Raw genomic sequence first — 737,329 nt, forward strand, 5'->3', positions numbered from 1 at the left:
ATTACTAAATTAAAAAGCTATTCTTATCATGCTTTTCATTCTATAAACCCGAGCAAAGAATTTATAAGATTCGATTTTGAACCGTTTAAACAAAAGTATGCGCCTATTCATATTAATGCAAATAAACAGAGGTGGGGAGATCATTTAGTTTATCCAGATGATACAAATTTAGATATTTCTAAGATGAGTTGCCCTATAGCATTAAAAATCTTTAAGCGTTACGCTAAAGATAAAGATGATTTTCCAACTAATCAAGAAACTAATGAAGAATACGTAAAAATAATCGAAATGTGAGATGAAAAATTTGGAAAAAATAAAATCCTTTTTTAATGAAAGTATAAGTTATTGTATAGAAAATGATATTGAAAAATTAATTATGTTTATCAAAGATGAAAAGGCGATTTTAAATATCAAATCTTTTTTAGAAGAAGAAAAATTTAATCTTAAATTAATTGCAGTTACATTTCCAGCAAATGAAAAAATGTATCAATTAGATGATGAAGAAAATATTAGTGATTTTATTCCAGAGGCAGCAAATGGAAAAAAAATAAAAAATATTTTAAAAGATAAAGATATATCATTGGTTTCAGGTCCTTTGCCTTTTGAAGGAATTGTAATACCAGGAGAGAATTATAATCCTTATAAAATAATAGAGCAGACTTTTAACATAGTTAATCCTGGACTATCTAATCTTGTTCAAACAGTTTTAATTGCCACAGATTGCGGAGAAGTATCTCCTGGAGAAAGAGTAGTTGTTATGAATGCAATTATAGCAATTGATACTATTGGTACAAATACAAGGCTATTATTTCATCCGGAAGAAGGTTTAAGAATAAAGAAAGTTATAACAGCAGTTTAATAAAAAACAAGGAATCCAATTGGATTCCTTGTTTTTTATTTCAGTATATTCTTTTTTAATGTTTTCTTTTGAACAATTATTATCCTCTGTTAAAAAGGGAGTATTTTGAACAAAATCATTAGATGAAGGAAGATGATTAAGATCATTTATATTTCCATTGAATTCGATATAAATATCAAGAGTATTAATCCATTTTTCTCGGATTTCTTCAGAAAAATTCATAGAGTTGCTTTTTCCATTAAGGAAATCAAGAGTATTAAGTCTATAAGTTTTCTCTAAGTCGATTAGTTCTTGATGAGCAGAATCTGGTTGGGTTTTAAAATTTTCAACGGGTAGAATTTCTCTCAATTGATTTAGCATTTCATCGATGTTCATAAAAACACCTTCTTTTATTTAGTTTTTTCTACTATTAATAATAATACATAGAAAGATGAAAAGCAAAAGATATTGACTTGAAATCTTAAAAAATAAAATATTTTAATATAAAGATTAAACATTCTATGAAATAAGTATAGCAATATAATTTTTTATACTTCCTACTAAGTAATTAAAATACAAACTAAATTTAATTCTTAAACTTTAATATTATATATTTAAAACTTATTTATCTTTCCCCGATTAAACACACCTCCAACGGGTAAAGAACAACTAAAGGAAAAGGAGGAATATAATGTTTAATATGAAATCAAAAGGGAAAGCATTAACGGTAGCCGTATTGATTGCTCTACCGCTATCTACTGTCGCGGGTATCATACCATCTATATCCTCATCAGAAACGGCAATCGCTGCTACGACATCGACAACTACTCCATCCAAAATTACCAGTGCGTTAAAAGGTGGCTACACAGTAGCAGGAACGAAGCTAGATGTACCATGGTCTATGCAGTTCTCTGGCAATACGGTGTATATCACACAACGTGGTGGCGGTATCGTACAGATTAAGAATGGGAAGCAAACCGTACAAAAAGTGCAAACTAAAAAGCCACTTCGTGTTGTAGGTGAAGCAGGATTGACAGGCTTCGTACTTGATCCTAAATTTACTAAAAATAAAATGGCATATATTTATCATGCGTATGAGAAAAATGGACAAGGATTCAATCGAATCGTTAAAGTGAAGTTAGTCGGCAACGTCTGGAAAGAGCAAAGCAAATTGGTAGAAGGTATTCCCGGCGGACGTATTCATGAAGGTGGACGTTTAGCTTTTGGGCCGGACGGTATGCTGTATAGCACAGCCGGTGAGACCAATGTCAGAGAGCTTTCTCAAGATCTGGATAGCTTGGGTGGCAAGATTCTACGGATGACTTCTACCGGTAAAATTCCTAAAGACAACCCGATCAAAAATTCATACGTTTATGCTTATGGACTACGTAATTCGCAAGGAATCGCATGGACATCTGATGGCAAATTGTATGCATCTGACCATGGCCCAAGTGGCGCACCAATACCAGGTGGTGGCACTGATCGCACAGGGCTAGATGAAATGAATCTAATCAAACCCGGTTCCAACTATGGCTGGCCTAAGATTATGGGCACCGAAACAGCGCCAAATATGGTCTCACCGCTCTATGTAGCTAGTTCCAAAGCGATTGCTCCATCCGGTATCGCGACGACTCCAGACGATAAAATACTTGTCGCTACACTGGCAGGCAAAAGTCTGAAAGAATTCGATCCTATCTCCAAAAAAATGACTGATATCTTAACCGATGTCGGACGTGTACGTGATGTAGCGATCCATAACGGTAAAATTTATGTGATTACTAACAATACCGCAGGCGGAACACCAGAAAAGAACGATGATCGCTTGCTGATTTTAAAATAAGTAAAGGTCATTATAGGTATATCTACTACTTGATGATCCAAATAAAAAGAAGTAATCCGAGCATGAGGTCTGTGCTGGATTACTTCTTTTTCTATGATCTACACCAAAGTGGTATGATCTAATAGAATACAGTAGGAGAGGAGAATATATGAAAAATACTCAGTTGATTATTGTCGAAGGTCTGATGGGAACAGGCAAAACTTCTACAGCTTCTTTTATCGGGAAATATGTAGAACAACAGCATAGGAAAGCAAGTGTATTTTTGGAAGGAGATCTGGATCATCCGATTGATTTCGAAGGTGTCGCTTGTCTGAATGAACAAGAGTACAATTTATTATTGCATCAGTTTGCACATGAGCAAGAATGTATTCAGCAGATGGTTCATGTTGAGGGTCACAATTACTTTTTCTCGTACAAAAAAGCAAAACAGATATTACAGGATACCTTTCCAGACGATCTATATACATATATAGCGACTTATGATATTTACGAATTACCGTTAGCTCGACATTGCGAATTGATGTTACAGAGTTGGAGAGATTTTGCAGAACGATTAGTATCTACCGATGAAGTAGTTATTGTAGAATGTTGTTTTTTTCAAAATCCAATGTGTATGTTATTAGCAAAAAATAACGCAGATCAAGCCGTAATTACGGAGTATATTCTGGAACTGAGCGATATTATTAAGCCACTTCAACCGGTGCTTATTTATTTGTATCAAGAAAATATCCGCCAGACACTTCATAAAGTGAGTGTAGAACGATCAACGGAATGGTTAGAGTTTGTGATCTGGTATTATACAGAACAGGAATACGGCAAAGCACATCAATGGAGCGGACTGGATGGACTGATAGAATGTCTGCAAGTGCGAAGAACATTAGAATTAGAAATTTTCGAGCAATTGAATATAAATAAATTGCGAATTGATCACTCCACATATGGTTGGGAACACACCCAGCAAGAGCTTATTCATTATTTAAATGAGTAGAAAAGCAAACTATTCAAAGCTATATATTTCTATGATAGAACCTATGTAATCGCTAGCATAAATGAACAATAACTAACAAGAGGTTCTTCCAGATATATAGTATCTAGGAGAACCTCTTGTTGTATTTTATAAATCTACGCTCCATCTATCTTTACACCGTAATACTACTTCCATGATACCGTCCCTTTGGCACGACTAATGGTGAGCCAGAGATAGGGTCGGGAATTACAGTACATTCCAATCCAAAAATCTCTTTCACTCGCTCACTGGTAACCACTTCCGCAGGTGTTCCCTGAGCAACGAGCTTGCCAGTATGCAGAGCAAACATATGATCCGCATAGCGCGCGGATAAGTTGATATCATGAAGTACCATTACGATAGTAGTACCATGCTTGCGATTCAGATCGGTTAGTAGATCGAGAATTTCTACCTGATACGTAATATCTAGAAAAGTAGTCGGTTCATCCAAAAATAAAATATCGGTTTGTTGCGCCAAAGCCATTGCGATCCAGACCCGTTGACGTTGTCCACCGGACAATTCGTCGATATTATGATTAGCGAATTGCGTGATATCCATAATGGTCATCGCTTCTGCAACAGCTTCGTAATCTTTTTTGCTCCAGCTTCCGAACATTTTCTGATGAGGGAACCGTCCTCGTCCAACCAGATCAGCTACTGAAATTCCTTCAGGCACAATAGGCGACTGGGGGAGCAGTCCAATGATACGTGCTAACGATTTAGCAGGGAATTTGCTAATCGGCTTACCATCCAAAGTAACATGACCGGATGTTGGCTTAATCAATCGTGCCAGTGTTTTGAGTAGCGTCGATTTACCGCAACCATTTGACCCGATAATGACACTGATCTGATGACTGGGTATCGTCAGGTCTACGCCATGAATAACAGTTTTATGTTCATAACCTGCGACTAATTGTTCTGCTTGAAACAGATGTGTCGGCTTCATTATAGTTCCCCCTTTTGATTCATTCGGATAAGCAAGAAGATGAGATAAGGCGCTCCGAGTAATCCGGTAATGATACCTACGGGGAATCTGTACTCAAAAGCAAATTGTCCGATCAGATCGGCTGCCAGCACAAGATTAACGCCGACTAATCCTGCGGGCAGAATATTGGATGAACCTACACCGACTAATCGTTTGGCAATCGGGCCGGCTAGAAATGATACAAAAGCGATTGGCCCTGTAGTGGCTGTCGCAATCGCTACCATACATACTGAGCTGACGATCAGCACAATTCGTGTCATATCTGTATTTACACCTAAAGAAAAAGCAGATTGTTCGCCCAATTCTAAAATGCTCAAATGTTTGCTAAGCCCCATAATCAGCGGCGCACCGATCAGCACAATAATAATCAGCGGTGGCAGTTCACGCATCTGTGATCCATTCAGACTTCCTGTTAACCACCGAAGAGCGGACGGAATATCTTGCTGAGCACTGATAAGTAGCAGATAAGAGATCACCGCATCTAACATCGCCTGAATCCCGATACCGACTAAAATTAAGCGCCCGATGGAAAAGACTTTACCTCTAGACAAGATATAAATAAAAATAACTGTCATTAACCCTGCTATCACTGAAGCCATCGAGATGACTGCGTTATTAGCATGAAGAATAACAATACAAAATACGGCTGCTGCACTTGCACCTGACGTAATCCCGATCACATTCGGATTCGCCAGTGGATTGCGTAATATGGTCTGAAAAGTATATCCAGCTACGCCAAAAGCAAACCCGGCAAAAAGACCTGCCAACATACGTGGCAAACGAATCGTACTGACAGCAAATGAAACGCCTTTGATCTTTTCCCCTGATAGTGCACGAAGTACATCTTCAAGAGGATAGATCGTATTGCCCAGTACAAGCATAGCGCAGCAAAGCACAACAGCAAGTATCCCAAGCAGTCCGGTCACAAGCAACCAGCGGCGGTATCGTTGACGTCTACCTGCTTGGATAAATTCAATTGCAGACTGGCTCATAGTGAACGCACTTTCGAGCGCATCGCCAAGACGATTAAGATAGGAGCACCGATAAAGGCGGTGACTACACCAACTTCAAGCTCACCCGGGTTACTGATCAGTCTGCCGCCGACATCAGATACCGTCAAAATAATAGCGCCTGTAATAGCCGACATCGGGATCACCAATCGTAAATCAGCTCCCAAAATCAGCCGTATGACATGAGTAGCCAGTAAGCCGACAAAGCCTATCGGGCCTGCCAATGCTGTAGCCGCTCCGCATAATAGAACCCCTGCTAATGCCGCGATGAATCGCAATGTTCCGGTGCGTACACCGAGTCCTGTAGCAACATCATCACCAAGTGCAAGTGCGTTCAGTGCAGGTGCTGTGATCAGACCGATTAACAATCCGACCGCCAAAAACGGGATAAAGGTAGCAATCGCGCTCCAATTGGCAGAGCCGACGCTACCCACTTGCCAGAATCTAAATTGATCCATTACATACGAGCGAGGAATCATAATGGCTGTAACGAGTGAAGAAAGTGCCGCACTGGTCGCTGCTCCTGCTAACACAAGCTTGATCGGTGTAGCTCCGCCACGCCCCATCGAGCCGATTCCAAATACGAATACTGCTGTGATCGCTGCTCCCGCTAGTGCTAACCAGATATACTGACCAGCATGACTAATATTGAGAAAAGCAATCCCGAATACAACAAATAACGATGCTCCTGTATTGACTCCCAGTATACTAGGATCAGCGATCGGGTTACGGGTAACTGCTTGCATTAATGCTCCCGATACACCCAGTGCTGCTCCGCAACATAAGCTGAATACGGTACGAGAAATTCGTTTGCGTACGATATTAGCGCCATAGGTATCGACATTGGGATGAAATAAACCATTCATTAATTCATGCCACCCCACTGATCGTGAACCTAAGACCAGTGAGGCAACAATAGTGAGAATCAGTAAGACCAAGCAACTAATCAGCACCCATATGAAATGTTTAGGTAGATGTGAATGTACCTGTTTATCATGAGAAAGAGTTGAACTATCCATTTACTTTATCAGCAGCAGCACCGATTAATTTCAAATATTCATCGATGGTGTAGGAGATCGAAAGTGGATTAGGTGTTCCAGCAGCAACCAGAGGTGTATCGCTTGTAATAAACGCTACAGAACCTCTTTGGATCGCAGGAATTTTGCCTAACAATGGATCAGCTTTGACGGCTTGATACAATTTGTCATCACCATAGCCGATTAAGATATCTGCATCATTTAATGCTTCTGCATTTTCAGCACTCAAGCTTAAAGAGTAGCTTTTAGGATCTTTGATTTCTTTTGTAATACTTGCAGGTGCTTCCATACCTAATTCTTTTAAGAAAGCGACACGCGAATCAGCAGGTGTATAGATATGAAGCTTCGACATATCGGTATCAGAGAAATTCACCCACACAACAGTTTTACCTTTGATTTGCGGGTAAGCACTTAACTTGTCATTCACTAATTTTTCGGTATCTTTGATCAATTGTTCGCCTTGAGCTTTCATACCCATACCTGTTGCATTCAGTAGAACTTGTTCACGCCACGTAGTTGCCCAAGGAGCGGTTGGATAAGCGACTACAGGAGCAATCTGGCTAAGTGTATCGTAATCTTCTTGCGTAATACCGGAATAAGCAGCCAGAATCACATCTGGATTAGAATCGGAAATGGCTTCAAAATCAAGTCCATCGGTATCCTGAAAAACGTTTGGATTTTTCACGCCAAGTTCATCTAGCTTTTTGGCTGTCCATGGCAAAAGCCCGCTACCGTCTTGAACACCAAAGTTCGCTGCCGAAAATCCGACAGGCACAACGCCAAGCGCAAGAGCTACATCCTGATTCGCCCATTGTACAGTAGCTACACGTTCAGGCTTGCTTTCGATTACTGTCTCGCCAAGCGCATGCTTGATTACAATCGGATATTGTGTCGTATCTGCCGGTGTAGCAGTCTCCGTAGTGGTCGATTCTGTTGGAGCTGGAGTAGTTGTAGATGCTGTTTGATTGTTGGAACAACCAACAAGCGCAACAATCGACAACATTAAGATCAGTACCGCGGTAAAAGATAACTTCTGTCTAGTATTCATAATGATCCCCTTTCGTACTCGATCCGTATCGGTCGTAGCACTTTATCGCTAATGTGGTGTTGATTATCTTAAATGAGTAAACTCAAATGAAATATAAAGATATGTAATACATGATAATGATTATCAACCTCAACAATATAGCGTTTTATCTTCTATAGTGTCAATAAAAAAATGGCAATTTTACAAGGAAATTCGCGATAATTCTTCTCTTTTCGCTAAAGTATGTATGCATTGGTATAATAAACTTTTTTACATCACAAGCAGGTAGTGGTTTACAATATATTTATAGATATTTCCACGAAATCGTAAATGATTAATTTCAAGAAAGCAGGATATTATAAAATGACAGAACAGCACCAACAACGTTACCGTTTTAGTGAAGCACCGATATGGAGTCTACAACGCAAATATTATGAAGATGCAGGCTTAGAAGCATGGAGAAACGATCAGGTTCCGCAATATATCACCAGCAATCCAGCAACAGCGATTGCTTATGCGGAAATGATTTTTGCTTTTTTGCAAGATCAGATGAATCAAGGATTAGGGGCAGAACCTGTCTATATTGTAGAATTGGGTGCAGGAGCAGGTCGTCTTGCGTACCATGTGTTATATGAATTGCAAAAGCTTAAAGAATACGCTGGGATCGATATGCCAGAGTATCATTATGTGATGACCGATCTAGCGATGAACAATGTGATCGGGTGGAGAGAGCATCCTGCTTTACAACCATTTATTGAGCAAGGGATTCTTGATTTTGCCCAATTCGATGCGATGCAAAGCGATGCGCTTCATCTAACTGTATCGGGTCAGGTGATTAAGCAAGGGGATCTTACGCAACCGTTACTGATTATTGCGAACTACTTTTTCGATGCGATTCCGCAAGAATTGATCTATGTGGATGAAGGTAGTATTTATGAAGCAGATGTATATATCGAATATTCCAAAACAGGCGCAGAATTTGAAGCGCTGACTACATCGCAACAACTGAATCATATTCATTTAAGTTATGAATACCGCAAAGCACCGGAATATGAGCAAGATGATTATATCTATCGTGATCTGATTGCCATTTATCAAGAACGTCTGGAAGATGCGCATATTTTATTTCCCAAAGTAGGACTCGAATGTCTGGATCGTCTGGATGCGTTATCTCAATCAGGATTTATGCTGTTAACTGCTGATAAAGGAGATCATTTGATAGAAAATTGGGAGTTTGCAGAACCGCCTGAACTGGTGTTGCATGGTAGCTTTTCATTAATCGCGAATTACCATGCGGTGCAATATGTGTTCCAGCAAAAAGGTGCTGAAATCTTATTCGTTCCTCATCATTACAACAATATCAACGTGGGTTGTATTTTACATGTAGGTCAGCCCAAAGCCTATACGAATACACGATTAGCTTATCGTCGTTCAGTTGAACGCTTTGGACCGGATGATTTCTTTAGTCTGAAAATGTGGATTGATCGCCATCTGGATGAGCTAGGTATGCAACAGATTTTAAGCTTTTGGCGCTTAGGCGGGTATGATGCTGAATTCTTTATTCAGACGACCAAGCAACTCTCAGCATTATTGCCAGAAGCCAATGACGAGGAAAAGAAAGACCTCTGGATGGGCATTCAGAAAATGTGGTCATCATTCTATGTGATGCCACAGCGGTATGATCTGGCACTGGATGCTGGTCTGATTTTATTTGAAATGGATATGTTTGAAGAAGCGAAGCAATATCTAGAAATATCGATTGCTCAAGAGCAAGATGAAGTGGTATCGACGGTCTATTATTGTCTGGCGATTGCTTGTCTGGAACTCGATCTGATGGATCAAGCAGAAGAGTACTTGAAGCAATTGCTTGTTCTTGAACCGGATCATGAAGAAGCATTAGCGTTAATGTCGGTGCTGGTGGCTGAACAATAATTGCTAGCATGACTAGATAGATATAAGCTTAATATTCAGAAGCATTAAAGAGACCTAGTATCTCTTTGATGCTTCTTTTATTTGCCCATAAACAGACAATTGCAGATCAATATCTCTAACTTGTACGTACATATTTTATCTATCTCAAAACTTGTTCAGAAATACTAGCAAGAAAGCTATAAATGATCTTAAATACGTTAATAAAAGAGTTAAAAAGGCTTTTTTAGCGCATTTTTACTTGATTTAAGATTTTAGAAAGGAATATCGCAGATGATCTTTCTTACTTGTACTGCAACATAAAGACCTATTTTTATTCTTTTTATGATCAAAAAATACATATCACGTTGACAAATGTACGTACAAAAAATATACTGTAAATGTTACAAAAAAGAAAACGTATTCTTTTTAAAAAGAATATTGGAGATTACCATACTTATAGATAACGTAGCGACTTTGTTCGGAAATATATGCTTTATTCAGCACAGCAATCGTAGTAACACCAGACTGCAAGAAGAGAGGGGACTACATGAGCATGAGTCATGTGGATATGAAAGAAGCGATTATGAGTGGCGAGACTTCGCTCGGGATTGAATTTGGTTCTACCCGAATCAAAGCGGTATTGATCAATAAGCAATTTGAGACGATCGCATCGGGGAGTTATGAATGGGAAAATCTACTAAAAGACGGATTTTGGACATACGATCAAGCAGACATTATTACAGGGATGCAGACAGCTTATCGTGAAATGAAGCAAGAAGTAGAGCGTCAATATGGAATCACGTTACAGACAGTAGGCTCAATTGGATTCTCAGCGATGATGCATGGCTATGTGGCACTGGATCAACAAGGACAATTACTGGTTCCTTTCCGTACATGGCGCAACGCGACCACAGGTGTCGCAGCGAAAGAATTAACCGAATTGTTCCAGTTCAATATTCCTGAACGTTGGAGTATTGCGCATCTATATCAAGCGATTTTGAATCAAGAAGATCATTTGCCTCAGATTGCTTCTCTAACAACATTAGCTGGATACATACACTGGTTGTTAACAGGCAATCAAGCAGTCGGTATCGGCGATGCTTCCGGCATATTCCCGATTGAAGAAGCGACTCATGATTATCATCCATCGATGTTAACTCAATTTAATGAATTGATTGCAGATAAAGGGTACGCATGGAAGATTGAAGATTTGCTTCCTACTGTGTATCGTGCAGGCGAACAAGCGGGTCTATTAACAGAAGCAGGCGCTAAATTGCTCGATACGACAGGAGCACTACAACCAGGTATTCCGTTCTGTCCACCGGAAGGTGATGCTGGAACAGGTATGGTAGCAACGAACAGTGTCAAAAAGCGTACCGGTAATATTTCGGTAGGTACGTCAGTATTTGCAATGATCGTACTGGAAAAAGAATTGTCTAAAGTTCATCCAGAGATTGATATCGTAACAACACCAGATGGTAGCCCTGTCGGTATGGTACATGCTAACAACTGCTCTAGTGATATCAATGCATGGTTAGGATTGTTCAGAGAATTTTCCGAAGCGATGGGATATGAAGCTGATAATGCCAAATTGTTCAGCGTGATGTTTAACAAAGCACTTGAAGCTGATCCAGATGGTGGCGGACTGCTTAGCTACGGTTATTATTCCGGTGAAAATATTACAGGTATCGAAAAAGGTCGCCCGTTATTTGTACGCTCACCAGAAAGTCGCTTTAATCTAGCGAACTTTATGCGTACTCATCTATTCTCTGCGTTCGGTGCATTGAAGATCGGGATGGATATTTTGACGAAAAATGAAAATGTAGCTATTGATAGTATTCTCGCTCATGGTGGTCTGTTCAAAACGCCTGTAGTCGGACAGCGAATCGTGGCAGCCGCTATGAATGTACCGATCTCGGTTATGGCTACGGCTGGCGAAGGTGGCGCATGGGGAATGGCGTTACTTGCTTCATACATGATCAACAAAGACGAACAGGAAAGTCTGGATGTCTTTTTGGAGCAAAAAGTATTCCATGATGTTGTCGGTGAACAAGTACAACCGGATGTATCGGATGTTAAAGGATTTGAAGCATTTATCGAGCGTTACCAGCAAGGACTGGCTATTGAACAAGCGGCTGTAGATCATTTGTTAGAGAATGGGAGGAATTAAGCATGTTAGAGCAGTTAAAAGAAGAAGTCTATCAAGCGAATCTGGAATTACCTAAGCATGGATTGGTCAAATTCACATGGGGTAATGCCAGTGCTGTCGATCGTGAAAGTAATCTATTTGTCATCAAGCCAAGCGGTGTAGATTACGAGACGATGAAACCTAGCGATATGGTCGTTGTCGATCTGGATGGCAATGTAGTCGAAGGCGATATGAGACCTTCTTCCGATACAGCGACTCATGCGGTTCTGTACAAGCATTATCCGCAAATCGGCGGCATTGTGCATACCCACTCTACATGGGCAACAATCTGGGCACAAGCGGGTCTGGATGTTCCTGTAATGGGAACAACACATGCAGATACATTCTATGGCGCTGTGCCTTGTGCACGCTTTCTGAATCAAGCAGAGATTGATCGTGGCTATGAAGCAGAGACAGGCAATGTGATTATTGAGACATTTGAACAACGTGGACTTGATGTGATGGCGATTCCAGCCGTATTGCTTCATGGTCATGCACCATTTACATGGGGTAAAGATGCAAAGTCTGCTGTAGTGAACAGTGTAGTACTGGAAGAAGTCTGCAAAATGAATCTATATGCACGTCAATTGAACAACTTTGCAAAAGAATTGCCACAGAATATTTTGGACAAACATTACCTACGCAAACATGGTAAAGACGCTTATTACGGTCAAAAGTAATATAAAGCAATCGGTTTGAATGTAGACAGTACAAGATATAGTGATTTTTTCAACAAACTCACTTGTAAATAACGCTCACTAATATAATGATGAAAAGAGGATGAAATGATATGTCAGCAACTAAACAATTTTGGTTCGTAGTCGGTTCACAGCATTTGTACGGAGAAGAAGCATTGGGACAGGTAAAAGCGAATGCTCAAAAAATCGCGGATTCTTTAAACGCAAGCGGAGTATTGCCGTATCCATTAGTATTGCAAGATTTGGCAGTAACCGCAGACAAAATCACAAGCATTATGAAAGAAGTTAACTATCGTGACGAAGTAGCAGGTGTCATCACATGGATGCACACATTCTCTCCTGCAAAAATGTGGATTCGCGGTACGAAATTGCTACAAAAACCATTGCTTCATCTAGCAACACAATATAATGAAAGTATTCCTTGGTCTACAATTGATATGGACTTTATGAACTTGAACCAAGCGGCACACGGTGACCGTGAATATGGATTTATCAATGCTCGTCTGGGCAAACAAAACAAAATCGTTGTCGGCTACTGGGAACGTCCAGAAGTACAACAGCAGATCGCTGACTGGATGGATGTTGCATTTGCTTATAACGAAAGCTTCAATATCAAAGTAGCTCGCTTTGGCGATAATATGCGTAATGTGGGCGTAACCGAAGGCGATAAAGTCGAAGCACAAATTCAATTTGGCTGGACAGTCGATTACTACGGTATTGGCGATCTTGTTGAATATGTAAATGCTGTGACTGAACAAGAAATCGATGCACTACTTGCAGAATACAAAGAGTTATATGACTTCGAATATGGTACGTATAGTCAAGAAGCTTGGGAAGCAAGTGTACGTGTACAAGTAAGTTATGAGATCGCTATCAAGCGTTTCTTAGATAACGGTGGATACACTGCATTTACAACTAACTTTGAAGATTTGCATGGTATGAAGCAACTTCCAGGTCTTGCTGTGCAACGTCTAATGGCGCAAGGTTATGGTTTTGCAGGTGAAGGCGATTGGAAAACAGCAGCATTGGATCGTCTAATGAAAGTGATGAGCCATAACGAAAATACAGGCTTTATGGAAGATTACACGTATGAAATGGCAGCAGGTCAAGAAGCGATCTTGCAATCTCATATGTTGGAAGTCGATCCGACTCTAGCAAGTAGCAAACCAAAAGTGGTTGTATCTCCATTAGGAATTGGCGATCGCGAAGATCCTGCACGTCTTGTATTTGACGGTAAAGCAGGCGAAGGTGTAGTGGTATCGATGGCTGACTTTGGTACTCATTACAAATTGCTAATCAACGAAGTGTCTGCATTCGAACCAACAGTTCCTGCACCGAACTTACCGGTAGCACGTGTACTATGGCAAGTAAAACCTAACTTCCAAGACGGCGTACGCGCTTGGATCGAAAATGGTGGCGGTCACCATACGGTGGTATCGTTGAACCTTACAACAGACCAAATCGTAACCTATGCAAAATTAGTAAACTTGGATTATGTCATTATTAAATAACCAATTGAATCAAGTATAGATGTGATAGATGATTGCACATGTAAAGCCGGAGGGTATTGCTGGCTTTACATGTGCTTTTTAGATTAAAAAGATATTTAACCTAGCATTTAAAATAGTGAAGTAACAAATTTTACCTCTGGAAATGTAGGATCTGATCCTTTGATTAACGTTCCACCTTTGTTTTTTAAATGCATATCAAAGAAATCAAGCATATACGCATCTATAATAGAAGAAGCTCGTTCAGGAGCTATTTTGCCTGTAATGCCTATCATTTGGAATAGTGGTGAAATGAACTGCACATCTGTAAAATTTAAATGCTCTGTATTTTGGATATATAACACTTGTCCTCCAAAAGCCAACGTTTCATGGATTCGTTGCCGTTCTAGCTTTTTGTTTTTTCGTTCTTGCACAAACCATTCTTTGCTATTGCCTGTACGTTGAATCTCTTCATCGGTATAGATGTGATGATCGATCACCATTTTGAATTGCTCAAAATTGCTTTGCGAGTTTATAAACAAAAATGGTTTGCGTAATGCTGACCTATGTTGGAGGCGATAAAGACCACCATCAAGGTCTATGCCTGCTGTAATTCGTGGATCATAAGAAGCATCATAAGCCGTCGCTCCGCCGATCGAATGACCGAATACTCCGATATGAGCAAGATCTATTTTGCCTTTGAATAGACTTGGAATAGAGCCGGATTGAAGAAGTTGAAATTGATCCAATACAAAGGTGACATCATCGGTTAATACTTTTCCTAACTTGTCACGATTCGCTCTTTCTGTTGGATAATCATGGTCAGGGGAGAATAAGTGGTCTGTTGTACTGGTGGTGATTCGCCCATCGGGGAATTTTGTAGCAAACGTATTATACGTATGGTCGATAACAGCGACAATATAGCCATGACTTGCGAGATTCTCAGCTTGTGAAGTATGAAGAAATCGGGAAGAAGCGTTACCCGGATTGGCAATAATAAGTGGATATGAGGTCTGTGCGGAAGAGAGAGCACCTTCTGAATAAGAATGACTGGATACGTATTGTAAGTGTTGGAAAGTAAACTCGGGAAGACTATAATTCTTCGCCATATATGGAAGAATAGAAGCGTCCGGTATAAAAGGAACGTATTTACCTGTGTTAGCTTCTGAGGGGTACCATACCTGAACCATCAATTCTCTGTTGCCTTTACTAGAGGTACCAAATATGTCTTGCTGTTGATCATTAGTGAAATGAAAAGTGGTAGTGCTGACAGGCAATGAACCGGTAGGAGCAGGAAGATCGAATACAGGAAAGATGTACAGCAAGCACGCTGTCGCAATCAGTCCAATCATACTAATAAGCCGCCCTAGCACTTTGCCTATTTTCGATGTATATGGTGTAGCTTTTGGCGTTCTGCGAGCATCAATAACAGACCGTATAAGCATTAGTATCGTCAATCCATATAAAAAGAGTAATTGTATCCGGTATCCTTCCACAAGCAGATGGATGATGACCAAAATAAAGCTGATTCCACTGGTGAGAAGTAAAGCTAATTTACGTAGACGAGGATTAGTTACAAACAAACTGGATAATAAACAAATATTCAAAAACAACAATAGTATTTCGAAAAGTCTCATATTCATTCCTCCTACCAATACATGTTGATCCAATAGATAAGATTAATATAGAAGAATGAACAAAGTGTTACGCATTGATTTAGATTACATTTGCCTTACACTCTTGTAAGCTGTATACATTATGCCAAGTGCATAGATGAACTAAGATCAATATACTGTTATTTCACGTGAAACATTGATGTAGAGATAGAAGAATTATAGAATCCATCTGCTCGATATCAAAAAGTGATCTAACAAATCGTGTATACCGAAAAGTGTTTAATTACGGTATAATACTAAATAAGTAGTAAACCTATCTAATTTAGATCATTTTGCTTGCAGATTGAAGATGATTTGAATAGACTTTAAAAGAATAGTACGTACTATCCAACTATTTTGAATAAAGATAATTCATTATGGATACAAGTTACCTTCTCTATTGATTTGAAAGCGTGTTCAATAAAAGGAGCTGATCGCTATGACTGTCTATAATAGTGCTTGTGATGTAAGTCAACCGAAGCAAGGTCACCTGCTTACCGATATTCCTGCTCATGATCCATTTGTGCTGGCAGATGAATCTACAGGTACCTATTATTTGTATACGGGCGCAGTGCCTTCGCTACATGGGGTAGAAGCTTATGGAGTATTAACGTATAGTAGCCAAGACTTGGAGCATTGGGAAGGGCCTTATGTGGTCTTTACAGTACCTGAAGATAGTTGGGCGCATCCACAACATGGAGCATGGGCTCCCGAAGTACACGCTTATCAAGGGCGTTATTATTTATTTGTGACATTGCATCATCAGGATCGGCCGTTAGAAGGTGAACCTGTTCAAGGCTATGCCAAGCATTGGAGAGGCACTGTAATTGCTGTGAGCGATTCACCGACAGGCCCTTTTGAAATGATCCATTCCGAGTCTCCGGTTGTCTCTCCAACCCAGATGACATTAGATGGTACGCTATATATTGATGAACAGAATCAACCCTGGATGGTCTATTGCCATGAATGGATTCAGACAATTGATGGTACGATTGAAGCAGTGCGTCTTACCGAAGATTTGTCTACTGCTGTAGGGGAGCCGATCACTTTGTTACAAGCATCTTCTGCATCATGGATTCAGCAGGATCGTGAACAAAACATATCAGATCATCCAGAAGATGCAGTCTATGTAACCGATGGTTGTCAGTTATATCGTACATCTGGCGGGCATTTGATGATGCTATGGTCAAGCTATGAAAGGAATAGTTATGTACAGACGATAGCTCGTTCGATCAGTGGTACACTTGCAGGTCCGTGGGAACAATTGGAGCCATTAGTGAAAGAAGATAGCGGTCATGGCATGCTGTTCCAGACGTTTGATCAGCAATGGATGTTAATCTTACATCGACCTTTTGACATGCCAGCATCCCGTTGTTATCTATATGAAATAGAAGATACTGGAGATCAATTTCTATTAAAATATCCTGCTCAAACTGTCTAAGGATAGAGAGAAGGTAGCGTTGTATTATAAAGGATACATGACTAACTTAGACGAGTTAGGGTATCCTTTTGACCTACATATTATGTATAATATAACATAATAAAAGAAGGGTATTGCTAGACAAAAGCAAAGTAACCCGATAGACTTTAAGTTGTACGGCTTTTTCAGTCAATCTTCTCATTTTTTACCAGATCAAAATAGTTTATAATGAAGAGATACATGCCGATAATATTTTAAATAGAAGATAATTTGGTTATAATGAATACAGATAACGTATATTCCTGAGTGGAGCTTTGCTTCTGGAATGACCTGGATAGAAGCGCCTGCTCTTTTTTGCAAATATAAAGAGATAAAGGAAGGTTTTTATGAACAGCATACCGAAAAAAACAGACATTATCTTAATTGGTGCCGGAGTCATGAGTGCGACTTTGGGGTCATTGCTTAAAGAGTTAGCACCGGAGTGGGAAATTAAAGTGTTTGAGAAGCTAGCCAGTGCAGGAGAAGAAAGCTCTAACGAATGGAATAATGCAGGAACCGGTCACGCTGCACTGTGTGAACTGAACTATACGTCTGAGAAGCCAGATGGATCGATCGATATTAGCAAAGCGGTGAATATCAACGAGCAATTTCAATTGTCCAAGCAGTTCTGGTCTCATCTAGTGAAGCGCAATATTATCCGTCAACCACAAGACTTTATCAAGCCCATTCCACATATGAGTTTTGTATTAGGACAAAGTAATGTTACTTTTCTCAATAAAAGATTTAAAGCGCTTTCGGCAAATCCGTTATTTCAAGGAATGCAATATTCAGAAGATCCAAACAAGTTAAAACAATGGATTCCTTTGATGATGGAAGGTCGTACATCGACTGAACCGATAGCAGCGACCAAAATCGATTACGGAACTGATGTGAACTTTGGAGCATTAACCCGTATATTATTCGAAGATCTCAAAACTAAAAATGTAGAAATACACTATAACCATATTATTAAAGATATCAAACGTGCTTCTGAAGGTGGATGGGAAGTCAAAGTCCACAATATCAGCACAGGCACAACCGAACATCATATTGCCAAATTTGTCTTTATTGGCGGTGGTGGCGGTAGTCTACCGTTGCTACAAAAAACAGGTATTCCCGAGTCCAAGCATATCGGTGGCTTTCCGGTGAGTGGCGTCTTTATGTCGTGTAAAAATCCTGAAGTGATCGAGCAACATCATGCGAAAGTGTATGGTAAAGCAAAATTGGGAGCTCCGCCAATGTCTGTACCGCATTTGGATACCCGATATATTGGCAACAAAAAAGCGTTATTGTTCGGGCCGTTTGCAGGCTTTTCACCAAAATTTTTGAAAACGGGTTCAAATATGGATCTGATCAATTCGGTCAAACCGAACAACTTGTTCACGATGTTAGCCGCAGGTGCGAAAGAGATGGCACTAACCAAATATTTGATTCAACAAGTGATGCTGTCAAACGATAAACGGATGGAAGAAGTACGTGAGTTCGTTCCTAACGCGAAAAGCGAAGATTGGGAAATCGTTGTTGCAGGTCAACGTGTACAGGTTATCAAAGACACCGAGGATGGCAAAGGCACACTTCAATTCGGGACAGAAGTCGTTAGTGCGGCGGACGGATCGATCGCTGCTTTGTTAGGAGCTTCTCCGGGTGCTTCGACCGCAGTACATGTGATGCTCGATCTGTTCCAGAAGTGCTTCCCACAACGGATGCCAGAGTGGGAACCGAAGCTTAGAGATATGATTCCTTCTTATGGTAAAAGATTGGCGGAACATCCAGACCTGTTCCAGACTATTCATGCGTCAACTTCCGAGACGTTAGGTCTAAGCGATTATCCAGCAACCGAGCTAGATATGGATACCAAAGTATTCAAAAAAGTATAGCTTCACAGCTAGGCTTACTATGCAAATAGGTAGGATAAAAAGGATATCAAATACAGCAGAACCTTTGATCTATTACAGATAAAAGGTTCTTTTTTTGATCAAAATGACATAAATAACCAATCAAAATCGTAGGAATGATATGGATTACTAAAATGCTTGTCTAAAAACACAAAATGTTGCAATCGTCCCATGTCGCTAGTGAAAAGAGGATGCTATAGTGATCACAGCTATATGTAAGCGCTTTACAATGCAAATGAGTGCTTATGTGAAGATATACACATAGGAATAACGGAAGGGGATAAGCAATTGAAAAGAGAGAAAAAGATAGCTTCATTGTTGTTAATGATCGTTATGATAATCGGACTATTACCGATTCACATTACACCTGCTCTAGCAGCAGACACTACTAACAACGCATTGATCCAAAATGGAGGATTTGAAAGCGACTTTTGGAGTGATCATTCCTGGCAAGTGGATGCTTCAGATTGGCAATTCGTCGATATTCAGCAATATGCGTATGCAAATGATTCTTTTATTACACCAGCAGAAGATACGTATGCGTTCAAATATTGGGTAAGCGATCAATCGACAACCGATCAACAAGTCACTGTCAGTCAAAACGTACCTACTTTGTCGGCTGGAAGTTACGAATTGTCTGTACAGTCGATGGGCGGTACGGGAGCAGAAGCCGGTCATGTTCAATTGTTCGCAGGCAATGAGCAAAGTAAAGAAGTCGCCACGACAGGCTACAATCAGTGGGGTACAGTAACATTGAAATTTGTACTAACCGAGCCGACATCCAATCTCAAGATAGGAGCTAGAATCACAGGTGGAGCAGGAGCATGGGGATACCTTGATGCAGTGAAGTTGAAGCAGACAAGTACCGATACTTCTACCCCTGTAACAGCAGATATTTTTGTGCAAAAAGTACAGGGATTGAAGTCTGATTTTATCAAAGGTGTCGATGTGTCGAGTATTATTTCACTAGAACAAAGTGGAGTGCGTTTTTATAATGAGCAAGGAATAGAGCAAGATATATTTACCACGTTAAAACAATCCGGTGTGAATTATATTCGTGTGCGCATCTGGAATGATCCGTATACGGCGGAGGGCAAAGGATATGGCGGTGGAGATAATGATCTTACCAAAGCGATCCAAATGGGAAAACGAGCAACAGCCAATGGCATGAAATTGTTAGTCGATTTCCATTATTCTGATTTCTGGGCTGATCCGGGCAAGCAACATATCCCAAAAGATTGGGAAAATCTATCGCTTGCTGATAAAGAGCAAGCTGTCTATACGTATACCAAAACTAGCCTGCAACAGATTATTGACGCAGGGGTTGATGTAGGCATGGTACAGGTCGGTAATGAGACCAACCAATCATTTATCGGCGAAAATAACTGGGTCAATATTAGCAAATTGTTCAATCAAGGCAGTCAGGCGATACGTGCAGTTGATCCTCATATTCTGATTGCTTTGCATTTTACCAATCCAGAGACACCGGGTCGTTATCTGTCGTATGCCAAAGAACTGTCTGAACAAGGGGTAGACTATGATGTATTTGCTAGTTCATATTATCCGTTCTGGCATGGCACACTTAGCAATCTAACTTCTGTATTGAAGCAAGTCGCTGATACGTATGGCAAAAAAGTAATGGTGGCTGAAACGTCTTATGCGTATACTGCTGAAGATGGCGATGGACATGAAAATACAGCACCTCGCAGTTCTGGACAGACGCTCGATTACCCGATCAGTGTTCAAGGGCAAGCAACATCGGTGCGTAACGTAATCCAAGCGGTATCACAAGTTGGAGACGCAGGAATCGGTGTATTTTACTGGGAGCCTGCATGGTTACCGGTAGGACCGAAAGAAAATCTAGAGCAAAATAAAAAACTTTGGGAACAATATGGATCAGGGTGGGCGTCTAGTTATGCCGCAGAATACGATCCTGATGATGCAGGTAAATGGTATGGCGGTAGTGCTGTCGATAATCAGGCGTTGTTTGATTTTGCAGGTCATCCATTACCTTCGCTCAATGTATTCAAATATGTAAATACAGGAGCTGTCGCAGCACTCCAAGTCGATCAGGTACAGACTGTGAATATCACTGTCAATGCAGGTGATCCGATCATATTACCTACGGTAGTCACAGCGACTTATAACGATGGTAGTACAGGTACGTTATCGGTAAGCTGGGATCAGCAAGCGTTACAAGAAGCAGTCAGTAAAGGTGCAGGTCAGTATACGATAAAAGGTACGACGACAGGTGGACATATTGCAAAAGCGGTACTGGATATTCGCCGTCCTAATCTACTGCTAAATGGTGGATTCGAACAAAGCGATCGCAGTATGTGGAAGATTACGTATGGTGATGGAAGCACACCGCATACTGATTTCCAGAACAAAGCTTCAGATGCTAAATCCGGTCAATACTCGCTTCATTTCTATTCAGCAGATGGTGTGAATTTTCAAGTGAAGCAGACTGTACAAGGATTGAAGCCAGGTTATTATGATCTTTCAATGGCGATTCAAGGTGGCGATGCTTCAAATGCAAACATGGCATTATTCGCATCAACGACTGGACAAGAAGTACAAGCAGAGACAGGTGTTAAAGGCTGGGTACAATGGAATCAGCCAGAACTGAAAGAGATTAAAGTGACCGATGGGATGTTAACGGTAGGCGCGACGATTCAAGCAGGCGGTGGAGCATGGGGATCACTAGATGATTTCTATCTGACCTTTGTACGTGATTTAGAAGACACTATACCGGATAATGGTTCAACGCCAACACCCAATCCTGTGCCGAATCCAGAACCAACACCTTCTCCAAGTCCAGATCCTACCCCAACCACAGGTAACTCTTCCAGCAAAGGTGGCGGTGGTTCTTCAGTAGCGACTGAAAATATTATTGCTTATGTAGACGGCGGGAATAGTACATCGTTAGCTAATATTACAATTAAGCGCACCACACTTGCAGATGGTAGCAAAAAAGACACAGTCAATTACGAAGTATCTCAAGCACAAGAAGCGGTGCAAAAAGTCAAAGCAACAGGTAAATCGACGGTACGTCTGGTTATGCCTGACGCTAATAATGAAGTGAGTCAATTACAATTTGGTCTACCTCAAGCTACGGCTACTCTTTTAGCAGAGAACCAGATGAATCTGGAAGTGTATACGAATCATGCACGGTTAAGCTTACCTGTAGCTACTTTGTCTACAGTAAAGGAAGATCGTCAATTTACAGTGCGTCCGTTGCCACAAAATACAGCGATTCAAGCAGTACAAGATCGTGTGCAAAAAGACAGTCTGGTGCAAGCTAAGATCGGCAATGGAACAGTACAAGTGATCGGAACACCTGTAGAAATCGATACCAATCTACAAGGATCATCGGTCAATCTAGTACTTCCTTTACTACCACAAGCTTTGCCAGTATCGGCAACAGATATTCAAGCATTTCTGAATCGTCTGATGATCTATATCGAGCATAGCGATGGAACCAAAGAACTGGTACAGCCTACAGTAGTGTCCGAAGGAAATATACCGACAGGGCTACAATTTAACGTCAGCAAATTCAGTACATTTACAATTGTGCATCTGGATTCTTCTGTACCGACTACTGAAGGAACACAAAGCATTCCAGTGACAAAGTCGTATATGCAAGGATATCCTAATGGAACATTTCAGCCTGGTGGAAAAGTGACGCGTGCAGAGTTAGCTTCTATCTTGTCTCGTCTGGGAGAGGAGCAATTAGCATCGTCTTCGGCTGTACTTACTCAGACACCAGCATATACAGATGTGGTCGCTGGCAAATGGAGTACCGAAGCGATCCAGAAGGTAACTGGTGCAGGTTGGATGCAAGGATATAATAAGACTACATTTGCACCAGAGCGCCCGATAACTAGAGCTGAAATCGCAACCGTTATCGCACGTTGGATGAAGCTTAGTGGAACAGGAGCGACTTTTGCAGATACCCAAAGGCACTGGGCAGCCGTAGCGATTGCTCAAGTTCAGCAAGCAGGCTACATGCAAGGGATGCCAGATGGAACATTCAAGCCGAACCAGACATTAAGTCGTGCAGAAGCAGTCACTTTGTTCAATCGCGTATTGAAGATAGCGCCTGCAACGGGTACAACATTGTCGAACTGGTCAGATGTTCCAGCATCTCACTGGGCATTTGCAGATATTATGACAGCAACAGCAAAAACTCCATAAAAAGTATACGACGATAAACTAAAAAAACGTTCTGGCTATATGCTGGAACGTTTTTTGTTATCTTGCTCGTATTCATAAGGTTTTGATCAGTTTATATAATTTTTTTTCCATTCTCTTTCCATCAAAACGTTCCCATCTTTATCAAGCATAGTTACTTTTTTAAGATCCTTATATCCAGCTGTATAAAAGTCCATATATAAATCTTTTCCTTTTTCGATAGGTATTATTTTTAAGCTGTGATCTGTATATTCTAAAGTAACTCTAGTAATATTTTTATTATTTACATAACCATATGTAACATAATACTTTTGCATTTGATCAGAATGGATAGGTACAGAAGTTTTTCCAACTGTAGAAGCGATCTCACCTGGATTGGTTTTTAATCTAGTATTTTCAAAGGAATTAATGTGATACCATTTATTATTTTCTCTCCATGTGATGTATATGCCAGAGTAATCAACCGAGTGATGAGTGAATTTGTAAGTAGCAAAGGTCGTTTTACCATGATTGACTTGTTCTACAACTTGTAAAGAATCTTGAATAGAAATATCGTATTTTTCTTTGGTCATAAGAATAATTAAATCTTTCAAAGTATCCTGTCCCTTGATCATAAGATTATTTGGGATTTGATTTTGATGGAGTGTAATATCTTCGATTGAAGCCTTTTCAGATAGTTCTGGATGATCTTCTTTTGGCGCAGATTGCATACAAGCGGTTAGTAAACATACAAGTAGTGCTAAAGAGAATAGCTTTTTCATAAATAATGAACCTCCAAATGCAAATGATAGTATGTAATAGAAACGATGGGCGTAACAGCAACTATAACTTTATATGTATTTTTTTACAAATTTAATCATTCAACAATATTACTATTATATCTATTTCAAGCCAGCCTTGATCAAGGTTGGCTTTTTTGCTGTTCCTTTTTCAAAAAAAGATTCTTAAATAGTGAAGTCCCTTAGATATTTAAAAAGTAGGTATCATAGAACAAACAACGAATCACTTCCTAACTATTAGGAAACACTATAGGCTTGGTGTAAATAAAGCGCTTGCATTAGTATAAATGCGAGGAGGAAAACAAATGCGGAAACGTTACATTAAGCTATTGGAGCATTTAAAACAATCGGAGCATGACTTTGTGAGTGGGAGCGAATTAGCTAATCTATTTGATGTAACGACGAGAACGATACGCAATGACATCAAAGAAATCAACGAGAATTATTTAGATAAAGCGATCATCACGGGTAACACTCGCAAAGGATATAAGCTTGTCGGAGATTTATCGAATCTCCATCAGAATGAAGATGATTACGAAGAGCGAGCTTTTCATATTATTAAAGCGTTGCTGTCTCAGACAGACTTTATCACCTATGAAGATTTAGCCAAAAATCTTTACTTTTCTACACAAACGATTCGTAAAGATGTACAAAAATTACTACAGACGATTCAAGCGGAAAAGCAAAATATTGAGATCGAAGCGATTATTTTTCAAGGTATACGACTCAAAGGAAGCGAAGTCGAAAAACGGATTTTGCTCAAAAAGCTGGTCACTGCTGATTGTCTCAAACGCATGTCGTTAGATGAAGCATTACAGTATTATTTTGGCGATTGGTTTAACGAATCAGCGATTACTTTTATCTACAATTGTATTGAGGAAGAAGTGGCACGATATCAATTGCTACTGAGTTCGCAGGAATTATTTTCGATCTGTGTCAATGTACTGATCAGCCTCAAGCGGGTTGAATTGGGACAACCTATCGCAGAACAAGATATGCGACTCGATCATACAAGTTTTGAAGAATTGCGTATCGCGCGCTCTATTTTGAACCGTCTGACTCAGGAGTTAAAGACTCCGTTTGATGAATACGAATATCAGTATTTAGGCTATCTGCTGATTGCGCTACAGATTTTACCGAAAAAAAATGAAGGTATCGAGCATGAACAATCCAATGAGATTGAAGCCAAAATCAGAGCAGTCATCCAGCATGTTGGAGAGCAGTATGGATTTGTGAGTTATAAAAATGAAGAACTATTTGATCGACTACTGGCTCATATTACCAAGTCTTTATATCCGTTAAAATATTACTTTCCTGTCGAAAATCCTTTTATTGCTCAAATAAAATCAGAATATACCAATGCTTATAATATTGCGGTTGTGTTAGCGAAAGAATTGCAATTTTGCTTAAATATCAAAATCCCTGAAAATGAGATCGGTTATTTGACTCTTCATATCATGGGTATTATCGAGAACTCTCAAGAAACCCGCAAACGAATCGCTATTATTTATGGTAAAAATCCGTTAGTCGGGAAGCTGTTAGAACGCAAAATCAATCTATATTTTCCGAATATCAAAATTGATAGTCTGCTCGCCAATCATGAAATTCATCTTCTACCTGAAGGGATTGAAACGATTATTACGACAAGCGAGATTGCCGAGCAACACCATCTGGATGCTCAAAATATTATTGTCGTTAGTGAAATGATTACCAGTGAAGATATGAAAAATATTTCGATCCAGTTAAATCGAGGATTGCTGAAATATTATTTATCACCGAACGATCTCTTTTTCTTAGATGAAGATCAACCTATCGATTTATTGAAAACCCTTACAGAATTAGGAGACATTCAACATTTGTATACCAGCATTCTGGAACGGGAAAAAATGTCGAGTACCAATATTGGAAATTTGGTAGCCATGCCCCATCCTTTTGATTGTGGAGATAACAAAAAATTACGTGTACTCGTGGCGATCAATAAGCAAAAAATATTATGGGGCGATAAGATGGCACAGATCATTTTTCTTTTTATCCCACCCAAAAATCAAAAGGTGAACAACACCAAATTTTTTGAAGAAATTTACGATGTGTTCAAGCAGACCAATATGACAGAGAAACTACTCAATATTACAAATTACGATGAATTTTTGGAAGTCTGGTCTTCCAAATAACCCTTAGGAGGAAATGATATGTTAATCAATATGAGAGATTTACTTAAAGTGGCGTATGAGAATAAATTTGCAGTCGGGTCTTTTAATGTAGCGAATAGTGAGTTTGTCAAAGTCGTGATCAATGCCGCAGAAGCACAAAATTCTCCTGCTATTATGCAGATTCATCCTAATGAAATTGATCTGGTGACAGATAGTTTTGTCGCTTATGTACGTGAAGCCGCATCCAAATCGAAAGTGCCGTTTGTTATTCATCTGGATCATGGCGCAAGTATCAAAGATATCACCCGCTCGATTCGTAACGGTTATACCTCTGTCATGATGGATGCTTCGCATTTACCATTTGAAGAAAACATTGCAGCTACTCGTGAAGCGGTAGAATTAGCACATCTAGTCGATGTATCGGTTGAAGGTGAGCTGGGAACGATCGGTAGTAATGAAGGTAGCTCCGAAGGTGGAGCTGACGAGATTCTGTATACCAACCCAGATGAAGCCGCGGTTTTTGTAGAACAGACAGGTATCGATACACTGGCGGTTGCAATAGGAACGTCTCATGGTATTTATCCGCAAACCAAAGACCATTCGATCAAAATCGATCGACTCAAACAAATCCATGAAAAAGTGAAAATTCCGTTGGTGTTACATGGTGGATCAGATAATCCAGATGAAGAGATTCGAGAAGCCGTGAAGCATGGTATTGCCAAAATTAACTTATCTACAGATATGAAGCGAGCCTTTTACAATCAATTAAGAAAAACACTGGATGCGAATCCAAATGCGTATGAGCCTGATTTCTTAATGCCTGAAGCGACGCAAGCAGCAACAGAATTGGTGAAGAAAAAAATGGATCTATTCGGCTCAACAGGCAAAGCGCCACTTTACAAATTGGGAGAGCTATAAAAGGAGTGATCGATCATGAAGATTTCTAGTGTGTTACAACCGGAAAATATCATATTGGATGTCACAGCTACCACCAAAGCAGAATTGATCGATGAATTGGCGCAAAAGTTAAATGATAATGGTTATTTAAGCGATATGGAGCAATTTAAAAAAGATATCTGGGCGCGTGAAGAACAGGTGCCAACAGAAGTAGGATTTGGCATAGCTATTCCTCATGCCAAGTCCGCAGGTGTAAAAGCCCCGGCGATTATTATGGGGCGATCGCTCAGCGGTATTAATTACAGTACAGAATCATGCAATCTGTTTTTTATGATTGCGGTCGATCAACATTCTTCGTCTGAACATTTGCAGACTTTATCCAAAATTTCGACCTTTTTGATGGATGAATTATTCAGAGCAAAATTGATTTTGGCTCGTGATCGGGAAGAGATTGTACGATTATTTGAACAAGCAGAAGAACAAGATGCACAAGCACTTCATAGCCATAAGAAGCATGCAGGCAAAAAAATAGTCGGCGTTACCGGTTGCCCTACCGGGATTGCACATACTTTTATGGCGGCAGAATCATTAAAAAATGCAGCTCAAGAATTAGGCGTACAGATTAAAGTCCAGACCAATGGCTCCACAGGTGTTGAAAATGAATTAACCGCAGACGATATTGAGCAAGCCGATGGAATTGTAGTCGCTGCTGATGTCAAAGTCGATATGAGTGTATTTGGCGACCGTAAAGTAGTCCAGACTTCAGTCAAAAACGGTATTCATCATGCCAAAGATCTGATCGAAGAAGCGATCGCAGGTAAAGGGGTCGCTCAGAATCAAGGTCAATCCAATCTCAAAGAAGCCAAAGAAAAAACACGTCTCAAACAGCCTAAAATCTATAGCCATATTATGAATGGTGTCTCCTTTATGATTCCATTCGTTGTCGCTGGCGGCATATTGATTGCGCTCTCATTTATGTTCGGCATTCATGCGGCTGATCCTAATAGCCCTGATTATAATGCATTTGCTGCTTTTCTCAGTACAGCAGGTGGTAGTGCAGCCTTTGCATTAATGGTTCCTGTACTTGCAGGTTACATTGCATATAGTATTGCAGACCGTCCGGGTCTAGCCCCTGGTATGATTGGCGGAATGCTGGCTACACTTGGCGGATCAGGATTTCTCGGCGGGATGTTAGCTGGATTTATCGCAGGTTATAGTATTTTAGCAATCAAACGATTGGTGAGAGGCATTCCAGACTCTTTGCAAAGTTTATCACCAGTACTGATTTTGCCATTAGTCGGCTCGTTTGTGACCGCTCTGATTATGTACTTTGTCGTCAATACACCAATGGCATGGATTAACGTATCGTTGCAAGGCTGGCTGAATAGCTTAACAGGTACCAATGCGATATTGTTAGGTGCTTTACTTGCGGGTATGATGGCATCCGATATGGGTGGCCCGATTAACAAAACAGCGTCTGCTTTTGGATTGGCGATGTTTGCCAATCAGATTTTTGAACCGTCAGCAGCTCTGATGGTAGGTGGAATGGTTCCACCGCTCGGGATCGCACTAGCGACCACATTATTTAAAAATAAATTCTCAATCGAAGAACGTAATGCAGGCAAAGCCGCTTATGTGATGGGCGCATCTTTTATTACCGAAGCCGCTATTCCTTTTGCCGCTAATGATCCTTTACGGATTATTCCAGCGAATATTATCGGGGCAGCAATCGGTGGCGGAATGTGTATGGCACTGGGCATTTCGCTTCAAGCTCCACATGGAGGAATCTTCGTAATACCGATTGCGGCAAGTAATCCACTGCTGTATATTCTATGTATTGCTGTCGGGTCTGTAGTGACTGCTTGTATTATTGGCTTTTTGAAAAAGCCGATGTATAGCGCTACTAAGCAAACCGAAGACAAAGTCGATTCCAATCCAGTATCTCCAACGATCAAATCTGCTTAATATTATATAGATACACAGCTAGCGCAAAGAGTAGAACCTTTTACATCTACGTAAAAGATTCTACTCTTTTTTGTTCATATATTGCCCTATTCATACTCAAATACATTACATACCTAATTAAATGGCTAAAAGTATTGACAGTCTTCAAAAAATTACATAGAATAAATCTGTTCATTACTCTGTACAGAGTAATCTATACAAAGTATATTTTCGGGGGAAAGACATCTACTGTATAAAAATAAGCGACATCAATATGTCTTTTATAAAAAATGAACGTGCAATGAAAGGATGAACTCTATTGTCTTTACAAATTTTTATTTTAGGACGACTTCATGAACAGGATTATCACCCGTACGATATCAAAAAAAGTATTAATAATGCTGGTGAAAATCTAGTTCGCGTAACAGACGGTAATCTGTATTACAATTTCGAAGCCTTACAGAAAAAAGGATATGTTCAAAAAGTAAATACAGTGCAAAACGACAACCGTCCTGAAAAAACCAATTACGCGATTACCGAAAAAGGCAAACAAGCACTCAAAGATATGATTTATAAAAGTTTTAAAAACGCTGATGATGTGCGGTCTTTATTTGCTTCTTTGTTATTTGTACATTTGGTCGATACGAATAAGTTGATCTATTCCACACTCGAAGTGATTGAGAACATCGAAAAAGAGCTGGCGTACTTAGAAGCGAATGCCGATCATCCGTTGCCGGAATATATTTCACCAGAGCAACAAGAAATGGCCCTTTTTATGAAAGATTACAAATCTGAAAAGCAAAAAGTCGAACTGAAATCTTTTAAAAAATTACTATCTTTATTAGAGCAAAAACAGTCTTGATCTACGGTATCTTTTGGCGCTAAAGATCAATATGAGAGCTATCAATTATTCAAAACTTTTAGACTGCTGAGGTGGAATGTGTGAAGAAAAAGATTGTTTTAATCATTTTATTGGTTCTACTGGTAGTAAGCGGTGGAGCGCTCGGTTATTACTATTGGTATCAAGGAAGTCATTTTGTCAAAACAGAAGATGCACGTATCAGTGCAGATCAGTACAAAGTCATGCCTCAGCTAACCGCACGCTTAGATCATATTGATGTAGAAGAAGGCGATATTCTTAAAAAGAATGAACCGATCGCTGAACAAGATGTCTCCGGTCTAGAAGCTAGTGATATTAGCAAATCTGTAGTACGTTCACCGATTGACGGCACTGTACTTAAAGTACAATCCAAAGAACGTGAAATGGGATCACCCAGTGCAGCGATAGCCATTATGGCTGATATGAAAAATCTATACGTCTCTGCCAATATCGAGGAAACAGATATTAACCGTATTAAGCTAGGTGCGCGGGTAGATATCACTCTGGATACTATCGAAGGCGAAAGTATTCAAGGAAAAGTTCGCAAAATCGGACAAGCTTCAAATTCGGTATTTTCTGCGATTCCTGCTACCAATACAAGTGGTAACTTTAACAAAGTCACCCAACGGATTCCGATCGAAATTGCTTTAAATGTACCGGATGGATTGACACTAATTCCCGGCACAAATGTTGAAATAAAAATCTATACACAGTAAAAGGAGGAGTCTCTGTGGCTTCTAATGAAATCGCTGTTGCTCCTTCCTTGGATACCTCATCCAAAGAACGCTGGCTTGCTTTCTTCGCTATTGTTCTTGGTGCTTTTATTGCTGTACTGAATAATAGTCTGATCAACGTAGCTATTCCGCAATTAACAACAGATCTAGGATCAACGACCACTCGAATTCAATGGGTGATTACAGGGTACACACTGGCTTCAGGTATTATCGTGCCGATCACCGGATTTATGGAGCGCAAAGTCGGTTATAAAAAATTCCTGATAGGTGCCTTATCAGTGTTTACTCTGGGCACAGCCTTTTGTATTTTTGCATGGAATGATATGTCGCTAATTATTGCTCGTATTATTGCCGGGCTTGGTGGTGGGGTTATTATTCCACTAAGTATGACGATTATTTATAAAATTATTCCGCGTGAGCAAGTAGGGATGGCGATCGGTATTTGGGGGATTTCAGCAATGGCGGCTCCTGCGATTGGGCCTACACTAAGTGGATATTTGATCGAATGGTTTAACTGGCGCTTTCTATTTATCGCCTGTGTGCCGATTGCATTATTCGCTATTCTGATGGTGATTCTGTTGATCAAAGAACCACCCAAAAGTGAACCGATTAAATTCGATATGCTGGGCTTTATATTAGCAGGAACATGTGCAGGTACATTATTGTACGCATTATCGAATGGCTCTTCTAAAGGATGGACATCTTTTGAAATTGTAGGCTTGCTGTTTATCTCGGTCTGGTCATTGATCTTTTTGATCGTTGTCGAATCCGGTAAAGATAATGCTGTTATCGATGTATCTTTATTTAAAAATTATAAATTTACGATCAGTGTTATTACCTCTAGCTTTGTCATGATGGGGATGTATGGCGGAACATTTTTGGCTCCTGTATTTTTGCAAAGTGTACAGTCGTACTCGGCGATTGATACCGGCTTGATCTTACTTCCGCAAGCATTAGCGATGGCGATTGTGATGCCATTTGCAGGTAAATTACTCGATAAAGTAGGGATTGTGCCTATAGGGCTAGTCGGCTTGACGTTAACCAGTCTGATGACATTCCATATGTACAGCCTGTCTCCTCAGACTTCTCGTACGTGGTTCGAAACGGTTACAGTGCTGCGCGGAATTGGGATCGGAATGTGTCTAATGCCTTTGTCTACTGTAGGTATGAATGCTGTTGCACCGGAAAAAGTAGCTAATGCTTCTGCGGCATCCAATCTGATTCGTACAATTGCTGGTTCTATCGCTATTGCGATTTTGACCTTTATTATGCAAAGTCGAACAGCTTTACATGGTCAACATATTGCTGAATCGATTACGACAGATGGTGCGCAGACCTTGCAATCTACACTCGGTAGCTCATGGGTATCTTCGTTAACCGGTATGATTTCTCTGGACGCGTACTCACGCGGAATTGCCGATACATTTGTGATCTCTTCGATTCCACTATTTTGCTCGATTCCGTTAATTTTGTTGTTTATCAGCAAACGCAAACCGAAAGCACCGAAAGAAGAAGTTATTTTAGCCAAAGCCTAAGGTGACAACAGATAAATATGTTCAGGAATGTTCTTATAGAAAGGAAAGAAGCGATGAAAATCAAAAAGTGGGAAGTTACAGCCGCTGCCTTAATAGTAAGTAGTATGATGTTAGCGGGTTGTTCTAGTGGTGAACCGGTTCAAGCGATGAATGTCACTGTCAAAGTCAGTCAGGCGCAAAAAGGAATGATCGGACAAGGCGAAATCTATACAGGCACAGTCACCCCTTCAGAGACAGTAAATATTATGCCCAAAATATCAGGTAAAGTCTCGGCTATCTCTGTCGATATTGGAACAGAAGTGAAAAAAGGGCAGGTCTTATTCAAATTAGAGGACGACGATCTTCGTAACAATCTCAAAATTGCTCAATCGAATGTAGAAGCAGCGGCAGCAGGAGTGACCACTGCTAAAGATTCACGTGAATCCGGAATGGTCTCTGCCAATTCAGGTGTAGTCAGTTCTAAAGGTGGCGTTATTTCGTCTAAAAGCGCGATCGATCAAGCGACAGGTGGAATGAATCAAGCGCAAGCAAGTGTCAATCAAGCTCAAACAGCGCTCAAGCAAGCACAAACGGCTATCTCAACAGCGACGAATACGATTAAGCAGACTCAAGAAAATGTAACTACTGCGCAAAAAACAGCATCACGTACGCAATCATTATTCAATAACGGTCTAGCGACACAAGCAGAATTAGAACAGGTAACGGCTGCTGTCGTTACCGCACAGACCGCTTATCAGAATGCTCTAAATACCAAAGCCAATGCAGAAGAACAACTGGTCGCTGCTCAAAATGCTCTAGGTACTGCGCAAAAAGGATTATCGACTGCTCAAAGTGCATATGAAAATGCAACCAGCAGTTATGAGAATGCCAATAGTGGTTACAGCAATGCTCAGCGTCAACTGGATGTGGCTCAAAGTACAGCAGGTATCTCCGCTAGTGAGCAAAAAGTAGCGCAAGCTCGATTGAATGTCAACATCGCTCAAGATAATCTCAAAAATGCAGTAGTCACTTCACCGATTAACGGCATCATTACTACCAAAAATGCAGAAACCGGTGAAATGGTCGCTCCTTCTGCACCTTCGCTTGTGATTGCAAATCTTAGTACAGTGAATATGTTGATCTATGTACCGGCAGATCAGATCAATCGTATTCAAGCAGGAGATCGTGTACAGGTGCGTGTAGCTTCATCCAACATTTTGACGACAGGTAAAGTGAAAAACATAAACTCTATTGATAGCAGTGGAAATGGTTATCCTGTTCAAGTAGCTGTCTCCAATGCAGATAACAAACTCAAACCGGGGATGCTGGCAGATGTAAGCTTTATCGGTAAAGATGCCAAAGAAGGAATTATCGTACCTACCAAAGCGATTCAAAAAGACGGTAACACTTCTTATGTCTATGTAGCTGTCAATAACAAAGCGATTCGTAAAGAAGTAAAAGTAGGCAGTGAAGTAGGTTCTCAGACGTTGATTACTAGCGGATTAAAAGATGGGGATAAAGTTATTCAAAATAATATAGCACTACTTAGTGATCAAGGTACGGTTACAGTAAGTGGAGATTAAACTGTTCAGTATATTTAATTAGTTCTAAAAACCGTTCTATCTTTGTATAGAGCGGTTTTTTGCTGTGTAATTGTATAAAATAGATGGTAATGAATCTTTTATATATCTAATCTTCAGTTATTTCCTATTTACATGGCTAGACTTATACCACCAAGGATGGTGAGAATACATGGTGAATGTCAATGATCTACGTGTGGTACGAACACAAAGTTGGCTACGAGAAGCATTGATCAAATTAATAGATCAAGTAGGATTCGATGCGGTAACTGTACAAAGTCTAACTCGCGAAGCAGGGATTAATCGGGCTACTTTTTATCAGCATTACCGAGATAAATACGATCTATTAGAAAAAAGTATGACTGATATGCTAACTTCACTCCAAGCTGAAGTGAAAGTAAGTGATATGAAAAAAGTACAATTAGATATTCACTCGTTAGAAGCTTTATTTTTGCGTGTACTTACGATTATTTCTCGTCACCAGATTTATTTTAAAGTGATGCTTGGAGATAAAGGGTTACCTTCTTTTCAATCTCAACTTACCCGGTTAATCAAAGCTAATCTTTATGAAGTGATCGGGCAACACTTTTCTTCTCATCCTCAACAACAGATTATGCAAGATATAGCTATTACGTATGTTGCAACAGCTAATGTAGGGTTACTTACACAATGGTTAACAGGTGTAATGCCTTATTCAGCCGAATTTATGGCTACTCAAATGGCGCATCTTTTTGTGGAAGGGCCGCTACAAACTTTACAACAGACTTCAACTTAATTCTTTTTCAGACAGCAGTCACTTCTATCAATGAAGTGGCTTTTTTTGTGCTGTTGATCGTCACTATTATCAGTATTGTGCGTAATTCCAGAGATAATCATCACTGTACGATAAAGTGTAGGTTAAGCAACAATTATAACGGTATTGTTTGTTGAATATAGGCGTCAGATTGCTACAATTTAAGCAACAACATGTTGTTTATTTGCTTCGAATCTAGATCACATTTTGAGGGGAGATAGGTGATAAAAGGTGGACACTTCCAATATTAAAAGTTTGCTGACCGTTATTTCGATATCTATTACTTTGTCAGTCTTATTATTGATTCATGTAGGGTGGGGAATAAGTGTAGAATATGGGCTGGTCAATGGACTTGCTTTGGTAGGATGGCTAACTTACTCCTATCGCTCAGCTCCTCGTATTGATTCACTTTTACCTGTCTATATCATCTGTATTGTATTGCTAATAGCACTGAATACGCTTCGTTATACATCAATGTATGCAAGTTTTATAGCAATACATTATTCAGCAGGATTTGCTAATGGTTTTGTAATGAGTCATACCTATTGGTTTATCTGGATGGTTGGATTACCTGTTGTTATTTTGTTATTTGGTGGTTATTTTTTGAGCAAAGGATATACAGTCGGTGCATTTTTTGCATGGTGGGGATATGCCTATGTGGCTGTGGAATCAGTGATTCAACTGATTGTAGAATTAGGGCACTATTCGTTATATATGCATCATTATTTCGGCGGAGTCTGGGTAGCAATGTTATTATTTTATCTAGGAAGTACAGGGATACTGAAGCTTATTCGACCACAAGAACAAGCTATACATTATGAGTCGATACAGCCACTAAGTCGACGCAAAAAAAATCTATGGACGATTTTGATTGTGACTTGTATTGCGATCTATGGGATGACTTTTTATACGCAAACAGGTAGCTTATTGCCAGTAGGTGTGATTATCGGTTCTATGATGGGTGGATTGGTCTGCTGGCGAAAAACAACTTCGTATCTACCGGCTGATCCATATACAGTAGTACCGCTATATTTATTGTTACAAGCTCTTTTTTATATTCATGTTGGAGAAGAAGTATTGACTCATTTTAATCAAGGCATCGCATCGATTACCGGACAGACATGGACAGATCGAGATTTCGATTATTTGATTACTTTGATTGGCCCATTTTTCTGGATATTGGGTGCGTATAGTCTATGGAAAAGACAAGCATTTGGCAATTTTATTTTGTGGTTTATGATTGTCGGTATGATTCTAGGGGAACCTACACATTTGCTTGTATTTCCTATCGTACGAATGGTGCAAGAAGGAGTAGGATATGAGTATTTCTCAGGCATGTATACGTCGCTGTTTCCGATGATCCCTGCGATTCTAAGTTTGATCGTAATTGTAAAAGATCGTCTAAAGCAAAAAGAGATGATGTCACATGATTAGAATTATAGTGCTTGTACTGATATTAGGAGGACTCTATACAAATATTGCCGATGCACATGGATTTGGGGGCAGTGGTTTTTTGCATCCATTAACAGGGGTGGATCATCTGGTAGCGATGCTTGCTGTTGGAGTATGGAGCGCGCAGATTGGTGGCAAAGCGATCTATATCGTGCCATCTTGCTTTGTCTTGATGATGTTGCTAGGTGGTGTAGTTGGATTAGAGGGATGGCTATGGTCACATCTGGAAGTGTATATTGCTTGTTCTGTGTGTTTGTTAGGATTAGCGATTGTCTGGAATCGCCAACAGTCCGTATGGATTGCAAGTTGTGGAGTCGCTCTTTTCGGATTTGCACATGGTTACGCACATGGGCTTGAAATTCCTCTACTGCTCAGTCCAGCCGTCTACATTACTGGATTCTTAATCACCACGATTGGCTTACATGTGATCGGAGCTGTAGGAGGTTTATTAATATTGGAAGAACCCAAAGGAGCTATCCGGTTACGAGGGATAGGGATAGTGATTTTAATCGTAGGACTGAAACTGATTTTCTTTTGAAAAAACATAGAACAAGTATCATATGTATAGGGTGACATGGTAACAATCATTTCCATTGACAACGAATAAAAGCTACTATAAAATTCAACCTAATTGATAATAATTATCAATTAGGTTGTTTGAGTATATAGACGATTACACAGATTAATTCTATATACATTATAATATGTCAATCGTTCCACAGAGAGAAATAAACACATAAAGGGGTTAAGTATGAAAAAGTGGATAGGGTTAACACTAGGAATTTGTATGATCTGGATACTGAGTGCTTGTGGGTCAGCACCAGCAGTAACTGCAACAACAAGCACAACAGAAGCTACAGAGAACAAAAAGATTGCTTCGATTTCTATTTTTCTGACAGGTGATCTGATGGCATTGGGTATTAAGCCTGCGGCAACAACAACAAGCGATTATTTACCGATTACAGGGGAGCAATATCAAGGGATACAGTATTTAGGATTTACCAAAGAACCGGATATGGAAGCATTGATCGGATTACAACCGGATGAGATTTTTATAGATGCTGAATTTGCAGATAAGCATGGATTAGATAAATTTGAGCAGATAGCTACTACACATGTGATTAATTTGGATGAAGGAAGATGGCAAGATCATTTACGCACAATCGCCCAAATCGTAGATCGCACAGAGAACGCAGAATCATTTATTACTGCTTACGAAGCCAAAGCAAAAGAAGTCAGTACGCGATTCCAACAAAAGATTGGCAATGGTAAAGTGTTAGCGATGCGTGTATCAGCAAAAGGATTCCGTATCTATGGTATGGATCGTCCGCTTGGCCCTATTTTGTTTGAAGATTTGAAATTAACCCCTTCTCCCAACGTCACGACCATCGATAAGAACTGGGAAAATATCTCTAAAGAAATCTTACCTGATTTGGATGCAGATGCGATCTTTGTACTGGTTTCTTCGGTAGACGAAGGCAGTGATCAAGTATTTGAAAAGCTACAATCCGATCCAATCTGGTTAGGTCTCAAAGCTGTTAAAAACAAACAAATCTATATGATCACAGAGCAACCATGGTTAGACTATTCTGCTTCAGGTAATCTACAAGCGTTAGAACAGTTGGAAAAGATGTTAAATGAGAAGTGATTTATCTGTTATCCAGATCACAGATGTACAGTAAGCAGACATACAATCATCAGTCATAGAAGAGCAAATATACAAGCACCATAAGATCTACACAAAGAAAAGCCTTCGTTGTAAGCATGAAGGCTTTTTTGTGTTTTAATTAAAGAATCCAAATGACTATTTTAAATGATGACCTAAAATCGTTACTATACCTCGTTTATCTATAATATCTAGGCAATAATTACCTCTACTATACAAAGCAGATGAAAAAACAGAGTTACCGTATAACAATTCCGAAAATCCATTCAAAACAATGGTAACTTCATATAATATATAGAAAATTACTTTTTATTCCTTATTATACTAATAAATGATAATCACTAAACATCGCCTTTTGAAAGTAATGTCCTGTCGTTCAGTATTTTGTAAGCGTTATCAAAACAACTTCTATTCTAATAATGGAGGGATAATGATGAACAAAGTTGAATCGCAAGCAAGACAATGGGGATGGCGTCGATGGTTGACGCTGTGGATTGTAGTGGTATTGGTAGGTGTATCGAATGTATTTCCTGCTTCTACCGGACATGCCGCGGCTATCGGTGTAACAGACAATGGATCAACGATTGTTGTCAATACAGGTGCAGGGCTAGTCTATACCGTAAACAAAAACAATGGAGATATTACATCTAGCAAAATGAATGGAATCGAATTAAGTAGCTCCGCAGGCAAAGGTTCTCATATCAGTTCTGGTCTGGGGTCAGGGGCAGACGTCACATGGAATACATCTCCATCCGGTGCCACAGTGACCATTATTACTAAAACAAGCACGTTAACACATTATTATGTCTCACGTAGTGGCGAAAATATTATTTATATGGCGACATATATTACAGCAGAGCCTTCTGTCGGAGAATTGCGTTATATTTTTAGAGGAAATGGCAACGTATTAACAGGTGTTCCTGCCAATTCGAATATCCGCAACAATACAGGAGCGATTGAAAGTCAGGATGTGTTTGGATTATCTAACGGTCAGACCGTATCCAAATATTTTGGCAACGATCAGGCGAAAGATTTGAGTATTCGCGGTGTGACAGGCAATGGCGTAGGTGTATTTATGGCATATGGCAATCGGGAGAAAAGTTCAGGAGGCCCTTTCTTTCGAGACATTCAATTTCAAAGTGGTGGAGATACCGAAGTCTACAACTATATGAACTCCGGTCATGAGCAGACAGAAGATTGGCGACTTGGTCTACATGGGCCTTATGCGCTGATCTTTACTACAGGGTCAACGCCAAGTGTACCAGACTTTAGCTGGATGTCTGGACTGGGATTAACAGGTTGGGTATCCAGTCGTGGAGCAGTTGTATTGAATGGACTATCTGGTATGGTGAGCGGTTCGACCTATACTATCGGATTTGCCAATGATAATGCTCAATACTGGACAACAGCATCATCGAGTGGAGCCGCTGTCCGCCGCGATATGATCCCTGGCACATATACGATGACCGTCTACAAAGGCGAGTTAGGTGTCTATAAAGAAAGTGTCAATGTCACCGCAGGTAACACAACAACGATCAATACAAGAACCATTTCAGGTGATCCTGCAAGCAAACCAGCACTATGGCGTATCGGCACATGGGATGGCACACCGCTAGAATTCTTGAATGGACAGACTATTGCTGTCCGTCATCCATCCGACAGTCGTAATGCAAGTTGGGGCCCTGTGACGTATGCCGTCGGTGGAGCAACCAATAAGTTCCCAGCGATTCAATTTAGAGGGCAAAATTCACCGACTAAGATTACATTTAATCTAACAGCCGCTCAAGCGTCTTTACCACATGTGCTGAATATCGGAATTACAGCGGCATACAATAATGGTCGTCCTAGTGTTACTGTGAACAACACCATATTAAGTAATCCAGCAGCCTCGACACAACCGAATTCACGTAGCTTTACGATTGGAACCTATCGTGGCAACAACACTACATTTTCATGGACGATCCCCGCTTCTGCTCTAGTAGAAGGCACCAATACAATCTCGCTCACTCCGATTAGCGGTTCTAGTGATCTTGGAAATTGGCTTAGTGCAGGATGGGTATATGATGCGGTGGAGTTGTTGAATTGAGCAGTTGAAGGGTTAGAGTAGATGTATAAATGATTAAAAAGCGGCTTTAAGTTCGTAATAGAACTTGAAGCCGCTTTTTGATGATAATATGATATTAGATAGAGTTTAGTAGCTATATTTATTTCAAAGTAAGATCTCATTTAGTCTAATTGTTTAGGTGTTGAGCTGAGTTGCCCGTAAGCAATGCCATTCATGTTGTTACCATTCGATCTATATTGAATAGTATACTTTCCTGAATCTAATCCTTTCGGATAAGTGGTACTGCTGTTCCAAGTCCATATTTTATTTGGCTTTACTTGATCGGTAAAAACTTCTTGTCCATTCTCATTATTTACAATATTAAAAGTAATCATTAATTTACTTTTGTTTATTATTTTTAATTGAAAAAAGTTGTGTTCAGCATCGATTGAAAAGTTTGATGTAGGATTTTTGCCTGCAAGTATAGTTTCAAATGAAAGTTGATCAGATGTTTGATGATCTTGAGTTTCTGGTTTAAATACTTTTTTATCGGTGATCGATTGATGATTTGAATTTGATATTTGATTTGTACTATCGTGTGAACTACAAGCAGATATACAGAATAATGTTATGGATAATAGGAAAATCAACTTGCTAGATTTCATATAATATACCTTCTTTTTTCTATAAAATAGTTACTTCGTTTCTTAGATAATATGTATTATAACTATGTCCTCCTTTGCTAAAATGATATTAATAAGATATATGTAAGTGTTCTTTACTAATATTCTCATTAGTAAACACATATTTCATCGTACCATATATTCTTTCAATATCTTAAATGCATGAGATATGTTTTCATTTATTAATTCTTCTTCAGGTTATCTAGAACAAAGAATGTTTTAGAATACATGCAATAATAGGATAAGGAGGAGTGAAGATGACTAATCTATTTTATATTGTTAGACATGCGATCAAAGAAAAGTTGATCGGTGATGTAGACATTACTGCTCAAGGTATCATAGAAGCTAACAAAACAGCACATTATTTTGAACTATTAAATATCAATCAAATCTATTCAAGCCCTCTTCAAAGAGCTAAACATACTGCTCATATTATTAGTGATTCTATATACATACCGGTTGTAGAAGATTTTCGATTGCGTGAGCGTGCCAATTGGGGAGATATACCTGATCAAACATTTGATGAGTTTGTTGCTGTGTGGGATAAATGTACTCAAGAAAGAGACTATGTGCCATCTCAAGGAGATTCTGCTAGAATGGCAGGAGATCGATTAGCTTTGTGTTTATCTGATATATCATTCAAATATCCTGAAAGTTCTACTATTATTGTGACACATGGAGGTTTGATTACTGATTTTCTAATAAATGTGATAAGTGAAAGTGAACTAGATCAAGTGCATCCTAATTTTATTCATCTACAAACAAGCCTTGTTAAAGAATGTTCGATTACAATCGTATCTTTCGAAAAAGATTACTTTACATTAATCGATTTTGCTAATACATCACATCTGTAATATTTGCTTATAATAGAGAGGAGATTTTTAAATGATACAAGGAATTTTTGAAACGCATATTAATGTGAGTGACTACCAGAGATCAGCAGCATTTTACGAGAAATTGTTACATATTACTCCGCTCCATCATGATCCTTTTCGCAAATCGAAGTTCTATTGGGTAGGTAAGCCGGGAGAAGCGATGCTTGGAATTCGCGAAAATTATCCGTCGCCACTTGTGCAAAGACAGCATTTTGCTTTTCGTATTAAGCTAGAAGATATGCCACAAGCTCGTAGTTATCTGGAGGGCGTGGGTATTGAGACGACGAACTTTTTTGGAGAAAGTGCTGAGCAGTTATCGGTATTTCCATTTATGCCTGCGGTCTCGATTTATTTTGCAGATCCAGATGGTCATTCGGTCGAGTTACTAGCGATGTTAGAAGATGAGCCTAGAGCCGATCTGGAAATCATGTCCTGGCAAGAATGGGAGACACTTCATGGCAGAGATTAGGCATCTGTAGTCTATTTGATTTAGATAAAGGAGACTAAACATGAATCAATTAGAACAGGTTATCGAAATATATGGATTAACACCACAGATAGAGCATTTGCAGACGATTCGCACATTACTACAGGAAGAATGTGCCAATACTGGGCGGGAAGATCATGAATATATGAGACTGTTATGCATGCAGTTATTTTCGCTAGGACAGATAGAAGATACAAGATTGATCTGGAAAGCCAAACGTCTCAGTATGGACTCATTTGTGATGATTGATGTGCAATTATTATGCGGAGCTGGCTTGGAGCAGACCAAGTTATATCTACTAAATATAGATGAAGAAGAAGCTACAGCCGAACTGGCTTATTTAGAAAAGTGTGAATCCGCAGGAGATTTTGAAGATTTTAGTAAGGAAGAGTGGATAGAGCAAGCCAAGTTATATTATCTGTAAAGTGATTAATAGATCGAAATAGGAGCAGTATAGAGTTCTTGTATTACATGCTGTACTGCATCCATTATTTTTTCAGCTTCATAGTAAGGATCGAGAAACATCTCTGCTGGAAAGTCGATAGCTAATATACAACTCGGCGCCAAAATGAAATCCTGCAATAGAATTTCAAATCGTAATGAATCTTCGAATGTATACCCATCTCGATCCCGATAACAACACATCGCATCCACATCTTCTATTTCGATAATTAACGTCGCATTTGCTGTGAACTGCATCGTTAAACTCTCCTTTTGCATTGAAGTTCTAGTATTATGTATTGATTATAAAAGATAACGCTTACTTATACGATATTAGATGAATGTAAATTGGGCAAAGATTCCTTAAGATTTAGAGGAAGTAAATAAGTAGATTGTGATATTATGGTAAAGTAACTATTTATTAATTTTTTTCTATATTTATCAAAAGGTGGTGAAAGTTAGATTCAATATAAAATAGTGAATACAAATCATTTTAAAATTAAATAGAATAGGGGCTACATTAATGAGAAGGCTTTTGTTGAAAAGAATAGGTTCGCTTAGTGTTATATCTACTTTACTTCTATCTGGAGTAGCACCGTTTCATGGTAATGTAGCTAGCGCATCGCAGGCGCAAACAGCAAGCTCTGTATTTAGTGATGTACATGGGCACTGGGGACAAAGTGCGATTGAGAAGTGGAATAAATACGGTATTGTTAAAGGCTCAGATGGTAGCTTTAGACCCAATGAACCTGTAACAAGAGCTGAGTTCGCAGTAATGATCAATAATATTATGAAATACATAGAGGAAGGAAACACTGAATTTTCTGATATTCATGAGAACCAATGGTATACCGATTCTATACGTAAATTAAGCACGGCTTCTGTATTAAAAGGAACAGATGGTAAAGCATTACCACAAAATAAAATCACCAGACAAGAAGCCGCTACACTTATCGCAGGAGCATTTCAGATCGACAATGCCTTAAATACCAGCGCATTCAAAGACAATCAACAAATTGCGCCATGGGCAAAAGGGTCAGTTCAGGCGCTAGCTTCTAAAGCGATTATAGGTGGATTACCAGATGGTACATTCAGTCCCCAAAAAAATCTAACTCGTGCTGAAGCTGTTACTATTTTTGATCATTTGATTCACACTTTAGTAACACAGCCGGGACAGTATCAAGAAGATGTACAGGGTAATATGGTTATTAACACACCGAATGTTGTATTAAATAACTCTAAAATTACAGGCGATCTTTATCTAACTCAAGGTGTTGGAGAAGGTGAAGTTACACTGAATAATGTGACTGTTAGTGGTTCTGTATATGTACAGGGTGGAGGAGAACACTCGGTTATTTTCAATAACTCAACGGTACAGCAATCTTTAAACATCAATAAATACAACGGTAAAGTTCGTATTCAAGCTAAAGGAAATACAAATATTCCAGTAACCATACTTAATAGTGGAGCCTCTTTGGTGACTACTGACGGAGCTGAGCGTGCTTTCGATAGTGTAGAGATTTCATCTCGTATTCCTGCAGCTCAGGCTGTGAACTTGGATGGTAATTTCAATAAAGTAACGAATCAATCATCACAGGCATCTATTGTAGCTAACGGAAATATTAAAGTATTGGTAGCTAATGTAGCTACTCAGCTTACAGGTAATGTGAAAATTGATACTACACAAACAGGTAGTGCTACTGTGCTTGTAAATGGAACAACAGCGCCAACTGCTCAGTCCCCTACTCCTACTACTAACGGAACAAATGCGGTAACTTCCTTTGGAAGCGGTGGAGGCGGAGGTGGTGGAACTTCTACAGTTGCTGTTAAAGGAGTCGCTATTGTTCCCAATACAGTATCTTTACAGGTAGGACAAAGCCAACAATTAATAGCAACAGTTAATCCAAATACAGCGACTAATCCTCAAGTAATATGGGCTGTAGCACCTGAAAGTGCAAGTATTATTACAGTAAGTACGAATGGAAAGGTTACTGCCAAAGCACCAGGAACGGCTAAAGTAACAGCAACGACACGTGATGGCGGATTTATCGCTACAGCTACCGTAACTGTTCCGTCTTCTACAATAGTATCAGGGCTAACATTATCAACATATACAGACGATTTGGTCGATTCCACTATAGCTGTTGATTCGCAAACGGTAAAAAACAACCAAAATGTAAAAGTCACAAGCTACGAGAAGTCGCTACAACAAGAGCATCATTATAATGCTTCTTTAACAGCACAAGCACCTTTACAAAAAGAAAAATCTTCTGTGACTTATGCTGTATATGCAGTTGTAGGATTAACTGATTCTTTGGGTCAACCGTTTCTTAACAATTCTGCTGTCCAAATGACAGTGACTAACAACACGTATACATCAGATAAAAGTCAATCCTCTATACAAGGTTATCAAGATGGCAAATTCCTTGTACGATTGAATATGTCTAATCCAAATGAAGTGAATGTCTATAATGTAGTAGCATCTCAAAATGGATCTCCTGATCTGTCGATGCAGATTACGTATCAGCCCGCAGATGTGACTCCGAATCCGAAAAATAGTGAGGCAGTATTCGCTTCATTAGAAGATCAATATTTAGGTAGTAATAGTGATGCAAGTAATATTGTAAGTGACCTAACATTATCTAATTCGTTACCAGATTATGAAGGTGTCAATATTAACTGGACAATAGATCAAGAGCAAGCTATTAATCAGGATGGAAAAGTAACGAGAGATCAACAGAACGATCAAATCGTGAACGTAACAGCTACACTTAGTGGCACATTAGAAGGTTCACATACGTACAACGTCATTGTGCGTGCACAACAGACGGGTATTGTACATCATAGTGATTATGTGGACAGCTATTTTGTCAAAGGCTATCCGCAAGCTTATGTAAAAGATGGAACGATTCATGTGAAGTATGCACTGAACAAATCAGGTGAAGTGTATATGGTGATTCATGGTCTAAAAGGAGCTCAATCTGCAAGTGTAACATCAGTTCTACAAGGAGCTAGTGAAACAGGCATAGAACCGACAGGTATCTTAGCATGGCCTTATTTCGAGATTAATAAAAATCAAGTTGGTCAGGTACAAGATTTTGATACAGGTGTGGGTCTTTCCGTTATAGATAGTGATCGGATCAATATTGAATTTGTAGTTAAAGATGCTCAATCATCATACACATCCAATCAAGTAACAACTCTTTCTTTAGACGAAGCGACTAGACAAGAAGATTCTCCGTACAATCTTGGTCTAAGAACGATATATGTTAATGATGCTAGAGATACGATTCGTATTTATTATTATCAGAAGCTTGATCCTAATTCTGTACCTTCTCCAGAAGATTTCACATGGTCTTATCAGTATGGTGGAGTTAGAAAAGTGAAGTCAGTAAGTATACACAATTATGACACTGCAAAAGCTTGGCCTGCTTCCTATGTAGAGTTGAAGGCGGAAAATCTAGCAGATGAAGTGTATGTAAGTTATAGTGGTGATCGCTTGCAAGATCTTAGTCCTGTTCCTGTAAAGATGCCGACATATCAAAACCATCGTAACTTACCAAGAACGGAAGAACTTAATTCTCTTTATATTAGTGTGGATCGTAAAACAATAGATGTAAATATTAATCCAGGATGGTATCCAGAAGATAATTCTTCATTTAGTAATGATATTCTTTCTAAGTTCACTGTAGAAGTCGCAGGAAAAACATATCACCCAATCTCAGCAAAACCTAGCATATCCGTTGATGCATTTGCTAGTACAGCTACGATGAACAATCTTAGCTATGTATTAACATTCGAACAGTCTTTACCGGAGGGTGAAGCAGTACTCAAACTAGATACAAATGGTGTGAAGAATTGGGCAGGCGATACTTTTGCTTCTGAACTCAAAAGGGACTACTTTTCTCAAATGATAGATGCAGGAGTACCTGAAGCACAGTATTCGCAACAATCTGGACAAATAGCTTTAATATTTGCGCCTGATTACAATATTAAGGGCGGCTCGAGCAACGTAGCAGGTATGACGGTCAAAGTAGATGGTCAAGAATATTTACTTCGTGGAACGATTGCTTCAGGTTATAATTTTAAATGGACTCCAGAAGGCCACTATCAGGGAGAAGGAAATCTCTTATTTATTGATCTTAATGACCCTTATGCAGCTAAAGTAAAAGAAGCTATGGATAAAGGTCAAAATATTGAAATCAAATATACACGTTCTATTGAAGGATTTAAACATCAGTTAGCTGATCGAGTAGGTACACCATTATCTGACTTTGGATATGTAAGTGTAACTAAGGTTAATGAATAACTACTAATTATAAAAAGCAGGCATCTATAAGGTGTCTGCTTTTTATAAAATCAATAAGCACTCAAAATAGCTTCTTTTATATTGTGATTAACTACATAAAAATAATAGAAACTTAGAATGGTATATTAAATAGAATAAGTGAATAAAGTAGGTATTATTATGACAACCAATTTCATGTGGAGAATTACCAAGTATAATCCAAAGTATCGTGATAAAAAAGGGATTTATCTTAAAGATGAATAGACATCCATATTTTTCATTAAATTGGATTTTGAACATAAATAACAATTTTCAGATCCGTTTTAGATAGTCGAGACTATTTACGCTGATGTTGATTATCCTGAGGAAATAGCTGATTTGTTTGGTATATGCCCTCATCAGAACATAGATTGAAATCAGTAGAAGCAAGTAGAGAGAGACTCTTTAAAAAATGGGAAATCTATTCGAGAGCAGCAAAAATAAAATTCTCTAAAGTGAAAATTAGCTAGAAATGAGGTTGTCGAATACATGATTAGTAACAATATAGATCTAACTTTAGGTCAACCTTATTTTTATATCAAAAAAGGTGATTTATCCGAGTTTACAAACCTACTATGGGATTTAAAAAGGGTTAATGAACAATGGATAGCTAGACTGGTTAGAGGAACAAAATGCACTACAACTAAAAATTTATTTAATGAGTTTTCTGCGGTGTTTCAGTTTCTCTGGTATTTCGGAGAGAATTGGAATGCTTTTGACGAGTGCATAAATGATCTTAGTTGGTTAAATGCTGAGAGTTATGTGTTATTCATTAGCAATTCAGAGGCTCTTTTAGAGTTAAACATGGAGAGTCTAGTGACGTTCTTAAATATAATGAAGAATACTATTATGGAATGGGAACAGGGTAGAGATTTTGGAGCGATGAAAACATCTCCAATTCCTTTTAAAATTATTTTCCATAGTACAGAAGGTAATGCACAAAAAGTTATAAATAAGTTTCAAGAGCTAGGAATTGATCTAGTAATCATTTAAGAAACAACTCATAATTTTAGGGAATCCATCTTAAGGTCTTTTTTGTCTATATCTGCTGTTATTAGAAGCAGAACGTTCTCTCTAATACTTATTATTTTTATAGCTAAAACTCAAAATAATGTTACATTAGCAGATAAAGGATTTTCGTTTTAAAAAGAATTTATTCTCAAAGTCCAATTGCGAGCAAAGAGATTAGGGTTAAAACTATTGTTAGGAGGAGCTATGGGACTAGATATTGTATTATTTGATGAAGGAAAAGTCAGAATAGGACTAATAGAAATACCAAATAATTTGCATGATGCTATATTTGCGAGCACATCCAATTGGAGTAGTTATAGCTATTTAAAGAAAGTTAAAGATTATTACAAGACTAATATTTACCTTAATCTATATGAACTCTCATGCTTTGTAGAAGATCTGAGGCAAATACGTACATTTATTGACTCCATGCATCATTCGTCGTTAGATCGTTTGATCCAAGCTTTAAGTGGTGCAAATATCAAAGCTATACATATTGCAGGTGATTGAATATCTTGATCTTAGAGACGCAAATCTGCAAGATTTTTTATCCCAAATATTAAAGAATGAATTGTTTGCTTGATCAATGTAGATTAAACGAAATCCCAAAAAACGTTGATTATACAACTACAATAAACGGTACAGCAGTTTCATCATAATTTGAAGGAGTGAATTAGCATTTGATTCAACCCGTATTGAAAGACCTCATTATCACAGGGAATCCTAATATTCATGGAAAGCTACAATTTACAGAAACAGAAGATATTGGGAACGACTTTTATTTATCTGGAACAGCATGTATAGGGACAGAAGATTCGATTGGTGAAGATAATTTTGATTTTACTATTATGACTCCAAAAGAATTAGAAAGACAACTGAGGAACGGAACTCAAATTATTATAGGTAAAGGAATTTTTATTGTAGATAAGTTAGATTTTGAAGTGATTACTGAAACGATTAATCAGATCTTATTAAAGCATCAAGGTGAAACATGGGAAGAGGTTGCTATATCTCTTAAACCTTATTTTTCGTGGGAGTATACGGATTCTGTACGATTGACGACTGTTGAGGAATTATTTGAAATGATTAAAGAAGAATCTAAGAAAGATAATGAATAATATGAATTAACATTTAGAAATAATTGTATTGAATATAGTTTTTTCAGTTAATCCAGATGAGTATTTATGCTCTTCTGGGTTTTTAAATACTCATGTAATAATGGTGCTATGATATTTGATTATATGACCAGTGGGAAATAGAAAATAGAGAGTGGTGAGAAGAATGGATTTGAAGTCAATAGAAAACACTTTTAATCTCATTTATGACTTCGAAAAATTGAAGGATTCTACCCAAGCAATACTTGAAGGACTTGTACGTAAATGCTCGAACAATTTTTTAAAAGATAAGGAGATGAGTTTGCCAAAAGACTTAAGCTATTCAGATTTAAAAATACAATATAGATATGTCAGTATATTTGTAAATAGCTTTGATAGAGAGTTTCCTTATTTTAGGATTTGTTTTGACTTGGTTCATCCCAAAACGGGAATACAACTTTTCTACTATCATGTTGATTATAATATTGATGGTGAGTTCTCAGATGAATACTTTGATACATATTAAAAGATAGTCTGTCTGATCTTGGAGATTATTTTCTTTAAGGTCTTTTTTTACCCGAATAGCACTATTCCGTTTAATGGGTTGGTTACGTGGATATTATCATGATTGACCTATTTTTGTTATCTTCACTTTATTATAGTTTTTCAAAAATGAATCGCAACTGTAGAATAGTAAAACACTTTTTTTTGATAGAGAGGGTGAAAAGAAAGTAGCATTTTCTATTATTATTTAATTTGTTTGCCAAAAGAAAACATTAGACTGGGGTGGTTGAATGCCTATCGATGAATTTAAACAATGGATAGTTGAACAAGAAATTGAAAAAAGAACGTTACAAGGATTTTGGTTAAACTTGAACTCTTATCAAAAAGAAGATCCTGATGAGTTCAACCATTTTTTTAAAAATTTTAGTAGAGATAATCTTGATGTGAAAATAACACAAATAGCATTGATGCTAGGTAATTACCCTGAATGTAATCATAATCATGTAATATCCTATGTTCCAATAATTTATAATGGAAAAGAAATAGGGTTATACCGATTGCTATTTAATTTAGATGGAAAAATGGATGATGACTATTTTACTATAGAATAGTAAAGTTTTTAACGAATAATTACTATGAAAAATTTATTGAATGTCGACTTTGAGGACAAAAATCCTCAAGGTCTTTTCTTTATTACTACCTAACGTCGAATGAATTGGGCGGTACGAACCAAAACAACTTACCCCTCAAGATAGAGGGTTCGAATAATTGTGCTTTTGGAGGTGAGTAAATATGATAACGGTATTTTTGTTACAACATAGCTATGAAGTTAATAGGGTGGAAAATTCCAAAATAATCGGCATCTACTCTTCTAGAGAAATAGCCGAATCAATTATAATAAAATACAAGAAAATTCCAGGATTTCGAAATTATCCGAATGAGTTTTTTATTGATGGATATGAATTAGATGAGGACAATTGGGAAGAAGGATTCGTAAGTTCGTTTGTTCTAGATGATAAACGAATCACTGAATAATTCTAAGAACTTGAGGGAGCTAATTCTCCAAGCTCTTTTTTTACTCCCATCCAGTAGCGATTGAATCGGAAGGAGTGAGATGAATGCTAACAATCAAAGTATTAACTCAAGATTTTGAAGATTGGGGTGAAGATGTAGACGATTTTTACGTTTGTTTTCAAGTTGATATTGGATGTGAAGATATTTTAGGTTCAGGAGATATGTTTAGTTTTGAGGTGGTGAGTCCTAAAAGATTAGCAAGAATTATACAGGATAGTCATATCGAAATAGGTAGAGGATATTTAATCATGAATGACTTTAATATAAAACATATAGAATCTACAGTGAATCAGATTATCTCAAAATGTCAAAATGCTGATTATGATGTAGCAATGAAGGGGCTCTCCAAATATTTTAGGTGGGAGATGGATACCTAAATTTTTATGGTATTTCATCTGAATTTGTAGAAAAGTAAGAATTAGATTTTAATATATTAAATATGATATTGATTAGCTTTGTGTCTTTCAAGATTTTCTTGATTACGAAATAGCATAGTATGTTAAGCAAGGTAATACTTACATTTTGATTCACAAATAACCCTATCAAGTAACATCCTCAGATGATTATGTTTAGGTATATTCATAATTAGTTTGCTTTTTTGATCTAAAATAAAAGCTGTTTAGATGGTTTAAAGAAGGAGAATTGTTATGGAAATATTATTCTCTACAGATGAAATACAAGAATTGAAAGATTGCAAATAATTATTTGAAGATATGAAGGTTGATGATATCGAAGTAATTTGCTTTGAAATTATAGATGATCTTATACATGGAAATGATATTTATCAGCGAGAAGATATCGTCTATGCTTCTGAGCAATTTGAATTAGCTGTTGAACTATTGAAAGACATAGAGTGGTTTGATAGCACCAAACTAGAGAATCTATTGCCCAAAGTAAAGCAATTACTTGTATCTACAAATTCTTCTTAAGGAGACTGCATATGAATTTTACAGCTATCTTTAATCGAGAACATATAAACATCGAAGATTTAATCAAAGTAATAAATAATACTTTCGAAATTGAGCAGAATAACCAGTGGTATTGGTACATAGATAATGAAAATATGAGTCTTTTAGAAAATTATTATTTTTTCGGACATATAAAATTAATTGGATCTCATGGTCAGGAATTGATTATAGGTAAATATCTTTTAGAATATGATCATTTAACAAGTTGGAAGTCATTTTTGCTTGATGAAAAGATAACGAAACAATTACGAGAGTTCTGTTCTGGATTGAGACACATCTCTTCATTTGCTATTTATCTGCCTAGTGAATATGATTTTGTTAACTATGTATTGGAAGGGCAAACATGGAAAGAAGTTTTAAAAAAATTGCATAAAGATTTTGGAAATCCTGTTTCTGCTATATCAGCTATGTTTTCTCAAAAGAATGATTACTGGTATAGTCATGGATATTTTATTGACGAACTTTAGGATGAAATTCTGAAATTAATAAGTTATCAGTCACAATAATTAAAGAGGCAGATATACCAATGATTATTACAGATAGACCTTTAACTATTTTTGATCTTCCTCCAAAACGGGTATGATAATACATAGCACCTCAAAAATAAATGAACCATAAGGAGAATAGATCCATGACGAATCTTGTAAATAATGCGATTTTGAAAGCAAAAGCAGGGCATGAAGAGCAATTGAAAGCAGAATTGATCAAAATGTTGGAGCCTTCTCGTAGTGAAAGTGGTTGTATTCAATATACGTTACATGAATCGGTTGAACCGGGTGTATTTGTATTTTATGAAATTTGGGAAGATGAAGCTGCACTTGAATTTCATATGAATACGCCTCATTTCAAAACGTATCGTGAAAATATTGCGTCTCTGGTTGATTCTCGTGAAGCGTTCCGTTTGCACAAAGTAGAGCAGTAAAAGCAAGCTCACCACGAAAGTGATTTCTGATCGTAGAAATCACTTTTTAGTTTGTGAATTTTGCGCAAATAGTAGCAACTATACGCTGTCTGAGCGCCAAATTTGATTATCTTCCGTTATCTTTTTTATAATTAGATCATGCACCAGACGAATAGGAGTGAGAACCAATGGATAAAGACCAACAACTTGCAATGGTGAAAAAAGTAAGAGAAGCATCGATGAATAATGTCAGTGGCTCTACATTACAACCAAGCTACACACCACAGGTGAAGCAAGAACAGCGCGTCATCCCAACAACGTATGGCGATGCCCCTGTGACTGTGCATATCCCTGATCGAGAGGTTGCTCATCCGTTACCGGTATTCGTTAACTTTCATGGTGGTGGATTTGTGATGGGTGATCCCAAAATGGATGATCCGTGGTGCAGTGTGATAGCTGATCGGGCAGAATGTATTGTTATTAATGTGGATTATGTATTAGCACCTGAGCATAAATTTCCAGCTCCAGTGTACCAATCGTATGAAGTGGTAAAATGGATTGCAGAACACGCCGAAGAACTCCGTATTGATGCAACACGTATAGCGGTCGGCGGGCATAGCGCAGGTGGTAATCTAGCGGCAGCGATCTGTCTATTGAACAAAGAGCGTGGCGATGAACTCAATATTGTGTATCAGGTGCTGGACTATGCACCGCTTGATCTAGCTACCGATCCTGAGCAAAAGCCACAATTTCCTGAAGCGATTCCTAATGATATTTCTCGCATCTTTAACGCTTGTTATTTGGAAAATCCAGAAGATGCACGTAATCCGTTAGCTTCACCTGTATTTGCTCCATCTTTAACAGGGCTTCCGTCTGCACTGGTTATTACCGCAGAACGCGATTCATTGGCAGCAGAAACTGTAGGTTATGCTAAGCAGTTGGAAGAAGCAGGTGTGCAGGTTACAGCCAAGCAATATGCAGGAGCAGCTCATGGATTTACTCATAACGGTGAGCTAGCTGTAGCAGAAGATGCCTGGCATCTGATGAGCGATAAACTAAAAGAAGCATTTACGGCACATTCATAATTGAATATAGAATTTACCGTGCATCAATAATTGAATAGTTCATCATACAAAAAAGACGATCCCTGATATAGTAGAGGATCGTCTTTTTTGGCAATCAGATCATATAAGGAATATAACTCAATGGATAAAAGTATATCTATATATCGAAAACCTACGTATCGACAAGAAAATATATCTATAAAAAAGTGATATCAAGCAAAATGGCGTTCTAACCGTAAATTACATGATTATAAAGCCACAATAACAGCATACCGGAACTAGCTATCTAAAGCAGATTGATTTATAATATTTGAATGAAACATAGTTTTATTAGATGAAACTATAGGAGCATGATAACAATGAATAGCAAAGAAAGATTTTCAGATCGAGTAGATTCATATGTCAAATACCGTCCTAGTTATCCGGTAGCCGCTATAGATTATTTGTATGATGTGATTGGTGTCGAGCGAGAAAGTAAGATTGCTGATATTGGTGCAGGTACAGGTATTTTTGCTGAATTGCTTTTGGAACGTGGTAATCATGTAATTGGGGTTGAGCCGAATACCGAAATGCGGGAAGTAGCGGCAACCAAGCTAGCAGAAGAGCCTAATTTCGAAGTAAGTGCAGGATCGGCAGAAGCGACAGGTCTTGCAGATCAGTCGGTGGATTATATTACTTGTGCACAGGCTTTTCACTGGTTTGATCAGCAAGCGACTCAAACCGAGTTCAAACGTATTTTGCGACCTGAAGGTAAAGTGATGTTAGTCTGGAATTCTAGATTGACGACAGGCACTCCATTTTTAGAACAATATGAGCAATTATTGCGTGATTATGGGACAGATTATACGAAAGTTAACCATAAAAATATTTCCGCAGAGAAATTAGAACCTTTTTTCAAAAAAGATACGATGGAACTGGCGAAGTTCGGCAATCGGCAGGTATTTGATTTCGATGGATTAGCAGGACGTTTACAATCTTCCTCCTATGTCCCCACTTCAAATGATCCAAAGTATCACGATATGATGGAGCAATTAAAGGTTATTTTTAAGCAGAATCAGCAAGAAGGGGTAGTCTTTTTCGATTATGAGACTGAAGTGTTCTGGGGAGAAGTCTAACTGGATCATATATATTATCTACAAAAAGCCTCCATCTTCAAAGATAGAGGCTTTTTTGCTGATCTATTCTGATATACAATCGCTATTTACATAAAGTCCATCACATAACGTACTACATGGAAAAAGACAGGAGCAGTATACGTTAAGCTGTCGATACGACTGAGATAACTTTGTTTTTCATTATCTACTTTCTGGTCTTCGCCTATGAGCAGATCTCGTTTGAGTACAGAAACGGTTAGACTACCGAAAAATCCACTCAAACTAATCAGCATCCCGGTTACCAGACCAAAGTTAGCACCGAGTGGTGTAAGCACAGGAGCTACAAAGTAAGAAGTCACAGCCGTCACTACAAAAGCACACGCGAAGCCTTCCCATGTTAAGCTGGCATTGGATGTTGGTACAATTTTGCGTTTCCCGATATACATAGAGGCGACATAATGCACGACGTCATTAAGCTGGGTCAGTAACACCAGAAATAATACCAATCTTCCTCCATATTGAGCCGTCGCAAATGGAAAATAAGCGAGATGACTAAGTCCGAATACCATGAGCATCAATCCCCATTGGGTTGAGCTAACACTACGTAGAAATCCACCGGTGCCTTTGTTAATTAAGCGTGGCAATGGTAACAGCAAAAACACATAGATCGGGATAAATACGATAAACATGCCGTACCAACCGATATAGATCCAGTAAAATTGAATCGGAATGGCTAGATACGCCCATAAAAATAAACGCCGATCGGCTTTGCGTGAACGGATCATCGAAAAGTATTCTTTTAGTGCAAAAAAGGTCAAAACCATCAACGATAATAGCGATACAATTGGATTAAATAGCGTAGCCAGACAGAAAATAAAGAACATTCCCCACCACGTTTTGATCCGTAATCCGATTACACTATAATCTTGATTTTTTTGAATTTTGCTGACGATAATGTAAATAAAATGGATAACCAGTAAAGCAATAAAAATAAGGATTAATGTTATTAGCGAACTATTCATGAATCAGCACCAACTTACCTTGAATTAGGATTCCATAAAAGGGATCATATGCTATTATGAAGGAATAAAGGTGAATTGATAAGGGGAAATGTTGGGATGGCGGCAGAGCGATCGGTTTTTATTTTATTGACCAATACAGGAACGTTATTTACCAAAATGATTCAGACCTATACGAAAGCACCGTACAATCATGCTTCGATTTCATTTGATCGTGAATTATCGGAATTGTATAGCTTTGGACGGAAGCATCCGAGCAATCCGCTGAATGGTGGTTTTGTGAAAGAAGATATTAAAACAGGTACATATAGCAAATATCCGAATACCACTTGTGTGATCTATGAACTTCAAGTTACCGAGCGTGAAGTAGAGAAAATGCAACGGGTGTTGCAACTGTTTATCCGTAAGCATCAGAAATATTTGTACAATATTCTAGGTGTAATCAGCATCACGCTCAAAGAACCTGTCGAGTTCAGCAATTCTTATTTTTGCTCTCAATTTGTCGCTGAAATATTGCAACGTTCCGGTATCAAAATCTGGAACAAGCTTCCTGCACTTGTTACTCCAGACGATTTTCGCCAAAGTGACCGATTGCAATTGATCTATGAAGGCAAGTTAAGTGAGTATGAAGTGAAGTCTGAAGAAAAACTTTAATTCGCAAGTGATCAATCTACATTTATACAATTTATTCATAAAAATGTAAAAAATAGTGTTTGAATAGTAGACTAACGGTTAATATAGCCTAACATCAAAATACATTAATCTAAGGAGATTATGACATCATGAAGAAAAAATTTCAGACTACTTTTCTCTCATTATTAATCGTATTGACCGTTGGGGCAACGCCGACATTCGCTTCGACAACAGGAACTACTGGAACAACAGGAAGCACAGGTACTACAAGTAGCACAGGAACAGACTCTACCGGAGTAACAGGAACGGATGCTACAGGAACGACCGGAACAGACTCGACTGGAGTAGCAGGAACGGATGCCACAGGAACCACCGGAACAGATTCTACCGGAGTCACAGGAACGGATGCAACGGGAACGACCGGAACAGATTCTACTGGAGTAACAGGAACGGATGCAACGGGAACGACCGGAACAGACTCGACTGGCGTAACAGGAACCGATGCGACCGGAACGACCGGAACAGATTCCACTGGCGTAACAGGAACCGATACAACAGGAACAACTTCTACTGGAGCAACTGGTGTCGCTACAACAACTACTGGAAATGATGCACCGATGACTACCGATATGGATGATGACGATAATGATATGGATTGGGGATGGCTAGGGTTGTTAGGTCTTCTTGGATTGTTAGGTCTTCGAGGACGACGTCATGATCCACGTGACACCAATAGACCTCTTTAATCACACATCAATAGCCCAAATAGATCAGATAAATATCTCCAAAATAAGATCAATAAAAAACACCGATGACACAAAATATGTCGTCGGTGTTTTTTTGGATATAGCGATAAATATAGAAATGATACAGACATCTAACGTTTGCCTATCATTTATCTTTTACGATTCTTCAGGTACAACTACACGAATATGACCGGGAATAATCCGCAGATCCACAGGTAAAGGAGGGCCTTCTTCGCCATCTACATTGGTTTTGACAGGATCGGTTGAACTGACTTTAACATGCTTGGCAGTAAAATAAATAACATCTTTATGGTCTTTTAGATTACCAAGCAATAACGATAATCCTGCGGTTAATGTATTGAACATATTCAGGTTCGTCATAATAAAGCAGTGTAATAAACCGTCATCTACTTCAGCATCAGGAACCATACTTTCGAATCCGCCGACCGAGTTGGTAAGTGCCGCTAGAAAAAGAGGAGCTTCCCCTTCCCAAATTTCACCGTCATGTTCGATTTTTAAAGGAGAAGCTGAATTGCTCATCAATTCTTTCATCCCATCTCTAAAATAAGCAAATGCGCCTAATTTGGATTTGTCTTCAGAAGGAACAGACGACAATGCTTCTGCTAGAGAACCAGCAGCAATTACATTGGCAAATAATTGATCATTTAATTTACCCATATCTACATTTTTGACATGAGAAGATCGCAGTGTCTCTATCGCTTGATCAGGGTTCAATGGAATCTGAAGAGCACGTGCAAAATCATTGACTGTTCCAAGTGGAATAACCGCTAATTTCGGACGATGGTCTTGATCCATCAATCCATTAATCGTCTCGTGCAGAGTACCATCTCCACCAATCGATACGACCAGATCATGGCACTCTTTACAAGCGTCTGTGCAGAATTGAGTAGCATCTAATTCTTTGGCAGTCTCGTTGACTGTGACATGGTATCCTTGTTCGCTGAGAATATCTTCTGCTTTTTTGACATATTCTAAGGCTTGTTCTTTACCTGAAGATGGATTAATAATGATCGTTGCCTTCATGAGATGAATTCCCCTCTACAATTTATATAAGTGCATGTAAGCAATTTTGAAAAGTTGGAAATGAATTCGACATCAATTACCATTACCCAAAATAGCAGTGATGATACAAGAATATTACCTTTTCGCCTAAATTATTGAAAAATATAATAATAAAAGTCCTTCCTTTATCATTTGTTTGCTTCCTCTAGAAATGGTATCGTATAGGAGATTTCAGATTATTGCTCAAAAGATTGGCTATTTTGCAACGGAGGTGTATTTATGAAAGCGCTATTTATTGGAGGTACAGGGATTATCAGTTCGGCGATCACGCAACAATTGTTAACCACTGATTGCGAATTGTATCTGCTGAATCGAGGAAATCGTAATCAAGATTTACCTGCTAATGCACATCTGTTGCAAGCAGATATTAATAATGAACAGCAAGTAGCCGCATTGATTGCAGATCTAGACTTTGATGTTGTTGCTGATTTTATTGCATTTGAACCTTCTCAGTTGGAACGAGATTATCGACTGTTTGCAGGTAAAACAAAGCAATTTATTTTTATCAGCTCGGCTTCTGCGTATCAGTCCCCACCTGCGGATTATCGCATTAATGAAGGCACTCCTTTATCCAATCCCTATTGGGAATATTCACGTAACAAAATCGATTGTGAAGATTATTTGATGAAAATGTATCGTGAACACCATTTCCCGGTCACGATTATACGTCCAAGTCATACGTATGATGAACGTTCAATTCCTATGGGTGTACATGGTAGCGAAGGAAGCTGGCAAGTCGCCAAGCGGATGCTAGAAAATAAACCGGTGATTATTCATGGAGACGGTACATCGTTGTGGACGATGACGCATAATACTGATTTTGCCAAAGGATTTATCGGGTTGATGGGTAATATTCAAGCGATTGGAGAAGCGGTACAGATCACATCAGATGAATCGCTAACCTGGAATCAGATATATGGAGCGGTAGCAGATGCGCTTGGTGTGAAGCTGAATGCAGTCTATGTCTCTTCTACATTTCTGGATGCGTGCAGTACAGAAGATTATCGTGGAAGTCTGCTTGGAGACAAAGCCAATTCGGTTGTATTTGATAATAGTAAGCTTAAACGGCTAGTACCTGACTTTGTAGCTACGACTCGCTTCGATCAAGGAGTGAAGCAGGTAGTGAATCATATCCTGAATCATCCTGAATTGCAAAAAGAAGATCCTGAATTTGATACATGGTGCGATAAAGTGATTGCAGCTTTGGAAAATGCGGTTCAATCTGTTCGTTCTTAAAATTTTATTTCATTAGAGAGAAAGCATATACAGTGCTTTCTCTTTTTTTGTTATGTGGTTATATAGCATATTCTATTATTTCCTTATGTTTATAGCGAAAAAATGAAGATAAGTTGTTAAACTTACAAATGTAAGCGCTTATCTCATATTTTGGTAATGTTCGATATCGAAACATACGCAGTCCATCTATTTATCCAGAGGAGGAAATGAGATGTCAAAATCAAGCCTATGGAAAGTGATTGGAACGGTCGCATTAACAGGGGTATTATGTACATCTACTTTTGCAGAATACAGCTATGCGAGTCTAACCAGTGGAAGTAAGTTTCTAGGTAATATTATTGCTGGTAATGTTCCAGCGAGTTACGGTAACTACTGGAATCAAGTGACACCGGAAAATTCGACCAAATGGGGAGCCGTTGAAGGCAATCGCAATTCGATGAACTGGGGACAAGCCGATATGGCATACAATTATGCGCAAAGTAAAGGCTACCCTTTCAAATTCCATACTTTAGTCTGGGGAAGTCAAGAACCTGGATGGGTAAGTGGTCTGTCTGCGGCAGAGCAGAAAGCAGAAGTAACCCAATGGATACAGTTAGCAGGCCAGAAATATTCGAAATCTGCTTTTGTTGATGTAGTCAACGAGCCATTTCATGCCAAGCCATCTTACAGTAATGCGATCGGTGGAAGTGGAGCGACAGGCTGGGATTGGATTGTATGGTCTTTCCAACAGGCAAGACAACAATTTCCTAATTCCAAATTACTTATCAATGAATACGGCGTTATTAGCGATCCTAATCTAGCCGATCAATATGTGAAAATTATCAATATTCTCAAAAGTCGCGGCTTAATCGATGGAATCGGTATTCAATGTCACCATTTTAATATGAACAATGTATCGACCAGTACAATGACAACAGTACTGAACAAATTAGGATCTACAGGATTACCGATCTACGTATCTGAACTGGATATGACCGGTGACGATGCCACTCAATTAGCACGTTATAAAGAAAAATTCCCTGTACTTTGGAATCACCCTTCTGTCAAAGGAGTGACACTATGGGGATACATCGAAGGACAGACATGGGAGCCTAATACGCATTTACTGAATGCGAATGGTACAGAACGCCCTGCACTAAAATGGTTAAAACAATTTTTCGGCAAAGGGATCACAGATGGACAGTCTATTATGCTGGAAAAAGATAACTTAGAGACTACTGAAGTACCCGCTCCATAATTGTGAATATACCTGATAGATGGAACAGTCTTATAAAATAGCAACACAAAGGATGCTAGCTTGATCGTTAGCATCCTTTGTTTATATAGTGTCTGTATAACACATGTATTGGGAGTACGATGAATCTCATTCAGACCGCATTGAATAGTAAATGAAAAGTGGTCGACTCTCCTACGACGCTAGTAGCATACAACTTGCCTTCATGCTGATCGACAATAGAGCGTGCAATAGCAAGCCCTAATCCATAACCGCCTTGCTTACGAGCACGTGAAGTATCTGTCCGGTAAAAGCGGTCAAAAATACGGGTAAGGTGTTCTGGCGCAATCCCTTCGCCAGTATTGGTTACATTCAATAAAACTTCCTGTTGCTGATGTGTAAGTGAGATCGTAATTGTCCCTTGAGAATTAGCGTATTTGATCGCATTATCCAGAACAATCATAATCACCTGATGAATCTGTTCTTGGCTACCTTGTACCATAAGATTAGGCTCAATCTCATAATCCAGTGTTAATTCTTTTTCGAAAATAACAGCTTCCATCGTTAATATAATCCGTTCTACCGTTTCACTCAGATCAAATGGCGTATATACCATCGAAGTTCGAGAATCGTCCATTTCTGTCAAATACAATAGATCATTGGTTAAGCGAGCCATACGCTCTGTTTCTAACTTGATATACTCTAGCCATCTAGCCTGACTTTCGATCGTTTCCTCGCGATTAGATAACAGCACATCAGCATTGGTATTAATAATCGCTAGCGGTGTTTTGAGTTCATGTGAAGCATCGGCGATAAATTGCTTTTGTTTATCAAAAGCTTCTTTAACCGGATAAATCGAACGATTAGCAAAAAAGCGGCTGGTGAAATACAACGCGACCAACATGATTAATCCTACTACAGCAAATGTATAGATCAAATTTTTTAAGATATCTTGTTGCGCTGTGACATCTAGAAAAATAAGCTTGTACCCTGTACTGATAGGTTGCTTGATAAATGCCCAGTCACTATTATCGAGCTTAAATTGTCCATTGTTTTTGTTAATCGCTTTCGCTTCTGCTAGAGCAGATTGATACAAAGTAGTATCCATATCAAACGGAGAATGGGTGGCTGTCATTTTCCAGTTACTATCGATTTCGATAGAAAAAGATAACGAACGTTCTGTAAATGTATCGTCTACAGGTTGACCATTTCCATTCATCCCGCCGGGATTGTTCATACCCCCTCCACCTGGAGGATTCTGTCCATTATCGAAGTTCCGCGGAGCGATGTTAGCAATGCGAGATAACTCACTACGGATATCATTTTGAGCGTTCCGATACGTAATCGTATAGATCGAAGCAAAGGCGATTAGCATCAATACCGAAATCGTCACGAGATTAACAATCAGAAATCGATTGCGAAGCTTGTTGAACATTAAGAAGTCACCTCTTCTAATACATAACCGACTCCACGAATCGTATTAATCTTAACTTGGGAATGCAGGAAGTTCAGCTTTTTCCGTAAAAAAGAAATATATACTTCCACATTGTTGTACTCTACATCCGAATCAAATCCCCATAACTTTTCGATAATCTGTTCTTTGGAAGTGACCCCTTGCTTGCGAGTGATAAGAAGTTCTAACAACTCATTTTCTTTCAGATTTAACTTCATTTCTTTGCCATTCACCGATAGCTTGAGATTGGCTGTATTTAATTGAATATCTCCAAATTGAAGTCCTTCTTCTGGTAAGACTTCTCCTTTACGACGGAGTGCCGCCCGAATACGAGCTAACAATTCTTCCGACGAAAAAGGCTTAGCGATATAATCATCTGCGCCATAATCCAGTCCGATCACTTTATCGGTAATCTCACCTTTAGCGGTCAGTAAAATAACAGGTGTTGCCACGCCTTGTTGACGTAAAGTTTTGAGAACGCTAATTCCGTCCATTTCGGGCATCATAATATCCAGTAATAACAGATCATAGATCCCACTTTGGGCATAATCCAGCCCTGTACGACCATCATGTACCGCATCAACGGAATAATGATTTTTTTTCAAAATTTGGGTTAATGCTTCTGCTAAATGCAGTTCATCTTCTACTATTAATATTCGCATAGTGGCTATCGTCCTTTATATATCGTTCTCTACACATTGATCACTATCCACGTACTTGGTAGAGTAACGTATTATTTGTATGATACATTAATGATAATGGTCAAAGCTTTAGCCAATCTTAAACCTTATTACTGTATCGACCAGATCTGCACCAAATTTGAATATATCTAAGAAGGTGGGCTTATATGAGTAAACCAACAATGCGTACTGTTACAACCACGATATCGCCAGAATATGAGATCAGACATATCCAATTCATGTACCAGACAAGGCAATTATTTGCGATCAAGAAATACGTAGATATGTCTCCAGACGATTTTGATTTTGATCTACATATTGAAGATTTGCTTCTATATAAAGGCATTCTAAGTTGTGATGCTAGAACAGGTGAAGTGAGTACATATTACTTTCCGCAATCTAAAGTAGCAACATTAAGTAGTAGCGCAAATACACATACGTTATTTTATCTAGCTTATAGTGATGATTATAATATGCTTTACTGTTATAAACGCGATCTGGAAGCAGAAGTAGATCAGCTTGTATTTACAAAAGATATACGTGGCGCCTATGAGCCATCGATCAATCGTATCTGGTCTGTTCATCATTTCTATTCCCTGAATAAGCGGTATGCTCTGATCTCTTATCTGTTGCCAGATCAAGAGCGAGGGTATAACTATGCGCTGATCGATGCCGTAGAGCAGAATATCACTCCTTTTGTACCCGGTGATACAATTCGCAATATAGAATCTATCATGGGATTCAACAGCAATGGGACAGAATATCTGCTGATCAAAACAGGTGAACATATGGTACATGAACGAAAAATAGATTGGGAATATAACCGTCCAGAAGTCGAACAATTAATAGTGATTGCAGTCGATGAATTTATTGCCAAAGTGCAAGCTAACGATACAGATTTAAGTGATCATATTATATTTTCTGCTCAAAGTCATGAAGCTTTTGCAGATTTGCTTATACTGGATCATCAATTAGTCATTTTAGTCGAGCGGTTTGATACCGCAGATTCTCTAGTTATGATATACACTGTGGATAACAAAACTAAAGAATATATTAGTTATCCACATGTGTATAACAAATTATATCATCTGAACCACATCTTTTATGCTACCCACACGTCGGATATGTCTACTCGATTGTATAAGTTAAGCACAGGCGAGCAGATTGCTGAGATTTTACAACCTCAAGGAATCGTTACGATGATAGAAGAAGGAATTGTTACTATAGATCAACGTCTGGGGAGTGAAGATCGGCAATTATATATCTATAATGATCAGGGATATACATTATGGACAGAAGATTGTGCCTGGATCGATTACAAGGAGCAGTTTATATTCAAAATAAAACAAAGCGAGCAACATTCTTCTTTATAGAAGTCAATCATATAAATCATTCATTATTGCCATGTGCGCGTATGCGTCATGGCTTTTTTTGTGTTTTGTCAAAAATGTTTTCGCAATGTAAAACATTTAAGATTCACTAAAGGTTAGGGCTGTAAGATTCAAATATAAGCAAGCGAGACACACCAACAGACAACATCTACATGTGAGGTAAGACTCAATATACACCTCATAACTATTTTCAAAAACCAATCAGACAATATCCAATACATGCTTACACGAAAGGAAATGATCCACATGGCAATCGAAGTATTCAACCGGTATGAAAGTAAATATCTGATGGACACTCCATCGTATTTCAAATTGTATAACGAATTGTTGGAGTATATGGAAGTCGATGAATATTGCCAACAACACGATTTTTACTCGATCAGCAATCTGTACTTTGATACACCACATGACTCGTTAATTCGCATGAGTCTTTCCAAACCGAAATACAAAGAAAAGCTACGCTTACGAGCTTACGGTGTTCCCGGTGAGAATGCCAAAGTCTATCTGGAAATTAAAAAGAAAGTGATGGGCTTGGTGAACAAACGCCGGACAGCGCTGAAATTAGACGAAGCCTATGAATTTGTTCGCACAGGTCTGGCACCAGAGTATCAAGATTATATGAATCAGCAGGTGCTAAACGAACTGACTTACTTTTTGCAAATTTACGATCTAGCACCGAAATTATATCTTTCGTATGATCGCAAAGCATTGTTCAGCAAGCACAATCGTGATCTACGGATCACATTTGATAGCAATATCCGTACCAGACGTTATGATCTCAAATTAGAACAAGGTGATTATGGCGACCAGTTGATGGACAAAGGGCAATGGCTGATGGAAGTCAAAGCTGAAAAAACGATTCCATTATGGTTATCACAAAAGTTGTCCGAACACGGGATGTACCGTACCAGCTTTTCCAAATACGGCAACGAATACAAACAACTATTGAAATCAAAAATAAACCAACCTGTAGAACATATCCCAACTGAAAAGGAGAGCATTCTTTATGCTTGATTCATTACTAACAGTGGCTACAACCACAACAGACCTGACTTTAACCACTTCGCTACTCACTATATTCGTCGCTATTGTTCTAGGCGGATTAATCAGCTTGACGTATATGAAAACGAACCCGAGCGGGTATTCGCAAAACTTTACATTAACGATGGTACTACTTCCAGTGATCGTCGCTATCATTATTCTACTGATTGGTAGCAACATCGCCAGAGCATTCAGTCTTGCCGGTGCATTCTCGATTATTCGCTTTAGAAGTGCTCCCGGCGATCCTAAAGATATCGCCTATGTATTGTTCACCATGGCAGCAGGTCTTGCCTGTGGTACAGGATACTTTGGTTATGCTGTGTTATTCACGATTATCCTGTGTGTGATGATGTTTGTACTCAACCGCTTCAAATTTGGTGTCAGTAAAAAATTGCAAAAAACACTTAAAGTCACGATTCCAGAAAATTTAGCTTATGACGAAGCATTTGCAGAAGTATTCCAACAATTTAACGTACAGTATGATTTGAAAAAAATTAGAACGACCGAGCTTGGCAGTCTGTATGAACTGGTCTACCTGGTCACGATGAACCAGGTTACCAACCAAAAAGAATTTCTGGATGCGATCCGGTGTCGCAACGGTAACCTTGACCTCTCCTTAACGATGAGTCCAACAGCGGTAGAAACATATTAAATTATCCAAACCAAACGAATTCCAAACCAACGATTGAAGGGAACGATATCATATGAAAAAATGGATCACAAAAACCAACTTGAGCATAGTTCTTCTAAGTACACTGGCATTATCAGCATGCAGTTCAACAACACCGACAGCATCCGAGGCATTAGCGGCGGCAACTAGCTCGACTGCTACAGTGGCAACAACAGCGACTACAGTATCCTCTTCAACAGCACTGAAAGTCTCTGATCTGGTTACATTTGATAGTGGAGACGATGCGATAGATTGGAAATCATCCGACTATACAGCGATCCAATTAACAGGTTCCAGTGCAACCATTACAGGCAATGGTGCAACTGTAGCAGATGGAGTCATTACGATTACCGCAGGTGGTACGTATGTGCTTAGCGGTCAATTGACAGATGGACAGATTGTGGTCGATTCACAGGATGAAGAAAACGTGATACTCGTACTAAATGGCGTAACGATTACAGATAGTGATAGTGCACCAATTTATATCAAGGAAGCGAAAAATGCGTTTATTACCTTAGCCGACGGTACAGAAAATGTGATCACCGATGGAGCAGAATATACTTTTGCAGATGATACTACAGATGAACCAAGCGCAGCGATTTTTAGCAAAGCAGACTTAACTATCAATGGTGAAGGTACATTATCTGTACATGCCAATTACAAAGACGGTATTACCAGCAAAGACGATCTCAAAATCGTATCTGGTACACTAAATATTACCGCTACAGATGATGGTATAGTCGGTAAAGATATGGTGGCGATCGAAGATGGAACATTTAAGATCGTAGCGGGTGGAGATGGGATCAAGTCTACAAACGATACTGATGCAGACAAAGGATTTGTTGCTATAGCAGGTGGAACTTTTGATATCCAATCCACGAATGATGGTATTCAATCTGAAAAGCAGTTAGTTATTGATGACGGTACATTTACGATTGTATCTGGTGGAGGTCATACCAAAGCTGAAGCTAAAGTGGAAGAACAACCCGGTCAAGGTGGAGGATTCGGTGGACCACGAGGTCAAGAAGATCAAGCTACAGCAACAACAACTACCAAAGCAACTACTAATACAACAACATCGACAGACACGACTGCATCAACAGACACAGATGCAACAGCTAATGAATCTACCAGTACCAAAGGGCTGAAAGCAACAGGTGATATCACAATCAATAGTGGAACGTTCACCATAGATTCCGCAGATGATGCTGTTCATAGTAATGCAACAGTCCATATCACAGGCGGTACGCTTGAAATTGCTACAGGTGATGATGCTATGCATGCAGATGTGGATCTGAATATCTCTGGTGGCAAGATCAATGTAACTACCAGTTATGAAGGGTTAGAAGCGACAAATATCAATGTATCTGGTGGAGATACGAATGTGATAGCTTCTGATGATGGTGTAAATGCTTCTGGTGATGCAAACACAACAAGTACAACAGCATCGACTGAATCGACAACAGCTTCAACCACCACAGAATCAACCACTGCAGAACCAGCAACATCGACAGACACCGATCCAGCAGGTAACAGCGCTCCTCCAGGAGGTTTTGGTGGAGGCGGCGGTCAAGGTAGTTCCCAAAATGCTCTATTAAATATTACAGGAGGTACACTTACTGTAGATGCACAGGGAGATGGATTGGATTCCAATGGATCTATCACGATGTCAGGCGGAACTGTTATAGTTAATGGCCCAACTGCGAATGGAAATGGCCCACTCGATTATGATGGTACCTTTGAAATGACAGGTGGATATGTAGTCGCTGTCGGCAGTTCAGGTATGGCTCAAGCGCCTTCTGACGATTCTACGCAGTCTGCAATCAGTATGAGTTATTCTGCTACCCAATCAGCAGGTACACTGGTTCATATTCAAGATAGCACAGGCAAAAATATCCTTACTTTTGCACCGACTAAAGATTATCAATCCGTTGTTGTCAGTTCTCCTGATCTGGTCAAAGGTGATTCATACTCGATCTACACAGGTGGAACGTCTACAGGTACAGCAACAGATGGACTATATGCAGATGGTGAATATACAGGCGGAACCAAAGTAGTCGATTTTGAATTAGCTAGCCAGATCACATGGGTGAATGAGTCAGGTGTAACAACGGCGAACACAGGATTTGGTGGAGGCGGAGGTCAAAGACCGACTAGAAATATGACGAACAACACGACAGGTACAACCAATAGTACATCAGATACAGCACAATAATCATTATGTAGTAAAAAGTAAATATAATCTAACATGATTAATAAGGATATCAGTTATTACAAGCTGATATCCTTATTTTGTGTTATATAAAATAACATATTGTTTGCATAAATATACAATTCTATTGAGTTATTTAGCTATTTATCGCTATAATACATATTAATATTATATTTATGTAATATTAATTTACATAATATTTGAAGTCATAGCGTTATTATTCAATGACAAGGGGGAATAGGTATGAAATTATCAGTGCAATGGAAACAAAAATGGTGTGTCTCTATGTTAACAGCGGTATTGTTAATGCCTGTTATGAGTTATTCTGCATCGGCGGCGACAGACACCAATCCTACTTCTCAGACGACAGCTGTACAAACATCTTTGCCAAACATCAAAATTCTTGCTACAGGCGGTACTATTGCAGGTTCTTCAGAATCCAATACCGATGTAACCGGATATAAAGCAGGCGCATTAGGTATCGATGTATTAATTAATGCTGTACCTGAAATGAAAAAAGTAGCAGATATCAGCGGAGAACAAATTGCGAATGTTGGTAGCCCTGATATCGACAATGCTGTTTTGCTCAAATTAGCCAATCGGATCAATGAATTACTCTCTTCTGATGATGTCGATGGTATTGTAGTGACACATGGTACAGATACATTAGAAGAAACAGCCTATTTTCTAGATTTGGTCGTCAAAAGTGATAAGCCTGTAGTGGTTGTAGGAGCGATGCGCCCGGCAACAGCGATCAGTGCAGACGGTTCATTTAATTTATACAATGCTGTCAAAATTGCGAGTACCCCTGAGTCTACTGGCAAAGGAGTTATGATTGCTCTGAATGATCGGATTGGGGCGGCACGTTATATTACCAAAACCAATACGACAGGAACCGATACATTCAAATCGGTCGAACAAGGTTATCTGGGTGTTGTGTCTGGCGATAAAGTGTATTTTTATAATCAATCGACACGCAAACATACAGCAAATACAGTTTTTGATGTCAAAGGAATGACCGAATTGCCACAGGTCGATATTTTATACGAATATCAAAACAATGGCAGTTATCTGTATGATGCGGCAGTAGCTTCAGGTGCTAAAGGCATTGTCGTAGCAGGCAGTGGTAATGGATCATTATCTACCCGTTCTAGTGAAGGCGCAGCTAGAGCCGTTGATCAAGGAGTAACTGTTGTACGTTCGACACGTACAGGTAGTGGTGTAGTCACTCCATTAGACTCGGATGCTGAAATTGGTACATTATATGCGGATTCACTGAATCCGCAGAAAGCTCGCATTTTGTTAATGTTAGCTCTAACTCAGACCAAAGACCCTGCAACGATTCAAAGCTACTTTGAAGCGTATTAAGAAGAGGGATGTAGCGCTAATCTTATAGTTTTTCCAAAGTGGTAAGTACCTATAACTGTATGTGCGCTATATAATCAACAGATGTGCAGTATCTAATGAACATATCAACATGAAAAAAACCAAAAAGAAACGCTACCGATCATCAAGCTTGGTTGGTAGCGTTTCTTTTTTATCATTAAAGCATAGTTAAATGTAGTGAAGTGTGTATACCCCTATTTATATAAAAATACCTAACCATATCGCTGTGATCATCGCGATCAATAATAGCTTTTTCTCACAGGCAGTTACTTGTTCGGCATCTTGTATATCAGTTCTGACGATCAAAAAGATAGATACAATCGCAATTACCGCTACACCTATAGCCGCCCATAACCGATCGGTACCTAACCATAATGCACATAATCCGATCAGAATCATATAGACAATCGCAGGAAGTGAGCTGTACTTGGGACCAAACATAGCGACAGACCAGACTACACTTGTCCGCTTCACAGGAGAAGCTTGCTGATCGGCTGCTAGATCAGGAATATGGTGGATCATTACCCAGGCGATACAATATAGCGCATTGATAACAGCATTTTGTACCGCCCATTCTGGAAAATCCCCTAACATGATCCATACGCCTGCTAATCCTAAGAAAAAGGCTGACGGAAATGTACTTAACCATTCACCTGCTAGAGGAATATAACTGAATCGTAACGGAGGCATCGAATAAGAAGCGGCTCCCCAGACACCAATCACTAGCAGTAAAGCTAACGGATAATATCCGAGCAAAGCCAGTACTCCGGCAATCACCAATAACCCGATCGCAAGTCCATATCCGATCCATTTGAGTGTCTGTGGAGCGATGCGACCTTCTTGAATAACCCGGCTTCCTCCAGATAAATAAGCAGGGCTGTGTTGATCGGTACCTGATAAATAATCGGTATAATCATTCAGTGCATGAGTTAATGCGCCATGAATCATAAAGCATCCAACCAGTAGTAATAACGAAACAGCGCTTAATACCCCTTTAGGCAGATCATAATAAGCGAAAAGTGGAAAAACACCTGAGAAGATAATCACCACACTGGAAGTAATCACAGCAATCGGTCGTAATAACCGGATCGTGTTTTTTAAAAGCAAAATAGCCGAAGGATTCAAGCGGTTAACTCCTTTCATACGCAAAGTATAATATGTATCGTGGTTATGGTTCTTTGTCTATTACCCGAATTGCAACATATTGGACCTTGATATGATCCAACACAATAATCTTATTTGATTGGTCATATGCACAATCAATTTCGTCTTTTTATCAATAGGTTTTCAAAGTTGAAAGCGCTATACTGAAAGCGTGTTCAACAAAGCAATAGGGGGAAGACGAATGGAAGGTTTAACGATTAGCTGGATAGGCGCTTTGGTAGGATTAGCTATCGCTATCATTCTCATTTTGCGCAAATTAAATCCGGTATATGCTTTATTTCTAGGAGCCATTATCGGTGCACTTCTAGGGGGAGCCAATCTAGAGCAGACCGTTACAATATTGGTCAATGGTACACAAAGTGTGATGGGAACCGTATTGCGCGTGCTTGCCGCCGGTGTATTAGCAGGTGTGATGATGGAATCAGGTGCGGCAGAGACTATTGCTCAAGCCATTGTCAAAAAGTTCGGTGGTAGTAAAGCGATTCTAGCACTAGCGCTGGCAACTATGATTATTACGGCTGTAGGTGTATTTATTCCAGTTGCGGTACTGATCGTAGCACCAATTGCTCTTTCAGTAGGTAACAAAATGGGAATTTCCAAAATAGCATTGTTATTAGCTTTATCGGGAGGCGGTAAAGCAGGAAATATTATTTCTCCTAATCCCAATACTATCGCGGCGGCACGTGGATTCAATCTGGATCTCAGTCAGGTGATGCTTGCCGGTGTTATTCCTGCAATCTGTGGATTGATTGTGACAGTAGTAGTCGCTTCGCTACTCAAAAACAAAGGAGTCATGGTGACAGACGAGGAAGCTGTCGAACAAGATGTCGATACTTCCAAATATCCGCCTCTGGGTAGAGCGATTGTCGCTCCTGTTGTAGCTGTCGTGTTATTAATGATTAATCCAATCGGTTCGATATCCGGTATCCAAGCATTAGCTAATTTCAAAGTAGATGCGATGTATATTTTGCCGATTGCAGGCATTATAGGCATGTTAGCGATGCGACAAGGCAGTAAGATCGTGGAATATACGACATCAGGTTTGAATAAAATGACGGCTACGGTATTAATTCTAATCGGAGCAGGTGGAATAGCAGGTCTGATTACCGCTTCTGATTTGTCGAATCAAGTGGTAAGTTTGATTAAAATTTCTGGTATTTCGGGAACATTCTTGGCACCAATTGCAGGGATATTGATGGCGGCGGCAACAGCTTCTACTTCGACAGGTGTTATTTTAGCCACCGGTTCATTTGGTGAAGCAATTCTGAATATGGGCACAGCTCCATTAGCTGCGGCAGTGATGGTACATACTGGAGCTACCGTAATCGATTCTTTACCACAGGGCAATTATTTCCATGTAACAGCAGGCGCTATGAAAATGAGTATTAAACAACGGATGGGATTAATCCCTTATGAAGCAATCGTCGGTGGAACGATGGCCATTGTAGCAACGATCCTTTACGGATTTATCCTGTAGTGAGGTGAGAATATGAACAAACCAACATTTCTTTTAGCACCCGATTCATTTAAAGAAAGTATGACCGCCAAAGAAGTCTGTATCGCTATAGAAAAAGGGCTTCGCAAAGTCTATCCAGAATCCCGTTATATTCATGTCCCGATGGCAGATGGCGGGGAAGGTACCGTTCAATCGTTAATCGACGCTTCAGGCGGACAATTGTATCAAAAAGAAGTGACAGGACCTCTGGGCACTCCGGTAACTGCTGCTTACGGTATTATGGGCGATGGTGTAACAGGAGTCATTGAGATGGCTTCAGCAAGTGGCATTCACTATGTGAATCAGCATACACGCAATCCGTTAATCACCACTACTTACGGTACAGGTGAATTGATTCGAGCGTGTATAGATCGCGGTATGAAAAAGATTATTATCGGTATCGGTGGAAGTGCAACGAATGATGGTGGCGCAGGCATGGCAGAAGCATTAGGGGTACGCTTTCTCGATGAGCAAGGAGAACCACTTGCGCGTGGAGGTGGTGATCTAGGTCGCTTATCTACTATTGATATCTCTGCACTGGATCAACGTCTACAAGATGTACAGTTGATTGTGGCTTGTGATGTTAACAATCCACTTTGTGGAGAACAAGGAGCTTCTCAAGTCTTTGGCCCGCAAAAAGGAGCTACACCGGAGATGATACAGCAATTGGATCATAATCTGCATCATTATGCGGCAGTGGTGAAGCAACAACTGGATAAAGAGGTAGCATCTATTCCAGGAGCAGGCGCGGCAGGTGGATTAGGAGCAGGTTTGCTTATTTTCACACAATCTGTATTGCAAAAAGGAATAGATATTGTGATCGAATACAGCGGATTAATCCCCAAATTGGAAAGTGCTGATATTGTATTTACAGGAGAAGGCGGAATCGATTTCCAGACCAAATTTGGCAAAACACCGTATGGTGTAGCTCGTGCTGCACGTGCATCAGGTAAGCCTGTTATCGCTATCGCAGGGTATATTGGAGAAGGCATTGATACGTTATATGATGAAGGTATAGATGCGATATTTGGTATTGTTCCCGGAGCCTCTGATCTAGATTCCTTATTGCAATCAGGTGCAGCCAATATCGAACGTACGTGTGAAAATATCGCTAGAGTACTGGCTTTGCGTAACAAATAAAGAGATCATAGTGGTAAATGAATACTTTTCTACGCAAATAGCTCTATACATCAAATAATCAAAAAAACGTTCCTATATCTATATGATCAGGAACGTTTTTTGCTATCTAATAACGTCTCATAATCAGGGATAGTGCAGACTGATTTATTTGTGGAGCGAGATTAGACCGTATATGAGTTCAATCAAGTGCAGCAGTTGACGGGGGTCTTTACCTGTTACTTGCTGAATTTTTTTCAAACGATATTGTAGTGTGTTGCGATGGATATTAAGATGAATCGCTGTATCTGACATATTGCAATTATGCTCTATAAAACTTCGCAACGTATCTAACAAATCGCTATACCCTTCTAACTTGGTTACACTATTACCTGTCTGCATCAGTTCTGTATGACTCCATTCAGCGATAAATGTCACTTCATCATAATGTAGGATCTGTGTCGACGGACGCAAAGACAGTAACAGAGTCATTGCTGATCGAGCTTGTTGATAGCTTGTAGCGATATTGGCATGAGAAGTGCCTACTGCAACCCACTGATCCGGATGCTGACTATATAAGGTGGAGATACATGGACTGATATTCGCTGGATCTTGTATAAGCACAACATAGCTATCTTCATCTATCTCAAACCACGGGTAAGGTAACCAATTACTAGGTTGATCTTCTTGCCGTTGGAATGATTTGATATATAAGACTGTTGTTTTGACAAGCAAATCAATATGATAAGAAGTAGCTTCTTTTTTTATCTTTTGCGAATACGTGCCTGTGTAATGAAGTAACAGATCACTAAATGCTTTTTTGCGATTATTTTCATACGTCTGCTTTTCAAAAGCAATGCGCTGTTCGATCAATAAAGTCACTGTCGTTCGTACAATATTGCAAAAAGGACGAACTTCATCAGGATGCCCGGTGATACCGATGACACCTACATACTGCTGATTGATCACGATCGGTTCGTTGGTGCCTTGCTTTTCGTATTCACGAGCAGTACGAATTTCAATCATTTTACCGATCGATAACGCTTCAACTGCACCTTGATGAATAGTGCCTACTCGATGTCGCTCTCCACTGCCTATAATAATCCCCTGTTCATTCATAATATTAATATTGTATGGAATATCTGCCATCATTTTATCGACTATCTCTTGAGCTTGCTGCTCGGAAAGTTGGAACATATCTCATCCCCCTTTGTGCAGTTGACCAATCTATTAGTTGGTTTAAATTATAAATAAATTCTTTACCTATTGCAGTGATTTTATCTCTATTTTATTTATGATCGGTATAACTATGCACAAGAAGTGTATATTGTTGTGCAGATTATTCGACAATAAAGGGACTCAAAAACAGTATAGATTTGTCGGTTATTGTTGTATCGTTATCACAAGGGAGGCAACACAAAGATGATTTTAGATGAACGAAGTGCCGGCATCTTACAATTACTTCAACAGTCATCAGCACTCACGATGGTCGAGTTGGAAACTCATATGGAGCTTACCCGAAGACAATTGCAATACAGCATCAACAAAATAAATGATTGGTTGGTACATCATGGTTACTCTGCGATTTCTTATGATCGTCAAGTGGGTTACTACTTAACAGATATTATTCGAGCAGAAGATGTGCCAGTGAAATTAACCAAACGATCTTATCTTTTTTCAGAAGGAGATCGGGAAAAAGTATTTGGACTGCTTTTGCTACTAAGCAAAGAATTATTATCTGTTTACCATTTCCAGTCGATCGCCAGTGTGTCTCGTAATACGGTGCTCAAAGATCTGCAACGACTGAAGTCCAAGTTACACACCTACAAATTGTCGATTGAATATTCCAAAAAAGATGGATATGTGATCAAAGGAAGCAATCATCGCAAACGTCATCTAATTGAAGAATGGTTACCCGAGGTGCTTCATAGCCCCAGCCATTTATTGATTATTCAATGTATCTGGGAAGATCACACAGAGCAGTTGGAACAGATTCGTCAACAATTGGAAAAGATTGAGCATCAACTGGCAATTAGCTTTGCCGATGAACGCCTGCAAGAACTGACATACCTGATATTATGTACCGATCAATTGATTGGCAAAGGTGCTACTTTATCAGTCCAGCAAAGTTGGGAAGAGTTAACAGGTACACAAGAGTATCAACTGGTGAAGCAAATGGTGCAATCGTCTGCTTTTGAGCAGGAGTGGAGTCAAAATGAATGTCTGTATGCGACACTTCATTTGCTTAGTATGAATCGTACACGAGATATCTCACCACTACAGGAAGACAAAGTGATCCAGCAGTTGATTCGTGAGATTGTATCGGAATTTGAACGCTGGGCATGTGTAAGTCTGCAAGATCAAGAGCTGTTGTACCAACAGTTATATGTTCATTTGCGTCCTGCGTATTACCGAATGTTATATGGAATCTCTTTGATCAACCAGATGACCGAGCGGATTCAGAAAGTCTATCCTGAACTTCATCATTTAACTCACAAAGCACTGATTCCGCTTGAAAAAAGTATCGGGGTCAAAGTGCCTGAAGATGAAGCCGCTTACTTTACGATTCATTTTGGTGGATGGTTACGTAGACAGGGAACTGTACTTGATGATCGCAAGCGCGCGATTGTTGTCTGTGCGAACGGTATAGGAATCAGTCATATTCTGATGTATACGCTTCGTGAAATGTTTCCAGACATTCTGTTTTTGGATGCTTTGTCAGTACGAGATATGGCGAATTATACGCTAAGATATGATCTGGTTTTTTCAACCGTTCATCTTAGAACATCTGCGCCATTGTTCGTAGTTCCGCCAATTATGGAGATTCCAGATAAACAAAAGCTACGACAGCAAGTGATGCAAGAATTATACGGGTACACGATAGAAAAAGTAGATACCGCTTCACTGCTCAAAGTGATTGGTCAGCATGCTACTATTTTGCAACCGGAAGAGTTAGAAAAAGCATTACAAGCACACATTTATACCTATACGCATAGAACAAATAAGCATTCCCTAGAGGGGGCAGAGAAACCTGTGCTGGAACAATTGATTACTGAAAAGACAATAACTTTCCAGTCCCATGTCAGCGATTGGAAAGAAGCGATTGCAGTAGCCTCTCAGCCACTATTAGAGATGGGTACGATCGAAGAGCAATATATTGAAGCGATGATCCAATCGATCGAACAAAATGGACCTTATGTAGTAATTACGCCGGGAGTGGCGATTCCGCATGCCCGTCCAGATCAAGGAGTACGTTCGCTATCAATGAGCTTTTTGCGATTAGAAGAAGCGGTTTATTTTGCACCGGATAAGCCTGTGCGGTTGATTATTATTTTGGCGGCGGCAGATCGTTCGTCCCATTTACGAGCACTGGTACAATTAACGCATTTGCTAGGCGAACCGTCGAATATCGAAGATATTTTGAACAGCCCGGATAAAAATGTACTTATGCAATATATTCATCAATATTCTAAGGAGGAAACAGAATGAAAATTATGGTCGTATGTGGAAACGGATTAGGAAGCAGTTTTATTATGGAGATCAATATCAAAAAGGCTTTAACAGAAATGGGCAAAGTAGCAGATGTGGATCATACCGATCTATCGTCAGCCAAATCCGAGCAAGCGGATATCTTTATCGGAGCGGCAGATATTATGGCACAACTTAGCGATGGGGGTCGTACAGTCGTATCGCTTGAAAATATGATGAGTATCCCTGAAATTAAATCCAAATTAGAACCGCTTCTAGCTTGATCTGAGGGAAGAAGGTAGAGCCGATATGATGAATTTAATAATGAACGATATTCTAGGCACACCGTCTATACTGGTTGGATTGTTTGCGCTGATCGGACTACTATTACAGCGCAAGCCTATCGCTACAGTAGTCTCCGGTACACTCAAAACGATTATGGGGTTTGTAATTATTGGAGCCGGTGCAACAGTATTAACAGGTGCTTTAGATATCTTTGGCAAAATGTTTACTCATGCTTTTCAGGTTCCCGGTATTATTCCGACCAATGAAGCGATTGTAGCGGCAGCCCAAAGTCAATTTGGAGCATCTACGGCTCTTATTATGGTATTCGGGATGATCGTGAATATTATACTGGCACGTTTTACACCGCTTAAATACATTTTCTTAACCGGACACCATACGCTATTTATGGCTTGTTTGATTGCTGTATCGTTAACAGTTGGTGGTATGAGCGGCGCACCACTGGTGATTGTAGGATCGATTATTTTGGGATTATGTATGGTTGTATTCCCGGCGATTTTACAGCCGTATGTACGTCAGATTACAGGTAGTGATGATTTTGCTGTAGGGCATTTTGGTTCGATCGGTTACTTTGTCTCTGCAACCATCGGGAAATGGTTCGGAAATAAAGAAAAAACGACCGAGCAGATTAAAGTTCCACAATCGTTAGGCTTTTTGCGAGATACTTCTGTAGCAGTCTCGCTGACAATGTCGATCTTCTTTATTGTCGTAGCTTTGTTTGCAGGACAAGAATATATCCAGACCGAATTGTCTAACGGTTCTAACTTTATCGTCTTCTCTCTGATTCAAGCGATTACTTTTGCAGCAGGGGTATATATTATTCTTGCTGGTGTACGGATGTTGATTGCAGAGATTGTACCTGCATTTAAAGGGATAGCTGAGAAATGGGCTCCGAATACGAAGCCAGCACTCGATTGCCCGACTGTATTCCCATTTGCACCCAATGCAGTGATTATCGGTTTCTTATTTAGCTTTTTGGCAGGATTGTTATCGATGTTTATTTTGCCAGCAGTAGGCTTGAAGGTGATTATTCCGGGCTTGGTTCCTCACTTCTTTACAGGAGCGGCGGCAGGGGTATTCGGGAATGCGACAGGTGGACGACGAGGAGCGATGATCGGTGCATTTGCAAATGGATTGTTAATTAGCTTCTTACCAGCAATCTTGCTCATCTTCCTGACACAGTTCGGCTTCGGCGGTTCGACATTTGGTGATACTGACTTTGGCGCTGTAGGGATTCTGATTATGGGCTTAATGAAGATTTTTGGAGCGGCTTAAGTACATCGTATCCATTGTGATAATAAACTAAAAAAAGGTAAAGAATGCATAATCGCGTTCTTTACCTTTTTTGTTATTGTCTTTTTAGTCTTGATGTTGTTCCTTTATATAAGGTGTCATTATCAATATTATTCATTAAATAATGAGTAGATTAGTAGAGCACAAGATGTCTGATTAATCTATGATATGTTAATTCGAAGGCGGAGCTAACCAGACAGTTCCTGTACCACGATATACGTTCACTAATCCTTCGCCAGATGCCATAGAACCCATTTTGGTTTTGCCTGATTTCTCGACTGTGAAGTTGAGTGTATTCGACCACATCATCGCAAAGTTACCATCGACTTTTAGCACATCATTTTGCAGTTCAACCACAACAGCTTCTTCAGCAGGAACAGGTGCTTCGAGAGCAATAACGCCTTTACCGCTAGCACTCATATTAAATAATCCTTCACCACCAAGTACAGCAGAAGAGAAGTTACTACGTGCAACAACGCCAATTTTGAGTGTCGTCTCACAAGCCAAAAACAATCCATCGTCCAGAACAATTTCATCGTTATCGACATCAATTAACCAGATGTATTTGTAGGTAGGTTCTAGCAAGATCGTACCTGTTCCGTTATAAAGTGGTTTGATAGAGCCGGTACCTGTTGCTGCTCCACTTAGAAAACCACGCACAGCTCCACCAGCGCCTTTAACGCCTGTTGTCATTTCCATATTACCAACAGTGTACTGCATCGCACCTGCACGCATCATAATTTCGCTATTGTTAATTTCGATCATTAACTGTTTGCGATGCATATTGCTTTTGGACATATAATATTGAGCACTAGCCTCACCTACCGAGGTACAACTAAGGTCTTTGATATATTCCAATACGGTAAAACTACCTAATTTGTCTTTGATCACTGTATTGCTATTATCGGTAAGATTGCTAATAGTAAAAGCCATATGTAACGCCCCCTGTTCATATCGTAAAAAGATATCTTTATTTTAACGAAATATGGAGCAATAAGGAAATCATAGTTGATCTGGAATAAAAATTTGTAGAACTTCCAAGTCTATGGCAAAATATAAGCATAAACAGGTTGTCAAATGAACCGAACGAATGGAGAAATGAAAAGATGTCGAGCTTGCCCAATTGCCCTAAATGTCATTCTGAATATACATATGAAGATGGCGATATGTTAGTCTGCCCGGAATGTGCTTATGAATGGAATCCAAATGCTGAAGAGACTCAAGATAGCGACGAGAAAGTCGTTAAAGATGCCAACGGCAATATTTTACAAGATGGCGATTCGATCACGATTATCAAAGATCTGAAAGTGAAAGGTAGTTCTTCTACCCTCAAAATCGGCACCAAAGTCAAAAATATCCGTCTGGTCGATGGCGATCATGATATCGACTGCAAAATCGACGGCTTTGGCGCGATAAAATTGAAGTCTGAATTTGTGAAAAAGATTTAATGATCCATTCTTTGAATAAGGCTACACGATATTGATATAACGGAGATCAAGCTAAGCATTGTGCTTAGCTTTTTTCGTATAAAAAAATCAATGCCTGAATTTCGGCGATGAACATACAGTCGGAGAATTATAATAAACGTATCCACTTCTTGTAAAGGAGCATCTCTATGATCTCGCCTGAATACCAGCAAGAGTATTACCAAGCATTACTTGAGAAAAAGACAGAATACGAAGGTTTATTTTATGTCGGTGTCAAAACGACAGGCGTATTTTGTCGTCCTACCTGTCCGGCGCGTAAGCCGAAATTTGAAAATTGTGAGTTTTATGCAACCGCGCAAGAAGCTTTGCTCGCTTCTTATCGACCCTGCCAACGTTGTCGTCCATTGTCCCATCCGAATCATGTATCTGATGTTGTACGTATACTGGTGGAAGCGGTAGAAAAAGAACCCGAAAAGCGCTGGCGTGAAGAAGATTTCCGTCAATTGTCAGTAGATGAGTCCACCGCTCGTCGCCAATTTAAAAAGCGCTTTGGCATGACGTTTGTCGAATATGCGCGTGCTCGCCGCATGGGACTAGCGCTCAAACATATCCGTTCCGGGCAAACGGTTATTGATACACAGTTGTCAACAGGATATGAGTCGAGTAGTGGATTTCGAGATGCGTTTGCACGAATTATGGGTGCTGCACCGACATTGCTGACAGAAGATCGGGTGCTTAAAGCTTCCTGGATCGATACGACACTCGGTCCGATGATTGCTGTCTCAAGTGAAGAAGCATTGTATCTATTAGAATTTGTAGATCGTAGAGGATTGGAACGTGAAGTCGAACGATTACGGATAAAAACAAAATCGGCGATTATCCCAGGAATGACTGAACCGATTCGTTTGATCGAGCAAGAATTGAATGCGTATTTTTCAGGAAAGTCTACGACATTTACAACACCGCTACAATTACTAGGTTCCCCTTTTCAACAACAGGTATGGGATCAATTAATGAAGATTCCAGCAGGAGAAACTCGTTCTTATGCTCAGATTGCATCAGCATTAGGGAAGCCGTCTGCTTTTCGTGCGGTTGCTCAAGCCAATGGAGCGAATCAATTAGCGATTGTGATCCCTTGCCACCGTGTGATTAATTCCAATGGAGAATTGGGTGGATATGGCGGTGGGCTTACTCGCAAAACATGGTTATTACAACATGAACGAACTCCACTACAAGCTATTTCATCGTCTACGTCTAACCCTTTAATACATGAACAAGGAGAATATAACTTATGACTACTCAAATTCAGCAAGCACAAGTATTACATGATCTACATGTAAAAGGAAATCCGTTGGTGTTAGTCAATATATGGGATGCAGGTAGTGCAGCGGTTATCGAACGTACAGGTGCCCAAGTGATCGCTACAGGCAGTTGGTCTGTCGCTAGTGCGCATGGTTATGAAGATGGACAAGCATTTCCTTTTACACAGGTGATCGACAATCTCAAACAGATTACGCAAAAAGTACAGTTACCTGTCACGATTGATATAGAAGGTGGATATGGCGATACTCCTGAACAAGTATCTCAATCTGTAAAAATGGTTATCGAAGCTGGAGCAGTCGGCATCAATATTGAAGATCAGATTATCGGTGAACAACGATTATATACGATCGAAGATCAATGTGAACGTATTGTTGCAGCTCGCCAAGCTGCTGACCAGTTAGGTATTCCTTTGTTTATTAATGCGCGTACCGATATTTTTTTACAAGCCGATCCGCTGTCTTCTGCTTCTGTGCAAAAGGAGAATACCGAACAGGCTTTAACACGCGCTATCGCCTATGCTCATGCAGGAGCGAATGGATTTTTTGTACCCGGTTTGAGTGATCCTTCTTCGATTCAAATGTTGTGCACTCATTCTCCATTACCAATCAATATTATGCTTACTACAGATACCCCTTCTGTATCCGAATGTTCTGCATGGGGAGTATCTCGAATAAGTTATGGGCCTTCACCTTATCAGCAAGTGATGAATACGTTGGAAAAAGTAGGTCAGCAAGCTTTAGCCAGTCGTTAATTCCTTAATTATTCTTTTTTTATCTATATTTGTTATAAAAGACTTGATATTCATGTCAAAAAGGTTCAATATAAAGATATTACTTGTAAAGTTAGTAAATAACAAATTTATAGCGATATAGATAAAGAATAATATAGAATAAGAAAGCAGGGAATGTTTCGATGGAAATAGGCATAAGCACCTTTGTAGAAACTTCGCCAGATGCACAAACCGGTGAAGTCATGAGTCATGCACAACGTATTCGTGAAGTGGTTGAAGAGATTGTACTTGCCGATCAAGTAGGATTGGATGTATATGGAGTAGGAGAGCATCATCGAGAAGATTATGCGGCTTCTTCACCAGCAGTTATTCTTGCAGCAGCGGCTTCGCAAACCGAACGTATTCGTTTATCCAGTGCGGTTACCGTACTATCTTCGGCTGATCCGGTACGTGTTTTTCAAGATTTTGCAACATTAGATGGCATTTCAAATGGACGGGCTGAGATTATGGCGGGACGTGGTTCTTTTATCGAATCATTCCCTTTATTCGGCTACGATCTAGATGATTATAATGAATTATTTGATGAGAAATTAGATTTACTTTTGAAAATTAGAGCTTCTGAAAAAGTAAGCTGGCAAGGACAACATCGCGCAGCGATTCAGAATCTAGGAGTCTACCCGCGTCCTGTACAAGAATTATTACCAGTATGGATAGGTAGTGGAGGCAATACAGAGTCTGTGATTCGTGCAGGTATGCTGGGCTTACCATTAGTATTAGCGATTATTGGTGGACAACCGGCTCAATTTGCTCCATTGGTTCAGCTATATTACAAAGCAGCCGCTCATGCCGGGCATGATGCTTCGACACTGTCTGTAGCTTGTCATTCGCATGGCTTTATTGCAGATACGACTGAACTTGCAGTAGAGCAATTTTTCCCTTCGACTCAACAAAGTATGAACAAGCTGGGCAAAGAACGTGGTTGGGGTCCTTATACACGCAATAGTTTTGATGCTGCTCGTAGTGAGCAAGGCGCGCTATATGTTGGCGATCCAGAGACAGTGGCTCGTAAAATTATTAATTTGCGCAAACAAGTCGGTATTACACGATTCTTTTTACATGCACCTGTAGGTACCATGCCACATGATCAGGTGATGCATGGGATTGAATTGTTAGGAAAAGAAGTTGCACCACGGGTACGTGCAGAAGTTGCAGAATGGGAAGCCAATCAATAATAAAGCAATTTCAAACCTTCAAAGTCATAAGCATGATTTCTGTTGCTTATGATCTTGAAGGTTTTTTTGCTAACAAGTAACGGGAATCCATAAATACGTAGCAAAGAATTGGGAAAAAAATCACAAGGTGTTTCTGGGTATCTAGAGCGGTTAATGTTATAATAAGTAGAAGTATGTTATATAAAGAAGTCATAGGGAGTATCTATATTCTATTTCACTTGTAGAAGTATGGTGCTTTCTGTTGAGATAGCTTACAATAACAAGATGTTTGCAATCGAACGAAAGTTATCTATTGCCAAAACACAATATAGGAGTGGTCATTTGAAAAAGCAAAAACCGATGTCAATGGAAGATTTGTTAAAAGATTTGCAAGGGCAAAAAGAAGCACAAGGTGAAGGCTATGTATCTTTGGATATGTTGTTTAACCGCGGATTTATGAGCAAGTATTCGAGTCTGGATAGCTTTGCTGAATTTTTGAAAAAAGGTAATTTCCAAGCAGACACGCTAGAGGACATTCAAAATGTTGAAGGCGAATTGTTTGATCGTCATGTCAATCGTGAGACAAACTTCAGCGATTGGAAATCGATGTTAGACAAAGCCAACGAAGAATATACACATAAGAAATAAGCCTAAAGAGCAACGATATCGATATCGCTGCTCTTTTTTTATTTGCCTGTATACTGAGCCATTTTATTATTGTGATCTTGAAGAGAAAGTTCAAAGTTATCAAGATTACCGATAGCTGTTGTAGCTCCGCCACCATGTTTGGCATACAATACCAACCAGTACATAATCGGATATTGACGGAGTGGGCGACGCTTCGGTCCAATCATTACATCCGCAATGCGTTCATAATCACTCCAACGATCTGCAATATTAGGTGTGATTTTACGATGAGGCTTACCACCGGGAATATATTCGCATATCTTTTCAGGGCGAAGCCGTTCTTTCCATGTTCCATAAAAAGTATGAGAACTTCCATGAGTACGGCAAATAAAAGGACGTACTGGATACACACGACACGTTCCTTTTTCAGCATCCAGTAATGGACAAGCAAAGCTATTACGTGTAGCGTGATGACGGATCGCATTCAATTCGTCGTCAGTGTTGGTAGGATGTGCTAAAGAAGCATACATGGGTGGATTTTCTACTCGAAAAGTCTCCCAGTCTTTAGCCGCTTTGGTAAAAGCATCTTCGATATCAGATGTACTCCAATTGCGCTCCATATAGATCAGCAACAATTCAAATTCTACCTGCGAAATAGGTACATAATCCGAACAACAAGCCCGGCAACCTGCTGAACAAGGAGGCTGTTGTACACTTGTTGCACGGTAATCGTCAATCGTATGATCGATATCTTGATACAATTGATATAGATGAGCAGCCCGGCTATCCGGCTCGGCTGTTTTATGACAATGTTTAAGCTTTTGCCCACTTCCACAAAAGCATAGCTGATTTCGAGAGAATGAGTAAGAGGTTGTATCGGACACGGATGAAGTCACGTCCTTTCCTGTTGCTAACGTGCTGTAGAGCTTTAGACTATTATATCGCTAATTGCTCTGGAAGTTCTATGTTGCTTGAGAATAACAATAAACATGAATTGATATCCCATTATTGCTATGCTATCGTAAAACATATATTGAGGTGAAACAGATGGCATATGATGCACCATTAACAAAAGAACAAATTTTGGATGCTGCAGAGCAAGCGTTACGTCGGTACGGGCCTGAAAAAACATCGGTCGTCGATGTCGCCCGCGCGTTAAAAGTCAGTCATGGCACGATTTATCGCCACTTTGCTAGCAAAGCAGCACTACGAGAATCAGTCACAGAACGTTGGTTACAACAGATTTCAAGCCCTTTACAGCATATCGTTCAAGATGGTGATCATTCTGCAACAGAACGTTTACGTCAATGGTTAGAGACACTGGCACAGACTAAGCGAAAATATGCTGTGGAAGATCCAGAGATGTTCCAAATGTATACAGCGGTTACGATGGAAGCTTTGCCTTCTATAGTGAATCATGTTGATCTGTTAGTGGAGCAAGTATCTCTTATTATTCAGCAAGGGATAAAAGATAACGAATTTAAGCAGGGTCAACCTGAGCAGATAGCCCGAACATTAATAATAGCGACTTCTTATTTTCATCATCCTGCTCATGCTTATCAATGGACAGATCCGGCAATCGATCAACAATTTGAACAGGTCTGGCATATGGTTTTAGCCAGTATTCAAGCTCATTCATCATAGACGTATCAGTCCCAAAACACATTTTCTGCATCACAGAGAGTGTGTTTTTTTGCTATGTATGTAATCAATAAAATAGCGATAATGACAAATATCAAAAATTGTCACTTGATTATTTGAAAGGAGTTATTTATAATCAACACATCAAATATATAGATCGTACAGTATACAGAGGAGGTTTATGTTATGGAAACAATATTAGCAGGTAAAGTGGCTTTAGTTACAGGAGCATCCCGAGGAATCGGTCGTGAGATTGCACAACAATTAGCTGCTCATGGCGCTAAAGTGATTGTGAATTATACCAGTAGCCCTGACAAAGCAGCAGAAGTGGTGGAAGCGATCAAGCAAGCAGGCGGTGAAGCTACAGCTGTTCAAGCCGATATCAGTCAACTTACTGAACTCGAACAATTATTTCAGATTACTTTATCGACATATGGCAAATTAAATATTCTGGTCAACAATGCAGGTGTAATGAAAACACAATCGATCACAGAAGTAACTGAAGAGGACTTTGAGCAACAGTTTGGGATCAATGTCAAAGGAACATTTTTTGCGTGTCAGCAAGCGGCTCTACATATGGAGCCTAACGGTCGTATTATTAACTTTTCAACATCGGTTGTAGGTCAGATGTTCCCTGGTTATAGCGTCTATGCAGGAACCAAAGGTGCAGTCGAGCAATTCACCCGTCAACTCGCCAAAGAATTTGGTAAAAAAGGAATTACGATCAATGCAGTAGCTCCGGGTCCTGTGAATACCGAATTGTTCACAGTAGGCAAAACCGAGCAACAGATCGAAGGGCTTCGTAATATGAGTTCATTTGGACGCTTGGGTGAACCGGATGATATTGCAGGTGTTGTATTATTTCTAGCAAGTGAATCTTCCAAATGGGTGACAGGTCAGACGTTACGTGCCAATGGTGGATTTATCTAATCGCTATAAAAAACGATAAAAATAACTACATTCCTTCATAAGATGGTACGATAGATAAAATAATATTTTTGCGCGTTACGCTATCTATGGAGGTTTTTTTTATGGAATCATCACAACAGAACAAAAATGCTTGGAACAACGGCACCTATCAATCATGGGTGAATCGCTTTGGTACACCAGAAGAAGCGGCTGAGAAAATTAAACAAGATCCGCAAAAACGAATCGGTACTGCTTTTAAACATATGGAAGAACATATACAGGGCAAAAAAATCATCAATTTACTTGGTTCTAATGGTAACAAAGCAGTTGCATTAGCTTTGCTCGGGGCTGAACTGACGATCGTGGATTTCTCTGCTGAAAATGAACAGTATGCTCAAGATTTAGCACGTGCCGCAGGAGTGTCTTTGCAGTATATCGTGTCTGATGTGCTTCAACTGCCTTTACAGGAACTGGCTAATCAATATGATATCGTATTTATGGAATTTGGCATTTTGCATTATTTTACCGATCTACAGCCATTATTCCATGTAGTATCTAGCTTACTTGCGCCAGGTGGTCAATTGATATTACAAGATTTCCACCCGATCTCGACCAAGCTGATTACTTCTAAAGGTACAACAGCTAATATTCGCAAGCATAAAGTCACAGGCGATTACTTTGATACTTCATTAACAGAAAAAGCCGTCTCTTATTCTAAATATGCTGAATCCGATCAACAGATCAAAGACGAGCAAAAAGTATATTTACGTCAGTGGACAATCGGTGAGATTGTTACTGCTGTGGCTACATCGGGTCTGATGATCAAAGTACTGGAAGAATTGCCGAATCAATCTTCAGAAGTGTTTGATAAAGGGATTCCCAAAACATTTACTATCGTTGCACAGCAGTTACATGTGTAATCCAGCTTGATATTCAATATAATCAGCAAAGCCACTCCTGCGTAGGAGTGGCTTTTTAGCATTTTACATGTAGGATACTTGAAATTATAAGATACACAGGTGCAATACGTGATTATAAATGTGGATGATTGGACAATGATTGGGTCTGTTTCCATACCTCATGAGCTTGCTGTACACGATGCCAGAACTCATCTTTTTCTAAAGTGGTGTATGGAACAAAAGATTCGCCAAATATATCATGTAACACATTCAACCATTCTTGTTTGTTTACGATTTCGGTATACTGAACACCGCTAGCATTGATCGTTTTGAGCACACATCCACGTAATTCATGACTGGCGGATTGATCTCGTTGACGCAAAAGAAAGACATCAAACCATGGTGACTGCGGAGAACGGCTATAAAATTCATGATTATTTTGAAAAGGTTGGAGATCAGTGACCACCTGATGATCGATATCAACACCGATAATAGAAGCATAAGCATCATGTTCTAACCGCCATCCTTTGGGATCAATACTTGAAGATGTTACTGCATATTGAAAAGGCGATTGAGTATAAGTCCCTTTTATTAAAGGCATCGGCGTATAAGGCATATCGCCAAGACCCACATCAATAATCCATGGTTGCGATATTCCTTCATGATCCAGATGAACCGTTAATCCTAAATGAAACGAATTGATACGCGGTTCTGTACCCAAAGGCTGTACACCTGCTCGATGCCAGAACACTTGATAACCTAAAGAACGTAGCAAAGTGCTAAACGCTCCATTCAGATGAAAACAATAACCGCTACGCCCGCTTAAAAGCAGTGCAATAGATTGCTGTATATCGATACCAGTCGGATGCCCTGCAAAAATATCGACCGTCTGCCATGAAAAGCGGCGGACATGAGCTTGATGCAATTGAACTAAATAATCTAGAGTAGGGGGCTGAATCTCTTCGACTCCCAGTTGTTGGAGATAGGTTTGAATTTCTGTTGTAGATAATGTGTACATGGATACGCACCTCGATTATATTAAAGGTATGATGATAAGATTAGGATAAGTAGTATGATATGTAGTATACGAGAATAATGTAGGATGGGTACTTTCCAAATCAGCCAACTGTAACGGTACAGATAGAAGTGTGGCACCATACATAATCTAAAGGAGTACAACAATGAGCGATTTATTTATGTTTGAGCAATTTCCACAGTTAGAGACTCCACGTTTTGTATTAAGACAAGCACAACTCACAGATGCAAATGATCTATATCAATTGTATGCAGATCAAGCCGTTGTACAATATATGTCGTTTACTCCGTTCACTTCGGTGGAAGAAGCGCTAGATGAGATGAAATGGTATGAGCGTATTTTTGCCGAACAATCTGGATTACGCTGGATGATCGAAGATCGCGAGACAGGCAAAGTGATAGGCACATGTGGATTTCTAGCTTATGAGCAAGAACATCATCGAACAGAATTAGGATATGATCTATCTTCTGCATACTGGGGCAAAGGCATTATGAAAGAAGTGGCTTTATGTATTATTCAGTTTGGATTTGAGCAGATGAAATTGAATAAGATTGAAGCCAAAATCGAGCCAGCCAATCAATCTTCGATTCGTCTAATAGAAAAGTTGGGATTTGTACAAGAAGGTCTACTAAGACAACATGAATATGAAAAAGAAATGTATGTGGATCTTGCGATTTTTGCTCTATTGCAAAGTGAGTATACAGCAGAGAGCATAAGCTAAGGAGACATTATGAAAATAGATCGATTACTTGCGATCACTGTATTGTTATTGAATCGCCAACGGATCAGTGCCAAAGAATTGGCGACACGCTTTGAAGTATCGACCAAAACGATTTATCGAGATATTGATACTCTCAGTCAGGCAGGTATTCCGATTGTCGCTCATCAAGGCACCACCGGCGGATTTGAGATTATGGAGCAGTACACGATTGCCCGTCAGTTTTTGACACTAAGTGAGATTGATGCGATGATCTCGGCGGTAAAAGGGATGACGACTGTATTCAATGATCAGATGTTTGCGACATTACTGGATAAAGTACAAGCGCTACTTCGTCCACATGATCGAATGCAGACTACGATACAAAGTGCAGGTATTGTATTTGATTTTAACCCCTGGGGACAGAATCCAGCGACACGCGATAAAGTGAATCTACTACGTGAAGCGATCACCAATACCTATCAGGTGAATTTACATTATCTCAATACTAACGGCGTTGAAAGTGAACGAGCTGTAGAACCGTCTGCTTTGATTTTGAAAGGATATGTCTGGTATCTACACGCGTATTGCACATTACGGGAAGATTTTCGGTTGTTCCGGTTGTCTCGTATTCTGGAATTAGAATGTACTTCGCATACATTTGAGCGGCGTGATATTCCAGATTGGGATCAATATCAATGGAATAGTGGAACGAATGAAGAACAGCGACAGGACGTAAGATTACGATTCAGCCCGCAAGTCCGCCATCGTTTAAGCGATATATTTGACCCTGCTTGGATCACTGTGCAAACGGATGGAGATATTGATGTGCAAGGTTCTTTTATTATAGATGATTGGTTTTATAGTATGGTGCTGGGCTTTGGAGATCAGGTGCAAATACAATCGCCGCCGACCCTTATTCCAGAATTAATACAGCGTGCGCAAAAAATAATCGACCGTTATTCTAACTAGACAGACAGTTGTCTATATTCCTTCTGTATACTTTGAACAAAAGAATAGAAAGAGGGATGATAATATGACTACTGTAGCGACAACGACGATTGTACAGTTACCTGCTTTTGTAATACATGGTATCGGGACAAGAACAACCAATGCAGACGAATTAGGAGTTACCAATGCACGTTTACCACAGTTGTGGGCATCTTATCTGCATTACAAAGGTCAACATCCTGATCTATCTTCTAGTGATGCTCCAACCTATGCACTGTATACCGATTACGAAAGTGATGCGACCGGAGCATATACGGTAGTGATCGGACAGCAAGCAGAAGATCCTTCTCATACTTCAGGATCAAGGCAGAGACAATTAGAGATCACTGTGCCAGCCAGTCGTTATATGGTATTTACTACACCGAAAGGACCTGTATTTGAGACTGTTGCTCAGACATGGGGCATGATCTGGAATTATTTCGAGGATGCTTCGGAAGTGCGAACATATACAGGTGATTTTGAAGTGTATGAATCGACGGCTAATCCTGAACAATCAGAAGTGAAGATTTATATTGCGATTCAATAAGACTGCTTCTATAAAAAAACCGTCTATACCACAATCAGGTGATATAGACGGTTTTTATATTTTTAATTTACGTTGACGTTTGCTACGATACATGGCTTTGTCTGCATGATTGAGCAGTGTATCGACATCGGTACCGTCTTGTGGGTAGATACTAGCACCACAACTCATCGGAATCGAAAGTGTGTCATTACCATATGCCAGTTCCGCTTGAGCGAATACAGTATTCAATTGATTCACAATCTTCTGGACTTGAATCTGATGTTCGACAGGATGAATAAATAATACAAATTCATCGCCTCCAAGACGTGCCGCCATACCGGTAGAACCTACTAATTGTTGAATAAGCTTGGCGGTATGTTGAAGCATCTCATCCCCTGCTTGATGCCCGTACCGATCATTGGTTTCTTTGAAATAATCCAGATCAATCAGAATAATGGCAAGTTGCTCTTGATGTTGCTCGGCTTGTACAATCGACTTCTCTAATTCTTGATAAAAGTAACGACGATTCGGCAATTCTGTTAAAGAATCATGATAAGCGAGAAAAGCAATCTGACGTTGTTGTTCTTTTTTGACTGTAATATCACGCATAATAAGAATAACATGATCTTCATGCTCTACGAATACATAGTCGCCTTTGACCAGAATATCGATCCATTGTTCACCATTCCACACTTTGGTTTCCATATCAATAATGCCTTGATGCCTTTGTAATTTAGAAGCCAGGTCTTCACTGGCTAGTGTATGCAAATTCGTATCATCCAAATCAACAAAAGAAAATAATTGTCTGGCACTGGGATTCGCTTCTTTAATCGTTCCTGATACATTAGCTAACAGGATCGCCGCTGGATTCATATCAAACAATTTTTTGTAACGATGATGATCAAAGTTGAGAAAATCATATTTTTTCATAGCGACTTGTAACGTAAAGCACCAGATTAATCCACCATACAAATACGGATAAGGCGGCAAAGATTCACCAAAATGAAAATAACCAAAAAAAGCGATCCAGCTTAAAGAAATACTCATACCCCGGCGCAATATACGATAGATGGCTTGGTGTTCAGATGAGCGATTCAAAGCTTGATGACGGGAAAGAAAGATTAGTGAAGCAACACTGATTAGAATACTTACAGTAAGAGCGGCATAATAAGAAGTATTATATACAGGCACTTTCCACATGCCCGCCATGACGAATTGTTGTGAAGAAATAAATTTTGAGTTATTCATAATGCCTACCGGAATAATCAGGAGAGGAAGATAAAATATATACGGATACAACCATTTGGGCATTTTGCGATAAGCTCCGGATAGCTTGATAATAAAATGAAAACTCAAACTCGGTAACACAATACCTACATTAGCGAACCACAAAGAAGACAGAGTAGAACTATATTCAAGCGGTAATTGGTAGCGAACATACTCTTCTAAAAAAAGTAAAAAATAACAACCAATCGCGATACTTACCAGACGATGTTCTACTTTTTTGGGATTGCGTAATAACACATTAATCCCCATATAGAAAAAGAAGAGCATCGGTAAAACATAAAGAGCTATCGGAATTAGTGACTCCAGCACATTCAAGCGTATACTTCTCCTTTCCCATAGATTACATACTTAGCCTTTCGTGCATGCTCCCTATACATATCTATTATTGCGTTACTATGGAATAACAGATACTACGTATAATATCGTCATTATTTCGTAAAAAATAAGCATAAAAAAAGCTGACGATCACAACTTGGGATCGCCAGCTTTAATCTTCATCAGATGATAGGAAATATTATAGATTACGGCTTGCTGCTCTTGGTGTATGGTTATCACGAGACATTTGGTTAAGGAATAATAGTAACTCTGAATTAAACTTCTCTTGCTCGTCGAACATCATAGCATGACCGCTATGTTCAAATTCAACAAGACGAGAACCAGCGATACTTTGTTGTGTTAATTCAGCTAATTGAGGATCACAGATTTTATCTTTTTGACCCTGGAAAATGACTGTCGGTACATTAATATGTGGCAAGTCTCCACGCAAATCTTCATCACGTAATGATTCTGCTGCTTTGATTGTACCGTGATTAGAAGCTTGGAAGCACAATGATTCTAACCATACCATCATAGCTGCTTTGGACTTCGTATGCGTAAATTTAAGACCGAATTGAGATAGCATTTTTGGACGATCTTCATACGTAGGAATAATTAATTGTTCATTAAGGTCTTCCTTCGTGATGTTATATTCAAAATCAGGACGCTGTGTAAAGACTGGTGTTGCAGAACCCATCAATGCAAGATGAGAGATACCTTTACCTTGATGACGAGCCATATACCGAGAAGCCACTGCTCCACCCATTGAGAAGCCAATCAAAGCTGCATTTTCGATATCAAGCTCGTCGATAACCGCTTTCAAATCATCTGCCATACGGTCAAATGAATAGCTTTCCCACGGTGCATCTGATTTACCGAATCCACGGAAGTCGATCCCGATACAACGGTAGCCTTCTTTAGGTAGGATAGAGTATTGATATTCAAACATAAGGTTGTTTGCTGGCCATCCGTGTAAGAAAATAACCGGAATCCCTTCACCAATATCTTCTACATAAATCTTTACATTGTCTTCTACTTGTACGTAACGTCCCATTCTTGTCGCCTCCTGATGTTTGTTATTATAGTGTGTGATCATGCTATTTTGATAAATGATACAACCGTATATATTCGTATCATGATTATCGATGTAGTTGATTGATACTATATTAAACATATTTACTAAAGAAAAAACCTTATATTAAAAAATTAACTTAATTACATGAAATAGATTTTCAATAATTTGTCGTTATGATAGAACTATGTAGATAGGTAAAAAATGAAATAAATGGATTGAGATAGAACGTAAATGGGATGTTACAATTCTTTTGGGGTATATCACTAATACATACGTAAAAGAAATCGGTTTGGATCAGTCATTAGGGGGCAGAAAGATGAAGTTACAGGGTAGACGAACAAGTTCCAACGTAGAAGATCGCAGAGGTAAAGGTGGCAAAACGATTATAGGTGGCGGAATTGGCGGTATTATTATTATTTTGATTGTAACGTTGTTAGGAGGCAACCCTAGTGAATTATTGAACGGGACAACATCCACAACGACTGAATCCTCTGCACCTTATCAAGCAACCGCAGAAGAACAAGAGTTAGTGAATATGGTATCTGTAGTATTAGCCAGTACAGAAGATGTCTGGACAGCTCAATTTGAAAAGCAAGGATTAACCTATACTAAGCCTACACTGGTACTGTATAACGATCGTGTTGATTCTGCTTGTGGTACAGCTAGTTCTGCGGTAGGACCTTTTTATTGTCCGGGTGATCAGAAATTATATATTGATCTGAGTTTTTATGATGAGCTTCAACAGAAATTCAAAGCCCCGGGTGATTTTGCGATGGCTTATGTAATTGCCCATGAAGTAGGTCATCATGTACAGACATTGCTTGGAACGATGGATAAGATTCAATCTGCCCGTCAAAATATGAGCGAAACGCAATATAACAAAATGCAGGTTAAATTAGAGTTACAAGCCGATTATCTAGCAGGTGTCTGGGCTCATGATGCACAAGGAACCAATCTGTTAGAAGAAGGCGATTTGCAAGAAGCATTAACCGCCGCAAGTGCTGTCGGTGATGATACTCTTCAGAAGCAAGGACAAGGGTATGTCGTGCCGGATAGCTTTACACATGGTACGTCAGAACAACGTCAACGCTGGTTTTATAAAGGATTTGAATCTGGAACGATTGCCGGTGGAGATACATTTAACGCGAGCAGTCTATAAGACATCACAAAGCCCGATACGATCTTCTCTTTATAAGCATAAGAGAAGCCGTATCGGGCTTATTTTAATTTATCGGGCATGTCGTTTACTTTGTAATCCTCTAGCATAAGTATAGAGTTGGTTAAAAGGAACACGATATTCTTCTACAATACCTTGAGGAGTCAATAAAGTAGAAGTAGGCTTGGCGAATTTGGAACATAACCTTTTTAATTTGGGATCAGCAGCAATCCAGAAGCGCACTTCTTTGACTCCTCTTCTGGATTGATCAATATGTCGAACCAGATGTTGAAGACCTTGAGCAAATAGTCTGGTTTTGCGATAAGGAGCACTCAAAATCACAGATTGAATCTGGATCACTTCAGTATTGTAATAAGCATACTCTTCTGTTCCATACAGATAACTCCAAGCCCCGATCACTTCATCATGTTGATCCAGAGCGATAAAACATTCTTCTTCTAAAAGAATAGGAGCAGACGTAAAGCCAAGTGTTAATAAAAAAGTATTAGGCACATGAAGTGGAACATAATTTTCTAATACAAATGTCATATGTTGTTCTTGATACACCGCATTGGAACAAGCTTGTATACGATAATTCATCATTAACAACTCCTTTTGGTTAAACGGTACATCGATATCAACCATCTTTTTGATCATTTATTATCTGTAAAAAAAAAGACCTCGATAATATCTGCCGAATCGAGGTCTACAAAAATATGATTGGAGGAAACCGTTCGGATAGGTAAGATCACAGAGAAAAATCGAATGATAGCAGAAGATTTTCTATTTGATGTCATTTATTCTCCCATGATCTGGGTTGTTTTTATTGTAGCAAATCCAAGCCGTACGCATCTATTAACTAAAGTTAACTTGAATACATTTTTATTACAAATGAGATACTTTTTTTAATAAAAAATATAATGTTCAACCCTTTATTTATAGACCGGAAAGCAGTTCTAATTCTTGCGATTTGAGTAATGCTTGAACACGAGAAGTCACGCCCAGTTTATTATAAATGCGATTGATATACACTTTGATCGTACCGATCGTGAGCCCCAATTGATCAGCAATTTGTTGGTTGGAATGACCTTGACGAATCAATTTGAGCACGTCTAATTCTTTAGGTGTTAACGCTTCAGTAAGATGATTGTCTGACAATAATAGAGGCGTTTTGCCTTCTGCTTCTAATATATTTAGTAATTTAGTTATATATTTAAGCATCTGAGGATGGTTAACGATATGTTTTTTATGACTTAATTTTTGTAGCAAAATATAGATAACCATTCCTTCATCTACAAATGTTCGTACATAATCAAACGGCATGACTAATTCAATCGCTTGTTGGAGCAATAAAATAGCCGTATCTACTTGTCCTTTGCGATAAGTACAGATCGATTGAAGAACAATAACAGAACACTCAATATTGGTCGAATGCTCATTTTCTGCAAAAAAGCGAATAGAAGCTAAAATTTCCAGAGCTGTATTATAGTCTTTATTAGCTATCAGTGCACGAGATAATATCATAAATGCAAGCGATTGATCTAAAGATATACGTTGCTTGCTAGTAATTGAGATTGAATCTAATACATGGATAGATTTCTCGATATGACCTTCTAAAAGATCGATCCATGCGATAAAAGCATATAGATGTTTGCGCCAGTTATGATATTGAGGATCTTCCAGCAGTTGTAATGTATTTTCGAGAATAGTACGTGCTGTAATATACTGTTTTTCTTTCAACTTTAATTTGACTGTCATTAAGCGGAAAGGAACAAGCAATCCTGGAACGATGCGATAGTTATCGTTTTTCGATATTTTTTGAATCCAATAGATACAAGTATTGAGATCGTTACGTTCATAAGATCCTTCAACAACAGCTTGCATAACATACTGTACCAATAACGAATTTTCTCCATGTTGCTGATGCAAGATACGGATCATTTCTGCACTGACATGAGCTGTCTCCTGACTTAGAAGCCCTTTTAAGCCAAAAGCTGTATTTCTAACAAACGGTTCGTTTTTATTATAATTAAAGTGGAAAAAGACCGAGTTTTGAGGGATTTGCTGTTGAATAGAATGCATAAAAGCAAACCATTCATCAAAGTCTCGAGATGCAAATAAAATATTAGTTTTAACCAAAAATAAAATGCCTAAATAATTAGAATATTTGTCAGAAGAAGATAATGCTTGAATACGTTGCTCACATCGCTTTAGTAATTCAATCGATTCTTCAAAACGATCTACAATTCCTAAAATAAACGCTTGAATCAGACAGAGTGCTATTGTAAATTCATAATCAGCAGGGAATAGCTGGAACCAGTGCAGTAACGTATCCAGTTCACCTTTGCTTAGCCATTCTTCTACATGATTATCGATTAATTGGGCTGCTTGTTCATAGTTGTGGGCGATCAAAGAATGATCGATTGCTTCTTCGATCCATTGTCGCTCGATATAGATTTGGCTCGCTTTCTGATGCCCGCTGATCCATCGTGTATGTGACGATTGACGTAATACATTTTGGACAAATTCTGCAAATAAATGATGATATCGATACCATTCGCCATCTTCATCCAGTGGAATTAGAAATAGAGTGAGCTGTTGTAGACGATGTAATTTGAACTGACTGTCTTGCAGACCAGTGAGCTCATCACATAACTCTGCATTCATACGCTTCAAAATAGACGTTTGTAATAAAAAAGATTGCAGTTCTTCATCAAAACCGCTCCATACTTCATAAAATAAATAATCTGCTATACTGCGATGCTTGCCATTAAAATCTAAAGTAAAACGGTATTGTCCTTCATCTTGTTGAAATGAAATTAAAGCCAGTTGAATCCCTGCAATCCAGCCTTCGGTTTGTTGAACAAGCTTATGGATAATCTCAGCAGGTAGCGAATAACCTATCGTATGCTGACAAAGTAAAGCAACTTCTTCTTCTGAAAAAGCCATTTCACCGGCGGCGATAATATTTAATTGTTGTCGAACTAACCATTTTCCAATATGTACAAATGGAAGTGTTTGGCGAGACGAAATATAGAGATGAATATGTGGTGGTAAATAATCGATCAGATAACACAATCCTTTGTGAATATCAGAACTTGCTATAAATTGATAATCATCCAGTATCATAGCAAGTGGTGCTTTTAATTGGTCTAATTCATGAATAAACATATCGATAAAAGACGTGATACTACTCATAGAAGAGTTAGACAGCAGAGGTAATAATCGCTCTTCTAGATCAGGAATCATATAACAAGATAAAGAATAGATCATATAGCGCCAGAATCGACGAGGATCATTATCACGTTCGTCTAGGGAAAGCCATGCGTACGGTTGCTTTTTTTCATATAACCATTGCCCTAGTAAGGTGGTTTTGCCACTTCCTGCCGGTGCATAGATCATATTTATTCTAAAATTCATGCCTTGTTCTACACGATGAATCCACTCTGGACGGTCAATCGTGTAGTTACGAATCATCGGTTTAGAAACTTTCGTTTTTAGAAGTATCGAACTTTCCATAGATTCCGTCCTGTCTCCCTGGCTAATTATATTCGTATTTTACAAATACACATATAATTACGCATCAAGGTTTATTTCATATATTGTAATATATAGATACATAGAAAACGATAGAATAGATAGAGTGAAAAAAGGAGAGAGTACTGTGAATAATATGCGACTAAAAGGAAGCTTAGATCGATCAAGTCTAGATAACCGACTTGCGTATAACCCTGAGATTATCGAATTTTATTTGAGTGCGACAGATATGCAACAACCCGACTTGATTGTTGCTCGAATACGTGAGTTGAAAAATAGAGGAGTTACAGTATATTTACACCATCCATCCCGATATCAAAATACATTTTTAGATATTATGAGTACAAATATCGAGCTGCGCCGATTTTATCATGAATCAACACGCCAATTGGTTCAAATTTGTAAAGCAGAAGGTGCAAAGTGTGTGTTACATGCACATTATGTACGTAGTGAAAATGCAGAAGTTTCACGTGAACGTACAATCGCATTGCGAGAAGAAATTGCTGCTATTTTAGAATATGGACGTGAACAGATTGTCTGGGAAGATTCAACAGAAGGGCTATTTTGTTATTCCAATCCATACTTAATAGATGATCTTATTATTCCGTTAGCTTTGCCGTTGAATGTTGATGTAAGTCATACCTTTATCGCTTTTCGAGGAGATAATCAGAAATTACGCGATGTGCTTGAACGTACCGCTCCATATGCGGTCTATTATCATCTGGTGGATAGTATGGGACAAGTTCATGATTCTTTGCCACTGGGTGAAGGTCTGATCGATTGGCAGATGGTAAAGCCTTTTGTAAAAGGCAAAGATTATATTTTTGAGATTAATCTAGTAGGCGATCACAGCGATTGTACACCGATGGTCGAGAGTGCAAAATATTTTACAGCTCTATAAGTATAATTATAAAAATTAGCAATAAGATCTTGTCCTATGACAAGGTCTTATTGCTAATTGTATTCTTAAATGACTCTTCCTTTTAAAATACCGGTTGCTGCTCGTCTACCTGAAATAGCTGCACCTTCCATAGTTGCAAGGAGCGGTTGATCAGTATAATCACCTGCAAGAAATAGTCCATCAATTGGAGTAATCTGCTTCGGACGTTTGTGTTCATTGCCTTTTGCCAGACGATAAAAGTTTTCTTTGCCCCGTATAATTCGATACTGTGTCATCGTATCTACATTAGGAAGATCGACATCGTGAAGTGATTTTTTGGTGATTTCCCATACTTCTTTATCCGGTAGATCAATTAATGTATCAGGATCAACCAGAATGATCGAAGCTCGTCCAGTTGGACGTTCAAATGTAGTTCGAGATTGTTCGCTGAACGAACCTAATTGTGTACCCGGGCCAAACATCGTATGATCGACGGTTGCTAATTTTTCTGTCGCTTCAAATTGAGCTGTAATATAAGGCATCGATTCTAACGATAAGAAATCCTGGAACCACTCATGTGCATGGAAATGTTCGGATAATAGCATTTGAGCACGACGGATATTTGTAGCAACAACTACTTGTTCGCCATAAATTTGAGAGCTATCTTCCAACTGCACACCAACGACTTTGTCATTATCATATAGTAAATGAGCTACCGTTTTGTTCGTTAGCACCTGTCCACCACGTTCTTCAATCGCTTTGGCAAGAGGGCCTGTCATGACATCAGTCATTCCGCCTTTAAAAGCACCGATACGTACTTTGGCGATACGTGGCAGAGCTGGGGCAAATAGACCGAAAAACGCATACGCAGAATATTCTTCAATAGGTAAAAAGAAAATGCCTGATGATAACGGCTGAATCAATCGCTCAATCGCATCGGTAGATACACCATGCTGTTCAGCGTATTCTTTGATCGAAGATTGATCGAGTTTATCCGGGTTGCTGACATAATCTTTAAATCCGGCTGCAAAAAAAGGAATCAACGATGCTTTGTCTGCTGGAGAGATAAGATCGTTATTCCCAAGTGCACCCGCAATCGTTTTGAGAGGAGCTTTGAAAGGGTCTAACCCAAATGTACCCTGTGCTTCCGTATGACGAATATTGGTGGTTTCTTCCCAGTGAACCATATCGCTCATCGAAATACCTGCATTTTTCAAAATTTCAGGCAGAACAGTGTAGTAACCTAGAAATTTATGAAATCCAGATTCGACTTCCATGCCGTCTTCGACCCAGTTGGCTGTTCTTCCTCCGATATAAGGAGCCGCTTCAAGAACGATTACAGACTTGCCTTGGTCGGCTAATTCAAAAGCACAACATAGACCTGCCAGTCCTGCTCCAATAATTATTGTAGGTTCTACCGTAGTATCTTTTTGGTTATGTACCGCCATGTAATGTCACCAACCTTTTCATCTTTTACTAAGTTATTAACCATTAATAGAGAGCGTCAACTTTATTTGTATACATTCGTATGCAGTATAGGGATTATTTGTTATCATGTGAGATAAAAAAAAGGAGTTGTACATACATGCAGATTGTTCATCGTATTCCAGCAATCGAAGAGTACTTAACGTTGCGTAAAGTATCCGGGCTGAGCGAAATGAGTGTCGAAGGCGCAAGTAAAGGATTACCGAATACCCTATTTGCTGTTGTGTTGGAAGAAGAAGGACAAGCGATCGGGATGGGACGGGTCGTAGGAGATGGCGGATTATTTTTTCATATTACCGATATCTGTGTGCGCCCAGAATATCAAGGCAAAGGTTACGGCAAAGCGATTATGCGTGAGATCACAACATACTTGGAAAAGAATATGTCTCTTCAATCTCATGCAGTACTATTCGCTGACCCGCCGGCAGACCAATTGTATGCACAGTATGGATTTACGTATACAGCACCTCATTCCTTAGGCATGTGGTGGAAAAAGGTATAGCATTTGCACAAATCATGTGATGAAATAGAGCCATACCTCATCCATAACTAGCAAAATCATATAGAGATGCAGATCAGCAACGTGGTAAGATGAGAGTATTCGTAGTTTTGCAGTGTAAATTATGATAGGATGAACACCTATATAGAATGAGGAAGTGACCATATTGATTACTATAACAATCCCGACAGCGGATGTTACGATTACCAAACAAATTAACCCTGAGCTTAGCCATATTTACGGATTTACCGATTTTCATCTTATTTCGCGTGAAACAGGCGGTATCTTTATGTTCTATAACGAACAAGATGAATTACTATTTGTCGGTAAAGCACGTAAGCTTAGACCTCGTATCAAAAAGCATTTCGAAGATACCGTATCACCGATCAAAGATCACCGTGATGAAGTTACTAAGATTGAAGTATGCTTGATCGACAACGCTATGGATCGTGAAATTTACGAGACGTACATTATCAATACACTACATGCGAAATACAATGTAGAAAAAGTATTTTACAAGTAAATAGTGTTGATAGATATACGCTAATCCTTTATAATTAAGATAACAGATCTCGCCACGCATACCTCAAGGTTGCGCACCAGGGCGAGACAATTTTTTTATATGGAGTTATTTACATACGATGAAAAGTATCCCTCACTCTGTTAAGCCTTCCAAAACTGTTGAAGAGCAATTAGATATTTTTAAATCAAGAGGATTAATTATTGGGAATGAAGAATGGGCGAAGAGTATACTTACCCATGTTAGTTACTATCGCTTAACTGCATATACTTTATCTCTAAAAAATGGAGATCAATTCAACAAAAATGTCACGTTCGAGAATATTTATCGTCTTTATGAGTTTGATCTAAAATTAAGATCTTTGGTAATGGAAGTTACTGAAGCTATTGAAATATCTATGCGTACACATATTTCTCTTACACTTTCCCAAAAATATGATGGCATGGGTTATATATATGCTGAAAACTTTATGGATTCAGATAAGCATGATAATTTTATCAAAGAATTAAATAGAACTCTTGAGCTGTCTAAAGATGTTTTTGTTAAGCATTATTATTCGAAATATGCTGGTGAGTTTCCTGTATGGGTAGCTATGGAAATTACTACTTTTGGAATGATATCTAAATTGTTCAAAAACTTGAAGAAGGAAGATAAAGACTACATAGGATATATGTATTATGATGGTATAAAAGGGTTTTATGTAAGTAGTTGGCTACATTCGATTAGTAATCTTAGAAATATATGTGCTCATTATGGACGAGTGTACAATAGAAATTTTCCACATCCTCCTCAATTATTTAAAAAAGATAAGCCCAAAATTATAGATGATAAGAAAGTTTTTTCTGTTATTTTGATTATGAAATACTTCATCCCAAACAAAGATGTATGGAATGATTGGTTAGAAAAACTTAAAAGTTTACTTGATATGTATTCAGAAATAGATCGAACATTAATAGGATTTCCGCCAGATTGGTATACTGTTTTAAAAAAATAAAATAATAATTTAAGTGAAAGAGACCTCTTTTAATTAATCCGCTACCTTACATTCGGTAACAGATTATAAAAGAGGTTTTTTTACATTTTTGGTCTATTAGCGTTTTTTGGGCGTATATTCCAGATCGCGGAATAGGCGATTGAGTTCATCGGTTGTCAGGTCGCGCCATTTGCCTGTTGGTAGATTGCCCAGACGGATATTCATAATACGCGTACGGCGTAGCGCACGAACTTCATAGCCAAGTGCAGAACACATGCGGCGAATCTGACGATTCAATCCTTGCGTCAAAATGATTTTGAATACATATTTGGATTGTTGAACGACCTGACAAGGTAACGTAACTGTATCTAGAATCTCTACACCGGAAGCCATTTGTTTGAGAAAAGAAGGCGTAATCGGTTGATCTACAGTGACGATATATTCTTTTTCATGCTTATTTTCAGCACGCAAAATCTCATTAACGATATCGCCATCATTGGTCAGCATAATCAAGCCATCCGAATCTTTATCCAATCGTCCGACATGGAAAATACGCAGGGGATGATTGACAAAATCTACGATATTGCCCCGAATATGGCGCTCGGTTGTACTGGTAATGCCTACCGGCTTGTTGAGCACAATATAGACATTTTCTTGTTCGACTTTGATCGGTTTGCCTTTGACCCGCACATCGTCGCCTTCTTCGACCTGACTGCCTAGCTCGGCAACCACACCATTGATTGTGACAATACCTTCATTGATCCATTTATCAGCACCCCGGCGGGATGTAATTCCAGATTCACTAATATATTTATTAATTCGCACGTATAAGCACACCTTTAACTCTAATTTTTGAGTAAGCTATTCAAGCTGTTACTCAAGTCTACCTCTACGATACCCTTTTTTGCTTTATTTTAAAAGTCATGTTCGTCTGTACGGTATGATGTTATGATTTTGTATGCAAAATATGGTGCAGTGCTTGTTCCAACCGTCCGTATTTGAACATAAATCCTTCTTTGATGAGACGATTAGGGATCACCCAACGGCTTTTAAGCACCAATTCAGGTTCCGTCCGAATCACTCTAGCTCCTAGATTAAGCATCCATGTAGACGCAGGTAGACCGCCTTTACGATGCATCACTTTGCGCATCGTTGCCATCAGTTCACGATTGGTCACCGGATTAGGAGACGTGCAGTTGAATACTCCTTCAAGCGATTCCCACTCTTGAATAAATAAAATAATCTGAAATAAATCTTCGACATGAATCCAGCTAAACATCTGCTTCCCTGACCCTTGATGACCACCCAGCCCGAAGCGAACTAGATTTTTGAAAGGGGTCATCACACCACCACCGGGCCCTAATACGATAGCAATCCGTAGTGCGGCTTGACGGGTATGGGGAAGGCTAAAAGAGAAAAAAGCTTCTTCCCACGCTTTGGCAACATCTACCGAAAATCCGCTACCGATTTCGCCTTTGGTCTCGGTCATAGGGCGATCTTCTGCATGGCGATAAATGGTAGCTGTACTGGAATTGATCCAAAGCGCAGGCGGATGTTCACAAGCCAGGATAGCGTTTCCAAGAATCTGGGTGGTTTCGATTCGAGAGTTCATAATTTCACGTTTATTTTGTTCGTTATAACGACAATTGACCGATTTACCCGCTAGATTAATCACCATTTCTGCTCCGTCGAGAGCTTGAACAATTCTTTGATGATCATCCCATGCGATATGCGGAGATTGTCTGGAAATGATCTGCACTTCAATACCCAATGCTGCAAATCTTTTTTCCAAATACTGCCCGATAAATCCTGTGCCACCTGCCAATACCACTTTACGTGTCATCGAGATCAACTCAATTCTGTTTAGATAGTTAAATTTACGCGTCAATCCTTACTAATAATTATATTTTACACCATTTTATAACCCTATAACTGTTAAAAAAGGAAAGATTACTGAGGTTATAGCAGTTGACAGTCTGTTCAATCGTGTGTACAGTAAGATGCAAATGAATCGAATGACCACTAGGGGAGCCTTTGTGTAGGCTGAGACGGGAAGATCCCGGACCCTTGGAACCTGATCTAGTTCATACTAGCGTAGGAAAGTGGAGACTGTGCAAGGGTACCTGTACATATACGTACACCTATTCTGCCGCTCCATCACGGGGCGGCTTTTTTGCATGTATTTTTCCATATATTCCAGTAGTGGTCCTTCTTTATTAACCAAGCGTCTTTATCGATGCTTCAATCTAAGGAGGATACAGTTATGAGTTTTTCACAGGAAATTAGACAGGCCGCAGACCCTATTTTTGAAGCGATTTTTAACCATCCATTTGTACAAGGGATTGCCAAAGGTGATCTGCGTAGCGAGCAATTGATCCATTATGTAAAGCAAGATTTTGAGTATTTGAATTCTTTTATGCGTATCTATGGAACGGCAATTGCGAAATGCCCAACACGTGAAGATATGGCAATGTTTAACGAGCAAATTTCATTTGTGCTTCATAGTGAAATTCATCCTCATAATAACTTTTGCGAGGTGGCTGGCGTCAAGTATGAAGATTTGCAAGGATATGCGCTTTCTCCTTCTTCTCATCATTATATTCGTCATATGTTAACTGTGGCTCATGAAGGGGATTTAGGCGATATTTTGGCGGTATTGTTGCCTTGCCCGTGGACGTATTGGGAGATTGGCGTGAAATTATTGGATGAAGTGAAGCCTGATGCCTCCCATCCTTTTTATGATTGGATTAACTTTTATGGCAATCGTACCGATACGATTACTCATCAATTCTGTGCTCGGTTGGATGAATGGGCAGAGCAGACGACACCTGCACATCGGGCGCGTATGAAAGAGCATTTTCTTCTAAGTTGTCAGTTTGAATATATGTTCTGGGATATGGCGTACACTCTGGAAGATTGGCCTGTGCCGATGGAGGTTGCACGCGTATGAGTTCCTCATCAATCTCTATGACATGGAAAATGAAAGAAGTGGTGTTGACTGTTATTCTGGCGGTGGCTTGTGGCGTTATTTATCTAGGATGGTCGACATTATGGATACCGATCTCTGCATTAGTGGGGCCTGTAGGTGCAGGATTTATGTTCGGCATCTGGATTATTGCAAGCCCGATTGTAGCTTATATTATTCGTAAGCCAGGGGCGGCATTGATTGCTGAAGTAGCGGCGGCGGCTGTAGAGCTGTTAACAGGTAGCCATTTTGGATTATCTGCTTTATTGATCGGTGTGTTTCAAGGGATTGGAGCAGAGATTGCTTTTGCTGTATTTGGCTACAAACGTTATAACTTGATGACGTTAATGTTATCAGGAGCGCTGGCGGCAGTAGGTGGAGTATTGTATAACGTTATCGCTAATGGATTCGGCTATTACACCACACAAGTATTGATTACGACTCTGGTTATTCAAGTGATCAGTGGAATGATTTTAGGTGGATGGTTAGCCAAAATTATTGTAGAAGCTTTGTGCAAAACAGGGGTACTGGATCAATACGAAATTATGAAAGTACGGCGGAAGAAGGGAAATGCGAATGGAATCGCTTCTAGGGTGTAAAGACCTGTCAGTACGTTTTTATCAGCGAGAAGAAAATGTATTAACAGACATTCATTTATCGATTTCACGTGGAGAAAAAGTATTGATTCTAGGGCCAAGTGGTAGTGGCAAGTCGACGCTATTATCTGCATTGTCCGGTATTATTCCTGAACATGTAGAAGCTGAAGTGGAAGGCGAGATTCAGTTAGCCCCTCAATGTGGCGTGATGTTTCAAGACCCGGATTCGCAGTTCTGTATGCTTCATGTGGATGAAGAGATTGCTTTTAGCTTGGAAAATCGCTCTATTCCGCGTGCTCAGATGGACACTATGATAGATACAGTGATGAAGCAAGTCGGTCTGAATATAGATCGTCATACTGCTATTGAGACCCTATCTGGAGGCATGAAGCAACGGCTAGCGCTAGCGTGTCTGTTAGCGCTAGAACCGGAAGTTCTTTTTTTCGATGAACCGACAGCACAACTTGATCCGATCAGTCGCAAAGAAATTTTTCAATTGCTACATGACCTAGCTGATCAGTACGGACAGACGATGGTATTTGTAGAACATACATTAGATGGGTGTATTGAGTGGATGGATACAGTCATTTTAATGAATGCACAAGGGCGTATTATGGCTCAAGGCAAGCCAGCAGACATGATCAAGCGGTATCGTGCAGAGATGGAAGAAGCTGGCATATGGCAACCTCAATTATTCCCGTATACATGGGAAGATGTACAAGATCATCCGTCTCATCCATTAGCGAAGCAGTTGCAACAGACACTACAACAACGCCGTACAGCTACACTACATGCAGATACAACCGACAATCATACACCTGATATCATAGTTACCGAACAACTGGAGATCGGGTATCGTCAAAAATCTGTTATGAGCGATATGAACATTTCGATTCAGTCAGGGAAATGGGTAGCGATTGTCGGTGCTAATGGAAGTGGGAAAAGCACATTTCTCAAAAGTTTAATTCGGTTAGAACGTATTCGTAGTGGTCAGCTTTCTTTTCAACATAAATTATTAAAAAAATGGAGTGATCGTGATCTGTATGAGCAAGCGGGATTTGTTTTTCAAAATCCTGAATTGCAATTTGTAACCGATACGGTCTTTGACGAGATCGCTTTTGGCGGACGACAACGGAATTGGTCAGAAGAAGAAGTAACCTCCAAAACGATACAATTATTGCAAGAATTCGGCTTAGAAGCTTATCAAGATCAACATCCATTTACACTTAGTCTGGGACAAAAAAGGCGCTTGAGTGTAGCGACTATGCTGTTATTCGATCAGTCGTTACTTTTATTAGATGAACCTACATTCGGGCAAGATGCTAAAACATCGGCTGAATTAATCAAGCGACTGCAACAACGGCAAGCGCAAGGAACAACGATTGTGATGGTCACTCATGATATGGATCTGGTCGATGAATACGCCGATACCGTGATTTTGTTTGATCAGGGCAAAGTGATCTACAATGGAGCGCCTTATCATCTCTTTGCTAATCCAGAACAGATCGGGGATCATGCGATTATTCCTCCGCTTCATTACCGGTTGCTACAGCCACAGAAGGAGCGGAGTATTGTATGAAAAGCAATCATTCGTGGTTATCCACCTTGAATCCGACGATCAAGTTGGTGACTCATTTATTAGTGATGTGCGTATTGATGGCAGTCACTGATCCTCGTATCACTTTAGCGATCTGGTTAGTAGCACTGGTGATTGGACTGACTTTGGGTGGTTGGCGGATTGCTTATTTGCTCAAACGATTGTTGCCGTACACGATCTTTTTTGTAATGATTTTCTGGATGATGGCGGCATTTGGTAAAGGTGAGCATACCATCTGGCAATGGGGATGGTTCCATATTACTGAAGAAAGTCTGAATAATGGTCTAATGATCGCCCTGCGGATGCTTGGATTTGTTACGTATGGACTGTTGTTCACATCGACCACCGATCTTACTGCTATGATTATGAGTCTGGTTCATCAATGTAGATTATCGCCAAAGTGGGCTTATGGACTGTTAGCTGGATTTCGCTTTATTCCTTTGTTCCAGACAGAACTGGCTCAAATGAAATCGGCGCATAAGATTAGAGGGTATAAGCAGAAGAATAGCTGGAAATCTTTTATCCGTTATGCGTTACCGCTATTCACACAAGGTATTCGCAAGTCTGAACGCATAGCGATAGCGATGGAAGCACGCGGATTCACAGGCACACGTCAGCGTACGTATTATCTGACTCCACAATTAGCAGGCAGAGATGGTTGGTATATGGGGTTGTTGTTAATAGTCGTTCTAGGAATAACATTTATATTGAAAAAGTAGATCAAAAGAAGGAGCATCTTGTGAACGAAGATGCTCCTTTGCTTGTCTATATGCTGTTCATTTGCATGATGATGATCGCTTATGTACACTTATTATCATTACCAATAAAATCCAGATATAAATGAGGTGAATGATATGCATATCGTATGGAGTAATTTGTTGATTACGATGGGAGTCGTGATTGCTGTCGTAGCGGTACTAACCTGGATTACGATTGTAGCAGTCAGATCCTATCGCAATAAACATAGAACCTAATCTACATAGTTAGTATCAATACTTGCTAAAAGCGTCTTGATTCTCCTGTACATTTTCCAAAAATACAATCTTACCTTCTTCATTCACGCGAGCAATATCAATTCCTGTTTTGGCATAGACTGTTCCTTCACTCGACATGCCACATACTGCCCAGCGGGATTCGTAGGTTCCGTTGGTTTGCAGTTCCCACGGCTCATGCATATGTTTGATATCAATATTGTATTGATAGAATGTATCCATAAAGGTTTTGAACCCGTTACGTGTAGCTCCGTTCAGTACAATCTCTACATCTGGAATAAATAAATCCAACAATTGTTCCATCGCTTGTGGATCAGTACGTGAAGCATCGAATAAGCGGAAATAGTCATTTAATGTTTGGATAGCTGTTGTCATTTGATAAGGCTCCTTTTTGATAAAAAAACACAATCTTGCTCTCATTGTATTTAATAGTTTGATGAAATTCGAACTGTTAAAGTGTATCATACATCTAACATAATAAATAGTTCGACCAAAATCGTACTTTTCAATTGATAGTTGCTCCAATAAATGATAAGTTGAAGAGTATGAAAATATTAGAAGCTACCAGACCGACACCGATCAAGCTTGTCGATGTATTCAGCGCACTAAGTGATCCTGTGCGATTGAAAATACTATTGTGTCTTGCACATCATGGAGAAAAAAGTTGTGCAGGTTTTCAAATGAGTCATATTTCCAAATCCACCTTGTCTCATCATGTTAAAATATTACGCGAAACGGGATTAATCCAATTACGCATTGATGGCAGACAACATTTTTATCGTATTTGCCAAAGTGAACTAGACACTCAATTTCCTGGATTGTTAGCATCTATTCTTCAAACGGAAGAAAAAGATCTACTCTAATCTGTTTTTCCTCAAATTTAATAGCTTTGAAAGAAGGTATACCATGAATAAACCATCCATTTATGGATTAACATTAGATCAATTATCGTCATGGCTTGGTGAGCGTGGACACAAGAAATTCCGCGCCGGTCAGGTCTGGGATTATTTGTATCGTCAGCGTGTAACTGAATTTAATGAAATGACTGAAGTGAATCCGGCTTGTACCGCTTTGCTTGCCGAGCATTTTGCAATTCAGACATTAACCGAACATGTGAAACAAGAATCTGCTGATGGCACAGTGAAATTTCTGTTCCGTTTGGAAGATGGTAACTTGATCGAAACGGTATTGATGCGTCAGAAGTATGGTCAATCGGTATGTGTAACCACTCAAGTAGGTTGTAATATCGGCTGTAGCTTTTGTGCCAGTGGTCTAATTAAGAAAAGTCGTGACCTAACCGCAGGTGAGATTGTGGAACAGATTATGAAAGTGCAATTTCATCTGGATGCAGCCGCGCAAGACCAATTGGTTACGCATATCGTAGTCATGGGAATCGGCGAACCATTTGATAATTTTGAAAATATGGTCGATTTCTTAAATATTGTGAAAGACCGCAAAGGTCTGGTAATTGCGCCCAAACGTATCACTGTCTCTACAAGTGGTCTGCCTGACAAAATCAGAGAATTTGCCGATAGTGATTTACAGGTGAATCTAGCTCTTTCTTTACATGCACCGAATAATGAATTGCGTACACGCATTATGAAAATTAATCGTGCTTATCCATTAGAGCAATTGATGTCTGCTGTAGAGTACTATTTAACCAAAACAAATCGCCGTATTATGCTAGAATACATTTTGCTACGTGATGTGAATGATCATCAAGAACATGCACAGCAATTGGCTGATCTAATCGCTCATATGAACAAGTCAGCTAGTGTGAATCTGATTCCATACAATCCGGTTGATGAGCATAGCCAGTATCAACGTAGTTCTCAAGAATCGATTATTACATTCTACGATACGTTGAAAAAGAATGGTGTGAACTGTACAGTTCGTCTAGAGCATGGAACAGATATTGATGCAGCTTGCGGACAATTGCGCAGTAAACAAATTAAAAAAGCAGCACAAGCGAAAAATGAAGACAATCCTGTTGTGGTTGGTTCATGATTCTAATGAATTAATAAAGTATGAAGATGAAATAAAGCAGGCTGTCGGTGAATTCCGGCAGTCTTTTTTGCAATATATCATCTTGATGTGATCTTGCAAGCGTTCTAATTTCTGCTATTATAGTATGAAAAATGATGCAAGAAGGTGTTCTGGTATGCCCTCTAACGCTAAATTGAAATGGTTCAAAAAATCCTCGTTCCTACTTCGTCATCTTTCAATCAAGCATCGCTTACTGATCGCTTTTCTGATTACTTCTCTTTTACCTGTCGTTATTGTCGCCTTTTACTCCAATCAAATCTATGAGACATCGACCACAACCAAGATCAGTGAGACGTCTACACAGACATTAGATGAATTAGCTCGCAATATTGCTAGAGAACTGGAACAATACGAGACATTAAGTGAAAATATTATTATTAACCCTTCGATTCAGACAGGGCTAGCCAATTACAATCAGTTAACCGATCTGGACAAAAATGTGTTGCAAACGTTGATTCGCAAACAACTGGATCAGCAGATTTTCAGCTTTAGTAACCTTTCTAATGTCGTTATTATGACCAATACAGGCGCAGCTTTTTTCGATCTGGGATATCAATGGTATCCAGGTAATCAATTAAGTGAAGTGATGACTCAAACAGAAGGCGTTGCTCGTAATGCGTATTGGTCTTACCTTCGTTCTAATCGTGGTACGCCAACATTAGCCCTCACCCGCAAAATCTATTCCGAAAATGATCTAAATTCATCTCTAGGTTATATCGTTCTTTGTTTTGATGAAAAAAGTTTTGCCCGTAATCTATATCAGTCTGTCAATCTAGGAAAAGGTAGTAGTATCTACATAACCAATGATAATGGAATGGTAATTTCTTCGTTGAATCCAGCGATTGTACAAGGCAATATTTTTCACAAAGATATCATATCTAAAATGATCAGCGAACAACATCAAGGCAAATCTGAAGCATTCGAATCAACAATTTTGAATACAAAAATGCTGGTGACCAGTGCAGCGATTCAGATGGCAAATTGGCATATTATCGGCTTGATTCCTCATTCTTTTATCGTGTCAGAACTTACCGGATTACGGAATCATATTATCGCCTTATGTCTATTGACGTTGCTATTGTCTGCTATCGTATCTATGTGGATATATTTTAGTATTAGTTCGCCGATGCGTTCGCTTTTATTATTTGCCAAACGGGTAGATCGTGGGAAGTTAGACGGAATGCCTCAACAAGGGCCTTATCCAGATGAAATGCAGCAATTAACATCAACTATCTACAACATGGTAGATAGACTCAAACAATTGATCGTGCAGATCCAGACCGAACAGCAAGCGAAAAGGGAAGCAGAACTCAAAATGTTACAAGCTCAGATTAATCCTCACTTTTTATTTAATACATTAAATTCGCTGAAATGGAGTGCAATGCTCAGTGGCAATGCTTCGCTAACACAGGGGATTGGCTCATTATCTGAACTGCTTCACAATACGATTCTAGTCAAAGAAGAAATGACCCCGTTAGCGAAAGAAATTGAAAATGTACAACATTATGCAAATATTCAGCGTATTCGTTATGGTGATTCATTTCATCTGGAAGTGCAGTTACACGAAGACACCGCTACATGGATGGTACCCAAATTTATTTTACAGCCGATTGTCGAAAATTCGATCTTGCATGCTGGAGCAGATGAACATGCTAAAGTAAATATTCGAATAGAAGCCAGTCTGTCTGATCAAGGAATACAGATTCTTATCTGCGACAATGGCAAAGGATTTGACCAGAGCGAACAACGTCAACAGACAGCGTTATATCGCTCATTATCTGGAATAGGTATTACAAATGTACATGAACGAATCAGGCTTCATTATGGAGAACCTTATGGTCTAATCACACATAGTAGAATTAATTATGGAACAACAACTGAGATTATATTACCTAAGCGAGATCGTACAAAGGAGGACAAAAATGATGTATAAAGTGTTGATTGTTGATGATGAGTTAATTGTTCGTCATGCTGTAAAAACGCTTATTCATTGGGAAGGCAGTCGATTTGAGTATGCGGGGTCATGTTCGAATGGACGTACTGCGCTTGAACTTATCGCACAGACTGATATTGATATTGTGATTACCGATATCAAGATGCCTGATATGGATGGGATAGCGCTTATTAAGCAATTACGAGCTGATCAGTATCATGGAGAGATCTTAGTATTGAGCAACTACAATGATTTTGAATTGGTACGTGAAGCAATCAAACATAGTGCACATGATTATATGCTCAAATTAACATTGCAGACAGATAACTTTATGCAAGTACTTGAAGAAATGGCTGCTAAAATAGATCAAAAAGAACCCGTGCTCCTAAAAAATACATCTCTCAGTATCGCTGATCCTGTAGAATATAGTGATTTTCAACAGCAATTATTGGAGATATGCGGTATAGATCATTCCGCTATCCAGTTACTTCAACGTGCAGAGATCAATACACAATCATCTACATCTTCAGACTCTTCTTATCGTCCATTGGATATCGAGCGACAACTCCTCTTTTTATTTGCAGTCAATATCGAACAAGCTAATGCTAACGACAATCTATTGAATGCAGCTCAACGCTTAAAATCAGCTTTATCAGGATTGTCAGATGAACTTTTTTCCAATAGTCATCATGTAATGTTAGCTGAACTGACCAATCATCAATTTATTGTAGGCGTAACTTGTGAAAAAAGTTCTGCGTTAATATCTGCGAATCCATCCTCTTGGAGTGAAACAATAGCACAACGGATAATCAGTTTATCTAACATGTATTACAATATTCCTTTACAGATTGTGTACACGATAGGAGCAAGTAATGAGCATGAACTCAGACAACATATCCAGTACTGTCTGAATATCGAAGAATCCACTCTACCTTTAGCAATAAAGCCAACACCCCATAGATTAAATCCATCTCATTCCGATCATAAAGTGATGATTCGGCCAGAAGTACAAAAAGTGATCGATTATTTGCAGACTCATTATGCAGAGCGTATTCATTTATCTGAAATTGCGGCTTATGTAAATCTGTCTGAACCTTATTTGTGTCAGGTATTTAAAATAGAAATAGGGCAAAGTATTCTAACGTATCTAAACGATATTCGAATGAATCATGCGTATCAAATGCTATCCTCAGGACAATGGCTGGTCAAACAGGTAGCGTTAGAAGTAGGTATTCATGATCCATTTTATTTCAATCGCTTGTTTAAAAAACGTTATGGAATCTCACCTAAGCAGATAAAACCTGTCTTATCATGATAGATAAAAATAAAAAAACTAGATGATTTTATGTATGATCATAAAATTGTCTAGTTTTTTGTTCATCATATATAAAAAAACTAAAAATCATCTATAAGGTTTACCTGTATTGTACATTTTACTATCATCAGAACCCTTCTATACTTAATACATGCAGCGTCGCTTCGATCCAGAAGCTCATTATATAAATGGGGTGAATGTATGAAGGGGATCAAAACATTAAATATGTTAAGTGCAGTTGTATTGTCATTTTCGTTGTTGGCTGGATGTGGGGGTAATGCAGGCAGTGCAGATAAAAGCACTCAAGCAGCCAATAGCCAATTTGCTGATCCAGACCTCAATATCGCTGTTTTTCAAGGAGGATATGGACGGGAATACTGGGATACGATTGCAGAAGACTTTATGAAAGATTATCCGGGAACCAAGATCAATATTACCGCCAGTCCCAAAATCGCTGAATTGATTCGCCCCAAAATTGTAGCCGGTAATCCGCCAGATTTAATGTATATTGCAGGCAGCGATAATACATCATTGCTAGATGGTTTGGTCAAAGACCATGCTTTACTAGATTTAACCGATGTGTTTGATAGCACGCCAAAAGGAGAAACACAGCCGCTCAAAAATAAAATTCTACTCGGTGCTTTAGAATCCAGAGCGATGGCTCCTTATGGAGATGGCAAAGTGTATGCTGCCCCGTTTAACTTTGGTGTAATGGGATTGTGGTATAACAAAACTCTTTTTAAACAAAAAGGAATTGAAGTTCCAAAAACATGGGATGAATTGTTAGCACTCAATACAACAGCACAACAAAATAATAGAGCGCTATTTACGTATCAAGGGTTATATCCCGGTTATCTGGAAGAAATCATTGTACCTTCGATCTATAGTGTGAGTAAGCAGAAGGGATTAACTGATTTTTTTGATTACAATCCTGCATTTTGGACAAGTGATACATTCCGTCAGGTATGGGGTGTGCTGGAAAAGATCGCTACTGAAGATAACGGATTGATGAAAGGTACAGTCGCTTTGAATCATACACAAGCACAGACTGAATTTATGCAAGGTCATGCGATGTTTATTCCGAATGGCACATGGTTTGAAGATGAAATGAAAGATGCTCCGCGTGAAGAAGGATTTGAGTTTGGATTTCTAGGCGTACCTGCTTTTAAAAAAGGTGATCCGGTTACAGCGATGACCAGTGTAGAGCAGATCGTTATTCCAGCCAAAGCCAAAAATCCAGAATTAGCTAAAGCGTTTTTATCGTATCTGTATACTGATAAAAGTGTAAAACTCAATGCTGAAAAATCGAAAGGAATTCTTGCTGTTAAAGGAGCACCCGATCTGGTCAAAGAGTATATTTCTGATACGACTTACAATGTCTACAAAACAGTCGATAGCGGTATGGTAGCCATAAACGGTTCGTTTAAATCGGTAGCTAAAGGTAGCAAATACAATCCAAGCGAAGAAGTGTATAATCCGATTTCTTCATTGATGAATAAGCAGATGACATTAGATCAATATAGTGCGCAAATGACCAAATTATATACTGAACTGAATCAAGAGTTAGTGAATAATACACCATAAGTAAAAACTAAGGAGGGCGATAACATCGTCCTCTTTGATCGAAAGGAGTCTTCGCATCCTATGAAAATGAAGACAAGACGGCGCTGGTTTTTATTATTTTGTTTGTTGCCCGGACTGTTATTGCTTACGTTGTTTAAGTTGTATCCTACGGTCGAAGTATTCCAGAAATCTTTTTACTTATGGACAGGTATCGGAGATGAGCCGAAATGGGTAGGGCTACAAAACTTTATCGACTTATTCAATGATGATGTATTTTTGTTATCGTTACGCAATACCGGATTTTTGATGTTAGTGGTACCTGTATTGACGTTATTTATCGCATTGATTAATGCATCGATTCTAACACGTTCCAAATTGAAAGAACGTGGACTTTATCGCACTTTATTTTTCTTTCCCAGTATTTTATCTTTTGTCGTCATTGCTATTCTATGGTCGTTTATTTATCATCCAACGATTGGATTTCTCAATTCAGGGCTTGATTTAATCGGATTAAGTAGCTGGGCGCTTCCGTGGTTAGGCGATGAACGGACAGTATTGTGGGCGTTAGCAATCACGATGATCTGGCAAGCGGTTGGTTATTATATGGTGATGTATATGGCAGGAATTGATAGTATATCTCCTGATTTGTATGAAGCGGCAGGTATAGATGGAGCTACCCCAATTCAGCAGTTTATCCATATTACGATTCCGATGTTATGGGAAATTATTCGAATTACGATTATTTTCAGTATTAACGGTGTGCTTACGATTAGCTTTATTATCGTATCGATTATGACAGGCGGAGGGCCAAATCGTCATTCCGAAGTAATTATGACGTATCTGTACAGTCAGGCTTTTTCCAATTCGAATTTTGGCTATGCGATGGCGATTGGTGTATTTGTGTTTGTAATGTCGTTTTTGTTAGCCATTTTAAGCAACCGTTTAACACGAAGGGAGGCATCTTAACATGTCGATGACAGCCAACTTTGAAAGCGGGAGCACAAAGCCTAAGGTTAATGTATCCAAAACACCACTGCGCTGGGTAGGTCATATCGTGTTACGTATTTTTTTGATCATACAGGCATTAATCGTCGTTTATCCTTTGATCTGGAATGTATTAGCTTCGTTCAAAACAAATACAGAAGTGATGGAAAGTCCGTGGAGCTTACCGAAGACATTGAACTGGGAAAATTATGTGAATGCTTTTACTACCGCTCGTATTGGTGATTATATGCTGAATTCGGTATTAGTGGTTGCGATGTCGATGGTTATTCTGTTAGCTGTAGCTTTACCGACAGCGTATGCGTTAGGTAGAATGCAATTTAGAGGCAGAGGATTGATTACCAATCTGTATATGGCAGGGTTGTTTATCGGAGGTGCGTATATTATTGTACCGCTATTTATTCTGATGAATAATCTACATATGCTGGACAATCGCTTCTGGCTAAGTGCAGTCTATGCGACAGGTAGCCTTTCTTTTTCTGTCTATCTGATGATTGGATTTATGAAGTCGATTCCACAAGATTTTGAAGAAGCGGCGCTGATTGATGGAGCAGGATATATGAATATTTTGTTCCGTATTATTTTACCGATTACACGTCCTGCGATTGTCACTTTGGTGGTATTCGGCTTTTTTGACTTCTGGAATGAATATGTACTGGCATTAACATTAGTCACAAGTGATGAAAAAAAAACGATTCCGATCGGGCTGGCTAATCTGATGCAGATTCAACAATATGCGACAGATTGGGGTTCTCTGTTTGCAGGATTAGTAATTGTATTGATTCCTACCGTCATTGTCTATGCATTATTGCAGAAAAGATTAACCGAAGGCATGATGATGGGCGGGGTCAAAGGTTGATCGAAGTAGATCAGATCATAGGGAGGAAGCGCTGTTGAACACTTTTGAAGTTGTTGGCAATGACTTTGTCTATAACAGTCAGCCGATGCGTCTGCTGTCTGGTGCAATACATTATTTTCGCATCGTGCCTGAATACTGGGAAGATCGGTTGCTCAAGTTAAAAGCTCTCGGCTTAAATACAGTGGAGACGTATATTCCATGGAATTTGCATGAACCACAAGAAGGTGTTTTTGATTTTACAGGTATCGCAGATGTTGTAGCTTTTATTCAATTAGCCGGATCATTAGGATTGCATGTGATTGTTAGACCCAGCCCTTATATTTGTGCCGAATGGGAATTTGGAGGATTGCCTGCATGGTTGCTTGCTGATCAGAATATGCGATTGCGTAGTTATGATATATCTTATCTGGATAAAGTAGATGCTTATTATGATATGTTACTACCGCTTCTTCAACCTTTGTTATGTACCAAAGGTGGGCCGATTATAGCGATGCAGATCGAAAATGAGTACGGAAGTTATGGCAACGATACAGCATATCTTCAATACATTCAAGAAGCAATGGTGATACGGGGAATGGATATATTGTTGTTTACTTCAGATGGGCCGGAAGACTTTATGTTGCAGGGTGGGATGGTTCCTGGTGTACTAGCGACCGTTAACTTTGGATCGAATGCGACGTCTGCTTTTGCTAAGCTCAAGCAGTATCAACCGGATGCTCCACTTATGGTGATGGAGTTCTGGGACGGTTGGTTTGATCATTGGATGGAACCTCATCAGACCCGTTCAGCACAAGATACAGCAGAGACTGTTGATGACATTATGCGATATGAACAAGCTTCACTCAATTTCTATATGTTCCACGGAGGAACAAACTTTGGCTTTTACAATGGAGCCAATCATATTAAGCAGTATGAACCAACTGTAGGAAGTTATGATTATGGAGCTTTATTAAATGAACAGGGACAGCCGACAGATAAATTTTTTGCGGTTCGAGAAGTGCTTGGTGAATATATAGATTTACCTGCATTGGAATTACCTGTACCGATCCCGACTGCTAATTATGGCACTGTAACTTTACATGAATATAGTCCTTTATTTCAGAATCTAGATGTGCTAACTACAGCGATTCATTCTTCTTCACCTGAACCGATGGAAAAGCTAGGGCAAGCGTATGGCTTTATTTTATATTCCACTATAGTCAAAGGGCCACGAACCGAAATGGAACTTATTCTTCAACAGGTAAGTGATCGGGCTATTGTATATGTAGATGAAACATATCAAGGGATTATCGAGCGCTGGACCCCGTCTAATCTTCCTTTAGAAGTACCGGAACAAGGTATACGTTTAGATATTCTAGTCGAAAATATGGGACGTATTAATTATGGGCCTTACTTGCGCGATCCTAAAGGGATTACGGAAGGTGTACGGCATGGCAATGCGTTTCTATATGATTGGACGATCTATCCATTACCACTACATTCGCTCAGCGACCTTATCTATACACAGACAGAGACGCTATCAGCCCCACTTGATCAACCAGCTTTTTACCGTGGCATATTTCATGTACAATCTCCAGCCGATACGTTTCTGAGAGTAGATGGTTGGGTCAAAGGGGTAGTATTTTTAAATGGCTTTAATCTAGGTCGATACTGGCAAGTAGGGCCGCAGAAAACACTATATATTCCTGCACCGTTATTAAAGCAAGGCGATAATGAGTTAATCCTGTTCGAATTACATGGATACAAGCAATTGCAAGTGCAGTTGGTGGATACTGCTGATCTAGGACAGTAAAAAAAGATACAGATCCGATATAGCATACTGATGATACGAAAGGAAGAACCACATATGGTGATTTCGATTGAACAAGCGGCTCATATCTATCCATCTGCCAGACAATTAGCCTGGCAAAAGTTAGAATTTTATAGCTTTATTCATTTTTCGATGAATACATTTACCGATAGAGAATGGGGAATGGGTGATGAGTCACCTGCGTTATTTAATCCAGAGCAATTGGATGCACAGCAATGGGTAGATGCTTGTCAGGCGGCACGTATGAAAGGACTTATTCTGACGTGTAAGCATCATGATGGATTTTGCCTGTGGCCCAGTCAATATACAGATCATTCGGTAGAGAATAGTCCCTGGCGCAATGGACAAGGAGATCTGGTCAAAGAAGTATCCGAAGCTTGCCGCAAAGCAGGTCTGAAATTTGGGATTTACCTTTCTCCATGGGATCGTCATGAACCTGCATATGGAGATTCTGAAGCGTACAATGATTATTTTGTACATCAGCTTGAAGAACTGTTAACTGGATATGGTGAATTATTTAGCGTGTGGTTTGACGGGGCTTGTGGAGAAGGCAAGCAAGGGAAAAAACAAGTGTATGATTGGGATCGCTATTATGCAGTTATTCGCAGACTCCAACCACAAGCTGTGATTTCAGTATGTGGCCCCGATGTGCGCTGGTGTGGTAATGAAGCAGGGCATACCCGTTCTTCTGAATGGAGTGTTGTACCTGCAAGTATGCAGGATAACGAAAAGATACAAGCCAACTCGCAAACTGAAGATAATGGAGAATTTGCTACATTGGTGCGCTCGGATCAAGACGATTTAGGCAGTCGCCATATGATTGCCGAAACAGAGCATTTGATCTGGTATCCTGCGGAAGTTAATACATCGATTCGCCCGGGCTGGTTTTATCATTCGGCTGAAGATGATCAGGTCAAAACATCCACAGAACTCATGGAATTATATGAAAGAATAGTAGGCGGGAATGCTTGCTTTTTGCTAAATATACCGCCTGATCGTAGAGGATTAATTCATGAACAAGATGTGTATGAGTTGCAACAACTAGGGGAAAAAATAAAGAATCATTATCAATACAATCTAGCTGAACATGCTCTAATTCAAGCATCTGATTCAGATCCAGAGCATCCTGCTTCTCTCGCTATCGATTTCGCGGAAGAGACGTATTGGTGTACCCCCTATGGAACAGAGCAAGCTGAGATCGAACTGGATTTGGGAACAATCCAGACATTTCATCGAATCGTATTAATGGAACATATTGAGTCAGGGCAACGTATCGAATCTTTTACGATTTCTTATCAGGATCGTCATCAAAAATGGATCGAATGTTATCATGGTTCCGTTGTTGGATATAAGCATATTTGTCGTTTTTCAGATATTAGTGCACAGCATATTCGAATATCTATTGTCGAATCGCGTTATTGTCCAACATTACAATCAATAGAAGTGTATTAATCAACTAGACAGCTATCGAACGAGATTATATGATAAAACCAGATGTTTCGTAGCATATGACTGCGAATGATCTGGTTTTTTGCTTTTCAAAATATAACAGATGCATATATTGTCGAATTTTGATAGAAAAAAGTAACTATATCTTCAAGAGTAGCCGATAAATAAAGTAGAATACGTATATTTCTAAAGCAGAAATGTATGTAATAGGAGAAAGATATGAAAAGAGAGAAACATCATTTTCCGAAGAAATGGATATTACTTATGATAGGGTGTATCGCAATTATTGTGATCATAGGCGCAGTGTATACATATCGTTCTCAACCAGAAGCCTCCCCTACAGCAGCGTTTATTACATCCCATATGGTCAATGAGAATGGGACGTTAGCGAGTCGTCTTTTACCCGCTACTTCGACAGATCCTGATATTGTAGCTGGCCGAGAAGCATTATCTGAATCGCTAGGATTGTGGATGCAATATGCACTACTAACCGATGACTCCAAAAGTTTTGAACACAGTTATACGTTGTTACAACAGTATTTTTTGGACAAAGACAAGCATTATATTTATTGGAAATTAGAGCCGAATGGACAATCGAAAGTAAATACCAACGCACTTGGAGATGATCTACGTATTGTAGGCGCGCTGTTACAAGCATCTACCCAGTGGAAACAGCCTACTTATCATACAACTGCCAAGCAAATTGTCGATACGTTGCTTGCTTCAGATCAGCAACATGGTTATCTTGTCGATTATCATGATTTTGAACATGGATATTCCGCAGATGTACTCAGCCTAACGTATATTGATGTGCCTGCTTTGGAACAGATGAAGCAGACCAACATCATCACCACTCAAGAGTACACGAAGTACACCGATCTACTTCACAATACGCCCAATGATGGAGTCTTTTACCCCAGAACATACAGCGTAGCTACAGGCAAATACAACTATGACGATACGATTAATCTGATAGATCAACTGATTTTAGCGATCCATCGGAGTGAATTAGGTGAGCCTTCCGATCAACTGATCACTTTTATGAAAAAAGAATTTGAGCAGAATCATAAGTTAGCTGGTCGCTATAAGCGTGCTGATCAGACCGCAGATGTAGCATATGAATCGCCGGCAGTGTACGGACTTGCGATTTTGTTAGCTTTACAGGAGAACGATCAGCAGTGGGCAGACCAATTATATGCACAAATGTTAACGATGAGAGGATGGGATCAAGCTTATCCGGGAGGCTATGTATTTGATGGAGATACCCATATTTTTGATGATTTATTTCCTCTTTTAGCAGAGACACATTTGCAGAAAGGCAGTGACACGAAGTAAATGAGAACAAGTCGAAAACGTAAAGAATTAAGTACTAACACCAGCATTATTAATCAAATGCGTTTGGGTTATATCATTTTGATTGTGCTGGCGATTGCCCAGGAAGTGCTTGTGTTTTTTAATATTTATGCAGATGGTGGCTATAGCTTATTAGAGATCGCTTTGAATATAGGGGCAATGGTTGCATTGTTGTTCGGGTTTGTCGTTTCGATGGGCATTGCTGTAGTAGTTATTTTTATATTTATAGTGACCTATTTTGTATGGATGGTGACATATGCTCCAGTCAATACACTGATCTTTTTTGAACTATTTTTGATACCAGCTAATATTCTGATTGCTGCTTTTATCAAATCGACGTTGATTCGTAATCAAAGAGTTAGCGAACGATTAGAAGACTTGCGTAAGCGTGATCCTGAAATTGATTTGTATACGACATTAGGCAACAAAAAAGCGTTAGAAGCTACTGTTATCAAACAGTCTAACCTGGCTAGACGTTATTCCGAAAATTATACATTTTCGATGGCGATGTTCAAGATTGAATTTCTAGCACTGGTACAAGAATCGTTAGGTAGCCAGCTCTATTCGCAATTTCTGTTGGAGTTGTCCGAGACGATTCAAAAACAAATTCGGTATGAAGATTATAAGTTCTCGATTGAAGATGGACGCTTTATTATTTTGTGTCCTATGACCGATCAACAATATCTGCAATTGTTAACCGATCGGATCAAAAACGCTATGATGAATATCAAATTTTTAGATAAAAAAGGCAAAGAGTTGAAATTTGTAATTCGCGCAGGAGCATTCGTATTTCAAAAAGAACAATTCAGCACCTATGAGAATATTGATGGCATTATCTCTGCGCTAGAACGCAATACAGAAACCGATCTGATTGCAGAATATATTTAAATACATGTTTGTTCACAAGGAGGTTGATAGAGATGGAATATACGAGCTGGTTTATCCCGCTTTGTATTGTGATTAGTAGCTTATTCAGTATCGCTATTATTGTACTTACCATTATGACATTGGTTTTCCGTGCAAATGTAAATAAAAAGTATGACCGGGGGAAAAATCATGTCTGATGCTATTTTGCTCATCTCGATTATGAGTATATGGATTGCTGTATTCGAATCGATCGTCATTATGTGGGGTGCGATTCGGTTTATGTTCAAGCAGAATAAAATTCCGATGGTGATTCCTGAAAATATGGATCATTTCCCGAATGTAACAGTGATTGTACCTGCACATAACGAAGAGATCGTCATTATGTCTACCGTTGAGCATATTTTGAAGCTGAATTATCCTCAAGACAAAGTACAGATTATTATCGTAGCTGATAATTGTAGTGACAATACGGCTGCTCGTTTGCGAGCTTTGAAAGAACAACCTGCTTATGCTGATCGTGACTTTACTATTATGGAGCGTACGGGTAGTGGTGGTAAATCCGGTGCGTTAAATGATGCGATGGTGATCTCCAAAGGCGAATGGTTATGCGTGTATGATGCAGATGCCGCGCCCGAGAAAAATGCACTTCTTTTTCTAACCCAAAAAGCAATGGAACAACCCGAGAAATACGGTGCTGTATTCGGTCGCAACAAAGCACGTAATCGTAGCCAGAACTTCTTATCAGGCTGTATCAATCTGGAACTTGTCACGATTCAGCGCGTGCATCATACAGGTATGTGGGAATTATTCGGATTGGGTACGATTCCGGGCACGAACTTTATTGTGCGCAAAGACTTAATGGAAGAGATCGGTGGATGGGACCCGCAAGCGATAACAGAAGATACCGCGATTTCATTTGAAATTTTGACACGTGGTAAGCTGATTGCATTAGCTCCTCAAGCCGAAGCATATCAACAAGAACCTGAACTGCTCAGTGTGTATATGAAGCAACGGGAACGCTGGTCTAAAGGGAATTACAGTGTAGTGATGGACAATATTCATCATTTATTTGATAAAACAAGCTGGCGTATCAAGCTACATGTTATGTATTATGCAGCTAGTTATTTCTGGTTTATGATCGCTATTATTGTCTCGGATATTATTTTTCTAGCTAATATTGTGTATCAGATTATAGAGCTATTCAATCCTGCGGTTGTTTCTCCTGTTCAATTTGTTGGAGACGTATATGTGTATCTAGTTATTGGTTGGGCGCTTATGTATTACATCTATGTATTGCAGATTAATATGGCACTGGCAACAGATATCGGACAAAGTAATACACGTAACTTTATTTTATCGTGCGTCTCTTACTTTACGTATTCCCAATTGTTCCTGATTATCTCGGTCAAAGCATTCTTCTCGATTACGTATGATCGGATTACGGGTAGAGAAAGTAAATGGTACAAAACCAAGCGATTTGGCTAAAAATTGCTTGATCCATCTTGATTTATATAGTGAAATCAAATAAAGCCAATCTCTGTAAAAAGAGGCTGGCTTTATTTCTAGTTGAATGTGCGTATCTAGCTTACAGTACACCCTTCATAAAGCTTTGAATTTTGGGACCCATCACGAACAGGATCACACCAAGTGCGATAGATACACCGCCAATCACTCCGAAATAGATCATTTCGGTATCAGGGCTATAAAATTGAACGATAATCGCATTGATCGCTTGAGCAGCAGCATTAGATAAAAACCATAGACTCATCGTTTGCGCAGAGAAAGCCGCAGGAGCGAGCTTGGTTGTTGCAGACAGCCCAACAGGAGAAAGGAATAACTCTCCAACTACAATAATAAAATAGCTCAGTACAAGCCATAGCGGGCTTACAAGCGAATTCTCACCACCGAAGTAAGAAGGAATAAGAATAACAAGGAACGACAACCCAGCAAACAGCAATCCTAAAGAGAATTTGCGCGGAATGATCGGTTGACGATTTCCAAGTTTGAGCCAGATCGCTGCAAACACAGGAGATAGCGCAATAATAAATAGCGGATTAAGTGATTGGAACCATGCAGGAGCGATATGAATACCCATAAAGTCCAATTGAGTACGTTTATCTGCATAAGTTGCCAGTACGGTTGACGTCTGTTCTTGAATAGACCAGAACATCACAGCCGCTATAAATAAAGGAATATAAGCAAGCAGACGTGAACGTTCGACATCTGTTGTTTTTTTACTACGATACATCGTAACGAAGTAACAGATAGGAATCAAAATTCCCAGTATAGCCACTACAGTGACAAATGATTTTAACGTTAACCAACCCATCATAATTGCCAGTACCACGATAATCGCAATAATCACCGCACTGATTGCAAAAATTTTGATCGTTTTTTTCTTCTCATCAGCAGATAGTGGATTACCTACTACAGTACCTGCTAGACCTAGATTTTTCTTTTTCGTTAATACAAATACAACCAGCCCTAAAAACATCCCGATCGCTGCTGTAGCAAAACCCCAGTGGAAACCATAACTAGTCTGCAATCCACCGACGATCAAAGGAGAGATAAATCCACCTAGATTGATACTCATATAGAAAATACTAAAACCAGAATCGCGGCGATTGTCTTTTTCCCCATACAATTCACCAACTACATTAGAAACGTTCGGTTTGAGTAGTCCTGTACCGAGTACAATCAAGCCCATCGATACGAATAATAGCGGTACGCTGTTAGGAATAGCGAGCACAATATGCCCGATCATAATCAAGACGCCGCCATAGAATATCGCCTGAGAAGAGCCAAACACGCGGTCAGCTAACCATCCTCCAATAATACCGGACATATAGACAAGTGATCCGTAAATCGACATAATCGCAAGCGCTGTCGCTTCATCGAATCCAAGTCCACCTTTAGATACTTCATAGTACATGTAGAATACAAGAATCGCTCTCATTCCATAATAAGAGAACCGCTCCCAGAATTCAGTGAAAAACAAAGTGAACAATCCTTTGGGATGACCGAAGAATCCTTTTTGCGGTACGCTGTCTACTACTTGTTGCTTATTCACTTCTGACACAAATGAACCTCCTGATCTAACTATCTTTTATTTGAATAGATTCATTACAGAATTACACGCCTAAATACTTACATATCAACATATAGGGCTATCGAAAATATTTACACGTCACTTCAGCAATCGAACCATCAGAATACAACATATTTTGCATATCATCAATGAGAAATTACAAAGACAATTAAACGTAGTGCATATATACAATGCCAAAGGTGAAGTGTCATAATATAAATAAGCTTAATATATTGAAAGGATAGGTGAACAAAGATGAAATATGACATTTTGTATGAAGGCGCGTTTGCCATGTTGAAGGTACATATAGAACAAGGAGAAGCGATCAAAGCTGAATCTGGCGCTATGGTCTCGATGTCTCCCAATGTAGAAATTAAAGGAACGATGGACGGCGGACTGATGGGTGGTCTGGGTCGTATGTTATCAGGAGAAAAATTCTTTTTTCAAGAGTTGCGTTCTACACGTGGCCCTGCGGAAGTGTTGTTAGCACCTTCAAGTATTGGCGATGTGACTGCTGTAGAATTAGATGGATCGTATAGTTTATATGTTCAGAAAGATGGTTTTTTAGCAGGTACAGAAGGTATTGAAGTGGGTACGCAAATGCAAAATCTGAAAAAAGGATTATTTTCAGGTGAAGGTTTCTTTATTATCGAAATTCGGGGTAAAGGAACTGTATTCTTATCTTCGTATGGTTCGATTCATGCGATCAACCTAGCTCATGGTGAAGAAGTAATCGTCGACAATGCTCATCTTGTGGCATGGCCGGGATATATGAATTACCAGATTGAAAAAGCATCGAAAGGTTGGTTATCCAGTGTAACCAGTGGAGAGGGTATTGTGTGTCGCTTCCGGGGCGAAGGGGTTGTTCTAATTCAGTCTCGTAATCCGGCTGGATTCGGTAATTGGATCAGACAGTTTATTCCGAGCAAGTAAAAGATATTCACCAAAAGCTAAATTCATTTCTCAAGCGTTGAGATAGAATTTAGCTTTTTTGGTACATTGTCTTTATCAAGAGCAATACAATAAGGATGAAAGTTGATGTTTAACCAATGTATGCGTTTTATTTGTATACAACTTAGATATCTTATAAATTTAATCACTTTATTTTACAATTAAAGTAACGAAAGTGTGCCAATATAGCGTATACTGTTAAATGAGGGAGTTGAGCGCATATGGCTAAGGAACACGAAGAAATTATTTTGACCCGTGAAGGTATCAAAAAGCTGGAAGATGAGCTTGAAGAACTGAAAGGGCCACGCCGTAAAGAGTTATCGCAACGTTTGAAGCTTGCTATCAGTTACGGAGATTTGAAAGAGAATAGTGAATACCATTCAGCGAAGGACGATCAAGCTTTTATGGAGACACGCGTTCTTATTCTAGAAAAAATGCTACGTAATGCACAAGTGGTCAATGCAGATAACCTGGATCTTTCCAAAGTCAGTATTGGTTCTACTATACTCCTACATGATTTGGAGTTCGGTGAAGATATCGAATACCAGATTGTCGGACCTGCTGAAGCAGACGTTATTAACAACAAATTATCGTATGAAAGCCCACTAGGTAAAGCGTTGATCGGACAAAAAGTCGGTAACACGATTACTTTTGAAGCGCCTATGGGAACATTCAAGTATAAGCTGTTGGAAATTAGAATCGTATAATTGTAGTTCAAAAGGCAAAGCCAAAGATTTTCTAAAGGCTTTGTTTTTTTATATAAGTATAGGAGGTTGTAAGATGGATATTAGGCTTTTGACTTCTGAAGATGCAGTACCCTATCGTGAACTTAGGTTAAGGTCATTACAAGAAAATCCCGAAGCTTTTTTAGTTACATATGATAGTGAAGTCTCCAAACCGATAGAAGATGTACAACATAAGCTTCAATATTCTAATAATCGATTCACATTAGGTGCTTTTGATCAGGACGAGCTTGTAGGAATGGTGACTTTTATAAGAGAAAGTAATGCCAAAACGATACATAAAGGCAATATCTATGCGATGTACGTTTCGCCAGAAGCTAGAGGTCAAAAGCTAGGTAAAGCTTTGATCACAGAGTTAGTCCAAAGAGCACGTTTATTTGAAGGGCTAGAGCAGATACATTTAACCGTTATATCTAATAATAATGCAGCCAAGCAACTATATCAGAGTCTAGGATTTATCGTATATGGATTCGAACGCAATGCACTAAAGTATGAAGGTCAGTATTGGGATGAGGAATTTATGGTGTTAGATTTGATTTTGACCCGTTGATCTACAAGGTATTTATTCAAAAAGCAAAGCCTTAGCAATAGCTAAAGACTTTGCTTTTTTGCTATCCATCATTAGATATCTAATGTGCCTCGAATCGTAATCGTTGCAGTACCTGCTACTTTGATAATTGGATGTTCTCCATTTGGGATCGCTTGTACATATAGAAATCCAGGACGACCGATAGCACGCCCTTGAGCAATTTTGAGCTGTGTTATCTGATCCTGTGGAATCATATGATTGAGATACAGATATCCGGTCAAAGCACCGTTGGCTGCGCCTGTTACAGGATCTTCAGCGATCCCGATAGCGGGTGCAAAATCACGAGTATACAAATCATAATCGTCCTCAGTATCAGGAGTAAACGTAAATAGATGAGTTGTTGCAATCTGGTGTTCTTTATTGTGCTTACTTAGTGCTGTAAGGTCAGGTGTTGCTTGGTCTATGGCTTGCTGGCTATGTACAGGAATCAATAAATGCCAGTTACCGGTGTGGGATAATTGGATTGGGTAAGCAGGATCTATCGCATCGACAGGTACGCCTACCATTTCGCTAATTGCTTGTAAGTCTACAGGTAACGATTTGATTTGCGGAGTGATCTGAGTCATTTCAACCCGTTGTACACGACCTTCTTCTTGATGCCAGACAACTGGAATAGCACCTGCTCCGGTTCCTAGAACGACTCCATCTTGTTGCTGAGATAGTCCAAGTTCTGTAGCCAGTAACCAGGTTAATCCGATAGTGGCATGTCCGCAAAAAGGAATTTCGTCAGTCGGTGTAAAATATCTCACTTTATAATCGATACCTGTTTGATCCGAAGGAAGTAAAAAGATAGATTCAGATAAATTAAGTTCTTTTGCAATCTGTTGCATTTCTTCTCCAGTTAGTTGTTCTGCATCCAATACGACCCCTGCGGTATTTCCAGTAAACGGTTGATCTGTAAAAGCATCGACATGATAAACTCTAATGTTTCGCACAGAAATTCACTCCTTTTTATGTATGATAGATATATCGAGATAATTCGATATATCTATCATACATATTTTTTTGCTATTTGTAAAATGGTTCTTTGAATCTTGCAATGAAAAGGAGTAAGTCTCCTATGTATATTATAAATTTGTATAATAAAGAATTTTACTCTAACAAGTGGCAACTCAAATACCGATAAGTAATAGGGTAATAAAATAGTTTGAATAAATATACAGTGAAAAGAGGAATATTTAGAACATGAAAAAGAAATTATTAAGTGCAATTATGTTTTTAAGCTTTTTAGTAGTAGGATGGAGTCATTCTACATATGCAGCAACAGATACGTATACAAGTCTTATTCCTACAATGACTACAACTACTAATTCGGTTGGAAAAGCAAGTGCAAGTTCTAGCTATGATGGACTACCTGCTTGGAAAGCATTTGATGGTAAAAAATCTTATAGTACAAGCAACGATGGGTATACGTCATGGGGAACAACAGATACTAAAGGTTGGTTAGCTTTTGAATTTAACCAAGCAACTGTAGTATCAAAATATACTATTTATTATGGTCCTAGTGCTTCTAATCGTAATCAATCTTTTGATACAGGTACTCCAAAAAGTTGGGTTTTTGAAGCCTCAAATGATAATACTGCTTGGACAACACTAGATACTAAATCTAATATTTCTGATTGGAAAGATCCAACAGTTAAAGAAATCGTTTTGAGTAATACTGTAGCTTACAAATTTTATCGGTTGAATATTACTTCTAATAACGGTAACACTTCAGATACTGTAAAACTTTCGATTCACGAAATGCAATTATTTAGCAAAGATGCTCCAGTGATGCCTAAGAATCTAGTAGCTACATCTGATAAAGCAACTTCTTCTATTGGCTTAACTTGGGATGCATTGCAAAATGCTACAGCTTATAATGTAAAACGTGCTACTACTGCTGGTGGTCCATATGAGACGATTGCTGCTAATGTAACTGAAGCTACGTATAAAGATACTAAAGCAGATAAAAACCAAGCTTATTATTATGTAGTTTCAGCTGTTCTACCTACAGGCGAAAGCTATAACTCTAATGAAGTTAATGCAGAACTAACAACAGGAACAACTACGCCATCAGGTGGTCGTGTTCTATTGGTTATTACTATGGTTAACGGGTTAGAAAAAGAATATGATTTGAGTGGTTCTGAGTATGCTCAATTTGTATCTTGGTATGATGCCAAAGCAAATGGAACAGGTCCAAGTCGTTATACATTCAACAAAACATGGAATATGGGGCCTTTCAAAGCAAGAACTGAAAATGTAGTATTTGATAAAATTATTACGTTTGATGCTAACGAATATTAAAATGCAATAAAGTAAATGAGTATTAAAGGTAGTTATTGTACTCCTGCAAAGGAATATAATGACTACCTTTTTCTTTTGCAGTGAAATGGGTAAGGAGGTGTAGGTTACCTCTAATTTGCTTGCTGGAAGGAGATGTGCTTACTATGGATCAACCATCAAGTCGTATACATTTGGGCAAAGCGATACGGCAAGTTGCTCGAACAATTATTCGTTGGCCTCAAATAGAATCAATACATATCTGTAATACATATTCTGCATTATTTTCTAAAAGGGAATTGGAGGCAGTATATGCAGAGCTGTACTGGTTCCGTCTGACTGCGTTGCAAGTAGCAGTTTTACTACATATCCAGCAACGACACTACAATTTGAATATGTATGAAGCAAGATATATGATGACGACAGCGATCGAATTAGCTTTTCAAGATGCAGATTTATCTAGAACAGATACGACGAAGATACGCAGTAAATTATCCGAAGAGATGGAATATTATTTTAACCGATTAGAGTTGTCTAATTCGTCAGATCGTATGTCTACAGTTGCAGACCTGTTACGCTTTTTTGCAGACAGAACATTAATACTATGTATATCCATCCAACTAGAGCATCATCAGGATCAACGTGAACAGGTATTGGTTCAAGAAGCGACTGTGATCTGGGATAAAGTCATACATGAACTAGAAGAACTTTTACGAAATATAAAAATTATTGAATTTGAGCAGTAAGCTACGTCTTTTTTGCTATTTTCTCAGATGTTACCTGCCAATATAGCGTATACTGAATAGAGTGAGTAAAAATGTATACGATCAGGCAAGCGATTTATTTGTGCTATTGTTGAAGCGATTTTATGTTCATTATTCAGCATGCTTAGTGAAATGAAAGAGCATGTTAATTTATAAAAAGAAGAGGTATTTCATGAGTCAGTCTAATTTTCAAGAGTATGGATTAAGTGAAGATATTTTAAAAGCATTGCAACAACTGGGCTACACCCAGCCTACAGAAGTGCAACAAAAAGTGGTGCCTGTTGCGTTGGAACGTCAAGATCTAGTCGTGAAATCGCAGACAGGTAGTGGTAAAACGGCTGCGTTCGGTATTCCTTTATGCGAGTTAGTAGACTGGAATGAGAACAAACCACAAGCGTTAGTCCTCACTCCGACACGTGAGCTGGCTGCACAGGTAAAAGAAGACATTACTAATATCGGACGCTTTAAGCGGATCAAAGCAACCGCAGTCTATGGAAAACAACCTTATGCCAAGCAGACACTGGAATTGAAGCAAAAAAGTCATGTTGTAGTCGGTACACCTGGACGTGTATTGGATCATATTCAGCGCGGTACACTGGCTTTGGACAAAATAGAATTTCTAATTATCGATGAAGCCGATGAAATGTTAAATATGGGCTTTATAGAACAAGTTGAAAATATTATCAAAGCATTGCCGAAAGATCGGACTACATTGCTGTTTTCGGCAACGTTACCACAAGACATCGAACGTCTTTGCCACCGTCATATGCGTCAGCCGGAGCATATTGAGATTCAAGCAACAGGGCTTACGACTGCAACGATAGAGCATGCATTATACGAAGTGAAAGATGCAGATAAATTTAATCTGTTGCAAGATATTACGGTTGTTGAGAATCCAGATAGCTGTATTATTTTCTGCCGTACTCAAGATAATGTAAACATGGTGAGTGAACGATTAACAGCGAACGATTATACCTGTGCGAAGATTCATGGCGGGATGTTGCAAGAAGATCGTTTTGCTGTAATGGAAGATTTCAAACGAGGACAATTCCGTTATTTAGTAGCAACCGACGTGGCTGCTCGCGGAATCGACATCGACAATATTACACATGTGATTAACTATGATCTACCGCTGGAAAAAGAAAGCTATGTGCATCGTACAGGACGAACAGGACGTGCAGGTAAAAGCGGTCTAGCGATCACATTTGTCACTCCATTTGAAGATAAATTTTTGCGTGAAATTCAAGACTATATCGGATTTGCGATTCCGCACAAAGAAGCACCTGAAGCGACAGAGGTGGATCGTGCGCGTGAAGCATTTGAGGGAAAAATGGGAATTCGTGCAGAACGCAAACCTGCCAAAAGTGAGCAATTGAACAAAGAAATCATGAAGTTGTATTTTAATGGTGGCAAAAAGAAAAAATTACGTGCAGTCGATTTTGTAGGCACAATTGCTCGGATCGAAGGCGTAACGGCTGAAGATATTGGAATTATTACGATTCAGGATAACGTGACTTATGTAGAGATTCTGAATGGCAAAGGTCCTCATGTACTGAAAGTGATGAAGGATACGACAGTTAAAGGTAAATTGCTGAAAGTGCACAAAGCGTTGAAATAAAGTTAAAAAGAGCCTATCGCGATGATAGGCTTTTACTTATATTACGAATCTAAAGCTAAATTATAGAGAACAATGCAGTTTTGAATTGTAGACTCAGGATAGAGAACGAATATCTTCTTGAGATAAACCTGTTGCTTTGGCAATCACTCCAATATCTAATCCAAGAGAAAGCATATTGCGAGCAGTTTCTAATTGTGCTTGATGTTTCCCCTGCTGAATGCCTTGCTCTAAGCCTTTTTCTATACCTTGTTCGATTCCTTTTTGAAAACCTGCTTCAACGCCACGGCGTTCGCCTTCTGCCATCGCAGAATCGACAAGTGAAGCTTCATCATGCAGGAATTTCTGGCGCGCTTCGTAACGCATACGAGCTTCGCGATCTTGACTTAGGAATTCGAGCGTAGTCATCGCTTTTTTTAATTCAGGTTCATTCATAGATAGCACCTCCCAGTGTGATGGATCAGTACCTTTAAGAAATAATAACCAATTCACTAATGGACTGCCTTCTAGCGGAGTAGTCATCTGCTCTAACTTGGGCAGTTCTAGAAAGTGAATTTCAATATCATCTAACAATGAAATATGTGTACGATCTTCACGTAAATGAAATACATTATGATACTGATCGTTAGGCAACAGTGAATAATTGATTACATTAATCGTAACACATTTTTGCAGCGTTCTGTAGGCGTTTCCTTCGAATAATTGATTGGAGTATTGTTTGCTCCAGTAGAAAAGAGTGCGCTTTTCAGTGTCATATTTATTAAATAATTGCATTTCTACATTAATTAATTCGCCTTCTTCTGTACGTGCATGAATATCAAAAATCGATTGCTTATCCAAAGGCGAATCTTTATCTGTATAGGGATTGAGCAACAAAATTTCAGAGATTGCCGGTTTATCGGCTTCTTTAAAAATATGGTTGAGAAATGCAAGCAATACATCTTTGTTTTTTCACTACCAAAAATACGTTTAAATAAAAAATCATTTTTGGGATCAAGTAGTTCAGACACAGGTGAGAACCTCCGATAGCTAAAGAGAGTAGTAAAAATAAATTTTTAATATGTAATTACGTTTATTATATCTTAATTACGATTTTTATAAAGCGTTTTTACTGTATTTTATTCGTATTTAAGTATTTATAGTAAAAAAGAAAGGAATACTAATTTTATCATTTGGTACATGATTGTATATCGTATATACTTATATAGAGATAGTTACAAGCAAAAAGTAATCATTATACAACAGAGATAGGAGTCAATTTATTTGTTAATAGGAATCATTATTTTTATTGTTTATAATTTGATCTTGCTGTATATGGGATGGAATGGTTGGGTATGGTTTGGACAGATTTTGCCAGATCATCATTTTGTGAGATACATCTTTGTTGCGGTGTTGGTTGTTTTAGCCTACTCCTTCTTTTTGAACTTCTGGGTACGTGAAAGTATAACAATTAAGATCATTAGTGCTGTCTGGTTTATGGTGTTATATATTTTAGTTTTATGGTTACCGATCATGAATCTGGGTGTACTTATTACTCGTTTTACCTCTTTATCTCAACATTTAGTAATTGTATGGGCGGGATGGACTACACTGTTTGTATTTGTGATTGTAGCGTGTATAGGCATGTTCAATGCGTACAGTCCGGTGGTACGTAATTATGATATTACGATTGATAAGCCAGTTACAGGCAAGCAGGATATGAAAGTGATTATGGTATCCGATACTCACTTTGGTGTTTTGTCCAATGAATCGCATGCTAGACGAATGGTGAAAATGATCAACGAATTAAAGCCCGATCTGGTGCTATTTCCAGGTGATGTGATCGACGATAATCTACCGTACTTTGTGAAAACAAATATTCCGCAGATTTTGAAAGGGATCGAAGCCCCTGTATACACATCTCTTGGGAACCATGATCGTTTTGAAAAAGGGATTAATTTGATTCAGGTGTTAGATGATAGTGATCTGAATATCCTTTATGATGAATCGACAGTGCTGGATAATGGGATTACACTGGTTGGTCGTCAAGATTACAGTGATCGTCCACGTGCAGAATTAGCGAAATTATTAGAATCGGTCGATCATTCGAAGCCGATTATTGTGATGGATCACCAACCGTATGAATTGGATGCTGAGCAGAAATTAGGAACCGATCTTGTTGTCTCCGGTCACACGCATCGCGGACAGGTGGCTCCAGCGCATCTGATCACCAAACGTATCTATGAGAATGATTGGGGCTATTTGCAAAAAGGGCAACTGCATTCGATCGTATCGTCAGGTTATGGATTCTGGGGAACACCGATGCGCATAGGAACACGTTCAGAGATCGTCGAAATCAATATTTCATTTCAACCACAAAGTGAATCGTAATGTAATATCAGTAATCAGTAGTGATATTTCAATTTAGTTCTATATCAAAGGGAAGAAGATACTCTGTTGAGATAAGAGGATCTTCTTCTTTTTTGTTCGTTTTCTTACTACTTTCAAAATGTAAACGTTAACATTAAAGGGATAATTCTATATTTATATTTCATTATTATCATATTCTTTATTTTTATATGGTAATTATTTACAAATAAACTTATGCTGATGCCAGGTTGTTATCTCACATTTGAAAGGTGGAAAATAGTTAATGAAAGTATTGAACAAGAAATCGATCATGGCACTTTGTCTGGGCGTTGTCACTTCTTTAGCTTTAATAGCACCTGCTTCAGCAGCACCTGACTTTGCGATAAAAGGATATGCGACAGTAAGCGGATCGACAACAGGTGGTGCAGGAGGAACAACCGTTACAGTAAGTGATCTAGCTTCGTTAAAAAATTACGGTATTGCATCAGGTAAATATATTATCAAAGTCAACGGTACAATTAATCTAAGCGGACAAGTGGACATCACGTCTAATAAAACAGTAGTAGGTGTAGGCAAAAATTCAGGCTTAACCGGTGGCGGATTACGTGTTAAAAACTCCAGTAATGTCATTATCCAAAACTTAAATATTTCCAAAGCAACCGGAACCGATGCCATCACAGTACAAGCTTCTAATCATGTATGGGTAGATCATAATGATCTATCGAGTGACCTGTCTCATGATAAAGATTATTATGATGGATTACTTGATATTTCTCATGGATCAGATTATGTTACTGCTTCCTGGAACAAATTCCATGATCATTTCAAAACATCGCTTGTAGGGCATAGTGATAACAATGCTAGCGAAGATACAGGTAAGTTCCATGTGACGTATCATCATAATTCATTTGTAAATACCAATTCTCGCTTACCTTCTTTACGCTTTGGAACAGGGCATATCTACAACAACTATTATGAAAATGCAGAAACAGGCGTCAATTCACGTATCGGAGCTCAGGTACTCGTAGAAGGGAATTACTTTAACAATGTTAAAACTCCGATTATGACGACCAAAACAAAAGGAATCGATGGATATGTAGTAGAGCGTAACAATGTATATGTAAGTAGTGGAAATAATACGATCGGACAAGTTGGAAGCTTAACCAGTGTACCTTACACCTACAATCTGGACAGTGGAAGTACATTACAATCAACGATTGCTCAATATGGTGGAACAGGTGTAGTCACTCCATAATTATGCTAGATCAGAACTGGAATAACAGATAACCAAAAACCAAAAGCATCCTGTTTATACTACAGAGATTTGTAGATAAACAGGATGCTTTTTTTATGATTTATTAACGCAAAGCGGATTTCACTTGCCCGATATAAAAGTGTCGCACAATAAAGAAGTAAATAATCTGTATCAATAAAAATATGCCTAACACCATACTGGATTCTTTTACAAGTGAAAAGTTAAACATATTCGATAATGTTGTTAACGCTACAGCTCCATGAACCAAAGCCACGACGATCGGAGCGAAAAACAGTAATGCAATCTGCCAGTTGAGTACTTTGTGTAACTCTTTGGTTGTTAATCCTAATTTAGAAATAGCTTTGAATTTCTGTTTGTCTTCATCCAGATCGCTGTATAGACGGAAGTATAAGAAACTCCCTGCCGAGACAAAAAAGACAATCCCGATAAATAAACTAATAAACAGAGGCAAACCAAATTGTTTCTTTTGCATATAGATTTCATAGTCTTTAGCGAAAAATTGATAATCAGCTTCATAAGGCTTAACGGACTGCTGAATTTCTGTAGCAACTTGTATAGCAGTCGATTGCTCTACAGATCCATTCCATACAGTAATCTGATTGGTAGCATAAGGGTGTTGAAGTTTTTGATAAAAGGTATCAGGTACAATAATATAATCTATAACCAGTGGAATGACTTGAGTCGTAACGGATTGATCGGCTATCTGAATAGATAATCCTTTTTCTAACGTAATCTGTTGATGTAACAGATCGTTGTTAGAGCGATCTCCAACCGTAGATGTGTTGCGAATGACGGCTTGTTGATTCGGTAAAGTAAGAGTAGGTTCACCTAACAAGTTAGCAAATCGATTATAATCAGCAAGACTGACAAGTGCGACGTTATCTTTAGCATCATTAATTTTATAACGCAATAGATGTAATTCAGCAGTAGTCATATCAATATGATGTGTATTTAAAGCATCATCAATGTACTGAATATGTTGAGCTCGTGTACTATCTTTTTCTGTAGAAAAATAAGTCATAGGATAAGCACTAGATGAAATGGTATTGGACATTAAGACAGATTGAATACCATACAATGAACCAATCGCGCAAAAAGAAACAGTTGATACAATCGCGACAAGAAAAAAGGTTCGAGCATTATCTTTCATTCGATGAGCCAGATCCGAAAATAACAACATATTTGTTTTGTACCAGAATAGCGATTTGCGTGCTTTTAAGCGGTGAATAATATAGACACTTAATTGTGTGAATAACAAATACGTTCCAATACTGACCATAATAATAACCGGGAATAGTAAATAGATCGCTTCTTCTCCGGAAGCAGTTAAGGAGACAAAGTAGCTAATCCCGATCAATAAAACGACTATCATTGATAACCAGATCGATGATTTAGGATCACCTTTGGAAGTCTGATTACTTTTGATTAAAGTGATTAATTGCCGATTACGTAGCACAAACGTAATAAATAACGAAATCAACATAAACAGGATCATAAATGAAATAAACGTGACAATCATTGCTTGCAAAGGGATATAAAATAGTAACGGTTCTTCTAAAATAATCATCCGTTCACCAAGCAGCAAAATGACTTTAGCAAATACAAGTCCAAGTCCGATACCGCCCAGTGTCGATGCAAATCCGATCATCATATTTTCTAAAAATACCATCTTGCGTAGTTGCCCTACAGACATTCCCTGCATCATCAATAATCCAAATTCTTTTTGTCTGGAACGTAGAAATGAACTCATCGAATAAAGCACGAAAAAGAATGAAAATACATAAATGACCCATTTGGAAGCAGATAGTCCAGTAGCAGCATCATGATTCAGTGTACCTTGATTGAGCGCTGGATGATAAGCAAAAATCGAAAATGTAAAAAAGACCATCACTGTAAACATACTGCTTAGAAAATAAGCGGCATACAACCGCTTATTACGGGCGATATTGTTATACGCGAATTGACGAAATGTCATTAGCGTGACCCCCTAGCAGTGATAACGTATCGATAATCTTTTGGAAAAACGTCTGACGGTGCTCACCGCGATGAATCTCAGTATACAGTTTGCCATCGCGTATAAAGATCACACGCTGACAATAACTAGCAGCAAGCGGATCATGAGTGACAAGCATCATCGTTGTCTGTTGTTCTTGATTGATCGTTTCTAGTAGTTCCATCACATCACGAGCAGACTTGGAATCCAAATTACCTGTCGGCTCATCCGCTAATAAAAGATGCGGCGTATGAATCATTGCACGCGCTATAGCGGCACGTTGTGCTTGTCCACCAGAAATTTCATAAGTGCGCTTATTCATAATTGCTGTGATACCGAGCTTATCAGCGATAATAGCCGCTTTTTCTTTCATTTCACTGACTTTAACCCCATCAAGTGTCAAAGGAAGTACAATATTTTCTTCTACGGTTAAGGTATGCAGTAGATTGAAGTCTTGAAAAACAAATCCAAGTTCACGCCTGCGAAATGTAGCAAGATCATTTTTTTTCAAAAGATTGATATTCTGATTATTGATCAAAATTTCTCCAGTGGTCGGTTCATCAATAGTGGCAATCATATTAAGCAGTGTTGTTTTACCGCTACCTGAAGGCCCCATAATACCGACAAACTCACCATCTTCGATCGTAAATTGAATATTCGATAACGCTTGATAAGTGACTTTGCCCTCATATATTTTGCTAACTTGATTAACGTGTAACATGTCTTATCCCCCTCGGTGATTGATTCGATACGTTTAGTATAGATAGAACCGATTAAAGGAACTATCGATTTCTCTTTCAATCACCTTACAGCGCTGTAAGATAGCATTAACGCTGATATGATGGGAAAAGAATACGTACTGTTGTACCTTGATTTACCGTAGATTCTAGCTCCAACTGATGATCTAGTCGCTGAGCTGCTTCGTGTGTTAGGTATAAGCCCATACCTGTTGATTCGCGGAAATGCCGACCATTTTCGCCGGTGAAAAAAGGTTCAAATACACGCTTTATATCCGAGGCTGGAATTCCTACTCCATAATCTTGTACTTCGATCACCGCTTGATGATCTAGAATATATGAAGAAAGAATCACTTTATTGTTGGTGTGTGCCGAGTATTTGACCGCATTGACTACCAGTTGGGAAACCATAAAAAAGAGCCATTTCTGATCCGATTCTGTCCAGAGATCACCGTCTTTGATCTGCACATCAGGATACACTTGATTGCGAATAAAGAGACGCTTATGTTCTTGCACCACTTCGCGGATTACTTCAGATAACGAGATCGAGCGAATATGAAAATCCTGTTCAAATGTTCTTAAACGTGCCATATATAAAATCGTATTCAGCCCTGAACTCATGCGTTCCAGTTCTTCACGAATACTTGCAAATTCAGGTTCATCCACATCTTGTACTGTTAATTCAATCACAGATAAAGGTGTCTTCATCTGATGTACCCATTGATTCATAAATGTTAAATGATCTTGCTGTTGTTGATTAATCGTAGCAAGGCGTTGTTGGTAGTATCGATACTGCTGGCGTAGCAATTGTTCTAATGCTTCTGAGACAGGAGCTTGATCTAACTGCTGAACCGAATCATCTAATGAGAGTAGAGGCTCCTGTAAGCGCCGATAATAATGACGACGGCTGTAATACTGATAACATAAATATCCACCTAAGAAAAACAGCCCTAACATAATCGAATACAGAGCAGGGCCAACATTCCGGTATCCATCTAACCAATAAATGCTCATAACCACACTAAATTGAATAATCTGAATAACGATTAACAGCGCATGTTCTTTCAAAAAAAGCTTCATAATCCATCATCCTGATTCCACGAAATATGCAGTCTGTAACCGATGCCGCGCACCGTTTCTACGGCATCCAATAGACCCAGATCAAGAAACTTTTTGCGTACACGAGTGATATTAACGTTCAGTGTATTTTCATCGACATAGGTCTGATCGTCCCATAACTTTTCAAGTAATGCTTCCCGGCTAGCTACGCGTGGATGCCGTTCGATCAGACTTTCAATAATATCAGCTTCTTTTTTCGTTAATAATACGCTCTGATTGTTGTAATGAAGTTCTAGTCGTTCAGGGTATAAAGATAATCCTTCTTTATGCAAAATAATCTCTTCGTGCTTGGAAGCATATTCTCCGTAAGCACGCCGTAGATGACTGCGAATTTTGGCCATGACGATACCGTAATCGAACGGTTTGGTAATATAGTCATCGGCTCCATTTTCCAGAGCCATAATCTGATCCATTTCCCCTGCACGCGCCGAAATAAAGATCACCGGACAGATGGAATGTGCACGAATCTGACGACACCAGTAATATCCGTCATAACTGGGGAGATTCACATCCAGAAGTACCATATCCGGTTGCTCTTGTTGAAATTGTTGTAGCACATGTTCAAAGTCTGTGGTTACAATAACATGGTAGCCATATTTCACAATATACGATTGCAATAATTCAGCAATCTTACGATCATCTTCGACAATCAAAATAGTCTGCATGATTATTCACTCCTTACCTACAGTTCATCGGTATTATTTAACCTAAAAAGAACTCTTTTCTATTTCATGTTATCGCAAACACGAAGAAAAGAGAGTCCTTTTTTTTACATAAAAAAGTATTCTAATTATTTATAGACTGGCAACCTGTCATGAGATGACGTAGCTCTCAATGGTAGAATAAATAGTTAGTGACGCAAATAGGATTGGACTACTGTGGGAATCTGGTCATAAGAAATTTCCTTATAAGATAGCACTTGTTGATTTTTGAGTGTTAATTGGAGATAAGCACCTTCACGTAATGAATGCATCCCGAAAAATGTAATCGTTTGAGGGTTTCCTTTGTCATCCCATGCGGGTAATGTGTATTCGACAGTTGCATCCTGTGAAGATGAAGTATTAGAAGACGAATTATGAACTTGTACATAATAGATTTGCTTAGGAATCAACGGATTAAGTTTGGTCAGATCTTTCTCAGATAATTGACTAACCAATGTGATCACAAGCAAGATAACTATCGTGAGTACAAATAGTAAAAGCTTAGTTCCGTTACGCATAATGATCGTTCCTTTCGTGTAGAGATGTTACGATCTACTTTACTAACCAACTAGCTATGTGTACTATCGATTTGGCTTACGTCTACCTTACAGTATTGTAAGTTGATTTATCGTACCAACCCGATATGCTAAAAAAGAAGTCTGAATGATCAAAATGGAACATAGACAACAGGAGGAAAATACGTGATTTATATATACAGTTTGACTGTCTTTTTTCTTATCTTGTTCGTTATCAATTACGCAATCGATCAGCGGCGGGTACGAAATGGAGTCTTTCTGACGATTGGAATATTGCTTCTTTTGTTCAGTTCGATTGTGTATGCAATCAGTAATCTGGATGGGGTTATTCCATATATCGGTCTATTATTAGTACTTATTCTAGTATTACTTGCTCCTGTCATGTTATTAGTGATTGGAATTGCACTGATCTACAATGGACGTACGTTATTATCCAAAGAAGGCTGGAAATTACCTAACTTGCTATCTTTGCTTGCAGGCATAGGGATAGCGACTTTACCTGTTATTACATTTCTGATGCCTTCGGTTGGTATTTTGCAACCTGTTATTATCTTTATTCAGTTATGCTTTGTGTATTATGGATTTTTATTTATTTGTTATCTGGTATCCTCCACTTTGTACAACCTCAACCGAGTAAAGCTCAATCAAGATTTTATTATTATTTTAGGCAGTGGATTGATTAAAGATCGTGTTCCCCCGCTATTAGCAAGTCGTATTGATCGTGCGATTACTTTTTATTATCGACAACAAAAAATACAACCACCCCCTCGATTTGTTGCTTCAGGTGGACAGGGTAGTGACGAAGCGATTGCTGAAGCAGAAGCGATACGCAATTATCTGCGATCCAAAGGAATCCCTAATGATCAGATTATTGTCGAAAATCAATCTGTAAATACACTACAAAATATGCAATTTTCCAAACAAAAAATGGATGCATTGATGGAAGGTAATCCATATTCCTGTATATTTGTGACGAACAATTTCCATTTATTCCGCGCAGGTATCTATGCACGAGAAGCAGGGATTACAGGCGATGGGGTAGGTTCACGTACTGCATTTTATTATTTACCAAATGCTTTTATCCGCGAATATATCGCTATTCTGGTAATGTACCGCAAAGTACATGTGATGATGACTGCTTTTATTTTGTTAACAGTGATAGGGCTTGGTCTGCTGAATATTAATCTAGTACGCTAAATAAACAATCAAAAAGCTAAGACAACTGTGAAAATAGTTACAACCAATTCCTACACTTCCCTGTAAGATAGTGAGCGGTGAAAAGGGGGAAGTGTGAATGGCAACGATTATCTCAAATATAGAAGTATCTCCAAGCGTGTATGTGATCAAGGTAGCAGGTCAATGGGCAGGAGCAATGGGACAATTTTATATGATACGTCATCGTGCTACGCAGGGGATTGCTATAACCGATCCTTTGCTGTCTCGTCCGCTGAGTATTCATGATCAAGGCGATGATTATATCGCCTTTTTGTATAGAGTGACAGGTAGAGGAACAGCTCTATTAGCAAGCTTATCGGTAGGACAGGAATTGCAATTGTCCGGCCCTTTTGGAAATGGATTCCCGGTCGTTGATCCTTCTGAATCGGTTGCTTTGGTTGGCGGAGGAATGGGAGTAGCGCCGTTACTATTAGCGGCTAAGCATTATCGTCAGGCAGACATTTATGTAGGATTTAATCATCATTCGTTTGCGGTCGAGTCTTTCGAGCAGATCGTAGAGGACAGCCAGCAGATTCATATCACTCAGGGGCAACACACCAATATCGTTGATATCGTAGACCCTAGATTGTATTCAGTCATTATGGCTTGTGGGCCTGCGGGTATGTTACAAGCTTTGGCGACAAAAATAAAATCACTCCATGCGCGCACATTATTATACATTTCAACAGAAAAACGAATGGCATGTGGTATCGGCGCTTGCCTCACTTGCTCAATTCAGACGGTGCATGGCAATGCTCGTGTGTGCAAAGAAGGCCCTGTATTTACAGCAGAGGAGGTGAACTGGAATGACCTCTCTCACATGTAATCTAGCAGGCGTAGAACTGCGTAATCCTATCATTATGGCTTCTGGAACATTCGGATTCGGACTAGAATATGGCGAGTTATACGATCTCAGTATACTTGGCGGGATAGCGAGTAAAGGTCTGACGTTGCATCCACGTTCAGGCAATACCGGTTGTCGTGTGCAGGAGACACCATCAGGTATGATGAACAGTGTCGGGCTGGAGAATCCAGGAATAACGTCTTTTCTGGAAAATGAATTAGATCATATGGTTGCCAGTGGGGCGGTAGTTATTGCCAATTTGGGTGGAGCACATCTGGAAGAATACGTAACTGGTGCGGCGCAGATCAGCGAATCTTGCGATCTCCGTCAACGTCAGGGACAGAAGGCTGTTGATCTACTGGAACTGAATATTTCATGCCCGAATGTCAAAGAAGGCGGTATTCAATTCGGAGTCGATACCGAAGTGGCTCGCCAGATTGTACGAGAAGTTAGACAGGTTACTCGTATTCCGTTAATCGTCAAATTATCGCCTAATGCACAAGATATTGTCGCAATGGCATATATGTGTGAGCAAGAAGGTGCGGATGCTGTATCGCTGGTGAATACCTTTTCAGCGATGAAGATCGATATTGCTCAGCGGCGTAGTGCTTTTCAAAATACGTATGCAGGTCTATCTGGCCCTGCGATCAAGCCGATAGCGCTACGAATGGTGCATCAAGTCTCTCAAGCACTCTCTATTCCAGTGATCGGGATGGGCGGGATTAGCTCTGTAGAAGATATGATTGAATATATTATGGCTGGAGCCGAAGCGGTACAGATCGGGACGTATAATTTTGTGAATTTACATGCAGGTGAGGAATTGGTATCTGGACTCACAGCATGGATGGAAAAGGAAAAGGTACAGTCGCTAGACGAGATTCGTGGGATTGTTTGAATGTTCAATACATAAGATAAAAAAAACGTTGATATGAGTTCAAACTCTTCGGCGGTTTTTTCTATATTTAATTCTTGATTTTAGTCTCTAAAATACCTGAAAGTTTAAAAATAATTGTTGCTTATAAAAATAAAGATAAACTACAATCTAAAAAATAAATCATAATCAAATTATTTTTAAAATCATTATTGTATTAATTACTTTAAAAAGATAGGAAATAGTAAAATTGAAACTTTTTCTATAGTTAATACGTTTTACTTAAGGTATATTAATTTAACTATAAATAAATGAAAGAGGTGATAGTAATATAATTGATGTATTAATTTTATATCATTTACTTAAAAAGGAGAGTTTAATTAATGAATTTTAAAACAGTAATAACGTTGTTTAGTCTGATTTTAATGGCTCAACCGATAACAGCATTTGCTTCGAATGACCTTAATGATTCTATTAAGATCAATACTGTAAAAGAAGATGTTTATGATAATAAAAATTATAACGCAGAATCTTATTTTGAATTTATAGTTCCTGAATTGCCTGAGGCTATAACAGCTGAAGCAGAAATTACTGCAATGTCACAAGAAGAAATAGATAAAAAAGTAAACAGTTTTACAAAAGAATTTAATAATAAGTTAGATAAAGATATACGTGACAAAGGAGAAAAAGATTTAAATACTTATAGGATTGATAATAATAGTGCTCAAGGAATAGCTGCAAATGATGATCATGATAAATATTATAACGAATTAAGAAAAGGAAACTTTATTGAAGGAATTTTAGATATTGAAGAAGGGCTAAGTAATTCTCAAATTGCAAAGATTGGCGTAACCCATGCTAATACAGCAAGAAGCGCAGCATTAAAACGTTACCCAAATAATTTGATGCTAGCTGATGGTTTTCGTCATTTTACATGGAATTATTTGGCTGCTAGGGATGTAGGCGCAGTAGCCACTAGAACAGCTACAATTAACCATGAATGGGGTATACTGTTGTTAACGCCTGCAACAAATTACTACAGCGAACGTTATAATTATTATAAAGGTAAAAATAACAATGCTCCTGGAAATGCAGCTTTAATAGACACTACTGCATATTTACCTGAGCTGAAACAAAATCTTGTTTTGCTTAGCAAAAATGACTACAGTTTTTTTAAAGGTTATTTTAAAAAATCAAATATTATGGATCTTCATAATAATTGTTATGGTCGTTCTTATGCTGCGAGTAATAAGCCAGATGGATTTGATAAAGTATACAGCATGGCAAGAGAGAAACAACAAATTATTCTTAGTGAGGCAAGCGTAACCGACCACAATTATCAATATGTTTGGAAAAATAATTGGTATACGTATTAAACAAAAATAAGGTGGTCTATTCTATTGTAGACTACCTTATTTATATTTAGGAGGTTCAAAAATGATTTATTTGTATTATATTTGGATTATGCTATCTGTTGGTTTTTCCATTTATGGTGTAATATCTTATTGGCCAAGAGATGCTTATGGTAATGATTTTTTACTTTTTAATGATATCTCGACTGCTGTTCTTTTTCTGCCCTCTTTTTATGTACTATTTTTCTCTATTATTCTACAAGTTATCTTATATTACAATTTCAACAAAAAAAATACGAAGATATATATATTTGTTCTATATATTATTGATTTTCTACTAGTTATAACAATTGCAAGCTATTGGAATCATATAGTTTCTGGGCTACTTATAGCTTTTATTGCTTCTACCGTAGGATTAGTTCATCTTTTTCTTTCTATTCTAATTAATCCTATTTTCAGAACAAAAATCTTTAGTTTTAAGATGTAGCAGTCGACAAAATGAATTATTCAGAAGTATGAGTAGAGAAAAAAATCTTTGCCCATACTTCTACTTAATATTAAACAAAATTAATTTTTTAAGATTTATAAAATTAAAACTCTTTTCCAGTATTCATTTCAAAGAGTGTACTTTCTTATGAAAATGTGAAAATTATTCTTGAAACGTTACATGAATACGTGTAGTATACATATATAATTTTATAGAGATTGCGCGAGAAATCGGCAATCAACCTCATATAATATTGGGAATATGGCCCAAAAGTTTCTACCGGATCACCACTGTAATGATCTGACTATGAGTGAAGCATGTATTGGAGCCTAGCGATAACGTTCGCTTGGGATCAATACATTGTTATGCAGATCGTATTTTTATAATTGGACATGATGATTATAGAGGATCGATACAGACAGACTTCACTTGAGAGCAATCACTCAAGGAAGTCTGTCTTTTTTATTTCCCCCCAATTGCATCTTTATTCTAAAGGAGAGAGACCATATGAAAGAATTACAAGAACGTATTCGTCAGGAAGGACAGATTTTGTCCGAAAAGGTATTGAAAGTGGACTCATTTCTGAATCATCAGGTGGATACTGGATTAGCGGTTGAGATCGGCAAAGAATTCGCCCGACTTTTCGCCCATGAAAAGATCACCAAAGTGTTAACGATTGAAGCAAGCGGGATTCAATTTGCTATGGCGACTGGAATTGCTTTGGGTGTTCCTTTCGTCTATGCCAAAAAGAAAAAAGCGATCACGCAAGGTGATGTGGTCTATGCGGCTTCTGTACATTCTTTTACCAAGCAAGAAACGTATCAAGTGACCATCGTCCAAAGTTATCTGAATAAAGAAGATCGTATCTTGATCGTTGATGATTTCTTAGCCACAGGAGCGGCGCTGGTTGGGTTAGCAGATATCGTCAAAGCTTCAGGAGCAACATTGGTTGGCGTGGGTTGTGTGATTGAGAAGACATTCCAGGAGGGACGTGGACTACTGGAAGAACGCGAGATTCCGATTCAATCGCTAGCACGCATTTCATCGATGTCTCCAGGGCATGTTGATTTTATCGAAGAGACACCATTGGTTCCTTCTCTGGTGACCGTAGCTTCTGGAAATGAGGATTCTCCATGTTAAGTAGACGCAAAATATTTACATTAGGGCTTCAACATGTGATGGCGATGTATGCAGGTGCGATTGCTGTACCACTTATTGTCGGTGGAGCCTTGCATCTGACTGCCGAACAAATGGCTTATCTCATCGCCGCCGATTTATTTACCTGCGGGATTGCTACATTATTGCAAGTACTAGGAACACGTTATTTTGGTAGTGGATTACCTGTTGTTTTAGGATGTACGTTTACTGCTGTAGGGCCAATTATTGCCATCGCGTCGACCTCGAATCTCGCCACTGCCTATGGAGCGATTATTTTATCCGGATTATTCGTCGTCTTGATCGCGCCATTATATGGTCGACTGCTTCGCTTTTTCCCGAAAATCGTTACCGGGTCGGTCGTAACGATTATAGGATTATCGTTGATTCCAGTTGCAATGAACAATGTAGCAGGTGGACAAGGTAGTAGCGATTTTGGCGCACCTCGTAATCTTATGCTTGCGCTGATAACGTTATTAGTGATTTTGTTAGTTAATCGTCTGGCTAAAGGATTTTTGCGTTCGATCTCGGTATTGGTCGGATTATTTGTTGGTACTGTAGTGGCGTATAGTATGGGAATGGTGCATTTCGGATCGGTTGGGGAAGCTTCTTGGGTACGTGTAGCACAGCCTTTTTACTTCGGTATACCGGAATTTAGCTTAACCGCGATTGTTACGATGGTGATTGTTAATATTGTGAGTATGGTGGAATCGACAGGGGTGTATATTGCGGTCGGGAAAGCGATTGAACAGAAAGTCGAGCAAAAGCAAATCGTCAACGGACTTCGTTCTGAAGGTCTAGCGATTATGTTAGGTGGATTTTTCAATGCTTTTCCGTATACAGCGTTCTCTCAAAATGTAGGGCTGATTTCGCTTACCAAAGTCAAAACACGTAATGTCATTTTTGCAGCATCCGGCATTATGATTGTACTTGGTTTATTGCCAAAATTAGCAGCTCTTACGACTGTGATTCCAAATGCAGTATTGGGCGGAGCGATGATCGTGATGTTCGGATCGGTAGCGGCATCCGGTATCTCGATCCTGTCAGAAGTGAATTTGCGTAATGATCGCAATCTGATGATCGTGGCATGTAGTATTGCTGTTGGATTAGGTTCTGCTGTATTGCCAGATATGTTCGGTCAATTGCCAAGCTTTGCACAGACTCTTTTGCAAAACGGGATCGTGACTGGTTCGATTACAGCAGTCTTGTTAAATATTATTTTATCGCGCAAAGGTGAAATGTTCGACAATCCAGAGGACAATGAAAATTCGAGTGCTATGGCATCTGATGCTGGAGATAGTACACAGGTGAAGACAGGGATTTCTTCGCAAACCACGTAATATTTGTACAAATTCATATCTACCCAGCCGTTACTGTAAACTATGCAGTAACGGTTTTTTGTGCTACCCAGTCATGAGCGTGGATTATAGATGACGATCCGTAAAAAGTTGGTCAAACAAAGTAAATAACAGTATAGTATTTTTTAAATAGTAATTGTGGGAGCGGATGAGGTGAAGCAATGAACAAAACAGAGCGCATGTTAGCGATTGTACTGGAGCTTCAGCGCAAATCGTGGGTACGTGCAGAAGATTTAGCGAGTATCTTTGAGATCAGCGTACGGACGATCTACCGCGATATGCAGGCACTCAGTGAAGCAGGTGTGCCATTGCTTGGTTCTCCCGGGCAAGGGTATTCGTTAATGGAAGGGTACTTTTTGCCACCGGTTCATTTTACAGCCTCTGAAGCAGTATCTTTGTTAATCGGTACCGATTTTGTAGAACAGCAATTTGGACAACATTATCGCCGTAATGCAGAAGTGGCCCGGCGCAAAATCGAATCTATTTTGCCAGCTATCGTACGTGAACAATCGAATCCAATGCGTGAAGGGATTCGCTTATTGGCTCAACAAAGAACACTAGCGACAATAGACGACAGGCAATATATTGAACCGATCGGACAAGCGATTGTCCAAAAACGCAAATTACAATTTGGATATAGTAAGCCACATCACTCTGCTATTACACGAACAGTCTGTCCATACGGTCTAGCCTTTAATACGAATCATTGGGTACTGGTAGCTTATTGTGAATTACGGCAAGATATTCGGCATTTTCGGTTGTCACGTATTTCTGATCTGGTGGAGTTACCGGATAGCTTTGTTTTACCCGAGCAGTTCAAATTGTCCGAGTACCGCCCGCCTGATGATCGGAAGATGATGATACGTTTACAATTTGATTCTCATATGACAGAACGTATTCAAGAAGTGGGCAATTTTTATATCGAAAAAATAGAAGAAGAACTATCTGCTACGATCGTTACGCTACGTGTACGGCAGGTAGAAGATGTGCTTTTCTGGATACTGAGTTGGGGAGATCAGGTGACTGTGTTAGAACCGACATCGTTGCGATTACAAATGATTGAAAAAATAAATAATATGTTAAAACGCTACTGACATAATGTTGTCAGTAGCGTTTTTGTATAGTAAATACAAATCAACCGCTCAGATCGCTACTTCAGATCGTGAAGCGCCCAAGGAGAAGATATTGATGGATACGAAAAAGGTACTGCAACAATTTGAACAGGAAGTCGATCAGTATATTCAAGCGTTGGAACCGTATAGTATCGAACAGTTAACGTTACAACCTGAGGCAGAACAATGGTCACTCGGTCAAATGTACAATCATTTGATACAATCGGCGCAACAGATGCATCTTGCCAATATTGATACCTGTATCAAGCGTCAGCAAGCAGAAGAAGAGATTACCGAAGTGAACTACAAAACCTATGCAGGGGAAGCAATACTGGAATTAGGCAATTTTCCACCTATTCGTGTACAGGTTCCAGCTTCTCCATTCTATACACCTACACAACCTTCTACCAAAGCTGAATTGCTAGAAGGATTAGAACAAGTGCGTGCACGTATGCAGAATATAGAGCCTCTTTTAGCAACAGTGAATCCACAATATACAGTGGCTCATCCACGCTTTGGGCATTTAAACGCTCAGGAATGGTTTACGATTATTGATATGCACTACCGTCATCACTGGCTTCAAAAAAATCGATTGGATCAATTTTTGGGAATGACAGTATAACAAGTTTAATAATATCGAAATAGCAAAAACACGACTGCCTATAATCGTAGTCGTGTTTTTGTATATTTTATTTATCACATGTATACGCTAAGTGCCATGATTATACATCTTGTTCTTCTAGCAAAGGCACTACAAAATCACGAAATACATCAAGCGGTGTACGCTTGCGTTTGAATCGGTCTGCTGATACTGTAACGACTAGCTCATAAGAAGGCACAACGACAATGTACTGTCCGCCGAACCCTAGCGCATAATAATATGGAATATCGACTTTGGGCCGGCTGTCCAATGTAAAAGAAGAATGCCACCAGTGCCAACCGTAATGTGCTTTTTGCGGACTATCTACAGCGATTAGCGGGCTTGTAGCATGTCGTACAGTAGATGATTGAATCAAAGCTTCCCCGTTTACTTGCCCTTCATGTAAATACAACAATCCAAATTGTAGCATCGCTGCTGGAGGTAGTTGCAGTCCAAATCCACCTGTATGTACACCTTGCGGATCAGTCTCCCAGATATAATGAGTAATACCCAATGGTGCAAATAGATGCTGTTCAGCAAAAGAAGCTACCGATTGCCCTGACGTGCGTGCTAGAATCGTCGCTAACAACTGCGAACAACCTGAATTGTATTCCATCACGGTGCCAGGCTCATGAACAAGCGGTTGTGACAGTACAAATTCAATCCAATTGGACGTTTTGCTCATTGTAGGAAATGAATGTTGTCCTCCAAATTCAGTCCAGTTGAATCCAGCAGACATCGTAAGTAACTGCTCGATCGTAATTTGAGCTTTACGTGGATCAGGGTCTTGATGAAGCTGTGGAAAAAAAGAAGAGATCGCTGTATCTGGCGCAGGCATAATGCCTTGATCAATCGCAATACTCACCAGGCTAGACAATATACTTTTGGTACAGGAATTGATTTTGAGTGGAATCTCTTTTTGATCAGGCTCACGATAATAATCTAAAATTTGCATGCCCTGTTGGACGATCAGACAACTATATAATTCTCGCTCAGTCAGTTGAGAGACAAGCGGTGCAGTATCGATCAATTTCATAGAAATGGTACCTCCTTTGAGATCATTGCTCTTCTCATCATAAAACAAAAACAAGCGTTGTGAAGCGATAACAGAATCGTTACAGCTTCACAGCGCTTGTTCGATAGGACTATCTTTTATAGATCGGAAAGTAGATCTTATTAGTGTTCTATCTGCTAATTCTATTTATTTCACAGGTTGGTTCAACAGTTCTACTTCAGCCATCGCTAGAATAAAAGCACCGATTCCTTTGGGATCGTTACAGATAATCGGTTCGCTAATATAGTAAGCATAGGTGCCATCGCGTTTGTCTTTACCACCAAGACCAGCAACCTGACAAGTTTTATTCAGATTGATCAGACCTTCTTCGGTAATCGTGATAAATTCCTCAATAATTCCGTTGCGAATCTGCTCCATTTTGACACGATAGCGTTCGGGTAGATAGCCTTTACGTAGTCCTTTGGTAACAGCATACAGAATCATACAAGAAGCAGACGATTCTAGATAATTGCCTTTCGCATCTGGCAAATTCAGAACTTGATAAAACACACCACTCTCTTGATCTTGTACTTTCATCAATGCTTCCATCGTCTCTGTAAGCATCTGAATAATAGCATCCCGATCTTCATGATCTTCTGGCAAAATATCCAGTACATCAACCAATGCCATCACAAACCAGCCGATTGAACGTCCCCAGAAATTTTTGGATAGCCCTGTTTCAGGATCACACCACGGTTGCTCTTTTTTCTCATCCCATGCGTGATAGAGCAGTCCTGTCTGTGGATCACGTGTATGTTGATAGCATAATTTGAATTGTTGCGTTACATCGCTATAGTCTTTGATATCGGCAAATTCACGAATATATTCGGCGTAGAATGGAGCACCCATATACAGCCCATCTAACCAGATTTGGTACGGATAAATTTGCTTATGCCAGAATGCGCCTTCACTGGTACGTGGATGATTCATCAATTGCTGACGTAGCAGATCTGCGGCGATACGATACCGCTCTTCACCGGTTGCACGATACAGAGGGAATAATAATTTACCATTGTTCACGTGATCAATATTGTATTCGTCAACCGTATAACCACGAATCCCCCCTGCTTCTTCAATAAAAAAGTCCATATTAGTACGAATATAATCTAAGTATTTGTGATCTTGCGTTAACTCGTAGACCAGTTCCATTCCTTTGAAAATAACACCGTTATCGTATTCCCATTTGTGCTTCAATTCAGGAGTACGCTGCATCACAGAATCGCTCATTCGTGCAGCCCAATTTTGAATCGTGTCTACATCGTATACTGTACTTGTCATTACACTATTCACCTCAATCATTAATTTGTGTTGCATTTTATTTACTTATTATTGGAATATAAGTAAATAGAAGTGCTTACATAATAAAGCGGAAAAAGTTGAAATAACGACTGGTTAAGCGGATATTGCTTACTGTCACTATTGTACACTGCATTGAGTGTAGATAACAGAAGTACATACTTTCCCAAGCGCTTTTATTATGTTTTGACAGGAATACTTTGATCGCGAGGAACGTTTTTGTAACCTACATTATTGTGTCCCCAACAGCGTTCATAAGCAAATCCAGTCAATTGTTCAAAAATAGTACGTGTCTCAGGTGTAGCGTCTTGCATAGAACCGCCTGCTTTGAGTCGATCAATCTCGGCAATCATTTTTTTGTGATTATCAATCGTCAATTTCATTACAAGTGTAGCCAAAATACCGACAATCGCTAAAATAATCGTTCCAAATACGAGTACCCCGAAAATAGCATGTTGCGCGCTGACCGGTTGTGTTAATGCTTTGGAGACAAAGCCAAAGTACTGTAATACCCAGCCGAGTATAAATACGACGACAGCTCGAACCATTTTACCTGCAAATGTCATCATCCCAGCGTAGATGCCTTCTCGTCTGCGTCCGGTGAGCGCTTCATCGACATCCGCTAGAAATGTATATTGATTCCATGGAATATAATAGACACCGCCTGTACCCAGACCCATAAATAACGTGATCACATACAACCAGACCATCATATTAGAAGCACCAGTCAGATACAGAATACCGTATCCTGCGACACTGAAGCAGACAATCGTAAGTGCCATAATAAATGGCATTTTGAATCCTTTACGTACACAGAATTGGATAAAAAAGTAGGTAGAGATCAACTGAATAACCGAGTTAAAGCTGTTAAGATTGGATACTTGTTCTGAACTTTGAAATAAAGAAAATACAATAAAATACGTAAATGCAGATGTGAATAACCATTCTGCTGAAAATCCACCTAGATACATCCCCAAATGATGACGGAACGTTTTGACCCGAAACGTTGAAGAAATATCGATAAACAGTTTTTTCATTGAATCGATAAATGACAGTGGAGCTTCATCTGCCAATTCTTTTTGCAATTCTTCGGATGGACGTTCCCATGTGTTTTTATACAGAAAGATCAATGCTACAATCAATAATCCGGCAAACACCAAGCCTGTATAAAAGAACGGTAACGGTGAATCTTTGCCATACTCAGCGATAAAGCGTCCGGGAATAAAAGCAGCTGCAAAGTTCGCCATTTTACCAAACATCGCTTTCCAGCCTGTGAGACGTGAACGTGCTCCAAAATCACGTGTCATTTCTGATGCAAGTGCTTCATAAGGAACCATTACCGATGTATAAATCAATTCAAATAGTACGTAGGTAGATAAGTAATACCAGAATCCAAAACCATCCATCCACATTAACGGATAGACTAGCATTAAAGGAATACCTAGCATAATAAAAAATTTACGTCGTCCAAACCGTCGCCCGAGTCGTGTCCGGTGGAAATTGTCGCTGACAAAACCCATAATAGGATTACTGACTGCATCAACAATACTCGCAATCGAAAAGATTAATGCCGCTTGAACAGGAGATAGTCCGCAAAAAGTAGTATAAAAGTATAATAACCATGCTCCACTAACAGCCAGTGCACCACTTCCTAAGATGTTACCGCTTCCATAAGCAAGTGTATGACGTGTCTTAATCGTTCGTTCCATTGTGAATGGCACCTCGCTTTATAATGACTATCATATGTAACTCATCTGTACCTCTACCTCTACCTTAATTGTTAACGTTAACATTTTCCTCCTTTCGTTGTAATCTCAATAGCTTTTAGATAACCATTTGAACCCATAAGAACCTTAATACACATAAATAAACCAATTAATAACATTATTCTACATCATTTAGGAAAAGGCTTACAACAATAATTTTTACAGCATCTATATCTAAAATGGTATATGATATTGATTTCCTCTTTCATCGGTCTTTTAAAAAAGATGTATTTGAAGAGTAGGATGAAGGTTTACAAAGGATGTATAATCATCTAGAATACGTTCAGACTCATTCACATTACCGCATAAAAGGAGTAAACCATGAACCCTATACAATATATTTTGCAACACTTTCCGCTTATGGTGTTGGATGGAGCAATGGCAACCGAATTAGAGCGTCAGGGCGCTGATCTGAATGATAGTCTCTGGTCTGCCAAATTATTAATTGAAAATCCTGAATTGATCGCAGATGTGCATCGTCAATATTTTGAAGTAGGCGCAGATTGTGCGATTACAGCTAGCTATCAAGCGACTATCGAAGGCTTTGTTGCTAGAGGATACACAGAACAAGAAGCTATTCATTTAATACAAAAATCGGTACAGATCGCTGTAGAAGCTAGAGACCAGTTCTGGGCAACCTATGTGCAAAAATATCGTACAGAGCAACCGATCGAAGGATCAGTCGATACACTCCAACCAACTGATCAATATGATCGTCCTAAGCCACTTGTCGCTGCTTCTGTTGGGCCTTACGGAGCTTTCTTGGCAGATGGTTCTGAATATCGAGGAGACTATGATCTGACTGAACAGCAATTGATCGATTTTCATCGTCCACGCATTCAATTATTAATCGAAGCGGGAGCAGATATTTTAGCTTGTGAAACGATTCCTTGCCTGATCGAAGCACGTGCGATCGTCAAAGTACTGGAAGAGTTCCCGGGTTCCTATGCATGGATTAGCTTCAGTGCCAAAGACCAACAGCATATTAGCAATGGAGAGCGTATAGCCGATTGTGCAAAATGGTTACACACTCATGAGCAAGTAGCGGCAGTGGGTATTAACTGTACAGCGCTTGAATATATTCCATCACTGATCGAGCAGATCGCTACAAGCACCGATAAGCCTATTGTTGTCTATCCAAACTCGGGTGAACAATATGATCCGGTGACCAAAACATGGCATGGTAACTCTTGTGATCAACATTACGGGCAACAAGCACATCAATGGTATAACAAAGGCGCACGTCTTATCGGCGGTTGTTGTCGTACGACACCTCAAGATATTGCTCAAATTAAAGAAATCTTGAACTAACGTAATAAACTCTGTCAAAGGTTTGCTATTTTCGAAGATAAGCTAGGAAAGGTCGGGGGACGATGGCATTAGAGCAAGAGCAAGTTGAAGCAACAGGTACAGAAGAAGGTACTTTTCAGCGGAAAATGAAAAGCCGACATCTAGTGATGTTGTCTTTGGGTGGAGTTATCGGCACAGGGTTATTTCTAAGTTCCGGTTATACGATCAATCAAGCAGGGCCACTCGGAACGATTCTTGCTTATCTAGTGGGCGCTGTGATTGTGTATTTAGTGATGTTATGTCTGGGAGAGCTATCGGTGCATATGCCGGTTACAGGAGCTTTTCATGCGTATGCTGCCAAGTTTATCGGGCCGGGTACAGGTTATATGGTGGCATGGATGTACTGGTTAACATGGACAGTAGCGCTCGGTTCTGAATTTACCGCAGCAGGGTTGCTGATGCAGCGCTGGTTCCCAGACACATCGGTCTGGATGTGGAGTGGCGTATTTGCTTTACTTGTGTTTCTGTTAAATGCTTTTTCAGTGCGTTTTTTTGCAGAAGCTGAGTTCTGGTTTTCAGGGATCAAAGTCGCTATTATTTTACTGTTTATTATATTAGGTGGAGCTGCTGTGTTTGGTGTTATTCCGATGCGAGAAGCAGGAGCGGGTGCACCGTTATTCAGTAATTTCACCAGTGATGGCGGGCTATTTCCGAACGGAATTTTGCCGATCTTTATGGCGATGTTATCAGTGAATTTTGCGTTTTCAGGTACAGAATTAATCGGGATAGCGGCAGGGGAAAGTGTAGATCCAGACAAAACGATTCCGCGCGCAATCAAAGCAACAGTCGGAAGATTGATTATCTTTTTTGTCGGTACAATTTTTGTTCTGTCTGCGTTGATTCCGTGGCGAGATGCAGGGGTGATCGAAAGTCCATTTGTTGTTGTATTTGATCGAATTGGGATTCCATATGCAGCAGATATTATGAACTTTGTGATTATTACAGCATTATTGTCTGCGGCGAATTCAGGGCTATATGCTTCTTCACGGATGTTATGGTCGTTATCTAAAGAAAAAATGTTGCCTTCTTTATTTTCACGTCTGACTTCATCAGGTATTCCACTGAACGCGATGATTATCAGTATGGTTGGTGGTGGATTATCGCTGTTATCCAGTGTCGTTGCGCCGGACACGATCTATATTTTCTTAGTATCGGTATCAGGGTTCGCTGTCGTGGTCGTCTGGATGGGAATTGCGGCTTCTCAATACATGTTCCGCCGTCAATTTGTACGTGATGGGCATCATCTTAGCGAGCTGAAGTACCGGACACCACTATATCCGATTGTGCCGATTGCTGCATTTGTACTTTGTTTTGCTTCTTGTATCGGTATTGCTTTTGATCCGAATCAAAGTCTTGCTTTTTATTGTGGAATTGCCTTTATGGTGCTGTGTTATCTGGCATATTATATCCAGAATAGAAGAGGAAAAAAGGCACTTTGAGTGATATACTGAAATGAGCAAGCAAGGCTAGTATAGCGGTAAAAGAACAGCGGAGGGACTTACACTAATGAAAAATATTTTGTTTATCAATACAGGCGGTACTATTTCTTCTTCTGGCGAGCAAGGTGGAGGACTTACTCCTACTCAATCCGCAGAACATATTGTTGCCGCTGTGCCAGAACTCAAAGATATTTGTAATATTGAAGCGATGACTTTGATGAGTGTAGACAGCACCAATATTCAGCCGGAAGAATGGGTGACGATTGCTCAGACCGTCCATGAACATTTGCCTCATTACGATGGCATTGTTATTGCTCATGGAACAGATACGATGGCATATACAGCAAGCGCCCTTAGCTTTATGTTAGGTGCACTGGATAAGCCTGTGGTCATTACAGGTTCTCAAGTATCGGTACTGGCAGAGCATAGTGATTCACGTATTAATATCAAAGATGCGTTCCGTACCGCATCCACTGAATTATCCGGCGTATTCGTTGTTTTTAATGGCAAAATCATTAATGGAGCACGTGCTTCCAAAGTCAGAACGAAAAGTTACAATGCATTTGAAAGTATTAACCATCCGTATATCGGTTATTTGGAAGAAGATACGATTGTCTATAATGAGATTCCACATACTCAGCGTCCAGCAGGGCATGTATACAATGATCATTATTCGCCTAATGTATTTCTACTCAAATTGATTCCTGGTATGCAGCCTGATATTTTCGATGCGGTCAAAGCGTTAGGATATAAAGGAGTTATCGTTGAGGGATTCGGTATGGGTGGTGTACCTTTCAAAGAAATCAATCTGATCGATAAGATCGAAGAGTTGGTTAAAAGCGGCATCAGCATTGTAGTCACTACTCAGTGTCTATATGAAGGTGGCGATCTGACGATCTATGAAGTCGGGCAAAAGGTACTCGAAAAAGGTGTTATCCCTTGCTACGATATGACCACCGAAGCACTAACAACCAAAATGATGTGGGTGCTTGGTCAGACAGACCATCCAGCTGAAGTAGAGCGAATGATGGCGACAAATTATGTCGATGAGATTACGATGCCGATTCGATAAAGAAGGTAATCGTCCAGTCGTTACATTGAAATACTAGATCATACACTAGAATACAAGTGAAGCTATAATAAATGAAACCCTGCTCCTGAATCACTAAGGAAGCAGGGTTTTTCATATACCGCTATATCTTTTTTGTCAAAGTTAAATAGAGTCACATTTTATAATTTGGGTGGGAACCAGATATGACGCAGATCGACCCAGCCCTGACTGTTAAAAGTAACTCCGCGTACAGAAGGAAGATATGTCGTCTGAAAAGGCTTTTCATATAAAATATGCAATTGATATTCTGCCAGTAATCGATCTTCGATCTGCTGAAAATATTGAGTACGGATAAGCGGATCAGGTTGCCGCTGAATCTGTTCTAACAAATGCTCAATATCGATCACTGTATGATGCTCCACATGACCGGCTAATGTGCGATAGAGATCGAATAATCGTAATTGCTCATCTTGATCTCTTGTCAGTGAAAAGACGATGAGATCGGATTCCATCCGCACACTGCCTTTGAATTGTTCGACAGGTGTAGATACCACATTACACTGATATCCTGCTTGCTGTAGCGTATCTGCAATCCAGTGTGCATCTTTGCGATATTGTGGAATCGTGAGGATTCGAAGCGGTGTCTCGGCGATCTGTGCTATCGTTGCTTGATCCAGTTCAGGATGAAGCTTTTTAGGATAACTGTAGTTAGAACGGCTATTCATATCCAAAGAATCATGAGATGCAGAAGAAGTATTATTATTCGTAGTAGAATTGTTTTCTGTATAATTTTCGATGTGATCGGAACTATTTTCGAAGATAGTGCTGGTTATCGCTAAAGACTCTGCTTCACGTGCATATTGCAGGCACCGACTGATATGAGCGCGAATATGCGGATCACGTAGTAATCCTTCTTTGCGTGTATTATAGGTGACGAATTTGCGTACCGTTACAGGGGAATGCATCTGGCTCCAAGCTCCTTGTTCTGATGCTGAACCCGAGGTATGCTGATGCATCATATGAAAAGGAGATTGACGATCAGTCTGTTCTAGCTGATCGGGTGCTACATTCCATGGGATATGAATAATCTCCACCTGATCCAGATGCGCCCGTCCTTGAAAATGAGGTTTAAACACTTCTAGCACACAGTTATCTTTACTCATTTCGACCATCCGAAAAGGGCCTGTACCGCTAGGCTTCACTCCGAATAATTCTTCTCCTCTTCGGTTCAATCCGTTCGGCACTATCGCTGCTCGACTAGTACACAAAAAAGGTAAAAACAATTCACTCGGTTGCTTCAATATGATCTGCACTGTATTGTTGTTGAGTGCCTGTACAGACTGTATTTGTTTGGCGATAAAGCGATATAACATCGGTTGCGAAGTCTCCATCAATCGCTGAAATGTATACACAATATCGTCTGCTGTCATCATTTGCCCGTGATGGAACATGACTTCTTTTCGTAGAAAAAATGTCCATACTGTACGTTGTTCATTCACTTCCCAAGCATGTGCAAGATGAGGAATAATCTGCTGTGAATGTGAAGCTTGTCGTACCAATCCATCAAAAATATGACTGGATACAAACGATTCGGCTAGCAAATTCATATATAGCGGATCGACGGTATGAATCTGCTGACGAATCGGTAACCGTAATGTATCGACCTGTCGATTGCGTTGTATTTCGGAATGAGGGCCGAAGTAACCAAAAAGCCAATCTTGTACACGATTTTCTAAGGTAGAGGATTGAGCATATTGCCGAATCTCGGTTAACGTCTGCTGAATGTCTTTGCGCTGAATCGTCTGCATCATCGACTCAATAGCGATTTCTTCAGGCTGAATAATAAAAGTCAGTGTCGATCGTCGTCCACGTCCACGTTGTGAACTCCACTTGATCCATCCTTGTTCTGTCATTCGTGTGATTAAATTCAGAGCGTTACGATGGGTACACTCAAATGTAGTCGCTAACTCATCTAATGTAATCTGCACTTCGCTATGCTGACCATACTGTGAATGTAATAACAAAAACTGATGATGTAATTTCATAGGGATTATACTCCTTGGGTTACATGCTGGGGACCGCTTCGGGCAAGGAATCGTCCTGTCGATCGCTGTTGTAGCCGGATTTTTTGGATAACCGCTGTAGCGGTCAAAATCCGGCTACAAAGGCGAACGCTTCGCTTCTTACGGACGATTTCTTTCCCTCCGCTCCGAGCATGGAGACACCTCAATGATTGTAATGTGGGGCAGGCAGGTTTAAAAAAGCGTAAAAGTAGATTTTAGAGAATTTGATTTTATAAAAAATATACAGGTTACGTTTGTAAGTTATAGTTGAATTATAAAGATGTATTGAGACAGTAAATAAAGTTGAGTGAATATGTAATTATATCTTTATCAAAATTGATTTGTTAAAATAGGAAATTTAATAAAATAATTCTTCTCTTTATCTTCTTATTTTATCATCTACAATAAAAATAACAACAAACCTGACAGATGGTAAGCGTGATGATAAGAAAAATAGGATCTGTTAGCTAAATAGGTTACTACAGTGATGCAATTCCACAAAAAGGAGAACGAAAATGTACGAGAAATTGATCGTGGCTAAGCATCGGACGTGGATTGCTTTGCTTGGCGCGTTGGGACTGGCGACTGTTCATCAGTATTTATTTTACGGGCATAGCCTAGGGATTTCGTATCCGGTATTTATTCTTTTATTCTACTTGTATATGTACACTTATGCAGGGGACAAGCTACGTGCAGGATCATGGTTTAGCCGTTTTGCGATGACCGTTATAATTTTACTGTCGCTCACATATGGATTGTTCACCAATCCGATCTTTATGGTACTGAATGCTTTGTTTGTGCCTTGTCTGATCTTTTTACATCTTGCTTATATGTTAAGTCATCGCAGATTAGCTTGGCATCGTCCCAAGCTGTTGATCGACGCACTGGATCATATGATTCCACAAGCAGTACGACATTGGGTTACTCCTTTTCGTATACTCAAAAATGCTGCTACAGGCAAAATGGAACAGGAAAAAAAGAAAATCGTAACCAAAATATTGATCGGTCTGGTGATTGCCTTTCCGCTACTATTGATTATTATCAGTCTGCTAACATCGGCTGATCGCATATTTGGAAATTTATTATCTACATTGCCGAATTGGATTGATGGACTGTCGTTTGGAGAAGGTAGTTTTCGTGTGTTATGGATTGTGATTGGAGGACTGATCTTTTTCGGATATTTGTGGGGATTTGTACAACCCTATATCTATCCGCCAGTCGTTGATTATAGACAACAACCGCTACCCCGTTCAGCTTCTTCTGCCTCTGGAGTCGGTCTATCTTCACCTGTTCCGCCTGTCTATGGACCGCAACCGCTATTAGCGTCTCCTGTTGCTAAGCGTGATCCGGTACGCATTGATCCTATTATTATGGCGACGATACTGATCTTGATTAATATCGTGTATGTGCTCTTTGTAGTGGTGCAGTTCTCTTACTTATTCGGTGCAGGGCAAGGGCAGATTCCAGATGGGCATTCTTATGCAGAGTATGCTCGCAGTGGATTTGTTGAACTGGTCATGGTGACTTCATTGAACTTTGTAATTATGGTATGTGTACTTTTGTATATGGCAGACAGCAATCTGATCTTGCGCCGTATCAACAATAGTATGTTGTATATTTTACTGATTTGCTCTGGTGTGATGTTATATTCAGCATTTGCCCGTCTTATCTTATATGAACAAGCTTATGGATATACGTATACCCGTTTTCTTGTGCATGCGTTTATGATCTTTCTCGGTGTATTATTACTGGTCGCAGGCTTGCGTATCTATTGGAAAAAGGTACCACTTGTCAAATGTTATATCGTGCTTGCGCTTACCGCTTATGTGGTTGTGAATTATGTAGGGATGGATCGAATTATCGCTGTGCAGAATTTAGATCGATATGAACAGACAGGACAGATTGATTTCGATTATCTCAACAATTTGTCCAGTGATGCGATTCCTGTATTGTTACAGCGAAGTGCGACACTATTACCTGCATCTCAGCATTATTTCCGTCAGGATAAAGCTTATTTATTTGAAAAAGAACAATCCTGGCAGTCGATTAACTGGGCAGATTACCGCGCAATACGAGCGCTTCGTAGCGATGGATCTTCTTAATTTGGATCGAAAAGCATATTATCTTACAGCACCAAAGGAGCGAAATATGATGGTAACTCAAGCATTGATCGAATGGAATATAGATCCCACTTCGTTGCCACAGCAGAAATGGTTAACCGATCAACAACTCAATGTAGACTTGTATTCTTCTACCGTTGACCCTACAGAGGAAGGATGGAATATCCAGATTCGAATTACAGAATCATTGCCAGATTCTTGGAATACGTATGCAGAAGTTCAATTTCTGACCGATCCCGATGATCCGTTAGAAGAAGGATTTACATTTTTATTATGGGCAGGTTCTTATGTAGCCGATGTGACGATTGTAGGGGAAACTCATTAATATATAACGCAAAAAGCTCTCCATATCAAAGGAGGGCTTTTTTATATAGTCTATGGTGTTTGTTCTATGCTAGAGCCATCATTGATCTTATATCTATAGTCAATACACTTAACTTTGTTGTTGCGTTGGAGCTAGAGCGATCTCACGAATATTGATACTTTGAGGCTGACTGAATGCAAAGTAAATCGTATCTGCAATCGTTTGTGGCATTAAGTTGAGTTTAGCTTTTTCTCCGGTCGTCTGATCGTTCCACTCGGTCTCAGTTAATCCAGGAGAGATCGTAACGACCCGTACGTTGTGCGGAGCTACTTCTTCGCGTACATTTTCACTGATTGAATGAACAGCAAATTTGGTTCCACCATAAGCGACATGATCGGCAAATGTTTTTTTGCCTGCAATCGAGCTGATATTGATAATAGTACCTGACTTTTGCTCAATCATTGATGGAAGTACAGCTTGCATCCCATTCAGAAGTCCAATGACATTGGTATTATACATCTCTTGCCATTCTGCTGGATCTTGAGTCGTAATATCACCAAGCAACATTCGACCTGCATTGTTCACAATCCCTTTGACCGGACCGAAATGTTCTTCTGCTTCTGCAATCGCTTGATCCAGAGCAGGTCGATCTGTAATATCAATAATCGCTTTCATCACCTGACGACCAGCAAATGCTTTTAACCGATCTTCGCGACGAGAAAGTAACAATACATTATGTCCTTTAGCGATAAAAAGTTTGGCAGTAGCTTCTCCTATACTTGACGACGCGCCTGTAATCACAACAAATCCTGTTTTCATAATTCAATAAACTCCTTTATTGATATGAGATAGTGGAAGGGAACAACTTCACATTATCATGTCTAGGTAAGGAGCACAGTGAGAAAGATTATAGTTAACAACATTTTTGAATATAAATTTTTGATAATCAAAATATATTCCAATTGATACCCCTGATCGCATAGCAAATTACCTGCAACCCTTTGATAGATGAAGGGATTGCAGGCTAGTAATGAATATATGATTGACAGTCGCTATATTACACCGAATGAGGTTCCAATACCAATTCATCAATCAACTTGCCTTTAAATACTTTCAGATATTGATATTGCCCGTCGATACATAATTTGAGCAATCCATTATCGAAGTCTGTATGCATATCTTTGAAAAAGATACCTTCTGTAATGATCGGTCGACCATGCGTCTCATACGCAATTTCGTATCCGCGCGAAGTCTGAATCACGTCTACATCTACGCCTTGTTCATGGGTTTCTTCGAGATGGGCTTGCATACGCTGTACCGCTACAATATGTAGATCGATCGCTCCCAGCTTTTCCAGTAGGTCGTTTACGATCGAACCTTTTATAATTTCTTGCCAGCGAGTCTGAGCCGATTGTCCAATAATAAGTTGCGTAATATCGTGTTGTTGAGCGGTAGAAGTAATAATATCAGCCGCTTCTTGTCCGTTACTTTCTAAAAGCACAAAATGACCGCCAGCTTCTTCTGTTAATTTACGCCATAACGCTACATAGTTCTCTTGTTGTTGATCCATTTCATCGAGAGGTTGATCGATTACACTTAATACACAAAGTGGAGACTGAATAAGTTGAGATAAATGAATACCACGCCTGATCAATCGTTCTCCATTGGGTCCATAATACACACAGACCATAATCTTTTCAGAATTCAAGCTAGATACACTCCTTTATTGAGGTAGTTATGATCCATTAACCATAATTATTTAAAAGGAATAATACGCGATTGTATAATCTAACAAAAAAGCATGATTCACCAGTATATCAGAAGATGCCCATACATCGGGCGGATCTTGTAGTCGATTGCATAGATCAGTTAAAGCCTCTACCATCACCTGACTACGCACATCTCCCCAGCTAGCATGATGTTGATCGATATGAGATTGTGCTTGCTGTAACGAGCATTTTTTCAGCGTAGAGAATACCCGGCACCATTTCACCAAGTCTAAATGTTGAACCTGATCGGTAAACGAATATTCCGCCCAACCAGTAATCCCATGACTTGCTATTTTTAACAGCCCACAATGCAGATACCCATCCATATCAGGTAATGCGAGCAGATGATTATCATACTGGAACACTTCAATCGAATGAATATGATGTGTAGCCAGATCCACCGTGGATACAGTGTTGCTAGCAGGCGCTATCGGCGAAATTAAACTCATCTCAAATCTACACTCCTTCAAATAAAATCGCTATCTCTATACACAGTAAAACCAGATAAATCAGTAGCCGGCACACTTTTTTGATGTCAGATATTGTTAGCAATCATAGTACCGTTAAGGGTAGAAGTAAAATCAAATCTAAGCTTTTAATAGGCGTTATATGCTTGAAAATAACGATGTAATCGGATTCATTGGTCTCAATCACGTTCTAATGGCTATCATGCTCGCTGATACAACCGTTTATATAAATACTGCGCAAACAGCAGAAAAAGAAGGATGGAATGATGCAAATAAGAGCATACTGCTCAAAAGATAAAGGAATTGATTCAAATTCACTCTTTATGAAGATTCAGACTGCTTTACAAACGAAAAAGGCGGGCGTATGATTTCATTCAAGTTCATTACAGCTTAATGGCTGAAAGGCTAAATCTAGACCTTTCAGAAAGCGGGGGAACCATACGAATAGACAGGGTATTACAGATCTATTCAGGGGTGAATCAGAGACGACAGCTCAGGCTGATCTATCTGTAGGGAGACTCTTACTTCCGAATCCGTCAGCTAACCTCGTAAGCTGCAATAAGAGAGACGACAACAGTCATCTATGCCATATCAGGGGCTTTTTTTGCTCCTGTCTTAGAAGCTGATGAAGAGGTCCTCTTCTAACGGCTTTTTTTTGTTGTCTACAATGAGTGGAGGAGCGCGAACACGCATGGAGTACGAACAGGAATTTGTACTGGTATCGCCTGCTACAGTAGCAGGGGAGCAATTTATTCAATTACTCAAAGTTAAAAAAATACCGTTTGCTATTATAGTGAACAGTCAGGCAGATCAGCTTCGATTTGAAAAGATAGGCATTGAGCATATTCTAGTAATAGATACTCAGCGACAAGACTTATGGCGTATCCCGCAATTGAATATTGGCAAAATCTATTTATTTGAACGTAGTCTACCGTTATGTTGTCGTTATATCCAGATCTGTCGTGCATGGACATCTGATAAGCTATATGTCATTACAGAAGGCAGCCAATCACGCTTAATTTATCGTGGTTTGGGTGCAGATTATATTATTCATACCAATGGAAGTAGCGCTTCGTTTTTATTATAAAAAAAGACTGCTGATCCAACGATCATTTTATTTTGCAATTTGTCGGTGATATCTTGATAATAAAGAAGATAGAGAACCAAGATGATGCGCAGAATGGAGATGATCGTTGTGATCGGTAAAACAGCACTCGTCGCTGGAGCAACAGGTCTTGTGGGCAAAAAGTTGTTGCGTCAGTTATTAGATAGCACAGAATATACACGAGTGATTGCTCTTGTCCGTGAACCTGTGCAACAACTACAACATCTGAAGTTGCAACAGATCGTAGTGGATTATCATAGATTAGAAGATTATCGAGCAGAGATGAAAGCAGATGATGTTTTTTGCTGTCTCGGTACAACGATTAAGCAAGCAGGAACGCAAGCGCAGATGATCGAGATTGATGTATTGTATCCTGTGTCTGTCGCTATGGTGGCGTATAAACAAGGAGCCAAGCAGTTTATCGTGATTAGCTCGATGGGCGCTGATCCCAAATCCAGTATTTTCTATACACGTACCAAAGGAGATATGGAGCAACGGTTACAACAAGTTGGTTATTCTTCATTATCGATTGTTCGCCCCTCTTTATTGCTAGGCAAACGCAAAAATAGCCGCGCAGGAGAGCAATTCGGTGCTGTAGTCTCTCAAGCATTATCATTTCTAATGATAGGTCCTCTCCGCAAATATCGAGGTATCGAAGCAAGTGACGTTGCACGAGCGATGTATCGGATCGCTCAGACCTCCAAGTCAGGTACTCACATATATATGTCAGATCAATTGCAACGAATCGCAGACGAGTCCCAGAGTCGCTCTGCTTCGATAAGCAAATCAGCGAGATCGTAGTAGGTTATAGTTCAATTTTTAATTATAGAAATGGAGAATATCAATATGCCTCAGTTAGAACCAAAGCAAGCCGCTTCAATTATCGAAAAATGGATTGCTTTTTACGATATGGATAATGCCAAAGCATGGGATAAAGACGATTATCCTTTTATCCAATCTTCTTGCAAAGTGATGCGCAGTGCTATTCAAGCATTACGTGGAAAAGCACCTGCACCTAATGAACGTCGCAAAATCGTGACTGGACTTGAAGATTGGTTAGATGATTCATTTATGGACGATCCGAATGAATGGGAAAAAGAAAATAAAGCATTTGTGCAAGAAGCATTAGAAGCGATTCAATTTACGATTCAATTTCTACAAAAATAATGAATAACAGGTAGGAGTGCTCTATGCCAGACGGGTATATTCCACTGTGCAGTCGTGTAATTGGCGATTTTTATATTGCATTTGAACCGCACTCCCATAGTCTAAATATCTATATGCAAAGACCAGAACCAGCGCTCGAAGGGTCTACAGATAGTTCTACGATTATATCGGATGATCAATCTACCATTCCGCCTGCTTCGATGTTGTTGATCGGGTATCTCAAGGTCACATATTCACAAGCTGCTAAGCCTACCGAGTCAGAAGATGATCCTTCTGAAAAAGGGTGTGGGCTGGATGCGGTCTATATCAGTGATTTTCAAATTTATTTCAATTATCAAGATCTCAAATTAGCTGTACCTGTGATTACGTTGTTACGAGATACATTAGCGACTGAAGGATATCGTCTACTGGCTGCACATATTTTCAAAAATGAACGCTCGTATGCCAAATTACATCATACGTATATCGAGCGTTGTGGAGCCACGATACGGCGTGAATATAGCGATTATGTCATTATAGAATGGAAATGGAATCCGGCAGATGATGCAGACAGGAGAATAAGATGAATCACGATACGAACAACCATATTCAGGTAACTCTGTGCCGGGAAGAAGAAGCTCATATCATATGCAATATGTATCCATATTACTTGTACGATCTGTCAGAGATATGGGAACGTCAGCCGAACTCACAAGGCATATTTGATGAAGAACAATATGCTACGCTTCACCAGCAAAGCGATGCGTTTCTGATCTGGTGGCGACATCCAGGGGTTCTATATCCGTGGATTATTCGTGTGAACGGCGTGCCTGCTGGATTTGCTTTGATAGCGACTCCTCCTTATATCCCTGATGGTTCTCATGCACACTATTACTTAAATGAGTTTTTTGTTATGCGTCCATTTCGTGGACAAGGAGTCGCTCAGCAAGCGGCTATTCACGTATTTGACCAATATCGAGGCGATTGGGAACTACAGACCAATGCTTCCTCACGAAATCATCATACTCAATCGTTCTGGAACAATATATTGTCACAATATACAGAGGATCAGTACAGTAAGCGCGAAATAACAGATGAAGATCAGCAACAATTGCTCTCGTATTGCTTTAATAATCAGCAAAAAAACGAATAATCATGATTTTTTTCAGTTTGTTACTTTCTTTTCATGGACAATATATAACGTTTTGTGTAACATAGGCATAATTCACTTTATTGATAAGGAGTATACCTATGGCACAAAAAGAAGGTTCAGGTTCAGCAAGTACAGGCAGTGGTAAGATCGAACGGTTTTCAACAAGCGGGTTTATTTTGGCAGCGATTGGTAGTTCAGTAGGTCTGGGGAATATGTGGAAGTTCCCTTATATCACCGGTAAATACGGTGGGGCTGCATTTTTCTTAATGTTTATTATTTGTCTGATCGTAGTAGGTCTACCGATTCTATTGGCAGAAATGGCGATTGGTCGAAGTGGACGGGGTAATGCTGCGGCTTCGCTTTTCAACATTACAGGGAAGAAGCATTGGAAATGGATCGGTACGATTCCAGTAGTGACTTCTTTCTTGATTATGTGTTATTACGGTGTGGTAGCAGGATGGACATTGCATTATACGGTATTGTCTTTTAGCGGTAGTCTGTCTGATGTTAATACTGATTTTACAGCAGCATTTACAAATTTTGCTGGTGGTTATGCACCATTGTTCTGGCAAGCGGTTGTAATGTTAATTACAGGTATCGTTATAGCTAAAGGGGTATCTGGCGGAATTGAGAAATACAATAAGATTCTGATTCCAGGATTTTTGGTTATTTTGCTAATATTGATGTTCCGTTCATTGACGTTGCCTGGAGCAGCGGCAGGGGTAGAATTTTTCTTAGCACCTGATTTTGATAAGTTAAGTCGGGCTTCGATCTTAACAGCGCTAGGACATGCGTTCTTCTCGCTGTCACTTGGAATGGGTTGTATGTTAACGTACGGTTCTTATGTGCGTAAAGAGCAATCACTAGGTAAAGCAGCGCTTGCTATTGGAGCAGGAGACTTGTTCTATGCACTATTAGCAGGGCTGATTATTTTCCCTACAGTATTCTCTTATGGACTCAAACCGGATCAAGGGGTAGGGCTAGCATTTATGGCGTTGCCTGCGGCATTTGCGCAAATGCCTTTAGGTGCTTTTTTTGGCGGTCTATTCTTCTTATTGCTAGCGATTGCGGCGATTACTTCATGCTTCTCTATTCTCGAAGTACCTGTAGCGTATGCGATGGGACAATGGAATTGGACTCGTAAAAAAGCAGCGAGTATTGTCTGTATTTTCTCTTTCATACTCGGTGTTCCTGCCGCGTTATCTGTCGGGGGTGTTCTTAGCTTTATCACATTGGATGGCAAAAGTATTTTTGATGTATTCGACTTTGTTACTTCTTATATTTTGATGCCTGTGGGCGGATTTATTGTTACGATCTTTACCGGATATGCATGGAAACGCGCAGGTGAAGAAGCAGGATTATCAGGATTTTGGTACGATACATGGATGTTTATTTTACGTTATATTGCACCGATCTTAATTATCCTGATCTTCTTATTTTCTATAGGCATTATTCAACCGCCTCAACCGGAATAAATACGAAAAAAGGAGCATTTATATGACCATTTCTTCTCAAGAAGCTTTTTCCAAAGCATTAGTACAGTCTTTGATCGGAGAAAGAGGGCATTTACCTATCGCGCGCGCGTTGTCGGATATCGATCTAGAATTGTCCGGTCGTGTGCTAGAACATTCTCCTTATACAATTTACCAACTGATTAGTCATATGAGTTACTGGCAAGACTTTATGTTGACTCATTTACGCGGTGAAAAGCCTCAATTGCCAGCGAATGTTAGCGAAAGTTGGCCTACAGAAGTCCAAGCTGTCGATGAAGCGACATGGCAAGATGTATTGGATCGCTTTTTGCAAGGGATCGATTACGCTTGTGAGTTAGCACGTACGATGAATCTGGAGCAACCATTAGTTCATTTCCCGGGAGAAACGGCGGCTGGATTGTTGCGTAATATCGCTTCGCATAATACGTATCATTTAGGCGAAATCGTATTGTTACGTCGTCTGTTTGGCGCATGGCCACCACCGGGCGGCGGATATCCTGCTTAATGTATACATCAGGTCTTTGTATGATTGTGGTGAGTATTATTTCTTCTTTATAAGCGAAAGTGTTCTGCTATGAGCCGTCGATCTCTTTTCTTTCTTTGTGATCATGGTAGTATTTCCAGGGATTGGTGTAATAATACATGGGAACTACATTTACAGTAGAAAAAGGATGTGTAATCATGGCAACACCACCGAAGAAGAAATCGATTCGTTATGATTGGCCATATCATTTTGTGGCTTTGCCTCTTTTATTAGTAACGTTTGTGCTAACTGTGATCTATTGGGTCGAAGCGATTCGTTATGATGAGCATGTATTGTTATCATGGTTACTGTTAATATTAATGGTTTGTTTATTTTTTGCGATTCCGCGAATTCGAGTCTATGCGACCAAAACGCAAGATCGCATTGTGCGTATCGAAGAACAGTTCCGTTATTTCCGTTTAACCGGTAAAGAATTAGACCCTCGTCTATCCAAAGCTCAAATTATTGCACTTCGTTATGCAAGTGATGCAGAATTTCCTGCATTATCCGAACGTGCAGCCAATGAGAATCTATCCAGTTCAGATATCGAAAATGCGATTACGAACTGGCGCGTCGATCATATGCGTATCTAGTCGATAGCGAATATGATACTTATCAACCTATGATGTGTATCGAAATGATATAGAATATAGCCTGAAGTCGCTCTCTATAGAGCGGCTTTTTTTGTTATGACATACCTCGATCACTCCAAATAGACACTATAAAAATTGAAACCACACCAAAAAGCCGAGCACTACAGATCATGTAGGCGCTCGGCTTTGCTATTTAGAATACAGATAATTATTTAGCTAAAAATGGTATCAATCTGTGCAATTTCTTGTGGTGTTAATTGTACATGTAGCGTTTGGAGATTGTCTTTCACTTGCTCAGCGCGCTTCGCACCTGGAATAACAGCATCAATCGAATCGCGTGTAAGATACCATGCTAATACAATATGAGCAATATCGACACCTTTGGCTTGTGCAATCGGGCGAAGTTTATCTACTTTTTCTAAATTATTGATAAACGCTTCACCTGTAAAGAGTGGGTTATTTGCACGAATATCATCGAACTTGGTATCTTTGGTATATTTACCACCTAGTAATCCTGAAGCAAGCGGGAAATAAGGAATAAATGTAATTCCATTTTCAGCGGTATACGGTAATAGATCTTGTTCAGCATCTCGATGGAACAGATTGTAATGAGATTGAAGGACATCGACATCGCCGTTTTTGTTCGCTTCTTTTAACTGTTCTAACGAGAAGTTAGATACACCGATCGCCCGAATTTTACCTTCGTCTTTCAACTTTTTCAGCTCGGCTACAGCTTGATCTTTTGGTGTATGTTCATCAGGGAAATGAATATAAAATAAATCAATATAATCGGTTTGTAGGCGTTGTAGACTTCCTTCTACACTTGCACGTAGAAATTCAGGTGAGTTATCAATCACCACTTCGCCGCTATCTGTAAATTTATGAGCACCTTTGGTAGCGATAATAACGTCTTTACGCTTACCTGTTTCTTGAAGCACTTCACCAATCAATTCTTCAGAGCGCTTAGGTCCATAAATGAATGCAGTATCTAGAAAATCTATTCCTTCTGCTAGTGCAGTGCGGATCATTTCTTTACCGACTTCTTCATCCAAATTAGGATAAATATTATGTCCACCAACCGCATTCGTACCCAGTCCGATTGGATTTACCCATAGATCGCTTTTACCTAATTGTTGTTTTTCAGTCATGATTCATTCAGCTCCTTCGATCTCTTTACTTGATTCTCTTCTATTTTAACAGAATATCATGTGGAGTTAAAATATCGGAATAATTGGGTTTTGAATTCGGAATTTTATGCTTGGCGGGAATACGCTCCAGAAAATAATTTGTTCTTGCCGTCGCTGGTGAAGTCTAATCCCTTGAATGACTGGCAAGCAGTCGGGATTGGACTTCAAAGGCGACTTTCAGAATAAATTATTTTCTTCTGCTCTGTGCGAGGAGGCATGGGGGTGGGTAATTTAAAACAAGTGTGAATGATTCCTCTCCTTGAAGAGGAGGGGCAGGAAGGGAAAGAGTATATAATTAGGAGTTAGTGTAGTTATGAATGGTGTGGAGTAAGAGGATGTATAGGGTAGTTAGATGAATAGATTGGAAGAAAATAGATGGCAAGAAGATGGTTATCAGATATGTTCTATAGGATTGGGTCAGTGTAGGGAATGAACATGTACGTGAGGGAAGGTAGGAGAAGAGGATCAATGAAAACGGCTAAAGTGTTGAGTTTGGTTTTATTTATTGTGATGATCTGTAGCAATGTGTACGGGGCTGTATTTGGAGATGTGTTGGTAGAAGGGCAAATGTTGTTGTCATTGTTATGGGGTCGGTTGGTGCTGGTCGATTTTTATGTGGGGATGATTTTATTTATTTCTTGGATGATTTTTCGCAAAGAATCGGGTTGGAAATTGCTTCTGTGGATCTTGTTATGTATCTGTCTGGGTAACTTCTCCACGTCGCTGTATATTTATCTAGCGTTACGTCATAGCGATGGAGATTGGAATAAATTCTTTTATGGCAAACGAGTAATAGGGCACTAGAAAATGAATATAAAACTAGATGAAATCAATAGTCGGTTTGTAATGTGATTTTAGAAAATTAATAATGTTCTACTATTATTAAAATGATCATTCACAAGACGACTCGCAATACAATTCGTAAGACAAATCAAAAAGGGCAACTTCCTACGAATAGGAGGTTGCCCTTTGAATGATACAATGCTCATTTGTCTTCTTAATCGCTACTTATTTCAAAGTGTAGGAGTTAGAAGCTTTCATGATATCTGCATAAGCCCAGTGACTAGCAGGAACATCTTTCCATGCTTTGTTGCCAGCTGTTAAGTTAGCTGTTTTTTCTAAAATTTTGTTCAAAATTGTTACGGCTTGAGCACGAGTTAACGGTTGATCTGGTTGGAAGCTAGAAGGTGATACACCTTGCATCAATCCAGCCGTTGTTACACGCTTAATATCGTTTGCTGCCCAGTGTCCGTTGATATCATTCGCAAAGGAGCTTCCTGTACCGCTAAGACCTTGCCAGCGGCTTACAATAGCAGCCATCTCTGCACGAGTGATCGGTTGAGCTGGAGCGAACTTACCGTTTGTTAGACCTTTCATCAGTCCAGTGGATTGCATAGAAGCAATGGCTTGATGTGCCCAGAACGTAGCAGATACATCAGAATAACTTCCGTTACCACTAGCAGATGCTTTTGGTGCAGTTGCTTGTAAACGATACAATAGGGAAGCCATTTCCGCACGAGTAATGCTGTTGTTTGGACGGAATGTTTGATCCGGGTAACCCTGGATATAAGCAGGTTTGACTACACCAGCAGTTGTATCTGTATTGACATTGTTGTTATCTGTTGTTGAATTATTCGTTGGAGCAGATGCCAGGTTCTGCATATCTACAATCGTAAATGTACTGAATTTGTTAACTGTAAATTGTAGACCTGTCTGACCATTACCATAATCCACTACGCTTGGTTGTACCAATTCACGATCGCCATCACTATGCTCGATAAAGATACGCAATTGATTTAACCATTGTTGTTTGGCTGTTGCATCTTGTGGAATCGCACTGTTATCGATCGGCATTACCAATTGAACCGGTTGATTTTGCAAATTCGTTTCAATCGTCATTGGACGACCCACTACAGAGATATCACCATTGCCTAGAGCTTGTTTTACGATCTGTTCTTGTTTTGCACGATTCGCCACTGCATTTTGTTGTGCTACTGTTTTGAGTGGTACAAAGTGGAAATAAAGATCGTTTGTAATGTTGTTCAATGAAGTAGAAGCAACAGACAATTTCGCATCGTTAGTGCTGATTTCTAAATTCATTGCTGCATTTTTCAAATCTTTCGCTGCTGTTAACGGTAAAGTGATATCGGTTTGAGACACTTCATCGCTAGCATCTGGAACAACTAGACGAACCGTTTGTTGAGCAGCATCTTTTAGCTTCGTAATCGCTTCGATCACTTTATCAGTTGAGAATGTGATCTGATCTTGTTTTTGACCATTAGCTTGAGTTGTACGGTTGACCACTGCTGTAGCAGGAATCGTTGTTTTGCCTTTACCATCATCTACATCAAGTGTGATCTTTTGTGAACCACCTGAAGAAGATGTTTTATCATCGGATTCTTTGACTGTTACAGTTGCACTTGCGAACAGTTCTTTTTGAGATACAGAGTAAGCGCTGATGATTGCTGTACCTTTACCGATTGGAGTAACAACACCGTCAGTTACTGTAGCTACACTTGGATTGCTGCTGATCCATAATACAGTAGAATCTGTAGCATTATCAGGAGTTACAGTTGCTTTTAATGTTTGAGCAGCGCCTTTTTTCTTGAAATCTAATGTTGCTTTGTCTAAAGTAACACCAGTTACTGGAATCACTTCTGCTTCATCCAAGAAGTTTAGTTTAGTCAATGTACCTGATTTTGCAGAACTTACATACCCTGTATGGTCTGGTAAGAATGCAACACCATAAGCAAAGTTTGTTTCACCCATCATTTCAAAATTCTGTGTTGCAACAGGAAGATTTTGAAGTAAAGAAGCTTTTGCTTTGTACAAGTAGGCATATCCCACATTTACATATAAATTACCAAATTGGCTAATCGTAATACCACGAATGACTGTTGGATAAGATGCAACCAATTCAGGATTCAGATTGGCACCAGATAGACGAACAATATTAGAAGTCGATGTTTCGCTAAAATAATCATTTGTAGTAGTAGCAATATACAAACGATCTTGTTGATCTAAAGCAAGTCCAGTAATAGATGTAGCATTTTTCATACCTTGAGTAGAAATGAGATTAATAGGTTCACTGGATGGATTAAACACTTGACTAGGCGCAGTGTAATAAAGAGTGCTATATTCTTCTAAATCTGAAGTTGTATAAGGCAGTAATTCACTGTCTTGCAGATACTTATGATCTAGCACCCATACACGATTATCACCAGATTTGGAGTAGTATAGGTCTCCAGCTTTGTTTAATGTTACAGCAACGATATCATCGCCTTTAGAAAGGTGAGTCACTTTTAATGTTTTGGTAGAAACTTTGTAAAGTCCACGATCATAATCAGCATAATATACATCACCATTGAAATACGCTAATTCAAATGGACGATTAAGTTCAACTTGTGTAAGATCGGTCGGAATAGCTTTGACTGATACATAACGAGTCACTTCTTGTGCACTCAAACCAGAGCTATTTTGTACATTGTAATGAACAATGTATTCACCTACAACAGAGGTATCAATAGCATTTACAGGCTCACCATTTAACGTATAAGTGACAGTTGGTTGTAGATTGCTATCTACAGCATCTGTAATAGCAACGCCTGCATCAACATAAGCATCACCTTGAGTTAGTCGTACAGAGTAATCACCATTCAATGTGATAACAGGAGGAGAGGCTTTTTGGAATGGTCGAATAGAAATACCATTACTATAATATCCTTTACTATTCGGCAGGATAACCAGTCCTACTGCAGAATAAAAATCACTTGGGTAAGACTCGATAAGTGAATTATCTACAGGTAAGCTTTGTAAATGATCATAACTTATCTTTCTAAGCCCCACACTTAAAAATCCGCTACTGCTATAAAATAAATTTCCTTTGGCATCTGTAGTGACTCCCAAAATACCATGATAATTAGAATTTGTATTATTTGTGAGTACGTTTTGTCTTGCTTTCGTTGTCAGGTTTACTTTGATAAGGCTACTGTCAGAGTTGGAGCTGTAATTGTAGCTTCCAATATACATATTATCATTGTTATCAATAGCCAACCCGTACATACTAGTGTTATTGTATGAATCGAAAACGTTTGAATAGTCATTAAAATTTGCTGAATCTAACGGAAGATCTTGGAGATATTTTGCAGATATTTTGTAAACATGTTTATCTCCGTTTTTGGTATAAAATAGATCGCCCGCTTTATTTAAAGCGACACCGAAAAAACTATTTGAAGATTTAACTATATGTTCTACTTCACCTGTAGTTACTGATATACGATCAATACCTTGTCCATAGGAGGATACATATACATATCCATTGTGATAAGCCATACCGTATGGGCTTTGAATATTTACTTTACTAAGATCGAAATAGCCACTAAATGGCTTAACAATAACTGTACGAGTGACTTGCTCAGCAGAAAGATTTGTAGGATTAGTAACATTGTAATAAATGGTATACGTACCAGCAATATTGGTGTCTATACTAGAAACGGGAGTACCATTTAACGTATAGCTCATTTTTGCAACTAGATCAGTATAGTTATTATCTGTAATCACTACACCAGGTTCTACAAAAGTATCACCTACACTTAATGTGATTGTAGAATTACCGACAAGTGCAAGGGTTGGAGCTGTAGGTTGTAAAGGTGATTTTTGCATAGATCCACCACTACCAATGTAAGAATCTCCATTGGAAAGAAAAACAATTCCATAAGCACGGGTATAAGAATTTGGCTTTAAATTAACCAAACTGCTTGATTGTAAAGGAATACTAGTCAAATCTTGTGAAGAAATACGATAAACTTTTTCATTATCCCCAGCAGTATAAAGGTTTCCAGATAGGTCGAACGAAAAGCTTGTGAAAGAGGTGGAAAAATTTTCAATTACGACCTTAGCACTGTTTGTACCTGCTGGAATTTTTAAAATAGCTCTTGTTGAATAATCAGAGAAATATACATTATCTTTAGCATCGATAGCTAAACCATAAATATAATTATATTTGTCAGAAAAGAATACAGTACTGCTCTCACTGAAGGCTGTATTACTCAATGGTAATTCAAGCATATCTTTGTGAGATACTTTGTAAATATTCGGATCACTATCAATAGTATAAAACAAGTCACCAGAAGAATTTAAAGCAACTCCCATAAAAGAACGAGCAGTTTTTACAATAGAAGTTACTTTACCTGTGTAAAGATCTACACGAGATATTCCTTGATCGCGTTGAGCGACATAAACATAATCACCATAGTATGCCATACCATAAGCGTTAGAAAGAGTAACGCTTGATAAATCGATATATTGTTTGGAACTTGTAACAAGAACTGTGCGGATAACCTCATCAGCGGCTACATTATCACCGTTAGTTACATTGTAGTGAATCTTGAATATACCTTCTAAACTCGTATCAACTTTAGTTACAGGAGAACCGTTGTACTCGTAAGTGATATTAGCTGTTTTGAGATCAGGGTATACATCGTCTTGTACGGTTACACCTGGATCAGAAAAGGTACTACCTACTTTAATTTGAATCTGTGCATCTCCAATCAACGTAATCACAGGTTTACTGTTTGTTTGATTCGAAGAAACACCAGTATTTGTACTTTCGACATGAGTGACAGGAGTGCCAGAAGAGTAGGTGTCATTGGTAACCGAGCTTGATTCGTTGCTAGTTGTTGTATTGGTTGTATTGTCCTCAGCAAAAACATTTGTCGTTGCTGTCCCCGGCAATGCAATCAATACAGCTAAGCATAAAATCATCCATTTTTTCATGCTGTAAATATCCCCTTTGCTTTTTAAATCGTGAATCTTGTTTTACTATATCGAATCAGACTGAACAATTTCTGAACATTTATTAAGATCATGATTTTACCATTTTTATCCATTACATATCTATTAATGATTAATGGCGATATATAGCACAGATAAGGGTAAATTTAAATTATTTTCATTGATGAAAATAACTCTTGCTTATGAGTCAATCATGTCCTAAAATGAGGTTGCAGATGAATGCAAGCGTTTGCAAAGAGTGTTGTGAGTACATGTATAGATGTAATCCCTCTCTTTTGTAAATGCTATTTTTCTACTGTATAACAGGAGTTTGAAGATTTTTTGATAGCGTTATCAAATTCCTATTTACTTTTTGCTCATTACATAAGAAAATGGGTAAGAAGTAAAAAATATCTAATTATGTTATTTATGTTCTTTTGTTGTTCTTGATTCAAGGTGTAATTAAAAAAAAGGGGCTGAGTACATGAAGCGTAAGTTGAAAAAAAGCAGCACAATGTCACTGATGATGGTTTTGCTATTTTCAGTCGTCATGAGTGCATGCGGAGGAACAACAAGTAATACAGCATCAACAGAACCCGCTGCAACCGGAACAGATACAACAGCAACGACAACAACAGGTACAGATATGATCAAGACAGCGAAAGTTCCAGCTGGATCTGAATTAGAAAAAGCCTTAAAAGGTGAATATAAAGGAACTAAAGTAACGATGTACGGTCCATTCGTAGACGCGGATGAGCAGAAATTCAATGCAAGTATCAAAGCATTCGAAGATCAAACCGGTATTGATATTGCTTATGAAGGTTCCAAAGAATTTGAAGCTACTATCAATGTACGTGTTAACGGTGGTAATGCACCGGATATCGCTGACTTCCCACAACCAGGATTGTTAGAAGGATTCGCTAACTCTGGTAAAGTGGTTGATGTATCTAGCTTTATGGATGCTAACTATCTGAAAGAGCAATACAAAGATAGCTGGCTAGATATGGCGAAGATGAAAGGTGAAGGCGGCAAAGAAATTACTGCGGGCGTATGGGCACGTAGTAGTGTGAAAAGCTTAGTATGGTACAACAAAAAAGCATTCGCAGATGCTGGTTATGAAGTACCTAAGACTTGGGACGAAATGATGGCATTAACAGAGCAAATCGCTAAAGATGGCGATCCTGCTTGGAGTATCGGTATTGAAAGTGGTACAGCAACAGGCTGGCCTGCAACAGACTGGATCGAAGATATTATGCTTCGTACAACTACTCCTGAAAACTATGACAAATGGGTAAAAGGCGACTTGCCATTTACAGATCCTATTGTTAAAAATGCAGTTAAAAAAATGTCTGATATCTGGTTCAACAAAGATTATGTATACGGTGGACGTAGTTCAATCGTAACAACGAACTTCGGGGATTCCATCCAACCGTTGTTTACAGATCCTCCAAAAGCATGGTTAAACCGTCAAGCTGGATTTATCGTATCCTTTATTCCTGAAGGCGTAACAGCAGACGAGTATGACTGGTTCCCGTTCCCATCGATTGATGAGCAATATGGTACACCTGCGATGATCTCTGGTGATATCTATGCGATGTTCAATGATCGTCCAGAAGTACGTGCAGTCATGGAATTCTTTACAACAGCAGAATCTCTACAAAGCTGGATTCAATCCGGTGGTGTAACACCTCCAATGAACGGTACTCCTGATGATTGGTTCGCTAATGATCAAGAACGTCGTATGTCTCAGTTTGTACAAGAAGCCAAAACAATCCGCTTTGACGGTTCTGACTTGATGCCAAGTGCTGTAGGCGCAGGAACGTTCTGGAAAGGTATGACGGATTATGTGAGTGGTACAGCTAATCTAGATGAAGCGATGGCTGAGATTCAATCAGGCTTCAAAAAACAATAGTATCGCACGATAGATACTATGCATGTAGATAGCAGGTATACATTGACATGAGTCAGAACGGGCCGATGCTATCGGTCCGATTTTGGCTTGATTAAGGGGGAAAGCCGATGGACGTGCGAGCCAATCAAGGGTCTATGTTGAAGTTGATTTTGTTATCAATACTTGTTCCTGCTTTAAACGTAGGCTTGCATTTCTCGATCTTTTTATTTTTTAGAAGCTCGGATCTTCCACCGGTCTTGAATGCTTTGCTTGCTGTGATCTGGGGAATATTTGGGATCTATTCTATTTATTTTTCATTGAACTGGGTAGTTGAGCAATATTCGGATAAATGGAAAGAACGCGTCATTCCTTATGTATTTGTAGGGCCGGCTGTATTATTGCTAGGCTGGTTGCTCTTTTTACCAACATTACGTACATTATATCTTAGTTTTTTCAATGCCGATTCGACCCGATTTGTAGGGCTAGCTAACTTTGGAGCTGTTTTTACAGACAGACTATTGTTAACAGCGCTACGCAATAACTTGCTGTGGGTGGTATTCGGAACCTTAGCGTGCGTTATTTTAGGCATGTTAGTCGCTGTACTGGCTGACCGCAGTAGCTTTGAACGTCTTGCCAAAGCGATTGTTTTTATGCCGATGGCGATTTCGTTCGTAGCCGCAGGGGTTATCTGGAAATTCATCTATTACTACCAACCAGGCGATGACCAGATCGGTCTACTTAACGCTATTATGGTGCAGTTAGGACTCCAGCCGCAGGGCTGGCTCAGTATGGTGCAACCCTGGAATAACCTCTTCTTGATTGTCATATTGGTCTGGATGCAGACCGGGTTTGCTATGGTTATCTTTTCCGCTTCGATCAAAGGTATACCGGAAGATATGTTGGAAGCCGCGCGGATGGATGGCGCAGGTGAAGTACGTATCTTTTTCAAAATTATGTTGCCTGTGATCTCTAGTACAGTACTTGCAGTTACGACAACGATTATCGTATTTACACTGAAAATATTCGATGTCGTTATGATTATGACTGGTGGACAGTACGGAACAGAAGTAGTTGCAACTGAATTCTACCGTCAATTATTTATGTATCAAAATGCAGGCTATGGTTCGACGCTTGCGATTGTGTTGCTGATTGCAGTTATTCCGGTTATTATCCTGAATCTGCGCCAGCTTCAGAAGGAGGGAAGCTTCTGATGGCTAAACGAAAAAATAAAGCACCCAAACGCAAAGCGAATTGGTTGGTTAATACGATTCTAGCGATTATCTGTATTATCTGGTTTATTCCTACACTGGGGTTATTGATCTCATCAGTGCGTCCGGCAGCAGATATTTTGCAGACCGGTTGGTGGACCGTATTCCCTCATCGCCAGTGGGCAACTGAAGAACAAGTGAAACTTCCCAAAGATACTGATCTTCGTCAGCCGATCACCGTTAATGGACAGACATTTAGCGATGATCAGCTCAAATCAGGTGTAATGCAAGGTGATAAACGTCTGGTCTGGGAAAATCGCCGTTCACGTACTGTAGATGTTCAGGATAAAAAATGGAGTGGATTCACACTTGATTTTACAACGCTGAACTATGAAACAGTGCTAGGCGGTAAACAGTACAAAATCACGCAACCTGATGGCACTGTCAAAACCGAGCAAGGTAGCGGGATGGGAAGATCGTTCTGGAATACGATCGCTGTTGTTATTCCATCGACAGTCATCCCGATCTTTATTGCTTCCTTTGCCGCATATGCTTTTGCATGGCTCAAGTTCAAAGGACGACGCGTCTTTTTTGTAATCGTGATTGCACTACTGGTTGTACCTTTACAAGTTGCTTTGATTCCGATTTTGCGAGATTATACAGCACTTGGACTCAATGGAACGTACTTCGGTATATGGTTAGCACATACGGCATTTGGTCTGCCGCTAATTACGTACTTTATGTACAATTCGATTAGTCAGCTTCCTCGTGATCTGTTCGAATCGGCTTATATGGATGGAGCAACTAACTTTACCATTTTCTCTAAATTAATTCTTCCATTGTCTGTACCTGCACTGGCTTCGATTAGTATCTTCCAGTTCTTATGGGTATGGAACGATTATCTGGTATCACTTATCTTCCTCGGTTCTCAACCGGAAGTACAGGTATTGTCAATGAATATTGCGAATATGGTTGGTTCGCGTGGTAGTGACTGGCATCTGTTAACAGCAGCGGCATTTGTCTCTATGCTAACACCACTTGCTGTATTCTTTGCATTACAGAAGTACTTTGTACGTGGTCTATTGGGTGGATCGATCAAAGGATAATAACCTGTTTAGTCCAAAAGACGATAATAAAAGACCGCTCTTCGATACAGGAGGAGCGGTCTTTTATGTATTTGTTGAATAGTAGAGAAGCAACTGGAATTTATTGGCTTAGAATTGTATCATGAATAGACTACATGTTACAAAAAAGGTGGGAAGTGTATGGATACAGGATCATTGATTATATCGACGGTATTGCTTGTTATTGCACTACTGGCTGTATTGTCGATTGTGTATTATAGCTGGCGTAATGGCATCTCCCCATTACCAGCATCATTATTGTTGCGAAGTAAAGTAGCTGAAGAAGTGTTGCGTTTGTCTAAAGTACAAGAATTAGATCATCCGCTTTTCAAATTAGAAACAGATGATCCTGCGCAACAATATTCGATTATCCAACAACATATGGAATACCAAGCACGTCAAAAAACTATTGTAGAAACCGGTTCAGGCTGGGGAACATTAGCGATATTTTTAGCCAAACATATCCCGAATTATCATGTGATCGGTATCGAAAATTCGGTAGTGCCTTTTTGGATTTCTAAATGGTGGGCCAAGTTTGAGAAAGTGCCACTTACATTTATCCGTGGAGATATGTATCAATACCCTTATGAAGAAGCAAATATTATTGTGTGTTATTTGTTTCCGGGAGCTATGAAGCAATTGAGTACGATTTTGCGTGAACGTGCTGTAGCGTATACATATATTATTAGTGTCTATTTTGCATTGCCCGATTGGACACCTGAAAAGATTGTACAATGTGTGGATATTCACCGTACCAAAATTTATATTTATAAAGTAGGCGCATAGTTATTGTATCTTCTTGCAGATAAAGTCTCACACTATAGATATAAAAAAACACATGCAATAGAATAATCGCATGTGTTGATTGGTGCTTAATGGGTGCTTGGTTATAGAGAACAATACTTAGTTATGGTCTTTGAAAATACCAAACGGCTTACCAATAGGTAAAAATGTTTTGCCAAAATGAGTATTTAATACCAATGCGCCTGTACCGTATAAAGACATAATCCCAATACCCATCTCTGCATAAGCAGCAAGTGTATGGAAAATATGAGGAGCCACACCAAACGCATCAAAGGTGAGTCCGAGGAATAACAGATCGATCAAGCAGAAAATAATAAATAATACTTTGTGTGTCTCCATGGCACCGATCGTCATAAAGAGTACAAAAACAAGATAACCGGCAAAAGCAAAGCCTAGTTGCTTACCATCTACATCATTGGCTAGAGCAGTGCCGAATACGCCCATTTTGATCATCCAGTTGCCTGCCATCGCGAACCAGAAGAAAGCAAATGCTCCAAATGCCGTCGTACCAAATGTATTGTTTCGCTTGGAATCTTGAATACAAGCGAATAATTGAGCGCAAGCGCCCAGAAAGATCGCCCAGGGAATAGCATAGCTGAGTCCTGTCGTTAGACCTAGCTTTTGAGAAGAAGCTACCAGAGTAACAATAGCCAGACCGAATAGGCCGAGTGCGCTAGGATCAGCATTGATGATCTTAACATGAGTTTGCGAAGAAGTTTGCATAAGGAATTTAGCCTCCAATAATTGTTAGGTATCCCTCACTGTCGTCAGACATACCTCAAGCATTGTACCTGAAAAGACGCAGATAGAAAAGAAATATTATTAGTTACATATTAATTAGAGAAATACCTGTCATACTACTGTTTATTTATTTCAATTTGGGGAATTATTTGACTATTTACGTCGCTCAAAACTTGTTATACTGATAGGTAATTACATTTCATTGGTTAAGGTGTGTGAATAAAACAGATGGATTTCAATCTGGATATGAAAACAGTGTTCATTTCACTTGTATTTGGACACATTTTTACTGTCATCTTGATCCGTGCATATCGTCAGAATTATATGAAAGATCGTGCTGTTAACATGTTTTACCTTTCCAAATGGGTACAGGCTATCGCATGGTTTATGTTGATTTTTCGCAATACTGCTCCTGATTTTTTCTCGATTGCAGTTGCTAATTCTTTTTTATTTATCGGTGCCGCTTTGGAGACAGCTTCGTTTCTAGTGTTGCAAAAAGCGTTTTCTAAACAAATTCGCAATCTGTATATGGGCTATACTACGATAACGATTATTGGTTTTGTATCAATTTACTTTTCAGGTGTAACAGAAACGACTCGTATTATTTATGCTTCTATCGCCACCTCTTTGTTTATCCTTTATCCCGCCTACCGTATGATCTCAGATCGAAAAGCATCTTCACTTCAGCATTTGATGGGTTATTTGTATAGTATTGTTGTGATTAGTCTATGGTTTAGAGCAGTATTTGCTATGTATTTTGGTGCTGTTGTTGGATTATTTACAACAGGAATGTATCAGACGTTTACGTTTCTGTCGCTGTATTTGATTATGATTTTGGGCAATACTGGTTTTGTGCTGTTATCCAAAGAGCAAGCAGATGTCGATCTACTGCGTATTGCCAGTTATGACGATCTAACAGGTATACTAAATCGGCGGACATTTATGATCGAAAGTAAAAATTGTATCTATGAATTAGCCAAAAAGCAGCAATCCGTATCGTACCTCTTATTTGATATCGATCATTATAAAGCGATCAACGATACATACGGTCATCATATTGGCGATCGGGTATTGCGTGATATGGCGATACTTGTGACAGAGCAGTTAGAGGAACAAGCGATATTTGGAAGATATGGTGGTGACGAATTTGCTATTCTACTACCTGATACGGATGAACAACGATCCAGTCAAATCGCTGAACAACTACGCTCTACGATTGAGCATCATCGGTTTCATGCTTTGCCGTTGTCGTATACGATTAGTGTAGGAGTGGTCACAGTATCTGCTACCAAAGAGACGCAGCTTAGTATGTTATATCAACATAGCGATCGGGCATTATATGAAGCCAAATATGCAGGTCGTAATCGTACAGCACGAAGTCTGGTAATGGTGCAAGAAGAGAGCGGCTAAGAGTGATATGGTTATCTATTGAAAAAAAGCTCTACAATCACTGAGTGTGGTTGTAGAGCTTTTTGGAATATAGAAAAATGAATCTGCTTATTTATTAGGTTGACTGTTATAGTAGTAGATATTTTTAGTGATATCTTTCATCGCTTCGCCTGTAGCTTGAAGACGGTCGATTACTTCTGTAAATGAACCGACAAGTGTCGCTTGTTCTTGAGAAGAAGTGGTAATTTGAGTGATCTCATTTTCCATTTGACGGATTGATTCTTGTACATCACGAAGTGCTGTTTCAATATCGCCTGTAGCTTTTTTGGAGTTAACAGACAATTTACGAACTTCAGTCGCAACTACACCGAATCCTGCGCCTAATTCTCCTACACGAGCAGCTTCAATCGCAGCATTAAGACCAAGCAAATTGGTCTGTTCAGAGATATCTTTGATTAGGATCGCTACTTCATTGATTTTACTTGATTTTTCAACTGTTGTTTTCGTGTTTTGCAAAATTTGCTCGCTGGTTGCTTGTAGTTGCTGTGCATGAGCCGCAATATGTTGAACCATATCTACAAGATTTTCAGATACAGATACGTTTTCTGTCATAACACCTTGAAGATCTTCTTGTGTTCTTTGATCATAGCTAATCGTCATAACACCTACGATTTGACCATTTTCATGGATCGGCACATTGATTCCTTCAAGAGAAACACCAAACATTTCTTTAGGAAAAGGAGTAATGGATGGATTCACTTTATCCGCAATTCCAGCAAAGTTTTCAAAGCCAGGAGCTAAAGGACCGTCTGCTACAAATCCTAGATCAATACCTCCAAATTGTTCATAATAGAGGATCTTTTCATGATCATATAAGCAAATGGTAGCGCGCTCGCGCAAAAGTTTTCCGATGTATGGCAAAGCGGTTAAAAGTGCTTGCATTACTGGCATAGTTCTAATCATCCTTTTCTTACTCAATTTTTGATAGTATCTATATGTATTACTATCGGACAGAAGAGCCTTATAATAAAGACTAATCTTTTGAGTTAATGTGGTATAGAAGATAACAAATTGTAAAAATAAAAAACTCTAACATACATTAGAGCTTTTTATTCAGGATAGGCTCTAGTGTGATAAGGGAAGTAGATAGGCTGAAATTATTTGTTAAGAGGGACGCTGTAGCGGTATAGATTGTTGGTGATCGATTTCATTTCTGTACTTGCGGATTGCAAGCGTTCAATCACGTCTGTAAATGAACCAACAAGAGAAGATTGTTCTTGAGAAGAGGCAGTAATTTGAGCAATTTCATTTTCCATATGGCGAATCGATTGTTGGACATCACGAAGAGCCGTTTCGATATCTCCAGTCGCTTGTTTGGCATTCACTGACAATTTACGAACTTCAGTCGCAACCACACCAAATCCTGCACCCAATTCACCTACACGAGCAGCTTCAATAGCGGCATTTAGACCCAACAAATTCGTTTGTTCAGAGATATCTTTGATCAATGTAGCGACTTCATTAATTTTGCCTGATTTCTCAACTGTTATTTTACTGTTTTGCAAAATTTGTTCGCTCGTTGCTTGTAGTTGCTGTGCATGAGCGGCAACATGTTGCACCATATCAACAAGACCATCAGCAGCAGATACATTTTCTTGTAACACAGAATCCAGGTTTTCTTTTGTACTCTTATCATAATTAACAGAAAGTACAGCAAATAGTGTATTACCATCATAGATAGGAACGTTGATTCCTTCTAACGGCACACCGAACATTTCTTTGGGATAATGACTAATAGAAGGATTGACTTTGTCGGGGAGGGAAGAGAAATTATCGAATCCGGCTGGAAGAACATCACCTGTTTTGAAACCAAGATCGATACCATCTAACTGTTCATAGTAAAGCATATGTGTCTTGTCGTACAAACATACTGTGGCTCTTTCTCTCAAAATTTTTCCAATGTACGGCACAAATAGTAAAAAAGAATCAAGCATACTCATGTGTCAATCACCCTTTAATCTCATTTTTATAGTCATCATACTCCTATATTATCGGACATTTAAATGTTGAAATTAAGGGTAATTGCTCGGAAAAACAGATAAAATAGCAATAAATGCATAATAATATTTTAAATTTTAACTTTTCTATATAGTAAAAGAAATTTATTTACATAAATAGAAGTAATATAATTGTTTGGACAATACAAATGTAGATGCTTCGGTGGATTTACTTATTTAGAAGCGATGGGCAAATAGCATAGAAAAAAATCCCTCTCATATCGTAAGAGCAAATCATCTGCAAAAGATGCCTTTATACTCTTAATCAATGAAAGGGATTCTATTCCATCTTAACGTAGACACATTAGCGTTGTTAGTGAGAACGCTTTGTTGGAGCAGTAGCTTGCTCCAACGCTTCTAAATAAGCAAAAGCTTTTTCATTGGTAGTACCACACATTTCCAATGAAGCCGGCAACCCTCCACAGACATCTGGACGTTCTGGTCGACCGAACAATCCGCAACGACGTTCTGCGGTCAATTGTGGACAAGGAACTCCAGCAGGCTTGCCTTCCGGCATACCGGGGATTGGGGAAGAGATAGAGATTGCTATACAACAGGCGGCACAGCCAACCCGACATTCCATAATAATTCACTCCAATATTTAATACACTACACTATAATTATTTCCATACATCCTGAGCAATATGGATGACATGACGTAACTTATCCCATTGTTGCTCTTCTGTCAGCAAATTACCTTCTTCAGTTGAAGCAAATCCGCATTGTGGACTCAAGCACAATTGATCTAAATTAACGAATTTGGAGGCAGCATCAATCCGGCGCTTGATATCATCAGGATTTTCTAATTCACCATATTTAGAAGTGACCAGACCAAGAACAATCTGTAAGTTCGGACGCTTCACAAAGCGCAACGCATCGAATGATCCTGAACGCTCATCATCGTATTCCATAAATAATCCATCCAGATCCAGTCCATCCAAAATCGTTTCAGCGGCACCATCATAGCCACCGGATGCTGCCCATGTCGAGCGGAAGTTACCACGGCAAATATGCATCGTAATCGTCATATCCGCCGGGCGATCAGCTACTGATTGGTTGATTAATTTAGCGGCATCAGCCAGCATTTGATCAGGGTCTTTGCCATCACTGCGTAATTTGGCTTTGGCTTCTTCTGAAAAGAATGCAGCCCAGGACGTATCATCCAATTGCAGATAACGACAACCTGCATCGTAAAAAGCACGAATCGCTTTTTTGTATGCTTCAGCTAGATCATGTAATAACACTTCAGGATCACGATACAGATCAGTCTGAATTTGTCCGCGGAATAACAACATATTTGGACTTGGAATCGTCATTTTGGCAGTATGACCTGTACTCACGACACTATGAAGAAACTTGTAATCTTCTAGATGCGAGTGAGTAGTAAAGTCAATTTTGCCTGTCACTTTGACACCATGTGCTTTGGTCGTGGTATTGTGGAATTGAATACCACCTTCAGTATCATATCCCTCTACACCATCCAAACGTTCTAGAAAGTCAAAGTGCCACCAAGCCCGGCGGAATTCACCATCTGTTATCGACAATAGACCGATTTCTTCTTGTTTGGCAACAATGCGGCGAATTTCTTCATTTTCTATCATGCGTAGTTGTTCTGCATCCAGTATACCGTTAGTCAAGTCCAGACGAGCTTGCTTGATCTTATCTGTGCGTAATAGACTGCCTACTTGATCTGCGCGAAAAGGCGCTACTGTGCGTTGAAGAGAAGTCGAAAATGTCATCGTATATTACCTGCTTTCTATATAATGTAAGAACGTTAGAATATCAAAACGTAGGATAGGTTTACGCCTGATTGGGCTTAGCAAACAGTTGAGTGATTTCTACAATCACTTCTGTAGCTTTCACCATATTGTTGACAGATACATACTCGAATTTGCCATGATAATTTTCGCCACCTGTAAAAATATTCGGTGTAGGCAAACCCATATACGATAATTGAGCACCATCTGTACCACCGCGAACCGGTGTAATATGAGGTTCAACCCCTACGTTTTTCATCGCTTGTCCTGCAATATCAACGATATGTTTTACAGGTTCGATTTTTTCACGCATATTATAGTACTGATCTTTCATATCGATCAAGATATTGTTCTCGCCATAGGTTTGTCTGAATTCTTCGACAATGCTATTCAGAAGATTTTTCTTATGATCAAAGTCTTCCCGTTTGAAGTCACGAATAATATAAGACAATTGCGTTTCTTCTACATCACCATTGATCGAAGACAGATGGAAGAATCCTTCATAGCCTTCTGTAAATTCAGGCGCTTCTCCTGCGGGTAGACGACGATGCAATTCCATCGCGATTTTCGCAGCATTTACCATTTTATTTTTGGCAGTACCTGGATGCACATTACTGCCTTTGCATGTGATTTTGGCTGCTGCGGCATTAAATGTCTCGTACTCCAGTTCTCCAAGAGGGCCACCATCTACCGTATACGCATATTCGGCACCGAACTTAGCTACATCGAACAAATGAGGACCTCTACCAATCTCTTCATCCGGTGTAAAAGCAACTCTGATCTTGCCATGCTTAATTTCTGGATGATCGATCAAATAGTGCATTGCTGTCATAATCTCAGCAATCCCTGCTTTGTTATCTGCACCAAGCAGTGTAGTGCCATCAGTAGTGATCAATGTATGACCTTTATATTGCTCCAATTCAGGGAAATCTTTTGGGGATAACACAATCCCTTCATTCTGGTTAAGTAGAATATCGCCACCGTTGTAATTTTCAAGCAGTTGAGGTTTTACATTTTTCCCTGTAAAATCAGTCGCTGTATCCACATGAGCTAAAAAGCCGATAACAGGTGCTGGTTGATCTGTATTTGAAGGTAAAGTCGCCATCACATAACCGTTACCATCTAATGTGACATCTTCCATACCGATCTGTTCTAATTCTTCTACCAATTGATGAAGAAGCGTCCATTGTCCGGGTGTAGAAGGGCATGTCTCACTATCCTCATTGGATTGTGTATCTATTTGCACATAAGAAGTTAAGCGATCAATCAGTTCGTTTTTCACAGTATAAAAAGCTCCCTTCGGCTTGTGGTATCAATCGTATGTGTTCATTTTATCATGAATTGGCGGATCATCCCAAAAGGAGATTGAGATTCCAACTATGTTGATATCGAAATAGGCTATACCTAAAAAGGTCTGAAGCTACTCATCACGAAGATGAAGAGCGTTCAGACCTATATTTTACAGTTGAATAGATTATCGAATTACGGCGTACTATGTGAACTGCTCATCGTATGAGTAGCCGGATGTTGTGAATCTTGAGATTGATGACCTTCCGGGAATTCATGTTGCTTGCCACTTTTGATCATCCGTTTTAAATGACGGCGGAATGCATACATAACCCATAGATGGACTTTGGCTTGCGTGAATTTGTAAATAAACCATGGTAATGATGGAAGATAATCATGAATAGCAATAACACAATCCTGTGTGCCAGGAACTTGTAGAAATTCCAATCGTCCTTCATGATTTTCTTTCGTTTTGGTAAATGCACCACCTGTAATATGGTAGACGGCACTATCTTCGCTACTCAATTCAGGAGAATATGTTAACTCCAAAATAGGTTGACTGGAAGGGCGGATATAAACGCGATAAATACTGCTACCATCGTACTCGGTGCGAATCAACCATTTGGCGATTCCACCCAGCCATTTCATATAGTATTTACCAGCCCAGTCGGCATTTTTACCATCCGGCAAAACAACACGTTGAATCGAACGCACATCAGATACCGATTCGGTTTTGTGTTCAGGAGAAGAACCAGATTGTTCCTTCTTCTCTTGTGCTTTTTCTTTTTCCTTCTCTTCTTCTTCAAGTGCAGATTTGGCAGACTCTTCAAAAGTAATCTGTCCATCGCTAATGCCTTCTACTTTGCGTTCAGGATTAGCGACCATCGGATGCGCTAAACTTTCTACCAAAGGATAGACCATTTCTTTAGGCATACCGGTAACCAATGTCACCCAGAGACGAGAAAGATGGATCGTTAGAAAAGGAACATCATGGAACGAACGCTTTTTCTCCATCACTTCTGCGGTTTTCATCATCATTTGTTTGTAGGTCATAATATCAGGACCACCAACATCGATTGCCCGATCGTATAACTCATCACTGCCGATACTCTTTTTCAAAGCTTGCAATACATCAGATAGTGCAATCGGATGCGTCTCGGTGCGTGTCCATGTCGGTAGTGTCATAATCGGTAGACGCTGAACCAACTTCGCTAGAATCGGGAACGAAGAACCTTGCGGTCCCACAATCAATCCAGCCCGAATCGTTGTCACAGGTACTCCATAAGAACCTAGAATTTGCTCTACTTCTAGACGACTGCGTAGATGACGCGATAAATTTTCCCGTGGTACACCTTCAGGAATAATGCCGCTTAAATACACAATTTGTTTGATACCATTCTTTTTGGCTGCTCTGGCAAAATGGTCTGCTAAAATCACGTCCATATCTTCAAAATGAGCCTGGGTCAACTTGGCAGTAGGCATCATAGAATGCACAAGATAAATAGCATAATCTGCACCTTTGAGTGCCTTTTCTGCATCAGATATCGAGAATAGCTCACAAGAACGCCATTCAACATGCTCACTATTTTCTTTGTCATCGCCATGTCTGGATAAAGCAATCACATCATACTCATCTGTTAACCGCTTCAGCAAATTATGCCCGATATAACCACTTGCTCCTGTTAAGGCAATTTTAGGACGGTGTTGTATAGTCGTTTCTTCGCTTGCAGTTGTCTCCATATCCATTGTCTCCACACCCCTGTTCATTTAAAAGTCTGTAGCTTTTACATACCCTTTTTCGTAGCACTTCAACCTCATGTTAATAGATTGATACAGCGACCAAAGTCCTATTTGATTGACAAAAGAACACGTTAAAAAGTATACTCAAAATCGTTAAGTATAAGCGCTTATACTTTTGAAATGCAATACTTTATTATGTTAGTATTTGAATAAAGAGACAAAGAAGTAGAACTGGAATGTATTAGAATTAGGCAAGTATAAGCACTTGAAATACCTTATCTACAAGGAGGAAAAGAACATGAACACTCAGAGATCGATCAAACAAATGATATGTACAGCAACACTGACAGGAGTATTAGCTGTAGGTACACTTGGAGTAACCAGTGCAATATCTCCGGTACAGACAGCATCTGCTGCTACAATCAGTAAAGTCACTGCTAGCGATAGTCAAATGGCTTTGAAAACATTAAATAGCTTTTACAAGCCAGCATTGAAAGGTCAATTCCCGGGCAATGCCAGTGCATTTACTGTGGGTAAAACGACAAGAAATGAAGTAGTCAAAGCTTTCGGTAAACCTGATCAAGCCATGAAAGACTCTGATGGATTTGATGTGTATCATGCAGAGATGGGTAACCCTGGTTATGCATTCAATTACAAATTAACAAAGATTCGTGAAATGCGTTATATGGGCACAAGTGTAGAGCGCCAGACGAATATTGGCGGGATTACGATGAAAATGTTGCTCAAAAACTGGTATACACCAACATCTACTACTACGATCAAAAACGGTAAACTGAAACAAACCAAAGTGACGTATGTTCGCGGAGCGTATCAGCTAGAATTTATTTTCAACAGCAGTACAGAGCTAGATCATATCAATTTGCGTGAAAAAGGCATGTAACTCAAGCTTCAGCTAAATTGAAAATGAATTAGATTATACTCTCATTTTTGAATCGAAAAAGCACTGAACATATGTTCAGTGCTTTTTTTGTTCTATTACAAGTATCATTTTCTGCTTGAAGTTTACCAGAATAAGATCAGTGTATGCCAAGTCTTAGTCGATAGCTGAACATTACATTGGTGACTCCACCACGGAAGTAATCATCTGCCATCGCTTGGAAAATCTGAATTTCAGACTTTAAATAATCGGAGTTCAACTTCAATGCGGCTTGAATCCCGCCCTGACTAAGCAAAATACCTACATACCGTTCTGCACTACAGGGTTCAATATGATGGAATACAATTTCTTTAGTAAAACGAAAATGTCCGCTTTGCTCAATCTGTTGTAGATGGTTGTCTTTATCTCGCTTACGAGCGACTTGCTCGGGGTTCGCTTGCTCTGCAATAATCCGTTCAGAGATCGCTAATAGATGGATATACTCGCGCTCCAATTGCCAGTTCACAGTTGGTGGCCAATCACAATCATAAGCAGCAAAAATCCCGCCCGGTACCAGTACACGAGCAATTTCTTTTAATGTGCTTTTCGGTTCCATCCAGTGAAAAGACTGCGAACAAGTAACGATATCTGTACTATTGGAATCCAGCGAAAGCTGATTGGAATATCCTTGTTCAAACGAAAGGTGATCTGCTTGAGTCGTCAGACTTAGCTTATAGCGTGCTTTATTTAACATATCTTGATTGGGTTCTACCCCAATAATACGATCTGCTCGATCCCGCCAAATAAATGAAGATAACCCTGTGCCACAGCCTACATCCACGACCAATCCAGGTTTCTTTTGCAAATAGTTCGAAAGAATATCTACCACAAGACTAGGCGCCGTCGGACGATACTGATCATACACATCTTCAAAACCGGAAAATCGTTCGATATTGTTGATAGAATTATTTTCAGGAATAGTCATAACAGATATTGCCTCCTTGTTTGAATGTACTTTGTTCTATTATAAAGGAAAAAGAGGTATTTAGAAGAGAATAAACTTGTTTTGACATATTGCCTATAAACTTATTGTTTTTAAGTATTTTCGATTTGGGATAAGAAGTGATATGATTTAAGGAATAATTGTTTAAGGAGACATAAACCATGACTATAGAGATCAAGATCGAACACACAACGAATAAAAAAGAGAAACCGGCATCCATGGATGGGGTAGTATTTGGTACACAATTTACAGATCATATGTTTATTTTGGACTATGATGCTGGACAAGGTTGGCATGATGCACGTATCGTTCCTTATCAACCGATTATGATGGACCCGGCAGCTAAAGTATTCCATTATGGACAAACGATTTTTGAAGGACTCAAAGCATATGCAACAGAAGATGGACGTGTGCTTATGTTCCGTCCTACTAAAAATATAGAGCGTCTTAATATCTCTAACGAGCGTATGAGTATTCCAGAAGTGGATCCTGAATTGGCGCTTGAAGCCTTGCGTCAGTTGATTCTTACCGATCGTGAATGGATTCCAGAAGGTGAAGGTAATTCACTTTATGTACGTCCATTTGTTATTGCAACAGAACCGACACTAGGCGTATCACCTTCACGTCAATATAAATTTATGATTATCCTTTCACCTGTAGGTGCTTATTATGCAGAAGGCATCAATCCGGTTAAAATTTTCGTAGAATCCAAATATGTACGTGCTGTTCCCGGCGGCGTAGGAATGGCAAAAACAGCAGGTAACTATGCTGCTGGACTCAAAGCACAAGAAGGCGCTACAGAATTGGGTTATTCTCAAGTACTGTGGTTAGATGGTGTACATCGTAAATATATTGAAGAAGTGGGTAGTATGAACGTCTTTTTCAAAATTAACGGTATCGTCGTAACACCTGCGCTGAACGGCAGTATTCTAAGCGGGATTACGCGTGATTCGATCATTCAATTGCTGAAGCACTGGGATATTCCTGTGGAAGAACGTATTCTTTCGATTGATGAATTGGAAGAAGCGCACAAAGAAGGCAAGTTAGAAGAAGCTTTCGGTACAGGTACCGCAGCCGTTATTTCTCCTATGGGCGAATTGAACTGGCAAGGTGAGAAAATGGTCATCAACGAAGGCAAAACAGGCGAATTGTCTGCCAAGTTGTATGAGACATTGACCGGTATTCAAAAAGGTGTAGCCGAAGATCCATTTGGTTGGACGTTAGAAGTTAAAGCGTAAGCTAAATCGTATCGTTATTTATGAGCGTGTCCTGTGATCAGGATGCGCTTTTATTTTTTCACATGTTTCCGATAAGTAATTTGCTAGAATTCGTAGACAAAGCCCGGTGCTATCGCTATGATAAATACTACAAATCTATATAATTTATTGTCCAAGGTGCAGATACGAATATGATTTTGTATCCGCTTAAAAGGGAAGTCCGGTGTATTCCGGCGCGGTCCCGCCACTGTAAATGCTGAACAACTCCTGAATCGAGCCACTGTTGCATGAAGCGATGGGAAGGTAGGAGGATGTGATGAAGCATAGCCAGGAGACCTGCCTTGCGAGCAATCGTTTCTATCATCTTCGGAGCAAAGAGGAGAAACAGTCCTAGCATTCTAAGCCTGTATCGTCACAGGTGGTGAATGGTTGTGCTGTTATGCCTTTGAAGTCACTTCCGTTGAAGTGGCTTTTTTATGTTGTACTGTCGTTATGTCTATTTTACTAAAACAAGAAAGAAGGTCTCATATGAAATCATCTCTATCCCGTCAGTGGATCGCTACGATCTTAACACTGGTTCTTACGATCGCTACATTAGTACCGTCCGGTGTATTTTCTGCTTCTGCGTATGCAGCAGATGAACCGAATCCTACGACAACCACTGTATCTCAAGCGGTCTACACTTCGAATGATTCTTCTACTAACGATTCAACCGTCAATACGAACGTCACCCAATCTGTATATGGTCAGGCTATCACGCAAGCGATGCAATATATCGACGCTAATGGTGGAGTCGATGGCGATTGGATTGCAGTCAGCTATGCGCGTACAGGCAAAGCCATTCCTGCTAGCTACTACAGCAGTCTAAGAACAGAAGTAAAAAATTTGTGTGCTCAAGCGAAGCCTTCGGTAACTGAATTAGCACGAATGGCGATTGCAGGGGCATCGGTAGGTTTAAATGCTACGAATATTTCCGATTGTAATTTGATCGAAAAATTATACAATCATGCGAATATCAATCAACAAGGTGTTAATGGACCGATGTTTGCATTGATCGCATTAGATTCTGGTACATATCAAGTGCCTAATGATGCCAAGCAAGGACGCGATACACTGATCGATAGTGTAGTTGCAGCGATTAATGGCCCGCAAATGTCGACAGATTATTATGGAATGGCACTTAGTGCTCTAGCTCCGTACAAAGATCGTGCAGATGTACAGACAGCAGGGAAAAAAGCAGTGAATTGGTTAAAACAAAAATCAGACGATTCAAGCAGTGAATCGATTGCACAGGAGATTATTGGACTAGCTTCATTTGGAATCGATCCAACCGATGTACAATTTGAGAAAAATGGAAAATCGTTAATCGACCGTTTACTTGCTTTTCAAAATAGTGATGGTGGTTTCCGTCATGAATTGACTGCAAGTGCATCGGACAAAGCTTTTTCAACAGATCAAGCATTACGAGCATTAGTAGCGTATGATCTGTATACAAAAAATGCAGGAGTGCTGTATACCAATCCTAATCCTCCTGTAGCACCACAGCCTGAGCCAGAACCAACGCCTACTCCTGAACCGGGGCAGGGCACCAAAGTACAAGCAAGTGTTATTGTAGAAGGCCCTTCTGCTCCTGTAACTACAGGCGTGACTGAAGCTGTTTATGCACTAGATGCATTACAAAATGTTGCTTCACAACATGGAGTAAAACTAACGATTGCATCTGCTTCATTTGGTAAATATGTAACAGGGATCGCAGGCATCAATAGTGGTGATCTTGATCCATCGAGTGGTTGGTTATTCGCGGTAAAACGTAATGGCCAGTGGATATCACCAGATGTGGGTATGGATGCATTTGTATTACAACCTTCGGATCAAGTATATGTGTATTTTGGAGCTTATGGAATCTCATTAGTAGAGTCTGTAACGACATCGCCTGCGGTGCCAAAAGCAAGCAGTGGCTTCGATATTACGGTACAAAAAGCCGATTGGATATGGAATAACGATACATTTACTAGCGACAAAGTAGTCAGTCCTGCGGCAAATGTACAAGTACAAGTCGGTAACCAAACAGTAACAACCAATGCACAGGGTGTAGCTTCATTTAATAAAATGAGTTCAGGCTCCTATACCGTAGCTGTGACAGGATACCAGAATAACAGTGTACCTTCGATTGTACGCAGTACTTCTACATTAATTGTGGCGAACGATAACAGTACAGGTGGAAGTACCACTACACCTACTGCCAATACAATTACGATGTCCGTCACAGGTGATAGTACGATTCTGCCTACGACTTCGATTACATTGCAAAATAGAGATACTGCTTTTAGCGTATTGTTACGTCAGTTAGGTTCCAGTCGTGTAAGTTACAGAGGTAGCGGTGCTACTGCTTATGTAACAGCTATTGATGGATTAAGTGAATTTGATAAAGGGCCATTAAGTGGTTGGGTGTACACAGTCAACGGACAACAACCGAACACAGGAGCCGGAGCCTATACGTTAAAAGCTGGAGATACTCTAGCATGGCGCTATAGTGATGGTACAGCTACTGTCTCTGGTGGCGGTGGAGGAAGTGCGAATAACAGTCTCGGTGTTCCTTTCCCGTCAATCATTCCTTCTCAAGTAGAAAGTGAATTGTCTCAACTGAAAATCAAATCCAACAATCAACTGGCTGTGAACGAAGCAGGGCAGTCGAGTACAGTACTCAACTCGGGTTCTCCAATGACTGCTAGTACAGCCAATTCAATAGCCAAAGCTCTGGCATCTGCGGCAAAAGTAAGTGTCAGTGCAGAAGTAACTGCTGATCAGAAAGCGACACTTGCTGATCCAGCAGGTAAAGTACAATTTATTGTGCCAGCTAATAGTGTGAAGAGTAATACTACGATTGGAATTGAAGAAGAAATGGCTAGTCGTCCAGAGCTTGTATCCAGTCTGTATGAATTTACGCCAAAAGGACAACAGTTTGAAAAGCCTGTATACCTTTCATTCAAAATTCCAGTCTATGCTAATACAATGTCTAGCCTGACGATTGCTTGGCTAAATGAAGAAACTAAGCAATGGGTTCCTGTTCCAACAGCTTTGGATGCCAAAACTGGCATTATCACCGGAGCAGTCTCTCACTTTACCCAATATGCGGTGATCAACAAAGATGTATTAGCAAGCTCAGCAGACCAGCAACAATTAACAACAGATATCAATGCAACAGTCAAAAATGTGCTTTCCCATAACCCATTAACCGAATGGGAAGCAGTAGGAATTGTACGTGCAGGTGGAACTTTGCCAGCTAGTTACCTAACTAATGCAACAGCTCAAGTCAAACAATCAGCAGGTACATTCCGCAAAGTGACTGATCTGGAACGATTGATTTTAGGGATCAAAGCAGCAGGTGGCGATCCAACATCTGTGAGCGGTGTGAACTTAATCGACAAAATGGTTAACCATGAGAAAATGACAGCTCAAGGAACCAATGGACCTATCTTTGCTTTGATTGCGCTAAATAGTGATAAGTATACAATGCCTTCAACAGCTACATGGAACCAAGACAAGCTAGTGACATGGTTGTTAAGCGCGCAAAATAGCGATGGTGGATTCCCACTGGCAACAGGTGAAGCGAGCAGTGTAGATATGACAGCAATGGCAGTTGCTGCACTTGCACCTGAACGCACACAGGCCAAAGTCCAAACAGCGATCGACCAAGCTGTTCAATATCTATCTGCACAACAGCAAGCTAACGGAGGGTATTCTGCTTATAACGATGATAGTAGCGAAAGTGTCTCTCAAGTGATCGTTGCACTAACATCAGCAGGTATCAATCCAAAAGACGCACGTTTTACGAAGTCCAATGGTGACCTAATTACGCGTCTAAGCCAGTTCCGTCAAGCAAATGGCACTTATAGCCATACGGTAGGCAGTGCAAGCGACAATATTGCTACTGAACAAGCATTACTTGCTCTGGTTGCATATCAGCAGTATATGAACAGTGGAAATACGATTTATAATTTAGCAAATACTGCTACTAAGCCTGTAGATACAGGTACAAGTACAACAGTTACATTTGCAGATGAAAATACTATTTCAGCATGGGCTTCTGATTCTGTACATCGTGCTTATGATGCAGGGTTGATGTTAGGTGTGAGTGATCAGGAACTTGTATTTGCTCCTAAACAACAATTAACACGTGCTCAATTTGCTGCATTAGTAGTTCGTTTGACCGGAGCAACAGAGTCAGGAAATACCTCTACTAGTAAATCGACATTTAAAGACGTATCGGCTAATCAGTGGTATTATAATGCAATTATGACCGCCCAAAATAAAGGCATTATCACAGGTATTAGCGCAACATCATTCCAACCGAATCAGCCGGTATCCCGTCAAGATATGGCTGTGATGTTAACTCGTGCATTTGCACTTCAAGGCACATCGACTGCTTCTTTTGCAGATCAAGCGAAAATCGGTAGTTATGCACGTAGCGCAGTCAGTGCTGTAGTGAATAATGGAATTATGGTGGGCGCGAATAACAAATTTGATCCTCAAGCCAAAGTAACACGTGAAATGGCAGCTGTCGTAGCGATCAATGTACAGAAGATGGCGCAAGCGAACTAATTTTACGGTAAACTAAAAGAAATAATAGATTATACAAATAGCGGAACGGGGATCATAGTGTCCAGCGTTCCGTTTTGTGTATGTAAGGAGGGTATCGATCAAGATGAGCAATCAACATCCACGTAGAGATTGTCAGCAACAGCATCATCATACTGTGCCAACACCAACTTCTGCTCAGCATTCAGGCAAATATTCACGCTTGCCATTAGCTATAGTAACGGTGATGTTGACGTTGTTATTGATCAGTGGTTGTTCTTCTACTGCACCGACTAATCAATCATCGGCTAGCGATTCTTCAACAGATAAGATCACAGAGTCACCGACAACTTCGGATGAAGTCGCTTCTCCAGATAAGACTGTAACTAAAGATCAATCCGATTCTGCGACAGCACCAACAGATAAAGACACCACACCAGCTACAGATTCTCAAGCTTCGACCGGGGCAAAAGAAGCAGATCAGCAGACAACGAACGACACACAAAAGACGGCTGATCCCAAAGAGAACATGACCGATGATGCTTCAACGAAGACAGATACCAACAAAGACCAATCATCGACTTCAACTAGCACACCATCGACCAGTAACACAAAAGAGAAATCCAGTTCGACATCTAGTGATTCAGATACTCAATCATCTCAAAAATCAACAGCAACTTCTGACAATCAGTCTAAAAGCAGTACCAAAGATACATCTACAAAGAGCACCAAAGACAACACCAAAACAACAAAAGATTCCAAACCATCGACCAGTACATCCAAACCATCTAGCAATACAGCTAAAGACTCGGGTACAACAGCAACGCCTACAACACCATCAGCACCTAAGCCACAACCTCAAGCGTCTACAGTTACACTATCGATTACAGGCGACAGTAACATACTGGGATCTACCTCTGTGCCAGTAGAAGCAGGGGAAAGTGCGCTGGATTTACTGAAGCGTATAACCCGTAGCAAAGGAATACCTATGGAGTATCAAGGGTCTAGTGGGTTCGCTTATGTAGAAGGAATCGATAATCTGTATGAATTTGACGAAGGGCCTACCAGTGGATGGATGTTCAAAGTTAATGGCAATTTTCCAAATATGAGCGCAGGCGCATACAAAGTGCAAGCGGGAGATCAGATTGACTGGTTGTATACGACCGATCTTGGAAAAGATGTAGGAGCCAAAAATTGAACAGCGGATTTCGTGCTCTGCATCCCATCACATTGTTTTTGTTTTACGGAGGATTGTTATTGAGCGGGATGTTGCTATTTCATCCTGTCTTTTTGCTGACAGGTATCATTTTGCTGATTGTATTGATTAGTATACAGAAGCATGCAGGTACTATTGTGCGGATGTTGCCTTTTTATCTGCTGATCGGTATAGCGATTGTAGTGATTAATCCATTGATTTCACACCGAGGTCGACATATTTTATTTTACTTTATGGATCAGCCGATTACGTTGGAATCCGTATTGTATGGCGTGACTATGTTGTTATCGCTTACGCTGATTCTGCTGACCAGTCTATCGTATAACTACAATGTAACGACTGATAAATTTATGTATTTGTTTGCCAAATTTGTGCCTCAAAGTGCACTGGTAGTGATGATGGCATTACGATTTGTGCCATTATTGCGCCGAAGATTAACTCAGATTACGCTGGTGCAACGTACACGTGGAATCAGCGTTCATGAAGGATCGCTCACCAAGCGTATGAGAGATGGGATGACTCTTGTCAAAGTACTGCTGGTCTGGTCACTAGAAGAAGCGCTTCAAAGTGCAGATTCGATGAAAGCACGCGGATATGGTACAACCAAGCGTACAGCGTATGTAGTCCATCGTATGGATCGCAGAGATCGCTGGTTAACCGGATGTCTATCTGTATTGATTATCGTTATTATGATCGGTAGTGCGCTTGGCTGGGGACGAGCTGTCATCTATCCGCGTATGCAGTCCATGGTATTTAGTATGCAGGATTGGATACTATACTTATGCTTTGGTCTGTATCTGCTGATTCCAGTGATTGTAGAAGGAAAGGAATGGCTATCATGGAAATACTCCAAGTAAATCAACTTTCTTTTGCTTATCCTGACGAACCACATCAGGTATTAAGTGATATTCATTTCACTGTCCATGCAGGAGATTTTGTTGTATTGTGCGGAGCGTCAGGCTGTGGCAAAACGACATTGTTACGCCAGCTCAAACCTGAATTAACGCCTGTCGGTCAAATCGGCGGCACGATCTATTATAACGGCAATATGTTAAATGAATTACCAGCACATCAGTCAGCGCAAGAGATCGGAATGGTTTTTCAAAATCCAGATAACAGTATTGTGATGGATGTAGTCTGGCATGAACTATCATTTGGGATGGAAAATCTGGGCTATTCTCTTCCAGTGATGCGCAGTCGATTAGCAGAAATTGCGCAGTTTTTTGGATTAGAGCCTTTATTATACAAGCCAATTCACGAATTATCAGGCGGGCAAAAGCAACTGCTCAATCTAGCTTCTGTATTGCTGTTACAACCGAAATTACTGTTATTGGATGAACCGACTTCACAACTTGATCCGGTAGCGGCGCGTGAATTTATTTCGATGGTCTACCGGTTGAATCGAGAATTTTCAACGACTGTTATTATTAGTGAACATCGCTTAGAAGAAGTCATTCCTTTGGCGGATCAGATGATTCTGTTGGAAAAAGGGAAGTTGAAATACAGCGGCTCTCCTCGTGAAGTGAGTGAACAGATACAGCGTCATGATCCCGATGATTTTAAATATTTGCCTTCGGTTACACAGTTATTCTGGACGATGCATAACAAGCAAATAACCGAAAAGGTACCTGCTCTATCTGCTGTTCCTTTTACAGTACGTGAAGGAAAGCAGTGGTTACAGACGTTGGATTGGGATCGCTCTTTGGCGGACACGATAGCACCATTAGCTGATTCAGCACCGCTTACGACTTCTTTTGCCAAAGAACAGATACTGCTAGAATGTCGTGAAGTCACTTTTCAATATGAAAAGAAAAGTGATGAAGTGTTGAAAAAGTTAGATTTGCAGATTATTCAGGGAGAAATGTTAGCGATTCTAGGAGGCAATGGAGCAGGTAAATCGACATTACTTCAATTGCTAGCAGGTCTACTTCAACCACGAAGAGGAACAATCAAAAAAGCCAATAAGCTAAATATCGGCTATCTCGCGCAAAATCCATTGCTGTATTTCAGTCATGACACAGTTGCTGAAGAATTATCGACAGCGGCTCAACATGCAGGTATTGCAGAACCAGAGATTGCGATTGCGAAGCTGATGAAGCAATTACAATTAGAAGGATTAGAACAGAAGCATCCGCATGATATTAGCGGTGGACAACAGCAGAAAACAGCGTTAGCGATTGTGTTACTGCTTAATCCAGATATTCTGCTATTAGACGAGCCTACCAAAGGGCTTGATCCACTTGCCAAAATCGCTTTAGCCCAGCAATTACTAGAGCTTCGTCAAGCCGGACATACGATTGTGATCGTGACTCATGATGTAGAATTTGCAGCAAGTTATAGCAGTCGTTGTGCGATGTTATTTGATGGCATGATTACTACGACAGATATACCTTCGATCTTTTTTAGCGAAAATGTATTTTATACGACAGCCGTTAATCGGGTTGTACGTGATTGGTTACCGGGTGTACTCACCGCAGAGGAGGTACTGGATGTATGGCGCGTTCCCGCCTCTGGCTGATGATTGCAGTAGGTCTAAGTATTTTAGTATTAGCATTGTCTAATGCAGTGCTGAGTGATCATTATATGTTGCTCAGTTTTGTATTGTTATTGGCGGTGATGTTGCCGTTATTTGTCCGCTTTGAACGGCGTAAGCTTGAAGCGCGTGAATTGGTTCTGCTGGCGATGTTAGCGGCGATTGCAGCAGTCAGCCGGATTCCTTTTGCCGCTTTACCCAGTGTGAAGCCTGTCTCGGCAATCGTCATTTTGTCGGCACTGGTATTTGGCTCTGAAGCAGGCTTTATTGTGGGCGCAATGGCGGCACTTGTATCGAATATCTATTTTGGACAAGGCCCGTGGACACCGTGGCAGATGTTTGCATGGGGGATGATGGGCGTGAGTGCAGGCTTACTTCGTCAGACATGGTGGATGAAAAAGCGACTTGGCTTACTTGCATTCGGGCTGATCTGGGGCTTTTTATTTGGCTGGATTATGAATCTGTGGGTTGTGATCGATCTTGCCGTTGCTTTGGAATGGAAAGCCGTGCTAGCGGTATATGTACAAAGCTTTTATTTTGATCTAGCTCATGCGTTATCTAATGTCTTTTTCCTTGCGGTTCTGGCTGGTGGATGGATCAAAGTATTAGAACGTTTTCGCAAAAAATACGGGTTACTGGATAGCGGTTAAAAACGAGAGAAGAGTGCATTTGTACTTCTTCTCTATTTTTTTGTATCTTTTGCGGATTAGGGCGAACTTATAGAGTGCATATGGTATAGTTATTCCATACGTAGTGAACATTTGCAAGCCTTGTGTCCATTGCGACTGCACCTTTGATTGTGCTATAAAGGATGTAGTTCAGATTTTTGTCTGATGATCCATTTAAAAATACATGCAGTTATATAAAAGGAGCCTTTATACATGTCCACGGAAATGAATACACACGAAATTATTAACTTGATCAAAACGAGCAAAAAGAAAACTCCAGTCAAAGTATACCTTAAAGGTGAATTGGACAGCATTACATTCCCTGAAGACGTACAGACATTTATCACTGGTAACACAGGTGTTATTTTCGGCGATTGGGCAGATATTCAAGGCGTTTTGACTGAAAATGCAAGCAAAATTGCAGACCAAGTGATCGAAAGCGATCGTCGTAACTCTGCGATTCCTTTGTTAGATATGAAAAACATCAATGCACGTATTGAGCCAGGCGCATTTATTCGTGAAATGGTATCTATCGGCGATAACGCTGTTATTATGATGGGCGCTGTTATCAATATCGGTGTTGTGATCGGTGAAGGTACAATGATCGATATGGGTGCTGTTCTAGGTGGACGTGTACAAGTCGGTAAAATGTGTCATATCGGAGCAGGTTCTGTTCTTGCAGGCGTCATTGAGCCACCTTCTGCTCAGCCTGTAACCGTTGAAGATGACGTATTGATCGGTGCTAATGTGGTTGTACTTGAAGGCGTACGTATCGGTGAAGGTGCTGTTGTAGCGGCTGGCGCTGTGGTAACGCAAGACGTACCTCCTTTCTCTGTTGTAGCAGGTACTCCAGCACGTGTAATCAAGCAAGTAGACGACAAAACAAAGTCTAAAACAGAAATTTTGCAAGATCTACGTACACTGTAATTGATAATTAGATATAACTATATATTTCGATCTGGAGACCCCGCACATGCTGGGTCTTTCTTTCATCCTTTGAGCTTAGTGTTGAGTTTGTTTTTGATGCTACTTTGGATGGTATACTGACGCTATGTAGTATAACTATTCGTATAGAATGAGAAAGAAAAAGGAGATTCAGATGACTACTTTTACTCAGATTCGCCGTGATCTTCATCGTATTCCTGAACCAGGATTTCAAGAATTCAAAACGCAACAGTATTTGCTAGATTATATCGCTACTCTTCCGCAAAACCATTTGGAGATTCGCACATGGCGCACAGGGATTCTAGTCTATATTCATGGCAGTGCACCGAAGCGCCGTTTTGGTTATCGTGCCGATATGGATGGGTTGCCAATTGTCGAGCAGACGTCTTACGATTTTCAAAGTGAACATGAAGGATATATGCACGCTTGTGGACACGATCTACATATGACGATTGGACTCGGCGTATTGACTCATTTTGCGACTCATCAAATGACCGATGATCTCGTGGTTATTTTCCAACCAGCAGAAGAAGGGCCGGGCGGAGCGAAGCCGATGTTAGCCAGTGCAGAATTAGCCGATTGGATGCCAGATCAGATGATCGGGCTTCATGTAGCACCTGAATATCCTGTCGGTACAATCGCGACACGCGCAGGAATTTTATTTGCCAATACATCCGAATTGTTTATCGATCTGATCGGTACAGGCGGACATGCCGCTTATCCGCACAAAGCAAATGATATGGTCGTTGCAGGCTGTCAGTTGGTAGGACAGTTGCAGACAATTATTGCCCGTAATATCAATCCGTTAGACTCGGCTGTTGTGACGATTGGTAAAGTCGAAGGCGGTACCAAGCAAAATATTATCGCCGAGCGTGCCCGTCTGGAAGGCACAATTCGTACACTGTCAGCCGATACGATGGTCGCTGTCAAATCTCGCATTCAAGCATTGGTCAAAGGAATCGAAGCCGGATTTGAATGTCAGGCAGAGATTGATTGGGGCTCCAATTACTTGCAAGTGTTTAACGAAGCGACTTTAACTCATGAATTTATGGATTGGTTAGGACAACGTTCTGATGTAAATCTAGTAGAATGTACAGAAGCGATGACCGGCGAAGATTTTGGTTATTTTCTGGATCACATTCCGGGATTTATGTTCTGGTTAGGTGTGGACACGCCTTATGGATTGCATCATGCAAAGCTTGAGCCGAGTGAAGATGCGATTGACGTGGCGATCACGACGATTACCGATTATTTGAACTGGAAATCAGGGCAGGATGCGGTGTAAGGTTAGCTTATAGGGTAGAGTGAAAGATAGAGGATGTGAGATAGTGGCACGTACGAAAGCTTTTGATACGACTATCGTGTTGCATCGAGCGATGAAGACGTTTGGCAGTCGGGGATATGAAGGAACGACGTTACCTGATCTGTTGCAAGAATTAGGGATTGCTCGTCAGAGTCTATATGATACGTATGGAACCAAGCGTGATCTATTTATTCTTGCGGTTAAGCACTATATGGATCATAAAACAGCAGATTTATTATCATTGTTAGAGCAATCTGGTGAAGTCTTGCCATTAATACAACAGATTTTTCAAAAGATGATTAGTGTACTGACTGATAACGAATTAGCTCAAGAATGTTTTATTATCGCAAGTGCTATAGAATATGCTCCACATGATACAGAATTACATCAATATTTGCAGGATAATAACGCACAGATTGAAGCAGGATTTTACCGTTTATTAGAACGTGCTGTAGAGCAAGGAGAATTGGGGCCAGAGGTAAATTTGACTGCGATGGCACAGTATCTAGTCCATGAACGAACAGCACTGATTTTTACGACCAAGTTGGGTGCCGATCAGGCTAAATTGAACACAATTACAGAGATCGCATTATCCGTATTATATGCAAAAACAAAAAGGCAGCATTAAGCGCTGCCTTTTGTTGTATTTACAAATAAATGTCTATGATCCTCAATATATTGGCGGAAAGATCGTGGAGGTCTATCTGTTATAATCTCGACACTATCGCTTACCTGATCTTCGATCCCTTCTACAGCAATTCGTGTATCCAAATGAGCTAGAAAACTAGCATAATCTGGTGCGATTCCAGCCTCTATCAATTGCTGTTGCAACTCTGATTCACTGGTGGCATGATACGTAATCGGTACGCCTGTGACTTCTTTAATTATAGTCGCTACTTCCTCATAAGTGAGTGATTGAGGACCTGTAATCAGATGTTCAGTATTATGAGAAGTGATATCTGTTAATGCTTTTACAGCCACAGCCGCGATGTCATTAGCATCGACAAATCCAATTTTGCCTTCGTGTGTAGCGCTAGCGATTATTCTATGTTGGTGAATCAAGTCGGCTTGCTGTGCTTCGGTAAAATTTTGCATAAAATAAGAAGGTCGTAATACTGCCCACTGCGGTACATGTTCACTGATCCAGCGATGTATATGTCCAAAAACAGGTTCATCAATATGAATAGATGCACTGGATAGTAACACAACCCGTTGGATACCTTGAGCAAGGGCAAGCTCAATAAAAGGAATAACGATAGGTTCGGGATACATCGTGACAGGAATCACCACATAGATGGCATCAATTCCCTGCAAAGCTTGTACATACGTAGACGAATCATGCCAATCAAAAAGCACATGTTCGGCGTGAGGATGTTGCAATGAAGAAGATCTTCTACCTGCTGTACGAACGTGATAACCCTCTGTCAGAAGAAGAGATGTAATACGAGAAGACGTTTTACCTTGTCCGCCAGTAACTAAAATGCGCTCAATAGATTTCATAATATACTCCTTTACGATGCTATTCAGATAGTAAATTGAAATGACATAAGATTAAGATACTTGAAGAGGATTCCAATAATCTTGATAACGGGTAATTTGTCCGTTTAAGGTAGTCACGACTGAGATATAATCTTGCTCATAAGGTAAGCCTGTAGCAACAAAAGTACCCACACCTTGAAATTGAGCAATAAAAGTAGAAGTATCCGCAGAAATATGAATCATTGGAGTAGTGAAATGAGTAAAAGCGATCATTCCTTTTAACGATTCGAGATGTTGTCGTAGAGCATCAATGCCATCCAACTGCTTGGCATATTCCTCAGGTGCATACGGGAATTGAAAAACAATATTTGAGCTAAAAAGACTAAGGAATAAATCAATATCCTCAGTTAGCATCGCTTGACTAAACGTATTCATCATCTGCATAGCCTGTTCATAATAAGCCTCAATAGATAATGTTGAAGATTCATTTATAGATTGATTTTCCATAAGGATACCTGCCTTTCGAATGAGTGAATGTAGTTAATAAATTGGCTCAAATTCAGAAACGCTACATTTACTATAATCATTCCAGACTAAATAGTCAATAATATTCGGAATGATTGGTCTGGAATTATTTTAAAAGATAAATACATCGCATGATCATAGGTTACGTTTTATTGATATACATTCGATATACAAGATTTATTTAAAAAATAAACAAAATATTCCTCTTTCCAGCATAAATATACACTACCTATCCAAACGGCATTATTTTTCACCTAACAACGTGCTTTTTAACGGTGATAGACTACCGAAATAGCAGAGGACAGTAACTTAAAAAAGCTTTGACTTGTCAAGGTTTTATCGCTTACAATACTCATTTGTTAGGGTTGGATAAAAGGGGAGTATAAATAGATGAAAAAAAGGATTATTGATATTGCTTTTATAGCACTGGGTGCATTTATTTTTGCGTTAGCAATTAACTTATTTGTAATACCGAATGAACTGGGTGAAGGTGGCGTAACCGGGGTTACGATTATCTTATTTTATGTATGGCAATTGTCACCTGGGCTGATGAACTTGGTGATTAATGCGTTTCTATTGATTATTGGATACAAATTTCTGGATAAAACGACCACGATCTATACGATTCTTGCGGTTGCATTTAACTCATTTTTCCTTCATCTGACCGCAGACTGGCGAATCGATTCTAGTGAAATTATGATTAATACGATATTCGGTGGATTGTTTACAGGTGTAGGGATCGGGCTGATTATTCGAGCAGGCGGAACAACAGCAGGAACAGTGATTCTGGCGCGGATTGCGAACAAATATCTGGATTGGAATATTAGCTATGGGTTGCTCTTCTTCGATCTGATTGTAGCGTTCTCGTCTTACTTTATTATCGGGGCACAAAGCCTGATGTTAACGATTGTGATGTTGTATATTGGTACCAAAACGATGGACTTTATTATTGAAGGATTGAATCCGAAAAAAGCTGTGATGATCATTTCCGCACAGCAAGATAAGATCGCGGAAAAGGTCATTACAGTGATGGATCGCGGAGTGACCGTATTATCCGGTCATGGATATTATACGAAGACACCGAAAGAAGTACTGTATATCGTGATTAGCAAGCAAGAAGTATCGGTACTCAAAAAGATCGTCAAAGCGGCTGATCCTAATGCCTTTATCACGATTCATGATGTACGAGATGTATTTGGCGAAGGGTTCCTTGAATTATCTAAATAATGTTCGGTGATATGCAACAAGCGATAGCCAAAAGCCAATCACAGAGCACAACTTAAAAGCCTTACCGTCTATGCAATCATAGAAGCGGTAAGGCTTTTTTTGTACTAATCGTATTCAAATTAGATCATAATAGCTGTTATTCTACAGTATCGTTCTCAGTGCTTGCTGTAGCGTGAGACGCTGATGGACTAGCTACTGAATCGGTTGTTTTGAAGCGGTGAATTTCTTGTTGTAAATTTTCTGCTAACGAAGCCAGAGCGTGAGCGGAGGCAGTGATTTCTTCCATTGCTGCTAATTGCTCTTCTGCGGAAGCCGCAATCTCATGGGTAGAAGCGGTATTTACATTGGAAATTTCACTGATCTCATGTACCGATTGAGCCACTTCTACAGCATTGCCATTCACTTCTTGCACTAACGTATTCATTTCAGTCAGGCTTGAAGAAATCTGATGTGATGATGTACGTAGCTGTTGGAACTGATCGGCTGCTTGTTGAACCGTCATCATTCCTTCGGCAACAGAACCATGAATATCGGTAAAGGTAGACAAGGAACGTCCAATCTCGTCTGTAATTTCTTTCAACAGATTCTCGATATGTTGAGAAGAAGAACGGGATTGCTCGGCTAACTTCTGCACTTCACCTGCAACGACATTGAATCCTTTGCCATGTTCGCCTGCGCGCGCTGCTTCGATTGCCGCATTAAGAGACAATAGGTTAGTCTGCTTGGCAATATCATTGATTGTTTGTAAAATAACCGAAATTTCTTCGGATTTGCGAGAAAGATTCGTCACTACTTCATTCGCTTGATGCACCGATTGATCGATATGCTGAATCTGACCTACCGTTTGTTGCATTAAGCGATCTCCACTATCTGCTAAATAATTCGATGATTCAGACAATGAAAGTAATGAGTTCGAATTGGTTTTGACCGTTTGTAACCAATTGGCGACTTGAGTTAATTGCTCTGCGCTTTGATTTACATTTTTATTTTGACGTTCATTACCGACCGAGAATTGTTCGATCGCTGTCGTAATCTGTACGGTTGCATGGCTAGTTTGTTCTGAACTTGCATTCAATTGCTCTGAAGAAGAGACAACATCACTGACAGAATCGTTAATAGAGTGGATCAATGAACTTAGCGATGCGTTCATATTGTTAAAGGTATGCGACAATCTGCCAATCTCGTCTTTGCTACGGTCTACGATATGGTGTGTTAGGTCGCCATCACTAATCGCTTCAGCTACAACGACAATATTACTTAGACGCTTGGTAATAGAGCGAGTAACCAGTGCAACCACAATACCACCTACAATAAGAGAAAGTAATAGAACAATCACCATTTTGTATAAGATAGGTTGAGTCGCTTCATTGATCTCATTTTGATAAAAGCTACCTGCAATCCGCCATCCAGTCAGATCACTGGTCGTATAGACTAATTCTTTTTGTTTATCTTGATAAAGATAGGTATAGCTACTTTTGGCATCTGGACGAGCCATCAATTCTTCGGAAGAAGCATTTTTCTGTCCAATTGCTGTAGGATGTGAAATAAAGTTGCTGTCTTTCCCTACGATAAAAGCATATCCTTCTTTACCGATTTTGACTGTTGCTGTTGTTGCTTGTAATGCTTCTAGATTAATATCTAATCCGATAACTCCGCTTTGATCTGCTGTTTGCTTAGCAATCGTAACGGTTAGCTTCTTGGTAGAAGCAGAAATGTAAGGATTCGTAATAATAGCTTTTCCAGGTGAAGTCAAAGCTTGCTTGTACCAGTCACGTTCACGAGGATCGTATCCGGCAGGATTAGGTTTGTCAGAAGAAGTAAAAAATTGACCTGTCGTATTTCCTACATACAGTGACTCTATTTTTTTGAGAGAAGTAGAATAGCTTCTAAATCCGTTCACAAGAGCATCTCTATCTGCATAATTAGCTTGAGCTACCTGACTGGCGAAATAATCAACAATATCTATATTTTGCTGCATTTCAGTATTGACGGTTGAATTCAATGTTTCGACGCTCGAAGAAGCGCTATTGATCATTTCATTACTTAGCGTTTTTTGAGCTAACCAATACGAAGTGAAGCTAGAAGTACCCAAAGCTAAAATCATCACAATAAAGAAAGAAATGATTAATTTACTGCCAATCGTTTGACATTTCAAAAATTGTTTAATATTTTTCATAACTCCACTCCTAATAATATCTGCATATTTATTCTTATACTAACATCGGCAAATATCGCTTAAAGAAATAGAGTAGAGCATGAAAATATTAAAGATTTTTCATGAAACTCAAATTTTCATTTCATATCTGTATGATAGGAGCAACGATTAGTACTAAAAAAAGTCGTTTTACATCTGATTATCTCTAATTGTAAACGCAAAAACAGGTACCTCTAGGTGCCAAAATCGCTCCAAAGATACCTGTTTTTATTTATGCTGTTTGGTGCATATTATAATTGCTGTATAAACTGTTCCAACCGATCTAATCCTCTGCTCAAAACATCTTGCGAATAAGCATAGGAAATCCGTATATATCCTTCTCCGTATTCAGAAAAAGCGTCTCCCGGAACAACCGCTAATCCTGCTTCCTCCAATAAACGTAAAGCAAATTCCATCGAACCGATATTCAAATGAGCAATCGAAGGGAACAAATAAAAAGCGCCTTCTGGCTTGGTTAACGTCAGCCCCATAGCGATTAAGCGATCATACACATAATCACGCCGTTGCTGATATTCCTGTTTCATCGGAAGCGCATCGTCGATGCCTTGTGTAAGTGCTTCAAGGGCAGCATATTGACTCACTGAACTAGCACAGGTGACATTGTATTGATGCACTTTAAGCATATGTTGAGTCAGCTCAGCAGGAGCAAAAGTAAAGCCGATCCGCCAACCTGTCATCGAATGAGACTTGGACAATCCGTTAATCACAATTGTTTGGTCACGCATACCATCGAATAAAGCAATCGACTGATGAGGGGTATCATAGATCAATTCGCTATAGATTTCATCGGAAATGACAAACACTTCGCGTTCTTGCAATAATGTAGCGATATCCTGTAACTCTGCCCGACTCATCACCCGTCCAGTAGGGTTAGAAGGATAACCTAAAATAATCGCTTTCGTACGTGTCGATAGATGCTTTTCGATCAAATCGGCAGTTAATTTGAAGTCAGTCGAGCGAGTATCTACATATACAGGAATCCCGCCGGATAAGCGAATCAACGGCTCATATCCTGGATAGATTGGCCCGGGCAAAATCACTTCATCTCCCGGTGTAATAATCGTCCGTAGCGTGATATCCAGCGCTTCACTTGCTCCGTTGGTTACGATCACTTCATCATCAGGATTGTAATCTTGCCCGTATTTTTGTCTGACAAAATGTGCTGCTGCACGTCGTAGAGCAGGTAGACCTGCATTGGGCGTATAGACTGTTTTGCCATTATTCATTGCGACTTCAGCCGCGTCAATAATATGTTGAGGTGTAGGAAAGTCAGGTTGTCCAATCGTAAGTGAGATTGCATTCGGATACTGCGCTGCTGCATTAGCAATTTTGCGAATACCGCTAATTTGAATATCTTTGACTGAAGCATTGATTAAATGTTCCATCATCCAGTTCCTTTCTTGAACAATAATATGTATATCATACTCTATCTAAATCATAGACGAAAAGGTTGCCCGCGAACAGCAAAAAGCACCTAATAGAATACTCTATTAGATGCTCTGTGAGATGATTTAATTCAAGGTATACGTATAATGAGCTGAATCGTATTGAGGGCCTGATTTTTCATACGTAAACCAGTATTCGATTTTGGTACCTGCGCTAAGTCCGGTCACACTTTGTTTCCATGTTCCCGAGCTGTTGGTCATACGGTAATTAAGCTGAGTTCCACCATTGATTTTGTAATGAACATCTACATATTTAGCAGTAGTTACAGGCTTAATATTGATACTGATCGCTGTAGCAGATGATTTGGTTACACCTGCTGTATAATCTGCGGTTGTATGATCACCTGTGCCTGTACCCGGATCAGGTGTAGGTGTTGTTGGATCAGTAGGTGTTGTCGGGTTCGTCGGATTCCCACCTGTCAGATACTGACCTGTGAACGGGTTGAAATGAGCAAGCGACAAGATCAACCAACCTGTACTGGATACACAGTTTTGTTGCGCCATCACCCAATAGCTATTACTTGTACCTTTAAGAGAATACGGAATACCGCCTAATGAAGCTCCGCTCGTTCCTTGTTTTTTGATAATTTCAGTATTAATCGCATTGGCTTTGGAGACATCGCCTCTCATATAATACGCCAGTGACATAAAGGCTGATCCTTCAAACCATACGTCTGCACCTGTATTACCGATCTGATTGCCATTGTCGTCATAAGCAGGCTTCACTTCATCGGTCCAGTCAAAATCATAACCGGTTAATGTATTGCCAGCATCATTATAAGTCAGCGTCTGTTTGTAACGAGGATTCGCCAGTGTACCCGGAACACCGTTAGCATTTTCAACATAATCTAGACTTGCTCCATAATTATGCGTACCTGTTGTACCCAGTGCTAATACGCCCCATGGATTCACATCAAGTGGAAGTTTAGGATCGATCAGATTGGTATCGTTTTTCCAACCACCGGTAAAGCGTTTGTTAGCATCGTCCCATACTTTAGTATCAAGGAAGCTTTTCACTTTAGTAGCTGCCGCATTATATTTAGCTGCTTTGGTTGAATCGACAGACGCATAATATTGCAATACCCGATAGATATCAATATTGTGCTCGGTAGAGCTCCACGGTTCATTAGAGTTGCTCCAAGCACTCCAACCGCCAGCTACGCCGCCATTCGCTTGTTGATACTGTAATGACCAATCCAGTGCTTTGAGCGCCATAGGACGGTAACGAGTATCGTTGTATTGTTTCTCATAAGCCATCGCTGCCATTGCCATCCATACAACAGGGCCTACATGTTCACGAATCTCTTCGCCTGCACCATTGTTGTACCAGTACGAATTGAGCCAGTAGCCTGTAGGATCTTGAATATCTCGCATTTTGTTAAGTACTTTTTCAGCACGACTACGCTCGCCTTTTACGATAAATGCTATCGCGGCTACCGCCTGATCATAAGTATAGACGATCTGTTTCGGATTATTAGGGCCCCAGAAATCTTCGAAACTATCTACCAATCCGTCAAAAGCCAGTCCTGCTGTAGCATCTTGTTGTGTTTCTAACCATGTTAATGCCCGGTTAGAAGCATCACTTGCCGCGTCTGCTCTCACAATGCCTGCTGATGGTAAAGTCGCACCTACAACCAGTACTGCTGTGAGCAACAAGTGAGTGAATTTCTTTTTCATCCATATTCCTCCTCAAGGATAGTAGATAAATGAAGCATAAAATACTAAAAAGGAAGGTTTCACACTCATTTGATCAAAGTTCCAAAACCCACACTTTTTTCCATTATGTAGCATTTATCTCACTCATTTTTACTTATGGAAGCGCTTACGTCAATATGGATAATCAAGGAATTGTAACTAAAATTCTTGAAAAAACAAAACTCCTACTCAGCTTACTGTAGAGTAGGAGTCGCTTGAAAAGGATAAGTGATAGAGAGAAGGAATATAGCTATATATAGTAGGAATTTTTAAGGTAAACGAATAATATCCGTCATTACAGTTGTGCCTACAAGTTTGTTTTTATAGATCGTATTTTTTCCTTGTATCGGTGAAAAACGAATCCCAAAATCACTTTTTCCATTAGAGGTGATCGTATTGTATGTGATTTTGGTAGCGGTAACGGTGTTTTCCAAATCAATGCCACCGCTGTTACCTGTCCAATCATGAATTTTGCCACGTACACGATAATACGCATTGTTCGATAACTGATTATTATGAATCCGTAGATCATAGGAACGAAGAACGATGATTCCAGAAAAGTCAGTCTGGCGAATCGTATTACGCTGAATTCGTGTACGACTACCTACTTGATCGAGTTCTATTCCAAATGAACGAGTATCTTTAATAATGTTATGCTCAATCAGCAATCCTTCGTATAGAGCGGTTGTTGGTACAGGGTGTTCTAGATTAGCAGAAGCACGTATCCCTGATCCTAGTGAACGATAGATCTCATTATCTCGAATGATATTGTCATACGCAGGCATCGAGTAATGAATACCGACGCCAGGTGAATCATTGATCAGATTGTTGGACACTTCGCTATTACGGCACATATAAAAAGCGAGTACAGCGTTATGAAGAGTATTATGTTGTACCAGCCCATTTTTTTGTAATGAAAAAGACAATCCGTCGCCTGCATAATGAGAATACACTTCATTGCGCAAAAATTGGTTGCCATCATCAAGTGTTCCTGATTCGACAGCAGCCAGTGTATCTTGACCTGCGGCAACTGAAGGCCCTGCAAAATAAACAGCAAAAATACGTTCTGAACCTTTAAACAAAGAATCTTGCACTATTACTTGATTCGCATCGGCAACGACCAGAGTTGCTCCTGCATTATAGGTATACGTATCCAGTGTAAGATTAGAAATATGTACACGATCTGCGCGGATCACTACTAGATCGTTAGGTGCTTGTGTCTGACGAAGAACAACACCATCCCGGGATTGTCCACGTATGATTGTGTCGTCTAGATCAATTTGAAGCGTAGTGTTTACATCATAGATCCCATTCCGTATATAAATATGAGTAGCTTGCGCTTGAATGGCTTGCTCAAGAGAGACATAATCCCCTTTTCCAGAAGCATCGACAATACTTTCATCTGGTTCTTTGGAAAGTGATGTAGCAGAGTCTGCATGTGAAAAGATAGCAGGTAAAAAGAATAAGATAAGAACAGAAATCGATAGAATGACCCATCGCTTCATAGAAAGGGTGTGCAGGTTAATTCCTCCTTGTGGATAGAACATGGATTGGGGACTGGAACATTTGGACAGGTTAAGTCATTGCAAGATAATACAGAAGTACATACAGATTGGGTGTTCGATTATTGTTTTGTATGGGTGGGCGGAGCTGTTATTTCTTTTATTGTAAGGCTTTTGACTGATAATGTAATTGCAATTCTGGCTGTTTTCTTTATAATTGCATTGAACCTTTATTTTATAGGGATATGGATAGAGTACTCGGAATGGCAAATAGCACCATTTTATACGATGATATTTGGTCTATTGGATAGCTAGTTAGGTAGAAAACGTCAATTATAAAGTATATCGTAATCCAATCTTGAGAATTGCGGATTGGATTTTATTTATGTTTAGCAGATCGCTATTTAACATAGGGGATACAATACTTTAATCGTTGTGACATCTATTGGTTATAATAAGAGATAGAGGTTATTAAAGGAGGCTGTTATGGGGGACAATACAATTATTCGATTTGACGGAGTATCCAAGCGCTATGAAGATGGAACAGTAGTGCTTGAGAATATAGAGTTTGAAGTAGAACGGGGTAAGTTTTACACGTTACTCGGCCCTTCCGGTTGCGGGAAAACAACGATTTTGCGTATGATCGCTGGCTTTACTGAACCGACAGGAGGTTCGATTTATTTTAACGGTCAGGTGATCAACAAAGTACCTGCAAATAAACGTCAAGTGAATACGGTATTTCAAGATTACGCCCTTTTTCCACATTTGAATGTATTTGAAAATGTAGCTTTCGGATTGCGGATCAAAAAAATGAAAAAAGACGAAGTGACGACCAAAGTCAAAGAAGCTCTGCAATTCGTCAATCTTGAAGGATATGATCAACGTTCGATCAGTGAAATGTCTGGTGGACAGAAGCAACGGGTAGCGATCGCGCGTGCACTGGTGAATGAACCGGAAGTGCTGTTACTTGATGAACCATTGTCTGCACTGGATCTGAAGTTACGTACAGAAATGCAGTATGAATTACGTGAAATTCAGCAACGCCTAGGGATTACATTTATCTTTGTTACACATGATCAAGAAGAAGCGTTGGCGATGTCTGATGAGATTTTTGTGATGAACAAAGGGAAAATCGAACAAAGTGGTACGCCAAATGATATCTATGATGAGCCGATTAACCGCTTTGTAGCTGATTTTATTGGAGAATCGAATATTGTTCCCGGACGTATGATCGAAGATTTTTTGGTGGAATTTAACGGCAAGCGATTCCACTGTGTCGATCAGGGTCTACGTGATAATGAAAGTATTGAAGTCGTGATTCGTCCGGAAGATCTGGAACTGACGACGGTTGAAAAAGGTAAGCTGAAAGTGCGTGTAGATACCCAATTATTCCGTGGCGTTCACTATGAGATTAGCTGTTATGATGATTCCGGTCATGAATGGTTGGTACATTCCACTCGCAAAGCTGATCCAGGTAGTGAAATCGGGCTTGATTTTGAAGCAGAAGCGATTCATGTTATGCGTTTTGGTGAAAGTGAAGAAGACTTTGATCGTCGCCTTGAAGGTTATGAAGAAGGTGGGGTCTATGCAGGCTAATACACGCAGCATTTATATGCTGCCTTATTATATCTGGATCGTGTTATTTGTTATCGCACCGGTGGTGCTGGTAGGGTATTATTCTTTTTTTGATGTCGATGGGAATTTGACGCTTCAGAATTATCGGACATTTTTTACCCCGACTTATTTGCAAATGACGATCAGTTCGTTCTGGTATGCTTTTCTAGTAACATTGTTTTCACTATTAGTCGCCTATCCTGCGGCTTATCTGCTGACTCGTACCAAACATCGGCAGTTATGGATACTGCTCATTATTTTGCCGACATGGATTAATCTATTGCTCAAAACGTATGCGTTTATCGGTATTTTTGGAACGTATGGTCCGATCAATGCACTACTGGGTACACTTGGATTCGGTGAGCAACAGTTGTTATTTAATGCGTCTAGTTTTGTATTTGTATCGGTGTATATTTTTATTCCTTTTATGATTTTGCCAATTTACAATGCACTGGAAGAAATGAATCCTACTCTGGTATCTGCGGCACGTGATCTAGGCGCATCCGGTTGGGTAACATTTCGACGTGTTATTTTGCCGTTAACGATGGCAGGAGTGAAATCTGGCTGTATGGCTGTCTTTATTCCATCACTCTCGCTATTTATGATTACAAGGTTGATAGCAGGGAATAAAGTCATCACGCTCGGTACAGCGATTGAACAGCATTTCCTTGTGACACAGGACTGGGGAATGGGTTCAACAGTAGCGGTAGTCTTAATTATTGCGATGGCTGTGATCATGATTCTAAGTGGCGGCTTCGGCAAGGAGGTACGTCATGACTAACAAAAATGGTTGGGGCAATCTGTATCTTGTATTTGTGTTTGCTCTATTATATGCGCCGATTCTGTATCTGATGTATTATTCGTTCAATAGTGCAGGCAATATGCATGAATTTGAAGGATTTACATGGGAATGGTATGGCGAAGTTTTTCAAGATACAAGGCTGATTATTATTGTGATTAACACATTAGTAATTGCTTTACTATCTTCAACAATTGCAACAATGATCGGGATTATCGGGGCGCTAGCTATCGATCGGATTCGTCGTCGCCGGTTAAAAGATACGGTGTTGTCGCTCAATAATGTATTGATCGTTAGCCCTGATGTTATTATTGGTGCGTCATTTCTGATCTTATTTACGATGATCGGTATCAAGTTAGGCTTTGCTTCGGTACTTATCTCGCATATCGCATTTAGTATTCCGATTACGGTACTGATGATTCTGCCGAGATTGCAAGAAATGAGCCCTTCTTTGATTGATGCGGCGCGTGATCTAGGCGCAAGTCGTCGTGATGTACTGAGCAAAGTTATTTTGCCATTTATCAAGCCCGGTATTTTTGCAGGATTTTTTATGGCGTTTACGTATTCATTAGATGATTTTGCGGTGACCTTTTTTGTAACAGGGAATGGATATTCCACATTATCGGTTGAAATCTATTCTCGCGCTAGACAAGGGGTAGCGTTATCGATCAATGCGTTATCTACATTGATCTTCTTATTCACGGTTATGCTGGTAGTTGGCTACTATATGATTAATCGACGTGCCACGAACAAACCACGCCGCGAAGAACCGATCGCAGTAGGAGGTCCAAGATGAAGACTCTTACCCGAATGTTTCTCAGTATTATTGTGGTAGCGCTGATCTTGATGTACACTGCGTCACGCTTAAATGTGAGCGAAGGTTATTCAAGTGGCAATACGCTGACAATCTACAATTGGGGCGATTATATCGATCCAGATATTCTGGCTCAATTTCAAAAAGAAACCGGTATTACGGTGATCTATCAGACCTTCGATTCCAATGAAGCAATGTTAACGAAGATCGAACAAGGTGGAACAACATTCGATGTAGCGATTCCGTCAGATTATGCCATTTCCAAAATGCGTGAAGAAAATCTGCTGATTCCGCTCGATCATAGCAAATTGCCGAATTTGAAAAATATTGATCCTAAATTTATGAATCAATCGTTCGATCCAGACAATAAATACTCTGCGCCTTACTTCTGGGGAACGGTAGGTATTGTCTATAATCCGAATCTAGCTCAAGGCATCAAGTTCGATAGCTGGGACGATCTCTGGAATCCGAAGCTACGTAACAATGTACTACTCACCGATGGTGCACGCGAAGTGATCGGGATGTCGCTCAACAGTCTGGGATATTCGCTGAATGATACCAATGAGCAACATTTACAACAAGCTCTAACTAAGCTCAAAACGTTAACTCCTAATGTCAAAGCGATAGTCGGGGATGAAATTAAAATGTTGCTAGCGAATAATGAAGCGGCAGCAGGATTGGTCTTTTCCGGTGATGCTTCTGAGATTATGAGCGAAAATGATCAATTGGATTTTGTCGTTCCCAAAGAAGGTACGAATCTATGGTTCGATAATATGGTAATTCCCAAAACAGCCGCCAATGTCGATGCCGCTCATAAATTTATTAACTTTATGCTAGATCCTAAAATCGCCGAGCAAAATACAGAGTATGTCGGTTATTCGACTCCGAATGCCGAAGCAATCAAATTATTGCCCAAAGACATCTCTGGCGATGAACGCTTTTACCCGCCACAAGAGCTGACTGATAAGCTTGAAGTGTATGATAATTTGGGGAAAAAGATGTTAGTGCATTATAATGAGCTATTTTTACAGTTTAAAATGAACAAGTGATCTGAGATGTAGTAAGCAAGCTGTCCTCTATAAAGGGCAGCTTTTTTTGTGGTTGGCAAAATAAAGAAATACATAAGAAAAGCGAATACCTTGAAAATACAAACTATAAATCTTAATTTCACACATTGTTAAAAGTAAGCGCTAACATCATAATAAAGTCATAAACAGTACGTTTTGTACAAATTATCCATTGAGGGGGATATTAAAAGATATGAAAATGCCAAGTAAAACAGTAGCTCTGTTATTAGCAGGAGCAATGGCGTTCGGACTTGCAGGTTGTGGGAACAGCGATTCAAGTTCAAGCGGTTCAGGAGCAAGTGGAGACAGTGGGGATAAAACAAAAATCACATTCCAAAATATTTATCCTGATCCAACCACACCAACGTACAAAATGATTCACCAGATCGTTGATCAATATGAGAAAGAACATCCAAATATTGATATCGAACTGGATACACTAAATACAGACCAACAAAAACTCAAACTTAAAACACAGGCTGCTTCGAAAGAAATTCCTGATATCACGATTGTGAATCCAGCAGCTCAGATGAAACCGTATATCGATGCAGGCTTGCTTGCTCCATTAAACGATGTCATTGACAAAGGCGGTCTAAAAGATACATATCAAGAAGGACTGCTTGATTATTACAGCAAAGATGGAAAAGTGTACGCTCTTCCAGATGGTAATAATATCGAAGTTGGATTTTATAACAAAGCTCTATTTGCCAAAGCAGGTATTGCTGCTCCACCAACAACATTTGATGAGCTATTAGCTGATGTGAAAAAGCTTAAAGATGCAGGTATCACACCGATCGCGATCGGTGAAAAAGATTCATGGACAGGTTCATTCCTATTTATGAACATCTTGCTTCGCACCAATGGTGGCCCTGGATTCTTGCAAGATGTAGCTGATGGCAAAAAGACATTTAATGATCCTGCCTTTGTCGAAGCTGTCGATGCTTTCCAAAAATTAGTTCAAGCTGGAGCTTTCCCTGAAGGAGCAACATCGATTGATGCTACAGCAGGCGGTAATATGTTCCGTACAGGTCAAGCAGCGATGTTCTTTATCGGAACATGGGAGACTGGTGCGAATGATGGTTCAACAGTAGGTAAAGACGTGAGCGTATTCAAATTCCCAACAGTCAATGGCAAAGGAAATCCAGATGAGTTCATGCTTGCTCCAGGTAGTGCATTTGCCGTATCTGCGAACAGCGAACATTTACAAGAAACGAAAGATTTCTTAAACTATTTTGCACTGAACTTACCTAAAGTATCATTTGAATTGAAAAATGCAGTTGGTCTAGGTCAAAAAGTAGACGGTGACTTCAAAGCGGCTGGATATTCTCCACTAGCGATTGATGTACTGGATCTGTTCAAAAATGTAAAAGGTGGCGACCTGTCATTCGATAACACGATGAATCCAGCGGTATCTCAAGTACATTTGAGCAGTATTCAAAGTCTATTTGTACAACAAGTTGATCCAAAACAAATTGCACAAGAGCACCAAGCTGCATTTGAAGCGAATCCTTAAATCAACATAGAGACGGATATGTAGCAGCGAGGGGGCGTCAACAGCGTCCCCTTCGCTATGAGTAGAATAGGGCTAAAGAGAGAAAATACACTTTTGAGTTGGAAGGAGGGAGAAGCCATGAATGTACTAAAAGTACCTGCTCGCACGATCGCTATTTTTGTACTTCCTTGTCTTATCCTTTACATAGGGACGGTGTTTGTTCCTATTCTGGTTTCTTTTTATACTGCGATGTTGGACTGGAATGGGATTTCGGATGCTAAGTTTGTCGGTCTTGCGAATTTCAAAACATTACTGTTCGACGATCCGAACTTCTGGATGTCGGTGAAGCGTACGATTATGTATGCCGTCTTCTCCATTATTGAGATTCCTTTTTGTTTATTATTTGCTATTTTGCTGAATCGCTATGTACGTAAAGGAAATCGTCTGGTGACGATCTATTTCGTACCCGTTATTTTGTCTAACGTTATTCTAGGACAATTGTGGAAAACGATCTATAACCCGGCTTCAATGGGCGGGATGTTAAATGGTGTATTGATCAAGCTAGGTCTGGATAGCTGGACACATAGCTGGTTAACGGAACCTGCGATTGCGATGTATGCGATTTACTTTGTATCGCTATGGCAGTACTTTGGATACCATTTACTTATTCAATTTACAGGGGTACAAAATATACCGGATGAAATCTATGAAGCTGCCAAAATTGATGGTGCGGATGGATTCAAAGCAGACCGTTATATCACGTTCCCGATGGTGGTACCTATTTTCAAAATCTCGGTTGTGCTAGCGTTTATTGGATCATTACAAGCATTCGAGTTGGTCATGGTTATGACAGGCGGTGGACCTGCACATGCGACCGATACGATAGCGACGCATATGTATAACATGTCGTTCTTATCTCAGAAGTATGGTTATGGTAGTGCGGTAGCTACATTCCTTGTTATTTTCTGTCTGGTCATTACTGTGATTATTAATGGCGTATTTAACAAAATCGAACGTAAAGTGACGTAGAGGAGGAGAGCACGATATGAATAATGTGAAAAAATGGTTCGTGTATCTACTCTTCGCGATCCTGATCGTTACGCAGTTATATCCGCTGTTATGGTTAGTGATGTACTCACTCAAAACGAACGAAGAAATTCTGGGAGGTAGCTTTTTCGCTCTTCCGAATATTCCACAGTGGCATAACTATGCAGATGCTTATACTTCCGGTAGTTATCTGAAATATCTGGGAAATAGTGTACTGGTTACAGCAGTTAGTTTGTTTGCAGTTGTTATTTTAAGCTCCATGACCGCTTATGCGATTACTCGATTTAAGTGGAAATATGGGCAATATGTGATGTTGTTATTTTTACTAGGGATGATGATTCCACTACAAGCGACATTATTACCACTGATGATTATTTTCAAAAACCTAGATCTACTGAATACACGCTGGTCGATTATTATTCCGTATACCGCGTTTGCGTTGCCGATTGCTGTATTTATTTTAAGTGGATTTATGCGGTCGATCCCGACAGATATTGAAGAATCTGCGTTTATGGATGGAGCAAGTGTATACCGGATTTTCCGTAGCATTATTTTGCCGATCTCGGTTCCACCTGTGATGACTGTATGTATTCTGACGTTTATCAATATCTGGAATGAGTATATTGTAGCGGCGACGTTTATTTCATCTGAAGAACTCAAAACATTGCCGTTCGGGGTGTATACGTTTGTCAGTCAGTATTCGGTCAATTACGGAAATATCGGAGCATTCCTTGTCATGGGTGCGTTACCGGTTATTATTTTCTACTTTATTTTGTCTGAACGCATCACTAAAGGTATGGTAGCAGGAGCAGTTAAAGGATAATTGTATAAAATGATTTTGCCAGAAGCTACCTTTATTGGTACTATCTCTGTATAGGGACTTGGCGGTAATCATAAAGAGGACCCAATCCTTTTTATGGTTACCGCCCTTTGGCTTTTTTAGCGACTGTTGTAGAAAGGAGCATTTCACTTTGTCACTTAGTCTGCATTCGATCCATAATCGATTGTTTATTTTGTTTCTATTCTGTATGGCAGGGATTGTACTGCTAGTCAGTATCCTTTTTTATAACCGTACAACCACTCAATTTCATGAAAAGTTAGGCGAGATTGCGCAGAAAAATGTATCGCAAACGGTGGGATTGCTTGATCTTCTACTCGGTAGTTATGATAGCCTGTCCAAGTCGATTAGTGCCAATGTGGATATTGTACGCCTGCTCGGTCAGAAGTCAGCAAGTTCGCCGCAAGTCGAGTATATTAATCAGAATTATATTACAACGATTATGGGAGCAATCTACTTTTCCAGAGACGATCTGGTAGGTATTCATGTGATCGGTGAAAATGGCAAAATCTACGATTATAGCAATTCGATGAATGTGATCGATCCTGAATATACTAAGTCGTCATGGTATCAGCAGATTAGTGGATCGTCCGGTCAGATGGTCTGGTTGGGTGTATTTCCTCATTCCATTATTGATCAGGCGGAAGATCAACCTGTATTTGCTTTCGGTCGTCCGATATTCAATCTCAATGAACAACATCAGATCGGAATTGTACTGATCGAAGCGCGGGCAGATACGTTCTTAACAGCGATGAATAATTTGAAATTAGGCCCGCATAGCGAAGTGAATATCGTAACCGGAGACGGTAAACATATGCCCACTTCGATCGAACCGAACAGTAAGCCCGGTTCACTACCGCCGAATATTTCGTTGCCACAGATACCAGGTCAGGTGAATGTACAGCAGAATAATAGCCGTCTGATCGCCGCTTCCAAGCTTGGGACCACCAATTGGACGATTGTCAGTTCAACGCCAGATCGTGATCTCAATGTCGAACTCACGCAGACGAAGCGGTATTTATTTATTGTGGTTACTGTGCTGATTGTAGTGTCTGCGCTGATCGCTTTTATCGTATCACGTACGATTTCGTCTCCGTTAAAGCGACTGATTCGAGAAATGAAGCAAGTGGAAAATGGAAACTTTCGCGGGATGGTTACTGTGACTTCTTACGAAGAAATCAATTCGCTTGTAGTATCGTTTAACCATATGGTCGCTCGAATCGAAGAACTGATTGAACGTGTAAAAGTCTCTTCAGTCAGTGAAAAAAATGCAGAACTTCATGCGCTTCAATCACAGGTGAATCCTCACTTTCTCTACAACACACTGGATATGATCTACTGGATGCTAGACGAAAAAGGCAATGATGAGCTTGGCGATGTAGTGTTATCGTTATCGCATATGTTCCGGTATAGCAGTCATTGGGAAGATCATGCACTGGTGACGTTACGTGAAGAGATAGAGCAGATTAGTCATTACCTGACGATTATTACGATGCGACTGGATGGTCGATTGAGCGTAGAGATCGATGTCGAAGAGCAGTGGATGGATCTGCATGTGCCGAAGATGTTATTACAACCGATTATCGAAAATGCAGTCAAGCATGGTCTGGAAGCGTTAGATCGACCGGGTGTTTTGCGAGTAAGAGCGATACCGGATCGGAAATACCTTAATATTATTATTTCAGATAATGGCAAAGGGATGAATGAATCTACATTAGAACGACTACGAAATTCTTTGCTTCATCCCACCGATCCTGTTCATCGTGAACGCAAAAGTATCGGTTTGCAAAATCTACATCAGCGACTTTCTCATATGTTCGGGATCACGAACGGGATACATATTGAGAGCGCTCTCGACAAAGGAACAGCAGTCAAATTGGTATTGCCGTTATCTGATGCTTCCGCTGTCGCTCAATTATCTTCACAGACTGTAGAGTCTGAATATTCAGATCAACCTATTTCGATCGATAAAGGAGGTATTGTTCGTGCACATTCTGATTACAGACGATGAAAGTTTTATTCGTGAAGGGATCAAGCGTACCATCGAAAGTGTTTTTCCTAATTATCATGTTCATCTAGCTTCATCTGCTGAAGAAGCGGTGTTGATGATGAGTGAGCACCGAATCGATATTATTTTGACCGATATTCTGATGCCTGGCATTAATGGTCTGGAACTGATGCGTATTTCCCGTCATAGTCAGCCACAAGCCAAATGGATTGTTATCTCGGCACATTCGGAATTTTCCTATGCTCAACAAGCGATGCATCTAGGTGCACGAGACTATCTACTCAAACCGATCGGCAAAAAGAAATTGGTAGAATTAATGGAATCGCTCACAATCGAGATTCGTCAGGAGCGCGTAGTCTCTAAAGGGGAAGAAGCGCTCAAAGACGGGCTAAATTATTTGCGTGAAGCGGTATTTCAACGATTAGCGGCAGGGCTTAGTATGGGCAAAATCAGTCTAGATACCTTTATCGCGGACTATCCTGAATTCTATCTTATTCTAGTCAATATCGAACAAGATCAACGGAGTACCCATTTGGAGCATTTTATCGTGGAAAATGTATTAAATGAATTGATCGATCAGTCAGGTCAAGGGTTCGTCGTGAGCTTTGATCGCAATAGTCTATTAGGGTTGGTGACACTGCATAATCATATCCAGATTGAGCAACTGTTAGAACCGCTACAAGGACATTTGCAAAAGTATTTGAAAGTCCCGTTTGCCACCAGACATTCCGGCCCTCACCAAGAGATTGAACATGTCGCTGTTGAAGTAAATCGCTTACGTGAAGAAAAGACAGCACAAGTGGATGCGCCAGAAGAAGGAAGCAGTAGCGATCATGCGATCCAAGTTGCTCTGCAATATATTCGTGCACATTTTAACGAAGAGTTGTCTTTAGAAAAGGTAGCAGCTGTTGTATTTCTTAATCCAATTTATTTCAGTCAATTGTTCAAGCAGAAAACAGGGCAAGGATACAAAGATTATGTGATCTGCCTGCGGATGGAACAAGCCAAAGTGCTACTGCACAACCCCAAGCTCAAGCTTGCTGATATTGCAGAACAGATCGGCTACACCAATGTAGGGCATTTCACCCAAGTATTTCGCAAAAAATTTATGGTCACTCCAACCGAATATCGAATGCAGGAAAAAATCTTGAATACGTGAGTGTGATGTGAGCACTAAATTTTAAAATAACTTAAATATAGAATACACAAAAACCTAACTTCATCTGGAAGTCAGGTTTTTTATGTTTAATATTTTTATTTATTTGATACTAAAAATTAAATACTACCACCTAGTCTAATAAGCCAATCCGACACGATGTCCAATATAACGAGGATCGCTTAATTGCTGATACGTGAAATAGGCTGTATCTCCTGTAGAAATCGATGTTCCATCTTCAGGTAGCACATCTTTTTCATCACGATAGACACCCGTATACTCTCCATCCGGCAAATACGTCGGGCAGACCACTGTCCAGTCGAGCCCGGAATCTCGCAACGTTTCATACATCACCCGATGTTCTTCCGCAGCTCGGGTGCTTTTGCGCTTGGATTCAGAAGATTCATAGCGGTATTTATCCGCTTCGATACGACTCTGTAAAATGCCTGCTGTGCCTACTGTAATAATGCGTGCAATCGACTGCTTCTGCATCAGCTGGGCGATGATCGGCGTGCTGACAGATAGCGTATTCGTTTTATCGGTATTGAGTGTACTAATGACAGCTTGTACCCCGTTCAAAGCCGTCTCAAGATCATTGCTGTTCAATACATTGCCTACGATAACATGCAGATTCGGAATCTGTTCGCTGATAGGTAAAGAGTGATTGATCGCTGACAATGCTTTAGAATTCTTTACCAAATCCTCTGCGTATTCTGCCAATTGTTCATTTAATTTATCCAGAGAACGTACCAGTACAGTCACATCATGACCATCATGAAGCGCATATTGCAGAACCGATTGTCCGACACGACCTGTAGCACCAAGCAGTAAAATACGCATTAGTTAGACTCAGCGTTTTTCCAATTTTGCTCACAAAACGCTGCTAACTCTTGCTCTTCCTCTTCTTCTAGATCGAAATCCAGTACACGATCGGTTCCTTTTTCAATAATATCGTAGTTTACAATACCATTGCCTGTTTCTTGAACTTTATAAATAGCACGAATATAGAGACCGTTTACCGAATAAATATCGTCCTCTTCATCGACTTCAAAATCAATAAAAAATTCGTAACGTGTGCCGACCAAAATTTCAAAAGGGTCTTTAATCATTTCTACCTGATAACTTGTTATTTCCATTATTCTATTCCTCCTGCATCTAGCAAAGATGCGCTTATATTATTCTAATCATGATGTACATACGAAGTGCACTGTCATTGTCCAGTGAAGTCTTATTATAGCACGATTGCTAGGAAGTAGAGGATAGTGAAAGTAGTAATTTCTTTCTGCTTGAACAAATGTTTAATGTCTATTGAACAATTGTAAAAAGCATTGTATACTCGAAAGATACATGACATGTCAGCTTTGTCGTAAGTGATCGTCATCCAGATTGGCTTAGAGGAGAGAAATAGAATGAAGGCGTTATCCAAAGGGCAGACTGCTCTGTTTTTAGCATTTTTGATCTTAATGTGGGGCGTGAACTGGCCGTTATCCAAGTTCGCGTTAAACTATGCACCACCTATTTTATTTTCCGGTATTCGGACATTGATTGCAGGGTTGTTGTTATTGATTGTTGCTTTACCACGTTTGCGTGATCTTCGCTGGAAGCAGACATGGAAAATCTATGCAATCTCTGCCATTCTAAATATTATTTTGTTTTACGGTTGTCAGACGATCGGTATCGCTTATATGCCTGCTGGATTGTTCTCGGCGATTGTCTTTTTACAGCCGGTATTAGTCGGATTTTTATCCTGGTTATGGGTAGGGGAATCGATGAATCCGCTCAAAGCGATAGGTCTTGTATTAGGTTGCGCAGGTGTAGCAACGATTAGTGCAGGAGGATTCTCTGGTTCCATCTCGGTGATCGGTATCGTACTTGCATTAGCATCTGCGGTTAGCTGGGGTGTAGGAACAGTCTATGTGAAAAAAGTAGGCGATCAGGTTGATCCGATCTGGTTAGTTACGATTCAATTGATTATGGGTGGGGTCGTAATGACAGCCGTTGGTACAGGTACCGAAAGCTGGTCAGATATTACGTGGAACGCTACATTTATCGGAGTATTACTGTTTATCTGTATTTTCGCTATCGCTCTTAGCTGGTTATGTTTTTTCCGTCTTGTTGGTTCAGGCGAAGCGAGTACAGTCGGTTCATATACGTTTTTGATTCCGTTAGTATCTATTATTCTTAGTGTGTTATTTATGGGTGAATCGGTAACAGTGAATCTGATTATCGGCTTGGTCTTGATCGTTATTAGTATCTTACTGGTAAATCGTACACCAAAAGAAAAGTCCGGTCATACGCCTATCGTTAATATCGATACCAAAGAAGTTCATTCGTAATCACCATCTGATCTAATTACTATAAGCAAAGACTCCTCTACGCATCATCATGCACTGAGGAGTCTTTTTTGTATGCCTATCTATTGTTCTAACGGTTCGGTCTGCAACTGTTGTTGTTTGTTAAACAAGCTAGGCGCAATAAATAAACTAAGCAAAATACTTGTAATAATCGCCGAAGTCATCGTAGTGAACACAATCAACAATTGAAAACGCACTGCTGTAATCGGATCAGCGCCGGCGATAATCTGTCCAGTCATCATACCGGGTAACTGCACCAGACCGAGTGTTTTCTGCCCGTCTATCGTTGGAATCATACTGGAACGAACAGCGCTTTTGAGCACCGGTAGAATCGCTTGTCTGGGTGTACCTCCAAGCGACAATAGCAAAATGATTTCACGCTGTCGCAACGTTACTTCCGAACGTAACCGAGTCACTAATAGACTGCCCAGAATCATAGAATTGCCGATAATCATACCGCTGATCGGAATAATATAACGTGCTGTTGCCGGAATTATTCCGAATCCTAACAATAGCGCCTGTGTTACGATCTCCACAATCACCAGTGTCAAAAACACTTTGATCGTCATATAAGGAACCGATTTGCCTTTTTTAGATACATTGAGCGACGCGACAGTGATCATCACTAATAGAAATAAGCCGACGACCCATAACTGCTCTAAGCCGAAAATAAAATTCAACACATAGCCGATAATCAGCAGTTGGATCGTAGCTCGTAATGTGGCGATCAGCACATCTTTTTCCAGACCTAACTTGAACGAACGAGACAACACTACAGCAAATAAAACAAAACATAAAGACAGCGTTAATGCAATAATCGTCATTGGAGTTCCCCTTTTATAAATCGCTGTGCTTCTTCGGTCTGTGGATGTGCAAAAAAGTCTGCGGTTGGTCGTTGTTCTAGCAATTGTCCATTCATCAGAAACCATGTTTGTTGTCCGACACGTTGCGCTTGTTCCATCTGATGTGTCACCCAGATGAGTGTAATCCCTGATGTGCGTTGGATATCTAGTAGCAATTGCTCAACCTCCCGTACAGAAGAAGGATCAAGTGCAGAAGTAATCTCATCCAGTAGCAAAATCTGAGGTTGATTCGCAAGGGTACGCGCTAGAGCTAACCGTTGCTTTTGACCACCTGAAAGGTCTTGTACTTGCTGATGAAGCACATGAGCAGACAATCCTACTTGTTCGGTAAGAGTCGAAGGATCACCGATATCAATCCCATGTAATCGTTGCGCAGTCTGCAAATTGTAGAGTGCGGTTCCTTGCACCATTGGAGCATCTTGAAATACGATGCCAACTTTTCGGCGTAATTCAGTAATCGACCATGTCTGTATTTCTTTGCCTTGAATATATAATTGTCCGGAGTCTGGTGTAAGTAATAGATTGCACAGCGATAACAATGTGCTTTTGCCTGAACCGGAAGGGCCTACCAGTGTGGTGATCGAGCCTTGTTCGATATTGCCGTTGATCCGGTCTAATACAGGTCTAGCGTGCTGTGCACTGGGAAAAGATTTAGAGATATGTTGGAATTGAACTGCATATGTAGGTGATGGCGATAATGTCATCTGTGGATCAAGCATCCTTTCAGTTTTGGCTAAGTATTATTGTAGTATAAATGCGTATTGCACAACAGAAAGATCATGCAGTGTATCTTTTGGTATACTGATTGTACAAAAAAAGAAGAACTACAGATGCAGGAGGATGTAATATGTCATTTTCAATCGTTGTTTTTCAAGGGCCCAGTGCATCAGGTAAAAGCACATTACAAGCACGATTAGGAGTACCCAAAATTGTCACCTGGACATCCCGTCAACCCAGAGCAGGCGAGCAAGATGGGGTTGATTATCATTTTGCGACTAGAGAACAAATTGAGCTTATGTTTCGTCAGGGATTGATGTTGGAAATGAGCGAATACCGTAACAATCTGTACGGAACTTCGATCAGTTCGATTGAAGATGCAGGAAAAGATGGATAGGTACGTTCGACAGTAATGGACCCGCCAGGAGCTAAGCTGGTCAAAGAAAAATGGGGCGACCGGGTATTGTTAATCGGAGTGCTAGCAGATCGTGAGCAACTGGCAAAGCGATTATTTGATCGTAAAGTGAGTATTGATGAACAAGAGCAACGTCTTCAGAGCTATGATCAGGAACGAGTGGCATTATCGGAGTGTGATCTGATTATTCATAATTCAGAAGGACAATTGCGTACAGCGGAAAAGGTAATCGACTATATTCGAGAAGGTATTACTCGTACAGCACGCAAATAAATTCATGTTCTCGCTATCATACAGATCAATAGAAGTAGGATAATTGATTTCATAATAACTAGATAAAAGCCTCCAATAAAGTGAGTATAGATGGCTGACTTTATGGGAGGCTTTCGTATATCTATAGAATCATCTCAAGAATCGTTAAGTTTTAGGATTGATCCGGATGACGTTCTTGCAATTCAAGCCAGATAGCGGCTAGATCAAGTTCACCTTTACCGTTCTCGTTAGCTTCACGATATGTCTGATCTGCTGCTTCAGCTAGAGGCAATTGTACATGTAATCGTTTGGCTTCATTAGTGAGTAAGCCTAGATCTTTGGAGATTAGACTTAACATAAATGCCGCTGGAAATTCGTTGTTGATAAACATGTCTTTTTTGCCTGCTAATAACGGAGTGGCTACAGCAGATTCACCGAACATTTCTAATACTTGTTCACGTTGCAGTCCTGAACGTTCAGCGATTAATAGTGACTCGGCAATCGCTTGTGTCGAAATGCCTAACAATAGATTGATAGATAATTTGGCAGAACTCCCATGACCAATTTCGCCGAAATGGATCGTTTTTTTACCTAAAATATCAAAAAACGGTTGGCAAGCTTGAATATCTTCAGCCTGACCTCCTGCAAGAATAACCAGATTTCCTTGTTCTGCTGGAGCAACAGAGCCAGATACCGGAGCATCTACATAAATTGCGCCTTTGTCTGTAATCTGCTTCGCAAACGCTTTGGCTTCTTCAGGGCTGATCGTACTCATATTGATCACATACATACCTGCACGTAGCTGACTAAGAATACCTTGTTCGCCGCTTAATACATCATCAATCGCATCTTTTTTGGTTAACATCACAAATACCACTTCAGCTTGAGCAGTCGCTTCGGCAGGACTAGAATACAATGTTGCTCCTGCATGTTCTAACGGCTTCGCACGCTCACTGGTGCGATTGTAGATATGTAATGTATATCCTTCTTTCAACAAATTATGAGCCATCGGTAAGCCCATATGCCCTGTTCCGATCCACGCTATATTTTTCATAATGACACTCCTTAGTTTTGGATACTATCGTGTAATTGACATTATCGTTTGTTTAGAATAACCGCGCTAAAGGTACTAATGTATGAATACCCAATTTCACTGCTATCTATACTTTATAATAAATAGTTATTGGTAATCCGACCAGAACAGTTGACATTATTTCATCCTGTAACTATAATTGTTACATGTAAGGCGAAATAAACAGTACAAGCTTTAGAGCTACACATATAGTAATAAGCATTACAATACATCAACTAATACAACATGGAGGTTTTAAGTATGAAAATCGCAGTTATCGGTGCAACAGGTAAAGCAGGATCATTGATCGTTGAAGAAGCTTTGAGCAGAGGACACGAAGTTACAGCTATCGTACGTAACGCTTCTAAAGTACAAAATGACAAAGTAAATGTAATCGAAAAAGAAGTATTAGATATTACAACCGAAGATATTAAAGGATACGATATTCTAGTCAATGCTTATGCTGCTCCACAAGGACAAGAAGAATCTCATATCACGGTAGGTCAATCGTTGATCAACATTTTGAAAGGTGCTCCTGATACTCGCTTAATCGTTGTAGGTGGTGCAGGTAGCCTTTATGTGGATGATGCTCATTCTGTACGTCTTATCGATACACCGGACTTCCCTGATGCTTACAAACCAACAGCATCTAACCAGGGTAAAAACTTGGACGATTTGAAAGCATCAAGCGGTATTCAATGGACATTTTTAAGCCCTGCTGCCTTTTTTGATGCACAAGGTCCACGTACCGGTTCTTACACAGCTGGTGGAGAGAAAATGATCGTTAACAATGAAGGTAACAGCTATATCAGTTATGCTGATTATGCGATTGCAATTGTAGACGAAGCGGAAAAAGCAGCACATGTGAACGCACGCTTTAGTGTAGTTGGCGAAGCGAAGTAATCATTTTTAGTAATAAGTTTTACAAATGAACATCTATGACTGATCGTATCTTTTTAGATATAATCGTCTGTTAGAACATTAGCATGATAGTACCGACCTCTTTTCTGCTTATAGAAAAGAGGTTTTTTTATCGTTATATTTCTCTATTTTAATGCAATAAATACATAGCATTCCCTGTAAAAACCATATATAATAAGTGAAAAAACAATTCCGATCAGAATTGTAGGGAAAACGGTGGGATTATTATGGGTAAGCATATGAAAGGCGTAACCTCCATCAAAAAAGCAGTCTATGACCGAATCGCGATGCAGGACGATATATCCAAAGCAGAAATTATGAATGAATTTCAGATGACTAGCAGTAGTCTAACCCGTCTGCTTGAAGAAATGACCAATGAAGGCTGGATTATGGAGTCTGGATTCGGTCAATCGACAGGTGGAAGACGACCGATTTTGTATCGAATCAATGCGAATTTCCGCTATATTTTTGGTCTGGATATTTCACGTATTTATTCGGTGTTAGGCTTGTATGATATGCGGATGCAACCGTTAGCAATGGTGCGTTGGTCTATGGATGAAAGTATGACACCTCAGCGGTTAGTTCAACATGTTCAAGGGCAAGTAGCACAGATGTTAGCCGAGCAAGGAATAGCACCAGAATTAGTGATAGGAATGGGCGTAGGTGCTGTAGGCCCGCTTAGTCGTGAGCAAGGGAAAATACTTAACCCCCTATACTTTGCCGCTCCAGGTTGGAAAGATGTCCCTCTTCGGCGCTGGTTAGAAGAAGCAACAGGATTGTCAGTTACGCTTGAAAATGGAGCCAATACCGCTTTGACAGGAGAGCACTGGATGGTGCGTGATGAACATATCCAGCATATGTTGTATGTGCATGTCGGTACAGGTCTACGGTCTGCGATGATGTCTAACGGGCATGTAGTACATGGCGCTGTGGATATGGAAGGCTCGATCGGACAGATGATTATTCAGACAGACGGCCCGCGACTTCATGGTGCAGGTAATTATGGAGCGTTAGAAGCTTTTGCCTCGGTACAAGCATTAGAACAACAAGTTCGAGCACGTAGTAAAATGGGACGCGATGTGTGGGATGGACATGTAGCAGTCAAGCCGGAAGCGATTAATTTCACTACATTGGTACAATCGCTAGAAACAGGCAATGACTATATCAAAGAAATCTTTGCACAATCTGCGGCTTATATGGGCATAGGGCTGGCTAATCTGATCAATATTTTACACCCTGAAAAGATTATTCTTGGCGGTGTACTGATCAATTCACATGATCTGTTCTACAATACAGCTATTGCGGTAGCCCAGCAGAATATCTATTATTCAAATAGTTATCGCCCTGTGTTTTCTAAAGGAATATTAGAAGAAAATGCAGTCGCTACTGGAGCCGCTGTTATGGTCTGGCATGAGATGGAGTTGTAAGTGTAAGTGAAAAAAACCTCTGATCTTCTTTCTAGAGATACATTAGAAAGAGTCATCAGAGGTTTTTTAGATTTGTTTAGATGAAGTAGAGACTTACATACTTTGGGATATACGTTGGATTGTTTCCCGGTACGAATTCACTATTTATGTTAACGTTATGAAGATTGTTGCGGTTGTAATTGTGCTAGAATCTGTGGATCTTTGATTTTATTATCTTGAGCAAGCATTACGATTTTGGACAAAATCTCTGCTGTTCTCGGGTCTTCATCCATAAATGGTAAAAATAATCGTCCCCGATGCTGAGAATGTACAGGAATAATATGCAGAGCACTAGCCGCTTGTTGATACACAATCGCACTACCAAGATGCACACTGTAATTGCCCAGATTTCCTTTTATACGAGCATGATTGCCTTCAACTTGTACATTATCGATACGAAGTAAACGTAGCGATTCTTCAACAATCACACGACGCATTTCAATCGTAGTTAAGCTTGTTTCTGGATCTACACCGCCAACATGAGCCACACTTACGACTAGATCAACATCGCGCATAATTTCAGAGAAAATAAGTGGCGATACTTGATCAAATGGCACCATTTCATACGTAGCACGATTATAAAATTGTACAGTCTCCAGTGTAGGTGCTTCGGTATCCGCAGGTGAGAACCAATCTGCGAGTGCATACAGATTCGCAATAATATTTTCTTTGTAATACACTTTCTGCAATCCTTCTTCGTAACTCACTGTCCAACCTCTTCCACGTAATAAAGCGACCGCTTTGTTCGGTTGAATCTGATAACCAGCATAACGACGAGATAATGTACCGTTAGCTTTCTCATCTTCGTTAGGGATATACAATTCGCGGAATACTTGCTTAAATGGCTGACGTTGTTGACGGTCAAACAGATCACGTTGATATAGACTCCATTGACCACTTTCATAAAGATGAACAGGGTGAGCGATAATCACTTGATCGTCTAATTGTAACGGATGCTCTGTGCCATCTGGACTTCGCAATACAGAAGATGATCCATCTATATAACCAAGCTTGTTGTCTGTTTGTAATACCAGACTGTTGACCAGTGGAGCAAGAACCGGATTATGTGACAATTTGATCAGTTCATCTGCTGTAAAGGTGGTGCTGTTCGTCATGGAACGTTCTAATTCTTGACGGGCACGACGATATTGGTCGGTCAGTTCGGATTTGACTTCTTTTAAACGAATAATATATTCATTTTTGTTCAGACGTGATGGAACTGACTTGAGCGGCTTATCTTGCTTGATCGCTGTTAAGCTAGTCTGTCCTTCGCTATCAATAACAAGAGAGACATTCAGTCCTTCCTCAATCTCGTGTGGTTCAAAATAACTGAGCAAATCATCCAATTTGCGTGATTCCATATCCCATTGTAGACGGGTAACATCGGTATAACCTGCATTACGTGCCAAATTATCTAAAGCAATGGCAGAGACTGTGCTTTCACTAGCACGACGTTGTGCACCGAATGTTTTACTTTGTTTCAGGAACAATTGGATAAATTCATACCGCTGACGAATATCAGCATCACGCTTGATACCGGAAGCGAGTGGAATCAAGCTATAAGCCAGCAACTGGTCTTTGTTACGCTTATCGGCTACCGATTGCTGAATCGATGCCAGATCAAGCTTACCAAGTACAGCATCTGCAAACAGTTGACTGCGACGATGATTTGAACCTGCCGAGATATATTTAGCACATTCATATAAAATATCGAATCGTTCTGCTCCTAATTCATCATAAGCTTGTCGGAACCAGACAATATCAAACGCACCATCGTTAAATTCCTGTGGTGAGATCGGTGAATAATGAGCGACAATCGTTTCTTTTTCTGCCGAAAATGTCTCATTGATATGTGCATGGAAATACCATGCCGCACTACGTAGACCTTTCCAACCTAGATGTTTGGCGATCAGTTCGATCCATTGCGGAGCATACATTGCCGCTTCGAGTAACTTTTTATCATCAATAGGGTGTTGCTGAAGTAACGACTCTAGCTTGTGCTCATCTTCGCCTTCTAAAGGATACGTATTTTTGAGCAAATGACTGAACGTTTCTTTCTTTGTAATACTATCGCCATATCCGTAAATATATCCTCGTACAAACGTTTCTTTGTGTAGATTCGATAAAATACGAATAAATATTTCAGTACCTTCTACACGTTCAATATTCATTGCCAGTGAAGTCACGCCAGTTACTAATTCTCCACGGCTAAGTTCGATTTCTAGAATACGAGAGAGGACATTATCTCGTATCGGAATCATTTTAGGATATTCTTTGAGATTGATATGGCTAGCATATTTGATATTTTGAGATGTTAATTCTCGAATAAATTGACGACTCAGATCGCTGCTCATAATTTTGGAGTAGATTTCGTTATCGCTGATTTTGTCCCATTCATAAGCACGTGCATAATCAGTTGTACCCAGTAGACCATCCTGACCATAATAAAACTCCAATGTATAAAAGATATGGAACATTTGCATCGACGATTCTTGATCATAAAGACGACTGCGCACTAACAGACGCCACGGTGAAATCAAAAATTTAAAAAGACCATTTTCTTCTTGTAGTTTTTCTTGCGGGAACGTATAGATCATTGTAATCAATGCATCCCGAACCATAGCGAAAGTAGCTTGTTTATCACTATCTTCCAAATACGCTCGAACCAGCTCATCTAATTGTTGGCGATAAGGAAGATTTTTGTAGAATGTTTGTACTTCTAAGATTTGTTCTAACGGATAAATTGATTCGATAAATGTTTTGCGCCAGCCTTCTAATAACGTATGTTTGCCTAACTCCATATAATCCATTTGATCAGAGAAATAACTGTATAAATCGCGCAATGTCTGCTCATACATTTCAGCCTGAGTGTACAAATATAACTGCAATATACCTTCTGCTGGCAGTTCACTTTGTTGCAGATAGTGTTGCCATACCTCTGGTAAAGGATAGCGCTCGATTTGAGGCGTTGTTACATCCTCATTACGATTGTACCAACCTCCATCGAGTCGATTACCAATTAACATCGTTTCGTTATAACCGCTATAGTATTCGACTGTATATTCATGATCTCGATGTTCATGTATTAGATCGTTTAATCCTTGTAGAAAATCGGTGATACGCTTCGGTTCCACTGTAAATACATCACGATTCAACTGGAAATCAGGTTGTTCTGGCTTTTCTTTTAACCATGTATCCATCATTTGCGGATCAAACAATCCAAAGCCATTGGTCTCGTTATATTCCTCGGAAGCCCCTAATTTGTCGATCAATACTTGTTCTTTGGCTGTTGGTTTGGAGATTTTTTCGATCAATGAAAGCAAACGTTCATACTGCTCAGAACGCTCTGGTTTGCTTTGTAATTCGCTGATCGTCTCCAGTCCAGCTAGACGTTGCAATTCGCTTTTGCTTTGGATCAGACGTTCCACTGTAGCATCTAGTGAGTCCGCAGGTTGATTCAGTAGCAATTGAATAGAACCTTGACGCAATGAACCTGTTTTGAGTTTGAGTAGATTTTCGATATTTTGTAATTCAGGATCGGTTAAAGTAAGCTTTTTAGCTTGTTTGAGTGCTAACTCCCGATTAGACATACTTTTGTCAGACAACGAAGCAAACACAAATTGACGTTGTTCCGGTGCATTTGTATTGGAAAGATAATGTTGTAGTATAGCTCCCCGTAGATCAGGGCTTAATTTATCTTTTAATTGCAAAATCTCACTGATCCATTGTTCATCCATATCATAAGCCGCTAGATACAGCATTTTTTTGACAGGCAGATCTGCAGAATAACTCACCTGTACAAAATCAAGTACGCTCGATTGGAATGAGATCTCACGTCCATTAAGACTTAAAAATAGATGGCGAAAATGTTCAAAATCACGTCTACGTACGTCTTTATCTTCTAATAAAGGGGTACGAGGAACAACCAATTGAACAGCGGACGTATCATTGATCGTTTGCCATGAGTAGTTACATTCATAATCATAGTTCACCAGTACCCAGTAGCGTAATTCATCATCTTCTTCAGACAGATGAGGCTGTGCAATGCGTAGACGCAAATCTTTATTCTGACTATTTCGAAGAACATAGAGTGCTACAATCTTTTGATAACGCGCTCCTGTATCCATTAGATGTTGAATCCGATCATAGACGTCCTGTTCTTCATGTACAGCAGTTGCCCAAAGGCTCATATAGATATGATTCGCATTCTCACTGCTTAACCATTCTTCTCGTACGGAGCTGTCTGTTAATGCTTCATACGCTTGTGTGATGAGTTGCTTGGATAGACGTGGATTGGTTGCTTCTAGATTAATACCTGTCCATGTTCCTAATGCACGCACAATAGAGCTGTAACGAACCAGATCATTTTCAATAATAGTACGAAGTATAGTCATCGTCGCTTCTAAAGTACCTTCATCCAGTTGCTCGACGATACTTTGACGTAGACCTTCTTGCAGACGAGCCGCTACCAGTAACTCACTAATCATCTGATATGCTTCAGGTTGATGACTCATCAGCATTCCTTCAATCATCAAGCGATCGAATAGAGCAGTCTGATTATCGCCATAAATAATGTCATGTAACGCTTGCTTCACTTCAGCTTGATCGTGATCCCATGCGTAAGCGATATGAATAGCAATTGCATCTTTTTGTACACGATAATCCTGATTTAGCGGATAATTGCGATCAGTCAAATACGTCATCAGATCGAACTCATAAGCATTCAGGAAAAAGAGAGACACAAGTTGAGATAAGATAGCTTCTATATGTAAAGAGATATCGTTTGTACGATAAGGACGACGGTAATAACCTACACTATACGGATATTCGGTCGCATGTTGTGTAATATAACGGAATTTATCCGCAGTCGCTTGATCTGATAAATGTTCCACGACTTCAATTAAAGGTTCAAATGACACAGTCTGTGTCTCACTTTTTACCCCTAATATCTGTTTTAATTGTTCGACTTCATCCTCACTATTACTGATGTACGTATGCTCGTAAAAGTGTACACAGCACTGAGCAATCTGCTGTTGTTGACCTGTTAGTTCAGTAGTCACTGATTGCAAATGTTCAAGATATTCACCATAATAATTGCGTTCACTCATTATCGATACTCCCCTTTCTTACCATAGGCGTCCAGCCAGCATTGTAAATCGAATAAAAGCAACATCATCTCCATCAGAGAGTTGAATAACATCATCTAGATGTTCAATATCTTGTTCACGAATAAATACTTTATACAGTCCATCTTCAAAAGCCAACAATGCAGCTTGAACAGCATTTGCCTCGTCAGGAATACGATCATCATGAATATGACCAAATCCAACTTTACCTGTTTCGCCTTGTTCATTAACCTGCTCTGGTGTTAAATAGGAGAGCAATGAAGAATTGCTCTGACGCTCTGTAAAAGCACGTACATTTTCTTGAACAACTTCAGTTAAAAAGTCGCGCAATGTGCCAGGCACATTAAGAATATCTAGAGGTTCACGAGTTAGAGCATTTTTGCGTTTGCCCAGACTTTTGACAGTCACATAAATACGCATATACTATCCTCCTTACCTATCATCATTATCAATCGTATACTATGCAAACAAGCTATATCCGTTGTTAAGCGATGATTGGCCTTTTGCTATTAAGTGTATACGATACACTGCTATGATATCCACCTTATCACAAAATAATAACAAGAACAAATGTTCCTATTCATATATACTAAAAAAGCCCTCTATCTATGGTTAAGAACCAGTAAATAGAGGGCTGTTATTTTCACTATCATGTCAATGATCCATTATGATTATGCTTATTAGAAATCAAATCATAGATTACATATGAATCTTACGATTGAAGAACAGCATAAGCTTCTTGTAACACTTCACGTGATTTCATATTGTTTAGATTTTTAGGAACAATATGAATCGGTGTGGTTGTATGCAGAGCTTCTTTCACATGAGAAGCAGCAGCTTTTTCACCGCTTAAAATAATTTCTTCCCACTGCTTTTCTCTAGCCATACGTTCAATGATCGGAGTTAATCGTTTGACCCAACGAGCTTGATCAACTTCCCAACGTTCTTTGTAATCCTCACGTTGCTTGTTCACCGTTGACTTGAGATCGCTTGTACTCTGACTTGGACGTTCACGCCACTCATCATTCACAATATCCCATTCAAAATAATATTCATTGTTAATCTCACATAGTAGACTATCAATAATAGTTACCGAATCACTGCTCAATTGCACGATACCCGCAGCAGGGCATTTGGACGTAATCGCATGTAATTCTTCTAAACGTGGTTCTGCTTCATAATAAAAAGCATTTGATAATCCAATCTGTACTTTTTCACAAAAGAATAATCCACCAGATGAATCCGCTACGATAATCAGACCTTTTTTCATATCATTCCGACTGTTTTCCACGCGTTCTTCGACTTTGGACTGTAGAGCAAGTAGGCTATCTAAATGTCTACGTTCGTCACCGGCTTCAGTGTATTCAGCAAGCTTTTTGAAACCGTTCTTGAGGTGTAGCTTCCATTCCGGCTGGGTGTTGGCAGTTGGTTCGGTGTTCAGATAGATGGTCAAAAACCGTTCTGCTGCATTAGCAGAGTACTTCTGAAGTGCTTTCCAATTTTCCATAAATCCCATTAGTTTGTACCTCCTCAAAGAGAGTTCCTTTGTAATTACCCGTTTACACTTAAATTAAACAATAACTGTAAATAAGAAGTCAAATTTCGGTGGTTTTATATTCGGAAATTAAGCGATATAGGAGGGGAAAAAAGTTAAAATTAGGAATAGGAAGTATTTACTAAAAGTAGGAATGTTCAGGAAATGTTCAGCGGAATATATTATACTAATAGTAATCTGATATTCCAGATTATAACATTTATTAATGGAGGTTATCAGGATGAAATTACGCTTATTCATTCAAAAAATGAACAAATATATTCATACCCCTGTAGCGATGATGGCATCCTTATCTATTGTAGCCATAACGACAACTTCTTTTTTACCTATACAATTGACGAATGAACATCAACAAAATAAAGCGTATGCGATGATGAGTACCGATGAATCCGGCAAAGTGACTGAAGTTCAGGATGAATATAGATCCGAGCCTGAACCTGCTGTAACTATTCCTACAGAAGCACCGAGTGTGACTGATATTATGCCAGACAATCATATGGTGAATCCTTCTGCTGATCAATCAGTTGTTGGAACAATTGTATCCGAAGCGCTTATGCATACGGATCAAAAAGGGCATCCTGTCTCAATGCAAGTACAACGTCAACTAAAAGATAATGAATACGTGCAAGATACCGCCAAAATTGATATAAAGGAAGCTGCTTTAACAGTAGATATGTTACGTAGAGATACAGGAAGTACAGCTTACTTAAGTATGCCTGCTCCTCCAGAAATGCCTCCTGCAGCTGAATTAGCTGTAGTATTAACATCACGTGCTCAAAAATTGTTTGCTGACTCTCAATTGGGAATTAGTATCCAAGCCTGGCATGGAAGAATGACGATTCCTCGTCAAGCGTTGCAATCTGACAACACAGATATCACTATTCGATTGGGTAGCGATCATCAAACAGTTCCCCCACAAGGAGCATTAGGCACTACATTAAAGGTGGTTATCCCTGATACCAGTTCGCCTCAAGATGTATGGATCGCTCTTCCATTGCCTGACAAAAAATTAACAGCGTCTCAACTGAATCATCTAGTCGTCTGTGCAGAATATGCAGATGGAACACAGCAATATTTGAAAGGCAAATTAACCAACTACAATCCGACGACCAAAGCCATTCAATTTGCTACCCATCTATCAGGCAATTACACTATCGTCACTACCAAATAGATGGTATCCATATTTATATAAAGAAAAGACTGGTTCTTCAGTGCAAAACTTGTTAAACTATTTAATAGTAATTATTACTATTAAATAAAGTGGGGCAAGGAGTTGTTAACCTGTATGAACAAAACGAATAAAAATAACAGCCGTTTGCCCAAAGCAAAAGGAACAGATATGGCGACTGTATATATGCCTAAAGAATGTGCTCGCAAAGTAAGACATATCGTGTTAAATGAGTGCAATCAACGTATTATAGATGAATTTATGATGATCCTGGATATGAAAGAAAAGTTTATCGAACAAGATGTACCTATGCCTAACAAATTAGTGATGTCAGGGCCTCCGGGAACAGGCAAAACGCTAACTGCTTTTTATATAGCAGAGCGACTACAATTGCCATTAGTACTTGTTCGTTTGGATACAATTATTCATAGTCATTTAGGAGAAACAGCTTCGAATATTCGCAAAATATTTGATTTTGCCCGTCTTTCGCCTTGTGTGTTATTTCTAGATGAATTCGATGCGATTGCACGTACTCGTGATAACAACGATGAAGTAAAAGAGATGTCACGGGTCGTTAATACGCTACTGCAATGTATGGATGAATTTGAAGGAGAAAGTATTCTGGTAGCGGCGACCAATCTAGCAGATGAGTTAGATCATGCAGTGTGGCGTCGTTTTGATACGAAGATGGATTATGGTATGCCGTCCGAGCAGGATCGTCAGCAGTATATTCATTTACTGATTGGTTCATTTGCTACGATAGGAAGTCTGGAACAATCAGCATCAGCGATGCTACATGGATGTAGCTTTGCAGATATTGAACAGATTGTACTCAAAGCAAAGCGTAAAGCTATTATCGAAGATAGCGCATTAACACTGAATCAATTGCAGACAGCGTATCAGGAATACAATCCTAAAGTGCATGCATATGTATAAATAAGAAAAAGCACTGGCATCTTTCTTTCACCAGTGCTTTTTGTTTGGATTGGGATAGATTTAGTCTGTACGTGGCTTCGGTGGGCGGGTACACCATAGAATCCACCAGATCATCAATGGCTGAAAAATCAAGCGAATCCATAGAGCCGCAGGATCAGTATACGCTTGACCCGGTGCTGGAATCTGGTAAATCGCTGCATAAATATTTGCCGGGAAAATCAGCACTAGATACCATGCCGTCCATACACCCGCACGTTGACGCCAGGCAGGAATCAAGATCAGAATCGCTAATGCTAATTCGATAATTCCTGTCAAAATAATTAATGTACTTTTGAAAGGAACAAAGGCAGGTAATAATTTGGCAAATCCATCAACTTCAACAAAGTGAGCTACACACGCCGCTATAAAAAAGAGTGCAAAGATAAAACGTGCAATCGTACGTGGCACTGTGGTTGGATATGTATTCATAAGTCATCTCCTTTACAGCATGTCTAACGTATATCATAACAGGCTTATGTATATATTAAACCAATCGCCACAAATTGAATGTGATCCAATTGACGACAAACGATATAAACGTTATACTATCTTTGGTATTTAAAAGTAAGTATGTTATATATCGTGCATATTATAATAGAGAATAAATTATAGGCATAGGAGAGATATACATGAATAAAGAACAACGCAAACAAGAGATTTTGCAAGCTTATGAAGCAAGACATGCTACCAAAGCATTTGATCCAGAGCAAAAAATTTCGGAAGACGATTTTGAATTTATTTTAGAAACAGGTCGCTTATCACCAAGTTCTGTGGGTTCAGAGCCCTGGAAATTTCTAGTGATCCAAAGCCCGGAATTACGTGAGAAATTACGTGAATTTACATGGGGTGCACAAGGTCAATTACCAACAGCAAGTCACTTTGTAGTCATTTTGGCGCGTACAGATGTACGTTATGATTCTGATTATTTGCGTGATCAAATGATCGAAGTAAAACAAATGCCAGCAGAAATGTTCGAAACAATTCTTCCACGTTATAAAGAGTTCCAAGAAAGAGACTTGAACTTGTTGGAAAGCGAACGTGCTCTTTTTGACTGGGCTTCCAAACAAACCTATATTGCACTTGGTAATATGATGACGGCTGCGGCAGAAATCGGTATCGACTCTTGTCCGATCGAAGGCTTCCAAAAAGAAGCAGTTGAACAAATTTTGAGCGATGCAGGTCTAATGGGTAGCGGCGAGTACGGCGTAAGTGTTATGGCTGCTTTTGGCTACCGTACAGAAAAAGAATTACGCCCTAAAGCAAGAAGATCTCTAGACGAAATCGTACAATGGGTTAAATAAGAAACAGAATATCACTGTTAAATATACGAAAAGACCCAAGAAGTTGGGTCTTTTTTTGTTTGAGAAGGTATTTGATTTATATAGATGACAAGTTTAGAATGAAAACTTCAACAAACTAGAAGAAAGGACATCCAACAATGACAATGACATCATGAGATGGATGCAAATATAATATATGAAAAAGAAAATTATCAGCTTTATTTTGTCTATGGTGGTATCCGGTATCTTGATTGTGCTCTATCGCTTGTTTACAGATACATTATATAAACTCGATTGGGTAGAAAATATGTATTTCGTATTGATTTCTTTCATAGTATTCGTTATTTTTTTGTTTGCAGATCGCCAAGAAAGATCTTAAATAGTTTATTGTCGAAAATCATTAACCTTAAAATAGTATTATTATCTAATAAATGTTAAATTTAAAAAGTACATATAAAATAAAGTAGGTGATTTGTCTATGATTAGGATGAAGAAGTTAAGTGTCATTATAGTAGCAAGTGCACTTGTACTGACTACTGGTGTAGCTGTGCATAGCTTTGCAAGTGCTAATGGAGTTACAGATCAACAATTGGCAAGTTCTACACAAATGGAAGAACTGCAAAACAGAGTGGGCGCGATTTACAACGAATACGGTGTTTTTTATCGAGTAGATGCTAGTCATCCGCTTCCTGCTCCTGAATATACGCATACTGTATATAATGATGCCGATGTAGATGCTTCTACTACTGTGATCATGATGGACTCGGGTACTTTTGTAAAAGGGAAAGAATAATACTAATTAATAGCAACAAAAAAACTCACCTCGTATCAAATGAGGTGAGTTTTTTTATAAAATATATTTATAACTGCATATGCTATAGGGGATTGTGGTGAAATTTAATTTTAGTGGCGGTGATGATCGTCTTTTGCTTCGCCGACTTTTTGTTGTACTGCGCCTTTAGCTTTATCTACTTTACCTTCTGCTTGTAGAGAAGTGTTATTTGTAGCATTACCTACTTGATCTTTCACTTCGCCTTTAGCTTTAGATACTGCACCTTTTACTTTATCGCCCAAACCGTTATCGTTACTCATCATTAACATCTCCTGTTCAAATAGAATAAATTTGTATTTAATGTAAAGGAATCATTTTTAAATGATCAACAAGCCGTCTATGCTTTAGCTCGAACTCGCTGATAGTTAACATTACCCGACAGCATTATGATTTAAACAATCCGTCTTAATCGTTTGACAAAAGATTACATGAACAGACAAAATGTTTAAGAAGAAAAAAGATAGGGAAATAGCTGATATGATAAACGATTTAACGACTAAATAAATGTAGATAAATACTTGAACTAAAGGGGAGAAAAGGGAATGATAAAAGCAGTTGTTTTTGATTTTGATGGGTTAATATTGGATACCGAAAGTGTGTGGTTTGAATGTTATCAAGAGGTACTGCGTACGTATAAAATGGAGCTTGCACTGGAACAATTCGCACCGAGTATTGGCACACATGGAACAGAATTTCTAGATTATATTGATCTCACATTGAAGCAACCAGGTATTTCAGCAGAAGTGGATCAAGCGGTCAGCCTTTTACACGATCAGAAAATGGAACATTTAGAAGCTCGCGCAGGTGTACATGAGTATCTAGCCGAAGCACAGCAATTGGGATTAAAAATAGGTCTGGCAACCAGTTCGAATCGTGCATGGATTGAGCGCTTTTTGACGAAGCTAGGATTGGCAGATTATTTTCAAGTCATTCGCACCAGTGATGATGTCACCAAAGTGAAACCTGATCCAGAATTGTATACACAGGTGGTGACAGCGCTTGGAGTAGAACCATACGAAGCACTGGCTTTTGAAGATTCGTTAAATGGATTGACTGCCGCCAAAGCCGCTGGATTACGCTGTACGATTGTGCCGAATCCGGTGACATCCTTTTTGCCATTTGAACACCATGATCTACGATTAACATCTATGACAGATATGACGTTGACTGAAATCATTGATCGATTGAATGAAAGTACGGCAAAAGGGTAATCCCTAATAAAGAGTAGCAGACGTACATTATAGGAGGAATTCCTTTTGAAATTATTTATTCATCGCAAAGATTTGCGAGCTCATGATCTAGTCGGATTTAATTATATTCATGACGCCGAAGCACAAAGTGTACACCTACTGATTATTGATCCTTTTTTATTGCGAAAAGGAAGAGAAAAAGAGCATAGCGGTGTGAATTTTCTACGCCATGTGCATCGTCTCCAGAAGTTATATCAAGCTCAACACAAAACGTTACATATCGTATATGGACAGCCTGATAGGGTGTTAGAGCAGGTATTGGACAAGCTTGATATTGATGAAGTGGTGACTCACCGCGATTTTACCCCGTATGCCAAAGAACGAGATCGCAAATTAAAAGCTGTTGCAGACAAAGCCGATGTTGCTTTTACATTACTTGTGGATCATATGTTAATCGATGTCGAGCCATTTACAGATTTCACAGGAAAAGATGGGTTTTATAAAGTGTTTGCTCCCTTTCATCGTAAATGGTTAGACTTTCTCGAACAGCATCCTAATCATGCGTCCAGTATCAGTCTAAAAGACTTGCATGTTTCGCGTGATCCTTTATCTTTGTCGGATGAGTTTGATTTACCTTTTTCATTGGATGATTATGAACCGGCAGAAGATCCAGAACCGATCTTGCATACATTTCTTCAAAGCAAAATAGTTGATTATGGTGAAGAACGTGATTATTACAGTATTGATCCCTCTAGCGATCTGAATCCACATGTAACGATTGGAGCGATCTCGATTCGGCAGATGCTTGATGATGCTTTGCGTACACAGGGACACGAAGAATGGGTAAGACAGCTATCTTTTCGTGATTTCTACTTATATCAGGCGATCTATGATGAGCATTATTTTAAATATGAACACAAGTATGATCTGTCTGAATTGACCGATCAGCATTTTGAAGCATGGTATAAAGGAGAAACAGGTATTCCAGTTATAGATGCGTCGATGAGACAGCTTAATGAAACAGGGCGAATTCACAATCGGTTGCGGATTTTATCCGGTATGTTTTTGACCAAAAATCTGCAATGTTCTTTTACATTAGGCGAGCAGTATTTCCGTCGCAAATTACTGGATTATGATAATGTGATCAATCGGGGCAACTGGATGTGGTGTGCTTCCTTAGGTATCAATTCGGCTCCTTATTTCCGGGTAGTTAATCCAGTAACTCAGTCTGCCAAGTATGATCCAGAAGGCGACTATATTCGTGAATGGATGCCAGAGCTAAAACACTTATCTGCGAAAGAAATTCACCAACCGCAAAAAAATGCGATCGTTGATCTTAAACAATCACGTGCAAGTGCGATTGAAATCTATAAAAAAATCGTGAATAATGTGTAAATATTGCCTGTATAAAAGGTTTTATAAGGTTTATTTGAATAATGACATATAAAATAAAAGATTTAATATAGCGTTAATCATTAGGTTTGATTTTAACAAAGATTGCACGTAATAAAGGTATTTAATTGATCATTGATTGCTACAATCATCCTGTTCATAAAGAAAAAAGGGGATGATTGTTATATTTAAGATGATCAACAAACGCAGATTAAATCAGCTACACCTTTCTATTACAGCGGGTACACTGGCTGTCTCATTACTGCTCGGTCTTGCTAGTGAAACGGTTAGTGCGGCGAGTAAAGAACAGCCAGAGATTCGTGCCAAAAATGTGATTATGTTAATTCCAGATGGAATGAGCATGGATGGTACAACGTTAGCCCGTTGGTATAATGGAGGCAAAGCATTAGCACTTGATGAAATGGCAAGCGGACTTGTGCGTACATATTCTGCGGATGCCGCTATCGCTGACTCGGCTCCCGCAGGAACAGCTTTTGCTACAGGATTCAAATCACATACCGGTTATGTAGGCGTATTGCCTGATCAAAATACAATGCCAGGGCTTCCCAAATTAGCACCTGGTGATGCTAAAAAACCTGTTGCCAATATTGTAGAAGCAGCAAGATTAGCAGGTAAATCGACAGGAATTATAGCGACTTCTGAAATTATGCATGCGACTCCGGCAGACTTTAGTGCTCATTATCCAGATCGAAGCAATTATGATGCTTTGAGCGAACAACAAGTGTATGCAGGTATGGATGTGGTACTTGGTGGCGGAGCGACATACTTTACACCCGCAGGACGTGAAGATGGCGAAGATTTGACCAAAGTGATCGCGAGCTCTGGTTATAATATCGTTAAAAATACAGCAGAACTAAAAGCCGTTTCTTCCGGCAAATTATGGGGAATGTTTGCAGATACAGCGATGGCAAACGATATGGATCGTGATCCTGTGAAGCAACCAAGTATAGCGGAAATGACAGACAAAGCGATTCAAGTCCTTTCCCAAAATGAAGAAGGATTCTTCTTGATGGTAGAAGGCAGTAAAGTGGATTGGGCAGCTCATGCCAATGATCCGATCGGGATTATTAGTGAAGTGAATGCTTTTGATCGCGCTGTTGCGAAAGCACTTGCTTTTGCCAAACAAGATCAGAATACATTAGTGATTGCGGCTACCGATCATGGTAATGGTGGAATTACGATTGGAGATGCAGGCACAACCGGAACATATGACGAAGAACCGTTGTCTACTTTTATCGCTCCGTTGAAAAAAGCAAAAGCAACCGGTGAAGGATTGGAAAAGAAATTCAATAGTAACCGTACCAATATCAAAGCAGTGATGAAACAATACTATGGCATTACTGATCTGACAAAAGAAGAGATCGCTACAATCAAAGCAGCTGAAAAAGGACGTATGAATTACGCAGTCGGTCCAATGATTAGCAAACGTGCTCATATCGGCTGGACAACAGGCGGTCATACGGGCGGTGAAGTGGTTCTGTATTCGTATGCACCGGGCGGTGTACAGTTAACAGGAGTGGTTGAAAATAGTGATATCGCTGGTTATATGGCTTCAGCATTGCAAGTGGATCTAGCAGATGTATCGAAGCAATTATTTGTACCAGCCAAAACTGCTTTTGCAGCTAAAGGCGCTACCGTTAAATGGGATGCGACTGATGCTCGTAATCCAGTGGTGGTAGTCACCAAAGGAAACGATACATTGCGTTTGCCTGTATTTAAAAATACAGCAGACTGGAATGGCAAAACAGTAAAATTAAAAGGCAATGTTATTCATAACGGTGTACAGACTTATGTACCACAAGATGCTGTTGATTTATTTTCATAAGTGATACCAAATGAAAAGTCATATCTCTTATTAAGAGATATGACTTTTTTTACGTACAAAAATATCGATATAAACTACATTAAAATATATTATGATGAAGAACTTCCGATATCATGTTTTTCAGACAACACATTTTTGTCAGCTAACATCTCAATTAACTCTTTAGCATTTGGCGTCGCATCGCCAGCCGAATTGTTATTGAATACCACATAGACATGTTCGGACTGGTTCTGAATCTCTAACAGTCGATCCCGCCATTCTGTCAATTCTTCGGTATTGTATTTGTATAGATATCTTAGCTTACGCCAGTTCGGATCACTACTTTTATGCCAGCCATCTACATTGCGTCCATGCATCCGTACATAGGTAGCTTGTTTGGAAGTAGCGGCGGTAATGATCGGAATCGAGCCCATGCCTGCTTGAGGTTCATCAACAATCGTATGAATCCAATCTTCTTTACGCATAAAGTCCAGTGTCTTTTCGCGGAATTCTGGCATATACCAGGTCTGGTTACGAAATTCTAAAGCACAAGGAATATCGCCCATGAGTTCACGTGTTTCGCGCAGGGTATCGACATTGTCACGATTACATTCAAACCACGGTGGATATTGAAATAACGCCATCCTTAACTTGCCTGCATCGATCGCCGGTTGTAACGACACATGGAATGCTTGGAACATTTCTTCTTTGGTATCAAAATAGTTCTTTTTCCCGCGTAAATGTCCGGTCATTCCTTGATACGCTTTGAATACAAACCCAAAATGATCAGGCGTCTGTTCTACCCATTTGGTTACATTTTTGACAGGTTGAACGGCATAAAACGAACTATCTATTTCAACGATAGGAAAATGTTCACTATACGTAGGTAATCGTTCTGGCGCTTTGATTTTGCCATAGAGTTCGGGATGATCTCCGAATCCGGTAAGTCCGATTTCAATCATGCTCATTTCCCTCCTAGCGTCTCTAATTGGATAATAATTTTGAATTCTAAGTAGTATTAAACGAAAGAGATAAATCCTTAAACAAATGAAATGATCGTGTCTCTACATATATATTATTTTTTCTATACTTATAGCGAGCTTTACAGATGTATAGATCAAGAAAGTACATTGTATTTCTCTTTATTTTTGTACGTTACTGATAGTTTTTTATCACAATGGGTAAATAACATAGGAGCACCAATTATATTTCCGTACTCAATTTGATTGAAGGAGGATGATTGTAATGACGAATCCAGATATACTTAGTGCAATGAAGAACAGAAGAAGTATCTATGGTATTAGCAAAGAAGCTGTAACTTCTGACGAACGTATTCAAGAGATTGTAGAAGAGGTGGTACTACATACACCATCCGCATTTAACTCTCAAAGTGCTCGTGTAATTGTGTTGTTAGGTGAAAAACATGATCAACTATGGCAATTTACTACTGATATTCTAAAAGAAATCGTACCTGCTGACAAATTCGGCCCTACACAAGAAAAAATGGATAGCTTCCAAGCTGGTTATGGTACCATCCTATTTTTCGAAGATGAGTCGGTTATTCGTGGTATGCAAGAGCAGTTCCAAGCATATCAAGATAACTTCCCGGTATGGTCACAACAATCTTCCGGTATGCATCAATATTTGATCTGGACATTGCTTGAAGCTGAAGGTTATGGCGCTTCACTACAGCATTACAATCCACTGATTGATGAGAAGATCAAAGCAGAATGGGATATTCCAGAATCATGGAAATTGGTTGCAGAAATGCCGTTTGGTAAGCCAACAGCACCTGCAGGCGACAAAGAGTTCAAGCCGCTTGAAGAACGTATTCGCGTTTTAAAATAATGGCTAATAACAAAAAGCAAGCTAACTACAGTTAAATGCTGTAGCTGGCTTGCTTTTTTTGCTGGAATGATTCTATCTGGATTGTATATAAGAGTGGTATTTCATAACAAAAGTCATAAGCAATCTTATAAGCAATGATAATACTGAAGTGAGCTACAGCTCTAACATAAACGAAGCTTTATCTTGCTCTACACCATTAATATAGATCGATACATAATGGATACCTGCATAATATTTACGTGTAGTAATTTCTTTAAATAGATGCTTTTTGCGGATAACATGGGTGCCAGAAGCGAAAGATTTGGCTGTCCATTTGAACCGTTTAGGAGCATTTTTGCCGTTTGCTTTCATATGATGAATCTCGTAATCAATCCGCAACGATTGGTCTGTAGCCGATTCGTTAACCAGTGTAAATGAAAACTCAACATAATCGCCCATCATCACTGTAGTCGGCTGTACTTGAAAATGGGTTATATGTACGTCTTCACTGGCGATATAGCCGAACAATTGCAATATAGTAGGATGATCACGCTTCAGCAGTGTACGACAGCCATGACGAACAATCCAATCTGTATGAGTATGATGACCATACCATTGTTGAGCTAACTCGGCGATACGATCAGGATGGTCTTTGGCAATATCATTTAGATGATTGGCTACACTTTTACGTACATAAAGCGAAGGATCGTTGTTAAGTTTGGTTAATCGTTCTAGCGTTGGCGATGGATCTTGAATAAATAAAGGCAACTGGGTCGCCCAGGGTAAGCGTGGACGGAATCCTTCACTCGCCAGACGGCGTAGATGCTCATTATCGCTTACGATCCAGCGATCCATCTGCTCTAACATCTGTACCGGATATCGAATAATAAAAGGACGTACAGCAAATTCAGCACTAGAATACACAGTGAATACTTCCAAAGCACGTATCGACACATCCAAATGTTCCAGACCATTTAACTCTACATAATCCGGGAAAAATAAATATTCTACACCCCGACAGTAGGGAGCCGCCTGAATTAAGATATCGATAGCTTGCGGATAAGGTAGAGGAAGAGCAACCGTAATCGCTTCAGCAATATGCCGTAACCGTTGTTTGAAAGCAAGTTCGTGCCACCGATCATCATAAATCTGTTGCAAAAATAGATCTGCTTGGAACTCGGAAGATTGTTCTATCATCACATCAACAAAATGTTGTAAAAAAGATTCGCTAAATCGATCTTTAAAATTTTCCATCGTAGAACTCCAATCTTTTTGAATATAGGTATACATATTTATAATAACTAACCGATAAAAGAATATATACTATAAATTAGTTATAAGAAAGAAGGAAATACATTGGGAGAATTTTTGGATGTATACAAAAACAGAAGATCAGCAACCAAATTTATACCAGATATTCAGATCACAGAGAAAGAATTAGATGAAATTTTCAACCTTGTTAAGCTTGCACCTTCTGCTTTTAATTTGCAACATGTTCATTATGTAGTCGTTAACGATACTGAAGGTAAGCAGAAAATGTATGAAGCTTCGGGTAAGCAATATAAAGTACTTACTTCATCGGCTGTAATTGTGGTGTTGGGCAATACACAAGCTCACCAGCATACAGCTGAGATTTATGAAGGTATGTTCAATCTAGGAATACTTAGTAAGCAAGAATATGATCAGACCGTGTCTTCTACGATCCAGTTTTATCAAGATCGAGGCGAGATTTTTCAAAAAGAAGAAGCGATTCGTAACGCAAGTCTATCTGCTATGGCATTGATGCTTATCGCCAAAGAAAAAGGCTGGGATACTTGTCCAATGATCGGCTTCGATCCGGTACAAGTTGCGAACGAACTGGATATTCCAGATACCCATGTACCTGTTATGATGATTACTATTGGCAAAGAAGATACTTCCAGTCAAAGACCTCGCGGTTACCGCAAGCCTGTCGCTGAATTTGTAAGTTATCATCAGTTTCAATCCAATTGATATCTTCTTTTAATTATATAGCAAAAAAAGCGGAATATCTCCTTTGTATAAGGGGATATTCCGCTTTGATTTATGATCGACTATTATGAATTGGCAGGTTCATTGTCATGAGATTCATGGTGATCATGATCGGTTACAACGTTCGCTTCTAATTCTTCTCCTTCAGGAACAGCCACACAGCTGTCATCTTCATTGTCTTCTGTATGTTCGATATCCAGTTCAGGCAATGCCCATACCGATACGCTACCACCGTTGACAGGGAAAGTCGCCCAACCGTCTTCTTCAATCGTAATATGATCTTCACGCGCATTGGTCATGTCTACCCAGATTTCACCAGCATGATCTTCACCGATAAACATCCGTTTGTCGCCACCATCGCTATTAGACATCACGACTGCACAACCAGAGCGTTCGATCTCTTCGCTACCTTTACGTACCCAACCGATAATATTGGCATCATCGAAGTAATCATCTTGTTCACCATAAGCTTTGTGGTAACGAGAGTATAGTAAGCAATCCAGCATATCTTTTTTACCTTCTACTGGATGTTCGCCACCGATTCCGAAATAATCACCATAGAATACACAAGGATATCCATCTTTACGTAGCAAAATCAATGAATACGCTAATGGTTTGAACCAATCTTCGATCCATGACTCTAACGCTTCATTTGGTTGAGAATCATGATTATCGACAAATGTTACTGCATTGGTCGGGTGAGTCTGTACTAACGTATCGTTGAAAATCGTAGACAAATCAAAAGCAGCTCCAGATTGAGAAGCTTCATGTAATTTGTAATGTAGTGATACGTCAAACAGGTCAATCTGATAATCAACAGTATCCAAGAATTCCTGACAAGCAGCTAATTCAGGATTCCAGAATTCGCCTACAATATAGAAATCTTGTCCACGTTTGTTGATCATTTCGCCTACAAATTCACGTAGGAATTCATAGTTAATATGTTTAATAGCATCCAGACGGAAGCCGTCACAACGGGTAGTATCGATCATCCATTTACCCCAGTTGATCATTTCTTCACGAACTTCTGGAACATTATAATCTATGTTAGCAAACATCAAATAATCATAGTTACCAAATTCATTATCTACATTTTCATTCCATTGTTTGCCTTCATCAGCAATACGGAAAATACCTGTGCGTTCTGCACGAGCATCATAATCTGTACCATTGAAATGATGATAATCCCATTTGAAAGCAGAATATTCTTCGCCACGACCCGGGAAAGTGAACTTCGTCCAACCTTCGATTTCGAATGGCTCAGAAATTTCTTCTGTCCGGTTATTCGGATCGACTTCGATGACATGGAATGCTTCCGTTTCATCTGCTCCTGCTTTGTGATTCATGACTAGATCGGTATACACATTGATTCCAAGTCGGTGACAGGCAGCAATCGCATCTAGCAATTCTTTTTTGGTACCATATTTAGTACGTACCGATTCTTTTTGATCAAATTCACCCAAATCATACAGATCATACACACCGTATCCTGTATCCTGTGGTGTATGTCCTTTGGTTACCGGTGGAATCCATACCGTTCCGATTCCTGCTTTTTTAAGGTCTTTTGCTGTCTCCTGCAATCTTTTCCAGTGTGAACCATCAGCCTCGACATGCCATTCAAAAAATTGCATCATTGTTACATTGCGACTCATCTATTATTACCCCCTTGATCTTTTCAAGCGAACGACCTGCCACCGGAGGAAGAAGAGAGACCATAACTCTCAAAAGTACCAATCTCGGCGTAGACTGCGTACGGCTGTGAAAAACATTACCCATTTAGTTAGGCATGTTAAACGTAGCAAAGTGCAGGTTATCGCTATAATGTAGAAGAGTATCTACTTTTAATAAGCGATTAAGCCCATTTGAGCAGGAATATCGCTCTATTTCGCGTTTTTTATAAAAATAATCTTTTAGCAACATCAGAACAACTTTTATAAAAATCCAAAAATGAGAACGATTACAAATAATAGCCATTATTATTTACCCTTATCAACAACAATCAAGTCAGTATGTAATGTAGAAAAGATGATAAACAAAAAGCCTTGAAAGCAATCTTCAAGGCTTCTTTTAAAAAATAAATATACAATAATAGTTGTCAGGAAAATAAATTATGCTTCTTCGACTTCAAAGCCAGCTTGTTTCCATGCTGCTGTTCCGCCATCGATATAAGCTACATCTGTGAAGCCCATTTCTTTAAGAAGGTAAGCACCAAGAGCAGCTTGTCCGCCTGCACCACAAGTCACTAGAATCGGACGTGAACGATCTGACAAACGACCATCGCGCAGTTCTTCTGGCAATTGTAGATCAGCACGAATTGGCAACATACCCAACGTGATATTAGCGCTACTTGGAATTAGACCACAAGCTCCAGCGTCTTTAGCATCCTGTACATCAATAATAAATGTTTCAGGTTGTGCGTTGATTTTTTTGCGTGCTTCTTCAGAAGATACACCAGGTACGTTATTTCTTGCTTTTGTTACCATATCCGTAAATGTTAATGCCATTGTTCATCGACCTCCAGTTAGTTAGTGTGAAAGTAGTACTTCATCATTATTTTACCACAATTTAACAACTGTATTCAGCATACAATTAGTTTAACTTTTCACCAGCAAGTACTTTTTGAATATCACTTTCGACTTCTGCTGGATCAAGACGTGATGGATATTGTTTAACCACATTTCCCTTTTGGTCAACCAAGAATTTGGCAAAATTCCATTCGATCTCGCCTGTACGAGAAGGTGCAGGAGTCTCATTCACTAGATATTGGAACAATGGATGAGCAGTTTCACCAATCACATCTACCTTGGAGAATAGCGGGAAACTAACGTTGTAGTTCACCTGACAAAAAGATTTGATATCTTCTTCTGTGCCTGGCTCTTGTCCTTTGAACTGGTTACAAGGGAAGCCAAGTACTTTGAATCCTTGTTCTTGATACGTATCGTATAATTTTTGCAGACCTTCATATTGAGGAGTTAGACCGCAACCACTTGCTGTATTCACAATAAGGAGTACATCACCATTGTAATCGGCAAGAGACTTTTCTTCTTTATCAATTGTTGTTGCTGAATAATCGTAGACTGACATTCTATTCCATCTCCTTTAAAAATGATTTTGCAAAATTTAATTTTCATAAATATATATCTTAATTGTAACGTATCCATTTTAAATGTCAATGTCCAACTTGATCAACTTCATGTAAACTGTAAACAAAGCAAAGGTCTTTTTTTCTACAAATAGCACACCCGTATACGATACAGGAGGCGGTAAATGATGAAACTATTATTGTCTGGATTTGAACCATTTGGTGGTCATACTATCAATCCAACACAGTCTTTATTGCAAGCGATGGAAGATTATTCATTTACAGATATTTCGTTAGAACTGCATACGATCTTGTTACCTGTACACTATGATGAATGTGTCGAATTACTGCTTGCTGAAGTGGAGCGATTCCAGCCTGATATCATTATCGCTTGCGGGCTTGCAGCAGGACGTACAGCTGTTAATTTGGAGCGGATTGCAGTAAATATCAAAGACATCGAAGCTTCTAGTTATGCTGATAACCGTAACGAACGTCCACAAGATGTACCGATTCGGGCGAATGGACCGGATGGATTATTTTCAACGTTACCGATTCGTGTGATCACTGATCGATTGATTGAAAATGGGATTCCAGCCTTTATTTCCAATACAGCCGGAACGTTTATCTGTAACAATGTCATGTACGGTATGCTGGATTATGTAAAGCAGTCTAGTCCGGGTGTTATTGCAGGCTTTGTTCATTTTCCAGCTTCAACAGAAATGGCTCTGCATAAGCCAAGTCTTCCGACATTGCCGATCAACTTAATGTCCCGAGCACTACAATTAATTATACGTACGACAGTAGAGCAATTGCAAAAAGACGAATAATTGCCAGTCCTGTCTGTAGTCTATTCTTATAAATAAAAAGCAAAAACCTCTTATTTCGGTGATCTATCGAAGTAAGAGGTTTTTGTGATGTTAACTTGTGGTAGAAGAGCGTGAACGTTGTCTACTGTACCATCGATAGATCCAGATGATGATTGCCCATATCAGACTGACCAACATAATCGGGAACATCAATAATAACGGAATATCAATTAACGCTCCTATTGGATCTGGATGAGTTAGTTGATAAATATACCCCGGCAAAAGAGCACACAATCCCAGTACAAATAAGATTGTCGTACCGATCCAGCTTTTACGAGAAAAACGTGAACCTGCCAAAATAATAAATAATAAAACCAACAATTCAATCAACCAGACTATGCGAAATAAAGGATCTGGAAATACACTTGCAGGATTAATCCATCCCATTGGAGATTGCACCACCGTTTCTATTCAAACGTGATTACAATTTTACCTTTAGCATGATGAGTAGCACTCAATTCATGAGCTTCTTGTAGACCTTTTTCAGAAAAAGGAATTTCAGTGCCGACGATGGCTTTGAGCTTGCCTTCAGCCATTAATAACGCTAACTTTTGCAATTGTTCGCCGTTAGGTTGTAACCAGATCGATTTGGCAGTCACATCGTATTGTGCTTTGAGTTTTTCATCCGGTTCTCCAACGATCGAGATTAAGCGTCCAGTACCGGGTTTGAGTACTTTGAAGCTATCGGCTTGAATCTTATCGCCCATCGTATCAAATACCAGATCGACATCGGACAAGATTTCAGAGAAGTCAGCCGATTTGTAATCGATTATTTGATCTGCTCCTAATGATTCAAGAAATTCTTTATTTTTTTCGCTAGCTGTTGTAATAACATGTGCACCTGCATTTTTAGCAAGTTGGATCGCCAGACTACCTACGCCACCTGCTCCTGCATGAATCAGTACCGTTTCACCGGCTTTCAATTGTCCATGATCAAACAGAGCTTGCCATGCAGTTAGTCCTGCCAACGGAATCGAAGCCGCTTCTTGAAAAGTCACACTGACAGGCAATGCTGCTAATAAATGATCATCTACCAACGTGTACTCTGCGTACGTACCAAAGCGCGTTGTTTCCGGACGAGCGAATACTTCATCTCCGATTTTCCATTCGGTAACCGCAGAGCCGACTTCTGTAATCACACCAGCAGCATCCCATCCCAAAATAATCGGGAACTCCCAATCCATCATTTGTTTTAAATAACCCGCACGTAATTTCCAGTCAATCGGATTGATCGAAGTCGCTTTTAATTTAACGACTACTTGATGTTCTCCGGGCACAGGATCAGGAACATTCATTTCTTTCAGTTCTTCTTTTTCACCGTATTGTTCGATTACAACTGCTTTCATTATTATTCCTCCTTATATGCTATGACTCTATAGTTAACATACACCAAATCATACATCTTGAATAATTAGTAAAAAGTCTAATTATTTTGCGTCAAAACCAACATTTCTGGATGCTTTTGACCGTTATATAGATTAGAACATGAACTATTTTGCGCAAATCTGCAAATGATTCTTACATAAATAGTAAACATCAGAAGAAGATGAAGGAGCCGTTATGAAAAAACAATGGCTAGTCCCCATAATTGTATTCTTATTAATCGCTTTGCCTGTATATGGATTTATCAGGCAATATCTTGACGATACAATCAAACATCCTGTCTCACAACATGGAGTCATGGATTTGCGTCAGTGGGATTACACAGCAGATGGCACGGTTCCCCTCAATGGAGAATGGGATATTTACCCCTCTGTTTTGCTGAATCCGCAAGATTTTCAACATGGAAAAGCAATATCGACGAATACTCCGGCTCAACCTATTCAAGTTCCTCAATCATGGAATAAAGTGATGGAGCAACATGGAGCTTCTGCTTTTGGATATGCAACGTATCATTTGCGTATTCTGGTAGCAGATCCAGAGCAAGCAGAACGCATGTATGGTATTCATGTCAAAAATATCCGTACAGCTAATCGCATCTTTATCAATGGACAACTTGTAGGATCTAGCGGGTCTCCGGGGACAACAGCTGCAACGACGATCCCTAACAATGTTCCTTATAACACATGGGTTCCTGTAAATGGCAATACGATAGATCTGGTTGTTCAAGTCTCGAATTATAGTTATTCGTCTGGTGGTATCGTTTATCCGATCAATTTTGGTGATCTGGCTTCGATTACTAAAGAACGTGAAATTTCGATTATTAGTGATATCGCAGTGATGGGAGGATTTCTGCTTCCCGGTCTGTATGTATTGATTCTTTATCATATGCGTCGTAAAGATCAGACATTGCTATATCTAGGATTTTTCTGTATCGCTGCTTTTGTACATGTACTAACACATGGAGAAAAGTTATTCAGTATGATATTACCTGATCTTTCCTACGATATTGTATTGCGTGTTCAACTCATCTGTTCGGTAACCTTCTATTATTGTTTGCTGTTTTATGTAAGCAAATCGTTACCGAATGTAGCTCATCGCTGGGTGTTACGTATGTATCGAATCATGTCTATCATCTTGCTGATTATGGCGTTAGCAACACCGACAACTTTTTTCACTCAGGTGGATAAAGGATGGTTTTTCTGTAACTTGCTTACAGTGGCATATATCCTCTATATCGTAGTAAGAGCCGTTATTCGCAAGCAACCGAATAGTCAGGCGATGCTGTTAAGTGTGCATAGTCTAGCGGTCGTTGCGATTATTAGTTTAATCAGTCTGCGAGGGATTATCGACAATACAGTAATTATTCCTTTAGAAGTATTATTTTTTGTCATTACGCAGTGTCTGTTGATCGGTCGACAATTTGCTCTTTCTTTTCAACAAATCGAGAACCTATCTCAGCAATTGCTGACGTTAGATGAATTAAAAGATGAATTTATAGCCAATACATCACATGCGCTTCGTACCCCTTTGCATGGCATGATTAATATGACGGAATCACTGATAGAAGGGGCGGCCGGGCCTGTAGCAGACCAGCAAGCGGAGCAACTGATCTTAGTATCTTCAACAGGGCGTAAGTTAGCAGCATTAATCAACGATATTCTGGATTATTCCAAATTGAAAAATGGTGATCTGTTGTTAGATCGCAAAGCGGTTGATCTACGTACTGTTGCTGAATCCGTACTGGAAATTGTTAGTTATACCGCAGCAGGACGACAAATTGTATTTATCCAAGAATGGCCTGAATATGTACCTCCACTGTATACCGATGAAGATCGGTTAATTCAGATTTTATATAACTTGCTTGGCAATGCTGTGAAATTTACTGAACAAGGAGAGATTCGTTTTATTGTAGAAGTGGGTGCACAAGCGGTTACTTTTTCTGTAACAGATACAGGTATCGGGATCGAAGCAGATCGGTATGAAGATATTTTCAAATCATTTGAGCAAGGGTTAGGGCTATCAGAACAAAGTTATGCTGGTACAGGGCTAGGACTTAGCATCACCAAAAAGCTAGTTGAGCTGAACGATGGACAGATCACTGTAGACTCGGTTCCCGGTCAAGGATCTACTTTTACAGTGACATTGCCGACAGCGGATGTACCGATCACCAAAGAACTTACTACGTTCTCCAAACCGATCACTGTTCAACATGAAGTCAAACAATCGATCTCCAAAAACAAACCTATGTTACAACGTGAAAAAGATGCAGTAGCACATAACGATGATGAATCATCTGTTGCTCCGCATACGCATGTTATTTTGATTGTCGATGATGATCCGATGAACTTGCAGGTGTTGAACAACATTTTATCGTTACAACAGTATGTGGTGATTGAAGCTCAAAGTGGGAAGCAAGCGTTGGATAAATTACGGTACCATCCGAAAATTGATCTAATGATTACCGATTGGATGATGCCAGGAATGTCTGGACTAGAATTATGCCGGCAGGTTCGTCAGCGGTATTCTCTATCTGAATTACCGATATTAATGTTGACTGCACGAAGTCGTCCTGAAGATATTCAGAATGGATTTGCAGCAGGGATTAATGATTTTCTAGGCAAGCCTGTTCATGCGATTGAATTAAGAGCACGTGTGAATACATTATTAGCACTCAAATCATCTGTACAGACTGTGTTACGGACAGAAATGGCTTTTTTACAAGCACAGATCAAGCCTCATTTTTTATACAATGCGCTGAATACGATTATTGCGATGTGTTCGATTGATCCAGATCAAGCTTCAGAATTGTTGATTGAGCTGAGTCAGTATTTACGGCGAAGTTTTGATTTTCAGAATCGAGATCAGTTAACGACATTGAACAAAGAAATCGAATTGATTCAATCGTATTTATTTTTGGAAAAAGCACGCTTTGATGAACGTTTGCAGATTGTATGGGATATTGATCGCGAAATCGGGCAAATGATTCCACCGCTTAGTATACAACCGCTTGTTGAAAATGCAGTACGACATGGACTGATGAATAGAGCAGCAGGCGGTATACTGACAATCTCGATTCAAGAACAACAGAATGATCTATTCGTACGTATTCACGATGATGGTATCGGTATCGCACCTGAAAAGATTCAAGCGTTGTTAGCAGGCGAGTCTGCGGCGTCTGCCAATAGTGGTGTAGGTGTGATTAATATTCACAAACGTCTACTCGCGATGTACGGGGAAGGGCTACAAATTGAAAGTACTATCGGTAAAGGAACAACGGTAAGCTTTATGATTCCGGGAGGTGAAATAAGCGCATGAGAGCGATTTTGATCGATGATGAAAAACCAGCATTGTTACACTTGGAAAAACTGTTAAACAAAGATGGCAATATTGAGGTCGTTGGAAAATATACATTTGCTCAAGCAGGGATCGATCATTTGAAAAAAGATAAAACTGATATTGTTTTTCTCGATATTGGGATGCCTGAGATTAATGGGCTAGAAGCGGCTGAATATATTCAACAGATTGATCATAGAATCAAAATTATTTATATTACAGCCTATTCTGAATATGCTTTAGAAGCATTTGAATTAAATGCACTGGATTATATATTAAAACCGATTGTGCCTGTTCGTTTTCAAAAAACGTTAGAACGGATACGCAATTCGATTCCAGCCACTCAAGTGGTAGAGACCGAGCCTGCTGAAGATATGGTCAAAGTATTATGCTTTAAGCGGCTTACTTTACAAGATGGACACCATGATGGCAAAAAACTAAAATGGCGTACGATGAAAGCTCAAGAGTTATTTGCTTTTCTGATGCATCACAAAGGAGAATGGGTCTCCAAAGAAAAAATTATAGATGCGTTATGGCCGGAATATACAGAAGAAAAAGCAACCACTCATTTGCATACATCGGTATATCAGATTCGGAAGTTACTCAAAGAATGGGGTATCACTACCAAGCTGGAATATGCACAAGAAGGATATCGATTGAATCAAGAAGGTATTATGAATGATGTAGATCGATTTGAAGCAGGCATTCAAGCGGACAAAGATTATGCCGAAGATTGCTATCATCAAAATGAACACTTGTTATCGTTATATCGCGGCGATTATTTAGAAGAACATGATTACCCCTGGGCAAGTATTCGTCGCCAAAATTTATTGCAAGCTTATATGAATCTATTGTTCACAACCGCTCAATATGAGATCAATCATAATCGGGAACAACAAGCTATTCAGCGTCTATTAAGCGCATGGCAAAAAGATCCGTATTCAGAAGAAATTTGCCGATTGTTAATGACTGCTTATGCTAGTATTGGTCATTACGCTTTGCTGACAAGTTGCTATCGAAGTTTTGTGAATTTACTACAAGAAGATCTAGGCATTGAACCTCAAAAAGAAACGATACAATTATATCAACGACTTCACCAATAAATGACCAAATTTATAATTATAAAAAGGATAGGGGGTTCGCGATGGCGCATTATCGTGGACGTGATATCAGTCGGTATTCGCTGTATATCTGTTGCATCAGTCTGCTAATGATGGTGGCTTGGGGATGGGGAGCTGTACAAGATGTTCAAGCAGCCGAACAATCCACTTCATCAGACAGCTTATCATCGCCTGTTGTACTAGCAGGGTCATCGGTGGATCTAGCGGATGTAGGTGTGAATATTCTAGCAGGGTGGCTAACAGGGACGTCCACCGCTATGGAATATAGCATAGATTCTACTAACGGCATCAATGGTACATGGGTTCAAGCAGAAATGATCGTTACCCCTGTACAATGGCAACCCGGTTATCTGTATATTCGAGAACAAGCAGATCCTACTAATGTTCGCTTAGTAGCGGTTATACAGTTGGGTAGAGATGGCTCTTATATATTTGTCGATCCTACCGTAACATCTATTGCCCCAACGAATGTAGATTCGTCGCTTGCAGAACCTGTTATCGGATCACCAGATTCCGCAGATATCGCAACGACTCCTATGGTTACAAATGATGCGAATAGTATAGAGACCAAGCCGCTAGTTACAATTGACCCGGCTACAGATTCTACTTTGCCTACCATCCACATCAACAATCTTTTAGCGATTCAACAACTAACAGCGAACAATGATCATCAATTAACGATTTCAATCCCAAAAGATCAACCATCGATTCAAGTACCGATTGAAGGTTCATTATTACAAGCATTGTATGAGCAACAGGGTTCGCTGATAATTGTGTGCCCGCAAGTAACGTATACTTTGCCTATCGCTATACTACCGCAACAACAATTGATTCAATCATTTACTAACTCGCCATCAGCGGTCACTCCAATTACGCTAATTATCAATATCAGTACACCATCCAGTAGTGAGTTAGCGCCTTTGCAATCTATTGTGAACCAACAAGGGCTGACGATGATCGGTTCTCCGGTAGGTATTCAATTACATGCTGAATATAACGGACAGACAGTAGCCGTGAATCCACAGGGAAGTGACCAGAGTCTCGACGTAACAATGTCAGTACCGCATACAACCTCTACTCCTTCTGCTAATGCTACAGTCACTACAGCGATTGTGTATCATAGTGATCAGACGATCAATCCTGTTCCTACAGTGATCTCACCCTCATCATCAGCAGACAGTCAATCACTAGCACGTATTCATGGATGGAGTAACGGTATCTATGCACTAATAGCTCATCATCCATCTTTTGTCGATATGACTACACATTGGAGCCGTACAGATGTGAATGATATGGCTTCAAGGCTTGTTGTAACAGGGGAAAAAGGAGGAGTCTTTGCACCGGATCGACTGGTAACCCGGGCGGAATTTGCAGCGATGATTGTTAGAGCACTGGGATTGTCGGCGGAACCTAGCAAAATTACTTTTTCCGATGTGCATGATTCTGATTGGTATGCTGGTGTGATTGGCAGTGCAAGTAATCATGGATTGATCGAAGGATATAACGATACTACATTTCGCCCGAATCAACAGATTACCCGCGAAGAAGCAAGCGAAATATTGAGTCATGCGATGAAATTAACAGGCTTGAGTACAGATATTACGACCAATGAAGCCAATGCACAGCTAAGTGGTTTTTCCGATCGCAAGCAAGTCTCCAATTGGGCTGTGCCTGCACTGGCTTTGGCTGTCAAATATCATATTGTTGAAGGGAATCAAGGAGCTATTGAGCCACAAAGCGATGTGTCACGTGCACAAGCAACAACTATGATTCGCCGATTGTTACAACGATCCGGTTGGATCTGATCCAACTTAACTGAAATTAAGACTACAATACAATAAAAGCCTATCCCTAAAATGTATCATAATAGGGGTAGGCTTTTGTCATAGAGTTAGTGTTCATTGATCGTATCCTGTAACCACCGGGCACGATATACTTCAGGCGAACAACCAACCATTTGTTTGAATAATCGGCTAAAATGAGTCAATTGCTTGAATCCTACCAATCGACTAGCTTCAGTGATCGATAGATCGGATTGATATTGCAATAATAAGGTAGCTTGTGTAATCCGCCGATTGTATAGATATTTGAATACTGTAGTTCCTGTTGATTGCTTGAACACACTCGCAATATAAGGCTTGGATAAATGAAGATGATCGGCAATATCATCCAGAGTGATATCTTTCATATAATGGGCTTCGATATAATCCAGAATCGCTTGCGCATATCCTGATTTTCCGATCCGTTCATAAGTGATATGTTCTTGCTTACAACGTTCAGCAAGCAGAGATAGTAGATCACACATCCGCATTATAAATCGCAAAGATACTTTTTCATTTGGCTGAGGAGCGATCTGTTGTAGATAAGCTAACGATTGCTCCCATTCTGCTTGTTGTTCTGGATTGAGAGACAACCGACAATTCCCGATATGTTCAAAAGGGTACAGCAATTCCGAGATATGTTCGGGTTGAATATAATTGTGTAACACCGCTGGATCGAAATGCAAAATCGAGCGAATATACGGTTGATCAGGTGCAGGATGAGGGCGATGCAAAGTCATACCGTGCATTAATAACACATCACCCGGACGCAGATCATAGCTACGATCTCCTATAATGTAGGTGCACACTCCAGCATGAAAATAATAAATCTCATAATGTAAATGAGAATGGAATCCGTCTACAGTCGGTGGTTGAAAAGGCATTTCCGAGCGATATCCATAAGTCACAGACTGGTCTAAGCGCAATGTATTAGGCATCTTGCCAGTATACCTCCTGCAATGGGGTCTATTCATCAGATGATCTTGACTCCATTGTAACACTGGCAGAGAGCGCTAGGACAGACGATTGGCCAAAGGAGCAGTATTAAATCCTTGCAGTGCGTTTGTTCTTTTCCACGCTTGTTGTTGTGCGAGCAGACATAATTCAGCGGCTTTGAACGCATGCTCTTGAGTCATCGCATGCTCAGTTCGCTCTAATACATCTAGAATCAACTGACCGAAAAATGGAAAGCCTACTTTACCTTTAACTTCAAAATGATATTCCCCTTCATGATTAACAAGATAGACATGATCACCTGTGTTATCCCGAGCAATATCTACATATTTACGCAGTTCAATATAACCGTCTGTCCCTAGAATGGTAGTGCGTCCATCTCCCCATGTGCTAAGACCTTCAGGGGTAAACCAATCTACACGCATATACCCTGAAGCGCCACTATTGCCTAGCAATGAAATTTCACCGAAATCTTCTAATTCAGGATATTGTGGATGATGAAAATTAGCGACACGACTATGCTGAATTGTCGCATCTGTAGAGCCGGTAAATGTCAAAAACTGCTCAATCTGATGACTGCCAATATCGCAAAGAATACCTCCATATCGTTCACGCTCAAAAAACCAATCCGGTCGCTTTGTTGCTTGCAAGCGATGTGGGCCTGTACCAATAACTTGTACTATTTGTCCGATAGCACCTTGCTGAATAAGTTGTTCTGCATAGACAGCACTTTCTACATGCAGGCGCTCGCTGTAATAGACCATATATTTGCGTCCACTACGAACGGTTTCGACTTTGGCTTGGGTTAATTGTTCTAAGGTGGTGAAAGGCGCTTTGTCAGTAAAATAATCTTTGCCAGCTTGCATCACCTGTATGCCAAGCGGTCCCCGATCTGCTGGAATAGCAGCGGCAGCGACCAGAAGAATCTTTTCATCTTGTAAAATATGTTCTAAGGTTGGCGCAACGCTCACTTGAGGAAATTGCTTGCAAAATTGCTGTACTTTGAGCGGATCAGGATCGTATACCCATTTTAGCGTAGCACCGGCTTGTATCAGTCCTTCGCACATTCCGTAGATATGCCCGTGATCCAGTGCGGCCACAGCAATTTGACATTGATCGTGTGCGCAGACCGGTTGGGATTGATATTCACTGGTTGGTGCATAGAACATACCGTCTTTTTGCGAATGACTCATAGTGTAATCTCCTTAACATAGCTTGGTTTGGTTTCTATTATTTATAAGTAGCACTTAGATCAGCAGGCAATTCATCTGCCGAAGAATGAGGCTTGGCAATAGAAGATTGTTGTTTGCGTTGCTCCAATTCATGCTCAAATTGCTCTTCACTCACAGGTAGTTCTACCCAATCATCGATCCATGTCGACAAATACATCGCATTGGATAGACTTAGACCACGAATCCCTTCTTCGCCGGGAGCAATCAATGGAGTACCATGCTGAATACTTTCAATCCAATTACGTATAATGCCAGGATGTCCAGTCTCGATCCCTTCAATCGGAATCTCGCATTTCCAACATTCAGGATGTCCGAACTTGCCTGTATAATTTCGATTAAATGCCGTTTCGGATTCACGCAAACGCCAGAAAGTTAGCGTATCGTTTTCGATCACGATTTTGCCTTGATCACCTGTAATTTCAAATCGATTACTACCCGGATATTCGCCTGTAGTTGTAATAAAAACGGCTGTTGCGCCATTCTCATACTCTGCATAGGCAGTCACATCATCTTCTACTTCTATATTGCGATATTTACCGAACTGGCAAAAAGCACGTATTCGGGTTGGCATCATCCCTGTTGTCCATTGCAACAAATCAAGCTGGTGCGGACATTGGTTGATCAATACACCGCCGCCTTCACCACTCCATGTTGCCCGCCAACCACCGGAATCATAATAACTTTGCGAGCGATACCAGTTCGTAATAATCCAATTCAGACGTCTGATCTCCCCTAATTCACCTGAAGAAATCAAGTCTTTTAATTTGATATAAAGTGGATTGGTGCGTTGATTGTACATAATCGAAAATACACTGCCACTTGCTGCCGCCGCTTCGTTCATTTCCCGTACTTGTCTGGTGTATACGCCAGCAGGTTTTTCTACAAGAACATGAATACCTTTGGCAAATGCGAGCGCGGCTTGTCTGGCATGATCATAATGTGGAGTCGCCAGAATCACTGCATCTACTGTTCCAGAAGAGAGCATGTCTTCGGCATTGCTCCAAAATGCAATAGTTGGTGATAGCTGTTCACTCACCCAATCACGCATCATTTCGCGAATATCACAGACAGCGACCAGTTCTGCCCCGATAATCGTCCCTGATAATAATGTACGAGCATGAGCACTCCCCATATTCCCGACACCAATAATACCTACACGTATAGTAGAAGATGTATCTTTCATCGTTGACCCTCCTTGATAGACTGTCCGGCAAGTTCACGAAATGATCTGGCAAAATACGATAACATCTCAAACGAATCCATTTGCCCGCTAAAATCTTCAACACCCAGATAACCGTCATAGCCTACACTTTGCAAATCGCTAATGATCTGTTGCCAGGGCACAATCCCTTCAAGTATAGGTGCCCACTGACAATGCCATTGCTGATCTTGCTGAATCCATGCTGCATTTTTGACATGAACATGAGCGAGATAAGGCCCTAGCAATTGAAGCCCCATCCGGTAATTTTCATATCCTTCATGTACCATATTGCCGGGATCGTATAAGACACCTACATGCTGTGGATCCAGATGTTCGACCAGACGTAACGCCGCAGAAGCACTAGCAGCAATTGTCTGATGATGGGTCTCTATTAGAGCTTGAATCCCGTATTGTTGAGATAATTCTTGTACACTGGAAAGGTAACGGGTAGCTTCTGCATCCAGATCGCGATAATGACGGCTACGATCATACATGGGTACACCGACACGCATCATCGAAGCCCCTAATTGGCTGGCAGTGGCAAACGCATGATGGGTACTGTCCAGATCCCCACATTTCAGATAAGGAACAAGAGCAATCGACTCTAATTGATGTTGTTGTACAGATTGCTTGATAATAGAAACACTAGGTTCAGTATGTTCTGGATCAATCGAACAACGATTATGTCGCCAAAAAGAAGGAGCTTCTGCTTGCGCATCTTGCGGAATAGCAGCAAAGCGCCACTCAATCCCGTCTATACCTGCCTGTGTAGCTGCTGTTATCAATTGTTCTGGTGTAAGATCAGGCGTACATACAGTAAACACTGAAAGTTTCATACGTAAATAGTCAGCTCCTTCATCATCGGTTAGGATAAAAACAAATACATTGATTTGCACAATGTACCATGTATTTGTATCCAATAAGAGGATCGAAGCGTAGAAGTAGAATAAGGGATAAACAAAAGAGAAAAGCGGTTAGTGTGAGATAAATGAATAACGGGTAAATATACAATAACGACATACATAGATACCGAAAGGATGAAAACAATGAGTATGATGAAAGCTGTAGGAGTAACCCGTTATTTGCCAATTGATCAACCGGATAGTCTATTGGATGTAGAAATACCCAAACCATCTGCTAGCGGACGTGATTTGCTTGTGCAAGTTCAAGCGATTTCGGTGAACCCTGTAGATACAAAGATTCGAGCACCCAAAGATCAAGTCGAGGAGAATCCTCGTATTCTAGGCTGGGATGTAGCTGGAACTGTTGTTGAAGTAGGAGAGCACGTGACCGATTTTCAGATCGGGGACGAAGTCTTTTATGCAGGAAGTGTGACAAGAGCAGGAGGTAACAGTGAATACCATCTGGTTGATGAACGTATTGTAGGTCATAAGCCGAAGTCACTTGATTTCGCTGCGGCTGCCGCACTGCCGTTAACATCATTGACAGCATGGGAAGCTATTCATGAACGTCTGGGTATCTCTGAGGATGCGTCAGCGAACTCGGGTCAGACGATTCTGATTATCAATGCCGCAGGTGGCGTTGGTTCTATCGCTACACAGATTGCTCAGCAAGCAGGCCTAACAGTGATCGGTACAGCGTCTCGTTCAGAGACAACCGATTGGGCTAGAGCACATGGAGCTGATCATGTGATCAATCATCATGATGAATTTGTTCCTCAATTGCAAAAGATAGGTATCTCTGATGTAAATTATATTTTATGCTTAAATCATACCGATCAACACTGGCAACATATGGCGGATGCGATTGCTCCTCAAGGCAAAATCTGTTCGATTGTAGAAACAGAGGAACCGATTGATCTGGAAGCACTCAAAAATAAAAGTGCTACCTTTGTGTGGGAATTTATGTTCACCCGTTCGATGTATGAGACAGACGATATGAACGAGCAAGGTGTGATTTTGAACCGGATTGCGGCTCAGATTGATGAAGGTAAGCTTCGAACAACAGAGACGAAGCGTCTGCGTCCGATTAATGCGGCTCAATTGCAAGAAGCTCATCGTTTGCTAGAAGCAGGAGATATGATCGGCAAATTGGTATTAGAAGGCTTTGAATCTTAATCAATATCTTGATCTATATACAGGAGGCACACGATGAGTACGAATGAACAGCTCAAAGCAACGATTCGCAAAACAGCAGATGAAGCGTTCGACAAAGAAATGGATGAGATCAACCGCCAGATGAAAGATGAAGTATTGATCGCTTTGATCGGGGATGTAAATGCAGGGAAATCTTCTACTATTAATCGCATTGTAGGCGAAGAGGTCGCAGGTGTAGGGGCAGAACCTGGAGAGACTACAGAAATTAAGCCTTATGCTTATCGGGAAAAAATTATTTTTATCGATACACCGGGATTGAATGATGTGAATCTAAGCAATTCTGCGGTTACCCGTGAATACTATCGCAAAACAGATGTAGTTCTTTTTTTCCTCAATGCCGCAGGAACGGTCTACTCGGAAGCTGAAAAAAATTCGTTACAAGCGTTAGAAAAAATCAATAGCAACATTATTATTGTACTGAACAAAATTGATGCGGCAGATGAGATTGATCGTCTGGTTCGTCGTATTCAACAAGAAACCGGTCATAAATATCAAGTGATTCCTGTGTCTTCACGTACCGGACAAAATATCGATACACTACGTGATAGTATATTGGATTTGTTGAAAAAAAAAAGTAAAGACATTTTATTCGCCCGTACGATCAAAGAAAAGTCGTCAACCGCCAACAAATGGATTATTGGCGCGGCTACTTCGGCGGGGGCGGTAGGAGCGGCACCGATTCCGGGTGCTGATATTATTCCGATCACTGCTATTCAGATAGGTCTGTTAACTCGATTAGCTGCACTATACAACAAGCCGATTAGTCGGGAAACGGCTAAAGAAATTGTGATCACCGCTATTGTGGGTAATCTAGGCAAAAGCTTATTTGCTCAAGTGCTCAAAATCTTCCCTGGAGCAGGTTCTGTAGCCGGAGCAGGGGTAGCAGGTGCAATTACACTGGCACTCGGGTATTCTGTCAAATACGCATATGAACGCAATATCGAAGTGACTCCCGAAACGGTAGGCAGATTATATAAAAAATTCCGCGAACGTACCAAAAAACAAGATGTATCTCAAATCACATCATTAGATGATCCCAAGTAACGATAATGATGTGAATCGAAAGGCTGGATAATGTATTGAAGGCATTACAACGCATACAAGGGCATATGATGCGCTGGATTCAAGAACGACACTTTGCCGAAGGGCAGTTGATTCATGAGCGCTATAAGATTTGCCGTCGTTTGGGCAAAGGTAGCTATGGTGTCACTTATCTATGTGAAGATATCCAGACCGCGCAGACCTGTGTTTTGAAAAGAGTGTATCCTTTGCGTGGAGGTCATGTGCGAGCACAATTGATCTATGAACGTGAATGCAGAGCGATGAGTGCAATAGATCATCCTAGTATTCCGTCATTGCTAGATACATTTCAGTATCATCATTATCATTGTCTGGTGATGGAATATATTGAGGGTCATAATTTAGGTGAGTGGATTTTTGAAGAGGGGCTTACCTTTACAGAGCTTCAATCGTTACAATGGATCAAGCAATTAGTAGAGGTTGTAACAGTGATTCATCAACAAGGATGGGTACATCGAGACATTAGTCTATCCAATGTGATCTATCATCAACATAAAGTCTATTTGATCGATCTAGGATTGATGTGGCAACAAGGAGAAGGAACAGCAGATGTCGCTCTGCTCGATGAACTGGTGAGTGGCGATCAGGAAGAAAAGCGGATTAGACGCGCACTAGATGTAACGAGTGATTTTTACGGATTAGGGCATTTGTTATTATTTCTTCTCTATAGCTACGAAGAAGAGGGGAATTCACATTCTTCACTAATAGATCGTCAAGAACGTAGCTGGGAAGAGGAATTACAACTTCATCCACGTACACATCAGATGATTCGTAAAATGCTTTTGGTAGCGCCAGAGCAACCGTATCAGCATATTGATGAGATTGTGCAAGATATCGATCGGATTATTACAGATTTGGAATCTTTACCTACTAACAACAGCATATACCCAAATATCCCGCCAGTCTAATATCGGATGTATCTACGATAGACTGAGCGGGATATTTGTGATGTGAAGATAACTGAATATACATAAGAACATGATAGCGGTATTAGCTACTGCTGTACGAACTAGAGGAACGCTTCCCCCGATAATGACCACGTCCATGTTGATTGTGGAATCCTCCACGACGATAACGATCACTACTGCTATACGAACGACGACGATTTTTTTTAGATGAAATGATTTGCTTGATAATACTTTTCAGAATACCCATAATTGTTAGCTCCCTTATGTGCTTTTTTGGTTATTATTTGTATTGCTGTCACGTGAATAAAGATGAAGTAGGTCATATGGCATGATAAACGTTTAACATATCTGCATTAAAAATCGTTGTTTTTCCTCTTCATCTCTCCTTTTTACGAAAGATACACGATAAGGTTTCTAAATTTTATAGCAATTGCTACGAGAACGACACAATATCTACATGTGGACAAAACGTTGTTGTAACAACGGTTTGTTGTATTTTCTATATTATGTAAGCCCTTTATAAAAGAAGTTACATAAAAATTAAGTCACGCAAAATTTAATTTTATGAATTAAATTAGAAAAAAATATAAACAATAGTGATTCAAATGTCGAAAAAAAGTATATATTAAAATATATATAGTTATTAAGAACTAATCCTAATAGATTATTAAATGTCGAAAAAAGTATTATTATTAGTCTATTATTCTATAAAAGGCTAAATTAGTCTTTTAATTAGTGATTTAATCACCTGTCGTTAGTCACATAGAGTATCAATCAGAATTTATATTAAGAGGAGTTAATCATTACTATGAAATTATTTCGAAATATAACCGGGAGTCTGTTCTCGCGGATATTATCTATTGCTGCTGTATGTATTATATTGTCTATGCTGGTTTCTATTGTTACTGTAGGAATTATGACCACTCGTTCGTATGAGTCGATGAACACCAATTCATTAACACGTGTAGCTAATGAGAAAGTTACTGAACTTCAAATGGCTGTAGCAGCTCAACAGACATTAGCTAGCTCAATCGCTAAAGAAATTTACAATGTCGACTTTTTTCAAAATCTTACCGCAACAGGCGTAGTGAATACAACTAACTTCAATCGTATTCAAAGCAACCTTAATGAAAAATTGCAAAATTCAAATGGATTGTATGAGAATATATTTTTCTCGTATCAAGACAAAGTATTCTTGGATGGTCTTGCTGGAAAATCTCAAGGTACCGACTTGATCTCGACTTCACCGTGGTACAAAAAAGTGCTAGAAAGTGGCAATCCAATGGTATCGGATACTCAGATTTCACCAGTTACCGGTAACCCGGTTATCGTAGTTGTCGAACCTGTCAAAAACCCGACTACCAATAAAGTGTTAAACGTATTTGCTCTTCCACTGAATATCAATATATTGCTAGACGGCATTACTGAAAAAGAAAAAGAACAAACGATCAGTACTATCGTGACCAATGATAAAGGGGTAGTTATCGCCTCACAAGATGCGAATCAAGTGCTCAAAACAGACTTTACGAAATTGAATAATGAAGATGGTCTGCAAAATATTACGACTGCTGAAAATGGTACAGGGTATGTAACGATCGATGGAGTACATTATCTAGCTTCATTTGTAAAAGATGATGTTCTTAAAATGAATGTAGTAACGTTCTTACCGGTTAGCAGTTATATGAGTGATCTATATAGCATTTTAACAACGATTATCGTGATTACGATTATTGCGTTGCTGATTGCTTTGGTAGTTCTGTTCCTGGTCGTACGCAGTATTGTCAAACCGATTCGTCTAGCTTCCGAACAATTAGAAATGATGTCTCAAGGAGACTACTCGCAAACATTGCCTATGCAATATGAAAATAGTGTAGGTGAAACAGGAGTTCTGATTCGTTCAATGAACCGGATGCACCAGTTTACCAAGCAAGTGGTTCAATCGGTTAGCGAAGAATCGAAAAAGCTAAAAGAAGCAAGTAATACAGCGCATACGATGTTTATGGATATGGACAAAGAGTTGCATGATGTCTCAGCAACAACTCAAAATATGTCTGCTGGTATGGAAGAAACAGCCGCTTCTGCACAACAAATCAATGCGTCAACCGAAGAATTTGAAAAAGCAATTGAGTCTATTGCTAAAGGTGCGCAAGAAGGTGCAGAAGAAGCAAATATTATTAGTAAACGTGCGACTGATTTCAAAGTAGCTTTGGAAAAATCGGTTGCTGAAACTGGCGTAGTCTATGAAGAAGTGAAAATAGGATTAAATGAAGCTCTAGAACAATCCAAATCTGTAGATACTATCAAAGAGTTAAGCGATTCGATCCTACAGATTACTAAACAAACCAATTTACTAGCACTTAATGCTTCGATTGAAGCTGCAAGAGCGGGTGAAGCCGGTCGAGGATTCGCTGTAGTGGCAGAAGAAATCCGCAAATTAGCGGATGCTTCTAAAGACACTGTAGGTCAGATTCAAGTGATTACGAACAACGTAACCGATTCTGTAGGCAATTTACAGCACTTTACACAACGTCTAATCGGTCTACTAGCAGGCAATATTTCAGAAGATTATGCAATGATGAACAAAACTAGCGAATCGTATATGAATGATGCGACGTATATTGACCGTATGGTGTCTGAATTTAGCGCAACCAGTGAACAATTAAGTGCTTCTGTACAGAATCTAGCTCAAGCGATCAATGAAATTTCGATCTCTAACAATGAGTCTGCTGAAGGCACAGAAGAGATTGCAGACAAAACAACAGTTGTAGTTCACAAAGCGAATGAAATTGCAGAAGAAGCGAAGAAAACAAATGATAGTGCAGATCGTCTGAACCAATTGATTCAACGCTTCAAAATCTAATTAGACAGAATGCCAGTATTGTAAAAGTGGTCCTTGTGATCCATATATAGGGTCCATTTTCGGAAGAGGAACATGCGAGATTTCAGCTAAAGCTGTCGCATGTTCTTTTTCTGTTTCTGTCGCTGTGTGAGTATTGTAAGACATTCCGTCAGGATAAGCGCCAACAATGCGAAAGTCAGGACTAGCAGATATACGCTTATGCCCTGTACCCGCAGGTAGAACAACGACATCACCTGCATACATGGTGAATAATTGACCTTCTTCTCCGCCTAGCTGAACAGTAACTTGTCCGCTGATCACGCCTAATACCTCATGTGCATTGCTATGATAATGATGGTAATTAAATACACCGTTTGTCCAGCTATTTAGCCAATGATTCTGATTGAAAATAGATTCAGTATCTGTCGGCTTAGCATGCAGTGCTTGTGGATACAGTAGTACAGGCAATGTCGGATGATTGGGAATTCCATGATTCGCTTCAAAATAATACGTTTGGACAGAATGATCAGTCATATCTTTATAACCTCCTTAAATATATGTATAAATATACAATATCACTATACACAAAGTGACATAAACTGCCGATAATACATGCAGGGAATAATGAACAAGAAAGGGGTAATCTATCGGACAAAGGGGTAATACCTATGAATATTTCTTCAGTAACATCAAGTGCTTACCAGGCAGCTTCTACTGTAACGACAACAGACACGAGCGCACTTGAAAAGCAAAAAACAGCGCTACAAGCACAATTAACCAAATTACAAAGCAGTACAGATAAAAAAGACAGCGAACAACAAATCAAACAAGTGCAACAACAGATTCAACAAATCGAGCGCCAAATCGCTCAAGCGAGTGCCAAGTCAAGTGGTAGCGATTCGTCAGATACGGGTACAGCGTCTACTGATTCAACTGATTCTACAAGCAGTACCGGTTCAACAGCCAAAGCAGCGATTCAATCGCTCAAAGATGTACAAGAAGCTGTTCGCAAAACACAAGAAGAAGAAAAAGCAAAACGCAGTACAGCCGATATGGGTGTAGGTGGATTGCTAGATATCACTGTCTAATAAACGTATATCTGAATTTTGAAAAGCTATCTTTCCTTGGGGATGGCTTTTTTTGTGATATTCACTGCTGAAATGAATTGCAACATCATGAACATTTTCATCGAAAATAGGTATTTCTGAAAATATATGATTTACAGTATCAAAATGATAGTGTTAGGATAACTAATAATCAGTTTGACCATTACACGCATGGAGCACAGAGGAGTATGTAGCAAATGAAAGAATATGTCGTTAGTCGGATGTACAAAGCTTCAGCAGGAATGGCAAATGCGGTTCTCGTTACACTGGGGATCGGATTACTTTTCGAGACATTTGGTAAATTTCTTGGATGGGACACACTGATCGCTATCGGATCGGTTGCAAAAATATTGCTTGCTCCCGCATTAGGCGCAGGGATTGCTTTTCAATTGGGTGGCAATACACTGGTTCTTTTTAGTGCGATGATCGCAAGTACGATCGGTGGAGCAGCACTTCATCTCAATGTAGAAGGCGGCATGACATTGGTTCCCGGGCAACCGATCAGTGCTGTACTGGCAGCGATTGTAGCTACATATGTAGGGAAGCGAATCACCGGACGTACCAAGCTTGATATGATGGCGATTCCGTTAGGAGCTGTATTTGTCGGCGGTTTGGTCGGAGCAGGGCTGGCAGCAGTAGTGACTCCATTGTTGATTACGATCAGCGCAGGTATTACTCAATCTGTACAGGGCTCTCCTATTTTGGCTTCGATGGCGATCTCATTAGTATGGAGTATATTGTTAATGTCTCCTGCATCCTCAGCAGCGATTGCGATTGCTTTGAAATTAGATCCAGTCTCTAGTGCAGCGGCATTGATTGGTTGTACAGTACAGTTTGTTGGATTTACATTAATGTCTGCTCGCCAAAATGATGCAGGCGGAATTATAGCCCAGATTTTAGTTACGCCAAAAGTACAATTTCCGAATTTGGTCAAAAATCCGCGGTTGGTGTTACCTACGTTTATCGCAGCTATCATTTGCGCTCCGATTGCAACACTGGTATTCCATTTTCAAGCTTCGTATGAATTAGCAGGATTAGGCTTGAACTCGATGATTGCACCGTTAAATATTTTGGCAACACAAGGAGCAAGCGCCTTTATCATCTATCTCATGATCGGCGTGTTATTACCAGCAATCATTACGTTGGTGCTGTATTATGTACTCAAAAAAATTGGCTGGGCCAAAACAGGTGATCTTCACATGGAAGTACAATAGGTGTGAACAGATAAGTAGAATTTGATGTGATTGTCATGATCTATTTGATTATATATGTTTGATCTGTGCTCGCAGCAATCGATTTACCGTTTCCCGTCGTACCCCGATTAATTGTCCAATCTCATCTTGAGTCAAAATATCAGTAATCGGAATATCGCTTAGATAATTCTGGAACCAGCTCTGTAAATGAGTCAATTTGTCGGCTGGAGCAATCTGGGTTAATTGATCTATCCGTTGTTGCATCATGCGCAGTTTGTCTTGCAGTTGTATCGCAATATCACGGTAGCGAAGCGGTTCACGTTCCAATTGAGCATACCATTCTGTAGCAGGAATCAGTTCGACTTCACTGGTCGTTAACGCAATCGCTGTACCGTGATACGCCATCGGGCTAATTAACGAATGATGCGGAATCGTCTCACCGGGCACAATAATATTAAATAAAATATGATTGCCATCTTCATGCAGACGTACAATTTTGAAAAGTCCGCTTGTAATATGATAAAGTCCACCATGTTCTCCCTGGCGGAACAAAAATTCACCTTTATGTAAAATCATCATTTAACCTCTTTTCGATAGTTTGCTAAAGCTATTTTACTGTATAGATGCAGTGAAATAGCTTTTTTATTTGAAAATATGTATAGGGCGAGTAAGAGTACAAACGATATCATAAAAAATATATTCATTACCGTACAATATCTTTAACAAATACGCTAGACAGCATCTTCAAGCCGACGTATACTATTGTCAACTCATTAGTAAAGAACATTTACTAATTACAAAAAAAGTTCAAAGGAGCATGTCATGTTACTATCTATCGGCAATCCGCAAATGATCCGCAATCTGAATGAATATTTGATTTTGGAAGTGATTGTGCAACACGATAGCTTATCACGAGCAGAGATTAGTCGGCGTACAGGATTGAGTAAGCCTACCGTCTCTTCAGCAGTGCAGAATTTATTGCAACATCAATTAATTGCAGAAATAGGACAAGATGATAGCCATCAGCAGGGACGCAAAGGGCAATTGCTTTCATTTAATCCGACTGTATTTTATATTGTAACACTTGATATCGGAGCAGATTATATTCGCACCGGATTAACTGATCTAGCAGGGAATATTATTCAGACAGGGCATTTTCCTCTTGATGCTTCGTATAACGGGCAGGATATGTTAGAACATCTCAAACAGCATATGGATCGGTTGATTGCAGACGCAAATATCGGATGGGATCGTGTACGCTTTTTGTCAGCAGGGATTCCAGCAGTAGTACATCCTGAAAATGGAACGATTCATACGTTACTTCCTCAATTTGAACAATATCGTTCGGTATTATCCTCTTCTTCTTTAGCTTCTTTGTTTCCTTGTGAAATCCTACTTGATAATGATGTGAATCTGGCAACTATCGCTGAAAAAGAATATGGCGCCGCTCAATCAGTAGAGCATATGGTCTATGTGTCTTTGGGTGAAGGTGTCGGTGCAGGAATTATGATCGACAGTAAATTATATCGTGGGTTATCTGGATCAGCAGGTGAAATGGGACGATGCCTTTCCCGGGCTGGAGATAATGAGCGCTTAGAAGAACAGATCGGTGGCGCAGGGATTCGTCGTCTTATTCAGCAGTATAGTGACTCTCATTCTGATTCGGACACAGCAGATACTATTCGTCATTGGAATATAGAGATGTTGATGAATCAAGCGCGTCAAGGCAATGCTGATGCGTACAAGATTATCGAGCAATATGGTCAACAATTATCACTATCTCTGATCAATCTAGCATCGATGTTAGCACCTGAAATGATTGTATTTGGTGGTGAGATTGGAGAGTATGCAGATGTATTTATCCCTACTATTCAGAAGCAGATGGAGCAGTATGCTCCGGTATGCCCTCACTTAACGACAACGATGTTAACTGGCAAAGGGGTTATTCAAGGAGCCGCATGGTCAGGGATTCATCGAGCATTTCAATATATACGAGAAGATATGTTAGTCGTTGGCGGTAAAATGTTATTTGCAGAGCAGGGGGAAAAAGAATGACTGTAGGCTTGATGATCGGTATTGATATCGGTGGAACCAAAACATTAATGATCGTAACAGATCGGAATGGAGCTATACTAGCACAACAAAAACAACCTACGATACAAGCAGAGCAACCGTCAACTTTTTTTGCTTTGTTATTTGAACAGGTGGATCAGCTACTGGCTACGATCGATCGCACGATAATAGATGTTGAAGGGATAGGAATGGGACTTCCGGGAGCAGTCAATATTGAGACAGGTGTTATCACTCATATTCCTGCATTGCCGTTAGATGGAGTGTCATTACTAGAACAGATTCAACCTTTTTATGAGGGTGCTCTTTATCTGGATAATGATGTGAATGTAGCGGCTCTTGGAGAACACTGGCAAGGTGCAGGCATCGGGAAAAAGCATCTGATTATGCTCACAGTAGGCACAGGAATCGGTGGAGCTGTTATTTTGCATCATCAATTGTTTCGTGGAGCAGATTATACCGCGGGTGAAGTTTCTTATTTGGTGGTCGATCATCAGCCAGAACAGGTATCGTCAGCCACAGCGAATAGTCAGGAGTTCGGACGATTCGAATCACATGCGTCAGGTACAGGCATTGGTGTATACGCAAGACAATGGTTAACCGAGCATGGAGCAGATCATACTCATCCGATTGTAGAACATGCAGGCGGTCAGATCGAGCAGGTGAATGCTGTAGATGTATTGCGATTGGCTCAAGCAGGGCATCCCGATGCACAGCAGATTATGACTGTACCGATCGATTATATGGCAGCAGGAATAGCTAATATGATTTCGTTACTGAATCCAGAATGTGTCGTTATTGGTGGCGGTGTAGCGGATTCTTCTTATTATATTGAGCAATTACATCAACGGATTGGTCATTTTACCCCGATTCAGACTCAACTGGTGCCTGCGGTATTAGGCAATACAGCGGGTGCACTTGGAGCTATCTATGGTGTAATACATCATCCATTAGCAATCTACAAACATAGCCGTTAGGTCAAAAAGGAGCCGATCATGATGATCTCGATATGGAGTGCTAAATTAAAAGGAATACGGGACTCCTCGAAGCGGCTAGCAGATCAATGGACAGAGGAACAATCACCCAAAGATGTACTACTACGGATTCGTAGCTTTTATTTGCTGGCAGGACTAGCTGGAGGTATATTTAATCCTTATTTATCTTCGATGCTTGTAGGTGGAGGGCTGGGAAGTGGACAGGTCGGCTTGTTGCTATCAATTGGTACGTTTATCTCGATTCTGGTACAGCCAGTATGGGGATTAATCGTTGACCGTTTTCAACAAATGAGATTGGTTTTGCTGTTAAGTGTAGCGATTCCAGGATTGTTATCGATTTTGTATCAAAGCCCGTACTTTCTCATTCTGATTATGGTCTATACGATCTCTACTGTATTTACAGCGACCCAGGCGCCTATGGCAGATTCGTATGCACTGGTTGCCGCGCAAAAAGCCAATACTACCTATGGGGCGATCCGTTTTCTTGGTAGTGCAGGTACAGCAGTTGGAGGTTATCTAGGCGGATTGTATGTCAGTCAATATGATGTATCACTGATCTGGATTCCGTTTATGTTGTTCAATGTGTTAGCGGCAATATTAGCATTCACGTTACCACGACGTTCAGATGAAAGCCGGATTCTCAATCAATCGCTTAGTGCAGGAATCAAAACATTATTAACCAATCGTTTATTTTTATTTTTCCTCGGTGGTAGCTTGCTGGTGAACCAGACATTAACAGCATTTAATTCTTATTTTGTGCTGTCTTTTCAAGATGCAGGAGGTACACTTCAACTGGCAGGAGTAGGATTGTTGATCGCTTCAGCAGCGAATATTCCATCTATGCTGATAGCCGCCAGAGTGATTCGCCGGATCGGGCATGAGAAAATGTTGCTGTTAGCGGCTTTTGCTTATATTTTGCGCTGGGGTATCCAGTGGTTATTTCCTGTTCCATCGGTTATGCTAGCTGTACAATTGTTACATGGTTTATCGTTCGGATTCTTTTATATTGCAGCAGTAGAATATGTATCACGCATTACATCCAAACATATGCAAGCGACCGGACAAAGTATTTTTAATATGGTGTTTGTCGGGATAGCAGGTATTATTGGTAATTTGCTCAATGGATATTTACTTGAGCTTGGCGGATCGCAAGCGATGAATCTTTCTTGCGTCATTAGTGCCTTACTGGGTTCTTTGTTATTGTTATATGTAGCGGTGCAGAGCCGTTATTCCTCTTCTGTTCCTCAATCTTAATCAATGATTATTTTATTTTTAAAATAACCCTCAACAAATAACGTCTAAAAGCGTAAACTAATAATAAATATATGTTCTATGATATGTTGTCACAACAGATTGTCTGTGTCAGTAGCATTCAAGGGGGAGGACCATTTGCTATTTAAAAACTGGTATCGCCGTCTGTTGCTATCGTATTTTCCGATTTTTTTATTAACCGTCTCGATATTGATCTTTTTATCATTTCTAGTCATTAATGAAATTTCACGTCAAGAAACAGCCAAAGCGGATCGAATCTCTACCGGATATATGAAAGATACGTTAGAACGGTCAGTGAGTGAAGTGGAACTGGATATATTAAGCGATCTGGAGACCTCCAATGTATATCGTTTATTTCTGAATAACGATCAGGCTGATCGTACAGCAGTCACGTATCAGACGATTGATCGCTTGCGGATGCTCGAAAATAATAATGAACTGATTGCATCTATCTATATGTACCGGGATGCCGATCGGCGGATTTTAACGTTACATGGGATTAAAGAATTAAGCGCTTTTGCTGATCGTGATTTTGTGCAGAAAGCGTTACAAGCACCGGCACAACGGGGTTGGTCAAGTGTACGCTTATTTGCCGAAATGAGTAATGATCCCAAGCAACAAGTGATTACGATGTATAAACGTGTGCCGTTACCTTTTGGCGATCAAGGGTTAGTGGTGATCAATATTAGTGTATATGCGATGCAACAGACAATCGCATCGATGTTCAATCCACAAGTGTCTTTTCTTGAAGTACATGATGCTTCAGGGTTACCGATTTATCCTGCTACCGCTCTCAGCGAGGCAGAACATGGCAAAACGCTCACAACTCTGCATTCAGATCGATTAGGATGGACATTTGAAAGTGGGATTCGTGCCGGGCAATTATTTGCATGGGTATCGGTTATCTCGTATATCTGGATATTGATTGGGATATTTGTCGTAGGGGTATCGATTGTCTATATTATCTATATTACACGCAAAAATTATAAGCCCATTCAAGTGATGATGGAACGAATCGAATCGCTTCAATTGGGCGGTGAATCGACACGTAAAGATGAGTTATCGTTGATCGATCATGCTCTGGAAAGTCTGATTGAACAGACGATTGATTACGAACAACAACATCATGAGAATCTTCTTATTCGTCGTCGGCGCTTATTTATGAATTGGATCGAAGGCGAATATCCTGAAAGTATGCAACAGGAACTGCATAATGTACATATTTTCAACGAGTATGTTCCTGCTTCGATTCATACCGATTCGTATACAGAAGTGCCTTATTATGCAGTGATTGTAGCAGAGATCAAAGACTATGACGCTTTTCGTGAAAAAGGAAATGTGCAAGAACATAATACGCTCAAATTGGCACTGACCAATGTTTTTCAAGAACTGGTACAGCAAGAAGGATTGCAAGGATGGTCGGAGTGGATCAGTGTACGTCGTGCCGGTATTATTATTTATGGCATAGATGAAGAAGAACGGCAATGGAATCGGCGTTTATTTGCTTTAGCTGCTAATAGTCGGGAATGGGTTGAACATAATTTACATTTGACGATTACACTGGGTACAGGCGTGACTGTTCATGATATCTCAGAAGTGCATCAATCCTATGAATCAGCTCTGCAATCGTTAGGCTATAGTCTGACACTGGGACGAGATGGCATAGTGATGTACAGCGATCTTCCTCAAGGTCGTGAGCAGGAAAGTTATCGTTATTTGCAAAATATCGCTGATCTGGTCAAAGCATTTCGTCTGACTCAAGAGGTATGGCGAGATCATCTGAAGCAGATGTTGGATCGTGCAGAAAATGAGCCATTGCGTGATGAAAGTATTCGCTCACTTGTGTTATCGCTTTTACAAATGTTAAGTCGTGAATTGGAAGGAATGTCTGAACCACTGGATCTTTTGTTAACCGGAGATACCGCCAATTGGACGATTGAATCGATTGCAGAAGCGGAAACGATCGAAGAAGTATACCATGCATTGCATCAATATTTGGATCAGGTCTATGCTCATTATGTAGAAGCAGGAGAATCGACCAATTATCATGCATTGATCGGTGAAATGAAATCGTATATCGAAGATCATTTTGCTAATCCAGATTTATCGCTAAATCATTTGAGTGAACGATTTAATGTTACGCCCAAGCATGTGAGCCATTTATTCAAAGCGGAATTGGATATCAAATTTATAGATTTTCTAGTACAACTTCGCCTTCGTCGTGCAGAAGAATTACTATCTTCAACAGAGGATACGATTCAGAATATAGCGATTCAAGTCGGATATGCCAACTCGATTACATTTGGACGTGTGTTCAAACGCATTATTGGTGTGACGCCCGGTGACTACCGTAAGCTCAAAATGAAGCCTGCTTCGTATGAGTCGAAGTAATGTCACTTTTGACCAGCTAGCATCATATACACTGCCATAAATAGCATCTGCAAATATGTCGCTTTTTTGAAGTAATGCTGTCGCAATCTTGTTGTATGATTTGAATACTGACATGTTAAAATGACTTCAAGTTACAGTAAATGACTAGCGTATACGGAGGGTAAAGCACATGGAACAGATCATCAATGTAGGTATTATCGGATGTGGTGGAATCGCACAAGGAAAACATTTACCATCACTAGCGAATCTCGATTATGTCAATGTGGTAGCATTTTGCGATATTATTCCTGAAAAAGCACAAGCACTTGCTGAACAATATGGTACAGCAGATGCGCAAGTCTATGAAGATTATCGTGAAGTGTTGAAGCGTGACGATATTCAAGTTATTCATGTCTGTACACCCAATGATGCTCATGCTGAAATTGCGATCGCTGCGATGGAAGCAGGCAAACATGTAATGAGCGAAAAGCCGATGGCGAAAAAAGCCGCAGATGCTCGCAAAATGTTAGAAGTCTCCAAAGCAACCGGTAAAAAGTTAACAGTAGGTTATAATAATCGCTATCGTCCAGATAGCCTAATGCTCAAGCAATTATGTGAGCGTGGCGATCTGGGAGAAGTCTATCATGCCAAAGCTCATGCGGTTCGCCGCCGCGCTGTACCGACATGGGGCGTATTCTTGGATGGAGACAAACAAGGCGGAGGGCCATTGATCGATATCGGAACTCATGCGCTGGATCTTACCCTCTGGATGCTTAACAATTACGAAGTTCATTCGGTGACTGGATCGGTCTATCATAAGCTTTCTCAGACACCTAACGCTGCGAATGCATGGGGCCCGTGGGACCCTGAAAAATTCAAAGTGGAAGATTCAGCATTCGGATTTATTACGATGAAAAACGGTGCAACAATATCGATTGATGCTAGTTGGGCGCTGAATGTACGTCATCCGGATGAAGCTAAATGTACACTGTGCGGAACCAAAGCAGGTGCAGATATGAATGATGGATTGCATATCAATGGTGAAGATTTAGGCAATTTATATGTGAAAGAACTGCAACTAGGCGGTAGTGGTGTAGCCTTTTATAGTTCAGATCATGATGAAAAGCCTGAATTTATGGAGATGCGTCTGTGGATGGAAGCGATTATTAATGATACAGAGCCAGTTGTAACGCCAGAACAAGCTTTGGTGGTATCCGAGATTTTAGAAGCGATTTATACATCTGCGGAGACAGGGCAAACGGTCTATTTCTAATCTTCAGCTATCAGAATTGAATCTAATGGTATAAAAAGTGATTCCACCTCAGGAGTCACTTTTTCTTTTGCAATCTTTTCCAATTTATAATGTGTCGCTTTTTTATAGTTGGGATGTCATTTTAATTCATTTCAAATGTTGTCTAAAATATGATATTTTGTCGGTAGAGTGTCACTATTTTAAAGTACAATCATTATACAGTGGGAGTGAAAATCATGATCAAAGTAGCAATATTAAGTTATTGGCATGTACACGCACAGGACTACACTAACGATACGTTAAATCATCCAGATACCGAAGTAGTTGCAGTATGGGATGAGATTCCAGAGCGGGGTCAGAAAAAAGCAGAAGAACTCGGTGTTCCGTTTTATGAAGACTTGCATGAACTGTTTGCCAATCCTGATATTGATGGTGTAGTGATCACAACTCCTACTGTTATGCATCGTGATGTAATGATTCATGCATCAGAAGCAGGCAAACATATTTTCACCGAAAAAGTTATCGCTCCAACCAATGATGAAGTGGAGCAAATTATTGAAGCAGTGAACAAACATAATGTAACATTAACCGTATCTTTACCACGCTTAAATGCAGGCTATACGCTGGCGATTCAGCAATTGTTAGCAGATAAAGTATTGGGCGAATTAACACTGGTGCGTACCCGTCTATCTCATGATGGAGCTACACAAGGCTGGTTACCGGATCACTTTTTTGGCAAACAAGAATGTGGTGGTGGCGCACTGATCGATCTAGGTTGTCATCCTGTCTATCTAGCGCGTCTATTTATGGGTATGCCTGAAAGTGTATCTGCTAATTATGGTTATGTGACAGGCAAAGAAGTAGAAGATAATGCAGTCACTACATTCCGTTACAGCAATGGTGGAGTCGGTATTGTAGAAGCTGGATTTGTGAATAAATTTTCTCCATTTGTGATCGAAGTACATGGTACACTCGGCAGTGTATTGTACAGTACGCATGATGAAAAATTATGGTTGCGTGCAGGAGACGATACAGCATGGCAAGAAGTGACGATACCAGCAGATCGTGAGACTGCTTTTGAACAATGGGTAGCACATATTCAAAATGGCACCAAAGCAACAGAAAATATCGGACTCGCAGTAGATCTTACTCGTCTGGTACAAGCGTCTAATCAATCGGCAGCGGAAGATCGTCCGGTAAGCTTGTAAAGCAGACATTACCGTATATCAATGTACCTTATCTCTGATCGAAGAAAGGACGAAGATCATGATCAAAAATGAACGATTCGTCCCGTTACAACCGATGCGTGAAAAGCCATTTTTGCTAGAAAAGCTAGATTTGAAATTTCGCTGGGGCAATTATGGTTTTCGGGTATTACGTTTTCATTTAAATTCATTTGCACCTGGAGCCAAAATCGGATTTCACAAACATTCTGAATTTGAATTTCATTTTGTTGCTTCTGGCAAAGGCAGTGTCGTGCTGGAAGATCAGACGTATTTTTTGCAAGAAGGCATGTTTTATTTAACAGGGCCTGATGTACTTCATGCACAAGAAATGGATATGTATGATCCGCTTGAAGAATTATGTCTACATGTGGAGATCGTTCCGTTAACAACTGATTCGTCATTGGAACAGATGGACAATGATAAGAGTAAGGCTTCTGCTACACCTGCTGATTGGGGCAAAGAACAAGAAATCTCCGAAGCCGAGCAATGCGTGCGTCAATTGTATAATTTGCCTGCACGTCCGATGATGGATCGCAGACAAACGATGTCGCATTTTTATCGTGCTTATGATGCGATTGTTCATCATGAATCTGGTGTGTACGAGACGATCCGGCAATGTATTATTCAGATTATGTTACTAACGGCGCATGCTTCCGATCAGGAAAAGCGACCGTGGTTAACATTACCTCACCGGGAAGCGTCAGAAGTTCATTTTCAGATGGCATGTCAGTTTATTCGGGATAATTATATGTTTCCGATTGCACTGGAAGAAGTCGCGACTACAGTAGGCATTAGCAAACGTCAGTTACAACGTGTGTTTCAAAAGTACACTTCAGCCACATTTACCGCTTATCTCGAAGAAGTTCGTTTAACCCATATTTGCACTGAACTACGGCTAGGGAACAAAACGGTTGAACATATTGCACTGGATAACGGATTTGAAAATGTAAATTATCTGTATCTAGTGTTCAAAAAAAGGTATGGAATGACTCCGCGTTCTTTCAAAGAACAAGCTCAACAGATGATCAACGAATAAAACCGTATGATCTACTGCAACGTCAACATGTCTATCACCAACAAGCCACAGCAAAATACTTGATCAGGAGCTGAATAGCAAATGACCTCAACCATTCGTATAGGTATTATCGGCAGTGGCGGTATTGCACGTATGCATGTCAATGCGTATCGTCAGATGGAAAATGTAGAAATTGTAGGTGTAGCAGATATTGTACCGGATCGAGCGAGCCAGTTTATTGCTACACATCATCTTAATCATGCACACGCTTACGAAGATCATCTGGTCTTACTGGAACAGGAATTAGATGGAGTCAGTATTTGTACACCGAATGTATCGCATTATCAGACGACCATGGATGCACTTGCAGCAGGTAAAAATGTATTGCTGGAAAAGCCCATGTCTGTCACCTTGCAAGAATCAGTTGAAATGGTAGAGATGTCGAAAAAATCTGGAAAAATGCTATCGATCGGTTTCCAGCCGCGGTATGATCCCAATATGCAATTTATTCGCAATTATATTCAAGACGGCAATCTAGGCAAAATTTATTATGTTGAAGTTGGCGGTGGTCGACGTAGAGGGATGCCACAAGGGACATTTATCCGCAAAGAATTAGCAGGAGCTGGAGCACTTGCTGATATCGGTTGTTATTCTCTCGATCTTGCTCTTCATACACTAGGGCATCCGAAGCCGTTAACAGTATCTGCTACAGTATCCAATCATTTTGGAACCAATCCCAAGTATCATCCTGAAGCTGAAAGTTTCAATGTAGAAGATTTTGGAGCAGCACTGATTCGGTTAGAAGGTGGCATCACGCTTCAATTTAAAACCGCATGGGCAATGCATATGGATACATTAGGAGCGACCCGTTTTCTCGGAACCGATGCCGGTATGAAAATTACGCCTTATGGCGAAGGCCCGTGGTCAGGAGTATGGGATGGAGGTGTAGGAACGATTACCAAATATCATGATCTCGGTGGTCGCTTAACCCATACGCCTATTCCTTGTGTACGTTCTGATCTGAACTTATTTGATGAAAAAGTCAAAGATTTCGTCAATGCTGTAGCTAACGGATTACCTGCTCCGATCTCTGGCGAACAGATCATTTTGAATCAAGCAATTATTGATGGTATTTTCCGTTCTTCAGAATTGGGCAAAGAAGTCGATATTGTATTGCCTTAAGCGCTTGGCAATATAAGCGCGACCCAAGTTTAATAAGAAGTGATTTTTGCGAAGCAAAATATCTTACATCAAGCGCTTGGCAATATAAGCGCGACCCAGTCCAATAAGAAGTGATTTTTGCGAAGCAAAATATCTTACGTTAAATCCATCTAAGCGAAGCAATAAATACAAAGAATCTTTCAATTATTCGATCACAATCGAGTAGGAAAGGTTCTTTTTTTATGTTTTCCCTTAACTACATAAGGAGATTAACGTTAATTTAACTAACACATACCTCAATACGGAAAATAGTTGATCATCGGAATACAGTTGATATTCAAAATGATACCGCTTTCTTTGATGAAGTTTATACTCGGAAAATAGTTGATTGTCTGAATATCGCTATAAATGCCATACTGGGGACATCCCAAAAGGTACACATGATAATTATGCTGACTTTTTTGTACAAAGAGAAACGTTATGAGGGAGAAAAGCTGACAAAGGGGTTGAGAAGATGAAAAAAGATCCAAATCGAAAAATGGGCAAACGTGTAACAAGTTCTATGTTAGCCATGGTGTTAGCAGGCATTACCATTTTGGCGGGATGTTCTTCCAATGAAAGTAGCAGCGGTGCCACAAGTGAAGACGGAAGTTCTATTTTAAAAGTAGAAGTTTTTGATCGTGGTAATTCTCCATCAGGTTATACCATCAGCAATAACTATATGACCAAGTTAGTGGATGAACGTTTTGGCACACCTAATAAAATTGATGTGCAATATGTACCGGTTCCTCGTTCCGATGAATTGCAAAAGTTAAATGTATTAATGGCAAGTGGTGGTGATGTACCGGATATCGTATTTACTTATGATCAAGGCACATTCAATCGCTATGCTGAACAAGGCGGTCTAACTGATCTGACCGATTTGCTCAATCAATATGGACCTAATCTCAAAAAGTTCTTAGGGGAAGATACCCTTGCTTACGGACAAATTGAAGGCAAACAATTTGCGATTCCAGGCAAACGATCAGTGCTTGGCAAATATGCTTCTTATATCCGTCAAGATTGGTTAGATCAACTGAAATTACCGATGCCACAGACTACGGATGAGCTGTATACCACACTCAAAGCTTTTCAAGAAAAAGATCCAGGTAAAGTAGGAAGCGGTCTTATTCCTTTCGGTATGACGATTGCTCCTGCGCAATATGATCCATTATTATGGTCTTTTGTCCAACAACCATTAAGTGATGAACAAAAATATACATTAACACAAAAGTTAGGTTCCAGTGATTATCCTACCTTGTTGCCAGGCTTCAAAGACGGTCTGCAATTTATGAACAAATTGTATAACGAAAAACTAATCAGTACCGACTTTGGTCTGGACGAAGATAAAAAGCAATTATGGCAAGATGTGCAAAACGGTAAAGTAGGCTTTTATACCGAAGATGCAGGTGAATTATATTTCACCTATAACGGCACATACAAAAATCTACAAACTAATGTAAAAGGCGCTACATTAACGCCTACCGATGTATTTACCAACAATGAAGGCAAACATGCTAAGCCTGAATATGCATCTAATGGTCTGTATATTATGATCCCCAAATCTAGCGCCAAAGCGGTAGAAGCGATCAAATATTTAGACTGGATGGCTTCGGACAAAAATTTGTTTGATATGCAAAATGGCGTAGAAGGCGAGAACTACACTATGAAAGATGGAGTGCCAGTTACTAAAGAAGATGCAACTGAAGAAGCTACCAATCGCCTGTATAACTACGGAGATATGGCTATTATCGCTAACGGTAAAATCGTAGGAACCGAAGAGCAAAACAATAATGCTTATATTATGCAGACACCGGAAGAATACCAAGCCGCTATGCGTAAATCGGTTGAAATCTCCAATACCGATACGATTCCACCGGTAAACTTCAGCGTACCGATCAAAGCCGAAGCCAAATATGGTAGTGGACTGCAAGACAAATACAATCAACTGATCGTCAAAGCAACAATGGCTCCAACCGCTCAATTTGACACCGTCTACGAATCCTTACTCAAAGACTATATGAGCAGCGGCGGACAAGCCATCCTAGACGAACGCACCAAAGTATTCCAAGAACAAGGCGCTAAATAATAAATAAAGCTCACCTACCTTGTTCAAAAATTCCGTACATTCATATCAGGAAAATAAGGATACTGTTCTACAAATTTCTCAAATGGATTCAACCCAATTATTCATCACTAAATTTTGAAATAAATAGCGCAAGGAATCTCCAAAATCAAATCATTCTTTCAACCATTGCAATTCACTTTCTAATCCAAAGCCAAACTTGCTACACCCACCCAATGTGCAAAAACCGCAACGCCATCTTTAAAAGAAATGTGCTCTCACCACCAAGCGTAGTGAACAGATTCTTTCTGAAAGTCGCCTTTAAGACTCGGATATCGACCGCCCAGCGGTCAAATCAAGATATCCGATCTTACCAGCGACGCCAAGAAAGAATCCGTTCACGAAGCGCTTTCCCATCACCCTAGCACATTTCCACCCAACCCAAAGTGAAGGTTTTTCCACACCATCTTAATGAAAGGGGAGTACCAACGTGAGAATGTCTACTTACCTCCGCAGATACTGGCAGTTGTATTTCCTGCTCATTTTACCGATTGCTTATTTTTTAACATTCAAATACGGACCGATGTACGGTATTCAGATTGCTTTTAAAGACTTTAACTTTTTTCAAGGAATTAACGATAGTGAATGGATCGGTTGGGATGCTTTCCGCGAAGTTTTTCAAAATCAGGATTTCTACAAAACATTGCGTAATACATTAATGCTGAACTTTCTAGATCTGTTGGTTTCTTTTCCAGCGCCGTTATTATTAGCAATTATGTTGTATGAAGTCAAAGCGGTCTGGTTCAAAAAGTTATCACAGACTATTCTGTATATTCCGCATTTTATCTCATGGGTGATTATCGGAGGAATTGTTTATCAAGTGTTCGGTACGCAATCAGGATTCGTAAACAATATGTGGATGGCACTTGGCTTTCAGCCGATCCCTTTTTTAACCGATCCGAATTACTGGTTAGTGACGTACTTGCTAACAGGAGTATGGCAAAGTGCCGGCTGGGGCACGATTTTGTACTTAGCTGCTTTGACAGGTATCAACAAAGAACTGTATGAAGCCGCAGATATGGATGGAGCAGGACGACTCAAGCGCATATGGCATATTACATTACCCGGCCTCAAAACAACGATTATTACATTGTTGATTATTAATCTAGGCAATATGGTTACGATCGGATTTGAACGTCCGTTTGTAATTGGAAATGTAGCCGTACAAGATTACTCGGATGTACTCAGTACATTTGTATATCGGATCGGTCTAGAATCCGGTCAATATACACTAGCTACCGTTGTTGGACTTTTCCAAGCTGTTGTTGGATTGATATTTGTACTCGGTGCGAATTACGCATCTAAGAAATCGACAGGAGAGGGGATACTCTAATGGAGAAAATAGCCGATATCAGCAAAACGACTGCGGTCAAAGCCAAAACGACAACCAGTAAAGGTGATCGGATTTTTGATATTGTGAATATCACCTTACTTAGTATTGTCGTGCTGGTCTGTCTGATTCCATTTATTCATATTCTAGCGATCTCTCTTAGTTCAGCTCGTCCGATTATGTCAGGCGAAGTATCGCTATTTCCAGTAGAGTGGACGACAGAAGCGTATGTCAAAGTATTTAGCGATGTGTCGATGATTCGTTCGCTTGGCTTTACGGTGATGCTGACCGTTATTTTCACGATCCTTTGTATGGCGATGACGATTACGGCGGGGTATCCATTGTCCAAGTCCAATCTCAAAGGACGCGGATTTTTTATGGTCTTGATTATTATTACGATGTTTTTCAGCGGCGGTATTATTCCTGAGTATATTCTGGTGCGTAATCTACATTTGCTGGATACGATGTGGGCATTGATTTTACCGGGATTGATCAGTCCTTTTTATCTGATTATTATGATTTCCTTTTTCCGTAATATTCCGGAGAGTCTGGAAGAAGCAGCTGAAATGGATGGAAGCAGTCACTTTTATACTTTATGGCGCATTATTTTACCATTATCGTTACCGGTGATTGCTACATTAAGCCTTTTCTATGCGGTCGGGCGCTGGAATGGATTTATGGATACATTAATGTACATTAATAGCCCTGATCTATATCCATTACAGCTCAAATTATATCAATTGATCCAAAATAATATGGCTAGCGAATTGATGCGCAATGAAGTAGTCGGTTCAGCGCAAATGATGCCAGAAAGTCTAAAAGCCGCCAGTGTTATTTTTGCAACGATTCCGATTCTAATTGTCTATCCTTGGTTGCAACGTTATTTTGTCAGTGGAGTGATGTTAGGAGCAGTTAAGGGATAAATATCTGATATTTCAAATGGGTTGAAGAAAGGAGTCTATATGCTTACATCCAAAGGGGAATATTCGTTTTCAACATGCTGGAATATTAAGCGTCATAACAGTGGAGCAGAGATGATCGCTGAGATTCAAGAGCTTGGATTTCAGCAGGTAGAGCTGAATTACAATGTGACTACCGAGATGTTGCAGACGATTGAGCCGATGATTGAACGTGGCTTGATCGGTATCTCCAGTGTGCATAATACATTTCCACATACGCCTGATCCTGATTATGGAACTGATTCGGTATTGCTCGGGTTCGATGATGAAGAAAAACGGCACAAAGCGATCGATTTACTGGTAAAATCGGCTGAATATGCTCATCGTTATGGTGCTAAAGCTGTTGTAGTGCATCCCGGCGAAGTTCCGTTTGCAACCAATATTGATGAGACGTTAAAAGGAATTTATCACGAACAAGGCAAAGACTCGCCTGCTTATCAACAGCTATGGTCGGAAATGATTGAGCGTCGTGAACGTCTATCCGAGCATTATTTAGAACGGATTCAGCACAGTTTAGAGGAAGTGTGCGATCGTGTATTATCCAAAGGGTACGATGTAGCATTTGGAATCGAGACCCGTTCTCGTTGTTATCAAATGCCTACATTATCTGAAGCGAAAAAGATACGTGATCGTATGCAAGGTGCGCCTGTCTATCTCTGGTACGATATCGGTCATGGCATGATGATGGATCGGATGGGATTGTATCACAATGCAGAAGAAGCGAACGCTATGAAAGAGGATATTATCGGCGTGCATATTCATGAGACATTAGGATTATCCGATCACTGGTGTCCGTATATTCATAGTAAAGACATGACTTTTTTTGATCGATTTCTCGATATTATCGACGCGGCTCCTGTCAAAGTATATGAATTGAAAGCCGCTTGTCAACCAGAAGAGATTGAAGCCAGTCATCAGTTATTGATCAGCAAAATTCAGGAACGTTACCTTATAAAATAGAGCATACTATATTGTATACAGAGCAGATCAAAAGCAAGGAGGGAATAGGTATGGCGGTGAGCAAGCAACTGGTGAATATCAATGATCTATGGGTAGAACAAGGTATGGCTGGACAGATTTTGGATCGAGATCATCGATCTTTTGGTGGAGTCGTTGATCCTGAAAATGGAATTGCCTGGCCGAATCATCATGCAGGTACACCGGTATGGATGGCGATCTGGGGAGCGGCATTAGTTAATCCTTCCTCAGCTTACTATCATAGTGAACAAGTGTTAGAGCGACTTGAATATGCGGCTCAGTATATGCTTGCTTTTCAACATGACGATGGGTCCATCTCTCCGGGGTGGACTAATTTTCATTCGCCTCCAGATACAGCTTTTGTCGTGGTAGGATATTCGCAATTGTATCTGCTCTTAGAACAGGACGATTGGAGTAAAAATGCTCCGGTAGCTAGTCGTATATTGTTATTTCTCAAGCAAACGATTCCAGTAATGATAACAGGTGGTTGTCATACGCCTAATCATCGCTGGGTATTATCAGCGGCACTTAGTTATTTGTATCGATTATTCGGTGATCCCAGATTGCTAGAGCGAGCAGAACAATGGTTAGCAGAAGGAATAGATATCACTCCAGACGGAGAATGGACAGAGCGTAGTAACGGTATTTACAATGCGGTAAGTGATGTGATGTTTATTCATACGGCTCGCTTGTTAGACAAGCCTGAATTGCTAGAGCCAGTGCGAGCGAATCTAGAGATGATGATCTATCTGATCCATCCTTCAGGAGAAATTGTAACGGATTATTCGGGTCGTCAAGATTTTGGACAGAATTTTACACTGGATAGTTATATGCTGTCTTATTATTTAATGACGATCATTGATCAGAATCCTCAATTTGCGGCGATGACAGCATTAGCCGAACAAGCGTTACAGACCACTGCTCGTCCACCAAGCAGTGCTAACAATCCATTGGTAGGCATGCTGTTATATCCAGATGAAGGTACACCTGTGCTGGCGACAGATTTGCCAACCCATTATCGCAAAATGATTAACGGTTCATTTGATCGTCACCAGTATATCAAACAGATTGCAAAAGTAGGCTATGGACAGATTCACTACAGTCGTCCTCATTTGGATTTTGGTGCACCTGTCATGCGGATTCGTGAAGGGGATACCAGTATCACGATGATGACAGAAACGTCTTCTTTGCTAGCGATCAGATACGGACAAGTACGATTGCTTGGTGTACAGATCGCTTCGTATTTTGGTCCGGGCTTTGTGCCGATGCAATCTTTAACACCAACAGCAGATGGGTTCACAATGACAGCGACGTATGAAAAGGGTTACAATAGTTGTGTACCCGAGCATGAACTACCTGCTTCTGCACAAGCAACAGTGAGTCCGTGGTATTTGCTTCCTCATCAACACCGTATTTCTACTCATACGCAGACCTATACATTGGAAGTGCGTATTACCGAATTGGAACATGGATTGGATCTAGAAATTATTTCTAATGAGCCTCCAGATGTGATGACACAGCTATCGTTGGTGTTCGACCAGCAAGCGATCATTACAGCGGTCGATGGGCAATTAGAGCAGATCACTCCTGAATCCCAGTTATGGTCAGCAGGAACGGTTGTTGTTCAGCAAGGAAATGACATGATGGAATTAACAGGTGGATGTCTGCAACATACCGCTAGCAGTGTACGAGAAGCTTCGTATCCGCGCGATTGTCAGACGTTACTTGTCAATGTAATGACTCCTTTTGTGCACAGAATAGGGATTCGTCTCTTACCCGGTACAGATGTATGATCAGATCTATATACATCTACAACTATGTCGACTAAAGAGGTGATTGATTTGCGTAACCAAAAGTATACGTATACCGCTCCACCGAACGGGTTTCCTGAATGGAACCGCAATCCCGGCATTTTCCGTCTCAATCGTCTAGATGCGCATGCATCTGTGATTCCGTATGATTCGGTAGAACAGACTTTAAATGGAGAAATCGCAGATTCACCCTATTACCAATCCCTAAATGGAACATGGCAATTCGCTTGGGCTGAAAATCCAGATCAGCGTATTGTTGATTTTTATAAAAAAGAGTATGACACCAGTACATGGAACACGATTCCTGTACCTGCACACTGGCAAATGCATGGGTATGATGCCCCTCATTATACCAATGTACGTTATCCGTGGGATGGACATGAAGATATTCAACCACCGGAAGCACCGACCCAATTCAATCCTGTCGGTTCATATGTACGGACATTCTCTGTGCCTCAAGATTGGCAGGAAAAAGGTTCAGTCTATATCCATTTTGCAGGTGTAGAATCTGCTTTTTATATCTGGGTAAATGGCGATCTAGTCGGTTATAGTGAAGATTCGTTCACTCCGGCTGAATTTGATCTGACTCCTTATTTACAAGCAGGCGAAAATAAATTAGCGGTAGAAGTCTATCGTTGGTGTGATAGTAGCTGGTTAGAAGATCAAGACTTTTGGCGCTTGAGCGGTATTTTTAGAGATGTTTATCTATATGCGTTGCCTGATACGCATATTCAAGACTTCTTTGTACATACTGATCTGGATCAACAGTTTCAGGACGCACAATTAACCGTCGATCTTACTTTGCATCATTCCGGTTCGGCAATGGCTCGTCCTGATCCAACAGACAGTCTACGTTTTACCGATGTAGCCAAAGAATCGTACAGTATTCATGCGCAATTGTATGATGCTGATCGCAATCCACTTTGGGATCTTCCATTAAGTAGCCCGGTTTCGTTTCCGTTTAATGCCACCGAAGGATTAGAAGGCGGAGATATTCATCGCACACAGATTCAGTTGTCTGCGAATGTGATAAATCCATTGAAATGGAGTGCAGAAGCGCCACATCTCTACTATCTGGTGCTGACGCTTAAAGATACCAACGGTCATATTATTCATTATACAGGTTGTCAGGTGGGCTTCCGCACATTTGCAATCGAAGGCAATGTGATGAAGATCAACGGGAAAACTGTAGTCTTTAAAGGGGTTAACCGTCATGAATTCAATGCGGTGACAGGACGTGCGATCACACGTGAAGATATGATTGCAGATATTCAGTTAATGAAATCGTACAATATCAATGCTGTACGGACTTCTCATTATCCGAATCATCCGCTCTGGTATGAGCTGTGTAATCAATATGGATTGTATGTGATCGATGAAGTCAATCTGGAAAGTCATGGCGCTTGGACGTACGGGCAAAAAGAACTGCTCAATACCGTGCCAGGTAGCAACCCGGATTGGACATATAATGTGTTAGATCGTACCAATTCGATGTTCCAAAGAGATAAAAATCACCCGTCCATCGTAATCTGGTCGCTCGGTAATGAATCATTTGGTGGCGATAATTTCTTGCATATGGCTGACTTTTTACGCAAAGCTGATCCATCACGAGTAGTGCATTATGAAGGCGTATTCCATTATCGTCCTTCTGAAGATGCTTCTGATATCGAAAGTCAGATGTATACGCATATTCGTGAGATCGAGAAATATGCTCAACACAATCCAACCAAGCCGTTTATCCTCTGTGAATACAGTCATGCGATGGGGAACTCTTGTGGCGGTTTAGCAGAATACTGGAAATTGTTCGATCGTTACGAAGTATTACAAGGCGGATTTATCTGGGATTGGATCGATCAAGCGATTCAGACACAGACTGAAGACGGAACTACGTATCTAGCATATGGTGGTGACTTTGGCGAGAGTCCTCATGATGGCAATTTCTGTGGCGATGGTCTGATTTTTGCAGATCGTACCGTATCTGCGAAGCTTGCTGAAGTGAAGAAATGTTATGAACAGGTGAAATTTAACTGGCGATTGGGTGAAGATCATCCTGTAGATGATGGATTAGAATCGAATGCGGTCATTACAACCAAACATTTGTCCGCAGGTGAAGCGGTGATTGAAGTTGAATTAACGAATCAGTATTTGTTTACTTCGTTAGAAGAATTTGATTTCAAATGGGTCTTAACCGCCAATGGACAACCTGCTGATCATGGTGTATTAAATGGTGTTATCTGTGCACCAGGGCAGAATGTTACAGTCACTTTACCCGAATTGAAGCAGATTCCACGTGCTCCAGGGGTAGAATATATTTTGACATTATCGGTCGTACTTCGCGCAGATCAATTGTGGGCGCAAGCCGGTCATGAAGTGGCATTTTCTCAATTTACATTGCCTGTTGTGCTGTCATTTGGTTCTCATCATGATGCTGAATTGCACGATCCTGAGCCGATTAGTGAATCTAGCCTTGTCGCTGTACAACATGCAGGTATGATTATGATCAATGGCGAAGGATTCTCGATCATTTTCGATTCAACCAATGGTGAGATGTTGTCTTATCAGATCAACAAAGTCCAATTGCTAGCTCAAGCCCCTGCTCCTCATTTCTGGCGTGCGATGACAGACAATGATCGTGGGAATCATCTGGATGAGCGTAGTGGCGTATGGCGCAGTGCGTCAGATGAGCGAGAATTGGTTCATTTTGAAGTCGATCTGGCACGAGCGCAAGATATTATTATTATCAAAGTAGAATATTTACTGCCAACCGCAGGGTATTCACAATGCTTTGTCGATTATCATATTTTTGCCGATGGGCGTGTAGAAGTGACTCAACGCTTGAACCCGGGCAAAGACTTGCCTGAGATTCCAGAGATCGGCATGTTGCTGATGATGGATGCTTCTTTTGATCAATTATCATGGTATGGATTAGGTCCTCATGAGACGTATTGGGATCGCCAATCGAGTGGTAAAGTAGGCATCTATACCGGAACAGTAGCCGAGCAGATGGCTCCGTATCTCAAACCACAGGAATGTGGAAATAAAGTAGATGTACGTTCAGCGACAATTACCAATCGTGATGGAGTTGGCTTACAGATTACTGGTCTGCCTCTGGTTGAACTGAATGTTCTTCCATATACACCAGCAGAACTGGAAGCCGCACCACATCATTACCAGTTGCCTGTCAGCGGACATACGGTTGTGCGTATCAATGATAAGCAAACAGGAGTCGGCGGAGACGATAGCTGGGGTTCTGAACCGCATGAACAATATCGCCTGTATGCGAATCGTTCGTATACGTATAGTTATGTAATGCAAGGTATTGTGAAATAGGATAATACAAAGAACCGTAAGCGAGAAAGTACTCGTTTGCGGTTCTTTGCTTATGTTGTAGTATAAAGTTGTCATCTAATCAATCTGCCAACCGTTTACTCAAATGCTTACGAAGTGATTCTGCTAGAGCAGGTTCCGCTAATAATTGACGCAAAGCCGGGGTATCACCACGTTCATCATACAGTATCCGATTACATGCGGCGATCGTACTTCCGTTCCCTTCACGGCGAATCATTTCAAATTCATCTCCAGCTTGCACGACCCCATGTTCCAATACACGAAAATAAAATCCAGAATATCCGGTTTCCCGTACGCGCATGATCATTTCTTTACGTTCCAGATGAGCAGATAACTTGAAGCAAGGCTGACGGGGCTGACTGACCTGTACGATAGCTGTTCCGATTCGATATACATCTCCAATACATACCACATCTTCAGTCAATCCAGTGACTGTAAAATTCTCCCCAAAAGCCCCCGCTTCAAAAGGACGATCCATTTCTTTGGCCCACCAAGCATAATGATCTTGGGAATAGACACAAGCGGCTTTGTCAGGGCCACCATGATTTTTGAGATCGCCTTGACCATCTCCTTCAATCCCTTGCGAACTAATGGGTAATGATTGAGTAGAAGGGCGTTTGATAAATCCGGTATAGACGGATTTGTTATTCCACTCTACATTTACAGGTAATGCTGTGTTTAACGAACATAATTTTGGTAACATAGATATAGTAGGGTTCACCATAAGATCATTTCCTCCAGATTGGGATTGCATTACAGATATTGTTATGTGTTCTATCATAATATAAGCCACTTTATTAGAACATCTCTTTCAGCAAAATATCCTTTTTGTTAAAGGCTCCCCTTTGAGCAGGGAAGAAAGGAAATGATAGATGAAGATAGACAAACGCACATTCAAATTCAACATATGGCTTCCGTTATTGCTAGTATGCTGGTTGATCTCGCAAAGTATGACAGGGATTGCTTATAGTGCACAGCAACAAGGATTTGTACGGGATGACGCAGGACTATTCAGCAGTAGTGAGATCGACAAGCTTAATACAGAACTGAGCGGGCAAGAATACCAGATGTATGTGAATACAGCTACAGGTATGGATGAAGCCCAAGGGCTGGCTTATGCCAATCAGATTTACGACCGCTCCAATTTGGACAAAAACGATATTGTACTTGTTATTACAACCAATCCGAATTACGTCCATCTGGTATTTCAAAATGCAGTACTCGCTAACAAAATTGCAAATAGCAATGAGCGCACGGTACAAGGTGTAACCGATAACGAATTTGTCCCCTCTGCCCAAGATGGCGATATTGTAGGCGGTGTGCTGGCAGTTAATAAATACATCAATCATGTTCCATTCACGACAGTCATTTCACAAAAGTTAGCACAAGTCGGATTAAACTGGGGTTCAGCGATTGCATTATTAATCGGTGGGATTGCGCTGATCTGGTTTTTGATCTGGTTGATTATTCGCTTAAATCAGATAGGCAAGCTCCGAACTCGCCGTCAGCAGATACAAGTACAGCACGATCAGATTGCAACCTCACTCAATAGCTTGATCGTATCTGATCTGTTCAAAGAGTTAGAAATGGGATTTGTAACCGGACAGACCAAAGAAATGATCGAACAGTTGCAAGCACAATTGATGAAAGAACATGCACATATCGCTATTTTACAGCAACAGATAGACGCAGTTCGCATCTCAATCGGTTCTGTGAAAAAGTCGGCTACCGATCTCGAACAGATCGAACAACAACAGACCGAGTGGGCAACCGATATGGCAAATGTCCAAAAACATCATCAAGAAATAGATGAGTTATCGCGTACTGTACGGGGAATGGTTGAAGCATCCAAAGTCAATCTGGAACAAGTGAAACAGACAGTAGCGAATCTGGAAAAGCAATACCAGTATCCACTGACCGCGATGAAAGATCGAATCGCTACGATTGAACATATTTTACAAGAAGCTGATCAGTTGGATGAATTCGATTTTATCAAAGCCAAAGAACCGGCTGAACGTGCAGATCAATGGTTAGATGTTCTGTTAGAAGATATCCGTCTGTATGGAGAATGGGTGCAACGCAGTCAAAGGTATACTGCCGAGATCGACAATACCGAACACGAATTACGTCCGATTGTCGAACGGGAAAAGCTTAAATTAACGGTAGACGATCCTTTCCGTTTGCTAGAACATGCACGAGCTGAAGAAATCAGGCTAACTCAATTGCTAGCAGGCGGTAATGTAGAATTGATCCGTCAAAGTATGACCATTATCGAGCAAGATATTGCAGAAGCCCGTCAGGTGGTAAGTGATCTGATTCGTTTTCGGGATGAGTCCAACAAGACATTGACGATGGCGCAACAGCAAATGACAGACTTTCGCACAATGCCTGAAGTATATAATCAGGAAGTCAGTCGTCTGCAAGGAGAGTATGCCAATATTCATATTCAAGAACAAGGGGCTCGTTATCAAGAAATTCAGAAAAGACAAGGTGAAGTTAATATACTGACTCCGCAAATGGTAAATGCACTACATGACCAAATCCAACAGTATCGTCAAGCCAATATATGGAGCGAACAAGTGAGAGAGTCGTTATCTCGGATGGAGGAATTGCGTACCGAGATTACAAGCTACAAAGACCTGTTAGACAATCAGAAGCAAAGTGAGAAACAGCGCTTGGCAAATCTACAGGCAGATTATCAACGTGCTAATGAACAGCAAGCAGCGATTAGAGTTCATCCTGACGATACCCAGCAAGTACAAGCGACTAGCTATGATGCTCTAGAACAAGCACAGCAGATCCTAAGTGGAAGCTTGCTTAATATGTCGAAAGTCAAAGAAGCTGTAGAGCACGCGGCAACCTGTACCAAGATTTTTGTAGATCGTGTAGAAGAGCTGACCAGACAACGTCAAGAAGCTGTGGAAGCGATCGAAGGGCTACTACAAGAACACCGGAATTTGTCTGCTCGTTATTTTACAACAGCGATTACCACCCATGTTCCGATGCTTCATGTACTGATCGAAGAATTACAGCAACTGGTCAGTCAAGGTTATTTTGTACAAGCCCAACAAAAGGCGCAAGAAGGCGAAAGTATACTGCAATTTATCGCTCTCGAATACAAAGCGATCTATGATCAGGAGCAAGAGCGCAAGCGCCGTCAGCGTTCATCCGGCGGAGGTTCAGGCGGTTCATCATCCGGTGGAGGAAGTCGTTCGTCTAGCAGTTCCAGTTGGAGCGGAGGCAGTAGCCGTTCATCAGGTTCATCGAAATGGTAAATGTTTTGCTGATTCATTGTATATTTTCTGAAAGCTATATTTGCAAACACGTCATAGAGAAGACTATGATAAGGATAGCTAGCAAGTCTAAAGACGATGATATCAGTATAGGGAGGTAGAACAATGGATCAGTCATCTCAAGCGGGACAAGGTCAACCGACCACACCGCAACAAGTCGAAAGTAAATATGTAAGAGAAACACGTTGTTTTAAAACATCCCGTGTATTCCCGACCGATGTGAACAATCATAATACATTATTTGGCGGTAAATTGATGTCATATATCGATGATATTGCTTCGATTACGGCTTCCAAATTATGTCGTGTAGATACAGTCACCGCTTCTACAGACTCTGTCGATTTTCTGTATCCGATCAATCCGACCGATTCGGTTACGCTAGAATCGTTTGTCACATGGACAGGTCGCAGTTCGATGGAGATTTTTGTGAAAGTGATACGCGAAGACCTCAAAACAGGGGAGAAACGCATTGCAGCCACCGCCTTTCTTACCTTTGTAGCGATCGGCGAAGACAATCATAAAGTGCAAGTACCGACAGTGATTCCAGAAACGGAAGAAGAACGCAAATTACACGAAACTGCACCTTCACGAGCAGCGATGCGTCGCCAACGCAGAGAAGAAAGCAAAGAATTTGCCGATTACCTCACTACCGAATATCCCTGGGAATAACAACAAAAGCCTGTACACTCTATCTCAACTAGAGCGTACAGGCTTTTTATTTTATCCAATCAATATCAACCGCCGAACTATTCTTTCTGCTCGGTTTTACGCGCTTTCCAACGCCACATCATTTCTCCAAACAAATAGCCGCATAACAAAAATAAAGGAACCGTATCTGTGATTTCTTCGAGGATACTATGAAAAGTCAGTACAAAACGATGATCTATATAATGCATGGCGATCATGCCGAGAGATGTTGTCCCACCGTAGCCTAATACACCTTCGCTCCATATAAATTGATACTTACTCATCATGACCTCCACATTAGTAACGGTATTAAAATCAATGTTATGACAATACCCACATCTATCCGAACATGACAACTATTTCTAAATAATAGCGTATTCATAAAAGAGTCGCAAGACTATTTCTTCGTAATTGGAAAATAAATACAATTGCAAGAAATAGCAAAGCTATTTTCACAGCAATCAGCGGTTATACATTCACAGAATTTCAGCTTTACATCTTACGTTTATAAAGGGAGCAAATCTTGGCGTTTGGCAATATGTTCACAGTCTTTGCATACGCCTACTAATCCACCATTATCATTGGCATAAAAAGTGAGGTGTTTGACATCTTTTTTGCAATACGAGCATTTTTGAAGTCGTCCACTGGAAAAAGATTGGACTTGTTTGGGTTGATGTAGATTGCGAACAGTTGCTAATTTGGGAGGAATAGATACCGGTGGTACAGTTGTATCTTTAGGTTGGATATCAGCAGATTTAGCAGAATGTTTTTGTTCTGATGTCAGATGTTTGCGTTCACGAAAAGCAGATAAATCTACAATATTGGGATGATGCGCTGGATGCTCTTGTGTTGTGTGATCTGGTTGTGGTTCTTGAGCTGGCAATATAGGATCTGCCGGATGTATCGTTACCTTTTTGAGAGGGAAAACAATCCAGAGAACAACAGCAACAGCAACCACGGCTACTACAATAATACCGGTCAATATAATCGATCCTGGTTGCATAGACATTCACCTTCTTTTACACATATTTAGTAAGAAAAAAACAATTAATTACAAAAGGATTACCTTTTAATTCCTATCTATCCCTTTTTTGTTACATTTAGTTTTGCTATAATTCGTGTCATAGGTAGAACGGTGCCTGTTTCTGGCATCAACACCGCGATATCTTACATATTACATGATGGTCGTAGAAAGTATAACTGCCACACGAGAGGAATGAAGATTGTGAAAAAGAAATTTAGAAGTTGGATGTCAGTATGTCTACTCGCTGCATTATGTGTATCTCTACTCAGTGCATGTGGTTCAGACGCCAAAGATAATGAGGCACAAGATGGCAAAGTTACATTGAAGTTCTGGACGATTGCTCTTCAACCTACGTTCAATGACTATTTTAATGGCTTAATATCAGAATACCAAAAAAGTCACCCTGGGGTAACTGTAGAATGGAGCGATTATCCATATGATGCCATTTCTAATAAGTTATTAACCGGAATCGCGAGTGGTAACGTACCTGATGTTGTAAATTTAAATACAGAATTTGCTAATCAAATGGCTTCTAAAGGTGCACTTGCTGATCTAGGACAATGGATGAGCGATGATGAGAAAAAATCATATTTTGATGGTATTTTTAATTCGACGGTATTTGATAACAAAGCCTATGCATTGCCGTGGTATACCGGAACAGAAGTGTTATTTATGAACACTCGTCTGGTGAAGCAAGCAGGGCTTGATCCCAAAAATCCGCCAAAAACGCGTGATGAGCTCAATGAATGGTCCCGTCAGATCAAAGCCAAAACAGGAGCCACTGGATATGCAACTACATTTGCAGCTAGAATGTTCCCGGTTGAAGGCATTTCAATCTTAAACGACGACAAAACAGCAGCAGCATTTAATACGCCTGCTACCCTAGCTTTAATTCAGAAAATGCAAGGATTGATCCAAGAAGGCGTACTGGTCAAAGAAGATGCTAACTTTGATAAGCAGATTCAATACTATTCCAGTGAACAGACCGCTTTTGAAATTGCAGGCCCTACTTTTATTAATTTTATCAAAACATCAGCACCAGATGTATATAAAAATACGATTGCTGTTCCGCTTCCTACAGGGAAAGCTGATGTGCGTTTGTCGAATACGATGAATGTGGTTGTTCCTTTAAAATCAGCGAATGCAGAACAAGCAGCTGAATTTGCGAAATTTTTGACCAATGCAACTAACCAGACCGCATTTGCCAAAGCAGCAAATACATTGCCAAGTACCAAAGAATCGATCAAAGATTCCTTCTTTACTGAAAATGATGGAACATTAGAATCCGAAGCCAAAGTGGTCTCTGCTGAAAGCTTGGATAAAGCAGTCGATTACATGGTCGGTGTACCGAATGCTGGTGATGTGAACTCGGCGATTGCACGTCAATTGCAAGAAATCTTTATGAATGGGAAAGACCCTAAACAAGGATTGACAGAAGCTGAACAAGAAGTAAACCAAATTCTGTCGCAAAACTAAAGGGCTCTGCAAGCAGATCAGCAACCTAACCAAAGACGGACCCTTTAAAGGCGGTGGACGAACATGAAGAAATGGATGAGAACAGAAACATTTGCCGCATGGGCATTTATGGCTCCTGGACTGCTAATTGTCGCTGTATTCGTGTTATGGCCAATTGTATACGGACTTCCGTTATCTTTAACCGATTATTCGGTCATTGGAGAAACGCATTATGTAGGTCTAGACAATTATGTAACAGCTTTTCAAGATAAAAGTTTTTTGGCGTCATTATGGAATTCAATGGTATATGTGTTGATTGTACCGATTATTCAGATTATTTCGATCTTAATGGCTATTCTGGTCAATAGCAGAATCCCATTAATTAAAGCTTTTCGCGCAGCGTATTATATCCCGGTCGTCACCTCAATGGTGGCGGTCGCGCTGATGTGGAGCTGGTTATTTAGCAGTAATGGTGTAATTAACTATGCGTTGATTCAATTGGGTGTTATTCAAGAGCAAGTTGGCTGGTTGTCCAGTAGTAACACAGCATTGTATGTCATTATGTTTATTACGATGTGGAAAGGGCTTGGCTATTATATGATGCTGTATCTGGCTGGACTTCAATCGATTCCAACCGATCTGTATGAAGCATCCATGATCGATGGAGCAAGTCGCTGGCAGACCATTTACCGGATTACGATCCCTTTACTGCGTCCACATATTTTATTTTGTACATTAATCTCGTTAATGGGGGCTATTCGTGTATTTGACGAAGTGTTTGTACTAACCAATGGTAAAGGTGGCCCGGGAACGGCTACTTTGACGTCCAGTCTGTATATTTATCAAAAAGGATTGGTGCAATTTAACTTTGGTTATGCGTCAGCACTTGGTCTGATTGTAAGTGTGATCGTCGGTATCTTGAGTATACTGGTGTTCCGTCTGAACAAGAAAGGCGGTGTGCAAACGTACTGATGAATAATCCAACGATAAATACCAAACCTAATTACAAAACGCCCAGTCCGCAAGCACGTAAATGGAAAAAAGCATTTCGGTATACGATTACGTATATTTTGCTGATTGCTTTGGCGCTGTTTATGACCGGCCCTTTTCTCTGGTTGCTCAGTGTATCGCTGATGCCAGGTCGTAATGTATTTTCTAATCCACCTGCGATTTTCCCGACGTTTATTAATTTCGGCAATTATGCGCAAGTGTGGAACTTTATGAACTTTCCTAAATACATTATGAATACGGTCATTATTACAGTGATGGGTGTTGTATTTAATATTGTGCTGTCCTGTATGACGGCTTATCCGTTAGCTGTATTTCGGTTTAAAGGTAGAGATATGGTGTTTACCCTGCTGATTGCTACGATGATTATTCCATCATCTACTGCAATGATCGTACATTACTTAACGATCCAATGGATGAATCTAGGTAATACGTATCTAGGCGTAGTACTACCTGCGGCAGTATCGGTATTTAATATTTTCTTAATGCGCCAGACGTTCTTAACGATTCCGACTGAAATTCGAGATTCCGGTAAAATGGACGGTGCATCTGAATTGCGCATCTGGTGGCAACTGGTATTACCACTCGTCAAACCGGGTATTGCTGTGATTATGCTACTCGAAGTGATGGCATTCTGGAACAATTTCCTGTGGCCAATTGTTGTGCTAGATGATCCCGAAAAATACCCATTAGCATCAGCATTAACGTATCTTAACGGACAATTTTCCTACAATTTCGGCTGGATCGCCGCCGGAACCATCATTTCCGTAATCCCAATCATCGTCGTATTCCTGTTCACCCAACGCTACTACATGGAAGGCTTAGCAGGAGCCGTGAAAGGATAACAGTAGTCATATGCATAGATAAACTTATAACTATTTCATATTTTGTACATGCTTAAAGAAAACAATTTAAAATTTCCAATTGCAATTCGCTTAAATACCATATTCACAAATAAGCTTTTTCCATAAATAACTTTTCTATCTCAATATCTTTTTCACACTTTACAATAACTATTCCTTACAACAAAACAACATTAACTTTACAGCGAGCAGTTGATCTTTACTGCCCCACCAAATAGAAAATTGCCGAGCTTACTCTGAGCGAAGGGAACGATATCATGCTGAAAGAGCGAAGCGCTCGCCTTTAAGGTTGGATATCGACTGCCCAGCAGTCAAATCAAGATATCCAATCTTACCAGCGACGACAAGCAAGATATCGTTCCCAAAGCGGTGTAACCTCAAAGGAGTCATATTCCCAATGAAATTGGTGATTGTACCTTTAGACGAAAGACCTTGTAATTATCATTTTCCGTATGAACTGACACGAGGAACCTCTTATCAGGCTGTCCGTCCGCCTCATGAATGGATGGGTCGCAAAAAGATTGCCGCAGATACACAGCGCTTGTGGACATGGACCAAGCTGGAATGTCAATCGGCTGACGGAGCAGTGATTGCATTAGATACATTGTTATATGGTGGAATTGTTCCTTCCCGTCTGCACGAACTAGATATGGATGAGTTGACGCGTCGGCTTGATCAATTAAAGCAACTGAAAGAGCAGAATCCATCGCTCAAATTGTTTGCTTTTCAATTGATTATGCGATGTCCGCAATACTCTTCTTCTGATGAAGAACCGGATTATTATGCCGATTGGGGACGAGAAATTTTCCGCAAAGGATATCTAGAACATTATGGTGAAGAGCACACATTAACAACAGAAGAACAACAAGAACTGGATGATATCAATAGCCGTTTGCCACAAGAAGTACTGGATGATTATCTAGGTCGGCGTGCAGTAAATCGAGAGATCAATCGATTGGCACTGGATTATGTAGAGCAAGGTGTGATCGATTTTCTGATTTTCCCGCAAGACGATTCAGCTCCTTATGGCTATACAGCTAGAGATCAACAAGAAGTGCGGACACGTATTCGAGCATTACGTCTCGGATTACGCGTCTATATGTACCCGGGTGCAGATGAAGTGGGTTGTACACTGGTTGCTCGTATGATCAATCAGTTAAGTAACCATATTCCGCAAGTTTATGTGCGATTTAGCTCGGTGAACGGAGCTTTGATTATTCCAGCTTATGAAGATCGCCGATTATATGAAACATTGAAGTACCAGATTATTGCCGCAGGAGGCATGGTCGCTTCAGACGAACAAAGCGCAGATATCTTGTTACTGCTGAATACCGCAGGAGAGAAAATGGGTGAAGCGGTCTATCAAGGATCACCTTCGGCTAACTATGATACAGAACGAACCACTGTAGAACTGGTCGAGTATGCAGGTTACATATTGGATCGTAATCCGGATGCTGTTGTAGCGATTGGCGATATCGCTTATGCCAATGGTGGTGATCTTGAATTACTGGATTTGCTTCGTCAGCGTGGAATTCTGTATCAACTGGCAGGATATGCAGGATGGAATACCAGTTCTAATACGTTAGGTACGGTGATAGCACAATCGATGATCTACCGTATGTATGGTGCGACTCAAGAACATATGGATTTTCTAGCATTACGGTATGTGGAAGATCTGGGCTACGATTCGGTGGTACGTAAGTATTTGAGCAATGGGCCGATCCAAGAATTAGGTCTGGATAAATTTCAATTAGATGGTGAACGAGGATATGTTGCCGAAATGGTGCGTAGTCATTTGGAGCAATTTATTGGGGAACATTTGCAAGAAAATGGCGTTCGTATTGATATTCAAGATTGCTATATGCCATGGAATCGTATGTTTGAAGTAGGGTTATCGATTCGTACGCATCAATCGGTACAAGATCACAAAGGAGAACAATCATGACAGAACAAATCAGACAAACAGATGTTGTTGTAATCGGTGGCGGTCTAGGAGGCTGTATGGCAGCTCTTGCCGCAGCCAAGCAAGGATTAACAGTCACCTTAACGGAACCGACTGACTGGTTAGGTGGACAGCTTACATCACAAGCGGTTCCGCCGGACGAACATCGCTGGATCGAACGTACTGGAGCAACAGCGACATTTCGTGAATTTCGTGAACGTGTCCGCGATTATTATCGTCGTAACTACCCGTTAACTGATGAAGCGATGAACAATCCGATCTTGAATCCGGGTAACGGCTGGGTGAGTCGATTAGCTCATGAGCCTAAGATAGCACTTGCTGTACTGCACGAAATGATGTCTCCGTATCTGCATACGCAGCGTATTCAAGTGTTATATCATACTGTGCCGGTTGAAGTAGATACAGAATATGACCGTATCGTATCGGTTACTGTAAGTCATACGCAAGCTATCGGTACAGTAAGTGAGTACACGCAATTGATCGGTCAATACTATCTAGATGCTACCGAAGAAGGCGACCTATTGGCACAATCGGGAACAGAATTTGTAAGTGGAGCTGAATCCAAAGCAGATACCCATGAACCGCATGCTCTAGAACATGCAGATCCACTGGATATGCAGTCGATCACTCATGTAGCAGCAGTAGATTATGTAGAAGGTGAAGATTTTACAATCGACAAGCCCGCCGAGTATGAGTACTGGCGTGAATATATGCCTTCGTTTTCCCGCTTTCCGATTCTGAGCTGGTATGCTTCTGATGCGAATGATACGACCAAGTTAAAAGAATTTACGCTTTTTCCAAATGATCAAGGGGTCACTTCTTTGTGGGATTATCGCCGTATTATTGATCCAGCCATCTGGGAAGAGCCACTTCGTTCACAGATTCAAGAAGTCAGTCTATTGAACTGGGCGCAAAATGATTATTATGCAGGGGCGGTAACAGGTGTACCGATCTATGAACGTACCCAAAACCTCGAAAGTGCACGCCAGCTTACATTTTCATTAGTATACTGGTTGCAGACCGAAGCACCACGTCTGGATGGAGGCAAAGGCTTCCCGGGTATTCGTTTGCGTGGTGATATTCTAGAGACTGCTGATGGACTTGCCAAAGCGCCTTATATTCGTGAATCTCGCCGGATCAAAGCGTTATATACGATTACCGAGCATGATGTAAGCAAAGAGTTACGGGGAGCAGAAGGAATCAAGCGATATGAAGATAGTATCGGTGTAGGTAGTTATTCACTGGATCTACATCCAACTGTAAAATCACACCGTACATTTTATATTCCTAACTATCCATTTGAAATTCCATTAGGATCATTGATTCCGGTACGGGTTAAAAATCTGTTGCCAGCTTGTAAAAATATTGGCATGACTCAGATTGCTGGCGGTTGCTATCGTCTGCATCCAGTGGAATGGAATATTGGAGAGTCCGCAGGATATCTAGTTGCTTATGCGATTCAGCAAGGTATTACACCACGTGAAGTCTACGAATCAACAGAACATGTGAGTCGCTATCAAGAGATGTTACTTGAAGCAGGCGTAGTAATTCACTGGCCAGAAGATGTAGAACAAGAAGTGTTGAATCCTCAGTAATATAGTCTTTTTATTTTGTTAATCTTTAATATATGAAATAGCCTTTTGTCCGTATGATCGATGGACAGAAGGCTATTTTTGGATACGGCATAGAACGATAACATGTAGAACAATAGATATCGTTATGATTGTCATAATTGAATACGAAGATCATTCTGCTAATCCTGCTGTGACCAGTTCTAACAATTCAATACGTAACGTCTGCATAGCATCTTCATAAGGCATTCGTAAGTATTTACTCAAATGCTTCATATCTTCTTCATAATAATCAAGTAACTCTAACATAGCCGCTTGATCCTGATGATGCTGAACCAAGTCTAATAAATTCACGAACTGATCTTCTGAGATAGATATTGCAAGCTTTTCTGTTTCCATCGGTTCACCGCCTGTTGGCTAATTTGTAGTTGTTCTGCTAATTGAGCTTCAGTCTGTTGGTGTAGATACAATCCTCGAATAATATGTTTTCCTTGCACAGAAGGCAAGGTATCAATAAGTTCCTGAAGAAGAATATGTGAATACGACTCTTCCATATGGTAAGGTGTATACTTATTGCTTTCGGTCAGTGTATGGAGTGACTGCTGTTCAGAACGAATCCGTACTTTGTTCCGATACTGGATACGCCATGCAATCTGCTTGAGTTGTCTACGATACTGCTCGGATAACGAGAGGGTCTGTTCCATCCTAATAGCTCCTTTGTATAGATTTCCTTATTTTGTTACTTAAGGGAACTTATGTTCTTATTTTATAATAAAAAAGAACTGATGAGGTTGGAGATACGGGTAATTTATAGCGATTTATAAGCTGATTTAGAGCGAGGAAAAAGATGGACGTTCTGGAAAAACCTTAATTGATACTTGATCCCATGTGTAGAAAGAGATAGTGTAGAAGTTGAATATCTATAGATCGATATTGACATACACGATTATTTTGAAGAAGAAAGGTGTTTTTGCACGTTATGCTTAAAATTCTAATGTTTATTTTTCTGATTCAGATTGTATATGTAACGGCATATACGTTACGAACGATACTCACACTCAAAGGACAAAAATATGTAGCATCTGCGATCAGTATTGTCGAAGTCGTTATTTATGTTATGGGACTAAATCTGGTGCTCAAATATCTGGATCAACCGCTAAGTCTCACCGTATATGCGATCGGATATGGGCTCGGGATTTTACTCGGTTCATGGATCGAGGAAAAGATTGCGCTCGGGTATATTACGGTCAAAGTAATTAGCGATGTGCCGAATCAACGACTAGCAGAAGTATTGCGAGACAAAGGTTATGGCGTAACATCCTGGCTTGGACAAGGACGTGATGGTGACCGGATCGTGATGGAGATTCTAGCCAAACGCAAAAATCAGGACAGCTTGTATAAAACTATCCTGTCTGTCGATCCCAAAGCGTTTGTAATTATGGTTGAGCCGCGCGAATTCCATGGTGGCTTCTGGACTAAAGCGATTAAGCGTTAAATAATACAGTCCTAGAATCAGTAGTCTATTTGAAAAAGTACTCCTCAATATAGAGCTTCTTCAAAGCTAGCCATGTTTACCAATGGTTCAATGGTTTAAATAATGATTGAAGCAAAATAAGAGGAGGGCTTTTGATATGCAAACGAACGTTCCAACAAAAAAGCTGAATGACGGACTGGATATTCCAGCAATCGGGCTGGGTACTTATTCGCTGAATGGTTACAAAGGTGCTGAATCGATCAAACAAGGGATTGAAGCAGGTTATCGTCTGATTGACTCTGCTTTTAATTATGAAAATGAAGGTGCAGTTGGTAAAGCAGTACGCGAAAGCTCGGTACCACGCGATCAACTACGTGTCTGCTCCAAATTACCCGGACGACATCATGCGTATGATAAAGCGTTAGTAACGATCGAAGAATCGCTCCTTCGCACAGGATTGGATTATTTTGATCTCTATATTATTCACTGGCCTAATCCAAAAGTAGATAAATATGTAGAAGCATGGCAAGCGATGATTGAAGCGCAAAAACGCGGTTATGTACGTTCGATCGGGGTTAGTAATTTCTTGCCAGAACATCTGGAACGGATTATTGCTGAAACGGGAGTAGCGCCTGTTCTGAATCAAGTAGAATTGCATCCGTATTTTGAACAAACAGAACAGCGTGCAGCAAATGATAAGCATCAGATTATTACTGAATCATGGAGTCCACTCGGTCGTGGGCGCGGAGAGGGTGTACTTGAAGATGCAGGTGTGCAAGAAATTGCAGACGCTCATGGCAAAACACCGACACAGGTTATTTTACGCTGGCATACTCAGTTAGGTGCTGTACCGATTCCGAAAGCAGGATCACTAGAGCATCAACAAGAGAACTTGAACATTTTCGATTTTGAGTTAACTGAAGAGCAAATGAGTACGATTTCTGCATTCAGTAAAGACAACAAACGCTTATGGGATCAAGATCCCGCCGAGTACGAAGAATTTTAAACCAAGCATATCTTGAAGCACTGATTATGATTATACAACCAACGTAGACTATACAAAAAAGGCATCCGTAATGGATGTCTTTTTTTGGTTCAAGCAGTCTATACATATTCGATCTATCGCTTACAAAAACAACTTCATTTGTTGCTCCAACCAGACTACATAACTTTGTTCACGCGCTATCGCTTTGGTTAGCACAAGATAATGTCCCAGATGAGGATGATCGAAGTACATAGCATCAGCTGTATTTTCTGTACCGAATACAGGGATCAGGTCATCATATTGCTGTTGTAAATATACCAATTTGTCTTGTCGCTGTTGAAGCTGATCTTGAAAAAGAGTCTTTGCTTCTTCTTTGGATAATGTATGGATAAAATACATTTTGAGCATAAACGCATCTTTCTCTGTTTCGGGTAAAGGTTCTGGAGATATCGCCCACGCTAATAATTCTTTTCGTCCAGCTTCAGTGATAGTGTACATTTTCTTTTCTAACTTTTCTCCTTGAATCTGTGTGCGAAAATGAAGAAGTCCTTCATCTACCAGCTTACGCAACTCTGGATAGATCTGACTGTGCTTGGCGCTCCAAAACTGTCCGATTTCTTTCTTAAATTGACTGGTTATATCGTAACCACTGTACTCTTGACGGTACAGTAGACCGAGAATCGCAAATTTTAATACTCTCATTCTATAATCCCCTTTGTATATCAATTCGTATATTTGACCATAGCATACCATAGTGTTAAAATAAACATGTTGATATTTACATGTTTTATTGGAGTAGTAATACATCAGAAACAAATCATTATCGCATTTACATTTCAGAAAGCAGGTGCTGTACAATGGAAAACTTTGTAGGAAGTCACATGATTTATACGTATGAGAATGGCTGGGAATATGAGATTTATATCAAAAATGATCATACGATTGATTACCGTATTCATAGTGGTATGGTAGCTGGACGTTGGGTGCGCGATCAAGAAGTAGATTTGGTGAAATTAACAGAAGGTGTATACAAAGTAGCATGGACAGAACCAACAGGTACAGATGTAGCGCTTAACTTTATGCCGCTTGAAAAACGCATGCATGGTATTATTTTCTTCCCGAAATGGGTACATGAACATCCTGAAATTACGGTGTGTTACCAGAATGACCATATCGCTTTGATGGAAGAATCTCGCGAAAAATACGAAACATATCCTAAATATGTCGTACCTGAATTTGCAGATATCACGTTTATCGAAAATGCTGGTGTAGACAATGAACAAGTCGTTGCCAAAGCTCCATATCCAGGCATGACAGATGATATTCGCGCAGGTAAATTCAAATAAGATTTAATAATATACAGGATGACCATCATAAGGTCTATGGATCATCGATACAGCAAAAAGGAACGTCATCATGACGTTCCTTTTATTTTTGTTCTATTAGGTTTCTGCAAATCATTAAGTGGCTGAATGCAGCGGAATCACCGATTCACGCTCAACCACACGCCCAGGCACAAGTGCACGACCAAAAGTATAATAAGGATTGCTTACTTTTTTCAAAATAGATTGCACAGCAAGCTTGGCCATTCGTTCTACATCGACTTCAACCGTAGTAAGCGGTGGTCTGGTAAGTGTGGCATAAATATCATTATCAAATCCGGTAACAGAATAATCGTGAGGAACGGTATAGCCTAGATCTTGCAATTTGTTAATCAGATTATGAGCTACTTGATCACAATTACATACAAATGCGCTGGGCATAGGATCAGGTAATTGAATATCAATATAAGTTCCATCTTCATCCCGATCATCCAATATCCATTGAGATTGTAAAGGAATATGATGCTCCAACAATGATTTGTAATATCCTAGAAAACGATCTTGAATACTGCTGGTTGAATAAAGTGTACCTACATAAGCAATATCCCGATGACCTCCGCGGATCAACAGATTTGTCAACTCATACGCTCCATAGAAATTATCGGTAACAACAGCATCCATATCGACATGCTCATCATAGAAGTCGAGAAAAATTTTGGGTAACTGCATTTCCTGCATTGCTTCGATATAAGGCTTGCCGATCTGCCCCAAAATAATCAAACCATCTATTTTTTGCTCATAATACAATCGAGGTAAAGTAAGTGTTGATTCTTCTTCTTCCCCTAATGTAGTCATAATACCGTAATAACCACCTTGCTCTAGAATTTTGGCAATATATTTATACATGCGAAAATAAAAAGAATGATTGGTGCCAGTAAATCGCTCCGGTATCATCACTCCAATATTGTAGGATAGACCGTCTTTCATTGATTTGGCGGCTGTATTATAACGATAGCCCATTTCTTCGGCGACTTGTTTGATCTTTGCTTTTAGACTATCACTTACACCATCTTTATCTCCAAGCGCTTTGGAGACGGTTACACTACTAATATTCAACCGATCTGCGATATCTTTCATCGTTACTTTATGATTCACAAGCCCACCCCTTTGTACTGGATCTATTGCATCTATATATGGACGTTTATCGGTCACTTATTACTATGAATACGAATATCATATTATTCAGCACTATATCCAAAGCTGTAACAGACTAATACTAATTTTTTTGCAAAAGGCTGTCAATTGATGATTAATCATATACAAAGACATACAAACATCTCTGTAATCAGAGTAATCATTCACAGCAACATTTTTGACATTAGCTGTTTCAGCAACATATAGGTGTCACCTTGATCTTCAACTCCAAACCCTTTACCGTATAATGAATAGCAACATATCAAGCATTTTGACCAACGGCAGGTGAAATATAGATGGAACAATCAGATCTACAACAAGTAGTAAAACAAGCGATTACAGCGAATGTGTTATTAGATGATCATTATGTAAGTGAACAAGAAGTGATCTATACCAGTCTACATGGAACTAATATCGAACGATTTCGCTTAAAAGCAAATCAGCAATCGTATATTTTAAAAAGATTACCTGTTCATCAAGAGCAGTACCGAGAACTATGGGTATACAAGCATATTATGCCACTATTGCCTGATCAATATCCGCAATTAATCGCGTATGCTACGCATGACTGGAACGATGATCTATCAGGTGATGCTGATGCAGATCAAGATGATAAAAGGTATACATCTTCATGGATCGTTATGGAAGATGTGGGAGAGATTCAGCATGTCCATGATGAACAGACTTTGATCAATGTTATCGATCAGATGGCAAACTATCATCAAATCTCTACTTCGTCGATTTATAATATGCCGACAGAAGGGCAAAAGCCATCGATCACAGTGTTACAACAACAATTATTATCACAATGGGATGATATTCATCAATTGATGCAAGATCGTATACAACAAGGTAAGACGCATACCGACTGGTTACCTTTGATGCCACAGCTCAAGCAAGCGATTCAGCAAAGTGAATGGAACCAACCTACTGTGTTATGTCATGGGGATCTGCATGCAGGCAATTATGGTGTTACGCCTACAGGACGCTTGATGATATTAGACTGGGAGCATTGTCATCTTAATATACCTTTATGGGATTTATATCATATGATCGATCTGTCTCATCCCCTATTTCCGCGGGCGATGAACACAGATTTACGAATACGATTATTATCACGATATTGGGAGCAACAGGTGAATCCGTTACAATCAAAGTCCTATATGATAAAGCAATATAGCGTATTTGCTATAATCTTTTCTAGTTGGATGTTGTTATTAATAGAGCGAGATTTGCAAATGGAACAACCGATCTGGACGCATGCTCAGTTATATGTGCAACAAGCCGAAGTATGGGAGCATCTAGAGCAGTGTATCCAGTTATGGCAATCTTATAAATGATATAGACTTATAGATAGTGAATACAAAAAAACCTCGTTGGCTGAGTAGCCTTCGAGGTTTTTTGGATAGTTTAAATATTGTATACTGTGAATCTTGTATATGATCATTTCCAAAATGAGCTTAGAATTTCAATTGGTATCCTTCTTTATCGCGGAATTTACCTAAAATAATAATGATAATATCAACAATAACCCAGACACCGCCTAGACCGGCTGTAAATAACATCAACAATCCTGTGCCTACTTTACCTACATAAAAACGGTGTATCCCTAAATATCCGAAGAAAATACACAACAATAAGCTGACTAGATTACTTTTACGACTATACATAATGTTCCCTCCAAAGTGTGTTACTTATGATATTACATACGCATCTTCAGCGGTGAAGGTTCCTCTTTTTTTCATTTAACGGTATATTTAGAATATACACGCTACAAGACAATAGACGCAAATGATGCAAAATAATAGAGATATTATCTGGAGGAACGTTATGCAAAAAGTTGGACTTCTTATGCGCAAAATTCAATTTACTGAAAATCAAGGTCCACGTGTATTTGCAGAGCGATTACAAGCGTTGGGACGAGAATTAGGTGTAGATATCGTATTTATTTCACCAGAACGTCATGTGAGTGGATATGATTGGCTTCCTGGATATGAGCATGAAAAAAGCGATCTTGTTAACTATGATATCGTTTTAGATCAGATTCATAAGGAACAGATTGAACATGTTATTTATACGGTTTCTGGATTTACGTATTTGAAAATGTTTTTGCCTAAAAGTGTGCTGTTTCCGCATAGTTTCCCTGATCCGGCACTGACAGGATATGAGATGATGAAGCCATTTTACAATATGGTCGACAAAGCGGTGGTACAGACTCCTTTTCTCAAACGGCAATTAGCATCGCAATTTAATATTACCGATGTAGATGTGATTCCTATCGGGTTTAGCGAGACGTTAGCGAATAAGCATTTTGATCCTTCTCAAGTGGTGGAAAACCGTATCTTATGGATTGGACGGGATGAAGAAAATCGTCGTCCTGATCTGGTGCTCAAGTATGCTCGTCAGAATCCAGACAAAGAAGTATTTATGGTGTTTGGTGGTGAACGTTACCGTGAAAGTATGCAGAAATATGATATTCCTTCCAATATTCATTTACGATTTGCCTTATCGCAAGATGAGATTTTCCAGTTAATGAATTCCAGTAAAGTGTATTGGAGCTGCTCCAAATTTGATACCTTTGCGATGCCACTGACCGAAGCGCTGGCGATGGGCAAAATTGTAGTCAAGCCAGAGCATCCTTGTTATGACCATATCAGCTCAACCCATGCTTTTGCTGGTAATGAACGTAACTGGTTTGAACTGGTGAATATGGCGGCGGCTTCTCCACGCTCCTTTTCACAGGATAATCGAGATTATGCGTTCGATACGTTTTCCAGTTCGATTATGAGAGAAGGGTATCGTCAGTTCTTTTCTGAATGGCTAAAATAACAGCATAGATCAGCCTTGATGTTGATTGACATCGCTTCATATCCTTGATACAGTTTTGTTGAACAGAATAGACTTCTCATGGGATGTTACCATTCGGGCATAACCTGAACCAACCTGATTGCACAACTAGTGTGAACAGGTGAGTTCAGGTTTTTTTATTTTCGGGTTCGAGGGAGACATCTGCTTTTAATCTCACATACAGGAGGAGAATTACAATGACAACAACATTTCCACAAGGCTTTTTATGGGGTGGAGCGATCGCTGCGAATCAAGCAGAAGGTGCTTATCTAGAAGATGGAAAAGGGTTAAGTATTGTTGATCTATTACCTACAGGAGAAAAGCGAAGATCCATTATGAAAGGCAATGTGCCTTCGTTAACCCCGCTTGAAGGAGAATTTTACCCTTCTCATGAAGCAATCGATTTTTATCATCGTTATCCTGAAGATATTGCTTTGCTTGCTGAAATGGGCTTTAAAGTATTGCGTGTCTCTATTGCATGGGCGCGTATTTTTCCTACAGGCGAAGAAGAAGCACCGAATGAAGCAGGGTTATTATTTTATGATCGATTATTCGATGAATTGTTACGGTATGGTATTCAACCGGTGGTAACACTGGCTCACTTTGATGTGCCTGTGCATCTGATTGAGAAATACGGAAGCTGGCGTCACCGCCAATTGATCACGTTATTTGAAAAATATGCGAAGACTGTGTTTACACGTTATCAGCACAAAGTGAAATACTGGATGACGTTCAATGAGATCAATATGTTATTACATCTTCCGTTTCTAGGAGCAGGTCTTGTTTTTGAAGAAGGAGACGATGTCGAGCAGATTAAGTATCAAGCAGCTCATCATCAGCTTGTTGCGAGTGCATTAGCAGTCAAAGCATGTCATGAGATTATTCCAGATGCTCAAATCGGTTGTATGCTTGCCGCAGGTAGCTTTTATCCATTTACTTGTAATCCAGAAGATGTGTATCAAGGGATGGAAAAAGATCGTGAGTCGTATTTCTTTATCGATGTCCAATCACGTGGAGAATATCCGGGGTATGCAAAGCGCTTTTTCCGGGATCGTGGATTAGATATCCAGATGGAAGCAGAAGATGCAGAAATTTTGAAGCAACATACTGTCGATTATATTGGATTTAGCTATTATTCTAGCCGTACAACAAGTACAGATCCTGAAGTGAATCAAAAAATGACCAGCGGTAATGTGTTCGGTTCTGTAGCCAACCCTTATCTTGCCAAATCCGAATGGGGCTGGACGATTGATCCGTTAGGTATGCGTATTACAGCTAATCAATTGCATGATCGTTATCAAAAGCCTTTATTTGTCGTCGAAAATGGTCTGGGTGCGCATGATGAGATGAATGCCGATCAGAGTATCGATGACGATTACCGAATCGATTATTTGCAAAAGCATATTACAGCGATGAGTGAAGCGATCGAAGACGGCGTTCCTATTATTGGGTATACGTGCTGGGCGCCAATTGATATTGTGAGTGCTTCTTCTGGTGAAATGCGTAAACGGTACGGTTATATTTATGTTGATCGTGATAATGAAGGGAACGGTACCCTTCAGCGGATAAAGAAAAAAAGTTTTGCATGGTATCAAAAAGTGATTCAGTCTAACGGAGCAGATGTAGAAAATAATCTTTGATTATCGCTGATATACAGTAAAATGATGCCGGATGGAAATGCAGTGGAAAGCTGATTTCCATCTGGTTATCTATAGATGCTAAAGCGTTGACAAGGATGTATCACCTGAATACACTAGACGTAACTTTATAGATCAGACAAAGATGTATTGTAAAGAAATCAAGGGGGCAAGCTATGCGAATTGCCAAAGTCATTAATAATAATGTAGTGAGTATTTATCAAGCCGATGGTTCAGAGCTAGTGGTTATGGGGCGAGGAATTGCTTTTAAAAAGAAACCGGATGATAAGATTGATGAAAGTAAAATCCAAAAAGTATTTGCACTAAAAAACAAACAGACATCGGATAATTTCAAAATGTTGTTGCGAGAAGTACCGATTGAATTGATCGAAATTGTAGAAAATATGATCGTGTATACCAAAGAAACGTTAGGTAAAAAGTTGAATGAAAATCTGTATGTCTCCCTGACCGATCATATTAATTTTGCAATCGAACGTTATCAACAAGGATTGGAAATTAAAAATGTGCTTCTATGGGAAATCAAGCAAATTTACAGAGAAGAATTTGGTATCGGACTCAAAATGTTAGAACAGATTAAGCATAAGCTTGGAATCGAATTACCTGAAGATGAAGCAGCATTTATCGCTATTAATATTATTAACGCAGAAATGAATGAAGAAGTCTCGACCACAATGACGATCACCAAGTTTATTCAACAGACGCTCAATATTGTGAAATATCATTTCAAAAAAGAGTTTGATGAAGATTCATTAAGTTATTTTCGCTTTGTGACGCATTTGAAGTTTTTTGCACAACGGGTATTGAAAGGCACTCATTATAACGATAATTATGATCATTTATATACGATGATAAAAGAAAAGCATCACGAAGCAGCTGCCTGTGCCGAAAAAATCCAAAAATTTGTAGCCAAAGAATACAATTATCAATCCACCAACGAAGAGTTATTATACTTAACGGTTCATCTAGAACGTGTGATTAATCGGTGACCCTTGTCTATTCATTTATACATGTAAGCGTTGACAAATATAAAAAATCAGTATATTCTAAGCACATTGAAACAACAAGAACAGGTAACTACACAATCAAATAGTACAGCCGGGGTTGTTACTGGTGATGCAGGCAAAACCTAAGTTCTGAAAAGTAGTGCGATCGATTGATCCGCTATTTTTCAGGGCTTAGGTTTTTTGTGTGCTCAAAAACAGAAATCAGCAGATAATATCAATCAAAATGAGGGGTGAACAGCATGGATTTTGAGAAATTAGCTAAAGAAATCGTTGCAGGAGTAGGTGGAGAAAAGAATGTCAATTCACTGGTTCACTGTGCTACACGATTACGATTTTCGCTAAAAGACAATGCAAAAGCAGATACAGCAGTATTAGAAAAAAATCCAGGCGTGATTGCTGTCAAAGAAAGCGGCGGACAGTATCAAGTTGTAATCGGCAATACAGTTCCAGAAGTGTATGAAGCGATAGGGAAAGTGTTCACTATTATTGACTCTTCAGATCGAGAGCGTGAAGCCGGGGAATCGAAAAGCAAAAAAGGATTTGGAGCAGTTATTGATGTGATCTCTAGTATATTTGCTCCGTTACTCGGTGTTATGGCAGGAGCAGGTATTCTAAAAGGATTGCTATTGATCTGTAGTAATTTTGGATGGTTAGAAGCGAAAAGCAGTACATATATTATTTTATTTGGTGCCGCAGATAGTTTGTTTTATTTTCTTCCTTTACTGCTTGCGGTCACGACAGCACGCAAATTTGGCGGTAATATATTTGTAGCTTTAACGATTGCAGGGGCATTATTAATCCCTTCGATTACCGCGCTAAATGGAGCCGAAAGTGCAGTTACCTTTTTTGGTATTCCAGTTGTAATGATGAGTTATTCTTCAACAGTGATTCCGATTATTATTGCGATTATAGTGATGAGCAAGCTAGAGAAGTTCTGTAACCGTCGTATACATGAAAGTGTTAAAAACTTTATCACCCCGCTGATTTTACTTGTGATTATGGTGCCTTTAACGTTAATGGTATTCGGTCCATTTGGTGTGTATGTTGGTAATGGTATCGCAGATATTTTAATCGCTGCTTTCTTATTCAGCCCATTGATTGCAGGTGCGCTTTTGGGAGCAGGCTGGCAGTTATTCGTTATTTTCGGCGTTCATTGGGGACTTGTGCCTGTCTTTATTAATAATATTGCTGTCTATGGTCGTGATGGTATTAAGCCAGCAGCAACAGCATCTGTATTTGCACAGACAGGTGCTTCATTAGGAGTTATGCTCAAAACAAAAAATAAAAAACTTAAAACACTTGCAGGTTCGGCTACATTATCAGCATTATTTGGTATTACAGAACCAGCGGTATACGGTGTGACATTGCCACTTAAACGTCCATTTATTGCTGGTATTATTGGTGGAGCAGTCGGCGGTGCTATTATCGGGCAAGCGGGTACACAAGCATTTGCGTCCGGTGCGCCAGGGTTACTCACATTACCTATTTTTTATGGCCCGGGTGGACAAGGATTTTCGGGGCTGATTATGGGAATTACGGCTTCTTTTCTTATTTCGATGGTGCTGACGTATATTCTTGGATTTGAAGATCCTGTAGAAGAAGAGAAGCAAGAGGTTGTAGCGACAACAGTAGCGTCTCCTACTCCGATACATCATCCAGTACGTGCAAGTGATACAGTACGTAGTCCGTTAAGTGGTACTGTTGTTGCTTTGAGTGATGTACCTGACCCTGCTTTTGCAGCAGAAGCGATGGGAAAAGGGATAGCTGTTGAACCTGCGGAAGGGCGCATTGTTGCACCATTTGCAGGAACAGTGACAGTAGCTTTTAAAAAGAAACATGCGTTAGCTGTCGTATCTGATCAAGGACTGGAAGTATTGGTACATGTCGGTATGGATACAGTGAAGTTAGACGGAGAACATTTTACTTCTTATATTCAAGAAGGGGATCGGGTGAGTGCAGGTCAGCTTTTGCTTGAATTTAATATTGCACGTATTCGTGAAGCCGGTTATTCAACGATTACACCTGTGATTGTGACCAATACATTTGATTATAGTGATATTATTCCTCTTCAACAGACAGTAGTGACTCACGGAGAACCGTTATTAGAAGCTGTCGGAATAGAGAGTAATACTGAATCTACAACCCACACGGTGATATCTAATCCCAAGTACTCTACCTGAACAGTATTGATAAAATAGTAGTCAAATGCGTATAGGATTGCTATGATTTTAAAAGGATTATTCTAAGAAATAGTAAGGATGTGGAACAAGAATGACAGCATTACGCAAAGCTATTATTGATACAGACACCGCTGGCGATGACACGATCGCTATTTTGACAGCACTTCACCATTTTGATGTGCAAGGCATTATGATGACAGGTGGCAATGTACAATTTGATCAGGAAGTAGAGAATGCGCTATATACGATTCAAGTCGCAGGCAAAGGTGGAGCAGACGGACAGATTCCGGTCTACAAAGGATGCGAACGTCCACTGATGACCACATGGAACCAAGAACAGCATCGTACAGTAGAAGATGTGCATGGTAGCGATGGGATGGGTGGTTCTAACTTTCCCAAAGCGATCCAGCGTCCAGCAGATGGACATGCTGTCGATTTTCTGATCGAAAGTGTACATAAATATCCGGGTGAAATTCATCTGCTTGCGATTGCACCATTGACCAATATTGCGATGGCGATCCAAAAAGATCCAACCATTGTGCCCAAAATTCCTCATCTATATGTAATGGGTGGAACCAACAATGCACTGGGCAATATTACACCAGCCGCTGAATACAACTTTTATGTAGATCCCGAAGCCGCTCATATTGTACTTCGTTCAGGGATTCCAACTACGATGGTAGGTTGGGAAATGTGTACCCGTTATTCGCTGATGGATGATGAAGATCATGCAGAGATTGCACAGCTAGGCACAGCAGGCGCAGACTTTTTCAAAGCGGTCAATCAAGTGGTTATGACATTCAACAAAGAAGTCCATCGACTTAATGGTACAACTCATCCAGATACATTGCTCATGGCTGTAGCGGCAAATGAAGCAGTAATGACGGAAAGCCATACGTACTTTGTCGATGTAGAAACGAAAGGCGAATGGACACGTGGCTATAGTGTAGTCGATATCAATGGACGACTTGGACAGACACCCAACGTAAGAGTTTGTGAGCAAGTCGATCGCCCTGTGTTCAAGCAGATGTTGTTAGATGTGCTAGGTGCGATCAAGTAAAAAGGATGTAGATAAAAAATACAACTAACCAGATGTAATTGCTTCTGGTTAGTTGTATTTTCGGTTATTACTAGTATTAAATACTTGAAGTTCATTTGCTTTTTCTTGATAAAATGCTTTGTACTCGTCGCAAGAATTGATAAGTTCTCGATGACTACCTTGAGCTTGAATCTCTCCATTGTCTATTAAAATAATAGTATCTGCACTAAGGATAGTACTTAAGCGATGAGCGATGATGACTCTAGTACACAAAAGATCATCTAAATTTTGACTGATTTTTTGTTCAGTGATGGTATCTAATGCGCTTGTTGCTTCATCCAATATTAATACAGAAGATTCAATGACTAATGCTCTAGCAAGAACAAGTCGTTGCTTTTGTCCACCTGATAGATTAGAACCCATTTCTGAAATGATAGTTTCATAACCCATTGGCATTCGAAGAATATCTTCATGGATCTCGGCGATTTGGCAAGCACGTATAATTTGTTCTAGTGATATTTCATTATTATAAATTTGTAAATTTTCTTTAATAGTGCGATTGAAAAGAAAATCCTCTTGCATTACAATCCCCAATTTTTTTCTCAGAAGGGATGTATTCAAATCTTTAATAGAGTAACCATCAAAAAGAATATCACCTTGAGTAGGTTCGTACAGTCCTGCTATTAACGAAGCTAATGTACTTTTTCCTGATCCTGTTTTCCCAATGATCGCTACCTTTTGTCCAGCTTGTATATAAAGATTTATATTTTTTAAAATGGGTTGTTTTGAATGATAGTGAAAATGAATATTTTTTAATTGTATATTTCCTTTAAGGTTAGGCATATTTTGAATATGTTCATTGGCTTCGGTGTCAGTGTCTAGGATATCTCTTATTCTTTCCAACAATGTTTGAATTTTGATGACTTCACTAAATGATAACGCTAAAGAATTAAAAGGAGCTAAAAAAATGACTACTAAAGATTGAAATGCAAATAATGTTCCCAATGTTATTTTATTTTGGATAAGTAGTATTGAACCGAACCAAGCCACTAATAATGGAGCTACAAAAGCGAATGAAGAATGGATAGAGTTAATGTTATTTTGATAATTCAATTTCTTTTTAGTAGTAGCAATCTGCAAATCAAATATAGAACGCCATCCTTGGTACGTTTCCTTTTCAATCCCTAATGATTTCACTACTGAAACGCCTTGTATTGCTTCTGTCAAATAACCACTTGTATGTGTTTGAGCAGATATTTCTGCCTGAGTTAATGATCTCATTTTTGAACGAGTCATCATAATAATTATTACTTGGATAGCGGCTACAGTAAGAACAACAGTTGTTAATGAAATAGATTGAGTGAACATATATATAGTTAAAATAAGTATTAAAAAGAAATTGATGATTGTTGAGATAAGCTGATTCGATATAATTTGTCTAATAGCAATATTACTATTAGTTCTCAAAATAAGATCACCACTAGATCGGAGCTCAAAAAATTTGTAAGGCAATTTAAATAAGTGAGAGATAAATCGATCCATTAATGAAGTATCCAATCTATTTTGTAAATGAATTAATAACCGCCCATGTAATAAAGTGAAGCCTAAATAAATAAAGACAATAACCAGACTAGATGCACCAAGAACATGAATAAGATTTACACTATATCCATTAGTAGTCGTATCTATAAAATATTTTAATAAAATAGGAACAGACAAAGTAAGACATTGAAGTATCAAAGACCAAAATAAAATAGTATAAATAAGCTTTTTTTCTTTAAAAAAGGATAAAAAATATGAATACTTTTGTTTGATATTGTGTTCTTTGATTTGAAATGACTCATTAGGTACCAAACTTAAAGCTATGCCAGAATAAGATGTATTAAATTGATCTATACTTATTTTGGATCTTCCTACTTCAGGGTCAATAATAACAGCTGAAGTATCATTGATCGCTTCTAATACTACATAATGTTTTTGATTCCAAAAGATGATCGCTGGAAGTTGTAATAAATGCAATAATTCTGTCGGAATACGCTGTCCTTTTGCCTGCAAATTATAAGCTGTCGCTATATTTTTTAATGTTAATAAACTAGTTCCATTTCTGCCTTCATCTGCTTTTTTGCGAAGTTCAGGTAAACCGACTTCATGACGATAATATCCTAAAATCATTGCTAAACAGCACAATCCGCATTCAGATTGTTGCATCTGTTCTACAAAAGGAATTTTACGAGCATGTACATATTCTTTATTTAAATAGTCCATGGAATATCTCCTTTTTGATTAATCAAGGGGATTCTAATATTAAAACAGAAGGTACCTCTCTATTCCATAAACGCAACATAGTGTATCCAATGCCTGCTAATCCAGTAAACATATTAGGTGTGGATTGCTCACTACCTGGTATACCACATTTCCAATTTTGATCTGAAAACTGTACATGTTGTAATAAAATATTGGCACGATTGTATACAATCTCTAATAATTCTTGGTCATTTTGTTTAATTGCAACAGATAATAAGAAATCTAAATTTCCTAAATCCCCATGACATAAAGAATGACTAATTTTATCAAAACCAGCTTTTTTAGTTTTTTGAATAGCCCGTTTAAGGTCTTGTTCAAGTACAGTATCTGTATAATAATCAAGGGAATACAATCGACTTAATCCTACTCCCACAGCTCCATTACACCAATAGACTGGGTATAAAGGTTGGTTGGTGTTTTCTATATTTCTTAAATCAGTCCAATTTTCTTGATCATTAGAAAAAAGAGAATTATCATACAAAATAGCTTGTTGAGCTGTCTCCAAATACGTTGGATTTTGGGAAAAATGATATAGTTTAAATAGAGAGTAAGCTATGCCTGAATTACCGTGTGCGAGCCCTCCTAAAGGTTGTCCAAGCGGACGATTACTTTGCAACCACCCTATACCTTTATCGAGTTCGATAGCATGTTCAACTAAGTGATCTCCGTACTGTTTGGCTAATTGCAAAGCTTCTGGATATTTAGAAATATAGTAAAAATCCAGAATTACACTAATAATGCCTGCACTTCCTCCCAAAAAGTCATACATAAAATCGTGCTTAACCCGTTTAAATAGTCGATCAATGATCTTACATCCTTGATCTAATAATTCTGTCTCATGCCAAAGTGAATATAAATGGTTGATAGCGTAAATAATAGAAGCATATCCTAAAAAAGCAGAAGAACTTGCTTTTTGTTGTTGTTCATCCGAATATTCATCTAATACACTACGAAGGCAAGCACGAGCTACATGTGTAAAATGTTCGTTTTTTGATTCATTTCCTAATACTGCATAAAATATACACATACCAATAAGACCATCATACAAACCTAACTCCATCGGTTTATATTCAATTTGTTCGTACTGATTTACACCTAAAGAAACCCATGTAATATCCTTATTATCTTTTCCCCATACTGCTTCTTCTAAAAGAGATTCACCAATTCGAATAGCTTCTGCTAAATAATCGTCTTTAGTGTATAAGGTTGGTATCGCATGCTGAATCGTAGAAGGGGTTAATTCATGTTCATTATCTTCTGTTAACTTATGAATTTTTTTAACTGTACTTAATGCGTAATCTATATGATTCAATTGGACACGACAATCTTCTGCACTCCACTTATTCAATGTATTAAGCACTAAAGAGTAACTGCTATGATCATAAAATTGGTTAATTTCTTTATTTTTAGAATCATACATAACTGAAGAATCAGGGATAGACCAGAAATAAGGTACATCTTCATGTATAAGGTCTTTAATCTCAGAATCTATTACTTTAGCTAAAATAGGAAAACGATCAGCAGCTTTCCACATGATATTAAATAATTTTTCTCGATCTTTAGCATTTTTTAGATATTTAGGATGTCTTCCAGCATCTAACATACTACTGTAAGTTTGTGTATCTCTAACAATATTACGAATAGTAGTAGATTTAAATCCATGCAATGGTCCATCTTCAGACAGTAATTGATCGATATGTTGCAGCACTATATGATAAGCATTAAAAAATCCTTTTTTAATATCATCAATAAATGTAGTAGCATCATCAAACAATATGCCTTCAAATAAAGGATGATTATTTTTCTTTTCTACAGAGATCAGGCATTTTTGAATACGCATTGTATCTGTGAATGCATCAGCAAACTGATAAGCATACATAGATTGATTTTGTTGAGAGCCTAATCCACTAATATCTAATTTCATATCGTTCACATTGCGAATAGAAATAGGCAATAAACTTGTGCGCATAACTGATTCATTGAGTGATTTTAATGCGCGAGTTGTAGCATTATCCAAATGACTGAAAATAGTATTGTTATGAAATAATGCCTCCAAATCAATTAGAATAGGGTGTTCTCCTTGAGCAATAATATTTTCGTAGTGCATATCGGTAGCATTTAGCATATATAAAATCGCTAAATATTGTCCCTGTCTTTCATAAAAATGATTAACTTCGTTAATATGTATGCACTCTTTTTGAGAAATAAATTCTACCCAGCCATAAGAGTTGTTGTTAATAATATTAATTTTTTGTAAAGGGCGATAGATTGATTTTGAGTTAAACCATTCTAATAGCTTCTGAAATTGCACATCAATAGACAAAGAGTGAGGTTTATAAATTAATTTTTCTTTGTTTGCAAAAGTATACAAAATAACACTTTGTCCTCCATTATGTAGATCTCCCATCAAAGTTAAGTTGGAGATGTAATTCATTTTTATACCCATCGTTTGCTGGATATTTGAAGCATCACTTAATAATCGATGGGTAGAAACAGAAATAAGATTGATGATTTTAGTCAAACGTTCGCAGATCAATCTAGCTAATAAAGGATAATTCGATAAAAAGCTTAAAATAAGCTCTTTAGATCGAAAGTTTTGATTTATAAAATCTATGTATCTTTCAGAAGATGTATGGCCTGAAAGTTGTTCAAGAAGTCTACTCTTATTAAGTTCAAATATAAGAGTTTTGCCAGCTAACTGAATAATAGCTTGCATGTGATTAAGCAATATTGAACTTAGAATAGCATGCTTACTGTTTGCATCTAATTCAAGAGAGTAAATTTTCTCGTTAGCAACTGCAAAGCTATGTTTTAAAAATGGCATCATAAAAGGTACAAAAGGTATAGAGGAGATATCTAAACTGTTAAATAGCAGATCAAATGATTCTGTATCATAGTCATCAGAGAATATAGTATCTAACTGTTGAAACCAGGCTGTTTGATGTAACTCTGATTGTTGGGTGATTGTCTCAATTTCATTAGCATACAAAGCACTATTCCAATCAGAACTATCCAATAAAATTCTGATATTGTTATGATTGATCTGCTGTGGAGTCTGCATGTTAAGATCCCTCCTAATGTAATATAAATCCCTATAAAGAGATAAAGAATAAGAGCAAGAGCTCTTATTCTTTATTGTTAAAGCTCTATTAACCTCTTCCTAGACAACAGATGAAAGCTACAGTTCCTAAGTAACATTCAGAAGTAGCTGTTTTTACTACTCCATCACCACCACCAGCGATATTTTCCAACTCTTCGTCAGAAAGTTCGTTAACCGCTTTCAAAGCTTCGATTTCAACTTTACTCATATCATCAACTCCTTTCTTATATGTATACCTATATTTTACATTTTATTGTATTATTTTCATTTAATATGTAATGAAAGGATAATATTAAGTCTTGTAGACATGATTTTTGTGATTAAAAGGATATAATCACGATTTAAATATCATAAATATAGTATATAGTTCATTGTTTTCTTTTATTTGTAAAATATGAAAGAATAGATTTAGAATAATGGTTAGAAAGGAATGAGGAAATGGATAGATTATTACTTGTAGATGATGAAGAAGGTTTATTAGAAATGTTAAGTACTGCTTTGAGAATGGAAGGCTTTACTATGATTGATACAGCTAATACTGGCAAACAAGCATTAGAGAAAGTAGCTCATCATGAATATTCATTAATAATTTTGGATGTCATGTTGCCTGATACAGATGGGTACATATTGTGCGGGAAATTAAGAGAAATCACACGTTGCCCTATCCTTTTTTTAACAGCTCGATCAACTGATTTAGATATGTTGACTGGATTAAATGTAGGTGGCGATGATTATATTACAAAGCCGTTTAAACCTTTAGAAGTGGTTGCTAGAATCAAAGCAAAATTAAGAAGAGAAGAAATGTATAGACAATCTTCTACTGAGATCGTCTCAACCTATCGTTACGGTTATCTTGTGCTAGAAACAGAAAAAGCCCAGTTGTTTGTAAGAGGTGAAGAAATTCAATGTACTGCAAAAGAATTTCAATTATTGACGTTTTTTTGTGAGCATCCTAATTATATTTTTAGCTTAGAACGATTATATGAGCGTATATGGGGATTAGATAGCGTAGGTCATGCGAATACAGTAATGGTATATATCAATCGGTTACGTAAAAAAATTGAACTAGATCCCAATGTTCCTCAAGTTTTGATCAATATTAGAGGATTGGGTTATAAATTTATACCTCCAAAGGATGAATAATTATGAAATTGAGGTTAAAATTAATTATTTTATTTTTTGCTAATTTATTTATAGTACTCAATATTATTTATTTAGCTTTTGCGATTATTAATTCTATTAGCTTTGATATTATTTCCAAATTTAATCCTGATCATGATTTTTTAAATACACTTAACATTTTAGTTTTGAAATATCATGCGCTGATTATCTTTATTCTTGTTATTTTAGTGTATGCCTGGCTATTGATTAATCCATTGTTGCATATATTAGAATGGATTCAATTATTAGCAACCGAGCAATATAGAGAACCTGTTCGTAAAGACGGGACAGCACGAAGTGTATCTAAACGAACAGGCAAGTTCAAATATAGTTTTATTTTTTATAAAAGTATTATAGATTACCTTCATCAATTAACGACTATTCTTAAAAAGAGTAAACAAGAACGTAATGAATTAGAAAAAATGAAAAGAGAATGGGTAGCTGATATTGCACATGATTTAAAAACGCCACTTTCTTATATCAAAGGGTATTCTTCTCTATTGTTATCAGATAAAAATTGGTCGTCTGAAGAGCAAGTAACATTTTTGAAAAAGATTGAAGAAAAATCAGAATACATGGAAACATTATTAAAAAACTTAAATGATACTTTTAAATTCGATCAACAGAGTATAGAAATAAGTATGCAACAGCAAGATATTGTTGGATTTATGCGTGAAATTTTGATTGATTTTTCTAATGATCCTATCACCGAAGGATATGAAATTCGATTTTTAAATGATCCTGAGCATTCTATTATTTGTTATTTCCATCAGCAGTTTTTACAACGAGTGATCGTCAATCTAATTTCTAATGCTATTTTGCATAATCCGCTTGGCACCGTGATTGAAATCGTTATTCAGCAAGTAGATACGATGATCGAAATTATAGTAAAAGATAATGGAAAAGGTATGAATGCAGAAACAGTGGCTAATATATTTAACCGCTATTACAAAAGTGAAGATGCAGATGAGAAAAGAAGTTCTGGTCTAGGAATGACAATTGCGAAGCAACTTGTAGAAGCACATCATGGAGATATTTGTATTCAAAGCGCTTTAGGAAAGGGAACGATGATAACTATTCAGTTGCCTTTAAAATGTTAAGGTTATATTAAGATTATGAGTATTCTCTATTTAGAATCATTGCATATACTGTGTTTGAGGTGATGACAATGGTAAACATTATAGAGACTAATAACTTAATAAAGTCTTATAAAAACACAAAAGTAGTTAACCAAATTGATCTATCTGTAGAGCAAGGAGACATATATGGTTTTCTTGGACCTAATGGAGCAGGAAAAACAACAACTATTCGTATGTTACTAGGATTGATCAAACCTACGTCAGGAGATATCCAGATATTCGGGAAAAATCTTCAGAATAATAAGATGGACATTTTAAGAGGGATTGGTTCATTAGTTGAATATCCATCGTATTACGGGAACTTAACAGGTTTAGAAAATTTAGAAGCTATTCGCCGATTATTGCAAGTGAAAGATAAAAAAAGAAACCTGGAAATTTTGAAAGTTGTTGGCTTAACAGATGCTAAAGATAAATTAGTTAAAAATTATTCTTTGGGTATGAAACAGCGTTTAGGTATAGGTATTGCTTTGTTAGGTTCACCACGTCTACTCATTTTAGATGAACCGACAAATGGATTAGATCCAGCGGGTATTCAGGAAATACGTGAACTGATTAAAACGTTGCCCGGGTTATACGGAATTACGATTATGATTTCTAGTCATTTACTAAATGAAGTCGATCAAATGGCTAACAAAGTTGGTATTATCAATCAAGGACAATTGATTTTTCAAAACAGTATCGAAGAGCTAAGAAAGAAAAGTAATCCTAGAATTGTGATGCGTACTAATGATTCTCTTCATGCTGAATCTATCCTTCAACAAGAAGGTTGGAATGTCACTCTTAAAGAAAATGGAGAGCTTGAAATCAACGAAACAGAAGATAGCAAAATTGCTTATATTACTGATAAATTAGTACGTAAAAATATGGAAGTTTATCGGATACAAGAACAAAAGCGTTCATTAGAAGATATTTTCCTTGAAATTACGAATAAAAGGGGCGTTATATCATGAATGGTGTAATTGCCTCTGATGCTATCAAACTTAAACGGACTTTTATTAATCCTATCGCTTATCTTTATCCTATTATTGTTTTGTTTGGAGCTTTAATTATTGTAGCTTCGCAAAAAAGTAATTTACTAGAACAAAATAATGATATGTGGTCGTCTATGATTGTGATTGTTCATTTTTTAATTATGTTTGTTGTTCCTATTAAGTTAACGATTATTATTTCTAATTTAATTAATGTGGAGCATCAAACGAATGCATGGAAAATGATCCTTGCTTTACCGATTCGTAAATCCTATTTTTATTTCAGTAAATTGTTTTACATATTAAAGGTGTGTATGATTTCGGGTTTACTTCTTTTTCTAGGTTTTATTATGATCGGCAAAATGTTAGGTTTCGAAAGCAGTCCGCCTTATCTTACGTTGTTGCAGGAAGCTTTTTATCCTTATTTAGGTGCATTTCCGATTATTACATTTCAATTATGGTTATCTCTTCAATTTAAAAATCAAGCCTTCCCTATAACGATAGGTATATTTGGAGCAATTTGCATGTTCTTTTTGCAAATGAATACGTTAACTTCTTATATATTCTGGGCTTATCCTGCTTTGCTAACTCCTTTAAAACAAGTGGTCGAAAATAATACTTTAGCAGCTATCGTTCCTAATGATGCTCTAGGTCTATATGCACTATTAAGTATTATTTTTGGAATATTGTTTTTACTTATAGGATTGTATCAATTTAGCAAACAGGAAGTAGAATAGGGGTGAATAATAGATGTTAGGAACATATATTTCATTTGAATGGTTAAAATTGAAAAGGCAGAAAACATGGATCTTGATTATCATGGTTCCTTTTATAAGTGTTTTACTGGGGATTGGTAACTTTCTGGGCAACTATGATGTACTGATGGATCAGCCAACAGATAATGCATGGTTAGAAATATGGACGCAAATCACTTTATTTTATGGCATATTGTTTTTACCAATTGCTTCAGGTATTTATGCAGCCATTGTCTGTAGAACAGATCATTTAAATGGAGGTTGGAAATTACAATTTTCTCTTCCTATTCAACGCAATATTATTTACTTCTCCAAATTAATTGTGGTTTTGTTTTTAATTTTGATGATGCAATTTACATTGCTCGTATTTTGTTTAATTGGTGGTGCAATTGTAAATATTCATGATCCGATTCCTTGGGGATTTATGTTTGGTGCTATATTTTTGAGTTGGTTAGGTACATTTTCTTTATGTTCTATTCAACTATGGTTGTCATATAAAATTAAAAGTTTTGGTATTCCATTAAGTATTAATATTATATTATCTCTGATGGTTTTTGCAGCGTACTCTTCTCAATGGGGAATGTTTTATCCATGGGCTCAGCCAGCATTCGCTATCTCGTCTCCTCAAGAAAGTCCTGTAGACTCGTTACCTCTATTTATTGGAGGAATCGTTGTAACATTTATTATTTGTGCCACTTTGATTGGATTTAGATTTAATAAAAGTGAGTTAAAAGCATAACTATTTCTGAGGAGGAATTATTTATGAAAGAGACAGAAAACATTAAAAGTAACTCGAAAAATATAACTATTATTTTCCAAGTTTTTGCTGGGTTATTTCTATTATTAACGTTGTACTATATAGGATGTAGCGTGTGGGCTAAAGATGATTTTTCTAGTATCATTCTGTATTCAGCAGCAGTAGCAGCTGGATTTATGACTATAGCGAAAGTAATTGGGAATCATAAAAGTTTTGTAGCATACGCGGTTATTACAATCTTATTATTTGCTTTAGGAATTTTGGGTGTGAATGTGTCGTCTATTTTTTATTAAGTTAGAATAATCTACTATAAGATAGGTGATTTAGAATGTTCTCTGCATTACTGATCAATGAAGATCAAGCATTGCAAGAAGATATTACACATATGCTTCAAGGTCTAGGTGTTAAGCTAACTTGTACTGATGCGTCTATAGAAAAAATTAATAAAGTATTATCGTATCACTTAGTTCATGTTATCTTTCTAAATATAGATTCTATCGCAGAATCACCTTTATTATTAGTTGAAAGGATTCGTCTTCAATATTCATCTGTAGATATAGTATTTATGAAGTCTAGTCCAGACTATGCTTATCATGCTTTTGAATTACATGCGATTGATTATTTAGTTAAGCCCTTTAGTTATGAAAGATTTCGAGAATGTATCAAAAAAATATGTTCTATTCACTATCCAAACAAAGAAAATTCAGGCGATATCAATCAATTACTTCCTGTAAAATGTGATAATGGAATACAACTTTTAAATCAAGAAGATATCGCATATATTAGTTCTGAAGGTAGATCATCTAAATTGATTATAAATACTTATCCTAAAAAATCATTTAAAGTAACAGAATCATTAAAATCGATCGAGCAAAGAATCAATTCCGCTTTTTTTATTAGAACCCATAGGAGTTATCTTATTAATTTGAATCATGTAAAGAGAATTGAGACATCTGGACAAACAAACCTAATATTTTTTAACCTTTGTCCAGATATTGCTTATGTAAGTAAAAATTATATATTTTCTTTATACGAGAAATTAAATTTAAGATGATATCATATACATTATGTAATAAATATAATTCTAAAAAGACTAACTTTAACTGTTAGTCTTTTTCTATATGTATTTTTAAATATATAATTGTTCCAACATTTAATAGGAATGAAAAATAATTAATCTCTCTGCTACCAGAAACCGATATTAAAATAAAAGTCGAATTTTCGGGGGAAATGTCGGTGTCTGTCAAATTGAGAACTGCGTTAATTGTTACATTTATTGCATTGTCGTTGTTACTGTCTTTTGTACTGAGCACAACGATTAGTTACTATTCTTCAAAAAGTATCAAAAATGAGATTGGGGAATCTCTAGCAGGAACAGCTTATCAGACAGCAGATAAGTTAGATAATTTTATGTGGTCCAGATCAGGTGAAGTAGAATTATTGGGGAGCTTGCCTGTTTTTGAAAATAATCAAAATATCGGAAATATTCAACAAATGTTAGATCAACTGCAATCCCATTTTCCATCTTTTTCATGGATCGGATATACAGATACTAAAGGAAAAGTATTGGCAGCAACAGATGGCATTTTATTAGGCAAAGACTTGTCGGAGCGTCCTGTATTTCAACAAGGGATTCAAGGCAAATTTATCGGTGATGTGCATGATGCCGTATTGCTTGCCAAATTGTTACCAAATCCGAGCGGAGAACCGTTACAGTTCGTTGATGTGAGTCTACCGATTCGCAACAGTCAGAACCAAACGATTGGTGTACTGGCTGCACATATGAGTTGGGCATGGGCGAAAGAAGTACAAGAAAGTGTCTTATTGCCAAACAAATGGGCAGACCAGAATGTCGATATGCTGATTGTAAGCAAAAAGGATCAGACTGTTTTATTAGGACCGCGTGATATGGTAGGCAAGCCTTTACCTTTGAAAAGTATAGAGAAAGCCCAATTACAAAAAGATGGTTGGGAATTGGAAAAGTGGCCGGACGGCAATACATACTTAACAGGGTATGCCTATGGAGATGGATACTTGGATTATCCAGGGCTAGGGTGGACTGTTATTGTACGACAACCTGAATCTACAGCATTAGCATCTGTATCTGAATTGATGCATTTTAATATCTGGATTACGATAGCGGCTGCTGTTCTATTTGCACTGATTGGCTGGTGGTTAGCAGAGCGTATTTCATTACCTATTCGTGCATTGACACGTACTGCAGATCGCTTAGCATCTGGAGAAAATATTGAAATACCGGCTCACAAAAGTTTTAATGATATTGAATTATTATCCTTTTCTTTGCAGACGATGGTGACGTCGCTCAGTCAAAAAGAAGTAGAACTGGATAATATGCAAAGTCTAGCACATTATGATCATCTAACAGGTCTTCCGAATCGGAATGCGTTAGAAATGTATTTGGAAGAAGCTTTTGAAAATCCTGAACAACAGCCATGTTTGTCGTTCCTCTATATTGATTTGGATGGATTCAAAAAGGTCAACGATACACTAGGACACCAGAGCGGCGATATTTTATTACAAAAAGTAGCTCAGCGTCTATGTCATCTCACGCGTGAAAAAGATATTACAGTGCGTCTGGGTGGCGACGAATTTCTAGTCGTTCTGCATACCGATCCAGCTCAATTGGATATCCAGAAAGATACAGTTGCCTATGCGAATGATATTATTGGCAGTCTGAACAAACCATTTATTGTAGAATACGAAAAAGTAAATATCGGCTGTAGTATCGGCGGAGCTGTCTATCCGTATGATAGTGACAACCCGATCGAAATTATCCGTATGGCAGATCAGGCATTGTATCAATCCAAACGTTCTGGTAAAAACCGTCTTACTTTTTACACAGAGCCACTTTCGCCTAAATCTATCGGCTAACATGAATAATAGTTATAAACAGCAAGCTAGAGTATAAGTTTACTCTGGCTTTTTTGTTTGCGATAAAATGATTTACGAAGACATCGTTCGGGCTGAAAAATCATCTGGATTAATAAAATTCCAAATATCCGGTATCTGCTCCAGATCATATTTGCGTACTGCTTCAATAATTTTGAGATGAATTTCCTGACGTAAATCTTCTTGTTCTTGATAAGTCGTTTGTTGTAGTGATCTCATAATTTTGGGTGAAAATTTGTTGATTAAAAATAAAATAGCTTCTTCATCTTCATTTTTAGCTTTTTGAATTAAGGATAGTAGAGCATGTGCCATCGTGATTCCTCCTCACGTACCTTTTATATACTGATGGTCATTCTAAACATTGAAGATACGTTTGTAATTTTTTAAGTGCTAATCGTTTTGTTTTGGAAATAGCTTGTTGTGTCACTTGAAGCTTAGTAGAAATTTCTTTCTCGGTCATTTCATAAATATAAAGATAACAAAGAATAGATTGCTCGCGACTGGTCAATTGCTCAATAGCTTCGTACATCCGTTTTTCTGTCATCACTTGCTGCCAACTTTGTTCTACAAAATGATATGTATCGGTATCAGCAGGAAAAATAGAAGCAGAAGCATGATCTGAATCTCTATTTTGATCTACGATTAATTGATATCGATCTTTATATAGACGGTTTTTCTTATCATAGTTAATAGCACTGAAATGAATAAGAGAAGCAATATAAGACGTAAAACGAGCTTCTAAAAAGAAAAGCTGAAACGCTTGATTGAGTTTTTGCTTATTTTGAGCTGTAGGATAATACATCGCTTGTTCCAAAAGTTGCTTATTACTTTGTATACTCAAAAAAGAATGGATAATTGGATTTTGTTCAGTAGTTATATTCATACGTATGACCTCCAACACTGTATAGGATCAGTGCAAATCTATTGAAATAAAAAGATATGTACCTAAAAAGTACGAATCTATATCTTTTTATCTATAAAGTTTAAAAAATGGAGGCAAATACAACTTCAATCCTGATTAATTTTGAAATACTCTCCATCTTTATAACTATTTTTATATATCTACATACTGTATTTGATAAGAAAAGGTGTCAAAAATGGAAAAATATTTTTTAGGATTTATAGATTTTGAACTTTTGAAATGTAAAAGCAGGGTAAAAATTTGTTGTAATCGTTTCCTTTTTGTCGGAATAGGGTATTTTTTGTTTATATTGTTTATACAAGTAAAAAGAACAATGGAGGGGATGGTTAGATGAAAAGATGGGGGAGTATATTGCTGATCGGGCTTTTGCTGGTTGGATTATTATCGGCTTGCAGTATGAGCAATAGCGGCAGTAAAGATGGCATAGTGCAATTGGAGTTTTTCCAGAATAAGCCGGAAGCCAAAGCTAGCTTCGATGAATTGATTGCCAAATTCAATCAAGAACATCCGAATATTCATGTCTCACAAGTAAATCCACCGGATGCAGAGACAGTGCTCAAAACACGAGTCGTCAAAAACGATATTCCTGATATTGTTGGCTTGGGGGCTACAGATACATATTCGTTACTCGCGCAAAGTGATATTTTTATGGATCTAACCGGCGATAAATTATTGCAAAATATTGATCCTAAATATGCACAAATGCTACAGGATGTGACCGGGATGCAAGAAGTAACAGGAGTTCCTTTTGCTTTGAATGCAAGCGGTATCATCTATAACAAAGACATTTTCAAAAAACTGAACCTGACGGTACCCAAAACATGGGATGAGCTGATAGCGACAGCGAAAAAGGCGAAAGCAGAAGGTACAATTCCTTTTTACTTTACGTACAAAGACGACTGGCAAACGAATCTTCCTTTTAACGATATGGGAGGCACGTTGGTCGGAACAGACTTTTACAAAGAGCGTCGTGAAGGGAATACAACGTTTGTAGCTGGTTATCAGGAAGTGGCTAAAAAGCAATTAGAATTACTTAATTACGGTCACAATGATAACTTTGGTAAAGCATACTCGGATGGTAATCGTGCGTTCGCGAACGGAGAAGCAGCGATGTATATTCAAGGAAGCTGGGCGATCTCTGAGATTCGCAAAGTGAATCCAGATATTCAATTAGGATTCTTCCCGTTACCTGGTAGCAATGACGAATCCAAAAACAAATTGACGGCTGGTATTGATACATTACTGGCGATTTCCAGTCAGACAGAATATCCAGAACAAGCGAAAGAATTTATCGCGTTCTTATTGAAACCGGAAAATAGTCAACAATATATCGACCAACAAAATTTATTTTCTGCGGTTAGTGGAGTACAGCAAAAAGACAGCAGTGTAGCGGAATTACTGCCTTATTTTGAACAGGGTAAAATTGTCGATTTTGTCGATCACTATATTCCAAGTGCGGTGCAATTGAATCCAACGGTACAAGCCTTTTTGCAAAACAAAGATATCAATGGGTTCCTCAGTACACTGGATAAAGAGTGGGATAAAGTAGCGGCACGCAGAGCAAGCTAATCGATACATGGAAGGAGTGATACGATGTCTAGCAAACGCATGGCAACTTATTATTGGATGACGATTCCTGCGGTATTGTTATTTTTCTTATTTTTAACTTTACCTGCGATTCAAGGGGTTTTTTATTCATTTACGAACTGGAATGGATTTGGTAAAGAATATGATTTTGTAGGTATTCGTAATTACGTCAGTTTGTTTACCGATAATGTAGTAGGTGAAGCTTACTGGTTTACGATCAAATATGCAGTTGTGGTTACGATTTTTATTAATATCTTCAGCTTATTGATTGCAGTAGGACTCAATTCGCGTATCAAATTCCGTAATTTTTTTAGAGGCGTATATTTCTTGCCTAATATTCTTAGTGTATTGATTGTGGGTTACATATTTAACTATTTGTTCTCTAATGTATTTACCGTCTGGGGACAGACATTGGGGATCAACTGGTTGTCCACGAATATTCTTGGAAATGACAGTCTGGCTTGGATCGGTATCGTGATTGTTGCGGTATGGCAAGGTATCGCATTAAATACGATTCTGTATCTAGCGGGCTTACAGACGATTTCGCATGATCTGTATGAAGCATCTAGTCTGGATGGCGCTGGCAAATGGCGTGAATTTTGGAGTATTACGTTCCCGTTGATTGCTCCATTTTTTACAATCAATATGGTATTAGCGATGAAAAATGCGTTGATGGTGTTTGACCAAATCGTCGCTTTGACCAATGGTGGGCCTGGCCGTGCCACTCAATCGATCTCATTCTTGATCTATACAGGTGGATTTGAAGGTGGAGAATTTGCTTATCAATCAGCGAACTCGGTGATTTACTTTATCGTGATCGCAGTTATCTCTATTCTTCAAATTCGATTCCTGCAAAGAAGGGAGATGGATATGTAATGGAAACACATAAACGTACCAATTGGACAGTAAATATTCTTGTAGCAATCGGCACTATTATCGTTCTTTTCCCATTATATATGGCGATTACGATTGCTTTGAAAGATCCGCAACAGATGTCGCAATCTCTATTTGGATTACCGACCACATGGCGGTTTGATAACTTTGCCAGTGCGATAGAGCTGACTAACTTTTTCCAGGCTTTTCGTAATAGTGCACTGGTAACGACAGCGACAGTAGTACTTACATTGCTGACCAACTCTATGGTTGCTTATGCAATTGGACGTAATATGGATCGTAAATTTTTTAAAGGATTATACTTTTACTTTGTCAGTGCAATGTTTATTCCTTTTCCGATTATTATGTTGCCGATTGTTAAATTAACATCTGCGCTACATATGACCAATCTCGTGGGATTGACTATTTTGCATACGGTATATGCTCTAGCATTTAATGTATTTGTATATGTAGGATATATTCGCTCTATTCCAGCAGTGCTTGAAGAAGCGGCAACGGTAGATGGAGCAACCACATGGGGAACATTCTGGCGTATCATTTTCCCGCTGATGGCTCCGATCAATGCAACCGTCGGAATACTGGTGTGCTTATCGACATATAATGATTTCCTATTACCATTGATTATTATTAGCGATCAGAACATGTACACATTACCGCTAGTGCAGTACATTTTCCAGGGGCAATTCAATACCGATTATAATCTAGCATTTGCATCGTATCTATTAGCGATGTTGCCAATGATTATTATCTATCTCTTTGCTCAAAAATGGATTATTAGTGGTGTTACACGCGGTTCAGTGAAATAAAATGAGCTATTTGAATCCTTAAATGTATCCTTGATCTTATAGGTATACATTTAAGGATTTTTTTGATCATATCCATACTATTTATCTAGTATCTAATTGTAGTTAAGATAGGTATTGCTTAATTTACGTTTCTACGTATAATATAGTTAGATAATCTAATCATTTAGGAAAGTAGGTAGGATATATGGTTCGCAAACATTTTAATGAGCAGTCTGTACATAATCATCAATTACCTAAGTTAGGTAAAGAACCTTACGACAAGCTGTGCGAACAGACAGCTGAAGCGGGTACCTCGATTGCTTCTGCTCAATTAGGTCTATTAATGCTTTGGACAAGTGATCATATTCTTGATATCGTCGATAATGAAATTGCTGATTATGATATCACAGAAAGTAAGCTTGATTTATTACTACTGATTCAATTACATGAAAATAGTGAAAAAGTCACTCCATCTGCTATTGCTGAGCGTTTAAATATTCGTAGAGCATCAGTCACAGCACTTTTGAATAGTGTAGAAAAAAAGGGTTGGATTATACGCGAGTCCAGTGCGGAAGATGGTCGGAAAATTTATGTTAAGTTATCCACCGCAGGTAAAATGTTTGTTCAACGTGTATTACCTGTATTTTGGTCTGCTTGTGCTTCATTGGTAGAAGATCTAAACGAAGATGAACAGCAAATATTATCTAAAGTTATAGATAAATTGCATAACCAGATAGAGAAAAGATTCCAAATAGGGAGGTAAATTTTTTTAATAAAGTAATTAGATTATCTAACTATATGAAAAGAATGGAGCTTTACCTATGAAAATCAATAATAAAAATTCAACTCTTGCCGAAGTAAATTATTCTAAAATGACTATCTTATTATGTTGGACAGGCATGGTCATTATGTGTAGTCTGTATCTTACTATTCCTTTAAGTTCTATATTTATCACACAATTCAATATTAGTTCTGCTCAAGCAGGATTAACAGGTAGTTTATTTTCATTAGGCTTTGCGATTGGTTGTTTATTTTATGGTGCTCTAGCTGATAAATATGGTCGTAAAAAGGTAATGACTATCGGTTTGTGTGCATTGGCATTGATTACGATGTTGATCGGATATACTCATCATTTTGTGATTTTATTGCTACTCAGAAGTGTACAAGGATTAGCGGCAGCTTCTTTTTCACCTGTAGCACTTGCCTATGTTGTAGCTATATTTCCTAATCATCGTAAAGTAACTACTATCGGGTTTATTAGTACAGGCTTCCTGATCGCAGGAATTTTAGGACAGGTCATTTCAAGCTGGATTAGTACGTATTACGGATGGAATCTGATATTTATACTATTTGGAGTTCTTTATATATTGACAATACTTTGGCTTAAAATAGGATTAACCCAAGATAGTATTCAACAACCTGACCTCAACATCTGGTCTTATCTTAAGCAATTAACGATTGTTATTAGGCAAAGAAATCTGATATTTACGTATATCATCGCCTTCCTTTTGTTATTTTCTTTTATTGTAATGTACATATTACTAGGAAATAATTTGCAAAGTGATGTTTTCGGGGTAACACCTTTGCAAATGTTATGGATTCGAATGATAGGGATTTTAGGAATGATATGTTCACCATTTTCAGGGACGATTTCTCGTAAAATAGGGGTACGAAATACGTTGCTTTTGGGACTTGGACTAGGAATTATAAGCCTATTGATGATGGGCTGGCTACATCACTTAGTATTAATCGTTATATGTAGCGTCATTTTTGTCGCAGGTATTGCGATTGCTGTGCCTTCTTTAGTGGCTTTAGTTGGACAATTGGGAGGGAGTTATCGCGGAATTGCTGTTTCTGTATATACCTTTTTCCTTTTTGCAGGCACAAGTGTAGCACCAATTTGGTCAGTCTATATACTGTCTTTACATCATACTCAGTCCTTTATATATAGTGCATTAGTGCTTACTGTAGCCGTTATAGCAAGCTTGTGCATTCGTATCAAATAAATTGGAAATCAAATACTTTATAAAGTTAAGTAACTTCCTTTTATTGAGTTAACTAGGATAATGAGTTATGATAAATGAGTAACATCTATTTATTCTTAAAAAAGGAAAAAGGAGGAATTAAAGATGAAGAAAAAGGGCTATATTTTAAAAAGTGGAACTGTGTTGTCTATGGATCATGCGATTGGTAATGTAAAAAAAGCAGATGTAGTGATTAACGGTTCAACGATTGAAGCTATAGGAAATAATCTACAACTTGATGAATCCGCTTATCATATTATTGATGCGTCAGAACATATTATTATGCCGGGCTTAGTAGATACTCATCGGCATATGTGGGAATCGCTAGTACGTACAGCAGGAACCAATTGGTCACTGCCTGTCTATTTGCAAAATTTATACTATGGTGGGTTGGGAAGTCGGTTACGTCCTCAAGACAGTTATATCGCCAACTTGCTTGGCTCTTTAGAAGCGCTTCATGCTGGTGTCACAACAGTACTGGATTGGAGTATGCCTTATTCTCCAGAACATACCGACGAATTGATTCGGGGATTACAAGAAGCAGGGATACGTTCTGTATTTGCTCTTGGTGTACCGGGCGAGACAGAATACTGGAATCGAGATAGTCGATTGGTGATCTCTGATGCCGAGCGTGTCAAAAAGCAATATTTTACTTCGCAAGATCAATTGTTAACGATGGGGCTGGCGATACGTGGGCCTGAATTTAGCCATTGGGATACTACGGTTACTGAAATCGGCATCGCCCGCCAACTGGAAGCGATCTGTTCGATGCATATCGGATTTGGCAACTGGGGAGCTGTCGATCATTCAGTCACCAAGCTATATGAAGCAGGATTACTTGGACCCGATCTTAATATGGTACATGGCAACAAAATGATGACGGAAGAATATAAAATGCTAGCAGATGCAGGAGCATCGTTATCGGTAACCCCTGAAGTTGAAATGATGATGGGACATGGATATCCTGCAACTGGATTTTTCCTAGAACAAGGTGGAATGCCTTCACTGGGCATAGATGTAGTGACTTCAACCGGTGGTGATTTATTTGCACAAATGAAATTTATGTTGCAAGCAGAACGGGCACGAGTCAATGAAGAGATTCTGAACAGTGGTAATATGCCGGGTGAATTGAATCTGTTATCTCAGCAAGTGCTTGAGTTCGCTACAGTAGGTGGAGCCAAAGCATTACAATTAGATCACCAGATTGGTCAATTAACACCGGGCAAACAAGCGGATATAATCATGATTAGCACTTCTGATCTGAATACAGATTTGAATCTATTTCCAGTTATCGATCCTATCGGAGCCGTAGTTCAATTCACTAATCCATCGAATGTAGATACTGTATTCGTTGGCGGTCGTCTGATGAAGCAACATGGTCAGCTAGTAGGCGTGGATATCGAGCGTGTACGTCGTCTTGTATCGGAAAGTAGAGAGTATCTGGATACTCAATATGTATTAAGTGATGCAGATCGGGTGATCTATTCATAATCTTTCTACTGATATAACTGGAATAGAACGAAAAAGTAAAACAGGGACAGATCTATCGTTACGATGAACTGTCCCTGTTTATTGGTAGCTAAAGTGATTTTTTATTGAGTTTGAAATGTCTGCGCCCAGTCACAGAAAATCGCATAATCTTTCTCGACCTGATCGGCATAAGCGAATGCCCAACGTGAAATATGTTGTACAAATGCGTCGGGTTTGCGCCCCATCGCTTTTAGAATTTCTTTTTCACTATGATACGGCAGAATGCCTTTGTTCACATCGGCATCAGCACGTGCATGCATTTTGGCAGTTAATTTAGACATTGTACTGAGTACACTTTCCATATCTTCTATCGTTTCGATATCTTCTAATTTTAGACGCTTTTTGTAAGGCGAACGTTCTCGCACATAGAAATCTCGACCGTCTAACGTCAGAAAACCAAGATAAGGATCGGCTTTGTGATGCATCGCTTGTTGTGTTGTAGTTACACGCTTACCTTGATGGCTAAATGTCTGCCAGAATGAATCGGCATAAGGTAGAAAATAAGCAGGGACAGGAGTCCGTACTTCTTTTACTTCCAATATAGCATCATCTTCACCTGCTCCTCGTAGCCCACCTTCGATCAATACATAATACCGATCCAGTCCGATTGAAGCGGTACCAGAACCATGCTTAATCGCAATATCTTTGATCCGATAATGATCTGCTTCGCCTTGATGACAGACTAAAGTCTGTTGATAAAAATCCCATGCTTGCTCTAATAATGTATGTTCTTGTTCAGAAGGAGTGACCAATTCAGCAGTTTCTTGAAAAACACGATCACTTTGCATAACCGCAGTAACTTTTTCTAGGAAATGCCCGTTACGGCGTTTTTCTAATTTCCGTAACAATTTGCGTACAGGGCCTTTAGCTTTGTTTTCATTCATAACAAATTTGGCGGGATCGTCTTTGTCTTCTACAAAACAAGAGATTTGTTTGTGATAACCTTTAACATAATGTTCTAACAGGTGCAATTGTTGCTCATCGGTATATTGAAGCTGTCGTCCAACTAATGCGATACTGACCGACATGCGTAGCACATCATACAGATACGAACCGATATACCCTTCATCAAAATCATTGACATCATACACAATCTGCTTCGATTCATTACGAAAAGCACCAAAATTTTCGAAATGCAAATCCCCTTGAATCCATGTAGGACGTTCGGTAGAAGTATGATAAGGAAAGTAATGGCGGGTCGCATCAAAGTAAAACAAATACGAACTTCCACGGAAAAAAGAAAAAGCAGACGTGCTCATTTTGCGATATTTCTCCGCTCTTTTGGGTGGGCTCAACGTCATAATCTTACGATCAAATTCATCCAGCACCGAGATTAATGTTTCTTTGCGTAATTTAGTACGTGTATGTATCACTTGCTCTGTCATATTAGGCGGTATCATCGTATAGTGCCTCCTCATCTTACAATATCTTGTCTAACATCATACCTCATTTGTATTTTAGCATTTTCTATTCAGAAGGGTGTACAGTAAAATGCAGTCAATTGAGCGTTAGTTGCAAATGGTTACGTAAAAGCATAATGTGGGTTAAAGAGTATAGATACTTCTCCATTAGAAGAAGTAAAGAAAAAGGAGTAGAGACTAATGTACAAAATTATTCTTGTTCGTCATGGAGAAAGTGTATATAATCAACAGAATTTGTTTACAGGATGGACCGATGTAGCGCTTAGTGATCGTGGAATAGAAGAAGCAAGAATAGCTGGACAATTAATAAAAGAAGCAGGATATACATTTGATCTCGCTTTTTCTTCAGTATTAAAACGTTCGATTCAGACTATGCACTACATACTCGACGAACTGGATTTGCTATGGATTCCTGAACAGAAGTCATGGAAATTAAATGAGCGTCATTATGGAGCTTTGCAAGGATTAAGTAAAATTGATACTGCTGAGAAATATGGAGAAGAACAACTTCAACTCTGGCGCAGAAGTCTTACGGTTCGTCCTCCTTTATTGGAAAAAGATGATCCACGTAGTCCACGTCATGAAGTACGGTACAACGAGATTCCAGACGATCAGATTCCATATGGTGAAAGTCTCAAAGATACAGTAGAACGTGTTGGAGAGTTCTGGCATGACTGTATTGTGCCTTTGATTCAGAAAAAAGAACATCTTTTAATAGCCGCTCATGGCAACACTTTACGTGCTTTAATTAAATATTTAGAAGATATTGATGAAAAAACATTAACCGAGCTTAATATTCCGACAGGGATTCCACTTGTCTACGAACTAGATGATGATATCAATCCGATTCGACGCTTTTATTTAGGCGAAGATGAGCATATTGAACGCAAAACAAATGAAGTGGCTAATGAACACAATGTAAACGAATAATGAGGAGGAACTCATGCATATCAGACCTCATTTGCAAAACGAAAAAGCACCTGTAGACATTTCTGCTACAGATGCTTTTTTGGGTTGTACTGTGTTCCTACTTATCAATGACAGACAAGAATCTGGCGAGAAAATACGCCTTTAGCTCCTTTTTTCGCTTCTCCACGATCTGTAATCGAGAATCCAGCGGTTGCTATCATTTCATCGATATTCTCAATTGTGATCACGACCACTTTATCAGCGATTCGGCGAGCATGTTGTAGAATACTTAATTGTTCTTCAGGAGTAGTAGTTGAAAATAAATTGTAAGGCATATCAACAATTGCCGCATCATAATGTTCTGTAATATCTGCAATATCGCCTAAAGTTACTTCTCCTTTTAAGCCGAAATGCTTAATATTAGCTCGTGCTCCTTGTGCAATATGCGGATTGATATCGCGTCCGACAATATCGATATCCATAGATAATGCTTCTACCAGTACAGTGCCGATGCCACAGCAAGGATCGATAGCTTTGATCCCTACAGGATTGGGAACCAAAATATTAGCAGCCGCTCTAGCAAGACGGGTATTCAGAGCGATGGAGTAATTTTGCGGTTTGCGCATATTGTGGAACCAGACAGCTTCATTTTTAAAATAATGACCTAAATACCAGCGTCCACCAAAAGGAACAATGCCGTACGTATGTTGAGGATGCTTCACATCGGCTTCTCCATGAATACGCATCCCTATTTCGCGTTCAATACCTAATCGTTCTTGATACTCAATTTTGTGATCTTGATCCAGATCGTTGATTTTGACAAAAACAACTTTGAATGTCTGATCAAGCATATCGATCTGTTCTGCTTGAGTATATATTTCTTCTAACGTATCGCCTTCGTACAATACTTCGATGCGTTCTTTGATAAACGGGCTACGGCTAGGCATAATAGCGATATCACTTTTAAGAATAAATTGATCGGTTTCCTGTCCAAAAAATGCTCTCATTTCCAGATAACAAAGTGAATGTTCATCCTGACGGTGAGAGTACGTATAAATATATTGCGGACTTGCATGTTGTTGATCCAATCGTCGTCCATCCTTTAAGCCAGTAGGGCTAATTATATTTCCTGCAAATCAGTCAAAAATAGCGCTGTTTTGCAAAATGTTTCATGTGGAACATTCTAGTGTTGTGGAACATCTTTTGAAAAGACGTAAAAACTATCTCGTTTTTCCCAACCGTTTGCTACCCAGAAGTGTTGACCTTCCACATTTGTTGCCATTACGAAAATATGGCATTTATCGATTCCGGCATCAGTTAAGCCTTTCATTGCTTTTTCAATCAATTGTGTCGCAATTCGTTGTCCTCGATATGCAGGATCGACTGCCAGATGATACATATATCCACGCCTACCATCATGACCGGCGAGTAATGTTCCTGCTAGAACAGTGGTCTGGTTATCTAGCTGTTCTTCCGCTACAAACGAACAATAAGGATTACGCTCTAAATATGTTTGAATATGAGGTAATGAATCGGCTTCGCTTAACCACATACCTTCAGTATGCTCCCAAAGCTCAATAATTTCATTATAATCTTCAATTTTCATTTCTCTGAGTGTAATCATGTTTATTCCTCCGTTATTGTAGGTAATCTAAAGTAAAAGTGATGATTTGCTACTTATTTGTAAGGAACTTGCTGTGAACAGCATTTTTTTCTGGTAATTACATCGATTAAGGCTTAGCATGTAATAGAAGCTAGCATGACACACGTTGGAATTGAATTTACGTTTACTATAAAAATGAATATCGAACGATCAAGGAGGCACTCCTTTTGAATATAAAGAAAAACGCTACAAAATGGTTGATGATCACTATTATTTTATGTGCCCTTTCACTAGAAACGGTATCTGCAGCAAAGTTTCATTCTAACCAACAAGTCACTGAAAATGGTGAACCTTTAATGGTAAACACTGTTAATATAGAACAATTAGATTTTCCGATTGCTCAATCTAACCTATTTAACATTATGGAAGATGCAAAAGTAATTGCAAGCGATCCTGATCTTCATATTACGATTCGTGGCAAAGAAAAATCGGACGGTACGTACGAAAATATGTCTATCCATGCACCTACATTTACTAGTTTGTTAGATGGTGTACAAGTCGTGAATCCAGCATATGCACCGCAACTGTATTCTACAGATTTGGATGGTGATGGTGAAACGGAAGTGATCGTTGTTCTAACGAACGGATATGGCACCGGCATAGACAGAACAGAAGTTAAAGTTTATCGGCAAGATGGTACGTTGATTCCCGTAGAAGATGCACAGCAAAGCTGGAATACCTCTTTTCAAACACAGATAAATAAGCAACAGATGGATATAACATGGAACCAAAAACAGATGATTTTGCCGACTTCTATCCTACAAGACCCTACAGATTCGGTAGCAAATGGACTACAAATAGGTGCGGTTCGTCAATACAAAATCGAAAATGGACAACTGGTCGTTGCAGGTTCTGTTCAAGTCGGTATGATGAACATTTTGGGTGAACTCACTACAGTGTATCAGTATCAGCAAGGCAGATTACAAGCCCATTCTTTCCAACTAGAGTTAGATGAACCATATCGCTCTGCGATTCAGATCAAGTAGATTCCATTTCTTTGGCGATGGATACTAACTGCTGAATACCTTGCCGAATCTCATGTTCACTGGCAAATGAAAAGCAAAGACGGATATATTGCTGTGATGTATCGTTACGATCAAATAGTGATCCAGGTACAAAAGAAATCGATTGTTTGAGACAACGAGCCAGTAGTTCAGGAACCGATAGATGATCAGGCAATCGAACCCAGAGGTTGAATCCGCCTTGAGGGGTTTCATAATACCAGCCGGTTGAAGAGAGTTCTTCTTCCATAATTTCTAAGCGAATCCGTAAAGCGATTCGTAGCTTTTCGATATGTTGTTGTAGACGACTAGATGTAAAATACAGCAAAAACACTTTCTGATTCAGCAACGGTGTACCGCCATCTGCAAGTGACTTGGCAGCGAGTAAAGGAGTGAACCACTCCGGTCTAGCTACAATACAAGCCATCCGCAGTCCTGGAGACACATATTTGCTAAAGCTACGAATATAGATCGTGTATCCTTCAGTATCATAAGCAAATAGCGGAAGCGGCGGCTTTTGATCAAAATAAATATCATGACAAGTATCGTCTTCTATCAATAAACATTCATATTGAGCGGCTAGATCGACTAGCTGTTTGCGTTGTTCTGCTGATATACAGACACCTGTCGGATTGTGAAATGTAGGATTAAGGTAAAAGAAGCGAGGTTTGTACTTTTTCATCGCCTCTTTGATCTGAACAAGATCATAACCGTTAGCATCAATAGTGATCGGAACCAATTTGGCTCCTTTTTGCTCAAAAACATCCAAAGCACTAGCATAAGCAGGCGTTTCAATCAGCACATGATCACCCGGACGTATCCATACTTCTGCGATGAGCGATATCGCTTGTTGAGCACCTGTTGTAATCAAGATTTCATCGGCATGCACATGAAATTGCGCGGTATCGGTAAAGTAGCGTTGAAGCATCTCTCTGAGCTCCAGATCGCCTTGTGCGGTAGCATATGTACCTAGCAACTTGGGATACAGATCGAATACTTGTTTGACGTATTCAGCAAAATAATGATTTGGTAATAGATTCGGTGTAATAAGCGCTTTGGAGAATTGATAAGTAGCTTCTATTCGATGCAGTTCGCCTAGATTTCCTTGAAATAAAGGCAGACCTAATTCCGCTTCATTGGTTAAGACTTGCAGAGCAGGTGGTTGCACATAATAGCCGGATTTATCACGAGCATAGACATGACCATCTTCTTTGAGATGTTGATACGCTTTGAAAATCGTTAAACGGTGCATTCCTGTATCTTCTGCTAGCTGACGAACCGAAGGTAATTTGGCATGAGCTTGCCAGTCTCCACGCTGGATACGTGTTTGAATATAGGTATAAACGGTTTGAAAAGAATGTTTACTTTGTGACTTATAGGATGATGAATCGACTGTAAGATGGGGCTGTTTTTTTTGCGGTTCAATCAGCGGTTTATTTGTCATATCCACATTCCTTTCTGAGTCTATAGCAGATCATAGATTATTAAGTTCAATCAAGAGTAGAAAGTGTATCTAGTGTAACGCTTATATATACCTGTATCGTATCATCTGTTCTGTGACATTCCATCTGTTCTATTGTTGTTCCTTTACAATAACAGAACACAGAGGAGGAATGGAAGATGGTATTACTGGGTTATGCAATTATGTGTTTGATTTTTGGAACAACCTTTCTAGCGATTAAGATTGGGGTCGATGCAGGATTACCGCCTTTCTTTTCCGCAGGAGTTCGGTTTCTACTCGCTGGCTTGATCTTAATGATCTGGATGTATGCACGTAAAAAGGTAAGCTTCTCTTTATTATTACGTAAAGAAACACTGTTTATAGGGTCAGGTCTAACCTTTTTTACTTTTGCAGCGTTATACTGGGCTGAACAATATATTACGTCCGGCGTAGGTGCTGTTCTATCTGCTACGGCTCCAGCTATTATTTTAGTGATTCGAGCAGTGATATTGAAAGATAAAGCACCAAGCATTTCATTTATTGGAGCACTGATTGGATTAGTCGGTGTCGCTTTACTGATGTTACCGGGGTTATCCGGTCAGTATCATGCGCTATGGGTAATTGCTTGTCTGGTTGTCGTATTAGGAGAATTCGGCTACGCAGCAGGAGCCGTGTATTCCAAGCAGGTAGTTTCTAAATTACAAGGGAGTTCACCGATTGCGCAAAATGCAGCTCAGATGATACATGGTGGTTGGATGTTATTGGTGCTGTCTTTGATTACCGAGCATAGTCAAATACATATCGAAACGATGTTCAATGCAGCGGCGATAGGCTCAATGGTATATTTGATCGTGTTGGGATCTATGGGAGGGCATACGTTATTTTACTGGCTGATCTCGCGGACTAATCCTGTATTTCCATCGACATGGTTATACATTTCGCCTGTGATTGCTCTCGTACTTGGATGGTTGATCTATAAAGAACCACTAAATTGGATAATGGGATTAGGAGCTATGATTATTCTGATCGGTGTCATTTTAACGAATATCGAGACATTGCGTTCGTTATTTGCAAGCCAATCGTCAAAAGCAACCAAAGACAAAAATACCCCGATCATTAAAGTCTACAAAAATTAAAGTGTATACAAAGAAAAGACCTCCATCTGCTAGGAGGTCTTTCTGTGTATAGATTATATAAAATGATTATTGATTAATTGCATAAATGCCAGGTTTGTTATTCATCGGAGCGATCCAAATCTCGCCATCGCCAATCATGACACCCATATCACGTATAAACAATTTATCGAGACGTTGGTTGGCTAATGCTTTTTTAACTTTAGCAGTCATAATTGTATTGTATTCTTTTATAAATTGAGACTGATTAAGAATACTTCTTTTTTTGTTATTGCTATTGATCACTAGCGGGTAAGAAATACGATTCGCTACCGCTTCTTTATTTCCATTGGCTACTGCACGACGCAGATTGGCATAAAATCCAGTGAACTGTTTAACATTATCAAATCCAGCTACACTCACCAGTCTTTTTTCCTGCTCGGCGGTGAGTTTGTCTACTTTTGCTTTGGTAGTAGCAGTAGATTCAGTAGAAGCGACGGTAGAGACAGGGGCTGTAGTTGTATCCGCTTGTGCTGATACAGACAGAGCAGGGATAGCAATAGATCCAGCTAATACAGAAGTCATCACGATTGTTATTCCTTTTTTGATATTCATTATTCATACCTCCTAGAGACTGATATATTCAAAAGATCATGACAATACGCTAACTTCATTTAGGCTACATGATAATGACTTATAAAATAACAATAACGTAAAATAATAACAAAGTAAAAGAAGGATCTTAGTTTAGAGCTATTTATAGCTAGCTTCGTTAAGTATAGAAATACGCTTCTTATAGGCAAAGCTTTTCTATGGATGATTAATCATGTAAATTTTGATTAATAGTATATACACCTGGTTTATCATCTAACATAGCTATCCACATTTCGCCACTACCAATCTTGACACCTTGATCACGAATAAATAGATTATCTAAGCGTTGATCAGCTAATGCTTTTTTCGTTTTCGCAGTCATAATTGTATCGTATTCAGCAATAAATTGTTTTTTGTTCAAAATTTTGCGTTGGTGATTATTACTATAGACTGACAAAGGGTAAGAGATACGATTAGCTACCGCTTCTTTATCATTTTTAGCGACGGCACGACGAAGATTGTTATAAAATCCAGTAAATTGTTTTACATTATCAAATCCAGCAATATCAACCAGACTTTTTTCTTGTTCAGGCGTAAGTTTGTCTACTTTCGTTTTGGTTGTTGCTTGGGTAGAAATAGACTTGGTAGTCGTATTGGCTTGTGCAGAAACAGATGATAAGGCAGGGATCGTAAGCGATAAAGCCATAACAGAAGTGAGCATGATTTTGATTGTTTTTGTATTTTTCATAATAGTTTGCCTCCAGAAATATATAGATTGAATGGACGAGAACATATCGCCTAGAGACATTATTCAATAGATTGCAGTCACTTGTAAAACAACAATATAGTCATGGCAAAGTAACAGGATAGTCATCGTAAAATGCCATAAAATTCAAATTTTAAAAGATATATCTTAGAAAGGAGACACCTATGAACCCATCGGATCAACCTCCCAAACCAGCAGATCAGGGCTATCATTACCGCGAAGAAATTCGCATGAATCAAGCTTCACCTTTTGATCAACCACCTAAATATAAAGCCGATTGGATTCGCTGGGCAGACGAAACCGTAGCGTTTGAAACGCAGCGCGAAGCATACGAATGGATCAGTAGTGGAGCGTATAATGAAATCGGCAAATGTTATGATGGCTACCGTAGCCATGATCCTAAAATGGCAGAAACATTAGCTTTTCAATTGCTTCAATTACAGACGATCAGAGAAGCTACTCATCGTATCTATACCGATATCGATTATGAGGCTACACCGAATTGGTATATGGTGTGGGTGGAGAAGATACATGATGTAGAAAAAAATGAAAATAAGGTAACAGAATAGCATATTTTATAGCGCAGAAAGGAAGAAACCGCGTGAAAATCCATCCAATTGCCTTTTTATTGATTATTCTGCTGACTACTTTTTTGATGGGTTCTTCTTTTGCTGTCGGTAAAATAGGCTTACATTACAGTTCGCCTTTATTTCTAGTATCGTTACGATTTTTGATAGCAGGTGGATTAATGACCTTGATCGTATCACTGCGAGGCTTGCCTGTACCCAAACGTTCAATAGACTGGGGGAAAATAGCTACTATAGGTACACTACAGACAACAGGCGTAATGGCATGTACATTTCTCAGCCTACGTACGATTACTGCTGGCGAATCTTCTATTTTAATATTTACCAATCCATTGCTAGTGGTTGTGTTCGGTTCATTGCTTTTACGTGCTCGTTACCGTTGGACACAATGGCTCGGTGTAGTCTTAGGGGTACTTGGTGTAGCCATCACAATGGGGCTTCATATGCAATTAAAGTCAGGCACGATTCTAGGAGTAATAGGAGCCTGCTCATGGGCGATCGCTACTCTACTGATGAAACGCTGGTCAGGCATATGTAATGTCTGGGTACTGACTGCTTATCAGATGTTGTATGGTGGAATCCTATTATTACTACTTAGTCTTGTACTGGAACAGCCACATTTTGAATGGAATTTAATCTCTACAGGCATTCTATTATGGTTAGCTATTATGGCTTCTATTGTTCAATTTGCAGGGTGGTTTTATGTACTGGGTAAAGGCGATGCGGCTCAGACCAGTGCTTTTCTATTTCTAGCACCATTCTTCGGCGTACTCTCCGGCTGGTTACTACTCGGCGAACAAGTCCAATGGTACGTCTATATCGGTGGTGTTTTTGTATTTCTCGGCATCTTTCTAGTCAATTGGAACTTCAATAAACCCAAAAAAGAGGCAGAGCCCGTCTAAGGGACCTACCTCTTTTTATTTTGAGCTCTTTAGATGTTTTATTTTTTAACGTCTACTCTACCCAAATAGAAGATAAAATACTTGTTGCAAAGACCCTCAAAGCGGAGGGAGCGATATTATTCTGAAAGAGCGAAGCGATCGCCTTTGTCAATCGATATACCGCCCGAGCGGTTATTCCAGATATCGATTGACAACAAGCGACGATAAGAACAATATCGATCATGTAGCGGAGTCGCTCAACCATTGTACAGTCTATTTATTCAAATGGTATGGAACAGTCGCAACAACAACGTCTTTGTAGTTAATCAGATAAGCACGCATCAATAGACTGGTCTGATTATGCAAAATCGTTTCCCACCAGTGATGAGTGACAAACTGCGGAATCAGGACGGTAATATGATCAGTTGCTGATGTTTTCCATTCAACGGTATCAATAAAGCGGCGTAAAGGCCCTAGAATACTGCGGTAACGTGATTTCAGTACAATCAGACGTACACCTGGATTCCATTCTTCCCATTTCTGCTCCATCTTATGAATCGCTTCATCATCGAAACCAACATAGACAGCAACGACATTAGGAGATAACGTCTTCGCATAGCTGATCGTGTTCATCACTACACGTGTAATGCCGGCAACTGGAATAATAATCGTATTTCCTTTGACTTCAGGCTTATCGACTTTGATATCGATACGTAATTGTTCTGCTGTATTTTCATAATGCGTATAGATTTTGTAGAAAATATATACCACGAACGGTAAGAACAGAAAGATAACCCATACTTGCGAGAACTTGGTGAAAATAAAGATCAATGTGATCGATAATGTCGTTAACATACCGACAGTGTTAATCGTTAACTTCAATCCCCAGTTCGATGGCTTGAGACGAATCCAGCGAATCATCATTCCTAATTGTGATAAGGTAAATGGAATAAATACACCAACCGCATACAGTGGAATAAGATTCTCAGTGTCTCCTTTAAATACAATAACTAACAAAGCAGATAATAGACTCAAAATAATAATACCGTTAGAGAAACCTAGACGATCACCACGTACCATAAACATATGTGGCATATATTTATCTTTTGCTAACATAAAGGCAAGTAGTGGGAACGCAGAGTACGCTGTATTGGCTGCAAGGAATAGAATCAGTGCAGTGACACCTTGAATCACATAATACAGTGTCCCATGACCAAACGTCATTCGGGCAATTTGAGAAATAACCGTTTCGGTTGCACTTGGATGAATACCATACCAGTAAGCAAGCAATGTAATTCCGATAAACATAGCACCCAAAATAATACCCATCATTAGAAGTGTAGCGGCTGCATTTTTCTCAGCAGGCTTACGGAAGTTAGGAATAGCATTAGATACAGCTTCTACCCCTGTCAGTGCCGAACAACCCGAGCTAAATGCTTTGAGCAATAAGAATAGACTTACATTTGAGACTGTACTATCAAATTGCGGAGCAGCGGCTTCGATTCCGCCTGTAAAGTAACGAATAACTCCTGTAATAATCAGTACAAAAATAGCGACAACAAATAAATAAATAGGAATAGCGAGTACAGATGCAGATTCAGTTACACCACGTAGATTCATAATCGTTAAGAATACGATCATCACGAGCGCGATCAGAACCCGGTGATCATGCAATACTGGAAAAGCAGAAGTAATTGCATCTGTTCCGGCGGATGAACTTACGGCTACAGTTAGGATATAATCAACAAGTAACGATCCACCGGCTATTAAGCTGGGGGCTTTACCGATATTATCCTTGGCTACAATGTACGCACCACCACCTGCTGGATACGCAAAAATCGTTTGGCGATACGAAATAATTAAAATAACCAACAAACCAAGCACCGCGATCGAGATTGGAACCGAATACCACAAAGCAGCAAATCCAGCAACCATGAGGACTAGCAAAATTTGCTCTGTTCCGTATGCCACCGAGGATAGCGCATCGGAAGAAAGAATTGCTAGTGCTTTAAGCCGACCTAATTTTTCAGCTTCAAGTTCTGCTGACTTCATCGGCCTTCCGATTAATATACGCTTGAACTTACCCAACATCTTGTGCACACCTTCATTTCTTGAAATTTAGAATTTTAGCATTTAGAAAGACTAATCAATTTACGTTTTATATACACGCATTTCCTACGAATCAAGCACAGCAAATAATGCTTGTTTAAGCTAGCTTTTTAGGCAAGCGTATATCATTATACTCTAGCTTTGTAAAAAGTCATCACCTATTTTAAACAAATTTTATAAGTAAAAATATACAAAGCGATATTTTGAACCCATCCTACTTCTATCTTCGTATATAAGACATTAAGAGATCATACAAAAATAGCAAGGAGAACTATATGAAAAAAGTCATGCGCCGGATATTATGGGGATTATCCGTTATTGTTTTTATCGGAATTATAACGTGCTTTTATATGGGATATTTTATGTATGCCTACGGTTTAATTTTTCTGGTGATCAGTATTTTATTTGGGATCGGGCAGATTGCACAAGTCAATAATAGTGTGTGGATGCACCAAAATGGATATGATCGTCATATGAGAGAACAGATTGAGCGACAACAACGCAATCGGCAAGAATAAGCTTGAATGTAATGTTGTATAGCAACAACAATCGTCTTTTTAGAAAATGGTTAAAAAAACCATATATAACATATAATTAGGTAATGCTGATTGTCCGATATGATATATAACGTTATATATCATAAGGAGGATATGAATGATTTCACGTAAATGGATCGTTACCGCTTGTATAGCAGGAGCTACACTGATTGGATCAACAGGAGTCTATGCAGGAGCTAATTTGCAATCGATAAGTGCTTATCTTAATAACGGTCTTTCGATTCAAGTCAATGGAAGTGCGTATACGCCAACAGCCAATGGACAGACATTGGCGCCGATCACGTATCAAGGTACAACGTATCTTCCTGTCCGTTCTATAGCAGATGCTCTTCAAGTGGGAGTCAAATATGATGCTACAGCTAATCAAGTGGTTATCAATTCTACACCACCAACCAGTACTGCAAATGGAACAACCAGCACAACCTCTGCGAATACAAGTATGAATACTGCACCGATTACGATGACCACACAGGTATTTCCAACCAAATATTTACCGCAAGATATTCCGTTTCCATCGGATGCGCATGCCACAAGTGTGAATGAAGATCTGGCTGGTAATGGAGAAAAGCAATCGTTTATTATTTATACTACCCAAGAAGATCTGGTGACTTTGGGCAACGCTTATCAGACCTATTTTGAGGGACAAGGGTTAAATGAGACCAACTCGATTATTGATTCGGATTCATTAAGTATTGTAGGAGAAGTAGAAGGAAGCTACGGAATTTCGATTCAAGGCAATCCATTACCAAATCAACCGAATTATAATCAAATCAATTTCACATGGACAGAACAACCTGCTTCTGCTGATTAATTGTGATACAGATTAGATTTGAATACAGAATAACCAAAAAAGCTTGCACTGATCCTTGTCCAAAGGGTCGTTGCAAGCTTTTTGCTTAGGATTGAGATGGAAGCGATGATTGATGCAGGACAGCCGAAGATTCACGAAAAATAGGATGAGTCTGTACATGCGATATTTGATACGGACGATTCGGATTTTTGATACGAGCTAACAATGTTTCTGCGGCATTGATTCCCATATCAGTACTAAAGATATGCACTGTAGTTAAAGGCGGATCGACAATCCGAGATTCTGAAGCATCATCAAAAGCACAGACCGATATGTCTTCCGGTATCTTTATTTGATTGGCTTTGAGTACTTGTACAAGATGAACAGCGACAAAATCATTCGTACATACAAAAGCAGAAGGTTTGTGAGACATGGCTTTGAAGTGACGATCGATCCAATCTTTTTCCTCGAAAAATTCTCTATCTTTACCCAAAATACAACAAGCTCGATCCAAAGCAATCCCTGCCTCTACCAAAGCTCGATTGAAGCCGATCCAGCGTTCGTTAAAGCTTTTACAGTGATTATAATCGCCTACAAAACCTATTCGTTGATGACCTTGCTGTATTAACGTTTTGGTCATTTCGTATACACTGTGTTCATTTTCCATAAGGAGTAAATCGGCTTGTAATGAAGGCGAAGGTAGATCGACCGCACAGTCAATAAAGATCGTAGGCAATCCGAGACTGGTGATCTTTTTACTGTAATCGCTATCAAATAATTCGATACAAATAATACCATCCATTTTGGAAGCTTCAAAATTGTTAGGTAACGTTAGGGACTGAATATCTGCGTCACGCACAATATGAATAGAGATCGTATATCCTTCCATGCTCATTCGCTTTTCAAATCCACTAATCAGAAAAGAGCCAAAATGCGAATTGTTAGGCAGACTTGATGTTAATAGAGCGACATTACCGGTAGACTTGGGCATTAAATAGTCAGATTCTACATAAGCAAATTGTTTATATTTTAATTCGGCTGCTTTTTGAATGACTTTATTTCGTGTTTCAATCGGGATCGTTGTATTGCCATTAATCGCTTTGGAAGCGGTATTGCGGGATATATTTAGAGCGTCTGCAATATCCTGAATAGTCACTTTTTCTTTCTTCATGATCGTTTGTCCACCTTTAATCATCACATATTTTCAAAAGAAACGATTCGTTATCAGGTCTATATTGTGTATTCGTTATTTGTATTAAATGTATAATAATTCGCATTGAATAGCAAACTGATTTTACAAATGTAAACTTAAATTTGTGCATAATGTACATTTATTATCTTTATTCAATGAATTAATGTCAATTAATTAAATGCAAATGTAAAATAATATTTTTACAAAACGTATTGACGAATGAACAAATTGTTTGTTAAATTGTAAATCATAGTCATGTATTACAAAATGTAAGCCCTTTCTTAAAAACAGAATAGGACTTAAAGGAGTGAAATCATGTGGATGGAGTAGGACAGAAAATAAAAGCAGGAAAAGGTGAAACGATACACAGGAAAACATTGAAAAAAAAGCAAAATCATTATTTTCTATACGCGTTGTTAGCCCCGGCTCTTATACTGACGATCGTATTTAAATATATTCCGATGTACGGAGCGATTATTGCTTTTAAAGACTTCAGTCCACTCAAAGGTATTTTGCGAAGTGATTGGGTGGGGCTTAAATATTTTGAAAAGTTTTTACATTCACCGAATTTTACAGATATTTTTACCAATACGATTTCGTTAAGCTTGCTAGGTCTAATCTGTAGCTTTCCTATTCCTATCGTACTAGCGCTAATGCTCAATCAAGTCCGACAAGCCAAAATAAAGAAAAATGTACAACTGGTGTTGTATGCACCGAACTTTATCTCTGTTGTTGTTATTGTCGGGATGTTATTTATCTTTTTATCGCCTGTTGGTCCTATCAATCAACTGGTCAGTGCGATATTTGGTCAACCGCTGATGTTTATGTCAGAACCCGAATATTTTAGATGGATCTATATTTTGTCAGGGATCTGGCAGGGTGCAGGATGGTCTTCTATTATTTATGTGGCGGCTTTGGCAGGTGTTGATCCTGAGCTACATCATGCGGCAAGTCTGGATGGAGCTAATCTACTACAACGTATTCTGCATATTGATCTACCAACGATCCGACCGATTATGGCGATCGTGTTTATTTTAGCGGCAGGTGGCATTATGTCGATAGGTTTTGAAAAAGCATACTTAATGCAGACATCTATGAATTTACCTTCCTCTGAGATTATTGCAACCTATGTGTACAAAGTAGGGCTACAAGCAGGTGATTATTCTTATTCTGCGGCAGTTGGATTATTTAATTCTGTGATCAACGTCTTTTTATTAGTAGCTGTCAACTTTGTAGTGAAAAAACTCAATGAAGGCGAAGGCCTCTATTAAGGAAGGTGTACCGGATGAATATGGCATCCTCACGTATGGATCGGTTCATTATTATTTTAAATTATATTCTGCTGACGTTCTCAGTACTGATTATTGTCGTACCGCTTATCTATATTGTAATCGCTTCCTTTATGGACCCGATCGCTCTACTTAACAAAGGGATTTCCTTTAATATATCCAGTTGGAGCCTAGAAGGGTATCGCAAAATTTTGGGCAATGAAGCGATGACGCGCGGATTTATCAATTCTGTGTTTTATTCGGTTAGCTTTTCGATTTTAACAGTGATTGTGTCTGTATTTGCAGGTTATGCGTTATCTGTAAATGAATTAAAAGGTCGCAATCTATTTATGACCATGTTTATAGTCACGATGTTTTTTGGCGGTGGATTGATTCCTACGTATTTGTTAGTCAAAAATCTAGGCATGTTAGATACAGTCTGGGCGATCTTATTACCGGGGATTGTGAATGTCTGGGATATTATTCTAGCACGTACGTTTTTCAAAGGTATTCCAAATGAATTAAAAGAAGCCGCAAATGTCGATGGAGCAAACGATTGGACGATCTTTTTCCGTATCGTATTGCCACTATCCAAGCCTATTATTTTTGTCATCGCTTTATATGCATTTGTCGGTCAATGGAATTCTTATTTTGATGCCATGATCTATCTGGATAATGCGAAGCTGTATCCATTGCAATTGGTGTTGCGTTCTATTTTGATTCAGAACCAGACGATGCCCGGTATGATCGGTGATCAATTAGCGATGGCAGAGCTGAAGCGTCTATCTGAAATGATCAAATATTCTTCGATTGTGATTTCAAGTCTGCCGTTGTTAGTGATGTATCCATTTTTCCAGAAATATTTTGAAAAAGGTGTTATGGTCGGTTCGCTCAAATAAGCAGGGCATCTCAATACAGTAATGGAGGCAAATATAATGAAAATGATCCAAAAAGTGTCTATCTCCGGTTTGACAATAGCGCTACTTTTAACAGGTTGTAACTCGGGTGCATCCAATCAAAATACCGATCCCAATGGTAAAGTGACTTTGAATTTTTTAACCCAAAGTTCTGCGCTTGCTCCTGCTGATCCGAACGATAAATTAATCAATAAACGGTTGGAAGAAAAAACAGGTATTCATATCAACTGGAAAAATTACACGACCGATCAGTTTGTAGAAAAAAGAAATTTGGCAGTTGCGAGTGGCGATCTTCCAGATGGGATCTTTGATGCTGGATATAGCGATTACGATCTGCTCAAATTAGCTAAAGATGGCGTGATTATTCCGGTAGATGATCTGATCAACAACTATATGCCTAATTTTCAAAAAGTATTAAAAAAAGCGCCTGAGTACAAAAAAATGATTACAGCGCCAGACGGACATATTTATTCTTTCCCGTGGATCGAAGAACTAGGCACAGGTAAAGAAGCGATTCAATCGGTAGATGATTTTCCTTGGATCAACCAAGCATGGCTCAAAAAGTTAGGGCTCAAAATGCCTAAAACGACAGAAGAGTTAAAACAAGTATTGATCGCTTTCAAAACGCAAGATCCGAACGGTAACGGAGAAGCTGATGAAATCCCGCTATCGTTTATCGATAAGCCGGGTGGCGAAGATTTAACCTTTTTGTATGGATCATTTGGACTCGGCGATAACTGGGATCATACTGTCGTTACCAATGATGGCAAAGTTGTTTTTACCGCATCGGATAACGGATACAAAGATGCGATCAATTATATTCATAGCTTGTATCAAGAAGGTCTGATTGATGTGGAATCTTCTCAACAAGACTGGAATACGTATCTAGCAAAAGGAAAAGACAAGCGTTACGGATTGTATTTCACATGGGACAAAGCCAATATTACCGGTTCTAATGATGATTATGAATTGATGAATCCGTTGGCTGGCCCAAATGGACAGATTAATGTAACCCGTACAAACGGAATGGGATTTGATCGCGGTAAGATGGTCATTACCAGTACCAATCAACAAATAGAAGCAACAGCCAAATGGATCGATCAATTATACGAGCCACTACAATCGGTACAAGATAACTGGGGAACGTATGGAGATACCAAAGAGCAAAATATTTTCAAATTCGATAAAAAGAAAGGCATGTTGGAACATCTTTCTTTAGAAGGATCAGCGCCTGTTGAAGTACGTCAAAAAACCAATATCGCTGGCCCGCTAGCAGTTCTCAATGAGTATTATGGAAAATACACAACAATGCCTGATGATGCGGCAGCACGATTAAAACTAATGAAGAAAGTAATGGTTCCGCATATGCAAGCTGATCATATTTATCCTAAAGTATTCTTTTCTATTGAAGAGTTAGATCGCTTATCAACGATAGAAACGGATCTGTTCGCTTATGTCCAACGCAAACGTACAGAATGGTATCAAAATGGCAAAGTGAATGAAGAATGGCCTGCATATCTACAAGAATTAGATCGTCTGGGACTACAAGAATGGCTACAAATCAAACAATCAGGATATGACCGCAATCAGCAATAGAATCAACAGTGACTATAACCATACCGAAGGAGCTTTATTATTATGATTATTCAATCACAAGAAAAATACCGACCGCTATATCATTTTACCCCTCAGCAAGGGTGGATCAATGATCCGAATGGATTGGTCTATTTTAATGATGAGTATCATCTCTTTTTTCAATACCATCCCGATGGAACAACATGGGGACCGATGCATTGGGGACATGCGATCAGTTCAGATCTGGTGAACTGGCAGGAACAATCTATCGCACTAGCACCTGATGAGTACGGCACTATTTTCTCAGGCAGTGCAGTGGTCGATTGGCACGATTCTACAGGTTTTTTTGGTGGACAAGCTGGATTAGTCGCTATCTTTACCCATCATGATCATAACCATGAATTAGATCGTGCTCAGCAACGACAAAGTCTAGCGTACAGTCTGGATGCAGGTCGAACATGGATCAAATATCAGGGCAATCCTGTATTGGAACATAAGGAACTAATCGATTTTCGTGATCCCAAAGTATTCTGGCATCAAGCTACGGAACAGTGGATTATGATTCTGGCTTGCGGGCAGACCGTTCATTTGTATCGTTCACCGAATTTGAAAGAGTGGACATTTCTTAGTGAATTTGGAGAAGGGATAGGTTCGCATGATGGAGTGTGGGAATGCCCTGATCTGTTCCCATTAGTGGTCGATGGTCAATCAGCAATTACCAAATGGGTGATGTTAGTCAGTATTGGAAGCAGTGATGAATATGTCGAAGGGTCAAGAACTCAATATTTTATCGGAGACTTTGATGGAACTACATTTACACCAGATGCTTCTTCTTATGAGGTGCGCTGGCTTGATTATGGGCGAGATCATTATGCAGGTGTATGCTGGTCAGATATTCCGGCTGAAGATGGTCGCCGTATATGTATCGGCTGGATGAGCAATTGGAAGTATGCCAATCTAACGCCTACCGAATTGTGGCGTGGGGCGATGTCTCTACCGCGCGAACTTACGTTAGAACAGCGAGCACAAGGAATAACCCTTATTCAACAACCTGTACAAGAGCTACTCCCGATGCGTAACACGATACTATCGTTAGAACACGTCACTATCGCAGATATTCAGAGCAAGCTGAACACTTTACAATTGGAAAGCTATGAGATTCATATGACTGCTGATATTCATAGTCAATTTGCTTTGAAATTACGTACATCACAGCACCAAGCGACTGTTGTCGGGTATGAAGGGGATAAAGGTGAAATTTATATCGATCGCACCGATTCAGGAGATCATCATTTCCACCCTGATTTTGCAGGAAAACATATAGCCAACGTGCATCAAGATCAATCGGTAATTGAACTACGTATCTATGTAGATCGCTCTTCTATTGAACTGTTTGCTAATGATGGACAAGTCGTGATTACCGATCTTATTTTTCCAGATCCTGATGCACAGGGGTTAGATATCCAATCACCGGGTCAAGATCTGCCAGTGGCATCATTTCATATCTATCAGCTAATGCCTTCTTGATCCAACAATCTCGTATCATCATAGGCGCATAGAGAGGAAAGAACAGATGAAGCATACAGGTATCTTATCTATCTTCACGTATAGATTGATAGCGGTCATCATGCTGATATTATGCAGTCTCAGTCTGGTAGGGATAACTTCTGCACAGGCGACAGCAACACCAGAGGCTACTCTTGTATCAAGTAGTGCAGTAACGACTATTACCCAGGCCAAAACCAATATCTCCTCATGGATGATCAAAGGAAAAGGAACGATGAGAGACAGTACAGCAGGGATCGTATTAACTTCAGATACCAAAGAAAATGTCAGTGCGATATCAGCGACATTATCGGCTGATTTTGTCTATGAAGCCGATGTGACTATTCAAGATATGCAGACAGATGCTTCACTTGTTTTTCGCTCTGATGCTGAAGGGGGAGCTGGTTACTGGTTACAGATTAAGCCAACATCCGGGCAGATTCAGCTTCGAGATGCTTCAGGAACGAATAGTACTTTGCAACAGTCATATGATGTTGATGTTCAAGCTGGGCAGACCTATCATTTGAAAGTCAAAGCCAGTGGCTCTCAGTTAAGCGTCTATTGGGATAAGCAGTATCGTCCTGTCATGCAAGTAACAGATACCACTTATCATTCAGGGTATTTGGGCTTGCATGTATGGGATGGAAGTGTAAATTTTCAAAATGTTATTCTTAGCGACCTCAATACCAATCTAAAAACCCCTCTACTGACTACAGGGATATGGATGCCTCATATCTCTGGAAAGATTGTCACTGCAATGCAAGAGTCTATAAAAGTATACAATCTGCGTTCAACCGATCTGATCGCCGAAGCAGATATTTCGTTTGCAGACAATGGACAGGGCAGTACAGCAGGTCTGATTTTCCATGCTAACGATAAAGCGACTACAGGTTATATCGCTTATCTACGCAATCAAGGCAATACTATCAGTGTCGAGTTGAGAAAAAGAGATGGAACACTGATCGCCAAATCTGCTCAAAATTATATGCATCAGCTCAGCAGTAATCATCATCTAGAAATTCGAATGATCCAAAATCGTATTCAGATTTTTGTCGATGGATACACACCAGCCGCTATTACAGTAACAGACAACAATTACACCCAAGGGTATACCGGTATGATTGCGCAAGGCGGTCAGATTATTTTTCAAGATGTGTTTGTTACAGCACCAGCAGATTATTACACGGAACAATATCGTCCACAATATCATTATTCTGCTTCACGTAACTGGATCAGCGATCCAAATGGAATGGTGTATTTTGAAGGCGAATATCATTTGTTTTATCAAGATGGAGGACAATGGGGACATTCGGTAAGCACAGATCTTGTTCACTGGAAAAGGCTTCCGTTTGCTCTAAAATGGAACGATCTAGGGCATATCTGGTCAGGATCGGCTATCGCTGATACTACGAATGCCTCCGGTCTATTTGGTTCTTCGGGTGGCAAAGGATTGATTGCTTACTACACTTCTTATGATCCTGATGCGCCTAATGGCAATCAGAAAATAGGATTAGCTTACAGCACAGATAAAGGACGCACATGGCAATATTCACAAGACCATCCGATCGTTATCCAAAATCCAGGTCATACGTCTACTGAAGCTGGTGGATGGGACTTCCGTGATCCTAAAGTAGTAAGAGACGAAGCTAATCAACGCTGGGTGATGGTCGTTTCTGGCGGAGATCATATTCGCTTTTTTACTTCAACCAATTTGGTCGATTGGACATGGACAGATAATTTTGGCTATGGCGATTATATCCGAGGCGGAGTATGGGAATGCCCGGATCTATTTCCTTTACCAGACGATCAAGGGCATATCAAATGGGTGTTGATGATCAGCACAGGAGCCAATCCGCAAACAGCAGGTTCAGATGCAGAATACTTTATCGGCGATCTCACTCCTGCGGGTACATTTATCAATAGCAATCCAGCTGGTAAAGTCTTAAAAGTAGACTGGGGAAAAGAGTTTTATGCAGCAATGTCATTTGCTCATGTGCCGGATGGACGACGGATAACGATGGCGTGGATGACCAATTGGGATTATCCATTTGCTTTTCCAACAACAGCATGGAAAGGTGAAATGACGATTCCACGAGAATTATCGTTACGCAATACAGCAAAAGGCTTACGTTTATTCCAAAAACCACTGACTGAACTATCTTCGTTACGAACACCTTTACGGACGATTACGAATCAAGTGATCTCAGAGCAGTCGCCTAATGTGTTGGCTGATCTGCAAGCAGGCAGTTATGAGATTGAAGCCGAAATCGAATTACCAGCAACCTATCCTGCACAAGCTTGGGGATTTGAAGTGCGTAAAGGCAATAATCACAAAACAGATATCGGCTATAACAGTGCAGAACAGTCATTATTTATCGATCGATCGTTGTCAGGCAATACCAGCTTTGCTGAATTATTTTCGAAAAGGCAATCTGCAATCCTACAACCGATCAATCGCCGAGTCCAATTACGTATCTTTGTCGATGCTTCTTCGGTTGAAGTATTTGCCAATGATGGTCAGGTTGTTTTTTCTGATCTGATTTTGCCAGATTCACAGGATACCGGTATGCGTTTGTATAGCAAAAATGGAGAAATCAAAATCATAAATGTAACCGTGTATCGTCTCCAAAGTATCTGGAAACTATAATATTAATAAAAACTATTTTAATCCAGTTATAACATATAATTGTTTCTCTTCCGCTGACCGATATTACTAATACTAACTTCATTAGTAATCAGCAGGAGGGGAACAATTATGTCTAAAAAGAAGTGGATTATTCCTATTTATATAGCGGCTATGGCATTAACAGGATCAGCTGGCGTCTATGCAAGTTCTACACTCGAAAGTATTACAGCTTCGCTTAATCATAATCTTAATATTGAAATCAGTGGTAAAGCGTATAAGCCGACCGGACCCAATGGAGAATCGCTGTCTCCGATTGTGTATCAAGGAACGACTTATTTACCAGTGCGTTCAATCAGTGAAGCATTAAATACAGATGTGAATTATGATTCAAGTAACAACAAAATTTTGATCACACCCAAGTCTAGCGCTAGTGCCAATAGCAAACCTGCTAGCACTTCAACAGGCACTTCAAACAGTACTTCAACGACTCCCAATACTGCCACGACGACTCCAACCGTAACCGATAAAGCTAGTATCAATACATCTACACCATCTGCTACCACACCGCCACCTGCTATAGAAACATTGAATCCGAATGATAGCGGTCGTATTGATGCCGCAGGCACAGCTCCAGAAGTAGTAACTAATATTGTACCTGTGAATCCATCACTGAGCATAGTGAACACACCGTTGATTACGACCAAATATTTGCCACTGGATTTCCCTTTCCCATCCGATGCGACATCGATTAGCTTACGAGAATCGGTAGCAGGCGATAAAAAGCAATTGTTAATGATCTATGCAACTCAAATGGATCTCGTTACACTTGGAAAAGCATATCAAGCTTATTATGGTGCGCAAGGTGTAGTGGAATCCAATAACCGTATTCAACCGGATGCACTTAGTCTGGTTGGCACCAAAGATGATGCATTTGGCGTTTCTATTCAAGGCAATCCACGTTCGGTAGCTCCAGGTTACAATCAGATTCGCGTCACTTTAGTACAACAATAATAGAAACAACTAATCAAGCATACGACCTTGTTATTATTCAAGGCATCGTATGCTTTTTTGTTGATCATAGCGTGAAAACGATACTGTAAAATGATTGAAAATCATACCTTTTCATGAGAAAAGCTTCACAATACCCACTTTGAGCAAATTAGAATCAAAAAACATGTAAAATTTTCAGAAAATTTCAAAATAGGTAGTGCATTCGCAAAAATAGTGTGCTAAGATACCAAGAGTTTAAGAGGAACCCGTCGGAATTGTTTGAAAAACGTTATGTAAAAACGTGAAAATAAACAGGCTGATAGCCTGTATAAGTAACACCCGAATACGAACAAAAGGAAGGTGATTTCATGAGCGCTATGACATCTACCAATGAAAGCAACGCAGTAATTAACAAACAATTTAATCTTTTCCGGTTAACATGGCCGATCTTTTTAGAAGTATTTCTGTTTATGTTAATGGGAATTGTTGATACTTTAATGTTAAGTGATGTATCGGATAATGCAGTCGCTGCTGTTGGAACATCCAATCAGGTTATCTCGATTGCAATACTGGTATTGGAAGTGATCGGGAACGGAGCAGCAATCGTTGTCGCACAATATATAGGTTCTCGTAAAGTGTTAGAAGCTAGTCGTATTACAGCAGTAGCGATTACGCTTAATTTAACAGTAGGATTGTTGCTCAGTGGTACATTCCTTTTGTTGGGCGGACATTTAATGGAGAAAATGCATTTGCAAGGTGAGATTCTTGCACTTGCTGAAAGTTATATAGCGATTGTTGGTGGAGCGATTTTCTTACAAGCGTTGATCAACACATTAGCAGCAGTGATTCGTACGTATGGATTTACGAAAGAAACGATGTTTGTATCGGTATTTATGAACGTGATTCACGTTGTAGGTAACTACTTGTTGATCTTCGGTCACTGGGGTCTGCCACAAATGGGTGTACAAGGTGCAGCGATCTCTACGATTGTCAGTCGTCTAATCTGTGCAGTGATTTTCTTCTGGTTATTGTATCGTGTGATGGAAGTACGTATTCAGATTAAAGATTACTTCCGTATGACCAAGAAATATATTATGCAAATTTTGAAAATCGGTGTACCTTCTGCGGTAGAACAAGTAACCTACCAATTATGTCAGTTGGTATTTGTATTCTATGTAACGTATCTAGGTAGTGAAGCAATGGCTTCCCGTCAGTATGCTAACAATATCTCGACCTTTATCTATCTATTCAGTATTGCGATTGGAATGGGAACAGCGATTATTGTCGGTCGTCTTGTTGGAGCGAATCTGAAAGACCAAGCGTACAAACGGGTATGGTCCAGTGTGAAATGGGCGATGGCGGCTACACTGGTGATGGATATTTTGATTATCATTTTCCGCGTGCCATTGATCGGTATGTTCACAGATAATCCTGAAATTATTCGAATGGCATCGCAGGTCATATTGCTCAGCTTCTTACTGGAGACCGGACGAACCTGTAATATCGTTATTATTAACTCGCTTCGTGCATCAGGAGATGCCAAGTTCCCTGTCTATATGGGATTGATCTCGATGGTCTGCATGAGCTTGCCACTTGGATATCTATTTGTTTTCAAAATGAATCTAGGGCTTGCAGGCATCTGGTTAGCGATTGCGGCAGATGAATGGGTACGTGCTGTTATTATGTACTTCCGCTGGAAGAGCAGAGCATGGGAGAAACATTCTCTTATTCAGCATGATGAACCGGAATCATTAGACAATGTTCCGGCTGTTGCATCGGTATAATATCATTATTAAGATGGATCGGTAAAAGATAACAATATCGTACAAACCGTTTTAGTACTTTTTCTACACTCTGTAGAAAGTGCTAAAACGGTTTTTTTGTATTCTATTTTTATGTAGGTATACACTTGGTCACATCTGATGATTATTTTGCAAAAAGTGATTACAATCACCCTGCCTCTTTGAGTATCCGTCTATGCTTGAATCAAAGAAACATACAACTAAGGGGGATACACATCATGTTTTGTTATCAATGTGAACAGACACCAGCAGGTGGTTGCAAAGTGATCGGCGTATGCGGGAAAAATGAGACGGTAGCCAGTCTGCAAGATACGATTATTTTTGGACTCAAAGGGGTAGCGGCTTACGCTACACATGCTCGTCAATTAGGATATACTCATCCAGAAGTTGACCGCATCACCCATGAAGCATTGTATTTAACGTTAACCAATTCCAACTTTAATATACAAGAACATATCGAGATGGCGTTGCAAGTCGGACAAGCGACTCTTCATATTATGGATACACTGGATCAAGCACATACCGATCGCTTTGGGATTCCTCAGCCAGTGACAGTCAGTTCGAATCAAGTAGAAGGCAAATGTATCGTTGTGACAGGACATAATCTATTTGCTTTAGAAGCTTTATTACAACAGACCGAAGGACTGGGCATCAATATCTATACTCACTCGGAAATGTTGCCTGCACATGGTTACCCTCATCTCAAAAAGTATACTCATCTTAAAGGCAATATCGGTAAAGCATGGTATGATCAGCGCCGTTTATTTGAAAATTTCCCCGGAGCTATTTTAGCGACAACCAATTGTGTAATGCCTATTAAAGGTAGTTATGCAGATCGCTTTTTCACTTATGGAGTGACAGGGTTAGAAGGGGTTACTAAGATAGAGACCGAGGACTTTAGCGAAGTGATCGCCAGAGCATTATCTTTACCTGAAGCACATATGCAATCTGATGCTGTTATGACCACAGGCTATCATCATGCGAATGTACTAGGATTAGCACCGGAGATTATTGAAGCTGTTCAAAGTAAAAAGATTCGTCATTTCTTCGTGATCGCAGGTTGTGATGCACCGGGCAAAGGTGGAGATTATTATCGTGAACTTGCAACCTCACTTCCGCAAGACACCGTCATCTTAACCACTTCTTGTGGTAAATTCCGCTTTAACGATGTTGATTATGGCACAGTACCTGGCACAGACATTCCTCGTTATATGGACTTGGGGCAATGTAATAATTCAGGTTCCACTGTCAAAATAGCGATGGCACTTGCTGAAGCATTCGGTTGTACGATGGCTGAATTGCCTGTCAGTATTGTATTATCATGGTTTGAACAAAAAGCAGTAGCGATTTTACTTGGCTTATTCAGTCTAGGAATTCAAGATATTCGGATTGGACCGAAGCCACCTGAATTTATTTCAGACGGTGTGATGGAAGTATTGCAATCGACATTTGGACTGAAATTAATCGGCGATGCGGCGACTGATATGGCAGATATGCTTTCTTAATGTAAAGAAACCGCCAGCACACAGCCCACTTCTTGCTCAATCGTATGATATTTAGTGATATAACCATGTTCTTCAAACCACTGTTGCAAAGCAGGATGTTGCCATTGATGGTGATAAGCAGATTGATGTTCAAGATCATTAGCAGATAAATCAATTAATGAATTTTCTACAACCGCTTGATCTACAATCAGACGGTCTGTCAAACAAAGTCGTCCATGTGGCTTGAGTACACGATGAATCTCGGTCAGTGCTAACAATTGTTGTTGTTGATTCAAATGTCTAAATGTAAAGCTAGATACGACAAAATGGAAATGATCATCTGGATAAGGAATCGCTAGCATATTGCCTATCCTTGTCTCGATCATCGGGAATTTGTGCTGGCACTGCTTGAGCATTTCCTGTGATTGATCGACACCAGACATATGCACACCTGATGCTACTAATTTGCCAGCTAGATTACCTGTACCAATGCCGAGATCAAGTCCATGTTCACCGGCTGTAGCATGAATAAATGTTGCTGTAGAGGTCAGTGCTTGCTCATAATGAGGATATTCTTCACGACGAGTATGCACATCCTGGTCATGAGTAATCGCACGCTGATCGAAGTCCCACTGGTCTTGCCAGTTCTGGCGCAATTCACGTAAATGTTTGGCTTGATCTGCCAGATGATAAATCTCTTGAATGGGCAAAGTCTGCTGGGTCTGTAATAGATGTATCATTTGCTCGGTCGTTTCTGCCATGCGTTTCATTTCCAGCCATTGTGTTGTGAGTAGTGAACGCTGTAATTCCAGATAATAACGCAGACGCTGACTATCTGGTAATCCTTGTGGTTCCAACGCTTGCTTGATCTCTTTGATCGCCATACCTGCTTCACGAAGCGCTATAATCGTCTGTAAGCGCCAGATATCTTCTTCTCCGAAGATACGATACTGATTGTGTTCACGCTGGACTGAAGGCAATAGACCATGTTGTTCGTAAAAGCGGATCGTGCGTGTTGAGATACCCAGACGCTTAGACAATTCATTGATTTTCAACAAAATCAGCTTCCTTTAGTGTGAAATTATACTCCATCATATCATGAACGATTAGAAGAACATCAGCCGTATTTCTGCTGATGTTCTTTTTTCATACGGATATAATCGGGATCGACTTTGGCTTCATCCCATTTCACTTTGAAAATGCGAGCGGCTTCGGCTTTGATCGGATCATCGGTATAAGGAAGAATCTCACCGTTCTCATCATATTTGCGACCACCTTTGTGATTGGTGTAACGACGTGCGCGGGTATAACCCATTTGTAGAAATTTACGAGCCATATCCATCCCGATAAAATCGTCTTTTTCTTTGTATTCGAGAAACATCGCATAGATTTTCTCGGACGATTCGGTAGCAATCTCAGGCGTTTTGAAGCGCCAGTGCGGTAAGATTTCACCTTTGTAGGGCTCAACCATTAAGACACCTTGCTCGCCTTTACCGACTCGATATAATTCAGGCTGTTTGCGTAGATCTAGCTTCGTATAGTCTAACGTATAATCAAATTTCTCAGGCATACTAAGAACTCCTTTGTATAGATAAGTAACTCTCTATTACCCGATTTTGGACAGAGACTTTCAATTATCCATAATAAAAAGCAGATACTCTTATAAAAGAGAATATCTGCTTTTTGTTATATATCTTATTGTTATATGTTATAAAGTCTATGGGTACGATACGATCTTGTTCAAACGCTTATGAATGGTCGCCCATAATGTCTTTAATTTCATCTTTGAGTGCATCGGATTTGGTTCCGAAAATAACCTGTACAGCGCCTTGTCCGAGTCGCATGATGCCAGCCGCTCCGAGCTTGCGAAGTTCTGCATCATTGACTTGACGATCATCTTTGACCACCAGACGCAGACGAGTAATACAAGCGTCGATACTCTCGATATTCGGTGAACCTCCTAGTTGATGCAACACTTGAGCCGCTTGGCTATCATTTGCATTAATCTCAGGTTGTGCACTAATTGCCGCAGTGGGTGTCAACGAATCTGAAGGTGTTTTTTCCAGATTAGCAACAGGTTCATCATCTTCACGACCCGGCGTTTTGAGATTGAATTTCACGATCAAGAAGCGGAACAATGTATAGTAGATAACTGCAAAAGCAAGTCCTACAGGAATCATAACCAGTGGATGGGTAGCTAATTTCATATTTACCAGATAATCAATGAGACCAGCTGAGAAACCGAATCCTAATTTAACATTTAACAAATACATAACCAGACCAGATAGACCTGTCAAAATAGCATGTACCAGATATAATCCAGGTGCTACAAACATAAATGCAAATTCTAATGGCTCGGTAATCCCTGTCAAAAACGAAGCGATTGCAGAACCGATAAAGATCGAAGCTACAGCTTTACGTTTTTCTGGACGAGCAGTATGAATAATTGCAAACGCCGCCGCTGGTAAAGCAAACATCATAATCGGGAAGAACCCAGACATAAACATTCCTGCTGATGGATCGCCTGCGAAAAAGCGTGTTAGATCGCCATGTACCACTTCACCAGAAGCATTAGTATAATCACCAATCTGGAACCAAGCGATAGAGTTCAATACATGATGCAGTCCGATCGGAACGAGCAAACGGTTCGCCATACCGAATATAAAAGCACCAATACCGCCAAGCCCTACAACCCATGTACCAAAAATCGCGATCCCGTCTTGAATAGGACTCCAGATCATTCCGAACAATGTAGCAAGAATGATAGTCGTAAATGCAGTAACCATCGGTACAAAACGTTTACCTGAGAAGAACCCTAACCATTCAGGCAATTTGATATTGTAAAAGCGTTGGTATAGATATGCTGACCATAATCCGACCAGTATTCCGCCGAGTACGCCCATGTCTAATTTAACATCATCACCAATATAACCGAATATCGTAGGTACAATACTTAATATTTTGACTAAGATCAGATACGAAATCACTGCCGATAACGCAGCTACTGCATCACGAGCAATTCCGATCGCTACCCCGATTGCAAAGATAAGTGCCAGATTACTAAAAATGGCTCCTGCTCCTGCTGTCAAAAATGGAGTGATATAGTGATTAATAAATCCCCCGACTGTTGACCCTAACGGAATATCAGTCTCATAATTCAACAATCCCAGACCTTGTAAAATAGCGGCTGCTGGAAGTGTAGCGACTGGAAGCATTAAAGAACGCCCAATCTTTTGCAAAAATCCTAACATTGGTAATCCCCCTTAAATAAATATGATAGATGTATCATGTATACCTACTGCACAACCAAAATAGAAAAGGATTCTATATCTTCGCTGTGCAAGTATGCGACTTATCATCGTATAAGCTGACAAATTAAGGCTGATACGTACGAAAAAGCCGATAAAGATGCATCGTCAAAAAGCACACCTCATCTTCTGGAATCGAGACATTTAGCTCTTTTTCCATTACCACTTTCATTTTATTCGCCAGTATATATTCTTCGGCATACTGTTCTCGTATCGGCTGAATGAGAAGATTTTCTACTAATGATCCTTGTACAATCCGTTCTAACGAAAAGCGTAGATGGATCATTAAGCGGACTTGATTCATACTTCCTTGTTGAAAAGTAATCTGTTTTTCCTGTTCGATCATCGCTTGTAATTTACCGAGTAAAGTAGACATTTTGACCAATTGTCCTACAGGCACATGACTGACAGCCGAATGGATATGATAAGTGAGAAAGCCTGCTTCGTCTTCAGGAATTTTAATATCAAAAGCACTACAGATCATCTGCAAAGCTTGTAAAGCCACTTCGTATTCTTGTGGAAAACAGACTTGAGTCTCATATAGAAAAGGATTGGTAATCTCCATCTGATGACGCACTCGATACACAGTGAATTGGATATGACTTGGCAAAGCCAGATAGATTTTGTTATGCAATGTTTTGTTGAATCGCTGTTCGATCATTTGGATAATCTGATCAGAGACTTCCATCGCTTTATGGTCGATATCTTCAAAAAAACTGGGGTGATTCATCAATTGTTCTCGATCTTCCAAGCGGAAGCGCTTTTCAATACGATCATCATCAGTAGAAAGAGTGGTTTCATTTTTGGCGGCAAAACCAAGCCCTTTACCTAGCAATACATATTCGATATCTGTAGATTCATCAAAAGCCATCACAATATTGTTGCCGACAACTCGCTGTATCGATAGCAACATACTTTCTTTACTCAATGTGGTGAGCCTCCTTTACATCCCTATTCGCTTATCTATTCCATCGAGCAACAGCGAACACGCAAAAAAGAGCCAAGTCACGAATAATAAACGTGTAGAAAGTTCTACAGCATCTGGTATTCGTTGCTTGGCTCATGCCCATTATATGGTAACACGCCGATAACGTTATAAGTTTTTGAATGCGATTTCATTATGTAGCATATAACGAGCACAATTGATCGTCAAGGTTATATTTTACGGAAAATCTCGAATATTTTCCAGAAGTACAGGTTTATTCAATAAAATAAAGTTTATTCATCATATTTTGCATAAAAAGCTTGAAAAAAGCCTTAATTTTAAAGAATAGGGGTTGAAATTTCTTCCATAATCAATTACAGTAGTAGACGTTGTTATAGGTTTGTAAGCTTTACCCTAACTAAATAAAATTCATTGATGTATAATGTATAACCTCAATAATATGGTTTGAGGGTCTCTACCAGGAACCGAACAATCCTGATTACAAAATTAAGTGTGCTCGTCGCACCCATCTTTTGTAGTCAGGATTTTTTTGCGTCTTTACGAGCTCAAACTTCTATGGACACTGATGGAATAGACGCAAGTCACTTGCTGACATCAAGAACAAAGGAGAAGATAGATATGAATTTCAAAGTCTTAATATTGACGATTGCTACATTTACTGTTGGTCTGATTGAATTGATTATCGGTGGTGTATTGCCACAGATCGCTTCCGATCTAAATGTATCTGTAAGTACAGCAGGGCAATTGATTATGATCTATGCGCTTGTTTATGCGATCTCTGGACCAACATTACTAGCATTAACGGCTAAGGTAGAACGGAAAAAGTTATACCTCTGGTCAATGTTAGTATTTACACTGGGTAGTCTGGTTGCTTTTTGGAGCCCGACGTATGGTGTCTTGTTCTTATCTCGTATTATTACAGCGGCAAGTGGTTCGCTGATCGTAACTCTGTCTTTAACGATTGCAGTAAAAATCGTTGCTCCCGAATACCGGGCACGTGTTATCGGTATTATCTCTATGGGTATTAGTTCTTCGATCGTACTGGGCTTGCCTTTCGGCGTACTGGCTGAAGAAGCATTTGGCTGGCGTGTATTGTTCTTAGCCATTGCTGTTTTAACATTAGTAGCAATGGTGGTTGTACATCTGTTTATGGATCATGTTCCTTTAGAACGTATGCAGACATTGAAGCAACAACTGGCTTCACTCAAAGATATCAAAATCATTAGTGCTCATCTCGTAACGATGCTTACATTAGCAGGGCACTATACATTATATGCTTACCTTACACCTTTCCTTGAAACGATGATGGGTCTTAACTCGAACTGGATCAGTATCGTATACTTTGTATTCGGAATTGCAGCTGTAAGCGGTGGGATGATCGGTGGAGCATTATCAGATCGTCTAGGTAGTAAAAAAAGTATTTTGCTTGTAGTCAGCGTGTTCGCTGTGATTATGTTTACTTTACCAATGGCTAGTCAATATGTGTATATCTTCCCGATTGCCTTGTTTATCTGGGGAGCACTAAGCTGGGCATTGGCTCCGGCTCAACAAAGTTACTTGATCCAATATGCACCGGAATCTTCTGATATCCAACAAAGCTTTAACTTCTCAGCATTACAAATTGGTATTGCTGTCGGTTCAGCGATGGGTGGCGTATTGATCAAAAATACAGGTAATATCGCTATCAATGCTTGGGTAGGTGGCGGAATTATCGTAGTTGCTTTCGGAATTGCATTATTCTATCTATTGTCCAAACCGGTAAGAGCTCGCAATGTAGCGAATACCATTACCCGTTAATATCTATATTAGGATATAGCATCTTCATTTGTTATTCGATTTATCTGCTGTATATAAACACCGACACGATCTGCGTCCATGATCGTGTCGGTGTTTTTTGGTTATTATAAGCATGGGAATAAAGAGCTGTGTGTACAAAAATACAGTGACAGTAGCTATAGACAATGCTATCTTATGCTATGAAAAAACAATACATATCAAAAGGAGACTACGATGCCAAAGACCAATTTCGCCAACTTCAATTGGCTGAATGAAAGTAGTATACGTTTTGAAGAAGAAAAGGTGATTTTGCATGCACCTGCACAAAGTGATTTCTTTTGTAACCATGGCGGGGTATCGGAAGAAGGCATTACGCCTGAATCGCTTACGAATGCGCCTTTCTTTTTTACTGAAGTATCCGGTGATTTTGTGATGCGTGTTCAAGTAGAACATGATTTTCAAGATGTATATGACTCTGCTTCGATTATGGTGATGCAAGATGTAGATCTCTGGGCGAAATTATGTTTTGAATATACTGATTTTTATACGCATTCTATCGTCAGTGTAATCACCAATACATTCTCAGATGATGCTAACGGAAATAATGTAGAAGGCAATACTGCATGGCTTCAGATCGCACGTGTTGGACAATCTTTTGCTTTTCATTATTCATTAGATGGAGTGCGATTTGATATGGTACGCTTCTTTTATTTACCTGTCGATCAGCAAGTGAAAGTGGGCTTATTGCCACAAGCGCCTACAGGTCAAGGTGGAGAAAGAATCTACTCCAATTTTTCGCTAGAACAACGAACAGTGAAAAATATTAGAATGGGCAAATAACAAATAGATTTCAGGGTGATCCTAAGTATACTTTTAACATGATTTTATCATCTATCCCGCAAAGCTACCTTCGTTGTATACAGGTAGCTTTTTTATTTTGTACATAGATCTGAATGATGATCTAGAATTATTGATGATATATAAACAAAAAAATATAGACAAAACTAAATAATGTTTGCTTTTATATAAACGTAATCATATAATATCTATGTAATACGTAGACGAAAAAAAGATTTATCTAGAAGGAGACTAGACAATGGAAAAAAATCAGGAAATATCAGATCGGTTCTGGCGAGCTTCATTAACCGATTTGAAGCGAGGGTATGTGCTAGAAGAAGATAATCATTCATTAGGTCGGTTTATCTGTCTGATCGATGGGATGGTATGTGAGAAAGGAGTCATTTACCAGGAAGAAGGTGTCTTTTACGAAGCAGAGCGTTATATGCAACATTATATTCAACAACACCATACGTCGATGTTTTCGTACTTGGTAGAACTGGATAAAAAGTGGACAGGTATGACAGAAATTCAAAGTGGAATGGTGCAATCTTTTTATCAAGGGCGTTCAGATACTGAAATTGTAGCGGAAGTCGGAGGTAGTAAATCGACTATTCGTAATCATCGTTTTGCATTACGGGAGAAAACAAAACAAGCCAAAGTATTTTTAGCGATTATGGAGTTGTTAGAAGAACAGCAAAATGATCCAGCTCCATTGGTATCTGTACATCGCACCGCTACGATGGTGGATGAACGTTATGCAGTAACAGAGAAAGAAAGTCAGGACATTTTGAAGCAATATTTCAAAGAAGGATTAGATGGGCCATTATCAGAGTTTCCGCGTAAAGAAAAGCGCAAAATTGTGATTTTACGTCATCTCATGAACGGATTCAATCCGGGTACAAAGTATACAGAAAAAGAAGTGAATGCGGTTCTGAAGCGTTCGTATGCCGATTATGTTACATTACGCCGTTATATGATTGAGTATGGATTTATGGATCGGTTAGATGATGGAAGTCAGTACTGGGTGAAGCAATAAGTGCTCGTTATTTATCTATATCCTCAGTTCATTTTTGTAGTAGTTAGACTTGTAATAAGCGATATAACACAATAAAAAACCCTCTCTGCATTCTAGATTACAGAGAGGGTTTTGGTATTTATTTTGCCCGTAGTTCTTTTTGGATCTGGCAGATACGGCTTTGAGAAATACCTAGAATACGAGCCAATTCATTTTGCGTCGCTTCTGGATTAGCTTTCATCGTATCTTCCACTTTAGTCAGCATTTCCCCCCGTTTACTACGTGATTTGCGTAAAGAAGATTGTAAGTTGCGATTAGGTGTTGGCGCACTGGGCATATCTTCGAGTGCGATATGTTGAGATTCATCACCCATTTGTTCTGTACAATCGCCACAAATAAATTGATCTTTGTAATAGATTAGATCGTCAAATGTTCCGCAAAAGATACATTGAATTCCTTTATGTTTCCGAAAAATAATTTCTTTTTCTGTAATAAAGAATTCCATAGGATCGCTTACACCAATTTCCATAGTGTCCCGTATTTCTTTCGGAATAACGATTCGTCCTAGACTGTCCAGCTGACGGACCATACCGGTTTTTTTCATGAGAAGTTCCTCCGCTTGGTCAAATTTATGAGAGAGAAATTAAAAGTAATTAGAAAAGTAAGTGTGCTTACTTTCTAATAACTGATTTGCATACAGTAATAGTAACATCGAATGTACAGATAAGGAACAAATTTAACATAAAAAATATAGTTCTGATATTTAGTTAACTACATAATTATGCATTAAAACAGTTTAAGATGCTTATTTTCTAACTTGAAAATAAAATTTTTCATAGCAAAATTCAACAAAATAGAGTGTTTTTAATGTAAAAGCAAATACACAGTAAAATATAAAATTTGAAATTATTGTATAAACATTCATTTAAATATATAATTGTTTATCTTCATATTAGGAATCATTTTGAGCGAAATTATCCTGCTTATCGATTGACAGGAAGGATATAAAAAAAATATGTAACCTTTACTTTGTTATCATACACCGATCTGTACATAGATTCAAACTTCTATCATTAATATAACACTATAAACATATAAAACACAAAAAAAGCTACCTTTTAAGGTAGCATCATCATCATTAATACAGGAGTAGCGGCGAGTGTAAACAGCGCTGCTAAAATCATCGAAATACTAGAAATCGTACCGGTTAAAGAACTAAGCTCAAATGCTTTGGAAGTTCCTGTACCATGTGCTGCTGTACCGAACAAAATTCCTCGTGCAATCTCGCCATCGATTCGTAACCATTTTACAATAAAAGGACCTACAATCGTACCGATCAATCCGGTCATAATCACAAATACTGCTGTTACGGTAGGAACACCGCCGATAGCTTGAGACACATTCATCGCAATCGGTGTTGTAATCGAGCGCGGAATAATACTGCTCATCAGACCGTTATCCAGATGTAATAGTTTCGCTAATAATGCAGAAGAAGTCACCGCTACAATCGAACCGAACAGAACACTGGATACAATCTCAACCGCATGCTTTTTGAGGGTTTGAATATTTTTGTACAAAGGAATAGCAAAAGCAATTGTAGCAGGCTGTAATAACCGGGATAACCATTGTCCACCCTGATTATAAGCTGTATATGGTACATGAATAGTGAGCAAAAGAATCACCAGAACGAGCGGTGTAATCAGCAATGGAGACAGATAGACACGTGGAAAACGGCGATATATTCGTTTGGTGACCATATAGATTAACAATGTTAGTAATAAAAATAATATAGTATTCATCCTGCGTGACGCTCCTTCCGCTTAGCCATCGTTCCAGCAAGTAACCCTGAACTGACCATCACTAATATGGTGCTGAGTATAACAATAACGACAATCCGTACCCCATCATGTTCTAACATCGGGATATAATTCATAATACCGACCGCTGAAGGAATAAAGAACAACAACAGTTCAGCAAGCAACCAGTTCGCTCCAAGTTCTACCCATTCGAGCTTAATGACTTTGGTCTGTAACAGTATAAAAACAATAGCAATCCCGATAATGCTACCCGGAACAGGAAGATGCAACCAGCGTACCAACACATTTAACAGTTCAGAAAATCCCATCAGCACAGCAACCTGAAGTATTCCTTTCATGATATTCTTCATCTATATAAAACCTTCTCTCTTAATTGACTACCAATGATTGTTTATATGAAAATTTTACATCTGTTTCTTTCATAGGTAAAATTCATATATGGCATGAAATGTATTCCATCTGTCTATAGGAGGAAAGTGACATGGATATTCGGCATTTGCAATATTTTATGGAAGTCGCCAGACTAGGAAGCTTTACTAAAGCGGCAGAAGCTCTATTTATTACACAGCCCACGATCAGCAAAACGATTCGTTCATTAGAAGACGAACTAGGCGCCAAGCTGTTCAATCGGATCGGGCGTACAGTGGAATTAACCGATGCAGGCAAAGTAATCCAGCATCAGGCTCGGATTATTGTAAAGTCTTTTCAAAATCTATCTTCCGAGTTGGACGATCTGCGCAATCTCAAAACAGGGCATTTACGCATCGGATTGCCACCGATGATCGGATCACGATTTTTTCCGCAGATTATCGGAAAGTTCCATCAGTTGTATCCTGATGTAACAATCCAGCTTTTTGAAAATGGCGGAAAAAAAGTGGAGCAAGATGTAGCCAATGGCGCACTGGATATTGGAGTTACGGTATTGCCTGTAACCGAGAATGTGTTGAACCATTTTTCGTTTACCGAGGAAAAGTTGAATCTGTTAGTGCCCAATCATCACCGGTTTGCACAGCAAGATTGCGCTGAACTTAGTGCACTGGCAGAAGATTCATTTATTATTTTCAGTGAAGACTTTACGTTGCATGGTCGTATTATAGATGCTTGTATACGGGCAGGCTTCCAGCCGAAAGTGATCTATGAAAGTTCGCAATGGGATTTGATTAGTGAAATGGTGGGAGCGGGCTTAGGGGTAGCCCTATTACCAGAAACGATCTGTCAGCAGATTAGCCGCGATCATGTGCACATCTTGCCACTGGTGAACCCCTCGATCCCCTGGCAACTAGGCATGATCTGGCATCAAGATCGCTATTTATCCTTTGCCGCACGCGAATGGCTTCGCTTTACAAGGGAGTTTTTAGGAAAATAATCCAAACGAATTTAAGATTAGATCGTCTTATAGAATATTCCATAGGTAAACAGTCTTCTATAGAGAAGGCTGTTTTTTGTTTTACAATTTCACTGATAAACCGACAAAAATAGCAATTATAGAAAAAATCTATCATTATTGATAGACGACTTTAAACCGTTGTTATCCGAATTAATAAAGCGAAATAACTTATGTTAACAATGAAATAAAGTAAAAAAAAGTAAAAAGTATTAATAGTTGACAAACATATACCATAGTAAGATACTGTGAATAGTCGCAATTAGGAAATCCTATTTATCCTTTTTGAGTATCGATTAGAAGGATAAAATTACTGTGATGATGATCTGAACAAAGGAGGGAATTATGAAATTTCTGCATATTGATGGAAGCTCAAGAGAAGATGGGAATGCTTCTACACTGGCGAAATATTTGTTACAAGATCTACCGTTTGAAGAAATCGCTTTGCGTGATTATCAGATTCAATTGATCACGGATGAGCGTCATAGTGAGCAAGGATTTGTACCTTTAGGTGATGATTATGATCGTGTATTACCTACTTTTTTAGAAGCGGATTATGTTGTTTTTAGTTCACCCATTTATTGGTATGGTTTGTCTGCTCAACTCAAAGCTTTTATCGATCGCTGGTCAGAATCCATGAGAATTGTACCGGATTTTCAAGCGAAGATTAAGCACAAAAAAGTATTTCTGATTATTGTCGGTGGCGATGATCCTTATCGCAAAGGGTTGCCAACAGTACAACAATTTGAATATATTGCTGAATTTCTAGAACTTGATCTACAGGGTCATCTTATCGGGATTGGCAATAAGCCTGATGATATCTTGCAAGACCATATTGCACTGGATCAGGCCAAACAAATCAATCAACAGCTACAACATATTAAGGAGAGTGTACAATGAGTGCAGTTAAATGCTTAACATGCAATGCCGAAGTTGAAGTGGATCAACAGACCGTAACTGGAGAAATTGTAGAATGCCAGGAATGCGGGCAAGAACATGAATTTCAATGGATCAATGAGCAACCTAATCTAGTGTTTGCTCCGGAAGTAGAAGAAGATTGGGGTGAATAATGTCAAATTCATATCCTCGTAAAAAATTGCTGTTTTGCGTAACCAAAATGCGTGAAGAAGAGCGTCGAATTTATGATTATTTGCTACAGGCTGGAATAGAAGTTGATGTATGTACAGACTCGATGCAATTAGAACTCGAAAATATTCGGCGCTACGATGTCGCTCTTATTCGTTGCTTGTCGCAGAGCAAAGCGTTAGAGCGGGCGCAATATATTGAGTTAGCCGGAGTCAAAACATTGAACTCGTATGAAGCGATCAAAATTTGTACCAATAAAGCTTTTCAAGCCATCATTTTTAAGCAAAACCAAATCGCGCAACCGGACTTTGCGATTGCGTTTACGTTTGAAAAGCTATACGAATATCTGGAACGATTTGATGGACGCTTTGTGATTAAGCCTGTCAGTTCATCATGGGGAAGAGGCGTAACTTTAATCAATAGTAAATTTGCGTTGGATGCATGGATCTCGGCTAGAGAATCGCTTGACCCTCAAGGTAAAGCTTTACCGGTACTGGTACAGGAATATGTAGATAAAGGGAACTATGATATTCGTGTCGTTATTGTAGATCGTCAACCGATTGTTGCTTTCAAACGTGTCTCCAACGATAATTGGTTGACCAATACGCATCTGGGAGCCGAGATTGATGTCATTAAGGTGAGTCAACCGATACAAGAAATCAGTAAACAACTAATTGATGCTATCGGAGAAGGTATCTATGGACTGGATTTATTTTACGATCATACCCGTAATATCTATATGGTCTGTGAAGTGAATCAGAACCCAGAGTTCGCCAAATCGTGGTTGATTCATAAAGTGGATGTTGCCAAAGCTATCGCTGAGTCTTGCCTGAATGTCCAGCCAGAATGGATACACGTCAAATCATCAGTATAGCCATAAAGATACGCTGACGATCATATCTATTGATAATCGTGATCGATGCTGTGTAAAAGGAGAATGATTAATGTCTTTAGCCAAAATATCTGAACAAGCACCGCAAAAAGTGTCTCAAAAAGATTATTTTTCAATCTCGTTTGTATTAGCTCGTGTACTTAACACCGGAATTATTATGAGTATCGAAAAAAATGAAAAAGAACTGAAAGGCTTAGAAAGCACATTATCCAAGCTATCGGGTAAAAAGTATGTCACATTATACAACAGCTTCACAGCCGCTATTCATGGGGCGCTCTGGGGACAGGATATTGTGTATGGTAGCCAGGCTACACTTGCTCATTCAGCGGCTCCGCAGGAAAGAAAATTTGCGCAATGGTTAGGAATTGAATTGATTGAGGGATTAGATCAGGCGTACACCGTTATTGATATCGATTGGCAAAATCTAAAAGATATCGATACATTGCTGAAGCAGCATAGTCAGGACAAAGCGATCGTAGTGAATTTTACCGGACTATCGTTTGGCCCTGTGGCTACTCTACTCACCAATGAAGAACCGCTGTATAAAAAGTCAGAACGATTAAAAATATTTGGAGCCTTTGACTTGAGAACAATGTGGACACAAACCGAGCAAGAATTTGAAATTCAGCCTGGGGTGCAATTTAATTATCGCCTCAGTCCGCTGGTAGGCGCTTGTGTGAAACTGTCACTGTTACGGAGGGATAAACAAGATGAAGACTGATTTTAATCATTATTTACTGGATATTCCTGAAGAAACATGGGCTTATGAAGAATTAGCGATTGATGGCGGTCGAGCGGTGTTGCCACGTGAAGGTCGCAAAACAACTTTTCCTAATATCACCAAAGAAGATGTGCTACAAATGTTAATCTCGATTCAAAAGCAACCGGAAGAAGTGATTCAAGAATTTACCGATCAATACCGTCAGTATGTAGGCGCTAATTATGCGATCTCGACAGCGAGCGGTACATCGAGTCTACATCTGGCACTGATCGGCGCAGGGATAGAGCCAGGAGATGAAGTGATTCTACCTGCTTTTACGTTTATCGCAACTGCTCAAGCTGTCGTTGCCGCCAAAGGTATTCCTATCTTCGCTGATGTTGATCCACAGACGTACTGCCTTGATGTGACCCAGATTGAGAAATTGATTACACCGCGTACCAAAGTAATTATGCCTGTGCATGTTCACGGTCTGCCTGCCAATATTGAAGCGATCCAGCAGATCTGCAATCAGTATCAGTTGAAGCTGGTGGAAGATGCCTCTCATGCTCATTCCGCTTCGATCAATGGTCAGTTATGCGGTTCTTTGGGCGATACCGCAGGGCAAAGTCTGATGGCAGACAAAAACTTCCCTGTAGGTGGCGAAGGCGGTATCGCCTTTTTCAAAAAAGAAGAAGATTATCAGCGTGCTTTGAATTTTCTGCAAGATTCAGGGATCGATTATGATATCTCATGGATCGCAGCGGCGTTCGGGATCAGTCAATTGGAACGACTTCCTTATTACGATGCGATTCGTCAGCGCAATGCTCAACATTTGATCCGTACATTGAATCAGACCACTTTATTTCAAGGGCCTTATATTCCAGAAGGGTATAAGCACAGCTTCAATATGTTCCGTCTTCAGATCAATGTGAATCTGCCTGCTTTTGCCGGAATTCCTCCTTATCAGGTGAAAGAAGCGATTCAGACGATTTTGATGGAAGAAGGCGTGTTTGCAAGAGAATGGCAAAATGTGCCGATCCCTCGTCATCTGCCTTTTATCAATCAAAAAGGATTCGGTAATCAATATCCGTTTAGTCTATATCAAGAAGATGAATTACCTTATAGATTAGAACACTTTCCCAATACACTGGAAATGCTGAATACTACACTTGCGATTTGCCGGGAATTGCGCTCTCCTGTCGAATACGAAAAGTTGTTATCCTATGAGCTGGCATTCAAAAAGTTGGATCAAAATATCGAAAAAATCGCTACGTTTGCGCGTACTCTGAATGTTCAGCCACCTTATGAAAGAGATGCCCGCTTAGGATGAAGACGTATAAAGTAGGCATACTGGGTGGAAATGGATTTGTCGGTGGAGAATTATACCGCTTATTGAGCGCTCATCCGTATTTTGAAGTGGTTTTTATTTCTTCCGAATCCAAAGCAGGCATACCTGTCGAAAAAACACATAAAGCTTTTCTGTATCGCAAAGTGAACCCGAAATTAACCTATCAAAAAATGGCTGATCTCACCGACGAATGCGATTTTATTTTCTCGGCGTTGCCAACCGGTATCTTGCCCCGTCACCTATCCGATGTACTGGATCATACGAAGCAGATTTTCAATATTAGTGGTGATTATCGTTTTACAGATAACAACGTATTGGAACGCTACTATCCTGCGTCTTTGGCAACATCTGTACAAGCGGAAAGTCATTATTATATTCCCGAAATATCGACAGTTGATCCCGATGCCAAAGTCATCAATCTGCCTGGATGTATGGCGGTCGCTTCGATCTACGCGATCTATCCGTTGGTGCTTCATTCGTTAATCGAAGGGCATGTCTTTATTGATGCCAAAACAGGCTCTAGTGGAGCAGGTAAAAGCAGTAAAGAAACGCATGCTGATCGAGTTAATAATTTTAGATTACACAAAGGATTCGAGCATCGTCACCTTCCTGAGATTGATCATATTGCCAAAACATACAGCGAACATCCTGTCGATATTTCATTTGCTGCGTTCAGTCTGGATGTGGCACGTGGCATATTTGTCAGCGCTTATTCAGTACTCAAACCGTCTGTCGATGAATCGGATGTGAAAAAAGCTTTTTTTCAAGCGTATAAATCCAAGCCATTTATCCGTTACTCCGGTCAAGCTTCACCCGGACCGATGATCAAAACGGTGCATGGAACCAATTATGCAGAAACAGGCTTTGTTGTACGAGATGGCAAATGTCTGAGTCTTGTGTCTATCGATAACTTAATCAAAGGGGCTGCCGGACAAGCGATTCAAGCAGCCAATATCTACTACGGAATTCCAGAGTCAACGGGTTTGACGACCGAAAGTGAGGGGATATGGCCGTGATTAACAATCTGCATGTGATCAAGTTAGGCAGTAGCACTATTGGTAAAAGTGAAACGATTTTTGCAGAAATTGCGGCTCTTTCTAAACAGGGAGCCAAAATTCTACTCATTAGCGGTGGAGCTGATGCCATCGAACGCAAATTTGCTGATCTGCAAAAAGAAGTCCAATTTCTGACGCTAGATAATGGTGATCAAGTCCGCTATTGTCCGCCAGAAGCGATGAATACGATTAGACAAGCGTATGCAGAGTATATTTTTGAACCTGTCCAACAACAGCTACAAGCTTATGGATTATCGGTGCTGACTCAATGTGCAGGTGATCATGGATGGGTACAAGGCAAGCAAGGTAAACCTTTGAAAGTACGTAAAGGTGACAAAAAAGTGATTGTACGGGATTCCTTATATGGAAGTTATGGATCAGCCAATCAACAGCTTTTGACTCAACTGCTACATACGTATGATGTGGTCTGCTTGTCTCCTCCTATTTATGATCCAGAGATCGGGCAGTATATCAATATTGATGCAGATATGTTGGCGGCACATTTAGCGATTGCGCTAGAAGCAAGTCATTTGCGCTTTGTAACCAGCACCGCAGGCATATTAAGCGATATTGCCAATCCGTCATCGACGATTCGTGATATTTATCCGCAAGCCGAACAGATTGTAGTCACAGGCAGAATGAAGCAGAAGTTAAGAGCCGCAGAACTCGCTCTCAATCAAGGGATCGCTGATATTGCAATCACAGGTCCTCATACACTATATGGAGCAGGCAAAACATGGTTCTGGAGGGGACAACATATTCCTCCAGATATTGAACTGCTTCATCAAGCCATCAGTATCCCTTCGGTGTCCAAAGACGAAGTAGTACTTGCTCAATTTTTGCAAGAAAGAGTCAGTTCGGCTGAGATTAATGCAGAGATTGATCCAGCAGGCAATATTGTGTTGACCAAAGGTAGTGGTGAACATACGTTACTGCTACTCGGTCATATCGATACGGTTCCTTATGTCTGGCAAAGCGCTGTTCATGAGCAGCGTGTCTCTGGACGGGGAAGTGTAGATGCCAAAGGAAGCCTGATCAACTTTGTAGAGGTATTGCGCACGATAGATGTTCCCGATCATGCCCGTTTAGTCGTGATCGGAGCAGTGGAAGAAGAAGTTTCTTCTTCCGCAGGTGCATTTTATGTGCGAGATCATGTACAAGCTGATGCAGTAATTATCGGTGAACCCAGCGGAACACATAATCTAACCCTCGGTTATTATGGGCTACTCAAATTACAATTACATGTTGTGCAAAAGCAACAGCATTCCGCAGGTAAAGACAGTATTAGTTCGATCGACAAAGTGTATCAACTGGCGACTCATTTACGAGAAATCATTGCTCAATATGATCCTGATCATTTATCAGCCATCGTAGATATTGAAGCAGAGAATAGTGGAGGTCATTACAGTGCTTCAGCGACATTGAATTTTAGAATATCGCCTCAAGCTCGTGCCGGATATATAGAGGACATTTATTCATTAGAATGGGCGGATAGCACTGTAGAGATCTTGCGGAATACACCGGGGTATCAGAATTCGCGCAAAGATCTATTGGTCAAATCTTTTGTACGTGGATCAAGTACAGTACTGGCTGAGAAACTTACCTTTTTGATGAAAAAAGGAACCAGTGATATGAATACACTGGCAACTACATGGACAGATATTCCGATGGTTGCTTTTGGGCCGGGAGATGCCAGCCTGGATCATACCGATCAAGAATTTCTAGATATCGAAGAAGTACGGTTAAGTCGCAAAGTATTACGTCAGAGCATTGAGACATGGTTCTCTTTGATCTCTTCGAAAAGTAAGGAGAATGTATATGCCCTTAACACAGAGCAAGTTACATGAACATACGATTCAAGCCCGCAAGCTGATTATAGATATTGCGGCAACCGAAGTAGGATGTCATATCGGAGGCAGTCTGTCTGTGATCGATCTGTTGTTAACCAGCTATTTTTTATATGGAAAAGATGACCGTAACCAGATTATTTTGAGTAAAGGGCATGCGGCGGCAGCGCTGTATAGCACGTTATATGTGTTAGATCTGATCGAAGATAATCCTGCGGATAGCTATGGAGCCAAAGATTCGCTATTTACAGGGCATCCTAATTATCTGCTTCCCCATATCTCTTTTGCGACAGGGAGTCTGGGACATGGGCCAGCGTATGGAGCAGGATGGGCGCTATCCCAACAGCTCAAGCAAGAATCGGGACTCAGTATTGTGATTAGTGGGGATGGTGAACTTCAAGAAGGGAGTTGCTGGGAAGCGATGCAAGTGATTGCTTCCAAACAGATTACTAACTTTATCTATATTATCGATGTAAATGGTGGACAAAATGATGGTCTGGTGCAAGATATTTCCCCATTAATTCATCTGGAAGATCGCTTCCGTGCTTTTGGATTTGATGTACAGGAGATTGATGGTCATGATATCGAACAGATTACACAAGCTTTGGAATCCAAAGGAGATCAACCGCTTGTTATTCTGGCGAATACGATTAAAGGTAAAGGAATCCAAGCGATGGAAGGCAATCCAAGCGCACATTATGCCAAAATTAGTAAAGCACAAGCTTACAAATGGAAGGAGGCGTTAAGATGAGTCTTTCAGGAAGAGATGCGTACAAATATGAACTGACATTGCTTGCCGAACAGGATCAGACCATTGTCGCTATTGAAGCCGATCTAGGCGGCAAAAAGCATCAATTTGCACAGCAGTTTCCTGACCGCTTTTTCAATCTAGGGATTGCTGAAATGACATCGGTCGATCTCTGTGCGGGTCTGGCGGAAGGTGGATTTAAGCCATTCTTTTCAACGTTTGCTCCGTTTGTCGCTTTGCGCTGTGCCGAAAATATCAAGCTAGCAATGGGTTATATGCACAAGAATATCAATATTGTGAGCTGTTATGGCGGTGTATCAGGCGGCTGGTTTGGTACAACCCATCATTCATTAGAAGATATTGCTGTGATTCAGACTTTTCAAAATATCAAAATCGCTTGTCCGCATGGAGAAGAAGAAACAAGACGTGTCATTCGGGAAGCGGCAATATCAGAGCAACCATATTATATTCGGCTTTCTCGTAACGAGTCATTTGACAGTCTACCTTCGATTGCGCAAGGAGATCAATATACTGTAGACGGTGCATGGATCGAAGATGCGCCTATTGCCCTCATTTCTATCGGTGAACAAGCGACTGAAATGGCGATCCAATTGAAAAAAGAGCAACCCTATCTCAATCATCTACATCTGTGTTATGTAGATAAACAGTCATTGATCTCAAATTTGCAAAAAATAGAAAGTAGTGCAGCACAAATTATTGTTATTGAAGAACATCGTCAGTCAGGTAGTGTTGGTTCTTATCTTAGTCTGTTGTTACCCCATAAGCAGGTGTATTCATTTACCCCGAATGAGCAGTGGCCGAAGTATGGGGGCAGTCATGAAGATGTGCTGGAATATCTGGGATTTACGAAGGAAAAGCTTACGCAATTTATCTATGAGGTCAAGGAAGGCAGCCCACTATGTTCTTATCCATATTAAAAAATGCACAATTTCGTAAATTTCTAATCTCAGATGTGATTTCGGGTTTTGGCGTTGGGATGGCTACGATTGGAGCCAACTGGTATGTATTAGCACAGACAGGCTCGAATCAATATGTCGGCTTTTTGCTTACTTTTAATGTGCTTGCCGGATTTCTGGTGTCACCACTGGCTGGAATTATTACCGACCGTTTTGATCGTAAAAAAGTGATTTTGTGGACGTATCTATTGCGTGCTTTTTTATTGATTTTGTTAGCTGTTTTGTTTTTTGTACAAGGATTTAGTATGCCATTAATGTATTTATTTGCGGTGATCAATGGTGTTGGATGGACGATCTATATGGCAGCTTCTCGTAGCTTGATTCAAGAGATTTTGCCGGAAGATGTACTGATTAATGGGAACTCTTTTATCGAGATTAGCTTACAGGTCGGGATGTTTTCTGCAGGAGCGGTATCAGGGATCATTTACAAATATTATGGATTTGAAGTGATTTTGTTTATCAATATTGTGGTATTCCTGATTAGCAGTATAGTGTTATCCGGTATTAAATATACATCTATTGTGAATCCTTCACACAAAGAAGGCTTTCTCAAAAGTTTTCGCGCAGGGCTTGGCTTTTTGCGTCAGCGCAAAACGATCTTTTTTCTAGGTATTATTTCGATTGTGCCGTTAGCAGTAACGATGCTGTATAACGTGGTATTGCCTGCTTACGTGAATGTAACGCTACAAAGTGACAGTATTACTTTTGGATTATCAGATATGTTTTACGGAATCGGCGGACTGGTATCTGGATTTCTTGTATCGCTGATGATTCCCAAAATATCGAATAAACAGATGGTATTGTTGTTCTTCTTCATCGCTACGATCGACTTATTTTCGTTATATCTGAATACGACGATTGTTTTACTGTATTTAGGAAGCCTTTTCTTAGGATTATGTAATTCTTCACTTCGAATTGTGATGAATACCATTTTAATGGAAAATGTACAAAAAGCCTTTATGGGACGGGCAATGGCAGTCTGGACAGGTATATCACTATTGATTCAAGCAGGCGGTTCATCTGGTATGGGATTCGTGATCGACCGTTTTGGAGCAGGGTACGGATTCTTATGTATGAGTGTGCTAATGGTTGCAGGGCTGATCGGGTTTATATTTATTTCCACGCAAGTTCATATGTTAGCAAATGAGGAGAATCCATCATGGCAAACCAACGAATAATATTTGTAGAACCTAGCTTCTACGGAGTCAGTTTTGTAAAGGAAGCCAAAGCATTAGGATGTGAAGTGGTCGTGATCGCTTCATCCGCAGATAATCCACAATTATACGGCTATGAAGGACTATACGACGATCTGCTTGTGGCAGATATTCGAGATGCAGAATCGATTTATCAAGCGATCGTTAATAGTCCATATCACGGTCAATTCGATGCCCTGATTCCAGCTACAGATTATGCGTCTGCAGTGACGGCTGAAGCAGGTGAGCGTCTTGGCATACACGGAACATCTTTTGTAGCCGCATCGAATGCACGGAATAAAGATCTAGCCAGACAAGCTTTTCTCAGAGATAACGTACCTAGTGCTAAGTTCGCTCTCGTGCGAGATAGTGAAGAAGCGGTTATCGCCGCAGCACGGATCGGTTATCCGGTGGTGCTCAAGCCGACCAATGCGGCAAGCAGTCAGAGTGTATATTTTGTTGAAAATGAGAGCGTCTTACGCGATGCTTTCCGCGAGATTATCGATTTCAAAACAACGTATATGGATTTCAAAGTCAGAGAAGAGTACCTGATCGAAGAGTATTTGACCGGCCCTGAATTTAGCGTAGAAATCTTTCTCAGTCAGGGAGAAATTGCTTTTGCGGAAATCACAGAAAAGCATACATCGGATTTGCCTTATTTTGTAGAGACGTTGCATGTATTCCCGTCGTCGATTTATCAAGAACAACGTGACCAGATTATTGATGTAGCGAAGCAAGCGGTATTGTCGATCGGTATCCAAAACGGCCCTACTCATGTCGAACTCAAATACACTCAGGATGGCCCTAAGATTATTGAAGTGAACGGTAGACCCGGTGGAGATAATATCACGTCTGATCTGATCGTCAATGCGTATGGGATCAATATATTTAAAGAAACGATTTTGAAATATCTTGCCCAGCCATTAGATATTGATAAGAAAAAGTATCAAGCCTCCGCTATAGGTTACCTCGTCGCAGATCGCAAAGGAACGGTGCGTACCATCACTGGACTAGAGCATCTACATCACGAAGACGTCAAGCGTTATCAGATTGATGTGCAAGCAGGAAGCGATGTCGATATCGCCCGCAGTTCAGACGACCGTCTCGGCTACATTATCGTCGAAGCCGCTACCCCCATAGCCGCCAAGCACAAAGTAGAAGAACTGCTTGGTCAGATTCAGATTAGCTATGCTGAATAAATATGAAAGGATATGCCTGTATCAGGGTGTATCCTTTTTTGTTTGAATTTATTCTCTAACGAGTGATATATGAACTAAATGATCTTATCTATTTTAAATTAGGATACTCCTACATTATTAAAATAAATAAATCCATATATAGATTTTTAATATAATTTTTATAAATATTAGATAATAAATTTAATATTATTAATTAGTTGTTATAAGAATTTACTTGTGCAAATTTGCGCTAATAATTATCCACATATATGTAAAAAAGTAAATATCAAAAGTATTAAAAATATATATCAAAATTGTAATATAGATTTCTAAAATCTATATATAGATATTAAAGTATCGGAAATTAATATGGAGGATATTGGAGGGAGATACATATATCAAGAGTGAATGGATAAATTTTGAGTAAATTAACTTGTAATTACGAGAATAAGGAGAAATTAGAGACAATATGGTGAAAAAAACAAAAATAATTAATAGAAAAATAGTTAACTTATTTACTTTTTCATTTTTAGCTACTTCTTTGTTTGTAAGCTCTGCCTCTTTTGCATTCGCAGATGCTAAAAAGTTATATGAATACGATGCTAATGGCAGACTTATTTCAACTACAACTACCAAAGAAAAAACAGCATTCATTTACGATGCTAACGGCAATTTACTTAGTAAACAGGTGACCAATGGAGATTATAGCAGTGTTATTAACCCTTCTGCTCCTGTCACTCCAACGCCAGTACCTACTCCGGCTCCAACGCCTGTACCAACACCTACACCAGCACCAGCACCACCTGATCCTACACTTGTTCCGCCAGCCGTACCTGTTCCAGCCAAATCTGGATTACCTATTAATTATGTTCTAGATGTAGTGGAATACAAACAAGATACTCATGTTGTAAATACCTATGGTTGGTATTTAGATCCTGCTGGTATTGCAAAAGTAGATCTATATATCGACGATGTTAATGTAGGGCGCGGTGTTATGGGTGGATCACGTGAAGATGTATATAAAGTATATCCAGACTATAACAATCATGTTGCTGGTTTTTACCAAAATGGCCTAACTTTTTCTACTGCTGGAACCCCACATAAGAAACGTGATCGAAAAACAGACAAAAAGAAAGTCGTTCCAGGTGAATTTGATCATGTGTTACGTATTGTCATTACAAATAAACAAGGAAAACAAACGGTTATAGAAAGTATATTTGTAGTCGATTTGAACTCATAAGGAGCCTGGAACGTGAACTATAGACAATTGAATCGTAAATTAACATTATGGATATTAAGCTTTATTTTGATAATAACGGTTGTATATTCTCCTTCGTATGCTCATGCAGAAACGACACCTTCTTCTAGCACTGCTATCGCTCCTCCTAGTGTAATTGCACCACCCGTAGATGTAGATTTAAAAGAATGGAATGCTTCGATAAAAAATACATCAGATAGTGTAGTACAGAATACTTATGATGATGAAGATCAAGAGTTAGCTGCAATCGGTGCTAAAATAAATCAGAACTCGACATCATCTGTTAATACATCTAAAGTGCGCTTGCGCAGTGCCTCGATCAATTCGCTAAGTACAGAAAATACTTCAACAACATCAGCCTATATTGCACCGCTAACTCAACAACAGGTTGAGGATATGGTGGTAGATGGTGCAGAACTAATTGATATCTATTGGGTGACGTATCTATATCAACAATCAGGTATCGATCCTATCAAATTGTGGAAAGAAAATCAGTCGGGTTCTTCATGGGAATCGATGGAAAAGAAATATGTAGCTACGCCTATGTTTACTGGAACATCCGTAACTAACGATGTATATACAGTGAATCCAACGACTGGAGAAACTTCACTTACTCAATCCCAACCCAAATTAAATGCTTCTTCACAAGTATCTATTGCCAGTACATCCAGTTCTTCAGATGATTTAGATGAAAAATATAATAGTGTAATGAATGATTTAATTGCCAAACAATCGATCAATCAGACCAATAAGTTACAATTTGCAGAATACGACAAAAATAATGAAACGATTGATCCAGCATCAGGAAGTCTTTCTTGGAAAGAAAATGAAATGAGTTTTCCAGGTAGAGATGGCTTAGATTTGAATCTAGGCATTATGTATAACTCTAATGAATCCTCACCTTATGAACGAAATAGCAATAAAAAAGGTAGAGGTTACGTAATCAAAAAAAATCATCCTCTTGAACGGTATGATCTAGGTTTAGGATGGTCATTTCAGTTCCCGTCTGTACAAATTGCTAATAATTATATGTATTATTACGACGGTCAAGGAGCTTCTTACCAAATTGATCTGTACAACACATGGTCGGAACCAACAAAGACTACTCATTTAGTTGACTATCAAGGTAAAGATTTACTATTTATGAGCGATGCAGGTTCTTTTAATAATGGTCAAGATGCTTCGGCTTACTATTTGGAACATGCAGATAAAAAGCGTGAGTACTTCGCTAAAGATGGAAGATTAGTAGGAATTGTAGATCGTTATGGAAATACAATTACTTTCCGCTATACAGACCGTCAGGTATATAACGACAAAGTAGCTAAAGTATTTTCAACAATTACAGATAGTTTAGGAAGAACAATCGAATTTAAGTATGACTCTAACTTGAGAAATAGTGATTTCCAGGGCGAAAACTTAGTGGCTATTGCTAGAGATGCCAACAATCAGGAGATCAAAAGAGTCACTTTTGCAAAAAGTAGAATAAATCTTCAATACAATGGTGCTAATGATGGTTATGCTCCTGTACTTTACGGCATTATCGATCCTTCCAAAGATGAAGAGTATCTTGATTATGATGTCAAAGTAGGATTATTCACATTCCGTTCTGGACATTATCCGTTGGATACAGCAGGAGCACAGGAACCTTTTGCTTTACTCAAACAAGTAAAATATCCAAGATTGGTAACCAATTATACGTATGAATCGACTATTCATGATATTGGTAAAAAAGGTGCTGTTAAAGACTATCGTATTATATCCAGAGCAGATCAGGTCTATAAACAGATAAATGGTGATGTTCAAGCTTCAGGTGATTATAGTCATGTGGATTATAGTTATGCAGGAAGTTACAGTAATCGTAATTATGAGATTGCAGACAAAGATTATCGTTATTCGAGCACAAGTAAAATCAAAAGTAATACAGAAAGCAATGGATTGACGCAAACCACTACATTTAGTGGGGAGAAAAAGCTAATTTCGGTAGACACCGTATCCGCGAATAATGAACACAAAACCACTACGAATTTGAGTTTTGATCCTGTATTCAAATTTAAACCAACCAAAACTCAAACGACTACTCAAGATGCTGATGGTACAACCACACGTTATAGCGAAACGATCTATACAGATTGGGGAGATATTCAAAGCCAAACCGATAATCTTTTGGATAGCGAATTTAATAATGCGACAACTAAAAGTCAACATACCACAAGCTATACGTACGATAATACGTATAAGCAGCTAGCAAGCAAATCATGGTATCAAGATGCTAACAAGTCGCTTAGCGAGAAGTATGCTTATACATCAGATGGGCGTTTACAAACGTCTACCAATGCTCTAGGTGAAACCAAAGTCTATAGCTATGATGCTTCACCTGCTAATCCTCATCAAATTGCTCAAGTGACCGTATCAGAAGAAGTTGGCTATGGTTTAACTTCAAAAATAGCAACTCGTTATGGTGCAGAAACTCAGTATGCTTATCCTACCGAGCAAACAACCATAATTACGAATACTGCTAAGGATGGTAGTAAAAATACCCAGACTATTCGTGTGCAAACCAAATATGATATGTCGACAGGTCTGCCTGTTCAACAAATCGATAGTAATGGTAAAGCGACAACGACCACGTATGATATTTTAGGTCGTCCTATTAAAGTCGTTTCTCCTTCGATTACGAACTTGGATGGAACAGTGTATGGTGTAGAAGACCAATATACGTATACCAATCGAGTATCTAGTGCGGGTGCAGATAATGAAAATGCTAATATTTTGACACTACGCGTAGATACAGCACGTCAATATACAAATACAACCAGTGGAGCAGTAACGACACTCGGTAGAGAATCTCTGTATTACGATGGTTTTGGATTCCCTCGTGTCGATGAGACATGGAACGAAAGCAATGGCTGGACACGTGCTCAATACCACTCGAATGATCAAGGTAACGCTATCTATGGGATAGACAACATGGGCAACACTCAGACGGTTACTTATGACGCATGGGGACAGAGTAAAGAAGCTACAGATGCATATGGCAATCTATATGTAACGGCTAATCATTTAACACAACAAAAGGTCAATCATTTTGCGATAGCTGCGGCAGATGTTGGCGCTTATCGTGCAAATTCAGACAATCGAAATATTCGTTTGAATACCGTAGAACAGTCTTACGATGCGTATGGTCATTTGTTGAGAAATGTAACGTTCAAAGATGGAGCGGCTTCTCATAATCAACCGATTCAAGAAAGCTATACGTATGATCTGGAAGGTAATATTCTAAGCTATACCGATCCAAATGGAAATACAAACAGTAACGGAGTGACCAACACCTATAGTTATGATGCATTAAATCGACTAACGACAGTTCAAGATGCTCTCAATCAAAAGAGTCGATATAACTATGATGTGAATGGACAATTAACTCGAATTACAGCAGTCGATCCTTCAGGTAAAGAAGAAACGTTGTATGCGAAAAGTTATAACGAAATCGGAGCGATCACTAGCAAGACAGACTTATCCGGACAAACGACGAATATCAGTTACAACGCTCGTGGATTAGTAGCTCAGGAAAGTGATCGTAATGGAACAACTACTAACTATCAATATGATGAGCGTGGAGAACGTACGGTAGCCACGTTAACAGGTAAAGCAGGCAACACACTGCAAACAAAAATGATCTTCGGTAGTGATGGCAACTTGCTAACCGATCGCCATGAATTGTACATGGACGGCGTTAAAACAGCAACTCAGACCAGTACGATTGATAAACAAGACCGAGTAACCAGTCTGGTATCTACAGGAGCAAATGCGTACAGTTCTCGTCTAGATGTGGCTTATGATACGTTAGATCGTGTAACCAATCAGAAGAATAGCCTGGCAGGAAGTAGTTATTTTACGAACTATTGCTATGACAAACTTCGATTAAGTCAAATTCAGACCAATGGAGCACAGACGCGCAATACAGCAAATGTGGTTAATGTGAATTACGCATACACCGCTCTAGGCAAAGTTCAGTCTATTACGTTCCCAACGTTGGCAGATGGTAGTACGCTGAAAGAAAGTTTCACGTATGACCCGCTGAATCGTCTAATTCAGATGAGTAATACTAAAGGTTCTAGCAACTTATCGAGTTACAATTATGCCTATGATAATAATGGGAATATTTTAACGATCGGTGAGACTCTGAATGATGGAGCCACCAAAACTTCTACGTACAGCTACGATAAGCTTAATCGCTTGATTGCAGTGAAACGCAGTGATGGAAGTACAGCAAGTTACACGTATGACTTACGTGGCAATCGCAAAACACTGAGTGATACACAAGAACTTACAGCAACCAAGAGTTCGAATTACAGCTATGATTTGGATAACAAACTCATTTCAGCGACGATTGACGGTACGAAGACAACGATCGACTACTTGCCTGACGGATTACGCTCGCAAAAAACAACAGGTGAAACTACTACCCAATACGGCTATAACGGTAGCGGACAAGTAGTATCTGAAAAAGTAAGTAACGGTAACACTTCGTCTTACATCCGTGGAGATCGAGTACTGGTGAAAAAAGACCAAACAGCAAGTAAAGACTATTATTATCTGTTTAACGGACATGGTGACGTGGTGCAGATGGTCGATACCAGTGGAAATATTGTGAACAGCTACGGATATGACGAATGGGGTAACATTGCGAAGCAACAGGAGACGGTATCTAATAGCTTCAAGTATGCAGGTGAAGCGTACGATAATGAAACAGGATTATATTATCTGAAAGCGAGATATTATGATCCAAGTCAGGGACGGTTTTTGAATGAGGATAGTTATGAAGGGCAGATCACGAATCCCTTAAGTTTAAATGGATATACGTATGTGCATAACAATCCTTTAATTTATGTAGACCCAACGGGGCATTTGATTAAAGAATCATACAATGATGGAGCGCTACGGAATCTACTAAAAGATGCTCGAAGTCAGGTTAGTTCAAAATCTGATAAATTATATTCGAAGTATAAAGATAAAATAACTGAAATATATGGAAAATTTGTAGATGATAATAAATACGATTATCTTTTTGATTTAACTACAGGTACAAGCACCTACGGAAATAGTGCAGGAAAATCAGACTGGGCAATAGAGCAGTTGGTTAGTGGTTATCAAAGTTATGAACTGTCAGAGTATATTGCGACAATGGCTATGGGAGGAGTAGGCGGTGTCGGACCAGGTGGTCAAGGGAGAAGTAGATGGTGGCATCCAGGCTATGTCGATAATTTATCAACTACAAAATTGTTATTGGGTGTACAACAATCATCCAAAGGAATGTCTACATTGGGTAGTACAACAAGAGCGAATGCTTGGGAAGCAGGAAAAGCTTGGGTTGGATCAAATGCAAATGAACTCATAGAGAATGGAACAGTTATTGGTTATAGTAGTGCTGATAAGATGAGGGCATTTAGAATTCAGTATAAGCCTAAAGACGAAATGTGGAGAGCAAATTATCAACAAAATACCAATAAAATTGGTAGTAGTGTAAAAAAAGCAGAAGTTTTTAATGTGCATGTTGATATTCTTGATTAAAGGAGTGAAATAAATGCTAACAATGAAATTATTGACTCAAGATTTTGAAGATTGGGGGGAAGATATAGACGATTTTTACGTTTGTTTTCAAGTTGATATTGGATGTAAAGATATTGTTGGTTCGGGAGATATGTTTACTTTTGAGGTAGTAAGTCCTAAAAGATTAGTAAGGATTATACAGGATAGTAATATTGAAATCGGTAGAGGGTATCTGATCATGAATGATTTTAATATAAAATATATAGAGTCTACAGTAAATAATATTATCTCAAAATGTCAGAATGCTGACTATGATTTAGCAATGAAGGAGCTTTCCAAATATTTTAGATGGGAGATGGATACCTAAATTTTGAGAAAAGTAAGGATCAGATTTTTATAGAATTCTAAATATTACCTTGATTGGCTTTGTGCCTTTCAAGGTTTTTTGGCTAAAATATGTAATAGTAGTATCAATGGGCATGGCGATATCGTCCAAATGGTGGATAAAACAGGAGCAGTTGTTAACAGTTATAGCTACGATGAATGGGGAAATATTAGTCAGCAGAAAGAAACCGTAGCGAATAGCTTTAAGTATGCAGGTCAGATGTATGATACTGAGACAGGTCTATATTATCTAAAAGCAAGGTACTATGATCCAACTCAAGGACGTTTCTTGAATGAAGATTCCTATGAGGGACAGATTATTAACCCACTGAGTCTGAACAGTATGCCTATGTCAGTAACAATCCGCTGAAATATTATGATCCGAACGGTCACGAGGAAGAAGAACTTTCTGAAATGGCAGATGGAGTTCCAGGAGGCGGCGGAAGACCACCGGGTGGCGGAAGCAGTGGACCTAGCAAATCTGTCGAGAAATCTGCTGAAAAAGTTGCGGAAGCTATTACGAAAAGCGATGAAGCTATAAATGCTTCTAAATTACAAGAAGAGCAGTTACGAGATAGAATTCAATCTAACCAAAAACAAAAAATTAGTGAACAAATTTCTCAGTTGCATCAGAAATTAGGAGAACTCGCTGAAAAATATTTACTTCCAAAATATAAAGAAATAGATCCAAATTTGAAAGCTGGATATACAGGTTCATTTAAGACAGGTACAGTAGGTAATCCAAATAAATCTACGTATGGTCAACCAATTGATCTAAGCAATTATGATATTGATTATTATATTAAAAGTGATATTTTAAGTAGTACATATGGCAATAGTTTAAAAGCAGATCCAGAATTTAGAGTTATATTAGCTAAAACTCTGGATTTAAAGGATTAAAGCCAAACAAGCAGGGTTTCTCTATCAAATTTAAACCATTGCGTAATTAGGAGGTCAATATGAAAAATTTAAAGTATGTAACTGGCGCTAAATTAAAAGTATTTATTCAATATGATAGTGATTTAGAGCAGACAGGTTTAATACTTCAAAAGTATCTAAATATATCTGATTTTAGATACGAGCAAAGAGAAGAAGAACCATACGATTTGATCGGGTACTCTGAAATTTTTGGTTTTGAAATTGAATTAAGACATGTTCAAAGTATAGACCAATGGCAAGAATATCCGTTTGTTCTCGAAGCTTTTACAACAGATTCTTTTCAAGAACTGTTTGATGGTAATATGTGTGATCTATCTTTATGGATGGCAAGATACTTATCTCTTTGTAACAATGTCACTACAATAGCTGAAAATCCAGACACAAAATCTATACAAAAGTTTTACTATAATAACGATTCTTTACAGAGAGAAAGTATGTCTATCCAACTAAATAAATAATTAAATCTATTTATTCAAAGAATTTCTTATATGAGCCTTATATATTTCATAGTATTGATTAATTAGGTGATAAAAACTTAATATATGTACTCAAAAAAGTAAGGTTCGAAAGGTGATATTTCTTTTGAACCTTACTTTTTATTCTTATCAAACTTAATGCCCTTTCACATGCTTCAACTTCATCTCAGACTCTTGCACATCCTCATCACTCTGCACCTGTTCCACCACTTTACCTTTCGACTTCATATAATTCGACCAGTACGCCGTCAAAATCGGCACGAGAATCGCTGTTACAATCACCGCCGCGGCAACTAAAGCGGTAGCAGACTGTGCGGCAGGCATAAATTCAGGCTTCATCGTCGCTACGATCATCGGGTTGGCTACGGCAGCGCCTGCTGCACTGGAAGCGGCAAGACCTGCGGTTCCGTTTCCGCCACCGATCCAGCGGTCGGCTAGCATGAGAGGGATACCGGTGATAATAATAACGATCACACCCAGTAAGATGCCTAGCATGCCTGTCTGAATAATAACACCTAGATTAATCGAACTTCCTAAAGCAAATCCGAAAAAAGGAATCAATGTCTGTGTCGCTTTGCCAAAATAACTACGTAAATCGTGATCGAGATTACCTAATAAGAACCCGACTAGAAAAGGTAACACTGCTCCCACAAATGTATGGGGTTCAAACACAGCAAGCCCGGTACTACCTAGAATTAGCATCGTCACCAGAGGGCCGGATTCGAGCGACATCAGCACAAAAGCTCCGGCTTCTTCTTTGGTTCCATACTGTTGCATCACCGACGCATACAGACCCCCATTGGTCATATCCATCGCCGCAATCAGAGCCAGTACAGATAATCCTGCAAAAAAACCACTTTGTACGCCACCAATAGGCAAGAATTGCATCGCGATCATCGCTACCACCCATGCGACCGCAATTTTGGTTAATACCAGCGTACCTGATTTACGTAGCACCGTTCCTGTCGCTCGGACATCGATCGAAGCTCCCATACAGAAAAACCATACAGCCAGAATAGGGATCGTTCCTGTCATCAATCCTTTAGTAAATGATCCAAAATATTCACCTGATCCTGCCCAGAATGTATGAATAACAGCACCTAATAACAAAGGGATTAACATCATCCCGCCTGGTATTTTATCGATTGTTTTTTTGATTTGCATACAGACACAACCCTTTCGTGAGTACCGAAGTTCCACTAAAGCGGTTTCATTTTCGACTCAAACCAAGTTCAGGAATTAAGCGTGCATACAGATCATGACTTTGTTGCATCTGTTGCCGGAATCCGTCTTTATCTTTGACGAGTAATCCCAGTCCATGTGCAGACATATCTTCTCGAAATTCCTGTTCCTTCGTTCCTTTGGTGAACGCTTCGGCTAATAAGTGTACAATTTCATCCGGTGTATCTTGAGGAACGGCTAGACCGCGCCATGTCCCACTAAAATTCACTGTATATCCTGTCGCTTCTTGCAAAGTAGGCACATCTGGAAATGCTTCGGAACGTGCGCTGCCATTGATCATCAGTATCCGTAACTTGCCTTGATCGACTTCTTCTTTGACCTCAGCAGGGCTAACCGGTACAGCATCGACAAATCCACTCATCAGGGCAGAGACGGCAGGTCCTGCACCTTCGTAAGGAATATGGGTAAATGTCACATGCGTCGCTTGCTCTAACATCGCTGCGGCTAGATGCCAGATGCTTCCTGTACCGGCATTACCCATTTTGATCTGACCGGGATGAGTACGAGCATAATCCAGAAATTGTTGTGCTGTTTTCCAGGGGGCATCGGCTCGTACAGTAATCGCAGATGGATCATTATTGGTCTGAATAATAGGTTTATATTTCTCATACGTAATCGGTAACAATCCCATATGTGGCAATGTCGTTAACTCGGCAACGAGATAAGTAACCGTATAGCCATCTGGCTTGGCATTGGCGCCTTCCATCAGTCCGATCGAACCACCGCCACCTGTACGATTGACAACAGTGATCGGTTGATGGATATACTTTTGAGTAGATCGCACTAGCGCACGGGCTGTAATATCTGTGCCTCCACCAACAGCATAAGGAACAACCAATGTAATCGGCTTGGTGGGAAAAGAAGAAGGAGTATTATAGTACAAAGAAATACCGCTCCACTTTCCACTGAAAAAGCTGATCAATCCCAATACAACAATGACAGTTGCCAGTAGGCTAACTGTTGTTTTCCATTTGGATGTTTTGAATAGTTGCACAAGAAGCCAATCTTTCATCTCCTATCCCTCTTCTCACCATATGATTTCGCTTACATTATTCTTTACCAATGAAGAAGCAGAATCTTCAATAAGCAATAAATAGAATAACGTAGGAATCATATCGTCAAGCTCACCTCCACAGATAGCGCATATTCACTCAACGCATAATTTGCTTTTAACAATTTGAGTGTAGCCCAGTAGAGGTGGCGATTCTATCGGATAATTGCACAATATATATGCCAAAAAGCTGAAATATCAACGGTTTGGCGGATCTGCATGTCTATTGGTTGATTTGTGGATTTCTCTAAATTTGCCCGGTGTTGTAGCTTTGTGCTTACGGAATGTGCGGATAAAGCTATTCTCATTCTGATAGCCTACTTGCCCTGCAATTTCACTGATTTTTAGCTCGGTATCTAATAGCAATTGACAGGCTCTAGACATCCGCAAGTGAGTCAGATAATCGTATAATGTACTTCCTGTTTCCTCTTTGAAAATCGCACTGACAGACGAGACACTCATCTGTACATGATGGGCTACATCCGGTAACCCAATATTTTCATGTAAATGTTCGCTTAGATACGATTGCATATTTTGTACCAAAAGATGTTCACGTGACACACGATAGATCATATGCTCATCTACTAATTCAGTAATCAGAGTCCGTAACAATGTCTTAATTTCTTCTAATGTTAACGTGTTCAATTGTCCGCTGTAGTAATTAGCCAGTTCTACAGGAAGGGTATGTTCATGTGATTGTGCCCATTGTAATAATGAGTGCACACCCTGATCTAACATTTTATAAGCTTCCTTAGGAATGATGGAATGTTCTTGAATATCGTTCAATCCTTTGTCCATCCATAATAAAGCTGTTTGCTGATCTGCTTGTTCACAGCGATCTACCATTTCTTGAATCCATAGTTGCTGTTCTAAAGGAAAGGCTGTAGCAGAAGGATAGTCTTGCGGCATATGTTGTATACGTCCGTAGCCATTGTACAACCGATAAGATAGCGCTGTAATAGCTTCTGTATAAGAAGAGGGAGTCTGAGCAATCGTATCTACAGAATTTCCACCACCGACAGAAATAGATACATTCAGATGTTCTTTTACAATCTGAATACAACGCTCCATATCGATAGCCCACTGATCTGTCCATGTTATCGAATAGGCACTTTTGGGTTGCAATAGAAAGGTAAAATAGTCTTTATCCGCATTAATACTGACGACACGCCAATGAGAGTCTAGAATTTCGAGCATGATATTATGTAATGCGTATTTTAGTAGCATCTGATCTTCACTACTGTATGAAGTTGTCCATGCTCGGTACCGATCGATCGAAATGACAGTCACGACAAGCAGATCTGATTCCCAATCTTGAAAATAATAATTCCATTTCGTATCCAATTCTTGCAATCCAATATGTTGATGAAGCACATCCTGAATATACTTGGAGCGCAATTCAGGTAGACTGCGTTCCGCAAGAAAAGAAGTACTATGCAGATCACCGATTAATTTGCTAATCGCAGGTTCTAGATCGTATAGATTATGAGGTGGCTGTTGTTGATCTGTGGGATGAAGCAGTTTGTTAATTCGTTTAAGTGGGCGAAAAGCCGCATAGCTGTAGGAATAAACTGCCGCACATCCGATCGCTATCGAGATCAGGGAAAGAAGGAGCATCATATTACGGGCTAATTTGACATGCTTGAGTAATTGCTCCATCGGAACTAGCGAAACGAGTCGCCAGCCGGTTACATCCGAGAAAGTCTGATTTGCCATATAATCTTGTCCATGGATATCTACATAAGCGAAAGGCTGTACACCTAATTCAGTGATCACTTGATCCATTTCATTGATAGGCACAGAAGCACTAAGCTTAGGATAAATAAGATGACCATCCAGATCGTACACAATCTGTTCATTCGATAAATGCACATAAAATTTTGAAAAAAAACGATCATAATCCAGATTAATCATAACAGCACCGATCACTTTCTCGTGGATCACAATCGGTCTGGCTAAAGAAAGCAGTTCGATCTGACCATCTGTAGCACTTTTTCCATACCACCGTCGCTGAATCAGTAAAGGCTTTTGCTTGATCTGTTGAATCCAACTTGTCCATGTGTTATCCGGTGATTGTTGCCAATCTGCACGATAACCGTACTGACTGGATAAAATATGTTGCTGATCCAATGTGATAATATCGATCGAATAGATATCTTGATCAGATGCGAGCGTTTTCAAATAACGCTGTGCTTGATTTACCTGTACACTATAGTTCGTTCCTGCCGGATTAGCCTGTATGTAATTCAGAATATCTGGATGAAATGAAGCATCGACAGCTTTGTTATCGGATTCGCGAAAAGCTCTATTGGTCACATCTAGATTAATTTGCAATAATTCAATATTCGGTGTATTCAATTCGGTATCTAATTCTTGCCGATAACGGGAATAGGAAAATAAAGCAATCGTAGTAATCAAGACAGACAATACTATCGTTAACAGCAACATCAGCCGGGTTTGTTTATTTTGGAGCAGGAATTTTAATTTGAGTCGAAGCATAAACAGTCATTCATCCTTCCTTATTGTTGCTAGGTGGTCTATCGTATTTATTGTAAAGAGCTCTTAGCTAGAATGCAGTATGATAATCCACATGAACGCATACCAATTTATTCCTATTTTACTATTATATAAGAACGGCATGTAGATCGAACAAGTTTTAGTACATAAAAAAACAAAACGATCATTTTACCTACAAAATTAAATAGGAAATAGATCGTTTTATTGAGTAAAATCACTGGTTTTAGTGTTCTTATTCATTTTTTTCTTGAAGTATCATAACTTTTTCACCATTTATATCTAGTTCACCATTAAATTCAAAGCCGAATTTTTGATAAAGATACAAAGCACCTTGATTATTTTCAAAAAGGCTCAGATAAATCGTTTGAGAATGGTAAATATGACGTAGATGATCAATCAATGCGCGTAACATTATTTGTCCTAACCCTTTTCCTTGAAAATGTTCATCAATCAAAAAACGATCTAGCCATACTTTGCTACCTTCACATTCATTAAGAAATAATCCATACATAGCAAATCCGACCAATATATTATCTGCATATAAACCTACAGGTACGTAAGAATCACATTCTGAAGCATCTGCTAAACATTGTGCGGGCGTTTCGACATAAGAAGCCTGTTCAGTAGCAACACGTAAATGTAAAATGCTCTCTAGATTTTCAGGAGTTATGTTTTTAATTTCAACTTTCATGTTTTCACCTGTTTTCTGAGGAATACGATCGTTATTATTCCGCTTGTTTTGAATAGTATTTATTCTATGGTAAGGTATACCGTAACCAGATAGTCAAGGAGGATTTATGAACCAACAGACAAAAGTTTATCTGACTACAGGAGAGTTCGCGCGGCTATGTAAAGTGAACAAACGTACTCTTTTTCACTATGATGAGATTGGCTTATTAAGACCTATACGTATAGATGAAAGAGGCTATCGCTATTATTCGTATCATCAATTAGATATGTTTTTAATTATTCGCATTTTGAAAGAACTGAATATTCCATTAAAAGAAATTGCTAGTTATTTGGAAAATCGAACAGCACAACAGATGATTGATTTATCAAAAAGAGAAATTTTACATATTGATCAGCAAATAGATACGCTTCATCAAATTAAGCGTATGCTAGAAGATACGCTGATTATGACTGAAAAAGGACTAAGTGCTGAACCTCAACACATACACTTTGAACATCAAGAACAAGAATGGCTGATCCGAAGCAATGCTATTACAGAAGAAGATCCAAGAAGTGGTTATTTAGAATGGATAGAAGCTTTTCGACAATTCGAGCATCTTACGCAATCTATTGCGACCTCTTTTGTAGGCACAATGACAACTATAGAACATTTGTTATCCCCAAAAAGTAAAAAAGAGACTTATTTTTTTGTCAAAGCTAATAGTATAGATACCAGTCTTTCAACTTTTGCTAAGCGTAAAGGAAAGTATGCTATTGGATTTCATCATGGAAGACATGAAGAAATAGATAAAAGTTATAAACGAATATTACACTTTATTGAAGAACAACAACAAACGCTGGGTATATTTGCATATGAAGAATATTTAATTGATGAAGTATCAGTACAGAGTCCAGAACAATATGTTACACAAATCACAATTGAGGTAGCAGATAAATAGAAGGCATACTTTTTATTTTGTAATGTTTTGGTTTGATAAATAAGTTTACAGTACAATAGAAATGATGCTTACCCAACAATCAAAGAAATAACAAATAGAGAGAGAAGGTGCGGAAGATGACGACCGTTATCGATATTTCAGTACGGACTTTGGTGGAATATGTGTATCGGACAGGCAGTATCGAATCAGGCTTCCGCGTAGCCCAGTCGATGCAAGAAGGGACACGTATCCATAAACAGATTCAAGAAGGATATGGTGAACACGGGGAAAAAGAAGTTCATCTTAAAACAGAAATTCCTTATCATGATCTGCTATTTCGAATCGAAGGACGTTGTGATGGATTATGGGTCGATGAACAAGGACTGCTTACTGTCGATGAGATCAAGTCGACTTCGATCTCAGCAGAAGATATTGGAGACGGACGGGAAGTCCACTGGGCGCAAGCGCAGATGTATGGCTATATTCTTGCAGAAGATCGGCATTTAGATCAGGTGAGGGTTCAATTAACATATGTACACAAAAGCAGTGGGAAAGAGACCAAGCTAGAACGCATCCAGACCCGCGAACAACTACAACAGTTTGCACAATATACGGTAGCTGAATATGCACCTTATGCGGAAATGATCGCGAAGCATCGTCAGAAGCGTAACGATAGTATTGAACAGTTAGCCTTTCCTTTTGCCGGGTATCGATCCGGTCAGCGTAAATTTGCAGGAGCTGTCTACAAAACGATCGGTGAAAAGCTGAATCTATTTGCGGAAGCGCCGACAGGAACAGGGAAAACGATTTCGACTTTATTTCCAGCGATTAAATCGATTGGTACCGAGCAAGCAGAACGACTTATGTATGTGACCGCGAAGACAGTTACCAGAGCCAATGCCGAAGAAGCATTGCAACGGATGGAAAACAGTGGCTTGAATCTACATGGCGTGACGATTACCGCCAAAGATAAAGTGTGTTTCTGCTCTGCAAATAGCACAGGTGGACGGGACAACTGCGAATATACCGAAGGTTATTATGACCGGATCAATGGTGCGATTCTCGATATGATGAGCAATGAGACGTTGATGACTCGCTCTGTGATTGAACAATATGCACAAAAGCATCATCTGTGTCCGTTTGAATTATCGATTGATGCTTCGTATGCGTCAGATGCTGTTATTTGCGATTATAACTATGTATTTGATCCGAAAGTATCATTCAAGCGTCTTTCTGATGACATGCGCAAAAAAACGATTTTATTAGTCGATGAAGCCCATAATCTGGTTGATCGTGGACGTAATATGTTTTCAGCGGCATTAAATAAATCAGCTTTTCTGGATTTGAAAAGAGATTATAAAGACTCGGCGGAATCGTTAGCCAAAATTGCCAGTGCGATCAATGCGTATTTTATTCGGTTACGCAAGCAAGGCGAAGATGGCAAGTTAATCCAGCGACAACAAGCACCAGAAGAAATTTTCCCTCTATTAGAAGAGTTTGTGATTCGAGCAGAAGTGACATTGTTAGAGCAAGGCGATCAAGGGGATATCCAATTGTTGCTTGAAACGTATTTTGCGGTACAAGCTTTTCTACGGATTGGACGACTGTATGATATGGAAAGTCATATGACCTATGCAGAAGTACAAGGTAGTGATGTGTATTTACGGATGTTCTGTATTGATCCTTCATTACAACTTCGTCAGACAGCCAAAGGATATCGCTCGGTGATTCACTTTTCTGCGACATTATCTCCGATACGGTATTATCGCGATATGTTAGGGGCAGAGGAAGAAGATTATAATATTTCGATTGCTTCTCCTTTTTCGCGCGAACAATTGGAAGTACAGATTGTGCCGTTATCGACACGTTATCGGGATCGGGAGCGTACCCGAACTGAACTGGCGAATGTCCTTGCTCAATTGATTAATGATCGTCCGGGTAATTATTTAGCTTTTTTCCCTTCGTATCAATATATGCAAGATGTGATTGATATTTTTGAGACCTTAGATGTAGATACAGATGTGTTGATTCAGCAGTCCGGTATGGCAGAAGACGAACGGGATCGTTTTCTTCAAGCTTTTCAAAGTGATAATCCACGTACATTAACAGGGTTTGCTGTAATGGGTGGAATATTTAGTGAAGGGATCGATCTAGCAGGGGATCGACTGACAGGCGTTATTATTGTCGGTGTCGGGTTACCGCAGATTGGGCCGGAGCGAGAATTGATTCGTGAGCATTTCAGTCAGGCAGGGTTTAATGGATTCGATTATGCGTATGTTTATCCGGGAATGAACAAAGTACTCCAAGCGGGTGGACGGCTGATTCGGACAGAAGAAGATCGAGGATTGTTGATGCTGGTGGATGATCGCTTTTTGCAACGCCCTTATTATCAATTGCTACCGACAGAATGGCGTAATGATTCTCTGTAAGTTATATCACCAATAACATAATCAAAGAGAAAAGAGTTCAAAAAAATACCCCTGTACAGTGGATTTCGCAACTGTGCAGGGGTATTAGCGTACAACTTTATATCATAGCCTTATCTTTTTATTTCTGTGAAGCTTTGGTAATTTCACTATACGCCCAGTGTCCAGGGGTTACATCTTTCCAGCTACTTGCGATGGAATCTGTAGAAGACGTATTTTCACCAAGTACACGATTCAATACAGTTACGATCTCAGCCCGACTGACTGCTTGATTCGGGTAAAATTGACCGTCAGGATAACCTTTCATCCATCCCGATTGAATCACTTCGCTGATCGAATTTGCTGCCCAATGTCCTTGTACATCTGCTGGTAAAGATGCTGTAGACGTTGTATTCAGTCCTTGCCAGCGAGCAATTAAAGTTGCCAGCTCTGCACGTGTCATCGGTTGAGCAGGTTTGAAATTGCCACCTGGATACCCTTGTAACCAACCGCTTCCTTCAATACTTTGAATACTGGAAGCTGCCCAGTATGAAGCAGGCACATCTTTAAAGTCTGTACTGCTTGTTGCTATTGGCGTGGTTGCATTTTGGATCGCAAGTGCACGTTCTAACATAACAGATAATTCCGCACGAGTGACTTTCTGATCGGGACGGAATGTGCCATCAGGATAACCTTGAATATAACTACTTGCTTTGACATTAGTTGTCGACTTGGTCGGCGTTTTGGTTGCTGAATCTGTATTTTTATTCGTTGCTGTGCCGGTAGCTGCATTAGCTAATTCATCGTAGATCGGATTATCATCCAAAGCCGATGCGCCACTTGCTCCACCGCCTCCACCAGTCACCATATTCGGATCCGGTAATGGTTCTGTCGGAGCCACAGGTACAAATGGTGCTGTAATCACCAGTGGTGGAGATACAGGTAACCCTTCATACGTATCTGTTGTTGGAGATGGTGTTGGCACTTGTGGTACAGGTTGAACAGGTTGAGTAGAGTCAACAGGTACTACAGGTGGAAGTGTCGAATTAGAAGATACCTGAACCTTATAAAATTTGGAAATTCCATTTTTGCCATGTACTTCAAGTGTAATAGTAGTCAGACCTGGATCAAGTGTCACTGGTTCTTCTGCATATACACTGTCTGTGACAGTTACGCCATTAATGATAAGTGACGCATCTGGATCATACACACTTGCTTTGACTGTAGTCTGCGTGGTTCCATCAGGCAACGTTACAGCATAAGCTGTATTTTCAGGTGAGAATGAAGGTGTTAAGGCTCCATTTTCAATAGATAATGAAGCAAGATCTGTGCCCATATCAGGTGCAGTAGCATGGATTACAAATGCTTGCTCTAACGTGCTTCCATTACTTCCTGTTGCTAATACACGAATCGGATAACTGGTCACTCCGCGTGTAAGTGCTTTGGTTGTTTTGACCTGATTATCTTGAATTGTAAAATAATCGTTAGCACTACTTCCCTCGCCACTAACCAGACTGTACGTAAACGTATCTTGTACTTTTGGATTTTGCGTAGAAGTGGTTAATACACCTGCTGTAGTACCTTCAGCGACATTCCATGCAATCGTATCGCCTGTCAAAGTAATTTCAGAAGGCACAGCCAGTGTATCGGCTGCATAATCTTCTCTGATCTGTGCTAGTGCACCATTCATATCAGAATCCAGACTACTATAAAAGACTAATTCGGTAGTGCCACCGGGCTCTAGATCGCCTGCATTGAATGTCAGGGTTAACCAATCATCGGTTAGATTGGCTGCAATATGCTTCCCACCATCTTTTTGAAATGCAGGTTCGATATAAGGATTACGGCTGAATCCAACAGAAGCTTGAGCACGTGGATCTTGTGCCACATACATGAATATATTATCGCTAGCATTACCAATTGCCGCAGCGATCGCCTCGGCATCTTGAGGTGGGTTAGAAGGCACCCAGTTAATCGTGCTGTTGTCTTCATGAAGATCAGCATCAATATCGGGATCAAGAAAGCGCATATAATGAACATCGTATACGGAATCTGTAACGCTGTTATTTTTGAGTGTGATCGTTGTTTTGAAGAAAGCATCTCCTGGTTTAAAAGAAATGTTTTGTTGTACGGCGATAGCTTGATCAGATGTGTTACCAGATGTTTGAGCGATTAATTGTTCATCTGTAGATAAATCTTGAGTGGTACTTGGAATATCAATACTTCCACTTTGTTCTTCATTCACAAACGTCAACGGAGATTTGGAAGTTACAGATGGTTTGTAACCTACTACAAAACCTTCTGAAGGGCTTCCAGGCAAGACATAATCACCACTGGTCATATCTTTGCCAAAATCATAACCGTCTTTGTCTACATTCATACCGATATTACGTCTTATTGTCCCGGGATGAAAACCAGATGGGCTATCGCTAGCTGTGCCAAGTGTACCGCTACTTGAAACGCCTAGTTCGATATATGTTCCACCTAGAAATGTATCCTGACCGTTCTGCGCATGTCTTGCTAATTCAGATGCGTGTGTAGGAAGCGGTGGTAGTAGTAACAAGACAGCCATCAAACTACAGATCCCAGTTTGTAGCAGACGGCGTTGGTCAAACGGATTACTGCTCATCAGTTAGAGTCCTCCTTTATATATGAATAGTTCGCAAGTATTTGCAAACCTATACTACTGTTTATCGTAATCAAATGATTTAACTTTACATTTTTATGCAAAAAAGATTAAAAAATTGTTAAGAATAAGGAGTGATAGGTGTGAAGTTGGAGATTTCAGAGGTATTAAGTCAGACTTTTATGAAATTAACAGGAATACCTGAACATACACCAGCTGCTCAATCGGTGAAAACAACAATTCAATTTATTCGTACAGCTGAAGAAATTTTTAAAAGTATGGATGCACGTTTTGCAGGAATGGGATTATCGCGGGGCAAAATTATGATGTTATGCATCTTGTATGCGGATACGAATCATAGTCTGTTGCCATCCGAATTAGCAGATCGAGCACAGGTGACTCGTGGAACGATTACCGGTCTGGTCGATGGATTAGAAAGTGAAGGTTGGGTCAAACGTATTCATGATGCCAAAGATCGCCGCCGTACTTCGGTACAACTGACTGAAAAAGGAATGCGATTTGTAGAGCAAAATGTAGAAGGATATGTAGGGCTTATGATTGCGCTGACTTCCAAGTTTGATGAGGACGATTTTGTGAAAATGCAGGAATTGATCTCTAAATTACGAGCAGGCTTTGAAGTCAGCAGTCAATTAGAAATATAACATTATTTACCATATAAATATAAATAGGATAGATTACCTTAAAATAAAGAATTAAATGTAGGATTATTACGAAAAGTGTATATAATTAAAAGTATATGGTTATAAACATTGACAAGGTTTGCATACAGATTTAAAATTAGTTAACCTAATAATTAGTATGGCTAAATAATAGGATTTTACGTTGAGGTGAATAAATGGTGGAAGAAGATTTGAAGTTTGAAGGAATATCACCGATGGGTGAAGAGTTATTACGTGCATTTCGTCTTTTTCGCAAAGCAGATTGGCGTCAAAAGCCAGTAGCGGGATATAAACCAAGTGAAATTATGGCTTTGATCTGTATCGGTAACAAAGCAGACTCGATTAGTTGCGGGATGCAAGTCTCTGAACTGAGTCGTCTACTTCGAGTAACATCTCCAACGGTTACTCAATTGATCAAAGGAATGGAAAACGATGGATTGGTCGAGCGCAATATGGATCAAAGCGATCGCCGTGCTGTACGCGTGACATTGACGGATAAAGGTGCAGCGATTATGGAGCAGTCCCTTGCTGTTTTCAAAACGTCATTTGAAGGATTGGTCGATTATCTAGGAGAAGAAGATAGTCGCAAATTGACTGAATTATTAGGTCGCGTCTTTTCTTATTTCCAAGAACGAGTGTTTGAACCTGCGGAACCAGAACATAAAGGGGATGCAGAGTAATGACCAAACTGCTAGGACAGCTTCGACCGTATTACGGTGGAATCGGTCTGGTTCTGCTGTTGGTATTTTTGCAAACGATGTCAGAATTGTTCCTGCCTACATTGATGGCTGATATTGTAGATACAGGTATTGCGGCAGGGAACACAGCTTATATTTTGCGGATTGGCTTATATATGTTACTCTTTGCCGCAGGTGGAATGTTATGTTCCATCGCGGCTAGTTACTTTTCAGCCAAAATTTCGATCGGATTTGGTCGCGATCTACGCAGTCGTGTGTTTTCGCATGTCGAAAATTTTTCGTTACAAGAATTTGATCGTATCGGTACAGCTTCGTTAATTACCCGTACGACCAATGATATTACACAACTTCAACAAGTGCTAACGATGATGTTACGGATGATGGTCATGGCACCGCTTATGATGCTTGGCGGTCTGATTATGGCAATCTCCAAAGATGCAGAGTTATCGCTTATTTTCGTTATTGTGATTCCGTTGTTAGGGCTGGCTATTTTCAGTATTGCTCGCAAAGGAATGCCACTGTTCAAAGCATTACAAAGTAAATTGGATCGCTTAAATATGGTCATGCGTGAAAATTTAACCGGATTGCGTGTTATTCGTGCATTTAATCGGGATACGTATGAAAGCAAACGGTTTGATGGAGCTAGTCGTGATCTAGCAGATACTGCTATTTCGGTTAATAAATTAATGGCATTGATGATGCCTGTAATGATGCTTGTTTTGAATTTCTCGATTATTGCGATTATTGGATTCGGTAGTGTACGGATCAGCTATGGAGATATGCAAGTCGGTGATCTGATGGCATTTATTCAGTATGCGACTCAGATTTTATTTTCATTCTTAATGTTATCTGTAATCTTCGTTATGGTGCCGAGAGCTTCTGCTTCTGCAACACGTATTAATGAAGTATTGCAAATGAAACCAGAGATTGAAGATCCTGAGCATCCTGTAAGTTCTACTATTCAGGAACGACGGGGAAGTGTGATTTTTGATAATGTGACTTTCCGTTATCCAGGAGCAGAACAGCCTGCATTGGAACAGATTTCATTTCAAGCCAAAAGCGGTGAAGTCACAGCGATTATCGGTGGAACTGGCTCAGGCAAATCAACACTGGTGAATCTAATTCCGCGCTTTTACGATGTAGAAAGTGGACAGATTCTAGTCGATGGGATCGATATCCGTGAGCGTGACCAAGCGTCACTACGTGCGAAAATCGGCTATGTGCCACAAAAAGCATTACTTTTTACAGGAACAATAGCTGAAAATATTCGTTATGGATATGAACAGGCGACCGATGAAGAAATGAAGCATGCGGCTACGATTGCGCAAGCATCTGATTTTATTAGCGAAATGAAAAATGGATATGATTCTGTGATTGCACAGGGTGGATCGAATGTATCGGGTGGACAGAAGCAACGGTTATCAATCGCTCGTGCATTGGTACGTAAGCCTGAATTGTATATTTTTGATGATAGTTTCTCAGCACTTGATTTCAAAACGGATTCTAAATTACGCGCAGCGCTCAAAGCCGAAACAACCGATGCAGCGGTATTGATGATCGCTCAGCGTGTCAGTACAGTAATGGATGCAGATCAGATTCTTGTGCTGGAAGATGGCAAAATTGTTGGTAGAGGCACACATCGTGAATTGTTAGAAAGTAGCGAAGTTTATCGTGAGATTGTGTCTTCGCAACTGTCGGAGGAGGAGATCGCATGAGTGAAGAGCAAAAACCAAAACCTCCACAACGACCACAAGCCGGACAGATGGGTGGCCCACCACGGATGTCTTTGCCAGGTGAAAAGCCTAAAGACTTTAAAGGTACATTAAGAAGATTATTATCATATCTTCGCCCTTATCGGATGCAATTACTTGTTGTGCTAATTGCTGCGGTACTCAGTACGTTATTCAGTATTGTGGCTCCACGTATTATGGGAATGGCGACAGATGAATTATTTAACAGCGTCACCGGTGGAACTGCTATTAATTTCAGATATATTATAGATTTATTGATGATTTTGGCTGGATTGTATTTGTTCAGTTCGTTATTTGCTTATTTTCAGCAATACTTTATGTCAGGTGTAGCGCAGAATACAGTCTATGAGATGCGTAAAGATGTTAAAAGCAAATTATCCCGTCTACCGCTTCGTTACTATGATCAACAGTCTCATGGTGAAGTGCTAAGCCGGGTAACGAATGATGTAGATAATATCAGTAATACGTTACAACAAAGTCTAACCCAGTTGATTACTTCGATCGTAACACTGGTCGGTGTTATTGTAATGATGCTTACTATCAGTCCACTGCTAACATTGATTACTATTTTGACGATTCCACTGAGTCTACTCGTTACGATTGTAGTGGCGAAGCGTTCGCAAAAACATTTTGCCGGACAACAAGCATCGCTTGGTGATCTGAATGGACATGTCGAAGAAATGTATACCGGACATCGTGTTGTCAAAGCTTTTGGACGGGAAAAGCAGTCTTTAGCTCAATTCGATGAGCTTAATGAAAAACTGTATGAATCAGGCTGGAAAGCGCAATATATTTCCGGTACGATTATGCCGTTGATGTCGTTTATCAGTAATATCGGTTATGTGCTTATCTGTGTAGTGGGTGGTATTATGGTGACCCGCGGTACAGTCGGTATCGGTGGAGTACAAGCATTTATCCAGTATGCGCGTCAATTCTCGCAACCGATCACCCAGCTTGCGAACATTTCAAATATTATTCAATCGACGATTGCTTCAGCAGAGCGCGTATTTGAAATTATGGATGAGCAGGAAGAAGAAGACCAAGCGATAACTACGATTGCTCGCCCTGTACGTGGTGATGTGACATTTGAGCATGTCGCTTTTGGTTATAAAAAAGATGAACTGCTTATAGACGATATGAATATTCACGTACGTGCCGGACAGACGGTTGCGATTGTAGGGCCGACAGGAGCAGGGAAAACAACACTGATCAATCTGTTAATGCGCTTCTATGAATTGAATAACGGTCAGATTACAATAGATGGTCAAAATATCCGCGAATTATCGCGTGCTGAACTACACAGTCTGTTTGGGATGGTATTACAGGACACTTGGCTGTTTGGTGGAAGTATTCGGGATAATATTGCGTATGGACGTGAAGATGCCACAGAAGAAGAGATTATACGAGCTTCTGAAGCCGCGCGTGCTGATCATTTTATCCGTACCTTGCCGGATGGTTATGATACGGTGCTTAATGAAGAAGCTTCTAATATTTCACAAGGTCAAAAGCAATTGCTGACGATCGCGCGTGCTATTCTGGCTGATCCTGCGATTCTGATTCTAGATGAAGCGACCAGTAGTGTCGATACGCGGACAGAAGTATTGATTCAACAAGCGATGAATACATTGATGGAAGGGCGTACGAACTTTGTAATTGCCCACCGTTTGTCTACGATTCGTGAAGCCGATCTGATTCTAGTGATGAATCATGGTAAAGTGATTGAGACTGGAACGCATATTGAATTGTTAGCACAAGAAGGGTTCTATGCAGACTTGTATAATAGCCAATTTACCGGACAGGTGAAAATAGCGAATTAATTTTAATGGTATGGAGGATATTGTTATGATCTTAGGCGTGATTTTGATCTGTATTGTAGCAGTTACTCCGATTGCTTATCGTCATCACAAGCGAATCCGTATATTAGAAGATAAAGTTCAGCAATTAGAACAACAAAGAAATAATTAACATAAAAGAACGATCTGCATTCCTATTTGTAGGGATATAGATCGTTCTTTTTAAGTTGGGATACAATAGTAGATAAGTTAGAAATAACAAAAAAAGCCTCTCTGTCGTAGTGCAGAGAGGCTTTTGATATCATCAATTAGTGAATATTTTTCTTCTCAAAATTACCACCGATAACTTCTGATACATGCTCAATGGCAAGGAAAGCAGAAGGGTCGATATCTTGTACAATCGTACGTAACTTGGCAAGTTCGAGACGAGTTACAACGCAATAGATCATTTGTGTATCTTCTTTGGAATAACCGCCTTTAGCGTACATAAAGGTTGTACTTCTTCCCAGACGGTCCACAATCGCTTGCGAGATTTCTTCGTACTCTGAAGAAATGATCGTAACCGATTTGGATTCTTCCAAACCTTCGACAACAATATCCATCACTTTGGCTGCGATATAATACGTAAAGATCGAGAACATTGCTGAATCCCAACCGAATACAAAACCAGCAACGGCAAAGATAAATACGTTAATAATCATAACGATTTGCCCTACAGGCATATGGAAACGTTTGGAAAGCAAAATTGCTACAATCTCTGTACCATCCAGCGATCCCCCAAAGCGGATAACCAGACCAATCCCGAATCCAAGAATCACACCACCAAACATACTGGCTAGAATTTTATCATCTGTCAGTGCAGGTATATGATGTAAATATGCAGTCATCAACGACATGACTGTAATTCCGTATAAAGTAGAAAAGGCAAACGTTTTACCGATCTGTTTATAACCGATAATCAGAAAGGGAACGTTAATAATAAAGATAAAAAGACCTAATGGAACAGGAGTCACTTCAGACAAAATAATTGAAATCCCTGTTATTCCTCCGTCAATCACGGTGTTCGGAATAAGGAAAATTTCGAGGGCTACTGCCATCATTACAGCACCAGTTGTAATGAAAATGAATTTGGCGAGCAATTGGACGGGAGTTAATTTGCGGTGTTTTCTCGGCATACACAATCCTCTTTCTCAAATTATTAGGTAAGATTATTGAGTAATTCCATAAGCGCTACACGTTATGAATATTATTTCATAAACAAGCGAACCGATCGAACTATTCAACAATATCTAAAGAGCACAATTGTACTAAAAAAGATAAGTTACCTATATAAATAATATCATACATTTCTTTTCAATCCTAATAAAACGTAAAATTTAATCAATAAACTGCAAAAAAGGCAGAATTCTCAAGCTTTTCGCATGTTATCGTAGCCAAGCAAGAGAAATGTACGTATTTGTCTGTTAATCGTTTAAAAGGTAGTCAAACAAGGGTATGAATAAGTATCTTATGCTCCAATCATGGGGGTACTTTTATGTATAACAAAGGGCTACTTATTTATAATGGACATGCAGGTTCGCTAACTCCAGAATTACTAGGAACGGCTTTGAGTATTTTGTCATTAGCATTACCTGAATTGAATGTACGTCGAACAGATCAACCGGGTGAAGCACAACAGCTATGCAAAGAATTAGGAGAACAATACGATGTTGTCTATATTCTAGGTGGAGATGGTACAGTGCATGAATGTATTAATGGATTAGCATTACTGGATCATCCGCCGGTTATAGGTGTATTGCCAGGTGGTACATGTAATGATTTCTCGCGTGCACTGATGATGCCTCAACAGATGGCCAAAGCGGCAGAAGTACTGAATGAACGCTATACACGTACGATTGATATTGGAACGGTGAATGGACAATACTTTACGAACTTTTATGGTATTGGATTGATCGCAGAAACGTCGCAAAATATCAATCCTGATCTGAAAGGCGCTTTCGGTAAAATCAGTTATTTCCTTAGTACATTACAGACTGTACGTACTGCTGAACCGTTTACGTTTCATTTGACTCATGATGAAGGAGAAAGCGACGGGGAAGCGATTATGATCTATGTAGCCAATGGACGCTTTTTGGGAACGAATCCGTTACCCTTTCCAGCAAGCTCGCTTGAAGATGGTCTGTTAGATGTGCTAATTATTCGTGAAGCAGGATTACCTTTACTACGTGAATTGGTAAGTCGCAAAACGGAAGAAGTCTGGAATCCACAATATAGCAATATTGATTATATTCGCACTACAAAAGCTACATTAACTACTGCTCAACCGATGCCTGCGGATATGGATGGCGAAATTTATTTGGAGACACCCGCAGAGCTAGGTGTATTATCAGGGAAATTAACATTTCTGATCGGAGAACCGGTAGCAGATATACAATAAATCGAAGTGGAACTTATGATGAAAGCTAAGCATAATCAGCCTAACAATTGACGGTGATCTGGATAAGGGCTGTCTGGTATTCTTGAAGGCATTATGATATGAATAGAGAGAACGTGAAATTCAAGCATCGTGATATACAGATGCATTACAGGGGGAACAAGTAATCATGTCACAAGTTCAATCGGTTTATTTTAACCATGATGCTGGAGTCGATGATCTAGTATCTCTATTTATGTTATTGCAGATGGAAAATGTAAAATTAACAGGGGTATCGGTTATTCCAGCAGACGGATATTTGGAACCCGGTGCAGCAGCTAGTCGCAAAATTATTGATCGTTTTGGCACATATGCGCCAGAAGTAGCTCGTTCCAATTCACGTGGTAAAAATCCTTTTCCAGCGGCATGGCGGATGCATACATTTTATGTAGATGCGTTACCTATTCTAAATGAATCCGGAAAAATGGAAGCGCCACTGGCTGAATTACCAGCTCACCGTCATATGATTCAACAATTGTTACAAACAGAAGGAAAAACAACATTGCTATTTACCGGCCCTCTTACCGATCTAGCTCGTGCGCTTGATGAAGCTCCAGAGATCGAAGACAAAATTGAAAAATTAGTCTGGATGGGTGGCGGATTTGCACATGGGAATGTCGATGAGCCTGAGCATGATGGAAGTGCAGAGTGGAATGTATTCTGGGATCCTGAAGCGGCACATCGGGTATGGCAAAGTAAGATCGTGATCGATCTGGTTGCTTTAGAAAGTACCATTAAAGTGCCTTTAGACTTAAATATCCGTAAACGCTGGTCAACAGACCGTCGTTATGAAGGTGTCGATTTCTTAGGTAACTGTTATGCTTGTTGTCCACCACTTGTACATATGGAGAACAATTCAACGTATTATTTCTGGGATGTATTAACCACATTGTCGATTGGTCGTCCAGATATTGTACAGAAAAAAGTAGTCAATTGTGTTGTGATTCCCGATGGTCCATCACAAGGTAGAACGTTAGAACAAGCCGATGGTCGTCCGGTGAATTTTGTATATGATACGAATCCGACTACCTTTTTTGATTATATGATAGAACTTGCGAAAAAATCAGCACCGGCTCGTTATTAATACAACCGATCTATAAAGTAGTTATTCCGTATAGAAAGAAACCTATGTTCAGATCAAATAAATAAAAACAGTATATGATCCGTCTGTCCAAACCTATATACTAGGTCAACGACAGACGGATTTTTGACGATATCCAGAAAAGGTGTAGGATAGATCAAATAGAGCGAAAATAAATCATACAATCATGATTATTCAGGAGGTGTTTTTATGTACGTGATTGCAAATATCGGGAAGTTTGCCCAATTGCCACCGATTGCCTTACATATATACAATAAGGATATAGCTGCTTTAGAGCAATCATTTATAGAAAGTTGGGATATTGAAGAACCATTTGTTTTGAGTGAATATACTACGATTACTCCATTAGATATGGCGATAACACTAGAACACGATAAAGTAGTGCATTGGTTAGTGAAGCATGGCGTGAATTTGAATGCCAAAGACAATCCTGCTTTTTTGTTAGCTGTACGATACGGAGAAGAACCGCTGATTCGATACTTATATGAGCATGGTGCGCAGATCAATCGATTGAATCGAGTCCAATCCAGTGCTTATGATACCGCTTATTTTGGCAAAAAAAAGAATATAGCGCTGATCCATGAATTGGGATTAGATATTCAAAAATACGGAGGGTCTGTTTTACGTAAAGCAGTAACGAATCATGATCTACAAACGATCGATTTCTTACTAGATCATGGAGTAGATATCAATTACAATAAGCCAGACATGGTCTATCCTTATCATGCGACTCCGCTTACTGTAGCTACCCGTAATGAAAATGTAGCAATGGTAGAGTATTTAATTCAGCGTGGAGCAGATGTCACGATAGCCGAAAAAAATGGAGAACGTCCATATACTATAGCGGTTATCAATAAAAATGAGTACTTAGCACAACTTTTAAAAAGTCTAGAGCCTGCCACATTTCATAATGAGCAAAATAAATTATATACTTTGCAAAGTTACAAGCTTCCTAAAGCATTAATCGAATTTCTAAGTACAGACGAGCGGGTATTACAGTGGGAAGATTCTGACCAGCAAACACAGCAGATTGAATTGTTGTCTTTACTGGATACAGTAGAAATGAAAGTAGGGCGACAGCGCTATCTACGATTGTCCGCAGAGATCAGTTTGTATTCAGATCTATGTATCGTCTGGAATCCGACTAAAAAAGTCATTGGTTGCTATGATGAAGAGCATTTAACATATACCGCTTTGGGTACATGGTCAGATTTTAGTGATGATCCCGGCAAGTTTATGGAGTCATTAGTATAGAACATCAAGGAGCTTGCTTATGAAAACAGAAGCGCAATATATAGAACAATTACATTCGTTATTACAACGTACTTCATTACAGGAAGAAGAGTATCGAGACTATATCACCAATCCATTTGTACAATCTTTTTTAGATGATTTTGCTCCTTTTGTAGAGCTGACTGCTACCGGGTATCGATTGAAAATGTATGAACGGGGTCAAACGGTTTTTACCAAAATGATCTATGATGAAGAAGCGATGCTGTACTGGATATTAGCCTATACGATAGAACTGGTGACTCATATTCGGTTATTACACAAATACAAAGTCGATAACAAAACGTCTTTTTTAACCTATGATGATGATCTGATTCAGCAATGGAAAAATGAGCAGACCCAGATATTCGATGCGATTGGCGGCATATATGCACAGTGGTGGCATGAGACAGGCAAACGAGCAGAAATTGAGTCCCGATAAAACGGACGATTTGGAATATACTTACACGCAATGTTCGCTTATAGAACAATATTTATTTTAAAAGTCGTAATTATGTTGCTCCATTCTATTAATTTATGTATAATAACGAGGTCGGACGAACTCAATGTACGACATTTACCAGTGAAGGTGATAAGATGAATCTTCTAGATCACAATGAGTCCAAAAAGAAAATGGCACAGTTATATAACGAAGTATCCAAAGAACTATTTGGCTATGGAACCACTTTGTTACGAGTTTCGGTCGAAGATCATATTATTACGTTTCAAGCCAGACACCGACGTTCTCCACGGTCGGCTGCACTTGAAGGCGAAGATCCTGCACTCAAGCAGGAAGTCGATTTTCGTTTATCGACCGTCTATAAGCGTAAATTTCGTGAAAAGTTAGAACAAGAATTGCAATTGAATATTGAAGCTATATTGCGCGATTATGATGCGTCTACCCAATGGGCTTTTACCAATGTGGTACTGGCGGAGAATCAATAACGCAAGCTGGTTTCAACTGACACGCCAACCTGACTGGCGGATTTCCTTTTTTGATCTATCTTAAAAGGTGACCGGATACAGATCAGTTTGTAACGGGTACCGCTTTGCTTTGTTTATCGAAGAAAAGTGTTCTTGTTCTTACAAGGATACTTTTCTTTTTTGTTTGTTTATAAGTAATTGTTGCAACATTGTTATTCAGAATCAACCATTTGAGAGGGGAAACCAAACATGAGTAAAAAGTGGATGAGTGGATTACTGGCATTAACATTAGCAGGTGTAGGGCTTGCAGGTTGTGGAACAACGATTGATCAGAACGGTAATGCAAGTACAGGTGGCAGTGCAGATGGACAAAAAGAACTGGTTATCTCGACATGGGGATTTTCGGAAGATTTTCTACAAGAATCAGTTTTCCAACCGTTTGAAAAAGAACATAATGTCAAAATCGTACTCGAAACAGGCAACAATGCAGAGCGGTTAAACAAAATCCGTCAGGGCAGTACCAATGTGGATCTGATCTACCTCTCGGATTATTATGCACAACAAGCGATAGACGATGATTTACTCGAACCGATTGATCGTACCAAATTGACGAATTTAGATCACATTTATGATATTGCCAAAGCACCCAATGGCGAAAAATATGGCCCTGCTTATACGGTAGCTCAGCTCGGTATTGCATACAATCCAGCTTTGGTTAGTGGTGAAGTGACATCATGGAGCGATCTATGGAAACCGGAATTTGCTAATAATGTAACGATGCCAGCGATTACAGCAACTGCAGGTCCGATGATGATCGATGCTGCGTCGCGCGTAGCAGGTAATAAAGAATTCAACGAAGATGCAGCATTTACGCAACTGAAAGCTTTAGACCCGAGTGTGGTCAAATACTATAGTCAAACCTCAGAATACGTGAATATGATCGGACAAGAAGAGATTGCAGGTGGCCCGATTATGGAAATGTATTTCAAAGATATTCAAGCTGCTGTACCGGGTGCGAAGTTCGTCACTCCATCTGAAGGAGCGTATGCAGTCATCAATACAGTGAACATCGTCAAAGGTAGCGATAACAAAGAACTGGCTGAAGAATTTATCGACTGGCAATTGAGCAAAGACGTACAAGAGAAATCTGCTAAAGCCAAAGTTGATTCTCCTGTAAATAAAGATGTGGTACTGACAGACGAAGAAGCGCAAGGAATTACGTACGGTGCAGATATTATTGAAAATCTACGTAAGTTAGATATGGAATTTGTTAATAAAAATATGCCAGCATGGACAGATCGTTGGAACCGTGAAATCGGGGGTTAAGCTCAAGGAAAGTACTACCGTTATAACCACATTTTGAAGATCGAAGGAGGATGTACTTTGAGTCTAGTGCAACGGAAAGTCATTATGGATGTAGATACAGGAATCGATGATGCGCTCGGTATCATGCTAGCTGTCGGTAGCGGCAGTTGTGATATTCTAGGCATTACGACGGTTAACGGTAATGTATCGATGCAACAGGCGACGACGAATACATTCAAAATTCTACAGTTGATCGATCGTACGGATATCCCTGTTTTTGCAGGAGCAGATACTCCGTTAGTACGGAAGCCGAGATTCGAACATTCGGTTCATGGCAATGATGGGATCGGTGGCGCATTAACCGAAATGAAAGTGGAGCAACAGGTTCAACCTCAAGCCGCTCACGAATTTATGATTGAGCAAATTATGAGCCATCCCGGTGAGATCACATTGATTCTCACCGCACCACTGACCAATGTCGCATTAGCGATTCAACAACAACCAGAGATTGTCGCTAACGTCAAAGAAATCGTTATTATGGGTGGAGCCGTTAATGAATACGGCAATATCACACCAACGGCTGAATATAATATGTACGTCGATCCTGAAGCCGCCAAGCAAGTCCTAAACGCAGGCTTTGCCAATCTAGTACTTGTACCGTTAGATGTGACACGCAAAGTATTGCTAAACAACAACCATCTCGGCGCACTCAACCGAACCGCTCAACCTGAAATCGCAGTATATGTAGGTCAGAGCACATCCGCTTATATGGAGCGCTACGAACAACGTAATGGAGTCAAAGCATGCGCAATGCACGACCCACTTGCAGTAGCCGCCGCTCTGTATCCCGGTGTAATCAGTACGACGTTGTACCATATCGATATCGAAACCAATAGTGACCTATGCGACGGACAAACCGTATGCGATTTTCAAAATCGTTTGGGCAAACAACCCAACGTCCAAGTCGCTCTAAAGGTCAACCATATCGCCTTTTTCAAAATCTTTTTGGAATCCCTGAGTAATCTCAAAGCAACTCAACCTGTAGCAAGTGTAGAAATAGAAGCATGAAAGATAAATCAGACTAACTAAATATCATCACAATAGATTTTTCAAAGTAACATTGCTTTTGGACTGCTACTCCAACCCTTAACGCGACTATTCTGTATCCCTCGCATGATCTAAAATCGTGCTTGGTCATTTTGTAATTAAGTTATTTTCTTACTAAAAAGTTAGCTTTATTTAATAAAACTACAATTTTAATTTTCGTAATCGAGTGATAAATAATACGTATTTAAGTTTTTGATTACACTAGACCAATCCGATCGTTGCTGTCTCCTCTAAGCGGAGGAAACAGAATATTCTGAAAGAGCGAAGCGCTCGCCTTTGTAATCGACTCCTTACCGCAAAGCGGTTAATCAAAGGAGCCGATTACAACAAGCGACGGTAAGAATATCCTGTTTTCGTAGCGACACTTACTAGAGCAACTCTAATCTCAACTAGCTAATCATCTTTTATCTTTTAAATATTCTTTTAAAAGTAACACCAATTACGCCGTCCCAAAGAACCACCTTAATTCTGCTCAGATAGGAGCGTATCCCACCTATGAAAATCAATAAGATGTACTGGCTGCTCCTACCCGGGCTGCTGTTCCTTACCGTATTTATGCTGATCCCGATTATATTGACGATTGGCTCAACGTTTGTGCAAGAAGGCAAGCCGACTTTGGAAGGGTATCTGTACTTTTTCAGAGATGCGTATTTCAATCGGATTCTACTGACTACACTACGAGTCAGTGTATTTACAACAGTGATCTGTATCGCTCTGGGTTATCCAGTGGCTTATTACATTTCTCGATTGGGTACACGGAAAAAAGGGATTTTGTTAGCCTTATCTATTTTCCCACTACTCACTAGCCCTGTGGTGCGCTCGTTTAGCTGGATGATTATTCTAGGACGTAAAGGTCTGGTGAATAATGCGCTGGTCGCTACGGGTATTGTCGATAAGCCGATCGAAATTTTGTATACACCAACAGCGATGATTATCGGACTGGTGCATCTATTTTTACCATTGATCATTATTACGCTTGTCGGTGTGATGGAAAATGTAGATAGTGAACTGATTCGGGCAGCAGAAAGTTTGGGTGCTTCTCGGTTTACCGCTTTGCGTAAAGTATTATTCCCGCTCACGATTCCGGGTCTGATTATCGGAAGTGTACTTGTATTTGTCGGTAGTCTAACCGCATATACAACGCCAGCCTTGCTTGGAGGTAAGGAACGGGTAATCTCTACATTCCTGTATCAGAATGCGATGACATTGAATGATTGGTATCTGGCTTCTGTGATTGCGACGATTATGATTTTGATTACACTGGTTGTTGTAGGATTGATGAACAAAGTAGCCACCAAATTGAATCCGAAGGGGTGAGACGAAGATGAAAGAAAAACATTACGGGCTGGCGATATTTAGCACGTTAGTCTTTATTTTTCTGCTAGGACCACTGGTGATCATCTCGGTCACCTCATTCGGGCCGGGTACGGTATTGAAATTCCCACCGGATGGATTTTCACTCAAATGGTATCAAAATATATGGGCAGTCGATATGTTTCCGAAGACGTTTGTCACATCGATTGTGATCTCGTTACTAGGGAATCTGCTTGCTTTGATTCTCGGTGTGCCAGCGGCATATGCACTAAGTCGATATCATTTTCGCGGACGTGATTTGCTGAATGCCATCTTTTTATCACCGGTACTGATTCCAGGGATTGTACTTGGTTTTACGATGCTCAAATATGTGTTAGTGATGTACCATTTACCGATTTATACCGGTCTATTGGTTGGACATACAGTGATCATGTTGCCGTTTATTATTCGAGTGATTGGTTCCAGCCTATCCAACTTTGACTTCTCTATCGAAGAAGCGGCAGTCAGTCTTGGAGCAGGACGATTACAAGCATTTTTCAGAGTGGTGTTACCGAATATCCGCTCAGGAATTATGGCAGCGGTATTAATTGCTTTTCTGGAGTCATTCAATAATGTCGATATCTCGGTATTTATGACAGGGCCGGGAATTAGTACATTGCCGATCCAGATGTTGACGTATGTACAGAATTATTTCGATCCAACGATAGCTGCGATTTCGGTCGTGTTAATGATATTAACCGGTCTGTTGATGTTCGTGATTGAACGTCTCATGGGTGGGCTGGCTTACTTTACCAAACGATAAGGGGAGGCATACGACGATGACATTACTCAGCTTAGAACAGGTATCGGTGGCGTATGATAACCACCTGATTTTGGAGAATTTCGATCTCAAATTAGAAGAAGGTAAATTACTTTCGTTACTCGGACCAAGCGGCTGTGGCAAAACAACCACTTTGCGTCTGATTGCAGGCTTTTTAGAGGCCAAAGGTGGCAAATTTATGTTCGACGGGCGAGATTATACGAATCTGCCAGTCAACAAACGCAATTTTGGATTTGTATTTCAAAGTTATGCGTTATTTCCACATTTGTCGGTCTATGATAATGTAGCGTTCGGCTTACGTCTACGCAAAGTGAAAGAAGCACAGGTTAAAGAAAAAGTATTGCGAATGCTTGATATTGTGAGTCTGAATGGCTTTGAAAAGCGGTTCCCGCAAGAATTATCCGGTGGACAACGTCAACGTGTAGCGATTGCGCGTGCACTTGTGATTGAGCCTGATCTACTACTATTCGATGAGCCATTAAGTAATCTGGATGCCAATCTAAGAGTGACGATGCGTGTGGAAATTCGTCGTTTACAACAAGAATTAGGCATGACTGCGGTCTATGTGTCTCATGATCAGGAAGAATGTTTTTCGATCTCCGACCAAGTAGCGATTATGAATGCTGGCAAAATCGAGCAATTAGGCGCACCAACAGATATTTATCAATATCCCAAAACCGAATATGTAGCTCGTTTTATCGGGTTTAATAACTTTTTGGTTTTTGATGGTACACGTCAAGGAAATACAGGAGTAGAGTGGACGATTGGTGATTATGGATTTGCTGTGCAGTTACAAGCAGGGCAATCGACAGCTGAGACGTACAAAGGAGCAATCCGTCCAGAAGACTTACGCATTACTCGGTTAGATGAATTGACTGATCTGCAAAAGTCTTTGTCTAATCAAGTACCAGGCACAGTCAAAGTCAGTACGTATCTAGGACGTAGTTATCAATTTGAAGTACAGACAGCGTTAGGAGCATTTACAGTGAATCAAGAAATGGATATCCCAATCGCACCCGGTCAACAGGTGATGATTACTTTTCCAGCGGATAAGATTGTGATGGTGGGACAATGAGTAGTCTAAATACATCCACGAACCGCACTCATGAAGCTAACACATCTACATTAGCTCCAATCGCTGTTGATCTGCTGATCACAAATGTGCAAGTGTACAATAGTTACTATAAAGAATTTCGTACAGGTGATGTAGCTGTTAAGGGCGAACAATTTCTATATATCGGTCAGCAAAGCAGTGATCGTTTTGTAGCTACACAAGTGATCGAAGGTCATAGACGGTATATGATTCCCGGGTTGATCGATATTCATTTGCATATTGAAAGTTCGATGGTCACGCCAGCGACATTTTCTCACGGCATTTTACGTCGTGGAGTCACCACGATCGTACCGGAACCGCATGAGATGGCCAATGTATTCGGGCTTGAAGGGGTCAAAGAAATGATCGCCGCCAGTCAAGATGTGATATGCGATATGATGTACAGTATTCCTAGCTCTGTACCCGCAACACCGCTTGAAACAACAGGCGGTTCTATCGAGATTGCGGATATTGACGAGTTGATGCGCACCGAGTCTATTATTTGTCTCGGTGAAATTATGAATTATGTCGATGTGATACGTGATCCTGAATGCAAAACCAATCAGATTTTACGTCATATAAAGACTCATTATCCGCATCTTGTTATTGAAGGGCATACGCCTAAGTTACTTGATCTGGATCTTCATCAATTGATTACGGCAGGCATCGATTCTGACCATACCCACCAGAGTATAGAAGGGATGACAGAACGTATAGCAGCAGGGATGTTTATTGAACTGCAAGAGAAATCGATGACACCGGAAATTATCGATTATATGATCAATCATGATGTAGCAGAGCATTTTTGCTTTGTAACCGATGATGTAATGACAGATAGTCTAGCGTGGCGTGGGCATCTCGATTATATCGTGCGTAAAGCGATTCAGATGGGTATGACACCTGAAGCGGCGATCTATGCGGCTACTTTTACACCTGCAAAACGGATGAAGATGAGTGATCGTGGAGCTATAGCACCCGGTAAGTTAGCCGATTTTATTTTACTATCCGATATCGAGCAGTTCCAGATTGATGAAGTGTATAAAAAAGGATTGTGTGTGTATCAGCAAGATCAGCCGTATGTACAGCCTTCTTCCGAACCGCAATTTCCAGCGCACTTTTATAACAGTGTGAAGTTAGAATTGCTGAACGAACAACATTTTCAAGTTCCAGTTCACAACAGTGACGGTCTGTATGAATGTCGGGTCATGATGGTCAAAGACGGATCAACATTTACTGAAGAACGTCTTACCGATGTAAGTGTGCGTAATCAGCAGTTGATGTGGGAACAGAGTGGGTATGGATTGATCGCTACATTTGAACGGTATGGAAAAAATGGCAATCATGCGTATGGTCTGATCGGTGGGGATACGATTACACGTGGTGCGATAGCGACAACGTATTCACATGACAATCATAATTTACTGGTTGTCGGTCGTAATCCACAAGATATGGCAATAGCAGCAAATGAAGTCATTAGCAAGCAAGGCGGCTTCTGTGTTGTGTTAGACGGCAAAGTGATTGCTTCACTGCACTTACCTGTAGGCGGTATCTTAACAGAAGCCCCTCTGGAAGAAACAGCAATTGCTGTCGATCAACTGGTTACAGCTATGCGCGAGTTAGGATACAAGCATTACAATCCGATTATGTCGATCAGTACGCATTCGTTACCCGTTAGCCCTGCACTCAAAATTACGGATTATGGTCTAATAGATGTGAATAAAGGAGAAGTAGTACCTTTACTAACAGGAGTTACTCGAGATCAAATAAATAATTCAGACCCAAAATAGATCATTTTTAAAACGCTCTCTATATGACATACTAAAAATCATAATTGTTAAAAATAGTGATATCAAAAAAGCCGTTTCTCCTCTATATGAAGGGAAATGGCTTTTTTTAGATTCGTACCTACACGTATAGAATCGATTGGAGAGGGTGCAAATAGATCATACGATTATACCTATTCAAGAGGTGTCTTTATATACGTGATTGCAATATTGGACAATTTGCCGGAGTGCCAACAATTGCTGTACATATAGACGAGCATTATCCGATCATTTGGTGAGCTTGATGCTTCATCTGTAGTAATTGTTCCCGGATATGAACCACTTCACCGATAATAATCATCGCTGGATTACTGATATGAGCGACTGTCGCTATCTGAGTGATATCAGCCAGTGTACCGGTAACTATCCGTTCGGCTTCGGTTGTGCCATTTTCGATCAAAGCGACAGGGGTTACAGAAGGTTTACCGCACAGGATCAATTGACTACAGATTTCGTCCAACTGACTGACACCCATATAGATCGCCAGAGTATCTACACTATGTGCAAGTAGATCCCATCGCACAGGAGCTGGCGAGATCGCTGGTGCTGAAGAAGATACTGCTTCGATAGTTGCTGGCTCAATCGCTGGATTAGCCCGGCATACGGTAATACAAGCAAAAGATGTCGCTACACCGCGATGAGTCAGTGGAATAGAAGCACTGGCAGCCGTTCCGATTGCTGACGTGATACCCGGTACTATTTCGTAAGCAATATGATGTTCTGCTAGAAATAAAGCTTCTTCTGCACCCCGTCCAAAAACAAAAGGATCGCCGCCTTTGAGCCGAACAACGGTATGACCTGCTACGGCATAAGAGAGAAGTGTGCGATTAATAGTGGCTTGATTCATATGATGCAATCCAGGTGCTTTACCGCAAAATAGTCTTTTTGCATCTGGGCGGGCATACGTTAACAACTCATCATTCACCAGACGATCATACATAATCACATCGGCTTGCTGAATCCGTCGTAATGCTTTGACCGTAATCAATTCAGGATCACCCGGGCCTGCACCAATAATGCTGACTGTACCATATGCTCTATTCATCTTCACCACTCCTTTGCTCAAAATGTAATATAGATCGCTCCACTCGCAGGATCAACTTCGGTGTTGTACGTATGCACACAGCCTTCGTCAGGATCTTGTACTTTTCCACTCCGCAAATCTATTTTCCAATCATGTAAAGGACAATGAATCGCTGTTCCGCACACCATCCCTTCCGATAATCGCCCTTGTTTGTGGGGGCAACTATTTTCGACTGCATGAATACTACCATCGCTCAGATGGAATAGAGCAATCTCAATCTCGCCTAATAGAAATGTACGTGATCCTTTTTTATCGATATCTTGAATATGCCCTACATGTAATTTAGTCATCGTCATCGCAGTTCCCCCTTAATGGATAGATGTGGTCGATCCGGTTAATGGTGCTTGGTGTAGCGGTTCAAAGTTTTTGCGTAATTCATCTTTGGCGATAATTTCTTTCCATGGATCAGAAGTGTAACTAAGCGTTTCTTCAATACGGCTCACCAGTTCCAAGCGAGTGTGTTGATCAGCAAGTGCTTCTTTCACATGATCTAAGCCTACACGTTCGATCCATGCTGCGGTGCGTTCATTAAAGCGAGCATGTTCACGATAATATTGTAAATACGCGCTAGACCATTCCATCACTTCTTCTTCTGTTTTGACCGTACAAAGTAGTTCAGCCGCACGTACTTTGACCCCACCGTTGCCTCCTACATGCAGTTCCCAACCGCCATCAATAGCCACTAACCCCAAATCTTTGATCGTTGCTTCTGCACAGTTACGGGGACATCCAGACACAGCCAGTTTAATTTTGGCAGGGCCGGTTAAGCGTTCATACGCTTTTTCCATTTTGATTCCCATCGCCATCGCATCCTGTGTACCAAAGCGACAAAATGTATTGCCGACACATGTTTTGACGGTACGTAATGTTTTGCCATAAGCATGACCGGAAGGCATATCTAATTCTTCCCAGATTTTAGGCAAGTCTTCTTTTCGAATCCCGAGTAGATCCAATCGTTGCCCGCCGGTAAATTTGACGAGTGGGACATTATATTTTTCAGCCACATTGGCGATTTTTTTGAGATCAGCAGGGGAGGTGACTCCGCCGTAGATACGGGGAACCACTGAATAGGTGCCGTCTTTTTGAATATTAGCGTGATAACGTTCATTGGTGAATCGCGATTCTTTTTCATCTTCATATTCAGCCGGGAACAACATGCCTAGATAATAATTGAGGGCAGGACGGCATTTGGAACAACCTTCAGGTTCGCGCCATTCCAGTACATTCATCACTTCTTTGACAGTTTTGAGACCCATCGTTTTGATCTGTTCTACAATCTCATCGCGTTGTAGAGAAGTACATCCACACATGCCTTCTTTGACAGTCACTTGAGCGGAATCTCCAGCATATAGTTGAAGCAATCCTTCGACCAGTGGAGCACAACCTCCGCATGATGCAGATGCTTTGGTGCAAGCTTTGAGCGAACCCATCGTATGACAGCCTTGTTGAAGTACTGCATCGCCAATTGCCGCTTTGCTCACTCCATTACAACCACAGACAATCTCATCATCTGCCATACTTTCTAATCGTTGTAGTGGAGAAACGGCTGTCGTCCCACCAACATGGCCGGTCAATAGTTCTTTTTCACGTCCAACAATCGATTCGCCACTTTTGATCAGTGAAAATAATGAACTGCCTTCCGACGTATCGCCAAACAATACCGCTCCGATCAATTTCCCATCTTGAATCACCAATTTTTTGTAAATGCTATCGATATCATCTTGCATCCGTAACGACTTGGTCTGTGGAGTATCTGCAAATTGCCCTGCTGAAAATACATCTACACCTGCTACTTTAAGTTTGGTTGAAGTAACTGATCCTTCGTAACCGGCAGTGTCCAGTCCTGCAAGACGCTTAGCAAGTACAGCTCCTTGTTCATATAGTGGAGCCACTAGCCCGTATCCAATCCCTCGATGTTCTGCACATTCGCCTACAGCTGAAATATGAGGAATATTGGTGTGTAAATGATCATCAACCACGATTCCGCGATTGATTGTTAGTCCTGAGGACTGAGCAACATCGATATTAGGGCGAATCCCTACCGCCATCACGACAAGATCAGCGTCTAACGATTCTCCATCAGTGAATCGAAGTCCTGTTACTCTGCGCTTGCCTGTTAATTCGACTGTACGCTTGCCAAGTAGGAACTTCATACCTTGTGCTTCTAACTGCTCTTGTAGCATCAGACCTGCTGGGAGATCAAGCTGACGATCCATCAAATGTTCATTGATATGAATTACAGTAACATCCATACCGAGGTTTAATAGTCCGCGAGCTGCTTCAAGCCCTAACAGTCCACCACCGACCACTGCCGCTTTGCGATGCGTTTGAGCCGTTGCTATCATGGTCTCGCAGTCTTTAATATCTCGAAAACCGATCACACCGTCTTTGTCTGAACCTGGAATAGGCGGGATAAAGGCGCGCGAACCGGTTGCAATAATGACTTCATCATAGTCTACATGTAAGCCAGAAGCAGAGATGACCTGACGCTGATCAGCATCAATACGAATAACAGGATCACCGGTGTATAGCGTAATATGATTATCGTGATACCAATCATGATCATTAATAATGATGTCATTGATCGAAGCTCCACCGGCAAGCACAGTCGATAATAAGATACGATTATAGTTAGGATGAGGTTCTGCTCCAAAAATAGTAATCTCATATGCATGTGGTGCGAGCTTCAGTAAATGTTCTATCGTCCATACGCCTGCCATTCCATTTCCGATTAATACTAATTTTTTGGTTGTTGTCATGATGATCTCTCCTCCTATAATCTCGATCTACATATAAAAAGCCTGTCTCATTCCAACCAGAGATAAGCGTGCCAGACGCTTGGTGCTCTGATATAGAGTTGAGACAGGCTTCATTGCCGTCTATAAAGTAGATACTCCATTGTATCTAGTTATCATTTCGCTAACAGATAGATAATATATTGATGATGCGATAATTGATCATATGTGTTTTTCGATAAACCAACTATAAAAGATGTATAATTACATGTCAATATAAATAACATAAAAATTTTATTTGAAATTAGAAGTTAATTATGTTTACATGATAAATATCAAAACACCCTCGATTATCTTGATTGTCTTAAAAAAGAGCTAAAATCTGCTTATCCACTTTTAAATCTAGTTGTTCATGTGATATTTTCTATTATATATTTCATTGTAAGTATTAAGTCTATGAGGAGGGAGTACCTCTCAATGCGTTCTTTACTGATTATCCGTATGGAGAATATCATCTGTGGTCCGGATCAGTTAGAGTCTGTTGTGTTACCTGAGACTTTGCTGGAAGATAACGGGTATCAGGCGTCGATTTCAGTTGGGGCTGATGATGTCAAACCTTTGTTAACCAAAGCCGATGCTGTAGTGCTTGATCTACCGATAGAAGAGATTACAGCATTAGAGCACATTCTTACGCATTCACGTAGTATTCCGATGTTATGGTGGTGTAGCCCGTATACAGCTACTTCTTCTGTGCAAGCTTGTGAAATCGAAAGTGCGATAGATGGGATTTTGACACCCACCATGAAAGAGCAAGAACTTCACTGGGCACTTCATTTTGCAGCCAAATTATGTGTAGAACGGCAACAATGGCATAGTGAGCGTCAGCAATTAGTATCCCGTTTGGAAGATCGCAAATGGATCGATATGGCGAAAGGTATTTTAGCAGATATGAAAAAAATATCAGAAGCGGAAGCCTATGATATTTTACGTAAAAAAGCGATGAATGATCGTAAACGCCTGGTTGATGTCGCTACAGCTATTGTCAAAGCACATCAGTTGTTACAATCTTAATAGTCAAAGGAGGAACCTGACGTGAACATGACAGACATACTGAAAGAAGTAGGTCGAGGCAAAAGAGGTTCCAGAGATCTTACGTATGATGAAGCGCTAGCTGTAGGCGAACTGATTTTGAATCGAGAAGCGTCTGACGTACAGATCGGTGCTTTTTTTATGGCAGAACGAATGAAGATGGAAAATATAGAAGAGATGCATGCTTTTGTCGATATCTGCCGTAAGTATGCGTTACGTACTTCTTCTATCAATAGTCTAGATTGTGCTGCTCCCTATGATGGACGGACAGCTTCATTTATAGCGAGCTTTGCAACTTCATTTGTTTTGGCAGCGACAGGGCAGAAAGTCACCTTGCATGGTAGTGAACCTTTGCCTCCTAAATGGGGTGTGACGTTACCATTACTGTTGCGCGAAATGGGCGTCAATACTGAGCATTTGACAAGAGATCAATCTTTATATGCTGCTCAGGAAACAGGATTATTATTTGTAGCGGCAGAGCAGTGGTGTCCACCATTAGGTGCTTTGCGTACATTGCGTGAAGAAATAGGTGTGCGTACGATACTGAATAGCGCTGAAAAACTAATGAATTATAGCCATTCTCCTTATCTGGTGTATGGCGTGTTCCATAATACGTTTTTTGAACGGATTTCTAAAGTGTTACAACGATTGGATTATCAGCGAGCAGCGATTATTCAGGGAGCAGAAGGATCAGAAGATTTATTTATCGATCGTCCTACACGTACGTATCGGGTAGAGCGCGGTGAAGCTCATATGGAGATTATAGACCCGGAAGTCTATGGATTGGATATCTCTTTACCGGAAATGTCGTGGACAGCGTCTACGCAGATTGAAGTGACCGAGCAGGTGTTACGCGGACAAGCCGATCTTGCGTTTACCAATCAAGTCTTACTTAATAGTGCATACCGGCTTGCTATGACAGGCAAAACAGGTTCAATCGAAGAAGGCGTTTATACCGCCAAATCGATACTTGAAAGTGGCAAGGCGTATCAAGTGTACCAACATTGGGGTCAGTTAATGCGTGGAGAACAACCTAATATGTTGATCGGGAATAGGTTGTAGTCGTTTGTAGATCATCATTATTTGCAGTGACCATATTAATCCAGAAAAAAACCGCTTCTCCTTTTTAGGAAAAAGCGGTTTTCATGTTTTTAGCCGATTATTTGATCTTCACTATCTAGATCGAACTCACTTATGATTCTGTATCTTCATTTTCATCGGTTTCGACTACTTTTTTGACAATTTCCAGCTTGCGATAACGACGCGCACTACGACGTAATACTTTGAATGTTAGATCCTCGAATTCATACGTAGCTCCAATCGCTAGATCAGGACGTTGACCGTATAACCAACCGCTGATCGTATCCAACTCTTCATCGTCTAGATCGGTACCTAATAGATCGTTTACACGATTGATAAATACTTTACCATCGACAATAAGATGATTCGGAGCAATCTGTTGAATTTCGTCTTCTTCATCGGCATCGAACTCATCACGAATCTCGCCTACGATTTCTTCCAAAATGTCTTCGATCGTGATCATACCGGATGTACCACCGTATTCATCGACCAGAATCGCAATATGAGTGCCTTCACGCTGCATGCGCTTGAGCAGATGCTTAACAGGGGTAGTCTCAGATAAAGACATAACCGGATGGATCAAAGGAGCCACATTCAAATCTGGTGTCTCTTCAGCAGCTAGAAAGAATTGCTTCGTATTGATCATCCCAATAATATTGTCTTTGCTTCCTTCTGCAACAGGGAAGCGGGTATATTGCTCTTTACGAATAATCATCCGGTTTTCTTCAGGAGACTTTTCGGTAAATAAGCACACCATATCGGTACGAGGCACCATTAATTCTTTCGCTAACATTTCATCAAAAGCAAAAATACGACTGACATAACCATATTCACTTTGATTGATTTTGCCACTTTCATAGCTTTCATTCAAAATAATATGCAATTCTTCTTCCGAGTGAGCTTCTTCATGTTCACTCGCCGGTTGTAGACCAATCAAGCGGGTTAAGAAGGTAGCCGATCCATTTAAAATAAAAATAAAAGGATACATAATGCGGTTAAACCAGATAATCGGACGAGCAGTATACAAAGTCACTAATTCTGCTTTACGCAAAGCAACTGTCTTCGGTGTTAATTCACCAACAACTACGTGGAAATAAGTAACCAAAATCAATGCAATCGCATAAGACAAAATATGACTTAATGATGCAGGTACGCCTACATTAGCGAACAAAGGAGATAACATATATTCAACCGTTGGTTCTCCCAACATACCCAGTCCTAATGCAGTAATCGTAATCCCTAATTGGCAGGTTGATAAATAGCCGTCCAGATTTGAAATGACTTCTTTGGCATAGCGAGCATTTTTATTTCCTTCAGCGATAAGCTGATCGATCCGACTACCCCGTACTTTCACAATTGCAAACTCCACCACAACAAAAAAAGCAGTAAAGATAATTAAAATGACAAATAACGTTAAATTCAGTCCTATATTAATACTGTCAGACAACAAACTCTCTCCCTTCATGCGTGCCGATCCTATAGTGGTCAGCATCCGCGATCCATTAATTGAAATGATGCACACTGGCGATAACCAGATGTGTTATACACGATTAAGGTCGTACGGAAGCCATATCCATATAATTGGACCGGTACTTGAGCGCTTCAAGCAACAAGCGCTTGAGCAAGAGAGGGATAAAAGAGAGAAGATGAGTGGGACTGAACGATCTATTCACATACCGAATCAGAATCGCAAAGTAAGCAGCCAGTGTCATCACTGGTGGTAATGTAGGCACCCTACAACCGCCATCTACATTATTAGCATATCGTGATGATCCATATGTCATTTTACCTGGATAGATTCCAGTTGTGACGGCAAAGTCATAATCTTCTTCATCAGCTGATTGAAATGGCATACAGAACAACAGCATGATTAGACTCATCAGTACAGCACTCATCATTCGCCTTCGCGCGGGTAAAGTATCCAAGTAGCATCTCCCATTTGAATAAGACGGCAAGCCGCCATTATTTATAGTTATATATATTCATATTATTACAAATATATTAACTCTGAATATCGAATATTGAATCAGAACAAGGTTCTGTGACAGACAACGTTTTTCGCTTAGCGAGTAAGCAAAATGAAGAAAATAATAGCAAGTGCAAAACGATAGTACGCAAATACATACAATGGAAGACGTTTAAGCAGATTTAAGAATGTTTTGATCGCTACAAGGGCTACAAGGAAAGCAGCGATAAATCCAGCAGCAAAAAATCCAAAGTCATCCATACTTAGATACTGAGCACTTTTGACAAGATCCAGTCCTGTCGCTCCGAACATAACAGGTACAGACACAAGGAATGTAAATTCAGCAGCGGCTGTATGGGATATTCCAAGTAATAGTCCACCAGAGATCGTAGAACCTGAACGAGAGAATCCTGGCCATAGAGCAAGACACTGGAACAATCCTACACCAAACGCCTGCTTGTATGTAATATCATCAACCGTCATATTACCCGCTGAGCGACCTTTACGCCATTCTGCATAGATCATCAGCAAACCACCAACAACAAGGCTGTAGACTACCGTCATAGGCCCAAAAAGATGTTCTTTAATGAAGTCATGCAACACCAGTCCAACCACAACCGCCGGTAACATTGCCAAAATAATATGCAAAATGTTCAAACGACGTTGAGGAGCTATTCCATTTTTACTTTTGAGACGACCGTTAAATAGATCAGGAATCGTCATCAAAATATCAATAAACTTACGCCAGTACAATACAACCACAGCAAGTACGGCTCCTAGCTGTACCACAATTTCAAACGTTTTGACCTGTTCTGCATTCTGATCGAGTCCCAGTAGATAACTGGTCAAAATCATATGCCCGGTACTGGATACAGGCAAGAACTCAGTCAAGCCTTCAATAATACCCATAATAATCGCTGAAATAATATCCACGAATGGACCTCCTTTTAATGTGAGCATAGTTATAAATGTAATTTACGCTTACTCCATAGTATGAGATAAGACAGCACTCCGTCAATTTGCTAGATAGCCTATGTTATTTCTGCCCGCCAAGACAATATAAAGAAAACTGAACGAAAAGAACTAGAGATGTAAAGGTTATGAAAAAAGTAAGCGTTTGCTTGGTAGGTAATAGAGAGAAGAAGTGAAAGATTAACTCACAATTTGTCGATACGAAAAAATATTTTTTGCAGATAACACTAGCCAAATGGTAGTCTATCTGTTATGATTAATTCAGGAATTAGAATAAGTCTAAATTTAAAAATACAAAACGAAAAGAGGAATTATCTATGACATCTCTACAAAACACTTCTACTACAACTGAGACTACACAAACAACTGCATTATATAACGCTTTGAATGTACAAATTGCTAACTGGTCTTTGCTTTATACTAAACTTCACAATTTCCACTGGTACGTTAAAGGTGAGAACTTCTTTACACTACATGCTAAATTCGAAGAATTGTACGATCAAGCTACTGTGTATATGGACGATATTGCTGAGCGTTTGCTCGCAATCGGTGGTCAACCTGTAGCTACACTTCGTGAGCAATTGGAATTGTCTACATTGCTTGAAGCAACAGGTACAGAGCAAGCAAATCAAATGGTAAGTTCACTTGTAGAAGATATTGCAACCGTATCTACAGAGTTAACAGAAACGATTGTTCTTGCAGAGCAAGTTAGTGACCAACCAACTGCTGATCTATTGATCGGTATTCGTGGTGAGATTGAAAAAGCAGCATGGATGTTGAACGCTTATCTTGGTCGCTAAGATTACGTTTTCTAGCTAATAGCTATCCAAGCAATCTTGTTCATATGAGTTATTCATAATAAAGCCCTTCAGAGTATCATCTGGAGGGCTTTTGTTGTCGATAAGATAGAAAGTGGTGAGTATAGATGAAAGTCGATCATAGCGTTCTTTGGAAACGATAAGATGGATCATATAATGTAGTCATCCAAATGCGATATTGATGCGTATTTTAGAGTGTGCCCTCTATTTATGGAACGATATGGAAAGTCTCTCAGCCCTTATACAGCAAGGATGTGCACGTTCTGTGACAATTGTATCATAACACTGCCGAAGCACTGTTTTGTAACGTATAATATGGACAATCCTAATAACGATAAGCAGACCAATCAGGCGGGCTCCCACCAGAGCGTCGCCTGTTTTTATATTGTGGTAGAAGTGGATTCTAATGGATAAGATAAAATGAGGTGGAATATATGGCCGTTACACATCCGTTAATGCAGGAAGCAACATTATTTTTGCGTCAATGTTATCAAGAACTTGGCAAAAGTGAAGATGAGTTAGAAGCACGCTTGCAACAGGTAGAGCATGATATTCAAAACAATGGAAGCTATGAACATACATTTGAAGAATTAGAACATGGAGCCAAAATGGCGTGGCGCAATAGTAATCGCTGTATTGGACGCTTATTTTGGGACAATCTACACGTGCGCGATGAGCGCCATATTCAGGGGACAGAGCAGATTGCAGACTCTTTACTTGAGCATATCCGATATGCTACAAATGGAGGTAAAGTTCGTCCAACGATCACTATTTTTAGACCACGTGCGATCGACGGATCGGAGATGAGAATTTGGAATCATCAATTGATTCGTTATGCAGGTTATCAGACAGAGCAAGGGATTATTGGTGATCCCGCTTCACTTGATTTTACGCAATTTTGTGAAAAGTTAGGTTGGACAGGAGCAGGAACTTCGTTTGATGTTCTTCCTTTAGTGATTAGTGAACACAATGGGACTCCACGTTGGTTTGAGATTCCGCAAGCAGATGTAATGGAAGTGCCGATGATCCATCCAGATTTTCCGGGATTTACAGAATTGGAATTAAAGTGGTACGCTGTTCCCATCGTATCTGAAATGCGCTTAACGATTGGCGGTATCCATTACACAGCAGCACCTTTTAACGGCTGGTATATGGGTACAGAGATCGGTGCACGTAACTTTGCAGATGAACATCGGTATAACTTGTTACCACAAATGGCAAAAATCATGGGACTGGATACCAGCAGTAAAGCGACATTATGGAAAGATCGTGCATTAGTTGAACTGAATTTGGCCGTATTGCATTCGTTCAAAGAAGCAGGTGTGAGTATAGTAGATCATCATACAGCGGCTTCACAATTTCAGCGTTTTGAACAACGGGAAGCGGAAGCAGGACGAGCAGTAACAGGCAACTGGACATGGCTGATTCCGCCGATGTCACCTGCGACTACGCATATTTTTCATCAATCGTACGATAATCGGGTAGTAACCCCTAATTTCTTTTATCAGGATAAAGCATATGAACCGAAAGCTTCTGTTTCGCAAGGAGGCTGTCCGTTTCATTAACACGAAAGGAATATTATTTTGAATAAAATGGCAAGGCATATGAAGGGATTTGTGCATCCGGCACGCTTGATTCCACTAGGATTTGCAGGGATGATATTGATCGGCACGATACTATTGAGTCTCCCGATAGCGGGTACAAATGGCCACAGTGTAGGATTACTGAATGCTTTTTTTACTTCGACTTCGGCTGTCTGTGTGACAGGACTTGCAGTTATTGATACTGGAGCGAGCTTTTCACTATTTGGTGAGCTGGTAATTATGGTTCTGATCCAGATTGGTGGACTGGGATTTATGACGTTCGGGGTGCTGTTTGCTGTATTACTGGGCAAGCAGATTGGACTCAAGCATCGCTTAATGATTCAGCAAGCGACCAATGCTTTTTCCACACAGGGATTAGTGAAATTATCACTTAACATCTTCCTAATCGCTTTTGTACTGGAATTTGTGGCAATGATCACATTGACGCTACATTGGGGACCAACGATGGGGTGGGCACCTGCTCTGTATCAAGGTGCTTTTTACGCCATATCTTCTTTTAATAATGCAGGGTTCTCGTTGTCTCCAGATAGCTTGTCCAGTCATGTTGGCGATCCGGTAGTCAATACGGTCGTTATTTCACTATTTGTAATCGGTGGACTTGGATTTATTGTCGTGACCGATATATTGCAAAAGCGCAGATGGCGTCGGTTCTCGTTAAATACGAAATTGGTACTGATGACTTCAGCGATAGCGACAGTGTTCGGTGTATTATTTGTCCTTGTGGTAGAGTGGGGAAATCCAGCTACACTTGGACATTTGAGTATAACTGAGAAAATATGGGCATCGCTATTTCAGGGGGTTATGCCCCGTTCATCCGGTTATAATACCGTCGATATCGGTGGTCTGATGGCGGCAACGCAATTTGTATTTATTATTTTGATGTTTATTGGAGCTGCTAGCGGTTCAACCGGTGGTGGGATCAAAACGAATACATTTGCGATTCTAATGCTGGCTCTATACAGTGTGGTACGTGGTCGTAGTGAGATTCGTGCGTTCCATCGCAGAATTAGCTTTGATACCGCATTTCGCGCACTGGCTGTTATTATGATCTCGCTTGGGATTGTGTTTACGATGACCATTTTACTGACACTGACGGAAAGTGGAACAGGCGCTCAATTTTTAAGCATTTTTTATGAAACCGTCTCTGCGTTTGGTACAGTAGGTTCGTCGATGGGCTTAACCCCTCATCTCACACCTGCGGGCAAAATCATCATTATTATTACGATGTATATCGGCCGTCTGGGCCCACTGGCTCTAGCCTATGCACTTGCACAGAAAAACAAAGAAGCCAAGTTCAGTTACCCGGAAGAAAAGGTACTGATTGGCTGATGTTCTGTAACTTTTACTAATTGATTCTTTTTTCGAACCAATTCAATAATTTACTTAACGAATAGGTAAGAATAAAGTAGATAATTGAAGCGGTGATATACGGTTCCCATACACGCATATATTGTCCACGCATGCTGTTGGCATAGTACATGAGTTCAGGAGCTGCAATAATAGCGACTAAGGAAGAATCTTTAATCAATACAATAAATTCATTACCAAATGCAGGAATCATTCGCTTAATCGCTTGAGGCAAAATAATATAACGCATCGTCTGGCGGCGTGTCATCCCTAAAGATAACGCCGCTTCAGTCTGCCCTTTGTCTACCGATTGAATACCAGCGCGAAAAATCTCGGCAGTGTACGCGGCTGAATTAAGAGTCAATGCTACGATAGCGGCTAGAATCGGATCGCTTCGGTCTAACAGCAATGGAATCAATCCAAAATGCACCATAAGTACTTGCACGAGCAACGGCGTTCCACGGAAAAAGTTGATATAACACGCTGTCGGTAAATGAAAGTACGCTTTGGAGGACATACGTCCAAATCCCATAATCAGCCCAAGCATTGAACCGAAAATAATCCCTGCAAATGAAATACCAATCGTTAATAAAGTGCCTTTTAATAAGATCGGGAGATAGTAAGCAATAATATCGAATCTAAAGTCTGTCATGAAGAGTCCCTTCCTATTCAAAAAGGTTTTTATACCAAAGAAAGTATGCGTGATGACTGTATAACGCATACTTTCTTTGTAGAGTGATACATGGACTAAGCGAATATGGTTAGACGCAGCAGAATTAAGATGTGCCTGCTTTGGAGATTTCGGCTTTTAAATTAGTGAGATCAGGAGCTGTACCGAACCATTTTTGATAGATTTCAGCATATTTTCCATTGTCGATCACAGTTTGAATAGCAGGATCGATTTTCGCTTTAAGGTCGCTGTCTTTAGGATAGATCAGTCCATAGTATTCTGAATTGAAATTCGTATTATCGGTGATACCGACTAATTTGTTATTTGGATTGTTTTTGATATATTCGCGCACTACCGCAATATCTGCGACTACTGCATCTGCACCACCATTATCCAGTTCGAGCAGAGCTAACGTATTGCTGTCGAATTTTTTAAGATTAGTACTGTTTTGTCCCATAATTTTGGACATCAAAATATCCGCTGTTGTTCCGTTTTGCACAGCGACCGTTTTGTCTTTAAGATCGGTTGCACTTTTGATCGGGCTTCCTTCTTTGACCATAATCATATTAGTGGATTCAAAATAAGGAATAGAGAACGAATAAGTTTCTTTACGCTCATCGGTGATCGAGACAGCAGAGATCCCTGCTTTGTACTCGGTACCTTGTTTAACACTTTCCAGTAACGTGTCCCATCCAATATTAGTAACCTCGTATTTCAAGCCAGCTTCTGCCATAACAGCCGCTAGAAAATCAATATCAAATCCGGATACTTTATCCAAATCCATAAATTCCATAGGAGCATATGAAGCGTCTGTAGCGACTTTGATCGTCTCATCACCTGTAGTAGTTGAGGCTGTGCCTGCATCGGTTGAAGCCGCAGGTACAGGATCTTTCGCAGGTGGTGTACCACAAGCAGATAACATAATAACCATAATCAATGCGATAAAAGGTAAAAAATGAGTCTTTTTCAAATCATAACCCCCTATTAATTTACTTTATATGATAAGTATATTACCAATAATAACAAAATAGCTCAATAAATAAATCATTATTTGTTAGATAAAGTTACATTGGAACAAAAAAATCTATTCTTTATTTTTAGAAAATACAAATATTTCCTAAAAATAAAGAATAGATTACATCAATATCATATAGTGTAGTACTTTGTTATTGGTTAAATGAAAAGGATAAACGGCAAACTCATATATCTGCTAATTAGCTACTCATTATCGGCTGAAATAATACTTCTTCTACTGATTGCACAGTAGCAAAACGCCCATTCCAGATGTTCTCATGGTGAGCAATAATCTGATCTGCACGAAGTACCTGACTATCCAGTGTACTTGTCCCGTTTTGGATAACAATATTGGATTGATAGCCTAGACTGTATGCCGCACGTAATGAAGTATCGATACAAAATTCAGTCTGTGCACCAGCAAAAATAATCTGTTCTATCTGATTATCTTGTAGCCATGCCAATAGATCTGTCTCGTAAAAAGCATCCCATTTGGTTTTGCGGAACACTGGATCTTCTGCCTGACGATTGATCTTATGATGTATTTCCCATTCAGGTGTATCGACATATAACTCTTCACCGGGAGTATAACTGGTGTGTTGAATAAAGATCACTGGGCAATTGACAGCGCGAGCTTGAGCGATCAGTTGGTTGACCTTTTCAGTTAATGGATCACGCTGATAGAGCGAATTTTCAGGCAGATCGAAAAAGATTTCTTGCATATCAATAATAAGTAACGCTTGCTTCATTCAGATTCCTCCGCTCGGTTATGTATTATTTGCATCTATAGTATAAGTATACCTTGAAAAGTATGGATCTCGTACACATATGATTGGTATTTTATACAGAGTTGTGGAACAATATAATACATACAGCAAGTGAATGATCTTACTTATAATCTAGTAATCAAAGGGTGGATATAGCGATGAGTGAGGAACGTATTGAAATTAGCAAAAATGTATTGATCGATTGTCTTGGACTAAAAGCAGGCGAATCACTGGTTGTTGTAGCAGACGATAGCCGTAAATATCTTGCTGAATCTCTATATGAAGCAGGCAAGCGATTAGGCGCAGAATCGATGTTAATGGTGATGCAAGAGCGTAGCAAATCAGGAGAAGAACCACCAGCCTCTATTGCTACAGCGATGATGAATGCTTCTGTAGCGATCTGTGTGACACGCTATTCGTTAACACATACGGCTGCACGCAAACAAGCGGCTGCGGCAGGTACACGTGTAGCAACGATGCCGGGCATTACAGAAGATATGTTTACCCATGGTGCGATTACAGCAGAATATTCTAAAGTCAAAGAATTAACAGAACATGTGACTGCTTTACTTACAAAAGCATCAACCGTACGGATAGAAAAAGAAGGATATAGCCTATCCTTTTCGATAGAAGAACGTGAAGGTGTACCGAGCACTGGATTGTATCTCAATCCTGGAGAATCAGGTAATTTACCTTCTGGTGAAGCTTATATTGCTCCAATGGAAGGAACAGCTCAAGGGCAGATCGTAATTGATGGTTCTATCGCTGGAATAGGTGCTTTAGATTCTCCATTGTTGCTTAATATTAGTGAAGGTCGTCTGGTAGCGGCAGAAGGGGATACCGGCCCTGAATTATTGCTCATGCTAGGGGATGGAGATGGACGCCTATTAGGAGAGTTCGGAATTGGTACTAACGACAAAGCACGTATCACAGGAATCGTATTAGAAGATGAAAAAGTATATGGTACTATCCATGTAGCTTTTGGTAGTAATAATACATTTGGTGGAACAGTTGCCGCAGGAGTACATATTGATGCTGTTGTTCAAAAGCCAGATGTATATCTAGATGATGTACTGATTATGCGTGCTGGCGAACTGTTACAATAACTTATCTCACAAGAGCCATATCTCTTAGATTTATAAAAAGAGATATGGCTCTTTTTTTATTGTCATAAATGGATTCAAAGCGATGTTTTGTCGTTTATTGTAATAAAAGAGATTTTATAATATTTATTTATAAATAAGGAGGAATTGGTTAATGCATTATAAGTTTTCAATCCGTATGGTTTGGATTGTCCCTATGATTCTGTTGCTGTTACTAACTGCCTGTACACCACGATCTGATTCATCTGAACCCAGAGCAGATGGAAAAGTAGAAATCGATTTTTGGACATTTTGGGGTTCAGAGACACGTCGTCCGATTATCGAAAAAATCATTAATGATTTTAATGCTTCGCAGGATCGAATCGTCGTTAAGCATACATACCTTCCTTTTGGTGATATCTGGACCAAAAATCTAGCGGCTGTAGCAGCTGGAAATCCTGCTGATGTTATTATTAATGATTACGCTAATGTAAATCTTCGCGCCAGCAAAAATCAAAATACAAATCTTACTCCTTATTTGCAAAAAGACAATATTGCCGACACCTTTTATCCAGAATTATGGAAAAATGTACTGTATAACAATGAAGCATATGCATTACCGTTTAACACCGATACCCGTATGTTGTACTACAACAAAACGGCTTTCAAAGAAGCAGGGCTTGATCCTAATGATCCGCCGCAAACATGGGCTGAATTAGAGGAATATGCCAAAAAGTTAGACAAAAAAAGTGGACAGACCTACGAACAAGTAGGATTTTATCCACTTTGGGGTGATTTTGGTGTAGATAGCTGGTTGATGAATGGAGATAATGGCAACGGTTATTTTGATGCCAACGACCAGACTACTATTAACACACCTGGCAAAGCAGCCACATTGAAATGGTTACTTTCCTGGCAAGATCGCTTGGGTCGCCAGACAGTAGATGCTATGAAAGCAGAATTTGGTAACGGACAAAGTGATGCTTTTATTTCAGGTAAAGTTGCTATGTATATTCAGACAGGCACATACAATACTCAACTTGAAGAGTTTGGCAAAGATATGGACTTTGGTGTAGCTCCTATTCCAGAACGGGAAAGTGGTTCAGGTCATTGGAGTACAGGTGGCGGATTCGTGGTCGAGATTCCTCGTGGAGCTAAGCACCCTGCTGAAGCATGGGAATTTATGAAATATTTAACCGGAGTAGACGCTCAAAAATATTGGGCGATGGAGAACTTCGATAATGTGGCTAATATAGAAGCCGCTAAGGATAAAGAAGCTAATCAAAATCCAGTCTACAAAGCGTCTGTTCAAAATTTAGAGAGCACCAAGCTGTTTCCGATTCCGCTCAGTGCTCCTGATTATAAAAATCTGATTAATCCGCACATGGATGCTGTATTTTTAGGTCAAGAAACACCTGAACAAGCGCTAGCCGCTGCGCAGCAAGATATTCAAAGTTTGATGGCACAAAATAAATAATAATCCATTGGTCATTATAGTCTGTGTTATTCCAGTTAGAGGCGAGAGCTGAGTCGGAGCTGATCCGTTTTTGGCTCTCGCTTTGTACTGTATCAAAGGGGGTTAATTATGAAAGCAATGATCGGGCAAAAACGTCCGAAAATATCTAAATTAGCACGTCAAGAAGAACGACAAGGATACCTATTTATTCTTCCATGGTTAATTGGATTATTTGGGATTACTTTGTTTCCTATGCTCTTTTCTCTGTATGCCAGTTTTACCAATTATGATGTAACATCACGTATGGATTTTATCGGGCTTGATAATTATAGACGCATGTTTACAGATGATCCTTTATTTTGGAGGTCTTTGAGTAATACATTGTATTATGTCGTCTGGATGGTTCCTTTAACGACGATAGGTTCTATTTTGCTTGCTTTGTTATTGAACGAAAAAGTAGTAGGGATGCGTTTTTTTCGGACTATTTATTATTTGCCGGCTGTGCTTTCAGGGGTAGGCGTCTATTTTCTCTGGATGCAATTGCTTAGCCCGACCAGTGGATTAATCAATACATTGTTATCATGGATTGGAATCTCAGGCCCTGCATGGTTAAGTGATCCGATGTGGACGAAGCCTGCTATTATTATGATGAAAATGTGGGCAGTCGGCGGCGGCATGTTGTTATATTTAGCCAGCTTACAAGGGGTGCCTGCACAGCTATATGAGGCTGCCAAGTTAGACGGAGCCTCTGTATTTCGTCGCTTCTGGCATATTACACTGCCTATGATTTCACCTGTTATTTTCTTTGATGTGATTACGAGCTTTATTGGTGGATTTCAAGTGTTCCAGGAAGGATATGTAATGACTGAGAACGGTAGTGGTGGACCGATGAATTCACTACTTTTTTATAATTTGCACATGTGGCACAAAGCGTTCACCGTATTTGATATGGGCTATGCTATGGGAATGGCATGGGTGCTATTTGCTATTGTTCTGGTGCTGACATTAATCAATATGAAGCTATCCAAACGTTGGGTGTATTATGAAGGAGAGGATCAATAATGGGTAGTTCCCTATCTTATTCAGGGCAACAGACAGATTATCGAAAAAAACGGGTATCTTTGCGCCAAATTGTTATTTTTATCGTGTTAGCGCTAGGAAGTATATTATTTTTGCTGCCGCTTTGGTGGATGATAGCAACTTCTCTAAAGTCGATGCAAGAAATAGCACAGTACCCACCTACTTTTATTCCGCAAACATTTCATATTGATAATTATATTCGTACATGGATAGCGGCTCCATTTACACAGTATACGTTAAATACATTGTTGCTTTCTTTTTTTGCAGTCACAGGAAATGTGATCGTGAATTCATTTGTCGCTTACGGATTCGCACGTATTCGTTTTCGAGGTAAAAAAGTATGGTTTTCGATTCTGCTGGCAACGATGATGATTCCAGGGTTTGTAACCTTAATTCCGCAGTATGTGATGTTTTCCAAATTGCATCTTGTAGGGACGTACTATCCGTTAATTATTCCTCAGTTTTTAGGCAGTGCTTTTTACATTTTTATGTTGCGTCAATTTTATTTAAGTATTCCTCGAGAACTGAGTGAAGCAGCAAAGATCGACGGAGCTAGTCATTTTTATACATGGCTTAGAGTGATTATTCCATTATCCAAGCCAGCACTGGCAACGATAGCTATTCTTTCATTTAATGGAGCATGGAATGACTTTTTGGGGCCACTTTTGTATGTGAATGATGAATCGTTATATACTTTACAAATTGGTCTGCAATCTTTTCGAGGCAGTGTACAGACACAGTGGAATTATTTGATGGCAGGTTCTGTTCTAGTATTATTGCCTGTTATCGTATTGTTTTTTGTTTTTCAACGTTACTTTATTGAAGGTATGAATTTGACTGCGGGTACCAAAGGATAAATGATAACATATCATCATACTGCTCAAAAGCGTGATCCTTATCTAGGTTAGACAAGGGTGCGCTTTTTTATGTGAGATAATATCTTATAATAGAAAGTATAATATAGCCCCTATATTGAAAATGCACAGCATAGCAACCATGATAAATACGGCGGTGAGCAAAATGAGATCAGTAGAACTAACTATAAAAGAGTTATTAAATATGCCTTTATTGCAAGAAGCGCAAGTGATCAGTGGAGCCAAAGGTCTGGAGCGATTCGTAAAGCAAATCGATATGCTCGAACAGCCTTATACTATAAAAGGTTATCCCAAAGGAACATTGATCTTTATCGATGTGTATCCTATTCAACAACAGCCTGAAGTGCTGATCCATATGATAGAGCAACTGCATACAAGTGAAGCTGTAGGATTGATGATCAGATCTGCACAGAAGATACATCCTATTCTCACAGAAGCAATATTACAAAGTGACTTATATGAATTACCAATCATCTCGTTACCCGAACATATTTCATATATGGATATCACTTATGCCGCTATAGAACAGACATTATATCGACAGGAAAAGTTACGACAACGATCAGATGAAACTTATCGCACATTAACAGCGATGGTTCTTGAAAATATCGGTATTCAAGCGGTAAGTGATCATGTAGCAGGTTTGTTAAAAGCACCGGTAGCTATTATTGATCATAGCGAAACGTTGATTGTCTCCTCTCCAATCGGTTGGGATTTTCGTCAGGCGCGTTATCCTGTACGTCGCAATATCAATATCGATCAGCGAAGTGTAGCTTATTTATTAATCGATAAAGAACAATGGAATGCGATGGAAGAAGTAGGTATCGAACAAGCACGATTGGTATTAGCTCTTGAATTGATGCGTAATAAAATTATCGAAGACACTGAAAATCGATTACGTGGCAATTTTATAGATGAATTGATGACTCCGCCTGCACCACCCCGTCATGAAGTAGAACAACGTGGACAGCAATTAGGCATGAACCCCTTGCATTTATGGGAAGTGGCCGTTATTGAAGGCAGTGTAGCACCGGATGAAGAATGGATGACAAGGTTACTATACCAAGAAGCAGCAAAATATAATATTCGTCCTCATATTGAATTTCGTAGCAATCGAGCCATTTTGTTTTTACCTACACCTCAAGTAAAAGCTACTCCATCTATTGATGCAGGACAGTCTTCGATTCCGTGGGCAACGATTGTCTTATCCTGGTTAAATGATCAGGAAGGCAAATTAGCAGGTTATCGCTCGGGGATTGGTCGACCCAAAGCGTTGTGGGATATTCATGAAGGATTTAGTGAAGCACGTAATGCACTGACAATTTCACGTCGATTAAGTGGAGAGACAGCGTTGACTGCTTATAAAGATATCGAAGTGTATCATTTACTACGTGGCACAATGGATGAAAAAGGATTTGGTCTATTGTTCGACCGTAAGCTCGGTAAGCTAAAACAGTACGATGAAGAACATACGACTGATTTATTACGTACTCTTTTTTTCTATCTTGAAAGTAGAAGTAGCTTAATCGAAACGGCCCGTCAGTTATCTATTCATCGCAACTCCGTCAAATATCGGTTAGAACGTATTCGCGATATTACCGGATTCGATCTCAATGATCCTCATGAACAGTTTGTATATCAGATGTGCTTAATATACTATTATCTGCTAGAACATTCAGAATAGTACAATATAGAGACACAACCAATAGCCGTCAAAAAAGACATATTATCGTCTCCCTTTTTTGACGGCTATAATAATGTACTCTTAGGCTAGTTATGTCCAGGCGGAAGGGTCCCAGCGTAGATCAGACGTGATTGGCATATCATGACTTACTTGTTCTAACAATGTATCAGCATCGTCAGAATAGACTAGACGGCTTAACGAAGAAGTTCCTGAAAATCCTTCATGTACTGTATGTTGAATCAACTGTAATAGTGGTTCATAATACTGATTCACATTATACAATCCTAACGGCTTATGATGAATCCCAATCTGTGACCAGCACAATACTTCAAACAATTCTTCCAGTGTACCGAGTCCGCCGGGTAAAGCGATAAAAGCATCTGCCATTTCTTGCATCATTGCTTTGCGTTCATGCATACTATCGACTCGAATCAATTCGCTTAATCCTTGATGCCCTCTTTCGCTATGTAGCAAGCCAGCAGGCATAATTCCAGTGACTTTGCCTCCGGCTTGTAAAGCGGCATCTGCAATAGCGCCCATCAATCCCAATCGGGAACCTCCATAAATTAAATGAATCTGATGTTCAGCAATACGTTGACCCAACAATGATGCGTACTGCAAATAATCACTATTGTATCCTGTACCTGAACCTGCAAATACACATATTGATCTCATACTCTTCACTCCTTATGCAAGGTATACCTCTGTCTATTATATATACCCTTTATCAGCACAATATAAGAAAAAGCCTTGAATATATCCAAGGCTTTATTTTACAAAAGATATCTTATTCAATTCTACCTAGCAAAATGCAAGTTATTGCGGATTATTCGTCCACAGGCCTGCACTTTTCAGCAATACACGAGAAGGTAATTTAAGAGCAGCTACAACCAATTCAGCTAAGTCTTCCGGTTGCATCATTCGATCTTCGTCACCGATCGGTAGACCTGCATTGACAGCAAGTGGTGTGTTTACTGTACTTGGTGTTAAAGCAGTTACACGAATATTGAATTTGCGTACTTCTTGCATCAACGATTCTGTCATACCAAGTACAGCAAATTTAGAAGCACAATAAGCTGAACCTGTAGCGAATCCACGTTCACCCGCAGTAGAAGCGATATTGATAATATCTCCGCTTTGTTGTTCGATCATAGCAGGCAACAATTCATGAGTGACATAATATGTACCCATTAGATTGACGCGTAGAATGTTTTCCCATTCTGCCGGGTCCATATCAACCATTTTGCCAAAGCTACCGATACCTGCATTATTAATCAGAATATCTACACGTCCCAAAGAAGCCGCAAGAGAAGCTACAGCTTGGCGTGCTTCTTCCGAGTTACCGATATCTGCGGTTGCTGTAAATACTTGAATATCGTAAGTCGAAGTGAGTTCTGCTTTTACCTTTTCTAAATCTGAAGCTGTACGTGCGAGTAATCCTAATTGCACGCCTTCTTTTGCAAGAGCTTCAGCAATCGCTTTACCGATTCCTTTACCTGCTCCTGTGATAATAGCTGTTTTATGATGAATATCCATAGATGAAATCCTCCCAAGTAATCGTATGATAGATTGCGTACCTATTATACTCTTCTACAGCCATACGGGCAAAATGAAACAGATTACTTTTGAGAAAATGTAATAAAATCAGTTACAAATTCCGACAACTCCTATATACTGATATATTGTGGAATTTAATTCCTAGAAAGTGAAGGGATGCCTTTTGAATCTATACCATGAGCTTGTGATCGAAAAGTTGTTACAGCGCGCGCATAGTAATGTACATGTTCTGACCCAAGAACATTTTCCAGGAGATCGTTCGGTAGGTGGCAAGTTCGGAATGAACAGCCGTACGATTACTTTATATATTCATGAGATCGAAGAGCAGTGCACTGAATTATTTGGATCATTACAGTATATTGAACAGTATTTTCAAATTATATTTGCTCACGAATTAGGTCATGCGCATGATCCTATGTTAGAGATGCTGGCGGATGAACTGGAGCGGTGTTCAGATTCTTTGCAATCTGCCCGTATTTCTCTACGGATCGAAGAAAATGCCTGGGAATATGCACGTGATTTATTACCAGAAGTAGAACCTTTTATTTTCCAGACGATTCTAGACCGTTCGCTTGAAGCTTATTATGATGCGTTAACCGCTCATCAGACAGGAAATATCGCATGAACTTATGCTCAAAGAACTACCAATACGCAATAGTAAAAAGATAAATTAGTGACACGAACATGTGTACTTGTTTATCTTTTTTTGTTACAATCAACACAAATTAGGAGGTGCATTTATGAAGTCAAAAGATCAATCCAAGCGTCGTATTATTTTGTTTATCGCCATGTCTTTAGATGGGTACATAGCAGATCAGCAAGGAAGTGTAGAGTGGTTAGAACAGATAGAAGGGGAAGGCGATAATGGGTATAGCAATTTTATAGAGCAGATCGATACAATTTTTATGGGTAGACAGACATATGAAGTTGTTCGAGGGTTTGATATGCCTTTTCCGTATCCAGATAAGCAGTGTTATGTATTTTCTCGTTCCTCTCATCCAGCAGATGAGTATGTCACTTATGTTCAGGAAGAACTATCTTCATGGGTACCGCAGCAATTAACACAATCAGGTAAGCATATCTGGTTAATGGGTGGCGGTCAGCTTGTACACGAGTTTTTGCAACAAGATTGGATCGATGAAATGATCATTACAGTTGCGCCTGTGATGTTAGGCTCAGGCATCCCACTGTTCCCAGCAGGATACCCGACCTCATCATGGGTACTTAAAGAAACTCGTTCCTATGGACAATTAGCCACACTGCATTACATTAAGCCTGACTTGCTGTAATCGCTTGCTCCAGATCACTAATAATATCGTTAATATGTTCAGTTCCTACCGATAAACGAATCAATTCTGGACGTACACCAGCAGCTAATTGTTGTTCTTCCGTTAACTGCTGGTGCGTCGTACTGGCTGGATGAATGATAAGAGATTTGGAATCACCAACATTAGCCAGATGCGAAAATAATTTGACTTGCTCAATTAATTTCTGTCCTGCTTCTGCTCCGCCACGAATCCCGAATGTTAGAATCGCGCCTTGCCCTTTGGGCAAATATTTCTGTGCCAAATGATAAGAAGGATGACTGGCTAGACCTGGATAACTGACCCATTCTACCTGTGGATGTTGTTCTAGAAAAGCAGCCACTTTAGTAGCATTTTCACTATGACGTTCCATTCGTAAATGGAGCGTCTCTAATCCTTGTAACAATAACCACGAGTTAAATGGAGCAATAGGAGCACCTAGATCACGCATAAGTTGCACGCGTGCTTTGATAATATAAGCAATCGCACCTACCGCTTCTGTGTACACCAATCCATGGTAACTAGGATCAGGCTCTGTTAATCCTGGGAATTTACCATGCGCTGTCCAATCGAACTTCCCACTATCTACAATCACACCACCAATAGAAGTACCATGACCTCCGATAAACTTGGTTGCTGAATGAACGACAATATCTGCTCCATGTTCGATCGGACGCAGTAAATAAGGGCTTGGGAACGTATTATCGACAATCAGTGGAATCCCATGTTCATGTGCAATAGCCGCTACAGCTTCAATATCCAGTACATTTCCAAGCGGATTACCTACGGTCTCAGCATAGAGCGCTTTCGTCTGATCTGTAATCGCTGCGCGGAACGTCTCAGGATCGTCTGAATCGACAAAGGTTACTTGAATACCAAGCTTCGGTAATGTATTAGCAAATAAATTATATGTACCTCCATATATGCTAGCGGCAGATACAATATGATCGCCAGCGCTTGCAATATTAAGAATAGAAAAGGTAATCGCTGCTTGTCCTGATGCGGTAGCGAGTGCACCTGCTCCACCTTCTAAGGCAGCAATTCGTTGTTCAAATACATCGGTGGTAGGGTTCATCAGGCGAGTATAGATATTGCCGAATTCTTTCAAAGCAAATAGATCAGCCGCATGTTCACTATCGCGGAATCCATACGAAGACGTCTGATATAACGGTACTGCTCTTGAAAAAGTAGTGGGATCGATTTCTTGTCCTGCATGAATAGCTAACGTTTCGAATGAAAAAGGTTGATGTTCAGACATAAGCTCAAATCTCCTTTAATCAAATAGAATAGGTGAATAGAGGCTGTCGAATCAGAGGTGTTATTCATTCTCAATTTTACCTATTTTCGCATGATCTTATGTAATATTCAATGTTAATTTTATAATTCCTATAAAAATAGTATGAATTTTATATATCGCATACTTAGTATGATCTAATAGATGTCGCTTTTTGATCACATCCATTTTCTATTTTGGAAGTTTACGCTGCTTTGTTGAGGGTAATACCAAAAAAGGAGGGTGATTTAATGCGAAAACGTGATACAGCTAGAAAGAAAAATCTACCACGAAAATCACGTCGTATGCGTATACGTAAACCAGATGAGACCAGTCTTGTTGTTGATCTAACACATCGACGTATTTTTACCAATAATCGATATGAATTATTTCGACTATTGAACGATATTTTTACAACACTTTGCTTTTTGACAGGCAGTTATTTCTTTTTTACTAGCGAAACGAAAACAGGAACAATCATGTTTATTATCGGTAATGCCAATACGTTACTTCGAGCGATTATTTCGATTATTCAACGTGTTCATATGGAATGGATCGAAGAAGAAAAAGATTATTTTTCGACTTCTAAATAATAGATACGTAATATGTCAGCCTGACCAATCAATAACTTAGGTTATGTTTGTTCCTGTGACTTAGCCAGACTTCAAGCTGAGGACTATACTAAAATACACCAAAAAAACCTCACCGATAAAGGTTGAGGTTTTTTGTCTATTTCATAACACTAATCGTATATCATTTTCCAAGTGAATATAGATTACCGATTTACTTTTTTCAAAGCTTTGGTTGCCGGGCCTTCGATCACTTCGCCATCATAAGCAAAGCGTGCACCATGACAAGGGCAATCCCATGAACGTTCAGCTTCATTCCAACCGACTTCGCAGCCCATATGGGTACAGGTTGTATCGACCATATGCAGTGCACCCTCTGGATCACGATAAGCACCTGTACGCTTGCCATGATGCCAGATCACTCCACCTTCATCATTATCTAAATCATCGGCTTTACGACGATTAAAGTCTAACTTACCGGTAATCATTTCTTTAGCGACATTCGCATTTTGCACAACAGCTGTTTTGATTTTTGTCAAAAGCGGTTGTTTGCGAGAAGGGTTAAATAGTTCTGCGTATCGGTTATCTCGACCCATAATCATATCAGTCATCATATGAGCTGCAAGTGTACCTGAAGTCATGCCCCACTTAGCAAAGGCTGTACCTACTAGAATATTAGGCTCATCTTCAGTGATATAACCAATACAAGGGATATTATCGAGCGAAAATAGATCTTGAGCAGACCAGCGATACGGAATTTCTTTGATCCCGAGTAGCATCCCTACAAATTCCTCTAACCCTTCATAATGCGTAATCGTTTCATCTTCTTGCCCTGTTTTGTGCCCGTTTCCACCAACGATCAGCATCTCTTGTCCATCGATTGTAGCAGAACGTAGAGAGTGCTTCGGTTCATCGACACTTAGATACATTCCACCGGCAAAAGTCGTCTCGGCACGTACTGCTAATGTATACGAACGTTCTGCATGCAGACGAGCAAAGTAAAAACCATTCTGATCGGTGACCGGATAATGAGAAGCAGATACCACTTTGTCACAGGTAATCCCGTATGACTGATCTTGTATCAACAGACGGGGACGATCTCCTGATTCCACTTCTTCAATAATTGTATCTTCATAGACAGTACCACCAAGCAATAGAAATTGTTGTAACAAGAATACAAGGTATTTAAGCGGATGGAAACGCGCTTGATCCGGTAAAGCAATAGCGCCTTTAACAGTGAGCGGAATCGGTAATGAATCGACCCATTCACCAGGAATACCTAGCTTGCGATAAGCGTCCATTTCTTTTTCTAACTTTTTGAATGTGGAATCATCTGACTCTACATAGATATAAGATGTCTCTTGTTGCCAATCGCAATCGATATTATTTTCTTCCACCAGACGGCGCATGTAATGAAGTGCTTCTTGTGCACCTTCATAATAAAGAATAGCTTCTTCTTCGCTAAAATTGCTGATTAGTTCATCATAGATCATGCCATGCTGTGAACTCACTTTTGCTGTTGTATAGCCTGTTGTTCCGTCTAGCACTTTCCCACTTTCTACTAACACTACTTTTTTGCCTTCTTGTGCCAGTAAATAAGCGGCTGTAATACCTGTGATGCCTGCTCCCACGACTACGATCTCTGTGTCTAATTCTCCTTGTAAAGCAGGAAAAGTAGGCAAGTCCACAGTAGCTCGCCATAAGGAAGATGGGTATTCAGGTAGATTTTGAGGTGATGGATTTGGAGTTGTTTCTTCATGAGATGGTTCTTGCATCGTTGTCCTCCGTCCGATTCTGTAGTCAGAACTCAGTAATTTGTAATCAATAGTTTTCCATTTCCATTATTACCACCGTATGGATGACGCTAAGCGTCTGGTTGCAGGTGATATTATATATAGCAGGAATTTCATGGTAAAATAGAACACTTCATCAACTATAAAGGAGAGATACATATGACCAAAGTAATGAAAAGTAGACCATCACGCGTAGTTGTACTAGGAAGTATCGCTTTATTATTAGCTATGATGACAGGGTGCCAACAAAGTAATTCTGCTGCACCAGCAACCAGTGAACAACCTGTAACTGCCACTACACAGACCACCGACAATACTAGCAATAACAATACAAATAGCACCTCAACAAGTTCCACAGCAGATACAGCTACATTCACAGAAGAGCAAGTAGAGCAAGGGATCCAATTCGCTTCTAAGTACAAAAAAGATCAATATACCGTAGGCGAGGGATACAAGCAGAATACTTCACCAGAAGAAATGCTAAAACTAGCAATGAAGAAAAACGAGCCTTATCTTACAGAAACACAATTACAATCTCAGACTACTTCAAGACTGCTCACTCTACCTATGCAGTTAGCTGTTACAAAGCAAAGTACATTAAGCCCTCAAGATCTAGAAATACACAAAAAAGAACCCCAAACGAAACAAGGAGTTCTGCAACTTTCTTACACGATGAAGATCGCTTTTGCGAATGGAGAACCAAGTATTCCTGTTGAAGGCGAATTACAATTACAACCGTCCGCAGATACATGGAAAGTGAGCTACGATGCATTTAATAATAAAGACTTGATGGACATCGTGATGAATACCAAATCATAAATTATACATCGTAACCTGCATTTGCATGCAATTAGGATCAGTATAATTATCGCAATTATTGGAGTAATTCCTGTAATGTCTGTTGCCAGCGTTCCAATACGTCCTCTGCTTGATGAAGCTCAATAGTGATCCCGGAAGTAAGGGTAGCGTATTTGGCAGTATCTTCACGAATATGTTCGATTGTAGCTACAAATCGTGCTCTAGCATATGTAGCTTCAGGTAACGCTGGCAAAGGTGTAAGCGATAAGCGCAAAGCATACGATACACCTTGCCAGACTAACGTTAATAATGCTTGACCTGTACGTATAATATTGCCAGTTGTTGTTGTGCCTTCCCAGAGAGCTAAGCGGAGATGCTTGTGATCTGTAGCGATCACTTCCCCTACACTAACCATTGCCTGATGCGGATAACCATCTTCATTAACAGTAAGAAGGGGCATTGCTAATTGCTGTTTGGCATATAATTGCTGTCCATTGAATAGCTCTAATAGTACAGGAGAAAGAGTAACGGTATTCATACGTATTCACATCCGTTTCTAAAAAATATCTTGCTATCGACTACCTATTTATGTTAAAAATATATTAATTATACCCGAGTCTGTTGAACCTGTAATCTACGGGATAGAAGCAGGAAGATTCAATGACTTGAAATGGAGAAGGAGGTGAGGCAGGATGTTGTATTTCCCATTATCAATTACGCTTGAGCGCAGACCGCTTGGTAGCTGTAGTATTGTTCATTCATTTGGCGACAACGGGAGAAGTCTGTCCAAAAATGAATATCTTTATTATGGCGAAATGCCGCTCCTGCCTTTATCTCCAGACGGATACAGAGTGTAAGCTTGTACAAGAAACGAAGCTACGATGAATCGGTGCAACGGAAAGCTATTCCGATCAATCAATTCGTACTTCTTAGCAAGCCACATGTAACACTCTATACCTGCTGGCATATAAAGCGTCTGCTCTGATGCAAGCAAAAACAGAGAAGTCGCAGGGACATTTCCCTGCGGCTTTTTTGTGTTTTTTTATACTACGCACACAGATGAGATCGCAATGCAGAAGCGCATTTCCCTCTACTTTATACACTCAGAGGAGAATGAACAATATGTCTATTATGATCGCCTGTCAGCAGGTTCAACAATATTATGGTGCCGAGCATGTATTAACCGAAGTTACTTTTGAAATTCATAGTGGAGCCAAAGTCGGCTTAATCGGAATGAATGGAGCAGGCAAAACGACATTATTCCGTATTTTATCCGGTCAAGACAAACCGTTTCAAGGCGAAGTCCATATTCAAAAAGGTTCCAGAGTCGGCTATCTACAACAGATGCCTGTATATGATCCACATATTACGATTTTGGAAGTGTTGCAAGAAAGCTTTGCCCATTTGACCCAATTACAAGAACGGATGGAGCAGTTGAGTATACAGATGGCAGACGAACATCTGGACGAGAAGCAGATGCAACGTGTCCTTCAGCAGTATGGGGAAGCACTGGATACATTCGAGCGTGGAGGCGGGTATGAAATGTCTGCTACAATTGATCGAATTGCGAATGGACTGGGAATTCCTGCCGAGCACTATGACCGCTTGTTCGAAGGACTATCCGGTGGAGAAAAGACCAAAGTCGGTCTTGCAAGATTGTTACTGACCGATCCAGATATCTTACTACTAGATGAACCGACCAACCATCTGGATATGGATGCAGTGGTCTGGTTGGAGCAATTTATCAGTCAATCGCCAGCGACAGTGATTGTGATTTCGCATGACCGTTACTTTTTGGATAAAGTCGTCCATCAAATTGTAGAACTAGAGGACGGAGAAGCCACCACTTACCCGATGAGCTATTCGGCGTATCGCGATGAGAAACAGCGTCGTCTGGTCAGACAATTCGAAGATTACAAAGACCAGCAAAAAGAGATTAAGCGGATCAAAGAATCAATCAAACGTCTGATCGAGTGGGGTAATCGCTCCAATCCGCCTAACCCATCGTTCCACCGCAAAGCCGCTTCAATGCAGAAAGCATTAGATCGGATGGAAAAAGTCAAACGTCCGATTATGGATCGCGCACAGATGGAACTGGATTTGAAGCAAAAAGATCGTTCAGGAGATCGTGTATTGGTTCTGGATCAAGTGAATAAGCGTTATGGAGATAAAGTACTGTTGCATCAAGCTTCAGCGCTATTACGTTATGGAGAAAATGCAGCGATTATTGGTGGCAATGGAGCAGGTAAAACGACCTTACTACGCATGATCTTACAACAAGAACCGATCGACAGTGGTACACTCACGCTAGGTTCACGCACTGAAGTAGGCTATCTGGCACAAGAAGCCGCTCCGCCTGATCTGGGTGAAACGGTACTACAATGGTTCAAGCTGGCAGCGAAGATGGAAGAAGGCGAAGCGAGAGGACAGTTAGCGAAGTTCTTATTTTACGGATCAGATGTATTCAAAAAAGTCTCCGGTCTATCCGGTGGCGAATGGAGCCGTCTCCGCCTAGCGATCCTCATGCACGAACGCCCGAATCTACTGATTCTGGATGAACCGACCAACCATCTGGACATTTCCGCTAGAGAAGCATTGGAAGAAGCATTAGAAGAATTTCCAGGAACGATACTGACTGTATCGCATGATCGATACTTTATTAATCGGATAGCAGGTCAGATTTGGAGTCTGGATGGTGGGATGTTGAGTGTGAATATGGGGAATTATGAGGATTGGAAAGAGTGGCAGGAGAAGGTTTGAGCTTAAAGTGAATTTAAATATAATTAGTAGATAAAAGAGAACCTCAGCTTATAAGCTGAGGTTCTTAGCATTTAAATAAATTTTTGCTTACTTAACTAAATCCATGATCTGAAACTTTGATTTGTAAATCACCCTTAGGCATGGAAGTAGAGATCATACTAACTAGACTTAGAAATAGAACGGCTGAGATCATAAATTTTTTCATCAGTACCAACTCCTTTTAATAAAGACTCGTACTCAGTAATTTGAGTAGGTTGACCTAAGCTTTTTATTTGTTCTATCAATCCTATAGAATCTAATATATTCTTTTTACTGTAAACTTTGATTGATAGTTTTAAACTCTTTAAAATACTTTCAATAGAAGTATCATACAATTGTTTCTTTGCCCAATAAATTCCTAGCTGATAATAAAAATTAATATAACGACTTATTACAGATATTTTACTATAATGATTCTCAGAGAATTCATCATATTCCAAAGATGATTTGAACTTATCTAATAGATCATCTATATCGAATTCATGGCTATTAGCAGCAATTAGAATATTAGTCATTGCGGGTAATATTTCATCAGGATGCTTTTCAAGAAAATCTACATACGCAGGTAATACACTTGTAACTCCCATTAGTACATCCATAAGATACATATTAGCAGTAGCAAAATGAGAAAATCTACGCACTTCTTCTTTACCAGCAGAATCGAGGCCTTTGAACCAACTTAAATCCATATATTGTGTAATATATTCTTTTGCTTCTTCATAACATCCCTTATGTTCTAAAGCAACACCTTTAATAAGATAAGACTGTCCATAATAAACTACTAAAGGTTTTTCAGTATCTAAAGGAGTGTAATTATTGAGATGCTCCATTTTCTTTTCTTCGGTACTATAAATTGTTTGAATCAAAGAAGATAGTTCATCTGCACATCTTTCAACTATATTCCAACTTTGAAGAGCATAATAAATTCTAGCTAGAGCTAACAATCCGTCTAGCATAAAATTTTCAGGTAAACGATCTCTAAATGGTTCAAATCGAATTGCTGCTCTAAAATTTTCTTCTGTATTTTCACCAATCGAAGCTCTAAAAACACGGTAGTGAGAAATAGCTAGTCGCTCAGAATGTTGATGCTTTTCGTTCTCAATTACACATTCATAAAAGGGCAACGACTCTTGTACTTTGCCTTCAGCATATAGTTCCTCTGCTAAACCAAAGATCGATATTGTATTATTCAAATCCTCCATCAAACGATCAAGAACTTCTTGAATACAATCGTACCGACCAATTTCTGTACAACGCAATAAAAATGCCTTTATCCGACGCCAATCTGCTTTTTCATTAATAAAACATTCGTCCACATAATACTCATACATCCAGCCTTCTGCATGACCCAAAGCTTCTGCCATTAAGTCTAACTGCCGAATAGAAATCGATTTTGGAGGATTACCATTTAAGATTCCGCTGATGATCCCGCGGTTGATTCCAGCCTGTTTACCGAAGCTGCTTAATGAATGTCCTTTTTGTCGAATTCCTTTTTCAATCTCAAGCCGTATGGTTGTGGTGTTGGTAATCATAACCGAACACACCCCTTTATGTTGAAAGTTTCCCGTTGTTGCGCCCCAGTAAGCCCATGAAATTCAAATTTATTACATTATACATTACGCTTTGAACAGGGGTCAATTACTTTTAATCAAATCTTCAAAATTTAGGAATCACAAAAGACATAGTTACCATACAAGGGAAGTTATGGTTTCTATGTCTTATTGGGTACTCAGTTTCCATTTTTAGAAATCAGTCGAAGCTTTTTAAATAGTTCAAGACAATCTAATATTCGACTTTTATTATATTTGGTTACAGTCGATTCTAATGCTAGCAGAATCTTTTCAAGCTTATCGTCATATTTTCCTTTATTACATTGATAAAGTGCTATTTCATAATAAAGATTGATATATTGGCTGAGGCGAACGTCAATGTAATAAGAGTCTGAAAATACAACAGTCATAATATCAGCTGGATATAAAACAAAGTTATATTCATTTAATAAGTAATCTACATTCCAATCATGTAGGTTACTAGATTTAAAAATAATATATAAACTAACTAATTGTTCATCAGGATACTTATTCATAAAGTTTATATAATTTTTTAAATATTCTTTTTCGCCTAGCAACATCTTGATAGTATATTTGTTAGCTAATCCATAAATTTTAAAACGTTCCACTTCTAATAATCCTGCTTCGTCTAGACCTTCAAACCAACTAAGATCCGCAAAATGTTCTATATATTTTTCCGCTTCTTTATAGTTACATTCTCTATGCAGGACAATAAAATTAAATAAATGGCTTTTAGCATAATAAACAACTAAAGGACGTTCAGTATTTAGAGGCATATAAGTTTTTTGTTTATCTCTTTTTAAATTTTCTCTTTTATAGACGATATTAGTTAAATAGATTAATTCATCTGCATATTGTTTAACTGTTTTCCAATCATGTATTGTGTATGAGATATTAGCTAATATTAACAAAGCGTCCAACAACATATAATCAGGAAGATAATTTCTAAAAGGAGCAAAAATCATGGATAAACGAAAATTATTTTCTAAGTCATTGCTCATAGATAAGCGAAATATTCTATATTGGCTAATAGCTAAACGTTCTGAATGAAAATCTCTCTCATGGATGACTACACATTTATAAAATGGCAGTAAGTTTTCTCTATTTTTAGAATTAAATAGCTCTTCTGCGAAATCAAATACATATTTAATGTATATTAGATTCTCTAGTAAGCGATACAGGGCAGATTCAATAATATTGATGAGTTCCAACTCTACGCAACGAACTAGCAAAGACCGAACACGTCGCCAATTGGCTTTACCATCCTCGAAACATTCATTCATGAATTGCTCGTACAACCAGCCTTCTTCTTTTTCCAAAGCATGAGTCATTTGATCTAACTGTTTGATTGATATCGGCTTAGGAGGGTTGCCGTTCAACGTAGCGCTTAATATCCCTCTGTTGATCCCTGATATCTTGCTAAAATGGCTAAGAGAATGTCCTTGAGCAGCAATCTCTTTTTCTAATTCATCCCGTACAGTTATTCGATGATTCATCGATTTCACCTCTGTTTATATGTGAGCCATATGAAGTTAAATAGTTAGCATGATTTGTCCATTAGTCTTTATATTCTCTAGGCATCTCGCGTAACTTTTTAAATAACTCTAGACAATCCATAATACGTCCACGATTATATTTCTCTACAGATGTTTCTAGAGCCAATAGAATTTTTTCGAGCTTTTCATCATAGACGTTACGATTACATTGATAAAGAGCCAATTGATAGTAAATATTAATATAACGACTAATTCCAATAGGAATATTTTTATAGTGGTCTCGTAGAAATCTAGCTTGGTGAATATAATCCAAAATATCGTTCGGATAAATAATATCGTCAAAATACGTAAGAATATGGTCAATCTTCATATCATATTTGTTGGCTGCTTTTGAAATAATTAGTAAGCTAGGTAACGCTTCGCCGGGATGAGTTTTTAATAATTCAAAATAATCTACCAATTTGTCTGTATGTCCAGTTAACAATTCTAAATTCAATTCATTAAACAACGCATAGATTTTAAATTTTTCGACATGTTCTTTTCCTAGATCATCTAGACCTTCAAACCAACTTAAATCCGAGAACTCTTTTAAATAAGGGCGAGCTTCATCGTACTTTTCCATATGTTCTAAGGCTACAAATTTCATCAAATGACTTTGAGCATAATAAGTAACAAGAGGTCTTGTGAAGCTAGGTGTCGACACAGCTATTTTCTTTTTTCTTCTTTTACAGTCTTGTTTGTAAATGATATTAGATAATATATTCAGTTCGTCTGAACAGGCTATAACCATATTCCAGTCCTGCACCGTGTAATAGATATTAGCTAATTCTAATAGGGCTTCTAGACGAAAATGATCGGGTAAGCGATTACGAAAAGGATGAAATACCATCGCAAGTCTAAGATTATTCTCAATAATTGGACTAATCCTGGCTCTAAATAGTCGGTAATGACTGATGGCTAATCGCTCAGAATGATAATTACGTTCATTTTCAATAACGCATTCGTAAAAAGGCATAGCTACAACAGTCTGATTCTGCTCTACTAATTCTTCTGCTAGATTAAACACATGAGCGACATGAATAGGATCTTCCATCAACAAATTTAAAATATCGCCAATAAGATCATCACGATTAAGTTCTATACAACGAAGCAACAGCGCACGAACACGTCGCCAATTGGCTTTGTTTTCTTCTGAGAAGCACTGTTCTATAAATAATTCATATAGCCAGCTTTCAGGTTTGCCAAGAGCTTTAACCATAGTATCCAATTGAGTAATAGACATGAGTTTGGGAGGATTTCCGTTCAATGTAGCACTCAAAATCCCCCGATTGATTCCAGAAACTTTACTAAAATGACTAAGCGAATAACCCTGCTTATGCATTTCGGACTCTAGTTCAGTAATTAGGGTTATTCGATGTTTCATGCAGATCACCTCGATATAGTAGAGTAGTTTTAAGGCATCGAACGAATGACATTTTGAAGTAAAGAGGTATAGTCTAAATTGAGGCTCATATTGCATTTTCGTAATGATTTATCAAAGCGTTTGATTGTATTTTGTAGCTTGGTCGATTGATTCGCATGTTTAGATTGATATAGAGCTAACTGGTAACACATATTGGTATATTGGTTGTCTGCTACCGATTGTTTTTGTGTAGAGTGGAGATATAAGTTTGTTGTGATATGCTCATGAAATTTTTCTATGATATGGTCAATAACAATATTATATTGATTAGCAGTGCTTAGAATGGTGAGTAATCCAGGAACGATTTCTTTCGGGTATTGTTCCAAAAATTCCACATAATTATCTAACACAGCAAAGTTTCCTCGATATAACTCCAAACAGTACATATTGCCTTGAGCAAATATTTTAAAATTTTCTACTTCTGCTTGTCCGTAATGATCTAAACCCTCAAACCAACTAAGATCACTATATTTCTTAATATATGTTATCGATTCATCATATTTTCCTACCTTTTGATAAAAGATAGATTTAATAAGATAACCTTGCCCATAGTAAACTACAAAGGAACGTTCGCTTTTAAGATTATGATATTTTTTCTTGTTATAAAGGTGACCAGATAATTCAATTAAAGCATCTCCACACTTTTCCATAAATGCCCATTCACTAGCAGTGTAATACACATTTGCTAGCTGCAACCAAGCATCTAATTGCATACTAAAAGGCAAACGATCACAAAAAGGTTGGAAAGTGACAGCGGCTATAAAATTTTGCTTAATATCTCGCTTAATCGAATAGCGGAAAATGCGGTAATGACTGATCGCAAGCCGTTCTGCTTGGTAGTTGCGTTCATTACTCACCACGCATTCATACAACTGCATAACACTCTCACTCGGATTGTCTGCAATCAGTTCTTCCGCCAGTTCAAACACTTGATTTAAGTACGATATATCTTCAAGCAACAAACATAAAATACGCTCAATCAAAACGTTTCGATTTAGTTCAATACAACGCAGAAGAAGCGCTCTAACACGACGCCAGTTGGTTTTACCTTGTTCGTCAAAGCATTGTTCTGCAAACCTTTCATATAACCAACCTTCTGGTTTCCCCAGAGCAGTGGTCATTGTATCTAGTTGATTAATTGACATAGGTTTGGGAGGATTTCCGTTCAAAGTGGCACTTAAAATGCCACGATTGATTCCAGAGATTTGACTGAAACGACTAAGAGAATAACCTTGCTTAGAAATCTCATTTTCTAACTCCGTACATAAGGCTATTCGGTTGTCCATACAGATCACCTCTTGACTGTTGTATTAAGGCATTGAACGAATAAAATGTTGTATCAAAGACGTATAGTCCATAGTACGGCTCATATTGTATCTACGTAATGACATATCAAATGTATTCAATGTATTTTTAAATTCTTCCAGAGGATAGCCTCTTTTAGCTTGATAAATAGCTAATTCATAGTAAAAATCAGTCAGCATTGTATTAAAAGTAATGTTATTTTTGTAATAGCCAATTTCAAATTTAATATTATTATCAGGATGAGGTACAAATGTATTAAGAACAGAATCGATACAAAAATGATTAATGTTAGCGGCTTTTAAAATAGTTAATAAACTAGGTAATTGTTCAAACAGATTTTCTTTTAAAAAAGTAATATAATTTTCTAAGCATTCTGTATTGCCAAGCATTAGCTGTAAATTATATAGATTGGCTTCAGCTGCTATTTTTAATTTATGAACTTCAAGATGTCCAACTTCATTCAGTGATTTGAACCAACTCAAATCTTTATAACCGTCAATGTACTTTAAGCCTTCTTTATATTTACCTGTATATTCGAAAAAAATGGATTTTATTAAGTAACTTTGTCCGTAATACCAGACCAAATGTCTTTCGGTTGACAGGGGGACATAATCCGCACCTTGCTGATCCATTTTTTTGCATTCTTCCTCGTACACCCGATGGACCAAAATACTCATTTCATCTGTCACTTGTTCCATCAGATCCCATTCCTGTACGGTGTAATACACATTTGCCATTTGTAATAAAGCATCTAATCGCAAATGATCAGGGATGCGATCACGATAAGGATAGAACAAAGTTACTGCTGATTTGTTACGTTCTATATCTTCACTCAATTGAGCACGAAATAGCCGGTATTGACTGATCGCTAGACGCTCTGCATGTTGCTGACGTTCGTTTTCGATCACACAGGTATAAAAAGGAACACTTTGTTCCAGTTGGCCGTTAAGCACCAATTCTTCTGCTAAATCAAACACATGAGGTACATAGCGATAATCTTCCATCAGCAAATTTAATGTGTATTCAATCAAAACGTTTCGATCTAATTCAATACAGCGCAGAAATAAAGCACGAATACGTCGCCAGTTGACTTTGCTGCTTGCAAAACATTCTTCTATATATTGTTCATATAACCAGCCTTCCGGTCGATCGAGAGCGGCAGCCATACGATCTAGCTGGTTGATCGATATCGATCGAGGTGGATTGCTGTTGAGCGTTGCACTGAGTACTCCACGATTAATACCAGATATCTTTTCAAACTGTGTTAAATTGATTTGTCTGCGTTGAAGTTCTTGCTCAATATGAGAGCGGACTGTATCCAGTGTGCTCATAAACGGTAAGCACCTCCGAAAAATACAATATTCCTTATACGATTCCAGAAAATGATAGTTTTTATTATTCTATAAGTTACTTAAAATGTCAGAGTAGCTTTTTTAGTAACTTAGTATAAGGGTTCTATTGACCTATACAATTTGGGAGTAAACACTCACGTATTACAAAAAAAGGTTGTGATTACAAAATAAAAGAATCCGTTTTTTGAAAACTCCTGTAATAATAAAGATACAAGTTACTTCACTACTGTCATATAAACGGACACGTAGAAGTACAAATGTTGGCTGGCAGGATCTCACTACAATCCTATATACCAATAGCTTATAAGCTTTATAGTAATACCCAATAGTAAAGTAGCTTGTAGATGTAAATAGCTATCCTATAGAAATATGGAAATAAATAGAAATACTCTAGCAAGTAAACGTAGTGAGTCCGAAGAATTCTTTAGCAACATACCACATAAGTAGTAAATTAGTTTATATCATAGAACACCCAACATTCCCTAAATGAATAGAGAAGACCAGAAAAGAGCATGATCGCCTACAGATCACGCTCTTTTCTGGCGTTTATTGATCGTTTATTACAATTTCAAAATATTCCCAAAAAAACATCGCGAAAATGGTTTATATTGGATATTTTTGTGTTATATTCTATAGGTTGTTATTTTATATCTCTAATATGGAGGCTTATGAATGAACAGAGTTAGTATCGTGTTTACGGATTGTGTCAAAAAGAAAATGATTTGGAATCTAATCCCGGCGATGATTATCTTTTTGGTGTGGATGTATGGTATTCATGTAAGTGTGTATGAAGCTGTAGCATCTGCTGTTATCGCAGTGGTTGTACTGACCGTTGGTGATATGATTTCCAGTTACTTTTTTGGCGATACCTTCAATGCCACCAATTCTAATCATCCTACTCATTAATCGCTTGGATATGTGATATCTTCAAATAGATTTAAAATAAATCGTTGTTTACAAAAAAGCAAAAAACGCTGTTTTACAAACATGTGTCATAATCAGGGGCAAGAGTAGCACGTTAACCTGTTACTCTGCCCGGTTATGCGCCCCACGTAGAACTGTGCACCGTAAAGATTAGGAACGATCCATATGAATGATTACAGATAGCACCTTTGTCTCGGAAAAACTCGGGATTGAGGTGCTTTTTGTTTCAGTATGTGCACTGTAGCTTATTATGAGAGGAGAGAGTATTTTTCTACTGAGATCGACCTGCAAACTCAAAAGGGAAATTTGGTTTTTTTGATAACTTGTGGGAAAATATAGGCATAGAGAAAGCTCTGTACTCTCTGTATATTTGCAAAACTAGAGGTCTGCTTCAAATTGGTTTATGATAAATAGGAGGTGATCGATATGAGTGCATTCAAATCATGGTTAAACAGTACGAAAAACAACTTGAATGATCAGATGAAAAAGTTCAAAAATAAGGACTTTTTAGAAGCGATCGTAGCAGGTTGTGCTCTTGTAGCGGCAGCAGATGGAAATATCAGTGCAGATGAGAAGCAAAAAATGGCAGGTTATATCGGACGCAATGAACAATTAAAAGTGTTTGATATGAGTCTGGTTATCGTTCGCTTTAATCATTATGTAGAAAATTTTGAATTTGACGCGATCATCGGTAAGCAAGAAGCGCTTAAAGCGATCAGCAAATTCAAAAGCAAACCAGAAGAAGGTCGATTGTTGATAGGCGTATGTAGTGCAATCGGTTCAGCAGATGGTGATTTTGATCCTCAAGAGCAAGCAGTTGTGCGTGAGATTGCTACTGTATTGGGCTTGAATGCTTCCGAGTTTGGACTGTAATTCGGGTAAGAATAAAGACAATTTTAAAAAAAGTTGAAACGATTCTCCGGTAATAACAGTATTACATATCAGTATTACAAAGGAGGTCATATCATTTTATGAGTATCAGCTTAGTCAAAGGTCAAAAAATTGATTTAACCAAAGGCAATAGCGGTCTGAATCAACTGGTGGTTGGTTTGGGTTGGGATCCCGCGGAGACACAATCTAAAGGGTTCTTCGGTATGAAAAAAGCCAAAGCAGATATCGACTGTGATGCTTCAGCGATTCTTTTGGACGCAAATGATAAATTGACCAAAGCTACAAATTTGGTCTGCTTTCATAACTTGACTAGTGGTTGCGGTTCTGTCAAACACAGCGGCGATAACCTCACAGGTGAAGGTGCAGGAGACGATGAGCAAATTCATATCGATCTTTCTAAAGTACCTGCTGATGTGCATAAAGTGCTCGTTGTGGTTAATATTTATCAAGCAGAACAACGCAAACAAGATTTCGGTATGATTTCGTCTGCATACATTCGTATTGTAAATGGACAGAATCAACAGGAATTGGTTCGCTTTAATCTGACAGATGATTATTCCGGTATGACGGCATTGATTACAGGTGAAATCTACCGTAATGGATCAGAATGGAAATTTAACGCAATTGGTCAAGGAAAACAGGCTGCGCATATCGATATATTGGCTCGCCAATATTCATAATCGGTAAGCGTTATCTTCCAACAATGAAAAAGAGTCAATTATACGTTATTCAGCAACTCAAATCATACACATGGAAAGAAGGAATTGAACATGGGAATTAACTTATCTAAAGGACAAAAAGTAGATTTGACGAAAAGTAATCCAGGATTATCTAAAATCACAGTAGGTCTAGGCTGGGATACAAATAAATATGATGGCGGCGGAGAGTTCGATTTGGACGTATCTGTATTTTGCGCGAATGCTGAAGGTAAAGTAGCTAGCGAGAAAAACTTTATTTTCTTCAACAATCCTCAAAATGAAAATGGTTCTGTCGTACATACAGGCGACAACCGTACAGGCGCAGGCGATGGCGACGATGAGCAAATCAAAGTAGACATCCCTAACGTACCTGCTGATGTAGACAAAATTGCATTTACAATTACAATCTATGAAGCAGCAGCTCGTAACCAAAACTTCGGTCAAGTATCTAACGCTTACGTTCGTATCGTAAACGATGATAACAACGAAGAATTGATCCGTTTCGATCTAGGAGAAGATTTCTCTATCGAAGCAGGTGTAGTTGTAGGCGAATTGTACCGTCATGGCGCTGAGTGGAAATTTAACGCGATCGGTAATGGTTACAAAGATGGTCTTGCAGGTTTGACACGCGACTACGGCTTGCAATAAGCGTTTGGCAACATAAACGCGACCAAGCACTTGGCATTATAAGTGCGACAAGTTTCAATAAAAAAGTGATTTTTGCAAAGCAAAATATCTTACAATAAGCGTTTGGCAATATAAACGCAAGTTCAATGAAAAACTGATTATCAATAAGTGGTAAACAAAGCGGAGCGCATAGCTCCGTTTTGTTTCAGTGTTATAGGTATCACCAAAATATAGTGATGGTAAGGAGTGAACAGAGGATGACGATTAATTTATCCAAGGGGCAACGTATCGACCTCACGAAAACAAACCCGGGATTAACACGAGTTGTGGTAGGTCTAGGCTGGGATACTAATAAATACAGCGGTGGTAGTGATTTTGACTTGGACGCTTCTGCATTTTTATTGCATGAAGATGGCAAAGCCAAAACAGAAGCAGATTTTGTATTCTACAACAACCTGACCACATATAATGGCGCGGTGACGCATACTGGAGATAACCGTACAGGTGAAGGCGATGGAGATGACGAGCAGATCGTTGTCGATTTCAGCAAAGTTCCTGCTAGCATTTCACGTATAGGTATCACAGTAACAATCCATGATGCAGACGCGCGTGGACAGAATTTTGGACAGGTAAGTGCTGCTTTTGTACGTGTAGTAAACGAAGATAACAGCAGTGAAATTTTGCGCTTCGATCTAGGCGAAGAGTTCTCTACAGAAACAGCAGTCGTATTCTGTGAATTTTACCGTCAAGGCACGGATTGGAAGTTCCAGGCGATCGGTAGTGGATTCTCAGGTGGGTTAGCTGCATTGTGTCAGAACTACGGCTTACCTGTATAATTTTACAGTGATATCAAATAAGGCAAAAGCATGAACTATACATGAATAGGGTGGGTTTCCTGCCCTATTTTTTTTCACTTGTCGTTGGGATTTAATGCTAAAATAGAGAAGAACAGTGGATCTTTTACGTCATACATTACGGGGTTAATTAATTATGAGTGTAGCTATTGTGAAAGGGCAAAAAACAGACGTAACCAAAACAACGCCAGGGCTTCAACAACTCATTATTTCACTGGGATGGGAAGCACCAGCTTCTTTAGAATTAGATACTTCTGCTTTTTTACTACAGCAAAATGGAAAAGTAAAAAGCGATAACGATCTTATTTTTTATGGTAATCCAGGTAATGCTTTTATTACTTATATTGAAAATGCGACAGGTAGCGATGCCCGTCAATTCAAAGTGAATGTAGGCGCGATTCCGCAAGATATTCAAAAAATTGCGATCACGCTTACGATTTACAATAGCGAGAAGCCGACAGAAAATTTTAGTCAGGTGAATCGCACATACTTACGCTGTGCAAATGAAGCTACAGGTGCAGAGATTTTTCGTTATGATCTGGATTCTAAATTTTCATCAGAAACTGCGATTGTAGTAGGGGAATTGTACCGTTATCAGACAGAATGGAAATTTGCTGCGGTCGGAGCAGGTTATTTTGGCGGACTCAAAGAATTATGTGGTAGTTATGGAGTAGAAGTAGAAGATACACCAGCTCCAACGCCGACTCCAGCGCCGCCAGTACCTCCTAAGCTTGCTGCAACACCAACACCGCCGCCAACGCCTGCGAAGCCGATGAATCTCAACCGTCCATCGACTCCACCTCCTGCTCCTCCAGCGCCAACACCGGCTCCTACGCCTTCAGTGAACTTAAATCTATCCAAGATTGAGTTGAAGAAAAAAGGCGATGTGATTAATCTTCAGAAAAAATCAGGCGGTTCACTAGGTGAACTATTGATTAATCTGAACTGGAATCGTCAGGAGAAAAAAGGATTATTTAAACGTAGTTCAGGAGTCGATCTGGATCTAGGTTGTCTGTATGAATTAAAAGATGGTGATAAAGGTGTTGTTCAAGCACTGGGTAATTCATTTGGTTCTTTGACAAGTTGGCCGTTTGTTGCACTAGACGGTGATGATCGTACCGGTGCTGTCGCAGGTGGCGAAAATATGCGGATTAACGGTAACAAAATATCTGAGATCAAGCGTATTCTGGTCTTTTCTTTTATTTACGAAGGCATTACACGTTGGACGGATGCGGATGGTGTAGTAACCATTTCGCAACAAAATGGACCTGATATTATCGTGCGTTTGGATGAAGCTGATAATCGTAGTCCGATGTGCGCGATTGCAATGATCCAAAATGTGGGTAATGAAACATTTAGTATCGAAAAGTTGGTTCAGTATTTCAAAGGTCATTCCGATATGGATCGTGCTTTCAATTGGGGCATGCGCTGGAAAGCCGGTAGCAAAGATTAGGCTACCGATGCATATGGTGATCTTGAACATACACAGAATTTACAAAACTCGGTATTATAAGTGTTGATACCCCTCTAAAATAATTAGAATGTGGACATCACGCTTAACACACGAAGTGTATATGGAGGACGATGTATGGACTGGTTCAGTAATTTTTTTCAAAGTATTGCTGATAACTACGGTCACTTCTTCTCATGGAGTGAGATTGCTGCAACTCTATCCGATCCAGTGAGCTGGGGAGTTATTGCAAGTCTTGTACTATTAGAAGGATTATTGTCCGCTGACAATGCGCTTGTGTTAGCCGTTATGGTCAGACATTTGCCACCGAAACAGCAGAAAAAGGCTTTGTTCTACGGTATTCTTGGAGCTTATCTTTTCCGCTTTCTGGCGATTGGTCTTGGAACGTATCTGGTTACATTTACAGCAGTCAAAGTCATTGGCGGATTGTATCTGTTCTATATTGCGTACAAAGGATTATTCAAAGGCGGAGACGAAGACGAAGTACAGAACAAGCCAATGTCTTTCTGGAAAACCGTATTAATGGTTGAAATGATGGATATTGCTTTCAGTATTGATAGCGTTGTAGCGGCTTTTGGTATCAGTAACGAAGTCTGGGTATTATTCCTGGGTGGTATTATTGGGATTTTGATGATGCGTGGCGTAGCTCAATTGTTCTTGAAACTGATTGATAAGTTCCCTGAACTAGAGAAAACAGCATTTATTTTAATTGCGATTATTGCAGTGAAAATGATTGTCGGCGCATTTGGTTTTGAAATTTCTCAAGTGTTGTTTTTTGCAATTCTTATTGTGGTGTTTGTAGGAACGATGGTCATTAGTTCGATTCGTCGTAAAAAAGAACAGTCTTAATCAGAATTGCTGCTACAACAGATTGGATGATCCCTCCTGCCTGCACAATAGGAGGGATTTATTTATTATACGGCGGCTTGCAAGCCAAAGTTTCGGTGCATCAAAGGAGGAGACTTATGCGTTACTTTAACTATTTATCGCTTGAAGAAGAACAAGAATTGTTCTATTCGGCACCGATTCATTACAATAACTCTTCCCAACAGGAACTATTGGCGTATGCCGTAGGCGCAGCACTCTATTGTCCTGCTACACGTCCCACGATTGCTAGAGATATTTTGACAGAGCGACATCAAGGTCTGACCTCATGGGTATTGGATCTGGAAGATGCAGTTGGAGATCAGCAGGTAGAGATGGCTGAAGCATCATTAATCCAACAACTGACCCAATTGTATGTTCAATTACAGCAAGAACAAGTGCACCGGGATCAGTTACCACTGTTATTTATACGTGTACGCAGTATCGGGCAGTTGGAGCGAATGATTGATCAGTTAGGCGAAATGATGATATTGATTACAGGCTTTATGCTACCCAAATTCGATCCGGAGCAGGGATTACAGTATTTCCAAGCGATTGCACGTTATAATCAGGAGAAAGATCTGAATGCTCCTATCTTATACGGATTACCTATACTTGAAACGGCTGCTGTGATCTACCGTGAAACTCGTGTAGAACATCTATTAGCCATCAAAAAAATACTGGATACGTACAAATCGTATGTACTGAATGTGCGTATTGGAGCGACTGATTTTTCAAGTCTATTTGGATTACGTCGTAGTCCTGATATGACGATTTACGATATTGCGCCTATTCGGGACTGTATGTCTGATATTATTAACTTATTCGGTCGTATGGATTCACCATATGTGATCTCAGGACCGGTATGGGAATACTTTGCTAATGGAGAACGGGTACTCAAACCGATGTTGCGTCAGTCTCCTTTTGAAGAAGCATTGGGTGATGATGGACGTAAATTACGCAAAGAATATATTAACCGTCATGTGGATGGCTTGATTCGTGAAGTGATTATGGATAAAGAAAACGGGATTGTGGGCAAAACGATTATTCATCCTACACATATCGGTCTGGTACAATCATTGTATACCGTAACTCGCGAAGAATTTGAAGATGCGGAAAGTATTATTCGTAACAACAATGGCGAACTTGGTGTATTTAAAAGTGGCTACGCTAACAAAATGAATGAAATCAAACCTCATTTAAATTGGGCGCAAAAAATTATAGCAAGATCACAAATTTATGGGGTGCTACATGAACAACAACATTTCATCTCTCTTCTCTCAGAACAAGAACAACGTATATACGTATAAGATTTTGGAAGATTTAACGGTAAACGTAGAAATACAGCAAAATCCGTTTCAATTAGAACTAGATCACTTATTTACGATGGCAGCACGTATTAATCCCAAGCGCTCGTTTTTATTTGTCAGCAAAGTACTGGGCAAACATCTGGCGGTTGATCCTTATTTGTCATTGTTGAGTGGAGCAGTATTGTCATTATTACTTTACAATGATATGCGTGAACAATCCGATCCGAAGATCACAGCGTTACTTCCTCGCATTTTACAAGCGATGTCATCGGGTGAAGGCTTGGCAGAAGCCTATCATGAATTGATGAATCTGAAGCTTGTTTTACCTGTGCCTGTATCGTTTATCGGGTTTGCCGAAACCGCGACAGCATTAGGTCATAGTATGTATCAAGTATTTGATCGGGGAGCTCAATATGTACATACGACACGGCATGATATAGCCGGTCTATCCTCGGTGATTACATTTGAAGAAGAACATTCCCATGCTACAGCTCATCGTTGTTATGCTCAATCGGAAGGTATGATCACAGGCAATGATCCTATTATTCTGGTAGACGATGAGATCACAACTGGCAAAACAGCTCTTAATATTATTCGTGAAATTCATGCTCAATATCCGCGTGATACGTATTATGTTGCTTCATTACTCGATTGGCGAGAAGACGCTCATGTACAGCGGTTTGCAGATTTGGAACAAGAATTAAATATAACGATTACAGTGCTATCTCTGATCAAAGGTCAGATTACAGTTCATGGACAACCCAGTCTTACACATGATCCGATGACGTTGCATGAGCAATTAGCAGATATTCCTGTAGATACAATCTATCTGGATCATCTATTTGCACAGCAAGAAGGGTACGCTTCTATCGATGGATACGGTCATCAGAATCAAGCTTCATTGATGACAGGCACAGGTCGGTTCGGTATCGGGGCACATGACAATCTATCTAATAACTTTAGTATCGAAAAAGCGGCACAATTACTGAGTAAGCATAGAACCGGTCAGCACGCATTGTGTCTGGGTACGGAAGAATTTATGTATATTCCGATGCGAATCAGTAGTGAAATGGGCGATAGAATCAAGTTTCATTCAACCACTCGTAGCCCAATTTACCGTTCGCATATGCCGCATTATAGTATTCAGACAGGAGATACCTTCCCTTCTCCCGAAGATAGTAGTGTGACTAACTTTGTATATAACATTCCGGAAGGTCATTATGATGATGTCTTTGTGTTTCTAGAACGTGATGTCCCTCAAGAACGTATCCAACCATTAATCGATGTATTGCGCTCCAAGCTGTTCCAGCAGATTCATATCGTAATCTGTGGTCCTCAAATGGTGCAAGAGAAAGGGATAGAACATGAATCAACATAAACAAGAGCAATTGCTAGCATTCCCCTTACCACATCCAGAACCTCTTGGAAGCTACAGTCCATCCGATGTGATTTTCCTACTGAAAGATTTGAGCAATGTGAATCTAGAGCGCGGCACAGAAGAACGTGAAGAAGCAATCCAGACGGGAACGCATTATTCTGAAATGTTGCCTGTAGAATACCAACCGACTCCTGAATATATTCAGTTATTTCACGAAACGCTGGCAGAATCTGCTGAAAAAGTGGCTCTGGCAGCAGGTGTAGTGAGTGAACTGATTTTGCATAAACGTGGGAAGAATCTTGTATTGGCTTCATTAGCTAGAGCAGGTACACCGATCGGTATCTTGATGAAGCGTTACTTGATGCAACAATATGGATTGGATGTTCCACATTACAGTATCTCGATTATTCGCGGTAAAGGAATCGACGAAAATGCGTTAAAATACATTTTCCAACAACATGGTGCAGAGCAAGAACTTCAATTCGTCGATGGATGGACAGGTAAAGGTGCGATCCGTCAGGTATTGATTCAAGCTTGTGATCAATTTGAAAAAGATTACGGTATTCGTCTAAATGATGATCTAGCAGTATTAGCTGATCCTGGATTCTGCTCGGACACATATGGAACACGCGAAGACTTTTTGATTCCAAGTGCTTGTCTAAATTCAACAGTATCTGGATTGATGAGTAGAACGGTGTTGCGTGATGATCTAATCGGTGAGCATGATTTTCATGGGGCGAAGTTTTATAAAGAATGGTTGGACAGTGATCTATCTAATGTATTTGTCGATCAGGTATCTTCGTATTTTCCGGCGATTGCGGAACAAGCCAAACAGCAAGCACAGGAGTTATTAGATTCTCCTGTAGCGATAAGCTGGCAAGGGTTAGCTGATATTCGTTCGATTCAAGATCATTATGGGATTGAAGATATCAATCTAGTCAAACCAGGTGTAGGCGAGACGACACGTGTGTTGTTACGTCGTGTACCCTGGAAAATTCTTGTGGATCGTGAAGACAATCCGAATCTGCGTCATATCTTGCTGTTGGCTCAAGATCGCGGTGTTCCTGTAGAAGTCTATCCGAATCTAACCTATTCTTGCTGTGGCATTATTAAGCCGAGGCAGGGGGAGAGCGAATGATCTATGCGAGTGATCTGGATCAGACGTTAATTTATTCTGTACGTTCGATGGGAATGGATATCGATCTATCGGTGATGCAACCTGCGGAAACGTATAAAGAACGTATTATTTCTTATATTTCGATAGCTACACTTCAACAGTTACAACAAGTGGCTGAGCAGATTACGTTTGTCCCGGTAACGACCCGTACACTGGATCAATATGCGCGTATTCATATTTTTCAAAATAAAGTCATTCCCCAATACGCAATCACCAGTAATGGATCAAATATTCTAGTTAACGGTATAGTGGATGAAGAGTGGCACAAGCAGATTTTGGCGGATGTGTATACCAAGTCAGCTCCTGCGGCAGAAGCATTAGCGTTATTTCATACGGTATCTGATCCAAGCTGGATCGTTACTGAACATTTCTGGGAAAGTACATTTTATTCGATTGTGGTGGATCGTGAATTAATGCCACTGGATACAGTACTTGCTCTTCAACCGCAATTAGAAGCGTTAGGCTGGGGGATGTCGGTTCAAGGTCGCAAAGTGTATCTGGTTCCTTTTCCAGTCAGTAAAAATCGAGCAATAGCAGAAGTGAAACAAAGAGTAGGCGCTTCAAAAGTGATCGCGTCTGGCGATTCGATTTTGGATCGTGGCTTGCTTGATGTAGCAGACTATTCGATTGCACCAGCACATGGTGAACTGTATCGTGAATCGATAGCAGAACCTGGATTGCGTCATTATTCGTTTACATCAACTTCTGGTATTTTGGCAGCAGATGAGATTCTGCAATATGTGGTAGCTACGTTAGATCAAGAAGGGAAAGTCAGCTATGAGTCATAAGGTACGTGTCTGGTTCAATCGTTGGTTTGCTGTCGGATATCATTATATGAACAATATTCGTCATAACCCAGATGGACTGGAATTTGAAATCTATGGTACACATCGGGATGCTGAACATGTTTCGTTTCAAGCATGTGATTACACCGAGATTGAACCGGCATTGCCGGGTGATGAGTATGTGGCGTATTGTCTAGATTTTTGTAAGCGTCATAAGATCGATGTATTTGTTCCACGCTGGCGCATGATCAATATTGTGCGAGCGATTCATTCTTTTGAAGCGATCGGAGTTAAAGTCGTTGCTTGTACCAATCTAGAATTGCTTGATGTTATCGAAGATAAAGGAAACTTTTACCGTTCGGTCGAGCAAAATGGTCTGATGGTTGTACCTGAATATCATCTGGTGCACAATGTCGAACAATTTAAGCAAGCGTATCATGATCTGATGAGCAAAGGATTAGGGGTATGCTTTAAGCCGACCCGCTCTGAAGGTGGACTTGGATTTCGGGTGATCCAATCGAATTATAATGCTTTGCAAGAATTGTTGGATGTACCCAATGTAAATATTTCGTATGAGCAGACGGTTCAGATCTTGTCATCAGTTGAGTCTTTCCCCGAGCTTATGGTTATGGAAGTACTAGAAGGGCATGAATATAGTATTGATTGTCTAGCTTCACCGACCGGAGAATTGCTAGCAGCAGTTCCTCGTCGCAAAGCTGATGGCGGACGTGCCCGTTTACTTGAGAATGTACCGGAATTGATTAAGCTGGCGGAGGAAGTGGCGCAGTTCTATAAGATTCCGTATAATTATAATTTACAACTGAAATATCAAGGTGATACTCCGAAAGTATTAGAGATTAATCCTCGCATGTCTGGCGGATTGCATATTTCTTGTCTCAGTGGTGTCGATTTCCCTTATCTCGCTGTAAAATTAGCATTAGGATATCCCGTAGAAAAGCAAAATCCAGAGTTTGGTATTCTGGCAAGCTATGTAGAACAGCCGGTATTGATTCGTAAATTGGAACAATCCTGATCATAGATCGTATGTTATTAGAATAGAGTAGTATGATTTTAGACGAAAGGCAGGCGAACCGTAATGACGTTTTGGAAAACGTTTGGAAAATCGACTGTAGGTGGTATCGTAGGATATCTGGCAGGCATATTAGCAGGATTTTGGTTTACAGAAGATTATATTACATTGATCTTCCCGGTGGTGGGGACGTTATCCGGTGTGGTCTGGGCGAAGCTCAGCAGTAATCCTACCGCTAATCTAGACAAACCACTGGCAGAACCTGTTCATATCCAAGAATCAATGGCAACCGATCGACCTCTTGCGTCCACCCTTACCGAAGATCGTCCTGTCAATCGTCTTTCTTCATCTAGTCCTGCTCCTGTTGTGGAACAAGAAGCTGTACCTCCTATTTTCCAGCCTGTGCTTGAGTATTTGGCTGTATTGGAAGATATGGTTATCTCTGAAGGACAAAAGAATAATCTGGATAACGAGATTGTTGAAAAGTCCTGTTCGTTGTTTTTGCGATTACAACGGGTATTGCCGATGTTAGGCGAGCTTCATAACGATGAGATCAATCATACGGTGAAGCGTCTTGTGCTCAAAGACTTGAATAGTATTATCAATCCATTTCTAAGACTGAGTGGCGAAGCCAAATCCAAAAATAGACGTGTATTGTTGGATGGGATCAAAGATGTAGATAGCCGGATTACTCATATCGTCAAAACGATTGAACATAAAGACTTGATGGAGCTACAGACACGAGCAGAACTTCTTCACCAACGCTACTCCTGATTGACGGTACAATATCTATTTCAGTATGAAGAAGATGTTTATTGATAATAAGGAGGAAGAACCTATGGCAAGTCAACCAATTACGTTAAAAAAAGAAGATGAACACAAAGTGATGCAGGAAGCATCGATGATCATTCAGAGGGTATCGCAAGCAGATCAGATGCAGTTAGATACACTGATGGACGAAGTCGGTAAGCTTGGGATGCAGACACAAGAGCGCGCAGGACAGACGCTACAGATGCTAGACCGTCCGGTGAATGATCTTATGAGTGGCAAATCCAAAGAAGTGTCTAACCTAATCCTATCGCTTCGTAATGAGTGTGAAGAATTACAGCAAAGTAAAAATGTAGGCCTATTCGGTAAATTGTTACGTAAATCACCGATCAAAAATTATGTCTACAAATATCAATCTGTCAAAACAAATGTCGATGCGATCGTGATCGGGCTTCGTGATGGAAAAGACAATCTCGAAGAAAATATGATTAGTATGCGTACACTCAAACGTAATTCGTTAGAAGAAATTTATCAACTCCAATATAAGATCGAAATGGGCAACAAGCTGAAAGATTTATTTGAAAAAGAAATTCAGAAGCCTGAGAATGCGCCCCGAAAAGTATACTTAGAACGTGGTCTACGTAAAGTGGTCACCCGGATTCAATCAATGACTGAAAACATTATGCTGTTTAATCAAGCGATTGCGGCAACCGATATCGTCAATGATACGAATGATAAGTTGATCGATTCAGTCAATGACTCTGTCTACAAAGCAGCGAACTTAATCAAAATTTCAGCGATGATTGCACTTGCTATAGAAGATCAAGAACGTGTAGCAAATGCCGTTGAAAGTGTAAATCAGACAATCGAAGATCAATTTAAACGCAATGCAGAAATGCTCAAAGTAAACAGTGAACGTTCCGCAGAATTACTCAAAAAGCCAGCGATGTCTCTGGAATCGGTTAATCAAGCAATCAATGATCTGATGTCTGCGCTGGATAACTCGGAACAATCGAACCGCGATATTATTGCGAGTTGTAAAGACTACACAGTCAAATTATCCGGTATCAACGATATGATGACCAAGCGTCTTGGATTAGATAGTGCAGATGCGAAGAATGATCCGATCGCATCAATTACAGGTTCTACAACTGGTTCTGCGCCATCATCGGCACCAAGCTCTTCACCTTCACGCGATCCATTAGCCGATTTATTAAAATAAAAATAATACTATCAAGAACAGTGTTCCTTTACAGGGGAGACTGTTCTTTTTTGTTTATTCTGATCACTAATTATTACGCTAATTAGTGATGGGTGATTTGGTATGTAAGGGCTTTCTTTTGAATATGTATTGTTTTAATATAACAATGAGGTATAAAGCGCAAGAGAAGTAGATAGACCTATAACCTTCTACATATCTATAAAATAACGATAAACTTAAAGGAGATATAACAATATGGAACAAACTCAAAAATACGTATTTCAGGATCATACCGTAGATATAGACACTCGTGTAAAGGATTTGGTATCGCATTTAACAGGGGAAGAAAAGATCGAATCCATGTTGCAGTATCAGCCTGCTGTCGAGCGTCTGGGACTGGCAGGATATAAGCATGGTACAGAAGCGGCACATGGCATAGCATGGCTAGGCGAAGCTACTTTTTTCCCGCAACCGACAGGCTTGGCTTGTACGTGGGATGCTGACTTGATGAAGAAAATCGGTAATGTCATTTCAGATGAAGCTCGGGTAGTGTACAAACGTAATCCAGAAGTGAATGGATTAACTTTATGGGCGCCTACAGTAGATATGGAACGCGATCCACGTTGGGGACGTAACGAAGAAGCATATGGTGAAGATCCCAAATTGACCGGTGAGTTGACCAGCCATCTTGTACAAGGGATTCAAGGCGATCATCCTACATACCTCAAAGCAGTAGCGACATTAAAACATTTTCTTGGTAACAATAATGAAGTAGAACGGGGTAGTGGTTCATCGAGTATTGATCCGCGGAATATGCGTGAATATTATTTAAAAGCGTTTGAACAGCCTTTTGTAGAAGGTGGAGCCAAGTCGATGATGACCGCATATAACTCAATCAATGGCACGCCAGCTATTCTTCATCCGCTGGTAAATGAAGTCGTCAAAGGCGAATGGGGAATGGATGGATTTATCGTTAGCGATGCAGGCGATGTTATGGGAATTATGAATGATCATCATTATTACGATTCTCATACACCAGGTGTTGCGGAGTCTGTCAAAGCTGGAATAGACAGTATCACCGATGATGCAGAATTATCCAAAACAGCTTTGCGTGAAGCTTTGGCTAATGGTCAGCTCACATTTGAAGATATTGATGGGGCTTTATTCAATACTTTTCGGGTTCGCTTTCTATTAGGTGAATTCGATCCTGCGGAACTGAATCCGTATGCTCATATCGGTGAAGAAGCGATGATGACTCCAGAAGCTCAAGCGCTATCACTGGAAGCCGCACGTAAATCAATAGTATTGCTCAAAAATGACAATCAGACTTTACCATTATCCAAAACGACTACTGGAAATGTAGCTGTAATCGGAGAACTTGGTAATGTAGTGTATCGAGATTGGTATTCAGGTACTTTGCCTTATGCAGTTACAGCGGTAGAAGGAATTCAAGGTAAAACGGCTGGGAAAGTAGTATATCAAGATGGTAATGATCGGATTACATTGACTTCTACAGCAACAGGAGCGCCATTATCGATCCAACCTGATCCAGTAGCAGAAGCAGGCAGTCAGCCAGAAAAATCAGTCAATCCGAATGAATTGAATCTCAATAAACCTATTACAGGGATATTGAGCGCATCGAGTGAATCCACTACAGAGCAGCATGTATTTGAATTGTCTGACTGGGGATTTGGCAGTTATACGTTACGTTCTCCAGAGCAGAAATATTGGACAACGAATGATGAGCAAGCGATCGTAACCGCATCTGCTGATGAAGCGTATGGTTGGTTTGTAAAAGAAGTCTTTGGACTTCAACCTCAAGCAAATGGTAAAACAACCATCACCACATGGAATGGCAAAATCGTTTCGGTAGATCCAACTTCCGGTCAATTAACAGTGACAGAATCATCAGAAGCGATAGATGAGCAGTCTTCTTTTGAGAAAAAAGTGATAGAAAATGGATTAGAGCAAGCGATCGCTGCCGCTCAATCAGCAGATACTGCTATCGTATTTGTAGGCAATAACCCTTTAATTAACGGAAAAGAAGAAATCGATCGTCCTAGCTTAGAATTAGCAGCATCTCAACTTCAAATGGTACAAGAAGTATACAAAGTGAATCCGAACACAGTAGTAGTGGTTGTCGGAAGTTATCCATTTGCGATGGAGTGGGTGGAAGAACATATTCCTGCGATTATTTATCTTTCTCATGTAGGGCAAGAGTTAGGTAATGCGGTAGCTGATGTATTATATGGAGATTATGCTCCAGCAGGTCGTCTGAATATGACATGGTATCGTTCTGAAGAACAGCTAAGTGATATTCGAGATTACGATATTATTCGTACAGGTAGAACATATCAGTATTTTGAAGGTGATGTGTTGTATCCTTTCGGTCATGGTCTAACGTATGGCAATTTCCAATACAGCAATATTCAAGTAATCTCGTCTGAATTAGAAGCAGATGAAGTAATCGAATTATCTGTACATGTCGCTAATATCGGTGAGATCGATAGCGAAGAAGTAGTGCAATTGTATACTCATGCTGATCATTCTCGTGTAAAGCGTCCGCTCAAAACATTACAAGCGTTCCGCCGTATTCATGTAGCAGCAGGAGCATCACAGACCGTACATTTTACAATACCTGTGAAAGAATTAGCATTCTGGGATGTCACACGTGATCAGTATTGTGTGGAGTCGGGCACGTATACTTTGATGATTGGACGTTCTTCAGCAGATATTACTCAGCATATCGGTATCAAAGTCAATGGAGAAGTTATTCCTGCGCGTGACCTGACGGTGAGCACACGAGCTGAAAATTATGATAACTATCATCAAGTATGGCTTGGTGAATCCAAAGAAGATGGCGCTGTCGTAGAAGCTATCACAGACGGGGCATGGATACTATTCCAAGATGTAGATTTTGGTACAGGGGTAGAACATTTTGAGGCTCGTATCGCTACGACCGAAGATCAAGCGAAGATCGAGATTGTATTGGATCAAGTAGATCAAGCCAGTGTAGGCGCTATAGTGCTTAACACTGCATCAGGTGATCAAAGCTGGAGCACAGAGCAAACAGCCATCACAGGGGTTACAGGGAAGCATGATGTCTATCTCAAGCTTGCTAAAGGGGTGCGAATCTCTACATTTCAATTTGGATCATAATCGGCAATAGAGGTTTATTGTACAGAGACAAAGCTATGCAACAATAACTATCGTGGTTCATGATTAAATTGATAAATAGGTAGTTCAGCAACCACGACAAGTGCAATCACAACGACTACAATAATAACACCTGCAAAAATAAAGCGATCAGCCATAAGATCATCTCCTACGTTATAAATAGCAACACCATTCGTTGATTATACAGACAAGCAATGTATGTAACAGATATCGTTCTTATTGATAAGACGAACGATATCTGTTTTTTGTATCGACTTTTGTTACTGTTGTATCCAATAAGCGAGTAGATAAAGAAAATAAATATGAGCAGGATAGAATAGATAAAAGAAATATTTCATACTACGCCCTTTTTCCCCGTTATATAACCAGATAGGAATAACAGCCAGAATCATCAACCACTGAAAATTAGTATCCAAATCAAGTAGAGAAGAACCGGATAATACACCAATCATTAGCGAAAATAAGATCAAACCAATCAGTTGCCCCAGACGATATTTGCGCAATAGATAGAACATAATACCGAGCAAAATAAATAAGTAACCACCTTCAACCAATATAGGTGTAGGTAATACATACATGATATACAAGCTCCATGATGGAATATATTCTTGCGATAACAGACTTATCATTGCAAAGCTCAACACAACAGGAACAATCATCAGACCGATAGCCCCTAACATCCGCCACCAGTGATGTTGACGAATACTTTGTACCAAATAATCAATAAACAGCATATAAAGCACAGCTAGAAATAACGTCCCGAAAATATTATTCATGAGCACATTATCTGAAGGGAACGTAGTTTGTAATATTTGGCTCACAATATTCATCCCTACAAAACCAATATACAAATGTAATAAATACTTGAATCGATTACGTGTATAATGAAATCCTTCTGCACTTAAAAATAAAAAGATAGGCGCAACAATGCGACCCAACCATGTAAACCACATCGGTATTCCATCGATATAAAAAAATTGATGCACATGATCAAAAACCATCAACAGTATCCCTAGACATTTAAGTTGAAAATGATTGAGTGTAATTCCTTTATGAAGTGTTAGTGTAGACAATATCAGTCACCGTCCTTTAATAGATAGCTCAAGCATAAAGGACAGGCGTATGATGTAACTATCGATTTACCTTAAACTTTCCTTACATGCCATTTAAGGTTCTGTTCGTATGTATAGGAATATAATGGTGATATAGCTAATTGTATTCGAAAACTTAAAAACGATATTATAATTCGTTAATCTATCTGAAAAAACAAGCTGTACTATTAAAAAATCATTTTTTTTGCTAAATTAGACTGTAATGTACACAGTACAATATGATATAATAGCTTTACACAAAGCCTACAAGTAGGCATAAAGAAATAACCCGTTATGATGCGTCAACATCATAACAGGTTACACGACAGTCAGTGGGCGACCACGGTATGAAATCCTATAAAATAGCTACAAGAAAACCACCGGAAAAGAGGCCGTTAACCTAGTCCCGGTGGTTTTTCTTGTCTTTGGATTTTTTCGAGATCGAATACAATGTATATAAGCTAATCAGAATACTGATCACATTATCACTGGCATTCAATATCTTAAAAATCCATTCCAGAAATGACACGGCGCCACCCCCTTTCGGGACGTTCACACCGCATCAATCCACCGGTTCAGCTGTCGTTGTTCATTATAGCATTTGTACGAATAATCGACTACTGAAAATAGCGTAAAAAAGTTTATTTTGTATGTTATAAATATAAAAAAAGACGCTTCATCCGAAGCGTCCCATAATATAATCTTGAGTTGATTGTTGAGTTGGATTGGTGAAAATCGTATCGGTTTCACCATGTTCCATCAATTTACCCAAATAGAAGTATGCTGTATAATTCGATACCCGTGCTGCTTGTTGCATGTTGTGGGTAACAATAACGATGCGTAGTTCATCTTTCAGTTCACTGATCAATTCTTCGACTTTACCTGTAGACACTGGATCAAGTGCAGAAGCAGGTTCATCTAGTAGCAAAATCTGTGGTGTTACTGATAACGCACGCGCTATACATAGACGTTGTTGCTGTCCACCGGACAAAGACAACGCAGATTCTTTTAATCGATCTTTCACTTCGTCCCAGAGTGCCGCTTTACGTAAGCTAGACTCTACAATTTCATCCAGTTGTTTGCGATTTTTGGTTCCATAATAACGAGGGCCAAACGCAATATTTTCATAGATCGATTTGAAAAATGGGTTAGGACGTTGCCATACCATACCGATCCGTTGACGAAGCTTGATTACATCTGTAGAAGAGGCAGTCAGATCAATGCCATCCATCCAGATATGACCTGTTGTGCGAGAACCCGCGATCTCATCATTCATCCGATTCAACGAACGAAGAAATGTAGATTTACCACAACCGGAAGGACCGATCAGTGCGGTAACACTTTGTGCCGGGAAAGACATACTTATATTTTTAACGGCTTGATACTCACCATAATAGATGCTCAAATCTTCTGTACTAAAAGGTAATGCCATTGAGAAATTCCTCCTTAAATTCACTCCAAAAGCAGATCAACTATTAATTCATTCGTCTTGAAGCGGTCATATAACGATAAAGAGTGCGTCCTAATAAACGAGCTAATAGATTGAAGATTAACACCATAATTACAAGCACAGCTGAAGCGCCTGCTGCAATCTGCGTAGCATCTGGAGCAATACCTTCACTGTTTACTTTCCAAATATAGACCGCTAATGTCTCAGCCGGACGAAGAGGATTGATTGGCGAACGTGGACTCAGTGGATTCCAGTTCGAGAAATCAAGTGGCGGTGTACTCATACCTGCTGTAAATAATAGAGCTGCCGCTTCACCAAATACACGACCAGATGCCAAGATGGTACCTGTAATTAAAGAAGGAATAGCAACCGGTAGCATAATCGAAGTGATGATTTTCCACTTGGATAAACCGAGTGCAAGACCTGCTTCTTTTTGCTCTTTGGGAACACCTGCAAAAGCTTGCTCGGTAATCCGTACCATTAACGGTAAGTTAAAGATCGTCAAGGCAAGTGCACCGGATAGTAAAGAGAATCCAAGATTAAATGTATTTACGATTAACAACAAACCGAACAAACCGATAACGATAGAAGGGAAAGAAGATAATACTTCTACGACCAAGCGAATAAAGTTAGTTAACTTACCCGGTTTGGCATATTCAGACATATAGATACCTGCTCCAAGACCAAGTGGAACAGTAATCAACATCGTTAAGAATAATAAGAATAAGGAGTTAAACAACTGAGGCCCAATTCCTCCGCCAGCTCGCATCGTCTGCGGAACCGCTGTTAAAAAGCTCCAACTGATATGTCCAAGTCCACGAAATAAAATAAATCCAAGTAAACCAATTAGAATCGCTACAATCGCCATTGCAAAAGTAACGATGAGCACAGTAGCCACTTTATCAGTGGCTTTCGCGCGTTTTCTTGCTTTGTGATTGACTTTTACTGTGCTCATAACCGGTTTCTCCTTTCAAGTAGACGAATAATCAAGACGAAGACAAATGTCATCAACATCAAGACAAGCGCCATACTCCACAACGCATTATTCTGAATAGATCCCATCGCTGTGTTACCCATACCCAGTGTGATTACGCTGGTCAGAGTCGAAGCAGATTCCAGTAAGGATGTAGGGATATGTGGTGAGTTACCAATAACCATCTGCACAGCCAATGCTTCACCAAAAGCACGAGCCATACCCAGTACGATACCTGTTAATAATGCAGGCATGACTGTTGGCAACACTACACGATAAATCGTTTGCCAGCGTGTAGCACCTAGCGCATACGAAGCTTCACGTAATCCGCGTGGAAGAGAAGCGAGAGCGTCCGCAGCAACACTCGTAATCGTTGGCAAAATCATAATAGACAATACCAGTGCTCCTGCGCCGATCCCAATTCCTTGTCCGCCTACATGTTCACGTAGAAACGGTACAATTACACTCAAACCGATAAATCCGTACACCACCGAAGGAATACCTGATAGCAATTCAATCGCTGGTTGAAGGATACGTTTACCAAAGCTAGGTACAATCTCTGTCATAAATAAAGCTGCCGAGATACTCAGCGGGCTAGCGATTAATGCTGCAAGCACAGTAACCATAAATGAACCTGTAATAAACGGTAATGCTCCAAAAGAAGGCGTATCTGCTTGTGGATTCCAATTCGTGCCTAAGAAAAATTCTTTTAGACTTACGCCATTGACCGCAAAGGTAGCCACACCTTTAGATGTTACAAAATAAACAATCGATATAATAACAGCAATCAGAAATACGACACAGATAGACGTGTAAATTTTACCGATCCAGTCTTCTACGCGATGCTTTTCCATAGGCCAGGCGCGCCTCCGTGCTTCTCTTGGAGTTGTGTTGGATTGCTCCATACGTTAAAACCTCTTTTCTTCAACTTAAATGGTAATGATTAGAAATTTTCGAGCTATAGTAAACGTGAAAAGAGAGGCGGATAGTCCGCCTCTTCCAGCTATTGCCTTGGAAACGTGAGTTTCCTCTTTTCACAGTATGGTTATTCATTACTTCGTGATCTTACCATCAACATCACGTTTTACTTGCATACCAGAGATCGAGATATACCCAAGATCTTTTACATCACCATTCTGTACTTCGTCAGTCAACATGTAATCAAGCAAAGCTTTTGTTGCTGCATCAGGCTCGCCTTTTGTATACATGTGCTCATAAGCCCAGACAGGGTATTTACCACTTTCAACGTTCTCTACGTTAGCATCAACACCATCGTATTGAATCGCTTTAAGGCTATCATCAAGGTAAGAAAGAGCCAAGTAACCAATAGCACCTGGAGTTTCAGTTACCAATTTCTTAACTGTTCCTGAAGAATCTTCTTGGATCGAACCTGCCAAATCTTCTACTTTTTGTCCTAGAGCAAATTTCTCATAAGTTGCACGAGTACCTGAGCTACTTGGACGGTTAACGATAACGATTGCTTGATCTTTACCGCCAACATCTTTCCAGTTTTTCACTTTACCAGTGAAAATATCGATTAATTGTTGTTTTGTTAAGTTTGTAACACCAGCTGCTTCGTTCGCTACTGTTGCAATCGCAACAACCGCTACTTGATGATCAACCAATTCTTTTGCTTTATCAGCATCTAATTTTTCTTCTGCAAATACATCAGAGTTACCAATGTTTGCTTGACCTTCAGATACTTGAGTCAATCCTGTACCACTACCGCCGCCTTGTACTTGAACGGAGATGTTAGCATATTTTGAATCTGCCATGAATTTCTGAGCGACTTGATCAACCAATGGTTGTAATGCAGTCGATCCTACAGCAAGCACGGACCCGCTAAGTTCTGTACCTGTGGAAGCTTCTCCTGTAGTACCAGTTGTTGACCCTGACCCTGTAGTACCTGTGTTAGACCCACAAGCAGCAAGCACAAGAATCATCGTCAGTGTAAATAATAAAATTGGCAGTTTTCTAGACATCGTTTAAATCTCCTCCCCCTAATTAAAGGACCATACGTTTATGTTTTATTTTTGACTACTCACTTATTGTAGGGGGGCAATGTTAGGTGTAAGTCCGAGTTTTGTAAACTCTGTATTAAAATTATACGAAATATTGTATTCCATACTTCGATCAGTATTGAACTATTTTGCGATTATAATCAGAACAGCAAAGCGAAAAGAACAAAATAGGGAGATTTGAGATGAAGAAGTGGACGTTTATCGTGTTGATTGTGTTAACGACTTTTTTGATGGGCTCTTCTTTTGCAGTAGGTAAAATAGGGCTAACGTATGCTTCGCCATTATATTTGGTAGCTTTACGTTTTATAGTGGCAGGAGTCGTAATGTTAATAGTGGTAATTCTTTTACAGAGACCACGCCCAACTGGAAAACGGAATTGGTTGAAAATAGGGGTGATCGGCGCTTTACAGACAGCAGGTGTAATGGGCTGTATTTTTATCAGTCTACGTACGATTACAGCAAGCGAATCTTCGATTTTGACATTTACCAATCCATTACTGGTTGTAGTGTTAGGGACGATTTTTTCAGGGATACGCTATAAATGGTATCAGTGGGTTGGTGTGTTATTGGGAGTGATCGGTGTCTCTATCACCGTAGGCGCACAGGTAGAATGGAAAATAGGTATCGTATGGGGATTATGTTCAGCGATATTCTGGGCGACAGCTACTTTGTTAGTGAAAAAATGGGGTGTGCTATTTGATACATGGGTATTGTCTGCGTATCAGATGTTATGCGGAGGGATCATTTTATTATTACTTAGTCTGACTTTAGAACAGCCATTTTTTATCTGGAACCATGAATCGATATTGATTTTGCTATGGTTAAGTATTTTTTCTTCTATTATTCAATTTGCTGTCTGGTACTATGTGTTGCAACATGGTGATCCGGGGAAAACGAGCTCATTTTTATTTTTAGCGCCTTTTTTCGGAGTATTGTCAGGTTGGTTACTGCTTGGAGAAACGTTATACCTTTCCAGTATTGTAGGAGGATTATGTATTATAGTAGGAATTTATCTGGTCAATCGTCAATTTCAGTCTAAAAAGAAATCTATCAGCACCTAAGAATCGATCCAGACATATTACGGTACGTTGTGAATATTTCCTATACATGAAGATCAAAAATAAACATCTGGAAAGGATAAACGTACAGCTATATGATCAAAGATCGAATACAGTGTGCAGACCGGTTGTTCCGAGTTCAGTCACTTTAACCGCTCGAATCGAAGGGACTCGTACAATCCAGCCGATATCAAACAAATGATTCATCAGCCCTTGCCCTAATGCGCCACCTAAATGATGTCGACGTTCACTCCAATCCAGACAAGCATGGGAAAAAGAACGGCGTTTACGCTTGAGGACAGGTAAGTCGATCCCGAAATGAGTAAAAAAGGTCTCCCCTTTAGCAGTGATTACAAATTCAGTATCGCCTGTAGTGATGTACTGGTTAGCTAGCATTGAATCGGTTAGATCTACACCTAATTTGCCAGCTAAATGATCATAACATGTACGTGCTTCACGCAATAATTGAACTTGAGTCGATTGTCGTAACGACTGTACTTTGGGCGGAGCAGAGATCGTTAGAAATGACTCTAACATAGAAGCGATATCTGTATTAGCTAACTGATAATAACGATGTCGACCATGCTTCTCAAACGTGATGAGTTGACCTTCGATTAATTTGGATAAATGAAAACTAGCAGTCTGCGGTGTAATGCCTGTCATCAATGCCAGTTCACTAGCAGTATGAAAACGTCCATCCATTAGACTGGTCAAAATAGTAGCTCGTGAAGGCTCGGCTAACAAAGAAGCCAGTTCAGCAATATTGGGATTAATACTCATCATATAGTCCTTTCTGTGTGCTCTATTTAGCGCTCATCGAAATCAATCATAACATCAAAAGAGCAAGCAAAAGCGGCTGGTTGAATGTGCTTTGGCTTGCTCTTTTTTTGATCTACACTTTTTGGAACTACATCAAGTGTTATTTGGTTCTTTCTGCTAATCGGGTAATTAATTCGATATCTTGTTCAGTCAATTGTGCAAAAAAATGTTTGCGCATCGCTTGAGAAATAATAGGGCGAGCATTATCTAAAGCTGATTGACCTTCCGATGTAATCCCTACCTGAACGCCGCGATCGGTATCTAAAGGAGTACGCATCACCAATCCACGCTTTTCCATACGTTTGAGATGATGAGAAAGTCGGCTTTTATCCCAATTCATATAGTCTGCTAACTCCTGCTGACGAAGTTTTCCTTCTCCAAAAAGAATCAACCGATCCAATATGCCAAAATCGCTTTCTGATAATCCCGTATGATCCGACATTTCTTTGACAATACGACCAAAAATCGTGTGGAATGTACCTTTCCACATATGCCATATTTTCATTTCTTCTTGATTGATCTCATGATTATCCATAAACATATAATAGCATGGTTGACACGTCAACTTCAACGTGTTAGATTGTATCTAGGTTGACGCGTCAACCTGAAAAAATACATTTATTATTCCAAAGGAGATCATTATGGATAACAAACAGGTTGCTTTGGTTAGTGGAGCGAATAAGGGCATAGGTCTACAGATTGCAAAAGATCTTGTCGCCAAAGGATTTACTGTACTTGTAGGATCACGACATTTGGAAAACGGCAAGCTAGCTGTAAATGATATAGGTGAAGGCGCTCATGCTTTACAACTGGATGTAACGGATCAACATTCTATTACAGCCGCAGCAGAACATATTGAGCAAGAATATGGTCGTCTGGATGTACTGATCAATAATGCAGGTATCTCACATGCAGGCAGATCCGATGGGAATTTTCCAGAAAGTGTGCAATCCGGTCTGTTAACTGTAGCTCCTATGGAAGATATACGTGTCGTTTTTGAAACGAATGTATTCGGTGTGATTGCTCTTACGCAAGCGATGTTACCACTGCTACACCAATCTCCGGCAGGGCGTATCGTGAATATAGGAAGCTCTGGCGGATCATTAACATGGAATTCTGATCCTGATAATCCTCATCGTGCGATGTTCGGAACATATTCTTCTTCTAAATCTGCACTTCATGCGATTACACTTGCGTTTGCATTTGCGTTAGAATCCACTCCGATCAAAGTCAATATTGCTTGTCCTGGATTTACCTCGACAGCTCTGAATAATTTTGCGGGTACACGTAGTGTAGAAGAAGGGGCTCGGGAAGCAGTTCGTCTTGCTATGCTTGGTTCGGATGGCCCAACAGGTACATTTTCAGATGAGAACGGTACAGTAGCCTGGTAATAAGCTGATGTAAAAAAAGAAATGTATTTAATTCTATGATAAGGTGGGCTTTTATTATGCGTGTATTTGTAACAGGAGCAACAGGTTATATCGGTTCTGCTGTCGTTCGTGAACTTATAGATTCCGGTCACACCGTAGTAGGGTTGGCTCGCTCAGATCGCAGTGCTGAATGGTTGCAAAAGCTAGGAGCAGAAGCTTATCGAGGTGATATAGATAACGTTACCAGTCTTCAGCAAGGTGTTGCTCAAGCAGACGGTGTTATTCATTTAGCATTCAAACATGATTTTGCGGATTTTGAAGGGTCGCTTGCGACTGATTTGCAGGTGATGGAGAGTATAGGAGCGGTACTGGAAGGTTCGGATAAGCCTTTTATAACGACAGCTCATTTTAACGGAGTCGCTTCAGAGCAAGTCGCATTATCGTTAGCTCAGCGCGGAGTGCGTACATCGATTATAGAACTTTGTCCGTCTGTACATGGAGAAGGAGACACTGGCTTTATCCCTAAATTAATTGCAATCGCTAAAGAAAAAGGTGTAGCAGCGTATATAGAAGAAGGGATGAATCGCTGGCCTGCTGTTCATCGTTTAGATGCTGCTCATTTATATTGTCTTGCTTTAGAAAAAGCAAAACCAGGTTCAAGATTAGATGGGGTCGCAGACGAAGGTATTGTATTTCGTGATATTGCTACCGTAATCGGTAAGCATCTGAATGTACCTGTTGTTAGCATCCCACAGGATCAAGCACAAGATCATTTTGGTTTTCTAGGAGCATTGGCAGCTTTAGATATTCCGCGCTCCAGTCAATCCACTAAACAACAGTTGGGCTGGCAACCTGTACATCCTTCTTTACTTGAGGATTTAGAACAAGGGCATTATTTTCGTTAATGTCGGCTAATACTTAACATATATCATTCACTCCCCTTCTGTATATTAGAAGGGGTTTTGTTTGTTAAAATAGAGAAGTCGACGTATAAATCATTTATAAATGATTGATGATATTCAATCTATACTCATGATGAGCAGAAGGAGCAGAACATATGCCTATTTATCCGATAGATGTTTTTGAATTTCCTACGAATTTGGGTCTAACTAAGAAAGAAGAAGATGAACAACCAGGTGTTTATGTATTGCCAGAACATTTCAAAAAATATGGGTTGTACGATCAACTACCGATACAAAATAGATACACGTTACTAGCTCCGCCTTATGAGATAAAGAAAGATGAAGTATCAGGCATACTTAATATAGAAGCTGTTGCTCATTATGCGTTACAACAAGCAGAACTATTAACAACAGCACTGGAAGAAAAGACCTTTAAATTAATGATCGGTGGAGATTGCAGTATTTTGGTTGGCAATATGATGGCATTAAAGCAGAAAGGTACTTATGGACTGTTCTTTTTGGATGGGCATACCGATTATTTACCTACTTCATCTTCTCATACAGGTGGTGCAGTCGCAGGTCTTGATTTAGCTATTGTAACGGGGCTAGGAGATGATCGCATAACAAATCTAAATGATCTTAAACCTTATGTTCTTGAGGAGCATGTATTTTGTGTAGGTAATCGAGAACTGGATGCTTCTTATGTTCAACCTATATTGGATTCTGCTATTCGTTATATGGATCTACCTACATTACGTAAGACAGGTATAGAACATATCGTGAAGCAATTTCTAGATATGGTGGAACAGCAACAATTAGAAGGATTTTTTATTCATTTCGATGTAGATGTGTTAAATGATCTGATTATGCCTGCGGTAGATAGCAGACAAACGGACGGGTTAGATTATGTAGAACTTATTCAGCTATTGCGACCATTGGTATCTCATCCTCAAGTCGTTGGGCTTGAAATTACTGTATTTGATCCTCATCTGGATCGTGATGGAATATATGCTACGTCCTTTATTGAACAACTTGTAGATATTTTTTCTTGATCAAAATAGTAAACTAAAAAAAGTAAAAGCTTTGCCAGAACATCAGCAAAGCTTTTACTTTTGAAGAAATGTATAAAGTACAATTAATTATTATGTGAGTCTTTAAATCCTTGAATTTCACCTTTAACTTCTTTAGTAGCGGATTGTGCTTCGTCTTTCAAATCTTTCACACCATCAAGAGATTCTTTTACCATACCTACAACTTCTTGACCTTTTTCAGCAAGAACATGTCCACGTTCGTTCAACATTGGAGCGTTCTCAACAACAAGATCAGTCAATTCTGCTACACGAGTACGGATTTTGTCACCTTGTGGAGTAGAGAACAAAAGTGCTGCTCCTGCACCAATTAATGCTCCAGCGATTGCACCTGTAATAATTGATTTTGTAGATTCGTTATCCATTTGTAGTCGACCCCTCATCTTAGCAATTTAGTATTTACTGTATTATTACCCAGTCTGACGGATATTACACTCCTTCTTCATAATAATTCATTTTACCAAAATAGAAAAATATAATACTTGTATATATATAGATATCTATGTATTATAAAAATATGCTAAATTACAACGCGTGTTCCATTATCTCGAAGATACGTGATGACGTTAATAAATTGATTATCACAGAGTTAGAAAAGAACAATGTGACAGAAGTTGTTCCTTCTCATGGAGACATTCTTTGCTTTTTGTATAGTGAAAAATGTGGATTATCTGTTAATACGTTAGCACAAAAAGTACATCGTACCCAACCAACGGTTACAGTATTAGTTAACAAATTAGAGAAGCTTGGTTATGTTAAGCGGAGCAAAGACGAAGTCGATCAGCGGATCACAATGATTCATTTGACCGATAAAGGTTGGGAGTTAGAGCCGATCTTTAATCAAGTGTCTGAAGCTGTGAATCAAAAAGTCTATGGTCATCTGAATGAACAAGAACAAGAACAATTTGAGTATTTGTTAGAACGTGTGTATTCCGGGCTTTGAGTGAGTGAGAGCCTTTTTTTATGAAAATATATAGATATCTATCTAAATGAGGAGAATGTTATTCATGAAACATCTAATCGTATTTGCTCATCCGCATCAAGAAGGAACCAATCAAGCTATTTTGAAAAGAATGGTACAGACTTTAGAATCTCAAGGACATGAAGTTGTTGTTCGTGACCTCTATGCCTTGAATTTTCAACCTGTGCTTACAGAAGCAGATACAGAAGCAATGAAAGCTGGCAATACACCAGCAGATATCAAAGCCGAGCAAGAATACATTACAGCGGCTGAAGTGATAACGTTTGTTTATCCAATTTGGTGGACAGGTCTGCCTGCTATTTTGAAAGGATATGTAGATCGCGTGTTTGCTTACGGATTTGCTTATGGATATGAAGAAACAGGTGTTGCTCAATTGCTTACAGGTAAAAAAGGATTAATTATTAATACGCATGGTCAGACTAACGAGATTTACGATCAAGTCGGTATGACAGATGGTCTAAAAATCACATCTACCACGGGTATTTTCGGATTTGTAGGTATTGAAAGTGTAGGGCATTTGATCTTTGGTGGTGCTCCTTACGCAGATGAAGCTCAACTTGAAAATGTATTGCGTCAAGTTGAAGAAACGGTAACTACTGCTTTTAATGCATAAAATAATCTCTTTATTATAGTAGAAATACAAAAAAACGAGCATCCCTCGAATTGGGAGCTCGTTTTTGAGTTGTATTCTTTTATTATAATTTGAAAATAGAATCGTTATTCGGATTGTTGGGTTTGTTCTGATGATCATCAAAATTATGATTCATTTTATCTTTCAAATACATACCGTAGATATGCACAATTCCGATCTTCACTACCATATACAATGGAATCACAAGTAACATGCCGAGAATACCGCCCATATCGCCACCGACCAGTAGCAGGACGACGATTGTAAATGGATGAATATCCAATTGTTTTCCGAAAATAATAGGTTCTAGCAAGTTGTTTTGGATCATTTGTGCAATAATTACGATCACGATCGCCCAGATTCCCATTGCAGGTGATTCAATCAAGCCTACAATCGCTACCGGAACAGCTGATAAAATAGCTCCGATATAAGGAATAAAGTTGAGGAAGAAAGCTAAAAAGACAAGCAATAACGAATAAGGTAAATCGATAATCAAGAATCCAATATAAAGAAGTACGCATAGTGCTAAGTTAACCAATACTCGACCTGCAATAAAGCTACTTAATGAATCATCCATCTCATCTAGCATCGCTTTTCCATCTTCTTTGTGTCCAGCAGGGAAAAGTTTGAGCAATTGAGGAGATAAACGTTTGTCATCTTTTAACAAGTAGTACAACATGATAGGCACAGTAGCAACAACCAATACAAAGTTCGAGATAAAGGAGAACATGCTTGAAATATGAACCGATAACCAATCAAAGATTGTGTTTAAATACTCAGTTAATTTGGCAATCATTTCTTGATTGTTTTCAGCAGGAATATATTGTTGAATGGTTGGGTTCTGTTGTAATAGCTGAATCTGCGTAATAATACTTTGTGTAAATCTAGGTGCATTTTCGATAAAGCTTGTCACCTGATCACGTAATGTAGGCCAACCGATAATAGAGAAAATCGCCAGAATAATAATGACAATCAAGTACATCAGTAAAATAGAATAAGAACGTTTCAACTTCTTCTTTTCCATATAATTCACAACAGGACGTAGCGGATAGTAGAGAAAAGCTGTAATTAAAAGTGGAACAATCGTGAGGCTAATTAAGGAAGCGATCGGTGTGAAAATAAAATCAACCAATGTCCCTAAGTAGACAATCAGGAGTATAAGCGCAATCCCTGCACCTATACGAAAAAAACGTCTTTGTAGCATAAAAAAATCCTCCTCCAAAATCTTAAATAGTCATTATGTAGAAATGTGGTATATTCCCTATTTACTCATACGTACAAAGTAGTGAGTTGGATGCATCAATAGAAGTGTAGTGAAAGTTCTTCTTTGGGTCTATGTTACTATATAAACCTCAAGATGCTTGCTTAATCTTTGTAGAGAGGTAAAATAAAAAAGGAAGCATTTGTAAGCGTTATTAAATAGCTACATATCCAAGGAGGCGTATCTATAATGACAATGAATTATCGCAGATTAGGTGGTAGTGGGCTGAAAGTAAGTGAAATTAGTCTGGGCAGTTGGCTAACTTACGGAGGATATGTGGAAAAGGAAAATGCGGTTCAATCGATTCGCGAAGCTTATGATTTGGGAATCAACTTTTTTGATACAGCTAATGTCTATGAACGTGGAGAAGCGGAAAAAGTAGTCGGTGCTACACTGAAAGACTATCCCCGCGAATCGTATGTGCTGGCGACTAAAGTATTTGGCGATATGGGAGACGGGCCGAACGATAAAGGGCTATCTCGCAAACATATCACTGAACAATGTCATGCTAGTCTGAAGCGTCTTGGACATGATTATATTGATCTTTATTATTGCCACCGCTTTTCACCAGAGACACCAATCGAAGAAACATTACGTGCACTCGATGATCTGGTGCGTCAAGGCAAAGTATTATATGTAGGCGTTAGTCAATGGACAGCTGCTCAGATGCAAGCTGCTGTTGGTGTAGCTGATCGTTACTTGCTGGATCGGATTGTCGTTAATCAACCGGTCTACAATATGTTCAACCGCTATATTGAAGAAGAAGTGATTCCACTTGGTGAAAAATACGGTATCGGACAAGTCGTCTATTCACCACTTGCTCAAGGATTATTAACAGGTAAATACACATCCAAAACCGATATCCCGGCTGATAGTCGCGCTGCGAAGCTGAAATGGGACGACGATCGCTTCAGTGATGAAAAACTTTCTCAAATCGGACAATTACAAAAAATCGCTGATGAAGCAGGTATTCCGTTAACACATCTAGCATTAGCATGGATTCTTCGTCAAAAAAATGTATCCAGCGCCCTAGTCGGAGCCAGCCGTCCTGAACAAGTCAAACAAAACGCAAGCGCATCCGGCATTCAACTCACATCCGACGTGATCGAAGCTATCGAAAAAGTATTAACAGTCTAAAATCAAAATAATCCCTTATCACCTCAGCCTTCCAGCGTTATGGAAGGCTTTTTAGTTTAACTATATACATAAGCTGTAATATCCTAATTTCAAATATCTCACTATCAAAATAATTCCCTATTTCTACCGATAATATTAGGTAAGAGGTAAGAGGTAAGAGGTAAGAGGTAAGAGGTAAGAGGTAAGAGGTAAGAGGTAAGAGGTAAGAGGTAAGAATCCAACTAACACTATGTTTTACCCTGCCCCCTCCCACCCAAGATTTGAGGGTTTATCTCTGATCATTTAAAATGTAAATTGATATCCCACGCCAGCGGAGGCAATTATTATTCTGAAAGAGCGAAGCGTTCGCCTTTAGAACGTAATCCCTACCGCAAAGCGGTCAATCAAGGGATTCCGTTCTACCAGCGACGACAAGAATAACAATTGCCGCAGCGTTCCGTATCTAGAAACCACCTAAATTCGCATTTAACCACAAATCCGCCCAATTTATGATAATCATTCTCAGAATTGTCCGCAAAACTATTGACCATAATTTTAAATGGATTTATACTTATTCTAAAATCAAATTAAGGGAATGATCCAAATGAAAACAATCAACTTGACGACACAGCGCAAAGCTGTATACGAAATCGTCTGCGAAGCTGCGGATCACCCGACTGCTGCTGATGTTATGAATCGGTTAGTAGAGCGTGGTCATAATTTTGCGTATGGAACCGTATATAACTCTTTACGATATTTATCAGATAAAGACTTGATTCGCGAATTGAAGTTAGGTGAAGCGGCAAGTCGCTATGACGGCAAAATGGATGATCACCAACACATTGTGTGTGAAAACTGTGGAGCTGTAGATGAAGTGATGACAGACGCACCTGTAGAATGGTATGCAGCCGTAGCCGAAGAAACGGGATATGATGTACACCATGCTCATGTCGTATTTAGAGGAGTGTGCACGGAATGTCGAAACAAATCACGAAAATAATTGATAATGATTATCATTTAGGTGCAACAGACAAATTAATGAACTGGTCTGTAGCTGAACGAAATATGCGTAATACAGCCGATCTGATTGCTCATTCTTGTCCGATTACAAGACGTGTCGTCATTATCAGTCCAGCACCGAGTCGTGTTCATGAACTAACTCGTACATTATCGGATAGCTGTTTTGATGTAATGGTATTTCATCGTTGGGAAAGTAATGGTGCAGGAGCGATCAGCGCCGATTTATTTATCTTTGATCTGATCTCTTCATCAGGTAGTCAAGATATCGAATCTGCTAAGTTGCAGTTTAATGAGAAAAATTCTCATTTACCAACTTTGTTCTTGGTACGTGAAGATATGTTGTCTACTGGTCTTAATGAATGGGCAGAAGAAGAATTATTAGTCTGGCCTGCACGTCCACAAGAAGGATTGTATCATGTGGAACGTGTGATTCGTGCTGGAAGTAATCGTCCTGCGGCACCTGCAACAGGAGATACTGAACATCGTACTGTTTTCAAAGACCTATGGATCGATCGTAAAAAAATGACTGTTCATCGTGCGCAACAACGAATTGAATTGACCAAAACAGAGTATGACCTCTTATTAATGTTGATCGAAGGCGAAGGCGGAGTACTGTCTCGTGAAGATTTGATGAGCGAGATTTGGGGCACTCAATTTTTCGGTGGAAGTAATGTAGTCGATGTTCATGTGAAAAGTCTACGCAAAAAAATCGGCGATAATGCTTCTGCACCGCAATATGTAGAGACCGTGCGTGGTGTAGGTTACCGATTGGCAGATTAAGCACCTCTTCATCATTTCTTCATCGAAGGCTCACAGGTAACTCATGAATGACGGTAAGTGAAGATGTTAGAATGAATCTAATCTTTGGAATGAGTCTAATTATAAATTTATTTATACATTAGATTGATGACCATTTATGATGAGAGGATGATTTCTAACGATGACAAACAACGACTACCGTCTAACGACCAACCAGGGCGCACCTGTAGGGGACAATCAGAATTCCCGTACTGCAGGTCGTAGAGGACCTACTTTATTAGAAGATTATCATTTGCTAGAAAAAATCGCTCACTTTGACCGTGAACGTATTCCAGAACGTGTGGTTCATGCTCGTGGAGCAGGCGCTCATGGAGTATTTCGGGTCGATCAAAGTATGAAAGAATACACCAAAGCTAACTTTTTACAAGAAGTAGGCGCAGAAACACCTGTTTTTGTCCGCTTTTCGACAGTTATTCATGGTGTAGGTTCACCAGAGACAGCACGCGATCCGCGCGGTTTTGCTGTTAAATTTTATACAAATGAAGGCAACTACGATATCGTAGGTAACCATTTGCCTGTATTTTTTATCCGTGATGCGATCAAATTCCCGGATATGGTACATTCACTCAAACCTGATCCGCAGACCAATTTACAGACACCTGCACGTTATTGGGACTTTATGACACTCACTCCAGAATCCACGCATATGATGACCTGGTTATTTTCAGATCATGGCACACCGGCAAATTATCGTGAAATGGATGGATTCAGTGTTCATGCGTTCAAATGGATTAATGCTGAAGGTAAAGTTACTTATATCAAATACAAGTGGGAAAGTGTGCAAGGCGTGCGTACATTCTCTGCTGATGATGCTGAAAAGCAACAAGGTAAAGACTTCAATCATGCGACACGTGATCTATTCGAGCATATCGAAAAAGGTGAATTCCCGGAATGGACATTGAAAGTCCAATTTATCCAACCCGAACATATAGACAATTATGCGTTTGATCCATTAGATCCAACTAAAGTATGGCCGGAAGATCAATTTCCTTTCCATACGGTGGGCACAATGACACTCAACCGCAATCCAGATAACTTTTTTGCAGAAGTAGAGCAATCTGCGTTTTCACCAAGTGCTCTAGTGCCTGGTATTGAACCTTCTGAAGATAAATTGCTTCAAGGACGTCTGTTCTCTTACCCAGATACACAACGTCACCGTCTAGGAACGAATTATTTGCAAATTCCGATCAACTGTCCGTATGCGCCTGTTCGTAATCAACAACGAGATGGACAGATGAATACCAAGCAAGATACATCAACGTACAATTACGAGCCAAACAGCTATACAGATGGCCCTACAGAAGATCCGCATTATCGGGATTCTGAAGTGGAATTGGAACAAGGATATGTGACCCGTCAAAAAATTGCCAAAACCGATGATTTTGCTCAAGCAGGAGAACAATATCGTTCATATAATGCTCAAGAAAAAGAGAATTTATTGCAAAATTTGGTTAATGATTTAAAAGAGGTTAAAAAAGATACTCAATTGCTTGCGATCTGTAACTTTATCCGTGCTGACCGTGAATATGGTATGCGTCTAGCGCAAGGATTAGGGATCGATATTAGTGAATTTATGGGGCAAATGAGATCATAACAATCTCTTGCAACAGATGTACACAGGATTGACTTGAGATATTCAGCGTTCCGCTTTATATTAAAGGGGTATCGTTAGTTAGAGTAAAGCAGAACGCTTTTATATATAAGCTGTTGATAGAGACCTTAATCGATCTCAGATAAAAATAGCTTAGTACAATAAGGTCACTATTGACCGCTGTTATGACGCAAAGGAGCGCTACACACTTTTTAGTTGTGCGCTCCTTTGTATACTCTAAAAAAGGGGTGATAAAGGTAGAAGTGGTCTGTTTAGATGAATAGCGTGCAGGAAGATCAACAGATAGGTGCTTACTATTCCAAAAGGTTGAAGGAGATGTGAGTCATGAGAAAATCATGGAGCGTTGGCATGATAGGTGTGTTGTTAGTCTTTGTAGTCGGAACGTCCAGTTCGTTCGTTGCACCTGCATTTGCGGCCACTGAAAACGGATCTTATACTGTTGTTACTCCTGATATTTTAACCAAGCGACCAACCACAGACATTTTACCTGCCGATTTCCCTATTCCCGATGATGCTGTTATCGATACTTCCCAACAAACGTATATTGATGGACAACAAAATATGGTGCTTGTATTTCACACCAAAAGCAGTATGGAGACGCTAGCCAAAACGTATAATGAATATTTCCGCATTATCAATATGGATCAAGCGATTCAGACCTTAAATGAACAACAATTGAGTGTAAAAGGAACCGATCCTGCGACAACCCAACAATGGTCATTAACAGGTGCTCCTACAGCTTCTAAAGATACCGTAGAAGTGACTGTACAAGTCGTTAAAACTCAATAAAGATAGGTAGTTAACCGAAAAAGAGAACGATAGGAATGAATATATACCCATGAATAAGATCATATAAAAAAGCCTGAATAGACAATATTCAGGCTTTTTGGTGTGTTTATTTCTTTGTAGATTAGCATTTACTTTAAAAATAAACACATGATGAAGATAGCAGTATATCCAAAATAAAAATAACTGATTTTCAATGTCGTTTTTGCACAAATAGTAGCTAGAACCTTTCCTAAAGCTGAACTAAAAAGTAAGGTCAAACTAACGGCAAAAAAGAACTGTCCTATTGCTGTTAACGGATGAACTAAACCTCCGAATAGATTAGAAATCAGATTTGGAAATAAAAATAAAAAAGAAGATAAAAATACAATATCAAAAAAAGTCTTATACGGATTGGTTCTAAAAGTTAGAATGACATTGTTAGCAAATTGAGAGAATTTTAATTTTTCACTATTCATACGCCAACTCCTTCAAAATTAAATTTGAACAAAAGTGGTACTCCATGCTAATAGATTTATCATAAAACCTATTACAATAATATACAATATTCAAAAAATAATCATATCATCCAAGATAATGTTAATGAAAATTACTTCAACTTAATGGTACAAAGGAGAATCTTATGACATCATATGTTGCTCAAAATCTAGATATACTTAAATCGCAATGTGGCATAATCATGAGCACTATTATGATGAACCTATACTTCGGTTTACAATAGATTTTTCAACGTTTTTAGAGAGATTGATCATTACAAGAGGCTGTTCATTCTAGGAATGGAAAAATTAATGAAACTAAAACAGGCAACTTTCCTTTTAAAAAGGAGATTGCCTGTTTTTTATTTTATAACTAATTTAAAATTTTTAAAAATACTGTTCTATTTACTTCTCTGACCACGTAAGTGTTAATTGAACAACATCTTTACCGGCTTGAGGGCTGCCGATTAGAGACCAGACTTGCTTGGTTTTGGGATCGGTTCCTTGAATAATAAGATTTTTTTCATCAATAGTGGAACCTGCATTAGTTAAGGATTTGGCATCAAAATATTGTTTGTAGGTTTGAGACAATGTTTCCATACTTCCTTTGGTTGTGAACATGAGCAATACTGATTTTTTACCATCGTTTTCTTCTTGATGAGAGGTAGAGATCACCGCATCATCGGGAATGGGAAAATCGGTTGGTAAATACGTAGGACGTTTTTCTACGCTATCCGCAGCAATCGGGCCTTTTTCTTCGATCGAACCTGTACTGGTTGTTGATGATTCGCTATTTTCTGTTGCTGGTTCGGTCGTTCCAGTGGAAGAGTCTGTAGCCGCAGAAGACTCTGTCGAAGTATTCGATGATTCGGTATCTGTTGTAGCAGGGGTTGTAGGTGTTGCTTCATTTGTGTTATCTGTCGTCGTATTCGTTTGTTGATCGGTTTCATTGGAAGGATTAGCAGGTGCTGATGCGCTACTACATGCACTCAGGACAGCGATAAACAATATGCCACATAGCAATAGACTGTATACTTTTTTCATCCATGATTCCTCCTGTTTTTGAATAAGATAAGTTGCCAATAAACTATAGTGATTGATACACATCCAGCTTGTTGTTTCATCTAAATTATAACATGACTGTAACACTCAGGCATATTTAGACAATAAGCTGAAAATAACGATATCAATAAGTTGCTCTTTTTTCAAAAAAATAGCTTCGCAAAATGATATTATTCTGGTATTATTTGTATAATGTATCCTCATATATCGTAATTGAAGAAAAAAGAATCATTTCTACTTTAAAGGGAGAAATTTGACGAGTGCTTTGGATATACACTACTATATGTAGTGTGAGGTGGCATAAGCATATGAAAATACAAAACTTTAAAGTAGGCGCAACAGGGATGGATCGCTTTTTTGGTCCGCTGGAAGCTCAAGTGATGAATATTCTGTGGGATATGGATCACCCGATGACGATCAAAGAAGTCCTTTCTTCGCTCCAAACAACCAAGTCACTTAGCTTCAATACGATTATGACCGTGATGAATCGATTGGTTGAAAAAGGAGCATTAACGAAAACAGGCGAAAGTCGTAGTTTTCATTACACTCCTACAGAAAGTCGGGAGCAATTTTTGAACAATCAGTCCAGGGAATTGACGCATGAATTGATGGAAGAATTCGGGTCACTCGCCGTAAATCATATGGTAGATGTGCTGGAGGAAGTAGATCCTCAACTTATTCGCGCCTTGGAGGATAAAATCAAACAATGGAAAAAAGAAACGTAACTCACTGGGAACGTCGTTCAAGAACACTGTTTCGTATAAGTTTCGGTCTCTCGTTATTTACGATAGGGCTTATGTTTATTTATGCGTTGCATACGATATTCGGTTGGAATATTCCGTTTGATCTGCTACGCATCTGTAACCGTTGGATGGAAGCTCAAGGATGGTTTTCGGTAGCCCATTTACTAAGAGGTCTAGTTCTGTGTACATTTGTACTGTATATCGGTTATGGATTAGATCAGTGGGCAGGGTCTTATCGGGCTTATCGTTATTTTCGCTCGTTACAAGATGTGCAGCAATCGGCGCAATATAATGCTATGTATAGTGAGAACAAAGAATTATTTATGATTATTCGTTGTTCGCAACCTGTCGCCTTAACTATGGGTATTTTTCGCCGCCGAATTATTTTATCAGATGGACTACTGCGGATGTTGGATAAACAAGAACAAGAAGCTGTTGTACATCATGAGATGTTCCATTATCAGCAACGTGATCCGTTAACTACATTTTTGTTAGGGCAGTTTGCACTTGCGTTGTGGTTTTTACCGATTTTGAAAAATATCACGTTGCATTATAAAATATCGCGCGAAATTTTAGCAGATAGTTATGCAGTCCATCGCTTAGGAACTCCTGTTGGCTTGGGCGGTGCTCTACTGAAACTAATTCATCGTCAGCATTCTCGTTCCCCTCAACCTTTTCGAATGATCTATTCTTCTTTTGCCGAAACGTCACTCAATTATCGTATCCATCGCATTATTGAACCGGATCAAGAGAAATCTCTGCAGTTGCCGGTATGGCCTGTGCTATTTTCATTAGTTGTGCTAACAGCACTTAGCATTTTGTTATTATGGTCACTTATATGATTATTGTATAAGCGACTATTTTTATAACTATACACTACAGTATGTAGTGAAGATTACATGAGATGAACAAAAAAAGGAGGAGTAATCATGTTGCTTAAACGTAATGTGGAATTAGGATTGTTTATTGTTCGCGTATTAACAGGGGTTATCTTTTTATTGCATGGGTTTTCCAAATTTCAAGGTGGTATTGGTGGCACAACAGGATTTTTCCAAAGTATCGGATTACCCGGGTTTTTGGCTCCGGTCGTAGCTATTATAGAAATTTTGGGAGGATTATTGTTGATTCTGGGTCTACTTACTCGTATTGCAGGTGCGGCTTTGACAGTGATTATGATTGGAGTGTTATTGACTGCCAAAGCAGGTCAGCCATTTATGATGGGTACAGAGTTCGATTATTTGCTTTTATTCACTTCGCTTCAATTGGCATTGACAGGTAGTGCTCTATTATCTTTGGATAGTCTGCTTTTCAAAAATAAATACAATAGTCGACTTGCTGAAAACTAAGTAATACACAATATATTTGTATGAAATGAATACGAAACAAACAAAAACCGACAAAATATCTTTGAGATATTGTCGGTTTTTTGTGTTACATCTACAAAACTAACATGGTTTAGGCGATATATACAGTACTAGCAAATTGTAGATGATGAGCAACAGACATCAAAATCATCTGTATTCATTTATAGAAAGAGTGGGGTTTATGAAAAAAAGGATGAAATTGCCTAAACCAAGCAAAAAAACAACTACATCATCTTCTTTTCGATGGTCTATACGTAATCAATTAATTGTAGCATTTGCTTTGATTTTGCTAGGGCCAAGTTTAGTGATTGGTGTAAGTATGTACGATAAAGCAAAAGAAGAAGTACAAGATCATTTGATTGCCAGTGCAACCCAAAGTGTACAAACAGCTAATCTATTTATCAGCAATGCCATTGCGACCAAAATGCATGATGCTGAATATTTATCAAGTGTATTTAACAGTTCGATGATCGATGGCCGATTGAGTCCAGAAATCGTTCCCAAATTAGCACAATATCTTGGTGAACATCCTGAAGCTATCGATACATTTGTCGGTACACCGGATGGAACGATGATTCGCGGCGTACCTAAAGAAAATGAGAATGGCTATGATCCGCGTGAACGCGATTGGTATAAATTAGCTCAAGCTTCTCCCGGTCAAACGATTATGACACCTGTTGTTATCAACTCAAGCAAACTTCCTGTAGTGATTCTGGCGCATACTTTACCAGATAATTCGGGGGTATTAGGTATTTCATTAAATCTAGAAAGTATTTCTAAATTAGCAGATATTAATGTAGGTAGCGAAGGCTATGTCGTTATTTTAGATACAGAAAAGAAATATATTGTGACACGTAATGGTGTGACAGGTGAGGTAGCAGCAGGGGAATATCTGGATACAATGTATTCCAAAGACAATGGTACGATTGATTATACATTCAAAGGCGAGCCGAAAAAGATGGTCTTTCTCACCAACAAAGAAACAGGCTGGAAAATCGCAGGTACGATGTATACAAGCGAAATTGCTGAAGCTGTTCAACCGATTCGTAATCAAGCTTTAGTGATTATTATTATCGCTATTGTGATAGCAGCGATCATTGTAGCTTTTTGTATCAATATGATTATGAAACCTTTACTGAGTCTACGCAAAACGACTCAACAAATCAGTGAGGGCGATCTCACGATCCAGATTGATCAGCGTAAAAATAATGAGATCGGTGATCTAGCGCGTGACTTTGCGATAATGGTGAGCAGTCTGCGTGAGATGATTGAGAAAGTAAGAGATACGACAGACAATGTATCTTCCGCTTCGGAAGAACTAGCAGCTGGAGCAGAAGAAACCAGTCGTTCTGTTGAACATGTAACCATGGCGATTCAAGAAGTTTCTACAGGCAGTGAACGTCAGGTAACAGGAGTCGCAGTAGGCGCAGATGCAATCCATCGTATGTCAGAACGTGTGTCTGAGATTTCCGGTCACGTAGCTGAAGTAAGCCAAAGTATGAGCGATGCAGCCACCGCTTCTGCCAAAGGAAATGAATCGGTTATTAATGTAACTCAACAGATTTTTGAAATTCAATTAACTGTTGATCGGTTAAGCGAAATTATTGCAAGTCTAAATACGCAATCTAGTGAAATTGGTGGGATTGTTGATTTGATCCGTAATATTGCCAAACAGACTAATTTGCTAGCGTTAAATGCTTCAATTGAAGCGGCAAGAGCAGGCGAACATGGTAAAGGATTTGCTGTCGTTGCTGATGAAGTGCGTAAGCTTGCATCTGAATCGGGTGAATCGGCAGAGCGTATCGGTAACCTTATTACAGGCATGCAAGGCATCGTAGCTCAATCGCTAGAAGTTATGGATCAGGCGAAAGAGAATGTAAACGGAGGTATTCTAGCTGTTGATACATCTGGACGTTCATTCTCTAGAATTAACCGCGCTATCAAAGCAGTCTCTCGCAAAATGAACGATGTAACCGGAACGACAGATCATTTAAATAATGATGCAGATGCAGTAGTAGAAGCGATTGAAGATATCGCTAGCATTTCTGAACAAGCGGCAAGCAATACTGAGACGATTTCAGCAGCAGCTGAAGAACAACTCGCTTCAATGCAAGAAGTATCCAGTGCAGCTACCGATTTGACTCGTCTTGCAGAACAGTTACAACAATTGGTGTCTCGTTTTAAAGTATAAAAAGTAATAAAGAAAAGTTTCAACACATCAACCGTTGTCCCATATATATTGAGACAACGGTTTTTATTATTTTATATTTTACATTATATTAGTAAGTTTGTTACAATAATTCAGTAAATACATTATCAAAGTACAGCAGATCGACTACCCAGGGAGGAAAAAATATGTTTACAGTATATCCATCAGCAGAGCGGTTTAGCTTTGATCGAGGTTGGCTACAAGGCAGTCATAGCTTTTCATTTAGTGAATATCAAGATCCGAATAATGTGAGCTTTGGACCTCTTCGTGTCTTTAATGATGATGTGATTGCTCCTTCACGTGGATTCGGTGCTCATCCCCATAGCGATATGGAAATTGTCTCGATTATACTGGAAGGTCAACTTCGTCACGAAGACAATCTGGGAAATGTAGCGGTCAGTTCTTTTGGCGGTGTACAGCGGATGTCTGCGGGTACAGGGGTTGTGCATACAGAGCATAATGCTTCTGACGAGACCCATTGTAATCTATTGCAGTTATGGTTTGAACCAGAAGCGCGCGGGTTGAAGCCTTCTTATATGAGTTCATCGTATAATCCAGCTTCCTTAAATGGTCAATTGTTGCCGATTGTGAGTCGTCAGGGTGGCGAGAATCAAGCGACGATTCATCAAGATATGACTATCTATCTTAGTCGCCTCGAAAAAGGACAAGAGATCAAATTTGTTCAGCATCCAGATCGCCGTACGTATGTATTTGTAATTCAAGGCAGTCTGACGATGAACCAAGAGCATCTGCTCTCCAAGCGTGATGCTGTACGAATAGAACAAGAAACTCATTTGCAGATGACAGCAGAAGAACCGGTCTTTTTCTTGCTGATCGACTTGCCTTAGGAGGAATAGTGCTGATGAAAGAAACCGTTATGGTTAAGCATGCAGTGACAGGCCTTGAATTATTAAATAACAATAAACATTCATTTACCTATGAATTAATCGATTTACCCGCAGGTGGATTCCGAATGACTTTGGTCGGCGCACCTGAAGAGATCGTACAACATATTCTTACTTTGCAAAATGAACTGAATCTATTTCGCTTTGAATTACCTGAAGATGCTCCTCAGATCAAACACTGGTATTATGTCAAAGAACATGGTGTACAGTATCAAGCAGACCAACAACAATTGGTAATTGAAGCATCATCAGAGATTGTCTATCTACCGTCAGAGTATTTAGAATAGTTGTGACGAACAGTCTTTTTAAATGATTTGTAAGACCTCATTGTGCTATGATCTATATAGCTATTTTGAGGTCTTTAGTCTACTTATGGTTTAAATGATGGTATACCAATCATTTCTACAACTAGGAGGAAACAGCATGCAAATCACTAAAGGACAAAAAGTTGATATTACTAAAGGTCGTGCGTTATCGCAGATTGCGATCGGATTGAACTGGGAAACGGCTACAGCGAATTTGGATATTAATGCTTCTGCTTTTTTACTCAATAATGCTGGAATTTGTACGCAAGACGAAGATATGATCTTTTATAATCAGCAAAGTAGTCGACAACAAGCGGTTACTCATTCTGATCAAAGCCCTCAAGATCGGGAAATCATTCAGATCACTCCTAGTAAGATTCCATCTGATATTTCCAAGATTGCCATCACATTAACGATTCATGAAGAAGGCAATCATAATCATTCTTTTCAAGACGTACAGCAAGTGAATTGTCGTATTTATGATCCGTTGACCAATGAAGAACTGATTACGTTCTCTTTTGGTGAAGGGTTAAGTAGTGAAACAGCGATTGTGGTGGGCGAAATATATTTACATAATGAAGAATGGAAATTTAATGCGATTAGTAGCGGATTTAACGGCGGATTATCTGCATTAGTACAGAATTTTGGGCTATCTGTAGACGATGATGTTGCTCCACTGGCTCCTGCTGTAGAAGTAACTCCACCAACTCCACCTGTAACTGTTGCTCCGGTATCATTAATGAAGATTGAACTGAAAAAGAAAGAAAGTATCAATATCCAAAAATCTCCGACAATTACAGCTACACTTGAATGGGAAACGAAAAAAGATTTAGATCTATACTGCTTTTATGTTACGCAAGCCAATCAAGTAGGTAAAGTCTATTATCGCAATCTAGGCTCTATTCATGAAACACCTTATATTACGCTGGATGGAGATGCGTTAACACATGGTAAAGAAACGATTCAAATTCATCGACCAGATGCTTTAAAATATGTACTATTTGCCGCATATAGTGCAGTAAGCAATGGAACAGGTAGCTTTAAATCAATGAAAGTACGTGCAGTGGTCGACAACCATCAAGGACAAGTGATTACTTCTCCACTTCATGAAAAGAATAATTATGCATATTGGGTAGCGATTGCTCATATTGATTTTACCGATGTAAATGCTACTCGTATCAGTCATGTCGAACAGTATTCAGGTAGAGGTGTAGAAGCAAGCCCCTGGTTGTACGAAGATGGCACATTCAAAATGGATGCAGGTCCAGAAGAATTTAAAGATTGAAGATTATCCATAAAAGAATAGATAGCTATCATCTATCCTACCAATAGATACAAGATCGGAGCTGACCTATGAATATCCTTATCACTGGAGCCGCTGGTAAAATTGGAAGCGAACTGACCGCATATTTACAAGATAAGTTCCAACTACGGCTTACGGATCTGCATACCGATCGATTACAGAGTTATCAGCAGACCAAGCATGAGATTATGACCCTCAATATCACTGACCCGGAAGCTTGTCAGCAAGCCTGTGAAGGCATCGATACAGTCATTCATCTAGCAGGAGATCCTTTGCCAGATGCAGGATTTTATGAATCGTTGTTAGATAATAATATCAAAGGAACGTTTAATATTTTTCGTGCTGCCCAAGATCAAGGTGTACAGCGAGTGATTTTAGCAAGCAGTGCACAGACGATAGAAGGGTATCCAATCGATGCTCAAATTTATCCTGATATGCCGACAAGACCACGTAATTTGTATGGTGTGAGCAAGTGCTTTGGTGAATCGTTAGCTTCGTATTTTGCATATACCGAAGGACTACAGAGTATAGCGATTCGTATTGGTGCGTATGATGATTTTAAGGCAGAAGGGCCGACACTTGAAGCACGTGATATGAGCGCATATCTCAGTCCAGCAGATATGTGTGATCTATTTTATAAGTCGATTATTGCTACCGATCTTGAGCCTTTTACTATTCTTCATGGAATATCAGATAATCGGTTTAAGCGTCTTTCTTTGTATGATACGAAAAAGAAAGTGGGCTATGATCCCAAGTCGGATGCATTCGCTCTAAGTAACATTTCGTTGTATGATAGTCCGCGTTAATATTAAATATATGAACCTCTGCGTCTATTTAGCGTTTCTCTTTTCTCATACTTAAATACCTATCAAATGTAATTAAATATATTTGTTTGTCGGATTTTTGCAAGAAAAGGGTAATCATACATAGGAAGCGGAATTTCTGTCAACACTCTATGTAAAGGAGATTACTTGTCTTATGAAAGTACAACCTGATCGCAAAACTTACATCAAGCAAGCTATTTTAATTGGAGATTATCATCAGGAAGCACCATATCATCCTCTAGAACCAATTGAAAAAGAGATTCGTAAGCTGATGCCTGAAGGCTGGGAATTACATGTAACTGATGACTACGATATGTTCACTGCTGAACGTTTGGAAGCGTACGATCTATGTATTTCGTATACAGATACGTTTGACAAAAAGTTCAGTGTTGAACATACCGCAGGCATTATCTCATATGTTGTGAATGGTGGCGGGTTACTAATCATTCATGCAGGCGTATCGATGCAAGAACAGCGACATGAAATGAAGTTATTAATGGGAGCGGTCTACCGTGGGCATACTGATTATCAGCAATTAAATATGTGTGTATCTTCTCCAAGCCATCCGATTATGAAAGGTATTTCTTCATTTTCAATGGATGAAGAGCCATACGAATTTTCTTTGCTATCAGCGGCAGAACGTACCATACTGATGGAGTATAATCTAGATGGAACTACATGGCCGGCGGCATGGTGTTCTGAGTATGGATTAGGTCGAATTGTGTATTTGATGCCAGGTCATCATGCGGCTTCTTTTGATTATCCTGAATATCGCAAAATTGTAGTACAAAGCATGTTGTGGGGCGCTGGTCTGGATGCTGAAAATTAGAAGATATTCGTACAGATCCATAGAGCATGCTATCTAGCCATATCAATCATATTGGATATACAGAAATTAGGCATATCTGCTTTTAGACGTTATACTAATAACAGATCGACAAAGACATGGGCATGTTGCCATGAGTCGGTCATGAAGAAGTGACCGGACTATGGCAATGTGCAGGGCTTCTGTTAGGTAAAGAATACTTATTGTGGATGAATGGAAGTATACAACAGGAGGAATGAAAATGAGCGATTTATTTAAACGAGCAGTTTCGCTAGGTCTTGGACTTACGATTGTCAGCAAAGAAAAAGTAGAAAAAACGGTAGAAGATTTGGTAAAACGTGGAGAATTGGCTCCTTCTGAATCGCGTGCATTGGTAAACAAACTTATGGATCGTGGCGAAGAAGAACAGAACCAAGTGAAAACATGGATTCGTGGACAAGTTCAGAAAGTGCTAACTGAACTGGAAGTGCCAACTAAAGAAACAACAGAACAATTGAATGAGCGGATCACGGTTCTCGAGAAGCGTCTTGCCGAACTGGAATCACCGCAACAACCGGAATAAGATGGCTCTTCATATCCGGCATGCCGGAAGGTATAGAGAAATAGCCATGGCGCTCATGCGTCATGGCTTTGGTTATATGGTCGAGGAACTCGGATTACACCAGATGCTAGCGATTCCGCTTCGACTGGCACGTCGTGAAGTACACGGTATTCGCACGCTAGGAGAACGTATCCGTTTGGTACTCGAAGAATTAGGCCCTACTTTTGTAAAGTTAGGTCAGCTTGCTAGTACACGTTCTGATCTTTTGCCTGAAAATATTATTAAAGAATTAACGAAGTTACAAGAACAAGTCCCTCCATTTCCTGCAACTGAAGCGCGCAAAATTATAGAATTAGAGCTAGGTTTACCGATTGAAGAAGTGTTCGAGTCGTTTGAAGATGTGCCTGTAGCAGCAGCATCGATCGGACAGGTACATCTGGGCACTTTACATTCTGGAGAAAAAGTAGCGATCAAAGTGCAACGTCCTGGCGTGTCACGTATCGTTAATCGTGATCTGGAAATTTTGCGTGATCTAACAGGGTTGATCAAAAAGCATATGGAATGGGCTTCTCAATATCAACTGGAAGAAATCGTTGAAGAATTTGCCAAGTCGATGCGTGAAGAACTGGATTACAGTGTCGAAGGACGTAATATGGAGCGGATTGCAAGTCAATTTGAACGTGATCGGAATATCCATATCCCTGTAACGTACTGGAATTATACGTCTGCTCGCGTGTTGACTATGGAGTATATCGACGGGATTGCTTTAGGTAAACGAGAAGAGATTATAGAGCAAGGACTAGACTTGGGAAATGTGGCGCAACATCTGGTCGATTCGATGTTGCAGCAGATTTTTATCGATGGTTTTTTCCATGCCGATCCGCATCCAGGTAATCTACTGGCTTTGCGTGATGGACGCATTGCTTTTCTTGATTTTGGACTGATGGGGCGACTGAGTAGTGAAATGAAAAGTCATCTGACAGCACTTATTATTGCGTTGTTACGTAAAAACACAGACAGTATGATCCGTGCGGTCATGAGATTAGGTTTTGTACCGGAAGATGTGAATATGTCTGCACTGCGTAGCGATTTTGAGCGTATGCGAGAGCAGTATTATGATGTTCCTTTTTCCCGTATTAATCTAGGCAGTGCATTGAATGAAATGTTTGATGTGGTGCGTCGTTACCGGATCGGGATACCGCCGGACTTGACGTTATTGGGCAAATCATTGATCACACTTGAAGGTGTGATTGAACGGTTAGATCCATCGCTGAGTATTTTGAGTATGGCAGAGCCTTTTGGACGTAAGTTGTTACGAGATAAATATGCGCCTAATAAAGTTCGTCAACGCATCACAGATGGAGCATTGCATGCTGTTGAAATGCTAACCGATCTGCCGAGACAAGCGTCCGAATTATCTCGTATGATTCGCACCGGTAAAATGAGAATAGAAGTCAGCGTGCCTGAAGTTAAAGATATGATGCAAAAAATGGATCAGATTAGTAACCGATTGGCTTTTAGTATAGTATTGCTGGCTTTTAGCATTATTATGGTCGGTCTTATTGTCGGTTCATCATTACGAGATCAGACACCGATTCTATGGGGATTCCCTGTAGTTGAGATTGGTTTTGTGATTGCTACATTGATGGTTATTTGGCTATTTTATGCTATTTTCAAATCAGGTCGATTTTAGAAAAAACGTTATATTTGGAGATTTACAGATTTCAAATGATGTGGTATTCTTTCTGAGTCGATATACTTATACAGATATAACTTAATACCTATTTGTTCGTAAAGCATACGGGCTATTCCTTTTTCAAGGGAGTAGTCCGTTTTTTGTTTGTATATTTTACATGTAGCTGTATATGAAGGTGTTTTATTTTCCAAATTCAGCTATAAAGATTAGGTCTTGGAAGAAAGTGAATTATCTTTTATAATGAATTTTGTAGTTCTTAAGATACATATTAGTCTATAGTGCCTATATTTTATTCAGGGGGAAAGAAAATGAAAAAGAAAATAATGACTGTACTTGCGGCAACGATATTATTTACAGGAATAGGTGTAAATGTACCTCAAGTGGATGCAGCGACCAATAAACCACAAATCGAAGTATTGTTAGACGCACGCAAAATGGCATTTCCTGATGCCAAACCTTTTCAAGATGATAGCAATGCGGTAATGGTGCCTATTCGATTTGTATCTGAAAAATTGGGCGCTAAAGTGGGATGGAGTAAGGCTGGAGGAAAGCAGATTGTTACTTTAAAAACTGACAAGCATACTGTCTCTATGACAGTCGGATCAGCTACAGCAGTAGTCGATGGTGAAAGTAAGACGTATGATAGTAAGATTATTTTGAAACAAAGTCGCACGTTTGTACCGTTACGTCTTGTTAGTGAAGGATTAGGACAGACAGTGAATTGGGATCAAATTGGCAAGTGGGTGTGGATTGGAAACAAGGAAGTTCCAACGATTGATGAGTTAAATTTGAAAAAACAATCGATTGAACCTTATAGAACTTATTTCGCTTCGATGAAAAACAATTTTTATTTTATGAAAAGCCATGGAAAAACTCCTTATACTGTGGTAGTTAATGTCAAGTTTAATCATTTGCCAGCCGTAACTATTGATGATGTCTCTATTTACAGCATGGAGCTCTATACTAGAGGAGATGTTGAATATTTAAAGGTTCGTTCGACTGGAAGTACTAACAATATTCTTTTCCTTACAGCAAAAGGAGATGGTCGATATCGTATGCCAAGAGAAGATATGACCAAAAAAAATGCGGATGGTACCGAATACAACTTTTACGAAATTTATTCAAGAGCTGATGTCGACTTAGATGGAATCATTGATAAAAAACCTTTGTCTATAAAAGATATTAAATATATTAACTTACTTGATGCTTCTAATACTAATTTGGTTCTTATAACTAATCCTTGGAGAAACTAATATGGCTTCCTTTTTATTTAAATATCGGGCTTTTATTTGTGTAGTTTTAGTAATTATATTTTTAATACCCACTTTAGTATTCCCAGCAAATCATAATTCTTTTGCTGCTGAATCAAATAGTGCTGTTACACCGGTTAGCTTTTATAAAAATGAAGAAGCTAATGCAACAGATGCAAACTATCGTTATTTTGTAGGCATGATGTACTTTGATATGTGGTTTGGTAATACTTGGGATTTAGGTAAGCAACCTCAAGTAGGGGATTTTGGAGAAGCCACACAAGACTATATTTTCAAGTTTCCTAATCGTAAAATAAAAAGCATAACAGCGGAACAATTTGAACCTACTGCGGATAACTTAATTTATTTTGATGCTTCACGTACTGATTCTTGGAAAAGTTATGAATACATTGTATCTAATGGTGGTAAAGAAAACACATTATCATTTACCACTTCGGGAATAGGTACGGATACTGCCTCCATTCCATTTAAAATTAAAATGAAGTTGAATACTAATTCTGGGAAAACTAAAAATATTACCGAGGATTGTGGGGATCGCTGTAATGAAGGAGTTAAAGGTTATCGGATCTACGCTCCCGTTTTATTTACAATCGAACTAGACTCAGAATTAAACGTATACTACAAAACCAAAGATGGTAAATCTCTTAACGATGTTTTTCCTCCTCGTATCGAAGAGATGAAGCCAGGTACAGAGTATGTTTTTACACATCCAGAGAATCCAAAATACAAATATGTTGGATATAAAAAGAGTACGACTGGCGAAGATCCTACAGGAGAGATGATAACAGGGGATCCACCCAAATTTAAATACTCTGGCTCTTTTGAAAAGTATATTGCTTATCAGTACTATGATGTAATCTCAGATCCATGTGAGCTTGATCCTGATGCAGAAGAGTGTACCGTTCCAACTGAGCCTCCCAAAGAAGACAGTCTTTGCGAATATACAATCTTGCCACCCTCTGTGAAAACCACAACAAATAAATCACTATTAGATCCACAAGCACAAGGTCATATCCTAGCAGATGACAATACTAATAATCGTCACTTTGATGCGACTCGCGCAATACCCACTTCTGAGCATTTATATGCCAATGCATGGGGATATAATTATTTGTTCCAGCATACCTTTGATAATATGGATGGACAAGTAGAATACAAATGCAAAGTCAAAGTAGTTTATAAGCTCAAGTGGAAAGAAAAGCGTGGAAGTGGAGATAATGAACGTTGGGTTTCTAAATCAGATACAGATACGAAGACTTACAATTTTTCGTATACAAGAGACTATGATTACTGGAAGATCAAAGTACTTGAAGTACTCGGTCTAGATCAGGCTACAATGTCTAACTATGCTCTACCCGGTGGGAAAGTATCTATACCTACGACTGGTTATACTCCACCTAATGTAGAACTAGAACACAGCGATAAAGTAGAAGACCATGTTAAGCCTGATGATGATATTCCGGTGAAATATTCTCCACCAACATTAGATGGTGGTAAACAAGGTCGTCCAAGAACACCGAATGATGAATCCAAATTAAAAAATATTGCAGAAGGCAACACAGATGATACAGAAGTCAAAAATGATACTATTCAGTTTTCTTTTGAAGGAAAAGATACGGAAGTGATGAATGGAGAATGGATTCTAAAAACAGCTCCTACACCCAAAGAAATCCCAGTACCCCGTCAAATTCGCTCATTCAAAGATTCTAGCGAAAAAGTGTTATATGTAGGTTCTCAGCTTATTAGCCCTAAGCTTATTAACAAAGCCAATACAATAACAACAGGAACAATCTATTACAAGATGTTAGAGCAACATGTGCAAGGTAGTGGAGATCAGAATTTTCCGATTACAGGCATCAATACCGTAACCGTACATACACCTGTTGTAAATTACTCTCTTGTCTCGGACGACCAGAAGCATAATCAGAAAACAACACCTGACCTATACAGTTCAGCTTTGATCTTAGATCGTCCTTTTTCTGTACGGATTCCAACAACAGGACAGCATATTACTTATCCTGGTTATGGTCATCGAGATTATGCGAAGTATGTCCGTACCAAGCAAGTACAATTTCCTTTCGATGTGTATAACAAGGAGCAGACGACATTTATTCCGAAAAATACATGGGTTGATGTACCAGTGAAACAACTCGATACCTTTTTCTTTTTGCCGGTATGGGTAGATGAAGGAAAATACCAGATTCTATTTCGTACGATTTCTGAAAATGCACCAACTTCTTTTACAGTACAACATAATGCGAATGTGACTTTGGACAATCATGTAGCTGTTGAAAGTGTACCTGTCGATGTGATTGGAAGAGTGTATGATTTTCATATTACAGATATTGCCGATTATAACTGGCAGATTGTGTTCCGTCCGTGGGAAAATATCGATGTACCTGATCAAGCTTCGTATTGGGTAGGAGCCAATGGAATAGATGGCGCACCTCGCGGAAATAATACGCCTTATGTACTTCCTGTTCGTCAGGGTAGCCATCCATTTTATCGTAATCTAGCAGTGAAAACAGGTTATCATTTCAAATTCGATCTCAAAACTAAAGGTAATATGTTTGGAGCACAAGACAGTATACGTATTACACCGACCTTTAGTTATGTTCCGCGTGAAGGTGGAACCCCTTTTCCAGTTGATTTGTATTATTCGACAGCTACTGAGAATCTAATAAAGATCGGTTCACCGCAAGATAAAGTACAGCGCTATACTATTTTGAACGATCCTTTGCGAAATGTACCTGACGATGAATTAAAAAATACAGCACTGTATATGTATGATCTGTTGCTACAACAAACTCATTCTTCCCAACAGAATAAGCCGATGCAGAGCAATACTAGTGGGGCAAATGAATCTACAGCTATCTCTGCAAATGCACCCGATTCTGCTATCTGGAAAATTATTTTAGAACGTGCAACTACTTCATTATGGCAAAATCTGACGGGCATCTCCTGGGAAATTACAGCAGAGCAACTACAATCTTTAGCGCAAAAAATGGAAAATACTAATGAAGCTTCTTCTTTCAACGGATTTTCTACGATATCTTCATCCGCTTCACCCGTAGAAAATAACATAATATCACCCAACAATGCCGAAGAAGCTGTTCAGATGTTCCAACAGGCTAGTCGTGCGCGCAAAGTTAATGTAGGCACATTTACTCAACTATTGTTGACTCAACCACTACGTACTCTGATCGGTCCGCAGACTAATTTGCCAGAAGGAAATGACACGATGCGTTCATTAGCAGCGGTGCAGAAATGGTACGGAGAATATAGCCTACCTGCGGATGTTCTAGTCGTCAAACAAGGTACAGCTTTAGAACAATTTACAGGCTCAACGAATACAAATCGAAAACAGACAACAACAGACCCTTCCACAGATGCTAATATCCAGTCGAATCCAGCTTATAGTAGCGCTAAAGGATTAGACGAGCATTCATCCGTTTTTCTGAAAGATGGTTATATTGTTGTTAACTTTAATATAGAAACGATTCAGAATAATGATTTGGAGAAGCCACATTTGCAATATATCAATGCTCCACTGATGAATCAATGGCAATTGGAAGGATTTCAAAAGCACGTTGTAGATCCATGGGGATTTGAATTTCAGTTAAAAGATGGAGACGTATTATTTTATCATGCGAATAAAGGAAGTCGAAGTGATTTCCAATCTTCTGTTACCCATTAATCTATCCAGCTACAGATGAACCTTTATCAATATATTTTAAATTCAGCAAAAAAAGAAGTAGGTTTTATAGAAAAAATTTTGTATAATAAAAATCTATCTGTACCTACGGCTCCTGTTTTCCCGCGAGAGGAAAGCAATCTACTTATTTTGAATTTAATATCATAATGAATACTGTCTGCGATATTCGTTCGGAAAGTTTTTAACGTCCGGGCAGATTCGTTATGTTCCACACAAGGAAAGAGGATGATCATGAATCTACAACAACAATGGTTTAGTAATGTTCGGGGAGACCTTCTTGCCGGTATTACTGTAGCCTTGGCTCTTATTCCCGAAGCGATCGGATTCTCGATTATTGCTGGTGTTGATCCAATGGTTGGATTATATGCTTCAATCTGTATCGCAATCGTTATCTCTATTGCAGGTGGACGCAGCGGAATGATCTCGGCGGCTACAGGCGCAATGGCAGTACTGGTAGTTGATCTTGTACGCGATCATGGTGTTGAATATTTATTCGCAGCCACGATCTTAGCAGGTATTTTTCAGGTATTACTCGGCTGGTTTAAGATCGGGCGATTTATTACCTTTATCCCCCAATCAGTCATGACTGGATTTGTTAATGCACTGGCGATTGTTATTTTTATGGCGCAATTGCCACAGTTTGTTGGGGCGAACTGGATTATGTATGCGATGGTGATAGGAACGCTGGCGATTGTCTATATTTTGCCACGCTTTACGAAAGCAGTACCTGCACCACTGGTGGCGATTATTGTGATGTCGTTATTAACGTATTTCCTTCATTTGGATGTACGCACCGTAGGCGATATGGGGCAATTATCGAATCAACCGCCTGTTTTTCATTTACCGATGATCGATGTATCTTTGGAGATGTTGCTGATTATTTTACCGTATTCAATTTCGCTTGCTTTTGTCGGTCTACTGGAATCGCTGTTAACTGCAACGATATTAGATGAAATGACAGATAGCAAAAGCGATAAAAATCGAGAAGCTCGCGGACAAGGAATTGCTAATATCGTTAACGGATTTTTTGGCGGTATGGCAGGTTGTGCGATGATCGGACAATCGGTAATTAATATCAAATCCGGTGGACGTGGACGATTGTCTACATTAACCGCAGGGGTATTTTTATTATTCTTATTGTTAGTACTCGGTAATATTGTACGTGAAGTACCGATGGGTGCTCTGGTTGGTGTTATGGTTATGGTATCTATTGGTACCTTTAGCTGGCGTTCATTAGTGACGATTCATAAGATTCCTTTGTCAGAAGCGATTATTATGGTGACGGTAGTCGCTATTGTCGTGGCTACAGATAACCTTTCTATCGGTGTCGGCGTAGGTGTAGTCATGAGTGCATTGCTATTTGGTTGGAAAATGTCTCGTATTCATATCACTGCAACGATGGAATCAGGCAATATCATCTCTAACCCTAATCTATTGAACAAAGTAGAACAGAATACAACTTCTTCTATAGAACAGGGCACAGCACAACCAGCACAGGTAAAAGTCTATGAAGTGAGTGGACCGATGTTTTTTGGGACGATGAGTTATTTTGTAGATCAATTTGTGCCAAATGATGATCCAGAACAGATTGTGATCGACTTTACTCGTTCGCATATTTGGGATCATTCGGCTGTTATCGGGATTACCAAAGTCAAAGAAAAGTATAAAGCTGTGAATAAAGAAGTGCATATTCGTGGCTTAAATGAAGAAAGTCGTCTCCTACTTGAAAAATTAGGAACAACTGCATTGTCTTCAGGACATTGACGTAACTAGAAATAAGCGGTATATTGACGCTAGAGCAGTTTATCCAAAATGGCATACTACGGACTTTTAAATGACGTTATAGATGTAAGCATCGGTATCTACCGGTGCTTCTTTTTACGAGAGCATTTTTTGAAATGCTGCTGAATAAAGATCACAAGAATGGGTGAATAGAGTTGAAAAATTTTAATGAGTTCGGCATCTCGCCGAATGTCGTAGAGCTTATGGCTTCCAGTGGAATCACACAGCCTACCGAAGTACAGCAGATGTCGATTCCGGGATTACTTAAAGGCGGAGACGCAATCGTTCAAGCCAAAACAGGTACAGGTAAAACGTTAGCGTTTTTACTGCCAATTTTTGAAAAGTTAAACTTGAACGCCGTTGGAGCACCTCAAGCGCTGATTATAGCACCAACACGTGAGTTGGCTCTACAGATTGCAACGGAAGCAAACAAATTAGCCGCTGCTTATGAAGGTGTACGTATTCTTGCTGCTTATGGTGGACAAGATGTAGAACGTCAATTACGCAAGCTTGAAGGTGGATGTCACCTTGTTGTAGGTACACCGGGTCGTCTGATTGACCATATGGGTAGAGGGACACTGGATCTAACGAAGATTCGTACACTGGTACTGGATGAAGCGGATCAAATGCTACACATGGGATTTTTGCCTGATGTTGAAAAAATGATTAATGCTACTTCTCCAGCACGTCAAACGATGTTATTTTCAGCAACAATTCCTGATGGTATTCGTCGTCTATCTGCGCAATATATGCGTACACCAAAAGATATTCGTGTCGGCCCTGCTGAAAGCGTACCGTTGAAATTGATCCGTCAATTAGTGGTAGAGTGTACTCCTCGTGGTAAGCTACCTGCATTACGTGAATATTTGGAAAAAGAAAAACCATATCTAGCGGTGATCTTCTGTCGTACCAAAAAACGGGCGGCTGAACTGAATCAACAGCTTAAAGAACTGGGTTATTCTTCGGATGAACTTCATGGCGATTTGTCTCAAAACAAACGTGAGCAAGTCATGCGCGCGTTCCGTGAAGCGAAATTGCAATTACTGGTTGCGACTGATGTAGCGGCTCGTGGTATTGATGTAGAAGGAATAACACATGTATTCAACTATGATATCCCACAAGATGCTGAATATTATATTCATCGTATCGGACGTACCGGTCGTGCAGGTGAAACAGGAAAAGCGATCACATTTGTGACTCCACATGATCGTGATGAATTACAAGCAATCGAACAAGGCACTTCACAGAAATTAGAGCGTCAAATTGCTCGCACATCGATAGAGTCAGATGATTCTGGTGAATTGTTGTCTAATGTAGAAGCCAAAGCAGGCAGACGTGCTAATCATAAATCTCGTGATCAAGATCGCAAAAAAGATGGTAAACGTGGAGATGCACGTCGTGGTGCTTATCGCGAAGAATCTTCAGGTGGACGCTCAGGCGGTCGTGGTCGTTCTTCTTCTACTTCAGAACGTGATCGTTTTGCAAGTAAAGGTGGTACAGGTAAACGTGGAGAACGCAGAGAATCTACACCTTCTGTACGTACGACTGCTCGTCCAGAAGCAAAAGAGTCAAGTGCTCGTAGTGAACGCCCGGAACGTAGTTATGGTCGTAAAGATCAAGCACGTTCAGGTAGTGGTTCTGCTCCAAGATCAACACGTCGCACAGACGATGCTCCTTCTTTCCGCAGAGATGCTTCCAAAGGTCGTACAATTTCCTCAGGCGATTCAGATCGTACACGCGAATACGGTGGAGCTGGAAGTAACAGCAACGCTGGTGGACGTCGTAGCGAAGGTACAGGTAGCGGTCGTGCAGAACGCACGTATGGCAAAAATAGTAGCAGTAATGGTGGACGCAACAACCGTCCTTCTACAGGCAAGCCTAGTAGTGGTGGTCGTTCTTCTGGTCGTCCGTCAGATAATGCCCGTCGTGGTGGCAAACGTTAATAGTCCTATTTTATCCCCTTTGATCGTAAAGGGGATTTTTTATGATGAGGTTTGGGACATATGTCCTTTATCTCTAAGGGAAAGATCGTTTTTAATAAGAGTACAAAGAAATGTCTAAATCATAAGGAGAATTAGCAACGATGAAAGGAATTTTATTTGCTTTATTAGGCGGAGCTTGTATCACGTTACAAGGGGTAGCGAATACACGTATCAGTCAAGATATTGGAACATGGCAAGCCGCTACGATTACGCAGTTAACAGGCTTTATTATTGCTGCCTTGATCTGGTTATTTGTACGTGATGGAAAGCTTGGCGATTATAAAAAGGTTAAACCTCTTTATTTAGCAGGTGGTGCATTTGCTGCGATTATTATTTTTACCGAAGTCACCGCTATACAGCAGATCGGGGTAACGTTAACGATTTCGGCGCTATTGATTGCTCAGTTGTGTCTAACTTTTATTATTGATATTAACGGTTGGTTCGGTGTCGTGAAGCAGAAGATGAAGATGCCTCAATTTATAGGGTTAGCGATGATGATTGCAGGCGTGATTATTTTGAAATTCTGATCAAAAAGGTGAGCAAATACGATGAACGATAATCAAGATCAAGCGCAGGTTGAGTATTACTGGAAGTTGCACGATTTGGGAGCCCATTTTCCTCAAGTTTTATTTCCGTATCTATCGGTATTCCGCTTGGAACAAGGAGATATTTTGTGCACACAAGGTGATGATATTGAGCATCTGGATATATTGGTTCATGGGAAGATCAAAATTTATACGACTTCACAAGAAGGCAGAACATTAATTCTATGCTTCAAAACCCCGCTTGAATTTATAGGTGATGTCGAATATATCAATGGCAACGATAAAGTGATCAATACTGTTGAAGCAGTATCTTCGGTACACTTTCTGCGTATTCATCGTAAATGGTTAGTTCAATATGGGAGTGACCATGTACCCTTGCTGCAATTTTTGCTACAAATGATGACACGTAAATTTTATAGCAGTTCTAACTATTCTCGCTTTAATCTCATGTATCCGGTAGAAATTCGGTTAGCCAGTTATATGCTGTCTGTAGCTTGTGATGAAGATCCAGCAGATGGTTATGAAGAATTGCGTATTTCCAGTCTGGTCGATGTAGCAAATCTGATCGGTACCAGTTATCGGCATCTCAATCGTGTCATTCAGAAATTAGCTCATGATGGATTGGTCAAGCGCACGTCAGAGTATCTAATCATTCAGAATCGAGCAGGGTTAGAATCATTAGCAGGGCATAATATTTATGAGTAATTATAGATTAAACAGGTAGGAGCAGTGACATGATATTATTTGGTATTGTTTTGGCGGCGATAGCAGGAGCATTGGTAAGTATGCAGACTGTATTTAATAATAAAGTCAATGAACGAACAGGTTCATGGACAACAACGATGTTAGTCCTATTTATGGGATTTGTGGCTTCGTTACTAGCAAGTCTGATTTTTGAAGGGAAAAATACATTTACTCTTCAACATGTACAATTATGGTACTGGTTCAGCGGCATGATCGGTGTCGGTGTTGTGTTCTGTCTGGTGCAAGGAATGAGACGATTAGGCCCTACATATGCGATCTCGATCGTACTCACAGCACAGCTTGGAACCGCACTATTGTGGGATTCGCTGGGCTGGTTAGGATTAGAAAAGATTCCTTTTACACCGGCTAAATTGATCGGGGTTCTAGTTATTATTGGCGGAATACTTGTATTCAAATTCGGTGGACGTAAAGAAAGCAAAGTGAAATCAACCGTAACGGACTAAGATGTATAATCTACAGATCAATCACTCAATAAGAAATGGATAACACAATGACGATTCAAAAATTCCAAACATATATCGATCTTACTGTTGCTAATTGCGAGCAGACTTCTTTAGCAAATACTCTTCAAGAGATTGTACGTAGTCAGAAGCAGTATGAACATGATTATGTAGAAGTGCATCAAGTCGTAAAAGTATCAAAATCCAAACAAAAATCTAACTTTTTGATTATTATCAATATCACTCGGAATACAGAGAATCCTGGTGAATTAGTAGATACCAATCGCTAACTGAAAATAGAAAGCTACAAAACAAACAGCCTAAAATCATAAAAAACAAAGAATAACCCTCTAGAGTATTCACACACTAGAGGGTTATTCTTTATTGTATTTTACAGTAGAATGTTATTCGATTAGTTACTGTGATCTATAAATGCGACAATCTAAAAACCATATACGCTTATTGAAGTGAAAGTGATCTACTTAACTCCACTACACCACTCGATTGAATTGACTTTGATACAGATCATGATAGAATCCACCTGCTTGAAGTAACTCATCATGAGTTCCACGCTCTACCACTTCACCACTCTGGATGACCAGAATCTGATCAGCTTCACGAATCGTACTCAGCCTGTGAGCAATAACAAAGCTAGTACGTCCTTGCATCAATTGCTTCATCGCTGTCTGAATATGCATTTCTGTACGTGTATCCACACTACTGGTTGCTTCATCCAGAATAAGCACCGATGGATTCGCAAGAATCGCGCGGGCTATCGTTAGCAATTGGCGTTGCCCTTGACTCAGATTGCTTCCATCTGCAGAGAGAATCGAATCATAGCCTTCTGGTAATTTGTGAATAAAGGAATGGGCATTCGCCAGCTTGGCGGCTTCTTCAATCTCTTGATCGGTGGCTTCCAACCGTCCATAACGAATATTATCGCGTACTGTACCGGAAAATAAATAAGCATCTTGCAACACAATCCCGATCCGGCTACGCAAATTTTCTTTATCCAGTAGACGAATATCTTCACCATCGATCGTAATTGTACCGCTATCAATTTCGTAGAAACGAGTGAGCAAATTAATAATCGTTGTTTTACCTGCTCCAGTAGGACCAACAAGAGCAATCGTCTGCCCGGGCTTAGCGGTTAGCGATACGTCTCGCAAAATGGGTGAGCCTGCTTTGTAGCTAAATTGAACATGCTCAAAAATCACTTCACCATGCACTTGAGCAGGCAATTGGTGTACCGCTGTTTTCTCATCATCCGTACTTTCAGGACGTTCGTCCAATACTTCAAATACACGTTCGGCTCCAGCAATAGCAGATTGCAGTAGATTGAATTGATTTGCCAGTTCATTGATCGGTCGACTGAATTGCTTAGAATAACTAAGAAAACTGACGATTACCCCTACACTGGTCATTCCTTGCAAAAATAACCATCCACCCGACAAAGCAATCAACGCATAACTAATATTGTTCACCAGATTCATGACCGGTCCAATATTGCCTGACCAGCTCTGCGCACGAATACTAGCATGCAGTAAGCGGTGATTAATATCGTTAAATTCAGCAAGGCTACGAGATTCTTGAACATAGGCTTTGACAACCTTTTGACCGGATACCGTTTCTTCGATATATCCATTAAGTCCGCCTAATTCTTTTTGTTGCGCGCCAAAATAGCGACGGGTATGACGGGTGATCAATCGTGTGAGCCAGAACATAATCGGTACAGTCACCAGTGTAACCAGCGTTAACCAAATATTGAGCACTAACATAATAGTTAGCGTACCGACCAGAGTAAGAGCACTGGTCATAATCTGTACAACACTTTGATTGAGTGTGGTCGTTACATTTTCTATATCATTGGTAGAGCGACTCATCAGATCACCACTGCTATGTGTATCGAAAAAGCGCAATGGCAAGTCATGTAAATGTTTGAATAGATCACGTCTAATCTGAAATACTGTCTGTTGTGAGACAGCAGTCATAATATACGCTTGTACCCAACTGGTCAGACTAGCGACCACATATAGAGCGAGTAACCATACACAGAGCTGAGCTAAGCCTGCATAATTACCTGTTAAAATGTAGCGATCAAAAGCGACTGTTCCCAGCAAATAGGGAGTAATTAGATTGAATGCTGTCCCGAGTAACGTCAATAGAAATACAAGCAACAGACCTTTGCGTTGTTGACGTAAATAATCCCAGAGACGGCGTACTGTTCCTTTGGCATTTTTGGCTTTGACAGGAGCGCTATTTGATCGCCCGGCTCTACCGGGCATCATCGGATTACCCATGAGCTTCAACCTCCTGTCCTAATTGCGAACGATATATTTCTTGATAGGCTGTACTATGCTTGATCAAGTAAGCATGATCGCCACGATCAATAATTTGACCATCTTCCATAATCAATATCAGGTCAGCATCCAGTACAGAAGTGATACGCTGAGCAATAATCAAGCGTGTACTGGCAGATAATCGTTCTTCAAGCGCTTTTTGGATCAATGCTTCTGTACGCAGATCGACAGCGCTGGTGCTATCATCCATGATAAGAAGTGGAGGCTGAATCAGTAAGGCACGTGCGATAGATAGACGCTGTTTTTGACCTCCTGATAAATTAACTCCCCGTTGTCCGAGTAACGTATCATAACCTTCAGGCAGTTTTTCTATAAATTCATGAGCTTGCGCCGCTCTAGCAGCCGATTCTACTTCTTCTTGTGATGCATTTGGTCTACCGTAACGAATATTATCACGGATACTACCGCTAAATAATAATGCTTGTTGCAACACGATTCCGATAGAACTGCGTAGTTGATCTAGATCCCATTGTTGTACATCTACATCATTGACCAATACAGCTCCACTGGTGACATCATACATCCGCGGAATCAGATGAACCAGACTGGACTTGCCTGCACCGGTAGCTCCTAGAATCGCAATCGTCTGTCCTGCTGTAGCGACAAAGCTAATCTGATCCAATACCGCAGGAGAATGAGCATCATAAGCAAAAGAAACATTTTGAAATTCAAGTCGTCCTTTTTGATGTGGATCAGGTGTGATCGGTTGAGCAGGCGCACTAATATCAGGTTCGGTATGCAATACTTCATTGATCCGTTCTGCTGAGGCAGTAGCGCGAGACACAGACATCAGAGTCATACTCAACATCATAAGAGACATGAGTACCTGTGTCGCATAGTTGATAAAAGCAATCAGATCACCTACAGGCAAAGCACCCGTTTTGGTGAGTCCACCCCCGAACCAGAGCACCGCTACAATACAGACATCCATAATTAACATCATAATTGGCCCGATTAGAGCAACTACACGATTCGCTTTGATCGCAATATTCGTATAATCTTGATTGACGACATCATATCGTTTATTTTCATGAATAGCCCGTACAAAAGCTTTGATCACCCGAATCCCTGCTAGATTCTCTTGAGTCACTGTATTGACCTGATCTAACTCTGCTTGTACCCGGCTGAAAATAGGAAAAGCTGTCCGCATAATCCATATCAATGTCACCAGCAAAATAGGCATAGCAATCAACAAAATAATCGCTAATTTAACACTAATCGTAAATGCCATAATCAGACTACCGATAGATAATAGAGGGGAACGCACTAACATACGCAAAGCCATTAACACTAAATTCTGCAATTGCACAACATCATTTGTCAGTCGTGTAATTAAAGAACCCGAAGAAAAGCGATCTAGATTGTGAAAAGAAAAGCGCTGAATATGCTGGAACAACTCTGCCCGAATATCTGCACCAAAATGTTGAGAAGCGATACTGGCATAGATGGTACAGCCGATCCCGCCTAACATCCCGATCAAAGCGAGTCCAATCATCAGTAATCCGGTCTGCTGAATATGACCGAGATCGCCTTTCATAATTCCTTGATCGACAATACTAGCGACTAATTTGGGTTGCATTAGGTCCATGATCACTTCGACCATCATTAACAAAGGAGCCAGTAATGCGGCAGTACGATAAGGCTTTAAATATTTTAGCAAAGCAATCATAGATGCACCTTCTATCTTCAAATATGTAAGCGTTAAACACACATATGTTTATGTTAACGTATATTCAGATTATTCGTAAAGCATCGATTAGACAGCAGTATAATTTCGATCAAGATTAGTATAAGATGATGAAGAAAATAAAATTTGAAATGATGAGATCACAATACACTCATTAACATATAGAAATAAGTAGGTATTTGAAGGAGGACTATCCATGAGTCAAGAACAGATGGAACGATTAAAAACATTATTGCCTGATTGGTTAGAGACTAGCCGTCTGCATACCAGTCAGGGAAAGGTAGCTTCTTATATTCCAGAGCTTGCCAAATCTTCACAAGATGCTTTAGGTATTTTTATCGCCGATTCACAAGGAAAAGTGATCTCAGCAGGAGATTGTGGTATTCCTTTTACCATGCAAAGTATATCCAAAGTATTTACTTTAATACTGGCACTGATGGATCATGGAGAAGAAGCTGTATTTTTTAATGTAGGAAAAGAACCGACAGGCGATGATTTTGATTCGATGATCAAATTAGAATTGGTAGAGCCGGGAATTCCGTTTAATCCGTTGATTAATGCAGGAGCAATCACTGTATCTTCATTGATTTCAGGTGAGAATCCGCAAGAAAAGTCAGAGCGTGTGCTTCAATTTTTCCGCAAGCTCGCAGCCAATGATAAAATCGACTACAATTTGGCAGTCTACGAATCAGAGACAGAATCTGGCCATTTGAATCGTTCTCTGGCTTATTTTCTCAAGCAAAATGGGATTATTAAAGATCCGGTAGATGATGTATTAGAAGTGTATTTCCGTCATTGTTCGATTGAAGTGAATTGTGCAGATCTGGCGCGGATGGCGCTTGTACTTGCTTTTGACGGTGTAGATCCTTGTTCGGGTGAAGAATTGATTCCACGTCGTTATGTACAGATAGCCAAAACATTTATGATTACATGCGGGATGTACAATGCTTCTGGAGAATTTGCGATTGATGTCGGTCTGCCTGCTAAAAGTGGAGTGTCAGGTGGAATCTTGACGATGGTTCCCGGACAGTATGGCATCGGATTGGTAGGGCCTTCATTGAACAAAAGAGGCAATAGTATCGCAGGTGTGCATTTGTTAGAGCGTCTATCTAAAGAGTTCGATTGGAGCTTATTTTAAGGTGATATTTTGGCATAAAATGAAGTACATTTAGACTTTGTGAATAGTATTTATCTAAAAAAGAATAATAGTGGAAAGTTCAAAACGTCTAAATTCTCTAAAAACAGAGGAATTTAGACGTTTTTTTGTGATAAGTGTTGACAAATGATAATGATTATCAGTATCTTTAAACATATGCAATTATAGCTTTTATAACAACGACTATAAATGAAAACATAGATTTTGATGTAGAAAGAGGCTTGCTTATGAATCGCAGCAATGTTGTGAAAGGCAGACAGACCTCACCTAAAGAGCAGATATGGTCGCGTCCTTACACAGCAATTTCGATCATCATCGGTGGGCTTGTCCTGTTGATATTAGGTTGTGCATTTTCAATTGCAAAAGGAAGTAAAGATATTCCGCTTGAAGAAGTCTGGCAAGCGTTAGTGGCTTTTAATCCTTCAAATAGTGATCATCAAATCATTTGGGAACTTCGCTTACCACGTACGATTGCAGGTGCACTGGTTGGAGCGGCTTTTGCTGTATCCGGCGCATTGATGCAAGGAATGACACGCAACCCAATCGCAGACCCGGGGTTACTCGGGGTTAATGCAGGAGCAGGATTTGTATTAGCACTTTGTTTTGCTTTTTTTCCAGGGCTGTCATTTAATCAATTAATTCTGTTCTCTTTTGCAGGAGCGGCGCTTGGTGTAGGGCTGGTCTATGGAATCGGTTCACTTGCCAAAGGTGGACTAAGTCCGGTACGTCTGGCATTAGCAGGATCAGCAGTTGCAGCTTTATTAGTCGCATTATCAGAAGGGATTGCATTGTATTTTCGAATCTCACAAGATATAGCGTTCTGGTATGCCGGTGGTGTCGCAGGGGTTACATGGTCGCAGGTAGATATATTATGGCCGTGGATTCTGTTAGCGCTAATTGGTTCTTTATTCCTTTCTCGTTCGATAACGATTCTCAGTCTGGGTGATGATGTCGCTTCTGGATTGGGACAACGTACAGCATTAGTACGCTTAGGCGCTGTACTGGCTGTCATGGTGTTAGCAGGAGCTTCGGTATCGACAGTGGGAGCTGTAGGCTTTCTAGGTCTAATGATCCCGCATGCGGCGCGTGCGATGGTAGGCGTCGATTATAAATGGGTGATTCCTACGTCTGCGATTTTAGGAGCATTGTTGATGGTATTTGCAGATACGATAGGACGATTAAGTAATCCTCCTCATGAAACACCGGTTAGTGCACTTATTGCTGTGATCGGTGTGCCTTACTTCTTCTATATTATTCGGAAGAAAGTGAGGGATAATCTGTGAATCAAGCGATGTTTCACCGGAAGCGTACGATACGCACAACCATTACATTAATTGTGTTAGCACTGATCGCTTTTGGCGTTTTGTTGCTAAGCATGAATACAGGATTTAGTAAAATGTCTCCACTGGAAGTATTAAGTACTTTATTTGGAGGCGGAACACCGAAGCAACATTTGATTTTATTTGAATTTCGATTGCCCCGAATTGTGATTGCTTTGTTAGTAGGAATTGGCCTGGCGATAGCAGGAGCTATTCTGCAAGGGGTATCTCGCAATGGACTCGCCGATCCGGGGATTCTTGGTATTAACTCGGGAGCAGGATTAGCGGTCGTATTATATGTAGTGACGAATCCGCAACGTGAATCTACTTCACCGATGTTATTGCCTTTTCTAGCATTAATCGGAGCCTTTGCAGCGGCGATTATTATTTATCTGATGGCATACAAACGTCATAAAGGAATATCGTCTGCACGTCTGGTCTTATCAGGGATAGCACTTGCCGCAGGAATTAATGCATTAATGATCGTACTTACGATTCGATTAGATCCGAATGAATTTAACTTTATTGCTACATGGCAAGCCGGAAGTATCTGGGGCAGTAGCTGGAAATTCGTGATTGCTTTATTACCATGGTTAATCGTACTTATTCCGATAGCGTTGTGGAAAGCAAGACAATTGGATGTGTTCTCTTTGGGAGATGCGACAGCTACAGGGCTGGGCTCCCATCTGAATATACAAAGAATGATATTGTTAGTCGTTGCGGTAGCGATTAGCGCCGCTTGTGTAGCAGTGAGTGGAGGGATTGGATTTATCGGTCTACTTGGTCCGCATATTGCTCGTCGTCTGGTAGGGCCTCGTTATGAGCATGTGATTCCAGTATCTGCATTGATCGGCGCTGTACTGTTGCTAACAGCAGATATGGTCGGTCGATCACTATTGCAAAATTCTGAAATTCCCGCAGGGGTGATGGTTGCTATTATTGGTGCACCATACTTCTTATACTTATTAGCACGTTCCAAAGCATAACAGTAAATGATAGGCGCAGTACTCCCAAGCAAAATATAAAATGAACAAGTTGTGTCGCTGTTGTTAATGATGAATGGTAATCGTTCAATATAAGATTGAAAATACAGAGTGGAGTCAGGTGTATCATACATCGGGTTCACTGAAAAGGGTGGATAACAATGGTTCGTTTAATGACGTCTAAGCTTGATATTGCATATGAAGATCGTTTGATTGTACAAGACTTGAGTGTACAGATTCCTCAAGGACAGATTACAGCATTAGTCGGAGCCAATGGTTCAGGCAAATCAACGATACTGAAAACGATGGCACGTATTATGCAACCCAAATCGGGAGCAGTATTACTGGACGGCAAATCGATCCACAAACAATCTACTCGTGAAATTGCCAAGCAATTAGCCATTTTGCCTCAGAATCCGACAGCACCTGAAGGATTAACTGTCACTGAATTGGTCTCGTATGGACGTTTTCCTTATCAAAAAGGATTCGGTTCGATGAAAGCAGAAGATAAAGCGATGGTGGAATGGGCTATCGAAGCGACCGGTATGGTCGATTTCTATGATCGTCCTATCGATCAGCTATCCGGTGGTCAGCGTCAACGTGCCTGGATTGCAATGGCACTTGCACAAGATACCGAGATTTTATTTTTGGATGAGCCGACGACCTTTTTAGATATGGCGCATCAATTAGAAGTACTGCAATTGTTAGAAAAGCTGAATGCTGACTCTCAACGTACCATTGTGATGGTTGTGCATGATCTGAACCATGCTTCTCGTTATGCTCATCATATGATCGCGATCAAAAATGGTAAAGCGGTAGCAGAAGGAACACCAGTAGAAGTGGTTTCTTGTGATGTGCTTCGTAACGTATTTGGTATCGAAGCGGATATCGTCACAGATCCGCGCAGTGGAGTGCCTTTGTGTCTGCCTTATGCGCTGGAAGGTCATATTGCTGAAGCGGTACAAAAAGAACAACAAGTGAGCGAAGTTCGTCATCAACATGCTATGCGTATAGCACACAACTAATATAAAATAATCGTAGATATCCCGAATCGGTAGTTTTCTTCTATAGGAGAGAACTGCCGATTTTTTGTGCAAAATAAAAAAGCAAAATCGTATAAAAATGATTTTGCTTTTACACTAGAAAATGATCGAAAGACGAATTTGCAAAATAATATCTACGATCTGTTTACGGCCACAATTGTTGATGTGTCCATTGCCCATCATGGAGAATATACTGATAACGTGTATGTTTGCGATCAGGATCGGCTTGCCAGAATTCGATCTCTTGAGCATGAACAGCAAATAGTCGCCAGTTCGGTGTCACGACATCAGGATCTTGTTCGATCTTTTGCTCTTGCATAGCAACCGAACTTTCCAATTCTTCTTCGCTTGCTAAAGGTTGGCTCTGGCGTTCTGTCATTGCAACAGCACGTGCGATAGGGGAACGTCTTCTCAGATCGATAGCTCCTGCTTCAAGTCCCATATCTTCCGCTATACCTCGAATACGAATCTGTCTACCTAACTCCGGCCAGTAGAATGTTAGTGCTACCTTCGGATTATGCTGGATATGTTGACCTTTCTGACTTTCCAATCCAGTAGCAAAATAAAAAGAATCGTCTTTAGCTTCTTTAATAATCAATACACGTGCATCTGGAAAACCATCCGAATCGACAGTAGAAATAGTCATCGCATGCGGTTCTTTAACCTTCATTTCAATAGCTAATTTCATCCAATCTAAAAAGAGATCTGTCGGACGATCCGGTAGAGATTGAGTATCCCATGTAGGGAAAGGGCCAGATAAAGCTTTCAAACCACGCAAGATATTGCTTGATTGTGCACTCATATTACTAACCACCTCTATATCTAATTTGTTCTCACTATAACATAACCAATGTATAGCAAATAAACCCGATAATCAAAAATGATGCACTAGAAACATATCTGTATATAACTTTATAAAACTTTGTAAAAATATGAACAAATTGCGAACTTATCGTAAACCTCTTGTAATGTGATAAAAATCACAATATAATAGCAATACAAGGTGAATTAATTCACAACTTAAACAAAACGAAAAAAGACCATATTAAAAAATAGAACAGTCAGCTAGAAGATGGACAGATAGAGAAACCACACACTTCTCTTACTCCTAACATCTTAATTCACCTGAATGTGACTTGTCGGATAGTTAGCACAGACTGTACACCATTGGATAAGAAGAATTTACAATAATAAAAATACAGATTTATCAGGAGGAAGAAACCATGAAAGTAGCTGTTATAGGATGTACTCACGCAGGAACTGCCGCTGTTGTTAATACCGCTAAATTATACCCGGATGCTGAGATCACTGTGTATGAACGTAACGATAATATCTCATTTCTATCTTGCGGGATCGCGTTATATGTAGGTGGCGTTGTTAATGATCCAGACGGATTATTTTACTCTTCTCCAGATCAATTAGCTGCTCTAGGAGTAACCACTAAAATGTTGCATGAAGTGACAGCGATAGATACAGATAACAAAACATTGAAAGCTCGTGACCTGACTACAGGTATCGAACTTACAGATACGTATGACAAATTAATTATGACTACTGGTTCTTGGCCGATCGTTCCTAAATTTGAAGGGATCGAACTGGATAACATTTTACTTTGCAAAAACTATAACCACTCGAATACGATTATCGAAAAAGCACAACATGCTAAAAATATCGTTGTTGTCGGTGCAGGTTATATCGGTGTTGAACTGGTAGAAGCATTCCAAATGAATGGTAAACAAGTTACTTTGATCGATGCTGAAGAACGTATTTTGAGCAAATATCTTGACCCTGAATTTACAGATCGTACCGAAGAGTCTTTGCAAGAACATGGCATTGAATTTGCGCTATCTGAGAAAGTGGTAAAATTCACAGGTGAAGATGGTAAAGTCACAACAGTCGTTACTGACAAAGCGACACATCAAGCAGATATGGTGATCTTATGTATCGGATTCCGTCCGAATACTGAATTGCTTAAAGGACAAGTCGATATGTTAGTCAATGGTGCAATCTTGGTCGATAAATATATGCAAACAAGCAAAAAAGATGTATTCGCTGCGGGAGATAGCTGTGCGATCTTCTACAATCCAACAGGCAAACACGCCTATATTCCTTTAGCTACCAATGCAGTACGTATGGGTACACTGGTTGCTCGTAATCTAGTGCAACCGACCAATGAATATATGGGAACCCAAGGAACATCTGGTATCAAAATTTACGAAGATAATATTGCTGGTACAGGGATGACCGAGACAGCCGCTCGTGAAGCAGGCTTGAATGTAGAAACAAGCACCATGCACGATCACTACCGTCCAGAATTTATGCCGACACATGAGACAGTGACCTTGAAAGTGGTCTTTGAAAAAGAAACACGCCGTATCTTAGGTGCACAATTAATGTCTAAAGTTGACTTAACTCAATCGATCAATACGATCTCTGTCTGTATCCAAAACCAAATGACAGTTGATCAATTAGCCTTTATCGACTTCTTCTTCCAACCACATTACAACAAACCGTGGAACTACTTGAATACAGTAGGGTTGCAAGCATTAGCACCAATTCAGACGCAACAAGAAGTTCACGCTTAATTAAATAAGAACAAAGTAAATGTGTATCATGGCAAGCTCCTATTTATCATTATAAAAGTCTACCCCTAAACAAAGCCTGTACAGTTCCCCCACTGTGCAGGCTTTTGTGCTTAATTTCACAAAAATTTTGATAAAGTGATATTTGTTACTTTTTTCACAAAGTAGTTGTATTAAAATTGAAATATGAAAAGGTAATTTAATTATGCGGAAATAGATGCTTATAAGGGGGATGCAACACATGGCTTATTACAAACCACAACAGATTGCAATGAATACGATTGAGACTGGAATTATCAAAGCCAAGTCGACATGGATACAGATGTTAGTACTTGGCTTTTTGGGTGGGGCTTTTATTGCATTAGGATTTTTGTTAGATATTCGAGTGATCGCCAATACACCTGAATCCTGGGGAAGCTTTGCTAACTTTATCGGGGCGGCATTGTTCCCTGTAGGATTGATTCTGGTACTTGTGGCTGGTGGAGAATTGTTAACCGGTAATATGATGGCTGTTCCATTAGCACGGATGGCGAAGCGGATCAGTACGATAGAAGTTGCCCGTAATTTACTAGCTATCACAGTAGCCAATCTATTAGGTGCTTTATTTGTCGCTTACTTCTTCGGGCATGTAGTAGGGTTAACCGAGACAGGTCCTTACTTAACCAAAACGGTAGAAATGGCAGGGCACAAGTTAGAAGGAAGCTTTGCACAAATGTTCTTATCCGGGATCGGTTGTAACTGGTTGGTGGCTCTGGCGGTCTGGTTATCCTATAGCGCAGATAGTATCAGTGGTAAAATACTCGGAATTTGGTTCCCAACGATGGCATTTGTCGCTATCGGATTTCAGCACGTTGTCGCTAATATGTTTTTGATTCCAGCCGCAATCTTTGCAGGGTATTATTCTTGGGATATGTATTTTATGAACTTTATTCCGGTATGGCTAGGTAATCTAACCGGTGGAGCAGTGTTCGTAGCAGGAATTTATTTCACAGCCTATATCAAAAAAGAAAATCAACTAACACCTGCCGGTTCAGGACATGCTCAACATAACGAATCTACTGTTTCAACGATGCCAGCAGTATCGGCTACATCAGCATTACCTTTACAACATAGCGATCAAGCTCATTAATAGTCATGAAAGTAAAGGTCTTCCTATAACGGAAGACCTTTTTTTGATTTTCAAATATTAAATTTACTCATACAAAATCTTAAATGAAAAACTTCATTTTTTATTAAAATAAAATACAATAAAACCTAATAGAAAAATAGAAGTAACCACGATCACTGGTTTGATTCTCAAGGAACTTTCATTGTTTATAGGTAGATTTGTGACTCCTCCACCTGAAACTGGTTCATTAGATATAGCAGCTATTTTTGATCTTTGTTCTTGCGATGAAATAATCTTTGCAATAAACTCCTCAGAGTTAAAGACATCAAAAGCATTCATATTATTAAGCATACTATCTTTTAAAAGAGCTACTTTTTCTACGGTATCTTTTTTAGTAACTAGTGCAACGATCTGATTAGCTCCATCGTACAAAACTTTACTATCTTTATTATAACCAATTAAGCTTTTAGCTTTTTTAATTTGATTAGCAAAATCAGTATCTGTAGAAAATTGAGTAATTTCATTATAATCAGGTGCACGATCTGCAAAAGCAATAGCCTTGCTTCTATTATTACTTTCAATTACAAATAAATATCCATTAAATTGTAAAAAATTATCTAATGACGATGATTTATTATAAACATCATTTTTCACATGGTTAGCCGTATTAATCATATAGACAGAATATCCATCACCTAATTCTGTCTTTTGGTCTGTTCCCTTATTTACGATACTATTGTTTTTAGAGTTTTTTATAAGTATATCTAGCTCAGTCTTTTGATTTTTTAAATCCTCTTTAATAGCTCCTTCGATGCTAGAAGGTATTGAAGACGCAAATGCTGATATAGGTATTAACAACAAAATCATTGTTAATAATATAGCTTTCTTAAACATGTATGTTCCTCCTCTTTTATTTATTTTACATATATTGAATCTATGGATCTGTCCCAATGGAAAAAAGAGTTATTTACAAAAACGTTATAAAGGTTCTTTATAATATGTTTATTATAAGTCGATTGTTTTAAATACATAATTAGAAAAATTACTGTATACTTACACTTTTAACGAATATAATCTAAGATTTGTTCCACTACAATCTCCGAAAGAGCAGGTGATGTTTTTGCATATTCAAGAATTATCCCTAGATCACAATGTACCGCAGATTGGAGTATTTTTAGATCAGCACAATATGAATAATGATCTTCATATCCCTGATTATGAAAGTATTTCTTTCTCACTGGCTGCTTATGAAGGGGAACAATACATCGGTGGAGTGACAGGGGCTATGGCATGGGGGTTACTCTATATTCGATATCTGGCGGTTGATCCTGCACATAGAGGTCAGGGCGTTGGAGCGAAGTTGTTACAAGCGATTGAAGATCAAGCAAGACAACAGGGCGCTACCATAAGTGAATTGACGACGATGAGCTGGCAAGCTCCGCATTTTTATATGAAATATGGATATGTGATCTTTGGAGAAATAAAAGATATTCCGATCAAAGGACAATCGAAAATATACTTGCAAAAATATTTATAAATAAGTATTACAAATGGAAAAATATTATATATTTATAAATATGTAATATATTAAGGTTGATATTGGGTAATAGAGAGAGAACGTGAATCTCATACTGATTGATCAGGAGCGTAAAAATGAATAACCGGAGCAAGTGGAGTATACGTTACCAGGAATTAGAAGTTGAAAATATTCATTTGAAATCTTTAATAGATGAACATCTTGAATATCGCAACCTTGCTGAACAAACGTTACGACACAATGCTGAATTTCTTGCGATGTTGAGTCATGAGATTCGCACGTCGATGAATGCTATTTTGTCATTGACTGCACTACTCGAACAGACTTCGGTCAATACAGAACAGCGCTATTATTTGGATTTAATGAATACTAGCAATGTCACATTAGTGGCGTTAGTGAACAATATATTGGATTTGAGTAAAATGGAAGCAGGTAAGATGCAACTGGATAATGATCCTTTTGATCTGATTAATGTTATAGAAGATTTGCTCTATTCTGTTTCTCCGCGTGCTTTTCAAAAAGAGGTTGAAGTGATTCTTGCTATTGAATCGGAGATTCCTTTATTTGTGATGGGGGATGCGCTTAAAGTAAGACAAATGATTATGAATCTGGTGCAAAATTCGATTAAATTCACACATAAAGGCGAGATACAGATATCATTACTAATGCTTGAATCTGCTGTAGAACTGGCTTCAGTACAAATCATTATTCGTGATACAGGGATTGGAATGTCGGCAAAACAGCTATCTCATCTTTTTCATAATTATAGTCAGGTTCATGAGTCGGATGATCATCATTACGGCGGAACAGGGTTAGGATTAGCTATTACAAAGCAGTTGATTGAATTAATGAATGGAAAGATCGAAGTGAAAAGTGAAGTCGATATAGGAACAGAGATAAGTATCGTATTCAATTTTAAAAAATATATGGAGGTGCCTGCCATCCCCTTCAAAAAAGATCTATTATCACTGATGAATGTGATGGTACTGGATCAAAATAAAACCAGTAGTCAATTAATCTGTAATCTACTGATAGAATGGGGAGCTAGCGTAACATATCGATTGGAAATGAATGAGGAATTTTTTGAAGACATTCAAGAGAGTATGTATGACCTGATTCTAATCGATCTGCGTACGATCAACCCACATTTGTGGGAACGCGAAAAAGCAAATTTGAAAAAACAACCATTGGCTGTATTGGCTCCTCTGGGCGATAAAGTGGAAGGTGAATTTAAAGATATGTTTAAAGCGGTCATCACTAAGCCTATTCGCAAGCTTCACTTACTCAATGGTGTATTAGCTGTAGAGATCGATTAACATTAAAAAACTGCTGTACGATTCATATTGACTGAATACGTATAGCAGTTTTTTTGTACTTTTATTTTTTGGCTTTCGCAAGAATCGTATTTAACAAATGTAGTTTACGGATCGGTTTGGTAATAATCGTCTGAAATAACGCTCTAAATTCACCTTCTATTTTGTTGCCAAGTGGGGCAAGCAAAAATAGCGGTTTATCTTGTAACATCTCTTGGTGATGTTCCCACGCTTCCATATCAATACTATCCAGATCCAGTAGACAGACATCGAAATGTTCATGTTGAATCGTATTAAAAAACACATCGTTCATTTCTGAGATCACACTAACATCTGCGCCCCAATCAGACAACATCATCGAAATTAACTCCAGGCTAGTTGTATTATTGTCTATTAACAAGATGCGTACATCTTTAAGTACATCCTTTTCAAAAGGAATAGAAGGCAGGTCAGTATATCGTTCAAATTCAATACTGACACTAAATTCAGAACCGACATCTTTTTTGCTAGTGACTTCCACTGTACCTTTCATCAATTCGACAAGGCTTTTGGTAATCGCAAGCCCTAGCCCTGTACCTCCGTATTGATGATGTTCGTTATGATGAACCTGTACATAATTTTCAAATAATTGCGCTATTTGCTCCTCAGACATCCCAATCCCTGTATCACGAATAGAAATTTTAACAGTAAGATTTTGCTCATCTTCTACCGGAGAAAGCAATAATAGCGATACCAGTATTTCACCTTCGTGTGTGAATTTAACTGCATTTTGTAATAAATTCATAATCACTTGCCTGATTTTGAGTGCATCCCCGATCACAAACAAAGGAATATCTGACTCAATATCAAGAATCACTTCTACATTGTTTTTGAACGCTTTGGGAGATAGGGCATAGACCAGATCTTCAATCGTATTTATCAAGTCAAAAGGATGTTTTTCGATCATCATATGACCGGATTCTAATTTACTGATATCTAGCAAATTATCGACAAGAGCCATTAGTGCATCACTACTGGATTCCAAAATATTAACATAATGTTGTTGATCTTCTTCTAAGGTAGTTTGTTTTAATAAATCGGTCATGGTGACAATGCCGTTCATAGGTGTTCTGATTTCATGACTAAGCATAGCGATAAATTCTGTTTTTTGTTGTAACGCTTGCTCCGAAAGAACGATCACTTGTTGCTGATTATACGATTGCAAACGTAACTTGATGACTTCTAATTCTAATTCTCGTTGTTGTTTAATCGTTTCTATTGTGTCTTTCATACGCAACACCTCGATTGGCTTAGATTCATAATAGAATCGAAATATAGTCTTATCTATTTTATCATCTGTTATATACGTTATTGTTAACTAATTTATTATAAACTAATTTAACCAATCCTATCCATATTTGAAAAAAAAGACAATGAGTCGAAAAAAGGCACTCTAGTCAGAATCAACAAGAGTGCCTTTTATAAGAGTAGACTATTTTATACGAAAGGTATAAAAGGGAAGCAGTAATTACATTGATTTCGTTAATGTAATTTCACCAGTAGATTTATTCCATTTAACATCCCAACCTAGCAATTCAGTGATAGAGCGTAAAGGAACCATTGTTCTACCGTTGCTATCTACCATAGATACTGCTTCGATTTTTTGAGTTTTACCGTTAACATCAACAGTGTTTTTACCAACCCAGAATTTCATTGTATCTTTACCAGCCATTACTGTAACTTGACCAGCAGATTTATCCCAAGCTACTTTAGCGCCAATACCTTCTGCAAGGTAACGCAATGGAATGTACGTTGTACCGTTTTTCACCATAGGCATTGTATCCATTGTTGTCATTTTGTCGCCAACTTTAAGTTGTTTGCTGTTTAATTTCATCCATACTGTCATCATAGAAGCATCTTTAGCAGGTGTTGCTGGTTTAGCTGGCATAGGTTTAGCAGCAGTCATTTTGAATTTATCAGGGTATTGTTTTACAATTGCGCCACCCAAAGCTTCGCCGATACCGAACATTGTTTTGAATCCTTCACGATCTGCTTTGTATGCAGCTTCATATTTCTTAGCAGCATAGTTATCGATAACCATTTGAACTTGACCTTCATGAGTGACTAATGCTTTTTTAGCAGCAGCTGCAGGCAAGTTGTTTGCTGTTGCTGTACCTAAGAAAGTAGAGAATTCTGTTGTGAAATCACTAATACGATCTTTGACAGCTTGTAGAGATGTTTTGTCACCTTTTTTCAATGCTGTTACATAATCGCTTTGTGCTTTGATGTGGTTGGTTACCCAGATTTTTTCGAACTGGTTACCACCTTCTGCGCCATAGATCGAAGTGATTGCTTTTTTGAATGCTGCTGTGTTGCTAGCTTCTGCTTTGATCAATGCTGCAGAATCTTTATCTTCGCCATTGTATTGTTTTTGCATTTGCAATACAGACAATGCAAAGTGTTCTGCTGCTAATTGGTTTAGTGCAGAGCGTAGGTCAGCAGCTGGTGTATCTACAGAACCGTTGTTGAATTTAGCAGGGTTTTGAGCAACGATTGCTCCTGATAGCGCTTTACTTACTGTGAACATTGTAGCGAAACCTTCACGATATTCTGTGTAAGCACCTGTGTAATCGCCAGCTACATATTTTTCAAATACGTCTTGTACTTGATCTTCATGTAGACGAAGAGCTTGAGCTGCCGCTTTTTGTGGCAATTTGCCTTCTGTAGCTGTTGCTAGGAATTTAGAGAACTCATCTACAAAGCTTTGTACTTGAGCTTCTGCTTTTTTGATAGCTGCTTTGTTGTCCATTTTAGTTGCTTTTACCAAGTTGTCTGTGTATTTGTTGTGAGCACGGAAAATTCGTTCAAATTCAGCCGCGCCTGCTTTACCGTAGATTGCTTCGATAGCAGGTTGCATATCTAGCGCATTTTGATCCAATGCATCGTATGCTTGTTTAGCATCAGGTGCACCTTCGTATGCTTTAGTCATTGCAACAACAGCTAATGCGAAATGCTCGGAAAGTAAGTAATCAAGTCCTGCACGAAGGTCAGCAGCTTTTGTGCTAACTGTAGGAGTCGCTGTTGTTGGTGTTGCTGCGAATGCTCCTGTTGTTGGAAGAAGTAAAGAAAGACTTAATGCGGGTACAATTAGTTTTTGAATTTTCATAAGTAAGCTCCCTTTGTATTTACATTTTTTTGTGTGTATCAAATGTTGCCGTCCATACACAGATGAACGAAAGATAATTGGTTTTGGATCACTTTATTTATTTTTTTATTTCAAAAGCGAGGCTGAAGCGAAGTCATATCATGCTCTCATTGCAGTCATGACGACTGTTTCTTTATCATACGTTCCTGACCTTGCTACCCGATCACCAGCCCCACTGTAGTAGAATAATGAACTTACCTTTTTTTACTTGCATACTCACGAATAATGTATAAACACATTTCTCAGAAATTAAACTAAGTGTCTTATATAATTTTAAAGAATAGCGGAAATAGAAGAAAAGAGAATAAAAAAAGTGCCCTTATGATAAGGGCACTTTCATCATTTATATGTATGATGTAGGAAATAGAATAGGTCAAAACAAATGAAATCCGCCATAGTGCGGTTCGGGGGAACGAAACCGTAATATGGCGGATTCCGGGAGTGGTCCATGATATAGCAGAAGTGAGAACGAAGGGGACATCATTCTCGCCAATTGCCGTTACTTATTGTTAAACACGGACACAAATATTGAAACAGGTCATTTATAAATTTTTTTTAATCTTTACAACCCGGAAACATACCGGTCGAAATCGCTATGCGATTCCAGTTATTGATGGTGTTAATCGCTACAATAATATCCATATATTGTTTCTCGCTAAAGTGCTGTAACACCTCATTGTATACAGCTTGAGGTACTCCTTGCACTGTAATTTCAGTTACCACTTCAGTAAGATGAAGAACTGCTTTTTCAGCGTCTGTATAATAAGGGCATTCTCTCCATACACTGGTCAAAGCGATCCGTTCTTCCGATTCACCCATTTTGCGCAAATCGCGTGTATGAGCATCCAGACAGAACGCACATCCATTGATTTGTGAAGCGCGAATTTTGATCAATTCATATAGAACAGGGTCAAGATCCTGTTCTTTGATAAATTTCTCCATTTGCCCCATAAGGGAATAGACTTTCGGGTGTACTTTGTAATAATCCATACGTGTTTGCATTGGTTATCCTCCTGAAATATAAAATAGTCACAAGCTTGATAGAAGCTTATATAGACTAGACAAATGAGGAAACCGATTTGTGACAAGCTTAGCTAATTTTGTCTGGATTCGAGATCATAAAGATATGATCGACTTGTCCTGATGCATTATATCTAAAGGAATAAACGGCTACCGTTACCCCTTCACGCTGAAGTTGTAGACCTATTTCACCATTGATCGATATGATCGACCATTCTCCTGTCAGTGACCCTTTAGCAGCAATACCATTGAAGAACGAAATCACACGTCGACGATCGAAAATAGGACGTAAAGCCGATTTAACTTTACCACCGCCATCTGTGTAAAGACGCATATCCTGTTGAAGTAATTCCAATAAAGAAGAAAAGTTACCTGTCTGAGTAGCTTGCAAAAAAGCACGCGTAAATGCTAATTTGTGCTCAGAGGCAATCGATTCAGACGCTTGCGCTTCTTGTAGCTTGGGCACAGCACGACTGAATATTTTGCGGCAATTAGCTTCTGAACGATTCATCCATTGGGCAATCTCTCGATAAGAAAAATCAAAGGATTGTCGCAATACAAAAATCGCACGTTCTACAGGTGTCAATTGATCGAGCAATACCATCACTGCATAACTAATATCATCGGTTAGTATAATAGAAGTATCTGCACTTTCTGTTAACTCCGATGTACGTGAAGATACTGAAGATGAAGACCATTCGTTCACCTGAGGTTCAGGCAACCATACCCCCGGATACTCTACACGTTTGATTCGTGCCGATTCCAGTATATTCAAGCTTCGATTGACTGTCGATTGAATGAGATAAGCACGAATATTATTAACTTGCTCATGATTCCAGTTGCTAGTACTAAGATAGATAAAAAGGTCTTGTACAATATCTTCGGCTTCGGTACGCATCCCTGTAATGCGATAAGCGACAGCAGTCAGTAATGAACGATATTCTACATATAAGTGTTCGATATGGTTACTAAATAAAGAAGTCATATTGGAAATCTATCTCCTTATTAATATCAGTAATACGATAGGAATAATCGATGTACAGCGTTACATGGTACACTTGCTGAATTTCTATCCTCTATATCATACTAGAAATATTGTGCTTATTCTGTGCGTGATCAACAAGAAAGGAACTCTCATCTTATGAATTGGCTTAGATCGTATCCACGCGAAATACAAGTTTTTTTACTGGCTAGCCTGATCAGTGCAGCAGGTGGATCATTAATGTGGCCCCTAACTACACTTTATGTCTATCAGGAGCTCGGTCGCACGATGACCGATGCAGGTTTTATAGTTCTTTTGCAATCACTGGGTGGTATCGGCGGGCAATTGCTTGGAGGTACATTATATCATCGTCTAGGTGTCAAAAAGTTAATCGTAGGTTCATTGTCATTAAATGCATTGTGTTTGTTTGCATTGCCTTTTGTTAGTCAGAACTGGCATCTGTATATGATTACGATGATTTTTGTAGGATTATTTAATGCGATGTCGTTGCCAGCTATTCAAGCATTTATAGGCTTTCGCTTTGCAGATCGTCGCGGACAATTATTCAATATTGTATATGTTGCTAACAATATTGGTGTAGCACTAGGAACCGCTTTATGTGGGGTGCTAGCAGATATTTCGTATCATTTAACATTTGTACTTAACGGGGTAAGTTGTGCATTGTTTGCCGGTTTCTTTTTTGTATATTTGACCAAAATCGGCGAAGGCGAACGTACTCGTGTACAGGAAGAAGATGTACATAATCCAGGTCGACCACAAGTCCATACAGAAAAGCGTCCATTATGGTTACTATCTCAAGTAAGAGTCTACTTATATATGGGAATTGGTTCGTTATTTCTATGGTTAGGTAATTCAATCTGGAATACAGGCGTATCTCCTTTTATCGTCAGTTCAGGTATGTTAATTAGTTATTACAGTCTGTTATGGACGTTAAACGGTGTATTGATCTTCGCAGGTCAACCGTTCGTGAATTTTATCCGCCGCGTAGCTGCTCGGACAGCTGAAGCTCAAATGACTGCCAGTGCTCTTTTTTATTTGTTTGGCTATATTGTTATTTTAGGATTTCATAATTACCCGGCGATGATTGTAGCGATGATTCTGATTACATTTGGCGAGATGTTGTTATCTCCAGCTATTCCTTCGTATGTCTCTGAAAAAACCGGATTGTATGCTCCATTCTATCTAGGAGTAGCCGGAGGAATAGGTGCAGTCGGACGTGTCATCGGGCCTTATATTATGGGCGTATTTTATGATGCTGGCGGACTTCATCCTGTAGCATGGGTCGCTGTACTAGCAGGTATTCTTTCTTTAGCATTCTTTATGCTTCATCATTATGTACAAAGAAAAGCAGTATCACTTCCTCAGTCTTCTAGCTAATACTTGAGTGTAAAACGAATGATATACTATACTCAAAGGATAAAGACCAAATAGATAAGAGAAGGTGCGTATACATGTCGGTTCAGCCTGTTGATCAGCTAGTGACTCGATTGTCGATTATGAATGATGCTCAATATTTAATAGAAATTGATCATTTGGTATGGAATGATAATAACACTCCATGTGTACTACAATACGGATCACGTCAGCAATATTTGCAAGATCATCCACCGGGTACGCAACTGGTTGCTATATTAGGAGAACAGATCTGCGGATATGTAGGATTTCAACATCCTACGTATGTCTCTACCAATCAACATGTATACGATATTCATATTGCGATTCACCCTGATTATCAAGGCAAAGGAATAGGGCGCAAATTGATCGAATCATTAGGTGAATTTGCTCGGTCACAACAAATACGTAAATTAACGCTTCGTGTGCTTTCAACTAACAAAGAAGCCTTCCAATTCTACAAAAAGCTAGGCTTTGTAGAAAACGGAAGACTTCCTGAAGAGTTCTATATTAACGGGCAATATGTGGATGATATCTTGATGACTTACTGGCTGTAGGAAGTCTGACCATAGACACTCTTTGTAATGAGATCGGTCAATTCTGCTTTTTGTGCCCGGTATGTATCCGGTGACAATAATCCTTTATTTAATCGTTCATTTAAAATCTCTGTCATCTGCGCAACCTGCAAGTCGATTACGGCTTGTGGGTTTTTGTTATGTCGACGTGCTGTTTCAGCAAGTGATCTGCCTTCATATAAATCTTCATAGACATCCTCATCCGACGAAGCGCCAAGTGTACTCAGGAATGCATCCTGTTGCTCACTCGTCAACGAAGAACCAGACGCACTCGATGGCGCTTGAGCATTTGCTTCTTCCCCTAGCAACATGCTACTGATCGCAAGTCCTAGAAGCAACGTACTGATCATCGCTTTACGTGAACGGTGGTTTTTTTTCGTGCTTTTCATCATGGATACCTCATTTCATACTATTGTTAAAAGTAGAGCATTACCCTTTAACGTAATGTGCTCTATCGTTATCTTAAACAGCTTGCCTTAAAAGAAACTTAAAGGAATGTAAAGGTAAGCTAAAACCTCTCTTTTTTGTTTCAACCCTGTGTCAGATTCTTTACATATTTAGTACCAGTATTTTCTATTGGTGAGCCTTTATGGTTAAATTTTAATCCGGTATATCCGATAATAGAAAGTAGAGTAACTAGGCAAAGGGGGTTTATTTGTGAATCGTATGTTGAAGTATCAGATTCTTTTCAAACTTCAATTACAAGAAAAATTGCAGAAGATGCTAGAACCTAATGCGCAGATTCCAGAACAGGAATTGTATCGGCTAGCACATTCGATCAAAGGAACAGCAGGCACGATAGAGTTGCCAGAATGGTACTCCGAAGCTTTGCGTTTACTGACAACATTCAAAGAAGACGGTCAACGTGTATTTGACCATGAGCAGATGGTTATTATATTAGAACCATTATATGAGCTTATCCAGCAGTCAGATGTGGAGCCTGAAGTTAAAGAGACTGCACCGATCGAGAAGATACCCTTTACAATAACATCCCCTACAAATACGACTAAAGCTCGAACCGTCTTAATTATTGATGATGATATCGGGCTCCTTACTTTATTAAAAGATGAACTGGTCAGTCAAAATTTCACAGTGTTAGCAACGACAGAGCCTGAACAAGGTTTGGCGTTGTTTTATGATAAACGTCCTGATTGTGTTGTGTTGGATTTGGTATTGCCTGGTATGAACGGATTTGAGCTGTTAGCACAGATTCAAGATTTGTGTGAACGTCATTTTATTCCTGTTATGATCATCAGTGCTTCAGGCAATAAAGAAACCCGGATGCATGGTTATGCGATGGGAGCGGAAGACTTTATGATTAAGCCTTTCGATATGGACGAATTTTCTTTGCATGTGCGCCGTTTGACCAGCAAAAGAATCAAGCTGACAGAATTGCTGTTATTAGATAGTGTAACCGGGGCATACAGTATGCCTTTTCTAGAACGTGAATTAGAACGATATCAAGAACAAACGCGAGTACATGAGACAGAAGTATCGTTAATCGTAATCGATCTGCAAGGTCTGCGAAATTACAACAAAACGTATAATTTTGCGAAAGGCGATCAATTATTACGCCAAGTCTCGGATACGATTAAATTGTCTTTACGTGTAGAAGATATATGGGCACATGAACGTGCAGGGCGATTTTATTTGCTACAACCAGGTAGCTCTCCTGCTCAAAGTAGTGCTTTTATTGATCGTATTCTTTATTCGCCGCAAGTCGCGTCTTTGATTCCAGCAGGAATGATGCGTATTCGCTATGGCGTGGTACCTGTCTTTGCTACAACCGATCAATCGCAACTATTTGATCAGGTGAATCAGCAATTGTTGCATTTAAATACAGCGCTAGAACAAGGCAAATCGGTATCTTCTATACCGTTACAGACGCCATCCAGAATGAGTAGATCTGTAGACACTAAGCCTGTTGTTGCACATCCTGTTATACCTGAACCTACTATAAGTAATCCACCTGTACCGACGGTATCTGTTAACGAACCATTGCGACTAGCGATTGTGGATGATGATCCATTAATACGTAATATTTTGGAACGACAAATGTTCGATCTAGAACAAGAATATTTACTGGATATTCGTGTCTATACAGATGGCAAAGAATTTTTGAATGATCCGTGGCATGATGAATCTGCTCAATATTTATTGATTTTGGATCGAATGATGCCACGTATTAACGGAATGGAAGTTCTTTCCCGTCTACGTGGTGAAGAAGGTTCAAAATATACGGTACTGATGTTAACGGGAGTCGACGATGAACAAGGTATTACAGAAGCGATACGTGCTGGAGCAGATGATTATATGACCAAGCCATTTAGTATGATGGAATTGGAAGCTCGTGTACGACGCTTACTGAACAAAGTAGGGGTAGCGTTATGAGTATTGATAATATACTGGTAACGATCTGGTGGGCAACTGTCGGAGTGGTGTCATTGATTATCGTACTGTTACTGTATCTGATGTTTCGTAAATATCAACGCAATCGGCGGTTACAAGCGATAGACCGTTTAACCGAGCAACTTGCCAAAGCCGATTCTGCGCTGAATCAGTATATTGCAACAGGAGAACGTTCTCGTAAAATGCTGGCTAAAAATAGCTTGGAACAAAAAGCGATAGAAGAAATGTTAATTCATCGCTTATCACTAAGTCGCTCCAAAAATGAAACTCAGCGGATCAAAGAACTAAGTGAGTATTATTTTGCAGAATCATATGCTAATGATTTGCGTAGCTCGCGTTGGAGTACTCGTATCAATGCTTTACTTTATATTGAGCAATTTCAGATGATGAGTCTTCACTCGGAGCTTTTACAAGCGTTACAGCGCAAACATTGTACAGGTGATGAGCGCTTTTTGATTTTGCGGATTCTGGCTGTATTTCAAGCTCCTGAGATTATGGATGAACTGGAATCAGCAGCTATCCAATACTCAGACATTCAATTATTGCAGTTGGTGTTGTTAATCAAAGGAGAGCTGTTAGATCAATTGCTACAACAGTTCGATAAATACAGTCCCAAATTACGCTATATCATTATAGATAATCTGCGGATTAACAATATTCGTACGCAAGAAGTACTGCAATTGTTAGAGCAATGTATGTATTCTAATGATAAAGAAATGCGTATTCGCGCGATGAAAGCACTTGCTAATTTTGGTTATATGAGCCCTGAAGCGGCTAATCGGATGGAACAAGCATTAACTGAACAACAATCTGTATCATGGCAAGAACGATTGATGAGAGTGAAAGTAATTAATAGTACGCGTGATGAACGCTTTTTGCCGTATCTGGAGCAGTTGGTGAGTGATGATTCATACGAAGTTCGTCTGCAATCGGCGCAAGCTTTGCTTCGTTATCGTCAAGGTGTAGCGATATTGGAACAAATAGCGACCAATCATCCTGACCGATTTGCAAAAGAGATGGCACAAGAGATATTAGAAAGGAGAAATTATGAGCGGAATGTGGGCTGACCTCGGATTAGTTGTTTACCATATCATTGCTGTGATCACGATATTATACGTTGCTTTTTCAACCGGAGCGTATTTGTTAATGTATTTCGCGGCTGCCAAAGATTTGCGCAAAGACAAAGATGTGAGCGGACTTCAATATAGCAAAGCACTCGAAAACGAATTAGCTCCTTTATCAATTCTTGTTCCTGCTTACAATGAAGGTGGTAATATCGTATCCAGTGCTCGTTCACTGCTGAGTATCAATTACAAGCAATTTGAAGTTATCGTAATCAATGATGGTTCCAAAGATGATACTGCGCAACGGATGATTGATGAATTTGATATGTCGCCCATTTCCAATCGTGTTCCTTTTTCAGCATTAGGCAAGTCTACAGCACCGATTCGCAATATTTATCGCTCTTTACAGCATCCCAATCTAGTACTGGTGGATAAAGAAAACGGTGGGAAAGCGGATGCGCTTAATGCAGGCATTAACGTTTCACGTTATCCTTATTTTGCTTCCCTTGATGGAGATACTGTACTGGATACCGATGCTTTTATCAAAGTAATGAAGCCTATTATGGAAGCGAAGCCTGGTGAAGAGATTATAGCTACTGGCGGTAGTGTAGGGATTGCCAACGGAAGTATTGTCGATACAGGTTATCTGAGCAGTGAAAATGTACTGCTATCTCGTAATCCATATGTTGTGATGCAAGTTATCGAGTATTTGCGCGGTTTCTTGATGGGGCGGATCGGTCTGAGTAGCTTCAATATGTTGATCCTTGTATCCGGTGCATTTGGTGTATTTAAAAAAAGCTGGGTGATTGAAGTGGGCGGTTATGAGACAGAGACAATTGGTGAAGATATGGAGCTGATTGTTCGTTTACATCGTCTATTGCGGAAAAAGAAAAGCAAAGGTCGGATTATCTATATTCCAGAACCTGTCTGCTGGACAGAAGCACCGGAAAGTCGCAAAATTTTACGTCGGCAACGGATTCGCTGGCAACGTGGATTGTTCGAAAGTCTATGGCGGAACAAAGACATGCTGTTCAATCCGCGCTATGGACGCATCGGCTTCGCCGCTATGCCATTATTTATGTTCGTAGAGCTGTTTGGCCCTGTAGTTGAATTGATCGGCTTAATTATGATTGTATTAGGTCTGGTTCTCAAAGCAGGCGCAGGCTGGGAAATCAGTGCATCACTGACATTGATGATGATTTTGTATGGTTCGTTATTGTCGACAGGGGCAGTATTATTTGAAGAATGGCGATTCCATCATTATAATCGCATAGCAGATGTATTCCGGCTGGTGCTTCATGCGTTATCCGAATCATTCTGGTATCGTCCGATGCTAACCGTCTGGAGAGTGATCGGGCTGGCTCAAGCAATTCGTGGTAAAAAAGCCCAGTGGGGTGAGATGACACGTGTAAATGTCATCGGTGGCAGTTCAGATACGATCAAAATGCGACCAGAAAGCCCACTTATTCAACCTAAAAAATAAACGAATAGTCGTTATACCATAAAAAGCTACTTCACCTGCAAGATTGCAAAAGTGAAGTAGCTTTTTGTCATGAAATGATCTTAATGTATTGGACAAAAGAAAAAGAGTAGAGCGATTAGCGTTTTAACTTCCATTCTTGTTGAAGCATTCCGTACACTGCATGATCTACATAACCAATCGGTAACAATTCAGCTTCCCGAATAATACCTTCCAAAATAAAGCCCAGACGCTGAGGAACCGCGCGACTGCGATGATTACCGGTAGCACAGCGAATCTCAACCCGGTGCAGATTCAGTTCAATTAGTGCATAGTCGATTAATACACGAAGCGCAGAAGTAACCAACCCTTTGCCTTCATAATGAGAACCGAGCCAGTACCCTATACCGACTGAACGATGATTCCAATTGATCTCATGAAATCCGATAATACCAGCCAGTTGACCTTTGTACCAGATGCCAGCATTAAAAGCGCCATTTTCCATCGCCTGAGTCATCGAAGAACGTACATATTCTTCACTAGCCGCTACTGAATTGGTTGCGTCGACCCATGCTAACCATTGACGCAAAGAAGAACGGGATTGATCGATAAGCTGATAAATAGGACGAGCATGACTGGGTTCAAGTGGCCTTAATTCGATTTCTTCATCCAATTTATATGTAAACATCAAAGTATACCCTCTTTCTTAATCGAATATGAAATGAAGTGCACCGGATAAAATGTATAGATTAGAGTAGTTCATGAGTTAACGACGTGGACGAAGAGGAGGGTGTTTTTCCAAAGCATAGATATCTTCTTCCAGTCCAGCCATACGTTCATTTAACGTGGTACGACAATCAGCCAAAGCTTGATTATAAATAAGAGGTCCTGCCGATTGCAAAAAGAAATCAAGTACCGAATCAGCAGCCAAATCGCCTATACTTTCGCCACGCTCCATTTCAAAAAAATGCTGGATTTGCGCAATCATATGCTCACGCTGTTCTTTCGGTAGCGTCAATGGTTTCATGCGTCATTACTCCTTTGTACACGTTTATACTACATGCTACCGTATTCAACCTCTAGCGTCAAAGCCAATTAGCATCAAAAATACGATCGCTCGAACAGGACAAAGGTCTCTATCCAAATCGTCATATCCTTGTCTAACTTGCCAGAACAGTTATAATGGAAGTATTGGATTATTCCTGTAAAACAAACTGAACGATGAAAGGTTGATTGACGTGGAGCATACAAATACCCCGCCTAATTTTATAAAAACAGTAATTGCGGAAGACCTACAGTCCGGTAAAGTTAAAAAGGTCGTTACCCGTTTCCCACCAGAACCGAACGGTTATCTCCATATTGGTCATGCCAAAGCAATCTGGATTAACTTTGAACTGGCGAAAGAATTCGGTGGTAGTACGAACTTACGCTTTGATGATACGAATCCGGCAAAAGAAGATGTAGAATACGTAAAATCGATCGAAGAAGATGTAAAATGGTTAGGTTATGAATGGACAGGCAAATATTTTGCTTCCGATTACTTCGATACGATGTATGAAAAAGCAGAGCTGTTAATTCAAAAAGGACTTGCTTATGTGGATGATCAATCTGCTGATCAAATTCGTGAAATGCGTGGAACACTAACCGAGCCGGGTACTAACAGCCCATATCGTGAACGTACTATTGAAGAAAACTTAGATCTATTCCGCCGTATGCGTGCAGGTGAATTCGGTAATGGTGAACGTGTACTACGTGCCAAAATAGATATGGCTTCGCCTAATATCAATCTGCGTGATCCGGTAATCTACCGTATTGCTCATCTAGAGCATCACAATACAGGTGACAAATGGTGCATTTATCCAATGTATACTTTTGCTCATCCATTAGAAGATGCGATTGAACATGTAACACATTCACTGTGTTCGATTGAATTTGAAGACCAACGTCCATTCTATGATTGGGTGATTCGTGAGTGTGAAGTGGAAGCAGAACCTCATCAATACGAATTCGGTCGCTTGAATCTGGCACAGACGTTAACCAGTAAACGTAAGCTAAAACAATTGGTAGACGAGAATATTGTGGATGGTTGGGATGATCCACGTATGCCGACGATCTCAGGATTACGTCGTCGTGGATATACACCGGAAGGTATTCGTGCATTTGTCTATGAGACGGGTATTTCCAAAAGTCAGGGCGTTGTTGATCTACAAACACTAGATCATTTTGTACGTGAAGACTTAAAATTGCGTGTTCCTCGTACAATGGGTATTTTGCGTCCACTTAAAGTGGTGATTACAAACTATCCTGAAGGACAAGTTGAAATGTTAGATGCAGAAAATAACACAGAAAATGAAGAAATGGGTATTCGCCAAATTCCATTTTCACGTGAAATTTATATCGAGCAAGATGACTTTATGGAGAATCCACCGAATAAATATTTTCGTCTATTCCCGGGCAATGAAGTTCGCCTAAAACATGCTTACTTTATCAAATGTAACGATGTAATCAAAGATGAAGAAGGCAATGTAACAGAAATTCATTGTACGTATGATGTAGAAACGAAAAGCGGTAGCGGATTTACAGGACGTAAAGTCAAAGGAACGATTCACTGGGTTGAAGCAAGCCAAGCCGTTCCAGCGGAATTCCGTCTGTATGAGCCATTGATTACGGCTGAAGAAGCAGACGCAGAATTAACCGATGAGAACGAAGAAACTGCTGAAAAAACGTTTTTGGATTATTTGAATCCAAAATCGCTTGAAGTGGTACACGGATTTGTAGAACCTGGATTGAAAGATTCAAAAGGCTACGATCGTTACCAATTTTTCCGTCATGGTTATTTCAGTGCTGATCCGAAATATACAATGCCAGGTGATCCGGTATTTAACCTTGTTGTATCGATGAAGAGTTCATTCAAATTACCAAAAGCGTAAAATTATATCCCTTTTTATCAGCTAGAACATGAACAACTATGATCAAAAAACCGCCTGTTCTCTATACGTGAGAAGGGCGGTTTTTATTTGAGCTATTATCAGACTATATAACTCATTCAAGTCTACCGAATGTATTAATACTGCTCGTCCTCTTCTTCCATCCGATATTGTGTGCGCTTGACATTCAGCCACATCGACGCAAATCCTATCGCTCCAACAAAGGAAAGAGCAACACCGGCTAGATACATCTGTTCTGACCCGAAATTTTGAAATAACCATCCGCCTAGAAAACCTGCAATGACACCGGAGACTCCGCTCCATGTCATCGTATAGATCGCTTGTCCGGAACTGCGGAATGCTTTGGGGACAAACATCATGGTAAGCTGTGTACCGACATAGAAATAACCACCGAATGTAACCGCATGAAGCAATTGAATTGCGATAATTTCCCAGGGGCTGGTCGCTTCAGCCATCAAAAACCAGCGTAACGTGAACAGTAGACTGACAATCGCTAACCAACCGATCATAAAAGAAATATTACGTTTCAAATACCGATCAAATAACAAAAACAAAGCCGCTTCAAAAATAGAAGAAGCAAATACCGCCCAGCCGACCATCGATTTGGTTCCGCCCAGTTCAACAATATATAACGATACAAATGTACTGTTCATCGCATTGGGGATCGCAACCAGAATACCAAAGACAATAAAGCCGACAAAATATAAATTGCCGAGTAATTTCTTCATCGCATAGCGGTTCATCGTTGCTGATCCACCGGGTAATTTGGTCTGTGGTGGTAATAGCAAAATGATACCGATTGCAATAAGAAGCAACACTGTAAATACCGTACCGATTTGAGAGACTCCTAATCGATCGATAACAGGCCCTGCGGCAACAGCAGTTAACGCCCAACCTAGTGAACCGTATAGACGAAACCCACCGAACTTTTTGGGTGTACCATCAATATAACTAAGAATGAGTGTATTGCTTTGTGCCAACATCGGTGTCTGGAAAAAGAAAAATACCGTCATCACAATATAGATAATCGTATAATTGTGCACATGAAAAACAAGCTGAACCATTAGCAACGTACCCAGCATCATAATCAGCAACACAAATCGTACATTTTGTAGACGATCACTATAAAATCCCCAAAATGGATTAGCAAGTAACGAGATTAGCGGGCCAATCGCCATCAGAGCACCAATCTCACTCTGGCTCATCCCGATATCTTGCAGGTATAATTGAAAAAAGCTTGTGAAAATAACCAGTGTTCCATATATAAAAAAGGTAAACCATCGCAATGGTGTAAAAGTAGTGTTGTTTATATTCGGATGCAAAGCCAGCCAATCCTTTCATCAGACATTTCATTCACTGTAGCATGTGTTGAAAAGGGATACAAACCAATTTTGTTTATTTTTGGAGTAGAAAGGATAATTGATCATGCGATCCTCTTTGAATTATACAGGTATTATTTTAGCAGGCGGTCAATCTAGCCGTATGGGTCAGAATAAAGCGTTATTAACTATTGCTGATCATACCATTATTGAACGTGTAGCCAAAGCGTTACAGCCAGTAGTCTCTTCATTATGGGTTGCAGGTAATCATACGGCGGATTATTCATTTTTGAATATCCGTAGTGTACCTGACCATTTTCCCGGACAAGGGCCGCTTGCCGGTCTACATGCAGCGCTATCACAGATTAGAAGCGAGTGGTATGTAGTCAGTGCTTGTGATATACCTTTTGCCAGTACTGCATTGATGCAACACCTTATAGAACATACCGATATCAAAGGGATACAGGCGATTATTCCGATGCAAGCGGGGCGTATTCACCCATTATATGCTGTCTATCATCATAGTGTATTGCCATCACTACAACTAGCGTTAGAACATAACCAATTACGTGTACGAGATTGGTTAGATCAGCAACAGGTACATTACGTAGAGATCGAATCATTATACCAGACACAGAGCAAGTTACAGTCTTCTTTTCAAAGTATATCGGAGTATAGCTTATATAATATGAATGATCCACAGTCGTATGAGCAGGTTTTGCGTATTTTGAAGCAATATCCTTCTTTATTGTAGCCAGTCTGTGGCATAAGTCCTTTTGAAAGCGTGACAAACATGACTATTTTATGAACGTATGCGTAATTTACCCCTAATTCGTAGAAAATAGAGTACAATGAAGACATAACATAAAGTCAAGTGATGAACTACAACGTATACGTTTACTAACGATCAAACTTATATATTGCTTCAAACCTTTGATGTCGGAATTCAATTATTTAAATATGTGAATATTATCACAAGGAGTGATGTAAGATGACTATGTATACAGAACTGGAAACGCATCAATCTCGCCAAGAATGGTTGTACAGTCGTGTAATGACGTATCGTCTGCTTAGTGAAATGTTAGAGCGCAAACCCACATTGTCCAAGTTGATCGAATGGAAAAAAGAAGCTTCCAAAATCAACCGTCTATTTACCAATAACTATGCTTTGCTGAATACGCTAGAAAATACGATGTTAAACGATATTATGCAATATGCTCGTCAAGAATGTGCAGAATATAGCCAGTTGTTTGAGCAAGATCAACAGGTCAGTTATCCACCTCAAGCATCGTATTATGTGACAAATGAGCAAGGACGTACTGCTTATGAAGCTGTAGTTAATGCAGTATATGCACGTGCAGGAATTGCTTTCAAAAAAATGGATCACGAAACAGATGATCATATCGGTATTGAGTTAGAATTTATGGCATTATTAGCTGAACGTTCTGCGGAGACAGATATGCATTCATCTAACCGTAAAATGATCGCTCAAATGCAGATCGAATTTTTAGAACATTATTTAATTCCATGGGTTCCTTCATTCTGTGCTGAGCTTGGTAAAACGACATGCAGTCCATTGTATCGTGAATGGGCTCAGATGTTACCGACATATCTGCAAAATGATTTGCAAGAACTTCAAAAGATTGTTACTCGCTTAACGTAAAGAGTATTCCCTATTTCATGAAGAGTGTTATCTGAAATAGGGAATTTTTTTTATCTTATACAGAAATAAGTAATTTTTTTCCAATTAGATGTGTCAAATGAGTTGCTTTGGTCTAATGATTGATAAGGGAGGTTTACTGCCTTGAATAAATATCATTGCCTCAAACAATGTATTGTCGTAAAAGCAGTAGACAGAAAAGCGGAATTTCCATCGCTCGATTGGGCGCGTCAGTATGCGTTAAAAGAATTAGTGCCACAAGAAATTAATTTTGTGGTAAGCGATGGGGATACAGGTCATATTTATATGGATGTTCGATTTGGTTCGCACACCAAAATCCCCTGAGTGTATTATGACTCAGGGGTTATTTTTATGTGCTGAAGGATATGTTGTACGTCTTGTAGATCTACTTTGCCAGCGATCGGTTGAAGGGCACATGCACTTCCGCAAGCAGCGCCATATCGAAGCATCTCAGCCAGTTCTGCTCCGCGATAAGCGGCTGTTACCATACCTGCTGCCATCGCATCTCCACTACCAAGCGCACTCACAATATCAAGCTGTGGCACATGCAGTCGATAACGTGTAGAGCCTTGAGCGGCTATCGCGCCATGTTTGCCTAAAGAGATCGTAGCCATCTGCACCCCGTGATCCAACATAGCGGTTAATACATCGTCTAAGGTCTGGTCAGAATAGTGATCAGCCGTAGGAATGCCTGCCCATGCGCAAGCTTCATCTTCATTAGGCTTCACCAGATCAGGAGAAGCTTGTAAGCCGTAACGTAATGCTTCTCCACTTGCATCTAGTGCTGTTTGGGCACCCTGTGCTTTGGCGATCTGAATCAGTGTAGCATACAGATCAGCAGGGCAACCTTCAGGAATACTGCCGGAAAATAATACCCATGCTGACGTACGGGCTGCTTTTTCAATCTGCTGTTCCAAAAGGATCAAAGATTCAGGGGTGACATACGAAGAAGCTTGCTCGATCAATTCTGTCTGTGTACCTTGTTGTTGATCGAGTACAGTGATCGCGAGCCTTGTCTCGCCTTGGACTTCGATAAATTCACAGCGTACGCCTTCTTGGTGCAACAGAGATTGCATTTTCTGTCCATTGTAGCCCGCCACAAACCCTGTCGCTGTAACCGATTCACCAAGAGTATGAATCACACGTGCAGCATTGATCCCTTTTCCACCAGAAACAGTAATCCCCGGTAAGCGGTGCACCTGATCCATATGAAAAGCAGGAGCACGATAAATAATATCTAGTGCTGTATTTAACGTAACTGTTGTAATCAAATACGATTCACCTCTTACGCAATCAATTTAAGTCCTATCGCTGATGCAATAATCATCGCGATAAATAAAATCCGCAGTCCACTTTTGGCTTCGCCGTACATAAACATGCCGACTAATGTACCGCCGACTGTACCGATTCCTGTCCAGATCGCATAAGCTGTTCCCATCGGAATACCGTTCATAGCAATCGTTAGACAAGAGAAGCTACCTGCAAATGTCAAAATCATTAAAAGATAATTGAGCAAAGACTTATGACGAACAATACGATTCATCATAATTACACCAACCACTTCAAATCCACCAGCCACTACCAATGCGATCCAAGACATTATGCTTCACCTGCTTTCACTGTAGCAGAGTGAGCTTCTTCTTTGGCACCATTATCAGTGACTAATTTCAATCCAGCGACACCGATCATCAATACAAGAATCAAGATCACTTTGAGCCAGTGGAAAGGTTCACCGAAAATAATCATTTCAGCAGCGACTGTTCCAGCTGTACCAATTCCAGTAAAGACGGCATAGACTGTACCGACAGGTAAGCGAGTAGAGGCTTTGATAATAAGATAAAAGCTGATCGCTATACCTACAGCGGTAAGTAGCCATTCCAAGGGAGTTGCAGCGTGTTTTAGTCCGGATACCCAGACCACTTCGATACATCCTCCTATTAATACGTATAACCAATTGCGATTCATAATTATTCCAATCTCCTTTGTTGCTCGTTAAGCAATTTCAATTAAGTCGTTGTTGCCGTTAGCGTAATCCCGCGCCAGTAAATAGGGAAAATTACATTTAACCGTTGCACCGATCGAGAAGGTTCACTGTACAACATATCGATCATCACTCCATCGACTACAGTCATATATCCTTTGGCAGCTTCGGTTGTAGATACTACTAATTGCAGATGATGTTGATCTACGTGCACATCCAATAATCGCAACAGCCTTGCTTCCAAATCATCAATTAGCGCATACACTAGAGGGATAATTTCTTTTTCGGAAGCCGAATGTGGAAAAAAACACATCCGCATGACGAATTTGATCATCGCATCATCTGAATACTGTTGTTGCAAAAAGGCGATCAATTGATACAACCGATCTTGTAACGGGATATCAACATGATGAATCATATAACGAATAATTCGTCGCTTAAATTCACGAAAAGTCTGACGAAGTACATTCAAAAACAAATCTTCTTTGCTTTTAAAATGAGCATAGATCGAAGGTTTTTTGATCCCTGCTTCACTAGCGATATCAGCCAAAGAAGTGCCTTCATATCCATGTTGTGCAAACTGAGAAAGAGCTATCGTTAATAACTGTCGCTTTGTCGTCATACAGACACCTTCCTAACGGTCGTTAGGTAATATTATTATCTTTTAAATAATGTTTGTCAAGAAAGATGAATAAAGTGTAATTCCTAGCAAAGCAAGATATAGTTATAACGAAGTTATGCGACATACTGTGGTGAAGTTACGTACATACTTTGAAGAGAAAGACAGGAGTGGATGATATTGCGTAAAAGTGTGCTAGGGGTACTGATTATCATTATGTTATTTGGTCTGTATTATGTAGGGTTTGATCTACTAGGTCCAACAACAGGTACGATCATTAGTATATTTTCCACACTCAGTGTTATATCGATCGGATTTATTATTTTTATAGATAATCGTCAGCCAGCGGTCACAATGGCATGGATTTTACTGTTGGCTTTGTTGCCGGTCGTAGGTGTCTTTTTCTACTTCTGGTTTGGACAAAATGTATTCAAGCGGCATAAGTATGAAAAGAAAGCTAAGCGAGATCGGCAAGTGTATCAGATGATTGAAAATGCAGGGATGCAGACTGCACTTGATCTATCGTCGTTACGTGAAGATCATCAGCGCTTATTGCAATTGTCTCAACGATTAGCGGTTACACCTGTTTCACAAGCGACCGAGACGACTATTTTGACCAATGGTGGACAGACATTTACCGCCTTGTTAGAAGCTTTAGAAGAAGCTGAACATCATATTCATATGGAATATTATATTTATCGTGCAGATGATATTGGCACACGTATTCAGCAGATCCTTATTGAAAAAGCACAGGCTGGTATAGAAGTTCGCTTTATGGTGGACGCTGTAGGAAGTATGCAGTTACCGCGTTTGTTTCTACAAGAGATGAGAGAAGCAGGAGTACAAGTCGGTATATTTGGCGAAGCACGTATTTTATTATTATCCAGTCAGGTGAATTATCGGAATCACCGCAAAATCGTAGTGATCGATGGCAATATTGGATTTATCGGGGGGCTTAATGTAGGCGATGAATATCTAAGTCGCAGTCAGACGTATGGATTCTGGCGGGATACTCATATGCAGATCAGAGGCGAAGGTGTACGTACGTTGCAGATTATCTTTTTACAAGATTGGCTGCATGTGACAGGAGAGACTTGTCTGGATCAAGTATACTTTTCTCCGCGATTAATCGCTTCTCAACATGGAGCAGTCCAGATGATTGCGAGTGGGCCGGATAATGATCTACGTGTGCTCAAACATGTCTTTTTTTCCATGATTACCTCGGCGAAGCGATCGGTCTGGTTAGCGACTCCGTATTTTATACCGGATGAAAGTATACTGACAGCATTGCGGATGGCGGCATTATCTGGATTAGATGTACGTATACTTTTCCCAGGTAAGCCGGATAAACGACTTCCTTTTTATGCGTCTCATTCGTATTTTGTGACTTTGCTCGAAGCAGGTGTACGCATCTATGAATATGAAAAAGGATTTTTACATTCCAAATTGCTCATTGTAGACGGGGAGATTGCTACGATTGGAACAGCGAATATGGATATGCGTAGTTTTCATCTGAATTTTGAAGTGAATGCTTTACTTGTAGAAACGGAAAGTGTTCATCAGATGGTACGAGATTTTGAACGTGATCTGAATTCTGCCAGCTTAATTATTCAAGATCGATTTGCCCGTCGTAAAGTAGTGCAACGTCTAGTAGAATCGGCAGCCCGATTGATTTCTCCGATGTTGTAAAATAAATAAAGATAGATACTATCGAGTTATCGCATAAAAAAAGCTGACCTTAGAAATAAAGGTCAGCTTTTCGCTATTGTGGTAAGTACAACTATTCTTCCAGTGCTGTCTTGATAAGACCACTTACAGAAGGGCTGTATAATAATCCGATATGAGCCATGCCGAAGACACGAATATTGTTTGCTCCGTCTAGCATAGATAATTGGTTCGCTACGATCTGGTCATTGATTGTATAGATCGAAGTAACTTTGATTCCGTCAGGTGCTCTGTTAGTCGTTAAGCGGTTAGCACCACCGATAGTTACTAATTTGTCTACTTTTGAAAGACCACCGTTGTTCAAAATATAATACAGACTGTTAGCACCGCCCATACTATGAGCGACAATATTTACTTTTTGGCTACCTGTTTGAGCTAGAACTTCATCGACTTTGCGACTGATTGTAGCTGCATTAAGCAGTTGGTTACCGCTTTTACTAGGAAGTTCAATTGCATATAATTCGTTAGAAGCCCATCCTTGACGACTTAGGTAGCTTTCTATGTAGGTAAAGTTACTAGCTGTTCCCCCAAGACCATGAACAAAAATAACTGGTGTACGTGTTGTAGCCGCTTTTGCTTGCTGAGGTGCAAATACCCCTACACTACATGCAAATACTAGCAATACAGTTAGCATCAAACGAAAAGATGAACTCACTTTTTTCATAACCAATCTCCCTTTTGTGTTAGAATTGAATACATAAATTTACCAAAATATGAATTATTATATAACGAAAAAAAGGACTTGTAAACCCTTTTTGATATTTTTGACTTTAGGTATCGTAAAAAAGAACGATACTTCCTTAGCGATAAAGTTCGCCAACAGGAATGTATCGTTCTTTTATTTTATACATATTTTATTCTATATCAGATTGATAATAGAACCGATTAGAATGTTGTGAATCCTAGAATTAATTGCAGACGATAAGCGATATCTTTCAGCCATGTGCTATCTTCTTGATAGGCGCTTAACGGCAATGTATATTCTTCTCCTTTATTATTCCACAGCATCGTAAAGTATTTGTTAACACTGGTCATTAACTTATTATCGCCCGGTGCAGAGATCCAGAAATCATTTTCCAGATTATAATCTTTAAGATTACGCGGCGTAAAGTTAGAAGAACCACCGATAATCAGATCATTGCCTGATGCTTTATCGATATACATCATTTTGGTATGGTACTGCTCATCCGTTGTGTTATACCAGCGTACATCGATTTTGCCGCTTGAAGCATTTTTGAGTTCGGCAGCTACAGGACGATTCGGGATACCGATTTTATCCTGTCCAAATGCGTTCTGGTTCGGATCGAGAATCAGTTGGATTTTGACACCGCGTTTGGATGCTTCCATCAGTCTGCTGGTGACATCTTTATCCGCCAGGTAGAACATTCCCATCCAGAGTGTATCGCCTTGCTTCGTATCATCAATCGCTTCAAGTAAGCGATCAAACACTTTACCTTCAGTAATATAACGAAGCTGAATTTCTCCTTTAGGTTTTGTCGCATTACTTGCAGGTTCTTTATACGTAGGCAATTGCACTGAACTGCCAGATAGATCAATAACCGCTTGTTCGGATTTTAAAATATCACCGATAATCGGCCCTTGCACTTCAAAAGCAACATTGGAATGATAAGCACTTGCATCATGCACATTACCTGTTGAGACAAGTGCGCTATTTTCGGTAGCGACCACTTTACGGTGATTGGCTTTGACATTAATCAGTTTCAGATAAGAACGGAACGTGACATCAGGACCATCGGTAGCCATCATATTCGGAACCCAGCCTTTACCTGCTTGTCCGAACCATTGGAAAAAGGTACGCCAGATCGCCGAGTATACCGGAGTCGAATCGCGCAGTGGATCAACATCTGTCAGCACGACATCAATACCATTCTGTTTAAGCTTTTCCAGTAATCCATTGGGTCCAGAGTTATAATTGGTATTTACTTCATCTGTAATAAATACCACTTTGAGATCAGGCACTTCTTTTTTGCGTTCAATTAATTTATCCGCTAATCCTTCACTCAATTTAGGATACTTTTGCCCTTTATGTACGTAATCGTTAAATAAGAATATATCAATAATCACATATTGTTGAGCGGAATCGATCATTTTAAGTATTCTGTCATAAATTTGTCGTTTTTGTGTAAATCGATCTCCTGTTCCGGGTGCAGGATAGGTCAGATCATAATAAAAGTTAACATGATCGACAGTGTAAAGAGGACTCTCATACGATACCCCGGGAGGTAACGGTTTATTTGTCTGATAGATCATAACGGCGATAAGCCAGACTATCAGTAGTCCGAGGACATAACGAACCCAATGGGAACGTTGAAATCGACGGGATGATTTACGCTGTGCAGCATGAATCGGTGATTTATTATTTGAAAAAGAACTCATCTCTTTTGATCCCCTTCCGAAAGCGCAATTCATACACTTCCACCTATTCATTAACAACAAAACATTAATTTTGACGCAGGTTTAGTTGCAAACAGGGGTTCGGAAGTTTATATATTAATTATAGTAAAAGAATTTATACAACTTAATGTACTTATGAAATTCATTTTGACAAAGGGGACTGTGATGAAAGCCAATCATTCAAATCGAAAAGCAATTGTTATTGGAGCAGGCCCGGGTGGACTTGCAGCAGGAATGTTACTTGCTAGTCAGGGATATGAAGTGAATATGTACGAGAAACAATCTGTTGTTGGAGGGCGGTCTTCGCAATTGACGTTGGGGGAGTATCGTTTTGATCGTGGAGCAACATTTTTAATGATGCCTCATTTGATTGAAGAGTTATTCAGCGTAGCCAAACGTTCATTATATGATTACGTAGAAATGCAAGAATTAACACCGATGTACAGCTTGCATTTTGGTGATACGGTATTCCAACCTTCTCGTGATCGTGAAGATACGGCAGCGCAGATAGCCACACTTTTCCCCGGTGATGAAGCAGGGTATTATCGTTATCTGGAAGAAGAAGATGTGAAGCTGGAAAAAGTTATGCCACTACTGCGTAGACCTTTTTCCAATCTGACCGACTATATGCGTGCAGATGTTTTTCGTGCTTTACCGAAGCTTCATCTCAATGATACGGTATATGGACGGTTATCTAAATATTTCAAAGACGAGCGCTTAAAAATGTCTTTTGCTTTCCAAGCGAAATATTTAGGCATGTCGGCTTGGGATTGTCCGGGTACATTTACGATATTGTCGTATTTAGAACATCGTTACGGGCTATTTCATCCCAAAGGCGGAATTAACGCTATATTCGAAAGTATGGCTAAAGTAATCTCTGAGCATGGAGGTCACGTACATACAGGTATAGGCGTGAAGCAAGTAATTACCGAAGGACGTACAGCCAAGGGGGTTGTACTGGACAATGGGGAGACTGTATATGCAGATCATATCGTGATCAATGCTGATTTTTCGACAGCGATGAATCAGTTATTTGCACCAGGTGTATTGCAGAAATATGCTCCAGATAAGTTAGCAGCTAAAAAGTATTCTTGTTCTGCGGCTATGCTTTATCTAGGTGTGGACGGAGCTGTAGACTTACCACATCATTCAGTTCATTTCTCGGAAGATTATCATCGCAATGTGGATGAGATTATGAAGCAAAAAACATTGTCTGAAGATCCATCGATCTATGTTCATAACCCATCAGTACTTGATCCTACATTAGCTCCTGCTGGCAAATCAGCATTATATATTTTGATGCCAACACCGAACTTAACCGGTGAGACCGATTGGGAAGATAAGCGTGAACAGGTGAAAGAACAGATGTTATCTCGGGCAGAAATGATTCCACAATTAGCGGACTTGCGCGAACGGATCGAAGAGCTGAGCTTTTTCACACCGCTAGATTGGGAACAGCAGTTAGATGTATATCAAGGGGCTACGTTTAATCTGACCCATCATTTGGATCAGATGATGACATTCCGTCCGCATAATCGTTTTGAAGAATTAGACGGTGTATGGTTGGTCGGCGGAGGAACTCATCCGGGTAGTGGCTTACCGACTATTTTCGAATCTGCACGTATCAGTACCAGTATGATCTTCAAGCAAGATGGCATCGTTATCACAGATGATATTCATGCCGATCAAGTGATGACCGAGGTTACTCATTCATGAAGCGTCATGTAGCGATAGTAGGCAGTGGTATAGGTGGCTTAACAACGGCTTTGCTGCTTAGTAAGCAAGGTGTGAAAGTAACGATATTTGAAAAAAGTAGTACTGTAGGCGGTCGAATTGCTTTTGAATACGAAGGCGATGAACGGATCGATCAAGGGCCAACAATTGTACTGCTACCTGAAATGCTTCATGGTATTATGGAAGAAGCAGGTGTATCTCGTGATAAAATTCCATTGATTGAATGTGATCCACTTTATCGTGTTCATTATCCAGATGGCAAAGTACTCACCAAACACCGTAAGTCCGAGATTCAGGCAGAAGAAGTAGAGCGCGTTTTTCCAGGACAAGGAGCTAATTTCAGTCGCTTTATGCGCGAGATGAGTCCATTGTTTGCTAGAGGACAAGCTTCATTTCTAGAACGTGATTTTCCGAACTGGAAACATTTTTTCACACCGGACAATTTATCGTTAATGCTTAATCTGCGTGCTTACCGCAATCTAAGTAGCGCTGCTGGATTGTATTTCAAAAATAATCAATTACGTGAAGCTTATTCCTTACAAAGTCTGTATATTGGCGGTATTCCTGAAAAATCACCGGGACTGTATACGATGCTTCCTTATGCTGAACATGCTTTTGGCATATGGATGATCAAAGGTGGATACGGTAGATTACCTGAGATTTTGGCGCAAGAGTTGACAGAGCGTGGGATGGAGATTCAATTGAACCGCACTGTAGAAAAGCTAGAAATCCAGAATGGAGTCTGTCTGGGTGTTCAAGTTGATGGAGAACGACACCATTTCGATGCAGTACTGTATAATGGAGACTTCCCTAATATTTCAGCATTAATGGACAAAGAACTGACCAAACCCCGTCGTACACCGTACCAACCGTCTTCTGGTTGTGTATTGATCTATGCGGGAACCAATCGTAGATGGGATGATATGCTAACCCATCAATTCTTTTTACCACCAAGTCTCAATGATAGTCTTAGACAAGCGTTTAGTCAGCGACAGTTGCCAGAAGATCCGGCTTTTTATGTATTTAATCCGGTAGCTGTTGATCCAGATGCAGCGGCAGAAGGACAAAGTGTATTGTACTTTTTGATTCCGGTGACAGATGAAGCGGGAATAGATTGGGAACGAGATACACCTCGTCTTGTTGAGTATGTATTAGAAGCAGCAGAACGGCGTGGATTTCCAGAGCTTCGTTCTTCTATCAAATGGACCAAAGTACGTACACCCGCAGATGCACTGCGTAGCGGATTGTATGGAGGCGGAAGTTTTGGGATTGCTCCAGTCATTGGACAGTCCGGTGTATATCGTCCACAGCCCAAGCCTTTTCCACATATTCGAGGATTGTATGCAGCAGGCGCTTCGGTTCATCCGGGCGGCGGCGTACCGATTGTTATGCAAGGAGCAAGGATGGCTGCACATCAAATGTTAAAGGAGTTGGGAATTTGAAATCCATCCGAAAGGCTGATTTGCAAAATTGTGAGGAAATGATTCGTCATGGATCGTCATCGTTTTATTACGCATTTAGCTGGCTCCCAAGTCCGCAAAAAGAAGCTGTTCATGTGATTTATGCTTTTTGTCGAATGATTGATGATAGTGTAGATGAACCTGAACAATCGTTATACAGTATTCACGAACTGCAAGCTTTATTCAATAAGCTAGAGTCAGCAGAAGGACACTTTATTTGGCCTTCTTTGCGTTGGTTATTTAGTGAGTTTCCCGGATTATCCAAAGAACCGTTTCGTCGTCAAATGGATGGTCAAACGTATGACCTAACATTTACCCGCTATTCTACAATGCGTGAATTAGAGCATTATTGTTATCTGGTAGCAGGAACAGTAGGCGAGATGTTATTGCCTGTGCTCAAAGGTGAACATAGCGAAGAGATTCGTCATTCTGGTATCGCACTTGGCAAAGGAATGCAGATTGTCAATATTATGCGTGATATCGGGGAAGACGGCAGACGGGGTAGACGTTATATTCCGCTTGAATTGTTACAACGTCATCATTACACAGAAGAGGAACTTGAAGCAGGTGTGATCGATGATCGTTTTCGTGCTTTGATGGATGAATTGCGCTTTTTGGCAGAGCAATGGTTTGCAACCGGTCTTGGCGATCTGGCAGCTTATCCTCAGACCAGCGCATTTACTGTCGAGTTAGCAGCGACTTTTTATGCCGGTATTATGGATGTTATTGTGGAAAATAAATACGATGTATTCACTCAACGTGCGTATGTTACAGATGAACAAAAGCGTGATATGTTAATCGGGATTGCAATGAGACATGGATTTACGACAGAGATGCTCAAGCGATCAGTGGTTTCTTAATATGGGATGGTTGTTTTGGATCTGGTATGGTATCGGAGCTGTGTTGCTATTAACAGTAGACGTACCGAAAGTATTAGATTTTTCAAATGGACTTTTTCTCGTCTTTTATGCATTATATGCGCTCTATTTAATTCATAGGGCAGAACTTTACAAAGGGATGTCCGACCAGTCAGTCAGTAGTTCTACTACACCTCTGTGGTCACGCCTTATCCTATCTGGCGTGATCATCTGGTTCGGTGGTATGGCATTAGAGTGGATTGGAGTACATAGTGGTTGGCCATTTGGAGAATACGAGTATACATCGCTTCTAGGCGCTCTTATATATGGTGTACCTTGGACGCTAGGATTTGCATGGATTGGTGTTGTAGCAGGAGGCGTATTGTTAAGCAGTTCTGCCAAGCACGCATCTGCTCATACTTCCGCTCTATCGAATAAAGGTAGCTATCTATTAGTGCGTGCTTGCAAAGTAGGGGTCTGGATTATTGTACTGGATCTTGTTCTTGATCCAGTAGCACATGCACGTGGATTCTGGCACTGGGAACAAACAGGCGGATTTTACGGTGTACCATGGAGTAATTTTGTTGCATGGTTCGTTGTAGGTGGTGTGTTGTCGATGGTGTTACCGCGATTGATACTGACCGTACGAATTTTGCGTCATGCGACTTTTCTGTATCAAGGAATGTTGTTATTGTTCGGTTTGCTAGCTTGGCAAGCTGATATTGGCGGTTCAATGATCGTTGCATTGATCGGTATATTATTGGCAGAAGGGAATTATCGTTATGATACCCGCAGGTAAATCTTCTTCTTTTCAAATGGTATTTCGCAAGTATAACGAATGGTATCTGATTCGGCGTCAGTTCCATTCATTTACGATGACCGGTTCGTTTGATGCTTTGCCACCTCAGCAATCGGTTATTTATATTATGAATCATAGTTCATGGTGGGATGGATTACTTGTCTATCATGCGTGTAATCGTACATCAATCGGTGATCATTATATGATGATGGAAGAGCGACAATTGAAGCGATATGATTTTTTTCGCAAAGTAGGCGCATTTTCAATCCAAAAAGACAGTCCCGGTGATGTTCGCCAAACTATGCGTTATGCTGCTGGTTTGCTTGCACAGAGCAAGCGAATATGGTTGTTCCCACAAGGAGAACTTCGTCATTTGGAGACACGCCCATTGATTTTTCGTCCGGGGATTGGATTATTATTGCGCCAAGCGCCACCGGAGACTGCTGTGATTCCAGTGACGCTACATTATGGGCTGTATCAACAAGCACGTCTGCAAGCCTCTTTGCGAATTGGCGAACCGGTGATCCGTAACTGGACACAGATCGGTTCTAATGATTGTGCAGAAATGCTAGAGACGATCCTGACCGCTCAACTGGATCAACAGCGTCAACAATTACTATTGTCCAAAGATGGCTATTTATCTGAAGAAATTCACCTTATTCCACCTAAGCGCACCACAGACGAAAAGTTCGATCAATATCGCAAAATAAGAAAAAGGTGAAATCATGCTGTGGATACTACAGATCATCGCGTTCTGGCTTTTGCTTCAGCTTGTATTTACGATTTGGAATCTTTCTCGTATGCCTAGATTAGGCACATCGTTATCTAATAAAAGCAGTTATTATCAACCTTCTGCTTCTACAGATCGTTCACCAGCAGATATGTATCGTTCAACAAATCCTCATGCCAAGCCTTTGTTATCTATTATGGTACCAGCACGCAATGAAGAGATTAATATTCGTGAATGTGTGTTATCTATATTGAACTGTCGTACCGATTCGATAGAGATTGAAATATTAGTGATGAATGATCATTCAGAAGACCGTACAGTAGCTGAGATTGAGAAAGTAATGCAGCAAGATCAGCGGGTGCGGCTTTTTCATAGCGACCCTTTACCTGAAGGATGGATGGGCAAATCGTATGCTTGTCATCAATTAGTCCAACATGCTCAAGGGGAGTGGTGGTTATTTATTGATGCTGATGTGCGATTAGAAGTAGAAGGATTAGAAGCAGCAATGGTAACGGCTCGTTCTCAGGGAAAAGGTCTTATCAGTGGATTTCCACGTATGGAGACAGGGACATGGTTAGAACGAATAGTCGTACCCATGATGTCTTTTGTGATAGCTTACCATTTGCCTATTATGCTGGTTCGTCGTAGTCGTAGTCCGTTGTTTTTGGCAGTGACCGGGGCGTGGTTAATGATCCATCCGCATAGTTATGCTCGTTCAGGTGGGCATGAAGGCATTTACAATCAGATTGTAGAAGATATGGAATTGGCTCGTGCTGTTAAGCGGATCGGAGATCCTGTAACATTGGTAAATGTACAGCATTATACGTCTGCACGAATGTACCGTAATGCCGCCCAAGTATGGGAAGGGTATAAGAAAAATATTTTTGTTGGTGCAGGGCGTAGTGCCTGGTTAGCAGTCAGCATTTCTGTATATTATGGGCTGTTATTTATTTTGCCCGTACTTGCATTGATCTATAGTCTTGTGATTGTAGATACGATGCTCATAGGCTGGTCATTACTAAGTATATTGATCGGAATGATGACCAAAAGTATTATTGATGTTTATCATGGTAAGCCTTTCTGGATGGGAGTCTACATGCCTGTTAGTGCGGCTTGTCTGATCGGCATTATGCTTGATTCATGGCGTGCAGGAGCCAATGGAACAGGTTACAATTGGAAAGGAAGGAATTATGGATGAGTGATCGCAAAGCGCTGATTATCGGTGCAGGATTCGGCGGATTATCGTGCGCGATTGGTCTAGCTTCACGCGGATATGATGTGACAATCTTAGAGAAGCAATTGACGGTTGGTGGCAAATTACAGCATATTGAAAAAGCAGGTTATCAATTCGACCGTGGACCAAGCACGATTACAATGCCCCATGTATTCCGAAGTGTATTTGAACAAGCAGGACGACAGATCGAAGATTATGTAGAATTGTATGATCTGGAACCGCGTACACGTAATGTTTTTGCAGATGGTTCAGTGGTCGATCTTAGTCGTCATGCAGAAGCAACAGCGGCTCAGATTGCACTGTATAGCCCTGAAGATGCGCTTCAATATCCACGCTTTCTAGCGGAAGCGAAGCAGATGTATGTTGAAGCGAACGATCAATTTCTTAATACTTTATTATTGTCATGGCGTGATAAAATAAAGCCTTCAATGGGCAAAAGCTTACTTCGTGTACATCCATTAACTACATTGCAATCGTTATTGCGCAAATATTTCCGACATCCTAATACATTAATGTTATTCGGACGGTACGCAACTTATGTTGGTGCTTCACCTTATCAAGCACCAGCTATTTTTGCGATGCTTAGTCATGTAGAAGCAGAACTTGGTGTATATGGAGTGCGCGGTGGTACATATCAGTTAATACGTGGACTAGAAAAGCTAGCGCTTGAACTGGGTGTGACGATACGGACAGGTATAGAAGTCTCACGCGTTTTGGTACAATCAGGCAAAGCGATTGGAGTCGAAAGTAGTATAGGAGATTATCTGGCACCGATCGTGATTATCAATGGCGATGTGTTAAGTATGAGTCAAATGCTATTAGATGAAAGTGAACGTCCTTCACTGACCAATAAGCAAATTGATCGCTATGAACCTTCGTTATCCGGTTTTGTCACACTGGCAGGAGTACCTCGTCAGTATGATCAATTGCTTCATCATACCGTGTTTTTTCCAGAGCAATACGAGCCTGAATTTCAAGCGATTTTCGGGCAAAAGCGTCCGCCTGCTTTACCAACATTATATATCTGTTATTCTGGTTATTCGGAAGCAACTATGGCTCCACCACAAAGTAGTAATTTGTTTATTTTAGCGAATGCTCCCTATTTGTCAGATCAATGGGATTGGGAACTACAACGTCAAGCATACGGGCATAAAATAGCTTCATTATTGGAACAGTATGGACTGGAAGATATCTCGCAGGGCCCTGTTTGGGAACATTATACACCTGCTGATATTCAGCAAGACACGTATGCACATCAAGGATCGATTTATGGTATTTCGTCCAATTCAGTCAAGCAGACTTTTTTCCGTCCGGGTAATCGCAGTCGTGATGTACAAGGATTGTGGTATGTGGGCGGAACGACTCATCCTGGCGGAGGAACACCGATTGTCACATTATCAGGTCAACTGGTTGCCAAACATATTGCAAATCAACATTGGAATTGAAAGGAGGACGCACAATGAACTCTAAAGAAATCATACCTGAAGGACAGATCGCAGATCGTAAAAGTGCTCATGTCCGTCTTTGTCTGGAAGAAGATGTAGCAGGAGAGGGCGTGACTTCTGGTTTTGAAAATTATCATTTTCGCCATCAAGCATTACCTGAGCTCGATTTTGCTCAAATTTCACTGCATACCTCTTTTCTTAATCAACCTGTAGCTACGCCGTTACTCATCAGTTCAATGACAGGTGGAAGCCAAGCAACAGGCGATATTAACAAACGATTAGCCACAGTAGCAGAGCAACGTGGTTGGGCAATGGGACTCGGTTCTGTACGAGCTGCTATTGAGCATGATGAGTTAGCCGCTACATTCAATGTGCGTCAACAAGCGCCGACTATTCCGATTATAGCGAATCTAGGAGCAGTACAGTTGAATTACGGATTTGGGATTGATCAATGTCGACGTGCAGTTGATCTTGCCGAAGCCAGTGCATTGGTGCTTCATCTGAACAGTTTGCAGGAAGTATTTCAGCCTGAAGGTAATGTGAATTTTGCAGGATTGTTAATACAGATTGAACAGATGGCTAAACAGTTAGAAGTACCGATCGGGATCAAAGAAGTCGGTTGGGGTATTGATGGTGAGACAGCACGCTTGCTAGTAGATGCAGGGGCATCTTTTATTGATGTGGCAGGTGCAGGTGGAACGTCATGGAGTCAGGTGGAGAAGTTCCGCAGTATTGATCCTGTACGCCGCGCAGCCGCAGAAGCTTTTGCAGGTTGGGGAACACCGACAGCAGAGTGTATTGTCGATGTGCGTCAAGCGTTACCCGATATGACAGTCATCGGTAGTGGTGGACTCAAAAATGGAGTCGATGCCGCCAAAGCGATTGCTTTAGGAGCAGACTTTGCCGGATTCGGAAGATCATTGTTAGGAGCGGCTGTAGAATCGACAGAAGCGTTGGAACAAGTACTTGCACAGGTAGAGTTTGAATTATCTGCGGCTATGCTAGGTGTGGGAGCAGGAGATATCGCTGCACTACAATCGACAACACGCTTGCGTTCAAGATTTTAAGTACTAGACTGATTTACTCGGAATTGTTAATTTCTTTACGATGACATACAATTCGATCTTGTTCACCTCTCTATCTCTTGTTAGAAATCAAAATAATAGTAATCCTTTGTGGCAGAAAGGAGCAGAATATGGCTGTATCTGAAGCAGAACAAGCACGTCAACAAACCATTCAAATCATTGCAGAACGTTATCAACCTCTTTTTAAATATTTGAAAAGTAAAAAATGTCTTCGTCAGAAAAATGGTGATTTTACATTTGATATTTCATTTACAGGCTCCAAGTATGGCGAATTACGTGTGTTTGTAAGTGTAGAGACCTCTATAGCTCCTCCAGATGCCAATTGTATTTTTATCAGTCCGATTGTGAATTTGACGCGTAAATACAAAAAGATAGATAGTTATCATGTCATAACTACCAGCGAGCGAGAACGGGTGATTGAAGAAATTTGTCGGTATATCGATGAGTTTGTATTGCCGTTTTTTGCACGTTTTGAAAATATTGAAGTTCTTTCACAAGAAGTCTCCAAGCAAGGATTTTTACCTCATCGCAAAAATTGGGATCGGTTCAGTCTGACCACCAAGCGCTTTTTAGAATTATATCCTCCTTCTTCTTCATCGTAGTCAGGTATAAGGTACAATTTGAAATCCAAAAGTAAGTGGATTTCTATGTTTATTGTTGAAATATGTCATGAAATTTTCAGAAAATAGGATAAAATAACTACTTTTTTTGCGAATTCTATTCATAACTCACATCTTTTGTACGATATATATGTAGTTAGACATCGTGAGGACTACAGATATAGGTATGAGGGGGCACCATCAATGAAAAGAGGTAAAAACGTTAAGTTAGGGTTACGCTTAAAATTGTATCTTATGATTATCTTGCCATTGATTATAGTGGCTGTAGTAACATTGTTTATTACACAAATATTAATCAAAGATGCTTCTTTATCTACAATGCAATACAACAATCAAAAGCTAGCTGAAAATACGATTGCTAATCTTAATATAGCTGATATTCAAAAGCTAGGCAGTAGTAATAATCCAGAGCAGCTTAAAGAATATCGTGATCTTCGTAACCAGCTTACAATGTTACGTCAGGAAACCGGATCATTATATATTTATTTGTTTAACTATGTAGACGGAAAATGGTTTTACACAGTAGATGGAGCAGCATGGGATGATGAAGACTATAGCAAATACGGAGACGAATTTGAATTTAGTTCGGGGATTGCTCCAGAAGTATTATCACATCAAATGGTTACGACAGATGTAGCGACCGATCCGACATGGGGCGAATTATTTTCAACCTTTGCTCCGATCAAAGATCAAAGCGGTCAGACTATAGGATACTTAGGAATCGATATTTCAGCGAATGCAGTAAATGCGGTCTATTCCAATACATTAAAACAAGCCTATCAAATGGTGATTCCTGTATTTGCAATCGTGTTATTGATCTCAATTTTGTGTGCAATGGCATTTATTCGCCGGATGTTACGTCAAGTCGGCGAGATTCAATCCAGTATGGAACAGGTGACTAAAGGTGATCTTACTGTTAGCTCCAAACGGATAACAGGCGATCAATTAGGAGATATCAGTGACTTGAATAATGCAATGGTCGCTCATATTACCGATATGATTACGAATATTCAGCAAGGTTCACATACATTGCAAGAATCATCACAATATATTTCCAAAGTCTCTACAGGTACATTACGTCAGACAGAAGAATTATCACGTGCGATTCATGAGATTGCTACAGGTTCTACACAACAAGCAGAGCAGACCGAAGAAGCGGTACAGCATTCAGAGCGATTAGGGCAAATTATTGATGAAGTGCGAAGTTATGTAGAGCGCTTCGGAGATACCGCTCGCCAGCTGACTCAAGTGCGTGAACAAGTGACACACGAACATCAACGACTGCTAGAACAAGGTAAGCAAAATGTACAACAAATGCAACAGATGCAATTAATGTCTCGCGCTCTAGCAGAGCAATCTCAAGAAGCAGCTAACGTTAGTGGACAAGTACAAAGTATTGTCAAACAAACGCAAATTCTAGCGCTTAATGCTTCGATTGAAGCTTCTCGTGCAGGTGAAGCTGGTAAAGGATTTGCAGTAGTAGCAAGTGAAATGCGTAGTCTAGCACAACAGTCGGAAGATTCGATTCGTGAAATAGATACAATTTTAGGTAGCTTTGTTGAGCAAATCGGTGGTATGGGTCACCGCTTCGATCTCACGATGAAGTCTGTTAATCAACAAGAATCACAAATTGAAGAATGTATGCAGACTTTTGAACAGGTGAGTCAAGTTTCAGATGAAGTACAAGGATTGGCTGTTAATCTAGCAGAACGCACTGCACATATGCAGAATCTACGCCATGAAGTAGAAGAACAGCTCAGTTATATCGCTTCGGCTACGGAAGAAACGTCTGCGATGACAGAAGAAGTATCGGCTAGTGCGCAGGAACAAGAACAGTCCGTCACTGAATTATCAACAATCTCTCAAAATCTAACAACACTGTCCAGTCAACTTCAATCTTTGACGAATAAATTTATTGTATAGTTGTTTGCCACACCGCAGGTTCTCATATATAATGAGTGTGGAAATTCATGTTCGTTTATTTATAAATTCAGATCAATAGGAGTTGTCATATAAATGGCTTTGAAAGCAGGTATTGTCGGATTGCCGAACGTTGGTAAATCTACTCTTTTTAATGCAATTACACAAGCAGGTGCAGAATCTGCGAACTATCCTTTCTGCACGATCGATCCTAACGTAGGTATTGTAGAAGTTCCAGACGAGCGTCTAGACAAATTGACAGAATTGGTTGTACCTAAGAAAACGGTACCGACTGCTTTTGAATTTGTAGATATCGCAGGTTTGGTACGTGGAGCAAGTAAAGGCGAAGGATTGGGTAACAAATTTTTGGCTCATATCCGTGAAGTAGATGCAATTGTGCATGTAGTTCGTTGTTTTGAAGATGAAAATATTACGCACGTTGATGGCAAAATCGATCCAATCAGCGATATCCAGACGATTAATCTGGAATTGATTCTGGCTGACTTGGATAGTGTAGAGAAACGCATCGAGCGCTCTCGCAAAAACATCAAAGGCGGTAACAAACAAATCGCTCAAGAAGTAGAAGTATTAGAGCGTATTAAAGAATCGTTGTATAACGATATGCCAGCTCGTAGTATTGAGCTAAGTGAAGACGAGCGTCTATTGGTTCGTGATCTTCATTTGCTCACAATGAAGCCTGTATTGTATGCGGCTAATGTGAGTGAAGATGGCGTAACAGAAGCAGATAGTAATCCGTATGTGCTGAAAGTAAAAGAATTTGCCGAAGCTGAAAATGCAATGGTTGTACCGATCAGTGCAAAAGTAGAAGCAGATATCTCTGAACTGGAAGAAGAAGACAAAGCGATGTTCTTAGAAGAGCTAGGTCTAGCTGAATCCGGTCTTAACCGTCTGATCAAAGCCGCTTACCAATTGCTAGGTCTATACACGTACTTTACAGCAGGTGTACAAGAAGTACGCGCTTGGACAATCCGCAAAGGAACCAAAGCTCCTGGAGCAGCAGGTGTAATTCATACTGACTTTGAACGCGGATTTATCCGTGCAGAAGTAGTGGGCTATGAAGATCTTGTGAATGCTGGTTCTATGAACGGTGCTAAAGAACGCGGACAATTGCGTTTGGAAGGTAAAGAATATTTGGTTAAAGATGGCGATGTTATGCATTTCCGCTTTAACGTATAAGATTAATCTTTTCATCAGATTTGCTTTCAATATAAATGACCAGCCTTTGAGGTTGGTCATACACAAAGAGTCTCGTTTTTCCTAGAGGAATACGAGACTCTTTTTTTGTTGATTTAAGGTTGACGTAGAAAAGGAAGATAAGGCTCTGGGTAAGATGACAGATCGCCATGAAATTCATATGCTACAAAAGCCGGATGATCTCGATGTGGGAATCCTGTGAATGTGGGATCTTCCCATATTTTGGCATCTAAGGCATAGAGCAATGTACCAATGAACCGTTGAATAATACTATACGAACGAGTTTTCGAATATCGATTGAATTGCCGATTTATCCCGTACCCTATCACTAGCATGGTTCCTAAAGACGTGTATTTTTGAAAGTCTAATCCACCTGCTAAAATGGCAAGTTGCTTGATTTCACTTAATGGTATAGCTGTAAAAAAGAAATCTTCTTCAGGTTTTTGAATGCCGACAATCAATTCTACAGGTGTAACTGCATAAAAATATAATTCTTCTTTGGGATCAGTAACCAGTTCTAAAGTTTCGTTTACATGTATATTTATTTTTGAAGATTTAAAGTTACTTTCTATATCCCAAATCTCCTCTTCAGGTAAAATAATATTGTGTCTGCTTAACTTATTAATCATTTTCATTTTTTGCTCATTAAATCTACTGTCTTTTTTCTGTTTGAAAAAATGTAAAATAAAAATACTTACAGCAAGAATAAGTAAAATCCAAATATTATACATTTGATTCAGCAATAGAGCTATCAAAAAGAGTCCCAGTGACACTTGAAAAAATAAGATTCTAGCATTAATTTGTTTAGGTGTACGTCTATAATAGATGAATTTTTTACCTGTACGATATGGATTAGCTACAACAGTATGTAAATAATTCTCTCTAAACGCTACAACCATTAATACCCAAGTAATCGACATTAGTATGAGGAGACGATAATCTTGTTCGCTCATAGTAATGAAAACCATAAATGTAACTACAACAAAAACAAATAAATGAGCAAGATATAATTTGACTCGACTCCAAAATAATTTCCTATACAAATTCAAAATAATCCTCCTACCAAAGTTTAGTATGTATTTCACTTTTTATTATCGGTAGATGTTCATTAAATGTATAGTGAATATCTATTCCAAATAAAACGTCATAAAAAAGCACCCATTCCGCAGAATGAGCGCTTCTTTAACCTATTGATTTCATATATTGATAAGTACAGACGTTATCCTAAAATCTTAACGGTTCAACATTTTCATACTTTCAGGTGCATAACGTTCACCGACAGCAGAACCTTTAGGAGCCGCTTCATCAATATTTTTCAATTCATCATCTGTTAATTTCACTTGTGTTGCACCGATATTTTCTAACAAATATTTTGTTCTTTTTGTACCTGGAATTGGAGCGATATCTTCACTTTGAGCGAGTAACCATGCGAGTGCCAGTTGAGAAGGTGAACAATCTTTTGTTTTGGCAATCTCTTGGATTCGTTTGACTAGATCTAGATTCTTCTGGAAATTCTCGCCTTGAAAACGTGGAGAATAACGACGGTAATCATCTTCAGCCAAATCTTCAAATGACGTAATCTGTCCTGTCAAAAAGCCACGTCCCAAAGGACTATAAGGAACAAATCCAATCCCTAGTTCACGACAAGTGGGCAAAATCTCGTCTTCTACATCACGACTCCAGAGGGAATATTCGGTTTGCAACGCAGAGATCGGGTGCGTCTGATGGGCACGACGAATCGTATCCGCTCCGGCTTCAGATAGACCAAGATAGCGAACTTTACCCGCTTGTACAAGATCACTCATTGCGCCAACGGTTTCTTCGATCGGTACATCTGGATCGACACGATGCTGATAATAAAGATCGATCGTATCAAGACCAAGACGTTTGAGACTGTTATCACAAGCTTCTTTTACATATTCAGGACGACCACTAATCCCGACATACGAACCATCTTCATTACGGACATTTCCGAATTTGGTTGCTAGAATAACTTGATCTCGATTTTGTTGCATAAAAGGACCAATCAATTTCTCATTTGCCCCTACACCGTACATATCTGCTGTATCAAAAAAGGTAACTCCATTATCCAGTGCGACTTGCAAGGTGTGTAGTGCTTCTTTTTCATCGATCTCACCGTAAAATTCGGACATACCCATACAACCTAGACCCAGTGTCGAGACTTGCAATCCTTGTGAACCTAATTTTCGTTGATCCATGAATACAGCTCCTTGTGATCAATAGAGTAACGATCTTTGTTTATCATAATCGATAAAAGAACGCCCTTTAGTATTTACCCATGTTTATGATAGAACGCCTACAACGATAATCTGTTAACCACATATAAAATGTGTATGTTGTGACATATAACTTTCTTTATTATAGTCTTATTGATCTGAAGTATTCAAATCAGCAGATGATCGCTAAAAAAAAGTACAATGGCGCCGTAATTAAGGATATGAAATGGTTACTTCTTGTGCTATAATTAAGAGTCGTAACCACTAATATTTCCCAATATTATGTGTGCGATGAGAATGAATGACGATGTTTGTTTTGATGATGACCTATGTAAAGTGAAACTGCGAACTTAGCAGATTGAATAAAAGAAGAGGTGGATTTCCGTGTTAGATCGTTTACAAGCATTAGCGGACCGCTATGATAAATTAAGCGAGTTATTGTGTGACCCTGACGTAGCAAGTGATTCCAAGCGTTTGAGAGACTTATCCAAAGAGCAATCTGATCTACAACCAACCTATGAAGCATATATCGAATACCGTAAAGTTACCGAAGAATTAGATGCGGCTAAAGTGATGCAAGGCGAGAAGTTGGATGATGAGATGCGTGAAATGGTGAAAATGGAGATTGATGAACTTTCAGCTCGCAAAGATGAGTTAGAAGCTCAAATTCATATTTTACTATTACCTAAAGATCCTAACGATGATAAAAATGTAATCGTTGAGATCCGCGGAGCAGCAGGTGGAGATGAAGCGGCTTTATTTGCAGCCGACCTTTACCGTATGTACACTCGTTATGCAGATACTCAAGGCTGGCGTGTTGAAATGATGGATGCGAGTACCAGTGATCTAGGTGGATTCAAAGAAGTTACGTTCTTGATCAATGGACGCGGTGCATACAGCAAGCTGAAATTCGAAAGTGGTGCACATCGTGTACAACGTATTCCTACAACTGAATCCGGTGGACGTATCCATACATCGACTTCTACTGTAGCTGTTATGCCAGAAGCAGAAGAATTAGAAATTGAAATTCATGATCGTGATATTCGTGTAGATACGTTCTGTTCAAGTGGAGCAGGCGGACAATCTGTAAATACGACTAAATCGGCTGTACGTGTAACGCATATGCCTACAGGAATTATGGCGACTTGTCAGGATGGTAAGTCTCAGAACTCCAACAAAGATAAAGCATTGCAAGTGCTTCGTGCGCGTATCTCGGATATGATGCGTCAAGAAGAAGAAGCAAAATATGCAGGCGAGCGTAAAAGTAAAGTAGGTACAGGTGATCGTAGTGAACGTATCCGTACGTACAATTTCCCGCAAAGTCGTGTAACCGATCACCGTATCGGTCTAACGATGCACCGTCTGGATCAAATTATGAATGGTGAGATTGAAGATATCGTATCTGCATTGACGTTAGCAGAACAAGCAGATTTGATGGAAAAAGAGGCATAATCTATTGGCACAACAGACAGAACAATTTACGATGGAGCCAGAACAAAGTATACGGGAAGCCTATGTTGAGGCTTCTTCTTTTTTAAGCGCTCATCACGTAATGGAACCTGAATCGAACAGTCGTCTTTTGTTAGAATGGGTGCTTGGATTAGAAGGCTCTGCTTTTTATATGGCGATGTTTGAACCTTTTCCGTATGATAAGCAATCCCTATGGGAAGAAGTCATTATGCGTAAAGTGTCAGGAGAACCGGCACAATATATTATCGGTGAGCAAGAATTTTATGGGGAACGCTTTATCGTGACTCCTGCTGTATTGATCCCTCGTCCTGAGACTGAATTATTGGTCGAAGCTATTGTAAAGATCGGTCAACGATTGATGGTAGAACGTGAAGATCAATCACCTGTTGTATGTGCAGATATAGGCACTGGCAGTGGAGCGATAGCATTAACGATTGCGCGTATGTGTCCGACATGGCAAGTGTGGGCAAGTGATATTTCACCTGATGCACTAGCAGTCGCTAAGCAAAATAGTATTCAACAACAGACACCGATCTCATGGCATGAAGGTAATTTGTTAGAGCCTTTTGCCGGTCAGCATATTGATATTTTGGTATCTAATCCGCCGTATATTCCAGATGCCGATATTTTGGCATTGCAACCGGAAGTGAAAGATTATGAGCCAATGACTGCACTTGCAGGAGGACCGGACGGATTAGGGCCTTATCGCATGATGATGACGCAATTAGCTTTGTTACCTGCTTTGCCCAAAGTGATTGGTTTTGAGCTAGGAATTGGACAAGCACAGGATGTAGCAGATATGGTTAGAGTAGCAGGTTATGAACATATTGAGATTATTGCTGACCTTGCAGGTATTGAACGGCATGTCATAGGTATAAAAGAAAGTTAAGGTTGAACCGGAAAAGGGGGCAGACATGATCGCCAAGCTTAAAAGAATAGATTGGAATTTATTTACCATTCTGCTAGTTATGATGGGAGTCAGTATTGCTGTAATTTACAGTGCTACTCATAGTACGCCCAAATTTGCCAATTCGACAGAGCGGATGATTTTTTACTATATTGCAGGATTTGTAGTCTTTTTTGTAATGTCGATGGTTAATTACCGGTTCTGGCTCAAATATTCTCTTTATATTTATGGCGCAGGGTTAGCATTACTATTGCTCGTTATGGTTATAGGACAGACGCTCAATAATGCGCAAGGTTGGCTTAGTATAGGCGGTCTTAGTTTGCAACCAGCCGAGTTATTCAAAATGGTATTGATTTTATTTCTAGCGACATTACTCGCTCGTAAAGAACAATTGAAATTGTTATTCTGGCGTGATGTTACACCGCTAGTGGCTATTACATTTATTCCGTTTGCTTTAGTAATGGCTCAAAATGATCTGGGTAATGCGCTCAGTTATCTGATTATTATGATGGCACTACTTTGGATCGGTAATATTAAATACACTCAAGCTATTTTATTTACTTCTTTAGCAATAGTTATGGTGATTGTTGGAATTCGTAGTTATGTGGCATATCACGATAACATCAAAACCTATTTAGCTGATATCAAGCGTGATCACTGGATGGAACGTCTTGATCCCTGGTTAATGCCTGATCAAGCGACAGAGAAAGCGATCTACCATACACGTAATGCGAAGCTTGCTATTGCATCCGGTGGACTTAGTGGAGAAGGATATATGAAAGGAACATCGGTTCAATCCGATCGTGTTCCATTAACGTATTCTGATTCTATTTTTGTAGTGGTTGCAGAAGAGTTTGGATTTATAGGAGCAGCTATTTTACTCTTGCTGTATTTCACCTTAATTCATCGCTTAATTCTGGTATCATTAGAATGCCGGGAACGAGCAGGACCGTATATTATTATCGGAATAGTAGCGATGTTGCTGTATCAGATTTTTGAAAATATCGGTATGTTTATCGGAATTATGCCATTGACCGGTATTACATTGCCATTTATCAGTTTTGGTGGTACATCATTGGTGATGAATATGGCATGTATGGGCTTGGTCATGAGTATACGAATTCACAATCAAGAAGATAACGATGAAGTTTCGGTTAATGTCACTCAGCGTTATGCACTGAATAAATAATGTAAATGTAATGAGCAAGGAGGCATGACATGATGAACAACCAGACAGAGAATAGCAGTGACAAGCCTCAAGCTGTTCAAGCTAATTCTCTGTGTACATGTTGGGATGTGCGTCATTCAGAGCATATAGAACAACAATTAAGCGAAGCCGGACAGATTTTGGCAAATGGCGGTATTGTCGCTTTTCCTACAGAAACAGTATATGGACTTGGAGCAGATGCCCGCAATACACAAGCGGTAGCATCTGTTTTTACTGCCAAAGGAAGACCGTCAGATAATCCGCTAATTGTGCATATTTCGCATATGGATCAATTGGGATCGTTGGTGTCGGAGATTAGACCACTAGAGCAGACATTAATGGATCATTTCTGGCCTGGACCGCTAACATTAGTAATGCCTGTACGCCCTGATACAGTTTCTCCATTAGTAACAGCAGGATTAAATACAGTTGCAATTCGTATGCCAGATCATCCTATAGCATTAGGATTGATTAGCGCTTCTGGATGTCCTCTGGCGGCTCCGAGTGCGAATCGGTCAGGTCGTCCTAGTCCAACTACAGCAGCTCATGTGATCGAAGATTTGTCTGCTGTGATTGATGGAGTGGTCGATGGCGGCAGTGCAGGGATTGGCGTAGAATCGACTGTTATTCAGGTACAAGACGATCATACAATTATGATTCTTCGTCCGGGTGGTATAACAGAAGAACAATTATCCTCATTTGCCAAGCAAGTGATACGCGATCCTGCGCTACAAGATTCTTCTCTTGAACTAACCCCGCGTTCACCAGGGATGAAATATACACATTATGCTCCTCAAGGGTCAATGACGATTGTGATGGGAGAGCACGATGAAGTAGTCAATCAATATATACAGCAACAGATTGTACAAGCTCAAGCACGTGGCGAGAAAACAGGAATACTTGTATTTGATGAAACGAATATTAATAGTGCGGATACAGTAGTATTATCGCTGGGAAGTCGGCATTCGCTTGCCGAAGCGGCGAACCGATTGTATGCGGCTTTGCGTATATTAGATAGCGAAGGTGTTACATTTATTATGGCGCAAGGTTGTGATCAGCAGGGGGTAGGAGTAGCGGTAATGAACCGTTTATCCAAAGCTGCGGGCGGTCAGATTATTTATGTATGAAAATAGTGAATACATGCGTCAAATTTGGTATAATGATTGATACGGAATGATTATCTTTCCGGTAATCCAAGTCTCACATTATAATGATACGGGAGGTACAGAGAATGCATCACATATTGTTCGTTTGTACCGGTAACACCTGTCGAAGCCCTATGGCGGAAGGTTTTATGCGTAAGCTTGCGAGTGAGCGCGGTGTCGATGTGGAGGTTCGTTCAGCCGGTGTAGCTGCTGTAGATGGAATGTCTGTATCCCGTCATGCCGACGCGGTTCTCAAAGATCATAATATACATGAACAATTATTATCTTCCTCTTTGACTGGTGCAACAATTCATTGGGCAGATCTTATACTCACATTAACAGGGAGTCACAAGCAACATGTGATTCGCAATTTTCCAGAGTCGGCAGGCAAAGTGTACACGTTGAAGGAATATGCTGAAAATGATCACAAAGTGCTACGCGATCTCAAAGAACTGGATAGCTTATATGCAACGATTGAAATGAATCGTTCATTGGGCGAAGAAGTCAATCCAGCAGATCGTCAGCGGTTGATCGAGATTCAACAGCGGATTCCAAGCTTCGATATTGTTGATCCTTTTGGTGGTAGTCGTGATGATTATGAAGTGGCAGCAGCCGATATTCGTAATGCTTTAGAAAAGTTACTCGACAAAATTCAAGCGTACCGGACACAATAAGATAGACGTTAATTTTAGAATAGATATTGATTTTACAAAAAACATGTCTTATGATGTAACTCATAAGAGAGATCCGATGTAACTGGCGACGAGAGTGGAGATGAACCACGATGGAGCATCGGAACATACGGCCGGTCGCCTGGGCAAAAGAGCAGACGTGCGATATTTTTCGCGCACGTTGTGCTCTTTTTTTGTTCTTACAACTTTATATCTTTCACTTCAATCTTATTGTCGCAGTCAGCCCTATGCTTACGCTATAATAAAAAACGAGTGCATTGTACACGTACCTTTTGCAGATAGTGAATAAGCTAAGAAAGCACAAGGAGGATTGAACGATGAGTAATCAGGAAAAATTACAACAGATTCGTCTGGATGCAGCAGCGATCGTACGCGAACTGGCAGAAGAAGCTGGACTAGGTAGTAACAAGTTACTGGTCATCGGTGGAAGTACAAGTGAAATCGCAGGCAAGCATATCGGAACGGCGGGTACATTGGATGTAGCGGAAGCGCTGGTAGAAGGCATTCGCGAAGTTCAAGCAGAATATGGATTCCGTTTGGCTTTTCAATGTTGCGAGCATTTGAATCGAGCACTGGTTATGGAACAAGATACATTAGATCATTACAATTATAACGAAGTAGCGGCAGTACCGATCCCCAAAGCTGGTGGATCGATGGCAACGTATGCGTATCAGACCTTTGTTCATCCATGTTTGGCAGAACAGATTGAAGCTCATGCAGGTATTGATTTTGGGGAGACCCTTATCGGTATGCATTTAAAACGAATAGCTGTTCCTTATCGACCTTCGATTCGGTTTGTAGGCGAAGCTAGAGTGAATGCCGCTCGTACACGTCCTCCTTTAATTGGTGGCGAACGAGCAGTCTACACACCGATGGTTCATGCGGATCGATAAGATCTAATAGGTGATCTATCCTTTTAAATAAGTAATCCAAATGCAGTTATCTAACCGATCTCTAGGAGGAATTATACAATGATGGAGCAATTAAGAAAGAATGATCCGGCAGTACTGGAAGCAATGGGACTTGAACTGAAGCGCCAACGTGATAATATCGAATTGATCGCTTCTGAGAACATCGTTAGTGAAGCGGTTATCGAAGCTTTGGGTTCTGTATTGACGAACAAATATGCAGAAGGTTATCCAGGCAAACGCTACTATGGTGGTTGTGAACATGTGGATGTCGTTGAAGATATCGCTCGTGATCGTGCGAAGCAATTATTCGGTGCAGAACATGTTAACGTACAGCCTCACTCTGGTGCACAAGCGAATATGGCGGTTTACCTGGCAGCCCTCAAACCAGGAGATACTGTTCTAGGGATGAACCTTGCACATGGTGGACACTTAACACATGGTAGCCCTGTAAATGCTTCTGGATTGTTATATAACTTTGTAGCTTATGGCGTACAAGAAGATACATTCTTGATCGATTATGATGAAGTTCGCAAAGCAGCATTCAAACACCGTCCTCGTATGATCGTAGCTGGAGCAAGTGCATACCCGCGTACGATTGATTTTGAAAAATTAGCTTCGATTGCAAATGATGTAGGTGCTCTATTCATGGTGGATATGGCGCATATCGCAGGTCTGGTTGCAGCTGGAGAACATCCAAGCCCTGTACCACATGCTCATTTTGTAACGACTACAACACACAAAACACTTCGTGGACCTCGTGGCGGTATGATTATGTGTACCAAAGCGTGGGCACAAGCGATAGATAAAGCTGTATTCCCGGGTTCACAAGGTGGCCCATTGATGCACGTGATTGCTTCCAAAGCGGTAGCATTTGGCGAAGCATTAGATCCTTCTTTCAAAACGTATGCTCAAAATGTAGTCAAAAATGCAAAAGTGCTTGCACAAACATTGGTAGACGAAGGATTGACTATCGTGTCTGGCGGTACAGATAATCACTTAATGCTTGTAGATACACGCAGCGTAAATATCACAGGTAAAGAAGCAGAACATGTTCTGGATTCTGTAGGCATCACAACGAACAAAAATGCGATTCCTTTCGATCCAACAAGTCCATTTATTACAAGTGGTATCCGTCTAGGAACACCAGCAGCGACTTCACGTGGTATGGATGAAGCAGCTATGGTGAAAATCGGTCAGATTATTGCGATGACTCTCAAATCTCCTAAAGATGAAGCTGTTCTTGCCCAAGCAAGTGCACAAGTAGCTGAACTTACAAGTCAATTTCCTTTGTACCAACAATTGAATTATTAATTTAAAAGTGAATAAACAGTGACTTAACATCGTTAACTTGTATTTTACCGGCAGAAATTCTTATTTCTGTCGGTTTTTCATTATTTTTTTAAAAAAATTTGAAAGATTTACTCCCATTTAAGCAATTTACCATTATAATAGAAAAGACTGGGTGGAAATGATGTAGAATTTGTTTTTATCTGGTAATTGTAAGCGTTATATTGATAAATTCATTATGTTTAATATATTTTGCTATGTGAAAAATCATATGTATTTGAAGCAGTCTGAGGGATGCTTAAAGAGCTCATTCTTAAAAAGAAATAATTCGACAGGATATCGGATGAAATTGCCCACAGGGAATGATATAATAGACGAGGTTTATGGGGCGACATAGTATTCCCCTAATCCTTTTGCTTTGTGGAATGGCCACAAAACCTGATGTGACAGCAAATAGGATGTAGCTAATGTTTATTATTGAAAAGTACCGGAGGGAAAAACCATGGCAAAATTAGTAATATGCGATCATCCTTTAATTCAACACAAATTAACATTTATTCGTGATGTACAGACCAACACGAAAGATTTCCGCGAGCTTGTTGACGAAGTAGCAACATTAATGGCTTACGAAATCACACGTGATATTCCACTTGAATCAATTCCGGTAGAAACACCTGTAATCAAAACAGAAGGCAAAGTCATTTCTGGACGTATGCTTGGATTAATTCCTATTTTACGTGCAGGCTTGGGTATGCTAGATGGCGTACTTAAATTATTGCCAGCTGCTAAAGTTGGACATGTAGGATTGTTCCGCGATCCAGAAACATTCCAACCGGTTGAATATTATGTGAAGCTTCCTACCGATGTACAAGAACGTGAATTGATCGTGATTGATCCGATGTTAGCAACAGGCGGTTCTGCTATTGCTGCGATCGATGTTCTGAAAAAGCGTGGATGCACTCAGATCAAAATGATGAATCTAATCGCTGCTCCTGAAGGAGTAAAAGCTGTTCAAGATGCTCACCCGGATGTAGATATTTATGTGGCTGCATTAGATGAGAAATTGGATGAGCATGGATATATCGTACCTGGACTCGGCGATGCCGGCGACCGTTTGTACGGAACCAAGTAAAGCGAGGTAATCCCAGACTTATGAAAAAAATTAAAGTAATGACAATTTTCGGTGTACGTCCTGAAGCAATCAAAATGGCTCCATTGATTCTGGAATTGCAAAAGCATCCTGAACATATTGAGTCAATCGTTTGCGTAACTGCGCAACATCGTCAAATGTTGGATCAAGTGCTTGAAGTGTTCAATATCACTCCAGATTATGATCTGGATGTTATGAAAGATCGTCAAACTTTGAACGAGATTTCAATGCGTGTACTTAGTGGTCTTGAGCCAGTATTGCAAGAAGTTAAGCCTGATATTGTATTGGTTCATGGAGATACATTGACGACTTTCCTTGCAAGTTATGCTTCATTTATGCAACAGATCAATGTCGGTCATGTAGAAGCAGGATTGCGTACGTGGAACAAACTTTCACCGTATCCTGAAGAAATGAATCGTCAATTGACAGGCGTACTTGCAGACTTGCACTTTGCACCTACAAGTTGGTCAGCAGGCAATTTATTGAAAGAAAATAAACTGCCGTCAAGCGTGTATATCACAGGCAACACTGTTACAGATGTGTTTCAATATACTGTACAGCCTGATTATCATCATCCTGTTTTGGAATGGGCAGCAGGGAAACGTCTGATCTTGATGACTGCACATCGTCGTGAATCTCAAGGCGAACCACATCGTAATATTTTCCGCGCGGTCAAGCGTATTGCTGACGAATTTGAAGATATTGCGATTGTGTATCCAGTTCATCCAAGCCCAGCGGTGAAAGAACCTGCTCATGAAATATTAGGCAATCATCCGCGCATTCAGTTGATCGATCCCCTGGATGTTGTCGATTTGCATAATTTTTATCCGCATACTCATCTGATCTTAACGGATTCAGGTGGACTTCAAGAAGAAGCACCTTCATTCGGTGTTCCTGTACTGGTGCTACGTGATACAACAGAGCGTCCAGAAGGAATAGAAGCAGGTACACTTGAAATGGTGGGTACAGATGAAGAGAAGATCTATGAGCGTGCACATGCATTGCTGAGTGACTCTGAACTGTATGCGTCGATGAGTGAAGCTTCCAACCCTTATGGTGATGGTCAGGCATCGCCACGGATTGTCAATGCGATTTTGCATCATTATGGTATTTTAGAGGATCGTCCTGAAGAGTTTCACACAACGTTCAAAAAAGGTCCCACAGTCGTATTGTGAAAAATGATTTCACAGTATACAGTGGTACTGTAGGGTTAGTGTGATAAAACGCTTCATATCAACGATGTTCTGTGAAAGTCTTGCGTTAATGTGTTAAAGGAAGATGGTTTGACAAAGGCTTAGTCGATTCAGTACAATGAACTGGGATTCCGAGGGTGGAGTGTAAGATGGCAGATGAACCCAAATCAAGCAATTCGAGTTCGAACCCCTGGAAAGCGGTTGGACTTGTTAGTGTGATTGGAATAGATTTAGCTGTATGTACACTCGCCGGATTCTGGTTCGGTTCTTGGCTTGATCAAGTATGGCATAGCGCAGGAATAGGAACCGGACTCGGAGTACTTGCAGGTATGATTCTAGGTATTTTCGGTATTGTTCTTATTATTAAGAAAATAGTGGGGGAAACGAATGAATGAAATACCAAGTTACATTTATTGGCTGACCCGGACTACCTTTGTTTTTCTAGCTCTTTGCTTTTTAGCAGTTGCATTCCTGCCTCAATCTCGTCCGATTGCTTTTGGGATGATTATTGGTTCGGCAGTCAGTTATATCAACACCAAATATTTAGCTAAAAAAGTAAGTATGATGACTGAAGCAGCAGCTACAGGTAGAAGAGGACCGAAGGGTTTAGGGTTTGCACAACGTGCAGCAATTTCGATCGGAGCGGTAGTACTTGCTATTGAGTTCCCGCATTTGTTTGAAATTCATGCCCTAGCTGGCAGTTTGGTGTTCGCACCATTCGCGCTAATTGTTATCGGTTATTTCCTTTCTCGCCATGAGCGTGATAACTCCGATAATGAAAGGGGTGAGAAAAATGCATGAATCACCGATGATAAAAGTCGGGGGCATCGATTTTGATTTATCTATCATTATTGCGTTGATTGTTAGTTGTGCTGTAGTGTTTATTTTAGTGAAGCTAGCAACACGTAATCTTTCGGTAGAAAATCCAGGCAAGTTGCAAAACTTTATGGAATGGGTCGTAGAATTCGTTCAAGGACTAATTTCGAGTACGATGGACTACAAAAAAGGAAAGCCTTTTCTTTCTCTCGGTTTGACTTTGATTATGTTCATCTTTGTTAGCAATATGCTTGGGCTTCCATTTGGTTTAGTGTTCGATTACACAAGCGTAGAAAAAGCTACTGCTTTTGGTCAACCATTAACATCTGTAGTGGACGGACTGGCAAAAGGAAGTCATGGTGTGGAAGTCGCTTGGTGGAAATCACCTACAGCTGATGCTGGAGCAGCGATGGGTCTGGCACTAATCGTATTCGTTCTTGTCCATTACTTAGGGATGGTCAGAAATACGAAGTCATACTTCAAACACTATTTCAAACCGTTCTTTTTCTTTTTCCCTATCAATTTGATCGAACAATTCTCCAAACTGTTGACACATGGTATGCGGCTATTCGGTAATATTTTTGCCGGCGAAGTTCTTATTGCTGTATTGCTTAAAATGTCAGGCGTCTGGTACGGAGCTATCGCTTCTGTTGTAGGTCTTATTGTATGGCAAGGATTTAGTATCTTTGTTGGCTCTATCCAAGCCTTTGTCTTCACGATCCTGGCTATGGTATACATATCACAGTCACTAGAGACGGAAGAAGATCACTAAAATACTATCGGCAATTTTCGGCAACTTTTGAATAGTTGGTATCATCAGTCACTGTGTAAGGGTTCAAAGTTCGGAAGTAGGATAACCTTCATACCGGGCTCAATATAAATTTACTATCTCACATATCTTTAAGGAGGATTTTTAAATGGGAGCATTAGCATTTCTAGCAGCTGCTATCGCAGTAGGTTTGGGCGCATTGGGCGCAGGTATCGGTAACGGTCTTATCGTAAGTAAAACGGTTGAAGGTATCGCTCGTCAACCAGAAGCAAAAGCAACATTGCAAACAGTTATGTTTATCGGTGTAGGTTTGGTAGAAGCATTGCCAATCATCGGTGTAGTATTGGCGTTCATTTTCTACGCAGCAGCGTAAATCAAGCACACACATTGGCGGGGAAGGCCACAGCCATCCGCGCCTTCTTTTTAGCGTGCAGGGTACCTGAGAATTATTTAGATGTTTTGAGGAAGGAGTGAGCTGATTTGCATTTTGTATGGAGCAGTCTTGTAGTTACAATTATTGCTTTCCTGATTTTATATTGGTTATTAAGCCGTTATGCATTCGGTCCATTATTCTCTGTTATGGAGAAAAGACGTGAGCTGGTTAAACAGCAAATGGATGAAGCTGCATTAACACGCAGTCAAGCAGCTCAATATGTCGAAGACCAAAAAGCTGCACTTCAACAAGCACGTAAGGACGCTCAAGATATTATTGAGCAATCTCGTCAGACGAGCAATCGTCAAGCTGAACAATTAATTACTCAAGCTAAAGAGGAAACGACGCGTCTTAAAGAAGAAGCGGCTCGTGAAATCGAAAGCGAGAAAAATAAAGCTGTTGCTGCACTTCGCAGTGAAATCGGCGCCGTCTCTGTACAGATCGCTTCTAAAGTACTGGAAAGAGAAGTGGATGCCAAAGCTCAAGATCAGTTGGTTGACAACTATCTGAAAGAAGTAGGGATTAGACAATGAGCCGCGATACAGTAGTATCTACGCGTTATGCCAAAGCCCTTTTCGAATCTGCAACTGAACATGGTACTGTAGAAGAGACGGAACAAGAACTAAAAGCAATCGTTGAAGCTTTTGCACATGATGCAGATCTTCGCAATTTTATAGCCACACCAAATGTATCTTTTGAAGACAAACGTCGCGTGATTGAAACTGCTTTTGCAGGTAAAGTATCACAACCGCTGGTTCATACGATTACATTGTTGATCGAGCGTGGACGATATGGCATATTTGGCGAGTTATTGAATAGTTATACTGCAATCGTCAGTAGAACGCTTAAAGTAGTCGATGCTTTTGTATACACACCTTATCCTTTAGATGAGCGTGAACAAGCAGAAGTGACGGCTAGATTCGGACAACTATCAGGCAAACGGATTCGTGTACAAAATATTGTAGACAAAACTCTTCTTGGCGGACTTAAAGTCGTCATCGGAGACATGCTGTACGATGGAAGTCTTTCAGGCAAGTTAAATCGTCTGGAAAAGTCTTTTCAAAGACAAGCACAGTAGATAGGGGGGACTGACTTGAGTATCAGACCTGAAGAAATCAGTACATTGATTAAAAGTCAAATCGAGCAATACAAAAACGATATTGAAGTCGTTGAAGTTGGAACAGTTATCCAAGTAAGTGATGGTATTGCCCGTGTATACGGTTTGCAAAATGCAATGTCAGGCGAACTTCTTGAGTTCTCTAACGGCGTAATGGGTATGGCTTTGAACTTGGAATCCAATAATGTCGGTGTTGTTATCCTTGGGGAGTATTCACAAATTCGTGAAGGCGATCAAGTAAAACGCACAGGACGTATTATGGAAGTTCCAGTAGGGGAAGCTCTTCTAGGTCGCGTTGTCGATCCTTTGGGTCAACCTGTAGATGGTAAAGGCCCTATTGCTGCAACAGAATTCCGTCCTGTTGAAGGCGGAGCACCTGGTGTTATTGACCGTAAATCGGTTCATGAGCCTATGCAAACAGGTATCAAAGCGATTGATGCGATGGTTCCTATCGGTCGTGGTCAACGTGAGTTGATTATCGGTGACCGTCAAACAGGTAAAACAGCGATTGCTATCGATGCAATCATTAACCAAAAAGGTCAAAACGTAAAATGTATTTATGTAGCGATCGGTCAAAAACAATCAACTGTTGCTCAAGTTGTAGAAACACTTCGTCGTCATGGCGCATTGGAGTACACTATTATCGTAACAGCTGCTGCTTCTGATCCTTCACCACTACTATACATCGCTCCATATGCAGGTTGTGCAATGGGTGAATACTTTATGTATAAAGGCGAGCATGCTTTGATTATTTATGATGATTTGTCCAAACAAGCGGCAGCTTATCGTGAATTGTCCTTGCTACTTCGTCGTCCACCGGGTCGTGAAGCATTCCCAGGTGACGTGTTCTATCTTCACTCCCGTTTGCTAGAGCGTGCGGCTAAGCTTAGTGATGCAAAAGGTGGCGGTTCTTTAACAGCATTGCCATTTATTGAAACGCAAGCTTCTGACGTGTCTGCTTATATTCCTACAAACGTAATCTCGATTACAGATGGACAAATTTTCTTGGAAGCTGATCTGTTCTATGCAGGTCAACGTCCAGCGATTAACGTTGGTATTTCGGTATCTCGTGTTGGTGGTTCCGCTCAGATTAAAGCAATGAAAAAAGTTGCAGGTACACTGCGTCTAGATCTTGCTCAATATCGTGAGCTTCAAGCGTTCTCCCAGTTCGGATCTGACCTTGATAAATCAACAATGTCTCGTCTAAATCGTGGTGCACGTATGATGGAAATTCTAAAACAAGGCGTTAACCAACCATTGTTAGTAGAACAACAGGTAGTTAGCTTGTATACAGCAGTTAAAGGTCATTTAGATGATATTCCGGTTGCAGATGTACGCCGCTTTGAATCTGAATTCCTTGCTTATATGACAAGCAGCCAGGATGCTGTTTTACAATCGATTCGTGATACAAAAGATTTGACTGCTGATAATGAAAAAGCATTGGTAGATGCAATCAATACCTTCAAAAAAGGTTTTGCTACCTCCAACTAATTTCATTTGATCGAAAATAGATGTTCTGCAATGAAGTTGCTACAGCTCCGATAGCCAATCTGTCGGACTGTGGTCAACCATGATTCAGGAAACAACTTTGAACTTGTTTTCAGAGGGTTAAGGTGGTGAAATCATATGGCTAAAGGTATGCGCGAGATCAAACGTCAGATTAAAAGCGTAGAAAATACAAAACAAATCACCAAAGCAATGGAAATGGTTGCGGCTTCCAAACTTCGTAAAGCACAAGAGAAGGCACAAGCAGCACGCCCATATTCCGATAAATTGCGTGAAGTGGTTGCGAGTATTGCTTCTGGAACAAGAGGCGTATATCATCCGATGTTGGAGAAGCGTCCTGTTAAACGGATTGCTTATCTCGTAGTGACTTCCGACCGTGGACTTGCGGGTGGTTATAATGCCAACATGCTCAAATATGTTAGCAATCAGATCAAGGAAAATCATACATCGACAGATCAGTACGAATTGTTCATCATTGGACGAAAAGGACGCGATTATTTCCGTCGCCGCAATCTTCCTATTACAGAAGAAGTGACAGAATTGACCGACTTTCCGACCTATGCCGATATCAAATCTCTAGCCTACGAGGCTGTTAAAGGATATGAAGAAGGCAGATACGATGAGCTTTACTTATGTTATAACCAGTTTATCAATGCATTAACACAAGTTCCAAGTTCAACTCGTTTGTTGCCAATGGAATCTGTAGAAGTTGCAGAAGAAGATAAACTCAAAGCAAGCTATGAATACGAGCCTTCAGCAGAAGGTGTATTGGAAGTTCTTTTGCCAAAATATGCACAAACACTGATCTACAATGCTTTGCTTGAAGGTAAAGCTAGTGAACAGGGTGCTCGAATGACAGCCATGGGTAGCGCAACGAAGAACGCATCTCAAATGATCAAAGATCTAACACTTGTCTATAACCGTGCTCGTCAAGCATCGATTACACAAGAGATCACTGAGATCGTCGCTGGGGCTAACGCACAAGGCTAATACGGCTTATTAATATAATTATGTACAAGCAAGTGCAATAGCATTGCTTGATGACATCGCTGCATACAGCAAGTCAGTAGGAGGGAAAACGATAATGAACAAAGGTCGCGTTGTAAGTGTAATGGGACCGGTTGTAGACGTAGAATTCGAACGTGGTCAACTTCCGGAAATCCTACACGCGCTCAAAGTCGAAACTACGCTAGATAACGGTAACAAAATCGACTTGACGCTTGAAGTATCGAATCATCTGGGGGATAATCTTGTCCGTTGTATCGCAATGTCTTCCACAGATGGTCTAGTACGTGGACTAGACGCTCTTGATCTAGGTGCTCCTATTTCAGTACCTGTAGGTAACGTAACGTTAGGTCGTGTATTTAACGTATTAGGTCAACCTATCGATGAAGCTGGTGATGTTGTAGCTGAAATCAAAAACCCGATTCACCGTCAAGCTCCTAAATTTGACGAATTGTCTACACAAGCTGAAATTCTTGAAACAGGAATCAAAGTTATCGATTTGCTAGCTCCTTATGCTAAAGGTGGTAAAATCGGTCTGTTTGGTGGTGCTGGTGTAGGTAAAACAGTAACTATTCAAGAATTGATCAATAATATCGCGCAAGAACATGGTGGTATTTCTGTATTTGCTGGTGTTGGTGAACGTACTCGTGAAGGTAATGACCTTTATCACGAGATGAGAGAATCAGGCGTTATCAACAAAACAGCAATGGTATTCGGACAAATGAACGAGCCTCCTGGTGCACGTCTTCGTGTAGCTTTGACAGGTTTGACAATGGCTGAGTATTTCCGTGATGAAGAAGGAAAAGACGTATTGTTGTTCGTTGATAATATTTTCCGCTTTACACAAGCAGGTTCTGAAGTATCTGCATTGCTAGGACGTATGCCATCTGCGGTAGGTTACCAGCCTACACTTGCAACAGAGATGGGTCAATTGCAAGAGCGTATCACTTCTACCAAAAAAGGTTCAGTTACGTCGATTCAAGCGATCTATGTACCAGCGGATGATTATACCGATCCGGCTCCTGCGACTACATTTGCTCACTTGGATGCAACAACGAACTTGGAACGTAAAATCTCTGAAATGGGTATTTTCCCAGCAGTAGATCCACTTGCTTCCAGTTCACGTATCTTGAATCCTGAAATTGTAGGAGAAGAACATTACAATATCGCTCAAGGTGTTAAGCAAATCTTAGCACGTTACCGTGAGCTACAAGATATTATTGCAATTCTGGGTATGGATGAATTGAGTGAAGAAGATAAGTTGACTGTATCGCGTGCGCGTAAAATTCAACGTTTCTTGTCTCAACCGTTCCATGTTGCTGAACAGTTTACTGGAATCAAAGGACGTTATGTACCTGTTAAAGAAACAGTACGTAGCTTCAAAGAGATTTTAGATGGCAAACATGATGATCTTCCAGAAGCAGCATTCCTCTTTGTAGGCACGATTGAAGAAGCAGTGGAAAAAGCAAAAACACTGTAAATTATATGCCTGCAAAACGTGAGGAGGGATGAAAGTGAGCACGTTTCTATTGGAAATTGTAACACCTGAACGTCTGGTGTTTTCCGAACAGGTGGATCAATTAAGAGCCACAGGTGTAGAAGGTCAACTTGGGATTCTAGCAGGTCACATTCCGATGGTTACTCCACTAGAAGTCGCTCCATTGGTGTACAAAGTCAATGGGAAAGAAACAGTGGTAGCTATTCAGAGTGGATTTCTAGAAGTCCGTGCTGATAAAGTAGTAGTGTTGGCAGATAGTGCAGAATTGCCGAACAATATTGATATTGAACGTGCAAGAGCAGCAAAAGAACGTGCTGAGCGCCGTCTCAACAACAAGTCGACTCAAGATCACATTGACTTCCGCCGGGCTGAACTTGCTTTACAACGAGCAATGAATCGTCTTAAAGTATCTTCAGCTGGTGAGAACCGTTAAATGTATATAACCGGGCCGCTATATAGGGTCCGGTTTTTATTTTTTAATTTGTCTATAAAAATGGCTTGTGCTATTATAGGTGAGTTCGTTTTGATCATATAATAGAGATTCACAGATTTGAGAATGATTGTCTTTTGAGAAATGTTAGGTCTTTAGGCGTATCCCTAGTATTTTTATTTCAGTAAGATTTATTTATTTGCTGAGAAAAATGCTTTAAAAATGCAGTTATTTTCTGAAATAACACCAATATGACAAGAAAATGCTGATTTTTGTAAATTTGGGACTAGATTCTTTAACGCTGTGCAAGTATTATAGAATAGTCCGTATAAAAGGATGATTAATGAGTAAGCAATAAAGGAGGGAGCTATTTCAAAAATGAGTACGGTAGATACAGTGTCCGCTGTCGGTGTGAACGGTTTACTATCCATATTCATATCGCTCCTTTGTATTGGTCTGTCCTGGTGGGCATTGCAAAATTTAAAACTTGATTTACTGATTCGTTATCCCAAAAGTGCTGCCGGCAAATTGCTCCATTTGTTATTGTCGATTGTACTCGGGCATTTCGTATCCAACTTCCTGCTGGATTATATCCGCTGGACACAGTCTATCCGATTTATGTTTTGAATGTGAACAGTGTGGTTATAAGTGTGTTAGACTATTTTTTTGAAACCAAACAGTTGTATGATTCTCACCTACTACATTAAAAACTAAAATTTATGCAATAGGGTATTGTACAATCACACGAATCTGAAAGATGAATTAGATTAAATAACAGACAGATACCATGGTCTGTATGCAACTATGTTCAGCTTGATCTGATTCGTCATTGTGTAATGCCGGATAAGCAAAATGACGCGCGGAGGGAACCCTAATGAGCAAATTTATCGTCCGCGGTGGCAAGCGATTAACAGGAAGTGTTAAAGTTAGCGGAGCTAAGAATTCTGTTCTTCCAATTATTGCTGCCTCACTACTTGGAGAAAATGGTGTAAGTGTTATTCATGACGCACCTTCTCTTGACGATGTAATGACGATTAGTAAGGTATTAGAATCGCTAGGAGCGGTTGTTACATACCAAGATGAGACTATTCAGGTCAATGCAGAAGAATTAACTTCTTGTGAAGCACCGTATGAATGGGTAAGCAAAATGCGTGCCTCTTTCTTGGTTATGGGTCCATTGTTGACTCGCTTGGGTAAAACTCGTATTTCTTTACCTGGTGGTTGTGCAATTGGCACACGACCTATTGATCAGCATCTTAAAGGCTTTGAAGCTATGGGTGCAGAGATTAATTTGGGGCAAGGCTACATCGAAGCAAAATGTGATGGTAGACTTCGTGGAGCGAAGATTTATCTAGACGTAGCTAGCGTAGGCGCTACTGAAAACATTATGATGGCAGCTACTCTTGCAGAAGGTACTACAACGATTGAGAATGCAGCTAAAGAACCTGAAATTGTAGACTTGGCTAACTACCTTAACAGTATGGGTGCTATAGTTCGCGGAGCAGGTACAGGTGTTATTCGCATTGAAGGTGTAGAATCTCTTAACGGTACAGAACACACAGTTATACCTGATCGTATTGAGGCAGGTACATATATGGTTGCCGCAGCTATCACTGGTGGTAACGTGTACGTGGAAGGTGCTATCGCTGATCATTTGGGTCCTGTTATTTCTAAAATGGAAGAGATGGGTATTACGATCATTCCAGACGAAAATGGAGTGCAGGTTATTGCAGATAAGCCACTTCGTGCTGTCGACTTAAAAACTTTACCTTACCCTGGTTTCCCAACAGATATGCAAGCACAGATGATGGCGTTAATGCTTGCTTCTGAAGGAACTAGTATTATTAGTGAAACTGTATTTGAAAATCGTTTTATGCATGTCGATGAGTTCAACCTGATGAACGCGGGGATTCGTATTGAAGGTAGAACATCGATCGTAACAGGTGGAGCAAGTCTAGTGGGCGCGAAAGTATGCTCAACAGATTTGCGCGCAGGAGCTGCATTGATTTGTGCAGGTTTGATCTCTGAAGGAACAACAGAAGTTAGTGGAACGCACCATATCGATCGTGGATATGTGCATTTGGCTGAGAAGTTGTCTGGATTGGGAGCAGATATCTGGCGCTTGGAAGAAGCAGAACCTTCTCAAGAACCTACACCTGCGGTAGAAGAACAAATGGCTGCTTTTTCTGACAAAACAGAAAAAGTAAACACAGCTACTTTGAACGTTCAACCAACACTTGCTTAAAAACAGTATATGAATTTAATGTATCTATAGGCGAACATTAGATCGCTTTTGATATCGTAATTCACGTATATTAAAGAGTCAGACTGATTATAGTCTGGCTCTTTTGGTATATATGACAGTTTCTTTTCCAAAAATGACGAACAATGGCGTTGAATACCCTTGGTAATTATGCTAATTTTAATAAGTCAGCCTTTTGCATTCATTTTATAGTGGGCCCATATACATACTTTTTTCGCTGAACTGATCGTTGCCGGAGAACGTTTATTCGTTAACATATCATACATAACCAGTGAATAGGCTCTCAGATGATGTAAAAGCATAAAATAACGGACGGTGCTTTGTTACCGGAAATACGAACTTTTGGAGGCTCTTGATATGTTCAGCAAGGATATTGGAATCGATTTAGGTACAGCAAATGTTTTGATTCATGTAAAAGGAAAAGGTGTCGTGTTGGACGAACCTTCAGTAGTCGCTATAGAAACAACAACCAAACGTGTACTTGCTGTCGGTGAAGAAGCAAGACGTATGATCGGTCGAGCACCGGAAAATATTGTCGTTATTCGTCCACTTCGTGATGGAGTTATTGCAGATTTTGAAGTAACCGAAACGATGCTTAAACACTTTATTAATAAAGTAGGCGCTCGTAGCTGGTATAGCCATCCTCGTATTCTAATCTGTGCACCTACCAATATCACTTCTGTTGAGCAAAAGTCGATTCGTGAAGCAGCAGAACGCAGTGGTGCCAAAGAAGTGTTTTTAGAAGCAGAACCCAAAGCAGCAGCGATCGGAGCAGGCATGAATATTTTCGAACCAAGTGGTAATATGGTTATTGATATCGGTGGAGGTACAACCGATATCGCTGTATTGTCTATGGGTGATATTGTAACTTCAGCTTCACTAAAAGTCGCTGGAGACAAATTCGATGAATCGGTCATTAGACATATCAAAAATAAATATAAATTGCTGATCGGTGAACGTACAGCAGAAGATATCAAAATTAATATTGCGACAGTACGCCCGGGCGGTGTGCAAAGAGAAATGGATATTCGTGGTCGTGATATCGTGAGCGGATTGCCTAAAACAATCACAATTTCATCAGGTGAAGTACAAGAAGCATTATCCGATACAATTTTGTCGATTGTAGCAGCAGCCAAAACTGTGTTAGAACAGACGCCTCCAGAATTATCCGCAGATATTATTGATCGTGGTGTTATTTTGACAGGTGGCGGAGCGATGTTAGACGGGTTAGAAGAATTATTATCGCAAGAATTACATGTCCCTGTACTGGTTGCAGAAGATCCTATGCACTGTGTTGTTAAAGGAACAGGAATTATGTTAAATAATTTGGACAAAGTCTCTAAAAAAAAGTTCTAGTCTAACCGATATATAAGAGTAGAATGTAATGATGAGACGGAAACTTGGATATAAACTATCAGAATCACCCATATATTGAACACGAAAGGAGTGTCCGGTAATGTTAAGAGGTCTATATACGGCTGCTTCAGGTATGATCACTCAGCAACGTCGCCATGATACCGTGACGCAAAATATAGCAAACGTAAATACCCCTGGATACAAGCAAGTAGAGAGTATTGAACGTTCTTTTCCAGAAATGCTGATCTCGCTAAACAATGGAGATCAAGGAGCAAGCAACCAAAACATTGGTCGTTTGAACACAGGCGTACTGGCAGAAGAAAGTATCTCTATGAATGTACAAGGTGATATGCGTCAGACGAATTCGGCAGACGACTTTGCTTTGGTGTCAGAGATTAATCTGGCAGACCCGACAACCCGGCAGAACATTCCTTTCGATGCTTCAGGTAAATATGTAGCAGAAAACGGTACCGTGACGTACCGTCCACAAGCTTTTTTTACAGCAACTAGCAAAACAGGTGAGACTGGTTATACGCGTGACGGTAATTTTCAATTGAATGCAGCAGGACAATTATTGACATCTACAGGTAATCAGGTATTAGGGGCAACAGGGAATCCGATTACACTACGTGGTTCGATCGATGATTATAATTTTGATTCAAGAGGAAATATCACAACCAAATTGAATGGCGCTACAGTAGGACGCTTAGGAATTTCTGTAGTGAATCTACCAGGTCAGATGACTCGTGCAGGTGATGGGTTATTTCGTGTAACAGATCCAGCTACAGCAGGGGTGAGACAATTGCAAGCAGGCGATAATGTAGAAGTTCGTCAAGGTTACTTGGAAGGTTCTACAGTAGATGCAGCCGCTTCAATGGTTGATTTAACAGCAGCACTTCGTGCGTATGAAGCCAATCAGAAGATCGTACAATTTTATGATAAAAGCTTAGACAAAACAGTCAATGACGTAGGTCGTGTATAATATAGCAGTATAGATGGTTAGCAAAGGAGGAGAATAATGAATAATTCGATGATCAGTGCAATGGTAGCGATGAGCGGTATCCAGCAAAAACTGGGTGTGGTATCTGACAACATTGCGAATGCCGATACCGTTGGATATAAAGGAAAGCAAGCTACATTTGAAGATGTATTTACCGCTGTCAAACAGCAACCAGGTGCAGCGTCTGCTTTGCCAGGTCGTGTAACAGGTGCTGGGTACAATCTTGGGTTTGGTGCTCGTATGGGCGATGTGACGATGAATACAGCTCAAGGTGAAATGCAGACGACTAACAATCCAACCGATTTGGCTATTCAAGGTGACGGTATGTTTGCAGTGAGTGCCGATGGTAAGCAAGGTTGGACACGTGAAGGTTCTTTCCACTTCGTACCGTCAGCAACCGATCCGACCAAAGCATTTATGGCAACCGATCAAGGCTATTTACTTATGGGGAAAAATGCTAGAGGTGTATCTGCTCCTCTAGAAGTTCCAGCCAAAACCAATATCCAGATCGATGACAAAGGTGTTGTTCGTTCTACAGATAGCGCAGGCAAAATTACAATCCTTCCACAAACCGTTCAAGTAGATCGTGTCATTCATCCAGAAGGTCTTACACAAATGGATGGCAACTTATTCATGTTACCTACCGGAGCGAACTTGAATGATGTTGTAGGCACGATGTCACCAACAACTCAAATTCGTCAGGGATTTTTGGAAGGTTCTAATGTCGATTTGAGTGCAGAAATGTCTGAATTGATTACAGTGCAACGTGCATATCAGCTGGCAGCACGTACGTTATCTTCTAGTGATAATATGATGAGTATTACCAATAGTATTCGTGGCTAGTAGACGCGCAGCCGTACAAGAAGCGGCTAAAGCTCAAGGGAAAGCAACTCCTAACAAAAAAATTGTGAGAAAACCTGCTGCACCTGAGAGAAAAGAGCCGGAGAAGAAGCCAGCCACTCGATCTTCTTCGGCAGGTATCAAAACACTACGTGTACTATTAGTGATCGTTGGATTTGTTGTTGCTTTGATAGCAGGCTTAGCAGTAGGTTATGCTATGATTGGCAAACAAAATATATCGGATGTATTATATCCAGAAACATGGGCGCATATTTTTCAACTTGTTTTTGCACCATGACCTTTAAAGACTCCTGCTGATGCAGGAGTTTTATTTTTGTTGTCGAAACCGTTATAATGATGTGGAATGCTTAAAATGACTAAAAAATGCTTACATATTATATGGGACAATGCAGGGGAACAAATCTTTTCTGAACAGCTGCACACGATACGTAGAGAAGCAACTGTAAAGAGAGAATAGAAGTGAACCTATACTGTTGAAAATGAGAGGGGTTTTGGTTGTGTTAGATGTACAACAAATTCAGGAGATTATACCGCATCGTCCTCCTTTTTTACTGGTAGATCGCATACTGGAGTTGGAAGTCGGTAAACGTGCAGTAGGAATCAAAAATGTAACGATCAATGAACCTTTTTTTGTAGGACATTTTCCGGGTTATCCGGTAATGCCAGGTGTGCTGATTGTTGAAGCGTTAGCTCAAGTAGGTGCAGTAGCTATTTTACAAATGGAAGCTAACCGTAATAAACTAGCTATGTTTGCAGGGATCGATGGTGTTCGTTTCCGTGGACAGGTTGTGCCTGGAGATACACTTCAATTAGAAGTAGAAATTACCCGTATGAAAGCATCGATTGGTAAAGGTCAGGCCAAAGCAACCGTTAATGGTACAGTTGTTGCTGAAGGCGAAATCATGTTTGCACTGACTGATCCGAATAAAGAATAATTGATCAGACTCAATATCAAATGAATGTATTTTTTTATAAACCATATATAGAGAAGGGATGGATATTATGACAACACTTAGTGAACAAGCTCAACGCAATCTAGATCAATGGTTAAATGATGAATCGATCGATGCAGCAACCAAAGAGGAATTGCAAGGGCTCCAAGGACAAGACAAAGAATTAGAAGATCGCTTTTACCGTGATTTGGAATTCGGTACAGGTGGATTACGTGGAGTGATTGGTGCAGGCAGTAATCGTATGAACTCTTATACGGTAGGTAGAGCAACACAAGGATTAGCAGAATATATTGTATCTGCTCATTCCGGAGAAGGTAAACCATCTGTTGTGATCGCTCATGATTCCCGCCACTTTTCACCGGAGTTTTCATTAGAAGCTGCTTTGGTACTTGCTGGGAACGGAATCGTAGCTAAGTTATTTCCTTCGCTTCGTTCAACACCAGAACTTTCCTTTGCAGTGCGCAATCTAAAAGCAACCGGTGGTATTGTGATTACAGCAAGTCATAATCCGCCTGAATATAATGGATACAAAGTGTATAACAATAGTGGTGGACAATTGGTTCCTCATGAAGCAGAACAAGTGATCAGCAATATCCGTGAAGTCTCTTCTTTTGCAGCAATCAAACGTATTAGCCGCGAAGAAGCAGAGCAACAAGGATTGCTAGTATGGTTAGGCAAAGAGGAAGATGAAGACTTTATCCAAGCAGTTACGGATATTAGTGTGAATCGTGAATTGTTACAAGGCGAAGCAGGTAAAGCTTTGAAAATCGTCTATACCCCTTTGCATGGAGCAGGTAATCTGCCAGTACGTGCAGGATTGGAACGTCTTGGCTTTACGAATGTTTCTATCGTGTCCGAGCAAGAAGCACCGGATGGTAACTTTACAACGGTGAAGTCTCCTAACCCTGAAGAACGCGAAGCTTTTACACTAGCGATTAAGCTTGGTGAAGAAGTAGATGCTGATATTCTAATCGGTACTGATCCAGATAGTGACCGTATGGGTGCTGTTGTAAAAGATCCTACTGGTAAATACTTTGTACTTACAGGTAACCAATCTGGTGCCATTATGATCCATTATTATTTGAGCCAGCTTCAAGAGCAAGGCAAACTTCCTTCGAATGGTGCAGTCATCAAAACTATTGTAACCAGCGAAATGGGAGCAGTCATTGCTGAACATTATGGAGCAACAGTGTTCAACACATTGACTGGTTTCAAATATATCGGTGAAAAAATGAATCAGTTCGAACAAAGTGGCGAGCATACGTATCTGTTCGGTTATGAAGAGAGTTATGGTTATTTAGCAGGAAACTATGCTCGTGACAAAGATGCAGTTGTTGCAGCATTGTTAATTAGCGAAGCCGCTGCTTATTACAAACAACAAGGCAAAACGCTATATGATGTTTTGCAAGAGTTGTATGAACAGTTTGGACATTTCCAAGAAAGTCTGGAATCACGTACGCTTAAAGGAAAAGATGGAGTAGCACAGATTCAAGGAATCATGGAATCATGGCGTACAGAAAGCCCTGCTGACATTGCAGGCGTTAAAGTAAGCGAAGCCTTAGATTATTCTAAAGGTCTAGACGGTCTTCCAAAAGAAAACGTATTGAAATTCTTATTGGAAGATGGATCATGGTTCTGCTTGCGTCCATCCGGTACAGAACCAAAAATCAAAGTATACTTTGCTGTTCGTGGCGATTCAGGCGCAGATGCAACAGATCGTATTCAAAAGTTAACGGCTGCTGTAATGCAACGTGTTGATGGTTAATAGTCAATTTATTTTATGAAAATCGTAGATTGTCATCAATTTTTAGTAGGATAGACGCTGTAGGCAGTATATAATAGATCAGATGAATGAAGGGTTCCGCTGTGAAGCTTAGTCTTAGCAGCGGAACCATTCGTTATGTTCTTCTTTGGGCGACTGCTTGAGGATGATATAACGAACTTACTAAGGAGGTACTTGAGTGGTTCAGAAATGGCAGCATTGGAATAATTCTTCTGTGAAATGGTTATGGATATTGGTGATTATTGGTTTGGTGGCTTCATTGCCTATCGCTTTTGATCGTACCAAAACCGAGTCAACGTCCAAAAATGTGGAGTTTGTTTTTAATTATCGTAATCTGATCGATATTGCATCGTATCAGCCTCATCCCCAGGATTATATCAAGCAACAGCTTTTATTGCTTAAGGATGCAGGCGTAGGTTCTGTAGCTGTATACCAAAGTAATTTAAGTGAATTGCAAAAATCACAACGTCTTAATGTGTATAATTCTGTGGATGTGGCTAATCTCCAAAATCAGGTGATTCCACAAAATGAAAATTTTACATATGTCCAATTTACAAGTGAAGAAAATGCGCAATTATTAGAGCCGGTTCTTCAGCGTGTATACAATTCATTGGGCATTGCTGTCGTACCTTGGAGCTTTAAAGGATTACCAGGTGTTATTATTCAGACTTCTACGGATGAAGCTGGGCTAAAACCGCTGGATCCTGATCCGATTACAATGCGGATGCTTCATAATATGGGATTCCAGATTGTTCCTCGTTTGAATGATTCATTACCATATGATCAGACGCGTATGAATGGATTGCTAAGTCAATTTGCTGAGTACGGGGTCAAAACGATTCTTTTTGATGGTGAATCTGTTACTGGTTTTAATGACGATATTGAGAAGAAAAGTATCGCTAACTTTGCAGCATTGTTAAATCAATATCATATCGGTATCGCTGCGATTGAAAACTTAAAAAAACCACAAACGGGTTTTAGTAAATTAGCATATCTTATGCATTATAATGTTGTTCGTTTGTATTCATTAAGCGAATCTGATTCTAAGCTTGATCCGTATACAGTAGCTGATCGTTTTGCACTAGCTGCAAAAGATCGTAATATTCGGATGATGTATATCAATTTGGCAGTATCTCGTGATACCGCTAAAGCTCAAATGACTAACTCTATTGATAATGTTATTAAAAGTTTGCAAACAGAAGGACAGGCTATTCAGAATATCGAAAGTCATGGTTTCAAAATTGGACCTGCGTCTGCTATGGATGTCAGTCATTCTGCTTTCAACAAATATTTCAAATTGCTTGTCTTGATTGGAGCTATTGCTTACATTGCTTTGTTAGTGTCTTATTTTGTACGTCGTTTAACATTAATTGTGTTCGTGCTTGGATTGATCGGAAGTGCAGGAATGATTCTTATTCATCAGGCACTTATTTTAGAACAAGGTATCGCTTTACTTGCAGCCATTAGTGCACCGACGATTGCAATGATCTATGCGGTACGTAAAGTCGATCGCTTGTACGAAACAAGACATCAATTATCAGCAAGCCAACGTGTCATTCAAGCGGTTATCTTATTTATTCGTACATCGCTTTGGTCGTTAACAGGGGCGTTATTCATTATTGGGCTTCTGAATGATATTACGTATCAACTGGTGATTAATCAATTCCGCGGCGTAAGTTTACTACACTTTGCACCTATCGCTTTGATCGCGGTATATATCGCTTTCTACCGTGGCAAACAAAGTTTTGGTATAGGTGGTATCCGCAAAGTATTAACCACTCCAATTACTTTAACTTGGATTATTGTATTAGGAATTGTAGGGATTGTAGGAATGTATTATCTTTCTCGTACAGGAAATGCAGGAACAGTAACACCACTTGAAATGCACTTCCGTAATGCACTGGAAAGCTTGCTGGGCGTTCGTCCACGTAACAAAGAATTTTTGATGGCACATCCATTATTTATTGTAGGTGTATTTATTGCAGCTAAATACCGTCATGCGATTTACATTATGATTATTGCTTGTATTGGTCAATTATCAATGGTTGATACATTTGCTCATATTCATTCGCCTGTTCATATTTCATTGATTCGTGGTTTACTTGGAATGGGACTTGGTTTGATTCTTGGATTGGTTGCTGTTATCGTATGGCAAATCCTTGAAAGGTGTTGGAAAAAATGGCTACCGCTTCTGCGAAAATCGTAATCTCTGGATACTATGGATTCCGCAATAGTGGAGACGAAGCGGTATTGAAATCGATTTTGAATTCACTGGAAGATCAGGGTAAACAGCAAGGTATTCAGATCGAGCCTATCGTATTGTCGGGTGATCCAGAATGGACTTCCAAAATGTATGGAGTACGTTCTGTAGGACGATTGAAGATTCGCGAAATTCGCCAACTGTTAAAAGAAAGTGATGGTCTAATCAGTGGTGGAGGCAGTCTTCTTCAAGACTCTACAGGGATTATGACGATTCCTTATTATCTTGGTATTGTTCGTATTGCTCACTGGTTACGTAAGCCAGTCTTTATTTACGCGCAGGGCGTAGGCCCTGTACAAAAGAAATTCTTTTTCTCTTGGATCAAAAATAGCTTCAAAAAAAGCGCATATGTATCTGTACGAGATCAAGAATCTGCTTTGTTACTAGAAAAAATGGGACTTTCTCGTTCCAAAGTTGAAGTTGTAGCTGATCCTGTCATGGGATTACCTTTACCTGTGAAGCAAGAACCTATTCACATTAACCCTTTGAATACTATAAAAGAAGCGAATATCGATTCGCTTCCTGTAGTTGGTATATCCGTTCGTTTTTGGGACAAACAACGTCGAGAATTGGATGGAATAGCAGACGGTTTGCGATTGCTGAGTCAAGAATCACCTGTTCATCTTCGGTTTTTACCGTTCCATTTGCCAGAAGATGAACAAGCTTCTCAATACGTGATCGATCGTATTGGTGATATCAGTGATCATGGAAGTGTGATCAGCAGTGCAGAACAAGTGACCGATCCACAACAAATGTTAGTGGAAGTTAGCCGCTGTCATGCTATTATAGGTATGAGGCTTCACAGCCTGATCTATGCAGCATCTCAGTCGGTACCTTTAATCGGAATATCGTATGATCCCAAAATCGATCAATTTCTGAATCGGTTGCAGATCCAAGCAACAGGAACCAGTACCAAAGTAGAACCGTTACAATTGGCACAAGAAACGAAAGCATTGCTAGATGATCAAGAAGGATGGCGCGCAAGCAAAGCTTCTTTAATTGAATTACTCAAACAAGATGCTGCTAGCCCTGCTCGTTTTATTGCTCATTATTATTTAGCACAAAGGTGATATATAATGAAACAATGGAATACTATACCGACTGTTCCGATCTATGGTTTACAAGTATCTAAAATGAATATGGATGATACTGTTGAGTACCTCGAGCAAAGTATCAAAAAGGGTAAACCACAACAGATTATTACAGCGAATCCGATTATGATTATGACAGCTTTAGAGCAACCGAGGTATATGCAAGTTATGAAAAACGCAGAATTATTAGTTCCTGATGGTGCAGGGCTAGTATGGGCGGCTTCAACTTGTGGTCAACCTGTTGCTGAACGTGTAGCTGGATACGATTTATTGCATCGCTTAATGGACAGAGGTCAGACCCTTCATTGGAAAGTATATTTGCTGGGTTCAACTCCTGAAGTGATTCAGGCAACAGCTACCCGGTTAAAAAGTTTATATCCGCATACTGCGATTGTTGGATATCGGGATGGTTTTTTTGGCCCTGATCAAGATGCAGAAATTATTGCAGAAATTCGTCGTCTTTCACCTGACCTTTTGTTTGTAGCAAGAGGAGCAGATACGCAAGAACCGTGGATTGGTACATACAAGCAAGAATTGGGTGTTCCGATCATTATGGGCGTAGGAGGAAGCTTTGATGTGATCTCCGGTAAGACCAAACGTGCACCAAAATTGTTTCAAAAATTGCGCTTAGAATGGTTTTATCGCTTGTTAAAAGAGCCTACTCGTTACAAAAGAATGCTTGCGCTTCCGAAATTCGCATTAAAAGTGCTAAAGGACAAGGAAAACGTAGTAAAAGTTCAATAAATAGATGAAATTTAGATGAATATCGCTGAAAATGTGCTTAAAAGCAGTTTGGTGTTTAATTTCGAACGGAGTATAATTGGCTCCGTGAGATAAATTGGGGGTCGAAAAGCAAAATGTTAATCATTTTTATTCTCGGATTTGTTCTGGCGCTGGCATTAGCACTGGTTCTAACGCCGCTCGTCAAAAAGTTTGCAATTCGAATCGGAGCCGTAGATGTTCCTAATGCCCGTAAAGTGCATACGAGAATCATGCCAAGGCTTGGCGGACTGGGGATTTATTTAGCATTTACGATTGCTTTTGTCGCTGTCCTTCCGTTTTTGCCATTTGATCTACCTGCACGCGATGCTAATTTTATGAAAGCATTTTTTACAGCCGGTTCAATCATCGTATTGATCGGTGTACTGGATGACCGTTTTGAATTATCAGCCCGTGTTAAATTGTTAGGTCAGATTATTGCTGCATGTACAGTAGTATTCGGATATGGAATTAAAGTCGATTTTGTAAATATTCCTTTTCAAGATTCATATTCTTCACTTGAGAACTGGATAGCTATTCCTTTAACCATCTTCTGGATCGTCGGTGTAACGAACGCAATTAACTTGATTGATGGTTTGGATGGGTTAGCAGCAGGTGTATCTGCTATTGCGATCGGTAGTATTTTTACAATGTCATTGATTATGGGTAACTACCCTGTAGCACTTTTATGTTTACTTCTTTTAGGAGCGATTGTTGGATTCCTTTACTTTAACTTTCATCCAGCCAAAATCTTTATGGGTGATACAGGATCATTGTTCCTCGGTTTCAGTCTTGCGATGTTATCGTTACTTGGATTTAAACAAATCGCGGTTGTTTCATTTATTACTCCTTTGATCATTATCGGTGTACCATTGTCTGATACCTTCTTCGCGATTATCCGTCGTTGGGTACATAAGAAGCCGATTTTTGCACCAGACAAAGGTCACTTGCACCATTGTCTACGCGAACTTGGGTTAAGCCATCGTCAGACGGTATTGCTGATTTATGGAATTGCTGCTTTCTTCGGTGTATTGGCGATTATTCAATCCTCGGCTGCGATTAATGAAGCGAACTGGGTTACATTCTTAGTCATTTGTGTAATGATGTTTGTTCTTCAAATTGGAGCAGAACTTATTGGATTGGTTGGCAAAACAAAACGTCCACTTCTTGGATTGATTGCTCGCTTACGTATCAAACCTGATCCAACACGTGGAAGTAAGCCTTAAATGAACATCAAGTAAGAAAAATAATATAAATTGTGAATTGGTTGTAGATTCTTTGATAGCAAAGGATCTCAGCGATATCGAAACCTCTCTTTCTATAGAAAGAGAGGTTTTTTTATGTGGATTTCTCTGAACTTATTAAAATATATCTGTAGGATGCCGATAAAAAGGGTAGACAGGTTATGCCCGCCATTAGTGAGTTGGAGCAGCGACCGAAATCAAAGGAGGAACATCATTTTGAAGAAAATACTATCGATGCTTATGGCGGTAGTTCTTATTGTAAGTAGTCTACCCCCAGGTTTAGGTGCGAAGTCAGCCGAAGCTGCGACAGGAAGCTTTTTTATTTTTCCGAATGAGCAATACGATATTGGAACACCAAAAATTGCTAACAGTGACAAACTTACCGTAACCGGTAGCTATAGTAATATCAATGCTAACTCGATCAGTTATGATGTAGAGCAAATTTCTAAAAATGGTGATGCAGTTACAGTAATCAAATCCAACAAAGGACTAACTGGAAATATCAATGCTAGTACTTCTGGTGGTTCAAGCTTAACTATTTCCGATATTCCTTTATATGCAGGTTTAAACCGTATTACGTTCAAAGCGACACAAGGTGTTGCTTCACAAGTAGCTGAATCTATTTATGTAGAATATCGTGATGGGCCAACGATCTATAATCTGAATGCTACATTGGATAACGATACAGTAGCATTAAAAGAAAATTCTTCTGTTGTGTTAACAGCTGCCAAAGGCGGAATCAACGACGGACAGCAAACAGCAAATATGTCTCTGAGTGGTTCTGCACCTAATGCTGCAAAAGTTACTGTTTTAGTAAATGGTGGTAATAGTAGAACTTCTCTTGTATCAAGTTCAAATAACTATCAATTTACAGTAGCTCCTATTGCTTTGAAACTGGGTAAAAATATTTTGACCATTCAAGCGATCAATGGAACACAAGTACTTGAAACAACACGTGAAGTTACATTTTATAATGGACTAACTACTTTCTATGATACGTATGCTCAAAGTGGAAGTCTTACATCTGCGGATCTTTCGACATTCCCGGATTTCACAGTTTCTGATAATAAATTTGCAGTTACAGGTAAAATTGTTGTTCCTTTGACTAACAACACGCGTCCTGCAAATTTTACAGACTATATTTCATACACGTTTAGTGGTACAGCTATACCAAGTACAGTAACTTCAGGTCAATATACAGGTACAGTAACACCAACTGTTATTGAAGATGAAAGTACGTCTGCGTATGTAACATTAGCGTATACTATTCCGCAAGATAATAGTCGTACGTTTGACTATGATAAAGGAATTAACTTATCTGTTTTGGCTAAAGGCGATTCAAGTAAAGGGCTTGGTTTGACTTTACGTAATAGTACAGCAGCATATATTTCTAAAGTAAACTATTTATCGGGGTATACAGCTAATACAAGTGATGCTTCTGCTAAAGCAATGATTGGAACTGCATTAGATGGAGCAAATATTTTCTCTTTACCAACAGCTCTAGAAGTATTGGTAGTCAATGGAGATGCTAATACAACAGTTAGTATTAGTAAAATCGTAGATAGTAATGGAAAATCAGCAACTGCAAGTGATGCATCTTATACACTGATTGATTCATCGCCTGTAAGTGGAAGTTCTGTTCCTACGCAAAGATTACTTTACAAACTTACCAAACTTCCAATCAGCGGAACACAAACATTAACTTTTAAAGCAACTAAAGGTGGAGTAGATACACCAGAAGTATCAGCAAAAGTAAATGTACTGTTTGGACCATATGCTAACTTCAATAAAGCATATGATGGTATGGTTATTCAGAATAGCCAGAACGTTGCAGGATCTGACGTACGAATCATTACAAATACGTTAGATGATTTTTCTGGTAAATTACAGAATGTAACGAATCAATCAGATATTCGTTATGCAGATGATGGAGCAAATAAACAAACAGTATTCTTCTATGTGAATAATACAATTATTCCGCTTGTTCCAGTAGATAGTAAAAACTCAAATGATACAAACTTTGAAATTCCTACTAGTTCTGTATCTAAAGCATACAATGCACTTTTCTCAGGAGAGAATACGGTCAAAATTGTATTCAAAACTAATCAAACTTCTTATGAGAATGCGATTAAAATTAATTTAGTTCCTACAGATGTACCTGTTATTCCTGTAGATACTACGCTAGGTGTTTTCCCGTTCAAATATTCAGGTGGTAGTGATGCTATTCCAACAGCTAAAGATGCAGATTTCACTATGAATGGAACAGCATATACAACTAAACAAAAACAGTTCAATATTTATGGTACATTTGATTTTGTAGATTTGGGTACTAATAAATCTAGTGTAGAAAGTGTACTTGCAGGTGATAAGTCACTTACAAAATCAAATTATATTCTAAAAGTTCAAAAATCTGACGGTACTACTGTCGGAACATGGACACTTGAAGATAAATTTACTTCAACTACCAATGATGCATTTAACACATCAGGTAAAGATAGTGGAATAAGTGTGTTTTATGATTACAGTAAACAATCTTTTGCTTTTATCATCAGAAACCAGACAGTTGCAGAAGATGGAAGCCCAATTGTATATAACTTTACTGTATACAATACCGGAACAGGCGGACCTAGCTCTTCTGCACGTATGGAAATCAGCAAACAAACTGATTCTTATCAAATTGTAAGACCATTAGAAGCAGAAAAATTAACAAACAGCAACTTTATTGATGTAGTGGTTAACTCTAAAAATGCAACTTCTGTTGTAATTAATAAAGAAACAGCTGTTAAAGCTCCTTACTTTACAGATCCTAATAGCACTACTAATCCGGAGTATCCAGATGCTTATCTTGTTACTGTTCGAGATTTGAAACCTAATAAAGATACCAAAATTCCTATCATTGTTACGATTAATGGCGAGCAAGTAAAAACCGATATTACTGTTAAATATGTACCTACAAATATTCCAGGTGCAGAATTTATGCAGGATATGAAAACTTCTGCTAAAGTATTTGAAGGCGATTTGAATTTGAAATTTGCATCTGGAACTAACCTTATCCGTCGTGATATTGGTACAAGTGCAGATGACAAATTGAAAAATGAAGTCTTTTCAGGACATAGCCTTCTATTTGGAATTGGTAACAGCCAAGATGGAGTTATCGATCGTTATAACTTTGAATCGATTCCAACCAATATGGATGCTAAATTTAAAGTAGGACAACAAATTTTCGTAAGTCAGTTTAATAATCACTTTGTGAAAAGTAGTCCTGTATATTGGATCGATCCAGGTTTAGCAGATGATATTACAACGACAGCTTATGATCCTACTAAGTTAGGGCAGAATCCTTACCAGGCTTCTAACTCTAAAATTCCAAGTTTCTATGAGCGTAATCCGCAAAACGAATTAGTTCCGTCGAAACGTGGAACATTAACATTGTCTTATTCGGATAATGTTGCTGAAGATGCTGGTAAAGCGATCACTGTATTCTTCTTTGACCGTTCACTTGGTAATAGTACAGGTCAGTGGGAAAATCTAGGTGGCGTAGTCAATGCGAAGAGTCATACTGTAACTGTACCGTTTGACCGGTTTGGTTATTATGTTGTTGCCAAATTAAGTTATTCTTATACAGATATTGTTCAACATGATTACGCAAGAGATTATATGGAAGCATTATTTGCCAAAGGTATTATGAAAGCTGTAGATCCAGATACTTCTTTTGGAGCGGATCAATATATTACTCGTGGTGAATTTACACGTGCTATTGTCAAAGCAAAACAAATGCCGTTTGATTACCAAGGTACCAAACACTTTATTGATGTAAGTAGTAGCGATAGTAATATTGCAGAAAATGCACTATATGATTATCGTTATATTGAAACAGCAGCTCGTGCAGGCTTTGTACGTGGTACTCAGCCACAAGTATTCAGTCCTGGGGATAGTATTAGCCGTCAGGATGCAGCTGTAATCATCGCCAAAGCACTCAATTTAAAAATGGACACAGACCAAACGAAGATTGATGCAGGTCTACAAAAAATCTTCAAAGATGCTACATCTGTAGATCGTTACGCTAGAGCAGCTGTATTAGCTGTAGCTAAAAAAGGCTTTATCAATGGTTCTGCTATCGATGGAGATTCTAAAAAAGGATTTAACTATTCTCCAACTGCAAAAATGCTGCGTTCGGATACAGCAGTTATTTTAGCAAAAGTAATGATCAGCGATAAAAAGCTTCCTAAAATGTAATTTTTTACTAGAGAGAGGGCTCTTATAGAGCTCTCTTTTTTTGTCTGCAAAAATAATTGTTATCAGAGTGGTTTAAATAGGTCAAAACATGTTTAGTAGTAATATAGTTATGAAAAAGTATTGTAGGCAAAACTGGCATATCTTCTCAAAGTGTAGTATGATAATCAAGGCTCTGTTTCGCGATATAATATATGTCGCAAAAAAAACAGAAAACTTTTTTTGAAAAACCGCAACTTTTTGAAGAAACCTGCGTCTACATATATGAACCCGATAAAACAAGGCAACATAATTGCTGACAGGTTATTAAATTGAGATTAACTTTTGGAATGTTTAGTCGATCTCAATGTGAAAAAATGTCTTTACGGCATCATTGACGCAATGTATAATAACTTCTGTGCACTGCGGTTTTTCGATTGACAAATATTCCGGTTACGATTTTCTGTGATTTTGTCACAGATATCATCATACAAAAAGGGATTTGCTTTAAACTCGGAGAGGGGGTGTAACGACTGATGAGTGACAAAATCCACAACAAACAAAAAAACAAAAAAAATGTTTATGATATTCAAGGAGGAGAACAAAAGTTTATGAAAAAGTCTACTAAAAAAGTATTAAACGTAGCAGCAAGCGCTGCTATGCTAGCAGGTATCGCTCCAGTAGCAGGTATCGTTGCTCCAACAGCAGCACATGCATCTGGTAGTTTTGATGTTTACAACGTACCAACATTCGGTACTGGATCTTCCGCTGTAACTGCTAACAATGGCGCAATCAGTGGTGGAGTAGCACTTGGTCGTGTTAAAGTTAACATTGATCAACGTAGCTTGAATGGTGGAAATAACACACTAACTTTTACACTACCACAAGGTTTTGAATTTTCAAGAACTGCTAACAACAATTTAGATCCTATTCGTAACGCAGATACTGGCGCTACTGTATCTGGTAACACATATTCAATCGTTTCTACTGGTGACGGAGCTGATCGTAATTCAATCGCAGTTAACGTAATCAGTACTAAATCTGCTCAAATTCAATTTAACGGTACTTCAAACCCTAACGATGATTTGGAAGTTTTGTTAAACCTTAAAAACATCGTTTCTACTGGTCCTAACAGTGGTGATGTTAACCTAACTTTCTCTGCTTCTACTGAAAGTGGTCTTCCAACTGGTAACGTAAAAGTTGCTACAGTAGTATCATCTGGTCAAGTAGCTCTTGAAGCAAATGATACAGAATCTAGCAGTGATAACTTTGGTTTCACTTTCAAATTAACTGAGTCTGTAGCTGGATCATTGAAATCTGGTAATGCAGTTAAATTGAAATTACCATCAGGATTTGAATGGGATTCTCGTGGAGAATTCACAAAATTATTCGGTGATGCTAACTTTGACGTTAATGATTTGTCTGTTACAGGATTTGGTTCAGACACTTTAACTGTTTCTGCTGCAAGTGATGCTGCTATTTCTTCTACTGCTGCTTCTTTCAACTTAGACTTGAATTTCCGCGTAGAAGATGAAGATAAAGCTAAAGAAGGCGACATTACAGCAACAGTTAGTGGTAACTCTTCTTCTAACGTTTCTAATCTAGTTGTTGGTTCTTATGGTCAATATGGTGGTGGCGTAACAGTTTCTTCTCCATCTACTGTAATTGCTGGCCAAGACGAGCAACAATTAGGTGATATCGTTGTTAAAGAATCTGTAGCTGGATCTTTCATTGAAAACCGTACAGTAACATTGCAATTACCTGAAGGTGCTCGTTGGCAGTCTGTTTATGAAGATGGCGAAGATGCAACTGGTACTACTGGTTCTATCGATACAGCTAACGGATTAAACCAACCAACTATCAACTATACTGGTACTGACGGACGCACAATGCGTTTGACTTTCCCAACTAAAAACACTTCTAACAATGCAGGTTCTATTACATTGAAAGATGTTGAAGTAGCAGTACAACCAGGATTTACTGGTGACTTGAATGTTGCTGTAGCTGGTAGCCAAGGATTGACTGGTACAGTTAAAGTAGCAACAGCTACTCCATCTGTAACTTTGTCTGCTTCTGATGCAACTTACAGTGCTGCAATCGGTTCTGATAGTGCAAACATCGGTAACTTGACACTTAAAGAAGGCGCAGCAGGCGCATTGACTGATGATGACAATGGTTTGGTAGAAGTTCTTCTTCCAGCTGGCGTAACTTTCGGTTCTGTACCTACTGTATCTGTAACTTCTGGTGACTTGACTATCCGTAACGTGTCTATCGACACTTACAACAACAGTGCAACTCAAGGCGTATTGCGTTTCTACGTAGACAGCGAAAGTACTACTGCTAGTACTATTGCTATCAACGGCGTAAACTTGCGCATTGACCGTACTGTACCACAAGGTAACATTGTTGCTAAAGTACAAGGTGATGGAGCTGCTAATACAGCGTACCATGGTGCTGACGATGTTACTCAAACTTGGAAAGATAGCTACCGTTATGCTGCTCAAGCAACTATCGCTACTATCGGAACACAAGCTCCAGGCGCTGAGTCTAACGCTGTAACAGCTATCTACACAATCGGAAGCACTTCTTACAAAGTAAACGGGGAAACTCGTACTGCTGAAGTTGCTCCTTATGTAGAAAATGGTCGCACTTACTTGCCAGTTCGTTACGTAGCTGAAGCATTGGGTGTAACTCCTGCAAACATCTTGTTTGACAAAGCAACTTCTATGGTTACTTTGATTAAAGGAGACCGCGTAGTTCAATTGAAACTTAAAACTAACCAATTGACTATCAACGGTTCTACAATCAACATGGATGTTAAAGCAGTAACTAAAGCTAACCGTACTGTATTGCCTATCGCTTGGGTTGGTAAAGCTCTTGACGCTACAGTAATGTACGATGCAGCTGCTAAAACTGTAACTGTAAACAGCAAGTAATATCTTCTGATATGAACACTGTCATATAGAAAGTATAACTACTTTCGCTTAGGTACCTCGGAGCGGGCAACTGCTCCGGGGTATTTTTGTTTTATACCTTTATTCTATACTTTGAGGAGGATGCTATATGAAAAAATATGCTACATGGTTAATGGCTACTGCTACTATTGGGATAGGTATCTGGGTAGGGAGTTCGTTTGTTACAATTAGTAGTGCTAGTAGTCAACTGGGTTCTGCTGATGATCCTGTAGTCACCAAAAGTTATGTGGATCAGCAAATACAAAAAGCATTAGGTGGAAGTTCTAGTAGTTCTGCAGGAAATACTAACAATAGCAATAGTGGTACTAAAAATAACACACCTACTACTTCCGTCACACCTCCTGTATCTACAGCTCCTACTCCTACAACAACTCCTTCAGCAACATCTTCTTCTACAATTACGGCAAAAGTGGTAGAAATTCGTCCAGGTAAAAAGTTAATTGCAGCAGCGGGCACCGAAGTGATTATACGTACAGGGAAAGCTGTGGTGTACAGTTCAGAAAAAAATGGGATTTTAGATTTGACTGCTGGAAGCGAAATGGGTGGATCACAAGCTATTCCTAATAATCATCTACTTTTATTTCCAAGAGATGGACGCGGGGTTGAAGTTGCTTTGACTCAAGGGTACAATGCTACAGTATTAGTAATTGGTGATTATAAAATTCAATAAGTTTGTATATTCAAAAAGGATGGTTCTGAATTGAACAAATAGAATGATTTTAATATAAGATTGTTGGAAAAAGGCAATTGAAAATCTGTAGTATTTGTATGAGATCTATTTTATTTACAATAGACTATCTAATCTTTTACGTATAAAAAATATACCTTACCATCTAGTGATTAGCGTTTGACACCTGGTATCAAATACGTTAATATGACTGTTGAGGCTTGTATAGCAACCTTTTCCTTATGGAAAGGGTTCATTTTTTGTGTAGGGACTTTGACTATATGTTTGAAGTTTGTTGCACATTGCTGACACCTTAATATCCATATGGGAGGTTGAAAACTCTTGTCTACTTTAAAGAGACATTTATTTACATCAGAGTCTGTAACAGAAGGACATCCAGATAAAATCTGTGACCAAATTTCTGATGCAGTACTGGATGCTTTTTTAGCTAATGATCCCAATGCTCGTGTAGCTTGTGAAGTAGCAGTGGCTACAGGTTTGGTGTTAGTTATCGGGGAAGTAAGCACAAATTCGGAGTATGTTGATATTCCATCTATCGTAAGAAATACAATCAAGGAAATTGGTTATACACGTGCCAAGTATGGCTTTGATTATAATACATGTGCTGTACTTACTTCATTAAATGAACAATCTGCTGATATTGCTCAAGGCGTTAACTCTGCTTTAGAAACTCGTGATACAGCATTAATGGAGAAAGAAACAGAAAATATTGGTGCAGGTGACCAAGGTTTGATGTTCGGGTTTGCTACTAACGAAACACCAGAATTGATGCCTTTGCCTATCGCATTGTCTCACCGTATCGCACGCCGTTTGGCTGAAGTACGTAAAGATGGTACGCTTAATTACTTGCGTCCTGATGGTAAAACACAAGTAACCGTAGAATATGAAGATGGTAAGCCTGTTCGTATTGATGCAATCGTTGTATCAACTCAACATGCTGAAGAAACAACATTAGAGCAAATCCAAGCAGATATCCGTGAACATGTTATTCTTCCGGTTGTTCCTGCTGAGTTGCTTGATGCGGATACTAAGTACTTTATTAACCCAACAGGCCGCTTCGTTATTGGTGGACCTCAAGGTGATGCTGGATTAACTGGACGTAAAATCATCGTAGATACATATGGCGGCTATGCACGTCATGGTGGCGGTGCATTCTCAGGAAAAGATCCAACTAAAGTAGACCGTTCTGCTGCTTATGCTGCTCGTTATGTAGCTAAAAACCTAGTTGCTGCTGGATTAGCAGATAAATGCGAAATCCAATTGGCTTATGCTATTGGTGTAGCTAACCCTGTATCGATCAGTGTAGATACGTATGGAACAGGTAAAGTAAGCGAAGAAAAAATGGTAGAATTGGTTCGTAACAATTTTGACTTGCGTCCTACTGGTATTATTCGCATGCTTGATCTTCGTCGTCCTTTGTATCGTCAAACAGCTGCATACGGACATTTCGGTCGTACAGATGTTGAATTGCCTTGGGAACAAACCGACAAAGCAGAATTATTAAAAACTCAAGCTGGACTATAATAGTTTTTACGATCTATAATTATAGTTTGATCAAAGAAGGTAACTCGATTTTTTTTCGGGAAGCCTTCTTTTTTATGCTCAAAACCAATACCATTACTCAGAACTGGAACTGGAACTGGAACTGGAACTGGAACTGGAACTGGAACTGGAACTGGAACTGGAACTGGAACTGGAACTGGAACTGGAACTGGAACTGGAACTTCAGTTCATTTTCAACCTGCAAATATGGTAGAAGATAATGTATTTGATCTACATTGATAGGATTGCAGAAAAAAATGATTGGTTTACCGTAACTTTTTGCTTCTATTGTAGTCTATATTCTTATGTGGTGTACTCTGCCAAATTGGCATCTATATCTAAATAACGTTATGATCATTAAAGTGGATATTATGATGATAGTTATAAAAAATCAATGTAATCAGAGAATTTTCAACGAATAGGAGCGTTTTAACATATGACAGGCAAAGCAAAAACGGCACGCAAATGGATTATTCTTACGATTGCAGGCTCGTTATGGATTCAACCGGTATTACAAATAGGTATTCCTCAGGCCACTTGGTTGCCTACGCATATTGCAAGTGCAGCTGAGACGACTCAATTGAACGAAAGCTACATAACTTCTGGAGCTAAGCTGTTAGAATATCGCTACAAAACAGCTCGTTCTGGAAAAACTGTTTCTATTTTAGCAGATGTTGTTAAAGTAGATTTGAAAAATCCGTATGTTAACTTGGATGTAATGACAGGGAAAGGTAATCAATTTACGACCAAGCAATCTGTTGAAGGAATGGCGCAAGAAACCAAAGCAGTAGCTGGCGTAAATGGAGATTACTTTAATACCGCTAGTGAAGGTGTACCGATGGGAGCTCAAGCTTCTGAAGGTGTGTTAATGTCTAGCCCTTCTGAATTAAAAGGAATGTATGCATTTGGTGTAACAAAAGACGGTACACCAATGATTGATCAATTTACATTCCAAGGTAAAGTGACCGCAGAAGATGGTTCTACTTTTGATCTAGCAGGAATCAACCAGGCTTCTTATATGACAGAACCGAATGGTACATTTAGCCATTCCAATACCATGTATATCTATACAGATGCTTGGAAAGCAATCGAGCGTCCAGCCAATAGTTCAACTACACCGACTGAAGTACTTGTACAAGGCGGAGTGATCACGCAAATATCGGTGAATGCAACGATTCAAAAGGTAGTACCTAAAGGGGCTTATATTTTGCGTACTCATGGCAAAGCAGCTCAATTTGTACAACAACATATGAAAGTTGGACAAAAAGTAACGACTGATTATAGTTTACAAGCTAAATCGACAGGGAAATCTATTGATCCGACGACTTTACAGATGATGATTGGTGGTCATACGATTCTAGTAGATCAAGGAAAACCAAGTTCATTTTCTCGTAGCACTACAGCGATCGGTGGTAATCGTGCGCGTACAGCTGTAGGTTATTCACAAGATGGACGATATGCTTATATTGTTACTATACAAGACAACGATAATAGTGCAGGTATGTCTTTGTATGAATTACAATCATTTATGGCTTCTATAGGTGTGTGGAAAGGTATTAATCTAGATGGTGGAGGTTCTACTACTCTAGTTACACGTCCTTTAGGGAAAACACAAGCTAGTCTAACGTTCCCAACTGAATATGGCGGTAATACTCAACGTAGCGTTGTAAACGGGCTAGGAGTGTATACTACAGCCCCACAAGGCAAAGTACAAGGATTCAGTATTAGCGGACCCAAACAATTACTAATTGGTCAGACAGCGAAATACGAAGCAAATGGATATGATACTTACTATAATCCAATCAGTACAGCAGGAATTAATCCCTCTTGGAAAGCTGGAAGTAGTAATATCAAATGGACAGGCAGCGAATTTAAAGCGACTAAAAATGGTACAGCCAAAATTATTGCTTCTAGTGGCGGAGTCAGTACCAGTATGAATGTAAATGTTGTCGGTGCAGAAGCTATTCAAAATCTAACGACAGCTAGCTCTACAGCTACTTTACAAGCAGGTACTACAATTGCTGTGCCAGTAACCGCTACGTTAAAAGATGGCTCAAGCTTAACCATTTCTCCAGAAACGTTAAAATGGGAATTGGTTGGATTTAAAGGTAGCGTAAAAGACGGACAATTGAACATTTCTTCTGTAAATAGTGGTACTACGGTGGGATACGCTATTGCACGATATGATGGATTTAGTACAATGATGGTATTAACTACTGGCGGCGGAGCAACCAGTACATGGGAAGATTTTGAAAATGTGAATTATGGCATCAGTTTCTTAGGAAACCCTAGTACAGTAAAAGGAACCGCTCAAGTGACACAAGGAACAGGCGATCATGCTAATTCTAAAGTGTTGCAATTAACGTATGATATGACAGCAGGCACAAGTAAAAAATATGCTTATGCTCAGTTTGGCGGTACTTCTGGTAAAGCACTCACACCTGGAACAACAGGCGTAACAGTAGATGTGTATGGAGATAAGAGTTATAACTGGTTACGTGGTGAAGTAACAGATGCTAGCGGTAAAACGGTCTATATTGATTTTGCGAAAAGTATCAATTGGAGTGGTTGGAAAACATTAAATATTGATCTTTCTGGTTCAGGCATCGCTTATCCGGCTAAATTAAAACGTGTATATGTTGTTAATGTAGCTGAAGGACAAGACGAACGTGCAGCTACAGGTATGATCGCTATGGACAATATCCGTCTAACTGGAGCGGCTCAAGCAGCAACATATACTATGCCAAAAGGTACATTATCGATGACAGTGGGTAAAAAGACTTCAACACTAGATGGTAAATCACAATCTATTGATGTTTCTCCAATGCTCAAAAATAATGCAACTTATGTACCGGTTAAATATATAATGGATGCTTTTGGTGGACAAGCGACTTGGAATGCTAGTAGTCAGCGCGTGACCATTTTACGTGCAGGACAATTACTGGATTTGACTGTAAATAATAAAGCTTATGTATCGAATGGTAAGCTTCAAAACTCTACAGTAGCACCTTTAGTCGTATCAGGAAGGACTTTAGTCCCTTTAAGATTGGTGTCAGAACAGCTTGGTTTGACTGTAAAATGGGATCAGAAAACCAAGACGGTTAGCATCCAATCGTGATAAGTTATGATATGATAATACATGCATCATATAATTGACTTACAGAAATGGAGAAGATCGAGTGGAGTTCCACGCTGATGCAATAGATCACGTCATTAAGAATGCAACAAGTGTTATGGAAAATAGTAAATATCAAATCTTCGAGATTTTGGATACTTCGCGGAGTGAATTGCTCTCGCTAAATACAGAACTTGAATTGGTACTTCGTGAAACGACAGATACGATTGAAAAGGTAGACCAACTTGAAGTCAGCTATCGTAGTTCACGGATTCGACTGACAGAAGTCAGCCGGGACTTTGTACGGTATAATGAGGAAGACATTAAGCAAGCGTATGAACGTGCAACACAACTGCAATTGGATTTGATGATTTATCGTGAGAAAGAAATGTATTTAAAAGCAAGACGAGATGATTTGCAAAAACGAGTTAAAAATGTAGAAAGTTCTATCGAGCGAGCTGAGACCATCGGCTCGCAGATGGGAGTGGTATTAGAATACCTATCCGGCGAACTTAATCAAGTCACTCGTATTTTGGAATCTGCCAAAAACCGTCAATTGATCGGGCTAAAAATCATTCTCGCACAAGAAGAGGAACGTAAGCGAATTTCCCGGGAAATTCACGATGGTCCTGCTCAATTGCTCGCAAATCTAGTTCTTCGGACCGAAATTGTAGAAAGAATGATTACAAAGCAGGAATATAAGATGGTCCAGGACGAAATAGTAGATTTGAAGGGACAAGTGCGCTCTAGCCTAGAAGAAATGCGGAAAGTTATTTTTAATCTAAGACCGATGGCCCTCGACGATTTGGGTCTCATTCCAACTTTAAGGAAATATGTGCAAGATTTTGAGAATAAAACTCGAATCCGCACGATTTTCGAAACAAGAGGCAAGGAATATCGACTCACTTCTGCTATGGAAGCTGCGATTTACCGACTAGTTCAAGAAGCACTCACTAACGCGTCTAAACATGCTTATCCTACTTATGTAACGGTTATCATTACTTTTCAGTCACAAATGGTTAAGTTGATTGTTGAGGATAACGGACGCGGTTTTAAGTTGGATATGATAGAGCAAAAGACCAAAGATCATACTCATTTTGGATTGATCGGCATGCGGGAACGAGTAGAATTGCTTGAAGGAAGAATGGAAATCGAATCTGCCGAAAATCAGGGTACGAAAATCGTAATCCATATTCCGACGAACGTGGAAAAGTGAAAGGAGTAACAGAATGGAAAACCATGATTACGGCACTAAAAAAATTAAGATACTCTTAGCCGACGATCATCAGCTTTTTCGTGAAGGTCTAAAGCGTATTCTGAATATGGAGGATGACCTTGAGGTTATTGGTGAATGTGGAGACGGAATTCAAGTTTTAGAATTCTGTAATCACAATCCTCCAGAAGTTGTATTAATGGATATTAATATGCCGATCGAAAATGGAGTAGTAGCTACTGAAAAATTACGTGAGCTATTCCCTGATATTAAAGTGATCATTCTGTCTATTCATGATGATGAGAGCTATGTATTTGAAACGTTACGTAAAGGCGCTTCAGGATATCTTTTAAAAGATATGGAAGCTGAGTCTTTAGTAAATGCTATTCGTTCTGTTATGGAGGGACATGCTTATATCCATCCTAAAGTAACAGGTAAACTAATCCAACAACTTCGTCGTATGACGTATACCAATGAATCCGGTGTATTAACAGACAATAATAGTTCTGGTGATACAGGTGTGAAATTTGTAGCAGGCGATGATAATCCTCTTACACGTCGTGAAGCAGAAGTATTGCGTCTGATGGCAGAAGGTAAGAGTAATAAAATGATTGGTGAATATTTATTTATCAGTGAAAAAACTGTAAAAAATCATGTAAGTAGTATTTTGCAAAAAATGGAAGTTGATGACCGTACACAAGCAGTAATCAACGCTATCAAACATGGTTGGGTTACACTTTAATTCTAATAAATAACACACGTAAAAGTGAAGCACACTTTTCCTAGAGATAGGGAAGGTGTGCTTTTTTGCTATTTTAAGAATAGAAAGGAGAATAATATACATGCAAATTGCATTGTACGCTATTAAGCAAAAAGACGAGTGGTCTTTTGAAATATCACTGGATCTTCGTATTGATCTCATATGGTGGACTTCAGATAAGCGACATACAGAAACCATCCAACAAATGATATATATTTCATCGACTATTCCTTTAGGATGGGCTTTGCAGTGCAAGCAATATTTAAAATTCGATAGTAGTGCAGATCATTGGGATCAATATCAATGGAAACAACATATAGAGCAATGGTTATTCAATCATATTCAAAATTATAATCAGCATGACAATCAGCGTAGAAATATTCATTCTTTTATAGTGGCGGATCAAATAAAAATATTGTGGGATGATACTGTGAACACAATAAAAGATATACCTTTTTTAGTATCTACTATACAACACATGCAAGATCAGCCAGATGAATACATAGATCATTCGGGATTACCTGTTTGGAAACGAAAAGTAATGTTAAGCGCAATAGAACTCACTCACATGATGCAAGGTCGTTCTCTTTTAGAAACAGAATACATGATGATGATTACAGATCAACAAATAAATCTTCTAACTCATTGGAAAACATATACACAGCTAGCGTATTTAACACAATCATTGCGACTTCACTCAGCTGTATATAAAGATTCTGCTTCAAGTTATCATTGTCGTCGTTGTGGAAGCCAGAGGATGAACGCCACGCCGTGTGCTAGTTGTGGCAGTTCTGCATGTGCTTATTGTGAGACCTGTCTTAATCTGGGTAGAAGTCGTGAATGTACACTAATGATTCAATCTGTATATATAGCGCCATTACATCTAAATTCTGTTTCTTCTATAGATACTGATTATAAAGAAGAAAATATTCAGATGAGATGGAGACTTAGTGATGCACAGACTGAAGCCACTACCAGTGCATTATATTTTTTAAAAAATAAAAAACAAGATTCGAACAAAATGATATTTTCAAATAACAATTTCTTCTATCTCTTTTTTCTATCTAAATTAAAAAATAAAAAGGGTATTCCTAGTCCTTCCTATTTTACACATAAACGTTTCCTACTTTGGGCAGTAACAGGAGCAGGTAAAACAGAAATGACCTTTCCGCTAATCGATCATGTATTACAAAATAAGGGGAAAGTATTAGTAGCTACACCAAGAAGAGATGTAGTGCTTGAATTAGCTCCTCGTATGGCCAAAGCTTTTCCAGCAACAACGATCTCTGTATTGTACGGAGGAAGTGAAGATCGCTGGCGAAGCGCAGATTTGACGATAGCCACTACACATCAACTATTAAGATTTTCGCAAGCATTTGATCTGGTTATTTTGGATGAACTGGATGCGTTCCCTTTTCACAATGATCCCATGTTAGCATATGCCGCTAATGCTTGCTGTAAATATGATGGAGCTTTTGTATATTTATCTGCGACCCCACCTGTGCAATTACAAAAAGAAATCAAACAAGGAATACTTGCGCATGCTAAAGTACCGGCTCGTTTTCATGGACATCCTTTACCAGTACCAAAGTATATTCATATACCAACAGTGACTCATATGCTTAACAGAAAGCAGCTATCTCATACTTTGTTAAAATATTTACGTTATTCGGTAACACGTCAGGCACAGGTTTTTATATTTGTTTCTCGGATAGCATTAATCGAATCGCTAGTATTATTACTGCGATCTTATTTCCCACAGCTTTCAATTGAAGGAACTTCTTCTCAAGATCATGAACGAGCGGACAAAGTCCTTCTTTTTCGAGAGCAACAGATACGAATATTAGTCACAACTACTATTTTAGAACGCGGAGTCACGATTCCTTATAGTGATGTCTATATTTTGGATGCTGATAGTGGATTATTTGATGCGTCTTCTCTCGTACAAATGGCAGGACGAGCAGGGAGATCCAAAGAAGATCCTAAAGGAAATGTGATTTTTGGCGCTAAGCAATGGACAATCGAGCAGAAAAAAGCAGTATCACAAATCAAGCTTATGAATCGAATCGCTAGACGTAAAGGTTATCTACATGCATCCAAATCATCCATACTAGGAAAGGGATTATAGATTATGTTAAACAAAAACTTATGGAATACATGGTTGTCTTATCTATCTCCACACTATGATGCCTGTATGTCTTGCGGTAAAAAGGCAGCATTAATGAAAAGATATCCTGGAATTTGCGAGCTTTGTGCACGGCGCATTCCCTGGATTACTCAGATTACCTGTAAAGTATGTGGACGAGAGAGCTATTGTCCTGATTGCCAGCGTAAATCAGCAGCACAACGTTACTTTATGTTCAATCGTAGTGCCGTTTCGTATAACGATACGATGAGGACATGGTTAGCCGATTATAAATACAAGGGACAAGAACGGTATGCTTCTCTATTAGGACAAATAGTAATAGAAGCGTATCAGAGGATGAAGCAAGAGATGACAGAATTTTATCGAAAAGCGTGGACTATCGATGTGGTTACATTTGTACCTGTAAGTGGATCACGATTAATACAGAGAGGTTTTGATCAAGCAGCAGTTCTAGCAAGTCAGTTAGCTACATATGAACGCTTACCTTATAAATCTTTGTTAGTTAGACAACGAGATACAATCAAGCAAAGCTCGCAAGGACGACAAGCACGTATTATGAATATGAAAGAAGTATTTGGTTATGCTTTGGATACGCCACAATGGTTAACTACTTATCGATCGCATAGCCTAAATATACTACTCGTAGATGATATCTATACAACAGGAAGTACTATTAATAATTGTGCAAAAGCGTTAATCGAAGCTGGGCAGCTTCATGGTATCGATATACATGTATTTAGCTTAACATGGGCTCGTTCTTGAAAAGCATGTACGATATCGTATTCATTTTGTATACTCTAGTCTATTTGATGAAAATTTAAAAGAATGTATGAAATAAATCGTTAATTTAAGCTTTATTATTAATAAATAAGGACCTATTGTACGATATAATATAAATAAGAGCATAAATGATAAAGATGTAGTGCAATGATTAGGAGGCGGTACGGGATGAACTTAGCTAATTGTCCCCGTTGTGGTAAATTACATGTTATAAATCTCAGAGGAATCTGTGGTAATTGTATAAAAGAAATTGAATTCCAATATGAAGATTGTATCAAGTACTTACGTGAACATAAAGGAACAACAATTACAGAATTATCCGAAGCAGTGGAAGTACCTGTGAAGCAAATCACACAGTTCATCAGAGAAGGACGCATTTCAATCGCTAATGCACCTAATATGTCTTATGCTTGTGAAGTGTGTGGTAATCCTATTCGAGATAGTAATATGTGTGATTCTTGCCGGGCACGTCTTAATAAAGACATTCAACATGCTTATGAAGATGATCAAGCAGCCAAAAAAGAAGAAGCACAAAAAACCCAAGGGACCTATCGGGCAGTCGACAAATTCCGAAATATGTAAGAGGTTTTCCATATACAAGTCAAATAACGACAATATTTGGTGCTATATGAGTGGTTTCAATTGCGTACGTATGCAGGATTAGGACTTAAGCAATGACAAATGTCGTTTTATAATTAACCACTTTATAACTATAAAAATTATCTCGAAAATGTCCGATAATCTTAGTAAATACTAAATCGGTTGTCTATATGATATCAGGAAAACAACCTTTTGCTTATCACCCAAGCTTCCTGATATCAAAAAAGAACGTCCTATCCTGAATAGGAAGTTCTTCTCAACTAAAATTACTAAGGAGCGTGTCAACCATGAAAATTAACGAAACTAACCGCGTAAGCGCAATTAACCCATACCAAAGAGCAGCAGAGGCAAAAGCAGTAACTAATGATAAAAAAGCAAATCGTAAAGATGAAGTGTCAATCTCGCCGGAGGCAATGGAAATGTTACAAGCAAATAGCACTCAAGCTTCTGCTAATGCAGAACGTGCTCAAAAAATTCAAAGTCTGAAAGAACAAGTATCTTCGGGTACGTACAATGTGGATGCAGGCGCACTTGCAGATAAGTTGTTGCCTTTCCTAAAAGGAACGGGGAATTAATCAATGTCATTAAATAGACTTGTCAGCGTTTTGGATCAATTGGATCTATATCATAACCAAATGCTTGATCTAGGCCAAGCCAAAAAGACAAGTATTATAAATAATGATATCGATACACTAATTCGTATACTGAATCAAGAATCTAAATTAATCAAATCGATAGAACAAGCCGATGAAGAACGTATACAAGCTTCATATTCATTTTTAAACGAACGCGGAATTAAATCTCAACTTAACTTAACTGTAAGTGAATTAGCTCGTTTGATTTTTGATATTGAAGAAAAGCAAACTTTATTGGACACACAATCACGTTTGAAATCAACATTAGATCAATTAAAGCAGGTTAATATTTTAAATCAACAATTACTTGAACAGTCTTTAGAATTTATTGAGTTCTCATTGGATCTTATGCTTGATAAACCTAATCAAGATATAACTTATCAGCATCCAGCAGCGCAGAGTTATGGAATGAGACAAAAAGGACTTTTTGATAGACGTGGATAAGTATTAGGAGGTTAATCAATGACATCTACATTTCACTCGATTGAGACAGCAAAACGAAGTATTATTACTCAGTCTACTGCATTAAATACAACAGGAAATAATATAGCGAATGCTAATACAGAAGGGTATTCTCGCCAAGTTGTTAAAATGTCAGCTACTCGCCCTATTGAAGCACCGGGATTCTCTCATTCAACATCAGCTGGTCAAATTGGTACAGGTGTAGAAGCTACTCAAGTTACTCGAGTGAGAGAATTATTTCTAGATAGTCAATATCGTCAAGAAAATGCTATCAAAGGAAGTTGGAATACACGTGCGGATTCTTTGAGTAAGTTAGAACAGATCTTTCAAGAACCTTCTGAAACAGGATTTAGCGCAGTACTAAAAAACTTCTGGGATTCGTGGTCTGATCTTAGTAAAGACCCAGAGAGTCTGACTGCGCGTAGCGTAGTAAAAGAAAATGCTCTAGCACTTACAGATTCAATGAATCAAATCAACAAACAATTGACTGACTTCTCAGCCGATCTTACTACTAACATCGCTACAAAAGCCTCTGAAATTCAAGGATATACCAACTCTATTGCAACTCTTAATCAATCCATTGTAAAAGTAGAAGCATTGGGCGATGATGCGAATGATCTGCGTGATCAACGTGATCTTTTTGTTGATAAATTATCCGCTATTGTAAATGTAAATGTAACAGAAGATGCACAAGGCTATAACGTTAGCATTGGCGGACAAGCATTAGTAGCAGGGTATACTGCGACTACAGTAGATTCGGCTTTTTTGAATACTGCTTATCAAGGTGGAACTTTAACTGGCGGTGAAGTACATGGAATGATAGCATCTCGTGATTCGTATGTAGCCAGTTACAAGAATCAGTTAGATCAATTAGCGAATACGATTGCTAACGGTGATGTGACAGTTACTCTTCCTAAAGGATCAGTAATTCCTGAAGGTACGGTATTAAATGGAGTACCTTATACAGGAACTACAGAGTCTCGTACGTTAAAGGAAGATACTTCAACTGTTGTAAAAGGAATTAATGGTTTGCAACAATTAGGATATTCTTTAGATACTGATGCTACAGGCGCGGCTAAGACAGGTGTACCTTTCTTCGTTTCTTCTGACGGTGGAGCTATTACTGCTGGCAATTTCACACTTAACCCTGATATTCAAAATAATGTAAATGCTATTGCTACATCTATGCGTGTATCTGGCACACCTGCTACAGTGATTAAAGGAAATAATAGTATGGCATTAATTATTTCTGAATTAAGTGGTAAAAAATTCAGTTCTGCAGATGGTTCTCAATCTTCAACAATTAACTCTTTTTATAGTACAATGATTGGTCAAATTGGTATACAAGCTCAGGAAGCTAATCGTCAAACAGACAATGCAACATCTATTGTGACTCAGATCGATAGCCGTAGACAATCTGTAAGTGGAGTATCTGTTGATGAAGAAATGAGTGATTTGCTTAAATTTCAACATGCTTATACTGCTGCTGCTCGCTTTATGACTACTTATGATGAGCTTCTTGATAAATTGATTAATTCTACAGGTGTAGTTGGAAGATAATAAGAAAGTAAGGAGATTCTGCTAATGCTTAGAGTAACAAATAATATGAAAAGTAACCAGTTGCTGCTAAACTTGAATCGCAATGCACGTCAAATGCAGAATACGCAAGAACAGATGTCTACAGGAATGAAAATTAATCGTCCTTCAGATGATCCTGTAGGAATGACTTACTCTTTGCGTTATCGTGCCGATGTTGCAGCTAATCAGCAATATCAAAAAAATGTAGATAGTTCAATCTCATGGTTAGAATACAATGATACTACTTTAACTCAAACGAATGATGTTCTACAAAAATTAAGAGAATTGACTGTACAAGCAGCAACAGGTACTAATCCTCAATCTGCTTTAGATAGTATTAATAGCGAAATCTCTCAACTTAAAGAACAGTTTATCGATATTGCCAATAGTCAGTTAAATGGAAAATACATTTTTAATGGGCAGAATTATGATCAAAAACCTTATGAATTTTCCACTGGTGCAGATGGAACCCATGACATTACCAATGGAGCAAATGTGCAAACAGATACAGGATCGATTAATTATATGATAGGTGATAATGTGAAATTGCCTATTAATGTTACAGGTAATCAGGTATTTGGTACATCTACAGAAACGGATAATATTTTTACTTTATTGAATAATGTTTCTGCTGCTTTGAAAAATGGTGATGTTAAAGAGCTATCGAATCAATTAGCTAATATTGATACCAGAGTAGAAAAAGTACTTACTGCTCAATCCGAAGTAGGTGCCAAAACTAATCGAGTTGAATTAATGCAATCCAGATTAGGCGATATGGAAGTTAATTTGACAGCCCTTCAATCTAAAGTAGAGGATTCTAATTACGCTGAGTTATTAGTTAAATCTCAAATTCAAGAAAATATTTATACGGCTTCTCTTTCTGCAGGAGCTAAAATTATTTCTACATCATTAGTAGACTTTTTAAGATAAGTATATCAATGAAGAATAAGGGGGCGAAACTATGAGCTCCATACCTATAGTACAGATTCGACAAACACCAGGTAAAATTGGAATTGAGACTACACAAGGTTCATTTTCTATAAAACAACCTAAAGCTGATCTTGAAATTACTACAACTCCAGCTGAATTAGAGATTCACCAAGCAAAAACCGAACTTACAGTTGATCAAAGCAGGGCTTTTGCTGCTTACACCGGTGGTAGTCATCTTGAGATGAGCAAACGTTTATATTCTAATATTCAACAAGTTTTTCTTCAAGGACTCTCAAAGCGAGTGGAAATGGGAGAACGAATGCGAGAATTTTATAAACCCGGTAATAGTTTAGGGGATATTATGCGCTCTCGATCTTTAGACAAGCCTCCGTTTATAGAATATAGAGGTCCAGCTTCGTCTGCTAATGTAGATATTAATATTAGTTTTACTCCTGCGACCTTAGATGTACGATTGGGTGGAGTTGACATACAAACAAGAATCAATGCACCAGAGATCGAATATAATAAAGGCAACGTCAATATTTATATGCAACAGTATCCATCCGTTCAATTTACACCGCCAGCGCCGCCAACGGTGGATACTACTATGTAAAGTCGTTTATAGCGGTATTCGCTATTTGCGGCTTTTTGGGTTATATTAACAATAAAATGATGGCTATGTAAGCTGGAAAAGGGGAAAATAAAGTGATCTTAAAAACAACGTCCTGGGGAGATATTACTATTGCAGATGAACAAATCTATCAATTTACTAAAGGACTTCCAGGTTTTGAAGAAGAAAAGTCCTTTGCTTGGATTGATGTAGAAAATAGTCCATTTAGTTATCTTCAATCTTTACAAGAACCTTCTTTATCTTTTTTACTAGTTGATCCCTTTGTTGTTTATCCAGATTATGAATTTGAAATTGAAGATCAGGAATATCCTGAATTGGTTTCTGATAAAAGTTTGCGTATTGCTTGCATGGTAACATTACATGATCAAATGGAGAAGTCAACTTTGAATTTATTGGCTCCTATTGTATGCAATGCAGAGACTTCCAAAGCAGAACAAATAATATTGCATCAATCATCCTATCATACTAAGCATCTTCTACAACCATCAGATCAGAAAGAAGGTGCTTAATATGTTGGTTTTGGGACGAAAAAAAGGTGAAAAAATTATTATTCAGAATGATATTGAAGTTACTGTACTGAGCGTAGATGGTGACACAGTAAAGTTAGGTATCTCAGCCCCAGCTCATATCGATATTTATCGTGAAGAAATTTATGTAGCTATTCAAGAATCTAATCAAGCTTCTGCTACACCGCAAGTAGAACAGGTTAACGCACTAGTAAATCTTTTTAATCAAAATAAAAATAAATCTTAAAAAGCTATTCATAAATCATAAATACTGCCGATATATATATTAGCGGCCAAGAAGAACGTGATCGCGATCAACTTGACAGCAAACCAACTCAATAAGGGATCACACGGATGTGGTCACCTCAAATTCCAAGGAGGAAATAACAATGATTATCAATCACAATATTGCAGCTTTAAACACTTCTCGTTCTTTGAACAGTGCGTCTAGCGCACAAAGTAAATCAATGGAAAAACTATCTTCAGGTATGCGTATCAACCGTGCTGGTGATGATGCAGCAGGTCTAGCAATCTCTGAAAAAATGCGTGGACAGATTCGTGGTTTGGATCAAGCTTCTCGTAATGCACAAGATGGAATTTCATTGATTCAAACAGCTGAGGGTGCGCTTAACGAAACTCACGATATCTTGCAACGTATGCGTGAACTAGCAGTACAATCGGGTAACGATACTAACACAACAACAGATCGTACTAACATCCAAGATGAAGTAGATCAATTAGCAAAAGAAATTACTCGTATTTCGGATACAACTGAATTCAATACGAAAAAATTGCTAAATGGAGATGCATCTACAAATGCATTGACATTCCAAATTGGTGCAAACACAAGCCAAACAATGACCTTGTCTATCTCCAAATTGGATGCTTCTGAGTTGGGTGTAGGTAGTGGTACAGGCGAAGGCGTAACAGGTTTGGCAGTAAGTACAAATGCAAGTACAGCATCTGCAGCAATCAGCACAATCGATGCAGCGATCACAAAAGTATCGACTCAACGTTCGAAATTAGGTTCAGTACAAAACCGTTTGGAACACACAATTAACAACTTGGGTGCTTCTTCTGAAAACTTAACAGCAGCAGAATCTCGTGTACGTGACGTAGATATGGCTTCTGAGATGGTAAAACAAACGAAGAACTCGATCTTGTCTCAAGCAGCACAAGCAATGTTATCTCAAGCAAACCAACAGCCGCAAGGCGTATTGCAATTGCTTCGTTAATCTGTATCACCAAAGCGATCTCCATTATTGGAGGTCGCTTTTTTTATTTTAGATAAAATTATCGTAATTCTGTTATAAAATAAGTATAACTTGTAAGATAATAAACAAGCTTAACTATAAAGGAGGATAAAATTGAGTAATTTATCTTTAGTAATGATTGTTAAAAACGAGTCTGGAAAATTAAAACGATGTTTAGATAGTGTAAAAGATTTAGTAAATGAAATGATAATAGTGGATACAGGATCAGAAGATGATACCAAAGAAATAGCTCAATCCTATGGAGCAAAAATTTTTGATTATATATGGATACAAGATTTTTCTAAAGCTCGCAACTTTGCTTTACAACATTCTACAGGAGATTGGAATCTTGTTTTAGATGGCGATGAATACTTAAATGAGAATGAATGTGAAAAAATAAAAGAGTTTATCAAAGGACCTAATCGTATAGGTCGTATCAAACAAATAAATACATTTATGCAGGACGGAGAAATTAAAGAATCTCAAGCAATTATTTCCCGATTGTTTCCTAAAGGTTTATATTATGTCGGGGCTATTCATGAGCAAGTACATTCTATAGAATTGCCTCGTATAAATACAAATATTCATATCTATCATGATGGATATTTTCAAACAAACAAATCAGACCGAAATATTAAACTTCTTGAGCATGTAATATCTTCAAATCCTAATGATGCGTATATGTTGTTTCAACTTGCAAATGAATATAGAATACTAGGAGAATATGAGAAAGCAAATATTTTTTTTCAAAAGAGTTATGCTTTAATTACACCATATGATGGCTTTAAATCATTATTAGTAGTAGGTTATTTATACAACATTATTGCAAGTAAGAGTAATTGGAAACAGGGTTTAGATATTATTTCAAAAGAAATAAACAATCTTTCAGACTATCCAGATTTTTATTTTGTATGCGGGTATTTTTATATGGAATTAGTCTTTAGTAATGTAAACGAATATATTCATTATTTTTCTAATATTGAGCAATTTTATTTGAAATGCTTAGAAATCGGAGAAACTGATAAATACGATAGTGTAAAAGGTACTGGAAGTTTCCGAGCTGCCTATAATTTAGGTGTGTTTTACGAAACAAATAACAATCTAATTAAAGCAAAGCATTATTATGAATTATCAGCTGCACAAAAATATGAACCTGCTATAAATAGATTAAATAATTGTAATTTTGAAATAAATAATAATATCTAAATCCAAAATTAATATTGTAATTTGTTGTAAAATATTTAAAAAAACTATTCATAAATCATAAATACTGCCGATATATATATTAGCGGCCAAGAAGAACGTGATCGCGATCAACTTGACAGCAAACCAACTCAATAAGGGATCACACGGATGTGGTCACCTCAAATTCCAAGGAGGAAATAACAATGATTATCAATCACAATATTGCAGCTTTAAACACTTCTCGTTCTTTGAACAGTGCGTCTAGCGCACAAAGTAAATCAATGGAAAAACTATCTTCAGGTATGCGTATCAACCGTGCTGGTGATGATGCAGCAGGTCTAGCAATCTCTGAAAAAATGCGTGGACAGATTCGTGGTTTGGATCAAGCTTCTCGTAATGCACAAGATGGAATTTCATTGATTCAAACAGCTGAGGGTGCGCTTAACGAAACTCACGATATCTTGCAACGTATGCGTGAACTAGCAGTACAATCGGGTAACGATACTAACACAACAACAGATCGTACTAACATCCAAGATGAAGTAGATCAATTAGCAAAAGAAATTACTCGTATTTCGGATACAACTGAATTCAATACGAAAAAATTGCTAAATGGAGATGCATCTACAAATGCATTGACATTCCAAATTGGTGCAAACACAAGCCAAACAATGACCTTGTCTATCTCCAAATTGGATGCTTCTGAGTTGGGCGTAGGTAGTGGTACAGGCGAAGGCGTAACAGGTTTGGCAGTAAGTACAGATGCAAGTACAGCATCTGCAGCAATCAGCACAATCGATGCAGCGATCACAAAAGTATCGACTCAACGTTCGAAATTAGGTTCAGTACAAAACCGTTTGGAACACACAATTAACAACTTGGGTGCTTCTTCTGAAAACTTAACAGCAGCAGAATCTCGTGTACGTGACGTAGATATGGCTTCTGAGATGGTAAAACAAACGAAGAACTCGATCTTGTCTCAAGCAGCACAAGCAATGTTATCTCAAGCAAACCAACAGCCGCAAGGCGTATTGCAATTGCTTCGTTAATCTGTATCACCAAAGCGATCTCCATTATTGGAGGTCGCTTTTTTATATTAGCCAATTGCGCAAATATGCAATTTATCACTAACATTACATTGTCAAATCACCGATAAATATTGTATCAGTTATAGTTAGGAGAGAGATAATGACATATACAATATCACTTTGTATGATTGTGAAGAATGAAGAGAAAGTATTGGAAAAATGCCTGAGTAGTGTTCAAAATAAAGTAGATGAAATTATAATTGTAGATACGGGTTCTACAGATCGTACAATGGAAATTGCAGAAAAATATCAAGCAAAAATATATTCATTTGAATGGATTAATGATTTTGCTGCTGCTCGCAATCATTCTTTAGAGCAAGCGACTTCAGATTACCTGTTGGTGTTAGATGCAGATGAATATTTGGAAGAGGAATCAGATCTTAAGAAAGATGTTATTAACTACAAAGATTACTATATTATGCGTATCAAAAATTTCTTATCTAATAATAGAGTTTTGACGCATTCTGCTATTCGAATATTTAAAAATGATAAAGGATTACGCTATAAAAATCGGCTTCATGAACATCTTGATATTGATAAAATTGAAAACGAACTTAGTAGGGGCGAAGCTGCATCTATTATCCAGCATACAGGATATAAAAATGAAGTATTAGAAGAAAAAGATAAACGCAACCGTAATATGCCTTTAATGAAAATAGAAGTTAAAGAAAATCCTACAAGCTACAATTTGTATAATATGGCCAAACTTTATATGAATAATGAAGAATACGAAAAAGCATTTGAATATTTTAAAAAAGCATTTGTAGGCAGCGAAAATAGAATGTATCAACCAGAATTATTAACCAGAATGGCCTTTTGTCTAGATCAACTAGGCTTTACAGAAGATGGATTAAAAGTATTAGAGGATGCTGCAGAGTTATACCCAGAAGATACAGGTATATGGAATGAACGTGGAAATCTGTTTAAAAATGCAGGTTATTATCGAGATGCAGAATTAGCATGGTTAAAATGTTTATCTATTGGAGATAAAGGTGTTACGGTTGATGAAGGGGTAGGCAGTTATATTGCATACTTTAATTTAGCTGTATTATATGATATGCAAGGTAAGTTAGCAAAAAGTTATGAAATGATTGTTCAATCCATACAGACCAACATTGCCTTTGTACCTTCATTAAATAAATACTTTGAAATTGTTTTAAAAGCTAATATACCTTTAATAGATATTTATAATAATTTTAACTTACTATACAATGTAGCATCTGTTGAAGAGTTACAAAGACTATTAGATTTATTATATACTTTGCGTCATCCCCTATTACATGAGTATATAGAAAATAAAAATATCGTAGCTGAGACACATATATCTGCCATTTCTTATCAATATATTAAAAAATATGATCTTGCTCAGCAATACTGGAACGAAGTAGAAGAAATTAAAGAAGAGAATGCAATAGATATATTGACATTAGCTTTTATAAAAAAAGACCTAGATCTACTAATGCGTGCTAAAAGTATAATGAATATAAGTGAAAAAGAATATAAAATGATAAAGTCTTTGTTTAATGATCAAAGTATTAGATCTCAAAAACTCTCTTTAAATCTTAAAAATATTTTAATTGAACTTTTAGACAAATTAATCTATCTACAAGAATTTGATACATTACAAACAATATCGAATTTGCTTTCCGGGATGAATAGCGAATTTCAATATCGTTTTGGAAAATTGCTATCTGAAAAAGGATATGGTGAAGCTGCAATTGATGTATTAATAAAAGCATATAATCAAAATGAAAGTGATATTAATATCAATGTACTATTAGGTGATCTTTGTATAAGAGCAGGTTATTTGGAAGATGCACAATTGTTTTATACCAAATTAATCAAAATCAATTCAGAATATAGTTCATATGAACGTTATTATAATATAGCTGAAAAAATGAATGATGTAACAAAAATGGAAGAAGTCAAATCAATAATTCTAAAAAAATATCCTATTTCTAAATGGATATCAGTTATATAAACCAAAACGATAATGATTGTGAGTACAAAATTTATAGGATAGGAAGTAGTGCAGATGGCACTTAGAGTAGCAGTAATTGGAACAGGCAACATGGGGATTCATCATTTGAGAAACTATTATCACAATCCAGATGTAGAGTTGATAGGGTTTGTAGAAACAAATGAGAAGAATGCTGCAAAAGTTAAATCAAAGTATCCAATCGAACAGTTTATAAATTTTAAAGAGGTACTTGGAAAAGTTGACGCTGTTAGTATTGCTACTCCTACTTCTACTCATTTTGAAGTTGCTTCTTTTTTTCTTAATCATCAAATCCATGTCCTACTGGAGAAACCTATAACTGACAATATTGAAGAAGCAGAAAATCTAATTGAAATTGCTAAACAAAAAAATGTTTTATTATCTATTGGACATATTGAACGTTTTAACCCTGTTATTCAAGAACTAAAAGATATCCTAAAAAAAGAGAAGCCAGTCTTTATAGAAATTCATCGAGAAAGTCCTTTTGATTCTAGAATATATGATGTAGATGTAATATCTGATCTTATGATACATGATATAGACGCATTGTATTATATATTAAAAAGAAAACTCAATATTATATCTTCTATAGGTGTTAAAGTACATTCCAACAAAAACGATCTTGTGAATGTTCATTTAAGTAGTGATAATATTTTAATAAATATTATCACTAGCCGAGCTACTGAACAAAAAATTCGAAATTGGAGAGTTGTTTTAAAAGATAAATTAATTGAAGCCGATCTGTTAGAACGTAAATTGTATCTTTCCAGTAAAACAGAAGCGGGCAAAAAAATATTTGATACAAATACAGAACATCAATATAGTCAAGAACAAATAACGGCAAAGATTTTAATGAAAAATGATGAACCCTTACGAATAGAAATAGATAATTTTATTCAGTCTATTCTAGGAAACACTGTACTTGAGGTAGAAGGAAAAGATGGCTTAAAAGCATTAAAATTAATTAAAGCAATTCAGGACAGTATAATAACAATTTGAGGTCAGGATTAAGGAGTCAGTATGAATCGTATTTCAATTGCCAAACCATCCATAGATCATAATGAAATTGATGCAGTAATAGAAGTAATGAAAACAGGAGAATTGGCTCAAGGAAAATGGGTATACGAATTTGAAAACAAATTCTCACAAAAATTTGATCTGCCTTATTCTGCTGCGGTATGTAATGGAACGGTAGCACTTCATGTTGCGTTACAAGTTGCAGGTGTACAACCAGATGATCTTGTGTTAACTACTCCATTTACTTTTGTAGCTACTAGCAACGCTATTTTATATTGTGGAGCTATACCTATTTATGTAGATATTGATGAGCAGACTTATAATATCTCAATAGATTCGTTAAGAGAAATGATAGCGAAATATCCTCAAGCAAAATATTTGATGCTAGTTCATTTGTTTGGACAATCATGTGATATGAACGAAATTATTAAACTGACTAAAGAACATAATATTACGATTATAGAAGATTGTGCTCAGTCGCATGGAGCTACTTATGATTCTAAGCCAGTAGGAAGTTTTGGTATTGCGGGGACTTTTAGTTTTTATCCAACAAAAAATATGTCTACAGGTGAGGGAGGATTAATAACATCTACGCAGTCATCTGTTATAGAAGATTGCAAGTTGCTAATTAATCATGGATCAAATACTAGGTATGTTCATGAAGTACTAGGCTATAACTATAGAATGACTAATATGGCTGCAGCAATTGGTATTGAACAGCTAAAAAAAATAGATAATATGAATCAAAGACGTATAGAAAATGCTACTCAATATTTAGAAAATATAGATAATAAATGTATTAAGCTTCCTGTTACTATCAATGAAGCAAAACATGTTTTTCATCAATTTACGATTCAAACTACTCAAAGAGATCATTTAATTGAATATTTGACACAAAATAATATTGGTTCGGGCATATATTATCCTTATCCACTTCATCAACAAAAGCATATTGTTAATTATTTGAACGACAAAAATATAACTATACCAGAGTTGCCTGTCACAGAATTAGTGGCGCAGAAAGTGATATCTATTCCTGTTCATCCTTTATTAGAACAAAACGAAGTTGAATATATAATAGAAACTTTAAATAAGTATTCTGTTTAACACAATTACATTAAGAATGGGGGAATATTGTGGAGTTGTTAATGCAGCCAGTATATTTAGAAAAAATCAGTTATCAATTTGATTGTATTCTCATAGGAGAAAATATAGAAATATTAAAGTTTGGAAATTTAAGTACTAGAAGTGATAATCATAAATATCAATTAACTTATATTATGAACGAGAAATATTTAGAAGAATTCAATCGTTCTAATGTTGGAGCAGCTATTATTCACAGCAGCTTAAAAGATAAAATTGTCAACTTTAAAAGTTATTTATTAACAGAAATTAATCCGGAAACATTATTTTATACTATTTTTTTTGAATATAATTCACGAAATTATTTTAAAAATTTAAAAAAAAGCTCTAAAAACACTTCTATCATATCTTCTTCAGCTATTATCCATGATTCGGTAATTATAGGTGATGATTGTATAATTATGGATAATGTAGTTCTGATGCCTAACACAATAATAGGAGATCGAGTCAAGATCAAGCCTAATACGACTATTGGTGGAGATGGATTTCAAGTAAAAGAAGTAGATGGTATTAGAAAAATAGTACCTCATGTTGGAGGCGTTCAAGTAGGTAATGATGTGGAAATAGGATCCAATGTGTCTATTGATAAGGGTTTATTTGGAGAGTTTACGACTATAGGACATGAGACTAAGATTGATAACCAAGTATATATAGGACATTCTTCTGTCATTGGTAATAGAAATATTATAGCCGGTGGAAGCACTATAGCAGGCAATGTAATAACAGAAGAAAATATATGGGTAGGATTATCTGCATCTATTAACCAACTTTTAAAAATGGGGAAAAACAGCTTTATTGGAGCGAACTCAGCAGTCATTAAATCTATAAAGCAACATGAAAAAGTTGTAGGAGTACCTTCCAGAGTAATAGGTTGGGTCTGTGATTGTAGAAGTCCATTGAGAAAAAATGAAAATGAATTCATCTGTATAAACTGCTCAAAAACGTACAAATTAGATGTTGATTTAACTATGGAAAGAATATAACTTACTTAATTTAAATCTAAATCTAACATTTATTTTATCGTAAATGTTTATTTAGTCTGAGTAATTAACATAAAATTATTTATTTGTATTATTCGCTCTAAAGCTAATGATGTTTTTAACCGATATATATATTAAATAAATCATTGTCGGAGGTTAACGCTAATGAATGTTCAATTCTCATTTTCATCTAGTGGCACCTACAGTCCGTTGAATAACTCCAGTACTTCTCCTCAACCTAATGTTGTTCCTGCTACTGCTAATGTTAGTGAAATGAAGCAGATGGAAAAAGAAGGGGTCGTGTTACCTGTAGGACAAGAAGAGTTAATGCGAAGATTAGATCATGCTTTTAAAGCTTTATCCGGACCGGAGACTACACTACAAGTAAGCATGCATAAAGAAACCAATAGTATCATGGTTAAAGTATTAGATAAAGAAACGGGTAAAGTGATTCGCGAAGTACCTCCAGAAAAAACGTTAGATCTCGTAGCTAATATGATGCATATTGCTGGAATTTTGGTGGATAAGCGTACTTAATTATTTAAAAAATTGTAATACCAGGGAGGTTTATTTATGTCTTACATGTCTTCAGCATCCTCTGCTATTCGAGTAGGAGGATTAGCATCAGGAATTGATACAGATAGTATTGTTAAAAAATTAATGACAGCTGAACGTATTCCTTTAGATAAACTTAATCAAAATAAACAATTATTAGAGTGGAAAAGAGATTCTTATCGAGAAATCAATAGTAAACTTGTAGATTTTCGTCAAAATAAACTATCTCTTTATAAAAGTTCTGAGTCATTAAATGCTCAGAAAGCTACAGTCACAGGTAATACAACTGCGGTGACAGCGACAGCTACGGCTGGAGCAACAGGAATAGCAATGAGTGTTACAGTTAATCAATTAGCTTCTAAAGCTACTACTACCGGAGATGCTCTTACAACTTCTGATGGAAAAGCTAAAATGTCTACAAATCTGAGTCAACTTACAAATAACACTAGTGCTACCGAATATAAGCTAAAAGTAAACGATGTAGAAATGACTTTCCAGAGTACAGATAGTATTACTTCTGTGCTTTCAACTATCAACAGTAATAGCACCGCGAAGGTGTCAGCGACATTTGATGAAATTACAGGAAAATTTTCGATCACTTCAAAAGAATTTGGAGGAACTGTAAATATAGATCGAGATAGTACTTTTGCAAATCTAGCTGGAATGGGTACAAACAATACTAATACTGTAGTAACTGCTGCTCAACAAGCTAAAGTAAATATTAATGGAACAGATCTTACATTTGATAGTAATGTAAACACCATTAATGGAGTTCAGTTGAATTTTTTAGCTACATCTGGAACCAGTGGAGAAAGTAAAATTTCAACTCAAACAGATTCTAGCAAAGTGATCGAAACGGTGAAAGCATTTATTAGTTCTTATAACAGTATGCTTAGTACAATGAAATCGAAAACTGAAGAAACTAAATATAGAGATTTCGCTCCACTTACAACCGAGCAAAAAAAGGAACTTAGTGAAGATGAAGTGAAAACATGGAATGAAAAATCAATGAGTGGATTATTGAAGGGTGATGATATCCTTAAATCTGCTATGCAAGATATGCGTAATGTAATTACCACTGCATTAGGGAGTGTAGGAGGAGTAAGCCTACCTGATATGGGTATTACAACAGGTACGTATAGTGAGGGTGGTAAATTATATCTAGATGAAACGAAACTCAAAACAGCAATAGAAAAAAATCCACAAGGGATTATTACTACATTGCAAGGAAGTGACTCTAAGTCTGGTGTATTTAATCAACTATACAATAAGTTAAATGATACGATTGGTAAATTAGCAGATAAAGCGGGAACTTCAAGATTCAATGCCGATGTTACAGCAACATTTAGTACTAAAAGTAGTATGGCTAAAGAATTAACAGATTATAATAATCGCATTTTAGCTCTTACAAATCGTTTGAATGATCGGGAAACTCGTTATTATAAACAATTTACATCTATGGAATCGGCTCTGTCAAAATTGAATTCTCAATCAAGTAGTTTAACCAATTACCTAAGTTCGTAATTATATATTTTTAAAATTATAAAGGATGGTGTAATATGATTTCTTCACCTTACGAAAAGTACCGTCAAAATGCAGTACAAACTTCTCCAGGTCAACTTCTGATTATGTTATATGATGGTGCGATTCGGTTTGCAGTAGCAGCTATTGATGGAGTCAATCAACAAGATTATCAGAAGTCTAATACTAACTTTGGTAAAGCACAAGCTATTATTAGTGAATTATCAGCAACCCTTGATCATTCTTATGATATTGCAGAGAGTCTGGGCAAACTCTATGAATATATGAACTATTTATTCATCCAAGCAAATATTAAAAAATCAATAGAACCTGCTGAAGAAGCTTTAGGATATCTACGTGATCTTCGTGAGACATGGGTAGAAGCTAACAAATTGGCGCCGGGATCTAATGAAGTTAAGCATGGATAATCCACTCAATAAACTGTTGGAAATTAATAGAGACCATGTTAAGCGTATTAATAATTTGACGTATGAAGAAGTAGAGTCCTTATTTGAAATTCGCGATTCTCTAATATCAATGTTGCCAATATATTTCGAACAGCATTCAATCACTGTAGAAGATAAGCAATATATTGAATTGATTATAAAAGATGATATAATTTTCGCAAATAAAATAGAAGAATTGAAAAAAGATGCATCTGATTGGTTTGCTCAGCGAAATGTAGCAAAGTCTCAAAAAAACGCGTATGAATCTAAGTATGAAAATAATGGAATTTTAATGGATAAGCGAGAATAAAATAAATAGTTCTAGTTCATGAATGAACTAGAACTATTTATTTTATAACTTATTAAATAATAAATATATATCTTTATATAACAAAGTTATTCGTATAATTTATGGTGAAAATAATAACCTAATTAAGGAGTGAATTAACGTGAAAGTAGTTATTCTAGCAGGAGGAAGAGGTACTAGAATAAGTGAAGAATCACATTTGAAACCAAAACCGATGATTGAAATCGGTAATAAACCTATACTCTGGCATATAATGAAAATATATTCGTATTATGGATTTAATGAATTTATTATATGTTTGGGTTATAAAGGTTATGTTATTAAAGAATACTTTGCTAATTATTATCGCCATATGTCAGAAGCTACAACGTATGACTTTACTAGTTCTATACCTGTTGAAACCCATAAAAACTCAGTAGAACCATGGAAAGTAACATTAGTAGAAACCGGACTGCATACTTTAACAGGGAGCAGAATCAAAAGAATACAACCATATATAGGAAATGAATCATTTATGCTTACTTATGGAGATGGATTATCCAATATAAATATTGAACATTTGGTTGATTCTCATATAAAAAGTGAAAAAATTGCTACTATTTCAGCTGTGCAACCAGATGGACGCTTTGGAAGTTTAGAATTGAATGACCAATCAGTAACAGGTTTTAAAGAAAAAGTGAAAGGTGATGGTAGTTGGATAAATGGTGGTTTCATGGTATTTCAACCACAAATATTTGACTATATAAGTAATTATGAGACTACTATTTTAGAACAAGAACCTTTACAAAATTTAGCTTCTGATGGGCAACTAAATGCATATAAACATTATGATTTTTGGCAACCAATGGATACAATTCGTGAAAAAATTACACTTGATGAAATGTGGTCTGAACAAAGAGCGCCATGGAAAATTTGGGATAATTAAAACAGTCTTATGATCAAAATTCAAGTATGAAGGAGGTATTATGTTTAATTTGAGTTTGCCAATAGAGGATTTTAAATTGTATGTTTTACATCAATTAAATCATTTTTTTCCAGATAAAAAAAATCCTCAAAATGATAATAAGTTTCATAAAGCTTTTTTAAATTCGCTAGATCGTACAGAATATTGTTTTAAACATGTTGCATTACAATCATATCATTATAAAAACAAAACCTCTCTTTCACATACACATTCAGATCAATATACATTATTTCTTTGGTTTCTCTCAAATTCACTATGGAAAGAATATGAAGATCCAGAGCATGCTTCAAAAATATTTTATTTAAATAAGGTATTAAATGGTTTGACTTGTATGTACGATGCAGAAATGCCAGATATTTTTCTGGTTATTCATGGCGGAGGAATAATTCTGGGTAAAGCATCATACAGCGACTTTTTTGTTTGTTACCAAGGATGTACTGTAGGAGCTATCAATGGTGTTTATCCTGTTTTGGGAAAAGGAGTAGCTATGGCTCCTCAATCTTCTATTATTGGAGATTGCCAAGTAGGACATTCTGTTACAATTGGTAATCAGACTCTTTTGAGAAATAAACATTTGGAAGACAATTCAATTTGCTATAGAGATTCAGAAACTGGTGTTCAAAAAGTAGTGAAATCAAGAAGACAAGCATGGAGCCAATCATTTTTTAATACATCAATTTATTGAACTGAGGAATTTATATGCACAAAAAACATGTTTTGATAAGCGGGGCCGATGGTTATATTGCACTTCATGCTGCTGAACATTTAAAAAAAAATGGATATAAAGTTACAAGAGCTACAAGAAGCACAAATAGCGATGTAGAAATGGAATTTTCAAAACCTAAAGCAATAGCTGATTTGAAGATGTCCGGCATAGATGCCATGATTCATACTGTAACGCCAAATGAAATGTTATATAAATCAGATCCTTATTCGGCTATATCAGAAAATGCTATTGGCATACATGCTGCTTTAGATTTTTGTGTGAATAATCGCATAAAAGACTTTATTTATATTTCTAGTTTCCATATATTTGGAAATAAAGAAGGCGTACTAAATGAGCATATAGAAGGATCTCCTATAAATGATTATGGGTTATCACATTATAATGCTGAGCAAACTGTTAAAATGTTTGATAGAGCTAATAAATTAAACACCTGGATCATCAGACCATCTAACTTATTTGGAGTACCATATGATTTAAAGAAGTTTAAGAGATGGAATCTTATTCCCTTTTCTTTTTGTCTAGAAGCTGTAGATTATAATAAAATTACCTTGTTAACTCCAGGCACACAGTATCGTAATTTTGTAGGGATATTTGATGTATGCAATAAGCTACAGTGGTTGTTAGAAAATAGACCTAAAGAACGTATTATACATGCTAATGGGAAAGAAACCATGAACGTATTTCAATATGCTTCTTTAGTAAAAAAAGTAGCATGGGATCATTTTCAAATGCACATAGAGATTATCAAACCTGAAAATAATGAATTAATAAGACAGTTTGAATTTAGTAGCATTTTTAGTGAGGCTGAATTAAAGCCTGTTATGGAATTAGAAATCTTCGTAAAAGAATTATTAACTGTACTTATTAGTAGATCAGGGAAGGAGTGACTTATGTATGAATTGTTGCATTTGTAATAATTCTTCTTCTTTTTTAGAAAATTATAATGGAGCACCCCATGATTTAATGAGTGGCTACGATGCCGAAAATTTGTCTTTACATGATATTGAAATTTATCATTGTACATTTTGTGGTCATACTCAAATTCCTATGTATGTAAATAACAAGTATTACGATAATTATTCAATGGGTTCGTTTTGGGGTTCGAGTTTTACAAATGTTCGTATAGAGCAAGTTAAGCAGTTGGCTTCTATAACTTCTGCTAATTATCTGTTAGATATTGGATGTGGAGTTGGACATTATTTGGAACTAGCTCAAGAACATTTCAAAGAGGTATATGGAGTAGAACCATCAAAAGTTGCTGTAGAAATTGCTCGAGAAAAAGGTTTTACAGTTATAAATGATTATTTCCATACCGAAATAGCATTTGATTTATTATTCGATGCTATTACTATTATTGAAGTTTTAGAACATCTCGAGAAACCAGTTGAATTATTTAAACAAGCTGCGAAATTACTCAACGACAATGGAGTATTGCTAGTTGAAGTTCCTAATGGACAGCGTATATATGAAAAAAAACTTTATAATAATCTGTGTACTGATCATATACAATACTTTTCAATACTTAGTCTTTCTATTATGGCCCATCAAGCTGGTCTAACAGTTATACGTGTACAGGAAGCAGAAAATCCTAATCTATTAGAGCTATATGCTAGAAAAAATTCTAACTCAAATATTGAAACTTTTAGCGAAAAAAGAAAAAACGAGTTAAATGCACTTTTATCTAAAATAGATACTTCGTCTAAAATCGCAGGGTGGGGAGCAGGTGCAGAATCAGCTTGTTTTTTAACTATGCTTAAAAATAAAATTGATATTAAATGCATATTTGATAGCGATCAATCCAAGCATAATCATCATATGATGACTATACCTATTGTTGAGCCGACTACAGAAAGGATAAAAGAATACGATTGTATTATTTTGTTTGCTAATTCTCATAAGAATCAGATTAAACAGCAACTAGATCAATTGGGATATATGGGAAATATTATTAATTTTGAAGAAGTTGCATTTTAATTTTAGATTTTCTTTAAAGCAAGATAAAATGATAAAGGGGAATCAAGATGATAATCGAGTCAACTCCATTAAAAGATGCATTTATTTTTAAACAAGAACCTATTGAAGATGAGAGAGGTTACTTTTCTAGAACTTTTTGTAGAAAAACGTTAAACACATATGGAATTGAGTTTGAAATGGTTCAATCCAATATGGCATTTAATCGATATTCTAAAACACTTCGTGGTATGCATTTCCAAAAACCGCCATTTAGTGAACAAAAAATTGTTTCTTGTTTACAAGGAGCAATTTATGATGTGATTATCGATATTAGATTAGAAAGTCCCACTTTTGGTCAATGGTTTGGAACTATGTTATCTAAAAACAATATGTCTTCACTATATATACCTAAAGGATTTGCTCATGGTTATCAAACATTAGAAGATAACAGTTCTATTAGCTATATGGTGAGTGAAAACTATACTCCATCTCATGAATCGGGAATCCGTTGGAATGATGAGGCTTTTAAGATAGACTGGCCAGTCACAGACGGATTACTTGTATCTGACAAGGATAGAAACTGGATTGATTTTAGAAGAGACATTGATGGAATACGTTAATTATAAGGGAGACTTTAATGGATAATCACAGCTCTGTGGAATTAATGGATAGTTTGAGAATTGGTCGCGAAGGAATTCTTTATTTAGAAAACTGTATTAATAACGGCGAAATTAATCTGTCTGATTTAAGATTACTAGACGATTTAATAGATTTGATGAATTTAGTTGAGAATATAGTTCAACAAGCAATAAAACCTCATCGGGTAAAAGAGATAAATGATAATATTAAATTTTATATAGAGTGCCTCAAAAATAGTGTTTTAATTGAAGATGTCCAATCTTTCTTATATGATTTTCGTTTTCATTTCAAATCTCTTTATCGAATTTTAGAATACGAAGTTGCCTATATTTTAGAAAAAGATATCGATAAAAATCATTATCCAGAATATTATCCTGATGTTAGTGTCATTGATCATAATAATATTATAGAAATAGGAAATAAGGCGCGTTTTAAAGTTAGTATTGTTCTTCTAGCTTATAATAATATTGATTACACACGTGATTGTGTAGAAAGTATTATCAAACATACAAAAGATATCGATTATGAGCTTATTTTAGTAGACAATGGTTCTACTGATGGTACAAAAGAATATTTTCAAAGTATATCTAATGCCAAAGTGATCTATCTAAAATATAATATCCACTTGGTAAAAGGATTCAATATAGGATTAATGGCTGCAGAAGGAAAATACTGTGCAGCAGTATGTAATGACTTTATATTCACCCCGAATTGGTTACACAATCTTATGATCTGTATTGAATCAGATCCCACAATAGGATTTGTTTCCCCAGGAGCTACTTCTATTTCTAATATGCAACAAATTAATATTCCTTTTAATTCTAAAGAAGAATTTGAACAAAAAGCAGAACAATATAATATAAGTGATCCTAGAAAATGGGAAGAACGAATAGTTCTATTACCTAATGTGCTATGTTGCCCTACAGCCTTATTGGATTACATTGGTTATTATGATACTCGGTTTTATAGAGGTGAATTTCTAGATGATGATATTAGTTTCAGAATCAGACGTGCAGGTTACAAATTGATTTACTGTGCAGATACTGTTACTCATCATTATGGCAGTCTCACGACTTCTATTGATCATCAAAGTAATTCTTTAGAAGAAGGACGAAAAACTTTTTATGAAAAATATGATTTGGATGCTTGGACAGAAGCACGTATGAATAGAGCATATCTAGAGATTAACTTCAATCAATTAGCTACTACAAAATCAATATTAGGAATTGACACAAAGTGTGGAGCAACATTATTACAAATTAAAAACAGCTTATGGTCTGCTCATGAGATAACTCCTAATATTTTTACTGCTTCATCAGAAACAAGATATTTGACCGATTTAAAAACTTTTGCTGAGAATAGTTTTGTATTTAATTATTTTGGTCAACTTTTTAGTAAAATCGATAAAAAAGTGGATTTGATATATATTGAGCAACCTCTTAACTTTTATAGTGATGATTTGGAAACTATATTTACAGTTTGCGCTCAACTTCTTGAGAATAAAGGTAAACTTGTATTTATGATTAAAAATATGATCAGTATTGAATCCATTTACAATATGTTAGGTAATGCAAATAATATGCATAATACTAAATTATATGTTTCAGATACACTCTATACGCAAGCTGAGACAATTGGATTTAATATTGACTTTGCTACAAACATTTCTTTGCAAAAAGACACAGGTACTGAAACGATAATTTCTGAAATGTCTGATGTGTTAGCCAGAGGAAATGAACGTGAATCTGAATATATAAAGTCAAAAATAAGCTCTGAGTTTACTATATATGAATTAACTTATCAAAACCGTAAATAATGAAAGTTATAAAGTGAGGGGAGCTTAAATTTGATGATGGGAAGTAAATTGAATAAATCATTTTGGAAAGATAAAAACGTTTTTTTAACAGGTCATACAGGATTTAAAGGTAGCTGGCTTAGTCTATGGCTTTATAAGCTAGGTGCAAATGTTACTGGATATTCACATCCTGCTCCTACTTCACCTTCTCTGTTTGAAATAGCCAGAATTGAGGAACTCTTAACAAATTCATTTATTGGAGATATTAATAATTACAAATTTTTATGTGAATCTATACAAAAAGCAAAGCCAGAAATAATCATTCATATGGCGGCTCAACCTTTAGTTCGAAAATCTTATGATGATCCTATAGAAACATATCAAACAAATGTTATGGGCACAGTTCATATTATGGAAGCAGCAAGAACATGTAGTTCTTTAAAAGCAATTTTGAATGTAACTACAGATAAATGTTATGAAAATAAAGAATGGGAATGGGGATATAGAGAATATGAATCTTTAGGAGGACGTGATCCATATTCTAATAGCAAAGCATGTTCCGAGTTAGTTACTGCATCTTATCGTGACTCTTTCTTATCCACACTAGATATTAAAGTTGCAACTGCTAGGGCAGGTAATGTAATTGGTGGAGGAGACTGGGCAGAAGATCGTTTGATTCCTGATTTGTTAAAATCTTTGACAAACCAGAAAGAAATTCAAATAAGAAATCCACATGCAATTAGACCTTGGCAACATGTATTAGAACCATTAAAAGGGTATCTTTTATTATGTGAGAATCTAGTTTTAAACGGAAAAGATTATGCGCAAGCTTGGAATTTTGGACCATTGGATAGTGAAATAAAGAATGTTAAATGGATTGTTGAACATATGTTAGAAAAATGGCCTAAGAAAAACTATGGATATAGTATCTTAACACAAGACATAAAATTAGAAGCAAGTATATTAAAATTAGATTCTTCTAAGGCTACTAAAAAAATTGGATGGGAACCAAATTGGTCATTGGACGAAACATTAGATTCTATTATTGAGTGGGAAGTTAAGTATCAAGAGAATAAAGATATGAGAACTGTTTGTGAAGAACAAATTGCTAAATATGAACTTTGAATTTATTATACTATTTAACAAGCCTAATAAATAATCAATCTACCTATTTTAAATGTAATAAAATACCATGAAAGTATTTACTTTACCAATTGACATTTACCCACCAAATTTGGTATATTTAGAGGCGTAGGCAATGTCTTACTCTACTTATTTGATAACGAAGGGAATGTTATTGCATGAATGGTAAAGTAAAATGGTTTAACGCAGAAAAAGGATATGGTTTTATTGAGACTGAAGAAGGCGGAGACGTATTTGTACACTTTTCTGCGATTCAAACTGAAGGTTTCAAAACGTTAGAAGAAGGTCAATCCGTAGAATTCGACATCGTTGAAGGCGCGCGTGGACCACAAGCAGCTAACGTTATCAAATTATAATCATCCTTCGGCATTTGCCAACCTACATAGGTATTATTGATGGTTACACATTTGAATAATCAGCTAAGGCTCCGGAACACTCCGGAGCCTTTTTCTATAGTATGACTATTGTATGAATAGTTTACTTAGTTACTGAGCAATAAGTTTCGGATATCTGTCACATTGTAAGCGATTGGATTAAGGTCAGATTGGTTAATGGAACACAAGGGCGGCATAATAGATGAACTATTTTCGACTATGTATTTATAGGTAGAAGAGAGTAGTTTTGAGGATTTTGCAAGCGTTTGACAGAACTCTATTTATATTTTTAAGACTAAAATATAAAGTCAGACGCGGGTACTCTGACGGCTAGATTTGACAATAGATTGTCACTGCTAATTTGCACCAGTATCCTTTTTACATGCCGTTAACATCTATGTTATAATTCCCTAAAGGAGGAGTGCCTTATGAACTTTGTTATACGTGGTCAACAAATCGATGTTACAGATGCTATGAAAGATTATGTGGACAAAAAGTTAGGCAGACTTGAAAGATATTTTGATTCACCTCCCGTTTCTGACGGAACGGTTACACTTAGTGTCAATCGTGGACAGCACACAGTAGAGGTTACAATCCCTCTCCCTGGACTTATTTTACGTGCAGAAGATCGCAGTGAAGATATGTATTCTTCGATCGACTCTGTAGTAGATAAGCTGGAACGTCAGATTCGCAAACATAAAACTAAATTAAATCGTAAATTCCGCCAAGAGGGAAGCTTGAAATCCTTCTTCGTAGAAGATCCTACGGCTGCTGCACTTGCTGTTGCTGAGGATGCGGATATTGAAAATGAATTAGATGAATTGGAAGTTGTACGTAACAAACGCTTCCTCCTAAAACCGATGGATGTAGAAGAAGCTATCTTGCAAATGAATATGATTGGACATACATTCTTTGTATTCTCCAACGTAGACACTCAAGAAGTAAACGTTGTTTATCGTCGTGACGATGGTAAATACGGATTGATTGAACAAGAATAAGTGATTATTGATATACAACCAGAGCCTTATCCTTCGGGATAGGCTCTTTTTACGTGCAAAAATTGTACAACCCGCTCTACAGTGCGGTATAATAAGACTTGAACGATTTAAGAAACATTTTGTATTCTTTTGCGTAATAATGTAGAAGAGTTCTCAAAAAATGATGACGAACATCATATGGATATAGTCAGGCACGGGATATAGTGATCTTGTGTCCTATTGAAATTTTATCATATACCAAAAATGTATAGGAAATGCGCTGTTTTGTTGCGGCTTTTCCCTGAAACTGGTACAATTTATTGCAACTGAGGTTATTGAATAATCCCCCATAAGCGTTACGGTAATTGCATTATTCAATAATCTATCTCTGTTTTGCGCGAAAGGGGTAAACCATGCTAGGACTTGTGAAGAAAATTTTTGGCGATACCAATGAACGTGATGTTAAACGTCTATTGAAAACCGTCGAGATCATTAATAAAATGGAACCGGAATTTGAGGCATTGTCTCATGAGGAAGTACAAGCCAAAACGGCTGAATTCCGCGAACGTCTGGAAAAAGGAGAAACACTGGATCAACTATTGCCAGAAGCATTCTGTACTGTACGTGAAGCTTCCAAACGTGTGCTAGGCATGCGTCATTTTGACGTACAATTGATCGGTGGTGTCGCTCTGCATGAAGGAAGAATCGCAGAGATGAAAACAGGTGAAGGTAAAACACTTGTAGGAACACTTCCTGTATATCTAAATGCACTTGCTAGTAAAGGTGTGCATGTCGTTACAGTTAATGATTATTTGGCTCAACGTGATAGTCTACAAATGGGTCGCATTTATAACTTCTTGGGCATGACTGTAGGGGTTAACCTGAACGGTATGCAACATGACGAGAAGCAAGCGGCTTATGCTTGTGATATCACTTATGGTACAAATAATGAATTTGGATTTGATTACTTGCGTGACAATATGGTGTTGTACAAAGAACAAATGGTACAACGTCCATTGTACTTCTGTATTATTGATGAAGTAGATTCGATCTTGATCGATGAAGCACGTACACCACTTATTATTTCAGGACAAGCACAGAAATCAACTGAATTGTATTTTGCAGCAGACCGCTTTGTAAAAACATTGAAAATGGAAGAAGATTTCAATGTCGATATCAAAGTAAAATCTGTAGCATTAACTGAAAAAGGTGTTGAAAAAGCAGAGAATTTCTTCGGCTTAGAAAACCTATATGACAACAAAAATGTAACGATCAATCACCATGTAGTACAAGCGCTAAAAGCAAACACAATCATGCGTCGTGACGTAGATTATGTTGTTGCTGATGGCGAAGTATTGATCGTAGATGAATTTACAGGTCGCTTAATGGCGGGTCGTCGTTATAGCGATGGTCTACACCAAGCGATCGAATCGAAAGAATCCTTGAAAGTACAAAACGAAAGTATGACACTGGCAACAATCACGTTCCAGAACTACTTCCGTATGTACAAAAAGCTTGCAGGTATGACAGGTACAGCGAAAACAGAAGAAGAAGAATTCAAAAAGATCTACGGTCTAGAAGTACTTCAAGTACCGACTAACCGTGTGAATCAACGTGAAGACTTTGCTGATGTTGTCTATAAGAGCGAAGAAAGTAAATTCCGCGCTGTTGTTGACGAAATCGTTGTACGTCATGAGAAAAACCAACCGATTCTTGTCGGTACAGTATCGATTGAGAACTCTGAACGTCTTTCTGAAATGCTAAAACGTAAAGGTATTAAGCATCAGGTCCTCAATGCAAAATACCATGCAGAAGAAGCAGAAATTATTGCACGCTCCGGTCAACCAGGTACAGTAACGATCGCTACTAACATGGCTGGACGTGGTACAGATATTTTACTTGGTGAAGGTGTAAAAGACACAGGTGGCTTGCATATTATCGGTACAGAGCGTCATGAATCTCGCCGTATTGATAATCAGCTTCGTGGTCGTGCCGGTCGTCAAGGAGATCCAGGTTCTACCCAGTTCTACCTTTCTCTAGGTGATGAACTAATGAAACGCTTTGGTGCAGATAATGTAATGAATATGATGGAAAAATTGGGCTTTGAAGAAGATCAACCGATTGAAAGTCGTATGATTACACGTGCTGTAGAATCTGCTCAAAAACGTGTTGAAGGTAGTAACTTTGATATGCGTAAAATCGTATTGCAATATGATGATGTGATGAACAAACAACGTGAAATTATTTATAAACAACGTCGTGAAGTATTGGAATCTGATAATATTCGTGAAGTTGTATTGCAAATGATTAAACCTTGTATTGAGCGTATCGTAGAAGTCCATTGTAATGACGATATCCCTGAGAACTGGGAACTTCAAGCGATTGCAGATTATGTGAACAATAACTTCTTGCAAGAAGGTACGATCACAGAACAAGAACTACATGAGCAAGAAAAAGAAGAGATGGTTAACTATTTATTCGAGCGTGTAGAACTTCGTTACTTGCAACGTGAAAAAGAAATTGGCGAAGAAATGGTTCGCGAATTTGAAAAAGTTGTTGTTCTTCGTGCAGTTGACCGTAAATGGATGGATCATATTGATGCGATGGAACAATTGCGTCAAGGTATTCATCTTCGTGCTTACGGTGGTACAGATCCTTTGCGTGAGTACCAATTTGAAGGCTTCGAAATGTTTAACCAAATGATCGCTGAAATTCAAGAAGAAGTAGCTACTTATGTTATGAGAGCACAAATTGCAAGTAACCAGGAACGCGAAGCGGTTGTGGATGAAAGCAAAATGAGCACAAGTGGTGGCGAAACGGCTGAAAAACGTCCGTCTCGTGAAGAACGTCGTCGTAGACGTAAATAATAAATCAATCGTCTGAAATGAATATAGATTGTTGTATCCCAAGAGACACTCACCATTATCGTGGGTGTCTCTTGTTGGATCAATCATCTTGTATACGGTATAACAGTTATATATGTATGCATTATTGAAGTGACCAAAAGAATGTTAAAGATTTTTGCTAAGCAAAATATCTATTTATTATGAAGAGGTGAGCGTACCAATGATCGATCCTAGTATAAAACATGATTTACGCGAAATGGCTACCAAATTATCTAACCTTAGGGGGTCTCTTTGACTTAGACCTCAAGCGTGAATTGATTGCTAACTTTGAAGAGAAGATGTCTGCACCAGGATTCTGGGATGATAATGAATCAGCTCAAGAAGTCATTTCTGAAATGAATGCTGTTAAAGGTGCTGTAGATGATTATCTAGAACTTCAGCAAGAGCATGATGATGCAAGTCTTATGGCTGAGTTAGCAGACGAAGAAGATGATGAGTCGCTAGCAAAAGAAGTAACAGAAAGTGTGAAAAAGCTTGTTCGCAAAATCGAAGCTTTTGAATTACAGTTACTATTAGATGAACCGTATGATAGCTTAAATGCTATTTTGGAACTTCATCCGGGTGCAGGCGGAACCGAGTCGCAAGACTGGGGAGAGATGTTGCTTCGGATGTACAAACGTTGGGCAGAGAAAAGTGGCTTCAAAGTAGAAGTGATGGATTATCTAGCTGGTGATGAAGCAGGGATCAAAAGTGTTACGTTGCTGATCAAAGGGCATAATGCTTATGGTTACCTCAAAGCTGAAAAAGGAGTACATCGTCTTGTACGGATTTCTCCTTTTGATTCTTCAGGCCGTCGTCATACTTCGTTTGTCTCCTGTGATGTTGTGCCAGAGATTACGAATGATTCTACGATTGAAATTCGCACCGAAGATTTGAAAATTGATACGTACCGCGCTAGTGGCGCCGGTGGTCAGCATATCAATACAACCGATTCTGCGGTTCGGATTACGCATTTACCTTCTGGTGTGGTAGTAACCTGTCAAAGTGAACGTTCACAGATCAAAAACCGTGAGCATGCGATGACAATGTTACGTTCCAAATTGGTAGAACGTAAAATTGAAGAAGAACGTAAGCAATTGGACGAGATTCGCGGAGAGCAATCGGATATTGCTTGGGGCAGTCAGATTCGTTCTTATGTATTCCATCCGTACAGTATGGTCAAAGATCACCGTACTTCTGTCGAAACAGGAAATATTGGTGCAGTCATGGATGGAGATTTAGATCCATTTATTGATGGCTATTTACGTAGTAAGCTCAAAATCGAAGTCGAATAATAATCGATTTTCTAAAGTCTGGTATGAGAGTTATCTTTCATATCAGGCTTTTTTTGTGCTTCGATAACGAGAAGAGGTCTATGTCTAGTCTGTAGCGATACAAGCATAACTCTATTTCATCCAAAAGATTGTTACAAAGCAAAACATCTCTGCTATACTACGGTGCTGTATGTTCTTTTCAAATAAATAGGGTTGCGTTAGAATAAGAAAGCTATGAGACTTTATGCAAAATAATGAGTACAGGAGAATATCAAAATGATCATGCAACCTCGTACAGGGCAACGCAGACGCAAGCCGCCAATGATTCCATTAACAGGACCTCTTCGTAACAGTTGGGATATTTTGTTGATCATCGTAGGCGCTTTTATTATGGCACTGACGTTTAACCTGTTTTTATTACCTAATCATATCGCTTCAGGAGGGGTCTCCGGGATATCGATTATTGTCAATCAACTACTCGGGATTGAACCGGCGTATATTCAGTGGTTACTTAATATTCCTTTGTTTGTCGCAGGCGTGATATTACTGGGTAGACAATATGGAATGCGTTCATTGATTGGGACGATTGTATTACCGCTATTTGTTTATCTGACAAGTAGTTTTCCTGTGCCTACGACTAACCCTTTATTAGCAGCATTGTATGGAGGAATTGGAGTAGGGTTGGGACTCGGGATCGTTTTCCGCGGACGTGGTTCTACCGGTGGATTATCCATATTAGCGCAAATTATTCAAAAGTACACTGGATTCAGCATGTCTTTCTGTGTCATTTTGACAGACGGTAGTGTTATTGTATTCGCAGGGTTATTATTGAAGCCAGAACAAGCATTATATGCGTTAATCAGTCTGTATATTACCAGCAAAGTGATCGATGCTGTTGAGCTTGGATTCAGCAATTCCAAAGTTGCTTATATTATTACCAATGATATTGAACAAATGCAGACAGCGATTCTAAATGATCTGGATCGTGGATTAACAAAGCTTAATGGTGAAGGCGGATATACAGGTGACGAACGAACTGTATTAATGGTCGTTATCGGGCAGAATGAAGCCAGTCGTCTTAAAACGATTGTACGTTCTGTTGATCCAGATGCTTTTGTTATTATAAGCAATGCCCAAGAAGTATTAGGTAAAGGATTCAAAATGACTGGATAAAATAAAAAAATCCTTTTCGCCATATCAGCTTAGAACTCATTAGGTAAGAGTTGAGCGCTGAGAAGCGAAGAGGATTTTTTTATAATGTATCGGGTCAGAGCAATACATCACAAAGGTGCTAGTTGCTATAGTTCTAATCATTTGTAATCTTATAAGCTAAAATTATTTTTGTAGTATGTATTAGTTAGCTTTTCTTTTTAAAAGATAAATGACGGCATAACCAATTGCTAAAATAGCTACACTGGCTAGACAAGCAAGTACAAGCGAAATAGTAATAGTTCCAATTAATGAGTAACCGACAAGCAATCCGGTGAGAAAAGCAGAAATTAAATTAATCGCTATATTCCTCATCTATCCAATCCTTTCCCTTTATCAAGTATAGATCAATAGTAAAATGAAATGGTAAATAATGGTTTGTGGATATCGTAGCACGAAACAGATGCAAAATAAAGAGAATAGATGAGTAAGTTAAGCGCACTGATATAATTAGTAATATTAGTAAAAAGTATCGATTAAAAGTAAAAAAGACCTTTTCTGAAATTTAATCAGTTAAAGGTCTTTTATTCGTATATAATACAACTAAAACAGATAAGACGATGTATAGATGCATAAAAGGAATAAATTTATTCATAAAGTTGTATTTATATTAACATAGATGTATAATAATACACATCTTATTTATTCGGACAGAAATGGAAATTGTCGTTAGTAAAATGAAAAATTGCTTATACATGGATACAGTAGATTAATGATCTTATTTGAGTACAGGAGGAGTTCAGCTTGAATCCAACTAAACAAAGAGTAGCTATTGTAGGTTCCACCGGCTATGGCGGGGTGGAACTGATTCGTTTTTTACAGCATCATCCGCATATCGAGATTACTTCGGTTATTTCTGCATCAAGCAGTGGAGCACCGATGTCAGATCAATTTCCCCATTTAGATAGCATTATTGATATGGAATTAGATGGAGTCGATGCAGTGGCAACGGCTGCCAAAGCAGATATTGTATTTACCGCTACCCCTTCAGGAGTGAGTAGCACTTTAGTTCCACAATACTTAGAAGCAGGGTTGAAAGTGATTGATTTATCCGGTGACTTTCGCCTCAAAGATAGCAGTACTTATGAGCAATGGTATAAGCACGATGCACCTGAAGCTAATTATTTGGCAGAAGCAGTGTATGGGTTATGTGAGCAAAAGGGTAATGATGTACAGGATCAACGTCTAATCTCGAATCCAGGTTGTTATCCTACGGCTACCTTGCTTGGATTAATGCCTGGTGTCGAAGCAGGTTGGATTGATCATAGTTCGATTATTATTGATGCGAAGTCTGGTGTATCCGGTGCTGGACGTGGAACCAGTCTAACCAGTCATTATGCAGAAATGAATGAGAATTTTAAAGCGTATAAATTAAACAAACATCAACATATTCCAGAAATAGAACAAGTATTGTCCGGTGTAGCAGGTGAGCCTGTTGTTGTTACATTCAGTACACAGTTGGTGCCCATGACACGCGGTATTATGTCTACTATGTATGCAACGATCAAAGGGCAACATAGCGAGCAGGATTGGATCGATCTTTATCGTGAGTACTACAGCGATCGTCCATTTGTACGTATTCGCAAACAAGGTAATTGGCCTTCGACTAAAGAAGTAGCAGGTTCTAATTATTGTGATATCGGATTTGCTGTAGATGAGCGTACAGGACGCATCACGATTGTGTCTGTTATTGATAATCTCGTCAAAGGCGCGGCAGGACAAGCGATCCAAAATTTAAATCGTATGATGGGCTGGGAAGAAACACTAGGTCTAAAAATGGTCCCTGTTTATCCATAACGCTTGGCAGTATAAGCGTTAACCCAAGTGCTTGGCAGTATAAGCACGACCCAAGTCCAATAAGAAAAAGATTTTTGCAAAGCAAAATATCTAGTCCATAGTGCTTGGCAGTATAAGATTTACCCAGTATATAGTAGTCATTGTCGATCAGGAAGTGAGAGGAGATATCATGGCAGATCAGGGATTCAAAGTAGTTGAGGGAGGTTCTATTGTAACTCCTCAAGGATTTCAGGTAGGTGGATTGCATTGTGGTCTCAAAAAAACAGAGCGTAACGATCTTGGGGTCATCGTCTGTGATGTACTGGCCAATGCAGCGGCAGTATATACAACAAATCTATTTCAAGCCGCACCGCTTCAAGTGACTCGTGAAAGTCTAGCACATGGCACATTGCGCGCAGTAGTGGCTAATAGTGGAAATGCAAATGCATGCACAGGCAAACAGGGTGAGCAAGATGCCTATACGATGCGTGCTCAGACCGCACAGTATCTAGGTGTAAATGAACACGAAGTAGCAGTAGCCTCAACAGGTGTGATTGGTGAATTGCTCAAAATGGATCGTTTATCTGCTGGAATCACTCGCCTTCCTGCACATATCGGCAAAACAGAAGAACATGCAGAAGCATTTTGCCAATCGATTTTAACAACCGATTTGGTTAAAAAAGAAATCTGCGTATCTGTAATAGTAGATGGACAAGAAGTGCATATTGCTGGAGCAGCTAAAGGATCTGGAATGATTCATCCGAATATGGCGACGATGCTTGCTTTTATGACTACAGATGCTGTGATCTCTTCAAGTGCGTTACACCAATTATTAAGTCAGACCACAGATCAGACATTCAATATGATTACTGTAGATGGAGATACAAGTACCAATGATATGCTGGTAGCGATGGCAAGTGGATTTGTACAACATAACGAATTAACGCCGGAACATCCAGATTGGAATCATTTTGCTGCGGCTTTCCGTAAAGTCTGTGAATATCTAGCTCAAGCGATCGCACGTGATGGTGAAGGAGCAACCAAGTTAGTAGAAGTGGTTGTAACTGGAGCGATCAGTGAATTATCGGCTAGAGCGATTGCTAAAACGGTAATTGGCTCAAGTCTGGTTAAATCAGCGATGTTTGGAGCAGATGCGAACTGGGGACGTGTTATAGCCGCTGTAGGGCGTGCAGGCGAACCTTTGAATGTAGAGACAGTAGATATTCGATTGGGCGATATCGTCGTGCTGACAGGCTCTAGACCGGTTACATTTGATGAAGAAGCAGCATTAGCTTATTTACAAGGTGATAAAGTCGAAATCGTGGTTGATTTGCATTATGGTGAAGGACAAGCTGTAGCGTGGGGCTGTGATTTGACGTATGACTATGTACGTATTAATGCCGCTTATCGCACATAACAATAGTATTGGATTATTCAAGTTCAAATAAAGGCTAGGTGATACAAACAATGAGCGGATCAACTACACGTACTTTTGTAATGAAGTGCGGAGGAAGTACACTTGCAGCATTACCTGATTCTTTTTTCACCGACTTGAATGAGATTCAATTATCAGGTATCCAACCCGTTATCGTACATGGCGGTGGACCAGCAATCTCTGAAAATTTGAGCAAATTGGGTATTGAAACTGAATTTGTAGGTGGATTGCGTAAAACGACAGAAGAAGTATTAGACGTTGTAGAAATGGTACTATCAGGCAGTATCAACAAGCAGATTGTGCGACGTATCCAGAGTACAGGTGGCAAAGCGATCGGTATTTCCGGTGTAGATGGCTCATTGATCCAGGCCAAACCTGTAGCAAATTCTAGCGAAGTCGGGCTAGTCGGTGATGTAACGTATGTTGAAGCTTCTATTATTCAAGGAATTGTTGATCTAGGTTATATGCCGATTATTGCGCCTGTTGGAAGCGATGCTACAGGACAACGTTATAATATCAATGCAGATACTGCTGCCGGTGCGGTCGCTTCTTTTCTAGGCGTACCCCAAATGATAGTCGTTACCGACGTACCCGGAATCATGCGAACAATAGATGGCAACAAACAAGTATTGCCTCAAGTATCTATTCAAGATATCGAGGATATGATCGCTACCGGAGAAATCTACGGCGGCATGATCCCTAAAGTCAAAGCAGCTATCGCCTGCATCCATGGTGATGTCCAAGAAGTAATCATCGTAGACGGCACCGAACCCCAAGTACTCAGCCGTGTACTCAAAGGTGAAACCATAGGCACACGCATTGTACGTAAAAATTAAATCTACAATCAAGCTAAACCAACCATTACATCTATAGTTTAGATAGATGATAAACAGTATCTATTATTAAAAATTCCTGTTTATTTTGATTAGTATCTTAAAGATATTCAATCTCATTCAAAGTACATGTACCATATTATTATGTATTTGTGTATCTAACTTCAATAAATCTTGCAAAGACTAATTATATGTGCAAAAGTACGAATCCAGATTAGCGTATTTTAACTAATCAGCTTTTAAACTATTAAATCTATTTCACTAATCCAAAATTAAAGAACTAAATCTAAAAACTAAATCCAAGAAATTGAACTACCCTGCCACTCCACCTGTAAAATTAAAAACGATCTTAAAATGAGGTTATATGCACAGAGTGGAAAAAATGGATTTGATTCTGAAAGAGCGAAGCGCTCGCCTTTGAGGTGGTATCCTTACCGCAAAGCGGAATCAAAAGGATACCACCTCAACAGCGACGACAAGAACAAATCCATTTTTGGAACGGTCTCTGCATACCACTCCATTCCCATTCGTTTTTCAAATCACACACTATTTATGAGGAGCGTGACCAGCATGGCTAATCCGATCAGCAGTCAATCTGCACAACCAACACAAACCGAGCAATCTGAAAGTTCTTTATTTCCGACGTATGCGCGTTATCCTATCGCTTTTGCTAAAGGAAAAGGCAGTTATCTGTGGGATACCGATGGTAAGAAATATCTCGATTTCATGTGCGGAATTGCTGTGACGAATCTAGGTCATGCACCGGACGCTGTGATTGATAAACTCAAAAACCAGTTGGATCAACTGTGGCATACATCGAATCTGTTTCATATTCCGAATCAAGAGCAAGCCGCGAAATTAATTACCGATCATAGCTGTGGTGATGCAGTATTTTTCTGTAACAGTGGAGCCGAAGCGAATGAAGGGGCAATCAAGTTAGCTCGCAAATATCAACAAAAAGTCAAAGGTGAAGAACGCTACGAAATTATTACGTTCCGGCAATCATTTCACGGTCGTACGCTGGCTACATTGACAGCTACCGGACAAGATAAAGTCAAAGAAGGATTCCATCCATTGCCTGCTGGATTTGTGACTGTACCTTTACATGATCTGGATGCACTGAAGTCAGCTGTTAACGAACATACAGCAGCGATTATGATCGAAATGATTCAGGCTGAAGGTGGCGTCTATCCAGTAGAACCTGAATTTATGCAACATATTGTAGACCTGTGTAATGAACATGGATTGCTACTCATTATTGATGAAGTACAGACAGGTATGGGACGTACAGGCAAAATGTTTGCCTATGAGCATTATGGAATCGAACCGGATATTTTCACATTAGCTAAAGGGCTAGGAAGTGGTTTCCCGATTGGCGCATTAGTCGGTAAAGCATTTCTGAAAGAAGCTTTTGTCGCAGGCAGTCATGGCTCTACATTTGGAGGAACACCTCTAGCTACAGCCGCTGTTATCGCTACGATCGAAACGATGCAAGAACACAATGTGGTAGAACAAGCCGCTACAATGGGAACGTATTTACAACAACAATTACAAGAGAAGATCGGTCATCATCCATTTGTCAAAGATATTCGTGGTAAAGGATTATTGATCGGTATCGAATGTGATGGGCCTGTTGGAGAATTGGTTGTAGTGGGACAAGAAAAAGGATTGTTGTTTATTACAGCAGGACCTAATGTGATTCGCCTGTTACCTAATCTACTGGTCACTAAAGAAGAAGTTGATCAAGCAGTCAATGGAATTAAAGAGATTATCGAAGCCTATGCGCCGATTGTAAATAGTCAGACTCAGCTCAATGGTAAATAAACAGAAGGATGGAGGTTCACACCAATGACAGATACAGTATCGAAAAACAGCTCATTAGAGCTTAGTCATTTTAAAGGCAAAGATTTCGTAGAATTAAGCGATTATACGGCAGAAGAAATTCATTTTCTGATCGATCTAGCGATAGAATTGAAACGCAAGCAAAAAGCAGGAGAATCGTATCGTCCACTCGAAGGTAAAACAGTCGGATTAATTTTCGAGAAATCTTCGACACGTACCCGGGTATCTTTTGAAGTAGGTACTTTCCAACTTGGAGGACATGCGTTGTTCTTGAGTAAAAACGATATCCAAATGGGACGCGGAGAGATTATCGCCGATACAGCGCGTGTGATGTCTCGTTATCTCGATGGGATTATGATTCGTACGTTTGGGCATGAAAATGTAACGGAACTAGCGAAATATGCAGATATTCCTGTGATTAACGGACTGAGTGATCTAGGGCATCCTTGTCAGGTGCTTGCTGATTTCCAGACGATTGTCGAGAGCAAAGGCAAACTCAAAGGATTGAAATTAGCTTATATCGGAGACGGTAACAATATGGCACACTCGCTGATGATCGGTGGCGCACGTGTAGGTCTGGATGTGTATGTAGCTAGTCCAGAAGGCTATGAGCCTGATCCTGAAGTGGTAAAACAGTGCGAAGCCTTAGCGGCTGAAAGTGGAGCAATCATCAAAGTCGTACGTGATCCGAAAGAAGCGGTGCAAGATGCAGATGTAATCTATACCGATGTTTGGGCAAGTATGGGCTTTGAAGAAGAGCAGAAGATTCGGGAACAAGCTTTCAAAGATTATCAGGTCAATGAAGAATTGGTCAGTCATGCGAAATCCGATTATATCTTCTTGCATTGCCTTCCTGCTCACCGCGGTGAAGAAGTGAGTGCAGGTGTGATCGATGGACCGAACAGTGTCATTTTTGATGAAGCAGAAAATCGTCTACATGCACAAAAAGCAATTATGGCGGCTTTGATCGGATAACAAAAACGAAGTATACTTATCGTTACTTTGAATTTGGAACAATAAAGCAAGATCATTGAAGATGAAAAATAAAGAAACAACTGCGATTTTGACAAGAAGGAAAATGGAGGGAACACATTACTATGGCTAAAAATAAAATTGTACTTGCATACTCGGGTGGACTGGATACGTCTATCATTTTGAAATGGTTAAAAGAAACGTACGATGCAGAGATTATCGCATTTACCGCAGATATCGGACAAGCGGATGAATTGGATGGATTGGAAGAAAAAGCGTTAGCAACAGGTGCTTCCAAAGTCTATATTGATGATCTACGTGCAGAATTTGCCGAAGACTTTATCTATCCTATGTTCCAAGCAGGAGCGCTATACGAAGGGCAATATCTATTAGGTACAAGTATTGCTCGTCCACTGATTGCGAAGCGTATGGTTGAGATTGCGCGTGCTGAAGGTGCTATGGCTATCGCTCACGGTGCAACAGGTAAAGGAAACGATCAGGTTCGATTTGAATTGAATGCAGCGGCTCTAGCTCCTGAGATCAAAGTTATCGCTCCATGGCGCTTAGAAACATTCCGTGATCAATTCCCGGGACGTGCAGAAATGATTGAGTATGCTGAAAAACATGGTATTACTGTCACAGCTTCAGCAGCGAAACCATATTCAACAGATCGTAATTTGCTACATATTAGTTATGAAAGTGGTGTGCTGGAAGATCCGAACTTTGATGCAAGTGCAGAAAGCAACAAAGATATGTTCTTACTCAGCGTGTCTCCAGAAGATGCACCCGATCAACCCGAAATGTTAGACTTGGAATTTGAAAATGGTAACTGTGTTGCGCTTAATGGAGAAAAATTAACTCCGCTAGCAGCGATGGAGAAATTGAATGAGCTTGGTGGTAAACATGGTATCGGTCGTGTCGATATGGTGGAAAACCGTTTTGTCGGTATGAAGAGCCGCGGCGTATATGAGACACCGGGTGGAACAATTCTATTCACAGCTCACCGTAAATTAGAATCATTAACGATGGATCGTGAAGTGATGAGTCTGCGTGATTCGTTGATTACACGTTACAGCAATCTAGTATACAATGGCTTCTGGTTCGCACCGGAACGTCTTGCTCTTCAAGCGCTTGTTACAGAAAGCCAAAAAAATGTAACAGGTACCGTACGTGTGAAATTATACAAAGGCAATATTATTGCAGCAGGTCTAAGCAGTCCATACAGCCTGTATAACCCTGAAATTGCAACGATGGAAGCTGATCCAACCAATGCTTATGATCAAGGGGATGCAGCAGGCTTTATCCAATTGAATGCTCTTCGTCTACGTGTAGGCGCAGGTGTGCGTCAAGCAGCTCAAGCGGATAAAGGAGAGTGAGTCACCAATATGAGTAAATTATGGGGCGGACGTTTTACCAAGCAAACGAATCATCTGGTTGAAGAATATACAGCTTCGATTAATTTTGATAAAGCTTTGGCAGAAGAAGATATTCAAGGCAGTCTGGCACATGTAAGTATGCTAGGCAAATGCGGAATCGTTCCTGCTGAAGATGTAGAAATCATCAAAAACGGACTGAACAAAGTATTGGAAAAAATTCGTGCAGGCGAGATTCAATTTTCGGTCTCTGATGAAGATATTCATATGAATATTGAAAAGCACTTGATCGAAGAAGTAGGCGCTGTTGGTGGTAAATTACACACTGGACGTAGTCGTAACGATCAGGTGGCTACCGATATGCATTTATATTTGCGTAAGCGTGTCTTGGAGTTAACAGGACTACTGCATGCGTTACAAGAATCGTTGATTACACAAGCGAAAAGCAATATGGATACGATTATCCCGGGATATACGCATCTACAACGGGCTCAACCGATCCTTTTCCCTCATCATCTGATGGCATATGTCTCGATGTTTGAGCGTGATATCGATCGTCTGAAAGACAGCTACAAGCGGATCAATGTATTGCCACTGGGTGCAGGTGCACTCGCAGGAACGACTTTCCCGATCGATCGTCATTATGTAGCAGAGCAATTAGGCTTTGATGGAGTCTACGAAAATAGTCTGGATGCAGTAAGTGATCGTGACTTTATCGTGGAATTTCTTGCAGGGGCTTCATTAATTATGACGCATCTTTCTCGTCTATGTGAAGAGTTAGTGTTATGGAGCAGTACTGAATTTAGCTTTGTTGAATTGGATGATGCGTTCTGTACCGGTAGCAGTATTATGCCACAGAAAAAAAATCCAGATGTTGCTGAATTGGTACGTGGTAAAACCGGTCGTGTATACGGTAATCTGATCGGATTACTAACTGTACTCAAATCGTTGCCGCTTGCTTATAACAAAGATATGCAAGAAGACAAAGAAGGTATGTTTGATACCGTAGCGACTTTGGAAGGTGCACTTCAATTATTTGCTCCGATGATCGCTACGATGAAGGTCAATACAGGACGGATGCGTGAAGCGGTTAATAAAGACTTTTCCAATGCGACTGATATTGCAGACTTCCTGGTAGGCAAAGGGTTGCCTTTCCGTCAAGCTCATGAAGTGATTGGTAAAACGGTCTTATACTGTATTCAAGAAGGCAAATATTTGCTAGATCTAACATTGGAAGAATTCCAAAACTTCTCTCCATTGTTCGACGATAGTATCTACGCAGTGTTGCAACCAGAAGCTGTCGTGAATGCACGTAATGTATACGGCGGTACAGCAACCGTACAGGTAGCAGCAGCTATTAAACGTGCTGAAGATAAATTAACGCACACTGTAACATGGCTAGAAGGTCATGTGCAGTAGAATACATGAACATATAGGTAAAGCAGAACAATCGCTTAATAATTTTGCATAGAATAGAGCAGGGTTGGAGTGTGGATGATGTCTCATGTTGATCCTCTCTATTCTTATTGCTTTTAACCTATCATTTCAAAAAAAGTCATCTCAAAAAGGACAACCATGCTGATGCTGGTTGTCCTTTTTGAATATTACGATTTGATCACCAACCCCATTAGTCCTACAAATGAAGAAGCTTGATAAGACGATATAATACATCCGCGTAAATCTTCAATCTCAATCTGCAAACTTGTGAAATCACAGGTGCTCAGATCAACTGTATCTAACGAAGTACCTGACAGCATCGCTGTATCTAATTGACATTGTTCGAAAAAAACAGAGTTAAATACCGATGAACAATAATCAGCACCAAGCAATGAACAATTTTCAAAAAGAACACGTTTGAACTGGGAAAAGCGAAATACAGAATAATCAGCAACACAATGAGTAAAACGAACATTTTGCAATCGACTTTGAGCAAAATCGGTACCGATTAATTTGCAGTTGCGAAATTCAGTACGATGTACAAATGAACGAGGAAATGGAATATTAGACAGATCGCATTGATCAAATATTACATCGGTCAGTTCAATTTCAGCTAAATGAGACTCGATCATATCTACATGTTCAAAGATTGTTTTGTCAAAAGAAACACGCTGTGCTTCCTGACGATCAATGGTGAAATGTTCTATTCTGGCATGGCTGAATTCGTCTTTGGATTGCAATGTGTATAAAGGCTCATGTAAAGCTTCTAAATGCTGAGGAATCTTGGGTGCTTCGATTGGGATATTCATATGTACATGTACCTCCTGAATTGGGATTGTTATTATTGTATATCAACGATAAGTGGTTATTCTATGACTCGGTGCCTAGATTATGATTTTGCTGTGATATCTGTTACAATAACAGCACTTCTTAGTTCATATAACTGTAACAATAAAAATATCGAAATCCTATTGCGTATTCTACAAAAAGAGATACAATAAGACTGTAAATGTTCACGTTAACAAAATGAATAAACATTGCTGAATCAACGAAAGGAAGGAATACAATGACTGCTAAATTTTTGGATCAAAACTTTATGTTACATAGTGATACAGCGATCCAACTGTATCATCAAGTAGCCAAAGATATGCCGATTATTGATTACCATTGTCATTTAAGTCCGCAAGAAATTTTGGAGAACAAAACGTTTAAAAATATTACAGAAGCATGGTTGTACGGCGATCATTACAAATGGCGGGTTATGCGTGCAAATGGTGTAGAAGAAAAATATATTACAGGCGATGCCGATGATTACGACAAATTTCTAGCGTGGGCAAGAACAGTACCGCAATTGATTGGCAATCCACTGTATCACTGGACTCATCTTGAATTACAACGCTTTTTCGGAGTAGAAGAATTATTAAGTGAAAAGACAGCTCCGCAGATCTGGCAAAAAGTAAATGAACAGTTACAAGGAGAAGGATTCGGAGCACGTGATCTGATTACCAAATCGAAAGTAACTGTAGTGTGTACAACCGATGATCCGGTTGATGATCTTGGTTATCATGCACAGATTCGTGAATTAAGCGATTTCTCTACAGCGGTGTTGCCAAGCTTCCGCCCGGATAAAGCATTAGAAATTAATCGTGCAACTTTCCGTCCGTGGTTAGAGCAATTAGTAGCGGTGTATGGTTCAGATATTCGCACTTATGATGACTTTTTGAAAGCGCTTGAGCAAAGAGTTCGCTTTTTCCATGCGGCAGGTGGACGGGTATCTGACCATGCATTGGATACGGTTGTTTTTGCAGAAGCGACGCAAGCAGAAGTGAATGAGATTTTTGCCAAAGTATTAGAGCAAGGACAAGTAAGCAGTGAAGAAGAAGCGAAGCACAAATCGTATACACTTGTATTTTTAAGTCAATTGTATGCTGAACTGGATTGGGCGATGCAGTTCCATATTCATGCGCTACGTAACAACAATACATCGATGTTCCGTAAGTTAGGGCCGGATACCGGTTATGATTCCGTAAATGATGGATTGATCGCCAAACCATTAGTATCGTTACTAGATGCAATGGAATCGGCAGGAGCATTACCGAAAACGATTTTGTATTCACTGAATCCGAATGATTACCCTGTATTAGCTAGTGCAGCAGGTAGCTTCCAGAGCGGTGGAATCGCTGGCAAAATTCAGTTCGGTACAGCATGGTGGTACAACGATCATCGTGATGGTATGCATGAACAAATGAAGTTGTTAGCCAATATGGGTGTGTTAGCACGTTTTGTAGGGATGCTAACCGATTCACGTAGCTTTTTATCGTATACCCGTCATGAATATTTCCGCCGTCTGTTATGTGATCTATTAGGAACATGGGTAGAGCAAGGGGAAGTTCCTGATGATATGGAATTGTTAAGCGGTATCGTTGAAGGCATTTGTTATACGAATGCAGAGCAGTACTTTAATTTTCCTGCTGTAGTGTCTGTGCAATAAAAAGATACAAGAATCGCTTTGGCTGACTGCTAGAATAAGTGATCTATTATAGTAATGTTCTAGCGTATGCAGTCAAAGCGATCTTTATTTTAAATGATTATGTGATTAATTTCACAATATATGAATGTGTGATAGCAAAGTTATTATGAATGCCATAAGTATAACAACGGGTAGTAGAAGAACCAAATCGTATCCGTATTGTAAGCGGTTGATTTTATCAAATCAAGGGGTGTGTCACATGGGAGTAGCTACATTAAAAGGGGTCAAAGCAGAAGAAAATGTAATTGACGGCAAGATCAGTCTCAAAGAAAAGATTTCATACGGTATGGGGGACTTTGGGAACGGATTTATGTTTGATCTGGGGCAATTGTATCTGCTTAAATTTTTTACAGACGTTGCTGGTATTCCTGCGATCGCAGCAGCAGGTATTTTTCTAGTCAGTAAATTATTTGCAGCGATCTGTGATCCGATTGTAGGTTCATCGATTGATTATCGCAAAAACATCGGGAAGAACGGTAAATTTAGACCGTATCTGATCTATGGAAGTATTATTCTTGCGATTCTTACAGTGTTTACGTTTATCTCACCTAATCTATCGGTAACCGGTAAATTAATTTATGCGTATGCGTCTTATATGATCTGGGGAATTGGCTATTCATTTGTTAATATTCCTTATGGTTCACTTGGAGCATCGATCACTCAGAATACGATTGAACGAGCATCGTTATCTTCATTCCGTCAAGCCGGTTCGCTTGGAGCACTATTCGTGACCAGTGTTATTGTGATGCCTTTGATTGTGCATTTCGCTAATCCATCTGTAGGATTTCCAGTGGTTATGGGAATTATGTCTGTGATTGGAGTACTTGCTTTTATTGTCTGCTTCCGTGGAACCAAAGAACGGATTATTAGTCAGGCAGCTCCTTCTGAAAAATTATCGGTCGGCAGTGTAGTCAAAACGTTTGTCAGTAACAAACCACTGTTAGTGCTTGTATTGATGACGGTGTTTACCATTTCAGCTTATAATATCAAATCAGCGATGTTGATTTATTTTGCTCAATATAATCTTGGTAATGTGGAACTAATGGCGTATATGAACTTTATTATTATCGGCTCTTCCTTTATCGGCGTGTTATTTTTACCTAAACTGGTAAAAAGATTTGGTAAACGCAAAACAGCGATGATCGGGCTTGGCATTAGTGTAGTAGCAGATACAATCAACTTTATTGCACCATCGAATGTGTATCTTTTCACAATCTTAGCAAGTATTGCTTTTATCGGTATCAGTATTCCGAATGGTGTTACATGGGCGTTTGTATCCGATATTATCGATTATGGGGAATGGACTTCTGGCGAACGTAAAGAAGGAACGACGTATTCATTATTCAACTTTTCACGTAAATTGGCACAATCGTTATCCGGTTTCTTATCAGGGGTAGGTCTGGCTGTGATCGGTTATGTCCCTAATGTGGTGCAGACAGTAGGCACGCAGATCGGGATCAAAGCATTACTTTGTCTGTATCCTGCGATTGCACTAGCGATTGCGATGTTAATTATCGGATTAATGTACAAATTAACAGATAAAAAGCATGAACAAATCGTTGAAGAATTACAATTGCGTCATCAACCTTTAGAGTAAATCAGAGTGAGAACAATCGCATAGCGCCCGGCAACCATCCGTATTATGGTGAGTAGATCATAATATGTTATTCTTAGGAGAAGAGGAACGACTGTATCCTCTATTCTGTTCTATTGGACAAGCTGGAATAAAGGAAGGTATGCATATGGCAGCCACAATTAAAGATATCGCAAAGCTAGCGAATGTTTCTCATACGACTGTTTCTCGTGCACTTAATAATAGCCCTCTTATTAAAGAGGTCACCAAACGTAAAATTATGCAAATTGCGCAAGAAGTTAATTATATCCCTAATTATAATGCGAAAAGTCTGGTGTTACAGCGATCGCATACGATCGGGTTGTTTTTTACCAGTATCTCTAATGGTACAAGTAGTAGCTTTTTTGCCGCTACGATTCGCGGGGTGAATCGTGTGATCGGGATTGAATACAATTTATTTGTACGCGGAATAGATGATTATTTGGATTACAGTTCTATTCATCATAAGCGATTTGATGGCATTATTTTGATGAGTCAAAGTGAAGCTGATAACGACTTTATCAATCATGTGCTAGAGCAAGAGATTCCGATTGTTGTTCTCAATCGTCTGCTGCCAGATGCGAATCTAGTCAATATTGTATCTAATGATAAAGAAGGCTCGTATCATGCTGGTCATTTTCTAATACAGCAAGGTCATACGCAGATTGCGATTATAGAAGGAATCAAAAGCTTCAAATCGACAGAACAACGCCGATTAGGCTTTTTACAAGCGCTGGAAGAAAGCAAATTATCGATTCCAGCAGAATACATTGTCGGTGGAGAATACGATACAGAGAGCGGTTATCAAGCGATGCAACAATTGTTAGCATTATCATCACCACCTACTGCTGTATTTTGCTCCAATGATGATATGGCGATTGGTGCGATGAATGCGGCATTTGAACAAGGGTTGAAAGTACCGCAAGACTTATCGATTATCGGCTTTGATGATATTAATTTCTCGATGTATACCAATCCTGCGTTAACAACAGTGAAGCGTCCGATCGAAGATATTAGTGCACGCGGAGCAGAGAAAATATTAGAACAGATTCGTGAGAAAGAAACCCAACAAGAATTGATCTTTGTCGAAACTGAATTGATTCAACGTAAATCAACAGCAGTTCATTCGGGATAAAGGTTCAAAGTATATTCATCAGCTAGGCTAGAAGGAGGATTCCAGAGCATCAGTAGACGCACCGGAATTCTCTTTTTAATAAATAATAAGATTGTGATCTAATTCACTTTGTTAACGTGTGCATAAAATTATAATTATTAGTAAGTACTTCATAAACAAATCTAAGATTCATTCAGAATAGACAGTTCAACAAATCAACGATCAGGAGGATCTATAATGAACACACTCAACCGAACCACATACCCTGCTACAACCTATACTGAAAAAGTAGTGCAATTTGGCGAAGGTAATTTTTTGCGAGCTTTTACCGATTGGCAGATTCACCAGATGAACAAAAAAGCAAACTTTGATGCAGGAGTTGTTATCGTACAACCGTTAGCTACAGGGATGGCTGAACGACTCAATGAACAAGATGGATTATATACGGTATATCTAGAAGGTATTCAAGATGGACAGCCTTCTCAGACACATGAAGTGATTGAGTCTGTAACACGCGGAATCAATCCTTATGAACATTATGAAACCTATGAAGCTTTAGCCTATCAGCCAGAACTTCGCTGGATCATTTCCAATACAACAGAAGCAGGCATTGCTTTTCATCCAACAGATCAGTTAGCAGATCGTCCACAGCAAAGTTATCCGGGTAAATTAACATCATTATTGTATCGTCGGTTCCGTCATTTTCATGGAGAAGCAAGTAAAGGGTTTATTATTCTTCCATGTGAATTGATAGATCATAATGGAGATGAACTGAAAAAAATCGTGTTGCAATATGCGGACTTGTGGAACTTAGAGCCTGAATTTGTTGCATGGGTACATCAAGCAAATACATTTTGTAGCAGTCTGGTAGATCGGATTGTTCCCGGTTATCCCAAACAGCGTATGCCTGAGATTACAGCAGAGCTTGGATATGAAGATTCATTTGTTGTAGTAGGTGAACCATTTCACTTACTTGTGATCGAAGGGCCGTCTTGGATTGAGCAAGAATTGCCGTTTGTCCAAGCAGGTCTGCATATCAAAGTCGTAGAAGATATGGCTCCGTATCGCACGCGTAAAGTACGTATTTTGAATGGTGCTCATACCGCTATGACCCCTGTTGCTTATCTGTATGGTCTAAATACAGTTGCAGAGACGGTCGATCATCCGGTGACAGGCGCTTTTGTACGATCATTGATCCAGGATGAGATTATACCTACGTTGGATTTGCCGGCAGAAGAGCTAGAGCAATTTGCTGCGGCTGTAATGGAACGGTTCCGTAATCCGTATGTACAACATTTTCTAATGAGTATTTCACTAAATAGTATTTCCAAATTCAAAACGCGTGATCTACCAACACTAACTGCTTATATCGAACAGACAGGCAAATTACCACAAAAACTTGTTTTTTCACTTGCAGCTTTGATCGCTTTTTATAAAGGAGAACGCAGTGGAGAACCGATCGCGTTAAACGATGATATCGCTGTATTACAACAGTTAGCTGAATTATGGAAAGTATGCGATAACAGCCAACAAAGTCTGCATCAGCTCGTTATGACTGTTCTAGGAGAATTATCTTTCTGGGGAATGGACTTGAACCATTATAGCGGCTTAACCGAGCAAGTGACGAACGATCTGTATCATATTCAACAACAAGGCATTGTCGTTGCTTTGCAAGCGTTGATGGATCATTCTGCAACACCTACTTCTTAATAGATACGCAGTACAAATCAGTGGATAGATACATCTTATGAGGAGGCATAATTAACCATGCTTGAATATACACAGATTCATCCTGATGACAATGTCGTCGTTGCATTGCGTGATTATCAGCAAGGCGAAATGATTACACTGGATACACCAACCGCTTTGCAGCAACAGATTACAGTTACAGAAGATATCGCCCGCGGGCATAAGATTGCGCTTCAACCTATCGAGATCAATCAACATATTATCAAATACGGCTATCCGATCGGACATGCGATTCAACCGATTATAGCAGGTAGTCATATTCATACGCATAATGCTAAAACCAATCTAACCGGTATCGAAGAATATCATTACCATCCCAAAACGTTATTCAATCCGTATACGCTTGAGAATCGTACTTTTCAAGGATATCGACGTAGCAATGGGGATGTAGGAATTCGAAATGAATTATGGATCGTACCTACTGTGGGCTGTGTGAACGGAATTGCTGAATTGATTCTAAGCGAGTTCCAGCGCGAAGTAGGTGATATCGCTCCTTTTGAAAATACATTAGTACTCAAACACAGCTATGGTTGCTCTCAGCTAGGAGATGATCATCAATATACACGAACTATTTTGGCAGATGCGGTCAAGCATCCGAATGTAGGCGGTGTGCTTGTACTTGGACTGGGCTGTGAAAATAATGAAATGGATCAATTCAAAGTAGCGATTGGTGAATACGATGAACATCGGGTCAAATTCCTTGTCTCTCAAATGGTATCAGACGAAGTAGAAGCAGGTGTACAACTACTTAAAGAGATATTTGCCCATGTACAGGGTGATCATCGAGAAGATATTCCTTTATCCGATCTTAAAATCGGACTGAAATGTGGCGGTTCGGATGGATTATCTGGGATTACAGCGAATCCACTATTAGGTAAATTATCAGACTATATGGCGGCGCAAGGCGGGACAACAGTATTGACCGAAGTACCTGAGATGTTCGGCGCAGAACAGATATTGATGGAACGAGCAGCAGACGAACAAGTATTTGGCAAAATCGTACATTTGATTAATGATTTCAAGCAATATTTTATGGATTACAGACAGCCTGTCTATGAAAATCCTTCTCCTGGTAACAAAGCAGGTGGAATTACAACATTAGAAGATAAATCACTGGGTTGTACGCAAAAGTCAGGCATTTCTCCTGTACAAGATGTTCTATTATATGGAGAACGATTGCAGACACGTGGACTGAATTTGTTAAGTGCACCGGGCAATGATCTGGTAGCTTCGTCTGCACTGGCGGCAGCAGGTTGTCAGTTGGTGATTTTTACTACCGGACGGGGAACACCTTTCGGTTCCTTTGTACCTACGATGAAAGTGTCTACCAATTCCCCTTTATTTGCGAACAAACCGCATTGGATCGATTATAATGCAGGCACACTGGTTGAAGGTGTAACGATAGAAGACGGATTACAAGATTTTATTGATTACATTATTGAAGTTGCCAGTGGTCGCTGGGTGAATAATGAGAAAAATAAATTCCGCGAACTTGCGATATTTAAAAGCGGAGTTACTTTGTAAATATAACTATGATTTGGCATCTTAAACGCAATATATGCTATACTCATTCCATTGTGACCAACGGGTCAGTAACTGATCAATGCTTTGCAGAAAGATCATGTTATGATTACGACAAAGGAGTGAGTGTATGTCAGCGTCTGTTGCTGCAAAAAATCAAAAAGCTTCAAAAACAGGCTGGATCGTTGCAGGGTTGTTGCTCGGTATTTTTATTGCGGCGATCGATAATACGATCGTAGCTACAGCGATTGCGACGATTGTAGGTGATCTTGGAGGATTTGATCAATTTGTATGGGTAACTTCAGCATACTTGGTCGCTTCACTCGCAGGTACACCTATTTTCGGTAAACTATCGGATATGTACGGTCGTAAGCGATTTTTTATTTTCGGTGTTGTTGTCTTTATGCTTGGTTCTATTTTATGTGGTACAGCAGACTCGATCGTACAACTTAGTATTTATCGAGCGATTCAAGGAATTGGTGGCGGTGCGCTGGTACCGATTGCTTTTACGATTGTATTCGATACATTCCCACCAGAAAAACGCGGTAAAATGACAGGCTTACTAGGCGCTGTATTTGGTATGTCCAGTTTATTTGGCCCACTGTTAGGCGCTTATATTACCCAATATATGAACTGGCGTTGGGTGTTCTATATCAATGTTCCGTTTGGGATTGTTTCGTTTCTATTGGTTATGATTTTTTATCATGAATCGATGGAACGTTCGAAGCAAAAAATCGATTGGTGGGGCGCAGCGTTATTGATCGGAGCTGTCGTGTCCTTGATGTTCGCTTTAGAACTAGGCGGAGATACGTATGCTTGGAATTCAGGTGTGATTTTAGGATTGTTTGCAAGTTTTGTGGTATTGCTGATCGGATTTATTTTTGCAGAACAGAAAGCCGCAGAACCTATTATTTCATTTCCGATGTTCAAAGATCGGTTGTTCAGTAGTAGTACATTAGCCGCTTTTTTCTATGGAGCTGCTTTTATTACAGTAGCGCTCTATATTCCGATTTATATTCAAGGGGTTAGCGGTGGAACAGCGGTCAATTCCGGCCTTACTCTAATGCCGATGACGATCGGGTCTGTGATTGCAGCGATGCTTGGCGGAATACTGGTAAATAAATTAACATTCCGCCGAATCATGATGATCTCTGGATTTTTATTTGTACTAGGGATGGCATTGTTAAGCCGGATTACACCGGATACACCTGCATTGCTATTGTATCTGTATCTGGCTACAGCAGGCTTCGGAATTGGATTTTCTTTCTCAGTGCTGAATATCAGCGGAATTCAGAACTTTGATTTCCGTCAACGCGGAGCAGCGACCTCTACATTAACATTTGTTCGTTCTCTGGGGATGGCACTAGGTGTTACCATATTTGGATTGATCCAACGTAGCTTATTAAGCAATCAATTAGAAGCAGGGATAAATCAGAGTGGTGGTGAAAGTGCATTACCAGCAGGACTTGATCTGACTCAGCTTGATCCGCGTGCCTTGCTATCCGATGATATCAAATCTCATTTGCCTGCCCAGGTGATTGAGATGATTCAGGTAGCATTAACAAGTTCGATTGCAGGTACATTTATGTGGGCAGTCTTGCCAGCTATTGGAGCACTTATCGCTGTTTCCTGTATGGGTAAAGAACGTGCTCTTCAAACGAATAAAACTACTCAAAAGTAAGTAATAACGTGATTGCAATACAAAGTAGTCATAGCAGGTATCCATAACAAACCCAAAAAAGATCGTTCATCTTCAGGTCAGTCTGAGATGGAACCGCTTTTGAAGGACGTTAGCAGAAGAAAGTCTGATTTCAGCATTGCGCTGATTTCAGGCTTTTTTGATTATGGAGTGATTTTCGAGTTATTATAGTACTCAAATGGTAACGAATTTGTTACAATAGAGATTGTTGAATCTGTCTTTCAAAACATATGGTGTTTTGCTACATCCAGTACAAAGTACCTAATCGTATATTGGTTTACTTGATAAGAACCAACCTACCTATACTTAATGTTGTCTGTGAAAACGAATAGTAACCGTATAAGAAGAAATGGTGAGTCTAAATACCATGTACCACATGCAATCAACAAAACCATTCAGACATCATCTCTGATAACAAAATGTTGTCTATGATAAGGTGAATGATCTGATTATTTAGGAAGTGATAATTTGATAGAAATGCAGGATGTCTGGAAAACTTATCCGAATGGAGCTCATGCTCTTCAAGGTGTATCTGTGAAGATTGATCGCAATGAATTTGTATATGTGGTCGGTCCTTCCGGTGCGGGTAAGTCTACCTTTATGAAATTAATGTATCGTGAAGAAACACCAACAAAAGGTCAAATTTCTGTAAATGGATTTAATTTAGGCAAATTAAAACAGCGTAAGATTCCACTGTTGCGCCGTAATATCGGAGTTATTTTTCAAGATTTCCGTCTACTACCGAAATTAACAGCTTACGATAATGTTGCTTTTGCAATGGAAGTTATTGAAACGCCGCGAAAATTAATGAAAAAGCGGGTAATGGAAGTACTTGATCTGGTAGGGCTTCAAAGTAAAGCAGGGCGTTACCCTGAACAAATGTCCGGTGGTGAGCAACAGCGGATAGCTATTGCACGCGCAATCGTCAATAATCCGGCTGTGATTATAGCAGATGAACCTACAGGAAACCTTGATCCTGAGACTTCATATGGGATTATGCAATTGCTAGATGAAATTAATTTCCGCGGAACAACGATTATTATGGCTACTCATAACAGAGATATTGTTAATTCAATGCGTCGTCGGGTATTAGCGATCGAAGACGGTATGATCGTCAGAGATCAGATTAGAGGGGAGTACGGTTATGAATTTTAATACCTTCTTGCGACACTTGCGGGAAGGTTTTAGAAGCGTATTCCGCAACGGGTGGATGTCAGTTGCATCGATCACCTCTATTATTGTGTCTCTGTTTATTTTGGGTGTATTTATTTTGTTAGTTTTGAATGTGAATCAACTTGCCGATCAGGCAGATAGTGAAGTAGAGATCAACGTCTTTTTGGAACTCAATGTCGATCAATCATTACGACAAGAGTTGCAACAAGAGATCAGCGCTATGACAGAAGTGAGTACTGTTACATTTGTTCCCAAAGCGCAAGGGTTACAAGAATTACGTGATCGTCTAGGTGAAGGTGGAGAATCATTCTTGCAAGGGTATGCGCAGGATAATAATCCATTGCCTGATGCTTTACGTATCCAAGTTATTGAACCAACTACCGTTCCTTTTGTCGCTCAGAAGATAGAAGCATTAAATAAAGAACATCCTGAAAAACCTATCCTTAAAGTTCGGTATGGTGGAGATACAGTACAGACGTTGTTCAAAGTGACAGCATTGATCCGCAATATTGGTCTAATTCTGGTTGCTGCTCTTGGATTGATGGCCATGTTCTTGATAGCGAATACGATTCGAGTGACTATACTCGCGCGTCGTCGTGAAATTAGTATTATGAAGTTAGTGGGAGCCACCAATCAGTTTATACGATGGCCTTTCTTTATTGAAGGTGCATTGTTAGGCGGTATTGGTTCACTCGTAACGATCGCTATTTTATTTATAGGGTATCAGCAATTGGTAGCCGCTTCGGTTCGTTCATTCGGAATAGCGTCTGTGATCACTTTGATTCCTTTACAGCAAATCTGGCCGTTATTGGGCAGTTTACTACTAGGACTTGGAGTATTGATCGGAATATGGGGCAGTACACTCTCGATTCGTCGCTTTCTTAAAGTATAAAATAAATTATTTTCGTAAATATGCAAAAAAAGCTAAGATATCTGCAAAACATTGCCGATAATCATACTTGATGCAAGTGCTGAACGCCGGAAAACGACTGTTTCAAAAACCTACAAACGGTAAAAGGATGGGGAGAAAAAGTTGAAAAAAGTCGCATCAGTTATGGCTGTTATTTTATTGGCAGTCTCAGTGATCCAACCACAACAAGTACACGCCGCCAAATCGGTTAGTGATATCCAGAGTCAATTAAATGCTGTGGAGAAAAAAGCACAGGAAGCAGCCCAACAGAAGAAAAAAGCTGCTGCTCAAAAGAAAAAATCGCAAATGCTAAAAGCTAGAACACAAAAAGATCTAGGTAAAGTATTGCAAGCGATCAATGAAGTGAGCAGTCAGTTGGCTCGCGTTTCTAGTGATATTTCACAAACGGAATCAGGTCTTCGTCAGGCGAAAAAAGATTTGGCTGAAACCAAAGAACGTATTCATGCTCGTGAAGGTATGATTGATACTCGTGTACGAATGATGTATACCGACGGATTAATCTCTTATATGGATGTGTTAATGGCTTCAACGAACTTTTCCGATTTTGTAGAACGTGCGGATTCATTGCGTATGATTGTAGACCAGGATCAGGACATCTTGGCTCAACATGAAAAAGACAAACAATTCGTAATCGTGACACAGAAAAAATTAACCGCTTCGTATGCGAAAGCGAAAAGTCTATACGCTGAAAAAGCAGAGCGTAAAGGCGAATTAGATGCAAAAGAAAATGAAAAACAAGTACTCATTTCTAAATACAACACACAGATTGAGAATGCGGATGATATCACATCCGAGCAAGAACAAGCGTTATGGGATTTAGCAGACAAACGCGCTTCTCTCTATCAGGAGAAAACAGCACTAGAAGCACAAGAAAGAGCAGCAGCGGCGGCTCGTGCGGCAGCAGAAGCTCAAGCAAGAGCAGAAGCAGCAGCCAACAATCCTCCATCGTCTGATGATGGTAGCGGTTATACTCCACCAAGTACAGGTGGATATCAAGGTAGCGGCAATGGAAGTATGGGTTTACCGGTGAATGGTGCGCGTATTTCTTCTCCTTTCGGATATCGTAATCACCCGATTCAAGGGGTATACAAATTGCATACAGGAGTCGATTTTGCAGCTCCACAAGGAACCGATATTCATGCTGCTCAAGGTGGAACAGTAGTCGTTGCTCAATGGCAAAATGGATACGGAAATACAGTTATTATCGATCATGGAAATGGGATCAAAACATTATACGGACATATTCGTGATGGCGGTATTGCTGTTACTGTAGGTCAGACAGTAAGTCAAGGACAGAAGATTGCAGAAGTAGGTTCTACAGGGAACTCTACAGGACCTCACTGTCACTTTGAAGTACGTGTGAATAATACGCCTGTCGATCCGATGGGTTATCTGTAATAGCGTTAAGCTCAGAGAGGCGGTAACACATGATGAGAAAACGCACCGTAGCACTGCTTGTGATTGCCATGATGGTGCTAAGTAGCGTGCTTACACTGGCTTTTACCAGTCTGCCAGGAATTGCTCGTAATGCTGTAAATGGACAAGGGTTGCTCGCCGCACTTAGCGGTGGAGGTCTAAGCGATCAACAACAGAGCAAACTCAGTACAGCTGCTAAATTGATTGAAAGTAATTATTACCAAGATGTAGATAGTAACAAGCTTGTAGATGGTGCAATCAATGGGATGATGGAAGCGTTAGGTGATCCTTATTCCAGTTATATGGCTCCTGAGACAGCGACTCAGTTTTCTGAATCGATCGCAGGATCATTTACAGGAATCGGTGCAGAAGTATCGCAAGAAGATGGCAATGTCGTGATCGTTTCGCCGATCAAAGGTTCACCTGCGGAAAAAGCAGGATTACGTCCGAAAGATATTATCGTATCCATCAATGGCGAATCACTAGCTGGTGTGGACTTGAATGATGCTGTGAATAAGATTCGTGGCAAAAAAGGAACAACGGCTACAATTGAAATTAAACGTTCAGGCAGTTCCAATAATTTAACGTTCAAAATTGTTCGTGATGATATCGATGTCGAGACAGTCACTTCGAGAATGACTGCTGACAAAATCGGTGTGATTACCGTAACGCAATTTTCGATGAATACCGCAGAGCGCTTTGATGCTGAAGTCAAAAAGCTTGAAGGCGAAGGTATGAAAGGTCTTGTGATTGATGTTCGTAACAATCCAGGTGGCGTTCTGTCTGTTGTGATTGATATGGCTGAACAATTTGTCCCGAATGGCAAATTGATCGTACAAGTCGAAGATAAAGCAGGTAAACGTGATGAGACCAAGTCGACAGGTAAAGGTGTTAAGTATCCGATTGCTGTCGTAACAAATGGTGGTAGTGCAAGTGCTTCTGAGATTCTAGCAGGTGCATTGAAGCAATCTGCGGGTGCTACATTATATGGTGAGACTACGTATGGTAAAGGTACTGTGCAGACAAGTATGGACAATATCTTTAACGATGGTAGTTTAATCAAAATTACGATTGCTAAATGGTTGACTCCAAATGGAGATTGGATTCATAAAAAAGGAATCAAACCGGATGTGAAAATTGCTCCGCCCGATTACTTTACCGTGACTCCAATTAACAAAGAAAAAACACTCAAATATGATATGAACAATAGTGATATTAAGAGTGCTCAAATTATGTTAGATGGTCTTGGTTACAGTGTCGATCGCAAAGACGGCTATTTTGATCGTGATACCGAGAGTGCAGTGAAATCATTCCAGACCAAGCAAAAGCTGACGGTGACAGGTGCGATTGATGAGAAAACAGCAACTGCCCTTGAGATTGCATTAGTGAAGCATATTCAAGATCCACAATATGATGTTCAAATGAACAAAGCGATTGCTGGGGTTGAAAAGCAAATTTCTACAGCGAATACCAAATAATTTAAAGCTAACACTCCTATATTCATATGTATTTCCAAAAAGAAGGCTGTTATAGCCTTCTTTTTTTATGTAGAATAGAGAGAGTTGAGTCCAAGTAGGATTTGATGGTACGATTTCTATGAAAGCCAGATAGATGGCAAAGGAGAGTGGCAACCGTTGAACGTGTTAGGTGAGGCACTCCGTATGATAGGCGGGGCTTTAGGGGCGCTATTAACACAGCCTTTTTATTATATATTTTTGATCGGTGTTTTGTTGCATTACAGACGTCAAGGTATTCTTGAACGCAAACTATTTAATATTCGTATTTATGTCTATGCAGGTCGTGTATTACGTACAGTGATTACAGGAATTATTGTCGGATTACTGGTATCGATTGTGATGGCATTTATAGGTATACATATACAGACAGAAGTTATCTGGTGTATAGGAACAATTTTGATTCTATTATCCGTATTCCGTCTACGTTATGCTCATATAACGATGGCTTTGGCTGTACTTACGATCATTTATATGGTGTTGCTCTCTTTACCGTCATGGCAACCTACAGGTCTTATCGGGCAAGTGATAGAGAGTATTCGCAATGTAGATTTGCCTGGATTGTTAGCCATCTCGGTATTATTACAATTGATTGAAGCAGTATTATTCCGTATGCAAGCCACTCGCTTTTCTTCTCCAGTTGTCATTGAAGGCAAGCGTGGTAAGCCTGTAGGGGCCTATGCAATAGAAGCATTCTGGCCGATTCCTTTATGGTTATTTATCCCTTCCACCGGTGGTCTTGTTCTGCCATGGACACCGCTTCATGGAGCAGAGTCATGGATAAATGGTGTATCTTTAACAGCATTACCGGTGATGATCAGTTGCAGTATATTAACACAGACCCATTTGCCACAAGTCAAAGTGAATGCGATAGCCAAGCGATTATTACAGAGTAGCTTCATTATGATCGTACTTGCGGCTTTGGCACTGTGGTGGGCGCCTATCGCTATCCCTGCATTAGTGATAGCTGTAATTTTACGTGAATGGATTATGTATGTGAGTAGACGAGAAGAGTCGCAGCAAAGCCCATTATTTATTCGTGGATTACGGGGACTCAAAATACTAGATGTTATCCCAGCTAGCCCGGCGGCAGAGTTAGGTATTACCGCAGGGGAAAGTGTATATAAAGTGAATGGACAGTTGATTCAAGACCCACAATCATTACATGCAGCATTACGAATCAATCCAGCTTTTTGCAAATTGGAAATATTAAATATTCAGGGCGAAAGTAAATTTCTACAACGAGCGATTTATGCAGGGGATCATCATCAATTAGGCATGATTTTTGCACCGGACGATCAAGCTGTTATCTCTCCAGATATTCAGCGGTTATCGGTCTGGCATCTGGTCACCAAACCGCGTGTACACAAGTTGAACAACGGCTATCAGGAAGCGGATACGACATTATTGCTAGAAAGCAATCTGGCTACGGAAACAGAAGTGCCTGAAGAGCCGATTGAACTGACTCCCGAGTATATCGAAAAGCATGGATTACCCAAGCGTCCACGACGTAAGTGAGTACTATTCAGTGCTGTAGTAGGATGAGTCATTGCTTTACAACATAAGTAGGTATTTGAATATCAGCACTACAATAAATGATAAACTATAAAAAGCACTCAAGTGTACTCTCGATCAGCAGATGAGTAGATATACTTGAGTGCTTTTTTTGAATTCAAACTTAACAGTTACATCTTAGTATTAAAGCCTACCTATCACATGGTATTGAAAATACGAATGCTATTACTTGATCGCTCCTATTAGTCTTGCAACTGACGTAAAACGATAATTTCTACACGGCGATTTTTTTGACGGCCTGCTGCTGTTGAATTATCTGCGGTTGGACGTGTATCTCCATAACCTGCATATTGAAACTTCGATTTGTCTAATCCTTTAGTATCAATAAAGTAACGCAGAACAGACAAGGCACGTGCGCCCGACAATTCCCAGTTATCTTGATAACGTGAGGCATTCACAATAGGTAAATTATCGGTATGTCCTTCAATACTGACTGTTGTATCAATAGATTGAAATAAGCTAGATAATTGTGCAAGTGTTGCTAATGAAGGCGATTTGAGATTCGCTTGACCTTCGTTAAATAAAAATTGATCACTGAGTGTAATAGAAATCCCTTGCGGCTTGTCAGCGACGACGACTTGATTGCCTAGATTATTAGTTTTGACATATTTTTGGATCACACTCATTAGATTCGCTAATTCACTTTCTTGCTTACGAAAAGCTTCTTCGCGATTAGTCAGTGTAGTTGCACCGCTTTGTGTATCTTTACCGCCTGCATTGCCTGCTTGATTACTGGTCGACGTAGAACCACCGTTACTTGTATTTTTGCCAGCGGTTCCTGTGATACCTTTACCGCCATCTAGAATCGAATTATCGCTTTGAAAAGTAAGCTGTAATGAATCAGTTAGCACCTGATACTTGGCAGTATCTACATGGCTTACCGAATACATTACAACAAAGAAGATCAGTAACAACGTAATTAAATCAGCGTAGGTAATCAGCCAACGATCTTGCTGATTATGTCCAGTGCCTTTTTTACCTCGCCGAGAATAACGTGCCATCGTTATTCCTCCCCTGTTCTAGCTTCACGAATAATATTTCCATTGTTCTCAGGCAAAAATGTTTCTAGCTTTTTACGTACCAATTGAGGATTCTCGCCATTTTGGATCGATAACACGCCTTCTAATAACATTTCCATCGTTTGAATATCAAGCTCGCTACGAGAACGGATTTTGGAAGCGATCGGTAAAAAGATCAGGTTGGCACTAGCAACACCATACAAAGTCGCTGTAAAAGCAACAGCAATCGATCCACCTAATCCGGTAGGTTCGCTAAGACTACCTAATACTTGGATAAGACCCATAACGGTACCGATAATCCCCATTGTAGGTGCATACCCACCAGCAGAATCGAACACTTTAGCATATTGTTCATGTTCTAATTCTGTTTTGGTCATTTCCAGTTCAAGAATTTGTTGAATCACTTCACGATCTGTCCCATCGACTACTTGCTGAATACCTTCTCGTAGAAAAGGATTATCATGAGAAGAAGCTTGCGGCTCAAGAGCCAGTACACCCGCCCGGCGTGCATGTGTAGACATATTAACAATATCTTCAATCAATTGCTCATTATCAGTACCACCTGTTGAAAAGGTGAAAGCAATCGCACGCGGAATTTTTTTTAATCGTGCTAATGGAAAGCTAATTACAACAGCCGCAGCGGTTCCTCCAAATACGATCAATGCCGCAGCACCTTGAACTAGCCCGCTGGCATCGCCGCCTTCCCATAAAAAGCCCCCAATCAATGCAGCAAGCCCTGCAATAATCCCGATAATCGTTGTTAAATCCATTCATTCATCTCCTGTTCTGGGTATGGGGAATAACCGTAACTATAACGATTTACATGAAAAAAGTTAAAATTTCAGTCGTGTTTCAATTGCATAAACGCAGTAGGAGGAGTATAATATAAGAACAAACATTCCTATAGCGGTATATTTTTGCTGTGCTATAGAACTGATAATCTACAGACAACTTATTATAGAATAATTAACCAAAAATGAGATTCGTCAATTCATGGTGTGCCACCATCGTACATGTTGGGTAAAGTATAATGTATTCGGCACTTTGATTAACGGTCTCTTTTGTTATTATCGGGCATGTGTAATTTATATTTTAGACGATAGGGTGATGCAGGGCAATGAATGATATTGTTGTCAGCTCCAAGAAATTTGAAATACAGTCGGAATTCTCTCCTCAAGGCGATCAGCCTCAAGCGATAGATGAGTTGGTGAAAGGTATAGAACGAGGAGAAAAGTATCAGACTCTTCTCGGGGCAACCGGAACAGGTAAAACATTTACAATGGCACAAGTGATAGCCAAGTTGCAACGACCTACACTGGTTATTGCACATAACAAAACACTAGCGGCTCAATTAGCAGGGGAATTTAGAGACTTTTTCCCGAACAATTCAGTCGATTATTTTGTAAGTTATTATGATTATTATCAACCGGAAGCGTACATTCCGTCTTCAGATACGTATATTGAGAAAGACTCCAGTATCAATGAAGAGATTGATAAATTACGTCACTCCGCGACCAGTTCATTGTTTGAACGTCGTGATGTTATTATCGTAGCGAGTGTATCTTGTATTTATGGTCTGGGTTCACCGCAAGATTACGGCGGTTTGTTATTATCACTGCGTGTAGGTATGGAGAAGTCACGTAATGAAATATTATCTCGTTTAGTGGATATTCAGTATCAACGTAACGATATTAACTTTGTACGGGGTACTTTCCGTGTACGTGGTGATGTCATCGAGATATTCCCTGCTTCACGCGGAGAACAAGCAGTTCGTATCGAATTGTTTGGTGATGAGATTGAACGTATCACTGAGATTGATGTATTAACAGGCGAATTAGTCGGTGAACGCGAACATATTGCTATTTTCCCGGCATCTCACTTTGTTACCAAAGAAGAGACACTCAAAGTAGCACTTAAAAATATCGAACGTGAACTCGAAGAGCGCCTCAAAGTGTTAAATGAACAAGGTAAGTTGCTAGAAGCACAGCGTTTAGAGCAACGTACTAATTATGATCTTGAAATGATGAGAGAAGTTGGTTTCTGCTCCGGGATTGAGAACTACTCCGGTCCTCTTACTTTCCGTGAACGTGGAGATACTCCTTATACATTAATGGATTATTTTCCAGACGATATGTTGATCGTTGTCGATGAATCTCATGTGACATTACCGCAGATTAGAGCGATGTATAATGGTGACCAGGCACGTAAAAATGTTCTGGTAGATCACGGATTCCGTCTGCCATCTGCGCTTGATAATCGTCCACTGAAATTCGAAGAATTTGAAGATAAAATCAATCAGATTGTGTTCGTATCTGCGACACCGGGTCCTTATGAACTGGAACACTGTCAAGAAATGACACAACAGATTATCCGTCCAACCGGACTACTTGATCCGATCATTGAAGTGCGTCCAACCAAAGGACAGATCGATGATATTATTGGAGAAATTCGTTTACGCATTGAGCGTGATGAAAGGGTACTGTTAACGACACTGACGAAGAAAATGTCAGAAGATTTAACCGATTATCTCAAAGAAATAGGAATCAAAGTCAGGTATCTGCATTCGGATATCAAAACACTGGAACGGATGTCGATCTTACGTGATCTACGTCTAGGTACATTCCATGTGCTTGTCGGAATTAACTTGCTTCGGGAAGGACTTGATTTGCCTGAAGTATCTCTGGTAGCGATATTGGATGCAGACAAAGAAGGATTCCTGCGTTCAGAGCGTTCGTTGATTCAGACAATTGGTCGTGCCGCACGTAACTCGGATGGTCGAGTCATTATGTATGGTGATCGTATAACCGATTCGATGCAAAAAGCGATCTTCGAAACAGAGCGTCGTCGTAGTATTCAGGTTGCTTATAATGAGGAACATGGCATTACGCCGCAAACGATCCGTAAAAAAATACGTGATGTTATCGAAGCGACCAAAGTGGCTGAGGGTAAAGCAAGTTATATGGAAGAGATCGGCAAAACAAAACTTTCCAAACGCGATCGTCAAGCATTGATTAGTCGTCTTGAACTGGAAATGAAAGAAGCAGCCAAAAATCTACAGTTTGAACGTGCTGCTGAACTTCGAGACGCAGTGCTTGAACTGAAAGCTGAATAACAAATAGTTATAGTTAATAACAGATCGATATCGTTGGCGATCATCAATTATTTAATAGATAAATAATGAAGGTTGTTAAATATCCTGTGCTTGATGCAGTGATGTTTGGCAACCTTTATCATAGCTTGTAGCTAAATTCGATACATGCTCAACTAGAGATGTTGATATACAGAAGTGTAGCAATTACTCCGGAAGCACCGGACTTGGAGGTTGGATTATTTGGCAAACAAATTTATCGAGGTTAAAGGCGCACGAGCGCATAATCTCAAAAATATTGATATTAGTATCCCTCGCGATAGCTTTGTTGTATTAACAGGGTTAAGTGGATCAGGGAAATCTTCACTTGCATTTGATACGATTTATGCAGAAGGTCAACGTCGTTATGTCGAATCATTATCTGCATATGCTCGTCAGTTTTTGGGACAAATGGAGAAACCGGATGTCGATTCGATTGAAGGACTATCCCCTGCAATATCGATTGATCAGAAAACAACCAGTCGTAACCCTCGTTCTACTGTAGGGACAGTTACCGAAATTTATGATTACTTGCGTCTTTTGTTTGCGCGTGTAGGTCATCCTCATTGTCCTGTGCATGGAGTTGAGATCACTTCACAAACGGTAGAGCAAATGGTCGATCGTATTATGGAATATCCTGAGCGTACGCGTCTACAGATTTTGGCACCTGTTATTTCTGGGCGTAAAGGTGAACACAAAAGTATTTTCTCTGAAATCTCCAAGCAAGGTTTTGTACGTGCTCGTGTCAATGGTGAGATTAGAGATGTATCAGAAGATATTCAACTGGAAAAAAATAAAAAGCATACGATCGAAGTGGTGGTTGACCGTATCGTAGTGAAAGAAGATGTAGCCGCTCGTCTAGCAGATTCAATTGAGATGGCTTTGAAAATGTCTGGCGGTCAATTGTTAGTGGATATTATCGACAAAGAAGAACTTCGTTTTAGTTCGAATTTTGCTTGTCCGATCTGTGGATTCAGTATGGAAGAGTTATCTCCACGTATGTTTTCGTTTAACAGCCCGTTTGGAGCTTGTACCGAATGTGATGGGTTAGGTATACGTATGGTGGTCGATCCTGATCTGTTAATTCCAGATAAAAGTAAAACGATCGATCAAGGTGCTTTTCAAGCATGGAGCGGTGGATTGTCGAACTATTATCCGCAATTTCTCAAATCAGTCTGTGAACATTACAAAATTCCGATCGATATACCTGTGTCTGAGTTAACAGAACAGCAGATCAATATTATTTTAAAAGGTTCAGATGGACAAAAGATTCGTTTCCGTTATGAAAGTGACTTTGGACAGAAAAAAGAAGCTCAAGTCTTGTTCGAAGGTATTATTCATAATTTGGAACGTCGGTATAAAGATACATCTTCAGATAGTATGCGTGAATATATCGAAGGATTTATGAGTGCGAAGCCTTGTCCGGTATGTAAAGGCAATCGTTTGAAAAAAGAAATTCTTGCGGTTACTGTCAATAAGGTGAATATTTCTGAAGTAACAGCGATGCCGATCGGTGAAGCAACTACCTTTTTTGAAAATCTAGTATTGAGCGAAAAAGAGCAAAGTATTGCTCGCTTGATTTTGAAAGAAATCGGCAGTCGTTTAGGATTCCTAGTGAATGTAGGATTAGAGTATTTGACGATGGCACGTGCAGCAGGAACATTATCTGGTGGTGAAGCACAGCGTATTCGTCTAGCGACGCAGATCGGTTCCAGTCTGACCGGTGTACTTTATATTCTGGATGAGCCAAGTATTGGTCTACATCAACGGGATAATGATCGCTTAATTCACACATTAGAGCATATGCGTGATCTAGGAAATACGTTAATCGTGGTTGAGCATGATGAAGACACCATGATGGCGGCAGATCATATTATTGATATTGGACCAGGTGCAGGGATTCATGGAGGTCATGTGATTGCAGAAGGAACACCTGCTGAGATTATGGCACATCCTGATTCGCTGACCGGTCAATATTTAAGTGGTCGCAAATTTATTCCTGTACCTGCGAAGCGCCGCGAAGCAAGCGATCGTTGGTTAGAGATTCGCGGAGCCAAAGAAAATAACCTTAAAAATGTAAATGTTAAATTTCCAATTGGATTATTTACAGCTGTTACAGGGGTATCCGGTTCTGGTAAATCGACATTAGTAAATGAAATTCTATACAAAACACTAGCTCGCGATCTCAACAAAGCTAGAGTTCGTCCGGGTGAATACCGTGAAATTCGTGGATTAGAGCATGTGGATAAAGTAGTAGATATCGATCAATCTCCTATCGGTCGTACACCACGTTCTAACCCAGCAACGTATACAGGCGTATTTGATGATATTCGTGATCTATTCGCTCAGACCAATGAAGCCAAAGTACGTGGTTACAAAAAAGGTCGCTTTAGCTTTAATGTTAAAGGTGGACGCTGTGAAGCTTGTCGTGGAGACGGTATTATCAAAATCGAAATGCACTTTTTACCAGATGTGTATGTCCCTTGCGAAATCTGTAAAGGCAAACGTTATAACCGTGAGACCCTTGAAGTGAAATACAAAAACAAAAGTATCTCGGATGTGCTTGAAATGACCGTAGAAGACGGCGTAGACTTTTTCCAAAACATTCCGCGTATTCAGCGTAAAATGCAGACGTTGTTTGATGTAGGTCTAGGTTATGTGAAGCTAGGTCAGCCGGCAACTACATTATCCGGTGGTGAAGCACAACGGGTGAAATTGGCTTCTGAACTTCATCGTCGTAGCACAGGTAAAACGATCTATATTTTAGATGAGCCAACAACAGGACTACATGTAGACGATATTGATCGTCTATTAACTGTACTTCATCGTCTGGTCGATTCCGGTGATTCTGTACTGGTGATTGAGCATAATCTGGATGTAATCAAAACAGCAGATTACTTGATCGATCTTGGTCCAGAAGGCGGTAGTGGCGGTGGTACGATTCTAGCATCAGGTAGCCCGGAACAACTGGTGAAGGTGAAGAATTCGTATACAGGTCATTATCTCAAACCTATTTTGGAACGAGATACACAGCGTAGTCGTGAGTTAGAGAGCAGTCAGGTGTAACATTAGCAGTAGCAATAATAGCCAGTACATGTTGAATAGTTCGATGTATTCAGATGTACTGGCTTGTTTTTTGCCTAAATATCCTTATATTTACCAATGAATATGCAAAGATAGTTCTTCATGGCAATTGTGTCATACCTGTGCATATGCTACATTGGAATCAGACTATTTTTCCTACAAAATGACAATTTTACAGGAACGTATACGCAACTATAGAAAGGCTGGATGAATTTGAAATTATCCCGATCCAAATTACCTGCACTTGTATTATTAACTTCTGTGTTGATGTTACCGACACAACAATCGGTATGGGCATCGGATACAAGCGACGCTTCAAGTTATACATATTCCTCTCCAAAGTTTGCAGCTTCTACAACAAGTAATATTTCTAAAATTATTGCTCGTATTTCTCCTTCTGTAGTAGGTATTGTAGGTACCCCTACAGCTGAAGCTATCGCTTCGGAAGGTGGTTCTGAAAGCGAAGAGCCGGGCGGAACAGGCATTGCTTTCGGTTCTGGTGTTATTATTTCATCAGACGGTTGGATTGTAACGAATGCCCATGTGATTGACAGTATGGAACCTGGAGCTAAAGTGATCACATCGGAAGCCAAAGGAAACAGTAAAACGTATCTGGTGAAAGAAATTTACAGCGATACCGTCAGTGATCTAGCTATTATCAAAATCAATGCCACTTCCCTGAAAGTAGCATCATTTGTGTCCAGTAAAGAGCAACCGGTAGTCGGTGAACAAGTAGTGGCTATTGGTACACCGTTATCACTATCCCTACGTAATTCAGCAACATCTGGCATTATTAGCGGTGTGAATCGTGCTGTTGATGCTTCGTACAAATTGCTTCAAACCGATGCAGCGATCAACCCTGGTAACAGTGGTGGTCCATTGGTCAATATGGATGGCAAAGTGATCGGGATTAATACGATGAAATATGAAGCACTGGGCGTAGATAATCTTGGATTTACGATTCCAGCAGATACCGTTCAATACATTATTGGACAATTATTTAAATATGGAGAAGTTCATCGTGCTTCCTTAGGGTTGGATTTTGAAGAAAGTGAAGATGCACTTAGCGGTATGCCTACTGATGATGCGTTGACAGTAGGAAAAGTGAATTCTAAGATTGCAACCAAAGCAGGCATTAAAAAAGGCGATATTCTATACAGTGTAAATGGCAAAAAAGTACACACTGTGGTTGACCTTAACGAAATTCTCAAATCGTATGTACCAGGGCAAACGGTCAAACTGGTCATGCAATCCAATGGCGATATCATTAATCGTCAAATTAAATTAAGTAAAGAATAATCGGCTATAGGCCTATCGTATGAGGAGCATTCCGATAACAGATACAACACAAATCGCTGTTGGAATTTCCAACAAGCTTGTATACAGAAATGAGGAGCTTGAATGAGTAAGTGGTTGCGGATTACCGCTTCAAGTCTACTGGCTATTATGCTTGTGTTGACAACCGTATATGCAACAACAGGAACAGCATCGGCAGCAGCACTATTGGAATTGAAGATCAAAAAAGGCAGTACATCTGCAACGATCAATGGTCAAAAGCAAAGTATCGTCAAACCTTACGAAAGTAATGGAATCACGATGGTGCAATTAGGGCTATTTACACGTGCATTCAAAGCACAGGTGAAGTTGCAAGAAAATGATTCGATCAAGTTGATATACGGCAAGCGTACACTTTCGATGACAATTGGTAGCAAAAAAGCATATTTAAACGGTTCTACATTCACACTTGATGCAGCTCCTGTGATGAAATCAGGTATCTTGATGGTTCCTGTTCGTTCTGTAGCTAAAAGTATCGGTGCGAAGTTCAAAGTAGTATCCGGTCAAATGATTATTACAGCCGCACCAGCAACAACGGATTCGAGTAAAGATAAATCTAGTCATGCTGGTAAAACGAAAGTCGGAAATAGTAAATATCAATGGTCGATCAATTATCCGAGTGATTTGATGTATCTGGGTTCTCAAAGTAGTGAGAGTGCCACATTTATGGATAGTGAAGGTAACTATTATTTACAAATTTCTGTCGATCCAGAAATTGCTTCCGCAGATGAAGCGAATGAAAGTGATCCGCAGGATTTGTTAGACGATTTGGTATTGTATGCGCAAGATGCTGGCGAAATGGTAGTTGATCAAAAAGCCGTTTCCAGCAGTAAAGGCAATTATGCTTATATCATTTCCAAAAATTCAGATGGCATTTTGTCAGAAACACGTATTTATACAGGTAATGGACATACGTATTATGTTTTCTATGCTAATTCGGAAGCTTCCAGTTATAAAGATTTTGCTGATAAAAAGGTTACTTCTTTACTGAATTCGTTCCAAACTTCTTTCAATAGTGGAGATAAAGCAATCGAAGATCTAGCCAGTGAAGCAGACAGCGCAGGTTCAGAAAATACATTAGAAGCTAGTGAGTATGGCGTCTATATGGAACTTCCATCTGATTTCACAGCTAGTGAAGATACAACCGATGCTTCTGCCAAAGATGGTTCGTATGTGTCTGTTAATGTCTATAGCGCACCGTCAGGAAGCACATTAGCCGATTGGTTACAGAAGATTCAAGGCTGGTTTGCCGACAATTTTAACAGCGATGCTTATCATGATCTGGGTAGCGAGCAAAAAGAAATTGCAGGACAAACAGCAACTGTCAACAAATTAGAATACAACTTTGGAGATGCTTGGACGACTGAATATGAAGTATTATTCCAAAAAAATGGATATCGTTATTATGTAGAATATAGCACTCCATCGGATAAAGCTTCGAAAGATGCAGATTTCAAAGTGATCACAGATTCCTTGGAACTTGATTTCCCTACATTGGAAGAAAACTTTGGATCGTTACCGATTGACTACTATTCGCAAGATCGTAGCAAAGTAACCACGCACACATCCAAACTTAATCATTACAGTGTACAAGTCCCTCGTCATTGGACAAGTACTGATAATGATTATGAATCGTCTTACGTGTATTTTTCTCATACAGGTGGATCATTCAATATTTCAACCAAAACAACAAGTTCTTTGGAAAAAGCAGTAACCCAATGGAAAGCTACATTTGAAGGTTCAGGAGATAACAATGTATATGGCGTAGAATTATCTGAAGGCACACCGACTACATTTGCAGGTGTACCGGCTTATACATTTACAGCCAATTATCCAGATGCGACTCATCCTTATACAGGAACGTATACGTTATTCACTCAAGGCAAAATCACTTATATTTTAAGTGATGAAGTCAATAACGCCAATAATACACCTGTTCATCAAGCAGAGTTAGCTAAGGCATTAGCTTCTTTTCATTTAACAGCTAATTAAATCGGTCCATAAGAACAGAGCTACCTTTACCGGTAGCTTTTTCTTATGAATAAAGATGAAAAAAGATCATGATTTTCATTGGAAATTCAAGCAATAAGGTAGATAGACGCTCTTCGGTCTGTTACACTGGAATTAGAATAAATTTAAATCATCGTATCTGTTGATATACATGATCGCATGATCAATATTAAAACGTGTTGCCAATGTTACGGCAATCTAGGAGGATATAAACTTTACATGAGTGATACAGGGTTACGAAGAGAAGACGTGGAGCTTTTAGCACCTGCGGGTGACTGGGACTGCATGCGGGCGGCGGTAGCCAATGGGGCAGACGCAGTCTTTTTTGGCGTGGAGAAGTTCAATGCACGAGCACGTGCGAATAATTTCCGTATGGATGAATTGCCTGAGATTATGTCGTTTTTGCATAGCTACGGAGTCAAAGGGTTTTTAACCTTTAATATACTGGTATTTGAAAATGAATTATACGATGCTCGTGAATTGATCGATGCTTGTGTTGTGGCAGGTGTAGATGCTGTAATCGTACAGGATTTGGGATTGGTTAAAATGATTCGTGAGATTTCACCAGACTTCCCGATTCATGGTTCGACACAGATGACAATTACATCACCAGAAGCAGTTGAATTTACGAAGCCATTTGATATTGAGCGTGTAGTACTTGGACGTGAAAATAACCTTAAACAAATCAAAAAAATCGGTGAGCAAGCACGTTTGCCAATGGAAGTATTTGTTCATGGCGCACTATGTGTATCGTATTCCGGTCAATGTCTAACTTCTGAAATGTGGGGCGGACGTTCTGCCAACCGCGGAGAATGTGCGCAAGCTTGTCGTTTGCCATATGATCTAATGGTGGATGGAACGCAGAAGATTATGGGAGACGTGACGTATTTGCTTTCTCCTAAAGATTTGGCGGCTATCGATATTATGCCTGAATTAATCGAAGCAGGAGTGACTTCTTTCAAAATTGAAGGTCGTCTCAAAACGCCTGAATATGTAGCCAACGTTGTGAGCAAATACCGTAAAGCGATCGATCGTTATTTTGAAGGAGATCGTGATTCGATTACACGCGAAGATATTCGTGAATTGGAACAAAGCTTTTCTCGTGGATTTACGCATGGTTTCTTAGATGGAACGAATAACAAAAAATTGGTTGACGGTACATTTCCAAAAAGCCGTGGTGTCTATATGGGCCGCGTCGAGCAAGTATTACGCGATGGCGTAGTCTGCCGCTTAGAAGCTCCGCTTAAACGTGGAGACGGGATTGTATTTGATGCTGGAGATCCTACGCAAAAAGAGCAAGGCGGACGTGTCTATGATCTACGTCGTAAAGGCGTGAAGATCGAAGGCGAAGCTGATGAGACATGGATGGTTGATATTGTTCCAGGTCGTAACGATGTGAATCTACATCGTGTACATGTCGGTGATAAAGTATGGAAAACCAATGATCCTGCGCTCGACAAACGAATGAGACAAAGCTTTGATACCGAGAAGCCTTATCGTGTATTCCCTGTTCATGTCAAAGCTGTAGGGCATGTAGGACAGCCTTTAGTGACATGGTGGACAGATGTACAAAAAGGAGTTACTGTACGTGTCGATTCTGAAATGGAACTAGAGATTGCTGCTAAACGTCCGATGACTTCTGAATTATTGGAAGAACAATTTGGTCGTCTGGGAGGAACTGTTTTCCAATTGGATCAATTAGAAGTTCAATTGCATGGTGATATTATTATCCCGATGCGTGAGCTTAACAATATTCGTCGTCAAGCAGTAGAACAGCTTGCTGGAGAGCGTCCGAAGCCACCTGTGTATATTCAACGTGATATCGAAGTATACGGTGATTCTGTGGCAGCCTCTGCGCCTGTTCAAGGTACAGCAGCAACATTGACAGCATTGTGCCGTAGCGTAGAGCAAGTAGAAGCAGCACTACAAGCTGGAATCGAAATGATCTATGCTGACTTTGAATTTATTAAGCAATTTCCTGCTGCTGTTGCCGCTGTACGTGTAGCCGGTAAAAAAATCGCTTTAGCGACACCACGTATTCATATGCCTGGTGAAAATGGTTACCATGCCAATATTCTACGTCTCCAACCGGATGCAGTACTGGTACGTAATACAGGAGCATTGTATTATTACTTGAGTCGTCGTCAGACACATCCAGAAGAAAATCATCCAGAATTAATCGGGGATTTCTCTTTGAATGTAGCAAATCACAAAACAGTAGATCTATTTTTAGAAGCAGGTGTTGACCGTATCACACCTTCATACGATCTCAATATTCAACAAATGGTTGATTTGCTCAGTCGTACACAGACTTCTCAATTAGAAGTCGTTATTCATCAGCATATGCCAATGTTCCATACCGAGCATTGTGTATATTGTACTTTCCTTAGTGAAGGCACAGACTATACGAACTGTGGTCGTCCTTGTGAAGAAAAACGTGTTTCGTTGCAAGACCGGATTGGTATGTCTCATCCGGTACGTGTAGATGAAGGATGTCGTAATACTGTTTATAATGCGATTGAACAATCCGGTGCTGAATACTTAAGTGATTTCCTACAATTGGGAGTGCCTAGTTACCGTATTGAGTTCCTTGAAGAAACACCAGAGCAAGTCACAGAAGTGATCGAATTGTATACCAAAGCATTACGTGGTGAGATCAACGGTACTCAAGTGTGGCGTACTTTGAAAGCTACTAATCAGCTAGGTGTAACCCGCGGACAATTGGTCAAATAATCAGAAATGTATATAGATATAAGACAAAGAGAATGCGCTAAGCATTCTCTTTTTTTATGTCCCAGTGGACGATCGTTCACCTACAAATAGACTGATAATTTTGCTGATTTTGCAATCATTATTTTTCCAGATATATAGCGGATGAAAAGGTTCTCATAATGATTTGTGATCAGCCATGTTGAGTCGTACATATAATTTAAGGGTAATTTGCATAAGCAATGACTTTACTGTCGGTGAAGTCAAATGAAAGAAATGGCCTGATAAATTCAGGTGATTTACACATAATGAAAAGCAAGCCAATCACATAATTATTCAATTATTGTTTAGGAGAGGGGATTCAATGAGTAAAATTATTTTTGTATCCAACCGTTTACCTGTAACTGTAAAAAAAGGTGAAACAGAGATTGAATATAGTAAAAGTATAGGTGGACTGGCTACCGGTCTGAAAAGCTACCACGAACAATCCGATAGTCTATGGGCAGGATGGCCTGGAGTAGCACAAGACGATCTTAACGAAGAAGAAACACAAACGATCAATAGTGAATTGCAAGAATCATATAACTGTTTACCGATCTTTTTGTCGGAACAAGAGATTGAGCAATATTACCATGGATTCTGTAATGAAACGATCTGGCCTTTGTTCCATTATTTTAATGACAAAGCAGAGTACAATACAGAGACATGGGATGCTTACAAAAACGTCAATCAGAAGTTTTTTGATGCGTTAGAGCCTGTGATCGAACCAAATGATACGATCTGGATTCATGATTATCAATTAATGTTACTTCCACAGATGATCAGAGAAAAATATCCCGATACTCGGATTGGGTTTTTTCTGCATATTCCATTCCCTTCATTCGAAATCTATCGCCTGTTAATCTGGCGTGAAGAGATCTTGCAAGGATTATTGGGAGCTAATCTGATTGGATTCCATACTTATGATTATGTACGCCACTTTTTAAGTAGTGTACGTCGTATTTTAGGTAAAGAACATAACTTATACAAAATCAACGGAGAAACACATACTGTGCAAGTGGATGCTTTCCCGATGGGTATTGATTACGACTACTTTGCAGCACCGAATCAATCTCAGAACTTGTCTTCAGAAGCACAAGAATTTATTGAAAGTACAAAAAGTGTACAAAATATTATCTCGGTCGATCGCTTAGATTACACCAAAGGGATTCCAGATCGTATTAAAGCGTTTAAGCAGTTTCTGGCGCAATACCCTGAATACCATGAGAAAGTACGCTTAAACTTGATTGTAGCACCTTCTCGTGTTGGTGTAGAAGCATATGATTCGCTAAAACGTGAAATCGAAGAGCTCGTCAGTGAAGTGAATGGTAAATTCGGTACATTAAGCTGGATGCCAGTCTGGTTCTTTTTCCGTACATTTACGCAAGACGATCTTATCGCTTTCTACCGCAATAGTGATGTGCTCTTAGTAACTCCACTACGCGATGGTATGAACCTTGTAGCCAAAGAATATATCGCTTCTCGTACTGATTACAAAGGTATGATTGTTCTGAGTGAAACAGCAGGAGCAGCGAGTGAGTTGGGCGAAGGGGTTATCGTGAATCCGAACGATTACGGTGAAATTGCAGCAGGTATCAAAACAGCACTTGATATGCCGGATCATGAAAAAATTGAACGTAATAAGATGCTACATGTTCGTCTTTCCCGTTATAATGTGAAATTCTGGGCAGATGAATTCCTGGTAGCTCTTAAAAATACAACTGAAGAGCAGACGCCTACTCGTCCACTTCTGAATCTCAAATCTGGATATTCAGATATGGAAAAAGTGTATAGCGATTCAGAAAAACGATTACTGTTCTTAGATTATGACGGTACATTGGTAGGATTTAAGCCTACACCAGAACAAGCGAAGCCAGACGAAGAGCTGAAGCAATTGCTTGCTGATCTGTGCAAAGACCCTCGTAATACAGTCGTTATTATTACAGGAAGAGATCGCTTTGTAATGGAAAAATGGCTAGGTGATCTGGATCTTCATATTATCGCTTCTCATGGTCTGTGGTTCCGTAAGCCAGGAGCAGACGAAGAGTGGATGATGACTGTCAATGTGGATAACGATTGGAAAGATACGATTCGTCATATTTTAGAGAAATATACAGATCGTACGCCAGGATCGTTAATTGAAGAAAAAGAATACTCGTTAGCATGGCATTACAGACAGTGCGAACCTGATATGATCGGACTCAAACGTGACGAACTTAAAGAAGCGTTGTTGTCGATAACCAATTCGATGAGTATCGGTGTACTAGAAGGTAATAAAGTGCTAGAAGTGAAAGATAACCGTATTAACAAAGGACATGGAGCGCATTTGTTGCTTCGTGATCAAGAATATGACTTTATTTTGGGTGTAGGCGATGATACAACAGATGAAGATTTGTTCTCAGCGCTTCCAAAAGATTCATATTCCGTCAAAATCGGAACAGGCAATACGCATGCTAATTACCGTTTGAAATCGGTAAAAGATATGCGCTTATTGCTCAAACGATTAGTTACACAAAACAAACAAGAAGTATAATATATAATCTATAGATGCAATCAAGCATAGAAAAAGGAGTTTGAACCATGAAAATTCGTAAAGCCATTATCCCAGCAGCAGGACTAGGAACACGTTTCTTGCCTGCAACCAAAGCAATGCCAAAAGAAATGTTACCGATTGTAGATAAACCAACGATTCAATATATTATCGAAGAAGCGGTAGCTTCCGGAATCGAAGATATTATTATCGTTACAGGTAAAGGCAAACGCGCGATCGAAGATCACTTTGATTACTCATTTGAATTGGAACAAAATCTAGAAGAAAAAGAAAAATGGAAACTTCTAGATGCTGTACGTGAATCTTCTGAAATGGCAGATATTCATTACATTCGTCAGAAAGAACCGAAAGGACTAGGGCATGCGATCTGGTGTGCTCGTAAATTTATCGGAGATGAGCCATTTGCTGTGCTTCTAGGCGATGATATTGTGGAATCCGATGTTCCTTGTCTGAAGCAGATGATGGATGTGTATGAGAAGCATGAGTCTTCTGTAGTCGGTGTGAAAGAAGTACCATGGGAGCATGTATCTCGTTATGGATTGGTCGATGCTGATCCTACGACAGAATCGGATCGTTTATACAAAACCAAAGGTCTAGTAGAGAAACCACCACGCGAAGAAGCACCTTCAAACTTGGCGATCATGGGTCGTTACATTTTGACTCCTGAAATCTTCGATATTTTAGGTAATCAAGATGCTGGCGCAGGTGGCGAAATTCAATTAACCGATGCTATTTCAAAATTAGGCGAAAAACAAGATATCTTTGCTTACCAATTCGAAGGCTTACGTCATGATGTGGGTGAGAAGAGCGGATTTGTACAAACTACGATTCACTACGCATTGCAACATCCTGAATTGCGTGAATCGACGCTAGAATATTTGCATGAAATTATGGCAAAAGAAGAAAATAAATAAACTAAAAGAGGCTTTCTCGTTATTAGAGAAAGCCTCTTTTTTAGTTTCTAAGCTGGTTTCTCTATGAAGAATGAAGTATATTATATCTATGATTAGATATAGAGGAGAATGAAATTGAAAATCCGCAAAGCAATTATTCCAGCAGCAGGACTAGGAACCCGTTTCTTGCCTGCCACCAAAGCTATGCCGAAAGAAATGTTACCCATTGTAGACAAACCAACGATTCAATATATTATCGAAGAAGCGGTAGCTTCTGGAATTGAAGATATTATTATCGTTACAGGTAAAGGTAAGCGTGCCATTGAAGATCATTTTGATTCCTCATTTGAACTGGAACACAATCTAGCTGAAAAAGAGAAATGGGATTTACTTGATGCTGTACGTAAACCTTCTGAAATGGCAGATATTCATTATATTCGTCAGAAAGAACCGAAAGGGCTAGGACATGCGATCTGGTGTGCTCGTAAGTTTATCGGTAACGAACCGTTTGCTGTTCTTTTAGGTGATGATATTGTCGAATCCGATATTCCTTGTCTGAAGCAAATGATGGATGTATATGAAGAGTATGAATCATCTATTGTAGGTGTGAAAGAAGTCGATTGGAATGCTGTGTCACGTTACGGTATTGTCGACTCTTTAGCTATATCAGATCGATTGTATCAAGCGAATGGTCTAGTAGAAAAACCTGCAAGAGAAGATGCTCCTTCTAATTTAGCCATTATGGGCAGATATATTTTAACACCGGAGATATTTAACATCTTAGGAAATCAGCAAGTTGGTGTAGGTGGAGAAATTCAACTTACAGATGCAATATCACAATTAGCATTAAAAGAAAAAATTCTGGCATATCAATTTGAAGGTTTACGTCATGATGTTGGTGAGAAAAGTGGATTCGTACAGACAACCATTCACTATGCTTTGAAGCATCCTGAGTTACGTGAAGAAACATTAAGTTATTTGCGCACTATTTTATCAGAAGAAAATAACAAAAAAACACTGTTCATTTAGAAGAGTGTTTTTTTGTTATCTTTTTTAATTTAGAAAATAATAAATCTCTATAAATATAATATTTTTTTAGATAGTTCCAACCTCTAGATTGTAAGATTTGTTGCAAATTGTGTTGATCTTCTCTCAAAGCTGAAATCATATTTTCTAAATTCAATATCTTCTCTTCAATATCTTTACCCGAAATTAATGAATTATTCAAAAATGTATTGATTTTTTTTTGCTCATTCTGTTGTGATTTTAGTTGAGTTTGTACTTCTTGTAATTCTTCCAAATAGTGTTGAATGTTATGCCGAGTATCAATCAACTCAACTCTTTGCCGTAGCTCTATTTTGGTTAGATTAGCAATATCAAATAGAGCTGCATAAGTTTTATATTCTGACGCGATTTCCTCTATTTGTGGCAGAGTATAATCAAGCTGAAAATTTATTTTTTTTAAATAAATATCGTAAAGATTAAAAAAAGGTTTTAAACTTATTGTTTCTTTTAATTGATCACTACTGGAGTAGCTATGACGAAATTGAGGATTTATAAATTTTTGCATTTTTTCTTTAAGTTCTAATTCATTTTCTGGCCAAGGTAAGTTCAATTGTTGCGACAAATTAAATAACTGGTGATGCCAGTCGTCCAAAAATTCGTCATAAGAAACTAAAATACATTTACTGTCTGCAGTCCATCTTGCAACAGAAATCATGTAATTCATCCATATTCCTAGGGATTTTTGTATAGGGATGTTATTTCTTTTTAATAAAGAATTTGCAATATCTAAAGGATTACGAATAGAAATAACAAAGTTAACTTCAACATCTAATTCTTGCAATATATCTAACCATAATGGAAGAAGTAAACATGTTCTAGGATCTTTCCAAGCCCATAAATTTTGAGAAATCATTTGCTGATTTATAAATTGTTTGATTTCATTTCGAAAAGGGATCATTTCGGGTTTTTTCCACCATAGTTCTTCAAGTGGAACAGGAGTATCCCAAGATACTCCTAATTCCCATAATATACGATTTTGTATATCGATTATATTTAAGTGTTCCCAGAATCCATGTGGATTATCTTCCTGCGCAGAGAGTAGATTTTCTGACTCTCCTAAATAAACTCCTAACAAATTGATGGATCTCGCGATTGCAGAAGTCCCACTCCTGTGCATACCCAAAATACAAATGGCTCTGGAATTTGCTTTATTTATCATCAAATTTCTCCTTAATGATATAAGAGTAAGGATAATGATACAGAGGTTTTCAATGAAAATATAACCAATAATTATAAATTATTAATTATATTTTGTATTTACAATGGCATCAATCTGTTCTTTTTCTTTTGCATCTATTTTAATTAACTTATCATAGATGGCTTGATCACTTTGGTTTTCTTTTTTCAAAGCAGCTAGATAATAGCGAGCAACTTCACGATTGGTTTCATCATTTAGATCATCAGCTAGACCTAATTTAAATGTTGCTGCCGCATCAGCTGTATTACCTTGCATTAATTGAATTTTACCAATATTTAGAGCAATTTTTGGTGTGACAGCAAAAGCACGACCTTGTAACTGACCAGTAGGCAATGTTTTGAGATATTCTACACCGTCTTGTACTTCTTTATAAGCATTTAGACCGGCATTAAAATATTTCTCTTCAGATGCTTTATCTTTTTTCTCATATGCCTGGTTACCGAGGGCATAGGCTTGAGTGATTACACCTTCATACCATTCAATATCCCATTTGTATTTTGGAATACTGTTTACAAGGAGATCAAAGGCTACATCTGATTTACCACCCAATTGGTAAGCCGTTACTAACTGTTTCACAATATTTTTATTAAATGGTTCTTTTTCTTGTGTTTTAGTAAGAAGCGCAATATCTTCGTTATAATATTGTTCATCTTTAGTCTGTTGGAATACTTGAGTTAATAAGGAACCCATAAATACAACAGCATCAGGGAATGTGCTACGTATAGCCAATGCTTTATCTAGTGGAGCACGAATACCTTCATAACTCGGGCTTGCTACTTGAGATGCTTTCTGAGAATCCATCACATCTTGAGAAGCGACAGAGAAACGAAGTGAAGTGAAAGCAACAATAATCGCAACAACACCGATTAAAGAAACGTAAATACCTCTTATCGTTCCAGCAGGAGCTTTCAATCGCTTGAGCGGCGTTAAATCCATCGCAGAAGCCATACCACCTAGACCTAGAAAGACTAGAATACTCATATAAGCATAACTTAAGTTGAAATCCAGCAAACTATGCATCAAGATCGATACAACGATAATAAAGTAAATAAAGTGAGATTCTTTACCTTCACGATTAGCTTTGTAATAACCACGAATATATTTATAGAAAATAAAACCAACAAACAAAATAAAGATAATAAAACCAATTACGCCAACTTCAACTAAATATTGAACAAAGAAGTTATGTGCCTGACGGCTGACATACGGGTTATTCTGGTAAGCTTCGTAAGAAGCACCCCAAGCTCCACCACCTGCACCGAACAGCGGATAGTCACGTAACAATTTCATCGCATCACGATAAAAAGTAAAACGTTCCAATACACTACTTTGTTGGAAGTTAATATTTTCAAAACGTACACGAATATTAGCTGGTAACAGATTACGTAGATTAGTTGCAATCAATAACACAAGCATAAGTATACCGAGTAAAGCAGAACCGATCGGAATCCAAAGGCTAGCACCACGACGTGCTGTCCATCCTTCTACACCATGTTCAAGCTTAGGTGCAATATAACGTCCAACGAGCATAATCAGTACTCCTGCAATTAAGGAAGCGATTAATAGATAAGCCCAACCTTTTGCAGCGACAGCACCATCATACTTAGCAATCACTTGTAGTCCAATATCGGTTACTGGATTCAAGATAACAGCTGTTGCAATACCTGCGATTACCAGATTAATAAACCATAAAATCTGTTGTGCAGGACGAAGTAATAGAAGCAAAATTAATAATACAAATGGTAAAACAACCAAACCACCGCGAGAAAGAGTAAGAATTAAAGCTAGAATAACAGGAACCAACATAAATCCATGAATCAATTGGTCATACCATGTTTTGAGACGACTGGCATTAAATAGACCTGCAAACATAATAGCCATAAGGAAAGCTGCATATGTATTTGCATACTGGAATACAGAAGTTAAACGCCAACCGTTGGAATCTTGCATCACTGCATCAATGTAGACGCCGTTACCTACTCCATTAGAGAACCACCATACTAAATGTCCAGCTAGATAACCTTGACCGAACCAACTGATGTATCCGAAGAATACAATCAGATAAGCGGAACCCATTAACGTAATCTGAATAATCTTATTCGAGACACGATCACGTAACAGATAGATACCAATTACGAAAATAAATGCGTACATCCATTGAATTAACACCATATTTACGGCATAATGCCAAGAGGCAGCCGAAAACATAGAGATCATATACGAGATAGGGAGTAAAATGATTAATAATGAAACCATATCCCGTTGATCATCCAATTGTACTTTTTTGTTGAATTGAATGAGTCCTAAAATCATTAGGATACATACCAACATAATTGCCCAAAAAAGAGGCTTTTCAAAACTGATACCTAGACCATTAAATAATGCAATTTGAAACGGGGCCCATAATAAAAATAAAATCATACAAATATTAAGGACCCAAAACATACTTCCACGTTTTTCGTCCTCGGTGGACGCTTTAAACTGTTTGCCGTATACTGGATTAGCCAATGTTTTAAACTCCTTTTAAGTTAGAATTCTAAGTTATTTTAGCATATTTTAATTACAGGAACTATTATCAATTATTAATATAACTATTTTCTGATATAATGATTCATTTTATGTTAGCTAAATAAGGAGGACCAAATGGACTTTACAGGCGAAAGGTATGTCCCTAACAAAGTTTTTGGTGAAATTGAAGTCGAGCATAGACAAAGATATCATGCTATTCTTGATTTGGTAAAAAACAAAAAAGTTTTGGATGCTGCTTGTGGTGAAGGATATGGTACTAATTTGATATCACAGCGTGCTGAATTTGTATGGGGAATTGACATATCTGAAGACTCAATTCAGTGGGCAAATGAAGCATATCACTCTACCAATATCGAATTTAAAGTTTCTGATATAAAAAGCTTACCCATTTCTGATCATAGTGTTGATGTAGTTGTCAGCTTTGAGACCATTGAACATGTAGATGAACAAGCCCAAAAAAAATTCTTGAGTGAAATAAAAAGAGTTCTCAAACATGATGGTATATTAATTATGTCTACACCTGATAAAAGATTATATTCGGATGTAGTGGGTTTTACAAATAAGTTTCATATCAAAGAATTTTATGATCATGAATTTCAGAATTTTTTGGAGAGTGACTTCAAGTACACCCATATGTTTCGGCAAGGATTCAAAACATTTAGTCATCTAGCATCATGTCATACAGAAAAAAATCAAGATACTTATTATAGATTGGACGATCTATATGATACTTTGAATACTGGAAAATATTTAATTGCAGTATGTTCAGATAAACAGTTAATTAACCTTGAAAAAATAAACAGTATTATGCCTTTAGCCAAAAGAAAATTGATGAGTAAATTGCTGATAGATACAGGAGAAGGTTTTAACTCAGAATCGGCACTCTCAGCGGAATTATATATTGAAGGTAGAGAGTTTAGTGTTACATTTGAAGCTCTAGATAAATTAGGAACTATTAAGAGTTTAAAATGGATCCCTTTAGAAGGGGAAATGATTAATATTAATATTCTAAAGTATCCACCAAATATTCAAATGATATCCTTAAATTCTTTTGGTCATAGAGAGAGCTTTACAGAATTTCAAGTCATGGATCCTGAGTTTTTGATAAATATTACAGGAGACACTTTAAAAAAGTTATCGCTTAAAGGTCATATAGAAATTTTAAATTCAGAATCTATTTTTCAAAAATTGAATACTAGGATTGAAGGTCTTCAATCTGAAATTGAAAGCTTGCAATCTATACTACAAGATCATGAGCAGCTTAAAGAGCATTTAGAATTCACTAAAAAAGAACGGGATAATGCTTTAGCTGTGAATCAAAATATACGTATTGAAAATAGTATCCTTCTTAACTCTACATCTTGGCGGATAACAAAACCATTGAGAATGATTAGTACAGCATTAAAAAGAAAAAAGAATAAAATGTAATTGAATTATGCATATATTCCTTTTAAAATCTTAATTTTTCCATAAGTGGACGCTCTATAACTTTTAACGTATACTGGACAAGTTAGTGTCTTTTTTTGTTAGATACAATTAATTTATTATTTTAGTATAGAAATTTATGAGTAGAAATAATTTTTTTATTCGAAAATTAAGTTAGCTAGGTGGCGATACACGAATGTATGATTTAAAACGTTATTTTTTGAACTTCTATAAATATAAAGATTTATTGAAGTTGCTTGTGGCAAAAGATATAAAAATTAAATATAAGCGGTCTGTACTGGGTATTGTTTGGAGTGTTCTTAATCCGCTATTAACGATGATTATTATTACGTTAGTATTTCAGGAACTTTTCAAATTTAATGTTGAGAATTTTGCAGCTTATGTGATTAGTGGACAAGTATTATTTTCCTTTTTCTCAGATTCCACATCTTTAGCAATGAGTTCTATTTATTCATCTGGGCAGATTATAAAAAAAGTATATATCCCTAAATATATATTTCCATTATCCAAAGTTTTGTATTCATTAGTAAATATGTTGTTCTCATTAATTGCAGTTTTAATTGTATGTTTTATTACAGGAGTAGATCTTAAATATACTTTTATTTTTAGTTTTTTATCAATTTTTTATGTATTTGTATTTAGTGTAGGTGTAGGTCTTATTTTATGTAGTATTGTTGTGTTCTTTAGAGATGTTGAACATATTTATGGTGTTTTCATTACTGCATGGATGTATGCTACACCAATCATTTATCCAGTAAGTATTATGCCAGATAAATATATGCCACTTCTTCTTGGAAATCCAATGTTTTATTTTTTGACTCATTTTAGAGAATCTTTATTGTATGGACATATTCCTCCGTTAGAATTAAATATTCAATGTGCAAGTTACGCTCTGGTAACTTTATTAATAGGAGTTTATCTTTTCAAACAACGTCAGGATAAATTTATCCTTTATATTTAAGGAGTTTGATGATGGAGAATAGTAATGTGATTATCGATGTTCAAAATGTTTCGATGTGTTTTAATATGACTACTGAAAAAATAAGTGGATTGAAAGAATTTTTGATTAAACGCTTAAAAAATCAAATATCGTATACTAAATTTTGGGCATTAAAAGATGTAACATTTAACGTGAGACAAGGTGAATTATTTGGAGTGCTAGGACTTAACGGAGCAGGGAAAAGCACGCTTCTCAAAACAATAGCAGGCGTCTTAAAGCCAACAAATGGTACTATGCATATTTCAGGTCGCATGGCCCCTTTAATTGAATTGGGTGCAGGCTTTGACACAGAGTTAACAGCAAGAGAAAATATTTATTTGAATGGAGCTATTTTAGGCTACTCCAAAAAAGAAATGAATGCTAAGTTTGATGAAATTGTTGATTTTTCTGAATTAGCAGAATTTATTGATGTTCCTGTAAAGAACTTCTCATCAGGTATGTATGCTCGATTAGGGTTTGCAATTGCTACTTCAACTAGACCGGATATTCTAATCGTAGATGAGATTCTAGGTGTAGGAGATTTTAAGTTTCAACAGAAATGTGAAGCAAAAATCAACGAAATGGTCAAAGAAGGTACAAGTGTATTACTTGTTTCTCACTCTATTGATCAGATAAGAAGTCTTTGTAACAGAGGTATTATTTTAGAAAAAGGTCAATTGATTAAAGAAGGAAATATCGAAGAATTGTGTGATTTTTATTATTCTAAGTACACGTAAGGAAGGAGATAGAAGCTTATGTTCTCTTTACTGTACTATACTTTTATTAAATATATGATTCGATTTCAAATTAAATTTCATCCTTTCCGATTATGGCGTGGTAAAAATTGGTACCAGAAATGGATCGGAAATCATGAAAAATATGATATTAATGTCGTTATGAATGAATGCAAACACTTTCGTCATAAACCACTAATGTCTATTATTCTTCCTGTATATAACGTACAGGAAGATTATTTGAAAGAATGTATAGAGTCTGTTGAAAGACAATATTATACGAACTGGCAACTTTGTATTGCAGATGATTGTTCCAATATGCCTCATATCAAAAAGATTTTAGATGAATATCAAACCCAAAATTCTAAAATTCTTGTGACTTATCGTAGTGAAAATGGACATATATCAGCGTGTAGTAATACTGCACTAGAAATGGCAACAGGAGAATATATAGTTTTACTTGATAATGATGATATTCTTTCTGATTTTGCTTTATATGAAGTGGTAAAAGTGATTAATGAACATTCTGATGTTGATCTTATTTTTAGCAATGAAGATAAATGGCTAGATAATAAACGAGTACAGCCCTTTTTCAAAAAAAATTGGGGTATCCAGTTGCTTATGCATATGAATTATATTTGCCACTTATCAGTGTATCGAACATCTTTATTAAAACAAATCAAAGGGTTCAGAATAGGATACGAAGGTGTTCAAGACTGGGACTTAGCTCTACGAGCGATTCAAAATAATGCTAACGTTAGGCATATCCCAAAAATTTTGTATCATTGGAGAATTTCTCCTACTTCTACAGCCGGTGGAGAAAAGAAAAAAAATTATATAAAAGAAAAGCAAAAAATGTTAATTGAAAATTCTAAAAAATATACTATGTGAAGGTGATACAGTTGGGTATTAATACACTCATGAAAAAAACGGTCTCGACGATGAAATATGAAGGTAGCAAAGCTCTAATGAGAAAAGCGTATGGATATACAAAAAAAAGAATTCTAAAAAAACATATACCCTCTAAATATCACTTCAAAGACATTCTTTTTATAAATGGGTGTTCTCTTCCACATCCACCTCGTTATCGTGTAGATCATCAAATTGAACAGCTTCATTTTAATGGATATTCCTGCGACAGTGTATATTACGAAGAACTTGATATTGAAATGGTTCGTTATTACAGAGCATTTGTTTTCTTTCGTTGTCCGCATACAGAAGTCGTTGAAGAATTAATTGCAAAAGCAAAATATTTTAATAAAACTGTATTTTTTGATATTGACGATTTAGTAATTGATCATAAATATGTTAAAGAAATTGATTATTTAAATACTATGAGCAAAGATGAGCTTGATCAGTATATGGATGGCGTTAATCGTACTCAAAAAACATTAAGAATGTGTGATTATGCGATTACTACCACAGGAGCATTGGCTACAGAATTAAATAATTATGTAGACGAAGTATTTGTTAATCGGAATGTAGCTTCTGAAAAAATGCTAGACTTGTCATTAAAGGCACTCAAAGAAAAAGAATTAAAAGCTAGCGAAAATACTGGAGCAGTAGATGATCGTATTATTATGGGATACTTTAGCGGTAGCATCACACATAATGAAGATTTTAATTTGATTATCAATGTAGTTAAAGAAATGTTCGAAAAACATAGTAATGTTTATCTTAAAGTAGTAGGTATTTTAGATATTCCTACAGAATTAAGTGACTATAAAGATCGTATTATTTTCGAGAAATTTACAGATTGGACAAATTTGCCAGATTTAATAGCAAATATTCATATCAATTTAGCACCGTTAGTTCAGTCTATTTTTAACGAAGCTAAATCTGAGAATAAATGGACAGAAGCTGCTCTTGTAAAAATTCCTACTGTAGCTAGCAGTATTGGTGCTTTTAAAGAAGTGGTTACACATGAACAAGATGGTATATTGTGTGATTCAATAGAAGATTGGAAATTCTATTTAGATAAGTTGATTACTGATTCGGCATATCGTGAAGCTTTGGGTAAACAAGCGTATTCTAGTGTTATAAGTGGATGGACAACGTTAAGTAGCGGATATAAATTATTTGAATTTATTGAATCTAAATTGCATGATAATATTACATTTGTTCTTCCGTCTACTCAGATTAGTGGTGGTGTGAATGTAGTTATTAAACATTGTAATATTTTAAGAGATCAAGGCAAGGATGTTACAATTATTTCGATGAGTGAAGACGATAAAAATATTGTTAATAAAGATGGAGAAATTGTTGTGATTTCTTACCATCGTCACACTTTTCATGGTCTTTTTAGAAAATGCGTGGCTACTCTATGGTCAACGACTGAATTTCTTAATATGTATTCTAAGATCAGAGAAAAGTATTATTTAGTACAAAATTTTGAAACTAATTTTTATGAGCCTGGTAATCATATGCGTGCTTGGGCGAATCTAACTTACAATTTCTTCTCTGATATTAAATATATAACCATATCTAAATGGTGTGAACAGTGGTTATTGGATAAATATAATAAAAAGTCAGGTTATGTAGAAAACGGAATAGATTTATCAGTGTTTCAGTATAAAGAACGATCATTTGAAGGAAAAATTAAAATATTAATTGAAGGTAATTCTAATGATTACTATAAAAATGTTGATGAGAGTTTTAAAATTACCAATCAATTAGATCGAGATCAATTTGAAATCTGGTATCTTTCTTATAGTGGTAAACCTAAAGAATGGTATAAAGTGGATCATTTCTTAAACAAAGTGCCACACGATGAAGTAGGAAAAGTATACGCAAGCTGCGATATTTTATTAAAGTCTAGTCTTTTAGAAAGTTTCTCTTATCCACCTCTTGAGATGATGGCTACTGGCGGCGTAGCAGTGGTTGCACCAAATGAAGGGAATATAGAATATCTGGTTCATGAAGATAATTGTTTGTTATATGAACAAGGCAATCCTGAAAGTGCACTTCAGATGATTAAAGAAGTTTGCAACAACTCTACATTAAGAGAACGAATTATAGAAAATGGTTTGAAAACAGCACAGCGAAAAGAATGGAAGAATCTTGAAGGGGAAGTGTTGGCTTTGTACGGCTATCAACTGAAATCTACTGAACACAATGGTGAAAATTATGAAGCGAAATTGGTTTAGACGCTCAATTATTCCTATCATTTTAGTGCTTCTTTTTATTTACGTATATGGTGGGAATATAGGCAAAATGACAGAAGTTATTTCAGTTGAAGGTGACCAAAATATAGGAGAAATTACAAACAATAAAGAAGTAGGTCAATCATTTTATTCTGACCTTAATAATCTAAGTGGTTTCTCTATTAAGCTTGCTACTTATGGTAGAGTAAATGCAGGGCGTATCACTTTGGGGATTCGAAACTATGGTGAATCGAATGATATTTACTCAACTACTATAAAAGCTGAAAGCTTAGCTGATAATGCATTTTACGATGTTAGGTTTCCGCCTATAAAATATTCGAAAAATAAACAGTATTATATATATATAAAAGCTACGGATGGAATGGCTGGAAAGTTCATAACTGCGTATAAATCTAAAAGTGATGTTTATGCAAAAGGCAACTTTATACAGAATGGTATAGAACAAAAAGGAGATTTGGCATTTAAAGTATATTTTAATAAAACCTTATTTTAAAGATAATAAAAAGGAGGTCAAATGAAAAAGCTAAGTTTAATAGAAAATAGATTTCTAATTATTGCACTTTTATTTGGTCTATGCTGGATGTTTTTATTACCACCTTTTCAAGCTCCTGATGAAGAATCTCATTTTTTTAGAGCATATGGCGTTTCTGAAGAGCAAGTGATATGCGAAAATATAGGAGTATCCAATGCAGGAAGTTATTTACCGAGTAACATAAAGTCATTTCAACAAAATTTGGGAGCAGAAGAGATAAAGTTTCATTATGAAGTGAAACAGGACATTAATAAACTACAAAAATCTGGAGATTCATATCCAAGTTCTACAGAGAGTTTTATTGATTATGGTAATGCCTGTGCCTATAGCCCATTGCCTTATATTCCTCAAGTTATAGGTATAGAAATCGGGAAAATTTTTCAATCATCATGGTTAACTATATTTTATATAGGTAGATTATTTAATTTATTAACTTTTATTGCAATTATTTACTATACAATTAAAATTGCTCCAAAAATGAAGTATTTAATTGTTTTATTAGCATTAATGCCTATGATGCTTCATCAAGCAGTTTCAATAAGTCCAGATGCGTTAACGGTAGCTACCTGTTTTTTATTTGTAGCTTTAATTATGAAGCTACGCTATGATCCAGTACTAGTAACAAAAAAATATATTATTCTATTATTAATATTGAGTATGGTTATTGCACTATCGAAAATCACCTATTTTCCATTAACTTTATTAATACTTACTATTCCGATGGAAAAGTTCAAAACGAAGAAACACTTCTGGAAGTTTACTATTTCAGTTATTTTAATAAGTATAATTTTTACAGCAATTTGGTTTTTATGTACTAGAATAAGCAATATTGAATTTCCTTTAGATCCTGTAGAGCAATTAAAAAACGCAATCTATCATCCCTTAGCTTTTGCTAAATTGCTTCTTATGAGTTTTGTCACAAATGATGCTCTTTACGTACAATTTTTTGGCGATTTTGGGTGGTTAGATACTCCTCTTCCTCTTGCTCTCGCAATTTTTTATTATTGTGTTTTAGTACTTACAACTTTCTATGAATCTTTAAAAGAAATCGGTAAACCAAGAAATGAGCGCTCAGATTTCTGGTCGGGAATTCTAGGACTTTTATCATTTGTTAGTTGTGCCTTATTAATAGAAATTTCGTTATATTTAAATTGGACTCAAGATACTCCAAATTATATTAGTGGTGTTCAAGGAAGGTATTTTATCCCATTAGCGCTTACGTTTTTTTATTCACTTTATTTATTAGTGCCATTTATTATTAAGCATAGAAAATGGATTATATTTGTGTTTATTTTGCTAATATTATTAGCATCCTGTTATCAATTAGTGTTGAGATATTATTAAGCTAATAAGAATAATTTAATGAGGAGTATAAAATGAATATTGCTGTTTTGATACCTTGCTACAACGAACAACAAACTATCGCTAAAGTTATTACTGATTTTAAAAAAGAACTACCTGATGCTAAAATTTACGTATATGATAATAATTCTTCTGATAATACTTTCCAGGTTGCTTTAGAACATGGGGTAGTAGTGAGGAAAGAGTATAGACAAGGTAAAGGAAATGTAGTGAGGTCAATGTTTATGAATATTGATGCTGATTATTATATAATGGTGGATGGAGATGATACGTATCCAGCTGAATTTGTACATTCGATATTAGAACCGTTAATGAATGGAACAGCAGATATGGTCATAGGAGATCGTTTATCTAATGGAACTTATGCCTCAGAAAACAAACGCAATTTCCATAATTTAGGCAATAATCTAGTTAAAGGTCTAATTAATTCACTTTATAAGAGTAAAATTAATGATATCATGACAGGGTATAGAGGATTTAATCGTTTTTTTGTCAAATCTTTTCCGGTTATGAGCCCGGGTTTTCAAATTGAGACAGAATTAAGTATTCATTCTTTAGATAAGCGTTTTTTAATCAAAGAAGTACCAATTGATTACCGAGATCGTCCTGAAGGAAGCGAATCTAAGTTAAATACAGTGTCTGATGGTATTAAAGTCATAAAAACAATATTTAATTTATTTAAAGATTATAAACCGTTAATTTTTTTCTCATTATGGGGATTGTTATTTTTAATTCTAGGTTTAGCTATTGGTATTCCAGTAATTGTCGAATTTCTACAAACAGAATATATTACAAAAATCCCATCAGCTATGCTTGCAGTAGGACTTATAATAGTTTCGATGCTTAGTTTTGCTTGTGGATTAATTTTAGATACCGTAGTATCTAATTGGAGAAAAGAATATGAATTGGAACTTCATAGAATATCAGAAAAGTACAAAAATTCTAATGGAGCATTATAATGCGTTCTTCATTGAACAAAAATAAAAAAGGTATATTAATTATACTTATTTCAGCTTTATTATCTGCAATAGGACAAGCTGCTTGGAAAATGAATGAAGGATATATTTCAATAGAATTAATTATTGGTTTTATACTTTATGGATTAGGCGCAATATTAATGCTTTATGCTTTTCGTTTTGGAAGTTTATCTGTACTGCAGCCGTTTCTTAGTATTGGTTATATTTTTGCAATTATTATTGGTGTCTTTTACTTTAAAGAGAATATATCTATATATCAGATAGTGGGAATAGTAGTGATTATTTCAGGAGTAGTATTAATAGGAGGTGGAGATGATTAATTTCATTCTTCTTTTATTAATGACTCTTTTAGGTGCAATGGGAGCATTTTTTTTGAAAAAGGCTTCATCGTTCTCATTTGGAACCAATAAAAATTTCCTGATACCGTTTATTGTAGGTGGATTTCTTTATTTTACCGGAGCTGTTATCAATATTATTCTTTTGAAGTTTATACCTTACATTTTATTATATCCATTAACTTCTATAACTTATATATGGACACTTTTCATCTCTCGGATATTTTTAGGGGAAAAGCTTTCTTCCAGGAAAATAATCGGATTATCTTTAGTAATAATAGGAACATTTTTACTGGTTTTGAAATGATTATATATTTTAGGAGGTTTTATTTATGAAAGGCATAATTTTAGCAGGTGGTACAGGTTCACGCCTTTATCCATTAACCAAAGTAACCAATAAACATCTTTTACCTGTTGGCAAATATCCTATGATTTTTCATTCCGTATATAAATTAAAACAAGCTGATATTACAGATATCTTAATCGTTACAGGTAAAGACCATATGGGTGATGTAGTTAACTTACTAGGTAGCGGTAGCGATATGGGTGTTACATTTACATACAAAGTGCAGGATGAAGCAGGTGGTATTGCACAAGCTTTGGATCTAGCAGAACACTTTGTAGCGGATGATCAAATGGTTGTTATTCTAGGCGATAATGTATTTGCTGATGATATTGCTCCATTTGTACAAAATTTCCGTGAGCAAAAACAAGGTGCTAAATTGTTGCTACAACAGGTTCATGATCCACAGCGTTATGGTGTAGCTGAAATGGACGGCGAACGTATTATTTCGATTGAAGAAAAACCAAAAGCTCCTAAAAGCGATTTCGCTGTAACAGGTATTTATATGTTTGATAACAACGTATTTGATATTGTTAAAACGTTAAAACCATCTGACCGTGGTGAATTAGAAATTACAGATGTAAACAATGCTTATATTGAACGTGGTGAGCTAACATTTGATATTCTTACAGGTTGGTGGACAGACGCGGGTACGCACGCATCGCTTGCAAAAGCAAATGAACTAGCACAAGAAATCGTATTTGGCGAAGAGTTCGGTAAGCTCAAACTGTAAGGAGGATCATCATGAAAGTCACATCTTTAACATTAAAGGGTGCCAAGCTCATCGAACCTGTTGTTCATGGCGACCATCGTGGATTTTTTATGGAAAGTTATAATGAAAAATTAATGCACGAAAATCGAATTAAACATAATTTTATTCAGGATAATCATTCCCTTTCTGCTGAACCTGGAGTACTGAGAGGAATGCACTACCAATTAAATCCTAAAGCACAAACTAAATTGATTCGTGTTATATCTGGTTCGATTTATGATGTGATTGTGGATATTCGTAAAGATTCACCTACATTTGGACAATGGCAAGGATTTATTTTAAGTGATGCGAATAAACGTCAATTGTTAGTTCCACAAGGGTTTGCACATGGCTTCTGTACGTTAGCAGCGAATACTCAAGTTATTTATAAAGTAGATGAGTATTACTCGCCTGAGCATGATCGCGGTATTGCTTGGGATGATCCATCTCTAAATATCGATTGGCCTGTATCGAATCCAGTATTATCTGACAAAGATACACGTCATCCTTTATTAAAAGATGCAGAACTTAACTTTTAATACTCCATTGCTTACTAGTTACTAGGTGAGCATAATAAATAAAATAGTTAGAATCTAAATATGATTCTTACAGGAGGCAAATTATGAAATTGCTTGTTACTGGCGGAGCCGGTTTTATTGGCAGTAATTTTGTTCTATATATGTTACGTGAACATCCCGAGTACCAGATTATCAATGTAGATGCTCTTACGTATGCAGGGAATTTAGAAAATTTAAAAGCGATCGAAGGAAATCCTAATCATACCTTTGTAAAAGCAGACATTGCAGATACAGCTACAATGGATCGCTTGGTTTCAGATGGTGTAGATGTGATTGTTAACTTTGCAGCAGAATCGCATGTAGACCGTAGTATTTTGGAGCCAGAGATTTTTGTGAAAACAAACGTGGTTGGTACTCAAGTACTTCTGGATGTTGCTAAAAAGTATAACATTACAAAATTTGTACAAGTATCTACAGATGAAGTATACGGTTCTTTAGGCGAAACAGGGCTGTTTACCGAAGAGACTCCGATTACACCAAATAGCCCGTATTCTGCTAGTAAAGCAGGCGGAGATTTGTTAGTACGTGCTTACCATGAGACTTTTGGTTTGCCTGTTAATATTACACGTTGTTCTAATAATTATGGGCCGTTCCAATTTCCAGAGAAATTAATCCCGTTGATTATTTCTCGTTCTTTAGCTGATGAAGCTTTACCTGTATATGGTGATGGACTCAATATCCGTGATTGGTTGTATGTAGAAGACCATTGTAGTGCGATCGATCTAGTTATTCATGAAGGTAAAAACGGTGAAGTTTATAATATTGGTGGTAACAATGAACGTACCAATATCCATATCGTTAAAACAATTTTGGAACAGCTAGGTAAGCCAGAATCTTTGATCAAATATGTAGAAGATCGTTTAGGTCATGATCGTCGTTATGGTATTGACCCTACGAAAATCATGAATGAACTTGGATGGAAGCCTAAGTATAATTTTGAAACAGGAATTAAAGAAACGATTCAATGGTACTTGGATAACAAAGACTGGTGGACTCGTATTGCTTCTGGGGCTTACCAAGAATATTACCAACAGCAATATGGAGATCGTCTAGGAGCTAATCAATGAAAGTATTAGTTACAGGTGCTTCCGGCCAGCTTGGAGTAGATACAGTCAAAGTCATCCAAGCGAAAGGTCATGAAGTATTAGGCTGCGATCGTCAGACATTAGATATTACAAATCTAGAGCAATGCCAGCAAGTAATCACTTCTTTTCAACCCGAAGTGATTATTCATTGTGCGGCGTATACAGCGGTCGATGCAGCTGAAACTGATATCGATGGAGCTTATCTGGTCAATGCTGTAGGAACACGTAATATTGCTGTAGCAGCAGAATCTGTACAAGCGAAAGTGATCTATATTAGTACAGATTATGTTTTTGATGGACAAGGTGTACAACCTTACCACGAGTATGACAACACAGATCCTCAAAGTATTTATGGTAAATCGAAGCGTGCCGGTGAAGTATTGATTCAATCTTTATCTTCTCGATACTTTATTGTGCGCACTTCGTGGGTATACGGACTTCAAGGTAACAACTTTGTGAAAACCATGCTGAAGTTAGGTCAGGAAAAACCGCAACTTAAAGTGGTACATGATCAAAAAGGTTCGCCAACCTATACAGTAGACTTAGCAGAGTTTTTGACAGAATTGATGGTGACAGAAAAATACGGTGTTTATCATGCTTCTAATAGTGAATCATGCACCTGGTATGAATTTACACAAGAAATATTCAGACAGGCTATTGATACTTTAGATGTAGATATACAAGCCGTACTGGAACCATGTGCAACGAGTGAGTTTCCAAGACCTGCTCCAAGACCTGCTAATTCGGTGATGGAGCATTTATCGATACGAACTAATGGATTTACAGATATACGATCTTGGCAAGAAGGGTTAAATGCTTTTTTGCAAGAGTACAAAAATGAGTAATTATTAAAATGAACAGATAAGAGAATTTGGTTTCAAAACCATATAAACTCTTATCTGTTTTTTTGTAATTATAGTATTGATTCTGCTACAATAAAGTAAATTATAGGGATGATAATAAAACAAATGAGGTTATTATGACTGGAAAAGTGCAGGTACTTCTTTCTACTTACAATGGAGCTCAATACATAGCAGAACAATTGGACAGTATTTTAAAGCAAACGTATACGAATATTCATATTCTAATTAGAGATGACGGATCAACAGATGCAACACTTAGTATTCTTGAATCTTATGTTCAAAGATACCCGGAACAAATAACATATCTACAAACAGAAAATGTTGGTGTAATACGTAGCTTCTGGAGTTTGATCAAGGAAGCAGATACTACAGCCCAATATTTTTGTTTTTGTGATCAAGATGATATATGGTTACCTCATAAAATTGCAGCCGAGGTGAGTGCACTTGATTCTGCGATATCGGACTCTCCTTATCAACCGCATATGGTCTGTACAGCTACTCAGATTACAGATGAGAATCTTAATCCACAAGTAATCTGGCCGCAAAATCTGAGAAAAGAACCTTCATTTTATAATGCTTTATTCCAAAATATAGCGGTTGGAACGACGATTATGTTAAGCTATGATGCGTTTAAATTATTTTATGATAAAGAGATTGATCTAAATCGAATTCAAATGCATGACTGGTGGATATATCTTACTATTTCTTGTTTTGGTAAAGTTTATTTTGATCCCACACCTTCTGTATACTATAGACAACACAATAACAACGTAGTAGGCGGAGAATCTACCTTACTACAAAAAATAAAAAAGAAATGGAATAGTTTTCGCAAACATAAAGATAAAAAATTATTGGTGCAACAAGCTAAAGAATTTCAGCGTATATATGGTAAAGAGATAACTGATCCTCAAATGAAGCAACAATTGGAAGCCTTTATCGCTCCACGCTCCACATTTATGCAACGTATTCGTTTTTTACGCGAATGCCAGCTTTACCGACAATCTATAACAGAACAATGGCTTTTTCGATTTTTAATTATGATTGGTTATATCTAAGAAGAATAATGGAATCTGAGCGGATTTATCTTTTTGATATATAGATATGCTATAATGCCAGTAGATTTATATTTTAGTCAGGAGCGTTACCATGGACGTTAGCATTTTAATTTTAAATTATAATACTTGTCAGCTTACCCTTGATTGTATTGAGTCTGTATATCAATCACATACTCAATATGCTTATGAGATTATTGCAGTGGACAATGCTTCTAGCGACGGTTCAGCTACAGTGATCCCATCGACTTATCCAGATATTACTTTTATTGCAAATAAAGATAATGTTGGATTTGCCAAAGGCAACAATCAAGCAATGAAGATTGCGCAAGGACGATATATACTACTACTTAATTCCGACACCATCGTTCAGTCAGATACTTTAGAGACGATGGTGTCTTTTATGGATGCTCACCCTCAAGCAGGAGCGTCAGGTTGCAAAATTGTGTTGCCAGATGGATCACTGGATAAAGCATGTAAGCGTGGGTTTCCTACACCGTCCGCATCTTTTTATTATGCTTTTGGATTTTCCAAATGGTTTCCAGACAATCCACGCTTTAATGGCTACCAGTTAGATTATTTGAATCCAGACGAGTCTTATCCGATTGATTCATTAGTAGGTGCATTTATGTTAGTTCGGCGTGAAGTTATTGAGCAGATTGGCGGACTGGACGAAGAATTTTTTATGTATGGAGAAGATATTGACTGGTGCTACCGGATCAAAGAAGCAGGCTGGGAGATCCATTATCGTGGAGATACACAAATTGTTCATTACAAAGGTGCTAGCAGTCGTCGTAAACCGTTTAAAATCATTTATGAGTTCCATCGGGCAATGTGGTTATTTCACCGCAAACACTATCGTCAAAAATATTCGTTTGTTACCAATAGTATTGTTTTTACCGGAATTGGAGTCAAATTAATGTTATCCCTACTTAAAAATAAATTATTACCTGCCAAATCGGTTACAACAGCAGAAAGGAGAGCTTAAACATGATTCGTAAAAATCAACGTTTTTTAACTCGTCTGTATATTTTAGCTGATTTTATGATCATTCAACTCTCCTTTTTACTTGCCTGGTTTGTAAAGTTTGAAAGTGGCTGGTTTGCTTATGATACACCGATTGAATTTGGAGCACTACCGATTGAGACCTACGCGCTATGGAGTCTAGTATATGGTGGTATAGCGATCTTAATTGGTGGGATGAGTACACTTTATTCACCAAAGCGTAAAAAACGTTTTGCAGATGAATTGATGAAAATTTTCCAAACTCATCTTGTCAGTATTTTTGTTTTATTAGGTGCTTTATTTTTTGTGAAAGAAGTAAATATCTCTCGTTCATATCTGTTTATTTATGTGATCCTTACCTTGATGCTTATTATGGCTTATCGGTATGTGATCAAAAAAGGATTGAAACGTGCGAGACAACGTGGATTTAATAAGCAGTTTGTTTTGATTCTTGGTGCAGGTTCACTGGGGAAACGTTTTTGCAATAATTTAGATCAGTATCCTGAGATGGGTTATGAAATTGTTGGTTTTTTAGATGATTATTTAGAAGACAATGAACAGGAACCTAATAAATACAAACCTATTTTAGGCAAAATCGATAAGCTTGGTGATATTCTGCATACGATGATGATTGATGAAGTCATTTTGGCTTTACCGCTAGATGCCCATCATAAATATCCAAGTATTATTGCAGAATGTGAAAAAGCCGGTGTACGAACATTAATCATCCCGGATTTCTTTGATTATCTACCAGCTCGTCCGTACTTTGATAACTTTGCGGGAATGCCAATGATTAATGTTCGAGATATTCCACTAGATATCGCTGCGAATCGGATGTTCAAACGATTATTTGATATTGTATTTGCATTAATAGCTATTATTATTACATCTCCTATTATGATTATTGTAGCGATCGGCGTACGAATGACATCTCCAGGATCTGTGATCTTTAAGCAGGAACGTGTAGGACTCAATCGTCGTAACTTTACGATGTATAAATTCCGTTCGATGCGAATTATTCCTGAAGGACAGGTCGATACAGGTTGGACGACAGCCGATGATCCACGTAAAACCAAGTTCGGAGCTTTTATACGTAAAACCAGTTTAGATGAGCTCCCTCAATTTTTTAATGTATTATTTGGAGACATGAGTGTAGTGGGACCTCGCCCTGAACGTCCTTATTTTGTAGAACAGTTCCGTGATGAGATTCCAAAATATATGATTAAGCACCATGTACGGCCTGGAATTACAGGTTGGGCACAAAGCAATGGTCTACGTGGAGACACGTCTATTGAAGATCGTATCAATCACGATATTTTTTATATCGAAAATTGGTCATTATTATTTGACATCAAAATCATTTTCAAAACGATCCATAATGGATTTGTAAATAAAAACGCTTATTAAAAGTTAGACAATGCTAAACATTTCATCACTAAATATAACTAAAAAGTATTCTGTTCCTCGGATGTAGGAGCAGGGTACTTTTCTTTTTTTAAGGAGTAATAAGGCAAAATATAAATTTGTTCCCCTAAAATGCGAACAAAAATTGACACTTTGCATCGGCTATCATAGACTTAATTTGAAGGTTGTCCGAAGACGGAGGAATGAAGGTTGAGAGAACAAATCAAAACATGGCAACATGTATTTAAACTGGACCCGGATCGAACGATTTCGGACGATGTATTAGCAAAAGTATGTAGTTCTGGGACAGATGCGATTATGGTAGGCGGATCATCAGGCGTAACCTACAACAATACAGCAGATCTAATCAAACGTATCAGCCTATATGATATTCCTTGTGTTCTTGAAGTATCTGATTTGGAAATGGTTGTACCTGGATTCGATCTATACATGATTCCATTGATATTAAATACCAATGATAGTCAGTGGATGATAGGACAGCATGTCTCTGCTATCGAACAGTATAGCCATTTGATGCCCTGGGACAAACTTGTTCCTGAAGGTTATATCGTACTGAATGCGGATTCTACAGTCGCTCAGCGTACCGAAGCATTAACAGAAATCGATCTTGATCGGGCAGTCGCTTATGCTCAAGCCGGTGACCGTTTGTTTCATCTCCCTATTATTTATATAGAATATAGTGGACGTTTTGGAGATATGGAACTAACAGGTGAGATTCGCCGATCAACTCATCAAGCGCAATTATTTTATGGCGGGGGAATTAGAGATTATCATTCTGCTCGTCAAGCCAAGCAAGTATGTGATACCATTGTCGTCGGCAATATAATTTATGAAAATCTGCAAGCCGCATTAGATACTGTACAAGTTATCTCCAGATAACGAGAAGTATCCTAACTTGATCATAGATGATTTTCAACTATCATTTTTCTATTAAGAAAGGAGCATGACTTCCCTATGAATACTGTAAATATACAGGAGGCAATCAATCGATTGAATCCTAGACAAAAAGAAGCCGCGCTCGCCACAGATGGACCGCTACTCATTATGGCAGGAGCAGGTAGTGGTAAGACGCGCGTACTGACACATCGTATCGCGCATATTATTGATGCACGCAAATCAGCACCGTGGGGCGTTCTAGCCATCACATTTACCAATAAAGCAGCACGCGAGATGCAAGAACGTGTTTCCCGTCTGGTAGGGCCAGCAGGTCGTGAGATTTGGGTATCTACTTTTCACTCTATGTGTGTACGTATACTGCGTAAAGATATTGAACGTATCGGATTTACTTCCAACTTTTCTATTTTAGATTCATCTGACCAATTATCTGTTATTCGTTCTTGTATGAAAGACTTAAACATCGATACCAAAAAGTTCGAACCTAAAGCAGTGCAAGGAATGATGGGTACTGCTAAAAATGAATTGGTTTCTCCGGCTCAATACGAGCAAAAGATCGGTGACTATTTCGAAGGGATTGTAGCCAAAGTCTACACCAAATATCAACAACGTCTACGTGCTAATAACTCATTAGACTTTGATGATCTGATTATGAAGACGATCCAATTATTTAACGAAGTTCCTGAAGTTTTAGAATTTTATCAGAAAAAATTCCGCTATATTCATGTCGATGAGTATCAAGATACAAATAAAGCACAATATATGCTTTGTAAAATGTTAGCAGAAGCTCATCATAATATCTGTGTTGTTGGGGATAGTGATCAATCGATCTATCGCTGGCGTGGAGCAGATATCAGTAATATCTTGAATTTTGAAGAAGATTATCCAGAAGCGAAAACAATTCTTTTGGAGCAAAATTATCGTTCGACTTCCAATATACTGAGTGCAGCAAATGAAGTGATTGGCAACAATACAGGTCGCAAACCGAAAAAGCTGTGGACAGACAAAGAAGGCGGAGCCAAAATCAAAGTGTATCGTGCGGATTCTGAGCATGATGAAGGATACTTTGTGACTTCTGAAATTCATAAAAGTGTAAAAACAGGACAGCCTTATCGTAATCATGCAATATTGTATCGTACCAATGCGCAGTCACGGGTTATTGAGGAAATTTTGATCAAATCAGATATTCCTTATCAAATCGTAGGCGGTATCAAGTTCTATGATCGTAAAGAGATCAAAGACTTGCTCGGGTATTTACGTTTGCTTTCGAATCCAGATGATGATATTAGTTTGACTCGAATTATCAATGTGCCTAAGCGCGGTATTGGTGATACGACTGTAGCCAAATTAGCAGTAGCAGCGGCGGAAAAAGGCGTGTCTATTTTCAAAGTATTAGAAATAGTAGATGATCTAGGTTTTGCAGGTCGTACTCGTAATATGTTAGTTGAATTTTACGATATGATTGCTTCACTGCATCAAATGGTAGAGTATTTATCAGTTACCGAATTAACCGAAAAGATTTTAGAGTTATCTGAATATCGGGTAGAACTACAACGGGAGAATACTCTTGAATCCAAAGCTCGTTTAGAAAATATAGAAGAGTTTTTATCTGTAACGATGGAATTTGAGAAAAATAATGAAGATCGTTCATTGATTTCATTTTTGACGGATCTAGCGTTAATTGCAGATATCGATACTGTAGGCGATGAACCTGAAGAAGATGACGATGCAGTTGTATTGATGACGATGCATAGTGCCAAAGGTTTGGAATTTCCAACTGTATTTATTATCGGTATGGAAGAAGGCGTGTTCCCGCATAGTCGAGCTTTTCAAGACAATGAAGAATTGGAAGAAGAGCGCCGCTTAGCTTATGTAGGGATTACACGTGCAGAGAAAAATCTATTTTTATCTTGTGCACAGATGCGTACGTTGTTTGGACGAACTACAGCGAATCCACCTTCACGCTTTTTAGAAGAAATTCCAGAAGAGTTCAAAGAAGATACAGCAGTAGCGCCTAACTATCGTCGTGGTGGGGCAGGTCGTGGCACTAGCAGTTATGGATCAGGTAATCGTAGCTTTGGAGGAAGTACAAGTAGCTTTGGTGGCAAACGTGAAAATACGGCTGCTTTTGGCAGTGGATCTTCTGCGCGTGCAGTACCAGGATCTACAAATGCAAGAGTAACGGTAACGACAGGAGCTACACCTAAGCCTGTAGCTACTGGTGGAGGATCAGATAGCTTCCAAGCAGGGGATAAAGTCTCTCATGGTAAATGGGGCATCGGAACGATTGTAGCAGTCAAAGGTACAGGCAATGATATGGAATTACAAATTGCTTTCCCTGCACCAACAGGACTCAAACGCTTATTAGCAGGGTTTGCTCCGATTACTAAAGTAGAATAAAGAATCTGATCGTGCAAGCAAGAAAGCTCTTGTTATCACTTGATGAGTACAAGTTGTATGTTCAAAACAGAACCGAATTACTTACTGTTCGGTTCTGTTTTTTCATTGGAAATAATAACCATATGCGACAAAATGCTAACGATAAGCAGAATTACAGTTTGGATCAAAGCAATAGTTTATCTTATTGAATCCGGGAGGGAATACTACACATGGATCCGATGCATGAAATGGAACAATTAATTACAGAGCTTAATAAGTACAGCTACCATTACTATACGTTAGATGAACCTCTAGTCGATGATAAAGAATATGATGTTCTATATGATCGACTAATCCAATTGGAAGAAGTCAGTGGGATCATATTACCTGATTCGCCTACTCAGCGTGTAGGTGGAGAATTGTTAAAAGGATTTTTACCTCATCGCCATCTTTCTCCATTATGGAGTCTAGACAAAGCTCAAAATTTAGAAAAGCTAGCAAGTTGGCATACGCGTGCTCGTAAATTAATTGCTGATTATAATACCAAAAATCCTGATCAACCATTGCCAGAACCCTCTTATGCGATTGAACTCAAGTTCGATGGATTAACACTTAATCTCACCTATGAAAATGGGAAGTTAATTCAAGCGGCAACCCGAGGTAATGGAGTAACCGGAGAAGGAATTTTAGAACAAGTCAAAACGATTCGTTCGATCCCATTATCTATTCCTTTCAAAGAAGGCAAAATTGAAGTACAAGGCGAAGGCATTATGAATCTATCTGTACTAGCAGCTTATAATGAAAATGCTACAGATAAAGACAAACTTAAAAATGCACGTAATGCTGCTGCGGGTGCTTTGCGTAATTTGAATCCTAAAGTAACAGCTACTCGTCGTTTAAGTGCTTTCTTTTATAACATAGGGTATATGGACGGTATTACATTTGAAAGTCATCAAGAGATGATGCAATTTCTTAAAGACAATCATTTCAAAGTCAATCCGTATATTTTTTACTTTGAGAATTTTGATGATGTGATTGCTCAATTGGAAGACATTCAAGCACAACGTACAGGATTAGATTACTTAATCGATGGTGCTGTGGTCAAAATTACAGATATGCGTACTCGCGAAGTACTGGGATATACCGATAAATTCCCGCGTTGGGCAATTGCTTACAAATTCGAAGCAGAAGAAACAAGCACGATTTTAGAATCGGTGTCTTGGAATGTAGGTCGTACAGGTAAAATTACACCATTAGCTCGTGTAGAAGCTGTTGAACTTGCAGGTGTGACTGTACAAAATTGCACGCTAAACAATATTGGAGACATTGAACGCAAAAATTTAAAATATGCAATTGGAACACGTGTTTTTATTCGCCGTTCGAATGAAGTTATACCCGAGATTCTCGGTAAAGTGACTGAAGAAAGCGATGGAGAAGAAATCATTTTCCCAGAGAAATGCCCTGCTTGTGGATTTCCATTAGAACAGCGTGGAGCACATCTATTCTGTAACAATACACTAGAGTGTACACCACAGATTATAGCTAAGATTACACATTTCGCTTCTAGAGATGCTATGGATATCGAGACATTTAGCATAATGACAGCTCAACAATTGCATAGTGAGTTAGGGGTCAAAGAACCAGCAGATCTATATGCTTTAGAATTTGAGAAGTTAGTAGAACTAGAACGATTTGGTGAGCGCAAAGCAAATAATCTATTGCAGGCTATCGAAGAAAGTAAAACCAGAGATTTAGCATCATTCCTATATGCTTTAGGTATTCCGAATACAGGTAAATCTACAACTCGTATGTTAGCCGAGCATTATCGTGATTTACACAAAGTCATGAATGCAACAGTAGAAGAATTAGTCGAATTACCGGATATCGGCAATATTGTAGCTGAAAGCATCGTTGCTTTTTTTGCAGATCCTTTTATGCAGACCAGTATTCAGAAAATGTTAGACCGAGGTGTACAACCACAATCTCCTGCTGAACCTGTTGTTATCAATACAGATTCTTACTTTGCAGGCAAAACGGTTGTACTTACAGGTACATTACAGACGATGACTCGTGATGATGCCGCTGCTCGCCTAGAGTCTCTAGGCGCCAAAGTGACAGGTAGTGTATCCAAAAAGACAGATATCGTGATCGCTGGTGAAAAAGCAGGTAGCAAATTAACCAAAGCTCAAGAGTTAGGGATCGAAGTTATTCAAGACGAAGAAGAGCTAAAGAGATTATTAGAATTGTAAAAGATTAATAGAATTGCTTGCATCATTAGTAGATACACTAATCGACTATACAACGTTTGAATATGTACACTAATAACATGAACTATGCTTTTTAAATAAAAGGTACAACAAGCAAAGTACCTCTTATGAAGATCATTTTATTTGTGTAAAGTCCTCTCACTCGTTTTGTACCCAATCGTAATGCTCTATTTCTTTGATGATAATCTTTTATGATTTTGCTCTAGCGCAAGCGATATCGTTCCATCTTTTGAAAAACAATTGCTTGCAGAATAGATAAAAGAGCTAAAATGATGATATTGAACTTTCAAGAGATAGTTAATCTAAATAAAAAAGCAGGGTGTTGCTCTTGAGACAAGAGGAAACACCCTGCTTTATTTTGTTCTACATCAACGGTAGATTTAAGCTTTGGGTAACCATGCATCTTTATCATAGCCACGTTGTTCCCAATACCCAACATGATCTTCAGCAATCAATTCAATACGGTTAAGCCATTTCACAGACTTGTAGGCATACATCTGTGGAATAACCAAGCGTACAGGTCCACCCAGATCAGCAGGAATAATATTACCATCATGCAGTACCGCTACGATAATATCTTTCATTTGTGCTTGATCCAGTGTAAGAGAGTCAGTATATACATTATCACCAGAATAAAATTTGACCGTTGTTGCAGAAGATTGAACACCAGCCGCTTTTAAAAAGTCGCTTAAAGGAATACCTTCCCATGTATTCTTATACACAGACCATCCAGTAACACAATGGAAATCACTCACCTGTACATCTCGTTTTAATTTTAAAAATTGTTCCCAGTTCCAAGTTTGAGGTTTATCTACCAGTCCATCTATTTTGAAATCCCAGTTACTATTATCAAAAGTAGGAATAGGCGTTACCGTATATACTCGAAATTCACCTTGCGCTCCACCACCGATAGGAGGGGCAGACGATTTTAGTGGAGTAGGATTAGGAATCATTTTATTGCCATTGCTAGCAGCAACTTCTTCCCATGTTCCACCACCGCCACTGGTTAACGAACTTCCAAGCCATTTTAGAAAAGTAGGCCCGATCGATACAGCTAATCCAACACCAATTGCCGAGCGTAAAAAGTTACGTCTTGTATAAAAGGGAGAAGGAGCAGTAGGTGACGATGTCGC

644 protein-coding genes, 1 pseudogene and 6 riboswitches (2 of these 651 only partly in view) are annotated in these 737,329 nt (G+C 39.3%); of the genes and pseudogenes, 473 read left to right on the forward strand and 172 right to left on the reverse strand.

Going from position 1 to position 737,329, the window contains the following annotated elements; genetic code table 11:
* Window positions 1–294 carry the 3' portion of a hypothetical protein gene (locus PQ460_RS00300; protein WP_274171355.1) on the forward strand. The gene continues 246 nt to the left of window position 1, outside the view, so the window shows 294 of its 540 coding nt (coding positions 247–540); its start codon lies beyond the left edge, outside the window; the stop codon is at window positions 292–294.
* Between the two features lies 1 nt (window position 295).
* On the forward strand, window positions 296–859 hold the full coding sequence (locus tag PQ460_RS00305) for a hypothetical protein (protein WP_274171356.1): 564 nt from the start codon (window positions 296–298) through the stop codon (window positions 857–859).
* Here the strand turns inward: PQ460_RS00305 and PQ460_RS00310 are convergent.
* Window positions 827–1,234, reverse strand: coding sequence for a hypothetical protein (locus PQ460_RS00310; protein WP_274171357.1), 408 nt, complete (start codon window positions 1,232–1,234; stop codon window positions 827–829). The genes PQ460_RS00305 and PQ460_RS00310 overlap by 33 nt on opposite strands.
* Window positions 1,235–1,529: 295 nt before the next feature.
* On the opposite strand from PQ460_RS00310, the gene PQ460_RS00315 reads away from it, so the two are divergent.
* On the forward strand, window positions 1,530–2,678 hold the full coding sequence (locus PQ460_RS00315) for a PQQ-dependent sugar dehydrogenase (RefSeq protein ID WP_273614258.1): 1,149 nt from the start codon (window positions 1,530–1,532) through the stop codon (window positions 2,676–2,678).
* A gap of 148 nt (window positions 2,679–2,826) precedes the next feature.
* Window positions 2,827–3,666 carry a P-loop NTPase family protein gene (locus tag PQ460_RS00320; protein ID WP_274171358.1) on the forward strand — a complete coding sequence of 280 codons (840 nt, stop codon included), beginning with the start codon at window positions 2,827–2,829 and terminating at the stop codon, window positions 3,664–3,666.
* Window positions 3,667–3,817: 151 nt separating this feature from the next.
* On the opposite strand, the gene PQ460_RS00325 is transcribed toward PQ460_RS00320, so the two are convergent.
* Genes PQ460_RS00325 through PQ460_RS00340 form a run of 4 tightly spaced genes read right to left on the reverse strand, consistent with a single transcriptional unit; the run spans window position 3,818 to window position 7,764 of the window.
* The gene (locus PQ460_RS00325; RefSeq protein WP_274171359.1) at window positions 3,818–4,630 is read right to left on the reverse strand and encodes an ABC transporter ATP-binding protein; all 813 of its coding nucleotides are present in this window, start codon (window positions 4,628–4,630) and stop codon (window positions 3,818–3,820) included.
* Entirely contained in the window at window positions 4,630–5,661 is a 1,032-nt protein-coding gene (locus tag PQ460_RS00330; protein ID WP_274171360.1) for a FecCD family ABC transporter permease, read from the reverse strand. The genes PQ460_RS00325 and PQ460_RS00330 overlap by 1 nt, the downstream gene beginning before the upstream one ends.
* Entirely contained in the window at window positions 5,658–6,698 is a 1,041-nt protein-coding gene (locus tag PQ460_RS00335) for a FecCD family ABC transporter permease (RefSeq protein ID WP_274171361.1), read from the reverse strand. Before PQ460_RS00335 ends, PQ460_RS00330 begins: the two co-directional genes overlap by 4 nt.
* Window positions 6,691–7,764: an iron-siderophore ABC transporter substrate-binding protein gene (locus PQ460_RS00340; RefSeq protein ID WP_274171362.1), complete on the reverse strand. Its 1,074-nt coding sequence runs from the start codon at window positions 7,762–7,764 to the stop codon at window positions 6,691–6,693. Before PQ460_RS00340 ends, PQ460_RS00335 begins: the two co-directional genes overlap by 8 nt.
* A gap of 342 nt (window positions 7,765–8,106) precedes the next feature.
* Here PQ460_RS00340 and PQ460_RS00345 point away from each other — a divergent pair, with 342 nt between their 5' ends.
* The 4 genes from PQ460_RS00345 to araA all read left to right on the forward strand — a co-directional run bounded on the left by PQ460_RS00345 (window position 8,107) and on the right by araA (window position 14,051).
* Window positions 8,107–9,675, forward strand: a complete 1,569-nt coding sequence (locus PQ460_RS00345) for an SAM-dependent methyltransferase (protein ID WP_274171363.1) — start codon at window positions 8,107–8,109, stop codon at window positions 9,673–9,675.
* 532 nt (window positions 9,676–10,207) lie between these two features.
* On the forward strand, window positions 10,208–11,824 hold the full coding sequence (locus PQ460_RS00350; protein WP_274171364.1) for a xylulokinase: 1,617 nt from the start codon (window positions 10,208–10,210) through the stop codon (window positions 11,822–11,824).
* A gap of 2 nt (window positions 11,825–11,826) precedes the next feature.
* Window positions 11,827–12,522, forward strand: coding sequence for an L-ribulose-5-phosphate 4-epimerase (locus tag PQ460_RS00355; RefSeq protein WP_069326434.1), 696 nt, complete (start codon window positions 11,827–11,829; stop codon window positions 12,520–12,522).
* A gap of 110 nt (window positions 12,523–12,632) precedes the next feature.
* Window positions 12,633–14,051 (forward strand): L-arabinose isomerase, encoded by a 1,419-nt coding sequence (gene araA, locus PQ460_RS00360; protein ID WP_274171365.1) that lies wholly within the window; start codon window positions 12,633–12,635, stop codon window positions 14,049–14,051.
* A gap of 107 nt (window positions 14,052–14,158) precedes the next feature.
* Here the strand turns inward: araA and PQ460_RS00365 are convergent, their stop codons facing one another.
* On the reverse strand, window positions 14,159–15,664 hold the full coding sequence (locus PQ460_RS00365; protein ID WP_274171366.1) for an alpha/beta hydrolase family protein: 1,506 nt from the start codon (window positions 15,662–15,664) through the stop codon (window positions 14,159–14,161).
* Between the two features lie 457 nt (window positions 15,665–16,121).
* Between PQ460_RS00365 and PQ460_RS00370 the strand changes: the two genes are divergently transcribed.
* From PQ460_RS00370 to PQ460_RS00380, 3 genes are all read left to right on the forward strand, one after another.
* Complete coding sequence (locus tag PQ460_RS00370; RefSeq protein WP_274171367.1) at window positions 16,122–17,123, forward strand: glycoside hydrolase family 43 protein; 1,002 nt, start codon at window positions 16,122–16,124, stop codon at window positions 17,121–17,123.
* Between the two features lie 365 nt (window positions 17,124–17,488).
* The gene (locus tag PQ460_RS00375) at window positions 17,489–19,018 is read left to right on the forward strand and encodes a malate:quinone oxidoreductase (RefSeq protein ID WP_274171368.1); all 1,530 of its coding nucleotides are present in this window, start codon (window positions 17,489–17,491) and stop codon (window positions 19,016–19,018) included.
* Between the two features lie 306 nt (window positions 19,019–19,324).
* Window positions 19,325–23,233 (forward strand): glycosyl hydrolase 53 family protein, encoded by a 3,909-nt coding sequence (locus PQ460_RS00380; protein WP_443147184.1) that lies wholly within the window; start codon window positions 19,325–19,327, stop codon window positions 23,231–23,233.
* Between the two features lie 86 nt (window positions 23,234–23,319).
* Here the strand turns inward: PQ460_RS00380 and PQ460_RS00385 are convergent, their stop codons facing one another.
* Complete coding sequence (locus PQ460_RS00385; protein ID WP_274171369.1) at window positions 23,320–23,991, reverse strand: hypothetical protein; 672 nt, start codon at window positions 23,989–23,991, stop codon at window positions 23,320–23,322.
* Window positions 23,992–24,314: 323 nt separating this feature from the next.
* Between PQ460_RS00385 and PQ460_RS00390 the strand changes: the two genes are divergently transcribed.
* From PQ460_RS00390 to PQ460_RS00445, 12 genes are all read left to right on the forward strand, one after another.
* The gene (locus PQ460_RS00390) at window positions 24,315–26,180 is read left to right on the forward strand and encodes a BglG family transcription antiterminator (RefSeq protein WP_273614245.1); all 1,866 of its coding nucleotides are present in this window, start codon (window positions 24,315–24,317) and stop codon (window positions 26,178–26,180) included.
* Window positions 26,181–26,198: 18 nt separating this feature from the next.
* On the forward strand, window positions 26,199–27,077 hold the full coding sequence (locus PQ460_RS00395) for a ketose-bisphosphate aldolase (protein ID WP_274171370.1): 879 nt from the start codon (window positions 26,199–26,201) through the stop codon (window positions 27,075–27,077).
* Between the two features lie 15 nt (window positions 27,078–27,092).
* Window positions 27,093–29,021 carry a PTS fructose transporter subunit IIABC gene (locus PQ460_RS00400; RefSeq protein WP_274171371.1) on the forward strand — a complete coding sequence of 643 codons (1,929 nt, stop codon included), beginning with the start codon at window positions 27,093–27,095 and terminating at the stop codon, window positions 29,019–29,021.
* Window positions 29,022–29,319: 298 nt separating this feature from the next.
* Window positions 29,320–29,862 carry a PadR family transcriptional regulator gene (locus tag PQ460_RS00405; protein ID WP_273614242.1) on the forward strand — a complete coding sequence of 181 codons (543 nt, stop codon included), beginning with the start codon at window positions 29,320–29,322 and terminating at the stop codon, window positions 29,860–29,862.
* 80 nt (window positions 29,863–29,942) lie between these two features.
* The gene (locus tag PQ460_RS00410; RefSeq protein ID WP_274171372.1) at window positions 29,943–30,596 is read left to right on the forward strand and encodes an HlyD family secretion protein; all 654 of its coding nucleotides are present in this window, start codon (window positions 29,943–29,945) and stop codon (window positions 30,594–30,596) included.
* Between the two features lie 14 nt (window positions 30,597–30,610).
* A complete protein-coding gene (locus tag PQ460_RS00415; RefSeq protein WP_274171373.1) occupies window positions 30,611–32,149 on the forward strand; it encodes a DHA2 family efflux MFS transporter permease subunit in 1,539 nt (512 codons plus the stop codon).
* A gap of 53 nt (window positions 32,150–32,202) precedes the next feature.
* Window positions 32,203–33,711: an efflux RND transporter periplasmic adaptor subunit gene (locus PQ460_RS00420; protein ID WP_274171374.1), complete on the forward strand. Its 1,509-nt coding sequence runs from the start codon at window positions 32,203–32,205 to the stop codon at window positions 33,709–33,711.
* 169 nt (window positions 33,712–33,880) lie between these two features.
* Window positions 33,881–34,483, forward strand: coding sequence for a TetR/AcrR family transcriptional regulator (locus tag PQ460_RS00425; RefSeq protein WP_274171375.1), 603 nt, complete (start codon window positions 33,881–33,883; stop codon window positions 34,481–34,483).
* A gap of 249 nt (window positions 34,484–34,732) precedes the next feature.
* Entirely contained in the window at window positions 34,733–35,935 is a 1,203-nt protein-coding gene (locus PQ460_RS00430; protein ID WP_274171376.1) for a hypothetical protein, read from the forward strand.
* The gene (locus PQ460_RS00435; RefSeq protein ID WP_274171377.1) at window positions 35,928–36,491 is read left to right on the forward strand and encodes a HupE/UreJ family protein; all 564 of its coding nucleotides are present in this window, start codon (window positions 35,928–35,930) and stop codon (window positions 36,489–36,491) included. Before PQ460_RS00430 ends, PQ460_RS00435 begins: the two co-directional genes overlap by 8 nt.
* 213 nt (window positions 36,492–36,704) lie before the next feature.
* Window positions 36,705–37,601, forward strand: a complete 897-nt coding sequence (locus PQ460_RS00440) for an ABC transporter substrate-binding protein (RefSeq protein ID WP_274171378.1) — start codon at window positions 36,705–36,707, stop codon at window positions 37,599–37,601.
* A gap of 451 nt (window positions 37,602–38,052) precedes the next feature.
* Window positions 38,053–39,705, forward strand: coding sequence for a rhamnogalacturonan lyase B N-terminal domain-containing protein (locus PQ460_RS00445; RefSeq protein WP_274171379.1), 1,653 nt, complete (start codon window positions 38,053–38,055; stop codon window positions 39,703–39,705).
* Between the two features lie 140 nt (window positions 39,706–39,845).
* On the opposite strand, the gene PQ460_RS00450 is transcribed toward PQ460_RS00445, so the two are convergent.
* Window positions 39,846–40,328, reverse strand: coding sequence for a hypothetical protein (locus tag PQ460_RS00450; protein ID WP_274171380.1), 483 nt, complete (start codon window positions 40,326–40,328; stop codon window positions 39,846–39,848).
* A 275-nt stretch (window positions 40,329–40,603) separates the two neighbouring features.
* Here PQ460_RS00450 and PQ460_RS00455 point away from each other — a divergent pair, with 275 nt between their 5' ends.
* The 3 genes from PQ460_RS00455 to PQ460_RS00465 are packed head-to-tail and all read left to right on the forward strand — an operon-like array spanning window position 40,604 to window position 42,132.
* Window positions 40,604–41,200: a histidine phosphatase family protein gene (locus PQ460_RS00455; RefSeq protein WP_274171381.1), complete on the forward strand. Its 597-nt coding sequence runs from the start codon at window positions 40,604–40,606 to the stop codon at window positions 41,198–41,200.
* A 31-nt stretch (window positions 41,201–41,231) separates the two neighbouring features.
* Entirely contained in the window at window positions 41,232–41,690 is a 459-nt protein-coding gene (locus tag PQ460_RS00460) for a VOC family protein (RefSeq protein ID WP_274171382.1), read from the forward strand.
* 40 nt (window positions 41,691–41,730) lie between these two features.
* Complete coding sequence (locus tag PQ460_RS00465) at window positions 41,731–42,132, forward strand: hypothetical protein (RefSeq protein ID WP_274171383.1); 402 nt, start codon at window positions 41,731–41,733, stop codon at window positions 42,130–42,132.
* 5 nt (window positions 42,133–42,137) lie between these two features.
* Here the strand turns inward: PQ460_RS00465 and PQ460_RS00470 are convergent, their stop codons facing one another.
* On the reverse strand, window positions 42,138–42,407 hold the full coding sequence (locus tag PQ460_RS00470; RefSeq protein WP_274171384.1) for a hypothetical protein: 270 nt from the start codon (window positions 42,405–42,407) through the stop codon (window positions 42,138–42,140).
* Window positions 42,408–42,672: 265 nt separating this feature from the next.
* Between PQ460_RS00470 and PQ460_RS00475 the strand changes: the two genes are divergently transcribed.
* The 13 genes from PQ460_RS00475 to PQ460_RS00535 all read left to right on the forward strand — a co-directional run bounded on the left by PQ460_RS00475 (window position 42,673) and on the right by PQ460_RS00535 (window position 54,207).
* On the forward strand, window positions 42,673–46,458 hold the full coding sequence (locus PQ460_RS00475) for an S-layer homology domain-containing protein (protein WP_274171385.1): 3,786 nt from the start codon (window positions 42,673–42,675) through the stop codon (window positions 46,456–46,458).
* A gap of 507 nt (window positions 46,459–46,965) precedes the next feature.
* Window positions 46,966–47,469, forward strand: coding sequence for a barstar family protein (locus PQ460_RS00480; protein ID WP_274171386.1), 504 nt, complete (start codon window positions 46,966–46,968; stop codon window positions 47,467–47,469).
* A 222-nt stretch (window positions 47,470–47,691) separates the two neighbouring features.
* Window positions 47,692–47,997 carry a hypothetical protein gene (locus PQ460_RS00485; RefSeq protein WP_274171387.1) on the forward strand — a complete coding sequence of 102 codons (306 nt, stop codon included), beginning with the start codon at window positions 47,692–47,694 and terminating at the stop codon, window positions 47,995–47,997.
* 170 nt (window positions 47,998–48,167) lie between these two features.
* Entirely contained in the window at window positions 48,168–48,605 is a 438-nt protein-coding gene (locus PQ460_RS00490) for an Imm8 family immunity protein (protein ID WP_274171388.1), read from the forward strand.
* Between the two features lie 163 nt (window positions 48,606–48,768).
* Window positions 48,769–49,107, forward strand: a complete 339-nt coding sequence (locus tag PQ460_RS00495) for a hypothetical protein (RefSeq protein WP_273614224.1) — start codon at window positions 48,769–48,771, stop codon at window positions 49,105–49,107.
* Window positions 49,108–49,375: 268 nt separating this feature from the next.
* Window positions 49,376–49,696, forward strand: coding sequence for a hypothetical protein (locus PQ460_RS00500; RefSeq protein ID WP_274171389.1), 321 nt, complete (start codon window positions 49,376–49,378; stop codon window positions 49,694–49,696).
* A 181-nt stretch (window positions 49,697–49,877) separates the two neighbouring features.
* A complete protein-coding gene (locus PQ460_RS00505; RefSeq protein WP_274171390.1) occupies window positions 49,878–50,120 on the forward strand; it encodes a DUF7336 domain-containing protein in 243 nt (80 codons plus the stop codon).
* Window positions 50,121–50,203: 83 nt separating this feature from the next.
* The gene (locus tag PQ460_RS00510; protein ID WP_274171391.1) at window positions 50,204–50,536 is read left to right on the forward strand and encodes an Imm8 family immunity protein; all 333 of its coding nucleotides are present in this window, start codon (window positions 50,204–50,206) and stop codon (window positions 50,534–50,536) included.
* 336 nt (window positions 50,537–50,872) lie between these two features.
* Window positions 50,873–51,088 (forward strand): hypothetical protein, encoded by a 216-nt coding sequence (locus tag PQ460_RS00515; RefSeq protein ID WP_274171392.1) that lies wholly within the window; start codon window positions 50,873–50,875, stop codon window positions 51,086–51,088.
* Between the two features lie 11 nt (window positions 51,089–51,099).
* Complete coding sequence (locus tag PQ460_RS00520) at window positions 51,100–51,594, forward strand: hypothetical protein (RefSeq protein ID WP_274171393.1); 495 nt, start codon at window positions 51,100–51,102, stop codon at window positions 51,592–51,594.
* A gap of 164 nt (window positions 51,595–51,758) precedes the next feature.
* Window positions 51,759–52,049, forward strand: a complete 291-nt coding sequence (locus PQ460_RS00525) for a putative quinol monooxygenase (RefSeq protein WP_274171394.1) — start codon at window positions 51,759–51,761, stop codon at window positions 52,047–52,049.
* Window positions 52,050–52,216: 167 nt separating this feature from the next.
* Window positions 52,217–53,113 (forward strand): alpha/beta hydrolase, encoded by an 897-nt coding sequence (locus PQ460_RS00530; RefSeq protein ID WP_274171395.1) that lies wholly within the window; start codon window positions 52,217–52,219, stop codon window positions 53,111–53,113.
* Between the two features lie 338 nt (window positions 53,114–53,451).
* Window positions 53,452–54,207: a class I SAM-dependent methyltransferase gene (locus PQ460_RS00535; RefSeq protein ID WP_274171396.1), complete on the forward strand. Its 756-nt coding sequence runs from the start codon at window positions 53,452–53,454 to the stop codon at window positions 54,205–54,207.
* An 86-nt stretch (window positions 54,208–54,293) separates the two neighbouring features.
* Here PQ460_RS00535 and PQ460_RS00540 read toward each other — a convergent pair whose 3' ends face one another.
* A complete protein-coding gene (locus PQ460_RS00540) occupies window positions 54,294–55,208 on the reverse strand; it encodes a phosphatidate cytidylyltransferase (RefSeq protein ID WP_273614210.1) in 915 nt (304 codons plus the stop codon).
* Window positions 55,209–55,304: 96 nt separating this feature from the next.
* Here PQ460_RS00540 and PQ460_RS00545 point away from each other — a divergent pair, with 96 nt between their 5' ends.
* Window positions 55,305–55,859 carry a hypothetical protein gene (locus PQ460_RS00545; RefSeq protein WP_274171397.1) on the forward strand — a complete coding sequence of 185 codons (555 nt, stop codon included), beginning with the start codon at window positions 55,305–55,307 and terminating at the stop codon, window positions 55,857–55,859.
* Window positions 55,860–55,987: 128 nt separating this feature from the next.
* Window positions 55,988–56,584, forward strand: coding sequence for a WGxxGxxG-CTERM domain-containing protein (locus tag PQ460_RS00550; protein ID WP_274171398.1), 597 nt, complete (start codon window positions 55,988–55,990; stop codon window positions 56,582–56,584).
* A gap of 156 nt (window positions 56,585–56,740) precedes the next feature.
* Here PQ460_RS00550 and PQ460_RS00555 read toward each other — a convergent pair whose 3' ends face one another.
* Complete coding sequence (locus tag PQ460_RS00555) at window positions 56,741–57,628, reverse strand: diacylglycerol/lipid kinase family protein (protein WP_274171399.1); 888 nt, start codon at window positions 57,626–57,628, stop codon at window positions 56,741–56,743.
* Between the two features lie 258 nt (window positions 57,629–57,886).
* Between PQ460_RS00555 and PQ460_RS00560 the strand changes: the two genes are divergently transcribed.
* Entirely contained in the window at window positions 57,887–58,903 is a 1,017-nt protein-coding gene (locus PQ460_RS00560) for an SDR family oxidoreductase (protein WP_274171400.1), read from the forward strand.
* Between the two features lie 211 nt (window positions 58,904–59,114).
* A complete protein-coding gene (locus PQ460_RS00565; RefSeq protein ID WP_273614203.1) occupies window positions 59,115–60,140 on the forward strand; it encodes an endo-1,4-beta-xylanase in 1,026 nt (341 codons plus the stop codon).
* A 130-nt stretch (window positions 60,141–60,270) separates the two neighbouring features.
* Here the strand turns inward: PQ460_RS00565 and PQ460_RS00570 are convergent, their stop codons facing one another.
* Window positions 60,271–61,551, reverse strand: a complete 1,281-nt coding sequence (locus tag PQ460_RS00570) for a sensor histidine kinase (protein WP_274171401.1) — start codon at window positions 61,549–61,551, stop codon at window positions 60,271–60,273.
* A complete protein-coding gene (locus PQ460_RS00575) occupies window positions 61,551–62,231 on the reverse strand; it encodes a response regulator transcription factor (RefSeq protein WP_274171402.1) in 681 nt (226 codons plus the stop codon). Before PQ460_RS00575 ends, PQ460_RS00570 begins: the two co-directional genes overlap by 1 nt.
* A gap of 185 nt (window positions 62,232–62,416) precedes the next feature.
* Between PQ460_RS00575 and PQ460_RS00580 the strand changes: the two genes are divergently transcribed.
* From PQ460_RS00580 to PQ460_RS00600, 5 genes are all read left to right on the forward strand, one after another.
* Complete coding sequence (locus tag PQ460_RS00580; RefSeq protein WP_274171403.1) at window positions 62,417–63,622, forward strand: hypothetical protein; 1,206 nt, start codon at window positions 62,417–62,419, stop codon at window positions 63,620–63,622.
* Window positions 63,623–63,886: 264 nt separating this feature from the next.
* Window positions 63,887–64,654: a polyphosphate polymerase domain-containing protein gene (locus tag PQ460_RS00585; protein ID WP_274171404.1), complete on the forward strand. Its 768-nt coding sequence runs from the start codon at window positions 63,887–63,889 to the stop codon at window positions 64,652–64,654.
* Window positions 64,647–65,333: a DUF4956 domain-containing protein gene (locus PQ460_RS00590; RefSeq protein WP_274171405.1), complete on the forward strand. Its 687-nt coding sequence runs from the start codon at window positions 64,647–64,649 to the stop codon at window positions 65,331–65,333. The genes PQ460_RS00585 and PQ460_RS00590 overlap by 8 nt, the downstream gene beginning before the upstream one ends.
* A gap of 52 nt (window positions 65,334–65,385) precedes the next feature.
* Window positions 65,386–67,566, forward strand: a complete 2,181-nt coding sequence (locus tag PQ460_RS00595; protein WP_274171406.1) for a carbohydrate-binding domain-containing protein — start codon at window positions 65,386–65,388, stop codon at window positions 67,564–67,566.
* 240 nt (window positions 67,567–67,806) lie between these two features.
* Window positions 67,807–68,931: a type II asparaginase gene (locus PQ460_RS00600; RefSeq protein WP_443147185.1), complete on the forward strand. Its 1,125-nt coding sequence runs from the start codon at window positions 67,807–67,809 to the stop codon at window positions 68,929–68,931.
* 216 nt (window positions 68,932–69,147) lie between these two features.
* Here PQ460_RS00600 and PQ460_RS00605 read toward each other — a convergent pair whose 3' ends face one another.
* The gene (locus PQ460_RS00605) at window positions 69,148–70,092 is read right to left on the reverse strand and encodes a prenyltransferase (protein WP_274171407.1); all 945 of its coding nucleotides are present in this window, start codon (window positions 70,090–70,092) and stop codon (window positions 69,148–69,150) included.
* 202 nt (window positions 70,093–70,294) lie between these two features.
* On the opposite strand from PQ460_RS00605, the gene PQ460_RS00610 reads away from it, so the two are divergent.
* Together PQ460_RS00610 and PQ460_RS00615 are read left to right on the forward strand one after the other, a co-directional pair.
* The gene (locus PQ460_RS00610; RefSeq protein WP_274171408.1) at window positions 70,295–71,590 is read left to right on the forward strand and encodes a GntP family permease; all 1,296 of its coding nucleotides are present in this window, start codon (window positions 70,295–70,297) and stop codon (window positions 71,588–71,590) included.
* 12 nt (window positions 71,591–71,602) lie between these two features.
* Window positions 71,603–72,748, forward strand: coding sequence for a glycerate kinase family protein (locus PQ460_RS00615; protein ID WP_274171409.1), 1,146 nt, complete (start codon window positions 71,603–71,605; stop codon window positions 72,746–72,748).
* 144 nt (window positions 72,749–72,892) lie between these two features.
* Here the strand turns inward: PQ460_RS00615 and PQ460_RS00620 are convergent, their stop codons facing one another.
* Entirely contained in the window at window positions 72,893–73,921 is a 1,029-nt protein-coding gene (locus PQ460_RS00620; protein WP_274171410.1) for a CdaR family transcriptional regulator, read from the reverse strand.
* Between the two features lie 225 nt (window positions 73,922–74,146).
* Between PQ460_RS00620 and PQ460_RS00625 the strand changes: the two genes are divergently transcribed.
* From PQ460_RS00625 to PQ460_RS00635, 3 genes are read left to right on the forward strand one after another with little or no spacing between them, the layout of a single operon-like run.
* Window positions 74,147–76,213, forward strand: coding sequence for a BglG family transcription antiterminator (locus tag PQ460_RS00625; protein ID WP_274171411.1), 2,067 nt, complete (start codon window positions 74,147–74,149; stop codon window positions 76,211–76,213).
* Window positions 76,210–76,476: a PTS sugar transporter subunit IIB gene (locus PQ460_RS00630; protein ID WP_069326492.1), complete on the forward strand. Its 267-nt coding sequence runs from the start codon at window positions 76,210–76,212 to the stop codon at window positions 76,474–76,476. The genes PQ460_RS00625 and PQ460_RS00630 overlap by 4 nt, the downstream gene beginning before the upstream one ends.
* 25 nt (window positions 76,477–76,501) lie before the next feature.
* Window positions 76,502–77,770, forward strand: a complete 1,269-nt coding sequence (locus PQ460_RS00635) for a PTS ascorbate transporter subunit IIC (protein ID WP_273614191.1) — start codon at window positions 76,502–76,504, stop codon at window positions 77,768–77,770.
* A gap of 189 nt (window positions 77,771–77,959) precedes the next feature.
* On the opposite strand, the gene PQ460_RS00640 is transcribed toward PQ460_RS00635, so the two are convergent.
* Window positions 77,960–78,721, reverse strand: coding sequence for an AIM24 family protein (locus PQ460_RS00640; protein WP_274171412.1), 762 nt, complete (start codon window positions 78,719–78,721; stop codon window positions 77,960–77,962).
* 173 nt (window positions 78,722–78,894) lie between these two features.
* Between PQ460_RS00640 and PQ460_RS00645 the strand changes: the two genes are divergently transcribed.
* From PQ460_RS00645 to PQ460_RS00665, 5 genes are all read left to right on the forward strand, one after another.
* Window positions 78,895–79,236 carry a zinc ribbon domain-containing protein YjdM gene (locus tag PQ460_RS00645; RefSeq protein WP_274171413.1) on the forward strand — a complete coding sequence of 114 codons (342 nt, stop codon included), beginning with the start codon at window positions 78,895–78,897 and terminating at the stop codon, window positions 79,234–79,236.
* A 167-nt stretch (window positions 79,237–79,403) separates the two neighbouring features.
* The gene (locus PQ460_RS00650; RefSeq protein WP_274171414.1) at window positions 79,404–80,510 is read left to right on the forward strand and encodes a bifunctional transcriptional activator/DNA repair enzyme AdaA; all 1,107 of its coding nucleotides are present in this window, start codon (window positions 79,404–79,406) and stop codon (window positions 80,508–80,510) included.
* Window positions 80,507–81,289 (forward strand): isocitrate lyase/PEP mutase family protein, encoded by a 783-nt coding sequence (locus PQ460_RS00655; RefSeq protein WP_273614187.1) that lies wholly within the window; start codon window positions 80,507–80,509, stop codon window positions 81,287–81,289. Before PQ460_RS00650 ends, PQ460_RS00655 begins: the two co-directional genes overlap by 4 nt.
* A gap of 161 nt (window positions 81,290–81,450) precedes the next feature.
* The gene (locus tag PQ460_RS00660) at window positions 81,451–82,500 is read left to right on the forward strand and encodes an LLM class flavin-dependent oxidoreductase (RefSeq protein WP_274171415.1); all 1,050 of its coding nucleotides are present in this window, start codon (window positions 81,451–81,453) and stop codon (window positions 82,498–82,500) included.
* A 339-nt stretch (window positions 82,501–82,839) separates the two neighbouring features.
* Entirely contained in the window at window positions 82,840–83,127 is a 288-nt protein-coding gene (locus PQ460_RS00665; RefSeq protein ID WP_273616383.1) for a hypothetical protein, read from the forward strand.
* 38 nt (window positions 83,128–83,165) lie between these two features.
* On the opposite strand, the gene PQ460_RS00670 is transcribed toward PQ460_RS00665, so the two are convergent.
* Entirely contained in the window at window positions 83,166–83,990 is an 825-nt protein-coding gene (locus tag PQ460_RS00670; RefSeq protein WP_274171416.1) for an SEC-C motif-containing protein, read from the reverse strand.
* A gap of 163 nt (window positions 83,991–84,153) precedes the next feature.
* Here PQ460_RS00670 and PQ460_RS00675 point away from each other — a divergent pair, with 163 nt between their 5' ends.
* The 3 genes from PQ460_RS00675 (at window position 84,154) to PQ460_RS00685 (ending at window position 86,576) form a co-directional block, all read left to right on the forward strand.
* The gene (locus tag PQ460_RS00675; protein ID WP_274171417.1) at window positions 84,154–84,750 is read left to right on the forward strand and encodes a TetR/AcrR family transcriptional regulator; all 597 of its coding nucleotides are present in this window, start codon (window positions 84,154–84,156) and stop codon (window positions 84,748–84,750) included.
* A gap of 183 nt (window positions 84,751–84,933) precedes the next feature.
* Complete coding sequence (locus tag PQ460_RS00680; RefSeq protein WP_274171418.1) at window positions 84,934–85,677, forward strand: SDR family oxidoreductase; 744 nt, start codon at window positions 84,934–84,936, stop codon at window positions 85,675–85,677.
* 101 nt (window positions 85,678–85,778) lie between these two features.
* Window positions 85,779–86,576, forward strand: coding sequence for a class I SAM-dependent methyltransferase (locus tag PQ460_RS00685; RefSeq protein WP_274171419.1), 798 nt, complete (start codon window positions 85,779–85,781; stop codon window positions 86,574–86,576).
* 112 nt (window positions 86,577–86,688) lie between these two features.
* On the opposite strand, the gene PQ460_RS00690 is transcribed toward PQ460_RS00685, so the two are convergent.
* Window positions 86,689–87,573, reverse strand: coding sequence for an arylamine N-acetyltransferase family protein (locus PQ460_RS00690; protein WP_274171420.1), 885 nt, complete (start codon window positions 87,571–87,573; stop codon window positions 86,689–86,691).
* Window positions 87,574–87,736: 163 nt separating this feature from the next.
* Between PQ460_RS00690 and PQ460_RS00695 the strand changes: the two genes are divergently transcribed.
* The 3 genes from PQ460_RS00695 to PQ460_RS00705 all read left to right on the forward strand — a co-directional run bounded on the left by PQ460_RS00695 (window position 87,737) and on the right by PQ460_RS00705 (window position 89,825).
* A complete protein-coding gene (locus PQ460_RS00695; RefSeq protein ID WP_274171421.1) occupies window positions 87,737–88,312 on the forward strand; it encodes a GNAT family N-acetyltransferase in 576 nt (191 codons plus the stop codon).
* Window positions 88,313–88,321: 9 nt separating this feature from the next.
* Entirely contained in the window at window positions 88,322–89,260 is a 939-nt protein-coding gene (locus PQ460_RS00700) for a helix-turn-helix transcriptional regulator (protein WP_274171422.1), read from the forward strand.
* Between the two features lie 64 nt (window positions 89,261–89,324).
* Window positions 89,325–89,825, forward strand: a complete 501-nt coding sequence (locus PQ460_RS00705; RefSeq protein ID WP_274171423.1) for a GyrI-like domain-containing protein — start codon at window positions 89,325–89,327, stop codon at window positions 89,823–89,825.
* A 54-nt stretch (window positions 89,826–89,879) separates the two neighbouring features.
* Here PQ460_RS00705 and PQ460_RS00710 read toward each other — a convergent pair whose 3' ends face one another.
* Window positions 89,880–91,400 (reverse strand): sensor domain-containing diguanylate cyclase, encoded by a 1,521-nt coding sequence (locus PQ460_RS00710; RefSeq protein ID WP_274173004.1) that lies wholly within the window; start codon window positions 91,398–91,400, stop codon window positions 89,880–89,882.
* A gap of 205 nt (window positions 91,401–91,605) precedes the next feature.
* A complete protein-coding gene (locus tag PQ460_RS00715; protein WP_274171424.1) occupies window positions 91,606–92,460 on the reverse strand; it encodes an alpha/beta fold hydrolase in 855 nt (284 codons plus the stop codon).
* A 337-nt stretch (window positions 92,461–92,797) separates the two neighbouring features.
* On the opposite strand from PQ460_RS00715, the gene ypfJ reads away from it, so the two are divergent.
* Window positions 92,798–93,640, forward strand: a complete 843-nt coding sequence (ypfJ, locus tag PQ460_RS00720; protein ID WP_274171425.1) for a KPN_02809 family neutral zinc metallopeptidase — start codon at window positions 92,798–92,800, stop codon at window positions 93,638–93,640.
* A gap of 69 nt (window positions 93,641–93,709) precedes the next feature.
* Here the strand turns inward: ypfJ and PQ460_RS00725 are convergent, their stop codons facing one another.
* Both PQ460_RS00725 and PQ460_RS00730 read right to left on the reverse strand, forming a co-directional pair.
* Window positions 93,710–94,294 (reverse strand): hypothetical protein, encoded by a 585-nt coding sequence (locus PQ460_RS00725; protein ID WP_274171426.1) that lies wholly within the window; start codon window positions 94,292–94,294, stop codon window positions 93,710–93,712.
* A gap of 279 nt (window positions 94,295–94,573) precedes the next feature.
* Window positions 94,574–97,156 (reverse strand): winged helix-turn-helix domain-containing protein, encoded by a 2,583-nt coding sequence (locus tag PQ460_RS00730; RefSeq protein ID WP_274171427.1) that lies wholly within the window; start codon window positions 97,154–97,156, stop codon window positions 94,574–94,576.
* 154 nt (window positions 97,157–97,310) lie between these two features.
* Between PQ460_RS00730 and PQ460_RS00735 the strand changes: the two genes are divergently transcribed.
* Window positions 97,311–98,075: a sugar phosphate isomerase/epimerase family protein gene (locus tag PQ460_RS00735; RefSeq protein ID WP_274173005.1), complete on the forward strand. Its 765-nt coding sequence runs from the start codon at window positions 97,311–97,313 to the stop codon at window positions 98,073–98,075.
* A gap of 65 nt (window positions 98,076–98,140) precedes the next feature.
* On the opposite strand, the gene PQ460_RS00740 is transcribed toward PQ460_RS00735, so the two are convergent.
* A complete protein-coding gene (locus tag PQ460_RS00740; RefSeq protein WP_274171428.1) occupies window positions 98,141–99,502 on the reverse strand; it encodes a hydroxysqualene dehydroxylase in 1,362 nt (453 codons plus the stop codon).
* Window positions 99,503–99,639: 137 nt separating this feature from the next.
* Here PQ460_RS00740 and PQ460_RS00745 point away from each other — a divergent pair, with 137 nt between their 5' ends.
* The 3 genes from PQ460_RS00745 to PQ460_RS00755 all read left to right on the forward strand — a co-directional run bounded on the left by PQ460_RS00745 (window position 99,640) and on the right by PQ460_RS00755 (window position 101,552).
* Window positions 99,640–100,041 (forward strand): GNAT family N-acetyltransferase, encoded by a 402-nt coding sequence (locus tag PQ460_RS00745; RefSeq protein WP_273614172.1) that lies wholly within the window; start codon window positions 99,640–99,642, stop codon window positions 100,039–100,041.
* Between the two features lie 163 nt (window positions 100,042–100,204).
* Window positions 100,205–100,561 (forward strand): nucleotide excision repair endonuclease, encoded by a 357-nt coding sequence (locus PQ460_RS00750; RefSeq protein WP_204825879.1) that lies wholly within the window; start codon window positions 100,205–100,207, stop codon window positions 100,559–100,561.
* A gap of 118 nt (window positions 100,562–100,679) precedes the next feature.
* Window positions 100,680–101,552, forward strand: coding sequence for an Abi family protein (locus tag PQ460_RS00755; protein ID WP_274171429.1), 873 nt, complete (start codon window positions 100,680–100,682; stop codon window positions 101,550–101,552).
* A 96-nt stretch (window positions 101,553–101,648) separates the two neighbouring features.
* Here PQ460_RS00755 and rluF read toward each other — a convergent pair whose 3' ends face one another.
* Complete coding sequence (gene rluF / locus PQ460_RS00760; RefSeq protein WP_204825881.1) at window positions 101,649–102,356, reverse strand: 23S rRNA pseudouridine(2604) synthase RluF; 708 nt, start codon at window positions 102,354–102,356, stop codon at window positions 101,649–101,651.
* Window positions 102,357–102,477: 121 nt separating this feature from the next.
* On the reverse strand, window positions 102,478–103,374 hold the full coding sequence (locus PQ460_RS00765) for a TIGR01777 family oxidoreductase (protein ID WP_274171430.1): 897 nt from the start codon (window positions 103,372–103,374) through the stop codon (window positions 102,478–102,480).
* 171 nt (window positions 103,375–103,545) lie between these two features.
* Window positions 103,546–103,649, forward strand: a riboswitch (TPP riboswitch).
* Window positions 103,650–103,794: 145 nt separating this feature from the next.
* On the opposite strand from PQ460_RS00765, the gene tenA reads away from it, so the two are divergent.
* Genes tenA through PQ460_RS00785 form a run of 4 tightly spaced genes read left to right on the forward strand, consistent with a single transcriptional unit; the run spans window position 103,795 to window position 107,408 of the window.
* Window positions 103,795–104,481 (forward strand): thiaminase II, encoded by a 687-nt coding sequence (gene tenA, locus PQ460_RS00770; RefSeq protein WP_274171431.1) that lies wholly within the window; start codon window positions 103,795–103,797, stop codon window positions 104,479–104,481.
* A gap of 17 nt (window positions 104,482–104,498) precedes the next feature.
* Window positions 104,499–105,095: an ECF transporter S component gene (locus tag PQ460_RS00775; RefSeq protein ID WP_274172851.1), complete on the forward strand. Its 597-nt coding sequence runs from the start codon at window positions 104,499–104,501 to the stop codon at window positions 105,093–105,095.
* Complete coding sequence (locus tag PQ460_RS00780) at window positions 105,073–106,671, forward strand: ABC transporter ATP-binding protein (RefSeq protein ID WP_274171432.1); 1,599 nt, start codon at window positions 105,073–105,075, stop codon at window positions 106,669–106,671. The genes PQ460_RS00775 and PQ460_RS00780 overlap by 23 nt, the downstream gene beginning before the upstream one ends.
* Complete coding sequence (locus PQ460_RS00785) at window positions 106,668–107,408, forward strand: energy-coupling factor transporter transmembrane component T family protein (RefSeq protein ID WP_274171433.1); 741 nt, start codon at window positions 106,668–106,670, stop codon at window positions 107,406–107,408. The genes PQ460_RS00780 and PQ460_RS00785 overlap by 4 nt, the downstream gene beginning before the upstream one ends.
* Window positions 107,409–107,678: 270 nt before the next feature.
* On the opposite strand, the gene PQ460_RS00790 is transcribed toward PQ460_RS00785, so the two are convergent.
* On the reverse strand, window positions 107,679–108,056 hold the full coding sequence (locus tag PQ460_RS00790; RefSeq protein WP_273614166.1) for a nuclear transport factor 2 family protein: 378 nt from the start codon (window positions 108,054–108,056) through the stop codon (window positions 107,679–107,681).
* Window positions 108,057–108,226: 170 nt separating this feature from the next.
* Here PQ460_RS00790 and PQ460_RS00795 point away from each other — a divergent pair, with 170 nt between their 5' ends.
* The 13 genes from PQ460_RS00795 (at window position 108,227) to PQ460_RS00855 (ending at window position 123,363) form a co-directional block, all read left to right on the forward strand.
* Complete coding sequence (locus PQ460_RS00795; RefSeq protein WP_273614165.1) at window positions 108,227–108,544, forward strand: ArsR/SmtB family transcription factor; 318 nt, start codon at window positions 108,227–108,229, stop codon at window positions 108,542–108,544.
* A 43-nt stretch (window positions 108,545–108,587) separates the two neighbouring features.
* Entirely contained in the window at window positions 108,588–109,688 is a 1,101-nt protein-coding gene (rlmN, locus tag PQ460_RS00800) for a dual-specificity RNA methyltransferase RlmN (protein WP_274171434.1), read from the forward strand.
* Window positions 109,689–109,812: 124 nt separating this feature from the next.
* Entirely contained in the window at window positions 109,813–111,660 is a 1,848-nt protein-coding gene (locus PQ460_RS00805; RefSeq protein ID WP_274171435.1) for a sensor histidine kinase, read from the forward strand.
* On the forward strand, window positions 111,650–112,975 hold the full coding sequence (locus PQ460_RS00810) for a response regulator transcription factor (protein WP_274171436.1): 1,326 nt from the start codon (window positions 111,650–111,652) through the stop codon (window positions 112,973–112,975). Before PQ460_RS00805 ends, PQ460_RS00810 begins: the two co-directional genes overlap by 11 nt.
* A gap of 201 nt (window positions 112,976–113,176) precedes the next feature.
* Window positions 113,177–114,559: a carbohydrate ABC transporter substrate-binding protein gene (locus PQ460_RS00815; RefSeq protein WP_274171437.1), complete on the forward strand. Its 1,383-nt coding sequence runs from the start codon at window positions 113,177–113,179 to the stop codon at window positions 114,557–114,559.
* Window positions 114,560–114,619: 60 nt separating this feature from the next.
* Window positions 114,620–115,504 (forward strand): carbohydrate ABC transporter permease, encoded by an 885-nt coding sequence (locus PQ460_RS00820; protein ID WP_274171438.1) that lies wholly within the window; start codon window positions 114,620–114,622, stop codon window positions 115,502–115,504.
* A gap of 1 nt (window position 115,505) precedes the next feature.
* A complete protein-coding gene (locus PQ460_RS00825) occupies window positions 115,506–116,399 on the forward strand; it encodes a carbohydrate ABC transporter permease (protein WP_274171439.1) in 894 nt (297 codons plus the stop codon).
* 34 nt (window positions 116,400–116,433) lie between these two features.
* Entirely contained in the window at window positions 116,434–118,191 is a 1,758-nt protein-coding gene (locus PQ460_RS00830; RefSeq protein WP_443147186.1) for a glycoside hydrolase family 35 protein, read from the forward strand.
* A gap of 54 nt (window positions 118,192–118,245) precedes the next feature.
* Window positions 118,246–119,661 (forward strand): alpha-L-fucosidase, encoded by a 1,416-nt coding sequence (locus tag PQ460_RS00835; RefSeq protein WP_274171440.1) that lies wholly within the window; start codon window positions 118,246–118,248, stop codon window positions 119,659–119,661.
* A 216-nt stretch (window positions 119,662–119,877) separates the two neighbouring features.
* Window positions 119,878–120,993: a glycosyl hydrolase family 8 gene (locus tag PQ460_RS00840; RefSeq protein ID WP_274171441.1), complete on the forward strand. Its 1,116-nt coding sequence runs from the start codon at window positions 119,878–119,880 to the stop codon at window positions 120,991–120,993.
* A complete protein-coding gene (locus PQ460_RS00845) occupies window positions 120,994–121,899 on the forward strand; it encodes a GGDEF domain-containing protein (protein WP_274171442.1) in 906 nt (301 codons plus the stop codon).
* A gap of 32 nt (window positions 121,900–121,931) precedes the next feature.
* Window positions 121,932–122,075, forward strand: a complete 144-nt coding sequence (locus tag PQ460_RS00850) for a hypothetical protein (protein WP_274171443.1) — start codon at window positions 121,932–121,934, stop codon at window positions 122,073–122,075.
* A complete protein-coding gene (locus PQ460_RS00855) occupies window positions 122,068–123,363 on the forward strand; it encodes a glycosyltransferase family 2 protein (protein ID WP_273614153.1) in 1,296 nt (431 codons plus the stop codon). Before PQ460_RS00850 ends, PQ460_RS00855 begins: the two co-directional genes overlap by 8 nt.
* A gap of 100 nt (window positions 123,364–123,463) precedes the next feature.
* Here PQ460_RS00855 and PQ460_RS00860 read toward each other — a convergent pair whose 3' ends face one another.
* A complete protein-coding gene (locus PQ460_RS00860) occupies window positions 123,464–124,957 on the reverse strand; it encodes a peptide MFS transporter (RefSeq protein WP_274171444.1) in 1,494 nt (497 codons plus the stop codon).
* 264 nt (window positions 124,958–125,221) lie between these two features.
* Between PQ460_RS00860 and PQ460_RS00865 the strand changes: the two genes are divergently transcribed.
* The 3 genes from PQ460_RS00865 to PQ460_RS00875 all read left to right on the forward strand — a co-directional run bounded on the left by PQ460_RS00865 (window position 125,222) and on the right by PQ460_RS00875 (window position 127,210).
* Window positions 125,222–125,899, forward strand: a complete 678-nt coding sequence (locus tag PQ460_RS00865) for a TIGR00266 family protein (protein ID WP_273614149.1) — start codon at window positions 125,222–125,224, stop codon at window positions 125,897–125,899.
* Window positions 125,900–126,138: 239 nt separating this feature from the next.
* Complete coding sequence (gene greA / locus PQ460_RS00870; RefSeq protein WP_273614148.1) at window positions 126,139–126,624, forward strand: transcription elongation factor GreA; 486 nt, start codon at window positions 126,139–126,141, stop codon at window positions 126,622–126,624.
* A 73-nt stretch (window positions 126,625–126,697) separates the two neighbouring features.
* A complete protein-coding gene (locus PQ460_RS00875; protein WP_274171445.1) occupies window positions 126,698–127,210 on the forward strand; it encodes a GNAT family N-acetyltransferase in 513 nt (170 codons plus the stop codon).
* A 71-nt stretch (window positions 127,211–127,281) separates the two neighbouring features.
* On the opposite strand, the gene PQ460_RS00880 is transcribed toward PQ460_RS00875, so the two are convergent.
* Window positions 127,282–128,184 (reverse strand): PhzF family phenazine biosynthesis protein, encoded by a 903-nt coding sequence (locus tag PQ460_RS00880; RefSeq protein WP_274171446.1) that lies wholly within the window; start codon window positions 128,182–128,184, stop codon window positions 127,282–127,284.
* A gap of 250 nt (window positions 128,185–128,434) precedes the next feature.
* Between PQ460_RS00880 and PQ460_RS00885 the strand changes: the two genes are divergently transcribed.
* From PQ460_RS00885 to PQ460_RS00895, 3 genes are all read left to right on the forward strand, one after another.
* Window positions 128,435–129,535 (forward strand): discoidin domain-containing protein, encoded by a 1,101-nt coding sequence (locus PQ460_RS00885; protein ID WP_274171447.1) that lies wholly within the window; start codon window positions 128,435–128,437, stop codon window positions 129,533–129,535.
* Window positions 129,536–129,678: 143 nt separating this feature from the next.
* The gene (locus tag PQ460_RS00890; protein WP_274171448.1) at window positions 129,679–130,257 is read left to right on the forward strand and encodes a hypothetical protein; all 579 of its coding nucleotides are present in this window, start codon (window positions 129,679–129,681) and stop codon (window positions 130,255–130,257) included.
* Window positions 130,258–130,447: 190 nt separating this feature from the next.
* Window positions 130,448–131,893 (forward strand): DEAD/DEAH box helicase, encoded by a 1,446-nt coding sequence (locus PQ460_RS00895; protein WP_273614143.1) that lies wholly within the window; start codon window positions 130,448–130,450, stop codon window positions 131,891–131,893.
* A 93-nt stretch (window positions 131,894–131,986) separates the two neighbouring features.
* Here the strand turns inward: PQ460_RS00895 and PQ460_RS00900 are convergent.
* Window positions 131,987–132,900, reverse strand: a pseudogene (locus tag PQ460_RS00900) (Rpn family recombination-promoting nuclease/putative transposase).
* 253 nt (window positions 132,901–133,153) lie between these two features.
* Here PQ460_RS00900 and PQ460_RS00905 point away from each other — a divergent pair.
* Both PQ460_RS00905 and PQ460_RS00910 read left to right on the forward strand, forming a co-directional pair.
* On the forward strand, window positions 133,154–134,260 hold the full coding sequence (locus tag PQ460_RS00905; RefSeq protein ID WP_274171449.1) for a metallophosphoesterase: 1,107 nt from the start codon (window positions 133,154–133,156) through the stop codon (window positions 134,258–134,260).
* Between the two features lie 262 nt (window positions 134,261–134,522).
* Entirely contained in the window at window positions 134,523–135,494 is a 972-nt protein-coding gene (locus PQ460_RS00910) for a pectate lyase family protein (RefSeq protein WP_274171450.1), read from the forward strand.
* Between the two features lie 103 nt (window positions 135,495–135,597).
* On the opposite strand, the gene PQ460_RS00915 is transcribed toward PQ460_RS00910, so the two are convergent.
* The 5 genes from PQ460_RS00915 to PQ460_RS00935 all read right to left on the reverse strand — a co-directional run bounded on the left by PQ460_RS00915 (window position 135,598) and on the right by PQ460_RS00935 (window position 140,583).
* Complete coding sequence (locus PQ460_RS00915) at window positions 135,598–137,490, reverse strand: FtsX-like permease family protein (protein ID WP_274171451.1); 1,893 nt, start codon at window positions 137,488–137,490, stop codon at window positions 135,598–135,600.
* Window positions 137,465–138,229 (reverse strand): ABC transporter ATP-binding protein, encoded by a 765-nt coding sequence (locus tag PQ460_RS00920; RefSeq protein WP_274171452.1) that lies wholly within the window; start codon window positions 138,227–138,229, stop codon window positions 137,465–137,467. Before PQ460_RS00920 ends, PQ460_RS00915 begins: the two co-directional genes overlap by 26 nt.
* A 106-nt stretch (window positions 138,230–138,335) precedes the next feature.
* On the reverse strand, window positions 138,336–139,325 hold the full coding sequence (locus tag PQ460_RS00925; protein ID WP_274171453.1) for a sensor histidine kinase: 990 nt from the start codon (window positions 139,323–139,325) through the stop codon (window positions 138,336–138,338).
* Window positions 139,322–140,029 carry a response regulator transcription factor gene (locus PQ460_RS00930; protein ID WP_274171454.1) on the reverse strand — a complete coding sequence of 236 codons (708 nt, stop codon included), beginning with the start codon at window positions 140,027–140,029 and terminating at the stop codon, window positions 139,322–139,324. Before PQ460_RS00930 ends, PQ460_RS00925 begins: the two co-directional genes overlap by 4 nt.
* Window positions 140,030–140,214: 185 nt before the next feature.
* Complete coding sequence (locus tag PQ460_RS00935; protein WP_274171455.1) at window positions 140,215–140,583, reverse strand: YxeA family protein; 369 nt, start codon at window positions 140,581–140,583, stop codon at window positions 140,215–140,217.
* Between the two features lie 183 nt (window positions 140,584–140,766).
* On the opposite strand from PQ460_RS00935, the gene PQ460_RS00940 reads away from it, so the two are divergent.
* The 8 genes from PQ460_RS00940 (at window position 140,767) to PQ460_RS00975 (ending at window position 149,617) form a co-directional block, all read left to right on the forward strand.
* Window positions 140,767–141,798 (forward strand): YdcF family protein, encoded by a 1,032-nt coding sequence (locus PQ460_RS00940; protein ID WP_274171456.1) that lies wholly within the window; start codon window positions 140,767–140,769, stop codon window positions 141,796–141,798.
* Between the two features lie 97 nt (window positions 141,799–141,895).
* Complete coding sequence (locus tag PQ460_RS00945) at window positions 141,896–142,642, forward strand: dihydroorotate dehydrogenase electron transfer subunit (protein WP_274171457.1); 747 nt, start codon at window positions 141,896–141,898, stop codon at window positions 142,640–142,642.
* Window positions 142,623–143,555 carry a dihydroorotate dehydrogenase gene (locus PQ460_RS00950; protein ID WP_274171458.1) on the forward strand — a complete coding sequence of 311 codons (933 nt, stop codon included), beginning with the start codon at window positions 142,623–142,625 and terminating at the stop codon, window positions 143,553–143,555. The genes PQ460_RS00945 and PQ460_RS00950 overlap by 20 nt, the downstream gene beginning before the upstream one ends.
* Before the next feature lie 359 nt (window positions 143,556–143,914).
* Window positions 143,915–144,907, forward strand: a complete 993-nt coding sequence (locus PQ460_RS00955) for a hypothetical protein (protein ID WP_274171459.1) — start codon at window positions 143,915–143,917, stop codon at window positions 144,905–144,907.
* Window positions 144,908–145,593: 686 nt separating this feature from the next.
* Window positions 145,594–145,697, forward strand: a riboswitch (purine riboswitch).
* A gap of 180 nt (window positions 145,698–145,877) precedes the next feature.
* Window positions 145,878–146,510, forward strand: a complete 633-nt coding sequence (locus PQ460_RS00960) for a xanthine phosphoribosyltransferase (protein ID WP_274171460.1) — start codon at window positions 145,878–145,880, stop codon at window positions 146,508–146,510.
* Entirely contained in the window at window positions 146,504–147,865 is a 1,362-nt protein-coding gene (locus tag PQ460_RS00965) for a nucleobase:cation symporter-2 family protein (protein WP_274171461.1), read from the forward strand. The genes PQ460_RS00960 and PQ460_RS00965 overlap by 7 nt, the downstream gene beginning before the upstream one ends.
* Window positions 147,866–148,044: 179 nt before the next feature.
* Window positions 148,045–148,977: a helix-turn-helix transcriptional regulator gene (locus tag PQ460_RS00970; RefSeq protein ID WP_274171462.1), complete on the forward strand. Its 933-nt coding sequence runs from the start codon at window positions 148,045–148,047 to the stop codon at window positions 148,975–148,977.
* Window positions 148,978–149,071: 94 nt separating this feature from the next.
* Complete coding sequence (locus PQ460_RS00975) at window positions 149,072–149,617, forward strand: DinB family protein (RefSeq protein WP_273614129.1); 546 nt, start codon at window positions 149,072–149,074, stop codon at window positions 149,615–149,617.
* A gap of 100 nt (window positions 149,618–149,717) precedes the next feature.
* On the opposite strand, the gene PQ460_RS00980 is transcribed toward PQ460_RS00975, so the two are convergent.
* The 3 genes from PQ460_RS00980 to PQ460_RS00990 all read right to left on the reverse strand — a co-directional run bounded on the left by PQ460_RS00980 (window position 149,718) and on the right by PQ460_RS00990 (window position 153,694).
* Window positions 149,718–150,671 carry a serine hydrolase domain-containing protein gene (locus PQ460_RS00980; RefSeq protein ID WP_274171463.1) on the reverse strand — a complete coding sequence of 318 codons (954 nt, stop codon included), beginning with the start codon at window positions 150,669–150,671 and terminating at the stop codon, window positions 149,718–149,720.
* Window positions 150,672–150,836: 165 nt separating this feature from the next.
* Window positions 150,837–151,967, reverse strand: a complete 1,131-nt coding sequence (locus tag PQ460_RS00985) for a glycoside hydrolase family 88/105 protein (protein ID WP_273614127.1) — start codon at window positions 151,965–151,967, stop codon at window positions 150,837–150,839.
* Between the two features lie 197 nt (window positions 151,968–152,164).
* Window positions 152,165–153,694 (reverse strand): MFS transporter, encoded by a 1,530-nt coding sequence (locus PQ460_RS00990; RefSeq protein ID WP_274171464.1) that lies wholly within the window; start codon window positions 153,692–153,694, stop codon window positions 152,165–152,167.
* 378 nt (window positions 153,695–154,072) lie between these two features.
* Here PQ460_RS00990 and mmuM point away from each other — a divergent pair, with 378 nt between their 5' ends.
* From mmuM to PQ460_RS01005, 3 genes are all read left to right on the forward strand, one after another.
* Window positions 154,073–155,062, forward strand: a complete 990-nt coding sequence (gene mmuM / locus PQ460_RS00995; protein ID WP_274171465.1) for a homocysteine S-methyltransferase — start codon at window positions 154,073–154,075, stop codon at window positions 155,060–155,062.
* Between the two features lie 62 nt (window positions 155,063–155,124).
* Complete coding sequence (locus tag PQ460_RS01000; protein ID WP_274171466.1) at window positions 155,125–156,540, forward strand: amino acid permease; 1,416 nt, start codon at window positions 155,125–155,127, stop codon at window positions 156,538–156,540.
* A gap of 67 nt (window positions 156,541–156,607) precedes the next feature.
* Entirely contained in the window at window positions 156,608–157,612 is a 1,005-nt protein-coding gene (locus PQ460_RS01005) for an asparaginase (RefSeq protein WP_274171467.1), read from the forward strand.
* 158 nt (window positions 157,613–157,770) lie between these two features.
* Here the strand turns inward: PQ460_RS01005 and PQ460_RS01010 are convergent, their stop codons facing one another.
* Window positions 157,771–159,636: an ABC transporter substrate-binding protein gene (locus tag PQ460_RS01010; RefSeq protein ID WP_274171468.1), complete on the reverse strand. Its 1,866-nt coding sequence runs from the start codon at window positions 159,634–159,636 to the stop codon at window positions 157,771–157,773.
* Between the two features lie 533 nt (window positions 159,637–160,169).
* Between PQ460_RS01010 and PQ460_RS01015 the strand changes: the two genes are divergently transcribed.
* Together PQ460_RS01015 and PQ460_RS01020 are read left to right on the forward strand one after the other, a co-directional pair.
* Entirely contained in the window at window positions 160,170–161,756 is a 1,587-nt protein-coding gene (locus PQ460_RS01015; protein ID WP_274171469.1) for a DUF4153 domain-containing protein, read from the forward strand.
* 46 nt (window positions 161,757–161,802) lie between these two features.
* The gene (locus PQ460_RS01020) at window positions 161,803–162,099 is read left to right on the forward strand and encodes a hypothetical protein (protein ID WP_274171470.1); all 297 of its coding nucleotides are present in this window, start codon (window positions 161,803–161,805) and stop codon (window positions 162,097–162,099) included.
* 108 nt (window positions 162,100–162,207) lie between these two features.
* Here the strand turns inward: PQ460_RS01020 and PQ460_RS01025 are convergent, their stop codons facing one another.
* From PQ460_RS01025 to PQ460_RS01035, 3 genes are all read right to left on the reverse strand, one after another.
* On the reverse strand, window positions 162,208–162,897 hold the full coding sequence (locus PQ460_RS01025; protein ID WP_273614119.1) for an SDR family oxidoreductase: 690 nt from the start codon (window positions 162,895–162,897) through the stop codon (window positions 162,208–162,210).
* A 238-nt stretch (window positions 162,898–163,135) separates the two neighbouring features.
* Window positions 163,136–163,786, reverse strand: coding sequence for a universal stress protein (locus tag PQ460_RS01030; protein WP_273614118.1), 651 nt, complete (start codon window positions 163,784–163,786; stop codon window positions 163,136–163,138).
* A gap of 51 nt (window positions 163,787–163,837) precedes the next feature.
* A complete protein-coding gene (locus PQ460_RS01035; RefSeq protein WP_274171471.1) occupies window positions 163,838–164,296 on the reverse strand; it encodes a hypothetical protein in 459 nt (152 codons plus the stop codon).
* 411 nt (window positions 164,297–164,707) lie between these two features.
* Window positions 164,708–164,884: riboswitch (cyclic di-AMP (ydaO/yuaA leader) on the forward strand.
* 121 nt (window positions 164,885–165,005) lie between these two features.
* On the opposite strand from PQ460_RS01035, the gene PQ460_RS01040 reads away from it, so the two are divergent.
* The 8 genes from PQ460_RS01040 to PQ460_RS01075 all read left to right on the forward strand — a co-directional run bounded on the left by PQ460_RS01040 (window position 165,006) and on the right by PQ460_RS01075 (window position 170,327).
* Window positions 165,006–165,401, forward strand: a complete 396-nt coding sequence (locus tag PQ460_RS01040; protein WP_273614116.1) for a hypothetical protein — start codon at window positions 165,006–165,008, stop codon at window positions 165,399–165,401.
* Window positions 165,402–165,482: 81 nt separating this feature from the next.
* Complete coding sequence (locus tag PQ460_RS01045) at window positions 165,483–166,220, forward strand: oxidoreductase (protein WP_274171472.1); 738 nt, start codon at window positions 165,483–165,485, stop codon at window positions 166,218–166,220.
* A gap of 45 nt (window positions 166,221–166,265) precedes the next feature.
* Window positions 166,266–166,586 (forward strand): hypothetical protein, encoded by a 321-nt coding sequence (locus PQ460_RS01050; RefSeq protein ID WP_274171473.1) that lies wholly within the window; start codon window positions 166,266–166,268, stop codon window positions 166,584–166,586.
* A 23-nt stretch (window positions 166,587–166,609) separates the two neighbouring features.
* The gene (locus tag PQ460_RS01055) at window positions 166,610–167,152 is read left to right on the forward strand and encodes a hypothetical protein (protein WP_274171474.1); all 543 of its coding nucleotides are present in this window, start codon (window positions 166,610–166,612) and stop codon (window positions 167,150–167,152) included.
* Window positions 167,149–167,718 carry a GNAT family N-acetyltransferase gene (locus PQ460_RS01060; RefSeq protein ID WP_274171475.1) on the forward strand — a complete coding sequence of 190 codons (570 nt, stop codon included), beginning with the start codon at window positions 167,149–167,151 and terminating at the stop codon, window positions 167,716–167,718. Before PQ460_RS01055 ends, PQ460_RS01060 begins: the two co-directional genes overlap by 4 nt.
* Window positions 167,719–167,816: 98 nt before the next feature.
* Window positions 167,817–169,193: a sodium-dependent transporter gene (locus PQ460_RS01065; protein ID WP_274171476.1), complete on the forward strand. Its 1,377-nt coding sequence runs from the start codon at window positions 167,817–167,819 to the stop codon at window positions 169,191–169,193.
* A gap of 22 nt (window positions 169,194–169,215) precedes the next feature.
* The gene (locus PQ460_RS01070) at window positions 169,216–169,716 is read left to right on the forward strand and encodes a DinB family protein (RefSeq protein ID WP_274171477.1); all 501 of its coding nucleotides are present in this window, start codon (window positions 169,216–169,218) and stop codon (window positions 169,714–169,716) included.
* 137 nt (window positions 169,717–169,853) lie between these two features.
* Entirely contained in the window at window positions 169,854–170,327 is a 474-nt protein-coding gene (locus PQ460_RS01075) for a DUF6526 family protein (protein WP_274171478.1), read from the forward strand.
* Between the two features lie 212 nt (window positions 170,328–170,539).
* On the opposite strand, the gene PQ460_RS01080 is transcribed toward PQ460_RS01075, so the two are convergent.
* Window positions 170,540–171,475, reverse strand: a complete 936-nt coding sequence (locus PQ460_RS01080; protein ID WP_274171479.1) for an aldo/keto reductase — start codon at window positions 171,473–171,475, stop codon at window positions 170,540–170,542.
* A 507-nt stretch (window positions 171,476–171,982) separates the two neighbouring features.
* Here PQ460_RS01080 and PQ460_RS01085 point away from each other — a divergent pair.
* The gene (locus PQ460_RS01085; RefSeq protein ID WP_274171480.1) at window positions 171,983–172,318 is read left to right on the forward strand and encodes a DUF1475 family protein; all 336 of its coding nucleotides are present in this window, start codon (window positions 171,983–171,985) and stop codon (window positions 172,316–172,318) included.
* A gap of 204 nt (window positions 172,319–172,522) precedes the next feature.
* On the opposite strand, the gene PQ460_RS01090 is transcribed toward PQ460_RS01085, so the two are convergent.
* On the reverse strand, window positions 172,523–177,289 hold the full coding sequence (locus tag PQ460_RS01090; protein ID WP_274171481.1) for an immunoglobulin-like domain-containing protein: 4,767 nt from the start codon (window positions 177,287–177,289) through the stop codon (window positions 172,523–172,525).
* A gap of 481 nt (window positions 177,290–177,770) precedes the next feature.
* Between PQ460_RS01090 and PQ460_RS01095 the strand changes: the two genes are divergently transcribed.
* The 4 genes from PQ460_RS01095 (at window position 177,771) to PQ460_RS01110 (ending at window position 182,295) form a co-directional block, all read left to right on the forward strand.
* On the forward strand, window positions 177,771–179,198 hold the full coding sequence (locus PQ460_RS01095; protein ID WP_274171482.1) for an ABC transporter substrate-binding protein: 1,428 nt from the start codon (window positions 177,771–177,773) through the stop codon (window positions 179,196–179,198).
* A 107-nt stretch (window positions 179,199–179,305) separates the two neighbouring features.
* Entirely contained in the window at window positions 179,306–180,388 is a 1,083-nt protein-coding gene (locus PQ460_RS01100) for a carbohydrate ABC transporter permease (RefSeq protein ID WP_273614104.1), read from the forward strand.
* Entirely contained in the window at window positions 180,388–181,491 is a 1,104-nt protein-coding gene (locus PQ460_RS01105) for a carbohydrate ABC transporter permease (RefSeq protein WP_273614103.1), read from the forward strand. Before PQ460_RS01100 ends, PQ460_RS01105 begins: the two co-directional genes overlap by 1 nt.
* A gap of 159 nt (window positions 181,492–181,650) precedes the next feature.
* Window positions 181,651–182,295, forward strand: coding sequence for a class I SAM-dependent methyltransferase (locus tag PQ460_RS01110; RefSeq protein WP_274171483.1), 645 nt, complete (start codon window positions 181,651–181,653; stop codon window positions 182,293–182,295).
* Window positions 182,296–182,412: 117 nt separating this feature from the next.
* On the opposite strand, the gene PQ460_RS01115 is transcribed toward PQ460_RS01110, so the two are convergent.
* On the reverse strand, window positions 182,413–183,036 hold the full coding sequence (locus tag PQ460_RS01115; RefSeq protein WP_204825942.1) for an acetate uptake transporter: 624 nt from the start codon (window positions 183,034–183,036) through the stop codon (window positions 182,413–182,415).
* A gap of 264 nt (window positions 183,037–183,300) precedes the next feature.
* Here PQ460_RS01115 and PQ460_RS01120 point away from each other — a divergent pair, with 264 nt between their 5' ends.
* Complete coding sequence (locus tag PQ460_RS01120) at window positions 183,301–184,464, forward strand: GGDEF domain-containing protein (RefSeq protein ID WP_274171484.1); 1,164 nt, start codon at window positions 183,301–183,303, stop codon at window positions 184,462–184,464.
* Window positions 184,465–184,551: 87 nt separating this feature from the next.
* Here PQ460_RS01120 and PQ460_RS01125 read toward each other — a convergent pair whose 3' ends face one another.
* The 6 genes from PQ460_RS01125 to PQ460_RS01150 all read right to left on the reverse strand — a co-directional run bounded on the left by PQ460_RS01125 (window position 184,552) and on the right by PQ460_RS01150 (window position 191,290).
* Window positions 184,552–185,394: a methyl-accepting chemotaxis protein gene (locus tag PQ460_RS01125; RefSeq protein ID WP_273614100.1), complete on the reverse strand. Its 843-nt coding sequence runs from the start codon at window positions 185,392–185,394 to the stop codon at window positions 184,552–184,554.
* Window positions 185,395–185,600: 206 nt separating this feature from the next.
* Window positions 185,601–186,443 (reverse strand): methyl-accepting chemotaxis protein, encoded by an 843-nt coding sequence (locus PQ460_RS01130; protein ID WP_273614099.1) that lies wholly within the window; start codon window positions 186,441–186,443, stop codon window positions 185,601–185,603.
* A gap of 370 nt (window positions 186,444–186,813) precedes the next feature.
* Window positions 186,814–187,083, reverse strand: coding sequence for a YkgJ family cysteine cluster protein (locus tag PQ460_RS01135; protein ID WP_274171485.1), 270 nt, complete (start codon window positions 187,081–187,083; stop codon window positions 186,814–186,816).
* Between the two features lie 37 nt (window positions 187,084–187,120).
* Window positions 187,121–188,239, reverse strand: a complete 1,119-nt coding sequence (locus tag PQ460_RS01140) for a 5-methyltetrahydropteroyltriglutamate--homocysteine S-methyltransferase (protein ID WP_274171486.1) — start codon at window positions 188,237–188,239, stop codon at window positions 187,121–187,123.
* A 61-nt stretch (window positions 188,240–188,300) separates the two neighbouring features.
* A complete protein-coding gene (pepT, locus tag PQ460_RS01145; RefSeq protein ID WP_274171487.1) occupies window positions 188,301–189,539 on the reverse strand; it encodes a peptidase T in 1,239 nt (412 codons plus the stop codon).
* A gap of 200 nt (window positions 189,540–189,739) precedes the next feature.
* Window positions 189,740–191,290 carry an NAD(P)H-binding protein gene (locus PQ460_RS01150; protein WP_273614095.1) on the reverse strand — a complete coding sequence of 517 codons (1,551 nt, stop codon included), beginning with the start codon at window positions 191,288–191,290 and terminating at the stop codon, window positions 189,740–189,742.
* Between the two features lie 292 nt (window positions 191,291–191,582).
* On the opposite strand from PQ460_RS01150, the gene PQ460_RS01155 reads away from it, so the two are divergent.
* Window positions 191,583–192,185, forward strand: coding sequence for a YjgB family protein (locus PQ460_RS01155; protein ID WP_274171488.1), 603 nt, complete (start codon window positions 191,583–191,585; stop codon window positions 192,183–192,185).
* Between the two features lie 136 nt (window positions 192,186–192,321).
* On the opposite strand, the gene PQ460_RS01160 is transcribed toward PQ460_RS01155, so the two are convergent.
* Entirely contained in the window at window positions 192,322–193,146 is an 825-nt protein-coding gene (locus PQ460_RS01160) for a class I SAM-dependent methyltransferase (RefSeq protein WP_273614093.1), read from the reverse strand.
* A gap of 179 nt (window positions 193,147–193,325) precedes the next feature.
* On the opposite strand from PQ460_RS01160, the gene PQ460_RS01165 reads away from it, so the two are divergent.
* The 9 genes from PQ460_RS01165 to PQ460_RS01205 all read left to right on the forward strand — a co-directional run bounded on the left by PQ460_RS01165 (window position 193,326) and on the right by PQ460_RS01205 (window position 206,252).
* Window positions 193,326–194,402, forward strand: coding sequence for a branched-chain amino acid aminotransferase (locus PQ460_RS01165; RefSeq protein WP_273614091.1), 1,077 nt, complete (start codon window positions 193,326–193,328; stop codon window positions 194,400–194,402).
* A 137-nt stretch (window positions 194,403–194,539) separates the two neighbouring features.
* Window positions 194,540–194,739: riboswitch (cobalamin riboswitch) on the forward strand.
* A gap of 170 nt (window positions 194,740–194,909) precedes the next feature.
* Entirely contained in the window at window positions 194,910–198,983 is a 4,074-nt protein-coding gene (locus PQ460_RS01170) for an S-layer homology domain-containing protein (protein ID WP_274171489.1), read from the forward strand.
* Between the two features lie 103 nt (window positions 198,984–199,086).
* A complete protein-coding gene (locus PQ460_RS01175; RefSeq protein ID WP_274171490.1) occupies window positions 199,087–200,157 on the forward strand; it encodes a DUF4430 domain-containing protein in 1,071 nt (356 codons plus the stop codon).
* Window positions 200,154–201,032, forward strand: coding sequence for an energy-coupling factor transporter transmembrane component T (locus PQ460_RS01180; RefSeq protein ID WP_274171491.1), 879 nt, complete (start codon window positions 200,154–200,156; stop codon window positions 201,030–201,032). The genes PQ460_RS01175 and PQ460_RS01180 overlap by 4 nt, the downstream gene beginning before the upstream one ends.
* Complete coding sequence (locus PQ460_RS01185) at window positions 201,005–202,693, forward strand: ABC transporter ATP-binding protein (protein WP_274171492.1); 1,689 nt, start codon at window positions 201,005–201,007, stop codon at window positions 202,691–202,693. The genes PQ460_RS01180 and PQ460_RS01185 overlap by 28 nt, the downstream gene beginning before the upstream one ends.
* Window positions 202,669–203,358, forward strand: a complete 690-nt coding sequence (locus tag PQ460_RS01190) for an ECF transporter S component (RefSeq protein ID WP_274171493.1) — start codon at window positions 202,669–202,671, stop codon at window positions 203,356–203,358. Before PQ460_RS01185 ends, PQ460_RS01190 begins: the two co-directional genes overlap by 25 nt.
* 231 nt (window positions 203,359–203,589) lie before the next feature.
* Window positions 203,590–204,303 carry a 2,3,4,5-tetrahydropyridine-2,6-dicarboxylate N-acetyltransferase gene (gene dapD, locus PQ460_RS01195; protein WP_204825966.1) on the forward strand — a complete coding sequence of 238 codons (714 nt, stop codon included), beginning with the start codon at window positions 203,590–203,592 and terminating at the stop codon, window positions 204,301–204,303.
* 172 nt (window positions 204,304–204,475) lie between these two features.
* Entirely contained in the window at window positions 204,476–205,606 is a 1,131-nt protein-coding gene (locus PQ460_RS01200) for an N-acetyldiaminopimelate deacetylase (protein WP_274171494.1), read from the forward strand.
* Between the two features lie 43 nt (window positions 205,607–205,649).
* The gene (locus tag PQ460_RS01205; protein WP_274171495.1) at window positions 205,650–206,252 is read left to right on the forward strand and encodes a TetR/AcrR family transcriptional regulator; all 603 of its coding nucleotides are present in this window, start codon (window positions 205,650–205,652) and stop codon (window positions 206,250–206,252) included.
* Here the strand turns inward: PQ460_RS01205 and PQ460_RS01210 are convergent.
* Both PQ460_RS01210 and PQ460_RS01215 read right to left on the reverse strand, forming a co-directional pair.
* A complete protein-coding gene (locus tag PQ460_RS01210; protein WP_274171496.1) occupies window positions 206,249–207,124 on the reverse strand; it encodes an NmrA family NAD(P)-binding protein in 876 nt (291 codons plus the stop codon). The two genes, PQ460_RS01205 and PQ460_RS01210, sit on opposite strands and share 4 nt — an antisense overlap.
* A gap of 51 nt (window positions 207,125–207,175) precedes the next feature.
* Window positions 207,176–207,610: a nuclear transport factor 2 family protein gene (locus PQ460_RS01215; RefSeq protein WP_274171497.1), complete on the reverse strand. Its 435-nt coding sequence runs from the start codon at window positions 207,608–207,610 to the stop codon at window positions 207,176–207,178.
* A gap of 408 nt (window positions 207,611–208,018) precedes the next feature.
* Here PQ460_RS01215 and PQ460_RS01220 point away from each other — a divergent pair, with 408 nt between their 5' ends.
* Window positions 208,019–208,855, forward strand: coding sequence for a YitT family protein (locus tag PQ460_RS01220; RefSeq protein WP_273614081.1), 837 nt, complete (start codon window positions 208,019–208,021; stop codon window positions 208,853–208,855).
* Between the two features lie 136 nt (window positions 208,856–208,991).
* Here the strand turns inward: PQ460_RS01220 and PQ460_RS01225 are convergent, their stop codons facing one another.
* The 4 genes from PQ460_RS01225 to PQ460_RS01240 form a co-directional block, all read right to left on the reverse strand.
* Window positions 208,992–211,031: a methyl-accepting chemotaxis protein gene (locus tag PQ460_RS01225; RefSeq protein ID WP_274171498.1), complete on the reverse strand. Its 2,040-nt coding sequence runs from the start codon at window positions 211,029–211,031 to the stop codon at window positions 208,992–208,994.
* Between the two features lie 269 nt (window positions 211,032–211,300).
* On the reverse strand, window positions 211,301–212,455 hold the full coding sequence (locus PQ460_RS01230) for an aminotransferase A (protein WP_274171499.1): 1,155 nt from the start codon (window positions 212,453–212,455) through the stop codon (window positions 211,301–211,303).
* Window positions 212,456–212,581: 126 nt separating this feature from the next.
* Entirely contained in the window at window positions 212,582–214,192 is a 1,611-nt protein-coding gene (locus tag PQ460_RS01235; protein WP_274171500.1) for a prenyltransferase/squalene oxidase repeat-containing protein, read from the reverse strand.
* Between the two features lie 287 nt (window positions 214,193–214,479).
* The gene (locus tag PQ460_RS01240; RefSeq protein WP_274171501.1) at window positions 214,480–215,715 is read right to left on the reverse strand and encodes a right-handed parallel beta-helix repeat-containing protein; all 1,236 of its coding nucleotides are present in this window, start codon (window positions 215,713–215,715) and stop codon (window positions 214,480–214,482) included.
* Between the two features lie 45 nt (window positions 215,716–215,760).
* On the opposite strand from PQ460_RS01240, the gene PQ460_RS01245 reads away from it, so the two are divergent.
* The 10 genes from PQ460_RS01245 (at window position 215,761) to PQ460_RS01290 (ending at window position 226,550) form a co-directional block, all read left to right on the forward strand.
* Window positions 215,761–216,027, forward strand: coding sequence for a hypothetical protein (locus PQ460_RS01245; RefSeq protein ID WP_274171502.1), 267 nt, complete (start codon window positions 215,761–215,763; stop codon window positions 216,025–216,027).
* A gap of 171 nt (window positions 216,028–216,198) precedes the next feature.
* Window positions 216,199–217,308 (forward strand): ABC transporter ATP-binding protein, encoded by a 1,110-nt coding sequence (locus PQ460_RS01250; protein ID WP_273614076.1) that lies wholly within the window; start codon window positions 216,199–216,201, stop codon window positions 217,306–217,308.
* Window positions 217,298–218,107, forward strand: a complete 810-nt coding sequence (locus PQ460_RS01255; RefSeq protein ID WP_204825978.1) for an ABC transporter permease — start codon at window positions 217,298–217,300, stop codon at window positions 218,105–218,107. The genes PQ460_RS01250 and PQ460_RS01255 overlap by 11 nt, the downstream gene beginning before the upstream one ends.
* Entirely contained in the window at window positions 218,100–218,921 is an 822-nt protein-coding gene (locus PQ460_RS01260) for an ABC transporter permease (RefSeq protein ID WP_204825979.1), read from the forward strand. The genes PQ460_RS01255 and PQ460_RS01260 overlap by 8 nt, the downstream gene beginning before the upstream one ends.
* The gene (locus PQ460_RS01265; protein WP_274171503.1) at window positions 218,918–219,988 is read left to right on the forward strand and encodes an ABC transporter substrate-binding protein; all 1,071 of its coding nucleotides are present in this window, start codon (window positions 218,918–218,920) and stop codon (window positions 219,986–219,988) included. The genes PQ460_RS01260 and PQ460_RS01265 overlap by 4 nt, the downstream gene beginning before the upstream one ends.
* 211 nt (window positions 219,989–220,199) lie before the next feature.
* Window positions 220,200–221,519, forward strand: a complete 1,320-nt coding sequence (locus PQ460_RS01270; protein ID WP_273614073.1) for a sugar ABC transporter substrate-binding protein — start codon at window positions 220,200–220,202, stop codon at window positions 221,517–221,519.
* 117 nt (window positions 221,520–221,636) lie between these two features.
* The gene (locus PQ460_RS01275; protein WP_274171504.1) at window positions 221,637–222,527 is read left to right on the forward strand and encodes a carbohydrate ABC transporter permease; all 891 of its coding nucleotides are present in this window, start codon (window positions 221,637–221,639) and stop codon (window positions 222,525–222,527) included.
* Window positions 222,528–222,543: 16 nt separating this feature from the next.
* The gene (locus PQ460_RS01280) at window positions 222,544–223,368 is read left to right on the forward strand and encodes a carbohydrate ABC transporter permease (RefSeq protein WP_273614071.1); all 825 of its coding nucleotides are present in this window, start codon (window positions 222,544–222,546) and stop codon (window positions 223,366–223,368) included.
* A gap of 148 nt (window positions 223,369–223,516) precedes the next feature.
* On the forward strand, window positions 223,517–225,394 hold the full coding sequence (locus tag PQ460_RS01285; RefSeq protein WP_443147187.1) for a cache domain-containing sensor histidine kinase: 1,878 nt from the start codon (window positions 223,517–223,519) through the stop codon (window positions 225,392–225,394).
* Window positions 225,369–226,550: a response regulator gene (locus PQ460_RS01290; protein WP_273614070.1), complete on the forward strand. Its 1,182-nt coding sequence runs from the start codon at window positions 225,369–225,371 to the stop codon at window positions 226,548–226,550. Before PQ460_RS01285 ends, PQ460_RS01290 begins: the two co-directional genes overlap by 26 nt.
* 135 nt (window positions 226,551–226,685) lie before the next feature.
* Here PQ460_RS01290 and PQ460_RS01295 read toward each other — a convergent pair whose 3' ends face one another.
* Both PQ460_RS01295 and PQ460_RS01300 read right to left on the reverse strand, forming a co-directional pair.
* Window positions 226,686–227,387, reverse strand: coding sequence for an NAD(P)-dependent oxidoreductase (locus tag PQ460_RS01295; protein WP_274171505.1), 702 nt, complete (start codon window positions 227,385–227,387; stop codon window positions 226,686–226,688).
* Window positions 227,387–227,683: a DUF6509 family protein gene (locus PQ460_RS01300; protein ID WP_307301301.1), complete on the reverse strand. Its 297-nt coding sequence runs from the start codon at window positions 227,681–227,683 to the stop codon at window positions 227,387–227,389. The genes PQ460_RS01295 and PQ460_RS01300 overlap by 1 nt, the downstream gene beginning before the upstream one ends.
* 273 nt (window positions 227,684–227,956) lie before the next feature.
* On the opposite strand from PQ460_RS01300, the gene PQ460_RS01305 reads away from it, so the two are divergent.
* Complete coding sequence (locus tag PQ460_RS01305) at window positions 227,957–228,883, forward strand: DMT family transporter (RefSeq protein ID WP_274171506.1); 927 nt, start codon at window positions 227,957–227,959, stop codon at window positions 228,881–228,883.
* A gap of 80 nt (window positions 228,884–228,963) precedes the next feature.
* Here PQ460_RS01305 and PQ460_RS01310 read toward each other — a convergent pair whose 3' ends face one another.
* Window positions 228,964–229,725 carry an ABC transporter permease gene (locus PQ460_RS01310; RefSeq protein WP_274171507.1) on the reverse strand — a complete coding sequence of 254 codons (762 nt, stop codon included), beginning with the start codon at window positions 229,723–229,725 and terminating at the stop codon, window positions 228,964–228,966.
* Window positions 229,722–230,468, reverse strand: a complete 747-nt coding sequence (locus tag PQ460_RS01315) for an ATP-binding cassette domain-containing protein (protein WP_274171508.1) — start codon at window positions 230,466–230,468, stop codon at window positions 229,722–229,724. The genes PQ460_RS01310 and PQ460_RS01315 overlap by 4 nt, the downstream gene beginning before the upstream one ends.
* 143 nt (window positions 230,469–230,611) lie before the next feature.
* On the opposite strand from PQ460_RS01315, the gene PQ460_RS01320 reads away from it, so the two are divergent.
* Both PQ460_RS01320 and PQ460_RS01325 read left to right on the forward strand, forming a co-directional pair.
* Window positions 230,612–230,878, forward strand: a complete 267-nt coding sequence (locus PQ460_RS01320; RefSeq protein WP_274171509.1) for a guanylate kinase — start codon at window positions 230,612–230,614, stop codon at window positions 230,876–230,878.
* Window positions 230,879–230,893: 15 nt separating this feature from the next.
* Window positions 230,894–231,169, forward strand: a complete 276-nt coding sequence (locus PQ460_RS01325; protein WP_274171510.1) for a hypothetical protein — start codon at window positions 230,894–230,896, stop codon at window positions 231,167–231,169.
* Between the two features lie 151 nt (window positions 231,170–231,320).
* Here the strand turns inward: PQ460_RS01325 and PQ460_RS01330 are convergent, their stop codons facing one another.
* Window positions 231,321–232,202 carry an NAD(P)-dependent oxidoreductase gene (locus PQ460_RS01330; protein WP_274171511.1) on the reverse strand — a complete coding sequence of 294 codons (882 nt, stop codon included), beginning with the start codon at window positions 232,200–232,202 and terminating at the stop codon, window positions 231,321–231,323.
* Window positions 232,203–232,481: 279 nt separating this feature from the next.
* Between PQ460_RS01330 and PQ460_RS01335 the strand changes: the two genes are divergently transcribed.
* Entirely contained in the window at window positions 232,482–233,123 is a 642-nt protein-coding gene (locus PQ460_RS01335; protein WP_273614062.1) for an NAD(P)-dependent oxidoreductase, read from the forward strand.
* A 245-nt stretch (window positions 233,124–233,368) separates the two neighbouring features.
* Window positions 233,369–234,568: an ROK family protein gene (locus tag PQ460_RS01340; protein ID WP_273614061.1), complete on the forward strand. Its 1,200-nt coding sequence runs from the start codon at window positions 233,369–233,371 to the stop codon at window positions 234,566–234,568.
* Between the two features lie 155 nt (window positions 234,569–234,723).
* Here the strand turns inward: PQ460_RS01340 and PQ460_RS01345 are convergent, their stop codons facing one another.
* From PQ460_RS01345 to PQ460_RS01355, 3 genes are all read right to left on the reverse strand, one after another.
* Window positions 234,724–239,715 (reverse strand): DUF4132 domain-containing protein, encoded by a 4,992-nt coding sequence (locus PQ460_RS01345; protein ID WP_274171512.1) that lies wholly within the window; start codon window positions 239,713–239,715, stop codon window positions 234,724–234,726.
* Between the two features lie 18 nt (window positions 239,716–239,733).
* Complete coding sequence (locus PQ460_RS01350) at window positions 239,734–240,153, reverse strand: hypothetical protein (RefSeq protein WP_274171513.1); 420 nt, start codon at window positions 240,151–240,153, stop codon at window positions 239,734–239,736.
* A 292-nt stretch (window positions 240,154–240,445) separates the two neighbouring features.
* A complete protein-coding gene (locus PQ460_RS01355; protein ID WP_273614058.1) occupies window positions 240,446–241,249 on the reverse strand; it encodes a VLRF1 family aeRF1-type release factor in 804 nt (267 codons plus the stop codon).
* 259 nt (window positions 241,250–241,508) lie between these two features.
* Here PQ460_RS01355 and PQ460_RS01360 point away from each other — a divergent pair, with 259 nt between their 5' ends.
* Together PQ460_RS01360 and PQ460_RS01365 are read left to right on the forward strand one after the other, a co-directional pair.
* On the forward strand, window positions 241,509–242,459 hold the full coding sequence (locus PQ460_RS01360) for a hypothetical protein (RefSeq protein ID WP_274171514.1): 951 nt from the start codon (window positions 241,509–241,511) through the stop codon (window positions 242,457–242,459).
* A 114-nt stretch (window positions 242,460–242,573) separates the two neighbouring features.
* Window positions 242,574–243,392, forward strand: coding sequence for an AAA family ATPase (locus tag PQ460_RS01365; RefSeq protein WP_273614056.1), 819 nt, complete (start codon window positions 242,574–242,576; stop codon window positions 243,390–243,392).
* 60 nt (window positions 243,393–243,452) lie between these two features.
* On the opposite strand, the gene PQ460_RS01370 is transcribed toward PQ460_RS01365, so the two are convergent.
* A complete protein-coding gene (locus PQ460_RS01370; RefSeq protein WP_273614055.1) occupies window positions 243,453–243,860 on the reverse strand; it encodes a DoxX family protein in 408 nt (135 codons plus the stop codon).
* 200 nt (window positions 243,861–244,060) lie between these two features.
* On the opposite strand from PQ460_RS01370, the gene PQ460_RS01375 reads away from it, so the two are divergent.
* Together PQ460_RS01375 and PQ460_RS01380 are read left to right on the forward strand one after the other, a co-directional pair.
* Complete coding sequence (locus tag PQ460_RS01375; protein ID WP_273614054.1) at window positions 244,061–244,732, forward strand: NAD(P)H-dependent oxidoreductase; 672 nt, start codon at window positions 244,061–244,063, stop codon at window positions 244,730–244,732.
* 457 nt (window positions 244,733–245,189) lie between these two features.
* A complete protein-coding gene (locus tag PQ460_RS01380) occupies window positions 245,190–245,504 on the forward strand; it encodes a hypothetical protein (protein ID WP_274171515.1) in 315 nt (104 codons plus the stop codon).
* Window positions 245,505–245,614: 110 nt separating this feature from the next.
* Here the strand turns inward: PQ460_RS01380 and PQ460_RS01385 are convergent, their stop codons facing one another.
* On the reverse strand, window positions 245,615–245,803 hold the full coding sequence (locus tag PQ460_RS01385) for a CsbD family protein (RefSeq protein ID WP_274171516.1): 189 nt from the start codon (window positions 245,801–245,803) through the stop codon (window positions 245,615–245,617).
* A gap of 282 nt (window positions 245,804–246,085) precedes the next feature.
* On the opposite strand from PQ460_RS01385, the gene PQ460_RS01390 reads away from it, so the two are divergent.
* From PQ460_RS01390 to PQ460_RS01400, 3 genes are all read left to right on the forward strand, one after another.
* Window positions 246,086–246,754, forward strand: coding sequence for an HAD family hydrolase (locus PQ460_RS01390; RefSeq protein ID WP_274171517.1), 669 nt, complete (start codon window positions 246,086–246,088; stop codon window positions 246,752–246,754).
* Between the two features lie 45 nt (window positions 246,755–246,799).
* Window positions 246,800–248,128 (forward strand): cryptochrome/photolyase family protein, encoded by a 1,329-nt coding sequence (locus tag PQ460_RS01395; RefSeq protein WP_274171518.1) that lies wholly within the window; start codon window positions 246,800–246,802, stop codon window positions 248,126–248,128.
* A gap of 190 nt (window positions 248,129–248,318) precedes the next feature.
* On the forward strand, window positions 248,319–249,971 hold the full coding sequence (locus tag PQ460_RS01400) for an alkaline phosphatase (RefSeq protein ID WP_274171519.1): 1,653 nt from the start codon (window positions 248,319–248,321) through the stop codon (window positions 249,969–249,971).
* A gap of 89 nt (window positions 249,972–250,060) precedes the next feature.
* Here PQ460_RS01400 and PQ460_RS01405 read toward each other — a convergent pair whose 3' ends face one another.
* Window positions 250,061–250,912: a DUF72 domain-containing protein gene (locus PQ460_RS01405; protein WP_273614048.1), complete on the reverse strand. Its 852-nt coding sequence runs from the start codon at window positions 250,910–250,912 to the stop codon at window positions 250,061–250,063.
* A gap of 283 nt (window positions 250,913–251,195) precedes the next feature.
* On the opposite strand from PQ460_RS01405, the gene PQ460_RS01410 reads away from it, so the two are divergent.
* Complete coding sequence (locus tag PQ460_RS01410; protein WP_204826005.1) at window positions 251,196–251,798, forward strand: nitroreductase family protein; 603 nt, start codon at window positions 251,196–251,198, stop codon at window positions 251,796–251,798.
* Window positions 251,799–251,951: 153 nt separating this feature from the next.
* Here the strand turns inward: PQ460_RS01410 and PQ460_RS01415 are convergent, their stop codons facing one another.
* Window positions 251,952–253,031: a DNA alkylation repair protein gene (locus tag PQ460_RS01415; protein ID WP_274171520.1), complete on the reverse strand. Its 1,080-nt coding sequence runs from the start codon at window positions 253,029–253,031 to the stop codon at window positions 251,952–251,954.
* A gap of 102 nt (window positions 253,032–253,133) precedes the next feature.
* Here PQ460_RS01415 and PQ460_RS01420 point away from each other — a divergent pair, with 102 nt between their 5' ends.
* Window positions 253,134–253,769 carry a nitroreductase family protein gene (locus tag PQ460_RS01420; protein WP_273614046.1) on the forward strand — a complete coding sequence of 212 codons (636 nt, stop codon included), beginning with the start codon at window positions 253,134–253,136 and terminating at the stop codon, window positions 253,767–253,769.
* Window positions 253,770–253,852: 83 nt separating this feature from the next.
* Here PQ460_RS01420 and PQ460_RS01425 read toward each other — a convergent pair whose 3' ends face one another.
* From PQ460_RS01425 to PQ460_RS01435, 3 genes are all read right to left on the reverse strand, one after another.
* Window positions 253,853–255,439 (reverse strand): alpha-amylase, encoded by a 1,587-nt coding sequence (locus PQ460_RS01425; RefSeq protein WP_273614045.1) that lies wholly within the window; start codon window positions 255,437–255,439, stop codon window positions 253,853–253,855.
* A 456-nt stretch (window positions 255,440–255,895) separates the two neighbouring features.
* A complete protein-coding gene (locus PQ460_RS01430) occupies window positions 255,896–256,291 on the reverse strand; it encodes a rhodanese-like domain-containing protein (protein ID WP_204826008.1) in 396 nt (131 codons plus the stop codon).
* Window positions 256,292–256,376: 85 nt separating this feature from the next.
* Window positions 256,377–256,871 carry a glutathione peroxidase gene (locus tag PQ460_RS01435; protein ID WP_204826009.1) on the reverse strand — a complete coding sequence of 165 codons (495 nt, stop codon included), beginning with the start codon at window positions 256,869–256,871 and terminating at the stop codon, window positions 256,377–256,379.
* A gap of 183 nt (window positions 256,872–257,054) precedes the next feature.
* On the opposite strand from PQ460_RS01435, the gene PQ460_RS01440 reads away from it, so the two are divergent.
* A complete protein-coding gene (locus tag PQ460_RS01440; RefSeq protein WP_337993961.1) occupies window positions 257,055–257,696 on the forward strand; it encodes a pyroglutamyl-peptidase I in 642 nt (213 codons plus the stop codon).
* Window positions 257,697–257,786: 90 nt separating this feature from the next.
* On the opposite strand, the gene PQ460_RS01445 is transcribed toward PQ460_RS01440, so the two are convergent.
* Both PQ460_RS01445 and PQ460_RS01450 read right to left on the reverse strand, forming a co-directional pair.
* The gene (locus PQ460_RS01445) at window positions 257,787–258,122 is read right to left on the reverse strand and encodes a hypothetical protein (RefSeq protein ID WP_274171521.1); all 336 of its coding nucleotides are present in this window, start codon (window positions 258,120–258,122) and stop codon (window positions 257,787–257,789) included.
* Window positions 258,123–258,142: 20 nt separating this feature from the next.
* Window positions 258,143–259,081 carry an NADP-dependent oxidoreductase gene (locus PQ460_RS01450; protein ID WP_274171522.1) on the reverse strand — a complete coding sequence of 313 codons (939 nt, stop codon included), beginning with the start codon at window positions 259,079–259,081 and terminating at the stop codon, window positions 258,143–258,145.
* 214 nt (window positions 259,082–259,295) lie between these two features.
* Between PQ460_RS01450 and PQ460_RS01455 the strand changes: the two genes are divergently transcribed.
* Genes PQ460_RS01455 through PQ460_RS01465 form a run of 3 tightly spaced genes read left to right on the forward strand, consistent with a single transcriptional unit; the run spans window position 259,296 to window position 265,377 of the window.
* On the forward strand, window positions 259,296–262,433 hold the full coding sequence (locus PQ460_RS01455) for a hybrid sensor histidine kinase/response regulator (RefSeq protein WP_274171523.1): 3,138 nt from the start codon (window positions 259,296–259,298) through the stop codon (window positions 262,431–262,433).
* Window positions 262,430–263,554 carry a response regulator gene (locus PQ460_RS01460; protein ID WP_274171524.1) on the forward strand — a complete coding sequence of 375 codons (1,125 nt, stop codon included), beginning with the start codon at window positions 262,430–262,432 and terminating at the stop codon, window positions 263,552–263,554. Before PQ460_RS01455 ends, PQ460_RS01460 begins: the two co-directional genes overlap by 4 nt.
* A 41-nt stretch (window positions 263,555–263,595) precedes the next feature.
* On the forward strand, window positions 263,596–265,377 hold the full coding sequence (locus PQ460_RS01465) for an S-layer homology domain-containing protein (RefSeq protein WP_274171525.1): 1,782 nt from the start codon (window positions 263,596–263,598) through the stop codon (window positions 265,375–265,377).
* An 86-nt stretch (window positions 265,378–265,463) separates the two neighbouring features.
* On the opposite strand, the gene PQ460_RS01470 is transcribed toward PQ460_RS01465, so the two are convergent.
* From PQ460_RS01470 to PQ460_RS01485, 4 genes are all read right to left on the reverse strand, one after another.
* On the reverse strand, window positions 265,464–266,330 hold the full coding sequence (locus PQ460_RS01470; RefSeq protein ID WP_274171526.1) for an AraC family transcriptional regulator: 867 nt from the start codon (window positions 266,328–266,330) through the stop codon (window positions 265,464–265,466).
* Between the two features lie 75 nt (window positions 266,331–266,405).
* Window positions 266,406–267,539, reverse strand: coding sequence for a Gfo/Idh/MocA family protein (locus PQ460_RS01475; RefSeq protein ID WP_274171527.1), 1,134 nt, complete (start codon window positions 267,537–267,539; stop codon window positions 266,406–266,408).
* Between the two features lie 37 nt (window positions 267,540–267,576).
* Window positions 267,577–268,761, reverse strand: coding sequence for a Gfo/Idh/MocA family protein (locus tag PQ460_RS01480; protein WP_274171528.1), 1,185 nt, complete (start codon window positions 268,759–268,761; stop codon window positions 267,577–267,579).
* Window positions 268,758–269,615 carry a sugar phosphate isomerase/epimerase family protein gene (locus PQ460_RS01485; RefSeq protein ID WP_274171529.1) on the reverse strand — a complete coding sequence of 286 codons (858 nt, stop codon included), beginning with the start codon at window positions 269,613–269,615 and terminating at the stop codon, window positions 268,758–268,760. The genes PQ460_RS01480 and PQ460_RS01485 overlap by 4 nt, the downstream gene beginning before the upstream one ends.
* A gap of 210 nt (window positions 269,616–269,825) precedes the next feature.
* Here PQ460_RS01485 and PQ460_RS01490 point away from each other — a divergent pair, with 210 nt between their 5' ends.
* From PQ460_RS01490 to PQ460_RS01500, 3 genes are read left to right on the forward strand one after another with little or no spacing between them, the layout of a single operon-like run.
* Window positions 269,826–270,857 (forward strand): zinc-binding alcohol dehydrogenase family protein, encoded by a 1,032-nt coding sequence (locus PQ460_RS01490; protein WP_274171530.1) that lies wholly within the window; start codon window positions 269,826–269,828, stop codon window positions 270,855–270,857.
* Between the two features lie 33 nt (window positions 270,858–270,890).
* A complete protein-coding gene (locus tag PQ460_RS01495) occupies window positions 270,891–271,940 on the forward strand; it encodes a YcjF family protein (protein WP_273614033.1) in 1,050 nt (349 codons plus the stop codon).
* Between the two features lie 35 nt (window positions 271,941–271,975).
* On the forward strand, window positions 271,976–272,884 hold the full coding sequence (locus PQ460_RS01500; protein WP_274171531.1) for a serine/threonine protein kinase: 909 nt from the start codon (window positions 271,976–271,978) through the stop codon (window positions 272,882–272,884).
* Between the two features lie 82 nt (window positions 272,885–272,966).
* Here the strand turns inward: PQ460_RS01500 and PQ460_RS01505 are convergent, their stop codons facing one another.
* A complete protein-coding gene (locus tag PQ460_RS01505; protein WP_273614031.1) occupies window positions 272,967–273,131 on the reverse strand; it encodes a hypothetical protein in 165 nt (54 codons plus the stop codon).
* 561 nt (window positions 273,132–273,692) lie between these two features.
* On the opposite strand from PQ460_RS01505, the gene PQ460_RS01510 reads away from it, so the two are divergent.
* Window positions 273,693–275,744 (forward strand): methyl-accepting chemotaxis protein, encoded by a 2,052-nt coding sequence (locus PQ460_RS01510; protein WP_274171532.1) that lies wholly within the window; start codon window positions 273,693–273,695, stop codon window positions 275,742–275,744.
* Here PQ460_RS01510 and PQ460_RS01515 read toward each other — a convergent pair whose 3' ends face one another.
* A complete protein-coding gene (locus PQ460_RS01515; protein WP_274171533.1) occupies window positions 275,745–276,257 on the reverse strand; it encodes a cupin domain-containing protein in 513 nt (170 codons plus the stop codon).
* 134 nt (window positions 276,258–276,391) lie between these two features.
* On the opposite strand from PQ460_RS01515, the gene PQ460_RS01520 reads away from it, so the two are divergent.
* Both PQ460_RS01520 and PQ460_RS01525 read left to right on the forward strand, forming a co-directional pair.
* Complete coding sequence (locus PQ460_RS01520; RefSeq protein WP_274171534.1) at window positions 276,392–276,811, forward strand: FlxA-like family protein; 420 nt, start codon at window positions 276,392–276,394, stop codon at window positions 276,809–276,811.
* 215 nt (window positions 276,812–277,026) lie between these two features.
* Window positions 277,027–278,043, forward strand: coding sequence for a PTS sugar transporter subunit IIC (locus PQ460_RS01525; protein WP_274171535.1), 1,017 nt, complete (start codon window positions 277,027–277,029; stop codon window positions 278,041–278,043).
* A gap of 48 nt (window positions 278,044–278,091) precedes the next feature.
* Here the strand turns inward: PQ460_RS01525 and PQ460_RS01530 are convergent, their stop codons facing one another.
* Entirely contained in the window at window positions 278,092–278,598 is a 507-nt protein-coding gene (locus PQ460_RS01530; protein ID WP_274171536.1) for a Crp/Fnr family transcriptional regulator, read from the reverse strand.
* A gap of 246 nt (window positions 278,599–278,844) precedes the next feature.
* Here PQ460_RS01530 and PQ460_RS01535 point away from each other — a divergent pair, with 246 nt between their 5' ends.
* The 14 genes from PQ460_RS01535 to PQ460_RS01600 all read left to right on the forward strand — a co-directional run bounded on the left by PQ460_RS01535 (window position 278,845) and on the right by PQ460_RS01600 (window position 299,955).
* Window positions 278,845–280,077, forward strand: coding sequence for an ROK family transcriptional regulator (locus tag PQ460_RS01535; protein ID WP_274171537.1), 1,233 nt, complete (start codon window positions 278,845–278,847; stop codon window positions 280,075–280,077).
* Window positions 280,074–281,069, forward strand: a complete 996-nt coding sequence (locus tag PQ460_RS01540; RefSeq protein WP_274171538.1) for an ROK family protein — start codon at window positions 280,074–280,076, stop codon at window positions 281,067–281,069. The genes PQ460_RS01535 and PQ460_RS01540 overlap by 4 nt, the downstream gene beginning before the upstream one ends.
* Before the next feature lie 21 nt (window positions 281,070–281,090).
* Complete coding sequence (locus tag PQ460_RS01545) at window positions 281,091–282,341, forward strand: MFS transporter (protein ID WP_274171539.1); 1,251 nt, start codon at window positions 281,091–281,093, stop codon at window positions 282,339–282,341.
* A gap of 135 nt (window positions 282,342–282,476) precedes the next feature.
* A complete protein-coding gene (locus PQ460_RS01550; RefSeq protein WP_274171540.1) occupies window positions 282,477–284,750 on the forward strand; it encodes a helix-turn-helix domain-containing protein in 2,274 nt (757 codons plus the stop codon).
* Window positions 284,751–284,919: 169 nt separating this feature from the next.
* Window positions 284,920–286,002 (forward strand): Gfo/Idh/MocA family protein, encoded by a 1,083-nt coding sequence (locus tag PQ460_RS01555; RefSeq protein WP_273614021.1) that lies wholly within the window; start codon window positions 284,920–284,922, stop codon window positions 286,000–286,002.
* 215 nt (window positions 286,003–286,217) lie between these two features.
* Complete coding sequence (locus PQ460_RS01560) at window positions 286,218–287,189, forward strand: Gfo/Idh/MocA family protein (protein WP_274171541.1); 972 nt, start codon at window positions 286,218–286,220, stop codon at window positions 287,187–287,189.
* A gap of 58 nt (window positions 287,190–287,247) precedes the next feature.
* Entirely contained in the window at window positions 287,248–288,243 is a 996-nt protein-coding gene (locus PQ460_RS01565) for an AraC family transcriptional regulator (RefSeq protein WP_274171542.1), read from the forward strand.
* Window positions 288,244–288,324: 81 nt separating this feature from the next.
* The gene (locus PQ460_RS01570; RefSeq protein WP_274171543.1) at window positions 288,325–289,404 is read left to right on the forward strand and encodes a Gfo/Idh/MocA family protein; all 1,080 of its coding nucleotides are present in this window, start codon (window positions 288,325–288,327) and stop codon (window positions 289,402–289,404) included.
* Window positions 289,405–289,897: 493 nt separating this feature from the next.
* On the forward strand, window positions 289,898–291,511 hold the full coding sequence (locus PQ460_RS01575; RefSeq protein ID WP_273614017.1) for an extracellular solute-binding protein: 1,614 nt from the start codon (window positions 289,898–289,900) through the stop codon (window positions 291,509–291,511).
* Window positions 291,512–291,983: 472 nt separating this feature from the next.
* A complete protein-coding gene (locus tag PQ460_RS01580; protein ID WP_371748239.1) occupies window positions 291,984–292,880 on the forward strand; it encodes an ABC transporter permease in 897 nt (298 codons plus the stop codon).
* Entirely contained in the window at window positions 292,880–293,800 is a 921-nt protein-coding gene (locus PQ460_RS01585; protein WP_274171544.1) for a carbohydrate ABC transporter permease, read from the forward strand. Before PQ460_RS01580 ends, PQ460_RS01585 begins: the two co-directional genes overlap by 1 nt.
* Before the next feature lie 39 nt (window positions 293,801–293,839).
* Window positions 293,840–294,796, forward strand: a complete 957-nt coding sequence (locus tag PQ460_RS01590; protein ID WP_274171545.1) for a sugar phosphate isomerase/epimerase family protein — start codon at window positions 293,840–293,842, stop codon at window positions 294,794–294,796.
* A 50-nt stretch (window positions 294,797–294,846) separates the two neighbouring features.
* Window positions 294,847–296,607, forward strand: a complete 1,761-nt coding sequence (locus tag PQ460_RS01595; protein WP_274171546.1) for a hypothetical protein — start codon at window positions 294,847–294,849, stop codon at window positions 296,605–296,607.
* Between the two features lie 24 nt (window positions 296,608–296,631).
* Complete coding sequence (locus PQ460_RS01600) at window positions 296,632–299,955, forward strand: beta-galactosidase, LacZ type (protein ID WP_274171547.1); 3,324 nt, start codon at window positions 296,632–296,634, stop codon at window positions 299,953–299,955.
* Between the two features lie 79 nt (window positions 299,956–300,034).
* Here the strand turns inward: PQ460_RS01600 and PQ460_RS01605 are convergent, their stop codons facing one another.
* Window positions 300,035–300,676, reverse strand: coding sequence for an MOSC domain-containing protein (locus PQ460_RS01605; protein WP_274171548.1), 642 nt, complete (start codon window positions 300,674–300,676; stop codon window positions 300,035–300,037).
* A gap of 169 nt (window positions 300,677–300,845) precedes the next feature.
* Between PQ460_RS01605 and PQ460_RS01610 the strand changes: the two genes are divergently transcribed.
* Both PQ460_RS01610 and PQ460_RS01615 read left to right on the forward strand, forming a co-directional pair.
* Entirely contained in the window at window positions 300,846–303,248 is a 2,403-nt protein-coding gene (locus PQ460_RS01610; protein WP_274171549.1) for a TPM domain-containing protein, read from the forward strand.
* Window positions 303,249–303,371: 123 nt separating this feature from the next.
* Window positions 303,372–303,935, forward strand: coding sequence for an acyl-CoA thioesterase (locus tag PQ460_RS01615; protein WP_274171550.1), 564 nt, complete (start codon window positions 303,372–303,374; stop codon window positions 303,933–303,935).
* A 77-nt stretch (window positions 303,936–304,012) separates the two neighbouring features.
* Here PQ460_RS01615 and PQ460_RS01620 read toward each other — a convergent pair whose 3' ends face one another.
* Window positions 304,013–304,237, reverse strand: coding sequence for a hypothetical protein (locus PQ460_RS01620; RefSeq protein ID WP_204826042.1), 225 nt, complete (start codon window positions 304,235–304,237; stop codon window positions 304,013–304,015).
* A gap of 221 nt (window positions 304,238–304,458) precedes the next feature.
* Window positions 304,459–304,956 (reverse strand): hypothetical protein, encoded by a 498-nt coding sequence (locus PQ460_RS01625; protein WP_273614007.1) that lies wholly within the window; start codon window positions 304,954–304,956, stop codon window positions 304,459–304,461.
* Window positions 304,957–305,169: 213 nt separating this feature from the next.
* On the opposite strand from PQ460_RS01625, the gene PQ460_RS01630 reads away from it, so the two are divergent.
* The 5 genes from PQ460_RS01630 to PQ460_RS01650 all read left to right on the forward strand — a co-directional run bounded on the left by PQ460_RS01630 (window position 305,170) and on the right by PQ460_RS01650 (window position 311,861).
* Window positions 305,170–306,453: an ABC transporter substrate-binding protein gene (locus PQ460_RS01630; protein ID WP_274171551.1), complete on the forward strand. Its 1,284-nt coding sequence runs from the start codon at window positions 305,170–305,172 to the stop codon at window positions 306,451–306,453.
* 63 nt (window positions 306,454–306,516) lie between these two features.
* Entirely contained in the window at window positions 306,517–307,404 is an 888-nt protein-coding gene (locus PQ460_RS01635; protein WP_273614005.1) for a carbohydrate ABC transporter permease, read from the forward strand.
* Window positions 307,404–308,285 carry a carbohydrate ABC transporter permease gene (locus tag PQ460_RS01640; RefSeq protein WP_274171552.1) on the forward strand — a complete coding sequence of 294 codons (882 nt, stop codon included), beginning with the start codon at window positions 307,404–307,406 and terminating at the stop codon, window positions 308,283–308,285. Before PQ460_RS01635 ends, PQ460_RS01640 begins: the two co-directional genes overlap by 1 nt.
* 415 nt (window positions 308,286–308,700) lie before the next feature.
* Window positions 308,701–310,248, forward strand: a complete 1,548-nt coding sequence (locus PQ460_RS01645; protein WP_274171553.1) for a DUF4127 family protein — start codon at window positions 308,701–308,703, stop codon at window positions 310,246–310,248.
* On the forward strand, window positions 310,245–311,861 hold the full coding sequence (locus tag PQ460_RS01650) for an FAD-dependent oxidoreductase (protein WP_274171554.1): 1,617 nt from the start codon (window positions 310,245–310,247) through the stop codon (window positions 311,859–311,861). Before PQ460_RS01645 ends, PQ460_RS01650 begins: the two co-directional genes overlap by 4 nt.
* Before the next feature lie 150 nt (window positions 311,862–312,011).
* Here PQ460_RS01650 and PQ460_RS01655 read toward each other — a convergent pair whose 3' ends face one another.
* Both PQ460_RS01655 and PQ460_RS01660 read right to left on the reverse strand, forming a co-directional pair.
* On the reverse strand, window positions 312,012–312,191 hold the full coding sequence (locus PQ460_RS01655; protein WP_274171555.1) for a hypothetical protein: 180 nt from the start codon (window positions 312,189–312,191) through the stop codon (window positions 312,012–312,014).
* Complete coding sequence (locus PQ460_RS01660) at window positions 312,188–312,541, reverse strand: sigma-70 RNA polymerase sigma factor region 4 domain-containing protein (protein WP_274171556.1); 354 nt, start codon at window positions 312,539–312,541, stop codon at window positions 312,188–312,190. Before PQ460_RS01660 ends, PQ460_RS01655 begins: the two co-directional genes overlap by 4 nt.
* A gap of 275 nt (window positions 312,542–312,816) precedes the next feature.
* Between PQ460_RS01660 and PQ460_RS01665 the strand changes: the two genes are divergently transcribed.
* Window positions 312,817–313,332: a DUF2179 domain-containing protein gene (locus PQ460_RS01665; protein WP_204826049.1), complete on the forward strand. Its 516-nt coding sequence runs from the start codon at window positions 312,817–312,819 to the stop codon at window positions 313,330–313,332.
* Window positions 313,333–313,468: 136 nt separating this feature from the next.
* Entirely contained in the window at window positions 313,469–314,317 is an 849-nt protein-coding gene (locus tag PQ460_RS01670) for an aldo/keto reductase (protein ID WP_274171557.1), read from the forward strand.
* 120 nt (window positions 314,318–314,437) lie between these two features.
* On the opposite strand, the gene PQ460_RS01675 is transcribed toward PQ460_RS01670, so the two are convergent.
* On the reverse strand, window positions 314,438–314,998 hold the full coding sequence (locus PQ460_RS01675) for a PadR family transcriptional regulator (RefSeq protein ID WP_273613998.1): 561 nt from the start codon (window positions 314,996–314,998) through the stop codon (window positions 314,438–314,440).
* Between the two features lie 155 nt (window positions 314,999–315,153).
* Here PQ460_RS01675 and PQ460_RS01680 point away from each other — a divergent pair, with 155 nt between their 5' ends.
* Window positions 315,154–315,642, forward strand: a complete 489-nt coding sequence (locus PQ460_RS01680; RefSeq protein ID WP_204826052.1) for a phenolic acid decarboxylase — start codon at window positions 315,154–315,156, stop codon at window positions 315,640–315,642.
* A 114-nt stretch (window positions 315,643–315,756) separates the two neighbouring features.
* Here PQ460_RS01680 and PQ460_RS01685 read toward each other — a convergent pair whose 3' ends face one another.
* On the reverse strand, window positions 315,757–316,773 hold the full coding sequence (locus PQ460_RS01685) for a substrate-binding domain-containing protein (protein WP_274171558.1): 1,017 nt from the start codon (window positions 316,771–316,773) through the stop codon (window positions 315,757–315,759).
* Between the two features lie 335 nt (window positions 316,774–317,108).
* Here PQ460_RS01685 and PQ460_RS01690 point away from each other — a divergent pair, with 335 nt between their 5' ends.
* Window positions 317,109–318,152, forward strand: coding sequence for an aminoglycoside phosphotransferase family protein (locus PQ460_RS01690; RefSeq protein ID WP_274171559.1), 1,044 nt, complete (start codon window positions 317,109–317,111; stop codon window positions 318,150–318,152).
* 120 nt (window positions 318,153–318,272) lie between these two features.
* Here PQ460_RS01690 and PQ460_RS01695 read toward each other — a convergent pair whose 3' ends face one another.
* The gene (locus tag PQ460_RS01695; RefSeq protein WP_273613995.1) at window positions 318,273–318,482 is read right to left on the reverse strand and encodes a TM2 domain-containing protein; all 210 of its coding nucleotides are present in this window, start codon (window positions 318,480–318,482) and stop codon (window positions 318,273–318,275) included.
* A gap of 160 nt (window positions 318,483–318,642) precedes the next feature.
* Between PQ460_RS01695 and PQ460_RS01700 the strand changes: the two genes are divergently transcribed.
* The 5 genes from PQ460_RS01700 to PQ460_RS01720 all read left to right on the forward strand — a co-directional run bounded on the left by PQ460_RS01700 (window position 318,643) and on the right by PQ460_RS01720 (window position 325,561).
* Window positions 318,643–319,641 (forward strand): glycosyltransferase, encoded by a 999-nt coding sequence (locus PQ460_RS01700; protein WP_273613994.1) that lies wholly within the window; start codon window positions 318,643–318,645, stop codon window positions 319,639–319,641.
* A gap of 215 nt (window positions 319,642–319,856) precedes the next feature.
* Window positions 319,857–321,299, forward strand: coding sequence for a 6-phospho-beta-glucosidase (gene ascB, locus PQ460_RS01705; RefSeq protein WP_274171560.1), 1,443 nt, complete (start codon window positions 319,857–319,859; stop codon window positions 321,297–321,299).
* A gap of 173 nt (window positions 321,300–321,472) precedes the next feature.
* Entirely contained in the window at window positions 321,473–322,303 is an 831-nt protein-coding gene (gene licT / locus PQ460_RS01710; protein WP_274171561.1) for a BglG family transcription antiterminator LicT, read from the forward strand.
* Between the two features lie 257 nt (window positions 322,304–322,560).
* Window positions 322,561–324,501 carry a beta-glucoside-specific PTS transporter subunit IIABC gene (locus PQ460_RS01715; protein ID WP_274171562.1) on the forward strand — a complete coding sequence of 647 codons (1,941 nt, stop codon included), beginning with the start codon at window positions 322,561–322,563 and terminating at the stop codon, window positions 324,499–324,501.
* A 91-nt stretch (window positions 324,502–324,592) separates the two neighbouring features.
* Window positions 324,593–325,561: a nucleoside hydrolase gene (locus PQ460_RS01720; protein ID WP_273613990.1), complete on the forward strand. Its 969-nt coding sequence runs from the start codon at window positions 324,593–324,595 to the stop codon at window positions 325,559–325,561.
* Between the two features lie 48 nt (window positions 325,562–325,609).
* Here PQ460_RS01720 and PQ460_RS01725 read toward each other — a convergent pair whose 3' ends face one another.
* The 3 genes from PQ460_RS01725 to PQ460_RS01735 all read right to left on the reverse strand — a co-directional run bounded on the left by PQ460_RS01725 (window position 325,610) and on the right by PQ460_RS01735 (window position 331,152).
* Entirely contained in the window at window positions 325,610–327,805 is a 2,196-nt protein-coding gene (locus PQ460_RS01725; RefSeq protein WP_274171563.1) for a peptidase domain-containing ABC transporter, read from the reverse strand.
* 22 nt (window positions 327,806–327,827) lie between these two features.
* A complete protein-coding gene (locus PQ460_RS01730; protein WP_274171564.1) occupies window positions 327,828–330,905 on the reverse strand; it encodes a type 2 lanthipeptide synthetase LanM family protein in 3,078 nt (1,025 codons plus the stop codon).
* Window positions 330,906–330,993: 88 nt separating this feature from the next.
* Complete coding sequence (locus PQ460_RS01735; RefSeq protein WP_274171565.1) at window positions 330,994–331,152, reverse strand: type A2 lanthipeptide; 159 nt, start codon at window positions 331,150–331,152, stop codon at window positions 330,994–330,996.
* 230 nt (window positions 331,153–331,382) lie between these two features.
* Between PQ460_RS01735 and PQ460_RS01740 the strand changes: the two genes are divergently transcribed.
* The 8 genes from PQ460_RS01740 to PQ460_RS01775 all read left to right on the forward strand — a co-directional run bounded on the left by PQ460_RS01740 (window position 331,383) and on the right by PQ460_RS01775 (window position 338,616).
* Window positions 331,383–332,087 (forward strand): response regulator transcription factor, encoded by a 705-nt coding sequence (locus PQ460_RS01740; RefSeq protein ID WP_274171566.1) that lies wholly within the window; start codon window positions 331,383–331,385, stop codon window positions 332,085–332,087.
* A 2-nt stretch (window positions 332,088–332,089) separates the two neighbouring features.
* Complete coding sequence (locus tag PQ460_RS01745; protein ID WP_274171567.1) at window positions 332,090–333,205, forward strand: sensor histidine kinase; 1,116 nt, start codon at window positions 332,090–332,092, stop codon at window positions 333,203–333,205.
* A 68-nt stretch (window positions 333,206–333,273) separates the two neighbouring features.
* Window positions 333,274–334,194, forward strand: coding sequence for an ABC transporter ATP-binding protein (locus tag PQ460_RS01750; protein WP_443147188.1), 921 nt, complete (start codon window positions 333,274–333,276; stop codon window positions 334,192–334,194).
* Window positions 334,191–334,949 (forward strand): ABC transporter permease, encoded by a 759-nt coding sequence (locus PQ460_RS01755; protein ID WP_274171569.1) that lies wholly within the window; start codon window positions 334,191–334,193, stop codon window positions 334,947–334,949. Before PQ460_RS01750 ends, PQ460_RS01755 begins: the two co-directional genes overlap by 4 nt.
* Window positions 334,950–334,962: 13 nt before the next feature.
* Window positions 334,963–335,706 (forward strand): ABC transporter permease, encoded by a 744-nt coding sequence (locus PQ460_RS01760; protein ID WP_274171570.1) that lies wholly within the window; start codon window positions 334,963–334,965, stop codon window positions 335,704–335,706.
* A 23-nt stretch (window positions 335,707–335,729) separates the two neighbouring features.
* Window positions 335,730–336,017, forward strand: coding sequence for a hypothetical protein (locus tag PQ460_RS01765; RefSeq protein WP_274171571.1), 288 nt, complete (start codon window positions 335,730–335,732; stop codon window positions 336,015–336,017).
* 35 nt (window positions 336,018–336,052) lie between these two features.
* Entirely contained in the window at window positions 336,053–336,778 is a 726-nt protein-coding gene (locus PQ460_RS01770) for a LytR/AlgR family response regulator transcription factor (protein ID WP_274171572.1), read from the forward strand.
* 182 nt (window positions 336,779–336,960) lie between these two features.
* Window positions 336,961–338,616 (forward strand): diguanylate cyclase domain-containing protein, encoded by a 1,656-nt coding sequence (locus PQ460_RS01775; protein ID WP_274171573.1) that lies wholly within the window; start codon window positions 336,961–336,963, stop codon window positions 338,614–338,616.
* Window positions 338,617–338,688: 72 nt separating this feature from the next.
* Here the strand turns inward: PQ460_RS01775 and PQ460_RS01780 are convergent, their stop codons facing one another.
* Both PQ460_RS01780 and PQ460_RS01785 read right to left on the reverse strand, forming a co-directional pair.
* A complete protein-coding gene (locus PQ460_RS01780; RefSeq protein ID WP_274171574.1) occupies window positions 338,689–338,946 on the reverse strand; it encodes a helix-turn-helix domain-containing protein in 258 nt (85 codons plus the stop codon).
* A 37-nt stretch (window positions 338,947–338,983) separates the two neighbouring features.
* Window positions 338,984–339,517, reverse strand: a complete 534-nt coding sequence (locus PQ460_RS01785; RefSeq protein WP_274171575.1) for a sigma-70 family RNA polymerase sigma factor — start codon at window positions 339,515–339,517, stop codon at window positions 338,984–338,986.
* A 369-nt stretch (window positions 339,518–339,886) separates the two neighbouring features.
* Between PQ460_RS01785 and PQ460_RS01790 the strand changes: the two genes are divergently transcribed.
* From PQ460_RS01790 to PQ460_RS01815, 6 genes are all read left to right on the forward strand, one after another.
* A complete protein-coding gene (locus PQ460_RS01790; RefSeq protein WP_274171576.1) occupies window positions 339,887–341,125 on the forward strand; it encodes an ABC transporter substrate-binding protein in 1,239 nt (412 codons plus the stop codon).
* A gap of 24 nt (window positions 341,126–341,149) precedes the next feature.
* Complete coding sequence (locus tag PQ460_RS01795; RefSeq protein WP_274171577.1) at window positions 341,150–342,019, forward strand: carbohydrate ABC transporter permease; 870 nt, start codon at window positions 341,150–341,152, stop codon at window positions 342,017–342,019.
* The gene (locus tag PQ460_RS01800; protein WP_204826067.1) at window positions 342,019–342,843 is read left to right on the forward strand and encodes a carbohydrate ABC transporter permease; all 825 of its coding nucleotides are present in this window, start codon (window positions 342,019–342,021) and stop codon (window positions 342,841–342,843) included. The genes PQ460_RS01795 and PQ460_RS01800 overlap by 1 nt, the downstream gene beginning before the upstream one ends.
* 184 nt (window positions 342,844–343,027) lie before the next feature.
* Window positions 343,028–343,585 (forward strand): MarR family winged helix-turn-helix transcriptional regulator, encoded by a 558-nt coding sequence (locus PQ460_RS01805; RefSeq protein ID WP_273613982.1) that lies wholly within the window; start codon window positions 343,028–343,030, stop codon window positions 343,583–343,585.
* A 58-nt stretch (window positions 343,586–343,643) separates the two neighbouring features.
* Window positions 343,644–344,828, forward strand: a complete 1,185-nt coding sequence (locus tag PQ460_RS01810; RefSeq protein WP_274171578.1) for an MFS transporter — start codon at window positions 343,644–343,646, stop codon at window positions 344,826–344,828.
* Window positions 344,829–344,951: 123 nt separating this feature from the next.
* Window positions 344,952–346,337 carry an amidohydrolase family protein gene (locus PQ460_RS01815; protein ID WP_274171579.1) on the forward strand — a complete coding sequence of 462 codons (1,386 nt, stop codon included), beginning with the start codon at window positions 344,952–344,954 and terminating at the stop codon, window positions 346,335–346,337.
* Between the two features lie 101 nt (window positions 346,338–346,438).
* Here the strand turns inward: PQ460_RS01815 and PQ460_RS01820 are convergent, their stop codons facing one another.
* Window positions 346,439–347,776, reverse strand: a complete 1,338-nt coding sequence (locus PQ460_RS01820; RefSeq protein ID WP_274171580.1) for a DUF2252 domain-containing protein — start codon at window positions 347,774–347,776, stop codon at window positions 346,439–346,441.
* 201 nt (window positions 347,777–347,977) lie between these two features.
* Here PQ460_RS01820 and gpmA point away from each other — a divergent pair, with 201 nt between their 5' ends.
* Window positions 347,978–348,727, forward strand: a complete 750-nt coding sequence (gpmA, locus tag PQ460_RS01825; RefSeq protein ID WP_274171581.1) for a 2,3-diphosphoglycerate-dependent phosphoglycerate mutase — start codon at window positions 347,978–347,980, stop codon at window positions 348,725–348,727.
* A 104-nt stretch (window positions 348,728–348,831) separates the two neighbouring features.
* On the opposite strand, the gene PQ460_RS01830 is transcribed toward gpmA, so the two are convergent.
* Together PQ460_RS01830 and PQ460_RS01835 are read right to left on the reverse strand one after the other, a co-directional pair.
* Window positions 348,832–349,794 (reverse strand): TRM11 family SAM-dependent methyltransferase, encoded by a 963-nt coding sequence (locus tag PQ460_RS01830; protein WP_274171582.1) that lies wholly within the window; start codon window positions 349,792–349,794, stop codon window positions 348,832–348,834.
* 95 nt (window positions 349,795–349,889) lie between these two features.
* Window positions 349,890–350,330, reverse strand: coding sequence for a GNAT family N-acetyltransferase (locus PQ460_RS01835; RefSeq protein ID WP_274171583.1), 441 nt, complete (start codon window positions 350,328–350,330; stop codon window positions 349,890–349,892).
* A gap of 206 nt (window positions 350,331–350,536) precedes the next feature.
* Here PQ460_RS01835 and PQ460_RS01840 point away from each other — a divergent pair, with 206 nt between their 5' ends.
* Window positions 350,537–351,355, forward strand: coding sequence for a hypothetical protein (locus tag PQ460_RS01840; protein ID WP_274171584.1), 819 nt, complete (start codon window positions 350,537–350,539; stop codon window positions 351,353–351,355).
* On the opposite strand, the gene PQ460_RS01845 is transcribed toward PQ460_RS01840, so the two are convergent.
* Window positions 351,348–352,814: an aminotransferase-like domain-containing protein gene (locus PQ460_RS01845; protein WP_274171585.1), complete on the reverse strand. Its 1,467-nt coding sequence runs from the start codon at window positions 352,812–352,814 to the stop codon at window positions 351,348–351,350. The genes PQ460_RS01840 and PQ460_RS01845 overlap by 8 nt on opposite strands.
* Window positions 352,815–352,990: 176 nt before the next feature.
* Here PQ460_RS01845 and PQ460_RS01850 point away from each other — a divergent pair, with 176 nt between their 5' ends.
* Window positions 352,991–353,947, forward strand: a complete 957-nt coding sequence (locus PQ460_RS01850) for a DMT family transporter (RefSeq protein ID WP_274171586.1) — start codon at window positions 352,991–352,993, stop codon at window positions 353,945–353,947.
* Between the two features lie 66 nt (window positions 353,948–354,013).
* Here the strand turns inward: PQ460_RS01850 and PQ460_RS01855 are convergent, their stop codons facing one another.
* Window positions 354,014–354,538, reverse strand: coding sequence for a hypothetical protein (locus tag PQ460_RS01855; RefSeq protein ID WP_273613972.1), 525 nt, complete (start codon window positions 354,536–354,538; stop codon window positions 354,014–354,016).
* Between the two features lie 205 nt (window positions 354,539–354,743).
* On the reverse strand, window positions 354,744–355,265 hold the full coding sequence (locus PQ460_RS01860) for a hypothetical protein (protein WP_274171587.1): 522 nt from the start codon (window positions 355,263–355,265) through the stop codon (window positions 354,744–354,746).
* A gap of 182 nt (window positions 355,266–355,447) precedes the next feature.
* On the opposite strand from PQ460_RS01860, the gene PQ460_RS01865 reads away from it, so the two are divergent.
* Both PQ460_RS01865 and PQ460_RS01870 read left to right on the forward strand, forming a co-directional pair.
* Window positions 355,448–355,852 (forward strand): hypothetical protein, encoded by a 405-nt coding sequence (locus PQ460_RS01865; RefSeq protein ID WP_274171588.1) that lies wholly within the window; start codon window positions 355,448–355,450, stop codon window positions 355,850–355,852.
* A gap of 38 nt (window positions 355,853–355,890) precedes the next feature.
* Window positions 355,891–356,772 carry a DMT family transporter gene (locus PQ460_RS01870; protein WP_274172856.1) on the forward strand — a complete coding sequence of 294 codons (882 nt, stop codon included), beginning with the start codon at window positions 355,891–355,893 and terminating at the stop codon, window positions 356,770–356,772.
* Between the two features lie 252 nt (window positions 356,773–357,024).
* On the opposite strand, the gene PQ460_RS01875 is transcribed toward PQ460_RS01870, so the two are convergent.
* Window positions 357,025–358,842 carry an APC family permease gene (locus PQ460_RS01875; RefSeq protein ID WP_273613969.1) on the reverse strand — a complete coding sequence of 606 codons (1,818 nt, stop codon included), beginning with the start codon at window positions 358,840–358,842 and terminating at the stop codon, window positions 357,025–357,027.
* Between the two features lie 293 nt (window positions 358,843–359,135).
* Between PQ460_RS01875 and PQ460_RS01880 the strand changes: the two genes are divergently transcribed.
* Together PQ460_RS01880 and PQ460_RS01885 are read left to right on the forward strand one after the other, a co-directional pair.
* A complete protein-coding gene (locus tag PQ460_RS01880; RefSeq protein ID WP_274171589.1) occupies window positions 359,136–359,378 on the forward strand; it encodes a hypothetical protein in 243 nt (80 codons plus the stop codon).
* A gap of 136 nt (window positions 359,379–359,514) precedes the next feature.
* Complete coding sequence (locus PQ460_RS01885; protein ID WP_273613967.1) at window positions 359,515–360,228, forward strand: stalk domain-containing protein; 714 nt, start codon at window positions 359,515–359,517, stop codon at window positions 360,226–360,228.
* An 85-nt stretch (window positions 360,229–360,313) separates the two neighbouring features.
* On the opposite strand, the gene PQ460_RS01890 is transcribed toward PQ460_RS01885, so the two are convergent.
* Entirely contained in the window at window positions 360,314–361,378 is a 1,065-nt protein-coding gene (locus PQ460_RS01890; protein ID WP_274171590.1) for a LacI family DNA-binding transcriptional regulator, read from the reverse strand.
* Between the two features lie 359 nt (window positions 361,379–361,737).
* Here PQ460_RS01890 and PQ460_RS01895 point away from each other — a divergent pair, with 359 nt between their 5' ends.
* The 8 genes from PQ460_RS01895 to hcp all read left to right on the forward strand — a co-directional run bounded on the left by PQ460_RS01895 (window position 361,738) and on the right by hcp (window position 373,627).
* On the forward strand, window positions 361,738–362,670 hold the full coding sequence (locus PQ460_RS01895) for an ABC transporter permease (RefSeq protein ID WP_420540676.1): 933 nt from the start codon (window positions 361,738–361,740) through the stop codon (window positions 362,668–362,670).
* 14 nt (window positions 362,671–362,684) lie between these two features.
* Window positions 362,685–363,566, forward strand: coding sequence for a carbohydrate ABC transporter permease (locus tag PQ460_RS01900; RefSeq protein WP_274171592.1), 882 nt, complete (start codon window positions 362,685–362,687; stop codon window positions 363,564–363,566).
* 36 nt (window positions 363,567–363,602) lie between these two features.
* On the forward strand, window positions 363,603–365,180 hold the full coding sequence (locus tag PQ460_RS01905; protein ID WP_273613964.1) for an ABC transporter substrate-binding protein: 1,578 nt from the start codon (window positions 363,603–363,605) through the stop codon (window positions 365,178–365,180).
* Between the two features lie 42 nt (window positions 365,181–365,222).
* Window positions 365,223–366,686: a glycoside hydrolase family 32 protein gene (locus tag PQ460_RS01910; RefSeq protein WP_274171594.1), complete on the forward strand. Its 1,464-nt coding sequence runs from the start codon at window positions 365,223–365,225 to the stop codon at window positions 366,684–366,686.
* Between the two features lie 46 nt (window positions 366,687–366,732).
* Complete coding sequence (locus PQ460_RS01915; protein WP_274171596.1) at window positions 366,733–369,351, forward strand: glycoside hydrolase family 32 protein; 2,619 nt, start codon at window positions 366,733–366,735, stop codon at window positions 369,349–369,351.
* 108 nt (window positions 369,352–369,459) lie between these two features.
* The gene (locus PQ460_RS01920; RefSeq protein WP_274171598.1) at window positions 369,460–370,341 is read left to right on the forward strand and encodes a stalk domain-containing protein; all 882 of its coding nucleotides are present in this window, start codon (window positions 369,460–369,462) and stop codon (window positions 370,339–370,341) included.
* A 347-nt stretch (window positions 370,342–370,688) separates the two neighbouring features.
* On the forward strand, window positions 370,689–372,104 hold the full coding sequence (locus tag PQ460_RS01925; RefSeq protein WP_273613960.1) for an MATE family efflux transporter: 1,416 nt from the start codon (window positions 370,689–370,691) through the stop codon (window positions 372,102–372,104).
* A 236-nt stretch (window positions 372,105–372,340) separates the two neighbouring features.
* Window positions 372,341–373,627 (forward strand): hydroxylamine reductase, encoded by a 1,287-nt coding sequence (gene hcp / locus PQ460_RS01930; protein WP_274171600.1) that lies wholly within the window; start codon window positions 372,341–372,343, stop codon window positions 373,625–373,627.
* On the opposite strand, the gene PQ460_RS01935 is transcribed toward hcp, so the two are convergent.
* From PQ460_RS01935 to PQ460_RS01950, 4 genes are all read right to left on the reverse strand, one after another.
* Entirely contained in the window at window positions 373,624–374,664 is a 1,041-nt protein-coding gene (locus PQ460_RS01935; protein WP_274171602.1) for a MerR family transcriptional regulator, read from the reverse strand. The two genes, hcp and PQ460_RS01935, sit on opposite strands and share 4 nt — an antisense overlap.
* Before the next feature lie 59 nt (window positions 374,665–374,723).
* Window positions 374,724–375,176, reverse strand: coding sequence for a DUF4385 domain-containing protein (locus tag PQ460_RS01940; protein ID WP_204826092.1), 453 nt, complete (start codon window positions 375,174–375,176; stop codon window positions 374,724–374,726).
* A 178-nt stretch (window positions 375,177–375,354) separates the two neighbouring features.
* Window positions 375,355–376,857, reverse strand: coding sequence for an N-acetylglucosamine-specific PTS transporter subunit IIBC (gene nagE, locus PQ460_RS01945; RefSeq protein ID WP_274171605.1), 1,503 nt, complete (start codon window positions 376,855–376,857; stop codon window positions 375,355–375,357).
* A gap of 124 nt (window positions 376,858–376,981) precedes the next feature.
* On the reverse strand, window positions 376,982–377,842 hold the full coding sequence (locus PQ460_RS01950) for a BglG family transcription antiterminator (protein ID WP_274171607.1): 861 nt from the start codon (window positions 377,840–377,842) through the stop codon (window positions 376,982–376,984).
* A 419-nt stretch (window positions 377,843–378,261) separates the two neighbouring features.
* Window positions 378,262–378,361: riboswitch (purine riboswitch) on the forward strand.
* Between the two features lie 117 nt (window positions 378,362–378,478).
* Between PQ460_RS01950 and PQ460_RS01955 the strand changes: the two genes are divergently transcribed.
* The 3 genes from PQ460_RS01955 (at window position 378,479) to PQ460_RS01965 (ending at window position 381,512) form a co-directional block, all read left to right on the forward strand.
* Complete coding sequence (locus PQ460_RS01955) at window positions 378,479–379,657, forward strand: MFS transporter (protein WP_273613955.1); 1,179 nt, start codon at window positions 378,479–378,481, stop codon at window positions 379,655–379,657.
* A 213-nt stretch (window positions 379,658–379,870) separates the two neighbouring features.
* Complete coding sequence (locus PQ460_RS01960; RefSeq protein WP_274171610.1) at window positions 379,871–380,476, forward strand: DUF1349 domain-containing protein; 606 nt, start codon at window positions 379,871–379,873, stop codon at window positions 380,474–380,476.
* A gap of 256 nt (window positions 380,477–380,732) precedes the next feature.
* Window positions 380,733–381,512, forward strand: a complete 780-nt coding sequence (locus tag PQ460_RS01965) for a DUF2087 domain-containing protein (protein ID WP_274171611.1) — start codon at window positions 380,733–380,735, stop codon at window positions 381,510–381,512.
* A gap of 118 nt (window positions 381,513–381,630) precedes the next feature.
* Here PQ460_RS01965 and PQ460_RS01970 read toward each other — a convergent pair whose 3' ends face one another.
* The 3 genes from PQ460_RS01970 to PQ460_RS01980 form a co-directional block, all read right to left on the reverse strand.
* Window positions 381,631–382,095, reverse strand: a complete 465-nt coding sequence (locus PQ460_RS01970) for an AbrB/MazE/SpoVT family DNA-binding domain-containing protein (protein WP_273613952.1) — start codon at window positions 382,093–382,095, stop codon at window positions 381,631–381,633.
* Between the two features lie 514 nt (window positions 382,096–382,609).
* On the reverse strand, window positions 382,610–383,290 hold the full coding sequence (locus tag PQ460_RS01975) for a CidB/LrgB family autolysis modulator (RefSeq protein ID WP_274171612.1): 681 nt from the start codon (window positions 383,288–383,290) through the stop codon (window positions 382,610–382,612).
* On the reverse strand, window positions 383,287–383,658 hold the full coding sequence (locus tag PQ460_RS01980; RefSeq protein ID WP_273613951.1) for a CidA/LrgA family protein: 372 nt from the start codon (window positions 383,656–383,658) through the stop codon (window positions 383,287–383,289). The genes PQ460_RS01975 and PQ460_RS01980 overlap by 4 nt, the downstream gene beginning before the upstream one ends.
* Window positions 383,659–383,789: 131 nt before the next feature.
* On the opposite strand from PQ460_RS01980, the gene cidR reads away from it, so the two are divergent.
* The 18 genes from cidR (at window position 383,790) to PQ460_RS02070 (ending at window position 404,305) form a co-directional block, all read left to right on the forward strand.
* Window positions 383,790–384,674 carry a cidABC operon transcriptional activator CidR gene (gene cidR / locus PQ460_RS01985; protein WP_273613950.1) on the forward strand — a complete coding sequence of 295 codons (885 nt, stop codon included), beginning with the start codon at window positions 383,790–383,792 and terminating at the stop codon, window positions 384,672–384,674.
* Between the two features lie 363 nt (window positions 384,675–385,037).
* Window positions 385,038–385,592 (forward strand): flavodoxin family protein, encoded by a 555-nt coding sequence (locus PQ460_RS01990; RefSeq protein WP_274171613.1) that lies wholly within the window; start codon window positions 385,038–385,040, stop codon window positions 385,590–385,592.
* A complete protein-coding gene (locus PQ460_RS01995) occupies window positions 385,589–385,762 on the forward strand; it encodes a lysine biosynthesis protein LysW (protein ID WP_274171614.1) in 174 nt (57 codons plus the stop codon). Before PQ460_RS01990 ends, PQ460_RS01995 begins: the two co-directional genes overlap by 4 nt.
* Window positions 385,762–386,652 (forward strand): ATP-grasp domain-containing protein, encoded by an 891-nt coding sequence (locus tag PQ460_RS02000; RefSeq protein WP_273613947.1) that lies wholly within the window; start codon window positions 385,762–385,764, stop codon window positions 386,650–386,652. The genes PQ460_RS01995 and PQ460_RS02000 overlap by 1 nt, the downstream gene beginning before the upstream one ends.
* A gap of 70 nt (window positions 386,653–386,722) precedes the next feature.
* Window positions 386,723–387,391, forward strand: a complete 669-nt coding sequence (locus PQ460_RS02005) for a degT/DnrJ/EryC1/StrS aminotransferase (protein WP_274171615.1) — start codon at window positions 386,723–386,725, stop codon at window positions 387,389–387,391.
* Window positions 387,381–388,700, forward strand: a complete 1,320-nt coding sequence (locus PQ460_RS02010; RefSeq protein WP_274171616.1) for a DegT/DnrJ/EryC1/StrS aminotransferase family protein — start codon at window positions 387,381–387,383, stop codon at window positions 388,698–388,700. The genes PQ460_RS02005 and PQ460_RS02010 overlap by 11 nt, the downstream gene beginning before the upstream one ends.
* Window positions 388,697–389,734: an N-acetyl-gamma-glutamyl-phosphate reductase gene (argC, locus tag PQ460_RS02015; RefSeq protein ID WP_274171617.1), complete on the forward strand. Its 1,038-nt coding sequence runs from the start codon at window positions 388,697–388,699 to the stop codon at window positions 389,732–389,734. The genes PQ460_RS02010 and argC (PQ460_RS02015) overlap by 4 nt, the downstream gene beginning before the upstream one ends.
* On the forward strand, window positions 389,725–391,620 hold the full coding sequence (locus PQ460_RS02020) for a M20/M25/M40 family metallo-hydrolase (protein ID WP_274171618.1): 1,896 nt from the start codon (window positions 389,725–389,727) through the stop codon (window positions 391,618–391,620). Before argC (PQ460_RS02015) ends, PQ460_RS02020 begins: the two co-directional genes overlap by 10 nt.
* On the forward strand, window positions 391,592–392,371 hold the full coding sequence (locus PQ460_RS02025) for a 1-deoxy-D-xylulose-5-phosphate synthase N-terminal domain-containing protein (RefSeq protein WP_274171619.1): 780 nt from the start codon (window positions 391,592–391,594) through the stop codon (window positions 392,369–392,371). Before PQ460_RS02020 ends, PQ460_RS02025 begins: the two co-directional genes overlap by 29 nt.
* On the forward strand, window positions 392,368–393,306 hold the full coding sequence (locus PQ460_RS02030) for a transketolase family protein (protein ID WP_274171620.1): 939 nt from the start codon (window positions 392,368–392,370) through the stop codon (window positions 393,304–393,306). The genes PQ460_RS02025 and PQ460_RS02030 overlap by 4 nt, the downstream gene beginning before the upstream one ends.
* Window positions 393,288–394,523: an MFS transporter gene (locus tag PQ460_RS02035; RefSeq protein WP_273613940.1), complete on the forward strand. Its 1,236-nt coding sequence runs from the start codon at window positions 393,288–393,290 to the stop codon at window positions 394,521–394,523. The genes PQ460_RS02030 and PQ460_RS02035 overlap by 19 nt, the downstream gene beginning before the upstream one ends.
* Complete coding sequence (locus tag PQ460_RS02040; protein WP_274171621.1) at window positions 394,505–395,737, forward strand: ATP-grasp domain-containing protein; 1,233 nt, start codon at window positions 394,505–394,507, stop codon at window positions 395,735–395,737. The genes PQ460_RS02035 and PQ460_RS02040 overlap by 19 nt, the downstream gene beginning before the upstream one ends.
* Before the next feature lie 448 nt (window positions 395,738–396,185).
* Window positions 396,186–396,956 carry an RHS repeat domain-containing protein gene (locus PQ460_RS02045; RefSeq protein WP_274171622.1) on the forward strand — a complete coding sequence of 257 codons (771 nt, stop codon included), beginning with the start codon at window positions 396,186–396,188 and terminating at the stop codon, window positions 396,954–396,956.
* 12 nt (window positions 396,957–396,968) lie between these two features.
* Window positions 396,969–402,545, forward strand: a complete 5,577-nt coding sequence (locus PQ460_RS02050) for an RHS repeat domain-containing protein (RefSeq protein WP_274171623.1) — start codon at window positions 396,969–396,971, stop codon at window positions 402,543–402,545.
* A gap of 13 nt (window positions 402,546–402,558) precedes the next feature.
* Window positions 402,559–402,891 carry an Imm8 family immunity protein gene (locus tag PQ460_RS02055; RefSeq protein ID WP_274171624.1) on the forward strand — a complete coding sequence of 111 codons (333 nt, stop codon included), beginning with the start codon at window positions 402,559–402,561 and terminating at the stop codon, window positions 402,889–402,891.
* A 129-nt stretch (window positions 402,892–403,020) separates the two neighbouring features.
* Window positions 403,021–403,278, forward strand: a complete 258-nt coding sequence (locus PQ460_RS02060) for an RHS repeat-associated core domain-containing protein (protein WP_274171625.1) — start codon at window positions 403,021–403,023, stop codon at window positions 403,276–403,278.
* Between the two features lie 44 nt (window positions 403,279–403,322).
* Window positions 403,323–403,808 carry a hypothetical protein gene (locus PQ460_RS02065; protein WP_274171626.1) on the forward strand — a complete coding sequence of 162 codons (486 nt, stop codon included), beginning with the start codon at window positions 403,323–403,325 and terminating at the stop codon, window positions 403,806–403,808.
* 59 nt (window positions 403,809–403,867) lie between these two features.
* Complete coding sequence (locus tag PQ460_RS02070; RefSeq protein ID WP_274171627.1) at window positions 403,868–404,305, forward strand: hypothetical protein; 438 nt, start codon at window positions 403,868–403,870, stop codon at window positions 404,303–404,305.
* Between the two features lie 153 nt (window positions 404,306–404,458).
* Here PQ460_RS02070 and kdgT read toward each other — a convergent pair whose 3' ends face one another.
* The 4 genes from kdgT to PQ460_RS02090 all read right to left on the reverse strand — a co-directional run bounded on the left by kdgT (window position 404,459) and on the right by PQ460_RS02090 (window position 409,824).
* Window positions 404,459–405,487 carry a 2-keto-3-deoxygluconate transporter gene (gene kdgT, locus PQ460_RS02075; protein WP_274171628.1) on the reverse strand — a complete coding sequence of 343 codons (1,029 nt, stop codon included), beginning with the start codon at window positions 405,485–405,487 and terminating at the stop codon, window positions 404,459–404,461.
* 46 nt (window positions 405,488–405,533) lie between these two features.
* Entirely contained in the window at window positions 405,534–406,577 is a 1,044-nt protein-coding gene (locus PQ460_RS02080; RefSeq protein WP_274171629.1) for a tripartite tricarboxylate transporter substrate binding protein, read from the reverse strand.
* A gap of 237 nt (window positions 406,578–406,814) precedes the next feature.
* Window positions 406,815–409,115, reverse strand: coding sequence for an AraC family transcriptional regulator (locus PQ460_RS02085; protein WP_274171630.1), 2,301 nt, complete (start codon window positions 409,113–409,115; stop codon window positions 406,815–406,817).
* A 250-nt stretch (window positions 409,116–409,365) separates the two neighbouring features.
* Complete coding sequence (locus PQ460_RS02090; RefSeq protein WP_274171631.1) at window positions 409,366–409,824, reverse strand: GNAT family N-acetyltransferase; 459 nt, start codon at window positions 409,822–409,824, stop codon at window positions 409,366–409,368.
* A 163-nt stretch (window positions 409,825–409,987) separates the two neighbouring features.
* On the opposite strand from PQ460_RS02090, the gene PQ460_RS02095 reads away from it, so the two are divergent.
* Both PQ460_RS02095 and PQ460_RS02100 read left to right on the forward strand, forming a co-directional pair.
* Complete coding sequence (locus PQ460_RS02095) at window positions 409,988–410,761, forward strand: MerR family transcriptional regulator (RefSeq protein WP_274171632.1); 774 nt, start codon at window positions 409,988–409,990, stop codon at window positions 410,759–410,761.
* A gap of 116 nt (window positions 410,762–410,877) precedes the next feature.
* Window positions 410,878–413,169: a helicase C-terminal domain-containing protein gene (locus PQ460_RS02100; protein ID WP_274171633.1), complete on the forward strand. Its 2,292-nt coding sequence runs from the start codon at window positions 410,878–410,880 to the stop codon at window positions 413,167–413,169.
* Between the two features lie 118 nt (window positions 413,170–413,287).
* Here the strand turns inward: PQ460_RS02100 and PQ460_RS02105 are convergent, their stop codons facing one another.
* Window positions 413,288–415,774: an S-layer homology domain-containing protein gene (locus PQ460_RS02105; protein ID WP_274171634.1), complete on the reverse strand. Its 2,487-nt coding sequence runs from the start codon at window positions 415,772–415,774 to the stop codon at window positions 413,288–413,290.
* Window positions 415,775–415,914: 140 nt separating this feature from the next.
* On the opposite strand from PQ460_RS02105, the gene PQ460_RS02110 reads away from it, so the two are divergent.
* From PQ460_RS02110 to PQ460_RS02130, 5 genes are all read left to right on the forward strand, one after another.
* Window positions 415,915–416,433, forward strand: a complete 519-nt coding sequence (locus PQ460_RS02110) for a MarR family winged helix-turn-helix transcriptional regulator (RefSeq protein WP_274171635.1) — start codon at window positions 415,915–415,917, stop codon at window positions 416,431–416,433.
* Window positions 416,434–416,630: 197 nt separating this feature from the next.
* Window positions 416,631–417,131 carry a MarR family winged helix-turn-helix transcriptional regulator gene (locus PQ460_RS02115; protein WP_273613929.1) on the forward strand — a complete coding sequence of 167 codons (501 nt, stop codon included), beginning with the start codon at window positions 416,631–416,633 and terminating at the stop codon, window positions 417,129–417,131.
* On the forward strand, window positions 417,131–418,864 hold the full coding sequence (locus PQ460_RS02120; RefSeq protein WP_273613928.1) for an ABC transporter ATP-binding protein: 1,734 nt from the start codon (window positions 417,131–417,133) through the stop codon (window positions 418,862–418,864). The genes PQ460_RS02115 and PQ460_RS02120 overlap by 1 nt, the downstream gene beginning before the upstream one ends.
* Complete coding sequence (locus PQ460_RS02125) at window positions 418,861–420,717, forward strand: ABC transporter ATP-binding protein (RefSeq protein ID WP_274171636.1); 1,857 nt, start codon at window positions 418,861–418,863, stop codon at window positions 420,715–420,717. Before PQ460_RS02120 ends, PQ460_RS02125 begins: the two co-directional genes overlap by 4 nt.
* A gap of 25 nt (window positions 420,718–420,742) precedes the next feature.
* The gene (locus tag PQ460_RS02130; RefSeq protein ID WP_273613926.1) at window positions 420,743–420,865 is read left to right on the forward strand and encodes a hypothetical protein; all 123 of its coding nucleotides are present in this window, start codon (window positions 420,743–420,745) and stop codon (window positions 420,863–420,865) included.
* 136 nt (window positions 420,866–421,001) lie between these two features.
* On the opposite strand, the gene PQ460_RS02135 is transcribed toward PQ460_RS02130, so the two are convergent.
* Entirely contained in the window at window positions 421,002–421,868 is an 867-nt protein-coding gene (locus PQ460_RS02135) for a YitT family protein (RefSeq protein WP_273613925.1), read from the reverse strand.
* A 359-nt stretch (window positions 421,869–422,227) separates the two neighbouring features.
* Here PQ460_RS02135 and PQ460_RS02140 point away from each other — a divergent pair, with 359 nt between their 5' ends.
* From PQ460_RS02140 to PQ460_RS02190, 11 genes are all read left to right on the forward strand, one after another.
* Window positions 422,228–423,130, forward strand: a complete 903-nt coding sequence (locus PQ460_RS02140) for a diacylglycerol/lipid kinase family protein (RefSeq protein ID WP_274171637.1) — start codon at window positions 422,228–422,230, stop codon at window positions 423,128–423,130.
* Between the two features lie 166 nt (window positions 423,131–423,296).
* A complete protein-coding gene (locus tag PQ460_RS02145) occupies window positions 423,297–424,250 on the forward strand; it encodes a nucleoside hydrolase (protein WP_274171638.1) in 954 nt (317 codons plus the stop codon).
* A 207-nt stretch (window positions 424,251–424,457) separates the two neighbouring features.
* Entirely contained in the window at window positions 424,458–425,522 is a 1,065-nt protein-coding gene (locus PQ460_RS02150) for an ankyrin repeat domain-containing protein (protein WP_274171639.1), read from the forward strand.
* Window positions 425,523–425,541: 19 nt separating this feature from the next.
* A complete protein-coding gene (locus PQ460_RS02155; protein ID WP_274171640.1) occupies window positions 425,542–425,979 on the forward strand; it encodes an Imm63 family immunity protein in 438 nt (145 codons plus the stop codon).
* Window positions 425,980–426,134: 155 nt separating this feature from the next.
* On the forward strand, window positions 426,135–426,482 hold the full coding sequence (locus PQ460_RS02160) for a DUF2294 domain-containing protein (protein ID WP_273613920.1): 348 nt from the start codon (window positions 426,135–426,137) through the stop codon (window positions 426,480–426,482).
* 228 nt (window positions 426,483–426,710) lie between these two features.
* A complete protein-coding gene (locus PQ460_RS02165; protein WP_274171641.1) occupies window positions 426,711–427,787 on the forward strand; it encodes an ABC transporter substrate-binding protein in 1,077 nt (358 codons plus the stop codon).
* Between the two features lie 84 nt (window positions 427,788–427,871).
* The gene (locus PQ460_RS02170; RefSeq protein WP_274172857.1) at window positions 427,872–428,834 is read left to right on the forward strand and encodes a nucleoside hydrolase; all 963 of its coding nucleotides are present in this window, start codon (window positions 427,872–427,874) and stop codon (window positions 428,832–428,834) included.
* 534 nt (window positions 428,835–429,368) lie between these two features.
* Window positions 429,369–430,190 (forward strand): ABC transporter permease, encoded by an 822-nt coding sequence (locus tag PQ460_RS02175; protein ID WP_274171642.1) that lies wholly within the window; start codon window positions 429,369–429,371, stop codon window positions 430,188–430,190.
* 7 nt (window positions 430,191–430,197) lie between these two features.
* The gene (locus tag PQ460_RS02180; RefSeq protein ID WP_273613917.1) at window positions 430,198–430,989 is read left to right on the forward strand and encodes an ABC transporter permease; all 792 of its coding nucleotides are present in this window, start codon (window positions 430,198–430,200) and stop codon (window positions 430,987–430,989) included.
* 16 nt (window positions 430,990–431,005) lie between these two features.
* Window positions 431,006–432,082, forward strand: coding sequence for an ABC transporter ATP-binding protein (locus PQ460_RS02185; RefSeq protein WP_274171643.1), 1,077 nt, complete (start codon window positions 431,006–431,008; stop codon window positions 432,080–432,082).
* Between the two features lie 59 nt (window positions 432,083–432,141).
* Window positions 432,142–433,887: an adenine deaminase gene (locus PQ460_RS02190; RefSeq protein ID WP_274172858.1), complete on the forward strand. Its 1,746-nt coding sequence runs from the start codon at window positions 432,142–432,144 to the stop codon at window positions 433,885–433,887.
* A 256-nt stretch (window positions 433,888–434,143) separates the two neighbouring features.
* Here PQ460_RS02190 and cobA read toward each other — a convergent pair whose 3' ends face one another.
* Genes cobA through nirB form a run of 3 tightly spaced genes read right to left on the reverse strand, consistent with a single transcriptional unit; the run spans window position 434,144 to window position 437,766 of the window.
* A complete protein-coding gene (cobA, locus tag PQ460_RS02195; protein WP_274171644.1) occupies window positions 434,144–434,968 on the reverse strand; it encodes a uroporphyrinogen-III C-methyltransferase in 825 nt (274 codons plus the stop codon).
* Window positions 434,969–434,985: 17 nt separating this feature from the next.
* On the reverse strand, window positions 434,986–435,297 hold the full coding sequence (gene nirD / locus PQ460_RS02200) for a nitrite reductase small subunit NirD (RefSeq protein WP_274172859.1): 312 nt from the start codon (window positions 435,295–435,297) through the stop codon (window positions 434,986–434,988).
* Window positions 435,298–435,315: 18 nt separating this feature from the next.
* Window positions 435,316–437,766: a nitrite reductase large subunit NirB gene (gene nirB / locus PQ460_RS02205; RefSeq protein WP_274171645.1), complete on the reverse strand. Its 2,451-nt coding sequence runs from the start codon at window positions 437,764–437,766 to the stop codon at window positions 435,316–435,318.
* 453 nt (window positions 437,767–438,219) lie between these two features.
* Here nirB and PQ460_RS02210 point away from each other — a divergent pair, with 453 nt between their 5' ends.
* Both PQ460_RS02210 and PQ460_RS02215 read left to right on the forward strand, forming a co-directional pair.
* A complete protein-coding gene (locus PQ460_RS02210) occupies window positions 438,220–438,813 on the forward strand; it encodes an ANTAR domain-containing response regulator (protein WP_274171646.1) in 594 nt (197 codons plus the stop codon).
* A 21-nt stretch (window positions 438,814–438,834) separates the two neighbouring features.
* On the forward strand, window positions 438,835–439,893 hold the full coding sequence (locus tag PQ460_RS02215) for an anthranilate phosphoribosyltransferase (protein WP_443147189.1): 1,059 nt from the start codon (window positions 438,835–438,837) through the stop codon (window positions 439,891–439,893).
* A 130-nt stretch (window positions 439,894–440,023) separates the two neighbouring features.
* Here the strand turns inward: PQ460_RS02215 and PQ460_RS02220 are convergent, their stop codons facing one another.
* The 3 genes from PQ460_RS02220 to bacA form a co-directional block, all read right to left on the reverse strand.
* Window positions 440,024–441,376, reverse strand: a complete 1,353-nt coding sequence (locus PQ460_RS02220; protein ID WP_274171647.1) for a hemolysin family protein — start codon at window positions 441,374–441,376, stop codon at window positions 440,024–440,026.
* An 85-nt stretch (window positions 441,377–441,461) separates the two neighbouring features.
* The gene (locus PQ460_RS02225) at window positions 441,462–441,836 is read right to left on the reverse strand and encodes a hypothetical protein (RefSeq protein WP_274171648.1); all 375 of its coding nucleotides are present in this window, start codon (window positions 441,834–441,836) and stop codon (window positions 441,462–441,464) included.
* 137 nt (window positions 441,837–441,973) lie between these two features.
* A complete protein-coding gene (gene bacA / locus PQ460_RS02230; protein WP_273613910.1) occupies window positions 441,974–442,810 on the reverse strand; it encodes an undecaprenyl-diphosphate phosphatase in 837 nt (278 codons plus the stop codon).
* A 356-nt stretch (window positions 442,811–443,166) separates the two neighbouring features.
* Between bacA and PQ460_RS02235 the strand changes: the two genes are divergently transcribed.
* The 3 genes from PQ460_RS02235 (at window position 443,167) to PQ460_RS02245 (ending at window position 446,600) form a co-directional block, all read left to right on the forward strand.
* Window positions 443,167–443,649: a Dps family protein gene (locus PQ460_RS02235; RefSeq protein ID WP_069327677.1), complete on the forward strand. Its 483-nt coding sequence runs from the start codon at window positions 443,167–443,169 to the stop codon at window positions 443,647–443,649.
* 452 nt (window positions 443,650–444,101) lie between these two features.
* Window positions 444,102–445,232, forward strand: a complete 1,131-nt coding sequence (locus PQ460_RS02240; RefSeq protein WP_274171649.1) for a nitric oxide synthase oxygenase — start codon at window positions 444,102–444,104, stop codon at window positions 445,230–445,232.
* Window positions 445,233–445,271: 39 nt separating this feature from the next.
* Entirely contained in the window at window positions 445,272–446,600 is a 1,329-nt protein-coding gene (locus PQ460_RS02245) for a TrkH family potassium uptake protein (RefSeq protein WP_274171650.1), read from the forward strand.
* Between the two features lie 16 nt (window positions 446,601–446,616).
* Here the strand turns inward: PQ460_RS02245 and PQ460_RS02250 are convergent, their stop codons facing one another.
* The 3 genes from PQ460_RS02250 to PQ460_RS02260 all read right to left on the reverse strand — a co-directional run bounded on the left by PQ460_RS02250 (window position 446,617) and on the right by PQ460_RS02260 (window position 449,051).
* Window positions 446,617–447,270, reverse strand: a complete 654-nt coding sequence (locus PQ460_RS02250; RefSeq protein WP_274171651.1) for an amino acid ABC transporter permease — start codon at window positions 447,268–447,270, stop codon at window positions 446,617–446,619.
* A 124-nt stretch (window positions 447,271–447,394) separates the two neighbouring features.
* Complete coding sequence (locus tag PQ460_RS02255) at window positions 447,395–448,258, reverse strand: basic amino acid ABC transporter substrate-binding protein (protein ID WP_274171652.1); 864 nt, start codon at window positions 448,256–448,258, stop codon at window positions 447,395–447,397.
* A gap of 244 nt (window positions 448,259–448,502) precedes the next feature.
* The gene (locus tag PQ460_RS02260; RefSeq protein WP_274171653.1) at window positions 448,503–449,051 is read right to left on the reverse strand and encodes a cysteine hydrolase family protein; all 549 of its coding nucleotides are present in this window, start codon (window positions 449,049–449,051) and stop codon (window positions 448,503–448,505) included.
* A 176-nt stretch (window positions 449,052–449,227) separates the two neighbouring features.
* Between PQ460_RS02260 and PQ460_RS02265 the strand changes: the two genes are divergently transcribed.
* The 5 genes from PQ460_RS02265 (at window position 449,228) to PQ460_RS02285 (ending at window position 455,246) form a co-directional block, all read left to right on the forward strand.
* A complete protein-coding gene (locus PQ460_RS02265; RefSeq protein ID WP_274171654.1) occupies window positions 449,228–450,175 on the forward strand; it encodes an aminopeptidase in 948 nt (315 codons plus the stop codon).
* 151 nt (window positions 450,176–450,326) lie between these two features.
* On the forward strand, window positions 450,327–451,628 hold the full coding sequence (locus tag PQ460_RS02270) for an ABC transporter substrate-binding protein (protein WP_274171655.1): 1,302 nt from the start codon (window positions 450,327–450,329) through the stop codon (window positions 451,626–451,628).
* A gap of 108 nt (window positions 451,629–451,736) precedes the next feature.
* The gene (locus PQ460_RS02275; RefSeq protein ID WP_274171656.1) at window positions 451,737–452,669 is read left to right on the forward strand and encodes a carbohydrate ABC transporter permease; all 933 of its coding nucleotides are present in this window, start codon (window positions 451,737–451,739) and stop codon (window positions 452,667–452,669) included.
* Window positions 452,669–453,544 carry a carbohydrate ABC transporter permease gene (locus PQ460_RS02280; RefSeq protein ID WP_274171657.1) on the forward strand — a complete coding sequence of 292 codons (876 nt, stop codon included), beginning with the start codon at window positions 452,669–452,671 and terminating at the stop codon, window positions 453,542–453,544. The genes PQ460_RS02275 and PQ460_RS02280 overlap by 1 nt, the downstream gene beginning before the upstream one ends.
* A 163-nt stretch (window positions 453,545–453,707) precedes the next feature.
* On the forward strand, window positions 453,708–455,246 hold the full coding sequence (locus tag PQ460_RS02285) for a PucR family transcriptional regulator (protein WP_274171658.1): 1,539 nt from the start codon (window positions 453,708–453,710) through the stop codon (window positions 455,244–455,246).
* A gap of 90 nt (window positions 455,247–455,336) precedes the next feature.
* On the opposite strand, the gene PQ460_RS02290 is transcribed toward PQ460_RS02285, so the two are convergent.
* Both PQ460_RS02290 and PQ460_RS02295 read right to left on the reverse strand, forming a co-directional pair.
* A complete protein-coding gene (locus PQ460_RS02290; protein ID WP_274171659.1) occupies window positions 455,337–455,921 on the reverse strand; it encodes an LOG family protein in 585 nt (194 codons plus the stop codon).
* A gap of 141 nt (window positions 455,922–456,062) precedes the next feature.
* Window positions 456,063–456,782: a 3-ketoacyl-ACP reductase gene (locus PQ460_RS02295; protein WP_273613896.1), complete on the reverse strand. Its 720-nt coding sequence runs from the start codon at window positions 456,780–456,782 to the stop codon at window positions 456,063–456,065.
* Between the two features lie 205 nt (window positions 456,783–456,987).
* On the opposite strand from PQ460_RS02295, the gene PQ460_RS02300 reads away from it, so the two are divergent.
* Both PQ460_RS02300 and PQ460_RS02305 read left to right on the forward strand, forming a co-directional pair.
* The gene (locus tag PQ460_RS02300; protein WP_274171660.1) at window positions 456,988–457,428 is read left to right on the forward strand and encodes a hypothetical protein; all 441 of its coding nucleotides are present in this window, start codon (window positions 456,988–456,990) and stop codon (window positions 457,426–457,428) included.
* A 115-nt stretch (window positions 457,429–457,543) separates the two neighbouring features.
* On the forward strand, window positions 457,544–458,092 hold the full coding sequence (locus tag PQ460_RS02305; protein WP_274171661.1) for a dihydrofolate reductase family protein: 549 nt from the start codon (window positions 457,544–457,546) through the stop codon (window positions 458,090–458,092).
* Here the strand turns inward: PQ460_RS02305 and PQ460_RS02310 are convergent.
* Complete coding sequence (locus PQ460_RS02310) at window positions 458,073–459,365, reverse strand: homocysteine synthase (RefSeq protein ID WP_273613893.1); 1,293 nt, start codon at window positions 459,363–459,365, stop codon at window positions 458,073–458,075. The genes PQ460_RS02305 and PQ460_RS02310 overlap by 20 nt on opposite strands.
* 266 nt (window positions 459,366–459,631) lie before the next feature.
* Here PQ460_RS02310 and PQ460_RS02315 point away from each other — a divergent pair, with 266 nt between their 5' ends.
* Complete coding sequence (locus PQ460_RS02315; protein WP_273613892.1) at window positions 459,632–459,973, forward strand: YrhK family protein; 342 nt, start codon at window positions 459,632–459,634, stop codon at window positions 459,971–459,973.
* 182 nt (window positions 459,974–460,155) lie between these two features.
* Here PQ460_RS02315 and PQ460_RS02320 read toward each other — a convergent pair whose 3' ends face one another.
* Window positions 460,156–461,724, reverse strand: coding sequence for an FAD-dependent oxidoreductase (locus PQ460_RS02320; protein ID WP_274171662.1), 1,569 nt, complete (start codon window positions 461,722–461,724; stop codon window positions 460,156–460,158).
* A gap of 177 nt (window positions 461,725–461,901) precedes the next feature.
* Between PQ460_RS02320 and PQ460_RS02325 the strand changes: the two genes are divergently transcribed.
* Window positions 461,902–462,561, forward strand: a complete 660-nt coding sequence (locus tag PQ460_RS02325) for a hypothetical protein (RefSeq protein WP_274171663.1) — start codon at window positions 461,902–461,904, stop codon at window positions 462,559–462,561.
* Window positions 462,562–462,616: 55 nt separating this feature from the next.
* Here the strand turns inward: PQ460_RS02325 and PQ460_RS02330 are convergent, their stop codons facing one another.
* Window positions 462,617–463,078 (reverse strand): pyridoxamine 5'-phosphate oxidase family protein, encoded by a 462-nt coding sequence (locus tag PQ460_RS02330; RefSeq protein WP_274171664.1) that lies wholly within the window; start codon window positions 463,076–463,078, stop codon window positions 462,617–462,619.
* A gap of 154 nt (window positions 463,079–463,232) precedes the next feature.
* Here PQ460_RS02330 and PQ460_RS02335 point away from each other — a divergent pair, with 154 nt between their 5' ends.
* Both PQ460_RS02335 and abc-f read left to right on the forward strand, forming a co-directional pair.
* Window positions 463,233–463,397 (forward strand): hypothetical protein, encoded by a 165-nt coding sequence (locus PQ460_RS02335; protein ID WP_273613888.1) that lies wholly within the window; start codon window positions 463,233–463,235, stop codon window positions 463,395–463,397.
* Between the two features lie 265 nt (window positions 463,398–463,662).
* On the forward strand, window positions 463,663–465,300 hold the full coding sequence (gene abc-f, locus PQ460_RS02340; RefSeq protein ID WP_274171665.1) for a ribosomal protection-like ABC-F family protein: 1,638 nt from the start codon (window positions 463,663–463,665) through the stop codon (window positions 465,298–465,300).
* 158 nt (window positions 465,301–465,458) lie between these two features.
* Here abc-f and PQ460_RS02345 read toward each other — a convergent pair whose 3' ends face one another.
* The 5 genes from PQ460_RS02345 to PQ460_RS02365 form a co-directional block, all read right to left on the reverse strand.
* Window positions 465,459–466,871, reverse strand: coding sequence for a DNA-binding protein (locus PQ460_RS02345; protein ID WP_274171666.1), 1,413 nt, complete (start codon window positions 466,869–466,871; stop codon window positions 465,459–465,461).
* Window positions 466,872–467,068: 197 nt separating this feature from the next.
* Complete coding sequence (locus PQ460_RS02350; RefSeq protein WP_274171667.1) at window positions 467,069–468,406, reverse strand: DNA-binding protein; 1,338 nt, start codon at window positions 468,404–468,406, stop codon at window positions 467,069–467,071.
* A gap of 61 nt (window positions 468,407–468,467) precedes the next feature.
* Window positions 468,468–469,829, reverse strand: a complete 1,362-nt coding sequence (locus PQ460_RS02355; protein WP_274171668.1) for a DNA-binding protein — start codon at window positions 469,827–469,829, stop codon at window positions 468,468–468,470.
* A gap of 29 nt (window positions 469,830–469,858) precedes the next feature.
* Window positions 469,859–471,154, reverse strand: a complete 1,296-nt coding sequence (locus PQ460_RS02360; protein ID WP_274171669.1) for a DNA-binding protein — start codon at window positions 471,152–471,154, stop codon at window positions 469,859–469,861.
* Between the two features lie 24 nt (window positions 471,155–471,178).
* Window positions 471,179–472,504, reverse strand: coding sequence for a helix-turn-helix domain-containing protein (locus PQ460_RS02365; RefSeq protein WP_274171670.1), 1,326 nt, complete (start codon window positions 472,502–472,504; stop codon window positions 471,179–471,181).
* Between the two features lie 693 nt (window positions 472,505–473,197).
* On the opposite strand from PQ460_RS02365, the gene PQ460_RS02370 reads away from it, so the two are divergent.
* The 15 genes from PQ460_RS02370 (at window position 473,198) to PQ460_RS02440 (ending at window position 489,662) form a co-directional block, all read left to right on the forward strand.
* Window positions 473,198–473,431 carry a hypothetical protein gene (locus PQ460_RS02370; RefSeq protein WP_273613881.1) on the forward strand — a complete coding sequence of 78 codons (234 nt, stop codon included), beginning with the start codon at window positions 473,198–473,200 and terminating at the stop codon, window positions 473,429–473,431.
* Between the two features lie 444 nt (window positions 473,432–473,875).
* Window positions 473,876–474,322 (forward strand): tellurite resistance TerB family protein, encoded by a 447-nt coding sequence (locus PQ460_RS02375; protein WP_274171671.1) that lies wholly within the window; start codon window positions 473,876–473,878, stop codon window positions 474,320–474,322.
* 98 nt (window positions 474,323–474,420) lie between these two features.
* Window positions 474,421–475,020 carry a TerD family protein gene (locus PQ460_RS02380; RefSeq protein WP_273613880.1) on the forward strand — a complete coding sequence of 200 codons (600 nt, stop codon included), beginning with the start codon at window positions 474,421–474,423 and terminating at the stop codon, window positions 475,018–475,020.
* Window positions 475,021–475,110: 90 nt separating this feature from the next.
* Entirely contained in the window at window positions 475,111–475,686 is a 576-nt protein-coding gene (locus PQ460_RS02385) for a TerD family protein (protein ID WP_204826158.1), read from the forward strand.
* A gap of 236 nt (window positions 475,687–475,922) precedes the next feature.
* Complete coding sequence (locus tag PQ460_RS02390) at window positions 475,923–476,501, forward strand: TerD family protein (protein WP_273613879.1); 579 nt, start codon at window positions 475,923–475,925, stop codon at window positions 476,499–476,501.
* A gap of 154 nt (window positions 476,502–476,655) precedes the next feature.
* Window positions 476,656–477,972, forward strand: coding sequence for a TerD family protein (locus tag PQ460_RS02395; protein ID WP_274171672.1), 1,317 nt, complete (start codon window positions 476,656–476,658; stop codon window positions 477,970–477,972).
* 135 nt (window positions 477,973–478,107) lie between these two features.
* Window positions 478,108–478,839 carry a TerC family protein gene (locus PQ460_RS02400; RefSeq protein ID WP_274171673.1) on the forward strand — a complete coding sequence of 244 codons (732 nt, stop codon included), beginning with the start codon at window positions 478,108–478,110 and terminating at the stop codon, window positions 478,837–478,839.
* Between the two features lie 116 nt (window positions 478,840–478,955).
* Window positions 478,956–480,164 (forward strand): HpcH/HpaI aldolase/citrate lyase family protein, encoded by a 1,209-nt coding sequence (locus PQ460_RS02405; RefSeq protein ID WP_273613877.1) that lies wholly within the window; start codon window positions 478,956–478,958, stop codon window positions 480,162–480,164.
* 4 nt (window positions 480,165–480,168) lie between these two features.
* Window positions 480,169–481,542: a phosphoribosyltransferase family protein gene (locus PQ460_RS02410; protein ID WP_274171674.1), complete on the forward strand. Its 1,374-nt coding sequence runs from the start codon at window positions 480,169–480,171 to the stop codon at window positions 481,540–481,542.
* Window positions 481,529–482,680, forward strand: a complete 1,152-nt coding sequence (locus PQ460_RS02415; RefSeq protein WP_274171675.1) for a cysteine protease StiP family protein — start codon at window positions 481,529–481,531, stop codon at window positions 482,678–482,680. The genes PQ460_RS02410 and PQ460_RS02415 overlap by 14 nt, the downstream gene beginning before the upstream one ends.
* On the forward strand, window positions 482,677–483,507 hold the full coding sequence (locus PQ460_RS02420) for an HAD family hydrolase (protein ID WP_274171676.1): 831 nt from the start codon (window positions 482,677–482,679) through the stop codon (window positions 483,505–483,507). Before PQ460_RS02415 ends, PQ460_RS02420 begins: the two co-directional genes overlap by 4 nt.
* On the forward strand, window positions 483,497–484,537 hold the full coding sequence (locus tag PQ460_RS02425; RefSeq protein ID WP_273613873.1) for an ATP-grasp domain-containing protein: 1,041 nt from the start codon (window positions 483,497–483,499) through the stop codon (window positions 484,535–484,537). The genes PQ460_RS02420 and PQ460_RS02425 overlap by 11 nt, the downstream gene beginning before the upstream one ends.
* Window positions 484,538–484,600: 63 nt before the next feature.
* The gene (locus PQ460_RS02430) at window positions 484,601–485,308 is read left to right on the forward strand and encodes a hypothetical protein (protein ID WP_273613872.1); all 708 of its coding nucleotides are present in this window, start codon (window positions 484,601–484,603) and stop codon (window positions 485,306–485,308) included.
* A gap of 64 nt (window positions 485,309–485,372) precedes the next feature.
* Window positions 485,373–486,524 (forward strand): toxic anion resistance protein, encoded by a 1,152-nt coding sequence (locus tag PQ460_RS02435; RefSeq protein ID WP_274171677.1) that lies wholly within the window; start codon window positions 485,373–485,375, stop codon window positions 486,522–486,524.
* Between the two features lie 234 nt (window positions 486,525–486,758).
* Window positions 486,759–489,662 (forward strand): glycoside hydrolase family 3 protein, encoded by a 2,904-nt coding sequence (locus PQ460_RS02440; RefSeq protein WP_274171678.1) that lies wholly within the window; start codon window positions 486,759–486,761, stop codon window positions 489,660–489,662.
* Between the two features lie 278 nt (window positions 489,663–489,940).
* On the opposite strand, the gene PQ460_RS02445 is transcribed toward PQ460_RS02440, so the two are convergent.
* The 5 genes from PQ460_RS02445 to PQ460_RS02465 form a co-directional block, all read right to left on the reverse strand.
* Window positions 489,941–490,753, reverse strand: coding sequence for a TraX family protein (locus PQ460_RS02445; RefSeq protein ID WP_274171679.1), 813 nt, complete (start codon window positions 490,751–490,753; stop codon window positions 489,941–489,943).
* Between the two features lie 694 nt (window positions 490,754–491,447).
* A complete protein-coding gene (pstB, locus tag PQ460_RS02450; RefSeq protein WP_069327717.1) occupies window positions 491,448–492,203 on the reverse strand; it encodes a phosphate ABC transporter ATP-binding protein PstB in 756 nt (251 codons plus the stop codon).
* 43 nt (window positions 492,204–492,246) lie between these two features.
* Window positions 492,247–493,176: a phosphate ABC transporter permease PstA gene (gene pstA, locus PQ460_RS02455; protein WP_274171680.1), complete on the reverse strand. Its 930-nt coding sequence runs from the start codon at window positions 493,174–493,176 to the stop codon at window positions 492,247–492,249.
* Entirely contained in the window at window positions 493,173–494,099 is a 927-nt protein-coding gene (gene pstC / locus PQ460_RS02460) for a phosphate ABC transporter permease subunit PstC (protein ID WP_373461997.1), read from the reverse strand. Before pstC ends, pstA begins: the two co-directional genes overlap by 4 nt.
* A gap of 147 nt (window positions 494,100–494,246) precedes the next feature.
* Entirely contained in the window at window positions 494,247–495,176 is a 930-nt protein-coding gene (locus tag PQ460_RS02465; protein ID WP_274171681.1) for a phosphate ABC transporter substrate-binding protein, read from the reverse strand.
* A 221-nt stretch (window positions 495,177–495,397) separates the two neighbouring features.
* Between PQ460_RS02465 and PQ460_RS02470 the strand changes: the two genes are divergently transcribed.
* On the forward strand, window positions 495,398–496,276 hold the full coding sequence (locus PQ460_RS02470) for a DMT family transporter (protein WP_274171682.1): 879 nt from the start codon (window positions 495,398–495,400) through the stop codon (window positions 496,274–496,276).
* 96 nt (window positions 496,277–496,372) lie between these two features.
* On the opposite strand, the gene PQ460_RS02475 is transcribed toward PQ460_RS02470, so the two are convergent.
* Together PQ460_RS02475 and PQ460_RS02480 are read right to left on the reverse strand one after the other, a co-directional pair.
* Complete coding sequence (locus PQ460_RS02475; protein ID WP_274172861.1) at window positions 496,373–497,053, reverse strand: ArsR/SmtB family transcription factor; 681 nt, start codon at window positions 497,051–497,053, stop codon at window positions 496,373–496,375.
* Between the two features lie 139 nt (window positions 497,054–497,192).
* Window positions 497,193–497,627, reverse strand: coding sequence for a MarR family winged helix-turn-helix transcriptional regulator (locus PQ460_RS02480; RefSeq protein WP_274171683.1), 435 nt, complete (start codon window positions 497,625–497,627; stop codon window positions 497,193–497,195).
* A 106-nt stretch (window positions 497,628–497,733) separates the two neighbouring features.
* On the opposite strand from PQ460_RS02480, the gene PQ460_RS02485 reads away from it, so the two are divergent.
* From PQ460_RS02485 to PQ460_RS02495, 3 genes are all read left to right on the forward strand, one after another.
* A complete protein-coding gene (locus PQ460_RS02485; RefSeq protein WP_274171684.1) occupies window positions 497,734–498,483 on the forward strand; it encodes an SDR family NAD(P)-dependent oxidoreductase in 750 nt (249 codons plus the stop codon).
* Between the two features lie 56 nt (window positions 498,484–498,539).
* Window positions 498,540–499,367 (forward strand): SDR family oxidoreductase, encoded by an 828-nt coding sequence (locus PQ460_RS02490; protein ID WP_274171685.1) that lies wholly within the window; start codon window positions 498,540–498,542, stop codon window positions 499,365–499,367.
* 152 nt (window positions 499,368–499,519) lie between these two features.
* On the forward strand, window positions 499,520–500,416 hold the full coding sequence (locus tag PQ460_RS02495; protein ID WP_274171686.1) for an arginase family protein: 897 nt from the start codon (window positions 499,520–499,522) through the stop codon (window positions 500,414–500,416).
* 83 nt (window positions 500,417–500,499) lie between these two features.
* Here the strand turns inward: PQ460_RS02495 and PQ460_RS02500 are convergent, their stop codons facing one another.
* Window positions 500,500–500,817 carry a YtxH domain-containing protein gene (locus PQ460_RS02500; protein ID WP_273613859.1) on the reverse strand — a complete coding sequence of 106 codons (318 nt, stop codon included), beginning with the start codon at window positions 500,815–500,817 and terminating at the stop codon, window positions 500,500–500,502.
* Between the two features lie 239 nt (window positions 500,818–501,056).
* Here PQ460_RS02500 and PQ460_RS02505 point away from each other — a divergent pair, with 239 nt between their 5' ends.
* Together PQ460_RS02505 and PQ460_RS02510 are read left to right on the forward strand one after the other, a co-directional pair.
* Window positions 501,057–501,395 (forward strand): MarR family winged helix-turn-helix transcriptional regulator, encoded by a 339-nt coding sequence (locus PQ460_RS02505; RefSeq protein WP_274171687.1) that lies wholly within the window; start codon window positions 501,057–501,059, stop codon window positions 501,393–501,395.
* A gap of 64 nt (window positions 501,396–501,459) precedes the next feature.
* A complete protein-coding gene (locus PQ460_RS02510) occupies window positions 501,460–502,047 on the forward strand; it encodes an NAD(P)H-dependent oxidoreductase (protein WP_274171688.1) in 588 nt (195 codons plus the stop codon).
* An 82-nt stretch (window positions 502,048–502,129) separates the two neighbouring features.
* Here PQ460_RS02510 and PQ460_RS02515 read toward each other — a convergent pair whose 3' ends face one another.
* Window positions 502,130–503,269 carry an AI-2E family transporter gene (locus PQ460_RS02515; RefSeq protein WP_274171689.1) on the reverse strand — a complete coding sequence of 380 codons (1,140 nt, stop codon included), beginning with the start codon at window positions 503,267–503,269 and terminating at the stop codon, window positions 502,130–502,132.
* A 252-nt stretch (window positions 503,270–503,521) separates the two neighbouring features.
* On the opposite strand from PQ460_RS02515, the gene PQ460_RS02520 reads away from it, so the two are divergent.
* The 6 genes from PQ460_RS02520 to PQ460_RS02545 all read left to right on the forward strand — a co-directional run bounded on the left by PQ460_RS02520 (window position 503,522) and on the right by PQ460_RS02545 (window position 508,682).
* On the forward strand, window positions 503,522–504,463 hold the full coding sequence (locus tag PQ460_RS02520; RefSeq protein ID WP_274172862.1) for an aldo/keto reductase family protein: 942 nt from the start codon (window positions 503,522–503,524) through the stop codon (window positions 504,461–504,463).
* A 294-nt stretch (window positions 504,464–504,757) separates the two neighbouring features.
* Entirely contained in the window at window positions 504,758–504,883 is a 126-nt protein-coding gene (locus PQ460_RS02525) for a hypothetical protein (protein WP_274171690.1), read from the forward strand.
* 163 nt (window positions 504,884–505,046) lie between these two features.
* Complete coding sequence (locus tag PQ460_RS02530) at window positions 505,047–505,442, forward strand: Fur family transcriptional regulator (RefSeq protein ID WP_069327730.1); 396 nt, start codon at window positions 505,047–505,049, stop codon at window positions 505,440–505,442.
* A complete protein-coding gene (locus PQ460_RS02535) occupies window positions 505,418–506,242 on the forward strand; it encodes a winged helix-turn-helix transcriptional regulator (RefSeq protein WP_273613855.1) in 825 nt (274 codons plus the stop codon). Before PQ460_RS02530 ends, PQ460_RS02535 begins: the two co-directional genes overlap by 25 nt.
* Before the next feature lie 160 nt (window positions 506,243–506,402).
* Window positions 506,403–507,875, forward strand: coding sequence for a catalase (locus PQ460_RS02540; RefSeq protein ID WP_274171691.1), 1,473 nt, complete (start codon window positions 506,403–506,405; stop codon window positions 507,873–507,875).
* A 342-nt stretch (window positions 507,876–508,217) separates the two neighbouring features.
* On the forward strand, window positions 508,218–508,682 hold the full coding sequence (locus PQ460_RS02545; RefSeq protein ID WP_274171692.1) for a hypothetical protein: 465 nt from the start codon (window positions 508,218–508,220) through the stop codon (window positions 508,680–508,682).
* A 128-nt stretch (window positions 508,683–508,810) separates the two neighbouring features.
* Here the strand turns inward: PQ460_RS02545 and PQ460_RS02550 are convergent, their stop codons facing one another.
* Window positions 508,811–509,137 carry a hypothetical protein gene (locus PQ460_RS02550; protein WP_274171693.1) on the reverse strand — a complete coding sequence of 109 codons (327 nt, stop codon included), beginning with the start codon at window positions 509,135–509,137 and terminating at the stop codon, window positions 508,811–508,813.
* 423 nt (window positions 509,138–509,560) lie between these two features.
* Complete coding sequence (locus tag PQ460_RS02555) at window positions 509,561–510,199, reverse strand: hypothetical protein (RefSeq protein ID WP_274171694.1); 639 nt, start codon at window positions 510,197–510,199, stop codon at window positions 509,561–509,563.
* A 326-nt stretch (window positions 510,200–510,525) separates the two neighbouring features.
* Here PQ460_RS02555 and PQ460_RS02560 point away from each other — a divergent pair, with 326 nt between their 5' ends.
* From PQ460_RS02560 to PQ460_RS02650, 19 genes are all read left to right on the forward strand, one after another.
* Window positions 510,526–510,942: a BlaI/MecI/CopY family transcriptional regulator gene (locus PQ460_RS02560; protein ID WP_204826187.1), complete on the forward strand. Its 417-nt coding sequence runs from the start codon at window positions 510,526–510,528 to the stop codon at window positions 510,940–510,942.
* On the forward strand, window positions 510,924–511,802 hold the full coding sequence (locus tag PQ460_RS02565) for a M56 family metallopeptidase (RefSeq protein WP_274171695.1): 879 nt from the start codon (window positions 510,924–510,926) through the stop codon (window positions 511,800–511,802). Before PQ460_RS02560 ends, PQ460_RS02565 begins: the two co-directional genes overlap by 19 nt.
* An 87-nt stretch (window positions 511,803–511,889) precedes the next feature.
* Window positions 511,890–512,306, forward strand: coding sequence for a DoxX family protein (locus PQ460_RS02570; protein WP_273613849.1), 417 nt, complete (start codon window positions 511,890–511,892; stop codon window positions 512,304–512,306).
* Between the two features lie 199 nt (window positions 512,307–512,505).
* On the forward strand, window positions 512,506–514,515 hold the full coding sequence (locus tag PQ460_RS02575; protein WP_274171696.1) for a methyl-accepting chemotaxis protein: 2,010 nt from the start codon (window positions 512,506–512,508) through the stop codon (window positions 514,513–514,515).
* A 164-nt stretch (window positions 514,516–514,679) separates the two neighbouring features.
* Window positions 514,680–515,381, forward strand: coding sequence for a pirin family protein (locus PQ460_RS02580; RefSeq protein WP_274171697.1), 702 nt, complete (start codon window positions 514,680–514,682; stop codon window positions 515,379–515,381).
* A 14-nt stretch (window positions 515,382–515,395) separates the two neighbouring features.
* A complete protein-coding gene (locus PQ460_RS02585) occupies window positions 515,396–515,725 on the forward strand; it encodes a hypothetical protein (protein WP_273613846.1) in 330 nt (109 codons plus the stop codon).
* Between the two features lie 136 nt (window positions 515,726–515,861).
* The gene (locus tag PQ460_RS02590) at window positions 515,862–517,028 is read left to right on the forward strand and encodes a TerD family protein (RefSeq protein ID WP_274171698.1); all 1,167 of its coding nucleotides are present in this window, start codon (window positions 515,862–515,864) and stop codon (window positions 517,026–517,028) included.
* Between the two features lie 68 nt (window positions 517,029–517,096).
* Window positions 517,097–517,852: an NAD-dependent epimerase/dehydratase family protein gene (locus tag PQ460_RS02595; RefSeq protein ID WP_274171699.1), complete on the forward strand. Its 756-nt coding sequence runs from the start codon at window positions 517,097–517,099 to the stop codon at window positions 517,850–517,852.
* 172 nt (window positions 517,853–518,024) lie between these two features.
* Window positions 518,025–518,699, forward strand: coding sequence for a ThuA domain-containing protein (locus PQ460_RS02600; RefSeq protein WP_273613843.1), 675 nt, complete (start codon window positions 518,025–518,027; stop codon window positions 518,697–518,699).
* A gap of 238 nt (window positions 518,700–518,937) precedes the next feature.
* Window positions 518,938–519,258, forward strand: coding sequence for a phasin family protein (locus tag PQ460_RS02605; RefSeq protein WP_273613842.1), 321 nt, complete (start codon window positions 518,938–518,940; stop codon window positions 519,256–519,258).
* Between the two features lies 1 nt (window position 519,259).
* Window positions 519,260–520,930 (forward strand): ABC1 kinase family protein, encoded by a 1,671-nt coding sequence (locus PQ460_RS02610; protein WP_274171700.1) that lies wholly within the window; start codon window positions 519,260–519,262, stop codon window positions 520,928–520,930.
* 311 nt (window positions 520,931–521,241) lie between these two features.
* Complete coding sequence (locus PQ460_RS02615; protein WP_274171701.1) at window positions 521,242–522,186, forward strand: copper amine oxidase N-terminal domain-containing protein; 945 nt, start codon at window positions 521,242–521,244, stop codon at window positions 522,184–522,186.
* Window position 522,187: 1 nt separating this feature from the next.
* Complete coding sequence (locus PQ460_RS02620) at window positions 522,188–525,901, forward strand: DUF5704 domain-containing protein (protein WP_274171702.1); 3,714 nt, start codon at window positions 522,188–522,190, stop codon at window positions 525,899–525,901.
* Window positions 525,902–526,150: 249 nt separating this feature from the next.
* Entirely contained in the window at window positions 526,151–527,683 is a 1,533-nt protein-coding gene (locus PQ460_RS02625) for a SulP family inorganic anion transporter (RefSeq protein ID WP_274171703.1), read from the forward strand.
* Between the two features lie 173 nt (window positions 527,684–527,856).
* Window positions 527,857–529,644: a DEAD/DEAH box helicase gene (locus PQ460_RS02630; RefSeq protein ID WP_274171704.1), complete on the forward strand. Its 1,788-nt coding sequence runs from the start codon at window positions 527,857–527,859 to the stop codon at window positions 529,642–529,644.
* 140 nt (window positions 529,645–529,784) lie between these two features.
* Window positions 529,785–530,210, forward strand: a complete 426-nt coding sequence (locus PQ460_RS02635) for a DMT family transporter (RefSeq protein ID WP_273613837.1) — start codon at window positions 529,785–529,787, stop codon at window positions 530,208–530,210.
* 21 nt (window positions 530,211–530,231) lie between these two features.
* Complete coding sequence (locus PQ460_RS02640) at window positions 530,232–530,933, forward strand: Crp/Fnr family transcriptional regulator (RefSeq protein WP_274171705.1); 702 nt, start codon at window positions 530,232–530,234, stop codon at window positions 530,931–530,933.
* 32 nt (window positions 530,934–530,965) lie between these two features.
* Window positions 530,966–531,436, forward strand: a complete 471-nt coding sequence (locus PQ460_RS02645) for a DMT family transporter (RefSeq protein WP_274172863.1) — start codon at window positions 530,966–530,968, stop codon at window positions 531,434–531,436.
* Window positions 531,437–531,483: 47 nt separating this feature from the next.
* Window positions 531,484–531,723 (forward strand): hypothetical protein, encoded by a 240-nt coding sequence (locus tag PQ460_RS02650; RefSeq protein ID WP_274171706.1) that lies wholly within the window; start codon window positions 531,484–531,486, stop codon window positions 531,721–531,723.
* Between the two features lie 201 nt (window positions 531,724–531,924).
* Here PQ460_RS02650 and PQ460_RS02655 read toward each other — a convergent pair whose 3' ends face one another.
* Entirely contained in the window at window positions 531,925–533,733 is a 1,809-nt protein-coding gene (locus PQ460_RS02655) for an ABC transporter ATP-binding protein (protein WP_273613835.1), read from the reverse strand.
* Window positions 533,726–535,462, reverse strand: a complete 1,737-nt coding sequence (locus PQ460_RS02660) for an ABC transporter ATP-binding protein (protein ID WP_274171707.1) — start codon at window positions 535,460–535,462, stop codon at window positions 533,726–533,728. Before PQ460_RS02660 ends, PQ460_RS02655 begins: the two co-directional genes overlap by 8 nt.
* A gap of 214 nt (window positions 535,463–535,676) precedes the next feature.
* Between PQ460_RS02660 and glsA the strand changes: the two genes are divergently transcribed.
* The 4 genes from glsA (at window position 535,677) to PQ460_RS02680 (ending at window position 539,963) form a co-directional block, all read left to right on the forward strand.
* Window positions 535,677–536,618 (forward strand): glutaminase A, encoded by a 942-nt coding sequence (gene glsA, locus PQ460_RS02665; RefSeq protein WP_204826224.1) that lies wholly within the window; start codon window positions 535,677–535,679, stop codon window positions 536,616–536,618.
* Between the two features lie 245 nt (window positions 536,619–536,863).
* The gene (locus tag PQ460_RS02670; RefSeq protein WP_273613833.1) at window positions 536,864–537,919 is read left to right on the forward strand and encodes a FecCD family ABC transporter permease; all 1,056 of its coding nucleotides are present in this window, start codon (window positions 536,864–536,866) and stop codon (window positions 537,917–537,919) included.
* A gap of 8 nt (window positions 537,920–537,927) precedes the next feature.
* The gene (locus tag PQ460_RS02675; protein ID WP_274171708.1) at window positions 537,928–538,941 is read left to right on the forward strand and encodes a FecCD family ABC transporter permease; all 1,014 of its coding nucleotides are present in this window, start codon (window positions 537,928–537,930) and stop codon (window positions 538,939–538,941) included.
* A 158-nt stretch (window positions 538,942–539,099) separates the two neighbouring features.
* Window positions 539,100–539,963 (forward strand): ABC transporter ATP-binding protein, encoded by an 864-nt coding sequence (locus PQ460_RS02680; RefSeq protein ID WP_273613831.1) that lies wholly within the window; start codon window positions 539,100–539,102, stop codon window positions 539,961–539,963.
* 163 nt (window positions 539,964–540,126) lie between these two features.
* Here PQ460_RS02680 and PQ460_RS02685 read toward each other — a convergent pair whose 3' ends face one another.
* Window positions 540,127–540,783, reverse strand: a complete 657-nt coding sequence (locus PQ460_RS02685) for a pyridoxine/pyridoxamine 5'-phosphate oxidase (protein ID WP_274171709.1) — start codon at window positions 540,781–540,783, stop codon at window positions 540,127–540,129.
* A gap of 421 nt (window positions 540,784–541,204) precedes the next feature.
* Here PQ460_RS02685 and PQ460_RS02690 point away from each other — a divergent pair, with 421 nt between their 5' ends.
* Entirely contained in the window at window positions 541,205–542,566 is a 1,362-nt protein-coding gene (locus PQ460_RS02690; protein ID WP_274171710.1) for an FAD-dependent oxidoreductase, read from the forward strand.
* Window positions 542,567–542,804: 238 nt separating this feature from the next.
* Window positions 542,805–543,692, forward strand: a complete 888-nt coding sequence (locus tag PQ460_RS02695; protein WP_274171711.1) for a formate/nitrite transporter family protein — start codon at window positions 542,805–542,807, stop codon at window positions 543,690–543,692.
* A gap of 93 nt (window positions 543,693–543,785) precedes the next feature.
* Here PQ460_RS02695 and PQ460_RS02700 read toward each other — a convergent pair whose 3' ends face one another.
* Window positions 543,786–544,565 carry a hypothetical protein gene (locus tag PQ460_RS02700; protein ID WP_274171712.1) on the reverse strand — a complete coding sequence of 260 codons (780 nt, stop codon included), beginning with the start codon at window positions 544,563–544,565 and terminating at the stop codon, window positions 543,786–543,788.
* A gap of 220 nt (window positions 544,566–544,785) precedes the next feature.
* Between PQ460_RS02700 and PQ460_RS02705 the strand changes: the two genes are divergently transcribed.
* Together PQ460_RS02705 and PQ460_RS02710 are read left to right on the forward strand one after the other, a co-directional pair.
* Window positions 544,786–545,208 carry a GNAT family N-acetyltransferase gene (locus tag PQ460_RS02705; RefSeq protein ID WP_274171713.1) on the forward strand — a complete coding sequence of 141 codons (423 nt, stop codon included), beginning with the start codon at window positions 544,786–544,788 and terminating at the stop codon, window positions 545,206–545,208.
* A 116-nt stretch (window positions 545,209–545,324) separates the two neighbouring features.
* Window positions 545,325–546,524 carry a sensor histidine kinase gene (locus PQ460_RS02710; protein WP_274171714.1) on the forward strand — a complete coding sequence of 400 codons (1,200 nt, stop codon included), beginning with the start codon at window positions 545,325–545,327 and terminating at the stop codon, window positions 546,522–546,524.
* Between the two features lie 61 nt (window positions 546,525–546,585).
* On the opposite strand, the gene PQ460_RS02715 is transcribed toward PQ460_RS02710, so the two are convergent.
* The 4 genes from PQ460_RS02715 to PQ460_RS02730 form a co-directional block, all read right to left on the reverse strand.
* The gene (locus PQ460_RS02715) at window positions 546,586–547,791 is read right to left on the reverse strand and encodes an ATP-binding response regulator (protein ID WP_274171715.1); all 1,206 of its coding nucleotides are present in this window, start codon (window positions 547,789–547,791) and stop codon (window positions 546,586–546,588) included.
* Between the two features lie 237 nt (window positions 547,792–548,028).
* Window positions 548,029–549,666, reverse strand: coding sequence for a copper amine oxidase N-terminal domain-containing protein (locus PQ460_RS02720; RefSeq protein WP_274171716.1), 1,638 nt, complete (start codon window positions 549,664–549,666; stop codon window positions 548,029–548,031).
* Window positions 549,667–550,260: 594 nt separating this feature from the next.
* On the reverse strand, window positions 550,261–550,707 hold the full coding sequence (locus tag PQ460_RS02725) for a carboxymuconolactone decarboxylase family protein (protein WP_273613823.1): 447 nt from the start codon (window positions 550,705–550,707) through the stop codon (window positions 550,261–550,263).
* An 88-nt stretch (window positions 550,708–550,795) separates the two neighbouring features.
* Complete coding sequence (locus tag PQ460_RS02730) at window positions 550,796–551,710, reverse strand: sigma-70 family RNA polymerase sigma factor (protein WP_274171717.1); 915 nt, start codon at window positions 551,708–551,710, stop codon at window positions 550,796–550,798.
* 156 nt (window positions 551,711–551,866) lie between these two features.
* Between PQ460_RS02730 and PQ460_RS02735 the strand changes: the two genes are divergently transcribed.
* Window positions 551,867–553,105 carry an MFS transporter gene (locus PQ460_RS02735; protein WP_274171718.1) on the forward strand — a complete coding sequence of 413 codons (1,239 nt, stop codon included), beginning with the start codon at window positions 551,867–551,869 and terminating at the stop codon, window positions 553,103–553,105.
* A gap of 74 nt (window positions 553,106–553,179) precedes the next feature.
* A complete protein-coding gene (locus PQ460_RS02740) occupies window positions 553,180–553,677 on the forward strand; it encodes a GNAT family N-acetyltransferase (RefSeq protein ID WP_274171719.1) in 498 nt (165 codons plus the stop codon).
* Here PQ460_RS02740 and PQ460_RS02745 read toward each other — a convergent pair.
* Window positions 553,665–554,084: a hypothetical protein gene (locus tag PQ460_RS02745; protein ID WP_274171720.1), complete on the reverse strand. Its 420-nt coding sequence runs from the start codon at window positions 554,082–554,084 to the stop codon at window positions 553,665–553,667. The genes PQ460_RS02740 and PQ460_RS02745 overlap by 13 nt on opposite strands.
* A gap of 277 nt (window positions 554,085–554,361) precedes the next feature.
* On the opposite strand from PQ460_RS02745, the gene PQ460_RS02750 reads away from it, so the two are divergent.
* Genes PQ460_RS02750 through PQ460_RS02760 form a run of 3 tightly spaced genes read left to right on the forward strand, consistent with a single transcriptional unit; the run spans window position 554,362 to window position 558,651 of the window.
* A complete protein-coding gene (locus PQ460_RS02750; protein WP_274172864.1) occupies window positions 554,362–556,086 on the forward strand; it encodes a response regulator in 1,725 nt (574 codons plus the stop codon).
* Window positions 556,083–557,171 carry a HEAT repeat domain-containing protein gene (locus PQ460_RS02755; RefSeq protein ID WP_274171721.1) on the forward strand — a complete coding sequence of 363 codons (1,089 nt, stop codon included), beginning with the start codon at window positions 556,083–556,085 and terminating at the stop codon, window positions 557,169–557,171. Before PQ460_RS02750 ends, PQ460_RS02755 begins: the two co-directional genes overlap by 4 nt.
* Window positions 557,152–558,651 (forward strand): glycosyltransferase family 2 protein, encoded by a 1,500-nt coding sequence (locus tag PQ460_RS02760; RefSeq protein ID WP_273613817.1) that lies wholly within the window; start codon window positions 557,152–557,154, stop codon window positions 558,649–558,651. Before PQ460_RS02755 ends, PQ460_RS02760 begins: the two co-directional genes overlap by 20 nt.
* 115 nt (window positions 558,652–558,766) lie before the next feature.
* Here PQ460_RS02760 and PQ460_RS02765 read toward each other — a convergent pair whose 3' ends face one another.
* Window positions 558,767–559,315: a GNAT family N-acetyltransferase gene (locus tag PQ460_RS02765; RefSeq protein WP_273613816.1), complete on the reverse strand. Its 549-nt coding sequence runs from the start codon at window positions 559,313–559,315 to the stop codon at window positions 558,767–558,769.
* Window positions 559,316–559,393: 78 nt separating this feature from the next.
* Entirely contained in the window at window positions 559,394–559,654 is a 261-nt protein-coding gene (locus PQ460_RS02770; protein ID WP_274171722.1) for a DUF2164 domain-containing protein, read from the reverse strand.
* Between the two features lie 211 nt (window positions 559,655–559,865).
* On the opposite strand from PQ460_RS02770, the gene PQ460_RS02775 reads away from it, so the two are divergent.
* Window positions 559,866–561,557 carry a glutamine--tRNA ligase/YqeY domain fusion protein gene (locus tag PQ460_RS02775; RefSeq protein WP_273613814.1) on the forward strand — a complete coding sequence of 564 codons (1,692 nt, stop codon included), beginning with the start codon at window positions 559,866–559,868 and terminating at the stop codon, window positions 561,555–561,557.
* A gap of 134 nt (window positions 561,558–561,691) precedes the next feature.
* On the opposite strand, the gene PQ460_RS02780 is transcribed toward PQ460_RS02775, so the two are convergent.
* Window positions 561,692–562,897 (reverse strand): MFS transporter, encoded by a 1,206-nt coding sequence (locus PQ460_RS02780; RefSeq protein WP_274171723.1) that lies wholly within the window; start codon window positions 562,895–562,897, stop codon window positions 561,692–561,694.
* Window positions 562,898–563,000: 103 nt separating this feature from the next.
* Between PQ460_RS02780 and mobA the strand changes: the two genes are divergently transcribed.
* From mobA to PQ460_RS02795, 3 genes are all read left to right on the forward strand, one after another.
* A complete protein-coding gene (gene mobA / locus PQ460_RS02785) occupies window positions 563,001–563,648 on the forward strand; it encodes a molybdenum cofactor guanylyltransferase (protein WP_274171724.1) in 648 nt (215 codons plus the stop codon).
* 237 nt (window positions 563,649–563,885) lie between these two features.
* Window positions 563,886–564,557 (forward strand): TorD/DmsD family molecular chaperone, encoded by a 672-nt coding sequence (locus PQ460_RS02790; RefSeq protein WP_273613811.1) that lies wholly within the window; start codon window positions 563,886–563,888, stop codon window positions 564,555–564,557.
* 141 nt (window positions 564,558–564,698) lie between these two features.
* Window positions 564,699–564,899: a hypothetical protein gene (locus tag PQ460_RS02795; RefSeq protein ID WP_273613810.1), complete on the forward strand. Its 201-nt coding sequence runs from the start codon at window positions 564,699–564,701 to the stop codon at window positions 564,897–564,899.
* A gap of 5 nt (window positions 564,900–564,904) precedes the next feature.
* On the opposite strand, the gene PQ460_RS02800 is transcribed toward PQ460_RS02795, so the two are convergent.
* Genes PQ460_RS02800 through PQ460_RS02815 form a run of 4 tightly spaced genes read right to left on the reverse strand, consistent with a single transcriptional unit; the run spans window position 564,905 to window position 567,178 of the window.
* Window positions 564,905–565,846, reverse strand: coding sequence for a 1-phosphofructokinase family hexose kinase (locus tag PQ460_RS02800; RefSeq protein ID WP_274171725.1), 942 nt, complete (start codon window positions 565,844–565,846; stop codon window positions 564,905–564,907).
* 14 nt (window positions 565,847–565,860) lie between these two features.
* Window positions 565,861–566,175, reverse strand: coding sequence for a DMT family transporter (locus PQ460_RS02805; RefSeq protein ID WP_274171726.1), 315 nt, complete (start codon window positions 566,173–566,175; stop codon window positions 565,861–565,863).
* On the reverse strand, window positions 566,175–566,540 hold the full coding sequence (locus tag PQ460_RS02810) for a DMT family transporter (RefSeq protein ID WP_274171727.1): 366 nt from the start codon (window positions 566,538–566,540) through the stop codon (window positions 566,175–566,177). The genes PQ460_RS02805 and PQ460_RS02810 overlap by 1 nt, the downstream gene beginning before the upstream one ends.
* A 41-nt stretch (window positions 566,541–566,581) precedes the next feature.
* Window positions 566,582–567,178 carry a TetR/AcrR family transcriptional regulator gene (locus PQ460_RS02815; RefSeq protein ID WP_274171728.1) on the reverse strand — a complete coding sequence of 199 codons (597 nt, stop codon included), beginning with the start codon at window positions 567,176–567,178 and terminating at the stop codon, window positions 566,582–566,584.
* A 177-nt stretch (window positions 567,179–567,355) separates the two neighbouring features.
* On the opposite strand from PQ460_RS02815, the gene cls reads away from it, so the two are divergent.
* Window positions 567,356–568,864 (forward strand): cardiolipin synthase, encoded by a 1,509-nt coding sequence (cls, locus tag PQ460_RS02820; protein ID WP_274171729.1) that lies wholly within the window; start codon window positions 567,356–567,358, stop codon window positions 568,862–568,864.
* A 91-nt stretch (window positions 568,865–568,955) separates the two neighbouring features.
* On the opposite strand, the gene PQ460_RS02825 is transcribed toward cls, so the two are convergent.
* Both PQ460_RS02825 and PQ460_RS02830 read right to left on the reverse strand, forming a co-directional pair.
* The gene (locus PQ460_RS02825; RefSeq protein ID WP_273613804.1) at window positions 568,956–569,564 is read right to left on the reverse strand and encodes an esterase/lipase family protein; all 609 of its coding nucleotides are present in this window, start codon (window positions 569,562–569,564) and stop codon (window positions 568,956–568,958) included.
* A 221-nt stretch (window positions 569,565–569,785) separates the two neighbouring features.
* Window positions 569,786–571,297, reverse strand: a complete 1,512-nt coding sequence (locus PQ460_RS02830) for a phospholipase D family protein (protein ID WP_274171730.1) — start codon at window positions 571,295–571,297, stop codon at window positions 569,786–569,788.
* A gap of 183 nt (window positions 571,298–571,480) precedes the next feature.
* Between PQ460_RS02830 and PQ460_RS02835 the strand changes: the two genes are divergently transcribed.
* From PQ460_RS02835 to ychF, 11 genes are all read left to right on the forward strand, one after another.
* On the forward strand, window positions 571,481–573,031 hold the full coding sequence (locus PQ460_RS02835) for a phytoene desaturase family protein (RefSeq protein ID WP_273613802.1): 1,551 nt from the start codon (window positions 571,481–571,483) through the stop codon (window positions 573,029–573,031).
* Window positions 573,028–574,491 carry a phytoene desaturase family protein gene (locus tag PQ460_RS02840; RefSeq protein ID WP_274171731.1) on the forward strand — a complete coding sequence of 488 codons (1,464 nt, stop codon included), beginning with the start codon at window positions 573,028–573,030 and terminating at the stop codon, window positions 574,489–574,491. Before PQ460_RS02835 ends, PQ460_RS02840 begins: the two co-directional genes overlap by 4 nt.
* Complete coding sequence (locus PQ460_RS02845; protein WP_273613800.1) at window positions 574,488–575,369, forward strand: phytoene/squalene synthase family protein; 882 nt, start codon at window positions 574,488–574,490, stop codon at window positions 575,367–575,369. The genes PQ460_RS02840 and PQ460_RS02845 overlap by 4 nt, the downstream gene beginning before the upstream one ends.
* 1 nt (window position 575,370) lies before the next feature.
* Window positions 575,371–576,165, forward strand: coding sequence for a carotenoid biosynthesis protein (locus tag PQ460_RS02850; protein WP_274171732.1), 795 nt, complete (start codon window positions 575,371–575,373; stop codon window positions 576,163–576,165).
* Window positions 576,149–576,886: a lysophospholipid acyltransferase family protein gene (locus PQ460_RS02855; RefSeq protein WP_274171733.1), complete on the forward strand. Its 738-nt coding sequence runs from the start codon at window positions 576,149–576,151 to the stop codon at window positions 576,884–576,886. Before PQ460_RS02850 ends, PQ460_RS02855 begins: the two co-directional genes overlap by 17 nt.
* Before the next feature lie 4 nt (window positions 576,887–576,890).
* The gene (locus tag PQ460_RS02860) at window positions 576,891–578,093 is read left to right on the forward strand and encodes a glycosyltransferase family 2 protein (protein WP_274171734.1); all 1,203 of its coding nucleotides are present in this window, start codon (window positions 576,891–576,893) and stop codon (window positions 578,091–578,093) included.
* Window positions 578,090–579,574, forward strand: a complete 1,485-nt coding sequence (locus PQ460_RS02865; RefSeq protein ID WP_274171735.1) for a phytoene desaturase family protein — start codon at window positions 578,090–578,092, stop codon at window positions 579,572–579,574. Before PQ460_RS02860 ends, PQ460_RS02865 begins: the two co-directional genes overlap by 4 nt.
* A gap of 14 nt (window positions 579,575–579,588) precedes the next feature.
* Complete coding sequence (gene fni, locus PQ460_RS02870) at window positions 579,589–580,641, forward strand: type 2 isopentenyl-diphosphate Delta-isomerase (protein WP_274171736.1); 1,053 nt, start codon at window positions 579,589–579,591, stop codon at window positions 580,639–580,641.
* 128 nt (window positions 580,642–580,769) lie between these two features.
* Window positions 580,770–581,261 carry a hypothetical protein gene (locus tag PQ460_RS02875; protein ID WP_274171737.1) on the forward strand — a complete coding sequence of 164 codons (492 nt, stop codon included), beginning with the start codon at window positions 580,770–580,772 and terminating at the stop codon, window positions 581,259–581,261.
* A 201-nt stretch (window positions 581,262–581,462) separates the two neighbouring features.
* Window positions 581,463–583,202: a methyl-accepting chemotaxis protein gene (locus PQ460_RS02880; RefSeq protein WP_274171738.1), complete on the forward strand. Its 1,740-nt coding sequence runs from the start codon at window positions 581,463–581,465 to the stop codon at window positions 583,200–583,202.
* Between the two features lie 93 nt (window positions 583,203–583,295).
* On the forward strand, window positions 583,296–584,396 hold the full coding sequence (gene ychF / locus PQ460_RS02885) for a redox-regulated ATPase YchF (RefSeq protein WP_273613792.1): 1,101 nt from the start codon (window positions 583,296–583,298) through the stop codon (window positions 584,394–584,396).
* A gap of 113 nt (window positions 584,397–584,509) precedes the next feature.
* On the opposite strand, the gene PQ460_RS02890 is transcribed toward ychF, so the two are convergent.
* Window positions 584,510–585,367: a hypothetical protein gene (locus PQ460_RS02890; protein WP_274171739.1), complete on the reverse strand. Its 858-nt coding sequence runs from the start codon at window positions 585,365–585,367 to the stop codon at window positions 584,510–584,512.
* 279 nt (window positions 585,368–585,646) lie between these two features.
* The gene (locus tag PQ460_RS02895) at window positions 585,647–586,633 is read right to left on the reverse strand and encodes an aldo/keto reductase (RefSeq protein WP_274171740.1); all 987 of its coding nucleotides are present in this window, start codon (window positions 586,631–586,633) and stop codon (window positions 585,647–585,649) included.
* A 402-nt stretch (window positions 586,634–587,035) separates the two neighbouring features.
* Between PQ460_RS02895 and prfA the strand changes: the two genes are divergently transcribed.
* From prfA to PQ460_RS03255, 72 genes are all read left to right on the forward strand, one after another.
* On the forward strand, window positions 587,036–588,103 hold the full coding sequence (gene prfA / locus PQ460_RS02900; protein WP_273613789.1) for a peptide chain release factor 1: 1,068 nt from the start codon (window positions 587,036–587,038) through the stop codon (window positions 588,101–588,103).
* A 31-nt stretch (window positions 588,104–588,134) separates the two neighbouring features.
* Complete coding sequence (gene prmC / locus PQ460_RS02905; RefSeq protein ID WP_274172865.1) at window positions 588,135–589,010, forward strand: peptide chain release factor N(5)-glutamine methyltransferase; 876 nt, start codon at window positions 588,135–588,137, stop codon at window positions 589,008–589,010.
* 25 nt (window positions 589,011–589,035) lie between these two features.
* Window positions 589,036–590,217 carry an FtsW/RodA/SpoVE family cell cycle protein gene (locus PQ460_RS02910; protein WP_273613788.1) on the forward strand — a complete coding sequence of 394 codons (1,182 nt, stop codon included), beginning with the start codon at window positions 589,036–589,038 and terminating at the stop codon, window positions 590,215–590,217.
* Between the two features lie 32 nt (window positions 590,218–590,249).
* Window positions 590,250–591,362 carry an L-threonylcarbamoyladenylate synthase gene (locus PQ460_RS02915; protein ID WP_274171741.1) on the forward strand — a complete coding sequence of 371 codons (1,113 nt, stop codon included), beginning with the start codon at window positions 590,250–590,252 and terminating at the stop codon, window positions 591,360–591,362.
* 104 nt (window positions 591,363–591,466) lie between these two features.
* Window positions 591,467–592,054: a low molecular weight protein arginine phosphatase gene (locus PQ460_RS02920; RefSeq protein WP_204826270.1), complete on the forward strand. Its 588-nt coding sequence runs from the start codon at window positions 591,467–591,469 to the stop codon at window positions 592,052–592,054.
* Between the two features lie 68 nt (window positions 592,055–592,122).
* Window positions 592,123–592,206: riboswitch (ZMP/ZTP riboswitch) on the forward strand.
* A gap of 183 nt (window positions 592,207–592,389) precedes the next feature.
* The gene (locus PQ460_RS02925) at window positions 592,390–592,965 is read left to right on the forward strand and encodes a TIGR01440 family protein (protein ID WP_273613786.1); all 576 of its coding nucleotides are present in this window, start codon (window positions 592,390–592,392) and stop codon (window positions 592,963–592,965) included.
* A 78-nt stretch (window positions 592,966–593,043) separates the two neighbouring features.
* The gene (gene glyA, locus PQ460_RS02930; RefSeq protein WP_274171742.1) at window positions 593,044–594,294 is read left to right on the forward strand and encodes a serine hydroxymethyltransferase; all 1,251 of its coding nucleotides are present in this window, start codon (window positions 593,044–593,046) and stop codon (window positions 594,292–594,294) included.
* Between the two features lie 478 nt (window positions 594,295–594,772).
* Entirely contained in the window at window positions 594,773–595,402 is a 630-nt protein-coding gene (upp, locus tag PQ460_RS02935; RefSeq protein WP_069328681.1) for a uracil phosphoribosyltransferase, read from the forward strand.
* Between the two features lie 20 nt (window positions 595,403–595,422).
* Window positions 595,423–596,595, forward strand: coding sequence for a non-hydrolyzing UDP-N-acetylglucosamine 2-epimerase (gene wecB, locus PQ460_RS02940; protein ID WP_274171743.1), 1,173 nt, complete (start codon window positions 595,423–595,425; stop codon window positions 596,593–596,595).
* A gap of 167 nt (window positions 596,596–596,762) precedes the next feature.
* Window positions 596,763–597,008 (forward strand): AtpZ/AtpI family protein, encoded by a 246-nt coding sequence (locus PQ460_RS02945; protein WP_273613783.1) that lies wholly within the window; start codon window positions 596,763–596,765, stop codon window positions 597,006–597,008.
* Window positions 597,001–597,414, forward strand: coding sequence for an ATP synthase subunit I (locus PQ460_RS02950; protein ID WP_273613782.1), 414 nt, complete (start codon window positions 597,001–597,003; stop codon window positions 597,412–597,414). The genes PQ460_RS02945 and PQ460_RS02950 overlap by 8 nt, the downstream gene beginning before the upstream one ends.
* Window positions 597,407–598,201, forward strand: a complete 795-nt coding sequence (gene atpB, locus PQ460_RS02955) for a F0F1 ATP synthase subunit A (protein ID WP_204826276.1) — start codon at window positions 597,407–597,409, stop codon at window positions 598,199–598,201. The genes PQ460_RS02950 and atpB overlap by 8 nt, the downstream gene beginning before the upstream one ends.
* Before the next feature lie 145 nt (window positions 598,202–598,346).
* On the forward strand, window positions 598,347–598,571 hold the full coding sequence (atpE, locus tag PQ460_RS02960; protein ID WP_069328676.1) for a F0F1 ATP synthase subunit C: 225 nt from the start codon (window positions 598,347–598,349) through the stop codon (window positions 598,569–598,571).
* A 107-nt stretch (window positions 598,572–598,678) separates the two neighbouring features.
* Window positions 598,679–599,164 carry a F0F1 ATP synthase subunit B gene (atpF, locus tag PQ460_RS02965; protein WP_069328675.1) on the forward strand — a complete coding sequence of 162 codons (486 nt, stop codon included), beginning with the start codon at window positions 598,679–598,681 and terminating at the stop codon, window positions 599,162–599,164.
* Complete coding sequence (locus tag PQ460_RS02970) at window positions 599,161–599,709, forward strand: F0F1 ATP synthase subunit delta (protein ID WP_273613781.1); 549 nt, start codon at window positions 599,161–599,163, stop codon at window positions 599,707–599,709. Before atpF ends, PQ460_RS02970 begins: the two co-directional genes overlap by 4 nt.
* A 15-nt stretch (window positions 599,710–599,724) precedes the next feature.
* Complete coding sequence (gene atpA, locus PQ460_RS02975; RefSeq protein ID WP_273613780.1) at window positions 599,725–601,239, forward strand: F0F1 ATP synthase subunit alpha; 1,515 nt, start codon at window positions 599,725–599,727, stop codon at window positions 601,237–601,239.
* A gap of 135 nt (window positions 601,240–601,374) precedes the next feature.
* Window positions 601,375–602,244 carry an ATP synthase F1 subunit gamma gene (gene atpG / locus PQ460_RS02980; RefSeq protein WP_273613779.1) on the forward strand — a complete coding sequence of 290 codons (870 nt, stop codon included), beginning with the start codon at window positions 601,375–601,377 and terminating at the stop codon, window positions 602,242–602,244.
* A 94-nt stretch (window positions 602,245–602,338) separates the two neighbouring features.
* Complete coding sequence (atpD, locus tag PQ460_RS02985) at window positions 602,339–603,739, forward strand: F0F1 ATP synthase subunit beta (protein ID WP_204826280.1); 1,401 nt, start codon at window positions 602,339–602,341, stop codon at window positions 603,737–603,739.
* Window positions 603,740–603,773: 34 nt separating this feature from the next.
* Window positions 603,774–604,190 (forward strand): F0F1 ATP synthase subunit epsilon, encoded by a 417-nt coding sequence (locus tag PQ460_RS02990; protein WP_204826281.1) that lies wholly within the window; start codon window positions 603,774–603,776, stop codon window positions 604,188–604,190.
* 375 nt (window positions 604,191–604,565) lie between these two features.
* Window positions 604,566–604,814 (forward strand): DUF1146 family protein, encoded by a 249-nt coding sequence (locus PQ460_RS02995; protein ID WP_204826282.1) that lies wholly within the window; start codon window positions 604,566–604,568, stop codon window positions 604,812–604,814.
* Window positions 604,815–605,061: 247 nt separating this feature from the next.
* On the forward strand, window positions 605,062–606,432 hold the full coding sequence (murA, locus tag PQ460_RS03000) for a UDP-N-acetylglucosamine 1-carboxyvinyltransferase (protein ID WP_274171744.1): 1,371 nt from the start codon (window positions 605,062–605,064) through the stop codon (window positions 606,430–606,432).
* Between the two features lie 375 nt (window positions 606,433–606,807).
* Window positions 606,808–607,806: a rod shape-determining protein MreB gene (gene mreB, locus PQ460_RS03005; RefSeq protein ID WP_273613777.1), complete on the forward strand. Its 999-nt coding sequence runs from the start codon at window positions 606,808–606,810 to the stop codon at window positions 607,804–607,806.
* Between the two features lie 100 nt (window positions 607,807–607,906).
* Complete coding sequence (locus PQ460_RS03010) at window positions 607,907–608,788, forward strand: flagellar hook-basal body protein (RefSeq protein ID WP_273613776.1); 882 nt, start codon at window positions 607,907–607,909, stop codon at window positions 608,786–608,788.
* A 36-nt stretch (window positions 608,789–608,824) separates the two neighbouring features.
* Entirely contained in the window at window positions 608,825–609,649 is an 825-nt protein-coding gene (locus tag PQ460_RS03015; protein WP_273613775.1) for a flagellar hook-basal body protein, read from the forward strand.
* Entirely contained in the window at window positions 609,642–609,944 is a 303-nt protein-coding gene (locus PQ460_RS03020) for a DNA-directed RNA polymerase subunit beta (protein WP_273613774.1), read from the forward strand. Before PQ460_RS03015 ends, PQ460_RS03020 begins: the two co-directional genes overlap by 8 nt.
* A 202-nt stretch (window positions 609,945–610,146) precedes the next feature.
* Entirely contained in the window at window positions 610,147–610,602 is a 456-nt protein-coding gene (fabZ, locus tag PQ460_RS03025) for a 3-hydroxyacyl-ACP dehydratase FabZ (protein WP_274171745.1), read from the forward strand.
* 67 nt (window positions 610,603–610,669) lie between these two features.
* Window positions 610,670–612,385 (forward strand): phospho-sugar mutase, encoded by a 1,716-nt coding sequence (locus PQ460_RS03030; RefSeq protein WP_274171746.1) that lies wholly within the window; start codon window positions 610,670–610,672, stop codon window positions 612,383–612,385.
* Window positions 612,386–612,581: 196 nt separating this feature from the next.
* Window positions 612,582–614,609, forward strand: coding sequence for a DUF5693 family protein (locus PQ460_RS03035; RefSeq protein WP_274171747.1), 2,028 nt, complete (start codon window positions 612,582–612,584; stop codon window positions 614,607–614,609).
* Window positions 614,582–615,733 (forward strand): polysaccharide pyruvyl transferase CsaB, encoded by a 1,152-nt coding sequence (csaB, locus tag PQ460_RS03040; protein WP_274171748.1) that lies wholly within the window; start codon window positions 614,582–614,584, stop codon window positions 615,731–615,733. The genes PQ460_RS03035 and csaB overlap by 28 nt, the downstream gene beginning before the upstream one ends.
* A gap of 6 nt (window positions 615,734–615,739) precedes the next feature.
* On the forward strand, window positions 615,740–616,498 hold the full coding sequence (locus tag PQ460_RS03045; RefSeq protein WP_273613769.1) for a WecB/TagA/CpsF family glycosyltransferase: 759 nt from the start codon (window positions 615,740–615,742) through the stop codon (window positions 616,496–616,498).
* Between the two features lie 113 nt (window positions 616,499–616,611).
* Complete coding sequence (locus tag PQ460_RS03050) at window positions 616,612–617,739, forward strand: MraY family glycosyltransferase (protein WP_204826292.1); 1,128 nt, start codon at window positions 616,612–616,614, stop codon at window positions 617,737–617,739.
* 234 nt (window positions 617,740–617,973) lie between these two features.
* A complete protein-coding gene (locus tag PQ460_RS03055) occupies window positions 617,974–621,993 on the forward strand; it encodes an S-layer homology domain-containing protein (protein WP_274171749.1) in 4,020 nt (1,339 codons plus the stop codon).
* 512 nt (window positions 621,994–622,505) lie between these two features.
* Window positions 622,506–624,905 (forward strand): copper amine oxidase N-terminal domain-containing protein, encoded by a 2,400-nt coding sequence (locus tag PQ460_RS03060; protein ID WP_274171750.1) that lies wholly within the window; start codon window positions 622,506–622,508, stop codon window positions 624,903–624,905.
* A gap of 127 nt (window positions 624,906–625,032) precedes the next feature.
* Window positions 625,033–625,614, forward strand: coding sequence for a hypothetical protein (locus tag PQ460_RS03065; protein WP_274171751.1), 582 nt, complete (start codon window positions 625,033–625,035; stop codon window positions 625,612–625,614).
* A 339-nt stretch (window positions 625,615–625,953) separates the two neighbouring features.
* Window positions 625,954–627,156 (forward strand): methionine adenosyltransferase, encoded by a 1,203-nt coding sequence (gene metK, locus PQ460_RS03070; protein WP_273613765.1) that lies wholly within the window; start codon window positions 625,954–625,956, stop codon window positions 627,154–627,156.
* Between the two features lie 74 nt (window positions 627,157–627,230).
* Complete coding sequence (locus PQ460_RS03075; protein ID WP_274171752.1) at window positions 627,231–627,395, forward strand: hypothetical protein; 165 nt, start codon at window positions 627,231–627,233, stop codon at window positions 627,393–627,395.
* Window positions 627,396–627,610: 215 nt separating this feature from the next.
* Entirely contained in the window at window positions 627,611–630,292 is a 2,682-nt protein-coding gene (locus PQ460_RS03080; protein ID WP_274171753.1) for a stalk domain-containing protein, read from the forward strand.
* A gap of 61 nt (window positions 630,293–630,353) precedes the next feature.
* Complete coding sequence (locus PQ460_RS03085) at window positions 630,354–631,505, forward strand: sensor histidine kinase (protein ID WP_273613763.1); 1,152 nt, start codon at window positions 630,354–630,356, stop codon at window positions 631,503–631,505.
* A gap of 13 nt (window positions 631,506–631,518) precedes the next feature.
* Window positions 631,519–632,244: a response regulator gene (locus PQ460_RS03090; RefSeq protein ID WP_069328654.1), complete on the forward strand. Its 726-nt coding sequence runs from the start codon at window positions 631,519–631,521 to the stop codon at window positions 632,242–632,244.
* A gap of 100 nt (window positions 632,245–632,344) precedes the next feature.
* Complete coding sequence (locus tag PQ460_RS03095) at window positions 632,345–634,390, forward strand: ATP-dependent helicase ComFA (protein WP_274171754.1); 2,046 nt, start codon at window positions 632,345–632,347, stop codon at window positions 634,388–634,390.
* Between the two features lie 3 nt (window positions 634,391–634,393).
* Entirely contained in the window at window positions 634,394–635,170 is a 777-nt protein-coding gene (locus PQ460_RS03100; RefSeq protein ID WP_274171755.1) for a ComFC family protein, read from the forward strand.
* A gap of 186 nt (window positions 635,171–635,356) precedes the next feature.
* The gene (locus PQ460_RS03105) at window positions 635,357–635,770 is read left to right on the forward strand and encodes a TIGR03826 family flagellar region protein (protein ID WP_274171756.1); all 414 of its coding nucleotides are present in this window, start codon (window positions 635,357–635,359) and stop codon (window positions 635,768–635,770) included.
* A gap of 305 nt (window positions 635,771–636,075) precedes the next feature.
* Window positions 636,076–636,363, forward strand: a complete 288-nt coding sequence (gene flgM, locus PQ460_RS03110; RefSeq protein ID WP_274171757.1) for a flagellar biosynthesis anti-sigma factor FlgM — start codon at window positions 636,076–636,078, stop codon at window positions 636,361–636,363.
* Between the two features lie 3 nt (window positions 636,364–636,366).
* Window positions 636,367–636,867 carry a flagellar protein FlgN gene (locus PQ460_RS03115; RefSeq protein ID WP_274171758.1) on the forward strand — a complete coding sequence of 167 codons (501 nt, stop codon included), beginning with the start codon at window positions 636,367–636,369 and terminating at the stop codon, window positions 636,865–636,867.
* 18 nt (window positions 636,868–636,885) lie between these two features.
* Window positions 636,886–638,445, forward strand: coding sequence for a flagellar hook-associated protein FlgK (gene flgK, locus PQ460_RS03120; protein WP_274171759.1), 1,560 nt, complete (start codon window positions 636,886–636,888; stop codon window positions 638,443–638,445).
* Window positions 638,446–638,469: 24 nt separating this feature from the next.
* Window positions 638,470–639,393 carry a flagellar hook-associated protein FlgL gene (gene flgL, locus PQ460_RS03125; protein WP_274171760.1) on the forward strand — a complete coding sequence of 308 codons (924 nt, stop codon included), beginning with the start codon at window positions 638,470–638,472 and terminating at the stop codon, window positions 639,391–639,393.
* Window positions 639,394–639,424: 31 nt separating this feature from the next.
* Complete coding sequence (locus tag PQ460_RS03130; protein WP_274171761.1) at window positions 639,425–640,006, forward strand: DUF6470 family protein; 582 nt, start codon at window positions 639,425–639,427, stop codon at window positions 640,004–640,006.
* 92 nt (window positions 640,007–640,098) lie between these two features.
* Window positions 640,099–640,533, forward strand: coding sequence for a flagellar assembly protein FliW (locus PQ460_RS03135; RefSeq protein ID WP_274171762.1), 435 nt, complete (start codon window positions 640,099–640,101; stop codon window positions 640,531–640,533).
* A 1-nt stretch (window position 640,534) separates the two neighbouring features.
* A complete protein-coding gene (gene csrA, locus PQ460_RS03140; protein ID WP_274171763.1) occupies window positions 640,535–640,777 on the forward strand; it encodes a carbon storage regulator CsrA in 243 nt (80 codons plus the stop codon).
* Between the two features lie 142 nt (window positions 640,778–640,919).
* A complete protein-coding gene (hag, locus tag PQ460_RS03145) occupies window positions 640,920–641,765 on the forward strand; it encodes a flagellin Hag (protein ID WP_274171764.1) in 846 nt (281 codons plus the stop codon).
* 132 nt (window positions 641,766–641,897) lie between these two features.
* On the forward strand, window positions 641,898–642,989 hold the full coding sequence (locus PQ460_RS03150; protein ID WP_274171765.1) for a tetratricopeptide repeat-containing glycosyltransferase family 2 protein: 1,092 nt from the start codon (window positions 641,898–641,900) through the stop codon (window positions 642,987–642,989).
* Window positions 642,990–643,171: 182 nt separating this feature from the next.
* Window positions 643,172–644,017 (forward strand): flagellin Hag, encoded by an 846-nt coding sequence (gene hag / locus PQ460_RS03155; RefSeq protein WP_274171766.1) that lies wholly within the window; start codon window positions 643,172–643,174, stop codon window positions 644,015–644,017.
* Window positions 644,018–644,156: 139 nt separating this feature from the next.
* Complete coding sequence (locus PQ460_RS03160) at window positions 644,157–646,037, forward strand: glycosyltransferase (RefSeq protein ID WP_274171767.1); 1,881 nt, start codon at window positions 644,157–644,159, stop codon at window positions 646,035–646,037.
* A 54-nt stretch (window positions 646,038–646,091) separates the two neighbouring features.
* Window positions 646,092–647,054: a Gfo/Idh/MocA family protein gene (locus PQ460_RS03165; protein WP_274171768.1), complete on the forward strand. Its 963-nt coding sequence runs from the start codon at window positions 646,092–646,094 to the stop codon at window positions 647,052–647,054.
* Window positions 647,055–647,075: 21 nt separating this feature from the next.
* Window positions 647,076–648,179 carry a DegT/DnrJ/EryC1/StrS family aminotransferase gene (locus tag PQ460_RS03170; RefSeq protein WP_274171769.1) on the forward strand — a complete coding sequence of 368 codons (1,104 nt, stop codon included), beginning with the start codon at window positions 647,076–647,078 and terminating at the stop codon, window positions 648,177–648,179.
* A gap of 29 nt (window positions 648,180–648,208) precedes the next feature.
* Window positions 648,209–649,198, forward strand: a complete 990-nt coding sequence (locus PQ460_RS03175) for a hypothetical protein (RefSeq protein WP_274171770.1) — start codon at window positions 648,209–648,211, stop codon at window positions 649,196–649,198.
* A 162-nt stretch (window positions 649,199–649,360) separates the two neighbouring features.
* The gene (locus PQ460_RS03180) at window positions 649,361–649,732 is read left to right on the forward strand and encodes a flagellar protein FlaG (RefSeq protein ID WP_274171771.1); all 372 of its coding nucleotides are present in this window, start codon (window positions 649,361–649,363) and stop codon (window positions 649,730–649,732) included.
* A gap of 36 nt (window positions 649,733–649,768) precedes the next feature.
* Window positions 649,769–651,274, forward strand: coding sequence for a flagellar filament capping protein FliD (gene fliD / locus PQ460_RS03185; RefSeq protein ID WP_274171772.1), 1,506 nt, complete (start codon window positions 649,769–649,771; stop codon window positions 651,272–651,274).
* 35 nt (window positions 651,275–651,309) lie between these two features.
* On the forward strand, window positions 651,310–651,699 hold the full coding sequence (fliS, locus tag PQ460_RS03190; protein WP_274171773.1) for a flagellar export chaperone FliS: 390 nt from the start codon (window positions 651,310–651,312) through the stop codon (window positions 651,697–651,699).
* The gene (locus PQ460_RS03195) at window positions 651,692–652,027 is read left to right on the forward strand and encodes a hypothetical protein (RefSeq protein WP_274171774.1); all 336 of its coding nucleotides are present in this window, start codon (window positions 651,692–651,694) and stop codon (window positions 652,025–652,027) included. The genes fliS and PQ460_RS03195 overlap by 8 nt, the downstream gene beginning before the upstream one ends.
* 139 nt (window positions 652,028–652,166) lie before the next feature.
* Window positions 652,167–652,949 carry a glucose-1-phosphate cytidylyltransferase gene (gene rfbF / locus PQ460_RS03200; RefSeq protein WP_274171775.1) on the forward strand — a complete coding sequence of 261 codons (783 nt, stop codon included), beginning with the start codon at window positions 652,167–652,169 and terminating at the stop codon, window positions 652,947–652,949.
* A gap of 40 nt (window positions 652,950–652,989) precedes the next feature.
* Complete coding sequence (locus PQ460_RS03205; protein WP_274171776.1) at window positions 652,990–653,673, forward strand: LbetaH domain-containing protein; 684 nt, start codon at window positions 652,990–652,992, stop codon at window positions 653,671–653,673.
* 14 nt (window positions 653,674–653,687) lie between these two features.
* Window positions 653,688–654,602 (forward strand): NAD-dependent epimerase/dehydratase family protein, encoded by a 915-nt coding sequence (locus PQ460_RS03210; RefSeq protein WP_274171777.1) that lies wholly within the window; start codon window positions 653,688–653,690, stop codon window positions 654,600–654,602.
* Between the two features lie 7 nt (window positions 654,603–654,609).
* Window positions 654,610–655,689 (forward strand): class I SAM-dependent methyltransferase, encoded by a 1,080-nt coding sequence (locus PQ460_RS03215; RefSeq protein ID WP_274171778.1) that lies wholly within the window; start codon window positions 654,610–654,612, stop codon window positions 655,687–655,689.
* Between the two features lie 47 nt (window positions 655,690–655,736).
* The gene (rfbC, locus tag PQ460_RS03220; protein WP_274171779.1) at window positions 655,737–656,288 is read left to right on the forward strand and encodes a dTDP-4-dehydrorhamnose 3,5-epimerase; all 552 of its coding nucleotides are present in this window, start codon (window positions 655,737–655,739) and stop codon (window positions 656,286–656,288) included.
* 17 nt (window positions 656,289–656,305) lie between these two features.
* The gene (locus PQ460_RS03225; RefSeq protein WP_274171780.1) at window positions 656,306–658,123 is read left to right on the forward strand and encodes a glycosyltransferase family 2 protein; all 1,818 of its coding nucleotides are present in this window, start codon (window positions 656,306–656,308) and stop codon (window positions 658,121–658,123) included.
* Window positions 658,124–658,159: 36 nt separating this feature from the next.
* Window positions 658,160–659,227, forward strand: coding sequence for a CDP-glucose 4,6-dehydratase (gene rfbG / locus PQ460_RS03230; protein WP_443147204.1), 1,068 nt, complete (start codon window positions 658,160–658,162; stop codon window positions 659,225–659,227).
* 176 nt (window positions 659,228–659,403) lie between these two features.
* The gene (locus tag PQ460_RS03235) at window positions 659,404–659,601 is read left to right on the forward strand and encodes a cold shock domain-containing protein (RefSeq protein WP_204827184.1); all 198 of its coding nucleotides are present in this window, start codon (window positions 659,404–659,406) and stop codon (window positions 659,599–659,601) included.
* 446 nt (window positions 659,602–660,047) lie between these two features.
* Window positions 660,048–660,617, forward strand: a complete 570-nt coding sequence (hpf, locus tag PQ460_RS03240; protein ID WP_204827185.1) for a ribosome hibernation-promoting factor, HPF/YfiA family — start codon at window positions 660,048–660,050, stop codon at window positions 660,615–660,617.
* 392 nt (window positions 660,618–661,009) lie between these two features.
* On the forward strand, window positions 661,010–663,463 hold the full coding sequence (gene secA / locus PQ460_RS03245) for a preprotein translocase subunit SecA (protein WP_273613733.1): 2,454 nt from the start codon (window positions 661,010–661,012) through the stop codon (window positions 663,461–663,463).
* Window positions 663,464–663,662: 199 nt separating this feature from the next.
* Window positions 663,663–664,776, forward strand: a protein-coding gene (prfB, locus tag PQ460_RS03250) for a peptide chain release factor 2 (protein ID WP_273613732.1) whose coding sequence is annotated in 2 segments (ribosomal slippage) — window positions 663,663–663,734 and window positions 663,736–664,776 — 1,113 coding nt in all. Because the reading frame shifts where the segments join, the coding sequence is not laid out codon by codon here.
* Between the two features lie 255 nt (window positions 664,777–665,031).
* Window positions 665,032–665,928 (forward strand): YitT family protein, encoded by an 897-nt coding sequence (locus PQ460_RS03255; protein ID WP_420540624.1) that lies wholly within the window; start codon window positions 665,032–665,034, stop codon window positions 665,926–665,928.
* Between the two features lie 180 nt (window positions 665,929–666,108).
* Here the strand turns inward: PQ460_RS03255 and PQ460_RS03260 are convergent, their stop codons facing one another.
* Window positions 666,109–666,279, reverse strand: a complete 171-nt coding sequence (locus tag PQ460_RS03260) for a hypothetical protein (RefSeq protein WP_274171782.1) — start codon at window positions 666,277–666,279, stop codon at window positions 666,109–666,111.
* A gap of 429 nt (window positions 666,280–666,708) precedes the next feature.
* Between PQ460_RS03260 and argC (PQ460_RS03265) the strand changes: the two genes are divergently transcribed.
* The 7 genes from argC (PQ460_RS03265) to argH all read left to right on the forward strand — a co-directional run bounded on the left by argC (PQ460_RS03265) (window position 666,709) and on the right by argH (window position 675,614).
* The gene (argC, locus tag PQ460_RS03265; RefSeq protein WP_274171783.1) at window positions 666,709–667,761 is read left to right on the forward strand and encodes an N-acetyl-gamma-glutamyl-phosphate reductase; all 1,053 of its coding nucleotides are present in this window, start codon (window positions 666,709–666,711) and stop codon (window positions 667,759–667,761) included.
* A gap of 169 nt (window positions 667,762–667,930) precedes the next feature.
* On the forward strand, window positions 667,931–669,157 hold the full coding sequence (gene argJ, locus PQ460_RS03270) for a bifunctional glutamate N-acetyltransferase/amino-acid acetyltransferase ArgJ (RefSeq protein ID WP_274171784.1): 1,227 nt from the start codon (window positions 667,931–667,933) through the stop codon (window positions 669,155–669,157).
* A 50-nt stretch (window positions 669,158–669,207) separates the two neighbouring features.
* The gene (gene argB, locus PQ460_RS03275; RefSeq protein ID WP_273613729.1) at window positions 669,208–670,011 is read left to right on the forward strand and encodes an acetylglutamate kinase; all 804 of its coding nucleotides are present in this window, start codon (window positions 669,208–669,210) and stop codon (window positions 670,009–670,011) included.
* 567 nt (window positions 670,012–670,578) lie between these two features.
* Entirely contained in the window at window positions 670,579–671,832 is a 1,254-nt protein-coding gene (locus PQ460_RS03280; RefSeq protein WP_274171785.1) for an acetylornithine transaminase, read from the forward strand.
* A 24-nt stretch (window positions 671,833–671,856) separates the two neighbouring features.
* Window positions 671,857–672,825, forward strand: a complete 969-nt coding sequence (gene argF, locus PQ460_RS03285) for an ornithine carbamoyltransferase (protein WP_274171786.1) — start codon at window positions 671,857–671,859, stop codon at window positions 672,823–672,825.
* Window positions 672,826–672,947: 122 nt separating this feature from the next.
* Window positions 672,948–674,198, forward strand: a complete 1,251-nt coding sequence (locus PQ460_RS03290) for an argininosuccinate synthase (RefSeq protein ID WP_069328524.1) — start codon at window positions 672,948–672,950, stop codon at window positions 674,196–674,198.
* Between the two features lie 9 nt (window positions 674,199–674,207).
* Window positions 674,208–675,614: an argininosuccinate lyase gene (argH, locus tag PQ460_RS03295; protein ID WP_274171787.1), complete on the forward strand. Its 1,407-nt coding sequence runs from the start codon at window positions 674,208–674,210 to the stop codon at window positions 675,612–675,614.
* A gap of 185 nt (window positions 675,615–675,799) precedes the next feature.
* On the opposite strand, the gene PQ460_RS03300 is transcribed toward argH, so the two are convergent.
* Window positions 675,800–676,441 carry a pentapeptide repeat-containing protein gene (locus PQ460_RS03300; protein ID WP_274171788.1) on the reverse strand — a complete coding sequence of 214 codons (642 nt, stop codon included), beginning with the start codon at window positions 676,439–676,441 and terminating at the stop codon, window positions 675,800–675,802.
* A gap of 257 nt (window positions 676,442–676,698) precedes the next feature.
* Here PQ460_RS03300 and uxaC point away from each other — a divergent pair, with 257 nt between their 5' ends.
* The 11 genes from uxaC to PQ460_RS03355 all read left to right on the forward strand — a co-directional run bounded on the left by uxaC (window position 676,699) and on the right by PQ460_RS03355 (window position 692,409).
* Window positions 676,699–678,123 carry a glucuronate isomerase gene (gene uxaC / locus PQ460_RS03305; RefSeq protein WP_274171789.1) on the forward strand — a complete coding sequence of 475 codons (1,425 nt, stop codon included), beginning with the start codon at window positions 676,699–676,701 and terminating at the stop codon, window positions 678,121–678,123.
* A gap of 238 nt (window positions 678,124–678,361) precedes the next feature.
* A complete protein-coding gene (locus tag PQ460_RS03310; protein ID WP_273613722.1) occupies window positions 678,362–679,759 on the forward strand; it encodes an MFS transporter in 1,398 nt (465 codons plus the stop codon).
* A gap of 145 nt (window positions 679,760–679,904) precedes the next feature.
* On the forward strand, window positions 679,905–680,909 hold the full coding sequence (locus PQ460_RS03315; RefSeq protein ID WP_274171790.1) for a LacI family DNA-binding transcriptional regulator: 1,005 nt from the start codon (window positions 679,905–679,907) through the stop codon (window positions 680,907–680,909).
* Window positions 680,910–681,125: 216 nt separating this feature from the next.
* Window positions 681,126–682,598, forward strand: coding sequence for a tagaturonate reductase (locus PQ460_RS03320; protein WP_274171791.1), 1,473 nt, complete (start codon window positions 681,126–681,128; stop codon window positions 682,596–682,598).
* A 57-nt stretch (window positions 682,599–682,655) separates the two neighbouring features.
* Window positions 682,656–684,161, forward strand: a complete 1,506-nt coding sequence (locus tag PQ460_RS03325; RefSeq protein ID WP_274171792.1) for a UxaA family hydrolase — start codon at window positions 682,656–682,658, stop codon at window positions 684,159–684,161.
* Between the two features lie 127 nt (window positions 684,162–684,288).
* Window positions 684,289–685,839 carry an MDR family MFS transporter gene (locus PQ460_RS03330; RefSeq protein WP_274171793.1) on the forward strand — a complete coding sequence of 517 codons (1,551 nt, stop codon included), beginning with the start codon at window positions 684,289–684,291 and terminating at the stop codon, window positions 685,837–685,839.
* A 486-nt stretch (window positions 685,840–686,325) separates the two neighbouring features.
* On the forward strand, window positions 686,326–687,012 hold the full coding sequence (gene ftsE / locus PQ460_RS03335) for a cell division ATP-binding protein FtsE (protein ID WP_204827203.1): 687 nt from the start codon (window positions 686,326–686,328) through the stop codon (window positions 687,010–687,012).
* Window positions 687,002–687,922 carry a permease-like cell division protein FtsX gene (ftsX, locus tag PQ460_RS03340; protein ID WP_273613717.1) on the forward strand — a complete coding sequence of 307 codons (921 nt, stop codon included), beginning with the start codon at window positions 687,002–687,004 and terminating at the stop codon, window positions 687,920–687,922. The genes ftsE and ftsX overlap by 11 nt, the downstream gene beginning before the upstream one ends.
* A 141-nt stretch (window positions 687,923–688,063) precedes the next feature.
* On the forward strand, window positions 688,064–689,359 hold the full coding sequence (locus tag PQ460_RS03345) for a murein hydrolase activator EnvC family protein (RefSeq protein WP_274171794.1): 1,296 nt from the start codon (window positions 688,064–688,066) through the stop codon (window positions 689,357–689,359).
* A 29-nt stretch (window positions 689,360–689,388) separates the two neighbouring features.
* A complete protein-coding gene (locus PQ460_RS03350; RefSeq protein WP_273613715.1) occupies window positions 689,389–690,855 on the forward strand; it encodes a S41 family peptidase in 1,467 nt (488 codons plus the stop codon).
* Between the two features lie 162 nt (window positions 690,856–691,017).
* The gene (locus tag PQ460_RS03355) at window positions 691,018–692,409 is read left to right on the forward strand and encodes a PDZ domain-containing protein (protein WP_337994006.1); all 1,392 of its coding nucleotides are present in this window, start codon (window positions 691,018–691,020) and stop codon (window positions 692,407–692,409) included.
* 239 nt (window positions 692,410–692,648) lie between these two features.
* Here PQ460_RS03355 and PQ460_RS03360 read toward each other — a convergent pair whose 3' ends face one another.
* Together PQ460_RS03360 and PQ460_RS03365 are read right to left on the reverse strand one after the other, a co-directional pair.
* Entirely contained in the window at window positions 692,649–693,467 is an 819-nt protein-coding gene (locus PQ460_RS03360) for a flagellar motor protein MotB (RefSeq protein WP_273613713.1), read from the reverse strand.
* 2 nt (window positions 693,468–693,469) lie between these two features.
* Entirely contained in the window at window positions 693,470–694,255 is a 786-nt protein-coding gene (locus PQ460_RS03365; protein WP_274171796.1) for a flagellar motor protein, read from the reverse strand.
* A gap of 347 nt (window positions 694,256–694,602) precedes the next feature.
* On the opposite strand from PQ460_RS03365, the gene uvrB reads away from it, so the two are divergent.
* The 8 genes from uvrB to galU (PQ460_RS03405) all read left to right on the forward strand — a co-directional run bounded on the left by uvrB (window position 694,603) and on the right by galU (PQ460_RS03405) (window position 710,262).
* Window positions 694,603–696,597 carry an excinuclease ABC subunit UvrB gene (gene uvrB / locus PQ460_RS03370; RefSeq protein ID WP_273613711.1) on the forward strand — a complete coding sequence of 665 codons (1,995 nt, stop codon included), beginning with the start codon at window positions 694,603–694,605 and terminating at the stop codon, window positions 696,595–696,597.
* A 219-nt stretch (window positions 696,598–696,816) separates the two neighbouring features.
* Window positions 696,817–699,678, forward strand: a complete 2,862-nt coding sequence (gene uvrA, locus PQ460_RS03375; protein WP_274171797.1) for an excinuclease ABC subunit UvrA — start codon at window positions 696,817–696,819, stop codon at window positions 699,676–699,678.
* Between the two features lie 225 nt (window positions 699,679–699,903).
* Window positions 699,904–700,995, forward strand: coding sequence for a S1C family serine protease (locus PQ460_RS03380; RefSeq protein WP_274171798.1), 1,092 nt, complete (start codon window positions 699,904–699,906; stop codon window positions 700,993–700,995).
* 102 nt (window positions 700,996–701,097) lie between these two features.
* A complete protein-coding gene (locus PQ460_RS03385) occupies window positions 701,098–703,023 on the forward strand; it encodes a stalk domain-containing protein (RefSeq protein WP_274171799.1) in 1,926 nt (641 codons plus the stop codon).
* Between the two features lie 237 nt (window positions 703,024–703,260).
* Window positions 703,261–705,774, forward strand: coding sequence for a U32 family peptidase (locus tag PQ460_RS03390; protein WP_274171800.1), 2,514 nt, complete (start codon window positions 703,261–703,263; stop codon window positions 705,772–705,774).
* A gap of 340 nt (window positions 705,775–706,114) precedes the next feature.
* Complete coding sequence (locus PQ460_RS03395; RefSeq protein WP_273613706.1) at window positions 706,115–708,322, forward strand: bifunctional alpha,alpha-trehalose-phosphate synthase (UDP-forming)/trehalose-phosphatase; 2,208 nt, start codon at window positions 706,115–706,117, stop codon at window positions 708,320–708,322.
* A 47-nt stretch (window positions 708,323–708,369) separates the two neighbouring features.
* Window positions 708,370–709,254: a UTP--glucose-1-phosphate uridylyltransferase GalU gene (galU, locus tag PQ460_RS03400; RefSeq protein ID WP_273613705.1), complete on the forward strand. Its 885-nt coding sequence runs from the start codon at window positions 708,370–708,372 to the stop codon at window positions 709,252–709,254.
* Between the two features lie 114 nt (window positions 709,255–709,368).
* Entirely contained in the window at window positions 709,369–710,262 is an 894-nt protein-coding gene (galU, locus tag PQ460_RS03405; RefSeq protein WP_274172866.1) for a UTP--glucose-1-phosphate uridylyltransferase GalU, read from the forward strand.
* On the opposite strand, the gene PQ460_RS03410 is transcribed toward galU (PQ460_RS03405), so the two are convergent.
* Entirely contained in the window at window positions 710,255–711,457 is a 1,203-nt protein-coding gene (locus tag PQ460_RS03410) for a sulfotransferase family protein (protein ID WP_274171801.1), read from the reverse strand. The two genes, galU (PQ460_RS03405) and PQ460_RS03410, sit on opposite strands and share 8 nt — an antisense overlap.
* 81 nt (window positions 711,458–711,538) lie before the next feature.
* Window positions 711,539–713,809, reverse strand: a complete 2,271-nt coding sequence (locus PQ460_RS03415; RefSeq protein ID WP_443147190.1) for an O-antigen ligase family protein — start codon at window positions 713,807–713,809, stop codon at window positions 711,539–711,541.
* Window positions 713,810–714,139: 330 nt separating this feature from the next.
* Between PQ460_RS03415 and PQ460_RS03420 the strand changes: the two genes are divergently transcribed.
* The 20 genes from PQ460_RS03420 to ligA all read left to right on the forward strand — a co-directional run bounded on the left by PQ460_RS03420 (window position 714,140) and on the right by ligA (window position 736,178).
* Window positions 714,140–715,453 carry a class I SAM-dependent methyltransferase gene (locus PQ460_RS03420; RefSeq protein ID WP_274171803.1) on the forward strand — a complete coding sequence of 438 codons (1,314 nt, stop codon included), beginning with the start codon at window positions 714,140–714,142 and terminating at the stop codon, window positions 715,451–715,453.
* Window positions 715,454–715,646: 193 nt separating this feature from the next.
* On the forward strand, window positions 715,647–716,432 hold the full coding sequence (locus tag PQ460_RS03425) for an ABC transporter permease (protein ID WP_274171804.1): 786 nt from the start codon (window positions 715,647–715,649) through the stop codon (window positions 716,430–716,432).
* Between the two features lie 11 nt (window positions 716,433–716,443).
* Window positions 716,444–717,187, forward strand: coding sequence for an ABC transporter ATP-binding protein (locus tag PQ460_RS03430; RefSeq protein WP_274171805.1), 744 nt, complete (start codon window positions 716,444–716,446; stop codon window positions 717,185–717,187).
* 195 nt (window positions 717,188–717,382) lie between these two features.
* A complete protein-coding gene (locus tag PQ460_RS03435) occupies window positions 717,383–718,075 on the forward strand; it encodes a glycosyltransferase family 2 protein (protein ID WP_274171806.1) in 693 nt (230 codons plus the stop codon).
* 29 nt (window positions 718,076–718,104) lie between these two features.
* Window positions 718,105–720,330, forward strand: a complete 2,226-nt coding sequence (locus tag PQ460_RS03440; protein ID WP_274171807.1) for a glycosyltransferase — start codon at window positions 718,105–718,107, stop codon at window positions 720,328–720,330.
* Window positions 720,311–720,841: a hypothetical protein gene (locus PQ460_RS03445; protein ID WP_274171808.1), complete on the forward strand. Its 531-nt coding sequence runs from the start codon at window positions 720,311–720,313 to the stop codon at window positions 720,839–720,841. The genes PQ460_RS03440 and PQ460_RS03445 overlap by 20 nt, the downstream gene beginning before the upstream one ends.
* 21 nt (window positions 720,842–720,862) lie before the next feature.
* Window positions 720,863–722,224 (forward strand): DUF2142 domain-containing protein, encoded by a 1,362-nt coding sequence (locus PQ460_RS03450; RefSeq protein ID WP_274171809.1) that lies wholly within the window; start codon window positions 720,863–720,865, stop codon window positions 722,222–722,224.
* 32 nt (window positions 722,225–722,256) lie between these two features.
* Complete coding sequence (locus PQ460_RS03455) at window positions 722,257–723,201, forward strand: glycosyltransferase family 2 protein (protein ID WP_274171810.1); 945 nt, start codon at window positions 722,257–722,259, stop codon at window positions 723,199–723,201.
* Complete coding sequence (locus PQ460_RS03460; protein WP_274171811.1) at window positions 723,201–723,539, forward strand: EamA family transporter; 339 nt, start codon at window positions 723,201–723,203, stop codon at window positions 723,537–723,539. Before PQ460_RS03455 ends, PQ460_RS03460 begins: the two co-directional genes overlap by 1 nt.
* The gene (locus PQ460_RS03465) at window positions 723,532–723,861 is read left to right on the forward strand and encodes an EamA family transporter (protein WP_274171812.1); all 330 of its coding nucleotides are present in this window, start codon (window positions 723,532–723,534) and stop codon (window positions 723,859–723,861) included. The genes PQ460_RS03460 and PQ460_RS03465 overlap by 8 nt, the downstream gene beginning before the upstream one ends.
* A gap of 25 nt (window positions 723,862–723,886) precedes the next feature.
* Window positions 723,887–724,630 carry a sugar phosphate nucleotidyltransferase gene (locus PQ460_RS03470; RefSeq protein WP_204827228.1) on the forward strand — a complete coding sequence of 248 codons (744 nt, stop codon included), beginning with the start codon at window positions 723,887–723,889 and terminating at the stop codon, window positions 724,628–724,630.
* 11 nt (window positions 724,631–724,641) lie between these two features.
* Complete coding sequence (gene rfbC, locus PQ460_RS03475) at window positions 724,642–725,187, forward strand: dTDP-4-dehydrorhamnose 3,5-epimerase (RefSeq protein WP_274171813.1); 546 nt, start codon at window positions 724,642–724,644, stop codon at window positions 725,185–725,187.
* A gap of 83 nt (window positions 725,188–725,270) precedes the next feature.
* Window positions 725,271–726,293 carry a dTDP-glucose 4,6-dehydratase gene (gene rfbB, locus PQ460_RS03480; protein WP_274171814.1) on the forward strand — a complete coding sequence of 341 codons (1,023 nt, stop codon included), beginning with the start codon at window positions 725,271–725,273 and terminating at the stop codon, window positions 726,291–726,293.
* On the forward strand, window positions 726,290–727,156 hold the full coding sequence (gene rfbD / locus PQ460_RS03485) for a dTDP-4-dehydrorhamnose reductase (protein WP_274171815.1): 867 nt from the start codon (window positions 726,290–726,292) through the stop codon (window positions 727,154–727,156). Before rfbB ends, rfbD begins: the two co-directional genes overlap by 4 nt.
* 134 nt (window positions 727,157–727,290) lie before the next feature.
* Window positions 727,291–728,229 (forward strand): glycosyltransferase family 2 protein, encoded by a 939-nt coding sequence (locus PQ460_RS03490; RefSeq protein ID WP_274171816.1) that lies wholly within the window; start codon window positions 727,291–727,293, stop codon window positions 728,227–728,229.
* Between the two features lie 91 nt (window positions 728,230–728,320).
* Window positions 728,321–729,214, forward strand: coding sequence for a glycosyltransferase family 2 protein (locus tag PQ460_RS03495; RefSeq protein WP_274171817.1), 894 nt, complete (start codon window positions 728,321–728,323; stop codon window positions 729,212–729,214).
* A gap of 2 nt (window positions 729,215–729,216) precedes the next feature.
* Window positions 729,217–730,638: an undecaprenyl-phosphate glucose phosphotransferase gene (locus PQ460_RS03500; RefSeq protein ID WP_273613688.1), complete on the forward strand. Its 1,422-nt coding sequence runs from the start codon at window positions 729,217–729,219 to the stop codon at window positions 730,636–730,638.
* Window positions 730,639–730,845: 207 nt separating this feature from the next.
* On the forward strand, window positions 730,846–731,535 hold the full coding sequence (locus tag PQ460_RS03505; RefSeq protein ID WP_274171818.1) for a heptaprenylglyceryl phosphate synthase: 690 nt from the start codon (window positions 730,846–730,848) through the stop codon (window positions 731,533–731,535).
* A 75-nt stretch (window positions 731,536–731,610) separates the two neighbouring features.
* Window positions 731,611–733,950, forward strand: a complete 2,340-nt coding sequence (gene pcrA, locus PQ460_RS03510) for a DNA helicase PcrA (RefSeq protein WP_274171819.1) — start codon at window positions 731,611–731,613, stop codon at window positions 733,948–733,950.
* A gap of 209 nt (window positions 733,951–734,159) precedes the next feature.
* The gene (gene ligA / locus PQ460_RS03515; RefSeq protein WP_274171820.1) at window positions 734,160–736,178 is read left to right on the forward strand and encodes an NAD-dependent DNA ligase LigA; all 2,019 of its coding nucleotides are present in this window, start codon (window positions 734,160–734,162) and stop codon (window positions 736,176–736,178) included.
* Window positions 736,179–736,576: 398 nt separating this feature from the next.
* Here the strand turns inward: ligA and PQ460_RS03520 are convergent, their stop codons facing one another.
* Window positions 736,577–737,329, reverse strand: the 3' portion of a protein-coding gene (locus PQ460_RS03520; protein ID WP_274171821.1) for a molybdopterin-dependent oxidoreductase. The gene runs 525 nt beyond the window's last position; only the last 753 of its 1,278 coding nucleotides appear in the window; its start codon lies beyond the right edge, outside the window; it ends in the stop codon at window positions 736,577–736,579.

The organism is Paenibacillus sp. KACC 21273 (assembly GCF_028736095.1).
GTDB lineage: Bacteria > Bacillota > Bacilli > Paenibacillales > Paenibacillaceae > Saccharibacillus > Saccharibacillus kyungheensis.

What these genes read in the sequence shown, in the direction of transcription:
- PQ460_RS01600 (WP_274171547.1), top strand. Translation starts at nt 296,632, where the DNA reads ATGTCGACTAAAGAGGTGATTGATTTGCGTAACCAAAAGTATACGTAT.
- PQ460_RS01310 (WP_274171507.1), bottom strand. Translation starts at nt 229,725, where the DNA reads ATGACGATTATTGCATTAACGCTGTCTTTATGTTTTGTTTTATTTGCT.
- PQ460_RS02790 (WP_273613811.1), top strand. Translation starts at nt 563,886, where the DNA reads ATGACTATGTATACAGAACTGGAAACGCATCAATCTCGCCAAGAATGG.
- PQ460_RS00580 (WP_274171403.1), top strand. Translation starts at nt 62,417, where the DNA reads ATGAGTAAACCAACAATGCGTACTGTTACAACCACGATATCGCCAGAA.
- PQ460_RS02550 (WP_274171693.1), bottom strand. Translation starts at nt 509,137, where the DNA reads ATGAATAGTGAAAAATTAAAATTCTCTCAATTTGCTAACAATGTCATT.
- PQ460_RS02860 (WP_274171734.1), top strand. Translation starts at nt 576,891, where the DNA reads ATGCTGTGGATACTACAGATCATCGCGTTCTGGCTTTTGCTTCAGCTT.
- PQ460_RS00450 (WP_274171380.1), bottom strand. Translation starts at nt 40,328, where the DNA reads ATGAAATCTAGCAAGTTGATTTTCCTATTATCCATAACATTATTCTGT.
- PQ460_RS01875 (WP_273613969.1), bottom strand. Translation starts at nt 358,842, where the DNA reads ATGTTGGGTAAGTTCAAGCGTATATTAATCGGAAGGCCGATGAAGTCA.
- PQ460_RS00645 (WP_274171413.1), top strand. Translation starts at nt 78,895, where the DNA reads ATGTCGAGCTTGCCCAATTGCCCTAAATGTCATTCTGAATATACATAT.
- PQ460_RS02250 (WP_274171651.1), bottom strand. Translation starts at nt 447,270, where the DNA reads ATGACAGACTTTAGATTCGATATTATTGCTTACTATCTCCCGATCTTA.
- PQ460_RS02100 (WP_274171633.1), top strand. Translation starts at nt 410,878, where the DNA reads ATGACGACCGTTATCGATATTTCAGTACGGACTTTGGTGGAATATGTG.
- mreB (WP_273613777.1), top strand. Translation starts at nt 606,808, where the DNA reads ATGTTCAGCAAGGATATTGGAATCGATTTAGGTACAGCAAATGTTTTG.
- PQ460_RS02570 (WP_273613849.1), top strand. Translation starts at nt 511,890, where the DNA reads ATGTTGCTTAAACGTAATGTGGAATTAGGATTGTTTATTGTTCGCGTA.
- PQ460_RS01800 (WP_204826067.1), top strand. Translation starts at nt 342,019, where the DNA reads ATGGAAACACATAAACGTACCAATTGGACAGTAAATATTCTTGTAGCA.
- PQ460_RS00735 (WP_274173005.1), top strand. Translation starts at nt 97,311, where the DNA reads ATGCGACTAAAAGGAAGCTTAGATCGATCAAGTCTAGATAACCGACTT.
- PQ460_RS02350 (WP_274171667.1), bottom strand. Translation starts at nt 468,406, where the DNA reads ATGAATCATCGAATAACTGTACGGGATGAATTAGAAAAAGAGATTGCT.
- PQ460_RS02920 (WP_204826270.1), top strand. Translation starts at nt 591,467, where the DNA reads ATGCATCACATATTGTTCGTTTGTACCGGTAACACCTGTCGAAGCCCT.
- PQ460_RS00565 (WP_273614203.1), top strand. Translation starts at nt 59,115, where the DNA reads ATGTCAAAATCAAGCCTATGGAAAGTGATTGGAACGGTCGCATTAACA.
- PQ460_RS01430 (WP_204826008.1), bottom strand. Translation starts at nt 256,291, where the DNA reads ATGGCATTAACATTTACGGATATGGTAACAAAAGCAAGAAATAACGTA.
- PQ460_RS00935 (WP_274171455.1), bottom strand. Translation starts at nt 140,583, where the DNA reads ATGCGTAACGGAACTAAGCTTTTACTATTTGTACTCACGATAGTTATC.
- PQ460_RS03320 (WP_274171791.1), top strand. Translation starts at nt 681,126, where the DNA reads ATGAACACACTCAACCGAACCACATACCCTGCTACAACCTATACTGAA.
- PQ460_RS02275 (WP_274171656.1), top strand. Translation starts at nt 451,737, where the DNA reads ATGAAAGCAATGATCGGGCAAAAACGTCCGAAAATATCTAAATTAGCA.
- PQ460_RS02545 (WP_274171692.1), top strand. Translation starts at nt 508,218, where the DNA reads ATGAGAAAATCATGGAGCGTTGGCATGATAGGTGTGTTGTTAGTCTTT.
- PQ460_RS02855 (WP_274171733.1), top strand. Translation starts at nt 576,149, where the DNA reads ATGATACCCGCAGGTAAATCTTCTTCTTTTCAAATGGTATTTCGCAAG.
- ychF (WP_273613792.1), top strand. Translation starts at nt 583,296, where the DNA reads ATGGCTTTGAAAGCAGGTATTGTCGGATTGCCGAACGTTGGTAAATCT.
- PQ460_RS00825 (WP_274171439.1), top strand. Translation starts at nt 115,506, where the DNA reads ATGTCGATGACAGCCAACTTTGAAAGCGGGAGCACAAAGCCTAAGGTT.
- PQ460_RS00440 (WP_274171378.1), top strand. Translation starts at nt 36,705, where the DNA reads ATGAAAAAGTGGATAGGGTTAACACTAGGAATTTGTATGATCTGGATA.
- PQ460_RS00985 (WP_273614127.1), bottom strand. Translation starts at nt 151,967, where the DNA reads ATGACAAGTACAGTATACGATGTAGACACGATTCAAAATTGGGCTGCA.
- PQ460_RS00420 (WP_274171374.1), top strand. Translation starts at nt 32,203, where the DNA reads ATGAAAATCAAAAAGTGGGAAGTTACAGCCGCTGCCTTAATAGTAAGT.
- PQ460_RS03075 (WP_274171752.1), top strand. Translation starts at nt 627,231, where the DNA reads ATGCTCAAAACCAATACCATTACTCAGAACTGGAACTGGAACTGGAAC.
- PQ460_RS01485 (WP_274171529.1), bottom strand. Translation starts at nt 269,615, where the DNA reads ATGAAACTTTCAGTGTTTACTGTATGTACGCCTGATCTTACACCAGAA.
- pstA (WP_274171680.1), bottom strand. Translation starts at nt 493,176, where the DNA reads ATGAGCACAGTAAAAGTCAATCACAAAGCAAGAAAACGCGCGAAAGCC.
- PQ460_RS02695 (WP_274171711.1), top strand. Translation starts at nt 542,805, where the DNA reads ATGGCTTATTACAAACCACAACAGATTGCAATGAATACGATTGAGACT.
- PQ460_RS02435 (WP_274171677.1), top strand. Translation starts at nt 485,373, where the DNA reads ATGGCAAGTCAACCAATTACGTTAAAAAAAGAAGATGAACACAAAGTG.
- PQ460_RS02105 (WP_274171634.1), bottom strand. Translation starts at nt 415,774, where the DNA reads ATGAGCAGTAATCCGTTTGACCAACGCCGTCTGCTACAAACTGGGATC.
- PQ460_RS01005 (WP_274171467.1), top strand. Translation starts at nt 156,608, where the DNA reads ATGAAAAATATTTTGTTTATCAATACAGGCGGTACTATTTCTTCTTCT.
- PQ460_RS01650 (WP_274171554.1), top strand. Translation starts at nt 310,245, where the DNA reads ATGACAGAACAAATCAGACAAACAGATGTTGTTGTAATCGGTGGCGGT.
- mmuM (WP_274171465.1), top strand. Translation starts at nt 154,073, where the DNA reads ATGAACCCTATACAATATATTTTGCAACACTTTCCGCTTATGGTGTTG.
- PQ460_RS01565 (WP_274171542.1), top strand. Translation starts at nt 287,248, where the DNA reads ATGATCAAAAATGAACGATTCGTCCCGTTACAACCGATGCGTGAAAAG.
- PQ460_RS00315 (WP_273614258.1), top strand. Translation starts at nt 1,530, where the DNA reads ATGTTTAATATGAAATCAAAAGGGAAAGCATTAACGGTAGCCGTATTG.
- rfbC (WP_274171779.1), top strand. Translation starts at nt 655,737, where the DNA reads ATGATAATCGAGTCAACTCCATTAAAAGATGCATTTATTTTTAAACAA.
- PQ460_RS00600 (WP_443147185.1), top strand. Translation starts at nt 67,807, where the DNA reads ATGAAATTATCAGTGCAATGGAAACAAAAATGGTGTGTCTCTATGTTA.
- PQ460_RS00805 (WP_274171435.1), top strand. Translation starts at nt 109,813, where the DNA reads ATGAAAAATGATGCAAGAAGGTGTTCTGGTATGCCCTCTAACGCTAAA.
- PQ460_RS02160 (WP_273613920.1), top strand. Translation starts at nt 426,135, where the DNA reads ATGAATCTTCTAGATCACAATGAGTCCAAAAAGAAAATGGCACAGTTA.
- PQ460_RS01360 (WP_274171514.1), top strand. Translation starts at nt 241,509, where the DNA reads ATGAAATTACGCTTATTCATTCAAAAAATGAACAAATATATTCATACC.
- PQ460_RS03095 (WP_274171754.1), top strand. Translation starts at nt 632,345, where the DNA reads ATGCAAATTGCATTGTACGCTATTAAGCAAAAAGACGAGTGGTCTTTT.
- PQ460_RS01920 (WP_274171598.1), top strand. Translation starts at nt 369,460, where the DNA reads ATGTCTAAAAAGAAGTGGATTATTCCTATTTATATAGCGGCTATGGCA.
- PQ460_RS00465 (WP_274171383.1), top strand. Translation starts at nt 41,731, where the DNA reads ATGAATCAATTAGAACAGGTTATCGAAATATATGGATTAACACCACAG.
- cobA (WP_274171644.1), bottom strand. Translation starts at nt 434,968, where the DNA reads ATGAATAGAGCATATGGTACAGTCAGCATTATTGGTGCAGGCCCGGGT.
- PQ460_RS02345 (WP_274171666.1), bottom strand. Translation starts at nt 466,871, where the DNA reads ATGATTACCAACACCACAACCATACGGCTTGAGATTGAAAAAGGAATT.
- PQ460_RS03170 (WP_274171769.1), top strand. Translation starts at nt 647,076, where the DNA reads ATGAATCGTATTTCAATTGCCAAACCATCCATAGATCATAATGAAATT.
- PQ460_RS02535 (WP_273613855.1), top strand. Translation starts at nt 505,418, where the DNA reads ATGTCGAAACAAATCACGAAAATAATTGATAATGATTATCATTTAGGT.
- PQ460_RS00915 (WP_274171451.1), bottom strand. Translation starts at nt 137,490, where the DNA reads ATGACATTTCGTCAATTCGCGTATAACAATATCGCCCGTAATAAGCGG.
- abc-f (WP_274171665.1), top strand. Translation starts at nt 463,663, where the DNA reads ATGTCTATTATGATCGCCTGTCAGCAGGTTCAACAATATTATGGTGCC.
- PQ460_RS00885 (WP_274171447.1), top strand. Translation starts at nt 128,435, where the DNA reads ATGAAAAAGAAATTATTAAGTGCAATTATGTTTTTAAGCTTTTTAGTA.
- PQ460_RS00625 (WP_274171411.1), top strand. Translation starts at nt 74,147, where the DNA reads ATGATTTTAGATGAACGAAGTGCCGGCATCTTACAATTACTTCAACAG.
- PQ460_RS01330 (WP_274171511.1), bottom strand. Translation starts at nt 232,202, where the DNA reads ATGAAAAATATAGCGTGGATCGGAACAGGGCATATGGGCTTACCGATG.
- PQ460_RS02705 (WP_274171713.1), top strand. Translation starts at nt 544,786, where the DNA reads ATGTTTTTGCATATTCAAGAATTATCCCTAGATCACAATGTACCGCAG.
- PQ460_RS01805 (WP_273613982.1), top strand. Translation starts at nt 343,028, where the DNA reads ATGGTTCGCAAACATTTTAATGAGCAGTCTGTACATAATCATCAATTA.
- PQ460_RS00970 (WP_274171462.1), top strand. Translation starts at nt 148,045, where the DNA reads ATGAACAAAACAGAGCGCATGTTAGCGATTGTACTGGAGCTTCAGCGC.
- PQ460_RS01680 (WP_204826052.1), top strand. Translation starts at nt 315,154, where the DNA reads ATGGAAAACTTTGTAGGAAGTCACATGATTTATACGTATGAGAATGGC.
- PQ460_RS01235 (WP_274171500.1), bottom strand. Translation starts at nt 214,192, where the DNA reads ATGAAAAAGAAATTCACTCACTTGTTGCTCACAGCAGTACTGGTTGTA.
- PQ460_RS02615 (WP_274171701.1), top strand. Translation starts at nt 521,242, where the DNA reads ATGAAAAAGAAAATAATGACTGTACTTGCGGCAACGATATTATTTACA.
- PQ460_RS03360 (WP_273613713.1), bottom strand. Translation starts at nt 693,467, where the DNA reads ATGGCACGTTATTCTCGGCGAGGTAAAAAAGGCACTGGACATAATCAG.
- PQ460_RS00330 (WP_274171360.1), bottom strand. Translation starts at nt 5,661, where the DNA reads ATGAGCCAGTCTGCAATTGAATTTATCCAAGCAGGTAGACGTCAACGA.
- rfbC (WP_274171813.1), top strand. Translation starts at nt 724,642, where the DNA reads ATGAAAGTCACATCTTTAACATTAAAGGGTGCCAAGCTCATCGAACCT.
- PQ460_RS00510 (WP_274171391.1), top strand. Translation starts at nt 50,204, where the DNA reads ATGCTAACAATCAAAGTATTAACTCAAGATTTTGAAGATTGGGGTGAA.
- PQ460_RS02400 (WP_274171673.1), top strand. Translation starts at nt 478,108, where the DNA reads ATGGACTGGTTCAGTAATTTTTTTCAAAGTATTGCTGATAACTACGGT.
- PQ460_RS01155 (WP_274171488.1), top strand. Translation starts at nt 191,583, where the DNA reads ATGAACACTCAGAGATCGATCAAACAAATGATATGTACAGCAACACTG.
- PQ460_RS01905 (WP_273613964.1), top strand. Translation starts at nt 363,603, where the DNA reads ATGAAAATGATCCAAAAAGTGTCTATCTCCGGTTTGACAATAGCGCTA.
- PQ460_RS03445 (WP_274171808.1), top strand. Translation starts at nt 720,311, where the DNA reads ATGAAGCGAAATTGGTTTAGACGCTCAATTATTCCTATCATTTTAGTG.
- PQ460_RS02700 (WP_274171712.1), bottom strand. Translation starts at nt 544,565, where the DNA reads ATGTTTAAGAAAGCTATATTATTAACAATGATTTTGTTGTTAATACCT.
- PQ460_RS02025 (WP_274171619.1), top strand. Translation starts at nt 391,592, where the DNA reads ATGCCCTTAACACAGAGCAAGTTACATGAACATACGATTCAAGCCCGC.
- PQ460_RS02045 (WP_274171622.1), top strand. Translation starts at nt 396,186, where the DNA reads ATGGTGAAAAAAACAAAAATAATTAATAGAAAAATAGTTAACTTATTT.
- PQ460_RS01355 (WP_273614058.1), bottom strand. Translation starts at nt 241,249, where the DNA reads ATGGGATTTATGGAAAATTGGAAAGCACTTCAGAAGTACTCTGCTAAT.
- PQ460_RS02130 (WP_273613926.1), top strand. Translation starts at nt 420,743, where the DNA reads ATGATCTTAGGCGTGATTTTGATCTGTATTGTAGCAGTTACTCCGATT.
- PQ460_RS00815 (WP_274171437.1), top strand. Translation starts at nt 113,177, where the DNA reads ATGAAGGGGATCAAAACATTAAATATGTTAAGTGCAGTTGTATTGTCA.
- PQ460_RS01850 (WP_274171586.1), top strand. Translation starts at nt 352,991, where the DNA reads ATGGTATTACTGGGTTATGCAATTATGTGTTTGATTTTTGGAACAACC.
- PQ460_RS00485 (WP_274171387.1), top strand. Translation starts at nt 47,692, where the DNA reads ATGGGACTAGATATTGTATTATTTGATGAAGGAAAAGTCAGAATAGGA.
- PQ460_RS01740 (WP_274171566.1), top strand. Translation starts at nt 331,383, where the DNA reads ATGGATAGATTATTACTTGTAGATGATGAAGAAGGTTTATTAGAAATG.
- atpE (WP_069328676.1), top strand. Translation starts at nt 598,347, where the DNA reads ATGGGAGCATTAGCATTTCTAGCAGCTGCTATCGCAGTAGGTTTGGGC.
- PQ460_RS01025 (WP_273614119.1), bottom strand. Translation starts at nt 162,897, where the DNA reads ATGAAAACAGGATTTGTTGTGATTACAGGCGCGTCGTCAAGTATAGGA.
- PQ460_RS02000 (WP_273613947.1), top strand. Translation starts at nt 385,762, where the DNA reads ATGTCAAATTCATATCCTCGTAAAAAATTGCTGTTTTGCGTAACCAAA.
- PQ460_RS00395 (WP_274171370.1), top strand. Translation starts at nt 26,199, where the DNA reads ATGTTAATCAATATGAGAGATTTACTTAAAGTGGCGTATGAGAATAAA.
- PQ460_RS00700 (WP_274171422.1), top strand. Translation starts at nt 88,322, where the DNA reads ATGAAAATAGATCGATTACTTGCGATCACTGTATTGTTATTGAATCGC.
- nirD (WP_274172859.1), bottom strand. Translation starts at nt 435,297, where the DNA reads ATGACTAAATTACATGTAGGGCATATTCAAGATATCGATAAAAAAGGA.
- PQ460_RS01670 (WP_274171557.1), top strand. Translation starts at nt 313,469, where the DNA reads ATGCAAACGAACGTTCCAACAAAAAAGCTGAATGACGGACTGGATATT.
- PQ460_RS01970 (WP_273613952.1), bottom strand. Translation starts at nt 382,095, where the DNA reads ATGAAAAAAACCGGTATGGTCCGTCAGCTGGACAGTCTAGGACGAATC.
- PQ460_RS02850 (WP_274171732.1), top strand. Translation starts at nt 575,371, where the DNA reads ATGGGATGGTTGTTTTGGATCTGGTATGGTATCGGAGCTGTGTTGCTA.
- PQ460_RS00375 (WP_274171368.1), top strand. Translation starts at nt 17,489, where the DNA reads ATGAACAGCATACCGAAAAAAACAGACATTATCTTAATTGGTGCCGGA.
- PQ460_RS02070 (WP_274171627.1), top strand. Translation starts at nt 403,868, where the DNA reads ATGAAAAATTTAAAGTATGTAACTGGCGCTAAATTAAAAGTATTTATT.
- PQ460_RS01640 (WP_274171552.1), top strand. Translation starts at nt 307,404, where the DNA reads ATGAATAATCCAACGATAAATACCAAACCTAATTACAAAACGCCCAGT.
- PQ460_RS02725 (WP_273613823.1), bottom strand. Translation starts at nt 550,707, where the DNA reads ATGCAAACACGTATGGATTATTACAAAGTACACCCGAAAGTCTATTCC.
- PQ460_RS01820 (WP_274171580.1), bottom strand. Translation starts at nt 347,776, where the DNA reads ATGATACCGCCTAATATGACAGAGCAAGTGATACATACACGTACTAAA.
- PQ460_RS02310 (WP_273613893.1), bottom strand. Translation starts at nt 459,365, where the DNA reads ATGTCTGAACATCAACCTTTTTCATTCGAAACGTTAGCTATTCATGCA.
- PQ460_RS01675 (WP_273613998.1), bottom strand. Translation starts at nt 314,998, where the DNA reads ATGAGAGTATTAAAATTTGCGATTCTCGGTCTACTGTACCGTCAAGAG.
- PQ460_RS00835 (WP_274171440.1), top strand. Translation starts at nt 118,246, where the DNA reads ATGGTGATTTCGATTGAACAAGCGGCTCATATCTATCCATCTGCCAGA.
- PQ460_RS00975 (WP_273614129.1), top strand. Translation starts at nt 149,072, where the DNA reads ATGGATACGAAAAAGGTACTGCAACAATTTGAACAGGAAGTCGATCAG.
- PQ460_RS00955 (WP_274171459.1), top strand. Translation starts at nt 143,915, where the DNA reads ATGAATTTTAAAACAGTAATAACGTTGTTTAGTCTGATTTTAATGGCT.
- PQ460_RS00500 (WP_274171389.1), top strand. Translation starts at nt 49,376, where the DNA reads ATGCCTATCGATGAATTTAAACAATGGATAGTTGAACAAGAAATTGAA.
- PQ460_RS00920 (WP_274171452.1), bottom strand. Translation starts at nt 138,229, where the DNA reads ATGTTACACGTTAATCAAGTTAGCAAAATATATGAGGGCAAAGTCACT.
- PQ460_RS00335 (WP_274171361.1), bottom strand. Translation starts at nt 6,698, where the DNA reads ATGGATAGTTCAACTCTTTCTCATGATAAACAGGTACATTCACATCTA.
- PQ460_RS02245 (WP_274171650.1), top strand. Translation starts at nt 445,272, where the DNA reads ATGAAGGGATTTGTGCATCCGGCACGCTTGATTCCACTAGGATTTGCA.
- PQ460_RS01230 (WP_274171499.1), bottom strand. Translation starts at nt 212,455, where the DNA reads ATGGAACATTTAATCAATGCTTCAGTCAAAGATATTCAAATTAGCGGT.
- PQ460_RS01770 (WP_274171572.1), top strand. Translation starts at nt 336,053, where the DNA reads ATGTTCTCTGCATTACTGATCAATGAAGATCAAGCATTGCAAGAAGAT.
- PQ460_RS02690 (WP_274171710.1), top strand. Translation starts at nt 541,205, where the DNA reads ATGAAAGTAGCTGTTATAGGATGTACTCACGCAGGAACTGCCGCTGTT.
- ascB (WP_274171560.1), top strand. Translation starts at nt 319,857, where the DNA reads ATGACAACAACATTTCCACAAGGCTTTTTATGGGGTGGAGCGATCGCT.
- PQ460_RS02500 (WP_273613859.1), bottom strand. Translation starts at nt 500,817, where the DNA reads ATGGATAACGAATCTACAAAATCAATTATTACAGGTGCAATCGCTGGA.
- PQ460_RS00525 (WP_274171394.1), top strand. Translation starts at nt 51,759, where the DNA reads ATGACGAATCTTGTAAATAATGCGATTTTGAAAGCAAAAGCAGGGCAT.
- PQ460_RS01425 (WP_273614045.1), bottom strand. Translation starts at nt 255,439, where the DNA reads ATGAGTCGCAATGTAACAATGATGCAATTTTTTGAATGGCATGTCGAG.
- PQ460_RS00620 (WP_274171410.1), bottom strand. Translation starts at nt 73,921, where the DNA reads ATGTTCCAACTTTCCGAGCAGCAAGCTCAAGAGATAGTCGATAAAATG.
- PQ460_RS01915 (WP_274171596.1), top strand. Translation starts at nt 366,733, where the DNA reads ATGAAGCATACAGGTATCTTATCTATCTTCACGTATAGATTGATAGCG.
- PQ460_RS01305 (WP_274171506.1), top strand. Translation starts at nt 227,957, where the DNA reads ATGAAGGCGTTATCCAAAGGGCAGACTGCTCTGTTTTTAGCATTTTTG.
- PQ460_RS03430 (WP_274171805.1), top strand. Translation starts at nt 716,444, where the DNA reads ATGGAGAATAGTAATGTGATTATCGATGTTCAAAATGTTTCGATGTGT.
- PQ460_RS00990 (WP_274171464.1), bottom strand. Translation starts at nt 153,694, where the DNA reads ATGGAACGAACGATTAAGACACGTCATACACTTGCTTATGGAAGCGGT.
- wecB (WP_274171743.1), top strand. Translation starts at nt 595,423, where the DNA reads ATGAAAAAAATTAAAGTAATGACAATTTTCGGTGTACGTCCTGAAGCA.
- PQ460_RS01490 (WP_274171530.1), top strand. Translation starts at nt 269,826, where the DNA reads ATGAGTATGATGAAAGCTGTAGGAGTAACCCGTTATTTGCCAATTGAT.
- PQ460_RS02815 (WP_274171728.1), bottom strand. Translation starts at nt 567,178, where the DNA reads ATGACGACAAAGCGACAGTTATTAACGATAGCTCTTTCTCAGTTTGCA.
- PQ460_RS00365 (WP_274171366.1), bottom strand. Translation starts at nt 15,664, where the DNA reads ATGAGACTTTTCGAAATACTATTGTTGTTTTTGAATATTTGTTTATTA.
- PQ460_RS00575 (WP_274171402.1), bottom strand. Translation starts at nt 62,231, where the DNA reads ATGCGAATATTAATAGTAGAAGATGAACTGCATTTAGCAGAAGCATTA.
- PQ460_RS01125 (WP_273614100.1), bottom strand. Translation starts at nt 185,394, where the DNA reads ATGCCAGTAATGCAAGCACTTTTAACCGCTTTGCCATACATCGGAAAA.
- PQ460_RS03435 (WP_274171806.1), top strand. Translation starts at nt 717,383, where the DNA reads ATGTCTATTATTCTTCCTGTATATAACGTACAGGAAGATTATTTGAAA.
- PQ460_RS01470 (WP_274171526.1), bottom strand. Translation starts at nt 266,330, where the DNA reads ATGCCTAATACATTGCGCTTAGACCAGTCTGTGACTTATGGATATCGC.
- PQ460_RS01340 (WP_273614061.1), top strand. Translation starts at nt 233,369, where the DNA reads ATGGGTAAGCATATGAAAGGCGTAACCTCCATCAAAAAAGCAGTCTAT.
- PQ460_RS02315 (WP_273613892.1), top strand. Translation starts at nt 459,632, where the DNA reads ATGCGAAAACGTGATACAGCTAGAAAGAAAAATCTACCACGAAAATCA.
- PQ460_RS03380 (WP_274171798.1), top strand. Translation starts at nt 699,904, where the DNA reads ATGAATTTGAAATTATCCCGATCCAAATTACCTGCACTTGTATTATTA.
- PQ460_RS00630 (WP_069326492.1), top strand. Translation starts at nt 76,210, where the DNA reads ATGAAAATTATGGTCGTATGTGGAAACGGATTAGGAAGCAGTTTTATT.
- PQ460_RS01720 (WP_273613990.1), top strand. Translation starts at nt 324,593, where the DNA reads ATGACAGCATTACGCAAAGCTATTATTGATACAGACACCGCTGGCGAT.
- PQ460_RS01020 (WP_274171470.1), top strand. Translation starts at nt 161,803, where the DNA reads ATGATGGTAACTCAAGCATTGATCGAATGGAATATAGATCCCACTTCG.
- PQ460_RS01250 (WP_273614076.1), top strand. Translation starts at nt 216,199, where the DNA reads ATGGGGGACAATACAATTATTCGATTTGACGGAGTATCCAAGCGCTAT.
- PQ460_RS02970 (WP_273613781.1), top strand. Translation starts at nt 599,161, where the DNA reads ATGAGCCGCGATACAGTAGTATCTACGCGTTATGCCAAAGCCCTTTTC.
- argH (WP_274171787.1), top strand. Translation starts at nt 674,208, where the DNA reads ATGAGTAAATTATGGGGCGGACGTTTTACCAAGCAAACGAATCATCTG.
- PQ460_RS01455 (WP_274171523.1), top strand. Translation starts at nt 259,296, where the DNA reads ATGAAAAAACAATGGCTAGTCCCCATAATTGTATTCTTATTAATCGCT.
- uvrB (WP_273613711.1), top strand. Translation starts at nt 694,603, where the DNA reads ATGAATGATATTGTTGTCAGCTCCAAGAAATTTGAAATACAGTCGGAA.
- PQ460_RS01320 (WP_274171509.1), top strand. Translation starts at nt 230,612, where the DNA reads ATGTCATTTTCAATCGTTGTTTTTCAAGGGCCCAGTGCATCAGGTAAA.
- PQ460_RS00570 (WP_274171401.1), bottom strand. Translation starts at nt 61,551, where the DNA reads ATGTTCAACAAGCTTCGCAATCGATTTCTGATTGTTAATCTCGTGACG.
- fliD (WP_274171772.1), top strand. Translation starts at nt 649,769, where the DNA reads ATGTCTTACATGTCTTCAGCATCCTCTGCTATTCGAGTAGGAGGATTA.
- PQ460_RS02685 (WP_274171709.1), bottom strand. Translation starts at nt 540,783, where the DNA reads ATGAGTGCACAATCAAGCAATATCTTGCGTGGTTTGAAAGCTTTATCT.
- PQ460_RS02165 (WP_274171641.1), top strand. Translation starts at nt 426,711, where the DNA reads ATGAGTAAAAAGTGGATGAGTGGATTACTGGCATTAACATTAGCAGGT.
- PQ460_RS02625 (WP_274171703.1), top strand. Translation starts at nt 526,151, where the DNA reads ATGAATCTACAACAACAATGGTTTAGTAATGTTCGGGGAGACCTTCTT.
- PQ460_RS02135 (WP_273613925.1), bottom strand. Translation starts at nt 421,868, where the DNA reads ATGCCGAGAAAACACCGCAAATTAACTCCCGTCCAATTGCTCGCCAAA.
- PQ460_RS02730 (WP_274171717.1), bottom strand. Translation starts at nt 551,710, where the DNA reads ATGACTTCTTTATTTAGTAACCATATCGAACACTTATATGTAGAATAT.
- hag (WP_274171764.1), top strand. Translation starts at nt 640,920, where the DNA reads ATGATTATCAATCACAATATTGCAGCTTTAAACACTTCTCGTTCTTTG.
- PQ460_RS01065 (WP_274171476.1), top strand. Translation starts at nt 167,817, where the DNA reads ATGGCACAAAAAGAAGGTTCAGGTTCAGCAAGTACAGGCAGTGGTAAG.
- PQ460_RS02370 (WP_273613881.1), top strand. Translation starts at nt 473,198, where the DNA reads ATGAACAGAGTTAGTATCGTGTTTACGGATTGTGTCAAAAAGAAAATG.
- PQ460_RS01910 (WP_274171594.1), top strand. Translation starts at nt 365,223, where the DNA reads ATGATTATTCAATCACAAGAAAAATACCGACCGCTATATCATTTTACC.
- PQ460_RS00755 (WP_274171429.1), top strand. Translation starts at nt 100,680, where the DNA reads ATGAAAAGTATCCCTCACTCTGTTAAGCCTTCCAAAACTGTTGAAGAG.
- PQ460_RS00425 (WP_274171375.1), top strand. Translation starts at nt 33,881, where the DNA reads ATGGTGAATGTCAATGATCTACGTGTGGTACGAACACAAAGTTGGCTA.
- PQ460_RS00665 (WP_273616383.1), top strand. Translation starts at nt 82,840, where the DNA reads ATGTCAATGGAAGATTTGTTAAAAGATTTGCAAGGGCAAAAAGAAGCA.
- PQ460_RS03455 (WP_274171810.1), top strand. Translation starts at nt 722,257, where the DNA reads ATGAATATTGCTGTTTTGATACCTTGCTACAACGAACAACAAACTATC.
- PQ460_RS03130 (WP_274171761.1), top strand. Translation starts at nt 639,425, where the DNA reads ATGAGCTCCATACCTATAGTACAGATTCGACAAACACCAGGTAAAATT.
- PQ460_RS03260 (WP_274171782.1), bottom strand. Translation starts at nt 666,279, where the DNA reads ATGAGGAATATAGCGATTAATTTAATTTCTGCTTTTCTCACCGGATTG.
- PQ460_RS02805 (WP_274171726.1), bottom strand. Translation starts at nt 566,175, where the DNA reads ATGTCTTGGATCGCATTGGTAGTGGCTGGTGGATTTGAAGTGGTTGGT.
- PQ460_RS02880 (WP_274171738.1), top strand. Translation starts at nt 581,463, where the DNA reads ATGAAAAGAGGTAAAAACGTTAAGTTAGGGTTACGCTTAAAATTGTAT.
- PQ460_RS01835 (WP_274171583.1), bottom strand. Translation starts at nt 350,330, where the DNA reads ATGATTACACTCAGAGAAATGAAAATTGAAGATTATAATGAAATTATT.
- PQ460_RS01545 (WP_274171539.1), top strand. Translation starts at nt 281,091, where the DNA reads ATGATCTCGATATGGAGTGCTAAATTAAAAGGAATACGGGACTCCTCG.
- PQ460_RS01715 (WP_274171562.1), top strand. Translation starts at nt 322,561, where the DNA reads ATGGATTTTGAGAAATTAGCTAAAGAAATCGTTGCAGGAGTAGGTGGA.
- PQ460_RS00350 (WP_274171364.1), top strand. Translation starts at nt 10,208, where the DNA reads ATGAGTCATGTGGATATGAAAGAAGCGATTATGAGTGGCGAGACTTCG.
- PQ460_RS01995 (WP_274171614.1), top strand. Translation starts at nt 385,589, where the DNA reads ATGAGTGCAGTTAAATGCTTAACATGCAATGCCGAAGTTGAAGTGGAT.
- atpB (WP_204826276.1), top strand. Translation starts at nt 597,407, where the DNA reads ATGCATGAATCACCGATGATAAAAGTCGGGGGCATCGATTTTGATTTA.
- PQ460_RS01515 (WP_274171533.1), bottom strand. Translation starts at nt 276,257, where the DNA reads ATGACTGATCATTCTGTCCAAACGTATTATTTTGAAGCGAATCATGGA.
- PQ460_RS03390 (WP_274171800.1), top strand. Translation starts at nt 703,261, where the DNA reads ATGAGTGATACAGGGTTACGAAGAGAAGACGTGGAGCTTTTAGCACCT.
- PQ460_RS02295 (WP_273613896.1), bottom strand. Translation starts at nt 456,782, where the DNA reads ATGGATATTCATCATAAAACAGCTATTATCACAGGAGCAGGTAAAGGA.
- PQ460_RS01725 (WP_274171563.1), bottom strand. Translation starts at nt 327,805, where the DNA reads ATGGACTATTTAAATAAAGAATATGTACATGCTCGTAAAATTCCTTTT.
- argJ (WP_274171784.1), top strand. Translation starts at nt 667,931, where the DNA reads ATGGCAGATCAGGGATTCAAAGTAGTTGAGGGAGGTTCTATTGTAACT.
- PQ460_RS00435 (WP_274171377.1), top strand. Translation starts at nt 35,928, where the DNA reads ATGATTAGAATTATAGTGCTTGTACTGATATTAGGAGGACTCTATACA.
- PQ460_RS03330 (WP_274171793.1), top strand. Translation starts at nt 684,289, where the DNA reads ATGTCAGCGTCTGTTGCTGCAAAAAATCAAAAAGCTTCAAAAACAGGC.
- PQ460_RS00535 (WP_274171396.1), top strand. Translation starts at nt 53,452, where the DNA reads ATGAATAGCAAAGAAAGATTTTCAGATCGAGTAGATTCATATGTCAAA.
- atpD (WP_204826280.1), top strand. Translation starts at nt 602,339, where the DNA reads ATGAACAAAGGTCGCGTTGTAAGTGTAATGGGACCGGTTGTAGACGTA.
- PQ460_RS01365 (WP_273614056.1), top strand. Translation starts at nt 242,574, where the DNA reads ATGAACAAAACGAATAAAAATAACAGCCGTTTGCCCAAAGCAAAAGGA.
- PQ460_RS00965 (WP_274171461.1), top strand. Translation starts at nt 146,504, where the DNA reads ATGTTAAGTAGACGCAAAATATTTACATTAGGGCTTCAACATGTGATG.
- PQ460_RS01855 (WP_273613972.1), bottom strand. Translation starts at nt 354,538, where the DNA reads ATGAATATCAAAAAAGGAATAACAATCGTGATGACTTCTGTATTAGCT.
- PQ460_RS03215 (WP_274171778.1), top strand. Translation starts at nt 654,610, where the DNA reads ATGAATTGTTGCATTTGTAATAATTCTTCTTCTTTTTTAGAAAATTAT.
- PQ460_RS02640 (WP_274171705.1), top strand. Translation starts at nt 530,232, where the DNA reads ATGAACGATAATCAAGATCAAGCGCAGGTTGAGTATTACTGGAAGTTG.
- argF (WP_274171786.1), top strand. Translation starts at nt 671,857, where the DNA reads ATGACAGATACAGTATCGAAAAACAGCTCATTAGAGCTTAGTCATTTT.
- hcp (WP_274171600.1), top strand. Translation starts at nt 372,341, where the DNA reads ATGTTTTGTTATCAATGTGAACAGACACCAGCAGGTGGTTGCAAAGTG.
- PQ460_RS00400 (WP_274171371.1), top strand. Translation starts at nt 27,093, where the DNA reads ATGAAGATTTCTAGTGTGTTACAACCGGAAAATATCATATTGGATGTC.
- PQ460_RS01540 (WP_274171538.1), top strand. Translation starts at nt 280,074, where the DNA reads ATGACTGTAGGCTTGATGATCGGTATTGATATCGGTGGAACCAAAACA.
- PQ460_RS01095 (WP_274171482.1), top strand. Translation starts at nt 177,771, where the DNA reads ATGAAGCGTAAGTTGAAAAAAAGCAGCACAATGTCACTGATGATGGTT.
- PQ460_RS03015 (WP_273613775.1), top strand. Translation starts at nt 608,825, where the DNA reads ATGAATAATTCGATGATCAGTGCAATGGTAGCGATGAGCGGTATCCAG.
- PQ460_RS01475 (WP_274171527.1), bottom strand. Translation starts at nt 267,539, where the DNA reads ATGAGTCATTCGCAAAAAGACGGTATGTTCTATGCACCAACCAGTGAA.
- PQ460_RS00470 (WP_274171384.1), bottom strand. Translation starts at nt 42,407, where the DNA reads ATGCAGTTCACAGCAAATGCGACGTTAATTATCGAAATAGAAGATGTG.
- PQ460_RS01925 (WP_273613960.1), top strand. Translation starts at nt 370,689, where the DNA reads ATGAGCGCTATGACATCTACCAATGAAAGCAACGCAGTAATTAACAAA.
- PQ460_RS02760 (WP_273613817.1), top strand. Translation starts at nt 557,152, where the DNA reads ATGAGCGGAATGTGGGCTGACCTCGGATTAGTTGTTTACCATATCATT.
- PQ460_RS03045 (WP_273613769.1), top strand. Translation starts at nt 615,740, where the DNA reads ATGAAACAATGGAATACTATACCGACTGTTCCGATCTATGGTTTACAA.
- PQ460_RS00550 (WP_274171398.1), top strand. Translation starts at nt 55,988, where the DNA reads ATGAAGAAAAAATTTCAGACTACTTTTCTCTCATTATTAATCGTATTG.
- PQ460_RS02305 (WP_274171661.1), top strand. Translation starts at nt 457,544, where the DNA reads ATGAAGTCAAAAGATCAATCCAAGCGTCGTATTATTTTGTTTATCGCC.
- PQ460_RS02620 (WP_274171702.1), top strand. Translation starts at nt 522,188, where the DNA reads ATGGCTTCCTTTTTATTTAAATATCGGGCTTTTATTTGTGTAGTTTTA.
- PQ460_RS02585 (WP_273613846.1), top strand. Translation starts at nt 515,396, where the DNA reads ATGAAAGAAACCGTTATGGTTAAGCATGCAGTGACAGGCCTTGAATTA.
- PQ460_RS01170 (WP_274171489.1), top strand. Translation starts at nt 194,910, where the DNA reads ATGAAATCATCTCTATCCCGTCAGTGGATCGCTACGATCTTAACACTG.
- PQ460_RS03235 (WP_204827184.1), top strand. Translation starts at nt 659,404, where the DNA reads ATGAATGGTAAAGTAAAATGGTTTAACGCAGAAAAAGGATATGGTTTT.
- murA (WP_274171744.1), top strand. Translation starts at nt 605,062, where the DNA reads ATGAGCAAATTTATCGTCCGCGGTGGCAAGCGATTAACAGGAAGTGTT.
- PQ460_RS01535 (WP_274171537.1), top strand. Translation starts at nt 278,845, where the DNA reads ATGTTACTATCTATCGGCAATCCGCAAATGATCCGCAATCTGAATGAA.
- PQ460_RS01380 (WP_274171515.1), top strand. Translation starts at nt 245,190, where the DNA reads ATGATTAGGATGAAGAAGTTAAGTGTCATTATAGTAGCAAGTGCACTT.
- PQ460_RS01200 (WP_274171494.1), top strand. Translation starts at nt 204,476, where the DNA reads ATGACTACTTTTACTCAGATTCGCCGTGATCTTCATCGTATTCCTGAA.
- PQ460_RS03500 (WP_273613688.1), top strand. Translation starts at nt 729,217, where the DNA reads ATGATTCGTAAAAATCAACGTTTTTTAACTCGTCTGTATATTTTAGCT.
- PQ460_RS03300 (WP_274171788.1), bottom strand. Translation starts at nt 676,441, where the DNA reads ATGAATATCCCAATCGAAGCACCCAAGATTCCTCAGCATTTAGAAGCT.
- gpmA (WP_274171581.1), top strand. Translation starts at nt 347,978, where the DNA reads ATGTACAAAATTATTCTTGTTCGTCATGGAGAAAGTGTATATAATCAA.
- PQ460_RS00795 (WP_273614165.1), top strand. Translation starts at nt 108,227, where the DNA reads ATGAAAATATTAGAAGCTACCAGACCGACACCGATCAAGCTTGTCGAT.
- hag (WP_274171766.1), top strand. Translation starts at nt 643,172, where the DNA reads ATGATTATCAATCACAATATTGCAGCTTTAAACACTTCTCGTTCTTTG.
- PQ460_RS02085 (WP_274171630.1), bottom strand. Translation starts at nt 409,115, where the DNA reads ATGCTTCGACTCAAATTAAAATTCCTGCTCCAAAATAAACAAACCCGG.
- PQ460_RS00925 (WP_274171453.1), bottom strand. Translation starts at nt 139,325, where the DNA reads ATGAAGCTTTTTTTGAAAGAACATGCGCTGTTAATCGTTATTCAGATT.
- PQ460_RS00355 (WP_069326434.1), top strand. Translation starts at nt 11,827, where the DNA reads ATGTTAGAGCAGTTAAAAGAAGAAGTCTATCAAGCGAATCTGGAATTA.
- PQ460_RS02405 (WP_273613877.1), top strand. Translation starts at nt 478,956, where the DNA reads ATGCGTTACTTTAACTATTTATCGCTTGAAGAAGAACAAGAATTGTTC.
- PQ460_RS02415 (WP_274171675.1), top strand. Translation starts at nt 481,529, where the DNA reads ATGAATCAACATAAACAAGAGCAATTGCTAGCATTCCCCTTACCACAT.
- PQ460_RS02365 (WP_274171670.1), bottom strand. Translation starts at nt 472,504, where the DNA reads ATGAGCACACTGGATACAGTCCGCTCTCATATTGAGCAAGAACTTCAA.
- PQ460_RS01090 (WP_274171481.1), bottom strand. Translation starts at nt 177,289, where the DNA reads ATGAAAAAATGGATGATTTTATGCTTAGCTGTATTGATTGCATTGCCG.
- PQ460_RS01735 (WP_274171565.1), bottom strand. Translation starts at nt 331,152, where the DNA reads ATGAGTAAAGTTGAAATCGAAGCTTTGAAAGCGGTTAACGAACTTTCT.
- PQ460_RS01070 (WP_274171477.1), top strand. Translation starts at nt 169,216, where the DNA reads ATGACCATTTCTTCTCAAGAAGCTTTTTCCAAAGCATTAGTACAGTCT.
- PQ460_RS02385 (WP_204826158.1), top strand. Translation starts at nt 475,111, where the DNA reads ATGGGAATTAACTTATCTAAAGGACAAAAAGTAGATTTGACGAAAAGT.
- PQ460_RS01795 (WP_274171577.1), top strand. Translation starts at nt 341,150, where the DNA reads ATGTCTAGCAAACGCATGGCAACTTATTATTGGATGACGATTCCTGCG.
- csaB (WP_274171748.1), top strand. Translation starts at nt 614,582, where the DNA reads ATGGCTACCGCTTCTGCGAAAATCGTAATCTCTGGATACTATGGATTC.
- PQ460_RS01445 (WP_274171521.1), bottom strand. Translation starts at nt 258,122, where the DNA reads ATGGGATGGATTAATCCTGCAAGTGTATTTCCAGATCCTTTATTTCGC.
- rfbB (WP_274171814.1), top strand. Translation starts at nt 725,271, where the DNA reads ATGAAATTGCTTGTTACTGGCGGAGCCGGTTTTATTGGCAGTAATTTT.
- PQ460_RS02035 (WP_273613940.1), top strand. Translation starts at nt 393,288, where the DNA reads ATGTTCTTATCCATATTAAAAAATGCACAATTTCGTAAATTTCTAATC.
- PQ460_RS02080 (WP_274171629.1), bottom strand. Translation starts at nt 406,577, where the DNA reads ATGAAAGATTGGCTTCTTGTGCAACTATTCAAAACATCCAAATGGAAA.
- PQ460_RS02765 (WP_273613816.1), bottom strand. Translation starts at nt 559,315, where the DNA reads ATGTTTACATATAAATTGGATGAAGAAATCGAATTAAGGCCACTTGAA.
- PQ460_RS02650 (WP_274171706.1), top strand. Translation starts at nt 531,484, where the DNA reads ATGACGATTCAAAAATTCCAAACATATATCGATCTTACTGTTGCTAAT.
- araA (WP_274171365.1), top strand. Translation starts at nt 12,633, where the DNA reads ATGTCAGCAACTAAACAATTTTGGTTCGTAGTCGGTTCACAGCATTTG.
- flgM (WP_274171757.1), top strand. Translation starts at nt 636,076, where the DNA reads ATGAAAATTAACGAAACTAACCGCGTAAGCGCAATTAACCCATACCAA.
- PQ460_RS03105 (WP_274171756.1), top strand. Translation starts at nt 635,357, where the DNA reads ATGAACTTAGCTAATTGTCCCCGTTGTGGTAAATTACATGTTATAAAT.
- PQ460_RS02020 (WP_274171618.1), top strand. Translation starts at nt 389,725, where the DNA reads ATGGCCGTGATTAACAATCTGCATGTGATCAAGTTAGGCAGTAGCACT.
- PQ460_RS01210 (WP_274171496.1), bottom strand. Translation starts at nt 207,124, where the DNA reads ATGAAATCTATTGAGCGCATTTTAGTTACTGGCGGACAAGGTAAAACG.
- PQ460_RS01055 (WP_274171474.1), top strand. Translation starts at nt 166,610, where the DNA reads ATGCCAGACGGGTATATTCCACTGTGCAGTCGTGTAATTGGCGATTTT.
- PQ460_RS02090 (WP_274171631.1), bottom strand. Translation starts at nt 409,824, where the DNA reads ATGAAAGTTGAAATTAAAAACATAACTCCTGAAAATCTAGAGAGCATT.
- PQ460_RS02605 (WP_273613842.1), top strand. Translation starts at nt 518,938, where the DNA reads ATGAGCGATTTATTTAAACGAGCAGTTTCGCTAGGTCTTGGACTTACG.
- PQ460_RS01750 (WP_443147188.1), top strand. Translation starts at nt 333,274, where the DNA reads ATGGTAAACATTATAGAGACTAATAACTTAATAAAGTCTTATAAAAAC.
- PQ460_RS02480 (WP_274171683.1), bottom strand. Translation starts at nt 497,627, where the DNA reads ATGGATAATCATGAGATCAATCAAGAAGAAATGAAAATATGGCATATG.
- PQ460_RS03065 (WP_274171751.1), top strand. Translation starts at nt 625,033, where the DNA reads ATGAAAAAATATGCTACATGGTTAATGGCTACTGCTACTATTGGGATA.
- PQ460_RS02420 (WP_274171676.1), top strand. Translation starts at nt 482,677, where the DNA reads ATGATCTATGCGAGTGATCTGGATCAGACGTTAATTTATTCTGTACGT.
- PQ460_RS00590 (WP_274171405.1), top strand. Translation starts at nt 64,647, where the DNA reads ATGCTTGATTCATTACTAACAGTGGCTACAACCACAACAGACCTGACT.
- pstB (WP_069327717.1), bottom strand. Translation starts at nt 492,203, where the DNA reads ATGGCATTACCTTTTAGTACAGAAGATTTGAGCATCTATTATGGTGAG.
- PQ460_RS00390 (WP_273614245.1), top strand. Translation starts at nt 24,315, where the DNA reads ATGCGGAAACGTTACATTAAGCTATTGGAGCATTTAAAACAATCGGAG.
- PQ460_RS01280 (WP_273614071.1), top strand. Translation starts at nt 222,544, where the DNA reads ATGAATAATGTGAAAAAATGGTTCGTGTATCTACTCTTCGCGATCCTG.
- PQ460_RS02590 (WP_274171698.1), top strand. Translation starts at nt 515,862, where the DNA reads ATGCAAATCACTAAAGGACAAAAAGTTGATATTACTAAAGGTCGTGCG.
- PQ460_RS00610 (WP_274171408.1), top strand. Translation starts at nt 70,295, where the DNA reads ATGGAAGGTTTAACGATTAGCTGGATAGGCGCTTTGGTAGGATTAGCT.
- PQ460_RS03325 (WP_274171792.1), top strand. Translation starts at nt 682,656, where the DNA reads ATGCTTGAATATACACAGATTCATCCTGATGACAATGTCGTCGTTGCA.
- PQ460_RS02360 (WP_274171669.1), bottom strand. Translation starts at nt 471,154, where the DNA reads ATGGACAACCGAATAGCCTTATGTACGGAGTTAGAAAATGAGATTTCT.
- PQ460_RS01440 (WP_337993961.1), top strand. Translation starts at nt 257,055, where the DNA reads ATGATGAAACTATTATTGTCTGGATTTGAACCATTTGGTGGTCATACT.
- PQ460_RS01405 (WP_273614048.1), bottom strand. Translation starts at nt 250,912, where the DNA reads ATGATTGAAATCGGACTTACCGGATTCGGAGATCATCCCGAACTCTAT.
- PQ460_RS02220 (WP_274171647.1), bottom strand. Translation starts at nt 441,376, where the DNA reads ATGAAGGGAGAGAGTTTGTTGTCTGACAGTATTAATATAGGACTGAAT.
- PQ460_RS01610 (WP_274171549.1), top strand. Translation starts at nt 300,846, where the DNA reads ATGAAGATAGACAAACGCACATTCAAATTCAACATATGGCTTCCGTTA.
- PQ460_RS02380 (WP_273613880.1), top strand. Translation starts at nt 474,421, where the DNA reads ATGAGTATCAGCTTAGTCAAAGGTCAAAAAATTGATTTAACCAAAGGC.
- PQ460_RS03225 (WP_274171780.1), top strand. Translation starts at nt 656,306, where the DNA reads ATGGATAATCACAGCTCTGTGGAATTAATGGATAGTTTGAGAATTGGT.
- PQ460_RS00910 (WP_274171450.1), top strand. Translation starts at nt 134,523, where the DNA reads ATGAAAGTATTGAACAAGAAATCGATCATGGCACTTTGTCTGGGCGTT.
- PQ460_RS02030 (WP_274171620.1), top strand. Translation starts at nt 392,368, where the DNA reads ATGAGTCTTTCAGGAAGAGATGCGTACAAATATGAACTGACATTGCTT.
- PQ460_RS01645 (WP_274171553.1), top strand. Translation starts at nt 308,701, where the DNA reads ATGAAATTGGTGATTGTACCTTTAGACGAAAGACCTTGTAATTATCAT.
- PQ460_RS02265 (WP_274171654.1), top strand. Translation starts at nt 449,228, where the DNA reads ATGAGTGAGGAACGTATTGAAATTAGCAAAAATGTATTGATCGATTGT.
- PQ460_RS02515 (WP_274171689.1), bottom strand. Translation starts at nt 503,269, where the DNA reads ATGCTACAAAGACGTTTTTTTCGTATAGGTGCAGGGATTGCGCTTATA.
- PQ460_RS01690 (WP_274171559.1), top strand. Translation starts at nt 317,109, where the DNA reads ATGGAACAATCAGATCTACAACAAGTAGTAAAACAAGCGATTACAGCG.
- licT (WP_274171561.1), top strand. Translation starts at nt 321,473, where the DNA reads ATGCGAATTGCCAAAGTCATTAATAATAATGTAGTGAGTATTTATCAA.
- prmC (WP_274172865.1), top strand. Translation starts at nt 588,135, where the DNA reads ATGGAGCCAGAACAAAGTATACGGGAAGCCTATGTTGAGGCTTCTTCT.
- PQ460_RS02755 (WP_274171721.1), top strand. Translation starts at nt 556,083, where the DNA reads ATGAGTATTGATAATATACTGGTAACGATCTGGTGGGCAACTGTCGGA.
- PQ460_RS00305 (WP_274171356.1), top strand. Translation starts at nt 296, where the DNA reads ATGAAAAATTTGGAAAAAATAAAATCCTTTTTTAATGAAAGTATAAGT.
- PQ460_RS01975 (WP_274171612.1), bottom strand. Translation starts at nt 383,290, where the DNA reads ATGAATACTATATTATTTTTATTACTAACATTGTTAATCTATATGGTC.
- PQ460_RS00545 (WP_274171397.1), top strand. Translation starts at nt 55,305, where the DNA reads ATGGCGGCAGAGCGATCGGTTTTTATTTTATTGACCAATACAGGAACG.
- PQ460_RS02475 (WP_274172861.1), bottom strand. Translation starts at nt 497,053, where the DNA reads ATGAGTATTAATCCCAATATTGCTGAACTGGCTTCTTTGTTAGCCGAG.
- PQ460_RS00680 (WP_274171418.1), top strand. Translation starts at nt 84,934, where the DNA reads ATGGAAACAATATTAGCAGGTAAAGTGGCTTTAGTTACAGGAGCATCC.
- PQ460_RS01085 (WP_274171480.1), top strand. Translation starts at nt 171,983, where the DNA reads ATGAAAACGGCTAAAGTGTTGAGTTTGGTTTTATTTATTGTGATGATC.
- PQ460_RS00560 (WP_274171400.1), top strand. Translation starts at nt 57,887, where the DNA reads ATGAAAGCGCTATTTATTGGAGGTACAGGGATTATCAGTTCGGCGATC.
- PQ460_RS02995 (WP_204826282.1), top strand. Translation starts at nt 604,566, where the DNA reads ATGAGTACGGTAGATACAGTGTCCGCTGTCGGTGTGAACGGTTTACTA.
- PQ460_RS01580 (WP_371748239.1), top strand. Translation starts at nt 291,984, where the DNA reads ATGTCTACTTACCTCCGCAGATACTGGCAGTTGTATTTCCTGCTCATT.
- flgK (WP_274171759.1), top strand. Translation starts at nt 636,886, where the DNA reads ATGACATCTACATTTCACTCGATTGAGACAGCAAAACGAAGTATTATT.
- PQ460_RS01265 (WP_274171503.1), top strand. Translation starts at nt 218,918, where the DNA reads ATGAAGACTCTTACCCGAATGTTTCTCAGTATTATTGTGGTAGCGCTG.
- PQ460_RS01240 (WP_274171501.1), bottom strand. Translation starts at nt 215,715, where the DNA reads ATGAAGCGATGGGTCATTCTATCGATTTCTGTTCTTATCTTATTCTTT.
- PQ460_RS02560 (WP_204826187.1), top strand. Translation starts at nt 510,526, where the DNA reads ATGAAAATACAAAACTTTAAAGTAGGCGCAACAGGGATGGATCGCTTT.
- PQ460_RS02170 (WP_274172857.1), top strand. Translation starts at nt 427,872, where the DNA reads ATGGATGTAGATACAGGAATCGATGATGCGCTCGGTATCATGCTAGCT.
- PQ460_RS01780 (WP_274171574.1), bottom strand. Translation starts at nt 338,946, where the DNA reads ATGGCACATGCTCTACTATCCTTAATTCAAAAAGCTAAAAATGAAGAT.
- dapD (WP_204825966.1), top strand. Translation starts at nt 203,590, where the DNA reads ATGTCCACGGAAATGAATACACACGAAATTATTAACTTGATCAAAACG.
- PQ460_RS01525 (WP_274171535.1), top strand. Translation starts at nt 277,027, where the DNA reads ATGAAAGAATATGTCGTTAGTCGGATGTACAAAGCTTCAGCAGGAATG.
- PQ460_RS01965 (WP_274171611.1), top strand. Translation starts at nt 380,733, where the DNA reads ATGGAAAAAAATCAGGAAATATCAGATCGGTTCTGGCGAGCTTCATTA.
- PQ460_RS00865 (WP_273614149.1), top strand. Translation starts at nt 125,222, where the DNA reads ATGAAATATGACATTTTGTATGAAGGCGCGTTTGCCATGTTGAAGGTA.
- PQ460_RS01040 (WP_273614116.1), top strand. Translation starts at nt 165,006, where the DNA reads ATGGAGTACGAACAGGAATTTGTACTGGTATCGCCTGCTACAGTAGCA.
- PQ460_RS02375 (WP_274171671.1), top strand. Translation starts at nt 473,876, where the DNA reads ATGAGTGCATTCAAATCATGGTTAAACAGTACGAAAAACAACTTGAAT.
- PQ460_RS03180 (WP_274171771.1), top strand. Translation starts at nt 649,361, where the DNA reads ATGAATGTTCAATTCTCATTTTCATCTAGTGGCACCTACAGTCCGTTG.
- PQ460_RS02270 (WP_274171655.1), top strand. Translation starts at nt 450,327, where the DNA reads ATGCATTATAAGTTTTCAATCCGTATGGTTTGGATTGTCCCTATGATT.
- PQ460_RS00745 (WP_273614172.1), top strand. Translation starts at nt 99,640, where the DNA reads ATGCAGATTGTTCATCGTATTCCAGCAATCGAAGAGTACTTAACGTTG.
- PQ460_RS01480 (WP_274171528.1), bottom strand. Translation starts at nt 268,761, where the DNA reads ATGAAAGATACATCTTCTACTATACGTGTAGGTATTATTGGTGTCGGG.
- PQ460_RS01745 (WP_274171567.1), top strand. Translation starts at nt 332,090, where the DNA reads ATGAAATTGAGGTTAAAATTAATTATTTTATTTTTTGCTAATTTATTT.
- PQ460_RS00875 (WP_274171445.1), top strand. Translation starts at nt 126,698, where the DNA reads ATGGATATTAGGCTTTTGACTTCTGAAGATGCAGTACCCTATCGTGAA.
- PQ460_RS02280 (WP_274171657.1), top strand. Translation starts at nt 452,669, where the DNA reads ATGGGTAGTTCCCTATCTTATTCAGGGCAACAGACAGATTATCGAAAA.
- PQ460_RS01215 (WP_274171497.1), bottom strand. Translation starts at nt 207,610, where the DNA reads ATGGAAAATCAATCTATAAATGAATCTTCAACATTATCTATTGAGGCT.
- PQ460_RS02390 (WP_273613879.1), top strand. Translation starts at nt 475,923, where the DNA reads ATGACGATTAATTTATCCAAGGGGCAACGTATCGACCTCACGAAAACA.
- PQ460_RS00555 (WP_274171399.1), bottom strand. Translation starts at nt 57,628, where the DNA reads ATGAAGGCAACGATCATTATTAATCCATCTTCAGGTAAAGAACAAGCC.
- argC (WP_274171617.1), top strand. Translation starts at nt 388,697, where the DNA reads ATGAAGACGTATAAAGTAGGCATACTGGGTGGAAATGGATTTGTCGGT.
- PQ460_RS01785 (WP_274171575.1), bottom strand. Translation starts at nt 339,517, where the DNA reads ATGAATATAACTACTGAACAAAATCCAATTATCCATTCTTTTTTGAGT.
- argB (WP_273613729.1), top strand. Translation starts at nt 669,208, where the DNA reads ATGAGCGGATCAACTACACGTACTTTTGTAATGAAGTGCGGAGGAAGT.
- PQ460_RS00980 (WP_274171463.1), bottom strand. Translation starts at nt 150,671, where the DNA reads ATGAAATTGATCGATACTGCACCGCTTGTCTCTCAACTGACTGAGCGA.
- PQ460_RS02575 (WP_274171696.1), top strand. Translation starts at nt 512,506, where the DNA reads ATGAAAAAAAGGATGAAATTGCCTAAACCAAGCAAAAAAACAACTACA.
- PQ460_RS02680 (WP_273613831.1), top strand. Translation starts at nt 539,100, where the DNA reads ATGGTTCGTTTAATGACGTCTAAGCTTGATATTGCATATGAAGATCGT.
- PQ460_RS00635 (WP_273614191.1), top strand. Translation starts at nt 76,502, where the DNA reads ATGATGAATTTAATAATGAACGATATTCTAGGCACACCGTCTATACTG.
- PQ460_RS01260 (WP_204825979.1), top strand. Translation starts at nt 218,100, where the DNA reads ATGACTAACAAAAATGGTTGGGGCAATCTGTATCTTGTATTTGTGTTT.
- PQ460_RS00655 (WP_273614187.1), top strand. Translation starts at nt 80,507, where the DNA reads ATGACTACTCAAATTCAGCAAGCACAAGTATTACATGATCTACATGTA.
- PQ460_RS00460 (WP_274171382.1), top strand. Translation starts at nt 41,232, where the DNA reads ATGATACAAGGAATTTTTGAAACGCATATTAATGTGAGTGACTACCAG.
- PQ460_RS02580 (WP_274171697.1), top strand. Translation starts at nt 514,680, where the DNA reads ATGTTTACAGTATATCCATCAGCAGAGCGGTTTAGCTTTGATCGAGGT.
- PQ460_RS01890 (WP_274171590.1), bottom strand. Translation starts at nt 361,378, where the DNA reads ATGAAGAAAGAAAAAGTGACTATTCAGGATATTGCAGACGCTCTAAAT.
- PQ460_RS00890 (WP_274171448.1), top strand. Translation starts at nt 129,679, where the DNA reads ATGGATCAACCATCAAGTCGTATACATTTGGGCAAAGCGATACGGCAA.
- PQ460_RS00845 (WP_274171442.1), top strand. Translation starts at nt 120,994, where the DNA reads ATGAGAACAAGTCGAAAACGTAAAGAATTAAGTACTAACACCAGCATT.
- PQ460_RS01620 (WP_204826042.1), bottom strand. Translation starts at nt 304,237, where the DNA reads ATGAGTAAGTATCAATTTATATGGAGCGAAGGTGTATTAGGCTACGGT.
- PQ460_RS00685 (WP_274171419.1), top strand. Translation starts at nt 85,779, where the DNA reads ATGGAATCATCACAACAGAACAAAAATGCTTGGAACAACGGCACCTAT.
- tenA (WP_274171431.1), top strand. Translation starts at nt 103,795, where the DNA reads ATGAGTTTTTCACAGGAAATTAGACAGGCCGCAGACCCTATTTTTGAA.
- PQ460_RS02180 (WP_273613917.1), top strand. Translation starts at nt 430,198, where the DNA reads ATGAAAGAAAAACATTACGGGCTGGCGATATTTAGCACGTTAGTCTTT.
- PQ460_RS00850 (WP_274171443.1), top strand. Translation starts at nt 121,932, where the DNA reads ATGGAATATACGAGCTGGTTTATCCCGCTTTGTATTGTGATTAGTAGC.
- PQ460_RS01860 (WP_274171587.1), bottom strand. Translation starts at nt 355,265, where the DNA reads ATGAAAAATACAAAAACAATCAAAATCATGCTCACTTCTGTTATGGCT.
- PQ460_RS03425 (WP_274171804.1), top strand. Translation starts at nt 715,647, where the DNA reads ATGTATGATTTAAAACGTTATTTTTTGAACTTCTATAAATATAAAGAT.
- PQ460_RS01325 (WP_274171510.1), top strand. Translation starts at nt 230,894, where the DNA reads ATGGACCCGCCAGGAGCTAAGCTGGTCAAAGAAAAATGGGGCGACCGG.
- PQ460_RS02125 (WP_274171636.1), top strand. Translation starts at nt 418,861, where the DNA reads ATGAGTGAAGAGCAAAAACCAAAACCTCCACAACGACCACAAGCCGGA.
- PQ460_RS02530 (WP_069327730.1), top strand. Translation starts at nt 505,047, where the DNA reads ATGAAAACAATCAACTTGACGACACAGCGCAAAGCTGTATACGAAATC.
- PQ460_RS00455 (WP_274171381.1), top strand. Translation starts at nt 40,604, where the DNA reads ATGACTAATCTATTTTATATTGTTAGACATGCGATCAAAGAAAAGTTG.
- PQ460_RS02895 (WP_274171740.1), bottom strand. Translation starts at nt 586,633, where the DNA reads ATGGATCAACGAAAATTAGGTTCACAAGGATTGCAAGTCTCGACACTG.
- PQ460_RS02495 (WP_274171686.1), top strand. Translation starts at nt 499,520, where the DNA reads ATGCCTATTTATCCGATAGATGTTTTTGAATTTCCTACGAATTTGGGT.
- PQ460_RS01635 (WP_273614005.1), top strand. Translation starts at nt 306,517, where the DNA reads ATGAAGAAATGGATGAGAACAGAAACATTTGCCGCATGGGCATTTATG.
- PQ460_RS03440 (WP_274171807.1), top strand. Translation starts at nt 718,105, where the DNA reads ATGAAAAAAACGGTCTCGACGATGAAATATGAAGGTAGCAAAGCTCTA.
- atpG (WP_273613779.1), top strand. Translation starts at nt 601,375, where the DNA reads ATGGCTAAAGGTATGCGCGAGATCAAACGTCAGATTAAAAGCGTAGAA.
- PQ460_RS00945 (WP_274171457.1), top strand. Translation starts at nt 141,896, where the DNA reads ATGGCAACGATTATCTCAAATATAGAAGTATCTCCAAGCGTGTATGTG.
- PQ460_RS02465 (WP_274171681.1), bottom strand. Translation starts at nt 495,176, where the DNA reads ATGTCTAGAAAACTGCCAATTTTATTATTTACACTGACGATGATTCTT.
- PQ460_RS02510 (WP_274171688.1), top strand. Translation starts at nt 501,460, where the DNA reads ATGAAACATCTAATCGTATTTGCTCATCCGCATCAAGAAGGAACCAAT.
- PQ460_RS03470 (WP_204827228.1), top strand. Translation starts at nt 723,887, where the DNA reads ATGAAAGGCATAATTTTAGCAGGTGGTACAGGTTCACGCCTTTATCCA.
- PQ460_RS02810 (WP_274171727.1), bottom strand. Translation starts at nt 566,540, where the DNA reads ATGAATCGCAATTGGTTATACGTATTAATAGGAGGATGTATCGAAGTG.
- PQ460_RS01410 (WP_204826005.1), top strand. Translation starts at nt 251,196, where the DNA reads ATGACGAATCCAGATATACTTAGTGCAATGAAGAACAGAAGAAGTATC.
- PQ460_RS03290 (WP_069328524.1), top strand. Translation starts at nt 672,948, where the DNA reads ATGGCTAAAAATAAAATTGTACTTGCATACTCGGGTGGACTGGATACG.
- PQ460_RS01295 (WP_274171505.1), bottom strand. Translation starts at nt 227,387, where the DNA reads ATGCGTATTTTACTGCTTGGTGCTACAGGTCGTGTCGGACAATCGGTT.
- PQ460_RS01695 (WP_273613995.1), bottom strand. Translation starts at nt 318,482, where the DNA reads ATGTATAGTCGTAAAAGTAATCTAGTCAGCTTATTGTTGTGTATTTTC.
- hpf (WP_204827185.1), top strand. Translation starts at nt 660,048, where the DNA reads ATGAACTTTGTTATACGTGGTCAACAAATCGATGTTACAGATGCTATG.
- PQ460_RS01760 (WP_274171570.1), top strand. Translation starts at nt 334,963, where the DNA reads ATGTTAGGAACATATATTTCATTTGAATGGTTAAAATTGAAAAGGCAG.
- PQ460_RS01435 (WP_204826009.1), bottom strand. Translation starts at nt 256,871, where the DNA reads ATGTCAGTCTACGATTATTCAGCAACAACAATTGATAAAGAAGAAAAG.
- PQ460_RS02835 (WP_273613802.1), top strand. Translation starts at nt 571,481, where the DNA reads ATGAAAGCCAATCATTCAAATCGAAAAGCAATTGTTATTGGAGCAGGC.
- pstC (WP_373461997.1), bottom strand. Translation starts at nt 494,099, where the DNA reads ATGGAGCAATCCAACACAACTCCAAGAGAAGCACGGAGGCGCGCCTGG.
- fni (WP_274171736.1), top strand. Translation starts at nt 579,589, where the DNA reads ATGAACTCTAAAGAAATCATACCTGAAGGACAGATCGCAGATCGTAAA.
- PQ460_RS00725 (WP_274171426.1), bottom strand. Translation starts at nt 94,294, where the DNA reads ATGATCAAAAAGATGGTTGATATCGATGTACCGTTTAACCAAAAGGAG.
- PQ460_RS02155 (WP_274171640.1), top strand. Translation starts at nt 425,542, where the DNA reads ATGAAAACAGAAGCGCAATATATAGAACAATTACATTCGTTATTACAA.
- PQ460_RS02710 (WP_274171714.1), top strand. Translation starts at nt 545,325, where the DNA reads ATGAATAACCGGAGCAAGTGGAGTATACGTTACCAGGAATTAGAAGTT.
- PQ460_RS02440 (WP_274171678.1), top strand. Translation starts at nt 486,759, where the DNA reads ATGGAACAAACTCAAAAATACGTATTTCAGGATCATACCGTAGATATA.
- PQ460_RS00950 (WP_274171458.1), top strand. Translation starts at nt 142,623, where the DNA reads ATGACCTCTCTCACATGTAATCTAGCAGGCGTAGAACTGCGTAATCCT.
- PQ460_RS02260 (WP_274171653.1), bottom strand. Translation starts at nt 449,051, where the DNA reads ATGAAGCAAGCGTTACTTATTATTGATATGCAAGAAATCTTTTTCGAT.
- PQ460_RS02395 (WP_274171672.1), top strand. Translation starts at nt 476,656, where the DNA reads ATGAGTGTAGCTATTGTGAAAGGGCAAAAAACAGACGTAACCAAAACA.
- PQ460_RS01460 (WP_274171524.1), top strand. Translation starts at nt 262,430, where the DNA reads ATGAGAGCGATTTTGATCGATGATGAAAAACCAGCATTGTTACACTTG.
- PQ460_RS01105 (WP_273614103.1), top strand. Translation starts at nt 180,388, where the DNA reads ATGGCTAAACGAAAAAATAAAGCACCCAAACGCAAAGCGAATTGGTTG.
- PQ460_RS00515 (WP_274171392.1), top strand. Translation starts at nt 50,873, where the DNA reads ATGAAGGTTGATGATATCGAAGTAATTTGCTTTGAAATTATAGATGAT.
- PQ460_RS01810 (WP_274171578.1), top strand. Translation starts at nt 343,644, where the DNA reads ATGAAAATCAATAATAAAAATTCAACTCTTGCCGAAGTAAATTATTCT.
- PQ460_RS00370 (WP_274171367.1), top strand. Translation starts at nt 16,122, where the DNA reads ATGACTGTCTATAATAGTGCTTGTGATGTAAGTCAACCGAAGCAAGGT.
- ftsX (WP_273613717.1), top strand. Translation starts at nt 687,002, where the DNA reads ATGAATTTTAATACCTTCTTGCGACACTTGCGGGAAGGTTTTAGAAGC.
- PQ460_RS03460 (WP_274171811.1), top strand. Translation starts at nt 723,201, where the DNA reads ATGCGTTCTTCATTGAACAAAAATAAAAAAGGTATATTAATTATACTT.
- PQ460_RS00385 (WP_274171369.1), bottom strand. Translation starts at nt 23,991, where the DNA reads ATGAAAAAGCTATTCTCTTTAGCACTACTTGTATGTTTACTAACCGCT.
- PQ460_RS01885 (WP_273613967.1), top strand. Translation starts at nt 359,515, where the DNA reads ATGATTTCACGTAAATGGATCGTTACCGCTTGTATAGCAGGAGCTACA.
- PQ460_RS01495 (WP_273614033.1), top strand. Translation starts at nt 270,891, where the DNA reads ATGAGTACGAATGAACAGCTCAAAGCAACGATTCGCAAAACAGCAGAT.
- PQ460_RS02005 (WP_274171615.1), top strand. Translation starts at nt 386,723, where the DNA reads ATGTCTTTAGCCAAAATATCTGAACAAGCACCGCAAAAAGTGTCTCAA.
- PQ460_RS01400 (WP_274171519.1), top strand. Translation starts at nt 248,319, where the DNA reads ATGATCAACAAACGCAGATTAAATCAGCTACACCTTTCTATTACAGCG.
- PQ460_RS00340 (WP_274171362.1), bottom strand. Translation starts at nt 7,764, where the DNA reads ATGAATACTAGACAGAAGTTATCTTTTACCGCGGTACTGATCTTAATG.
- PQ460_RS02735 (WP_274171718.1), top strand. Translation starts at nt 551,867, where the DNA reads ATGAATTGGCTTAGATCGTATCCACGCGAAATACAAGTTTTTTTACTG.
- PQ460_RS03205 (WP_274171776.1), top strand. Translation starts at nt 652,990, where the DNA reads ATGTTTAATTTGAGTTTGCCAATAGAGGATTTTAAATTGTATGTTTTA.
- PQ460_RS01270 (WP_273614073.1), top strand. Translation starts at nt 220,200, where the DNA reads ATGAAAATGCCAAGTAAAACAGTAGCTCTGTTATTAGCAGGAGCAATG.
- PQ460_RS02915 (WP_274171741.1), top strand. Translation starts at nt 590,250, where the DNA reads ATGAACAACCAGACAGAGAATAGCAGTGACAAGCCTCAAGCTGTTCAA.
- PQ460_RS00690 (WP_274171420.1), bottom strand. Translation starts at nt 87,573, where the DNA reads ATGTACACATTATCTACAACAGAAATTCAAACCTATCTCCAACAACTG.
- fabZ (WP_274171745.1), top strand. Translation starts at nt 610,147, where the DNA reads ATGAGAGGGGTTTTGGTTGTGTTAGATGTACAACAAATTCAGGAGATT.
- PQ460_RS01225 (WP_274171498.1), bottom strand. Translation starts at nt 211,031, where the DNA reads ATGAAAAATATTAAACAATTTTTGAAATGTCAAACGATTGGCAGTAAA.
- PQ460_RS00640 (WP_274171412.1), bottom strand. Translation starts at nt 78,721, where the DNA reads ATGGCTTTTACTATTAGCAATCTTACCGATAATAGCAATACAGTGATC.
- PQ460_RS01415 (WP_274171520.1), bottom strand. Translation starts at nt 253,031, where the DNA reads ATGGAAAATTTTAAAGATCGATTTAGCGAATCTTTTTTACAACATTTT.
- PQ460_RS00540 (WP_273614210.1), bottom strand. Translation starts at nt 55,208, where the DNA reads ATGAATAGTTCGCTAATAACATTAATCCTTATTTTTATTGCTTTACTG.
- PQ460_RS03210 (WP_274171777.1), top strand. Translation starts at nt 653,688, where the DNA reads ATGCACAAAAAACATGTTTTGATAAGCGGGGCCGATGGTTATATTGCA.
- PQ460_RS00790 (WP_273614166.1), bottom strand. Translation starts at nt 108,056, where the DNA reads ATGACAACAGCTATCCAAACATTAAATGACTATTTCCGCTTATTCGAT.
- mobA (WP_274171724.1), top strand. Translation starts at nt 563,001, where the DNA reads ATGCGATCCTCTTTGAATTATACAGGTATTATTTTAGCAGGCGGTCAA.
- PQ460_RS01520 (WP_274171534.1), top strand. Translation starts at nt 276,392, where the DNA reads ATGAATATTTCTTCAGTAACATCAAGTGCTTACCAGGCAGCTTCTACT.
- PQ460_RS02910 (WP_273613788.1), top strand. Translation starts at nt 589,036, where the DNA reads ATGATCGCCAAGCTTAAAAGAATAGATTGGAATTTATTTACCATTCTG.
- PQ460_RS03165 (WP_274171768.1), top strand. Translation starts at nt 646,092, where the DNA reads ATGGCACTTAGAGTAGCAGTAATTGGAACAGGCAACATGGGGATTCAT.
- PQ460_RS01465 (WP_274171525.1), top strand. Translation starts at nt 263,596, where the DNA reads ATGGCGCATTATCGTGGACGTGATATCAGTCGGTATTCGCTGTATATC.
- PQ460_RS00740 (WP_274171428.1), bottom strand. Translation starts at nt 99,502, where the DNA reads ATGGCGGTACATAACCAAAAAGATACTACGGTAGAACCTACAATAATT.
- PQ460_RS01315 (WP_274171508.1), bottom strand. Translation starts at nt 230,468, where the DNA reads ATGACATTATCGCCATCACCTACATATGCAGTTCAATTCCAACATATC.
- PQ460_RS01560 (WP_274171541.1), top strand. Translation starts at nt 286,218, where the DNA reads ATGATCAAAGTAGCAATATTAAGTTATTGGCATGTACACGCACAGGAC.
- PQ460_RS00695 (WP_274171421.1), top strand. Translation starts at nt 87,737, where the DNA reads ATGAGCGATTTATTTATGTTTGAGCAATTTCCACAGTTAGAGACTCCA.
- PQ460_RS01010 (WP_274171468.1), bottom strand. Translation starts at nt 159,636, where the DNA reads ATGAAATTACATCATCAGTTTTTGTTATTACATTCACAGTATGGTCAG.
- PQ460_RS02595 (WP_274171699.1), top strand. Translation starts at nt 517,097, where the DNA reads ATGAATATCCTTATCACTGGAGCCGCTGGTAAAATTGGAAGCGAACTG.
- glyA (WP_274171742.1), top strand. Translation starts at nt 593,044, where the DNA reads ATGATGGAGCAATTAAGAAAGAATGATCCGGCAGTACTGGAAGCAATG.
- PQ460_RS00320 (WP_274171358.1), top strand. Translation starts at nt 2,827, where the DNA reads ATGAAAAATACTCAGTTGATTATTGTCGAAGGTCTGATGGGAACAGGC.
- PQ460_RS00855 (WP_273614153.1), top strand. Translation starts at nt 122,068, where the DNA reads ATGTCTGATGCTATTTTGCTCATCTCGATTATGAGTATATGGATTGCT.
- PQ460_RS00895 (WP_273614143.1), top strand. Translation starts at nt 130,448, where the DNA reads ATGAGTCAGTCTAATTTTCAAGAGTATGGATTAAGTGAAGATATTTTA.
- PQ460_RS02145 (WP_274171638.1), top strand. Translation starts at nt 423,297, where the DNA reads ATGTCACAAGTTCAATCGGTTTATTTTAACCATGATGCTGGAGTCGAT.
- PQ460_RS02840 (WP_274171731.1), top strand. Translation starts at nt 573,028, where the DNA reads ATGAAGCGTCATGTAGCGATAGTAGGCAGTGGTATAGGTGGCTTAACA.
- PQ460_RS01585 (WP_274171544.1), top strand. Translation starts at nt 292,880, where the DNA reads ATGGAGAAAATAGCCGATATCAGCAAAACGACTGCGGTCAAAGCCAAA.
- PQ460_RS01765 (WP_274171571.1), top strand. Translation starts at nt 335,730, where the DNA reads ATGAAAGAGACAGAAAACATTAAAAGTAACTCGAAAAATATAACTATT.
- PQ460_RS02330 (WP_274171664.1), bottom strand. Translation starts at nt 463,078, where the DNA reads ATGAATACCGTTACTCTTTCTCCTGTACTATTAGAGCTATTCAATGGA.
- PQ460_RS00530 (WP_274171395.1), top strand. Translation starts at nt 52,217, where the DNA reads ATGGATAAAGACCAACAACTTGCAATGGTGAAAAAAGTAAGAGAAGCA.
- PQ460_RS02235 (WP_069327677.1), top strand. Translation starts at nt 443,167, where the DNA reads ATGACATCTCTACAAAACACTTCTACTACAACTGAGACTACACAAACA.
- PQ460_RS00785 (WP_274171433.1), top strand. Translation starts at nt 106,668, where the DNA reads ATGAAAAGCAATCATTCGTGGTTATCCACCTTGAATCCGACGATCAAG.
- PQ460_RS00495 (WP_273614224.1), top strand. Translation starts at nt 48,769, where the DNA reads ATGGATTTGAAGTCAATAGAAAACACTTTTAATCTCATTTATGACTTC.
- PQ460_RS01385 (WP_274171516.1), bottom strand. Translation starts at nt 245,803, where the DNA reads ATGAGTAACGATAACGGTTTGGGCGATAAAGTAAAAGGTGCAGTATCT.
- PQ460_RS01530 (WP_274171536.1), bottom strand. Translation starts at nt 278,598, where the DNA reads ATGATTTTACATAAAGGTGAATTTTTGTTCCGCCAGGGAGAACATGGT.
- PQ460_RS01350 (WP_274171513.1), bottom strand. Translation starts at nt 240,153, where the DNA reads ATGCGTATTTATGTGACTGTCAAAAGTCTGGGCAAACGCAAAAATGCT.
- PQ460_RS00650 (WP_274171414.1), top strand. Translation starts at nt 79,404, where the DNA reads ATGATCTCGCCTGAATACCAGCAAGAGTATTACCAAGCATTACTTGAG.
- PQ460_RS02010 (WP_274171616.1), top strand. Translation starts at nt 387,381, where the DNA reads ATGAAGACTGATTTTAATCATTATTTACTGGATATTCCTGAAGAAACA.
- PQ460_RS01150 (WP_273614095.1), bottom strand. Translation starts at nt 191,290, where the DNA reads ATGGATATGGAGACAACTGCAAGCGAAGAAACGACTATACAACACCGT.
- PQ460_RS01615 (WP_274171550.1), top strand. Translation starts at nt 303,372, where the DNA reads ATGGATCAGTCATCTCAAGCGGGACAAGGTCAACCGACCACACCGCAA.
- PQ460_RS01980 (WP_273613951.1), bottom strand. Translation starts at nt 383,658, where the DNA reads ATGAAGAATATCATGAAAGGAATACTTCAGGTTGCTGTGCTGATGGGA.
- PQ460_RS01185 (WP_274171492.1), top strand. Translation starts at nt 201,005, where the DNA reads ATGGCTATCATGGAAATACTCCAAGTAAATCAACTTTCTTTTGCTTAT.
- PQ460_RS00475 (WP_274171385.1), top strand. Translation starts at nt 42,673, where the DNA reads ATGAGAAGGCTTTTGTTGAAAAGAATAGGTTCGCTTAGTGTTATATCT.
- PQ460_RS02240 (WP_274171649.1), top strand. Translation starts at nt 444,102, where the DNA reads ATGGCCGTTACACATCCGTTAATGCAGGAAGCAACATTATTTTTGCGT.
- nirB (WP_274171645.1), bottom strand. Translation starts at nt 437,766, where the DNA reads ATGACAACAACCAAAAAATTAGTATTAATCGGAAATGGAATGGCAGGC.
- PQ460_RS00325 (WP_274171359.1), bottom strand. Translation starts at nt 4,630, where the DNA reads ATGAAGCCGACACATCTGTTTCAAGCAGAACAATTAGTCGCAGGTTAT.
- PQ460_RS01510 (WP_274171532.1), top strand. Translation starts at nt 273,693, where the DNA reads ATGAAATTATTTCGAAATATAACCGGGAGTCTGTTCTCGCGGATATTA.
- PQ460_RS00820 (WP_274171438.1), top strand. Translation starts at nt 114,620, where the DNA reads ATGAAAATGAAGACAAGACGGCGCTGGTTTTTATTATTTTGTTTGTTG.
- PQ460_RS03490 (WP_274171816.1), top strand. Translation starts at nt 727,291, where the DNA reads ATGACTGGAAAAGTGCAGGTACTTCTTTCTACTTACAATGGAGCTCAA.
- PQ460_RS01100 (WP_273614104.1), top strand. Translation starts at nt 179,306, where the DNA reads ATGGACGTGCGAGCCAATCAAGGGTCTATGTTGAAGTTGATTTTGTTA.
- PQ460_RS00505 (WP_274171390.1), top strand. Translation starts at nt 49,878, where the DNA reads ATGATAACGGTATTTTTGTTACAACATAGCTATGAAGTTAATAGGGTG.
- galU (WP_273613705.1), top strand. Translation starts at nt 708,370, where the DNA reads ATGAAAATTCGTAAAGCCATTATCCCAGCAGCAGGACTAGGAACACGT.
- PQ460_RS03395 (WP_273613706.1), top strand. Translation starts at nt 706,115, where the DNA reads ATGAGTAAAATTATTTTTGTATCCAACCGTTTACCTGTAACTGTAAAA.
- PQ460_RS02430 (WP_273613872.1), top strand. Translation starts at nt 484,601, where the DNA reads ATGACGTTTTGGAAAACGTTTGGAAAATCGACTGTAGGTGGTATCGTA.
- PQ460_RS00840 (WP_274171441.1), top strand. Translation starts at nt 119,878, where the DNA reads ATGAAAAGAGAGAAACATCATTTTCCGAAGAAATGGATATTACTTATG.
- PQ460_RS01135 (WP_274171485.1), bottom strand. Translation starts at nt 187,083, where the DNA reads ATGGAATGTCGGGTTGGCTGTGCCGCCTGTTGTATAGCAATCTCTATC.
- PQ460_RS01570 (WP_274171543.1), top strand. Translation starts at nt 288,325, where the DNA reads ATGACCTCAACCATTCGTATAGGTATTATCGGCAGTGGCGGTATTGCA.
- PQ460_RS02950 (WP_273613782.1), top strand. Translation starts at nt 597,001, where the DNA reads ATGAATGAAATACCAAGTTACATTTATTGGCTGACCCGGACTACCTTT.
- PQ460_RS03410 (WP_274171801.1), bottom strand. Translation starts at nt 711,457, where the DNA reads ATGATAAATAAAGCAAATTCCAGAGCCATTTGTATTTTGGGTATGCAC.
- PQ460_RS01990 (WP_274171613.1), top strand. Translation starts at nt 385,038, where the DNA reads ATGAAATTTCTGCATATTGATGGAAGCTCAAGAGAAGATGGGAATGCT.
- PQ460_RS03195 (WP_274171774.1), top strand. Translation starts at nt 651,692, where the DNA reads ATGGATAATCCACTCAATAAACTGTTGGAAATTAATAGAGACCATGTT.
- ypfJ (WP_274171425.1), top strand. Translation starts at nt 92,798, where the DNA reads ATGAAGTTACAGGGTAGACGAACAAGTTCCAACGTAGAAGATCGCAGA.
- PQ460_RS00705 (WP_274171423.1), top strand. Translation starts at nt 89,325, where the DNA reads ATGACTACTGTAGCGACAACGACGATTGTACAGTTACCTGCTTTTGTA.
- PQ460_RS02325 (WP_274171663.1), top strand. Translation starts at nt 461,902, where the DNA reads ATGACCAAAGTAATGAAAAGTAGACCATCACGCGTAGTTGTACTAGGA.
- fliS (WP_274171773.1), top strand. Translation starts at nt 651,310, where the DNA reads ATGATTTCTTCACCTTACGAAAAGTACCGTCAAAATGCAGTACAAACT.
- PQ460_RS02945 (WP_273613783.1), top strand. Translation starts at nt 596,763, where the DNA reads ATGGCAGATGAACCCAAATCAAGCAATTCGAGTTCGAACCCCTGGAAA.
- PQ460_RS01505 (WP_273614031.1), bottom strand. Translation starts at nt 273,131, where the DNA reads ATGGGTATTCTGAAAAGTATTATCAAGCAAATCATTTCATCTAAAAAA.
- PQ460_RS01630 (WP_274171551.1), top strand. Translation starts at nt 305,170, where the DNA reads ATGAAGATTGTGAAAAAGAAATTTAGAAGTTGGATGTCAGTATGTCTA.
- PQ460_RS01160 (WP_273614093.1), bottom strand. Translation starts at nt 193,146, where the DNA reads ATGACTATTCCTGAAAATAATTCTATCAACAATATCGAACGATTTTCC.
- PQ460_RS02175 (WP_274171642.1), top strand. Translation starts at nt 429,369, where the DNA reads ATGAAAATCAATAAGATGTACTGGCTGCTCCTACCCGGGCTGCTGTTC.
- PQ460_RS00445 (WP_274171379.1), top strand. Translation starts at nt 38,053, where the DNA reads ATGAACAAAGTTGAATCGCAAGCAAGACAATGGGGATGGCGTCGATGG.
- PQ460_RS00660 (WP_274171415.1), top strand. Translation starts at nt 81,451, where the DNA reads ATGGAAATAGGCATAAGCACCTTTGTAGAAACTTCGCCAGATGCACAA.
- PQ460_RS02865 (WP_274171735.1), top strand. Translation starts at nt 578,090, where the DNA reads ATGAGTGATCGCAAAGCGCTGATTATCGGTGCAGGATTCGGCGGATTA.
- PQ460_RS00605 (WP_274171407.1), bottom strand. Translation starts at nt 70,092, where the DNA reads ATGAAAGGAGTTAACCGCTTGAATCCTTCGGCTATTTTGCTTTTAAAA.
- PQ460_RS00780 (WP_274171432.1), top strand. Translation starts at nt 105,073, where the DNA reads ATGGAATCGCTTCTAGGGTGTAAAGACCTGTCAGTACGTTTTTATCAG.
- PQ460_RS01255 (WP_204825978.1), top strand. Translation starts at nt 217,298, where the DNA reads ATGCAGGCTAATACACGCAGCATTTATATGCTGCCTTATTATATCTGG.
- PQ460_RS01595 (WP_274171546.1), top strand. Translation starts at nt 294,847, where the DNA reads ATGGCGGTGAGCAAGCAACTGGTGAATATCAATGATCTATGGGTAGAA.
- PQ460_RS02540 (WP_274171691.1), top strand. Translation starts at nt 506,403, where the DNA reads ATGACAAACAACGACTACCGTCTAACGACCAACCAGGGCGCACCTGTA.
- PQ460_RS01110 (WP_274171483.1), top strand. Translation starts at nt 181,651, where the DNA reads ATGGATACAGGATCATTGATTATATCGACGGTATTGCTTGTTATTGCA.
- PQ460_RS01115 (WP_204825942.1), bottom strand. Translation starts at nt 183,036, where the DNA reads ATGCAAACTTCTTCGCAAACTCATGTTAAGATCATCAATGCTGATCCT.
- PQ460_RS01575 (WP_273614017.1), top strand. Translation starts at nt 289,898, where the DNA reads ATGAAAAAAGATCCAAATCGAAAAATGGGCAAACGTGTAACAAGTTCT.
- PQ460_RS03080 (WP_274171753.1), top strand. Translation starts at nt 627,611, where the DNA reads ATGACAGGCAAAGCAAAAACGGCACGCAAATGGATTATTCTTACGATT.
- PQ460_RS02285 (WP_274171658.1), top strand. Translation starts at nt 453,708, where the DNA reads ATGAGATCAGTAGAACTAACTATAAAAGAGTTATTAAATATGCCTTTA.
- PQ460_RS02210 (WP_274171646.1), top strand. Translation starts at nt 438,220, where the DNA reads ATGCGTTCTTTACTGATTATCCGTATGGAGAATATCATCTGTGGTCCG.
- PQ460_RS00345 (WP_274171363.1), top strand. Translation starts at nt 8,107, where the DNA reads ATGACAGAACAGCACCAACAACGTTACCGTTTTAGTGAAGCACCGATA.
- PQ460_RS03415 (WP_443147190.1), bottom strand. Translation starts at nt 713,809, where the DNA reads ATGATTTTAGGACTCATTCAATTCAACAAAAAAGTACAATTGGATGAT.
- PQ460_RS02355 (WP_274171668.1), bottom strand. Translation starts at nt 469,829, where the DNA reads ATGAAACATCGAATAACCCTAATTACTGAACTAGAGTCCGAAATGCAT.
- PQ460_RS02060 (WP_274171625.1), top strand. Translation starts at nt 403,021, where the DNA reads ATGGTGGATAAAACAGGAGCAGTTGTTAACAGTTATAGCTACGATGAA.
- PQ460_RS03420 (WP_274171803.1), top strand. Translation starts at nt 714,140, where the DNA reads ATGGACTTTACAGGCGAAAGGTATGTCCCTAACAAAGTTTTTGGTGAA.
- ligA (WP_274171820.1), top strand. Translation starts at nt 734,160, where the DNA reads ATGGATCCGATGCATGAAATGGAACAATTAATTACAGAGCTTAATAAG.
- PQ460_RS02140 (WP_274171637.1), top strand. Translation starts at nt 422,228, where the DNA reads ATGTATAACAAAGGGCTACTTATTTATAATGGACATGCAGGTTCGCTA.
- PQ460_RS02675 (WP_274171708.1), top strand. Translation starts at nt 537,928, where the DNA reads ATGTTTCACCGGAAGCGTACGATACGCACAACCATTACATTAATTGTG.
- PQ460_RS02485 (WP_274171684.1), top strand. Translation starts at nt 497,734, where the DNA reads ATGGATAACAAACAGGTTGCTTTGGTTAGTGGAGCGAATAAGGGCATA.
- uxaC (WP_274171789.1), top strand. Translation starts at nt 676,699, where the DNA reads ATGACTGCTAAATTTTTGGATCAAAACTTTATGTTACATAGTGATACA.
- PQ460_RS03090 (WP_069328654.1), top strand. Translation starts at nt 631,519, where the DNA reads ATGGAAAACCATGATTACGGCACTAAAAAAATTAAGATACTCTTAGCC.
- PQ460_RS02600 (WP_273613843.1), top strand. Translation starts at nt 518,025, where the DNA reads ATGAAAGTACAACCTGATCGCAAAACTTACATCAAGCAAGCTATTTTA.
- PQ460_RS03030 (WP_274171746.1), top strand. Translation starts at nt 610,670, where the DNA reads ATGACAACACTTAGTGAACAAGCTCAACGCAATCTAGATCAATGGTTA.
- PQ460_RS01130 (WP_273614099.1), bottom strand. Translation starts at nt 186,443, where the DNA reads ATGAGTATGCTTGATTCTTTTTTACTATTTGTGCCGTACATTGGAAAA.
- PQ460_RS02490 (WP_274171685.1), top strand. Translation starts at nt 498,540, where the DNA reads ATGCGTGTATTTGTAACAGGAGCAACAGGTTATATCGGTTCTGCTGTC.
- PQ460_RS03315 (WP_274171790.1), top strand. Translation starts at nt 679,905, where the DNA reads ATGGCAGCCACAATTAAAGATATCGCAAAGCTAGCGAATGTTTCTCAT.
- PQ460_RS01035 (WP_274171471.1), bottom strand. Translation starts at nt 164,296, where the DNA reads ATGAGTTTAATTTCGCCGATAGCGCCTGCTAGCAACACTGTATCCACG.
- cidR (WP_273613950.1), top strand. Translation starts at nt 383,790, where the DNA reads ATGGATATTCGGCATTTGCAATATTTTATGGAAGTCGCCAGACTAGGA.
- PQ460_RS02290 (WP_274171659.1), bottom strand. Translation starts at nt 455,921, where the DNA reads ATGAGATCAATATGTGTATTTGCAGGTTCAGGTACAGGATACAATAGT.
- PQ460_RS02670 (WP_273613833.1), top strand. Translation starts at nt 536,864, where the DNA reads ATGAATCGCAGCAATGTTGTGAAAGGCAGACAGACCTCACCTAAAGAG.
- PQ460_RS03450 (WP_274171809.1), top strand. Translation starts at nt 720,863, where the DNA reads ATGAAAAAGCTAAGTTTAATAGAAAATAGATTTCTAATTATTGCACTT.
- PQ460_RS01755 (WP_274171569.1), top strand. Translation starts at nt 334,191, where the DNA reads ATGAATGGTGTAATTGCCTCTGATGCTATCAAACTTAAACGGACTTTT.
- PQ460_RS01450 (WP_274171522.1), bottom strand. Translation starts at nt 259,081, where the DNA reads ATGAAAGCAGTTGTAATCGAACAATACGGTGAAAAAGAAGAACTGAAA.
- PQ460_RS00310 (WP_274171357.1), bottom strand. Translation starts at nt 1,234, where the DNA reads ATGAACATCGATGAAATGCTAAATCAATTGAGAGAAATTCTACCCGTT.
- PQ460_RS02770 (WP_274171722.1), bottom strand. Translation starts at nt 559,654, where the DNA reads ATGAAACCATTGACGCTACCGAAAGAACAGCGTGAGCATATGATTGCG.
- PQ460_RS02320 (WP_274171662.1), bottom strand. Translation starts at nt 461,724, where the DNA reads ATGCAAGAACCATCTCATGAAGAAACAACTCCAAATCCATCACCTCAA.
- PQ460_RS03280 (WP_274171785.1), top strand. Translation starts at nt 670,579, where the DNA reads ATGGCTAATCCGATCAGCAGTCAATCTGCACAACCAACACAAACCGAG.
- PQ460_RS01815 (WP_274171579.1), top strand. Translation starts at nt 344,952, where the DNA reads ATGAAGAAAAAGGGCTATATTTTAAAAAGTGGAACTGTGTTGTCTATG.
- PQ460_RS01900 (WP_274171592.1), top strand. Translation starts at nt 362,685, where the DNA reads ATGAATATGGCATCCTCACGTATGGATCGGTTCATTATTATTTTAAAT.
- PQ460_RS03385 (WP_274171799.1), top strand. Translation starts at nt 701,098, where the DNA reads ATGAGTAAGTGGTTGCGGATTACCGCTTCAAGTCTACTGGCTATTATG.
- PQ460_RS02470 (WP_274171682.1), top strand. Translation starts at nt 495,398, where the DNA reads ATGAAGAAGTGGACGTTTATCGTGTTGATTGTGTTAACGACTTTTTTG.
- PQ460_RS02335 (WP_273613888.1), top strand. Translation starts at nt 463,233, where the DNA reads ATGTTGTATTTCCCATTATCAATTACGCTTGAGCGCAGACCGCTTGGT.
- PQ460_RS00675 (WP_274171417.1), top strand. Translation starts at nt 84,154, where the DNA reads ATGGCATATGATGCACCATTAACAAAAGAACAAATTTTGGATGCTGCA.
- PQ460_RS02065 (WP_274171626.1), top strand. Translation starts at nt 403,323, where the DNA reads ATGGCAGATGGAGTTCCAGGAGGCGGCGGAAGACCACCGGGTGGCGGA.
- PQ460_RS01165 (WP_273614091.1), top strand. Translation starts at nt 193,326, where the DNA reads ATGACTATAGAGATCAAGATCGAACACACAACGAATAAAAAAGAGAAA.
- PQ460_RS00730 (WP_274171427.1), bottom strand. Translation starts at nt 97,156, where the DNA reads ATGGAAAGTTCGATACTTCTAAAAACGAAAGTTTCTAAACCGATGATT.
- PQ460_RS02040 (WP_274171621.1), top strand. Translation starts at nt 394,505, where the DNA reads ATGGCAAACCAACGAATAATATTTGTAGAACCTAGCTTCTACGGAGTC.
- PQ460_RS03115 (WP_274171758.1), top strand. Translation starts at nt 636,367, where the DNA reads ATGTCATTAAATAGACTTGTCAGCGTTTTGGATCAATTGGATCTATAT.
- PQ460_RS01050 (WP_274171473.1), top strand. Translation starts at nt 166,266, where the DNA reads ATGCCTCAGTTAGAACCAAAGCAAGCCGCTTCAATTATCGAAAAATGG.
- PQ460_RS01220 (WP_273614081.1), top strand. Translation starts at nt 208,019, where the DNA reads ATGAAAAAAAGGATTATTGATATTGCTTTTATAGCACTGGGTGCATTT.
- PQ460_RS01190 (WP_274171493.1), top strand. Translation starts at nt 202,669, where the DNA reads ATGGCGCGTTCCCGCCTCTGGCTGATGATTGCAGTAGGTCTAAGTATT.
- PQ460_RS01335 (WP_273614062.1), top strand. Translation starts at nt 232,482, where the DNA reads ATGAAAATCGCAGTTATCGGTGCAACAGGTAAAGCAGGATCATTGATC.
- upp (WP_069328681.1), top strand. Translation starts at nt 594,773, where the DNA reads ATGGCAAAATTAGTAATATGCGATCATCCTTTAATTCAACACAAATTA.
- PQ460_RS02655 (WP_273613835.1), bottom strand. Translation starts at nt 533,733, where the DNA reads ATGGGTAATCCGATGATGCCCGGTAGAGCCGGGCGATCAAATAGCGCT.
- PQ460_RS01390 (WP_274171517.1), top strand. Translation starts at nt 246,086, where the DNA reads ATGATAAAAGCAGTTGTTTTTGATTTTGATGGGTTAATATTGGATACC.
- PQ460_RS02750 (WP_274172864.1), top strand. Translation starts at nt 554,362, where the DNA reads ATGTTGAAGTATCAGATTCTTTTCAAACTTCAATTACAAGAAAAATTG.
- flgL (WP_274171760.1), top strand. Translation starts at nt 638,470, where the DNA reads ATGCTTAGAGTAACAAATAATATGAAAAGTAACCAGTTGCTGCTAAAC.
- rfbG (WP_443147204.1), top strand. Translation starts at nt 658,160, where the DNA reads ATGGGAAGTAAATTGAATAAATCATTTTGGAAAGATAAAAACGTTTTT.
- PQ460_RS03310 (WP_273613722.1), top strand. Translation starts at nt 678,362, where the DNA reads ATGGGAGTAGCTACATTAAAAGGGGTCAAAGCAGAAGAAAATGTAATT.
- PQ460_RS02520 (WP_274172862.1), top strand. Translation starts at nt 503,522, where the DNA reads ATGAATTATCGCAGATTAGGTGGTAGTGGGCTGAAAGTAAGTGAAATT.
- PQ460_RS03160 (WP_274171767.1), top strand. Translation starts at nt 644,157, where the DNA reads ATGACATATACAATATCACTTTGTATGATTGTGAAGAATGAAGAGAAA.
- PQ460_RS02610 (WP_274171700.1), top strand. Translation starts at nt 519,260, where the DNA reads ATGGCTCTTCATATCCGGCATGCCGGAAGGTATAGAGAAATAGCCATG.
- PQ460_RS00775 (WP_274172851.1), top strand. Translation starts at nt 104,499, where the DNA reads ATGACATGGAAAATGAAAGAAGTGGTGTTGACTGTTATTCTGGCGGTG.
- PQ460_RS02830 (WP_274171730.1), bottom strand. Translation starts at nt 571,297, where the DNA reads ATGAGTTCTTTTTCAAATAATAAATCACCGATTCATGCTGCACAGCGT.
- PQ460_RS01120 (WP_274171484.1), top strand. Translation starts at nt 183,301, where the DNA reads ATGAAAACAGTGTTCATTTCACTTGTATTTGGACACATTTTTACTGTC.
- PQ460_RS01865 (WP_274171588.1), top strand. Translation starts at nt 355,448, where the DNA reads ATGAACCCATCGGATCAACCTCCCAAACCAGCAGATCAGGGCTATCAT.
- PQ460_RS01625 (WP_273614007.1), bottom strand. Translation starts at nt 304,956, where the DNA reads ATGCAACCAGGATCGATTATATTGACCGGTATTATTGTAGTAGCCGTG.
- PQ460_RS02185 (WP_274171643.1), top strand. Translation starts at nt 431,006, where the DNA reads ATGACATTACTCAGCTTAGAACAGGTATCGGTGGCGTATGATAACCAC.
- PQ460_RS02425 (WP_273613873.1), top strand. Translation starts at nt 483,497, where the DNA reads ATGAGTCATAAGGTACGTGTCTGGTTCAATCGTTGGTTTGCTGTCGGA.
- PQ460_RS02740 (WP_274171719.1), top strand. Translation starts at nt 553,180, where the DNA reads ATGTCGGTTCAGCCTGTTGATCAGCTAGTGACTCGATTGTCGATTATG.
- kdgT (WP_274171628.1), bottom strand. Translation starts at nt 405,487, where the DNA reads ATGCAAATCAAAAAAACAATCGATAAAATACCAGGCGGGATGATGTTA.
- PQ460_RS02120 (WP_273613928.1), top strand. Translation starts at nt 417,131, where the DNA reads ATGACCAAACTGCTAGGACAGCTTCGACCGTATTACGGTGGAATCGGT.
- PQ460_RS03365 (WP_274171796.1), bottom strand. Translation starts at nt 694,255, where the DNA reads ATGGATTTAACAACGATTATCGGGATTATTGCAGGGCTTGCTGCATTG.
- PQ460_RS02635 (WP_273613837.1), top strand. Translation starts at nt 529,785, where the DNA reads ATGAAAGGAATTTTATTTGCTTTATTAGGCGGAGCTTGTATCACGTTA.
- PQ460_RS00480 (WP_274171386.1), top strand. Translation starts at nt 46,966, where the DNA reads ATGATTAGTAACAATATAGATCTAACTTTAGGTCAACCTTATTTTTAT.
- rfbD (WP_274171815.1), top strand. Translation starts at nt 726,290, where the DNA reads ATGAAAGTATTAGTTACAGGTGCTTCCGGCCAGCTTGGAGTAGATACA.
- PQ460_RS01960 (WP_274171610.1), top strand. Translation starts at nt 379,871, where the DNA reads ATGCCAAAGACCAATTTCGCCAACTTCAATTGGCTGAATGAAAGTAGT.
- PQ460_RS02875 (WP_274171737.1), top strand. Translation starts at nt 580,770, where the DNA reads ATGGCTGTATCTGAAGCAGAACAAGCACGTCAACAAACCATTCAAATC.
- PQ460_RS01700 (WP_273613994.1), top strand. Translation starts at nt 318,643, where the DNA reads ATGCAAAAAGTTGGACTTCTTATGCGCAAAATTCAATTTACTGAAAAT.
- PQ460_RS02720 (WP_274171716.1), bottom strand. Translation starts at nt 549,666, where the DNA reads ATGAAAATTCAAAAACTAATTGTACCCGCATTAAGTCTTTCTTTACTT.
- PQ460_RS01275 (WP_274171504.1), top strand. Translation starts at nt 221,637, where the DNA reads ATGAATGTACTAAAAGTACCTGCTCGCACGATCGCTATTTTTGTACTT.
- nagE (WP_274171605.1), bottom strand. Translation starts at nt 376,857, where the DNA reads ATGTTAGGATTTTTGCAAAAGATTGGGCGTTCTTTAATGCTTCCAGTC.
- PQ460_RS01940 (WP_204826092.1), bottom strand. Translation starts at nt 375,176, where the DNA reads ATGCCTGAGAAATTTGATTATACGTTAGACTATACGAAGCTAGATCTA.
- PQ460_RS03100 (WP_274171755.1), top strand. Translation starts at nt 634,394, where the DNA reads ATGTTAAACAAAAACTTATGGAATACATGGTTGTCTTATCTATCTCCA.
- PQ460_RS01605 (WP_274171548.1), bottom strand. Translation starts at nt 300,676, where the DNA reads ATGTTACCAAAATTATGTTCGTTAAACACAGCATTACCTGTAAATGTA.
- PQ460_RS01660 (WP_274171556.1), bottom strand. Translation starts at nt 312,541, where the DNA reads ATGGAACAGACCCTCTCGTTATCCGAGCAGTATCGTAGACAACTCAAG.
- PQ460_RS00520 (WP_274171393.1), top strand. Translation starts at nt 51,100, where the DNA reads ATGAATTTTACAGCTATCTTTAATCGAGAACATATAAACATCGAAGAT.
- PQ460_RS01730 (WP_274171564.1), bottom strand. Translation starts at nt 330,905, where the DNA reads ATGCAGACTCCACAGCAGATCAATCATAACAATATCAGAATTTTATTG.
- PQ460_RS00615 (WP_274171409.1), top strand. Translation starts at nt 71,603, where the DNA reads ATGAACAAACCAACATTTCTTTTAGCACCCGATTCATTTAAAGAAAGT.
- PQ460_RS00585 (WP_274171404.1), top strand. Translation starts at nt 63,887, where the DNA reads ATGGCAATCGAAGTATTCAACCGGTATGAAAGTAAATATCTGATGGAC.
- PQ460_RS02150 (WP_274171639.1), top strand. Translation starts at nt 424,458, where the DNA reads ATGTACGTGATTGCAAATATCGGGAAGTTTGCCCAATTGCCACCGATT.
- PQ460_RS01370 (WP_273614055.1), bottom strand. Translation starts at nt 243,860, where the DNA reads ATGAATACATATCCAACCACAGTGCCACGTACGATTGCACGTTTTATC.
- PQ460_RS01665 (WP_204826049.1), top strand. Translation starts at nt 312,817, where the DNA reads ATGCTTAAAATTCTAATGTTTATTTTTCTGATTCAGATTGTATATGTA.
- PQ460_RS03255 (WP_420540624.1), top strand. Translation starts at nt 665,032, where the DNA reads ATGATCATGCAACCTCGTACAGGGCAACGCAGACGCAAGCCGCCAATG.
- PQ460_RS02715 (WP_274171715.1), bottom strand. Translation starts at nt 547,791, where the DNA reads ATGAAAGACACAATAGAAACGATTAAACAACAACGAGAATTAGAATTA.
- PQ460_RS03010 (WP_273613776.1), top strand. Translation starts at nt 607,907, where the DNA reads ATGTTAAGAGGTCTATATACGGCTGCTTCAGGTATGATCACTCAGCAA.
- PQ460_RS01075 (WP_274171478.1), top strand. Translation starts at nt 169,854, where the DNA reads ATGGGAACTACATTTACAGTAGAAAAAGGATGTGTAATCATGGCAACA.
- pcrA (WP_274171819.1), top strand. Translation starts at nt 731,611, where the DNA reads ATGAATACTGTAAATATACAGGAGGCAATCAATCGATTGAATCCTAGA.
- rlmN (WP_274171434.1), top strand. Translation starts at nt 108,588, where the DNA reads ATGAATAAACCATCCATTTATGGATTAACATTAGATCAATTATCGTCA.
- PQ460_RS00595 (WP_274171406.1), top strand. Translation starts at nt 65,386, where the DNA reads ATGAAAAAATGGATCACAAAAACCAACTTGAGCATAGTTCTTCTAAGT.
- PQ460_RS01045 (WP_274171472.1), top strand. Translation starts at nt 165,483, where the DNA reads ATGATGCGCAGAATGGAGATGATCGTTGTGATCGGTAAAACAGCACTC.
- PQ460_RS01000 (WP_274171466.1), top strand. Translation starts at nt 155,125, where the DNA reads ATGGCATTAGAGCAAGAGCAAGTTGAAGCAACAGGTACAGAAGAAGGT.
- PQ460_RS01845 (WP_274171585.1), bottom strand. Translation starts at nt 352,814, where the DNA reads ATGACAAATAAACCGCTGATTGAACCGCAAAAAAAACAGCCCCATCTT.
- PQ460_RS02745 (WP_274171720.1), bottom strand. Translation starts at nt 554,084, where the DNA reads ATGAAAAGCACGAAAAAAAACCACCGTTCACGTAAAGCGATGATCAGT.
- PQ460_RS03060 (WP_274171750.1), top strand. Translation starts at nt 622,506, where the DNA reads ATGAGTGACAAAATCCACAACAAACAAAAAAACAAAAAAAATGTTTAT.
- PQ460_RS03350 (WP_273613715.1), top strand. Translation starts at nt 689,389, where the DNA reads ATGATGAGAAAACGCACCGTAGCACTGCTTGTGATTGCCATGATGGTG.
- PQ460_RS01375 (WP_273614054.1), top strand. Translation starts at nt 244,061, where the DNA reads ATGAATAAAGAACAACGCAAACAAGAGATTTTGCAAGCTTATGAAGCA.
- PQ460_RS01955 (WP_273613955.1), top strand. Translation starts at nt 378,479, where the DNA reads ATGAATTTCAAAGTCTTAATATTGACGATTGCTACATTTACTGTTGGT.
- PQ460_RS02555 (WP_274171694.1), bottom strand. Translation starts at nt 510,199, where the DNA reads ATGAAAAAAGTATACAGTCTATTGCTATGTGGCATATTGTTTATCGCT.
- PQ460_RS03465 (WP_274171812.1), top strand. Translation starts at nt 723,532, where the DNA reads ATGATTAATTTCATTCTTCTTTTATTAATGACTCTTTTAGGTGCAATG.
- PQ460_RS00960 (WP_274171460.1), top strand. Translation starts at nt 145,878, where the DNA reads ATGAAAGAATTACAAGAACGTATTCGTCAGGAAGGACAGATTTTGTCC.
- PQ460_RS03495 (WP_274171817.1), top strand. Translation starts at nt 728,321, where the DNA reads ATGGACGTTAGCATTTTAATTTTAAATTATAATACTTGTCAGCTTACC.
- PQ460_RS02660 (WP_274171707.1), bottom strand. Translation starts at nt 535,462, where the DNA reads ATGATTGCTTTGCTAAAATATTTAAAGCCTTATCGTACTGCCGCATTA.
- PQ460_RS00810 (WP_274171436.1), top strand. Translation starts at nt 111,650, where the DNA reads ATGATGTATAAAGTGTTGATTGTTGATGATGAGTTAATTGTTCGTCAT.
- PQ460_RS01555 (WP_273614021.1), top strand. Translation starts at nt 284,920, where the DNA reads ATGGAACAGATCATCAATGTAGGTATTATCGGATGTGGTGGAATCGCA.
- PQ460_RS01300 (WP_307301301.1), bottom strand. Translation starts at nt 227,683, where the DNA reads ATGGAAATAACAAGTTATCAGGTAGAAATGATTAAAGACCCTTTTGAA.
- PQ460_RS02890 (WP_274171739.1), bottom strand. Translation starts at nt 585,367, where the DNA reads ATGAGCGAACAAGATTATCGTCTCCTCATACTAATGTCGATTACTTGG.
- PQ460_RS01060 (WP_274171475.1), top strand. Translation starts at nt 167,149, where the DNA reads ATGAATCACGATACGAACAACCATATTCAGGTAACTCTGTGCCGGGAA.
- PQ460_RS01880 (WP_274171589.1), top strand. Translation starts at nt 359,136, where the DNA reads ATGAAAAAAGTCATGCGCCGGATATTATGGGGATTATCCGTTATTGTT.
- secA (WP_273613733.1), top strand. Translation starts at nt 661,010, where the DNA reads ATGCTAGGACTTGTGAAGAAAATTTTTGGCGATACCAATGAACGTGAT.
- PQ460_RS01590 (WP_274171545.1), top strand. Translation starts at nt 293,840, where the DNA reads ATGCTTACATCCAAAGGGGAATATTCGTTTTCAACATGCTGGAATATT.
- PQ460_RS00765 (WP_274171430.1), bottom strand. Translation starts at nt 103,374, where the DNA reads ATGACACGTAAAGTGGTATTGGCAGGTGGCACAGGATTTATCGGGCAG.
- csrA (WP_274171763.1), top strand. Translation starts at nt 640,535, where the DNA reads ATGTTGGTTTTGGGACGAAAAAAAGGTGAAAAAATTATTATTCAGAAT.
- PQ460_RS02055 (WP_274171624.1), top strand. Translation starts at nt 402,559, where the DNA reads ATGCTAACAATGAAATTATTGACTCAAGATTTTGAAGATTGGGGGGAA.
- glsA (WP_204826224.1), top strand. Translation starts at nt 535,677, where the DNA reads ATGAGTCAAGAACAGATGGAACGATTAAAAACATTATTGCCTGATTGG.
- PQ460_RS03050 (WP_204826292.1), top strand. Translation starts at nt 616,612, where the DNA reads ATGTTAATCATTTTTATTCTCGGATTTGTTCTGGCGCTGGCATTAGCA.
- PQ460_RS02825 (WP_273613804.1), bottom strand. Translation starts at nt 569,564, where the DNA reads ATGAAAAAAGTGAGTTCATCTTTTCGTTTGATGCTAACTGTATTGCTA.
- greA (WP_273614148.1), top strand. Translation starts at nt 126,139, where the DNA reads ATGGCTAAGGAACACGAAGAAATTATTTTGACCCGTGAAGGTATCAAA.
- PQ460_RS01175 (WP_274171490.1), top strand. Translation starts at nt 199,087, where the DNA reads ATGAGCAATCAACATCCACGTAGAGATTGTCAGCAACAGCATCATCAT.
- PQ460_RS00930 (WP_274171454.1), bottom strand. Translation starts at nt 140,029, where the DNA reads ATGCAGACTATTTTGATTGTCGAAGATGATCGTAAGATTGCTGAATTA.
- PQ460_RS01080 (WP_274171479.1), bottom strand. Translation starts at nt 171,475, where the DNA reads ATGACTGAAAAACAACAATTAGGTAAAAGCGATCTATGGGTAAATCCA.
- PQ460_RS01790 (WP_274171576.1), top strand. Translation starts at nt 339,887, where the DNA reads ATGAAAAGATGGGGGAGTATATTGCTGATCGGGCTTTTGCTGGTTGGA.
- PQ460_RS02565 (WP_274171695.1), top strand. Translation starts at nt 510,924, where the DNA reads ATGGAAAAAAGAAACGTAACTCACTGGGAACGTCGTTCAAGAACACTG.
- PQ460_RS01015 (WP_274171469.1), top strand. Translation starts at nt 160,170, where the DNA reads ATGTACGAGAAATTGATCGTGGCTAAGCATCGGACGTGGATTGCTTTG.
- PQ460_RS00715 (WP_274171424.1), bottom strand. Translation starts at nt 92,460, where the DNA reads ATGGGACGTTACGTACAAGTAGAAGACAATGTAAAGATTTATGTAGAA.
- PQ460_RS02925 (WP_273613786.1), top strand. Translation starts at nt 592,390, where the DNA reads ATGAGTAATCAGGAAAAATTACAACAGATTCGTCTGGATGCAGCAGCG.
- PQ460_RS01345 (WP_274171512.1), bottom strand. Translation starts at nt 239,715, where the DNA reads ATGAGTGAACGCAATTATTATGGTGAATATCTTGAACATTTGCAATCA.
- PQ460_RS01140 (WP_274171486.1), bottom strand. Translation starts at nt 188,239, where the DNA reads ATGACATTTTCGACTTCTCTTCAACGCACAGTAGCGCCTTTTCGCGCA.